Raw genomic sequence first — 922,746 nt, forward strand, 5'->3', positions numbered from 1 at the left:
CGGGCAAGCTGGTGCCGCAGATGCGCGTGACGCAGCCCTCCAGCGGGCTCTCGGCGCGACTCTTCCCGCTGCGCTACATCTCCGCCACCGAGATGCAGAAACTGCTCAAGCCCTTCGCCCGAGAGAATGCGTTTCTGCTGGTCGACCCGGCGCGCAACGTACTGAGCCTGGCCGGCACCCCGGAAGAGCTGGCCAACTACCAGGACACCATCGACACTTTCGATGTGGACTGGCTCAAGGGCATGTCCGTGGCGGTCTTCGGCCTGCAACGTGCCTCGGTGGCCGAACTGATGCCTGAGCTGCAAGCCATGTTCGGCGCCGACAGCGGCACGCCCCTGGCGGGCATGTTGCGATTTCTGCCGGTCGAGCGCACCAACTCGGTGGTGGCGATTTCGTCTCAGCCCGAGTACCTCAGCGATGTGGGTGACTGGATTCGTACCATCGACGAGGGCGGCGGCAACGAGCCGCAGATGTATGTGTACGACGTACGCAATATGAAGGCCGCCGACCTGGCCAAATACTTGCGGCAGATCTACGGCAATGGTGCGATCAAGGACGATGCACCGGCCAAGGTCGCGCCGGGGTTGCGGACCACCACGTTATCCTCGTCCACCAGCGCTGGGCTGCAGGCCAATGTCCCAGCGCCTGCACCCGACGAACCCGAATCCGAACCTGCCGAAAATACCCAGGCGCCCCCCACCAGCGACCTCGAAGCCGGCACCCGCATCACCGCGCAAAAGAGCAGCAACCAGCTGCTGGTGCGCACCCGTCCGGCGCAATGGAAAGAGATCGAAGCGGCGATCAAGCGCCTGGACAACCCACCGCTGCAAGTGCAGATCGAGACCCGCATCCTGGAGGTCAAACTCACCGGTGAACTGGACCTGGGTGTGCAGTGGTATCTCGGCCGCCTGGCGGGCAATTCCACCAGCACCACGGTGGCGAACGCCTCCGGCAGCCAAGGCGCCCTGGGCGGTGGCGGGGCGGGGCTGGGGGCGGCGGATTCGTTGTTCTACTCCTTTGTCAGCTCCAACCTGCAAGTGGCCTTGCACGCCCTGGAAACCAACGGCCGCACCCAAGTGCTGTCGGCGCCGTCGCTGGTGGTGATGAACAATCAGCCGGCACAGATTCAGGTGGGCGATAACATTCCCATCAGCCAGACCACCGTCAACACCGGTGACGCCGACACCACCTTGAGCAGTGTCGAATACGTGCAGACCGGGGTGATCCTGGATGTGGTGCCGCGCATCAATCCGGGCGGGCTGGTGTACATGGATATCCAGCAGCAGGTCAGTGATGCCCAGAACCCGGCGGGCAGCAGTGAGACGCCGGTGAACCCGCGCATTTCCACACGCTCGGTGTCGACTCAGGTGGCGGTGCAGAGTGGGCAGACGGTATTGCTTGGTGGGTTGATCAAACAGGACAACGCCGAGAGTGTCAGTGCCGTGCCTTATCTGGGGAAGATACCGGGGTTGCGGTGGTTGTTTGGCAATACTGGCAAGTCCAAGGACCGTACGGAGTTGATAGTGCTCATTACGCCAAGAGTCATCACCAGCAGCAGCCAGGCACGGCAGGTGACGGATGATTATCGCCAGCAGATGCAACTGTTGCGGCCGGCTCAATAATCCTGGCTGCTCCGAGTACCGATGTGGGAGGGGGCTTGCTCCCGATGGCGTTTTGACTGCCAGCGACTACCTAAATGATGCGACGCGATCCAAATGTGGGAGCTGGCTTGCCTGCGATGACGGCCTGACAGCCAACACAGTTATACCGAGTACATATCCATTCCTGTGGTAACGGCTAATATTGGTTCCGCTTTTACAGCGGGTCACTTTTGAAAAGCGCAAAAGTAACCAAAACGCTCTTGCCCCACCACTCGGCACCTCGCCTAGGCTCGGTGTGCCCGTAATCCGACAGGGATTTGGGGGGCCGCCGCCACGCGCCATCCATGGCGCGGGGCGGCTAAACCGGCATCCCTGCCGGTTTACCCCCCAAATCCCTGTCGAATTCCGGCCAGCGTGGTTTAACGGGGCGCCTAAGATCAAAAGCAGATCAAAAGCGGCTTGCTTCGCATCGTAGTTACCGTCGGCTGCGACCACCTACAAAGTTGTGTAGGTACCCATGCTCATCGAGGGCAAGCCCTAATGCCAGTCAGTTAAGACTCTGTAGGAGCGAGCTTGCTCGCGAAAAACTCACAGGCGCCGCGTTCATTCAGGAAGCACGCTTTATCGTTGAGGTTTTTCGCGAGCAAGCTCGCTCCTACAGAGGGCAATGTACGCTTAACTGACTGGCATTAAGGCAAGCCCCTCCCTAGCCCAGAATCTCTCTGCTATTGATGGGGTAAACATTACCATTATGAATAAAAATATTGATAAATAATGAAAGTAGAGAATATTAGCTTATGCCAAAACAGCATTATATTTTTGAAATTCATTCCGTTATGTTTGATCTCAACAGCCTACCCCTGACCTCGGATGGTACCCAGCGTGATTCAGATTCTGCGCGCCTGACCGGGTAACTATCCCCCGCAGCAGAATCGTTGGACGGGAGCTCAACGTATGTTGCCACTTCAAACCCCTCGCTTGCCCCACACCTAGCCCAAGCCGAAACGCCTTTTGAACACCGGTCACGCCGCGCCAGGCGCGTGCCTGCTCGATTTCGCGATTTGGAAAAAGCCGGGAATGGATATGAAGCACGTTCTACAACCCACCGCCGCCCTGACGTTGTCCTTGCTGGCTGCAGCGACGCACGCCCAGGACGACAGCACCTTGTCTACCGTCGTGGTCACCGGCAACCGTGGCGCCGAGCAGCGCACGGTCACCAGCAGCCCGGTGCCGATTGATGTGGTCAGCGCCAAGCAACTGCAAAGCACCGGCAAGCCCGGGTTGATGGAGGCGTTGAGCGCGGTGATCCCGTCGCTGACCTTGCCGGAAAAAACCGGCTGGGACGCCAGCGGCATTGCCCGCGCGCCAAACCTGCGGGGCTTGAGCGCCGCCGAAGTACTGGTGCTGGTCAACGGTAAGCGTCGCCACACCAGCGCCACCTTGAATATCAACGGCATCAACACCGGCGCGGCGCCGGCCGATCTGGACCTGATCCCTATCAGCGCCATTGACCACGTAGAAGTGCTGCGCGATGGCGCCGCGGCCCAATACGGTTCCGACGCCATCGCCGGTGTGGTCAACGTGATCCTCAAGGCCGATACCAGCGGCACTTCGGTGACTAACGCGGGCCTGGGTTATGACGGCAAGAAACAAACCGTGCAGCAAAGCCTCAACAAGGGCTTCGAAATCGGTAACGGCGGCATTCTGCAGCTGGCCCTGGATGCGCGCAGCCAGAACGACGACAACAAGGCCAGCGCCAACGGCTACACCTACGAGCAGGCGTATGGCCTGGCAGGCAAGTCCACCTACGGTGGCTACGGCACGCCCAAAACCAACCTGCTGACCCTGGGCTACAACGCCGAGCTGCCGATCGATGACAGCCTCAGCCTGTACTCTTTCACCACCTACTCGCGACGCAAGGCCGAGCAGGGGCAGAACTTCCGCCTGCCGACCATCACCAATACCATCACCACCGGGCCCAATGGCTATCCGGCCGGGTACACCCCGACCTGGTACATCGACGAGGACGATTTTCAGGCGGCCTTCGGCGGCAAGGGCACCCTGGGCGAGTGGGACTGGGACCTGTCCACCACTTACGGGCGCAATGAAGCGGAGCAGGGCACCACCCACAACCAGAACCCGTCCCTGGGCGAAGCCACGCCGAACAGCTTTACCTCCGGCACGTGGATTTCTACCGAGTTGACCACCAACCTGGATTTCAAGCGCGGCTTTGATATTGGCCTGCAAAAACCCTTGGACCTGTCCTATGGCTTCGAGCATCGGCGCGATACCTACGAGGTACAGGCCGGTGACTACGGGTCTTATGCCAACGGCGGCTACTGCGTGGCGCCGGGTAACTGCGCCTCGTCAGGGGCCCAGGTCACCAACGGCATTTCCCCGCAGGAAGAAAGCAGCGCTTCTCGCAACAGCCTGGCCAGTTATGTGGATGTGGGCTTCAACCCCTTGCCGGATTGGTACGTCGGCACCGCCCTGCGCTATGAGCATTACAACGAAGGCGTGGGCGCCACCCGCAGCGGCAAGCTGACCACCCGCTATGACTTCACGCCGCAGTTCGCCGTGCGTGCCACTGTGAGCAATGGCTTTCGTGCGCCGTCCCTGGCCAACAGTTTGTTCAGTGCGCGCTCCACCACCTATGGCGTGGTGGACGGCGTGTACCAGTCGATCAATTACGGCGTGCTGCCGGTGGGGTCGGCGGCGGCCAAGGCGCTGGGCGCCGAAGAGTTGAAGCCCGAACGCTCCACCAATTTCAGCCTCGGTTTCACCCTTACACCCACCGACCGCCTGAGTTTCACCGCCGATGCCTACGTGATCAATCTACGTGACCGCATCACCCTGACCGGCACCTTGCTGGGTCCTGAAGTCACCCAGGTACTGCAGAACAACGGCATCAACTCCACCTCCGGCGGCCAGTACTTTATCAACGGCGCCGACACCCGCACCAAGGGCCTGGACCTGGTCAGCAGCTATAACCAGGACCTGGGCGCGTTCGGCGCGCTGAAGTGGACCGCTGCGTTCAACTGGAACCAGACCAGAATCCAGAACTACAAGGCGTCCACCAGCATCCTTGGCCGACCTTATGACCTGATGGACCGCGAGGCCCGCAACCTGATCACCGGCGTGCAGCCCAATACCAAGCTGATCCTCGGTGGCGACTGGAGCATCGAACGCTTCAATCTCAGCCTGGCCCTGACTCGCTACGGTTCCTACAAGGAAGTCAACTCATCGGCCAACCGCGACCTGGACCGGGTCTACAGCGCCAAATGGATCACCGATCTCGACCTTGGCTACAACCTCACCAAAGACCTGAACATCGCCATCGGCGCCAAGAACCTGTTCGACCAATACCCCAAGAAACAAGGGGTGCCGAGCAGCACCATGGTTGCCAGCTACGGCACTTATTCGCCCTACGGTTTTACCGGCGGGTACTACTACACCCGGCTGACTTACGCCTTCTAAGGCCTGCGAGGAATAGCACATGCCCATTGTCGCCAAACCCTACGACCTGCTTGATGAGGTCAGCGTACAACCGCTGCGTCAGCACCGCGTCTCCACGCCGATCAAGGCGCTGCAAGTGGTGCCCGCCCGGCATCCCTGGCGCTGGGCCGGGTCGATCTTCGCCGCGCTGGTGCTGCTGGCCATCGTGCATTCCCTGGCCACCAACCCGCGGTGGGAGTGGGGCGTATTCAGCCAGTGGTTCTTCTCGCCGTCAGTGCTGCGCGGGCTGGGGCAGACGCTGTTGCTGACCCTGCTGAGCACTGTGTTCAGCGTCATTCTTGGCACGGCGCTGGCCCTGGCGCGGCTGTCGGGTTCGCCGTTGCTGGCCGCATTGGCCTGGGGCTATATCTGGTTTTTCCGCTCGATGCCGGCGCTGCTGGTGCTGATCATTCTCTACAACTTTGCCTACCTGTATGACCACATCGTGCTCGGGGTGCCGTTCACCGACCTGGTGTTCGCCGAATGGTCGACGGTGGATGTGCTCAGCCAATTCACCGTAGCGGTGCTGGGCTTGAGCCTGATGCAGGCGGCCTATGCGGCGGAGATCATTCGCGGTGGCCTGATCGGCGTGGAGGCCGGCCAGCATGAAGCAGCCGCGGCCCTGGGGTTGCCGGCGTCGCGGCGTATCTTTCGCATTATCCTGCCCCAGGCATTGCGCTCGATTTTACCGTCGGGGTTCAACGAAATCATCGGCCTGGTCAAGGGCACCTCCATTGTCTACGTACTGGCCCTGCCCGAGCTGTTCTACACCGTGCAGGTCATCTACAACCGCACCCAGGCGGTGATCCCGCTGCTGATCGTGGCCACGGTGTGGTACCTGATCATCACCACCGTGCTCACCAGCGCCCAGTACTACGTCGAACGTCATTTCGCCCGTGGCACCGCCCGGGTGCTGCCGCCGACGCCGTTGCAGCGCCTGCGCCTGTGGCTCAAGGAGAAGTCCCATGGCTGAAGCACGCGCCGGGCGCATCCAGATCCAGGGCGTGGGCAAGCGCTTTGGCAACCAGCAGGTGCTCGATAACATCGACCTGACCATCGACCCCGGCAAGGTCACGGTGATCCTCGGCCCGTCCGGCTCGGGCAAGTCCACCTTGCTGCGCACCATCAACCACCTGGAGAAGATCGACAGCGGGCATATCACCATCGACGGTGAATACGTCGGCTATCGGCGCAAGGGTGACCTGCTGTTCGAACTCAAGGAGCGCGAAATCCTCAAGCGTCGCATCGACGTGGGTTTTGTGTTCCAGAACTTCAACCTGTTTCCGCACCTGACCGCTTGGGAAAACATCGCCGAAGCGCCGTTGGCCCACAAGCGCTGGAGCAAGGCCCAAGCCCACTTCAAGGCCGCCGAGTTGCTGGCCAAGGTCGGCCTGGCGGACAAGGCCGACGCCTATCCGCGCCAGCTCTCCGGTGGTCAGCAGCAACGCGTCGCCATCGCCCGGGCCCTGGCGCTGGACCCCAAGGTGCTGCTGTTCGACGAGCCCACCTCGGCCCTCGACCCTGAGCTGGTAGGCGAGGTGCTGGACGTGATCAAGGGCCTGACCCGACTGGGTGTAACCCTGGTGATTGTCACCCACGAGATCGGCTTTGCCCGTGAAGTTGCCGACCACGTGGTGTTTCTCTGCGACGGTCAACTGATCGAAGAGGGCCCGCCCGAACAGATCTTCCGCCAACCCCGCCATCCCCGCACCCAGGCCTTTCTCGGCAAGGTGCTTTAGTTCAAGGAGTGACTGCCATGTTCATCCATACCACCCGCGCGACCTTGCTGGCGCTTGCCGTCAGCACCGCGCAATACGCCTTCGCCGTGCAACAGGTTGATCTGAGCCCCGACCGCCCGCGCATCCATGTGCCGCGCAATGAAGCGGCCATTGCGCAGATCCCGCCAGGCTTCAAGTTCGCCCAGCCGGGCAAGTTCACTGTGGCCGTGTCCGGCGTGGCCGGGCCGCCCCTGGCACTGCTCGCCAGTGACGACAAGACCACCATTGGCAGCGAAGCCGATACCGCACAACTGATCGCCGATAGCCTCGGCCTGCAACTCAATGTGGTACAGACCAGTTGGGAGGATTGGCCCCTGGGCGTCAGCTCGGGCAAATACGACGTGGTGATCAGCAACGTCACCGTCACCGAGGCACGCAAAAAGCGTTTTGACTTCGCCACCTACCGCCAGGATGTGCTCGGCTTTTACGTCAAGAGCACCAGCAAGATCACTGAGATCAAGCAGGCGGCGGACATTGCCGGGCTGAAGATCATCGTCGGCTCCGGCACTAACCAGGAAAAGGTTCTGCTGGCCTGGAACGAGGCCAATGAAAATGCCGGCCTCAAGCCTGCGCTGTTGCAATACTTCGACGATCAGGCCGCCGCGCAACTGGCGGTGCAGTCAGGGCGCAGCGATGCGCTGTTCGGGCCGAACTCGGTGTACGCCTATTCGGCGGCGATCACCGGCGGCATCAAGCGCGTCGGCACCGTCAACGGTGGCTGGCCGTTGCAGGCCGATATCGCCGTGACCACGCGCAAGGACAACGGCCTGGTCCAGCCGATCCACACTGCCTTGGAAGGCGCGATTGCCGGAGGGCAATACGAGCAGGTGCTGCAACGTTGGGGCCTGGATGTCGAACGCGTCGACAAGTCGCTGATCAACCCACCGGGCTTGCCGGACTAGGAGCATCGACATGGGACTGACACGACGTGAAGCGCTGTCGAGCATTGCCGCAGTGGGCGGTGAGAAGGCGGTCAAGGATGCACTGGCGGTGTTGGGTCTGGGCCCATCGTCACACCGCCGACCGCAACCGCTGAAACTCAAGGATGGCCTGGGACAGGGCACCCGCGTGCTGGTGCTGGGCGCCGGGATTGCAGGATTGGTCACGGCCCTGGAACTGAGTCGCGCCGGCTTCAGCGTGCAGGTGCTGGAAGCCCGTGAGCGCGTGGGTGGCCGCACCTGGACCCTGCGCAACGGCGACCGCGTGGACTACAAGGATGGCCGCTCGCAAACCGTGGGGTTTGATCCGGGCCAGTATTTCAACGCCGGCCCGGCGCGTATTCCCAGCCAGCACCGCACTATCCTCGACTATTGCAGTGAGCTGGGCGTGCCGTTGGAAGTGCTGGTCAACAGCAGCCATGGCGCTCAGGTGCGGCCGGACCTGAGCCAGCCGGCGTTCAGCGTCGGCCAGGCGCTCAACGATACCCGTGGGCATCTGTCCGGGTTGCTGGCCAAGGCGGTGCAACGCGATGCCCTTGACGATGTATTGAGTGGTGAAGAGCGTACGCGCCTGCTGGGTTTTTTGCAGGTGTACGGGGACCTGTCCCAGGAGCTGGCTTTTGAGGGCACCCTGCGTTCCGGGCACCTTGAGTCAGCCGCCCACCCTGGCGCCTTGCCCGCCCGCCACAAGCCGCTGGGGTTGGAGCGCTTGCTGCACCCGGAACTCTGGGGCGCTTTGTTGCACACCGAGTTCCCGGAATTTTCAGCCACCATGTTCCAGCCGGTGGGCGGCATGGACCGCATCACCGACGCCCTCTACCGACGCGTGCATGAGCAGGTGCAACTCGGCGCCCAGGTGCGGCAGATCCGTCAGTTGGAGGAGGGCGTGGCGGTGACCTATCACGACCAGCACAGCGGCCGCGAACAGGTGGTGCGTGCCGATTACCTGGTCTCGACCTTGCCGCTGCCCCTGCTGGCCAGGCTCGACAGCGACTTCAGCGACCCGGTCAAGGCCGCCTTGCTCAGCACTCGCAGCGATCAGGCGACCAAGGTGGCGTGGCAATCCCCACGTTTCTGGGAAACCGATTACCGCACCTATGGCGGCCTGTCATGGGTCGAGCATCCGGCGCGCTTGCTGTGGTACCCCAGCAACGACCTCAACACCCGCGAGGGCGTGCTGGTGGCCGGTTACGTGACCGGGGAGGGCGCCGACGTGTTCGGCGCACAGCCACTCGAACAGCAGCACGCCGCCTCCCGACAAGCCGTAGAGCTGTTGCATCCAGGTTATTCCAAACATTTGCGTCATCCACTGGCGGTGTCCTGGGAACAGATCCCCTACAGCGAAGGCCCGTGGCTGCAACGCGAACACTTCCCCGCCCAGGCTCACGCCTTGCTGGAACGGCCCCATGGCCGGGTGTACTTCGCCGGCGACGGCCTGGTGCAAAGTGGCGTGGGCATCTGGCAGGAGTCGGCGGCCAACTCCGCGCGCCATGTGGTGGCGCAACTGGCCGAGCGCATCACTCAACAACGACAGATTGCGGCTGTGGCCGCCTCTTGAGGAGCAATACCATGAGCGACAGCATTCAACGCACCAGCGTGGGCGATTTTCCCATCTCGCAAACCGTCACCGTGCCGGCCTCGGCCAGTCTGATATTCGTCAGCGGCACGCTGCCCGACCTCGCCGACCCGAATGTGCCTGGGGTTTACGGCGACACCGAAGTACAGACTGTTTCAGTGTTTAACAAGCTGCGCAAAATCCTCCAGCAGCAGGATCTGGACCTGGGCGATATCGTGCAGTTGCGGGTATTTCTGGTCGGCGCGGAAGAAACCCACGGCAAGCTGGATTTTGCCGGGTTACAGCGGGGGTATACGCAGTTCTTCGGCACGCCCGAGCAGCCGAACAAACCGGCGCGGACCGCGTTGCAAGTGGTGGCGTTGCCGCTGCCGGGGGCGTTGGTGGAGGTGGAGGCGATTGCTGCTCGGGCGGTGTGATGACGCCCGTCACTCTGCGGCGTGGAGCCTTTGCTCTGTCGCCCGATCGATCAACGCCCGCAGCGCTTCGAACAAAGGGTCGGCATCTGTGTGTTTTTTGCCGTAGGCCAGGTTGAAGGCGTAATCGAAATCGGGCGGGTTCAGTCCTTGGGTGTGCTGCAGCAGGGTCTCCAGCTTGTCCATGGCCTTGACGGCTTTTGCTTCCGGCGAGCGCGCGTTCTCGTAGTCATCCCATAACGTCAGGATCTCGGCTTTCAGGGGGCTGTCCAGGGACTGCGCCAACAGCAGCAGGTCGAGTCGCTCCTGTTCGCCCTTGTTGGGAAAGGCCGCCTGGCTGACCGCCGGGATATCGCCGTGGATGGCTTCGCCCAAATCATGGATAACGCACATCTTGAGGATTTTCAGCAGGTCCAGGCCGGGCAATTGATCGGCGAACACCATCGCCATCAGACACAGGCGCCAACTGTGTTCGGCCGTGCTTTCAGTGCGGCCCGAAGCCGTGTGGGCACTTCTGAGCACATCCTTGAGTTTTTCCGCTTCGCGCAGAAAATCGAGACGGCCTTTGATTTTTTCCAGGTCCATGATGCTGCCCCGCAAGGTCGGTTGTGCAGGTAAGCCTAGGTGCGCGAGCGCAGATCGTCCACGCATAAAATATGCGCGGTGGGCTTTCAGAGTGTCTCGACCAGGCGTGCTGCGCTGCCATCGCTCAGGGTCATGCGTGTCCAGCGACACAGGCTTGGGCGTATGGGCACGAGATTGGAGTCGTTGCTTCCAGTGGTGAATTCAAGGGCCGGTGGTGCCTGGGTTTCACGCCAGCCGGTATGCTCCAGGCTGGCTTCGATCAGCTGGATTTGCGGCGTTGCGAAGCGCCACAACGACTGGCCCATAAGCTCGGCGAGCGGGCTGCTGAACTGGCGTGCGCGGGAGGGCGAGCACGCGAGCAGGCGGTGCGTCAGGTCGCACACCAAGTGCATCGCTTGCGAACTCTCGCTGACCAGCCGGGCCAATGCCTGATCGGCGGCTGCATCAAGCCGGGCTGCCAACAGTTGCTCAAGCTGTTGGTGCGCAGCCGGATCCATTGCTTGTATGCCACTTTCCCAGCGCGAAATAGTCGATTGCGTGACGTTGAACAACTGCGCTGCATGACTTTGCTTGATGCGGTGCAGCAAACGCCATCGCCGCAGCGCAACGCCGGGCAAGGCAGGCTTGAGCAACGAGTGAGGCATCTGCGATTCCTGAGTCGACGGGTGGATGACGAGTGTGATGACAAGAGGGCAGCGGTGCAAATGAGTGGGATGAACGGCCCTCGGGTTGGCACACCAAGCCTCAGGGCTAAAGTGTTGATCGCTCCTGATACGCAGATCCAATGTGGGAGGGGGCTACTCTTTATTGCTGCAACAACAATGCCCGCTGCTTGAGCTTGCGTTTCTGCGCAAACGGCAAGGTTTCATCATCCCCGTACGGCGCGCTGTACCAGTTGCCGTAGCTCGGATTTGGCAGCAGGAACCAGCGCTGCCCCAGCCAGTTCACATAGGGTTCGACGGCCTTGCGCTGCGCAGCCAGGGTGTTGTGTTCGGCCTGCACGAAATCTCCCAGCGAGTCACCGGCCATCAATAACACGCGGGCTTGGCTGGCGACCCACTGGCGACGGCAGTTCTTGCCATAGCCAGCGCTTTCGCAATGGCCGATGGGGGTGCTGGCCGCCAGGATCTGTGCGTCGCTCTCTATCGGAAAGCCGCGCAAACGCAGGTTTTTGGCGGTGGCCGCGACCTGGCTGTGCTCGCGGTTGGTGAGGTAATACACCTTGATGCCTTTTTGCCTGGCCGCTTGCAGGAACGCCACGGAACCCGGCAGTGCCTCGGCCTTGGCCTGCTCGACCCAGGTATTCCAGCGATCGTAGGAATAGACCTGATTGTTGATGATGTCGCGAGCGTTGAGCGGCACGTTGTCCAACAGCGTCTCGTCGATATCCACAATCACCGCCGGCGGCAAACCGGTCAGCTTGCGCGCAGGTAAAGGCAGTGCGTCCCAGTTGGGGTCGGCCAGCGCTACATCGAGTTGGCGGGTGGCGTTGGCGAAGAGCTGGCGGTAGATCATCTCGTGCTCGATGGACGTCTGGGTCCAGAGCACGGCGTCGAGTTGGTCGTTGGCCGGGGGTGTTTGCTGGCAGCCTGCCAGGGCGGTGGTCAGCAGGCAGGCACTGGCAAGGAACAGGTTACGCATGGGCAAATCTCGCAGAGGATGGGTGCGTGGTCGGCACAGTAGCGCATTCCCCCGCACAATCAAGGCGTACACACCAGTGCCTGGCGCTCGTAGTTCAACGCCTTGTTCTGTGGTGCCAGCGCATAGCTCGCGCTACAACGCTGTTCCCCCCACTTGATGATCAGCGTGCCCTGATCCTTTTCCACCAGTGCCAGGGCATTACCATTGGGGTCGGCAATCGCCAACTGCTTGCCATTGGCGTCTTCCAGTGAGGCACCAAACGACAGCGGTTGATGCTGTGCATCAAACAACTCAAACAACACCCGCCGCCCGGTGGTGCCGCTGTAATGCGCCACCACGATGGCGCCACGGCGCGGCACCAGCTGCTGGGTGGCGTTGGTGATTTCCACGTCGCCACCCAGATCGCGAGTGTCCAGGCTGATCCAGTTGACCCGGTAGGGTTGCGCAGTGGGCACCACCGCATAGCCGTTGTAGCCGGTTTCCACCCCGCTGTAGCTGCTGATCTTGGCTCCAGCGACGCCTGGTACTTCGGCCAGAGCGAAGGTCTCGCTGACCGTCTGCCCCAGGTTGACGCCACCCGCATGAGCCACCACGGAGCCTGCGAGGTTGAAGTTCTGTGAGTTGTAGCCCTGGCCCTGGCTGTAACCGAGGCTGACGTCTGCCACGGCGGTACGACTGTTGATGTTCACCGAGCCTGAGTCGCCGCTGGTGTCACTGTGGCCGGCCTGCACCGAATAGAAAGTGTCGCTGGTATCGGCCACGTAGCCATTGATGCCCGCTTGGGTGGTGGTATCGCCACGTTGGTGGCTGGTGGTGACAAACGCCCGTGGCGCGCGGGCCTGGCTGCCCAGCGGGAAAGACACCGACAGGTTCACCTGCGTGTCGCTGCTCGGCTCGCCCCAGGTGACGATCTGCTTGGTGCGCGTCACGCCAAGGTTGTAGCTCAGGTCGCCCCAGTTGCCGGTGTAGCCCGCGGAAAAGCTCTGGGAACCGCCGCGATTCCAATAGCGCTGGTCGCTGGCGTTTACATACAGGCTGCCGAATTCGCTGTTGCGTCCGATGCTCTGGTTGATGGTCAGGTCGGTGCGGGTTTTCGAGTGGCCGGTGCGTACGCGCAGGTCTTCGCTGCTGTCTTCCACATGGTCGGTGAGGGTGCGATAGCCCTCGGTGGAGTAGCGATAGGCGGCCAGGGTGAAGTTGGTATCGGTGCCGGCAAAGGTCTTGGCGTACAAGGCGCGTACGCTGCTGCCCTGGGAGGTTCGCCCCTGGGCCTTGCTGGACGAATGGGTGGTATCCAGCGAGAACGCACCGAATGCGGTGTTCCGGCCGGCGCCGATCGACAGCGCGCTGTAGTCCTCACTGGCTTGCACACCGACAATCCCGCTGAGGTTGCTGGTCAAGCCGTAAGCCAGCGTACCGCTAAAAAAACGCGGGGTTGCCAGGCCATCGGCATTGCTTTTGAACGTGCCCGCCGAGACGCTGTATTTGACCTGGCCTTCGCGCACCATGATCGGCAGGCTGGAGAACGCCTGCATCGTCACCCGCCGCGTACCGTCGGCTTCGATCACGGTAATTTGCAGGTCACCGTTGGAGCCGCTGGGGTAGATATCGTTGATCTCGAACGGGCCTGGCGCGACGTTGGCGGTGTAGAGGATGTAGTCATTCTGGCGGATTTCCACCGTCGCGTTGGTCTGCGCCACCCCACGGATTACGGGGGCATAGCCGCGTTCGCTGTCGGCGCGCATGCCATCATCCGAGGCGAGCTTGACCCCGCGGTAGCGCACGCTGTCGAACAGGTCAGTGTCGGAGAAAATCTCACCGGCGCTGAACTGGCCCTTGATCGCGGTGACGTCGTGCTGCAAGTAAGTACGGTTGCTGGTGAAGGTGTTCGAGCGATCGGTGCCGCCGCTCAGGTTCGACTCGTTGCGCAGGCGCCAGGCCCCCAGGTTGATGCCGTTGCGCAGGCCCAGGTTATTGGCAATGCGGGTTTTATAGTCGCCGGCGGTGCGGCTGCTGTTGAGCTGGTAGTTGATGAAGGCGGCGGGCACACCGTCGTCCCACAACTGTGGGTCGACATACCCGCGCAAGCCACGCTGCATCGCCACCTGCGGGATACTTGCGAGCAGGCGCAGACGGCTGCTGTCGTAGCGCACGCTGGCGTCTTCGATCATGTCGGCAAGGGCGTAGCATTCCTGCGGCTGCTGCGGGTCGAGTTTGCCCTCGGCCTGCAAACGGTGCAGGTCGATACCCAGTTGCTTGAGTAGGTCGAGGGTCAGGCAGGCTTCGACGCGGCCGTTTTTCGGGTTGCGCTTGAAGTCGATATCGCGCCGGCCCACCAGCACTTCGTTGCTGTACAAATCGACGCGGTAATTGCCCGGCAGCACGCTGTTGGCCGAGAGCAATTGCTGCAAGTCCACCGGCGACTGCGAGCCTTGCAGGAAGGTGGTGTTGAAGGTTTGCGCAGCGTCATCGGCCATGGCCAGGCTGGGCAAGCTGGCAGCAATCGCCAGCGACAGCGTCTTCAACTTCAGTACGCCACGTGCGGGCCTGTTGCTGGAAAGAAAGGACATGCGAAGACCTATGACATCCCTGATTGACGGACAGCCGGGCACGCAAACACGCACGCGTAGTGAGCCTGTGGGTTAGCGAAAGTGCTTAGGGGTTGAGGCGCGATTCAGTCGCATGCGCCGGTAGCGCAGTGCCGCTGGACAGCGGCGCGCTGTAGTGATTCTGCGCGCCGTAGTCATTGATGCTGGAAAACGACAACTGCACCGGCCCGCTGGCAACTGGAGCACTGAGCGCAAACTGTTTTTGCTCGCCTGGCGCAATCATGGTGGAGTCGCTGGCCAATACCGCCTGCACTTTGATGTCGGCCATGGACACGTGGTACAGCGTCGGGTTTTTCACCTGCAACAGGGTTTGGCTGCCGTGTTTGACCAGCGTCCATTCAAGCTGCGCAGGGGCTTGCAGCGCGCTGCCGGTAAGGCCGGCAGGGCGGTAAAAAATCTTGATGCGTTGGCGGATGGCCAACTGCAAGGTGTTCTCGGCTTCGCTGGCCTTGGGGATTTCCTGCACATTGAGCCACACCACCGACTCGCGGTCCGTGGGCATGCCGGTGCCTTCATACAGAATGCGCAGCAGTTGTTGTTCCTTGGCAAATACCCGTGCCAGTGGCGGGGTGACGGCAAACGGCGCGCGGCTGGCGCTGGCGTCGTTCATGTCGACCCAGGATTGAATCAATACATCCTGGTTACCGTTACGCACGGTAATGTTGGCTTCCTTGTGGTCACCGTCAAACACGATACGGGTGGCATTCAATGAAATGCTGGCGGCGGCCTGGGTAGCCATGAGCAAGCCCAGCAGCCCCAGGTATGCGGCGATAGAACGAGGCGGCATGAGGGTTATCCGGTGTAATCAGAAGACAATGGCGAGGCCGCAAGGCCTCGCGCGTTTGGTGCCCGGGGCGCCGAATTATTCGTATTGCAGGATGAACGGCAGGGTGGCGTCACCGCGACCGGCGGTCGACGAACCAGCCGCTGCGGTAGTGACGTAGGCGGCCGCGAAGCTCAGGGTGGCGTCGCCGCCTTCAGTACCGGCACCGTGCATGGTGCTTTCAATGCGTGCGGTGCTTGGCGAGCTGAGGTCAATCAGACCGCCCTTGCTGTCGAGCAGGGCAATACCGACGTTTTGTGCAGTGGCCGAACCCGGGTTCAGGGCCAGTACTTTTTTGCCGGTGACCAGGCCCGAACCGCCGTTGTTGGCGTCAAAGATCATGGCGACCTTGGTACCCTGGTTGCAGTTGACGTTCAGGTTGAAGTCTTTGGCGGTCACACGACCTGCGGTTGGGTTTTCCGCGGTGCCCATGTCCTTGATCGAAACGTTGCCCATGTCCACCGAAATGGTGCGGTCGGAGTTGGCGCCGTCCACCGAGCATGCGTCGTTGTTGATCACGCCGGTGAAGGTGATTTTACCGCTGCCGCCCAGGGTTGGCGTAGGAGCAGGATCCACGGCAAATGCACTGCCGGAAGCGGCGATAATGGCCGAGGCGATCACAGCCAGGGAAAACTTCTTCATGATGATGTCCGTAAGTGTTAGTTGAAAAGTTTGCTGTTGTTGAACTGCGAGCAAAGAGTAGGCGACGAGGCGGCGGGAGCGAATAAGACGATTCTTATAAGCGCTGGCGTGGGCAGGTTATTTGTGCTGTTGCAGCGGTGAAAGGCTTGAAAATAAAGGGCAAAGCCATTGTCCAGGAATGGCTTGCAAGTTATGCGTTAGTTGAAGATGTTACGTTCCAGGCAATAAGCAAGTAGATCCTGGTCGCTGCTCACTTCAAGTTTGCGCATGGCCGATATCTTTTGTGCGCTGATGGTCTTTGAACTTCGGTTCTGGCGGCGCGCAATATCACTCACGCTCATGCCGGAAATAAACAGGCGCAGGATCTCGAACTCTTTGGGCGACAAACTGGTAAAGCGCTCGTCAATTGCCGTGAGGGTCTCTATCACCGAGGTCTTTGGCGGCTCCAGGCTGCGATAGTCGCTGTCCTGGGCGATCGCCTTGAGTGCCAGTTGAATCTCGGTATGCAACTGGCTTTTCTGGATGATGCCGACCACGCCCAGCTCTTGCAGACGGGTGAGGATCAGGTGGTTGGAGATCATGGTCAGGATCAGGATCTGTACCTGCGGGAAATGCCTTTTCAGGTACTCCACCAGCTTCAGGCCGTCGCCATAGGGCGAGTCGCCCGGCATGTTGTAGTCGGTGATCACGATGTCAGCGCCTTGGTGTTGCAACAGCTTGATCAGGCCGGCCGAGCACACGGCCTCGCCGACGACTTGAAAGCGCATATCACGCTCTACCAGTTCGCGAACGCCGAGCAACACGATCGGGTGATCGTCCGCGATTACCACGTTGAATTTTTTCATAAAGGGCCGTCCGTAGTGCCAGTTCAAGTGAGTGAAGAGTGCCCGGGCTGGAGAGTCTCCAGAACGGCCGACAGACGCTGCATCACAGTCTTCACCTTGAGCTCAAGCGTTGTGTCGAGGCTGCCGCGGTCAAGTGCGCTTTCCAGTTCGATGCAGGCCTGGGCCAGGCTGAGTGCCTGCACTGCGCCCAGGGCGCCAGCGATCGAGTGCAGCAATTGGCCGAGGCCGCGGGCATCACGCTGGACCAGGGCCACGCCGATGCGCTGCACATCCTGCTGCACGCTGCTGATGAACAGCGGGCGCATCTTGTCCGACAGTTGCACGCGGTCGTCGAATACCTGGGCGTCAGGCTCAACCGGCGACTTGATCTTGCACAGTTTGATCAACTGGTCGCGCAGGGTCTGCAGGCTCAAGGGCTTGACGATCCAGGCGTTCATGCCCACTGCCAGGCAACGTACGCCTTCCTCGCGCATTGCATTGGCGGTCACGCCGACAATCGGCAACAGGGGGTCATGCTCACGCAAGGTTCTGGCCAGTTCATAGCCATTCATCAACGGCATATTCACGTCGGTCAGCACCAGGTCGAAGGCCTCCGGTTGCCATAACTGCAACGCCTGTTCACCGTTGGCGGCCAGGCTCACCGAGCAACCGAGCGCCTCCAGTTGCTCCTTGATGATCGCCTGGTTGACCGGGTTGTCCTCGGCTACCAGGATGCGCAGCTCCAGGCGCCCGGCGCTTTGTGGCAGGGTCGCCGCGGGTTGCTCGTGCCTGCCGTGCTGCGCCAGTGATACGGTGGCGGCGATGGTGCGTATGTCGTGCATATCCACCACCCAGCCTTGCGCCGTGTGCAGCGGCGGGCTGTGCGCACCGGGCAGGCAGAGCACACGTTGGCCGGCCCATGGCTTGGGGGGCTCGCCGGGTAACAGATCTACCAGTACCGCGTGGTGACTGTCTTTGTCCTGGGTGGTCGCGGCCAGGGCGGCGGTGATGCCCAGGCGGTTGAGCCAGTCACTCATTGCCTGCGCCAGTTCGCGTACCGGTGCCTGCACGTACACCGGCGTCGGGCTGGGTTCGATCAGCGGCAGGTTGGTCAGTGCGCCACAACACAGTGGCAAGCGCATTTTCAGGGTAAAGCTGCTGCCCAGCCCGGGCTCGCTGACCACGCGGATTTCGCCGTCCATCATCTGCGCCAGCCACCGGCAGATCGGCAGGCCCAGCCCGGTGCCGCCTGCGCTGGCGGTGTCCGGTGCCTGGTAGAACAGATCGAAGAGCTTGGCCTGCTGCGCCTCGGCAATGCCCACGCCGGAATCGGTGACTTGCCATTCCAGGTCGACATTATTGGCGTCGCTGCCCACCACCCTGGCACGAATCACCACGCACCCAAAGTCGGTGAACTTGATGGCGTTGCTCACCAGGTTATTGAGGACCTGGCGGATGCGCATCGGGTCGCCCATCAGGCAGCTCGGCAACTGCGGGTCGATGCAACTGTAAAGCTGCAACCCTTTGCGCCGGGCGAAGGCGGCGTAGGTGTGCAAGGTGTCTTCGAGCATGTCCAACGGGCAGAAATCCACGGCTTCTATCGCCATTTGCCCGGACTCGATCTTCGAGACATCCAGCACATCGCTGATCAGTTGGAACAGCGTGGCGGACGAGCGCTGGATGGTGTGCAGGTAGGTTTTCTGGTGCGGGTCGAGGTCGGTCAGGCCGAGCAATTCGAGGGTGCCGAGCACACCATACAGCGGCGTGCGGATCTCATGGCTCATGGTTGCCAGGAACAGCGTCTTGGCCTCGCTGGCCGAATCGGCGGCATGACGTGCCTCTTCCAGGGCCTGGGCGTCTTCGATGTGTCGGGTGATATCGTTGAATGCATACAGGCGTACGTCCTGAGCCTGATAACGGGTCGACACAAAGCCGATCTGCAGGTGCCGGCCTTCGATCTCCAAGTGCGTCTCACCGCTCTCGGCGCCATCGTGCTTACCGGCCATAGCCTGCACCAGGCGTGAGGTGCCCGGCCATTGCTGGGCGCGCTGGTTTTCGATCAATACCTTGCCATCGCTGCGTCGCACCACGCATAACCCAGTGGGGGCGGTGTCGATGATCACGCGGCTGAACGCCACGCTTTCGGCGATGCGTTCGTGGGCCAGTTGTGCCGGGGTGATCACTTGGCGTCGATACCATCGGCTGCCGGCCCAACCCAGTGTAATCAGGCTGAACAGCAGCAACGCCATGGTGCTCAACGGCCACAATGCGGAGTGAAAGAAGTGCGAATAGTTCAGGCCATAGACCGCGCTCCAGGGCTGATCGCCTGCCTCGGTGACCTTGAATTCAAAGCCGTCGGCCGTGAAATGCACACCATCGCTGAGCTGCGCCTGGGTGGTTGGCCCAATCAACCGGTTGCCGTCAGGGCCAATCAGGGTAAAGCGGTCAAACGCCGAGTGATTCAGCGCGCGCTGTACATCGTCGACCTGCGACACGTCGAGCAGGGTGCCGATCACGGCCTGGCCCTGGGCGTCGAGTGGCAGGCCGATGTAGGCCAGCAAATGCTCGGGTTCGGGGCCGGCCTGCCAATACACCCGATTCTGCTCCAGCGGCTGCGGCGTCTGTGCAAGGATTTGCTGCACGGCGTTGACCCGCGCCACCGGGTTGTCGGTATCCTCGGGGCTTTCCCGGTGCCGGTAGCCCACGGACGGAATGGTGATGGTGTAGTTGGTCTGGCGATTGAGCACAAAGGTTTGCGGTGCCTCGTACGGCGACGAGGACCAGAAGGCGCTGTAGTAGCTGGTCAAGTGCGCACCCAGGGCAAAAATCGGCGGCCTGGCGGCGGTGCTGATCTGCTGTTCATCGAACTTGACGCTGAATGGCACCGAAAACGAATACTTCTGGCCTTCGTACAGTGTGCGGCGGTTGTCGACCATGCGGCTTTTAAGGCTGACCTGCACGTGGGTGGCGCGCAGCAGTTCGGCCTGGATGCCGGGGTGTGTCAGGCTCTTGAGGTAGGTTTGCTGTTCTGCGAGGTTTTCCATCAGTCGCGCAAAGTGAAAGCGCATCGCGCTGTAGCGCACTTCGACGCCTCGGTGCAGCGACCAGTAATTGGTCAGCATCAGCAGCAACGCGACTCCCATCAACACCATCAAGCCTTTGTTCAGGCGCAATGAGCTGCGGGTAAAGGCTTCGAGAATCGCGTTATTGTGCTTCATCAAGGTTTTCCGCAGGCGCAGGATAAATCGGCACAGGATGGAGCTTACTCCCTGGAATCGCGGCCGCCAGCTAGTGAGATGTCGCGGGGCCATCATTGTTCAGTAGTTGCTGAAATTGGTCCGAAGACACGGCGTGAGAGATCAGGAAACCCTGCACCTGATTGCAGTCGATTTTGCGCAGCAGCGCCAATTGCTGCGGGGTTTCCACGCCCTCGGCGACCACCGTCAGACCCAACTTGCGGCCCAGCGCGATAATGCTCGCCAATGCCTGGGCGATGCCTTCGTTGTCGTGACTGCCCTGCACCAGTGCCTGGTCGATCTTCAGTTCGGTAAAGGGCGTGGACACCAGATTGAGGTAGGAGCTGTAGCCCTTGCCGAAATCATCCTGGGACAAACCGAACCCCTTGATCCGCAATCGGCAGGCGCCGGCGTAGAAGTTGCTGATGTCCTGCGGCACCGAACACTCCATCAACTCAAAGCAGATCATGCCCGGGATACCATTGTGGTGCAGCACGAACTCCAGCAAACGGTCTGCCAGGTCATGGCTGTTGAGCAAGTGGGTCGGCAGGTTGATCGACACTGGAATTTCATAGCCGCGCTGGCGCCAGTGTTCCTGGGCGTGGATCGCTTGCTTGAGCACCAGCCACAACAGCCGCTCCTCCAGTTCGAACGCCTTGATCGCCGGCAGGAACGCGGCGGGCAGCATCACGCCTTGCTCGGGGTGCATCCAGCGCACCAGGGCTTCGGCGGCGACGATACGGCCGTTGGCCAGGGATTTTTTCGGCTGGAACCAGGCCTGGAATTGGCCGCTGCTCATGGCCTGCACCAGCGTGTGACGGTCGATGTCCATGTGCTCGGGAAGTTCGGGGGCAGGCTTGCGCACCCTGTTTCTGAGCTGGTCGATCAGAGTGCGCAAGGCCTCGGCGTTTACGGGTTTGGAGATCAACCCGATCACTTCCACATCGAGGTTTTTCGCCACCAGGCTGGCTCCCATCAACATGCGCCGTGACGCCGCACTCATGATTGCCAACGCCGGTTTGCAGCGCAGGCTGGCCAGGCACTGGATAAACTGCACGCCGTCCATGCCGGGCATCAGCAGGTCGGTCAGTACCAGGTCGAAGTCCCGCTGGCGCAGGCGCTCCAGCGCTTCTTTGCCATCCTCGGCGGTTTCGAGCAGGAAATCTCCCAACTCGCTGAGCAGGTTCTGCAGGTAGATATGCTGCAGGGGATGGTCCTCGACAATCAGAATACTAAGGGGCTTCATGGGGGATCCGTGCATAAGGCGCCAGGGAGTTGAATAGAGCCCGCAACGCAAAGGGTTTGACCAGGCAATGGTTCATGCCGGCTGCCAGGCACAGGTCGGCCTCGCCGCGCATGGCGTTGGCGGTGGCCCCGATAATCGGCAATGTGCAGCCCTGTCGACGCAGTTCACGCGCCAGTTCATAGCCGTTGATATGGGGCATGTTCACATCCGTCAGCACCACGTCGAATTTGCCGGCGGTGTAGAGCTGCAGCGCTTGCTGACCGTCGGCCGCCAGCTCCACGGTGCAGCCGAGTTCTTCGAGTTGATCACGCAAAATCAGCTGATTGATGATGTTGTCCTCGGCCACCAGCAGGTGCAGGTTGAGTTTGTTCAGGTCCCGCCGGTGCGTTTGCTCATCGGCGCGGGCCACCCATAGCCCTTGCGCCTGGCTCACAGCCTGATGAATAGCCCCCAGGTGGTTGAGGTTGACGTGCCAGGCGCCGGCTTCTGCACAGGGGCAGGCGTTGCTGCTCACGTGAATCACCGGCCCGGGCCACTCGGGCACCAGCAACGGGTCGACGCTGCCGGGGTGCACTTGCAACAGCAGATGCGTGTCCGCCAGCGTCGGCAAGCCGGCCTGGGCCCTGGCGCCCCAACGGCGCAACCAGCCGGCGATCGCGTTTGCCAGTTCCGGGATCGGCGAGGCCACGTAAATGGTCTCGGCCAGCAACGGTGTCATCGGTGCAACAGATGCTTCTTCCAACGGCAGGATCAGGCTGAAACTGCTGCCCAGGCCGAGTTCGCTGACCATGCGGATATTGCCGTTCATCAACTCCGTCAGGCGCTGGCAGATCGGCAGGCCCAGGCCGGTGCCGGCGACCACATTGGTATTGCCTTCACTCTGGTAAAACGGCTCGAAGATCATCGCCTGGTCTTCCTGGGCGATACCTTTGCCGGTGTCCGAGACTTGCCACAACAGACTGGAGCGTTCCCCGTCGCGGCCCAGTACTTTGACCCGCAGCACCACGCGCCCATAGTCGGTAAATTTCACCGCGTTATTGAGCAGGTTATTGAGAATCTGGCGGATGCGCGTTACGTCGCCGATCAGGCGTTCCGGCAGCTTGGGATCGAAGCAGGCATACAGCTGCAGGCCCTTGGCGTGGGCGGCTGCGGCGTAGCCCTGGATGATTTCATGCACAAGGTCCAGCGGTGAGAACTCGCCCATCTCCAGTGCCAGCTGCCCGGCCTCGATCTTCGATACGTCCAGCACATCGCAGATCAGTTGCAGCAAGGTCGACGATGAGCCTTCGATCGCCTGCAGGTAGTCCTTTTGTTGCGCATCCAGTTGCGTGCGCGCCAAGAGTTCCAGGGTGCCGAGCACGCCATACAGCGGTGTACGGATTTCATGACTCATGGTCGCCAGGAACAGGGTTTTCGCGGCATTAGCTGCGTCCGCCGATTGCCGCGCCTCTTCCAGCGCCGCCTCGACCTGCTTGCGCGCACTGATGTCACTGAAGGCGCAAAACAGCACGTCTTCGCCTTTGTAGCGGGTCGGTGCACTGCTCAGGTACAGGTGACGGCCGTCGATGGTTTCAAAGTAGTCACTGCGCTCGGAAGGGCCGCTGGCAAAGGCTTGCTCGATCCAGCCGGCGCGCAGCGCCTCGCGCTCCGGTCCGTTACCCAGCCATTGCTGGGCCAGGGTGTTTTCCAGTACCACCTGGCCGTCGGTGCGGCGCAGCACGCAGAGGGCCACGGGAGCGGTCTGGATCACATCGCGGCCGAAGGCTTCGCTTTCGATCAACGCCTGGATGCGATGGATCGACGGAATGATGAAACGCTGGTCGACGCGGCGCATCACCAGCCAGATGATTGTCAGGCTGAACAGGCAGAACAGCAGCGAACCGAGCAGCTGTTTCCACAGGCCGGTGACCACCGCACGCAGGTCGATGGAGTACATCAACTGCCACTCGGAGGACTTCAGGTGTTTGCGAATCACCAGGTGGTCGGGTAGCCACCCGCTGCCGACAAAACCGAAAAAACTGTCTTCGCCGGGCCTCAGGTGTTGCTGGCTCAACTGTGTATCGGTGCTGTTGGTGAACACCAGCATGCCCTGGGAATTGAGCATCATGAACTCACCGGCGCTCTGGTCGCTGAGTGTCGATGAGACTTCACGGCTATCCATCTCCAGGCCGAGCCAGCCGGAGTCGCGATCACGCTCGTCCAGGCGGATGAAGATATACAGGTGCGAGTGCTGTTCAGTCCGGTCGCTCAGCCAAAGTTCGTTAAGCGTGGCCGGGTCGGTGTGCTGCAGGGCCTTGAGGCGGTTGAGCATGCATTTGGAAATCGGCAATACCTGCGGGGTGGCGTCGTAAAGGCGCATCACTTGCGGGGTGGGGCCGGCGTTGACATAGAGCAGGTTAAGCTGTTTGGCCTTGAGGTAGTCGCGCATGCGTGCGGTCAGCCAGATGCTCCACTGGTTGCCCGATGTGTCGCCCAATTCCAGGTGTTGTTCTTCGGCCGAGGACGGATAGACCCTGGACTGCTTGCGCACTGCCGACAGGCTCAGGCTTTCGAGCAGGGCTTGGCGGTTGGTGAAAAAGGTATGGGCTTCGGCAATGGCGCTGCTCATGTAGCCGCGGCGCTGGGAGATGTCGTTGTTGAAGGTCGACAGCAAAAAGGTATAGACCCCGCTGAGGATGCCTACCAGCAGCACAGTCGCAAAAATACGAAGCAGCCTTCTGGCTGCTTCGGGTCGGGAGAGGACGGGGTTGATCTGGAGCAGATAACTTTTCAATCGCATCGGCAGACTTTACGTCTCGGCCTTTGCCGGTGGCATAAGACGATCCTTAAAAATCACCTACTTGTAGTACATATCCACCACTACGGCAGCGTCGAACGCTCCGGGAATCGGTAGGGTGCGCCACTTGAGGTCGGCGCGGAATTCATCATGGCTCTGGCCCAGGCCCATCAGTTCCTGCAGCGTGAACCAATTATTGAAGGGCAGTTGCTGCTGGCTCTCGGCGCGAGACAGCGAGATGCCGACTGAGCTGTTGTTGTCCGGCACCAGCAGGCCATTGTTCACACTGCCGCCGCCCGGCGTGGTGGCGAAGCGTGCGCTGACGGTATAGGGCGTGTCGCAGCCCTTGCGCAGGTTCAGGCTGAAGTTCGCGCTGCTGGCGACTTCACCGATCGCGGCCTTGCGCGAAGGTGTGGGGAAGTTGACCACGCTGGGGCTGATGGTCAGTTCGGGAGTGCAAGGCACGAAGCGGATATCGTTCATGCCGGTGACCACATAATTGAAGTTGCTGTTGGGTCGTGAGTTGAGCCCGCGCACGCCGTCCAGTTGGAATACGCGGTAAGAGGTCAGCGTGCTGGCCTGGCCGCTCGGTGGCGTGGGGTCGTACTTCTCGATGAACACGCTGAAATTGAGGGTGAAGCGCGCCTTGTCCCAGCCCACGCAGTTGGACAAATTGCAGCCTCGGTCGGAGAAGAAACCGGTACCGACCTTACCGGTGCTTTGGGTAATCGGTTGGTTGTTATAGCGAATGCCCACGCGAATCCCGGTGCCGATACTCACGCTGGCCGGGTTGACGTAGAAATACACTTCCTCACGGCCGTGGAGGTAGTCGTCCTTGCAGATGACATTGGTCGAGCGCGGGCCGGATTCCCAAATGATGGTGCCGTTGGGTGCGTCGGCGGCGACGGCCAGCGCCGTGCCCAGCGCTTCCTGGGTGATGATCGAGTTGGTGCCGTCCTCGCGGCAGGCCAGTGCGTAGCTGGTGGCGGGCAAGACCGCGCAGGTCAACACCAGAAGCGGTAAACAGCGTTTGGTCAGTGACATCGGTTCAAATACCCCGTGATTTATCAGTTGAGCGCCGTGCTATGACGGGCTTGCAAACCGATATCGGTGATTTCGGTGAAGTGGAGAGTGGCGCCCTTGGGCACAGCGTCGAGCGCGGTCAGGGTTTTGCGTTCATGGGGCTTGAGCAGCAGGTAATCGCTGAGCGTCTGGCTGTCGGTTCGCAGGTTGACCAGCGACAGGTGGAAGGCGCTGGGGTTGTTGACGGTTACCGTGCGCCCGTTGCCGCTCCATACCAATTGCTGCACCGCCTCGGCCGAGCCGCCCTGGAGTGCTGGGGGGCGATAGAACAGCTTGAGCCGCTGGCGGATCGCGAACTGCACGCTGTTGGGGTCTTCGGGCTTGAGCGGGATTTCCATGATATTGAGCCAGAACAGCGATTCACGATCGCTGGGCAAGCCCTCACCGGCATACAGGATGCGCAGCTTGTGATGTTCCCCGGCGCCCAGTTGTACCAATGGCTCGGTGGCGGCAAAGGGCACGGTGCGGTCGGCTGATTCGTCCTCGCCGGTGATCCAGGTTTGCACCACCACTTCCCGCGAGGCCTGGTTGACCACGCTGATACCGGCGGCCTTGTCCTGGCCGAAATAGATCAGGCGGGTGCCTTCAATCTTCAGCGCCGCATCGGCAGGCGGGGGCGCAAGCACCAGCAGGCCGCAGGCGAGCAGCACCATTCTGAGTAGAAACATGAACACGGCAATTCCATGGTCGGGTAAGGGAACGCAGCCCATGGTAGATAGCGAGTGGCGCGAAGGCTTTGAGGCGATTCTTAAAAGTACGGTGTGCCCCGGATTGCCGTTTCAGAATCGCCTTAAAGTCAGGGTTCACCCCTGACGGTTACTTTGCTCAGCGTTGAATGATCGACGCGGATGCCCAACTGTCAGGTTTACCCTATGTCCAATAAAGCGTTACGCCTTCTGATTGCCGATGCAGAGCTTTTGCAACGGATCAAGATCGAGAAAATGCTCAACCAGCTGGGCTATCACCGCATTGCGCCGTTGAGTTCGTTCGACGAGTTGCAGGCACTGACACGCTCGGGCGTTGTGGCGTTTGACCTGCTGATCATCAACACTGCGCTAGTGCACTCGCGGCAGGTCAACCTGCTCAAGTACTGCCATGACAACCCGTTGATCCGCCACACGCTGATCTATGACGGGCAATGTGCGCAGCGCTCTGTGGTGTCGGTCTCGGTCAGCCAGACCCTGCACCTGTCGTTGTCACAGTCACCAGACTTCACCTCCCTGCGTCGCTGCATGGAAATCGTCGATCCGGCACACAGTTCTCCGACCGCTGAGTGGCCCATGCTGCGCGCCGTGGACGGCCGGTCGCCCCAGCCTTCGATGAGCCCGCGGGCGGTCTACCAGGGCGACCCGACTGTGGTGGCATGTGCCGTGGGGTTGTTTCCCAAGCGCTGATCGTATCGCGTAGCATCAGTCAAGCCAGACGGGCTGATCAGCAAGGCCCAGTGCCCAATGAGCTTGCCGTGGCCGCAGGCACACACCGCCGACCCAACGCTCATGGCTGGCGTGGTCCAGCCAGCAGGCGTCGCCGTCCAGCACCTGCTGCGCCAGTGGCGTCAACGCCAATACGCGGCGCGGCCACTCCACGCCCGTTTCGGACTCGATCAGCAGCGGCGCCGCCCCATCAATCAATGGGCGCAGCAGCGCATGGAACATCATGTCGCCCAGGAAAGGCAGCGGCTCGCGCTTGGCCATCAACTCGGCAAACACCCGGCCGAAAGGCACAGGCCCGGCCTCGGCGATATACCTCAGGGACAAACGTTCAGTCAGCGACAAACCGTCCTCGATACCCGGCAACTCCTGTAGCTGGCGCTGTAACGCCGGCGCCAGAAAAGGCAGGGCAGGGTGATTGCCACGGGCCAGTTCCGCGAGCTTGAGCGGTGAGCTGTCGCAGTAAGCCGACCAGGCCCGTTTGGCCAATTGCACTGCGTCGTCGTCGATCAAGCGCCGCTGCGGCCAGAGCCAGGCCAGCACATCGGGGGCCAATTGGCCTATGCCGATAAATCGCTCGACTCCGGGAATGCGGCCGGCCTCAATCAGCTCCAGCTTGCGCGGCGCCTGTTCAAGGCCGGCCAGGGCGCGCACCAGAAACAATTGATCGTAGGCGTCCGCCTCGCACCACAGCACACTGTGATCGGCGTTGGTCAAGGCTTGTAGTTGGTTGTATTCATCGTTGACGCGATGCGCGACTTCAGTGGGGTCAAGGGCAAAGGCCTGACTGATAAAGGTACTGCGCATCGCGCGGAACGCTTCGCTGGGCAGTTCACGCACTGGCCCCATGCACAACGGGTCGGTGAGCATCCGGAACTGGCCCTTGAACCCGGCCAGTTGCAGGCTGTGGGCAATATCGTTGCCACACCGCCAATGGGTGGTACGGGATTCATCGCTGGCCTCGAAACCAGGGTGGCGGGCGGCAAAGTCGATGGCGTCGACGTGGGCCTTGAGCTTGGGCCAACTGGCGAAGCCCAGCTGTTTGGCGACCTGCCATTGCGCCTGGGACAAGGTTGCGCTGGGGTCTTGGCTTTTCAGGCGCGACAACAGTTCCTTGGCGCGCTTGCGCTGCTGCTCAAGGTTGAGGCGGCCGTCGGTGTTTGAGGCTAAAGGGCGTTGCGACATACGATCTCCTTGCACAAACCTTTTCCGCTTCAAGGTTGGGAGTCGTAGAAATGAGGTAGAGCTGGGATGTCCTGGGCGCAGCCCTTTCCGCGGAAGGTGGCGTAGAGAGCGCCAGGCGGCAAATATAGGCAGCATTGCTATTCGGTGCAACCCGAAAATGTGGGCGCGGGCTTAAGGTTCTTTGTAGGCGCGAGCTTGCTTGCGAAAAACGCACAGGCGCCACGTTTAATCAGGAACCACGCGTTATCGATGACGTCTTTCGCGAGCAAGCTCGCTCCCACATTCAGGGCTGTGTTTACTTGTTCTTGCGCGCATCCATGGTCTTCTGGTGCTCGGCCAGGAACGGCTGTTCCGCAGGATCAAAACGATCAATCCCGGCCGTAAAGCGATGCCAATAGGGATACAACGGCTGACGCCGGGTGACCGCCTCGATGCGTGACGATTGTTCCTCGGTCAGCTTCAGTTCAGTCGCGGCAAGGTTATCGCGCAGGTGCTCTTCGGTACGCGCTCCGACGATCAGCGAGGTGATCCCCGGCCGATCCTTGAGCCAGGCCAGGCAGGTACGGGCGACCGAGACGCCATGCTCATCACCGACGGCGGCAAGGGTTTCGATAATGTCCAGGGCACGCTCCTGGTCATGCACATAGGGTTCCGGCCAGCCGCTGCCCTGGCGGGTATTGGCCGGCGGCTTGTGCCCGCGTCGGGTCGAGCCGGTCAGCAAGCCTTCGCCCATCGGGCCCCATACCAAAGTACCGACGTGCTGGTCCAAGGCCAACGGCAGCAATTCGTACTCGGCTTCACGGGATTCCGGGGTGTAGTAGATCTGCTGGGTGATGGGCTTGAGCATGCCGTGCAGTTCAGCCTTGCCCAGGGTTTTCATCATCTGCCAGGCCGTGAAGTTGCTGGTGCCGAAGTAGCGGATCTTGCCCGAACCGACCAACAGGCGCAGGGCTTCGAGAGTCTCTTCGATCGGCGTCATGCCGTCCCAGTTATGCAGTTGGTACAGGTCGATATGGTCAGTGCCCAAGCGCTTCAAACTGGCTTCGCAGGCGCGAATCAGGTGATAGCGCGATGAGCCGGAATTGTTCGGGTTCTGGTCCACCGGGCTGCGGCCCTTGGTAGCCAGCAGGATATCGTTGCGCTTGTCACCCAGCGCCTTGCCGACTACCTCCTCGGCCAGGCCGTGGGAGTAGAGGTCAGCGGTGTCAATCATATTCACCCCGGCATCGAACGCGATATCGAACATGCGCCTGGCCAGGGGCACGTCCACCGCGCCGCATTTTTCGAACTCCGCACGACCGCCAAAGGGCACGGTGCCCAGGATGATTTCCGATACCAGCAGGCCGGAATGACCCAGTTGTCGGTATTGCATGTCGCCTCCTACTTAACGTTGCACGTGAAGGTGTGAACGATAGGAAGGACGATAGTTTGAATTTTTTTCATGAAATTGCGACGCCGGCGCCGAGAATTTTGGACAGGTGATTGTTTCGCCCAATGAAATGCTGGATTGTAAATTCTGGTCATTCCGCCGACTGAGGCGGCAGTGGAATATGCCTGGCGTCGATACCCATTCTTTTGGAGCCTTTCATGACCCAGCCTGCGATCAAACTTTATGGTTTTCCATTGTCCGGCCACTCCCATCGGGTCGAGCTGATGTTGTCCCTGCTGGGCTTGCCCAATGAATTTATCCTGGTGGACCTCAAGCAAGGTGCGCATAAAACGCCCGAATTCATTGCTAATCTCAACCGCTTCGGCCAGGTACCGGTGATCGATGACGGCGGTACTGTCTTGGCCGACTCCAATGCGATTTTGGTCTACCTTGCCAGTACCTATGGCAAAGGGCAGTGGTTGCCAAGCGAGCCCATCGGGCAAGCGCGGGTCCAACGCTGGCTGTCGGCCGCCGCCGGTCAACTCCATGCGGGGCCCGCCACGGCGCGCTTGGCCACGGTGTTTGGCGCCGAGGTGGACACTGTCAGCGCGATCAACCGTGCCCATGCCTTGCTTAACGTGATGGAGCAGCAGCTGGGCGAGAGCCGTTTTCTGGCTGGTGATCAGCCAAGCATTGCCGATATCGCGTTCTACACCTACGTGGCCCATGCGCCGGAAGGCAACGTGTCGCTGGCCGACTACCCTGAGGTGCGTGCCTGGCTTGCCAGTATCGAAGCCTTGCCGGGGTTTATCGCTATGCCGCGCACGGCGGTGGGGCTGCAATCACAGTAACGATCAAGGGATGCCGATGGACCGATTTCATGAAATGCAGGTGTTCCTGGCGGTGGCCGAGGAGGAGGGGTTTGCGGCTGCTGCACGCCGCCTGAAGACCTCGCCACCCAGCGTGACCCGCGCCATTGCCGCTATGGAACAGCGCATCGGTACGCAACTGCTGGCACGCACCACGCGCAGCCTGCACCTGACCGATGCCGGCCAGCGTTACCTGGAAGATTGCCGGCGCATCCTCGCCGAACTGGAAGAGGCCGAGGAAGCGGCAGCGGGCAGTTACTCCATCCCCGGCGGTCACCTGACAGTGACCGCACCGGTGCTGTTTGGCGAGCTGTATGTGGCGCCTGTGCTGGGGGAGTACCTGGACCAGTTCCCCCTGGTGAACATCAGTGCCTTGCTGGTCGACCGTGTGGTCAATATGGCCGATGAAGGCGTCGATGTAGCGGTGCGTATCGGCCATCTGCACGAACCCGGGCAGCAGGCGGTCAAGGTCGGTGAAGTGCGCCGGGTGGTGTGCGCATCGCCGGCTTATCTGGACCAACATGGGCGCCCGCAGCGGCCTGAGCAATTGCGAGAAGCCAGGATCGTCACCTCATCGTCCAGCCAACTGGTCAGTGAATGGACGTTCGTCGACGCCGGGCGGCCGCTCAAGGTAGCCATTGAGCCGCGCCTGAGCGTTACGGCGAACAATGCCGCAATCAACCTGGCGCGCCTGGGCTGGGGCATGACCCGGGTGCTGTCCTATCAGGTGGCGGCAGCGGTGGCGGCGGGTGAGCTGGATCTGGTGCTGGAGGCTTTCGAACCGGCACCGCTGCCGATCCACGTGGTGTTCCAGCAAAACGGCCGCATACCGGCCAAGGTCAATACCTTTGTGGATTTCTTAAGCCATCGCCTCGGGCAGGACCCGGCCCTGAACCCGGCGACGAAGCGGCGCACCTGATGGAGCGCTTTCGCGATATGCAGCTGTTTGTCGCGCTGGCCGGGCAACCCAGCCTGGCGTCGGCGGCACGCCGTGCCCAGGTCTCCGGCCCGACCCTGGTACGTGCGGTTGCGCGCCTGGAGGCACGCCTGCGGGTGGTGTTGCTGCAGCGCAGCACACGCGGGGTCAACCTCACCGATGCAGGCCAGGCTTATCTTGCCGACTGTGTACGCCTGCTGGCAGCGGTGGATGCGGCCGAAGCCTCGGCCAACGGCGCCCATGTGCACGCCCAGGGCAACCTGCGGATATGCCTGCCGTTGTTGTTCAGTCGCTATGTCATGGCGCCATTGCTGGCCGGCTACATGGATCGCTACCCGGCGGTGCGTGTCACTGCTAACTACCACGACTATTACCCCAACCTGCACGAAGAGGGGTTTGACGTGGCGGTGTGGGTGGGTGAGCTGCCCAACTCGTCGCTGATTGCACGGCAGGTCGGCCAGGTGCGCACCCTGCTGTGCGCCAGCCCCACGTATTTGGCGGCCAAAGGCGAGCCCCGGCATCCGGCCGACCTCAAGCAACATCATCTGATTGCCAGCGCCGAAGCGCTGCGATGGGATTTCCTGCATTACACCCTCAACGCCCGCGCCCGCCTCAGTTGCGCCACGGTCCAAGGCGCGATCAATGCGGCGGTGCAGGGCGCGGGGGTGATTCGTTGCCTCAGTTATCCGGTTCATGATCACCTCATAAATGGCCAACTGCGTCGTGTCTTGCCGGCCTTTGAAATGCCGCCGCTGCCGGTGCATGTGATCTACCGCGAAGGCCGCCATGCGCCGATGCGCGTGCGCAGTTTTGTCGACTACTGCGTCACCGCGTTGCGCGAACATCCGGCATTTCAGTTGGCGTAATAGTGGATTGCCCAGGGTGGGCATTCTCTGCAGGGTTGGGTAGGCGCAGCATTCGGTTATCAAACCAGAGGTGATCGCCATGAATACGATCGAACAATCCCCTTGGCATGTCGGCGAACGGCAATTGCAGGAAAGTGCAGGCGTCGCCGAACGCATGGCCATGATTGGGCCGAAGGTCATTCGTGATTATTTGCCCGAGCAGCATCGTGATTTTTATCCGTTGTTGCCTTACCTCATTCTGGGTGTGGTGGACGAACAGGGTATCCCCTGGGCGACCATGCTGGAGGGCGCGCCAGGGTTTGCCCATTCACCGGATCCACAGGCGCTGCAAATCGACAGCCTGCCCGCCAGAAGCGACCCGGCCTGGGCTGGCATCACTCATGGCGCGTCCGTTGGCCTGCTCGGCATCGATCTCGGCACCCGGCGTCGCAACCGCATGAACGGTCGGATCGGAGCGCTGGATCATGACGGCTTTGCGGTGAACGTGGTGCACACCTTCGGCAACTGCCCCAAGTACATCCAACTGCGGCCCGTCGCTGGGGTTGCGCGCAAACCTGGCGATACAGCCGAGCGCAGCACCAGCCTGGACGCCGCCGCACAAGCGCTGATCAGCAACGCCGACACCTTCTTCGTCGCCAGCTACGTGGACCAGCACGGCGAACGCGCGGTGGACGTTTCCCATCGCGGCGGCAACACGGGGTTTGTGCGGGTGGAAGGCAACGTGCTGACCATTCCCGATTTTGCCGGCAACCTGTTCTTCAACACCCTCGGTAACCTGCACGCCAACCCGGTAGCGGGGTTGCTGTTTGTGGATTTTGAGACGGGCGACGTGCTGCAAGTGGCGGGGCGTACATCGTTGATTCTCAGCGGGCCGCCAGTGGCCGAGTTTGAGGGCGCGCAGCGCTTGTGGACGGTGACGGTGGAGCACGTGGTCCGCCGTCCGGCAGCCTTGGCACTGCGCTGGCAGTTCGCAGAGTTTTCACCGCACAGCCTGACGATGGGCACCTGGTAGCCTGGCCCGCGCTCCCAGGCACAGCTACCTCACTGATGCAGTGAGATCAAAATGTGGGAGGGGCGGTGCGACGATTCGACTTGCCCCCGATGGCGGTGGGTCAGTCACAGATGTATTGATTGACACTACCTCATCGGGAGCAAGCCCCCTCCCACATAGGAACGTCATTGCTTGTTGAATTTGCGTTTATTCATCAGGCCAGCGCTTCATCCATGAACATGTTGCTGGATGTTGAACCGTCAGTGTGGGCAGTTTCTCTGGGTTAGCCTTGTCTTCCTACTGACAAACAAGGATTGGTCATGCAACGAAAGGTTATTAATCCCACGACGGTATTCAACTCCCTGCAATACGGTTTCAGCCAGGCCATGGAAGTGCCGGATGGTCGGCGGATCATGCTTTCCGGGCAGGTGGGCGTGGATGCTCAAGAGCGCACGGTGGGCCCAGGCATTGCCGAGCAGACGGCCACGGCATTGGACAATGTCGAAAAAGTGCTGGCCGAGGTGGGGGGCGATCTGTCCCATGTGATCATGCTGCGGTTGTATATCGTCGAAACTGCACGAGATCAGCAGGAGCCGATTGCTGAGGCTCTGCGTCAGCGCTTCGCACACAACCCGCCGCCGTCTTCGTGGATTATGGTCAGTGGGTTGTCGTTGCCGGAATGGTTGATCGAGGTGGAGGCAGAGGCGGTGGTTCCGTTCAGTTAGGCGAGTGCTTTTTTGAAAGCAGCAAGTAGTGGCTGACAAAGACAGCTATCTCACTGATGCAATGCGATCCAAATGTGGGAGGGGGCGGTGTACACCAAACCAGATGTGCACTACCCCCCCAATCAATACCGAATCATCACCGACTTGAGCTCGGTGTAATCCTCAATAAACGCACTGCCAAACTCCCGCCCAACCCCCGAAGACCGGCACCCACCAAACGGCACTGCCGGGTCGAGCAAGGTGTGCATGTTCACCCACAAGGTGCCTGCCTTGATCGCCGGGATCATGCGCAGGGCCTTGCCCAGGTCGTTGGTCCACAGGCTGGCGCTCAACCCGTAGGGCCCGTGGTTCATCAGCGCCAGCAGTTCTTCTTCGTCATCGTAGGGCAGGAAGGTGGCGATAGGGCCGAAGGTTTCCTCATTGAGCAGGGTGTCGTGCAGGTGGTTGGCGAGGATCACCGTGGGTTCGACGTAGCAACCAGGCCGGTCGATAAGGTGGCCGCCGTGGATGATCGTGTTGTTTTCGGCGCGAGCCTGGTTGAAGTAGCCGAGCAGTTTGTGCTGGTGCTGCTGGTGTGTGACCGGGCCGAATTCGGTGTGTTCGTCCAGCGGTGAGCCGATATTCAGGCGGCCGAGGCGCGTCTTGAGTTTTTCCAGCACGGCGTCGATTTGCGAGCGGTGCACGAAAAAGCGTTCGGCCGCCGCGCAGATTTGCCCCGAATGCAAAAAGCCCGCTTCGATGATGCCGTCCACTGCCTTGTCCACGTCCATATCGGGCAGGAAGCCGGCAGCATTCTTGCCACCCAGTTCCAGGGTTGCACGGGTGAGGCCGGCGCCCATGGCGCTGCGGCCGACGGCGATGCCGGTGGGCACTGAGCCGGTGAATGAAACCTTGTGCGTGCCGGGGTGTTCCACCAGCCCTTTGCCGACATGGCCGCCGCCGGTGAGCACACTGAGCACACCCGCCGGCAGCCCGGCGTCGATGGCCAGTTCAGCGATGCGCAGCAGGGTCAGCGGCGTGAATTCGCTGGGCTTGATAATGATGCTGCAGCCGGTCACCAGCGCCGAGGCGAGTTTCCAGATGGCGATCATGGTCGAGAAATTCCACGGCACGATGCCAACCACCACGCCCACCGGCTCGCGCAGGGTAAAGGCGGTGTAGCGCTCGCCATTGAATGAAGGCAGGGATGGGGTCAGGGTCTGGCCGCTGAGCTTGGTGGCCCAGCCAGCGTAGTAGCGCAGGAAGTGCGCGGCCTGGTCGACCTCGAAAGCGCGGGAAATCTGGATGATCTTGCCCGACTGGCAGGTTTCGATCTGCGCCAGTTCTTCACGGTGCTGTTCCAGCAGGTCGGCCAGTTTCAGCAGCACGTTGCCACGGGTGGCGGGGGCGGCCTGGGACCACAGTTGGAAACCGCGGTTGGCGGACGCGACCGCTGCGTCGATATCGGCCAGGTCAGCATCGGCGACTTCGGCGATCACCTGGCCGTTGGCGGGGTTGGTCACGCTCAGGCTTTCAGTGGCGTGGCTGCGCACGTTGACACCGTCGATAAACACCCCATGGCGGCGACGCAGAAAGGCTTCGACTTGGGGCAGCAGCGGGATATCGCTCATGGCAGGTTCCTGGCAGTTCATAAAGAAAACCCGAGGGTAACCAACGCACCGATAAGCGGCTTGACTGTGCCTGCCAGGTTTTATGCCTGTGCCTGCCGCACCTGTGAAAAGTACAAGTTTGCCTGCCGAATGTGCATTCTCCGCCTGCGTGAGCCGTTCGATACTGGCCCTGCATCCCGTGCCGTTCCGCGATCTGGAGCGCCTGCCGGACTTCCAATAATAAGCAGGGCTGTCCATGAAAAAGCCAAACCCGCTCCTCGAAGACCTCAAGCCCCTCCTGCCGGCCATCGCCGCCAATGCCAGCCGCGCCGAACAGCTGCGCCAAGTGCCGGATGAGAATATCGCCTTGCTCAAAAGCATCGGCCTGCACCGCGCCTTTCAGCCCAAGGCGTACGGCGGACTCGAGCTGTCATTGCCCGAATTCGCCGACTGCATCGCCTTGCTTGCCGGCAGTTGTGCCAGCACCGCCTGGGCCATGAGTTTGTTGTGCACCCACAGCCATCAGCTGGCGCTGTTCTCGGCTCGGTTGCAGGAGGAAATCTGGGGTGCCAACCCGGATGCCACGGCCAGCAGCAGTATTGCGCCGTTTGGTCGGGTCACCGAGGGCGAAGGCGGCGTGTACTTCAGCGGCGAGATGGGCTGGAGCAGCGGCTGCGACCATGGTGAGTGGGCAATTGTCGGCTGCCGCCGCCAGAATGCCGAAGGCACCCAGGATTACTGCTTTGCCGTGCTGCCGCGCAGTGACTATCAGATTCGCGACGACTGGTTCGCTGCCGGCATGAAAGGCAGCGGCACCAAAACCTTGATTATCGACAACGCCTGGGTGCCCGAGCACCGTATCCAGAAGGCCAGGGACATGATGGAGGGCAAGTCCGCAGGCTTTGGCCTCTACCCGGACAGCCAGATTTTCTACGCGCCTTATCGACCGTATTTCGCCAGTGGCTTTTCCACCGTCAGCCTTGGTGTGGCCGAGCGCATGCTCGACGTGTTCCGCGAAAAAACCAAGACCCGGGTGCGCGCCTACACCGGTGCCGCTGTGGGCGCCGCCACCCCGGCGTTGATGCGCCTGGCCGAGTCCACCCATCAGGTGGCCGCCGCCCGGGCGTTCCTGGAGAAGACCTGGCAGGAACACGCCGAGCACAGCGCCGCCCAACGTTACCCGACGCGCCAGACCCTGGCGTTCTGGCGCACCAATCAGGCCTATGCCACCAAAATGTGCATCGAAGCGGTGGATCGCCTGTTCGCCGCCGCGGGTGGCAATGCCTGGTTCGAACATAACGAGATGCAGCGCCTGTTCCGCGATTCCCATATGACAGGCGCCCATGCCTATACCGACTACGACGTGTGCGCGCAGATCCTCGGCCGTGAGCTGATGGGTCTGGAACCCGACCCGAGCATGGTGTAGCCGCGTCTATCACCCATAACAATAAGGGCGGCCACGAGCGGCCACCCGGGAGTCTTGCATGTCTGACGTTTTCGACCCACGGGCCTTTCGCCGCGCCCTCGGCAACTTCGCCACCGGTGTGACGGTGGTCACTGCCGCCACCGCTTCCGGGCGCAAGGTCGGCGTGACCGCCAACAGTTTCAACTCGGTGTCCCTGGACCCACCGCTGGTGCTGTGGAGCATCGACAAGCGCTCCAACAGCCATGCAGTGTTCGAGGAGGCCAGTCATTTTGCGGTGAACGTGCTGGCGGCGGACCAGGTGCATCTGTCCAACAACTTTGCGCGCCCCCGTGAAGACCGCTTCGCCCTGATCAAATACGAGCCGGGGGAGGGCGGCTCGCCGGTGTTCGCCGATTGCTCGGCGCGCTTTCACTGCGAGAAGTACCAGCAGATCGATGGCGGCGATCACTGGATCATGATCGGCAAGGTGGTGGCGTTCGATGACTTCGGCCGTGCGCCGTTGCTCTATCACCAGGGCGCCTACGCCGAGGTCCGGGCGCTGCCTCCCTGCGCGCCCGAGGTGGTTCAGAACGGTACGGCCACCACCAACTGACTGTAGACATTGGTGCCGTTGCCGCCGACCTGGTTGCCGCCGGTGTCGGCCGCTTTATCGGGTTTGTACAGGCCCAGCAGCGGCGTGATGATCAGGTGGTCGTTCACCGCCCATTCGGCGTACAGGTCCAGTTCGCGGCCATCCAGGTTCAACTGGCCACGGGTGCTAACGGTGTTGTAGTCAAAGAACAGTGCGCCGAGGGTGAGGTTGTCCAGCGGCTTGACCTTGAGCGCCACGTGTTGCACCGCTGTGTTGCTGTTGTAGGGGCCGGAATAGTTGCCCGCCACTTCGCCCTGTACCCAGGTGCCATAGCCGCGGTTGAAGCCTGCGAACATGCCGTCCCAGTTTTTTGAATAACGGGCGTACCGGTAGGTCAGGTCCGGCGACCAGGGCAGGTCGGCGAAGGTGTAGCCGGCTTCGGCGTACCCAGCGTTCTGCTGGCTGTCGCGGCGGTCCTGGCGGGCCAGTTCGAAGGCGAAGTGGGCGTTGTTGATGCCGGCACTGCCGGCACCGCGCAGGCTGTAGAGGTTCATGCCTTTGCGCTGGCGTTGCAGGTCGGTAGCGAAACGCTCATCCACGTCGATCCCGTGTATATAGGTGAGCCCCAGGGTGCCCGGGGCGGCGCTGTATTCCAGGGTGCCCGCAGCCATTTCGGTTCTGGCTTGGGCGCGGTTGTCGGACTTGATCCACATCAGGCTGCCATGCACGCCGTCCTTGCCACCCAGGCGAATCACCGCAGTCTTGTCGAAGGCATGGCGCGCGGCAATGTAGTAGGCGCCGCCGCGATTGAACTCGCCGTCGCCTACGCCATTGCCGAGGTTGGGGCCGTCGTCGTTGATGATAAAACCGTCGCCCAGCATGATGACCTGGCGGCCGAACGACAGGTCTACACCGTCTGTGCCCAGTGCCGGGAACAGCTCGCCGGAGCGCCAGCCGGCGAAGGCTTCGTCAAACTTGGTGGTGCGCTCGGTGCCGTTGGTGACCCCGGATGCATCGCCATCCCCCCAGGTGCCGGAACTCACCAGGTTGGCCGTGCCATACACGCCGCCCAGGCTACCCAGGTTTTGCTCGACGCTCAGGCCGTACTTGATAAACGCCTCACGCCAGGTGGAGCCGCCGCGGCGGCCGTCGTAATTTTTCGGACTGTTGAACATCCCATACACAGCGAGGAAGTTTCCCGTGACCTGGGTGTCGGCATCGGCGTACAACTCGACGGCATGAGCTTGCCCGGCCAACAGCGCGACGCCTATGACGACCGCTTGGCGTAGACGGCGGTTTTTCAGTGTGTGCTCCATTGTTATTGTCCCCATCTTGGTTAAGAGTGAGGGCGCATTAGGGCGAGGGGCGTCAAGCCAAGTCTTTGCCATGCGTGCCAGGGAATTGACCCTGGCCGCCAGGTGCTACGCCGTGGCAGGCAGCTACAAAACCAGCGGCAGACAGGGGCAAGACGATCAACGCGGGTGGGGCGCAGAGTGCCGACACACTAAAAAAACCGCTTTCGAGGACCCCACCATGTCGATCAACGACCGACTCACCGCGCACCTCAACCGAGGCACGGTAGGTTTCCCCACCGCGTTGGCCAGCACCATTGGCCTGATCATGGCCAGCCCGGTGATTCTTACCGCCACCATGGGCTTCGGCATCGGCGGAAGTGCGTTTGCCCTGGCAATGCTGATCGCCGTGGTGATGATGCTGGCCCAGGCGACCACCTTCGCCGAGGCCGCGTCGATGCTGCCCACCACCGGTTCGGTGTACGACTACATCAATTGCGGCATGGGCCGGTTCTTCGCGATCACCGGCACCCTGTCGGCGTATCTGATCGTGCATGTGTTCGCCGGCACCGCCGAAACCATCCTCGCCGGGGTCATGGCGCTGGTGAACTTCGAACACCTCAATACCCTGGCAGAATCGGCCGGCGGCTCGTGGTTGCTGGGCGTGGGGTTCGTGCTGGTGTTCGGGGTGCTGAATGCTTTCGGGGTCAGCGCCTTTGGCCGCGCAGAGATTATCCTCACGTTCGGCATGTGGACCACCCTGATGGTGTTCGGTGTGCTGGGCCTGATCGCCGCGCCAGCGGTGCAGTTGGATGGCTGGTTCGGGGAATCACTGGTGGGCACCGACCTGGTCACCGTGCTGTCGCTGGTGGGCATGGCGATGTTCATGTTCGTCGGCTGCGAGTTCGTCACCCCGCTGGCGCCGGACCTGCGCCAGTCGGCCAAGGTGATGCCACGGGCGATGATGCTCGGGCTGATGGGCGTGGCGACGTGCATGTTTATCTATGGCGCCGCGATGAAGCGCCAGGTGGAAAACGTGGTGCTCGACGCCGCCTCCGGCGTGCACCTGTTGGACACACCCATGGCTATCCCACGGTTCGCTGAACAGGTGATGGGGCAGATCGGGCCGCTGTGGCTGGGTATCGGTTTTCTCTTCGCCGGTGCTGCGACCATCAATACCTTGATGGCCGGTGTGCCGCGTATCCTCTACGGCATGGCGGTGGATGGCGCGTTGCCGAAGGTGTTCACCTACCTGCACCCGCGCTTCAAGACGCCGTTGCTGTGCATTCTGGTGGCGATGCTGATCCCGTGCCTGCACGCGCTGTACCTGGGCGGCAATACCGACAACATCATGCACCTGGTGCTGGCGGCGGTGTGCGCGTGGAGTTTTGCTTACCTATTGGTGACGCTGTCGGTGGTGATCCTGCGCATTCGCCGTCCGGACCTGCCCAGGGCCTATCGCTCGCCGTGGTTCCCGCTGCCGCAGATCGTCTCCAGCATCGGCATCCTGCTGGGCATGTGGTTTATCACCCCGCCCGGCATGAACCCGGCCGACATTTATGTGCCGTTTGGGGTGATGCTCGGCGTGACCGCCACCTATGCGTTGTTCTGGACCCTGGTGGTGCAGAAGGTCAACCCCTTCAAGCCAGCCTGCGTCGAGGAGGTGTTGGCCAAGGAATTCAGTCATGAACCGGGGCCTGCCCATGATGGTTATAACGACTTTGCGGCAAAAACTGTGTGAGCTGTTCAGCGCAGACCGTGCACCGAGCGGTTATCGACCTGGGGTGACCCTGGCGCGCTTGCGGCGTGATCTGGGCCTGGCGACGCTTGAAGTGGACGGTGTGAACTTCGAGATTGTCGAGCGCACCGAGTCGCAGTTGTTGATGCACCTGGTGCTGACCGAGTGCGTCCTGCGCGTACCGGCTTCAGCGAGTGGCGCTGGCAGCTTCGAGGTGCACCATGGCGGCGCTATTCGGCGCAACGGTATCCGCTTGCGCCGGCGCTCCGGCAGCCAGGCTCTGGCGTGTGAGCTACAGGCGCGCTTGCTGGCCGACAGCGGGTTGTTCCAGGCGCTGATGCCGCTGGATTTCAAGCGCCTGCGCATTGATCTCAAGGACCGGCAATGGTGTGTGCGCCTGGAGCATATGGGCGGGAGTGAGGTGGTCAATCGGATGCCTGCGTTTCGGCGTTACATTGCTGTAAGCCCTGAGCAACGCAACCATTTACTGGCGGCGTTGGCGGGTATCAAGCGGGCGCTGTCGACGCTGTGATTGGCATCATTAGTGCTTCTGCAAAGGGCAAACAGGTTGTTGTTGCGTGCATATAGATAACATGTTAACTATTGCATCAGAACAACAAAAAGAACGCCACTGCGGAGACACCCCCATGAGCATCCCACAGCATGCACCCGACGGGCTCGACAGCTGGAACCGCGAACTGCGCGCCGCGTGCGGCCACTTCGATACCGAACTGGCCTTCAACCGTTCGCTGTTTATTGGCGAGATCCACAACTTGCCTCGTGGCTTGGCCATCCTGCGCACCAATGCCGGGCTGATCAAACGCCCGACGCACCACGCCGATCACGACAATGACCAGGAGTGCTTCCTGGTCAGCCAGCGCAGCGGCTATTCGCAGATCACCCAAAACGAGCATACCGTGCAGCTGGCCCCCGGCGAGATGCTGTTGATGGACTCGGTGGGCTCGATCGAAATCACCCCCTTTGGTTTGATCGAACATGCCTCGCTGTCGTTGCCGCGCACCGAGGTGTGCAAGCACCTGGGCGGCCAGGCGCTGGCGTTCGGCAAGATCTCCTCGACCAAAGCCTGTGGGCGTATGTTGCATGTGTTGATGGATCAGCTGTGCAAGGACGACACTGATGACGACGCCACGCAAGTGGACGCGCTGCAGGCGGCCTTTGTGTCGCTGCTGGGCTCGGCGCTGGAGCAGGGCGATGAGTGCCGCGAGGGCGTTGCTGCGTTGCAGGGCAATAATCTGCGCAGCTATGTGCAAAAGGTCATTGATGAGTCGTTGGGCCAGCCTGGCCTGAGCCCGATTGGCCTGGCCAACCGCCTGAATATCTCGGTGCGGCACCTGTACCGTTTGTTCGAGGAGCAGGACGACAGCGTCTGCCGCTACATCCAGCGCGCACGGCTCAAGCGCAGTGCGGACGACTTGACCAACCCCTTCCTGCGTAGCGAGTCGATCACCTCGATTGCCTACAAGTGGGGCTTTACCGACTCGGCGCACTTCAGCCGTTCGTTCAAGAAGCAGTTCGAGGTGTCGCCCAAGGATTTTCGCTCCAGCCGGTTGCAGGCGGTGGGGGCATAAACAGATCCTTCAGGCTGCAGGAGATCCAATGTGGGAGGGGCGGTGCGACGATTCGACTTGCTCCCGATAGCAGTGTGTCAGCCATTGGATATTTGACTGAACCATCGCTATCGGGAGCAAGCCCCCTCCCACATGGGTCCCCGTTATTCGGGCAGGGTGGAGCCACCATCGACCACCAAGGTCTGCCCGGTGATATAGCCAGCCAGGTCAGAAGCCAGAAACAGCATCGCGCCGGCAATATCCGCAGCCGCGCCCAAACGCCCCAGTGGCACACGGCTGGCGATGCTCTCATTCAGCGCGGCATCGCCCAGGTTGCTCATCGCCGGCGTGGCGATCATGCCCGGTTCCACGCCATTGACCCGCACATTCAACGGCGCCAGTTCCAACGCCGCGTTGCGGATAAACCCATTCACCCCAGCCTTTGACGCCGCATAGTGGCTCAGCCCCGGATAACCCACCCGGTTGCCGGTGACCGAAGACGTCACCAGCACGCAACCCCGGCCTTGCTCACGAAACATCGGTAACGCCGCCTGGGTCAGCCAGAACAGCGCCGAGAGGTTCACCGCCAAGGTGCGTTGCAAGATCGCCGGGGTGATGTCAGCGAACGCGGTCAGCGGGAAATAGCCAGCGTTGTGCACCACAATATCCAGTTGCGCCAACCCTTGAACGCAGGCGAATACCGCCTCGGCTTGCGCCAGGTCAACGCCCACGGCCTCGACCTGATAGCCCTGCGCGCACAACCCAGCGGCCACCCTTTCAGCTTGTTCAAGCAGGCGATCAGCAATCACCACCCGCGCACCGCGTTGGGCAAAGGCTTGGACGATGCCCAGGCCAATCCCTTGGGCGCCGCCGGTGACCAGCACGACTTGGCCGCTGAAATCCAGGTCATTGGGCATGGGCAGGCTCCAGGCGCGTAAACGCCAGAGTCGGCACGTCGACGATGCTGGACCCGCCGTCCGCCAACAAGGTCGCCCCGGTAATGATCGATGCGTCGTCGCTGGCCAGGAAGCGGCATACCTTGGCGATCTCTTCGGCCCGGGCGGCGCGGCGCAGCGGCACATCGGCACACACGCGCTCGTACGCCTGCTGCAAGGTGTCGCCGTACGCTTCCATCAACGGCTGCATCTCGGCATCGGCCATCGGCGTGTGCACCCAGCCCGGGCACACCGCGTTCACGCGCACGCCGTGGGGGCCGTAGTCCCGTGCCAGCGAGCGATTGAGCCCGAGCAACGCATGTTTGGCCGTGGTGTAGCCGCACACCTCGGGTCCCGCCGCGAGCGAGGCGATGGAGCCGATCAGCACGACACTGCCGGCGCTTTCCTGCAACAGCGGCAGGCAGGCGCGGGCACTGTAGAACGCGCTGTCCAGATTACTGCGCAGCGCCGCTTCCCACGTAGACGGGCTGGTCTGGGTCGCGCTGCCCAGGCCATGACCGCCGGCACACGCCAGCAGCACATCGATACGCCCGTAGTGGGCGTGAATCTCGCGGATAAAACCATCCCAGGTGTCGGGGCAGGCGGCATCGCCCACCAGGATCAGGCCGCCGCTGGCCTGCGCCACCTGTTCCAGTGGCTCGCGGCGCCGGCCGATCAGTACCAGCCGTGCGCCTTCCTGCGCGTACAGCCGGGCACAAGCGGCGCCGATGCCGGTGCCGGCCCCGGTGATCACCACCGTGCGCGGCTCAGTCACGGGGGTACTCCGTGCGGTTGAGCACCTGGCAATAGGAACTGATCGGGAAGTTCGACAGCGCGTCGAAGGATGCCCCCGCGTAGCCGAAGATTTTGCCGTCGCTGCGGTGTTGTTGCAGGTCGATCAGCACCAGGCCGAGGGTGGGCACGATCTTCTCCTGCCAGACGAACAGGTACAGCTGCTCGGCGATCTTGTAGTAATGGCAGCGGTCGGTGTCGCACAAGCCTTTCTCCACACCCTCAAGGCATTGCCAGGCGTAGAATTGCGGGTTGAGGTAGATGTGCTCGTAGACCTCGCTGGGGCTATAGCGATACTGGTTGCGCAGGCCCACCAGCTCGTCGGTCGGCGCGTGCAGGCAGTGGCCGTCCTGCCAGGGCCGGTCGAGGCTGCCGTGGAGGAAGTCGGCGTGCACCGAGGTCAGCGGCTTGCCGGCCAGGGCGCGGTGATAGAGCCCTTCATGGGTCTCTGCCTGATCCGGCAGACGGCCAATCACGGCGGTAAACGACGCATTCGGCGTGTCCAGCACCAGGCTGATCGACCAGCTTTGCCCGGCCTCGTGCTTGATGAAATCCACCAGGTACAGACCCGGGCGAATCGAACTGGCGCGGTAGGCTGCGCTGCCGCTGGAGTGACCATCGGCAGCGTGCCAGGCCAGGCGCTCCTGCTCGAAACGGTGTTCGATCTGCCAGCCATTGGCGAAGTGCAAGGTGAAGGTCTGGCCGGCCAGGTCGGCGAGGTTCGGCAGGATGAACGCCTCGGGTGCAAAGCCGTCGGCCAGGGCGCCCACGGTGATCCAGTCAGAAGAAGTGCTCATGGCAAGGCTCCTTAAACGACGGCGAAGTAGTGTTTGACGAAACTCTCGCTGACCACTTCCCACAGCACCGGCGTGCCCTTGGTCACAAACCAGCTGTCACCGGCCTTGTAGCGGTTGGACTGGCCGGTGGACTCATCGGTGAGTATCACCTCGCCGGTGACCACGGTAGCTTGTTCGGCGAACGGGTAGACCATGCGGAACTTGCCCCGGGTGGTGCCGAAATAGGCGCTGCTGACCGCATCGGTAGGCGCGCCGAATGTCATCTTGCCGAAGGCGCGCACCTCGCCTTCAAGGATCTGTGAGCCGAGGTCGGCCACGGTGCCCCAGGCATCGAGTTCCGACAGCTGGACGTTATGTTTGACGGTGGTGAGGGTCATGGCAGTGGTTCCTGATGAGTGAAAAAAGCGAATCAACGACGCCCGTTCCAGTAGCCGGACAATTGGTGCCAGGATTTGCCCGCCGTCAGCAGCAGAGGGCGAATTGCGTCCTTGCCGATGATGGTCGGGCGGCGGATCGAGCTGACCAGGTCATAGCGCGCCGAGCCTTCGCTCATGCCTTCGGCCAGGACCTTGCAGATGATGTGGCTGGGCGTGACGCCAAAGCCTGAATAGCCCTGCACGAAAAACGCATTGCTGCGCCCCGGCAAGGTGCCGATCTGCGGGAACAGATTCGGGCTGCACGCCATCGGGCCGCCCCAGGCCAGGTCGATTTTCACGTCCTTGAGGTAGGGGAAAATCTTCAGCATCAGGTGGCGGTTCCAGGCTTTCAGGTCGCCGGGAATATGCTCGACCAAAGGCGTCGCGGCGCCGAACAGCAGGCGGTTTTCATTGGTTACGCGGTAGTAGTCGATCACCGGGCGGATATCGCTGTAGGCGCCACGGATCGGGCTGATGCGCTGGATCAGTTCTTCGGACAACGGCTCGGTCATCATCTGGAAAGCGTAGGTGTTGATGGTCGAGCGGTGCAGTTCCGGTTCGAGTTTGTTGAGAAAGCTGTCACAGGCCCACAGCAACTTGCCGGCGCGTACCGAACCGCGCCCGGTGCGCACGGTGATGCGTTCGCCGTAGCTGACCTCCAGGGCCGGGCTGTTCTCAAAGATCTTTACCCCATGGCCGGCCAGCGCGGTGGCCTCGCCCAACAGCAGGTTCAGCGAATGCACATGCCCGCCGCCCATGTGCAGCAGCGCACTGGTGTAGGCGTTGGAACCGATGATCTGCTGCACATCCGAGCCGCCGAGAAAGCGGATTTCATGCTGACTGTTGACCGACTTGAAGTCCTTCTCCCAGGCGCGCAGAGTTTTTTCCTGGCGGGCGTTGAAGCCCATATAGCCGTAGCCGTGGCAGAAATCGGCATCGATGTTGTACTTGGCGATGCGGTTCTTGATGATATCGGCGCCCAGGTCGCTGATCTCGAACACCTGGCGCAGCCCGTCTTCGCCCACGTCCTTCTTGATCTTCTCCAGGTCATGGCCGATGCCCGCCATGATCTGCCCGCCGTTGCGGCCGGTGCCACCAAAGCCCAGGTAGCGCGCTTCAAGCACCACGATATTGGTGATGCCTTTTTCCGCCAGTTCCAGCGCGGTGTTGATCCCTGAAAAGCCGCCACCGATCACCACGACATCCGCGTCGATGTCTTGCTCCAGGGTGGGGAAACTGAGGTTGTATTTCTTGGTGGCGGTGTAATAGGTGGGGGTTTCGATATTGATCATGGCGCAGCCTGAAAAAGTGAAGGAAGGCGCTGAAGCGGATGCCTCCATTAGGGCCCCTGACGGGCTGGAAGTCTTGATCCTGCGTGCCCGGGTTTTTGATTCAGCGCGCCACGGGCGAGGGCACACACAAGTTATAGCGCGCTCGCTGGCGGGGAATGTTAGAGTTTCGTTAAATTATTAACTAAATACTTCGTGACCCTGATCCTATGTCCAAACCTCGACAATCCCTGACCCTGGCCTTGCTGCAAGCGCGTGAGGCCGCGATGAGTTTTTTCCGCCCGTCCCTGAATGAACACGGCCTGACCGAACAGCAATGGCGCATCATCCGCATCCTCGAACAGCACGGTGAGCTGGAGATTTACCAACTGGCGGAACTGGCGTGCATCCTAAAGCCGAGCATGACCGGCGTGCTGGTGCGCATGGAAGCTGCCGGCATGGTGCACCGACGCAAGGCCGAACAGGACCAGCGCCGGGTGCTCATTACTTTGGCGGACAAGGGCAAGGCGAGTTTCGAGTCCATGAGCCAGTGCATGGAGGCCAATTACCAGCGTTTGCAGGATCAGCTTGGCGAAGAGAAATTCCAGACCTTGCTGGGGTTGCTGGATGACTTGAAGAACATCAAGCGCTGAACTAATGACTGAACCACCGCCGGTCAACTGTGGGAGCTGGCTTGCCTGCGATAGCGTCGGGTCAGCTGGCTTATTTGTCGCTGATACACCGCTATCGCAGGCAAGCCAGCTCCCACATTGGATCTCAGTAGACACCACCGGTATTGGCAGCCACCGGTACGTCTTTGAACTTCCCGGCCAGGCTTTGCAACCCGCGCATCAACACCGTGGTATCCACCCCCACCGCCACGAACGTTGCGCCCAGTTCGATATAGCGCCGCGCCAGGCGTTCATCCGCACTGAGAATCCCCGCCGCCTTGCCCGCTTGAACGATGCGCACAATGGCGTCTTCAATCGCCGCCTGCACTTCAGGATGCCCGGGGTTACCGCGATGCCCCATGGCCGCACTCAAGTCCGCCGGGCCGATGAACACACCGTCCACCCCTTCGACGGCGGTGATAGCGTCCAGATTGGCCAGGCCCTCGCGGTTTTCAATCTGCACCAGCAGGCACATCTGCGCATCGGCCTGGTCGAGGTAGTCGGTGATGCTGTTCCAGCGCGAAGCACGGGCCAGGGCACTGCCGACGCCGCGAATACCCTGGGGTGGGTAGCGCAGGGCGCGCACCAGTTCTTGGGCCTGGGCAGCGCTTTCGACCATGGGCACCAGCAGCGTCTGCGCGCCGATATCCAGCAGTTGCTTGATCAATGCCGTGTCGCCGACCACGGGGCGAATCAGCGCCTGGCTGGGGTAGGGCGCGATGGCCTGCAATTGCGCAAGCATCCCCTGCAGGTGGTTGGGCGCATGTTCGCCGTCGATCAACAGCCAGTCGAAACCGGCATTGGCGGCCAACTCGGCGCTATAGGCATTGGCGAGGCCAAGCCACAGGCCGATCTGCACCTCGCCGTTGTGCAGGCGTTGTTTGAAGCGGTTGACAGGCATGTCCATGACAATCCTCCAGTGTTCAGACGAAGCGACAGGCGATCGAACCGAGCAGGTCGTAGTCGACGTGGAAGGTATCCCCGGGGCGGGCCGCCACCGGGCGGGTAAACGAGCCGCCGAGAATCACCTGGCCAGGCAGTAAGGTGACGTCATGCGCCGCCAGCTTGTTGGCCAACCACGCCACGCCCTTGGCCGGGTGGTTGAGCACTGCCGCCGAGACGCCGGACTCTTCGATCACGCCATTGCGATACAGCACCGCCGGCACTTTGCGCAGGTCGATCTCGGTGGGGCGCACAGCCCGGCCACCGAGTACCACGCCGGCATTGGCGGCGTTGTCGGAGATGGTGTCGAACACCTTGCGGGTGGCGTTGGTCTGTGGGTCGACCTGCTGGATGCGTGCGTCGATGATTTCCAGCGCCGGGATCACCCATTCGGTCGCGTCGAGCACGTCGAACACCGTGCAGTTCGGGCCCTTGAGCGGCTTGCCAAGGATGAACGCCAGTTCCACTTCCACACGCGGCACGATGAAGCGTTCGAAGGGAATATCACTGCCTTCGTCGAAAAACATGTCATCGAGCAGGGCGCCGTAATCGGGCTCGGTGATGTTCGAAGAAACCTGCATGGCTCGTGAAGTGAGGCCGATCTTGTGGCCCTTGAGCGTGCGCCCGTTCTTGATCTTTTGCGCAACCCATTCGCGCTGGATGGCGTACGCATCCTCGAGGGTGATGCCGGGGTAGTCGAGGGAAAACTGACGTACCTGTTCGCGGCTGCGTTCGGCGCGGTCCAGGTGGGCGGCGGCCGCGAGGATTTGCTGGGAGTCGAGCATGGCAACGGTCTCTAGTGTGGGTTGACGATGGCGGCCTGAGTGCGCAGCACCAGCAGGCCACCGAGGGCGATAAACAGGGCGAGTACGTACAGGGCCAGGCTGGCGCTCTGGGTGGCGTCGCGCATCCAGCCGATCAGGTAGGGGGCGAGGAACGCGGCGATGCTGCCGAACGAGCTGATCATGGCGATGCCTGCGGCTTGAGTGGTGTTGGAAAGAAACGCCGGCGGCAGTTGCCAGAACATCGGCAGCGCCGCGCTGGCGCCCATGCCGGCGACCACCAACCCGCTCATCACCAGCAGCGCATTGCCGGGCGCCAGGCCCGCGACGGCAATGCCGACAGCGGCCATCAGCAGGGGCACGCATAAATGCCAGCGACGCTCGCGGTGGCGATCGGACGAGCGCCCACAGCCGAGCATGAAGAAGCAACCGGCCAGGTACGGCACGGCGCTGAGCAAGCCGACCTGGCTGTCGCGGCCGATACCGGCGCCGTGGATCAGGCTTGGCATCCAGAAGGCCAGGGTGTTGACCGCCAGCATCACCGCAAAGTACACGGCCACCAGCAGCCACACTTGCGGATCTCGCAGGATGCCGCTGAACGAGGTGATGGTCTTGCGCTGTTCTTCGTTGCTCAACTGGGTGCGCAGTTGCTGTTTTTGTTCGCTGCTCAACCAGTGCACCACTTCGAAACTGTCCGGCAAGCACTTGAGCACCACCAGCCCCAGCAGCACCACGGGCGCACCTTCGATCAGGAACATCCATTGCCAGCCGCGCAGGCTGCCCACGTCGTGGAAGTTCTCCAGGATCGCCCCGGAAATCGGCCCGCCCAACACCCCGGCCATGGGCACTGCGATGGCAAACAAGGCGGTGACCTGGGCGCGTCGCCGCGCCGGGTACCAGCGATTCAGAAACACCAGAATCCCCGGGAAAAACCCGGCCTCGGCCACCCCCAGCAAAAAGCGCAGCACGTAGAAGCCCCTAGCACTTTCCACCCACAACATGCCGGTGGAGAGCAGGCCCCACACCACCATCAGGCAGGCGATCCAGCGCCGTGGCCCGACCCGGTCCAGGGCCATGTTGCTGGGCACGCCAAACAGCGCGTAGGCAATGAAAAACAGCCCGGCGCCAAAGCCGTACACCGTGTCGCTGAACTGCAGGTCGTGGCTCATCTGCATCTTGGCGAAGCCGATGTTGATACGGTCCAGGTGGGCGAACAGGTAACACACCAGCAACAAGGGCATCAGGCGCCAGGTCACCAAACGATGGGTGCGGTCGTGCTCGGCAAGCCGCAGGCTTGCAGTGGAGTGGGCTGTGCTCATGATGTTGTACTTTTTGTCTGAGTGGCCGTGAGGGGAGGGCAGGTTTTTATCCCGCCGCGTTATTCAGGAACGCATGCACATTGTTCTGCTTGAAGTTGAGCTGTGGGTGCAACTCGACCATCTCGAACGACAGCGCCAACAACCGCTGCGCCTGCAATTGGGCGAAGTGCGCGGTGATCACCGCGAACACGGCTTCGGCCACCGCCTGGCGCGTGGCCAGGTCGCGGCCGTGGCCGACCTTGAGGGTCATGTGCACGAAGGCGTAGTCATGCTTGCCGTCGGCCATGCGCCAGGTGTCCAGGCGCACACCACGGCTACGGATGCCGCCCAACGGAAACACGCCACTGTCGCCCAGCACGCGGTGGATTTTTTCAAACAGGCCAGGCAAATCGGCCTGAGGTTCAAGGTTGTCGGTGTACTCAGCGATAAAGTGCGGCATAGGTTTCTCCCAAAGCTACAGCGGGAAAATCGCGTTGATCTGGCCAGTGCCCGAACTGCCGAACGGCGGCGTGATGATCTCGGCCGGCTGGGCATAGTCCGGCCCACCCAGCAGGCCCAGGAGCATAGCGGTGTCGTGCATCTTGCCTTCGCCAAAGCAGTGTTCGGCGTAGTCCGGCAGCATCGCGCAGAACTCTTTGAAGCGGCCTTGCTTCCACATGTCCACCACATGCAGGTCCATTTGCTTATCGAATTCGCGGGTCCAGTTGTGGATATTCGCTTCAGCCTGGCGGTCATCCGAGAACCGATGGGACAGTGAGCCGGAGGCCAGCACCAGCACTTTTCGGTCACTCTTTTCGATCGCCCGGCGCACAGCGGCGCCGAAGGCAAAGCTGTCTTCCAGGCGATGCCAGGCGCACCAGGCAGCGATGGAAATCACCTTGAGTTTTTGATCCTCGGGCACTCCCATGTGCATGTAGCGCATGGGCACCAGCGTGCCGTATTCCAGCTCCAGGCTCGGGATGTTATGGGCCATGCTGCGCACGCCGGCCAGGTTGGCTTCGGCGGCGATCAGCTCGCCCAACTCGGGGCAGCCGGGGTAGGCGTAATCCATGTTCTTGATGAAGTGCGGCAGCTCGTTGCTGGTGTAGGTGCCCTGGAACTGCTCGCCACAGTTGACGTGATAACCGCTGTTGACCAGCCAGTGCACGTCGAACACCACGGCGGTATTGGCCCCCAGTTCGCGGGCGCGCCGGCCGATTTCCTTGTGCCCGGCAATCGCCGCTTCGCGACAGCCGTGATGTTTGCCGGGCAGTTCCGACAGGTACATCGACGGTACGTGGCAGATCTTCGCTGCCAGAACCACTTCGCCCATGATGATTCTCCTGAATAATTATTCTTGTAAGGCTTGTGAGGTCCCTGTGGGAGCTGGCTTGCCTGCGATTGCATCGACTCGGTAAGGCTGAAGGACTGCGGTGTCTGCATCGCGGGCAAGCCCGGCTCCCACAGGAGGCTTGTTTGATCCTGGGCTACACACCCCAGCGCGGAATGTGATGACTGCCCATGGAAATACACACGTTCTTGATCTCGGCAAACACTTCAAAGCTGTACTGGCCACCCTCGCGCCCGGTGCCCGAGCCTTTCACCCCGCCAAAGGGCTGACGCAAATCGCGCACGTTCTGGCTGTTGATAAATACCATGCCCGCCTCAATACCGCGCGCCAGCCGATGAGCCTTGCCGATGTCCTGGGTCCAGATATAGGACGCCAGCCCGTATTCGGTGTCGTTGGCCAGTTGCAGCGCTTCGGCTTCGTCCTTGAACGGGATGAGGCACACCACCGGACCAAAGATTTCTTCCTGGGCGATGCGCATCCGGTTGTTCACATCGGCAAACACCGTCGGCTGGATAAACTGGCCGCGGCTCAGGTGCGCCGGCAAGTTGGCCGGGCGCTCCAGGCCGCCGGCCAGCAGTGTGGCGCCTTCCTCCAGACCGATCTTGATGTAGCCGGTGACCTTGTCGTAATGGGCCTGGGTGATCATCGAGCCGACCTGGGTCTTGGGGTCCTGCGGGTCGCCCACGATCAGGCGCTTGGCCCGCGCCGCGAACTCGGCGACAAATTGCGGGTAGACACTTTCCTGAATAAAGATACGGCTACCGGCGGTGCACCGCTCGCCGTTCAGGGAGAAGATCGTGAACAGTGCGGCGTCGAGGGCGCGCTCCAGGTCGGCGTCTTCAAAAATCAGCACCGGCGACTTGCCGCCCAGCTCCATGGAGTACTTTTTAAGGCCCGCGGTCTGCATGATTTTCTTGCCGGTGGCAGTGCCGCCGGTAAAGGAAATCGCCCGTACATCCGGATGGCGTACCAGTGCATCACCAGCGGTCGCGCCGTAGCCCTGGATCACATTGAGCACGCCGTTGGGGATCCCGGCTTCCACCGCCAGGCGTCCCAGTTCATTGGCGGTCAGTGGCGACAGCTCCGACATTTTCAATACAGCGGTATTGCCCAGCGCCAGGCACGGCGCGGTCTTCCAGGTGGCGGTCATGAACGGCACGTTCCATGGCGACACCAACCCGCACACGCCTACCGGCTGGTACAGGGTGTAGTTGAGCATCTGGTCATCCACCGGATAACTGTGGCCGTCCATGCGGGTGCAGACTTCGGCGAAAAAGTCGAAGTTGTGCGAGGCCCGTGGGATCAGCACGTTTTTGGTCTGGTGGATCGGCAAGCCGGTGTCGAGGGTTTCCAGTTCGGCCAGGCGTGGCACATTCTGCTCAATCAATTCGCCGAGCTTGCGCATCAAGCGTGCGCGCTCCCTGGCCGGGGTGTTGGCCCACTTGGGAAACGCCTCCTTGGCCGCCGCCACGGCTTGTGCGACTTCATCGGCACCACCGCTGGCGACTTCGCCGATGGCCTCGCCGGTGGCCGGGTTGTAGTTGATGAATACGTCTTTGCTCTCGACCTCACGGCCGTTGATCCAGTGTTTGATCATGTTGTTCAAGCCTCGTTGACGGCGGAAAAAAACGCCGCCTCACTGACAATACGGTTGACCAGGCGGCCTACACCTTCGACTTCCACCACCACTTCATCCCCCGGCACCACATCGGCCAGGCCCTCGGGCGTACCGGTGGCGATCATGTCGCCGGGTTGCAGGGTCATGAAGCTGGACAGGTATTCGATGAGGTAGGGGATATCGAAAATCATGTCTTGGGTGCTGCCTTCCTGGCGCAGCTCGCCGTTGATCCAGGTGCGCAACTTCAGGTTGCCTGGGTCGGGCACATCGGCCACGTCGACGATCCAGGGGCCCACCGGGGTGGTGGCGTCGCGGTTTTTAACCCGCAGGTTGGGGCGGTAGTAGTTTTCCAGGTAGTCGCGGATCGCGTAGTCGTTGCACACCGTGTAACCGGCCAGGTAATCCAGGGCGTCGGCGCGCTTGACGTTGCGCGCGGTCTTGCCGATCACCGCCACCAGCTCGCACTCGTAGTGCATGTAGGCGACGTTGTCTGGGCGCCAGGTGACCTGGCGGTGACCGGTGTAGGTGCCGACCGACTTGATAAAGGCCAGCGGTTCGGTCGGCGGTGTGAAGGCCAGTTCGGCGGCGTGATCGGCGTAGTTCAAGCCCAGGGCGAACATATTGCCGGTGGCGGGCGGCAGCCATTGCACCTGATCTTCGGCAAGCCGCCGGCCATCGCTGAGGCGCACGCTGTGATCGTCGTCTACCTGCACGGCATGGATCTGACCTTCAAAACGGATACGTGCGCGCTTCATGCCAGTGCCTCCGCCTGAACGATATTGAGCAGGCGGCCGACGCCAGTGATTTCAACTTCAACGCGATCACCCGGCTGCACATCCACGCGGCCCTCCGGTGTACCGGTGATCAGCACATCACCGGGGTGCAGGGTCATGAACTCGCTGATCTCGGCGATCAATTGCGGGATATCGCGCACCCAACGGGCGGTGGAGTTTTGCTGGCGCAGCTCGCCATTGACGAAGAGCTTGAGGGCCAGCTCGTTGGGGTTGGCCACTTGATCCCGCGCAATCACTTGCGGGCCCAAGGCGCAAAACCCATCGCGGCATTTGGCTTTGACGGCAGGGCGGTAGTAGCTGTCTTCCGGCAGGCTGAATTCGTTGACCACCACATACCCGGCCACATGGGCCATGGCATTGTCCAGGCTGACGCGGCTGGCGCGTTGGCCGATCACCACGCCCAGCGCCGGGCCCGGTTGCAGGCGCTCGCCTGCAGCCTGCAGCACCACGCCGCCATGGGCATTGCGGGTGTTGGGCGTCTTGATGAACAACACCGGCTTGGTTGGCGGCTTCTGGTAGGGCGCCTGCGCGAAGGCGGCGAGATGTTGGTCCAGCAGGCCCTGGTAGTTCAGCGCAACGCCGAACAGGGTGCCGCTGGCAACATCATGCAGGGTACGGCTCATGCGTTTCTCCTGGCGGTGACGACGGCTGCATAGGCAGTTCGTTAAGTTGTTAACGTTATAATTAATATGTTAACTACCGTCAAGCGTGGCACACTCCGATGGCATCACAACAACAAGAAGAGGGCGACGTGCAGCCGATTCCCAACATCAACCTCGGGCAGGTCTACGACCAGCGTTACAGCGACGCCGAGGTGCATTACGACAAGCTGGGCAACCTGGCAGGTTTTTTCGGGCGCAATATGGCCGTGCATCGCCATGACCGGTTTTTCCAGGTGCATTACGTCAAGAGTGGCGCGGTGCGGGTGTATCTGGACGACCGCCAGTACGTCGAAGCAGGGCCGATGTTTTTTCTCACGCCGCCCACGGTGGCCCACGCCTTCGTCACCGAAGCCGATGCCGACGGGCATGTGCTGACGGTGCGCCAGCAACTGGTGTGGGGCTTGATCGACGCCGACCCCAGCCTCGCCTCCGGGGCTGCGTGTGTCGCGCTGGGTGCCGACGCCGAAGGGCTGGACCAGCTTTTCGAAGAACTGTGCGGCGAGATCAACGCCGAACGGGCAGGGCGCGCGGCCGCCCTCGACAGCCTGACGCGCCTGATCATGATCCGCCTGCTGCGCCTGTGCGCCCACGCCCTGCCGGCACGGCCGACGGCCCATGAAGACCTGCGGATTTTTCACCGCTTCAACGAACTGATCGAAGCCCATTACCTGGAGCATTGGCCGCTGGCGCGTTATGCCCAGGCCATCGGCGTGACCCAGGCACGCCTCAATGAGGTATGCCGACGCATCGCCGACCTGCCCTCCAAGCGCCTGATTCTTGAACGCCTGATGCAAGAGGCCAAACGCCTGCTGTTGTTTACCGGCAGTTCTGCAAATGAAATCTGCTACCAGCTGGGGTTCAAGGACCCGGCGTATTTCAGCCGGTTTTTCCTGCGGTATGCGCAGATGACGCCGGGGGAGTATCGGTTGCGGCAGTCGGCGTTGCGTTGACGCGCCACGCCCCACCCAACGCCGTATACAGGTTCACCTCCGCCACCAGCTGCGCCAGCCTGTCCACGATCAACGCCTGTTGCGAGCTGAACAACGCACGCTGCGCATCGAGGAACGTCAGGTTGCTGTCCACGCCGCTGCGGTAGCGGTGCTGGGCCAGGTCGTAATAGTTCTGGTTGGCGGCAACGAAATCCCGTTGCGCATCCAGTTGGTCGTTGAAGGTCTGGCGAGCGGCAAGGCCGTCGGCGACTTCCTGGAAGGCGCTCTGGATGGACTTTTCGTACTGGGCCACCGTGATGTCCTTCTGCAACTTGGCGTAATCGAGGCTGGCACGCAGGCTGCCGGCGTTGAAGATCGGCAGGTTGATTTGCGGCTGGAAGGTCCAGGTGCCCGCGCCGCCCTTGAACAGCCCCGACAGCTCCTTGCTGGTGCTGCCGGCATTGGCCGTGAGGGTCACGGACGGAAAGAACGCAGCACGGGCGGCGCCGATATTGGCGTTGGCCGCCTGCAACTGGTATTCGGCCTGGAGGATATCCGGGCGGCGTTGCAGCAGGTCGGAGGGCAACCCGGCGGGGACGCGGGCGACCAGATCATCGGCCAGCGGGCGAGCGGGCAGATGCTCATCCACCGGGCCGCCCACCAGCAGCACGAGGTTGTTAAGGTCCTGGGCGACCTGGCGTTCATAGCGAGCGACGCTGGCGCGGGTGCTTTCCACTGCGGTACGGGCTTGCACCACCTCCAGCGCCGAAGCTTTGCCTGCGTTTTTGCTGCGGCTGGTCAGTTGCCAGCTATGGTCGTTGGCCACCAGGGTTTGCTCGGCCAGGGCCAGTAGTTCCTGATCGGCGCGCCAGGTCAGGTAGGCGTTGGCCACGTTCGCCACCAGGCTCAATTGCGCACTGCGCCGGGCTTCTTCGGTGCCCAGGTAAGTCAGCAACGCCTGTTCGCTGAGGCTGCGCACGCGGCCGAACAGGTCCAGCTCATAAGCGCTCAGGCCCAAGGTGGCGGAATAGTTGGAGGTGATCGCCGATTTGCCGGTGCCTGTCACGTTACCTGGTAATTTCTGACGCTTGCCGGCACCGCTGGCGGAGATCGCCGGGAACAGATCAGCGCGCTGTATACGATACTGCGCCTGGAACGCCTCTACATTCAGGGCGGCCACCCGCAGGTCGCGGTTGTTGACCAGGGCATCGGCAATCAACCGTTGCAGCGCAGGGTCGTGGAACAGCTGCTGCCAATCCGGATTCTGCGTCAGGTCGCCGGCCTGCGCCAGGCTGTACACGCCGCCTTGAGGATACTGCGCAGGCGTCGGCGCCGCTGGCCGCTGATACTCGGGGATCAGCGAACAGCCACTGAGCGTCCACGCCATGCCGACGCAGCAAAGCATCCGTTTGTTCATCAGGCGCCCACCATCCATTTGGCCAGGCCATGCCGACCGCTCACGCCCAGCTTGGCGGCGGCGCGCTTGAGGTAGGTTTCGATCGAGCTGTTTTTTACACTGAGTTTTTCCGCGATCTGCGGCACGGTGCCGCCGGTCAGCAGGCCGAGGCACACTTCCTGCTCGCGCGCCGAAAGGGTGATATCGCTCAGAGCCAGGCGCTTGTAGAACTCGCGCTGCAATTGCGATTGTTCCAGCAGGGTGTGGGCCGGCTCAGTCTCGGCGTGCGGCACCTGGCGCAGCAGTTGCGCGTGCCGCTCCATCAACGGCAACAGGGTGTCCGACAAGCACTTGAGAAACGACAACTCAGCCAGGGAAAACCCACGTTGGGTTGGCGGCCGGTAGAACGAAATCACACAGCGTCGGTTCCCCTGGCGCGATACCAGATTGCACTGGTGCGAACTGCCCAACGGGTGCGCACTGTTGGCCTTGGCTTTCATCTGGATCAACAACGGGTCTTGCATGCGCAGCATTTCGCGCATCAGCGGGTGGTCGTTCAACGGGTGCAGTGTCTGGGGTACAGACAACTCCTTTTTCAGCCCGGCGCTGCCCAGCAGCTTGATGTCGAGCACGCGGTCGCGCAGCTCATCGAGCGTCCATTCGCTGAGGTCCACCAGGTGAATCGGCACCCATTTGTCCACCAGATGCAACATGTCTGCGGCGAAGCGTTCATGGCCGCTGTTTGAAATCAACTCGCCCATTTCGGCATAAAAATGCGGGCCCTGTGTGTCGCCAATACTGCGGGTCAGATTCATAGCCATCTCATCCTTGATGTCGAAAACCGTCTGCGGAGGCTCCGGGCTGCGGCGGGGCGATCCGTACTGCTTGAACGTGACTCGGCGTTCGAGTTTTTATTTAGCCATATGGAATTGTCCTACGTATGTAGCGGAAACGCGGGACACAAACTGCCATAAAATCTGCGTCATTATTCCGACGTTTCTGGTCAATAAAACCGGCAACGAACGCTCGCAAGGTATTTTTAGTTTTAATTAACTGGATGATATTTAAGGTAAAAGTTTAAATCCTTGCAGAATTTCAAAGTGCCAGCATCGGCCATGTATAGCCAATTTCCTACAGCGCTTTAATCGTTTCAGCAATGAACGACCCGCCAAGCCCGTTCCATCCATTTGAATGTCCGGGTTTCGGGTGACAGACGCCTGCGGCCCCCCATGCTCAAATCCGGCAAATTCGGCGTAATGGGCCACCCTGCGCGGCCAGTGCCTGACCCCCATGAGAAGGATCTTATGCAGTATTCCTCCCGCCAGCCGGCCAGCTTCCCCCTCACTGCCGCCCAACAGGACATTTGGCTCGATCAGATGCGCGTGGGCGATTCGCCGTTGTACAACATTGGCGGCTATCTGGATTTTGCCGGCCCGGTCGTGCCCGAACGCATGCAGCGTGCTGTCGCCCTGCTGGTGGCTCGGCATGATGCGTTGCGCACCCAACTGCATACCGACGCCAACGGCATGCCTGGGCAAACATTCGCCCCCGAACTGAGTGTGGAGGTGGCGGTTCATGATTTTTCCGTGCTACCCGATCCACCCGCGGCGACGCAAGCCTTGATGCAGGCGCAAATGGCCCGGCCCTATGCCATGCACGGCGAACCGTTGTGGCGGTTTTTTCTGGTCAAACTTGATGATGACCACTACCGCCTCGGTACCCAGGCCCACCACCTGATTCTCGACGGCTGGGGCTTCGGCCAGTTGCTGCAATCCCTCGCGCAGTTGTACACCGCCCTGGAGCAGGGCCGGCACGTGGAGCCGTTCGCACCGTCCTATATCGACTTTATCGACAACGACCAGCGCTACCTGCACTCGGCCCGTTGCGCCCGTGACCGCGACTATTGGCTGGACAAGTTCCAGGTACTGCCCGAGCCACTGCTGACGCCGAAGCAAACCACCAAGGCGTCGAGCAACACCTTCCTGGAAGGGTTTGCGGTGGCGCTGCTCAACCGTATGGAGCAGGTCGCCAACCGCTGCCAGGCGTCGGCTTTTCATGTGTTGCTGGCGGCGATGTATGTGTATTTCAGCCGCACCAGTCAACGCCAGGAATGGGTAGTGGGGCTGCCGATTCTCAACCGCTCCAACGCGCGTTTTCGCGCCACCGTCGGCATGTTTGCCCAGGTCAGTGCGGTGCGTTTTCAGTTCAGCGAAGGGTTGCCTTTTGGTGAGCTGGTGCGCGGCATACGCGATCAGCTCAAGCAGGATTTCCGCCATCAGCGCTTCCCGTTAAGCGAGATGAACCGTGAGCTGGGCCTGCGACGAACCGATCGCGGGCAGTTGTTCGACCTGTCGGTGTCGTTCGAGCAGGACGACCATGACCTGCGTTTTGGTCAGGTGCAGGCGCGTGCCATCAAGGTGTCCAACCACCATGAGGCATTGCCGATCGCCATTCACCTGCGCAGCAACCGCTACCAGGACAGCGCGTGGCTGCATTGCGTCTACAACGAGGCGTACTTCCAGCACGACGAAGTCCAGGCGATGGCGCGCGGCTTCACCTGGCTATTGGAGCAAGGGCTGGAAGACCCCTCGTTGCCGGTCGGTGAGTTTTCCATGCTGGCGCCTGAAGCTCAGGCTCGGCTGCTGCACTGGAACGCCACCGTGCAGCCCAACGCACTGCCGCAAACCTTGCACCGGCGGATTGAAGCGCAAGCCGCACACACGCCCGACGCCATAGCCGCGGTGTATCAGGGCCATCAGCTGACCTACGCCCACCTCAACCGTCAGGCCAATGCCCTGGCGCATCAACTATTGGCACACGGCGTACAGCCGGATGATCGCGTGGCCGTGCTGGCCCGACGCGGGCTGGACACGTTGGCGGGGTTGTTGGCAGTGCTCAAATCCGGCGCCTGCTACGTGCCTCTGGATCCGGCCCATCCGGCTGAACGCCTCGACTACCTGCTGCAAGACAGTGCGCCTGTGGCAATCCTGACCCAACAGGATTTGCGCCAGCGCCTGCCTGTCTCCACGGTGCCAGTGATCGCGCTGGAGCAGGTCACCTCGCACATCGACAGTAACCCCGAGGTTGCGGTCTCGCCGTCGAACCTGGCCTATGTGATTTACACCTCCGGCTCCACCGGCTTGCCCAAGGGCGTGATGGTGGAGCACCACAGCGTATCGAACCTGGTGGACTGGCACTGCCGGGCGTTCGACCTGCACGCGGGCAGCCATACCGCCAGCGTCGCCGGCTTTGGTTTTGATGCCATGGCCTGGGAAGTCTGGCCGGCGTTATGCGTGGGTGCAACGCTGCACCTGCCACCGGCGCACGACGGCGCGGAAAATATCGATGCGTTGCTCGACTGGTGGCGCGCGCAGCCACTGGACGTGTGTTTCCTGCCCACGCCTGTGGCCGAATACGCCTTCAGCCAGCAGCGTGGGCATCCCACCTTGCGCACCTTGCTGATTGGCGGCGATCGCCTGCGCACGTTCACCCAGGCGCAGACATTTGAACTGATCAACAACTACGGCCCTACCGAAGCCACCGTGGTTGCCACCTCTGGAGCCGTTGAGGTGGGCCAGCCGCTGCATATCGGCGCGCCGGTCGCCAACGCCCAGGTTTATCTGCTGGATGCGCAACAACGCCCGGTGCCGATTGGCGCAGTGGGGGAGTTGTATGTGGGCGGCAAGGGCGTGGCGCGGGGTTATCTTAACCGTCCTGAACTGAATGCCGAACGCTTCCTGGACGATCCTTTCAACGGCGCGCGTATGTACCGCACCGGCGATCTGGCGCGCTGGCTGTCGGACGGCAATCTTGAGTACCTGGGGCGCAACGACGACCAGGTAAAAATCCGCGGTGTACGCATCGAGCTGGGGGAAATCGAATCGGCCCTGGCCGCCCACCCGGCGATCAAGGACGCGGTAGTGCAGTTTCGCCAAGGGCAATTGCTGGCCTGGTTTATCCCGCGTGAGCCAGTCGAGATTCAAACCCTGCGCGCCCATCTGCAGGCCTCGTTACCTGACTATATGGTGCCGGCGGCCTATGTCCGCCTTGAGGCGTTGCCCCTGACCGCCAATGGCAAGCTCGACCGCAAAGCCTTGCCCGCACCCAGCCAGGAAGCCTTTGTCACTCGCCGCTTCGAAGCAGCGCAGGCCGGTGTGGAAGCTACCCTTGCGCAGATCTGGGCCGAGTTGCTGCACGTGCAGCAAGTAGGGCGCCACGACCATTTCTTCGAGTTGGGCGGGCATTCGCTGTTGGCGGTGCAACTGGTGCAGCGCATGCGCCAGGCCGGCCTGCGTGCCGATGTGCAGGTGCTGTTCGGCCAGCCAACGTTGGCGGCGCTGGCAGCGGCGTGTGGCGGTACTGAAATGGCGGTGCCAGGCAATCGAATTCCGCCGGGCTGTACGCATATCACCCCTGATCTGCTCGCCCTGGCCGAGCTGGATCAAGCCAGCCTCGACCGCATTGTCGCAAGCATCCCTGGTGGGGCAGCGAATGTGCAGGAAATCTACCCGCTGGCGCCGTTGCAGGAAGGCTTGCTTTACCACCACATCACCGATGCGCACGACCCGTATCAGCAACAGGCTCTGTTCAGCTTTGCGCGCCGCGAGCAGCTGGATGCCTTCGCCCACGCCCTGCAACAAGTGATCGACCGCCATGACATCCTGCGCACCAGCCTGGTGTGGGATGCCCTTGAACAACCGATGCAGGTGGTGTGGCGAAAAGCGCGGTTGCGGGTCGAACCGCTGCGCGAGCCGGCTCAACCGCTGGACTTGCGCCAGGCGCCGCTGATGGCCCTGGACTACGCCGAAGAACCTCACCATCAGCGCTGGATCGCCAGGCTGCGCTTTCATCACTTGGTCAACGATGCCACTTCGACCACCCTGTTGGTGGACGAGATCCGCGCCCATCTGCTCGGCCAACAGGCGCAATTGCCCGTGCCGGTGCCGTACCGCAATGTGGTGGCGCAAGCCCGATCAGCCGTGCGCCAGGCTGCGCACGAGGCGTTCTTTCGCCAGCAGTTGGCAGAGGTGGACGAGCCGACCCTGGCGTTTGGCGTGCAGGAGCGCCAGGCCAAGCGTGCCGAGACCGAAGAAGCCGAACGCCTGCTCAGTGACGCGCTCAACCTGCGCCTGCGCAGCCAGGCCCGCGCTCTTGGCGTGAGCGCCGCGAGCCTGTTCCACCTGGCCTGGGCCCAGGTGCTCAGCCGGGTGGCGAGCCGCGACGATGTGGTGTTCGGCACCGTACTGCTTGGCCGCTTGCAAGCCGGCGAGGGTGCCGAGCGGGCGTTGGGCATGTTCATCAACACCTTGCCGCTGCGCCTGCGCCTGGTCGGGCAAAACGTGGTGGATGCACTGCACGACACCCACACACAACTGAGCGCCTTGCTCGCACATGAACAAGCCTCCCTGGCGTTGGCCCAGCGTTGCAGCGGCGTGTCACCGTTGTTCAACAGTCTGCTCAATTACCGCCACACCTCGGCCGATCTTGAACTGAAACTGGTACCGGGCATGGCCTTGCTCAACAGTGAAGACATCCTCAGTTACCCGCTGATGTTGACGGTGGATGACGTGGCCAGCGGTTTCCGGCTCAAGGCCAAGGCGCCGCGCACCGTGGGTGCCGAGCGGGTGCTGAGCTACCTCGACACGGTGCTCAATGGCCTGGTGGATGCGCTTGAGCAGGCGCCGAAAATGCCGCTTCGCGACATACAGGTGTTGCCCGCCAGCGAGTTGCACACCCAGTTGTCAGGCTTCAACGCCACCGCCACGGACTACCCGCAAACCCTCACTGTCCAGGCGCTGTTCGAAGCCCATGCGCGGGACATTCCAGATGCCATCGCGGTGCAGGCCGGCGAGCAGCAATTGACCTATCGCGAACTCAACGAACGCGCCAACCAACTGGCCTTTCATCTGCGCGAGCATGGCGTAGAGCCCGACTCGCGGGTGGCACTGTGTGTGGAGCGCGGGTTGGAGCTGGTGGTGGGGTTATTGGCCATTCTCAAGGCGGGCGGTGCCTATGTGCCCCTCGACCCGAGCTACCCACGCGAACGCCTGGCCTACATGCTCGCCGACAGCCAGCCGGTGGCGCTGCTGGTACACGGCGCTACCCGCGAAGTGCCGGGCGAGGTTGCAATCCCCGTGATCGACTTCGACCACTGCACCTGGAGCCAGGCGCCGGCCGACAATCCGTCGGTACCGGGTTTGAGCATCGCCAACCTGGCTTACGTGATGTACACCTCGGGCTCCACCGGCATCCCCAAGGGCGTGATGATCGAACATCGCGGCCTGGGTAACCTGCTGCACTGGGGCTCGCAATTGTGCCCCGACGCCGCAGGCGGCGCCTTGTTGCAGCGCGCGCCATTCAGCTTTGACGGTTCGGTGTGGGAACTGTTCTGGCCATTGAGCAACGGTATGCGCCTGGTGCTGGCGCGGCCCGATGGTCATCGTGAACCTGCGTACCTGGCCCAGTTGATTCGCGAGCAGCACATCAGCGTGATCAAGTTTGTGCCGGCGATGTTGCAGCAGTTTCTTGAGCTGGACGAGTCGGCGCTGTGCACCAGCCTCACCGATGTGTTGTGCGGCGGCGGCGAACTGACCGAAGCCCTGGCCCGTGGCGTGCAGGCGCGCTTGCCCAAGGTGCGCTTGCACAACGTCTACGGCCCTACCGAGGCTACGGTCGACAGCAGCGCCTGGACCCTCGAGCCCGGCGCGCCGGTACCCGCGGTGCAACTGCCGATTGGCCGGCCGATCAACAATACCCGCCTGTACGTATTGGACGCCCATGACGCACCGGTCCCCATAGGCATCAGCGGTCAACTGCATATCGGTGGTGTGGGAGTAGCCCGCGGCTACCTGGGGTTGGAGCAGATGACTGCCGAGCGGTTTATCGACAGCCCCTTCGTCGCCGGTGACCGCCTGTATCGCACGGGCGACCTGGTGCGCTACCTGCCGGACGGCAATCTGGAATTCCTCGGGCGCAATGACTTCCAGGTCAAACTGCGCGGCGTGCGCCTGGAGTTGGGCGAAATCGAAGCGCGCCTGAGTGCACACCCGGCGCTGCGTGAAGTGGCGGTACTGATTCGCGATGAGCGCCTGGTCGCCTACTTCACCCTGCGCGGCCAGGCGCCGAGCCTGGAAGACTTGCGCGCCCATGTGCTGGAGCAACTGCCGGAAGTCATGGTGCCGGCCGCCTTTGTACAACTCGACGCACTGCCCCTGAACCCTGCCGGCAAACTCGACCGCAAGGCCCTGCCGGAGCCGGGCCTGGACGCGGTGCTCAGCCGTGCCTACGAAGCGCCCCAGGGCGAAGTGGAAACCTTGATGTCCGGCATCTGGGCCGACGTGCTGAAACTGGAGCGGGTAGGGCGCCACGACCACTTCTTCGAACTGGGCGGGCACTCGCTGCTGGCAGTCAACCTGGTGGCCCGCCTGCGCAAGGCCGGGCTGGAAGTGGACGCACGCACCTTGTTCAGCCAGCCAACCCTGGCGCAACTCGCCGCCAGAACCGTGGCGCAGGTCCAGCGCGTTGAAGTGCCGCAAACCGCCATTCCCGCCCTCAACCGCCGCCGCAGGATCTGAGGATTGGAATGCATTCAATCTGGGAGGGGGCTTGCCCCCTCCCACATTCTACGGTGCTGCCTTCAAGGGCTTCATGCACTCGATAGAGCGATCCACTGTGGTTCTGGCAATCTCCAGCAAATGCCACACCGCCAGAATCTTCGCCCGCACGGGGCTGTCCAGCAGCTCGCTACAATCGAGCGCTGTCGCTGAGGCACTGTCGAGCAGGCTGGCGGTGTACAGCAACGCATCTTCAAAACTCAGATCGTCGTTGACGCTGTGAAAACCCTGCCTGGGCAGGTAATGGTCAATGGCGCGGTTGAACGCGGCACGGGTTTTTGCGGGGTCGAAGGGTGGGTCGGGTAAGACTTTATTCATGGTGTAGCTCCAACTGGTAGATAAGGAGCCGACCCCTTCGCGACTAAACGGAGGGTGGCGGCTGTACGCAGGTTAGTCGACCGGCCAGTTGGATCCGGCGCACCCGAAGGTGCCCTGCGCACAGCCACCATGAACAGGGTGACAGCTTGCGCACAACTGGAATCCGGGCGACTAAACCCGATCACTGATGAGCAGTGACGGATCGCAGACTAGCCACCGATTCCAACCGGCACAAGGCGGCGGGGATTGTCTCGGAAATGTCCTGCAATTTAAAGAGAGATGGCTTGCTGGCCCTTTACAAACCATGACAAAACTGCCAGCAGTGACAGCTCATATTTTGGCGTAGGAAAAATCTGTCATGACGAGCGTTGATGGCTACCCTGATGAGGTTTCGCTTTTTCGGACAAGGTTGAGCTTAGTTAAATGGAGGCTCTACTCACCACCGTAAAGGATTGCGATGAACATGGATGTCAGTCATTTTCGTCAAGAGGCAGCCAAAGTCAGACTTTCAAAAGCCGCATTTGATGAGTTGTTGTGCGCAAAGAATATAGTCGTGTCCAGTGGCCAAAATCATCGCTTCGATACAACACCTGCCTGCATCAATCCGCTTAGCTCACCCATCCTGCATGCGGAATTGAACAATATTCGAAACATGATTGACCATGAAACTCATGTGTTGATCTTGGATGGTTTTAAAGTCGATAGCCTCGCAGTCTTCAAATCACTTATTTGGACATTTGGCTCTTTGCTGGGAAAGCCAATGGTGCAGAATCATCTCGGTCATAAGGTTATTGAAGTATACGATCGGGGCGGTAAGAGTATTGAAGAGGGTGCCAGATACCACCAAACCCGGCAGGGTGCTTACGTACACAACGATGGTGTGAGTGACCCGCTACCTATCGACTATTTGATCTTGGCGTGTGGTCAGAAAGCACTGCTGGGTGGTGAAAGCATTCTGATTAATGCGAGCGCGGTCTACGCAGAGCTGATGACGTTTCCAGATGTACTGACACAGCTGAAATGCGATTTCTTTTTTGAGAATCGAGGCATGGCCGAGGATGAGACGCTGTTTAAAGCGCCCATCTTGAGTTTTTCAGACGCAGGCATTCCTTTGATCAGGTATTTTCGTGTCTACATTGAGTCGGCTCATCTGAAGGCTGGTGTCCCGTTGACCCTCGCACAAACTCAGGCGCTGAATATACTGGATGCTGTGCTCGACCAGTCTTCAGTCCAACATCGCATACTGCTTGAACCAGGGCAGGTATTGATTTCTGCCGACAACAAGTTCCTGCATACCCGCACGCATTTCATAGACAGGAATGTTCCCTGTGCGCAGATCAATGATGATGAGCGGCTGAGCGATCTCAATCGCTACATGCTACGGATGTGGTTACGCAAGCCATGATGCCTGGCTTGCCCTGCATAACTGATTCCTCCCTGTTTTCAGCAAAAGCCGAGCCCCATGGACAACTCCGATATCGCGATCACCCTGGTCTTGATCTCCGCCTTCATGCACGCCACTTGGAATGCCGTAGTACGCGCCGGAAGCAGTCGCTTTATGACTTTGGCAATGGTCGATGGCACCGCATTGCTGATCTGTCTGGCAGCGCTGCCGTTGGTTCATGTGCCAAGCCTTGAGGTGTGGGGCTATGTGCTGGTTTCCGTAGTGCTCAATACGATCTATCGATTGTTTCTGATCAAGGCTTACGAGACCGGCGATTTCGGTCAGGTTTACCCGGTCATGCGTGGTGTGCCGCCGGTACTGGTTGCGCTTTTTTCCTACTTCTTACTGCATGAGCAGCTGTCGTTTCAGGCGATGGCAGGTGTGCTGATGATTTGCGTGGGGATCATCAGCCTGACATTTGTGCGCAGGATGACGGCGCACATGCTCAAGCCGATCCTGATGGCGGTGTGCGCTGGAGCGTTCATTGCGTCCTATACGGTGGTGGACGCCAAAGGCGTGCGAGCCAGTGAGACGGTGCTGCAATACATCATTTATCTGACGGTATTCCAGAGCATCCCGATCCCGTTATTGGCGTTGATCAAGGCGCGTCCGGCATTCACCCAGGCCATCCGCTGCCACTGGCGGGTAGGAATGTTGGGAGGGGTGTTTTACCTGGCGTCCTACGGCCTGGTGTTGTTTGCGTTGTCCCTGGATGCGGTAGCCAAGGTGTCCGCGTTGCGGGAAACCAGTGTTATTATCGGCACCATTATTGCCGCACTGTTTTTTCATGAACGGTTTGGCTGGCGGCGAATGCTGTCGGCATTCGTCATTGTTGGCGGGATCATCCTGATCAAAGTGAGCAACTGATGGCCCAACGTCCGCCCCCGACCCCTATGCTTCAAGCCTTCGTGAGTGCCGCGCAGACCGGCAGTTTTGCGCGTGCCGCATCCGAGTTGAACCTCACCGCCAGCGCTATCAGTCATCAAATCGCAGGTCTGGAAGATTGGTGGGGGGTGCAGTTGTTCGAGCGCCACTCACGGGGCGTCAAACTCACGCCGGCGGCGCAGGCACTGTTGCCGGTGGCCGAAGGTTTTTTCAAAGACCTGGATGCTGTGCTGCATTCGCTCAGTCCCGGTAAACCTCAACCGCTTTACCTCGCCTGTACGTCCTCTCTGTGCTCAACCTGGCTGATTCCCAGGATGCATGGTTCTCATGCTCACGCGTCGTTCAATCTGGATTTGGTGTTGACCAGCGCGGACATGAGCAGCAGCAGCTTGAGTGCGCATCAGTATGACGTCGCCGTGGTGATGGGGTACGGCGACTATCCGGACCACCATGTCGAGCTTTTGATGCGCGATGCGGTATTTCCTGTATGTTCGCCAGCGTTTGCGCGTATACACGGCGATATTGCCCTGGCGGATATCGCCCAGTACCCATTGATTCATCGGGTGGATGATCAAGTGTGTCCAGGGTGGGAGAGCTGGTTTGCCTTCCAGGGGCTGCAAGCACCGCCCTATCACCATGGCCCACGCTTTCCTGATTCCAGTTTGGCTATCAGCCTGGCGGTAAAGGGCGGGGGAATTGCGTTGGGCAGAACTGCACTGGTACATGACGCCTTGAAGGAGGGAGCCTTGGTTGCGCTGAAAGCTCCTGTGATGATGTCGCCGGCTGCCTATTACATCATTTGCCGAGAGGGGCGTCAGTCGGAGCCGGATATCGCTCGGTTGTTTGATTGGCTCAAGGCGCAGGCTGACGAGTTTGTGTGCGAAGTTTAAATGCACCCCGTAGGGGGCTCACGCCAAGCCTTTGCAAACAGCGCCTCTTCGATTCTCAGCGTGGCATCGGAACAAACGCCACGCTCCCTCCCTCACGCTTCTGAAACAAGCGCTCGCCATTATCCGATTGCGTAGTGACCACTCGATGATCCACGCCCAGAAACGCCAGCGGCATCGGGTCTTCCCTGGAATACTGCGCGATGATAATCGTGTGTTGCGGATCGAACCTTTGGCCGCTGGTCTTTTCCAGCCAGGCCATGAACGCGGCGCTGTCGCCCTGGCGGGGGTAGTCCTGGGTTTCGCTGACGTAGTAGAAGGGCTTGCCGTGGTTTTGCAGGTACATGGGCAGCTTGTTGTCGACCTCCACCAGCACCATTTGCCATTGGTCCCATGGTGCGTTTTTCACGGCTTGGGCTTGCACATCCTCGGCGAAGCGGGTCACGCCGCCGTTGCCGGTAGTCCAGGGGTAGATCACCCCCAGCACCAGCAAGAGCAGGCCTGCGCTGATGCCGAAGCCTTTTTGCCAGCGCGGCCAGCTCGCCGGTTTTTTCTTTAGGCGTTCGCTCAGCCACCAGGCTGCGAGCAGTTGGGCAAAGGGCACCAGCGGCAGTACGTAGTAGCTGCGGCGGCTGCCGCTGGCGGTGAAGAACACAAACAACAGGCCCAGGCCCCACACCAGCCAGCGCACGTTGGGTGGGGTGTGGCGCCAGTGCCGCACCGCCAGCCACAGGCCCAGTAGCCAGCAGGGGGCCCACGGCAGGGTGTAGACCGGCAGGTAGATCAGGTAGGTGTAGATCGGCCCCATGTGATCGAAGGGGTCGAAGAAACGCACCACGTTTTCCCTGAACACCAACGCCAGACCGCTCTCGCCATAAGAGGGCGCGCCGTAGCGCTGGGACAGTACGAAAGGAATCGCGTAAAACGCCGCGGCGATCAGCATGGCCAACAGCAGACGCAGATTGAGGTGGCGTTTGTAGCGCTGCTGGCTGAGCAGGTGCGGCAGCAGCACCAGCCCAGGCAGGACAAAACCGATCAAGCCCTTGAACAGTGACGTCGCTGCCAGCAACAGGAAAAACATCGTGTAGCGCCCAAGTGTGGTGTCTTCCGGCCCGCGCCAATACCACCACACGGCTGCCAGCACGCCGCACACGGTCAGCACGTCGGCGGTGGCGACCCTGGCCCAGAACAGGAAGTAGAAGGTGGTGGCGAGCATCCAGCCGGCGATCAAGCCTGTGCCTTTGCGAAACAGCCGTTCGCCGATCAGGTACACCAGCCAGATACTCAGCCACGCCGCAATCACCGATGACAGACGCAACGACCACGGGCCAAGGCCGCCCATCAAGCTGGCGAAGCCGCTGATCAGCCAGTAGGAGGGCAGGGGTTTGTCGTAATACGGCGTGCCTTTGAGATACGGGTCGAAGTAATCACCGCTTTGCAGCATCTGCAGGGCGATGTTGGCCCAGCGTGTCTCCGGCCCCCACAGGTCGCGACTGCCCAGGCCCAGCAGTAAAAGCAAGGCCGAGACGCCCAGCAGTAAAACCAGGGCGCCGCGTTCGGTTTTCCATAGGCTCATGGGCTGTTCCTGCAAAGGCGATCAAGGTTGTTGGGGGTAAATCGTCAGTACCAGGTTGCCCTTGCGATAGCGCTTGCCGCCGGGCGGCAATTGCCCTTCTTCGCGGTGTTCGCTGGTGCTGCGGACCCGCATCAGCACGCCCACCGAACCTCGCTCGCGGGCTTCGGCCAACCAGGCTTGCACGTTGTCGAGCGTGACCTTGCGGTGCGCCGCTTCTTCGTAATGCAAGCCGTAGCGCAGCTCGCCCTCGGTGCCGTAAAACGCCACCTCTGGCTCACGCAGGCGCCATGACAAGGCCGATGCCAGGCCCAGTTCGTTGCTCAGCAAAGCACGGGTGTGTTGCAGTTCGTCCAGGTGCTCAAGCACGAACTGGTCGGGCATTTCGTTATCCGCTATCAACTGCGGCATTCCCGCCGGCAACAGGGCTACCAGCAAGCCAATGCCCAGCGCCGGCATCGCCCACAACGTCAGCGGGCGCACCGCTTGCAACAGGTTGGCGAGGATCCAGCCCAGCAGCACGATAAAAGCCAGGGACAGGCTGAACATCTCGGCGTGGCTGTTGCCGTACAGCGGGTCGGTGATTTGCAGGTAAATCAGCCCGACCATGGCCGCCATGCCGAGAACGAAATTGACCGCGCCGTTGATCACAATCGTACGTGCCTTGCCTTGCTTGATCAGGTCGATCAAACCGTGGCCCATCAGCAGCGCCAGGGGCAGCAGGCAGGGCATGATGTAGGTCGGCAACTTGCCTTTGCTCAGGCTGAAAAAGCCCAGGGGCAGCAGCCACCACAGGGCGAGAAAGGCGATCGCCGGCTGGCGTTTTTCGTTCCAGGCCTTGCACAGTGTTGTCGGCAGTAATGCGGCCCACGGCAGACACGCCACGACCATGATCGGCAGGAAGAACCAGAACGGCCGCGCATGTTGCGCATTGTCGGAGGCGAAGCGGCGAATGTGTTCGTGCCAGAAGAAAAAGCGCCAGTAATCCGGTTCCCGCACATGGATCGCCAATGCCCACGGCAGGCAAACCAGTACCGCGACCATAATCGCCACCGGCCCGTAGCGCAGCAACTCATCGACGCGGCGCTGCCAGATCAGGTAAGGCACCGCGACCAATACCGGCAGCAGCCATGCCAGAAACCCCTTGGTCATGAACCCCATGCCGCACGCCAGCCCCAACAAGGCCCAGCAACCCAGACGCCCACGTAAGGTGGGGCTGTCGAGAGCAAACCACAGGGCGACCAGGCTCAGGTTGACCCACAAGGTAAATTGCGGATCAAGGTTGGAATACCCGGCTTGCCCGGCCACCAGGCCAAAGCTCATATAGAGCAGGGCGCAGGCGAAGCTTTTACGTGGGTCGTTCCACAGGCGCCGCGCGATCAGGTAGGCCAGCAGCACACTCAACGCCGTGGCCAGGACCGAGGCGATGCGCACGCCGAACAGGTTTTCGCCAAACACCGCCTGGCCCAGGGCAATCAGCCAATAGCCCGCGGCGGGTTTTTCGAAATAACGCACGCCCATAAAGTGCGGCGCTACCCAGTTGCCGCTCATCAGCATTTCCTGGCTGACCTGGGCATAACGGGTTTCATCCGGAATCCACAGGCCGTGAAAGCCCAGGGGCAGCAGGAAAAAAACGGCAAAGCCCAGGATTAACCAGGGCAGAGGGTTCAAGCGGGTCATGAGCACGTTGCTCCATGACGTTCAAACAGGTGCAGGAAGAGTATTGAATTAATCGGGCCGAGCATCGTGATGTTCACTGAATCAATGAGGGGGGAACCTAACTAAGAGGCGCAACTGAACATGCCAGAACAGGGCTGTCGTTTTGCTGAACGTAATAGCTGCTGGGTATGTAAATAAGTGTAATTAAAGTTGTTTAAGTACTGCGGCCCATTGCTGGATTTTCAGAGTGCCCATTGCCTCAAGTTTGCCGTTGGGCAATACCTTGACGAACAGTGCACTGCCATATTCGGCCGCTGCGGCATGGGGAAAGCCCAGGCTCGTCTGGAAGTCGCTCATGCAGGCGCTGTGGGTGATCAACATGAGGTTGCGACTCGGCTGTTTATGGCTGAGGATTTCCTCCGCCATGGCATCCCCGCAAATGGCGAGCGGGCCCGGGGACAGCTCGGTCTTGCCGAACATGAACAGCGAGGTTTGGGCAGTGCGCGTGGTCGGGCTGCTCAGCACGTCGGTGGCCTCCATGCCCAATGAGTCAAAGGCTTTGCCCAGTGCGGTCGCGCGTTGCGTGCCCTGGATCGTGAGGCCGCTGGCAGGGCCGAAACAAGGATTTGTCGAGCGGTCGCAGCGTTCTTCATGACGCACCAGTACCACCAGGTCGCCCTGGCGCCAACTGGCGAGCACCCCGGAGGTGACCAGGCGATTGCCGACCCCCAGGTCAAGCGGGGAAGAGGGCCACAACAGAAAACCTGTGAGCAGCAGGCCGACTAAGCTGATGCCCAGCACAGGCAGGCGGTATTTTTTCAGGCGCTTCAACCTTGCCCATTTGGGTTCTGGATTGGCCAGGATCATGTCTGCCACGCTATTCACCCTCGGCCCTTTAGTTGTGCTTATAACAAGTGAAGTTAATGGGCGATCGCCCGTTGTGGAGCAGCAGCCTGTCACAGTGCTGCTGTCTTTTTGCTGAACATCCGCGTCGTAAAAAGTGTGAATATTAGTAACTAACAAGTTGCGAGTTATCACCGCTGGGAGTGCACTCTAAAGTGCCGAGGATGGGCAGGCGGTGAAATCCATGTGAAAAAATTGCGTGGGCATCACCCTCAGCCGTTATTCTCGTTGGCAGTCCTTCAAGTGAGCGTTCCTATGTTGCAGGTACAAGGGGTTATCAAACACTACGCCACTCCCCAAGGTCCGCTGGCCGTGCTGGCCGGTGTCGACCTGTACCTGGGGCCGCGCAGCAGTCTGGCGCTGATGGGCGAGTCGGGCAGTGGCAAAAGCACCTTGCTGCACCTGGTGGCCGGCCTGGATCGGGTCGACGGCGGCAGCATCCGCATTGGCGAGCAGCGCTTGGACCAGCTCAACGAAGGGCAACTGGCCCATTGGCGCCGTACCGAAATCGGCCTGGTGTTCCAGCAGTTCAACCTGATCGGCAGCTTGCGTGTGGAGGACAACCTGGCATTCCAGGCGCGCCTGGCGGGGCGCTTCGATCCGCATTGGCAGGCGCAGTTGGTGGAACGTCTGGGGCTGGGCGATTTGCTCAAGCGTTATCCGGAGCAACTGTCTGGCGGTCAGCAGCAGCGGGTGGCGGTAGGGCGGGCGCTGGCCTCGCGTCCGGGTTTGCTGTTGGCCGATGAGCCCACCGGCAACCTCGACGAAACCACCAGCGATGAGGTGCTGCAGTTGCTGTTGGATCTGCTGCAGGACAGCCCTACCAGCCTGTTGATGGTCACCCACAGCCCACGGCTGGCGGCACGCCTGGACCAGCAGGTGCTGCTGCACCATGGCCGTGTCGTACCGATGGACGCGCGCTGAGATGGCGGTGTTCTGCTGGGCGTTGCGTGCGTTGTTGAGCCACTGGCGCCGTCACCCGGTGCAGTTTTTCAGCGTGCTGACCGGCCTGTGGCTGGCTACGGCATTATTGACGGGCGTGCAGGCGCTCAACAGCCAGGCACGGGACGGCTATGCGCGCGCCAGCCAATTGATCGGCGGCGAACCGCAGGCCAGCTTGAGCGCACCGGACGGCGCCGCCTTCCCCCAAGCGCTGTTTGCGCAGTTGCGCCGCGCGGGGTGGCCGGTGTCACCGGTGGTGCAGGGGCGGGTGGTACTCAAGGGGCATGAGGAGCAGCGGCTGCAATTGATGGGCATTGAGCCGGTATCGTTACCTGGCAGCGGCAGCGTGGCCGGGCAGCGCTTGAGCCAGGCACAGATGCTGGCGTTTTTCCAGGCGCCGGGGCGTACCTGGGTTGCCGCGCAAACCTTGGAGGCGCTCGGTTTGCACGCGGGCGAACAACCGCTGACGGCCAGCGGGCAGCGCTTGCCGCCGTTGCAGGTTCAACCGGACATGGCCCCCGGTATGCTGCTTACCGATATCGGTTTTGCCCAACCCTTGCTGAACATGCAGGGGCGGTTGTCGCGCTTGCTGCTGGACAACGCCTTCGCCGCCCGCCATCCCCAAGCGCCCGCCGGGTTGCAACTCAAGCAGGGCGAGGACAACAACCTCTCACGTCTCACCGATAGCTTTCATCTGAACCTCGACGCCTTGGGCTTTTTGTCCTTCGTGGTCGGGTTGTTTATCGTGCACGCAGCCATCGGCCTGGCCCTGGAACAACGGCGGGGTTTGTTGCGCACTTTGCGTGCCTGCGGGGTCAGTGCGCGAATGCTGATCCTGAGCCTGGGGGTCGAACTGGGCGTTCTGGCATTGCTGGGCGGTGTACTCGGGGTCGCCAGTGGCTACCTGCTGGCCAGCCTGTTGTTGCCGGACGTCTCCGCCAGCTTGCGCGGCCTGTACGGGGCCGAAGTGGCAGGTCAACTGAGCTTGAGCCCGGGGTGGTGGCTTGCAGGGCTGGGCTTGAGCCTGCTCGGCGCCTTGCTCGCAGGGGCCAGCAGCCTGTGGCGTGCGGCGCGTTTGCCGTTGCTGGCGCTGGCCAATGCACAGGCCTGGCATGAGGCCCACGGGCGCTGGTTGCGGCGCCAGGGTTGGGTGGCGGTTGCGGCGCTGCTCATTGCACTGCTGGCCCTGGAATTGGGCAACAGCCTGGCCGCCGGATTCGTGCTGATGGCGGCGTTGCTGCTGGGCGCTGCACTGGGTTTGCCGGTGTTGCTCAATGCGCTGTTGAACGGCGTGCTGGGGCGCAGTCGTTCGGTACTGGGCCAGTGGTTCCTCGCCGACTGTCGCCAGCAACTGCCAGCCTTGAGCCTGGCACTCATGGCGCTGTTGCTGGCCCTGGCGGCCAATATTGGCGCAGGCTCCATGACCTCGGGTTTTCGCCAGACCTTCAACCACTGGCTGGAACAACGTCTGACCGCCGAGCTTTACCTCAACCCGCAAAATCCGGCTCAGGCGCAGCAACTGCACACATGGTTGGCACAGCAGCCGCTGGTGCAGGCGGTGCTGCCCAGCTGGCAGGTCGCGGTGCAGTTGCAAGGCTGGCCGGCGGAGCTGTTTGGTGTGGTCGACAACCCCACCTATCGTCAGCACTGGCCGTTGCTGGAGGCGACGAGCACACCCTGGGACCGCTTGCTGCAAGACGATAGCGTGATGCTCAGCGAGCAGTTGGCGCGGCGCTTGAACGTGCGCCTGGGCGACAGGGTTCAAGTCCCCACCCCTCAGGGCACATGGGCACCGGAAATCGTCGGAATCTACGCCGACTATGGCAACCCCAAGGGCCATCTGCTGGTCAACGCCAAGCACCTGTTGGCTCATTGGCCGACGCTGTCACCGGTGCGTTTCAACCTGCGCGTGGCGCCCCAGGATGTGCAGCCGCTGGTGGGTGAAGTGCAGCGTGAGTTCGCCCTGGAAGACAGCCGTATCGTCGATCAACAACAACTCAAGGGATGGTCCAGTCAGGTCTTCGAACGCACCTTCGCCGCCACTGCTGCGTTGAATAGCCTGACCCTGGGCGTGGCGGGCGTGGCATTGTTCATCAGCCTGCTGACCCAGAGCCAGAGTCGCCTCGGGCAACTTGCGCCGTTGTGGGCGCTGGGGGTGACGCGCCGCCAACTGATGCTGCTCAACCTTGGCCAGACCTGGCTGCTGGCGGTACTGACGCTGGTCCTTGCGTTGCCGTTGGGGCTGTTGCTGGCGTGGTGCCTGGATGCGGTGATCAACGTCCAGGCGTTCGGCTGGCGCCTGCCGTTGCAGGTATTCCCCGGGCAGCTTGCGCAGTTGATGGGGCTGGCGTTGCTTGCGACATTGCTGGCCTCGGCCTGGCCGCTATGGCAGCTCTACCGCAGCCGCCCGGCGGATTTGTTGAGGACCTTTGCAAATGAAGATTAAAGCGTTGGGGTGGGGGGTGTTGCTGCTGCTGTTGAGTGCCTGTGACAAGCCGCCTGCACCCGAGGAAAGCTTCGCCGGGCTGGGCAGCGATGCGGCGGAATTTGCCCAAGTGGTCCCCGGCAAAGTCTTCAGCTTCCCCGAAGATCACGGCCCGCACCCAGGCTTTCGCATCGAATGGTGGTACGTCACCGCCAACCTCAAGGATGCCCAGGGCAATGTGTTCGGCGTGCAATGGACCTTGTTTCGCAACGCCGTGAATGCCGGGCCGATGCAGCAAGGCTGGTGCGACTCCACCATCTGGCTCGGCCACGCCGCCGTCACCAGCGCTACCCACCACTACGCCGCCGAACGCTTCGCCCGTGGTGGCGTCGGCCAGGCCGGAGCGCAAGCGTTGCCGTTCAACGCCTGGATCGACGACTGGAACTTCGCCAGCCGCCCAGGCGCCACTAGCGCTCTGGCCGATATGCAACTCAAGGCCAGTGGCGCGCAATTCGCCTACGACCTGCAACTGACCTCCAGCCGCCCGTTGGTGCTGCAAGGTGACAACGGCTACAGCCGCAAATCCGACCAGGGCCAGGCGTCGTACTACTACAGCCAGCCGTTTTTCACCGCCACCGGCAGCATCAGTATCGACGGCCAGACGTACGAAGTCAGCGGCCCGGCCTGGCTCGACCGCGAATGGAGCAGCCAACCCCTGGCCGCCAGCCAGACCGGCTGGGACTGGTTCTCCCTGCACCTGGATCGGGGCGCGCAACTGATGCTCTTTCGCGTGCGAGACAAAGACGGCGGCGGGTACCTCACCGGAACCTGGATCGACGCCCAGGGCCGCACCGAGACCCTGCACAACACAGATATTCAACTGGCGCCACTGACCAGAACCGAGATTGACGGGCGCAGCATTCCTACACGCTGGTCGCTGAAGATCCCCGGCAAACACCTGGACATCACCACCGAGGCGGTCAATCCGAAAGCGTGGATGAACCTGGGGATTCCCTACTGGGAAGGGCCGGTGAAGTTCGAGGGTGGGGTGGGGTATTTGGAGATGACGGGGTATTAGGGCGTCTTCCGTAGGCGCTTATCTTTTGCTGTGTAGGCAACTTCCCAAACGTGTTGTTTGACCCCCGCCTGCTTGTGTCCGGGCTGTAGGCGCTTGCTTATATTTCGATGCCATCTTCATGGCATTCGAGATGTAAGGCATGGCGCAGGCATACCTCAACGACCGCACCACGGACTACCTCAGTTTGAAGTCCCGGCTAATGGGTAGGGCGTTGAATCAGCAGCGCTCTGATCATTTCGATGTGTTGAATCGGCACCTGCTCCATAAGCTGGTGACGCCAGGACAGTTGGTGATTATTCCTGACAATTACAGCGTCACTTGCAGTGCCGAAGAAGCCTGGTTGATGCGCTATGCCGAGGAAATTCACCGAGGACTGGCACTGGATGCGTCGGCTGGGCCAGCAGTGATCAATGACTATGGCCTGCTGCAGAGCCTGTTGGAGTATGGCTCGATAGGCGTAGGGAGTGCGACATCTGCGTGGGGGCGACATCTGGATGAGGTGGTGCTTACGCTCGAGTCGATTGAACAGTTACATCAGCGGTTGAAAGGGGGTGGCTTGGACCGGGTTGAGTTTGTTCGACAACGGCAGATTCTGTTCGGGAACCTGGATAGGCAACTGCAAGGTGCAGCGCGGTTTGGGACAGGGCTGAGGGGGAATCAGTCATTGAAAAAGGTGCTTGGCGTTTCAACCAAGAGCTACCTGCATAAAGGCGAAATAGCAGGGTATGCACAGCGGATCGGGGCAGTTGCGCAGGCTTCGAAATGGCTGGGGAATGGGACTTATGTGGGGCTGGCGATGGATGTAGGCGTGGCGGGTTTGGAAATCAGGGAGGCGTGTGTGGTGGGAAGGGAGGCGCAATGCAAAAGAGCGAAATATGTGGAGACGGGGAGGTTGATGGCTGGAGTATTAGGCGCTGCTCTTGTGGGCAAGCCTGCTGCAAATATTGCTCGCAGTGCATGCCGGATTGCATTAGGTATTTCACTGAAAGGCAACGGTGAACTGGCGTGTGGAATTATCGGAGGGGCTGTTGGCGGGTCTGCGGGAGGCTCTTTTTTTGGTGAGGGTGGTGCGTTTGTAGGCGGAAGAGTCATGGAAATCGACGGCGATCTGATATTCCAACCCGAGGGGACATAACGATGTCCCCTTTTCTTGTATATACCATTGTGTGGCTCGCTGGGTCGGGTGTCGTCTTGGGACTGATAGTATTTGCTGAATACGCAAAGCTGGATGAGCTGGAAAGTTACTTCAGTGAGAACGAGAAGGTTCGTCTACATAAGCGTTTCTGGAAAAGAAATCGGATGATCGACAGGTATCATCGCATGAGCCTGATGGTCGATATCCTGTCAGGGCCTAAGGCTTATCTCAAAGCCGGCCTTGTGACCGAAGCTGAGCTGGCATCTGTTCCCTTGACGCTGAGGCGCTGGGCTTTGTGGCCGTATCGCCTCGCGAGTATTTGTATCATCCAAATGGTTGTATGGGAGGTTTGGCGCAGGTGGTGCGATATCCCAATTCCATAGAAGGAGGGCTCACTCGCGTAACAAGCCAGGAGCACATATTTTGTTAAAATACTGTACATAAATACAGTATTGTCCTACAGTCCATCCCAGGTGACCGGATGTCACCGGTCACCTGAGCTTCAATTTTTTAACTATGGATGGATAAAAAATGAAATCGAAAAAAGCCCTTATGCTAGGCGCGGCCATGATGGCCTCCTGCTTTGTTTCGGCCTTTGCCCTGGCCGAGCAAACCCCTCCCAAGCTCAGTGCGCAGACGGTCAGGCAGGCCGTGGACAAAGCGTTGAAACAAGGTGGCACAGTGGAGAAGGCCATTGTCTCGGACGCACTCAAGCAAAAGCTCGATGCAGCCAAGGCCGGCAAGCCCAAGGTGTCAGCCGGCAAGGCAATTGCCAGTAATGCGGTGGTTGATGCCAAGGTAGGCGAGTTGGTAAAGCCCGATCAGGCGAAACTCAAGGAAGCGGCGGTTGCTGCCTTCACTCCGCTGTTTCCAACTCTGGATATCAACACCCTTTACACGCTGACCGGGGTGGAGACCGGCGCGCAGATCGCCTACCACTTCAACCTGCCGAAGAATGCGCGAATTCAGGTGCAGTTGTTGAACCAGAGTGTCGGCACCGACATGTCGCTGACCCTGTTCCACGATGACGGGCAGGGTAATCTGACCCCGTTGGGCACATCTGATAACGCCGGCAATGCCGATGAGTACCTCAACGGTGTATTGCCGGCCGGTGACTACTACTGGTTCATGGTGGCCAATGCCGCGAGCAACTCGCAGTTCAGCTTCGGCGTGGCGGTAGACAGCAACATTGATGCCTACGAGCCCAACGATACCGAGCAAACCGCGTTTGCCCTGCCGGATGCGCTGAATCAGGTGACCGGTAACCTCGACAGCGTCAATGATGTGGATTACTTCTCCTTCACGTCGCTGCGCGGCCAGGGTGTCGGCATGTTTCTGGGTGATGATGGTGCGGGTACGCGCAACCAGTGGATCTTCGAGCGTTTCGACGGTAATAACTGGGTAGTGATTCAGCCGGATTCCACCTCCACCTATCCGAACCTGACGCCGGGCTACACGGTCAAGGTACGTGTGCGGGCGAACCCGGCGGTGGCGTTGAACCCTCAGGCGCAGTACAAGTTGACCCTGGGTTCGGCGCCTCGCTTGAACCAGCACAACGTGAACGGCGATAACGTAGTGCGCATTCCCAGCTCGATCTTCCAGCTGGCCACCCAGGCAGCCCGCAATCTGAGCTGGAGCACCCAATGGTCGGACAGCACCGGTGAGCCACTGCGCGGGGTCACCCCAGTGCTGCGGGTCGACAAGCACTTTGGTGCAACTTACAACTGGGTCAACTATGAGGCCAAGACCGGCATCACGGGTGCAGCTTCGGGCAATGTCGCCTTGGGCACTTGCTCCGGCGACTATAAAGTGCGGTACCCGGACAGCGCGTCGGGCCAGACCTACAACTGGGAAACCTGGTTCAACGAAGGTGGCTGGCGCATCGAGCTCAAGGAGTTTCCGGGTGTGGGCGTAGGCGGCAATATCACCCAATACGTCAGCCTGGGCCACATTTGCAGCCAGACCATCGTGCGCTGAGTGATCTACGAGTGTGAAGCAGGGGGCAGTCCATTTGGGTTGCCCCCTTTTTTTGTAGTCGGCTCCCAATACAGCGTGCCAAACAGGTAATCCATCAACGGCAACACGATATTGAAATTGCGCCCCTGCATCAGCTCGCGACGGTGATGCAGGGCGTGCAGGCGATGCATTTGGCGAATCCACGGCAGGCGCGCCACCGGGTGTTCAGCGGGCAAGTGTTCGCAGGCGTGGAACAGCTCGTAGAGCAGGTAGCCGAGGATCATGCACCCGGCAAACAACCCCGCCACGTTGGGGTTCAGTTGCTTGAGCATCCACCAGCCGGGAAGGGTGATGGCCAGGCTGTGCAGTACGATCAGCCAGGCGGGGAACAGGATGACGCGCCAGTCACGCGGGCTGTCGTAGGTCATGTGGCCGGGCGTGAAGAAACTGTGGTGATCGCCGGTGTGGCGCGCGTAGAACAGCCGGGCGAATGGGTGCTTGTGATGGCCGAGGTGACGGTGCACGAGGTAGATGCACAGGTTGAAGAACACCAGCGTCAAGGGCACCGTCAGCCACTGCAGCGCGGTGATCTGTGCGGTGGAGGACCAGGCCAGGGTGATACAGGTGATGCCGTAGCCGAGGACGAACGCGGCGTGTAGCCAGGGGTTGTAATGGCGACTCACGTTGGCGCGGTAGCGGCTGCGGAACGTTTCGGTGAGATGGGGCATGGCGGGCTGCTCGTTGTTTTTGTTCGAGATTGAGCTTAGTGGGTGGGGAGGAATGTGCGAGCTTTTACTGGGGGCATGGGTATTTACACAACTTTGGCGTTACGCCGGATCTGTGGGAGGGGGCTTGCTCCCGATGGCGGCCTTAGGGCCGACCAGGATGTTGGATCAGACCGAGTACATATCCATTCCTGCGGTAACGACTGATATTGGTTCCGCTTTTACAGCGGGTCACTTTTGAAAAGAGCCGGAATGCCGGCCCAGCCAAAAGTAACCAAAAGGCTCTTGCCCCACCACTCGGCACCTCGCTTAGGCTCGGTGTGCCCGTAATCCGCCATGGATTTGGGGGGCCGCCGCCACGCGCCATCCATGGCGCGGGGCGGCTAAACCGGCATCCCTGCCGGTTTACCCCCCAAATCCCTGTCGAATTCCGGCCAGCGTGGTTTGACGGAGCGCCTGAGATCAAAAGCAGATCAAGATCAAGAGCGGCTCGCTTCGCATCGTGGTTACTGTTGGCGACTGCAAAGTTGTGTAGATACCTATGCTCATCGGGGTGTAGCCCTCCCACAGTTTTAATCGGCGGTGAACTTGAAAATGGTGTTCTGGATATAGGTTTGCCCTGGATTCAAGCGAGTTGAGGCAAAGCCGGGTTGGTTAGGCGCATCCGGAAAATGCTGGGTCTCCAGGGTGAACCCGCTCCAGTGCTGGTACGTCTTGCCACCTTTGCCCTTCACCGAACCATCCAGGAAGTTGCTGGTGTAGAACTGCACCCCAGGCTCACTGGTGTAAAGCTGCAAGCGCCGCCCCGACTCAGGGTCATGCACCTGGGCAGCAAGCTGCTTTACATCACCTTTGGTATCCAGGGCCCAGTTGAAGTCGAACCCGCCTTGTTTCGGCTCGGCAAATTTGAGCTGCGGATGGTCCGCCTTGATGTGCTGGCCAATAGGCGTGGGCTTGAGGAAGTCCATCGGTGTGCCCTTGACCGGAGCCAGCTCACCGGTAGGGATCAAGGTGGCATTCACCGGTGTGTAGTGGCTGGCGTGCAAGGTGGCGACCTGCTTGAGAATGTCGCCGTTACCCGCGCCGGCGAGGTTGAAGTAGCTGTGATTGGTGAGGTTGAGTACCGTCGGTTTGTCGGTGGTGGCCTTGTAGTCGATGTGCAGTTCGTTCTTGTCGTTGAGGCGGTAAGTGACTTCGGTCTTCAGGTTGCCGGGGAAACCCATTTCACCGTCCCTGGACAGGTAGGTGAGGGTGACGCCCACCGAATCCTTGTCCTTGACCGATTCGGCGTGCCACACCTGTTTGTCGAAGCCCTGGGCGCCGCCATGCAGCGAGTTGGGGCCGTCGTTGAGCGGCACCTGGTAGCGTTTGCCGTCGAGTTCGAAGGCACCGCCGGCCAGGCGGTTGCCGAAGCGGCCGATGGTTGCGCCGAAAAATGCAGTACCGCCTTGATAGCCTTGCACATCATCGAAACCCAGCACTACGTCGTCGAGCTTGCCGTTTTTGTCAGGCACCTTCAGCGACTGCAATACACCGCCGTAGGTAATTACCGTGGCTTGCATGCCATGGCTGTTGCGCAACACATACTGTTCGACGGCGGTGCCGTCATTGGTTTTACCGAAAGGCTTGTGCTCGCTGGTAAGGCCGGCGGCGTGAGCGCCGCCGCTGGCGATCAGCATGGACAGCGCCAGACCGGACAACAGGTATCGAGGGTGCTTCATGTCGAACTTCCTTTTGTTGTTTTTGGGTTGAATAGTTCTACTAATGTGAGATATTTCACCAGTTATCCAGCAGATTTATAGCCTTTAACGCCGATTTCGTAAAATAAAATAAGACTAATTGATCGAGGCACTACGTTATGAGTACTGAACACGCCATTTATCCCGACCTCAAGGGCAAGAGCGTATTGATCTCCGGCGGGGCGTCAGGGATTGGCGAATTCATGGTGCGGGCCTTTGCCGCCCAGGGTGCCAAAGTGGCGTTTGTGGATCGCGCGCAAAGCCAGGGTGAACGCTTGGCGGCGCTGCTGAGTTCCAAGGGCCACACGGTCGAGTTCGAGTGCTGCGATATTACCGATGAGATTGGCTACGGCGCGGCAATCCGGCGCTTCGAGCATTCCCTCGGGCCGATCACGGTGCTGGTCAACAACGCGGCAAATGACGTGCGCCACAGTCTGGAAGAAATCGACTCGCAAATGTTCGACCGGTTGATCGCTGTCAACCTCAAGCACGCCTTCTTTGCCGCAAAGGCGGTGGTGCCAATGATGAAAGAGGCGGGTGGCGGCTCGATCATCAACCTGGGCTCGGTCGGCTGGATGATGGCGTCTGCCGGCTACCCGGTGTACGCCGCCAGCAAGGCCGCTGCCCACGGCATGACCCGAGGCCTGGCGCGGGAGCTGGGGCCGAGCCATATCCGCGTCAACACACTGGTGCCGGGCTGGGTGATGACGGAAAAACAATTGGCCATGTGGGTGGATGACGCGGCTCGGGAGTTGATCGCCCGTAGCCAGTGCCTGCCTGGCAGTGTGATGCCGGAACACATCGCCAATATGGCCCTGTTTCTGGCCTCGAATGCCTCGGCGATGTGTTCGGCGCAAAACTTTATCGTTGACGGCGGCTGGGTGTAGAAACGCGATTCCAAAAAATTGTGAAGATCGCGAGTGGGAGGGGGCTTGCCCCCGATAGCGGTGGGTCAACCCACATCAATGTTCGCTGGGCCGACGTCATCGCAGGCAAACCAGCTCCCACATTTAGATCCTGGGGTGTCAGGTAGAGATGCGCCGGCTGTCAGGCCGTCACGGGGGCAAGCCCCCTCCCACATATGAACTGCGATGCTTAGGCGATTGGGTAGCGTTTGAACGCTGGGTGCTGTTCCAGGCGTTCAGCATGGCGCTTCAGGTTGGGGAACGCATCCGACTTCACCACCGACGCCACGGTGAACTGGCTGAACGACCAGGCGACCGCTGCTGTAATGGATGCCTGGGTCAGCGCTTCACTGTCTGCCAGTTGCTTGTCCAGCAGGGCATAGGCCGCCAGCAATTGCCCACTGACGCGTTCGATCCACGGTGCATGTAACTTTTCGGCTGGGCGCAGGTTGTGTTCATAGACGATCTGCACACTCTTTTCACAGGCTGCAAGGGCCAGTCCGAGCAGTTGCAGGTCGTGGGCGCGTGCTGCCGGTTGTTGGGGCAGTAGCTTCTTGTCAGCCGGCGCCAGTGCTTCCAGGTAATCGAGGATCAGGCTCGAATCCATCAGCACCATCCCGTCGTCCAACACCAGGGAGGGGGCTTTGACCACGGGGTTGATCTGGGCAAATTGCGCGTAGGTGCTGAACACCGACAGCGGTTCATGCACAAACTCCACCCCATACAAGTCCAGGGAAATCGCCACGCGGCGTACGTAGGGCGAGTCCAGCATTCCGACCAGTTTCATGCAGCCTCCATTGCTTTCGCGGTGTGATTGGCTGACGAGATTAAGGCTTCATGATCAGGGTGCGCAATGCTTGAAGGGGCGGTCGCTACATTGAACTGCGGGCCGCCCCGGGCGGTTGCCCGGTGATGCGCTTGAAGGCACGGCTGAACGCCGCCTGGGAGGTGTAGCCGAGGCGTTGCGCGACGGTTTCGATGGGCATGCGCTCCAGGCTCAGCCACTGCGTGGCCAGGCGCATGCGCAGTTCCGTAGCGTAGCGCAACGGCGGTATGCCGAGGATGGCCTGGAAGCGATCGGCAAATACCGAGCGCGAGGTATGGCATTGCGCGGCCAGTTCCGCCACGCTCCAGTCGCGGCCCGGCTGCTGGTGCAGGGCGAGGAGGGCGCGGGCCAGGCGTGGATCGCGTAGCGCCGCCACCAGGCCCGAGGCGTTGCCACAGGCGCATTCGACCCAGCCGCGTACGATCATCGCCGCCACCACATCGGCCAGGCGCGCCAGGATGCCGGCATAGCCGATGCGGGCCGTGGAGACTTCCCGTTCCATCACCGCCAGGATCGGCATCAGGCCGGGGTAACGCTGGCCCCCCGCATCGATCAGCATCAGCGCCGGCATCAGGTTGCCGAGCCCCTGGATGCTGCCGAGTTCGAACTCCATGCAGGCACTGAACAGCAAGGTGCTGGGCGTCGCGTTAGGGGAAGCATCCACGGCGCAGACCGCATCCCCCAACGGGGCACTGTCGAAATCGCCTATATCGTGCACACCGGCGCTCGCATCGGATAACAGTGCATGCGCGCCACCATGGGCGATGAACACCGCATTGCCCGCCGACAGTTCGAAAAGGTCGCCATCCTCGCCGCGCAAGGTCACGTGGCCGGCCGCGAGAAAGTGGAAATAGGCATGGCCGGGCTTGGCGTCAAAGCCCATGCCGAAGCTCGGCCCGGCCTGGATGCGGCGGTACTTCACACCGCGCAGGCGCATGCCGCGCAGCAGCTCATTGATCAGGTCGGAAGACAGGGTAAAAGTATGCGCGGCAGTCATGTTCGGGGTTTCGATCAAGAACTCAAGGGTTTGCATCATAGATCATCCGGGCGGGCAAACCTAGACTGGCCGCCTTGCCAATGATCCGAGGATGACCTGTGATGAGTGAGTATGCAGCTCAAACCCCTGCCGGGGTGGTGACGGAGCCGGCCTGGCTGGCGGTATTTTCTTTGGCGATGGGGGTGTTCGGCTTGCTGACGGCGGAGTACCTGCCGGCCAGTTTGTTGACCCCCATGGCCTTGGACCTGGGGGTCTCGGAGGCGCTGGCCGGCCAGGCCGTGACGGTGACGGCAGTGGTGGCGTTGTTTGCCGGTTTGCTGGTGCCCGGCCTGACCCGAAGCATCGACCGGCGCGTGGTGCTGCTGGGGTTCTCCACGCTGATGATCGCCTCCAACCTGCTGGTGGCGTTGTCTTCCAGCCTGACCGTACTGCTGTTGATGCGCATCCTGCTGGGCATCGCCCTGGGCGGTTTTTGGAGTATGGCAGCGGCAGTGGCCATGCGTCTGGTGCCGCCGGCCTCGTTGCCCCGGGCGCTGTCGATCATTTTCAGTGGCATTGCGCTGGGTACCGTGGTCGCCGTGCCGCTGGGCAGCTATCTGGGTGGGCTCTATGGTTGGCGCAGTGCGTTTATCGCGGCGGCTGCCGTGGGTGGGGTGACCCTGGCGTTCCAGGCGCTCACCCTGCCGCGCCTGGCGCCCAACGGCGCTGCGCGCCTGCGCACTGTGCTGCAAGTGCTGCTGCGTCCGGGCATCGCCATGGGCATGTTCGGCTGTGTACTGGTGCACACCGCGCATTTCGCGTTGTTCACCTATATTCGTCCGTTCCTGGAAAGTACCACCGGCGTCGATACCCAAGGGCTGGCCCTGATGCTGCTGGGTTTTGGCGTAGCGAATTTCGTCGGCACCTTGCTCGCAGGTTGGTTACTGGTGCGCCACCCGCGTGGAACATTGGTGTTGATGCCGGTGCTGGTGGGCATTGCGGCACTGGCCCTGGTCTGGCTACCGGTATCACTGCCGGGCCAGGCGTTGCTCCTGGCGCTGTGGGGCATGGCGTTTGGCGGTGTGCCGGTGGCGTGGTCCAATTGGGTCGCCCGTGCCGTGCCGGACCAGGCCGAAAGTGCCGGCGGCATGGTGGTTGCGTCGGTACAGTCGGCGATTGCCGCGGGGGCTGCCGGTGGTGGTTTGATGTTCAGCGTCAGCGGCATCGGCGGGGTGTTTGTCGGCGCGGGTGTATTGATGCTGTTCGCGGCCTTGCTTATCGCCCTGCGCGTACAGGTGCCTCGACAAGACGGGGAGGCCGGTGTGACGCATCACCCGTCTTTGGTTTAGTCTGGAACGCTTCGTTTATCGCAATCCCTGAGGAGCAGTGGCATGGCTGATTATGTACCCCCAAAGGTCTGGACCTGGGACACCGAAAGCGGCGGCACCTTTGCCAGTATCAACCGGCCCATCGCCGGTGCTACCCACGAAAAGGCGCTGCCAGTAGGCAAGCACCCATTGCAGCTGTACTCCCTGGCTACGCCCAATGGGCAAAAGGTCACGATTCTGCTTGAGGAATTGCTGGCGCTGGGGCACACCGGTGCCGAATACGACGCCTGGCTGATCAAGATCGGTGACGGCGACCAGTTCGGCAGTGGCTTTGTGGGGGTAAACCCGAACTCGAAGATTCCGGCGCTGATGGACCACAGTGGCGCCACGCCGATTCGGGTGTTCGAGTCCGGCGCGATCCTGCAATACCTGGCCGAGAAATTCGGCGCGTTCTTGCCCAGCGAGCCTGCGGCCCGAGCTGAATGCCTGTCGTGGTTGTTCTGGCAGATGGGCAGCGCGCCTTACCTGGGCGGAGGTTTCGGACATTTCTATGCCTATGCACCGAGCAAGATGGAGTACCCGATCAACCGCTTTGCCATGGAAGCCAAGCGCCAACTGGACGTGCTGGACAAGCGCCTGGCGGTGAGCGAGTACATCGCCGGCGATGAGTACACCATTGCCGATATCGCCATCTGGCCCTGGTACGGCGGGCTGGTCAAGGGCCGCTTGTATGGCGACTCGGCGGAGTTTCTCTCGGTGCATGAATACAAACACGTGCTGCGCTGGGCCGACGCAATTGACGCCCGGCCAGCGGTGCAGCGCGGGCGGCGGGTGAATCGGGTGTCGGGTGAGGAGCAGTTGCCCGAACGGCATGACGCGAGTGACCTGGACTGATTCAGATCCAAAGGTGTGGCAAGCCCTAGTGCCAGTCAGCTAAGCGAGCATCGCCCTCTGTAGGAGCGAGCGTGCTCGCGAAAAACGTCAACGATAACGCTTGTTTACTCAATGAGCGCGGTGTCTGTGAGTTTTTTGCGAGCAAGCTCGCTCCTACAAAAAGCCTTAACTGACTGGCCTTAGGGCAAGCCCCACATTTGGCTCTCCTTAGCCTCGGTTTACTTGTAGCGCTGTTCGAATACCGCCACCTGGTCGGGCTTGATCAGTTCAAACGGCACCCACACTTCGGCTTCAATCGGTTCGCCGTTGATCATCTTGATCGCCGCTTGCACCGCCTGGGTCGCCTGGGCCTTGGGGTCCTGGAACACTGAGGCCGCAAGCAGCCCACGCTTGATCGCGGCCAGGCCATCGGGCAAGCCGTCGATGCCGACGATCGCAATCTCGCCTTTGGCCTTGCCCGCTTGCTGCAACGCCATGGCCGCACCGATTGCCATTTCATCGTTGTTGGCCACGATCGCATCGAACTGCGTGCCCGCCAGCAGCCAGTTGCTGGTCAGGTCCATGCCTTTGTTGCGTTGCCACTCGGCGCTTTGCTGCTCGACGATCTTGATACCGGGAAATTCCTTGAGCACCTGCCTGGCGCCTTCGGTGCGGTCATGGGTGGCGTTTTGCGCGAGGTCGCCCATGATGATCGCCACATTGCCTTGGCCACCGAGTTTTTCTGCGAGGTAGCGCATCTGCAGTTGTCCGGCCTCGATGTCGTTGGAGGCCACCGTGACTACGCCCTTGGGCAGTGTGCGTTCATCCGGGTGACGGTTGACGTACACCAGTGGCGTCTTGGCCGCCACGGCGGCTCGGGTGATATTGGCAGTGGCGGCGGTGTCGACCGGCAGCACGATCACCGCGTCGACTTTCTGGTTGAGAAACCCCTCGACTTGATTGAGCTGGCGCACCACATCGCCCTGGGCGTCTTCGAACTGGATCTGCACGTCCTGCTGTTTCGCCGCAGCCTCCAGGCCGCTACGCACATAGGTCATGAAGTTATCGTCAACCCGGGCAATGCTTACGCCGATGCGATAGGCGGCGAAGGTCCATTGGCTGAACAGCAACAGCAGCGCGGCCACTAGCAATGAATAACGATGCATAAGTGTGTTCCTTTTATTGTTATAGGGTGAATGCCTGGCGGAAGCGCTCCAGGGCCACTTCGCTGGTGCCGCTGGCCCAGCCCTCCAGGCCGACCACGCCGGTGTAGCCCATGGCGTGCAGCGCACGGGCAATGGCCGGGTAGTGGATTTCGCCGGTGCCGGGTTCCTTGCGCCCGGGCACGTCGGCCACCTGGATTTCACCGATGGCGCCGCCGGCGCGCTGGATCAATTCGATCAGGTTTCCTTCGCCTATCTGCGCGTGGTACAGGTCCAGGTTCATCTTCAGATGCGGGCTGCCCACGGCTTCGATCAGGGCCAGAGTGTCGTTGGCGCGGGCGAAGGGCGTACCGGGGTGATCGACGGCGGTGTTGAGGTTTTCCAGCAGGAACACGTGGCCGGCGTCTTCCCCCAGGCGCGCGATTCTTTCCAGGGTCTTGCAGGCGCTCAGCCACATGCGTCCGGTGGTCTGGCTGACCGGCTGCACCGGCAAGCCGCCGTCACCCAGGCCGGTGCCGTGCAGGTTGAGGCTGGGGCAATTGAGGCGCTCGGCGATGCCCAGGGATTCGCGGGCGCTGTCGAGCAGTTGGCGGCTGCCTTCGGGGTCGGTGAGGGTGCCGCTGATGTAGCCGGTCATCGAGGTGAAGTTCGCGCCGGTCGCGGCCAGGGCGTCGATGTCCTTGTCGGTCCAGCTCCAGATTTCGGCGCTGAACCCCAGGGCGTGGATACGTTTGACCCGTTCGATGAAGGGCAGGTCGAGAAACACCATCTCGGCGCTGACGGCCAATGTGAACGGCATCATGGGCGTGCCCCTTGTACGGCCACGGCCTTGCCGGTCTCGTACGACTCAATGCAGGCGCGGGCAATTGCCAGGGCTGCACGCGCATCCTCACCGCTGGCCAGGGGCTGGGCGCCGCTGCGCAGGCAGTCGACGAAGTGGTTGAGTTCGGCAATGTAGGCGTCGCGCAGCAGGTCTGTGTCCATCCGCTGGGTGTCGGCCTGGATGCCTTGGGCCAGGTAGCGCACCAGGTCGCAGTCATTGAGGCTGCCCATGCTCAGCATGCCCTGGCTGCCGAACACTTCACCGCGTACATCATAGCCATACACCGCCTGGAAGTTGGCCTCGGCGGTGGCAATGGCGCCGTTGTCGAAGCGGATCGTGACCACTGCAGTGTCGAGTAAACCTTGGCTTTTGTACGCCGGTGCGATCAGCGCGTCGGCCATCACATAGACCTGCACCGCTTCGGCGCCGGGATTGAGGTAGCGCAGGGTGTCGAAGTCGTGGATCAGGGTTTCCAGGAAGATCACCCATTGTGGTGAAGCGGCTGGGTTGTTCAGCGCCGGGTCGCGGGTCAGCGAGCGCAGTAACTGCGGCGTGCCGATGCGGCCGGCGGCGACATCGAGGTGGGCGGCACGGAAGCTCTTGGCGAAACGCCGATTGAAACCGACCTGCAACGGCACCCGGCCGTCGGCGGCAGCGGCGATGGCGCGATCGGCTTCATCCAGGGTGATCGCCATGGGTTTTTCGCAGAAGATGCCCTTGCCGGCACGGGCGGCGCTGATCACCAGGTCGGCGTGGCTACGGGCGGGGGAAGCGATAAGCACTGCGTCGATATCGGGGTCGTCCAACAGCTGTTGTGGGTCGGTGTAGACCTTGTCCACCCCCAGCTCTGCTGCCAGGCGTGCGGCCTGGCCTGGAGTTGGGTCGGCGATGGCGGCAAGGCAGGCGCCGGGGATGTGGCGGGCCGCCGTAAGGCCGTGGAAGCTGCCCATGCGACCGGCACCGATCAATCCGAGGCGGATGTTTTGTGTACTCATGAAGTGACCCCTTTTTATTGTTGGCCGCAGGACGGTCCTGGCTGGCATAGAGGCAGGAGCAAGGGTTGTGCCAAGTCATAACGCACTGATTTTTAAGAGTTTATAAAATAGACTAAACAAAATGTGTTCATTCAAATGACATGCCTATACTGACATGTCAAAAACATGAACATGGATACCTCGATGACCCTGACGTTTAGCGGGCAAGACCTCGATTACCTCACGGCCCTGGGGCCTGCTGCGCTGAATGACGGCCCCGTCGCTGCATTGGAGCAGGGCTGGCGAGCGTGTCTGTCTGGCCAGGTCGAGCGCCCGGCCGGGGTGCGCCAGGTCATCTGGGATTCCTGGCGGCGCAGTATCGAGGCGGGTATCGATCCCGATGACAGCCACTACCGTTTCGTTGCCGCCCAAACGCTGGCGGCTACCCTGGCCAATCACCGCGCACTGATCGCCGCTGCCGCGCAGGTCATGCACGGCCTGCTGGCCTATAACCCACGCGGCCATATCAACCTTACCGATGCCGAGGGCACCACCCTGTATTTCTGCGGGCTGGACATCACCCCCGTGGGGAGTCGCCTGCTGGAATCGGTACAGGGCACCAACTGCACCGGCCTGGCCCTGGCCGAAGATCGCCTGGTGTACGTATTGGCCGAGGAGAATTTCGCCGGCGCCCTGCGCCAGCGCCGCATGCACTGCGCCGCTGCGCCGATCAAGGATGCTCAGGGCCAGACACTGGCGATGCTCACGCTGACCGCCGAGCCCGGCTGGTTTCATTTCCATACTCTGGGTACCGTCCAGGCGGCAGCCGAAGCGGTGTCGCGGCAGATGGCGCTGCAGGTGTTGCTGGAAGAACAACAAGCGGTGCTCGAAGTGCTGAACGAAGGCTTGGTGGTGCTGGATGAGCATGGCTGCATCAAGGCGCTCAACCGCTATGCGCGGCAGTTGTTCGGGGTGGGGCTGGAACTGCTCGGCAGTCCGTTCCAGCGCCTGGGGTGCAATGAGTTGAGCGACGCGCTGGGTGAGCCGGTGCGCGACCTTGACTGCACCTTTGAGCTGCGCGACCGCAGCCCGCTTGCGTGCCTGGTTTCGGTATGCCCGCTGGAGCAGGGTGGGGTGATTGTGTCAGTGCGCGAAAACCGCCGCATCCGCGAAATCACCCGACGCATTGTCGGCACCCAGGCCCGCTATACCTTCGACACCATCCAGGGCTCCTCGCGGGCGATCCAGGACGCGCTGCACCTGGGGCGCATTGCCAGTCGCGGTGACGCCACCACCTTGATCCTCGGCGAAAGCGGCACTGGCAAGGAGCTGTTCGCCCAGGCCATTCATAATGCCAGCGAACGTTGCAACGGCCCGTTCGTGGCGGTCAACTGCGGTGCCATCCCCCGGGACCTGGTGCAGAGCGAACTGTTTGGCCATGTCGAAGGCGCGTTCACCGGCTCGGCGCGAGGTGGGTCGGCGGGCAAGTTTGAATTGGCCGATGGCGGCACCATCTTCCTGGATGAAATTGGCGACATGTCCTTCGATGCCCAGGTCAGCCTGTTGCGGGTCTTGCAGGAAGGCGAAATCACCCGCGTAGGTGCGAAAAATTCGCGGCCCGTGGACGTGCGCATCATCACCGCTACCCATCGCAACTTGAGCCAGGCAGTGGCCGAAGGCGCGTTTCGTGAGGATCTTTACTACCGCCTCAATGTGTTGAACCTCACGGTGCCACCCTTGCGTATGCGCCGCGAGGATATCCCGCTGTTGGCACGGCATTTCCTGCAGCGCTGTGCGCGTTCGTTGCGTAAAGCGGTGCAGGGTTTCTCGCCGGAAGCGCTGGCGCTGCTGTCAGCCCATGGCTGGCCGGGCAATGTGCGTGAATTGGAAAACGCCATTGAACGGGCGACCAACCTGGCGATGGGGGAGTTGATCCAGCCGGCTGATTTGCCGCTGGAAACTCAGCAAAGGGCAGCGCTGCGCTTTTACCAGCCCCAGCCCGCGCAGGATCTGAGCAGCCATGAACTGCACGCCATCGTCGCTGCGCTGAAAAACACGGGCGGCAATATCCGCCTGGCGGCTCGGCAACTCAACGTGTCGCGGGGTGGGCTGTACAACAAGATGGGGCGGTTTGGTTTGAGTGCAGGGGATTTTCGCGGGCGGTGAATGATTGTCAGTGTGCAGATTAAATGGGGGAGGGGGCTTGCTCCCGATGGCGGCCTGACAGCCGACCAGGATGTTGGATCAGACCGAGTACATATCCATTCCTGCGGTAACGGCTACTTAGGGTTCCGCTCTTACAGCGGCTCACTTTTGGAAGGACCCAAAAGTAAGCAAAAGGTCCTCGCCCCACCACTCGGCACCTCGCTTAGGCTCGGTGTGCCCGTAATCCGACATGGATTTGGGGGGCCGCCGCCACGCGCCATCCATGGCGCGGGGCGGCTAAACCGGCATCCCTGCCGGTTTACCCCCCAAATCCCTGTCGAATTCCGGCCAGCGTGGTTTAACGGGGCGCCTGAGATCAAAAGCAGATCAAGAGCGGCTCGCTTCGCATCGTGGTTACCGGGGGCTGCTACAGAGTTGTGTAGTTATCCATGCTGCGCTAGCGGTGTGTCAGCCTCTGAGTTTTTGGCGGGGCCGTCGCCATCGGGGTAGGTCGAATCTTCGCACTGTCCCTCTCACATTGTGTTTTTTGTGTCTCAGGTGCCCATATTTTCCGAGGTCACTATCTGCGGTGGTATATGCACCCGATGCCGCACCGGATCGAAGCCTTCTTCATTCAGCAACTGCACCAGCAGTTGCACCAACGCCGCCGCCGTCTGCCGCGGCTGCGAGTCCATCACTACATCGATCAAGCCGCGGCTCAACGCCTGGCGCGACAGCTCGGTCGACTCCTGCAGAATGCAACACAGCGCCGGGCGCTTGGGCAGTTGCGCCAGGGCGTTGATCACGCCGTCACCGCCGCCGCCCACCACGCACAGGCCGCGCAGGTCGGTGTGGCGGGCGAGCAGGTCGAGGGTGGCTTCCTCGGTGATGTCGCAGTTATCCAGGTTGATCAGCGGCTCCAACGGCTTGAGGCCCGGCGCGTGTTCGGCCAGGTAGCTGTGCAAGCCCTTGACCCGTGCCTGGTGCCCGAGAAAACGATGGCCGCCAAGCAAAATGCCAACGCTGCCTTTGCGTGCGCCGCAGATGTGTGCCAGCAGCCAGCCCATGGTGCGCCCGACTACGTGGTTGTCCTGGCCCACATAGGGTTCGAGGGCCTGTTCATGGATATCCGACAGCAGCGCAACCACTGGTACGCCAGCTTCACGGATCTGCGCCAGGCAGGCGTTGATCAGCGGATGGGCGAAGCTGACCACCGCCAGGGCGTCGCACTGCACCGCCAGTTGCTCGATCTGCGCGACGATGGCATTCGGTGAACGGTCGTTGATGTAGTCGAACTGGCAGCTCAGGTTGGCGGTGGCGTGATGCTGCGCGGCATCGCTGATGGACTGGGCGAGGTTGGCATAGAAGGCCTGGGCGGTGCCCAGCAACAGCACGCCGAAACGGTAGGTGGGGCGCCGTTCGCGGATGCGCTGGCCGATCAGTCGTGCAGCGAAATAACCCACGGCTTCGGCGGCCTGGAACACCTGTTCGGCCGTGCCCGGGTTGACCGGGGCGCGGGCGTTCAATACCCGGTCGACGGTGGCCACGCTAAGCCCCGCGTGGGCGGCGACGGTGGCGATGGTTGGGCGTTTATGGTTGTGCATTGGCAGGCCCCTTGAGCGTCTTGATAGAAAACTATCAAGCCCCGCTGGGCCTGGATGATAGCTTGATAGGGAATGGATTCAAGGCCTTGAGGGTGATTTGGCTGCGCTCTATGGTTGGTTCCGCAAAGCACCTGAAACCCTACGCTTGCGGAGAACAATAACAATGCCTGAACACACCGCTTACCGCGCTCGGCGCGACTACAGCCTCACTGGCCCTGAAGCGGCCCGCGCCGCCGAAAAAGGCCTGGTTTCGGCCAACTGGTACCAGTCGCCCATCTCGCGCAAACGCATGAAAGAACTGATGCAGCGCCGCGACGCTCCGGCCTTGCTCGACACCGCTATCTGGGTCTCGACGCTGTTGGTCACAGGCTTTGGTGGCTATTGGTTCTGGGGCTCCTGGGCCTGCGTACCGTTTTTTCTCGTCTATGGCGTGCTCTACGGCACGGCGTCCAACCCGCGCTGGCACGAAACCGGGCACGGCACTGCGTTCAAGACCCGCTGGATGAACGACGGGCTGTACCAGGTGGCGAGCTTCATGTGCCTGTTCGAACCTCACGTGTGGCGCTGGAGCCATGCCCGTCATCACACCGACACCATCGTCGTCGGCCGCGACCCGGAGATCGTCGAGCCGCGCCCGCCGAGCCTGTGGATGATGGCCCTCAGCCTGTTCAACCTGCCCCTGGCCTGGAAGACCTTCAGCGGCGTGGCCCGCCATGCGCTCGGGCGCATGAGTGCCCAAGAGCAAGACTTCATCCCTGAATCCGAATGGCCCAAGGTATTGCGTGCCGCACGTATATGGATTGGGATTTATGCGCTGATCATCGGCGCCGCGTTGTACCTGCACAGCTGGCTGCCGCTGATGCTGGTGGGGCTGCCCAGTCTCTATGGTGCCTGGCTCGGCTACCTGTTCGGCCTCAGCCAGCATGTGGGCCTGGCTGAAGATGTGCTCGACCATCGCAGTAACTGCCGCACCATCTACATGAACCGGGTGCTGCGCTTTATCTACATGAACATGAACTACCACCTCGAACACCACATGTACCCGATGGTGCCTTACCACGCGCTCAGTCAACTGCACGAAGAGATCCGCAGCGACTGCCCAGCGCCGTATGCCAATCTGTGGGAGGCCTACCAGGAAATCATTCCGACTATTTGGCGCCAGCGCAGCGACCCCAGCTATTTCGTCCAACGCCCGACCCGTGGCGAGGGAGCTTGCTCGCCACACAGTAAAAGCCAGTCATTGGAGATAAATGCATGAACGATCAATGGATCGACGTCTGCGCCGTGGGCGAAATAGAAGCAGAAGACGTGCTGCGCTTCGACCACGGTATTCACACCTACGCGGTGTTCCGCTCTGCCGAGGATGAATTCTTCGCCACCGCCGGCCTGTGCACCCACGAGAAAATCCACCTGGCGGACGGCCTGGTGATGGACCACGTGATTGAATGCCCAAAGCACAACGGGCGCTTCGATTACCGTTCCGGCCAAGCCCTGGGCGCGCCGGTGTGCGTCAACCTCAAGACCTACCCGGTGCGGGTCGAAGCGGGGCGGGTACTGCTCGCTGTCACGGCCGGATGATGAACCAGGCCCTGATCATCGTCGGCGCTGGTCATGCCGGTGGACGTGCGGCACTGACCTTGCGTGAAGAAGGTTACAGCGGGCGCCTGATCCTGATCGGCGATGAAGCGCACTTGCCCTACGAACGCCCACCGTTGTCCAAAGGCGTGCTGCAAGGCTCGACGGACCTGGCGGAATGCAGCCTGTGCGACAGTGCACAGTTGGCGGCATTGGGCATCGAGCATATCGCCGGTAACCCGGTGAGCCGCCTGGACCCGCAGCAACACCGGCTGCAACTGGCCGACGGCCAATGGTTGACCTATACCGGCTTGTTGCTGGCTACCGGTGGCCGGGCGCGACGCTTGCCCGAGGCGCAGGCCCCTGTGCTTTACCTGCGTACCCACGATGAAGCCTTGGCTCTGCGTGATAAGTTGCGTCCCGGCACCCGCCTGGTCGTGGTCGGTGGTGGCTTTATTGGCCTGGAGGTGGCGGCCACCGCACGAGGGCTGGGGTGTGAGGTCACGCTGCTTGAAGCCGGGCCACGCTTGGCGAGCCGGGTGTTGCCGGCGCCGATTAGTGCCTCGCTGCTGGCGTTGCATCGTGATCAAGGTGTGGACGTGCGCTTGAACGTCGGCGTGGAATGCATCCACGCCGACGCCGTGCAACTGGTCGATGGGCAACGGCTGCCCTGTGACCTGGTGGTGGTCGGCATCGGCATGCAACCCAATATCGAGCTGGCGGCGGCGGCAGGGCTGGAAGTCGGTCAGGGCATTCGTGTCGACGCGCAATTGCGCACCAGCGCGGCGGATATCTACGCGGCGGGGGATGTCTGCGAGTTTCGCCTCGCTGGCGTCTTTCAGCGCCAGGAAACCTGGCGCAACGCCGAGGCCCAGGGGCGGCACGCCGCGTTGAACCTGCTGGGGCGAGCGCTGCCATTCGAGACGCTCCCCGGTTTCTGGTCCGACCAATACCACTGGGGTTTGCAGACTGTCGGGATGATGACTGCACGCACGGTCAGCCGTGCGTTGCCTGGGGGTGGCCTGTTGCTGTTTTACCTCGACGACGATGCCCGGTTGCAAGGCGCGTGCGGCTGGGCGCCGGGCAACGGTGCGGCCAGGGACATCAAGCTGTGCGAGCGCCTGATTGCCGCGGGCACTGTGCTCGACCCGGGCAGCCTGGCAGATGCCGATGTGTCCCTCAAACCACTGTTGCGAGGCTGATATGCGCCAACTTCTGGTATTCCAATCGATGTGGGCCATGCAAACCGAGCCCGGCAGCCTCGAAGCGCAACTGGACCGCATCGCCGCCGCTGGTTTCGACGGCATCACCGATCATTACTGGACGCTGGCCGCAGTCTCGCGCTTGCATGCTGCTGCCACGGCCAGGGGCTTGCAGATCGAAGGTCAGCTGTTCCCGCAATCGGTGGACGATCTGGCCAGGGCATTGGAAGTGATCGGCCGCTACGGTTGTCACCACCTGACCCTGCAAGCCGATGTGCGCCCGCGTACCCAGGTTGAGGCGGCCAGGCTGATCGAAGGCTGGCAGCGCCTGGCCGAACAGGTGGACTTCCCGATCCTGCTGGAAACCCACCGTTATCGACTGACCAACGACCTGCTGTTCACCCTCGACCTGCTGGCGCAAATGCCCGACCTGAAACTGCTCGCAGACCTGTCCCACTACGTGGTTGGCCGCGAGTTGCCCGAGCCCGGCAGTGTGGAAGACGACGAACAGATACGCACCATCCTGCGTCATAGCTGGGGCTTTCATGGCCGCATCGCCAGCAGCGAACAGGTGCAGGTTGGCCTGGATTTTCCTCAGCACCAGCCTTGGGTCGAGCGCTTTACTGGCTGGTGGCGCTATGGGATCGACGACTGGCTGACCCGTGCCGACGCGCCCCAGAGCCTGCCCTTCACCTGCGAACTGGGCCCGCCACCCTATGCGATCACCGATGCAATGGGGCGAGAACTCACTGATCGCTGGGCCGAGGCGCTCAAGATGAAAGCGCTGATTCGCCAGGTGTGGGCCAGTTGTCACGGCTGATCTGCTAACCTGCGTCGGTTCAAACCGACCTTAGCCTATGGATCTGCCTGATGAAAACCTGCCCTGTCCAGCCACCTCTCGAACCGCAGTCCGTGTGCCACCCGATCACCAGCAGCGCGATTTTCATGGTCGCCACCCTGGCCCCCGACGCGGCTGAAAACGTGCGTGGCTGGTGTGCCGACATCGCCGGCCTTGTGCGTTCGGTGGGCAAGCGCGTGCCGTCGGGCAACCTGACCTGCGTCTGCGGCTTTGGCTCGGATGCGTGGGACCGGCTGTTCGGCGCCCCACGCCCTGCGTCGCTGCATCCGTTCCGCGAATTCGGTGTAGAAGGGCGCAAGGCGGTGTCGACCCCGGGCGATATCCTCCTGCATATCCGCGCCGAGCAGATGGACCTGTGTTTCGAGCTGGCGACCCAATTGATGGCCGCCTTGGGCGATAGCGTCAAGGTGGTGGATGAGGTCCAGGGTTTCCGCTATTTCGATATGCGCAGCATCATCGGTTTTGTCGACGGCACCGAAAACCCGGTAGGGCGCAAGGCCGAAAGATTCACCCTGGTCGGTGACGAAGACCCTCAGTTCGAGGGCGGCAGCTACGTAGTGGTGCAGAAATACCTGCACAACATGAGCGCCTGGAACGGCTTGACGGTAGAAGCCCAGGAGAAGGTAATCGGGCGAACCAAACTGGCAGATATCGAACTGGACGAAGAAACCAAGCCGAGCAACTCTCACAGTGCCTTGACCGTCATCACTGACGAGAACGGCGAGGAAGTGAAGATCCTGCGCGACAATATGCCCTTCGGCCGCCCCGGCGCCGGCGAGTTCGGCACCTACTTCATCGGCTACGCACGCTCGCCGCAACCGCTGGAGCAGATGCTGGAAAACATGTTCGTTGGCCGCCCGGTTGGCAACTATGACCGCTTGCTCGACTTCAGTACGGCAGTGACCGGTGGTTTGTTCTTCGTGCCCTCGGCCGATCTGCTTGAAGCGCTGGCCGACCGCGAACCGACGGCTTAACTCAACAACCCGCTGCTGACCGCCACAATCAGGAAGATCCCCAGCAGCGCACGGTAGATGACGAACGGCCAGGTGGAGAAGCGCTCCAGGAACTTCATCAGGCCCCAGATCGCAAAGAACGCCGAGATGCTCGCCACCACCAGGCCGAAGATCAAATGCGGCCAGGCGTGGGCAGGCATGTCGGCGCGCAGCAGCACCCACAGTTCTTTCAAACCCGCCAGGGCAATGGCCGGCAGGCCCAACAGGAAAGAAAACCGCGCCGCTTCTTCGCGTTTGAAATTCAGGAACAGCGCTGCGGTCAGCGTGGAGCCCGAACGCGACACCCCAGGAATCAACGCGCCGATCTGCGCCACCCCCACGATCAGCGCATCGCGCAAGCGCATTTGGCTTACGTCGCGGGTATGGCGGGCGCGCACTTCGGCCAGTGCCAGCAACACCGCCATCACCACGCAGGAAATGCCGATCACCATCAGCCCGCGCAATGGCGAGTTGCATGCATTCAGGGTCGAAGACAGCGCCAACCCGGCAATGCCAATCGGGATAGTCGCCAGCACGATCGCCACCGCCAGTTTGAACCACCGATCGTTATAGTCGCCCCGGCGTACCGCACTGATACTGCCGGTGGTGACCTGGCGCACATCCCGCCAGAAGTAACTGACCACTGCCGCCAGCGCGGCCAATTGCATGGCCGCCGAAAACGCCGAGCCCGGGTCTTGCCAGCCGAGCAGGGCGGGCACCACGCGCATATGGGCGGTGGACGACACCGGCAGCAATTCGGTGATGCCCTGGATTACCCCCAGGATGAAAATTTGCAGGTAATCCAGGGAGGCAAAGCCCACATCCAGGCCGGCGGTACAGACATTGGTCACAATACGTGTCCTTGAGCGAAAGGTGGAAACCGGCGAAGTTTATTCTAAATGTTTCAGGAATTTGGCCAGGGCAACCGCTATTTGCATTCGGTTCAGCCAATAGAAAGGATTCGACAAGCCATTGGCGTGGCAGGCACTTTTGTGAACAATGGCGCCCTGCGTTTTTCCACCGAGAGCCCCATGCCTGAAACCACCGTTGAATTGATCCAGACCGGCCCTGAAGACGCCGAGCTGATTCGCAATCTGTACCAGTACTACGCCTACGAGTCTTCGGATTGGGAACAGGAAGATGTCGAAGTCGATGGCCGTTTCTATATCCATGACGAACACTTGGCCCGCTACTGGCAAGACCCGCAGTGGAGCGCCAACCTGTTGCTGGTCGATGGCTATATCGCTGGTTTCCTGTTGATTGAAGGCAGCGAACTGCCGGGTATCGACGCGTTGGAGCTGGCCGACCTGTTCATTCTCAAGCGCTATCGCCGCAAGGGTATCGGCCGTGCCATCGCCAGCCAGGTGCTGTGCAGCGGCGCGGCCAATTGGCTGGTGCGTTTCTATGATCAGGATGAGGTGTCCCAGGCATTCTGGCGCACCGTGCTGGATAACCTGCCGCGTCCGGTGCAGATGATGGAACTGGAGGATGATCCGCAGTTGGTGAGCTACCTGATTACCCGGGCGTCATTGCACTGATGCCCCGTGATTCGAATGGGGGGGGCGGTAAATGTGGGAGGGGGCTTGCTCTCGATGGCGGCCTGACAGCCGACCAGGATGTTGGATCAGACCGAGTACATATCCGTTGTTTGGGTAACGGCTGCTATTGGTTCCGCTTTTACAGCGGCTCACTTTTGAAAAGCGCAAAAGTAAGCAAAACGCTCTTGCCCCACCACTCGGCACCTCGCCTGGGCTCGGTGTGCCCGTAATCCGCCATGGATTTGGGGGGCCGCCGCCACGCGCCATCCATGGCGCGGGGCGGCTAAACCGGCATCCCTGCCGGTTTACCCCCCAAATCCCTGTCGAATTCCGGCCAGCGTGGTTTGACGGGGCGCCTCAGATCAAAAGCAGATCAAGATCAAGATCAAGAGCGGCTCGCTTCGCATCGTGGTTACGGTTGGCGAATGCAAAGTTGTGTAGGTACCTATGGTAATCGGGGGCAAGCCCCTCCAACACGGGCCTAGCCTGGATTGAACAGCACCTGCTGCATCGCCTGGGGCGGCTGCCCGAATGCCCTGAGGAACGCCTGGCGCATGCGCTCGCGATCACCAAACCCGGTTTCGCGGGCGACCACTTCCACCGGGTGGCGGCTGGTTTCCATCATGGCCCGGGCCGCTTCCACCCGCAGGGCTTCGATGGCCTTGGCCGGGGTTTGCCCGGTTTCTTCGCGAAACACTCGGCTGAACTGGCGCGGGCTGAGCCGGGCGACGTCGGCCAGGGCGTCGACTGACAAATCATGGGTGAGGTTTTCACGCGCATAGGCCAGGGCCAGTTGCACGCGGTCGGATTTGGGGTCCAGTTCCAGCAAGGTCGACAATTGCGATTGCTCGCTGCCGCGGCGCTGGGCTATCACCAGCTTGCGTGCGATGCGGCGCGCAAGGTCGCTGCCCAGGTCGTTCTCCACCATCGCCAGTGCCAGGTCGACCCCGGCGCTCATGCCGGCACCGGTCCACACCTGGCCGTCCACCACGAACAACTTGTCTTCTTCCAGGCGAATATCCGGGTAGCGCTTGCGAAACGCCGGCGCGTGGATCCAGTGGGTGGTGGTGCGTTTGCCGGCGAGCAGGCCCGCTTCTGCCAGCACAAAGATGCCCATGCATAAGGAGGCCACCCGGCGCGACTGTGCCGACGCTGCCTTGACCAGTTCCAGCAGGTTGGCCTCCGGTAGGCGAAACTCCAGATAGCCGCTGACGATCAGAGTGTCATAACCCTCTGGGCGGATGGCGTTGGTATTGACTGAAAAGCCCTGGGAGGTCATCACCGCGCCGCCGCTTTCCGATACCAGGTGAAACTCATAGGCCGGCTCACCGCGCAGCAGGTTGGCGCACTCGAACACCGAGCCCAGGCTAAGGCTCAACGACTGGAAATTCGGGTAAACCATCAGCGCAACGCTGTGCATTGCATCTCTCCAAGGGGCAGGGGAGAGGGGATTGTCGGCGTGTACCAGGCAAACGGCAACCGACTTTGGCGCATGTCCGGAATCCTTGCGGATATGACATTGTGAGTGGTTGCCTCGCTGCCTAACATGGCCCCAACGAACTAGACGACTGGTCTAATCGCACGGAGGCAAGCATGAGCAACGCAAGCAGCAGTGCACGGCAAGCGATTCTTGAACGTGCGCAATCCATCGTCGGTGCCAAGGGATTTTCCGCGGTGGGCTTGAACGAAATCCTGCACGCCGCACAAGTGCCCAAGGGCTCGTTCTATCACTACTTCAACTCCAAGGATGCGTTTGGCGTGGTGTTGCTCGATACCTATTTCGACCAGTACGTCGAAGGCATGCAGCAGCTGTTGGATCAGCCGGGTTTAACCCATCACGCCAAGTTGATGCGCTATTGGCAAGGCTGGATCGACAACCACACTGGCTGCACCGATACTGGCAAGTGCCTGGCCGTCAAGTTGGGGGCTGAAGTCTCCGACCTGTCAGAACCCATGCGATTGGCGTTGCAGCGCGGTACTTCGCGCACCATCGAGTTACTCGCGCTGGCCCTGGAGCGCGGGGTCGAAGACGGCTCGCTCAGGTTCGAGCACGCCCCGCACAGCCTTGCCAAGCGCTTGTATGCGCTGTGGCTGGGAACCAGCGTCATGGGCAAGATCACCCGTACCACTGCGCCGTTCTGCGAGGCGCTGCTGCTGACCCAACAGTTGTTGGGCGGCCCTGAAAACCCTGCTACTCACATCGATCGAGGCACTGGAAAATGAAAGTATTAATGGTACTGACCTCTCACGACCAGCTTGGCGATACCGGGCGCAAGACCGGCTTCTGGCTCGAAGAGTTTGCCGCCCCTTATTACGTGTTCAAGGACGCTGGCGCCGTTGTGGTGCTGGCTTCCCCAGCTGGCGGCCAGCCGCCGTTGGACCCGAAGAGCGATGAGCCGGATGCGCAAACCGAGCAGACAGAGCGCTTCAGGAAAGACCCGGTTGCGCAGTCGGCCCTGGTTGGCACGGTGAAGCTGGAAACGGTCAACGCCGCCGACTTCGACACCCTGTTCTACCCTGGCGGCCACGGCCCGCTGTGGGACCTGGCGGAGTCGCCGGTGTCCATCGCGCTGATCGAGGCGTTCGAACGGGCCGGCAAACCCATCGGATTTGTCTGCCATGCACCGGGTGCCTTGCGCCACGTCAAGGCAGTCAACGGTGAGCCGTTGATCAAGGGCCGCCGTGTGACCGGGTTCTCCAACTCGGAGGAAGCCGCGGTGCAATTGACCGATGTTGTGCCGTTCCTGATTGAAGATGAATTCAAAAAACTGGGCGGCAAGTATGAGAAGGGTGCCGATTGGCAATCCTTTGTGATTGTCGATGGCTTGCTGGTCACTGGGCAGAACCCGGGCAGCTCCAACGAAGTGGCCGTGGAACTGCTGGCACTCAGCGCTTAAGTTAATAAACCGAGGTACGCACTGGCGACTCCCAGGAGTCGCCAGGGTTTTCGTTCGTCCTGAATCTGGAATATCCCCATGCCTGACTGCATTTTGAACACCCCGATAAAGCTGGGGCATCATCGCTTGAACAATCGCGTTGTGCTGCCGCCGCTGACACGCCAGCGCAGCGCCCAGCCGGGCAATATCGCCACCGACCTGATGGCCGAATATTACCGCCAGCGTGCCAGTGCCGGCTTCATGGTCAGCGAGGGTACGCAGATCGAGCCGCGCGGCCAGGGCTACGCATGGACGCCGGGCATCCATACACCGGCGCAGATCGAGGGTTGGCGCAAGGTGACCGCAGCGGTACATGCCGAGGGTGGGGTGATCTTTGCCCAGCTATGGCACGTGGGGCGGGTGTCCCATAACGCCTTGCAACCTGGCGGCGCTGCACCGGTGGGGCCGTCTGCACTGCCGGCGCTGCAAGCCAAAGCCTTTATTGAAACCGGTCCGGGTGTGGGTGAGCTGGTGCAGCCACCCGTGCCTCGTGCGTTGAGCCCGCTGGAAATCGACGAGTTGGTCGGACACTACGCCCAGGCTGCTCGCAATGCCCTGGACGCCGGGTTCGATGGTGTGGAAATCCATGCGGCCAACGGCTATTTGGTCAACCAGTTCATCTCGGCCCACTCCAACATCCGTGAGGATGAGTACGGCGGTTCGCTGGACAATCGCCTGCGCTTGCTGCGCGAGATTGTCGAGGCGGTGTGCAAGGTGGTGGGGCCGCAGCGCCTGGGCGTGCGCTTTTCGCCGCTGTTCAGTGGCACCGATCAGGATCGGGTCTACATTGGCCTGGTGGAAGAAGACCCGCACCGTACCTATATCGAAGCGATCAAAGTGCTGGAAGCGTCGGGCATCGCCTATGTTTCCATCGCCGAAGCCGACTGGGATAACGCGCCGGACCTGCCTGAAACATTCCGCCAGGCCGTGCGCCGCACCTTCAGCGGCAGGATCATCTACGCCGGCCGCTACACCGCCGAGCGCGGTGCACGGTTGGTCGAGGCTGGGCTGGCGGACCTGATCGCCTTCGGACGGCCGTTCATTGCCAACCCAGACCTGCCCCAGCGGATTTTCAATGGCTGGCCATTGAATGCGTTGAAGGCAGAGGGCTTGTATGGGGGGACTCAGGCGGGGTATGTGGATTATCCGGTATATGCCGAACCGGAGTGACACACGCCCCTCCCACATTTGTGCCGAGTACCGTCAAACTTGGCCGGTCGCCAAGGATTGAGGAAAGCGCCTCACTCCACCCGCAACACAATCTTGCCAATGTGATCCCCACCTTCCATTCGCGCATGGGCCTGGGCGGCGTCGGTGTATGCGTAGACCTTGTCGATGATCGGCAGGCAGCGCCCGGCGCTGAGCACCGGCCACACGTATTCGCGTAGCTGTTCGGCAATCGCGGCCTTTTCTTCGCGGGTGCGGGCGCGCAGCAGGGAGCCGGTGATCACCGCGCGTTTGGCGAGGATGGTCAGCAGGTCGACGTCATGAGCCTTGCCGCCACCGAGGAAGCCGAGCATCACCAGGTGACCGTCCATGCCCAGGGCCTTGAGGTTGTTGTTCAGGTACGAGGCACCCATGATGTCGAGAATCACATCGACGCCTTTGCCATCAGTCTGTTGGGCAATGACCTCGGCAAACTCCTGTTCGCGGTAGTTGATCGGTTCGGCGCCCAGCTTGGCAATCGCGGCACATTTGTCGGCGCTGCCGGCGGTGGCGAATGCCTGGATACCGAACTCCTGGCAGAGCATCAATGCGGTGGTGCCGATGCCGCTGGTGCCGCCGTGGATCAAGGCGCGCTGGCCTTTATGGGCACCGCCGAGGCCGAACAGGTTGGCCCAGACCGTGAAGAAGGTTTCCGGCACGGCGGCGGCCTGAATCCAGTCCATGCCCGCCGGGACCGGCAGCGCCTGGCTGGCCGGCACCGCACAAAACTGCGCATAGCCACCGCCATTGGTCAGGGCACACACCTTGTCGCCCAGGCTGTATTCAGTCACGCCAGTGCCCAGCGCCACCACTTCACCGGCCACTTCCAGCCCGGGAATCGGGCTCATGCCGGGTTTCATCGGGTATTTGCCGGCGCGTTGCAGCGCGTCTGGGCGGTTGACCCCGGCGGCGTGCACGCGAATCAGAATTTCACCTGGCCCGGCCACTGGCACGTCGGCGCGACGCGGCTGCAAGACCTCGGGGCCGCCAGGCGTGGTGATTTCGATCAGGGTCATTTCTTGGGGGAGCGTCATGGAAAAGTTCCTGTAGCGATGAGCGTATGGGTTGGGACCGTAGCGCGGGGTCGGCAGTTCAGCAAGATCATGCCGGGTTCTTTCGGCAATGCAACCGCTGGCGACAACCGCGGGATTTCAGCACAAGCCTGCAAGTACGTTGGCGCGGTTTCGGACGCGTTTCGCCTGAGCAAAAAAAAGCCGGGCGAACCCGGCCAAACAAGGAGAGGAGGTTGCAAGCGGTTCAGCGGCTGAGGAACGCCAACAGGTCTTCATTGAGCTGCTGGGTGTGGGTCGCGGCAAACCCGTGGGGTGCATCCTTGTAGACCTTCAGTTGCGCGCCGTTGATCATTTCGGCAGCCACCTTGCCGGTGGTTTCGAACGGCACGATCTGGTCGCCGTCGCCATGGATCACCAGGGTCGGCACGTCGATTTTGGCCATGTCCGGGCGGAAGTCGGTTTCGGAGAAGGCGCTGACGCAATCCACAGTCGACTTGAGCGAGGCAAGCATGGCGATCTGCAGGGTCTGGCTGAGCACACCCTCCGAGACTTGCTGGCCCTTGTTGATACCGAAGAACGGCGTATTGAAATCGCTGATGAATTGGGCGCGATCCTTCAACAGGCCGGCCTTGATGCCATCGAACACCTCGGTGGGGACGCCTTGGGGATAGTCCGGTTGCTGGCCGAAGATCGGCGTCACGGCACCCAGCAACACCAGGCCGGCGACACGAGCGCTGCCATGGCGGGCGATGTAGCGCGCCACATCACCGCCACCCATGGAAAAGCCCACCAGGGTCACGTCCTTCAGGTCCAGGTGTTCGATCAACTGCGCGATATCGTCAGCGAAGGTGTCGTAGTCGTTACCGGTCCAGGGTTGGTCCGAGCGGCCAAAGCCACGGCGGTCGAACGCGATAGTGCGAAAGCCGCGGCTGCTCAGGTACTCCATCTGGTATTCCCACATGTCGGCATCCAGCGGCCAGCCGTGGCTGAACAGCACGGGCTTGCCGCTGCCCCAGTCCTTGAAGTAGATCTGGGTACCGTCTTTGGCAACGAAGGTGCTCATCTGAATCTCCTTGCTTGAGTTAAAAAAGCGCTGAAAAAACCGTATCACTATTGCCGTTAACCTGAGCCCAGGCTTGTATGGGTGTGCTCGCCTGAGGTTACCAACTGAACTTGAGTTCCATGCCCAGGTAGTTGCTGTCGTGCCCACCGGCATCACGCAGGGTCTGGCCAGCCGCGTAGTGCACGGCCTCGATTGCACCGCTGAGGTTGGAGGTAAACGCGTAGTCGGTGCGCACTTGGCCATAGGCGCCGGTCCAGCGTTGACCCTGGCCAGCCGTTCCGGCGACGGCGAGGTTGGGTTGGGTATAAACCGCGTCCGCGGTGGTCTGCCGCCACAACAGGCCGACAGCGGTTTGCACGCTCAGCTTGGCGATGGGTTTGACGGTGATTGATGGCTTGACGTGGATCAGGTTGCTGTAGCCCGTATAACCGGCCAGGGAAAAGTAGTAGCCGTTGGGGAACAGTGGGTTGAAGGTGCCGACGCGGCCATCACCGCGCTTGCGGTCACCGGAGGCGACATCCACTTGCAGGCCGAGGCGCGGTGTCCAGGCCAGCGTGTCGAAGGTGTAGCCGGTACGGCTGCCGCCGGCCCAGGCGCGGATCGCCTGGCTGCCCACCGACCCCTTTTGCAGCATGGCTTCGATATCCCAGTCGAAGCCCCGGGCCGCGCCGCCCAGGCGTACGTCGAGCAACTGGCGGGTCTCGTTGCCGTCGGCATCCAAGTAATGGGCGGCACGGCGCTCGTAGACGCCGTAATAGGCCGACAACTCATTGCTGCCGCCCACCAGCCGCTCGACCCGCAGCATGTGGAAGCGCGCGTCACGATTGGATTTGTCGTCAAAGTGCCGGCCATCCTGGTATTGCACCGGTTGGCTGGCGATCCCGATAAAACGCCACTGGGGCGTTTCCCAGTCGGCCCACAGCGCGTCGAAGGACTGGCGCACATTCGGGCCATCGCGCGACGAAATAAAGCGCTGCAAATCGAAGGCAAAGTCCTGGCGACCCGCCCGAGCCTTAAAGGTGCCGGCGCTAAAGGTCTTCACGTATTCGGCAAAGGCCAGGCGCAGGTCGACGCGGTTCTGGTCGGCGCCGCCGATGGTGGTTTTGTCATAGGCCCGTACATCTTCCAACTGGGTGAACAGCCGCCAGTGTTCGTTGAGGTGCAAGTCGGCGTGCACCTGAAAACGCTGGATCAGGTAGCGATCACGCGCTACATCGCGCACGCCGAAGCCGCTGGCGTCGTTCATCTCGAAGCGTTCGCGCAACGTCGCACCCAGGGACAGGTAGGTTAACGGGTTGGCGGCGGACAGCGGGATGTACTTGAGGTTGTCCAACGGTTGCGTGCGCAGTGCCGGATCCTTGAACACAGACCAGTCTTCCTGCCAGCGATTGGCCTTGATGGCCGGGCGGGTCGGTTGATTGTCGGCATGTACGCTGCCCACCACCAGCGGCCACAGCACGGCCAGGCCCCAGCCTGTACGACGGATCATTTTGCCGCGATGAGTTGGTGAATTTCCGCGACGTAACCGCCCGGGAATTGCACCAATGCGCTGCGACGGCCTTTGCTGGCGAAGCTCGGCACCAGTACGGTAGCGCCCGAGCCCGTGGCTTTGGCCAGGGTGGCCGTCAGGTCGGCTACCTCATAGCCGGTGGTTTCATGGCCAAAGGGGTAGGGCAGTTGGCCGTTGGTCACCAGTACCGCCATACGCCCAAAGGGCGACGTGATTTCGACGCGTCGGTAAGTGCCGCCAGCCTGGCCCACCTCCACAGCAGGTGCGTGCTTGTCATCGGCGACCACTTTGCCGTGGGAGAAGCCAAGGAACGCCTTGATAAAGCGATCGGCGCGATCGGCGCTGAGGTACACGCGGTTTTCCGGCACCGTCTGGAAGGCGGCGTAATCGGGGGTCTTGGTATGCCAATACAGCTGCATGTTCACGCCGCCCGGCCACTGCACCACCGCATCGCGGCCGATGGGATCGGGAAAATCGCTGACGATGACCGCAGCGCCGTTGTCCCGAGCTGCCTTCAGGGCCACGTCCATGTCCTTGACCAGATAACCATTGCGCTCCTGGCCGAAAGGATGGGGGATGGGCGTGGTGAAGCCGAACAGTGACACCGTGCCGGCCGGGGTCTGCAACAGTTGCGAAGTGGTGCTGCTCGGCACCGGCAGCACATTGACCACCACCTGGGGCGTGCTCTTGCCCCCGAACGTGGCCAGGAAACTCTGGGCAAAACCCTCTACATCAGCGGGTGCTACATACACATGGCTGGTGTCGTATTGCGGCGCCACAGCCACTACCGGCGTGGCCGCCCATGCGCTGCCCGCCATGGCCCCGGCCAGCAATGTCACGGCCAGGGTTACCGCCCTCACTTTTCTGTACATGCCTACTCTCCAGCGCTTTCAAGAAAGTCAAAAGCTTAGGGGGCGGGCGGTGACGCCGATTGTATGGGCGTGCTTGGTTGAACGGTTCAGCGTCAATGGCATTGCCCGCACCTGTTGCGGTTCGCTGATCGGCCGTATCCAGAAAGCCCGGGAGATGCTGGGTTCTGCGCCGAACAGGGGGTTGTCCGGGATGTGGAAATGATCGATATGCAGGGCATCAACGAGGCGTATAGCTTATCTTTAGCTGACCCACCGCTATCGGGATCAAGCTCCCTTCCACATGCACAGTGGGGTGTTCATTACAGTCGCGCCAGCCAGGAGGAGTCATGTCGACCGTTGTTCGTCTCGCCCAAGCAGCCGATGCCCAGGGCATCAGCCAGGTCATTCTGGCGGCCTTGCACAGCAGCAATGCACGGGATTATCCAGCAGATGTGATTGCTCGCGTCGCCACTCACTTCACGCCCGATGCGGTTCTGGAACTGCTCAACCGCCGTATTGTGCTGGTGGCTACCCAGGACCATTCAATCGTCGCCACCGCTGCCCTTGATGCCAACGTGGTGCGTTCGGTCTTCGTCAATCCCGAGCTGCAAGGGCAGGGTATCGGCCGTTTGTTGATGATCGAGATCGAACTGCGTGCCCGCGAAGCCGGGGTGACAGTGTTGAGTGTACCGTCCTCACTGACCGCCGAGCCGTTCTACAGCAAGCTGGGTTTTCACACCGTGCGCGATGTCTACCATGGCAACGAGCGCACGCTGGTCATGGAAAAGACCTTGCTGTCACGGCATCCCATCGGCCCCTACCGCGACCGGCAGCATCGCGCCCAAGTGATTGAGTTATGGCAGCAAGCGTTTGGCTATGACACCGCGCATAACCTGCCGAGCCTGGCGATTGACAAGAAGCTGGCGGTCAACGATGGGTTGTTCTTCGTGGCCACCGACAAGAAAGCCGTGATTGGTACGATTCTCGCGGGCTATGACGGCCATCGTGGCTGGTTGTACTCGGTGGCGGTGCATGAAGACTATCGTCGCCATGGTTTGGGATCGTCACTGGTGCGCCATGCCGAGCAGGCGTTGACGGCCTTGGGCTGCATGAAGATCAACCTGCAGATCACCGGCGGCAATGACGTCGTGGTGGGGTTTTATGAGGCGTTGGGGTATGGGGTGGAGCCGAGGATCAGTATGGGCAAGAAGATTGCCGGGAATATTCCTCAGTCCTGAAAATACTGGAGATCAAATGTGGGAGGGGCGGTGCGACGATTCGACTTGCCCCTCCCACAGTGTATTGCGGTGTCGCTGGCTTAGACCTTGACGATCCAACCCGCTGGCGCTTCAACGTCACCGGTCTGCACACCGGTCAGCTCTTTGTAGAGCTTCTGGGTAACCGGGCCGACTTCGGTTTCGCTGTGGAACACGTGCATCTTGCCGTTGTGCTGGATGCCGCCGATCGGCGAAATCACCGCAGCAGTACCGCAGGCGCCGGCTTCCTTGAACTGGTCCAGTTTGTCGATGAACACTTCGCCCTCGACCACGTCCAGGCCCAGGCGGGTCTGGGCCAGTTCCATCAGCGACAGGCGGGTGATGCCTGGCAGCACCGAAGGCGACTTCGGCGTGATGAACTGGTTGTCGTGGGTGATCCCGAAGAAGTTGGCCGAGCCGACTTCTTCGATTTTCGAGTGAGTCATCGGGTCCAGGTAGATCGCGTCGGCGAAGCCGGATTTCTTTGCTTCAGAGCCCGGCATCAGGCTGGCGGCGTAGTTGCCACCGACCTTGGCGGCACCGGTGCCTTGCGGCGCAGCGCGGTCGAAGGTGGAGATCTGGAAGTTATGTGGCACCAGGCCGCCTTTGAAGTAGGCCCCGACCGGGATGGCGAACACCGAGAAGATGAACTCCGGCGCAGAGCGTACGCCGATATTGTCACCGGTGCCGATCACGAACGGGCGCAGGTACAGCGCGCCGCCACTGCCATACGGCGGGATGAAACGCTCGTTGGCCTTGACCACTTGTTTGCAGGCGTCGATGAAGTCTTCGGTCGACACATGCGGCATCAACAGGCGGGCACAGCTGCGTTGCATACGTGCAGCGTTCTGGTCCGGGCGGAACAGGTTGATCGAACCGTCCTTGCAGCGATAGGCCTTCAGCCCCTCGAAGCATTGCTGGCCATAGTGCAGGGCGGTGGAGCCCTCGCTGATGTGCAGCACGTTGTCGTCGGTCAGGGTGCCTTCCTGCCATTCGCCGTTTTTCCAGACCTGGAGAAACCGCTTGTCGGTCTTGATGTAGTCAAAACCCAGCTTGTCCCAATTGATGCTTTCGTTACCCATGACACCCTCTATCTCTGGTCAAGTCGGATTTTTTACTGGATGGGAGCAACAATACTGCATTCTTGGCTTGTGTGGGAGCGGGTGGGTGGACCATTGAGCCTTTGTATTGGCTGGTCCACCGTCATCGCGGGCAAGCCCGGCTCCCACATTTGACTGCATTCCAAATGTGGGAGCTGGCTTGCCTGCGATAGCGTCACCGCGGTTTCACAGATGCAAGGCGTGGCCCAGTGCCCGCAATGCCGCTTCCTGCACCGCCTCGCCAAGGGTCGGATGGGCGTGAATAGTGCCGGCCACATCCTCAAGGCGCGAGCCCATTTCCAGGCTCAGGCCGAACGCGGTAGACAGCTCGGACACCCCAGCCCCCACGGCTTGCCAACCGACAATCAGATGATTGTCACGCCGCGCCACCACCCGCACGAAGCCAGCCTTGGACTCAAGCGTCATGGCCCGGCCATTGGCGGCGAGCGGGAAGCTCGACACGATGCAGTCCAACCCGGCAGCCTTGGCCTCGTCCGGGGTCTTGCCGACCACTACCAGTTCCGGGTCGGTAAAGCACACCGCTGGAATCGCGGCCGGGTTGAATTCGCGGGTCTTGCCGCTGATCAGTTCGGCCACCATCTCGCCCTGGGCCATGGCCCGGTGCGCCAGCATCGGTTCGCCGCTGAGGTCGCCGATGGCATACACATTGCGCATGCTGGTCTGGCAACGGCTGTCGATCTTGATCGCCGCGCCGTTCATGTCCAGGTTCAGCGCTTCGAGGTTCCAGCCTTGGGTGTTGGGTTTGCGCCCAACGGCTACCAGTACCTGGTCGGTGTCCAGCGCCAAGGTGTCGCCATTGGGCGCACGCACTTGCAGCTTGTTGTCGGCAAAGCCAGTGACGCTGTGTTCCAGGTACAGCTTCACCCCGAGTTTCTTCAGGGACTCGGCCACCGGCAAGGTCAGCTCGGCATCGTAGGCGGGCAGGATATGTTCCTGGGCCTCGACCACACTGACCTCGGCACCGAGCTTGCGATAGGCGATACCCAGTTCCAGGCCGATATAACCGCCGCCCACCACAATCAGGCGCTTGGGCACGCGGGTCGGTGCCAAGGCTTCGGTGGACGAGATGATCGGCCCGCCAATCGGCAGCATCGGCAGGTTGACACTTTTCGAGCCGGTGGCCAGCAGCAGGTGTTCGCACTGGATGCGCTGGTCGCCCACCTCGACAGTCTTGCCGTCGATAACCTTGGCCCAACCGTGAACGACCTGCACCTTGTGTTTTTTCAGCAGCGCGGCGACACCCGTGGTCAGGCGATCGACGATGCCGTCTTTCCATTCCACGCTTTTGCGGATGTCCAGGGTCGGCACATCCACTTCAATGCCCAGTTGTGAGCCCTGGCTGTGATGCACGGTCTGCTGGAACTGCTCGGCTACATGGATCAGCGCCTTGGAGGGAATGCAGCCGATGTTCAGGCAGGTGCCGCCCAGTGCCTGGCCTTCCACCAGTATGGTGGGGATGCCCAGCTGGCCGGCGCGAATCGCCGCCACATAGCCGCCAGGGCCGCCGCCGATAATCAGCAGCGTGGTGTGCAATGTCTGAGTCATGCCCTTACTCCAGGAACAGGCTGGCGGGTTGTTCGAGCAGGCCGCGAATGGCCTGGATGAATTGCGCCGCGTCCATGCCGTCGACCACGCGGTGATCGAAGGAGCTGGAGAGGTTCATCATCTTGCGCACCACGATCTGGCCCTTGATCACCATGGGCCGTTCGACGATGCGGTTGACGCCGACGATGGCCACTTCCGGCAGGTTCAGCACCGGCGTGCTGACGATGCCGCCCAGGGCGCCCAGGCTGGTCAGGGTGATGGTCGAGCCGGACAGCTCTTCACGGCTGGCCTTGCCTGTGCGTGCGGCGTTGGCCAGGCGCACGATTTCTTCGGCAGTGCCCCACAGGCTGCGGGCTTCGGCGTGACGCACCACCGGCACCATCAGGCCCACGTCGCTTTGCGTGGCGACGCCCACATGTACCGCGCCGAGGCGGGTAATGATCTGGGCTTCGTCGTCGTAGCGAGCGTTGATCTGCGGGAAGTCGCGCAGCGCCACCACCATGGCCCGTACGATAAACGGCAGCAGGGTCAGCTTGCCGCGTGTCGCACCGTGCTTTTCGTTGAGATGCACGCGCAACTCGTCGAGGGCGGTGACGTCGATTTCTTCCACGTAGCTGAAATGCGCGGCGCGCCGGGTGGCGTCCTGCATACGCTGGGCGATCTTGCGGCGCATACCGATCACCGGGATCTGGTGTTCATCATTGCGCTCGGCGTAAGGGTTGGCGGCGCTGGCGCTGGTGGCCGGCCCCTGGTGCAGGTACGCCTCCAGGTCTTCGTGCAGAATCCGGCCCGCAGGCCCTGTGCCATGGACCAGACGCAGTTGAATCCCGGCATCCAGCGCATGTTTGCGCACGGCCGGGGAGGCCAACGGGCGCTCGCTGGCTTCGCGGGCCACGGGTGCTTGCGGCGCCTTCACGGTAGGCGCGGGTTTGCTTTCTACCGGTGCGGGTGCCGGTTTGGCTTCGGCCACGGGCGCCGCCTTCACCGGTTCGGCAGCCACCGGCACCTCCTTGGTGTTGCCTGCGCCTTCGACTTCAATGCTGATCAAAATACTTCCCACCGCCATGACTTCACCCGGCTCGCCGCCCAGGGAAATCACCTTGCCGTGGACCGGCGAGGGAATATCCACCATCGCCTTGTCGGTCATCACATCCGCCAGCACCTGGTCTTCAACCACCAGGTCGCCGACCTTCACATGCCACACCGACAACTCAACTTCCGCGATGCCTTCGCCAATGTCCGGCATCTTGATAACGTGCGTGCCCATTCAGACCTCCATGACCCGTTTCAACGCCGCGCCCACTCGGGACGGCCCTGGGAAATACGCCCACTCCTGCGCGTGCGGGTAGGGCGTGTCCCAACCGGTGACACGCTCGATCGGCGCTTCCAGGTGGTGGAAGCAGTGCTCTTGCACCAGCGATACCAGTTCGGCGCCAAAGCCGCAGGTGCGCGTGGCTTCATGCACCACCACGCAACGGCCGGTCTTTTTCACCGACTTGACGATGGTTTCCAAATCCAGCGGCCACAGGCTGCGCAGATCGATGACTTCGGCGTCGATGCCGGTTTCTTCGGCGGCAACTTGCGACACATACACGGTGGTGCCATAGGTCAGCACCGTCACAGCCGAACCTGGGCGTACGATGGCGGCCACGTCCAGGGGCACAGTGTAGTAACCGTCCGGTACCTGCGCTTGCGGGTGTTTTGACCACGGCGTTACCGGGCGATCGTGGTGGCCGTCGAACGGGCCGTTATACAGGCGCTTGGGTTCCAGGAAGATCACCGGGTCATCGTTCTCGATGGAGGCGATCAGCAGGCCCTTGGCGTCGTAGGGGTTGGATGGCATCACCGTGCGCAGGCCGCAGACCTGGGTGAACACCGCTTCGATACTCTGGCTGTGGGTCTGGCCACCATAGATGCCGCCACCGCAGGGCATGCGCATGGTCAAGGGCGCGGTGAACTGGCCGGCCGAACGATAGCGCAGGCGCGCCGCTTCGGAAATGATCTGGTCGGTGGCGGGGTAGACGTAGTCGGCGAACTGGATTTCCGCCACCGGGCGCAGGCCATACGCGCCCATGCCCACGGCTACGCCGACGATGCCGCTTTCCGAGATCGGTGCGTCAAACACCCGCGAGCTGCCGTATTTGGTCTGCAAACCTTCGGTGCAACGGAATACGCCGCCGAAGTAGCCGACGTCCTGGCCGAACACCACCACGTTGTCGTCACGTTCAAGCATCACATCCATGGCCGAGCGCAGCGCCTGGATCATGGTCATGGTGGTGGTGGTCATGGCGGTTTCCAGTTCGATGCTGTTGTTGTGGTCGTTCATGTCACACCCCCAACTCTTGACGCTGGCGCTTCAAGTGCTCCGGCATCTCTTTATAGACGTCCTCGAACATGGTCGCGGCGCTTGGAATCTGGCCGCCGGCGAGGGTGCCGTACTGTTCGGCTTCCTTCTGCGCCTTGACCACTTCGGCTTCAAGTTCGGCACTGACCGCCGCATGTTCCTCTTCGGACCACTGGCCAATCTTGATCAGGTGCTGCTTGAGACGGGCAATCGGGTCGCCCAATGGGAAGTGGCTCCAGTCGTCGGCTGGACGGTATTTGGACGGATCATCGGAGGTGGAGTGCGGACCGGCGCGGTAGGTGACCCACTCGATCAACGTTGGCCCCAGGTTGCGCCGTGCGCGTTCGGCAGCCCAGGCCGAGGCGGCATACACCGCGATAAAGTCATTGCCGTCCACGCGCAGCGAGGCGATGCCGCAACCGACGCCGCGTCCGGCGAAAGTGGTGGCTTCACCGCCGGCGATGGCCTGGAAGGTGGAGATGGCCCATTGATTATTGACCACGTTGAGAATTACCGGCGCGCGGTAGACGTGGGCGAAGGTGAGGGCGGTGTGGAAGTCTGATTCAGCGGTGGCGCCGTCGCCGATCCAGGCCGAGGCGATCTTGGTATCGCCCTTGATCGCCGAAGCCATGCCCCAACCCACGCCCTGCACGAATTGGGTGGCGAGGTTGCCGGAAATGGTGAAGAAGCCCGCCTCTTTGACCGAGTACATGATCGGCAACTGGCGACCCTTGAGCGGGTCGCGCTCGTTGGACAGCAGTTGGCAGATCAGGTCCACCAGCGGCACGTCGCGGGCCATCAGAATGCTTTGCTGGCGATAGGTGGGGAAGCACATGTCGTCGATGTTCAACGCCAGGGCCTGGGCGCTGCCGATGGCTTCTTCGCCAAGGCTTTGCATGTAGAACGACATTTTTTTCTGGCGCTGGGCAACCACCATGCGGTTGTCGAAGATGCGCGTCTTGAGCATGGCGCGCATGCCTTTGCGCATGATCTCGGTCGAAACACCCTCGGCCCACGGCCCAAGCGCCTGGCCCTGGTCGTCGAGCACGCGGATCAGGCCCTTGGCCAGGTCGGCGGTGTCGGCGGGTTCTACGTCGATGGCGGGTTTGCGTACCAGGCCGGCGTCGGTCAGACGCAGGTAGGTGAAGTCGGTCTTGCAGCCTGGACGGCCCGAAGGTTCGGGAACGTGCAGGCGCAGCGGTGCATACGGCTGGGTCATGGCTTTCTACGCTCTATCTTGTGAATTTCTTGTAGTGGGCGCGCTAGCTGACAGTCAGTCTTCGGGTAGAAGAAATCTTGTCCTACAACAATCATAGGCGTGGCGTAGAAGAATATTTATCTGTGTTTCATTGCGCTCACCGTCATTTGCGGATAAAAAAACTGCATAAACATAATAAACAGGTGATTTTGTCTCATGCGCAAACTGGACCGTACCGATATTGGCATTCTCAACGCCCTGCAGGAGAACGCCCGCATCACCAACGCCGACCTGGCCCGCTCGGTCAACCTGTCGCCCACGCCGTGTTTCAACCGGGTCAAGGCGATGGAAGAACTGGGCCTGATTCGTGAGCAGGTCACGCTGCTGGATGCCGACCTGTTGGGGCTGCACGTCAACGTGTTCATCCATGTAAGCCTGGAAAAGCAGAATGAGTTGGCGTTGCAGCAGTTCGAAGGGGCGATCTCGGACCGGCCCGAGGTGATGGAGTGCTACCTGATGGCGGGTGATCCGGATTATTTGATCCGGGTGCTGGTGCCGACGATCCAGTCGCTGGAGCGTTTCATGATGGACTTTTTGACCAAGGTGCCGGGGGTGGCCAACATTCGCTCCAGCTTTGCCTTGAAGCAAGTGCGCTACAAGACGGCGTTGCCGTTGCCAGCCAATGGCATCAGCCTGGGCAACTGACTCAACGCGGTAAAAATGTGGAAGGGGGCTTGCCCCCGATGGCGGTGTGACAGTCAACTTATGTGTAGCTGATCCACTGCTATCGGGAGCAAGCCCCCTCCCACATTTTTTTACTGTATTTCAAAGTTGGTTGAGGGGGATCTTCAGGTAGGTCACGCCGTTTTCTTCCGCCGGCGGCATATGCCCCGCCCGCACATTCACCTGGATCGCCGGCAGCAACAAGGTCGGCATTCCCAACCCGGCATCACGCTGGGTGCGCATCTCTACAAACGCCGCTTCATCCACCCCATCATGCACATGGATATTCCCCGCCCTTTGTTCCGCCACAGTGGTCTGGCACTTGGCCTCACGGCCCTCGGGCGGGTAGTCATGGCACACATACAGCTTGGTATCCGAGGGGAACGCCAACAGCTTGCGCATCGATGCGTACAACTGCCGCGCATCGCCGCCGGGGAAATCGCAGCGGGCGGTGCCGACGTCGGGCATGAACAGCGTGTCGCCCACCAGGATCAAGCGGCCGTCGATCAAGTAGGCCATGTCGGCAGGGGTGTGTCCCGGCACATGCAGGGCTTGGGCTTTCAAACCGCCGATATGAAAAATTTCATCCGGCGCAAACAGGTGATCGAACTGCGAACCGTCGACGCGAAATTCCGGCTCCAGGTTGAACAGGTTTTTGAACACGCCCTGCACCTTGCTGATCGATTCGCCTATCGCGATCTTGCCGCCCAAGGTGCGACGCAGGTAGGGCGCGGCGGAAAGATGATCAGCATGAGCGTGGGTTTCCAGCAACCACTGCACCTGCAAGCCATGCTCGCGCACGAACGCAATCACCTTGTCAGCCTGGGCGGTATCGGTACGCCCCGACGCCGGGTCGTAGTTGAGTACCGAGTCGACAATGGCGCAGGGGCCGCCATCCGCTTCATAGACGATGTAGGTATAGGTCGACGATGCGTCATCCAGAAAGGCTTGAATCAACGCTGGCATGGCGGCTGTCCCCAATGAAGAAAAAAGTGGTTACAATCAGTTTACGTTTACACATAATGTTTTGAGCTTAAGTGACATAAAGGACCCGAAGCAAATGGAATCTACCTTGAGTGAGGGCGAAGTCGCCCAGTTGCGTGCGTCGGCGTCCAAGGCTTGTTCCTTGCTCAAGGCCCTGGCTAATGAAGACCGACTGTTGATCCTGTGCCAGTTGACCCAGGGCGAGCGCAACGTCGGCGAGCTGGAAGCCCTGACTGGCGTGCGCCAGCCCACGCTGTCACAACAGTTGGGCATCCTGCGCGATGAAGGGCTGGTCGCCACCCGGCGAGAAGGCAAATACATTTTCTACGGGCTGGCCAGTCATGAAGTGATTCAAGTGATGAAGACCCTGTCCGGGCTGTATTGCGGCGCGGTCATAAAAAGCTGGGCGTGACGCCATCCGGCAGCGACCCTTGTGTGCATTGACTCAAAAAGGCAGTAGACAATGACCGAACAACACTGGGGACCGACCATCAGTGGCGATATCGTAGTCATCGGCGGCGGCTCGGCAGGCATCGGCCTGCTGGCCAGCCTGCTCAAGCGCGAGCCGCACCTGAACATCACCCTGATCGAACCTAACGACTACCACTGCTACCAGCCGGCCTGGACCCTGGTCGGCGGTGGTGCCTACGACCTGCAAAAGACCCGCCGCCCCCTGGCCGATGTGCTGCCCAATGGCGTCAGTTGGGTACAGGCCGCCGTCAGCGAAGTGCTGCCCGACGAGCAAACCCTGGTGCTCGACAGCGGTCAGCGCGTCACCTGGCAAAACCTCATCGTCTGCCCCGGCCTGCGTCTGGCCTGGGAGAAAATCGAGGGCTTGCCAGACACCCTCGGCCAGCACGGCGTCACCTCCAACTACAGCTACGAGCACGCCGCGTACACCTGGCAACTGGTGCAGCAGCTCAAGGGCGGCAAGGCGCTGTTCACCCAGCCGGCCATGCCGATCAAATGCGCCGGAGCGCCGCAAAAAGCCATGTACCTGTCCTGTGATCACTGGCTCAAGCAGGGCGCCCTGAAAAACATCGAGGTGGAGTTCAACCTGGCCGGCGCTGCGCTGTTCGGCGTGGCGACCTTTGTGCCGCCGTTGATGAAATACGTCGAAAAATACAACGCGCGCCTGGCGTTCAATTCCAACCTGGTAAAAGTCGACGGCCCGGCGCGTAAAGCCTGGTTCGAAGTCAAGGACGCCGAAGGCAACGTGAGCGTCGAAGAGAAAACCTTCGATATGTTGCACGTCGTGCCGCCGCAGCTGGCCCCGGACTTTATCCGCGAAAGCGAGCTTGCCGACGCCGCCGGCTGGTGCGAAGTGAACCCCCACAGCCTGCAACACCTGCGCTACCCGCACGTCTTCGGCCTGGGTGATGTGTGCGGCACCACCAACGCCAAGACGGCGGCGGCGGTGCGCAAGCAAATCGTGGTGGTGGCCGAAAACCTGCTGGCCCTGCGCAAACAGGCGCCGCTGCCGCTCAAGTACGACGGCTATGGCTCCTGCCCGCTGACGGTGGAGAAGGGCAAGGTGGTACTGGCCGAGTTCGGCTACGGCGGCAAGCTGCTGCCGACCTTTCCCCTGGATCCGACTCGGGCGCGCCGTTCGATGTGGTTCCTCAAGGCCACGCTGCTGCCGTGGTTCTACTGGAACGGCATGCTCAAGGGCCGCGAGTGGCTGACCCGTCTGAGCAAGGTGGACTGAATGCTGCTGGCCAGTCTGTTGGGTGTATTGATGGGCCTGGTCATGGGCCTGACCGGCGCGGGCGGCGGCATCCTTGGGGTGCCGGCGTTGGTGCTGGGGCTGGGGTTGACGATGACCCAGGCCGCGCCGGTGTCGTTGCTCGCAGTGGGCGCGGCAGCGGCGGTGGGGGCCATCGATGGCTTGCGCCATGGCCTGGTGCGTTACCGCGCGGCGTTGTTGATCGCCTTGCTCGGCGCGCTGTTTTCGCCGTTGGGCGTGTTCGTCGCCCACCAACTGTCGGAGCCGGTGCTGATGGGGTTGTTCAGCGCCCTGATGGTGCTGGTGGCCTGGCGCATGCTGCAACGGGAAAAGCGCGAGGCGGGGCCGAGTGACCATGGCGCCGCCTCATGGGGCCAGAAGAACTGCATGCTGGATCAACAAACCGGGCGCTTCTCCTGGACCGCCAAGTGCAGCGCCACCCTGGCTGCGCTGGGAGCTGTGACGGGTGCGGTATCGGGCTTGCTGGGCGTGGGCGGCGGCTTCCTGATAGTGCCGGCGTTCAAACAACTGACCGACGTGCAGATGCGCGGGATCGTCGCCACATCGTTGATGGTGGTCAGCCTGCTATCGCTGATCGGCGTGGCCGGTGCGTTTCATGCGGGCGTGAGCATCGAGCCGGTGGGCTGGGTGTTTATCGGCGCGAGTGTCGTCGGCATGTTGGCGGGAAGGCGGTTGTGTTCGGTCATCCCCGCGCGGGTGTTGCAAGTGGGGTTCGCCAGCCTGTGTGGGGTGGTGGCGATTGGCATGTTTGTCAGCGCGTTGCTCTGACGCGGTAGCGGTGCACGGTCACGAAGTCTTGCAGTTGGTCGGGAACCTCCTCATTGGGTGCTGACACTCAGTGAACGGCCGCAAGCGCCGGACTCCTCGACTACGCATAGGCGTTTTATGACAAGCATTACCGCTGCAAGTACGCATTTTTCGCTTCCCCTGCCGACAGATGAACATCCGTCATCACCTGTGACCGACGGCGTCGACACCTCAATGACGCCCCCTCGTCTCAGCCAGGATAGGCCGTTACCCAGCAGCCCATCTCCCTTGCTGGGTAATCTGGGAGGCGCATTGTCCTGGCCGGTTCCCTTGAGCGCAGACGAACAGCGGCGCTTGCGTCTTGTCACGATGAATCACCAACACGCCCTTGGCGACCAACCGCTGGTGATGCAAACCCAGGGCGGGGTGCTGGAGTTTCTGCGGTATCGGCAGCCGCTGCCGGCAGAGGCGGGCGACGACCCGGCTAAAATACTCCAGGCACTGGTCAACTCCCCGCAAGGGCAGCGGATGGGCAAAGCGCTACAGCAAACCATGCAAGGCGTTGACAGCGAAAGCAGCGCAAGCGATTACCTGCTGGCCGCTATCGCCCTGCAGATGGACCCTGAGTCGATCACTGCGCCCGATCGCAACAGCGTTGCCGGTTTCGACCTGGGCAGTGACACACGTGGGGGGCACCACGCCTCCAAGGTCGTGGCCGGCTTGGCCGAACATTTGAGCAGTACTGGCACAACCAGCGCTGCACTGGCGAGTGTTGGTGCGTACCTGTTGCTGGCCAAGGCGGTACCGCAGTTTCTGATCAAAGACATTCCCCCGACGGTAAAGGTCGGCAGTCAGGCGTGGGCCAGCCTGACGATGGCTGCGATGACGATTGAGGCGCACACCCCGGGCAAAGTCCCCGGCATGACGTTTGCGCAGGTCATGAGCGAGGCTGAAAACGCCCGACGGGTTGACCCTGTGGCCACTCAGCATGCCCAGACTGCCGCGTTATTCGATTGGGGCGTTGCGAATGAAATCATCCCCAAAAGAAACGCTGACACCTACACCGCTGCACAACTTGAAACCGTCAGGACCGAGTTCAACCAACAGCTTGATGAGCGGATGTCTGCTTCAAAAATACTGGACAAGGCAATATCGACGCGAACAGAAATCGCACAGATCAAGTTGCAGGAGCGGTTTGGAGACTTGGGCGCGCTGTTTGAAGTCAAAGCACTCAGCACTGATGCGTCTGGCGTGAAGCACGGGCAAAACGGGATAAGCGGCACTCATTCACTCTTGGACTACGCCAAGATGGACTTGCCGAATCCGAGACCACTTAAATCGAGTGACCCCCGCATTCCCATAGAGGCGGTGAACAGTAACCTCACGTTCGGTGTCAGGGAGGCTTTCGAACAGCAGTTCACACGCGCCATCCAGGAAAAAAAGGCTGCCGTCAATACAACCGTCAGGCACATGATCTCGCAGCTCCCATCTGCGGATAGGAAGAACTTCGAGTTTGGAAAAATCAGCTTTTTCCAAGAAGGCTCATACGTCATGGATGGTCATTTCAATAATACGCAGGGTCAAAATAAACCTGGACTGTTGGTCAAAACTGAACTGCATGGCACGACAAAAGCCTACGTCATCGACTTCAATAAAGGTTCGATTGAAAGGGCGAGCGTGTACGCAGCGCAGGTTCAGGAGTCCAAGGCAGGCAAAAATGTTTCTACGACCAAAGCGTTCACGCCCCGTCATAACGCAGATGATCTGGGTCGTGAACGCCCATTGAGTGACTCACTTGTGAATAGTTTCACCAGCGCTCGATCCCGTTCGATTGCCGACGCCTTTGTCCAACACCTTGATCTCGATAACCCTGCAATAAAAGAACAGGCACGCGGGCAGACTCCCATAGACGAGTATTACAGCCCCAAACCGTTGAACGATTTTTTGTTGAACCTGATCCCCTTCAGATCGGCCATCGTCAATATTCAGAATGGCAAATATGGCGAGGCAGCATTTGATCTCATGCTGGACATCTTCGGCTTTGTTACTGCAGGGGCCACCACGGCTGGAAAACTGCTCAAGATCGGCAGCGCTGTTCTCTCCAGCGGTGCCAAGGCGCTAAAGGCTGCCAAAGTCATCGGCGTCGCCACGATTGACCTGCTCAATCCGGTGGGTGGTTTGGGTGATTTGGCCAGGTTGGTGGGCAGCGGTGGCTTGTATGTACTGTCCAAAACCGTCAATAAACTCAGAGGTGCCACCGGCAGTTACGACGTATTGAAGGCGATCAGCAAGCAGTATGACGCAGCGGCGACAGGCGTGGTGAAGGTGGCCGAACAGGCGGTGGAGGGCGCCGCCGTGCTCAAGAACGGCCATTGGTATGCTTTTGATGCCGACGCGATGCGACCTTATGGCAGCCCGCTCGAGGAGTTCGCGGTCGCAACCCAGGCTGTCGCCGGTAAGGTGGGCGCGCCGCACCTCGAAGAAGTGAGCGAACTGAGCCATGAATGGTTTGGTCACTTCAACGTGCCTGAGTCGCGTATTGCTGGCCTTTTACGTAATGGCCAGGGCGTGTATGTGGCCGCCGATGGGCACATGTCTCATATACGTCATATCGACAGCCACGGTAAGGCGGCGGTGTACGAAGTCCGCCAGGTGTCGCGCACGGAGGACGGCGTTGTGCAGGCCCGGGTTTATCACAACAACCGGCAGACCGAGTTGTTGGTCCAGCATATACAGGGTGACCAATGGCACCGCCTGGGGGCAACCGGTGGTGCAAAGCAGATCACCGCTGAACATTTGCAGGCGTGGGAAGCATTGCCGCGCCAGGAGCAAATAAGGCTTACCCCCAAGGGCTTTGCCCGCCAGCACCAACTGCCCTGGAAAACGTTTGAGTACTGTGTGAAAGCTGACGGTCGACTGAGCGAGACCGGCTTGATCGTGCGCAACCGCCCCGCCAACACGCCGTTCAACAAGGTGACCGAAGCGCATATCCAGAGTTGGCGAAGCTTGACTCGGCAGGAGCGTGGCGCCATGACCCTAGACGGGTTTGCCGTTCATCATCACCTGAATTCGCATACGCTCAAAAATTATGTGCGGGTCGATGGCAGCCTGGGGCCAGAGGGTGAAGAGCTATTGGGCAGGGCTGCCGGTACTGCCTATGAGGTGATTACCGATGAGCATCTACACCAGTGGCGCACGCTCTTGGCACAACCGAACAACGTAGTGACGTCAGCGCAGTTCATGAGCCAACACAGGCTCAGCCCAGGCAGTTGGAGTCGTTTCGTTAAAAAGGATGGTTCCTTGAAAGAGGCGGCCTTGCGACGTCTCAATCAGGCAGAGCAAAACACCGCGCTTGCCCCCACCTTCCAGACTTCGGCACGCAAACAGATCATCACGGGTGAACATCTACACGAGTGGGAGGCGTTGTCGTCCGCGCAACCGCGAAGCATTACCCGTGAGGACTTTGCCCAGCAGAGGAACCTCTCGCCGAAAACCTTTGCCTACTATGTGCAGCCTGACGGCCAGTTGAGCGATACCGGCAAGATTGTGCGCGACCGTGCGGCCAATACACCCTTCAATATGCTGACCGAAACGCATATCCGCGATTGGCAAAGCAAGACACAGCAGGCGCGTGACGCAATGACCATGAACGGGTTTGCCGGCCATCATCACCTTAATACGAGTACGTTCAAAAATTGTGTGCGGCAAGATGGTGGCCTGGGGCCGGCCGGTGAAGCGTTGCTGAACAGGGCGGCCGGTCGCACCTATACCGCGCTTACTGATGACCATCTACGCCAGTGGCGGGCGCTCTTCGCTCAATCGAACACGTCAGTCACGCCGTCGCAGTTCTTGAGCCAACATGGGCTCAACCCAAACACTTGGCATCAGTACGTTAACGCCGATGGCTCTTTGAAAGCGGCGACCGTGCAACGCCTCAATCGGGCAGAGCAAGATATCCCGCAGCTTCCCGTGCCCGAGCAACCTGATGCGAGTGCAACACGAAAACGGCCTGCGCAAGACCCTCTGGATCCGCCGCCGTCGAAGTCTTCAGACCTGAACAATCCCACCAACACGCCACAGGGGGAACAGATCCCTGGATCATCTGCGGACGTCGTCGTTGTCAAGGTTGAGACCGACGCTTCTTCTCTATTGCCGCCTCATCAGTTCGACAATACCTTGCCGATTTTGCAGGACCCGACGAACCCCAGGCTCAGCTTGACCCAATCACTTGAAGGTCCTATCGATAACATCCGTATCGCCCATTGGAATGGTGTTCTGGATGGGCTTGATAGCGTAACGAAGACGCGTGTTTCAGCCCAGATCAAGGCGTCGATCAAAGACTGGCTGCGGACCGAATGCGAGCATCAGTCCCGGTTTGATGAAGTGCTGGAAGTGGTCACGCCGCTGGACGATGGTGGGCCGGCTCGCGGCGCTTCGGTGTGGGCGCGGCGCGACATTCCCCAGTTTGAAGTGCTTGGCCCGTATGCCGGCAAATACCATGCAGACGAGGCGTCGCTGTTCCAAGAGCAACGTAAGCAAGGTTCACGGGCTGTGCTGACTTACCTGTTCGGTACACGTTCGGGCGTACGCACGGTGAGTGGGCTGCACACGGGTAACACCCTGAGCCTGATCAATACCTCGCAACTGCGCAATGGGCCGGTGTGGAAGTCGAACAATGTCGTTTCCGTAGCTGTCGGGAAAAACCTGACGTTCTATGTGGCACTCAAAGACATCAAGAAAGGTGATGAATTGCTGCTCGACTATGGGCCGTTCTATAACCCTGTGCCTGAGATAGCGATCAAGCCGGACCCCGATCGTTGAGGTGAGCCGCTCGGCGCAGGCAGTGGGCCAGCCGATGCCGCCTCTCGGCCGTTTGAAGATCAATTGTGCGTTCGCCATGGAAAGATGAGCGCTGCTCAGGTTTACTACTACCTGAGTAAGCGCTTCACCGACCTTGCACGTCGGCTCACCAAGGTCACCGAATGGATAAATACACCCCCCACACCTGGCAGCCCCACGAGCGGCCGAGCCTGCCCGGCTCGCCGTCGACGCCGCTGCACCCCACCCACAAGCGCTGGCTGTTTGCGCTGGTAGGCGTGCTGGTAGCTATCACCGGTGGCCTGGGCAATGCCCTGGTTATCGCCAACCTGCAATACCTGCAAGGCGCATTGGGTGCGACCACCGCGGAAATGGCCTGGCTGCCCGCCGCGTATGTCATGACCAACGTGTGCATGAACCTGCTGCTGGTGAAGTTTCGTCAGCAGTTCGGCCTGCGTGCGTTTACCGAAGTGTTCCTGGTGTTGTATGCGCTGGTGACTTTCGGCCACTTGTTTGTCAACGACCTCAACTCGGCCATTGCGGTGAGGGCGGCTCACGGCATGGTCGGCGCGGCGCTGAGCTCGTTGGGTTTGTACTACATGATCCAGGCGTTCCCGGCCAAGTGGCGCTTGAAAGCCTTGGTGCTGGGGCTGGGCACCGCGCAATTGGCGCTGCCCCTGGCGCGGCTGTTTTCCGAAGACTTGCTGCAGATCGCCGAATGGCGCGGGTTGTACCTGTTTGAACTGGGCCTGGCGCTGATCTGCCTGGGCTGCGTGTTCCTGCTCAAGCTGCCGCCCGGTGACCGCTTCAAGACCTTTGAAAAACTCGACTTCCTCACCTTCGCCATCCTTGCCACTGGCGTTGCTTTACTGTGCGCGGTGCTGTCCCTGGGGCGTATTGACTGGTGGCTGGAAGCGCCGTGGATCGGTGTGGCCTCGGCCTGCTCGCTGGTACTGATCATGGCGGGGCTGGCCATCGAGCATAACCGCAGCAACCCGATGCTGATGACGCGCTGGCTGGGCAGCGGCGTGATGATTCGCCTGGCCTTGGCGGTAGTGCTGATTCGCATGGTGCTGTCCGAGCAATCCACCGGTGCGGTGGGGTTCATGCAAATGCTGAACATGAGCTACCAGCAAATGCATACCTTATATGTGGTGATGCTGGCCGGGGCGATTGCCGGGCTGGTAGTCAGCGCGTTGACGATCAACCCGGCGCACCTGTTGATGCCATTGGTGATTTCCCTGGCACTGATGGCGACAGGTTCGGTGATGGACAGTTTTTCCAGCAACCTGACGCGCCCGCAAAACCTCTATATCAGCCAGTTCCTGCTAGGCTTTGGCGGCACGTTCTTCCTCGGGCCGACCATGGTGCTGGGCACGAAAAACGTGCTGACCAACCCGCGCAACCTGGTGAGCTTCTCGGTGATGTTCGGGATTTGCCAGAACCTCGGCGGCCTGATCGGCGCGGCGTTGCTGGGCACCTTCCAGACCGTGCGCGAGAAGTATCACTCAAGCATGATCGTCGAGCACCTGACCTTGATCGACCCCCGTGTGGCGGCGCGAGTGCAGAGCGGCGGGTCGGCCTACGGTGGCATCGTCGCCGACCCGGAACTGCGCAACCTGATGGGCATCCGCAGCCTGGCCACGGCGGCCACCCGTGAAGCGAATGTAATGGCTTACAACGATGTGTTCATGCTGATCGCGATTATCGCGATCCTGACCATGCTGTGGATCTTCACCCGCAGCCTATGGTTGATGAGCACCACCAAGGCAATCCCTCCTGTTCAACCCAGCGGCGCGACTTCATGACCGAACCTTCAACCACCACCACAACCGCCATCGCTGCCACACCTGAAGGCAGCACGCCACCGGGCGCCGTGCCCACGCAATTGCGGCCTTTGCGCGTGCGCATCATCTCGTCCCTGGGTTTTGCCGCCATCGCCATCATCGGTGTGCTGATCGTGCTGTACGCCTGGCAATTGCCGCCGTTCAGCAGTGCGGTGGAAACCACCGAAAACGCTCTGGTGCGCGGGCAGGTGACGATTATCGGCCCGCAACTTGGCGGCTATGTGTTCGAAGTACCGGTGCAGGATTTCCAGTATGTAAAAGCGGGGGACCTGCTGGTACGCCTGGATGACCGCATCTACAAACAGCGCCTGGACCAGGCCCTGGCGCAACTGGCCGTGCAGAAAGCGTCGCTGGCCAATGTGGTGCAACAACGCAACAGCGCCGAAGCGACCATCAAGCTGCGCCAGGCCGCGTTGGTCGACAGCCAGGCCCAGGCGCGCAAAAGTACCGCCGACTTGCGTCGCAACGAAGAATTGATCAGCGATGGCTCGGTGTCCAAGCGCGAGCTGGACGTGACCCGCGCCGCCAATGCCCAGACCATTGCCGCCGTAGCCCAGGCCCAGGCCAGCCTGGAAATTGCCCGGCAAGACCTGCAAACAGTGATCGTCAATCGCGGCTCCCTGGAAGCGGCAGTCGCCAGTGCCGAGGCGGCGGTGGAACTGGCGCGGATCGATTTGTCCAACACCCGCATCACCGCGCCGCGCGATGGTCAGTTGGGGCAGATCGGCGTGCGCCTGGGGGCGTACGTCAACTCCGGCGCGCAATTAATGGCCCTGGTGCCCAAGCAGTTGTGGGTGATCGCCAATATGAAAGAAACCCAGATGGACAATGTGCAGGTGGGCCAGCCGGTGACCTTCACCGTGGACGCGCTGAACCACCGCAAATTCCATGGCACGGTGCAGCACATCTCGCCGGCAACCGGGTCCGAGTTCAGCCTGTTGCAGGCGGACAACGCCACCGGCAACTTCGTCAAGATTGCCCAGCGCGTGCCGGTGAGGATTACCGTGGACCCGGATCAAGCCGAGAGCGAGCGGTTGCGACCTGGGTTGTCGGTGGTGGTGAGTATCGACACGGCAGGGCGCCTGAAAAACAGCCCACCCTGACACTGACACTGACACAGTGCAGAGCAAAATGTGGGAGGGGGCTTGCTCCCGATTAGCACAGGTATCTACACAACTTTGCATTCGCCAACAGTAACCACGATGCGCAGCGAGCCGCTCTTGATCTTGATCTGCTTTTGATCTCAGGCGCCCCGTTAAACCACGCTGGCCGGAATTCGACAGGGATTTGGGGGGTAAACCGGCAGGGATGCCGGTTTAGCCGCCCCGCGCCATGGATGGCGCGTGGCGGCGGCCCCCCAAATCCCTGTCGGATTACGGGCACACCGAGCCTGAGCGAGGTGCCGAGTGGTGGGGCAAGAGCGTTTTGGTTACTTTTGCGCTTTTTGTATAGACCGGACACATGGTGGACACATGTGCGGGGACATGGTTGACACATTATGGGCCATAGTCAGGTTTGCTCAGGTCGATCGTTCTTAGAAAGTGATGGCAGAAGTAAACATCAAAGAGACCGTCTTTTTCAGGGTTAGGTCGTATTCCGATGTGATGACCATTCAGGCCCTTGGCGATGCTGAAATAGCGTTTCTGAAAACGAAATCGGCTGTGATACGCCTTGATCGACACATCATCCGGCCCGTACTCGAAGGGTGATAACTGCTGCGGGTAAGCCCAAGGGCTGGACCGATACCGGTCCATGGGCACCTTGTAGTCCAGTGCTTGATGAGGACGCTGCAGGTTATAAACCTCACGCCACTGATCAAATGCGGTTTGAGCCTCCTTGATCGTGGAAAATTGCCGTCCATTAAGCACCTCCGCCTTGAGTGATCGATGAAAGCGCTCGATCTTTCCGTTGGTTTGAGGGTGATAGGGGCGACTGAAACTGATCCGGATTCCCAAGCTAATCAACCAGATACTTAACTCTGTGATTTCACCGGGGTTGCGCGGCGATCCCCATGGAGGACCGTTATCAACATTGATACGAGCGGGCAATCCGAAGCGTTGGAATACCTCAATCATCTTCTCCTTCACTGTGCCCCCGCGTTCGTTATCACACGCCTGAATAGCTAAATTGAATCGCGAGTGATCATCCAACAAGGTCAGGGGATGGCATCGACCTTCTTGAGTTGCGAAATGCCCTTTGAAGTCCATCTGCCAAAGGTCGTTAGGCGCATCGTGTTCAAATCTCAGCTTTGCTTCCTGTTCCTTCTGAACGGGCTGAATCAGGTCGTGTCGGTGCAGCACGTTAGTTACTGTGCTGGGAGCAATTTGCTTTTTCAAGATGCTGCTGATTGTGCGTCCGCCCCAGGCCGGATGTTCCTGCCTGAGCGCTACGACCTCCGCCTCCAGGGCCGCATTGGTCAGTTTGGGACTGGTAGCTGGTTTTCGGGACTTTTCTTGCAGCCCCGACTGCCCTTGCATCTCGTATCGTTTGAGCCATTTATAGGCCGTTTGCGGGCTGATGCCGAAGCGTCGACACAGTTCTCTTTTATTACTGCCGGGCTGCCGTGCTAAGGCAACGAACTCTTCTTTCAGGCTCATGGTATCTCTCGTGTTCCAAGGCATGATGGCTTTCCGGCGAAGTTGGCTCGCCGAAAAGTGTCCACCATGTCCCCGCACACCCGTCAACCATGTGTCCGGTCCGTACACGCTTTTCAAAAGTGACCCGCTGTAAAAGCGGAACCAATATCAGCCGTTACCGCTGGAATGGATATGTACTCGGTCTGATCCAGCACCCCTGGTCGGCCCTGAGGCCGCCATCGGGAGCAAGCCCCCTCCCACATTTGACCGAGGTGTGTCACGTAGACGCCTGTCGATTGTGAGGCCGTCAGGTGAGCAACCCCCCTCTCACATTTGCTCACCTGTGTTCTGACGATTGGGTTTACAGCACCACGCTCGGCAACCACAACGACAGTGCCGGAATGTAGGTCACGGCCATCAGCACCAGAAACAGCACCGCATAAAACGGCAGCAGCGCCTTCACGGTTTTCTCGATGCTTACCTTGCCCACCGCCGCACCGACGAACAACACCGCGCCCACCGGAGGCGTGATCAAGCCGATGCCGAGGTTGACCAGCATGATCATGCCAAAGTGCACCGGGTCGACGCCGATACCAAGAATCACCGGCAGCAGGATCGGCGTGAGGATCAGAATCAGCGGCGCCATGTCCATCACCGTGCCGAGCAACAGCAGCATGACGTTGATGCACATCAGGATCACGTAGCGGTTGTCCGACAGGGTCAGGAACAGCGTGGTGATCTTCGCCGGGATCTGCATCAGGGTCATGATGTAGCCGAAGCTGGCGGCAAACGCGATCAGGATCATCACGATGGAAATGGTGCGCACCGTGCGGTGCATCAGCTTGGGCAGCTCGCGCCATTTGTAGTCACGGTAGATGAACATGGTCACGAAAAACGCCCACAGCACCGCGATGGCCGCCGACTCGGTGGCGGTGAAGATGCCCGACAAGATGCCGCCGAGGATGATCACCATGGCCATCAGGCCCCAGAGTGCATCAGCACAGATTTTCAGCGCCTGCTTGAGCGGGATGACTTCGCCCTTGGGGTAGTTGCGCTTTTTCGCGAATATCAGGCACAGCACCATCAAACACGCGCTCATCAGCAGGCCCGGCACCACGCCGGCCATGAACAGCGAGGCGATGGAGACGGTGCCGCCAGCCGCCAGGGAGTAGAGCACCGAGTTGTGACTCGGGGGCGTCAGCAATGCCTGCACCGAGCCGCTGACGGTGACCGCGGTGGCGAACTCGCGGGGATAACCGCGGCGTTCCATCTCCGGGATCAGCACCGAACCGACCGACGCGGTATCGGCCACCGACGAGCCTGAGATCGCACCGAAAAACGTCGACGCCATGATGTTGACCAGCGACAGCCCGCCGCGCACAAAGCCCACCAGCACCCCGGCAAACGCTACCAGCCGCCGCGACATGCCGCCCTCGGCCATGATCGCTCCGGCCAATACGAAGAACGGAATCGCCATCAGCGAAAACTTGTTCACCCCGCCCGCCACCTGGATCATCAGGGCCTGGAAGGGAATGTCGATCCACCACGCGCCGATCAGCGCCGACAAGCCCAGGGCGTAGGCCACCGGCATACCGATCAGGATCAAGGCGATAAAGCTGCCCAGCAGAATCAATGCGTCCATATCAGGCAGCCCCTTCGCTTTCTTCAACCAGGTCAAAACGCACTACGCGCCGGTGGCTCTGGTCGCCCAGCAGAAGTTTTTCCAGCACGAATATCAGGGTCAGCAAGCCGCCAATCGGGATCGGCATATAGGTGATGCCCACGCGCAGGGTAGGGATGGCGCTCATGAACTGGTTCCAGGTGGACAGGCACAGCTTGGCGCCCCAAATGGTCATGAACAGGCAGATGGTCGCCATCAACAGTTGCGAGACGATGCCGACAACGCGGCGCTGAGCATCAGGCAGGCGATCAGTGATCATCGCCACCGACATATGCGCCCCGGCGCGGTAGCTGGCAGCCGCGCCGATAAAGGTGAACACCAGCATCAGCAGGATCGCAGAGGGTTCCGGCCAACTGGAGCCGGTGCCGAGAATATAGCGGGCGAAGATGCCCCAGGGAATGATCAGCGCGACCCCCAGGACCGAGAGGCCGGCGACCCAGATGCAGGTCATGTAGATACGGTCGTTGATGCGCAGCAGTAGATTCTTCATGGCGTTCACCGTGACCGGGCGCGTCGATACCGACCGCGCCGGGCCTTGTCAGGGAGGAGGGCGTTACTGAACGGCGTCGATACGCTTGATGATGTCGGCGTAAGGCGCACCGTACTTCGCGCGAACCTGCGCGGTGGCGTCATAGAAGGGCTTTTTATCGACGCTGATGAACTCGACCCCGGCCTTTTTGAGTTTTTCTTCACTGCTGGCCGACTTGGCATTCCACAACAAACGCTCGTCAGCCTGGGCGGCCTTGGCGGCTTCCTTGACCATGTCCTGCTGTGCGGCGGTGAGCTTGTTCCAGGTGATTTTCGACATCACGATGGGCTCGGGCAGGATCAGGTGTTCGGTGAGGGTGTAGTACTTGGCGTTCTGGAAGTGGTTGTGTTCCAGAAGCGTCGGGGGGTTGTTTTCTGCGCCGTCGATCACCCCGGTCTGCAAGGCGCTGAAGATCTCGCCGGTGTCCATGGCGATGCCGTTGGCGCCCATTGCATTGAAGGCTTCGATGAAGATCGGGTTGCCTTGCACGCGAATCTTCATGCCCTTGAGGTCTTCGATCTTGCGCACTGGTTTTTTGGTGTAGAGGTTGCGCGTGCCGCCGTCCATCCAGGCGAGGGCGACCAGGCCGAACTCGGAATCGGTGATCTTGGCGAGGATCTCATCGCCGATTTCGCCGTCAATCACTTTGCGCATATGCGCCTGGTCGCGGAACACGAACGGCAGGTTGAACACATTCACGTCCGGCACCACCGGGCCGACGATGCCAAGGCTGACGCGGGTCATTTGCACGGCGCCGACCTGGGCCTGTTCGACGACTTCCTTCTCGGAGCCGAGCACACCGCCCGGGAAGTACTTGAAGGTCAATTCGCCTTTGCTTTGCTGGGTCAGGGCCTTGCCCATGTTTTCTTCGGCGACCACGGTGGGGTAGCCAGCGGGGTGGATATCGGCAAACTTGATTTCCAGCGCGTGGGCGGCGCTGCTGAGGGCCACGAGTGTGGCAGCGAGCAAGGTGCGTTTGAAGTCCATGGGCGGTGATTCCTGTCTTGTTATTGTTGTATTCAAGGCGCAGCGATGCAGCTAGAGGATGAACTGGGGTTCGGGCAATCCCTTGACGCCGGGGTTGAGGGCAAACACGCCGCCGGACAGCGAACTGTCACGCTGATCGTCACGAATGGAGGTGACGTACAGGGTGTCCAGGCGACTGCCGCCGAAGGCGCACATGGTGGGTTTTTTTACCGGTACGGTGAGGGACTGGTCGAGGCGACCGTCGGGGGTGAAACGGTGGACCAGGCCGGCATCGTTGGCGCAGATCCAGTAGCAGCCATCCGCGTCGACAGCTGCACCATCGGGCCTGCCGAGAAAGTCATGCATGTCCACAAACACTCGGCGGTTGGACGGCGCACCGGTGTCGATGTCGTAGTCGAATGCCCAGATCTGCTGCACTAGCGGGTGTGAATCAGAGGCATACATTGTGCGGCCATCGGGGCTGAAGGCCAGACCGTTGAGGGTGATGAAACCATCGAGCTGCGCATGGGGCGCCGTGCCAGACGCATAGCGATAAAGGCTGCCCTCAGCGGCGTTCAACCCCATGTTCAGCACCATGCTGCCGGCCCAGAAACGGCCTTGGCGATCACAGCGGCCGTCGTTCAAGCGCATGTCCGGCCGCGGGTGTTCGACACCGGCCAAGAGCGTAGTGTCGAGGCTGCCGTCGTTGTGCGGGGTCAGTTCAAAGAAGCCGGTTTCCATGCCTGCCACCCAGTTGCCCGCTTGGGTAGGTGCGATGCAGGCGAGCATCTGCGGGGCTTGCCAGGCACGCAGGTGCCCGGTAGAGGCGTCCCAACGGTGCAAGCCACCGTTGGGGATGTCCACCCAATAGAGGGCGTTTTCTTCAGGCACCCATATCGGGCATTCCCCCACGGCGTTGCGGGCATCGACAATCAATTCTGCAGTCATGGCCACTCATTCCTTTGGGTTGCTGTGTACTCAGTCACCGAATGGGCCTGCCGCGCAGAACGCGCCGCCCTGATAAATCCTTGCCGGGTCATCATCTGCGACCGGCGGCTGGGCCTCGACCTGGGCGCGGAACACTTCGGAGCTGTCCTTGGGCGCAAAGCCCAGGTGTGCGGCGTAGCGGTTGTCCCACCAGGTGTCGAGGTTGGCCGACATGCCGTAGACCACGGTATGGCCGACATCGGGTGTGTACAGCGCGCGCTCGAGCAGTTGGGTCAGGTCGTCGAAGCTCAGCCACGTGTGCATCATCCGGCGGTTCTGCGGCTGCGGGAACGAGGAGCCGATGCGGATGCTCACCGTCTGGATGCCATAACGATCAAAGTAGAAACTGGCCATGTCTTCGCCGTAGGACTTGGACAGGCCGTAGTAGCTGTCCGGGCGGCGTGGGGAGTGGGCGTCGAGTTGTTCACCCTGCTTATAGAAACCGATCACATGGTTGGAGCTGGCGAAGATCACACGCTTTACGCCATGGCGACGTGCGGCTTCATAGATATGGAAGATGCCGCTGATATTGGCGCCGAGCACTTCTTCGAACGAGCGCTCTACCGATACGCCACCAAAATGCAGGATGGCGTCGACGCCTTCTACCAATTGGTGCACTGCTTGCTTGTCGGACAGGTCGCAGGTTTGCACTTCTTCGCGGGCATCGATGGCGGGGGCCATGTCGGCGATATCCGACAGGCGCAGGACCTTGGCGTAAGGGCGCATACGTTCGCGCAAAACTTTACCGAGGCCACCGGCGGCGCCGGTGAGCAACAGACGGTTGAAGGGAGCGGGCGTCGTGATGGTCATGAGCATTCCAATTTTTGTTGTAGGTTGTCGTATGACTATATGGAAATAGTGTTAGGGATTCTTGGTGTTGTCAACGTCCTTCCAGGCGCATGAGATCAAAGGTGGGAGCTGGCACCTTTGAGATCGAGTTCGACCCTGGAACTTACAACAACGAAATCGGATAGCTGATAAAAATCCGGTTTTCATCAAACTCGTTATTGCTGAAGTCGCGCCGCATTGTCGAATTGCGCCACTTCACATTGAGGTTTTTCAGTGCACCACTTTGCACCGTATACGCCAGTTCCGACTCACGCCCCCATTCCTTGCCATCGGTGATCGCTGCGGTGTGCACGTTACTGCCGCTGATATAGCGGTTCATCAGGGTCAGCCCTGGCACGCCGAGTACGACAAAGTTGAAGTCATGGCGTACCTGCCAGGATTTTTCCCTGGCGTTGTCGTAGCTGGCGTTATAGCTGTCGTTGGCCAGCGTGCCGCCGCTGGTGCCGTTGATGCGCATCCATACACTGTCGCCGGTGAGTTTTTGCAGGCCGACGTAGAAGGTGTGGCCGTTGTATTTGGCCGAGAGCAGGGCGAACACGGTCTTGTTGTCGAGGTCGCCGGCCAAGGCGCTGCCGTCTTCCTTGCCGTTGAAGAAGCCAAGGTTGGCGCCCAGGGTCCAGTCACCCACCGGCTGGCTGTGGGTGAGGTTCAGATACTGTTGCTGGTAGATATCAGTGAGTTCGGCGTACCACAGGCCGACTTGGGTGCGCTTGTCGTTGAAGGTATATTCGCCCCCGCCGAAGTTGAAGCGGTCCGAGGTGAACGCAGCTTTGCCGTTCATGAACATGTTTTCCATGCTCGCGTCGTTGCGTGGGCTGTTGCCGCGAAACTGGCCGCCGTAGAGGGTCAGACCGGCGATCTCATTGGAGGTGACCTGGCCGCCGCGAAAGGTCTGGGGCAGAGAGCGGCCATCATCGGAACGCAGGATCGGCAGCACCGGCATCCACTCGCCAACTTTGAGCTCGGTCTTGGACAGCCTGGTTTTCAGCGCGACCCCAAGACGTCCGAAATTGTCGGCAGGGCGGCCATCGTCATGCACCGGCAGCAGTTGAGTGCCGGCAGTGCCTTTGCCGCCATCGAGCTTTTGCGAATACAGGCCCAATACATCAATCCCGAACCCGACAGTGCCTTGGGTAAAGCCGGATTTGGCGTCGAGAATGAAGTTCTGCGTCCACTCTTCGGCTTTCCCCTGAGGGTTGCCGGGGTTGGTGAAGTTGCGGTTGAAGTAGGCGTTGCGCAGGTTGAGCGTGGCCTTGGCGTCGTCGATAAAACCTTCGGCTTGAACGCACAGGGGCAGGGTGACGGCCAGGCTGGCGAGGCTGATAAGGCCCAGGGGTGCAGAGCAATTGCGGACGAATTGACTCACAGTGAGGCTCCCTTTCTTTTGTTGTTTTTATTATTTGTTATACGTCGTCGTACAACATTGAGCGGGATATTTGCGGGGTTTTCGGGGTGTGTCAAGCAGAAGTTATACGATGACTAGGTGTGCGTTGATCTAAAGCGGGCACGGGGCAATGTGGGAGGGGGCTTGCTCCCGATAGCAGTGTGTCAGTCACAGATGATCTGACAGATACACCGCTATCGGGAGCAAGCCCCCTCCCACATTTGACTGAGTTAAACCTGGTTTTTTATCCTGCCAAGACCATCGGAGGCAGGGTGCCAAGCAGTGAAACGGCGGCTACTGCGCAGACCCCCAGCAGCCATTCCATCATCACACTGGCTTTCAAACTGCCCAAGCGCTGTTCGCAGCGTTCGATACGCAACCGGTTCAACAACGCCAAGCCCAGCATCCCCACCACCAACCCCACCTTGATCAGCAGGATCAAGGCAAACCCATTGAACAGTGGCGTGGGCCAGAGTTGCCCGGTGAGCACGCGCACATTGATCAAACCGGTTACCAGCAAGCCGGCGACGAGGCCGTAACCCACGCCGCTGAAGCGCCGCAAAATCGGCTCCAGCCGGTGCTCTTGCGCGTGCCTGAGGATCAGCACCAGCACCAGCAACCCACCCAGCCAGGTCCCCACGCACAGCAGATGCACCACTTGGTTGAGGATCAGCAATTGCCCACTCAGCCCGTCGAGCATGGCGCCATGGCCCACCGGCGCCAGGGTCGCCAGCAGCAGGGTGATCAATGGCAAACGCAAGGCTGGCCAGGGTTTGATCAGCACGATCACCAGCAGAACATTCAGCAGCAGATGCCAGGACCATACCTGGCCGAAAAAGGTCTTGCCCAGCACCAATTGCACGGTGGCCGGTTGCAGCGCCGCGTCCCAACTGCCGGCCATGCTGGCGGTGATCAGCAGTAACCACGCCACGCCGGAGCCAAGCCCCAGCCAGGCCAGGCCACGGGTGATGCATAGCAGTTGCCGGTCCAGAGCCGGTTGTACCTGGGCGCCGAGCAGCCAGGGCCGGAGCACGCAAGCCCCGAACATCAGCAGCACAACGATAAAATGCAGGAAACGGCACAGCACCAGCAGGGTTGCCATGGGTTACTGGCCGACCTTGAAGCTGTATTCACCGCTGCTCTTATGGGTGTCGACCGACACCGCATTCCACACCACTTTGTAATTGCCGCTCGCGAGCGGGGCGGCAGGGGTCACGACCAGGACTTTCTTGTCCGCGTCCGGGGTTTCCAGGCCCTTGATGGCGATTTCAGTGCCGTCCTTGCTCAGGGACACCTTGGTGAAGGTGGCTTCGACGCCTTCGGTGAAGGTCAGGCGCAGGTCTTTCGGTGCGGCGACGTTGCTGTTGGCCGCAGGTTCTGCGCTCTTGAGGTGGGCATGGGCAAATGCCGCCGAGGCGCCCAGCAGGGAGGTGAGCAGGGCGAGGGTGGTCAGGGCTTTCTTGATCAACATTGTTCAATACCAATCAATGGGTAGGAGCGGGCAGTGTACGAAGTTTCGGCTTGGCCTGTCGCCCCGATCTAGAGCTGGTGGTAGTCTTTAACCCGTGTTGTTGTCAGGGAGCCCTTATGGGCAATCACAAGATCGGAATCCGTCGGGTCAACGTCGAGAAAATCCTGCTGGCGGCGGAAAAAGTCTTCGCTGAAAAAGGCTACGGCAGCACCGCCATGGCCGACATCGCCGAAGAGGTGCAACTGCCGCGTTCCAACCTGCATTATTACTTCACCACCAAGAGCGAGCTGTACAGCGCGGTGCTGTTCGACCTGCTGGAGCTGTGGAAGCAGGATGCCCTGAGCTTCGAAACCTTCGATGATCCGCGGGTGGTGCTCAGCAGCTACATCCGCGCCAAGATGCAGCGCTCGCGTACGCGGCCGTATGGCTCAAAGGTCTGGGCCAATGAAATCATCCACGGCGCGCCCACGCTCGGTGAGGCCCTGGATGAAAGCCTGTACGACTGGGCCAAGATGAAGGAAGCGAAGATTCGCCAGTGGGTGCAAGACAAACGTATCCTGCCGGTGGAACCGTCGAGCCTGCTCTACATGATCTGGGCCTCGACCCAGCACTATGCCGACTTTGATCACCAGGTGAAGATTTTGAATGATCACCAGCCGTTGTCGGATATGCAGTTCGAAAAGGCGATTCAGACGGTGACCAGTGTGATCTTGCGGGGGATCGGGTTGGAGCCTTGAGCCCTGTGGTGAGGCTGAGGGGCCCATCGCAGCGTGGGTATCTACACATCTTTTGGTACGGCGCTGTACCTGTGGCGAGGGAGCTTGCTCCCGCTGGCGGCCTCAGCGCCGACCAGGGTGCTGGGTCAGACCGAGTACATATCCGTTATTTGGGTAACGCCTGCTATTGGTTCCGCTCTTACAGCGGCTCACTTTTGAAAAGCGCAAAAGTAAGCAAAACGCTCTTGCCCCACCACTCGGCACCTCGCTTAGGCTCGGTGTGCCCGTAATCCGACAGTGATTTGGGGGGCCGCCGCCACGCGCCATCCATGGCGCGGGGCGGCTAAACCGGCATCCCTGCCGGTTTACCCCCCAAATCCCTGTCGAATTCCGGCCAGCGTGGTTTAACGGGGCGCCTAAGATCAAGATCAAAAGCAGATCACGATCAAGAGCGGCTCGCTTCGCATCGTGGGTACCATTGGGGGGACTGCAAAGTTGTGTAGATACCCATGCCTATCGCAGGCAAGCCAGCTCCCACAGTTGACCGCATTTTGTCTGAAGGAATGCGGTCAACTGTGGGAGCTGGCTTGCCTGCGATAGCGGTCTAAAGGCTACACAGCTTCCCGATACGGATTACGCGGATCCTGCGTCCAATTCAAAAACGGCTTGCCGGTGTCCATCGGCACCATCTCGATGCAGTCCGCCACCGGGCAGGTGATCTGGCACAGGTTGCAGCCCACGCACTCATCATCAATCACTTCATACTTATGCGTGCCGTCCGCCTGTTTCAAACTGGCGATCGCCTGGTGTGAAGTGTCCTCGCAGGCAATGTGGCAACGCCCACAACCGATACACGCCGCCTGATCGATCCTGGCGATCACCTGGTAGTTGATATCCAGGTACTTCCAATCCGTGGTGTTACCCACGGCCCGTCCGGAAAAGTCCTGCAGGCTGGTGTAACCCTGGCTGTCCATCCACCGCGACAGCCCGTCCTTCATCTCGTCCACAATCCGGAAGCCGTGCAGCATCGCCGCCGTGCACACCTGCACTGCGCCGCAGCCCAGGGCGACGAATTCCGCTGCATCGCGCCAGTTGCCGATACCGCCGATGCCGCAGATCGGCAGGCCCTGGGTCTGCGGGTCACGGGCGATTTCGGCGACCATGTTCAGGGCAATCGGCTTGACCGCCGAACCGCAGTAACCGCCGTGAGTACTCTGGGTGCCGACCACCGGCAGGGCGACCATGCGCTCCAGATCCACGCTGGTGATGGAATTGATGGTGTTGATCAACGACACCGCGTCCGCGCCGCCGCGAGACGCTGCCCGCGCCGCCACGCGTATGTCGGTGATGTTGGGCGTGAGCTTGACGATCACCGGCAGCGAGCAATATGTCTTGCACCAGCGCGTCACCTGTTCCACATACTCCGGCACCTGGCCGACCGCTGCGCCCATGCCACGTTCGGGCATCCCGTGGGGGCAGCCGAAATTCAACTCGATGCCGTCGCAGCCGGTCGCCTCCACCAGGGGCAGGATGTTTTTCCAGGACTCCTCAACACATGGCACCATCAGCGATACGATCAGTGCACGGTCAGGCCAGTCCTTTTTCACCTGGGTGATTTCCCGCAGGTTGATCTCCAGGGAGCGGTCGGTGATCAGTTCGATATTGTTGATGCCCAGCACTTCACGATTCGCCCCGAAATGCGCCGAGTAGCGTGACGACACGTTCACCGCCGCCGGGTCTTCGCCCAGGGTTTTCCACACCACGCCACCCCAGCCGGCTTCGAACGCACGGACCACGTTGTAGGCTTTGTCGGTGGGCGGCGCGGAGGCCAGCCAGAACGGATTGGGGGCTTTGATACCGGCGAATACAATCGAGAGATCGGCCATTACGCAGCCTCCACATTCAGCATGAGTTGGGCGTGCATGGCCTCGGCGGCCAGCTTGCCGTGTTGCACGGCCTGCACGGTGAGGTCCTGGCCAAGGCTGACGCAATCGCCGCCGGCATACACGCCGGGGATACTGGTACGCAGCTGTTCATCGACAAAGATGCGCTCGCCCACGCGGTGCAGTTGCTGGGCCAGCGGGTCGTGCAGTGCGTCGTTGTCAAAGCCTTGGCCGATGGCCTTGAAGATCGCATCGGCGGCCAGTTCGAAGGTTTCCCCCGTCGGTAGCAAGCGACCATTTTCCAGGTGGATGCGGGCCAGGCGCATACCGCGTACGCGGCCCTGGTCGTCGAGCAACACTTCGTCGGGTTGGGCCCAGGTCAGCAGCCGCACTTGATTGGCCTTGGCAATGTCTTGTTCGTGTTGGGTCGCGCCCATGTCCGCCAGGCCACGGCGGTACACAAGGTTTACCTCGCGGGCACCGAGGCGGGCCATTTGCACGGCCATGTCGATGGCGGTATTGCCTGCGCCGAGCACGATGCAGCGGTCGGCCAGGGGCAGTTGGGTGAGGTCATCGGCCTGGCGCAGCTCGCGGATGTACTCGGTGGCGGCGAGCAGGCCGGGGGCGTCTTCGTGGGCCAGGCCGAGCTGTTTGCTGGCCGCCAGGCCGAGGCCGAGGAACACCGAATCGAATTGCTGGTGCAGTTCGCTCAAGGTCAGGTTTTCGCCCAGGCGCTGGCCGTGGCGGATTTCAATGCCGCCGATTTGCAGAAGGAAATCCAGTTCTTTCTGAGCAAAATCATCCACCAGCTTGTACTTGGCGATCCCATATTCATTCAGGCCGCCTGCTTTCTCCTGCGCTTCGAAAACCACCACGTCATGGCCGTGCAACGCGGCGCGGTGGGCGCAGGCCAACCCCGCCGGCCCGGCGCCGACCACGGCGATGCGCTTACCGGTGGGCGCGGCGCGCTGGAACGGGTGTTCGCTGAAGTGCGCGTTGTCGATGGCGTAGCGTTGTAACAAACCGATCAGCACCGGCGCGCATTCTTCGGCGTTATTACGCACGCAGGCTTGCTGGCACAGGATCTCCGTGGGGCAAACCCGAGCGCAACTGCCGCCGAGGATGTTGGCCGAGAGGATTTTCTGCGCAGCGCCTTGCACGTTCTCGGTGTGGATATTGCGGATGAACGACGGGATGTCGATCTCGCTGGGGCATGCGTTCACGCACGGCGCGTCGTAACAGTACAGGCAGCGCGAGGCTTCCAGATGCGCTTGCCGGGCGTTGAGCGGCGGTGCCAGGTCGCTGAACTGGCTGGCGAGGGTGGCCGCGTCGTCGCGGGGATGGGGAAGGTGGGTCAGGGTCTGGATCACGGTATTGGCCTCACGGTTATTGAGGTGCTGCCTCTGATGGGCATTGGTTCTTGTGTTGCCTGTGCTGCCCCCGATAGCGGGTTCAGCGGTTCACAGCCACTGGCTTGGAAAGCGCTGCCCGTTTGCTCAACTGCTCGAACACCGACGGATACGCCGGCCGCTCCACATAGCGCCCGGCACCCCGTTCTGCGCGCAGGTCGCCATCGGCCCAGACCAGCTTGCCCTGGCTGATGGTGTGGCTCGGCACGCCGCGCACGGTCTTGCCTTCGAAGATGTTGAAGTCGACCTGCTGGTGGTGAGTCTTGGCCGAAATGGTTCGTGTGCCTTCAGGGTCCCAGAGCACCAGGTCGGCATCCGCACCGACGCGAATCGCGCCTTTACGGGGGTAGAGGTTGAAGATTTTCGCCGTGTTGGTGGAGGTCAGCGCAACGAACGCCTGCATCGACAGGCGCCCCGTGTTGACGCCTTCGTGCCACAGCAGCGCCATGCGGTCTTCGATACCGGCGGTGCCGTTGGGGATCTTGCTGAAGTCGTCACGCCCGGCGGCTTTTTGCTCGGCGCAGAAGCAGCAGTGGTCAGTCGCGGTGGTGTGCAGGTTGCCCGATTGCAGGCCGTGCCACAGGGCCTCCTGATGCCCGCGCGGACGGAACGGCGGGCTCATGACATAGCCGGCGGCGGTCTGCCAATCCGGGTGCTGGTAGACGCTGTCGTCCAGCAGCAAGTGGCCGGCGAGTACTTCACCGTACACCGCCTGGCCCTTGCCCCGAGCGTAGGTGATTTCATCCAGCGCCTCTTTGGTCGACACATGCACCAGGTACAGCGGCGTGCCGATGGTCTCGGCAATTCGTATTGCGCGGCTGGCCGCTTCGCCTTCCACCTGGGACGGGCGCGACAGCGGATGGGCTTCCGGTCCGGTGATGCCCTGGGCCATCAGCTTGCGTTGCAGGTGATACACCAGCTCGCCGTTTTCCGCATGAACGGTAGGCACCGCGCCCAGCTCCAGGCAGCGTTCGAAGCTGGCTACCAAGGTATCGTCGGCAGCCATGATTGCGTTCTTGTAAGCCATGAAATGCTTGAAGCTGTTGATGCCGTGATGGCTGACCAGTTCGGCCATTTCCTCGCGTACCTGCTCGCTCCACCAGGTGATCGCTACATGGAAGCCATAGTCGGATGCGGACTTTTCTGCCCAGCCGCGCCACTGGTGGAAGGCTTCCATCAAGGATTGCTGCGGGTTGGGAATCACAAAGTCGATGATCGACGTGGTACCACCGGCCAGGCCCGCGGCCGTACCACTGAAAAAGTCTTCGCTGGCCACGGTGCCCATGAAGGGCAGTTGCATATGGGTGTGGGGATCGATGCCGCCCGGCATCAAGTATTGGCCGCTGCCATCGAGTATTTCAGTGCCGGCGGGAATATCCAGATCGGTGCCAATGGCCCGAATTAGACCGCCTGCGCATAACACATCGGCGCGGTAACTTTCATCATGGGTAATAACGGTTGCGCCACGGATCAACAGCGACATGTCGAGTTCCTCACAGGCTTGACCGGCTTATGCCAGTTCTAAGTGTTGTAATACTGCCGGTCGATGGAGGGTTAATTCCTGTCATCGGTGACAGGAATAGAAACTAGCCCGAGTTTTTCGATTGGGCAAGAAGATTTTTCTTAAGCTTATAATTAAATTAAGTTACTGAATTAAAAGATAAAAATAACAAAATCACCAAAATGTAGCGATCGCTCACCATTTTGACGCACTTGACAGCTTCTGTTTTTGAGCAACATTTCTTATTGCAAATCAGACGCTTGAGATATGCCTCTTGACGGCACTGAAAAATAAAAATAATTGTGTTGCACCAGATTGAGACCTGACGGTTCTGGCAACTTGCGCAATGGCTGGCCCCAATAGCGCGGCAAGTAACCCAGGCTCACTCGGAAAGCTGATAAACATCAGCACGTTATATAAGTGGTGCGGGTTCAGCAGCCGTTGTCGGCACGGTAATTGAGTGCAAAGGCAATTGGTCGGGGCCCGAGATGTCATGTTGTTTATGCGGTACTCCGGCCTCCTGTACACAGCGTGCAGGTGAGCAAAAATAATTTAAAAAAAACCGTGGAGCGGCCATGCAACAGAACAGATCGCAAGTCATCGAGCGCAACGGCCTGTACGAACTCGACGCCGGCCCCGACGTCCTCGACAGCCCTCGCTACAACCATGACATGGCACCCACCAAGGTGCATGAGCGCACCTGGAACAAATGGCACATCACCGCATTGTGGGTCGGCATGTCGATTTGCGTGCCGACCTACACCCTGGGCGGGGTACTCACCGCGTATTTCGGCTTGTCGGTGGGCGAGGCGCTGATAGCGATCCTGCTGGCCAATATCGTGGTGTTGATCCCGCTGACGCTCAACGCGTTTCCCGGCACCAAGTACGGCATCCCGTTTCCGGTGCTGTTGCGCTCGTCATTCGGCATTCTCGGTTCCAACGTGCCGTGCCTGATTCGCGCGTTGGTGGCCTGCGGCTGGTTTGGTATCCAGACGATGTTTGGCGGGTTGGCGATTCACCTGTTTCTCGGTTCGATTTTCGAGGGTTGGAAGTCGCTGGGTGGTACTGGTGAAGTGATTGGCTTCATGATTTTCTGGTGCCTGAACCTGTGGGTGGTGTTGCGCGGTGCCGAGTCGATCAAGCGCCTGGAAACCCTGTCGGCGCCGTTGTTGGTGGCGGTAGGTATCGGCCTGCTGGTGTGGGCGATGCCGAATGTGTCCCTCAGCGAGCTGATGGCGATCCCACCCAAACGCCCTGAAGGCGCAAGCCTCACCGGCTATTTCATGGCGGGTCTGACCGCGATGGTAGGCTTCTGGGCCACCTTGTCGCTGAACATTCCCGACTTCAGCCGCTACGCCAAGAGCCAGAAAGACCAGATTCTCGGGCAGATCTTCGGCCTGCCGCTGACCATGTTCCTGTTCGCCGCCCTCGGCGTGATCATGACCGCCGCCTCGGTCAAACTGGTGGGCGTCAGCGTCTCCGACCCGGTGACCCTGATCGGCCATATCCAGAGCCCGGTGTGGGTGGCAGTGGCGATGGCGCTGATCATCGTCGCCACCTTGTCCACCAACACCGCGGCGAACATCGTTTCGCCCACCAACGACTTCCAGAACATCGCGCCCAAGCTGATCAACCGTACCACCGCGGTGATCCTGACCGGGCTGGTAGGGCTGGCGCTGATGGCCCATGAGCTGCTGAAAAAGCTTGGGTTGATCGTTTCCGATGTCAGCCTGGAGACCGTCTACTCCAATTGGTTGCTCGGCTATTCGAGCCTGCTGGGCCCGATTGCCGGGATCATGGTGGTGGACTACTTCATCACCCGCAAACAGCAACTGGACCTGGCAGGACTTTACCGTGATGACGTGTACCCGGCGTGGAACTGGAGTGGTTTCATCGCCTTTGGCGTGCCGGTGGTGCTGACCCTGTTGTCGCTGGGCAGCGATGCGTTCAGTTGGTTTTACAGCTATGGCTGGTTTACCGGTTCGGCGTTGGGCGGGGTGTTGTATTACGGGCTCAATGCCAAGCGCGGTATCAACCCGGCCGTAGCCAAATCATCCTTGTGAACGCGGTCAATGTGGGAGGGGCTTGCCCCCGATGGCGGTGTATCAGTCATGCATATATCGACTCGGCCACTGCTCTCGGGAGCAAGTCCCCTCTCACATTGGATCGCGTGCCACCTGTTCCAATCATAAGAAATACAGCCTGAGGAGATCCCCATGAACGCTGCCCTCGACGTTCTGCAATCGACCCATCAGCACATCAACCGCGACCGCCTGTGGCAGTCGCTGATGGACCTGGCCAGGCTCGGCGCCACCCCCAAGGGCGGGGTGTGTCGCCTGGCCCTTACCGACCTTGACCGCAAGGCCCGCGATCTCTTCGTGCAGTGGTGCGAAGAGGCCGGCTGTACCGTGAGCATCGACGGTATCGGCAATATCTTCGCCCGCCGTCCAGGGCGCAACGCGGACCTGCCGCCGGTGATGACCGGCAGCCATATCGATACCCAGCCTACCGGCGGCAAGTTCGACGGTTGCTTCGGTGTACTGGCGGGGGTGGAAGTGTTGCGCACCCTTAACGATCTCAAGATTGAAACCGAGGCGCCGTTGGAAGTGGTGGTGTGGACCAACGAGGAAGGTTCGCGGTTTCCACCCTGCATGATGGGCTCCGGCGTGTTCGCCGAAAAATTCAGCCTGGCCGATACCCTGGCCAAGGTCGATGCGGACGGCGTCAGCGTCGGCGATGCGTTGAATGCCATCGGCTATGCCGGGACGCGCCCCGAGAGCGGGCATAAGGTTGGCGCCTATTTCGAGGCGCACATCGAGCAAGGGCCGATTCTTGAGGATGAAAAGAAAATCATCGGCGTGGTACTCGGCGCCCTCGGGCAAAAGTGGTTCGACCTCAAACTGCGCGGTGTCGAAGCCCACGCCGGCCCGACGCCGATGCACCTGCGCAAGGATGCCCTGGTGGGCGCGGCGGTGGTGGTGGCGGCGGTGAATGCGGCGGCGCTGGAGCATCAGCCGCACGCCTGTGGCACGGTGGGTTGCCTGCAAGCGTATCCAGGGTCGCGCAACGTGATCCCGGGGGAGGTACGCATGACCCTGGATTTCCGTCATTTAGAGCCAGCACGACTGGACTCGATGATTGCCCAGGTGCGCCAGGTGATTGAAGACACCTGTGCCAAACACGGGCTGAGTTACGAGATGGAACCCACCGCCGACTTCCCGCCGCTGTACTTCGACAAAGGCTGCGTCGATGCCGTGCGCGATGCGGCCAATGGCTTGGGGCTGTCGAATATGGACATTGTCAGCGGGGCAGGGCACGACGCAATCTTCGTCGCCGAGCTTGGCCCGGCGGGGATGATCTTCGTGCCGTGTGAAGGTGGCATCAGCCATAACGAAATCGAAAATGCCGCGCCGGATGATCTGGCGGCGGGGTGTGCGGTGTTGTTGCGCGCCATGGTGGCAGCCTCGGCCGCCATCGCCAGCGGTTGAAAATGTGGGAGGGGGCTTGCTCCCGATGACGGTGTGTCAGTCAATTTGTCTGTAGCTGACCTGCCGCAATCGGGAGCAAGCCCCCTCCCACAGGGGACCGCGGTGTTCATACATAGTGTGTCTGGCGCGGAACCAGTGTGGGAGGGGGCTTGCTCCCGATTGCGGTATTGACGTCAGGCGCCAGGTTGCCAGCCACCGCCGAGGGCGGTCAAAAGCCCCACACTTGCCACCAGCTGCCGCGTCTGTACGGCCTGCAATGTGCGCTGCGCCTGTAGCGCCGCCGTTTGTGCGGTGACCACATCCAGATAACTCACCGCCCCCGCCTGATAGCTGTTCATCGCCAACGCCTGGGTATGTTGCGCCGCCTGCGCCGCAGCCTGTTCATCCTGGGCTTGCTGCTGCAAGTCCCTCAGTTGCCCCAGGTTGTCCTCTACCTCTCGTACGGCTTGCAACACATGGCTACGGTATTGCGCCGACGCCTCTTCAAACTCGGCCTTGGCCTGGCGTTCATTGGCACTCAACCGCCCGCCATCAAAGATCGGCAGGTTCACCAACGGCCCCAACGCCCAATAGCGATTGCCAGCTGACAGCAGATTACCGACGCCTTGCGTCTGCCCGCCTATCAACCCGGTCAGGCTGAAATCCGGATACCACGCCGCCTTGGCTACGCCGATATTTGCGTTGGCCGCAAACACCCGGCGTTCAGCCGCGGCGATGTCCGGGCGACGTTGCAGCAAGTGGCTTGGCAACTGCGATGGAATCCTTGGCAAGGCCATCAACTGCGGGCTGGGCGGCAATGAAAAGTCACTGGCCGCCACGCCCACCAACTCGCCGATTGCATGCTCGGTCAGGTTGCGTTGCCCACGCACCTCATCCCGCTGCGCCTTGGCCTCGGCCAGTTGATTTTGCGCGCGGGTCAGGTCCAGTTCCGAGGCAATCTGGCCTTCGTAGCGACTGCGCGTCAGTTGCAGCGCCTGGCTGAAATCCTCCAGCGAGCTGTCGAGTATTCGGCTCTGTGCATCCAGGCCATTGAGTTGCACATATAACGTCGTCAACTGCCGTTGCAGGCTCAGGCGCGCCACCGCCAAGTCATCGCCTGACGCTTGCGCCTGAGCGTCACCGGCCGCGACCTGATTGCGGATCTTGCCCCACAGGTCCAGGTCGTAGCTCAACGAAAACCCGGCAATGTTGCTGTTGTACACCGACGGCTGCGTTGTGCCGCGCAACGGTCTCGCGTCCGATTGCCGTTGGCGCTGCGGCTGTGCGCTGGCGCTGATTTGCGGGAACAGCCCGGCGTGCAACTGGCTGGCATACGCCTGGGAGGCATCGAAGTGCGCCAGTGCCGCAGCCAGGTCCGGGTTGCTGTTGAGCAATTGCTGCTGCAGCTTGTTCAACGTTGGATCGTTATAGAGTTGCCACCACTGGGTCACCAACTGATCGGACGGTTGCGCGCTGTGCCATGGGCCGTCGCTGGTCTGTTCGCGGTAGTGGGCGGGCAGGTCAATCGACGGCGCGGTATAGGTCGGTGCCATCGAGCAACCCTGCAACCCCAGCAGTATCAGCGCCGCGAGCGGTTTAAGCCTTGGGCGCATGGGCACCTCCGGCGGCGTCGGCCAGTTGCACCGGGTCGCCTTCGCGCAAGGCATCGGGCGGGTTGTCGATGATGCGGTCGGTGGCGTTCAAACCCTGGTCGATCACCAGGCGCTCGCCCAGGTCCAGACCGATGTGGATGTCTTGCAGGTGCACATGATTCTGCCCATCCAACACCGCCACTTGCGTACCCTGGGCGCGGAAGATCAAGGCGCTGGCCGGGATGCTCACGCCGTGAGTATCGGCCGGAATCGGCAGGCTGGCTTCGGCGTAGTCGCCCGGTAGCAATTCACCGCTGGGGTTGTCGACGACGAACTGGGCGAGCAGGGTGCCGGAGCGGCGGTCGATGGCGGTGGAGTCACCGATCAGGCGCGCCTTGAAGTGTTCGCCTGGGTGCTCAGGCACCGTCAACTCGGCTTCCAGGCCCGGATGGATCACTGCCGCGTAGTTCTGCGGCACCGGCACATACAGGCGCAGTTGGTGGGTGTCGGCCAGGGTGAACAGCGCCAGATCGCTGTCGGTATCGGCTTTGATCAACTGACCGATATCGGTATGCCGCGCAGTGATGGTGCCAGCGAATGGCGCACGCAGGGTTTTGTAGCCCTCCAATGCTGACAAGCGAGCGTAGTCCGCTGCGGCAGCCTCGGCATTGGCTGTGGTCGCGGCGGCGTTCGAGGTTTTTTCATCGGCTTCCTGACGCGACACTGAATGGCTCGCCAACAGGTGTTGCCAGCGCGTGGCAGTGGTGGCTGCCAGACGTGCATTGGCCTGTTCCTGAATCAGCCGTGCGTGAGTCTGCGCCAGTTGCTGGTCGAGGTCAGGGCTGTCGATTTCGGCGAGGATTTGCCCGGCCTTGACCTGCGTGCCCATATCCACTTTCCAGTCTTTCAGATAGCCGCTGACCCGCGCATGGATCGGCGCTGTGCTCCAGGCTTCCAGGTGCGCCGGCAAGCGCAGCGTATCGCCGGCAGTGTTCTGTTGGGGTTGCAACACCATCACTTGGGGAATGGCCGCCGTTTCGGTCCAGGCAGCGACAGATCGCTCGTGCAGCGTGCGGGCGTGCAAGCCGCTGGCGACCAGCAGGGCAGCGAGGGTCAGGCCGCCGACACCCATCAGCATCAGACGCTTGCGCGAGGGTTTGTGATCAGACGACATGGGGCGTTTCTCCAGCAATTGCGCGAGTAGGGTGACGGCCGTGGACCAGGCTGAAGACCACGGGTACAAACAACAGAGTGGCGATGGTGGCGAAGATCAAACCGCCGATAACGGCGCGACCCAGCGGCGCGTTTTGCTCCTCGGACAGCGCCAGGGGCAACATGCCGATGATCATTGCCAGGGCGGTCATGCACACTGGGCGAAAGCGCGTGTAACCGGCTTCCATGGCGGCTTTCAACGCGTCGCCATGTTCGGCCAGGCGTTCACGGCAGAAGCTCACCACCAGGATCGAGTTGGCGGTGGCCACGCCCATGCACAGGATGGCGCCGGTGAGCGCCGGGACCGATAACGAGGTGCCGCTGAGGAACAGCATCCACACGATCCCCGCCAGTGCGGCCGGTAACGCCGTGATGATCACAAAGGGGTCGGCCCAGGACTGGAAGTTGACCACGATCAGCAAGTAGATCAGCACCACTGCGCCGAGCAGTCCGAAGCTCAAACCACTGAACGCCTCATGCAGCGCATCGATTTGCCCGTGCAGGCTGATGGTCGCGCCTTTGGGACGCATGGATGCAGTGTCGTCCAGCACTTTTTGCACATCACGGGCCACGCCGCCCAGGTCGCGACCTTGTACGTTGGCATACAGGTCCAGGGTCGGTTCGATGTTGTAGTGGGTGACCACCGCCGGGCTTTGTACGCGGGAGATGGTCGCCACGCCCCCGAGGATTTGCGATTGGCCATCGGCACCGGTCACCGGTAGGGCCTCCAGTGATGGCAGGCTGTCGAGACGGTACTGCGGGGTGGCGGCGACGATGGAATAGGACACGCCATTGGCCGGGTTGAGCCAGAAGGTCGGTGCCACCTGGGAGCTGCCGGCCAGGGAGGCGACCATGCTGTTGGTGACGTCTTTTTCGGTAATGCCCAAACCGTTGGCGCGCAGGCGGTCGACATCGACCTGCAAGGAGGGGTAACCGGTGGACTGCTGGATACGCAGGTCGGCAATGCCTGGTACGTGTTGCAAGCGACGTTCGAGTTCTACGGCGTAAGCGCGGTTTTCTGCATCGCTGCGCCCGGAGATTTTCACATCCAGAGGGGCCGGCGCGCCGAAGTTGAGAATCTGGCTGCTGATGTCTGCCGGCAGGAACGCAAAGTGGCTGCCGGGGAAACTTTGCGGCAAGGCTTCACGCAGTTTTTTCACGTAGTCGGCGGTGGGTGCGTGGTGCTTATTCAGGGTGACCTGGATATCGCCATCCTGAGGGCCGATGGTGCCGCTGCTGCTGTAGGCCATGTCGATACCGCTGAGCGGGATGCCGATATTGTCGACGATGGTGTCGAGTTCGTCGGCGGGGATGACCTCGCGAATGCGTGCTTCGATGCGATCGAACGCAGCGGCGCTTTCCTCGATTCGCGTGCCCAGCGGCAAGCGCACATGCAGCGCGAGGGCACCGGCATCGGTGGCCGGGAAAAAGTCCTGGCCCAGGCTTGGCAGCAACGCGAATGAGGCGATTACGCAGGCCAGGAAGCCGACAATGAAGCGCTTGCGCGCCCCCAGCGCCAACGTCAGCAAGCCATGGTAAGTGTCTCGGATATTGGAGAAGTGACGCTCAAAACCCTGTTGGAAATTCAGCACCGATTGCAGCAGCGCATTGCGCGGTTTCGCGTGTTGCTCACCCTCATGATGGTTGATGAATTGATCTTCGGGATGATGCCCCACGCCTTGCTCCGGCGTATGCGGCTTGAGCAGGAACATCGCCAGCGTCGGCACCAGGGTGCGCGAGAGAATGAACGAACTGGCCATGGCAAAGATCACCGCCAGCGCCATTGGCCGGAACAGATAACCGGCGATGCCTTGCAGCAAAAACATCGGCACAAACACGATGCAGATGCACAGCAGCGAGACAAACGCCGGGCCGACGATTTGCGCGGCACCGTCGAGGATCGCAGTGTTCACCGCCTTGCCTTGTTCCAGGTGCCAGTTGATGTTTTCGATGGTCACTGTGGCGTCGTCCACCAGAATCCCCACCGCCAACGCCAGCCCGCCGAGAGTCATCACGTTGAGGGTTTGCCCGCTGACCGCCAGCAGCGCGATGGCCGAGAGCACTGCCAGCGGAATCGATGCGGCGATGATCAAGGTCGAGCGCCAACTGCCGAGAAACAACAGGATCATCGCACTGGTGAGCAGCGCGGCGATGATGCCTTCCTGGGCTACGCTGCCCACCGATTGCTTGACGAACACCGAGGCATCACCCAGCAGCGAGGTTTTCAGTGAAGGCGGCAGGGTTTCGTTGATGCGTGGCAGCATCTGGCGGATGCCGTCGATGATCGACAGGGTAGAGATGCTGCCGTTCTTCAACGCCGGCATCAGCACCGCGCGATGGCCGTCGACGCGCACGATGTTGGTTTGCGGCGGCGAACCGTCGCGCACATGGGCGACCTGGCCGATGGTGATGATTGCGCCGTCGACTGTCTTGATCGGCAGGTCATTGAGTTCATCGATGGCCTTGGGGCTGTTGTTGAGCAGGATCGTGTATTCGTTGGAGCCCAGCTTGGCGGTGCCTACCGGGATGATCTGGTTCTGCAAGGCCAGGGCATTGCCGACGTCCTGGGCCGACAAGCCCTTGGCAGCCAGGGCCTGGGGGTCGAGGTCGAGGGTGATCTGACGCTGCTTGCCGCCCATCGGCGTGGGCATGGCCAGGCCGGGCAGCGCGCTCAGGGGCAGGCGGATATTGTTCTGCACCAGGTCGCGGATCCTGGCTTCCGAAAGGCTCGGGCTGGAGAAGGCCATCTGCAGGATCGGTACCGTGGAGGCGCTGTAGTTGAGGATCAGCGGCGGTGTGATGCCAGGTGGCATCTGCTTGAGCACGGTTTGCGACACCGCCGTGACCTGGGCGTTGGCGGTGCGGATATCGACGCCGGGCTGGAAGAAGATCTTGACGATGCCCATGCCGGGCAATGATTGCGATTCGATATGTTCGATATCGTTGACGGTGGTGCTCAAGGAGCGTTCATAGGTGTAGATCACCCGGCCGGCCATGGCGTCCGGGGACAGGCCGTTGTACTGCCAGACCACCGCGACCACGGGTATGCCGATATCGGGAAACACATCAGTGGGCGTACGCAGGGCCGCCATGGGCCCGATGATGCAGATGAATATAGCCAACACGATAAACGTGTACGGCTTTTGCAGTGCGGTCTTTACCAGCCCGAGCATGCGTGAGTCTCCGAGAAGAGCAGGATTGCAAACCCCGGCAGTCTTGCCCGACCCACCTAACACGCACCTTTCAGCCAGGTGAAGGAAGATTTAGGTAATGGCTGAAGATCGTTTCATTTGTATTCATTTGTTCCGCAAACGCGGGCTCTTCAAGCTTGGCATCCATCGGATACGTCTTTTTTTGATGTTCTTTGGAGCCCTGCCATGTCACTGAAAACCCTGTTGTTGATACCTATGCTGAGCGTTGTTGTGTTGCTCTCGGCCTGCGCCGGCCCGCTGCCCAAGGCTGACCCGAGTCAAGCCTGGATCGGCCTGAAAGAGGAAGCGCCAAATGACCTGATGGCCGAGCGGGTTGACGGTAAACGCGTCGATGACGGGCGCTACTTTGAAGTCAGCCCCGGTGACCATCGGCTGGACGTGACCTTGTTTGAAGACGAACCCGGCGACGACAACCAGCAAGACTGCCAGGGCCGGGTGGAATACAAACACTTCAAGGCGGGTGAGCATTACACACTGGAAGAGTCGAGCCTGGGCACCACCGTGCGCGCATCCCTCAAGGACGGTCACGGCAAGGAAATCGCCGCCACCCAAGACTTCAATTGCATGCCTGGCTAGGCGTGATGGGCCGTCGCCTTGGGAGGCTTGGCGGGCGCGGCAGGTTTGACGTGGGGGTGATGATGCCGGCGAGTCACGCGCATGACCCCCCACAACATGGCCGCGGCCACTGCCAACCAGCCACAGATCAACAGAAAAATTGTCGTTGCAAGGCTCATTCGGGCCTCCTTTCGCCCACTGGGGGCACACACAGTCTTCTCAATGGACAGTCTAGCTACCTGGCGGTTGCCTGCTATTGACCAATGGTCGTGTCTGTCCAACTTGTTTGCTCTATCGCGGGTGCTTTACTGATGTGCCAGGCTATACCCGCGCTCAAGAGCATCCTATGATCAGGGCCCTCACCGCCCGTTGATCAAGAGAGTAAAACATTGCGCTTACGCTCGAACCTTAAAACATCCATCTTGCTGGCTTGTGCCCTGGGGTTAACGGCTTGTTCCAGCCAACCGTCGAAGCTGTCCGGCCTGCCGGAGCGCGTTGAACTCAACGGCGTGCCGACCTTTCGCAGCGAGGCTTATCAGAGCGGTCCTACGGCACTTGCCAGTATGCTGTCGCAACAAGGCATTGTCATGACACCGGGGTTGCTGGACAAACCACTGCGCCTGCCGGGTGCTGAGGCGAACCTCGAACGCAACATGCAGGTGCTGGCGCGCGAATACGGGCTGATGGTGTACCCACTGGACGCCAAGCTGACCGCGGTGCTGGCGCAGGTGGCGGCGGGTTACCCGGTGATGGCGCGAATCAATTCCAGCTTCTGGTCCGGAGCGCGCTATGTAGTCGTCGTGGGCTTTAACCAGCAGAAAAGCACGGTATTGTTGCGCTCAGGCAAGGAGCGCCGATTGATCATGAGCTTCAGTGACTTTGAGTCGGCATGGAAGAGCGCGGGCCACTGGGCCATCCTGACTCAACGCCCGAGCCAATTGCCGGCTAATGTGGATGCGCAGCGCTGGCACGATTCGGCGAACTCAACGGCCCAGGCCGGGCAAGAAGGGGCGGCGGCCCAAGCGCTAAAGGTCCTTGGGGAACGCAAGTAACAAATATGGGAGGGGGGCCTCCCACATCGGATTTCTGGTGGGAGTGAGTTAGCGGCGCACTTCTACCGCATTCCCCCGATTCTTCAGATTCTTGTCAGCCTTGTAGCGCAACGCCACATCCGGCACCGGGCCGCCCTTGCCGGTCTCGACCCAGCTGCGAATACGGCTGGCATCGGCAAAATGGGTGAACTTGCCAAAGGCATCCAGGATCACCAGCGAAACCGGGCGGTTGCCCATGCTTGTGACCAGCACCAGGCAATGCCCCGCCTGGTTGGTGAAGCCGGTCTTGGTCAACTTGATATCCCAGTTGGCGCGGTTGATCAGGTGGTCGGTGTTGGAGAAACCCAGGGTGTAGTTGGGCTTGCGAAACGCCACGGTCTTTTCCTTGGTGGTGCTCAACTGGCTCAACATCGGGAATTTACGCGCGTACGCCAGCAGCTTGCTCAGGTCGCGAGCGGTCGAGACGTTATGGATCGACAGGCCGGTAGGCTCCACATAGTGGGTGCTGGTCATCCCCAGGGACTTGGCCTTGGCGTTCATCGCCGCAATGAATGCCGCATAGCCACCCGGGTAGTGGTGGGCCAGGCTGGCGGCGGCGCGGTTTTCCGAGGACATCAGCGCAATCAGCAGCATTTCCTTGCGCGGCATCTGGCTGCCGATTTTTACCCGGGAGAACACGCCTTTCATCTCTGGCGTGTCGGTGATGTTGATGTCGATGTACTCATCCATGTTCTGCTTGGCTTCCAGCACGATCAGGCCGGTCATCAGCTTGCTCACTGACGCGATGGGGACTACTACGTCGGGATTGCTGGAATAAATGACTTTGTTGGTTTGCAAGTCCACCAGCATGGCGCTGCCGGAGGCGATTTGCAGTTTGGAGGCGTCACGCGGGGCCAGGGTGGATTCGGCGGCGTGGGCGAAGGTGCCTGTCAAAGCGAAAAACAGGCCGACAATAGAGAGACGAATTTTCACGCGGATGAACTCGCTAAAAAGTAAGGAAATACCGTTCGGGAACGGGCTTTATGAAAAATGACGTTACATTCTAGGAGTATGGATCAGAAACTGTCGAATGTTCTTCCAGAACCGGATGAAAGTGCTTAAAAACTAAGAAAAAACAGTTTTTTCTCAGGCAATAAAAAGCCCCGCGCTAAGGCAGGGCTTTTTCATTACGCCTGGTTATTAACCGTGCAGGGTTTCTGCAGCGTAAAGGGTATTTTCCAACAGGCAGGCGCGGGTCATCGGGCCGACACCACCTGGCACTGGCGTGATCCAGCCGGCGCGGGGCAGGGCAGTGTCGTAGACGACGTCGCCGACCAGCTTGCCGTCATCCTGGCGGTTGATGCCCACGTCAATGACGATGGCGCCTTCCTTGATCCATTCACCTTTGACCAAACCGGGCTTGCCAGCAGCGACCACCACCAGGTCGGCGCGGCCAACGTGGCCGGCCAGGTCCTTGGTGAAGCGGTGGGTGACGGTCACGGTGCAGCCGGCCAGCAGCAGTTCCATGGCCATCGGGCGACCGACGATATTGGAGGCGCCTACCACGACTGCGTCGAGGCCATAAAGATCGACCCCGGTGCTTTCCAGCAAGGTCATGATGCCTTTGGGTGTGCATGGACGCAGCAGCGGGATACGTTGCGCCAGGCGGCCGACGTTATAAGGGTGGAACCCGTCGACGTCTTTGTCCGGGCGGATGCGTTCCAGCAGCTTGGAGGCGTCCAGGTGCTCGGGCAGTGGCAACTGCAGCAGGATGCCGTCCATCTCCGGATCATCGTTGAGGCGGTCAATCAGGTCGGTCAGGGCCTGTTGAGTGGTGTCCGAAGGCAAGTCGTAGGCTTTGGAAATAAAGCCGACCTCTTCACAGTCTTTACGCTTGTGCGAGACATAAACCTGAGAGGCAGGATCGCTGCCGACCAGGATCACCGCGAGGCCAGGCGTGCGCAGGCCTTGCTGGCGACGCTCGGTGACGCGTTTGGCGATCTGCTGGCGCAGGCTGGCGGCGATTGATTTGCCGTCGATAAGTTGTGCAGTCATTACGCGTGATTAACCATCGAGAGGGGGAAGAAAAGTGCGCGCATTCTCGCACGCCAGGGCGCGAGGGCAAAGGCGCTTGGTCTGCAAATTGCCCTAAGCCCTTAAATAAAATCAGTTTTTTTTAAAAAAGATTTGACGGGTATCAGGACGCTCTATACTATTCGTCGCACTTGTCGGGCACAGCCTAGCACTGGTTAGAAGGTCGAGCAGAATTGTTGTCCTGCAAGGCTGGAAACACTTAGTTTGTAATCCTCCAAGAGTACAGATTAATCAGGCGCCCGTAGCTCAGCTGGATAGAGCATCCGCCTTCTAAGCGGATGGTCGCAGGTTCGAGTCCTGCCGGGTGCGCCATTAGGCAGCTTTGGCACAAGTAGCGCTATATGGTGGGCGTAGCTCAGTTGGTAGAGCACGGGATTGTGACTCCCGTTGTCGAGGGTTCGATCCCCTTCGTCCACCCCATATTTTGAAAGGCGCCAGATTAATCGTCTGGCGCCTTTGCTTTAAGAGCTTCAAGCGCGGATGTGGTGGAATTGGTAGACACACTGGATTTAGGTTCCAGCGCCGCGAGGCGTAAGAGTTCGAGTCTCTTCATCCGCACCAATTAAAGCTTTGCTGTGCCGTCAGGCGGGGTAAAGCTCAACAAAGAAGTAGTTTGGTTTCTTTGTTAACGCAATATGGTGGGCGTAGCTCAGTTGGTAGAGCACGGGATTGTGACTCCCGTTGTCGAGGGTTCGATCCCCTTCGTCCACCCCATATTCGAAAGGCGCCAGATTTAACAGTCTGGCGCCTTTTTTGGTTTTAGCGGTTCGTATATCCGGCAGCTGCAGGTGCAAGGTCGAAAGGGTGGGGTGTTTCATCGTATTTGTGTGTCTCGATGATGCCGCGCTGCCCGCAGGCCCTGTGCGCGGGGTCGGGCGTCAGGGAAATGACTGGTTTCTTCTATATAGAAGAGGCGGCGCAGAGCCCTGGCGCAGTTGGCTGTATTTGTCACCGGGGCGAGGTGCATCCGTGCCTTCGTACCGATAAATTGCCGGCTGTTTTCCGCTGTATTTTCAGTAGGGTGACTTCTTGAGTTTGACCCACTAGAATGCATGCCCTTGATTGGGGTCGGAAATGGCCGGCTAACGTCTGTGCAACGAGGAATATCCATGCAAGTTTCTGTTGAAAATACTACTGCTCTCGAGCGCCGCCTGAGCATCACCGTGCCGGCAGAGCGTATCGAGACTGCGGTCAACAAGCGTCTGCAGCAGACTGCCCAGAAGGCCAAGATCGCTGGTTTCCGTCCAGGCAAAGTGCCGATGAGCGAAATCAAGCGTCGTTTTGGTGCCGATGCGCGCCAGGAAGCTGTAGGTGACGTGATCCAGGCTTCCTTCTACGAAGCCGTTGTCGAGCAAAAGCTGAACCCGGCTGGCTCGCCTTCGATCGAGCCCAAGTCCCTGGAAGCTGGCAAGGACCTGGAATACGTTGCCGTATTCGAAGTGTTCCCGGAATTCGAAGTGGCTGGTTTCGACGGTATCGAAATCGAGCGTCTGAGCGCCGAAGTGGCTGATTCGGACCTGGACAACATGCTGGAAATCCTGCGCAAGCAGAACACCCGTTTTGAAGTGGCCGAGCGTGCTGCCCAGAACGAAGACCAGTTGAACATCGATTTCGTTGGCAAGGTTGACGGCGAAGTGTTCGCTGGCGGCTCCGCCAAGGGCACTCAGCTGGTGCTGGGTTCCAACCGCATGATCCCTGGCTTCGAAGACGGTCTGGTTGGCGCCAAAGCCGGCGAAGAGCGCGTTCTGAACCTGGAATTTCCAGCGGACTACCAGAACCTGGACCTGGCCGGCAAGGCCGCCGAGTTCACCGTTACCGTCAACAGCGTTTCCGAGCCTAAGCTGCCAGAGCTGAACGAAGAGTTCTTCGCTCAATTCGGTATCAAGGAAACCGGCATCGAAGGTTTCCGCACCGAAGTTCGCAAGAACATGGAGCGTGAGCTGCGCCAGGCCATCAAGTCCAAGGTCAAGAACCAGGTCATGGACGGTCTGCTGGCCGCCAACCCGATCGAAGTGCCAAAGGCCCTGCTGTCCAACGAAGTGGATCGCCTGCGCGTACAAGCTGTTCAGCAGTTTGGTGGCAACATCAAGCCTGACCAGCTGCCGGCCGAGCTGTTCGAAGAGCAAGCCAAGCGCCGCGTTGTGCTGGGCCTGATCGTGGCTGAAGTGGTCAAGCAGTTCGACCTCAAGCCTGACGAAGACCGCGTTCGCGAAATGATCCAGGAAATGGCTTCGGCCTACCAGGAGCCTGAGCAGGTCGTGGCTTGGTACTACAAGAATGACCAGCAGCTGAACGAAGTACGTTCGGTTGTGCTTGAAGAACAAGTTGTGGATACTGTTCTGCAGAAGGCTAAGGTGACCGATAAAGCGGTCTCTTACGAAGAAGCAGTCAAACCGGCGGAAGCAGCACAAGCCGACTGATTGTCCAACTCGTTGGAAATTCAACCATAAGCCAGCCTCGCGCTGGCTTATGCGTTTTCAAGACATGACTATTTGGGAGTAACTGCAGAGCATGTTCCGTAATTCCTATATTCAGCAGAACTCTGATATCCAGGCCGCAGGCGGCCTGGTCCCGATGGTTGTCGAGCAGTCCGCTCGTGGCGAACGCGCCTACGACATCTACTCGCGCCTGCTCAAGGAGCGAGTGATCTTTCTGGTTGGCCCGGTAGAGGACTACATGGCTAACCTGATCTGTGCGCAATTGCTGTTCCTTGAAGCGGAAAACCCGGACAAGGACATCCATCTCTACATCAACTCGCCAGGTGGTTCGGTGACCGCAGGGATGTCGATCTACGACACCATGCAATTCATCAAGCCAAACGTGTCGACTACCTGCATCGGCCAGGCTTGCAGCATGGGCGCGTTCCTGCTGACAGCAGGTGCCGAAGGCAAGCGTTTCTGCCTGCCGAACTCACGCGTGATGATTCACCAGCCACTGGGCGGTTTCCAGGGCCAGGCATCGGACATTGAAATCCATGCCAAGGAAATCCTCTTCATTCGTGAGCGTCTGAACACGCTGATGGCCAAGCACAGCGGGCACACACTGGAAGAAATCGAGCGCGACACCAACCGTGACAATTTCATGAGCGCAGAAGCCGCCCGTGAATACGGGTTGATCGACGCAGTGATCGAAAAGCGCCCCGCTTAATATAAGCCGCTCAAAATAGGGCTGGTCGGCATGTCCGACCACTGGCGGGCTTGAAAAAGCCCGCATAAGCCTTCATCTTGTGTTGCAAGCCTATCGGATTTGGATCGAACGAATGACTGACACCCGCAACGGCGAGGACAACGGCAAGCTGCTCTATTGCTCCTTCTGTGGCAAAAGCCAGCATGAAGTACGCAAATTGATTGCCGGCCCCTCGGTGTTTATCTGCGACGAATGCGTCGACCTGTGCAATGACATCATCCGCGAGGAGGTGCAGGAAGCCCAGGCCGAGAGCAGTGCGCACAAACTCCCATCGCCTAAAGAAATCAGCGGCATCCTGGACCAATACGTCATTGGCCAGGAGCGTGCAAAGAAGGTTCTGGCCGTAGCGGTGTACAACCACTACAAGCGCCTGAACCAGCGTGACAAGAAAGGCGACGAGGTCGAACTCGGCAAGAGCAACATTCTGCTGATCGGTCCTACAGGTTCGGGTAAAACCTTGCTTGCGGAAACCCTCGCTCGCCTGCTGAACGTTCCGTTCACCATCGCCGACGCCACCACCCTCACCGAGGCTGGCTATGTGGGCGAAGATGTCGAGAACATCATTCAGAAACTGCTGCAGAAGTGCGACTACGACGTAGAGAAGGCCCAGATGGGTATTGTCTACATCGACGAAATCGACAAGATTTCGCGCAAGTCTGACAACCCGTCGATCACTCGGGATGTTTCCGGTGAAGGCGTGCAGCAGGCACTGTTGAAACTGATCGAAGGCACGGTTGCTTCCGTACCGCCACAGGGCGGCCGCAAGCACCCGCAGCAGGAATTCCTTCAGGTTGATACGCGCAACATCCTGTTCATTTGTGGTGGCGCATTCTCCGGCCTGGAGAAGGTTATCCAGCAGCGCTCCACCCGTGGCGGCATTGGTTTCAGTGCGGAAGTGCGCAGTAAGGAAGAAGGCAAGAAGGTGGGCGAGTCCCTGCGTGAAGTCGAGCCTGACGATCTGGTCAAGTTTGGTCTGATCCCGGAATTCGTTGGCCGCTTGCCGGTCCTGGCGACATTGGACGAATTGGATGAGGCGGCTTTGATTCAGATCCTCACCGAGCCCAAGAACGCCCTGACCAAGCAATACGCCAAGTTGTTCGAGATGGAAGGCGTGGACCTCGAGTTCCGTACCGACGCGCTCAAATCGGTGGCCAAGCGGGCGCTGGAGCGCAAGACCGGTGCACGTGGCCTGCGTTCGATCCTCGAAGGCGTGTTGCTCGACACCATGTACGAAATCCCCTCGCAGTCTGAGGTGAGCAAAGTGGTGATCGACGAAAGCGTTATCGAAGGCAAGTCCAAGCCACTGTATATCTACGAAAACAGTGAGCCGACGGCCAAGGCTGCGCCAGACGCGTAAGCGTTCAGCAGTTGCGGTACAAGCAAGGGGCCTTTAGGGGCCCCTTGTTTTTTGGGGCGTTTTCTTGGTGCGGTGGTTAAATTCGCGTGTATTCATGCGTTTAACTACTGGCATTGAGCTTGTTTTTTTTGCATGTAACCCCCATCTTGGTTTCATGCTTACTTATCAACTGTCATAGAGGCGAAATCATGAAGACAACCATCGAATTGCCTCTCCTGCCGTTGCGTGATGTCGTCGTCTATCCGCACATGGTTATCCCGCTGTTCGTGGGGCGCGAGAAGTCTATCGAAGCCCTCGAGGCTGCGATGACGGGCGACAAGCAGATCCTGCTGTTGGCCCAGAAGAATCCTGCTGATGATGATCCGGGTGAAGATGCCCTGTATCGCGTCGGCACCATTGCCACTGTGCTGCAATTGCTCAAGCTGCCTGATGGCACCGTCAAGGTGCTGGTGGAAGGCGAGCAGCGCGGTGCCGTAGAGCGTTTCATGGAGGTGGACGGGCACCTGCGCGCCGAAGTGGCACTGATCGAAGAAGTCGAAGCTGCAGAGCGCGAATCCGAAGTGTTTGTGCGCAGCCTGCTCTCGCAGTTCGAGCAGTATGTGCAGTTGGGCAAGAAAGTCCCGGCTGAAGTGCTGTCTTCCCTCAGCAGCATTGATGAACCAAGCCGCCTGGTCGATACCATGGCCGCGCACATGGCGCTGAAAATCGAGCAGAAGCAGGACATCCTCGAAATCATCGACCTGTCGGCCCGTGTCGAACACGTGTTGGCGCTGCTGGATGGCGAAATCGACCTGTTGCAGGTAGAAAAGCGCATCCGCGGTCGCGTGAAGAAGCAAATGGAGCGCAGCCAGCGCGAGTACTATCTGAATGAGCAGATGAAGGCCATTCAGAAGGAACTCGGCGACGGCGAGGAAGGCCACAACGAAATCGAAGAGCTGAAAAAGCGCATTGATGCCGCTGGCCTGCCCAAAGATGCCCTGACCAAGGCCACCGCCGAGCTGAACAAGCTCAAGCAGATGTCGCCAATGTCGGCCGAAGCCACCGTGGTGCGTTCCTACATCGATTGGCTCGTGCAGGTGCCGTGGAAGGCCCAGACCAAGGTACGCCTGGATCTGGCTCGCGCCGAAGAAATCCTCGACGCCGACCACTATGGTCTTGAGGAAGTCAAAGAGCGCATCCTCGAATACCTTGCCGTGCAAAAGCGCGTGAAAAAGATTCGTGGTCCGGTGTTGTGCCTGGTCGGCCCTCCGGGTGTGGGTAAAACCTCCCTGGCCGAGTCGATTGCCAGTGCCACCAACCGCAAGTTTGTGCGCATGGCCTTGGGTGGTGTGCGTGACGAGGCGGAAATCCGTGGTCATCGCCGTACCTACATCGGTTCGATGCCAGGAAGATTGATTCAAAAGATGACAAAAGTGGGCGTGCGCAACCCACTGTTCCTGCTCGATGAAATCGACAAAATGGGCAGCGATATGCGTGGCGATCCTGCCTCGGCGCTGCTTGAGGTGCTCGATCCGGAGCAGAATCACAACTTCAACGACCATTACCTGGAAGTCGACTACGACTTGTCTGATGTAATGTTCCTGTGCACCTCCAATTCCATGAACATTCCGCCAGCCTTGCTGGACCGGATGGAGGTGATTCGTCTGCCGGGTTACACCGAAGACGAGAAGATCAATATCGCCGTCAAATACCTCGCGCCCAAGCAGATTTCGGCCAACGGCCTGAAGAAGGGCGAGATCGAGTTTGAGGTCGAGGCGATCCGCGACATCGTGCGTTACTACACCCGCGAGGCCGGTGTACGGGGCCTTGAGCGCCAGATCGCGAAGATCTGCCGCAAGGCGGTAAAAGAACACGCACTGGAAAAACGTTTCTCTGTGAAGGTAGTTGCCGACTCCCTGGAACACTTCCTGGGTGTGAAGAAATTCCGCTACGGCCTGGCCGAGCAGCAGGATCAGGTCGGGCAGGTGACTGGCCTGGCGTGGACTCAGGTGGGTGGCGAATTGCTCACCATTGAAGCTGCGGTGATTCCCGGCAAAGGCCAGTTGATCAAGACCGGCTCTCTGGGTGACGTGATGGTCGAATCCATCACGGCCGCGCAGACCGTGGTGCGCAGTCGTGCCCGCAGCCTGGGCATCCCGCTGGACTTCCATGAGAAGCACGACACCCATATCCATATGCCGGAAGGGGCGACCCCGAAAGACGGCCCTAGCGCGGGCGTAGGCATGTGCACGGCCCTGGTGTCGGCATTGACTGGCATCCCTGTGCGCGCTGACGTCGCAATGACCGGGGAAATTACCCTGCGTGGTCAGGTATTGGCCATCGGTGGTCTGAAAGAGAAATTGCTGGCGGCTCACCGGGGCGGAATCAAGACGGTGATCATTCCGGAAGAGAATGTTCGCGACTTGAAGGAAATTCCTGACAACATCAAGCAGGATCTTCAGATTAAACCGGTTAAATGGATTGACGAGGTCCTGCAAATTGCGCTGCAATACGCGCCGGAACCCTTGCCGGATGTAGCTCCGGAGATAGTCGCGAAGGACGAAAAACGCGAGTCAGATTCCAAGGAAAGAATTAGCACGCATTAATGTGTTAAAGCCTGGGGGCTTCCTTGACAGCTTTTTAGAGCCCTTGTTATAAAGCGGCTCTTAAGTGTCTGTAGGCCACCCAGCACTGGTTTTTGCTTTTACCAAAAAACTTAGAATCATACTCAATAGATATATAAGGGGACTTAGAGTGAACAAGTCGGAACTGATTGATGCTATCGCCGCATCCGCTGATATCCCGAAAGCTGCTGCTGGCCGTGCGCTGGACGCAGTAATCGAATCCGTCACTGGCGCTCTGAAGGCCGGCGACTCCGTGGTACTGGTAGGCTTCGGTACTTTCTCTGTGACTGACCGCCCAGCTCGCACTGGCCGTAACCCACAGACTGGCAAAGCACTGCAAATCGCTGCTGCCAAGAAACCAGGTTTCAAAGCCGGTAAAGCCCTGAAAGAAGCCGTTAACTAAGCTTCGATCAAGCCTTTGCTTACCCGGGTCGGACACACGTCCGACCTGGCAGCGGAGCGGTAGCGGCCCAGGTATCCATCGGGTCGCCACGCCGGGGGTGAGAGTTCAAACCCCCGTCCGCTCCGCCAGTTACGAGAAGGCGCATCCTCGGATGCGCCTTTCTTCTATCCGGACTCTACCCACGCTCCACGGTTGCCTATTTTTGAAGTTCAACCGTTTCTGGGGGACGCATGCTGCAAAATATCAGGGACAATTCACAAGGCTGGATTGCCAAGACCATTATCGGGATCATCGTCGCATTGATGGCGTTCACCGGTATCGAAGCCATTTTCCAGGCTTCGGGTAATAACGCGCAGGACGTGGCCAAGGTCAACGGTGAACAGATCACCCAGACCGAACTGAGCCAGGCCGTCGACATGCAACGTCGCCAGCTGATGCAACAGTTGGGCAAGGATTTCGACGCTTCGCTGCTGGACGAAAAACTGCTGCGCGACGCGGCCCTCAAGGGCCTGATCGACCGCAAGCTGCTGCTGCAAGGCGCTGCTGATGCCAAGTTCGGTTTCTCGGAAGCCGCATTGGACCAGGTGATCCTGCAGACGCCGGAATTCCAGGTGGATGGCAAGTTCAATGCCGAACGTTTTGACCAGGTGATCCGTCAACTGGGCTATAGCCGTATGCAATTTCGTCAGATGCTGACCCAGGAAATGCTGATCGGCCAGGTTCGCGCAGGTATCGCCGGCAGCGGTTTCGTCACCGATGCCGAGGTGCTGGCGTTCGCCCGTCTGGAAAAACAGACCCGCGATTTCGCCACCGTCAACATCAAGGCAGACCCGGCAGCGGTGAAGCTCACCGATGATGAGGTCAAGGCTTACTACGATCAGCACGCCAAAGAGTTCATGACCCCGGACCAGGTGGTCATCGACTATCTGGAATTGAAGAAGTCCTCCTTCTTCGACCAGGTCACCGTCAAGGACGATGAACTGCAGGCTGCCTACGAGAAGGAAACCGCCAACCTCGCTGAACAGCGTCGTGCCGCGCACATCCTGATCGAAGTCAACGATAAGGTCACCGAGGCGCAAGCCAAGGCCAAGATCGAAGAAGTCCAGGCACGCCTGGCCAAAGGCGAGAAGTTCGAAGCCCTGGCCAAGGAGTTCTCCCAGGATCCAGGTTCGGCCAACAATGGCGGTGACCTGGGCTTTGCCGGCCCTGGCGTCTACGATCCGGACTTCGAAACGGCCCTGTACGGCTTGAAGCAAGACCAGGTATCGGCGCCGGTGCGCAGTGCCTTCGGTTGGCACTTGATCAAGTTGCTGGGCGTTGAAGCACCTGAGGTGCCATCGTTTGCCAGCCTGAAAGACAAGCTGACCCGCGAGCTCAAGACCCAACAGGTTGAACAGCGGTTTGTCGAAGCGACCAAGCAATTGGAAGATGCGGCATTCGAAGCGTCCGACCTGGCTCAGCCGGCATCTGACCTGAAGCTGACCGTCCACACCTCGGCGCCGTTTGGCCGTGAAGGTGGCGAAGGCGTTGCAGCCAACCGTGCCGTGGTGACTGCGGCATTCAGCCCGGAAGTGCTGGATGAAGGTGCCAACAGCAGCGCCATCGAGCTGGACCCGGAAACCATCATCGTGTTGCGTGCCAAAGAGCATCTCAAGCCGGCTCAACTGCCGCTTGAGAGCGTCGCTGCAGCGATTCGCACCCAGATGACCAAGGAGCGTGCGAGCGCTGCCGCCAAAGCCCATGCCGACGAGTTGATCGCCAGCCTGCGTGACGGCAAAACCGCGCTGGACCAGCCGATTGACGGTCAGGCCTGGAAGGTGACTGAAGCGGCGACCCGCGCTCAGGAATCCATCGACCCAGCCGTGCTGCAAGCCCTGTTCCGCATGCCCAAGCCTGCGGCCAAGGACAAGCCGACCTTCACCACGGTGACGCTGCGCGATGGCAGCCTGGTGATTGTGCGCTTGAACGGCGTCAACGAAGCGGCAGCCCCTACGGACGAAGAAAAGGCGCAATACCGCCGCTTCCTCGCTTCCCGTATCGGTCAGCAGGACTTCGCGGCGTTCCGCAAGCAGCTGGAAACCCAGGCAGACATCAAGAAGTACTGATGCCGGCTTGAATAAAAAAGACCCCGTCCTGAAAAGGCCGGGGTCTTTTTTTGCCCTTGATAAAGTGGGTGCTTAACTCGCCTTATGGGTGCTTGCCTGAAAATTTGAGCTTGCCCCAGGTCAGGCCGATCACCGCTGCCAGGGTCGAAGCGGCCAATACACTGAGCTTGGCGGCCGAGAGCAAGGCCGGGTCCGAGAAGGCCAGGGAGGAGATAAAGATCGACATGGTGAACCCGATCCCGGCCAGCAGGCCAACCAGGCCGACTCCTGTCCAGGTCACACCGTCCGGCAGCTTGCAGATATTGAGCTTGACCAGCATCAGGCTCGCCAGCATCACGCCCAGGGGTTTGCCGAGTACCAGCGCGAAGATGACCCCCATGAACACCCCGTGAGCCATCGGATCATCGAGGTTGAAGCCGTCCAGGCTCACGCCGGCATTGGCCAGGGCGAAAAGCGGCATCACGCCGAATGCCACCCACGGATGCAGTGCCGATTGCACCCGTTGCACCGGCGGCAACATCTCCCGTTGGGCTTGGCGCAGTTGCTTGAGGGGCTGGGCGACCTGTTGGGGGCCTTCTGCCGAATGCGAGAAGCGCTCCATCAGCTCGTTGAACGTGCGTTCAATGGTCTCCAGCGGGCGTTCTGTGGTGGGCTTGGAGTTGACCGGCGTCATCAAGCCCAGGATCACCCCGGCGAGGGTCGGGTGCACGCCGGTCTTGAGCAGCCCGAACCATACAATCGCCCCCGGTAACAGATAGATCGCAGCCTTGCCGATGCCCATGCGCTGGAACACCAGCACCAGCGCCAGCCCGCCTGCGGCAATCACCAAGCCCATGTAATCGAGGCTGGCAGTGAAGAAGATCGCGATGATCAGAATCGCCACGATGTCATCGATGATCGCCAGGGCCAGCAACAGGATACGCACGCCACTGGGAATCGACTTGCCCAGCAGCGCCAGCACGCCCACGGCAAAGGCGATGTCGGTCGCGGTGGGTACCGCCCAGCCACTGGCGGCGACGGTGCCGTGGTTGAGCAGGGTGTAGATGAGTGCAGGCATCAGCACACCGCCCAGCGCAGCGCCCAAGGGCAGCGTGGCCAGTTTCAGATTGGCCAGGGCGCCATCTTTGATTTCCTGACGGATCTCGGCGCCGACTACCAGAAAGAAGATGGTCATCAGCCCGTCATTGACCAGAAAGTGCAGGGAACGCGACACGCTGTAATCGCCAAGTCCCAGGGTAACAGGCGTGTTCCAGAAGTGCTCGTAGGTCGCTGCGGCGGGGCTGTTGGCCCAGATCAGCGCCACGATCGCTGCCAACAGCAGGACGATACCGCTCACGGCTTCGATATGGGAAAAACGCTCAAGGGCAGACAGCGCGCCCTCAGTCAGGCGCTGAGGGCGGGGGATGGCAGGGTGTTTATCAGGCACGACAAATCTCCATTGGCGGCCCGACCAATGCTTGGCTTTTAACCTGCGCCGCGCCTTATGCAGCAACGCACCCAGAGGCGATGATAGGAAGTAGAGGAATAAGTTGTAAACAAACTTGTCATCGGCCGTGCCAGGCCTTGCCCGTCATTGCACCCAGCGCCAGCGCTATCAACCCCAGCACTGCCCATGGAAATGCGATGACGCCCCAGTGTTGGAGCATCAAGCCGCCAGCCAGCCCACCCCCGGCAATGCCAAGGTTCCACGCGGTGACCAGCATGGATTGCGCGGCATCGGCCGAGTTGCCGGCCGACTTCGCGAGTGCGGTTTGCAGCAGGGCCGGCAGGCCTCCGAAAGCCAGGCCCCAGGCCGCCACGCTGATGTAGATGCAGATCGCAGAGCTGGTCCAGAAACCCAGGAGCAGGGCAGCTGCGGCGAACATCGCGCAACTGATGAGGGTCAGCAACCGCAGGTGTTGATCAATCCATATCCCCACCAACCAGATGCTTGCCAACGCCATCAAGCCGAACACCAGTAACACCTGGTCGATCTTGCTGCCGATGCCGGCGGGCACCAGCAAGGGAGCGATGTAGGTGTAGAGGATGTTATGAGCCAACACATAGGTGAAGGTCACCCACAGCACGGGGCGGATTCCCGGCAGGGCCAGCACGCGATTCAAGCTCAGACGTTTGCTGGCTGCTTCACCGGCAAAATCCGGCAATTGCCAGCGCGCCCACACCAGCAGTAACAGGGTCAGGCCGGTCATGATGGCAAAGCTGCTGCGCCAACCGACCAGCGTGCCAAGCAGGGTGCCAGCAGGTACGCCGAGGGACAAGGCCAGCGGCGCACCGAGCATGGCCACGGCGATCGCCCGACCCTGCAGATGAGGGGCAACCATGCGGCTGGCGTAGCCTGCCAACAGCGCCCACAGCAGCCCGGCGAATACACCCGCAAAGAAGCGAGCGATCAAGGTCACGCCGTAGTGGCTGGAAAACGCGGTGACACTGTTGACCAAGGCAAAGCCGCCTATGGCGATCAACAGCAGAGGCCTGCGACGCCAGCCACGGGTCAGCAAGGTCAGCGGGATGGCCGCGAGCAATGAGCCCAGGGCGTAGAGCGTCACCAACTGCCCGACCAGCGCCTGTGACACTTCCAGCCCTTCGCTCATTTGCGGCAGCAGCCCGGCGGGCATGGCCTCGGTGAGGATGGTGATAAAGCCGGCCGAGGCCAGGGCCAGCAACCCTGCCAATGGCAAGGGTTCATGCACGGGCGCCGTAGCGGCCAATGAAGCGTTGTTGTTCATGGGAGTCTCCTTGAAGGGGCAAGGAAACAGGGTAGGGGGCTGCGATGCGCGGAAAAACAGGCTAAGGTGCCGAACTTATCGGACATTTTTGTCCGCAATTGACCAAGGCATCAGCATGGACAGTCTGAGCGGGCTCTCGGTATTCGTACAGGTTGCGCAAACGCGTAGCTTCACCACCGCAGGGCGGGTATTGGGCGTGTCATCCTCTGCGGTAGGCAAAAGCATCGCACGCATGGAGGAGCGCCTGGGTGTCAGGCTGTTTCATCGAAGCACCCGCAGTATCACCCTGACCAGTGAGGGCGCGCTGTTGCTGGAACGCTCGCGGCGTATCCTGGCGGAAGTGGAAGCGGCTGAGCTGGAGTTGAGCGAGGCCAGTGCTACCCCGCAAGGCAAACTGCGTATCAGCGTGCCCCAAGTGCGGGGGTTGTTGATGCCGGTGATCAGTGGCTTTATGCGCGCCTATCCGGATATCGAGTTGGACGTGGATTTTTCCGACCGTATGGTGGATGTCATCGATGAAGGCTTCGACGCGGTGATCCGCACCGGCAAGCCGCAAGACTCGCGCTTGATGGCGCGCCATCTGGGGCATTACCAACTGGTACTTGTCGGTACGCCCGGCTATTTCGACCAATACGGCACGCCACTCCTGCCCCAGGACTTGAGTCATCACGCCTGCCTTCGGCATAAATTCTGCGCCTCCGGCAAACTCGAGCCCTGGCCGCTGCGACTGGTGCCGGGCGCGGCGGAGCCGAGCTTGCGTGCGCCGCTGGTCAGCAGCACCATTGAGTCTCTCAAGCATGTGGCCCAGGAAGGTCTCGGTATTGCGTGTCTGCCGGACTACATGGTCAACGAGGCGGTTGCGCAAGGGGCCTTGCAGCGCGTGCTGGATGAGCACCTCGAACACCGCGGCAGTTTCTGGTTGCTGTGGCCGGCCAGTCGCCATGCCTCGGCCAAATTGCGCGTGTTTATCGACCATATGTGTGCCGGGCTTTTTCCTACTGACGCCGCTTCACAAGGCTGAGATTTTTAACCGACAGGAATGCGCGCTTCAAGGCCGCGTTCTGTTGCACAATACCGTCCGGACCGTTTTCCACAGGATTTTCAATGTCGACATCATTTCACTTGCGTAGCCTCGGGTTGGCGCTGGTGCTGGCGGGCGCCGCGGGCTGCTCCTCACCCAAGACCGCTATCTATGAACATGAGAATTTCGACGATTCCGGTACGTTTTCCCGCGATTACCCGGTCAGCGATGTAGCGGCGTGTGAAGCGGCGCGCCGCGCTCTGCTGAGCCAGGGTTACATCATTACCAGCAGCGATCCTAAGCTGGTGGCGGGCAACAAGAGTTTCCAGCAGACCGGCGAGACCCATCTGCAGATCAGCTTCAACGTGGTGTGCGCTGCTGATGGCAAAGGCAGCAATCACTCGACGATGTTTGCCAACGCCTTGCAGGATCGCTATGCGCTCAAGAAGGTCAACAACTCCGCCAGCCTCGGCGTGGGTGTGTTGGGTTCGGTGTCGATGCCGATCGGCTCCACTGACGACTCGATGGTGAAAGTCGCGAGCGAGACCGTCTCGGCACCGAAGTTCTACGAGCGTTACTTTGCGCTGGTGGATGTGTTCCTGCCGCAAGAGGTCAAGCAGGCCGAGCATATACCCGAGCAGCCCAAGGCTGACCTGGGTATGCCTGAACCCAAGGTCGCTCCGGTAGCCGCTCCAGTAGCCGAGAAGGTCGAGGCGCCGAAGGAGGCACCTGTCGCGCCTGCCGCTTCACAACCCCTGGCACCGCCACCTGAGGCTGCGCCGATCGCACCGACCCCGGAACCTGCGCCTGCCTCGACGCCAGCAACCGAACCTGCGCCGGCGCCGACCAATCCCAACCTGCCTGCGCCGACAGAGGCAATACCGCCCCTGCCAGCGCCTGCGCAGTAACTCAGATGGCTACGGGATCGGCCTTGTCGACGTTGATCCCGTAGCGGCTGATGGCCAGGGCGACGTTGTCACGACCAATCACACCGTCATCAGCCAACGCCTTCAACGCTGCTAAAGCGATAAAGTGCCGGTCTACCTCGAAGAACTCGCGCAATGCCTCGCGGGTGTCCGATTGCCCGAAACCGTCGGTACCCAGTGCGACAAAACGGCGGTTATGCACGAAGGGGCGAATCTGGTCGGCGAACAACTTCATGTAGTCCGTGGCCACCACCACAGCGCCGGTTCTCCCGGCAAGGCAGGTTTCGACGTAGCTTTGGCGCGGCTCGCTTTGCGGGTGCAGGAGGTTCCAGCGCTCGGCGGCGTGCCCATCACGGCGCAATTCGGTCAGGCTGGTGACGCTCCAGACATCGCTGTGCACGGCGAAATCCTTGGCGAGCAACTCGGCTGCGGCGATCACTTCGCGCAAGATTGAACCGCTGCCCATGAGCTGTACCTTTGCCTGCGGGTGGCTGCTCAGCGGATACATGCCCTTGAGAATGCCTTCTTCAACGCCTTCCGGCATCGCCGGGTGCGGATAGTTTTCGTTGAGCAGGGTTATGTAGTAATAGATGTCCTCCTGTTCGACATACATGCGCCGCATACCCTCGCGAATAATCACCGCCAGTTCGTAGGCAAAAGTCGGGTCATAGGCCACGCAGCAGGGAATCACCGACGCCAGGATATGGCTGTGCCCGTCGTCGTGTTGCAAGCCTTCCCCCATCAGCGTGGTGCGCCCGGCCGTGGCGCCCAGCAGGAAGCCCCGCGCTCGCGCATCGCCCGCCGCCCAGGCCAGGTCGCCGACACGCTGGAAGCCGAACATCGAGTAGAAAATATAGAACGGCACGGTCATCAGGCCATGGTTGCTATAGGAGGTACTTGCCGCGATCCAGGAAGAAATAGCGCCGGATTCATTCAGCCCTTCCTGCATGATCTGTCCGTCTTTGCTCTCTTTGTAGTAGCTCAATTGCCCGGCGTCCTGTGGGGTATAGAGCTGGCCGACGGCTGAGTGGATACCGATCTGGCGGAACAGGCTTTCCATGCCAAAGGTGCGCGACTCATCCGGCACAATAGGCACGATCAGCTTGCCCAAATGCGTGTCCTTGAGCAGCGTGCCGAGGATGCGCACAAAGGCCATGGTGGTGGAGATGGCGCGCTCACCGGTGTCTTTGAGTTGGGTGGCGAAGGCGCTCAGCTCGGGGATTTGCAGCGGCGCAACGCTCGTGTGGCGCGCTGGCACATAGCCTCCCAGTGCCTGCCGTCGTGCGGCAAAGTAGTGGGCCTCTTCGCTGTCGACGGCGGGTTTGAGGTAGGGGATTTCTTCGAGCCGGTCATCGTCGACCTCCAGGCCGAAACGGTCGCGGAAAGCTTTTACCGCTTCGGCCCCCATCTTCTTCAGCTGATGGTTGATGTTTTGGCCTTCGCCAGCTTCACCCATGCCGAAGCCCTTGACCGTCTTGGCCAGTATCACCGTGGGCTGGCCCTTGTGGCGCACGGCGGCGGCGTAGGCGTTGTAGACCTTGTCCGGGTCATGCCCGCCCCGTGAGAGTTTCCAGATGTCGTCGTCGGACATGTCCGCAACCAGTGCGAGCAACTGCGGGTATTTGCCAAAGAAGTGTTCACGCACATAAGCGCCATTCTGGGATTTGTAATTCTGGTAGTCGCCATCCACGCATTCCATCATGCGTTGGCGCAGCAGGCCGCTCTGGTCCTTTTCCAGCAGTGCGTCCCAGCCGCTGCCCCAGATCACCTTGATCACATTCCAGCCGGCGGCGCGGTACAGGCTCTCGAATTCCTGGATCACCTTGGCATTGCCGCGCACCGGACCATCCAGGCGTTGCAGGTTGCAGTTGACCACGAAGATCAGGTTGTCGAGTTTTTCGCGGCCCGCCAGGGAGATGGCCGCCAGGGATTCGGGCTGGTCCATTTCGCCATCGCCGAGGAATGCCCAAACCTTGCGGCCCTGATGCTGCTTGAGGTCTCGGAACTCCAGGTACCGCATAAAACGCGCCTGGTACGCGGCAGTGATCGGTCCCAGGCCCATGGAGACCGTAGGGAATTGCCAGAAGTCCGGCATCAACCGTGGGTGAGGGTAGGAAGACAAACCCTCGCCACCGGCCTCGCGACGAAAGTTATCCAGCTGCGCTTCGCTGATACGGCCCTCCAGGTAGGCACGGCCATAAATGCCTGGTGAGGAATGGCCCTGGATATACACCAGGTCGCCGTCGAATGCGTCGGTTCGGCCACGGAAAAAATGATCGAAGCCTACGTCATACAGCACGGCGGCTGACGCATAGGTGGCGATATGCCCACCTACGCCTGAGTGTTTGCCCGCGCGCAATACCATCGCCATGGCATTCCAGCGGATGAACGCATTGGTGCGCCGCTCGATGGCCTGGTTACCGGGGTAGGGCAACTGGCGCTCAACCGGGATGGTATTGACATAGGGGGTGGTCACCCGCCCGTAGAAGTCGCCATGCCGTGCAACGTCGAAATCCAGCAACTGATCGATCAGGTAATGAGCGCGTGGACGGCCCTCGGTGGACAGCACCGATTCGATGGAGTCCAGCCATTCGCGGGTTTCCTGCGGATCATCGTCGAGTCTTACTGGGTCATTCGGGGTCATGTGAGGCTCCAGGGTAGGCGGATTCAAGCAGCAAGCTCCTCGTGGGAGTGATGCAAATGTAGTTGCAATTGCAACGACGTGCCAGAATCTAGCGCGGGATGAGCTACTATTGCAACCTTCTTGAAATTCCCCGGATGGTGTTGCATGTCGTCGAAAGAGCCGGATGTATGGTTCCGTTTTGTCAGGGCTCACAGGACGGTCATCCGTGAAATCGAGCGGCGCCTGGCTGCGGCGGGCCTGCCGCCGTACGCCTGGTACGATGCGTTGTGGGGCCTGGAAAGCGGGCCCGGCGGCACCCGGCGTATGCACGAACTGGCCGATGTGCTGGCCATTGAGCGCTATAACCTCACGCGCCTGGTGGACCGCCTGGAAAAGGACGGCCTGGTAGTGCGTTCCCGCTCCGATGGCGACGGTCGTGCGGCGTTTGCCTCGATCACGGACACGGGTCGAGCGCTGCGCAAGAGCATGTGGAAAATCTACGAAAGCACTGTGGACGAGCTGTTCCTTTCACAAATCGAACCCGAGCAGCGCCAGGCATTTGCCGATGCCCTGGAGCGCACGGCGGGCTTGGCGATGGATGCGGGTGTGCAAGTGCGCAGCCGACGTAAATCGTAGGTTCGAAAACAGCCTCAGTGCGGGGGGGTCGTGCTTGCGCAATTGCATTCCCCCTCACTTCAGGTGATAGCGCTGCAGTGCGTTTTCCACCTGCTGCATGTCGGTACGCCCTTCATCGGCCAGCGCTCTTAACGCTGAAGCCACAATCCAATAGCGGCTCGGCGCATGGGCCTGCACCGAGCCTGCGCCCAAGGCGATAAATCGTGCATCTACATGCGCGGCTAATTGATCGACAATCACCTGCGGATAACCGGTGACGGCAATGACGGGTGCGCTACTGCCTGCCAGGCAATCACGTAAATGGCAGCTGCGCGTGGGGGCCAAGGGGTGCAAGCGGTTCCAGCGCTCCGCGGTCGCCGCCTCACGGGCCAACCGTGTGTAGCTGGGGCTGCTCCACACCTGCGCCGTAATATTCCAGTCCTGTTCCAGCAACTCTGCGGCGAACATCACCTCTTCCAGCGCCCGGCCAGCACCGAGCAGGCGCACATCTGCTGCTTGGCCACGCTGGATCGGATACATGCCTTTGTGGGCATCCTCTCGGTCTTGGGCAGTCAGTGTCGTGGGGGCATCCTGGTCATGCAGCGCCAAATAATAAAAACCTGGCTGGCCGTCGACGTACAGCGTGCGTAGTCCTGCCAGCACAATCGCTCGAGCTTCGTCTCCCGAGGCGGGATCGTAGGGTGTGCAGCGTGGATGGGTCGCCAGCCATACTGGCAATGACGGGTGCGTGCCCTTGGGCCACGGGGAAGGCTGGTTCTCGATGTCATTGCAAAAGATGCCACGTTGGGCGGTCTGCTCCGACAGTGCGCACAACTGTGCAGACGACACTGCGCTGTGCAGATAGAGCAGGGGTTTTTCGCCGCGATTGCGCGCAAACCAGATAGGCCAGTTGCCCACGCGGCGGCTGCATGACTGGCCACGGATCACCCAGGCGTGCCGGCTGGATTCCAGGGTATTGGCCATGCTCATCACCGTATACAGCGGCGAGTTGCCCGGGCAGGCGGCGGTGCTGAGTGCGTCGATGCAGCTCTGCGCAGAATGCGCGATAGAGGCAGGCATGGGTCCAGGCTCCTTTCAACGGATATTTGTACCCTACTGGAAATGTGATTGCAGTTGCAATGATTGCAATCGCACCTCAAGTCATGGGATTAAATTATCCGGCGCCTGTCGCGTTTAACTTTTCAAGCGCAGGAATGTCACAACGTCGACATTTTTTCGTCATGACGGCACTTTAGGCTGGGTTCGCAGGTCATTTACCTGCCACCGCTTTCATTTGAAGAAGGAGTCCACCATGGACGATTACCAGGAAGAACTGCTGGAGTACCAGGCATTCGAGTTGGACCCGCTGGATCCGGCCGACGATGCCACCGAGCTGTAACCCGACTTCAGGCGGAATGCCGCTGACTGCGGCGAAATTCCCCTGGGGTCTGGTTATTCCAGCGCCTGAAGGCCCTCTGGAAGGCTTGGGCTGAAGCAAAACCAAGCAAGTAGGCGATCTCGCCAAATGCCAGCTCGGTATCGCGAATATAGGTCATGGCCAGGTCGCGGCGGGTGTCGTTGAGAATTGCGCGAAACTGTGTGCCTTCCTCGGCCAGTTTGCGCCGTAATGTCCAGGTCGGCAGTTTCAAGCGTGCCGCCACCTCTTCCAGGTCGGGTTCCCGGCCGCCATTGAGCATCGGCCCGAGCAACCGCGTGATGCGTTCACGCAGGCTGCGGGTGCGAGTCAGCTGCTCCAACTCCCTTTCACACAGCTGCAGCAACAGGTGCCAGGTACTTGGGCAGTGCTGTGGGTTGCGCAGCGCCAAGGTGGGTTGGCTCAGACGCAGTTGATTGGCATCGGCGCCGAAGTGCATCACGCCGCTTCCCAGCACGTTGTAGTGTTCGTGATAGTCCGGCGCGTCGAATTCGATTTCTATCCGTTGTGCCTGCACCGGCTGTTGCGCCAGGCTGGATAATTGTTGCAGCCAACCGGCGATGATCGAGTCCACCACAAAGCGGTTATAGGCGTTGTAGGGGCTGATGGAGTAGAACCGCAGCCAGGCGCCTTCGGCATCTTCATGAAAGCTCGATTGCCCGCGATAGTTGGAGCCGTACAGCGCTTCAAAGCGTGTGAGCGTGCGCGCCGCTTCGCGCACATTGGGGGCCTGGGCGGCGGTGACACCGGCCAGGCCGGCCTGGCTCAAGCGGCTGAGTTGGCCCATGCGCAGGCCCAGGCCCGGGTCGCCGGTCAGTTGGATGGCCGCGTGGCCCAGGCGCATATAGCGCGGGATCGACAGGCGTGCACCGGCTTCAGCCAGGCGTGCAGGGTCCAGGCCGTATTGCAGCAACAGCGGTTGCGGGTCCAGGCCGTGGCTCTGGATGGCATCGGCCAGGGTGTGCACGAAGCCCACCGACAGATCCCCCAGGCGCACCGGCTTCAAGGGCTACAGCCAGATATTCAGCAGGCGCGCGCCACGGGCATCGCCGTCGGCGAACACTTGCCCGTTGCTGCTCAGAAAACTCTGGCCGGCGCTGCCCAGGTCCCAGAACTGCCCACGTAAAAATACGCTCATGCCCGCCATCGCCTGGCTGACGGGCTGCTGGCTGATCAGGGTGAGGCGGCGCCAGGCGGCGCCTTCGCTGGTTTCTTCGGGTTTGAGGCTGACTTCGGAAGGCGTCGACACGCTCTTGAACCCGCGCCATGGACGGTCCCAGGTGTCGCGGCCAGTGACGAAGGCCGGTACTGCGATCAGTTGCGCACCTTGCTCGTTAAGCTTGCGATAGTTGTCCGGGTACCAGCTGTCGCTGCCGACCAGGGTGCCCAGGCGCCCGGCAGGCGTATCCACCACGCTGACGACATTCTCATCGCCTGGCTCGATAAAGCCACGCTCATCGTAGATCGGGTAGAGCTGGCGCTGCGGTTGGCCCAGTGGCAAACCGTCGGCGGCAAACACCACGCTGGCGTTGTACAGCGCGCCATGGCCGACTTCCAACTGGCCCTGAATCACGCTCGGGTTGGGCAGGGCGATGGAGCCTGCCACCAGGGTTACGCCAAATTCTTTTGCCAGCCCGCCGAACACCACTTGATAGTCGCGCGCCATGGCAGGGGCCTTCATGCGCAGGTAGGCGTCATCCATGCGGTTGTCGCCGGTGGCGCTGATCCAGGCTTTCGCAAACTGCAGTGGGTTGCTGATCGACAGCCAGTTCATCGCATCCTTCAAATGCGCGGCCTGGTACAGCTCGTTTTTTTCGCCCTTGAGCATCAGCCAGGTGCCGATATGTTCGGGCAGCACCACGATGGTCTTGGCGTTGATCAGGCCTTGGTCGCGCGCTTTTTGCAGGTAGCTCGACAGCTTCAAATGCAGGCGTTCCAGGCTTTGATAGTCGGCAGGGAACAGCTCTGGCTGAATGCCGAGCAGGTTGCCACGGTCGGCTGGTTCGCCCTCATTGACGGCGAGGGTAATACGCAGGTCCGACAGGTAATGCGCCACGGGGCGCTCCTGGGTCCAGACCAGATACGCGGCGAGGGCGGCAACCAGGGCCATGGTGACGGTGAACGCTAGAAGTTTACGCATGGGGCAACAGACAACAGACCAGGTGCAGGGTTCGCGACTAGGGTAGGGCCCATGGCGCGGCTTGCCAAGGGGCGCTGTGCATTTGGATCAATAACTTGTCAGTTTCAGTCATTGAGCCGTGGTCCACCGCCTCTTAGTCTGTGGGACATAAACCGATGGCACACCGTTCGAGTGCGCCACGTCCCGTGATGATCCGTTGTGGAGCTGTACCATGACCGCTGCTGCCTACCCGCACCTGCTGGCCCCGTTGGACCTGGGTTTTACCACCTTGCGCAACCGTACCCTGATGGGCTCGATGCACACCGGCCTGGAAGAAAAGCCCGGCGGTTTCGAGCGCATGGCGGCCTACTTTGCCGAGCGCGCCCGTGGCGGCGTAGGCCTGATGGTCACCGGCGGCATTGGCCCGAATGATGAAGGCGGGGTATACGCCGGGGCAGCCAAGCTGACCACTGAAGAAGAGGCGCTCAAGCACAAGATCGTCACCCAGGCGGTGCACGAGGCGGGCGGCAAGATCTGCATGCAGATCCTTCACGCCGGGCGTTATGCCTACAGCCCCAAGCAGGTGGCGCCGAGTGCGATCCAGGCGCCGATCAACCCGTTCAAGCCCAAGGAATTGGATGAAGAGGGCATCGAGAAGCAGATTCAGGATTTCGTCACCTGCTCATTGCTGGCCCAGGCCGCCGAATACGACGGTGTGGAAATCATGGGTTCGGAGGGCTACTTCATTAACCAGTTCCTCGCCGCCCAGACCAACCATCGCACCGACCGTTGGGGCGGCAGCTTTGAAAACCGTATGCGCCTGGCGGTGGAGATCGTGCGTCGCGTACGCGAGGCCGTCGGCCCGAACTTCATCATTATCTTCCGCCTGTCGATGCTTGACCTAGTGGAAGGCGGCAGCGTGTGGAAGGAAATCGTGCAGTTGGCCAAGGCTATCGAGCAGGCTGGCGCGACGATCATCAATACCGGTATCGGCTGGCACGAAGCGCGTATCCCGACCATCGCCACCAAGGTCCCGCGGGGCGCCTTCAGCAAAGTCACCGCCAAATTGCGCGGTGTGGTGCAGATTCCGCTGATCACCACCAACCGCATCAACACCCCGGAAATCGCCGAGCAGATCCTGGCCGAAGGCGATGCCGACATGGTCTCGATGGCGCGCCCGTTTCTGGCCGATCCGGAGTTCGTCAACAAGGCTGCCGCTGGGCGCGCCGATGAGATCAACACCTGCATCGGCTGCAACCAGGCGTGCCTGGACCACACCTTCGGCGGCAAGCTGACCACCTGTTTGGTCAACCCGCGCGCCTGCTATGAAACCGAACTCAATTACCTGCCCGTCAAGCAGATCAAGAAAATCGCGGTGGTCGGCGCCGGCCCTGCCGGTCTGGCCGCTGCCACTGTTGCCGCTGAGCGTGGGCATCAGGTGACCTTGTTCGATTCCGCCAGCGAGATTGGCGGCCAGTTCAATATCGCCAAGCGCGTGCCGGGCAAGGAAGAGTTTTTCGAAACCCTGCGTTACTTCAAACGCAAATTGCAGACCACTCACGTAGAGCTGTGCCTGAACACCCGTGTGGGCGTCGAGCAGCTGGTGGCAGGTGATTATGACGAGGTGATCCTGGCCACCGGTATCGCGCCGCGCACCCCGGCGATCCCGGGCGTCGAGAACGCCAAGGTGTTGAGTTACCTGGATGTGATCCTGGAGCGCAAGCCGGTGGGCAAGCGTGTGGCGGTGATCGGCGCCGGCGGCATCGGTTTCGATGTATCGGAATTCCTCGTACACCAAGGCGTGTCTACCAGCCTGGATCGAGAGGCGTTCTGGAAAGAGTGGGGCATCGATACCCAACTGGAAGCACGTGGCGGGGTGGCCGGGATCAAGCCCGAGCGCCATGCGCCGGCCCGCGAGGTGTTCCTGCTGCAACGCAAGGCTTCCAAGGTTGGCGACGGCCTGGGCAAGACCACCGGCTGGATTCACCGTACCGGCTTGAAGAACAAACAGGTGCAGATGCTCAACAGCGTCGAGTACTTGAAGATCGATGACGCAGGCTTGCATATCCGCATCGGCGCCGAGGGTGAACCGCAGGTGCTGGCGGTGGACAACATTGTCATCTGCGCCGGCCAGGACCCACTGCGCGAACTGCATGACGGCCTGGTTGCTGCCGGCCAGAACGTGCACCTGATCGGCGGCGCCGATGTGGCGGCCGAGCTGGATGCCAAGCGCGCCATCAACCAGGGCTCGCGCCTGGCTGCCGAGTTGTAAGGCGACAACAGGGGCGGTGTTAGACTTGCCGCCCCTTTCTCATTCAGATACCTGCCGATGGGCCCTTTCGATTGGCTGCCTTATGCGCCCCTTGAACCTGTGCAGCTTGATTGGCTGAACGGCATCGAGCTGGCCGTGCTGCGCCTGGACCGCATCGACCCGCTGATCAGCGGCAACAAGTGGTTCAAACTTACCGAACACTTGGCTCAGGCCCGCTCTACCGGCGCCAAAGGGGTTATCAGCCTTGGCGGGGCTCACTCCAACCATCTGCACGCACTGGCAGCGGCGGGCAAGCGCTTTGATTTTCCCACGGTTGGCCTGTTGCGCGGCCATCCCCAAGACACTCCCACGGTGCTCGACCTCAAGACCTTCGGGATGCAATTGCATTGGTTGGGCTACGGCGGTTATCGGGCGCGGCATGAGCCGGGTTTCTGGCTGCCCTGGCGCGAGCAGTATCCCGACCTTTATCCGATACCCGAAGGCGGTGGTGGTCTGGACGGTGCGCTGGGCTGTGGGGTGTTGGTGGAGCAGGCGCGGGTGCAGTTGAGCCACCTCGGGTGGACGGATTACGACGCATGGTGGCTGGCGGCGGGCACCGGTACTACCCTGGCCGGGCTGGTGCTGGCGGAGGCCGGCGCGCATCCGGTGTACGGCGCAATGGCTGTGCCGGGTGATCATGGCGTGGCGCAGAATGTGAGTGCGATTGTGCAGACCGGTTATGAGTTGCTGGACGCCTGCCGTGGCGGCTTTGCCAAGGTCGATCCGCTGCTGCTCGAGTTTATCCAGCGCACCGAACGGGACTGCGGTGTGCCACTGGAGCCGCTCTACACCGGCAAGGCGCTGCTGGCATTGAAGCAACAGATCGAGGCCGGCCGCTTTGCCCCCGGCACGCGCTTGATCTTCATCCACACTGGCGGCCTGCAAGGCCGCCGAGGTTTCCTGTAGGTGTCAACGGGTGGGATTGTGCCTGCCCGGCATCATTCGCAAGGCAGTGTTATCGCGCATCACATAATGGTGAAAGATCCCCGCCAGCGCATGCAGCCCGATCAGCCAGTAACCGATCTGGGCGAACAGCACGTGCCAGCCTTCAATCTCCTCGGCCAATGCCTTGTTTTCTGCAATCAGCGGCGGTAACTCCATCCCATAGAACATCACCGAATGCCCCTTGGCACTGACGATCAACCAACCGGCAATCGGCAACCCGATCATCAACGCATACAGCGCCCAATGCATCAGCTTCGCCAGCAGGTTCTGCCATTGCGGCGGTGCTGGCACGATCTTCGGCGCCACCCCCAGGCTGCGTGCGAACAGGCGCAGCCACACCAGCACAAACACGGTGAGTCCGAACATAAAGTGCATTTCCACAATCAGCGTGCGCGCACCGCTGCCTTTGGGGAATTGCCCGCGTAATTCAATGCAGGCGTAGACCACCGCCAGCAGCACTACCATCAACCAGTGCAGCGCAATCGACATGGTGCTGTAGCGCGTATCGGAATTTTTCCACGGCATTGCTGTGTTCCTCACTCATCAGGGCATACCTCCGCTCTTTAGCGACGGAGTACGTTAACTGTATGCCCGTTTTGAGCGCTTCGCTCGTTGCCAATGCCGTTGCCTTGATCCTGGTCAGTAACTTTGCGGCATTTCCCCGCGTGCCAGGCGTGCGTTGATGTCGACGATGACATTCGGCAGGTCGTTGATGGTGTCGATCAGGTAGTGCGGGCGCGAGCCTTCGAACATTGTTTCGATGCGCTGACGCTCGCTGGCCAGTGTGGCGCTGCCCAGGGCGCGAAATTGCTCGTAGGTCAGGCCCAGGGCATTGCCCGAACAGGTCAGCGCTACGGTCCACATCCCGGCACGACGGCCTTCGAGAATACCCGGCACGGTGTCGTCGACCTTCACGCACGCGGCCACATCATCGATGCCCAGGGCGATCACGTTGGCCAGGGCCTGGGCCGGCCAAGGGCGGCCGTTGGGAACTTCGTCGGTCGCGACCACATGGTCGGCGACATAACCGTTGGTGGCGGCCAGGGCGACGACCTTGTCCATCACTTGCTTGGGGTAGCCGGAGCAGGAGCCGATCTTGATCCCTTGCGCCCGGAGCGCTGCGATGGTGTCGAGGGCGCCGGGGATCAGCGCCGAGTGTTCGGCGATCTTCTCGATTTGCAGCGGCATGAAACGCTGGTAGATGGCGGTCACGTCGTCATCGGTCGGCGTGCGGCCGAACGCCTTGCGATAGCGCTCGGCAACCTGCGGCTGATCGCAAAGGGTGCGGATATGGTCCCACTTGCCCATGCCCATGGGCCCACGGGCTTCCTCAATAGAAACTTGCACGTCGAACTCGGCAAACGCCTCGACAAAAATCTGCGTGGGGGCGAAGGAGCCGAAGTCGACCACGGTGCCGGCCCAGTCGAGGATAACGGCCTGGAGGGTGTTGGGGTTTTGATAGTTCATGGTTCAGGTCCTGTGGGTAATGGGGGCAGTCAAATGTCCAGCACTTCCATTTCTTGCAGCACGTCGGCGATAGCCTTGACCGCCGCCTGCATACCGGCCGCATCGACATGGCCGATGCAGCCCACGCGAAAGGTTTCCACCTGGGTCAGCTTGCCGGGGTAAAGGATGAAACCCTTGGCCTTGACCCGTTCGTAGAAGTCCTTGAACTGGTAGCGTGGGTCTTTTGGTGCGTGGAAGGTGACGATGATCGGCGCCTGGATCGCCGCCGGCAGGAAACTGCGCAGGCCCAGCGCAGCCATGCCGTCCAGCAGTGCCTGACAGTTGTCGGCGTAGCGTTGATGACGGGCGGGCAGGCCGCCTTCTTCGGCGTATTGCAGCAACGCTTCATGCAGGGCCGCGACGACGTGGGTCGGTGGGGTGAAACGCCATTGGCCGGTCTTGGCCATATAGGTGTGCTGGTCGAACAGGTCCATTGCCAGGGAATGGCAGTTGCCCTGGGAGGCGGCCAGCGCAGCTTTTTCGGCAAAGACAAAGCCCATGCCCGGTACGCCTTCCAGGCATTTGCCCGAGGCGGCGATCAGCGCTTCGAACGGCACTTCGCGAGCATCGATCGGCAGCGCGCCGAAAGAACTCATGGCATCGATGATCAGGCGCTTGTCGTGGCGTTTGACGACTTGGGCGATCTCCGCCAGCGGGTTGAGAATGCCGGTACTGGTTTCGCAATGGATCAACGCGACGTGGGTGATGGCCGCGTCAGCCAGCAGTAGGCGATCTACATCGGCAGCGGTGGTGGGCTCGTCCTCATCGGTTTCAAAGGTGCTGAACGAGCGACCGAGCACTTCGCAAATCTTCGCCAGGCGCTTGCCGTAGGCGCCGTTGATCAGCACCAACACCTTGCCATTGCGCGGGACCAGCGTGCCGATGGCGGCTTCGACGGCGAAGGTGCCGCTGCCCTGCAACGGCACGCAATGGTGGCTGTCGGCAGCATTGAGGATCGCCAGCAGCTGCGTGCAGACGCTGGCGGTGAGCTGGTTGAAGCGATCGTCCCATGAACCCCAATCCACCATCATCGCCTGACGGGTGCGGGTCGAAGTGGTCAGGGGGCCAGGGGTCAACAGGATCGGCGCGGCAGTGGTCATCTCAAATCCTCGCAAGGGTCGGGGTTGAAGCTACGGCGCCTAAATTGCAGTTTGGCTTGTTATCAATCAAATTGTTTGTTGTTATACGAGCTATCAGTGAGGCCGATAGCTATGAACCTGTTTCAACTGCGTGCATTCGATGCCGTGGCCCGCGAGGGCAGTTTTACCCGTGCTGCGGCGCGGCTGTTCATCAGCCAGCCGGCGGTTACCGGGCATATCAAGGCGCTTGAAGAGCATTACCAGATTGCGCTGTTGCGCCGTACCGCCCGGCGGGTGGAGTTGACCGAAGAGGGCGCACGCCTGGCGGCCATCACCCGGGCGATCTTCGGTTTGGTGGATGAGGCGCAGACCATGCTGGAGGCCAACCGGCAGTTGCTCACTGGGCGTCTGGAGGTGGCGGCGGATGGTCCGCACCTGGTGATGCCGATGATCGCCAGCCTGCGCTCGCGCTACCCGGGCATTACCGTGAACCTGCGCCTGGGCAACGCCCAGGAAACCCTGGCGGCGCTGCTGTCCGAACATGCCGATGTGGCAGTGCTCACCGAGGTGGAGCCGCGCAATGGCTTGCACCTGCAACCTCTGGACGAGTCACGGATTTGCGCCCTTGTGCCGGCAGCGCATCCGTGGGCAAAGCAGCCCGACGGGATTGAACTGGCGCAGTTGCATGAGGTGATCATGGTGCTGCGTGAACCCAGTTCCATTACCCGGCGCACGTTCGACGACGCGTGCATGGCGGCGAATGTGCAGCCCAAGGTGCTGCTGGAACTGGATAGCCGTGAAGCCGTGACCGAAGCCGTCGCGGCCGAACTGGGGGTAGGGGTGGTGTCGTCGATGGAGGTCAGCCCGGACCCGCGGGTACACGCTGTGCCGATCCTGGGCGATGGCCTGCTCAACCGGCATACGCTCGGCTGCATGGAGCGGCGCCGTTCGCTGCGCTTGATTCAGGCTTTTTTCGAGTTGGCGTGAAGGCTGTCACGCACGATCTCCAAAAAGCTCGCCACCACGCGACGTGAGCTCTGTTCTTTCAGGCAGACGAGGGTTTCCTTCATGCGCTGAGTGCAGTCGCGGATCGGCATGGCGTACACCCGAGCGTCGGCGCCGAACTCTGCCGCCGACACCACGCCCACGCCAATGCCCACCACCACTGCTTCACGCGCGGCTTCGCGGCCTTCAACCTGAATCGCCGGGCGAATGCGCAGGCCGGCCTGGCGCATTTCCTGCTCCAGGGTCTGACGGGTCACTGAGCCGATTTCCCGCAGCACCAAGGGCGTGTCATCCAGGTCGGCCAGGCAGATGGACTCGCGCCCGGCCCAGGGATGGTTGCGGGCGACAAACGCCAGCAGTTGATCGTCGGGCAATGGCAGCGACAGCAGGCGCGCATCGTCGACATCGCGACCCAACAGCGCCAGGTCGGCCTGGTAGTTGTACAGGCGCAACAACGACTCATCGGTATTGCCGGTTTCGATCTTCACGCTGATTCCCGGGTACAGCCGGCAGAAGTGCGCAATCTGTGGCAGTACATGTACGGGTGCATCCACCGCCAGGGTGAGGGTGCCAGTGAGCAGGGCGCGGGAGTCCTGCAGCAATTCTTCGGCTTGCGCCTCGATCACAAACAGGCGTTGAGTAATGCCCAGCAGGCGTTCGCCCAGGTCGGTCAGGCGTACCGAACGTTTGTTGCGGTGAAACAGCAACACGCCGAAGCGCTCTTCGAGTTTGCGCACCTGGTCGGAAATCGCGGGCTGGGTCAGGAACAGGCGCTCGGCGGCGCCGGTAAAACTGCCGTGCACGGCCACCGCATGGAAGGCTTTGAGTTGGGCATGGGAAACCGACATGGCACGTCCTCTTACAAGCTGAGCTTATATTTGAAATACGATAAATCGATTTTACCTATTAGTCAGCCATTGCTTTGATGCACCTCAGCCGCCGTAGGTTGAGTCCTACAACCTCGACGGCCATGGGCGCAGGCACACCGCGTTCATCTGACCAATACCGCGCCCTCCAAGGCCCGGCATTGCAGTGCTCAACCATAAAAAAAACAGGCGTTTTCTTTCGATTCTGCCGGCACACTCACACCTGAGGTCAGAACCACCATGAATATCCCTATGGGTAGCATCAAGCGTTGGCGCGTGCAGATTTTCGCCATCACCTGGCTGGCGTACGCCGCGTTCTATTTCACCCGCAAAGCCTTCTCGGTGGCAAAACTGGGGATCGGCGACGACCCAAGCTTCCCCCTCGATAAAATGATGATGGCCAACCTCGATGGCTTGTATCTCGCCGCGTACGCCGTGGGCCAGTTCACCTGGGGCATGCTCGCCGACCGCTTCGGGCCACGGGTGGTGGTGCTTGGCGGCTTGCTGGTTTCCGCCGCCGCCGCGCTGGTGATGGGCACGTTTGCGACCTTGCCGATCTTTGTCACCTGCATGTTGATCCAGGGGTTGGCGCAGTCCACCGGCTGGTCGGGGTTGTGCAAGAACCTCGGTAGTTTCTTCCCGGCCCGGCAGCGTGGGCGGGTGTTGGGGCTGTGGAGTTCGTGCTATGCCTTTGGCGGCTTGGTCGCTTCACCGTTCGCCGGCTGGTGGGCCTACACCCTGATCGGTAGTTGGCACGCGGCGTTTATCTCCAGCGCTGCGGTGGTGGCGGTGGTGGCCGTGCTGTTCTTTATGTTCCAGCGCAATACCCCCCAGGATGTGGGTTTGCCAGCGGTGGAGCCCGAGCCGCTCATGAGTGCCGAGGACAGGGCCGCCGAACAGCGCATCAGTGTGCTTGAACCGTTGCGCGCTATCTTGCGCAACCGCACGGTGTTGACGCTGGGGCTGGCGTATTTCCTGCTCAAGCCGGCGCGTTACGCGATTTTGCTGTGGGGCCCGGTGATCGTCTACGAACAGATGCCGTCGGTGGGCAAGGTCGGCGCGGCCATCGTGCCCACCGCGTTCGAGCTGGCCGGTTTGCTCGGGCCGGTACTGATCGGCCTGGCTTCCGACAAACTGTTCGGCGCCCGGCGTATGCCGGCCTGTGTGCTGAGCCTGCTGGCGTTGACCGTGGCCCTGGCGTTGTTCATGGGTGCGCTGCACACCGGCAGTGTGGTGCTGGTGATGGCCTTGCTGTTTGTCATGGGCCTGACCCTGTACGGCCCCGACTCGATGATCAGCAGCACCGCTGCCATTGACTTCGGCACTGCCAAAGCCGGCGCCACGGCGGCAGGGTTTGTGAATGGTTGCGGTTCGGTGGGCGCGATCCTGGGCGGCTTGCTGCCGGGCTACTTCGATACCGTCACGGTGTTTATCGTGTTTGCCGGCGCGGCGCTGTTTTCTTCACTGGTATTGATGCCCTACTGGAACGCCAGGCCCGCTGTTCTGGCGCAGGTGGGGGACTTCATCCCGGATCGCAGTGCCACCATCAAACCCCTGCGCACCTGAGGCACCTGGCCGGTTTTTTGGTGGATTAGCGTGTTCTTGCGCTATAAACTCTGCCCCCAAAGCGCCGGCCAGTAGACGTTTCGGCGCCATGGAAAGTAGAGAGTGAGTCATGGGCGCACAGTGGAAAGTCAAACATAAAGAAGCGGCAGCCAATGCCAAGGGCAAGATTTTCGGCAAGCTGGTGAAAGAGATCACCATCGCCGCCCGCAACGGCGCCGATACCGCGACCAACGCGCACCTGCGCCTGGTGGTCGAGCAGGCCAAGAAAGCCTCGATGCCCAAGGAAACCCTGGATCGTGCGATCAAGAAGGGCGCCGGTCTGCTCGGTGAAACCGTGCAATACCACCGCGTGACCTACGAAGGGTTTGCCCCGCACCAGGTGCCCCTGATCGTTGAGTGCGTAACCGACAACATCAACCGCACCGTGGCGGAAATCCGCGTGGCGTTCCGCAAGGGACAGCTGGGCGCTTCCGGCTCGGTGGCCTGGGATTTCAACCACGTCGGCCTGATCGAAGCATCGCCGGACACCCCGGATGCTGATCCGGAAATGGCCGCCATCGAAGCCGGCGCCCAGGATTTTGAAGACGGTGAAGAAGAGGGCACCACCCTGTTCATCACCGAAACCACCGACCTGGATGCCGTGCAGAAAGCTTTGCCGGAGCAGGGTTTTACCGTGCTGTCGGCCAAGCTGGGTTACCTGTCGAAGAACCCGGTCAGTGGTTTGACCGATGAGCAGATGGCTGAAGTCGAGGCGTTCCTGGAAGGCCTGGATAACCATGATGATGTGCAGGATATGTTTGTCGGCCTGGCTGGCTAGCCATCACTGCATAGCGGGTGGGGGCTTGCCCCCTCCCACATTGTTCCAGCGGCGTTAGATAGCGCTCAGTACGCCGTCAATTTCTTCAAAGCTTGGCCGCGCCAGCACATCGGGCTGGCAGCAGCTTTTTTGCAGTTCAACCAGATCCTCACTTGCTGCCCCTTCACCCCGATCCAACAATTCCCCCAGCAACACCCCGAATGCGCGCACTTCAATACGCTGCAACGCCCTGGTTTCCAAGGTGTCGGCCGTGGCATGGAATGACGCCGCGCCGAAGTCTCCGAGCAAACAATCACCCGGCGCATTCCACAGGATGTTGTGGCCATACAGGTCACCGTGGGTAATCCCCTGACGGTGCAAGTGCGCCGCCACCGAAGCGATGCCTCGTGCCATGCGCAGCGCCACGTCGAGGCTGAAACGGGTATCGGCTTCGTAGATGTCCCGGGTGCAGGACGCCAGGCTAGGCAGCGCCGCGAGGTTGCGGTAGCTCGGGTCGATCAGGCTCATGACCAATGCTGCCTGATCTTGCGGGTGCCCGATGACACGGCCTTGCACCTTGATCAGGTTGGGATGCAGCCCGGCGGCAATGCAGGCTTGCATTTCATGCAGCGGTGACCCGTCGCTGGTGATGGTGCCTTTGTACAGCTTGACCGCGACCGGCAGCGCCTGGGGTTTCCAGATTGCTTTGTGAATGATCCCGGAGGCGCCTTCGCCCAATACTTCTCCCAGTTCCAGTTCAGACCAGGGAATGTTCGGCGTCCCATCTTCGCCCGTCACTGTCACGGCCATTTCCACCGGGTTGCCGGCGTAGGCCAGCCAGGTCAGGCTCGGCAGCGTCAGCAGCCACTGCGGCAGGTGGGTCAAGCGGTTGGAGGCGATGCGGATCAACTCCAGGTTTTGGCAGTGGGCCAGGCTTTGCGGCAATTGCGTCAGCTGGTTACCGGCCAGCATCAACTTTTGCAGCAGCGGGCGCTGACCCAGTTCATCGGGCAATTGGCTGATGCAGTTGTCGGTGAGGATCAGCCAGCGCAACTGCGGCGGCAGGGCGGCGGCGGGCACGTGGCCGATCTGGTTGGCCTTGAAGCCGATCATGCTCAAGTTCGCGCACTGGCCCAGGCACGCCGGCAGCTCGGTAAACGCGTTGTCCGAACAAAACAGCACACGCAGGTGCGTCAGGCGGTGCAGGTCCTCGGGCAGGCTATTCAAGGCATTGCCGGTGAGATTGAGGATTTCCAGGGAGTCGGCCAGGTCGAAGATTTCCCGGGGGAACTCCGTCAGCCCGCAGGCCAGGTCCAGGCGCTTGGCGCCGGCTAATTGGCCGGCCTTGAGTTGGGCGAGGGTATTCATGAGCAGCGCGGCACTCGGAAGGGGGCGTAAAAGGCGCTCATGATAGCGGCTCGGGCGCGGTTTGCGGGCAGAGCATGTGCAATTGGCGCAGGCGACTGGCGGTGCGGGCGAGGTCGATGGCCTGGCCTTCCAGGGCTTTATCCAGCGGCTGGTGACCCATGAGGGTCAGGTGTTTGTCCTGATCGTAGAGCACGTCCACCAGGTTGATAAAACGCTGTTGCACGGCGATAGGGCATTCGGCCAACTGCGGCAGACCGTCGATGATCCAGTGGTCGAAGTCCTGGCACAGCAGCAGGTAATCCATCACGGCGGTGAGCTGTTCACACAGGTCGTTGAAGGTGAACAGGATGGTCCGCGCCTGATGGTCTCGGCACAGCAACTGCCGATTGCCAACCGTCAGGGTTTGCGCCGGGCCATTGGTGGCAGGCACACCCAGGCTTTCCCGCTGCGCCGGTGTACCCGGCCACACATAGTGGCCGCGGGTGAAACGTTGTTGGGCGTGGGCCTGGGGCAGGCTGCGAAAGTCCTGGGGCGCGCTGACTTGCAGCACGTCCATGCGTGCGGCGATCAGGTCGATCACCGGTTTGAATCGTTCGTGGTACAGCGGGTTGGGCAGCAACCCTTCGGGCGGGTAGTTGGACGTTACCAATACCAGCACGCCGCGTTGGAACAGGGCCTTGAACAAGCGGCTGATGAGCATTGCATCGCCGATATCGTGCACATGGAACTCGTCAAAACACAGCACACGGCAATCAGCGAGCAACTGATCCAGAGTGACGCCCAAGGCATCCTCATGCTCGCGGTGCACAAACATGCCCTGGTGCAGCCGGGCAAAGAAGTCGTGGAAATGCACGCGTTGCTTCTCGGCGATGGGCAGCGCCTGGAAAAACCCTTCCAGCAGCCAGCTCTTGCCGCGACCTACCGGGCCGTGCAGGTACAGGCTGCGCGTGGCCTGGCCATTAAGCAGGTGCTGGGCCTGCCGATTCAGGGCGGTAATCGCCCGGATTTGGCCGTCACTGAGGGTGTAGCCCTGTTGTTCGGCCTTTTTCTGAAAATAGGCAGGAATGGGCGAGGCACACCAGGCGTCGGTTTTTTTACCCAGCAGGCGCTGGAACAGGGCAAGCACGGCCAAGAATAATCACTCTGTATTGCGGTGGTCGCTTACTGTAGGACGCTTGATGCCATTTGACCAACAGTGAAGGGCGCCGAGCCTTGCAAACTGGCACTTTCGCGTTAACTGGCTAACCTCATACAAGGTTGTTACCCCTGTATAAGGAATTGGGGCAGTGAAGGGACCGGCGGTATTGGCTGTCATGGGCGCGATGCTCTGCAACACGGCTTCTGCTGCGCAACTCCAGGTGGAGGTGCGTATCGACGTGCAGCGGGGTTGCCAGTTGGTGGGCACCACTCGCACTGCGGGCATCGAGCAACTTGGCGTATTGGATTTCGGCAGCGGCCCGCGTCTGGATGACCCGGCCGGCCCCCTGAGTGCGGCCCTGATCAGCCAGCGCCAGCCGCGCCTGGAGTGCAACCCCGACACGCCTTACCAAATGCGCGTTGACGGCGGCCTGCACGGTGGCGTGGGCGAAGTGCGTTACCTCAGTAATGCGATGCCCTTAAGCAAGCCCATTCCTTATCGCATTTATGCCGACGCAGCCCGGTTGATCCCCTTGCCGGTGGACGTGCCGGTCAGCGGCCGCGTACCGGACACCGGCTCGGTTGATTTGCCGTTGTATGGCCGCATTGAACCGCTCAAAGACATCCCTGCGGTGGGGCGTTATTCCGACCTGCTCAAGGTCACGGTCACATGGTAAGCCGCTATCTGGCCATCGCGGCCTTGGGCGGCCTGCTGTTGCTGGCCGAGGACGCGCAGGCGGCTGTGGCCAACGGGCAGATTCACGCACGGTTGGTGATTACCGCCAGTTGCGAAGTCAGCAAAGGCGTGGAACGTGCGCCGGTGACTCCGGACGGTGGCACTGCGCTGTTGGATTTCGGCAGCCAGGGGCCGACCTGGAACGACACCTTGGGCGCGACCATTTCCGATGGCGATAAAGCGCCGCTGTCGGTGTCCTGCAACCCGTCGTTGGTCAGCAGTTTTACCGTGACCATCGACGGTGGCGCCCATGGCGACGGTACCACGCGCCGCTTGAGCAACGGGCGTCAGACCATTCCCTATCGGCTATCGGCCGATGCGTTGGGCCAGAGTGCCTACCGCATCGGCCAGCAACGCAATTTCGTCGTGACCCAGGGCGCACAGGTACCCATCCCGGTATTCGGCTCCGTGGTGGCGAATACCAGGGCCCTACCGGCCGGCATCTACACAGACACCCTGACGGTGACTCTGGATTGGTAAACCATGAGGATGGATATCATGCATGTACTCGTATCGCGAATGGGCGTGTGTGCCCTGGGCCTGGTGCTGGCCTCCAGCCTGAATGCGGCGACCACGGTCACCGGGCAGATCAGTTCGAGCCTGACCTTGATCGCCAGTTGCCAGGTCAACGGCTCCGGGGCGGCTACCGGGCTGAATTTCGGTAGCTTGAACTTCGGCACCACCAACAGCCTGTTTACCAATGCCGACGCCCAACTGCTGGGCGGCACCGGCACCGGCGGGGCGCTGTCGATTCTGTGTTCAGCCGGCGCCACGCCTGCGGTGAAGGTGCGTGCCGGCGCCCATGATGGTGCCTCGCCGGGTGGCACCCGTGCGCTGGCCGATGGGGCGGGTAACTTCGTGCCCTACGATTTCTACACCGACAGCGGGCATTCAGCGCTGTTGGCGATCGATGGCGTGGTGACGCTCGCCACCAGTACCGGTGTGGCGCAGACCGTCAACCTCTACGGTCGCGCGGTGGGCAAGGCGGGCCTGCCGGCAGGTACTTACACCGATACCGTGGCCGTGGAGCTGACGTTCTGACCCTGTGGCTCAGGCTGGGGTTGGCTTGTGGATTGGCGCTGCCGTTGCCGTTGTCGGCAGTGACCAGCCAGAGCTTCCAGGTCAGCGCGACCATTACTCCCGGTTGCCTGATCGTGGGCGGTGGTTCCAACTACGGCGCGTTGGCCTATGGCAGCTACTCGGCACTGGCCACCGGTACGGTCACGGCAGCCCTTACCGGCGGTGTGACCTTGCAATGCACACCGGGGGTGGCGCTGAGCATGAGTGTGGATGGCGGCCTTCACAACAGCGCCGGGCGTAACTTGCAGCTCAACAGCGGCAGCGCGCGGGTGGCCTATCAACTGTTTCGCGACGCGGCGTTCAGCCAGAGCCTGGGCGTCAGCCAGAGCGTCAGCGTGACTTACAGCGATGCCAACAACATCAGCCTGCCGATTTACGGGCGGGTGGTATTACCGGGCAATCAGCCTGGGGGGACGTACAGCGACACGCTGCAGGTGCAGCTGTCGTGGTAGGGCTAACGGTATTGAGGAGTGGATTTATGCATTCAACTTCCCGGCGGTGGTGGGCCGCGGGTATTGCCTTGGGGCTTTTGTGTGGCGCAGGGCTGGTGCAGGCGGCCAGTTCGGTGCTGATCTGGCCCATCGACCCGGTGCTGGAGGCCGACCAACAGGCCAGCGCGCTGTGGTTGGAGAACCGTGGCACGGAGACGGCCAACCTGCAGATCCGCGTATTTGCCTGGAGCCAGAATGGCTTCGACGAGCAGTACCAGAACCAGCGCGACGTGATCGGCAGCCCGCCGGTGGCCAAAATCGAGCCCGGCCAGAAGCAACTGGTGCGCCTGACCAGAACCCGCGAAGTACCGCCGGGGCAGGAGCTGGCCTATCGCATCATCATCGATGAAATTCCCTCGGCGCTGCAGGTGCCGGCGCCGCCGGAAGGCAAGAACACGGCGGCGGCGATTCGCTTCCAGATGCGCTATTCGGTGCCCTTGTTTGCCTACGGCGCCGGGTTGTGGAGCAAGGACGACGCCACGCGTCAACGCGACCCCAAGGGTGCCGGCAAGCCGGACTTGAGCTGGCAAAAGGTCAATGTGGGCGGGCGCAATTACATCGAGGTGCGCAACCAGGGCGCCGTGCATGCGCGGCTCACCGATGCGTCGTTCAAACAAGGCGGGCAGACCCGGCCGCTGGTAGAAGGTTTGCTCGGCTACGTGCTGCCGGGCGCGAGTATGCGCTGGCCGGTGCCGGATGCCGTATCGGCCGACCAGCCGTTGCAGGTCAGGGTCAACGGCGCGCCGCAAGTGGAAAGCCTGGCGCCCAAGCGATAACCGTCAGGTAGCGCTACGGGCATACGCCCGGGTTTTAACAGGATGGAGATGTCCATTGAAGGACACAACGCCATGGTGAGTCGTGGTTGGGCTCGGGGTTTATGGCCGTCGGTGGCAGTGGCAAGCGGGCTGTGGGGCGCTGCGATGGCAGGCGACTTGCCGCCGCCGCCGGGCAGCATGGAGGCAGTTGCCGATGCACAGCTGTTTCTGGAACTGGTGGTCAACCAGATGGACACCGGCCGCATCATTGCGGTCGACCAGCGCGCCGGCCAGCTGTTTGTGCCCGCCAGCGCGCTGCAGGACGTGGGCATGAAACTGCCCGGCGAGCCTGTCGGCAGCGTGGCCCTGGACCAGGTGCCTGGGCTGCACAGCGACTACGACAGCAACGGCCAGCGCCTGTTGCTGGATGTACCGCCATCCTGGTTGCAGGCGCAGTTTATCGGCAATCGCAATACCTATCCGCGCACCCAGGTCATGAGCAGCTTCGGCGCCTTGCTCAACTATGACGTGTATTTCAACGACACCGATGACGGCGGCAGCTACCTCGCCGCCTGGAACGAAGTGCGGCTGTTCGACACCTGGGGCACCTTGTCCAACACCGGGCAGGTGCGCCAGACCCTGGCTGATGGCATCACCGACAGTACCCTCGGCAACGGTTACCGGCGCTACGACACCACCTGGCGATTTTCCGATGATGAGCGCCTGCTCACCTACGAGGCGGGCGACGTGATCAGCGGCTCGCTGCCCTGGAGCAGCTCGGTGCGTCTGGGCGGGGTGCAAGTGTCCCGGGACTTTGCCGTGCGCCCGGACCTGGTCACTTACCCTTTGCCGCAGTTCGCCGGTGAGGCGGCGGTGCCCTCGTCGGTGGACCTGTTTATCAACGGCTATAAATCCGACACCGCGCAGCTGCAACCCGGGCCTTATACCCTGACCAACGTGCCATTTATCAACGGCGCCGGGGAGGCTGTCGTGGTGACCACCGACGCCCTCGGGCGCCAGGTGTCGACCACGGTGCCGTTCTACGTCACCAGCACCTTGCTGCAACAAGGCTTGACGGATTTTTCCGTGGCTGCCGGTACCTTGCGCCGTGACTACACCCTGCGCGATTTCGGTTACGGGCCGGGCGTAACCAGTGGCACCTTTCGCTATGGCTATTCCGACAGCCTCACCCTGGAAAGCCATGCCGAAGCATCCAGCGACCTGACCCTTGGCGGGCTTGGCGCCAACCTGCGCCTGGGCAACTTCGGCGTGCTCAATACCGCCCTCAGCCAGAGCCAGTTCGACAGCCGCAGCGGCCAGCAACTCAGCCTTGGCTACCAGTACAACAGCACGCGCTACAGCCTGATGTACCAACGCGTTGAACGGCGTGATGACTACGCTGACCTGACCCTGGTCGACACCCCTTACGCCAGCCTCAGCAAGCGTAGCGAGCAGGTGACGCTGAGCCTCAACCTTCAACGTTTCGGCAGCCTGGGCCTGGGGTATTTCGACGTGCAGGCGGCAGACGATTCGCGCACGCGCCTGCTCAACCTCAGCTGGAGCAAACCGCTGTGGCGCAACACCAGCTTCTACCTGTCGGCCAACCGCGAAATCGGCGACAGCAACTGGGCCATGCAGGCGCAACTGGTGATCCCGTTCGACCTCAACGGCAGTCTGGCCTTGAGCACCGAGCGCAGCAAGGACGGCGCCAGTCGCCAGCGCATCAACTACAGCCGCGCGGTGCCCAGCGAAGGCGGCGTGGGCTACAACCTCGGCTATGCCCAGGGCGATGCGCCAAGCTATCGGCAGGCCGACCTGACCTGGCGCTTGCAGTCAGTGCAGTTGCAGGCCGGCGTGTACGGCAGCAGCGACGCCCAAACGCGCTGGGCGGATGCCAGCGGCTCGCTGGTGTGGATGGGCGGCGAAACCTTTGCTGCCAACCGTATCAATGACGCGTTTGTGGTGGTGAGTACCCAGGGGTTTGCCGGGATTCCAGTGCGCTACGAAAACCAGCTGGTGGGCCAGACCGACCGCAACGGTCATTTGCTGGTGCCATGGAGCAGCGCGTATTACCGCGGCAAATATGAAATTGACCCGTTGAACCTGCCGGCGAACGTGCAGAGCCCCAATGTGGAGCAGCGCGTGTCGGTACGCCGGGGCAGCGGCTATCTGTTGGAGTTCCCGCTGCGCCGGGTGCTCGCCGCCAGTATCACCCTGGTGGATCGCCAGCATCAGGAGCTACCGCTGGGCAGCCTGGTGGTGCACGAGCAAAGCAACACCCAGGCGGTGGTGGGGTGGGATGGGCTGGTCTATCTGGAAAACCTCAGCGCCCACAATACCTTGCAGGTCACCCTCAGTGAGGGGCGCACCTGCCAGGCGACATTCGACATCGATGAGCAACAACAGGACGTGCCCCTGATCGGGCCGTTGGTGTGCCAGTGAGTGGTTGAGCAAGGAGACTGCGGGTGAGGGGCAAGGCATGGATGTATGCGGCAGGGCTGTTGTTTTCCGGGCAGGTTATGGCGGTGTGTTCGGTGGTTTCCACGGTGCCGGCCAGTTTCGGTTCGATCAGCTCGATGACGGTCCGCACTGCCGCGCAAACCAGCTCTACCACCAACTCCGGATTGAGTTGCACCCAGGCGTTGATTTCGCTGCTGGTGTCCACCGACCACTTCTACGCTACGATCACCTCGTCCACCGCTGGCATGGTCGGGCCGACCGGTGATGTGATTGGCTACACGATTTATGGCAACAACAGCACCAGTTATCCCATCACCCGCGGCACCCAATTCGATTTTGGGGGCGCGGGCGGCATTGCCCAGAGCATTGGCCTGATCGCCGGGCCCGGGGCGAAAACCGTGCCGTTGTACCTGAGCAGCATTACCGGCAGCAATATCGCAGCGGGGCTGTACACCGAGACATTGAACATCGCCTGGGTGTGGAATTATTGCTCGGGGATCGGCATTGGCGGCATTTGCCTGGGGCGTGACACGGGCAGCGGCACGGCAAGCCTGACCGTCAGCATGACCGTGACCAATGACTGCCAGATCACCGCGCCGAATATCAGCTTTGGCAGCGCGCCGGTGGTCAGTGGGTTTACCGCAGTGACCGGCCAGACCATCAATATCGCCTGCACCAAGGGCAGTGCCTACACCGTGGGCTTGAGCGATGGCCAGAACCCGATCAGTGTCGGCGGGCGCCGACGCATGGTTTCCGGCAGCAACTACCTGGCCTATGACCTCTTCAAAAGCGCCGGCACCACGCGCTGGGGCAGCGTCGGCGCGGCGCGGCGGGCCAGTTCCACAGCAGAGGTCAACCCTGGCAATGGGTTGGGCATCGGCAGCCAGGTATTTAACTACAACGCACGCATCTACACCGACCAGCCCACACCCCCCGGCGGCACCTACCTGGACAACGTGGTGCTGGACGTGGGTTTCTAGAACTTCATCAGCGCCGGGGCGGGCTGGTCTGCCGGGCTGACCATTGCGTAGTTGTAGCCGCCGCCCGACCAGTACTCGGCCTGCAAACCGTCGGCGCTGCGGCTGCCACGGGGCAGGAAGCCGTTGTTCGGTCCCGGCGGGCGGATATAAAAGCTGATGCGTCGGCCTTGGGGGTCTTGGTACAGCACCATGGCGGCTGCCCCCTGATCGGTAGTGAGCAGGCGCCCGCTGACCGGCTTGAAGCCTGCCTGGCTCAGGTCGGGCAGGCGATGGGCTTGATTGAAAAAGCGGTCGAGCCAGGCTTGCATAGTGCCGCTGCCGTCGTCGTTGTAGTCGGCGGGCATGACGCCGTCCTGGGCAAACAGACGGTAAGCCTGCATGGCATCGGTCATCGGCAGCGGCTGTGGTTGGGTGGCTTCGCGGGCGTGCCAGCCGCCAAGCCCGCCAAGGCTCACGGCAATCAGCAACACCGCCGCGCTGGCGAGGTGGCGGCGGGACTGACGCTTGATACGCTGACGGATCAACGCCGGGTCCAGTGCCGGATTACTCGGCTGCTGCAGGGTGCCGCTCAAGGATGCCCGCAATAATTGCGCGTCCTGTTGCCAGGCGTGTACCTGGGCGGCCGCTTCGGGGTGGTTGGCCAGCCAGGTTTCAAGCACGCGGCGGTCACTGTCCGGCAGTTGGTGATCGATGTAGGCATGCAAATCGCGTTCGCTGGGGGGCAGGTTGATCATTTGAGTCTCCGCAGGGCAGGGCCGGCAATTTCGCCATCGCTGAGCTGACGCAACGCTTGGCGCGCACGGGACAGGCGCGACATCACGGTGCCGATGGGTACCTGAAGGATCTCGGCGACTTCCTTGTAGCTCAAACCCTCCACGGACACCCACAGCAAAAGGGCGCGTTGTTCGGTGCTGAGTTGGTCGAAGGCTTGCAGGGTGGATTGGGCCATCACTGTGCGCTCCACCGAAGGTTGCGCATCATCGCGCCCGGTGAAGAATTCGAGCATACGTGCATAGCGTCGGCTGCGGCGGTGGGCGTCGAGGAACTGTCGATAAAGGATCGCGAACAGCCAGGCGCGCAGGTCGCCTTCGATACGCTTATCGGCCCAGGCGATGATCGCCCGCTCCAGGGTCGCCTGCACCAGGTCATCGGCGCTGCTGCTGTTGCGCGTCAGCGACACAGCAAAACGCCGCAACCTGGGGATGAGTTCGCGTAACTGTTCGTCGAGTTCATGCATGGGGATGAGTCTACTCACTTGTGTTGAAGTAGACGTTGGTCCCTGTAGGTTATTCCACGCTTTGCGCAAAGAAACTTCCCGGCTAATACGTGGGAAGCGTCTGTATACCTTGAGAGTCTGTAATCTCGTGCGCAGCCCTCTATCCACCCTTGTATCTGTCGGCATTCAGCCGGCAGTTGAATAGTGAGAGGGTGCTTATGACGTGTTTGCCGAGTGATAAACAGTTTTTTTCCTGCATCTCGCTGGCTCATTTGCCTGCCGCGCAGCGGGTTTTATTTGAGCAATGGGGTTGTGGCCTCTCAACCCGAGCCACCTACGCCAACGTGCACCACGCCTTCGAAGCGCAAGCGAGGCTGGCACCCCAAGCGACCGCTGCGGTATGCGCGGGCCAACGTATCAGCTATGAACAACTCAACCGACAAGCCAATCGATTGGCTGAGCATCTGCTTGGGCTGGGTGTTAAGCGTGGGGACACGGTGGGATTGTTCGTCGAGCGCTCGATTCCCATGCTGGTCGGGCTCCTGGCGGTGTTGAAGATTGGCGCCGCGTATGTCCCTCAGGACGCCAGAATCGTACCCACCCTGCAATTGGGCATGGTCCTCGAATCATTGACCAGCCCGGTGATTCTGACCTTATCGAGCCTGGTGGAGCGCATTCCGGCAGACGCGTCCCATCGCTGCCTCAATTTGGATACGTTCATTGCTCAAACGCCATGGCTGGCTGAAGACAATGATTGCGTACGTGTCGGTGCTGGCCCGGATGATCTGTGCTTTGTACTGTTTACGTCTGGAACCACAGGGCGCCCTAACGGCGTGTGTGTCAGCCACCGTAACGTATGCAACATTCTGCTCACTGAACCTGGGCGGATGGGTATGGCACCGGGTCGTACCGTAGGGCAGATTCTCAATATCGGCTTTGACATGGCGGCTTGGGAAATACTCGGTTGCCTGGCTCATGGTGCGACCTTGCTGATTCGCGGCAAAGACATCGCGCAGACGGCCGCCCAGTGCAATGTGTTGATCGCAACGCCTTCGATACTGGCCACCCTTGAGCCTCGACAGTGTCCCCACCTCAACCTCGTTGCAGTGGCTGGAGAAGCCTGCTCCCAGGCCCTGGCGGATCGGTGGGCCGAGCACTGTACGTTCTACAACGGCTGCGGTCCTACCGAGACGACCATCGTCAACACGCTGCATCGGCATGTACCAGGCACGCTACTGACTATTGGCCGGCCAACCCCCAATAACACTGTCTATGTGCTCGATGAGCAGGGGCGTGCCTGTGCCTTGGGTGAAACGGGAGAGATGTGGGCCGGTGGTGCGGGTGTGACAGCAGGCTATCTGAACAATACGGCATTGACCCAGCAGCGATACCGTCCGGATCCCTTTCTCGGTGGCGACGCCATGATGTTCCGCACACGAGATTTGGGGCGCTGGGTGGGAGACGGCCAGCTCGAACACTTAGGGCGCGTGGATGACCAAGTGAAAGTCCGTGGCTTTCGCGTGGAACTGGATGCGGTGTCGGCGGCTCTGGAGGCCGGCGCTGGATGCATGCGCGCCGTCACTTTGAAGCTGGACAGCCGCACGTTGGTGGCCTTTGTTTCGCCTGCCAGCACTGACATCGAAGCTTGCCAAACCGCGTGCCAACAGCGTTTGGCCTATTACTGCGTGCCTCAGTCCATCTACGCAGTGGAGCATTTTCCACTGACCGCGAGGGGCAAGATCGATAAGGCATTGTTACTGCAAACGGCCCGGGAGAACCAGTTGGCGGTGCAGGCGCTCGCGACCGGGGAGCCCGGCCATGATTGATACGCTGATCCGTACCGTTGTACCGCCCAAGCCTGCGCTTTGGCGTCGCTGGACGTCACTGCCGATGTTTTCCTGTTACAACCGCCTGGCAGCCACCGCGCTGATGGGCAACCTGGTGTTTTTGCTGTTGGCTGTGGACCTGCACGCCATCACGGTTCAGACGCTGTCGGACATGGTACTGATCAACCTGTCGGTTGCCATTCTCGTTCGCCAGCAATACGTGATCAATGGGCTGTTCTGGCTGGCAACGCGAGTACCACCTACATGGCCCTTACAGGTGCGGCGTAGCGCGGCCAAGGTGTACCACTTCGGTGGGCTGCACAGTGGCGCAGCCTTTGCGGCCACTGGGTGGTTTGCCGCCCTGGTTGGCGTGCAGGTTACGCGTTACCTGCAACAACCTGACAGTGTTTCGGTGGCCGAGTTAGGGGTCAGCGTTATGCTGCTCAGCTTATTGCTGCTCATGGTGGTCATGGCTCAACCACGTATTCGAGGCCGGTTCCACAATGGGTTTGAACGCGTTCATCGGTTTGGCGGTTTGAGTGCGTTGCTGTTGTTCTGGTGGCAAACGTTACTGACCACGTCGAGCCTGCTGCACAGCGTTACGTTTTGGATGCTGGCAGTGCTGACCCTGAGCGTCCTGCTGCCCTGGCTGCGGCTGCGCAAGGTGGCTGTTGTACACGCACGGCCTTCCGGGCATGCGGTGATTACGCGTTTGAGCCACACCACACCGTTCGCCGGTTCATCCACCGCGATCAGCCGCAACCCACTGCTGGAGTGGCATTCCTTTGCCAATATTCCCACGCCACACGAGGCGGGTTTCCGCCTGATAATTTCCCGCGCAGGGGATTGGACCGGGCGATTTATCGAGGACTTGCCGCGCTATGTGTGGGTTAAGGGCATCACCACAGCGGGTGTTGCCAATGTAGAAACCCTGTTCAAGTCGGTGGTGTACATCGCCACTGGCAGCGGCATCGGGCCTGTCATGCCGCATCTGCTGGCGGCTCAGGTACCGATTCAGTTGATCTGGTGTGCCCGTAGCCCGAGGAAGACCTATGGCGATGAACTGGTGGAGGAAATTCTGCGCGCCCAGCCTTGCGCATTGATCTGGGACACCGATGAGCGCGGCAAGCCAGATCTGGTTCAGTTGGCTTATGGCGCAGTGCAAGCCTTTGGTGCAGAAGCCGTGATCTGTATTGCCAACCAAACGGTGACCCAGCGTCTGGTGCAAGAGTTGGAAGCTCGGGGAATACCCGCCCATGGCGCGATCTGGGATTCCTGAGACAGACCCAAGTGTGAACGACATCAATCAGTGGAGATGCCTATGAACGTGTTTGTGGAACGTCATGATCGAGTGGTCCTGGTCAAGCTCAACCGTCCTGAAGTCAAGAATGCGCTGAGTTCGGCGCTGATGACTGAGTTGATCAGTCATCTGGAAGCAATGGATCGAGACCCTCGGATTGGGTGTTTTGTCATTACCGGCACCGCAGAGTTCTTCGCGGCAGGGGCCGATATCAAAGAGATGAGCGGCAAGTCCTATCTGGACGTACTCAACGAAGACTACTTCGTCGGTTGGGAGGGCTTCACCCGTTTGCGCACCCCGACGATTGCCGCAGTGGCGGGCTATGCGTATGGCGGAGGCTGTGAGCTGTCGATGATGTGCGACATGATTTTCGCTGCTGACACCGCCACCTTTGCACAGCCGGAAATTAAGCTAGGCGTCATCCCGGGCATGGGCGCGACCCAGCGGTTGACCGGGCTGATCGGCAAGGCCAAGACCATGGACCTGGTGTTGACTGGCCGGTCAATGACCGCCACGGAAGCAGAGCAGGCGGGGTTGGTGTCGCGGGTTTACCCGGCTGCGAACTTGCTGGACGAGGTGATGGCGGTGGCTGCACAAATTGCCTCCTTCTCGCGAACGGCCACCCGTGCAGCGCGGCAGGCGGTGGAGCATTCTCTGGAGCTCGGGTTGCACGAAGGTGTGCGTCAGGAGCGTAGGTTGTTTCATGGCCTGTTCGCCACGCCTGATCAGCAAGAAGGAATGCAGGCATTTCTTCACAAGCGGCAGGCCTTGTTTAATCAGCCCTAGCCGGCACTCGATCTGGCCACGTGTTGACTACAAAGAAACTACAGTGAAGGGGGAATAAGCCTACGTGGGATTCGTCTCATAACACTTTCCCCCTGCGGCCTCGGGCCCTGGAGCTTCTATGGTTGATCACTCTTTACCGCCGCGTCCGCCTCTTGGTACTACAAGTCTGCTCGTCAGGCTGGCGTGTATAGGGGGCGTGGTGGCAGTGTTGGTGGTTGCATTTGCCTACGTCAACGGCACCCTCGACCCACAACGTCTGCGGCCAAAGACCTTGGTCAATGCCTTGGAAACCAATAACGGCGTACACCCGGGCTTTCGCCGCAATCATGCCAAAGGTGTATGTGTGGCGGGTTACTTCGAGGCGAGCACAGAGGCGCGTGCCTACTCCAGCGCCCAGGTGTTCAGCGCGGCCAAGACCCCGGTGATTGGCCGGTTTGCCTTGCCCAGCGGCAATCCCTATGCACCGGACAGCAGTGTGCCGATTCGCAGTTTTGCCGTGCAATTCAGCCAGGCAAACGGCCAGCAGTGGCGAACGGGAATGAACAGTATGCCGGTGTTTCCGGTGGGCACGCCCGAGGCGTTCTACCAGCTGCTCAAGGCGGGTGCGCCAGACCCGGCCACTGGCAAGCCGAACCCTGCGAACATGCCGGCGTTTTTTGCCACACACCCGGAGACGGCGCCGTTCCTGGCCTGGGTCAAGACTGCCAAGCCATCGGCCAGTTATGCGACGCAAACCTACAACGGCATCAATGCGTTTTACCTGGTGGGCGAAGGTGGCAAGCGTCAGGCCGTGCGGTGGAGCGTGGTGCCGCAAAGCCAGGACGCGGCGGGTGATGCTGCGCCGTCGGGCAGTGACTTCCTGGAACAGGATTTGGTGCAGCGCCTGGCCGCCGGGCCTTTGCGTTGGCAGTTGAACATGACCCTGGCCAACCCCGGCGACCCCTTGGATGACGCGAGCAAGACCTGGACCGGCCCGCATACGCAGCTCAACGCCGGCACTCTGGTACTGCAAAGCAGCCAGCCGCAGGCAGACGGTGATTGCCGTGATATCAACTTTGACCCGCTGATTTTGCCCAGCGGTATCGAGGCCTCCAACGACCCGCTGCTGGCCGCACGCTCCGCCGCGTATGCCAGTTCGTATCTGCGCCGTGCGGGTGAAGTCAGCCCGTTGCACAGCACCCCTCAGGAGTCGAAGCCATGAATGCTCAACCGCGTTTTTTTGCACCGCTGGCGCGTCTGTTGCACTGGCTGATGGCGCTGATGATCATTGCCATGCTGTTTATTGGTGCGGGATTGGCGGCGTCGGTGTCGGAACGCCATGAATGGCTGATCCACCTGCACAAACCGCTGGGTATTGCGATCCTGGCCCTGGTGCTCGTGCGTTTGGTCGTGCGCTTTACCACCCGGCAACCGCCGTTGCCAGCCGATTTGCCGATGTGGCAAGTGCTGGCGGCCAAGGCTTCCCATGTGCTGCTGTATGCGTTGATGCTGGTGTTGCCGCTGCTGGGCTGGGCGATGATTTCGGCCGCCGGTGACCCGGTGATGCTCAGCAGTTCTGTGCAACTGCCAGCGCTGGTAGGGGCGAATGCGCCGTTGTTTGCGCTGTTGCGCAAGGCTCACGGCTACCTTGCCTACCTGTTGTTCCTGACAGTGCTGGTGCACTTGGCGGCGGCGCTGTTCCACGGGTTGATCCGCCGCGATGGGGTATTGCAGAGCATGACCGGCACCCGGGATTGATCGCTTCTGTGGCGAGCAAGCTCGCTCGCCACAAAAAGCTTGCCACAAGGGTTAACGCAAAAGCCCGACGATATCGGCGACGCTGCTCAATACGTCCTTGCCCAGCTGTTTCGATCGATCGCCCGACCAGCCGGTACGCGGGTTGGGCGCATCGTCGTTGTCCTTGAAGGGCATCTCCAGGGTCAGGGACAGGCAGTCGTACTTCTCACCAACTGCGTTGCAGGCCAGGGTCATGTTGGCTTCGCCCGGCAGGTCGCGGGTGTAGCCGTAGGTGGTTTGGAAGTCCCGGGTCAGATGGCTCAGGTGGTTGCGAAAGTGTTTTTCCAGGGCTTCGATGCGTGGGGTGTAGCCTGGATTGCCTTCGCAGCCGGCGGTGAATATGTAGGGGATTTCTTCGTCGCCATGGATATCGAGGAACAGGTCCACGCCGTACTTTTCCATTTGCTGCTGCACAAATAGTACTTCCGGGCTGGTTTCCTGATTGGCGCTCTGCCAGGCGCGGTTGAGATCCTGGCCCATGGCGTTGGTACGCAGGTGACCGTGAAAAGCGCCGTCGGGGTTCATGTTGGGCACCAAGTACAGGTCGGCCACTTTCAAGAGTTTTTTCAACTCCGCGTCACCGTCCTTTTGCAGGCGTTCAATCACGCCCTCCATAAACCATTCGGCCATGTGTTCGCCGGGGTGCTGTTGGGCAATGATCCACACCTTACGGCGACCTTCAGCCCCTTTGCCACGGCGCAACAGTTGTATATCGCGGCCTTCGACGCTCTTGCCGGTGGCCAGCAGCTTGACGCCGGCGTACTTCAGGGCTTGTTCGATCAGCCAGTCGTGACGTTCACGGCTGTAGGGTTCGAAGTAGGCGAACCATACGTGCTTTTCGCGGGTCTGGAGCGTGATATGCAGGATCTCGCCATCAAAGCGCGTTGGCACCCGGAACCAGTTGATATGGTCATAGGATGCCACGGCGTTGTAGCCGCTCCAGGCGTGTTTATAGGATGAGCCACCGGCGTTGCTCAATCGAAAAGTGTGGGTGTGCCCCACATGCATGCCTTCGGCCTTGAAGTGGAACCATTGAAAATGTTTGCTGCGGGTGTCGGGTTTGATTGCCAGTAACAACTGATAGGCATCGCTGGCATCCAGGACCTGGATATTGCCGCTGTCGAAGTCGGTGCTGATCTTGATGGAGGTCAAGGCCACGGTCATAGTCTGGTTGCCTGAATATGAGTGATGTGGCGGCTATATTACACAGAGGTCAAGTAAAACCTGGATGCAAAATTGTTGCACGGGGAGGGGGCGTCATCCCTGACGCTGCGGCAGCTTAGGGGCTATGAGATTGATTCTCAAGCGCTATTTCGCAAAGATCCGTACTAGAGCTGTCGTGTGGCTTTCTTTCGGCGATGGTCTTTTGCTACCATGCGCGCCATCGAGCAACACACAGTCTTCATTAGCCTGAAGCCATGCCAGGGAAACTGGCAAAAAAAAGACCCGGCCAAAGAGCCGGGTCAAAAACCGTGATTAGCCTGATGAGGAGATATTCCAAGAGTCCGACCTAAGGTCCCTTGGTCTATCGACTGATCTCGCGATCAGCTGGGTCCAATAATAATCATTATCATTTGCAAGTCAAATGTTTTTATCCCTTGGATAGAAATATTTTTCTTCGAGTCTGTTACGCATTTGCCTGGGCCCCCGGCGCTTGCAACGAGCGCTCTACCATCGCCTTCGCCATATCGATCAAATACACCACGGAAAACGCCAGGTCGCGCTGATTGCCTTGATGGCTGCACGCTGATTCGTAGGCGGTTGCCGCAGCACTGCGCAGCAGGTCAGACGCGTGAACCAGGGCCTCCTCCTGGCTGACACCCGGCTTGATCGCGAACAGGGCGCCTTCCACGGCTGGTGCCGACATATCTTCTTTCAAGTAATAGTCCAGCGCGCGCTGGGCCGCGCCGCTGTGGCACATGTTCTGTAATTCAACCTGTTCCGGTATTTCGGGCAGTGAAAGCGGGCTATTCGTCATAAGCGGCAGTACTCCGGTGGGTGTCGAAATCCTTAGGCTTGATGATAGTACGTATCGTATTTATGTCGTTTTATGGATTACTACAAACTGTTTATTGCCCCGAAAAATACGCACCGTATTGTCAGGCGCCATGGATAACTGGATAGCGTTGGTCAAAGCCAACATGAAAGACCGCAAGGTCACGCAGGAGCAACTGGCAGAGCGCCTGGGCATGTCCCAGGGCGGCGTCGGCCATTGGCTCAACAAGCGCCGGGTGCCGAGCCTTGCGGACATGAACCGGGTGCTGGCCGAGCTCGGGCTGGGCTACCTGGAGGTGGCGCTGGAGATTCGCGAACGGGCCGCGCAAGAGCGTGCGTTGCAACAGCAATACAACCCGTATTTTCGCTATCCGGTCAGCGACTGGCAGCAGGCGTGCGAGCTGCGCGAAGAGCGTGCACCCTATGGGCCTGGCCGCTACGAATTGACCGATTACCACGCGCGTGGCGAGGCGTTCTGGCTGCCTGTAACGGGCGACGCCATGACCGCGCCCACGGGCATGAGCATCGGTGCCGGGGCGATGATCCTGGTGGATCCGGCCATCGATCCTGTACCCGGCAAACTGGTGGTCGCCCAATGGTCTGGCAGTTCCCAGGCCACTTTTCGCCAACTGCAGGAAGAGAGCGGCCAGCGCTATCTGGTGCCGCTCAATCCGACGTACCCCAAGGCGCTGCTCACCGACGACTGCCGCATCCTTGGCGTCGTGGTGCAAGCCACCGCGAAGTTCTAGGCGGTGGTTTCAAACTCCACCAGCGCGCTGCCTTCGGCAACCATTTCACCTTCCTGGCAGAACAGCGCCTTGACCACCCCGGCATGGGGCGCACGGATGCTGTGTTCCATCTTCATGGCTTCGAGTACCACCAGCTGTGTGCCAGCCTCAACGGTTTGGCCTACCTCTACCAGCACACGAACGATGCTGCCGTTCATCGGTGCGCTGAGACCGCCCTGATGAGATTGGCCGGCCTCGACCGCCGCAATCGGGTCGAACAGCGTGACAGCATGCATCTCGCCATTCCAGCGCAGGTACAGGCTGCCTTCGTTGCGGACCGCCAGATGGGCATGGCGTACACCCTGGTGTTCGATCAGCAGTTGCTCGCCGCACAACTGCGACGTGTGCCCGGCCAATGTCACCAGCCTATCCTGCCCGTTGCAGGTCAGATGCAGCGACACTTCGGCGGGCAGGCCCGCACGAAAGCCCTGGTTATTGGCCCAAGGCCCATCACCTACCGGCAGGCTCTGCATAAATGCCGAACCTGCTGCCTGCCAGAATGCATCGCTCAACGCACCGGGCGCCGGTAACAGTTCATCCTGATAACGCGGGATAAACCCGGTGTCCAATTCGGCCGCCGCGAACGCGGGATGGCCGATGATGCGCCGCAGAAAACCCAGGTTGGTCTTGAGCCCACCCACCGCGAACTCATCGAGCATACTTAAAAGTCGCAGGCGTGCCTGTTCGCGGTCTTCGCCCCAGGCAATCAGTTTGCCGAGCATCGGGTCGTAGAAGGGCGACACGCTGTCCCCTTGCTCGACACCACTGTCTACCCGACGGCCCGGGCCTGGGCTGGACTCGCGGTACAGCGTCAGGTGCCCGGTGGCCGGCAGGAAATCATTGGCCGGATCTTCGGCATACAGCCGCACTTCAATTGCATGACCGATCAAGGGTACCTGCTCCTGTGTGATCGGCAGCGCCTCGCCCTGGGCGACCCGAATCTGCCACGCCACCAGGTCCAGACCGGTAATCGCCTCGGTGACCGGATGCTCCACCTGCAGTCGCGTGTTCATCTCCATAAAGAAAAACTCGCCACGGGAATCCAGCAGAAACTCCACCGTACCGGCACCGACATAGCCGATGGCCTGGGCCGCACGCACGGCCGCTTCGCCCATGGCCTTGCGTTGCTCAACACTGAGCCCCGGCGCCGGCGCTTCCTCGACCACCTTTTGATGGCGCCGCTGGATCGAGCAGTCGCGCTCATTGAGGTACAGGCAATGGCCACGCTGGTCGGCAAACACCTGAATCTCGACATGGCGCGGCTTGAGCAGGTACTTCTCCACCAGCATCTGCCCATTGCCGAAGGACGACAGCGCCTCGCGCTGGGCGGAGGCCAGGGCATCGGCCAATTGGCTGACATCCTCGACCACCTTCATGCCCTTGCCGCCGCCACCGGCCGTAGCCTTGAGCAATACCGGGTAGCCAATACGCTCACAGGCGGCGCGGAAGGTCTCCAGGTCCTGGGCCTCGCCGTGATAGCCCGGCACCAGGGGCACACCGGCGGTTTCCATCAATGCCTTGGCCGCCGATTTGCTGCCCATGGCGTCGATGGCGTCAGCGGGCGGGCCGAGGAAGATCAAGCCTGCCGCCTCGATGGCCCGGGCAAAGCCAGCGTTTTCCGAGAGGAAGCCGTAGCCGGGGTGAATCGCTTGGGCGCCACTGGCGTGGGCGGCGGCAATCAGTTTGTCGATTTGCAGGTAACTGTCGGTGGCTTTGCTGCCTCCCAGGTCGACACGAATATCCGCCTCGCGGCTATGGCGCGCATCACGGTCGATGGCGCTGTGCACGGCCACGGTCGTCAGCCCCATGGCCTTGGCAGTGCGCATGACACGGCAGGCAATCTCGCCACGGTTGGCTACCAGTACGGTGGTCAGTGTGCTCATGAGCGCGGCTCCTGGGCTTGCCAGCTCGGCGCACGTTTTTGCAGGAAGGCCCGCAACCCTTCCTGGCCCTCGGCGCTTACGCGAATGCGCGCAATGGCGTTTTCGCAATAACGTCGCAGCGCTGGGGTGAGGGCACCGTTGCCCACTTCACGCAGTAAATCCTTACTGGCGCGCATCGCCGCCGGACTGTTTTGCAGCAGGTTGGCCACCCACTGGTCCACCTGGTGATCCAGGCTCTCGGCCGGATAACTCTCTGCCAGCAAGCCGATCTCCTGCGCCCGCTGGCCGCCAAATCGCTCAGCCGTCAGAGCATAGCGGCGGGCCGCGCGTTGGCCGATGGCCTGCACCACGAATGGGCTGATCACTGCGGGCGCCAGGCCGATGCGCACTTCCGACAGGCAGAATTGCGCGTCATCGGCGCCGATGGCCATGTCGCAGCAACTGATCAACCCCAGCGCGCCACCATAGGCCGCACCTTGCACCACGGCCAGCGTGGGGATTTTCAGCTTGGACAGGTTGTACATCAGCTCCGCCAGTTCGCGGGCGTCGTCCAGGTTGGTGTGGTAGTCCAGCTCGGCCGACTGCTGCATCCAGGCCAGGTCGGCGCCGGCACTGAAATGCTTGCCGCGCCCGCGCAGTATCAGAAATCGCAGGGACGGGTCGGCTTGCACCCGGTCCAGGGCGATGATCAGTTCGCGGATCATTTCGGCATTGAACGCGTTGTTCTTGGCTTCACGACTGAGCCACAGCGTGGCAAAGCCACGGCTGTCGGTGATCAGTTCGAGGGTGTTGAAATCGTTCATGGGGTGCAGCTCCATTTACATGCGGAACACGCCGAAGCGGCTCGGCTCGATGCGGGCGTTCAGTGCGGCGGACAAGGCCAGGGCCAGTACGTCGCGGGTCTGCAGCGGGTCGATGACACCGTCATCCCACAAGCGCGCGCTGGAGTAATAGGGGTGGCCCTGGGTTTCATACTGGTCGAGGATCGGCTGCTTGATGGCGGCTTCCTCCTGCGCACTGAAACCGTTGCCTGCGCGCTCAGCCTGCTCACGCTTGACTTGCACCAGCACCCCGGCGGCCTGTTCGGCGCCCATCACGCCAATGCGTGCGTTGGGCCACATCCACAAGAAGCGCGGGTCATAGGCGCGGCCGCACATCCCATAGTTACCGGCGCCAAAACTGCCACCGATGATCACGGTGAACTTCGGCACTCTGGCGCACGCCACCGCCGTGACCAGCTTGGCACCATGCTTGGCGATGCCGCCGGCTTCGTATTTCTGGCCGACCATAAAGCCGGTGATGTTTTGCAGGAACAGCAGGGGGATCCCACGCTGGCAAGCCAGTTCGATAAAGTGCGCACCTTTCTGCGCGGCCTCGGCGAACAGGATGCCGTTGTTGGCCAGGATCGCAATCGGGTAGCCATGCAAGTGCGCAAAGCCGCAGACCAACGTTGTTCCGAACAACGCCTTGAACTCGTCGAACACCGAAGCGTCCACCAACCGCGCGATGACTTCGCGCACATCGAACGGCTGCTTGGCATCCGCCGGAATCACGCCGTACAGCTCTTCGCTGCTGTACAGCGGTGCCACGGGCGGGCGCTGCAGCAACTCACCTTGTTTGCGCCAATTAAGGTTGGCCACGCTGCGCCGGGCCAGCGCCAGGGCGTGTTCATCGCTGTCGGCGTAGTGGTCGGCCACGCCGGAGATCTTGCAGTGCACATCGGCGCCGCCGAGGTCTTCGGCGCTGACCACCTCACCGGTGGCCGCCTTCACCAGCGGCGGGCCCGCAAGGAAAATGGTGGCTTGCTGGCGCACCATGATTGCTTCATCGGCCATCGCCGGCACATAGGCGCCGCCGGCGGTACATGAACCCATCACCACGGCGATCTGCGGGATGCCCTGGGCGCTCATGTTGGCCTGGTTGAAGAAAATCCGCCCGAAGTGTTCGCGGTCGGGGAATACCTCGTCCTGGCGCGGCAGGTTGGCGCCGCCGGAATCCACCAGGTAGATGCACGGCAGACGATTCTGCTCGGCGATGGTCTGGGCGCGCAGGTGCTTTTTCACTGTCAGTGGGTAGTAGGAACCGCCTTTGACCGTGGCATCGTTGGCGACGATCATGCACTCCACGCCTTCCACGCGGCCGATTCCGGCAATCACGCCAGCCGCCGGTACGTCTTCGCCATACACCTGATGAGCCGCCAGTTGGCTGAGTTCAAGAAACGGCGAACCCGGGTCGAGCAAGCGATTGATGCGCTCCCGGGGCAGCAGCTTGCCGCGCGAGGTGTGGCGTTCCTGGGCCTTGGCACCGCCACCCTGTTGCACGTGGGCAAGCAGGGTATGCAGGGCGTCGACCTGTGCAAGCATCGCCGCGCTATTGGCGGCAAATTCCGCCGAGCGCGGGTTGAGTTGGGTATGCAGGGTGGCCATGACGCGCTCCTTCAGCGGGTTTCGTTGAACAGTTCGCGACCGATCAACATCCGCCGAATCTCACTGGTGCCGGCGCCGATTTCATACAGCTTGGCGTCACGCAACAGGCGCCCGGCAGGGAATTCGTTGATATAGCCGTTGCCACCCAGGATCTGGATCGCATCCAGCGCCATCTGCGTGGCGCGCTCGGCGCTGTACAGGATCACACCGGCGGCGTCCTTGCGCGTAGTCTCGCCGCGCTCGCAGGCTTGGGCCACGGCGTAGAGGTAGGCGCGGCTGGCGTTGAGCTGGGTGTACATGTCGGCAACCTTGCCCTGGATCAGCTGGAATTCGCCGATGCTCTGGCCGAACTGCTTGCGGTCGTGGATGTAGGGCACGATCAAATCCATGCACGCCTGCATGATCCCGGTAGGGCCGCCGGAGAGCACCACGCGCTCGTAATCCAGGCCGCTCATCAGTACTTTCACGCCGCCATTGAGCACGCCGAGGATGTTTTCTTCCGGTACCTGCACGTCATCAAAAAACAGCTCGCAGGTATTGGAGCCGCGCATGCCCAGCTTGTCGAACTTGTTGCTGCGACTGAAGCCTTTCCAGTCGCGCTCGACGATGAAGGCCGTGATGCCGTGGGGGCCTTTTTCCAGGTCGGTCTTGGCGTAGATCACATAGGTATTGGCGTCGGGGCCGTTGGTGATCCAGGTCTTGCTGCCGTTGAGTACGTAGTGGTCGCCGCGTTTGTCGGCGCGCAGTTTCATCGAGACCACATCGGAGCCGGCATTCGGCTCGCTCATGGCCAGGGCGCCGATGTGCTCGCCGCTGATCAGCTTGGGCAGGTACTTGAGTTTCTGTTCGTGGTTGCCGTTGCGATTGATCTGGTTGACGCACAGGTTGGAGTGCGCACCGTACGACAGCGCCACCGAGGCCGAGCCGCGGCTGATTTCTTCCATGCTCACTACATGGGCCAGGTAACCCAGGCCGGCACCGCCATATTCTTCCGGCACGGTGATGCCCAGCAGGCCCATGTCGCCGAACTTGCGCCACAGGTCGGCGGGGAACAGGTTGTCGATGTCGATCTGCGCCGCACGCGGTGCGACTTCCTTGGCCACAAAGGACTGCACCTGGTCGCGCAGCATGTCGATGGTTTCGCCGAGGGCGAAGTTCAGGGACGGGTAACTCATGGACAGGCACCTTAATGTGAGCTTTGTTGTTGTGTGGGTCGGGCGCAGGAGGAGGGCGCTCACCTTTACGTTAACGTAAGCTTGCGTTGCGGCGCTGTCAATCGTAGTTTACGTTTACGTCAACCTACAAAAAAGACAACAAGGGGTCGTTATGGATCAACCGAATCAGAGCTACAGCCGTGGCTCTCAGGACAAGTGCTTGCTGGCCATGACCATTGGCCAGGCATTCGATCAAACCGTCGTGCAGTATCCCGATGGCGAAGCCTTGGTGGTTCGCCATCAGCAGCGGCGCTACACCTGGCGGCAACTGGCCGAGGCGGTTGATCTGCATGCACGGGCGTTCCTCGCCTTGGGTATGCAAATCGGTGACCGCCTGGGTATCTGGGCACCCAATTGCGCCGAATGGCTGATCTGCCAAGTGGCAAGCGCTAAGCTCGGGGTGATCCTCGTCAATATCAACCCGGCTTATCGCAGCAGTGAGCTGGATTACGTGCTCAAGCAATCCGGCTGCCAATGGCTGGTGTGCGCCGGTTCGTTCAAGAGCTCCGATTACCACGCCATGCTTCAGGCATTGAAGCCTGAGCTGCGCGGCCTCATCAGTCTCGATCCCAGCCCGCCGCCTGAATTCATGTCTTGGTCGCAACTGTCGGCCCTGGGCGCCGGAGTTAGCCCCGAGCAACTGCAAAGCCGGCAGACCAGCCTGCACTTCGACCAACCCGTGAATATCCAATACACCTCAGGCACCACCGGTTTCCCCAAGGGCGCTACCCTCAGTCACCACAATATCCTCAATAACGGTTACATGGTCGGCGAAAGCCTGGGCTTGACCGCGCAGGACCGCCTGGTCATCCCGGTGCCGCTGTATCACTGCTTCGGCATGGTGATGGGCAACCTCGGTTGCATCACCCACGGCACCACCATGATCTATCCCAATGACGGTTTCGACCCGCTGCTGACACTGACTGCCGTCGCCGAAGAACGAGCCACCGGCCTGTACGGCGTGCCGACCATGTTTATCGCCATGCTTGATCACCCAGGCCGGGCCGGGCTCGACTTGGCCAGCCTGCGCACCGGCATCATGGCCGGAGCGACATGCCCGATCGAAGTCATGCGCCGGGTCATCAACGAACTGCACATGCGCGAAGTGCAAATTGCCTACGGCATGACCGAAACCAGCCCCGTGTCGCTGCAAACCGGGGCGGATGACGATATAGAACGACGCGTCACCACGGTGGGCCGCACCCAACCGCAACTGGAGACCAGGATTGTCGATGACGCCGGCAACACCGTGGCTCGCGGCGTGATCGGTGAACTGTGTACGCGGGGCTACAGCGTGATGCTCGGTTACTGGAACAACCCCGACGGCACCCGGGAGGCAATCGATGAGGCTGGCTGGATGCACACCGGCGACCTGGCAACCATGGACGAGCACGGCTACGTCTGCATTGCCGGGCGTAACAAAGACATGATTATTCGCGGGGGCGAGAACGTGTACCCGCGTGAGCTGGAAGAGTTTTTCTTCACCCACCCGGCAGTGGCCGATGTGCAGATCATCGGTATTCCGGATGAGCGTTACGGGGAAGAAATCGTCGCCTGGATCAAATTCCATCCGGGGCAGGTCGCCAACGCACTGGAGCTGCAAACCTGGTGTAAGGACCGTATCGCATATTTCAAGACACCCAGGCACTTCAAGTTCGTGGACGAGTTTCCGATGACGGTGACGGGAAAGATCCAGAAGTTTCGGATGCGTGAGATCAGTATCGAGGAGTTGGCGTCTACTCGCGACTGAGGGCGGGTGGAATCGCAGCGTGGGGTATGTGGATACCACTGTTTGATGGAGAAACGATCGGATATTGATTGTTTGTTCTATCAAATGGAATTCGGTAAATGAGTAATCTCGATCAACGTGACAGCAGTCAATCAGTTGTGGTGCAGAGTGTACATGCGGGTGTCATACAGGATCGGTTGCCGCCTTGGTATGGCGGCGCTGCTCTGAAGCACAAAAAGAAGTTTTCTGAAACACAATTAGTAGTACCGCAGTGGTACAAAAACGTATCGCCGGAGAGAAAACTGGTCGTGAGCACGGCGTACGAACGCTGCTTTAGAGCATTGAACAAGCTGGATGCAAGGTTTAATGAAATGCAAGGCGCTGTGGCGTTTTCCGAGCCGCTTCTAGTGGCTGCAATGAAAGAGGAGTTTGGTGGGGATTACGATGTAAGACGGCTGTTTTTCGCACGTGAAGTACTGGTGCCCGCGGATCGCTCAAAAGTCTTTGGCCCGGAGGCCAGCTGTTACTACCGTTATGAAGGTGTCAGCTTGATCGAGGCCGCGTTAAATAATTTTGCAGTAGAAGATACGCTTGAAGTGGCCGACGAGGACGCCCGTCTCATCACCCGGTATGATTTTCACGAGCGGTCTCACACATTTAATCAGGCCGATGTCCTCACTCGAAAAGTTTCGATAAAACCCCACGTGTTTGCAAGTCTGTGCAGAACGTTGGATTTAGGTTCGCAGTACTTGAGGCATGTCGAGTCATTCGTCAGTCCCGCCGATACACCCAACTTGGCTATGGGCAATCCGGCAAGAGCCGTTCGTCACCTAATGATTGGTGCGGCCATGCAGCAGTTGGCGTTCGCCGCCGAGATGGCGGTTGAGTGCGGGGATATCGAGCAAGACGCCTACCAGTTGGTACGACAGTTGATGTGGCATCAGAAGGAACTGAAGTGGCGGGGTAAGCCCGTAAGTTTTTCGTGTTTGAAAGTGCTGGGTCAGCCGCTGGCGAAAATTATTGTTATCGGAAATTTGAACACTTATCCAGTGCGCGGTGTGTTTGTGCACAAGCCTGAGCCCTGTTTAGTATTCATTCCGGGAGATCCTGTTTGTATGCTGAAGGAGTATCCCGACTTAAGTACCTTTGGAGTCGATTTGGTGGGGCGATTATGCGTGGCGGATTACCGAGTCTTTTTCAGTCAGTTCATCCCTCACGAGCGGCAATCGCAATTTTATACAAAGCTCAAGCGAAGCTTGGATCCTACTGACCAATTTGCTGAACTTGAGGATTTTGATGCCGACAAGAACGACATAAGAACATTCACCACTGGCTATGGACTTCGCCTTTCGTTGTTGTGGCAAGACTATGCTCGGCAGAACGTCGATCTCATGCTGGATAACACCCGGGCGATAGCCGTTTCCACCGACGCGGCAGACACACGTGCGCGTAACGCCTGGCTGGTTAAGTTAGGCAGCACGGCTTTGAATGTCTTGAACGTAGCTGTCCTTGTCTTTCCAGAGCTGGCGCCCGTCATGTTGTTAGTTGGCGCGGTGCAAATGTTGCAAGAGATCGGCTCGGGTATGGAGGCGTGGGAAGAGGGAGATAAGAAAGCCGCATGGGCCCACGTTTCAAACATCGCCTTTAATGCGGCGACGACGGTCGTGGGTGCCAAGTTGTTACCGCTTGTCAATACAGCATTTGTCGAGAGCCTGGCCCACGTGCGTTGCCCTGACGGCAATATCCGTCTGTATTCTCCTGCGCTGAAACCCTACCAGCGACAGGTCACACTGCCCGATGGGCTTTCGGTCAATGAGCATGGATTATATGAATTTGAAGGGGGGTTATACCTGAGGGAAAACAACACGTATTACCTGGTGGAGCGGGTGGGGACCAGCAATCACTATAAAATCCTGCACCCGGACAACGCGGCAGCTTACACACCGAAGGTAAGCCGTACGCGCGCAGGGGCTTGGGCTCACGAGCATGAAAACCCACTGACATTGACCGATTCGCAGTTGATGCAGCGGCTTGGCCCGACGGCAGAGCGTTTTGCTAATGAACCACTCAAGCTTGAACGCATTGTGCAAATGTCTGAAACCAATATGGACACTCTGCGCAAAATACATGCAGATCAATCACCACTGCCTGCCCTCCTGGCCGATACCTTGAAGCGATTGGAAATGGATAGTGCAGTGGCGCAGGAGCCCAACACTGTCAGCACCTCACAGAGGGCGGCGTATCAGTCTGAGCTTTTCGCTCAGCGCTATGCCGCTGCTGAGAACGCAGGCAGCGAGGCCGCAAGGTTGATCAAGCGTGTGTTTCCTTCGCTTCCCCAGGCCGTTATTGAAGAACTGTTGAACGGTGCCAACTCCGTAGAAATGAAAAGTCTCATCGAACACAATCGCGTGCCGTTGCGACTGGCGGAAGAGGCTCGCCATTATCAACGGCAAGTGCGATTGGCGCGGGCTTACGAAGGGCTGTACCGCAAGACCCTGGGCAATGACGACACACAACGCATGGTGCTGCACAGCCTGAGTAAGCTGCCTGGTTGGCCCGCCGACCTGCGCATCAATATCGTCGAGCGGCTGCCTGTCGGGGAGCGTCTGTTGGATTCAGTGGGACCGGAGAATGCGGTCGTCAAGCGTCGTTTTATCAAGTTTGGCTCCAAGAACCTTTATGAAGTCCAAGACGACAAGTTTGCAATATTGAATTCTCAGGCGGACATCTATGGGGCTGTCCTGTCAGCGCTTTCTCCCGAGGAGTGGGCGGCGATGAAACTGACTGCCCATGACCGTGGCGCGAGCTTGAAGCAGGTGCTGGAACAAATGCCGCTGATGCCTCGCGATGAACTGTGCGGGTTGCTGCAGATGCAGCCTGTCAAGCCCCGCTATAGACCGCCAATGCGCCTTGCCGGTGGGCGCGTGGGTTACCCGTTGAGTCCGGTAGGCGCAGCGAGTCGTCGGCCTTATGCATGTGAAAGGGCTGCATTAGAGCTCTATCCCTCAAAGTCCATCGCGCAGGTGGAGCAGATGTTGGATCTAAAGGACGTCGGCGATATTGAGTTCTTGGCAAAAATTAAAGTGCTCAATGAGGAGTTCGAGCAACTCAAGACAGACTTGAACGCTTGGCGCGACAGCGGTGAGTGGCACCAACGCAGGTCCCGGGGCCGAGTGGTTGAAGCCATCAAAGACGCTTGGCAGCGCAGATCGACGCAACCCGCCATGGCCCCCGAGCAAGAAGGTATGAAGTACATCTTGCGCTTGGCCGATGAGCAAATCGGCGAGTTACCGCCGATTGCGGCGAACATGGACCATGTGGACTGTCTGGATCTATCGAGAATGTATCTTTCGGATGCGTCGTTGCCTTTCTTGAACGCATTTGGCGGTTTACGTTGGTTGGATATCAGCTACAGCAACTTCACACGACTGCCGGAGTTTGCAAATGGTGGCGCGGGTTTGACCACGCTCAACTTGAGCGGCAATGACATACGGCTGACGGGGCAAAGCCAGGCACGTCTCGAAGGTATGCAACGTTTGACCAGACTGAACCTCTCCCATAACCATCAGTTGGGATGGGTCGCCGATCTGAGCAACATGCATGATTTGAACCGGCTGGATCTGGCGAATACCGGAACGACAACGTTCCCCAGAGGCGCCGAACATCTGAATAACTTGGCCTGGATCGATCTGCATACAAACGCGATGACTGAATTGCCTCAGTACGCCGTCGATCATCCAGATCGAATCAGTGTGCATGATAATCCTGTATCGGAAGAACGCTTTACCGATGATCACGTCACACTCGCCGATGGGCGCAGGTTGTGGCTGCACGATTCCCCCGTAGAAATGCTAACCAGTCGCGGCGATATGTGGGACCAGCTCAGCTCCAGTCCACAGGCTGCGGCATTTTTCGCCGTGCTGGCGGACACGACACGTTGCGCAGAGTACACCTCGGGGGTTACTCGGCCGCAGTTGGCGGAGCGCGTCTGGGACATGATTAAAGCGGTCTATGAGAATCAAACGACTCGTGAAGTATTGTTTAAGTCAGCCGATGGTCGCGCTACTTGTGGTGACGGCAGCGTACTTGAGTTTATGAACCTGGAAATTGACCTGTTAGTGGAACAATCGCTTGAGCAGGTTGGGGAGCATGAGGTGGAAGCGACCTTTATTAACACGGCTGGGCGGCTTTTTCGCCTGAAGCTGGTGGATATCATCGCTGAGCGTGATGTCGAGGCGCGAGGGGCAGCTTTCGCGGAAGAGACCGAAGTCGTTCTTGCGTATCGGACCGGCTTGGCACAGCGGCTGAATTTGCCGATCAAAACCTTTGAAATGCTCTATCGCCAAACTGCTGGTGTGGGCTCGGAAACGCTTGATGCTGCTTATTTACAAGTGCTTGAGGATGAAAAAAATATCAGCGAAAAGAGTCGTTTTTTTGTAGATATGGAATTTTGGAGGAACCAGCTTCGTACCCAATACTCACAGGAGTTCAACGTCCTGACGGGCACCGATTTTGAGTTGATAGCTGAAACGCAAGAGGCGTTGGAAGAGGTGGCTGACCTGCAAAAAACACAGGGTGACCCTGTAGAGCAAGATGCAAAACAGGCGTGGCAGCAGGCGTACGACGAAGCGGTTAACAGAGTTGCTCGCCTGCTGGGTAAGACCCGGGATCAAATTCTGACCGACGGTTCCATGACCGATGCTTTTTATCATCAGCAAATGAAACAACTGGGTGCGCTGCGACAATCCAAAGAGACAACGGCGATGCAGACCCTGACGGTCACTGTGCTTAACAATTTCTCAGCGAAGAAGGTGGCATCCGTTTAAGTCAAAAAAGTGCGAACAGCACAAAGGGGACCCGAAGGTCCCCTTTAATTTGTCGTTGCGTGCTCTTTTCTTATTATTGAGGGGCGGCCTGTTGTTGTTTTTGGTAGCCGTGACCCGTACTGCTGTTTTTGGCGACCCCCATCCGGGGTCAAGAGCAAACGTATTTTTTTGAGCGCTGACCTGCTTCTTCGTAAACGATCCAACCAGTGGTAGCTACCTGAGGTAGTTTTATTTTTCTCTATCCGGTTGCGGGTTGCGGCATGCCGTACCCTGCGAAGCACATCTTCTCCAAAAAAATCTGTTAGCTGCGTCTCTGCCGTGTTGTTTTTGTTATGTCAGAGTCGTTTCGTCTTGTTTTTATTAGGTTTGGCGCTTTTTATTCTTGTTATGCCATAAGAGATAGCAGGAGCCGTGCCAACTTTTTAAATTCGTTTAAAATCATGTAGTTAGTTTTTATCGGGCAAATAGTTTTGCCCAGCCATGACGAATTCTGTTCCCGCGTTACCCGTTGTGCCGGTGTGCGGTAACACATTGTCACAGCTGTGCTACTCAACTGGCGTTACGCACCTTCGCAACCCGCGACCCGCTAGGTCGACCAAGGACGTGGCTGATCTGCCGGCCTGCGCCAATCAAGCGTTCCAGGTCGATCCCCGTTTCGATCCCCAAACCGTTGAGCAGGTACAACACGTCTTCGGTGGCCACGTTACCGCTGGCGCCCTTGGCGTAAGGGCAGCCGCCGAGGCCCGCGATAGAGCTGTCGAATACATTTATACCTTCCAGCAGGCTGGCATAGATATTGGCGATGGCCTGGCCGTAGGTGTCATGGAAATGCCCGGCCAGCTTGTCCCTTGGCACTTGCGCCCCGACCACCTCGAACAGGCGCCGGGTAGCGCCCGCCGTGCCTGTGCCGATGGTGTCACCCAGGGACACTTCATAGCAGCCCATGGCGTACAGCTCACGGGCGACCGCGGCCACTTGCTCCGGGGCGATATCGCCTTCGTAAGGGCAGCCCAACACGCACGACACATACCCGCGCACGCTGATGCCGTGCTGTTTGGCCGCGGCCATGATCGGCGCGAATCGCTCCAGGCTTTCGCTGATGGAGCAGTTGATATTGCGCTGGGAAAAAGCTTCGGACGCCGCGGCAAACACCGCAACTTCCTTGACCCCGGCCGCCAGCGCATCCTCAAACCCGCGCAGGTTCGGCGCCAGTGCACCGTAGGTCACGCCGGGCTTGCGCTGGATCTGCGCGAATACCTCAGCCGAACCGGCCATCTGCGGCACCCATTTGGGCGAGACAAAACTGCCGACTTCGATATAGCTCAAGCCAGCTTCGCTCAACGCGTCTACCAGCTGGACTTTGTCCGCCACGCTGATGGGCTGGGCTTCGTTCTGCAAACCGTCGCGTGGGCCGACTTCCACCAGGCGCACGTAAGAGGGGAGGGACATGGCAGTTACCTTCTGGTTAATGGCCGGCCTGGCTCATGGTGTGCGCAAGGGCCTGGGTGCAGCGCTCTTCAGCGGTGTCCAGTTCCAGCTTCATTTGTTCGATATCCAGCAGTTGCTGTTCCAACTGTTCGCGGCGTTCGGCGATCTTCGCCAACATGCTGTTGAGCTGGATCTGGTTACCGCCGCTGGGGTCGTAGAGTTCGATCAGTTCGCGGCATTCGGCCAGGGAAAAGCCGATGCGCTTGCCCCGCAGGATCAGCTTGAGGCTGACTTTGTCCCGCGCCGAGTAGATACGCTCCTGGCCCCGACGTTCCGGGGCCAGCAGGCCTTGTTCTTCATAGAAGCGAATGGCGCGGGTGGTGATGTCGAGCTCGCGGGCGAGGTCGGAGATGCTGTAGGTGGTGCTCATGGCGGTGCTCAAGAAAGGCTTGGCGCTAAGCTAATTGCAGGTTGACGTGAACGTCAAGGGGCTCTGCGCGTGCCATCGGGGGCAAGCCCCCTCGCACAATGGGTATTCTTGAACCTTAGGATTGCTGTTTGTCGAGCTTCTTTTCGTGGGCGGTGACTTGCTGGCACAACTCGATCATCTGCTCACGCATCCAGCGGTTTGCCGGGTCCTGGTCGGTGCTTTCATGCCAGTACAGGTGGGTTTCCACCGGGGGTACGTCGTTGACCGGCAGGTTGAACCAGTGCAGTTCATGGCGACGAGCGAAGCGTTCGGGCACGGTCATGACCATGTCGGTCTGCTGCAACACTTGCGAAGCCATCAGGTAGTGCTGCGAGCGCAGGGCGATCTTGCGTTGGATGCCCATTTTGCCCAGCGCCAGGTCCACATGGCCCAAGCCATTGCGACGGCTGGAGATATGGATGTGGGTCAATGACAGGTAGTCATCCAGGCTGAATTTGTCCTTGCCTGCCATGGGGTGACCCTTGCGCATGGCGCACACGTAGCGGTCTTCCATCAATTTGACATGGCGCACCTGCGGGTCGGTGTTGAGCGGCGCATCCACGGCAAAATCCAGGCGCCCGGCGGCCAGTTCCTTGGTGGTCTCACGGCGCTTGGACAGGAAACTCTCGATCACCACGGTCGGCGCCAGGCGGCGCAGGCGCTGGAACAATAGCGGCAGAATCACCGCTTCAGTGAGGTCGGTCATGCTGATGCGGTACGTCTTGGCGGCCTGCTGGGGATTGAAAATCCGGCTTTCCTGCACCGACACCCGCAGCAACGACAGCGCATTGCGCACCGGGCCGATGATGTTCTGCGCCATCGGTGTGGGCACCATACCTTGGGCGGTGCGTACAAACAGCGGGTCGTTGAAGGTTTCGCGCAGACGTGCCAGGGCGTTGGACACCGCTGGCTGGGTGATGCCGACGATCTGCCCGGCGCGGGTCAGGTTGGCTTCGGTATAGATCGCATCAAAGACGATGAAGAGGTTGAGGTCGACCTTGCTCAAATTCATTTCGTTGCGCTCTTATTGTGAGTGTCCATGCGCCGATCATATATCGGTGATGAATGTTAATACACGCCGAGAATAGGCTAGGTAAATTATCAGCGCTGTTCTAGCATCGAATACATGACCTAAACAACCTCTCAAAGAAGGGAGCTGCTCATGGATTTCGCCTATTCGCCCAAGGTTCAGGAACTGCGTGAGCGCGTCACTGCGTTCATGGACGCATACGTCTATCCGGCCGAGCCGGTGTTCGAACGCCAGGTCAGCGAAGGTGATCGCTGGCAGCCCACGGCCATCATGGAAGAACTCAAGGCCAAGGCTAAAGCCGAGGGTTTGTGGAACCTGTTCCTGCCGGAATCCGAGCTGGGCGCTGGGTTGACCAACCTTGAATACGCGCCGCTCGCTGAAATCATGGGGCGTTCGTTATTGGGCCCGGAGCCGTTCAACTGCTCCGCTCCCGACACCGGCAATATGGAAGTGCTGGTGCGCTACGCCAACGAAGAGCAGAAACAACGCTGGCTCGAACCGCTGTTGCGTGGCGAAATCCGCTCGGCCTTCGCCATGACCGAGCCCGATGTTGCCTCCTCGGATGCCACCAACATGGCCGCCCGCGCCGAACGCCAGGGCGATGAGTGGGTGATCAACGGCAAGAAATGGTGGACCTCCGGCGGCTGTGATCCGCGTTGCAAAATCCTGATCTTCATGGGCTTGAGCAACCCGGATGCGCCGCGCCATCAGCAGCACTCGATGATTCTGGTGCCGGTAGACACCCCCGGCGTGAAAATCGTGCGCCCGTTGCCGGTGTTCGGCTACGACGATGCCCCCCATGGCCACGCCGAGGTGCTGTTCGACAACGTGCGCGTGCCGTATGAGAACGTCTTGCTGGGGGAAGGTCGTGGCTTCGAAATCGCCCAGGGGCGCCTTGGCCCGGGCCGTATCCACCACTGCATGCGCTCCATCGGCATGGCTGAGCGTGCCCTGGAATTGATGTGCAAACGCTCGGTCAGCCGCACCGCGTTCGGCAAGCCGCTGGCCCGTTTGGGCGGCAATATCGACAAGATTGCCGACTCACGCATGGAAATCGACATGGCGCGCCTGCTGACCCTGAAAGCGGCGTATATGATGGACACCGTGGGCAATAAAGTGGCGAAAAGCGAAATCGCCCAGATCAAGGTGGTGGCGCCGAATGTGGCCTTGAAGGTGATCGACCGTGCGATCCAGATCCATGGCGGCGCCGGGGTTTCCAATGATTTTCCGCTGGCTTATATGTACGCCATGCAACGTACCCTGCGCCTGGCGGATGGCCCGGACGAAGTGCACCGCGCGGCGATCGGCAAGTTCGAGATTGGCAAGTATGTGCCGCGGGAGATGATGCGCGGCGGGCAGTAGCACCGCGTCGCCTCTATCGGGAGCAAGCCCCCTCCCACATTTGACTGTATTCACAAATCCAAATGTGGGAGGGGGCTTGCTCCCGATAGAGGCCAGATTGAACAACACCAACTCAAGCTTCAGTACACCCAAACCTCCACCCGCCGATTCTTGATCCTACCTTCGTCTGCGGTATTCGCCGCCACCGGCATCTGCGCGCCAAACCCGCGAATATCCTTGAGCACCACGCCGCTCTTGGCCAGCTCGCGGCGCACCGCCATCGCCCGTAACTTCGACAGCAACGCCGCACGTTGCGGATCGTTCTTGGTATCGCCAAAGCCCACCAGCGTGACCTGCTTGTTCAGCTTGCCGTGGCTTTTGATATAGGCCACCACCCGCTGCAAATCCTGGCGTGCCTTGTTGTCGAGGCTGGCGCTACCCTCTTCGAAGCGAAAATTTACCGTCAGGCGCTGAGCGTCGCGGGCGATGGCCTGGTAGTCGTCAGGCATTGACGGGCGAGGTGTCACGCCGATCGCCTGCACCTGCTGGGCGATAAACCCATTGGCCGCTACAATCGCCTGGCCTTTACTGGATTGGGTAAAGTCCACCAACGCCTTGGCCCACGGATTGCGGGAGGAGGGCGGCAGATAAAAGAACAGCCGTCGCGACAGCGGGTAATCTTCGGTGGCGATGAGGCTGGTCAGCGGCAACATCGGTTGCGAGTCACCATCGGCAATCGCCACTGCTTTGGCCTGACGCACATAGGGCAGGCCGATAAAGCCGATACCCTGGGGATCCTGGCTGACGGCATCGGACAGCTGTTCGCTGGATTCGAAACGTTTGGCTGACGGCGCGAGCGGCTGCTGACGTCGGCTCAACACCAGTTCCCTGAAGGTGTCGTAGGTGCCGGACTGATCATCACGGGCATATAAATGAATGGCACCGCCACTCCCGCCCAATGCCTCCCAGGTGCTGACTTCGCCGTTGAAGATCTGGGCCAACTGCTCGGTGTCAAGAGTATTGAGTGGGTTGCGTGGGTTAACAATGATCGCCAGGCCATCAATGGCGATGACCTGTTCGGCATCGGGGCTTTTCAGGTCACCCAGAGGTTCAAGGTCCACCAGTTCGCCGTCCTTGATCGGGCGGGACGCGGCGGCGAGGTCAGCGCGGGTATTTTTCAGCGCGGCAAAGCCGGTGCTGGAACCGTGGGCCGCGACTTCGATGGTCACCGTCTTGCCTTGGCGCGTCGTGCCGACCACGCTCTGTTCGTTTGCCCCGGCGCCCGGTTCGCTGCGTACATCCCGTAAGCCTTGATGCTCCATCAAACCCATGACCAACGCCGGGCCGAGTGCCGCGCCGATGGTGTTGGAGCCCTGGATGCGCAGGGCAGGACCTTGGCCGGGAATGGGAAGAGGGGCTGCCACGGCAGGGAGGGTGATCGCAATACACAGGAACAGAACGCGCAGCATCATGCCGGCACCTTCTCAAGCCAAAGGAAGTGCCGCGAGATTAAGTCAGTTGGGTTGCAGCAATGTGACTGATGCGTCGCACCGCCCCTCCCACATTTAGATCTTCACCAGGCTTGCTATCAGCTCAGTTCCAACCAGATCGGTGCATGGTCCGACGGCTTCTCCAAGCCACGCAAATCGTAATCCACCCCGGCATCCTTGACCCGTGGCACCAGCCCGGTGGACGCCATGATCACGTCAATGCGCAGCCCGCGCTTGGGCTCATCCTCAAACCCACGGCTGCGATAGTCGAACCAGCTGAAACGGTCGTTCACGTCCGGGTTGAGGTGGCGGAAGCTGTCCACCAGGCCCCAGTTCTTCAGGCGCTCCATCCACTCGCGCTCTTCCGGCAGGAAGCTGCACTTGCCGGTTTTCAACCAGCGCTTGGCGTTATCGGCGCCGATACCGATGTCGCAGTCTTGCGGGGAAATGTTCACGTCGCCCATCACCACCAGCGCCTGGTCATTGCTGAACTGGCTTTCCAGCAGGTGCTGCAAGTCTTCATAGAAGCGCTGCTTGGCCGGGAACTTGGTGGGGTGGTCGCGGCTTTCGCCCTGGGGGAAGTAGCCGTTCATGATGGTCACCGGGTGACCGTTTTCATCGGCGAAGGTGCCCCAGATAAAACGACGCTGGGCGTCTTCTTCATCGCTGGCAAAACCTTTGTGCAGGCTCAAGGCCGGCTGGCGCGAGAGCAGGGCCACGCCGTAATGGCCTTTCTGCCCGTGGTAGTACACGTGATAACCCAAAGCCTGCACTTCGGCCAGCGGGAACTGATCATCGTGAACCTTGGTTTCCTGCAGGCCGATCACGTCAGGTTGATGCTTTTCAATCAGCGCCGCCAGCTGATGAGGGCGAGCACGCAGCCCGTTGATATTGAAGGAGACGATTTTCATGGTCGGCAGTCCAGTCTGGCAAAAGGGCGATGCTAGCCGACAAGTCGGACGGGGGCCAGCGTGGCGGTAGGGTGAATGCGCTGCTAATGTCTGGGAACGACTGGAGCTGCGCAGGTTCGTACCCATAAGAACGCCATGTTTGAGTGGCGCCCAGGGAGATTGACTGTTATGCCAGACACTTCGACGGCCACTGCCGAAATCCGCCTGCTCAATAGCGGTTATTCCCGTGAAGCGCGATCCCTGCTTTACCAGGCGTATCGCCATGAACCGACCTTCGCCTATATCTTCGAAGCCGAACGGCCGGGTTACGAGCAGCGGGTGCGCGCCACCGTGCGCGAATTGGTCAAGCAGCACTTTTTTCAGAAACTTCCCGCCATCGGCCTGTTCGTCAACGACCGGCTGATCGGTATCGCCCTGATCGCGCCGCCGCAACGACGCCTGGGCATCACCGAGAGCTGGGCCTGGCAGATCCGCATGTGGCTGAGCACCGGCGTGCGCGGTACGCGACGCTACCTGGAATATCATCAGGCCGTACTGGCGTGCCTGCCCAGCGAGGCTGTGCATGTGCTGCCGCTGCTGGGCATTCACCCGCAGTTCCAGGGCCAGCATCATGGTGAGCAACTGCTTGAAGCAGTACACAATTGGTGCGCCGACGATCCGCATTCCTCAGGCGTGGTGCTCGACACCGGCAACTCCCGTTACCTGGATTTCTACAAGCGCCAAGGCTATGAGGAGATCGGTGAAGTCGCCGTAGGGCCGGTGCTGGAACATGTGTTTTTCCATCCCAATCCCCAGGCGTTACATCCTGCAACGTCTTAGGACAGAATTATTCAGACAAATCCGAGTTCAAAGTCCCTCCCTAGCTCGTGTAGCATCCGCGCCTATGAAGTATCCAGGAAGATTTACCAGCGGCTTGATTCTGCTGTTCACAAGCTGCGGCGCATTGGCGCAAAGTGAACTGGACGTGCGGATCAAACCCTCAAACGACGCGCTGAAAGCCAACATCGAAGGCTATATCGGCGGGGTCGGCGATCGTGACGAAGAAGCCTTGCTGCGGTTCAGCCGTGGCGCCGAGGAGCAGGCGCGCAAAGCCGCGCAGGCACTGGGCTTCTATCAGCCACAAATCGCCAGCGAGGTGAAGGGCGGCAAGAACCCGCGCCTGACCCTCACCATCGACCCCGGCGAACCGGTACATTTGCGCGACGTGACTATTCGGGTCGATGGCCAGGCCGCGAGCCTCAAGGCCTTTCGCGTACCCGCCAGCGACGACCTCAAGCCCGGTGCCGTGCTCAATCACGGTCATTACGAAGACGCCAAGCGCCTGATCCAGAACCAGGCGTCACGCTACGGCTTTTTCAGCGGGCGCTTCACTAGCCAGAAGCTCGCGGTTGACCCTCAAGCGGGTGTGGCCGACATCGAACTCATTTACGACAGCGGCCCGCGCTACAGCATGGGCAAGGTCAGCTTCAGCGGCGACACGCCGTTTGATGAAGAACTGTTGCAACGCATGGTGCCCTTTGACAGTGGCACGCCGTACGACTCCGAGCTGGTCGCCGAACTCAACCAGAACCTGCAAGCTAGCGGCTTCTTCGAAGGCGTGCGCGTAGACGCCAGCCCCACCGCCGCGACCAACGACGTAATCCCCGTCGCCGTGCAATTGGAAACCCGCAAGCCCCGCACCATGGGCCTCGGCCTGGGTTACTCCACCGACGTCGGCCCACGGGGCAAAGCCAACTGGACGCGGCATTGGGTCAACCCCCAGGGCCACAGTTACGGTTGGGAAGCCGAATTGTCGGCGCCGCGGCAGAACGTCGGCCTGTGGTATGACATACCGCTGGACCCGCCGCTTACCGACAAATTGCGCTTTGCCGGTGGCTATCAGAATGAAGAGATCGCCAACACCGACACCTTGAGCAAGCTGCTTACCGTCGGTCCTGAATGGCACAGCAAGTTGCCCAGCGGCTGGACGCGGGTGATTTCCCTCAAGTACCAGCGTGAGGAATACCGCCTGGGCAATGACTCGGGGCTGAGTAACCTGTTGATGCCGGGGGTCAGTTATTCCTACCTGCGCAGCGACAACCGTATCGACCCGCACCATGGCTATCGCCTGATGTTCGACACCAAGGTCGCCAAAGAGGGCCTGGGGTCTGACACCAACCTGCTTTACGGCACGGCCACGATCAAGGGCCTGACCACCTTGTGGGACAACCACCGTTTTCTGGGGCGCGCACAATTTGGCGGCAGTGCCACCAACGGCTACAAATCCGTGCCGCCGTCGTTGCGCTTCTTTGCTGGTGGCGACCAGAGCGTGCGCGGCTACGAGTACCAGACCCTGTCGCCCGAGAACGATCGTGGCGACCGTATCGGTGGTCGCTACATGGTGGCCTTGAGTGCCGAGTATCAATACTCCATCACCGATAAATGGCGGATCGCGACCTTCATCGACCAGGGTAACTCGTTCAACAACCTGGACCTGCCGAGCCTGAAAACCGGCGTCGGCGTCGGCGTGCGCTGGGTTTCGCCGGTGGGGCCGATCCGCCTCGACCTGGCCCATGCCCTCGAAGATCCGGGCGGCGTTCGCTTGCACTTTTCCATGGGGCCTGAGCTGTGATGCGTGGTTTTAAGATAGCGGGGCTGGTGCTGGTCGCCATCCTCGTGTTGCTGTTGTTGGCGCTGTGGTCAGTGCTTGGCACCCAGGCGGGCAGTCGCTGGGCCTTGGGCCAGGTGCCAGGTTTGAGCGTGGAGAATTTCCAGGGCCGCCTGGGCGGGCAGTGGAGTGCCGGTCATCTGCTGTGGCGGCAGGACGGCAGCCGCGTCGAGCTGAATGCGCCGACGTTTGACTGGTCGCCCGGCTGTCTGTTGCGCATGACCCTGTGTATCAACCGACTGGACGTGGAACAGGTCAGCCTGGAATTTGCCCCCAGTGCCGAAGAGAGCAGCAGCGGGCCGATTCAACTCCCCGACCTGAAACTGCCGGTTGCCATCCAACTGGGCGACGTTCGCATCGGTAGCCTGCTGTTCAACGGCAGCGAAGAACTCAAGGGCCTGCAACTGGCGGCGCACTGGACCACCGCTGGCATGCAGATTGACTCGGTACATTTGCAGCGCGATGACCTGGTGCTCGACCTTGCCGGCCTGCTGCAACCTACCGGCGATTGGCCGCTGAATGCCACCGGCAACCTGAGCCTGCCCTACGCCCCAGGCGGTGCACCCTGGAGCGTCGCGCTCAAGCTCGACGGCGACCTGCTCAAGACCCTCAATCTCGACGCCGACAGCAGCGGCTACCTGCCGGCCAAGCTCAAAGGCGAGCTGCAACCCCTGGCCGAAAATCTGCCGGCGCAGTTGCACATCACCTCCGAGGCGTTCAAGCCCAGCGCCGACCTGCCTGACACCTTGCAACTCAACCAGTTGGACTTGAGCGCCAAGGGCAACCTGAAAGATGGCTACCAGTTGCTGGGCAAGGCCGTGCTGCCAGCGGAAAAAGGCCCGGTGGATTTACTCCTGCAAGGCAAGGTCGATGCCAAGGGCGCGCAGATTGCCGGCCTGGACCTGAATGCCGGTGACCAGCAAAGCCTCAAGCTCAGTGCCAACCTGGATTGGCAACAAGGCTTCAGTGCTGACGCCAAAATCGACTGGCTGGACTTCCCCTGGCATCGCCTCTATCCCGTCATCGACGAGCCACAAGTGGCATTGCGTACCTTCAATGGTGAAATCTCCTATAAGGACGGCAATTACCTGGGCAATCTCAAGGCCGACCTTGATGGCCCGGCGGGTAAGTTCAATGTGGTCACCCCCTTCAGTGGCGACCTCAAGCAGGTCTTCCTGCCCGAGTTGAAACTGACGGCCGGTCAGGGCAAGGCCGAAGGCCACCTGAACCTGCAATTTGCCGACGGTATTGCCTGGGACACCGCGCTGGACCTGTCGGCGTTGAACCCGGCGTACTGGGTGGCCGAGTTACCCGGCACCCTGGCCGGACCGCTGCGCAGCAAAGGCGAGTTCAAAAATGAACAACTCAAGCTCAACGCCGACCTTGACCTCAAGGGCCGCCTGCGCGGGCAAACCGCTGTGCTGGTGGCCAAGGCCGAAGGTGCAGGCGAACAATGGACCCTCGCCAACCTGGACATCCGCCTGGGTGACAACCGCATCAACGGCAGTGGCAGCCTGCAACAACGCCTGGCCGGGCAGATCGACATCAAGCTGACGCGCCTGGCCCAGCTCTGGCCGCAACTGCGCGGGCAAATCAATGGGCGTGTCGATGTGGCCGGCACCTTGAAGGCGCCGCAAGGCAAACTCGACCTCAAGGGCCAGCAACTCGCATTTGCCGACAATCGCCTGCAAGCCCTCAACCTCGACGCCAGCCTCGATAGCGCCCAACGCGCCAAGCTCGACCTCAAGGCCAGCGGCATCTACGCCGGCGAAACCCAGGTCGGCAACCTGACCGCCAGCGCCCAGGGCGATATCAAGAACCAAAAGGTCCAACTGGACCTGGCCGGCCCCCTGGTCAAACTGGCCCTGGCATTGGATGGCAACCTCGATAAAAACAACTGGCGCGGGCGCCTGGCCAGCGGTGATGTACAAGCCGGCGGCCAGGACTGGCGGCTGCAAGCCCCGGCGAAAATCGAGCGCCTGGCCGATGGCAAGCTGACCTTCGGTGCGCACTGCTGGGTTTCCGGGCCCGCCAGCCTGTGCGGCGAAGACCAGCGCCTGATGCCCGAACCGAAGCTGCGTTACCACCTCAAGCAATTCCCCATCGACAGCCTTGCGGCCTTTTTGCCCAAAGACTTCGCCTGGCAGGGCAAGCTCAATGCTGACGTACAGCTCGATTTGCCGGAAAGCGGGCCCAAGGGCGTAGTGGCGGTAGATGCCAGCGGCGGCACCTTGCGCGTGCGCGACAAGGGCCAGTGGCTGGATTTCCCCTACGACACCCTGAAGCTGGAAACCACCCTCAACCCCAAGCGTATCGACACCCAGCTGAATTTCCGTGGCGGCAAGCTTGGCGAGTTGTTGTTGCAGGCGCAGATAAATCCGCTGCCGAACAACAAGCCGATCACCGGCAATTTCAGCCTCACGGGCCTGGACCTCGCCGTGGCGCGGCCGTTTGTGCCGATGGTGGAAAAACTCACCGGCAAGCTCAACGGCAGCGGGCGTATCTCCGGCGGTTTGCTAGCGCCTCTGGTCAACGGCAACCTGAACTTGGTGGACGGTGAAGTCTCCGGACCCGAGTTGCCCATCAGTCTTGAGGGCTTGAACCTGCGGGCGCAGATCGCCGGTGAAAGCGTGCAGCTCAACGGTGGCTGGCGCAGCGGCAAGGCCGGGCAGGGCAGCCTCACGGGCCAGATCGACTGGGGCCGGGCCCTGGTGGTCGACCTCAGCCTCAAGGGCTCGCAACTGCCGGTCACCGTAGAACCCTACGCCAAGCTGGAAGTGGCGCCCGACCTGAAGATCAGCCTCAAGGACGACAAACTGGCGATTGCCGGCAAGGTTCACATTCCCCGTGGTGATATCACCGTGCGCGAGCTGCCGCCTTCGACGGTCAAGGTCTCTGACGACACGGTGATCATCGGCAGCCAGACCGAAGAGGGCAAAGCGCCGATGGCGATGGCCATGGATATCGACGTGGAGGTGGGCGAAGACCAGCTCAACTTCGCCGGCTTCGGCCTGACCGCCAAGGTCCAGGGCCATGTGCATATCGGCGACAACATGGATACTCGTGGCGAGCTGTGGCTCAACGACGGCCGTTACCGTGCCTACGGCCAGCGCCTCAACGTGCGCCGCGCACGGCTGTTGTTTGCCGGGCCGCTGGATCAACCGTTTCTGGATATCGAAGCCGTGCGCGTAGTGGTCGAATCGTCACGCACCGTGACTGCCGGTATTCGCCTGAGCGGCAGCGCCGAGCAGCCGGCCACGCAGATTTTCTCCGAGCCGGCCATGGCTCAAGAGGATGCGCTGTCGTATCTGGTGTTGGGCCGTTCGCGCACCAACACCGGCGAAGACAACAACATGCTCGCCGAAGCCGCTCTCGGCCTGGGCTTGATGGGCAGTGCCGGCGTGACCTCGGATATCGCCAACAAGCTGGGTATCCAGGACTTCGACCTCGACACCCAGGGCACCGGTAACAGCACCGCCGTGGTAGCCAGCGGCAAGATCAACGAGAAACTCAGCCTGCGTTATGGGGTCGGGGTGTTTGAACCGGCTAACACCATTGCGCTGCGCTACTTGTTGAGCAAGAAGGTGTACCTGGAAGTCGCTACGGGCGTAGCCAGTTCTCTGGATATCTTCTACAAGCGCGATTTCTGATCGGTACGCGGTAAAAAATGTGGGAGGGGGCTTGCTCCCACATTGGTTTTCATTTCACTCCAGCCTTCGGTCAACTACCAAGCAACCTAATTATTCCATTTGACATTCGCTGCCTAAGCAGTAATATCTCGTCACACATTCACTGCCTAGGCAGTAATAAGGTGACTTTCGATGCCTCACTTCACCCCTGACAACTTCCACAACTGCCATCTCGGCCTGTTGCTGGGCCGCGCCGCGATCCTCAAGGACCGCATCATCGACACCCATATGGAACCCCACGGCATCACCGCCGCGCAGTTCAAGGTGTTGATCATCATGGCCCAGTTCGGTGTAGACACCCCGGCCGAGCTGTGCCGCAACCTGTCACTCGATAGCGGTTCGATGACGCGGATGCTCGACCGGCTGGAGCAAAAAGACCTGCTCAGCCGCAAGCGCTCCGAGCTGGACCGACGCCAGGTGCAGCTGGTGCTGACTGCCGAGGGCCAGCGCCTGGCGGACATGCTCCCGCACATCGGCGCCCAGGCCCTCAACCAACTGGCCGGCGCGCTTGAACCGGGCGAGTTGGAAACCCTGGAGCGGATCCTGAAGAAGATACTGATCGCTGCGGGTGACCCCATCACGATCCAGCGGGTAGGTAGATCATGAACACACGCGCATTCAGCCTGGTGCTGGCGGCGATGACGTTGGCCGGTTGCGCCAACTACAGCGGCCTCGACACCCAGGGTCAGCGACTGGACGCCAACACCCTGCAAACCGGCAAATCCCTCAGCGGCGTGACGCTGTCGAGCGCCGCCTGGCCGGCCGCCGACTGGTGGAAAAGCCTGGGCGACCCACAGCTTGACGGCCTGATCCAGGAAGCCCTGCAAAACAGCCCCGACATGCAAGTCGCCGACGCCCGTGCCCACCAGGCCGAAGCCGCCGCCTATGCCGCCAACGCCGCGCGTATGCCGACCGTGGATGCCAGCGCCGGTGTAAGCCGCTCGCGCTTGGCCAAGGACCAGGACCCACGTGGCCAGGGCGATGCCTATTCGACGGTGCGCAACATCGGCGCCAGCTTCAACTACAACTTTGACTTGTGGGGCGGCCAGCGCGCCGCCTGGGAAGCCGCGTTGGGCCAGGCCCGCGCCGCCGAAGTCGACCAGCAGGCCGCGCGCCTGACCCTGGCGGCCAACGTGGCCAAAGCCTACAGCGACCTGGGCCAGGCGCATATCGTGCGTGACCTGGCCGTCGATGACCTCAAGCGCACCCGCCAGATGCTCGACCTGAGCAAGCGCCGCCTGAGTTCCGGCATCGACAGCGAATACCAGTACCAGCAGACCGAGAGCCTGGAAGCCAGCTCCCAGTCGCAACTGATCGACGCGGAAAAACAACTGCAAAGCGCCAAGATCGCCCTCGCCGTATTGCTCGGCAAAGGCCCGGACCGTGGCGACGAGTTGGCGCGCCCGACGGTGCTCAAACCCAGCGCTATCGCCGTGCCTTCGGTATTGCCCGCCGAGCTGCTCGGCCGTCGTCCCGACCTGGTGGCCGCACGCTGGCGAGTGGAGGCGGCGAGCAAGAACATCGACGCGAGCAAAACCCGCTTCTACCCCAACCTCAACCTGAGCGCGAGCGCAGGCGCCGAGTCGTTGCTGGGCGATGCGATGTTCGGTTCGGCCAGCCGCTTCTTCAATATTGCGCCGACGATTTCGCTGCCGATTTTTGATGGTGGCCGCCTGCGCGCCGACCTTGACGCCCGCGACGCCGACTACGACCTGGCCGTGGCCCAGTACAACAAAACGCTGGTGCAAGCCCTGGGTGATATCGGCAACAGCCTTTCGCAGCTGCGCGACACCGGCCGCCAGATCCAGGCCCAGCAACATGCCGCCGACATTGCCCAGCAGTCCTACGACACCGGGGTGCAACGCTACAGCTCAGGCATCGGAAACTACCTGGATGTGCTCAGTATCGAGCAGCAACTGCTGCAGGCCCAGCGTCAGCTGGCGACCCTGAAGGCGGCGCAGATCGATCTGTCGATTCAACTGATGCAGGCCCTGGGTGGCGGATACAACGCCAGCAACGTGGCCGCGACCACCCCCGCCACACGCACGGAATAATTTGAGGTATTTGTCATGGCCACTGCCGACAGCAACAACGCAACTGAACAACCTAAAGACAACAACCCACGCAAACGCAAAGTCATGCTCATCGGCCTGGCGCTGATCGTCATCCTCGGTGTGGTCGGCGTGTGGGCCTGGTATGAGTTCTACGGGCGCTTCAATGAGAGCACCGACGATGCCTACGTGAACGGCAACGTGGTGGAAATCACCCCACTGGTCACCGGCACCGTGGTCAGCATCGGCGCCGACGATGGCGACCTGGTGCATGAAGGCCAGGTGCTGATCAATTTCGACCCCAACGATGCTGCCGTCGGCCTGCAAAGTGCCCAGGCCAACCTGGCTCGCACTGTGCGCCAGGTGCGCGGGTTGTACAGCAATGTCGACGGCATGAAAGCCCAGGTCAATGCGCAGAAGGCCGATGTGCAAACGGCTCAGGACAACTACAACCGGCGTAAGACCCTGGCCCAGGGCGGCGCGATCTCCCAGGAAGAACTGTCCCACGCTCGCGACAGCCTGACCGCCGCCAGGAACGCCTTGACCAACCTTGAGCAACAACTCAAAACCACCAATGCCCTGGTGGATGACACGGTGATTTCGTCCCACCCCGACGTGCAAGCCGCCGCTGCACAACTGCGTCAGGCCTACCTGACCAATGCGCGCAGCACCCTGATTGCGCCGGTCACCGGCTATGTAGCCAAGCGCACCGTACAACTGGGCCAGCGTGTTCAACCGGGCACCGCGCTGATGGCGGTGATCCCGCTGGACCAGCTGTGGATCGACGCCAACTTCAAGGAAACCCAACTGCGGGATATGCGCATCGGCCAGCCGGTGGATATCGAGTCGGACATCTACGGCAGCGACGTGAAGTACAGCGGCACCGTCGACAGCCTCGGCGCCGGCACCGGCAGCGCGTTCGCTTTGCTACCGGCACAGAACGCCACCGGCAACTGGATCAAGATCGTGCAGCGGGTACCGGTGCGCATCCATATCAACGCCGAAGAGCTGGCCAAGCACCCGCTGCGGGTGGGGTTGAGTACCGTGGTCAACGTAGACCTGCACGACCAGAGCGGCCCGGTGCTGGCGCAACAGGCGCCGCAAAAAGCCTCGTTCACCACCAACGTGTATGACCGTCAATTGGCCGAAGCGGATGCCATGATCAATCAGTTGATTCATGACAACAGCGTCGCCGCTCCCAAGGCTGCGCAACGCTGATGAGCAATAACGCCTCGTTCACGCCACCCAGCCTGTTGATGGCCACTATTGGCCTGTCGCTGGCGACCTTTATGCAGGTGCTCGACACCACCATCGCCAACGTGGCCTTGCCGACCATTTCCGGCAACCTGGGCGTGAGTTCGGAGCAGGGCACCTGGGTGATCACTTCGTTTGCCGTAAGCAACGCCATCGCGTTGCCGCTCACCGGCTGGTTGAGCCGGCGCTTTGGCGAGGTGAAGCTGTTTCTGTGGGCGACCATCCTGTTTGTGCTGGCCTCGTTCCTGTGCGGGATTTCCACCTCGATGCCCGAGTTGATCGGCTTTCGCGTGCTGCAAGGTTTGGTCGCCGGGCCGTTGTACCCAATGACCCAGACGCTGTTGATCGCGGTCTACCCACCGGCCAGGCGCGGCATGGCCCTGGCGTTATTGGCGATGGTCACGGTGGTGGCACCGATTGCAGGCCCTATCCTCGGCGGCTGGATTACTGACAGCTACAGCTGGCCGTGGATCTTTTTCATCAACGTGCCCATCGGTATCTTCGCGGTGATGGTGGTGCGCTCGCAGTTGAAGAAACGCCCGGTGGTCACCAGCTACCAGCCTATGGATTACGTCGGGTTGTTGAGCCTGATCGTCGGGGTCGGTGCCTTGCAGATCATCCTCGACAAGGGCAATGACCTGGACTGGTTCGAATCCAACTTCATCATCATCGGTGCGGCCATTTCGGTGATCGCCCTGGCGGTGTTCATCATTTGGGAGATGACCGACAAGCACCCGGTGGTCAACCTGCGGCTGTTCGCATACCGTAATTTCCGTATCGGCACCATCGTGTTGATCCTGGGGTATGCGGGCTTTTTCGGCATCAACCTGATCCTGCCGCAGTGGCTGCAAACCCAGATGGGCTATACCGCCACCTGGGCCGGGCTGGCGGTGGCGCCCATCGGCATTTTGCCGGTGCTGATGTCGCCATTCGTGGGCAAGTACGCGCACAAGTTCGACCTGCGCTTGCTGGCAGGCCTGGCGTTCCTGGCGATTGGCCTGAGCTGCTTTATGCGCGCCGGTTTCACCAACGAAGTGGACTTTACCCATATCGCCATGGTGCAGCTGTTCATGGGCATCGGCGTGGCGCTGTTCTTCATGCCGACCTTGAGCATCCTGATGTCCGACCTGCCGCCGCACCAGATTGCCGACGGCGCGGGGCTGGCGACCTTTCTACGTACCCTGGGCGGCAGCTTCGCGGCCTCGCTGACCACCTGGATCTGGATTCGCCGGGCGGATCAGCACCATGCCTACATGAGCGAGAACATGACCACCTACGACTCGGCCACCCGGGATGCGTTGCAGGCGCTGGGCGGGGCAGGGCAGAAGGCGTACACACAGCTGGACCAGATTCTCACCAGCCAGGCGTACATGATGTCCACCGTGGATTACTTCACGTTGCTGGGGTGGATGTTCATGGGCTTGATGTTGCTGGTGTGGCTGGCCAAGCCACCGTTCACGGCAAAGGCAGGGCCGGCGGCTGCGGGGCACTGATCATAAGGTCAGCGCGGTCCCTGTGGGAGCTGGCTTGCCTGCGATGCCGACACCTCGGTGTATCAGATGCACCGAGGTGATGCTATCGCAGGCAAGCCAGCTCCCACAGGTTGATCGGTGTTGTGTCAGAGGTTTAGGCGCCAGGCAACGCCAACTGCGGGTTGACGAAATCAAACGCCGCCAGTTGAAAGCCTTGCTCATCCACCTGCAGCGCCCACCCTTGCTTGTCCCAGTCCCCCAGCACAATGCGCTTGGCCGCCTGGTCGCCGATCTGCAACTTATGGATCGCAGGGCGGTGCGTATGGCCGTGGACCAGGGTGCGCACGCCGAACTGCTGCATTACTCGCGGCACTTCTTCAGGCGTGACATCGACAATGTCGTTGGCCTTCATGCGCACTTGAGCAGAGCTTTCGTTGCGTAGTTTGCGCGCCAGTTTGTGGCGCGTGCCCAGGGGCAGGTGGCGCAGGATAAACAACACAATCGGGTTACGCAGGATGCGCCGCAGCTTCATATAGCCAAGGTCGCGGGTGCAGAGGCTGTCGCCGTGCATCAGCAGCACAGGCTCGCCATACAATTGCACGACACTCGGGTCCTTGAGCAAGGTAGCGCCTGCCGCTTTGCAGAACGCCTTGCCGATCAGGAAATCGCGGTTGCCATGCATGATGAAAATCGGGGTGCCGCTGTCGCTCAGTTCACGCAACGCCGCACAGATGGAACGCTGGAAGGCAGTCATGCCATCGTCGCCAATCCAGGCTTCGAAGAAGTCCCCCAGAATGTACAACGCCTGGGCGCCACGGGCGCGGCCGTGGAGCAGATCCAGAAACGCCCGGGTAATGTCCGGGCGCTCCTCTTCCAGATGCAAATCTGAAATCAGTAATATCACCCAACGATCTCGGCTTTCTCGACGATCACGTCTTCGGCTGGAACGTCCTGGTGACCGGCCTTGGAGGTGGTGGACACGCCTTTGATCTTGTCGACAACGTCCTGGCCTTCGGTGACTTTACCGAACACCGCGTAGCCCCAACCCTGCACGTTCTTGCCGCTGTGGTTGAGGAAGGCGTTGTCGGCGACGTTGATGAAGAACTGCGCGGAGGCCGAATGCGGCTCCATGGTACGGGCCATGGCGACGGTGTACTTGTCGTTGGAAAGGCCGTTGTCCGCTTCGTTCTGGATGCTTGGACGCTTGTCTTTCTTCTCTTTCATGCCAGGCTCGAAACCGCCGCCCTGGATCATGAAGTTGCCGATGACACGGTGGAAAACGGTGTTTTCGTAGTGGCCGGCTTTCACGTATTCGATGAAGTTGGCGACGGTGATCGGCGCCTTGTCGGCGTTCAGCTCGATGACGATGTCACCGTGGTTGGTGGTCAGTTTGACTTGAGTCATGTTCACTACTCTTTTCAGGGAATTCGTGGGTTTGGGCGCCTGGGAGCCACGACCGGTTTGGCGAAGCTTGGGCCAAGACGCGCAGTTTAGCGTGCCTTGCAGGAATTTCGAGGTGGTTTTTTACCGCGCCTGTCATTAAAGCAGCAATTAAAGCAGCAGTTTTCGACCGCGCTCTGTCAGGTGGTTGACAGCTTCGGCTATGATAAGCCCTTTGTTTTATCTGGCCTGACCCGGCCACGAACCTGTCTGTTCAAGGATCCTATGAGCAAGCCCACTGTCGACCCTACCTCGAATGCCAAGGCCGGACCTGCCGTCCCGGTCAATTTCCTGCGCCCGATCATCCAGGCGGACCTGGATTCGGGCAAGCATACGCAGATCGTCACCCGCTTCCCGCCAGAGCCCAACGGCTACCTGCACATTGGTCACGCCAAGTCGATCTGTGTGAACTTCGGCCTGGCCCAGGAGTTCGGTGGCGTCACGCACCTGCGTTTCGACGACACCAACCCGGCCAAGGAAGACCAGGAATACATCGACGCCATTGAAAGCGACATCAAGTGGCTGGGCTTCGAATGGTCCGGTGAAGTGCGCTATGCCTCCAAGTATTTCGACCAGTTGTTCGACTGGGCTGTCGAGCTGATCAAGGCCGGCAAGGCCTATGTGGACGACCTGACCCCGGAGCAGGCCAAGGAGTACCGTGGCACGCTGACCGAGCCGGGCAAGAACAGCCCGTTCCGCGACCGTTCGGTGGAAGAGAACCTGGACTGGTTCAACCGTATGCGCGCCGGTGAGTTCCCGGACGGCGCCCGCGTGCTGCGTGCCAAGATCGACATGGCCTCGCCAAACATGAACCTGCGCGACCCGATCATGTACCGCATCCGCCATGCCCACCACCACCAGACCGGTGACAAGTGGTGCATCTACCCCAACTACGACTTCACCCACGGTCAGTCGGACGCCATCGAAGGCATCACCCACTCCATCTGCACCCTGGAGTTCGAAAGCCATCGCCCGCTGTACGAGTGGTTCCTGGACAGCCTGCCGGTGCCGGCGCACCCGCGTCAGTACGAGTTCAGCCGCCTGAACCTGAACTACACCATCACCAGCAAGCGCAAGCTCAAGCAACTGGTGGATGAAAAGCACGTGCATGGCTGGGATGACCCGCGTATGTCCACGCTGTCGGGCTTCCGTCGCCGTGGCTACACCCCGGCGTCGATCCGCAACTTCTGCGACATGGTCGGCACCAACCGTTCCGACGGTGTGGTCGACTTCGGCATGCTGGAATTCAGCATCCGCCAGGACCTCGACGCCAACGCCCCGCGCGCCATGTGCGTGCTGCGGCCGTTGAAGGTGGTGATCACCAACTACCCTGAAGGCCAGGTCGAGAACCTCGAGCTGCCGCGTCATCCGCAGAAAGAAGAGCTGGGCGTGCGCAAATTGCCGTTCGCCCGCGAAATCTACATCGACCGCGATGACTTCATGGAAGAGCCGCCCAAGGGCTACAAGCGCCTGGAGCCGAACGGCGAAGTGCGCCTGCGCGGCAGCTACGTGATCCGTGCGGACGAAGCGATCAAGGACGCCGATGGCAACATCGTCGAACTGCGCTGCTCGTACGATCCGGACACCCTGGGCAAGAACCCTGAAGGCCGCAAGGTCAAGGGCGTGGTCCACTGGGTGCCGGCAGCCGCCAGCATCGAGTGCGAAGTGCGTTTGTATGATCGTCTGTTCCGCTCGCCGAACCCTGAGAAGGCCGAAGACAGCGCGAGTTTCCTCGACAACATCAACCCTGACTCACTGCAAGTGCTCACAGGTTGTCGTGCCGAGCCATCGCTTGGCGACGCACAGCCGGAAGACCGTTTCCAGTTCGAGCGCGAAGGTTACTTCTGCGCAGATATCAAGGACTCCAAACCTGGTGCTCCGGTATTCAACCGTACCGTGACCTTGCGAGATTCGTGGGGCCAGTGATTCTGTTTAAGGAGCTGTCGTGCTAACGATCTACAACACACTCAGCAAGACCAAAGAAGTCTTCAAGCCGCTGGATGGCAACAAGGTGCGCATGTACGTGTGCGGCATGACCGTGTACGACTACTGCCACATCGGCCACGGCCGCAGCATGGTTGCCTTCGACCTGGTGACCCGCTGGTTGCGTTTCAGCGGCTATGACCTGACCTATGTGCGCAACATCACCGACATCGACGACAAGATCATCAACCGCGCCAACGAAAACGGCGAGTCGTTCGACGCGCTGACCGAGCGCATGATCGCTGCCATGCACGAGGACGAGGCGCGCCTCAACATCCTCAAGCCGGACATGGAACCGCGTGCCACGGATCACATACCTGGCATGCACGCGATGATCCAGACCCTGATCGACAAGGGCTACGCCTACGCCCCGGGCAATGGCGACGTGTACTACCGCGTCGCCAAGTTCATGGGCTACGGCAAGCTGTCGCGCAAGAAGATCGAAGACCTGCGCATCGGCGCGCGCATCGAAGTCGACGAAGCCAAGCAGGACCCGCTCGACTTCGTCCTGTGGAAAGGTACCAAGCCCGGCGAGCCAAGCTGGGAATCGCCGTGGGGCCCTGGGCGTCCGGGCTGGCACATCGAATGCTCGGTGATGTCCACCTGCTGCCTGGGCGAGACCTTCGACATTCATGGCGGCGGCAGCGACCTGGAGTTTCCGCACCACGAAAACGAAATCGCCCAGAGCGAAGCTGCCACCGGCAAGACCTACGCCAATGCCTGGATGCACTGCGGCATGATCCGCATCAATGGCGAGAAGATGTCCAAGTCCTTGAACAACTTCTTCACCATCCGCGACGTGCTGGAAAAGTACCACCCGGAAGTGGTGCGCTACCTGCTGGTGTCCAGCCACTACCGCAGCGCCATCAACTACTCGGAAGACAACCTCAAGGACGCCAAGGGCGCCCTGGAGCGTTTCTACCACGCGTTGAAAGGCTTGCCTTGCGTGGCTCCGGCCGGCGGCGAAGCCTTCGTGGCACGCTTTACTGAAGTCATGAACGACGACTTCGGCACCCCCGAAGCCTGCGCCGTGCTGTTCGAGATGGTGCGTGAGATCAACCGCTTGCGTGAGAGCGACCTCGACGCAGCGGCCGGTCTGGCGGCGCGCCTGAAAGAACTGGCGAGCGTGCTGGGTGTGTTGCAGATGGAAGCCGATGACTTCCTGCAAGCCGGCGCTGAAGGGCGTGTGGATGCCGCAGAAGTAGATGCACTGATCCAGGCGCGTCTGGCTGCTCGGGCTAACAAGGACTGGGTGGAATCCGACCGTATCCGTGACCAACTGACCGCGATGGGTGTGGTGTTGGAAGACGGGAAGGGCGGGACGACGTGGCGGTTGGCTGACTAACCGTTGGTAGCAACACGCAGAATGAAAAACGCCCCGACTGGTTTGGGGCGTTTTTGAATATGAATATTGGAGACTTGGCTTGTTGTAGGCGTGATGCATGCGGTCAATAGTGAGAGAATAATTCTGTCTTCTTCTCTGCGAGCATTACTAGGGTTTCGTATAGTACTATTAATTGTCCGAATGTTTTGTTTGGGTAATTTTTATAGTTCTCGCGCGTTATATAAAGAGATTCTAAGTGGCGGCTTAGCTGATGCTGTGCCATGCTTAACTCGTTTTGGGCGATCTCTGCTCTCTTCTGTTTATCGGTCGCCCACTTTTCAAATTCAACTTGGCTGTACCGCCAAGGACTTTCTTCGATATCAATTTTCCATAGTTCCAAGTAACCAGATTTGATTGTTAAATTGGCAATGATATCGTCCGCACCCTCAGTGGTAATGGCTAAGGCTTCGAGGTCGTGCAAAGTCTGGATGGAGTCTCCGTATAGTTTTCTAACGCTTTCGAGTAGCTTTTTGATTGTGTCAGTATGTATTTTAATTTTGTTCTTTGAATCGTCGTTTATAAGCGCTACCAGCTCTTCAGGGACGCGGATAACTGCCTTTTCAACCAGTTCGAGCGTTGGAGAGTTGAAAATTTCGACTGGAGTGCAGCTGAATGGAGTGGCCGATAACTTCAGGCCCGCATGGCTGTAGGCTTGCGCTACCAGCCTTGAGCAAAATTGAAGGCTTGAAGGCTTTTCAAGGTCGACTTTTAAATGCCCAAACCATTCTTTCTTGAAAAGGGGCGCCGCCTTCATGGCCTCCCATATAGAATATACAGTGCCAATTTTTAATCGAGCATATTGATCAATGATTTTCAACGTCTCAGGTGAAAGAGACGGGTTATATCGCTTTAGGGCGATTTGATTCGGGTGTTCAACAAGTAATCTCTGTGCATTAAAAGAATGAACACCTCCTTTTTTATCCGCATGTATGCAGCTGCCATAACCTACGCAAAGCATGACGTGCGAATAGTTGCCGCCGGTAAAGTTTCTTATAGTCTTGCTTGTGAGACTTGTTTCGGTGGTGAAAACGATATCTCCGGGCTTCATCAGTGCCAAGTCGATCGAGTACATTTATTGTTCTCTCATGTTGTATGGGGAAAGGTTTAGTGCTGGATCGACCGGGCGCTTCCCGATGTGGTGCGTATCGGGATGATGTTGAGTTGGCGCTATTGGCGGCGCGTATCCGATCGTTTGCCTGGCGCCAAACCCAATGTGGGAGCTGGCTTGCCTGCGATATCGGTTTATCAGTCACAGCATCATTGACTGAAACTCCGCTATCGCAGGCAAGCCAGCTCCCACATTTTTACTGTGTCCGCTTGATTAATCAGCGACGGCTGCTGACTTCAGCCGGCACATCGTCACCGGCCATGCGCTTGCGGAACAACGCGGTACGCGCCAGCAGCAGGGTAGTCACCGGCACGGTGATCGACAGCAGAATCGGGATCAGCCACCCGTGCAACACCGGCCCGGACTTGAGCACCGAAAAATAGATAATCGACGCCAGTGCCGCGCACCATGCGCCCAATGTCGAGGCGAGTGCCGGCGGGTGCATGCGTTGGAAAAACTCCTTCATCCGCAGCAAGCCTATCGCGCCAATCAAGGCAAACACGCTGCTGAGCACCAGCAGCACCCCCACTATCACTTCAACCCATAACGGCATCATTCAATCACCTCCCCACGCAGCAGGAATTTGGCCAGGGCAAACGAGCCGACGAAGCCGAACAGCGCAATCAATAGCGCCGCTTCAAAGTAAGTGTCACTGGCGTAGCGAATACCCAGTACCAGCATCATCAGCATCGCCAGGATGTACAGGTAGTCCAGCGCCAGGACTCGGTCCTGGGCGGAGGGGCCTTTGAACAGGCGGATCAGTGTCAGCACCATCGCCAGCGAGAACAGGAACAGGCTGAACAGGATCGCATTGGAGAGCAGGGCGCTCATTCGAAGATCTCCATCAGGGGCCGCTCGTAGGTGGCTTTGAAGTGCTGGATAAACAGGGCTTCATCGTCAAGGTCGAATACGTGCAGCAGCAAGATGCTACGGTCCAGCGCCAGTTCTGACCAAATGGTGCCGGGGATCACCGTGGTAATCATCGACAGCGCGGCAAGGCCGTTGGGGCTGTGCAGGTCCAGGGGGATCTTGATGAAGCGCGAGCGCGGCGGGCGTGTGCCGCAGGTCAGTACACCCCATGCTACTTGCAGGTTGGAGACGATCACGTCGCGGCCCACCAACAGGAACAGGCGCAGGATCACGCCAGGGCGACGCAGGCTGATCGGCTGCGGGCGTAGCGGCGCCATCAGCAAAGGCGCGAGAAAGCCCAGCAGCGCGCCCAGCAGCAGGTTGCCGGGGCTGATCGACAGGTTCAGCAGCAGCCACAACACCCACAGGGCCAGCGACAACCAAGGTGCAGGAAACAGGCGCTTCATGGTTGCACCTCCAGCGCGGCGGCCTTGGCTTCAGGGCTCGGTACGGGCCGCGTGGCCATCACCGCCATCACATAGCTTTCCGGGTTGTTCAGGCTCTTGGCGGTGGCCAGGGTGTAGCGCATCAAGGGTTCGGCCTTGAACGTTAACGCGATGCTCAAGCCCAGCAGCACGAAGATCGGCACGCATTCGTAGCGTCGCAGCAGCGGGGAGGGGCGCTCTTCCGGGGTCCAGAAGCGCTGGATACCAAGGCGGGCGAAGGCGATCAGCGACGCCAGGCCAGACAAAATCAGTAACGCCACCAGGCCCCAGGCTGCAGGACGGATCGATTCGTCCACGGCGTTGCCCAGGCCCAGTGGGTTGATCAGCGCACTCAACAGGCTGAGTTTGCCGATGAACCCCGACAATGGCGGCATGCCGATAATCAGCAGCGCGCAGGCGATAAAGCTCAAGCCGAGGAAGGCCATGGTCCAAGGGATGACCTGTCCGACCACGGCTTTCTGCTCATCGTCCAGGTTCACACCCGGACGCGGATGCAGCGATTCCATGGCCTTGGGCAGCGCATCAATCTCTTCATCAAGCGGCAGGTCGTTGGCCGAGCGCGAACGCTCGATCAATTCCGCCAGCAAAAACAGCGCACTCAGTGCCAGGGTGGAGCTGACTAGATAGAACAGCGCCCCAGCGGTCAGGCTCGGCTGGGCAAACCCGACGGCCGACAGCAGAATCCCGGCCGACACCAGGATGCTCAGGCTGGCCATGCGCTCCAGGCGCTGCGCCGCCACCATCGCCAGTGCCGCGCAAATGATGGTCGCCATGCCGCCGTACACCAGCCAGTCGCCGCCAAACAGCGCCGAGGCGCCGGCCTGGCCGGAGAACAGCAGGGTCCACAGGCGCAGCACGGTGTACACGCCAACCTTGGTCATGATCGCGAACATCGCCGCCACCGGCGCACTGGCCGAGGAGTAGGCGGGCGCCAGCCAGAAGTTCAGCGGCCACATGCCGGCCTTGGCCAGAAACGCGGTCGCCAGGATCGCTGCGCCAGCGTGCAGCAGGCCGCGATCAGCCTCCGGCACCAGCGGGATTTTCAGCGCCAGGTCAGCGAAATTCAGCGTGCCGGTGACGCCGTAGATCATCGCCGCGCCAATCAGGAACAGCGACGACGCCAGCAGGTTGATCGCAATGTAATGCAGGCCGGACGACACCCGAGCACGACCCGAACCATGCAGCATCAGGCCGTAGGACGCCGCCAGCAGCACCTCGAAGAACACGAACAGGTTGAACAAATCCGCGGTGAGGAATGCGCCGTACAGACCCATCAGTTGGATCTGGAACAGCGCATGGAAGCTAGTGCCTGCACGGTCCCAGCGGGCCATGGCGAACAGCAATGCGCTTACGCCGATAACCCCGGTGAGCACCAGCATCAGCGCCGAGAGCTGGTCCACCACCAACACGATGCCGAACGGTACTTGCCAGTTACCCGGCAGGTACACGCCGATCGAGCCGGGCCCGCCTTTTTGTGTCCAGTACAGCAACAGGACGGCCACGCCCAGGCCGATCAAGCTGGAGACCAGGTTGATTTTGGCCTTCAGCGGCCGGCGTTTCTCGCCGAGCATCAGCATCAGTGCCGCCGTGAACAACGGCAGCAGAATCGGCGCAACGATCAGTTGATTAACCCAATTCATTCCTTCGGCTCCCGGCCATCCACATGGTCGGTGCCGGTCAGGCCCCGGGATGCCAGCAGCACCACCAGGAACAACGCGGTCATGGCGAAGCTGATCACGATGGCTGTAAGTACCAGGGCCTGGGGCAGAGGGTCGGTGTAGTTGAGCAGGTCTTGCGGCACGCCGTCCTTGATGATCGGCTCCTTGCCGATAAACAGGCTGCCCATACTGAAAATGAACAGATTGACCCCGTACGACAACAGGCACAGGCCCATCACCACCTGGAATGTCCGTGGCCGCAGCACCAGCCAGACGCCGGAGGCCGCCAGGACCCCAATGGCAATTGCGATGACTTCTTCCATCAGGCGGCTCCTTCGGTTGCAGCAACGACTTTGGGCTGGTTGCTCGGTTTATGTGCTCGCACAGATTGGTGGCCGAGGGCGGTCAGCATCAGCAGCGTCGAGCCCACGACCATGGCGTACACGCCAATGTCGAAGAACAACGCACTGGCGATATGGATATCGCCGAGCAGTGGCACGTGGAAATGCCAGGTATGGGTGGTCAGGAACGGGTACCCGGCGAACAGCGCGCCAAGGCCGGTCAAGGTCGCCGACAGCAGGCCGAAGCCCATCCAGCGCATGGGCCGCAGGCTCATCTGCGCTTCGACCCATTGGGTGCCCGCCACCATGTATTGCAGGATAAACGCTACCGACATCACCAGCCCGGCGACAAACCCGCCGCCTGGTTGGTTGTGACCGCGCAGGAACAGGTAGAACGACACCACCAGCGCAATCGGCAACAGCAGGCGCACCAGCACCGCCGGCACCATCATAAAGCCCAGGGCGGTGTCACTGGCCTGGCGCGGGTTGACCAGGTCTGTGGCCACGTCCGGTGCCAATTGGCGCTGTTGCGCCGGCAACTGCATGCTTTCCTTGGACGGACGGAAGCGGCGCAGCAGGGCGTAAACAGTCAACGCCACGGCGCCGAGTACGGTGATTTCGCCCAAGGTGTCGAAGCCACGGAAGTCCACCAGCATCACGTTCACCACATTGCTGCCGCCGCCTTCGGGCAGGGCTCGGCTCAAGTAGAACGAGGAGATATCGTTGGGTGTCTGGCGGGTCAGCATCGCGTAGGACAACAGCGCCATACCGCCGCCCACCACGGTGGACAGCAACAAGTCGCGCACCCGGCGAATGCGCGCCTTGCGCAAGGTGTTGGGCAATGGCCACACCTCTTCGATACGCCGTGGCAGCCAGCGCAGGCCGAGCAGGATCAGCACGGTGGTCACCACTTCCACCACCAATTGGGTCAGGGCCAGGTCCGGTGCCGAGAACCACACAAAGGTCACGCACGTCATCAGGCCGCACACGCTGACCATGGTCAGGGCCGCCAGCCGGTGGTACTTGGCTTGCCAGGCTGCGCCCAGGGCGCAGGCGATCGCCAGCAGCCACAGGGTGACGAACACAATGGAGCCCGGGATCTTCGGCCGGTCGCCCCAGGTGAGGCCACTGTTGATCATGGGGATCATGGCCCCGATCACCGCGACGATCACCAGCAGGAACAATTGGGTTTGCAGGCGCTTGGTGCTGATGCGTTTTTCGATCCTGCGCACACCGCGCATCATCACCACCAGGCAGCGCTCGAAGCCACGCTTGCCGTTGAAATAGCCGATCAGCGGCGGGTATTCGAAGCGGCCACGCTTGAGTTGCTTGCGCAGCATCAGGTACAGCACCACGCCGCCGGTCATTGCCACCAGGCTCATGATCATCGGCGCGTTCCAGCCGTGCCAGATCGCCAGGCTGTATTCGGGCAGCACACCACCGACCACGGGCAACGCCGCAGCGGCAAGGATCGAGCCGACCACCTGGGCCGGGAAAATCCCCACCAGCAGGCAGGTGAACACCAGCAATTCCACCGGCGCACGCATCCAGCGCGGTGGCTCGTGAGGCGTGTGCGGCAAGTCCGTAGCCGGTGGGCCGAAGAACACATCCACGGTAAAGCGCAGGGCGTAGGCCACGCTGAAGGTGCCGGCGATGGTCGCAATCACTGGCAGGGCGATTTCCACCCATTGGGTCGACGAGATAAACACGGTTTCGGCAAAGAACATCTCTTTGGACAGGAAGCCGTTGAGCAACGGCACCCCGGCCATCGACGCACTGGCCACCATCGCCAGGGTCGCGGTAAACGGGATCAACCGCACCAGCCCACTGAGCTTGCGGATATCCCGCGTGCCGCTTTCGTGGTCGATGATGCCCGCCGCCATGAACAGCGAAGCCTTGAAGGTGGCGTGGTTGAGAATGTGGAATACAGCGGCAACTGCAGCCAGTGGGCTGTTGAGGCCCAGCAGCAGGGTGATCAGCCCGAGGTGGCTGATGGTGGAGTAGGCCAGCAGGCCCTTGAGATCGTTTTGGAACATGGCGCAGTAAGCGCCGAGGAGGAGAGTGAGGGCGCCGGCACCGCCGACGATCCAGAACCATTCTTCGCTGCCGGACAGCGACGGCCACAGGCGGGCCAGCAGGAACACGCCGGCCTTCACCATCGTCGCCGAGTGCAGGTAGGCCGAAACCGGCGTCGGCGCCGCCATGGCGTGGGGCAGCCAGAAATGGAAGGGGAACTGCGCACTTTTGCTCAAGGCGCCGATCAGCACCAGGGCGAGCATGACCGGGTACAGCGAATGCGCGCGAATCTGGTCGCCCGCCGCCAGCACCTGGTCCAGGTCATAGCTGCCGACGATATGCCCCAGCAACATCACGCCCGCCAGCAGGCACAACCCGCCAGCGCCGGTGACCATCAGCGCCATATACGCGCCACGTCGCGCATCGGCACGGTGGTGCCAATAGCCGATCAGCAGGAACGAGAACAGGCTGGTCAGTTCCCAGAAGAATACGATCTGGATCAGGTTGCCGGAGATCACCAGGCCAAGCATGGCGCCCATGAAGGCCAGGAAAAACGCAAAGAAACGCGGCACCGGGTCGTCCGGCGACATGTAGTAGCGCGCATACAGCGACACCAGCGTGCCGATACCCAGCACCAGCATCGAGAACAGCCAGGCAAACCCGTCCATGCGCAACACGAAGTTCAGCCCAAGACTGGGCAACCACATGAATTCTTCACGTATCACGCCACCATGGGCGATCTGGGGGTAGAGCAGGGCGACTTGAATAGTACCGACCAATGCCACCAGGCCGGCCAACAGGGATTCGGTGTTACGTGCGTTATGCGGCAGCAAGGCCGCCAGACAGCTGCCGATAAAAGGCAGAAGCAGTAGAACTATCAGGGACATAGGCTTCTAATCTGCGGGAGTTTGGGATGCATCATACGTGCCGCTTTCACGATCACCAAACGGCAAGATGTGGCAGGATCCTACAAGGTAGGCCGAAACCTCTCATTTGGCACTGGTTCAAAACCCTTGAATTGAAACGCCGCCCCCTGTGGGAGCCGGGCTTGCCCGCGATGACGATAGAGCAGGCGCCACAGCATTTGCAGATTATCCCTGACGCTCCTGTTCCAGGGCATCGGCGAGTTCAACTGCCTTCTGCCCCTTCGTCTTCATCTCACTCACAATCACCGCCACCACAATCAACACCGCCCCGACCATTGCAATCGGCGGGAAGCGCTCCCCGGCAATCCGCCCGACCACGCCTGCCCACACCGGCTCGCCGGCATAGATCAGGGTAGCCCGGGTTGGCGAAACACTTTGCTGTGCCCAGTTCATCGCCACCTGGATCACCGCACTGGTCAAGCCCAGACCCACGGCACTGAACAGCAGCAACCACGAAAAGCCCGGCAACGCCTCGCCCATCGGCACCACCATCATGAACGACAGCACCGAAGCGGTGGCCAATTGCACAACGGTCACCCGGCGAATATCCACTTGGCCGGCAAATGCGCTGATCAAAATGATCTCGGCCGCTATTGCCACGGCACCGATCAGCGTGGCGATTTCACCCGGGCTGAAATTCAGCGAGGCCCCCGCCGGTCCGGTCAACAGCATCAACCCGGCAAACGCCAGCATGATGCCGATGCTGGGCATCAAGCCGGGGCGACGGCCCAGCACCAGCCACTGCAACAGCGGTACAAACGGTACATACAAGGCGGTGATAAACGCCGATTGGCTGCTCAAGATGCTTTGCAGGCCGATGGTCTGCAAACCGTAGCCGAACATGATCGCCACCCCGATAAACACCCCGGCCTTCAATTCGAACAGGGTCAGGTCGCGCAGGGTGCGCAAGGAAAAGAACCCCACCACAAGCGTCGCCGCCGCGAAGCGCAGCCCCACAAAAAACATCGGCCCGCTGACGGTCATGGCGTGCTGCACCAGCAAAAAGGTGCCGCCCCAGATCATGGTGATCACCACCAGGATGCATTCGGCTTTACTGAAACGGTTGAAACGCGAAGGGGAGTTCGGGGCGGTCATGGCGGCTCGGTCTTGCAAGGGGAAGGCACGGACCGCACAATGCGCCGCACGCTGGGCAGTATACTGCGCACACCCACCTATTGAGCAATATAGTGCACAAAGAAAATCCGCAACGGGCTTCGGTCCTGCAGCATGTCAGCCAGAACGTTCGTCGCCTGCGCCATGCAGCGGACCTGAGCCAGACCGCGCTCTCGGAAAAATCCGGTGTCAGCCGGCGCATGCTGGTGGCGATTGAAGCGGGGGAGAAGAACGTCAGCTTGTCCACCCTCGACCGCGTGGCCGAAGCGCTGGAGGTGGCGTTCAGCGACTTGATCCAGGCACCGGATGCGCCTGACCATAGTCGTATCAATGAGCTGGCTTGGGCCGGCGATATACCCGGCAGCAAAGCCGTACTGCTCGCCAAAGCCAACGCCCGGCGCGAAGTGGAATTGTGGGAGATGCGCCTGGAGCCGGGGGATCGCTACAGCCCCGAGCCGGACCCGGAAGGTTGGAGTGTGCAGTTGTTCGTGTATGAAGGTGCATTGACCCTGATTCTCGACGACAAAGAACACACCGTCGCGGCCGGTGAGTTCTACATGTTCGCCAGCCGCCAATCCCACGGCTATCGCAATGAGGGTGATGTGGCGGTGCGATTTGTTCGTAATGTGGTGATCTGACCGGGCCGTCAACTGGTTTATACCTGTTAGTTTTCACAGTAGAGCAAGCCTGAAAATACATGTTTACTCCATTCGCCCGCCAGTGAGTCTTGAGTTGCTTCGGCAATTTGGGCGACGCCAGCGTTATCAGAAAATGGAGATTTCAAGATGATCACGAAACTGCACAAAGTTGTTACGGTCACCAGCGCCTCGATCAATCCACCCTACATTCAGGAAGCCGTCGGCACGGTTATTCATCTTACTGCTGTAGTAAACGGCGGCACTTATGTAGTCGACGCTTACGAAGGGATGGAAGAGGGTGATCTGTTGACGGTGTTCTACAAGAGCAGCATTGACGAGTGGAAGGCATTTTATGTGGTGAGCGCCAGCGACGTTGGTCGGCCAATTATTTTCATGCTGCCGGCGGAGGCGTTCGTTCTAGGGGCGGCGTCAGCCCGTTACATGATCACTTCCCCCTCGGGTAATGTGGTGCAATCCCCTGTCGCAGAGTATGAGGTCATACGCTGAACCGCTTTCTTAGCAGTTAAAACCGTAGGCGCTTACCAGCGCCTTCGGTTTGTGCGTCACGAGTCTAATTGCTTAAACTTGCGGAGCTGGAAACAACAGTGGGTCTCCATCGACCGATAGGTCCGGTTGACGGCATCGCTGATATTGCAGGTCACTGAACCTGTTGCGTTGGCCTTGCGCCGTTTCGTCGTGCCTTTGACTTTCATATCGCCATTTGTAAGGGTGACGATTCGTGTACCACTTTGCGCTTTATTGAGGTGTACTGTCTCCTCGGCGGGGTCCAAAGTAACCGGCACACTTGCGCTGGAGGCAGTATAGGGACGGAATGTGAGGCGAACCTGCATGAGTGAATCCTCCCACAACGCTGATGTACTGATTATCGGCGGTGGCCTGAGCGGCACGATGCTCGCCGTGCAGCTGCTGCGCCTGCCGGGCACGCGGCGCATCCTGGTGATCGAGCCGCGTGCTGAGCTGGGGCGCGGCGAGGCCTACAGCGCAGTCGAGCTGGGCCACACCTTGAACGGCAATGCGGCGCGCATGAGTGTAGACCCGGACAATGCCGACGACCTGACCCAATGGCTCACCGACTACATCGCCGGCGGTGAGTGGCCGGAGTCGGACCAGCAGCACGTGCCGGTCAGCGAACTGTTCCCGCCGCGGGGGATTTTCGGGCTGTATGCGCAACAGCGCCTGGCCGAGGCCAAGGCGCTATCCACTTCGATCGTCGAGCATATCCGTGCTGAAGGGGTCGACCTGCAAGTCGATGCAACGTCGACGCGGGTCACCCTCGATAATGGCGAGCAACTGCGTGGCTCCTTCGCGGTCTTGGCCACCGGCATGTTTCCGGCAGCGCGCACGCCACAGACCGAGTCCACTGGGCTGAACGCCGCCGCGCTGGATCCCTGGGACGTGCAGTCCATGACTCAGCTCGACCCGCAATCAACGGTGCTGATCATCGGCTCCGGGTTGACCATGGTCGATGCCGTGGTCTCACTGGAACAGGCTGGGCATCGCGGCCCTGTCGAGATTTTTTCACGCCACGGCCTGTTGCCCCATGTGCGGCGGCAACCACCGGGTTGGGACGACTTCCTGGCCGCGGACCACCGCCTGCGTAGCCCGCGGCAATTGCTGCGCGAGGTGCGACGCCAATGTCGGTTCGCGCTGGCGCAAGGCATCGACTGGCAGGCGCCGCTGGACACTGTGCGCGGGCACATCGCACGCTTGTGGAGCCAGGCCAGTGAAATTCAGAAGCGCCAGTTCGTGCGACATGTGCGGCCATGGTGGGAAAGCCATCACCACCGCTCGCCACCGTTGAGTGCGCAGTTGGTGGCGCGCTTGCAGGAAGAAGGGCGGTTGCGGATACGTGCGGCGTCGTTCAAGGGGCTGGTGCCTGCGGATGAGGGGGTTGCCATTGCGGTGCGCTATCGTGGCGAGCAGGGGATCACACAGGTTTCGGGAGCGGCGCTGATCAACTCCAGCGGCATCGAGTACGACTGGCGCCGCGTGGCCCGGCCGTTGCCGCAGCAATTGCTCAAGCGCGGGTTGATCCAGCCCGGGCCGTTGGCGTTGGGGATTGCGGCGCATGCGCACGGTGCAGTGTTGGATGCCCAAGGCCAGGTCAGCCAGCGACTATTTGCCATGGGGCCGCCGTTGCGGGGCATGTGGTGGGAGAGCACGGCGGTGACGGATGTGGCGCTTCAGGCCAAGGCACTGGCAACCAAGCTCACACAGATCTAAGTGGGGGAGGTGAGCAAGCCCTGATCCGCGAAGTGAACGTCAATGCTTAAAGCAACGAAAATCAAATGTGGGAGGGGGCTTGCTCCCGATGAGGGCGTGTCAGTAAATACATTTGTGGCTGATGCACCGCTATCGGGAGCAAGCCCCCTCCCACAGGTTGATCTGCGCTTATCTTGAGGTTTTCACAAAGCCTGGCTTGAGTCCGAATACCTCAACGCCCTGGGGCGTCGATTGCCCGGTGGTGACCTTCACCCGCTCTACCGGTTTATCCATCGCTGGTCGGTACTCCACCGTCATATCTGCCTGGATCGCCTGACTGGGAATCACGAGCGCCTGGTCATTGTTGTAGGTGACGATGGTCAGCCGCGCACTCATGCCCAGACGCACCCGTTGCAGCTGTTGCGGTGTTAGCTTGGGGATCGACAGGGTCACCGGAAACTGCGCGCTGCCCTGGTTGTCGCTGGCGATGGCCAAGCCACTGACCACGCTGACTGAGCCGGTCAGCCGTTCGCCGTCAAATCCATCGCCCATTACTTCCACCGCCTGGCCCTGGTGCAATTGGTTGATGTCCAGTTCGGAGACCTTGGCGACGATTTTCAGCCGCTCGATATTGGCCAGGCCAAACAGCACCTGACCCTGGCTGACCTTGCTGCCGGCCTGTACCGGCGCGTTGTTGTTGCCACCCCCTTGGGCGGTGTTGCTGCTGCCGGGCGCGGGCACCACGATACCGGAGAACGGTGCCTTGACCTCCTTGCCTTCAAGGAGTTTTTGCAAGGCTTGGTATTTTACCGTGGCATTGGTCAGCTCCATTTCGGCAATCTGTCGGTATTCGCCTCTGCCTTGGTCCTGGGCCTGTTGCAGTTCGCTGCGCGCCGCTGCCAGGTCGAGTTGCTGCTGTTGGGTTTGCTGCTTGAGATCGTCCAGCTCGTTGCGCGGAATGATGCCGCGCTTGAACAGGTTTTCGCTTTCGGTGAGCTTGCGTTGGGTGTTGCCAGCGGTCATTTCAGCGGTGCGCAAGCTGCGGCGGGCACGGCTGACGGCGGGGCTGCTGTCCCAGTCCTGCATTTCCTGTACGGCACGCCGGGCCTTGAGCTGGGCGGAGAGGGCGTCGCGCAACTGCACTTCCAGAGTCGCCGGGTCCATGCGCAACAGCACCTGGCCGGCCTCGACGCGCTGGCCTTGTTCGACCAGGTTGGCCAACACGTTGCCGTCGAACGGCGCCGTGAGGGTGACGGTAGTGTCGGGCTCGATCTTGCCCACCAGGCCGATCTGGTGCACCAGCGGGTCGGGTTTTACCTCCAGCCATTGCTCGGCGGTGCTGGCCTGTTCGACGCTGCTGCGTTGGTTGAGCAGGCTGACTGCCGCGCCTGCCAGCAGCACGATCAAGGCGACGGCCAGCAAGCGTTTTTGATTAGTAGTCATTGAGTGCGATTTCCCAACTTTCCAGCGTCATGCCCAGGGTCAGATCGAGCTGGGTCTGGGCGTTCAAATAAGCGATCAGCGCGTTGAGCTGGGCGTTTTCGGCGTTGCGCAGGTCGGTTTCGAAGCTCAACACCTGGAAGTTAGTGGAGCGCCCGGCACTGAGTTTTTCCCGTTCGATTTCGATCTTGCGCCGTGACAACTCCACGGCACGCTTGGAAATTTCATATTGGCGCCAGCGGGTGCCGAGGTCACGCACCACGTTGTTGACGTTGCGCTCCAGCTCCTGGCGCGCATCGGTAATGCGGATTTCCTGGTCCTCGACGTTCACTCGCGCACGTACCTCGGCCTGGCGCGTGCTGATGTCGCCAATGGGGATCTGCACCTGCACCCCGGCGTAGCTGTCCCAGGTACGGTTATTGTCATGGCCGTTGTCGTTGTCGGTGGCGGCGCGCACCTGGTTGGCGCCGGCCACCAGGTCCACTTGCCAGCGCCCGGAGTCCTTGGCGATCACCAGGTTGAGGTCGGCCTGTTGGCTGCCGAGCAGGGCGGCGAGGTATTCCGGTTGCTGGTTCTGCGCCAGGGTGAAGGCTTGGCGTTGGTCGATTTCCATGGGGTTGGCCTCCAGGGCTTCGGTGGCGCGCACCGGTGTCGACAGGTCCAGCGCCAGCAGGCGCAGCAAGGCCAGGCGGCTGGTGTCCAGTTGATTGCGAGCTTCTTCCACGCCCAACTGCTGGGTGGCGATGTCGGCTTCGGTTTGGACGATCTCGAACTCGGCCATGCGCCCGGCGCTGATCAGTGCCTTGTTCACGTCCAGCAAGGTGTTGGAGCGCTTGAGTGCGTCCTGCACGATCACCAGTTGTTCCTGGGCACGCAGCAGTTCGCGATAGGTGGCGATGATCTGGCTGATGGTCTGCGCCACGGTGGCCTTGAGGTTCAAACGGTTGGCCTGCTCGGCCAGGCGCGACAGGCGCAGCGGCGCGGTGGTGGCGTCCCAGCCGGCGCCGCGCATCAGCGGTTGGATGATCGCCAGGTCGAGCCCGTCGCTGCGGTAACGGCCGGCGCGGTTGGCGTTGTTCAACTGCTGGGTCCAGGCCATGCTCAAGCGCGTGCCGTATTCGCCGAGCAGGCTGCTGGTCGGCGCCAGATTGGCGTTGCGCACGTTGTCCTGGGAGCCACGGGAGGTACGGTAGTTACTGTTGAGGGTCAGCTTGGGGTTGAACACGTCCTCGGCGACACGCAGGTCAAACTTCTGCGCCACCCGTTGCAGGTAGGCGCTACGTATCGCCGGGTTGTTGCGCAGCCCCAGGTACACCGCGTCACCCAGGGTCATGGTGGTGGCCTGGGCATTCAGCGACACGCCGCGCTCGTAGCCGCTGCGGGTACTGCTGGGCGCCGAAGGGTTGATAACCATCTCGGCAGTCATGCCCGGCAGGCTGATCAGCAGAAGGAGCAGCCCGCACTTATTCATCGCGCAGGGCCTCCACCGGCTGTAACCGCGAGGCCGAGACCGCCGGGTAGATGCCAAAGAACAAACCTACCAGTAACGTACTGCCCACCCCCAGGGGCAGGGCGGCCACCGCCAGGGCAAATGCCCAGCCCGACAGCCACGCATACAGCCAGGCGGCGGTCATGCCCAGCACCGCACCGCACAGCGCACCCACGGCGGTGAGCGTGACGGCTTCGAGCAGGAACAGGTTACGGATATCGCGCTGACGTGCGCCCAGGGCCATGCGGATGCCGATCTCGCGACGGCGCTCGGACACATTCATCAGCATCACGTTCATCACCCCGACACCGCCGCCCACCAGGGAAATCGCGCCAAGGGCCAGCAGCAGGTAGGCGAAGGTGCGACTTTGGCGCGTCATGCCGTCGATCATCTGCTGGGGCACCGTGATATTGACGTCGTGGTCGCTGAGTTGGGGTTGCAGCGCAGCGGCGGCGTCCCTCGCGATACGCTCCATGTCCTGCCCTGGCGCCGCACGGATGATCACATTGCTGATCTGCGGGCTGGCATAGATGCGACGCATACCTTCGGCCGGAATAAACAACGACTCGTTGGCCTGCACCGGCATCAGCATGGCCCGGGGTTGGTCGTGCAGGATGCCCACGATCAGAAACAGGTAGTCGTTGATGCGCACGCGGTCGCCCAGTTGCAGTGGGTCGCCCGGCGCACTGAGGGCCTGGGCAAGTGGGTCACCAATCACAGCGAAAGTTTCGCTGGCGTCGAAGGCCGACAGGAAGCGCCCCTCGCGCACGGCCAGGCGCATGGCGGCCTGTATACCCGGCGTGCTGCCGACCAGGTTGGCATTAGTGGTGCGTCCATGAAACACGATGGGCCCGCTGAACAGGCTGAGCGCGCCGATATGGGCAATGCCCGGTACGGCCAGGCGTACGGCCTCGAGGTCGAGTTGGGTACGCATCGGCACATTGCTGCTGCCCTTGGGCGGGAACTGCGCGATGAGGGTATCGGTGCCCATGTCCTTGAAGATCATCGCGGCATCCACCGCCGCGTTGTGGCCGATATTGATCAGCGCCACTACCGAGGAACTGCCGATCACAATGCCCAGCAGCGCCAGGATCGAACGTTTGCCCAGGGTCCGCAGGCTGATCAAGGCTTCATGCAGCAGTTGGCTGAGGCTCTGCTCGACCCGCAGGCTCATAGGCGCCCGGCCTCGTGCACCACACCGTTGCGCACCAGGATCTTGCGCTCCAGGCGCTCGGCAATGTGGGCGTCGTGGGTGACGATGATCAGCGTCACCTGCTGCTCACGGTTAAGGCTCAGCAGCAGGTCCATGATTTCCTGTGCGGTGGCGCTGTCGAGGTTGCCGGTGGGTTCGTCGGCGAGGATCACCGAGGGTTTGCCGACCAGTGCGCGGGCAATGGCGACGCGCTGACGCTGGCCGCCGGAGAGGTCGGCCGGGCGATGGTGGGCGCGCTCGGCCAGGCCGACTTGATCGAGCATACGCTGGGCCTGTTCCACCGATTCATGCCGCGATACGCCGCGATAACTCAAGGGCAGTGCGACGTTGTCCAGGGCGCTCAGGCGTGGCAGCAGGTTGAAGCTCTGGAACACAAAACCGATCTGCTGGTTGCGGATCGCGGCCAGTTCGTCGGGCGTGGCGTTGAAAATATCGTGACCGGCAAAGTGGTACTGGCCGCAGTTGGGCAGGTCCAGCAGGCCGAGGATATTGAGCAGGGTGCTCTTGCCGGAACCGGAGGCACCGAGGATGCCGCAGCTGTCACCGCGAGCGATGGACAGGCACACGTCATTGAGAATGCTCAGTTCCTGCCCGGCGAGCTGATAGCGCTTGCCGATGCCTTGCAGGGAGATCAAGCCGGGTTGCGTGGGGGTGTCTGTCATCATGACTACGCCTGCAGTCACGACGGTACTGCCATGCCCCCGGAAAATCCTTGTAACAAGTTCGGGAGCTGCCTGTACGCGTCACGGACTGGTTTTATTTCTTGTTTTTAAAATATTGTTTGAATAGTACCTGCGTTCAATCTGCTTCGCCAGCCATGGATGTAGAGCGGTTTTACCCTTTGAAACGTTTTGCCGAATGCAGGTTTCGGACCGGTAGAAATGCTTTCAATCGGTCTCGATAGCCCGGTTATACAGGCTTTTAGTGATATGGCGGAGTGTCACTACTTGCTTTCGCCGGGCCGCCCCGGTATAAAAAATCAAATTATTTTTTAAAACAATATTTCCGCCGTGGAACCCTTATGGTCGCGAAGAAACTCAGCGCTCCAAACGTTACCAAGACTCGATTGCTGGATGCGACAGAGGCCCTCTTCATCAAGTACGGCTACGACGCCGTGTTGCTACGCCAGATAACCGAACGCGCCCAGGTCAACCTGGCGGCGGTGAACTACCACTTCGGGGACAAGGACTCCCTGATGAAAACCCTGCTGATGCAACGCCTGGAGCCGCTCAACGAGCAGCGCCTGGAATTGCTTGCCCGCTGCGAAGCCGAGTCCGATGGCCCGCTGGATTGCGACACGCTGCTCGGCGTGCTGTTCGCCCCGGCCATGGGCCTGGAGCGCAGCGATCCGGCCAGCGGGGAAGGGCGTTCGTTCATTCGCTTCCTTGGCCGGGTCTACAGCGACACCTCGCCGTTCATTCAGGAATACCTCAAGGTGCATTACCAGCCGGTTTTCCAGCGGTTCTTCGAAGCCTTCGCCCTGGCCTTGCCGGATTTGCCGCGTAATGAGCTGGGCGTGCGCCTGCAATTTGCCCTCAAGGCCATTTCCGGGGTCATGGCCGGCACCGAACTGCGCCTGCTGATGAACTCCATGAGCCTGGGCCGCCCGGCGACGGATGCGGAGGTGATGGCGAAGTTGATTACCTTGGTGTCGGCGGCGATTCGAGTGCCGCAGCAAAGCCCGGAAGCTGAAACCGCGTTGGCCAAGGTGCTGGATACTCAACGGGCGATTCGTGAACAAGCGGTACGCTGACCCGGTGTGAGCTAACTCTTGCCTATCAGGTGTAGCAGACATGAAAAAAGCCCTGAACCAATCAGGGCTTTTTCATTGGTGATGCTTGCGTTGTTAAAGATCCACAATGGTGACGGTATTGCTTCCGGAGTTAGCGACAAACATCCTCGTTCCCTCTGAGTTGACCACAATAGCTCTGGGTTGGTCGAAGCCTTCGAGGGTGTTGATGAGTTCGAATGTTTCGCTGTCGTACAACTTTACCGTATTGCCAGATCTTTCGGTCACATAGATAACGCCAGTGCGAGGGTTGGCCGCTACACCCCATGGAGTTTTGAGGCCGTCAATGCTTCTAATAGTTGTCGGGACATTAGTGCTGTTGTCGAGAACCAGTAGTTTATTGGCATCGGCTACCGTAGCGTAAAGCCTTGAGTTGACTGGGCTGTGAGCAAAGGCGGTGAGTACCCCTCCTGGAGACGGCCCAGAACCGAAGTCCGCATACGTAATTGCATTGTGAACTCTCATACTCGTGGATCCCCACGTTCCATAAGTAATGGTTGACTGTCTATTGAGCCCTAGTGCCGGGGCATGGATAGTGCTACCGCTCGATTCGTATGCATTGAAGTGAGCCGTGACCGTGTTAGAGGCAGTACTTATTACTGAAGAGGTATGATTGTACCAAGGAGTGCCTGCGGTTCTAATGAAGTAGTAGGCGCTGCTTCCGGCATATATTTTCGTTCCGTCGTTATTGATGCATAGCTCACCAGTTTGGTAAGTGGCTATCGCTTTTATTGTTGCCCAAGAACTGGTATTCAATACCAGTACGTCGTTCAAAAAATTGGGCGCTTGGTATCTGGCATTGGAAATACTTACATAAAGCACGTTGCCGTCAGGTTTTAGCGCCACTCCGCGCGGTTGATATGAGAGCGGATGGGTACTGATAACTTCACCCCCATCTGCATCGAATACGGTAATGCCATAGCCGCCAGTTCCCGTGCTGGCAACGTACACCCGTTTATCATCCGAGCTAATGGCAAGGTATGTCGGCCCATTCCTGACCGTTACGTTGCCCACGATTTCCCCTGATACTTTTTTTATTGTATAGCTCACAGGCTTCAACGGTTGTGCTGAGGCCTTGTCGTCATGTTCTTCCAAGTTTACAAATACATGCACGTCCAGTGGGTCACCCTCTTTCAATGAGCGCAGATAACTCGAAGGTATTTCTGCGCTGATCAGTTTGGCGTTGGCCTCACCAGGGCTCACCACTGCGCCGGTTCGTAGTTCATGGTATTGGCTACTGCACAAGTCAATATAAACGGGCTGTCCAGCTTTCATGAACCGCCATCCCCGCACTTCTATGCGATGGGATTTACTGGTATCGATCACACCGGAGGGCGCACTGGGCACACTCACCAAATTCCACTCTTGCGCTGACAGTGCCTGGATCATCAATGTCAATTCATCGGACTTGGTGGTCTTGCTGGTCTCGATAAGGTTGTAATAAATCGTGCATTTATCGGCCAGATACGCTGCCACAAAAGCATGTGGCACAGTGAAGCTGACGTAGTTTTCTCCAGGTTCGGGCGTGGCGGGTTTGGCCGGAATATTCGGCATGCCGACACCCGGCTTGCCGACGATGAACACTTTGATATCCGACCCAGGTGGGAACTTGTCCGATACCACGCGAATAGTCACCACCGGTCGATTAGGCGGCAGCACGTGCAATGGGTCGAGGCTGGCCTGGTCCGGGCCTGTCGGCGTCGCCTCGAGCACGGTGGGGGCTTTCAGTTCGAGCTTGGAGCCCACCTTTATGTTCACCGCGTGAGAAAACCGCGTCAGTACGTTTTCGCGCCAGCGCGTGTAGTAGATGCGCATGGTCTTGTCGATATTGGCAAGGATGTAGCTACGCTCCAGTTTGAAGCGCAGATCTCGCCCGACCCATTGACGCCGTATCGGAAACGCCTGCGCAGGTGCTGTTCCGCCAGGCGCGCTGCCCTCACAGTAAAGCGTCACGATATCGTTGAGCAGAAAGTCAGGGTTACTCTTGACCACGATATTGGCGTGCTCGGTGGATTGTTCGGGGTCGAATTGATACAGCGGCGCCGGCGCTTCCATGACCTCAGGCTCCGGCAATGAGGCCACTGCGTTGCCGACGTTGACTGTCACGTCCATTGAAGTGCGCACGTCATCCCCATTGTCCACCTGATAAAGAAGCCTGAGTGTGCCGCCTTCAAGACCGGCAATCACGCCGTTCGGGCCGTTGGCAATGGGAAATAACACATCGCCCCCTCCCGCAGATTCGTAGATTTCGTCGTAGTAGCGAGTGCCGTTGGCTTTCGTGCCCTCGAGGATCAGAATCACCAGATCAAAGGGGTCCTGGCCCAGTTCGGGGTACGCCCTGACAACAATGTTAACAAGCGGTGATTGTGGGTCGAGGACGCCGCCGGGCGCTTCCAGCACTACGGGTGGCGGCAGGCGCATATCGATGGGCGTACCGATGACATTAAAGATGTTGCCGTCGGAGTAACGGTTGGGCACGTCGCTGCGAATGCGCTCATAGGACAGCTGGAACTGCCCGCTGATAAGGGGGCGCAGGTCGGCATTCGGGAAGGGCAGGGTGATAAAGCTCAGTGAGGTAAGCGGTGGAGAGTTGTAGGTGGTGGTGATAACGCCACCGCTCGAACGGCCCTTGACGGTTACACGCACAACATCCTCAAGGGCAAAGTCCGGGCCTGGGGTGTTAATAAAGATGGTTGCATCGCGCCCATTGAGTTGATCGTGGTCAAGGGTATTGTTCGGGGCTTCGAGCACAAGCGCTTTGGGTAAGAGCGGCTCAGCCCCGTCGTCAAGCCTGACATTCAACAGCAGCGCCGGTGACCAGCCGAGGGACGCGTTGCCGACCTCGTCGATGATTTCATATTCACACACATGGGAACCACTGCGTACCTGCTTCCAGAAGCCATCATAAAGCGTGAAGGTGATGTCTTCACGTCCGGAGGCTTGGCTTTCGGTGAGCGGAAGGATGGGCGCCGCGATCCCATTAATGCGCAAGCGAATACGGTCACGTGTGGCCCGGTAGGTGCTGGGTTCCTGGGTCGCATCGACCGGGTAGAACTTGAAGGTAACCGGTACCCCCTTGTGTGCGTCGGCCTGCGTCACTCCAAAAATGATGATGTGCTCAGGGAACACCGGAATCGGCAGGTTTTCGTTTTGCAGCGTACTGCCGATCGGGTTGCGACCAGCGGGGGCCACGGTATCGACCTTCAGATTGAAGTGTTTGGTTTCTTTGGGCGTGCCACCGAGGCGAGTCACTCTCATGAACACCGGGTTGACCGGACCATCAGGAAGACGGGTTCGAGGGATGTACAACGGAATCATACGACTCTTGTCGACGTCATCCTGGGTGACGTTATAGGTCGCGACAGGGATTAGCAGGTCTTCGCTGAACAGCTCTACGAAGTCGTCCTTAGCCATATTCAGGTAGGCCAACAGGTTGCACAACAGCCCCAGGTCCCGATGAACCTCCAGAGCCGCTTTGTTTATGCCACCATCGAAGCCGACGACTGTTTGCGTCAAGCCCGGAATATAGAGGGGCAACACCTCGAACGGCACGTTTTTAAAGCTATCGGAGGTGATGGTGCCCTGGATTGACTGTGGCGGTAGGAAGTAGCTGCGGTTAAGGGGCCGGGGGCCGGACAGGTCAATGGCCTCTTCTGCCGACTCTGACAATTGCCCTGAGTCGATCACGGGCAATGGCGCGGCGTTTGTGACGACTGAAAGGTCAGTGTTTTGGCTCATGGAAAAATCCCTCCGCAAATTAATTAGCTCACTGGAGGAATTAAGCGTCTCGGAAGACGAATGGGATAGCTGTGAGAAATGACAGTGGCGACGAATGGTCTGGATAAAGAAACACTGATTGCCATAGTGCAGGCAAAAAAAAGCCCGCTGGGGCGGCGGGCTTGATATGCAACGTTTGTAACGGATGAGGCTTTACCCTACGTTCTGGGATGTGAACAAATCGTGAAAAATATGTAAGAGAAAGTGTGAATGTGTGACGGCCATAAAATAGTCGAGGCGTTCACCTATTCAGATCTTCCAGCGGCCAGCGCTTTTGGCCAAGCGTTGACGCATCGCATCGACATTCGCTGCCAATTGCACCGTCAATAATCGATACCCATCCAGCGCACTGTAAACCGGCGCATCCAATGCAGACTCACTGCCAGCTCTGGGGCCTGTGCGCTCCAAGCGCTCGGTGACCCCCGATTTCAACGCCCGCGCCATCCCCACCAACTGCACTCGAATCTGCCGGTGCTCGGCCTTGAGCATCACCTGCATCCGCGCCGTGGCCTGCTTGTCGCGCGGATCTGGCCGGGTATTGCCGAGAATCTCCAGGGTACTGATGCACATGCGCAGGTGACGCTGGATCGCGTCCAGTTCGGTCATGGAGATCCGCACTTCCTTGGACACCGACGGCATCAACGAGCGCAGTTGCAACATTGCTGCATTCAGGCGGTTGAGCAGCTTGAGGTGTTCATCATCGGTCACCGATTGGCCACCGATGATGCGGCTGTAGATCTGCGCGCAATCACGCAATGCACTGGCCAGGTTGTAGCGCCATGAGTACACCGCATACAGTGGCAGGGCGAAGGAGAAGGCCAGGGCCAGTACGATGCCGATCAGGATATCGACGGTGCGCCACAAGCCATCAGAGATCGGATTGTCCCCGTGGCCGGCAACGATAAACACCGTGATCGCCGACAGCAGCGCGATGTAACCGCCCTTGCCGATGGCATGGTAGGAAAAGAACCCGCACACCACCGACATCAACAGATAGGTCAACAGCGGCAGGCCGAAGTAAGCCTGTTGCACCACCAGCAGTAAACCGACGCTGGCGCCGATCAAGGTGCCGTAAGCGCGCTCCACGGCTTTTTTGCCGATATTGCCATGGTGCTGCAAGCCGCCGATCACGATCAGCATGGTCACCGATGCCCATTCCCCGTGAGGCAGGTTCAGGCCGCTGGTGAGCAGGATGGTCGCCAGCAAACCGACGGATACGCGCGCGGCGTGGATCAGCTTGGCGTGGCGAAAGCGCCGGTACGGGTCGAGCAGGGGGCGCAGCAGGCGCCGGGCAAAAATGGGCAGGTTCATCGGTATTGAAGTGGCCTCAAATGTATGAATGTGCTCGACTCAATGTAGGAGCTGGCTTGCCTGCGATAGCATCACCGCGACCTGACTGAAAGACCGAGACGCCGGCATCGCAGGCAAGCCAGCTCCCACACTGACCTGTCTGCACATTGGAACGGGGTTGGCTTCAGAAAATGTAATCGGTCGTCAGGAAGCTCGAGTCACGGTTGCGCAGGATATCGCTGACCAACGCCTTGTTACTCTCCTGGAACTTGGTCGCCACCAGGGTGCGGATCGAAAACACGCGCAAGGCGTCATGCACCGACAGCGTTCCCTCGGCCGAGTTCTTGCGGCCGTTGAACGGAAAGGTGTCCGGCCCGCGCTGGCACTGGGCGTTGATATTGATGCGGCCGACCTGGTTGGCAAAGGTGTCCACCAGGCGTCCGACGGCGACGGGGTCGGTGCCGAAGATACTCAACTGCTGGCCAAAATCCGAGTCCAGCACGTAGTCGATCACGGTCTCCAGGTCACGGTAGGGCACGATCGGCACCACCGGGCCGAATTGCTCCTCATGGTAGACGCGCATCTGTGGGTTCACCGGGTACAGCACCGCCGGGTAGAAGAACGAACCACGGCTGCTGCCGCCCTCGCTATTGACCACCTGGGCGCCGTGTCGGGCGGCATCCGCCACCAGTTCGTTGAGGTAATCCACCTTGCCCACTTCCGGCAGTGGCGTCAGCGCCACGCCGTCTTCCCAGGGCATACCGGGCTTGAGCGTCGCGAGTTTGGCGTTGAATTTTTTGATAAAGCTATCGACGACATCTTCATGCACGAACAGGATCTTCAATGCAGTGCAACGCTGGCCGTTAAATGACAGCGAACCGGTGACCGCTTCACTCACCGCGTTATCCAGGTCCACCTCGGGCAGCACGATGCCGGGATTTTTCGCGTCCAGGCCCAGGGCGGCTCGCAAGCGGTGCGGCTTGGGGTGCAGCTTTTTCAGGTCGCTGGCGGCCTTGTTGGTGCCGATAAAGGCAAAGATGTCGATCTTGCCGCTGGCCATCAGCGCGCTCACGGTTTCGCGGCCGCTGCCGTAGATCACGTTGATCACCCCGGCCGGGAAGCTGTCGCGGAACGCCTCCAGCAAGGGGCGGATCAACAGCACACCGAGCTTGGCCGGTTTGAACACCACGGTATTGCCCATGATCAACGCCGGGATCAGTGTGGTGAAGGTCTCGTTCAACGGGTAGTTGTAAGGCCCCATGCACAGCGCCACGCCCAGCGGTACGCGGCGGATTTGCCCGAGTGTGTCCTGTTCCAGCTCGAAGCGGCTGCTGCGGCGGTCGAGTTCCTTGAGGGCGTTGATGGTGTCGGTGATGTAGTCGCAGGTACGGTCGAATTCTTTCTGCGAGTCCTTGAGGTTCTTGCCGATTTCCCACATCAGCAGCTTCACCACCGCATCGCGCTGTTCGCGCATACGCCGCAAAAATGCCTCGACGTGCTGGATACGTTCGACAACGCGCATCGTCGGCCACTCACCCTGGCCGCGGTCATAGGCACGCACGGCGGCATCCAGGGCGGTGAGGGCGGTGTCGGCGTCCAGCAATGGCGTGCTGCCGATATGCACGCGTTCGTCGCCCAGTTGCACCGGGCTTTGCACGCGAGCGAGCGGGCCATTCCACACCCGCAGCTGGCCATCAACCAGATAGTCACGCTGCTCAATGGGCGCCGTCAGGCGAAATTGCTCGGGAATCTGGGCGACGGAAGTGGGAAACAGCTGGGCGAGCAGGTTGCTGGTGGTCATGTCGCTACCCCTGGAATAGTTGCAAAACATGACTAGAGAGTCACCCAACTAGCGGCTCTAAGGCAAGGCTTACGCGCATTGTTGTTCGCAGCGCGGTGCGCGCCGGGTAAACTGCGCGGCTTTTCAGAAGGAGTTCACATGAGTCAGTACCAGCCGGGCATTCTTGCCGCACCGGTGCCTTTGCAGGCCCGCCATCTGTTTTTCGCCCTCGATTCCCTGCAAGCCGTGCCCGCGGCGCTGGACGCGCTGGTGCAGTTGACGGATGCGGCGGCCGTGGTCGGTTTCGGTGAGCCGCTGGTAAAGGCGCTGGGCGCCGAAATTGAAGGGCTGCGTGCATTCCCCGCCGTCAGCGGCCCTGGCGCTGACAACCCTTCGACTCAACAGGCGCTGTGGGTATGGCTGCATGGGGCGGATCGTGGCGAGTTGCTGCTGCGTAGTCGTGCCATCGAGAAAGCCCTGGCCCCGGCGTTTCGCCTGGTGCAATCGACTGAAGGCTTCCGCTACAAGACCGGTTTTGACCTGACCGACTACGAAGACGGCACCGAAAACCCTCACGACGATGCCGCCGTGGAGGCCGCCTTGACCGACAGTGGTGCCAGCTTTGCCGCTATCCAGCAATGGCAGCACGACCTCGACGGGTTCGCCGCGTTGCCTGCCCAGGAGCGTGACCACATCATCGGCCGCCGCCATGGCGACAACGAAGAGCTCGACGACGCTCCGGAATCGGCCCACACCAAGCGCACAGCCCAGGAAAGCTTCACCCCGGAAGCTTTCGTGGTACGTCGCTCCATGCCTTGGGCCGAGAATGGCCAGGCAGGATTGATGTTCCTCGCGTTTGGTCATTCCTTCGATGCATTTGAAGCGCAGTTGCGGCGTATGAGCGGGTTGGAGGATGGGATTGTCGATGGTTTGTACCGCATCAGTAAGCCATTGACCGGTGGCTATTACTGGTGTCCCCCGGTCAGGGAAGGGCGTCTGGACCTGAGTTTGGTTTGTTAACAGCCTTTTTGCTTGCTGCCTGAGGCACGTTTCAAGTGCTTTTGAGGGTTTCCAGCCACGCGGGGTCAAACCGTGTTTGCTCGGTATCGATCCCCAGGGCGTGCATCTTGGCCTTGTGTGCGTCAATCTCGCCGACCAGTTGCGCCTGGGCGCTGGAGTTGGCATCCAGCTCATGCATTTGCGTCAGCCCCAGGTGATAGAAACGCAACAGTTTGATGGCGGCCGGGTCGTTGGCTTGTACCCGCTCGGTGACCTTGTGCATTACGTTGGTCACGCTCATCAGGCTGCGCTTGAGCCGCCAGCCGTACACCGCCGGCGCGAGCCAGGGCTGGGACCAGAACGGGCCACGCACCAGTGCGACGGTGATCAACACCCCGGCAAATACACCGCCGACATTGAAGCGAAAGTTGTCCCCCCCAGGCTCACCAAACAGCATCACCGCCAGGCTCGACAGCAGCATGGCCAGGGCCAGGAACAGCACGGCCACGATCAGCGTGCTGCGGCGGGTCTGTTGACGGTAGGTGACAGGGTCGCAGGGTTTGAGCTCGAACATCCGGGTCAGGTCTCCAGAAAGGGCGGTCATCTTCTCATGCTTGCAGCAATGAAGTTGAACGATGACTGCGCACGGTTTCTCTAAACCTGTGAAGCCCCTCATGAGGTAAGCCATCATGTCTGAACACAAGCAGCCACCGCCAGGTACACCGGATCCGAACCGCACGCCGGGTGAGGAGGAGCGCGACAACGATGCTTTGCGCCCCAACGATCCCAAAGAGCGTGGCCCCGACAATGATGTCGAGCACGTCGAACAAGACCTGGAAAACCTCCACGACAAAGCGCGGCCGCTTTAGCAGGAGCATGTGATGAACAAACGTACCGATGGTCCCCACTCCAACGAGCACGCCAGTGGCAAGGATGAGCTGGGTTTCGACCCGGACTCGCCAGATGTGGCCGACCCTCAGGTCGACCCGGTAGGTCCGGCTATTGCGCCGCTGGATGAGAAAAAGTCATCTGAGAAAAAGCCGCCCTACGATCCGTTGGGCGACTTGAAGAAGTGAACCGAGCCCCGCCGTCGTGCGGGGCTTTGTTTATTTGGGTGGGGTCCAACTGACGTCGGTGATGCCGTATTTTTCCGCCCAGGGCCGGGTGGTTTTTTTCACTTGCTCGTGACCGACGCGGCCGATGCGGCTGACATGGGCAATGTCGGCATCAACGGCCGCCCAGTGCCAGGCTTCGGCGTTATTCATCACCTCGGCGCGCACCACGAAAGACTTGGGTTTACCGTGTAGCTGATAGTGGATGGTGTAGATTTTTGCGGTACTCATGTTGCCTCCCTGTCTTGTTATAGATGGATAGGCCAGCGTTCTAAAAGGTTCATTCAAAATGACAACGTACGCGGTGGCGCGGCATAGTGACGCTCTTGCCCTGCGCCCGAGGATCGCGCCATGCTCACACCCACGGATAGCCGCCTGTACCTGCAACGCCTGGGCTATGCCTCGCCACCGGCACCCACCTTGCAGACCCTGCGGGACTTGCAGCTGCGCCATGTCTGCACTTTTGCCTTTGAAAGCCTGTCGACCCTGATGCATGCGCCGGTGCCGATTGACCTGCAAAGCGTCACGCAAAAGGTGTTGCACCAAGGACGCGGCGGCTATTGCTATGAGTTGAACCAGCTGTTCCTGGCCTTGTTGCAGGAGCTGGGCTATGAGGCTCGCGGCATTACCGGTCGTGTGGTGATTGGCGGGCCACCGGACGCCCACACCGGCCGTACTCATCGTCTGAGCCTGGTGACCCTCGACGGCGTGCGCTATATCACCGATGTCGGCTTCGGTGGCATGGTCCCCAGCAGCCCGTTGCAACTGGACAACGAAGCGCCCCAGGCCACTGCCCATGAGCCTTTTCGCCTGACATGCAATCAGGGCAGCTACACATTGTGGGCCCAGGTCGGTGAAGAGTGGCGCGGCTTGTACGTGTTCGATCTGCAAGTGCAGGCAGATATCGACTACGAAATCGGCAACTGGTACGTCTCCACGCACCCTGGGTCGCCGTTCGTGGGGCAGTTGAAAGCCGCGCTGCTTGCCCCCGGTAAACGTCATACCTTGGCCAACGCCCACTATGCGCTTCATTACCTGGATCGGCCCAGTGAAAAGCGCACGCTTCAGAGTGCCGACGAGTTGCTGGCGCTATTGCACGACACGTTCGGGATTCAGCTGCCGGATCAGCCTCAACTTCGCGAAGCCGTTGAAAGCCTTATCCGCACGAATCCTGAAGAATATTGAGATAGAGCCTTCGCTGAACCGTTTTTTCTCCATTTTGGTGCAAATCAGTTCGAACTTTTTGCAAATGCCAAGGTTCGAACCGATTCCTGAATACTTTGCCCACCTTAAAATGGAGATGTAAAACGATGTCCAAACTATTCGGAAAATTTCTCAAGAACACCTCGTTGCTGGCCCTGGTAGCTGCGCCTGGCGTGGTGTTCGCTGCACCTTCCACCGACCCGATCTCCACGTTCGGGATCCTGGGCAGCTACAACGACTTCAAACTGGAAGGCGGTAGCGAAAGCGACAAGGACCACATGCCTGAAGCGGGCCTGTTCTATAACTTCGGCAACAAGCTCACCGCCGAATCCGGCTTCATCTACCAGGCCGGTATCGAAGCCAAGTACGGCGAAAAAAGCGATAACAAACTCAAGGAAGGCCAGGCTGACCTCGACCTCGGCTGGCGTGCCGCGCTGGATGCGCGCAACTTCGTCGACGTGATCGTAGGCGGTGGCTACACCTGGACCCGCTATGAGCCGGACACCAATGGCTACGATATGAAGCTGACCAACAAGTCGCCGTTTGCCAAGGCAGCCCTGGGCTACAACCACCAGTTCGATGACATGACGCTGCGCGTCGAAGCCGGCGCCCGTCACACCATCGATGGCCGCGCCAAACTCAAGGTAGACGGCGTTGGCAGCGACAGCGTGGACCTCAAGGACCGCACCAACCCTTATGCCGAAGTCAGCCTGCTGATGAACCAGAAGGGCGATCTGCCAGTGATGGCGGGCCTGTACTACACCCGCACCGAGTACAAGCTCGACGGCGATTCCTATGTGGCCGATAACACCAAGCTCAAGCGTGATGAGTATGGTTTCAAGGTGGGTATCGCATTCTGACGCTGTTTACGCTGTAAAAACGCCCCGAATGCTCGGGGCGTTTTTTGGGTGGGCCAGGCATGGCGCATTGCGCGCAAGCCTACTCGATCTTGGACTTGATTAGGTAACTTAAAGTAATAGGGGATTCACTGGGTGATCGTTTGATTCGGCACTAACCGACAGGTGTATGTGCTTGTTTTTTATACAAATATAGATAGAGCGCAATTGATACTGATGCAGTTAAAAAAGCCACGCATGCAGCCACAACAAAAGGGGCTGGACGACCGCCTGCAATTATTAGCACTGTCCCTAAAGAAGGTCCAATTATAACGCATAGCATTTGGATGCTTCTGAAAGACATGGATACTCTTCCGATATTATCAGAAGGGCATAATTGTTGAAGTATTATATTGGACGATATGATTAATAACTCATAACTTAAACCATTCAAAAACCAAATCAGCGGATAGAGATAGGCTCTTCCAGGTACTTGGAAAAATACTAAAATTGCGGTCAGGATTAATGCTGCAGAAAAAATAAATAATGCATGTGATCGAAGTAGAATCTCATCGATATTGCTCAATTTGAACTTCATCAACAGTGCGGCACATATCGCGCCCCCGGCGGTTGCGGAAACGATCACTGAAAAATTAACTGGAGGTAAGCCTTCGTAGGCTAGAAAGGACGCCAAATGCGGGTCGTAAATTCCTAAAGCCAGCGATGTCAGTAGGGAGTATAAAAAGCCTATGCGTAGTTGAAAGGGCAAGGCTTTGAAAATAGAAATTCCTCTTGTTATGTCGCGATAGAGTGGAAGGGTTTTCGTAGAGGAGTCATTAATTTGCATTCGGAATGCCAGGCAAATAGACCTTAGGAGTGGAAAGGTTAATGAAGTGGCGGCAGCCGACAAAAAGAATAAATCCTTAGGTGATAATACTGCCGTTAACATACCTGCAAGTAATGGTGCAAGAATTTTGGAGGATTGATCAAATACACTGACGTGACTGAAAAATGATTTGCGCTCTTCGGCAAGTATCAGTTGTCGAACCATGATGGTTATCGAAGGGAAGTAAAATAGGTTTGACACGCCTTTGAATAAAACCAAAAACAAAAAGCTCTGAAGGTCTGGAGACACTGCGAGTGCTACAGTAGATAGTGTGCGCAGTATGGCACCAAATAATAGTGTCTTCCTTACGTCATGTCGATCTATCAGCGTTCCAACGATAGGGCCAAGAAACAACATTGGGGCACCCAGGCAAAAAGCCAGGAACGCTATCGATGAAGGAGATGCATGCCATAGATAGACGGGGACCGTGAAGATCAAAAAAATATCAAGCCATAGTGATAGGCTGGATAGCGCTTGCACGTAAATAAGCTTACTTGACGTTTTCATCATGCCGATCTGAATTGAGAAAAAGTTTGTCTTCAAACACGAAGCCGTCGAGTCCATGTTCACTGGCGAATCGATACAGGTCGCTCAACCTATTTATAAAACCGCGGCCGTTAAAGTTCAGGGACGTGTTACAAAGTACGCCGACTCCTGATATATCACGATAGGCGCTCAGTAACTGATGCATACGAAGATTCTGCGATTTATTGACTGATTGAGGGCGCGCTGAGTTATCAACGTGCGTTACGGCTGGAATTTTAGATGAAATAACTTTTCGAAATTCCAGCATGAAAGGGATGGGTTAGACGGGCGAAAGTATTCAGCCATACATTCTTCTAAGCATATCGGCGCAATGGGTCGAAACCCCTCGCGCTTCTTGATTTTATTCAATCTAATGAGGTTTTCTCTAGGGTAGGGCGCCGCAAAATTACTCGTCTCATATATAGTTCCTCAGGATTATTGCCTTCGCAGATTTGCGATGCACTTAAACCGTATGAGCGTCTATTGTGATTGTCAATATTATTTCTTGAGCTGTATTATTTTTCAGTTGAGTCTTCCTGTGTTTTTCCAGGTATTTATCGGATCGGTCTGATTGGCATTTCCTACATTTCGCTCCATCGTTGATTTCTAAAGGTATTGGTTCATATACAAGACTGTAATATCCAGTTGCATATAAGCCGACGTTCCGTTGTCGTTGTGGTTCACATATTTTTCTTCGCGGGTGCTCAACGCTAGAAGCGTTTAGTCGAGGACACCAACTGCGGCGTATGGAATGCCTATGTTGATATTGATCTGCATCTGGCGTTTACGCTTGCGGCCGAAACCGCCATGCCTGGTGCTGTTCGACTCACTATGGTGGTGAGTCGAATGACTTGGAGGTGAAAGTCCTCTACACACCCGGCAAGGGTACGACACAAACTCCGCTGTGTGCTGTGGCGTCAATGGAAGCAGCCTACTACTCGATGCTTTTGCAGGTCAGCCCAGTGCAGCAAGTTGTGCCACGGTTTTCGGAAAGCGCGCCACCAGGCGGATCAGGGTGACGGCCTGGGCGTTGGGTTTGGCCCGGCCTTGTTCCCAGTTTTCCAGGGTCCGGATGTTCGTACGCAAGTACATGGCGAATACCGACCGGGAGAGGTTGAGTTGCTGTCGCACGGCGATCACCTCGTCTGCGGTGAGCGGTGCCAGTTTGTTGAGGTGCACTTGGTGAGTGCGCAGGGTGATTTTGCCCTGGCGTTCGTCGGCCAGGGCGTCGAAGCCTTCGATCAACTCTGAAGCAATAGTGCGTTTTGTGCTGATCACTACGTAGGTTGCGTATGAATTGATCACTTTTCGAAGGCAGGACGGAGCACAGATGTCAGCTGTCGCTGTGTATCGGGTCAGACCATTCGCGATGCTAGCGTGGCATGGGACCGCGGTGAGCCCATGAGTATCCAACTGACGCTCCTCGATCCAAATGTGTGTGTGGGCTTGCTCGCGAAGGCGGCGGGGCAGTCAATACATTTGGTGACCAGAGCACCTACTCTTGCCCTGAAAACGCAAAACGGCGCCCAAAGGCGCCGTTCTGCTTACTGCATCAATCTAAGCGATCAAACCCCCAACACCGCGTGCTGCACCAGGGTGAGCAACGGTTGCGGGTACACGCCCAGGAAGAACGCGAGCACGGCGATGGCCAGCAGCATCACGCCACCGGCTTTCTGTTCCCAATGCAGCTCGGCATCCACACGGCGCAGGTTTGGCTCGATCAGGTACAGGGTGACCATCACGCGCAGGTAGTAGAACACGCCGATGGCGCTGCCCAGTACCAACGACGCTACCAACCACCACTCGTGGGCTTCAACACCGGTCGCGACAATGTAGAACTTGCCGATAAAGCCCGCGGTCAGCGGGATACCGGCCAGCGACAGCATCATTACGGTGAGTACGGCGGTCAGGTACGGACGGCGCCAGAACAGGCCGCGGTATTCGTACAGGGCATCAGCATCACGGCCTTTGTAGGGCGAGGACATCAGCGTGATCACGCCGAATGCGCCAAGGCTGGTGATCACGTAGGTGACCAGGTACACGCCGATGGCTTCCACGGCCAGGCCTTTGCTCGCCACCAGGGCGATCAGCAGGTAGCCGAAGTGGGCGATGGACGAGTAACCCAGCAGACGCTTGAGGTTGTTCTGAGTCAGGGCCAGCAGGTTACCGAACAGGATCGACGCAATGGCGATCACGGTCAGCACGTTGCTCAGCACGCCGGTGTTGGCGGCAGGGGAGATTTGGAACAGACGCACCATCACCGCAAATACTGCCACTTTCGACGCAGTTGCCAGGAACGCGGCCACCGGTGCGGGGGCGCCTTCGTACACGTCCGGAGTCCACAAGTGGAACGGCACCAGCGACAGCTTGAACGCCAGGCCGATCAGCATCATCGCCAGGCCCAGTTGGGCAATCGGCGCCGGGCTGTTGGTGGCAGCCAGGGCGTGGCCGATACCGGTGAAGCTCAGGCTGCCAGCTTCTGCGTAGAGCAGGGCCATACCGAACAACAGGAACGCGGAACCGGCGGCCGACAGCACCATGTACTTGATACCGGCTTCCAGGGAGCGCTTGTTGAAGAAGGCGTAGGCCACCAGGCCGTAGGTCGGGATCGACAGCAGTTCCAGGCCGATGAACAAGCCGGCCAGGTGCTGCGCGCTGACCAGCACGATACCGCCGGCCGCAGCCAGCAGGATCAGCAGGTACAGCTCTTCGCGGTTGCCCGGGTAGCCGGTGCCGCCTTCGCCGAGGTAAGCGTGGGCGAGGGTGACGCACGCCAGGGTCGCCACCAGGATCAGGGCGATGTACAGCAACGCGAAGTCATCGACCATCATCAATGGCGTGACCGCCAGTGGCGCGACCTTGAGGGCCGGGATGATCGACAGCAGGGCCAGGTTCAACCCGGCGCAGGACAGCAGGAACGTTTGCGAGTGATTGCGGCGCCAGGCGATTGCCAGCATCACCACCACGATGGTGAGGCTGGTAATCAGCAGCGGCGCAAGCGCGATAAAGTGTTGGATCGTGAATTCCATAGCGCTCTTACCGGGCCGAAGCGAGTTGAGAGAAGGCGGTGCCGAACCACTGCTGCACGCCATGCATCGTTGCGGCAGAAGTGTCCAGGAACGGTTGCGGGTACACGCCGATGAAGATCAGCAACACCGCAAGGCCGAGCACCATGATCAGTTCGCGCGCATCCATCCCTTGCAGGACGGTGTCGGACTTGGCCGGGCCGAAGTAGGCGCGGTGGATCATGATCAGCGAGTACACCGAACCGAACACCAGGCCGGAGGTAGCAATGGCGCTGATCCACGGCGTCTGCACAAAGGCACCCATCAGGATCAGGAACTCGCCGATGAAGTTACCGGTACCCGGCAAGCCCAGGGATGCAGCGGCGAAGAACAGGCTGATCGCCGGCAGGTAAGCAATGCGCGACCACACGCCACCCATTTCACGCATGTCACGGGTATGCAGGCGCTCGTACAACTGACCACTGAGGATAAACAGGGCAGCGGCCGAAACACCGTGGGCCAGCATCTGGATCACTGCGCCTTGCAGCGCCAGTTGGCTGCCGGAGTAGATGCCGATCAGTACGAAACCCATGTGGGAAACGGACGAGAAGGCAATCAGACGCTTGATGTCGGTTTGCGCGAAGGCCAGGAACGCGCCGTAGAAGATCCCGATCAGACCCAGGGTCATGGCGATCGGCGCGAACTCGGCCGAGGCATTCGGGAACAGCGGCAGGGCGAAACGCAGCAGGCCGTAGGCCGCCGTCTTCAACAGGATACCGGCCAGGTCCACGGAACCGGCAGTCGGCGCCTGGGCGTGAGCGTCAGGCAACCAGGAGTGGAACGGCACCACTGGCAGCTTCACCGCGAAGGCGATGAAGAAGCCCAGCATCAGCACGTACTCGGTGGTCAGCGACATCTTGGTTTTCAACAGGTCGGCGTAGTTGAAGGTAATCACGCCGGTGCTGTTGAAGTTGACCAGGACCAGGCCCAGGATCGCCACCAACATGATCAGGCCGGAAGCCTGGGTGAAGATGAAGAACTTGGTCGCCGCGTAGATCCGGGTTTTCTTGCCGTCCGAAGAACTGTGACCCCAGAGCGCGATGAGGAAGTACATCGGCACCAGCATCATTTCCCAGAAGAAGAAGAACATGAACAGGTCCAGCGCCAGGAACACGCCGACAACGCCGCCCAGGATCCACATCAGGTTCAGGTGGAAGAAGCCCACGTGACGCTGGATCTCTTTCCAGGAGCAGAGTACCGAGAGGATACCCAGCAGGCCGGTCAGCAGGATCATCAACAGAGACAGGCCGTCGAGGGCCAGGTGCACGTTGATGCCGAAGCGCTGGATCCACACGTGCTTGAATTCAAGCGCGAAGGTGGGATCGACACCCGGTGCCGGAGCAAATGAATAGTCGCCATGGGCCCACAGCCAGAGGCCGAGTGCGAGTTCCAGGGACATGGTCAGCAACGCAATCCAGCGGGGGAGGGTGGCGCCGAAGCGTTCACCCATCCAGCAGAGCAGGCCGCCGATAAAGGGGATCAGGATTAGCCAGGGCAGAATCATGACGGGCTCGTTTCCTTTCGCAAGTTTGCAAAGTACGCAGTGCACTTAAACATAGTCAGACCGCTACCACGACGATGGCGCCGATCACCAGCACGGCACCGGCCGCCATGGACGCTGCATACCAACGCAATTGGCCGGTCTCGCTGCGGCTCAGGGCTGTGTGACCAGCCTTGGCGGCGCGCGGGATCAAACCGATGGTCTGGTCGAGCGGGTCTTTGCGCAGTACATGGCTGATGGCGAGGTATGGCTTGACGAACAGTTTGTCGTAGAGCCAATCGAAGCCCCAGGCAGCGAACCACCAGGCCGACAGGAAGCGCCCGATGCCACTGTTGGCCACGGCGGTCACGAAGCGACGCTTGCCGAGGAACAGCAGGGCGGCCAGCAGGATACCGGCGATGGCAATGGCGCCCGAGGCGATTTCCAGGCTGTGCTTGTCTGCGCCGCCGGCATGGCCGACGCTTTCTGGCAATACGCCGGCCAGTGGTGGAGTGATCATGGCGCCGACGAAGGTCGACAGGATGATCAGCACCGACAGTGGCAGCCAGTGGGAGATGCCGTGGCCTGCGTGCGCTTCGGTCTTGGCTTCACCGTGGAAGGTGATGAAGATCAGGCGGAAGGTGTACAGCGAGGTCATGAACGCACCCACCAGGCCTGCGTAGAGCAGGTTCTGGTTACCGCTGGCAAACGCTTCCCAGAGGATTTCGTCCTTGGAGTAGAAACCGGCGGTCACCAGCGGCAGGGCGGCCAGGGCGGCACCACCGACGATGAAGCTGGCGTAGGCCAGTGGCAGTTTCTTCCACAGGCCGCCCATCTTGAAGATGTTCTGCTCGTGGTGGCAGGCGACGATCACCGCACCGGAGGCGAGGAACAGCAGGGCCTTGAAGAACGCGTGGGTCATCAGGTGGAAGATCGCCGCGTCCCAGGCGCCAACGCCCAGGGCCAGGAACATGTAGCCGATCTGGCTCATGGTCGAGTAGGCGAGGATACGCTTGATGTCGGTCTGCACCAGCGCGGCGAAGCCGGCCAGTACCAGGGTCACGCCACCGACGATGCCTACCAGGTGCAGGATGTCCGGTGCCAGGGTGAACAGGCCGTGGGTACGGGCGATCAGGTAGACACCGGCGGTCACCATGGTCGCGGCGTGGATCAGTGCCGAAACCGGTGTAGGGCCGGCCATCGCATCCGCCAGCCAGGTTTGCAGCGGCAGTTGCGCGGATTTACCCACGGCGCCGCCCAGCAGCATCAGGGTCGCCAAGGTGATCCAGAAGTCGCCGACCTGGAATTTCTGCGGTGCCAGCACCAGCAGTTCCTGAATGTTCAGCGTGCCCACCTGTTGGAACAGGATGAACAAGCCAATGGCCATGAACACGTCGCCGATACGGGTGACGATAAACGCCTTGAGTGCTGCGTTACCGTTGTTGCGGTTGCTGTAGTAGAAACCGATCAACAGGTACGAGCACAGGCCCACGCCTTCCCAGCCGAAGTACAGGAACAACAGGTTATCGCCGAGTACCAGGAACAGCATGCTGGCGATAAACAGGTTGGTGTACGAGAAGAAACGCGAGTAGCCCGCTTCGCCGCGCATGTACCAGGACGCGAACAGGTGGATCAGGAAGCCCACACCCACCACCACGCCGAGCATGGTGATCGACAGGCCGTCGACGTAGAGGGCGAAGTTGGGCTTGAAACCCTCCACCGACATCCACTGCCACAGCACCAGGGTGTAGTGACCGCCTTCTGGCGGCGCCACGTTGAATTGCCAGATGACGTAGGCGGCCACGATGGCCGACAGGCCGATGGAGCCCACGCCGATCAAGGCCGAGAGGTTTTCCGACCAGCGCCCGCGAGAGAACGACAGCAGCAGGAAACCGATCAGGGGGAATACGAAAGTCAGAAAGATCATGTTCATCCGCGCATCTCACTGGCAGCGTCGATATCAAGCGTGTGGAAGCGACGATACAGCTGCAGCAGGATCGCCAGGCCAATACTGGCTTCGGCGGCTGCCAGGCTGATCACCAGGATGAACATGACTTGTCCATCCGGCTGGCCCCAACGTGCGCCCGCCACGATGAACGCCAGTGCCGCGGCGTTCATCATGATTTCCAGGCTCATCAACACGAACAGAATGTTACGGCGCACCATCAGGCCAACCAGGCCAAGGCAGAACAGGATGCCGGCGACCGCCAGACCATGCTCCAAAGGGATAGCAGGCATCGTCATTGCTCCTTGGCTTCGTTGCGGCCCAAGTGGAAGGCGGTGATGGCTGCGGCGAGCAGCAGCATCGAAGCCAGCTCGACCACCAGCAGGTACGGGCCGAACAGGCTGATGCCCACGGCTTTGGCGTCTACGGTGGTGTGGCCGATGGCCTGGCCGCTCTGGTGAGCGAACAGTACATACAGCAGTTCACCCAGCAGCAACGCTGCGAGGACGACCGGGCCGAGCCAGATGCCGGGCTTGAGCCAGACGCGCTCCTGGGCGACCGAAGCCGGACCCAGGTTGAGCATCATCACCACAAACACGAACAGCACCATGATGGCGCCGGCGTAGGCGATCACTTCCAGTACACCGGCGAACGGTGCGCCGAGACTGAAGAAGGTCATGGCCACGGCGATCAGCGAAATGATCAGGTAGAGCAGGGCGTGCACGGGGTTGGTGTTGGTGATCACGCGAAGCGTGGACACCACTGCAATACCCGATGCGAAATAGAAAGCGAATTCCATCTTTCTTCCTTAAGGCAGCAAGCTCTTCACGTTGATCGGCTCGGCTTCGTTTTGTGCGGCGCCCTTCGGCTTACCGGCAACGGCCATACCTGCAACACGATAGAAGTTGTAATCAGGGTTTTTACCGGGACCAGAGATCAGCAGATCTTCTTTCTCGTACACCAGGTCCTGACGTTTGAACTCGGCCATCTCGAAATCCGGTGTGAGCTGGATCGCGGTGGTCGGGCAAGCTTCCTCGCAGAGGCCGCAGAAAATGCAGCGCGAGAAGTTGATACGGAAGAAGTCCGGGTACCAGCGACCGTCTTCGGTTTCAGCTTTCTGCAGGGAGATGCAACCCACCGGGCACGCCACGGCGCACAGGTTGCAGGCTACGCAACGCTCTTCGCCATCGGGGTCGCGGGTCAGTACGATGCGGCCGCGATAGCGCGGCGGCAGGTACACCGCTTCTTCGGGGTATTGCAGGGTGTCGCGTTTGCGAAAGCCGTGACCGAACACCATCACCAGGCTTCGCAACTGGGTACCGGTACCCTTAACGATGTCGCCAATATATTTGAACATGGGTCAAATCCTCACTGAACCGCGGCAGCTGGCGTGTTCAACAACACGACGGCAGCCGTCACCAGCAAATTGATCAGGGTCAGCGGCAGGCAGAATCTCCAGCTGAAATCCATCACCTGGTCATAGCGCGGGCGCGGAATCGAGGCGCGCAGCAGGATGAACAGCATGATGAAGAACGCGGTCTTCAAGAAGAACCAGAAGAAGGCCAACTGCGGCAGGATGCCGAACGGACCGTGCCAGCCGCCGAAGAACAGCGTGACCAGCAGGGCCGAGATCAAGATGATGCCGATGTACTCACCGACGAAGAACATGCCCCACTTCATGCCGGCATATTCAATGTGGTAACCGTCGGCCAGTTCCTGCTCCGCTTCCGGCTGGTCGAACGGGTGACGGTGAGTCACGGCCACGCCAGCGATGAAGAAGGTACAGAAGCCAAAGAACTGCGGAATGATGAACCACAGGTTCTGTGCTTGGTACTCGACGATATCGCGCATGTTGAACGAGCCGACCTGCACCACGATGCCCATCAGCGCCAGGCCCATGAACACTTCGTAGGACACGGTCTGGGCCGAGGCCCGCAAGCTGCCCAGCAGGGCGAACTTGTTGTTACTGGCCCAACCGGCGAACAGCACCGCATACACCGACAGACCGGCCATGGCGAAGAAGAACAGCAAGCCGATGTTCAGATCCGCCACGCCCCAGGTCGGGGTGATCGGGATGATCGCGAAGGCGATCAGCAAGGCGCTCATGGCCACCACCGGTGCCAGGGTGAAGATCACCTTGTCGGCGAACGGCGGGGTCCAATCTTCCTTGAAGAACATTTTCAGCATGTCGGCCGCGATCTGGAACATGCCGAATGGGCCAACGCGGTTCGGACCGTAACGGTCCTGCCACCAGCCCAGCAGGCGACGTTCGACGAAGCTGAGCAGCGCGCCCGCGACGACCACGGCCAACAGGATCACGATGGCCTTGACCACCGAGATGATCACGTCAATTACTTCCGGCGTGAACCAGGTCATTGCGCTGCCTCCTGCAGACCGTCAACGGTTTGGCCAAAGATAGCGGGCGGAATGCCGGCAAGGCCTTTAGGCAGTGCAACCAGGCCAGCGCCCAACTCCTCGTTGATACGCAGCGGCAGACGCAGGGTCTGGCCGGCCACGTTGACGCTGAGCAGCGCACCGTCGTTGACGCCCAGGCGGTCGGCTTCGGACTTGGCCAGCGACACGTAGGCCGCAGGGATGCGTTCCTGCACCGGCGCGGCCTTGGAAGAGGTCTCTTCGCTGCCGAACAGGTGGAAGAACGGCACGACCTGCCAGGTGCCCGGCGCCGGGTTGAACGGACGCGGTACCGCAGTGAACCAGTTCAGCGAGTCACCGGTGCTTTCGATCAGGCGGGTGCCCGGGTCGCCAGCACGGATGTGACCACCGACTTCGTCCTGGAACTTGTTCCAGGCCTGCGGCGAGTTCCAGCCCGGCGACCAGGCAAACGGCACCTGCTGACGCGGCTCGGCCGAGCCCGAGTAACCTTCCATGGAGAAGGCGAACGCAGTGTCGATGTCTTGCGGGGTACGCGGTTCGTGCACGCTGATGTCGGCGCGCATGGCGGTACGACCGGAGTAGCGCAGCGGTTCACGGGCCAGTTTCAGGCCCTTGATACGGAACGCGGCGGACGGTGCAGCGTCGACGATGCGGGCCAACTGCGGCGCGCTCGCAGCGGTGGCTGCGGTGACGTGGTCGAGCTGGGTCCAGTCAATCGGCTGGTTCAGCAGGGTCGCACGCAGGGCATGCAGCCAGCGCCAGCCTTCGTGCACCAGGATGCTGGCATCCATGTACTTCGGATCGAACACCTGGAAGAAGCGCTGGGCGCGGCCTTCCTGGCTGACCAGGGTACCGTCGCCTTCGGCGAAGGTGGCGGCTGGCAGCACCAGGTCGGCGCGCTCGCTGGTGGCGGTCTTCTGGTGGTCGGCCACGATCAGGACTTTGGCAGCGTCCAGTGCAGCGTCAACCTTGGCGGCAGCGGTGCGGGTGTACAGGTCGTTTTCCAATACCACAATGGCGTCGGCGTTTCCGTCGGTCACTGCTTGCAGGGCGGCGTCCAGGGACTCGCCACCGAGCATGGCCAGGCCCAGGCTGTTGGCTTCCGGCACCACCAGGCTGATGGAGCCGTTCTTGTCGCGCAGCTTCAGGGCCTTGGCGATGTTGGCGGCGGCTTCGATCAGCGCCTTGGAACCCAGCGAGGTACCGGCAATGATCAACGGGCGCTTGGCGGCCAGCAGGGCGTCGGCGATGCGCTGGGCCAGTTCGACGGCTTCGGTGTCCAGGCCGTCGACGGCAGGCGCGCTGGCGTCGAGGGCGTGGGCCACTGCGAAACCGAGGCGTGCCAGGTCGTCCGGTGCGGCGTGCACGCATTCTTCGGCGATGTCGTCGAGCTTGGTTTCAGCCAGCGAGGCGATAAACAGCGGGTTCAGCGCGTGCTGACCGATGTTTTTCACCGCCGCGTCAAGCCACGGCTGTACGCGCATGGCGTCGGCCATTTCTTCGGCCTTGCCTTTGACCGACTGGCGCAGCGACAGGGCAATGCGCGCAGCGGTCTGGGTCAGGTCTTCACCGAGCACGAAGATGGCATCGTGGTCTTCGATGTCGCGCATGTTCGGAACCGGCAGCGGGCTGTCGTTCAGCACTTGCAGGACCAGGCGGATGCGCTCCAGCTCGCCGGCTTCGATACCGCAGTAGAAGTGCTCGGCACCGACCAGCTCGCGCAACGCGAAGTTGCTTTCGAGGCTGGCACGCGGCGAACCGATACCGACGATATTGCGCCCGCGCAGCAGGTCGGCGGCTTTATCCAGCGCGGCGTCCAGGCTCAGCTTGGCGCCATCGGCCAGCAGCGGCTGGCGTGGGCGGTCTTCGCGGTTGACGTAGCCATAGCCGAAACGGCCACGGTCGCACAGGAAGTACTGGTTGACCGAACCGTTGAAGCGGTTTTCGATACGACGCAGTTCGCCGTAGCGCTCGCCCGGGGAGATGTTGCAACCGCTGGAGCAGCCATGGCAGATGCTCGGCGCAAATTGCATGTCCCACTTACGGTTGTAGCGCTCGGAGTGAGTCTTGTCGGTAAACACACCGGTCGGGCAGACCTCGGTGAGGTTGCCGGAAAACTCGCTCTCAAGCACGCCGTCTTCAACGCGACCGAAGTACACGTTGTCGTGGGCGCCGAAGACGCCCAGGTCGGTGCCGCCGGCGTAGTCTTTATAGAAGCGCACGCAGCGGTAGCAGGCGATGCAGCGGTTCATTTCGTGGGAAATGAACGGGCCGAGGTCCTGGTTCTGGTGGGTACGCTTGGTGAAGCGATAACGGCGCTCGTTGTGGCCGGTCATCACCGTCATGTCTTGCAGGTGGCAGTGACCGCCTTCCTCACAGACCGGGCAGTCGTGGGGGTGGTTGGTCATCAGCCATTCGACAACGCTGGCGCGGAACGCCTTGGATTCTTCATCGTCGATGGAGATCCAGGTGTTGTCGGTGGCTGGGGTCATGCAGGACATGACGATACGACCACGGGTGTCGTTCTCGTCGGTGTATTGCTTGACCGCACACTGGCGACAGGCACCGACGCTACCGAGCGCGGGGTGCCAGCAGAAATACGGGATATCGAGGCCGAGTGACAGACACGCCTGTAACAGGTTGTCCGCCCCATCGACTTCGAGCGCTTTGCCGTCTACGTGGATAGTGGCCATGGTTCAAAGTTCTTCGTTGGCCCGTTGTCAGCGGGCGTGGCTAATGGAATCTTGTTATTCATGTGCATCTACACAGCCTTGACGGCGTCAGCACATGAGCAGGCGAAGGGCACGGACCCTTCGCCTGTTTAAGCGTTACGCGCCGACTACGATCGGCTTCGCCAGAGGCGGGACGGCGGCGCTGGTGGGCGCGATGCCGGCTTCGAACTCCGAGCGGAAGTATTTGATTGCGCTGCCCAATGGCTCTACGGCGCCCGGTGCGTGAGCACAGAAGGTCTTGCCTGGGCCGAGGAAGCCGACCAGGCCCAGCAGGGTTTCGATGTCACCCTCGCGGCCTTCGCCATTTTCCAGGGCCATCAGCAGCTTGACGCTCCACGGCAAACCGTCGCGGCATGGGGTGCAGAAACCGCAGGACTCACGGGCAAAAAACTGCTCCATGTTGCGCAGCAGCGAGACCATGTTCACGGTGTTGTCGACCGCCATTGCCAGGCCGGTACCCATCCGGGTGCCCACCTTGCCGATGCCGCCGGCATACATTTGTGCGTCCAGGTGCTCAGGAAGCAGGAAGCCGGTGCCGGCGCCGCCTGGCTGCCAGGCTTTCAAGGTGTAGCCGTCGCGCATACCGCCGGCGTAGTCCTCGAACAGCTCGCGTGCGGTCACGCCGAACGGCAGCTCCCACAGGCCAGGGTTCTTGACCTTGCCGGAGAAGCCCATGAGCTTGGTGCCCATGTCTTCGCTGCCCTCGCGAGCCAACGATTTGTACCAGTCCACGCCGTCGGCGATGATCGCCGGCACGTTGCACAGGGTCTCGACGTTGTTCACGCAGGTCGGCTTGCCCCACACGCCTACGGCGGCGGGGAAGGGCGGCTTGGAGCGCGGGTTGGCGCGGCGACCTTCGAGGGAGTTGATCAGTGCGGTTTCTTCACCACAGATATAACGCCCGGCGCCGGTGTGCACGAACAGTTCGAAGTCGAAGCCGGACCCGAGGATGTTCTTGCCCAGCAGGCCCGCAGCCTTGGCTTCTGCCACTGCACGGTTGAGGTGCTTGGCGGCGGTGGTGTACTCGCCACGCAGGAAGATGTAGCCACGGTAGGTCTTGAGCGCACGGGCGCTGATCAACATGCCTTCGATCAGCAGATGGGGCAGTTGCTCCATCAACATGCGGTCTTTCCAGGTGTTGGGCTCCATCTCATCCGCGTTGCACAGCAGGTAGCGGATGTTGATGGATTCGTCCTTGGGCATCAGGCCCCACTTCACACCCGTGGGGAAGCCTGCGCCGCCGCGGCCCTTGAGGCCGGCGTCTTTGACGGTCTGGACGATATCGTCCTGGGCCATGTCGGCGAAGGCTTTGCGCGCAGCGGCGTAACCGTTCTTGGCCTGGTATTCGTCGAGCCATACCGGCTCGCCGTCGTCTCGCAGGCGCCAGGTCAGCGGGTGGGTCTCGGCCGAACGCTTGATCAGGTTGGCCGGGCCGAAAGAGGTCAGGGTCATGGGTAGCCCTCGAGCAATTGGGTCACGCCAGCAGGCTGTACGTCACCGAATGTGTCGTCGTCGATCATCAACGCCGGCGCCTTGTCGCAGTTGCCCAGGCAGCACACCGGCAGCAGCGTGAAGCGGCCGTCGGCGGTGGTCTGGCCGAGGCCGATGCCGAGCTTGGCCTGGATTTCGCTGACCACGGACTCATGGCCGCCGATGTAGCAGACCATGCTGTCGCACACGCGAATGATGTGACGGCCGACTGGCTGACGGAAGATCTGGCTGTAGAACGTCGCCACGCCTTCAACGTCGCTGGCGGGGATGCCGAGGATCTCGCCGATGGCGTAAAGGGCGCCGTCGGGCACCCAGCCACGTTCCTTCTGGACGATCTTCAAGGCTTCGATCGACGCCGCGCGCGGGTCTTCGTAGTGATGCAGCTCGTGCTCGATGGCCGAGCGCTCGGTTTCACTCAAGGTGAAACGGTCTGTCTGGATAAGCGTGCTGTTCATGCTTAGCGGTCCACGTCGGCCATAACGAAATCGATACTACCCAGGTACGCAATCAAGTCCGCGACCATCTCGCCTTTGATCACCGAAGGGATCTGCTGCAAGTGGGCGAAGCTTGGGGTACGAATCCGGGTGCGGTAGCTCATGGTGCCGCCATCGCTCGTCAGGTAATAACTGTTGATACCCTTGGTCGCTTCGATCATCTGGAAGGATTCGTTGGCCGGCATGACCGGGCCCCACGAAACCTGCAGGAAGTGCGTGATCAGGGTTTCGATGTGTTGCAGCGTGCGCTCTTTGGGCGGCGGCGTGGTCAGCGGGTGATCCGCCTTGTACGGGCCTGCCGGCATGTTGCGCATGCACTGCTCGATGATCTTCAGGCTCTGGCGCATTTCTTCGACGCGCACGATGCAACGGTCGTAGGCATCGCCATTGGCCGCCAGCGGTACTTCGAACTCGAAGTTCTCGTAGCCGGAGTACGGGCGCGCCTTGCGCAGGTCGAAGTCGCAACCGGTGGAACGCAGGCCGGCACCGGTGACGCCCCATTCCAGGGCCTCTTTGGTGTTGTACTGGGCGACGCCGATGGTACGACCCTTGAGGATGCTGTTGTCCAGCGCGGCTTTCTGGTACTCGTCCAGACGCTTGGGCATCCAGTCGATGAACTCCTTGACCAGGCGCTCCCAGCCGTTCGGCAGGTCGTGGGCCACGCCGCCGATGCGGTACCAGGCCGGGTGCAGGCGGAAACCGGTGATGGCTTCGATGACCTTGTAGGCGCGCTGGCGGTCGGTGAAAGTGAAGAACACCGGAGTCATGGCGCCGACGTCCTGGATATAGGTACCCAGGAACAGCAGGTGGCTGGTGATGCGGAAGAACTCGGCCATCATGATGCGGATGGTGTCGACGCGGTCCGGCACTTTAATGCCGGCCAGCTTCTCGACCGAGAGCACGTACGGCAGGTTGTTCATCACGCCGCCGAGGTAGTCGATACGGTCGGTGTACGGGATGAAGCTGTGCCAGGACTGACGCTCGGCCATCTTCTCGGCGCCACGGTGGTGGTAGCCGATGTCCGGGACGCAGTCGACGATTTCTTCGCCGTCCAGTTGCAGGATGATACGGAAGGCACCGTGAGCCGAAGGGTGGTTCGGGCCCAGGTTGAGGAACATGTAGTCCTCGTTGGTGCCGGAGCGTTTCATGCCCCAGTCTTCCGGACGGAAGCGCGCTGCTTCTTCTTCAAGCTGCTGCTTGGCGAGGTTGAGGCTGTACGGGTCGAATTCGGTGGCGCGGGCAGGGAAGTCCTTGCGCAGCGGGTGACCTTCCCAGGTCGGCGGCATCATGATGCGCGTCAGGTGTGGGTGGCCAGGGAAGTCGATGCCGAACATGTCCCAGACTTCACGCTCGTACCAGCTGGCATTCGGCCAGATACCGGTGACGGTCGGGATGCTCAGGTCACTCTCGCTCAGGGCAACCTTGATCATCACGTCGCTGTTACGTTCCAGCGACATCAGGTGGTAGAACACGGTGAAATCGGCGCCGCTCGGCAGCCCCTGGCGCTTGGTGCGCAGACGCTCGTCCACGCCATGCAGGTCATAGAGCATGACGTACGGCTTGGGCAGGTTGCGCAGGAAGGTCAGGACTTCGACGAGCCTGGCACGCGCCACCCACAGCACCGGCATACCGGTGCGTGTGGCCTGGGCGGTGAAGGCGTCAGGGCCAAAACGGTTATTGAGTTCGACAACCACATCCTGGTCGTCTGCCTTATAAGGCGGGATGTACAGAGCACTGCCTGTAGTCATGGTTTTTTATCGCTTTCGGTCAACGTAAAGAATGAAGCCAGGTTTTCGTTCTATAAAAAGAAGCGGTGCTGGATCAGACTTCGTCGGGGCTGCGCAGGTTGGTGACTGCGATTCGCTGTTCGCGGCGCTGTTCCTTTTGGGACGGCATCTCGGCGCGGTACACGCCTTGATCACCGACGACCCAGGACAGTGGGCGACGCTCCTTGCCAATCGATTCCTGCAACAGCATCAAGCCTTGCAGGAATGCTTCGGGGCGGGGCGGGCAGCCAGGCACGTAGACGTCCACGGGCAGGAACTTGTCCACCCCTTGAACGACCGAGTAGATGTCGTACATGCCACCGGAGTTGGCGCACGAACCCATGGAGATGACCCACTTCGGTTCGAGCATTTGCTCATAGAGACGCTGGATGATCGGCGCCATCTTGATGAAGCAGGTACCGGCGATAACCATGAAATCCGCCTGGCGCGGTGATGCCCGGATAACTTCGGCGCCAAAGCGGGCGATGTCATGGGGCGCCGTGAAGGCGGTGGTCATTTCCACGTAGCAGCACGAAAGGCCGAAGTTGTACGGCCACAGGGAGTTTTTACGCCCCCAGTTGACCGCGCCACTCAGCACGTCTTCCAGCTTGCCCATGTAGATGTTTTTGTGGACTTGGTCTTCTAACGGGTCGGAAACGGTTTCCCGTTCGCCGATGGGGTACTGCTCGTTAGGAGCATCCGGGTCGATCCTGGTGAGATTGTATTGCATTGCCAAAGCCTCATTGTTTCAGCTTCGCCTGCCGCTTGCGACGAGCTTCCGGAGCCCAGTCAAGGGCGCCCACTCGGAACAGGTAGACAAGACCTGCCAACAGAATTGCTATGAAAACGAGAGCTTCGACGAATCCGGTCCAGCCGCTTTCGCGGACGGACACAGACCATGCAAAGAGAAAGAGGGCTTCGATATCGAAGATCACGAAGAGCATCGCGACCAGATAGAATTTGGCTGAGAGCCGCAAGCGGGCACCACCTGTAGGTAGCATGCCGGACTCGAACGGTTCGTTTTTGCTGCGGCCCCAGGCTTTTGACCCGAGTAGGCTGGAGACGCCAAGCATGAAGGCGCAAAGGCCCACTACACCGAGGAGGAAAATGGCAAAGCCCCAGTTGTGGGCCATGAGTCCTGTCGCGTCGGTCATGCTGGAAATCCTTAACAGAGAGCAAAGGTCTCTGAGCTCGAAAAAGTAACGATGCAGTGACGATATGTCGCACTGCAATCAATCGCGGTGATTTTATGGCTAAACACCGGGCAAGTAAAATTCCCAGGGCGAAATTATTCGGTGGAATAAGCACATAGTGCACCTTCTTGAGGCTGTAGCCCTTATGCCGTGGGCATTAGCGGGCTTTTCATCAATTATGTTTTGTTTAAGCTGTAACGAAGTTTTCAGGCGCCAAATGATAATGAATATTGTTTGCGTGGGGTTTAAGCGATTGTTTCTCATGTGGCGGGGGAAGTTGCCGTTACTTGCTTGAGTGTCGCTTAGTTATCGCAACGGTTCTTTTAACCGATTGGATGTGTGCGAATACCGCTCTGGATCAATGTTTTGCGTAAAAAGCACCCGACTCGGTCTCTGTGGGAGCCGGGCTTGCCCGCGATGGCGGTGTGTCAGCAAAAGAATGTGGTGACTGGCACGCCGCCATCGCAGCGATGCGGCGACCCGACAAGCCAGCTCCCACATCTGCTCTGCATTATGTCAGTCAGATTTTTTCAGGCAAAAAAACACCCCGAACCAGTCCGGGCGTGATTGTTGTGCGGCACTGCGGTTAGGTCTTCCCTGGGGCCGCAGTGGCCGTGTACGCGTTACTTAGTGGAACTGCTCTTCTTCGGTCGAACCGGTCAGCGCGGTCACGGACGAGGTGCCGCCCTGGATCACGGTGGTCATGTCGTCGAAGTAGCCGGTACCCACTTCCTGCTGGTGCGCCACGAAGGTGTAGCCTTTGGCGGCGTCAGCGAATTCCTGCTCCTGCAGCTTCACGTAGGCAGTCATGTCGTTGCGGGCGTAGTCATGCGCCAGGTTGAACATGCTGTGCCACATGTTGTGAATGCCGGCCAGGGTGATGAACTGGTGCTTGTAGCCCATGGCCGACAGCTCGCGCTGGAACTTGGCGATAGTCGCGTCGTCCAGGTTCTTCTTCCAGTTGAAGGAAGGCGAGCAGTTGTAGGACAGCAGTTGGTCTGGGTATTCCTTCTTGATCGCTTCGGCGAAACGACGGGCTTCGTCCAGGTCCGGCTTGGCGGTTTCGCACCAGATCAGGTCGGCGTAGGGGGCATAGGCCAGGCCGCGGGCAATCGCCTGGTCGAGACCGGCGCGTACTTTATAGAAGCCTTCCTGAGTACGTTCGCCGGTGACGAACGGCTGGTCGTACGGGTCGCAGTCCGAGGTCAGCAAGTCTGCCGCGTTGGCGTCGGTACGGGCCAGGATGATGGTCGGAGTACCGGCAACGTCAGCGGCCAGGCGGGCGGCGGTCAGCTTCTGCACAGCTTCCTGGGTCGGCACCAATACCTTGCCACCCATGTGGCCGCATTTCTTCACCGAAGCCAGCTGGTCTTCGAAGTGCACGCCGGCAGCGCCTGCCTCGATCATGCTCTTCATCAACTCGTAGGCGTTGAGTACGCCACCGAAACCGGCTTCGGCGTCAGCCACGATTGGCGCGAAGTAGTCGATGTAGCCTTCGTCACCCGGGTTCTTGCCGGCTTTCCACTGGATCTGGTCGGCACGACGGAACGAGTTGTTGATGCGCTTGACCACGGTTGGAACCGAGTCCACCGGGTACAGCGACTGGTCGGGGTACATGGATTCAGCGGAGTTGTTGTCCGCTGCCACTTGCCAGCCGGACAGGTAGATCGCCTGGATGCCGGCTTTTACCTGTTGGACTGCCTGGCCGCCAGTGAGGGCACCCATGCAGTTGACGAAATCTTTGTCGGGACGGAAGGACGGCTTGGCACCTTGGGTGACCAGCTTCCACAGCTTCTCGGCGCCGAGTTTTGCAAAGGTGTGCTCAGGTTGGACCGAGCCACGCAGGCGGACGACGTCAGCAGCGGAATAAGCGCGGGTCACGCCTTTCCAGCGTGGGTTTTCAGCCCAATCTTTTTCAAGGGCTGCAATTTGCTGTTCGCGTGTCAGTGCCATGGGGAAAAACCTCGTCGCATAGGTCTAGGTGGAAAATTCCATTTGCCAGCCACGTAGAAAGTGCGTGGTGATGGCTGCTCGCTGACCAGAAGCTTGGGTGTTCAAGTCAAGTTCGGCGGGGTAGGCGACGGGATGAACGATTGCCTCAAGGCGGAGTTGAGCAGGTAAGGGCAAACTGCAAACGGTCTTCGGGCGTCGTGGGCCTTTGTACGATTCATCAGTGCGTAGCCGGGTTACCTGGTTAGCTTCCGTCCCTCGGGACAACTTCGTTCCAGTCGCAACCTCGTCCAACGTGCCTTGTGGGCGGTACAGACACGAATCGGCTCAGGTGGGTAACTTGGAGCGGCGATCCGAAGGCCCTTGCCAGGGCCCCTGATTAGCGGGAGCGAGGCCATCATGCCCATGCTTTTTTGGATCGTCAAATGTTTTGTAGTGCTTTTTTCAAGGCACTACATCTTTGGTCTAATACGACTCGCCAGTCAGTTTTTGGTGCTTCAGTTCAGGGTGTCGACCTTGACCCGCACCGTCAGGTCATCGCGGTCCTGAGTAGAGTAGTTGCGGGTTGTAGAAGATTTGTCGGCCTGGGTTTCGCCATTGATGCCAGCCAGGGTAATCCATTCGCCCAAGCGCCCGCTGACGGTTGTGTCGGTGCTTTGCACGTTCACTACATCAGGACGTTCCTGGCTCATACGGTCACGGTTGGTACTGATAGCCAGGTGTACGGTCTCGCCGGTGACGCTGGCGGTGACGTAAAAGCCCTGGGTGACGTTGCGATACTGGGTCTGGTTCTGCAGGCGGCCATAACCATCCTGGTGCGTGGTGGTCAGCGGAACGCTCTGGCCGATCTGAATAAGCGCCGGCACGCCTTCGCTGGCCTGGATCTGCTGGATGCCGCCATCGCGGCTGACGGTGCCATAGCTGATGATGCGGGTCTGGCTGTCGCCGCTGTTCTGCTGGTTGGTTTCGTTGGTGTCGACGGTGATCAGCAGGCGCTTGGCCGGCGTGTCCAGTTGGGAGAGCAGGGTACGCAAGCCCTCGATCTTCGCAGGGTCGGCGTTAACGATAAGCTGGTTGCCGTAGGCGCTGACGGTGCCGTCCTTGCCGATGAAGTTCTGCGCCACGGGCAGCAGGTCGGCGCTGGTGCGGTTGCTCAGGTTGACGACCTCGGTGGCAGCCATGGCCGAAACACTGGCGGTCAGGAGCAGGGCGGTGAGCAAGGTGCGTAGGGACATGTCCGTTATCTCTGCGAGTCATTTGGCTTGATAGTGCCAGTTTGTCGGCCTGAAGGGTCGCAAGTTGAATCGTAGACGGCAAAATGCCCTGGCATGGCAGGGCATTTGCGGTGTTGCTGAAATCGCTATCGCAGGCGACGCGGACTCGGGTCAGCCCTCGCGCTCCATGTCCACATGCGGAATCCCGACTTCAAGAAACTCATCACTGATAATCTTGAAACCCAACCGCTCATAAAACGCCGCCGCATACACCTGCGCACTGAGAAACTGCCGGGTCTGGCCGCGCTTTTCAGCCACCCCAATCACCGCTTCCATCAGCTTGTCGCCCACCTTCAGCCCGCGCCAGTCCTTGAGCACCGACACGCGACCAATCTCGCCGCTGGGCAGCAGGCGTGCGGTACCAATCGGAAAGTCGCCTTCGAATGCGAGGAAATGCATGGCGCCAGCGTCGTCCGCATCCCACTCGAGCTCGGCTGGAACCGATTGCTCGGCGATAAATACCGCTTCACGAATGCGCCGAATCTCGTCGATATCCTTTCGCCAGTCCGCGACACTTACGTGAATCTTATTCATCCGCGAACCCCAGGCTGCCTTGCTTGACCAGTTCGCACAGCAGGTCGCGGCCGTCTTCGTCGGCCAGCCATACGCTGAGGTTTTCGCTGTGCAGTGCGTCGGCCGAGCACACCAGCTTCAGCAGTTCACGCAGCTTGCCGGGCAGGTAACGGCTCTGGCCACTGGCAAACAGCAATACATCGTCGTCGACTTCAGACCAGGCCAGGCGCGCGCTTGGGTTGCGTACCAGAATCGCGCCATCTTGCAGGCTGTTGATGAAGTCTTCTTCGCCCAGTTCTTCACCAGCGACCAGTTCCGGGTAGCGCGGCTCGGTCATGAACTGGCCGAACCAGGTCAGCAACATGCGCTCGTCGCTCATGTGCTCAGCCAGCAGACCCTTGAGGCGGTCCAGAGCGTCGACCTGAATCTGGTGTGGGTCGCTGACCGGCTGGGCGTCGGCGTCGGTGTAGCGCTCTTCGTCAGTCAGGTACTGGCTGAGGAAGTCGGTGAAGTGGGTCAGCACTTCGGCGGCGCTCGGGGCGCGGAAACCCACCGAGTAGGTCATGCAATCGTCTTCGGCAATGCCGAAGTGCGCCAGGCGCGGTGGCAGGTAGAGCATGTCGCCTGGCTCCAGCACCCATTCGGCGCTTTCTTCGAATTCGGCGAGGATGCGCAGGTCAGCGTGTTGCAGCAGCGGGCTTTCGGAGCTGCACATCTGGCCGATCTTCCAGTTGCGCTTGCCCTGGGCTTGCAGCAGGAACACATCGTAGTTATCGAAGTGCGGACCGACGCTGCCGCCGGGCGCGGCGAAGCTGATCATCACATCGTCGATACGCCAGCTTGGCAGGAAACGGAAGTGCTCCAGCAGTTCGGCGACTTCCGGCACGAACTGGTCGACCGCTTGCACCAGCAGGGTCCACTCACGCTCTGGCAGGGCGCTGAAGGCATCTTCGGCGAATGGGCCGCGACGCAGTTCCCACGGGCGCTCGCCGTGTTCGATCACCAGGCGCGATTCGACTTCTTCTTCCAGGGCCAGGCCTGCCAGTTCGTCGGCGTCGATCGGGCTTTCGAAGTCAGGGATGGCCTGACGGATCAGCAGGGGTTTCTTCTGCCAGTAGTCGCGCAGGAATTCCCGTGCCGTGATGCCGCCCAGAAGTTGAAGAGGGATATCAGGATTCATGTGTAACCTATTGAAAAAAAGCACTTTTAAGACTGGAATAAAAACGCCCGGCGCGGCCGGGCGTCTCAAGGGTCTTGCGGTAATCAGATGCGCTTGGCTTGCTCTACAGCGTTGCCGATGTAGTTGGCCGGGGTGAGCAGTTTCAGCTCGGCCTTGGCGGCAGCTGGCATGTCCAGGCCGTCGATGAAAGTCTGCAGCGCTTCAGAGGTGATCCCCTTGCCGCGTGTCAGTTCTTTGAGTTTTTCGTACGGGTTTTCGATGTTGTAGCGACGCATCACGGTCTGGATCGGCTCGGCCAGGACTTCCCAGCAGGCATCCAGGTCAGCGGCGATTTTCTGCTCGTTGAGCTCAAGCTTGCTGATACCTTTGAGGCTGGCTTCGTACGCGATCACGCTGTGGGCAAAGCCGACACCGAGGTTGCGCAGTACGGTGGAGTCGGTCAGGTCGCGCTGCCAGCGAGAGATCGGCAACTTGCTGGCCAGGTGCTGGAACAGCGCGTTGGCGATGCCGAGGTTGCCTTCGGAGTTCTCGAAGTCGATCGGGTTGACCTTGTGCGGCATGGTCGACGAGCCGATTTCACCGGCAATGGTGCGCTGCTTGAAGTAGCCCAGGGAGATGTAGCCCCAGATATCGCGATCGAAGTCGATCAGGATGGTGTTGAAGCGCGCAATCGCGTCGAACAGCTCGGCAATGTAGTCGTGGGGTTCGATCTGCGTGGTGTAAGGGTTGAAGCCCAGACCCAGCTCGTCTTCGATGAAGGCGCGGGCGTTGGCTTCCCAGTCGATCTCGGGGTAGGCCGACAGGTGGGCGTTGTAGTTGCCCACGGCGCCGTTGATCTTGCCCAGCAATGGCACGGCGGCCACTTGAGCGATCTGGCGCTCCAGGCGGTACACCACGTTGGCCAGTTCTTTGCCCAGGGTGGTCGGCGAAGCCGGCTGGCCGTGGGTGCGCGAGAGCATCGGCACATCAGCGAAACGGATCGCCAGTTCACGGATCGCGTTGGCGGTCTGGCGCATCAGCGGCAGCATCACGTCATCACGGCCTTCACGCAGCATCAGGGCGTGGGACAGGTTGTTGATGTCCTCGCTGGTGCAGGCAAAGTGGATGAATTCGCTGACCTGGGCCAGTTCCGGCAGCTTGGCCGCTTGCTCTTTGAGCAGGTACTCGATGGCTTTGACGTCGTGGTTGGTGGTGCGCTCGATCTCTTTCACACGCTCGGCGTGCTCCAGGGAGAAGTTTTCCGCCAGGGTGTTCAATACAGCGTTGGCCTCGGCGGAAAACGCCGGCACTTCGCCGATGGCAGGGTGAGCGGCCAGGCGCTGGAGCCAGCGCACTTCAACCAGTACACGCGCACGGATCAAACCGTATTCGCTGAAAATAGGGCGCAGGGCCTGGGTTTTGCCGGCGTAGCGGCCGTCAACAGGGGAAACCGCAGTGAGCGAAGAGAGCTGCATGGGGTGTTCTCGGACAGTCGGGCAACGAAATGGGGCGCGTATCATACATGAAAAAATCCGCCGGTCCGTTGCCAACTGACCGGCGTATTACGCGTAACGGCTTGAAAATGGCCTGCTGATGCGACTTATTCGTTGCGCATCAACGGGTAAAGCTCTTTGAGCAATTTGCGTCGGCTGATCACCAGTTGCCAGCGATGGCCGCCCAACTGCCGCCACAACCGCGCCGAACGAATGCCGGCCAGGAGCAGCGCGCGGATCTTCGAGGCGTTATTCGGTTGCTGCAGGTTGCGCATGTCGCCGTGCACCTGGATGCGCTGGCGCAAGGTGCTCAAGGTGTCTTGATACAACGCACCACAGGCGGCGATCACGTTCTCGTGGGCCGGGCCGAAGTGCTCAACCTGGGATTGGATTTGCGGCAGGCGTTTGCCGATTGTTTCCAGCAGGTCGTCGCGCTTGGCTAGCTGCCGTTCCAGGCCGAGCATCGACAGGGCGTAGCGCAACGGCTCGCGCTGCAGGGTGCTTGGGTCGCGTTCGAGGGCGCCGATCAGGGCGCGATAACCTTCGCGCAGGCTCAGGTCGTCGCCGCCGTACACGTCCAGGGTATCCTTCGGATCAACCACCAGCAGGCTGCCGAGCATGCACGTCAGGCCGGCCTCGGTCACCTGGCCGGTCTTGGCGATCTTGTCCACCAGGACTGCCGCGAGGAAGACCCCGCCAAGCGCCGTCAATTGCTCCTGGGTCGGGCTCATGCCGGATGGCTCCAGGCTTGCGCAACTTCAATCACGCCGCCGCCCAGGCAGATTTCGCCGTCGTAGAACACCACGGATTGGCCTGGGGTGACCGCGCGTTGCGGGTCATCGAAGGTCGCGCGGTAACCGGTGGCGGTTTTTTCCAGGGTGCACGGCTGGTCGCTCTGGCGATAGCGCACTTTGGCGGTCAGGCGGCGTGGCGTGCTCAGGTCGATCGGGTTGACCCAGTAGATCTCGGAAGCGAGCAGGGCGCCGGAGAACAGCAGCGGATGTTCGTTGCCCTGGCCGACCACCAGCACGTTGTTTTCCAGATCCTTGACCAGCACGTACCAAGGCTCTTCACCTGCGTCTTTCAAGCCGCCGATGCCCAGGCCCTGGCGCTGGCCAATGGTGTGGTACATCAGGCCATGGTGACGGCCGATCACTTCGCCGTCAGTGGTCTTGATCTCGCCCGGCTGCGCCGGCAGGTACTGCTTGAGGAAATCGCTGAAGCGGCGCTCGCCGATAAAGCAGATCCCGGTGGAGTCTTTCTTCTTGGCGGTGGCCAGGCCGTGTTGCTCGGCGATCCTGCGCACTTCGGGCTTTTCCAGCTCGCCGACCGGGAACAGGGTCTTGGCGATCTGTTCGCCGCCGACGGCGTGCAGGAAGTAGCTCTGGTCCTTGTTCGGGTCCAGGCCCTTGAGCAATTCGGTGCGGCCATCGATATCGCGACGGCGCACGTAGTGGCCCGTGGCAATCAGGTCGGCGCCAAGCATCATGGCGTAGTCGAGGAACGCCTTGAACTTGATCTCGCGGTTGCACAGGATATCCGGGTTCGGCGTGCGGCCGGCCTTGTATTCGGCCAGGAAGTGCTCGAACACGTTGTCCCAGTACTCGGCGGCGAAGTTGGCAGTGTGCAGCTTGATTCCGATCTTGTCGCACACGGCCTGGGCGTCCGCCAGGTCGTCCATGGCGGTGCAGTATTCGGTTCCATCGTCTTCTTCCCAGTTCTTCATGAACAGGCCTTCCACCTCATAACCCTGCTCCATGAGCAGAACGGCGGAAACGGAAGAATCCACGCCGCCGGACATACCGACGATGACGCGCTTCTTTTGTGTGTCAGAAGGGGCTGGATCACGCATAGGGTTTCAACGGGTGTCTTGAAAAAGGACGCGATTCTATCAGGCCCGAGTCGCTAAGGCTAAAGAGAAGGGCGGATCAATTCGAGACTGTGCCGGTGGCCGGCCAGATAATCATCGATACAGCGGATGATCAGCTCGCTGCGCCAGTCATCGCGCACGGTCATCAGCTCGTTACGGGTCAGCCAGCGGGCGCGCAGGATGCCTTCGTCGAGTTGATAATCCGGGTGATGTTTCAGCGCCTTGGCGATAAAGCATACGCGCTGATAGGTCACGCCATTGCTCGGTGCGGTGTACAGGTAAATGCCGACGATGCCAGTGGGCTCGACATCCCAGCCGGTTTCTTCGAGGGTTTCGCGCACGGCCGCTTCGGTCAGGGTTTCGTTCGGGTCCAGATGGCCGGCGGGCTGGTTGAGCACGGCGCGGCCGCCCTTGAGTTCTTCAACCATCAGGAAGCGGCCGTTGTCTTCGACGATGGTGGCGACGGTGATATGGGGAAGCCAGGTCATTGCAAGCCTCGGTATCGGGAAGGTGACTCGGTCAATGTGGGAGCTGGCTTGCCTGCGATGGCGGTGGGTAAGCTGCACCTGTATGAACTGACAGGCTGTAATCGCAGGCAAGCCAGCTCCCACACTTGATTGGGTTTCTTCAATGAAGTCCCTGCAAACAGAAACCCCGGCACTGGGCCGGGGCTTCTTTGCATCCTTACAACCTTACTTCAACTTGGCAATCGCCGCATTGAGGGTGTTGCTTGGGCGCATGGCCTTGCTGGTCAACTCGGGGTTCGGTGCGTAGTAGCCGCCGATGTCCACGGGCTTGCCCTGTACCGCGTTGAGCTCGGCAACGATGGTTGCTTCGTTCTCGGCCAGGGTTTTTGCCAGTTCGCCGAACTGCGCTTGCAGTGCAGCGTCTTCGGTTTGGGCGGCCAGGGCCTGGGCCCAGTACAGCGCCAGGTAGAAGTGGCTGCCGCGGTTGTCGATGTTGCCGACTTTACGCGATGGCGACTTGTTGTTGTCCAGGAACTGGCCGGTAGCCTGGTCCAGGGTCTTGGACAGTACCAAGGCTTTGGGGTTGTTGTAGGTCACACCCAGGTGCTCAAGGGAAGCGGCCAGGGCCAGGAACTCGCCCAGGGAGTCCCAACGCAGGAAGTTTTCTTCCAGCAGCTGCTGAACGTGCTTGGGCGCCGAACCGCCAGCGCCGGTTTCGAACAGGCCGCCGCCGTTCATCAGCGGCACGATCGACAGCATCTTGGCGCTGGTGCCCAGTTCCATGATCGGGAACAGGTCGGTCAGGTAGTCGCGCAGCACGTTACCGGTCACCGAAATGGTGTCCAGGCCTTTGCGGGTGCGCTCCAGGGTGAACTTCATCGCATCGACCGGGGCCATGATGCGGATGTCCAGGCCTTCGGTGTTGTGGTCTTTCAGGTACGCCTGAACTTTCTCGACCACTACGCCATCGTGAGCGCGCTTGGGGTCCAGCCAGAAAATGGCCGGGGTGTTGCTGGCGCGGGCACGGTTGACGGCGAGCTTGACCCAGTCCTGGATCGGCGCGTCTTTGGTCTGGCACATGCGGAAGATATCGCCGGCCTCGACTTTCTGTTCCATCAGCAGGTTGCCCTGGCTGTCGGTGACGCGAACAACGCCGTCAGCCTTGATCTGGAAGGTCTTGTCGTGGGAACCGTACTCTTCGGCTTTCTTGGCCATCAGGCCAACGTTTGGCACGCTGCCCATGGTGGTCGGGTCGAAGGCGCCATTGGCCTTGCAGTCTTCGATGACTGTCTGGTAGATAGTGGCGTAGCAGCGATCCGGGATCACAGCCTTGGTGTCGTGCAGCTGGCCGTCGGTGCCCCACATCTTGCCGGAGTCACGGATCATGGCTGGCATCGAGGCGTCGACGATCACGTCGCTCGGCACGTGCAGGTTGGTGATGCCTTTGTCGGAGTTGACCATCGCCAGGGCAGGACGAGCGGCGTAGACGGCCTGGATGTCGGCTTCGATCTGCGCTTGCTGGTCGGCCGGCAGGGCCTTGATGCGGGCATACAGGTCGCCGATGCCGTTGTTCAGGTTGAAGCCGATCTGCTCAAGCACGGTAGCGTGCTTGGCCAGGGCATCTTTATAGAACTCGGCAACGATCTGGCCGAACATGATCGGGTCGGAGACCTTCATCATGGTGGCTTTGAGGTGGACCGACAGCAGCACGCCTTGCTTCTTGGCGTCTTCGATTTCAGCGGCGATGAAGCTGCGCAGCGCTTTCTTGCTCAACACGGCGGTGTCGATGATCTCGCCGGCCTGGACGCTGGTCTTTTCTTTCAGGACGGTGGTGGTGCCGTCCTGAGCAACCAGTGCAATTTTGACAGCATCGGCGGCTTCGATCTGTACGGCTTTTTCGCTGCCGTAGAAGTCACCATTGCTCATGTGGGCAATGTGCGACTTGGAGTCGGCAGCCCAGGCGCCCATCTTGTGCGGGTGCTTGCGTGCGTAGTTCTTGACCGACAGCGGCGCGCGGCGGTCTGAGTTGCCTTCGCGCAGTACCGGGTTCACGGCGCTGCCCTTGACCTTGTCGTAACGTGCACGGGTTTCTTTTTCCGCGTCGGTGGTTACGGTTTCCGGGTAGTCCGGCAGGGCGTAGCCCTGGGCCTGCAGTTCCTTGATCGCGGCTTGCAGCTGCGGGGTCGAGGCACTGATGTTAGGCAGCTTGATGATGTTGGCTTCAGGGGTTACGGCCAGGTCGCCCAGTTCGGCGAGGTGGTCCGGGATAGCCTTGGTGCCCAGTTGCTCGGGGAAGCTTGCGAGGATGCGCCCTGCGAGGGAGATGTCGCGGGTTTCAACGGCAATATCAGCGGAAGCGGTGAAGGCCTCTACGATAGGCAACAGTGAATAGGTGGCGAGGGCTGGAGCTTCGTCGGTGAAGGTGTAGATGATCTTCGAGCGGGTGGGCATATTCGGATTAACTCTCTTCTTTGCTGAAAGCGTGCGCAGAAACTCGAGATGCGCCGGGTGGAGCGCGTTCGTTCAAAGTCATCCATGAGCGAAATGTCGAGGTTTCTTCGCGGTGATGTTGGGTTGCATCAGTCGAGCGTCAAGCGTTTGGACTATTGTAATAGTCCTGCTTTCTGGCTGAAGGCTACTGTCTAGAGCGGTCAACCGTCGTGACTCTTTGGTCAGCGGCGGCATTATACATAGGTCGCTATGCTTACGCAGAGCCTTCATACAAAAGGTGTGTCGTCCATTGGTCTAAAGGTCGCAGGTGCTGCGTTACGCCTAAAGTCGCACGTTGTGCTCAAGATTGGCACTTTTCCCTTTGCTTTCAGGCTTGTAGGCGACAATTTATGCTGTTTTCGATGCAAATGAGCATGGCGCGAGGTTTCGGTCGCCATTTATCTGGAGTAGGCTCGAATGCAGCCAGATGTTCAATCCATAGATGGAGTTCAGCATGGGATACAAGAAGATTCAGGTTCCGGCAGTCGGCGACAAAATCACCGTCAATGCAGACCATTCTCTCAATGTTCCTGACCAACCGATCATCCCCTATATCGAAGGTGACGGTATTGGCGTCGACATCAGCCCGGTGATGATCAAGGTAGTCGACGCAGCTGTTGAAAAGGCTTACGGCGGCAAGCGCAAAATCTCGTGGATGGAGGTGTATGCCGGCGAAAAGGCGACCCAGGTCTACGACCAGGACACCTGGTTGCCCCAGGAAACCCTGGACGCGGTCAAGGATTACGTGGTGTCCATCAAGGGCCCGCTGACCACGCCGGTCGGCGGTGGTATTCGCTCGCTGAACGTGGCTCTGCGTCAGCAACTCGACCTGTATGTGTGCCTGCGCCCGGTGCGCTGGTTTGAAGGCGTGCCCAGCCCGGTCAAGAAGCCAGGCGATGTGGACATGACCATCTTCCGTGAGAACTCCGAGGATATTTACGCGGGTATCGAGTGGAAAGCCGGTTCGCCTGAGGCGATCAAGGTGATCAAGTTCCTCAAGGAGGAAATGGGCGTTACCAAGATCCGTTTCGACCAGGATTGCGGGATTGGCGTCAAGCCGGTGTCGAAAGAGGGTACCAAGCGCCTGGCGCGCAAGGCCCTGCAGTATGTAGTCGATAACGACCGCGACTCGCTGACCATTGTGCACAAAGGCAACATCATGAAGTTCACCGAAGGTGCCTTCAAGGAATGGGCCTACGAAGTGGCGGCTGAAGAATTCGGCGCGACGCTGCTCGACGGCGGCCCGTGGATGCAGTTCAAGAACCCCAAGACCGGCAAGAATGTAGTGGTCAAGGATGCGATTGCCGATGCCATGCTCCAGCAGATCCTGCTGCGTCCGGCTGAATATGACGTGATCGCCACGCTCAACCTCAATGGCGACTACTTGTCCGATGCCTTGGCGGCGGAGGTTGGTGGTATTGGTATCGCGCCGGGAGCCAACCTGTCGGACACCGTGGCGATGTTCGAAGCCACTCACGGTACTGCGCCCAAGTATGCGGGCAAGGACCAGGTCAACCCGGGCTCATTGATTCTGTCGGCGGAAATGATGCTGCGTCATATGGGCTGGGTCGAGGCGGCTGACTTGATCATCAAGGGCACCAACGGTGCGATTTCGGCCAAGACCGTGACCTATGACTTTGAGCGCCTGATGGATGGCGCTACGTTGGTGTCGTCGTCGGGCTTTGGTGATGCGCTGATCAAACATATGTAAACAGGCAGAAAAAAACCGGCCATTCTGATGGCTCAGAATGGCCGGTTTGGCTTTCAAGACCTTGCTCAGTGGCTGATCAGGCCAGTTGCTTTTTTGGTTTTCGGGCAGGCGCTTCCGTTTTTGCGGGGGGTGTAGGGGTGACGTGCGCATGGATATTCACGGCATGCATGCCCTTGGGGCCCTGAATTAACTCGAAACAGACAGGCTGACCCGCTTTCAGTGTCTTGTAGCCTTCCATCATTATTGCTGAATAATGCGCAAAAAGGTCTTCAGTCTTGCCGTCTTCATTAATGAAGCCGTACCCCTTGGCATTGTTGAACCACTTGACCTTACCACTAGCCATTCCCATATCCCTCTGCACCAGACTCCATCACTGGAGTATCATCCAGTTTATCCGTCCTAACCCGAATAAATAAGGTTGACTGCGCGGACCTTTTTTACCCACTGTGGGCTCTATTGGTTGTAACACCGATTTGCCGATAGTCAAGGCGACCAGTCGGTCAGAGTTGAAATTCTGACAGCTCGCCCCCACCACTGTAATTGAACCACTGACGAACCTTTCTTTCCATGCATGCAAATAGCCAGATTCGACTAACATTCAATCAGGATCGCCCGGATCAGGAACATGACGACGACGGTTCTGCAGGCATTGCTGTTCAGGAGGCCAAGCCTGCTTTACAGGCACCGCCGATGTACAAGGTGGTTTTGTTCAATGATGACTACACACCGATGGATTTCGTCGTCGAAGTGCTCGAGGTGTTTTTTAACCTGAACCGCGAGTTGGCGACCAAGGTAATGCTGGCCGTTCACACAGAAGGACGGGCAGTATGTGGAGTGTTTACCCGCGACATCGCCGAGACAAAGGCCATGCAGGTCAACCAGTACGCCAGGGAAAGCCAGCATCCGCTACTCTGTGAAATCGAGAAGGACGGTTAACGCCGACCACTTGGGTATGAGGTGAAGCTATGTTAAACCGCGAGCTCGAAGTCACCCTCAATCTTGCCTTCAAGGAGGCTCGTTCGAAGCGTCATGAGTTCATGACCGTCGAGCACCTTTTGCTGGCACTTTTGGATAATGAAGCTGCCGCCACCGTTCTGCGTGCGTGCGGCGCCAACCTCGACAAACTCAAGCATGATCTGCAGGAGTTTATCGACTCCACCACGCCACTGATCCCCGTGCATGACGAGGACCGCGAGACCCAGCCAACCCTGGGCTTCCAGCGGGTATTGCAGCGTGCTGTCTTCCACGTACAGAGCTCCGGTAAGCGTGAGGTCACAGGCGCAAACGTGCTGGTGGCAATTTTCAGCGAACAGGAAAGCCAGGCCGTGTTTCTGCTCAAGCAGCAGAGCGTTGCCCGTATTGATGTCGTCAATTACATCGCCCACGGTATCTCCAAGGTGCCTGGGCACGGCGATCATTCCGAGGGTGAGCAGGATATGCAGGACGACGAGGGCGGTGAGTCTTCTTCTTCAAGCAACCCGCTGGATGCCTATGCCAGCAATCTCAATGAGATGGCGCGACAGGGGCGGATCGATCCGCTGGTCGGGCGTGAAAGCGAGGTCGAGCGTGTAGCGCAGATCCTCGCGCGGCGTCGCAAGAACAACCCGTTGCTGGTGGGTGAGGCGGGCGTGGGTAAAACCGCGATTGCCGAAGGCCTGGCCAAGCGCATTGTCGACAACCAGGTGCCGGACCTGCTGGCCAACAGCGTCGTCTACTCCCTTGACCTGGGCGCATTGCTCGCCGGGACCAAGTACCGTGGCGATTTCGAGAAGCGCTTCAAGGCGCTGCTCGGCGAGCTGAAAAAACGCCCGCAGGCGATCCTGTTCATCGACGAGATCCACACCATCATTGGTGCCGGTGCGGCCTCCGGTGGGGTGATGGACGCCTCCAACCTGCTCAAGCCATTGTTGTCTTCGGGTGATATCCGCTGCATCGGCTCCACCACCTTCCAGGAGTTTCGCGGCATTTTCGAAAAAGACCGTGCCCTGGCGCGTCGCTTCCAGAAAGTCGACGTGTCCGAGCCTTCGGTTGAAGACACCATTGGCATCCTGCGCGGGCTCAAGGGGCGTTTTGAAGCGCACCACGGCATCGAGTACACCGATGAGGCCCTGCGTGCGGCGGCCGAGCTGGCGTCGCGCTACATCAATGACCGGCACATGCCGGACAAGGCCATCGACGTGATCGACGAGGCGGGCGCTTACCAGCGGCTACAGCCGGTCGAGAAGCGTGTGAAACGTATCGATGTGCCTCAGGTCGAGGACATCGTGGCGAAAATCGCGCGGATTCCGCCAAAACACGTCACCAGTTCCGACAAGGAGCTGCTGCGTAACCTGGAGCGCGACCTCAAGCTCACTGTGTTCGGTCAGGATGCGGCGATCGACTCGCTGTCCACTGCGATCAAGTTGTCCCGTGCGGGCCTCAAGTCGCCGGACAAGCCGGTCGGTTCGTTCCTGTTCGCAGGGCCTACCGGTGTCGGCAAGACCGAGGCGGCGCGGCAGTTGGCCAAGGCCATGGGTATCGAGCTGGTCCGTTTCGACATGTCCGAGTACATGGAGCGTCACACCGTATCGCGCCTGATCGGTGCGCCGCCCGGCTATGTCGGTTTCGACCAGGGCGGCTTGTTGACCGAGGCGATCACCAAGCAGCCGCATTGCGTACTGCTGCTCGATGAGATCGAGAAGGCTCACCCGGAAGTCTTCAACCTGCTGTTGCAGGTCATGGACCACGGGACGCTGACCGATAACAACGGGCGCAAGGCGGACTTCCGTAATGTGATCGTGATCATGACCACCAACGCCGGTGCCGAAACTGCTGCGCGAGCTTCTATCGGCTTCACGCATCAGGATCACTCTTCCGATGCAATGGAAGTGATCAAGAAGAGCTTCACGCCGGAGTTCCGCAACCGTCTGGACACCATTATCCAATTTGGTCGCCTCAGCCATGAGGTTATCAAGAGCGTGGTGGACAAGTTCCTCACCGAGCTTCAGGCGCAGTTGGAAGACAAGCGCGTGCAGCTGGATGTGACGGAAGCGGCTCGCAGTTGGATCGCAGAGGGCGGCTACGATGCGGCAATGGGCGCACGCCCAATGGCGCGTCTGATCCAGGACAAGATCAAGCGGCCGCTGGCCGAAGAGATCCTGTTCGGCGAACTCTCCGATCATGGTGGCGTGGTGCATATCGACCTGAAGGACGGCGAGCTGACCTTCGATTTCGAGACCACGGCAGAAATGGCCTGATCGTTCTGCAACAACACAAAAGGCGCCGAAAGGCGCCTTTTTGCTGACTTGAAATGCAATTCTCAGAACAATGGAGATCCAATGTGGGAGGGGGCTTGCCCCCGATAGCGGTGGTTCAGCAACAAATTAGTTGCCTGACACACTGCTATCGGGGGCAAGCCCCCTCCCACAATTTATGTGTATGCCACCCACACAAAAACGCCCGGCATAACCGGGCGTTTTGTATTGACTTGCTTAGCGAGCGCGGTAAGTGATGCGCCCTTTGCTCAAGTCATAGGGCGTCAGCTCGACGCGCACTTTGTCACCGGTAAGAATACGAATGTAGTTCTTGCGCATCTTGCCGGAGATATGCGCGGTTACGACGTGCCCATTTTCCAACTCCACACGAAACATGGTGTTGGGCAGGGTGTCGACGACAGTGCCTTCCATTTCGAAGCTGTCTTCTTTCGACATGCAGTAAAGCCCTCGGTATCCAGTGAATGGCCCGGTGCAACTGCGCCAGGCAAAAGCGGCGTGCATTGTGCCCGAAAAAGAGGGTTCAAGCCAAGGGGTTCTAGTTAAGTGTGACCCATCTTTGATTAATCAGCAGCTCAATGGGCCGATATTGGGTCTTGTAGTTCATCTTTTTGCAGTTCTTGATCCAGTATCCGAGGTACACCGCTTCCAGTTCCAGGCGCAGTGCTTCACCTATTTGCCAGAGGATCGCAAAGCGCCCGAGGCTGCGGCGTTCCTCTTCGGGTTCATAGAAGGTGTACACCGCCGACAGGCCGTTGGGCAGCAGGTCGGTCACCGCCACGGCCAGCAGCCGTCCATCGAGGCGGAACTCGTAGAAACGCGAGAACGGCAGGTCACGTACCAGGAAGGTGGAAAACTGATCACGGCTGGGCGGGAACATGTCGCCATCGGCATGGCGTTGCTCGATGTAGCGCTGGTAAAGATCGAAATACTCTTCGCTGTACTGCGGCTTGACCGCGTTTACCGTCAGGTCGGCATTGCGTTTAAGGATGCGTTTCTGATTGCGATCGGGCAAAAATTGCGCGGCAGGGATGCGCGCCGGCACACACGCGTTGCAATTCTGGCAGTGAGGTCGATACAGATGATCGCCGCTGCGCCGAAACCCCATCTCCGAGAGGTCGGCGTACACGTGCACGTCCATCGGCTGGCTGGGATCGAGGAACAGCGTGGTGGCCTGCTCGTCGGGCAGATAGCTGCAAGAGTGGGCTTGAGTGGCATAGAACTTCAAGCGCGCCAGCTCGGTCATGATCAACCCTCGGGATAAGCTTTGGAATAAGTGTAAGCCAGGTAGGCGAAAGTCGCCTACGAAACCCACGGTCCAGAGCTGGGTTGGTCCAAATGCTTGCGCAGCAAGTCAGCGAAGTCGCTGCGCGGTATGGCGCGGGCGCCCAGGCTGTGCAGGTGGTCATTGGGCATCTGGCAGTCGATCAGCACGAAGCCCCACGCCTGCAATTGACGGGTCAATGTGGCGAAACCGAATTTCGAGGCGTTGTCGGCGCGGCTGAACATGGATTCGCCAAAAAACAGCTGGCCCATCGCCAGGCCATACAGGCCACCTACCAGTTCGCCCTGGTCCCACACTTCCACGGAGTGGGCGTAGCCGCGCTTGTGCAGCGCCAGGTAGGCGTTCTGGATGCCCTCGGTGATCCAGGTGCCGTCCGCGTAGGCGCGCGGTGCAGCGCAGGCCTGGATGACGGCGGCGAAATCCTGGTCGAACGTCACGGTATAACGCTGTTGGCGCAGCAGTTTGCCGAGGCTGCGGGACACATGCAGTTCGTCGGGGAAGATCACCGTGCGTGGGTCGGGTGACCACCAGAGGATGGGTTGGCCTTCTGAAAACCACGGAAAGCAGCCATGGCGATAGGCCTGGATCAGGCGTTCGGCCGACAGGTCGCCACCAGCGGCGAGCAGGCCATTGGGTTCGCGCATGGCCTTGGCCAGGGGCGGGAAAGTCAGGTTGTCGCGTTGTAACCAGGTCAGCATGGCATCCAGGCTTACGGAAGGGGAGGGGAGTGGCAGACAAGGCATCTGCCGCATAAGCGTTGATTATTGTCGACCCGGCGCCAAGGGGCCAGCCCGATTAAGCCGTGAGGCCGGATTAGCATGAGCGGGTGTTTCTGCAACTCTGCGCATAAGGCGCGGTCGTAATCGGGGCTGGCACATGCCAGCCATTTGCCAAGTTTGCCTGGATTGCCAGATACAGCTCATAAGCCTTTGTCAGCAAAGGCAATGCATGCTCAAATTGAACAGGCTTTGACACTTCGATTGCCAAGGCTGCCAGGTGGAGGGCAAGTGTGTGGCATCGCGCACGCAAACCCGTACAATGCGCCCATTGTGGCGTTATCGCCATTTCACCTATCCGTGACCTGGTGTTAAAAGTAGATTCAGCAACATACGTTCATTTTTCAGCTGCTCGGGATAGGGCAGTCATGTGTAGTCATTCAACAGATGGACGCGCTAAGGGCGCAGGAAAAGACCCGTTTTGAAGAAATCCGCCGCAGCACCTAAAGCAGCAGTCGTACCGGCCTGGCGCCAGCACCTGCATTACCGACTCAAGGAAGGCGCACTGATTGCCATCGGTGCGCTGTGCCTGTTCCTGATGATGGCCTTGCTCACCTATGGCAAGGACGATCCGGGCTGGAGCCATAACAGCAAGATCGACGATGTGCAGAATTTCGGTGGGCCGGTCGGGTCCTACAGCGCCGATATCCTGTTCATGATCCTGGGTTATTTCGCGTACATTTTCCCGCTGCTGCTGGCGATCAAGACCTGGCAGATCTTCCGCCAGCGTCACGAGCCGTGGCAGTGGAGCGGCTGGCTGTTCTCCTGGCGCCTGATCGGCCTGGTGTTCCTGGTGCTGTCCGGCGCGGCGCTGGCGCATATTCACTTCCATGCACCCACCGGTCTGCCGGCGGGTGCGGGCGGGGCGCTGGGCGAAAGCCTCGGTGACCTGGCGCGCCGCACGCTGAATATCCAGGGCAGCACCTTGATGTTCATCGCGCTGTTCCTGTTCGGCCTCACGGTGTTCACCGACCTGTCATGGTTCAAGGTGATGGACGTGACCGGCAAGATCACCCTCGACCTGTTCGAATTGTTCCAGGGCGCTGCCAACCGCTGGTGGGCCGCCCGTGTCGAGCGCAAGCAAATGGTTGCCCAACTGCGTGAGGTGGACACCCGCGTCAATGAGGTGGTGGCCCCGAGCACGCCGGATCGGCGCGAGCAGGCCAAGGTCAAGGAACGCTTGATCGAGCGCGAGCAGGCCCTGAGCAAGCACATGTCGGATCGCGAGAAGCAGGTACCGCCAGTGATCGCTCCGGCACCGCCCAAGGCGCCAGAACCCAGCCATCGCGTACAGAAAGAGAAACAGGCCCCGCTGTTTATCGACAGCGCCGTCGAAGGCACCTTGCCGCCGATCTCGATTCTTGACCCGGCAGAAAAGAAACAGCTCAATTATTCCCCCGAATCCCTGGCGGCCGTCGGCCATCTGCTGGAAATCAAGCTCAAGGAGTTCGGCGTCGAAGTGTCGGTGGATTCGATCCATCCCGGCCCTGTGATTACCCGTTACGAAATCCAGCCGGCCGCCGGTGTAAAAGTCAGCCGCATTTCCAACCTGGCCAAAGACTTGGCCCGTTCCCTGGCCGTGACCAGCGTGCGCGTGGTGGAAGTGATCCCGGGCAAGACCACCGTGGGTATCGAGATTCCCAACGAAGACCGCCAGATCGTGCGTTTCTCCGAAGTGCTGTCGACCCCCGAATACGACAATTTCAAATCGCCGGTCACCCTGGCCCTCGGCCATGACATTGGCGGCAAGCCGGTGATCACCGACCTGGCGAAAATGCCTCACCTGCTGGTAGCCGGTACCACCGGTTCCGGTAAGTCGGTGGGTGTGAACGCAATGATCCTGTCGATCCTGTTCAAGTCCGGGCCGGATGACGCCAAGCTGATCATGATCGACCCGAAGATGTTGGAGCTGTCGATCTACGAGGGCATTCCGCACCTGCTCTGCCCGGTGGTTACCGACATGAAGGACGCCGCCAACGCCCTGCGTTGGAGCGTTGCCGAGATGGAGCGCCGCTACAAGCTGATGGCCAAGATGGGCGTACGTAACCTGTCGGGCTTCAACGCCAAGGTCAAGGAAGCCCAGGACGCCGGCGAACCGCTGACCGACCCGCTGTACAAGCGCGAAAACATTCACGATGAGGCACCGCTGCTGACCAAGCTGCCGACCATCGTGGTGGTGGTCGACGAATTCGCTGACATGATGATGATCGTCGGCAAGAAGGTCGAAGAACTGATCGCGCGTATTGCCCAGAAGGCACGTGCCGCCGGGATTCACTTGATCCTCGCGACTCAGCGCCCGTCGGTGGATGTGATCACCGGCCTGATCAAGGCCAACATCCCCACACGCATGGCGTTCCAGGTATCGAGCAAGATCGACTCACGGACCATCATCGACCAGGGTGGCGCCGAGCAACTGCTGGGCCACGGTGACATGCTCTACATGCCGCCGGGCACCAGCCTGCCGATTCGCGTTCACGGTGCCTTTGTGTCCGATGACGAAGTACACCGCGTGGTCGAAGCCTGGAAACTGCGCGGCGCCCCGGAATACAACGACGACATCCTCGCAGGCGTCGAAGAGGCCGGCAGCGGTTTTGACGGTGGCAGCGGCGGTGGCGACGATGATGCCGAAACCGACGCGCTTTACGATGAGGCCGTGGCCTTCGTGCTGGAAAGCCGTCGCGCCTCTATCTCCGCAGTGCAACGCAAATTGAAAATCGGCTACAACCGCGCTGCCCGCATGATCGAAGCCATGGAACACGCCGGCGTCGTCACCGCAATGAACACCAACGGCTCGCGTGAAATCATCGCCCCCGGGCAGATGCGCGACTGACCCCGGTGCCGCGTGGTAACACGCGGCACCGCCCTGACTACTCAATGAGGACTCCCATGCGCTTTATCCGCATGCTGTTGTTGCCGGCACTGGCCCTGACCGCTGTTTCGGCTCACGCTGACCCGGCTTCCGTCGCCAGCCTGAAGAACCTGTTGGACAAATCCCAGACCCTGACCGCGCGCTTCTCCCAACTGACCCTGGATGCCGGTGGCACCCAGTTGCAGGAAACCGCCGGTGAGATGGCCGTGCAGCGCCCTGGGTTGTTCTACTGGCATACCGAAGGCAAGGCTGAGCAGACCATCGTTTCCGATGGTCAGAAGGTCACCCTGTGGGACCCGGACCTGGAACAGGCGACCATCAAGAAGCTCGATCCACGCCTGAACCAGACACCCGCACTGCTGCTGTCGGGTGACGTGTCGAAAATCAACGACAGCTTCGACATCACTTCCAAACAGACCAGCAACGTGATCGAGTTCACCCTCAAGCCAAAATCCAAGGACACGCTGTTTGACACGCTGTCCCTGTCGTTCGGCAACGGCGTGATCAATAACATGCGCCTGGTCGACAGCGTTGGCCAGCGCACCGATATCCTGTTTTCCGGGGTCAAGGCCAACCAGCCGGTGCCCGCATCCAAGTTCAAGTTCGACATCCCCAAGGGTGCCGACGTGATCCAGGAATAATCTGCCGAGAGGTTTCAAGCGCTGCCCATGGATCTGTTTCGAAGTGACCCGATTGCCCAGCCCCTGGCCGCACGCTTGCGTTCGACCAACCTGGATGAGTACGTCGGTCAGGAACACCTGCTCGCTCGCGGCAAGCCCTTGCGCGAAGCCCTGGAGCAGGGCGCGCTGCACTCGATGATTTTCTGGGGGCCGCCGGGCGTGGGCAAGACCACCCTGGCGCGGCTGCTGGCGAAAGTCTCGGATGCGCACTTTGAAACGGTCTCGGCGGTACTCGCCGGGGTCAAGGAAATCCGCCAGGCGGTGGAAGTCGCCAAGCAGCAGGCCGGGCAGTACGGCAAGCGCACCATCCTGTTTGTCGACGAAGTGCATCGCTTCAACAAGTCGCAGCAGGATGCGTTCCTGCCGTATGTTGAAGACGGCACCTTGATCTTCATCGGCGCCACCACTGAAAACCCTTCGTTTGAACTCAACAACGCTTTGTTGTCGCGAGCGCGTGTCTACGTGCTCAAAAGCCTGGACGAGGCGGCGATGCAGAAATTGCTGCAGCGGGCCCTGAATGAAGACAAGGGCCTGGGCAAGCGCCATCTGAGCGTCAGTGACGAAGGCTTCAGGATCCTGCTCACCGCCGCAGACGGCGATGGCAGGCGTTTTCTCAACCTGCTGGAAAACGCCTCGGACCTGGCTGAAGACGGCGGCGAAATTGGCGTCGACCTGCTGCAAAGCCTGCTGGGTGATACGCGCCGGCGCTTCGACAAGGGCGGTGAAGCTTTCTACGACCAGATTTCCGCGCTGCACAAGTCAGTGCGCGGCTCCAACCCTGACGGTGCGCTGTACTGGTTCGCACGCATGATCGACGGCGGTTGCGATCCGTTGTACCTGGCCCGTCGCGTGGTGCGCATGGCCAGCGAAGACATCGGCAATGCCGACCCGCGCGCCCTGAGCCTGTGCCTGGCGGCCTGGGAGGTGCAGGAGCGCCTCGGCAGCCCGGAAGGCGAGTTGGCGGTGGCCCAGGCCATCACCTACCTGGCCTGCGCACCGAAAAGCAACGCAGTGTACATGGGCTTCAAGTCGGCGCTGCGAGCGGCGGCTGAACATGGATCGCTGGAAGTGCCGATGCACTTGCGCAACGCGCCGACCAAACTGATGAAGCAGCTGGGTTACGGTGACGAATATCGCTACGCTCATGACGAACCGGATGCCTATGCAGCCGGCGAAGACTACTTCCCCGATGCGCTGGAACCGTTGCCGCTCTACCAGCCAGTGCCCCGTGGGCTAGAGCTGAAGATCGGCGAAAAGCTCAACCATCTGGCCCAACTCGACCGTCTCAGCCCCCGTCAGCGGAGAAAGTAGTGCTCAAGACGATTCTTGCCGTGTCCGCAGCTGGCATCGCTGGTACATTATTGCGTTTCGCCACCAGCACCTGGGTCAGCGTCCAGTGGCCGAAGCATTTTTATGCGGCGACCCTGGCAGTCAACCTGGTGGGCTGTTTGATTATCGGGCTGTTGTACGGCTGGTTCCTGTTGCGCCCGGAAGTGCCGATTGAAATTCGCGCCGGCTTGATTGTCGGTTTTGTAGGCGGTCTGACGACCTTTTCATCCTTTTCACTGGATACGCTGCGCCTGCTGGAAAGCGGGCAGGCCCTGGTCGCCTTCGGGTACCTGGGCATCAGCGTGTTCGGCGGGCTGCTCGCCACCTGGGCCGGCCTGTCCTTGACCAAACTTTGATAACGAGAGACCGACATGCTCGATTCCAAACTGTTACGTAGCAACCTTCAGGACGTAGCGGACCGCCTGGCATCCCGTGGCTTTGCCTTGGATGTTGCGCGCATCGAAGCGCTGGAAGAACAGCGCAAGACCGTCCAGACCCGCACCGAAGCACTGCAGGCTGAGCGTAATGCGCGTTCCAAATCCATTGGCCAGGCCAAACAGCGCGGCGAAGACATCGCACCGTTGATGGCGGATGTCGAGCGTATGGGCACTGAGCTGTCCAACGGCAAAACCGAGCTGGAAGGCATCCAGACCGAGCTGGACTCGATCCTGCTGGGCATTCCGAACCTGCCCCACGAATCCGTGCCGGTAGGCGAAGACGAAGACGGCAACGTTGAAGTACGCCGCTGGGGTACGCCCAAAGCCTTCGATTTCGAGATCAAGGACCATGTGGCCCTGGGCGAATTGACCGGTGGCCTGGATTTCGAGACCGCGGCAAAAATGTCCGGTGCCCGTTTCGCTTTGCTGCGCGGCCCGATCGCCCGTATGCACCGTGCGCTGGCGCAGTTCATGATCAACCTGCACACCGGTGAGCATGGCTACGAAGAAGCCTACACCCCGTACCTGGTCCAGGCGCCGGCGCTGATGGGTACCAGCCAGTTGCCGAAATTCGAGGAAGACCTGTTCAAGATCACTCGCGACGGCGAAGCCGATCTGTACCTGATCCCGACCGCCGAGGTGTCGCTGACCAATATCGTCGCCGGCGAAATCCTCGATGCCAAGCAACTGCCGTTGAAGCTGGTTGCCCACAGCCCGTGCTTTCGCAGTGAAGCCGGCGCATCGGGTCGCGATACGCGCGGCATGATCCGCCAACACCAGTTCGACAAGGTCGAGATGGTGCAGGTGGTCGAGCCGTCGACCTCCATGGAAGCCCTGGAAGGCCTGACCGCCAACGCCGAACGTGTGCTGCAACTGCTGGAGCTGCCGTACCGCGTACTGGCGCTGTGCACTGGCGACATGGGCTTCAGCGCCGTGAAGACCTACGATTTGGAAGTGTGGGTACCGAGCCAGGACAAATACCGCGAAATATCGTCGTGCTCCAACTGCGGTGATTTCCAGGCCCGTCGTATGCAGGCGCGTTTCCGTAACCCGGAAACCGGCAAGCCGGAGTTGGTGCACACCCTTAACGGTTCGGGCCTGGCCGTAGGCCGTACCCTGGTGGCCGTGCTGGAAAACTACCAGCAGGCTGACGGTTCGATCCGTGTACCTGAGGTGCTCAAGCCGTACATGGGCGGCGTTGAGGTCATCGCCTAAATGGAATTTCTGCCGCTGTTTCATAACCTGCGCGGCAGTCGAGTGTTGGTCGTCGGTGGCGGGGAGATTGCCTTGCGCAAATCCCGGCTGCTGGCCGACGCCGGTGCGTTGCTGCGGGTGGTTGCTCCCCAGATCGAAGACCAGTTGCGTGAACTGGTACTGGGCAGTGGCGGGGAACTGATTTTGCGCGGTTATCAGGAGGCTGACCTGGAGGGTTGCACCCTGATCATCGCGGCAACGGACGACGAGCCGCTGAACGCGCAAGTGTCCAGTGAGGCCAAGCGCCGTTGCGTGCCGGTCAATGTTGTGGATGCGCCGGCCTTGTGCAGCGTGATCTTCCCGGCGATTGTCGACCGTTCGCCGTTGGTGATTGCGGTCTCCAGCGGCGGCGACGCGCCAGTGCTGGCGCGCTTGATCCGCGCCAAGCTGGAAACCTGGATTCCGTCCACCTACGGCCAATTAGCCGGTTTGGCCGCGCGTTTTCGCGCCCAGGTCAAAGGTTTGTACCCGGATGTGCAGCAGCGCCGGGCGTTCTGGGAAGAGGTGTTCCAGGGGCCGATTGCCGACCGTCAACTGGCCGGGCAGGGCGATGAAGCTGAGCGCCTGTTGATCGAAAAGGTCAATGGCGCGCCACCTTATGCACCCGGCGAGGTGTACCTGGTGGGTGCAGGCCCGGGTGACCCGGACTTGCTCACCTTTCGTGCCTTGCGCCTGATGCAGCAGGCCGACGTGGTGCTGTACGACCGTCTGGTTGCGCCGGCGATCCTGGAACTGTGCCGTCGTGATGCCGAGCGGGTTTACGTCGGCAAGCGGCGTGCCGACCACGCTGTGCCCCAGGATCAGATCAACCAGCAACTGGTCGACCTGGCCAAGCAAGGCAAGCGCGTGCTGCGCCTCAAGGGCGGCGATCCGTTCATTTTTGGGCGCGGTGGCGAAGAAATCGAGGAATTGGCGGCCCATGGCATCCCGTTCCAGGTGGTGCCAGGGATCACGGCGGCCAGTGGTTGTGCCGCGTATGCCGGGATTCCGCTGACGCACCGTGACTATGCGCAATCGGTGCGCTTCATCACCGGGCACCTGAAGAACAATACGTCGGATCTGCCCTGGCAGGACCTGGTCGGGCCGTCGCAGACCCTGGTGTTCTACATGGGCCTGATTGGCTTGCCGATCATTTGTGAGCAGTTGATCAAGCACGGGCGCTCGGCGGACACACCGGCGGCTTTGATCCAGCAGGGCACCACTTCCAACCAGCGCGTGTTTACCGGCACCCTGGCGGACTTGCCGCGCATGGTGGCGGAGCATGAAGTACATGCACCGACGCTGGTGATCGTGGGTGAGGTGGTCGTGTTGCGCGAGAAGCTCAAATGGTTTGAAGGGGCTCAGTCTCAGGTCTGAGCCTTAAAAGCATCGGGAGCAAGCCCCCTCCCACATTTTGGTTTGTGAACACAGTCAAAATGTGGGAGGGGGCTTGCTCCCGATGAGGCCATCAAATACAACCGATAATCCAGATCAGCTAAAGACACTTTTACCTGAAAGTCGCGCCCGATCATGGCTGTTGTCAAACTCTTGCAACGGCCCCTTCGGCACAATACCGGTCGGGTTGATCGTGCGATGGCTGGCATAGTAATGCCCCTTGATATGGGCAAAGTCCACCGTCTCGGCCACGCCCGGCCACTGATACATCTCCCTTAGCCAATTCGACAAATTCGCATAATCGGCGATCCGCCGCAGGTTGCACTTGAAGTGGCTGTAATACACCGCGTCAAAGCGAATCAACGTGGTAAACAGCCGCACATCCGCCTCGGTCAGGTACTCACCGGCCAGATAACGATGCTGGCCCAGGTGTTGTTCCAAATGATCCAGCTCGGCAAACACATCATCAAACGCACGTTCATACGCCTGTTGTGACGTGGCAAAACCTGCGCGGTATACGCCGTTGTTCACGGCCGGGTAGATACGTTCGTTCAGGGCATCGATGGTCGGACGCAGCGTGTCGGGATAAAAATCCAGGGTATTGCCGGTCAGCCCGTTGAACGCGCTGTTGAACATGCGGATGATTTCCGCCGATTCATTGCTGACGATGCGCTTGAGTTTTTTGTCCCACAGCACCGGCACGGTGACGCGCCCGGTGTAGTCGGCCGTATCGGCGGTGTAGCGCTGGTGCATGAAGGCCAGATCGTCCAGTTTGTCACCGCTGGAGCCGTGGGCCTTGTCGAAGGTCCAGCCGTTTTCCAGCATCAACCAGCTGACCACTGACACGTCGATCAGGCTTTCCAGACCTTTGAGCTTGCGCAGGATCAGGGTGCGGTGCGCCCAGGGGCAGGCCAGGGACACGTAGAGGTGATAGCGGCCGGCCTCAGCCTTGAAGCCACCTTCGCCACTCGGGCCGGGCGCGCCATCGGCGGTCACCCAGTTGCGACGTTGTGCCTGTTCCCGTTGGAAAGCGCCATCTGCGCTGCTTTCATACCACTGGTCTTTCCACTGTCCTTCAATCAGCAAACCCATGACTGGCTCCTTGGCTGTTAAACGTTGGAGTCCAGTCTAAAGGGATGAGTTCGAACTAAAAGCGCAAAGACCGGGGGTGAATGATCGACTAAATCGATTTATCCCGTGCATCCCAGTATTGCTGGGCCAATTCGAAGGCCTGTTGCCGCGGGTGGCCGAGACCGCGCAACGCCAGGGCCATGGTGGCGATCAGCGCCAGTTGCGGGTAGCTGTCCTCGACTTCGCCGCGCCACAACGCGTTCAACTGTTCAGGCTCAAGCGTCGCCGGTTTGACGTGACGCTGGGCGGAGAGGGCGGGCCACTCTTCGTCCCAACTCTGGCCGCCGGTGGTGCCATACAGGTGACTGAGGGTGTCGGGGTTGATTTCGATCTCGCCGCCGTCGCCCTTGACCACGATCACATTGTCCCCGAGCAGGCCGCTGGCATCGCGGTGCACGCCCTGGTAGCCCGGGTGGAAAATGCTTTGCAGGCCGCAGCGCGCATTCAGCGGGTTAAGCAGCCGCGCCAGGGAATGAATGGGCGAGCGCAGGCCGAGGGTGTTGCGCAGGTCGATCATGCGTTGCAATTGCGGCGCCCAGTCGCCCAGCGGGATAAAGGCCAGGTTGCCCTGCTCGAAGGCGCTTCCCACCTGCTGCCAATTGCGGCACAGCGGGATCCGCAACGTCTCCAGCAGTTGCTCGGTGTACAGGCGGCCCGCCGTGTGGGCACCGCCGCCGTGCATCAGAATGCGCACACCGTTTTGCGCCAGGCATTTGGCCGCCAGCAGAAACCACGGCAGATGGCGCTTTTTGCCGGCGTAGGTCGGCCAGTCGATATCCACGTTCAACGCCGGTGCATCCAGGCGTTCACGTACCGCTTCGGTGAAACCGGCCAGTTCTTCCGGGCTCTCTTCCTTGTGACGCAGCAGCATCAAAAAGGCGCCGAGCTGGGTGTCCTCGACCTTTTCGTCGAGCAACATGCCCATGGCTTGCCGCGCTTCTTCGCGGGTGAGGTTGCGCGCGCCGCGCTTGCCTTTGCCGAGGATGCGCACGAACTGGGCAAAAGGGTGCTCTTCGGGCGTGTTGAGGGTCAATGGGGTGAAGTCGGTCATAAGCAATTCGTCGGCCTGGGCAGGCCCGCCAGCTTGGCGGCGAGTTTGGCGGGAGTGCCGTTGAACAGTTTGTTTAGACGCAGGCTGTTGCCCTTTTCCGGGCCCAGTTTCAAGGCGGTGTACTTGATCAGCGGGCGTGTGGCAGGGGACAGCTGGAATTCGGTATAGAACTGGCGCAGCAGATTGAGGATTTCCCAGTGATCCGCGGTCAGCTCCAGGGCTTCGGCAGCGGCCAGGGCGTGCGCCACCTCATCGGACCAGTCATTGAGGTCGACGAGGTAGCCGTCCTTGTCCAGCTCCAGGCTGCGCGTGCCTACGGTCAGGGGGTTCATAGCCAGGTGTTGACCTTGTCGTAGTCGATCGACAGTTGCACGAAACCTGGATAATCCACGCTGTCAGCCCAGTCGGGAAGCGCCAGGTTGCGCGCCTGCATGTCTTCGGCCAGTACAAAGACCTTCACGCCTTTGCTTTGCAGGGCGGGCGTGTGCAGCGCGTAGGCACCGTCGCCACACAGCAGGATTGCGTCCTGAGCGCCGCAGATGCGCAGGCAGCTGTCGAGGCGGCTGTCGGTAAAGGGAGAGTGAGACACCACATGTAGAGTCGACATCAGAGGGTAATCACCTGGTCGTAACGATCAATCAGCTCGCAAATGGCTTGGCTGTGCAGCGTCTGCGCATTGGCGGGCGGCGGCAACCCGCGCGCGGACAGGCTGTGGCCGCAGGCGAACACGTCATCAATGCCGAACAGGCCCAATGCCTGCAGGTTGGCACTCAGGTCTTTTTGTTGCACGGCCTTGGCGGCCTGATGCGGCGCCAGCTGGAACACACCGTCATCCAGAAACAGCAGACCGATAGGCAGATCAAACGCGCCACCAGCCAGCACGATATCCAGTGCTTCCCGCGCACCTGGTCCGGACCACGGCGCCTGTCGGCTGATTACCAATAGGGATTTGGACATGTCACGGCCCTCCAAAACAGATCAGGCGGTCGGCATCCTGGATCGCGTCATGCAACTGCCCAAGGCCCGATAACGCCCATGGCGCCTGCAGATTGACCGCGCTGCGTTGATAGCGTGCGGCCTCCTCGGCGTTCAGCACACCACGGCGCAAGGCGGCGGCGATACACACCACGCCGTCGAGCTGGTGCTGGCTGACAAACTCGCGCCATTGGCGCGCAATGTCCGGCTCGTCCTGGGGCGCTACGATGTTATTGGACGCGCTGTACACGCCATCCTGATAAAAAAACAGCCGCACAATCTCATGCCCGCCCGCCAGCGCTGCCTGGGCGAACAGCAGGGCGCGGCGCGAGGAGGGCGCGTGGGCGGCGCTATACAGTGCAATCGCGAACTTCATGGGAGACTCTGCCAACAAACGTCGGCCAATGATAAAGCCGCCGCCGCGAAAAAGCCCGCCGTGATCAAAACGGTCACTGTCGCTGATCGTTCTGACGATTGCCGGTAGCCGTCAGGCTGCCTAGTCTGTGGGTGATCGCAACCCGAATGGAGTCTCTATGTCTGGTCCCTTGGCGTCCCTTAAAGTGCTGGATTTTTCCACCTTGCTGCCCGGCCCGTTTGCCTCGTTGATGCTGGCGGATATGGGCGCCGAGGTGCTGCGTATCGAATCGCCCACGCGCATGGACCTGTTGCGGGTGTTGCCGCCCCATGACCGCGGTACCTCGGCCAGCCACGCGTATCTGAACCGCAACAAGCGCAGCCTGGCCCTGGATCTCAAGCAGGCCGAGGCGGTGGAGATCGTGCGTGAGCTGGTCAAGGGCCATGACATTCTGCTCGAACAGTTTCGCCCTGGGGTCATGGAACGCCTGGGGCTGGGTTATGAGGCGCTGAAGGCGATCAATCCCGGGTTGATTTATGTGTCGATTACCGGCTACGGCCAGACCGGCCCTTACAAGGACCGCGCCGGGCACGATATCAATTACCTGGCGTTGGCCGGTGTGGCCAGCCACACCGGCCGTCGAGACAGCGGGCCGCTGCCGCTGGGCGTGCAACTGGCGGATGTGGCCGGCGGTTCGCTGCATGCGGTGGTGGGCTTGCTGGCGGCGGTGATTGCCAGGCAGCAGAGCGGAGTGGGGCAATACCTGGATGTGAGCATGACCGATTGTTCGTTCAGCCTGAACGCCATGGCCGGGGCTGGCTATCTGGCCTGCGGGGTGGAGCCGGATTGGGAGAATCATGTACTCAATGGTGGCAGTTTTTACGATTACTATCGCACTCGCGATGGGCGCTGGATGTCGGTGGGCAGCTTGGAGCCGGCCTTTATGCAGCAATTGTGTGAGGCGCTCGGAAGGCCGGAGCTGGCGGCCCACAGCGTGAAGCCTGAACAGCAGGAGGCCTTGAAGCAGGCATTGCAGGTGGAATTCGAGAAGCGCAGTTTTGAGGAACTGTGCGAGTTGTTCGCCGGGGTGGATGCGTGTGTTGAGCCGGTGTTGAGCTTGGCGGAGGCTGTTGAGCATCCGCAGTTGAAGGCGCGGGAGTTGGTCAGCCATGTGCCCCGGGGGGATGGCTCGACACAAGCGCAATTGGCCTGCCCGCTGAAGTTCTCAGAAGGGTTGCCGGCGCCCAGGCATATTGGGGTGGCAGTGGGGGCGCATAGTGACGAGGTGTTGGTGGAGCTGGGGTTCGGTGCTCAGCGGATAGATGAATTGCGTCAGGCCAAGGTTGTAGGTTGACTGAGCGGACGCTTTCGCAGGCAAGCCAGCTCCCACATTTTGATTGCGTTCACAGATCCTGATGTGGGAGCTGGCTTGCCTGCGAAGAGGCCCTCATTCCACTCGAGTTTCCCCAGTGAACACCAGAGTCTGCCGACACCGCCGACACAAATACCGCCGCCCCTGGTTCACCAGGCCATGGCGCTGCGCCGAGAACGGGAAGTCACTGTCCGCGCACGGGCAGCGGTAGATATAACGGGTCACCTGGCGGCGCTTGACCTCATAGGTATGGCAGCGGTCCGGCGGCAGTTCGTAGACCCCGCGCATGATCAACTGCCATTCCTCGCCGTGGGGCTGGATACGCTCGCCAAACAACTGGTGGGCAATCAGGTGCGCCACTTCGTGGGCCACGGTTTGCTTGAGAAAATGCTGGCTGTTTTCACGGTACAACTGCGGGTTGAAGCGCAGCAGGTTCTCGTGCAAATGCGCGACACCGGCTTTCTGGCCCCGCAGCTTGAGGCTGACCTGGGGGCGTTTGAAGCTTCGTTTGAAAAAGGATTCGGCTTGCAGGAAACAATCTTCGACGCGGGTATTGAGTTGCTCGGGCATGCTGTACAAATCTCCAGAGACGCCCAGTATGCCGCAAAGCAGGGTGTTTCCGAATCTGTCAGGCGCCGAATGGTCATGCATAACGCACAAAGCCACCTTGCGGTGGCCTTGCCTGCGGGTTGAGTTGCCTAGTTGGTGTAGATGGGCCCTACGCCCAGGCCCCAGACGATCACGGTAAACGCCATGATCGCCACCAGTACCACCAGGCCCACGGCCAACACCGAACTGGAAAACAGGAAGCCTTCGTCCGGGTCGATACTCATGAAGGTCGGCAGCCCCACGTAGAGCAGGTACACCGTGTAGCAAATGGCCGCCGTGCCGACCACCATGCCCAGCCACATATGCGGGTAGAGTGCCGTCAGCCCGCCGACAAACAGTGGCGTTGCGGTATAGGTGGCGAAGGCCACGCAGCGTGCCATGCTGGGGCTGGCGTCGTAGGTGCGGGCCATCCAGTGAATGAACGCGCCCATCACCGCAACGCCGCCAAGCATGGCCGCGTAAGACATGAGCGTCATCCACAGCGCGCTTTCCTGGGTCAACATCACCGGCGCCCGGTTGCCGATGACCCAGCCGACCTGGGTGGTGCCGATAAAGGCGGACACGGCGGGGATCGCCGCGAGAATCAGGGTGTGAGTGAGGTACATGTGGCCGATACTTTCTTCTTTATCGCCACGGATTTCCCGCCATTCCTGGTCGGGATGGGTAAAAAGCCCCACGACGTGATGGATCATGCCAGTCACTCCTGTCGTTATTACCATCGCCCCCCATCGGAGCGCCCACCGGCCAGATGGCCTGAAAGGTCTGGATATGTGTGCGACCTCAAGTCGCAGTATAGGAAGTGATGACCGGAATAACTGTAGGGCCTTTAGAGCAAATTGCGCTGTAAACAGGGCGCTTAATCGCGGTGGGGTCTGTCAAATGTGGGAGCAAGCCCCTTCCCACATTGGAACTCGGCCGCTCATATCGGTAAAATGCTGCGCTTTTCGTCACACACCTTCAGCGGATCCAAGCGCCATGGGCACTCTTACGGTCAACCAGAACAAACTGCAAAAACGCCTGCGTCGCCTGGCCGGTGAAGCGGTCGCCGATTTCAACATGATCGAGGACGGTGACAAGGTCATGGTCTGCCTCTCTGGTGGCAAAGACAGCTACACCATGCTCGACGTACTGCTGCACCTGCAAAAGGTCGCGCCGATCCAGTTCGAGATCGTCGCCGTCAACATGGACCAGAAACAGCCAGGCTTTCCCGAGCACGTGCTGCCGGCCTACCTGAAAGAACTGGGCATCGAGTACCACATCGTCGAGAAAGACACCTACTCGGTGGTCAAGGAGCTGATCCCGGAAGGCAAGACCACCTGCTCGCTGTGCTCGCGCCTGCGCCGTGGCACGCTCTACACCTTTGCCGACGAGATCGGCGCGACCAAGATGGCCCTGGGGCATCACCGCGATGACATCGTCGAGACCTTCTTCCTGAATATGTTCTTCAATGGCTCGCTCAAGGCCATGCCGCCCAAGCTGCGCGCCGATGACGGGCGCAATGTGGTAATCCGCCCGCTGGCGTATTGCAACGAGAAGGACATCCAAGCGTACTCCGACTTCAAGCAATTCCCGATCATCCCCTGCAACCTGTGCGGCTCCCAGGAAAACCTGCAGCGCCAGGTGGTCAAGGACATGCTGCTGGACTGGGAGCGCAAGACCCCCGGGCGTACCGAGAGCATCTTCCGCAGCCTGCAAAATGTGATCCCGTCTCAACTGGCTGATCGCAACCTGTTCGATTTCACCAGCTTGAAAATCGATGAGACGGCTGCTTCGCGTTTCGTCAATGTAGTGAACCTCTAAGCCTCGTCGAGGCTCTAGTAAACGGCGCTTGCGGGCGCCGTTTTCAATTCAACTGCCAGGAGAGGGCATGCGCGATTACAAGTGGCTGCACGAATATTGTCTGAACCGCTTCGGTTCGGCGGCCGAGCTGGAAGCCCATCTGCCTGTGCCCAAGACCCCGGCGCAATTGCGCAAGATCAGTGATGACCGCTACTTGTCGACCCTGGCGCTGCGGGTCTTCCGTGCGGGCTTGAAGCACAGTGTGGTCGACGCGAAATGGCCGGCGTTTGAACAGGTGTTTTTCGGCTTCGATCCGGAAAAAGTCGTGCTGATGGGCGCCGAGCACTTGGAACGCCTGATGCAGGACACCCGCATCATCCGCCACCTGGGCAAGCTCAAGAGTGTGCCGCGCAATGCGCAGATGATCCTGGACATCGAGCAGGAAAAGGGCAGCTTCGGTGCGTTTGTCGCCGATTGGCCGGTAACCGATATCGTCGGGCTATGGAAATACCTGAGCAAGCATGGCCACCAACTGGGCGGGCTGTCGGCACCGCGTTTCCTGCGCATGGTGGGCAAGGATACGTTTGTGCCGAGCTATGACGTGGTGGCGGCGTTGAATGCGCAGAAGATCGTCGACAAGGCGCCGACCAGCCTGCGGGATTTGGCCACAGTACAGGGCGCCTTCAACCAGTGGCATGCCGAGAGTGGGCGGCCGATGTGCCAGTTGTCGATGATGTTGGCGTACACCGTCAACCATTGAGACCCAGGTGATGCCTTCGCGAGCAAGCCCACATTTTGACCGCGCCGCCTATCAAAATGTGGGAGCTGGCTTGCCTGCGATAGCGGACTTCAGGCCGATACAGGTTCTGCAGCCAACTGCCGATTCAACTGATGCCGCCAACGCACATACAACAGCGCCGTGCAAAACACCGCCAGGCTCGCCAGCATCTCCAACACCCCGAACCACTGGCGGTTCGGGTCGTACGCCGCCAGCGCGCCCTTGATGAAATACAGATTCACCACAAAGCACATCCACGAATGCCCGCGCGCACTGCCGATCATCATCCCTGGCGCCAGTACCAGCAGCGGCACCAGTTCGATCAGCAGGATCACCCATGGGCGCGCCCCGTGAAGGTCGGCAATCAACAGGTAATACACGCACAACAGGCCCACCAGGGCAAAAAACGCCAGCAGGCTCAGTGCGCGTGCAACCTTGACCCGCGGTTCCAGCCACGCCTGGGGCGGCAGGACTTTAGGCTTCCTGGCCACGGCCGTGCTCCAGCAGCGTGGCGGTCTTGGCCAGGCGCAGGCCCAGGGCCCGGCACAGGGTGATTTCATGTTGATCGAGCAGCCGCTTGCCGTCAGGCCCGGAATGGTGGCTGGCGCCGTATGGCGTGCCGCCGCCCTGGGTATCAAGCAGTGCCTGTTCGCTGTAAGGCAGACCGGTGATCAACATGCCGTGGTGCAGCAGCGGCAGTAACATCGACATCAGCGTGGTTTCCTGGCCGCCATGCAGGCTGGCGGTAGAGGTGAACACGCCGGCGGGCTTGCCGACCAGGGCACCGGTGAGCCACAGGTTGCTGGTGCCGTCGAGGAAGTACTTGAGCGGTGCAGCCATGTTGCCAAAGCGTGTCGGGCTGCCCAGGGCCAGGCCTGAGCAGTGCTTCAGATCATCCAGGCTGGCATACAGCGCGCCTTCCTCGGGAATGCTCGGCGCAACCGCTTCGCACTCGGTGGAAATCGCCGGCACCGTGCGCAGACGTGCTTCCATGCCGCCTTGTTCGATCCCCCGGGCAATCTGCCGGGCCATTTCGCTTACCGAGCCGTTGCGGCTGTAATACAGCACCAGCACATAGGGCGTGGTCACGGCAGAATCTCCAATACGTTCTCGGGTGGGCGGCCAATGATGGCTTTGTCGGCAGTTGCCAGGATCGGGCGTTCCATCAGCTTGGGGTGCCCGGCGATAGCGGCGATCAATTGCGCTTCGCTCAAGTTGGCATCGGCCAGGTTGAGGGTTTTGTATTCCTCTTCGCCGGTGCGCAGCAGTTGGCGCGCGCTGATCCCGAGTTTTTTGAGCAGGGCCTGGATTTGCGCGGCGTCCAGCGGGGTTTCCAGGTAGCGCACCACGGTCGGGTTGAGGCCGCGAGCTTCAAGCAGTTCGAGCGCACCGCGGGATTTCGAGCAGCGCGGGTTGTGATAAAGCGTCAGATCGGTCATGTGCGGGTCGCATCTTGCGTAAGGTGGCGGGTATTCTACCTGCGCTGGCGCCTGTCCTTAAACCGTAAGAGGCGATAGGTCGCAGCCAACGTTCATTTTTGCGAAGGAATACCCCATGACAAGGCGACTGATCGGTGCATTGGCGATCATCACAACCCTGCTGCTCAGCGGCTGCGGTAACGATTACGGCGTTGACCAATATGGCCAGAAAGTGGCGGCCGAACGCCTGGACAAACAGTGGCTGGTGGTTAACTACTGGGCCGAATGGTGTGGCCCGTGCCGCACGGAAATCCCCGAGCTCAATGCCTTGGCCGAGCAACTGAAAGGGCAAGGTGTGGAGGTATTCGGGGTTAACTTCGACAACGTGCAGGGTGAGGAACTGAAGGCCGCCAGCGACAAGCTGGGGATCAAGTTCACGGTCCTGGCCCAGAACCCGGACGGGATCTTCGAGATTCCACGCAGTGAGGCATTGCCGGTGACCTACATCATCGACGACAAGGGCAAGGTGCGTGAGCAGTTGATGGGTGAGCAGACCGCAGAAGGGGTGCTGGCCAAGCTCAAGGCCCTGCGCGGTTAAAGCAACACCTCAGAGAAAGTGTGGGAGGGAGCAAGCCCCCTCCCACATTGAGATCCCATCAATCCAAAGATTGGGGATATCAGCCCTCTTCAAGCCATAAACGAATCGGCTTGCCCTCGGCTGGCCAGAACCGCGTCTGTTCGATCGGCGAGATGTCCCAGCGCTGCACGCCTTGCAGGGCCTGGAAGAAGCGGTGCTCCTGCTCCATCAACGCCTCGGCGCACATTTTGCGGGTGCTGCCGATAGGTCCGAAGCTGAGCTTGTCACCCTCGACGGTATACGGTGCAAACCAGTGATTGCAGCCGCCGTTGCCGTAGGCGCGGCCATCAGCGCCAAGGGTGACGGTCAGGTGCGCGTAGTCCATCAGCGGGCGCTCACCGATCCACTCCACCACGTAGCTGTGGTCGCGTTCGAGCTTCGGGCCGTCGGTAGCACAACCCGTCAGAGCCGCGCCGATTGCGGCGAGCAGCAGCGGGCCCTTCATTGTGCGGCCTGCTGGCATTTCGGGCAGCGGTGCTTGTCGCCTTCACTGGCCCAGCCGAGTTCTTTGATGCGCGCATTGGCGGCCGGTTGCAGCGGCTCTTTGGTCAGCTTGGTTTCCACCGAAAATTCAAACTCCAGCACGGCGTCGCAGCTGTCGCAGTTGACCTTCCAGGTGTGAATTTCCAGTTCGCCGAATTTCGGCCCCTGGGCCATGGCGACCCATTGGCCCGCCGGGCGGATGGAGTAGCGCGCGTCACCTTCGACGGTCAGGCGCATCGACAGGGTTTTACTGCCGCGCAGGGTGACGATCAGCACGTCACCGTGCTTGATCGAACCACCGTTGCCGGTGACCTGGTAACGGCCCGGCACAAGGGCGCGGCATTCGATCAGGGTGTGTTGCGGGCTCAGCAAGCTGAAGCGGAAATCGTGTTCGGCCATGGATCCTCCAAATAGGCGCGGCATCCTATCACGGGTGCCGGCCCATCATGAGCCTGGTATGTGACCGCTGATCAACCCTCGACCAGGTTCTGCGCACGACCATCGGCCCACGCCACAATGTTGGCCAGCGTCGTGCCTGCAATCGCTGCCAGCGCCTCGCGGGTGAGAAATGCCTGGTGCGCAGTGATGATCACGTTGGGGAAGGTCAGCAGACGCGCGAGTACGTCGTCTTGCAGGGGCAGGTCCGAGCGGTCCTCGAAAAACAGCTGGGCTTCTTCTTCATAAACGTCCAGCCCCAGGTAACCCAATTGGCCCTCCTTGAGGGCTTCGATCAGCGCGGGCGTATCGACCAAGCCACCGCGGCCGGTGTTGATCAGCATTGCACCGGGCTGCATGTGCGCCAGGGAACGGGCGTTGATCAGGTGTTTGCTGTCGGCAGTCAACGGGCAGTGCAGGCTGATGATCTGCGCCTCGGCCAGCAAGTCGGGCAGGCTGACGTAGCGAGCGCCCAGGGCCTGGACGTGTGGGTTGGGGAAGGGGTCATAAGCCAGCAATTGGCAGCCGAAGCCGGCCATGATCCTGGCGAAGGTCGCGCCGATCTGCCCGGTGCCGACCACGCCGACGGTTTTGCCGACCAGATCGAAACCGGTGAGCCCATGAAGGCTGAAGTCGCCATCACGGGTACGGTTGTAGGCGCGGTGCAGGCGGCGGTTGAGAGCCAGGATCAGCGCCACGGCGTGTTCGGCCACGGCGTGGGGCGAATAGGCGGGCACGCGCACGATGCTCAGGCCCAGGCGTTTGGCGGCGACCAAGTCCACATGGTTGTAGCCGGCCGAACGCAGGGCAATCAGGCGTGTACCGCCCTTGGCCAGTTGCTCCAGCACCGGGGCGCTGAGGTCGTCGTTGATAAAGGCGCAGACCACCTCATGGTGTTCGGCCAGGGCTACGGTGTCGAGGTTGAGGCGGGCGGGTTGGAATTGCAGCTCCAGGGCCGAGGGGAGCGGTTCACCGAGAAAACTGTCACGGTCGTAGGTCTGGCTGCTGAACAGAATGACGCGCATCAAGAAGGCTCCCTGCAATTTACACGATGGAAATGCTGACTAAATGTGGGAGGGGGCTTGCCCCCACATTTTGATTGGTGTTGTCCATAAAATTGCGTCAGGCGCTGACTCTGGCTTCACTGGCCAGCCGCGCAATCGCCATGTCCAGTTCATCCAGCGCGGCCATGGCCTTGGCATCGTCCTGCTTGAGCAGGGTTTCAGCGCGTTGGCATGCCGCGCGCAATTGCGGCACGCCACAGTAGCGCGTGGCGCCGTGCAGTCGGTGCACGCGCTCGATCAAGGCGTGATTGTCATTGGCTTCGCGGGCGACGGTAATTGCCAGGCGGTCGGCTTCCAGGGAGGCCAGCAGCATGGCGAGCATGTCGGCGGCCAGGTCGGCCTTGTTGGCGGCCAGGCGCAGGCCCTCCTCGTGGTCGAGCACCAGCAGTTGCACACCCTGAGCCAGGCCGTCGTTGACGCGTTCCGGGCCCTGGTTACGCAGGGCCAGGCCGGTCCACTTCAACACCACCTGGGCCAGTTGCCGCTCGCTGATGGGCTTGGTCAGGTAGTCGTCCATGCCGCTCTGCAACAGGGCGCGTTTTTCATTGGCCATGGCGTGAGCCGTGAGGGCCACCACCGGCAGCGGCGTGCCGTGGCGCTCGCTTTCCCACTGGCGGATCGCCTCGGTGCTTTGGCGGCCGTCCATGCCGGGCATTTGTACATCCATCAATACCAGATCGAAGGTTTCCTGCTTCACCGCATCAATGGCCGCGTAACCGCTCTCGACCGCCTGCACCTTGGCGCCCATGTCTTCCAGCAGGGTTTGTACCAGCAACAGGTTCGCCGGGTTGTCGTCCACGCACAGCACACGCGGCGCACGGCTGGACAGCGGCTCACCCGGCTCGCTGCGTGAAGGGCGGGGGCTGATCAGGTCGGCCAGGGAGCGGCGCAGCTTGCGTGTGCAGGCTGGCTTGGCCTGCAATTGGCTGTTGGGGTTGGGTACCGATTGGTTGAACAGCATCTGCTCGGTGGTCGGGCACAGCACCAGCACCTTGCAACCCAGGTGTTCAAGGTCCCACAAGTGCTGGTTGAGACGCTCGGGCGGAATGTCATTGGCCGTCACGCCGAGCACCGCCAGGCTGATGGCCTGTTCGGTCTGGTGCGCACTGGTGATGCCGTTGGTCAGGCTTTCCAAGGTATTGAAGGGTGTGACTTCCAGGCCGCAGTCTTCCAGTTGGTGTTGCAGGGCCTGGCGCGCCAGCTCGTGGTTTTCCAGTACGGCCACGCGGCGACCCAGCAGCGGCGGGGCGGGCAGGTCTTCGACGTCGTCGCGGGTCTTGGGCAGGTTCAGGCTGATCCAGAATTCCGAGCCTTCACCCGGCGTGCTGTCGACGCCGATTTCACCGCCCATCTGCTCGATCAAACGCTTGGAAATCACCAGGCCCAGACCGGTGCCGCCAGGCTGGCGCGACAGCGAGTTGTCGGCCTGGCTGAACGCCTGGAACAGCGCGCGCACATCCTGGTTGGACAGGCCTATGCCGGTGTCTTGCACGCTGATGCGCAATTGCACGCTGTCCTCCTGTTCGTCCTCGACCATCGCCCGGGCGACGATGGTGCCTTCGCGGGTGAACTTGATCGCGTTGCTGATCAGGTTGGTCAGGATCTGCTTGAGGCGCAGCGGGTCGCCCACCAACGCCAGCGGCGTATCGCGGTACACCAGGCTCACCAATTCAAGCTGCTTGGCATGGGCGGCGGGGGCGAGGATGGTCAGGGTGTCTTGCAGCAAGTCCCGCAGGTTGAACGGCACGCTGTCGAGCACCAGCTTGCCGGCCTCGATCTTCGAGAAATCGAGGATTTCGTTGATGATGCCCAGCAGGTTATCGGCGGATTTTTCAATAGTGCCCAGGTAATCCAGCTGGCGCGGCGACAGCTCGCTTTTTTGCAGCAGATGAGTAAAACCGAGGATGCCGTTGAGCGGCGTGCGGATCTCATGGCTCATATTGGCCAGGAACTCGGACTTGATACGGCTGGCCTCCAGGGCCTCCTTGCGCGCCAGGTCCAGCTCGATGTTCTGGATCTCGATGGTCTCCAGGTTCTGGCGTACGTCCTCGGTGGCTTGGTCGATGCTGTGTTGCAGTTCTTCCTGGGCGTTCTGCAGGGTTTCGGCCATGCGGTTGATACCCGATGCGAGCTGGTCCAGTTCCTGGCTGCCCAGAGGCGGCAGGCGTGTTTCCAGGTTGCCGTCTTTGAGCTGGGCCACGGCTTGCTTGATCTGGCCAATCGGCGAATTGATGGTACGGCTGATCCGCAGGGCGAGCGCTGCGGTGAACATCAGGCCGATGGCGATCAACAACAGGCTGGCGAACAGGCTGCGGTAGCCGCGCAGCAACATGCCATTGTGGGACAGCTCCACTTCGACCCAGCCCAGCAGGCGGTCTGCCTCATCCGGGATCACGTCGCCGGCGAGGTTGCGATGGCGGCCGAATACCGGCAGCAGATAGCGGGTGGCATCGTTGCCGGTGCGCTGCAACAGGCGCGAACTGTTGCCGGTGGGTGGTGGGTTGAGCATGGTCGGGCCGGCGTGGGCCAGGGACGAACGGTCTGGCGCCAGGAACGACACGGCGCGCACGTCCGGTTGCTCCAGGGACTGGGTGGCGATGCGCTCCAGCAGCTCGGCGTTCTTGTGGCCCAGGGCCGGCGCTACCAATGGCGCCAATTGCTCGGCAATCATTTCGCCGCGCTGCAACAACTGGCTCTGCAACTCCGAGAGTTGCATCCAGGTGAAATAGCCTCCCAACAACAGAGCCATCAGGCTGGTCGGTAATAAGGTCAGCAACAGTACGCGGCCTTTTATCCCCATTCTTCTAAGCACGCCACTCTCCTGCTACCACGTTGTTATCCATTATCCACACAGGCATCCGGCCCGCGCCACCTGCGCAGTGTAGCCATTTGCACGACCTGGAATCTTGCAAATTAATGACATGCGGCAATCTTCGGGCCATTCGGCGCCGGGTGGCGATTGCCTGTGAACGTTTAATCTTGAATAATCAGTGATTGAGAATGACTTGCAGACGCTAATGACTCCCGCAGCAGTTGGCCTACCCACAATCCTGACCATCGAAGATGACCCCGTGCTGGGTGCCTACGTGCATGAGCAACTTGGCCGCAGTGGTTTTCAGGTGACGTGGTGCCGCAACGGCCAGCAGGGCCTGCAAATGGCTTGCGAGCAGGCGTTCGACCTGGTGTTGATGGACATCCTGCTGCCGGGGCTCGACGGCTTGTCGATCCTCACCCATTTGCGCAAGAGCCATGCCATGCCGGTGATCCTGATGTCGGCCCTGGGCGCTGAAGCCGATCGCATCAGCGGTTTTCGCCTGGGGGCGGACGACTACCTGCCCAAACCGTTCAGCATGGTAGAGCTGCGTGTGCGCATTGAAGCCATCCTGCGCCGCGTGGCCCTGGATCGCCGCCCCGAGCCGCCGCGCCCGGTGATGCGTGAGGATGCCCGGGTGTTGCAGTTTGACGATGAGCGCTGTGATGTGGCCTGCCAGCAACACTGGGCCGGGTTGACGCGCAGCGAATACCGGCTGCTGGAAACCCTGCAGCGCAATGTTGAAGAAGTGCTCAGCAAAGCCTTCCTGTATCAACACGTGCTGCAGCGCGGTTATGCACCCCATGACCGCAGCCTCGACATGCACGTCAGTCAGATTCGCCGCAAACTCAAGGCCATCGGCTACGCCGAGCGTGAAGTGCGTACAGTGTGGGGCAAGGGCTATGTGCTGAGCGGTCATGATGAAGGGCTTTGAGCGGCTGCCTGGCAAACACTCATTGTTCTGGAAGCTGGCCTGCCTGTTGATCGCCTTCTGTTTGCTGATGATTTGGCTCAGTTGGTCGTGGGGCCGCTACATGGAGCAGCAGAGTGCTTACCTGTCCGACAAGTCGCGGGAGATCCTCAGCGGTTACGCCGCAGGTGCCGAACTGGCGTGGAGTACACAAGGCCGCGCCGGCGTGGATGCCTGGTTGCAATTGATGGCCAAGCGTGAAACCACCTGGGTGGGTGTGATCGGCAACGATTTGCAATCCCTGGGCAGCACGCCGCTCAGCGACAAGGAAAGCCAGCGCCTGACCTTTTTACGCGGGCTGGATTGGCCGGTCAGCCGGCATGTCATCGGTTTGCCGTGGATGAAGGTACCGTTTCCGGTTGATCCGGGGATGGGGTCGCTGGTGATCGAGTTGCCGCAGCGCTTTATGCCGGGGCGTTATCAACTGTTCTGGCGGGTGGTGACCAATGGCGTCATCCCGGGCCTGTTTACCTTGTTGCTGTGCATCGGCCTTTATCGGCTGCTGATCATGCCGCTCAATCAATTGCGCGAGCAGGCCAATGCCTGGCGTGCAGATCAGTTGAATACGCGTATGTCCCGGGATGCGACCAGTCGCCAGGATGAGCTCGGGGAGCTGGGGCGCGCCTTTGACCATATGTCTGAACGCTTGCAGGGCACGGTGCGCTTGCAACAGCAGTTGCTGCGCGACATGTCCCATGAATTGCGCACGCCTTTGAGCCGCCTGCGGGTGGCCTGCGACAGCGAGCAAGACCCGGCCAGGCTGCGTGAGCGCCTGGGTCGGGAAATCGACGCCATGCAGCGCCTGGTGGAAGACAGTCTGCAACTGGCCTGGCTCGACAGCGAAACAGCGCCGCTGCCCCAGGAAGACATTCAGCTCCAGGCGTTGTGGGACATGTTGCGCGAAAATGCCTGTTTCGAAAGCCACTGGCCGGCATCGCGCCTGCCATGTCTGTTGCCGGCCGACAGTTGGGTGCGCGGCAACCTGAATGCACTGGCCCAGGCCCTGGAAAATATCCTGCGCAACGCCATACGCCACTCGCCAGCCGAGGGCACCGTGCTACTTGATGGCTGCCGCGAAGGGGACTATTGGCATATCTGGCTACAGGACCAGGGCGGCGGTATTGATGAGCAGGATTTGGAAACTATCTTCGCGCCCTTTACCCGGTTGGACGGCTCGCGGCCCGGCGACGGCGGGTTCGGCCTGGGCTTGAGCATTGCCCGCAACGCCGTGCAGCGTCAGGGCGGGCGCTTATGGGCGCAGAACTGCGGGCCGGGTTTGCGCGTACATATACGCTTGCCGGCCCGTTAACCGTCAACGGCGACGCAGCTTGCGTTTCTTCCACTGGTGCGCGACCCACCAGCGCCAGTAGGCCATGGTCAAGCAATAAGCCAGCGCCCCCAGCACCAGCCCCAGTACCACCGAACCCAGCAGAAACGGTTGCCAGAGCGTGCTCAACTGGCCGCTGATCCATTCCCAGGTCAGGTCGTCGGGCAGGCTGCGTGGCGGCACATTCATCAGCCAGGCGCCGGTCAGGTAGGTACAGACGAATACCACCGGCATGGTGACCGGATTGGTCAGCCACACCAGGCTGACTGCTATCGGCATATTGCCGCGCACAGTGATCGCAAGGATCGCCGCAAGCAGCATCTGCAAAGGAATCGGTATAAACGCCGCGAATAAACCCACCGCCATGGCGCGAGCCACCGAATGCCGGTTCAGGTGCCAGAGGTTCGGATCATGCAGCAGGGTGCCAAGAAACTGTAATGACTTGTGTTCCCTGATGCTGCTGGGATCGGGCATGTACCGTTTGAATAAGCGCCGGGGCATAAGGGGTCCAGGTCAATTTGAAGGGCAAGTATGCCCGGATTCTATAAACAGAAAATTCAGACTTTGTGACAAAACATCATAGGCGCTATCGGTCAGCCGGCTAAGACTGAATGGATCACTGGAAAAGGATGATTCATGAAAACAGGGATGTTCGCGCTGGCGCTGGGGTTGCTGGTATTGCGCTGGTTACCCGCATTGCCGTCTGGCGCCGGGTTGCTGGCCATGCTGATACTGGCCTTGATGCTGCTGCCTTTTCGCACCTATCCCGTGGCGTTTTTTCTGGTCGGCCTGAGTTGGGCCTGCATCAGCGCACAGTGGGCGCTGGATGATCGATTGCAACCGGCGCTGGACGGGCAGACGCGCTGGGTACAAGGGCGTGTCATCGGCTTGCCGCAGCAGACCGGCACGGGCGTGCGTTTCGAGTTGGCCGACAGTCGGTCGCGCAATGCACGGCTGCCCAAACGTATCCGGGTGTCCTGGCACGGCGGGCCGACCGTAAACAGCGGCGAGTACTGGCGTCTGGCACTGACGCTCAAGCGGCCCGCCGGCCTGCTCAATTTTCATGGCTTTGACCACGAAGCCTGGCTGCTGGCCCAGCGTATCGGCGCCAGCGCGACGGTGAAGGATGGTGAGCGCCTGGCGCCGGCGCGCAATGCCTGGCGTGATGCGGTTCGCCAGCGCCTGATGGCCGTGGAAGCGCACGGCCGCGAGGCGGGCCTGGCGGCGTTGGTGCTGGGCGACGGTTCCGGGCTTGCACCTGAGGATTGGCAGGTGTTGCAGAACACCGGCACGGTGCATCTGCTGGTGATTTCCGGACAGCACATTGGCTTGTTGGCGGGGTTGATCTACGGCTTGATCGCGATGTTGGCGCGCTATGGTTGCTGGCCGCGAGGCTGGCCATGGCTGCCATGGGCGTGCGGCTTGGCGTTTGCCGGGGCGTTGGGCTATGGCCTGCTGGCAGGGTTCGGCGTGCCGGTGCAGCGGGCTTGTGTGATGGTGGGCCTGGTGCTGCTGTGGCGTTTGCGTTTTCGCCATTTGGGGGTGTGGTGGCCGTTGTTGCTGGCGTTGAATGGCGTGTTGCTCATCGAACCCCTGGCCAGTCTACAGCCGGGGTTCTGGTTGTCGTTTGCGGCGGTCGCGGTGTTGGTGCTGGCATTCAGCGGGCGCCTGGGGCCGTGGAGCGTCTGGCAAATCTGGACCCGCCCCCAGTGGTTGATCGCAATTGGCTTGTTTCCGGTCCTGCTGGTGTTGGGGTTGCCCATCAGCCTTAGTGCCCCAGCGGCCAATCTGTTCGCCGTGCCCTGGATCAGCCTGGTAGTACTGCCTTTGGCGCTGCTGGGCACGGCGCTGCTGTGGGTGCCGTTGGTCGGCGAGGGCGTGTTGTGGCTGGCCGGTGGCGCACTGGACGGATTGTTCAAGGGCCTGGCGCTGCTCGCTGCACAACTGCCGGCCTGGGTACCGGCTGAGGTGCCTTTGAGGTATTGGCTGGTGAGCCTGGCGGGCGCAGTGATTGTGTTGTTGCCCAAGGGGCTGCCATTCCGAGTGCTGGGTTGGCCCATGCTATTGGTGGCAGTGTTTCCACCCAGAGATGGGGTGCCCCATGGCCAGATGGAGGTGTTGCAACTGGATGTCGGCCAGGGCCAGGCACTGATCCTGCGTACCCGCCATCACACCTTGCTCTACGATGCCGGGCCGCGCTCGGGGCCTGTCGATCTGGGCGCGCGCGTGGTCTTGCCGTCGTTGCAGAAGCTCGGGGTAGGGCAGTTGGACATGATGCTGCTCAGTCATGCCGATGCCGATCATGCCGGCGGTGCCGCGGCGGTGGCCCGTGGCCTGCCCGTCAAGCGTGTGGTGGGCGGTGAAACCGAAGGGCTGCCGGCGTTTCTCGCTACGCAACCCTGCAGGAGTGGTGAACATTGGAAGTGGGACGGCGTGGCATTCGAACTGTGGCAATGGCCTGGTGCTATCGAGGGCAATCCGAAATCCTGTGTATTGCAGGTCCAGGCCAACGGCGAACGCCTGCTGCTCACCGGTGATATCGATCGCGCCGCCGAGCAAGCATTTCTGGCCTCGCCGCTGGCGGTTCCGACCGACTGGCTGCAAGTCCCGCACCATGGCAGCCGCAGTTCTTCGTCCTGGGCTTTCCTGCAGCGGCTGGCGCCAACCGCGGTGCTGATTTCCCGGGGGCGCGGCAACGCGTTCGGCCATCCGCATCCGCAGGTGCTGAAGCGCTATCAGGCGCTGGGTAGCCGGGTATATGACAGTGCCGAGCAAGGCGCTGTACGGCTGCGCCTGGGGGCATTCACGCCACCAACGGTTGCGCGCAGTCAACGTCGTTTCTGGCGCGAACCGTTACCGTAACCCAGCGTTACCAAAGACTCAGGGTCGCGACAGGCGGGCCTGTTGCCGACGAACCCCGCTGCCGAACCTATATGGTAAAGTGGCGCACTTTTTCGAGGGGACATTCACTGTGTGGGAATTGGTCAAATCCGGCGGCTGGATGATGTTGCCGATCATTCTGAGCTCCATCGCCGCACTCGGCATCGTCGCCGAACGCCTGTGGACCCTGCGCGCCAGTCGCGTGACCCCTGAACACCTGCTGGGGCAGGTCTGGGGCTGGATCAAGAACAAACAGCTCGACAAGCAAAAACTCAAGGAGCTGCGCGCCAATTCGCCGCTGGGTGAAATCCTCGCCGCCGGCCTGGCCAACTCCAAGCATGGTCGCGAGATCATGAAAGAGTGCATCGAAGAAGCGGCTGCCCGGGTTATCCATGAACTGGAGCGCTACATCAATGCCCTCGGCACCATTGCCGCCATGGCGCCGCTGCTCGGTTTGCTCGGCACGGTGCTGGGCATGATCGATATCTTCAGCTCGTTCATGGGCTCGGGCATGACCACCAACGCGGCAGTATTGGCCGGGGGGATTTCCAAGGCATTGATCACCACCGCCGCCGGCCTGATGGTGGGGATTCCTTCGGTGTTCTTCCACCGCTTCCTGCAGCGTCGCATCGACGAACTGGTGGTTGGCATGGAACAGGAGGCCATCAAGCTGGTGGAAGTGGTGCAGGGCGATCGTGACGTAGACCTGGTCGAGGGCAAAGCGTGAAATTTCGCCGCAAGCAACGGGAAAATGTCGATATCAACCTCGCGTCATTGATCGACGTGGTGTTCATCCTGCTGCTGTTCTTTGTCGTGACCACCACCTTCACCCGGGAAACCCAGCTGCGTGTCGACTTGCCCGAGGCGGTGAGCGGTTCACCTGCCGAAGACCAGCAGGTCAAGCAACTGGATATCGCCATCAGCGCAGAAGGCGTATTTTCAGTGAATAACCAATTGCTGCAGAAAAACGACCTCGCCGGCCTGATGGAGGCCTTGCAGAAGGAGTCCGGTGGCGACACCCAGCTACCGCTGTCGATCAGTGCTGATGGCAAGACCCAGCACCAAGCGGTGATCACCGCCATGGACGCGGCCGGCAAGCTCGGCTTCAGCCATTTGCGCATGACCACCGTCGAGGCGGCGAGCCCGCCCTGATGGCCATGTCCGATCGTTTGCTCAAGGCCTGGTACGAGGGCCATCCGGCATTGGTGCTGTTGCGGCCGCTGGAGTCACTGTATCGCCGCGTGGTGCAACGCAAGCGTGCGCGCTTCGTGGCAGGCGAGGGCGAGATTTATCAATCGCCGGTGCCGGTGGTGGTGGTCGGCAATATCACCGTGGGAGGCACCGGCAAGACGCCGCTGATCCTGTGGTTGATCGAGCATTGCCGTCGTAGCGGTTTGCGCGTGGGCGTGGTCAGCCGTGGCTACGGTGCCCAGCCGCCGCAGTTGCCGTGGCGGGTCGAGGCCAGCCACAGTGCCGAGGTGGCCGGCGACGAGCCCTTGCTGATCGTGCAGCGCAGCGGCGTAGCGCTGATGATCGACCCCGACCGCAGCCGCGCGGTAAAGGCCCTCTTGGCCAGTGAACCGCTGGACCTGATCCTCTCCGACGACGGCCTGCAGCATTACCGCCTGGCCCGCGATCTCGAACTGGTGCTGATCGACGCTGCCCGTGGCCTCGGCAATCGTCGCTGCCTGCCGGCCGGGCCGTTGCGCGAGCCGGTGGAGCGCCTGCAAAGTGTAGATGCGTTGCTCTATAACGGTGCCGGTTCGGACCGTGAGGATGGTTTTGCGTTCCGACTGCAGCCCACCGCGCTGGTCAACCTGCGCAGCGGCGAGCGCCAGCCCGTCACGCACTTTGCGCCGGGCCAACAGGTGCATGCGGTCGCCGGTATCGGCAATCCGCAACGTTTCTTCAATACCCTTGAAACGCTACACTGGCAGCCGCTGCCCCATGCTTTTGCCGACCATGCGCCCTACAGCGCCGAGGTCTTGAATTTTACCCCGTCATTGCCGCTGGTCATGACCGAAAAGGACGCGGTGAAGTGCCGCGCCTTTGCCCAGCCCGACTGGTGGTACCTTGCGGTGGATGCGGTGCCGTCGCCAGCGTTCGTCGCCTGGTTCGACACGCAGTTGATGCGTCTGCTGCCCAACCGTCTATTGCCTTAACGCTTCTTTCCAGGAATCACTCATGGACACCAAACTGCTCGACATCCTCGCTTGCCCGATCTGCAAAGGCCCGCTCAAGCTCAGCGCCGACAAAACCGAGCTGATCAGCAAAGGTGCCGGCCTGGCTTACCCGATCCGTGACGGCATCCCGGTGATGCTTGAAAGCGAAGCCCGTACCCTGACCACCGATGAGCGCCTGGATAAATGACCACCGCCTTTACCGTCGTCATCCCCTCGCGCTATGCCTCGACGCGTCTGCCGGGCAAACCGCTGCAACTGATCGGCACCAAGCCGATGATCCAGCTGGTGTGGGAACAAGCGTGCAAGAGCAGCGCCGAGCGGGTAGTGGTGGCCACCGATGACCCGCGTATCATCGAGGCGTGCAAAGGGTTCGGTGCCGAAGCGGTCCTGACCCGCGAAGACCATAACTCCGGCACTGATCGTCTGGCCGAGGTGGCGACCAAGCTTGGCCTGGCGCCCGACGCCATCGTGGTCAACGTGCAAGGTGACGAGCCATTGATACCGCCGGGTGTCATCGACCAGGTCGCCGCCAACCTCGCGGCCCATGGCGAGGCGCGTATGGCGACCTTGGCCGAACCGATCGAAGATATCGAGACGCTGTTCAACCCGAACGTGGTGAAAGTGGTCAGCGACATCAACGGCCTGGCACTGACCTTCAGTCGCTCTACCTTGCCGTGGGCGCGGGATGCCTTTGCCAGGAGTCGCGACGTGTTGCCGGAAGGCGTGCCGTATCGCCGCCATATCGGCATCTACGCCTACCGCGCCGGTTTCCTGCATGATTTTGTCAGCTGGGGCCCGTGCTGGCTGGAAAACACCGAATCCCTGGAGCAACTGCGCGCCCTGTGGCACGGCGTGCGCATCCATGTGGGCGATGCGTTGGAAGCGCCGCCGGCGGGCGTCGACACTCAGGAAGATCTCGAACGCGTCCGTCGCCTGCTGGGCGCCTGATGGAAGTTCTGTTTGTATGCCTGGGCAATATCTGCCGCTCGCCAACCGCTGAAGGCGTCCTGCGCCATAAATTGCGCGAGGCGGGCTTGGCCGGCCAGATCGAGGTGGCGTCTGCCGGCACCGGTGAATGGCATATCGGCAACCCGCCGGACCAGCGCAGCCAGCGTGCGGCACTGGGGCGTGGTTACGACCTGTCATTCCAGCGTGCCCAGCAGGTTTCCCGCGCCGACTTTGCGCGCTATGACCTGATCCTGGCCATGGACCACAGCAACCTGCGCAACCTCAAGGCCATGCAGCCGGGGCAGGGCAAGGCGGAACTGGACTTGTTCCTGCGCCGCTTTGACGGCGAAGTGGACGAAGTGCCAGACCCTTACTACGAAGGTGAACAAGGTTTCGAGCGGGTCCTGGACCTGATCGAGCGCGCCTGTGATTTATTGGTGATCGAATTGAAGGGGCGGTTATGACCTTGCAAGTGCTTGCGCAGGTATCGCTCAAGCCATTCAACAGCTTCGGCATTGATGTGCTCGCTCAATTATTTGCCGAGGCCCACAGCGATGCCGAGGTTCGCGAAGCCATCGCCTATGCCGCTGCACACGCGGTACCGTTGCTGGTGATTGGTGGGGGCAGCAATTTGCTGTTGACCCAGGATGTCCCGGCGCTGGTATTGCGCATGGCAACCCGAGGCATTCGCGTGCTGCACGACGATGGCGTGCACGTGGTGGTCGAAGCCGAAGCGGGCGAAGCTTGGCACCCGTTCGTCCTGTGGACCCTTGAGCACGGCTTCTGCGGCCTGGAAAACCTCAGCCTGATCCCCGGCACCGTCGGCGCCGCACCCATGCAGAACATCGGGGCCTATGGCGTGGAGATCAAGGATGTCTTCGCCGGCCTCACCGCCCTGGATCGCCAGACAGGCGAACTGCGGGATTTCAGCCTGGACGAATGCAACTTTGCTTACCGTGACAGCCTGTTCAAGCATGAAGTCGGGCGGTGGTTGATCCTGCGGGTACGCTTTGTCCTCAGCCGCACCACTCACCTGAAACTCGACTACGGCCCGGTGCAACAGCGCCTGACCGCGCAGGGCATCACCCACGCTACACCAAGCGATGTGAGCCGGGCGATTTGCAGCATTCGCCGCGAGAAACTGCCGGACCCGGCAGAGTTGGGCAATGCCGGCAGCTTCTTCAAGAACCCACTGGTGTCCCAGGCCCTCGCTGCCGAACTGCAAAGCCAATACCCGGACTTGGTCGCATACCCTCAGGCCGACGGGCAAATGAAACTCGCCGCCGGCTGGCTGATCGACAAGGCAGGGTGGAAGGGCTTTCGTGACGGCGATGCGGGCGTGCATAAGCTGCAGGCCCTGGTGCTGGTCAACTACGGCGCAGCCACAGGGCGCGAGATTGCCAACCTGGCGCTACGTATCCAGCAGGATATCTTCAAGCGTTTCAAGGTCGAGCTGGAGATGGAACCCAACCAGTACTGATCTTTCAGGCCTGGAAATGAAAATGCCCCGTATCTTGCGATACGGGGCATTTTTTATTGCGCTGGCTGATCAGTCGTCGCGGCTCATGATGCCGAAGATCTGCAACAGGCTGATGAACAGGTTGTAGATCGATACATACAGGCTGATGGTGGCCATGATGTAGTTACGCTCACCACCGTGGATGATGGCGCTGGTCTGGAACAGGATGCACACCGAGGAAAACAGCACAAAACCTGCGCTGATCGCCAGTTGCAGACCGCTGATCTGGAAGAACATGCTGGCCACCACCGCCGCCAGCAACACGAAGAAGCCTGCGGTGATGAAACCACCCAGGAAGCTCATGTCCTTACGGCTGATCAGCACGTAGGCCGACAGGCCACCAAATACCAGCGCCGTCATGGCAAACGCCGAACTGACCACTTCCGCACCGCCGGCCATGCCGAGGTAACGGTTGAGGATCGGGCCGAGGATAAAGCCCATGAAACCGGTCAAGGCAAACGCCGACACCAGGCCCCAGGCCGAATCGCGCAGCTTGTTGGTCAGGAAGAACAGACCATAGAAGCCGATCAGCACGACAAAGATATTCGGATAACCAACGCGCATCTGTTGGGCCACATACGCCATCACGCCGCTGAATGCGAGCGTCAAGGCGAGCAAGCCGTACGTATTGCGCAACACGCGGCTGACTTCAAGCTGCTCAGCCTGCGCGTTGCCATTCACTGCGTAATTCTGTTCGCGCATGGCGACACTCCTTCAGTTTTGAAACGTTCAGTCGCAAAGATCATAACAGACGCTCTGTAACAAGCGATGCAGAGAGTTTGACAGTGTGTTTCATTCGGGTATTATGGCGCCCGCTGACACGGGATGAGCTACTATAATCCTGTGATGCACAAGGGAAATTGGCAGAGTGGTTGAATGCACCGGTCTTGAAAACCGGCGAACGTTAATAGCGTTCCCAGGGTTCGAATCCCTGGTTTCCCGCCAAGATTTACACAAAAGCCCCGCGATTGCGGGGCTTTTGCGTTTCTGGGGTTTGAGAATTTTTCTTCTGCTTTTGGCGGGAGTTCCGAAACTTTCGGGTAGGAGTTCCGAAACTTTGCCTATTTGGACGGTTTCGCGGTGGCGCCAATCCTCCTGTAAACCCGCTTTGTGATCTCCTGTTTGCTGTGTCCCAGCAGCAGGCTGGCATCCCCGATATCGATGATTTCCGAAGCGGCCTTCGGCCGGATGTCGCGGAACTGAAACCCTCCAATCTTGGCCGCGAGCAGCGGATCGCCTTGTTCGATGGCGTTCTGCTGGGCTTTTTCCCGAGCCTTGTCCCAGCGCAAGCGCAACATCCCCTTCGTCATTCGCTTTCCATACCTGTTGATCAACAGGTATTTGGATGAATGACCGACATTCCTTTCGCCAATCTCCCTGACCAATCTCCCCAAGCTGTTTTCCCCGGCTTCCGTACGCATAAGGATTCGAAGTTTCTGGCCGGTTTTGCCCTGCGTTACCAGGAAGTAGTCACCCTCTGTATCGTCGCTGCGCATGATCAGCACGTCAGCAGGCCGCTGTCCGGTCAAATAGCCCAGGTCCATGGCTTCCTTCAGTTCTTGTTCGGCAACCGCGTAGACGGCATCCCAAACAGCCGCGTTGGCGTAGTAATCACGCGGCGCCTCCTTGTTCTTCCTGATGCCCTGGCAAGGGTTCTCCCGCTCCGTGAGGCCCCACTCCCTGGCCATATTGAAAACGTGGGACAGGAGTGCGATCTCGCGGTTGGCACGAACCTTCGCTGAGCGGGCATCACGGTAACCGGCGATGTTGAACGGCGTAATTGAATCGATGGGCGCCTCATCAAACGTAGGGCGAAGCTGTTTCAGTTCGGCCATGTTGTCCTTCTGGGTCCGCTCCCCCTTTTTTGGGATGACGTCGCGCACGTACCGGTCGAAGATGCCCTTCATCGTTGTGAGGTCGGCAGGTTTTTCTTTGGCTTCCAGTTCGGCCCACTTCAGCCGGGCTTTGCTCAGGTCTGTTCCAAGCGGAATCTCTTTTCCCGCTGAGTCACGGTAGTAGTAGCCGATCCAGATCTTGCCATTCTTCCTTGGGCGCTTACGGCGCACCATTCCTGGCGGCAAGTCCCTGTTTTCCGTGTTCCGAGGGCGCATATCAGTTCACTCTGGAGAAGTCTGGCGTCCAAGCTGGACGCGCCGGTGGCGGGTTTGGATCTGCGATTGCGGCGTTAACCATCCCAAGCTTCATGCGCGCGTACATCCGGCCCACCAGAGGGCGACCGCCACGGCTCTCGATGAACACCCAGTTTCGGTCTTTCAGCCATTTGCGCTGGTGAGCGCGCTGCTTGTAGCCAGTTAGGTCGGCGAGCTCGTCGTCCGACAGGATTTCTGCTTGCATACCTACCTCCGGCCGGCCGCCGTCGGCCGTGCTGTCTTCATGATTTGGATGGCTAGGCCGAAGGTGATCAGCAGCCAGCCGCAAGTGCCGGCGAAGGCGTAGAGGATGTCGGCCGTGTCGCCGTCGGCCAGAAGGCGGGGGGCGATCCAGAAGAACCAGCATCCGCTGCCAACCAGGTACAGCAAAGCGCCCAGCAGTATTAGGGTGAGTTTCATTGCGAGCATGGGGGTGTCCTAGCCGCGCGAGGCGGCATATAGGGGATTGGAGTGATAGCTTTCTGCCTATCTTTCAAACAGGCTTGAAGCGGTGTACAAAAGGGTTCAATTAAGTTCGTGATGAGGCATGGACGTGTCACACAACTTTGATGCTCCGATAGCTCACGCTTACCGGGGCCAGGTGATGTTCCTCAAGTTCGACTGGCGCCGCCCGAACGACGAGAGCCCTGTCGCTGCAAAGATCATTGAACCAGCACCCATCAATGGGTTGGGTGAGGTTGCCGCAGAGTTGGAAGGCCCTTGGCCTGACTATCCGGCAGCGCTTGATGATGCGATGGCGGCAGCTGAACGATGGATCGACAGTCACTTGCCCTGACGACGCTCACCGGCAGGCATGTAGGGGGGGTTAGGCTGCTGGGTGTTGCGCGGTGTCGCGGAAAACATCCATCTGCGCCGCACCATCGAGCCAGGCGGCCGCGATCCGACGTTCAGCCATTGCGGCATATTCCGAGTTCAGTTCGCACAGGATCGATTTACGCCCTTCCTGCATGGCGACCACCGCTGTAGTGCCGGCACCGCCGAAAGGGTCAAGCACGACGCCGCCGAGTGGCGAGCCGGCCAGGATGCATGGGCGAATCAGGTCAGGCGGGAAGGTGGCGAAGTGGGCGCCCTTGAAACTGTGGGTTGGCACCGTCCAAACGCTGCGTTTGTTTCGCTCCGTCGGCATAACGGAAAGGGCCGAATTCATAGAATCGTTGTCCTTGATCCGCCCCCTTCCTCTTTCTTCGCCGTCGGTACCGTGACCCCAGCCCACGCCGTTTGACTTCCTGGCCACCGCCTTCATGTTGCCGTTACTCTTGGCTCCGCCATTGGCACGGTCACTACCGATCTGCGCGAGAACGTCTTGCGAGAGTCGGTTGTGGGTGTTGGGTGAGCAGGGTTCAAGGATTGCCGACTGGTCGTAGAAATATCTCGGCGACTTACTCAGCAGGAAAATGTATTCGTGGGCCTTGGTGCAACGGTCGCGGACGCTTTCGGGCATTGGATTTGGCTTATGCCAGATTATGTCCTGGCGCAGGTACCAGCCATCGTCCTGCAGGGCGAAAGCCAAGCGCCACGGCATACCCATCATGTCCTTGACCTTGATCCCTTCAGTCAGCGCTGCGCGATCTGGCGAGACGGCAGCTCTATCGCGGCGAAATGACAGATTGCCGGTGGAGCGCGCTGCATAGCTGTCACCCATGTTCACCCAGGCCGTGCCGTCGTCGCGGAGCACTCTGCGCACTTCGCGGAACACCTCGACCAGTCGAGCGATAAATTCGGCCGGCGTCTCTTCCAGGCCGATCTGCCCGTCTACGCCGTAATCCCGCAGACCGTAATAGGGAGGACTGGTCACGCACATCTGAACCGAATTGTCTGGCAGCGTCCGCATCGACTCAATGCAGTCGCCGATCAAAACGCGATGCTGTTTCATGGCCTTGGCCCCTTGTAGATGAAGACGTAGGCGAACCAGAGGGGGGCGATCATGGCTGCTGCTCCTTTTCAAAGTGGAACACCACCGGCGCGCCTGTCTCTGCTATCAGGCCGTATGCCTTGGCAAGGCGGTAGATGGGGGTGTAATTGTTCAGAGAGTCGACGTGCCTTGCGATCCAGGCGCGCCAACCTTCCAGCGTCTGGCCGCCCTTGCTGATGTTGCAGGGCGCGCAGGCCGGCATCATGTTCTCCAGCACGTCGTGCTCGGGACGCAGGGGCTTTCCTGAAACCAGCTTCCAGTTGCCGGCGGCGGTCTGCTTGGACAGAAGCTCACGCACTACCGGAGCGAGGTGGTCGGCGTGCCACCGGTCACCTAGCAGCACCCCGCAGTAGGCGCAGTGGCCGCCGTACTTGAGGCGCACTTGCTCGCGCTCAGCTTTCTTCAGGCGCATAGAGATCCTTTGCCGCCATAGCAGCTATCAAATTTATAGAGGGGAGAGGTATTGTTGCCTCCATAGAAATGGAGGTGAGATGTGGTCGTACACGGAATTGAATATCGTTTTTGCCGTGCTTCAAGCGTCGTCATAGGTCATGACGGTTTGGCTTTAGAGTGCTGGGAAGGCGACAGGGCTCAGATGTTCGAGATCTTCCGGAATGACGAAACCATGCGTTTCGAGGTAACCCTATTTGAGCCAAGTGTTCCCCTAGAATTGCTTGAGTACGCCGTTCAAATTGCACGGGATAGCCTCGGGGATTTTTGCCCATAACCTCGACTTAGGATCATGCAATGAACAAATGCAGCATATGCCAACGGCCCTTAAATACCCTCCCTGAACTCATGGATTGCGGGGGTGATTGCCTTGAATGCATGGCTGAGTGCGGTGATCCGGACGCCAAGCTGGCGATGAAGAAAATTCTTCAGGACCGTAGTGGCGAAAAACATCTCAGCAGCGATAAGCCTGAGCATCGGATTTAGGCTTCCAACGCATTCCTAGCTTCTCTTCGGTATGCCGCTATAGCGGCTGACTTTGAAGGGATAGAATTTTTTTTGCCATAGAATCGGCCTGGCCCTCGCTAAGCGATGCTTGTTAAGCGGGCGACGCGGAGAGCTATAGCAATTTGCAGAAAAGACAGGGCCTTATGGAAAGCAACGTATTGGTATTTTTTAGGCGCTATCGGTACTTGTTACTGTTGTTGATGGTGGTTGCTTCTGTCGTTAACGCTGGTGTGCGTTTTTCTGGGGATAGGCGTAATTTCTTTGAGACGTTATTGATACATGGATGGTTCATCCAGGCAGTATTTGCTTACTTTCGAGGAGGCTGGGTAGGTATTGGACCAGGCGGATTACCAAAGGACGCGAATCCCATGGGCAGGGCAGCGTTAGCGGCAATTGCGTTCGCGTTTTACCTTTTGACGTTTACCTACGGCGGGCACAGTCGCAATGAATCAGTCCATGAAAAAAGAGCTTCTGACTGGACTATGCCTACACGAGAAGAGTTTAGGCGTGCGCCAGAGCAATAGCACACTCGTGAGAGCAAAGGTTGCTCATCTTGAAGTTCCCTCGTTACCGATCATGGGCGTTCACAAACGCCAAAATGAAACGTTCGTGTGTTTGAATACTGATGTCAGCCAGCGTAGGAACCGCTGTAGCTGATTTGCTACTTATCGATGTCCATGATTCACCCCAAGGAGATACACCATGCAAGGAAGTATGAAGTTGAAGCACCTAGCGTTTTTGTTGATCCCGCTTGTTGCGGCCTGTACTACAACCGATAGAACTCGGGAGTCTGGGGCCCAGGTAGAAGGCTCACCCCCTGCTCAGGAGGCACAAGTACTTCAGTTCGATAACTGTTCGGTCGGATGCCCTACCGGCGGCAGCCCTTTGACATTGAATCGACAGGCTTACACGCTGAACAACAACGGCTCGACGAAGTTTGCGAACTGGGTTTCCTACAAAATAACGAAGGAAACTCCGGCGAGCGGGCGCCCGCGTAACTGGAAGACGGACCCGGATATTCCTGCTGGCGAAACGCTCGATCCGGTGGACTACAACGGCGCAAACGTCGCGCTAAAAGTGGACCGTGGCCACCAGGCCAACCTGGCCTCGATGGCTGGCGTTCCTGACTGGCAAACCCTCAACTACCTGTCGAATATCACCCCGCAAAAGGCTGATCTCAACCAAGGGCCGTGGGCACGACTTGAGGATCAAGAACGCAACCTCAGCAAAGAGCCAGGTGTCGATCAGGTATATGTCGCTACTGGACCTCTGTATGAGCATTTTGTTGGCACGCTTCCAGGAACGAATAAGGTGCACACCATCCCCAGCGGCTACTGGAAGATAATCTTCGTCGGCAGCTCACCTGAGAACGGCGTTTACGCCTCGTTCGTGATGAACCAGGAGACACCGAAGGGTGCAAACTTCTGTGACTATCAGGTGAACGTAAGCCAAATCGAAGAGCGGTCAGGGCTCACCTTCTGGAGCAACTTGTCACAGCCTGTTCAAGCCTCACTGAAGTCGAAGCAAGGGCAGTTGCTCGCCCGGATTGGCTGCAAGTAATTGCATCAAACCCAACAATAGAGGCTACCGAAACCGGTAGTCTTTTTCTTTTCTGGCTTAATGCCGGGCTATGCCCGGGCGGTGGAGTATGGGGGCGACTGAAGGTCGAGCCAACTAATTACGTATCGCGCCTTGCGTTTTTGAGATCAGAGATAGGCTTACAGGTACCGGCCAGTTCTACCGGTTCGCTTAACGAGGATCTCTATGGTGCTTATTCGACTCTTTGAAGATGTACTTATCCAATTGCTGGTTGAGCAGATGGTGAAACACATCTATTACGTGATCGACTGGCTCTACGCCTTTCCTTGGCAGATTCATTTTGGATGAGCTATGCAGCAACAGTATGCCGCTCTACGGCGCGCCACGGGTCGTTGGCCCTGGCCAGCGCGGCCATCGGTGGCGGGCTGACGCTATTGCCGCACATGTGCACCTGCTGAGTCTTGGTGAACGGCTTGCCGTCGGCGCCGTGGCTGATGATGTAGTCGGCCGGGAAGCCTTGGGCTTTGTACAACTCGGACGGCTTCAGCATCCGTAGGCAGATGTCGACAATCACGTAGGGTGTGCCCTTCACCATCACGGTGACCATGGCCAGGCGGTCCTTGGTGGTGATCGTCGGCGCAGGCGAGTCGCAAGCGCTGATGTTCTCGGTACCGTAGTAGCTGATCAGGAATGCCGCTACACGAAGGGCGCCGGCCTCATGCTCAGGCGAGAGCGTAAGTGAAACCAGCGAGCTCTTGCCGCCGCCGCCCGCCGTGATCGTCGGCGCCGGATCATCCAGGCCCTGGCCCACGCTCCCGCCGAATGCCCGCTCCATGAATGCGCTGACCAACCCGTGGTGCTGGCCGCCGGCGCTGACGGTGTGCAGCGGGCCATCGACGTTCCGGGCATCGCAGTTGCCGCGCAAGTGCACCAGGTTCGTCGCCACCAGCTGTTGCTGGCTGCCGGTGTTGGTCACCGTGGTCATCGGGTCTTCGATGCTCTTGGCGTCGGTGGCGTTGAACCCGCCATTCATCTGGGCCATGAACACCGTGGATATGCCCATGGCGTGCGCGGCCCCGGCCGGGCGCTGATAGTTGCCGCCGCTGGTGATGGTCGGCAGTGGCTCGTCCAGCGCCTTGCCCGCGTCGTTGAATCGAAACTTCACCAGGTGTGCCGCTGCGATCGCACGGTGGTTATGGGTCATCAGCGTGCCCACCGGCTGGTCAATGCCCACCGGTTTGCCTGAATACTCGGGGCCACCGGCTCCAACCATCAACGGGCTGATCAGTGTTAGTTCGCCGCGGTTCGCGCAGGTAACTGTCGGAAGCGGTTCGAGCGGGTCATTGATGCGATCGCTGCCCTGGTGCGTAGCCGGTGAGATGATCGGGCTGACCACCGAGAAGGCCCCGCCTTTCGGGTAGGAGGTGACGGTGCGCAGCGGCTCTTCGGCCGACTGCACCGTTTCTCCTGACCAATTGGCGATTGGCACAATGAACGGCGCTGCGTTGTCGATCACGAACTTCTTCATGCCCTTGGCAACGCGCCGCAGGGTTGCCGGGGCCAGGTCCTTCTTGCGGCCGAAAATGCTTTTGCCCAGGTCAGTGAAGTCGATGCATTCAGCTGCTGTTTTCCACTTCTGCTGGCCTTTGACGGGGTTCTTTGCATGGGTTGGCTCAGGCCACACAATCGGCTGACCGTCGCATCGGGCGATCATAAACAGGCGCTCCCGGCTGGTGGGCGCGCCGAAGTCGCAAGCTTTGATAACCTTCCACTCCACAACGTAGCCCATGCCTTCCAGCAGAGCCACGAAACGGCGCCAGGTGCGGCCGCGCTGCTTCGGGTCAGGAATAAGGAACTGCTGTCCCACCGGCACGACCTCACCAGGTGCAGCAACTTCGCCGCCGAGCTTCACCACGCGGCCGGTAGCCTTGTCGCGCTTGGCGATCAATCTTCCCCACCGCAGGATCTGTTTCACGTTTTCCAGGCTGATTACCCGGGGCCGCTTCATGCCTGCCCACTTGAGGCCAATCCAAGAAAGGTTGCGGATCTCGCGCTTGCGCGGTTGGCCGCCGGCCGCCTGGCTGTGGTGCGTGCAGTCCGGTGACATGTGGAACCAGCCCACGGCTTTGCCGCCACATTCGGTGTCCGGGTCACCATCGAACACATCGGTGGTGAAGTGCTTGGCGCCCGGGTGATTGACGGTGTGCATGCTGATCGCTTGCGGGCTGTGGTTCTTCGCCACGTTCACTGTGCGGCCCAGGCCCATTTCCAACCCGGTACCGGCGCCGCCACCACCACAGAAGAAGTCGACAACGATCTCATCGTCCTGAGGGTTGAAGCCGAGTCCGTATTGGGTTTTGAAATCGAAGGGGTGTTTCTTCTGTTGTGCGGACATAGGGGATCCTCGCCGGCAGGCGTGATTCGTTAATTGGATTGATGATCTGCACTCAGCAAAAACCTGATGGTGACTGCGGTGAGTATGTAAATTGATGTAGTAGAGATACGTCTGATAGGTGATGAGGTCGTGCGGATGATTAGTCGGCCTGCTGATGCGCTCGGAGCCAGAGTTCGCTTGGGTTCTTAAGCTGATCGCTGACCTAGCGCAGTTGTGAGTGTTAACATGAAGCCGCGGGCCTTAGAGGCAGACTAGGTGCGCTGAACCTTGAAATAGATAACGTTTTTTGCTTAAGTCCAAGTATTTGAGGTTGGGGGCAGGCATCTCTAAAATAATTGTCCGTCGGGAAAATGAGTTTTTGCCGATTTATTCAATATAGGGGTTGAATCTATGTATACGGGGATAGTGCAGGGCACTGGAATAGTCTTGGATGTGAGATCTGGCGATGGCTTTAAGAGTCTGCTTGTTAGTAATCTAGGTGGATTGTTCAATGATGCTTTCGTCGGAGCAAGTGTAGCTATCGATGGAGTGTGCTTAACTGTTACTTCTGTCTTTGTAAACTCCGTTACTTTTGATGTTTCGGATAAGACGAATCTAAATACCTCAATGCAATATTTGAGCATTGGCGATGAGGTGAATATAGAGCGATCGCACATTACCGGCTCTGAGAACGGCGGGCACAGTCTCTATGGCCATATTGAGGGTGTCGCTGAGATAGTTGAACTTAAGAGTCGTGGGGAGACGGTGGATATGATACTGAAGCTTCCTCCGCTCGCTATTAAATATTTCTTCTCCAAGGGTTTTATCGGGATGCATGGCGCTAGTCTGACAGTTCATGATGTCGATAGACAAAAGAATCATTTGAGCGTTAGTCTAATTCCAGAGACAATACGCCTGACAAATTTCAGGCTTCTGCGTAAGGGCTCATTTGTCAATGTCGAAGTTGATCATGCCACTCGCGTGATGGTCGATGCTATATCCGCAACGCTGAGGCCGTTACATTAGTACTTATTTTGAGCTACGACTTCGCCGGCTGGCGCTGTTCAGTGATATGGGGTATTACGGGTGGACCGGCATGGAGCCGGATCAAGGAGAGAGTTATGGCGACCGATTACAGTAAGGGGTGTTACAACGTGTTCGGCCCAGACCGTTCACCTGTGGGCCGCATCGATAAAGACGAGTTCATCCGCAGCGACAAGAACGTCTTGCTCTACCGCGTAGACGGCGACGAGCTCTATTCAATGAAGGGCGAATACCTCGGCTTTATCGACGATGGCTTTGCTCGAACGTCAAATGGGCAGCTTCTGTTCACTATTGAGAAAGAGTAATTCAGGCTCTTCGATCAGGATGATGCGCGTTTGAGTTGCTCGGTAAGTTGAGTGGGCAGCCCGTGCAGCGTCAGCGTGCCGCCCGCTTCGTCGAACTCGATCTTGTCGCCCAGCAGGTGCGCCTCGAAGCTGATCGACATGCCCTCAGCGCGCCCGGTGAAGCGCCTGAATTTGTTCAGTGTCTTCTTGTCCGGCGGCAGGGCCTCGGAAAGGCCGTAGTCCTTCGCTTTGATGAAGTCATAGAAGTTCTTCGGGCGGTCTTCGTCGATTAGGCCCGACAGCTCGTCGAGCGTGATCGGCTCGCCCTGCTTGGCCTGGGCCATTGAGTAGCTGACAAGCGTATGTGTCTTCTCGCGGGCTGACTCTTCTGGCAGATCCTCGCTTTCCACAAAGTCGCTGAACGCCTTCAGCAGCGTTCGGGTTTCGCCTGGGCCGTCGATTCCTTCCTGGCAGCCGATGAAGTCGCGGAAGTATTCGTTGATCCGGCGCCCCTGCTTGCCCTTGAGGTACGAGATGTACTGCTTCGACTGCAGGTTGTTCTGCCACTCGCTTATGTTGATGCGTGCGGCCAGGCGGATGTGATCCAGGTCCAGGCGATTCACCGTCATCAGGTTGAGCTCTTCGGTCATGGTCACCGCTTCGGTTTCCTGCACCAGGGCAATGGCCAGATACTCGGTCAGGCCTTGCTGGTAGTGGCAGAAGAGGGCGTGCCCGCCGGTGCTGAGGTTCGACTCTTCCATCAGTTTGGTCAGGTGTTCGACAGCGGTGGTGCTGAATGTCAGGAAGTCGGTAATGCCGGCAATGTACTTGCCAAGCCATCCGCAGAGAGGGTGCGCGCCTGACTCAGCATGAAAGAAGCCCCACGCCTTGCCGGAGGTGGCGTTGTAGCTTTCGTTAAGCTGCTGCATCAGGTCGTCGCGGGCGCCGCTATCGATTTGCTCGCCGGAGGCCAAGTGCAGAACTGCCGGGCTACCGTCAGGCTTCTTGTCGATCTTGTGGATTACGCTGTGGAGTACGGGCATTGCGTTTACCTCAGGTAGGCGCCGCCCTCCGGTGTCCGGTGGTGGCAATTTGGTTTGTCTTGGGGTATTACGGGGGACCGGCATGGAGCCGGAAATAGCCCCTGGGAATTGTTAAAAATGAAAATAAACGGAAGTTCTATATGGTATTGGCTCGCTGGTGTTTTTGCATTTTTTGCGATTGCTGGAGTTTCGATTAGATATACATCTGTTTTCTCAACTGAACTGTATGCTGACAGAGAAGCGTGGGGGCAGTTCGGTGACTACTTTGGTGGTGTTTTGAATCCGCTTTTATCGTTCGCGGCATTTGTTACTCTGTTAATTACGCTTCGAGTACAGCTTAATGCAAGCGCAGCAAATGAACGCTGGTCCCGCGACCAAGTGCGCGAGCAGCGACTATTTCAGCTGCTGAATATGGTAGGGCAAAGCGCAATTAGCGCTAAATATCGCTCAGGTTACGAGCGAGCTGATAGTGATCCATATTTTCAAGAGGGGCATACCGCATTACATCATGCATGGCATGATTTTAATAAGCATCATCTAACTAGAGTGCCTAGGGACGGGGTTCCTGCACTGGAGAGATATGAAAGTGTGAGGAAAGAGTTTGATCGTTACCTGCGCATATCTGGAGCATCTATAAGTGTTTTTGTTCAATCTTCATTCCTGCTAATCGATTTCATTGGTAGAAATGGTACCTTGTCAGACGGATTTATACAGTTTTCTATGGGCGCAGTACGTGCGCAAATGACTGAGTCGGAGCGTATGATTCTTTGGTATTCCGCGCTTTGTCAAAACGAATATTCCCATCACATATCCTCCCTAAAAGTGTTTGGCTTTGTCGATGGCATTGACTCCGAAACTACAGATCACCTGGTAAGGTGGAGGGATGAGTTAGTTGGATGTGCCCTGGTTAGTGCCAATATGCGTAGCTGATTAATATTTTTGTGTTTTGCGCGTTAAGTATGTGGATTTCGCTGAGGGCGCTCAAGTGGCATTTTCATCGGCATCCCTTTTTAACGATTCGGCAAAACCTGCCTGCCGTAATTTGCGCGCCACGGTTTCGGATATCTCGTAATCGTGGCGCTTGATTTCGAATAGTGGCGCGGACTTATCGGCGCCCAGCGAGTGAGCATGTGCGGTCAGTCGCCAGATGGTCACCCGATCCTTCGTCTCACCCAGTTCGGCGGTGAGCGCTTCAAGTCGGTCACGCATTCCCTGGCGGAAGTAGTGGCGGATGATGTCGGACGGCCCTTTTAACTTCGTGGACGCCGGCGGCAGATCTTCGGCCCGACCATTCAGAACCAGCAGTTGCACTGCCTCGCTGACTTCCTCGATTTCATGCCAGAGCATCAGATCGTCGAGCATCTGCCGGGTGCCGTACGGGACCGTGTGCCGCAATTCCTGCTCGCCCAGTTCCTGCCGTTTTTCGGCAAGTTTGGCTGTGCGCTCCTTCTGTTCGGCTGCCATGGCCTACCTCTTCTATTCCGCTGGCCGGCAGTGCGAGCCAGGTTTGACGTTTGCGTTGCTGGGGTCTAGATACGCGACGCATCAGCCAGCCTTTGGGAATTCGAGCGAGTGATCAGCAATCAGGCGCCGACAAAGCGTCTCGCTGATGCCGACGTGCTTGCTGGCCTTGTACCGGGTCATGCCAGATTTCTTGCACTCCATGAGCTGGGCGCAGATCACCACTTCGTCATCTGGCGTGATGATCCGGCCTCGCTTCGTTTTCTGGGCAATCCGCGCATAGCCGTATGGCCGTTTCGGCTCGTGAGATATTCCAGGGCTGTCTTTGCCCACACCCGGCCGGATGAACTGGGCCGTTCCACCAGATGCGAAGAAGGCAGCTTTCGCCGCCTCCAGGTTCTCCTGTTCCTGATTGTGTACTTCAAGTGTCGGATGCATTCCGGGCACCTCTTGAGCGGTTGTCGATGTTGATGTGATTGATCTCGGCGATCTCGCGCAGGGCGGCCCGGGTGATACCCAAGGCAGAACAGATCTCTGTCTGGTGGGTGCGTGACTCAGCCAGCGCTTTGATCTGAGCGGCCAATGAGGCCCTGGCCTGGCGCCGCGACTCCATCGTCTTGGCGGTACAGGTTGCGAACTCGATGCCATGCTCCTCCGCGATCCGGTTAAGTGAGCGAGTGGATCTTCCGAGAGCCTTGGACGCGGCAAGAATGCCCGCGTCGACGTAACGGGGCAGGGCCGCGGCTACCTCTGGCTCAGCAGCCTTGTGGGCGTCCCATCTCATGCTGCCGCCTTGCGGAGTGTCACCCCGGCCATGCTGAAGGTTGAACCCTGCGCTGCGACCATCGCGTCGAGCGCTTCCCAATTGACCAAGAGGACGGTGATCGGCGCCTGACCATACGCTACGGCTTTCACCAGGGCCTCAAAGTCCGTCACGTTGGCCTGGAGCGCTGCCTGCTCCACGGAGTGGTTCACCACAGGTTTTGTGGCCTGGCCGACGAGTGCAGCTGTCTGGACGGGCGCAGCGCGGACTGGCTCGGGCACAGCCACCTTCTCGACAATGGGTTCTGGCTTGATAGCTGCCAGGCGCTGGGCTTCTTGTTCATCGGAGACTCGCTTCGCGTCGGCCTTTTCCCGCTCCGCCTTCTGGTGTTCGGAGATTCGGAATTTGATCAGTGTCACCAAGTCATCATTGGCTTTGGCGACCAGCCACTGCACGTCGCTGAACAGGAAGGCATGATCAACGGCGAGCTCTGCCAGACTGGTCAGGTTCAAGCGGATGCCGTCGGCGGCCTGACTTGCATCGATCTTCGCCCGGGCCAGCTCGGTATCTACTGCGTCCTGGAGGCTGGCGATGGTGCGCTTGTTCTTCATTGCGCCGGCGAAGTCCGAAACGACATGAGGCAGCGTGACTTTGCCAAGCGTCTTGTTGATTGCCGCGATGTGATCCGCCAAGGCGAGCTCGGCTTTTTGCTTGATGCTGGTCTTCACCAACAGCTCTTGAGCCTTCACCAGCTTGTCTACCTTCAGGCGAGTCTCACGTGCATGGGCGCTAATGCGATCCAGCGATGAAAACAATTCGTCGATGCTTTGGGTCTGCGACAGGGCTTGTTTCTTGGCGGCCGCGACAGCCTCCTCAACATCACCGCACCACTTGACCGCCTTCTTCGCGTCGGCAAAGTCCTGGTCGGTGGAGAGCGTGGTTTTCACCGAATCGATGACAGCCAGGGCCGAGTCTTCAAACACCTTCAGGTTGCTGGCGGTAACCATGCCGGTCAGCTCGATACGCAGGGCTGGCAGTTCATCAGGTGCCTTGCCGACGACTATTGAAGGAGCGTCAGCCATTTCGAAGTTTGCCAGGTCTGCCTCGAACTGTTTCCAGCCTTCGATCAACTGGGCCGCGCGCCCGGCTACGGGCCGGTACTCCATGTGCACGAAGTTCTCCGGCGTGCCGTCCGAGCAAACAAAGATGACCCGGTCAGCGCCGCTCACCAGCAGTTGCTGCTCAAGCTGCCAGTAGTAGTGCGGAGCCAGGTCACCAGCCTTCACCTGGGCCACGACTGACTCATTCCACAGTTTGTGCTCGAACAAGGTCTCGCCGAGCATTGTGGCGCCGTCCATGGAGGCGAGCAGGTTGCCCTCGGTAGCAACGATCGGATAAAGCTCTTCGCCGATCAGTGCTTCGGCTAGCGGGCGAGCCATGGCTTCGGTTGCGTGGCCTTTGTCGAAGATGAACTGCTGAGACGGCGTGATATCGGGTGTGATGCCGGTCTTTTTGGCTGCGAGCAGATCGGTTCGGGTTTGATACTTTGAGGCGCCCATCATTGCAGGGGCTTCTGAGGCGGTACGGTACTGAGCGCGAAGGTCAAGCCACTCGGCAGAGCCTTGAGCTACGTTGTGAATTTTCATGCTGCGTCTCCATCGAGGGCTTTGAGGTTGGTGATGGTTTCGATCTGGTCATCGCGCAACGAGTACTTGCTGATGACGTTGGAAATAATGTGTTCCGGACTAGTGCGACCGGCGTCGATCAGTGGCTGCCACTTCTCGATGTTTTCAGCCAGCAGTTCGTCGGGATAGGCAGGCTTGGTGTCCGGTTCTGGTGGGGCTTGGCGCGCCGGTGAAACATCTTTGGCGACTTCTTCGAATGTCTTGCCTTCCATCTCGTCTGCCGTTGGCGCCGATCCGACTTCAGGGAATGCTTTGCGCAGAGCCTGGGCCTCGGCGCATTTGGCGAGCTGGGCAAATGCTCGACGCTTCCACATGGTGTTGGGCGCCGCGGTGTCCTTGCTTGATGTCGCGTAGTTTTCAAGCCAGCGCTCATTGGCCGTGTATTCGGCAACCAAGCCGTTGCTCATCTGCCGCTTGACGGTCACGCGGCACCATTCGGGATAAGTGACCTCTACGCCGCTCAGCTTCGCAGTTACTGGAGGGCCGTATTCCGGCTCGCTGATTCCGGCGTACTGGCCGGTGCGCGCCGCCTGGATGCGGTAAAGGCCGATGCCGGGCATCACCGTGTCCTGCATCTTTCTCGTCTTGGAGTTCCAGATCGGAACGATGTGCACCGGCTTCAACATCGGGTCCAGGTGTGCGGCCTGGCAGTAGGCCAGGACCATCACAACCGAGTTCTTTTCGGCGCCGGGGTAGAGGCTGCTGCTCAGCACTTCAACGAGCGCGGCCTCCGACATTGCAGGTGTGTTGTCGTCCTGCTTCATTACTGCGGACATGGGGAATCCTTGCCGCGATGCACGCAGCGATAAAAAGGGAGGGGGGAATAAGAGTTGATAAACGTTCTGATTCGTATTTATGATACGTAATAACATTTCAACTCGACGCAAGGAGTCTCACCTATGAAAGTGCTGTCCTCACTCAAAGAAGCGAAAAACCGTCACCGTGACTGCCAGATCGTTATGCGCCGTGGCCGGATCTACGTGATCTGTAAATCCAATCCGAAATTCAAAGCGCGGCAGGGCAGTGCGAAGAACAAGAACAAAGGCAAAGGCTGATCAGTTCGATTGCTGATCCTGCTGCTGAACCCTGTATCGCAGGACCTGAAGCACTCGACCGCCATAGCCAGGTTCTGCGTATTGCTCAACCGGTGCGCCGAAGAAGCCGCGCCGTTCGGCAAGGCTGTAGGCCTCGCGCAGGTTGTGAGCGCTGATATCTTCGAGCTGCTCGTCGATCAGTGATTTAACCGGTGCGGTAGTCATGCCTTCTCCTTACGCCGCCGGCTGACATCCAGGAGGCGTGCGCTATACCAATGAAATTCTTCTGCGTTGATGGCGCCTGAGGTGAAGTGGCGCACGATCAAACCCTCAGCCAAGATCTCGTCGAGAGCGGGCTTATCTGGATCTTCAAGCGCAAACAACGCTTTATCGATCTCAACGTAGGGGCTCACAGTTCGTCGTCCTCGGCCTGGGCGATAAGAGCGTCATCAGCCAAAGGTTGAAGGAGGCGTTCGGCAATCTCGCCTAGTTTCCCCAGTGGATGGTCGCTCCGGCCGAGTAGCTCCAGAGCTTCCGATTTCACCCTCGAACCCGCCATCCCTGCGATCAGTAAGTAGCCCAGGGCTGGAGTGTCGACGCCGCAGTCGGCAAGTAGGTTGTTGGCGTACTCATCGACAGCCAGTGCGAACTGATGGGCTGTGACGCCTTGCTGCGGGTGCAGATGGCGCTTGAACACCACGCCGCCACCTCTGGCCAGCTCTTCGGCTGCGTTGTACAGCCATTCGCTGCGAGCCAATTGCAGAGAGGTTTCGCTCACCGGAGGCGGCAGTTGTTCGTCGTGCTCAAACTGAGGTTTGCGTAGTGCTGACATGGTCGCCTCCAAAGTGGCGGGTTGTTCACCTGTATTCGTCAACACTCATGCCTCCCGCTGGTTGCCGATGGGCGCGGGGGAGGAGTGCTGACGGGTAGAGGCGGGGAAGGTTGGGAGCCGCTTACGGCGGCGAGTCGTTGATACTGGTGGGGTGCTACTTAGAAATCGGTCGTGACGTTGATGCTTGCCAGCTTTTGCCCTTCGCCAGCAGCGGTGATTTCCAGCCGTGCCTTGTGACTCGAGTCTCGGCTCATTTTGGCGAAAAACATGTCCGCCGAATCGGGCTCAAAGATTCGAATGCCTTGGCCTTTCTCTAAAACATCTGAATCCTCGCAAAGCACCAGCAGGTGCAGTTCCGGATCAAGCTTCTGCAGTTGCGCGATCATGTCCTTAACTTTCATAGTTGAGTCCTTAGATGGGGAAGGGTATGGCACCCGACATAACTGTAGCTGGGCCACAATCCAACCTGCATCGGAGATCGCTCGAATCTGACTGGCGAGTAAACCGTCTTCGCCGCGTTGTTCGTCGCTCTGGCTCGGGTAAAGGTGGCCACCCTGCTATCTCGGGCAGTCAGCCGAGCGATCTCCGATGCAGCCTGAGCTTTGGCGCCAAGGTGGCCGGGCAGAGGTGATGAGGTCATGCGGCACGAATTCACCTAGACTGCGAACTCTTTTTCAGACACCAATCTAGGAGAAACGCGTTGGCGAGGCTCACGGCTATAGCCAAAAGGGCGGCAGAGTCCGCAAACCGCATCACGAACTTTCCCGTGGTGCTAGTGATGAAGACGCTCTCTGCCACCGGGATCATCAGGGCAATGACAAGGGCGGCGACGAAGGCGGTCCGCAATGATCAAGTGGTGCGCGCTTCGGTAATTCTGATGTCGCCTCTGCTTGTCTTTTTCCTAATTCTTGCGCTCTTTATGTTGGTAGCAGCCTGGAAGGCCAGCACCACTGGGGATGCAGTTATCCAAACTCTGAGGTCGGTAGTACTGCTGTTGATGGCCTTGAGCACCTTGTTTTTCAAGGTCAGCAAGGTGAGGAGAACGCATCATCGCGGCGTGGCTGTTCGTGACCGGATCAGGTCGCGACGATCTGGCCTGTAAGTCTCCCAATGCACCCTCCGGCAGATGCATTAGGAAAAAGCCCCCTACATATCTTTCAGGTGATGGCGTAATCGCTCCGCTCAGAAGAAACCGCGACTGCTGCGAATCACGCCAATCTCAGCCAGCGCCGAGCGATCGAGCAGGTATTCAGCGTCCTGCCTGATATGGTCGGCTATGAACGCCAGCTCGCGAGCCTTGTTCTCGTGTTCGGCATGCTTATCTGCCAGCGCTTTCTTCGGGTCACCATTCGAGTACTGCATTGCCTCGATCTGTGCGTCCTGAAGACTGCTGTGCTGCTTGGCGTAAGCACCGGCACGCTCATGGTGGAACGCCGCCTGCTTGTTGCAGAGATCGCGAAGCTCGGGGCCTGCGACGGTTACCTTCAAACCTTCGATTGGAAAGCTGATTGCTTGGATGCCTGCTACTTCGGTCATGGGTTTTCTCCTGGTTGATTTCCCTGATACCCCTCGTGAGAAGGGCATCGAGGAAATCTGTCTCGCTACGCATATCTGGATCATTCGCCAGTTCGGTATCCCTCGATCCGCCGCAGGTTCTCCCTGCGTTTCCTTCCAGCACCCAAGTCACTCCCCAGGCGGTAGGTCAGATCAGATCGCCGGTCCCCAGTAGAGGCGTAGCGGCTTAATAGTTAGGTTTTGACAGAGCCTTTGCATCGGCCCTCCCTGTCCTTGCCGGACAGGCGGCCCCGCTGTTATTTCCGCAGCGGGATCGTCTTCTGAATTTTTAAAGAGCGGATCGATTGGCTGTCTCCTGTTGAGGAGTAATGCGGTCTCGACGGACAAACATTACCGTACGGTAATTAATTTAGTCAATACCGTTAGGTAATTAATTTGTTGCGACCACAAAAAAGCCCGCTCAGTGGCGGGCTATTGTGAGGCTCGATACGTCAGTCAGGGCCTTGAGCTCGTAACCTGGCCAAGCCCTGCTTGATGTGCCCAGCGTTCTCTCCAAGGGCGAAGAGGGTAACGCGCACGTTATTGCCTGCCTCTGCATTGCCATGGCGTTCGACCAGCAGAGTCAGCTCCATCAGTGCCGCTTCCAGGGCGAGTTGGTTCTCGTATTTGCGTTCGAGCATATCGGGAAAGGAGTAGGGGGAAGGCATTGCGTCGTCCAATTGAGGTCCTAGATAGCGTAGACCACGGAATTGAAGACAAAGAAAAGCCCGCGATGGGGGATAGCGGGCTTAAAGGACCTTCACGAGGAGCTGTGACCACAATAGACGCTCCACTGTGAAAAGGTCGTGAAAGCCCAGATACAAGAAGCCCGGCGCTGGGCCGGGCTTGATTTTTCTTACTTCGACGGAGCGCTTGGCGATTGAGCGGTTGCGGACTCGGATTTCCCAGCCTGGAACGCGGACATGGTCGTTTGCATGGCGCCTAATACGTTGGCTTGGTTGGCGTAATACGCCCCAACCAAAATTGCCACCACGGCTAAAAGCTGGACGATTACTGCGGCCCAGTAATTAGACTTTACTGTAGCTGCCTGCTTGGCTGCGTCTTCAGCGCCTTCGGCTGCCTTGGTGACGCGCTCAGCAAGTAGCTCGAAGCGTTTATCACGCTCAAGCTGTGCTTTATCTCGCTCTGCCTGTGATGCTAGGAAGCTCTCAATTTTCGCAGACACGGATTCTACGCGAGCATCCATTTTGACTTCGATGGTCTCGAGCTTTGCGTTGAATTCTTCGCGAGTAATATCGTTCATTTTTTTAGTATGTCCCACGGTCAGGCTGCTGTCACCTGATGACTCAAGACTTGCATCAGACGACGGCGTCTTGAACGTCGGAGATGCCTTTTCAAAGCCGTCTCTTAACTCTCCACAGGTTGAGAACTTAGTTTGCATCGATTTCATCCTGCTCTGGCGGCTCGAAGTCGAGTTCTGGTTCCACCGGATTTTCATCCACCCATTTTTTTACAACCCTCGAGAGATGCTGCCTTAAATAGCCGCAGTTATCGCAGAAGAGGGCAAAAGTGGAAAGATTCTGCGGTCGATTGCCATCTTTCAGCGACGTGACAAGCCTATAGCTGTCAGCATTGGCAAAGGAGGGACTAATTACTGTCCACGTTTCTCCCTCACACACCGGGCAGTTAGACTCAGGGCTTTTTTCTTCCAAAAAACGAACAAAATCGTCTGCGGTTGTTGCCAGCATCGACCTCTTTTGCTTTTGTGAGTTCTGCTCGTCCGACATAAATTTCCCAATGATCTTTGTTTATTTGCTTCAGAAATTGGAGTCGCAATCATGCTTCCCTACAGATTTTTGCCGAACAATTAATTCAACCTTGCCCCGCACAATCCTTCCCGCCTTAACGTCATCCGCATAACCCACCAGCCTGTCAGCTTCCTCATAGAGCGTACCCACCAACCCCATCAAGGCTATCGCGTCGGCATCAATGAGCTTTTCTGCGAGCTTGACCAGATCGATACAGGACTGCTCAAGGTTGAAGGCAATAGCTTTGAGATCGCGGCGCAGTTGCTGGTTGGGTTTTGTGAGGGGCATTTAGGTCTCCAGAATCAGTGCGCGGACTGCCATTCGCCAGATTCCGCCTCGTACCTATCGAAGGATTCTCTAAGCGCCACAATATCTAGCGGCAACTTTGGGGTAATGGAGCCAGGCTCCTCTGGGACAATTCCGTCAGCCTCCATCAATTCGACGAGTTCCTTGCCGCGAGCAATACCTACGTTCAGATGGCGAGCAACAAAAGCTGCACTCAGGTGCTTCCCTGTTAGAGTTGCAATAACCGCTCTGCCGTACATAGGGTCGGCAGCGTAGCTGTCATGATCCAGGTAGTTTTCCAGCCAGCCACCGAATCTGCATTCGTAAAGAAGAACATCTAGATCGGCTATTGTTTGATCGGCGCTCGCGAGGACCTCCGCCAGGGCTCGGTCATGCTCCTGCTCGTCAGAGGGCTCGCCTTTAATTAGGTGGCTCGTTGATAGCCCTGTCCCTGGAAGGCCTGCAGTGACCCTTACTCCCTTCTTGCTCTTGTTGACGCTCAGCCCTGGCGGACCAAACGAAAAGCTAAAACCGGACTTGGTGATGTTCAGCCAAACCCAGGGGAGTATTTGAACCCGCTTTTGAAATCTCATACCCATTCACCACCTCCTTGTGGTCGTTATAGCTTGCGAGCATTCCAAACAAGCAGAACACGAGCCTGGATATGAACTTTGGCTAGCATATCGCCATCGATCATGATTGCCGGGTACACTGGGTTGTCTGAAATCATGCGCAGGGAGCCGCCAGTTAGGCGCTGAAGCCGCTTAATGAAAAGTTCTCCCTCCAGCGTGAAGACATAGATCGCATCGGTTCGGATCTCGGTGATGCCGCGATCTACCAGCAGGGCGTCGCCGTTGCGGAACGTGCCCTCCATGCTGTCACCATCGCCATCGATGATGGCCAGGTTCTCTAGCTTGGAATATGACAAACCCTGAGTCTTGAGCCAGTCAAGGTGAACGGTAATATCCCTGATTACCTCGATATGGTCAGGCGGCAGTCTTCCAGGCCCCATCGAGCCAGCTACATCGAGCTGGGGGATGGTGATGAAGTTGGCGTCCTGAGACTTCCTTCGCGAATCAATAGGAATCACGTTGCTCTCCCTGGCGTGGCCTTCACCAATCGGTGCATCTAGCGCGTATCTGGCGAGGCCGAATTCGCTTTCTATTTCCCGGGCGAAGTCCTCTCCGATGGTTTTTGCGCCGTTTTTTTCCGGCTCAAAAAGACATCTGGAGATGAAGTTCTGAGGTTTCTTCAGCTTTTCTGCGAGGCGTGACTGTGCGCCGCGAGAGCCAACCCCGTATTCGGTGTCCATCAGCTTTTTTAGGTTGTGCCTGCGCACTTCGCGAATATCCATCTTGCGATTCTCTACGGGTCATTACTCATTGGTAAATGACCATTCGGTATTGATTAATGTTTACCCTGCGGTAATAATTGCGCATCACAGAGGAGAACCGTGATGCGAACTAAGCACACCCAGCTTTTGGAGTGGCTCAAAAGCGCTTCCGACGATGCCGTCGAGCGCACCGGGACCTCTCGCGGCTACCTGAAACAAATTGCCTACGGGAACAAGCAAGCCTCCGCTGCGCTTGCGGTTTCGCTTGAGCGTGAATCGGCAGGCGCCCTAAGTCGCCGGTCATTACGCCCTGCTGATTGGAATTTGATCTGGCCTGAGCTTGCCTCTGCCGCCTGACATCTCTGTCCGCCGTTCCATTGAGGCAAGTTTGATCGCAACCGACCCAAGGAAAAACTAGGACATGAAAACGCCCGTACTAGAGACCCGCCGCCAAGTAATGGCAGCCGTGTCCAACGCTTTCCCTGGTGGGATGGATTGCGCAGCTGCTCGCCTCGGCATCAAGGACAAGCGCCTGGAGAACCAGATCTATGAAACCGCCGGGTGCAAGCCCTTGAGCGATACCGAGATATTCGTGCTGGAAAGCGAAACGAAGACCGAGCTCCTGCCGGACTACATCTGCGCGATGTACGGCGGCGTGTTCGTGAAGATCCCGGAAGCGAGGGAGTTGGACAACGTCGACCTGTACCAGCGCTCGCTTGCTGCATCCGCACAGCGTGGCGCGCTCGACCAGATGGTAGCTTCCGCCCTGGAGGACGGCGAAATCGATTCGAACGAAGCAAAGAAGATCCGCGCCCTGCACGCCAAGTACATGTCGGCGAGCCTTGAGGCTATCGGGGCGGTAATTGAGTTGCACAAGGCTCGAGCGTAATGCGGCTGAACCAGCGGCAGATCGTGCAAGTCGCAATCGCGGGCCGGTGTAGTCCTGTGAGCACGGAAATCATTCCTTCGATTGCTGGGCTGACACTGCCTGAGTTCTGGCTCGAGTTGTGGGGGCAGGTTGGCAGCGAGCGCTCAAAAATCGGTTACGCAAAATTCGAGCTAGCTACCACCAACGTCACTGAGAGAGTTACTGAAGGAACGTACCAATTAGCGCGACTGCTGCCGGCAGACGCCCAACCCCCTCATCCAATAGTTTCAATGTCAGGTGTTTTATGGCCTCGGCAGAAAGTCCTTTCAGGCCTTGAACAAGGCGACTCTTCTCTTCAGGAGGCGCATCGCTCTCAAGGATTTTCCTTTCTAGGAGATCACGAAGGGTGTCCTCATGAATCTTGATCGTGACTACACCCAGGACCGCGCTGAGCCCTCCGTCATCGGCGAGAAAGTCCATTCCCGACTTTGTGCACTGAATGCCGTTGTTGGTGGGAAGGGCGAATCCGTCACCTGTGAGCTCAATACATTTTTTGATGAGGCCGTGCTCTGCCAGATAGCAGAGGTTCGCGTCGACTCTCTCCTTTGTCTCCGCCGCGCCAAGATCGAAATACAGGCCGTGCGGGGCAGGGAATGGGTACGCCTCAGCTGCCGCCTCGAGAATCCGCTTCTGAAGCGCTCTATCCAATTTCATCTGTCCAGCCTCCTAGGCCTTCTTGTGTGGAAGCAGAAAGCTACCACGGATGCGCCGGACACCCAATTTACTCGCAACACCAAATCGCAGGCACAAAAAAGCCAGGTTCGTGGCCTGGCTCTTTGTGCAGCATTTACAACTAAGTTCTGGAGCGAATAATGCCCATGTCTACCCAAGCTGTCAATTCGCCACTTTCCGCGCCACGTTTTTCGCAATCTGAAAACGTGGCGCGAGGAGTTTCCATGTCCAGCCTTGAGCTGGTGGATTTCATCAACTCCAAGCGCAAGAAGGGCGAGCCGACCCTGACGCACAAGAACCTGATCGCCAAAGTTCCGCGTGTTCTCGGCGCCGATCAATCGGCTAAATTTTCAGCCGATTACCTTGATGCCCGTAGCCGCGTACAAAAGTGCTTTGTGTTCCCCAAGCGTGAAGCTTGCCTGATCGCCATGTCGTACAGCTACGAGCTTCAGGCATTGGTGTTCGATCGCATGACCGCGCTTGAGGATCGTGAGCGCGCCCGCGCACTGCCAAGCAATCCAAAGATCATCGGTGAGCTTGCCATTCTGGAGTGCTTCGACCGTCTGCTGAAGCCCGCGCCCTCCAGCAAAATGATGATGCTGGCCAAGATCGCAGCCAACAACGGCCTGGATGCCAAGTTCCTCCCAGGCTATGCCGTTGACGCCGCCTCTGATGCCACTGGCGGCTCTTCGATGCCTACCAAGGCAATCACCGCCCTGATCAAAGATCACGCAATCGCCAGCACGGCCCGCGCCTTCAACCTTGCGCTAAAGGCCCACGGCTTCCTGACCCTACTCCAGCGCAAAAACTCCAAGCAGGAAATGGTGGACTTCTGGTCTGTGACCGAGAAGGGCATGGCCTACGGCAAGAACCTCACCAGCCCTCAGTGCCCCCGCGAGACGCAGCCTCACTGGTACGTGGATCGCTTCCTTGAATTGGCCGCTAAGGTCGGGAAGGCCTGACATGCAATACACCGTCACGATTAACCAGGTGAAGGCGCTGGAGTGGGGGCTGAATTCTCAGCAGGCCCTGCTGTTCGCGTTCGTCTACGGCTGCCCGAGCTGGGCCAAGCCAATCAAGACTGACGACGGGATCTTCTTCGCGCTGAGCAAGGCCAAGATCACTGAGGAGCTACCGCTGCTCACTGACAAGCCAGACACCGCTTACCGCATGCTGAAGGCCCTGGAAGAGGCAGATTTGATTGAGCTGCGTCCTGGGGCATTCCGACTCACCGAAAAAGGCTGTGAGTGGAATCCGAACCGTATGGGCCATTTCACTACTTACCAACCACCAGTTCTCCCGTCTCGGCGCAGGACGAAAAAGAAACCAATACCTTCCGGCCTGCGCACTCAAGTGTTCGCCCGCGATGGTCATGCTTGCCTGCGCTGCGGCTGCTCGGTGCTGATGCGTTTGAGGGCTGATCATGTCATCCCTGAAAGCCAAGGCGGAGAAGCCTCTTTGGGCAACCTTCAAACCCTTTGCATGTCCTGCAATAGCTGGAAAGGCGTGCAGACGATTGATTTCCGCGCCTTCGCCGGAGGTGGGGTATGAGCATGACCCTCATGGTCGCCGCGATGAAGCTTCGCGTCGGGAATCCATTGCGCAAGCTGGTACTGATCAAGCTTGCCGACAACGCCAGCGATGTAGGCGAGTGCTGGCCGTCCTATCAGCACATCGCCGATCAGTGCGAGATCAGCAAGCGCTCTGTCATGAACCACATCACGGCCCTGTGTGATGCGGGATTGCTGCGTAAGGAAATTCGTAAGGGCGGACCTAAGGGGAATTCGTCGAACGTTTACTTCCTCACCCTCGAGGGAGGTGGTGCACCTCCTGCACCAGGGGTAGTGCAGCAGATTCACCAGGGTAGTGCAGCAGGTTCACCCCCTTGTGAATCTCCTGCACTAGGGGGTAGTGCAGCAGATGCACCCAGAATCAGTAACTCTCTTGAACCAGTCATAGAACCGGTCATTGAACCCATTACGCCCCAGGCTACCGCCAAGGTCGTGACGGGGCAGGTCGTGCAATTCGTTCCGCAGCAACCACGAGTTGAGATTCCTGCCGACATGCCAGGGCCAAAGGACCAGGCCTGCAAGACCTTCAAGGTCTGGGCGAACTACGCCATGGCCTACCGCAAGCGCTACAGCGCCTGGCCGGTGTGGAACGCTAAGGCTGGCAAGCAGATGGCATTGCTCGTCGACAGACTGGGCGCCGATGTCGCCCACCACGTCGCCGCTCACTTCCTGAAAACCAGCGATGCCGCTGTGCTGCGCAAGTGCCACAGCCTCAACGAGCTGCTGGCCAACGCTGAGAGCTACCACACGCAATGGGTGACCGGGCAACGCATCAACGGCACGACAGCACGCCAGATGGAGCGGACTGAAGCGAACCATTCCGCAGCGGAGCAGGCCGCCCAGATGGTTCTGGCCAAACGCCAAGCAGGTGACCGCAATGAATACCTCTGAAATGAATGACCAGCAGGTCGCCGGGCTGGCCGCTGCCATCTGCGCTACGGCCGAGGCCATGGGCCAAGAGATGAACCCAGGCACTGCCGCGATGATGGCTGAAGACCTCTGCGCGTATCCGGTGCCTGTCGTCAAAGCTGCGTTGAAGGCTTGCCGCTTCGAGGTGAAGGGCAAGCTGGCGATGGCCGACATCCTGCAGCGCGTCCAGTCCTCCGATGGCCGTCCCGGTAAGGACGAGGCTTGGGCCATCGCCATGACCACCAACGATGAATTCGAAACCGTGGTGCTGACCGACGAGATCCAGCTGGCACTGGCTGCCGCGAAACCCATCTTGGATGGCGGCGACAAAATCGGTGCGCGCATGGCGTTCATCGACGCCTACCAAAGGTTCGTGGGCCAGGCCCGCGAGGATGCGAAACCGGTCAACTGGCACGTGTCCGTAGGCTTCGACTCCAACCGGCGCATCCAGGCAGTCACCAAGGCTGTGGAACTGAAACGCATTCCCCAAGAGCACGGCCAGAAGTACTTGGCTGACCTGAGCATTGTTCCTGTTACCGAGGATGGCCGCGCCATTGCCGGCTTGCTCACCGGCGCCGTCACCCAGCCTGCTCCAGTGCTGCGCCAGAAGCTGGAACTGGTCAAAAACTCCATGCTGGAAATGCGCAAGGCCAGTGCCGAACGAAAAACCGAAATGCGCATTGAAGCGGCCAACGAGTTGGCGGATCGCCGGGCGCTGCTGATCAAGCAGGCCCAGGAATTGGAGGCTCGAGCATGACCATCGACAAGCAGAAACTTCAGAAGCTGCTGTGGAGTGAAGTCGCCTCTTGGAAGGCTGACTGCAGTGAGTGGAAGCAAAGCGCTGAAGCGCTCGGTGAGTTCCTAGGCGAGAAGACCGTGGAGGAGGTGGCTTTGGAGCTGCTGGCCGAGAACGAGGCGCTGCGCCAGAGCGTAGCCGAACATAAAGCATGCATTGCCAGCGATAACGAGCTGTTCCGTGAGGTGAATCTTGAGTGCAACAGGTATCACTCGGTAATCGTTGCGGTCGGTCAACTGTTGGGCATCTCGAAGGAAGAGCAGGACGAAGAAGAGGCAACGCAAGAAGAGCTTGTCGAGGCAATTAACGAGCTCTGGGGTCAAGTCCATGGCATGCAGGAAGATCTCGACGAGTACAAGTCAGAGCATGAGGTGCTGCGCCAGGTATTGGTCAGCTCCCACGAGTTCATCCTGAATGACGCCCGCACGCGGCACATGTGCGACGAGACGGGCCAAGTATCGCCACTATTCCCGAAGCGGGTGGGAATTTTGGCAGCCATCGACGCCGCCCTGGGCCAGGGAGAGCAGTCATGATCGACATGAATGAAGTGCTCGATCTACAACGCAAAGGCGACTTCGCCGAACTGACGCGCCGAGGCATTCGGATAACGGACGGAAAGATGGAGCAGCTGGAAGGATGGGCAAAGCCGTGCTTTAGCGGATTTCGCGCCCATTACTTCGTCCAGGTGTCTGCAAATGCAATAGGCCCAGGTGGTCGTTATCGCTCCTGGAAGTCGGAGTGCGGCGCAGAAACCACGACTCACGACAAAGCTCCGATGTTCGGGATGGGTAACTGGGAGCGCTGCAAGGCCTGCCTGAAAAAGCGAAACGCAAAGCGCAGCCTTGAGGCAACGCAGGCTGCCCATATGGGTAATGGAGAGTGGTCATGACCGACTTGAATCAACTCTCGGCGTCGGCCCGATCCGCTGCAATGCGAGGCGGTACCGCTGGCTGGGGACAGATCGGCGGACTGGCTGAGCATATCCGGTACATGGAGCGTCGACCCAAGCGCCCAGGCCGCAAGCCGAAATGTAACTGCGGCTGCGGTACACCAAAGACTCACACAGGATTTGCCAACGGCGTCTGCTTAACGAGCGGCTGCGAGATGTCTATGCGCCGCTGGGTAAAAGCTGCTGGCGTTCTGAGGTCCAAGCCATGACCAAGCCAGCCAAGCCTCGCCCAATGCCCGTATACCTGGTACTGCGCCGCTTGGTAGATCCGGTCACAGGCAAGGAGGTGGCCGCGTTCGTGCCGTCCTCCGACGCTGACCGGTCGATCCTTCGCGAGCGTGAATTCAAGATGAACGCGAAGATCCGCGCCGACCTCAAGCAGCCGCGCAACCCACGGTTCAACGGTTTGGTCCACGGCCTGGGCCGGGTGCTGAGCCATAACATCGACCGTTTCTCAGGCAAGCAGTCCCACGACGCCATCAAAGCCCTGCAACTGGAGTCTGGCGTGTACTGCGACGAGGAAGCGTTCGACATTCCTGGGTTGGGCCAGCTCACCCGAAAGACGCCCCGCAGCCTCTCATACGACTCGATGGGGGAAGAGGTCTTCCAAGACTTCTGGCGTCAGTGCTGCGCGTACCTGGTGCTGCACGACTGGCCGACGCTCACAGAAGAGCGCCTGACCGAGATGGCCGAGTTCGAAGCGTTTAAGGAGGTTGCATGACCATCGAACGGAAGCTGGCCAAGCCGAAGAAGTGCCGCGTTGCTGCGTGCGGTGCCTTATTCGTCCCTTCACGCATGGGCCAGGCGGTTTGCAGCCCGGCCTGCGCAATGATCGACGCGCCCAGGCATGAGCCGAAGGCGCGCAAGGCGCTGGCACAAATCGAGCGGAAGGACATCAAGGTCCGTAAGGAGGCCCTGAAGAGTCGCGCCGACCACATGAAGGATGCCGAGAAGGCTGTGCGGGACTGCCGGCGCACCTACGAGCTGAGTATTGGCAGTGGCTGCATGAGCTGTGGTGAGTCACAGGAATCGATTCTTGCGGCCCAGGGTTGGAAGACTGGCGGGGCATTCGATGCGGGCCACTTCCTCGGCAAGGGAGCTCGCCCAGAGCTGCGCCTGGAGCCAACCAACATATGGCTTCAGTGCAAAGCGTGTAACTCGGGCTCCTACATGCACGCTCGCAAGGGCTACACCGTTTCCCAGGGCTTCCGCGCCGGCCTCATCGCTCGAATCGGCCTTGAGGCTGTCGAGGCGCTGGAAGCCGACCACGCGCCACGCAAAGAAACCGTAGAGCAACTGAAAGCCATCACAGCCGAATACCGGGCGAAGACCAGAGAACTGAAGAGGGGGAATGCAGCGTGAACGAGCCAATCAAGATGGGGCCATGCGCGTTCTGCGGTGGCCCTCCAGTGACTATCATTACTACCGCATTCTTCCCGCGCCAGCACGTTGAGAGGGTAGCGAACTACGGCGAGGACGGCCTTAGCGTTGAGGCTCGAGTCTACTGCCATGAGTGCGGCGCCAGCGGCGAGACCGCTGAAGATGAGATAGACGACGCAGAGAGTTACGACGACGTAATGCTCGATGCCATTGGGAAGTGGAATCTCCGAGACAAGCGGCATGCCGGCCTGTACGAGTCCAGCGATCATGCTGGCCGAAACCTATACCCGAGGGCTGACGCATGACCTATCGCAACGTTGTTTCAGCAGTAGTTCGCGCCCTTGCGGCCGAGACCATCAGTTCCGCCGGCGGCTGCGACTTCGAGCCCAAAGTTCAGTGCGCCAAGCAAAAGGGGGAGATCGTCGGCAAGGAGGCGGCGTTTCTGCAGGACTGCTGGGTGTTCGGTCGGCTGCACAAGACGTTGACCCCAGCGCACTGGCGGGCACTTGTGTCAAAGTACTCTACGCACCAGGAGCGCAAGCACGGCGCCATTCTGGAGCTGCTGAATTCGGTAAAGACTCCAGCGCCGAAGCGCTTTCGGGAATGCGCCGTGCTGACCTGGGCTATTCCTCAGGTAGCAGGCGCCGACGGCAAGCGCTCCGCCGCGGTGCTGCCAGCGGCATGGTACGACATCACCAATTGGGATAATGACGGAAAGCCAGAGTCGACCCGATATCGGTGGCGCTCGTCGATACGCAAGGCGCTGGATGACCAGGTGAATGAGGCGCTGACTTCCGCTCAAGAGTTGCTTGATGCCGAGGGACTGATAGAAACTTGCGCGGCATAGTAAATAGCGATTGCATTGGGTGAGAAAGTGAGAGAATATTTACCCATCCTGTCGATCTTGCGCGTTAGGGATTGACACTAGAAAGCCTCGTCACTGCACGGGGCTTTTTTTCGTCCGCTCGTCGAGGCAGAAGCACTTTCTGTCTAATCAGTCCCTCCCAGTTATATGCGCAACCCCGCGCTACAGACAGGAGGTGATTTATGGTGGATGACAATAACGGTCCTGCAGCGCCATATCCTGGACCAAAAGAGGATATGCCTGAGACGGGCGAGGGTCATGACTCCGGTCTTGAGCAAGCTGAGTCGGAGCCCAAGCAGGGAACTGGTGACAAGCCGGAGGATTGGAATCCTCCGCCGGGTAATCCAGGATCTGATCAAGACGCTCAAACTGATCGCGACAACGGCGGCGCGAAGTCGAATTGAGAGAGTGCAAGTGTCAGAGCCCGGCTAAGCGCCGGGTTTTTCTTTATGCTGGAGGAGTTGAAAAATAACCCAGCGCATAAGGATATCTGCAAATGTCGAGATATAAGGCACAAGAGAAATTAACAAAAGACGTCTTCGTTGAACCCTTTCCCCTTGGATATGGGGTTTATGTTTGGGCCGTGCTCAAAGACGGGGTTACGTTTCGGATATTCTCTTCAGAGGACGACGCCGAAAAGGAAATTGCTTACTTGGAGTCGCTGGAGAAACTGCTACATCCGGACCCTGAACCTGATGATTCGGTGAGTAGCAGGAAAGGGCCAGGGCTACAAAAGCCCAAGTAATTCCAACAGGTTCTCGCTGCATTTTAGGCACTTTAATCAAAATTTTAGCCCCATTTTTTGGGGCTTTTCGTTTTCGGTCCTACCACACCCATATTCATTGCTGAGAGTGCAGTTGGGGCTGACCTATTCTGGCCAAGGCCATTTTCTTCATGGAGCGACGATGGATCCTACTGACCTCGGCCCAGGCACAGCTACCTGGCTGGGCGGTAGTGCCACCGTTGTGCTGGGCGGCCTGCTATGGCTGCGCCGGTTCCTTTCAAAGGATGCGACTGACCGCGCGATGGACAGCGCCGATATCGGCACACTCAAGCGCCTGAACGAGCTGCTGAACCAGGAGCGCGCCGCACGCAAAGAAGCCGAGGCCCGCGCCGATCAATTCGCGAAAGAGCGGAATGACTTGGCGGCCGCTGTTGGGCGCATGGAAGGCAAGATCGAGGCGCTGACCAGCCAGGTCGCTCAACTCACTGACCGCGTGACGCAACAGAGCGACGAGATCACTCGCCTGCGCACCAAGCTGGGAGGTATCGCCTGATGGATAGATGCGCATTGGAATTTATCGCACGCCGCTGGTGGCGCCGGGCTGAGGTCTGGGCAATCGCTGTCGTGCTGGTCGGAGGTGGCGCCGTCCTCGGTTACCAGGCCGCCTACTGGTCTCTTGCTGAGAAGCAAAGCAACCAGGTGCAGGACATCAGAAAGGCGTACGACACGGCCATGACGGAGCGTGATCGTCTACTAGAAGAGTTGACACGCAAAACCGGCACCGCCGCCGAGAAGGCGTCAAAGGCTGCCACTACTGCTGCCCAGGCCGCGGATAAGGCTGATGAGGCCCTAAATCGGGCGGCTCAGTAATCCGCGCCACGTTTTCGAATGCGCCAAATCGTGGCGCAGTTCTTAAGCTAAACGTTTGTCTTGAGGGATCCCTGAATATTGTGAAGCGCGTACGAAAGCTCGTGCTCTACCTCGTGAAGTCCCTGGTTCCACTTTTCGCTATGCGGACTCGTATCGGTCCTCATTCGAAAGTTTGCGGACGTGCTTCTGACGGCTGGGCCAAAGAAGAACTGCTCCAAGTCCGTTTTTGGTACTTTTCTGCGCGATAGCGTTTCGTGCTTGGCCGCGTCTTTTATCTCATCCTTCAGCTTGGTGAGCCGAGCCTTTAAAAGGTCGATGCTGTTCGACGAGAGGCGTGATTTATCGGACGCATCATCGACGAGGCTCCGAGCTTCGTCATGCCATCGTTGTAGTTTGGTGATAATGGCTAGGGCCTCGTTTCGGTCAAATTCCATTTTTTTCTCCCTCTTGCGTCGGGTAGGTGTGCCGCAGGTGAATGCGGCGCTGCTGAGATCAATACTCGCCGCCACGCATTCTTTCTGCTATCCCGTTGAGGTAACCGATCAAAAGCTCCACCTGGTCAACAGTGGTAGCGATTGGGTACTCGCCGAGTACTGCCCTCAGAACCTCGTGGTGGTCGAGAAAGAATAGGCCGCCATCTACATACGCCGTGTACTCGCTCGCAGGCATCTTATACATCGACGGGATATCAACGGCATTTGCATCGGTATCAATCGTGACATTGAGCTTCATAGCGTGCCCCTCGATTGTGAATTGCGTTCTGCACATTCAGCTATGGCATCCGCTTCATCGTCATGCTCGCCGTAACGCTGTTCGGTTTTTATGTGCTCCACAACGAACCAGTATTGGTTTATCGGGGTTGCGCGTACCAGTTCTCCTGGGCGTATCCCTTGGATAATGACCTTGGGGACTTTCCTGACTTCGTACTCAGGCTCCATGTGCGCCTCCTTTGCGTTGAGTTGATCCTCACCAATACCGGCAACGCTTCACTATTTCAAGCTCAAGGTGATCCATGGACAGGCCATATCCTCCATCATCACTGCTTGAGCTTTCGGACCTATCCAGCTTTGGCATTCGCCTGACCCCTGCGCCAGAGGTCTGGGATTGGTTACAAGCCGAGATCCTTGCCGACACCGGCAGCATTCACAACGAAGACCACGCCCACCTACTGGATGCAGACATCCGTGTCATGTGGGCGTCGTCGAGCTTCGAGAAAAAGGGCCGCACAGTTCTGGGCCAGGCCGAACAGGTAGCGTTCCGTGCCGGTGGATGGCAGAAAGCCCGGATGGAGCAACAGATGAGTGATTGGTTCGGCGATGTGCCGGCTTTCATCATCACGTTGGCTGCTGACTACTGCGCCCAATGCAGCGACACCGACTTCTGCGCGCTGGTAGAGCATGAGCTTTATCACATCGCACACGCCAACGATAAGTACGGTCAGCCAGCCTTCAACAAGGAAGGGGCGCCGAAGCTGGAGATGCGTGGTCATGACGTCGAAGAGTTCGTCGGTGTCGTCCGCCGCTACGGTGCGAGCCCTGACGTTCAAGCGTTGGTGGATGCTGCAAACAGTCCTGCTGAGGTGGGGAAATTGAACATTGCGAGGGCCTGCGGAACCTGTCTGCTCAAGCTGGCTTAATCCTTGACAGCCCTTGACGGAAAACGAATCTATGGCAGCCCTGAAAGATGAGGTGAAGGCCTTTATTGTCCAAGCCCTGGCCTGCTTCGACACCCCCAGTCAGGTTTGCCAGGCCGTCAAGGAGCAGTACGGCATCGAAGTGTCCCGCCAACTGTGTGAGCGATACGACCCAACCAAGTATTCCGGTCGTGACCTCGGACAGAAGTGGAAGACTTTTTTTGAAGAGTGCCGCAAGCGCTTCAGGGAAGAGACAGTAGATATCCCGATTGCCAACCGCGCCTTCCGCCTCCGCGCAATGAATCGTTTCGTGGAGAAGGCCGAGACGATGAAGAACATCGGCCTGGCTATGCAGATCCTCGAGCAGGCTGCAAAAGAAACCGGTGACATCTACGTCAACCGGGCCAGGAAGGAAGAAGCCGGCGACGAACCAGTGATCCCGACCCGTATCCAGGTCGACGTGGTGGATGCGAGGAAGCCGAATGCCGAGCCTTAACGTTCCGCAAGCTCAATTCCTCACGCTGCCCCACAAGTTCCGCGCGTTCGTTGCCGGGTTCGGATCAGGCAAGACCTGGGTGGGATGCTCGGCACTGAGCAAGCATTTCATGGAGTGGCCTGGCGTAAACGCTGGGTACTTTGCACCGACTTACCCGCAGATCCGGGACATCTTCTATCCGACCATGGATGAGGTGGCCTACGACTGGGGGCTGAAGACCAAGATCAACCAGGCGAACCATGAGGTTCACATCTACAGCGGCCGGCAGTCCCGCGGCACTGTGATCTGTCGGTCCATGGAGAAGCCGCAGACGATTGTCGGTTTCAAGATCGGTCACGCCCTGGTGGATGAGCTGGACGTGCTGACCGCCCTCAAGGCTCAGCAGGCCTGGCGCAAGATCATCGCCCGGATGCGTTACAACCTGCCCGGGCTGAAGAACGGGGTGGATGTCACCACTACGCCGGAGGGCTTCAAGTTCGTCTTCCTGCAGTTCGTGAAGCAGCTGCGCGACAAGCCGTCGCTCAAGGAGATGTACGGCCTGGTGCAGGCCAGCACCTTCGACAACGAGCTGAACTTGCCGGAGGACTACATCGCGTCCCTGATGGAGTCCTATCCGCCGCAGCTGATCATGGCGTACCTCAAAGGCCAGTTCGTCAACCTGACGTCCGGCACGATCTACACCGGCTACGACCGTAAGCTCAACGGTTGCTTCGACACCGTGCAGCCCGGTGAGCCACTGTTCATCGGGATGGACTTCAACGTCGGCAAGATGGCGGCGATTACCCATGTTAAGCGTGACCAGGGGCTGCCCAGGGCCGTGGATGAGCTGATCGACGGCTACGACACGCCCGACATGATCCGCCGCATCAAAGAGCGCTACTGGCAGCACGACGGCAACGACTTCAAGAAGACCTGCGAGATCAGGATCTATCCGGATGCCTCGGGTGATTCACGTAAGTCCGTAAACGCCAGCATTACCGACCTGGCCATGCTCAAACAGGCTGGGTTCTCGGTCATCGCTCCAGCGGCAAACCCGCCGGTGAAAGATCGAATCAACGCAATGAACGCCGTCTTCTGCAATGCGCAGGGCGAGCGCCGCTACCTGGTCAATTCGCTCGCCTGTCCGACCTATGCCGATGGCCTGGAACAACAGGTGTGGGCCGCGAACGGGGAGCCAGACAAAACCGCCGGCATCGATCACGCGAATGACGCCGGCGGCTACTTCATCCACCGCGAGTACCCGATCATCAAACCGGTCACCGCTATCAAAATGGGATACGCCCGATGAGCAACGACGTCTCCTTCAAGCGGGCGGAATACACGGCAGTGCTGGATCGCTGGGCGACCGTTCGCGACGTTTGCGCGGGCCAGCATCGTGTTGTCGATCGGCTGCCGTACATCAACGCACACGACAAGTCGCCGGAGAACGAAGACAGGAACCGGGCTTATCGAGAGCGGGCAGTGTTCAAGAACGCCACCGGGCACACCCGTAACGGGTTGCTGGGCCTGGCCTTCCACAAAGACCCGACGCTGACGGTCCCTAAGAAACTTGAATACCTGCAGGACAATGCCAACGGATCTGGGGTGAGCATTTACCAGCACTCCCAGGGCACGCTTGAAAAGGTGCTTGAAGCTGGCCGCCATGGCCTGTACGTCGACTATCACCAGGACGACGGCATCGGCGGTCACTCGGTGATCCTGTCCTATTGCGCTGAAGACATCATCAACTGGCGCACGGGCATGGTGAACGGTCACAGTGTGCTGACGCTGGTGGTGCTGCGCGAGTCGCCGGAGATACCGGATGGTTTTGGCTACAAGACAGCTGAGCAGTATCGGGAACTGGCGCTGGAGGATGACGGCTTTGTTTGCCGCGTCTGGCGCCGGTCCGGGCCGAAAGGTGGTGGGCCGCTGACTGTCATCGAAGAATTCAAGCCGGAAGGCGTTACGGGGCGCCTCAAAGAGATTCCGTTCAGCTTCGTCGGTGCACAGAACAACGACCCAAGCATCGATGAGTCGCCTCTGTATGACATAGCCATGATCAACCTGGGCCATTACCGGAACAGCGCCGACTACGAAGACAGCGTCTTCTGGTGCGGTCAGGCCCAGCCGTGGATCAGCGGGCTGGATGAGTCCTGGCGCGACTGGATGGAGAAAAACGGCATCTATGTCGGTTCCAGAGCCCCGATGATGTTGCCGGTCGGAGGCGCTTTCGGCTACGCCCAGCCTGCACCGAATACGCTTGTCAAGGAGGCCATGGCTGACAAGAACCAGATGATGATCGAACTGGGTGCGCGGATGGTGGTGGCGTCACTTGCCACCAAGACCGCTACCGAGTCACGCGGTGATCAGTCGGCCTCCACATCAGTTCTGGCTGGCTGTGTTGCCAACGTCAGCGAGGCCTACACGCGAGCCATTATGTGGTGCTGCATGTACATGGGTATTGCCGACAAGAAGGTCGCCTACCAGGTCAATCAAGAGTTCGTCGAGCTCACTGCTGATCCGCAGATGATCACGGCCTTGGTTGGCTTGTGGCAGAACGGCGGCTTCGCGAAAGCTGATCTTCGGGCGTATCTGCGCAAGCTGGGGCTGATCGCGCCAGAGCGAACTGACGAGCAGATCGACGGCGAGCTGGAAGAGCAGGGCGATGGTTTGGGCCTGGACGACGAGGACACAATAGATGGCGGCGAACCAAGCAATACTTGACGCAACCATCCGGCACGCTGTCTTTCTGGAAAAGCTCAAGGCTGGGGAGGTCAGCAAGTTTGCTCCTTTCCTCAAGGAGATTGACCGTTCTATCCGGGACCGCCTCACCCAGTCGGATCTGACTGAGTACAACGTCAAGCGCCTGGACGCGTTGCTGAAGGAAGTGGATAGCCTGCTGCTGGGCATCTTCGACCGGTACAGCGAGCAGCTGAACCTCGACTTGGTGGATATCGCCAACTACGAGGCGCAGTTCGAGGCTACAAGCCTCGCCAGATCGGCACCGGTTGGCGTGTCGCTGGATGTGGTCGCTCCGACGGCTGCTGCGATACGTACTGCGGTGCTGACGAACCCGCTCAGTGTGCGCGGCACTGGTGGTGGGAAGCTGTTGAAAGCCTTCATCAAAGGCTGGACCGGCGCCGAGCGCGAGCGCGTCACGGGCACGATCCGGCAGGGCTTCTCCGAAGGGCAGACGAACTTCCAAGTCATCCGCAACATCCGTGGTACCAAAGCGGCTGGGTACAAAGACGGCATCCTCGCCATCACCAACCGCAATGCCAGCACGGTCGTGCACACCGCGATTCAGCATGTGTCGTCCCAGGCGCGGATGGAGGTGGCCAAGACCAATACGGATATCGTCGAAGAGATTCAAATTATCGCTACGCTAGATAGCAAAACTGGCGATCAGTGCCGCTCGCTGGACGGGCGACGATTTCCGGTCAGATCCGGGCCTCGTCCGCCGTTCCATCCGAATTGCCGAACCAGCTTCATCCTGCTGACCAAGCTCAGTGATATGTTCGCCAAGGGCGCTACCCGTGCCTCAGTAGGCGCCAATGGCGGCCAGCAGGTAAGTGCCGACCTCGATTACTACCACTGGCTCCAGCTTCAGCCAGCGTCGTTCCAGGACGTGGCCATCGGCCCAGTCCGGGCCAAGCTGTTCCGGGAGGGTGGCTTGACCGTGGAGCGCTTCGCCGAACTCCAGCTGGACCGCAACTTCTCGCCGCTAACACTGAAACAGATGAAGGGCTTGGAGCCTTTGGCGTTCGAGCGCGCCGGAATTTAACCGAATACATTCAATCAGCCGGCCTTGAGCCGGTTTTTTTATGTCCGTTAGGCGGGCAAAACATACCCAAGGGGTGCATCAACGTGGCAGAAGAAAACGAAATCGACCTGGAAAACCCGGCAATCAAGGCCGCTATCGCGACTGCCGTTGAAGCATCCGTTTCCGGATTGAAAACCAAGAACTCGGAGCTGCTGGGCAAGCTGAAGGAAACCTCTGGCAAGCTGACTCAGTTCGAAACCCAGTTTGAAGGCATCGACATTGACGCCGTCAAAGGCTTGCTCAGTCGTGCCGGCCAGGACGAAGAAACCAAGCTGCTGACAGAGGGCAAGGTGGACGAAGTCTTCAACCGCCGCACTGAGCGTCTTCGTGGCGACTACGATAAGCAGTTGAAGACCATCAGCGAGCGCGCCGAGAAGGCTGAATCCTTCGCTGCCAAGTTCCAGGGCAAAGTCCTGGGCGACTCGGTACGCGGTGCAGCACTAAAAGCCGGCGCTCTCCCCGAAGCAACAGACGACATCATCTTGCGCGCCAAAGGCGTGTTCACCCTTAACGAAGATGGCGATGCAGTCGCCGTTGATGAATCCGGCCAAGTCATCCTCGGTAAAGACGGCAAGACCCCTTTGACTCCGCTCGAATGGGCGGAATCTCTGCGCGAAAGCGCACCTCATCTGTGGCCAAGGGCTTCAGGGACATTTGCCCCGGGCGGGGGTGGCGGCAAGGCTGCATTCAAGCGCTCCGAAATGACCTCCGAGCAGAAGCGCGACTTTCAGCGCAAGCACGGCCAAACCGCATATCTAGCATTGCCCAAGTAAGGGGATTGACCCATGGCTACAACCGTTAACAGCGACCTGATCATCTACAACGATGAGGCGCAAACCGCATACCTCGAGCGTGTCCAGGACAACCTGGATGTATTCAACGCATCGTCCAACGGCGCAATGGTGCTGGACAATGAACTGATCGAAGGCGACTTCCGCAAGCGCGCTCTCTACAAGCTGAACGGCTCTCTGGAGCACCGCGACGTCAACTCTGACGGCAAGGTAACTGCCAAGAAGATCTCCGCCGGCGAAGCTGTTGGCGTCAAAGCTCCATGGAAGTACGGTCCATACCAGACCACCGAAGAGGCGTTCAAGCGCCGCGGTCGTCCGGTCGAGGAGTTCTCCCAGATCGTCGGTGCCGACGTCGCTGATGCGACCTTGGAAGGCTTCATTCAGTACGCAACCGCTGGTCTGCGCGCTGCCATCGGTTCCAACGCTGACATGGTGGTTTCGGCCAACATCGAAACCGACGGCAAGAAGACGCTGACCCGCGGCATGCGCGAGTTCGGCGACAAGTTCGGCCGTATCGCTCTGTGGGTCATGCACTCCAGTGCTTATTTCGACATCGTCGACGAAGCGATCACCAACAAGATCTACGAAGAAGCTGGTGTCGTGATCTACGGCGGCCTCCCTGGCACCCTGGGCAAGCCTGTATTGGTGACCGATACCGCGCCGGCGGACGTGATCTTCGGCCTGCTGCCAAACGCGGTAACCATCACCGAGTCTCAGGCCCCGGGCTTCCGTTCCTACGAAGTGAACGACGAAGAAAACCTGAGCATCGGCTACCGCGCTGAAGGTACCGTGAACATCGATGTGCTGGGTTACAGCTGGAAAGCCACTACTGGCGGTTCCAACCCAACCCTGGCTGCGGTCGGCTCCGCTGCAAACTGGGTCAAGCACGCGGGCAGCAACAAGGTCACCGCCGGCGTGATGATCAAGCTCACTGCGACGCCTCCTGCCTCTGGCGGCTAAGTCTCAAACTCAACGCGCGGTCAGCGATGGCCGCCTTGGAGAAACACATGGAATTGACTTACAGCAACCAACTCTCCGGCTTCGATCCGGAGAAGCGTTACCGCAACCCGGAACACTTCGACAAACCAGAAGCGGGAGTGACCAGTGTGCTGGTAATCGGCCATTGGCCGAGCGTTGTTGATGCGTACGAATCGGCCGGCATCGACGTGTCGGTGAAGGAGGCCAAGCAGGTGCAGCTTGTTGGCGCCGCCAATCAGGTCGAGCCGGAAAAAATCATCGCAGCTTTGCGTGCTGAGCATGGATCGATCCAGATCCTTGTTGACGGGCTGGAAGCTGGCGAAATCCATCGTCCAGAGTCGGGCCAGCTGGCGGTGCGTTTGTATGAAGTACTGGGCACCATTCATACCTCAGTTGGTGAACTGACCGCCGAGCGTCACGGCCTGCTTCTTACTGTCGACGAGCTGCGCGATGAGGTTGAAGCTCTGAAGAAAGCCGCCATTACGCCGTCGGCTGGTGATGCCGATGAAATTGCCGCGCTGAAAGCAAAGCTCGATGAGGCTAAGGTTCCGTACCGGGCCAACGCTTCGAAAGAATCCCTGGAAAAGCTCGTAGCTGAGCTGACCAAGGAGTAATACAGCTGGCTGTCGGTTACCTGGCGGCCACTCTTGAAACCACTCCAGCGAGTTGACGCATGACACTCATTATCGAGACCGGACAGGGACTTCCTGACGCCGAAAGCTACGCGAGCGCCGAGGACCTGGCCATGTATGCCGTGAAATTCGGCACGGTCATCCCTGAGGGCGTACCAGAGCAGGAAGCGTTGCTGCGCCGGGCCGCTCTGGCGATGGATGGCATGATCTGGAAGGGGCGCAAGACCAGCAGCGAGCAGGCGTTGTCCTGGCCGCGCCGGGAAGTGCTGCTGGATCACGAGATCAAGCCGAACAACTACCTGCCGGCGCGGATCCAGTACGGCCAGATGGCCCTGGCTGCAGAGATCCATCAGGATGATGTAGACCCGGTGGAGAAGCGCAAAGGGGCGGTGCTGCTGGATCGTGTTGAGGGCGCGGTGACGCGGCAGTACGCGGCGATCCCGTCCACCAGCAACCGGCTGCTGCCGGCAGCGCCGGATCGACCGAGCGCCACACAATTTGCTGACTATTTGCAGAAGCGCGGTTTATTCGCCGCTCGGGCTTAGAAATCCCCTTGCAATTCGCCCATGTCCAAGTTTTCAAACAAATCTTTTGGCCACTCGCTCGAAGAACCGATCATCGATGCTAAATGCTTAGTGGCAGCGACATCGACGGGAGTTTCTGTAGGTCCCCATGAGGGGGCGCATCTACGCTGTGCTTGAGCTATTCGCCGTGCATCCGGGGATTGTTCAAGTGCTGTTCTTATCGCAGACCTAAGTATCTGGCGGAAATAGAGCGCCTTGTCAGGCTGCAAAATATATTGATTGAGTGCATCAAGGATTAGTCCTGCACGCATAGCATTCGTCATGGCTCATCCTAATTTGTTGGAGGTAGATTTGGCATTCTACGATGATGTGGCCGTGATGGCGCTGGAGGTGATCACAGAGTTCGGCCAGCCTGTGACCATCAGCAAGACGGAACCTGGCGAGTACGATCCGGAGACGGGCGGCGAAGCGCCGGGTGTGCCCGTCGAGCAAACCGCCCAGGGCATCCTGCTCGACTTCACCGGCCAAGAATTCCAAACCAACAGCCTCATCCGGCAGGGCGACAAGAAACTCAAGATCGCGGCGCAGGGATTGGCCTGGGTGCCGGGTCTGCTCGACAAAGTGGTCGCTCAGGGGCGCACATGGTCAATCGTGCCGCCGCTGAAAGAGGTCAACCCTGCCGGTACGCCGATCCTGTATGAGTTGCAGGTGCGGTCGTGACGCACAAATACTCGGGTATGAACGGCAGCTTTGCCGAGAATATTCGCGACTTCGCCGAGCGAGCGAAGGTTGGTATAGACGCGACCATCCGCGAGATCGTCATCGAAATCGGAAGCAGCGTTATCCGCATGTCACCGGTGGGCAATCCAGAGATCTGGGCTGAGAACGTCGTTCACCGACAGGCGAACAAGCGGGCCGCCGATGACTACGATTTCAAGGTCGCGGTCCGCAACACGATCATCAACCTCAACGAGTCGAATTTCACGAAGGCCGGCAAGCTGCGGCGCGGCGTGAAATATGCCAAGCCCCTGACAAAGACAGAGCGCGACCAGAACTTCAATGTGAATGGCCTGGTAGCGGGCAAGGATTACGTAGGTGGGCGTTTTCGGGGGAACTGGCAGTTTTCCATCGGCACACCGGCGGAGGGCACGCTAGACAAGGTAGATCCTGCTGGTGGTGTGACGCTAGCCAAGCTGCGACTACAGGTCCAGGCGCTGACGGCTGGCGAGACAGCATACATAGTGAACAATCTTCCGTACGGCATCTCCCTGGAGTATGGGCATTCGACCCAGGCGCCCGGCGGAATGGTCCGGATCACCCTGGCCCGCTTCCAACAGATCGTCGACGAAGCCACAAGGAACAACCAGGTATGAGTCACGCCATTATTGCTTCGATCTACGAGGCCAAGCTGATTGCCTGGAGCAAGGCCCGGACGGAACCCATCAAGGTCGTGTTCGAAAATACTCAGTACGACCCGGCGGATACTGAGACCTATCTGCGGGCGTTCATGCTCCCGGGCGATACCGCTAGCAATACGCTTGCTGGCGACCACCGCGCTTTCATCGGCGTCTACCAAGTCAGCATCGTGGCCCCGGCCGGCACCGGCAAGACCAAGACGAACCCACTTGTGGCTGAGTTGACCACGCTATTCCCGCTTTATGCACGAGACACAAAGGCAGGCCTCACTGTCGTTACTATGTCGCCAGTTGATACTGGTCCGGGCATTCCTGATCCGCCCACATATACCGTGCCGGTGTCGTTCGAGTATCGAGCCGACATCGGCACCTGAATACGCCCGTTGGGCAAACCCCGAAACCCGCCTCTGCGCGGGTTTTGTCATTTCTGAAAAGAGGAAACACCCATGGCCGGCATCCAAATGCCCAACGGCGCCACCCTTGAGATTGCATCGACTTACGGCGTTGCAATCCCGTTCACTGCGCTGACCAGTGCCAATCCGGCAATCGCAACTGCTGCGGCGCACGGCCTGGCCGAAGGCGATGTTGTCGCCGTCAATTCTGGCTGGACTCGTCTCGATGGCCGAGGCGTTCGCGTGGGGGTAATTGCCAGCGGAACCTTCGCCCTGGAAAGCGTGAACACTACCAACGTTCAGCAATACCCGGCCGGCTCCGGTATCGGCTCTGTCCGCGAGGTGACGGCCTTCACTGAGATCTCGCAGGTAACCGAAATGAACTCGGCCGGTGGCGATCAACAGTTCCTTACCTTTGGTTTCGTGGCTGACGACAACGACCGCCAGATGCCTACTACCAAAAACCCGATCACGCTGACTTACACCGTCGCTGACGATCCGTCCAAGCCCTATGTGGCTGTATGCGAGGCGGCGGACGACGATAAGCAGCCTCGTTTGCTCCGCCTGAACCTCCCGGGTGGTAGCAGCATTATCTACAACGGCTATGTGTCGATCACCGCGACGCCGACCATGTCACGCAACAGCCTGATGACCCGTGTTATCAGCGTTGCCCTGACTGGCCTTCCAACTCGCTACGCGGCCACGGTGTAACCGATGGCCAAGTTTAAGCTGATCCAAAAGCCGACGTTCAAGGCAGAGGTGTTGATCCAACGGGCTGGCTATAACGCTGAGAAGGTAGAGTTCGAGTTCAAGTACCTGGACCGCACCGCACTTGCCGAGCTTTACACCAGCTGGAACGAGCGGCACGACGAGTTGGGCAAGCAGGTCGGCGACATGGACCTGAAAGCCTTCACCGCCGCGCAGATCGCTCTGCAAGCCGATCAACTGCTCGATGTGGTCGTCGGCTGGGATATCGAAGAAAAGTTCACGCCTGAAAACGTGCGCATCCTCGTCAACTCGATCAACTCAGCCCCCAAGGCTGTGCTGAACGCTTACGCCGAAGCCTTTAGCGAAGCCCGCCTGGGAAACTCCTAAGCGCTTCGCGCGCACTGTATGAGCCAGGGCCGTCAGATGCAGATCTGATGGCCTTCGGTTTATCGCGCCAGGATATCCCCGACAGGGAAGTCGGAATCTGGCCCGACAACTGGGAGGCCTTCAAAGTCTTCGAGGCCATGAGCACCCAGTGGCGCACAGGCGCGTGCGGCGCAACAGGCATGGACTACAGCGTTCTCTCCGGTGTGATTCGGATGTGCGGCGTACCGATCAGCCAGCGACAAACCATTTTCAGCGACTTCCGGCGGATGGAGGCTGAAGCCCTGCAGGTGATGGCGGAACAGAGAGAAAACAAATGAGCACCAATTTCGCTTCCCTGGGTATTGCGGTCGAGTCGTCGCAGGCCGCAAAGGCTGCTGATGATCTGGATAAACTGGTCGATTCCGCTGAAGGCGCCCAGAAGGCCATTGATGACTTGGGCAAAACAGGCGAAGGCCTGGGCAACACCGGTAAAAAGGTTTCCCAGGCAGAAGCGCACATTGCGCAAGGCATCGATAAATCGACGGCGGCAAGGGACCGTCAAGCTGGGGCAAGTCGCAAAGCAACTGACAGCGCAGTAGCGGAAATCTCCGTCATCAGTCAGCTCGACAAGGCGATGACGGGCAATATCTCAAGCATGGAGTCACTGGTTAATGCCGAAGGTTTGCTGGAGCGCGCCCGCAAGGGCGGCTTGGTCACCATCGAGGAGCAGGCGAAGTACCAGGATCACCTGGGTAAGGCCTACGACAAGATTGAAAAGGCGGAAGCCAAAGAGCTGGTCCAGAAGCAAAAGCTGATCGAGGCTGAGAATCGCCAGATTGAGGCACTGAAGCGCACCGTCAACGGTATTGATCCAGTGACCTCCAAGTTGGCGAAGCTGGAGGCTCAGGAGAAGGCGCTAAACGACCTGCATAAAACGGGTCAGATCGACGCCGACCGTTACAACGAAGCCTTGGCCAAGATCGGCAAGGATAGGGCAGGGCTCACCGAGGCAGCCGGTGCATTCGACAAACTGAAGCTCGGCACCCGCCAGGCTCAGGAAAACGTAATGCAGCTCGTCAACGCCATTCAGGCTGGCGACCTGGGTAGCGGGGCGCGAGCCATTGCTCAATTGGGCGCCGGCGCTGGTGAGTCAGCGAAAAGCCTTGCAGGGATGCTGATCCCGGCCGGCCTTTTGGTCGCTGTAATTGGGTCGCTGGGCTACGCCTACTTCGATGCGATGAAGCAGGCGCGCGAGTTCAATGCCGCGATCAATGGCGGTACGAATGGTGCTGGGCAGACCATCGCCAGACTGAAGGACATGGCCGACGGCGCCGGGCGCGTCACCGGCAACCTGTCCGGCGCCCGCGAGGCAGTCGTTTCGCTTGCATCCGGAGCAGCTACAAGCGGTACGCAGATGCGTAATCTGGCTGAAGCTGCTGCGGCCGTGAGTGAAGTAACCGGGCAGGGCGCTGGCGAACTTGCCAAGTCCTTTGCCAGCGCTGGCGATACAGCAACTGAAGCCGCCAGCAAGATCAGCAGTCAGTACGGATTGATCACCCTTGAGCAGTACCAGGTGATCAAGGGGCTGGATGACCAGGGTGACAGCCAGCGTGCCCTGGATGTGCTCAGCGAAAATTTGAATCAGGCCGCCTTGACGCGCCTGAAGACCTACCGCGAGTCGTTATCCGACGTAGAGCGCGATTGGGACAACATCAAGAACGCCATCAAGGGCGCTTACGCCGAAGCCCGGTCGGAGATATTCCCAGACCTGGCAAAGCAGATCGAGATCACTCAGCGAGTGCTGGATACGCGCAAGGGCGGCGGGTTTGCGGGGGCCATCTCTAACGGGCTGAGTTCTTTGAACTCGGCTCTTGGTCTTGGCACCGGTGAGCATGACGACTCAACTGAGGCGCTTGAGAAAAAACTTGCTGAACTCAAGGCCAGACAGACGGCAAGCGCTAATCTGGCAATCGCCACGGGTGAAAACACCGATGCGAACCAGAAGGCCATAGATGCTCAGAAAGCTCTGGACGCGCAACTCGATAACGTCAACCCACTGGCAAAGCGCCAGGCGGGACTGAAGAAGCTCAACGACCAGTTCCGGGCGCTATATGAGAGTGCCGAGAAAACCGGTCAGAAGTCGCCGCTGCTCGATGGTGTCAACTACGACGGCAGCAAGTTCTCAGGTGGCGCTTACGACACGCTGGTTAAAGGACTCCAGGACAAGAACAGAGACCCGAAAGGCGCCTCAAGCCAGGTCGACCTGACCAGCTTCAACACCGCCAAGAACGACCTGGCCGCAATCACCGATACCTACAAGAACTACCGGAAGGAGCTGGAGGCCGCGCAGAAGGCCGGGCTTGTCTCCGAAGCTGAATACCTGCTCCGTCGCCAGGCGCTGATAGGCAACGAGCGTGATCAGGTGACGGCAGCCTACGAGGCCGAGATCTCGGCCCTAGAAGCTACCAAGGCCAAGATGACGACATCGGCCGCGCAAAGTATCCAGCTTGACCAGAAGATCGCCGACGCGCGCGCAGGGATGGTCAAGGCGCAGAAAGACGCTGACAGCCAGCTTGAAGTGCTGGCGACCAATGAGACCGGGCGTCTGGCAAAGCAAGAGCGGGCTATTAGCTCCTACGTGCAAGCACTGGGTCAGCAACAGCGCGCCCTGGAGCTCGCTGGGCAGCGTGCCGTATTGGGTGTAGGCCAGGGTGACCGCGAGAACGCGTTAAGCGGGCAGTTGAACAGCCAGCAAGACCGGTTTGCTCAGCAGTCGCTGGAGCTGGAAAACCAACGCTCCGATCCGTCTCGGAATATGTCGGACGAAGAGTTCGCCCGCAAGTCGCAAGCTCTCGCAGATGCGAATAAGAAGGCTACCGATCAAATCCGGCAGAACTACGCGGATGTGGAGGCAGCCCAAGGCGACTGGACGAAGGGCGCGACATCGGCCTGGGCCAACTACCTGGATTCGGCGCAGAACGTAGCAGGGCAGACCAAGAGTCTATTTGGCAATGCGTTCAGCTCCATGGAAGATGCAGTAGTGAACTTCGCCACGACTGGTAAGTTCTCGTTCGCTGACTTCACAAAGTCGGTTCTCGCGGACATGGCGCGCATCGCAACTCGGCAGACTGCTTCCGGATTGCTGTCGGGCTTGGCGGGCACTGCCATAGGCGCCTGGTTTGGCGGCGGCGCAGCGGCGGGGGCAGGAGCTGGCGGCTTCGGCTCCAGCATCGGTAGCGCTCTTGTTGAAGGGCGAGCATCTGGCGGCCCGGTCGATCCAAATACCCTGTACGAGGTAAATGAAAAGGGGCCAGAGCTGTTCAGTCAGGGTGGCCGCTCTTATTTGATGACCGGCGCGCAGGGCGGCAGCGTCACGCCATTAATGACGGGCGGCAGTTCGATTATGGCGGCGTCAGGCGGTGGCGGGAGTGGCAACACCTACAACTTCCCCGTCTCGGTATCCGTGCAAACGGCAGGCGCTGGCGGCAACGCAACGCAGGAAGACACCACGCAGCTCGGCAAGGGCATCCAGCAGGCTGCCAAGACCGAGGCAGAAACCGCTATTTCCAAAGGCTTGCAGCCTGGCGGCTCAATCTGGCGCCTGATCAACGGAAGGTAACCATGGCGATTGAAACATTCACCTGGGCCACCCAGCACGGGGAAACGCCCGATATCACTTATCGGGTGCGCATCTCGCAGTTCGGGGACGGCTATAAGCAAGAGGTTGGGGACGGGATCAACAATAAAGTCGATGCCTACCCGATCACCCACACAGGTAACACGGCCACGGCCTTGGCCATGATGGCTTTCTTCGACCGTCACAAGGGCGCCAAGGCCTTCTTGTGGACCACGCCAATGGGCCAGCTTGGTCTGTTCACGTGCAAGAACCCAACCCCTACGCCCATGGGCGGGGGCGTTTTCAAATTGACGGCGACGTTCGAGCGCGCTTTCCACCCGTAAAGGTCAATCCATGTCGCTGATCAATGCTATCCAGACCCTTGAGCCTGGCAACGAAGTCATTTTGTTTGAACTGGATGGCAGCGATTACGGTGCCGATGTTCTGCGCTTCCACGGCCATGCGATCCCGCATACACCAGCCGAACTGATCACCGCCGGCGGCAACGCTGACCAGTTGCCGGCCAAGTCGATATGGTGGAAGGGCGAAGAGTACGGTGCCTGGCCCATGCAGTATGAGGGCAGCGAGGCGAATGGCGACGGCACCGCGGTACGGCCCAAGCTTTCGGTCGGCAACGTGAACGGGCGAATCACCGCGCTCTGCTTGGCCTTCGAGGATCTGCTCGAGTTCAAGCTGACCATTCGCAATACGCTGGCCGAATTTCTCGACGCCGTGAACTTCGAAGGCGGCAACCCCACGGCCGATCCCACCCAGGAATCGATCGAGGTCTGGTATGTCGACCAGAAAACCAACGAGGACGGCGAGACAGTCTGTTGGGACCTGGCCAGCCCGGGCGATGTCGGCGGCGAGACGATCGGCAGGCAGATGACCACTCTGTGCCACTGGTGCCTGACGGGGGGGTACAGAGGCCCCAATTGCGGATACACGGGACCTTACGTCATGAAGGATGGCGTGGTTACCGACAATCCTGAGCAGGACGAGTGCGACGCCACCCTGGGGCGGGGTTGCATCCCACGCTTCGGCGAGGGCAATCCCTACCCATTCGGGGGGTTTCCCGCTGTGTCACTCATTGCCCGGAGCTGAATAATGCGCAAACACATCATTGCGGCCATCCAGGCTCATGCGGCGGCCGAATATCCGAAGGAGTGTTGTGGACTTTTGTTGGCCGTGGGCCGGGCCCAGAAGTACTTCCCGTGCCGGAACATAGCAACCGAGCCAAACGAAGAGTTCCGGCTTGAGCCAGAGGACTACGCCGCGGCGGAAGACCAGGGTCAGGTGATCGGCATCGTTCACTCCCACCCGGACGCCACCAGTCGCCCGTCATCGCGCGACCTGGCCATGTGTGAGGCCACGGCCTTGCCCTGGCACATCCTGTCCTGGCCCGAAGGAGACCTCAGGACGATCACGCCGTCAGGCGCCGTGCCCCTGCTCAAGCGACCGTTTGTTCATGGTGTGTGGGACTGTTGGGCTGTATGCGAAGAATGGTACCAGCGCGAATGGGGCCTTAAGTTTGAGAACTTCAAGAGAGCTGATGGCTGGTGGGAGAGCGCAGACAGCACCAGCCTTTATGAGGCGAACTACGCCGCCGCCGGCTTCGAGCAGGTCGACAGACCGCAGCGCGGCGACATGATCGTGATGGAGGTGGGCCGCACCGCTCACCCGAACCATGCCGGGATCTACCTGGGGACTGACCCAGTGCTGCCTGGCGAAGACGCTGGCATTTTCGGACCTGGGCCGTTTGTGCTGCACCACCTGTATGGCCGGCCCTCCGAGGTGTTCGTCTACGGCGGCCCGTGGCTACAGCGAACCCGTTTAATTCTTCGACACAAGGAGGCCCGATGAGCGCCATCAGTTATTCACCGATGACTATCATCAAGTTATCCGGGTCTCTGGCCCAAAGGTTTGGCAGGCTGCATCGGCGCCAGGTTGCTTCGGGCGATACCTGGGAGGTGTTCAGGGCGCTGAAGGCAACCATTGAAGGGTTCGAAGCCGAGATCCGGCGCCTTGACCGGCTAGGACTTCGCTTTGCCATCTTCCGCAACCGAAAAAACGTCGGGCCGGACGAGTTCGGCATGGGGGGAGCCAGGGAGATCAGGATTATTCCTGTGATCGAGGGCAGCAAGCGTGGCGGCATTTTGCAGATTGTGCTGGGCGTCGTTCTCATCGCAGCCAGCTACTTTGGCGCGCCGACGGCGCCCGCGGGTATCGCGCTATTGGCCGGCGGCGTAATCCAGATGCTCAGCCCACAGGCTGCAGGTCTCAAACAGAGCGCTTCGCCTGAAAACATGCCCAGCTACGCATTCGGCAGCGCCAAGAACACCACGGCCAGTGGCAACCCCGTCCCCATCTGCATCGGCGAGCGCCGGTGGGGCGGGGCGATCATATCGGCATCGGTCTACGCCGAAGACAAGACATAACCACGACGCATCGATCAGGCCGCCCAAGAGGCGGTTTTTTATTGCCTGGAGGAAAGCATGGGCGCAGCACAGAAGTTGGATATTCACGGTGCCAAAGGTGGCGAGAGCAAGCCCAAGTCTCCGGTAGAGGCGCCCGACAGCCTGCGTTCCACCAACGTGGCCAAGATCCTGATCGCCGTTGGCGAGGGTGAATTCGACGGCACACCAACCGCGCGCGATATCTTCCTCGACAACACCCCGATCCAAGATGCCAGCGGCAATTTCAACTTCACCAACGTCAAGTGGGAATGGCGTCCTGGCTCTGTTGAGCAGACTTATATCCCCGGTATTCCGTCTGTCGACAATGAGACCTCGCTGAACATCGAGCTGCGCAGCGGCGCGCCATGGGTCCAGTCGCTGACTAACCTTCAACTTTCAGCGGCACGCATACGCCTGGCCACGCCGCGCCTGGCGAGCCAGGACGCAGAAGGAAACATCAACGGCTACCGTATTGAGTATGCGGTCGATGTGGCTACCGATGGTGGTGCATATCAGCAGGTTCTGCTGGGCGCCATGGATGGAAAGACCACCACCCGCTATGAGCGGTCTCTGCGTATTGATCTGCCACCGGCTACCAGCGGCTGGCTGATCCGCGTTCGACGCCTCACGCCAAACTCCCAGAACACCGACAAAGTCGCGGACACCTTGTTCATCGCCGGCTACACCCAGGTGATCGACGCAAAGCTACGCTATCCGAACACTGCATTGCTGTTCGTAGAATTCGACGCAGAGCAGTTCACCAACATCCCGGCCGTGACCGTGAAGTGCAAGGCCCGTCGCTGGCAGGTTCCGAGCAACTACGACCCAATGGCCCGCACGTACACCGGCGCCTGGGATGGCACCATGAAGGAGGCCTGGACCAACAACCCGGCCTGGATCACCTACGGCATCTGCACCCAGGACCGTTTCGGCCTTGGCCGCCGCATCAAGCCGTGGATGGTGGATAAGTGGGAACTCTACCGAATCGCGCAATACTGCGACCAGTTGGTGCCTGACGGCGCCGACGGTGTTGAGCCACGCTTTCTTTGCGACATGAACCTGCAGGGCAAGGCTGACGCCTGGTCGCTACTTCGCGACATCGCCGGCATTTATCGCGGCATGACGTACTGGGCTCAGGGTCAGTTGGTCATGCAAGCGGATATGCCTCGAGCGCAGGACATCGACTACGTCTTTACTCGCTCCAATGTCATCGACGGCAAAATTTCCTACGGCAGCGCTTCGGCCAAGACTCGCTTTACTCGGTGTCTTGTCAGCTACGACAACCCGCTGAACAACTACGACACCGACGTCACGGTCTATTCCGACTTGCCGCTCCAGCGCCGCCTGGGTGACAAGCCGACTGAGATCAGTGCTATCGGCTGCACTCGCGCATCTGAGGCCCAGCGCCGCGCTAAATGGCTGGTCCTGAGCAACAACCAGGACCGCACGATTAGCTTCAGGACCGGCATGGAAGGCCGTATCCCGCTGCCAGGGTTCGTCATCCCCGTCGCGGATTCGCTGCTGGCTGGTCGGGAGATCGGCGGGCGCATTGCGGCAGCGGCGGGGAAGGTCATCACGCTGGACCGGGACACCATGGCCAAGGCCGGGGACCGGTTGGTGGTCAATCTTCCGGGAGGGCGGGCAGAAGGCCGCACCGTGGAAAGCGTTAGCGGGCGCAACGTAACCGTGACCATTGCTTACAGCGAGGCGCCGGCTGCACAGCTTCAGTGGGCAATCGACGCTGACGACCTGGCAATCCCTCTATATAGAGTGATGAGGACAGCAAGGACGCCAGAGGGCGACTATGACATCAGCGCTTTGCAGTACGAGCCAGGCAAGTTCGCCAGCATCGACACTGGCGCGCGTCTGGAAGAGCGGCCGATCAGCGTAATCCCGATCACCGTGGTACCGCCGCCGGCCAGCGTCACGCTCACGTCGAGTTACGCGGTAGATCAGGGCATAGCCATCAGCACCATGAACATCTCATGGCCCGCTGTTGCTGGCGCCGTCGCTTATGACGTGGAGTGGCGCAAGGACAGCGGCAACTGGATCAAGGTGCAGCGCACGGGATCTACCAGCGTTGATGTAACCGGGATCTATTCGGGCGCCTATCTCGCCCGTGTGCGCTCGGTAAGCGCCTTCGAAATTTCTTCGATCTGGAAAAGCTCTATCCTGACCAACCTTGAAGGCAAGACCGGCCTGCCGCCGGCGGTGTCGTCCCTGACCACTAAAGGCGAACTGTTCGGGATCAGCATCAAGTGGGGCTTCCCTGCTGGCGCCGAGGATACCCAGCGGACCGAGCTGTGGTATGCACCAGCGAACAACCTAGAGGCGGCGACGAAGCTGGCCGACCTTGCATACCCGCAGGCCGACTACCGTATGCAGTCGCTTCTGTCAGGGGCAACGCTGTTCTTCTGGGCGCGCCTGGTGGATCGCACCGGGAACATTGGCCCGTTCTATCCGACCGTAAACGGAGTGATGGGGCAGTCTGTTTCGGACGCTTGGCCGCTCCTTGAGCAGGTCAAGGGGCAGATTGATGAATCATCGCTGGCTCCAGCCCTCAATGGACGCATCAATCTGATCGACGGCGATGGGCCTGGGTCCGTGAACGCTCGAAATGAGCAGCTTAGAAAGGATCTCGAGGCTCAAATAAAGCCATATGTTGATGCCATGTTGTGGGACGCAGCAAAGGCTTACGCCAAGGGTGACATCGTTCGCCAGGGAAACAAGCTGTACCAAGCCCTGGCGGCCAATAGTGGCTCTCAGCCGCCCAGCGCCAACTGGAAAGACGTCGGCGACATCCTCACTGATGCGAACGCTTTGGCAATACGGGTTGATAACCTTGACCAGAAAATCACGGTAGTCGATGGAAAGGTGATTGCCACTCAGGACCAGCTTAACCAGCTCCAGACAAAGGTAAATGACCCGCTAACTGGCCTGGCGGCTACGGCAAATAACGTTACCCAAGTGAATCAGCGAGTAACCAACGTTGATAACAAGCTGACCGCGCAGACGGAGCGAATTGATGGCGTTTACGCTGAAATCAATGCACCTATGGCTGGTTCTGAGAATGACCTGGCTGGCGGAACACAGGGCTATGCGGGCGTTTGGTCTATCCAGTCTGCCATTACCGATGGTGACTACGCCCAGGGCAAGCTCACTCAAACTGTCGAAGCTCAGGTCATCAAAAACTACGCCACATATGAGGAGACAACGACCGCGCTCGTCAATCAGCAGACTGCTACGACCAACCAGGTAACGGCTCTTCGCTCCGATTTTGACGGGAACAAAGCCACCGTACAGACGCAGATTAAGACGGTATCCGATCAGGCGTCAGCCACCGCAAGCCAGACCACTCAGCTGCAAACAACCGTTAACGGCCACACGCAGCAGTTCCAGCAACAAGCGAGCATCAACCAAGACGTAAACGGAAAGATCACCGGCACCTACTCGTTCCGATTCAAGTTCGACGTGAATGGGTCGCCTTACTCTACCGGCGTAGGACTTGGCATTGAGACTGGGGCGAACGGTCAGGTTACTTCGCGCTTCGTCATCCAGGCGGATCAGTTTGCAATCTACAACGGCGCGGTAGGGGCGGCAGGGTCGAGCGTGCCATTCGCGGTCAATGGGACAGAAACCTACATCAAGTCGGCATTCATCCAGGATGGGACGATCACCAATGCGAAGATTGGGGCATACATCAGTTCGACGAATTACATCGCCAGACAGCAGGGTTGGATCCTGAACAAAGATGGAACCTTCGAAATCAACGGCGTCGTCCCGGGTCAGGGACGGTCGATCATGACAAATCGATCGCTGCGCTTCTTTGACGCTAACGGTGTCAAGCGAGTGCAGCTAGGAGACCAAACAGAATGAGCTCAGGTCTAAGAATGTGGTCCTCTAACGGAGCGCTAGAGTTTGATACAAGTGTATCTACATATCGCATTGTTCTCTCAGAGCTTGTTTCTTATTCGCCAGGATCATTAGGGCCAAGAACCAGAACATTTGCCGCGCCTAATTGCAATGTAAATAATGCAATTTGTTTCTTGCTGCCAATTAACAACGATACCTCACAGGTGTCGACTAACAATCAGCTTGAATGTGAAATGGGAACGAACGAGGTGTATGTTAGAAATTTCCTTGCCGAAAGGCCAAACGATTCTGTTTCTCTTGCAACTATGCGTCTCATTGTCGCAAGGTGGGCGTGATGAGTTACGGGTTGCAAGTGGTAAATGATTCTGGCGCTATATCCCTCGACTCTGAATATGCGAGGTTGTGTGTTTTTCATAAAGGCACCTATACGACGGGGGCGTCTGTTGTCTTTCAGAACGTAGTCGACACGCAGGAGCCACCACTTGTTTTTATCAGGCCGCCGAATAATGGCTCACTGATTCAGCTGGGCGTTCTTCTTGAAGGTTCAGCTGGGGCATGGACGGGCGTTACCGTTACAGGCGGGCCGGTTCACTCTGGAAACATATTCGTAGCGGCCTTTTCATCTAAGCCTCTCGCTACATATGGGTTGAGGATGTGGGGCGCTGATGGCAAGCAGCTATTTGACTCAGGTACTCAAGCGGCGGTGTTTACGAGGGTAATGCAAAACTGGACTTACACTCACTCCACGCAGTCCGGGCAAGGTCTTATAACAAACTGGTACTCGATTCCAATGAACTACTCATTAGGTGACTATTTAATGCTCAATAACGGAAGAATGCCTATGATGGGTGGTAACAATGAGTCGAGGAGAATAGGCCTACAGTGGGATTTTTCCGCTTCATTAATTAGGGTAAGCGTCACCACTGTTTCAAACCCATATTATTTTAGGCTGCAGGCTGTATTTTGTACGATTTTATCTTGATTTAATAAGCAAAATTTAAACTCATCACAGGATTCAGCTCACCATGGCAAGACTAGCGATCAACCTAGGCACGGCGCCGACAGGTCAAGGCGGCGATACGTTCCGTACTGCCAGCCAGAAGAATAACGACAACTCGAACGAGCTTTATGCAGCCCTTGGGGCGCCAGCTAACGGACAGTTGCCCGCGGCGCTGCCCGTTGCGAAAGGCGGAACAGGCGGGACTACGCAGAGTACTGCCCGGCAAGGCTTAGGGCTAGGCGCTGCCTCAACTAAAAGCTTTGGGCTGCAAGACGGCGAGCTTATCCCTGCGGGTACTTACAGTGGGTTTTATTCGAACAATGCGCCGACGACATATCAAGCAGATAGGCCTGGCGAACCCGGCCAAGGTGGTGCTTTTTCCAGACTTGGCGCTCCCGGCTCGTCTTCAGGCTTGTCGTACAGCACGGTTATCCGTATTCCCTATGCTCAGGACTTCGAGGCGCAGTTGCTCATCCCCGTTGCTCAAGGCACCGGTAACTTACATTTTCGAACTACGGAATCTAACAATGGCGGCGCATTCGGCCCCACATACAAGCTTTATCACACAGGCAACACCACCCGCGGTTCCGGCGGTGCGCTTTCGGCGGCATCGCCAATCCTGAGAATCGCGAGTGTGTCCGCCAGCGAGCGCCGCGACCTCCAAGAGGAATCGTTTCTCCCCGCCGGCGAATGGGGTGTGGCCAACGATGAAGCACGCGGCGTTATCGTTGAGCGCCTCGGCGTTGGCGAGTATCGGGTGACCGGTAGCCTCGGCCTGGCACTGGAGGGTTGGCGGACCCACGACCCAAGCTCCCCAGACGGCGGACGGATGCTTGGTATCACCGACAGTCATCAGGAAGAGGACGGGGCTGTCATCATTCGCCTATTCAAACAGCGCTGGACGCTCACCGATGACGGAGAGATGGTGCCGGGCTGGGGCGCACCTATGGATGTTCCGCTGAATAGCTGGATCGATGTGCGGCTTGAAATGCCCAAGGCCGATACGCCGCCTATCAGATCGACCGAAGAATAGCAGCCCGCCAATTGAGCGGGCTTTTTTACGCCTGGAGAAAAGCATGTCGACCACCGAAACTCGCGGGGTACGCAACAACAACCCCGGCAACATCGATTACAACCCGGCCAACCAGTGGCAGGGCCAGCTGAAGCCAGACCCTGCGTTAGAGAAGCGTTTCGCCAAGTTCGATACGCCCGAGAATGGTATTCGCGCCCTGGGCAAGCTGCTGCTGACTTATCAGCGCAAACATGGCCTGAAAACTGTGAAGGCGATCATCAGCCGGTGGGCGCCGTCGGTAGAGAACGACACTGCGGCGTACGTGCGCGCGGTTGAAGCGAATACCGGTACTCGGCCTGGGGCGGAAATTGACATGGCCCAAACAAAGGTCATGACGGGCTTCGTCAAGGCGATCATCCACCATGAGAACGCCGGGTACGTTTACCCCGACGAAGTGCTGGCGGAAGGCGTGCGGCGGGCACTGACATGACGCCAGTGCAGAAGATTGCCGGCCTGGCGGTGCTGGTTCTGTTGTTGATGGCCAGCGCCGCCGGCGTGACTTGGCAGGTTCAGGACTGGCGACTGGGCAAGCAACTGTCCGAACGGCTCTCGGCCCAAAGCGCCGCGCACCAGGGTCAGCTCGACGCCATAACCAACGAAGCCTGGCGGCAGCAGAAGGCCGAGCAGGATAAGCGCTTGGTCATCGAGCAGCAGATCGCAGTGCAGGACCAACAACACACTCAGGAATTATCCGATGCTCAACGCAATCAGGCTTCTCTTCGCGATCGCCTCGCCACTGCTGATGTCCGGCTGTCAGTCCTTCTCGACGGCACGGACACAGCCAGTCGCTGCGACGTGCCTGCAGCCCCCGGCCCCGCCGGCGTGGTTCATGCAGCCCGTCGAGCCCAACTTGACCCAGCGCATGCTCAAAGAATTATCGGCATCACCGACGCCGGCGACCAAGGATTGATCGCGCTACGGGCGTGCCAGGCGTATGTCAGGGCTGTAACGAATAGGTAGAGGATTTTGTGGAGGTGATAAAAATAGGAAAATTCTCGAGAAGTCTCAGACAAGTCCTACATCAAGAAAATCCGCGGACTGATAAAAGAAGGCTTTGAAATCTATCAGGGTGCTAGTTCGTGCGTCTTTTTGTCTTAAAAGGGATTATTTTTTTTCAGTTGTTCGCGATTTTCCCTACGGAGGCTAGTAGCCGGTACTTTGATATCCCGGCTTGGCCAGGTGACGAAGAATCATGCCCCATCCCCGGGCACATAAAAAATAACCGAGGGGTATTTATTTCGCCAGCCAAATCGGAAGGTGTTGATTGGGTCGGTGTGTTGCCCGGTGACGGGCTTGCTAGTGTGGTGGCATTCGAGAAAGCGGTTTTTGTGTTGACTGAAGAAAACTCAAAAACTCGCGGATTTTTAATCAGCTGCATCTACACCACATCCGAGGGAAGATATCTGAGAATGAGGCCAAATACTGGTAATAAAAATGATGGGATCATGTGGATTGTCAGGTCTTCTTCATGGAAGAGATCGGGTGATTTTTCATCAAAAACAATTTTGGAGTGTGCGGACAAAGGCGATCGCGCATGTGGCTTTTTCTTAAAGTAACGACATCGGAGTGATTAGCTCGGCCCCCTTGTTCCGCACATTGCCCACAGCCGTATCGACCTTGAACCACTCGAACACCTCAGACGGTTCACCCTGGTGGAGCACCATCTGCTCGGCTCGCTCTTTGGGTGTGGCTGGATCCAACCATTCCCGGGCCAGGTCCGGCGTCAGCACCACGGGCCTCCGGTCGTGAATGTCCACCATGCCCCCGGCACTATCGGCGGTAATGATCACAAAGCCGTCGTGCTCGCCTGGGCCTTCATCATCATCTGGTAGCTGGCCAATGGCGGCACAGAATATCGGTGCGCCATCACGCCGGCGGATGAGGTAGGGCTGCTTCTTTGGGCCGCCTTCATCCACCCACTCAAACCAGTTGTCGATTGGAGTGATCGCCCGGTGCGGCCAGATCGCCCTGAAGAACGGACCATGCGCCACTTTTTCTACGCGTGCGTTGATAGGTGCTGCCCGGTCTTTCGCCCAGTGCGGCCGCCATCCCCAGCGTACCGGATCAGCGTGGAGCAACTCTCCCTGCAGATGCAGCAGTGCCACCGCGGTTGTCGGTGCCACGTTGTACCGTTCAATTGGCTGATCGCCCACGGAGTTCGCCAGCGCATTGGGCATACTCAGCGCTGCAACGAAATCGTGGATTCCCCGGTACTGTGAAAGTCTCCCGCACATAAGCATCTCCGCTCGTCGGCGCCGATGAACAGCCGGTCCCCGGCCAATCTCTACACTGTAGACACTGGCCCAAGGTATTCGTCATGGCGACCAACATTGAACAGGTGAACGCAATGGAGGCGTGGTTTGCACTCCGCAATGATCCCGCATTCATATCGGCCACACCTGAGGAGCGCTACGAAACGCGGCTGGCCCTGGCGGACGACTTGAAGCAGCAGGGCCTGATAGATGAGGGTGAGTGGCGGGAGCTGACGGAAGAGGCAGTCGCCGCATACGCAGATGAATTGGTCTGACGCGGCCGCTTGTCAGATATCTCTTACACCAAATTGACCGCAAGCCATCTGCGCTATTAACTGTACATTCGTACAGCATCTGTAAAAGGCCGCATCATGAGCTTCACCATTTTAGGTCCTATCGCTGAGGCAGGCGCGAAGCTGCCTATGTGTTCGTTCCAGGTTCCAGCCGGCTTTCCTTCGCCGGCGGCGGATCATATTGAGCAGCACATCTCATTGGATGAGGTTCTGAATATCCGCGCACCGCATGTGTACCTGGTAGCAATCACCGGGGAAAGCATGCAAGGGATTGGTATCTTCGAAGGTGATCTCGCGGTAGTAGATCGTGCCATTGAGCCTGCTCACGGGCATATAGTGGTGGCGCTGCTGAACAATGAGCCCGTCTGCAAGCGCTTATGTAAGCGCGGCCGGGAAGTGATCCTCCTATCAGAGAACCCCAAATACCCGGCGCGTTACGTTCTTGAAGGGGATGAGCTTTCAATCTGGGGCGTGATCACCAGTACAGTGCGCAGTCATGTCTAAATCGCCTGTGTTCGCACTTGTCGACTGCAACCGTTTCTACGCTAGCTGTGAGCGCGTGTTTCGCCCGGATCTGGCGCGCGTCCCGATCGTCGTCTTGAGTAACAACGATGGCTGTGTCATTGCGCGTAGCTATGAAGCCTCTCCCTTCGTCAAAATGGGCGAACCGTATTTTCAGATTAAGCACAAACTCAGACAGCACGGGATTGTGGCCTTCTCGTCGAATTACGCGCTGTACGGGGATATGAGCCAGCGCGTAATGAGCGTGATTGAATCGCTGGTGCCGGCCGTAGAGGTGTATTCGATTGATGAAGCATTTGCAGACCTGACCGGTATTGCCGGTTTGGACGCCCTGGGCCGACAGATCCGCGCCCAGGTGCTTCGATGTACCGGCATTCCGGTTGGTGTAGGTATCGCTCATACAAAGACCCTGGCTAAGCTGGCAAACCATACCGCGAAGCGGCTACAGTCGCAGACTGGCGGAGTTGTCAACATCACGGACCCGGTCAAGCGCGACTGGGTGCTGCGCAATACGGACGTGGCTGAAGTGTGGGGCGTTGGCCGCAAGATGAAACTCCACCTCGGTGCGATGGGCATCAAGTCGGCCATGGACCTAGCTAAGGCGGACCCCTGGACGCTCCGTAAGAAGTTCAGTGTGGTGATTGAGAAGACGGCCAGGGAGCTGGGCGGCACGCCTTGCCTGGAGCTGGATGAGCCCGACCCGCCAAAGCAAGAGATCTGCTGCAGCCGCATGTTCGGTAAGCGGTTGACGGAGTTGCAACCGATTAAGGAGGCCGTGGCTACGTACATGATGCGAGCCTCTGAAAAGCTCCGCGCACAGAGTTCTCTATGCAAGAAGGTGCGTGTTTGTATCCGCACCGGGATGTTCAATCCTGAGGAAGCGAAGTATGCCAACGGTGTGGTGGTAGATATGCCGTACCCCACTGATGACGTTCGTCTGCTAACCCAGGCGGCGATAGGCGCGCTGGAGCGAATATTCCGGCCAGGCTTCAAGTACAGTAAGGCAGAGGTGATGTTGCTCAATCTATGTCAGCCCGGTGAGTACACCGGTGATCTATTCGCCCCGTCCCAGCCGACCGAAAAAACACGGTTAATGACAGTTCTGGATGAGATCAATGTTCGCTGGGGAAGAGGCACGCTCCGCTCAGCAAGCGTGCCGACAGATCCTGACTGGGCCATGCGGCGTGAATTGCTGAGTCAAAGCTACACAACCAAGCTGGATCAGCTTTGGTCTGTAGCCTGTAGGTAATGGCTGCTGCTTTCGGCCAAAAGCTGCCGTTGAGATTGACCATAAGGTCAGGCGGGCGCCCATACCCGCCTATGTTCGACGCATAATCTTTCACTGGAAGCTATAACACGAGCCTGCTCTTAGGAGACAGATCTTGGGCTTCTTATAATTTGGCGCTCGAATGATCGAGGTGCTGTAAAAGCGTCTCCACATCTCCTACAAAAGTACTTTCAAGTGCTGGAACTTTGGCGAATTGCATAGGCACGACGCCACCTACGATGAGGCATGAGCAGATCCTTGGGGTCTCGATACCGATATAGCGCCCGAGCTGTGTCAATCCTTGCTGAAGGCGGTCTACCCGCATGAGGTGGCGCAGTAGCTTGTCTGGCTTACCGTTCTTTCGCGCCCCTTTGTAATCCGAAAGCAATGCAGCGATTTCCGAGTAGTTTCTGCGGAAGGTAAGGTCCTTGCACTCGATGACCAATACCTCTGGGCGGTCATTGTGCCAAGCCAGCACATCAACATCTCCGTAAGCGCGTTCCAGTTTTTGTTTGAGAATCGCTGAAAGCTCGATGTTTTCTAGCGCTTGCCAGCCGGTAGACCGGAGCATCTCTGCGACCTCTGCATTGAATGTGTGACCTTCGTTGGCCTTGCCCCACCATGCATCACGCATCTCTGGGGTGGTGAAGAAGTCCTGGTCGATTGTTCCGGCATGAGCGCCGCGGAGCACGTTAAAAAAGCCACGACGCACGAGCGAAGGCAAAACCAAATATGTCGGATCGTCGTTGAGGTCCAATTGGACTATGGGACGACTTACCACTGAGAGACGACGGCCAAATCTCCAGGGCAGAATGTCCCGCCCTTTGAAGCCACTGGGTGGCGTACTCCAAGAGTCCCGCGTGACTAAGGCGAAGCGGTCAAGGAAGTGGAGCGCTGCTGGCTGGTCAGCGGCGCTACCCAGCAAGTTTAGTAATTGACTTTTTGTCATCATTAGCACCGCCTCTTGTTTGACGATCCCATCATTTTCTAGCGCATCCAGCATTTTTCGGCCGTCGTCAATGGTGAACCCCATTTCCTTCTTCCAAGCTTGGAGGAACTCATCCTCCAAAAGATGAGCCGTGGAGTCCAAGGTCACTGGAGCCGCATAATACCGATCATGGTCTGGCGTTGAGCGAACATAGCGGTCGCCCATGACTGTACTGAGCATAGGAATTACCACAGTTTCAGCGAACGCGTCGGCCAGCAAGATTTCCCCTAGCGGCGAAATTTTCAGTCGCGGCTCCAAAGCTCCGTAGTAAATGCCATCGGACCAGCTACCCAAGCGGTTCAACAGAGATATCTCGGCGAAAAGAGCTTCAATTTCCAGATTTGAGGGTATTCGGCCATCGCCTAAAGGGCATGCACAGATGGCCATTTCAATCAGGATTCGGCTGCATATCTGCGTAGTCGCCAAGGCCGAGAGCCTTTCGACGACCGTGCTGCGCGTGGCAGGCGTGTCACCATGCAAACCAAGGACTGCGGCGGAGGTTCGTTTCCAATGCTGCTCGTCAGCCTCTCCGACCGCATGATTGATTAGTAAGCGTTTGGTCAGCTTGTAGCGATTCAGAGTTTGCAGTTGAGCCATCACATGCTCGACCCGTTTATCGACCAAGGCATTTAGGAATGCACGGCATTCAGCGTCCCCTTCGATGTGATTGGATCCCTCGTGAACCGTCCAACCAAGGCCGAGCCGTAACGTGGCGCTATCAATGTCGTCGCAAACAAGAGGTTTAGCCGGTAGTGTGTCCCGTACATAGTCAGTGAAGGCGTGAGCATGCATGCGGTGAAAATGTCGGCCGCGATCATTCGGCACGGCTCGAGCCAGAATATCGCTCGCAACAGCGCTCATCGGTGCTTTCGCTACCAGCGCGGCTAAAGCCTGGATAGTGATTTTGCTGAGTATATGTTCAGCAATGTTTTGCGGATTCTGAAATGCATGAACATAACCTGGCAAGAAGGTAATGGTTGCCTCGTGAGCAGACGTGATTCGAAAACGGATAAGGGTATCGAGGTCTTGCGGGACCTCAGCGTCGTAGCGCTCAAACTCTTCTTGTGAGTCCTCAAAGCAAAATAACAGTGAGTATGTGGCGGACAGAGATGCGAGTTCTTCCGTAGCATCGACGATGCGGGCTACGCGTGCGACAAGCATTTCCCAAAGCCGGTAAACCAAATCGCGTGAAGTGAATGCAGGGGCAGCGAGGCGTACCCAAGTCGTGGGTTTCCCCAGGCACGCAGCAACCAATTCACCCTGCTTTAACGCGGTCAAGGAAACATAGATACGTGAATCTGCGGAGTTCGGGAAATACGGTTTTTTCTGTAAGCGCTCCAAGTAGTGAGCCGCTCCACTGCTATCCATTCGGACATGAAAATCACGTGCATAGTCCGCGCGCGCGCGGACGTCACGTAAGAGATTGAGAGGAGGAGAAATGACCAGCGGCGATTCTGGACTGATTCTTCCTTCTTCCAACTGCGCATGGGGAATCAAGTGCCCGTCATTCAATTCGACCCAGCCGATTAAATTCACGAGACCGTTGAGGTTCATGATTTCAACCCCTGCCGGCTGCAGGGTGTCTACGGACGTTTGTAAGCGCCAGAATCGCCCCATCGCCATAGAATCAAGATCGCTTAACCGAATCAGGTCGGCGAGCGCAATTGTTTCGGTTTTCCAACGCGAGTCATCTATGCGTGGTATTTGAATGCCCATCCCTTTGCCCCAACCGCAAAGTACGAACAGGTGGATACCTGCATGGAAAGATTTCTTTGATTGGGCCATTGTCGCCGTAACGGCCACTTCAAGATCTCGCGTCATGCTGTCACGTGGAACCGCCGTATATTTGAACCCACCATCTCGATGGGTCGCTATTGACGGCAAAATGAAGTGCATTGCTAGAAGGTGCCCGTAGTCGAACTCAATCAAGGCGCTGGCATATTGATCGACTCCTGAAGAGCGCCAATGCACCGGACATCCTGAAAAAGTGCCGAACAGCTGAGTCTCGAAGACCTTACGGCTCAACAGCTTGGCGTAATTTCGGTTGAAGTTTTGTACCTGACTAGTCGCTAACACGTACGCGATCACGTGATCACGCAGAGCGATCGATATCGCGGTAGGCAACATTGCGATAAGTCCATCGGCCGTTTCCAACAGAGGTTGGCGATCAAGCTGACTGAGTCCCGGCTCATGCGTTCGCAGCGCTTCGCAATCCTTTTCAACATTGAAAAAAGGCTCCAGGTCCTCACGTTGGACGCCTCTTGAACTTAGGGCCTCGAATCCTAAAAAGGCACGTCGTTGGAGTTCAAACGCTTGAGGTAGGTCTTCAACAACCAACTGGGCCATGATCTTATCTGAACCTGTCTGATACCGGGTCAGGCCTGATTGCTTACAGACCTCATCCGCGACTACCAACAATGCGCGTACCTCCTTGCGAAGACGTTTATATTGAGGTGTGTCAGGCATCCCTGACAGCAGGTCCACGCAGCATTGGGTGTAGAAGCCTGCATTCTCCCAGAGGCCTTCGAGCAGTAAAAAGTCTTCCTGGTCATCCGCAACCAGGGTCACGAAGACATCTTCAGCAGCATCCTCCCCCGAAGTCGCCTCAGACTGATCAATCATTTCAAACCACCTAGCGGCATCCACTAGGTCAGGTTGTTCCACACCACGAGCATTCACGAAAGCCAATGCGACCAACAACTCCAAGCGCAATGTATTTGACTGGTAATCGGGATGAGTCAGCAGTCCGGCCAGCAGGGCAAGGCTTGCACCTTGCTCAAACTTCTTAAGATCCATCAATAAATCAGGAACAACACTCTCTACTTCAGACAGGGGCAGGTGGAGTGATGCCCATCTCATCCGCTTGGCAAAAAGCTGTTCAAAGGCTTTCATATCAATTGAAGGGGGTACATCCGATGTAGTTTCCATCTGCCGTCCTTTGTCTTGTCCATGAATGTTGTGCACCTCACGTCAATGACGGTGCAGTCATGTCATCATGCCATCCACCAAGGCACATAGCAGCATCGTCCGCAGAGTTTGCTGCGCCTGATGCACTGAACATCTGCGTGACCTATAGATCTCGGACATTTCTTCGTTAGGATCTTCCCTCATGCGCATGGTCCACTGCCTTCAGTGAAGATCATCGAGGGTGGAGCAATGCGGTTATGGACGACCGGCAGCTTCTGGCCGATTGCTGCCTGTCAGCACCTAAGGCTGCCGGTGTTGGAATCACCGGCTACAAACCTGAGATGGTTCAGACTTAGCCGGAATTCGAACCTTTGAGCTTGGCTAAGCCCTGTTTGATGTAGCCGGCGTTTTCACCAATCGTGTCAAGCGCGCCACGAACGTTATTCCCAACCTCTGACGAGCTTTGCTGCTCCAGGTGCAGTGTCAACTCCATTAAGGCTGCCTCCAAGGCCAGTTGGTTGGTGTACATCCTCTCAAGCACATCGCACAGCGAATAATCACCAAGCATGGCGTAAGCTCCCTTCGAGAAAAAAGTAGAAGCATAGTACCGGTCGCTCCCTTGTCAGGCAGTGATTTCAACTTGCTTGGAAATTGCTGAAACGCGAAAAGATTATAGAGGCTGAGTATGGGGACCGGGGTGTGGGAGGGTAGACCGCCCGATCCAACATCGAATGATTGGGCAAGCGGGATTCTGTGGACTCTCGTGGGGCATAAATGGGGCAAACCGTACGCCAATCTATGCCATCTAATGCCCATTATGCATTTATGCAACCTGCCGTGAATGAGCGTCACAGCCCGCAGCCACGGGCCGATCCCTCAAAATTCCCCACATACCCCTACACAATTGGGGTGTGCTTTATCAGAGACGGTTTAATCGTAGCCTGGCCAAGCCCTGATTGATGTGCTCAGCGTTTTTGCCGATCACGAATAAAGCCGTGAGAGCGGTCTTCCAGCCCCTTTTTTGTACCACGTGTAGGATTTATCTTTGATAAATATAGGATTTATCAGCTGAGTTTTGTGAGTGGTCTGCTGGTGCGCTCTTTAGAAATTGAATACTGTATTTTTTAATACAAATAATTTTTTTGGTTTGTGGATGGATTATACAATGAGGTTGTTCTATTGCTTTGTGATCGCTTTTTTTATGTGCTCTATAATGCAAGCGCAAGCGTTTGGGGTGTTTACACCAGGGAATGCCACTGTGCAGCTGCCAGTGTCTATAAGCACCCCAGGTAGTCTTGCCATTGGTAGTGTTATTTGGTCTTCTCCTATAGTTGTTACGCAATTGAGTAATGTCGATGAGAGATATTTCCAGGTTTCATCAAGTGCATCCCAAGTATCTGGATTTGAAGATGTTTTTTTTACGGGTGTCGCAGGTATAGGAGTGAGGTATAAGGTGTTGGCTACTACTAGGGATTACCCCGGTGGGGTAAATGCGAAGATTGGAGTTAGGTATCCTATAAAACAGTGGGCAGCGGGTGACAGCTATCAGCAAGAATTCTCAATTGAACTCGTTAAGGTGGGATCCATTAGCACTACTTCGGTTACTGTTCCTAGTTTAACTATGTATCTGTGTCCTGACTACGGTCAACCTTGCTGGTCTAGGTTCACTCTGCAAGTTAGTGGTACTTCCTCGGTCAAGGTCGGACCAAGTTGTAAGGTCTCCACGCCCGTCATTCCGGTGCGATTGGGGAAGGTATCTTTGAGCTCTTTTGCTAACATCGGAGATGCATCAAGTCCAAGCTATTTTTCTATATCACTGTCCTGCACGGGCGGGGATGTAGGCGTGTCAACATATCCTTATGTCACTTTGACTGATGTTGTTTCACCCGGAAATATTTCGGATGTACTGTCGTTAAGTACTGGTTCAACTGCAAGCGGGATAGGTATACAAGTTTTTCACGGTGATGACCTTCTAAAATTTGGGCCTGACTCTTCTGCCCCAGACAATGTTAATCAATGGAAAGCAGGTGAAATCAAGCGTGGCGAAGCGTTATTTCAAATCCCACTGCGAGCGCGATACGTGCGAACTGGTAAAAGCATGCAGCCTGGTACTGCCAATGGGCAAGCTACTTTTACATTTAGCTGGCGCTGAATATCTGGCTCGTGAAGAAATCTTGTTCATATCGTGCCCACCGATGCGTTTAAATTAACGTTGTGACTTAAGGTGTTCTCAGTATCGAGTGTTTCGAAGCATAATAATCCTTATTTCTTGATATCTATGCAGACCGCAAAGGCGTTTTGCTAGCAGCGTGCAGTTTCCAATATGACGCTGGGAAGGGTGTTAAGACAGTTCCAAAACTAAAAGCGTACCCCTTGTAGAATGCGATCTCCAGCTCTATACATTTCTCTCAGTAATGGAACTCTTTTTGCATTCAAGGCCGCAGCCAGCCTGCATTTGCATAGCGGTCTTGAAAACCGGCGAACGTTAATAGCGTTCCCAGGGTTCGAATCCCTGGTTTCCCGCCAAACACGAGAAAAATCCCGCGAGTTAACGCTCGCGGGATTTTTTTTGTCTGCGTTTTTTGCATTGATTTTTTGGGGCTTTCAGGGGGGTAAACGGCCAGCATCACCTCGTTGGCGAGCAAGGCCAAAACGCTGAGGCGGGGTATGAAGGATCGGTTTTAGATCGATGTTGACTTCGAAGTATCAGGGGTAGACTCTGAGCCTTGCAGGGCTTCGCAGCTTAAAATCTGCCTCAATCATCTTGCTGAAGGATTGCTTTTTATCTCTAACGCAGACACATGAATGTCCAGATTTATCAGTCCATGGACCTTTTTGTCATGGTGGTAAAATAATCTGATTTTTACCTGCGGTCTGCATGAGAAGCCTGCAAATCTTGGGCTGCTGCCGAGCCTGACTTATACGAAAGACCCTGGTTAGTTCAAATGATCAGTACGTTGCCTTGAATGGATTGAGGCAATTGGCCGCTAGGGGCGGGCGAAGCTTTTTCATGGACTTGCACTTACCTGATGGAGGTGCAATCAATCGTTAGAAGTGAGTTAGTTCACTTCTGGAGGCAAGGATGCACGACCTGGTTACGTCTGAAGATTCTGTTCATGTATGTATTCACACGCTATTTGAGGCAAACGTTGCGCGCTGTCCCGAGACAAGGGCGCTGGTCTTTGAGGGCGAAGTGCTTAGCTATGACGAACTTAACGTCAGGGCTAATCGGTTGGCGCATCGACTGATCGGATCGGGCGTCGGGCCTGACCAGCGTGTGGCGATCTGTGTTGAGCGTTCCCCGGCGATGGTTGTAGGCCTGATGGCGATCCTGAAGGCGGGCGGCGCCTATGTGCCTCTTGATCCCGAAAGTTCGGGGGAGCGGCTAGCGTTCATTCTGGGCGATACGGCGCCGGTTCTGGTGCTCGCTGACGCGGCCGGTTGCCATGCGCTCGGGGACGCTTTACAGGCGTATACCGTCCTCGATCCTGGCGATAGCTTTGTTGAAGCGCACGCCAACCCTCAAGTGGTCGGCCTCACCCCCCACAACCTTGCCTATATCATCTACACCTCTGGCTCAACCGGACAGCCCAAGGGCGTCATGGTCGAACATGCTCAGGTGGTGCGTCTGTTCGACACCACACATCGATCCTTCGGTTTTGACGACCGTGATATCTGGTGCCTTTTCCACTCATTCGCTTTTGACTTCTCGGTCTGGGAACTGTGGGGCGCCCTTCGTTATGGTGGCACGTTGGTGCTGGTTTCGCATGCTGTCACTCGTACACCGAAAGCGTTTTACCAGCTTATTTGTGAGCAGGGTGTCACCGTCCTGAATCAGACCCCGAGCGCCTTCAGCGCCTTGATGGAATACACGCAACCGTCATCGGACCGATTGCGTTATGTCATTTTCGGCGGCGAAGCTTTGCAGCCGGGGATCTTGCGCGACTGGTACGGCGCGCGGGGAGCGTCTGGCCCGCAACTGATAAACATGTATGGAATCACTGAAACCACGGTTCACGTCACTTTTTATCCGCTGACACCTTTGGATGCGCAACAAGCCCACAGCGTGATCGGTCAATGTCTGCCGGATCTGAGCCTCTACCTTCTGGATGCGCACGGCCAGCCCGTACCCGCAGGGGAAGTGGGAGAAATCTATGTCGCTGGCGCTGGTGTGGCACGCGGCTATCTGAACCGGCCAGAGCTGACGGCAGAACGCTTCCTGCATGATCGCTTCTCGGGCGAACCCAAGGCGCGGATGTACCGGTCGGGGGATCTGGCGCGTTATCTGCCAGACGGCAATCTGGCGTTCCTGGGACGTAACGACGATCAGGTGAAGATCCGCGGCTTTCGCATCGAACTGGGTGAAATTGCAGCTAAGTTGGCCGAGCACCCTGGCGTCCGTGAGGCGGTGGTGGTGGCGCGAGGCGAGGAGGTCGACAAGCGCCTGGTCGCTTATGTGTTGACGCAGTCCGAGGTTTCGGACTCCGGCCTGGCGTTGGCGGGTGTGCTACGTGAATACCTGAACAACCGTTTACCCGAATATATGGTGCCGTCTGCCTTTGTGCGGATGGACAGCTTCCCGTTGACGGCCAATGGCAAGCTTGATCGTAAGGCCTTGCCTGCCCCGCAGGAGAGCGCTTATGCGCGTGAAACCTACGAGGCGCCACTTGGCGCGACAGAGATCCTCCTTGCCGGAATCTGGTCGCAGCTGCTGGGCGTTGAACAAGTCGGTCGTCAGGACAACTTTTTTGCCCTCGGAGGCCATTCGCTCATGGCCGTGCGGCTGGTCAATCGTATTGCCGCCGCCGGGGCGGAACTGCCCCTTGCATCCTTGTTTACCTCGCCAACGCTCCAGGCTGTGGCATCGGCTGTCGACGCCCGACGAGACGCAGGTGCCGGGGCGTGCGCAGCGATTCAGCCCCTGCATCGTACGCAGCCCCTGCCGTTGTCTTTCGCGCAGCAGCGGTTGTGGTTTCTGGCGCAACTGGACAGTAACATCAGCGACGCCTATCACATCCCCCTGGCGCTGAGATTGCGCGGCCAGTTGGATGTGAAGGTTCTGCAGCAAGCCCTTAATACACTGTGGTCGCGTCATGATGCATTGCGGTCGGTCTTCGTCACCCAAGCGGGCGAGGTCGAGGTGCGCCTGCTGGGCAGCGGCGACGGTCTGCCATTACGCACGATTGAACTGGTCGGGCCCGACCAGGAAGCAAAGCTTGCAGAGCTTTGTACCCAAGAGGCTTGTGAACCCTTTGATCTCGCTGCAGGCCCTTTGATCAGGGCTTGCCTGATCCATGTGCCTGGCACCGCCTGCGGTGAAGAGCACGTATTGCTGCTTACGCAACATCACATCGTTTCGGATGGCTGGTCGCTCGGTATCCTGTTGCCTGAACTGAGCGCACTCTACACGGCCTTCAGCAAACATCAGACCAATCCGTTGCTGGCGCTGCCTATCCAGTATCCGGACTATGCCGCCTGGCAGCGGCAATGGCTGACCGGTGAGCGCTTGAACCAACAGGCCACGTACTGGAAAAAGACGCTGGCCGATGCGCCAACCCTACTCGACCTGCCAACGGACCGGGGTCGGCCCGAGCAACAATCCCTTGTCGGCGCCTCGGTGCCGATCGAGTTCAGCGCAGAGCTCACAATTGCCCTTAAGCATTTCTGCCAGGAGCAAGGCGTAACGCTATTTATGGCAGTGCTGGTGGCTTGGTCGGCCGTGCTGTCACGTCTGTCAGGGCAGGAAGATATTGTGATTGGTGTGCCAAGTGCCAACCGGGGCCATAGTGACATCGAGTCGCTGATCGGTCTCTTTGTCAACACATTGGCGCTGCGGGTTGATCTTGGCGGCGCCCCGAGCGTTGCCGAGTTGACTGCGCGAGTGCGCGAGCGAGCACACCAGGCCCAGGACCATCAGGACCTGCCGTTCGAACAAGTGGTGGAGATAATCCAGCCGCCTAGACGATTGAGTCATACGCCATTGTTTCAAGTGGTGTTCGCCTGGCAGAACTACGATGCAGGCCAATGGGCTTTGCCCGGCCTGGAAGCCAGCCCGGTGGGTTCTTCCTACGCAGTAGCCCGGTTCGATCTGGAGTTGAACCTTGCCGAGATCGGCGACCAAATCGTGGGTGCTCTTGGCTATGCGACGGCATTGTTCGACGCGGCCACAATTGAACGTCACGTTGGATATCTGAAGAATGTCCTTGGGGCGATGACACAGGATGCGAGCCAGACCGTCGCAAAAATAGACCTGCTTGACCCATCTGAGCGCACCTTGTTGCTCAAGACATGGAATTCGATGGATGAAGTCCACCCTGCGCATCAGTGTATTCACCAGCTGTTCGAGGAGCAGGCTGCGCTCAATTTTGAAGCTACGGCGCTGGTCTTTGAGGGCAAGTCGGTCAGCTACGGTGACCTCAATGTCAGGGCCAATCGGTTGGCGCACCGGCTGATTGCCTTGGGCGTAGGGCCTGACCAGCGTGTGGCGATCTGTGTCGAGCGCTCTGTGGCAATGGTTGTCGGCCTGCTGGCGATTCTGAAGGCCGGGGGCGCCTACGTGCCGCTCGACCCGGAATATTCGGGCGAGAGACTGTCGTTCATTCTAGGTGATACCGCTCCGGTGCTGGTGCTGGCCGATGCGGCCGGGTGCCAGGCACTCGGTGACGCGTTGCAGGGCCGAACCGTACTCGATCCCAACGAGGTTCATGCACAAGGGGCAGTCGAAGCGGATGCTGACCCAAGGGTTGCTGGCCTTACCCCCGAGGACCTCGCCTACATCATCTACACGTCGGGTTCAACCGGGCAACCCAAAGGGGTGATGATCGAACATGCTCAGGTGGTACGCCTGTTTGACACGACACGCGCCGATTTTGCTTTCGAGGCCAGTGATGTCTGGTGCCTCTTCCACTCTTTTGCTTTCGACTTCTCGGTGTGGGAACTGTGGGGCGCCCTCCGTCATGGAGGCACACTGGTGTTGGTGCCACATGCGACAACCCGCTCCGCGCAAGCGTTCTACCAGTTGATTTGCGAGCAGGGCATCACCGTTCTTAACCAGACCCCGAGCGCATTTACTGCTTTGATGAAGTATGCACAGCCATCGTCGGACCGGCTGCGCTATGTCATATTTGGCGGCGAAGCGCTGCAGCCCTCGACTCTGCGCGAATGGTATGGCCAACGTGGCGACTCTGGCCCGCAACTGGTGAACATGTATGGGATTACGGAAACCACGGTCCATGTCTCTTACTACCCTCTGACCTCAGCCGATGCGCGACAAGACGAAAGCGTGATCGGCCAGCGTCTTCCGGACTTGAAACTCTATCTTCTCGACGCCTTTGGCCAGCCTGTTCCGATGGGCGCTACGGGTGAAATGTACATCGGCGGTGCCGGCGTCGCGCGTGGTTATCTAAACCGCCCCGAACTGACGGCTGAACGCTTCCTGCGCGACCCTTTTACGGAGGAGTCCGCTGCGAGGATGTACAGGTCGGGGGATTTGGCTCGTTATCTTGCGAACGGGAACCTGGTGTTCCTGGGGCGCAATGATGATCAGGTCAAGATTCGCGGTTTCCGGATTGAATTGGGTGAAATTGCCGCCCGATTGGCTGAGCATCCGGCCCTTCGCGAAGCGGCGGTGGTCGCGCAAGGTGAGGCTGCCGACAAGAGGTTGGTCGCCTACGTCGTCGCGAATTCAGACATCCAGCCTCTGCAAGTTACCGGCGAGGCCGGCTTGGCTTTGGCGGGCACGCTGCGTGATTACCTGAGCGACCGTTTGCCCGATTACATGGTGCCGTCCGCCTTCGTGCGAATGGACAGTTTGCCGCTGACGGGCAACGGCAAGCTGGACCGGCGAGCGTTGCCGGCTCCAGAGGACGACGCCTTTGCGCATGCACGCTACGAGGCGCCGTTGGGTGCGATTGAGGTCACACTTGCCTGGATTTGGTCAGAGTTGCTTGGGGTCGAAAAAGTCGGTCGTCATGACAATTTCTTTGCCCTTGGCGGGCATTCACTCTTGGCGGTGCGATTGATCGAGCGGTTACGCCGTGAGAACTTGAGCCTGGCTGTGCGGGATTTGTTTCAGACGCCGGTATTGTCGGTACTGGCTGGAAAGCTTGGTCAACACTGCGAGGAGGTGGTGCCACCCAATCTAATCAGGCCTGAAACACGTATTATCACGCCCGACCTGTTGCCGCTGATAGATCTCAGCCAAGTGGACATCGACCTGATCGTTTCACAGGTTCCTGGGGGTGTGGCCAATATCCAGGATATCTATGCGCTCTCACCCATGCAGGATGGCATCCTCTTTCATCACCTGTTGGCGAAGGAGGGTGACCCCTACTTGCTGGTTGCCCAGATGGCCTTTGCTGATCGTGAAACACTGGAGTGGTATCTGTGCGCGGTTCAGCAGGTTGTAGACCGTCACGACATTCTGCGCACAGCCTTTGTTTGGGACGGGTTGTCCCGTGCAGCGCAAGTTGTATGGCGCCAGGCTCCTCTCTCGGTCGTCGATGTGGTGCTCGATCCGGCAAATGGTTCTGTTACCGATCAGCTTTCGCAACGTTTTGATTCCTGCCGGCATCGGATCAACCTGACGCAGGCGCCCGTACTGCGCTTTATAGTTGCGCATGACCCTGGCGCAGACCGGTTCATCCTGGTGCAACTGCAGCATCACTTAATCGACGACGCTTCGTCATTGCAGTTTTTTTATCACGAGGTACAGGCTTTCCTCGCTGAACGTAGTGAGCAATTACCTTCGCCTCAACCGTTCCGCAACCTGATAGGTCAGGTACGGTCAGGTAAAAGCGTGGCCGAACATGAAGCTTTCTTCAGGTCCATGCTGACTGACATAGAGGCGCCGACGCTGCCCTTTGGGCTGGCACAGGTGCATCTGGACGGCGCACAGGTGAGCCAGACCTATCGCAGGGTGTCTGCCGATCTCAATGAACGGTTGCGGGCTCAGGCGAAGCGGTTGAACGTGAGTCTGGCCAGCCTGTGTCACGTGGCCTTTGCCCAAGTACTGGCGCGCACCAGCGGCCAGGAAAAGGTTGTGTTTGGTACGGTGCTGTTTGGGCGCATGCAAGCCGGTCATGGCTCAGATCGAGCTATGGGCATGTTCATCAACACGCTGCCGATCCGATTTGACTCAGGTGGCATGGGTACCGCCCAAAGCGTCCAGCAGGCACATGCCCGCCTGGCAGCTTTGCTCGCCCACGAGCATGCCTCGCTGGCGCTGGCGCAACGGTGCAGTGGGGTCGCCACGGGCACGCCGTTGTTCAGCGCCTTGCTCAATTACCGGCACAATGACCTGGCGGGCTCGGACAACATTGTTCAGACCATGGGGCAAATCAAGGGCGCTGAGTTCTTGAGTGAGCAGGAGCGGACCAATTACCCGTTTACGTTGTCTGTCGAAGATTTCGGTCACTCGTTGGGGTTGACGACGCAAGTGGTGGCGCCATTCGATTCCGTTCGTGTATGTGCCTATATGGAGCAGGCATTGGACAGCTTGGCTCAGAGCCTGGAGCACTCGCCGCAGCGCCCGGTTCGACAGCTGAATATTCTGCCAGCGGCTGAACAGACATTGCTGCTCCAGACGTGGAACCCGACGCCCGCATCTTCCCTGCAAAAGCTGTGTATTCATCATGTGTTCGAGGCGCAGGTTGCCCGCACCCCGCAGGCGACAGCGCTGATCTGTGAAGGCAAGACGCTCAGTTACGCGCAACTCAATACCAGAGCTAATCAGCTTGCACTGCGGCTGGTTGAACTGGGTGTGGGGCCAGACCAGCGAGTGGCTATTTGTGTCGAGCGTTCCATGGCCATGATTGTGGGGCTCATGGCGATCCTGAAGTCGGGCGGCGCCTATGTGCCGCTTGATCCGGCTTATCCGGCAGATCGTCTGGCATACATTCTTGACGACACGGCACCTCTATTGGTGCTGGCCGATACGGCCGGGCGGCAAGCGCTAGGTGAGGCTTTAATGTCTTACACCGTGCTTGATCCCAATGAAATACCGGCACGAGCGGATGCCAATCTGCAGATCCGCGGCCTCACATCCCGCCATCTGGCGTATCTGATTTATACCTCGGGTTCGACCGGCAACCCCAAGGGCGTCATGATCGAGCATCGTGGGTTGGTCTCATCCACACTGGCAAGGACTACGTTCTATAAGTCAGGCATTGGCGATGTGTTCTTACTGCTGTCATCCATGGCGTTCGACAGTTCGGTAGCAGGCATTTTCGGAACGTTAACAACCGGAGGTGCCTTGTGTGTGCCCGGTAGCGATGCGGTCGTAGATCCCCGCATCATCAGCCGCGTTTTGATTGAAAATGAAGTCACGTCCTTGCTGCTGGTGCCGTCACTGGCAAGACTGGTCCTTGCACAAGTCGCCCAAAGTGGATATGCACAATTGCGTCAGGTGATAGTGGCGGGTGAAGCCTGTCCTGGGCAGTTGGTCCAGGAGGTGGCTTCAGCCTTTCCGGCGGTTGAGTTATTCAATGAATATGGCCCGACTGAGGCGACGGTCTGGGCGGCGGTCCATCATTGTTCCTTGGATGACGTTGATCCGGTTCCTATAGGCCGCTCGATTTCTAACGCCTGCATTTACCTTCTGGATGGCGACGGCACGCCTGTTCCACTGGGAGCGGTCGGTGAGATTTACATTGGAGGTAGGGGAGTTGCGCGTGGGTATCTGAACCTGGTCGAACTGACGGATGAGCGTTTCTTGCCTGATCCTTTTTCCGCTACTCCCGACGCGCGTATGTATAGGACAGGTGACTTGGCTCGTTACCAGGCCAATGGAAATCTGGTGTTTTTGGGACGTAATGACGACCAGGTCAAGATTCGCGGCTTGCGGATCGAGCCGGGTGAAATCGCTGCCAGGCTGGCCACGCACCCTTCCATCCGCGAGGCGGTGGTGGACGTGCAAGGTGTGGACCTGGACAAACGCCTGATCGCATATGTAGTGACGCAGCCGGCGGTCTCCAAAGATGATATCTGCATCCCTGATGCCGCCACGGACGCGAATCTGCCGATAGCAGGACGACTGAGAGATTATTTAAGTGAGCGCCTACCCGACTACATGGTGCCGTCAGCCTTTGTGTTGATTGAATGTTTGCCGCTGACCCCCAATGGCAAGCTTGACCGGCGGGCCTTGCCTGCTCCTGGAGATGAGGCCTTTGCCCACGCGGCGTATGAGTCGCCGCGAGGTGAGACGGAGACTATCCTGGCAGCACTTTGGTCAGGCTTGCTTGGACTTGAGCGCATCGGTCGACAGGACAACTTCTTCGCACTCGGCGGTCATTCGCTCATGGCTGTTCAGATGATGCAGAAGATCAGAAATTATGGTTTGGAATGCTCGCTTGGCGATATTTTTCAACACCCTCGATTGGCCAACCTTGCCGTTCAGATCGCACAGTCTCCTGTGCCCGTTCCGCAGGTCGGGGTAATTACCGTGCGCGCGGGCGGGGCTGAGTGCCCGGTGTTTTTCGTGCCCTCGGGGTTAGCCGATTATTCGTATGCTGTTTCGCTTGCCCAGCAAATCCGCTCCAGCTGTCCGGTCTACGCATTGCCGTGGGCTGCTATCGGTGATCCTTTGCCGCACTCATTGGAAAATATGGCCGAAAGGATGATTCCGCTTATGCAGGCGATACAGCCTGAAGGGCCGTATCGCATTGCCGGGTATTCTTCTGGTGGGATTCTCGCCTATGCCATCGCCCAAGCGCTGACAGCAAAGGGGGCCAGCATTGAGTTTCTAGGTTTCATCGATGTTCCTGCTCCGCATAAGTTGCCCTATAAAAACCATGGCATCAGACGCTACTTTATTGAGCATGTGAAAGCGGTTGCCTCGGAATCGGAGCGATACAAGTTCGATGTGCTGGATGAAGGGCAGGAGATATCCGAGCTGATCACAAAGGCCCAGGATTTGGGTGGCTATGATGTCAATGCAGACGTTGCGCTGGAAACAGCCAAATGGCACGGCATTTATCATTTTTCGCAGATTGCCCGTGCCTACAAACCCGCGCCGTTACCGGTCAATCTCCATCATTTTTTCGCGACTGAACCAGAGGCCGGTGCTTTATCGCAGGTTGGCAGGGTGGGCGGGTGGCGCGAGCTGTTGCCTGACTGGGCGATCAGTTCGGTTGCGATTCCAGGCGGGCACGTCTCGATGATGGAGGACTTCAATAATCGCACGCATTTGGCCGCCGCCTTGAATCGAGCGCTGTTGTAGCGCTTTTCGCCCCTCTACACGCGAGTGGGCGCGCCGCTGCCCACTTGCATGCACGAGCAAATAACCCATCAGTGTTGATGAAGGCCGAATCCGCATGTGTCACATGCGGCGGCGCGTTCATCAGCATTACCTTATGAAAAGGAGCAATCATGGCGAATCCCTATCGCGAACTTTTGACTACCCCGGGCGTCATGGGATTAGTCGTAGCGAGCTCCATTGCCCGCCTGCCGCAGGCAATGATCGGCATCGGCATCATTACCATGCTGGTGCAGCAGACAGGGCTTTACTGGCTGGCGGGTTCGGTGGCCGGTACATTCACTCTGGCGAATGCCCTGATTGGTCCGCAAATCTCGAAACTTGTGGATCAGCGCGGCCAACGTCGGGTTCTACCCTACGTGACGGCTTTCAGTATTGGTATGTTATTGGCGTTGATACTCGCCGTCTACATGAGTGCCCCAGCCTCACTGCTATTCGTTCTGGCAGCGTTGGCAGGCACGATGCCGAGCATGCCTGCGATGATCAGAGCCCGCTGGACAGAGCTTTTCCGTGGCAAGCCGCAGTTACATACGGCCTTCTCTCTAGACACGGTTCTGACCGAACTTGCCTTTATCGTCGGCCCGCCCCTTGCCATTGGTTTGAGCGTGAGTTTTTTTGCCGAAGCCGGACCGCTTGTCGCGGTGCTGTTGCTGATCGTCGGCGTTACTGCTTTTCTCATGCAGCGCCAGACTGAACCGAAAGTAGTCGTGGGCATCAGGCGTAACGCAAGCTCGACTCTGCTTATCCCCGGCGTCCGCACCATTGTGCTGGCACTTTTGGCAATGGGTGTAATCGGCGGATCGGTCGACGTGGCGGTTGTTGCCTTCGCCAACGCGCAGGGCTGGCCTGCCTCCGCCAGCTTCATCCTGGCGGCCTATGCGCTTGGTTCAATGATCGCGGGCCTCACATTCGGTGCACTGAGAATCTCTTTGCCGATTGAAAAGCAATTTTTCATCGGAGTGTTGATAACGGCGGTCACTTCCGTGTTGCCTATTCTTTCACCGAACGTCTACATCCTTAGTGCAATGCTGTTTGTGGCCGGAATGTCCTTCGCGCCAACAATGGTAGTTGTCATGAATCTTGGTACGATCATTGTTCCACCATCCCGGATCACTGAGGGGCTTACATGGATGACTACAGGCATCAGTATCGGTGTCGCGCTCGGTGGCGTGTTGGCGGGGTTGGTCATTGACATCTATGGCGCACAGGCAGGATTTGGTGTGGCGATTGTCGCGGGCTTGCTCATGGTTGTGGTTGTGCTTTTGGGGCTGCGTACACTTCGCACTACGCCTGTGGTTTGCACAGAGTTGAACTTCCAGTGATGATATGAATGCCGCTCGTACGCTGGTTGATATTGGGCCTTGCGGTGATGATATTTCTGGACACGGCGCTTAGTTAGCATGGGCCGTGTGCGTGCGGCAGACCTTTGCAGCAAGGCGCCAAAAGCCCCGTAAATCCGGGGCTTTGTCTCGGGTTATTTGAACAGGCCGCCAATCGCATTGATCGCATCCGCAGCCTTGTTCACGTTCTGTTGGTGCTGGTTGTTGGTATCCACCTGCGCCTGGGGGATTGTAGTTGCCGCTGACGCAACTTTTGTTTGCCAGCGTCACAGGGCGGTGGGTGATATCTGGATTGTCACCGTGGTTTCGGTCACGTCCTTGTTGCTGCTTGAGCCTATGGTGGTTTGGTCGCTGTTTCATGAAGCGCCTGGGCGCGGCGCGTTGGTCGGGTTTTGCCTGGGCGCCTTGGGGATGCTTGCCACGATAGTGCTTTAGCGCATCCGGCCATCAAGTGCCGGGTCAGATCAGCGCCTGTAGTCCTATGCTTATCTGACCCGCACCGCTGCACTTTTTTCCATTTTGCTGATCTACCCCTGTCCCGGCCACTCGACTCCCGCACGTGGCCCACAGAATCAGACCCGGTGCCGATGGATCGAACGTCAACTGTTTTTACCTCTCTATGGCCGCTGTTGCTGGCTGCGCTGCTCGCGCTCTGCGCAGTGGGTTGTAGTCAGCAGCAGGGCCGCGATATCGCCAGGCAATTCAGCGATGGCAAGCCCGATGAGTTCTTCCAGACCAGTGTCGATCGCATGGCCACCCTGGGGATGCGCGACAACCTGCAAAGCCTCTACCTGCTGATGAGCAAGCTTTACCTGCGCAACCCCAGCCAGTGGCGTCAGTCGGGCTATCCGGATGCGGTGAGCGCCGCTCGGGTCATTCGCCAGGCCATCGAAAACCGTCAACCCTTGCCCGCACTGGGAGACCGGCGTGATCTGGCCGCCCTGAGCTACTCCCTGAGCCCCGACTTTCGCGGCGACCGCGTCGGCGCGTTCATCTATGCGATTGGCAGCATGCTCGTGACCGCCCACGGCGGGCGTACGCAGTTTTATGTGACCGACTCGATTAACCCCCAGTTTGTCAGCAATGCGGCGCGCAATATCGAAAAGGCCACCTGGCTGCTCAGCCAGCGCCAGGATGCCAACGGTGTATTGCTGTTGTTCTCCAATGAAATATCGGAGGAGGGCAGTAACCTCAGTTTTGCCGTTGAGTTTGGCAAGATCGTTGCGCGCCTGGACTTGCTTACCCAAATCCTTGATGAGCGTTACCGACGCATTGGCCTCAATTACGCGCAAAGTTTATTGCTGATGAACTTCCTGCCGGTGCAGTGAGGCGCATCCATCGAACAATCAGTGGGGTGTTTCCCTTTCTGCTGTAGGAAGGTGCCTATCTTGCCTCTCGCTGCTTGAAACCCTTGCCTGCGAGCAATAGCCTCGGATTTTTCTTAAACACGAGGCCCTCCCTTGGGTAAACGAAAAACGGTTTGGCCCACGGATCGCGAAATACGTTTGCGGTTTATCCTGTTCGCGGTGATCGACGCCGCGACTGCTCAAGGCGTCTCTGCCGAGTTGCTGTTGCCGGCGCACACGCTGCTGCGCAACTCACCCTCGCAAGCCCAGTTACTGGATGCCCTGGGCGAGATTCTGGCTACCGATGAAATGTACGGTTTCCGCTTTGCGCCGGGTTCCGATGCGGATGATCTGATGCGGGAATTGGCGGAGCCGGACGGCTGAAACCTGCCCGGTACTGTTTTGCCGGTGCCATGGTTCGTCAATAAGGCGTGACCTGACGGGCGTGCCTGCCTTCCCATCACTGTTCGCGTGGTGGGCCTGGCCTGCCACGTTCCGTAATTCCAAGGACCCGCCCCAATGCTGCTGCGCCACCCGCCCTTTCTTTTTGCCGCCCTGACTCTCAGCTCGCTGGTACAGGCCGAAGGCCTGCAACTGGCGCCAGTCGAAGTCACCACCACTGAAGCCAGTGCCGGCGAAATCGCCCAGGCACAGCTACAACGCGTGCCCGGCGGCAGCAATTACATCGATATGAGCAGCGTGCAACAGGGGCGGGTGAGCAGTAACGAAGATGTGTTCAAGTACCAGGCCGGGGTGTACGCCAAGGCGGCGAATAACGAAGGCGTGAAGCTGTCCATTCGCGGTTCGGGCCTGAATCGCAGCCCGGGTGCCCACGCGTCCGGCCTGTATGAAATGTTCGACGGTCTGCCGCTCACGGGCCCGGGCGGTACACCTTATGAGCTCAAGGACCCGTTGTGGCAAAGCCGCGTGGAAGTGCTGCGGGGCGCCAATGGCTTCGATCAGGGCGCGTTGGCCCTGGGTGGTTCGGTCAATTACGTGACCCACACCGGCTACGACGCGCCCAAGCTGCAAGTGCGCTATGAGGTCGGTAGCCGCGGCTATGCCCAGCGGGAGGTCAGTTCCGGCCAGGTGTTGGGCGATGCCGATTACTACATCAGCCTCACCGACTCCGAGTCCGACGGCTACCAGCACCAGAGCGCCGGAACCGGCAAGGGCATCGCCGCCAACTTTGGCTACCGCTCCAACCCGGATCTGGAAACGCGCTTCTACCTGCGCTACCGCGAAACCACCAACGATTCCCCCGGCAAGCTCACGCGCTACCAGATCAGCCATGACCCGCGTGCCGCCAACAGCCTCAACGCCGCCCGCGATTCAAAACGCCTGCAACCGGGCTCTACCTGGATCGCCAACAAGACCACCTTGCAACTGGACGACAACGCCCGAGTGGAAGTCGGGCTGGCCTATCACGACTACCCGATGGATCTGCGCGAGGGCACCAACCGCCTCAAGGTCGCCTATACCGATATCAGCGGCACCCTGAACTACATCCGTCAGGACAGCCTGTTCGGCCATGCCAGCAAAACCACCGTCGGCCTGCGTACCACCCAGGCGATGCCCAATAATGGCGCGTCGGAATATGTACGCATCCCCGCAGGCAACACCGCAATCTACGCGCCCGGGACCAAAACCCGCGACTACAGCTACCTGGGCTCCGACACCGTGCTGCATGTAGGCAATGAGCTGGAACTGCTGGAGGATCTGTGGCTCACCACCGGCCTTGCCGCGATCTACACCCGCCGCGAAACCCAGGTGACTTACCCCGATGGCCAGGCGCCGCTCAGTCAACATGACTGGGACTACGCACCGCGCATCGGCCTGCGTTACGACTTCACCCCGCAATTGCAGGTATACGCCAACCTGAGCCGCTCGGTAGAGCCGCCGCACGCCTGGTCGATGATCTGGGGTTCCAACAAATACTTCGGTCCGGGCAACGGCGCGGCCACGGGGCTACAGCGCGAAGGTGTGAAGTTACGCAATCAGACCGCCACCACCCTGGAAATCGGCGGGCGCGGCGAAGCGTGGCTCGGCCAGTGGGACCTGGCCCTCTACCGCTCTGAAGTACGCCACGAACTGCTTTCCGTGGAAACCCAGGCCCAGACTGCCAACAGCAGCGCGATCATCGCCGAATCCAACGCCAGCCCCACCGTGCACCAGGGCGTGGAACTGAGCCTGCTCAGCCCGCTATGGGACGGCGGCCGCAACGGCAAGCTCGACCTGCGCCAGGCCTATACCTTCAGCGATTTCCACTACCGTGACGATGACCGTTTCGGCGACAACACTTTGCCCGGCATCCCCAAGCATTACTATCAGGCGCAGGTGCGCTACAGCCACCCGACGGGCTTCTACACCAGCCTCAACACCGAACATGCCTCGCGGGTAGCGGTGGACTACGCCAATTCCTACTACGCCGCGGCCTACACCACCCTCGGCGCCACGTTCGGCTATGACGCGCCCAAGCAAGACTGGCAAGCCTGGGTCGATCTGCGCAACCTGACCAACCGTCGCTATGCCAATACCGTTACGCCGGGGTACGACGACAAAGGCGTGGACGCAGCACGTTCTACCCCTGCCGATGGGCGTGGTATCTACACCGGCGTGTCGTGGAGCTGGCGTTAAATCAACCTTCGTGTTGGCGCAGGCGCTTGTACAGGGTGTTGCGGCTCACTCCCAACTCCCGCGCAAGGTGGGAAATATTGCCGCCCACGGCTTGCAGGCGTTGGTTGAGGTCAAGGTTTTCATCCAGGCGCTCGCAGGTGGGCAGCGGCGCCGTTTGCTTCAAATCGGTAAAAAAATCATCGGGCAGATGTTCTGCGCGGATCGGCTGCTCCTCGGCCATCGCCAGCGCCACCTGCAACACGCTGCTCACCTGACGCAAGTTGCCCGGCCACGGATGTTGCTCGAATAACCCCAGCACCTCGGCACTCAGCCCGGCCCACTGGTTCGGCTCGCGATGTTGCTGCCACAGTTGCTGGAACAACGCTTGCTTGTCGGTGCGCTCGCGCAATGGCGGCAACTCCAGCGTCAGGCCGCCGATGCGGTAGTACAAATCCTCGCGAAAGCGCCCGGCCTGCACCAACTCGCGCAGTGCGCGGTTGGTCGCCGAGATGATGCGCAAATCCACCGGGAACACCTCACTGCTGCCCACCGGTTGCACACAGCGCTCCTGCAACACCCGCAACAGGCGGGCCTGGGTCGGCAACGGCATATCACCGATCTCGTCGAGAAACAGCGTGCCCTTGTCCGCCTTGCGAATCAGGCCAATGCTGCCTTTCTGATTGGCGCCGGTGAAGGCGCCTTTTTCGTAGCCGAACAGTTCCGATTCCACCAGCTCAGCCGGAATCGCCGCACAGTTCACAGCGATCAATGCCTGTCGGCTGCGCGAGCTGGCCTGATGCAGGGCTTTGACGAACACCTCTTTGCCCACCCCGGTCTCGCCGTGAATCAGCAATGGAATGTCCTTTTCCAGCAGACGTTCGGCCTGGCGCACCGCTTTCTCCATGCGCACATCGCCAAAATGCAGGGTCTTGAGGTTGATCGAGGTCGGCGCTGGCGGCGGTTGGCTGAACACCCGGGCCTGCACCGGCATTTGCCTGGGGCGCTTCAACAGGCACTGGAAGCGGTTGCGCCCAGCCGCCTGCAACGCAAAGGGCAACCCTTCGGGCTGGTTGAGCAACTCCAGTAAAGACACCTTGAACAGACTGTCGATCATCACCCGAGACAGGCTGATGCCCACCAGGTTATCCGCACGTCGATTGGCTGATAGTACCTGGCCACTTTCATCAAAGATCAGCAGGCCGGCCCACTGGCTGTCGAGGTTGCTCAAGCCGGTGTTGAAGGTCAGTTGGAAATGTTCGCCGCGGAACAGGTTGAGGATCAGCCGGTTTTCCACGGTCTGACTCATCATTTTGACCATGCCCAGGGTATGGGAGGGCGGCAGGTAGCTGTCGCTGGATACATCCAGCACCGCGATGATTTCGCGCTGGGCGTCGAAGATAGGCGCCGCCGAACCGGTCATGAAACGGTTGGCCTTGAGGAAGTGCTCATCGTGCTCGATATGCACGGCCTGGGCGCAGGCCAGCGCGGTGCCGATGGCATTGGTGCCGCTGGCACGTTCCATCCAGCTGGCGCCGGGGCTGAAGCCACGGGCCAGCTTGGGTTCGATAAACCGCTGGGTGCCCCACGACGTCAGCACCTGGCCCTGATTGTCAGCCAGCATGATCAGGCAGTTGGAGTTGCTGAGGATGTTTTCATAGTAGGGCAGTACTTCCTGGTGCGTGGTCTGCACCAGTGAATGCTGGCTTTCCAGGAGTTGACTGATGCCTTCGGCGGGCAGTTGGTCAAAGCTTGGCGTGCTCTGGTGGTCCAGGCCGAAGGCGCGGCAACGTCGCCAGGATTCCTGGATAAGGGTGTCGTGTGCCAGTGGTTCGGCCATGGTGCGACCTTCATTTTTATTGTTATTGGATGTGCACATTCAACCATTGAAATGGGTTCAAGTGTGGGAGGGGCGGTGCGACGATTCGACTTGCTCCCGATAGCGGTATATCAGTGACAGAAATGCTGGCTGACACTTCGCCATCGGGGGCAAGCCCCCTCCCACATTTGTCCTATGTGAGGCTTGAACCGGGTTCGAACAGTGTTGTTCAGAACTGTTCATTGTCAACCCCGAAAGTGTTCAGTTGTTCAGCCACTTTGTTCACTCCTGAACATCCCGATTAACCCATTTCCTTATGCATCAAGCGCTTGCAGTTTTGGCACGAAACTCGCTCTGACACCTGGCCAGATTCATTCCAATAATAAAAAGGTCGTGTCATGTCATTGACCCTGGAACATGTCTCCCGCGTTGTCGACGGCCAAACCTGGATCGACGACGCCAACCTGCGTTTTGAAGCCGGCTCTTTCAACGTCTTGCTCGGTCGCACCCTGTCCGGCAAAACCAGTCTGATGCGCCTGATGGCCGGTCTGGACAAGCCCGGCAGCGGGCGCATCCTGATGAACGGCGTAGACGTTACGCAAAAGCCGGTACGCCTGCGCAATGTGTCGATGGTCTACCAGCAGTTCATCAACTATCCCACCATGACCGTATTCGAGAACATCGCCTCGCCGTTGCGCCAGGCCGGTGTGTCCAACGAGCTGATCCAGAGCAAGGTGCTGGAAACCGCCAGGATGCTGCGCATCGAGAAGTTCCTGCAACGCCACCCGCTGGAACTGTCCGGTGGCCAGCAGCAGCGCACCGCCATGGCCCGCGCCCTGGTCAAAGACGCCGAACTGATTCTGTTCGATGAGCCCCTGGTCAACCTGGACTACAAACTGCGCGAAGAGCTGCGTCAGGAAATGCGCGAACTGTTCAAGGCGCGCCACACCATCGCCATTTACGCCACCACCGAACCCAACGAGGCCCTGGCCCTGGGTGGCACCACCACCATTCTTCACGAAGGCCGGGTGATCCAGAGCGGCAAGGCCGCCGAGGTCTATCACCAGCCGCAAACCGTGCTGGCCGCCGAGCTGTTCTCCGAACCGCCGATCAACCTGATGCCAGGGCGCATCAGCGGCAACGAAGTGAGCTTCGCCAATTTCGTGCATTTCCCGCTCAACGTCGACCTGCGCCCCATCGGCGAGGGCGAGTTCCGTTTCGGCGTGCGTCCCAGCCATATCAGCCTGGTACCGAGCAATGACGATGACCTGGAGCTGGCGGTGACCGTGGAAGTCGCCGAGATCAGCGGCTCGGAAACCTTCCTGCATGTGCGCAGCGAGCACTTCCTGCTGGTGCTGCACCTGCCGGGGGTGCATGAGTACGATGTGGACGCGCCGATCCGCGTGTATATCCCCACCCATAAACTGTTTGTGTTCGATGGCCAGGGCCGTTTGGTCCAGGCCCCCGGGCGCCGTGTCGCGAGGGTTGCCTGATGGCCGAGATCCATTTGCGTAACCTCGCCCATAGCTATAGCCCCACGCCAAAAGGGCCTGAGGACTACGCCATTCGGGAAATGAACCATGTGTGGGAGCAGGGCGGTGCGTACGCGTTGCTCGGGCCGTCGGGCTGCGGCAAATCCACGCTGCTCAATATCATCTCCGGCCTGCTCAGCCCCTCTGAGGGCCAGGTGCTGTTCGATACCCAGGTGGTCAACGACCTCACGCCGGAGAAACGCAACATTGCCCAGGTGTTCCAATTCCCGGTGGTGTACGACACCATGACAGTGTTCGATAACCTGGCCTTCCCGCTGCGAAACCAGGGCATGGCCGAGGCGAAAATTCACAGCAAGGTGCAGGAAATTGCCGAAGTGCTGGACCTGCAAACCCTGCTGAGCAAAAAGGCCCGCAACCTCACCGCCGACGAAAAACAGAAAGTCTCCATGGGCCGTGGTCTGGTGCGTGATGACGTGTCGGCGATCCTGTTCGACGAGCCGCTGACGGTGATCGACCCGCATCTGAAATGGAAACTGCGGCGCAAGCTCAAGCAGATCCATGAGCAGTTCAATATCACCATGGTCTACGTCACCCATGACCAACTGGAAGCCTCCACTTTCGCCGACAAGATCGCGGTGATGTACGGCGGGCAGATTGTGCAGTTCGGCACCCCGCGTGAATTGTTCGAGCGGCCGAGTCATACCTTTGTCGGCTATTTCATCGGCAGCCCAGGGATGAATCTGATCGAGGTGCAGGCCAGGGCGGGTGGTGTGGGGTTTGCCAATACCTTTCTGCCGCTGTCGCAGGCGTTGCAGCAACGCATCAATGCTACCGACTACAAAAAGCTCCAGGTCGGCATCCGCCCGGAATTTATCCATGTATGGGACGACCACAACCCTGACGCCCTGCAAGCCGACGTCACGCATGTGGAGGACTTGGGCACCTACAAGATCATGACCCTCAACCTCGACGGCGCCACGCTCAAAGTGCGCCTGGCCGAAGACAAACCGGTGCCGGAGGGCAGGGCGTCCATCAGCTTCCCCGCGCAATGGCTGATGCTCTACGCCGACGATTACCTGCTGGAGGTGGCGCCATGAACAAGGTGCAGAACAACAAGGCCTGGTGGCTGGTGTTGCCGGTGTTCCTGCTGGTGGCGTTCAGTGCGGTGATCCCGATGATGACCGTGGTCAATTACTCGGTGCAGGATATTTTCGACCAGTCCAGCCGCTACTTCGTCGGGGCCGACTGGTACAAGCAGGTGCTGCTCGATCCGCGCCTGCACGACTCGTTGCTGCGCCAGTTCATCTACTCGGCCTGTGTGCTGCTGATTGAAATCCCGCTGGGCATCGCCATCGCCTTGACCATGCCGACCAAAGGACGCTGGTCATCACTGGTGCTGATTATCCTCGCCATTCCGCTGCTGATTCCATGGAACGTGGTCGGCACCATCTGGCAGATCTTTGGCCGTGCCGACATCGGCCTGCTGGGTTCGACCCTCAACGCCATGGGCATCAGCTACAACTATGCGGCTAACACCATGGACGCCTGGGTCACCGTGCTGGTGATGGACGTATGGCACTGGACCTCATTGGTGGCGCTGCTGTGCTACTCCGGCTTGCGCGCAATTCCCGATGTGTACTACCAGGCCGCACGGATTGATCGGGCCTCGGCCTGGGCGGTGTTCCGGCATATTCAATTGCCGAAGATGAAAAGCGTGTTGCTGATCGCGGTGATGCTGCGGTTCATGGACAGTTTCATGATCTACACCGAGCCCTTCGTCCTCACTGGCGGCGGGCCGGGGAACGCCACCACCTTCTTGAGTCAGACGCTCACCCAGATGGCCGTAGGCCAATTCGACCTGGGCCCGGCGGCGGCGTTTTCCCTGGTGTACTTCCTGATCATCCTGTTGGTGTCCTGGCTGTTCTACACCGCCATGACCCATTCCGACGCCAACCGCTGAGGCCGCCAACATGAGCAAGCGCAAGCTTATTCCGTTACTGATTTATATCCTGTTCCTGCTGGTGCCGATCTACTGGCTGTTGAACATGTCGTTCAAGAGCAACACCGAAATCCTCGGCGGCCTGACCCTGTTTCCCCAGGAGTTCACCCTGGCCAACTACAAGGTGATCTTCACCGACCCAAGCTGGTACACCGGCTACCTCAACTCGCTGTACTACGTGAGCCTGAACACGGTGATCTCTCTGAGCGTGGCGCTGCCGGCAGCCTATGCGTTCTCGCGCTACCGCTTCCTGGGTGACAAGCACCTGTTCTTCTGGCTGCTGACCAACCGCATGGCGCCGCCGGCGGTGTTTCTGCTGCCGTTTTTCCAGCTGTATTCCTCCATCGGCCTGTTCGATACGCACATCGCCGTGGCCCTGGCTCACTGCCTGTTCAACGTGCCGTTGGCGGTGTGGATCCTTGAAGGCTTCATGTCCGGCGTGCCCAAGGAAATCGACGAAACCGCCTACATCGATGGCTATAGTTTTCCCAAGTTCTTTGTGAAGATTTTTATCCCGCTGATTGGCTCCGGCATCGGCGTCACGGCGTTTTTCTGCTTTATGTTTTCCTGGGTCGAGCTGCTGTTGGCGCGCACCTTGACCTCAGTCAACGCCAAGCCCATCGCGGCGGTGATGACCCGTACGGTCTCGGCCTCGGGCATTGACTGGGGCGTGCTGGCAGCGGCGGGGGTGTTGACGATCCTGCCGGGCATGCTGGTGATCTGGTTTGTTCGCAACCACGTGGCCAAGGGCTTCGCCCTGGGCCGGGTCTAGAGGAATCGATGATGGAATGGATGGCCTGGACCACCCCCACTGCGCTGTTCTTTGGCGGCATCGCGCTGATCCTGGCGGGCATGACCACCTGGGAACTGCGCTCGCCGAGCATCGCCCGGCGCGGTTTTCTACCGATCAGTACCACTCGTGGTGATCGCTTGTTTATCGGACTTCTCGGCAGCGCCTACCTGCATTTGCTGGTGATCGGCGTTACCGACTGGAGCATCTGGGTGGCGTCCGCGCTCTCCCTGGTATGGCTGTTGAGTGTGATGCGTTGGGGCTAGTGCCCTTATGAATAAACAACCAGGAGGTCTCTATGTTGAATAAAAACAATAAGCTGCGACATAGCATTTCATTGGCCGCCGTACTGGCCCTCAGCGGTTTGAGCGCTTCGGCCTGGGCCGATGCGTATGAAGATGCCGCGAAAAAATGGATCGGCAGCGAGTTCAAACCCTCGACCCTCACCGAAGCCCAACAGCTTGAGGAGTTGAAGTGGTTTATCAAGGCGTCGGAGCCCTTCCGTGGGATGAAGATCAACGTGGTGTCGGAAACCCTCACCACCCACGAGTACGAATCCAAGGTACTGGCCAAGGCGTTCAGTGAAATCACCGGCATCAAGCTGACCCACGACCTGCTGCAGGAAGGCGACGTGGTGGAGAAGCTGCAAACCCAGATGCAGTCCGACAAGAATATCTATGATGGCTGGGTCAACGATTCCGACTTGATCGGTACGCACTTTCGCTATGGCAAGACTGAATCCATCACCGACCTGATGGCCAACGAAGGCAAGGACTTCACCTCGCCAACCCTGGACCTCAAGGACTTTATCGGCCTGTCCTTCACCACCGCACCGGACGGCAAGATCTACCAATTGCCCGACCAGCAGTTCGCCAACCTCTACTGGTTCCGCGCCGACTGGTTCGAACGCCCGGAGCTGAAAGCCAAGTTCAAGGAAAAATACGGCTACGACCTCGGCGTACCGGTGAACTGGTCGGCCTATGAAGACATCGCCAAATTCTTCAGCGAAGACGTCAAGGAAATCGACGGCAAGCGCATCTACGGGCACATGGACTACGGCAAGAAAGACCCGTCCCTGGGCTGGCGCTTTACCGATGCGTGGTTCTCCATGGCCGGCGGCGGTGACAAGGGCTTGCCCAACGGCTTGCCGGTGGACGAGTGGGGCATTCGTGTGGAGGACTGCCACCCGGTGGGTTCCAGCGTGACCCGCGGCGGCGACACCAACGGCCCGGCGGCGGTGTTCGCCACACAAAAATATGTGGATTGGATGAAAGCCTACGCGCCGCCGGAAGCGGCGGGCATGACCTTCTCCGAATCCGGCCCGGTGCCGTCCCAGGGCAACATTGCCCAGCAGATCTTCTGGTACACCGCGTTTACCGCCGACATGGTCAAGCCGGGCTTGCCGGTGGTGAATGCCGACGGTACGCCGAAATGGCGCATGGCGCCGTCGCCGGTCGGGCCGTACTGGGAAAAAGGCATGAAGAAGGGCTATCAGGACGTAGGCTCCTGGACCTTCCTCAAGTCCACGCCTGAGAAGCAGAAACTCGCGGCCTGGCTGTACGCGCAGTTCGTGACCTCGAAAACCGTGTCGCTGAAGAAAACCATCGTCGGTCTGACGCCGATTCGTGAGTCGGATATCAACTCCCAGGCCATGACCGACATGGCGCCCAAACTCGGCGGCCTGGTGGAGTTCTACCGCAGCCCGGCGCGCACCGAGTGGTCGCCAACCGGCACCAACGTGCCGGACTACCCACGCCTGGCGCAATTGTGGTGGAGCAACATCGCCGCCGCCGCCAGCGGCGAGAAAACCCCGCAACAGGCGCTGGACAATCTGGCCAAGGAGCAGGACGCGATCATGACGCGCCTGGAACGCTCCAAGGTGCAACCGGTGTGCGGCCCGAAAATGAACCCCGAGCGTGACGCGCAATACTGGTTCGACCAGCCGGGCGCGCCGAAGCCGAAACTGGCAAACGAGAAGCCCAAGGGCGAAACCGTGAACTACAACGATCTGCTCAAGCAGTGGGAGGCGGCGCGCAAGTAACAGCGCTGAGTGAGTACGACGCAACGGCACGTTTACGTGCCGTTTTGTTTGAAGCTTGAAGTGCGACGCCCTGCATTTCATCCGGTGGTTCGAGACAGCCCGCCAGGTTGCGACTAAACTGCTGAACATTCATACAGGAGGTTATCTGATGGATGTTCAACTTTCCCCAATTGTTTCCGAGTTTGAAACCGAAGAGCAGGCGAGTAGTCATGATCTCTGGTTTCGTAAAAAAGTCGAAAAAAGCTTGGCCAACCCCGGCCCCGGTGTACCTCATGACGAGGTCATGGCACGAGTTGAGGCGATTATTCTGCAAGCAGAGCTTGAGCAGCGGGCCAAGGCTTGATGTTGGCCGTTTGTTTGGCTTGACGAAGCCATCGGCGACCTGATTGATATCGTGACTTTTATCGCAGCAGAAAGCCCCGGCGCTGCACGACGCATCAAGACCCGCCTGGAAGGCGCGCCTCTACCACTGGCTGAGCACCCCTATCTGTATCCGTGCGGCCGGGTGCCAGGTACTCGTGAGGTGGTTGTACATCCCAATTATGTGCTGGTGTATAGAGTGACTGCCGAGCGGATCGAAATAGTCAACGTATTGCACGCCAGGCAAGAATATCCCTGAGCCTCCCGCCTTCGTATTTCATCAGCGAGCGCCTTTACTGCGACCGCTTATCCCCCCCTTCATAACCTCATTTGAATTTTCCGCACGCCCCGACGCTCTGCATTCTAGAAGCGCGTGAAGTTGAGCGCTCTTGCGGGGCCACCTTGTGGGAGGCCCGTTGTAACGGACTTTGCGGAAACTGCCATCATGACACTCCTTACAGCGCTGTCGGGCCAGCCGGCCTCTCTCACCGACTCGGTCCAGGGCCATCATCAACGGGTGTATCGACAGCTGTACGGCGAAACGCCAGACGCCGCCGAACTGGCGCATGACTACCTGCAAGATCAATTGGCCCAGGTAGAGGAAACCGACTGCGACTTGCCTGAGTCGCCCGAACACCTGACGGCCTGGGTCGAACAGCGCTGCGCCGTTGTGGCCCAGGCCTATGCCGACTACCTTGAGCAGCGCCAGCAAGGCCGGCCACGGCGCTATTTTCACAACAAAGCCCACGCGTTGTATGTCCTGCAGCGAGTGGCGCCGACCAAACAGGTGGATGGCGCCTGGCTCTATGGCCTGCTGCGCTATTGGCAAGACCAGCGCTTCGACGGCTTGCTCACTACCTATCTGGAAGAATTGGGCGACGGTGAAGCCGCGCAGAACCACGTGGTGATCTATCGCAAGTTGCTCAGCGACCACGATGCCGACAGCGACGCCGGCCTTGAGGATGAGCACTACCTGCAAGGTGCGCTGCAACTGGCCCTGGGCCTGTGCGCCGACCAATTCCTGCCGGAAGTCATCGGCTACAACCTGGGCTACGAACAGTTGCCGCTGCACCTGCTGATCACCGCTTACGAACTCAGCGAACTGGGCATCGACCCCTATTACTTCACCCTCCACGTGACCATCGATAACGCCAGCAGCGGCCACGCCAGCAAGGCCGCGCAATCGGTGTTGGGGTTGCTGCCGCTGGGCGAGGGCAGGGCAGCGTTCTACCGCCGCGTCGCCGCTGGGTATCGCCTCAACGATCTTGGCCCGGGTACCACGGCTGTCATCCAGCAGTTCAACCTGCACGACGAAGTGATTGCGATGCTTGAGCGCAAACGCACCTTCGGCCAGCACATGCACTCGGACTACTGCCGCTTCGAAGGCCAGACCGTCAACCAATGGCTGGCCAAGCCGGGGCAGATCGGCGATTTCCTCACCGCCTTGCAGGACAAGGGCTGGATCAAGCGCAACCAGGACCCCGCCGACAGCCGTTTCTGGCAGTTGATCGAGGGGGCCGGCGCGGCGATGTTCGGGGTATTCAGCGCGGCGGAAAAACAGCTGCTGCATGACTGGATCGCCGGTGACTGGGCCAGCGGCCAGCGCGTTCCGCCGGTTCGACCGGGGCGCGGCAGTCGACTTGCCCGCGAGCAGCAATGCCCGGCGGACCCTGACACCCAGGCCCTGGCCGATTCACTGTGGAATCTGCCCGACGAGCAACAGCTCAATGCGCTGATCCCATGGATGTCGGCGCGGCGCCACAGCAGCCCCGCAGGCTTGTACGCCACCCGCCGCTTTATCCAACTGCGTGCGCGTTTGCGCTAAGGAATGTGCCTATGTCTGCCCAACAACTCGCTGATCGCGCCTTGCTGAACCTGGGCCGGGGGTTGAAGGAAAGCGGTTACCGCTTCATTACGCCGACGCCCTTGACCCATGAGCGCGTCTACCGGCGTTTGGCGACGCCGCTGGCGATGACGCTGCGCGACGTATTCGGCTGGTCGATGCCGTTCGACCACGACCTGTTGCCCGAGGCGTTTCGCGAAGAGTTGCAGCAAGCCGATGTGATCGAAAAGCACGATGCCTTATGGCGCAGCACGGTGCGTTGGTCGAGCCTCGACGATCTGCTGTTCGCCCATTCGCCGTATCCCACGGTGCAAGCGGACGCGGTGTTCTTCGGCCCCGACAGCTACCGTTTTGCCCAGGTCATCGAAGCCCATTTGCAGCAGCGTTTCGAACCGCTCAAGCGTGCGGTGGACATCGGCTGTGGCGCCGGTGTCGGTGCCTTGGTGGTTGCCCGGGCCTGGCATGACACCCAGGTGCTGGCGGTGGACATCAACCCGCGTGCCCTGCGCCTGACCGCCGTGAACGCCGAGCTGGCCGGGTTGAATAATGTCAGCGTGTACCACAGTGACGTGCTGGCCAGCGTCGAAGGGCAATTTGACCTGATCGTCGCCAACCCGCCGTACATGAACGATGACCGCCAGCGTGCCTATCGCCATGGTGGCGGGGCGTTGGGGGAGCAGTTGTCGGTGCGCATCGTCAGCGAGTCCCTCGCACGCCTGGCCCTGGGCGGCAGCCTGTTGCTGTATACCGGAGTGGCGATGGTGGCCGGTGGCGATCCTTTCCTTGACGCGGTCAAGCCGTTGCTGGGCAGTGATGTCTACGGCTGGACCTACCGCGAACTGGATCCTGATGTCTTCGGCGAGGAGCTGGAAAAACCTGGCTATGAACGTGTGGAGCGCATCGCGGTGGTTGCGCTCACCGTTACCCGACTGCGTTGACCCTCGATGCTCACTTTCGGCATCGAAGAGGAATACTTCATCACTGATCTGCACACCCGCCGGATGCTCGGCGAGCCTTCGGCGGCGGTGCTGGCGGCCTGTCGCGAGGCGATCGGCGCGGGCTTTGCGTATGAAATGTTCCAGGGCCAGATCGAGGTCGCGTCACCGGTATTCAGTGCCAGCGCTGAAGCCGCGGATTACCTGGCGACAGTGCGCCGCAATCTGGCGCAGCGCCTGGGTGAATTTGGCCTCGGCGTGGTGTGTGCGGGGAGCCATCCATTGGCCGACTGGCGCGAACAGCGACCTACTGACCAAGCCCATTTCCAGCAGTTGTTCGACGATATTCAGTATGTAGCACGGCGCAGCGTGTTGTGCGGGCTGCATGTGCACGTGCAGGTGCCGCACACCCATGACCGCATCGCCGTGATGAACCAGGTTTCACCGTGGCTGCCGCTGCTGTTGCTGCTCAGTTGCTCCTCGCCATTGTGGGATGGCGCGCCCAGCGGCTTTATGAGCTACCGCCAGGCCGCTTGTGATGAATGGCCGCGCATGGGCGTGCCGGAACATTTCGCCGATTGGAACGAATACCTGCGCTACCTCGCGTTGCTGAATCGCATGGGTGCAATCAAGGCCGATGGCAACGGCTGGTGGGGTATCCGCCCGGCGGCGCGTTACCCAACCCTCGAACTGCGCATGACCGACGCCTGCCCGCGGTTGGCGGATGCCCTGGCCCTTGCCACGCTGTTTCGCGTCATGGTCACCCATGCCTGCGGCCTGGAGCGACCCGGCGCCGGGTTCAATGCGCAAACGCGCTGGCTGCTCAAGGAAAATCGCTGGCAGGCCAAACGCTATGGCGCGGGCGGCCACTTTGCGTTGAACGACACCGGCGCCATGGGCAGCGCCGAACAATGGTTGCAATGCGCGCGCCAGACGTTCGGTGTCACCGCAGAGGCCATGGGCGAGCCGCGGCTGTTCGATACGCTGCAAGCGCTGCTGCGGCGCGGTAACAGTGCCACCGAACAGTTGCGTTGGTACGCCCAGGCCCGCGCCGACGGTGCCGATGAGGTGGGCAGCCTGGGCAGTGTGGTCGACCATCTGCTCGCTCAGAGTCGAGGCGACCATTGATGGGCTGCGCACAGGCGCATTTTGATATGTCAGGCCATGGCTTGCGGCTGAATACGCAACTCGCCGTCCACATCCTTGACCAAGCCACTGGCCATGAACAACGGCGCCAGGCGCTTGTGCAACTGCGGCTCGACAAACTCCTTGACCGTGTCCAGCACCAGCACGCCACTGAGCGGCAACTCGGCCTTGGTGTACGACAGCCATGCCTTTTTCAACGCCATCAACACATCGCTGCCCGCCGTCGAAGCGAAACGGCGATGCACTGGCTTGGCGTCGAAAGTGAAGGCGTGCTGGAACTCATAGCCGCTTTCGTCACCGCCACTGGCAGCGCAACGCACGCACGTGCAGGGGCCATCGCCGAACGCGCTGCGCAGGTAGGCGTTGAAGTCCACCACGGGCTTGAGTGACAGGCGCTTATCGACCTCGAACAGGTCCCCGGTCATTTTTTCGTCAGTGTTCAACGTCCATTTCCTCGCAGTCGGTTGCTGTGTTTCAAAGCGCGGCACAATACCAGCCGAGCGTGAGTTTGGGGATTATTTGCGTCGTGAGGGAGGGTTAGCGGAAGAATTCACCGGGGGTGGAATCGAACTGCTGACGAAACGCATTGATAAACGCTGAGGTCGATTCATAGCCACACCCCAATGCCACATCCGTCACCCGCTCGCCTTGTTCCAGGGCGGGCAGGGCGCTCAGCAGTCGCAGGCGCTGGCGCCATGCGCGAAACGTCAGGCCGGTGTCACTCAGGAACACCCGACTCAGGGTCTTTTCACTCACCTCCAGCTTGCGGCTCCACTCGCCCAACGTCGTCTGCTGCTCGGGATGCAGGTTGAGGCTGCGGTAGATCTGTCGCAGCCGTGGGTCGTGAGGCAGTGGCAACATCAAATCCACCTGTGGCGCGGCGGCGAGCTGATCGAGTAGTACCTGAGCCAGGCGTCCGTCCGGCCCGTCCTCGGTATATTCCACCGGCACCTGGCTGAAATTACGGATCAACTCGCGCAACAAACTGCTCACCTCCAGCACCTGACACCGTTCGGCCGCCCAGGCAGTGACGCTGCAATCGAGGTACAAGCTGCGCATTTCGGTATGGGGCGAACTGAACACCCGATGGGGCATGCCTGCCGGAATCCAGACGGCGCGCTGCGGGGGCGCGACGAAACGGCCGACGCTGGTGTGGATCTCCAGCACCCCGGAAATCGCGTAGGACAACTGCACCCACGGGTGGCTGTGCCGTCGCGTCAGCGCACGATTGGGCAAGGATTCGGTGCGCCCATATACCGGTCGTGGCAGGCTGGAAAGCCCGGGCACACTGCGGCGCACGGTTTTTTCATGTCCTTTTGGCGGCATTTACTGGCTCATTGGCGTTAGTCGGTAAAGGATCGTTACGTTAGAGTCGCCGGGACGCTCTTGGCAACCCCTGGAAGATTTGCTTATGACCCGCCCGCGCTTTCTGCCCGATAACTTCACCCTGACCCTGATCGCCACGGTGATCCTTGCCTCCCTGCTACCGGCCAGCGGCCAGACCGCCGTGGCGTTCGGCTGGGTGACCAACCTGGCCATCGCGTTGCTGTTTTTCCTGCACGGCGCCAAGCTGTCGCGCCAGGCTATCGTTGCCGGTGCAGGTCACTGGCGCCTGCATTTGTTGGTGTTCAGCCTGACCTTTGTGCTGTTTCCGCTGCTGGGCCTGGCGCTCAAGCCGGTGCTGTCGCCGCTGATCGGCACCGAGCTGTACATGGGCATGCTCTATCTGTGCGCGTTGCCGGCCACTGTGCAATCGGCGATTGCCTTCACGTCCCTGGCCCGCGGCAATATCCCGGCGGCGATTTGCAGTGCGGCGGCTTCCAGCCTGTTCGGTATCTTCCTGACCCCGCTGCTGGTGGCGCTGCTGCTGAACGTACACGGCGATGGCGGCTCCACCGTCGACGCGATCCTGAAGATCAGCGTGCAGTTGCTGCTGCCATTCATTGCCGGGCAAATCGCCCGCCGCTGGATCGGCGACTGGGTCGGGCGCAACAAAGCCTGGCTGAAATTTGTCGACCAGGGCTCGATCCTGCTGGTGGTCTACGGCGCATTCAGCGAAGCGGTCAATGAGGGCATCTGGCATCAGATCCCGCTGTGGCAACTGGGCGGTCTGGTAGTTGCCTGCTGCGTATTGCTCGCGTTGGTGCTGGTAGCGTCCGCGTTGTTGGGTAAGGCATTCGGTTTCAGCCAGGAAGACCGCATCACCATCCTGTTCTGCGGCTCCAAGAAAAGCCTGGCGACCGGCGTGCCGATGGCGCAGGTGCTGTTCGCCGGGGCGAGCATGGGCGTGCTGATTTTACCGTTGATGCTGTTTCACCAGATCCAACTGATGGTGTGCGCGGCGCTGGCTCAGCGATATGCCCAGCGCCCGGAAAGCATCCCCGAGTTGATGGGGCAGGTGGATCCGTGATGCACCTCTCATTCCCAGACAAATAAGCTCAAGTTAACCGCTGCGCCGACGACTAACTTCTTACTAACCCAAGAAGGAGTCTCGGCATGAACGTTCGTCGATTTGCGGTAGTGACAGGCCTTCTTTGCCTGTGGGCAAGCACCTGCGGCGCGGCGCAGACAGTCGGGCAGGGCACCATCAGGTTCACTGGCGCCATCGTCGAGCCGGGGTGTGCGACAAATGCGCGCAGCGGGTCGGTGATGGAACTGCGCGGCTGTGCCAGAGTGAGTCGCGGCAGCCGCTTCGAGGTGCGCCATGTGGCGCCGGTGGCCAGCGTCAACGCGGCCCATGTGCAGCTGGTGGCAGACAGCGGCGAGGGGCGCTATTACGACCAGCGCTATCTGCTGGTAGACACCGCCGGCAAGCCCATTGAGTCCGGCAACTACATCATTACCATGACGTCGCCATAAGCCATCGGGCGACGATCCGCATCAACAGCCGCGCGAGAAACCTATAGAATGCTCGGCGGCGGCGCTTGTCCTGGGTGGCCGCTTGATCATCGCCAGAGTACCCCGCCCGTCAATGAGCCTTTCAGCCGCAACCCCCCAAGCCAATTGGCAACCGGTCATCGCCCTGGCGCTGGCCGCGTTTGTGTTCAATACCACCGAATTCGTCCCTGTGGGGCTGCTCAGCGCCATTGGCGCCAGCTTCGACATGCCCGTGGCCAGCGTCGGTCTGATGCTCACCATCTATGCGTGGATCGTGTCCCTGACCTCGCTGCCGGTGATGCTGCTGACCCGCAACGTCGAACGGCGCAAGCTGCTGATCGTACTGTTCGGCCTGTTTATCGCCAGCCATATTCTCTCTAGCGTCGCCACCAGCTTCGGCCTGCTGATGGTCAGTCGTGTCGGCATTGCCTTGGCCCACGCGCTGTTCTGGTCGATCACCGCCTCGCTGGCCGTAAGATTGGCGCCCGAAGGCAAGCAGGTGCAGGCCCTTGGCCTGTTGGCCACGGGCACGTCCCTGGCGATGGTGCTCGGCATTCCCTTGGGGCGCCTGCTCGGCGAGGCCATGGGCTGGCGCACTACCTTCCTGGTGATCGCCGCGTTCGCCGCGGCCCTGGTGTTCTGGCTGGCGCGCACCTTGCCGCTGTTGCCGAGCCAGAACTCCGGCTCCCTGCGTAGCCTGCCGCTGCTGTTCAAGCGCCCGGCACTGGTGGCGCTCTACGTGCTGACCGCGATGACCGTCACCGCGCAATTTACCGCCTACAGCTATATCGAGCCCTTCGTCGAAGGCGTCGCCGGGCTGGGGGGCAGTGCGGTGACGTTGATCCTCTTGGTGTTCGGGGGGGCCGGCATTATCGGCTCGTTGTTGTTCAGCCTGGTGCACCGCTTCAACCCGCACCTGTTCGTGATCGGCGCAGTGTTTATCCTCGCCGCGTGTCTGGCGCTGATGCTGCCGTTGAGCGGCGCTGAATCCTACCTGGTGGTGTTGAGCATTTTCTGGGGCATGGCGATCATGGGCTTTGGCCTGGCCATGCAGTCCAAAGTGCTGGTGCTTGCACCGGACGCCACCGACGTGGCCATGGCGATGTTCTCCGGTATCTACAACATCGGCATCGGCGGTGGCGCGTTGATGGGCAGTTGGGTCGGCAGCCACTTCGGCTTCGCCTGGATCGGCGCGGCGGGCGGGTTGCTGGCGACGCTGGCGTTGGTGGGATATTGCCTGGCGATTCGGCGGTTTGGGCAGGGTGTGCCGAGCTGATCGACCAGTATCCAGCGGGTGACCACAGACTAAATGTGGGAGGGGGCTTGCTCCCGATGAGGGAGTGTCAGTCAACACATCAGTGACTGACTCACCGCCATCGGGAGCAAGCCCCCTCCCACACTTACGCCACCGGAATCAATGGATCCGCCGCCGCCAGCGCCACCGCTCGATCCGCCGCGGGTGGGTAGATCCACACGCTGTTGATCTGTTGCTTGAGCGCCTTGGCTTCCTGGCCCACCAGCTTAAGCTGGCGGTCCCAGCCTTCGGTGTACACCGCGCCCCAGGCGCCGAGATCGAGACAGGTCACGTATTTGGGTTGGCTGTAGGCCATTGGTGCCACACCGATCAAGTCGGCGGCGACGTTGTTACCGGCGTAGCGGCCCAGCGCGATGGCGTGCTGGCAGGACATGGCGGCGAAGTTGCCCTGGTCGTCGGTGGCGGCGTAGGCCACGTCCCCGGCGGCGTAGACGGCAGGCTGGCCCTTGACCCTGAGAGTGGCGTCCACGTGCAGGCGACCCTGAGGATCGCAGATGCCATCGATCTGCTCGGTCAACGGGTTGGCGCGAAAACCAATGGTCCAGATCACGGTGCTGGACGCAATCCGCTGCCCATCTGCCAGAATCACGCCGTCGGCGTCCACCGAGGCGACCGAGGTGTTCAGTACCCATTCAAGCCCAAGCGCCTGGCTGGCCTCGATGATCGCCGGGCGAATGCCATCCCCCATGGACGCCGCTATCTGCGGGCCCCGGTCCACCACCACCACGCGAATATCGGCAGCATCCCCCAGCGCAGTGCGCAGTCGAGCAGGCATTTCGGTGGCGGTCTCGATTCCGGTAAAACCACCGCCGGCGATGACCACGGTGTTGCGGGCCGGGCTGTCGGGCAGGTTTTTCAGGGCCTTGATATGCGCTTCAAGTCGCGTGGCGTCTTCGATCTGGTCCACGTCGAATACGTGCTGGATGCCGTCCATGCCCGGGCGATTCAAGCGGCTGCCGGCAGCAAGCACCAAGCGGTCGTAGCTGAGGGTGGCCGGGCTGCCCGCTGCGTTACGGTAAGTCACTTGCCTGGTGTTGGCGTCGATGCTGTCGGCAGCGCCTTGTACAAAGGTCACGCCCACTGCGCTCAACAGCGGGCCGAGCGGCGCCTGCATGGCGTGCACGTCGGGCTCATAAAAACGTGGGCGAATACGCAGTTGCGCCTGCGGGGCGAGCAAGCTGATGTGCACATCGTTGCGGTCGTGTTTGTCCAGCAGGCGGGCCGCGCTCAGGGCGCTCCACACGCCGCCGAAGCCGGCGCCAATGATGAGAATGTGTTGTTTCATGAGGTTGCTCCAGAGACCAGGTAAGCCGCAAGGCATTGCCGGATCACTGTAAAAGCCGTACTGCTTGTCAGAAAGGACAGATAACCCTGAATCACTGCCACTTTTAACCGGCCTAGCGAGAAAAGCGCTCGCGGTAGTCGCGAGGCGCGATAGCCAGATGCCGATGGAAGGTGCAGCGCATACGCTCTTCGTCGCCAAACCCGCACAGCCGGGCGATCTGGTCGATGCTGCGTTGGGAATCTTCGAGCATCCGCCGCGCCGCTTCGATGCGAAACAATTCAATGGCCTTGGCCGGGGTGCGACCGGTTTTCCGTTTATAGACCCGGGCAAAGTTACGCGGGCTCATATGGCTTTGCGCAGCCAGGCGTTCCACGCTGAGGTCGCTGTCGCGCAGGTTGTCGCTGATCCACACGTGCAGGGCATCGAAGCCGGCGCTGTCGGCGGTTTGCGCTTGCAGCACCTGGCTGAACTGCGCCTGGCCGCCGGGGCGCTTGAGGAACACCACCAATTCGCGCGCCACTTGCAGCGCTACCTCGCGCCCGCAATCGGCTTCCACCAGTGCAAGGGCCAGGTCGATCCCGGCACTCACACCGGCGGAGGTCCATACCGTGCCTTGCTGCACGAATATCGCATCCACATCCACTTCGATGCTCGGGAAGCGTTGTCTGAGCAGCTCGCACATGGCCCAATGCGTCGCCGCGCGGCGCCCCTCAAGCAAGCCGGCCTGGGCCAGCAAAAAGGTGCCGCTGCATACCGAGGCGGTACGCCGAGCCTGGCCGGAGGCATTGCGCAGCCAGTCCACCAGCGCAGTGTTATCCGCCATGGCTTGCTCAATGGCGGGCGCACCGGGCACCACCAGCGTATCGATTGCGCCAGGGGCCAGTTGTGCCAGCGCCACGGTGTCGACGCTCAAGCCTTCGGCGGTCGGCATCAGGCCACCGGTCAGGCTCGCGTTGTGTACCACGTAGCCGTGCAAACCGCGTTCGGCCATGGCCTTGGTCGCGGCCCAGAACACCGTTTGCGCGCCGGTCAGGTCGAGCAAGCCCATCTGTGGGTAAGCCAGGAACACCAGCGTGCGGGGTTGACCCAGCGGGTTGATAGTGGTCATGCGTCGGCCAGCAGCGTTTCCAGTTTTTCCTGAACCCGCGCAAACTGCAGACGGCTGATGGCTTCCAGGTCGCCGGTGTCGCAGACCACCGTGGTGAATTGCTTGAGTTGTTCGAGCTTGGACGTCATGGCCGCGGCCTCCAGGAAAGTGGCAAGGACTGCTTTTGTACCACTTCCGGCACGCCTTGTTTACCTAGGGTTGCCAGGTCTGCACCGCCCTGGCATCCACCGCCTTGGGCAGCAGGCCAGCCTTGAAGAACGCATCGGCAATTTGCTGCTGCTCACCCAACTGTTCCAGCGTCACCGGCTGCACCTGATAGCTGCGGTGCGCGTTAGCGGCTTCCACCGTCGCAGCGTCCAGGTTACCCCATAACGGCCCGAGCACTGTTGCCGCCTCCTGCGGATGCGCTTTCACCCATTGGCCGGTTTTTTCCAGCTCTGCAAACACCACCCTCAGCACTTCAGGATGGGCCTTGGCGTAAGGCGTGCCGGTCAGGTAATAACGCTTGTAGCTGGCAAGCCCGGCACCGTCCGCCAGGGTGCGGGTCGGCAGTTGCCGCTGCACGCTGGTGAGGAAGGGCTCCCAGGTGACCCAGGCATCCACCTTGTTGTTTTCGAAGGCGGCGCGACCGTCAGCTGGCGAGAGGTACGCCGGCTGGATATCGGTGAACGCCAGGCCGGCCTTGTTCAGCGCGGCGATGAGTAAATAGTGGGCGCCGGCGGCCTTGGTCACCGCGATTTTCTTGCCTTTGAGGTCCGCCAATTGCTGGATCGGCGAGTCCTTGCGCACCACGATGGCCTGGGCCGCAGGTGAGGGCGCTTCCTGGGCAAAGTAGGTGAGCTGGGCCTCGGCTGCCTGGGCGAAGATCGGCACCGTGTCGGCGACGTCGGCGCTGATATCCACGTTGCCAACGTTCAATGCTTCGAGCAATGGCAGGCCGCTGGGAAACTCATGCCAGCTGACGTCGATGTGGTTGGCGTTGAGGGCTTTTTCCAGGGTGCCCCGGGTTTTCAGCAGGGTGATCAGGGTTGAGGATTTCTGATAGCCGATACGCAGGGTCTCCTGGGCGTCGGCACTCACGGCGATGGAGAAAACCAGCAATCCTAATACAGCGGCAAGCGGGTGGCGGAGGGTCATGAGCGGCTCGATATTCAACGGAATGAGCCGAAGCATAAGGTTCTGAAAACCGCTTGATAAATACTCTTTCGATCTGAGCTTAAGGACACTTGAGGCAGTGTCCGTTGACTGAATGTGCATCTGCCAGATCGGGCCATGAGTAATCATTCGTTGAGGCGACACAGGCCAATGTGGGAGGGGGCAAGCCCCCTCCCACAAAAGTTATGGGGTGTTGGGGGGTGTGGGTTGCAGGCAATCCAGTGCGCGGTCGGCGAGAGTGCGGGCCATGTCGATCAAGTGGGCGGTGGAGCAGGCCATGTCGCGTTGGGTGCCTTTGAGGCCCTCGGCGGTTTCGGTTGCTGTGGTGGTGGCGCAGCGTAGCAGCGAGGAAATGCTGGCGATTGCGTCTTCGAAGCTCAGGTCTTCGTGGACGACAAAAACGGGGTAGGGTGGGTCGGGGACGATTTTGCTCATGGATATAGCTCCTACTCAGTTGGGGCGCCATCCGGTGCCGTTTCCACACGGCAGATTGGGTGGCAGCCATACGCGGGGTGGAAACCGGGGAGTAGGACCCAGTCAGACCGAAGTCTGCCCGCGCACAGCCGCCATTGAGCGTTTGCATACGATCATGACGCCTACTCATTCCCGGGTTTCCACACCCGATCGCTGATATGCAGCGACGAAGCGAAGGCTAGCCAGTGGATTGAGCAGGCGCAAGGCCGAAGGATTGTCTAGGAAACGTCCTGCAAATTAAAGGGATATGGATTGCTGGCCTTTAACAATGCATGTCAAACAGGCGACACAGGCCAAAATGTGGGAGGGAGCAAGCCCCCTACCACAGATGTGACTTGGGCGATCATCACCGCAGTACTGGCAAAACTCAGCTAGGTTGAAGAGCCGCGAGCAAACACGGGAACCCTCCCACCCGACACTTGTCCCCGCTTCCCATGTCACCCCCCACCGCGCAAATCCCTTAATTTTTCAAGCCTGCCGGAAGCCTCTCCAGGCCCCCGGCTGCGCCCGTTGTTTTTCAAGGGCGCCGCGCCTAGCGGCAAAACTGAATACGGACATTCTCTTAAACCGTGACTTATCAGGCAGGTTACCCCATGCAGTTCAGCGACTTACTGGCAGCGATCTCCACCCATGCGATCCGTCTGCAAACTGAAGAAGGCGACCTGATCGTCCTGGGCGATGACGAGGCGTTGGATGACGCGCTCTGGGATCAATTGATCGCGCATAAACCCCAGTTGCTGGCCCTGGTCGCCGAGCATGGCGGTGACTGGCTGAGCCCGGCTTATCGCATCACCCCGGACATGCTGGCGCTGGTCAACCTCGACCAGCCGGCCATCGACCGCATCGTCGCGTCCATCCCCGGCGGCGCGGCGAATGTGCAAGATATCTACCCCCTGGCGCCGCTCCAGGAAGGCATGCTTTACCACCATCTTTCTGCCGCGCAGGGCGACCCCTACGTGCTGCACGCGCAGTTTGTGTTCGACAGCCGTGCACGCCTGCAAGCCTTTGCCGAGGCGCTGCAATGGGTGATTGACCGCCACGATATCCTGCGCACCTGCATGGTGTGGGAGCGCCTCGACGAGCCGCTGCAAGTGGTGTGGCGCAAGGCGCAGCTGGCGTGTGAAGAAGCGCATTTTGATGGCGGCGACCGTCTCGCTCAATTGCTCGCGCGCTATGACGCCCGTGCCTATCGCATGGACCTTGGCCAGGCGCCGCTGCTGCGTCTGGTGTTCGCCGAGGACCCGGCCAACCAGCGTGTGGTGGCGATGCTGTTGTTCCACCACACCATTCTCGATCACACCGCACTGGATGTGGTGCGCCATGAAATCCAGCTGTACTTGGCCGGTGAGCACGCGCAAGCGGGCACGCCGGTGGCGTTTCGCAGCTACATCGCCCAAGTGCGCCAGGGTGTGAGCGAACAGGCCCATGAGGCGTTCTTTCGCGACATGCTCGCCGATATCGATGAACCGACGCTGCCGTTCGGCCTGCAAGATGTGCAGGGCGATGGTCAGGGCATTGATGAAGCGCGCATTCCCGTCGATAGCGCCCTTGGTCGTCGCCTGCGCAGTGTGGCGCGGCCGTTGGGGGTGAGTGTGGCGAGCCTGATGCACCTGGCGTTGGCGCGGGTGTTGGGCGTGGTTTCCGGTCGCGAGGCGGTGGTGTTCGGCACCGTGATGCTCGGGCGCATGGGCGCAGGCGAGGGCGGTGAGCGGGCCTTGGGCATGTTCATCAACACCTTGCCGTTGCGGGTTGATGTTGGCGCGCAAAGCGTGCGCGCTGCGGTGCAAGTCACCCACGAGCGTCTTACGCGCCTGCTCGATCACGAACATGCGTCCCTGGCACTGGCCCAGCGCTGCAGCGGGGTGGCAGCACCCACACCGTTGTTCAGCGCGATCCTCAACTATCGCCATAGTGCGGCCACCGACATGGCCGCCGTGATCGAGGTTGCCGAAGGCATCCAGGTCCTGGGCGCCGAAGAGCGCACCAACTACCCGCTGACGGTCAACGTTGACGACCTGGGGCAAGACTTCGCGCTGACGGTGATGGTGGATGCGACCATCGGTGCACTGCGGGTTGCCGGCTATCTGCACACCGCGCTGCAAAGCCTGGCCGACGCCCTTGAGCAGCGACCGGACAGGCCGCTCTGCGGCCTGAACATCCTGCCCGACGCTGAACGCCACGCCCTGCTGCATACCTTGAACCACAGCCCCACGCACTACGCCGATACCGCGTTGATCCACCAGCAAGTCGAAACCCACGCCGCCGCCCAGCCTGAAGCCATTGCCGTGCGCTTTGAGCAGCAGCGTCTCACCTATCGTCAACTCAACGAGCGCGCCAACCAGGTCGCCCATGCACTGCTGGCCCAGGGCGTGGAGCCTGACAGCCGCGTGGCGATCTGCGTGGAGCGCGGCCCGCAGATGATCATCGGCCTGCTCGGTATCCTCAAGGCCGGTGCCGGCTACGTGCCGATAGACCCGGCTTACCCGCAGGAACGCATTGCCTACACCCTGGCCGACAGTCAACCGGTGGTTGTGCTGGTGCAGGCCGGCACTCGTCACCGGGTAGGCGAACTGGCGCAGCTTGACCTCGACAGCCTGGGCCAGTTGCCCATCACCGATCCACGGCTGCACCTGAGCCCGGCCAATCTGGCCTATGTGATTTACACCTCCGGCTCCACCGGCCAACCCAAGGGGGTGATGATCGAGCATCGTCAGGTGGCGCGCCTGTTCAGTGCCACTCAACACTGGTTCGGGTTCAACCCGCACGATGTATGGGCACTGTTCCACTCCTTCGCATTCGATTTTTCTGTGTGGGAAATCTGGGGCGCGCTGATGCACGGCGGCCAGTTGCTGATCGTGCCGCAACTGGTCAGCCGCTCGCCGGATGAGTGCTACACGCTGCTCTGCGAAGCCGAAGTGAGCATCCTCAACCAGACGCCGAGTGCGTTCCGCCAGTTGATCGCGGCCCAGGGCCACAGCACCCAGGCGCATTCGTTGCGGCAGGTGATCTTTGGCGGTGAGGCCCTTGAACCGGCCATGCTCAAGCCATGGTATGCGCGGGCGGTGAATGCCGGTACGCAGCTGGTAAACATGTACGGTATTACCGAAACCACCGTGCACGTGACCTATCGTGCGCTGGAGGCGGCGGATGCCCAACTGGTGGGCGTCAGCCCGATTGGCGTACGCATCCCCGACTTGCAGTTGTATGTGTTGGATGAACAACACGAGCCGTTGCCATACGGTGTGGTGGGCGAGCTGTACGTGGGCGGCTCCGGGGTGGCGCGCGGTTACCTGAACCGCGAGGCACTCAACGCCGAACGCTTCCTCGCGGACCCAGCCACCGGCCTGCGCATGTACAAGACCGGTGACCTCGGCCGCCTGCTGGCCGACGGCAGTGTCGAGTACCTGGGGCGTAACGATGACCAGGTCAAGATCCGCGGTTTCCGTATCGAGCTGGGCGAAATCCAGGCGCACCTGGCAACCGCCCACGGCGTGCGCGATGCGGTGGTGATCGCCCGTGAGGATGAGCCGGGTGACAAGCGCCTGGTGGCCTACGTGATCACCGAGGGTGAGCCCAGCGTTGCCGCCTTGCGCGATCACTTGCTGCAGAGCCTTGCCGAACATATGGTGCCCAGCGCCTTCGTGCGCCTGGAGGCGTTCCCCCTGACCACCAACGGCAAGCTCGACCGCAAAGCCTTGCCGGCACCCGATGCCGAGGCGTTGGCCCGGCGCAGTTATGCCGCGCCCCAAGGTGCGGTGGAAAACGCCATTGCGATGATCTGGCAGGACCTGCTCAAGCTCGACCGGGTGGGGCGTGACGACAACTTCTTCGAGTTGGGCGGGCATTCGCTGCTGGCGGTCAAGCTGATCGAACGCATGCGCCAGGTAGAGCTGAGTGCCGATGTACGCGTGCTGTTCGGCCAGCCGACCCTGGCAGCCCTCGCGGCGGCGGTGGGCGGGCACCATGAGGTGCAGGTCCCGGCCAATCTGATCCAGGAACACAGTGAGCACATCACGCCGGACATGCTGCCCTTGGTCAACCTGGACCAGGCCGCCATCGATCACATCCTTCAGGCCGTGCCCGGTGGCGTGGCCAACGTGCAGGATATCTACGCTCTCGCGCCGTTGCAGGCCGGTATTCTCTACCACCACCTGGCAACCAGCGAGGGCGACCCCTACGTGTTGCAGGTGCAGTTGCGCTTTAACGACCAGGGCGCGGTGGATGGCTTTATTCAGGCGCTGCACAGTGTCATCGAACGCAACGATATCCTGCGCACTGCGATTCTCTGGGAGGGCCTGGAGGAACCGGTGCAAGTGGTGTTGCGCCAGGCGCCGCTGGCCGTTGAGCGCTTGGACACCCAGGGCGCCGATGCCCTGGCGCAGTTGCAACAGCGTTTCGACCCTCGCCACTACCGCCTGGACCTGTCTCGCGCTTCGCTGATGCGCCTGGCCTACGCTGAAGAGGCGGAAGGCTTGGTCGGCATCCTGCTGCTGCACCATATCCTGCTCGACCACACGGCGCTGCAAGTGCTGGTCGAAGAAATGAGCGCCAGCCTGCACGGCAACTGCGTGCAACTGCCTGATGCGGTGCAGTACCGCAACTACGTGGCCCAGGCGCGGCTGGGCCTGAGCCAGGCGCAGCACGAAGCCTTCTTCAGCCAGATGCTCGGCGATATCGACGAGCCAACCCTAGCCTTCGGCTTGCAGGATGTGAACGGCGACGGCAGCGGCATCCATGAGGCCCATCTGCCGCTGGAACCGGCCCTCAGCCTGGCCCTGCGCGAACAGGCGCGGCAGCTGGGCGTCAGCACGGCGAGCCTGGTGCATCTGGCATGGGCCCAGGTGCTGGGCCAGGTGTCGGGCCAGCAGGACGTGGTGTTCGGGACGGTCTTGCTGGGGCGTATGCAGGGCGGCGAGGGCGCTGACCGCGCGCTGGGGATGTTCATCAATACCTTGCCGCTGCGGGTCAGCCTCGGCAGCGTCGGCGTGCAAGCCGGCGTGCGCGCCACCCATGCGCGCCTGGCGCAGTTGCTCGCGCATGAACACGCCGCGCTGTCCCTGGCCCAGCGCTGCAGCGGCGTGCCGGGTTCGTTGCCGTTGTTCAGCACCTTGCTCAACTACCGGCATAGCGCACCCGATGAAGCACCGGGGGACAACCCCTTTGCCGCGTTCGGTATCCAGATCCTCAGCTCCGAAGAGCGCAGCAACTACCCGCTGGTACTCAACGTCGATGACCTGGGCACGGGGTTTGCCCTGACGGTACAGGGTGTCGCCCACCTGGATGTGCAACGCGTGGGTGAGTACATGCTCACCGCGTTGCGCCATGTGGTGAGCGCGCTGCAACACGCGCCCACCACCGCCATGCACAAGGTGTCGATTGTGCCGCCCGCCGAGCGGCGCTTATTGCTTGAAGACTTCAATGCCAGCGCCCGGGAATACCCGTCGCAGCTCACCGTTGCGCAACTGTTCGAAGCCCAGGCACTGGCCCGGCCTGAAGCGGTCGCGGTGGTGCATGGCCTGCTGTCGCTGAGCTACCGTGACCTCAATCGCCGCGCCAATCGCCTGGCCCATCATTTGATTGGCCGTGGCGTGCGGCCAGGTGAGGCGGTGGCCCTGGCGCTGCCGCGCTCCATCGACCTGGTCGTCAGCCAGTTGGCGGTGCTCAAGTGTGCGGCGGTGTACGTACCGCTGGACGTCAACGCGCCGCTCGAACGTCGAACCTTCATGGTGCAGGACAGCGGCGCCCGCCAGGTGCTGGACAATCTTGCCGAACTGGACCTGGCCGACCTGCCGGCGGACAACCCGGGGCTGGCTCGGTCTGCGCAAGACGTGGCGTACATCATGTACACCTCCGGCTCCACCGGCCAGCCCAAGGGCGTGCTGGTGCCCCATCGCGGCATCACGCGCCTGGTCATCAATAATGGCTATGCCGACTTCAATGCCAGCGACCGCGTGGCCTTCGCCTCCAACCCGGCGTTCGATGCGAGCACCATGGATGTGTGGGGCGCATTGCTCAACGGCGGGCAAGTGCAGGTGATCGACCATGCCACCTTGCTCGACCCGTTGGCGTTCGGCGCCGAGCTTAAGGGCGCGACGGTGTTGTTCGTGACCACCGCACTGTTCAACCAGTACGTGCAATTGATCCCCGAGGCGTTGGCCGGTTTGCGCATCCTGCTGTGCGGCGGTGAGCGTGCTGATCCGGCGGCATTTCGCAGCCTGTTGGCGCGTGCGCCGGCGCTGCGCCTGGTGCATTGCTACGGGCCGACCGAAACCACCACCTACGCCACCACCCATGAAGTGCGCGAGGTCGGTACGGATACCGACAGCGTGCCGGTGGGGCGGCCCATTTCCAATACACAGATCTATGTGCTCGATGCACAGTTGCAACCAGTGCCGCTGGGCATCACCGGTGAAATCTGCATCGGCGGCGATGGCGTCGCCCTGGGCTATTTGAACCGCCCCGAGCTGACGGCTGAAAAGTTTGTGCAGGACCCCTTCAACCCGGGCGCCTTGCTGTACCGCACCGGCGACCTCGGGCGCTGGACGCAAGACGGCTTGCTCGAATGCCTGGGTCGCAACGACGACCAGGTGAAAATCCGTGGCTTTCGTATCGAGCTGGGTGAGATCGAGGCACGCCTGGCCAGCTGCCCGGGCATCCAGGATGTCGCCGTGCTGGCCAGGGAAGATATGCCGGGTGAAAAACGCCTGGTCGCCTACTTCACCTGGGCCGCGGCAGACCTGGGCATTGAGCTGGTCCACGCCCACCTGCAAGGGCAGTTGCCGGACTATATGCTGCCGTCGGCCTATATGCCGCTGGCCAGTCTGCCCCTGACCAACAATGGCAAGCTCGACCGCAAAGCCTTGCCGGCACCGGACCCGTCGGCCTTGCTCAGTCGTGGCTACGAAGCCCCGCAAGGCGAGGTGGAAACCTTGCTGGCGCAGATCTGGCAGGACGTGCTCAAGCTCGAACGCGTCGGGCGTCACGATCATTTCTTCGAGTTGGGCGGGCATTCGCTGCTTGCGGTGAGCCTGATCGAGCGCATGCGCCAAGTCGGCCTGAGCGCCGATGTGCGGGTGCTGTTCAACCAGCCGAGCCTGGCAGCGTTGGCGGCGGCGGTGGGCAGTGGTCGCGAAATCGTGGTGCCGGCCAATGGCATCCCGGCCGGTTGCACACAGATCACACCGTCCATGCTGAGCCTGGTGCAGCTTACTCCGGATGCCATCGAGCGTATCGTCGCCAGCGTGCCGGGTGGCGCGGCGAATGTGCAGGACATCTACCCGCTGGCGCCGTTGCAGGAAGGCATTCTCTACCACCATCTCAGCGCCGAACAGGGCGACCCGTACCTGCTGCAATCGCGCATGGCGTTCGACAATCTCGACCGCTTGCACGGGTTCATGGCGGCGCTGCAACAGGTGGTTGCCCGCCACGATATCCTGCGCACGGGCGTGGTCTGGGAGGGCCTGGACAGCCCGCTGCAAGTGGTGTGGCGCCAGGCGCAACTGGGGGTGCAGGAGGTTCATCTGGACCCGGCCGACGGCGGCATCATCGAGCAACTGCACGCCCGCTTCGATGCCCGGCACTATCGGCTGGACATCACCCAGGCGCCGTTGCTGCGCATGGTCTATGCCCAGGACCCGGCGCACAACCGTGTTGCGGCGATCCTGCTGTTTCACCACCTGGCGCTGGACCACACAGCCATGGAGGTGGTTGGCCAGGAAATGCGCGCCTTCATGTTCAACCAGGCCCAGGACTTGCCCGCTGCCGCGCCATTTCGCAACTATGTGGCCCAGGCGCGCCTGGGTGTCAGTGTGGCCGAGCATGAGCAGTTCTTTCGCGACATGCTCGCCGATGTGGATGAACCAACCTTGCCGTTTGGTTTGCAGGATGTGCAGGGCGATGGCCGTGCCATCGAGGAGGCCGGGCTGCCATTGGACGCCGCGCTGGCGCAGCGGGTCCGCCAGCAGGCGCGACAGCTGGGTGTGAGCGCCGCGAGCCTGATGCACCTGGCCTGGGCCCAGGTGGTGGGGCTGGTGTCGGGCCGCGATGACGTGGTGTTCGGCACGGTGCTGATGGGCCGTATGCAAGCCGGTGAAGGTGCAGACCGCGCGCTGGGGATGTTTATCAACACCTTGCCGCTGCGGGTCGATGTTGCCGCCGGGGCGTCAGCGGCGGTCAAGGCCACCCATGCACGCCTGAGCGCCTTGCTCGGGCATGAACATGCCTCGCTGGCCCTGGCTCAGCGTTGCAGCGGTGTGCCGACCAGCACGCCATTGTTCAGTGCCTTGCTCAATTACCGTCACAGCAACCCCGCCGAGATGGCCCGCGACGGCCACGGCATCTGGGAGGGCGTGCAACTGCTGGGCGGTGAGGAACGCAGCAATTACCCGTTGACCCTGAGCGTGGATGACCTGGGTGACGGCTTCGGGCTGAGCGTGCTGGCGGTGCCGCAGATCGGCGCGCAACGCCTGTGCGACTACATGCACAACGCTGTGGCGCAGTTGCTCACAGCCTTGGAGTGCACGCCGGACACGGCACTCAATCGCCTGCCGATCCTGCCCGCGGCGGAGTGTGAAACCCTGCTGCGCGAATTCAATGCCACGGCCCAGGATTTCCCCCGTGGCCACACCGTGCACGGCGCATTTGAGGTACAGGCTGAGCGCCAACCCCACGCTATTGCCGTGCAGCAGGGCGGCGAGGCGCTGACCTATCAGCAGCTCAATCAGCGTGCCAACCAACTGGCCCATCACCTGTTGGCACTCGGCGTGTGGCCGGATGACCGCGTGGCGCTGTGCTGCCGTCGTGGCCCGCAGATGCTGGTGGGGCTATTGGGCATTCTCAAGGCCGGCGCCGGCTATGTGCCGATTGACCCGGCGTATCCCGCCGAACGCATCGCTTATTTGTTGCGCGACAGCGCCCCGGTGGCAGTACTCGCTGAGGCCAGTACCCGTGACCTGCTGGGCACGGTCACGCTGCTCGACTTGCATGACCCCGTCTGGCAGCACCTGCCCGTCAACAATCCACAGTTGCCCGCACTGACGCCCGCGCACCTGGCCTACGTCATTTACACCTCAGGCTCTACCGGCCAGCCCAAAGGCGTGATGGTGGAACACCACAACGTGGAAAACCTCGTGCATTGGCACTCTGAAGCCTTTGGCCTGGCCGCTGCGAGTCACACCAGCAGTGTGGCCGGGTTTGGTTTTGACGCGATGGCCTGGGAAGTCTGGCCGGCCTTGTGCGTCGGTGCGACCCTGCACCTGCCGCCCGCCGAACTGGGCAATGAAAACATCGATGAATTGCTGGCCTGGTGGCGGGCGCAGCCGCTGGACGTGAGCTTTTTGCCCACGCCGGTAGCTGAGTACGCGTTCAGCCAACACCTGCAACACCCCACCTTGCGCATCCTGCTGATTGGCGGCGATCGCCTGCGCCAGTTCACCCAGGAACGGCGCTTTGCCGTGATCAACAACTATGGCCCCACCGAGGCCACGGTGGTTGCCACCTCCGGTCGCGTGCGGGCCGGGCAGGCGTTGCATATTGGTCGACCCATCGCCAATGCCGGCAGCTATGTGCTGGATGCGCAGTTGCGCCCGGTGCCGGTCGGTGTGGCCGGTGAGCTGTATGTAGGCGGCAGCGGTGTGGCACGGGGTTACTTGAATCGCCCGGACTTGACTGCCGAACGCTTCCTGCAAAACCCGTTCAGCCCGGGGCGCATGTACCGCACCGGCGACCTGGTGCGCTGGCTGCCCGACGGCAATCTGGAGTACCTGGGCCGCAATGATGACCAGGTCAAACTGCGTGGCGTGCGGGTTGAGCTGGGCGAAATCGAAAGCCGCCTGGCCGCCCTGGACGGCATTCGCGAAGCGGTGGTGCTGGTGCGCGAAGGCCGGCTGCTGGCCTGGTTCACCGAGCAACGCGCACTCCCCATCGAGACCTTGCGCGCGCAATTGCAGGCCCAGCTTCCCGATGCGCTGGTGCCGGTCGCCTACATGCGCCTCGATGTGTTGCCCCTGACCGCCAACGGCAAGCTGGACCGCAAGGCACTGCCCGATCCCGATCAGGCCGCCGTGCTCAGCCGCGAGTACCAGGCCCCCCAGGGCGAGGTCGAAACCACCCTGGCGCGTATCTGGGCCGAGGTGCTGCAAGTGGAGCAGGTGGGCCGCCATGACCACTTCTTCGAACTGGGCGGCCATTCATTGCTGGCCGTCAGCCTGATCGAGCGTATGCGCCAGGTTGGCCTCAGCGCCGACGTGCGCGTGCTGTTCAGCCAGCCCACCCTGGCCGCGCTGGCCGCTGCTGTTGGCAGTGGTCGCGAGGTGCAAGTGCCGGCCAACCGGATCAGTGCCGAGTGCCAACGTATCACCCCCGACATGCTGGCGCTGGTGACCCTCGACCAGTGCGCGATTGATCAGGTAGTCGCCCAGGTGCCAGGCGGCGCCGCCAACGTGCAGGACATCTACCCGCTGGCGCCGCTGCAGGAAGGCATTTTCTACCACTACCTCACGGCCGCGCAGGGCGACCCGTACCTGCTGCAATCGCACCTGGCGTTTGACAGTGTCGAGCGTCTGCAAGCTTTCGCGCAGGCGCTGCAACAGGTGATCGACCGCCATGACATTCTGCGCACCGGGGTGGTGTGGGAGGGGCTGGCGCAACCGTTGCAAGTGGTGTGGCGCAAGGCGGCGTTGAGCGTTCAGGAGCTGCATTTGCACGGCGACGTGCTTGCCGGCCTGCATGAGCGTTTCGATGCGCGGCATCATCGCCTGGATATCAGCCAGGCGCCGTTGATCCGCCTGATGTATGCCCAGGACCCGGCCAACCAACGCGTGGTGGCGGTGTTGCTCTACCACCATATCGCCCTGGACCATACCGCGTTCGACGTGGTGCTGCGGGAAATGCAGGGTTACCTGCTCGGCCACGCCGCGCCAACCACCGCGCCGATGCCGTATCGCAACTATGTGGCCCAGGCGCGCCTGGGTGTCAGCGAGCAGGAGCACGAAGCCTTCTTCCGCCAAATGCTCGGCGATGTGGATGAACCGACGCTGCCATTCGGTTGGCAGGATGTACGTGGCGACGGCAGTGCGATTGAAGAACATACCCTGCAACTGGACAACCACCTGAACCGGCGCCTGCGCAGCCAGGCGCGGCTGTTGGGCGTCAGCGGCGCCAGCCTGTTTCATCTGGCCTGGGCACAGGTGCTGGCCGCGGTATCGGCGCGCCACACGGTGGTATTCGGTACCGTGCTGGTGGGCCGCCTGCAAGGTGGCGAGGGTGCTGACCGGGCCCTGGGCGTGTTTATCAATACCTTGCCGCTGCGCCTGGACATCAATGACCAGGGCGCCCGCGCCGCCGTGCGGGCTACCCATGCGCGACTCACGCAATTGCTTGGCCATGAACACGCCTCGCTGGCCCTGGCTCAACGTTGCAGCGGCGTGGCGGCACCGGCGCCGTTGTTCAGTTCGATGCTCAACTATCGCCATCGCGGCGCCGCCACCCGTTCGGCGGATGCGCACTTGGCGTGGGAGGGTATGCAGACCCTGGTCAATGACGGGCGCACCAATTACCCGTTGACCCTGAACGTGGATGACCTGGGTGATGGTTACGCGTTCACGGCCTTGGCCCAGGTGGATGCGCAACGGCTCTGCGGTTATATGCACAACGCCTTGTCCGCGCTGGTCGAGGTCCTTGAGCAGGCACCCCGGCAGGCGATCAATCGCCTGTCGATCCTGGGACCAGAAGAGCGGCAACAGCTGCTGGTGCGGTTCAACGCCACCGAGGTCAACTACAACCTCGACCAGACCCTGCACGGGATGTTCGAGGCCCAGGTTCTGCGCACGCCGCACGCCGTGGCGGTAAAGGCGGGCGAACAGCAACTGAGTTACCAACAGCTCAATGAGCACGCCAACCGCCTGGCCCATCACCTGCGTGAAAGGGGCGTGCAGCCGGACTCACGGGTTGGCATTTGCCTGGAGCGTGGCCTGGACATGGTGATCGGCCTGTTCGCCATCCTCAAGGCCGGTGGCGGTTATGTGCCGCTGGACCCGGCCTACCCGCAAGAACGCATCGCCTACATGCTGCAAGACAGCGCGCCGGTGGTGGTTCTGGCCCAAGCCGCCACTCGTGCCTTGCTGGGCGACGTGACCGTGATCGACCTCGACCACTGCACCTGGCACCAGCAGCCTTGCGTCAACCCGCAGGTCGCGGGCCTCACTGCCCGGCACACGGCCTACGTGATCTACACCTCCGGTTCCACCGGCCAGCCCAAGGGCGTGATCAATGAACACGCCGGGGTGGTCAACCGTCTGTTATGGATGCAGGACGCCTATGGCCTCAAGGCCCATGACGCGGTCTTGCAGAAAACCCCGTTCAGCTTCGACGTGTCGGTGTGGGAGTTCTTCTGGCCGCTGTTTACCGGCGCACGCCTGGTGATGGCGCGCCCGGGTGGGCACAAAGACCCTGAGTACCTGTGCGAAGTAATCGAGGCAGAAAACATCACCACTCTGCACTTTGTGCCGTCGATGCTTGACGTGTTCCTGGCCCATGGCGATGTGAGCCAGGCGGCCGGGTTGGTGCGCGTGATGTGCAGCGGCGAGGCGCTGCCGGGCAGCCTGGTGCGTCGGTTCAAGCAGCAGTTGCCGGGCATTGGTTTGTACAACTTGTATGGCCCCACGGAAGCGGCGGTGGACGTGACCGCCTGGAACTGCGCCCGCCCGGACGTGCCGGACAACACCCCCATCGGCAAGCCGATTGCCAACACGCGCATGTACGTGCTGGACGGGCAGTTGCAGCCGGTGCCCCTGGGCGTGGTCGGTGAGCTGTTCATCGCTGGCGTGCAAGTGGCGCGGGGTTATCTGAACCGTGCGCAGTTGACCGCCGAGCGCTTCCTCGATGACCCTTTTGCGCCTGGCCGGATGTACCGCACCGGTGACGTCGGGCGCTACTTGCCGGACGGCAATATCGAATACCTGGGGCGCAACGATGACCAGGTGAAAATCCGTGGCCTGCGCATCGAGCTGGGGGAAATCCAGGCGCGGCTGATCGAGCATCCGGCGGTCAACGACGCGGTGGTGGTGGTTCGTGATGAGCGCCTGGTCGCCTATTACACTGGCCTGCCAAGTGACATCGACGGCCTGCGCGCCCAGTTGTTGCAGCACCTGCCGGACTTTATGGTGCCCGCGCTGTTCGTGCACCTGCCCGTCATGCCCCTGAGCCCCAACGGCAAGCTCGACCGCAAAGCGTTACCCGCACCGGGTATGGACGCACTGAGCGTGCGTGAGTACGAAGCACCCCAAGGCGATACCGAAATCCTGCTGGCCCGGTTGTGGTCCGAGCTGCTCAAGGTGGAGCGGGTAGGCCGGCATGACAATTTCTTTGAACTGGGCGGGCACTCGCTGCTCGCTGTGAGCTTGATCGGGCGCCTGCGCCAGGAAGGCATGGAAGCCGATGTGCGGGCGTTGTTCGAACAACCGACCCTGGCCGGCTACGCCGCAATGACCGAACGAATGGAGATCGTCCTGTGAACATCCTCGAGCTGCTGGCAACCCTGAAAACCAAGGACGTGCAACTGGCGCTCAAGGGCGAACAGTTGTCGGTGAACGGCAACCGGCAAGCCTTGAGCGACCCGGCAATATTGGCCGCCTTGCGCGAGCACAAACCGGCGCTGATCGAGCTGATCAAGGCCGGTGAGTACTCGGCTGCCAAGGTTGGCGAAGTGGTCGTACCGGCCAATGGCATTCCCGCCAATGCCGAGCGCATCACCCCCGACATGCTGACCCTCTCGACCCTGAGCCAGGACGAGATCGAGCGCATTATCGCTACCGTTCAGGGCGGTGTGGCGAATATCCAGGACATCTATCCGTTGGCGCCATTGCAGGAAGGCATTCTGTTTCACCATGCCAGCGCCGAGCAGGGCGACCCCTACGTGATGCAGTCGCAGTTCGCGTTTGACAGCCTGGAGCGCTTCGAGGCGTTTGCCCAGGCGCTGCAAAGCGTGATGGACCGCCACGACATTTTACGCACCGGGGTGGTCTGGGATGGCCTGGCGCAACCTTCGCAAGTGGTGTGGCGCCAGGCGCGCCTGCCGGTGCAAGCCTTGATGCTCGACCCGGCCGACGGCGATATCGCCGCACAACTGCATGACTTGTTCGATGCCCGTCATTATCGCCTCGACGTGACCCAGGCACCGTTGTTGCGCCTGGTACATGCTGAAGACCCGACCCACCAGCGCATCGTCGCTACCTTGCTGTTCCACCATATGGCGATGGATCACAGCGCCCTGGAAGTGGTATGCCATGAAATGCAGGCGTGTCTGTTGGGGCAGGGCGCGGCCCTCGGCCAGGCCGTACCGTTTCGCAACTACGTGGCACAGGCGCGGCTGGGCATCAGCGAGCAGGAGCATGAAAGTTTCTTCCGGCAGATGCTCGGCGATATCGTCGAGCCGACCTTGCCGTTCGGGCTGCAGGATGTGCAGGGCGATGCTCGCGCCATTGCCGAGGTCAGCCTGCCATTGGCGCCGCAGCTGGCGCAGCGTATACGCGTGCAGGCCCGGCAACTGGGGGTGAGCGCCGCCAGCCTGTTCCATCTGGGCTGGGCCCAGGTACTGGCGGTGTTGGCCGGCAAGGCGCAGGTGGTGTTCGGCACCGTGTTGATGGGGCGTATGCAAGGCAGCCATGCGACTGACCGCGCCTTGGGGATCTTCATCAACACCTTGCCGTTTCGTGTGGATATCGACGCCCAGGATGTACGCAGCGGGGTCAAGGCCACCCACGCACGTTTGACCACGCTGCTGCGCCATGAGCACGCGGCCCTGGCATTGGCCCAGCGTTGCAGCGGCGTGATCGCCCCGACGCCGCTGTTCAGTGCGCTGCTCAATTACCGTCACAGCGCTCCCGCCGCCAGTGCCGAGGCAGTGTCGGCCTGGCACGGCATTACCGCACTGCGCGCCGAGGAACGCACCAACTACCCGTTGACCCTGAGTGTGGACGACCTGGGCGAAGGCTTCGGCCTGAGTTTGCTGGCCAGCACCCAGGTCGACCCCCACCGCGTCTGCGCCTACCTGCACACCGCGCTGGAAAACCTGGTCACCGCGCTGGAGCAGGCGCCGCACACTGCGCTTGACCAACTTTCGGTAGTGCCCGCCGCCGAACAGCGCCTGCTGTTGCAACAGTTCAACGCCACCCAGGCAGTGTTCCCGCAAGGCACCACTTTGCACGGGCGTATCGAAGCCCAGGCTGCGCTCACGCCGGACGCCATCGCCGCCGTGCACGAAGGGCGGCAACTGACCTACGCCGAACTCAACCAGCAAGCCAACCTGCTGGCCCATCATCTGCTGGCGCTGGGGGTTCGGCCCGATGATCGCGTGGCCATTGTGGCGCGGCGTGGGCTCGACACCTTGGCCGGGCTGCTGGCGATCCTCAAGGCGGGGGCCGGTTATGTGCCGGTAGACCCGTCCCACCCGGCCGAGCGTTTGAGCTACTTGCTCAGCGACAGCGCCCCGGTGGCGGTGCTCACCCAACACGCGTTGCTGGCTCGTTTGCCCGAGATCGAGGTGCCGGTGATCAACCTCGATCGCTTCACCTGGCAGCATCACTCGGCGAGCAACCCCAAGGTCGCTGTCGGCCCGACGAACCTCGCGTATGTGATCTACACCTCGGGTTCTACCGGCTTGCCCAAAGGTGTGATGGTGGAGCACCACACCGTCGCCAACCTGGTGGACTGGCATTGCAGCGCTTTTGACCTGCGCGCCGGGCGGCATACCGCCAGTGTTGCCGGTTTCGGCTTTGATGCGATGGCCTGGGAAGTCTGGCCGGCGCTGTGTGTGGGCGCCACCCTGCACCTGCCGCCGGCCCATGACGGTGCTGAAGATATCGACGCGCTGCTGGCCTGGTGGTGCGCACAGCCTTTGGACGTAAGCTTCCTGCCCACGCCGGTGGCCGAGTACGCGTTCAGCCAGACTATCGAGCACCCGACATTGCGCACCCTGCTGGTCGGCGGCGATCGCCTGCGCCAGTTCGGCCGGGCGCAGCGCTTTGAATTGATCAACAACTATGGCCCCACCGAAGCCACGGTGGTCGCCACGTCGGGCAAGGTCGAGGCGGGCCAGCCGTTGCATATCGGCAAGCCCATCGCCAATGCCACCGTCTACGTGCTCGACGAACACCAGCGCCCGGTGCCGCTAGGGGTGGCGGGGGAGTTGTACGTGGGCGGCAAGGGCGTGGCGCGAGGTTACCTGAACCGCCCGGAACTGACCGCCGAGCGCTTCCTGCGCGACCCATTCAACCCCGGGCGCATGTACCGCACCGGCGACCTGGTGCGCTGGTTGCCCGATGGCACGCTCGACTACCTGGGGCGCAACGATGACCAGGTCAAAATCCGTGGCGTGCGCATCGAACTGGGCGAAATCGAAACCCGGCTCAACCAATTGCCTGGCATCCTGGAAGCGGTGGTGCTGGTGCGTGAAGATCGGCTGGTGGCCTACTTCACCGAAAACCCGCAACTTGACGCGCTGACGGTAGGCGAAATCCGCGCTCACCTGGTGGCGCAGTTGCCGGACTACATGGTCCCGGTCGCCTTCATGAAGCTCGACGCGCTGCCGCTGACCACCAATGGCAAGCTCGACCGCAAGGCGCTACCGGCACCGGACATGGCCGCAGTGTTTACCCGCGAATACGCAGCGCCCCAGGGCGAGATCGAAACCGTGCTGGCGCAGATCTGGGCCGAGGTGTTGCAAGTGGAACGGGTCGGGCGGCGTGACCATTTCTTTGAGTTGGGCGGGCACTCGCTGCTGGCGATGCGCATGGTCTCCCAGGTCCGCCAGCGGCTGGGGGTCGAGTTGGCGTTGGGCGACCTGTTCGCCAACGCCGAACTGGCAGCGGTCGCCGAACTGCTGGCCCAGGCCGGGCGCAGCACCTTGCCGGATATCCTGCCGGCCAATCGTGATGAAGAGATGCCGCTGTCGTTTGCCCAGCAGCGCCTGTGGTTCCTGGCGCTGATGGAGGGCGCCAACACCGCCTACAACATTCCTATCGGCCTGCGTTTGCGCGGGCAGTTGCATGTGCAGGCACTGCAACGGGCGCTGGCGCGGATCGTGGCGCGGCATGAAACCCTGCGCAGCCGCTTTGCCCAACACGGCGACCAGGCCCAGGTGCTGATCGTGCCGGCCGAGGAGGTGTTACCGCTGCAGGTGCAAGACTTGCGTTGCCACGCGCAACCGCAACAGGCGCTGGACGCGCTGATCCACGGCGAAGCCTCGGCGCCCTTCGACCTGGAGCGTGGCCCGTTGCTGCGCGGCCGCCTGGTGGTGATGGCCGACGATCACCATGTGCTGCTGCTGACCCTGCACCACATCGTCTCCGATGGCTGGTCCATGGGCGTGCTGACCCGTGAACTGATGGCGCTGTACCAAGCCTTCAGCCACGGCCAATCCGACCCGTTGCCGCCCTTGCCGATCCAGTACGCCGACTTTGCCGTGTGGCAACGCCTGTGGCTGAGCGGTGAAGTGTTGCACCGCCAAAGCACCTATTGGCAGCAGACCCTGGCCGGCGCGCCGGCGTTGCTGACCCTGCCCACCGACCGCCCGCGCCCGACGCAGCAGGACTACGCCGGCAGCAGCGTCGAAGTGCGCCTGGACGAACGCCTTACTGCCGGGCTCAAGGCCTTGAGCCAGCGCCATGGCACCACCCTGTACATGACCTTGATGAGCGCCTGGGCTTCGTTGCTGGCGCGCTTGTCCGGGCAGCCGGAGCTGGTGATCGGCACGCCGGTGGCCAACCGCACGCGCACCGAGGTGGAAGGGCTGATCGGTTTGTTCGTCAACACCCTGGCGCTGCGCATCGACACCTCAGGCGAGTTGAGCACCGAGGCCCTGCTGGCTCGGGTCAAGGCGCTGACATTGGCGGCCCAGGCCCATCAGGATTTGCCGTTCGAACAGGTGGTGGAAATCACCCGGCCGCCGCGCAGCCTGGCCCATAGCCCGCTGTTCCAGACCCTGCTGAGCTGGCAGGACAGCAGCGCGCCGACCCTGGCGTTGGGCGACCTGGCCCTGGAAGGCATTGTCGAAAACAGTCACTTCGCCAAGTTCGACCTGTCGCTGAACCTGGGGGAAGTGCAGGGCAGTATTCTCGGCGCGCTGGAATATGCCGTGGCGCTGTTCGATGAATCGACGATACGGCGTTACCTCGGCTACTTCACCCGCGTGTTGCAGGCCATGGTCGCTAACGACCAGGCGGTGCTTGCGCATGTGCCGCTGGTGGATGAGCGTGAGCGCAAGCAGTTGCTGGTGGATTTCAACGCTACCACTGTGGACTACCCGCTCGACCAGACCCTGCACGGGATGTTCGAAGCGCAGGTACTGCGCACGCCGCAGGCCGTGGCGGTAAAGGCCGGCGAGCAGCAACTGACCTACGCCGAACTGAACGCTCGCGCCAACCAACTGGCCCACCACCTGCAAGCCCTCGGCGTGCAGCCGCAGGCGCGGGTGGCGATCTGCGTGGAGCGTGGCCTGGACATGGTCATTGGCCTGTACGCGATCCTCAAGGCCGGCGCCGCCTATGTGCCGCTGGACCCGGCGTACCCGCTGGAGCGTATCGCCTACATGCTGCACGACAGCGCGCCAGCGGTGGTGCTGGCCCAGGGCAGCACCCTCGGGCTGCTGGGCGAGGTGCCGGTGGTCGATCTGGACCAGCCCACCTGGCAGCACCAGCCCATCACCAACCCAGCGGTGGCCGGGGTGGCCGCCTATGTGATCTACACCTCCGGCTCCACCGGCCAGCCCAAAGGCGTGATCAACGAACACCCCGGGGTGGTGAACCGCCTGCTGTGGATGCAGGACGAATACCGGCTCACGGGAGGCGATACGGTGTTGCAGAAAACCCCGTTCAGTTTCGATGTGTCGGTGTGGGAATTCTTCTGGCCGCTGTCCACCGGCGCACGCCTGGTGATGGCGCGCCCGGATGGGCATAAAGACCCTGAGTACCTGTGCCAGGTGATCGCAGCCGAAGGGGTCACGACCTTGCACTTCGTGCCGTCGATGCTCGATGTCTTCCTCGCCCACGGTGACGTCAGCCAAGCGGGCGGGCTGGTGCGGGTGATGTGCAGCGGCGAAGCCTTGCCGGGCAGCCTGGTACGCCGCTTCAAGCAACAGTTGCCGGGCAGCCAGTTGCATAATCTCTATGGGCCCACCGAAGCGGCGGTGGATGTCACTGCCTGGCACTGCGCAGACTTTGACGTGCCCGACAACACCCCCATCGGCAAGCCGATCGCCAACACGCGCATGTACGTGCTGGACCGGCAGTTGCAGCCTGTGCCGTTGGGCGTGGTGGGCGAATTGTTTATCGCTGGGGTGCAAGTCGCACGGGGTTACCTCAACCGTGCCGAACTGACCGCCGAGCGTTTCCTCGATGACCCGTTTGCCCCTGGGCGCATGTACCGCACCGGTGACGTCGGGCGCTACTTGCCGGATGGCAACATCGAGTACCTGGGGCGCAATGATGACCAGGTCAAGATCCGTGGCCTGCGCATCGAGCTGGGCGAAATCCAGGCACGCCTGACCGAGCATCCGGCGGTGCAGGAAGCCGCCGTGATTGCCCGCGAGCAGCGCCTGATCGCTTACTACACCGGCGTGCCGAGCGAAACTGAAAGCCTGCGCGCCCATTTGCTCCTGCACCTGCCGGAGTTCATGGTGCCGGCCAGCTTCGTGCACCTGGATGCGCTGCCGCTGAGCCCCAATGGCAAACTCGACCGCAAGGCATTGCCGGCACCGGGCCTTGAGGCGTTGGTGGTGCGCGAGTACGAGGCGCCGCTGGGCGACACGGAAATCACCTTGGCCGCGCTGTGGGCCGAGTTGCTCAACGTGGAACGCGTGGGCCGGCACGACAACTTCTTCGAACTGGGCGGCCACTCGTTGCTGGCGGTCAGCCTGATCGGGCGTATGCGCGGCCTGGGCTTGTCGGCGGACGTGAAAGTGCTGTTTGGTCAACCGACCTTGGCTGCCCTGGCGGCAGCTTTGGGCGGCGGGCGTGAAGTGGCGGTGCCGGCCAATGGCATTGCGGCCGATTGTGTGCGCATCACGCCAGACATGCTGGCGCTGGTCAGCCTGGATCAAGCGGCCATCGAGCGCATCGTCGCCAGCATCCCCGGCGGTGCGGTGAATGTGCAGGATATCTACCCGCTGGCGCCGTTGCAGGCCGGCATCCTGTATCAGCATCGCGCTGTGCAAGGTGATGACGCCTATGTGTTACAGGCGCAGTTTGCCTTTGACAGTCGCGCACGCCTGGAGGCCTTCGCCAGCGCATTGCAGGCGGTGATCCAGCGTCATGACATCCTGCGTTCATCCTTGCATTGGGATGGCCTGGAAGAACCGGTGCAGGTGGTGTGGCGCCACGCCCGGCTAAGCGTTGAGAGCGGGCCGCTGCCGCCACGCCTGGACCTTGGCCAGGCGCCACTGATGCGGCTGGTGTACGCCGAGCAATCGCAACGGGTGGTCGCGACGTTGCTGTTTCATCACCTGGTGATGGACCACGTTGCCCTGGATATCCTGCAGCACGAGATGCAGGCGTTTCTGCTGGGCACTCAGGACACGCTGGCCGCGCCCGTGCCGTATCGCAACTACGTGGCCCAGACCCGTTTGGGCGCTGAGGATCACGAGACGTTTTTCCGCGAGATGCTCGGTGAGGTCGACGAACCCACCGAGGTGCCCAATCTGGGGGCCGTGGAAAACGTACGCGTGGGTCTCGACCTGTCGTTGAGCCGACGCCTGCGCAGCCAGGCCCGCCAGGCGGGGGTCAGTGCGGCCAGCGTGATGCATTTGGCCTGGGCCCACATCCTGGGCAAGGTGTGCGCCCGCGAGCAGGTGGTATTCGGTACGGTGATGCTCGGCCGCCTGCAAGGCGGCGAAGGCGCCGAGCGGGCCATGGGCGTATTTATCAATACCTTGCCGCTGCGGGTCGACCTGGGGGAGCACTCAGTGCTGACGGCACTGCGTACCACCCATGGGCGCCTGACTCAGTTGCTCAGTCATGAACATGCGCCGCTGGCGTTGGCCCAGCGTTGCAGTGGTGTGCCGGTGGCGACGCCGTTGTTCAGCGTATTGTTCAACTATCGTCACAGCGCACCCCAGGCCGGTGGCGTGGCCGAGGCGTGGCAGGGGATCGAGTTGTTCAAGGCCGAGGAGCACACGCACTACGGCGTGGCGGTCAGCGTGGATGACCTCGGTGAAGGGTTCAGCCTGACCGTCATGGGGCAGGGCGCCCGGCGCTTGTGCGACTACCTGGAAATCGCGCTGGCGCAGGTGGTGCAGGCCCTGGAAGGTCATCGCGATATCGCCATCAACCGCTTGCCGATCCTGCCTCAAAGCGAACGCCAACAGGTGCTTGAGCACTTCAACGCCACCTCCCGTACATTCGCGCGTGAGCACACGGTGCAGCGCCTGTTCGAAGCCCAGGCCATGGCGCGTCCCGACGCGGTGGCGCTGGTGCACAACGAGCGGCGGGTGAGCTACGGCGAACTCAATACTCGCGCCAACCGCTTGGCCCATCACCTGCTCGGCCTGGGTGTGCGCCCTGGGGATCACCTGGCGATCCTGCTGCCGCGTTCGCTGGAGTTGCTGGTCAGCCAATTGGCCATCCTCAAATGCGCCGCCGCGTATGTGCCGTTGGACGTGAATGCACCGGCTGAACGCCAGGGGTTCATGCTGCAAGACTGTGGCGCGGCCTGGTTGCTGACCCGCAGCGATTGCGTCATGGAGAGCGGGGTGCGTCGCCTGGACCTGGACACGCTTGGTCTCGCCCCGCAACCGAGCCACAACCCGGACCTGTCGCAACCCTCGGACAGCGTGGCGTACATCATGTACACCTCCGGCTCCACCGGCCAGCCCAAGGGCGTGCTGGTGCCCCATCGCGGCATTACGCGCCTGGTGCTCAACAACGGCTATGCCGATTTCAATGCCGCCGACCGCGTGGCCTTTGCGTCGAACCCAGCGTTCGATGCAAGCACCATGGACGTGTGGGGGCCACTGCTCAATGGCGGCCAGGTGCAGGTGATTGACCACGCCACCTTGCTCGATCCGAGCGCTTTCGCCCAGGCGTTGCAGGGCGTGACGGTGCTGTTTGTCACCACCGCGCTGTTCAACCAATACGTGCAGTTGATTCCCCAGGCACTGGCTGGCTTGCGCATCCTTTTGTGCGGCGGGGAGCGGGCCGATCCGGCGGCGTTCCGCACGCTGTTGGCGCAGGCACCCGCGTTGCGCCTGGTGCATTGCTATGGGCCGACCGAAACCACCACTTACGCCACCACCTGCGAAGTGCACACGATTGCCGATGATGCCGACAGCGTGCCGGTGGGGCGGCCGATCTCCAACACCCAAGTGTATGTGCTCGATGCGCAGCAGCAGCCGGTACCGCTGGGTATCGTCGGTGAAATCTGCATTGGCGGCGATGGCGTCGCCTTGGGCTATTTGAATCGCCCCGAGCTGACGGCTGAAAAGTTTGTGCAGGACCCGTTCAACCCAGGCGCCTTGCTTTACCGTACGGGCGATCTCGGGCGCTGGACGGCCGACGGTCTGCTGGAGTGCATCGGGCGTAATGACGACCAGGTGAAGATTCGAGGTTTTCGTGTTGAGCTGGGTGAAATCCAGGCGCGACTGGCGACGTTCGCAGGCATCCAGGATGCCGTGGTGCTGGCCCGTGAAGAGGTTCCGGGGCACAAGCGCCTGGTGGCCTATTTCACCTGGGCGGGCGAACCCGTTGCTGTCGAGTCGGTGCGGGCTTACCTGCACGCGCACTTGCCCGAGTACATGGTGCCGTCTGCCTACGTCGCGCTGGAGCAATTGCCGTTGACCGCCAACGGCAAGATCGACCGTAACGCCTTGCCGGTGCCTGCCTGGGACGCCTCGACCAGCCGCACGTTCGAAACGCCGGCCGACGCCCTGGAGCAGACGTTGGCGCAACGCTGGGCCGAGGTGTTGAAACTCGAACAAGTGGGGCGGCATGACAGCTTCTTTGAACTGGGCGGGCATTCGTTGTTGGCGATTCGCCTGGTCAACCTGCTGGACGAGGCCGGTTTGCCGGTGTCGTTGGCCGAGCTGTTCCAACATGCCAGCGTGGCCGGCGTCGCGGCGATGCTGCGTCAGCGCGGGGATGATGTACTGCCCGACACCCGCGTGATTACCGTGCGCAGCAGCGGGGCGCAGGCACCGCTGTTTCTGGTGCATGAGTTCAGCGGCATGGACGTGTATTTCCCGGCGCTGGGCCAGCATCTGCCGGGTGATTATCCGATCTACGGCCTGCCGGGGCTGGCGCTGGGCGAGGCCCACCTGAACAGCATGGAAGGCCTGGCGGCGCGCATGGTCGGGCTGATCCGCGAGATTCAGCCCCACGGTCCCTATCGGGTAGCGGGCTGGTCTTTTGGTGGGGTGCTGGCCTATGAAATCGCCATGCAACTGCTGGGGCTGGATGAAAGCGTGGCCTTCCTCGGTTTGATCGACAGCTATGTGCCGCGCCTGACTGACCAGGGCAAAGCGCGCTGGAGCGGGCCGGATGCATTCAAGCGGCATTTGTTGCTGCAATGCACGGCTTATTGGAAAGCACAGGGAGGTGTAAATGAGCTGGCAAGCCTTGAACAACTGGAGGCGCGGATTGGACAGCTGGACTTTGCGGATCTGCTGCAACGCTGTCGCGATCAAGGTTTGCTATACGCGCAAATGGCGGAGGCGTCGGACGCAGACCTGTTGAGTTTTCTTCAGCGCGAAGTCGGGCACGGGCACGCCCTGGCCCACTACAGCCTGTTCCCGCTGCCGATTCCGGTGCACTTGTTCAGCGCCGAGCAGCGTCCCACCGAACTGTCGCAACGCAGTATGGCGTTGGGCTGGGACACGGCTTTGGCGCCCGGGCAACTGCGCCAGGTGCACGTGCCTGGGGATCACCAGAGCATGATGCAGGCGCCGCATATCCAGGGCCTGGGCCGGGCGATGACCGAGGCGCTGGCGACGAGTACGCCGGTGAGTTGCGCGGCCCATCAGCCGTTGTTGCGCATCCAGACTGGGCGCGCCGGCTATGCCCCGGTGTTCTGCGTGCCGGGAGCAGGTGACAGCGTGACCGGTTTCGTGGGCTTGAGCGACGCGCTGGGACGTGATTGGCCGCTGTATGGCCTGCAGCCCCGTGGGTTGGATGGCGAGGCGGTGCCTCATAGCCAGGTGGAAGCGGCGGCGCGGTGTTATCTCACGGCGTTGGAGCAGGAGTGCCCGGACGGGCCGGTGCATCTGGTCGGGCATTCGTTTGGCGGCTGGGTCGCGCTGGAAATGGCCCTGCGCTTGCAGGCGATGGGGCGCGAGGTGGGCTCTTTGACAGTGATCGACAGTGAGGCGCCGGGGCGTGATGGCAAGCCCTATACCTCGACGGCGGCGCTGTTGCGATTGATCGAGGCGATGCAGTTGGCGGCTGGGAAGTCGCTGGGGATTGATCCGGTGGACTTCGCCGGGCGCGATGAGGTGGCGCAGCGACAGTGGCTGCATATGGGGATGATCGGCGTTGGCTTACTGCCGGCGCGTGCTGCCGTGGATGCAATGGATGGGCCTGCGCGTACTTATGCGGCGGCGTTGCGCACGGTTTATCGGCCGCAGGCGCGGTATGACGGGGTGGTGCGCCTGGTGCTGGCGCAGGATCCGGCCTTGGATGCGGCGGGGAACCAGCGTGAGCAGGGGTTGATGGTTGAGGGGTGGCGGGGGCAGGGGAGTGGGTTGGAGGTTTGGTATGGCGGGGGTAATCACTTCACCTTGCTCAAGGTGCCGAATGTTTCGGGTTTGGCCAAGTGGTGGTTGGAAGGGGTTGGGGTTGGGGAGGTGGTGTCTTGATGCTTGTACACCGATCCAAATGGGGGCTTGCTTCCGATTGCGGTCTGTCGGAGTACATATCCATTTCTTTGGTAACGGCCACTTATGGTTCCGCTCTTACAGCGGGTCACTTTTGGAAAGGCCTGTACGGACCGGACACATGGTTGACGGGTGTGCGGGGACATGGTGGACACTTTTCGGCGAGCCAACTTCGCCGGAAAGCCATCATGCCTTGGAACACGAGAGATACCATGAGCCTGAAAGAAGAGTTCGTTGCCTTAGCACGGCAGCCCGGCAGTAATAAAAGAGAACTGTGTCGACGCTTCGGCATCAGCCCGCAAACGGCCTATAAATGGCTCAAACGATACGAGATGCAAGGGCAGTCGGGGCTGCAAGAAAAGTCCCGAAAACCAGCTACCAGTCCCAAACTGACCAATGCGGCCCTGGAGGCGGAGGTCGTAGCGCTCAGGCAGGAACATCCGGCCTGGGGCGGACGCACAATCAGCAGCATCTTGAAAAAGCAAATTGCTCCCAGCACAGTAACTAACGTGCTGCACCGACACGACCTGATTCAGCCCGTTCAGAAGGAACAGGAAGCAAAGCTGAGATTTGAACACGATGCGCCTAACGACCTTTGGCAGATGGACTTCAAAGGGCATTTCGCAACTCAAGAAGGTCGATGCCATCCCCTGACCTTGTTGGATGATCACTCGCGATTCAATTTAGCTATTCAGGCGTGTGATAACGAACGCGGGGGCACAGTGAAGGAGAAGATGATTGAGGTATTCCAACGCTTCGGATTGCCCGCTCGTATCAATGTTGATAACGGTCCTCCATGGGGATCGCCGCGCAACCCCGGTGAAATCACAGAGTTAAGTATCTGGTTGATTAGCTTGGGAATCCGGATCAGTTTCAGTCGCCCCTATCACCCTCAAACCAACGGAAAGATCGAGCGCTTTCATCGATCACTCAAGGCGGAGGTGCTTAATGGACGGCAATTTTCCACGATCAAGGAGGCTCAAACCGCATTTGATCAGTGGCGTGAGGTTTATAACCTGCAGCGTCCTCATCAAGCACTGGACTACAAGGTGCCCATGGACCGGTATCGGTCCAGCCCTTGGGCTTACCCGCAGCAGTTATCACCCTTCGAGTACGGGCCGGATGATGTGTCGATCAAGGCGTATCACAGCCGATTTCGTTTTCAGAAACGCTATTTCAGCATCGCCAAGGGCCTGAATGGTCATCACATCGGAATACGACCTAACCCTGAAAAAGACGGTCTCTTTGATGTTTACTTCTGCCATCACTTTCTAAGAACGATCGACCTGAGCAAACCTGACTATGGCCCATAATGTGTCAACCATGTCCCCGCACATGTGTCCACCATGTGTCCGGTCTATACAGAAAGGCCCAAAAGTAACCAAAAGGCCTTCGCCCCACCACTCGGCACCTCGCCTAGGCTCGGTGTGCCCGAACGCGAACTTTGGAGCGTGGGCCGCCGCGATGGGCCATCCATGGCCCAGCGCGGCTAACCCGGCGTCCTGCCGGGTTACCCACGCTCCAAAGTCCGCGTTCGGCCAGCGTGGTTTAACGGGGCGATCCCAGATCAAAAGCACAGCGCGGCGGCCTTATAGCCGACCGGTTTTGGCTGTCGAGGTGGGTCAGAAATGGCAGGAGTATGGGAGGGGGCTTGCCCCCGGTAACCACGATGCGAAGCGAGCCGCCCTTGATCTTGATCTTGATCTGCTTTTGATCTTAGGCGCCCCGTTAAACCACGCTGGCCGGAATTCGACAGGGATTTGGGGGGTAAACCGGCAGGGATGCCGGTTTAGCCGCCCCGCGCCATGGATGGCGCGTGGCGGCGGCCCCCCAAATCCCTGTCGGATTACGGGCACACCGAGCCAGAGCGAGGTGCCGAGTGGTGGGGCAAGAGCGTTTTGCTTACTTTTGCGCTTTTCAAAAGTGAGCCGCTGTAAGAGCGGAACCATAAGCGGCCGTTACCAAAGGAACGGATATGTACACCGACAGACCGCCATCGGGAGCAAGCCCCCTCCCACATTTTTAAGCAGTGCAAGTCAATGAAACCTCACTCTGCTTTTGCAACCCGATGCCGCCTCTACCCGAATAACGGATCTGTACTCAATCAAGAAGCCAACCATGCAAACGTCTAAATTCCGCAAAATCGGCCTCCTGGCAGCATTGGCCGTCGCCATCGGCCTGATCATCTACACCGTAAAGGCCCCCGCCGACGCCCCCCAATACCTCACCGCCACCACCGAACGCGGCGATATCGAAAACGCGGTATTGGCCACCGGCCTGCTCGAAGGCATCAAGCAGGTCGACGTCGGCGCCCAAGTCTCCGGCCAGCTCAAATCGCTGAAAGTCAAAGTCGGCGACAAGGTAAAAAAGGGTCAGTGGCTAGCCGAAATCGACCCGCTGATCCTGCAGAACACCCTGCGCAAAGCCCAGGTCGACGAAGAAAACCTCCAGGCCCAACGCCGCGCCACCGCCGCGCAGCTCAAGCAGGCCAAGTCTGTCTATGAACGCTACAAGGGCCTGCAGGCCGACGAGTCGGTGTCACGCCAGGATTTCGAAGACGCCGAATCAAGCTTCCAGGTGCAGCAGGCCAACCTGCTGTCCCTGGATGCACAGATCAAAAGCGCACACATCCAGATCGACACCGCCAAGGTCAACCTGGCCTACACCCGCATCAACGCGCCCATCGACGGCGACGTAGTGGGCATCGTCACCCAGGAAGGCCAGACCGTGATCGCCAGCCAGCTCGCACCGGTACTGCTCAAGCTGGCGGACCTGGACACCATGACCGTCAAGGCCCAGGTCTCGGAAGCGGATGTGATTCATATCAGCCCCGGCCAGCAGGTGTACTTCACCATCCTCGGCGAGGCGGACAAACGCTATTACGCCAAACTGCGCGGCACTGAACCAGCCCCGCAGAACTTCCTCGAAACCCAGACCGCCGGCACCCCCAAGCAGAACACCGCGGTGTTTTATAACGCGCTGTTCGACGTGCCCAACCCTGACCATCGCCTGCGCATCGCCATGACCGCACAGGTGCGCATTGTGCTCGACACCGCAGAGGCCGCATTGATGGTGCCGGTGGCGGCGCTGGGAGCGCGCAATGCCGACGGCAGTTACCCGGTGCGGGTGCTGGATGCCAAGGGCAAAGCGGTAGAGCGCAACGTCAGAACCGGCATCAATAACAACGTCAAGGTGCAGATTCTGGATGGACTGGCCGAGGGCGACAAGGTGGTGATCGGCGACGCCACACCCGCCGTGGCAGGGAGCTGAGCCATGACCCAGCCTCTGTTGGAACTCAAGGGCATCACCCGCAGCTTCATGGCCGGCGAGCGTGAATTCATCGCGCTCAAAGGCATCGACCTGACGATTCATGCCGGGGAAATGCTGGCGATCATCGGCGCCTCGGGCTCGGGCAAATCGACCCTGATGAATATCCTTGGCGGCCTGGATTACGCCACTGCCGGCAGCTACAAGATCAATGGCATCGAAACCCGCTCCCTGGGCGATGAGCAACTGGCTGAGCTGCGCCGTGATTACTTCGGCTTTATCTTCCAGCGCTACCATTTGCTTGCTCACCTGAGCGCCTTGCACAACGTGGAAATGCCAGCGATTTATGCCGGCACTCCTGAAAGCCAGCGTCACAGCCGCGCGCGGGAGTTGCTCCAGCGGTTGGGCCTGGCGAGTCATATCACCCACCGACCCAGCCAGCTGTCCGGCGGGCAACAACAGCGCGTGAGTATCGCGCGGGCCCTGATGAACGGCGGCGAAGTGATCCTCGCCGACGAACCCACCGGTGCCCTCGACACCCACAGCGGCAAGGAAGTGATGCGTATCCTCGCAGAGCTGCACGCGGCCGGGCACACGGTGATCATCGTCACCCACGACCCCAAGGTCGCCGCGAATGCCCAGCGCATTGTCGAGGTGTGTGACGGTGAGATTGTCAGTGACAAGGTCAATGACAGCGTTGGCCTGGAGCTGCCCAGCGAAGCGCCGATCGAGCCCAGGCGCAGTGGTGCGCGGCGCCTGGTGGCGAGCCTGGGGCTATTCAAGGAAGCCTTCAACATGGCCTGGGTGGCGCTGATTTCGCACCGCATGCGCACCTTGCTGACCATGCTCGGCATTGTGATCGGGATCACCTCGGTGGTGTCGATCTCGGCCATCGGCGAAGGCGCCAAGCGCTATGTGCTCAAGGACATCCAGGCGATCGGCAGCAACACCATCGATATCTTTTCCGGCACCAGCTTTGGTGACAGTCGCGCCTCGGCGATCCAGACGCTGATGCCCTCGGATGTGGACGCGCTGAACCAGCTGTATTACGTCGACAGCGCCACGCCGGTGGTGGGCCGCAACCTGTTGCTGCGCTTTGGCAACATCGATGTGGATGCCCAGGTCAACGGCGTCAGTGACCGCTACTTCAAGGTCAAGGGCCTCAAGCTCGAAGCCGGCATTGCCTTCAGTGAAAGCGATGCGCGGCGCCAGGCCCAGGTGGTGGTGATCGACCACAACACCCGCCAGCGCCTGTTCGGGCCGAACATCGACCCGCTGGGCCAGGTGATCCTGGTGGGCAACCTGCCGTGTACGGTGATCGGCGTGACGGCGGACAACAAGAATATGTTCGCCGCCAGCAAGGCGCTGAACGTGTGGGTGCCGTATGAGACGGCGGCGGGGCGCCTGTTGGGCCAGCGTCATCTGGACAGCATCACCGTGCGCATCAAAGACGGCCAGCCGAGCAAGGTGGTGGAAGACAACGTCAACAAGCTGATGCTGCAACGTCACGGCACCAAGGACTTCTTCACCAACAACCTCGACAGCATCATGCAGACGGTGCAAAAAACCAGCCGTTCCCTGGCGCTGCTGTTGTCGTTGATTGCGGTGATTTCATTGCTGGTGGGAGGCATTGGCGTGATGAATATCATGCTGGTGTCGGTCACCGAGCGCACCCGCGAGATTGGTATCCGCATGGCGGTGGGGGCGCGCCAGTCGGATATTCGCCAGCAGTTTCTGGTGGAGGCGGTGATGGTGTGTTTGATCGGCGGGATCATCGGGATCTCGTTGTCCTACGCCATCGGCTACCTGTTTTCGCTGTTTGTGAAGGAGTGGGAAATGGTGTTTTCGGTGGGTTCGATCATTACCGCGTTTGCCTGCTCGACGCTGATCGGCATTGTGTTCGGGTTTGTACCAGCGAGGAACGCGGCGCGCCTGGACCCGATCGAGGCGCTGGCCCGGGACTGATGTCTACTGCCAATTGAGAACCAATGTGGGAGGGAGCAAGCCGCCTCCCACATTTTTGCCGCTGTCAGCTTAGAAGCTGGTGCTGCCTTCGGTGGCGTACATCCACCGCAACAAGGAATGCCGCCCACTGATCCCCAGCTTGATCGCCGCGCGCTTGAGGTAGCTTTCGATGGTGTTGACCTTCAATGCCAGTTGTTCGGCCAACTCCGGTGCGGTGCGCCCGGCCAGCAGGCCCACGCACACTTGCAGTTCACGGTTGGACAGGGTCAGCCCCGATTGCACCAGGCGCTCCTGGATGCGTCGGCGCAGGGTTTCGATGCCCTGGTGCTGTGGCACTGCCGGCGGGCTGTCCTGACGGCCAGGCTGGATCGCGGTGATGTGTTTTTCCACCATGGGCAGCAACAGCGTGGAGAAGTCCTGCAACATGCTGCGCTCTTGGGCGGAAAAACTCTGCGAGGGGTGCGAGCGGTACACCGACAGCACGTAGCGCACATCGTCCTTGCGTCGGCTGAGGTGCAATTGTGCGGCGGGCTGCTCGGCCCCCAGGGTTGCCACCGAGTCGGTGTAGACCGGGCTGATCTTGCGGCGGCTGTGGCCTTCGCTGTTGACCTGCAGCTGGGTGATATGGGTGGCGTCCACAGCCAGTTGGGTGAGGATGAGGTCATGCAGCATACGTGGGAAATGGCGGCTGCCGGTGCTGGCGATGACCTTGCCTATATGTGGGAACAGGTGTGAGTTCATCAATTCGTCCATGAGTTTCGGGTACAGGTATTGGGCGTTATAGCGGCGGGAGTCAACAAGGTAACCGCTATGAATAACCTGCACAGATAATCCTTCCCGCCGCCACCATGCTAGTACAGGCTGGCGAAGGCAGGGGGATCCAATCGATAAAATTCAGATTAAAAACGCATAACGGTAGTCGGATCCGTCCGACCACCGCCAGGATAAAAATCACTTTACGTGTAGGCGCTATCTCACTGCAGAGGGCGCTGTCGCGGCCTGACGCACCGTGTTGCGGCCGCACTTGGCCAGGGCCTGATGCACATCCGCCAACAGGTCGGCGACGTCTTCAAGCCCCACCGACAAACGCACCAGGCCCTCGCTGATACCGTGCTGCGCACGTTGCTCGGGGGTGTAGGTGGAGTGGGTCATGCTCGCCGGATGTTGCGCCAGCGATTCGGCATCCCCCAGGCTGACCGCACGGGTGAATAGTTGCAGTGCGTTCATAAAGCGCCGCCCCGTCTCGATCCCGCCCTTGAGTTCAAAGGCAATCATGCCGCCGGGCAGTTTCATTTGCCGGGTCGCCAGTTCGTACTGTGGGAAGGACCGCAGCCCGGGGTAGATCACACTCTCCACGGCCGGGTGCGCCTGTAAGGCTTCGGCTAGCGCCTGGGCATTGCTGCAATGGCGGTCCATGCGCAGGGCCAGGGTTTTGAGGCCGCGCATCAGCAACGATGCGTCCTGGGGCGACATCACCGCGCCGGTCAGGTCCTTGAGGCCTTGCAGGCGAATGCGCTGTGCCAGCGCCTGGTTGCTCACCGCAATGCCTGCGGTGATGTCGCCATGGCCGCTGAGGTATTTGGTGGCCGAGTGCACCACCACATCGGCGCCCAGTTCCAGGGGCCGTTGCAGGTAGGGCGTGCAGTAGGTGTTGTCGACCACCAGGGTGACATTCGGCTGTTGATGGGCAAGCCTGGCCACGGCGGCGATGTCGATCAGGCGCAGGTTGGGGTTGGCCGGGGTTTCGCAGTAGATCATGCGGGTTGCCGGGGACAAGGCCGCTTGCAGGGCGGCCAGGTCGGTCAGGTCAACATGCCGCACCTTGATGCCGAATTCGCCGATGCCGTGGTGCAACAGGGCGAAGGTGCAGCCATACAGGGTCTGGCTGACGATCACCTCGTCGCCCGGGCGTAGCAGGGTCCAGAACGTCGCGGCAATCGCGCCCATGCCGGAGCTGAAGGCCACCGCCGCTTCACCGTTTTCCAGGGTAGCCATGCGTGATTCCAGCAGCGCCAGGGTCGGGTTGGAAATGCGCGTGTAGAAGTGGCCGCTGGCTTCGCCGGCAAAGCACGCGGCGCCGTATTCAACCGTGGGAAAGGCGAAGGTGGCCGACAGGTAGATCGGCGGTACGAGCGCGCCGTGGTGGTCCTTGGGGTCATAGCCGTGGTGAATGGCACGGGTGGAAAAGCCGCAGGTGTTGTGTTTATTGGTCATGTCGGGCGCTCCTTATTTCCTACAATGCTATGCTCATAACCACGGACGAACCTTGCAAAAACTGCTGGAAAAACCCGCGTTTGTGAATCAAACACCGATAAAAATAATGATTAGAGGCACGTTATGCCCATCAAGCTGGACCGCACCGACAAAGCCCTTTTAAACGCATTGCAGGGCAACGCCCGCCTGACCGTGGCCGAACTGGCCGAGCGGGTCGCCTTGACGACCTCACCCTGCTGGCGCCGGGTGCGCACCCTGGAGGAAAGCGGGGTGATCAGCGGCTACCAGGCGATCCTCTCGCCCAAGGCGCTGGGCTATGGGGTGACCGCGTTTGTCAGCATCATGATGGACAGCCACACCCAGGAAATCGCCCGCGCGTTCGAGCAGCGCCTGTTGGAGATTCCGGAAATCGTGGCGTGCCATAACGTGTCGGGCCGCTATGATTTTTTGCTGGAAGTGGTGGCCAAGGACCTGGAATCGTTCGGCGAGTTTGCCCGCGAAGTCTTGCAGACCTTGCCCTGCGTCAAGGAGATCTATTCGAGCTTTTCGTACAAGTCGGTGCGGCCGTTGCGGGTAATTCCGTTGCCGGGGTGAGGGGCGTCCTACAGCGGTCCCTGAATCGGCACGCACAGCCACAGGTAAAAACTGCGCCACGTTTCGTCACACTCCTACAGTTCACTCGCTTCAGAGATCTGAAGATAGCGTTTTTCAAATGTACGAGCGTGAAAGTATGGCGACCGTTCCTTCTGGCCCGAGTAATACATTCCGAGCTATCCAGACTTTTCAGTCTCGAGACGAGCGAGGGGGTGACATAAAGCATAACGGACTACCGTCCAAGTCACCTGAAGACGCGACCAAGCAACTCTGGCGCCAGAGTCCTGGTTGGTCGGATAAGAATGGGGATGGTCTTTATGACGTCACCTATGAATTCCGGACGCCCCCAAAGAGCGAGCATAAACAGCAGTTCAATAAGACCGGGTTCACCGATGTGCTGGAAAACCAACGGCATCAGACGCGGCTGGGGTTGCAATCCATTGAAGACGTAGCGAACGTCAAGTTTACCGAGAGCGCGAAAACGGCGAATAGCGAAGGTCATATAACGATCGGGAATTACGCTCAGAAGATCGATACCAAGGGGCACCCCTATAACGGCAATCCCCATGCGGTATTGCCAAAACCCAACGATGCCCGCAGCGGCGATGTGTGGTTCGTGAATAAAGACGGCGATAAGTCCGTTGCCAATGCCGCCCTGGGCAATGCGGGGCGCTATACCATTGTCCACGAACTGGGGCATGCCATGGGGTTGGCCCACCCTGGTGATTACAATGGCAGCATGAAGAAAACTCAAGTGAGTCATCACGAAGACTCTCAAAGCCACTCCATCATGAGCTACAGGGGCGAACGCACCAGCTACATGAACCACGGTGGCTGGCGTGCTTCAGCGCCGATGCTGGACGATATCAGTGCCTACCAGGATAAATACGGCGCCAACCATGCGACTCGCAAAGATGACACCACCTACGGTTTCAACTCCAACACGGACCGCGACTTCCTCAGCGTCAAATCGGGCCGCGATAAAATGGTGGCGGCTATCTGGGACGGCGGTGGCAATGACACGCTGGATTTTTCTGGTTATACGCAGGACCAGAAAATCAGCTTGAAGGACGGTTCATTTTCAGATGTCGGTGGCCTGAAGGGCAACGTCGGTATTGCTTATAACGCAATTATCGAAAACGCCATCGGCGGTGCCGGCAACGATTTGCTGGTGGGCAACGAAGTGGCCAACCAACTCAAGGGCGGCGATGGCAATGATCGGCTGTACGGCGCAGGCGGTGCAGATATGTTATGGGGAGGCAAAGGCAAGGACGAGTTCGTCTACGGGAAGCTCAGTGAGTCGACTCAGGCCGAACCCGACCGGATCATGGATTTTGTCAGTGGCGAGGACAAGGTCGATGTGTCAGGTATCCGGGTATCCTTGGGCAAAGGGCAGTTGACCTTTGTTGACGCATTTTCAGGCATCAGCGGGGAAGTCGTGTTGGCATACAACCCTGTGTTGAAAATAAGTACCCTGGAGATATCCGGCGCACCGGGCGAGCCAAATTTCGTACTCCATGTGGAGGGGCAAATGCAACGCAGCGATATCGTCAGTTGAAGGTCGTACCGCGGCTCCGGCATACAGACCTTCACCCCCCCAGGGCATCCTGACGGCTACACGCGGGAATTGCTCTGGGCGACCCCATGCAACAACAACGCCTCAAACACCCGCTGCACCCGTGGCTCATCACTGTGGGCCACATTGAAGCGCATCGAGTCGCGATGGGCCGGGTCGTAGCCAAACAGCGCACCGGGCGCCAGCACCATGCTGCGTTTCAACGCCTCCTGGGCCAGCAGTTCGCCGTTTACCCCCTTCGGCAGGCGCGCCCAGATAAACATTCCGCCTTCATAGGCCATCGGCAGTTCGCAGCCGCAGTGCTTGAGCCATTGTTCGACGCGTCCACCGGCCTCCATCAGGCGTTGCACCATACGCTTGCGATGCTTGGCATAGCTGCCTTCAGTGAGCATGCGGTAGACGATCTGTTCGAACAGTTCGGAGGTTACGCCGCCGCTCATCAACTTCATATGGGTGAGGTTGGCGGCCAGTTGCGGCGCCGCCACGACGTAGCTGACCCGGGTGTTGGCGCTGAGGATCTTGGAGAACCCTGACAAGTAGGTGACCTGGTCGAGCCCGGCGACGGCAGCCAGGCGCGGGGGAGGGTTGGGGTGCAGGTCGCCATAAAGATCATCCTCGACGATATGGCAGTGGTATTGCTGGGTCAGTTGCAGCAGGCGAAACGCTTGGCTGGGGCTGAAGGTATGCCCGGTGGGGTTATGCAAAACGCTGGTGGTCAGGTAAAGGCTGGGGCGGTGTTCGGCCAGCAACTGTTCGAGGGCCGCGAAATCGAAACCGTCGGGGCGGCGCTCAATGGTAACGACCTTGACCCCATGCAGCGCCAGGTTGGCGTGGAAGTTGAAGTAGCACGGCGCGTCGAGCAACACCGTGTCGCCAGGTCGGGCCAGAAGGCGCATAAGCATGTCCAGGCCCTGCACAGTGTTGGGCGTGGTGATGATCTGTTCCACGGGCACCGACAAACCTTCACCGTGCAGTTTCTGTTGCAGCGCCTGGCGCAACGGCAGCAGCCCGGCTGGCGTGCCCAAGCCTGCGATGCGCAGCGTTGGCGCACGCACCACGCTGCGCATGGCCTGGCGGATCGCGTCGCCATTGAGCCATTCCTCCGGCAAGTGCCCGCCGCCGGGACGCAGTTCGCCACTGGCGGTGACCAGCGGACGACGCAATATGCTGAGCAGGTCCTGGGGCAACAAGTCGACCCAGGTCGCCGTTGCCGGCCGGGCGCTGTCCATCGCCACGAAGTAGCCACGGCCCTGGCTGGAGGTGAGCAAATGGCGCCCGCGCAGGCGGTCCAGCGCTTCATTGAGGGTGAACTTGCTCACGCCCAGGGTCTGGGTCAATTCCCGTACCGACGGCAACTTGCTGCCCGGCGCCCATTCGCCGTTCTCGATGGCCTGGCTGAATGCCTCGACGATCTGCTGGACCTTGGGGGTGCCTTTCACAAAAGCGATGGCGGATACAAACATGACGCGTCCTTGTGTTTGCCGGTGCTTTTACCGGTGAAGTCAGGCCGAATTAGGCATCACTTTACCTGCCTTGTGCAATGCCGCTGCCCTAGACTGCGCCGTAACCAGACCGCCAAGACCGCCATGGGGCGGGCGCTTGAGGCGTGTTTCTTTCCATTCAAGGTCCGCGGCCATGACAAGTGCATTAACCCTGTCTTCGTTTCTCTACTTCCTGCTGTTTTGCGCCACCATGACCTTCAGTCCCGGCCCCATGACCCTGTTGTTGCTGAGCCTGGGCTTGAAGGACGGCCTGCGCAGTTCGATCCCGGCGCAGCTCGGCGCCAGTGTGTCGTACCTGATTTCCATGCTGATTTTTGCCGTCGGTTTCTCGGAGCTGATCAAGGGCAACCTTGCGATTACCCAGACCATCCAGTTTGTAGGGGTGGCCTATATTCTCTACCTGGCCTACAAGCAGTGGACCAGCAGCGGCGTGTCGATCAACAACGCGGGCGCCGTGGAGGGCTCGCGCAGCCTGTTTGGCAAAGGGCTGTTGACCGGCTTTTCCAACCCCAAGACCATCATCATGTTCAGCGCGGTTTTCCCGCAGTTTGCAGGCGCGGGGGAGCACAGTTCGGCGGCGGACATCGCCATCCTCGGGGCAACCTTCCTGTTGCTGCAATTTGCCAGCGGGTGCCTGTATTGCTATTTCGGCCAGCGCATCAAGCATGTGCTGGAAAACCCCAAGCGGCGGGTGTTGTTGCAGCGGGGCACCGCAGTGCTGCTGTTGGGCGTTGCATGGATGCTGGCGCGTGGCTTTTCACACTGAAGGATTAGCGTGTAAGCAGTAGTGGCGATTTGACGTTGCCCTGTTAGACTCCAGGCACTCACTCAGGATCGCACCCCACCATGCCAGCCGTAGGAGGAAAGGGACTTCCGCTCGCTTCGCGCTTGTACAAATCTCGTCTTCTGGGGCTGAGCCTCGGCTTCGTCTGCGTGGTGTTTGCCATGTATCCGCTGAGTCCTTCCGTTTGGGTGTGGGCCTGGATGCTGATCAACGCTTTTGTGTGGCCGCATGTGGCGTTTCAATTGTCTTTGCATGCAGCCCATACCCTGCGCAGTGAGCGCCGTAGCCTGTTGTTCGATTCTTTTTGCGGCGGGTTTTGGGTCGGCGCGATGCACTTCAACCCACTGCCCAGCGTCACCACCCTGTCGATGATGACCATGAACAACGTGGCCATCGGTGGCACGCGCTTTATGCTGGCGGGGTGGGCGGCGCAGGCGCTGGGGCTGGGGGCGGCGCTGCTGATTTTTGCGCCTGCTTTTATCGCCGTGACCACCCAGGCCCAGTTGTATGCCTGCCTGCCGATCCTGATGCTGTATCCCCTGGTGCTGGGCTGGATCTGCTACCGCCAGGCCGTGACCCTGGCCCGGCACAAGCGTGAGCTGTTGGCCTTGAGCCGCACCGACAGCTTGTCCGGCCTGCTCAACCACGGCGCCTGGAAAGACCACCTGGACATCGAGTTCCAACGCTGCCGCCGAAACCAGGCGGGCGCCGCCATCGCGCTGATCGATATCGACCACTTCAAGACCATCAACGACACCTACGGCCATGTGACCGGCGATATCGTCCTGCGCCAATTGAGCAAAGTGCTGCGTCAGAACCTGCGCGCCACCGATCTGGCCGGGCGTTATGGCGGCGATGAGTTCTGCGTGATCCTGCCGGACATGCCCCTCAATCGCGCCACCGAAGTGATGGAGGCCTTGCGCGATCGCTTCAACGCCTTGGCCTATGCCCAGGACCCGGCATTGCGCGTCAGCTTGAGTATCGGCCTGGCGCCGTACCAGCCGACCCACGCCGACTCCATCGGTTGGCTCAACGATGCCGACCAGGCGTTGTACGAAGCCAAGAGCAGCGGGCGCAACCGGGTGAACGCCGTGCAGGAGGGTTGGTTGCGGTCGGTCTAGTGAGATAGGGTGTGGGGAGCCCATTCCAACAAAAAAGGATCGCTCCATGCTCTTCACTTTCCCGCGTACCCTGCTGGCCGCCACCCTGGCGTTGTCCTTCGTCATGCCGGCCTACAGCGCCGAACCTCACAAGCAGATCCAGGCGGATGCCGAGCAGTACAAGGCCCAGGCCCTGAAGCTGTTGGAGCGCCTGGTAAATATCGACTCGGGGTCAGGTTACGAGCCGGGCCTGACCCAAGTGCGTGACATCGCCGTGGATGAGTTGAAGCAATTGGGGTTCAGCATTGAATTGGTACCGGACAAGGCGGCCAATAACAGCCACGTGGTTGCCACCCTCAAAGGCACCGGCAAGGCCCGGATCCTGCTGATGGCGCACATGGACACTGTCTTCAAGGAAGGCTCCGCCGCCGAGCGCCCGTTTCACATCAAGGATGGCCGTGCCTATGGCCCCGGCGTGATGGATGACAAGGGCGGTATCGTCGCCGGCATCTACGCGCTGAAAGTCCTGAAAAACCAGGGCTTCAAGGACTACGCACAGATCACCTTCCTGCTCGACGCCAGCGAAGAAACCGGCTCTGAGGCTGCCTCGGAACTGATCCGTAAAACCGCCAAGGTCCATGACGTGACCCTCAACCTGGAACCCGGCCGCCCAGCGGACGGCCTGGTGGTATGGCGCAAAGGCAGCGCGACCGCGGTGGTCGAAGTCAAAGGCAAGTCCGCCCACGCCGGCGTCGCCCCGGAACTGGGACGCAACGCCGCCATGGAGGCCGCGCACCAGATCCTGCAACTGGGCAAGCTCGGTGATGAAGAGAAGAAGACCACCATCAACTTCACCGTGCTCAAATCCGGTGACCGCACTAACGTTATCCCCGACCAGGCCACTGCCAAGGCCGACGTACGTGCGGCGGTGCCCGAAGAGTTCGATCGAATCGAGAAGGATCTGGCGCGGGTATCAGCCAACAAGTTGATCCCCGACACTGAAGTGAAAACCAGCCTGCAACGCGGCCTGCCACCGATGCCGCAGACGGCCGAATCGGATAAGTTGGTGGCGATAGCCCAAGGTATTTATGGCGAACTGGGGCGCAAATTGACCATCGAAGGCAGCGGCGGCGCCGCAGATGCCAGCTTGTCGGCCGGGGTAGGGACGCCGACGTTGGATGGGTTTGGGATTGTGGGGGGCAATATCCACACGGCGGAGGAATATGCCGAGGTGGAGAGCGTGGTGCCGCGGGTTTATCTGTTGAGCCGGATGATTATGGAGCTGGCCAAGCGCTGATCGGAGCGTTGGATTGCAGAGCGAAGCAGATTCAAATGTGGGAGGGGGCTTGCTCCCGATGGCGGTGGATCAGCTCGCATATGCATTGACTGAATCACTGCTATCGGGAGCAAGCCCCCTCCCACATTGGATATTCAGTGTATCCAAGACTCGGGTCACCATGTGGCAGGGTCTTCGAGGCTGGCTTTTTGGAGGTCTTCTTTCCACCACTCATTAGCTAATCTATAAATTTCTTCGAAAAAACCTTTTGGATTGTCCATGTCACTCCATCCCCAAGGCAGGGTGCAGTAATAGCCTGGAGCCTGTCTCAATAAGTGCGAAAAGTTATAGGTTTCGTCGCTAAGTGCGGCCCCCAATTTGTCGCATAAGACCTTGCGATGTCGATAGCTTAGATCTGAAGATTTCTCAATTATGTATTTTTTGATCAGCCGCTCTCTGTCTGCGTCAAGATTGATGTCGTAACATGCAAGCTCTTCACCTACAGTCTCTTCGCGATCATAAATATCGAACGGGCTGAGTAAATGGCGAAGTTTTGGTGCGTAAGGGATATCTAGAAAAGGGTGTTTCAGCATTGGTCATTGCTCACAGGGAATACGGTATAAAGTTCTTTGGTTTCGCGATCGAATTTCGCGATCGCTGCATCCATATTTTCATCAAGTATTGGATTATTCCGATCAGTAGGGTTTGGTATATATCCTCTTCCGCAACCCTGCATTTCGATTCGGACAATTGGGTTGCCGTAGTAATCTTCCCCGGTAAAAGGCGGTAGATTGCGTTCTGCTCTTGTGGTCGCCTCATTTAATACAGCGAATTGCGCTCGATGACTTTTAAACTGTGTGCTTAACTGCATAGGGTTTTTCCTTTTGTTGGAGGTGTTTATTTGTTTAGGGACATTAGCTCGCATCGGACTCTATCTTGTAGTGCTGTAAGCAGCGTAACAGCACAGCCATGAATTGCCGGTGATCAATTATTTCGTCATCAAAATAGGTGTCGAAAAGATAAAAAACAGAATCAAAGTTTTCATCTGTATTTAAATAGTAGTGAAGTGTGTCGATATGCCACTGTTGGATTTCAGGCTTATATGATAGAAATTCTGGTTTAGTCAATCTTTCAAAAAGCTCGGCGAGTTCTGTTTCGTTGTTAACGTTTTTTGAAGCGATGAAGCGCTCTCTTTCAGGGTCGTCGTAGTTTTCAATGCTGTAGGTGAATAGTAGGCTTCTGAGTGTTGATAGTTCTGGGCTGAGCTTCATGTTTAGAATTCCGTGTACGCAGTAATCGGATTGCCATCATTGTCAAGTATTACAATGGCTTTGCTTTGTCTTCCGTATTCAAAATTATTTTTTTTGTATCCTTCTCCAATTATTTTTCCCATGTGCATTGGTCTGCGAGATGTTTGTAGATTTGTATATTTAAATATAAGTTGTGCGCGATAAATGGCGTTGAGTTGGTCCCGGTGGCTGAAATATCTAGTGGCTGCAGTAGGTATTTTGGGTTCACCATCTTTTCTTCCACCAATGTATCTTTCGATTTCTTCTGTTGTTGGGTTTTTACCTGATCTTACTCTTTCGAGTTGGGAGTCGGGGGTTGTCTGCGCGCCGTGCTTCTGCAAAAAATGTGCTCTTGGGAATGCTTGTTCGATTTCTTTCAAACGTCTGTAGGCGTTTGCCTCGGCTAGCTCATCAATTCTCGCCTGCCGCTGCGCGCGGGTCAGTTGCGGTAAGGCAGGCTCTCCGTGGTTAACACTCTCCGCAGGGTTTGGAGCACTGGTGCTGGGTTTACACCCGTCAGCACCTGGGCATGTATTCAAGCCTAGCGGGTCGACCCATCCCGTCGGATTGGGCACATAACGGTACCCGTTGATCCCACCCGCCAGCTTCACCGGATCCGGCGTCAGGTAGCGGCCAATATCCGGATTGTAGTAGCGATGGCGGTTGTAGTGCAGCCCGCTTTCTTGGTCGAAATACTGTCCTTGGAAACGCAACGGATTGTCGATTTTGCCCACGTCGAGGCGGGCGATCTGGCCGTAGGCGCGGTAATGGGCGGACCAGACGATTTCGCCCTCGGGGCTGGTCAGTTCCTGCGGTGTGCCCAGATGGTCGAGTTGGTAGTGGTAGGGCGTGGTGTCCTGTGGGCCATAGCCTTCCAGCAGTGCCAGTGGGCGGAAGCTGTTCGGTTCGTAAATGTAGCTGCGATGGCGTTCCGCGTGGTGCTCGGCAATCAGCTTGTCGCCTTGCCAGAAAAACTCGGTGGTCTTGCCCTCCACGGTCTTGCTGACACGCCGGCCAAACGGGTCATAGCGATAACTGGCGGTTTCGCCGTTCGGTTTTGTGATGCTGATTAACCGATGCTGGCAGTCGTAGCGGTACTCAGTAACGAGTTGCTGGCCTTTGCCGCGCCGTTCGCGGATCAGGTTGCCGAAGGCGTCGTAGTCGTAATGGCGGTCGCCCTGGATCATCAGGCGGTTGCCGGCAACGATGTCCGGGCCGGGGCGGTCTTGCATCAGCAGGTTGCCCGCCGGGTCGTGGGCGAAGCGCTCCTGGACGTCTTGGGAATGATCGGCGCGGGTCAGGCGATTAAGCGGGTCGTAGCGGTAGTCGTGTTTGCCCTTGCGGGTGTCGAGCAGGCGGGTGAGGGTGCCGCTTTTGTCGTAGTCGTATTGGCGTTGGTAGAGGTAGTTTTGCTGCTGCGTAACGGCGTGGGCGTGCAGGCGGTTTTGGTCGTCGTAGTGGTAATGGCTGAGCAGTTGACCTTGTTGGCGTTGGTGTTCGCGGCCGCTCTTGAATAAGTGCGAGGTGAGCACTTCACCATTGAGTTCGACGGTGGCGAGGTGGCCGCCTTTGTCGTGGTTGAAGACGAGGCGGTTGTTGTCCGGCAGGCGCAGGTTTTTCAGCTGGCCGCAGGCGTCGTAGCCATAGCGCAGGGTGCCCCAGCCTTGGTGTTCGGCGGTGAGGCGGTTTTGTTTGTCGTACTCGTAGGCCAACGCCCAGTGACCGTCTTCGACGCTGAGGAGGTTGCCCTGGCGGTCGTAGGCATAGTCGACAACGCTGGCATCGGGCAGGGTTTTTCGGACGAGGCGACCGGCGTGGTCGCGCTCGTAGCGGGTCACTAGCTGACTGCCATCGTCGCCGTATTCGGTCTTTTCCTGCAGGTTGCCGTTGAGGTCGTAGACGTAGGCGGTGCGTTGGCCGTCGAAGCCGATTTCCCGCTGGATCAGGCCGTTGGGGTGGTAGTCGAGTTGGTAGGTTTCGCCGACTTCGTTTTCGATTTCGGTGAGCAGTAGCCTGGCGTTGTCGTAGCGGTACTTGACCTGGGTGCCGTCGGCGTTGATGCGGCGGCTGATCAGGTGCAGGCCATCGGCGTATTCGTAGCGGGTGACGTGGCCGAGTTCATCGCGCTCGGCGATGATTTTGCCGTAGGGGTTGTAGCTGAATTCCCGGCAAGCGCCGCCGGGCTGGGTCAGTTTCAGCAGGCGCCCAGCGGCGTCCCATTCATAAAGAGTCCGCGCGCCATGCTCATCCTCACGTGCAACCTGCCGCCCTAGATCGTCATAGCGATAACGCTTGATCCCGCCATTGGGCAATTGCTCTTCCAGCAACTGCCCACGCTCATTCCACACCAGCCGATGGCAGCTGTGATCCGGGTACCAAACCCCGGTCAGTTGCCCGTGTTTGTTGTAGCTGTAATCGGTAACCTCGCCGTCAGGATCGGTCCTACGCGTAACATCGCCTTGCTCATTACGCTCGTATTTCCAGACTGCCTCCCCACGCCTCACAACCCGAACAAAACCGTTGTCATGCTCGTAGGACGTCGGCTCGTCATCTCCCGGAAACAACGCCACCAAGCGTCCGGCTTCGTCGTACTGATACGCCGTCACCGCGCCCAGCGGGTCTTGCTCGACGGTCAGCCGGCCTTTGTCGTCATAGGATTTGAAATGCTCGGCGCCGTCCGGATCGATCCGCTGCACCAACCGCGCCCGGTCGTCGTGGACATAGACTTCCTGGCTGCCATCGGCGTTATGCACGGTGACACGGCCGTCATCCCCCCAGGCATAGCGCGTGTCCATCTGCGAAAAGCTCGCCCAGTGCCGGACGCAACGCGCCGCCTTGCCGGAGCCTTCCCACTCCCAAAAGAAACTCGCCCCACCGGCCAGCTGCCGCTCAAGAATGACGTGCTGATCGTCGTACCGATAACGCTCGCTTTCACCGACGGCATTGGTCGCGCAAACCAGTCGTCCCGCTTCGTCATAGGCGTAGGAAACAACGTTCTGCTCGGTTTCCCAGACGTAAGGTGCACGCCCTGTGGCGCGATGAACCTGGTAGTCCACCGCGACGATGCGGTCCAGCTCATAACGCAGCAGCAGCGAGCGACCAGCACCGTTATCCAGCCGCTCAATCCGCCCGGAACGATCACGGCAAATGCGTAGACGGTTGTCATACGCATCGCTGATCGAAACCAGTGCACCGTCGCGAAAGTGATAGAACCGCGACGCCTGGGCCAGTACCAGCTCATCAGGCGTCGAGCCCAAGTAGATCGCCGCTTCCGCCAGGCTGTTGGTAATCGCGGGTCGAGCAGAAGTCGGCAAGGGCAGGGTGGTCGAGCGGTTCTCATGGTCGGTCCACACCACCGAATCGCCCGACACACAAAGCCCGTGCGCCAGCGCATGGCTCCAGCCAAACCCCAACCCACAATCGATTTCCACCGCACTGGTGCGATACAGCCGGGTCCACTCAAACGGCAAAACCCCATCCAGCGCGCCGTCGGTGAGGGTAAGCAATTCTTCCCCGGTGACCATCGACACCGGGCAGCCGTTAGTAACCGTCTTGTCCGCAGGTGCCGCCGCATCCCCCTTCGGATTCGAAGCCACAGCCGGCGCATCATCGACGTGCTCCTGCCGGACCAATACGGTCTGCCGGGCCTTGCTTCGCACTGCGGGCACCGGGTTCGAAACCAGTTGATTCCCAGCCTTCAACGGTACAGCCGGCACCACCCTGATCGGCGTCGCCGCACTGCTCAGCAACACAGGCTTGGCGGCCTCAACATGCGTGTCCAACCGCGGCCCCGCCACCTGCCTGGCCAGCAACTCCAACAACGCCCGCGCTTGCCCGGACTTGACGCGACTGAGCATCTGCGCACCCAGTCGCAGCTGTACGCCAATACCCCGCGTGGCCCAGATCAGCAGCAGGTTGATCAAGACTTCGCCGGTGATTTCACCCAGCAACTCATACATCTGCGGCGGCGGCAGCATCCGTATCCAGGCCACCACCGCTGCCACGTAGATAAACAGCAGCGGCTCATCACTGAGCACCAGCAATCCCTTGGCCAGCGTGTCTTTGCCCAGCGCGAGCAGCGCATCCAGCTCGGCCTGGGAGAGGTACTTCAGCAACTTTTCGCTGTTGGATTTGAAGTTCGCGAGCAGGTCATACAGCTCGGTGATGTTGTCCCACAGGTTGTAGAGCGCCTTGCCGAGCCCGGTAGCAAAGGCCATGCCCTGCATTCCACTGCGTTGATAGGCTGGCGCTTTGACAAAGTCGGCCCATTGAAGCTGGAAATGCTCGTCCCACTGCTTGCGCAGATCAGCTTCCAACCCGGCAATCACTGACGTGTAGGAGGCATACAGCGCCTTGACGTGATCCTTGGAGACATTGGGGTAAAAGGTGATTTGGTATTGCTGGTCGCGGGTACAGTCGTTGACTTCGAGAATGCCGCTGGGGCCGATGGTCCGATGAAGCGGCGCGCCGACCGGGCTGCCATCCCGAGCCAGGGCTTGCAGTTGCACCTGGGTGTTGCCGATGGGTACAAACCGGGTACTTTCAAACAGATGCACCAGGGTCAACCCACCCTGGGCTTTGCATTGAGCGACGGTGCGGCTGGGTTTGTCGGAAGAGGCCGGCGCGACCAGTGCGACGTCTTCCCCAACCTTGAACACCTGCTCCATGGCAAGTGCCGAACCACTCAACAGGCTGTCGGCCCACGCGTCGAACGTGTTCAGGCAGGTACGAAAATCCGCTAAAACGCGAGTGACATCCGGCGCCTTGGGATCCATGGGGGCCAGCACAAAGCCAGCGATCACCGGAATCAAGAGCCAGCCCTGTCAACCAGGGCTCTAACGAAAACAACCATCTGCAATCCCTCGCACTGTTTGATCAGGCGAGGGACTTTGCAGAGGTTTTCAGGGCGGGGGAGTAGAGCTTATCCGGCGCTTGCGTGGGAAGTTTCAGCAACCTTGTCGCGCAGCACCAGGCTGCACAGCGCCGGCAGGAACAACAGCGTCAACACCGTGCCCACCAACACGCCGCCAATCAGCACATAGGCCAGCGACGACCAGAACACTGACAGCGTCAGCGGAATAAACGCCAGCGCCGCTGCCAGTGCGGTGAGGATTACCGGGCGCGCACGGCGCACTGTGGCTTCGATGATGGCCTCGCGAATCGCCATGCCGTGATCCTGGTTCTGGCGGATCTGGTCGGTAAAGATCAGTGTGTTGCGCATCAGGATGCCGCCGATGCCGATCAGCCCGAGAATCGCGTTGAAACCGAATGGCTGGTTGAACAGCAACAAGGTCGGCACTGCACCGATCAGGCCCAGAGGCGCGGTAGCGAACACCATGAACATCACGCCGAACGAGCGCACCTGGAACATGATCACCGTGAGGGTCAGCAGGATCATGATCGGGAACAGCGCCGCCAGGGCCACGTTGGCCTTGGCGCTTTCCTCTACCGGGCCGCCGATGTCGATTTTGTAACCACTGGGCAGCTTGGCGATCAGCGGTTGCAGGTCTTTGTACACGGCCATTTCCACATCGGGCGGTTGCACGCCGTCGATGATGTCGGCGCGCACTTCCACGGTGGTGGCGCGGTCACGGCGCTTGAGGATAGGTTCTTCCATCACCGCCTTGAAATGCCCGACCTGGCCCAGCGGCACCGACGTACCGGCGCTGTTGGTCAGCGTCATGTTATTGAGGTTGGCAAGGTCTTCGCGTTGGCTGCCCTGGGCGCGGGCCACCACTGAGACGGTGCGGTTGCCTTCGCGGACTTCGGTGATCGGGTTGCCGCTGAGCAGGGCGTTCAGCTGGGACTTGACCTCGTCGGGGGTAAAACCCAGCAAGCGCAGGCGATCCTGGTCCAGCACCAGGCGATAAGCGCTGGCACGCTCGCCCCATTCGAGGAAGGTGTCTCTGGTCAGCTTGTTGCCGGCCACGACCTGGCGCACGTCTTCAGACAGCCCGCGCAGCACATTCAGGTCTGGCCCGGAGACGCGAAACACCACCGGGAACGGCACCGGCGGGCCGAAGACGAGCTGTGTGACCCGAACCCGCGCCGATGGAAATTCGCCTGCCGCAATGCGCTCGCGCATACGCAGTTTCAGCGCGTCACGGGCGTGGGAGTCGGGGGTTTGCACGATCAGCTTGGCGAACGCCGGGTCGGGCATTTCAGGGTTCAACGACAGGAAAAACCGCGGTGCACCGCCGCCCACATAGGTGTCCACCATGCTGGTCTGCGGCTCTTGCAACAGGGCTTTCTCCACCTGCGCTGCCACCGCTTCGGTGCTTTTAAATGCGCTGCCGGGTGGCATATACACTTCAAGAATCAGCTCCGAGCGGTCGGAGTCGGGGAAGAACTGTTTCTTCACCACCGCCATACCCAGGCCGCACAGCACGAACGCGGCCACCACCAGCCCGGTTACCAGCCAGCGCCGGCGCACGCAGGCCTCCACCAGGCTGCGCAGTTTCTGGTAGTAGCGCCCGGCATAAATCGCATCATGCCCGCCGGGGACTGGCTTGATGTGCGGCAACAACTTCACGCCCAGGTAAGGCGTAAACACCACGGCCACCAGCCAGGATGAAATCAGCGCGAAACCTACGATCCAGAAAATATTCCCGGCGTACTCGCCCGCCCCGGAGCGCGCAAACCCTACCGGGAGAAAACCGATGATGGTGACCAGGGTCCCGGTCAGCATCGGCGCCGCCGTGGAACTCCAGGCGTAGGTGGCCGCGTGGATCCGATCAAAGCCTTCTTCGAGTTTGACCACCATCATCTCGATGGCAATGATCGCGTCGTCCACCAACAGGCCCAGGGAGATGATCAGTGCGCCGAGGGTCACGCGGTCGAATTCACGGCCGGTGACCAGCATGATCACGAACACGATCGAGAGCGTCAGCGGCACGGCTGCCGCCACCACCAGCCCCACGCGAAAGCCCAGGGCCAGCAGGCTGATCAGCATCACCACGGCCAGGGCGACGAAGAACTTGAGCATGAACTCGTTGACCGCCAGGCTGATGTTTTTCGCCTGGTCGGAGACTTTGGCGAAGTTCACGCCCAAGGGCAGGTCGGCCTGGATCCTGGCTTCCTGGGCCAGCAGGCTCTTGTCCAGTTCCAGGCCGTTCCAGTGTTTTTCCATGATCACGCCCAGCATCAGCGCGGGGTCGCCCTGGTGACGGATGCGGTAGCTGGGCGGGTCTTCATATCCGCGGCTCACGGTGGCGACATCGGCGATGCGCAGCACACGGCCATTGACTTGCAGCGGTACGTTTTCGATCAGCGCGAGGCTGTCGAAGGCGCCGTCGATGCGGATGTAGGCACGGGCGCCGGCGGTTTCGACGAAGCCTGCGGGCGCCACGGCGTTTTGCGCGGCGAGGGCGGCGAAGATTTGCTCGGGCTTGATGCCCAGAGTTGCCAGGCGCTCATAGGAAAACTCCACAAACACGCGCTGGGCCTGCTCGCCAAGGATATTGACCTTCTTTACCCCCGGCAGGTTGAGCAAGCCCTGGCGCAGTTCCTCGGCCATTTGTACTTGTTGGCGGTGGGGCAGGTGGTCTGCCTCCAGGGCATACAAGGCGAAATACACATCGGAATATTCATCGTTGAAAAACGGCCCGATCACGCCCTTGGGCAGTTGCGCGGCTTCGTCGCTGAGCTTTTTGCGTGTCTGGTAGAACAGCGCCTGGATCTCGCTCGGGCGTGTGGATTCGAGGAAGGTCATGCGCATCGACACGAAACCCGGCTGGGCGATGGTCTCGACGCGGTCGTAGTAGTCCAGTTCCTGCAGGCGTTTTTCCAGGCGGTCGGCCACTTGCTCCTGCATCTCCTGGGCGGTGGCGCCGGGCCAGGCGGCGGTGACGGTCATGACCTTGACGGTGAACGAGGGGTCTTCGGCGCGGCCCAGCTTGCCGAACGCGAAGACCCCGGCGACGAGGATCGCAATCAGCAAAAACAGGGTGACTGCGCGGTGTTTGACGGCCAGTTCGGAGAGGTTGATCCCGCGCATACTTATTGATCCTGCTTACGGTTGAGGGCCAGCGCCTGGGCGGGCAGCAAGCGCACCGTATCGCCGCTGTGCAACAGGTGAGCGCCGAGGGCGACGATGGTTTGGCCGGGTGTTACGCCGCTGTCGAGCAAGGCGTCCTCCTGGCCGAGGCTGGCGACCTTCACCGGGGCGAAGCTGAGCTTGAAATCGTCGCCAATCACCCATACGCCCGTGCCTTGCCCCGCATCCTGCAAGGCGCCAATGGGCACGCGGGTTTGCAGGGGCTGGCCGTTGCCTTGCAGGCGCACGGTGATGGTGGAACCGAGGGCGAAACGTTCGACCGGGCCATGCAGCACATAACGTGCGCGATAGGTGCGGGTGACGGGGTCGGCGCTGGCGGACAGTTCGCGCAGGGTGGCGGTCACCGCCTGGTCCGCTGCGCCAAAGGGAAACGCCAGGGCTTTTTGCGCAGCCAGGTCACGCTGGTTCTCTGGCAGGTTGACGATGGCTTCGCGGGCGCCGTCATGGGCCAGGCGCGCCACGATTTGCCCTTCGGCTACCACCTGGCCGCGATCGGCCAGCACGTCGGTGATGATGCCGTCGCCATCGGCCTTGAGTACTGAATAAGTGCGGCGGTTTTCGATCTGGCTGGCATCCGATTGCGCCGCGGCCAGTTCGGCCTGGGCGACGCGCAGGTTAGTGGCCGACTGATCGAAGATCTGCCGCGACACCGCGCCGGTACTGGCCAGGCGCTGGTAACGGTTTTCGTCATCACGGCGCTGGCGCAGTTGGGCCTGGGCGGCGTTGACGCGGTTTTTTGCCGAGCGCAGCGCCAGTTCGAAGTCGCCGATGTCCAGCACCAACAGGGTGTCGCCACGGGAGACATGCTGGCCGGGGTCGACCTTGCGTTCGATCACCTTGCCGCTGACCCGAAAGCCCAGGTTGCTTTCAGTGCGTGCCGCCACCACACCGGTATAGGCGCTTTGCTGGGTGCCGGCTGCTTCGACTTTGGCCGCCAGCACCGGGCGCGAGGCCGGCACTTGGGCGGCGCTGTCGGCCTTGCTGTTACAACCACTGAGGACCACCAGCAGAGCCAGGGGCGTGAGAAGGCGCAGGGGGAGAGGGGGCATGACGAACTCCAGGGTGACCATAGGGCAAAAAATTATGGACATAATTTTTCACTCATATTATGGTCGAAATATAAATTAATCCAGCCCCCGGATATTCCCCATGACAAACGCCCCGGCACCGTCACGCAGCCTGTTGTTCTTGCTGGTTGCCCTCACTGCATTGGGTGAAGTCTCGACACAACTGATCATCCCGGGTCTGGGTGCCATCGAGCGGGCGCTGCTGGCGCCGCAAGGCTCGGCACTGATGGCGCTGTCGGCGTTCGTTGCTGCGTTTGGCCTGGGGCAGCTGCTGTTCGGGCCGCTGTCGGACCGCATCGGCCGGCGGCCGGTCTTGATCGCAGGCCTGGCACTGTACGTTGTGGCGACGCTGTCGATGCTGCTGGTCACCGACATCCAGCAATTTATCGCCGCCCGTGTGCTGCAAGGCCTTGGCGCGTGCGCCGCGTTGGTACTGGCGCGCACCGCCGTGCGCGATGTGTGGAAAGCCGAGGCGGGCCCGGCGCTGGCACTGACCATGATCGGCATGTTGTATGCCATCGTCGTTGCGCCCATAGCCGGGGGCTTGCTGATCAAAATGCTCGGCTGGCAGGCACCCATCGCCCTCGCGCTGGTGATCGGCAGCCTGGTGTTACTGCTGGCGCTGCTGTTCTTTCGCGAGAGCAACCATCACCTCGACCCTGGGGCCGCCCACTGGCGCACCCTCGGCGGGCAGTATCTGGATTTGCTCAAGGGTCGCCAGTATCGTGCTTACGCGGTGGCTCTGGCGTGTACCTACGGCGCGATGTTTGCGGTGATCGCCGGTTCATCGGCGGTGTTTATCAATCTGCTGGGTTTCAGCAGCCTGGAGTACGGTCTCAACTTCGGGCTGATCGTGTCGATGCTGATCGTCGGCTCCACCTATACCCGCCGTAACATTCAACGCCTGGGGCCGCAGCGCATTGTGGCGATGGGTGTGACGATGGTGGCGGTTGGCGGGGTTGCAGCCCTGGCGATCTACGGGTTGTTCGGGCTCTCGGTAGTGGGACTGGATATTCCCATCGCCCTGGTTACGCTTGGCGGCGGCCTGGTGCTGCCCGGTTCCGTTACCGGGGCTGTGATGCCCAATGCGCACCGTGCGGGTTTGGCCGCCGGGTTGATGGGTTTTGCGCAGATGTTCGGCGCCACATGCAGCGGGTTGCTGCTGAGCCAGCTGCGCGATGGTAGTGCCACGCCGATGATCATTATCCAGGCCGGGTTTGCATTGTCGGCGCTGGTTGCCTTTCAGCTGCTGCGCCAACGTCAGATTAAAACACTGTCCTATATATAGAACGATCAGGGCCAGTTTTGCCGGCTAGTGCTCAAGGGTGAGGCGATTTATGGTGTACTCACTTTGGAGGTACATCATGAAAAAGCTAATTGGTATCTACACCAGCCCCCGCGCCCACTGGGTCGGCGATGGTTTCCCGGTACGCACGCTGTTTTCCTACGACACCATGGGCAAGCACATCAGCCCATTCCTGTTGCTGGATCACGCAGGCCCGGCTGAATTCACCCCGACTGAACAGCGTCGCGGCGTCGGCCAACACCCGCATCGCGGTTTTGAAACCGTGACCATCGTCTACGACGGCGAAGTCGAGCACCGCGATTCCACCGGTGCCGGCGGCAAAATCGGCCCGGGCGATGTGCAATGGATGACTGCAGCCAAGGGCATTCTCCACGAGGAATTTCACTCCCAGGCTTTCGCCCGTAGGGGCGGGGCGCTGGAAATGGTGCAACTGTGGGTCAACCTGCCGGCCAAGGACAAAATGGCGGATGCCGGTTACCAGACCATCGTGGATGGCGATATCCCGGTGCTGCCATTGGCTGACGACGCGGGGCAATTGCGCCTGATCGCCGGTGAATTCGCCGGTACTCAGGGCCCGGCCCGCACCTTTACGCCGATTGACGTGTGGGACTTGCGCCTCAACGCCGGTAAAGCGGTCACGCTGGACCTGCACGCCGGGCGCAACACGGCCTTGGTGATCCTCAGCGGCACTGTGCTGGTCAACGGCAAAGAAGTCGCGCGCCAAGGGCAACTGGCGTTGTTCGAGCGTGACGGTGATCAGATCACCCTGGAGTCCAATGACGACGCCAAGGTGTTGCTGCTCAGCGGCGAACCCATCGACGAGCCCATCGTTGGCCACGGTCCGTTCGTGATGAACACCGAGCAGGAGATTCACCAGGCGTTCGCCGACTTCCAGTCGGGCAAGTTCGGGCAGATGCACGCCTGACGGTTCACCGCAAAAAACCTGTAGGAGCGAGCTTGCTCGCGAAGAACTTCAACATACTGCGTTCAATCAGACAGAACGCGTTATCGTTGTGGCTTTTCGCGAGCAAGCTCGCTCCTACATTTTGTTCCCAGGGTTCTTATTTCATGCGATCTTCTCGGCATTCGCCCTGGAGTAGCCTGGATGCCCTCATTTATCGCTGATCACCCGATGTTGTGCGCCCTGGCGTTGATCCTTATCGACATTGCCGTGTGGCGCCTTATTTCCCCCAGCCTGGCCAATTGGAAACTGGCGGCGCGGCTGGTGATCTTTGCGGTATTCAGTGCCGTGTTGTTCAACGACGGCATGAACCCCATGCAAGCGGCGCCCTATGCCGACGACACTACCTTGCACCTCGCCGCCACGGCGTTGCAGATCGGTTGGTGGCTGTTCGCGGCGCGCACCCTTACGGTGTTGCTCGGCGCAGTGATGATGCAGCGGGTCGGCCATACCGGACGTTTATTGCAGGACCTGCTGGGCGCGGTGATTTTCCTGATCGCGATCATCGCCGCCATGGCCTATGTGCTCGACCTGCCGGTCAAGGGCGTGCTGGCCACCTCCGGTGCCGTGGCGATCATCGTCGGCCTCGCGCTGCAAAGCACCTTGAGCGATGTGTTTTCCGGGATCGTCCTCAATACCACCAAGCCTTACCAGATCGATGACTGGATCTCCATCGACGGTACTGAAGGCCGCGTCACCGACATCGACTGGCGCGCCACGCGCTTGCAAACGTCCCAGGGCAGCCTGGCGGTGATCCCCAATTCCCTGGCGGCCAAAGCCAAGATCATCAACTTTTCGCGCCCGGCAGACATGTTCGGCCTGGCGGTCAGCCTGCAAGTCAGCCCCCATGCGCGCCCGCAAACCGTGATCGAGGCCCTGGAGCGTGCGATGCAGGGTTGCCGGCCACTGCTGGCCAAGCCCGCCCCAAGCGTGGCGTTCAAGGCCTCCACCAGCGGCGGCGTGGAATATGAAATCAGTGGGTTTGTGCCGGCCATGGGCCTCAAGCGTGAAACACGCAACCAGCTTTACGACCTGGCCTATCGGCATTTGCAGGCGGCAGGTGTGGGGCTGTTGTCCTCCACCGAAGGCAGCACCCCGCCATCCGTGTCCGGCGCCCGCGCTCTGCTTGAGCGCTCGTCGATCTTCTCCACCTTGCGTCAGGAAGAAAAAGACACCTTCAGCCAGAACATGACCCTGCACACCTACCGCGCTGGTGAGATGATCCTGGCGGCAGGGGAGGTCAGCGATCACCTGTTCATCATCGAGTCTGGCGTGGTTTCGGTGCTGTTGATCAAGGACGGGCACAAGTTCGAGGCCGGGCGCATGGGGCCGGGGGAGGTGATCGGTGAGTCCGGCATCCTTTCCGACCAGGCGGCACTGGCGGATTTTTCGGCCAAGACCTACTGCACGCTGTACCGCATCGAAAATGAATACCTCAAGCCGTGCCTGGACGCCCGGCATGATATCGGCGAAGCCATGAAAGCGCTGCTGGATTTCCGTCGCCATGCCGCCCAGGCCCTGACCGAAGACGTACCCGTGGTGCCGGTCAAGAAGGGCTTCATCCAGTGGTTGAGGAGCCGTGGCCTGTAGATTGGTCACCTGTTCTTCGCCCGGATTGGCTATTTCTCCAGAACGCTGCGCTGATTACTCTGCGCACCTGTCCCAACGTTCTGGAGTCTCATCATGCAAACCCGTACCGATTTCTACACCGCCTCCCCCGACGCGATGAAAGCCATGCTCGCCCTGGAAGCGGCGGTGGGCAAACTCTCCATCGAATTGCCACTGCTGGAACTGGTGCGCCTGCGCGTCTCGCAAATCAACGGCTGCGCGTTCTGCCTCGACATGCACACCGCCGATGCGCGCAAAGGCGGCGAGACCGAGCGGCGCCTGTACACCCTGTCGGCCTGGCGCGAAACGCCATTTTTCACCCCACGTGAACGCGCCGCCCTGGCCTGGGCCGAAAGCCTGACCCTGCTCAGCCACACCCACGCCCCGGATGAAGACTTCAACGCCCTGGCCGCCGAATTCAGCCCACAGGAACAAGTCGACCTGAGCGTGGCCATCGCCACCATCAACAGCTGGAATCGCCTGGCGGTGGGGTTTCGCAAGATGCCCAAGTAAGGCATCAGTTGGCTTTGAAATAACCACGCGGGGTGCTGCCGGTCATGCCTTTGAAAAAGGCGATCAACGCACTGTCGCTGGCAAAGCCCAGTTCAAAGGCGCAGTAGCCCAGGCTGCGCCCGGTGGCGAGCAGTTCGATCACCCGCATCAGTCGCCACTGTTGGCGCCACTGCTGATACCCCAGGCCGGTTTCCTTGAGGAAAATCCGGCCAATGGTCTTGGTGCTGGCGCCAATGTGCTGCTCCAGTTCCTGCAATGTCGGTGGCAAGCGGTCGAGTTGGGCCAGCAAGGGTGCCAGGCGCTTGTCTTGCGGCAACGGCAGGAGCAGGGGCTGCTCGACCGCATGGCGGATTTCGTCCAGGCACAGGCCAAGCAAGTGGGCATAGCGGCCGGTGTGCCAATCGGTCTCGAAGGGTGCCATAGCCATCGGTTCCAGTACGGCCCGCAGCAAGGTACTCACTTGGATCACGCGCACCTGCGCGGGTAACTGCCCGGCCAGGGCCGCGCTCACGTATACAGACCGGTAATCGACTGCGTGCTGCATCACCGCGCGATGAGGCAGGCCGCAAGGTATCCAGGCAGCGCGGGTGGGCGGCAGCAGACACAGCTGGGTGTCCAGCGTGATGCGCGTGCAACCTTGCTGGGTGAACAGCAACTGCCCGCGCTGGTGGCGATGCATGCCGGAGTCGTGATTGCCCAGCACCGCAGCGATGCCGATCACGGGAGCGGCAAACGCGTCGGGATTGAAAGACGCAGTCGCTTCGAGCCAAGCCATGGGTTGTCCGATTTCATGGATAAAATGTCGAAGTCTGGATAATACCCCAGTTGGCGCGCCCTAGAATTCGTCCATTGTTTTTATGGATGGACCTGGTGATGAAGTCTGGAAATTTGCTGATGCTGACGATGGCCTTGCTGATGTTCCCGCAATTGGCCCAGACCCTGTACAGCCCGGCCCTGGGCGATATCGGCCGGGTGTTCGCGGTCGAGCCTGAGCGGGCGGGGCAGACACTGTCGGTGTACTTCCTGGCCTTCGCTTTTGGTGTGGTGGTATGGGGGCGCTTGAGCGATCGTTGGGGGCGGCGGCCCGTGATGCTGATCGGGCTTGGGGTTTATGCAGGCGCCTCGGCGCTGGCCTTGAATGTGACCACATTCAGCGGTTTGTTGCTGGCCCAGGCGTGCGCTGCTTTCGGTGCGGCGGTGGGGTCGGTGGTCACCCAGACTGTGTTGCGTGACCGGTTCCACGGTGCTGGACTGGCCCAGGTGTTTTCGCTGATGGGCATTGCGCTGGCGGCCAGCCCCGCCATCGGGTTATTCAGCGGTGCAAGCCTGGTGGAGTGCTTTGGCTATCGCGGCGTGCTTGGCACGTTGCTGGTGCTCGCGCTGGGGTTGTGGGCCTGGTGCCTGTGGGCCCTGCCGGAAACACGCCCGGCATCGTTGCCCACGGCCGCCCTTGGCCAGACACTCGGATTGATGCTCAAGGATGCCGGAATCTGGCGCTCGGTCGGATTGGTGGCAGCCTTCAATATTGCGCTGTTCAGCTATTACAGCGTGGGCCCGTTTATCTTCGCGCAACTGGGGCGCTCCACTGCCGAGTTCGGCTACAGCGGCGTGCTGCTGGCGTTGGGGTCCGGCCTGGGAGCGTGGCTGAACAAAGCCTTGCTCAAGCGTGGTATGGACAGCGATCAGTTGGTGTTCGTCGCTGCTGCAGTGGCGGTGGTGGGGAGCCTGCTGGTACTGGCCCTGCAACACAGCTGGTTATTGGTATGGCCGATGTTGCTGGTGGTGCTGGCATTCGGCATGGCGATACCCAACGTGCTCGGCGGCGCGTTAGTCGACTACCGCGATCGCCTCGGCACTGCCGCCGCCTTGTTTGGCTTGCTGTATTACCTGGTGATTGGTGGCGGGCTGACCCTGGTGGCATGGACCCAGGACCTTGGCTGGAGCCTGTTGGTATGCAGCTTGGCGGCGTTGTGGCTGGCAACGCCGCGGGTCTTCAGAAGTTGACCGATGCACTCAAGCGCGCCGTCAGCGGTGCGCCCTGGAACAGGTAGTCATCGCCCATGTACTCGCCTGCGTCGCGCCAGTAGCGCTTGTCGAACAGGTTGTCGACGCTCAGGCGAAACACCGTCTCGTACCCATCGACCTTGGTGGTGTAACGGCTGCCGACATTGACCACCGCGTAATCGCCTACCTGTACATTACCGGTGCGATTGGCGTATTTCCTGGCGCTGTATTGCACGCCGCCCAGTACCGCCAGGCCATTGACCCACGGCAAGGCATAGTCGGCGTACAGGCTGGCGCGCAGCTTGGGTACGTTGATCGCCTGGTGGCCTTCATAGTCCGGCGTGCCGCTGCCGCTGACCCGCGCTCGAATCGCTGCCACGCTGGTTGCGATTTGCAGGCGGTCGGTGGCCCAGCCGTTGGCGGACAGTTCCAGGCCGGTGTTCTTCTGCTCGCCTTGCTGCAGGTAGGTGAAACCGTCACCTTCGGGCTTGGCGTATTGGTAAGCCTGGCGCGTCTGGAACACGGCGGCGGCAAAACTGATGCGGCGCCAGTCGTATTTAACCCCGGCTTCGATCTGGCGCGAGACGGTGGGGGCGAGTGTTTCATCCTGGTTTTTTGCGAACCACGGCGCCGTGCCGCCCAGTGACAGGCCCTTGCTGTAGCTGGTGTACAGCGAAACGTTGTCCACTGGTTTGTAGATCAGCGAGGCCTGGGGCAGGAACACGTATTGTTGGGTGTGGCGTGTCTGGTTGCCGGTGACGCCGTCAAAGGCTTTTTCATCCAGGCGTACTTCACGGCCACCGAGGATGGTTTGCCATTGCTCGTTGAATCGAATGCGGTCAGTGACGAACAGGCCGTATTGGCGGCTGTCGAGGTTGCGGTGGCTGTCGTTCAGCGGTTTGTCGGTAGGGGGAAAACTCGGAACTCGTTCGTCGATATTGGCGGTGCCGATAAATTCGTTGACCGACTTGCGTTTGTCGATCACCCGGCGAAAGGCGCTGGTGCCAAACGTCAGTTCGTGGCCTATGCTGCCGGTGTCGAACAGGCCGGTCATGGCCGCCTGGATTTCATCGTCGCGGCGAGTGTCGTCAGGGCTGCGGTAATCGTAGACGTCGTAATTGCCTTCGGGGCTGAAGTAGTTCGGTACGCTTGTTGAACTGCAACTGGCCGACCCGTAGCAGCCCCACGCAAACGAGCTGTAATCGTCAATCACCACCTTGCTGTGCGCCGCACTGATATTACCTTTCCACTGGTCGCTGAAACGGTACTCGAACTTGCCGTTGAGGTTCAGCGAATCAATCCCCACCTGCTTGCCGCCGGTCTGGTGCCCCAGCAGCTTTTTCGGCGAGGCGTCATGGGGCACCTGCGTACCGCCCAACAGTTGATACCCCGGTACCGAACGTTGTTGCTTGTTCTGGTACTCGGCATCCAGTTGCAGCACGGCGTCGGGGCTGATGTTCCAGTCAAAGGCCAGGGATACGAAATCACGCTGGCCATTGGCGTGTTCCACATAGGAATTGAGGTCTTCATGGGCGACGTTGGCACGCAGGCCGAACTGCTGCTCGCTGCCAAACCAGCCGCCGACATCGGTGGCGATATAACCGCTGCCGCGATCATCGGTAGACACTGTTACCGAACGCACATCTTCCGGCCGCTTGGTCACGTAGTTGATCACGCCACTGGGCTCGGAAATGCCGCTCTGCAAACCGGCCAGGCCCTTGAGCACTTCCACCTGCTGCTTGTTTTCCAGAGCGACGTTCTGCTCGCCGGTGATGGTGCGCCCATTGATCTTGTAGCTGCTGGCCGCATTCAGCGAGAAGCCGCGCACCACGAAGTTTTCGTAATAGCCGATGGGCGCGTAACTGTCGCCCACCGAGGCATCGTTGCGCAGTACTTCACTGAGCAAGCGTGCCTGCTGGTTCTTGATCAAGGCTGCGTTGATCACCGTGATCGAGGCCGGAGTGTCGAGCAATGGTGCTTCGTCAAAACCGCCCACCGAAGCGGTTTCATTGCGGTAACCGGACTCATCCAGGCCCTGGACCTTCACCGCCGGCAATTGGATCTCGGCGGCCAGGCTGCTGCCGATGCCGCCACTGAGCAGCAGGCCAAGGGCAAAACGTGAAGTGACGACGGGTCGAAAACGCAGAACCATGGGCAGGGCCTTAAACGCAGGGCGGGGGGGCGCATAAGCTAGGCATAACGGCGGGATTTTACAAGTTATGCAGCAGGGGCTCTGCCACACCACGTATCAAATGTGAGAGCTGGCTTGCCTGCGATAGCCATAGGTATCTACACAACTTGATAGCAACCGACGGTAACCACGATGCGAAGCGAGGAGCTCTTGATCTTGATCTGCTTTTGATCCAAGCGCCCCGTCAAACCACGCTGGCCGGAATTCGACAGGGATTTGGGGGGTAAACCGGCAGGGATGCCGGTTTAGCCGCCCCGCGCCATGGATGGCGCGTGGCGGCGGCCCCCCAAATCACTGGCGGATTACGGGCACACCGAGCCTAAGCGAGGTGCCGAGTGGTGGGGCAAGAGCGTTTGGGTTACTTTTGCGCTTTTTGTATAGACCGGACACATGGTGGACACATGTGCGGGGACATGGTTGACACATTATGGGCCATAGTCAGGTTTGCTCAGGTCGATCGTTCTTAGAAAGTGATGGCAGAAGTAAACATCAAAGAGACCGTCTTTTTCAGGGTTAGGTCGTATTCCGATGTGATGACCATTCAGGCCCTTGGCGATGCTGAAATAGCGTTTCTGAAAACGAAATCGGCTGTGATACGCCTTGATCGACACATCATCCGGCCCGTACTCGAAGGGTGATAACTGCTGCGGGTAAGCCCAAGGGCTGGACCGATACCGGTCCATGGGCACCTTGTAGTCCAGTGCTTGATGAGGACGCTGCAGGTTATAAACCTCACGCCACTGATCAAATGCGGTTTGAGCCTCCTTGATCGTGGAAAATTGCCGTCCATTAAGCACCTCCGCCTTGAGTGATCGATGAAAGCGCTCGATCTTTCCGTTGGTTTGAGGGTGATAGGGGCGACTGAAACTGATCCGGATTCCCAAGCTAATCAACCAGATACTTAACTCTGTGATTTCACCGGGGTTGCGCGGCGATCCCCATGGAGGACCGTTATCAACATTGATACGAGCGGGCAATCCGAAGCGTTGGAATACCTCAATCATCTTCTCCTTCACTGTGCCCCCGCGTTCGTTATCACACGCCTGAATAGCTAAATTGAATCGCGAGTGATCATCCAACAAGGTCAGGGGATGGCATCGACCTTCTTGAGTTGCGAAATGCCCTTTGAAGTCCATCTGCCAAAGGTCGTTAGGCGCATCGTGTTCAAATCTCAGCTTTGCTTCCTGTTCCTTCTGAACGGGCTGAATCAGGTCGTGTCGGTGCAGCACGTTAGTTACTGTGCTGGGAGCAATTTGCTTTTTCAAGATGCTGCTGATTGTGCGTCCGCCCCAGGCCGGATGTTCCTGCCTGAGCGCTACGACCTCCGCCTCCAGGGCCGCATTGGTCAGTTTGGGACTGGTAGCTGGTTTTCGGGACTTTTCTTGCAGCCCCGACTGCCCTTGCATCTCGTATCGTTTGAGCCATTTATAGGCCGTTTGCGGGCTGATGCCGAAGCGTCGACACAGTTCTCTTTTATTACTGCCGGGCTGCCGTGCTAAGGCAACGAACTCTTCTTTCAGGCTCATGGTATCTCTCGTGTTCCAAGGCATGATGGCTTTCCGGCGAAGTTGGCTCGCCGAAAAGTGTCCACCATGTCCCCGCACACCCGTCAACCATGTGTCCGGTCCGTACACGCTTTTCAAAAGTGACCCGCTGTAAAAGCGGAACCAATATCAGCCGTTACCGCAGCAATGGATATGTACTCGGTATAACTGTGTCGGCTGTCAGGCCGTCACGGGAGCAAGCTCCCTCGCCACAGGTCCAGCGTCGCCCCAAAGTTGTGTAGATACCTAAGCTGCAATAGCGGGGGTTCAGGCAGTCAATCAGCGACTGACAGGTTGCTATCGCAGGCAAGCCAGCTCCCACAGGGGATAGCGTTTCAACCAAAGCGCCTCAGGGTTTCGCTGGGAAGCTCTTCGAACAGCTGTCGATAGCTATTGGAAAACCGCCCCAGATGCCAGAACGACCAATTCATCGCCACCTCGGCCACGGTGGTATCCGCGCCACTCAATAGCTCCCGCCGCGCCCCGTTCAACCGACGCAACCGCAACCACTGCGCCGGGCTCATCCCGGTGTAGGTCTTGAACCCTTGCTGCAATTGGCGCAACGGCACACCCGCAATCTGCGCCAGTTCCAACAGGTTGGCAGTTTCATCCGGTGCATCCGCCGCCCATTCGCCGATGCGCGCCATCAACCGGCGTTCTTCATTGCGTTTTTGCAAGGAGCTGCCGTCCAGGCACACGCAAGCGTTGTCGAGGATAAACAGGCAATCGTCGAGCAACTGCTGGGTCAGGGCATCACGGCTGATGGGGTCGGTCAGTGCCGACAGGCGCGTAAGGGTACCGCTGAGCCAGCGAGTGAACAGCGCGCTTTGCTGACAGGCCAGTGGCGCCATGAACAACCCTTCCAGCCTGGCCATGTCCAGCCCATGGTGCTGCACGAACTGCGGGCCGAACACCACCGCCACTTCGCGGTAGTTCTGCGGGGTGATCCAGGTATTGCGGCTTTCGCCGTTAAGCAGGTACAGCGCGTTGTCGCTGCCATCGAAGCAGAACGACAGCGAGCCTGGCGGCGCGTTGAAGTGCTGTTCCACGCGGGTGTTCATACATTCTTCGTACACCTGCACGCCTTGCAGGTCGAGGTAGCGCACGCGCCCGGCGAAATGCCCGGGGGACATTTGCTGGTAATGCTGCACCCAACCGGGTGTCGCACTGCATTGGGCGGTCACATCGCCGGTGGCGAAGGCCTGTACGCGCAAAGCGGTTGCCTGTGTCATGGGGGATCCGTGCGCACTCTATTGGTGCGTTGTACTGCGTGCAAAGTGGATAGATGCCGTTTCAAGGCCGGCCCAAGATAGACCTCAATGCGTCGACAGTACAAGCCGGCGCCGTATCCCACCCAAGACGAGGTCCTTATGAACGCCCCCTTCGATCAGCTCTCCACCTGGCTGAAAGAACACAAGATTACCGAAGTCGAATGCGTGATCAGTGACTTGACTGGCATCGCACGCGGCAAGATTGCACCCACCAACAAGTTCCTGCATGAGCGAGGCATGCGCCTGCCGGAAAGTGTGCTGCTGCAAACGGTAACCGGGGACTTTGTCGACGACGACATCTACTACGACCTGCTGGACCCGGCCGATATCGACATGATCTGCCGCCCGGTGGCCAACGCCACCTACGTGGTGCCCTGGGCCATCGAGCCCACCGCCATCGTGATCCACGACACCTTCGACAAACAGGGCAACCCGATTGAACTGTCGCCGCGCAATGTGCTGAAAAAAGTCCTGCAGCTGTACACCGACCAGGGCTGGCAGCCGATTGTCGCGCCGGAAATGGAGTTCTACCTGACCCAGCGTTGCGAAGACCCGGACCTGCCGTTGAAAACCCCCATCGGTCGTTCGGGGCGTGCCGAAACCGGGCGCCAGTCGTTTTCCATCGACGCCGCCAACGAATTCGACCCGTTGTTCGAAGACGTCTACGACTGGTGCGAAGCCCAGGGCCTGGACCTCGACACGCTGATCCACGAAGACGGCCCGGCGCAGATGGAGATCAACTTCCGTCACGGCGACGCCCTGGACCTGGCCGATCAGATCACTGTGTTCAAGCGCACCCTGCGCGAGGCCGCGCTCAAGCACAACGTGGCCGCCACGTTCATGGCCAAGCCGGTGGCCGACGAACCCGGCAGCGCCATGCACCTGCACCAGAGCGTGGTGGAGATTGCCACCGGCAAACCGGTGTTCGTCGATGCCGACGGCAACATGAGCCCGTTATTCCTGCATCACATCGGCGGCCTGCAGAAGTACATCCCCAAGCTGTTGCCGATGTTTGCACCCAACGTGAACTCGTTCAGGCGCTTTTTGCCGGATACCTCGGCGCCGGTCAACGTCGAATGGGGCGAAGAAAACCGCACCGTCGGCCTGCGCGTGCCGACTTCCAGCCCCGAGGCGATGCGCGTGGAAAACCGCTTGCCGGGTGCCGATGCCAATCCCTACCTGGCGATCGCCGCCAGCTTGTTGTGTGGCTACCTGGGCATGATCGAGCAGATCGAGCCCAGTGCGCCGGTGGAAGGCCGTGCCTATGAACGGCGCAACCTGCGCTTGCCGTTCACCCTTGAGGATGCGCTGGCACGCATGGAGGACTGCGACACGGTCAAGCAGTACCTGGGCGAAAAATTCGTGCGCGGCTACGTCGCGGTCAAGCGCGCCGAGCATGAGAATTTCAAGCGGGTGATCAGTTCCTGGGAACGTGAATTCCTGCTGTTGAGCGTCTAAAACAACGATAAAAAGGGTGACGATATGCGTCTTGTGAACAGGCTTCTGCCGTTGGCACTTGCACTTGTACTGCCGGCGGCAATCAGCGCTAGCGCCCAGGCAGCGTCGACGGTGAGCGTCTACAACTGGACCGACTACATCGGTGAAACCACCTTGGCGGATTTCCAGGCCAAGACCGGGATCAAGGTGGTCTATGACGTGTTCGACTCCAACGAAACCCTGGAGGGCAAGTTGCTCGCCGGACGCACCGGCTATGACGTGGTGGTGCCGTCCAACCACTTCCTGGCGCGGCAAGTGAAGGCCGGCGCGTTCCTCACGCTGGACCGTGCGCAACTGCCCAACTTCAAGAACCTCGATCCCCGGTTGCTCAAGCTGCTGGAGCAGAACGACCCGGGTAACGCGCACTCGGTGCCGTACCTGTGGGGCACCAATGGCATCGGTTACAACGTCGACAAGGTCAAGCAGGTGCTGGGTATCGAGCGCATTGATTCATGGGCGGTGCTGTTCGAGCCGGACAACCTCAAGAAGCTTCACGAATGCGGTGTGGCCTTCCTTGATTCGCCGGATGAGCTGTTCCCGGCGATCCTCAACTACATGGGCAAGGACCCTCGCAGTGAGAACGCCGAGGACTACAAGCAGGCCGAAGCCAAGCTGCTGACGCTGCGGCCGTACATCACTTATTTCCATTCCTCCAAGTACATCTCGGACCTGGCAAACGGCAATATCTGCGTGGCCTTCGGTTATTCCGGCGATGTGTTCCAGGCCGCCAACCGCGCCAAGGAAGCCAAAAACGGGGTGAACATTGCGTACTCGATTCCCAGGGAAGGCTCCAACCTGTGGTTCGACCTGCTGGCCATTCCTGCCGACGCCACCAACCCCAAAGAGGCCCACGCGTTCATCAACTACCTGCTCGAACCCGAAGTGATCGCCAAGGTCAGCGCCTCGGTGGGCTACGCCAACGCCAACCCGGCGGCCAAGCCGTTCATGGCCCCGGAACTGGTCAACAACCCTGAGGTTTACCCGCCCCAGGACGTCCTCGACAAACTCTACATTTCCACCACGCCTACGCCGGCGACCATGCGCGTGATGACCCGCGCCTGGAGCAAAGTGAAGTCCAACCGATGATTCAGTCCAGCGAACATGCGCAGTCCTATTACCGCGCGACAGCCAACACCATGGCGCAGCGGCCTGCACTCGACGCTGATCTGAGCGTTGATGTGTGTGTGATCGGCGGCGGGTTCACCGGGGTCAACACGGCCATCGAACTGGCCCAGCGCGGGCTCACGGTGATTGTGCTGGAGGCCCGCCGCATTGGCTGGGGTGCCAGCGGGCGCAACGGTGGGCAGTTGATTCGGGGTATCGGTCATGATGTCTCGGGGTTTGCCAAATACGTGGGCGAGGAGGGCGTGCGCTATCTGGCGCGAGCCGGTATCGACTCGGTGGCGTTGGTGGGCGAGCGCATCGGCGAGCATGGTATCGATTGCGACTTGCGCTGGGGTTTTTGTGAACTGGCCAATACCCCGGCGCAATTCGCCGCGTTCAAGAATGAACAGGCGCAGTTGGCGGCCATGGGCTATGCCCCTGAAACCCGGTTGGTGGGCGCGCAGGACATGGCCCAGGTGGTGGGCTCGACGGTGTACGCCGGTGGCCTGGTCGACATGGGCTCGGGGCATCTGCACCCGCTCAACCTGGTGCTCGGCGAGGCGCAGGTGGCCGAGGCCCTCGGGGTGCGGATCTTTGAACAGACCCAGGTGCTGGAACTGATCCATGGCCACACTGTGCAGGTGCGTTGCGCCGGCGGCAGTGTGCGTGCCGCCCATCTGGTGCTGGCGTGCAATGCGCACCTTGAAGACCTGGAGCCTCGCCTGGGCGGCAAGGTGCTGCCGGCGGGCAGCTACATCATCGCCACCGAGCCGTTGCCGAAAACGGTGGCCGAGCAATTGATTCCGCAGAATCTGGCGCTGTGCGACCAGAAAGTCGGGCTGGATTACTACCGGCTGTCCGCCGACCGGCGCCTGCTGTTTGGCGGTGCCTGCCATTACTCGGGGCGCGATCCCCAGGACATCGCCGCCTACATGCGCCCGAAAATGCTCAAGGTGTTCCCGCAACTGGCCGACACCGCCATCGAGTTCCAGTGGGGCGGCAAGATTGGCATCACCGCCAACCGCTTTCCCCAGGTCGGACGGCTCAAGCAATACCCCAATGTGTTCTATGCCCAGGGCTATTCTGGCCATGGCCTCAACGTGACCCACTGGTGCGCACGGCTGTTGGCCGAAGCGATTCACGCGGGTGCAAGTCGCGGCCTGGATATTTTCAGCCAGGTGCCGCACATGACCTTCCCGGGCGGCAAGGCGCTACGCTCGCCGCTGCTGGCGTTGGGGATGTTGTGGTATCGGTTGCGCGAGGTGCTTTGATCACACAAAGGGCGCAGGCAATCGCTGTACTGTGGCGCCTTGTTAACTGGCCTCAGGTTCAGTCAGCACCTTGCGAAACGTCTCCACCAGCGGGCGCAAATTGACGCGGTGCCAGGCCGCCCACAGCGGTGTGGTGTAGGTCAGCCACGGCAACTCGCGCAACACCACGCCGGGCGGGGCGTTGCGGTTCAGGCCCTTCTGCACCATCGCTACCCCGAGCCCTGACGCCACCAGGCCCAGTGCGGTAAAGGGTTCGCCGGCTTCCATGGGAATCTGTGGGGTGAAACCGGCACGAATGCAGGCGGCGACGAAATCATCGGCGGGGTTGGCGCCGGCTTTGCGCTGCACGCCGATCCATTGTTGGTCGGCCAGGTGTTCGGGCAGCAGTTCGCGTTGCCGGGCCAGCGGATGTTGTTCGGGCAGGGCCAGCAGCATCGGGTCGTCGAGCACCTGCAAGGCGCTCAGATCTGGATCGTCGTCGGCGGGGGGCTCGCTTACCAGGGCGATGTCCAGACTGCGTTGGCGCAGGCCCTCCAACTGTTCGAGGGAGGGCAGGTTATACAGCTTGATGTGCACGGTGGGCCGATCGTCGCGCAGTATGCGCAGGGCGTTGGGTAGAAGGCCTGCGTGCATGGCATTTTCGATATAGCCGATGCACAGGCCGCCTTCTTCCCCCCGGCCCAAGCGCTTGCCCAGCGATTCCAGACGGTTGGCATGGGTCAGCAGCGCCTTGGTTTCAGCCAGGAAGGTCTGGCCGTCGCGGGTCAGGCGGATGCGCTGCTGGCTGCGTTCGAATAGGGTCAGGCCCAGGCGCTCTTCGAGCTGGGCTATTTGCCGGCTCAGGGGCGATTGGGAGATGTGCAAGCGCTCGGCGGCGCGGCCGACGTGTTCTTCTTCGGCGACCACTTCGAAGTAGCGCAGTTGGCGTAGATCGATCATGTAAGACCTGTAAGGACTCAAGTTGGTCGCAGTATGTCTTGGACGGTCTGACTAACGCAATCTAGCATCTGCTCAACGGTCACAACCAACCGATTGAGGATCTCACCATGAGCTTGAAAGACAAACTCCCCGGTGTACTGGGCTTTGGCACCGCACCCTTGGGGAACATGTTCCGCGCCATCCCTGAAGACGAAGCCCAGGCCACCGTCGAAGCCGCCTGGAACCACGGCGTCCGTTACTTCGACACCGCGCCGTTCTACGGCTCGGGCCTGTCGGAAATCCGCTTGGGCCAGGCCCTGTCCAACTACAACCGTGATGACTACGTGCTCAGCACCAAGGTCGGCCGGGTGATTCTGGATGAAGTCGAAACCGGCGCCCGCGACCTTGGCGAAAAAAGCGGCGTGTTCGAACACGGCCGCCCGAATAAAATCCTCAATGACTACAGCGCCGATGCCACCCTGCGCTCCATTGAAGACAGCCTCAAGCGCCTGCAAACCGATCGCCTCGACATCGTGTGGATTCACGATATCGCCCAGGATTTTTACGGCGACCAGTGGCTGGATTACTTCAACCAGGCCCGCACCGGGGCCTTCAAAGTGCTGACCCGCTTGCGCGAGGAGGGTGTGATCAAGGCCTGGGGCCTGGGCGTCAATCGCGTCGAGCCGTGTGAACTGACCTTGGACCTGACTGAGGCGCAGCCCGACGGGTTCCTCCTCGCCGGCCGCTATACGCTGCTGGACCACGAGCGCGCACTGCAACGCCTGATGGACGCCGCCCTGGCCCAGCAGGTTGAAATTGTGGTCGGCGGCCCGTACAGCTCTGGCATCCTCGCCGGCGGCGCACACTTTGAATACCAGCCCGCCAAGCCTGCGATCATCAGCAAGGTCGAGCAGATCAAGGCGATTGCCCAGGCATTTGGCGTGAGTGTGAAAGCCGCGGCGCTGCAGTTTTCCCTGGCACACCCGGCCGTGGCGGCGGTGATTCCCGGTGCCAGTCGTCCGGGTCGCATTGCTGAAGACGTTGCGGCGTTGTCAGAACAGATTCCAGCAGCCTTCTGGCAAGCGCTACGCGAGGCCCGATTGATATCGGACCGCGCGCCTCTGCCTCTCTAATCTTAAGGAAGCTAACCATGAAAATTGATGTGAGCGGCAAAGTGGCCATCGTCAGCGGCAGCACCGCCGGTATCGGCCTGGGCATCAGCCAGGCCCTGGCGCAATCCGGCGCAACGGTGGTAGTGATCGGGCGGGACGCGGGCAAGGTCGACGACGCTTTGGCCAGCATTCGCCAAGGGGTGCCCGGCGCTGACCTGCGTGGGCTGGTGGCCGACCTTGGCACCCTGGAGGGCGCCGAGATACTGTTCGCCGCCGAACCTCGCGCCGATATCCTGGTCAACAACCTCGGCATCTTCAACGATGTGGATTTCTTCGACGCGCCGGACAGTGAATGGACGCGCTTCTATGAGGTCAATGTGATTAGCGGCGTGCGCCTGGCACGGCACTATGTGCCGGGCATGGTCGAGCAGGGCTGGGGGCGGGTGATCTTTGTGTCGTCGGAATCCGGGGTGGCGACGCCGGCCGACATGATCAACTACGGCGTGACCAAAAGCGCCAACCTGGCGGTCTCCCACGGCCTGGCCAAGCGCCTGGCAGGCACCGGGGTGACGGTGAATGCGATTTTGCCGGGGCCGACCTTTACCGACGGCCTGGAACAGATGCTCAAGTACGCCACGGCCCAGTCCGGGCGTAGTGCGCGGGAAGAAGCCGATGTGTTTGTGCGTAATGCGCGGCCCACCTCGATCATCCAGCGTGCAGCCAATGTGGATGAAGTGGCGAACCTGGTGGCGTACATTGCTTCACCGCTGTCGTCTGCCACTACCGGTGCCGCTTTGCGCGTAGACGGTGGCGTTGTCGACAGCATGGCGATCTGATTTTTCCCCTGATTGGAGTATTTATTGTGGCAACAGCGTCTTCAGTAATTGAAATCCCGGCATCCGCCGACCAGGTCTGGCAACTGATTGGCGGCTTCAACAGCCTGCCCGACTGGCTGCCCTTTATCGCCAAGAGCGAGCCGAGCGAAGGTGGCCGTGTGCGTCACCTGACCACCGCTGACGGCGGCCAGATCGTCGAGCGTTTGCAGACCTTTGACAACGTGGCGCGCATTTATAGCTACACGATTGAAGAATCGCCGTTTCCGGTGAGTGCGTATCTGGCGACCGTGCAGGTTGAAGCCTTGACCGAGTCGTCGGCCAAAGTCACCTGGTCCGGCGTGTTCACTCCGGCAGCGGGCACCACGGATGCGGCGGTGGAGGAGTTATTTGCCGGCGTCTACAGCGGTGGCTTGGAGGCGTTGCGCGGCAACTTCCCCAACTGAACCGGTGTTATCGGGAAAAACTGGTGATGGGCGAGGATCGCTGCAACTGACTCAGCGGGCGTCCTCTGCGCTGTATCGAGCCTGAACGGCGGCTCATCCCAGCATTCATACTCATGCACCAGCACCGACTGCCAGGTCGGCGGCGCCAGCCCGGGAACATCGCCCACGCGGCTTTCCACACGGCGCCGATGCTCGTGCTGATCAGCACACACCACTTGGATATTGATCAGTTCAACCTGCGCTGCCGTCGCCACGGCTTGCCAGGCTTGGCGGCTGTCCCTGACCGGGTTCACGCAGTCGGCGATGACCCGATGCCCCAAGCGCAAATTGCTCAGCGCCAATGCATTGGCCACGCTGTAGCCGCTGGCGCCCACATCCCCCGCCAATACGGCGGCATCGCGCAGCGCCTGTTCGATCACATCAATACGCAGGTAAACCGCGCCGGTCTGTCGCGCCAGTTCCCTGGCAACGGTGGTCTTGCCGCTGCCGGGCAGACCGCTGAATACAAAAAGCATGGTCATCAACCCTTGGTAGGAGCGAGCTTGCTCGCGAAAAACGTCAACGCTAACGCGTACTTCCAGGTAAAACGTGTGGTCTTCACTATTTTCGCGAGCAAGCTCGCTCCTACAGTGTTATTAGAACTGCTTCACTTCGACAACAGGACCTGCGCCCATGACCCTGCCATTCGTGAAGATGCACGCCCATGGCGACGACTTCATCATCATCGACCGCCGTGGCCAGGACAACCCCATCACTGCACAGGTCGCCGCCCGCCTGGGCAACCGCCGCTCGGGTATCGGTTTCAATCAGTTGGCGGTGATGCTCGACTGTGGAGACGCCGCCGCACATGTCCAGTTCTGGAACCCCGACGGCACGCGCCTGCCAACCTGCGGCAGCGCGACTCGCGGGGTGGCCGACCGCCTGATGCACGAGACCGGCATCGACACCGTCGTATTACGCACCGACCGCGGTTTGCTGACGTGCACACGCGTCGACGGGCAGCGGGTGTCGGTGGACATGGGCGCGCCGTCGCTGGACTGGGCGGCGGTGCCGCTGGCCGAGGCGATGGACACCCGCGTGCTGCCGATGGACGGTAACCCGGCGGCCTGCAGCATGGGCAATCCGCATTGCACATTTTTTGTGCAAGACATCGCTGCCATCGATGTCGCGGCGGTGGGCCCGGCGCTTGAAGCCCACCCGCTGTTCCCGGCCAAGACCAATGTGCATTTTGTGCAGGTGTTGAGCCGTGGCCGTATTCGCCTGCGCATCTGGGAGCGGGGCGGCGCGGTGCCGTTGGGCTCCGGTTCGTGCTGCTGCGGCGCGGTGGTCAATGGAATTCGGCGCGGGCTGCTCGATGACAGCGTGGAGGTCGAATGCGACGGCGGCACGGTCACGGTGCAGTGGGACGGGCAGGGCGGAGTCATCTTGACCGGCCGTGTCGAGCCGATCATGCAGGGCGCCGCATACCTGGCCTAGAACGTCACGGTAAACGTAGTACCGGCCGTGTCGCAGGACGTCACCGCCACATCGCCACCATGCACCTTGGCCAGTTCGCGCACGATATACAGGCCCAGGCCGACGCTGCGCACATCGCTGCCCTGGTCGGTGCCACGCGTCATGGGCTCGAACAACCCGGCCAGCAGAGTTTCGGGAATCGCCAGGCCATGGTTGTGCACTGCGACCGCACAGGCGTTGTCGCCCAGGCGCGAGGTGATGGTGATCGGTTGCAGCAGGTCGCCATAGGCCACGCTGTTGGCAACCAGGTTGCCGATCATCTGCTGCACTCGGTCGGCATCCAGGCACGCCTGGCCGTTGCCTTCGGCCTGATGCACCAGCGTGGCTCTGGGAAAGGCCACCCGCAATTCATCCACCGCCTGTTGAATAACGCCGTGCAGATCCAGCGGCACCGCCTTGATGGTGATGCCCTGGCCGACCCGCGCCTGGGTGAAGTCCAGCAGGTCGGCGATCATGCGATGGGCGCGTTCGGACGACTGGCCGATATGCCCCAGCAGTTGGCGCTCCTTGGCCGTGCGCTCGCCGCGCTGCAGAAAGTCCGAAGCCATGCGGATGGCGGTAAGGGGGTTTTTCAAGTCATGACTGACAATCGCCACCATCTGTTCGGCAAACAACGCCCGGCGATGGGCAACCGCATAGGCCGCGCTGAGTTCGGCCTGGGCCTGTTGCAGGGCGACCTCGGTGGCGGTTTTTTCCTGGAGCAGCGCTTCGGCCAACTTGCGTGCATTGAGCAGCTCGCGCTCGTACTTGTCGCGGTCGGTGGTGCCGAACAGCGCCAGGTCATGCACCACGCCGTCGGCCTGCCGGCGCTGGTTGGCGTTGAGCAATACGGTCACTTTGTGCCCGGCGCTGTGGCGAATGTCGAGCTTCACTTCGGTGACGCTGCCGTGCATGCGCAGCATTGGTGCCAGGTGGGTCTGGTAGAAAATCCGCCCGCCCATGGTCAACAGGTCCTGGAAGCGGCGCCCCTGCAGTTCGGCCGCGCTGAACCCGAGCCAGTCACTCAGGCGCGGGTTGACGTGCAGGATCGTGCCGTCCTCCTGGGTCACGGCCAGGGCGCAGGCGGCGCTGTCGAATAGCGACTCAGCAGGCATCGGCAGGCGCCCAGGGGGCCAGGAACCGGTCCATTGCCGCTGCGCACGCCTGGGGTGCACTCATATGCGGGCAATGGCCGACATTGTCCACCAGGCAATAAGTGCTGTTGGGCAGCACGCGGTGCAGGTATTCACCCACGGCTACGGGGGCGATCAGGTCGTCAGTCGATTGCAGGATCAACACCGCAGTGGTCAGGCCCACTACATCCTGGCGGTTATCCGAAAGGAAGGTCACCCGGGCAAATTGCTTGGCGATGTCCGGATCGGTGCGGCAGAAGCTCTCGGTCAACGCCTTACCCAGTGCCGGTTGATCCGGCGCGCCCATGATTACCGGGGCCATCGCGCTCGACCAGCCCAGGTAGTTGCTGTCGAGGGTGTCGAGCAGGTCGTCGATATCCTCGCGCTTGAAGCCGCCAACATAATCGTCAGTGTCGATATAGCGCGGCGATGGACCGATCATCACGTGCGCCGCAATACGCCCCGGGACAAAACGGTCGGCGAGGGTGCCGATCATCGCGCTGACGGAGTGGCCCACCAGGATCACCGGGCCTTGGGCGTAGGCGTCGATAATCTCGTTGAGGTCGTGGGCGTAGCCGTCCAGGGTCAGGTATTTGGCTTTGTCGAACGCGCTGAGGTCCGACCGGCCCGCACCGACCAGGTCGTAGAGAACCACGCGAAAGCGCTGGGTAAATTGCCGCGCCAACTGGTTCCACATCGCTTGATTGCAGCCAAAGCCGTGGGAAAACACCAGCGTCGAAGGACCGTCGCCCATCACATTCACATTGTTGCGGTAGCGCAGGTCCATGGCGTTCTCGTAGCTGGCAATTTGCTATGCGGGGTAAGGCCGCAGTTTAGATAGTCGCGCACCTGGGGTCACGCGTTATACGTCGATAAGGTAAAGTCGGCAGCTTAAGGAAGAAACCTCAGGTAACAAAACATGATAGGGAATTGGTGTCAAAAGGTCTCGGGTTTGCTGGCCCTGGTGCTCCTCGGCGTGCTGAGCATAGCCCAGGCGGACACTTCACCGATCGGGGTCGCCCTCGACCAGCGGGTGATTGACCTCACCAACACCCTCGACGCAACCACCACCCAGCGCCTTAAAAGCCAGCTTGGCGACCTTGAAGCGCGCAAAGGCGCGCAAGTCGCGGTGTTGCTGGTGCCGACCACGGGCGGCGCCGCTATCGAAGACTATGCCAACCAACTGTTTCGCGCCTGGCAGCTGGGGCGCAAGGACGTCAACGATGGCATCCTGCTGGTAGTGGCCAAGGCTGACCGCGCAGTGCGCATTGAAGTGGGCTACGGCCTGGAAGGCATCGTCACCGACCTGCTGGCTCATCGCATTATTGAAGAACAGATCACCCCGGCGTTTCGTCAGGGTGATTTTGCCGGCGGTGTGCAACAGGGCGTGGACGCCCTGACCGTACTGGTGGACGGCGGTGACTTGCCGCCATTGGCGGGCGCCGGGATCAATCCTCAATTTATCGCGTTGCTGGTGGCGTTTATCCTGGGCGGCTTGGGCGGCGTGGCGATCGCTGCCGACAAGCTGCATTGGCGCCGGGCGTTGATCGTCACCGTGGCGGCCACGCTGTTGCTGACGCTGCTGGCGGGCGGTCGGGAGTGGCCGATGTTCCTGTTTGTCATGCCGCTGACGCTGTTGATAGGCGGCGCGATATTCGGCGCGCTGTGGCAGGTGCGTACGCTGTTTTACTGCGTAATCGGGCTGCTGGCTTATATCCTCGGGTTGGTGGTGGCAAACCAGTATGTGGACGTCAGTTTCATCCATTGGCTGCTGTGGCCACTGGGCGTTTTGGTGGTGCTGGGGTTGTACCTGGTGCTACTGCTGATCATGAGGCAGACCTGGCGCACCAGCCGTGCAGGTTTTAGTGTGCGACTGCTGGCGGCGGTAGTCGTGTACGTGGTGGCAGGGTGGGTGATTGACGGCGGCCGCGACGGCTGGCTGTTGGCGTTTCCCATCGCATCGTTTGTCGCGCTGATCATCTTCGGCAAGGTCGGCGAAGGGACGGGATCGGGTAGCGGCTCCAGTTCGAGTTCCAGCAGGTCCAGCTCCAGTGGCAGTTCCTCCGGTGGCGGTGGTTCCAGTGGTGGCGGTGGGGCTTCCGGCAGTTGGTGACGCGTTAGCCGATACCTACACTTTCGACCCCCCCCATGGCAAGCGGGTGTTTGGCAATGCCATGGGGGGGCACAACGGTTTGGACAGCAAACAGCCGATTGCAGTGTTACGCCTTGACCCAACTGCCCTTGCCATCGGATTTGATTTCGAAATCAATGGGGTCACGGTTGGCGTTGCCTTTAGCGTTCTCAACGGTTTTTTCGTCCGACGGCAGGAAGTTGCGATCTAACCGGCTGCGGGCAGTGTTGACCTGAGAATTGTCGACGGCCTTTTCGTCCGGAGGCAGGAAGTTTTGATCCAGCCGACTACGGTTGGCGTGGGCCCTGTATTCATCGCCGATGTTCTTCCAGCCGCCCTTGCCATCGGACACTTCTGCATCGTCCCCAATCTGGTTTTCTTCCTTGGGGTTGTATCTGGCTTTGTCGTTGTCGATCCTGCTGTTGTCAACGGGTTGGTATGCAGGGATAGATGGGCTGTAACCATTGATTGAAGACACGATTGCACCTCTCTGATAGCTGGGATATTGACCCGCCAGGACGGCGTCCCGGCTCGGCGTTTCGCAGGCTACAGCGACGTGAGCAGTCGCTCAATGCGGCCCATTTCGGGTGAATGTAACCGAGTGAAACCGCTGTGGTCGCGGGTTTCCAAATAGTGAGAGTGGCGATAGGCGCAATCCGGCAAAGGGGCAGCAGAGTCAGGCTGGATGTAAGAAAGCGTCGTTGGTACTCAGGTTTTCATTTGTAGAAATACATTTGACGGCTCAGTGGTGTGCGCTTGTTTCACGATTGGAAACAGTTATGTAATGACCTTTCTTAGACAGTTCTCACCATTTCATGCCACGCCATCCCACCGTGATCCGACGGCGAAGGACGCACATAGGTGTAGCCCATGCGGGTGTACAACGGCACGTGCTGGTGCTTGCACATCAGGTGAATCGTCTGCTTGCCCATTGCTGTCATGCGCTGAACGAACACGGTCATCAGTTTTTTTGCATAGCCTTTGCCTTGATGTGCCGGGTCGACCACCACCGACATGATCACCACATTCGGCGCCTCGGCCACATGGCCTACCAATTCCTTGAATGCCTCATCCGACATCACCACATTGTGGGCACAGCCGGAATTGATGAAACCTACGACTTCGCCATCCTCCTCCAGGATCAAAAAGCCCTGGGGATACTGGGCGATGCGCGTGGTGATTTTTTCCAGAGTGGCGGCTTCGTCGCCTTCGTATGCGCTGGTTTCGATTTCAAAGCAGCGGCGGGCGTCGGTGGGCAGAGCATTGCGCAGGGTGAGGGTGGGCATGGGTGGTTCCAGGGCGTTGAGCGAAAGGCAACATCATAAAGAAACGTCGAGCTTATGGCACAGCAAGGCCATTTGCTTGGAGGGGAAGGTGTGAGGTTCGACTGAAATATCGGATGCAGAGCGCAGGCCTGACTGATGCGACTCAGTCCAATGTGGGAGGGGGCTTGCTCCCGATGAGGGAGTGTCAGTAAACGCATCTTGGACTGACCCACTGCCATCGGGAGCAAGCCCCCTCCCACATTCGGACGACCTAGAATTCCCCGGAATACTTTACTGCCGCCGCCGCCCGCGACGGCACATTCAAACTGCGCAATAATGACGACACATGAATGCGCACGGTAAACGGCGAAATATCCAGGGCTTTGGCGATTTCCTTGTTGGTCTTGCCCTGGGCTATCAGGCGCAGCACTTCCTGCTGGCGGGTGGTGAGGGTGTGGGTGTCCAGCGGCAGCAGGCCCGAAGGCGCGAACTTGACCAGCACTTCGCCGTTGCGGATCGCCAGCAACGCCTGGCCAATGTCGTCGGGGGTGATGTTCTTGCCGATAAAACCGTCGGCACCCAGGGCCATCACCTGTTCGATCAGCGCCGGGTCGTCGACCATCGACACCACGATCAACGTTGTGCGCCGCAGTTGCTGGCGCAGTTCGGCCAGTTGGCTGATGCAAGTCAGGCCGGGGAAGCGCAGGTCGAGGATCAGGGTGTCGACTTCGCTCGCCTCGCACAGCAGCGCATTCACTGTGGCCAGGTCGCCGGCCTCTTGCACCTGGGCGTCTGGCAGCAGGCGCCGCACGGTGCGTGCCATGCCTTCGCGAAACATCGGGTGGTCGTCGGCGATGATGATCCGGCCGGTCATGGCGAGCTCCTTCCTGGGGCAAGGTGGTGTCGAGGCATGCTACTTTACCAGCGGGCCAAGGGCCCTTTTCCAAAGATGATATGTCAAGGATATGACTATGAGTCCCGAGACCAACTCCGAACTCGATCAGGCTAACCTGCGCATCGTGGTGGCCACCATCGCCATTGTGTATATCAGCGTACTGGGTTTTTTGCCCGGGCAGTCGCTGGACACCTACCTGCCGGTGATCCTGTATATCTTCGGGTTCCTGCTGGCGTCCATCGTGTTGCGCCAGGTGATCGCACGCTGGCCCGGGCATTACCCGGCGCGGCGCATCTTCGGCATGATCCACGACTACACCGGCACGTCGTTCGGTCTGGTGGTCGGCGGTGAAGCAGCGTTGCCGCTGTACGCGGTGATGGTCTGGGTGAACCTGGGCAACGGGATGCGCTACGGGTCGCGCTACCTGGCGATTGCCACGGGGCTGGCGTTGCTGGCGCTGCTGATCGTGTACCAGCTTACGCCGCTGTGGCAGGCGCAACCGTTCATGGTGTTGATGCTGATGATCACCAGCACGGTGATCCCGGTGTACGCCCATATCCTTCTGGAGCGCACGCGCAAGGCTTCGGAACAAGCCATTGCCGCCAACCTGGAAAAATCCCGCTTTCTCGCCCAAGCCAGCCATGACCTGCGCCAGCCGATCCACTCCATTGGCCTGTTCACCGCCTGCCTGCGCGAAGCACGGTTGGGGGATGACGAGCGGCGGCTGGTGGACAATATCGATCGCTCGCTGCTCAACGTGTCGCAACTGTTCCGTTCGATCCTCGACCTCTACACCCTCGACAATGGTCGCCTGCTGCCCAAATACCAGGTGATCCACCTGGGCGACTTTCTTGCCGACCTGGTGCGCCAGAACGCCGAGGCCGCACGCTGGGCCGGCGTGGAGTTGCGCTTGCGCCCCTGCGCTCATTGGGCGCTGGTGGATCCGGGCATGTTGGCAACCATGGTGCAAAACCTGCTCTCCAATTGCTTCAAATACGGCGCGCAGCGGCCAGTGCTGATCGGCGTGCGTAGTCGCGAAAACGGCTTGGTCATAGAGGTGCATGATCAGGGGCGAGGGATTGCACGGGAGCATCTGTCAAAGGTCTTCGAAGAGTTCTATCGCGTGCGCCAACTGCGTGACAAGGATGTCGAAGGCGTGGGCCTCGGGCTGTCCATCGTCAAGCGCCTGGGGCAATTGATGGGGATGCAGGTGAGCCTGCGTTCGCGGTTGGGCCAGGGCACCTCGGTGAGCCTGCACGGCCTGGCCCTGGCCAACGCGCCGCGTCAACCGGCGCTGCGCGACGATGTGCGCCAGGCCGGCTTGCTCACCGGTCTGAAAGTGTGCCTGGTGGAGGATGATCACAACGTGCTGCTTGCCACCCAGGCGCTGCTGGAGCGATGGGGGTGCCAGGTGCAGGCTGAGTCGAGTGGGAAGGGGCTGGTCAGCGACTGCGATATCATCGTCGCCGACTACGACCTGGGTAATCACGCCACTGGCATCGAATGCATCGACCAGCTACGCCAGCAACGCGGTTGGGCGGTGCCGGCGTTGATCCTCACCGGTCACGACGTGGAGAGAATCCAGGCCGCGTTGCACGACCGTCAGATCGCCATCTTGTCCAAACCGGTGCGCCCTGCGGAACTGCGCGGCAGGTTGCGTGACCTCAGCCAGGAAAAAGTTACTGCATGAACGGTGTCAACCCGTTGCCACGCGCGCCTTTTGGCTGGCAGTAGGCGGCAGGTTTCATCAGGCCAAAACTGGCGATTGCAAATGCACCGCCGCTGGCCCCGCTTGGTACGGAGCAGTTGTATTCGCCGGACGCAGTGTTGGCTACATAGTAAGTGGTCATGGAATCGCTGCGCACATTGGAAATACGTTTTACCGGCTCGCCCAGGTTGGTTTCCGACAGCTTCTTGAGGTGATCTTCAGTGGGCTTGATATTGCTGCAACCGGCGACGCCGATGATCAAGGCGCCCAGCAGGGCAAGGCGAGTAACAGGGGAGTGGAGTTTCATGGTGCGTCTTCCTTGGGATTGTTTTGGTTTTTCCAGCGCGCAACAAACCCGCACGCAATGAATGCGCGGTGTTGAGGAAGCGTTGGAAGTGCCGAGGAATATAGCGTCGCAGGCGGGCAGGGTCGATTAGCACAAATGGGCTAATGGCAATTTGAAGTCATGGAAGGAACAGGCAGTGTTGGAGATAAAACGAGCTACGCCAGACGACGCCGACAGAGCGTTCGAGATTCGCCGTGACGCCATTCGCGGTCAGTGCATTGGCGCCTACAGCGCGGAGCAAATGGCGCTCTGGACCCGAGGTTGCGCAAGTGATGGCTACAGCGTGCTGATGGAAAAGCCGTTCTACCTGGGCTGGGTGGACGGTGAAGTTGTGGCTACCGGTATGCTCGATCCTGATCACCATGAAGTAGGTGCATTGTTCGTACGATCTGCGTTCACTGGGCGCGGCTATGGCAAGGCGATGCTTGCCCATGTGGAGGGTATTGCACGGCAGATGGAGATTGAACAGGTAGTGCTGGACGCCACCTTGAATGCGGTGAGTTTCTACCGCTCATGTGGTTATGTGGGGGATGAGCAGGCGGTGTATCGCTCACCCTCGGGGTTGGTGCTGGCGTGTGTGCCGATGGTGAAGCGGCTGCGGGTCATGCCGGCGTTTTGAATGCTGCGCGCAATCGCTCAATGACCTGAGCAACGCCGGGGCCCCGAATCGGTGGTGGGGTGAGGCTTTCGCCGAATTCGCGCCATACAAACAGGGTTAGCTCGGCCCCATCGGTCAGGCTTTTGGTGAGAGCTTGTGAGCCGAACCCCTGCAGGCTGCGATAACGTTCGTCGTGCCAGAACGCTTGTTCAACCCAGTCGTATACCGGGATAAAGTGAAAGTGCAGGGGAAACCCCGGCATATGGCCGTAGCGGCTGATGTACAACCATTTGGGTTGCAGTTTCGCTTGCATGACGCGTTGGACTTTTGCGAGCAAGCCCCCCAGTTCGGCCAGTGCGTCGTCGGGCATGTCGGCCAACGAGTCAACCGATGTCTTGGCGCCGAGCATCAGATATCCCGGTAGTTTTGACGCCTGGTGGTGGTTGAGCAGCCAATGCTCGGTCTGATGCAGGATGAAAGCGGGGGCGATCTGCATACGCACGCGTCCGTATGGGTTGGGGCGGCAGGATACCAAGTATTGCTCGGATAGGGTGTGGCCCCAAATCCATGGCGAGGGAGCTTGCTCCGATAAGTATCGATATCTACACAACTTCGTCGCAGCCGACCGTAACCACGATGCGAAGCGAGCCGCTCTTGATCTTGCTCTGCTTTTGATCTTAGGCGCCCCGTTAAACCACGCTGGCCGGAATTCGACAGGGATTTGGGGGGTAAACCGGCAGGGATGCCGGTTTAGCCGCCCCGCGCCATGGATGGCGCGTGGCGGCGGCCCCCCAAATCCCTGTCGGATTACGGGCACACCGAGCCTGAGCGAGGTGCCGAGTGGTGGGGCAAGAGCGTTTTGGTTACTTTTGCGCTTTTCAAAAGTGACCCGCTGTAAGAGCGGAACCATAAGTGGCCGTTACCGCAGCAATGGATATGTACTCGGTCTGATCCAGCATCCTGGTCGGCCCGGAGGCCGCCATCGGGAGCAAGCCCCCTCCCACAGGGCAATCAATGCATCTTGCTATGGTCCATCTTGCTATGGTCCATCTGGCTGTGATCCATGCCGTCCAGGCCCCGGGCATTGGCCGTCACCTCAACGGTCTGTTTTTCACCCTTGGCATCCTGCACCACAAGGGTCAGCGGCACCTGGTCGCCTTCCTTGATCTGGCCGGTCAGGCCCATCAGCATGACGTGATAGCCGTCGGGGTCGAGCTTGACGGCTTTACCCGCCGGCAGCGCCAGCGACTTCACCGGGCCCATGCGCATCACGTCGTCCTTCATGCTCATTTCATGGATCTGCACATCCTTGGCCACCGGCGAGGCCACGCTGAGCAGTTCGCTGTCGCTGTCGGCGGTGAGGGTCATGAAGGCACCGCTGGACGGCTGGCCCGGTACGGAGGCGCGCACCCAGGCGTCGGTCACTTGCACCTGGGCGCTGGCGTGGGCGGCGAGGCCGAGCAGGGTAAGGCCGAAGGCAAAGCGTTTGAGGTATTGAGCGGTAGTCATTAGCAGACCTCCATGACGGTGAGCAGGTCTTCTGCGCACTCTTGAGCGGTAAGGGATGCCTGCAAGCCAAGGCGCAGGTTGCCACGGGTGTCGAACACGAAGCTGGTGGCGGTGTGGGACAGGGTGTAGGTGTCGCCGGCGGGGATCTTTTCATAAAAGATCCCGAACTCCTTGGCGGCCACGGCGATTTCTTCCGGGGTGCCGTAGAGGGCTTCGAAGCTGGGGTCGAAAGCCTTGACGTACTTGTCGAGAATCTCGGGGGTGTCTCGTTCCGGGTCCAGGGTGATGAACACCACCTGCATGATCTTGCCGTCGCGGCCCATCAGCTTCTTGGCCTGGGCGGCGCGTGCCAGGGCTGTCGGGCAGACGGCCGGGCATTGGGTGAAGCCGAAGAACACTACGGGCATCAAGCCGCGGTACGAGCTCAGGGTGACGGTTTCGCCGTCGGTGTTCTTGAGCTTGAAGGTGCGGCCCATGATCTTGTCACTGAGGTCCTTGCCGTACTTGAAGTTCAGCTTGGGGGTGTAGTCACAGCCGCCCAGCAGGCTGCCCAGGCCCAACAGGCCCATGCCGGTCAGCACTTTGCGGCGGGTGAATAACGTACTCATCAACTATGCATCCTGTGAAACGCCTGCGAAGCAATGGAGCTGCCTCACCAGGCTTGGAAAAGGAGTAACGAGAAGGGTGCAGAGTCTATCAACCCTGGCCACTGCGCGTAATCTGCGACGTTCTGCCACAGGGGCGCACCGCACTTCATCCTTTTGCGGCTTCGGTGGTAGAGTCGCCGCCATGAAACTGCATCACTCTGACCGTTCGCTGATCGCCTGGGCCCTGTACTTCTGCGTGCTGATGAACCTGTTCGCCTGCGGTTTGGGGCACGGTCAGATGATGGGCCAGCAGCTCAACGGCATCGGTGGGCTGTTCTGTTCGGTAGAAGGTGGCCAACTGCCAATTTCCGACAAAGGGTTGGCTGACCCGAGTTCCAGCAACATCTCGAACTACTTTGCCTGCCCGGTCTGCAACGCCATTACCGTCGCTATCGTATTCCTGATCGGCCTGGCCTGGCTGCTTGGCCTCGGGCAAAACCCGCGCCCGGGCCATGAGCGGCGCAACAAGGCGCCGCCGCGTTATTCCTGGCCCTCGGCCAACCCCCGCGCTTCCCCCGCATTCTGACGTATGCCTTGGGCCTCCTGAGACCAGGGGGCATTCTGCCGTCACGATTATGGGTGCGATCCATGAATCAACTATTGCCTGCAGGCGCCAGCCGCCTGGTCAGCAAGGCGTCCCGTCGCCTGTGCGCGGAGCCCGCGCTGCCCGACTACCCGAGTAATGCCCGTTGCTTTGTGCACCTGGATGCACGCCTGTTGCCCCATTGGCACACCTTGTTCGATATCTGCCCGGCATTGCTCAAGCTTGACCCGCCGGAGGGGCTGAACCTGTTTCGCAGCTTTATGACCTGGGCCTATCGCCATCGGCCGCCGTTGGATTGGACCTACCATCTGAACGTCTGCCGCTGGCTGCTGGGCTCGATGTACCGTGCGCAAATAGATAACGAGCCGATAGAAACCTTCATGGCTGCCGCGGCGGCGTGCTGGGTGACGACCGATCAAAGCCAGGCCCAGGGCGTGGTTCTGGCCTGGCAAGACGCACGGATTGTTGATTGGAAGGGCAGGCCGCTGGCTGATATCGAACGCCAGGTGTTGCCTGCCCCGGCAGGGGATTTTGCCTGGTGCCCGTTGACCCGCCAGGCTGGCTTCAGCGGTTGGCAACCGGTGCCTTGAAGTGCTGGTCGAACTATGACGGGAGGCGACCTAAGAAACGCGAACTTTTTGTAGGATGAAACTGTTTTTTCATACTGCTGATGGGAGCGGTATTTTTTTACCCGCAAGAGTGCGATGTTCACGTTCGACGCCAAAAACACAAGAGGCTGCGATGAAGAAGATGTTCGAGACAACCCCTTTGCCCAGTGATCACTACGATGTTGTCAGTCGGGCACTGCACGGGTTGATGGCCCTGGTTTTCACCTGGATCTATTGCACGGCGGTGGCCCACTACCTGGCTTCCGACTCTACGGTGGACAAACTGCTGTGGCCCTATCACAAGCCCACAGGGTTGTTATTGCTGGTGCTGCTGATACTGCGGGCCAGCTGGAATCTGTTGCACCGGCACCATCGCCCCCCAAGCGTGAACCGCTGGTCATCGATCGGGCATGGCGCGCTCTATGCGCTGATGTTGCTGATCCCCGTGATCGGGCTGCTGCGCCAGTACGGCTCCGGTCGCGAATTTTCGGCGTTTGGCCTGACGATCATGGAGGGCCTGGAAGGCGAAAAGGTGCAGTGGATGATTGATCTGGGCCGCGACTTCCACAGCGAACTGGGGTGGACGATGCTGGTATTGATTGTCGGGCATATCGGCGCGGTGCTTGTGCATTCGCTGCGAGGCGAGCCTCAGGTATTGCGACGCATGTTTGGTCGTAGGGCTTGAAGCGCTGACGAGAGATTCGGAAGACCCGCACGCGTCACAGCGTGGTGCGCTGCCATGCGACCCTGGAGCGGATGACTAGGCTTTGTGAACCATTGGTTTTCAGGTTTATCCGCTTATGTCTTCCTTGCACCAAAACACCCCGTCACTGACGGTTTTCGACCCGCGAGGGTTAACCGTGCGTAGCGTGGCTTACCACCGCAACACGCTACAACAGCAACCTCTGGAGTATGTCACGCGCCAGGTATTCGGCGCCCGGGGCTTCCTGCAGCAACAATGGGACCCCAGGCTGTCTGACCTGCACGGCCTTGACGACGCTGTGCCGCCCAATCTGTCCAATCGCCATAGCCTCACCGGGCTAGCCCTGAGTACCGATAGCGTGGATGCCGGTAGCCAGGTCATGCTGCCTGGCAGCGCTGGTCAGGTCGTGCAGCAATGGGACAGCCGTGGCGCCCGGCAGCGGTTTGAATACGATCAGTTGCTACGCCCCGTGGCGGTGTTTGAGCGTGCTGCAGACGAAGCGGCAGAGCGCTGCGTGGAGCGCATGACCTACGCCGGCATGACGTCTCGGGAGGCGGCACGTAATCGCTGTGGCCGCTTGATCCGCCACGATGATCCAGCCGGTACGCTGTTCTTCGATCATTACAACGTACAGGGCAGCGTCACGGTGCAAACCCGGCGTTTGCGCGCACAATACACTGCGTCCGACTGGCCGCTGGCGGAGAGTGAACGCGACGCACACTTGCAGGCTGAGGCATTCACGACCACCTGGCGGTACGGCGCGCTGGGCCAGGTGCTGGAACAGGTCGATGCCCTCGGCAATCGTCAGCAATCGCGTTACGGCGTAGACGGCTTGTTGACCCACCGCGAAATAGTCTTCAAGAGCGGAGCGCGCAAGACCTTGGTGGATCAGCGCACCTTCAACGCCTCGGCGCAGGTGTTGGTCGAACGCACGGGCAATGGTGTCGTCAGCGTGGCCGAGTACGCCGATACCGATGGCCGTTTGATGCGCTTGAGCGCCCACCTCAAAAACACGCCGGGCAGGCTCCTGCAAGACCTTTCATACCGCTACGACCGGGTCGGCAACGTGCTGCGCATCCACGACGCGGCGCAGCCGACGCGGTGGGCGACTAACGTTCAGGTGGCGGCGGTCAGTACGTTCGAGTACGACAGCCTGTCACGATTGATCAAGGCCACTGGCCGGGAAAACTCCCGTAGCGCCGGCACATCCGCGCTGCCGGGCAGGGTCGTGTTCGGGGCCACGGACGACAATCTCTGGCGCAACTACACCCGACACTACGCCTACGACCCGGCCGGCAACCTGACGCAGATGCGCCATGTTCCTTCCTCCGGCAGCGGCTTTACCCAGCACATGCACGCAGGTGAACACAGTAACCACAGCGTGATCGAGCGGGAGGGGGCGACGGCGCCCTGCCTGGGCAATCGCTTTGATCAGGCCGGCAATCTCAAGGAACTGGCGCGTGGGCAGGCGCTGACCTGGAATGTGCGCAACCAATTGGTTCGTGTTGCGCAAGTGCTGCGTGACAGCGGCGAACATGACGATGAGGTCTATGTGTACGACGGCGCCGGCCAGCGGGTCAGCAAACGCCGAGTGGCACACACCGGCTCACAGACCCATACCCATGAAGTGCTGTATCTACCGGGCCTGGAGCTGCATCGCCAGGGCACCTCGGGTGAATGGCGCAATGTGCTGCTTGCTCAGGCCGGGCGCACTGCGGTCAGAGGGTTGCAATGGCAACAGGGGCGCCCCGAGGGCATGGTGGACGAGCAACTGCGCTTCAGCCTCTGCGATCACCTGGGCAGCAGTACTCTGGAGCTTGACGAAAAAGCGGCCTTGCTCAGCCAGGAAAGTTATTACCCGTTCGGCGCGACCGCCTGGTGGGCCGCGAAGAATGCGCTTGAAGCAAGCTATAAAACCCGGCGTTACTCGGGCAAGGAGCGCGACGCCAGCGGCTTGTATTACTACGGGTTCAGGTATTACGCACCCTGGTTGATGCGGTGGATAAGTGCAGACCCGGCGGGGGATGTGGATGGGTTGAACCTGTACGCCATGGTAGGGAACAACCCTGTCGGCTATGTGGATGACAATGGCTTGCAGCGCAATCCCCTGGTTGAAGTGGTCATCATCATTATCATGGCGGTGTTGGCTGGGTCATCCATGAGCTTGGACGCAAGCCAAGCCGCGCAGATAGCTGTCGCGGGATTCATGATGGCAGTTGTGGGCGCAACGTTGTGGGCTCGCCAGCAGGCAAGAGTTGACAGGAGCTGGGAAAACGAGCGCAGTGCAGTTTATCGAGAAATGGCCATGGAAAATGCCCGGGATATATTGCAAGGGGCCAACCCCACCGAGGAGGAGATCACTGCGTTTGCGGATTTTCTTCATCAGTTCCGAGTGAACAAATCCGACAGTGGGAGCTACGCCTACGGATTGATACCTGACGATTACGGTGGCATTTACGCCTACACCGGACCCGGTCATCGCAAGCACGCGGCTTTGAAAGCTGCCAAATCACACAAAAACCCGGATCGGGAGTTAAAAAGACTGGGATTTGAAGCGATGACGGTGCGCCCTCCGCAACATGAAAGGGTTGGCCCATTGCCGGCAGCCGGGCTGACAGCTACCGAAGTCCACCCGCTGACAAAGGCTGCAAGTGCGGGGCGACGAGGTTATGGCGAAGCGGGCGCCGTTTCAGCGCCCGAACCTGCGGCAGTTGCTCCTGCGCCGGGTCCACAGAACCCGGTCATCGATGTCGAAGACATCATGAATGAGTTGCGAGGAGCGCAAGGTGACATCGTCAGGGGCGTCCTGAACGATCTTATCGAGGGGCGAGTGGCCTTTTCTTCAGGGCACTCCGTTCGTGGAGTGCGTAACACCCGCAGTTTCGATTTGCCGTTGTATCGCGGGCATCGGGGTCGCGGCGCCTACCGGTTATTGATTGCGCATGTGAGCGGGCCTAACTATCGGGCAGTCGGTGTGAGAGATATTCATCGTCGCTGAGGCAAGCAGTACATCAGGCCCTGGAGCGCGGGCCCTTGAAGGCCCGGCTCTTTGGGTGGCAATCGTCAGTCAGGGGCGTGAGTGTCGTTTTCGTCTTCGCTGATGCTGTACCAGACACAATACGTTTGGCGACGCGTGTCGCCATTGGCGTTGAGGGTAAGTACCGGGCGTCCAAGTGCGTCGTGAACGTGTCGTTCGCTGGGGCGCGAGGCATTGAACGCCTTATCGTCGATGTACCCGGAACGGTCGGCGAAGTAAGGCCGCCAGGTCCGCGCCACGCCCCCCCGGTTGTCGTATTCGACGCGCCCACTGATGCGCCAGCGGCGAGTGGCTTCGACTTGATCGGCACCCTCGCTTAACGTTCCGGCGGGGTCGACCGCAAACGCGGGGCCTGATTGTGCCTGCTCCTGGGTTTGCCGCACGCGACCAAAACCATCACTGAAGGCGAGGGCGACGTGGATCTGCCGATCGGCCTCACCTGGCGTTCCCTGCCAGTGGTCGTCATGCAGCACCACGGCGTGCACCGGCACTCGACGGGCAGTCTTGATCAGGCTTAAAAGCGTTTGATGATGGGGCTGCCGGCTGGGCAGGTGGTTGATGCGCGCCAGCGCTGAGGCTCGAATGTGCCCGCTGGGTAGCAGGTAACCGCTGCTCACCCAGTGCGCCTGCACACTGGCAGCCGGGATGCGGCCCATCCAACTGAACACGTCATAAAAGCAGGCGCTCTGGGCATTGTGAAGGGCCGTGGCAGGATCGGCCAGCGCCTGCGTCGGGCCGCTGTCGAGGGCGCGGGTGACGGATTGCCAGTTGTCATAGCCGACAGGCTTGCCCTGTTCCTCACCCGCAAGGCCAGTGGCAATCAGATGTCCGCGGGCATCGTATTGCGCGTACTGCCGGGTGCGCTGTGCGTCGGTGACTGTCACCGGCAGGCCGATCCGGTAGTCGTAGTCGGCCTGGGTCGAGCAGCCGTCCGCTGACTGAACTTTGATCACGTGTAGCCAGTAGGCGTCGTATTCGGTCTGCGTCGCGGCGTGGCTCATGCTGGCCTGGTGGCGACGAGGCCGATAGAACCCATCAGGTTGCGCGTAACGAGTGTAGCCGCGGCCGACCGACCAAAGTGTCATTGCATCGTCCTGCCCTGCAATCGCCGAGAGAAACGCGGACATCGGGCGATAATGCTGTTCGGTCAAGGTGGCGGTGATCTGTGGGTCTTGATAGACGCTCAATGCCGGCGCATCGAGTTCGGCGACTTCGACGTAAGCGGGCAAAGCCTGGAAACTCGCGGTTCCGGGCGGTAACGGCGTGGTGTGCTCCGCCAGGCAATAGTGCTGCACCGACAGCCCGCCGAGTTGGCGCTGGTCACCCGGCCTCAAGGGGTTGGACGCGTCCTCGGCGACGAATTGTTCATAGCCGATCTGCCCGTGCGGCCATGCTTGCCTGGGTAGCGTCAGTACGTTGCTGCGCTGCTGGTAAGGCAGTTGCAGGCGCCAGCGTTGCGGTGCGTCCAGGTGAATGAAGCGGGCGAGGGTTTCGTTGAGGTAGTAAGCCTGTTGTGCCGGGTCGTGCGCTGCGCGCCACCACTGCTGCTCATGGGGTTGGCCGGACGGCGCGGCGTCAGTGGCGCTCTTGCGGCGGGCATAATCGACCACCACGCTGTGCACAAGGCTGGCGTAGGTGTCCCAGCGCAGATTCAACAGGTGCCGACAGCGCGGATCATCCTGCTGGCGCTCGTAGTGACAGGTGATCGACTCCAGCAGCAAAGGCAGCAGTGTCGCCGGTTCGCCAGCCTTTCGCGACGGGCTTATAAGGCGTACCAGATAACGTTGTTGCTGCACCGAGTAGGGCACGCCGTTCGGCGGTTTATCGGCGGCGGCGTAGACCTCCTCGCGCAACAGGCTACCGGCCAGCGCACGCCGCACTTGATGCCAGGTCGATGCCTGCGGGTTGGCAATCAGGGTGTCCAGAGTGCGCCCGGTCTCCAACTGGCCCAGCAGGGTCGGCCCCACCACAGGCGCATGTCGATCCCCTGCATAAAACCCCTCTCGCGAAAGCTCAAGTGTATTGAACCAGCGTTTGGTCAGTACTCCCGATGCGGTATTGGCGGACGGCGGCATATCGGTTTCCAGCACCAGGCCGAAGCCGATGAACCGGCGCTCAACGCTGTCGTGACAGGCTTCTCGGTAGCGAAAATACTGGGTCAGCCGATTGCCGCTGACCTGGTCTGTTTGCCGCTGAAGCCGAACCACCGGCACGGGGAAGGGCAGGCTGCTGACTGAGGCTTTCCCCGAGGACGGCCGCTGGTGTTTTTCGTCGAGCCATTCCTGGGCACTGCTGCGATAACTCAGTAGGGTGGCCGCTCCCATGTTGTTGAGGGTGGCCGTCAACAAATAAGGTTTTCGACGGACAAAGTCGAAGCGCCAATGCCGGGGTTTGATGTGCGGTACGCTCAGGATCAGGCTGGAACAGCCCAGGCCTTGAAGGTCGGCGAAACTGACCTGACACGTCGCGTCGTGGAGCACGCCGTCTGGCCAGGGCAACGTCACAGGCGGCATCAGCCCGCTGCCGGCGCGGTTCATGAGAATCAGCAGTTGTTCAGGCTGCAGGTAAATCAGGTCCACCGCGCCTGAACCGTCGAGGTCAGCCAGGCGGATATTGGCGGCGTCGAAGCTGGCGTAGTCGAACGGCAATGCCGCAAACACGAATCCCTTGCCGAAGCGTCCGCGGCCCAGGTTTGGCCAGCATCTGATTTCATTATGGCGAATACGCACCAAGTGCTGTTGACCGCTGCCTAACGGGTCGCAGAAGGCGACCAGCTCGGTCGATGTATGGCTGAGCGTGGGCAGACCCTCGTCGGCGTGCTCGTAGGGCACTTGGAGGCCGGCGCCATACCCCTCGCTCTGGTGATGGGCATACAAACGCACGCTGTGATTGCCGATCAACGCAAGGTCCAGGCGGCCGCTGCCCATCAGGTCAGCGAATTGCCCGTGGGGATGGAAAAACTCCTGGGGTATCGCCGCGAATGGCGTAAAACTTGACCATTGTCGCTGCGTATCGAGGGTGAAAAAACCGCTCATGCCCGGTTGGGCCACCACCCATTCGAGGTGTCCGTCGCCATTGAGGTCTGCCAGGGCCTGACGAGTGGCCTGGGCAGTGTCTGCGACGGGAATGCGTGGCAGTGCCTGCCATGGCCCATAGGTCACCGCATCGAGGCCGGACACACGCGCAGCCCTGAGCGGTTCGCGGTAATACCAACTTTTGTCGGTACGGTGCAGGATGCCCGGCAGACCGTCGTTGCACAGGTCCACCAGTTGATAGTGTTGCCCATCGTTGACACCCGCCATGCCGTCGAACGGCTGGTAGCGGGCGGGTTCCAGTGCCGGCTTGAAGGCGCTGTAGGCCAGCTCCAGGGGCGGCCAGGCGCTGGCCGTTCCCTGAGCGTCATAAGCCTGGTTGTGCAAGGCATTCAGGCAACTGCCTGCGGCGTGACGGTCGGTGTGTTCCAGCAGCAGTCGCCGGGTCAGCACCGGGTTGGCGCCCATGCTCGGCTCATCCGGAAAGTAATGAAACATCAGGACTTGCCGGCAAAGCCGCTGGGTGCCGAGTTCAAAACCGTAGGCGTAATTGCAGAACGGGTCGCTGCGCGAGAGCCACGGCTGTTGCTCGGCGTAGGTCGGCACCTGGCTCAGCTCGGTGTGGCGTTCGCCATAGTCGAGCAGCAGCTCGAAGTGCCATTGTTTCTCGGCGAGCACATCGGTATTCCAAAGCGTCAAGTGTTCGCGGTGTCGCAGGTTGCCGTAGCACACCCTGGCCAGGTAACGCTGCGCACGGTAATCCCTGGTGGTTGGAGCGCGCTGGTCTTCTGGCTTGTAGTGGTAATAAATCTGCTCTCCCAGGGGATTGAGGCTTTCCTGCAACAGCCATTGGGCCACATGGCGGCTGTCCTCCGGGTCTGCGCAGCGAGCGATCAGGGTTTTTCCGAACAGATGTACGCAGCCATCCGCACCCTGCACCAGCCAGAACCCGGCAGTATCACTTGAGGATGACCAATGTTCGATCCGATCGAACCTGCCCTCGACGATTGGCATATAGCGCACTACCCGATGCGCTTCACCCAGGGGCAGGCCGTTGTACTGGTCGCAAGCGGTGGCGTGAATCTCGCCATGGGCGTCACGCTCCGGGATCAGCTCGACACCTTGGGGGCTGACGAAACTGTCATCTTCGCCGTAGGCCGGGATACCCTTGCGTGTATCACGGCTGATCGCGCCCGCCGACAGTGTCCAGCCGAGTCCGAACGGGCCATTGCCTTGCGAGCTGCGATACCCGAGGCTCAACGCAGGGGCGAAACCGCGTCCGGGCGAAATCGGCAAAGGCACGTCCAGGCACGCCTCGCCCCGTGAGCCGACAGGCCCCCAACTGACGCCAGGGCCCTGGATGGCACCGCCGCCCTTGGGCAGGGCAGGGATTGCCGGCTGCAAAAAATCGGATGACTGCATGCTCATCGCAGGCCTCCGCTGTTCCTGGCGGTGTAACGCAGGTGCACGATGATATCGGTCAAGGATTTGAGCAGGGCCTCTTGCCGCTTATGATTGGGGAAGCTCAGTTGCCAGGTGGAAATGGCGCCGGTGTATTCGAACGGCAGATAACGTTCGTCACCGTCGAAGTTCAAGGTGAACAGGCCGCTGTCGTTGAGCCCGTTGGACAGGGCGATTTCCTGCCTGGCGCGCCAGTCTTTCTTTGCTGCAACCTCGGGTTTATCAGACGTGGGCGCAAGATGCGTGGTATTGCCGGTTTGGGTCAGGATGGCCTTGATGTCTTCGTAGGGCCCCAGGGTGGCAGGCAGGGAGACACTGACGCTTTTGATCCGCCGCAGGTAGTGGCCAGGGTAATCGTCGTCGAACAGCTTGCGGGTCAGTTCAAAGCTCAGCGTACCGTTAGTCAGGAGTTCGGCTTTAAGCGTTGCCCAGGGTTTATCGCCTGTGGCCGAAGCGTCTTGGTCGTGAAGCAGACCCAACGACACGGTTTTGGTGATCTCCAGCAAGCGTTCGTTCTGGGTGGTGTAGGCACTGCTCATGCTCAGCAAATTCTGTTTAAGGGCTTCGCCGGCGCTGAGGCCACGGTATTGGCGAACCCAGAGCCCGGTTTGAATGAAGTGTTTGTTCCACTCCGCGCGTTCCTCTTGCCAGCACGCCTCGGCGGCCAGGCACAGGGACAGGGTGGCGTCATACGCCTGGTAGTAGAACGTCGCAAGCTGGCCGTTGAGCCATTGATAGAGCTGGGCGTTGGTAAAGCGTTTACCCAGTAGGTCATACAAGGTTCGCGCCTGGGTGAACGCGGTTTGGGCCAGGCGCAATTGCAGGCGGGTATGTTGCTCTTGTTCGGTGTAAGCCAGCAGTTGTGCATCGACCTGGGCCAGTTCCAGGCGCGCCTGCTCCAGGGCATTACCCCATTCGGCGGCGCGGCGGGCGAACAGGTCGGAGCGGTCGAGGTGGGCGGCGTTGGCGCGCTGTTCGTTGGCCATGCCTTGGGACATGGCTTGCAGCGCGTGAAAGGCACCTTCGTAACGCACGCCGCCATTGGAGGTGCCGAAAATATTCGGTATCAGCATCGCCAGGCCCGCGCCGGCTTGAGCAACCGCGGCTGCCGTTTCCCAGTGTGCGCTGTCCTGATACGCTTGGGTGGCCTGGGCTTCTGCCGGGCTGATGCCGACCTTGAGTTGCTGCTCTATGAAGGCCACCCGGGCCTCGACGATGCGACGCCCGGCCAGCAGGGCATGCCTGTTTATGGTGTCGACCTGCACGGCCTGGGCTTGTTGCTCGACGGCTAACCTGGCCAGTTCCCAGGCCTGTTGTTGCTGGGATTCTACAAAGTGGGCCTGCTCCTTGCGCTCCCACAGTGACAGCAAGGTCGCTCCCAACTGGATCAGGTTATCCACGGCCTGCAAAGCGTGCCCCAGCACCACCTGGAAGCGATAGTGCCCGGCGTGCGCAGTGCGCAGGGTTGTCTGCACGCTGGCGCCGTCGGTGCCTTGTTGGTAGGCGGCCAGCAACGCCTGGGGTGTCAGCGTGGCGGCGTAGAGCGGCAGGCTCATGGGCTTGCCGGTCAGGTCAAGGTGATGGCGAAGGTTGTACAGGCGCGCCTCGACCTTGTCCCAGCGCATCAGCAGGTCCGGGCTCAGGGATCGGCACAACCGTGCTGTGCCGGCAGGCACCGGCGTCCTGCCAAGTGCCGAGGGACTTTGCAGTTTGTCCAGGGTCGTGGTCACCCAGGGATCAACAGTGTTGAGCGGTGGGCGCGGCCCCAGCAATCCTTTGGTGCGGATGTACCACAGCTTGGCCTCGGCCAGGCTGTCGCGGCTCATTTGCCGGTAGGCCGCGTCACCGCGATTAAGCAGAATATCGACATACAACAGGTACAGCGCCTGGCGAAAATGCACGGGGCTGCTTTTGGCCAGTCGATGAGCACAGAGCAAGGTCTGGCTGGGTGGTGGCGCAGTGTCGGCCAACAGCATCGGCTGACGCCAATGGGCAGACTGATGAGCAGGATCGAAAAGAAACCGTATCCAGACTTCGGCGTCGGCATATTGCTGTTCCAGGTTCAAACGGTGCGCCAACAACCAGGGCAGGTAAAGAAACAGCTCCCAGTAATACGCACCATGGGCACCCTGGAAGTCCAGCAGGCTGTAATTCTTTTCGCCCGCCAGCGGTGGCTCACGCCAGGCGTCCGTTGGCAAGGAGAACAGGTGATGTACGTCGGCTCCTGCAGTTTTTGTCAGCAGGCTCGCAACGCAGGTGTTGGTACGAATGGGCGCGCGTTTGTGCTTAGGCGTAACGCCGTACTCGATGGCGCTGCCGTCGAAATCGATGGCGCTGCTGTCGAAATCGATGGCGCTGCTGTCGAAATCGATGGCGCTGCTGTCGAAATCGATGGCGCTGCCGTCGAAATCGATGAACTCCGCCGTGCCATAAGGCGCCGATGTTAGACGACGAATGCGCGGGGCCAGCGGGATGACAGGAGGATTGCTATGGGTGCCGAGCCTGAATGTGGCAGTTTTCAGCGCATAGCCCAGAATGGTGGGCGAGGGATAGCGCACATCGCTTTCCAGTATCAACACGCCGTGGATAAGGGTCAATGAGGCCGGGGGAGGATTGCCGGTTTCCTCGCCATAAGGCCTCATCGTCTGCGGCGCGAACTCGATCGGCACGTCAAAAAAATGCTTTATGGACAGTTCCGTGAAGGCATCGCGCAGGTTGCGGCGCGAGTGTTCGGTCTGCCCGACCAGCACGGTATTGTTCCTGTTCAGGGTTTCCGGCAAAGCAGCATTGGCTTGTTTCATATACATCAGTACAGGTCTGTACAGACGTTGTTTTTGGTTGAGCGTGACAGTGCCGTGGAATAAGTCGTGCTTATGGTCCGGTGGCGAGCCGTGATCTTCATGGAATGTCAGCGAAACCAGGTAAGCAGAATCCGGTGCGTCGGAAAAATACTCGAAGGCTTCGCGTGAAATGTATGTTCCGTCCAGGTCCAGGGTGACGGAATCTGTGGGGGGGCTGGCATTTTCTTTCGGGGGCAGGGCAAGACTGAACGGTTGATTACTTTCATTGCGAATAAAGTCAGCCTGCTCGACTCCGGTTTTCTGGCATTTGAGGCTCAGCCCTATTTGCACGGAGGACAGTTCAATGAGCACGGCGCTCTTGAGATGGATCTGTGAGGTGGCGCTCAACTTCAGCGTTTCATTTGCCTGGGGCACGCCGTTTGTACTCAAGGTCAGGGTAAACGTGACCAGGTCGTTGTCGTAGTTGAAGATCAGGGTGTGATGCGGCTCGAAACCTTCTGCGAGCCTGGTCGTCACCTCCAGTATCGAGGTCGTGGTATTGAACTTGATATCGGTGCTCGTCAGCGCACGGATCTTGTTCTGATGGCCTTCATAATTCCAGCCGTTGACAGCGCCATGAGGCGCGTCAAGGGTTAAAGCTTCCACGTTTACCTGCGCGGTTTTCGTGGCCCTGAATTGAAACCTGGCATGGTTGTGGTGTGTAAACATGGCCAGGTAGCGCCCCGCCAGTTCCAGATGAGATTCATCGAGCCAAAGGCGCGTCTTGCGGGTGCTGCCGATGCTCTCAAGCCAATGGGTGTTGAAGTGTTCGTCCACACGAATGGCTTGGTAAAAATTTCGATGGGTTGCGTTGTTCTGCGCGGGTGCTGGAGTGTTCGGCTGGGCGAGGAGGCCCAGAAACAGCGACGGTGTGAGGGGGTTCGCGTCGACAACGGCAATCGTATGGGTGGCACTCATCAAGTCCTCTGAACTCAACTCGTCGAGCTCTTTGGCGATGTTGTATTCCTGGATGCACAATTGCGGCGTGCTCCAGCTGTCATCGAGCTTTTTGAACGAGAAGTACAGCCGGAACTGCAGGTAGGTACTCTGTATCCGGGTATCCAGGCGTTGCTGGTATTCCTTGTCGGATTCAACGTCGCCGCGTCCAAACGGGGTGATGTCTTTGGTGGAGGACATCGGATTGATACATTGGGCCCACACCAGGAAAAGACGGCCATTGAAGACCACTGGGCGGATCGTCTGTTCGGGAACATTGTCGTCGATGGACAGATGGATTTTTTTCCATCCCGACCAGACCGCTGGCTTGGGAGCGGTGCCCTCGGCTGGGCGCTCAGGCATAGCCAGCGTGCGCCAGTAATAGGTGTTTTCAGAGCTGGATTTGCCAATGAAGTAATAGGCGCTGCTGGCGAAGCTGTCCCTGTCGCCATCGATATAGCCATTGAGGGTTCTGATATTGGCGAGTTCTTCGAAGCGATTGAGGTAACCGTGAACAGCCTTCAAGAGCGATGCCGGCTCGGTACGGAACTGGTTCAACTCGTCTTCCAGTTGCCTGAAACTGTCGCTCTTGTCGTGGCGCAGGGTGGGGCTCAGGTAACTGGCCGGGTAGTGGCAAAGTTGCTGGTTGGCGCGCCACAGCGAGTAGGTCAGCAAGGTGTCTCGCCATTCGGTCTGCTGGGCATGGCTCATGCCTGTTTCTTCGTAGCCGCGTTCCAGGCCCAGGTAGATGGCGTTGATGTACTGCTGAAGGCTGGCAATCGCACTGGCGATGCGGGTGGTGGGCACCGCGTGGCTGACCTGGGGGTCGAGCAACCAATAGGCGTAGATATCGTCGACGTGCTTGAAGGTGTCGGCCAGTTGCAGTGTCTGCACGGTGGGATCTTCGGGCAGTACGGTGTTCATGTAGAACGCCAGCATCGCGTCGCGCAGCTGTTCGTTGAGGTGTTGGGTGATGGGGGCAGACATGGTCGTTCCTTGATCCGGTCGCAACAAAGCGGTGTTATGGGGCGGTAGTGATCAATGCCGAACCGACGTGTTTCCAGTCCTCATTCATCAATGTGGCGTGCAGATCGGTCGCCTTGAGCAGGGTTTTGGCACAGAGCCCGGTGAGTCTGACGGTTTGGTGGCAACGCAGGATCCAGTCCAGGTCGGCCAGGGTCTTTACCTGTTTGTTCGGGAGATGGTCGACCAGATGCTCGATCTCGCCGGCGTCCCACTTGAGCAGGGCGGCCAGTCGTGGGCTGGCCGAGGTGTCGACGTCTGCCGCAGAGGGTGTATTGGCGCGTTGCAGGTAATCGAGCACGCTGTGTTGGGCAAGCCCATAGGTGTCGAGGCAGTGGGCAAAGCGCTGCAGCAGGTACAGCGTGTTCAGTGTCAGCTTGAGCAGCGAGCCTTGCGTCTGCTCCTGGCTCAACCAGTGCGGGTGGAGCAAAAAGGTGTGCAGGGTCTGGCGGCTCACCCCCAGCTCCAATAACACTTCTGCGTCCGGCAACAACAGCAGCAGATGTTTGACCAGGTCAAGGGGCGATTGGGCGGTGGCCGCACGGGCAATCTGTCGGGCGGTGAGCTTGCGCGATTGCAGGTACAGTGCCGGATCGCCAGGCAAATGCGATGGGGCGCTGAACAGCGCATCGATTTTTTCCTTCAAGGGCTGCAGCTGCCGATAGAACTCGCCCAGCTTCTTGGTCACTGCGTGTTTGGCATCGGCGTGCAGGGTAGCGTTGCGGGTCGGGTCCAGGCTCAGGGTTCGAGCTTCAATGAGTTGCACAAGTGCCTTGGGCAGTTCGCTGGGGGCTGGCGGCTTGAGCTGGGGGTAGCTGTACAGCAGGCCCTGGACGATGAGGGCATGCCAGGGAATGGGCGCGGCGCTGGTGTCTGGTTCGGGCTGGGGCAGCGTAAGGTCAGCGATGTCTTCTTGCACCAGCAGTCCCTGTCGGGTCAATTGCACCAGGTCATCAAGCTGGGTGAGATACGCCTGGATCTGGGCCGGCTGTGCGCCCGCCTCCAGGACTAAACGGCGGCGAAGCTGATCAACCGATTGGCGCGTGTCCTTGAGCCAACCGACCAGCCAATCCATTTGCATCAGCACATCGAGCATGTCTGGCGGTGCGTTGACGCCGGAACTGCGTAGTGAGGGGTTGACCAGTTGGGCTGTGTAATCCGTACCGCCGAGCAGTGCCGCCACGTGATGACTGTCAAGCACCGACAGCCCGAACAACCGTGCGATCCGAGCCTGGCGGTACAGGGCGCTATAGAACGTCAGCGTCGGGCAAGGCGAAGGTAGGTATTGACGCGCCTGTCCGATCAGCCAATGCAAGGCGTCGGGGGTGTCCCCAAGGTTCAGACCGGCACACAGCCGATGTCGCAGGTTGTCCGGCAACGCTTCATGCAGCGCCAGATTTGGCACATCCACCCGCAGTGTCTCGCCGGGCATTGAAGCGTGGTTGAACACCTGGTCATACAGCGACAGGCGATTGCCTGACGCCCGCACAGGAAGCTCATCCAGCATCGCCGCAAACTCTTCAAGTGGCAGGCCATGACGCCGCTCCAGGTAGCGGTAGACACCCAGCGCCCGCAGGGTATTGTCGTTGCAGGGCTGATGCGGATCAGCATTCTGCTCACGTCGCACAACGCTGATCAACAGCGCGTCCAGATCCTCAAACGGCAGTTGCGTCCAGCGTTGCAGGCGAATCATTCGGTGCAGGCGCTGGTAGCGGTTCCACGAGGTTTTTTGCAGTTTTTCGGGCTCTATCGAGAGCGGTTGCTGCGTCTCGGCATTCCTGGTTATTGGGCCGTTCACGTAGGCTGCCCGTTCATGTATCTGCAGCTCGGCAGTCGGCCTTGGCAGTGCGGCGGCAGATACATTGCCCGAGAGCACCGGCAGGTACCTGCCACATGCCAGTAATGCCTGGGTCTGGTCGTGAGTCAGAGCGGTTTGGTGCAGCCAATGGGGCGTTTTCTTGAGAGACTCCTCCTGGAGGCCATAGTGCTGCGCGAAAAATTCAGTGGCGTGCACATTCTCCGAGTTTTCCAGAAACGGTTCCGTCAACAAGTTTTGCTGTGCAGGGCTCAAGCCGCACAGCAATCGCTGTGCTTCATAGGCCGCGTGCCTGACGACGCCGTAGGCGTTCTGAGCGCGTTGGGTAATGGGCAGCTTCAGACTGATGCGATAGCTGAGTTCACCCAGTTGCGGCTTGCCTGCGGACAAGCTGAGCCAGCATTGCCGATGGGCTCGTTCAAACGGCAGTGCGAACGGAAAGCGTTGAAGACCAAGTACCGTATCCAGCGAGCGTCCACGGTTTTCACCGGTGGTCTTTCTAAGGTATGTGTCGATCTGATGAGTGAGGGTTTCATTAATGATCGACAATTGGGGGATCACAGCCGTCAGGCTGTGTTCGTTGATGGGCAATGCCTTGAGCTCAGGTCGCCGCTGGTCCAGGGTGACTTTGCCGGCTTGGCCTTTTCCGCTTTCCTCAAGCGCCTGGGCAAATAAATACAGCGCCTTTAGATAGGCTGCCGGTGAATCGACGGCAGCCATGGAGGAAGCCGAGCAAAGCAGCTCCCAGTCTTCCTTGAAGAGCCTGGTGTAGGTGGGTGAATGCGTGTCCATTTTGGTGAATCTCCTGAAAGCCCAGTGCCAATGCCATGGGCAATGGCACGCTAGCATGGGCGTCCAGGCCGGCTCGGTCGGCCGGGTCGCCGAGTAGGCGAGGAGAAATCACCGGTGAAGCTCGATAGCGCGACAGACCCCGTGGGGCCGTCGCTTGAGCTTTCATTGCGGGTCTATCAGGCCGCGAGGGGTTTGTTGGTCGAGGCCTTTTTGCAGGCCGCTTTCATCGCCTCCATTTCGGCCCCCAGCTCTTCAAGTATTGCCTTGCCCAGCAGTTTTTTCGCCTGGGGAAACATCTCCGATTCTTCCTCTTCGATGTGGTGCTCAAGCAGTTCCTTGACCACTTTCACACGGCCTGAAAATTCGGTGGAGGAGGGCTCGGTCTGCTTCAGGTCGGGCAGCACCAGCGAGTCGACAGTGCGGTGCTCTTCCTTGGCCTCGTGGTACATGATGTCTTGTTCCTTGCCACCGGCTTTCCTAAAAGCGGGATAAAGGATTTCTTCTTCGAGCTTGGTGTGCAGGGTGATTTCCATCTCGAGCTTGGCTAGCAACTCGGTGCGCTTTTTAACCCCGCGCTCGGTGGACTCGCTTAGTTGGGTGAGCAGGGTCCTGACGCGTTCATGGTCGGCTTTGAGCAGGTCGATGGCATTCATGTGCAACCTCACGGGTAGTTGTCGGGCATGTCGAAACGCACGCCTCGTAGTGAGGGAATTGCATCAGCCGTACCAACTTTCATCGGGGCTAAATAACTATTTAAATCAAATGGATAGATATTTATAGGGGCGGGTTCGTCGTGCAGCTTGCATGGTCTGGCCCTTTCGAGATTGCACAACGCACTTCTGCCGGTCACGTGCCGGGCTCGTGTGAGCGTTGCTGGAAATTCTAATGGAACCCTTGAGCGATCTGCTTGACCTAACCTTTAGACTTCAGGAGGTGAATCATGCAAATAGAATATATCTGGATCATATTGGCAGTGATTCTGCTGCTCTTGGAACTGTGGGCGATCAATATCGTCTTGCGCAGTACCGGTGGCTGGGAGACCAAGGGACTGTGGGTGGTGGTACTGGTTTTCGTGCCGCTGTTGGGGTTGATCGCATGGGCGATGTTCGGCCCCAAGCGCGAGATGGCCGAGCATCGCAAGAGCTGAGTCGGTGAGCCATATAAAAACAGGCGCCCCATGGGCGCCTGTTGTCATTCGTTAGCCATGATCAGCCGGCCACAGCTCTGGCAATCGCTTCATTGAACGCCGGCAAGTCGTCCGGCGTGCGCGAGGTGATCAAGGTCCAGCCATTGGCTTTGCATTCCTTGACCTCGGCATCCACCACGCCCGCAGCGCCAGCGTTTTCCAGGTCGATGCGCACGCTTTTATACGAGGTCAGGGTTTTGCCCTTGACCACGCCGGCGTCGATCAGCGCCCACGGGCCGTGGCAGATCGCTGCGATGGTCTTGCCGGCCTGAGCGAACTCGTTGATCAAGCGCAGCGCCGCAGCATCCTGACGCAAAATGTCGGCATTCACCGTCCCGCCCGGGATGACCAATGCATCGAAGTTGCTGCCGACCACATCAGACAATTGCACATCGGACTCAACTGCCCCGTCCTTTTCTGTATCGCCGACAAAGGTCTGGGTGGCGCCGCCCTTGCTGGAGGCGTGCGTCACCGTCGCGCCATAGCCACGCAGGGTTTCCAGGGGTTTGAGCAGCTCGTCGCGCTCGATCCCGGTGTTGGACGTGATGACGAGGATTTTCTTACCCGTGAGTTGCGAACTCATACTCAGATGCCTCCGGTGTCAGGTTGATTATTTGGCGTATTTGCTTTGCAGTTCCTTGGCCATTTTCAAGTGAGCTTCAAGGGTAGGCAGCGTCTTGGTGGCGAACGCCTTCAGCTCGGCATTGTCCGAAGAGGCCGCTTCTTTCTTGAACAGTTCGACGGTTTTTTCATGGGCGGCCACCTGGTTGTTGGCATAGGCCTTGTCGAACGATTCGTCGCGCATTTCCAGAATCGCTTTCTTCGCCTTGTCGGTCAGGGCGGCGTCATCCGGAACCTCGATATCGAGGTTTTTTGCCAATGCAATCAGCTCGTCATTGGCTTTGGTATGGTCGGTCACCATATGTTGCGCAAAGGTTTTTACGTCTGCCGAGCTGCTTTTTTCCAGCGCCAGCTTGCCGGCTTCCACCTCGGTAATACCGCCCTCGGCGGCGTTGTCGACAAAGTCGTTGGACGTGGCCGCCATAGCGGTAGAAATCGAGCCGGCAACCAGTGCGAACGTCAGGCCCATTTGTTTCATCAGTCGAGTTGTCATGGTGTCTCTCCTCAGAAATGGCGTGATGCCGTACCCAAGTGTTGAGCGGGGAGGCGAGCAAAAGGTTTAATTTTTTTTGCGCGTGTTTGCCCAACGGTCAGGCGTGGCAATTTCCTTGAACCAATTCAAATTCAGCGTGTTCTGCTGCACAAGGCCGCCACTGTTTGGACGGCCGTTATTGCCAGGAGATTGCACTGTGAACGAACACAAGAACGCCGATAAAACCCCCGACCCCGTCAGCTCTGAAGACGCGCAGAAGGGTAAGGCTGAAGGTATGAAAGGGCAGACGCTGGAGCGTGCGAACCCGAAGACCGAAACCATCGACAAAGTGCTGACACCCACCTCGATCAAGGACATTCAACGCCAGACGGATGCGATCAACGAGAAGCTCGACAAGGGACATTGAGCATGGCTCGCTCCATCAGCGCGCAGAGCGCTGCATTCATCAGTCGTTGCGGCGTCACTGAACCATCACCCGCTGCACCTCCAACCCCAATTGCTCATACACCTCGACCCCCGGCGCATCCCACTCGGTAATCAGCGTATGAATACGGCTGCACGGTGCCACCACAAACGGTTCCACTGCACCGAGTTTGTCTGAGGTTGTCACTGCAACCACTTGGGACGCGCTGTCGATCAAGGCTTGCTTGATCGCCACTTCGGCAAAATGCAGCGAGGTAATGCCCACCTGCGGGTGCAGCGCGCAGACGCCGGTAAACAGCAGGTCGGCCTTGATGCTCTGGATCAGGCGCAGCGCTTCATGGCCGCCGGTCGAGAGGGTGGCGGGATTGAGTTGGCCACCGGCCAGGATCACCGTTACATGCCGATGGTCTGCCAGGGCGATGGCGATCATCGGTGATGGGGTGACCACCGTCAGGTGAATTTCGTGCGGCAGTGACTGAGCGATCTGCAGGGTAGTGGAGCCGGAGTCGAACAGTACGATCTGGCCGTCTTCAACTCGCTCGGCCGCCAGGCGCGCGAGGTGGCGTTTGGCTTCGGTGGTTTCGCCGACACGAGTGAAAAAATCCTTGCCGGTGTCCTTGGGCCGAGGCAGGGCGCCGCCGTGTACGCGCTGCAATAAACCGGCGGCGGCGAGTTCGCCGAGGTCGCGGCGGATGGTGTCCTGGGACACGGCGAAATGCTCGACCAGCTCGGAAGCCGTGACCTTGCCGTCGCGTTCGAGCAACAACAGGATCTTTTGTTTACGCAGGGAAGGCAGATCAATAGCTTGATGGGCGTCGTGCATGTTTATGCGCTTTATTGCGGGTTTATGCGAGATTACTCATCAGCTTCGAGAAACGCAACGGCTGGTTGCGTGGGCGATGGCCGGTTACTCTCTGTGTTCAGTTCAGGGAGAGGTGACCCGATGTCGTTGATCACAACTATCGAAGACTTACGCAAGCTGGCGCAAAAACGTGTGCCCCGGATGTTCTACGACTACGCCGATTCCGGCTCCTGGACTGAGAGCACCTACCGCGCCAATGAAAGCGATTTTGCGCGCATCAAGTTCCGCCAGCGTGTGGCGCGCAATATCGATGAGCGTTCGATCCGCGCCAGCATGATTGGCCAGAACATGGCCATGCCCGTGGCCCTGGCACCTACCGGCCTGGCAGGTATGCAACATGCCGATGGCGAGATCCTGACCGCCCGAGCCGCTGCGGCGTTCGGCCTGCGCTACACCTTGTCGACCATGAGTATTTGCTCGCTGGAAGACATTGCCGAGCATGTCGGCCAGCCATTCTGGTTCCAGCTTTATGTGATGCGCGACCGTGGGTTTATCGAGCAACTGATCGAGCGCGCCAAGGCTGCCGGGGTGGATGCGCTGGTGCTGACGCTGGACTTGCAGATCCTGGGGCAACGCCACAAGGACTTGATCAACGGCTTGTCGGCGCCGCCCAAACTGACCCTGCCCAATATCCTCAACATGATGACCAAACCGCGCTGGGTCATGGGTATGCTCGGCACCCAGCGGCGTGGCTTCGGCAATATCGTCGGGCATGTGAAGGGCGTGGCCGACATGAGTTCGCTGTCGTCCTGGACTGCCCAGCAATTTGACCCGCGCCTGAGTTGGGACGATGTGGAGTGGATCAAGCGGTGCTGGGGCGGCAAGTTGATCATCAAGGGCATCCTAGATGTGGAGGATGCGCGGCTGGCGGCCGACTCCGGCGCGGATGCGTTGGTGGTGAGCAACCACGGTGGTCGGCAACTCGATGGCGCGCCGTCGAGTATCAGCCAGTTGCCGGCCATTGTTGAGGCCGTAGGCAACCGTATTGAAGTGTGGCTCGACGGCGGTATTCGTTCCGGCCAGGACGTGCTCAAGGCCATGGCGCTGGGCGCCAGGGGCACCATGATCGGTCGCCCGCACTTGTATGGCCTGGGGGCGATGGGTGAGGCGGGCGTGACCAAGGCGCTCGATATCATCGCCCGTGAGTTGGACGTGTCGATGGCGCTGTGTGGCTATAACGATATACGCGATGTGAACCGCGAAATTTTGCTGCCTGGCACCTTTCCTGAAAGTGCTGCCTGAGCAAAAAAACGTAAAAATATAAAAAGAGTTGTCCACGAAAACCGTGGGTATCTCTGTGGATAACTTTGCGAAGGCCCGGCTGCGTTGGCGATTTGCGTGAAGATCATTATTTGATCAACTTGTGTTTCGGGCCAGTATGGGCAGGGTTTGCGCTTGACAGCCAAGCGCGAACCCAGTGTCGAAAAGTGTATTTATGACGCGTTGTCGCGACCTGTGGAGTGTGTCACTACCCGGGCAGGCATCTGCGTGCGCATCAGGTTTTCCAGCGCCTTGCCATAGTTGCGACCGGCCAGGCTCATGCTGTTGTTATGGCTGGCACCGGGCACCAATAACAATTGCTTGGGTTGCTGGGCGGCTTCAAATAATTGCTGGCTGAAACGCGGTGGAACGTAGCGGTCATCGAGGCCGTGCACCACCAGCAAGGGCATGTGAATGTCGGCAATCTTGTCGATGGAATCGAACTTCTGCGACAGCAGCCAACGCGCCGGCAACGAGGTATTGGCAACGGCGGTGGCCACATCCGCCAGGGAGGTGAACGTGGATTCGATCACCAGCCCGCGTACTGGCAGTGGCACCTGTTTGCCCAGCTCGGCGGCGAGATCGACGGCGACCGCACCTCCCAGTGAATGCCCGTAGATCAGACGCTTGCCCGGGTCCGGCTGCAGGGTCTGGAAGCGTTCCCAGGCGATGCGTGCGTCTTCGTTTACCGAGGTCTCCGATGGCAGGTCGCCCTGGCTCTGGCCAAAGCCGCGATAGTCGATGGCCAGCACCGAGAAGCCCAGGGCGTGCAATTGCTCGATGCGAAACAGCTGGCCCGTCAGATTCCAGCGCACCCCGTGCAGGTAAAGGATGGCCGGTGCGTCTTTGTTCGCGGCCGGGTACCACCAGCCATGAATGTTCTGCCCCGACTTGAAACTGGCGGGCTTGAGTTCGAACTCCTGCACGGCCTTGGGCAGGCCGGTGTACCAGCCGGCGGTCCCCGGTTCGATGCGAAACACCAGTTCGCGTTCCTTGTGTTGCAGCACGGCGCAGCCGACTGGAAGGCCTATGATCAACACGGCCATGCACAGCAGGGGCAGCCAGCGCAGGCCCAGGCGGGCGATAAAACGGGATGGCATGAAGGCTCCAGGACAAAGGCGAAGCACGGGTTTTACCAGAAGCTCCGCGAGCGCAGGTATTAATACGACGGTCGTGACAGATGAAAGTGTTACAGCATTGAACAACACGGGTGCCGATTGTTAGGGTAGACGGCCAACAGGAGGGTCAGTACATGGATTTCATCGGCAAAACCGCAATCGTCACCGGCGGCGCACGCGGCTTGGGGCTCAGTTATGCACGAGGGTTGGCCCTGGCCGGCGCCCGTGTGGTCATCAGCGATATTGGCGCCGACAAGATGGGTGCAGGCACCGATGCGTCGGTGGTGCAACAGGCCGCCGACACCCTGCGTGACGAAGGGCTGACGGTGGTGGGCCATGGCGGTGACTTGTCCACGGACGAGGGGTGCCGGCAACTGATCGCGTTTGCCCTCGAAACGTTTGGCCGACTCGACATCCTGATTCACAACGCCGGTTGGGTGGGTTACCAGCCCATCGCAGAACTGGACGCCAGCTTCCTTCAGCGCGCCATGGACATCAACCTCTACGCGCCGCTGTGGCTGTGCAAGCACGCCTGGCCGTACCTGCTGCGCTCCAGCGCGCCGCGCATCATCCTCACCACTTCCGACCGCGCCATGTATGCGCAATACGAGCAAACCGGGCTAGTGGCTTACAGCGCCGGCAAGATGGCACAGTTGGGCATCATGAACGCGCTGAGTCATGAAGGCGCCGAGGCCGGAATCCGCGTCAACGCGATCTCGCCGGTGGCCAAGACACGCATGTGGGGCGTGACCGACGAGCCGGACGAACTCAAGCCGGAGTGGGTGACGCCGGGGGTCTTGTTCCTTGCTTCGACGCAGTGCACGGACACCGGCTACATATTGCGCGCCAGCAACGGCCAATTCACCGCGACGCGTTTCAGCGAAAATCCCGGCGTGGATTACCCGCGCAATCTCGCCCGCATAAAAGCGGGCAGTGCTGAAGAAGTCGCTGCCGCATGGTCGCGCATCAAACAGCCGCCTACCCAGGCCGTCACCTGAATCTGTCTCCCTCTACCAAGGCTTGACCATGAACAATAGCCCCGTGCGCATCACTGGCGAAGAAACCCTTTCGGACAACTGGTACCTGTTGAAGAAATACAGCTTCGACCTGCGCCGTCGCGACGGTAGCTGGCAAGCCCAGACGCGTGAGGTCTACGACCGGGGCAACGGCGCAACGATCCTTTTATACAACCGCGAGCGCCGCACGGTGCTGCTGATTCGCCAGTTCCGTATGCCGACGTTCGTCAACGATTACTCCGGCTACCTGATTGAAGCAGCGGCCGGCTTGCTCGACAACGCCAGCCCCGAAGAGCGTATACGCCTGGAAGCCGAAGAAGAGACCGGCTACCGCGTGGGGCATGTGGAGAAAATCTATGCAGCGTTTATGAGCCCGGGATCGGTGACTGAACGGATTCATTTTTTTATCGGCGAGTATCAGCCAGGTGATCGAGTGGGGGCGGGCGGTGGCCTGGAAGAAGAGGGCGAGGATATCGAGGTGTTGGAGCTGGGCTTCGAGCAGGCGCTGGCGATGGTGCAGAGTGGGGATATTGTGGATGGAAAAACGATTATGTTATTGCAGCATTTGGAGTTGCGGATACTGAGAGACGGCTGGTGATGGGACCAGGCGTGCAGGCAAAAAAATCCCGCCTGTAAAGACGGGATTGTTTGACCCGGGTTACCGAATCAGGAAGGGAACAGCTCGCTCAACTTCATCGCCAGCATCATGTCGCCTTCGGTGCGCAGCTTGCCGCCCATGAACGCCTGCATGCCGTCGGTGGAGCCGTCGACGATGCCTTCCAGGGTCTCGCTGTCCATCACCAGGGTGACCTGGGCGTCAGGGTTTTCACCTTCCTGGAGTTCGCAGGTCTTGTCCTTGACCACCAGCGAAAAGTTCTTGGTGTCGTCGATACGGAAACCGAACACCAGGTCCAAGCCTTCGGCAGCGCTTGGGTTGAATTTGGCTTTCATTGCTTCTACAGCTTTGGCTACGTCAGTCATGGTTTCGATCCTTTTATGGTGAGTCCAGTGACCTTGGGGTCACGGTTGGCCGCAGTTCATCGGAAAGTGATGAGCTGCGGCGCCTTCAACAGTTGCAAGTGGGTATGACTGTTGAAGGAAGCCAGTGCCACCTCGCGACCGCGGAATTTCAGCTGGTTGAGCGAGGTGTTAACAATTTGCCAGTTCAGTTCGAACGCCTGGGCGGCAGGCATTCGGGTAATCAGGTGGAGCAGGGCGGTGATGGTGCCGCCGGAGGTAAACACGGCGATTTTGTCGGCGTTGTCGGCGGCCTCAAGGATGCGCTGCAAGCCACCCTGGACCCGCTCGACAAACCCCAGCCAGCTTTCCAGCCCCGGTGGGTCATAGGTGCCGGCCAGCCAGCGCTCGATGAGCAGGGCGAAGATGCGCTGGAATTCACTGCGGTTCTGCGCGCCATTGCGCAGGACGTGCACGGCGTCGGGTTCGCTGCTGAGCAAGTCGGGCAACAGACCACGGATAATCGCTTCGCCGTCGAACTCGTTGAAGGCGCTGTCGGTTTCCAGTGCCGGAACCAGCAGGCCAAGGGCTTTGTATTGATCGAATGTGGCGGTGGCGGTGTGCTGCTGGCGACGCAGGTCGCCGGCGATACAGCGGTCGAACACCAGGCCCAAGTCTGCCAGATGGCGACCGAGCACTTGCGCCTGTTCCACGCCGACGGGCGACAGGACGTCATAGTCGTCTGCACCGAAGGAGGCCTGGCCATGTCGAATCAGATAGATGCTGCCCACGTCCGTTTCCCGGTACGTTGAAAGTCTGGCGAGGTTATGAGGATGCCTGCGAGCTGTCAATGAAAAAACATACGCTTGTTTTAAAAGCCCGTTGGAGCCCGCCTGCTGGCGGTTTGAGCACTGGCTCCAACGCGGTGGCGTCGGTATGCTGGGGCCATCCGCGCCTGGCGCAGTGCATTTTTTAAGGAGACATATGGATTTTCTGGCCGAATACGCGAGCTTTCTGGCGAAGACCGTCACCCTGGTGGTCGCTATTCTGGTGGTATTGATCAGCTTCGCAGCGCTGCGCAGCAAGGGTCGTCGCAAGTCCGCCGGCCAACTGCAGGTCAGCAAGCTGAATGATTTCTACAAGGGCCTGCGCGAGCGCCTGGAGTCGAGCCTGCTCGACAAAGACCAGCTCAAGGCGCTGCGCAAGTCCGAGAGCAAAGCCGAAAAGAAGAAAGACAAGAAGAAGCCCCAGGCCAAGGCACGGGTGTTCGTGCTGGATTTCAATGGCGACATCAAGGCGTCGGCCACCGAAAGCCTGCGCCATGAAATCACCGCGCTGCTGAGCCTGGCTACCCCCAAGGATGAAGTGGTGCTGCGCCTGGAAAGCGGCGGCGGCATGGTGCACAGCTATGGCCTGGCGTCGTCGCAACTGGCGCGTATTCGCCAGGCCGGCGTGCCGTTGACTGTGTGCATCGACAAAGTGGCGGCCAGCGGCGGCTACATGATGGCGTGCATCGGTGAGAAGATTATCAGCGCGCCCTTCGCCATCCTCGGCTCCATCGGCGTGGTCGCGCAGTTGCCCAACGTCAATCGCCTGCTGAAAAAGCACGATATCGACTTCGAAGTGCTGACTGCCGGCGAATACAAACGCACCCTCACGGTGTTTGGCGAAAATACCGAGAAGGGCCGGGAGAAGTTCCAGGAAGACCTGGACATCACCCACCAGTTGTTCAAGAACTTTGTCTCGCGGTACCGCCCGCAATTGGCGATTGATGATGTAGCGACCGGTGAAGTGTGGTTGGGTGTGGCCGCCCTCGACAAACAGTTGGTCGACGAGCTGCAAACCAGCGATGAATACCTGGCCACCAAGGCCAAGACCGCCGAAGTGTTCCACCTGCACTATGCCGAGCGTAAAAGCCTGCAGGAGCGCGTGGGCCTGGCGGCCAGCGGTTCGGTAGACCGGGTATTGCTGACCTGGTGGAGCCGTTTGACCCAGCAGCGGTTCTGGTAAATCTTCAGGCTGTAGGCGGTCCTCTGTGGTAGGGGGCTTGCCCCCGATGGCGGCCTGACAGCCGACCAGAGTGTTGGATCAGACCAAGTACATATCCGTTATTTGGGCAACGGCCACTATTGGTTCCGCTTTTACAGCGGGTCACTTTGAAAAGCTGTACGGACCGGACACATGGTTGACGGGTGTGCGGGGACATGGTGGACACTTTTCGGCGAGCCAACTTCGCCGGAAAGCCATCATGCCTTGGAACACGAGAGATACCATGAGCCTGAAAGAAGAGTTCGTTGCCTTAGCACGGCAGCCCGGCAGTAATAAAAGAGAACTGTGTCGACGCTTCGGCATCAGCCCGCAAACGGCCTATAAATGGCTCAAACGATACGAGATGCAAGGGCAGTCGGGGCTGCAAGAAAAGTCCCGAAAACCAGCTACCAGTCCCAAACTGACCAATGCGGCCCTGGAGGCGGAGGTCGTAGCGCTCAGGCAGGAACATCCGGCCTGGGGCGGACGCACAATCAGCAGCATCTTGAAAAAGCAAATTGCTCCCAGCACAGTAACTAACGTGCTGCACCGACACGACCTGATTCAGCCCGTTCAGAAGGAACAGGAAGCAAAGCTGAGATTTGAACACGATGCGCCTAACGACCTTTGGCAGATGGACTTCAAAGGGCATTTCGCAACTCAAGAAGGTCGATGCCATCCCCTGACCTTGTTGGATGATCACTCGCGATTCAATTTAGCTATTCAGGCGTGTGATAACGAACGCGGGGGCACAGTGAAGGAGAAGATGATTGAGGTATTCCAACGCTTCGGATTGCCCGCTCGTATCAATGTTGATAACGGTCCTCCATGGGGATCGCCGCGCAACCCCGGTGAAATCACAGAGTTAAGTATCTGGTTGATTAGCTTGGGAATCCGGATCAGTTTCAGTCGCCCCTATCACCCTCAAACCAACGGAAAGATCGAGCGCTTTCATCGATCACTCAAGGCGGAGGTGCTTAATGGACGGCAATTTTCCACGATCAAGGAGGCTCAAACCGCATTTGATCAGTGGCGTGAGGTTTATAACCTGCAGCGTCCTCATCAAGCACTGGACTACAAGGTGCCCATGGACCGGTATCGGTCCAGCCCTTGGGCTTACCCGCAGCAGTTATCACCCTTCGAGTACGGGCCGGATGATGTGTCGATCAAGGCGTATCACAGCCGATTTCGTTTTCAGAAACGCTATTTCAGCATCGCCAAGGGCCTGAATGGTCATCACATCGGAATACGACCTAACCCTGAAAAAGACGGTCTCTTTGATGTTTACTTCTGCCATCACTTTCTAAGAACGATCGACCTGAGCAAACCTGACTATGGCCCATAATGTGTCAACCATGTCCCCGCACATGTGTCCACCATGTGTCCGGTCTATACAAAAGCGCAAAGTAACCAAACGCTCTTGCCCCACCACTCGGCACCTCGCTTAGGCTCGGTGTGCCCGTAATCCGCCATGGATTTGGGGGGCCGCCGCCACGCGCCATCCATGGCGCGGGGCGGCTAAACCGGCATCCCTGCCGGTTTACCCCCCAAATCCCTGTCGAATTCCGGCCAGCGTGGTTTAACGGGGCGCCTAAGATCAAGATCAAAAGCAGATCAAGATCAAGGGCGGCTCGCTGCGCATCGTGGTTACATTTAGCTGCTACAAAGTTGTGTAGATACCGATGCTCATCGGGGGCAAGCCTTTCCAACATTCAGCTGTGTGTGGGTATCGGCTTGCGCATCAGGCTCCCCACCACCAGCGCGCCCAGCAGCCCCAATAAACCCGCCACCCACAACACTTCGCTGAACCCACCCACGAACGCCTGCCGCGCCAGCGGTTGCACCGTCACCCGCGCTGCTTCGGGCACCAGATCCAGCGCCGCGGGCATATCACCGGCTACCACCCGCGAAGCAATACCCGTCACCTGCGCCTGCCACTGCGGGTCGATACTCGCGCTCAGCAACTGCTCGCTGTGGCTGCTCAGCAATGCGCCATACACGCCGATGGCCAACATGATTGCGCTGAAACGCATGGTGGTGCTCATGCCCGAGGCCATGCCTGCGCGATCTCGCGGCACGCAAGCCATGATGTTTTTCTGCGTGTCGCCATTGAGTAACCCCGCGCCTGCACCGGTGACGGCGATCGCCAGGGCAAAGGGCAGATACCCGCCAGCCTGCACGGCCCACGCGCTCAACAGATTGCCGCAGCCCACCAGGGTCAAGCCACTCGCCATCATGGTCGCCGGTGTGAAGCGTGCCGCCAGGCGTACACCGACGCGCGGGCAGATCAGCATGGTCAAGGCAAACGGCAACATGCCCAGGCCCGAGGCAATTGCGGAGAAACCCAGGCCGTTCTGCAGGTAGAACGGCAGCAACGTCATCATCACCTGGGCGCAACCGGCGTAGGCAAACATGCCGAGCAAGGCGCCGATAAAGCGCGGGTGCCGAAACCGCTGCAAGTCTACCATCGGTCGCTGCTGCAGGTGCTCGACCAGCACAAATACGCCCATCAACAGCCCGCCACCGATGAGGCGGGCGTAGGTCAGCGGGCTATCCCAACCGATGCGATTGGCCTCGATCAGCCCCCAGATCAGGCACAGCAAGCTGCCACTGAACGCCAGGCTGCCCCAGGGATCCAGGCGCGCCGATCGGGTGTCGCGGGACTCGGGAATCGCCCGCAGCACCAAGGCCATCAGTACCAGCCCCACCGGCAGGTTGAGATAGAAAATCCAGCGCCAGCCCAGGTACTCGGTAATCAAGCCGCCCAGGGTCGGTGCGGCGGTCATCGCCACGCCCATGCACGCGCCCCAGAACGCCCAGGCCTTGGCGCGTTCTATTTCATCGTGGAAGGTATGCCCGATAGACGCCAGTGCCGAGGTCAGCAGCAGCGCCGCACCCACCCCCTTCACGGCCCGGGCGATGTCCAGCCACAGCGCAGTGGGTGCTGCACCGCAGCCTAGGGAGGCGAAGATGAAAATACCCAGGCCCCAGACCAGGGTTTTCTTGCGGCCAAAGCGGTCGGCGATACTCCCGGCCGGCAACAACAAGGCGGCGAACGCCAGCATATAAGCGCTGACGACCCACTCGATATCGGCAAAGTTGGCGCCCAGGTCACGGGCGATGCTCGGCAGCGTGACGGCGACGATGTTGGTATCCAGCACGATCAACGCGCAGACAGCGGAGGCGGTCACCAGCGTCAGGCGTGGACTGACCTGGCTCACAAGCAAATTACCTGATAGGCAATACGGAAATCTCGGTTGACTTGCATCGCAAGGGCTCTCTAGGGTTCAGGTACTGCGAGCTTATCCCTGGCTAATCACATTTTTGTTAGGCGCCAGGAAGCACTTCATTACCTTTGAGCTAATACTGCCATGGAAATCCGCCATTTTCGTTACTTTCTGGCCGTGGCCCGGCAGCGCAATTTCACCCGCGCCGCCGAGCAATTGGGTATTGCGCCGCCGACCCTGAGCCGGCAAATCCAGGACATGGAAACCAGCCTGGGCACGCGCTTGTTTATCCGCCGGCAGCGCGAAGTCAGCCTCACCGAAGCGGGTGCCGCGCTGCTGAGCGAGGCCGAAGCCGCCGTGCGCCAATTCGAGTTCGCCCAGCGCAATGCCCAGCGCGCCGGGCGTGGCGAGATCGGGCATATTGAGTTGGGTTACGTGGCCTCGGCGCTGTACTGCGGGCTGTTGCAGCGCCAGGTACGGGGGTTCAGCCAGGCGTTTGCCGATGTGAACGTGAACCTGCGCGAATGGGCTATGGCTGCGCTACCGGGCGCGGTGGCAGATGGGCGCTGCGATATCGGTTATATCCGTTCGCCGATGACTCTGCCGGACGGCGTGGAGGCGGTGCGCCTGGACAGCGAAGGCTTTGTGCTGGCGCTGGCCCATGATTCCTGGCTGCTGGGGCTTAAGGCAATCACCTGCGAGTACCTGGAAAACGAGACGTTTATCTTGCCGGAACAAATCAGCGGCACCTTGCATGTCGCCGCCCAGGGCGGCTACGCACCGCGCCTCGGCGCGCAGCCGGGCGGGTTGGTGGCTGTGGTGGCCCTGGTGTCGTTGGGGCAGGGGGTTGCGGTAGTGCCAGCATCGATGGTCGGGCATGTGAGCCTGCCGGGCGTGGTGTATCGCAGTATCCAGGGCAATGAGGCGTCGTCGTGGTTGTCGTTGATTTACCGGCGTTTTGAAAAAGCGCCGGCGGTGGCGCGGTATATCCAGCAGGTCAAGCAGTCAGTCGCGGCTGCACCGAGTCGGCCAGGCGCGTAAGAATCAGGCAACACGACACCGCCCCGGCGTCCAGCACCCCGAGAGAGCGCTCGCCCAGGCGACTGGCGCGGCCGATCTTGGCCACCAGGTCCTTGGTCGAATCGCGCCCCTGGGAGGCGGCGGTTTTCATCGCCTCCAGCGCATCGTTGAAAGACGCCCCGGATGCATGTGCCTGTTCAAACGCCTCTACTGCAGGAATAAGGGTATCCATCAGGCACTTGTCGCCCACGCCCGCCTCGGTGATGTCCTGCAGTGAAGTCAAGCCGCCGCGCAACAGATGGGCGAAGGTCGCGGCGTCGATGTCTTCACAATTGCGCACTTCGTCGGCCATGCCAATAAACAGGCTGCCATACAGCGGGCCCATGGAGCCGCCGATGCCTTCCATCAGGCTCAGGGTCAGTTCATCCAGGGCTTGGGCCAGGCTCAGTTGGCGGCCTTCGATAGTGCGACCGCAGTGGGCGAAGCCCTTGGCCATGTTGATGCCGTGGTCGCCGTCGCCAATGGCGCCGTCGACTTCGCTGAGGTATTCGCGATTGGCCACGATGACGCTGACCAGATCGGCGACGATGGCGCTGCCGTCACGGGTGGAAAAGTGCTGGCTCATGTTTACTCCGCCTGGGTCATGCCGATGGAACGGCAGGGTTGGTCGATCAGGGTTTTCAGCTCGGCGTCGAGGCCGAGCAGGGTCAGGGTCACGCCCATCATTTCCAGGGAGGTGAAGTAGTTGCCGACGTAGCAACGGTGGATCTTCAAGCCCTTGGCCTTGAGTTGTTTTTCCACCTCGGCGTAGAAAATGTACAGCTCCATCACTGGCGTGGCGCCAAGGCCCGAGACCAGCACCACCACACTGTCGTCCTGGCTGAAATCGCGGTCGGCCAGGATCGGCGCAAGCATCCGCTCGGCCATGGCGGCGGCCGGTTCAATCGGGATGACTTCGATGCCCGGCTCGCCATGATGACCGATGCCCAGTTCCATCTGGCCGTCAGGGATCTGGAAGTTCGGCTTGCCCACGGCGGCGATGGTGCAGGGCGTGAGGCCGATACCGATCGAGCGGCACTGGTCGACGGTCTTCTGCGCGACGCGAATCACCCCGTCGAGGTCGTAATGCTGGGCGGCGGCGGCACCGCCGATCTTCCACATGAAGATTTCCCCGGCCACTCCGCGACGCTTGGCGATATCGGCCTTGGGCGCCGAAGCCACGTCGTCGTTGGCCACCACGGTGCGGATGCGCATGTCTTTGCTGGCGGCCATCTTCATCGCCAGCTTGACGTTCATATTGTCGCCTGCGTAGTTGCCATACAGGCACGCCACGCCCGCGCCATGGTCGGCGGCACGGAAGGCGTCGAAAAAGCTCTTGGCGGTGGGCGAGGAAAAAATCTCACCGACGGCTACGGCATCCACCAGGCCCGGCCCGACATAGCCGAGGAACGCCGGTTCATGCCCCGAGCCGCCGCCGGTGACGATGCCGACCCGGCCCTGACCGGAGGGCCGGGCCTTGACGATGACCCGCGGGTTGGTTTCGTACTGGCGCAGTTCGGGGTGCGCGACCAGGATGCCGCGCAGCATGTCTTCGACCACTTGGTCGGGATCGTTGATGACTCGATTCATAACGCGGGTTCCTGTGTTCTTGTTCTAAGGGGTGACACCCCTCCATTGTGGGAGCAGGCAAGCCAGCTCCCACAGTTTGTGTGTTGCTGCTGGAATCAGGGTTCGAGCACCACCTTGAGCGATTTATCGCCGCGCTCCATCACCGCAAACGCCTCCTTGAAATCCGCCAGGGCAAACTTGTGGGTCACCACATCGCGCATGTCGATTTTGCGGTTACCGATAAAGTCGATGGCTCTCGGGTACATATAGGGCCCCAGGTGCGAGCCGAGGATGTCCAGCTCCTTGCGATCGCCAATGATCGACCAATCGACCGTGGCCTCGTCATTGAACACGCTGAACTCGACGAAGCGCCCCAACTTGCGCAGCATCGCCAGCCCCTGGTTGACGGCCTTGTGGTGCCCGGTGGCTTCGATGTAGATGTCGCAGCCGTAGCCGTCGGTGATCTCGCGGATTTTGGCCAGCACATCGACCTCGGCCGGGTTCCAGACTTCGTCGGCGCCCATGCGCAGGGCGAGGGCGGCGCGCTCGGGTTTCATGTCCAGCACGATAAGCTTTTTCGGGTTGCGCAACCGCACCGCGCCGATGATGCCCAGGCCCAAAGTGCCGGCGCCTGCGACCACCACAATGTCGTCATGGTCGACGTCGGCGCGCTCTGCGGCGTGCAGCGAGCAGGCCAATGGCTCGATCAGGATCGCTTCATCGGGGGCGATGGATTCCGGCACTTTGTGGATGATGCCTTCCTTGGTGAAAATCATGTACTGGGCCATGGCGCCCTGCACATTGTTCTGGAAGCCATACAGGTCATGCTTCTGGCACATCCAGTACTGGCCGTGGTTGCAGAAGCGGCAACCCCAGCACGGCACGATCTGTTCGGAAATCACCCGGTCGCCGACCGCCACGCCGCGCTTTTCGGCGCCTGGGCCAAGGGCGACCACACGGCACACGAACTCATGCCCGGGAATCATCGGCGGCTTCACGTAGCGCGGTTGCTCGGCGTCGCCCCAGAACGACGGCGCGCCGCGATAGGTCTTGATATCGCCCATGCAAATGCCGCACAGCTCGACCTTGGTCAGGATCTCGTCGGGGCCGGGGGTGGGCACGTCGACGGTTTCCAGGCGGTAGTCTTCCGGCCCATGGCAGACCACGGCCTGCATGGTTTTGGGGATGCTCGGGGCAAGTTGTTCGGGTGTGCGTTCGGTGACGGTGGACATGACAAGACCTCACGACATAAAGATGAATTACTGAATGCTGTAGCCGCCGTCGATCACCATGTTGGCGCCGGTGATCATCTGCGCGGCATCGCTGAGCAGGTATAGCGCCAGACCGGCGATTTCTTCCGGCTGGGCAAAACGCCCCGCCGGGATCTGCAATTTGGCCCGCTCACCCACGTCGCCGGCCCAGGCTTTCTTGCCCAGGGCGGTTTCGACGATGGTGGGGGAGATGGCGTTGACGTTGATCTGCGGCGCCCATTCCATGGCCAATACCTTGGTCATGCCGACAATCGCCGCCTTGCTGGCGCAGTAGGCGACGTGGCGGTCCAGGCCAATCACGGCGGCCTGGGAGGCGAGGTTGACGATGCGCCCACTGCCCTGGGCGAGCATGTGTTTGGCGCAAGCCTGGGCCATGAAAAAACTGGCCTTGAGGTTGATGTCCAGGGTGGTGTCCCAGGCGCTTTCGCTGACGTCGATAGCCTTGTCCAGCAGTACCACGCCTGCGCTGTTGATCAGGTAATCCAGGCGTTGGAAGTGAGCGAAGACGTTGTCGACAGTCGGTTGGATCTGGTCGATCTTCCCGAGGTCGACGGCAATGCCCAGGTGCCCGGTACCCAGGCGGGCGGCCACTTCGACCACCGCCGGGTCGCGGTCGAGCAGCGCCACCCGCGCACCACGTTCCACCATCAGAGTGGCACAGGCCAGGCCGATCCCGGCGGCACCGCCGGTGATCACCGCACAACGGCCATTGAGGTCGAAGGCTTGGTTCCAGAAACCAGACATGAATAACTCCTGTTACAGATCAAAAGGTAGAACGCGGTCCAATGTGGGAGCTGGCTTGCCTGCGATTGCATCGACCCGGTCTACCTGATGCACCCAGGCGCCTGCATCGCAGGCAAGCCAGCTCCCACAGTTGACTGTGTTTCAAGCCACTGACTACTTGCCGCCGCTGACTTGCTGGTACAGCGCATCCGCATTGGCATTGGTCACTGGCACCCACGGCAGGATGTAGTTCCTGGCCGTGCCGTCACCCCATTTCACGTCCTTGGCGTAGCGCTCCCAGATCACCGATTGCGGCTTGTAGTCCTCACCGGCCAGGGCGCGCAGGGCCACGTCCAGTGCGCCTTGGGATTGGGCCTGGGCGTCCTGGAGGAATGTGGTGACTTCGTCTTTTTTTGCCGCCTGGATCGCATCCGGCATACCGTCGATGGAGGTCACGGGTACCTCTTTGGAGGTCAGTCCGTGGGACTTCAGGGCCTGCACGGCGCCGAGGGCCATGTCGTCGTTCTGGGCGATCACGCCGTTGATGCCCTTGGGGTGGGCGTTGAGCCAGTCTTCGGTGAGGGTCATGGCCTGGGCGCGGTCCCAGTTGGCGGTTTTCTTCTCGATGATCTTGATGTCAGGGTGTTTGCCCAACACCTCCAGCTCGCCTTTTTCCCGGTCGATCTGCGCCGACTGGCCAATCGGGCCCTGGATGATCACCACGTTGCCCTTGCCGTTGAGCTTGTCGACCATGGCCTGGGCCTGCAGGCGGCCGCCTTCGACGTCGTCGTTCCCCACATACGGCACGCTGGCATCGGCTACTTTCGTATTGGAGGCGATGACCACCACGTCGTTGCTCATGGCCGCCTTGACCGTGCCGACACCGGCCTTGGTATCAATGGGCACGAACAGAATCGCGTCGTAGCGTTGGGTCACCATATTTTCGATCTGGTTGTTCTGGGTCAGGGCGTCGTAGTTGCCGTCGAATACGGTCAGCTGCACGGTGCCATCCTTGACGGCCGGATGTTCCTTGAGCTCACGCACCCAGTTCTGCATGAACTGGCCCTTGAGGCCGTAGACGGCTGCGCCGATCTTGTAGGTCTTGCCATCGGCCGCCAGGGCGATGCTGCTGGCAAGCAGGGTGAGGGTCGCCGCAGCGGCCAAAGTGGTACCAAGTTTCATGAGTAGAACTCCGGTTATTGTTGTGGGTCGTTCTCTAGCGTTTTTTCTTGCGCCACACGTCGATCAGTACTGCGAACACGATGATCAGGCCCTTGGCGACCTGCTGGTAATAGGAGGACACGCCGAGCAGGTTCAGGCCGTTGTTGATCACGCCGATCAGCAGCGCCCCGAACAAGGTGCCGACAATGCTGCCGGTACCGCCCGACAGGCTGGTGCCGCCGATCACCACCGCGGCAATCGCATCCAGTTCATAGGAAACCCCGGCCTGGGGCAGGGCAGAGGTGGTACGTGCCGACAACACCACGCCGGCCAATCCGGCGAGCAGGCCCGAAACCACGTACACCGAGAACATCACCTTGCGCACGCCGATGCCGGAGGTGCGCGCGCTTTTTTCATTGCCGCCCACCGCGTATACATAGCGGCCGTAGGTGGTGTAGCGCAGCACCATCCAGAAGATCAGCGCGACCACAGCGAAGATAATGATCGGCACGCCCACTGGGCCGATCTTGCCGATACCCAGCGCCAGGTAGGCGTCGGGCAGGTCGGTGATCGGGCTGCCGTCGTTGAGGATAAAGGTCATGCCACGGGCGATGCTGAGCATACCCAGGGTGGCCACGAACGGCGGGATCGACAGGTTGGCGACCATGAAACCGTTGACCACGCCAAGCATCGCCCCGGCAAACATCCCGGCGCTGACCGCCGCCAACAGGCCATAGCCCTGGGTGGCGACCATCGCGCTGCACAATCCGGCAAAGGCCAGGATCGAACCTACCGACAAGTCGATGCCCTTGGTCAGGATCACGTAAGTCATGCCCACGGCGAGGATGCCGTTGATGGAGGTCTGGCGCAGGATGTCCATCCAGTTGCGCCAGGTCATGAAGTATTCGCTGGAGAACGCCATCACCACGCACAGCAGGATAAACACCAGCGGCAGGCCGAAGCGGTCCAGAGACAGGCGCAAGCGGTTGCGTGGCGCGGTGGTGACAGGGGCGGCAAGGGTTTTGGCATTCATGAGGCAAGACTCAACAAGGCTTCCTGGGAAAGGGCGGTGTCGGTGCTGATGGTCACCAGCCGGCCGCCCTTGAATACGGCAATGCGATCACTCAAGTGCAGCAGTTCCGGAGCTTCGGACGACACCACGATGGCGGCGCCGCCGGCCCGTACGAACTGGTCGAGCAGGTGGTAGATCTCCTGCTTGGCGCCTTCGTCGATGCCGCGGGTGGGTTCATCGCAGAGCAGGCACACCGGCTCGGTGGACAGGCATTTGGCGAGCACGACTTTTTGTTGGTTGCCGCCGCTCATGGACGCCACCGGCAGGTCCAGGGAAGTGGTCTTGATCTGCAGGCGCTTGACCATGTCCTCGGCCAGTTGGGCTTCCTTGCGCGCATTGATCAGCGACCAACTCGACAAGCGCTTGTAGGCCGACAGCGCGATGTTGGAGAGGATGCTGCCGGTCAGCACCAGGCCACTGTCCTTGCGGTCTTCGGTGACCAGGGACATGCCGGCGTTGATGGTGGCCTTGGGCATCCCGATGGGCATGGGCTTGCCTTGCAGGGTGACGCTGCCGGAATCGGCTACGGTCAGGCCGTAGATGCAATTGAGAAACTCACTGCGCCCGGAGCCCATCAGCCCATAGATGCCGAGAATTTCGCCACGGCGCAAGTGCAGGCTGATGTCGTGGAACTCGCCGTTGCGGCTCAGGTTGTCGACTTGCAGGCAGGTGTCGGCCGCGCATTCACGGCCGACCTTGTGGTCGATGCGCGTCAGTTCCTGGCCGACAATACCGCGCACCAGGTGGTCGCGGTCGATATCGGCCATGCGCCCGCTTTCCACGAAGGCGCCATCGCGGAAGATGCTGTAGTCATCGGCGATGTGCGCCAGTTCGCTCAAACGATGGGACACATACACGATACCGGCACCCCGTGCAGTGAGGCGGCGAATGGCCTTGAACAGGGTTTCTGCCTCGCGCTCGCCGATGGCCGAGGTGGGCTCGTCCATGATCATCACCTGGCAGTCATGGCTGAACGCCTTGGCGATTTCCACCAGTTGAATCTGCGCCACGCTCAAGCGATGCATGGGGCTGGTGGCGTCGACGTCGAACTCCAGGCTTTCCAGCAGCTCGCGGGTGCGGCGGTTCAGGGCCTTGCTGTCGACAATGCAACCGGCGCGGCGCGGCTCGCGGCCCAGCCAGATGTTTTCGGCGACGGTCATGTAGGGGATGGGTTCCAGCTCTTGGGTGATCATCGCGATCCCGGCCGCCAAGGCTTCACTGGGGCGGTTGAACTGCGCCGGTGCACCGTTGAGCACAATGGTGCCGGCGTCACGCTGGGTGATGCCCATCAGGATGCTCAGGAAGGTCGACTTGCCGGCGCCATTGCCACCGCACAGGGCGTGGACGCTGCCGGCGCGCAGAGAGAGGCGCCCGTCACGCAGGGCAGGTACCCCGGCGTAAGCCTTGGCGACGTGTTCAGCCTGGAGCAGTAATGGCTTGGCCATCGGCGTGTCCTCGTGCTGTGAATTCTTATTAGGTCGCACAGTCATGTTTCGCTGTGATCATATGTGTATCAAATGAAATTCTGATCAGTCAATCTCTTTCATTAAAAAGCGTTGATTCTCATCTGTAGAGACTATATCGGCTGTTTATCCCGCTTTGACTGCAAGGTCAGTTAAATCTCGCTTGACATGAAGGGCATAATGATCGCGAAATGACTGAGCAAAATTTCACTGAGTGATCATCTGATCAGTCTTAATCTAGGTCAGGGCAGCGGAGCCAGACGCCATGAACACACCTTTTCCGGTGGCTATCGGATGCGATGAAGCGGGTTTTGAGCTTAAAGAGCTGTTGAAGCGCCATATCGAGGCGCTGGGTTACCCGGTCACTGACTTCGGCACCCATTCCACTGCGCCGGTGCTCTACCCGGACATCGCGCTGGCCGTGGCCAACGCCATCAGCGCCGGGCAGCAGCGCCTCGGCGTGCTGGTGTGCGGCACCGGCATCGGCATGGCCATCTCGGCCAACAAGGTGTTGGGTATCCGTGCGGCTCAGGCCCATGACACCTATTCGGCGGAGCGGGCGCGCAAGAGCAACGATGCGCAGATTCTGTCCATCGGTGCGCGGGTGATCGGCGCCGAACTGGCCAAGAGCATTGTCACGGCGTTCCTGGCCTCGGAGTTCGAGGCGGCGCGTTCCGGGGCCAAGGTCGAGCGCATCAACGCAATCGAGCGCGATGGGCATCAGTAGTGGACGGCACGGGGCAAGAGTCGGGAGAATGCGCCTTTGACGCCGAAACGGAAGCCCGTCCCCATGAGTGACAGTACCCAGCGCATGGCCAGCGATATCGATCAAATGACCGAAGTGGCGATGCTCTATTACCTTGAGAACGTCACTCAGGAAGCCATTGCCAAGCGCTTTGACCTGTCGCGGGCCAAAGTCAGCCGCCTGCTCAAGCGTGCGCGAGATGAAGGCATTGTCGAGGTGCGCGTGTTGCAGCACCCGGCGATGAACAACGAACTGGAGCGCGCGTTGGTGGAGCGCTTCAAGCTCGACCGCGCCTTGATCGCCGTTGACCACAGCGACCCCGACACCCAGCGCTCGGCAGTCGCCAGCCTGGTCGCCAACTACCTGAACAAAACCTTGGGCGATGGCATGATCGTCGCCGTGGGCATGGGCCGTAACGTCGGCGCGGTGGCCGATAACGTGTTCCTGCCGGTGACGCGCAACTGCACGTTCGTATGTGCTATCGGTGGTTCGCTCAAGGCCGGCGAGTACATGAACCCCGACCATATCTGCCGGCGCCTGGCCCTGCGCTTTGGCGGCGAGAGCGAAAGCCTGTACGCCCCGGCCCTGGTGGCCAACCCGGAACTGCGTGGTGTGTTGATCAATAACGACACGGTACGCTCCACCCTCGACCGCGCCCGGCGTGCCGACATTGCCCTGATCGGCATTGGTGATATGAGCGAAAACAGCAACATGGTGCGCATGGGCTGGTTCTCGCCCCAGGAAATCGCCCAGGCGCGGTTGTCCGGCACGGTGGGCGACATGATGGGCTATGACTTTATCGATATTCACGGCCAGCCGGCGGTCAACGCCATTCAAGGCCGAGTGATCGGGTTGACGGTGCAGGAGCTGTTCCGCATCCCGGATGTGGTGGCGATTGCCAGTGAAAACACCAAAGCCGCGGCGACGCTGGGGGCGTTGCGGTCGGGGGTGATCAATACGCTGGCGACGACCGTCACCAATGCCCACACCATTCTGGCGCTGGATGATGCCACCCGAAAGTCTTGATTTATTGGAGATCCAAGTGTGGGATGGAGCAAGTCCCCTCCCACATTGGTTTTGCATCGGCTGGAAGACAGGTTTTGTAATAGTTTTGCTCTGTGGGAGTTGTGTGTTTGGGCTGTAGGATTCAAGTCCTTTTGTTATTTCAGGACTTGCATGAACACCCTCTCGGAGCCTCCCAGTCGTCTTTCTCCAAGACACTTACTGTCGCTGTTCCCCCTGAAGCACCCCGTATTCCGACTGCTAACCTTGTCCCGGTCCACTGACCGCGCATTGCCGTGTCCGGCATTCTGAAAACTTTGAATACAGAGACTCTATAAATGGAATGGTTAGCGGATCCAACGGCCTGGCTGGGCCTGGCGACCTTGATTGTGCTGGAACTGGTGCTGGGTATCGACAACCTGGTGTTTATCGCGATACTGGCAGACAAGTTGCCGCCGGAGCAGCGCGACCGTGCACGCTTGATCGGTTTGTCCCTGGCGTTGCTGATGCGTCTGGGCCTGTTGGCGAGTATTTCCTGGTTGGTGACCCTCACCCAGCCGTTGTTCGAGGTGTTCGACAAGAGCTTTTCCGGCCGTGACCTGATCATGCTGTTCGGTGGTGTGTTCCTGTTGTTCAAGGCCACCATGGAGCTGCACGAACGCCTGGAAGGCCACGTGGCCCAGCACAAGGGCAATGTGGCTTATGCGATGTTCTGGCCGATCGTGGCGCAGATCGTGGTGCTCGACGCAGTGTTCTCCCTCGACGCGGTGATTACCGCAGTGGGCATGGTCGATGAGCTGGCGGTGATGATGATCGCGGTGATCGTGTCCATCGGTTTGATGATCGTGGCGAGCAAGCCGCTGACCCGTTTCGTCAACGCCCACCCTACGGTCATCATGCTGTGCCTGGGCTTCTTGATGATGATCGGTTTCGCCCTGACCGCCGAAGGCTTGGGCTTCCATATTCCCAAGGGCTACCTGTACGCGGCCATTGGTTTCTCGATTCTGATCGAGGTGTTCAACCAGATTGCCCGCTCGCGTCGCAAGAAATCAGCACAAGGTGTGCTGCCGGTGCGTGAGCGTACCGCCCATGCGGTGATGCGTCTGCTGGGTGGTCGTAGCCTGGCGGTGGAAGAGGTGGGTGAAGAGGTCGCTGACTTGCTGGGCGAGCCGGATACTGCGCAGGGCCCGCTGTTTGATCGACGTGAGCGGGTGATGATCAGCGGGGTGCTGCAACTGGCCGAACGGCCGATTCGTACCCTGATGACACCACGGGCCAAGGTTGACTGCATCGACCTGGCGGACGATCCCGACACGATCCGCCTGAAGCTGATGCATTCGTCCTACTCGCGTTTGCCGCTGATCCGCAACGGTGCGGTGGATGAACCCTTGGGCTTTGTGCACAAGAAGGAACTGCTCAAGGAGTACCTGGCCGGTAACGAGCCGAACCTGGAGCACCTGGCGCGCCGGGCGATCAACCTGCTGGAGAGCTTTTCGATCCTCAATGCCCTGGAGCAGATGCGCCAGGAGTCCACCCACATCGCCTTTGTGATCAACGAATTCGGGGACTTCATGGGCGTGTTGAGCATGACCGATATTCTGGAATCCATCGCCGGTGAATTGCCCGATGCCAGTGAAATCGAAGGCCCGGACATTGTCGAGGAGGGCGCGGGCTTTCGTGCCAATGGTGCCTTGAATCTTAATCAGGTGAGCCGACGCACCGGCTTCAAGGCCGTGGCGACGGAGGATTACCAGACCCTGGCCGGTCTGGTGATGAGTCTGTTGGATCGCTTGCCGGTTGTGGGCGATAGTCTTGAATACGAGGGGTGGCGCCTGACTGTGGCCGCGGTGGAAGAGCGGAGGGTGACGCAGGTTTGTTTGTCGCCGCTTACGGCTCCTTGATCTGGAGGCGAGCGAATCGCTTGAACGCGTGTTCAAGCGCTTGCTCGCCGAGTCCGGGAACGGTTTCCTGAAGCTGTTGGTCATGGTAGATCAGCAGCATTGGAATTCGGTCCACGCTTGGATGGCTTGGTGTTTCGGTGCAATCGAGGATCATGATCTTGATCTGGTGCTTGTACCGCTGGCTTATCCGCATGAAGCGGGGCATTGCGTCAGTGCATGCCGCGCAATCATGGGAGATGAATACAACGAATACGGGTTGCCTCGTATTGAGTTCGCGGTCAAATTCCGCCTTATTTGCGATCACTGCATTGACGTAGCTCATCGGGCGTCTCCTTGTCACTCCTTGGCCTAAGCTAAGTTGGAAAATCGTTCCGGTCTACTGTCAACCTTCACAGGTCCCTCTTCGCGCGCTTGGTACCTGCTTGATCAAGTGTTCAGATCGGTGCGCAGTAACACCGTCGTGGGGCGTTGCGTAGCACAGCCATACGGTGACGGCGCAATGCTGTATACCGCTTCAATCACTATCACGCTGATCCATAAAGCATTTTTTGCCGCCATAGGTTTCCTCTGGCGTCTGTGGCACACTTTCTGCTGTCTATTCCGTTGTTACATACCAAGTTCCGGTATAGCGGAATACACAATCCCTGGAGTGCTTGTCATGCATCACCGACCATCCGTATTCAAAGCGTGTGTTTTTCTTGTTGCCGCATCGGCTTCCTTCACAAGCATGGTGCAGGCGGCAGACAGCAAGCTGGATGATGTGCTCAAGCGCGGGCATCTGATCGTGGGTACAGGCAGTACCAATGCGCCGTGGCACTTCCAGGGAGCGGATGGCAAATTGCAGGGGTTTGATATCGACATCGGCCGCATGGTGGCCAAGGGTTTGTTCAATGACCCGAGCAAGGTCGAGTTTGTGGTGCAGTCATCCGATGCGCGCATTCCCAACCTGCTCACGGACAAGGTCGACATAAGCTGCCAGTTCATCACCGTCACCGCCAGCCGTGCGCAGCAGGTGGCTTTTACTTTGCCGTACTACCGCGAAGGCGTCGGCCTGCTGTTGCCCAACAACAGCAAGTACAAGGAAATTGAAGACCTTCAAGCCGCAGGCGATGACGTGACCGTGGCCGTGCTGCAAAACGTGTACGCCGAAGAACTGGTGCACCAGGCACTGCCCAAAGCCAAGGTCGACCAGTACGACAGTGTCGACCTGATGTACCAGGCCGTGAACTCCGGCCGCGCCGATGCGGCTGCCACCGATCAGTCCTCGGTCAAATACCTGATGGTGCAGAACCCCGGTCGCTACCGCAGCCCCACTTACGCCTGGAGCCCGCAAACCTACGCGTGTGCGGTCAAGCGTGGCGACCAGGATTGGCTGAATTTCGTCAACACCGCGCTGCATGAAGCCATGACCGGTGTGGAGTTTCCCACCTACAAGGCTTCTTTCAAGCAGTGGTTCGGCGTTGACCTGCCAGAACCGGCCATCGGTTTTCCCGTGGAATTCAAATGATCCGGAACAGCCGGGGCGTGCTTGAGCACGCCTCACTCAGGTATTGCCGACCATGAACTATCAGTTGAATTTTGCCGCCGTCTGGCGTGACTTCGACACCTTGCTGGCGGGGCTCGGCCTGGGCCTGCAGTTGGCCTTGCTGTCGATTGCCATCGGCTGCGTGATCGGCCTGCTGATGGCGTTTGCCATGCTGTCCCGGCACCGCGCGTTGCGCATCCTGGCCTCGGTGTACGTGACGGTGGTGCGCAATACGCCGATCCTGGTGTTGATCTTGTTGATCTATTTCGCCTTGCCGTCCCTGGGGATTCGCCTGGACAAAATCCCTTCGTTCATCGTCACCTTGTCGCTGTACGCCGGTGCCTACCTGACCGAAGTATTCCGCGCCGGGTTGTTGAATATTCCCAAGGGCTTGCGCGAAGCGGGGTTGGCGATCGGCCTTGGCGAATGGCGGATTCGCGCCTATATCACCGTGCCGGTGATGCTGCGCAACGTGTTGCCGGCACTTTCGAACAACTTTATCTCGCTGTTCAAGGACACATCCCTGGCCGCCGCGATCGCGGTGCCGGAGCTGACCTATTACGCCCGCAAGATCAACGTTGAAAGCTACCGGGTGATTGAAACCTGGCTGGTGACGACCGCGCTCTATGTGGCTGCCTGTTACCTGATTGCCATGCTGCTCCGTTACCTGGAGCAGCGTCTGGCGATCCGTCGTTAAGGAAGGGTTTGCATGTACGAATCCCCCAGTTGGCTGCATGAATTGTGGATCGCCCGCGAGACCCTGTGGGTCGGCTTCCAGGCCAGTGTGTCGGTCTCGGCACTGGCGATTATCTTCGGCACCCTGATCGGTATCGTCGCCGGGTTGATCCTGACCTACGGCAAGTTCTGGATGCGCGCGCCGTTTCGTCTGTACGTCGATCTGATTCGAGGCACCCCGGTGTTCGTGCTGGTGTTGGCGTGTTTCTACATGCTCCCGGCCCTGGGCTGGCAGATCAGTGCATTCCAGGCCGGTGCGGTCGGGTTGACCCTGTTCTGTGGCTCCCACGTGTCGGAAATCGTGCGCGGTGCACTGCAAGCCATTCCCCGTGGGCAACTGGAAGCGGGCAAGGCCATTGGCCTGACGTTTTACCAGTCGTTGGGCTATGTGTTGTTGCCCCAGGCGTTGCGACAGATTTTGCCGACCTGGGTCAATTCCTCTACCGAAATCGTCAAGGCCTCCACCTTGCTGTCGGTGATCGGCGTGGCCGAATTGCTGCTCAGCACCCAGCAGGTGATCGCCCGCACCTTCATGACCCTGGAGTTCTACCTGTTCGCCGGTTTCATGTTCTTTGTCATCAACTACGCCATCGAATTATTCGGGCGCTACATTGAAAAGCGGGTGGCCTTGCCATGAACCAAGCTCAAACCAAACCAGCGCTGCTGGACATCCGTGGCCTGCGTAAACAGTACGGCCAGGTGGAAGTGCTCAAGGGTGTCGATCTGTCGATGCAGCGCGGCAATGTGGTGACGTTGATCGGCTCCAGCGGCTCGGGCAAGACCACCTTGCTGCGTTGCGTGAACTTGCTTGAGGAGTTCCAGGGCGGGCAGATCACCCTGGACGGCGAGTCCATTGGCTACAGCGAGGTCGGCGGCAAGCGCGTACGGCACCCGGAGCGGGTGATTGCCCAGCACCGCGCCATGACCGGCATGGCGTTCCAGCAATTCAATCTGTTCCCGCATCTGACCGCGCTGCAAAACGTCACCCTTGGCTTGCTCAAGGTCAAGAAGATGGGCAAGGATGAAGCCGTGGCCCTGGCCGAAAAGTGGCTGGACCGCGTCGGCCTGCTGGAGCGGCGCAACCACTTTCCCGGCCAATTGTCTGGTGGTCAGCAACAGCGCGTGGCGATTGCCCGCGCCATTGCCATGAACCCCAGTCTGATGCTGTTCGACGAGGTCACATCGGCCCTCGATCCGGAGCTGGTAGGCGAAGTGCTCAGCGTGATCAAGGGGCTGGCGGAGGAGGGCATGACCATGTTGCTGGTCACCCACGAAATGCGCTTTGCCTATGAAGTCTCCGACCAGATCGTCTTCATGAACCAGGGCTGCATTGAAGAGCAGGGCACTGCGAAGGACATCTTCGAGCGGCCGCAGTCGCCGCGGCTGGCGGAATTTTTAAAGAACATTCGTTTTTAACAAGGAGCAACTTTTATGAGCATTACTCGTTACGGTACCGGCAGCACCGCAGGTGGCGGCCAGCCACGCCCGTTCGCACGCGCGGTGGAGGCCGATGGCTGGCTGTATGTGTCGGGCCAGGTGCCGGCGGTGGATGGCGAAATCATCAGTGGCGGCATCGTCGAGCAAACCCGGCAGACCATGCGCAACGTGGTGGCGATCCTCGAAGAAGCCGGCTATGAACTCAAGGATGTTGTACGCGTGGGCGTGTGGCTGGAAGATCCACGGGACTTCTGGAGTTTCAACAAGGTCTTCGGCGAATACTTCACCCCCGAGCACGCCCCGGCGCGGGCTTGTGTGCAGGCCAATATGATGGTTGATTGCAAGGTTGAGATCGACTGCGTGGCCTACAAGAAAAAGGGCTGAATCCACATTCTAAAGCCCACAGAAAATCAACTGTGGGAGGGAGCAAGCCCCCTCCCACAGGGAATCTCTGCCAAACCCTGGAACTTTGACCGGACCCATCACTGCCATGACCGAAGACACCATCAAACGCCGCGCCAAAGGCCTGGACCGTGCGTTCGATATCCTCGATTTTCTCAAGGAAGTCGGCCAACCCCTGCGCCCGAATGACATTGCCAGCGGCATCGGCAGCCCCAAGTCCACGGTCTACGAATTGGTCGCGTCGCTGCTGGAGCGGCGCATTCTGGAAACCGTGGGCAAGGACGGTCACGTGTATCTGGGGCGCCAGTTGTATTTCCTCGGCCAGGCGCACCTGCGGCACTTCGACCTGACCCGCGAGGCCGATCACGCCCTGCAGGAAATCGTCAGCCAGACCCACGAAACCGCGCAGATGTGCCTGCTCAACGGGCGCAAGTACACGGTGGCGCTGATGCGCGAAGGCCAGCGGCATTTTCGTATTTCTTCGGATATCGGTGAAAACGCGCCGATCCCGTGGACCGCTTCCGGGCGTTTGTTGCTGGGGCATTTGAGCGACCAGCAGATCATCGAGCTGATCGACCCCGACGATTTCATCCTGCCGGACGGCCTGCGCCTGCCGCTCGATACCTTCCTGGCGCAGATCCGCCAGGCCACCGTCGATGGGTTCTTTTCCTTCGACAGTGTGGCCGACACCTTCACCCATTGCTTCGCCGCCCCGGTGCGGGACGCCCAGGGCATCAGCATTGCGACCCTGTGCATCGTTGCCCCGCGAGCCGATGCCAGCAAGCACTACCACGACTATCGCCGGGTGCTGATCGACAGCGCCAACAGCCTGGCCCGGCGCATCAACGAATAGGAGTTTTCCATGTCTGCCCTCAATGCCGTTGAAAAAGGTGCCGCCGCCGTCGGTGCCCATTTGATCCGCGATGTCAGCCTGCCGGCGCTGGTGCTGCACCGTGACGCCCTGGAGCACAATATTCGCTGGATGCAGGACTTTGTCAGCCACAGCGGCGCCGAGCTGGCGCCCCACGGCAAGACCAGCATGATGCCTGCGCTGTTCGAGCGCCAGATCACCGCCGGTGCCTGGGGGATCACCCTGGCCAACGCCGTACAAACCCGCGCCGCCTACGCCGGTGGCGTGCGTCGTGTGCTGATGGCCAACCAATTGGTGGGGGCGCCGAACATGGCGCTGATCGCCGACCTGTTGGCCGATCAGGATTTCGACTTCCATTGCATGGTCGATCACCCGGACAACGTCGCGGACCTGGGCCTGTTCTTCGCCGCGCGCGGCCTGCGTCTGAACGTGATGATCGAGTACGGCGTGGTCGGCGGCCGGTGTGGCTGTCGCAGCGAACAAGAAGTGCGTGAACTGGCCCGGGCGATCAAGGCCCAACCGGCATTGGCGTTGACCGGCATCGAAGGCTACGAAGGGGTGATCCACGGTGAGCACGCCATCAGCGGCATCCGTGACTTCGCTGCCAGCCTGGTGCGCCTGGCGGTGGACCTGCAAGACAGCGGCCTGTTCGACCTGCCCAAACCGATCATCACGGCGTCGGGCTCGGCCTGGTACGACCTGATCGCCGAGTCGTTCGAGGCGCAGAACGCTGCCGGTCGTTTCCTCAGTGTGTTGCGCCCAGGCAGCTACGTGGCCCACGACCATGGCATCTACAAAGACGCGCAATGCTGCGTGCTCGACCGACGCAGCGACCTCAACGAGGGCCTGCGCCCGGCGATGGAGGTCTGGGCGCACGTGCAGTCGCTGCCGGAGCCGGGGTTTGCGGTGGTTGCCCTGGGTAAGCGCGACGTGGCCTATGACGCCGGCTTGCCGGTGCCGCTCAAGCGCTACAAGGCCGGGATCGTCCCGGCGCACGGTGATGATGTGAGCGCGTGCAAGGTCACGGCGGTGATGGACCAACATGCGTTCATGACCGTAGCGCCGGGGGTTGAGTTGCGCATTGGCGACATTATTTCGTTTGGCACGTCCCATCCCTGCCTGACTTTCGACAAATGGCAGGTGGGTTGCCTGGTGGATGAGCAGTTGCAGGTGGTCGAGTCGCTGCGTACCTGTTTCTAGACCGAGCCGCACCTATCGGGGGCAAGCCCCCTCCCACATTTGGAATGCATTCCCCTGTGGGAGGGGGCTTGCCCCCGATGAGGCCATCAGCCCCACCGAGACAGCAGCCATGACCACCCAACCCCGCATCGCCCTTATCGGCGAATGCATGATCGAACTGCAACACCGCGCCGACGGCAGCCTGCACCAGAGCTTCGGCGGCGACACCCTGAACACGGCGGTGTACCTGCGCCGTGAGCTGGGCGAGTGCGCCAGTGTCGACTACGTCACCGCCTTGGGCGATGACAGTTTCAGCGACGCCATGTGCCAGCAGTGGCAAACCGAGGGCCTTGGCCTGGGTATGGTCCAGCGCCTGCCCGGGCGTCTGCCGGGCTTGTATTGCATCCAGACCGACGCCAATGGCGAGCGCAAGTTTCTCTACTGGCGCAACGAAGCGGCCGTGCGTGACTGCTTCACCACGCCTGCGGCCGAGCCGATCCTGGCAGCGTTGCCGGACTATGACGTGGTGTATTTCAGCGGCATTACCCTGGCGGTGCTGGGCGAGGTCGGGCGCGAGCGCTTGCTGGACACCCTGGTCGAAACCCGCCGCCGAGGTGGCAAGGTGGTGTTCGATAACAATTACCGGCCACGGCTATGGGCCGATGTGCAAGCGGCCCGTGCGGCTTATCGCAAGGTCTTGGCTGAAGTGGATATTGCCTTGTTGACCGAGGATGACGAGCACGCGCTGTTTGGCTATGAGGACAGCGAGCAGGTGTTTGCGGCCTATCCATCGATTGCAGAAGTGGTGCTCAAGCGTGGCGCGGATGCGTGTTTGATTCGCTGTGCGGGAGAGCGTTTTGCGGTGCCGGCGTTGAAGGTGGAAAAGGTGGTGGACACTACGGCGGCGGGAGATTCGTTCAGTGCGGCGTATCTGGCCGGGCGGCTCAAAGGTGGCTCGCCGCAAGAGGCTGCATTGGCGGGGCATCGATTGGCGAGCCGGGTGATTCAGCTGCCGGGGGCGCTGATACCGATGTGAATGGCCGCTTGCGGCGGATCGCGGGCAAGCCCGGCTCCCACATTTTACCGGGTGTACACCGCTAAATGTGGGAGCTGGCTTGCCTGCGATAGCGGTCTGGAGCCAAGTGCTCAATCCCGGTAAAACACCTGCACCAGGTGATAGCCAAACTTGCTCTTGATCGGCCCGTGCACCACCTTCACCGGCTTCTTGAAGATCACCGCATCAATCGCGCCTACCATCTGCCCGGGCCGCACTTCGCCCAGATCGCCGCCACGCTTGCCCGACGGGCAGGTGGAGTACTTCTTGGCCAGCACGTCAAAGGCTTCGCCCTTGGCAATGCGCTGCTTGAGTTGTTCGGCTTCTTCGCTGGTTTTCACCAGGATATGACGGGCTTGGGCTTTCATTGATTTCTACCAGGTGTGCGACGGCGCGCGATTATGCCTGAACTCAGGCCTCGACGCCGATCATGCTGCGGATTTTGGTGGCCAGCAGGTCGATCGAAAAGGGCTTGGCGACCATGTCCATGCCGTCTTCCAAAAAGCCCTGGCGCTCAGCGGCTTTCTCGGCATAGCCGGTCATGAACAACACCCGCAGGCCGGGGCGATGCTGGCGCGCGATTTCCGCCAGTTGCCGGCCGTTCATGCCCGGCAGGCCAACGTCGGTCACCAGCAAATCCACGCGCAAATCCGACTCCAGCAGCGGCAGCGCGGCACGGGCGTCGGCCGCCTGGTGCGCGGTATAGCCCAGTTCGTCGAGGACGTTGACCACCAACATGCGCACTGCGGGGTCGTCCTCGACCACCACCACGGCTTCACCGGCCAGGGCCACCGGGGCTTCGGTGAGGCTGACGGGCAGGTCGCTTTCCAGTGCGGTGCCGTACAGGCGCGGCAGGTACAGGCGCACGCAGGTGCCCTGGCCCGGTTCGCTCTGGATCGTTACATGGCCACCGGACTGCTGGGCAAAGCCGTAAATCATCGACAGCCCAAGGCCGGTGCCTTGGCCGATAGGCTTGGTGGTGAAGAACGGGTCGAATGCCTTGGCGAGGATTTTCGGCGCCATGCCGCTGCCGTTGTCGCTCACGCCGAGCATCACGTAGTCGCCGGCCTTGACCGGCTCCAGGGTGGTGATGTCGGTGCCGTCCAGGTAGCTGTTGGCGGTTTCGATCAGCAACTCGCCGCCGTCGGGCATGGCGTCGCGGGCGTTGATCACCAGGTTGAGCAGGGCGTTTTCCAATTGGCTGGCATCGGTATTTACCGGCCAGATGTCTTTGCCCAGTTGCACCTTGAGCGCGATATGCGCGCCCTTGGTGCGCTGGAACAGATCTTCCAGGGATGCCACCAGCTGGTTGGGGTCGGTGGGGCGGCGGTCCAGCGACTGGCGCCGCGAAAACGCCAGCAGGCGGTGGGTGAGGGCGGCGGCGCGATGGGCCGAGGATACGGCGGCATCGGCAAAGCGGCCAATCTCCTCGCTGCGCCCGGCGGCAATATAGCGCTGCATCAGGTCCAGGCTGCCGATGATGCCGGTGAGCATATTGTTGAAGTCATGGGCGATACCGCCGGTGAGCTGGCCCACCGCTTCCATCTTCTGCGCATGGCGCAGGGCGTCTTCGGCCCGTTCACGCTCGAACATCTCGTTTTGCAGGCGCTGGTTGGCCTCGGCCAGCGCCTGGGTACGCTGGGCCACGCGCTCTTCGAGGTTCTCGTTGAGATGGCGCAGGGCTTCTTCGGTGAGTTTGCGTTCGGTCTCGTCGATCACAAAAATGTAGAAGCCATTCACCGAACCGTCATTGCTGAAGCGCGGCAGGTATTTCATCAACGCGTGGCGCGGGCGGCCGTCGCGATGGGGCGTGAGGGTCATGAAGCTGCACGCCTTGCCGTTCAGGGCCGCTTCGATCTTGTCGATTCGCCCGGCATACACCTCATCACCGAGCACTTCGCGGATGGTCTTGCCGTACAGTTCCTGGGGCGTCTTGCCGTACCAGTCGAGGTAGGCGCTGTTGTTCAGGCGAAAGCGCTGTTCATGGTCCACGTAGCCGATCAGCACCGGCATGGCGTTGATGATCAGTTGCAGCTCGGTCTGGCTCTGGCGCAGCGCCTGTTCGGTGTGCTTGCGCTCGGTAAGGTCCAGCGCGGCACCGAGGAAGCGTGCGGGTCGGCCTTGTTGGTCCTTGTAGCAGCGGCCACGGGCAAACACCCAGCGCACCTGACCGTCGGCTTGCAGCAGGCGGTACTCCTCGGCGTATTCAGTGCCGAACGTGATGCAATGCTTGATGCTGCGCGTGACCATGCCACGGTCTTCGGGATGCACGCCGAGCAGATAGGCGCTGATGGGCAGCAGGCCGGCGTCACTCGGGTCGACACCGTGCAGGTAGGCGAAATGTGCATCGGCGATAAAGTGGTCTTCACCGATGTCCCAGTCCCAGGTGCCCACGGCATCGGTCGCTGCCAGTGCCAGTTGCAGGCGCTGCTCGGTGTTGTGCTGGGCCTTGAGGCTCGCTTCGGAGCGCTGCTGCAGTTCCAGGGTTTTGCTGCGCCGTTCATTGGTTTCGATGGCGGTGACCAGGATGCCTGCCACCTGGCCGCTTTCGTCGCGCACCGGGCTGTAGGTCAGGTCGAGCCAGATTTCGGTGTCGCGACATTCGCGTTGCAAGACAAAACGCTGCTCGCTGAAGGTGCGCACCTGGCCACCGAGCACCGCGTCGTACACCGGCGCAGCGAAGCTTTGCAGCTCCGGCCAGGTCTGATGCGCAGGCTGGCCCAGGGCGCCGGGGTGCTTGTTGCCCACCAGTTGGGCAAAACCATCGTTATACAGTTGTATGAGTTGCGGGCCCCACAGCAGCACCATCGGCATCGGCGAATGCACGACGATATCGACGGCGGTACGCAGGCTCTGCGGCCACTCGCTGGCCTCACCGAGGGGGCTTTGCGCCCAGTCCAGCCGCTTGATCAATGCAGCGGCTTCGCTACCGGTGGATGTTCCATTCATGAAAAAAAGCCCTGAACACGACGCTTTGAAAAATGACCACATCCATTGTCCCAAGGATCATCAATGGATGACTACCCCGGAAAAATAGCACGCATTGACGGCTTTTCTTCAAAACAGCGGTTCAGCGCTGAAACCTTTCATCTAAAAACCCAGTTCAGGGCGTCGGCGAAACTGCTCCAGTGCTTCGGGATTGGCGAGGGCATCGGTGTTCTTTACCGGCTCCCCATGTACCACGTTGCGCACCGCCAACTCCACGATCTTGCCGCTGATGGTGCGCGGGATGTCCGTGACAGCGAGGATCTTGGCCGGTACGTGGCGCGGCGTAGTGTTGGCACGGATTACCTGGCGGATCTGCTGTTGCAGCGCCTCATCCAGCTCGACACCGTCATCGAGGCGCACAAACAGCACCACACGCACATCGTCCTGCCAGCGTTGGCCGATGGCGAGGCTTTCCAGTACCTGTGGGACTTTTTCCACTTGGCGGTATATCTCGGCGGTGCCGATGCGTACGCCGCCAGGGTTGAGCACCGCGTCTGAGCGCCCATGAATCAGCAGGCTGCCATTGGCCCGCTGCTCGGCATAGTCACCCTGGGCCCATACGCCGGGGAACTGGCTGAAATAGGAGGCGCGCAGCTTGTGCTGGTGCGGGTCGTTCCACAGCCCAATGGGCATGGCCGGAAAGTGCCGGGTGCAGACCAGTTCACCTTTTTCCCCGATCAGCGGCCGGCCCTGGTCGTCCCACACCTCGATGGCCATGGCCAGGCTCTTGCACTGCATCTCGCCACGCCGCACCGGCAGCACCGGGTTGCCGATCACGAAGCAGGAGACGATATCGGTGCCACCGGACATCGACGACAGGCACAGCTCGTTCTTGATCTCGCGGTACACATAGTCGTAGCTCTGGGGTGACAGTGGCGAGCCGGTGGAAATCAGGCCCCTGAGGCTGCTCAGGTCGTGGCTCAGGCGTGGCTGCAACCCGGCTTTCTCCAGGGTAGCGAGGAATTTCGGGCTGGTGCCGAATACACTGATTTTTTCCGCATCGATCAAGTCGATCAAACGCTCGGGGCCGGGGTGGAACGGTGAGCCGTCATACAGCACCGCCGTGGCGCCAATCGCCAGCACCGACACCAGCCAGTTCCACATCATCCAGCCGCATGTGGTGTAGTAGAACAGGCAGTCCTCGCGGCTCAGGTCGGCGTGCAGGCCGTGTTCCTTGAGGTGCGTGAGCAGCACGCCGCCGGTGCCATGGATGATGCATTTGGGGATGCCGGTGGTGCCGCTGGAATAGAGGATATACAGCGGATGATCGAACGGCACTGCGACAAAATCGGGCACGCCGCCGGCCTGATAGAAGTCGTCCCACAGCGTGACCCGGGCTTGGCTCAGGTAATCGTCGACCTGTGCCTGAGGCCGGGCGTAGGGCACGATGATCAGCTGTTGCAGGGAGGGCAGGCGCGCGAGGATTTCATTGAGCTTGGCGCTCTGGTCGATGTTTTTGCCGGCATAGCGGTAGCCGGCGCAGGTAATCAGCACCTTGGGTTCGATCTGGCCGAATCGATCGATGACGCCCTGGGTGCCGAAATCCGGCGAGGAGCATGACCAGATCGCGCCGAGGCTGGTAGTGGCAAGCATACCCACCAGGGTTTGCCAGGTGTTAGGCATGCACGCGGCCACCCGGTCACCCATGCCAACCCCGGCCGCCCGCAAGCTTTTTTGCAGGCCGGCAACGTGTTCCGCCAGTTGCGCATAGCTCAATTGTTCACGTTGGCCGTCTTCGCTGACAGCCACCACCGCAGGATGATTGTCGCGGCGGCGCAACAGGTGCTCGGCAAAGTTCAGGGTGGCGCCGGGAAACCATTGGGCGCTGGGCATCTCGATGTCTTCGATCAGCGTGACGCTGGGCGGGCTGCGAAACTGCACGTCGAAGAACGCGACAATCGCCCGCCAGAAGTCCGGGCGCTGGTCGATGCTCCATTGGTGCAGGGCGGGGTAGTCGTGGAGGTGCAGGTCGTGGCGTTGGTTGATGAAGCGGCGGAACTGGTCCATCCGTGTGTTGGCGATGCGTTCGGGCGAGGGTTGCCAGAGGATGTCGGACATAGCGAAATCTCTTGTTCTAGTATCGGTCTTCCAAACAGTGAAGTTCCAATGTGTCTGGGGTTATTGGGCCAGCCAGCCACCGTCGATATTCCACGCCGCACCGCGCACCTGGGCGCCGGCCTCGCTGCACAAAAACAGCACCAGCTCGCCCAGTTGCGAAGGCGTGACGAACTCCAGGGACGGCTGTTTTTCAGCCAGCAAATCCTGCTGCGCCTGTTGCGGGTCGATCCCACTGGCCACGCGATCATCAATCTGCTTCTGTACCAGCGGCGTCAGCACCCAGCCCGGGCAGATCGCATTGCAGGTCACATTGCTGGTGGCGGTTTCCAGGCCTACCACCTTGGTCAGGCCGATCACGCCATGCTTGGCCGCCACGTAGGCAGCCTTGCCCACTGAGCCGACCTGGCCGTGCACCGAGGCGATATTGACGATACGCCCCCAGCCCTTGGCCTTCATGCCCGGCAGGCTCAAACGTGTACTGTGGAACACCGAGGACAGATTGATCGCGATAATCGAATCCCAGCGCTCCACCGGGAAGTCTTCCACCGCCGCCACATGCTGGATGCCGGCATTGTTGACCAGAATATCCACGCCACCGAACTCGCGCTCGGCGTAGGCGAGCATGTCGGCGATCTGCGCCGGGTCGCTGACATCCGCCGGGTGATGCCCGACCTTGCCGCCAAACGCCTGCACCTGGGCGATCACCGCGCTGGCGTCGCCAAAGCCGTTGAGAATCAGGTTGGCGCCGGCCTTGGCCAGGCTCAGTGCTATCCCTAAGCCGATGCCGCTGGTGGAGCCGGTAACCAAGGCGGTCTTGCCATTCAAAGTCGTCATGAAAACCTCACACAATGCCGGTGGCATAGAAAGTACCGATCACCACGAACACCGCGAGGGTCTTGATAATCGTGATGCCGAAAATGTCCTTGTAGGCTTCGCGGTGGGTCAAGCCGGTGACCGCCAGCAGCGTGATCACCGCGCCGTTGTGGGGCAGGGTGTCCATGCCGCCGCTGGCCATGGCCGCGACCCGGTGCAGCACTTCAAGGGGGATATTGGCCGCATGAGCGGCGGAAATAAAGCTCTCGGACATCGCCGCCAGGGCAATGCTCATGCCGCCGGAAGCCGAGCCGGTGATGCCCGCCAGCAGGGTCACGGTAATTGCTTCGTTGACCAGCGGGTTGGGGATGCCCTTGAGCCAGTCCGCCAGCACCAGAAAGCCCGGCAGCGAGGCGATTACTGCGCCAAAGCCGTATTCCGAGGCGGTGTTCATTGCCGCCAGCAGCGCGCCGCTGACCGCACTTTTACTGCCTTCGGCCAGCTTGCTCTTGATCGCGGAGAAGCCGAACACCAGTACCACGATAATCCCTACCAGCAACGCCGCCTGCACCGCCCAGATCGCGGTGAGCTTGGCGATTTCGGTGGTCACCGGCGCGCTCATGCCCGGCAGGCTGAGGCTGTGGGTCTTGCCGTACCACTGCGGGATCCAGTGGGTAAACAGCAGGTTCATTACCCCTACCAGAATCAACGGCGACAGCGCGATCCAGGGATTGGGCAGGCTGAGGTTCTCGGCGGTTTCCGGCTCGTTACGCAACTCGGTGCCATAACCTTCTCCGGCCCGCTGGGCCTTGTTGCGCTGGCGGGCCAGGTAGAGCATACCGGTGCAAAACACGAAGATCGTGCCGATCAGCCCCAGCCACGGCGCCGCCCAGGCAGTGGTGTTGAAGAAGGTACTGGGGATGATGTTCTGGATCTGCGGCGTGCCGGGCAGGGCGTCCATGGTGAACGAGAACGCGCCGAGGGCGATGGTCGCCGGGATCAGGCGCTTGGGGATATTGCTCTGGCGAAACATCTCTGCCGCGAACGGGTACACGGCAAACACCACCACGAACAGCGATACGCCGCCGTAAGTGAGCAGGGCGCAGACCAGTACGATCACCAGCATTGCCTGGCGCGTGCCGAGCAAGCGGATCGCAGCCGCCACGATCGAGCGCGAGAAACCCGACAACTCGATCAGCTTGCCGAACACCGCACCGAGCAGGAACACCGGGAAATACAGCTTGATAAAACCGACCATCTTTTCCATGAACACCCCGGTAAAGGCGGGGGCGACGGCTGATGGGTCGGTGAGCAGCACCGCGCCGAGGGCGGCGATGGGGGCGAACAGGATAACGCTATAGCCACGGTACGCAGCCAGCATCAGCAGCGCGAGCGCGGCCAGGGCAATGATCACACTCATGGTGTGTCTCCATCGGATTGTTATTGTTGTGGGGTGAAGCGGTGGGAGGGCTATAGCTAGATGTGTGCCAGATTTATAACTTGTTGATATGTATGGATTTATTGTGGATTGAGAGTGATTTTCGAGACGGCAGTCTCAATCTGGAGACGAGTGGAGATCCTTGTGGGAGCTGGCTTGCCTGCGATAGCGGTGGTTCAGCTGGCTTGTAGGGCACTGTTAGACCGCTATCGCAGGCAAGCCAGCTCCCACATAAGAATGTCTTGATATTGGGAATGTCGTCTCTTTTTTGAGACTAGGTTAGTCCCAGCGCCAACATTTTTTTATACAACGTCGACCGCCCAAGCCCCAACCGCTTGGCCGCTTCTACAACATTTCCGTCACTGGCTTTGAGCGCCCCCGCAATCACCTGCCGATCAAACCGCTCCCGCGCCGCCGCAAAGGTTTCACCCTCGATCGCGTCCACCGGGCCACGGACTACTGGACTGAACGTACCAATCGCTGCACGAACCTGCACGGCATTCAACACCAGGTCATCACTCAACAGCGCCGCCCGCTCCAGCACATTGCGCAGTTCACGGATATTGCCCGGCCATGCATGTTGTGCGAGCAACGCCAGCGCCCCATGCTCCAGTTCGTGCTGGCTGCGCAGTTCCTCGAGGATCGCCTCGCTCAACGCCGGGATGTCCTCCAAGCGTTCACGCAACGGCGGCACCTGGATCGGCAGCACATTCAGCCGGTAATACAAATCCGCACGAAACTCGCCGCGCTTGATCGCCGCTTCCAGGTCCATGGAGGTGGCTGCAATCACCCGCACATCGCTGTGCAGCATCTCGTTGGAACCCACTGGTTCGAATTCTTTTTCCTGCAACACCCGCAGCAGTTTGCTTTGCAGCGGCAGCGGCATGTCGCCGATTTCATCGAGAAATAGCGTGCCGCCCTGGGCGATCTGAAACTTGCCAGGGCGGCCCTTGCGGTCGGCGCCGGTAAACGCGCCGGGTGCGGTGCCAAAGAACTCGGCTTCGAGCAGGTCATGGGGAATGGCCGCGCTGTTGATGCTTACGAAGGCTTTGTGCGCCCGCGGTGACGCGCCGTGGATGGCCTGGGCGAGCAGTTCCTTGCCGGTGCCGGTTTCGCCGAGCAGCAACACCGGCGACTCGGCGCTCGCACTGCGCCGCGCCCGGCGCTTGACCTCCAGGCTGGCGGCGCTGGTGCCGATAAAATGCGCGAAGTTGTATTTGCTTTGCCGCGAGCGCAGCAGCGAGCGCGTCGAGGCCAGCTCTTGTTGCATGCTCAGGTAGCGCTCGATCAGCGGCGACAGGTTGCGCAACTCGTCGAACAGCGCAAAGCCAATCGCGCCGATCACCGCTCCGGCATCATCGTGGATTGGCAGGCGCATCACCACCAGCGGGCCCTTGGGGGTGTCCTGGATATCCAGCAGTATCGGCCGGTCATCGCGCACCACCTGGCGCAACAGGCTATTGGAAATCACCTGCTCACAGGGTTGGCCGATGGCCTCATCGGCGCTGTGCAGGCCGAAGCGCCTAGCGTAGCGCTCGTTCATCCACACGATGTTCGCGTCGCGATCGACAATGACCGTGCCTTCGCTGGATTGCTCGATGATCTCGAACAACGACTGAATGGCCAGGCCGCGAACGTGTTGATAATCCTTGAGGCTGGTACTCATGGAGGCAGAATCCTGTTGATCATCACAAAGGGATGTGCGCTGCAGCCAGCAGTTCTTTGGTATAGGGGTGCTGGGGCGAATCAAACACATCATGACTGGCACCGCGCTCCACTACCTTGCCATCCTTGACCACGATCATGTCATGGGCCATGGCGCGCACCACGGCCAGGTCATGGCTGATAAACAGGTAAGTCAGGCCATATTTGTCCTGCAGTTCACGCAGCAACGCCACCACTTGTTTCTGCACCGTACGGTCCAGGGCCGAAGTGGGTTCGTCGAGCAGCATCAGCGCCGGTTTGAGCACCAGGGCGCGGGCGATGGCGATGCGTTGGCGCTGGCCACCGGAAAACTCATGGGGGTAGCGATGTCGGCTGGCGGGGTCGAGGCCCACGTCCTTGAGCACCTGGATCACCTGGGCATCGCGCTCGGCCAGGCTGCATGGCGCATGCACTTCCAGGCCTTCGCTGATGATCTGCTCGACCGACATGCGCGGGCTGAGGCTGCCATAGGGGTCTTGGAACACCACCTGCATCTGCTTGCGCCACGGGCGCATCTGCTGATGATTGAGCGGGTCGAGGGCCTCACCCTGGAAGCGGATGCTGCCGGTGGAGTCAAGCAAACGCAGGATCGCCTGGCCCAACGTCGATTTGCCCGAGCCGGACTCACCGACAATCCCCAGGGTCTTGCCGCGCTGCACGCTGAGGCTGATGCCGTCGACCGCACGCAGCCAGGTCTTGCGCCGAAACAATCCGCCGCCCAAGGGGAAATCGACGTTGAGGTTGTCCACTTGCAACACCGTCTCGCGCGCGTCGCTGCACAGCGCATCGCCCGTGGGCTCGGCGTCCAGCAGCAAGCGGCTGTAAGGGTGCTGTGGGGCGGTGAACAAGGTCTGGCAGTCAGCCTGCTCGACAATTTCCCCGGCGCGCATCACGCAGACCCGCTGGGCGATACTGCGCACCAGGTTAAGGTCATGGCTGATCAGCAGCAGCGACATGCCCAGGCGTTGCTGCAAAGACTTGAGCAGCAGCAGGATCTTGCGCTGCACGGTCACGTCCAGCGCGGTGGTGGGCTCGTCGGCAATCAGCAACTCCGGCTCGCAGGCCAGGGCCATGGCGATCATCACCCGCTGGCGCTGGCCGCCGGACAGCTGGTGCGGGTAGGCCTTGAGCCGTTCCTGGGGTTTCTGGATACCCACCAGCTCCAGCAGTTCGAGAATCCGCGCCTGCGCCTGCTTGCCGCCCAGGCCCTTGTGCAGCAGCAGGGTTTCGCCGATCTGCTTTTCGATGCTGTGCAATGGGTTCAGGGACGTCATCGGCTCCTGGAAGATCATCGCAATACGGTTGCCGCGCAGTTTTTGCAGGGTAGACGGCGCTGCACCGATCAACTCCTGGCCACGATACTTGATCGAGCCCGTGGTTTCGGTACCGGCTTGCGGCAGCAGTTGCAGGATTGAATGGGCGGTCACTGACTTGCCCGAGCCCGACTCACCCACCAGCGCCAGGCACTCGCCGGGGCGCACATCCAGGCTCAGATTGCGTACCACGGTCTGGCCGCTGAACGCGACGCACAGGTCGCGGATTTCGATCAGGTTCATAGGCAATTACTCATGAGCGAGGGTCGAAGGCGTCACGCAACGCCTCGCCGATAAACACCAGCAACGACAGGATCAGCGCCAAGGTGAAAAACGCGGTCAGGCCCAGCCAGGGGGCTTGCAGGTTCTGTTTGCCCTGGGCAATCAGCTCACCCAGGGACGCGCTGCCAGCCGGCATACCGAAGCCGAGGAAATCCAGGGCGCTCAAGGTCGATATCGCCCCGGTTAAGATAAACGGCAGATAGCTGAGCGTCGCGGTCATGGCATTGGGCAGGATATGCCGGCGAATGATCTTGGCGTCGCCCAGGCCCAGGGCGCGCGCGGCCTTGACGTACTCCAGGTTGCGCCCGCGCAGGAACTCGGCGCGCACCACATCCACCAGCGCCAGCCAGGAAAACAGCGCCATGATCCCCAGCAACCACCAGAAATTCGGCTCGACGAACCCCGACAGGATAATCAGCAGGTACAGCACCGGCAGACCGGACCACACCTCCAGAATGCGCTGCCCGAGCAAATCCACCCAGCCGCCGTAGTAACCCTGCAACGCCCCGGCGGCAATGCCGATGGCGGCGCTGATGGCGGTCAAGGCCAGGGCAAACAGGATCGACACTCTTGCGCCGAAGATCACCCGCGCCAGCACATCGCGGGACTGGTCATCGGTGCCCAGCCAGTTCACCGCCGACGGTGGGCTCGGGGCAGGGCGGGTCAGTTCATAATTGGGGGTGTCGTCGCTGAAGGGAATCGGCGGGAACAGCATCCAGCCGCCGTCCTGCTTGATCAGCTTTTGCACGTAGTCACTGCGGTAGTCCGCCTGGAACGGCAGCTGGCCGCCGAACTGCTGTTCGGTGTAGCGCTTGAACACCGGGAAATACAGCTCGTTCTTGAAGCTGAGCACCAAGGGTTTGTCATTGGCGATCAACTCGCCGCCCAGAGTCAGGATAAACAGGCCGATAAACAACCACAGCGACCACCAGCCACGCCGGTTTTTCTTGAAGCGTTCGAAACGCCGACGCGCAACGGGAGACAGGTCAAGCATCAGGCGTTCCTCGCAGCAAAGTCGATACGCGGGTCCACCAGGGTGTAGCAGAGGTCACCGATGAGTTTTATCAAAAGGCCGAACAGGGTGAAGATAAACAGCGAGCCGAATACCACCGGGTAGTCACGGGACACTGCCGCCTCGTAGCTCATGCGGCCCAGGCCATCGAGGGAGAAGATCACTTCGATCAGCAGTGAGCCGGCAAAAAATACGCTGATAAACGCTTGGGGAATCCCCGAGATCACCAGCAGCATGGCATTGCGAAACACATGGCCGTACAGCACCCGGCGTTCGCTCAGGCCCTTGGCACGGGCGGTCACCACGTACTGGCGGGTAATCTCATTGAGGAACGAGTTCTTGGTGAGGATGGTCAAGGTGGCAAACCCGCCGATCACCAGCGCCGTCACCGGCAAAACCAGGTGCCAGAAATAGTCGGCAATCTTGCCCACGGTGCTCAGTTCGGCAAAGTTTTCCGACACCAGCCCGCGCACCGGGAACCAGTTCAGCGACGTACCGCCGGCGAATACCACAATCAGAAACATCGCAAACAGGAACGCCGGCATCGCGTAACCGATCACGATGGCCGTGCTGCTCCACATATCAAAGCTGCTGCCATGGCGCACGGCCTTGCGTATCCCCAAGGGTATCGACACCAGGTAGGTGATCAGCGTCGCCCACAGGCCAAGGGAAATGGTAACTGGCATCTTTTCCAGGATCAGGTCGGTCACCGTCGCGCCGCGAAAGAAACTGTTGCCGAAGTCCAACTGGGCGTAGTTCTTGAGCATCAACCATAGGCGTTCCGGTGCGGACTTATCGAAGCCGTATTGTTTTTCGATGTCCTTGATCAGCTTCGGGTCCAGGCCACGACTGGCCCGCGAGCCGCTGATGCCTTCGCCGGATGCGCCCGCTACACCGCCGCCGCCAATGCCTTGCAGATGGGCAATGGCCTGTTCCACCGGCCCGCCGGGCGCGGCTTGCACGATCACGAAGTTCACCAGCAGGATGATCACCAGCGTCGGGATGATCAGCAGCAGGCGCCGTACGATATAGGCAAACATCAACGGGCTCCTCCGCGTTTTTTCAGCTCGGCCTGCATTTGCTCGTTAGTCAGTGGCGTGGGGCTGACTTCCCACCAGGTTTCCAGGGCTTCGTCATTCTTCGCCTCGATCGCCGGGCGGCCGAAACGGTTCCACCACGCGGCGGAGGTGCCCGGGGGGTAATAGTTGGGGATCCACAGGTAATTCCATTGCAGCACACGGTCCAGGGCGTGGGCGTAGGTCAGCATCTGTGCCTGGGTGTCGGCCTTCACCAAACCGTTGATCAGCGTATCGACGGCCGGATCCTTGAGTGCGATGTAGTTGTTGGCGCCCGGATCGAACGCAGCGGCGGAGCCGAAGTAGTTGTACAGCTCCATGCCGGGCGAGGTGGTGACCGGGAAACCGGTGACGATCATGTCGTAGTCGCGGGCCATCAGGCGGTTCACGTACTGCGAAGAGTCGATGCGGCGGATATTGAGGGTGATGCCGATCTGCGCCAGGTTGCGCTTGTAGGGCAGCAACAGGCGCTCAAGCCCGTTCTGGACGTTGAGGAAGGTGAACTCCAACGGCTCGCCCTGGGCGTTGACGAGTTTGTCACCCACCGGTTTCCAGCCCGCGTCCTCAAGCAGTGCCAGGGCTTGCAGTTGTTTATCGCGGATCATGCCGCTGCCGTCGGTGACCGGGGCCTTGAATACCTGGGTAAACACTTCATCCGGGATTTGCCCGCGCAACGGTTCCAGGATCGCCAGTTCTTCCTGGGTCGGCAATTGGCTGGCCGCCAGCGGGCTGTTGGAAAAGTAGCTTTGCTGGCGGATGTACAGGTTGCGCATCATTTGCCGGTTGGCCCATTCGAAATCCCACAGCATCGCCAGGGCCTGGCGCACGCGGCGATCTTTGAAAATCGGCTTCTGCACGTTGAACACATAGCCTTGGGCCGGTTGCGGCATCTCTTTGGCCAGGTGCGCGCGCTGCAGGCGACCATCGTCCAGCGCCGGGCCGTTGTAGCCGATGGAATAGCCGGTGGCGGAGAATTCACGGTTGAAGTCGTAGGCGCCGCCGCGCAGCACCTGGCGCGCCACTTCGGTGTCGCCGAAGTATTCCAGGCTCAGGTGATCGAAGTTGTACAGGCCACGGCTGACCGGCAAATCCTTGCCCCACCAATCCGGATCGCGGGTAAAGGTGATGGTGCTGCCGGAGTCGATCTTGCTGACCTTGTACGGGCCGCTGCCCAGCGGGGCTTCGTAGCCGCCGCCATTGGCAAAGTCACGGGTCTTCCACCAATGTTCCGGGAACACCGGCAAGGTGGCGATATCCAGGGGCAGGGTGCGGTTTTCGTTGCTGGAGAAGTCGAAGCGCACCTGACGCTCGCCTTCGACTTCGACGTGCTTGACGTCGGCAAACAACGTGCGAAAGCGCAGGCTGCCTTGGGTCATCAGCATATCGAAGCTGTAGCGCACGTCTTCGGCTGTAATCGGGGTACCGTCGGCGAAACGCGCCTTGGGATTGAGGTAGAAACGTAGCGACAGGCCGTCGTCGGCGCGCTCCATTTTTTCTGCCACCAGGCCATAAACGGTGTAGGGCTCATCCAGCGAGCGCAGCGCCAGGGGCGCATACACCCAGCCGTCGACCTGAGACACGCCAATACCTTTGTCGATATACGGCAGCACATGATCAAACCGCCCGACCTCCAGCGCCGAGCGCCGCAGGCTGCCGCCCTTGGGCGCGTTGGGGTTGGCATAGTCGAAGTGGCTGAAACCGGCGGGGTACTTGGCGGGCTCGCCGTAAACCGTCAGGTAGGTTTGCGGGGCTGCGATCGCCGCAGTGCTGGCCATCAGCAGGACCAAGGTGGAGCAGAGCAGAGATGAAAAAGCCAATCGCATTATCAGCCTTGAACGCCGGGTTAAGAAGAATAGGGATTTGTACGCTAACGGCCTGGGCATCGCCAGTCATCACATGCACAACGGCCCGCCAAAGGGCGGGCCGTTGTTTATCGCATCTGCGCCGATTGAATCAATCCTGGCGGCTGGTGACTTCCAGCAGGTGATAACCGAACTGGGTTTTCACCGGGCCCTGCACGGTATTGACCGGGGCGCTGAATACGACAGTGTCGAATTCCTTGACCATTTGGCCTGGGCCGAACGAACCCAGATCACCGCCCTGGCGGCTGGATGGGCAGGACGAATTGGCTTTGGCGATTTCTGCGAAATCAGCGCCGCCTTCGATTTGGGCCTTGAGCTCGTTGCACTTGTCTTCAGTGGAAACGAGGATGTGACGGGCGGTGGCTTTGGCCATGGGGAATAACTCCTAGAGTAAAAAAACGGTGAGCGTACCGGATTCAGGCGGTTATTTCCTGGCAAAGTTCCGCTGCTGTTCAGTCGTGCCTTTTTCCGTGTGGCGGTTCAAGGCAACACGATGTAGTCGTTGCGCTGCACGATCGGTTGGTGCGGCCCCTGCACCAGGTGGATATAACGGCCGTCCACCAAGTCGATCGGCAGGCAGTCGTCAATATCCAGCACGCCGTCGGTGTGGGCCTGGGACCAGTGGCGCAGCATCTGCTGCTTGCCCTGGCTCATGGCCTGCTGTTTGTTACGAGCGACTACCAGCAGGTAGTGATGGGCCTCGCCGAAGCTATGGGCTTCATAGCCACCGAGGTTGATGAAGTACAGGCGGGGCACGTCGCCATGGGGCGCCAGATGGCTCAGTTCAACTTTCCAGCCGTCGACGCCGTCGACCGCCATCCATGAGTCGATGTGCACACCCTTGGGGCTGCCAAACCAGGCGTCGCGCAATTGCGGGTAGCTGGCCTGCAACGTGTCCGCCACGGCGAACACCACATCGTGTACTTCGATTTTGGCCCGTGGATGCTTGCCCCCGAGCATGACGACAAACAGCATTACCGGTGATTCCTGGCGACTGGCGAAAGGGCAACCATACTGCGATTGAACCCTTTTGTCCGCTCAATGCCACATTGTTAATCAGCACACTCACCAGGAGGTTGTCATGCGTACCATTGATCTGGCCGGTGTTCCCGTCCCTGTCATCGGCCAGGGGACCTGGCGCATGGGCGAAGACCCAAGCCGGCGCCGCGCCGAAGTTGCTGCGCTGCAACTGGGTATCGATGAGGGCCTGACGCTCATCGATACCGCCGAGATGTATGGCGACGGCGGTGCCGAAGAGGTGGTCGCAGAGGCAATTCGTGGCAAGCGCGACCAGGTATTTCTGGTCAGCAAGATCTATCCGCATAACGCCAGCCAAAAGGGCGTGCCTCGCGCCTGCGAAGCCAGCCTTCAGCGCCTTGGCACCGATTACATTGATTTGTATCTGTTGCACTGGCGCGGCCAGTACCCACTTGAAGAAACTGTCGAAGCGTTCGAGCGTTTGCGCGAGGCCGGCAAAATCGGCCGCTGGGGTGTTTCCAACTTTGATGTGGCAGACCTGCAGGAGCTCGCATCCCCTGCATGTGCGACCAATCAAGTGCTCTACAACATTGAAGAGCGCGGGATAGAGTTCGACCTGTTGCCATGGTGGCAACAGCATCATTTGCCACTGATGGCTTATTGTCCCATCGCCCAGGGTGGTGAGCTGCTGTCGAGCCCGACCCTCAAGCAGATCGCACGTCGCCATGAGGTCACACCGGCCCAGGTATCGCTGGCGTGGGTCCTGCGCCAGGAGGGTGTTATCGCAATCCCCAAGGCGGTCACACCTGAACACATCCGACTCAACGCCGCAGCTGCGAAGCTGGTGTTGGATGAACATGACCTGGACGCTATCGATCGTGTGTTCGCAGCGCCCAAGCGTAAGCACCCATTGGCGATGGTGTAACCGGCCAGCAGGAACGGCGCCTTCCCTGGCAGCCGTTCCCGCTCTAGCCGTGGTTAGCCGGCCACTGGGCTGCGCCAGTCGTCCGAGCCGGAAGTTCCGGCCACTTCGTGAGTCCAGATGATCTTGCGATAGGTGAAGTGCACATCCTCCAGATGGGTGAAGTGGGCGTTGTCGGGGTCCTGGCAGTTGGGCATGCGTGACTGGATGTCCACGATAGTCGCACCCTCCAGTTCAATGGTGAAGTAGTGCTCCTGGGTTCCGGCGGACGAGGTGCGCAACCATTCGAGGCGGCAGGAGACTTCTTCACCGCTGGTCAGGGCGCTGAACAGCAACGGTGACGATTTATCGAAAACCTTGCTGATCATCAGCGGCTTGTGCACGCGCTGACCTGTCGGCTGGCCCGATTGCGGATCGCGAGGAATGATCACCTGATGGGCAAACGCCTGGACCAGTATCTGATCCTCATGACCTTCCTGATAAATGTTGCCTACCGAGTCCTGAGTAAATGTGCCTGCCGTGATCAAGCCTTGTTTGACTCCGGTGATGGAGAGGTACGCGGGTGTTGGCATGATTGGTTTCCTTGCCGGGTTGAGTAGGTTTTGCCGAACAGCGAAATGGCTGAACGGGTAAGTGCCTATAACCTATAACAAGAAGCGTGCCTGAAAGTGTGAAGTTCAATGAAATAAGGGTGAGCACTGTTTGATGCGCTGCGTATTGGATTTTATTCCGGGCGATGGGCTGTTTTTAGTTGTAAAAGTTGCGCATCGATGCGCACTTAGTTGCTCACGTGTTTTTACGGTGAAGTATACGGCTGGCCGAGCTGACAGAGTTGTTGTTACTCGAATGTGTGCGCAAATAGCTGCGCAGGCCAAGATTATAGCGGCGCGTAGGATGTTTCTTAAGTTTTGGTCCGTCGCTTGCTCATTGCTTTATGCGTGGCTAAGGTTCTTGTGTCTCGATATGTTTGAACGGAACTTAACGGCTCTCTGATACGTACTTTAATGGCGTTAAGTTTGCCTATTTTGCCTTGGATGGTTGTGTGCGGCCGAAAATGAGTCATTCAAAAGAACTTTATGCCTATTATTTGGAAGTTGCACGAGCAGCCTGTTCGTCGGGCAATTTCGTGGGCATTGATATGCGCTTTTCCAGCGAGTTCGAAGCGCTGGAAGACGAGCTTGGCAAAGCGCAGTCGGTTCATGGCAATGGGCTGCCGGATTGGCAGCGGGTCAGCGAAATCAGCGAATGCCTGCTGCGTGAGCACTCCAAGGATCTGCGTGTCGCCTGCTGGTTGACCTGGGCCTTGTATCAGCGTGATTCATTGGCTGGATTGCTGGCCGGCCTCGGTGTGCTGCGTGAGCTCTGCGAGCACCATTGGGTGCACGTCTACCCTGGCAAACTGCGTACCCGCGTTGCTGCGTTTGGCTGGTTGGTGTCGCGCCTTGAGCAAGCGTTTGCAAAAAAAATCTCGCTCAATGATCAACAGCCTTTATTTCAAGCGTTGCTGGAACACCTCGAACATCTGGACCAACTATGGGCCCAACATCTGGGGAGTGATGCTCCCGTGCTGCTGCCGATTCGACGGCAATTGGCGGAGGGCTTGGCCGATGCGGCGCAAGAGGCGCCAGAAGCTGATGGGCGCGCGGGTGCTATCGCCGGCGTGAGGCAAGCGGCGGTCCAGTTGCCCACCCCCGAGCAACCGGTCAACAGCGAAAAAGAGGCGCACAAATTACTGCGCTCATTACAGGAACAGGCCCGGCCTTTATGCGCCTGGTGGTTGCGTCAGAACGCCACCGACCTGCGGGCTTTGCGCCTGGGCCGAACCTTGGCGTGGCTGATGCTCGTCAACTACCCCGACGCCAACAGTGAACGAGTAACCGCGCTGCGCCCATTGGCCGCCGACAAGCTCAAGCGTTATCAGGAGCGCTTGAGCCAAGGCCATTACGCCGATGTGTTGTTCGAACTGGAAGTCAGTCTGGCCGGTGCGTTGTTCTGGTTCGATGGTTTGCGCATGGCCTGGGAGTGTCTGGACGGCTTGCACGCGGACCTGGCCATGGCCGAACTGGAGATACATTTCGCGTTGCTGCTGCAGCGCCTGCCAAACCTGACGGAGTACCGCTTCGACGACGGCACCCCCTTTGCCGACACTGCGACAGCCGAGTGGATTGCGCTGCACGTGATGCGCCATGTGCGCAAGCCTGCGCCCAGTGAAGTCGTGACCGACCTGACGACCCAGCCCTGGGAGGCGGCGTTGGAGTCGGTAATGCCTTGTCTGCGCAAGGATGGACTCAAAGCCGCGGTGGGCGTGATCAAGCAAGGCTTGCACGGTGCGCGCAGTGATCGCTGCCGTTTTCATTGGCGCCTGGCGCTGGCCAGGTTGTGCATGGCGGCCGGCAAACACGAGCTGGCCAGGATCCAGCTGGAGCAACTCGATCTTCAATTACAGCGCACGGGCCTGGAAGGCTGGGAGCCGGCGTTGGCCCTGCAAGTCGCTCAGCTCCTGTATCGCTGCTACGACCTGTTACCTCAAAGCCAAGCCATACGCGACGGCAAGGATGCCCTGCATCGCCGGTTGTGTCATTTCGACCTGGAAGCAGTACTTCAATAGTGCCTCATCAAATAAAAGGAAAAGCACCATGGCCAAAGACGGTTCGGTAGCCCCCAAGGAACGTATCAATATCACCTTCAAACCCGCCGTCGGCGGTGCGCAGGAAGAAGTCGAACTGCCGTTGAAGCTGCTGGTGCTGGGAGACTTTTCCCAACGTGCGGACCTGCGCAAGCTGGAAGATCGCAAGCCCATCGGTATCGACAAACACACCCTCGACGAGGTGTTGGCCAAGCAGGCAGTGAGCCTGACGCTGAACGTACCCAATCGCCTCCAGGATCAAGCCGACGTGGAAGAACTGGCGATCCAGGTTCGCATCAACGCGATGAAAGACTTCAATCCCGCGAATCTTGTCGAGCAGATCCCGGAGTTGCAAAAGCTGATGGCACTGCGTGAAGCGCTGGTGGCGCTCAAGGGGCCATTGGGTAACACCCCAAGCTTTCGCAAGGCTATCGAGCAGGCACTGACCCATGGTGATTCCCGAGCACAAGTCATGGCCGAGCTGGGGCTGCCCAGCCCAGACGCCTGACATTTTCAGTAAAAGGACACTGACCCCATGACCACGATTCAACACGAACTGCAATCGGTACAAACTATCCACACCTGCAGCATCCTCGACAACATCACCGCCCAGACATTGCTGAGCGCTGACGACGAGGCTTACGGCATCGCCAAGCGCGGCGTATCGGCGTTTATCGCGGAGCTGCTCAAGCCACACAACCGTGACGAACCGGTAAAGAAACGCCTGGTCGACCGGATGATCGCCGAAATCGATACCAAGCTCAGCCAGCAAATGGATGAGATCCTGCACCATCCCGACTTCCAGGCACTGGAAGCTTCCTGGCGGGGGTTGCAGTTGCTGGTCGACCGCACCAATTTTCGCGAGAACATCAAGATCGAGCTGTTGAATGTCTCGCGCGAAGACCTGCTGGATGATTTCGAGGATTCCTCGGAAATCACTCAGTCCGGGCTTTACAAGCATGTTTACAGCGCTGAATACGGTCAGTTCGGTGGGCAGCCGGTGGGTGCGATCATTGCCAATTATTTTCTCTCGCCCAGTGCGCCCGATGTAAAGCTGATGCAATACGCCTCCAGCGTCGCCAGCATGGCTCACGCCCCCTTTATTGCTGCGGCGGGGCCGAGTTTCTTTGGCTTGGAAAGCTTCACCGGGCTGCCCGACCTGAAAGACCTGCGGGATCACTTCGAAGGGCCGCAGTTTGCCAAATGGCAAAGCTTTCGCCAGAGCGAAGACGCCCGTTACATTGGCCTTACCGTCCCGCGCTTTCTGTTGCGCACCCCGTATGATCCCCTTGAGTGCCCAGTCAAGACCTTTGCGTATCAGGAAAACGTGGTTAACAGCCACGAGCATTACCTGTGGGGCAATACCGCCTATGCCTTTGCCACGCGGCTGACAGACAGTTTCGCTCGCTTTCGCTGGTGCCCGAATATCATCGGGCCGCAAAGCGGCGGGGCCGTCGAGGACCTCCCACTGCATCACTTCCAGAGCATGGGCGAGATTGAAACCAAGATCCCTACCGAAGTGCTGGTATCGGATCGGCGCGAATACGAGCTGGCGCAAGAAGGGTTCATCGCCTTGACCATGCGCAAGGGCAGCGACAATGCAGCGTTCTTTTCCGCCAGCTCCGTGCAAAAGCCCAAATCCTTTGGCATCAGTGAAGAAGGCAGGGCGGCAGAACTGAATTACCGCTTGGGCACCCAATTGCCCTACATGATGGTGGTCAACCGCCTGGCCCATTACCTCAAGGTTCTGCAACGCGAACAGTTGGGCGCTTGGAAAGAGCGCACGGACCTTGAGCAGGAACTCAACAAGTGGGTTCGCCAATATGTGGCGGACCAGGAAAACCCCAGCGCCGAAGTGCGTGGACGGCGCCCACTACGTGCCGCGCGCATCGTCGTCAGTGATGTCGAGGGCGAGCCCGGCTGGTACCGCGTCAACGTGACGGTGCGCCCGCATTTCAAGTACATGGGGGCAGACTTCACCTTGTCCCTGGTTGGCAAGCTCGATAAAGAATGAGCAGAGGCCAGGGCATGGTTCAGCACAACAGCCTTTTCGAACGCCTTGAATGCGGTGAGTCAACGCGAGGGTGTCCTGTGGCGTCCATCGCCGCACATCTGGGAAAAATGCTCAGCACACGTGCGGGCAGTGTCCAGACACTGGTTGATTACGGTTTGCCTGATCTCAACGACATGCGCCTGAGCCTGCATGAATCATTGACTCAGTCGCGGCTGCATATCGAGCGTTTTATCCAGGCCTACGAACCGCGACTGGCGAATGTGCATGTCAGGCTGTTGCCCGATGTGCGTGGGTCCCTGGTCCTGGCATTTGCAATTGAAGCTGAGCGAGTTATCGACGGCGTCCTGCAACCGGTCGTGTTTCAGGCCCGTCTTGCGCAAGCCGGGCGGGTAGAGGTTTTCGTCCATGACGTTTAACCGCTACTATCAAAGTGAACTCAGCGCGCTGCGCCAACAAGGGCGGCGTTTTTCCGAGCGTAATCCAGCTCTGGCGCCGTTTCTTGCTGAGGCCGGCCAGGACCCGGATGTCGAGCGTCTACTGGAGGGGTTTGCATTTCTGACCGCTCGCCTGCGCCAAAAGCTGGATGACGAACTGCCCGAGCTGACGCATTCGTTGATGCACTTGTTATGGCCCCATTACATGCGGCCAACACCGGCCTTCAGCATCCTGCAATTCGACCCCTTGAAACGTGCCGGCCCCAGTGTTCGAGTGGCCCGGGACACCGCCGTGGAAAGCGCTCCCATCAAGGGTGAGCGTTGCCGGTTCCGCACATGCTATGCCACCGACATCATGCCCTTGCAACTCAGTGGCCTGGAATACCGCTGCCAGGACGAAGGGGCCTGGCTGGAGTTGCAACTGACCATGAGTACCCAAGGTAACTTCAGTGAGTTGGCATTTGATTCGCTGAGGCTGCACTTGGCTGGCGACCACTACATCAGTCAGGGCCTGTACCTCAGCCTGTTGCGCCATGTCGACAGTATCTGCCTGTCGCTGCTGGATCATGAGGGTATGCCGGTGAGGACCCGCGACGGGCAACCTGTGACGTTGCGCCTCAGTGCCGGCCAGGTCCAGCCAGTGGGGTTTTCCCCGGAGCAGGCGCTGATTCCTTATCCGCAGAACACCTTTGATGGTTATCGGCATCTGCAGGAGTACTTCGCTTTTCCCGAGAAATACCTGTTTGTCGACGTCGAAGGGCTGAACGTGGTGCACACGCTGCCTGACGAGCTGCTCCGGGGGGCGCATGGCATGGTGATGCGCTTCGAACTTCACACCCAGGACCGTGATCCCCTGCGTCCAACCCTGGACAACGTGAAGCTGTATTGCACGCCCATCGTCAACCTGTTCAAACAGGATGCGATCCCCATTCGCCTGGACGGTAAACAGGATGAGTACCTGTTGGTACCTGGGGAATATACGCCGGGCAATGCCAGTGTGTTTTCCGTGGACCAGGTCACCGGGTGGCGCCCCGGCGGGTTGGGCTATCAGACCTATGTGCCGTTCGAGTCGTTTGAACATGACTGCGTTCACGAGGCTTCGGCGGCACCCTCCAGTTACAGCATTCGCCAGCGTTCATCGGTACAGCATGGCGGGCTTGATACCTGGATGGGATTCCCCAGCCGCCGCGAACAGGGCCAGGAAACCCTGTCGGTCGAACTGACCTGTACCAATTGCAACCTGCCGCGCCAACTTCGTGCAGGCGAAATCAGCCTGCCCGGGGAACAGACCCCGGAGTCATTGGGGTTTTGCAACATCACTACACCCACCGCGAGCTTTGCGCCGCCACTGGACCAGGGTTTTTTGTGGAAGCTCATCAGCAATATGTCGGTCAACTATCTGTCGTTGACCGATATCAATGCCTTGAAAGTGATACTCCAAACCTACGACTTGCCAGGCTATCACGATCGACAGGCGTTGAAGGTCAGTCAGAAAAGGTTGAGCGCTTTGCGCTCCATTCGCCATGAGGCGGTGGACCGTCTGCACCGCGGGCTGCCTGTTCGAGGCTTGCAGGTCGAGCTGACGGTTGATTCCCAGGGCTTTGTCGGTCAGGGCGATCTGTTTGTATTCGCCTCTGTTCTCAATCAGTTCTTTGCACTCTATGCCAGCCTCAATTCGTATCACGAGTTGCGGGTCATCAGCACACAAGGAGACGTGTACCTATGGCCATCCCGGATGGGGCAGCAACCGCTGTTTTGACTCAACTTTGCCGTGTGATTCGTGAGTACACGCTATTTCAGGCGATTGTGCAGATCATCGAACGACTGCGCGAGGCCCATCCGCTGCTGGATGACGAGGCGCTGTATGACCAATTGGAGTTCCAGGCCAACCCCGGTTTTGGGTTTGCTGCGCACGATATCGACCGCGTGGAGTTTTTCAGCGAGCACGGGGCCTTGCGCGCTCGCTTGCGTCTCAACGTATTGGGGTTATTCGGTGCTGGCTCGCCGCTACCTGCGTTTTACGCCGAGCAAGCGTTTGCCGAGCGTTCGGGCGGCAACCCGACTCGAGATTTCCTTGATCTGTTCCATCACCGCCTGCAGCGCTTGATGTTGCCGATCTGGCGCAAATACCGTTATCGGGCGTGTTTCCGGGCAGGTGCTGACGACAGGTTCTCCGAGCAGATGTTTGCCTTGATGGGGCTGGGCGACAGCGCAATTCGCAGTGCTTCGCAGCTTGATTGCAAGCGCCTGCTGCCTTATCTGGGCCTGCTGAGTTTGCGAGTGCACTCGGCTGCGCTGATCGAGGTTGTCCTGCGTTACTACTTCAAGCACGACGCGTTGTTTATCGAGCAATGGGTGGAGCGCACGGTCGAGGTCAGCCAGTTGCAATGCAATCATCTGGGGCGGGCCAATAGTGCCCTTGGTCAGGACCTTGTCCTGGGGCATCGCATCGCTGACCGCAGCGGTAAGTTCAGGGTGCATCTTCCGGCGCTGGGTTGGCAGCGTTTGCATGATTTTCTGCCTATCGCAGAGGCGTACCAGCGGCTGTGCGCGCTGGTGCGACTGACCCTGCGCGACCCTCTGGAATACGACCTGCGCCTGACGTTGGCACCGGGCGAGGTCAGGCCGTTGCACATTGGCGAAAACACGCTTTGCCGCCTGGGCTGGACCACCTGGCTGGCGCATGAACAGGCCGACGGCGTGGTTACGCTTGCCGGCAATTTTCACAGGGGTTGATGATCATGATGAATGTGGACCTGCCAGGCGAATTGTCCGACCCACTGGTATACGCCAATGCGCTGGCCGCCTGCTTTACACGCCTGGCGTTGTACCGTGATGAACAGGCGCTGCCTGACGCGCTCGTCGCCGGTGTGGCACAACTGAGCCAGTGCGAACTCAGCCAGTTTTACCTGTTCAATGAAGTGACCGGTCGCCTTGAACTGATTGCCCAGCATTTGTCCGAGGGGGCATCGATGGTCGCAGATTCTGATCTGCACCCTCCACCCCTGTTGAACCATGCCTTGAGCCAAGGCGCTGTCCTGAGCCTGGAAGATGTGCAGAGCAGTTGCCATGACGTTCATTTCCTGCCCGTACCGGTGAAGCCCTGGCGGGCGCTGTTGAGCGTGCCATTGCTCAATCGTGGTGAGCGGGTCGCCGGTGTGCTGCTGTGCGCTCGGCAACAGCCGGCCCAGTTGCAAGGCTACGCCACCTCCCTGGCGCAGTTGGGCAGCTTCGCCGTGAACCAGCTGCTGGTACTGCGCAGTATGCAGCCCAACGTTGATTCAAGGCTCAGGTGCAACAAGCCGTTGGCCAGGGAGTACGGATTGATTGGCTCCAGTGCGGCGATGAAGCAGACGTGCCATTTGATCAGTAAAGTCCTGCATACCCCGTACACCGTACTGCTGTGCGGCGAGACCGGTACCGGCAAGGAAGTGGTAGCTCGGGCCATTCATGCGGCCGGCCCGCGCCGGGAGAAAGCCTTCGTGGTACAGAACTGCGCGGCGTTCCCTGAAGGGCTGCTTGAGAGCGAGCTCTTCGGTTATCGCAAAGGTGCGTTCACGGGGGCCGAGCGCAATCATGCGGGCCTGTTTGATACCGCGCACGGCGGTACGTTGCTGCTGGATGAAATCGGCGACATGCCGCTGGCACTGCAAGCCAAATTGCTGCGGGTTTTGCAGGAGGGCGAGGTCCGGCCGCTGGGTGCCAGCGCGGCGCATAAGGTCGACGTGCGGATCATTGCGGCGACTCATCGCGACCTCGCTGCGATGGTCGCCGAGGGGCGCTTTCGCGAAGACCTCTATTACCGGCTCGTGCAGTTCCCGATCACGTTACCGGCCCTGCGCGAGCGAGACGGCGACCTGCTGCAACTGGCGCGCTATTTCACTGACGAGGCGTGCGCGGCGCTGGAGAGGTCACCCGTGGGTTGGTCCACCCTGGCCCTTGATCAACTCTCCGGCCACGCCTTTCCCGGCAACGTACGCGAGCTTAAATGCATGGTTGAGCGTGCCGTGTTGTTGTGTGACGCCGACGTGATCTTGCCGGAACACCTGGCGCTGCCACCGACTGCGGCGCCGGCCGCGAGCGACGATGTGACGCTGCGCCAGCGCATGGAACGAGTAGAGCGAGTGTTCCTGCTCGATTGCTTGCACAAGAACCATGGCAATCGCACCCGTACCGCGCGGGAGCTAGGGGTTGCCCGACGCACGCTGCTTTACCGCCTTGCACGCTTGAATATCCCCGTCGGCGATGCCAGGGAGAAATGCTGAATGGCGCACTTGATTTTTACTGTGGGAGAAACCTGATGCCTGACCGTCCATGGCACGCCGTGTTGCTTGTGTTGTGTTTGCTGGGTGGCTGTAACGCCAACTACGTGTTCGATGATACCGAGTACCGTCCTCTGGGTGACCCACAGGCAATTACTCGTGGCCGATGAATAGAGGGATCATGACGATGCAGCTTGTGTTTGAGGTCTGTGCGGTCGACAGCGCCAGCGCCGAACCCTCGGCCCACAAAGTATTTGACGCGGTGGGCGGCGTGATTGGCCGCGGCCCCGGATGTGACTGGGTGATACCCGACCCCAGCCGCGTGCTCTCCAGTCACCATGGATTAGTCGGTTACCGTGAGGGCCGCTATTTCCTGACTGATATCAGCCGCAACGGTATTGGCGTGGCAGGCAGTGCTGAACGCCTGCGCAAGGGGCAGGCGCGATTGATCAATGATGGCGATGTATTCGAACTTGGGGCGTTGGCGCTACGTGCGCGTTTGTTGCAACCCGCACGACCTTGCGGCGAGCTGCGTGCCAGTGCGGCAGTACCGATTCCCGATGATGCCTTCCTGTCCCTGGACCCTCTGCACGCGCTGGACCTGGAGCACCAGCAGCAGGCCATCTCGGATGACCTGGCAGCATTGAGCGAGGCCGTTGATGAGCAAGGGGTGTGGGCCGAACGCCACGGGACCGATAGGGAGCATGTGACATTCCCGCGCCGGGCAGAACCCGGGGTAGACGCTGCTGCAGTGCACGTTAGTGCAATGGCACCCTCGACTGATGAAGTGTTCTGGTCACAGTTCGCGGCGGCCTTGGGCGTGGGGCTCGACGCACTCGACCCAGCGGCCAGGGAGGTGCTGGCGATCAAGGTGGCGGGCTTGTTTCGCTTGACGATCCAGGGGCTGCAACAAGCTCTGCGCACGCGTGAAGAGTTGCATCACGAATGGGGGAGGCCGTCGTTCGACAGTCAGGGCGCAGCCCGGAACCCCTTGAAAATGTTCAGTGATACCAACGCGGCGTTATCCGCACTGCTGGATACAGAGGCTTTGGGCCAAATGCCCGCCTTGCGGGCCATTGGTCAGGCTCATCGGGAGCTGCAGGTACATCAGGTCGCGCTGCAGGCTGCCTGTCGCAGCACCGTGAATAAGGTGTACACGGCCTTCGAGCCGAACCATTTGGCCTGGTGCTTTGAGTCTCAGGGCAAGCCGCCAAGATTTTTTACCGATGGGGCGCGTTGGCGTGCTTACCAGCGTCACTACCAGCGTTTGGTGGCGCAAGGGCCGTTGAACGATCAACCGTTGAACGGCGATTTTGCCACGGCCTATGAAGAACAGGTGCGCCTGATCTCCTCCCTGCACATTGATTTTTCAGGATGATATTCATGTATCGAGCCACCCGCGCTTTGGTGTTGCTTTTGTCTGGTTTCCTGGCGGGTTGCAGCGCCGTATCGCCTTTTTCCACGCTGACCAAGCTGGACGTGGTGTTGACCGCCAACGAGCACGTCAACCCCGACCTGCACGGTCGCCCCTCTCCCGTGGTGGTGCAGTTGATCGAACTGCGCCATGGCGTCGCCTTCGAACATGCCGACTTCTTCAGCCTGTATGACAAGGCGCAGCAATTGCTGGCAAAGGACTGGGTAAGCAGTGAAGAAGTCGAGCTGCGTCCAGGTGACCGCCTGGCGCTCAAACTCCGTATCGGTCCCGACAGTCGTTTTGTGGGGGTGTTGGCGGCTTACCGAGACTTGCCGCACGTTCAATGGCGGCAGTTGATCCCCGTGACTCTGCACCAGCGCAACCGTGCCGATCTGGTGCTGGACCAGGACGGCATACGCGTTGTCGACTCGCTCGCCGTGATGGAGGTGCGCTGAGATGCCTGTTCATAAAGTGATCTGGCAAGAAGGCATGTTGCTGCGGCCACAGCACTTGCAGCACAACGACCGCTATTACCAACAGCAACTCAACCAGACGCGCTTGTTGGGCAGTGATGCCTGGGGCTTCCTTACCCTGGAGTTGAATGAGCAATACCTAAAGCTGGGCAAGCTGGTGGTCAACCAGGCAAGTGGCGTCTTGCCGGACGGGAGCTTGTTTGATTTGAGTACCGCTATGGAACCGCTGGTGTTGCAGGTGCCAACTGATGCGGGAAGGCAGGGCATTTACCTGGCACTGCCCCTGGCCAGCGGCAATCACCTTGAGGTTCGCCAGCCTGAACAGAGCGATGTTCTGGCGCGTTACCTGCGATGCGAAGTGGAAGTGGGAGACTCCAACCTGGGTGTAGATGCGCGTTGCCGAATCAGCTGCGCACGGCCCGACTTACGCCTTGTATTGGGCGAGCAAACGGGTGATCAGAGCTTCGTCAAACTCAAGGTTGCCCAGGTACTGGATGTCAGCGGTGAAGGGGGCGTGAGCCTGGATAACGCGTTCATTCCGACCTTCATTTTCGTGCAGGAGCATGGCTACTTGGCGTCGTGCCTTAACGAAGTCGTCGGTCTGCTTGCCAGCCGTGGCGATGCCATCGCGGCGCGCATTCGTGGCGAGAGCACGGCTGCAAGCACACAACTCGGTGATTTCCTGATGCTGCAGGTGATCAATCGTACCGAACTCGCGCTGCGGCACTGCCTGAGCCAGGCCCAGGTTCGGCCTGAAGCGCTGTTCCGCCTGTTGGTGTCGATGCTCGGCGAGCTATCAACGTTCGCCTGTGACAGTAAACGCGCGCAGCTGGACGTGCATTATCGACACAGCGACCAGGGCGCCAGTTTTCGTGGGCTGATGGAGCGCGTACGCGCCGTCCTGTCGGTGGTGCTTGAGCAACATGCGATCGAATTGACATTGCAACCACGCCAGTACGGCGTTCTGGTCTGCCCGGTCAGCGAGTTGAAATTGCTCGGCACGGCCACGTTCATCCTGGCAGCCACCGCGCAGTGTGAGGCAGAGGAACTGCGCCAGCGCCTGCCGGCCCACCTGAAAGTCGGGCCGGTAGAGCGCATACGTGAGTTGGTCAACCTGCACCTGGCCGGTATCAAGGTCAAGCCGCTGCCAGTGGCGCCGCGGCAGATTCCGTTTCATGCCGGCAAGACCTATTTCATCCTCGATATGAGTGCCCCCGAGATCGCGCAATTGCAGCAGTCGGGCGGTTTCGCGTTCCACGTAGGCGGTGACTTCGCCGGGCTTGAACTCAACTTTTGGGCCATCAGGAATTGAATGCCATGGACAGTGAGTACACACAGGATGAAAGAACCGTCCTGCTCGACCGTGAGGGTCATGGGCCTGCACAGGGGCCATTGACGGATTTCCCATCGCCGCCACGCTATGAGCAGCTGGAAGATCGCATGATCTATGCCGGCCGTATGCTCGATGCGTCGAGCTTCAAGGCCGGGCTCAACCCGCTGGTGGCTGCGGCTTGGGCGGTGTTGTCCGAGATCGTGGCGCTCAGGGTCTGCTCTGGTCGCGAAGACCTGGGCACGCTCAACGACCGATTGTCATTGGCGGTGACTCAATTCGAAACCCGCGCCTTGCAGGGCGGTGTTGAAAGCAGCCAAGTCATGTCGGCGCGTTATGTGTTGTGCAGTGTGATCGATGAGGCGGTTGTTACTACGGCGTGGGGGGCACAGAGTGAATGGTCGAAGGTGAGCCTGTTGAGCCGCTTTCATAACGAAACTTTCGGCGGCGAAAAAGTTTTCCAACTGCTGGAGCGTCTATCACGCGACCCGGTGAAGCACCTGCCGATGCTGGAGCTGCTTTACCTGTGCCTATCCCTGGGGTTCGAGGGCAAATACCGAGTGATGGAGCGCGGCATGTCGCAACTGGAAGGTGTTCGCGATGCCTTGTATCGCCAGATCCGGCACGTACGCGGGGAGCCGTCGCCGGCGCCACCCGTGCCCGCGATGCACGGGGCGAGCCGGCGTACGGGGTTGTGCGTTGTTCCCGTTACCTGGTTGGTCATCTTCACCCTGGTTTGCTTGCTGGCAATGTACACAGGATTTGCCTGGGTGCTGAGCACGGAGCGCGCGAACGCGCTGCAACCGCTTCAATTTTCGGCGTCGGATTTGATCCGCACGTCCTTGTAAACGCAGGGAGCAAAGAATGAGCGCATTCTTCAAGGGTGTGGGCGCCGTGCTGGGCCGGTTTTGGGTTTGGAGCATGTTGCTGGCGCTTTCGTGTGCGGCAGTGGTGTGGTTTTGGGGGCCGCTGTTGGCGGTGAATGATCAGCCTGTTTGGCAGGGCGCGACGTCTCGCCTGGTCACCATCAGCGTCGTGTTCCTGCTTTGGGGGTTGGTGATGGCCCTTGCCCGCGGTGGTCGTGCCGCCCGGCGTCCACGGTCTGAGCGCCAGCCCCGCCAGCAGCCGTCGACACGGGTGGAGAACGAATACCGCTGCGTACGCACTCGGTTCAAGGATGCGGTTCACCTGCTGAAAACCTCCAGCCGTTATGGAGAGCGCAGCGCGCGTTGGCGCCATGAGTTGCCCTGGTACCTGTTGATGGGTGAGCCGGGCAGTGGCAAGACGCAGCTGCTGGCGGCAGCCGGCTTGCAGTTATCGCCTGAACACGCTGACAGGCGACCGACGAGCAGCAGTGCTCATTGCGAGTGGTATTTCGCCGACGAAGGCGTACTCGTCGACACCCCGGGGCGCTATCTGACCCAGCCTGACAGTGCAGTGGATGCCGCAGGCTGGGCCACTCTGCTGAATCTCCTCAGGTGGCGCCGCCGGGTGCGCCCGCTCAACGGCGTGGTAGTGGCTCTGTCGGTAGACACGTTGCTCAACACCAGCGAGTACGACCTGGATCACCATGCCCGTCGTGTGCACGCGCGCTTGCAGGAGATCCAGCAAACACTACATGTGGATGTGCCGATCTATCTGGTCTTGACCCAGGCGGATCGATTGCCCGGATTCGCTGAGTTCTTTGATTCACCCCATGGGGAAGGTGCCGACAGCCTGCTGGGGCAGCCACTGGATGTCGGCAGCGGCATGCCTGAAAATACCCAGGTTCACGAGGCCGTCGAGGGATTATTGCAGCGTTTGAACGGTGAGCTGATTGCGCGACTGCACCAGGAGGGCAACGTTGAACGTCGTGGTCAGATCCTGGAGTTTCCCCAGCAGGCGGCACGCGTCGGTGAGCGTGTAAGCCTGTTCGCTGAAATGGCCTTTTCTGCTCATCGCTACCAACCCATCAATGGTTTGCGAGGGTTCTTCCTGACCTGTGCCGATGACAGGCATGTACGTTTTGTGAGGGGGCTGTTCAGCCAGGTGATCTTTGCCGAAGCCGGTCTTGCCAGCCTGCAAGCCCAGGAGCAGCGGCGCATCCGTCAGCGCCAGGGCCTGCAAGCGATGACAGTCGCGCTGATTCTTGGCGGGGTCAGCGGTCTGTGGATGTACAGCTACAGCGTCAACCAGCAACGCCTGGTCCAACTGGCGGCATTGGTCGCCCAGACGGCGCCGGCCGCAGGGGCTCAAAGCGATGAAAGCCCGGCGTTGTTGGGGCTGTTGGATGCGCGGTTGGCGGCGACCCGGGTGTTTCCGGCGGCGCAGGATGTGCGCCTGGTCGAGCGCCTCGGCCTGTATCAGGGCGAGGTGAGTCGTCCCTGGGTAGACCAGGCTTATGAGCAGGCGCTGCAACAGCAACTGCTGGTCTGGATAACCGCGCAGCTTGAAGAACAGATAGAGGCAAGCCTGGGGGACCGCGAACGGTTATTGGATAACCTGCGTGCGTATTTGATGCTCAATCTGCGCGAGCGCCGTGACGCGACCTGGCTGGCACAGCATGTGACAGGCCTTTGGTCGGTGCGTTTTGCCGGGGATATGCCCACGCAGAAGCGTCTGGGGGAGCACTTGGCGCGGCTGCTTGAACGGCCGTTTGTCACACCGCTCAACGATGAGCGAGTGGCCCAGGCCCGCGAAGTGCTGAGGGGGGAATCGTTGGCCGATGGCGTGTATCGAGTATTGCGCGAACAAGCGCGCAACCTGGAACCATTGCGCCTGGCCGAGGGTAAGGTATTTGCCACGATCGACCCGCCTGTTCCCGGTTTCTATACAAAAAGATATGTGCAGTACTTTGAGGCGCAGGGCCCGAGGTTGGTCAATGCCATCGCTCAGGATAATTGGGTGCTGGGGCAGGGCACCGACCTGGGGCCACAGGATCTGCGGCGGTTGATGGCAGAACTGCAGCAACGCTACTTCAGTGAGTATGCCGATGCCTGGAGCGACGTACTCGGACGAGTCAGGCTGCAACAGACCGACAGCCTGCGCCAGGATGCCGACCAGCTCATGAGCCTGACCTCGGCACAGTCCCCGTTGATTCGGCTATTGCAGCAGTTGCGGGAAAACACTCGTTTGCTGCCAGGCCATGTGCTGCTGGATAAGGTGTCCCAGCATTCGGGAGAGCTGGCAGGGCTGGCCAAGGCGACGTTGACGGATGGGCAGTCGGTTTTTGACGATGCGCCACGGCGGGCATTGCAGCAGCGGTTTGAACCCTTGCATCAGTTGCTCGATGAGCAGCACAACCCCGGCGCAGAGCTGGCCCAGGCGTTGCGTTTGCTCGGTGAGCTGCACCTGCAACTCACGGCATTGAACCGTGACAGCGCGCCGGAGCAGGCGGCCTTCCTGCGTGCTCGACAGCGTATGGAGGGGCAGCAGGATGTACTGGGCAATTTGCGTGATGCTGCTGCGCGTCTGCCGCTGCCGCTTGCCGGTTGGTTCGAGGGCGTGGCCGACGACAGTTGGCGGCATTTGCTGGAGCAGGCGTATGTGCATGTCAACCAACGGTATCAGGGCGACGTACATAGCCTTTATGCCAAGGCCCTTCGCCGACGTTATCCATTCAATGCCCATGCAAGCAGTGATGTTGCGCTGCATGATTTTCAGGAGTTCTTCAAGCCGCAGGGGGTGATGGCGCGTTTTTATGAGGGATATCTTCGGCCTTTCATCAGCGCCGATGGCAGCCGTTACAGGTTGCGTGGGTTGGATGGCCAGAGTTTGCCGGTTTCGCGCTCGCTGCTGGACCAACTGACGAAAACCCAGGTAATCCGCCGCGGCTTTTTCAGCGAGGACTCGGGGGAGTTGTCTGTGCGATTTACCTTGGCGCCCTACAGCCTGGACCAATCGGTCAGCCGAGCCGTACTGCGGTTTGGCGACCAGCAGTTGGAATATCGGCACGGCCCGATCACGCCCATGGCGTTTCATTGGCCCACCGAGGCAGAGAATGGGCGCAGCAGCCTTGTGCTGGACAGAGGTACGGAGCAGCGCCCGTTGGGCATCGAGAAAAACGCAGGGGCCTGGTCGCTGTTCCGGTTTTTCGATCTGCTGCAGAAAGAACCCGCAAGTGGTGCAAATATGCAGATTTTCAAGGCAGACCTCGCCGGTCTGCGCGCCAATTACCTGCTGACCAGCCAGCGCACGCCAGGGCCGTTTGATATGGACACATGGCGCACCTTTCGATTGCCGGAGCAACTGTGAGCCAGGCCGGCGCCCATTGGCGCAGTGCCGGGCGCACCCAGCGAGGGCAGGCGCGACTGCGTAATGAAGATGCGTTTCTGGACAACCCGCATGGCGGTTGCTGGGCTGTGGCGGACGGAATGGGCGGCTATCGGCACGGTGATGTCGCCAGTCATTGGGTGGTCAGCCACCTGGCTTCAGTGTCGGCTCATGGCAACCTCCATCAACGGATCAATACCGTTCGGGAAAGTTTGCAAGGCGTTAACCAGCGATTGCGGCGTGCGTGGACAGAGCCCGACTCAAATGATGGCGCGACGATGGGCAGTACCGTGGTTGCCTTGCTGTTGGAGAACGGTCGGGCAGCCTGTGTCTGGGCCGGAGACAGTCGCTGCTATCTATGGCGGGGCCAGAACCTCTACCAGTTGTCCAAGGATCACTCGCTGCTGCGGCGCCTGATGGACGAGCGTCATATCAGCGTGGCGCAAGCCCAGGCGCACCCCGATGCCAGGGCCTTGACCCGCGCCGTTGGTGCGCGCTCGCGTTTGGACCTTGAGGTATTGGAGCTCAGTACTCGCCCTGGGGATGTATTCCTGTTGTGCAGCGATGGCCTGTATCAGACCCTCAGCCATGTCGAGGTGGGACGGGCGTTGAGCAGGAGAACGCCCCGGCAGGCGGTGGAACAATTATTCGCCGGGGCGTTGCGCAGGCCGGTGCGAGATGACCTGACCGCAGTTGTGGTGCAACCTTGAACCTGACGGTTGCACCATCCCGTCTGCTGGCAGGGCGTTATCACCTTGAGCACGTCCTGGGCAGCGGCGGCATGGGCGTGGTGTACCGCGCGCGCGATCTGCTGCATGAGCAATTGGGCCAGCCTTGCTCCAGGGTGGCACTTAAGCTGCTGGGCGAGTCCATTTCCCAGTGCCCCGACGCGCATGTGCTGTTGTACGGCGAGTTTGCGTTGGCCCGCAGCCTGCGGCACGACCGTGTGGTACGGGTGTTTTCCTTTGAGGTCGACACCCACAGCAAAATTGCGTTTTTCACCATGGAGCTGCTGCAAGGGGTGACCCTCGACCGGCTGCTGCTGGAGTGCCCCTATGGTTTGCCCTGGCAGGAACTGCAACCCATCGCTCTGCAGTTGCTTGATGCTTTGGCCTACATCCACCAGAAGAACGTCCTGCATGGCGATGTGAAACCCGCCAACGTCATGGTGGGAGAGGAGGGCGTATGTTTGTTCGATTTTGGCCTGGGGCATGCTCAGGCGCACGAGGCGATGGGCTTGCCAAGTGTCAGCCGTACTCGTTTCAATGCCTGGACACCCGCCTACGCGGCCCCGGAATTACTGGACGGCGGTGCGCTGAGCGGCGCTGCGGAGGTATACGGCATGGCCTGCATTGTGTATGAGCTGGCTAGTGGTCAGCGCATCGGCGCACGCTCTTTCACTGACCGGCTGGCCCGGCCCGCGCAATTACCCAGGCACTGCTGGCCGGCATTACATTCGGCGTTGGCGATAGATCCGCAGCGTCGAACGGTAACACTCGCCGAATTGCGCGAAGTGATGGCCTGCAGCCGGCCACGCTGGTACTTGTAGGGTAAAGGTCAGACCGCCAGGCCATGCAGCTGGCAATACTCCACCCAGTCCATGCCGGCCATCTGTGCGACTTCTTTATGCACTTCGCGGCGCTGGGCCTCGAAGGTTTCGGTGGAGTCGGCCGTTAGTTCAAGGGTCAGTTCCCAGGCGAACAGATGTCGCTGCTCCGCGTGGGCTTCGAACGCTTCGTGCAAGCGCTCGGCGCGATACTGCGCCAGGGTTTCCCCCCTGGCCTGGGCGGCCAACGGGTTGAGGCTGTCCAGCTCAGCGGCGATATGTGGCTGATCGCGCAAAAACCTGTCCAAGGCAAGCTGGTAAGTATCGCTGGGTGCTGACAAAGACATGCCCTTAGTGCGAAGGACGGGACTTGGAATCGCCTGAGTGCGCGCTGGGGTGAAGGCGCGCACGTTTTCGGGCTCTGCGTCGCATCCAGTTCTGCAACGGCGCCAGCAAGAAGAACATCAGGTAAGCGACTAGCACCAATGCCAGGTCAACCCAGGTTTCAGCGACTGGCCCGGTGAACAGCTCAATGACATTCTTGATTACAAACAGCAGCACCACACTGCACAACCACAGCAAAATGGTGACAAATAGGGGACGCATGTTGCTTGACCGCTTGTCTTGCATAATGAAGCTCTCTCCTTTGTGCCTGTTGTCGTTCCAGGCCTGATTCCCTGACTGCGTACCTGCTGGTTTGCAAGTTGTAACATCCTTTAACACGCAGACAGACGCGGATGATACCGACTCAGATAGCCTTAGGGGTTGCTTCAAGTCAGAAAGTTCGATAATTCGGTGGGAAATAAGTGCAGCTATCGTGCGTTTTATCCCAAGAAGCGCGGTACGGGCTGGCAAAAGTCTTTCGCTCCTGCTCTCAGGGCGTGTAGCGTTAGCGTGTGTTTCCGGCCCTGGCTTCCAGCGGCAATAGGTGACGGGCAGAGGACGGCTCATGGCGCAAACGCTGTTCAAACTTTTCCTTACCCAGCGCCTGGCGGCCTTGGCCAGCACCGAGTCGTTGCGTGCGATTCGCGAGGGGTTGTTGTGGATACTGCCGTGTCTGTTGGTATCCGCCGGATTCCTGATCCTGTCCGAGTGCGCCCAGGCGTTGGGGTTCGCCCCCCCGGTAGTGAGTTTCCTGGCGGGGTTGCACAACCAGATCAGCTCGGTGATTCCCTTGCTGGTTGCGGCCTCCATCGGTTACATGTTGGCGATCCAGCATCGCCTGCCCCAGCTGCCGGTCGCCTTCCTGTGCCTGGCCCACGTGGTGGTTGCCACGTTCGTATTGCGCGAGTATCCCCGGGCGTCGGCCACCTTCCTGCTGTTTATTGCCATCGCTTCGCCCTTGATCAATGTGCCGGCCATTGCCTGGCTGCACCGTTTTCGCTGGACACGCCTGGTCAACGAAGACCTGGTTGGGCATAACCTCAAGGGCACCATCAACATGGTGATCCCTGGCGCGATCACGGCGTTGTCACTGGTGATGATACTGACGTTGCTGTTGCTGATTCCCTACGTGGCGCAATTGCAGGGGCCCCGGGTGCTCGATGCGTTGCAATCGCCTTACAGCACTGGGTTGTTTGTAACGCTGATGAATTCGCTGCTGTGGTTCTTCGGCATTCACGGCGTCTATGCCATGCAGCCGTTGTTCGATGTACTGGACCAGGCCGTGGTGCTTAATGGTGCGGCGCTGGCGGCGGGGCAGCCGGTCCAATACCTGCTCAATAACGGCCTGCTCGGCAGTTTTGCGTTTATCGGCGGATCGGGCGCTACCTTGTGCCTGCTGCTGGCGATCCTGGTGTTCTCCCGCAGCCACTCCATGCGGTTGCTGGCGATCGCCAGCTTGCCGTTGTCGTTATTCAACGTCAGCGAGGTGCTGTTGTTTGGCTTGCCGATCATCCTCAACCCGCGTTTGTTCATACCGTTTCTACTGGTGCCGGCGTTCAACGCGATGGTGGCATTGACGGTGGTGCAATTGGGCTGGGTCTCGCCGGCGGTGGCCAGCGTGCCGTTTACCGCGCCGGTGCTGCTCAATGCCTACCTCAGCACCCATGGCGACGTGGCGGCTGTGGCCCTGCAAGTGTTGCTGTTGGGCTTGGGCACGCTGGTGTATGCGCCCTACGTGCGGGCCATTCATCGTCAGTCCATCGACGGTGGCACGGTTTACCTCAAGTCTCTGGACATGACCTTTCGCGGCCTCGAAGAAAAAGGCCGCCTGCTGGAGTTCGACCCGGTAATGGCCTCCCACCGGACCCTGGCGCGGCAGGCCGTTGAATTGAGCCGGATCCAGCAGATCAGCGATTACGAGTTCTACCTTGAATTCCAACCCCAGGTGTCTACCCGTACCGGCTTGTGCACCGGGTGCGAGGCATTGATGCGCGCCCGGGACAGCCACGGCACGGTGCATTCACCCTGGGAGTTCCTGCAATGGCTGGCGCAAGCCAGGCTGATGCCGGACGTGGACGTGTGGGTGGCGTCCCAGGCCGTGCGCCAGTATCAGAAGTGGCGCAAGATCGGCTTTGAACTGCCCATGACCATCAACATTTCCAGTGCCACCTTGAAGGACGCCGCCTATGGTGATCGCCTGGTGGAAATTCTTGCCCAGGCCGATGGCCGAGTGTCGGTGGAAATCACCGAAGATGCGCTGGTCAGCGATATTCCCGCCGCCCGCCAAACCATCCATAAACTGCAGGCCACCGGAGCAAAAGTGTATCTCGATGATTTTGGCACCGGGTTTTCCGCGTTGAGTTACCTGCACCAGTTTCCTGTGGACTTTATCAAGATCGACCGCAGTTTTGTGGTGGCCCAGCGCGACCCCAAGGGCGCCCAGGTGCTGACCGGCATGTTGCGGTTTTGTGAGGCGTTGAACCTGGGCGTGGTAGTGGAGGGGGTGGAGACTGCCGAGCAACTGGCGTTCTTGAGTACGGGACCTGAGTTGTTTATCCAGGGATGGTATTTCAGCAAGGCATTGCCGGGTGATCAGTTGCCGCGCTTTGTGCGCGAGCGGGCGGCGGTGGTTTGATCCGGCGGTTGGGACGACCGGATAGCCAGACGCTCTTGCCCCACCACTCGGCACTTGGCTAGCGGCAGGTCTTGTCCGTTCTGGTCTCACGAGGCGCCAGCAGATAGTCGACGACAGCCTCGTCCACGCAGCGGTCGATGCCGTTGAGCACCAGGGTGTGCCCGTCTCCCTCACGGGTGACCAGTGGGCTTTTAAACCATTTCGCCATCTGCCGCGCGTTGATGTAGGGCGTAGTCGGATCGAATCGCTGGCCGACAAACAGCAACGGTGGCAGGCTCGGTGCGGCCACCGGCACGTGGGCTGAAAGTGTGCCGCGCCATGGCCACAGGTCGCACAGTTCCAAGCCCGACTGCTGCACCGCCAGGTAATTGGTGAAGGGCGAGGCCTCTCGAATCGCCTGTCTCTGCTTGCGCAATAACTGAACATCGCGACCCGGGATTGCGACGTCTGCACAAGAGATTACGCTCAGGGCATCATCGGCATCTTCCCCGACGTTTTCGTCAATCAGCCCGGCTACCTGTTCATCGGCGATCCCATCGTTGGCCTTGTGCAACAAAGCCATCAGCTCGGGCCAGCGGTCGGACCACAGCAGCAGCGCTTGAGTGGTGGTCAATAGGTCGTCGGCGGTCACTTCGTCCCCATCGGGCGTGATCAAGGCTGTGTCGTATACCTGGCGTAATAGTTGATGAAACGCCTTGGTCGCTCCCGCCTCATCGGACGGTAAAGGGCAGTCACGGTTTTTTGCGCAGTACGCTGCAAAGCGTTTGAAGGTTTGCTGGTAGCCGCGAGCCTGATTCAGTAGCTGGGTGTAATCGTCCTCTGAAACGTCCACCACACCGTCCAGCACCAATGCACGGGTTTGCGCTGGAAAACGTTCGGCATACAGTGCCGCGACCTGGGTGCCGTAGGAGTAGGCTACTGCGGTTAAACCGGGTTCGCCCAACGCAGCCCGGATCACATCAAGGTCATTGACCGCGTCGTCGGTGCCCATGTGCTGCAAGACCTTTGCGCCTGTATGTTCGATGCAGGCGGCCAGGGTTTTGCGGACCTGGGCTTCCAAGGCGCCAGCGTCGTTTTCGTCGATGACCGTTTTTTCGTCCCGCTCGGGCAAGGCACAGGAAATCTTCGGTGTTGACTGCCCCACGCCTCGCGGGTCGTAGCCGATAATGTCGTAGGAGCGCGTGAGCCTGGCCACGGTGTCGTCATCGGCCAGGAAGGGGTTGATCCCGGGCAGACCCGGCCCCCCGCTGATCACCACTACGCTGCCCTGTTTGACGCTGGTGGCAGGCAAGCGGGTCAGCGCGAGTCGTACCTTGTCCGCCTTGGCGTTGCCCGAATATCCCAAAGGCGCCTCAACATAGCCGCACAGCAGATCCTCCGGTGGCTCAGCGTCAAACCAATTGTCGAAGGGGCTGTTGGTGCACGGCTGCCAACGCACAGCGCCGGGCTGGGCGTGGGCAGACTGGGACATGATGATCAGCGGGAGCAGTACCAGCAGGTGCTTGAGTGTTGACATGAAGAGTGAGTCAAGGCCAAAGGGCGCTTACCTTAACCGAGATAGGTGGTCTGGAATCACGCCTTTACAGAATCACCACAAATGTTCGCCAAGGGGCATTTTGTTCAATATCCGTAGTGTCAGAGCCTTTACCGTGAAGTCACCTGTGTTTGACTTAACAAGAAGGGACTGCAATGAGCTTGATCATTTCCATGGCTGCTTTCGCCCTGGCCACCTCCATTACCCCTGGCCCGGTCAACGTGGTTGCCCTGAGCAGCGGTGCACGCTTTGGCTTTGCCGCCAGCCAGAAACATGTGTTCGGCGCGGCAGTCGGCTTCACTTTACTGCTGGTACTGATCGGCCTGGGGCTGCATGAAGTGCTGGTGCGCTGGCCGATACTGACTCAGGTAATCCAGTGGGGCGGGGTGGCTTTCCTGTTGTATATGGCTTGGAAACTGGCGATGGATGACGGTCGCCTTGACGCTGAAGGCGCCGCTACCGCGCCATCGATGCTGTACGGCGCGATCATGCAATGGCTCAACCCCAAAGCCTGGCTGGCCTGCGTGGCCGGGATGGGGTTGTTCGTGGCCGATGGCGATGCGGGGCAGGTATGGCTGTTTGCGGCGCTTTACCTGGTGATTTGCTACCTGTCGGTGGCGTGCTGGGCGTATGCCGGGACGTTCTTGCGTCGCTACTTGAACAACCCGCAGGGCGTGCGCCTGTTCAACCGCTCAATGGCCGCGTTGCTGGTGGCCAGTGTGGGTTATTTGCTGATGGCTTGAGGTTCTCGCGGTACTGCCCGGGCGTGGCGGCAAAGTGTTGTTTGAACGTGCGCTGGAAGTGCGCCTGGTCGGCAAAGCCTGCGGCCAGGGCGACATCGGCAATCAGTTCGCCGTCGCGCAATCGAGCGCGGGCGAACTGGATACGGCGATTGACCAGGAAGGCATGGGGTGTCAGCCCGTAATATTGCTTGAACGCGCGAATCAGGTACGACGGCGACAGCTCGGCCGCCAGGCAAATGTCCTCCAGCTTCAACGCCTCGGTGCAGTGTTCACGGATGAAGTCCGCCGCACGCTCCAGCTTGTGATTGACCTCTCGTATCGGCGTAAGCGACGGGTTCAAACGCTGCTGGACTTCGCTGAAGTAACCTACCAGCGCGCTCTGTTTGTGCAGCAGTTCGGCCTGCTCATCCACCAACAGTCGGTACAACGCCAATAAGCCGTTATACAGCGAGACGTCTCGGGTATAGGGGGTGCTGAACGGGCGATAACCCTGGTCGGTGCTGAAACCCAACTGGTGCTGCAGGTCGGTCAGCCAGGGTGTATCCAGGTAGAGCATATGATAGGACCAATGCTCATTCTGGATAGGGTTACAGGCGTGCACGTCGCCGGGGTTCATCAGCACCACGGTGCCAGCGCTGATCTCGAACGTTTGTGTGCCGTAGTGGTAATAGCTGCGCCCGGTGGTGATCGCACCGATGGAAAAGTGCTCATGGGCGTGCCGGGTATAGGTAACCTTGCGCCCGTCGGCAATGGTGCGCGCCTCGATAAACGGCACGCGTTCGTCACGCCAGAAACAAGGCGCCTGAGCGGGGCGGGCAGTGGTGTTCAGCGACATGGCGGTGGTTCCATCCCTTGAGAGATCGAGGGCTGATCTTTACACACACCGCCCGTGGCGTCAGCCTTGATGTGATGTCAGGCAGGTACCAAAAAGGCGGCCTTGAGCAACTGGCGGGTGTAGGCATGTTGTGGGTCGGCAAAAATCGCCTTGGCATCGCCTTGCTCCACCACCTGGCCTTGCTTGACCACCATCAGTTGGTGGCTGAGCGCCTTCACCACCGCCAGGTCATGGCTGATAAACAGGTACGTCAGGTTGTACTTGGCCTGCAAGCCGCGCAGCAACTCAACCACCTGGCGTTGTACCGTGCGGTCCAGGGCGGAGGTGGGCTCGTCCAGCAAAATCAGGCGCGGCTTGAGCACCAGGGCGCGGGCGATGGCGATACGTTGGCGTTGGCCACCGGAGAATTCGTGGGGGTAGCGATGACGGGATTCGGGGTCCAGGCCCACTTCCCTGAGCGCTGCGATAATCGCTGCTTCCTGCTCGTCAGGCGTGCCCATCTTGTGGATGCGCAAGCCCTCGCCGACGATTTCGCTGACGCACATGCGCGGGCTCAGGCTGCCGAATGGGTCCTGGAACACCACCTGCATTTCCCGGCGCAACGGGCGCACCTGTTGCTGGGTAAGCGTGTCCAGTTGCTGGCCTTCGAAGCGTATCCCGCCCTTGCTGCCGATCAGGCGCAAAATCGCCAGGCCCAGGGTGGACTTGCCCGAGCCACTTTCACCGACGATGCCCAGGGTTTGCCCCTGGGGCAGGCTGAAATTGATGCCGTCCACCGCCTTGACGTAATCCACGGTGTTGCGCAAAAAGCCCTTCTTGATCGGGAACCAGACTTTCAGGTCGTCTACTTCCAGCAACGCTGGGCCGACCTCATTGCCGGCCGGGCCGCCGCTGGGCTCTGCTGCCAATAATTCCTGGGTGTAGGGGTGCTGGGGCGACTGGAACAATGTTTCGCACTCGGCCTGCTCCACGATGCAACCTTGCTGCATCACGCACACGCGATGGGCGATGCGTCGCACCAGGTTGAGGTCGTGGCTGATCAGCAACAGCGCCATGCCCAGCCGCGCCTGCAACTCCTTGAGCAACTCCAGGATCTTCAACTGCACGGTGACATCCAGGGCCGTGGTCGGCTCATCGGCGATCAGCAGCTCCGGCTCATTGGCCAACGCCATGGCGATCATCACCCGCTGGCGCTGGCCACCGGATAATTCGTGGGGCAGCGCCTTGAGGCGTTTGTGCGGTTCGGGGATGCCCACCAGCTCCAGCAACTCCAGGGTGCGCCGGGTAGCGACCTTGCCCGTCAGGCCCTTGTGCAGGCCGAGTACTTCGTTGATCTGCTTCTCGATGGAGTGCAGCGGGTTCAACGAGGTCATCGGCTCCTGAAAGATCATTGCAATGCGGTTGCCGCGAATATGCCGCAGGGTCTTTTCTTTAAGGGTCAGCAGGTCTTGCCCGGCGTATTCGATAGTGCCGCTCGGGTGTCGCGCCAACGGGTAGGGCAGCAGCCGCAGGATCGAGTGGGCCGTTACCGACTTTCCGGAGCCGCTTTCGCCGACCAGCGCCAGGGTCTCACCCCGTTTGATGTCGAAACTCACCTGGTTGACCACGCGGTGGTGATGTTCACCGGTGACAAACTCGACACTGAGGTCACGGATTTCGATCAGATTGTCCGGATTCATCTCATTTCCTCGGGTCGAACGCATCGCGAGCGGACTCGCCGATAAACACCAGCAGGCTCAACATGATCGCCAGTACGGCAAAGGCACTCATGCCCAGCCACGGCGCTTGCAGGTTGGATTTACCCTGGGCCACCAATTCACCCAGCGACGGCGAACCCGCCGGCAGGCCGAAGCCAAGGAAATCCAGGGCGGTGAGGGTGCCGATGGCGCCGGTAAGGATGAACGGCAGAAAGGTCATGGTCGAGACCATCGCATTGGGCAGGATATGGCGGAACATGATCGCGCCGTTCTGCATGCCCAGCGCCCGCGCTGCGCGCACGTACTCAAGGTTGCGCCCGCGCAGGAACTCGGCGCGCACCACATCCACCAGGCTCATCCAGGAAAACAGCAGCATGATCCCCAGCAGCCACCAGAAGTTGGGCTGCACGAAACTGGCGAGGATGATCAGCAGGTAGAGCACCGGCAGCCCCGACCAGATCTCCAGAAAGCGCTGCCCGGCCAGGTCGACCCAGCCGCCATAGAACCCCTGCAACGCGCCGGCAATCACGCCGATGATCGAGCTGAGCACGGTCAGGGTCAGGGCAAACAGCACCGATACGCGAAAGCCGTAGATCACCCGCGCCAGCACGTCACGCCCCTGGTCATCGGTACCCAGCAGGTTCACGCTTGAAGGGGGCGCAGGGGCGGGGACCTTCAGGTCGTAGTTGATGCTCTGGTAGCTGAACGGGATCGGCGCCCACAAGGTCCAGGCGTCCTTGGCCTTGAGCAGTTCCTGGATATACGGGCTCTTGTAGTTGGCTTCCAGGGGGAATTCGCCGCCGAAGGTGGTCTCGGGGTAGCGCTTGAGCGCCGGGAAATACCAGTCGCCGTCGTAATGTACGGCCAGGGGTTTGTCGTTGGCGATCAGCTCGGCGCCCAGGCTCAGCCCGAACAGGATCAGGAACAGCCACAGCGACCACCAGCCACGTTTGTTGGCCTTGAACCGCTCGAACCGGCGGCGATTGAGGGGGGACAGGTTCATCTCAATGCTCCCGGCTGGCGAAGTCGATACGCGGATCGACCAGGGTATAGGTGAGGTCACCGATCAGTTTCACGACCAGTCCCAGCAGGGTGAAGATAAACAGCGTGCCGAATACCACCGGATAGTCGCGGTTGATGGCCGCTTCAAAGCTCATCAGGCCCAGGCCGTCGAGGGAGAAGATCACCTCCACCAGCAGCGAGCCGGTAAAGAAGATGCCGATGAACGCCGAGGGGAAGCCGGCGATCACCAGCAGCATCGCATTGCGGAAGACGTGGCCGTAGAGCACGCGGTGGTTGGTCAGCCCTTTGGCCTTGGCGGTGACCACGTATTGCTTGTTGATCTCGTCGAGAAAGCTGTTCTTGGTCAGCAGGGTCATGGTCGCGAAGTTGCCGATCACCAGTGCGGTGACAGGCAGCGCCAGGTGCCAGAAGTAATCGAGGATCTTGCCGCCAACGCTCAACTCGTCGAAGTTGTTGGAGGTCAGCCCGCGCAAGGGGAACCAGTCGAAATAACTGCCGCCGGCAAACACCACGATCAGCAAGATCGCAAACAGGAACGCCGGAATCGCATAGCCGACGATGATGGCCGAGCTGGTCCACACATCGAAGTGGCTGCCGTGTCGCGTGGCCTTGGCGATCCCCAGAGGGATCGACACCAGGTACATGATCAGGGTGCTCCATAACCCGAGGGAAATGGACACCGGCATCTTTTCCTTGATCAGGTCGATGACCTTGGCGTCACGAAAAAAACTGTCGCCAAAATCCAGCCGGGCGTAGTTCTTGACCATGATCCACAAGCGTTCCGGCGCCGATTTGTCGAAGCCGTACATCTTTTCGATTTCCTTGATCAGCGCCGGGTCCAGGCCTTGGGCGCCACGGTAGCTGGAGCCGGCCACCGCGACTTCGGCCCCGCCCCCGGCAATGCGGCTGGTGGCGCCGTCGAAGCCTTCCAGCTTGGCGATCATTTGCTCCACCGGCCCGCCGGGGGCGGCCTGGATGATGACGAAATTGATCAGCAGAATCCCGAACAGCGTGGGAATGATCAGCAACAGGCGGCGAACAATATAGGCCAGCATTCAATCGCCTCCGCTCGCCGCATCGGCGTTTTGTGTGGTGTCCAGGGAGACCGCCGGTTTGACATCGGGTTTGGCCCACCAGGTGGCCGTGCCCACGTCGTAGCGTGGCGAGACCTTGGGATGACCCAAGTGGTCCCAGTACGCCACGCGGAAGGTCTTGATGTGCCAGTTGGGCACCACGTAGTAACCAAACTGGAGTACGCGGTCGAGCGCCCTGGCGTGGGCAATCAGGCTTTGGCGCGAGCCGGCATCGATCAGCTCTTCGACCAGTTGGTCAACGGCCGGATCCTTGAGACCCATGTAGTTACGGCTGCCGGGCTTGTCGGCGCTGGAGGATTTCCAGAATTCGCGCTGCTCGTTACCGGGCGAGGTGGACTGTGGGAAGCTGCCCACCAGCATGTCGAAATCCCGTGAGCGCAGGCGGTTGACGAACTGCGAGACATCCACTCGGCGAATCACCAGGTCGATGCCCAGGTCGGACAGGTTGCGCTTGAACGGCAGCAGGATGCGTTCGAATTCGGTCTGGGCCAGCAGGAATTCAATAGTCACCGGCTTGCCGGTGGTATCGACCATCTTGTCGTCGACGATCTTCCAGCCTGCCTCTTGCAGCAGTTGGTAAGCCTCACGCTGCTGGGTGCGGATCATGCCGCTGCCGTCGGTTTTGGAAGGTTCGAACGCCTGAGTGAAGACTTCGGGCGGGATCTTGTCGCGCAAAGGCTCAAGGATCGCCAGTTCATCCGGGCCAGGTAAACCGGTGGCGGCCATTTCCGAGTTTTCGAAATAGCTGCGGGTTCGGGTGTACGCGCCGTTGAACAGCTGCTTATTGCTCCATTCGAAATCCAGCAACAGGCTGATGGCCTTGCGCACGCGCACATCCTGGAACATCGGCTTGCGCATATTGAACACAAAGCCCTGCATGCCGGTGGGGTTGCCGTTGGGAATCTCTTCCTTGATCAGTCGGCCCTGGGTCACCGCTGGAATGTTGTAGGCGTTGGCCCAGTTCTTTGCGCTGAACTCCAGCCAGTAATCGAACTGCCCGGCCTTCAATGCCTCCAGGGACACGGTGCTGTCACGGTAGTAATCCGTGATGCGGGTGTCGAAATTGTAGAAACCCTTGTTGACCGGCAGGTCCTTGGCCCAGTAGTCCTTGACCCGCTCGTAGCGAATCATGCGTCCGGGTTTGACCTGCGCCACTTGGTAAGGCCCGCTGCCCAGGGGAGCTTCCAGGTTGCCCTTGGAAAAGTCGCGGGTCGCCCACCAGTGCTTGGGCAGTACCGGCAACTGCCCGAGTATCAGCGGCAATTCGCGGTTGTTGGTGCGCTTGAACTTGAACAGCACACGCAACGGGTCTTCGGCCACCACTTCGTCGACATCGGCGTAGTAGTTGCGATAAAGCGGGTTACCGTCCTTGATCAGGGTCTGGAAGGTAAACACCACGTCCTCGGCGCGCATCGGATGGCCATCGTGGAAGCGCGCTTCGGGGCGCAGGTAGAAACGCACCCAGCTGTTGTCCGGGGCTTTTTCGATTTTGCCCGCCACCAGCCCGTATTCGGTAATGGGCTCGTCCAGGCTTTGCATGGCCAGGGTGTCGTAGATCAAAGGCAGGTTATCCGCCGGCACACCCTTGCTGATGTAGGGGTTGAGGCTGTCGAAGCCGCCCATGGCCGATTCGCGGAAGGTGCCGCCTTTGGGGGCGTCGGGGTTGACGTAGTCGAAATGCTTGAAGTCGGCGGGGTACTTGGGGGGCTCGTTGTAGAGGGTCAGCGCGTGTTGCGGGGCGGCTTGGGCCGCGGTGCACAGCAACAGGCTGGCGAGCAGGGTAGTACGCAAAGACATCATTGGGCTTTCTCCGAAGCTTTCAGCCACCACGCACTCAGGCCCAGGCTATAGGGCGGCGTGGTAACGAAGGCGAACCGGTTGCGGTACGCCAGGCGATGATAGTTGAGGTACCAGTTGGGAATGCTGTAGTGCTGCCACAGCAGCACGCGGTCCAGGGCGCGGCCGGCCGCCAGTTGTTCTTCGCGGGTCTGCGCCGCCAGCAGTTGATCCAACAGATGGTCGACCACCGGGTTGGTGATGCCGGCGTAGTTCTTGCTGCCTTTGATCGTGGCCTGGCTGGAGTGAAAGTACTGCCACTGCTCCAGACCCGGGCTCAAGGTCTGGTTGAGGGTCATCAGAATCATGTCGAAATCGAATTGATCGAGGCGCTGTTTGTACTGTGCCCGGTCGACGGTGCGCAAGCGGGCGTCGATGCCGATGCGGGTCAGATTTTCGACATAAGGTTGCAGGATGCGCTCAAGGTTCGGGTTGACCAGCAGGATCTCCAGGCGCAGCGGTTGCCCATCCTTGTTGAGCAGGCGTTGGCCCGACAGTTTCCAGCCGGCTTCGCCGAGCAGTGTCAGGGCGCGCCGCAGCGTGTCGCGGGGGATACCGCGACCGTCGGTCTGCGGCAGGCTGAACGGCTGGGTAAACAGTGCGGCCGGCAGTTGGTCGCGATAGGGTGAGAGCATCAGCCACTCATGGCCCACGGGCAGGCCGGTGGCCGAGAATTCGCTGTTGGGGTAATAGCTCACCGAACGCTTGTAGGCGCTGCTGAACAGGGTGCGGTTGGTCCACTCGAAGTCGAACATCAACCCCAGGGCTTCGCGGACCTTGGCCTGGCTGAAGGCGGGCCGCCGGGTATTCATGAACAGGCCCTGGCTCTGGGTGGGGATCTGGTGGGCAATCTGCGCCTTGATCACATCGCCACGATTGACCGCCGGGAAGTTGTAGCCCGTGGCCCAGTTCTTGGCCTGATGCTCGATGTAAATGTCGAATTCACCAGCCTTGAAGGCTTCAAAAGCCACGTCGCTGTCGCGATAGAACTCTACCTCGACCTTGTCGTAGTTGTAGAAGCCTCGGTTGACCGGCAGGTCCTTGCCCCAGTAATTCTTGACCCGTTCAAACACCAACTGCCGCCCGGGGGCGACCTTGGTGATGCGGTACGGTCCACTGCCCAGCGGCGGCTCGAAGGTGGTGGCCTTGAAGTCACGGTCCTTCCAATAGTGTTGGGGCAGCACCGGCAGTTCGCCCAGGCGCAGGATCAGCAACGGGTTGCCCGCGCGCTTGAATACAAAACGGATGCGGTGGCGGTTGAGAATATCGACCCGGGCCACTTCCTGCAGGCTCGTACGGTATTGCGGATGGCCTTCGGTCAACAGCGTGCGATAGGAAAACGCCACGTCTGCGGCGGTGATCGGCTTGCCGTCGTGAAAGCGCGCTTCGGGGCGCAGGTTGAACACCACCCAACTGCGGTCCTCGCTGTATTCCACCGACTGGGCAATCAGGCCATAGCTGGAAGTGGGCTCGTCGCCCGACGGCGCGTACTGGCCGGTGCCGACCATCAAGGGTTCGTTCAGCTCATTGACGCCGTATTGCAGGAAATTGCCGGTGGAAACCGGGCTGGTGCCCTTGAAGGTATAGGGGTTGAGCGTGTCGAAGGTGCCAAAGGCCATAACCCGCAGTGTGCCGCCTTTGGGCGCTGCAGGGTTTACCCAATCGTAATGGGTGAATTTGGCCGGGTACTTGAGTGAGCCGAACTGCGCGTAACCGTGGCTCTCGGTAATCGTCGCGTTCGCAGCAAAGCTCAAGGCCAGACTTGTTAGTAGAAGGAGAGGACGCTTCAAGTCAGAGATCCGATCCAGGCGGCTTGGGCTTTATGATCGGTACAGTAACAGCTTGTTCCGGTTGGAAAAAGCATCTTGAAATTGGCTATAGGCCGATGTGGGAGGGGGCTTGCTCCCGATAGCGGTGTGTCAGTCAATACCAGGCTGGCTGACACATCGCTATCGGGAGCAAGCCCCCTCCTACATTAGCTCCTCGGTGTTCTTGAGGGCCTTATCTTGGCCCCGACACCACCAGCATTTGCCCCGGTTTCAGTGCCTGGCCGGTGCGTGGGTTCCAACGCTTGAGATGTTGCATCTCAACGTTGAAACGCTTGGCGACCATGTACAACGAGTCGCCTTTCTTGACCTTGTACTGCACCGGTTTTTTAGCGACGGCCTTGCGGGTATCCTGCATCACCAGGGTCTGGCCGACCTTGAGTGCCTGGCCGTTGAGCTTGTTCCAGCGTTGCAGGTCATGCACGTCGACCTTGTTGGCCTTGGCGATCAAGGTAAGGTTATCGCCACTGCGCACCTTGTAGCTGCGGGTACGCCCGGCCACCGACTTGGTCTCGACTTCGTCGAACACCGGCTTCTTGGGGCGCATGCTCAGCAATTCTTCCGGCTTCATCGTCGAAAGGGTGCTGGTGAGCAGCTGCGCCTTGGAGGTCGGCACCAGCAAATGCTGGGGGCCGTCCAGGGTGGTGCGTTGTTTCAGGGCCGGGTTGAGCTGGAACAGTTCGTCTTCGTCGATCTCGGCCAACGCGGCAACCCGTGACAGGTCCATGCTTTGCTTGACTTCAACCACTTCGAAGTACGGCGTGTTGGCAATCGGGTTCAGGTTGACGCCGTAGGCCTCTGGCGCCAGAACCACCTGGGACAGGGCCAGGAACTTGGGCACATAGTCCTTGGTTTCCTGGGGCAGGGGCAGGTTCCAGTAATCGGTGGGCAGGCCGAGCTTTTCGTTGCGCTCGATCGCCCGGCTGACCGTACCTTCGCCGGCGTTATAAGCCGCCAGGGCCAGCAGCCAGTCGCCGTTGAACATGTCATGCAGACGCGTCAGATAGTCCAGGGCGGCGGTGGTGGAGGCGGTGATGTCGCGGCGGCCGTCGTAGGCACGGGTCTGGCGCAGGTTGAAGTAGCGCCCGGTGGAGGGAATGAACTGCCACAAGCCGACCGCATCGCTGCGCGAATAAGCCATCGGGTTGTAGGCACTTTCAATCACTGGCAGCAGGGCCAGCTCCAGAGGCATGTTGCGTTCTTCAAGGCGTTCGACGATGTAATGAATGTAGAGGCTGCCGCGTTCACCGGCGTTCTCCAGAAAGGACGGGTTGCTGGCGAACCACAGACGCTGTTGCTCGATGCGTGGGTTGACGCCTACACCGTCCTGCAATTGAAAGCCCCGACGCATGCGTTCCCAGACATCCTGGGGCACTTCGGGGCTGGGCTTCTCTGATAGCCAAATAGGTTTTTGCTTGATCTTGGCAGCAAGATTGGGTTTGGGTTGCACGGTGGATTGTGCAGCGTAATTAGTCGATTGGCAGCCCGCCAGAGTTGCGGAAACGGCCACCGCCACGGCTTGAGCCAGGCGGGTCAATGCGTCTGAAGAAATGGATTTACGAATAGATGACGACATTGGCTGGAAGTAAGTTCCGGGCAAAAATGTCGGGCGATTCTAGAAAGCGCTTTGGTTCCGGTCAACCATTCAGAAATTACGTATCAGATTGCATCCTCTTAGAACTTATCTTTCCAAGCCCTCAAGCTAGCAAACACCTCGGCCCCAGAGCGGTTGTCGCGGCCATTCCGTTCGTCCGCTTTTTGTTTAACGGATGTTTCAGCGGTGCGCAAAAAGGGATTCGTGAGTTTTTCCAGCGCCAGGCTCGAAGGCAGCGTGATCTCGCCACGGGCGCGGAGTTGGGCAACATTTTCCACCCGTTCGGCGATATCGGTGTTGTCCGGTTCAACGGCCTGGGCAAACTTTAGGTTGCTTTGTGTGTATTCATGGGTGCAGTACACAAGTGTATCGGCAGGCAGGGCGGCCAGGCGCTGCAGGGAGGCATGCATCTGCTCCGGCGTGCCCTCGAACAGGCGGCCGCAGCCGGCAGCGAACAGCGTATCGCCACACAACAACACGCCCTGGTGATAAAAGGCGATATGCCCCAGCGTGTGCCCCGGCACGGCGTACACGTCGAAGTCCCAGCCCAGCACGTTGATGCGGTCATTGTCGTGCAGGGCTACATCCCGCGCCGGAATCTTTTCATTGGCCGGGCCGTAAACCTTGGCGCCGGTGGTATTTTTCAGTTGCTCGACACCGCCCACATGATCATGGTGATGGTGGGTGACCAGGATATCGCTGAGGGTCCACTCGGTGTTGTGCTTGAGCCAGGCCAGCACCGGCGCGGCATCGCCCGGGTCGACTACGGCGCAGCGCAGGGTGGAAGGGTCTTGTAACAACCAGATGTAGTTGTCGGTGAAGGCGGGTAGGGCACTGATCTGTATCATTCTTCGATTCGCCAAGCTGAACACATTGGTGCATCTTAGAACGTCTAGGCGAGTTGGAGAATGCAATGACTGATAAAGCGTTCGCCCAGGCCGATCCTGAGTGGCTGGCCCTGATCAGTTCGGCTCGTGAATGGTTGTCCGGGCCGATTGGGCAATTTCTGCTGGACGAAGAGCGGCGTATGCTCGACGACGAGCTGGGCCGGTTCTTTGGCGGCTATCTGGTGCATTACGGCCCCTCGGCCCAGACGCCGCCTTCGGCGCCTCAGGTGCAACGCAATGTTCGCCTGGGCGCGCCGCTACCGGGGGTGGAAATCGTCTGTGAGGAACAGGCCTGGCCCTTGAGCGAGCACGCCGCTGATGTGGTAGTGCTGCAGCATGGCCTGGATTTCTGCCTGTCGCCCCATGGGTTGCTGCGCGAAGCCGCGAGCAGCGTGCGCCCAGGTGGCCATTTGCTGATTGTCGGTATCAACCCCTGGAGCAGCTGGGGCTTGCGCCGTGTGTTCGCCCGTGATGGCCTGCGTCAGGCGCGCTGCATCTCGCCATCGCGGGTGGGAGACTGGCTGAACCTGCTGGGCTTTGCGCTGGAGAAACGTCGCTTCGGGTGCTATCGTCCGCCGCTTGCAACAGCCAAGTGGCAGGGCCGCCTGGCCGGCTGGGAACGCCGTGCGGGTGCCTGGCAATTATCCGGCGGCGGCTTCTATCTACTGGTAGCGCGCAAGATCGTGGTCGGGTTGCGGCCGGTGCGTCAGGTTGCGCGCCAGCCCATTGGCAAGCTCGTGCCGATGCCGATGGCCAAGGTCAACCGCAAGCAAAGCGAACGCTGAACCCTTTTTTGATTTCAGGCCGATTTGTCCGGCCTCGGGATACTGTCGGTCGATTACCGCCAGCCCGTTTTGATGGATACAACCGATGACCGATAGCGTAGAACTCTTCACCGATGGCGCCTGCAAGGGCAACCCCGGCCCCGGCGGTTGGGGCGCCTTGCTGGTGTGCAAGGGCGTGGAGAAGGAACTGTGGGGCGGTGAAGCCAACACCACCAATAACCGCATGGAGCTGATGGGCGCTATTCGTGGCCTGGAAGAACTCAAGCGGCGCTGCAACGTGCTGCTGGTGACCGACTCGCAATACGTGATGAAGGGCATCAACGAGTGGATGGTCAACTGGAAGAAGCGCGGTTGGAAGACGGCGGCCAAGGAGCCGGTCAAGAATGCCGACCTGTGGCAATTGCTCGATGAGCAATGCAACCGTCACGACATCACCTGGAAATGGGTGCGTGGGCACATCGGCCACCCTGGCAACGAACGCGCCGACCAGTTGGCCAATCGTGGTGTGGATGAAGTGCGCGGCTACAAGCAGAGCTGAATCAGCCCACGTGTTAACATCGCGCCCTTTGATTCACCACATCACATTGCACACCACACCGTTGAGAGCTGAACCCTGATGGCCATCCGATCTGTTGTACTCGATACCGAAACCACCGGCATGCCGGTGACCGATGGTCACCGGATCATCGAAATCGGCTGCGTCGAACTGATGGGGCGCCGGTTGACCGGCCGCCACTTCCACGTTTACCTGCAACCGGATCGTGACAGTGACGAAGGCGCGATCGGCGTCCACGGCATCACCGACGAGTTCCTCAAGGGCAAGCCGCGCTTTGCTGAAGTGGCCGATGAGTTCTTCGAGTTCATCAACGGCGCCCAGTTGATCATCCATAACGCAGCGTTCGACATCGGCTTCATCAACAACGAATTTGCCCTGATGGGGCAGACGGACCGTGCGGACATTTCCCAGCACTGCACCATCCTCGATACCTTGATGATGGCCCGTGAGCGTCACCCGGGCCAGCGCAACAGCCTCGATGCCTTGTGCAAACGCTATGGCGTCGATAACTCCGGCCGTGAGCTGCACGGCGCCTTGCTCGACTCCGAGATCCTGGCCGACGTTTACCTGACCATGACCGGCGGGCAAACCAGCCTGTCCCTGGCTGGTAATGCGTCCGATGGCAGTGGTTCGGCGGAAGGCTCCGGCAATCGCCCTTCGGAAATCCGCCGCCTGCCGGCCGATCGCAAGCCGACGCCAATCATCCGCGCCAGCGAGCAGGACCTGGCCGAGCACGTGGCGCGGTTGGAAGCGATTGCCAAGGCGGCGGGTGCGCCGGCGTTGTGGACTCAATTGACACAACAATAAGCACGGGGCAGTGCAGTTGATCTTGATGGGCTGCCAAATCTTCATTCGCCACATTCGCTTCCAGCTTCTACCCTGAGTGCAAAGCCCTCCGGAGTAAGAGCGCTCATGTACAAAGACCTCAAGTTCCCTATTCTTATCGTGCACCGTGACATCAAGGCCGACACCGTTGCCGGTGACCGGGTTCGAGGCATCGCCAGGGAGTTGGAACAAGAGGGCTTCAGTATATTTTCTGCGGTGGATTACGCCGAAGGGCGGTTGGTGGCCTCCACCCATCATGGTTTGGCGTGCATGTTGATCGCAGCAGAAGGCGCCGGGGAAAATACCCACCTGCTGCAAAACATGGTCGAGCTGATCCGCCTGGCGCGGGTAAGGGCACCCAACCTGCCGATCTTTGCCCTGGGTGAGCAAGTCACCCTTGAAAACGCGCCGGCCGATGCGATGAGCGAGCTTAACCAGCTACGCGGCATTCTTTATCTGTTCGAAGACACCGTGCCGTTCCTGGCGCGCCAGGTCGCCCGCTCTGCCCGCACTTACCTGGACGGCCTGTTACCGCCGTTCTTCAAGGCCTTGGTGCAGCACACCGCCGATTCCAATTATTCCTGGCACACCCCTGGCCATGGCGGTGGCGTGGCGTATCGTAAAAGCCCGGTGGGGCAGGCGTTTCACCAGTTCTTCGGGGAGAACACCCTGCGCTCGGACTTGTCTGTTTCTGTCCCTGAACTGGGCTCGCTGCTCGATCATACCGGGCCCCTGGCCGAAGCCGAGGCCCGCGCCGCGCGCAACTTTGGCGCCGACCATACCTTCTTCGTCATCAATGGCACCTCCACCGCCAACAAGATCGTCTGGCATTCCATGGTCGGTCGCGACGACCTGGTGTTGGTGGACCGCAACTGCCACAAGTCAGTGCTGCACTCGATCATCATGACCGGCGCGATCCCGCTGTATCTGTGCCCGGAGCGCAACGAACTGGGGATCATCGGCCCGATCCCCTTGAGTGAATTCAGCCCCGAATCAATCCGCGCCAAGATCGACGCCAGCCCGTTGGCATATGGCCGGCCACCCAAGGTGAAGCTGGCGGTGGTGACCAATTCCACCTACGACGGCCTGTGCTACAACGCCGAACTGATCAAGCAGCAATTGGGTAATAGCGTAGAGGTGCTGCACTTCGACGAAGCCTGGTATGCCTATGCGGCATTTCACGAGTTTTTCGCCGGGCGCTATGGCATGGGCACCTCGCGCACACCGGACAGCCCGCTGGTATTTACCACCCACTCCACCCACAAACTGCTGGCCGCATTCAGCCAGGCATCGATGATTCATGTGCAGGATGGCGGCGCACGGCAGCTGGACCGTGACCGTTTCAACGAAGCCTTCATGATGCACATCTCGACTTCACCGCAATACAGCATCATCGCTTCGCTGGATGTCGCTTCGGCGATGATGGAAGGCCCCGCCGGGCGCTCGCTGTTGCAGGAAATGTTCGACGAGGCCCTGAGTTTCCGCCGCGCGCTGGCCAACCTGCGCCAGCATATCGCTGCCGAGGATTGGTGGTTTTCGATCTGGCAGCCACAATCGGTGGCGGGTATCGACCGCGTTGCCACGGCGGACTGGCTATTGCATCCCCAGGATGATTGGCACGGCTTTGGCGATGTGGCTGAAGATTATGTCTTGCTGGACCCGATCAAAGTCACCCTGGTGATGCCTGGCCTCAATGCAGGTGGCGCCTTGAGCGATTGTGGGATTCCCGCCGCGGTGGTCAGCAAGTTTCTCTGGGAGCGCGGCCTCGTGGTGGAAAAAACCGGGCTTTATTCGTTCCTCGTGTTGTTTTCCATGGGGATCACCAAAGGCAAGTGGAGCACCTTGCTCACCGAGTTGCTGGAGTTCAAGCGCAGTTACGATGCCAACGTCAGCCTGGCCAGTTGTTTGCCCTCGGTGTACGCCCAGGGGCCGGTACGTTATCAGGGCTTGGGCCTGCGCGATCTTTGCGACCAGTTGCACAGCTGTTACCGTAGCAACGCCACCGCCAAGCATCTCAAGCGCATGTACACAGTATTGCCGCAGATCGCGATGAAACCCGCCGATGCCTACGACCAACTGGTCAGAGGCGAAGTTGAAGCGGTATCCATCGATGCCTTGCCAGGACGCATCGCAGCCGTAATGCTGGTGCCTTATCCACCGGGCATTCCATTGATAATGCCCGGCGAGCGCTTTACTGAATCAACGCGTTCAATCATCGACTACCTGGCATTTGCCCGCACGTTCGATAGCAGTTTCCCCGGTTTTGTCGCCGATGTTCATGGGCTGCAACACGAAGATGATGGCAGTGGCCGTCGTTACACCGTCGATTGCATCAAGGGTTAAGAATGTTTATGCAGCAAGCTGTGATGAACCCGAAGTACCCAGGGCTCAGTGTGCGCGTCGCCGACGAAGGTTTTGACGCCTATGTATGGGGCAATGACTTCAGTTTCGAGGTTAGCGCCTATGGCGTACCGCAGATGGGCCAGCGCGTCGAGCAATGGCCGGTTGAGCGCGTCCTGCCGTATCGCAAATGCTATGGCATCGACCCGGAAGAGTTCGCCAGCTTTCGCGATGCCGCCGACAGTGCGATCTTCATGGCCTACCTGGATGACCGTGCGGTAGGGCACATTGTGGTCAGCACCAACTGGAACGGTTTTGCGCATGTTGATGAGTTGGCCGTGGTGTTGCCGGCGCGACGCCATGGCGTGGCCAAGGCGCTGCTGGATGTGGCGCAGTTCTGGGCGCGCAAGAAAAACCTCCCGGGCATGATGCTGGAAACCCAGAACAATAATCTGGGTGCCTGCCGCCTGTATGAGCGCTGCGGGTATGTGATGGGCGGGATCGATCAACTGCGTTATCGCGGGATTGATCCGCAAACCCGCGAAGTCGCAATTTTCTGGTATCGGTTGTTCAAGTCCGAACTCAATGAGGTTTGAGCGCTGTGCAGGGTCAGCGCTGGTGACTGTAAGTTATGTGTCAATCCAGGAGCTTTCGCTACCGACTTTGATGCTCAGGTTCTTGTTGAATCTCAAGTAGCGAAGCCTGGCGTCCGTTAGGTTCTGCTGGAGGTCGTCGGACCAGACAATGCCTTTTTGCTCAAAATATTCTCGAAAGTCCGTTCCGGCGTCGAGCACTTTCTCGGGTGTTATCTTTTTGCCATCGACGTACCACTGTTCCTTGCTGTAGCCATCGAAGGCAAGGTCGTGAAGATCGGGGCGCGTTGATTTCAATACGTCGTCAAACATGAGCGGGCCCACCGTTTCAAAAACCTTGATTTCGTATGCTTGAAATTCCGGGGTGAGCGTGTACGCACCCTGGGCGTCTCTGGGGACGATCGGGCGGTTGGCCTTAAAATAGGCCTTGTTTGCAGGGAAGCGGCGATTCATCTCGCTGATCACTTGCGCGATAAGCGGATTGTTTGGTTGTGTAGCGAAGTTGCTCGTATTAATGCAGGGTTTGTAATCGTTGATAGTAATAGCGACCGGCGTACTGACCAGGATTTCCCCGTCATCGGCCTTCAATGCTATCGGTCCGATGTGACCTTGGATCAGGTCATCGGTATCAAGATAAATGCCCCCGTATTTATTCATCAATGGGTAGCGCGCCACATCGGAGCTGGCGGCGAGGTTCTGACCCTGGCCCCGGCGAAAGTATGAGTACAACTCGGTGTTCTTCAGTTGCTCGAAAAAGTCGTCTTCATGCAAGTTCAGGACGGTAACGCTAGGTGCGTCTTTCGCCAGCTTGAGTTTGATGGCCTGGAATAACGCTGGGGTGTCGGCGTCGACGTGTACCGTGGATTTGAAATCGGGCATTTTTTTTCTATTAGCCACCATATTCTTGACGAGGTGATCAGGTATGTCGCCGCCGGCCCAGAAGTAGTGAATGTCTTTAGGAATTGGCCTGACATTCTTGGGGGCCTGCAAAATGGCCGGCTGGACGAACTCGACAAACCTGAAAGTGTGATTGGCGATCTTCTTGGCATTTCGATATTCCTCCAATGATCCCTTCTGCCACGTGTTCTTCGCGCTTCTCCAGAAGTATTGGGGGCTTGCTCCTTTCCCGATTCCTATACCGGCTACCCATGCACCTACTTTGGTGTCAAAGCTGGTGGCATAGCTGTCGCCCTCGTACTTGATCGTGTAAGGGTAAGAAGAAGCGCCCGCGTTTACTTTTATGTCGTCCATCGGCAGCACGTAGGTTTTGTCGTCTAGCTTCCAGGCGGGTAAGGCGTCGGGCACACCGCCGAGCAAGCGGTTGGCGGTGACTGAAACTTCCCAACCTGCACTCCCCAGGTCTTTGACCTTGATGTCGTTGTGTGGGGCACTGGGATGTTGGATCACACGCTGGCCATCCTTGACCGTGGAGGCGTAGAGCTTGTTGTCGATTTTTATGTATTCTTTGTTGTTTGGGCCCACATAGACATTGTTCTGCATCCCCTTGACTTGCAGCAGGTCCGGATCAATCACAGCCTCATAACCCAGCAGCGAGGGTTTATTGAGGACTTTGACTTCCCCGGCAGCCGCCGCCACGGTCGGTTGAAAATTCTTCAGTGGTGGGCCATAGGGCACCCCCTTGACCGAGTCGAAAGCGTGCCAGTTGCCGCCACGAAATACCGCACCCATTTCCAGGTCATGACCGACAACCTTTGAGGTACCCACGGCCACCAGACCATGTTGGGTACTTGCCGCTTTGAGCACGTCGTAGCTGCCGCTGGCGCCCTTGAGGGCATTGAACGCGCTCTTTCCCTTGGACCAGGTCCAGCGGCTGATGCCCTTGAGTAAATCGCCTGCACCGCCCAGCGGGTTGAGCGCGTCGATGGCGACGGTGCCCAGAAACCTTGCTGTTCTTGCCGCGCCTTTCAGGCCAGCTACGCCCTTAGTGAGCACTTTGCTTGCATGGGCGGCTTTGGCGGATCCCAGCGTCACCAGGCCCATCACATCCATGCCAAGGTCAAGCAAGCCATCGCCGATATTGCCCTGCATGAAGTTGACAATCGCGGACCTGAAGGGAATCAGGTTGAGGAAAAACTCTCCGATGGCCTTGTTGGCGGCGCTGGTTTTGTCGTAAGACGTGGTTCCACGTGCGTGTTCGAGCAGATCCTTACCGAGCAAATCCAGGCGTTTGGTGAGTACCTTGGCGATATAGCGGGTACGGTCGGAATCGAAGACCTTGGGTGTTTCAGCGATCGTCGGTTTTTCCTTGGCCTGCTCGGTGTGCTCGTCTTCGAAAGGGTTGAATCGCACGGTCCTGTGCAGCGTGTTGGCGTCACGCATGTCCAGCCGGGAGTAGGGCGGCGAGTAAATATGGGCCAGGTAATTGTGTTTGGTAATGCTCCCTGCGCGGGTATCAATCCGATAGATATTAACCTGCCCGTCGCGGGTGATCTTCACGTCGAGAGTATGACCTTTTTTGATCAGGGATTTTGTCGAGAAATCCGGTCCTATCACGTAGTCGTTAGTGTGGAAAAACTCGAGCTGGCCATATTCGAAGTTTTTCCGGTCCTGCGGCGGCAAAGTCGAGATCAGATATTGGGTCATGCCCGTATGGCCTTTCTCCTGCGCCTCCATCGCGGGCGTGTATTGCTGATTAAACGCATCGACTACCGACAGCGCGCCGCTGTCGGACAGCGCGCAAAACTGTTTGATGGGGATGCGCGTGTCTTTGGTGATCCAATGTTCGCTGTCATCATTTTTGACTTTGTCGCCGTGCATGACGACATCCAGCATTGAGTGGCTTCCGGGGAAGATGCCGGGGCGTCCTTTGATCAACCGGGCTTTCGTAAGGTTTTTCGCCTTGAAGACCTCATCGGGTACGCCTGGGAATTTTTCTCTGAGCAGATCCATTCCCATGTTTTCACGCATCGGAATGGGGGTTGCAAGTGCCAGGGCCGTGGCTTGCAAGGCTTTCTGCTGGATGCTGAAGGCGTCCTGTACAGCGCGCATTTCAGTGTCGGTGGGTGTCGGTTCAGCCTTCAAGTGGCCATTAACGATTGCCCAGTTGCATAAGGCTTCGCGATGGATATGCTGCGAGAGCGGTGTGCCGACGTCGAGGCCCTCTGCGGCGGCGAGCACTTCGCTGTAGGTCATTGTGAGTACGCATCCCGGTGATTGGGCTTCCAGCTTGGCGGCGGCGATGGCCAACTGGGTCCAGGGAATGCTGCCGTAGGTCACGTTGGGCGGAATGCCCTTGACCAGGTATTCAGGCGCAGTACGAGCCAGCAACATATGTGCTGCCAGTTCAGCCGATGCCGCAGGGGTTCGCGCCTCCTTGACCAGATGACGGCTCAAACCCTCGATCGTTGCGCTGGGCGGCTGATTCCAGAGCGCCCGTTGCCCTAGATCAAAGCCGCCAACGCTGTTACGCGCCGGTGTGCCCATGGATTGCGGGTCCAGTCCCAACTGGATAGCGGCGAGCAGGTAGTCATTGATGCTGGTGTGCGTCGCAATGCCGCCCAGCCGGGCTTGAATGGCTTGGCCCAGCGCTTGTGCCTTGGCCGATCCCAGCAGCATTTCTACCGCTCTGGCTGGGAATTTGAAGTCATTGCTGGACAGGTTGCTGGCAGACAACAGATAACCCAGCGCGCCTTTTCTGTCGACTAATGGCAGGTCGGGCAGGGTTGGGTCAGGCGCGTTCAACAGGTCGATGATAGTTTGTTTATCTTTCGCCTCCAGCGGGACTGGCCAAGACATCGCTCCGCTGAAATTACCCAGAGGATGGGTATGCACGTGTTGCGTGGCAGCGTGATAGAGCTTGAGTAAGTCGTCAAAGGATTTGGGAGTGGTCAGGCCGCTGCCGCTGAGAAATGTACCCACTTTGACTTGTGCAGTAGGTGCCAGGTTATGCCGCACCGCGTAGGTGGAGCCCTCGCACACCGGCAGCGTCGAGGTGTTCAAGTGCGACGTGAGTCGGCTTTCCAGCACGCCTTGTTGATCGGCCAAGTCGGCGGGAGAGCCTTCGCGCAGTTCCGTGAGGAGTTTGCCCAGGTTCGCGGCCAGTGCCTGCCAGTTACAGCGATCACTGAAGGCTCGTTTAAGGGTTGTCGGGTTGTCGAGCACTTCAGTGTCCGAGTCGCTGGTCGAGCCCTCCAGCGGCAGGGGCGGGGGGGTGATTGACAGTGTGGGGGAGGGCGCATGAAACAGGGCAGTAGAGTTTGCAAGCGGCAGATGTGCCAGTGCATTTTGAAGGTGGTGCATGGGGATTTATCCTTGGCTGCGGTGTATCGTCCAGTGGAAAGCTGATGCTTTCTGCTCGATGAGTGTGCTGCGTGCAGGACAGGGTTCCCGTGTGAATGTTTAGGATTTGTGTGGGAAGCGGCGTGGGCGGGAAGGGTCAGGAGATCGTTACTGTGCCGGCGGGAGTGTCGCTTTCTCGGCCAGCAACGCGTCGGCTTTCTGCGCGACGATCTCCAGCAACGCCTTCAGTGCTGGTGTCGATGAGGTGTCCTTCAACGTCAGTGCGTGCAGGCTGATAGGGATGGGCGGTGATAGCGGGCAGGTGTCCAGCCCGGCCTCCCTTGCACCAAAGGCGGTAAAGGGATCGACAATCGCCAAGCCTTCTCCGGCCTCGACCATGCTGCGCATCATCTGGTACGTCTGCACCCGCGTTTGCACCACCGGCAACGGGCGCAGGGCTTGCAGCTTGGCATCCAGCAGACGGCTGAGCGGGTCATGCCCCTCAAGCCCGATCAGCGACTGCCCGGCCAGGTCTTGCAGCGCAATGTACTTCTGCCTGGGTTTGAGCCAGCCATGGGGCGCGAGCAATTGCAGCTTGCCCTGGGCCAGCACCGTGCTCTGGATTTGCGCATGTTCCGGGTCATGCAGGCTCAGGCCCACATCCGCTTCGTGCAGCAGCAGGCTCCTGACGATTTCCCGGGTCGGCTGGCTCGACAGGTTGCACGGCGTATCCTGGAAACGTCGGCGCAGCATGGCGATGCTTTGCGGCAACAGCTGGTTGGCCAGGGGCGGGGTGCAAAGGGCACGCAAGGTTGGAGCGTGATGGTGTTTCAAACGGCTGGCCAATCGCTGTACTGGCTCAAAGGCTTCGTACAGTTGGGCAATGTGCGTCTGCAACTCCAGCGTTTCCCGTGTTGCCTGGAGCCGACCGCGCACGCTGGCAAACAGCATGAACCCCAGCTGCAACTCGGCGTCCTTCAGGATTGCGTCTACTTCACCCACAGAGAGTTGCAACCATTCGGCGGCCGTGCCCAAGTGTCCGGTTTGCAAGATGGCCTGAATCACTTCGATATGACGTAAACGCATGGCCGGAGTCTATGTGCAGCGCGAAGTGTATTCAATGGTGCGAGCCCTCAGGCGCAAAAAAGACTGCGCGGGTCGCCCCGGCCTATGGCGTTCGGCCAAGGCCTCATTAGAATGGTGCGTCTGATCAGCAACGACCAATGCCGGCTTGCCGGTACTTACAACAAAAAACAGGTCTGGTCTCAAATGCCTCTACCCTTGACGTTTTTCGGGGTGACGGCCAAGCAACTCGCGGTTCTTGTGACCGTGGGATGCGTGGCGGCTTACCTCTTCAACGACCCCACGGCACACCCACCCGAAGGCCTTGCACTTGAAACGTTCATCCGTTCCCAGGAAAGGGTGAGCGAGCAGGTCGGCACCGTGTTGGCGGTTACCTTGATCAGGCAAGTGGAGGCGTACCCCGCGTCCAATCGGTCGGGCTACAAGCGCTCGATGTACGCGGTGGAGGGGGAGAGAGGGCAATTGGTGGTGACGCTCAAGCAAAGCGAGCAGGGCATCGAAGTGACGCAGATCCGCAGTCCATGATGGCCCCGGCCCAGTCAACGCCATCGATGGCCAGGACTGAGCGGGTGTACAAACGGGGACCCTTATGATGCCAGGGTAGTTTTCGATTCGCGGACGAGAATGGTCCCCGACTGGATCAGTTTGAATTCATCGCCTTCCAGTTTCTCTACACGGTCGCCAATGGCCAGCTTGTAGGTGGTGGTGGGCGCCGAGCCAGCCAGGTCGCCTTGCGCCGGGTTGGATTCCTGGAACTCATGCACCGAATATACGCGGCCTTCCGCGTCTCTGGCATGGAACTGTCCGACTAGTACTGCTGCCATCTGTTTAGAACCTCTGGAGATAAACACTCGATTTGCGGTTCTGTAGACCGTCAGGGAGCGGGGTAGTTTACCTATAAGAAAAAAATACTATTCGCTGATGTTTTCAGGCACTTCCTACGCAAGCTGCTGCAAGGAAAACGCCCCGGTAATCTTCGAAACCCTCTGGTGAACACGCCGCTAAGCCTTTATAACTACAAGCTCCTTTATTCAGAAGTCGGGAAACCTCAATGAGCAAGGTCTACACGATTGCCGTCCTGGTGGGCAGCTTGAGAAAAGCGTCGATCAACCGCAAGGTCGCCCTGGCCTTGGCCGAGCTGGCGCCTGCCAATCTCAAGTTGAACATTGTTGAAATCGGCGACTTGCCGCTCTACAACGAGGACATCGACGGTGCAACACCGCCCGCAGCCTACAGTACTTTCCGCCAACAGGTGAGTTCATCCGACGCGGTGCTGTTTGTGACCCCGGAATACAACCGCTCCGTACCGGCAGCGTTGAAGAACGCTATCGACGTAGGTTCCCGTCCATATGGGCAAAGCGCCTGGAGCGGCAAGCCTGGTGCGATTATCAGTGTGTCGCCGGGTGCCATTGGTGGTTTCGGCGCCAATCATCACCTGCGCCAGTCACTGGTGTTCCTGGATGTGTGGTGCATGCAGCAGCCGGAAGCCTACCTGGGTGGGGCGGGCAGTGTGTTCGATGAGGCGGGCAAGGTGTCGGAAAAGACCAAACCATTCTTGCAAGCATTTATCGATGCCTACGGCAAATGGGTAGAAAAACAGAAGGCTTGATCGGGCAATGCGCTCAAGTGTGGGAGGAGCAAGGCCCTCCCACCTTTTCGTTTAACGCAGCCAGTTGGTCCGGGCCAGTTCAATCACCTCATCCCCGCGCCCACTCATCACCGCTTTGAGCATATACAAGCTGAACCCTTTGGCCTGTTCCAGCTTGATACTTGGCGGCATCACCAGTTCCTGAGTGGCGGTCACCACGTCCACCAGCACCGGGCCATCGTGGGCCAATGCGCGGCGCAAGGCCGGCTCGAGGTCTTCGGATTGCTCCACGCGAATTCCCAGGATGCCCATGGCATTGGACATGGCCGCGAAGTCCGGGTTTTTCAACTCAGTGCCAGTGTCCAGGTACCCGGCAGCCTTCATTTCCATGGCCACAAACCCCAGGGACGAGTTATTGAACACAATGAGTTTCACCGGCAGATTCAACTGCGCCAGTGAAATGAAATCCCCCATCAACATGGTGAACCCGCCATCACCCGACATCGAAATCACCTGGCGCCCAGGGAATGCCGCTTGGGCGCCGATGGCCTGGGGCATGGCGTTGGCCATCGAGCCATGATTGAACGAGCCGATCAGCCGGCGTTTGCCATTCATCTTCAAATAACGCGCCGCCCACACCGTGGGTGAGCCGACGTCGGCGGTGAAGATCGCATCATCGTCGGCCAGCTCGCTGAGCAAGCGTGCGACGTACTGAGGGTGGATCGGTCGATTCGCCTTGGAGGGTTGCGCCAAGTCATCCAGCCCCTGACGGGCCTTCTCGTAGTGCTTCAACGAGGTCTCAAGAAAGCTGCGATCGGTCTTGCGGGTCAGGCGCGGCAGCAGGGCATCGATGGTCTCCCTGACATCGGCGGCGATGCCCAGATCCAGCGTGGCGCGTCGGCCCAGGGCTTGCGGGTCGCAATCAACCTGAATGATCTTGGCATCGGTGGGGTAGAACTGGCGATAGGGGAAGTCGGTGCCGAGCATGATCAAGGTGTCGCAGTCGAGCATGGCATGGTAACCGGAGCTGAAACCGATCAGGCCGGTCATGCCCACGTCAAACGGGTTATCCCACTCCACATGTTCCTTGCCGCGCAACGCGTGCACCACCGGCGCGCCGAGCGCATCGGCCAGCGCTACGACTTGGTCGTGGGCACCGGCACAACCGCTGCCGCACAGCAGGGTGACCTTTTCACTGCCCTGAAGGATCTCGCTGAGGCGTTGCAGGTCCTGCTCGGCCGGCAAGGTGCGCGGTGCGTGCAGGGCTGGCCAGGGCTTGAGCTTGTCTTCCACTTCAAGCAGCGACACATCCCCAGGAATCACCACCACCGCTACGCCGCGATTGAGGATTGCCGAGCGCATGGCACGGTGCAGCACCTGAGGCATCTGCTCGGGGTTGCTCACCAGCTCGATGAAATGGCTGCACTCCTTGAACAGTTCCTGGGGATGGGTTTCCTGAAAATAGTTGAGGCCGATCTCCGACGACGGAATTTGCGCAGCAATCGCCAGCACCGGCACATGGTTGCGATGGCAGTCGAACAAACCATTGATCAAATGCAGGTTGCCCGGCCCGCAACTGCCGGCACACACCGTCAACTCCCCCGTGGCGGCGGCTTCGGCACCGGCGGCAAAGGCGGCGACTTCTTCGTGGCGCACATGCATCCACTCGATACTGTCCATGCTGCGCAGCGCGTCGGTCAGGCCATTGAGACTGTCACCGGTCAGGCCCCAGATACGCTTGATACCCGCCTGTTCAAGGGTGGTCGCCAGTTGCTGGGCCAGGTTGATTTTCGCCATGAGGAACTCCAGTCGTCAGTGAGGTTAAAAACTGCTGATCAGTAGAGGACAGTTCGATTACGGCGAATGCTCACCCTATAGTGTGAAGATTGCTTCATGGCCACGCGGTATTGGCGGGGGCGCCGGGGGGTGAACCACTGGTCACGTACCAGCGCAATGCACGGGGCGACGTTGGCCTTGGTCTGCCCACCCAAATTTGCAGAGCCAAGCAGGACCAAATGTGGGAGGGGGCTTGCTCCCGATAGCGGTGGATCAGGCAACGAATCTGTTGACTGGTACTCCGTCATCGGGGGCAAGCCCCCTCCCACATTTTGATACTCAGCGTCGACGGAACAGCGGCAGCGGCTCGTCCGTCGCAGCCTGATAGGTCACCGAGAAATCCTTGAGGCTTTCCAGCGCTTCGTACGGGTCTTTGTCGGCACGCAAGGCGAAGGCATCGAACCCGCAGCGGTGCAGGTAGAACAACTGGTCACGCAGCACATCGCCAATTGCCCGCAGCTCGCCCTTGTAGCCATAACGGTCACGCAGCAGGCGGGCGTTGGAATAGTTACGGCCGTCGGTGAAGGCCGGGAAGTTCAGGGCGATGACCTGGAAGTGTTCCACGTCGTCACCGATTTCCTCGGCTTCTTCATCGGCGTCCAGCCACACGCCCAGGCCGCCATCGCGGGCCTTGAGGGCGTGGCCATGTTCGCGCCACAGCGCCAGCGGCACGATCAGGTCGTCGCAGTTGGAGATGCCGTCGAAGCTCGCGTCCTTGGGCAGCAGGTGCCAGGTTTCGTCGACGACTTCGTTGTTCTTAATGATTCGCTGCATAGACGCGCTCCTTGAACAGGTCAATGCCGATGCGCTGGTAGGTGTCGATGAAACGCTCATCTTCGGTGCGCTGTTCGATGTAGACGTCGATCAGCTTGCCGATCACCTCGGGCATGGCTTCCTGGGCGAAGGATGGGCCGAGGATCTTGCCCAGGCTCGCATCGCGGCTGGCGCTGCCACCCAGGGACACTTGGTAGAATTCTTCGCCTTTCTTGTCCACGCCCAGGATGCCGATGTGGCCGACGTGGTGGTGACCACAGGCGTTCATGCAACCGGAGATGTTCAGGTCCAGCTCGCCGATGTCGAACAGGTAGTCCAGGTCGTCGAAACGGCGCTGGATGGATTCGGCAATCGGGATCGACTTGGCGTTGGCCAGGGAGCAGAAGTCGCCGCCCGGGCAGCAGATGATGTCGGTCAACAGGCCAATGTTCGGCGTGGCAAAACCGCCTTCGCGCAACTCGCCCCACAGGGTGAACAGTTGGCTCTGCTCGACGTCCGCAAGAATGATGTTCTGCTCGTGGGAGGTACGCAGTTGGCCAAAGCTGTAGCGCTCGGCCAGGTCGGCAACGGCGTCCAGCTGCTTGTCGGTGATATCGCCTGGGGCAACGCCGGTGGGCTTGAGCGACAGGGTCACCGCCACATAGCCTGGCTTCTTGTGCGCCAGGGTGTTGCGCGTGCGCCAGCGGGCAAAACCTGGGTGTTGCTGGTCAAGGGCGGCCAGTTCGGCGTCCTGGTTGCTCAGGGCTTTATATTCAGGATCGACAAAATGCTTGGCGACGCGGTGCACTTCGGCTTCGGTCAGGGTGGTCTGGCCGCCGCGCAAGTGTTCCATTTCGGCGTCGACTTTCTGGGCAAACACCTCAGGGGTCAGCGCTTTGACCAGGATCTTGATCCGGGCTTTGTACTTGTTGTCACGACGGCCGTAGCGGTTGTAGACCCGCAGGATGGCGTCGAGGTAACTCAGCAGGTCCTGCCACGGCAGGAACTCGTTGATGAACGCGCCGACCACCGGGGTACGGCCCAATCCACCACCCACCAGCACGCGGAAACCCAGCTCACCGGCAGCGTTGTACACCGGCTCCAGGCCGATATCGTGCACTTCGATGGCGGCGCGGTCCGAGGTCGAGCCATTGATGGCGATCTTGAACTTGCGCGGCAGGTAGGCGAACTCAGGGTGGAAGGTAGTCCACTGGCGCACGATCTCGCACCACGGCCGTGGGTCGATCAACTCGTCGGCAGCGACGCCGGCAAACTGATCGGTGGTCACGTTGCGCAGGCAGTTACCGCTGGTCTGAATGGCGTGCATTTGCACAGTGGCCAGTTCAGCCAGGATGTCCGGCACGTCTTCCAGCGCCGGCCAGTTGAACTGCACGTTCTGGCGGGTACTGATGTGGGCGTAGCCTTTGTCGAAGTCGCGGGCAATCTTGGCCATCATTCGCGTCTGTCGCGAGGTCAGCTGGCCATAAGGCACGGCCACCCGCAGCATCGGCGCAAAGCGCTGAACATAAAGGCCATTTTGCAGGCGCAGAGGGCGGAACTCTTCTTCGCTCAGTTCACCTGCTAAGTAGCGTCGGGTCTGATCACGGAACTGCTTGACGCGGTCCTCGATGATGCGCTGATCGTATTCGTCGTATACGTACATATAGGTCCTGTTCTCGGCAAATCTGCGCGCACGGCCGCGCACTCCCAACGGAGCCGGCGCACGATACCAGTTTGCGTATATGCGCAAAAGTGATGTTTGGGTATATGTAAATAACCAAACTGACTAATGAGAACCGTTATCGCCATACCCACATTTGTCATGCGGGCAATCATGATCTTTACTGTGGTCGAGTCTTAGTGCCGTCACCCATAAAACCGACAAGAGGCGATGCAATGAGCAATTCCACCAAAGCCCGTAAACCTGATAGTACCGTGGATGCCTGGGCCATTCTGTTCCTGATTGTTCTGGTGGTTGGAACCGCCGTGTTCTGGGTTAGCCACCAGTAACAAAGAGCGTTGATTGAGCCCCGATTGGCTGTTGTATTGCCACTGTCATGGCAATCATTTTTCCAGGCTCGAACAACCATGTTGAAGGTTCTGATTGCGTGTGTGTGGTTAGCAGGATCGACGTACGGGGCCATGGCCCAGGCCGCGTCGGTGGTGTTTCTTAACCCAGGCTCGTCCACGGAAACCTTTTGGGTCAGTTATGCGCAATTCATGCAGGCCGCTGCCAGGGACCTTGGCCTGGATTTGCGCGTGCGCTATTCCGAGCCAAACGCCGATAACACCCTGGTACAAGCCCGTGAGACGCTGCAAGGCACCCAGCGGCCCGACTACTTGGTGCTGGTGAATGAGCAATATGTCGCCCCAAAAATCTTGCGCATGGCCCGGGGCAGTCTGGTGGCCGACGATGAGCAGGCCGGTTACCTGATGCTCATCGACCTGCTGCGCAGCCATGCTGCGGTCGCGCCCGGGGCATCCTACCGCTACCCGTTCAGCCTGCAACTGCTGCTGCGTTAGACCCCGGCCAGGTGCAGTACCAGCTTGACGACGCCGAACAAGGTCAAGGCAAATACCGCCGTGAAGAGCACGCCCAGGATGACAAAGTGGCTGGGCTTGCCGTGGGTGAAATCGCGGGCGCGGTTCTTGCCGCTTTGTACACCAAAGGCCGCCGCCATGACGCTGTGGAGCATCTGCCAGAAGGTCGGCGGCTTATTGTTGGCTGGATCGTTCATAAAACCCTCGTGCGCATGGCTGTCCTCAAGAGCATAGACAATCTATCTGTGAGGGCCTGCCCCCCTAACTATTCACCGCAGGCCAAAGACTGAGCGGTGATGTGCTGTCACTCCAAATCAACGGAGTGACAACATGTCTGAATTACCCGCTGGCCATGGTTTCGCTGCGCAACCCTGCATACGCACGGGTCTGGCGACCTTGTAACGGCCTGGCCGCACCCCGGCGGCAGATGTGGCAGCAATTAGCCCAGGAACCGCTACATGAGCGTTTTTTCCATTTGCTCGAACGCCTGCGCGATACCGATGAGTTCCGGTTCCAACCGGTCGATCTTGCCCGGCGGGTGTGGGAGGTGATTGAAAGCGCCCGGGTGAAATTGCGGCTTGAACTGTCCCGCCAGGAGGTGCACGAATTGTCGGCGGACATTGTTGTGGCGGTACCGGGCAGGTCAGCGTCGCCGCAGCCGGGGCCCTCGACACGCCAGCAAGCCAGACAGCCGTAGCCCATAGGATTACGCCCACGCCCTGGGAGCATGGGCGTAGTCAAAGCAAAACCTCTCTTACACTTCCAGGCCGAGAAACAGTTTCTGATCCAGCGGTGCGCCGATCACGGCCTTGTCCAGATTGATCACGGCGCGGTTATTCGCCTTGGCCTGCTCCATCAGTTCCTTGCGCGTAAATCGGCGCTCGGCCGGGGTCTTCAGGTGGCCGAAGCTAGGCGTTGAAGCCGGCGAGTCAACGGATGGGTAATGGAAGTGCGCGTACCAAAGGTCAGCATCTTCCGGCCTTTTTCCGGAAGGGATTTTACGTTTGTCACGTATGGCATATTCGGTGAGAAAGTCTCCGGCCTTCAAGGGCACGCGTTTTTTCACCAGGTGGATGGTGACAAACTTGTGGGTGTGTAAAAAATCGACCTTGGCGGCTTTGGGACGCTGCAGCAGATAGCCTTCGCCGCACAGTTGATAAGCCTGCGCAGTGGCCTCTATTGCCGCCTTCTCGTAGCTCTTGCGCAGTGCAATGGCGTGTTCATCCGTTGCGGTTTTGAGCTCCTCGGCAAGCGCTGTGAATCTCGCCGCATGTTGAGTCAGCATCACCTCCCAGTCACTGGGGTTGATTTCCTCCCGTCGGATGGGGTCCAGGAGTTTGTGCTGTTGGTAGCCAATGCTGGCGTCGATACCGGTGCGCTCGTTTTTGAGGGCTTCGCCATCCGCTCGGATTGTTTTTAATGACCGTGCCGCCGGAGTGGGTGCCGTTCTCGGCTCACTCGGGGGCGCGACGATTGTCCATTTGCCCTTGCGACCTTGGTAAGTGCTAACGACTTCTCCAGTAAGCGTATCGGTAATATCGACATAATCGACCGGTTCATTGGGTTTGCTTGGGCGTAAGTCGCCTATCAGGCTTTTTTGATCAACGGTTTTGATGACGCGTCGGGTTGCCGGTTTTTGGCGTTTGCTCTTGTCACGGGCGGGGCGGGTGGCAAGCTTTTCTTCAACCAGGATCAAGTTGGCCAGTTGTGTCTCGAGGCCCGAACGTGCCTCATCCAGGTGTTTCAGGTATGACTCGCGATAAGCCTCCCGCACGAGGCCGGAGTTCATGTCGTGCAACGAATTAACCGCATTCTCCAGTTGTTCATAGCGCTCAAGGGCACCCTTGAGGACATCGATTTGCTCCACCGTCGAGTAGCCTGAGGTGGTGCGCATTTCTGTATGTGCGAGCACAATACTTGCGAGTTGGGGGTCGGTGAGGACACGGATGAACGGAAATTCCATCACCCTCACTGGGCGATGGGTGCGATTGAACACCAAATCAGTGAACACCAGCATTGCATGCTGTTTGATCGCCACTGAGGAGATGTCTTGGTCGGAAGGATTTCCTTCCAACAGTAATGGGCGCAGTGCAGGGTCGGCTTGTTTGAGGAAGGTCTCGATCTGTTCTGCCGGCTCGATCATTTGATTGAGGGCCGCTACTTGGCGCGTTTTGGTGTTGATGTACTCATCGTAGGCATGGGTGATGTTTTCCGGTAATTCTCGATTGGCGCGCTCACCGAGCTCGTCGCAGTTTTCGCCGTTGTCGCTTACCAGAGTGTCGGCCATTTTTTGCGCCAGACACGAAAAGACCGAACTCCAGTAGCTATAGATAATTCGTGTTGCCTTATCTCGTCTTTGCCTATGTGTGTGATTTGTACGGTCTACTTTCATCAGTTCATCGGCCTTGACTTCGATTCTTTGCATCAAAGGGATCAGCGTCCGGCCGTTTTGCTGGTAATTGTCGAGTGCTGCCTCCCACTGAGCCCTGGCCTGCGCAGTATTGACTCGCCTGGCCGCATGGCGCCTCGTGACCTGGGCGTGGAGCTCCGGGATCTGGGCTGAGGTGCTGAGGAGTAGCCAGTCCTTTCTCAGAAGTGTTGCCTGGTCGGCCAGATTGGCGCGGGCCGTATTCAAGGCGGACTCAAACTCAGTGGTAGAGGCAATGGCTGAATCCATTTCTATCAGGAGCGCGTCAAACTCTTGTGTCAACGCGCGTATACGCTCGTCACGTGTTGACTTCCACTTACTCAGTCGCTCCCTGGGCATGCCGCCTTCCAGCCTGGCACGCCGGTCCAGCCGCCAATGTCCTTGCCCATCGCTGACCAGTTTGAAGCCGGGATGCTGGGGATGGTCCGGATGCACCAGATAGACTTCGTTGAAACCCTGCACCACGTTCGCCTGAAACAACAACCCACCGAAACTGGCGTGCCACTTGCCGTCAATCCAGTACAGCCCTTTAAGAACGCCGTGTGGTAGAGGGGAGGGTAGCGGGGTGGGCCACGGCACCTGCACATCGAGCAGCGCCTTGAGCAACTTCGCGCCAGCATGAGGGCTGGAAATCGAGTGGCCGAAGTCCAAGGCCGTATGGCCGGTCGCCGGCGGTTCACCGGGCAGCGATACTGGGCCATGACGCACTATGGGCGCTTCTTGCGCAGGTGGCAGTCCCGCCGAGCGGTGCCACGTTTCCAGGTGCAGGGCATGCTCCTGTGCGGAGGGCTCCGACAACGGCCGTGGAGACCGATCGGAAGGGGCAGTGGCGTGCAGCAGCACCATGGCGGTGTTGAGCAAAAGATCGATCAGGGCCAGCTCACGGGTGGTGGGGTCGCTGCTGTCCAGGCCGGAGAGGTCCTGCTCCAGGCTGCTGACCAGCACCATGAACCAGCCAGCCAGCATGGCCGGGCCCTGTACCAGCGGTAACAGCAGGGTATTGAACAGCAGCCACGCGCCTTCCATCACGACGGCCCAGCGGCTTTCATGGTTGGACACCGATTCGCGGTCTGCCAGGTCGACCAAGGCCCGTGCCGTGCTGCCAAACAGATGATTGAGCAGTTGACCATTGACTTGCGATTGCAGCCATTCGCCAGCACCCTCATCGACGGCCAGGGTCGCAGGTGCAGGGCGCTCCAAACGGGGTCGAAACTCATCCCCTGGCACGAAACGAATGATGTGCGGTTCCTTGATACCTCCTTCGTCGTACACAGGGCGAGCCCTGTCGCTCAGCCAGGCCAGCACACGGCCTTGCAACACGCCGGGTGTGGTCAGCGCGTCGAGCAGGGTTTGGCGGGTGGGGAATTCGTGCAGGGCGTCGGTATACAGCGGTTGATAAAGCAGATGTGGGCCGACACTTGCGTCACGCGGCTCGATGATGAACGCGTTGTTGACTTCATCCGGCGCGGCGCCAGGTTTGCGGCACAAAGCCAATGGGCGCAGGACAATCTCCTGATCGTCGACGATTCGGTCCGAGGGCATTTCACCCATCAACGCTTTGACGTAGCGATAACCGGTGACGGTGACGCCATGCTGCCCGCGGATCTTGTATTCCAACGCCTGCATCGGCAGCTTGACCTTGAGTTCGCGGGTAAACAGGGTTTCGCGCCGTCGTGCGTCAGCCGTGTCGGACAACAAGGTGTCTTTGATTGTTTGTGGATAGGTGGCGCCGATATCGACGCGCTGGATCAGCCCGGTACTGCCCAGCAGGTAGTCTTCGTTGAGCCAGCTTGGAAGAGGCGTTGCGTTTTTGGAAAACAGCGTGAGTGTGCCTTTAGGCTTGCCGGCGAGGTTCTTCAGCGCCAGCTCCGTCAGCGACATGCGCACATGTTCGATTATGCCGGCACCGCCTGGGTAGCCGGCGGCCACGGCAAAGTCCAGTACCACCTCATCGGGGTCGCAGTCGCCATGATCGGCTTGCATCTGCTTGCGCAGCGCGGCGCGGCTGAAACCGTAGATGTTTTCAATGCCCTCATTGAACGCGCGGCCTTGGTTGTGTTGCAGCACCTGCGCCATGTCCTGCATGTGGCGATGGTAGGCAAAACGGTCGGCGGCGCTGGCTTGTGCAAGCCATGGCGGCAGTTGCTCATTGACCTTCTGCAAGGTCGCCGCAGCGGCTGTCGGCACCTGGGTAAACAGAAGCGCCGGATCGGTGAGTTTTTCCAGGCGTCGTTCAAGCGTTCTTTCGTCTTGGCCCTGAAACTTCAATGTCGCCAGGTCTTCCAGTTGCTGATTGAGGATCAGGCCGGCCTGTTGCTCGAACACATTGCCGTCCGGTTCATTGCGCCGCCACGTAAGGCTGTCGAACTGAAACCGCGCCTGCATCCTGGCTCCCCAGGCAGCACCGAAATCATCGAGGCTGTCAAACACCTGGATATCCCCGGCCACGCTGTACAGCAGCACCTGCTTGTCGCGCATCAGCAGTAGGTCGGGGGTTAGCAGGCTGACCTGTTCGCCGGCGTGGGTGAATGTGTTCTCAATCAAATAAACATAGGTGGCGGGTGAGGATTGAGGCAGGCGCTCGGCTTGCACCGGCCAGGTCGCGACGACCCTGAGCATGTCCCGCTGGGTCGCGTTCAAGTTCGATTGGCTGGCGGCTATTGCCGTCATCCGGCCGTTGAGAAATTCGCCCAGCCACTGCCAGCGACTGCTGCCATGGCTGTCGGTTTCGCTCCAGTAGTCGGCCAGCGCCGCCTGGAAATATAGGTGAATCGACTCGGGCAGGGCATCGATGATGTTCGCAATCACCCGCATGTCGATAAGGGGCGGGGTATCAGGCTTGAGGATTTGGGGGACCTGTTGAGTCAGGTAGTACGCCAGTTCGCGTTTTGGCCGCAGGTCGAGCAACTGTGGGTTGAGCACATGGGCGATGGCAACTTCCATCAACGGCCGGAAGGTGTACACCCCGTTGGGGTCCGGGATGGCTAGTTTGACTGTGGACAGGTCCAGTTTGAGCGCCGGATAGCGCTCCAGAATATGGCTACGCAGGGCATTGAACACTACGGAATACAAGGCCGGGCGCGTAGCGAAATGCGTATGGATGGCCTGGGCGGGTAGCTGGCTCAGGGCGGTGGGGGAACTCGGGGTGGGCATGATGAAATCCATTTGCCTGTTATGGGAAGCGACAGGAAATCGAATGTGGTGACCGCGCAGGTGGTACAGGAGTACCACTGCCAGCGACCGGCCCCAAACGCGCACGAGGTCATATATGCACCGCCTGGCGCGCTGGGCGCCATGATGAGCTGTCAGTCCATTTCAAAGGAGTGACACGATGGACAATTCCTCCCAGACTTCCTTGCCGGCCGTGCCAGCAAACGATGCACCCAAACCGATAAAACAGCTCACCGCCACCCAAAGCCTGCACGGCGACTTCCTGGAGCGCAGCAGCCCGCAGTGGCTGATCGACACGATGCCGGCCCGCAAGCAGGCGCTCAAGGACGCCAGCACGGTCATGCCGGCGTGGCTCGCGAACGCTACGCCTGAACAACGCAACGAGGTGACCGAGCGTTTCCTCGCCAACCTCACCACCCAGACCCAACTGGACAACACGATGGCCGCCTTCCAGGACATCGATGACTTCGCCCGGCCCTTGCTGCGCAAAGCCCTGAAGGATCAGTACCGACTGGACCTCGATGTCGACAAAATCCTGTTGTGCCTGCGCCGCCCGCTGGCGGTAGGGATTGTCGAAGTCGAGGTGGGGGATTTCGAGTTTTTGAAACTGTCCCTGCTGGAAGCGGCCTTGCACAACTTCGAGGCCTACGAGTGCAAGGAGGGCGCGTACCACAAGACCTCCGGGTTCATGCAAGCCACCAGCATCTCCGGCACCTATCACTCGGTGGCGATCAACCTGAAGGTCAGTCAGTTTTTGACGCTCTGTCGTGACCTCGATATCGGTGCCAAATACCAGGCCTATCTGCAAGGGTTTTTCTACCCCGAGGACGCTAGCGCCCAAGCCACCCTGCGCGAGCAGTTCATCGCCAATCAGAAGGCCGCTGTCAGGGCCGCCGCCGAGCAGGCACTGTTGACCGGCGATATCGAAGCGGCCGATCACCGCATGCTGCTGTCGGTGATCGACGGTGAAATCCACCCCTGGATGGGCGACAAGCAGGTGTGGTTCAGAACCCTGGGCCTGATGCATATGCGGATGACCGGCTGCATGGTGTTCTCGATCTGCAAAAAATACAGTTACCCTGACGAGCTGATCATCTATGTGCCCCAGGACCCGGAGCACCCACTCAAACGCTACCGCTGGCGGCAAATGGAGGCCGAGTTCAAGCGCCTGTTCACCGCCCGCGACCCGGCCAGGCCGAATGACCCGGCGCCGACGCCGTACCAGCAGTTCTTCAGTCGCTTTGTGCCCTACGACAAGCGGCCCTATTACTTCAGCCAATTCACCCGGAAGGCCGCTGACTCACCCTCCGACATCTGGCGCTCGCCCTGGAAGAAACTGCTGGATTTCACCACGCCGCACTTCATCACCGGCATCAAGGAGTTGCCGCCCGAGGCGCCTGCCAAGCTTGAGCCCAACCCTGACCCTTTCCTTTACCTCTCGACGCGCACACGGCGCGGCAAAGCGGTCTGGGCGGCGAACATCGACCCGTGGAAGTACTTTTACGAACAACACCGCGAGCAGGTGATCGCCGATGCCCGCGCCCATGCCGTGCCCACCGCGGATGTGGATGCCAAGGCGCGTGACGCCAAGTTGGCGCACCTGCTGGAGATCGGCATGTTGGGCTTGAACATGGTGTCGATGTTTGTGCCGGTGCTGGGGGAGGCCATGATGGTGGTGATGGCCGGGCAATTACTCTACGAAACCCTGGAAGGCGCGATCGAATGGGGCGAGGGCGACCGCCAGGCCGCCAAGGCGCACTTGATTGATGTGGCCGAGAACCTGGCGCAGATCGCCGTGATGGCCGGCGTGGGGGCTGGCGTCAGCCATTGGCAAGCGGCCAAGGCGGAGCCGGTGATTGAAGCGTTGGGTGAGGTCAAGCGGCCCGATGGCCAGGTGCGTTTGTGGAAGCCGAGCCTGAGCCGCTATGAGAGCCCGGTGGTCCTGCGGCGCGACCTGCATCCCAATGCCTTGGGGCAATATGTGCAAGACGGCAGGACCTATATCCGTCAGGGCAGCCAGGTCTACGAGCAATACTTCGATGCGCAGGCGCGCAAATGGCGGATCAAGCATCCGACTGACACCGAGGCTTACCAGCCGCTGCTTGAACACAACGGTCACGGCGCCTGGCGGCATACCCTGGAGCGCCCTCTGGAGTGGGACCGCCTGACGCTGTTGCGGCGTATGGGGCACGACGTTGATGCCTTTTCCGATACCGAGCTGCTCAAGGTCGCGGATGTCAGTGGGGTCAGCGACAACACGCTGCGCAAGATGCACATGGATCACACGGTTGCGCCGCCTGAGCTGGCCGATGCGATGCGCCTGTTCAAGGCGGATGCGGATGCGGCACGGGTGATCGAGCAACTGGAGGGCAACCGTACGATTGATGACCTGTATTTGTATGCGCTGCCCTTGATCGTGGAAATGCCGAGATGGCCTGTAGGGCGTGTACTTGAAGTGTTCGATGGGGTCGTGCTGACCGGCAAGTCGGTTAAATATGGTATTGAGCGGTCGGTCAAAGGTGTCGCGGCAAAGCCGGCGATCCAGGTGAACCGATACGACGTGCTGGGCGGTGAAGTGCCCGCGCGTATTCTGGCGGCTCTGGATGAAGCAGAAATCACTCAGCTGCTTGGCGCTGAGGCTGCGAGGGTCAATGAGCACAGGGCGCTGGAATTGAACAAGCAGTTGGCCGACTACGCCCGTCGCCGACAATCGGCGATTTTCGACAGTATCTACGCGGGAACTGACGCGTTGGACAAACGTATCCGGCTGCTGCAACGCACCTGCCCGGGGCTCAGCAAGACAGCGGCGCAAACCGTGCTCGACCACGCCCGGGGCGATGAGCTTGAACGGCTGGTCAACACCTCGCGGGTACCTTTGAACATGCTCGAAGAAGCCCGTTGGTATGCGCGGCAAGGGCGCCTGGCACGCGCCTATGCGGGGTTGCGCAGCGAGACGATGGCCACGGCAGACAGTCGGCGGTTGGCGCTGCATACCCTGGAGACTTTGCCCGGCTGGCCGGACACGCTGCGCCTGGAAGTGCGCAGCACTAACACCCAAGGCGAGTTGCTCGACAGTATTGGTGCGCCCTCCGCGCCGCAGAAAAAATACCTGGTTAAACACGGCCCCAGCTACCAGGCGTTCGATGAGCGGGGCGAAGCACTCAACAGTCTGGCAGTGGAGGGCGACAACTTCTTTGCCTCGGTGATGCATGCCTTGCCCGATGAGGCGCGTCAGAGTCTGGGGGTGCCACACGTCAGCCAGTACGCAGCGCTGCAACGCAAACTTATCGAGCAAGCCGATGCATATCGCCTGGAGGCCTCGGCGTGGTTGGAGCCGAAAACGCCCAGGTTCAAGGCGCCGGTGCGCATCAATGACACGCTGGTGGGCTATCAGGCCAGTGGGCGGGGACCGAGCGTGAGCCAGCAGCTGGCTTATCAGGTGCGCAGAATCTATCCGGATCTGGATGACGTACAGATCAATGCACTTTTCCTTGAGTGGAAACGGGCGGGGAACGATGCCCGGGCGATCGTCAGCAAGTTGAAAGCGTTGTTTGAAGAACACCAGGCACTGCACGACACGCTCAATCATTGGGTCAATCGTTCGTCGACAGCCAATCGTCAGAGCAATCTCATCGCCGGGGAAGCGCTTAAACGAAGCTGGGGTCGTTCTTGGCTGGCTGGGAAAGTGCCGGGTGCCGATGCCTTGGCGTTGACCCTCAACGAACCGTTGCCGCCACTGGCGGCGAACTTTTCATATGTGCGTGAATTATCGGTCATCGGCACGGCCCTGCATGACACCAATATCGATGGGTTTCTGAGCCAGTTTCCCGCTCTGGAAAAGCTGACCTTACGGGCACCCTACATCCCAGCCGTAGAGTCCGCGCAGGCTAGCCCGAGGTTGACCCGTGTGCCCCAGGTGTTGGCGCAGTTCAAAGGGCTCAAGCATCTGGCCGTCAGCTTCGATGCGCATCGGTTGAGCGCGCAGTTGTCGCCACAACTGGCGGCACTGGCCGGCCTTGAACACCTGGAGATCGGCTATTTAGCCTACGACGGCCATGTCCTCAACACGTTGGATTTAAGCCCCCTGCAAGGCTTGAAACGCTTGAAAATCGTGGCGCCCAACATCTCAATGCAATGGCCTGCCTATGTGCAGAAACTGCCGCTTCTAGAACGGCTGGACCTGGCCCTGACCACCATTGCGACGCTGCCTGCCGAGCTCTATACCGGTTACGAGCGGTTGTGGAGTGGTTTGTCGCTGGACTGGTCGATGTTCAGCTATGAAGACTTCAAGCCTGCCTACGAGCACGTCAAGAACTATGCAGGGATGTTCGGGCCACACCTGGCGAGCCTGGACGAGATGGTCGAAGGGTTTGGGCGCGGCGAATTGGGCCTGCTGATGGGCGAAGCGCATAGGGGGCGGCGCATGACTGACATGATCATGGGCCTGTGGAACACGCCACAAACGCGAATGAATGCCGTGCAAGCATTGCGTGAAGAACACCTCGGTATTTTCAAGCAGTTCTACGAGCCCGCTTTGGTCCCTGGGTTCAGGGTGCGCTTTGCGCGGGCGCGCTGGAAGAGCGGGCATAATGCAAGCATCCTGGCGTTGCTGGAAAAAAGCTGGCGCGGGGCGGTTTGCCAACGCTATGGCCTGCCGACCGATATCGACATTTCGATGTTTGAACTGCCGGATCCGCAGTTGTCATCGACCGATCCCTTGGTCATGGAAAAAATCCGCGAATTGCCGGTGTTGCCGGCCGGCACCTTTTCCCATGTGAAAACCTTGACGGTGAAGTGGTTGCAGAATGTACCTGCCGAGCAGATGCAGGGCTTCTTCCAGGCGTTTGCCGGTGTGCGAAGCCTTGAACTGCGCTTCAGCCACCTCACCGACGTGCCGATCAATGCGGACATCCTGCCGGAGTTGACGCACCTGAACTTGTCCGATAACCAGATCGTAGTGACCCCGGCAGTGCAGGCTCGATTGAATGGGTTGAACCGGCTACAAGTGTTGAGCCTGCAATATAACCAATTGGGCACCCTCGACGTCAGCGCACTGACTGACCTGACGGCGCTGAACCTGCGCGAATCGATGCTGCGCGAATGGCCACGGGGCGCTGAACATCTTGCGCAATTGACTTGCCTGGACCTACGTGAGAATCAATTGACAAGCCTTGCGTCGCTCGCGCGTGACGATTCGGATGTGTTGATGCGTACCGAGTTGGCAGGCAACCCGTTGAGCGCCGAAGGCACGACGTTGCTCAATGCGGCGCGGCGCCGGATCGAGATAGCCAAGGGCTTGCCTGAGGGCGCATTGAGCCGGTTTGCGCTGGAGCTGGAGTTTCTGGAGTTTCCGCCGAAGCAGACCGCGAGTTCGGTCGCAAGGTATTTACTGCCCATCCGACAGGATGTTGGGAGTGTGAAGGGCGCCCCGGAAATCGCCATAAGACGGCTGAGCCCGTTGATGTCGCCTGAACAAGTCTTGGCCCGGGTCAGGCAACTGCGCGAGATGGGGTTGGACGACGTGCAACTCGATACGCAGATCGGTCAGTGGCGCCAGACCCACGACGTGCTGACGCGCGAGTTGAATGGTTGGTTGTTTACCCGCGAGGCACGCTTTTATGACGGTATTCACGACCACCTGAAGCGACAAACCCCCGCAACGGCTATCCGCGAATCCTGGGTGAAAGCGGTGGTAGCGGGACGTACCGGTGTCGAGGTCGAAGCGTTGAACCTTCATCTGACCAAACCCGGTGATTTTCCAGCGCTCTCCATGCCGTTTACCCATGTGCGCACCCTCAATCTGACGGGGGTCAAGCTCACTGCGCAGGGCAGCAACGGGTTTTTAGCCGCTTTTACCCAATTGAACCAGTTGATACTCAGCGGCAACGAGCTGACAGCGCTGCCCGAAGCCGTTCAGCACATGGAACAGCTTGAACGTCTGGAACTGACTGCGAACGCATTCACGCAGGTGCCGTCGTTGCCTGCTCAACTGCGCAGTGAGCGTTTGCGTTGGCTGGACTTGAGCCACAACAACCTGCGGGCGTTTGATCTGCGGGACTTCAGTCGCCTGGAGACACTGGATGTGAGCTACAACCAAATCGCAAGATGGCCCGAGGGTGCGCTGGAGTCGCAGCACCTGACCCGGCTGAACCTGAGCGGCAATTCGTTGGAGTCCTTCGCGCAGCCTCTGCTCGGTGGCGCGCACGACGGCTTGGTGTCCGGTACGGACCTGTCCGATAACCACAACCTGACCGCGCAAGCCCTTGAACAGATGCGCGACTACGCCCAGGCGCATGAGGCCGATGAGGTCATGGGCTTTTCACGAGCAGAACTCGACCGCGCCCATCGCCGCAATTTTGGAGGGTCTGACACTGAGTCGGGCGCGGATTCCGACTCCGATCCTGATTCGGGCTCCGACTCTGGCTCTGGCTCTGGCTCTAGCTCTAGCTCTGACGACGATGACAGTGATCCGGACGCCGGCTACCTGCCGGCCGAGAAAATTGTAAACCCGCTGCAAAATACCGCGCAGCTGGCACTTGACCCCTGGTTGGCCAATACCTCTACGACATTGGCGACACAACGAACGACGCTGTGGAACCAACTGGCACAGGCAGATGATCATGATCGATTTTTCCACCTTATTTCGTTATTGCGTCGGACCTCGGAATTCAACCTCAACGGCCCGAGCCTCACGCAACGGGTTTGGGACGTTATCGCGGGGGCCGTCGAAAATGCCGAGCTGCGCGGCACCCTGTTCGTCGAAGCTGAAACCCACGGCACCTGTATCGATGGCCGCATCCTGACGTTCAGCGAGATGGAAGTGCGGGTGTTCGAGTACCGCGCCTTGCGCGATATTCCACAGCAACGGCTCGACCTCAGGGGCCGGGCGCTGCTGAACTTGTCGCGGCAGTTGTTTCGGTTGGGCAGGGCCGATCAACTGGCAGAAGCCGCCGCAGTAGGCCTGGACCGGGCCGAGGTGCGCTTGAGTTACCGGATCGGCTTGACCCGCGACTGGCCCGATGGCCTGGAACTGCCCGGACAGCCGGCCTACATGGCGTTCGCGAGCCCGATCAGTCTCGAGCTACAGGCACAGTTACGCGCACAGATCCTGGCCGCTGAACGTACCGATGCGTTTGTCGAAACCCTGATTCAACGTGATTATTGGTTGCGCTACCTGGATGAGCGTTACGCCGAACAGTTCGAGGCCCTTGAGGACGAGTTGGCACGCCGTCATGAAGCCTTGGAGGATGCGCACAGCGATCGGGGTGATGCCCAGAGCATGGAACGCTACAACGAAGCCATAGGCCAGTTGGAGGTCGAACGGGACGCCGCCCGTACCCAGAAACGCATGGAGCTGTCCCGGGCAGAGATACAACGGTTATCGGGCATGGAACCTGCCACGCCCGCACCGTCGTCACCTCAGCCCGGCCCGTCCTGGCGCCCCTGAGTCGCAGCCCTGAGTGCGCCGAGCCGGGTGGTCGGGGTTTGGCTCAGTTGTCATACCCCAGGTTCGGTGCCAACCAGCGCTCGGTCACGCTGAGGTCCTGGCCTTTGCGTGCGGTGTAGCTGGCGACCTGGTCCTTGTCGACCTTGCCCACGGCAAAGTACTGCGCCTGCGGATGGGCGAAGTACCAGCCGCTGACGGCCGCCGCCGGGAACATCGCGTAGTGCTCGGTGAGGAACACACCGCTGCGCCCGGCCCGCATTTCACGGGCTTCAGGGTCCAGCAGTTGAAACAGCTGGGCTTTCTCGGTGTGGTCCGGGCACGCCGGGTAGCCGGGGGCAGGGCGGATGCCGCTGTATTGCTCCTTGATCAGCGCCTCGTTGTCCAGTTGCTCGTCCTTGGCGTAACCCCAGTGTTGTTTTCGCACTTGCTGGTGCAGCCATTCGGCGCAGGCTTCGGCCAGGCGGTCGGCGAGGGCCTTGACCATGATCGAATTGTAGTCATCGCCCGCATCCTGATAAGCCTTGGCCACTTCCTCGGCACCGATACCTGCGGTGGTGATGAAGCCACCGATGTAGTCGGTCACGCCGCTGTCCTTGGGCGCGACGAAGTCGGCCAGGGAGAAGTTGGGCTTGCCGTCGGTCTTGATGATCTGTTGGCGCAGGTGATGCAGCTTGGCAATGGGCTGGCCGTCGTCGCCATAGACTTCCAGGTCATCGTCCTGCACCTGGTTGGTCGGCCAGAAGCCGAATACGGCGCGGGCGCTGATGAGTTTTTCGTCGATCAGCTTGTTGAGCATTTCCTGGGCATCGGCGTATAGCGCGGTCGCCGCTTCGCCGACCACTTCGTCCTCAAGAATGCGTGGGAATTTACCGGCCAGGTCCCAGGAGATAAAGAACGGCGTCCAGTCGATGTATTCAGCCAGCACCTTGAGGTCGATATTGTCCAGCACCTTGGCACCGGTAAAGGTCGGGACCACCGGCGTGTAAGTAGCCCAGTCGAACTGCGGCTTCTTGGCGATGGCGGCCGGGTAGCTCAGACGCTCAGTGCGGGCACTGCGGTTAGAGGTGCGTTCACGCACGTCGATGTATTCCAGGCGGGTCTTTTCGACGAAACCGGCCTTCAACTCCTTGGACAGCAACTGCGTGGCCACACCCACGGCGCGCGAGGCGTCGGTGACGTAGATCACGGCGTCATTGCTGTACTTGGGCTCGATTTTCACCGCCGTGTGCGCCTTGGAGGTGGTGGCGCCACCGATCATCAGCGGCAGGTGGAAGTCCTGGCGCTGCATCTCACGGGCCACGTGGACCATCTCATCCAATGACGGTGTGATCAGACCGGACAGGCCGATGATGTCGCACTTCTGTTCCTTGGCCACTTGCAGGATTTTTTCCGCAGGCACCATCACGCCCAAATCGACGATGTCATAGCCGTTGCAACCGAGCACCACGCCGACAATGTTCTTGCCGATGTCGTGCACGTCGCCCTTCACCGTGGCCATCAGGATCTTGCCCTTGGCCTCCGGCTTGTCGCCTTTTTCCAGCTCGATAAACGGGATCAAGTGGGCCACGGCCTGTTTCATCACTCGGGCGGATTTGACCACCTGGGGCAGGAACATTTTACCGGCGCCAAACAGATCACCAACGATGTTCATGCCCGACATCAGCGGGCCTTCGATCACTTCGATCGGACGTGCGAACGAAAGGCGCGACTCTTCGGTGTCTTCGACGATGTGCGTGGTGATGCCCTTGACCAGCGCGTGCTCCAGACGCTTGTTGACCTCCCAGCTACGCCACTCTTCGGTTTCGGCTTCCTTGACGCTGCCATCACCCTTGTACTTGTCGGCGATGGCGAGGAGGGCGTCGGTGCCCTCCGAGGTGCGGTTGAGCACCACATCTTCCACGGCATCGCGTAGTTCAGCCGGGATCTGGTCGTAGATCTCCAACTGACCGGCGTTGACGATACCCATGGTCAGGCCGCTGCGGATCGCATACAGCAGGAACACCGAGTGGATCGCCTCGCGCACCGGGTTGTTGCCACGGAACGAGAACGACACGTTGGACACGCCACCCGAGGTCAGCGCATACGGCAGTTCGTCGCGGATATAGGCACAGGCGTTGATGAAATCGACGGCGTAGTTGTTGTGCTCCTCGATACCGGTGGCGACGGCGAAGATGTTCGGGTCGAAGATGATGTCTTCCGGCGGGAAGCCGACTTCATTCACCAGAATGTCGTAGGAGCGTTTGCAGATCTCTTTTTTACGCGCTTCGGTGTCGGCCTGCCCGGCTTCGTCGAAGGCCATCACCACCACCGCAGCGCCGTAACGCTTGCATAGTTTGGCGTGATGAATGAACTGCTCGACGCCTTCCTTCATGCTGATGGAGTTGACGATGCCCTTGCCCTGGATGCACTTGAGGCCGGCCTCGATCACTTCCCACTTGGAGGAGTCGATCATGATCGGCACACGGGAGATGTCCGGCTCGCCGGCGATCAGATTGAGGAAGGTCACCATGGCCTTCTTCGAATCCAACATGCCTTCATCCATGTTGATGTCGATCACCTGGGCGCCGGCTTCCACCTGCTGCAGGGCGACTTCCAGGGCCTCGGTGTAGTTGTCTTCGCGGATCAGGCGGGCGAACTTGGCCGAGCCGGTAATGTTGGTACGCTCGCCGACGTTGACGAACAACGAGCTGCGATCGATGGTGAACGGCTCCAGGCCCGACAGGCGGCAGGCTTTGGGAATGTCCGGGATCGGGCGCGGCGCATAACCGGCAACGGCCTTGGCAATGGCTTCGATATGGCCCGGTGTGGTGCCGCAGCAGCCGCCGACGATATTCAGGAAACCGCTCTGGGCGAACTCTTCGATGACCTTGGCGGTTTCCGATGGCAGTTCGTCGTATTCGCCGAATTCGTTGGGCAGACCGGCGTTGGGGTGCGCCGACACATGGGTGTTGGCTTTGTTCGACAGCTCTTCCAGGTACGGGCGCAGTTCGCTGGCGCCGAGGGCGCAGTTGAGGCCGACCGAAATCGGCTTGGCGTGCGCCACCGAGTTCCAGAACGCTTCGGTGGTCTGGCCCGACAGGGTACGGCCCGAGGCGTCGGTGATGGTGCCGGAGATCATGATCGGCAGTTCGACATTCAATTCCTCGAATACACCTTGCACGGCAAAGATCGCGGCCTTGGCGTTGAGGGTATCGAAGATGGTTTCGATCAGGATCAGGTCGGCACCGCCTTCGATCAGGCCCTTGGTGGCCTCGGTGTAGTTTTCCACCAGCTCATCGAAGGTCACGTTGCGGTAGCCAGGGTTGTTCACGTCCGGGGACAGTGAGCAGGTACGGCTGGTCGGGCCCAGTACACCGGCGACAAAACGCGGCTTGGCCGGGTTCTCGTGGGTTTTGGCGTCGGCCACCTTGCGCGCCAGGCGCGCGCCTTCCACGTTCAGTTCATAGGCCAGCTCTTCCATGCCATAGTCGGCCATGGAGATGCGCGTGGCGTTGAAGGTGTTGGTTTCGAGGATATCGGCGCCGGCGTCCAGGTAAGCCTTTTCGATCCCGCCGATCACGTCGGGGCGAGTGAGGACCAGCAGGTCGTTGTTGCCCTTCACGTCGCTTGGCCAGTCGGCGAAGCGTTTGCCTCGGTAGTCCTGCTCCTCAAGCTTATAGCTCTGGATCATCGTGCCCATGCCACCGTCGAGGATCAGGATACGGTCCTTGAGGGCTTGGTGAAGGGCTTGCAGGCGAGCGCTACGATCGGGCATGGGACTACTCTGGTCAGGCATTACGGAGGGCGTGAATCATAGCAAACCTGTGCCGAATTTTAGCGTACATGGGTTCTGCATGAATATCGCTCACGTTGCTGGCAGTCATGGCCCGGTAGAATCACCGCCATTTCACAGACCGCACGCCTTGAATCGGGACCCGATACATGTCACTTCGTTTGATCGTCAGCGCCGTCCTGGCCTTGATAGCCAGTACTGCGCAGGCAGAGGGCCGCGCTTCGGCGATTTCCTATACCCGCGATATCCAACCGATCTTCACCGAGAAGTGCGTGGCCTGCCATGCCTGCTACGACTCTGCTTGCCAACTCAACCTTGGCAGCGCAGAGGGCGCGGCCCGTGGCGCGAGCAAGGTGCCGGTGTACGACGGCGAGCGTAGCCAGGCCACACCGACTACACGGCTGTTCTATGACGCGTTCGGCAAACAAGCCTGGCAGCAGAAGGGCTTCTACTCGGTACTGGATGCCCAGGGCAGCCAGGCTGCGTTGATGGCACGTATGCTGGAGCTGGGGCATAACGCGCCATTGCCACCCAATGCCAAACTGCCCGACGAGATTGTATTGGGCCTGAGCCGCCAAAACATGTGCGCGACGCCCGGCGAGTTCAACGCCTATGCCGGCGCCCATCCCAAGGAGGGCATGCCGCTGGCCGTCACCGGCCTGACCGACCAGCAATACCAGACCCTGCAACGCTGGCTGGCCTCCGGTGCGCCGATTGATGAGCAGAGTCTGGCGCCCAGCGCCAGGGAAGCCTTGCAGGTGCAGCAATGGGAATCCCTGTTCAACCAGCCGGGCGCCCGGGAAAGCCTGGTGGCGCGCTGGTTGTACGAGCATTTGTTCCTCGCCCACATTTACTTCGAGAACGGCGAGCCGGGGCATTACTTCCAGTGGGTGCGTTCGCGTACGCCGAGCGGGCAGCCGATCGACCTGATCGCCACCCGTCGTCCTAACGATGACCCAGGCACTCAGGTCTATTACCGCCTGTGGCCGGTACAGGGCGTGATCGTGCATAAAACCCACATCACTTACCCGTTCAGCGCGGCGAAAATGGCGCGGATCAAAGACCTGTTCTATTCCGGGGACTGGCAGGTGAGCGCCTTGCCGGGCTACGGACCGGGGCGCCGCGCCAACCCGTTCGAAACCTTCGAAGCCATACCGGCCAAGGCGCGTTATCAGTTCATGTTGGATAACGCCGAATACTTCGTGCGCACCTTCATCCGTGGTCCGGTATGCCGTGGGCAGATCGCCACGGACGTGATCCGCGATAACTTCTGGACACTGTTCCAGGAGCCGGACCATGACCTGTACATCACCGATGCCCGTTACCGCGGCCAGGCCACGCCATTGTTGGCCATGCCTGGGCAAAACGATGATGTGGGCAGTGTGCTGGGCCTGTGGCTGGCCTATCGCGACAAGCGTAATCAGTATGAGGCGTTGCGCCGCGATAGCTACGCAGATGTGCCGCCGCCGAGTTGGTCGAGTTTGTGGGCGGGTAATGACAATGCCTTGCTGACCATCTTCCGCCATTTCGACAGCGCCTCGGTGACCAAGGGCCTGATCGGCGAGGTGCCGCAGACGATGTGGCTGTTCGATTACCCACTGCTGGAACGCACTTATTACCAACTGGCAGTCAACTTCGACGTGTTCGGCAATGTGTCGCACCAGGCCCAGACGCGCTTGTACTTCGACCTGATCCGCAACGGCGCCGAACAGAACTTCCTGCGTCTGATGCCGGCCGACACCCGCGAGGACTTCCTTGATGACTGGTACCAGAACAGTGGCAAGCTCAAGTTGTGGCTGGACTATGAAGCCATTGATGACGACAAGCCCACGGGGCTGCATCTGGACGAGAAAGATCCCAAGCGCGATTTTGCCAACCAACTGCTGACGCGTTACGGCGGTTTGAACGTCAGCCCCGACCCAATCAACCGCTGCACCGGGGCCTATTGCTCGCGCACTGGTATCGACCCGGCCTTGCGGGACGCCGAACAGGCGCTTAGCCGCCTGACATCGCGCCCGGCGGCGGGGCTCAAGGTGATCGACCAGTTGCCCGAAGCCACTATGCTGCGCATCGAAACCCAGGGTGGTCAGCGCGTGGTCTACAGCATGCTGCGTAACCGTGCCCACAGTAATGTGGCTTTCCTGTTGGGTGAGGCTTATCGCTACCAGCCGGGCCTCGACACACTGACCATCTATCCGGGGGTGATGAGCAGTTACCCGAATTTCATGTTCAACATTCCAGCTCAAGAGGTGCCGCAATTCGTCACGCAAATGGAGCAGGCCAAGGATGCCAAGCGGTTTGAGAAAATAGTCGAGCGCTGGGGGGTACGCCGCAGTCATCCGCAGTTCTGGCAATACTTCCACGATTTGTCGCGCTACATTCGTGAAACCACGCCAGTGGAAGAGGGTGTATTGGACATGAACCGCTACGAGAATCTATAACTACTGTATTGGTCCGGTCATTTCTCCAAGTGAGCACTGAAGCAGTCGGATACCTACCTACGGACTGGACAGGGGACACCGATGTTGATTTCAGTGCAGTTTCTACGCGCCTTGGCGGCATGGAGTGTGGTGGGCCACCATTTCATGCAAGGTTTTTTCAACTTTGAAGCCAGCAACGCGCTGGAATCTCTGTTTGTCGACAAAGGCGCCATTGGAGTGGATGTGTTCTTTGTCATCAGTGGCTTGGTGATTTACCTGGCGACTGCCGACAAAGCGCTGAGCCCCGGGCGTTTCATGCTGATGCGCATAGCGAGGATTGTTCCGGCGTATTGGTTCTATACCTTGATCATGATTGTCGTGGTTGCCGTTGTGCCTGCGATCTTTCCAGAGGCTCGGCTCGAACCCGGTCATGTACTCATGTCGATGCTCTTTATCCCGGCCCAAAACCCGGGAGGCTTCGGCGTCTATCCCCTGCTCGATGTCGGGTGGACACTGAATTTCGAGATGCTGTTTTATTGCCTGTTTGCTTTTGCCTTGCTGGTGCCCGCGGCCTATCGCTTGTGGGTGGTAGCAGCGCTGCTGTATCTGGTGTGCTACATCATCACTCCCGCCTTTGACCTGGCCAGCGGCTTCTACCATGAGGACATTATTTTCGAGTTTCTGATGGGCATTGTGATCGGTATGCTTTACCGGCGTGGCCTATGTCAGGCCAGGGCGTGGTTGCCGTTGCTGGGCATCGCGGCGGCGCTGGCGGCGATTTATCATGGGGCAGACATACCCCGTGCGCTGGAATGGGGCGTGCCGAGCGCGATATTGGTTATCAGTTGTGTGACCCTGGAGCGTTACTTTCAAGATTCTCGCGTTTTGAAGCTGCTTGGTGATTGCTCTTACTCGGTGTACTTGATCCACGTGCTGGTGCTAGCCGTGGGGCGATGGGTCGCTGACCGAACCGGAATAGATCCCTACACAATCCTGCCGGTATGCATTGTATTGATAGTACTGGGCGCCTATGGCAGCTACCAATGGCTCGAGAAGGCAAGCTATCGCACGCTCAAGCGTTTACTGGGTATTGAGGGGCGGGCAATTATTTCCCGACAAAAATACTAGGACTTTGTACCTCTGTAATGATTTGGCGTAAACTGCCGGCAAGCCTGTGAGGAGTTTCCATGACTGCCATAACCATTACCGACGCCGCCCACGATTACCTGGCTGACCTGCTGTCCAAGCAGAACACCCCGGGTATCGGCATCCGCGTCTTTATCACCCAGCCCGGCACCCAGTACGCCGAGACCTGCATTGCCTACTGCAAGCCTGGTGAAGAGAAGCCTGAAGACACCGCCCTGGGGCTCAAAAGCTTCACCGCGTACATCGATGCCTTCAGCGAAGCTTTCCTTGACGACGCCGTAGTCGACTACGCCACCGATCGCATGGGCGGCCAGTTGACCATCAAGGCGCCCAACGCCAAGGTGCCGAACGTCAACGCCGACAGCCCGGTCAACGAGCGCATCAACTACTACCTGCAAACCGAGATCAACCCGGGGCTGGCCAGTCACGGCGGCCAGGTGAGCCTGATCGACGTGGTGGATGACGGTATTGCCGTATTGAAGTTCGGCGGTGGCTGCCAAGGCTGCGGCCAGGCGGACGTGACCCTGCGCGAGGGCATCGAGCGCACCTTGCTTGAGCGTATTCCCGAGCTCAAGGGCGTACGTGACGTGACCGACCACACGCAGAAAGAAAACGCCTACTACTAAGTAAGGCGTTCACTGCGAGATTAAAAAACGGCGCCCCGTGAGCGCCGTTTTTTATGCTCTAAATTCAGCAAGTTATGATGATTGTCTGATAGTTTGGATTGGCTGTGGATTAATCCATTTCTTCAGGGGCGATAGAGGTGGGCGTGACCTGCGCGGTACAGCGAGGATTCGCCAAAGCTATCATTTGCCAACACCCGCCCGACCACAATCAGCGCCGTACGCCGAAAGCCTTTAGTCGCGACCTTCTGGGCAATATCACTCAACGAACCCACCACCCAATCCTGGTCCGGCCATGTCGCGCGGTGCACCACGGCGATCGGGCAATCTGCACCATAGTGCGGCAGCAGCTCAGCGACGATCCTTTCCAGATGATTGACCCCCAAGTGAATGGCCATTGTCGTGCCGTGCCGGGCCAGGCTGTCGAAGTCCTCACCCGCCGGCATGCTGGTTTTATCTGCATAGCGGGTCAGGATCACGCTCTGGGCAATGTCCGGCAGGGTCAGTTCGGTTTCCAGCAACGCCGCGCAGGCAGCCACCGCCGTAACCCCGGGAATGATCTGGAAGGGAATGCCCAACTCGCGCAAGTGACGGATCTGCTCACCAATCGCCCCATACAGGCTCGGGTCGCCGGAGTGCACGCGCGCCACATCCTGGCCTTGCGCATGGGCGGCTTTGATCACGTCGATGATCTGTTCCAGATGCAGCTCGGCACTGTTGACCACCTGGTGTGCCTGATGACCTTCCAGTACCGCCGCAGGCACCAGCGAGCCAGCGTAGATGATCACCGGGCAGCTGCGGATCAGCCGCTGGCCCTTGACGGTAATCAGTTCCGGGTCGCCGGGGCCTGCGCCGATGAAGTAGACGGTCATGGGGAATTCCTGTTGAAAAAACGGGCGAGCATGAAGAATGCTCATGATCGAGAGCGGCAATTATCGGGATTTTAACCGGCGCAGGCCAATGCAATGGTGGCCTGGATGGTTTTCTTGCGGGTGATGAGCAGGCGGGCGGGGCCGTGGGCGAGTTGCTCAGCCAGGGCCAATGCGGCGCTTTCGGCGACGCCGTAACAGCCGGTATGGCTAAATGCTACGGCTGATTTGTGGCTCAGCCGATGTTCAAAGCCGGCCAGTTGTTCGGCGCTGAAACACTGCAAGGGCAGGCTCAACAATTGGGCCAGGGCCACCAACCCCGGCTCAGCCTGTTTGCGATCAATGCTCGCCAGCGCGGTAATGCGTTGGCGTTCAATGCCGCCTTCGGCGAGGGCGCTATCAAGGAGTTCCAGCAGGGTTCGGACATCACAACCCCGCTGGCAACCCAGGCCGACGACGAGGGTCATGCCGAGTAGTGTTCGTCGCGGTTACGGCGGAACAGCCAGGCACTGATCAGACCAAGGGCCAGCCAGAACGCCACATTGGTCAACTGCGATGCGATCTTGAACTGGGCTTCGAGGGCCTCCGGGGCCAGCATGGAGTGGACTTCCGGCTGTGGGGCGCCAATCACGTGGGGTACGGCGACGATCGCCACGCCCAGCACTTTGAGCAACCAGCCGCGACCGAACACCAGCAAAGCAATGCCGGCAGCGGTAGACGCGGCAGTGCCGATCCACCAGATCTGCCGTTGCGCCAGATCAGCGGCGGCGGTGCCCGGCAGTTCAGGCGGCAGGCCCAAGGTCGGCGCAAGTACGAATGTCGCGTAACCGGCCAGGCCCCACAGTAGCCCTTGAGCTGTACGGGTTGGTGCGCGCAGGGTGTACAGGCCGGCCAGCATCAGCGCAAACCCGACCGCAACGACCAGGTTGCCACCGGTGGTCGACAGCACGCGCTGCCAGCCATTTTCCGGCTCCCAGGCTTCGGCGTCGTGGGTGTGGGCAGCGGCGCCAGCAGCATGTTCATGGGTGACTTCGGCAACAGCTGGAGCCTTTTCAAAGGTCTCCGCCTGCAAAATCAACGGCGCGACCCACAAGCTTTGCAGCAGGGTCAGCAGCAGGGCGGCCAACAGGCCGGTGAACCCTGCAGTTTGGGCAATACGCTTGATCATGTCGGCAGGTCTCAGTGGCACGGGAACGCGGCGCTATGGCGGGTATCGTGGGCCGCGTTGTGCACGGCTTCGATATGGGAGAAACCGGCGAAATACACCAGGCACGCGCCAAGGATTGACGCACCGATGGCGGCGGTCAGGCGTTGGCTCAAGGTGGCAGTGCTGCTGGCGGAGGGCGAAGTGCTGCTGATGATCGACATGGCGCGTCCCTTTCAGGTGTCAGGGTGAAACGAGCGCATGAAAACCCCGCGAGCCAGGCTCGCAGGGTTCTGAACAGCGCCCGCCCACCGCGGGTTTGTTATCTGATTTTTTCGGGCCGGTCTCCGGGCTTGCGAGGGGACTTTTGAACGTCCTGAAAGCGTCGCCTTCCCATGCATTTGCACAGTGGCTGTGACACTTCGCTCGCTTACCGTTGCGGGGGCAGCACCGGACTCGTCGACGCATCGACTCACCGGTTTCCCGTTTCACCCTGTGAAGGGCACCCGAAACAAGATGTGTAGGAGAGCATGACGCAGTGATGTACGTCAAATTGATGCGTCTTGACGAACACCCCTTGCCTGTCGAAGCCTTGCGATCAAGTGTCAAACATCGCCGACTGTGTAACTTGACCAGATTAATTAGTTGGGTCTATAACGCAGCAAAACGGTATGGTGCTGCCCCATGAAAGTGGGCTTTGTTAGCATGTGATTGATGTTTGCAATATCGAATCTTCCATCTTCTGCGCCGGGCCTGCCATTGTCACCAATACCGATATCTAGCTCACGAAGTGCCCGAGGGTTTTGCAGGAGTATCTTGGCATACAAGGTTGCCTCGGCGGAAAAAGTTCTGGTGCTTGGCACCTGACCTGCCGCTTCTTTCAATTCGTTAACGTTTACAAAACGGTCATTTTCGCCTGCGGCGTACTCACGAAAGTGCTGCTTTATCTTATTCATCACAGCGTCCTGTTGGTAATGGACTACCTTAGGGCGGGCGCTGGTGGGCTGTTCCACAAGGCTGCTCAAAAGCGGCTCTGATCGTTTGAATCGCGGCAGATTACTATGATTGTTCAGTGCGGCCGGAGGGCTGGCCAGGGAACTCTGCGGCGCACGCTCAACAGCGTCAGTACTGACTCGCGGTTTGTTATTGATTGCACCTGTATCGTTAAAAAGAGCGAAGGGAGTGGGCGCGTTAGAAGTCGATATCAGCATGATTCATTCCTGAAGCCAATGGATTAAAATTCGCCACATTTCAAAAACACTTCGCTAATTGCGAAATGGCAGGAGTGTCTGTATGAAATGAGCACTGCTGCGTGGTGTCGTTCTGCGCGACCGTTCCGTATTGAATATGACATCATATTGCAGGCGCTTTTGCGGGATCGGCGCAAGCCTTACAAAGACTGAGTTGGTTAAGGCACAGGCTGGGTATGTTTATGCTTTAGGCGGCGCGACATTGACCCGCTCCGTTGCACTGCGTAGCCTTGCACCCTCGAGGTTCTTCGGCTCAGGCCGAAGCTAAGAAGGGAACGCGGTTCAAGCCGCGGCTGCCCCCGCAACTGTGAAGGGTTCAGTTGATTGCCACGCCACTGCCGAGACGGCGGGAAGGCGCAGTCAGCGTTGGTCACAAGACCTGCACGCCCCAAGCCAGGAGACCTGCCTCGTCACTGATTTTCCAATTCAACCGGGCGGGGTGATCCGGTGACGAAATCCGCTGCTGCGCGTGCCGCAGGGCCTGTCGTCCCGTATGCCCGCCCCAAAGGGCATCCGATGAAAACACTGGCCAAACTCCCCGTCACCATCGTTACCGGCTTCCTCGGCTCGGGCAAGACCACGTTGCTGCGCCACATGCTCGATAACGCCCAGGGCCGTCGCATAGCCGTGATCGTCAACGAGTTTGGCGAGCTGGGCATTGACGGCGAAATCCTCAAGCAATGCTCCATCGGGTGTACCGAAGAAGAAGCCAACGGCCGCGTGTACGAACTGGCCAACGGCTGCCTGTGCTGCACGGTTCAGGAAGAGTTCTTCCCAGTAATGCGTGAGCTGGTGGCCCGTCGTGGCGACCTTGACCATATTCTCATCGAAACCTCTGGCCTGGCTTTGCCCAAACCCCTGGTGCAAGCCTTCCAGTGGCCGGAAATCCGTAGCGCCTGCACGGTTGACGCGGTAATCACCGTGGTCGACAGCCCGGCCGTGGCCGCCGGCACTTTCGCTGCGTTCCCGGATCAAGTCGACGCCCAGCGCAAACTGGACCCGAACCTGGACCACGAGTCGCCGTTGCACGAGCTGTTCGCCGACCAACTGGCCAGCGCCGACCTGGTGATCCTCAACAAAGCCGACCTGATCAGCACCGAAGACCTGGCCCGCGTGCGCCGGGAAGTGGCCGAAGAGCTGCCGCCGGCGGTCAAGATCATCGAAGCCAGCAGCGGTCGCCTGCCATTGGACGTGCTGATCGGCCTGGGTGCCGGCTCCGAAGAGCATATCGACGCTCGCCACAGTCATCACGATCATCACCATGAAGGCGAAGACGACCACGATCACGATGCTTTCGACTCCATCTCCATCGACTTGCCTCAAGCCGACGAAGCACTGTTGCTGGACGCACTGACCCAATTGGTGGTGCAACACGGCATTTTGCGCGTCAAAGGCTTTGCTGCTATCCCGAACAAGCCGATGCGCCTGCTGATCCAGGGCGTGGGCACGCGCTTTGACAAGCACTTCGACCGTGCCTGGGGGGCCGATGAAGCGCGTATCACGCGCCTGGTGCTGATCGGTCAGGAGCTGGACGCCGCTGGCCTTGAAGCGCAATTGCGCGCTGCCCTCAGCGTTTAACCATGCACCTGCTCAGGACCCAACCCGGTGGTTTCGTCGCGGACGACAATATTGCCGACCTTGGGCAAACCCCCGCCGAGCTGGTGATCCTGTGCAGCGGTGACTCCAGCCTGGCGCTGCTGGCCGAAGCCGCCCAGCAGTTGCCCGAGGATTACCCCAGCCTGCGCCTGGCCAACCCGATGCAGGTGCAGAACCACGCCTCGGTCGACCTGTACGTCGATGAGGTGTTGCGTCACGCCAAGGTCATCCTGATTTCCTTGCATGGCGGCATTGGTTATTGGCGCTACGGCATCGAGCGTCTGGTAGAGCTGGCCGAGCGTGGCGTCACGTTGATCCTGGTGCCGGGGGATGATCGTCCAGACCCGGAACTCAGCGGCCTGAGCACCGTCGCTGCTGCACAGCGCGAGCGTCTGTGGCACTTTTTGCGCCAGGGTGGCCTGGGCAATGCGTTGGACTTTTATCACTGCCTGGCCAGCGCCCATCTGGGCCGCGACTATGCCTGGGCCGAGCCACAAACCTTGCCGCGTACGGCGATCTATCACCCGCACAAAGCCAATGCCCGCCTCAATGACTGGCAGGCGGATTGGCGCGCCGACTTCCCCGTGGCCGCGGTGTTGTTCTACCGCTCCCACTTGCAGGCGGCCAATACCGGATTTATCGATGTGTTCTGCCAGCGCTTGCAGGCAGCGGGCCTGAACCCGTTGCCCATCGCAGTGGCCAGTTTGAAAGAGCCCGGTTGCCTCACGGTGGTCGAGGACCTGTTGGACGACGTGCAAGTCGCGGTGATCCTCAACACCACAGGCTTTGCCCAATCCAGCCCCGAAGCGCCGCATCTGCGACCGTTTCGGCGCAACGTCCCGGTGATCCAGGCGATCTGCGCCCAGGATAACCAGCCCGGCTGGGAAGCCAGCGAGCAGGGGCTCGGCCCTCGCGATCTGGCCATGCATATTGCCTTGCCCGAGCTGGATGGGCGCATCATCAGCCGGCCGATCAGCTTCAAGGACCTGGCCTGGCGCAGCGAGCGCAGCCAGTCTGACGTGGTGTGCTACCGCGCAGCGCCCGAGCGCATGGATTTTGTCGCTGAACTGGCGCGGCGTTGGGTTGACTTGGCCCGGGTGCCGAATGCCGACAAACGCATCGCCTTGATCCTCGCCAACTACCCGACCCGTGACGGTCGCATCGGTAACGGTGTGGGCCTGGACACGCCAGCAGCGGCGCTGAATATCCTGCGGGCCTTGCAGGTTGAAGGCTATCCGGTGGCGCCGGCGCTTGCGGACAGCGGCACCGCACTGATCCACGAGCTGCTCGGCGGTGTCACTAACGACCTCGACAGCCTTGACCAGCGCCCGTGCCATCAAAGCCTGGGCCTGGCCGAGTACCAGGCGTTGTTCGATCGACTGCCCGAGTCCAATCGCCAGGCCGTGCTGGAACGTTGGGGCGCTCCACAAAACGATCCGATGTTCCGCGACGGCCGCATGATGATCGCCGGCCTGCGCCTGGGCCTGACCTTCGTCGGCATCCAGCCGGCCCGGGGTTACCAGGTGGACGCGAGCGCCGTGTACCACGACCCGGACCTGGTGCCGCCCCATGGGTACCTGGCGTTCTATTTCTGGCTGCGTCACACCTACGGCGCACACGGCGTGATTCATGTGGGCAAGCACGGTAACCTGGAGTGGTTGCCGGGCAAGGGCGTGGGTCTGTCGGAAAACTGCTGGCCGGATGCATTGCTGGGGCCGCTGCCCAATATCTACCCGTTTATCGTCAACGACCCGGGCGAGGGCGCCCAGGCCAAGCGGCGCACCCAGGCGGTGATCATCGACCACTTGATGCCGCCGTTGACCCGCGCCGAAACCTACGGCCCGTTGCGTAACCTTGAGTTGTTGGCCGACGAGTATTACGAGGCGCAATTGCTCGACCCGCGCCGCGCGCTTGAGCTGCAAAAAGACATTCTCAAACTGGTGCGCGAAACCCGCATCGACCAGGAGCTGGAGCTGGACAGCGAGACTGACGCCGACATCTGGTTGCCGCGCCTGGACACCTACCTGTGTGATTTGAAGGAGTCGCAGATCCGCGACGGCCTGCATATCTTTGGCGAATCCCCCGAGGGCCGCCTGCGCATCGACACCTTGCTGGCGTTGCTGCGCATTCCCCGTGGCGATGGCCGTGGCCCGCAATCTAGCCTGCTGCGGGTGCTGGCCAAGGCCTTCGAGCTGGGCTTCGATCCGCTCGATTGCGCCTTGGCCGAGCCATGGACGGGGCGGCGCCCGTTGGTACTGCAAAAGATTGACGGGCAGTTGTGGCGCACCGCTGGCGATACCCGCGAACGCCTGGAGCTCTACGCGGCGCGCTTGATCGAGCAGGCGCTGGAAGGCCCTGTCGAGCAGTTGGAAGAGCCTGGCTGGGAGGACGTCAAGTCGGTCGTCGAAAGCCTGCGCATTGTGGTGGCGCCGCGCCTGGACGCCTGCGGCCCGGCGGAAATGCGCGGCCTGCTCGATGCCTTGAGCGGGCGCTTCGTTCCGGCAGGGCCCAGCGGTGCGCCCAGTCGCGGGCGCCTGGATGTGCTGCCGACCGGGCGTAACTTCTTTACCGTGGACGTACGCAACCTGCCAACCACCACGGCCTGGCGCATCGGTTTCCAATCGGCCAACCTGATTCTCGAACGTCACCTGCAAGACCATGGCGACCACTTGCGTCAGTTGGGCTTGTCGGTTTGGGGCACAGCCACCATGCGCACCGGCGGTGATGATATCGCCCAGGCCATGGCGCTGATGGGCGTGCGCCCGGTATGGGCCACCGGCAGCCAGCGGGTCGACGATTTTGAAATCCTGCCGATCAGCCTGCTGGATCGCCCGCGTGTCGACGTGACCCTGCGCGTATCCGGCTTCTTCCGCGATGCCTTCGCCAACCTGATCCGCCTGTTCGACGCAGCGGTGCAGGCGGTGGCGGCCCTGGATGAACCGGACGACATGAACCCGCTGGCCGCCAAGGTGCGCAGCGAGCGCCAGGCGCTGGTTGAGTCGGGCCTGGATGCAGAGGCTGCGGCCAAGCAGGCCGGCTGGCGCATCTTCGGCGCCAAACCGGGTGCCTATGGCGCGGGCGTGCAGGGCGCGGTTGACGGGCGCCTGTGGCAGAGCCGCGAGGACTTGGCCGAGGTCTACCTCAACTGGGGCGGCTATGCCTACGGGGGCTCCGATGAAGGCACCGCCGCCCGCGAGCAGTTTGCCCAGCGCCTGAGCCAAGTGCAGGCGGTGTTGCAGAACCAGGACAACCGCGAGCACGACTTGCTCGATTCCAATGATTACTACCAATTCCAGGGCGGTATGCTCGCCGCCGTGGAAACCCTGAGCGGTGACAAGGCCGCCAGTTATCATGGCGACCATAGCCAGCCGGACTTGCCCAGAATCCGCACCTTGAAGGAAGAGCTGAACCGGGTGATCCGCGCCCGCGCTGCCAACCCCAAGTGGATCGAAGGCGTGAAACGCCATGGCTACAAAGGCGCGTTTGAAATGGCCGCGACCGTGGACAACCTGTTCGCTTTCGACGCCACCACCGCGTTGATCGACGATCATCAATATGCACTGCTGGCCGATGCCTACCTGCTGGACCCTGACACCCGGGCGTTTGTGCAGCAGCACAACCCCGATGCCCTGCGCGACATGACCGAGCGTATGCTCGAAGCCCAGCAGCGGGGCATGTGGCAGGCGCCGGGGGCTTATCGCGAAGCACTGGAAAACCTCTTGCTGGATATAGAAGAAGACAGCTGATGACCGAGATTCCCCATTTTCCGCTGTCCGCCGTGGTCGGTGCTGACGACCTGAAACTGGCGCTGTGCCTGACCGCCATCGACCCCCGCATCGGCGGCGTGCTGATCGAAGGTCCGCGGGGCATGGCCAAGTCGACCCTGGCTCGTGGGCTGGCGGACCTCCTTGCCAGCGGCCAGTTCGTAACTTTGCCCCTGGGCGCGACCGAGGAACGCCTGGTCGGCACCTTGGACCTGGATGCCGCACTGGGTGAAGGTCGTGCACAATTTTCCCCCGGCGTGTTGGCCAAGGCTGACGGCGGCGTGCTGTATGTGGATGAAGTCAACTTGCTGGCCGACCATTTGGTGGACCTGCTGTTGGACGTGGCCGCCAGCGGCACCAACCTGATCGAGCGCGACGGTATTTCCCATCGGCATTCGGCGCGCTTTGTGCTGATCGGCACCATGAACCCGGAAGAGGGCGAGTTGCGCCCGCAGTTGCTCGACCGCTTTGGTTTCAATGTGGCGCTGAGCGGGCAGACCTTGCCCGCCGAACGTGGGCAGATCATTCGTCGTCGCCTGGATTTCGACAGTGATCCGGCGGCCTTCTGCGCGCAGTGGGCCGCGCCGCAAGCCGAGTTGCGCGAACGCTGCACGCAGGCGCGGGCGCGACTCGACAGCATCGACCTGGACGATCACGCGTTGGCACAGATTACCGAACGTTGCTTTGCCGCAGGCGTGGACGGTATGCGCGCCGACCTGGTCTGGCTGCGTGGCGCCCGGGCCCATGCGGCGTGGCGAGGCGCGTCAGCCATTGCCGAGCAAGACATTGAAGCGGTGGCCGAGTTTGCCTTGCGCCACCGTCGTCAGCAGCAAACGCCCCCGGCCGCACCGCCGAATCAAGGACAGTCATCAAAACCGTCTGAAAGCTCGCCCGGGCAGGGCCAATGGGGCGATATGCCTGCGCCGGCCTTGCCCACGGGCGCCCGCCGCGATGTGCCGGCCTGGCCAAAAAAGCCCTAGGCATTCGCCCCCGACCTGACGCGGGGGCGGATGCCCGGCCCCAGGCGGGGCGGCTGGACAACGGCAGGCAGGGCACGGCGCGCAGCGCACAGAACGGCAGGATCAATTGGCCGGGTACGTTGCTCGGTGGACGGCCACAATGCCGTGATGACCTGCTGTTCCACCTGCGTAGCCGTTCGGCGCCGGAACTGTGGTTGGTAATCGTCGATGCCTCGGCGTCCACCCGGCGCCATCGGGCGTTGACCGATGCCAAGGGTTTGTTGGCTCAGCTGTTCGACGACGCTTATCGGCAACGGGCGCGCATGGCGCTGTTGACGGCCAGCGGGGCATCGCCGAGGTGGCAGGTGCAAGGTTTGAAGGCGGCGAAGGGCTTGACGGGTTGGCTGGAGCAGTTAGGCGCCGGTGGCGGTACGCCGCTGCTCGCCGCCTTGAGCGAGGCCGGGCAGTGGCTCAAAGCGCGGCGCAAGCGTTACCCGGCGCAGCAACAGCGATTGCTGGTGATCACTGATGGTCGGCTCAAAGCCATTGATGGGTTGCCGCCGTTGGAGTGCCCGGGGTTACTGGTAGACATTGAGCGCGGGCCGATCCGGTTGGGGCGGGCTCAGGAGTTGGCGATGGGGTTGCAGTTGGATTATCAGCATATTGATGCGTTGTAGTGCCTGGGCAGTCGCCATCGGGAGCAAGCCCTCCCACATTTTTCAGTGCGCCGCAGCACTACCTGTGGGAGGGGCGGTGCGACGATTCGACTTGCTCCCGATGGCTGCCTTGAATACACCGAGGATCTATCAGCCTGCCCCCGGCACATTCGGCCAAAGATCCGCCACCAGAAACAGCCGCTCGGCTTCTTCCCAATCCTCACCGCTGTGCACCATTCGCACCAGTAACTGCGCCGGTGCCATCGGATCCAGGTCCTTCAGCCAGCTTTGCATCTGCGCTTCACTCCACACTTGATCCGCCGTGTAATGCGCAGGTGCCAACCAGGCGTGGCGGGGCAGGGGTTGCCAGTGGCCGGGCGGGCGGGTGCTGACAAAATCCGACCAGTCACGCTGATGCAACCAGCATCCACGCAGATGCTGCGGGTGGGCGCCGATTGGGGGTTGCGCCGTGCCAGGCCAGGGATAGAGCAGATAACCGCCCAGCCACAAATGCGCATCGAACACCTGGATATCCAGCGCCGCCAAGGCGTCGCGGCTCTCGGCCCGTGCAGAAATCGGCAGTTGATGTTCGGCCAGGTGCGCCAGCTTGCGGTCCAGCCGGTCATGGCAGCCCGGGCCGAGCCATTGCGCGGTGTCCTGGCCATTGCCGTCCTGTGGGCCAAGATAGAGTTTGATCGCCAGTTCCAGATGGTGCACGCCATCGCGGTCGCGCAACAGCATGTCCAGTTCGCCCAGGGTATGCCCGGCGCGGCGGATCGGCAGGTTGGCGGCCAGCAATTCCACACCCGGCGCGTGCTGCACGGCAAACTGCCAAAGGCGCTCGTAATAGAGGCCCAGGCGCCGTGTGCGCGAGAGGCTGAGCCACTGCTGCAGGGCGCTGCTGTCCTGATCAAGCGCACGCAGCCAATGCTCAAGCCGGTGTGGCGCCTGCACCCAGTCACTGCCGGCCAGCGGGTGGCGCTGCGGCCACGGCGTTTGCGCCAGCATGGGCGGGGCGAGGATCACCCACGCCAGGTCGCGCACCTCGGGGTGGCGCAATTGGCGAGGCAAGTTGTGCAAGTCAGGGAACACGGTCATGGTCCGAGCATAGCCTTTTCAGCCGGGTGAAGGTGCCTGAGAACCATTGTCATCAAGGCGCGGCGGCGACAAAGGATTTTGCCTGAGGCGGCCTTTCGCCCATAATCGTTCTTTTTTGCCGCACCCCAAATCCCGCAGGAGCCCCATGGAGCAATTTCGCAATATCGGCATTATCGGTCGCCTGGGCAGTACCCAGGTGTTGGACACCGTCCGCCGGCTGAAGAAGTTTCTGCTCGAGCGCCACCTGCATGTGATCCTCGAAGACACCATCGCCGAAATCCTCCCGGGCCACGGCCTGCAGACCTCGTCGCGCAAGATGCTCGGCGAGGTCTGCGACATGGTCATCGTGGTCGGCGGCGATGGCAGCCTGCTCGGTGCCGCCCGGGCGCTGGCGCGGCATAACGTGCCGGTGCTGGGGATCAACCGCGGCAGCCTGGGGTTTCTGACCGACATCCGCCCCGATGAGCTGGAAGTCGAAGTGGCCAAGGTGCTCGACGGCCATTACCTGGTGGAAAACCGCTTCCTGCTGCAAGCCGAAGTGCGCCGCCATGGCGAGGCGATCGGCCAGGGCGACGCCCTCAACGATGTGGTGCTGCACCCGGGCAAATCCACGCGGATGATCGAGTTCGAGCTGTATATCGACGGCCAGTTCGTGTGCAGCCAGAAGGCCGACGGCCTGATTGTCGCCACGCCTACCGGCTCCACCGCGTATGCGCTATCGGCCGGTGGCCCGATCATGCACCCCAAGCTTGATGCCATTGTGATCGTGCCGATGTACCCCCATATGTTGTCCAGTCGACCGATTGTGGTCGATGGCAACAGTGAGCTGAAAATCGTGGTGTCCAAAGACATGCAGATCTACCCGCAAGTCTCCTGCGACGGGCAGAACCATTTCACCTGCGCCCCCGGTGACACCATCACCGTGAGCAAGAAGGCACAGAAGTTGCGCTTGATCCACCCGCTGGATCACAACTACTACGAAGTGTGCCGTACCAAGTTGGGCTGGGGCAGCCGCTTGGGGGGTGGGGGCGACTGATGCTCGATCCCGCGCGTAGCTACGACCTGATTGGTGACGTGCACGGTTGCGCTCATACCCTTGAGCACTTGCTCGACCAATTGGGTTACCACAAGCAGGGCGGCACCTGGCGCCATCCGTCGCGCATGGCGGTGTTCCTGGGCGATATCATCGACCGTGGCCCACGCATCCGCGAGGCGCTGCATATCGTCCACGATATGACCGTGGCCGGGCAGGCGCTGTGCATCATGGGCAACCATGAGTTCAATGCGCTGGGCTGGACCACCCCGGCACCACCCGGCAGCGGCAGGCAGTTCGTGCGCGAGCACAACCCACGTCATGCGCGGTTGATCCAAGAGACCCTGACCCAGTTCGAGCACCACCCGGCCGACTGGCACGACTTCCTCGGCTGGTTCTACGACATGCCGCTGTTTGTCGACGCCGGGCGTTTTCGCGTGGTGCACGCGTGCTGGGATGAAGGCTTCATCCAGCCATTGCGCGCCACCTTCCCGGATGGCTGCATCGACCAGCACTTCCTGCAAGCCGCAGCCGTACCGGGCAGTTTTGCCTGCAACGCCTTCGACCGCTTGCTGCGCGGCACTGATATGCGTCTGCCCGATGGCCTGACTCTGACCGGTGGCGATGGCTTGACGCGGTCGTTCTTCCGTACCAAGTTCTGGGAAGATGACCCCAAGACCTACGGTGACATCGTGTTCCAGCCCGACGCTTTGCCAGAGCCGGTGGCGCGCACGCCGTTGTCGTCCACCGAAAAGAACTCCCTGCTGCGCTACGGCGTCGACGAGCCGTTGTTGTTCGTCGGCCATTACTGGCGCAGCGGCAAACCGGCGCCGATCCGCCCGAACCTGGCCTGCCTGGACTACAGCGCGGTGTTGTACGGCAAGCTGGTGGCGTATCGACTCGACCAGGAAACCCAACTGGATCCACGTAAATTTGTATGGGTTGACGTTGAGCGACCCGAGGCCATTCCATGAGTACCGTAGCTGTATTGCGCCTGCCCCTGAGTGTTGATCTGGGTGGGTTCGTCAAGTTGCTGCAACGTATGCAGGTGCCTCATCGCGTCAGTGAAGAGGCGGGTGAGCAGGTGTTGTGGGTGCCTGAAACCATCAGCGATGACGTGCGCGTGTTGTATCAACGCTTTCCTGCCGGCGACCCGGACCAGCAGCTGGATATTCCCGAACAGGCACCGGTTGCTCGGCCAGGCTTTGTCCAGCAAGTACGCCATAGCCCGGTCACCGCGCTGGTGTTGCTGGCCAGCCTCATCGTCGGTGCCGTGACGTTGCTCGGCGAAAACCTGCAAGCCATGGCCTGGCTGACGTTCCTGCCGTTCCGGGTGCTGGGCGAGTACATCCAGTTCACGCCGCTGGCCGACACGCTCGCTTCAGGGCAGTGGTGGCGATTGGTCACGCCGATGCTGATCCACTTCGGCATCCTGCACCTGGCCATGAACGGCATGTGGTACTGGGAGCTGGGCCGGCGCATCGAAGCGCGCCAGGGCAGTATCAACCTGCTGGGGTTGACCCTGTTGTTCAGCCTGGTCTCCAACTACGCGCAATACGCTTATGGCGGCCCTGGCCTGTTCGGTGGCTTGTCCGGTGTGTTGTATGGCCTGCTCGGGCATTGCTGGATCTTTCAACTATTGTCACCCAACCCAGCCTATCGCCTGCCCCGTGGGGTGCTGGTGATGATGCTGGTGTGGCTGCTGCTCTGCCTGTCGGGGCTGGTCTCGATGATCGGCTTCGGCCAAATCGCCAACGCGGCCCATGTCGGCGGCCTGGTTATCGGTTGCCTCACCGGTTTGCTCGGCGGGCTGTACAACCGTCGCAAATCGTCTATTTGATAAGGAAGAGCCGAATGTCCTCTTTTGCTGAAATGATCGAAAACATCACCCCCGATATCTACGAAAGCCTCAAGCTCGCCGTGGAAATCGGCAAATGGTCCGATGGCCGCAAGCTCACCGCCGAGCAGCGCGAATTGTCCCTGCAAGCGATGATCGCCTGGGAGATCCAGAACCTGCCCGAAGAGCAGCGTACCGGCTACATGGGCCCGCAGGAGTGCGCGTCCAAGTCGGAGCCGGTGGCGAACATCCTGTTCAAGTCGGATGCGATCCATTGATTGAAATTGGTCGCGGTGCAGTCAGCAAAATGTCGGCGCAACTTGGTGAGCCGACTGTTCAATATGCGTTTCGCCTGGGCGATGTCGAGGTGCCGGTCAATCCGATGATCGGCACCCATGTGCGCCTGGAGTACCTGGGCGCCATTCATTGCAGCCATTGCGGGCGCAAGACCAAGACCAGCTTCAGCCAGGGCTATTGCTACCCCTGCATGACCAAGCTGGCCCAGTGTGACCTGTGCATCATGAGCCCCGAGCGTTGCCATTACGACGCAGGTACCTGCCGTGATCCAGGCTGGGGCGAAAAATTCTGCATGACCGACCACGTGGTGTACCTGGCCAATTCGTCGGGGGTCAAGGTCGGCATCACGCGTGCCACCCAGCTGCCCACCCGCTGGCTGGATCAGGGGGCCAGCCAGGCATTGCCGATCATGCGCGTGTCGACTCGCCAGCAGTCCGGCTTCGTCGAAGACCTGTTCCGTAGCCAGGTGGCCGACAAGACCAACTGGCGCGCCTTGCTCAAGGGTGACGCACAATCGGTGGACCTCAAGCAGGTGCGCGATGAGCTGTTCGCCTCCTGCGCCGAAGGCTTGCTGGGTTTGCAGGAACGCTTTGGCCTGCAAGCCATCCAAACCATTGCCGACATTGAGCCGATTGAAATCCGCTACCCGGTCGAGCAGTATCCGACCAAGATCGTCAGCTTCAACCTGGACAAGAATCCGATCGCCGAAGGCACGCTGCTGGGCATCAAGGGCCAATACCTGATCTTCGACACCGGCGTTATCAACATTCGTAAATACACGGCCTACCAGCTCGCCGTGCATCAGTAGAAGGATCCCAAGCATGCGCACTGAACAACCGAAGATGATTTACCTTAAGGACTATCAGGCGCCGGACTACCTGATCGACGAGACGCACCTGACCTTCGAGTTGTTCGAGGACCACAGCCTGGTCCACGCGCAGCTGGTGATGCGCCGCAACCCCGAGCGCGGCGCCGGTTTGCCGCCATTGGTACTCGACGGCCAGCAACTTGAGCTGCTGAGCGTCAACCTGGCCGACCAGCCGCTGACGGACGCTGACTACCAGTTGACCGACAGCCACCTGACCGTGCAGCCAAAGAGTGAGACCTTCACCCTCGACACCACGGTCAAGATCCATCCGGAAACCAACACTGCCCTGGAAGGTTTGTACAAATCCAGCGGTATGTTCTGCACCCAGTGCGAGGCCGAGGGCTTTCGCAAGATCACTTACTACCTCGACCGCCCGGATGTAATGAGCGTGTTCACCACCACGGTGATCGCCGAGCAGCACAGCTACCCGGTGCTGTTGTCCAACGGCAATCCGATTGCCAGTGGCCCTGGCGAAGACGGCCGGCACTGGGCGACCTGGGAAGATCCGTTCAAGAAGCCGGCGTACCTGTTTGCGCTGGTGGCCGGTGACCTGTGGTGCGTCGAAGACAGCTTCACCACCATGACCCATCGCGAAGTCGCGTTGCGCATCTACGTCGAGCCGGAAAACATCGACAAGTGCCAGCACGCCATGACCAGCCTGAAGAAATCCATGCGCTGGGACGAAGAAACCTACGGCCGCGAGTACGACCTGGATATCTTCATGATCGTGGCGGTCAACGATTTCAACATGGGCGCCATGGAGAACAAGGGCCTCAATATCTTCAACTCCAGCGCCGTGCTGGCCCGCGCCGAAACCGCTACCGACGCCGCCCACCAGCGCGTCGAAGCCATCGTCGCCCACGAATACTTCCACAACTGGTCGGGCAACCGCGTGACCTGCCGCGACTGGTTCCAGTTGTCGCTCAAGGAAGGCTTCACCGTGTTCCGTGATTCGGGCTTCTCCGCCGACATGAACTCGGCCACGGTCAAGCGCATTCAGGATGTGGCCTATCTGCGTACGCACCAGTTCGCCGAAGACGCTGGCCCTATGGCCCACGCAGTGCGCCCGGACAGCTTTATCGAGATATCCAACTTCTACACCCTGACCGTTTACGAAAAGGGCTCGGAAGTAGTCGGCATGATCCACACCTTGCTCGGCGCCGAAGGCTTCCGCAAAGGCAGTGACCTGTACTTCGAACGCCATGACGGTCAGGCCGTGACCTGCGACGACTTTATCAAGGCCATGGAAGACGCCAATGGCGCCGACCTCAGCCAGTTCAAGCGCTGGTACAGCCAGGCGGGTACGCCACGCTTGGCGGTGAGCGAGTCCTACGACGCGGCGGCCAGGACCTACAGCCTGACCTTCCGCCAGAGCTGCCCGCCGACGCCGGACAAGGTCGAAAAACTGCCGTTCGTGATCCCGGTGGAATTGGGCCTGCTGGACGGGCAGGGCGCCGCAATCAACTTGCGCCTGGCCGGTGAGGCTACAGCTGCAGGCACCTCACGCGTGATCTCGGTGACTGAAGCCGAGCAGACGTTCACCTTCGTCGATGTCGCTGAAAAGCCCTTGCCTTCGCTGTTGCGTGGGTTCTCGGCGCCGGTGAAATTGAGCTTCCCGTATAACCGCGATCAGTTGATGTTCCTGATGCAGCACGACAGCGACGGCTTCAACCGCTGGGATGCCGGCCAGCAGCTGTCGGTGCAGGTGTTGCAGGAACTGATCGGCCAGCATCAGGCAGGCCAGCCGCTGAAGCTGGACCAGCGCCTGATCGATGCACTGCGCACGGTATTGAGCGACGAAAGTCTCGACCAGGCCATGGTCGCGGAAATGCTCTCGCTGCCAAGTGAAGCCTACCTGACGGAAATCAGCGAAGTGGCGGATGTGGATGCGATCCACGCGGCCCGTGAATATGCCCGCAAGCAACTGGCCGAGAACCTGTTCGAAGGCTTGTGGCTGCGCTACCAGGCCAATCGTGAGCTGTCCAAGCAAACGCCGTACGTGGCAGAGGCCGAGCACTTTGCCCGCCGTGCCCTGCAGAACATCGCGTTGTCGTACCTGATGCTCAGCGGCAAGCCGCAAGTATTGGCGGCGACCCTGGATCAGTTCGACACCAGCGATAACATGACCGAACGTCTGACGGCCCTCGCGGTGCTGGTGAACTCGCCGTTCGAAGCGGAAAAAGCCCAGGCGCTGGCGGTGTTTGCCGAGAACTTCAAGGACAACCCGTTGGTCATGGACCAGTGGTTCAGTGTTCAGGCCGGCAGCACGTTGCCGGGCGGGCTGGCGCGGGTCAAGGCGTTGATGGAACACCCGGCGTTCACCATCAAGAACCCGAACAAGGTGCGCGCCTTGATCGGCGCATTCGCAGGCCAGAATCTGGTCAACTTCCATGCGACGGATGGCTCGGGTTATCGCTTCCTGGCGGATCTGGTGATCGAGCTCAACACCTTGAACCCGCAGATTGCCTCGCGCCAACTGGCGCCGCTGACGCGCTGGCGCAAGTATGACAGCGCACGCCAGGCGCTGATGAAGGCGGAGCTGGAGCGCATTCTCGCGTGTGGCGAGCTGTCCAGCGATGTGTATGAGGTGGTCAGCAAGAGCCTGGCGTAACGTTTTCTAGCTGATGTTCCGGGGGAAAATGTGGGAGGGGCGGTGCGACGATTCGACTTGCTCGCGATGTGGTGGTGCAGTCACAGATGTATTGATTGACACTCCCTCATCGGGGCATAGGTATCTACACAACTGCAGTTTGCAGCCCCTACTGTAACCACGATGCGAAGCGAGCCGCTCTTGATCTGCTTTTGATCTTAAGCGCCCCGTTAAACCACGCTGGCCGGAATTCGACAGGGATTTGGGGGGTAAACCGGCAGGGATGCCGGTTTAGCCGCCCCGCGCCATGGATGGCGCGTGGCGGCGGCCCCCCAAATCACTGTCGGATTACGGGCACACCGAGCCTAGGCGAGGTGCCGAGTGGTGGGGCAAGAGCCTTTTGCTTACTTTTGGGCTCTTTTCAAAAGTGAGCCGCCGTAAGGGCGGAACCAATAGCAGCCGTTACCCAGATAACGGATATGTACTCGATCTGATCCAACATCCCGGTCGGCTCTTAGGCCGCCATCGGGGGCAAGCCCCCTCCCACATTAGTTCGCGGAGCATCCGGCATGACGTTCGACTCGCCCCTCATTGCCTACCAGCACGCCATCGCCCAACTAGGCTTCGTCCCTGACGACGCCCAGCGTCGGGCGGTGCAGGCTTTGCAAGCCTGTCACGAGGGGTTGCATCAAGGCCGTTCGCCAGTTGCCGGGGTCTATCTGTGGGGGCCGGTGGGGCGTGGCAAGACCTGGCTGATGGATCAATTTCATCAAAGCCTGCGTGTGCCCGCGCGGCGTCAGCATTTTCATCACTTCATGGGGTGGGTGCATCAGCGCTTGTTCCAGCTCACCGGAACCCAGGATCCTTTGCGGGCGTTGGCTCAGGAGCTGAGCCAGGAAGTGCGCGTACTGTGCTTCGATGAACTGTTTGTCAATGATATCGGCGACGCGATCATCCTCGGGCGGCTGTTCCAGGTGATGTTCGAGCAAGGTGTGGTAATGGTGTGCACCTCCAACCAGCCGCCTGATCAGTTGTATGCCGATGGCTTCAATCGCGAGCGTTTTCTGCCGGCGATCGACGCGCTCCGGCAGCATATGCAAGTGGTGGCGGTGGACGGTGGCGAAGATCATCGCCTGCATCCGGGGGTGGGGCAGCAACGCTATTGGGTGGATCAACCGAATGCACTGGCTGCGGTGTTCAAGCAATTGAGCCAAGGCCAGGCCGTGAGCAGCGGGGCGGTGAGCGTGGGGTACCGCTCCATTATGGCGGTGCAGGCCAGTGACACGGTGCTCTGGTGTCGTTACGCCGATCTGTGCGAGCAACCCCTGGCCGCGATGGACTTCATGCTGCTGTGCGACCGCTTCCAGGCCATCCTGCTGGGCGAGGTTGCGAACCTCAGCGCCCAACAGCGCCCGGGGCGGATTGCCCGTGGCACCGAGGACGGCGCCGAGCGGGTGATGGCCGGGGACCGTCAATTGCCGCAGCTGTCGGTTCATGATGACAGCGTGCGGCGCTTTATCGCCTTGGTGGACGAATGCTACGACCGCAAGGTGCCACTCTTTATCGAGGCCCGGGTGCCCTTGGAGTGCCTGTACACCGAAGGCTACCTGGAGTTTCCATTTCGTCGCACCCTGAGCCGCTTGCAAGAGATGCAACTGCAGCGCTTTGCTGTCTAGGAAAAATCCCCACTCCAGGGCCTTTTGCACGATTTGATGCAAGCAACCTTCGCAATTTCCGTCAGATATTTGTAGTTAATCTCCTTCATCTACTGCCGACTCCACGCTTACAATCGAGGCTCTCAAAGGGAAACGAATCCCTGGTTGTCGTTATCGAGGAAGGAAATGGACACCCCAGACATTCTGGTGCTGCAAGCCAGCTATACCAACGAGGTGCACGCCAACGCCATCGGCTTGCTGCTCAACCACTATGCGCAAGACCCGATGGGCGGCGGCCACGCCTTGTCAGCCGATCTGTTGCAGCAACTGCCGGCTGAACTGGCCAAGCGTCCTCATGCGTTCAGCGTGCTGGCGTTTGTCGGTGGCGAACCGGCGGGGTTGGTCAATTGTTTTGAGGGCTTCTCGACATTTGCTTGCCGCCCGCTGGTCAACGTTCACGATGTGATGGTGATGGAACAGTTTCGTGGCTTGGGCTTGAGCCAGAAAATGCTGCAGAAGGTCGAGGAAATCGCCCGCCAGAGGGGCTGCTGCAAGATTACTCTGGAAGTGCTTGAGGGCAATGAGCTGGCGCAATCGGCGTACCGCAAGTTCGGGTTCGATGATTCGGTATTTGATCCAAAGTATGGTCGTATGTTGTTTTGGAGCAAGTCTCTGTCATAAACGACTGGCGAAAAAAAGGCGCCATTAGATGGCGCCCAATAAACCTTTGCCAACGGAGCGGGATGGCGCAGGGTATTACGGATTAACCAAGCATTAAATCAACTGTTCGGTTGTTCCTGGCTGACGGTATCGACCTTCAACGTCTTTCCGTCGGCAGAGGCCATTCGTTGCTCTGCTGTGCCGTGAGTTTGCTGTTGAATGAAGCTGAAGTTGTTGTAGAACTCCTTCGAACGCTCTGAACCGCCCTCTGCGAAGGCAGCGGCGGAGGTCAGGGTCATCAGGCTGGCAAGCATCAACGTCGAGATTTTCATCGCGGTATTCCCATTAAGAGTGATAGGTGTCTGGCCGGTCCTTGATCAGAATCATGGAGCGACTATGGCGCTATCTTATTAAGTGGGAATTAACTGACAGGCACTGCGAAGTTAACGATTTTGTTAACTTCGCAGGAGGCGACTACAGCTTCCAGTCCAATGCAAGCGTGATAGATCGCGGGTCACCCCAATACACACCATTATAAAAGCCGACACGTTCGTAATATTTTTTATCAAATAGATTGTTAACGTTAACCGAGGCGGAAACCTGTTCGTCGAACTGGTAGCGTGACATCAGGTTGACCACGGTGTAACCCTGTTGCGTGATCTTCGCCCGCGTGGTTATCGGCCGACCTTCGCTATTGCGTGCGCCTGTGGGCCGGTTACCGAAATCGTAGATTTCGCTTTGCCAGTTCACCGCGCCACCGACGGTGAGGTTGCGCCATGCGCCCGGCAGGCGATAGGCGCTGGAGACCTTCAACAGGTTCAAGGGCTGGCCGGTATTGGTACGTTTGTCTGAACCGTTAAGCGAGTGGGTGTAGGTGTAGCCGGCGGTCAGGTTCCAGTCCGGCCGGATTTCGCCTGCGGCTTCCAATTCGAAGCCGTTGACCTTGTTACCCTTGCCGCCAGACTTGTAGTACTCCTCGCCAGTGACGGGGTTGGGAGGGACCGAGTCATCGCGCTCTGCAACATTGTCCTGGGTGCTCCAGAAATAGGCGGCTGCCAGGTTCAGGCGTTCATTGAGCAGGCTGCCCTTGAGCCCCACCTCATAGTTGCTGCCCACCACCGGTTCCAGGTACTTCTTGTTGATATCACGCCTGTCTTGCGGCTTGAAGATGTCGGTATAGCTTGCGTAAACGGTGTACTGCGGGGTGATGTCATAGAGCAGCCCGGCGTAGGGTGTCCACATGTCGTTGTGGGTCTGGCGTGTTTTGCCGGCAGCCGTCAGTTGATCATTGTCGTTGTATTCAGGCGTGGCGCTTTCCAGCTCCCAACTGCCGTAGCGGCTACCCAGCACAGCGTGCAAGCGGTCTGTAAGGCTCAGTCGAGTGGCGAGGTAACCGGCTTTCTGCTGTTTTTTGCTGTGTTCGCCCTTGAGGTCGGTGACGGTGTCGGCGAACTTGCCGATATCGCCCATGTGCTTCCAATCCTCGATGGGGTAGTAGCTGGCAGGCAGGTCGTTACGCATAAAGGGCGACACGTCCCGCTGGGCGGCCTCGCCATAGCCCATCATCAAAGCGTGTTCGCGGCCCAGCAGGGTGTAGCTGCCGGCCAGGTTGACGTCGATGGCTTCCATTCGCGACGTACCGCGCATATGACTGGCCCAGGCCGTCATGCCGCTGCGGTCTGCATTGGGAAAACCGCTGCCGCCGTAGTAGACCTTGCCGTCGGTGTCACTCTGGCGATGGGTATAGGCAGCCTTCAAATGCCAGTCGCCGCCGAGCCGATGGTCGAGGGTGGCGAAGGTGGTCTTGTCAGTCAGCGGCCAGGAGCTCCAGTGCGCCGCCATATTGGTGGAGCGAGGCAACCTGGCCTTGCCGCCCTGGCTGTTCCAGTAGGGCACAGTGCCCCAGGAGGTGCCTTGTACCTGTTTGTCCTGGTAATCAAAACCTACAGCCAGCACCGTATCGTCTGAAAGGTCACCTTCGAGAATGCCGTAGCCAACTGCCCGCTGCAGCCCATAGTTATCGCGAAAGGATTTGCTGTCACGGTAGGCCAGGACGCTACGCCCGCGCAACTTACCGTCGAACGCCAAAGGCCCGCCTACGTCGATGTAGCTGTAGTAGTTGTCATGGCTGGCGCCACTCACACCGGTCTGTGCCTGCCATTGGGCAGTAGGACGCTTGCGCACCATGTTGACGGTGGCCGAAGGATCGCCCGCGCCAGTGGTCAGGCCCGTGGCGCCGCGTACCACTTCGATACGGTCGTAGATGATGGTGTCGGCGTCGGACTTCATGTAGCCGAATGTGTTGAGCATCCCATCAACCTGGAAGTTGTTGATGCCGTAACCGCGGGAGGAGTAGTAGACACGGTCCGAATCGTTATGTTGAACGTTGATGCCGGTAGTCTGGCGCAGCACTTCGGTCAAGGTGTTGAGGTTGAAGTCATCCATCTGCTGGCGTGTGATCACCGAGATCGATTGCGGGGTTTCCTTGATGGAAAGGTTCAGGCGGGTGGCGGTATTCATCGAACCGGTGGTGTAGGCACCGGTGTGCTCGGTGGTGGACCCAAGGCCGTCGGCGCTGATGGTGGTCGCGCCCAGCTCCAGGGCTTTGCTGGAGGCTTGTCCGGGGTCGATTTCAGCCAGCAGATCCGGGCTCAGCGTAAGACTGAACAGCCCGAAGGTGAAGGTCATGGAACGGGTAAAAGGCGCGAACATTGCGGCAGACTCCTTGTCGTCTTCTAACCCTCCCGGGGTGGGAGGGCATGGTTCAAAGACGAAAGGAGGTGTGGAACTTTAGGCTTAAACGAGAATGATTGTTATCTTTGTGTTGCCGGGCCCCTGATTACTTCGCCACCACTTCGGCGCCATCGGCCTTCTTCGGCTTGATCAGGCTGAAGTCGATCAGGGCCTTCTGCTTGGTTTCGTAAGGGTTGCCGATCAACAAGGGCCGAGGCTTGAAGCTGTCACTGACCAGGCTCTTGCTGTGGTCCAGTTCGTCAAAACTCAAGCCTGCCATGTCGGCCCAGGTGTGGATCAACTGCGAACTGCTGTAAGGCCGCTGCAGGTCGCCGGCGAAACTCCAGTCGTGGCTTTCGCGCCACTTCGGTGAGGCGTAGGCCATGAACGGGATGGTGTACATCGGTGCAGTCGGCTTGCCTTCGTTGCGGCCCAGGGTGCCGTGGCCGGCGGAGTCGAACACATCTTCGCCGTGGTCCGAGAGGTACAGCAAAAAGCCGTTGGGGTCGGTCTTGGCGTAGTCCTTGATCAGGCTGGAGACCACGAAGTCGTTGTACAGCACCGCGTTGTCGTAGCTGTTGTAAGTCGGCAACTGCGCGTCGCTCACGCCGGCCGGCACGCCCTGGCGGTCGGTGAACTTGTCGAACGTCGGCGGGTAACGGTACTGGTAGCTCATGTGAGTACCCAGCAGGTGCACCACGATGAACTTGCGCTCGGCGGTATCGGCCAGGGCCTTGGAAAACGGCGCCAGCACATCGCCGTCGTACTGGCGGGCGTTCTGGTTGCGGTTGTTGTTCAGGTACACCTGCTCGTCGGCCTGTTCGGAAAAGGTCGTGAGCATGGTGTTGCGCTTGGTCATGGTCTGCTGGTTGGTGATCCAGAAGGTCTTGTAGCCGGCCTGCTTCATCACGCTGACAATCGACGGCGTCTTGAGGTACAGGTCCGGGTTTTCTTCGTCGGCAAAGGTCAGCACCTGTTGCAGCGCTTCAATGGTATAGGGGCGCGGGGTGATGACGTTATCGAACACGGCCAACTGGTCGCGCAGCTTGTCCAGTTCCGGCGTGGTGTTGCGCGGATAACCGTACAGGCTCATGCGCTGGCGGTTGGTGGACTCGCCGATTACCAGTACCAGTGTGGACGGTTGGCCGGCCATGCTGTCCTTGAGGTTTTTCAGCGGCGGGATCTGGCTGGCGCTGTTGAGCATGCCCTGCATATTGTCCAGCTGTTCGGTGTAGCGACGGTAGGCGACGATCATCTGCCAAGGCACGGCAGGCTCGATACGGGTTTCGAAACGATCAATGGCCAATTCCATGGTTTCGCTGGTGGCGATTTGCTTGACCAGCGGGTAGCCCACAACCGCCAGGACAATGGCGATGGCCGCCACGATCGACTGGCCGCGAGGCAGGTACACCGGGCGCAGGCGGGTCCAGAGGAAGATGGCGAAGGCGGTGTGGGCTATGAACGCCAGCACGATCCACCAGGCAAAATATTGGGTCGCGTATTCGCCCGCTTCGGAGATGTTCGACTCGAACATGATGAAGATGACGCTCTGGGAGAACTCCTGCTGGTAAATGAAGAAGTAACCTAGGCTGGCCATGGAACAGGCCCACAACACCACACCGATCAAGGCGGCAAGCACGCGTGTCCTGCGCGGGAACAGCAGCATCGGCGCCAGCCACAGTGCACTCATGAAGAATGCCTGGCGGAAACCACTGAAGCCGGACGTGCCGGTCAGTTGGATAAGAAGCTGGGTAATACCCGAGAAATACCAGAAAAACAGGAATAGCCAACCAAGGCCGGCCCAATCAAAGCCTTTCGCAGTCGTCGTGCTGCGTTTGAACATCGCCATCCAGCGCCCCATCAGTCAATGATCGTCGCGCAGAGTCGCGCGACATCGGGCCGCTCAGAACGTGAGCGGCATCGCGGGCGGGAGTATCAGGATAAGTGTGTGAAAACTTTGTGAGTTTTCCGTAGGTATTGCCTTACAAACTGACCAGGTGCGTTCAGCAGAGCGCCGGCTTGGCCTGGGATGGCAGTTCGAGCTGGGCTTGAAGGTGTGAACGCAGACGCAGGACTTCCTGTTGCAACTGATCGCGCTCGTCCTTCAACTGGCGCAATTCATCGCGGCGGATGCTGACGTAGAGGGTCTGTGGCGGGCGGGTCATCTGTGCTGTGCTCATTGCTTACCTCGCAAATAGCCGGTAGATCGCGCTGCTCAAACAGGGTTTGGGCAACAGTCGGAAGCAAGTTTGAATTCTTTTTTGCAGCAAGGGAACTTTTTTATTTTTGGCGGTCGTGTGACTTTTCAGGCGGTGATGGTGAAACGATGGCAACTTTTTTGTCATGAAACTACACGGATCTGCTCTGGACTAACCCTCATTAGCCTCATTGCGCTATAAACTATGTCACACATTTTTTAGAAGTTAGGAGCATCAGCACATGCAACTGGGGATTATCGGACTAGGCCGCATGGGCGGTAACATTGCGCGGCGCCTGATGCTCAATGGGCATACCACCGTTGTATACGACCGTAACGAAGCCTTCGTCAAAGCCTTGAGCGAGGAGGGCGCCGCTGGCGTCGCCGACTTGAATGCCCTGGTGGCTGGCCTGCAAAAGCCCCGTGCGGTCTGGGTAATGTTGCCGGCGGGCGCGCCCACCGAAGACACTATCAATGCCTTGAGCGAGTTGCTCGAAGACGGCGATGTGATCATCGACGGCGGCAATACCAACTACAAGGATGACGTACGTCGCGGCAAGGCCCTGGCTGAAAAGGGCCTGCACTACGTTGACGTCGGCACTTCCGGCGGCGTCTGGGGCCTGGAGCGTGGCTATTGCATGATGATCGGCGGCGACGTCGAGACCGTGCAGCGTCTGGACCCGATCTTCAAGAGCCTGGCCCCTGGCCTAGGCAATATCCCGCGCACCAAGGACCGTTCGGCCGCAGCCGACCCACGCGCCGAGCACGGTTATATCCATGCAGGCCCGGCGGGTTCCGGTCATTTCGTCAAGATGATCCACAACGGCATTGAATACGGAATGATGCAGGCGTTCGCCGAAGGTTTTGACATCCTCAAGACCAAGAACTCGGAAAACCTGCCGGAGGATCAGCGCTTTGACCTCAACGTTGCCGATATCGCCGAAGTCTGGCGCCGTGGCAGCGTGGTGTCGTCGTGGCTGCTGGACTTGACCGCCGACGCCCTGGCCACCGACCCGAAACTCGATGGTTACTCCGGTTCCGTAGCGGACAGCGGCGAAGGCCGTTGGACCATCGAAGCGGCGATGGAACAAGCGGTGCCGGTACCGGTGCTGTCGACATCGCTGTTTGCGCGTTTCCGCTCCCGCCAGCAGAGCACCTACGGCGACAAAATGCTGTCTGCCATGCGCTTCGGCTTTGGCGGCCATGTGGAGACTTCCAAAAAATGACCGCCAACGGCAAGAAACCCAAGGCCGAACCCGCTCCACCTACCACGTTGTTTCTGTTTGGCGCCCATGGCGACCTGGTCAAGCGCCTGCTCATGCCGGCGCTGTACAACCTGAGCCGCGACGGGTTGCTGGGCGATGGCCTGCGTATTGTCGGCGTTGATCACAACGCCATCAGCGACGCAGACTTCGCCAAGAAGCTTGAGGATTTCATTCGCACCGAAGCCGCCAGCAAGGTCCGGGGCAATGCTGAACATGCCCTGGACCCTGCGCTGTGGGCGCAACTGGCCAAGGGCATCAGCTATGTCGAGGGCGACTTCCTTGACGACGGCACTTACGCGGATATTGCGCAGAAGATCGCCGACAGCGGCACCGGCAACGCCGTGTTCTACCTCGCCACTGCGCCGCGCTTCTTCAGTGAAGTGGTGCAGCGCCTGGGCAGTGCCGGTTTGTTGAATGAAACGGACGATGGCTTTCGGCGCGTGGTTATCGAGAAGCCGTTCGGCTCCGACCTGGCCACCGCCGAGGCGCTGAACGCATGCCTGCTCAAGGTGATGAGCGAGAAGCAGATCTACCGCATCGACCATTACCTGGGCAAGGAGACGGTGCAGAACATTCTGGTCAGCCGCTTCTCCAACGTGCTGTTCGAAGCATTCTGGAACAACCACTACATCGATCACGTGCAAATCACCGCGGCTGAAACCGTCGGCGTTGAAACCCGAGGTAACTTTTTCGAAAAAACCGGCACACTGCGTGACATGGTGCCCAACCATCTGTTCCAGCTGCTGGCGATGGTCGCCATGGAGCCGCCGGCAGCCTTCGGCGCCGATGCGGTGCGCGGTGAGAAAGCCAAGGTGGTCGGTGCAATTCGCCCCTGGTCGCTGGAAGATGCGCGGGCCAATTCCGTGCGCGGCCAGTACACCGCCGGCGAAATCGCTGGCAAGCCATTGCCCGGTTATCGCGAAGAAGCCAACGTCGCACCCGACAGCAGCACCGAGACCTTCGTTGCGCTCAAAGTGATGATTGATAACTGGCGTTGGGTCGGTGTGCCGTTTTACTTGCGAACCGGCAAGCGCATGAGCATCCGCGACACCGAGATCGTGATTTGCTTCAAGCAGGCGCCTTATGCGCAATTTCGCGATACCGAAGTCGATGAGCTCAAGCCCACTTACTTGAAAATCCAGATCCAGCCGAACGAAGGCATGTGGTTCGACCTGCTGGCCAAGAAGCCTGGGCCGACTCTGGAGATGGCCAATATCGAGTTGGGTTTTGACTACAAGGACTTCTTCGAGATGCAGCCCTCGACAGGTTACGAAACCCTGATCTACGACTGTTTGACCGGCGATCAGACGTTGTTCCAGCGTGCCGACAACATCGAGAACGGTTGGCGCGCCGTGCAGCCGTTCCTGGATGCCTGGAAGGAAGACGACGGTATCCAGGCCTACAAGGCTGGCGAAGATGGCCCGGTGGCAGCGGATGCGTTACTCGCTCGTGACGGCCGCACCTGGCACAGCCTCGGATGAGTGACGTAACGATTCATCCCATCCGCTTTGTCCTCAGTGATGTAGACGGGACGCTGTTGCACCCCGACCACAGCCTCAGTCAGCGCACCGCCGACGCTATTGCTGCGATGCGTGAAGCCGGGGTGCTGTTCAGCCTGGCCAGCGGGCGTCCGCCCAAGGCCATGCTGCATTTGATCGAGACGTTTGGCATCGATGTGCCGGTGGCCGGCTTCAACGGCGGCACGCTGGTCAACCCGGATGGCAGCATCCTGGTGGCTCACCATTTGCCGGCAGAAGCGGCACTGGTCACGCTGGCGCTGTTTTCTGCCGAGCCGGATGTAGAAGTGTGGGTGTTTGCCGACGGCGATTGGCTGCGCCGCGACCCGCCAGGGCCAATGGTGCAGCGCGAAGCTGATGGCCTGGGCTATGGCCCGGTGGTCGTGGAGAGCTTCGAGCCCTACCTGGACCGGGTCGACAAGATTGTCGCGGCCAGTAACAACACGCAGTTGCTGGTGGAGTTGGAAGCGCAGTTGCAGCCCAAGGTACAAGGTTTGGCTCAGGTATCGCGTTCACAGCCGGTGTACCTGGACGTGACCGCAATGCTGGCTAACAAAGGCGAAGCCTTGAAAACCCTGGCTGAGCACCTTGGCGTGCCGCTGAACCAGACCGCCGCCATCGGCGACGGCGGCAACGATCCGGCGATGTTTCACGTGGCTGGATTGTCGATTGCCATGGGCCAGGCCGAAGAAACCGTCAAGCGCCAGGCCAATGTGGTGACCAGCAGCAACGTCGAGGACGGGGCTGCCGAGGCGTTCGAACGGTTTATTCTCGCGGCACGCTAAGTACTTGAAGTGTTATCGCACAACTTCCAGCCGATGTTTGACGTTGGCTGGAAGTTGTCGCATTGAATTACTTCGGCATTGCCCAGGACTGTAACTGGTAGCCATCTTTGTCGAGCTCGGCGCGAGCCTGCAACAACAGGTCTTCAAGTTGAGCCGGGTCGGTATAGGCAGTCGACGACAGCTGTTTGCTGCCGATACGGGTGTTGGTACGGTCGATGACGCTCAGGCTGAGGGCGCCATTGCCATCGTGCCAGGCCACGCACTGAAAGGGTTGGAAGGCACGGTCTGCAATCAAAAGAGCTTCGTTGATGCGCAGCGGAGCGTTCATTTGGGTCTTCTCTCTGTATGCCCATTCAAGTGAGTACCGGCGGTTGGGCTGACCGTGCGGTGGGTTACTTGTACTGATGCACGATGGTGGGGTGCGGGTCACATGCTAGAGCAAGAAATTTTAACTTTCCCTGATTGACGTCATGTAAGAGGCTGTTTTGAAAGCTGATTGAAAGTTTCGGCCGTGGCAAACTTTTCCCCCCGATTAAACACACATGGCTTTTTGCCCGCACTTATAGCGAAATAGTACAAGGTGAGCGTCAAGATCTTGCTAGGGTTAGCGCCAAGCGCCCCAAATCCTTGTTTCTAAATAACTTTAATAATCTTGGCGCCAAGGAATCGTCATGGTTGTGACACCTGTTCAACGCCGCTTGCTGGTAGTCGACCCCTGTGATGACTGTCACAGGCTACTACCCGGCTTGCGCACTGCCGGCTGGGAAGTGGACAGCTGTGCATTGCAGGCGGTGGGGGATCGTTCTTGCGATGTGGGCCTGCTGCGCTTGCAGCCCTGCCATCTGGAACGCCCCGAGGCGGTCAAGGAGTTGATTGGCCGCAGCGGTACCGAGTGGATCGCCGTGCTCAGTCCTGAAGTCCTGCGTTTGCAGAATGTCGCAGATTTTGTCTGCGAGTGGTTCTTCGATTTTCATACCTTGCCGTTCGATGTGGCTCGGGTCCAGGTGACCATTGGGCGTGCGTTTGGCATGGCGCGACTGCGGGGCAAGGGCGTCGTGCCGGTAGATGAACCCCACGAGTTGTTAGGCGACAGCCGCCCGATTCGTGAACTGCGCAAATTGTTGTCGAAGTTGGCGCCCACCGAATCGCCGGTACTCATTCGTGGCGACAGCGGCACCGGCAAAGAGCTGGTCGCCAAGACCCTTCATCGACAATCCCAGCGCCACGCCAAGCCGTTTGTGGCGATTAACTGTGGGGCGATCCCTGAACATCTGATCCAGTCGGAACTGTTCGGCCATGAAAAGGGCGCCTTTACCGGCGCACATCAGCGCAAGGTCGGACGGATTGAGGCGGCCCACGGTGGCACGTTGTTTCTGGATGAAATCGGCGATTTGCCGATGGAGCTGCAAGCCAACCTGTTGCGCTTTCTTCAGGAAAAACATATCGAGCGCGTCGGCGGCAGCCAACCCATCTCGGTGGATGTACGCGTGCTGGCAGCCACCCATGTGGATCTTGAAGCCGCGGTGGAGAAGGGCGCCTTTCGCGAAGACCTGTATTACCGCCTCAATGTCTTGCAAGTAGTCACGGCCCCTTTGCGCGAGCGCCATGGTGACGTGGCGATGCTGGCCAATCATTTTTCGCGTTTCTACAGCCAGGAAACCGGCCGACGCCCGCGCAGTTTCAGCGAAGAGGCATTGGTGGCGATGGGGCAACACCCGTGGCCGGGCAACGTGCGTGAGCTGGCCAACCGTGTGCGCCGCGGTCTGGTGCTGGCCGAAGGGCGCCAGATCGAAGCCGTGGACCTGGGGCTGCAAGGCCAGCAGGTACTTTCGCCGCCGATGGCGACACTGGAAGACTACAAGCACCGCGCCGAACGCCAGGCGTTGTGCGATGTGCTCAATCGGCACAGCGATAATTTCAGTGTTGCAGCCCGTGTGCTGGGGATTTCCCGGCCGACGTTCTACCGGCTGCTGCACAAGCACCAGATCCGCTAGGTTGGGTCAACCCCCCATGCTGTTCTGTAGGAGCGAGCTTGCTCGCGATAAACGTCAACGATAACGCGTGTTTCCTGAATAAACGCGGCGTCCATGGGTTTTCGCGAGCAAGCTCGCTCCTACAAATCAGAAGTAGTACGGGAATTTCAGGCTGAACGTAAAGTCCGGCGCGTCATCGGTCATCCCGATCGCCAGGTTCGGCACAATGGTCAGGTTATCCGACGCGGCAATCGTCATGCCTACGTTGAAATAACCCGCGTTTGCATCGCTGGACACCACCGATTGCCAGTCGCCGCCGTCCGGCTTGAGCTTGCTCTTGCGCTGCACCAGATCGGAAACCGAGAACGACATGCTCATCTTCTCGTTCAAGGCGAACGCCACACCGACACCGAACTGGAAGCTGTCGCCCAGGCGTACTTTGCCCCCCACCTTCTGGTTGACTTCACTGCTGATGTCATCGAACGAGTCTTCGAAGTTGTGGGTATACGACAGCGAACCGAACAGCACCGCCGGGTCGAAGGTCTTGACCAGGGAAATGCCGGGTGTAACCGACCAGACCCCGTTGCCCGTAGGCAGGCTTTCCGGCAAGTAGAGGTTGTCGTTGTTGGGTTGCCTGACGAGCTTGATGCCGAACGGCTCTTTACCCGTGGGCGCCTTGACGCGCACAGACACTACCGCATCCGGCAAGGTCGGCGTTTCGTCGAGGAACTTATAGGCCACGCCAAAGTTGACGTCACCGATGGTAGGGTCGCGGGTCACCGAGGCTTCCGAGGTGGCGGTGGCATCGTTGCCGGCACCGCCGGACTGGTAGGTCGAATCGCGGTACACCACGGGGACGTTCAGATCGAACTGCCAGCGGTTGTCGACGTTGTAGCGCCCGGTAAGGTCCAGGGTCCAACTGTCGGACTTGATCCGGTCCAGGTTGATATTGCCCAGAAAGATCGAGTCCAGCGCCAGGAAGCCATTGAGGGTCAATTGGCGTGCATCGTAACGGGCATAGGTGATGCCGGTTTCCACGCTGAACTTGCCATTGCCGAAAAAGCCGCTGGCCTCGTTGTACAGGTTGCTCACACTTTGCGCAGGGGCCGAGTCGTCCTTGAGGGATTGGCCGTAGGAGCTGCCGCCACCGCCTGCACCACCTGACGCTGCGGCTGCACCCGTACCCGTGGCGGCGACAGCGTTAGCGCCTTGCTTGAAGTCGGCAGGTGATTTGGCCAAGCGCTTGGGGGCGGGCGCTGCGGGTTGATCCTCTACCTGACGCACGCGTTGCTCCAGCACGGCCAAGGCTTTTTGCTGCACGTCATAGCGTTGCTTGAGTTCCAGCAGTTCCTTTTTCAGGGTTTCGATATCGGCGTCTGGCGCGGCATACAGCACGGATGCGGGCAAGAGCGTACTTAAACAAATCACCGCGCGTAGCGATAACGATCGATGCATGAAATAAGCCGTCCTGTTCTAATGCGAAAGTGTCGAGGGTCAGCGTAGTTCAATAACCGAGCGTGCGTAGGCCTTTGAGTTGATCCAAATTGCAGTTCAACGCGCCGTTGTTCAAGCCGTTATTGTTCATCACGACGTTGAGTTGGGTGATGTTTCTGACAAGGTTGCTGTTGCCGGTCAGCACTGTACCCTGCAGCACATTGCCGCCGCCGATCTGCTGCAGGCTGTTGCCCTGGTTGTGGTTGGCCTGGATCGCCATTTGTACACCGCCGTTGTTGGCCGAAACGCTGACGCGGCCCGCCGCGCTGTCGCCGGTTACGGTGCCGCCGGCCATCAGCACTTGCCCCGTTTGCAGGTTACTGGCGGGGGCGACACCATTCTCGATGCTGATGCCCACATCGTTGTTGGCGGTGTTGCCATCGCCTGCGGTGCGCACGCTTTGGGTTACGCCCTGGCCGCTGCCGAGGCCGGCGCCACCGACCACATTACCGGTGCCGGTGTTTGGCAGGCTGCCGTTACCCGTGGAACCGGTGGTTTGCACATAGAATTGCGGAGTAACGGTGGTCTTGTCGATCTGCATGTTGGCCGTGCCGGTAATGCGGTCACCGACGGCGTTGGTCCAGGTGCTGCTCATGACAATGCCGAAGCTGATGATGCGCCCCGGCATTACGTAACGGCCACGCAAGTCGGCCATCTCCGCGTCCTTGAGTTCGATCGGTTTGAAAGCCGATGAAGCATAGGCGGGCATAGAGGCTGCCAGACACAAGACCGTCAGCCAACGGAAAGTGTTCATCTGCTGCTCCTGGGGCGTCCTGCCCCTTATTGCGCTTCTAGAAGAAGTCGCTCTGGATAAAACCGAAATCCATCAACTCGGCATCGCCCACGGGCCGGAACTCGTTCAACTGGTTCTTGGCCGTCAGCGGAGTGGGCGGGTCGAGCAAGACGTTGGCCTTGTCGTAACCTTCGCCCAGCACGGCAAACACAATGCCATTCCAGCCTTTGACAAAGTCGTCACGGGAATAGCGCTTGTGCCCCAGCACGGGATCGCCGATATACACCCAGTCCTTGTCGGCCCGCTGCATCACCACGAAGTGCTTGTAGCCACGAATTTCCAGCAGCACCACCACGGGAATCTTCACCGTCACCAGGGTATCGGCTGCGATCTTGTAGCCGCGGGCACGCATACCGATGCTTTCGAGGTAGCGCTTCATGTCCAGCATGGAAAAGCCTTGGGTGCGCACCAGGTCCTGGTCGGCGGTTACCAGCATCCCTTTGATGATGTGGTCTTCGTCGACGTCCAGCCAATAGGCCTGGCGCAGGATGGTCGCGAGTGCCGCGGCACCGCAGCTGAAATCGGTTTTCTGTTCCACCAGGTTGGCGAACCGGCGCTCACGGATGCTCTCGACCTTCTTGAAGATCACCGCACCGCCGGGCATGGCGGAAATCGCCATGGTGCCTGCCCAGGTCGTGCCGGTGAGCAACATCAAGAGGGTGAGGGTCGCGATACGCATGATCGAATGACCTGTTGGGCACTGAAATAAAAAGGGCCTTGTTGCCAAGGCCCCGTTGGATCAGAAGCGCACGCCGCTGCTGCACACAGTGCAACCCTGGCCGATCGACAGGCTGTTGCTGCCCTGGTTGCCCGCACCGGATTGCAGGTTGACGCCTACGTTGCCGGAATTGCGGTTGACCGAGTTGTCGAGGCTGGAATTGTTCGACACGTATTGAGCTTTGCCACCATAGCCGTGGCTGCTGGCGGCGGTGTTGAGGAAGTTGTTGGCAAGCGAGTTTTGTTCGGTATTGGCTGCCGCCGCGATATTTTTCCCGTCAGCGGTCACGATAGCCAGGTTGTTTTTACCTTGGTTGCCTTGACCGGACTGGCCGTTGTAACCGACGTTGCCGGAGTTACCGTTAACAGCATTATCCAGGGAGGAGTTGTTTTGCGTGCCTTTGTTGATGAAGCTGTTCAGCCCGCTGTTTTGATTCACGTCGACCACGCCGAACACGGTCGCTGCATCGCCTTTGGCGCTGGAGATGGCGGCAGAGTTGTCGGCCTGGTTGCCACTGCCAGACTGCACGTTGACCCCGACGTTACCGCTGTTGCCGTTGACGGAGTCATCGGCAGACGCGTTGTTTTCGGTTTTGGTGTCGTTGAATTTATTGCCTGCGCTGTTTTGTACATCCGTGACGACAGCAGCAATTACGCCCGTTGGCTGAGGCGCAGGGTGCCAGCCACCCGCTTGAGCAGCTGCTGCCATGAGTGCGGCGAGAGCGAAAACCAGAGGTTTCAGAGCCATTTGAGGTTTCATGGTGTTTCTCCTTGCTTCTAATTAGTTGGGTTAAGTGTTGGTACGGTCTAACTAACGTCTACCAAGCGGTTACTTGATAGTGATGCCCAGGGTGTTAGCCACTCGGTTCCCCACCCCGGCACTCTGGTTCACCTGAATCACTCCTCGGCTGCCGGTGAAGGCCTGGTCGCTGGTCGCGACCTGGCGGCTGCCAGTGGTGGAGGTGAGCCCTGAGTCGGTCAACTGCGTCGTGTTCTGTTGCAACAGGACGCTGTCATCGATGCTTTGCGGGCCAGGGTTGAGGCTGATCCGCACCGCGTTGATTGATTGGTTATTGGCCCCGGCCGACTGGTTAACGCCCAGCACGCCGTTGCCATTGATAAATGAAGCGCCCTGAATCGCCACCTTGGCACTCAAGGACGGGTCGACGTTGCCGTCGAGCCGCTGGATATTCACATTGCTGGCCCGGCCATCGAGCGCGATTGCGCGGCTGTTGGACATCTGTTGCTGGTTGCCGGCTGCCTGGTTGATCGACAGCACACCTTCGTACTGTTGGCCGCTGTTGTTGATAACGGCGGTGTTGTCTGCCATTGCCGAGGCGCTGCCCAGCAGGGCGATGGTCAACAGGATGCGCTTCATCATTTGCCCCCCAGCATGTTGCCCAGGTTGTTCAAGGGCGCCATGCCGCGCTGGATCGAACCATTGATCTGCCCAGCCATGCTGCTGCCCGCGCCATGGCCGGCGGCTGCGCCGGCGCCCTGGGTCGACAGGCTGTTTTGCGTGGCGCTCAGGCCAGACAGGTTGCCGTTAGGCTGGATGGATCGCGCAAGGCCCGAACCGCTGCGGATGCCGCCAATGTCCCGATCACTGAGTTCGCCGGAGGTGGCACTGATGATTTCTTTGCTGGGGTTGGCGTTGGCAGTGGTGGGGTATGGATCGGGGAGGGAGGTGCGCCCGTACATGTGACCCTGCACGGTTCGCCCTGTCACGATAACGCCATCGCCCGCATGGCTGATGCCGGCGCTGAGCACGCAGCTGATCAGCAGTACGGTTATCGAGGCGTGTGTGAGTGTGATCACGGCGGCAGTCCTTGTTCTGAACGCTGACCCTAAACAGCGTTATCAGGGAAAGAGCAGAACCCGTGCCGCTTTTCGTTTGCGTTTGAAACTCAATAGGTTGCGATTTTTCTGCGCGCATCGCCGATAGCAGTGTTTCAAGCATGAAACAGTCGCTGGGCGGCGCGATATGCCCGGCCACACTCGTCAACTGTGTCAGCGATGAAACAGTCTCGATGACAGGGGCATGAATCCGCAGCCGCTGGGCGATTCAGCGTACCGAGGTGTTTCAAAAGTGGACACTGAAGTAAAAAAAACGCGCCTCAACCCTTGGGCGTTTTACCCGGGATGGAGTTGAGTACGGGATTGCCATCCTGGTTGCGGGTCAGGTAGACCGGCAGGACCTTGGGCAGGGAAGGGATGAGGTTGTTGACCTCGCTGAGGTTATAGATGCCACCAATGCGAATGCTCCCGGTGCCAGCATCCGCCAGCATCACTGGCTTGTTCAGGTATCGGTTGATCAGCGGCAACGCATCGGCCAATGCAAGGTTATCAAGCACCAGCTTGCCCGTACGCCAGGCAAGCGCAGGGTCATTGGGTTTGATCGCGGCGACTTGCGGTGTGGCGTCGCCGCGGTGGTAGGTGGCCTGCATCCCCGGCGTCAACGGCACGCTGCCATGCACCGCGTCGCTGGTGATCTGCACCGAGCCTTCCAGCAACATTACCCGCACCTGGTCTTCATACTTCCACACATTGAACTGGGTGCCCGTCACCCGAACCCGGCCTTCGCCAGCCTGCACGATAAACGGGTGCTCGCTGTCATGGGTGACGTTGAAAAACGCTTCGCCCTTGGCCAACTTCACCTGGCGACGATCCTTGTAGTGGCTGTAGACCAGCTCGGTGCCCAGGTTCAACTCCACCTCACTGCCGTCACCGAGGGTAACTTTGCGCAGCCCGTTGGTGGCGTCAAACCGCTCATACGAGCTTGGCAACCAACCGGCTTCCCAGCCCGTGAAGGCGGCCAGCGGCAGAGCAGCAAGGCAAATGGCGGCTGCCACCGCATAAGAGCGCCAGCGTTTGCGAGGCTTGAGCGGCACCACAAGCGGTGCAGGCGCATTGCGGGGCAAATGATCGGCCACGTCCCAGATTTCCAACATCGCGGCATACTCGAAGGCGTGCAGCGGGTGGGCATCGTGCCAATGTTCGAAGGCCTGACGTTCAGCCGCCGTGCAGTCGCTGGCATGCACACGCATACACCAATGCGCAGCGGCGTCGGTGATGGCGTCGTATTCGGCTTCTGAAAGGGACTTTTCGCTCATTTACTCATCCTGATTTCCCGCATTCTACCCCTCCGAGCCTTACGGCGAGAACAGCATCATGGCGATTGCATATCAATTGGAACTTATTCTTGTTTAAACGCGCCTAAAAAATCAGGAAACACACTGTCATCCACCAAGGAGTACGAACATGTTGAAGAAAACCTTAGCCGCCCTGTGTGCAACCACCGCGCTGTTGAGCGCCGGCGCTGCGCTGGCAGACAAGCCGGGTGCGGGCTGGATTCCGATTGAAAAAGCTATTGAAGTGGCGAAGACCAAGGCTGGGTATGTCGAAGTTTATGCCGCCGAAGCCGACGACAACGGCTACTGGGAAGTCAAAGGCCGTAAATCCGACGGCGTGGTGTATGAAGCACGAATCGACGGCGCCTCGGGCAATGTCCTGCGTGACCAGAAAGATTGATTCACGTGTTGGGGGCCTGCTCAGGCCCCCTCATCCAGCATGCGCCCCAGATGCGTAACCAGGTAACTGACCGAGTCGGCGTTGGATAGAATGACGTCGATGCGCTTGTCGACATTGCTCATGAAGATTTGTCGGGCCTCATTCAGGGTCTTGGCGCCGGTGATGCTCAGGACTCTGCGTTTGAGGGCGTTAGTGGTAGTGAAAAAACCGTAATCCTCCCAGGTATTGGATATGTCATCCCATGCCTTGAATAGCATGTTTGCCGGCGTCAACGTCGACAGCCCGGTTGTTTGCAAATCATCCTGACGCGTCTTCACCGCCTGAGCACCCGGCTTTGCCGTGTCGATCAGGTCGCGGAAGGGTTCTATGCTCCGCAGGTAGGCAATGTCTTCTGTCTTGAACCTCAGGTGCGTCAGCTCATGGATCAGAGTAGAGGCTCTGGCATGGGCGAACATGTCAAAAGGTTCACTCAGAATGGTGGCGTATTCAGCCAGGTTCGGGTGGAAGAACCTTTCGAACAAGTACACTTTTCGTTCGCTGTCATCGAGAAGCACCATCGCGTACTCATTGGTGGGATCGTTCACGCTTTCACCGCTGACAAGGCGCATTGATTCAGGGCCGATCAAGGTGGGGTCGCTTAACTCATCCAGTATTCCATCGATGATGTCCTCGATTTTCTTTACCTGGGCCGGGTTCAGATTGAGAGTGCCGAACAGGTCGCACAAGAACAGGCCTACTCGGCTATCAGGCTTGAGCAGCTCTGCAAAGTGCTGGATGTTGCGCTTGCAGTTGACGGCGTAGTAAGTCGATACGTTGAAGGCTTCGTTGATGACTTGGGCTTTCCAGCTCGACACTGCGGCGATTGCCCTTATACCCAGCGCTTCAATATTGATGTCGCGTCTTTCGGCCCGTCGCACTTTTTGCCGCGTCCAGGCCTGGCCGAAGCGGGGCGTGTGTATGCTCAGGTCCACTACCCATTTGCCATCAGCATTGCGACCAACGTAGGGGCCCTGCTGAGCGTCGTTGTCCAGGCGCCAGTGCGCCTTGGTTTTCTTCACCGGATACACCTTGCCTGCCAGCGGCACGTAACTCTTGGCGCTCGCCTTATCCTTGTAGACATGGGTGGAGGTGTCCAGCTCAAGGTCCTTAAGGGCGATGTCGTAGCCCTCCAAGCGCTGCAACTGCGTTCGGGAAGTGGCGGTGACGTCCCGCAGGCCCGGGGTAGTGGCGGTGGGCAGGCCGCCTTCCGGCAGGTCGACCAGGTCAGCGTCATCAGGCGGTGGGGTTTCGCTGCCATCAAGCTCGCTGTACAGGGCGGCCATTTGCACCACTGCCAGGCTAAAGTCCTTCATCGCGGCTTTCCACTGGTGCAGTTGCAGCGCTTCAGCCGAGCGCTTGACCAACTTGTAGCTGCGCCAGACCACAAGTGGATAGGCGAGTTTGCCCGCCATGAAGTGCACTGCCGTGGGTATGCCCTTGCCGAACACGCCCACCACTTTATCCCAAAGCAGCTTGGAACCTTTTTCGAACTGGCAGGCGAGCATTTTCAGCAGGATCAGCGTGTTCTCACTGAATAAATAGTGCAGCAGGTTGCCGGTCACGGCAGATGAGGCCAGGCTCATATCCGAAGAGCGATGAAGGTTGTTTTGCAGCAAGCTGCGGTAAACGGCCTGGTGCGGATCTTCCAGGTGCTGGATGACCCAGTCCTGCAGTTCCCCTGGTCGCTCCACTTCATCCAGCAGCGCTTGCTCGTTGTCATATTGCTTGAGCACGTGGTTTTCACTGTAGGGCGCATAGAGCACTACCGGACCGGGCTCTTTACTTCCAGGGCTGATCAGGTACATGCCCAATACCTTGGCGGCAGTAGCGCCTGCAGTCGCCACCAGCTCCACGGGCCGGATCAGCGTCGATACGTCCTTCAACGCCGCACGTGCCAGGCCGTCAGGCATGTCGAACACCTGCTGGACCAAGCCCAAGGCCTTGTTTGACAGGCGTTCTTGCAGATGTTGTTCGTGGGCGTATTGCAACACCTGCCATGGCAGTTGCCGACAGAACAGGCGCCGGCGTTTGCGTGCAGCTTCCGTGCGGGTGTCCATCTCGGTTTGCAATCGCTTTTGGTACACCGATTTCAAGTCCAGTTGCCGCACCAGTTGAACCAGCGCATTGGCGTCCAGGGTGTCCGGCAGCGGTGTGGCGGTGCGCGAGCGGGGGCGGGTAGTCTGGTTGTCCAGGTTCGGCCAGTGACGCAAGGCAAAATCGGTCAGGCTGTAGTCATGGATGTCGAGGGCCTGGTGCACGGGAATCAGCACATCATCGGGGCTGATGGTCTGCTTGGGAAAGCGCGCCTTGAGCAATTTCGACAGGGCGTCAAGGGTGTGCTCGCCAATGGTGGGAATGCCTTGCAGGTAGTCTTCCTCTTCCGGGGCGCTGTTGTGGTATTGCTCAAGCAGTTCGGCATGGAAGATCTGCTCGTTGGCGGGCGCCATTGCCAGCCAAACGGGCAGGGCCTGCTGGGTGACCATGGCATCGGCCAGCGCCTGGGCTCGGGCAAGGTTGGTGGGCGCCGGGATCTGCAGGATCTCATCCAGGCGGTCCTGCAGGGCGCGCGCCGGCAAGTCCATGGCCAGCAGTTGGTCCACCGAGTCCATGACGTAATCGCCGTAGGTTTTCAGGCGATTGTCCAGCAGGTTTTCGTCTATACGTTGCAGCGCAGCCAGGCGATACGCCTGATGAGGCACGCGCTGGGACAATGACAGATTTTCCAGTAGCGACAGTCGTTTGATCGGATGCGCCACGCGCTGGGTTAGCGCCTCGCGCAGGGCCGAGACCGACGCAAAAACCTCATGACCACGCCGGGGCGTCCATAGGATCGCCTGGCCCGAATTCTTGGGGTCAAGGCCGCCACGTTCGGTCAGTACAAACAGATTGGCCAGCGGCAGCAGCGCGTCGGACGTACCCTTGTGCAATGCCAGCGCATAAGCATCCGGCAGAAACCCGTTGATCCCATGTCGGGTCAGGCGCGCCAGGCTGTCAGTTTGCAGGACTGCATCAAGAATGGCATGGCTGCGTGGCGTCAGCGTTTTACCCAGCAGCCGCAGTTCAGCCTCGCTGCGCAGGCCCAACAACATCGAGTGCGCGTGCTTATCGCGGATGTTATTCAGGAACAGGCGCGGGAGTTCACGCATCTCGTGGCCGGCAAACACCTTCAAGACCCGTTCGATCATGTTGTTGAAGGTTTTGAGGGGCATGTTATTGAGCTTCAGGGCGACACCCTGGTTGCGTTCTGTGTAAAACCCAGTTCTGGAAGACACCGGGAGCGGCTTGCTCTCCTGGCCGAGGCGCTCGATGAAATGTTCAACCATGCTCAGCGAAGACACAGGCGCGCGCTCCTCACGCTGCTCGGCGCGGGACGCGTAAGTGTTGACGTAAACCTCGTCGGCCTTGAGGTCCAGTCGTTGGGTTTGCAGTTCCGTGTTCAGGGCCAGGGTGGCCACGCTGCGCAGTGTAGGGTGCTTAAGGCGCTCGATCTGCAATCCTTCTTCGGCAGCACGCAGGCGTTGCAGGTGCAGCTTGGCGCGCTCGGCTTGCACCGTGGAGGGGCGGCCATTGCCGCTGCTGACGGGATGTATTGTCCAGCGCCCATCGGTGTCCAGGTCGGCCAGGCGACTGTCGAGCATGGTGCGGATGTCCAGGGCGTAATCGAGCAATGCTTCCAGGTCCACCTGGCCGGCGCTGCTGCGATAGAGGCTCAGGGCATGGTTCATATTACTGGTCTGCTTGGCGGCGATGTCTTCGATCATGTCGGTGAACACGTGCCCGGTGACGGGGTGTGCGGCAACATTGATCTGGTCCAGGCCGATAAAGGTGTTGCGCTCGTCCAGAGACAGGAAATTGAGCAGTTCATCTTCGTGCCCGGCGGCGGTGAGCATGGTCAATAGCGTGTCTTTGAGATCATCCAGATCTTTAAGTACCTGCAAGCCACGGGATTGGGTGTAAAGGTAGGCATGGCTGTCATGCAGCATCAGGGTACTGGCCAGTTCCACGTAGTGCTGGTACGGCGCATAGATGCGTACTGTTTCCACGCTCAGTTCGGCGGCGTAGGTGCTGCGAGCGCCCTGGTCGCTGAGAAACAGGGCCTGGAGCATATGGCTTTCGTCAGCACTGAGGATGCCGCTCTGGCGCTTGAGCAGCACATCGAGGCGGAATTTGTCAGCCAGGATTTGCGCGAACAGGTCAAGGCGTGAGGTGCCGCTGTCGATGTCTTCGTTCCAGTAGGTCTGCAGCAGGCTGTCGAGCAATTTGGACAGCGTACCGGAGGTTTGTTCGATGAGCGTGTCCCAATACTCGCGGTCTTGTTGCAACTGGGGCTGGGTGAAGTGGCTGGTGACGTGCTTGGGGTTGATGAATTCGCGAGTTTGCCCCAAGGGCCAGGCATGGTTGACATAGAACTGCAATAACGCATCACGTAACGACAGGGAGTCGATCCAGCGTCGATCGGCATCCGTCGGGCTTTGGAGAAAGCAGTTCACTTGCGTTTGCCGCTGATCCAGACCGGGGAAATGAGGGTGCGCCATGATGCCGAGCAATGTGTCGAGCATGGCGGACAAGGTCGGGGTCTTCTGCAAGTGCTCAAGCATTGCTTGCACGTTGGCCTGTTGGCAGGCCTGCAGGGTTTGTTCCTGATCTTCCATGACCGCACCCAGGACCGGCAAAGTGGTCAGTGTCAGAACGCTACCCGCCGGCAGGCTGTTGCGCTGTGCAATTGACAGGAAGCTGAGCAATTGCACGCGCTGTACCGAATCAGCCAACGCCTGACTGACCTCGGCAAGCAGCGAGGCATGGCTGTCAAACACCTGGATACCGCCATAAGGCGTGTACAGCAGAGCCTTGGCACCGTCGGGCGTGGAACTCATCGAAAACGCGCCGGCGAGTGGGATCGCAGCCTGCCCTGCCACATTGATCAATAGCTTTTCTACACGCATGGGCGGGCTTTGCAGGCGGGTATCCTGACGGCTGGCGTCGCTGGCGTAATACACGCCGTGCAGCCATTCCAGATCCTTGACGGTGAACCCCAGGGCGCGTTCGCGCTTGCTCAATGTCGAGCGATTGACGGGTAGCAGGAACTCGTCGAAAAAATAGGGCGGGGTGACACGGGTCATCGCCTGTCTCCAGCGTGAATAGGAAGACACAGGGTAGGCAGGCACCGATGACTGGCGGGGGTAACTATTGAGTCTCGTCGTAAGTTGACAGTGAGCGCTGCAGGTGGTGTTTAATCGACGGCCTGGATGTCCATTCGTTGCCCCTTCCAATCATAAAAATGGAGCTTCAAATGTCTGCGCAGTCTCCGACAGTTGTCACGGCCTTCATCAGCTTCACTGAGTTGGTGGGGTTGCTCCAACAGATTTTCGTCAGGCACGGCACCTCGCCAGAAGTGGCGGCGATCCTTGCGCACAATTGCGCCAGCGCTGAACGTGATGGCGCTCATAGCCACGGTATTTTTCGTATCCCGGGTTACCTCTCGACCCTGGCCAGCGGTTGGGTCAATGGCGCCGCCGTACCGATCGTGAGCGACGTTGCGTCAGGCTTCGTACGGGTCGACGCCGCCAATGGGTTCGCCCAACCCGCTCTGGCGGCCGCGCGTGCGTTACTGGTGAGCAAGGCCCGCAGCGCCGGCATTGCGTTACTGGCTATCCACAATTCCCATCACTTTGCGGCCTTGTGGCCGGACGTCGAACCTTTCGCCGAAGAAGGACTGGTTGCACTCAGTGTGGTCAACAGCATGACCTGCGTGGTGCCCCATGGCGCTGATCGCCCGTTGTTCGGCACCAACCCCATCGCGTTTGCTGCGCCGCGGGCCGATGGCGCGCCGATTGTGTTCGACCTGGCCACCAGCGCCATCGCCCATGGCGACGTGCAGATCGCCGCGCGCAAAGGCGAGCGGCTGCCACCGGGCATGGGCGTCGATAGCCTGGGCCAGCCGACCCAGGACCCGAAAGCCATTCTGGAGGGGGGCGCGCTGTTGCCATTTGGTGGGCATAAGGGGTCGGCGTTGTCGATGATGGTCGAGTTGCTGGCGGCGGCACTGACAGGCGGCAATTTTTCGTTCGAATTCAATTGGGCCGATCATCCGGGAGCGCGTACGCCCTGGACCGGCCAATTACTGATAGTCATCGATCCGCGCAAAACCGCCGGGCAAAGCTTTGCCGAGCGCAGCCAGGAACTGGTGCGGCAGATGCATGCGGCGGGGTTACGGCGATTACCGGGGGATCGGCGCCATCGCACACGGGCGAAGTCGCAGGAAGCAGGCATAGAGCTTGACACGCAGGACATTCGGCAACTGCGAGAACTGGCGGCGGGGTGAAACAGGCTGCGCCATGGGCGCAGCCCGTGCTGATCAGTGACGGCGACCCAGCAGCAGACCCACCACCAGGCCAAAGCCTGCGGAAATGGCCACGGTCTGCCATGGATGACCGCCGATGTAGGTCTCGGTGGCGTCCACGACCGGCTTGCTGCGCTCACGGACGCTGGACACCGAATCCAGGGCTTGCTTGAGTTTGATGGCAACCTGCTCGCGCAGGGTTTCACCTTCCTCGCCTACCAGGGATGCGCTGCTTTTGAGCAGTTTGTCCGATTCTTCGATCAGCGCGGTCAGTTCGCTGAAGGCTTGATCCTTGATTTGTTCTTCAACGGCTTGGGCGGCGGTTTTGCGGGCCATGTGTGACTCCTTGCAAGTGAATGTGACAGTGAACAATGGAGTATCGGGCAGCGGCAAAAGTTGCAGTTATTTTGCGAGCCGTCCATTTGCGGCACAATGGTGATCAGGCCCTTTGGGCCTACAGTGTAAGATGTCAGTCATTTGTGCAGCAGGTAATTCAACATGAGCTTCAATCTCGCCAACAAGACCCTCGCCGAACGCGCCGAGCTGGAAGACGAAAAGTCGCGCCTCTACGACCTGTGGCAAACCAACCTGGGCAAAGCCAAGGGCGAAGCCGCCCGTTTGTTCGGCGAGCGCGCCAAGCGCAAGGGCAAATGGGCCGAGTGGGTGCGCGCCGAACTTGACGGCATGTCGCCGCCGGAGTTTTCCAACATGGTGCGCAGTGAAGTCAACAAGCTGATGGCAGCGGCGAAGTAAAGCACGCCACGATCGCCTCGCGAACCTTGAGCAACAGCGGATCAAGCTGGGCCTGGGTACGCCAGCCCAACTCCACCGGGTAGTGCGGCAGCGCCAGCGGGCAGGGCAGCACACGCAAGCCGGTCATCTGCGCAATCGCTTGGGCCGCATGACCGGGGATCGTCGCCACCGCCGCGCTGCCTTTGAGCAGGTACGGCAGCGCCGCAAAGTGGCTGGTGGACGCACATACCTGGCGGCTCGAGCCCTGCGCCGCCAACCCTTCATCGGTAATACCGATAAACCCGCCTGACGACACCAGCACATGGTCGCGTGCGATGAATTCTGCAAGCTCGATACCTTGCTGGCCGGGCGCCAGGCTGCCTGGGTCCACCAGGCAGCGGTAGTCTCCTTCGCCCAGCACTTGCCGACTCAGCCTGCGCTCGGCAAACCCGCCGGCGGTAATGGCCAGGTCCAGGTTGCGGTCGAGCAGGGCAGTCGCAACGATCTGGCTGTGGGTCTGGCGAAAGATCACCCGCAGTTTCGGCAGGCGCTCTGCGATGGCGTCCATCAGCTGCCGGCCGTAGGCGATTTCGAAATCGTCTGACAGACCTAACACCACCGATCGCCCCTGATAATGCGGGTTATCCGGGTGGATCATCGCCAGGCTTTGTCGGCAGCGGTCCAATGCCTCGCTGATCACCGGTTTCAACTGATTGGCCCGCAGGGTGGGCGCCAGGCCGCGACCGGTGCGTACGAAAAGTGGGTCGCCATACAGTTCGCGTAAACGCCGCAAACCGGCGCTGATTGCCGATTGCGTAACGCCCAGGCGCAATGCAGCACGGCTGGCGCTGGACTCGTCGTGCAGGGCTTCGAAGGTTTTCAACAGGTTCAGGTCAACCTGGGCGATATTCATTTGGCTCATATCATTTAGCACTGAGGTGGGCTTTATTCATGATCGAGTCTGGCCGGAGAATGGGCAACCCTTATTACCGGAGTGAGCGCAATGCCCGTATCGATCGTCGCAGCCCTGCAAATCGGCTCCTTGCCTGGCGGCAAAGCGCAAACCCTGGCGCAGATCCTGGCCTATGAAGATGAAATACAGCGCAGTGGCGCACAGTTGGTGGTGATGCCTGAGGCGTTGCTGGGGGGGTATCCCAAGGGCGAAAGCTTCGGCACGCAATTGGGTTATCGCCTGCCCGAGGGCCGTGAAGCCTTTGCGCGCTACTTTGCCAATGCCATCGACGTGCCGGGCGTGGAGACCGAGGCGCTGGCCGGGTTATCGGCGCGTACCGGTGCGAGCCTGGTGCTCGGCGTGATCGAGCGCAGTGGCAGCACGCTGTATTGCACCGTGCTGTATTTCGAACCGTCGAGCGGTTTGGTCGCCAAGCACCGCAAACTCATGCCGACCGGCACTGAGCGGCTGATCTGGGGCAAGGGCGACGGCTCAACCTTGCCGGTGATTGACGCGGCTGTCGGGTGTATCGGCGGGGCGGTGTGCTGGGAAAACATGATGCCGCTGTTGCGCACGGCGATGTATGCCAAGGGCGTGCAGGTGTGGTGTGCGCCCACAGTGGACGAGCGCGAGATGTGGCAGGTGAGCATGCGCCATATTGCCCATGAAGGCCGTTGCTTTGTGGTCAGCGCCTGCCAGGTGCAGGCATCACCGCAGGCCTTGGGTGTGGAGGTTGCCAACTGGCCGGCGGAGCGCCCGTTGATTGCCGGCGGTAGCGTGATCGTCGGGCCCATGGGCGATATTTTGGCGGGGCCGTTGCTGGGGGAGGCGGGTTTGTTGACGGCGCAGATCAATACAGATGATCTGGTGCGAGCACGCTACGACTACGACGTAGTGGGGCATTACGCTCGGCCGGATATTTTTGAATTGGTGGTGGACGAGCGCGCCAAGTCAGGCGTGCGCTACATCACTGATTGAACCGGGTCAACCCAAGGCTTTTGTAGGCGCGAGCTTGCATTTCGCAGATTTGGATCAGATCACTCGCGCATCACCAGGTGGCGGTATTGGGCAAATCCAGAGTGCCACGCTCTACAAAGCGCATGGTGCCGAACAATCCGCCCGCCAGTTTGCCGCGCAGCACATAGGGCAGGTTATTCAGGCTTTGGGTCTGGCTCAGGCCCAGGGTTTGGCGCAACACCGAGAACGCCGAAACACTCACGGGGACCATCAGCACCGTCTCGGAAAAACGTGGGATGCTGCCGGCCTGGTCACTTACCCCGGACGCCAACGGCCGGCCATTGACTTCCAGATCCAGCGCCACGCCGTTGTAGTCGATTGCTGTTTCATTGGGGTTCTGCACCCGCAGCTTCACGGCAAAGCGCACTTCCAGATCCTGGCTTTGCAGGGGCTCGATGCCCACCACGTTGATATTCACCGGGTCGCGATTGGGGAACAGCGCGCAGGCGCTCAAGCTCAGCAACAACAACGAAAGAACCATGAGCTTGCGCATATAAAAGTGCTCCTACTGTTTCGTGACGTCCGGGTCCTGCATGACCTTGAGGGTAGAGGACTCCGGATCGAATTCATCTTCTTCCAGCTCTATGAACTCTTCGGGCAGGAAAATGTTCAGCAGGATTGCACAGAACGCGCCCACAGTGATCGGCGATTCGAAGATGTTGTGCAGCGCCTTGGGCAAGTCGCGCAGCACTTCCGGCACTGCGGCGACGCCCAGGCCCATCCCCAGGGAAATCGCCACGATCAGCACATTGCGCCGGTGCAGGCCGGCTTCGGCGAGGATCTTGATCCCGGCCACGGCTACGGTGCCGAACATGATCAGGGTCGCGCCGCCAAGTACTGGTTTGGGCATCAGTTGCAGCACCGCGCCGATCATCGGGAACAACCCCAGCAGCACCAGCAGCCCGGCGATAAAGTACGCCACGTAGCGGCTGGCCACGCCGGTCAGCTGGATCACCCCGTTGTTCTGCGCGAAGGTCACCATCGGCAGGCTGTTGAAGGTGGCGGCCATCGCCGAGTTGAGGCCGTCGGCCAGCAGGCCGGACTTGATGCGCTTGATATAGAGCGGGCCCTTGACCGGTTGTTGGGAAATCATCGAGTTGGCAGTCAGGTCACCGGCGGCTTCCAGAGGCGAAATCAGGAAGATCACCGCCACCGGGATAAATGCCACCCAGTCGAACGCGAAGCCGTACTTGAACGGCACTGGCACGCTGATCAACGGCACCTGGGGCAGGGCGGCCATGTCGACGCGGCCCAGCCACCACGCCACCACAAAGCCCAGCGTCAGGCCGATCACGATCGAACCCAGGCGCAGGAACGGGTTGTTGAAGCGGTTGAGCACCACGATGGTCAGCAGCACCAGCGCCGCCAGGCCCATATTGCTGGCGGCGCCCAGGTCGCCAGCGCCATAGCCGCCGGCCATGTCGGTGACCGCCACCTTGATCAGTGACAGGCCCATCAAGGTAATGATGGTGCCAGTTACAACCGGGGTGATCAGCTTGCGCAGTTTGCCGATGAACTGGCTCAGCACCACCTCGATAAACGCGGCGAAAAAGCAGATGCCAAAGATCGTTGAGAGGATCTCATCGGTGCCGCCGCCCCGGGCCTTGACCATAAAGCCCGCACTGAGAATCACGCTGATAAACGAAAAGCTGGTGCCTTGCAGGCACAACAGGCCCGAACCCACTGGCCCGAACGTGCGTGCCTGCACAAAGGTGCCAAGCCCCGAGACGAATAGCGCCATGCTCACCAGGTACGGCACTTCGCTTTCCAGGCCAAGTACGCCGCCGACGATCAGGGTCGGGGTAATGATGCCGACAAAGCTCGCCAGCACATGCTGCAAGGCGGCAAAAATCGCAGCGGTGAAGTGCGGGCGGTCGTCCAGGCCGTAGATCAGGTCGGATTTATAGCGCGGGCGAGGGGCTTGAGCGTCAGACAAAATGAAGGCTCGGGTCGGAAAATGGAGGCGAAGAATGCCAGAAACCGTCAGTCGTCAGAAGTGTAAAAGAATATTCATGAAGTCGCTGTATAGGCCGACCACATCAAAATGTGGGAGGGGGCTTGCTCCCGTGACGGCCTGACAGCCGGCGCATATCCATCTGACGCTCCGAAATCCAAATGTGGGAGCTGGCTTGCCTGCGATGGCGGCCTGCCAGCCCACGCCAATCTACCTGACACTCAGCGATCCAACTGTGGGAGCTGGCTTGCCTGCGAAGACGGCCTAACAGTCAACACAGTTGGACCGTGTACATATCCATTCCTGCGGTAACGGCCACCTAGGGTTCCGCTCTGACAGCGGCTCACTTTTGAAAAGCCGGAATGCCGGCCCAGGCAAAAGTAAGCAAAACGCTCTTGCCCCACCACTCGGCACCTCGCTTAGGTTCGGCCAGCGTGGTTTAACGGGGCGCCTGAGATCAAGATCAAAAGCAGATCAAGATCAACAGCGGCTCGCTTCGCATCGTGGTTACCGTTGGCGCTACAGAGTTGTGTAGATACCTATGGCCATCGGGGGCAAGCCCCCTCCCACATCGGACAGTGTTGTTCCAGGGGTTATTGCTTCCAGGCCCCAGGGTTCACCAGGTTTTGCGGTCGCTCGCCCGACAACGCCTGCAGCAGATTATCCACCGCACACTTGGCCATCGCCTCGCGCGTTTCATGGGTGGCTGAGCCGATATGCGGCGTCGCCACCACGTTGTTCAAGCGCAGCAGCGGTGATGCGTGATCCAGCGGTTCTTTCTCGAATACATCCAACCCCGCCGCGCGGATAGTGCGCTGCTGCAGAGCCTCGACCAGTGCCGCTTCGTCCACTACTTTGCCCCGTGAGATATTGATGAAGATCGTCTCCGCCCCCATCAACGCGAATTCTTGCGCGCCAATCAACTTCTCGGTTTCAGCCGTCAGCGGCAACGTCAGGCAAACAAAATCCGCTTCTTTGAGCAAGTCCTGCAAGCTTCGGTACTGCGCGCCAAAGCGCGCCTCCACCGCAGGCTTTGGCGAATGGCTGTGGTAGATCACCGGCATGCCGAAGCCAAAATGCCCACGCTGGGCCAAGGCTTCGCCGATGCGGCCCATGCCGATGATACCCAACGTCTTGCCATGCACATCGCTGCCAAAATGCGCCGGGCCGATGTTCTTGTTCCACTGGCCGGCACGCACCATGTCGGCCAACTCGACCACACGCCGGGCGGTCGCCAGGATCAGCGCAAAGCCGGTGTCGGCGGTGGTTTCGGTGAGCACATCCGGGGTGTTGCTGAGCAGGATGCCGCGTTGGGTCAGGTAATCGATGTCGTAGTTGTCGACCCCGACCGAAACGCTGGCCACTGCTTCCAGCGTGGGTGCCAGGTCGAGCAACTGGGCGTCCAGGCGCAGGCTTGCACCCAACAGGCCATGGGCGCCGGGCAGCGCATCGCGCAGTTTGGCCAGGCCGGCCTCATCCAGTGCATCGATCAGCGTGACCTCGGCCTGCTCATGCAGGCGAGCCATCAGCGGCGCGGAGAGTTTCTTGTACAACACAACGGACTTTTTCATGAGGTTTTTACCTTCAACTCCAGGGTTGGCACCGGCGAGCGGTCACTGGCGCCGGGCTTGAGGAAAATCGTCAGCACCACCGACAGCAGCAACGCGCCGCTCATCAACAGGTACGAAGCGCCAGGCGAGCCGGTGCTGCTGTTGAGGTAGCCCACCAGGTAAGAGCCACCGAACGAGCCCAGCGCGCCCATGCTGTTGATCAGCGCCATGGCGCCACCGGCGACGTTGGCCGGGAGGATTTCCGGAACGATGGCGAAGAACGGGCCATAGGGGGCGTACATGCAGGCCCCGGCGATCACCAGCAAGGTATAGGACCACCAGAAGTGCTCGGCGCCGAGTACGTAAGAGGCGTAAAACGCAATCGATGCAATCAACAGCGGTGGCCACACAAAGCGCTTACGCTTTTGCAGTTTGTCCGAGCCCCAGGACACCACCAGCATCCCGATCACCGCCGCCAGGTAGGGCAGAGCCGACAGCCAGCCGGCTTCGACCATGTCCATCTGCAAGCCGGCCTTGAGGATCGACGGCAGCCACAGCACAAAGCCATACACGCCAATGCTCCAGCAGAAGAATTGCAGGGCAAGGATGATCACCTTGGGCGAACGGAACGCCTCGGCGTAGTTCTTCACGGCCTTGATTCCCACCTGCTCGGCGGCGAGGGCGGTTTCCAGGCTGTGCTTTTCGGCGTCGCTCAGCCACTTGGCATCCTTGGGGCGCTCATCGGCCAGCTTCCACCAGATAAACGCCCACAACACCGCCGGCAGGCCCTCGATGATGAACATCCAGCGCCAGCTGAAATGCTGCACCAGGTAGCCCGACACCACCGACATCCACAGCATGGTCACCGGGTTGCCGAGGATCAGGAAGGTGTTGGCCCGCGAGCGTTCGGCACGGGTGAACCAATGGCACAGGTACACCAGCATGGCCGGCATCACCGCCGCTTCGACCACCCCGAGCATGAAGCGGATGACGATCAGCATATAGGCGTTGGACACCACGCCGGTCAGGGTCGCCAGGCCGCCCCAGAGGATCAGGCTGACGAAGATCAGTTTCTTGACGCTGCGCTTTTGCGCGTAGATCGCCCCCGGCACCTGGAAGAAAAAGTAGCCAAGGAAAAACAGTGCGCCGAGCAGCGAGGACATGCCGGGCGTGATCATCAGGTCTTCGGCCATCCCGGAGGCGGCGGCAAAGCCGTAGTTGGCACGGTCCAGGTAGGCCAGGCTGTAGGTGATAAACACGATAGGCATGATGTACCACCAACGGCGGGTGGCGAGTTTCACGGTTTCCATGGGGTTGCTCCTGAGCTTGTTGTAGTTGTGGCAACAGGTAATGGGTTATGCAACGGATCGAGTGGGTAATTCGGCGCGGGTCGGCAAACCCTCCATATCGCCACGGCTCTGCACGGCGCGGCTGCCGATCCAGTTAGCGCGCTGCACCGCCTCGGGGAAGCTTGAGTTTTCCAGCAGGGCACTGATCATGCCCACGGCAAAGCCGTCGCCGGCGCCGACGGTGTCCACGACTTTTTCCACCTTTACGGCGGCGACAAAGCCCTGGTCCATGTGGGTGCGGTAATAAGCGCCTTCGGGGCCGAGCTTGATCGCCACGGCTTCGGCGCCCTGGTCGAGGTAGAACGCAGCGATATCCGCAGGATCTTCGAAACCGGTGAGCAGGCGGCCTTCACCCAGGCCCGGCAACACCCAGTCCGCCAGAGCGGCCAGGGCATTGATTTCGCGGATCATCTGCGTCTGGCTGGCCCAGAGCGAGGGGCGCAGGTTCGGGTCGAACGACACGCTGCGCCCGGCGTTGCGCATCTGCGTCATCAGTTCGAAGGAGAGTTCACGGGTGGCATCGGACAATGCCGGTGGAATCCCGGTAGCGTGCAGATGGCGGGCTTGCAACAACGCAGGGCTGATATCGGCGATGGACAAATGGCTGGCCGCCGAGCCTTTGCGAAAGTACTCGACCTGAGGATCAGCGCCGGCCTCTTCGCGCGACTTGAGCTGAAACCCGGTGGGATGCAACGGGTCGACGGCCACATGGCGGCAATCAATGCCTTCCTTGCCCAGCGTGTCGACCACAAAGCGTCCGAGGGAATCGTCACCGACTCGGCTCAGCCATGCCACGTTGAACCCCAGGCGCGACAAGCCAATCGCGACATTGCTGTCGGCGCCGGCAATGCGTTTGTGAAACTGCGCGACCTGGGCCAGATCGCCGGTCTGCTCGGCGACAAACATCGCCATGGTTTCACCAAACGACAGGATATCGATCTCAGACATGGGCGTTCTCCACGCGGGGTTGGCCAAGGCAGGCGAGGGTGGCGACTTGTTGCGCAGTGACCTCGACCAGATCATCGCCCTGCAACGGAAATTCCACCGCCCGCGTAATACCTTGAGTCATATGCTTGAGCAGTTGTTCCCACAGATGCAGGTCGGTGGCGCCGGGTGGCAAGGCCACCAGCTTGCCGTCCGGGCGACGGGCCACGGCCTTGCAATGCAGGTAGTCCACATGCCGGCCCAGCAGGCGTGCAGCGGTCAGCGCAGATTGGTCTTGCCACTGCCAGTTGCCGATATCGAAGGTCATCTTCACCGGCAGGCCCAGGCGTTCGACCTCGGTGAAAAACCGTTGCATGGGTTCAATACGCCCACCGTGCAGGGTCTGATCGTTTTCCACCAGCAGCTTGACCGGGTGACGGTTGAGCAAGGCGTGCAGGCTTTCCAGGTCGTTTGTGTCGGTGAAGTAACCGAGCGAGACCTTCAGCCAGCCCGAGCCAAAGGCCTGGGCGCGGTCCAGGGTGGCGGCCAGCTCGGCATTGGGCTGCGCACGGCCGGCGACCCACAGCTCCAAGGGCGAGGAAAAGACTGATTCCAGGCCCTGTTCAGCGGCGGCTTGGGCCAGTTCGGCGGGTTGTTCGCGGGTCAGCAACTCTTCCCGCCATTCGATGCGCTGGGCACCGGCGGCGTTGAGTAGCGCGACAAAACTCAATTGGCCCTGCTGGCGGACGAGGTCGGCGCCGTAGCTGGAAAGGCTGATGGAGACGGGGTATTTATGCATTGTTGTTTACCTCTGAAACCGGTTTCATTTTTATACGCAAAACAAAATGTGGGAGCGGGCTTGCTCGCGAAGGCGGTGTGTCAGTCAGCGCAAGAGTGGCTGATCTATCGCGTTCGCGAGCAAGCCCGCTCCCACAGGGGATTGTGTCGAGCCGCGGATAATCAGCTCGGGTAAAAAATCCAGGGTGCGCGTGGGGGCGGTATCGCCGCGCAGACGCTTGAGCAAACAGTCAAAAGCGCTGGCACCAATCGCTTGCGTCGGCTGGGCGAGGGCGGTGATGCCGTTACCCACCAGCGGGTACCAGTCCAGGTCATCCAGGGCAATCAGGCCCACATCGGTGAACAGCTCGCAACCCAATGCCTTGAGCGCACGTGTGCAGGCCAGCGCAGCAACACCGTTGGCGCAAAACAGCGCCTTGGGGCCGGGCTTGGCGAGAAAGGCTTGCAGACGTTTTTCCAGTTCGCCGTTCAGCTCAACCACGGCACCGGTCAACGCCGGGCGTTTGGCAATCTCGGTGGTGAAACTCTCCAGGCGCTCAAGGCGCGAGCTGGTGCCATCGGTGGCTTCGCTCACCAGCAGCACGTCGCGATAACCCTGTTGCTCAAGATGCTCTAGCGCAATACGTACCGCTGCCGGGTTGTCCAGCCCGACCAGGTCGCTGTGCAACGGCTCGACCTTGCGGTCCACCAGCACCAGCGGCATTTCCCGTTGCAGTTCCAGCAGTTGGTCGAGGTGGTGGCCGAGGGTGTTCACGATCAACCCTTCGATGTTGTACGAGCGCAGCGCTGCCAGGTGTTGGCGCTCCTGTTCGTCATCGCGGTCGGTGTTGCACACCACCAGGCTGTAGCCGTGCTGGCGGCAGGCGGTTTCGACGCCGTGCATCACGGCAATGGAATAGGGGTTGCGGATATCGGCCACTAGCATACCGATCAGGCGCGTGCGCCCACGCTTGAGGCCGCGGGCCATCTGGTTGGGGCGATAGCCGAGTTCGTCGATAGCCTGTTCGATACGCAGGGCGATGGCATCGGAGAGCAAGGCGCGGTCATCGCCGATGAAGCGCGACACGCTGGCCTTGGACACGCCAGCGCGCGCGGCGACATCGAGCATGGTCACGCGGCTGCGCTGGGCGGCGGAAAAGTTGTTCACGGCCATTGACCTTCTGTTCTTATTGGAATGACTGAAACCGGTTTCAGGAAACCATTAAAGTAGGAAAGTCGTCAAGAAATTGTAGGACGTGACCGGATGACCGGGTATTCAGCGAAACACGCTCACCCAGGTTGCAGCTAGCAGCACCAGCGCCATCGCGCGATTGAACCATTGCATGGCGTGGGCCGACCGCACTATCCGGGCTGAACCCGAGCCCAGCAGTGCCCACAGACCCAGGCAGGGAAGTGAAATCAGAAGAAACACCAATGACAGGTACATCACCTGGCTCTCGCGTTGCGCGCCAGTACCCGCAAATACGCTCACCACTGCCAGCGCCATCATCCAGGTCTTGGGGTTGACCAATTGCAGCGCTGCGGCACCGGACAGGCCCAAGGGTTTTTGCCTGGCATCGGCCTGGATGGCTTGAGCCGGGGCGCTGAAGATTCGCCAGGCCAGGACACTCAGCCAGGCTACGCCGACCCATTGCATCGCGGTTTGCACCTTGGGCATTTGCACCAGCGACTGACCGATCCCGCTGCCCACCAGCAGCACGATCCCCGCAGCTCCCGCGCAGGCACCGAAAATGATCGGCAGCGCAGCCTTGAAACCGTAACGGGCGCTGTTGCTCAGCACCAGGATATTGGTGGGGCCGGGGGTAATGGAGGCGACGCATGCAAACAGCATGAAAGGGAGCAACGTGGACTGCATGGCGGGGAGACTCCGGTATACCAATCGATGGAGTCGAGCTTCACAAACCTACGCGCTACCTGTCTGGAAGATTTGAGCAACGCTTGCGATAGGCCGCCGGGGTCAGGCCGTAGGCGCGCATAAACCAGCGGCCCAGGTGGCTCTGGTCGGCAAAGCCCAGCAGAGTGGCCACTTGCGCTGGCGGCTCGCCTTTAGCCAACAAGTGCCGGGCACGCGCCAGGCGCAGTTGCACCAGATAAGCATGGGGCGCCAAGCCGAAGGCGCTCTTGAACGCACGGGTCAGGCGGAAACGGTCGACGTTGCAGGCCCGCGCCAGTTCATCCATACCCACGTCGTGATGCAGATGTGCATGCAGATATTCCCGGGCCTTGTGGGCCACCTGTGGCAGACGCGGGTCTGGGTGATAACGGGTGCGCCAGTAAAGTTGGCCGGTGATGAGCTCCAACAACTGGTCCATCGCACGCTGGCGCACGATGCGCAATTCGCTGCTATGCAGCGACTGGAACGCTTGGCTGGTGGCCAACGCCAGGCGTGGGTCGCAGATCAAGGTATTGGCAAAGCTCAACTGGCTGTTGGCAGGCGCCTCTTCAAACACCGCACTCACTTCCCGCGCCAGCCATTGCGGGTCGAGGTAGAGCATGTGATAGGTGAAGCCATCTACCGTTGGTGCGTCGCCGTCATGCAACTCGTCGGGCTCCAGCAGGAACACCTGGCCGGGTACGCTGTTATGGCGGGTGCGGCGGCAATTGAACTGCTGCACGCCTTGTTCGGTGACGCCGATCAGGTAGCTATCGTGCCAATGGGGGTCGTAGGCGTGGCCTTCAAAATGCGCGCGCAACGTCTCGATGCCGGTGTCGGCGTCCTGGGAAAGGTCGATCCAATTGTGCGCGGTCATAAACCACCGAGATGGAAAAGTTAAGTGTATTCATGCTCGGCGGTTGTGTGAGCGTCTAGAAGGTTTGTGCAGCCCTAGCCGAACAGGCCGGCGGCGATGTTGATCGAAAAGCCCAGGATGGCGGTATTGAATAGAAATCCGATCAACGATTGCCCCAACACCACTTTACGCAGGCCACGGGTGGCGACGCCCACATCCGAGGTTTGTACGGCCACGCCAATGGTGAAGGAGAAATACAGGAAGTCCCAATAATTGGGCGTGAGCAAGCCTTCGGCAAAACGCAAGGCCGGTTCCTTGCCTGGCCAAGTGTAATAAAGCCTGGCGTAGTGCACGCTGAAAATCACCCCGATCAGCAGCCATGAGCCGATCACCGTCAGCCCGGTAAAGCCGTAGTGCAGCAGGCGCTCGGAGGTGGCCAGGTCTTTGCTGCCGACCAGTTCGAAGGTAATGGTCGCCAGGCTGGCGATGGCGGCGATGCACACCATGAACAGCACCAAGCCGGCGTTCTCGTCTTCGATTTCGGCGATGCGTTTGACGTCTTCGGCCTTGGCGCGAATGGTCAGCCACAGCATCAGTATCAGGTAGGTCCAGACTCCGGCGTTCCAGCCGATCAGGATTTTGCTGGCGAGGGTGTCGGCCGGTACCAGAATGCCCACGGCAAGGCCCAGTACGGCTGCGGACGAGAGGCGAGGGTGGGTGCGGGCGAGGAAGGGCATGGCGGCTCACAGATAAGTATGTGTGAGCACCATAGCTCATTCGGGTGTACCTGATCATGAATGCAATCAATAACCCTGTGGCAGCGGCGTTGATCAGTTTGGTTTATGGCGCTTGCGCACCAGCTTCATCACCACCACGAAGAACACCGGCACAAACACCACCGCCAATGTCGCCGTGATCATCCCGCCAATCACACCGGTACCAATCGCCTGCTGGCTGGCCGAACTGGCCCCGGTGGCAATTGCCAGCGGCACCACGCCGAGGATAAACGCCAGGGACGTCATGATGATCGGCCGCAATCGCAACCGCGCCGCCTTCAAGGTGGCGTCGATCAAGTCCTCGCCCTGGTCATATAGGTCCTTGGCAAACTCGATGATCAGGATCGCGTTCTTCGCCGACAGGCCGATGATGGTGATCAAGCCGACCTTGAAGAACACGTCGTTGGGCATCCCGCGAAGCGACACGGCCAACACCGCGCCCAGTACCCCCAGTGGCACCACCAGCAATACCGAGGTCGGGATCGACCAGCTCTCGTACAGCGCCGCCAGGCACAGGAACACGATCAGCAATGACAGGCCCAACAGCAGCGGTGCCTGGGAGCCGGACAAGCGCTCCTGCAAGGACAACCCGGTCCATTCCTGGCCCAGGCCGGCGGGCAACTGGCTGACCAGGCGCTGGATTTCTTCCATGGCCTCGCCGGTGCTGTGCCCCGGCGCCGCTTCACCGCTGATGGCGATGGCCGGGTAGCCGTTGTAGCGGGTCAACTGCGTCGGGCCCTGGGTCCACTTGGCTTCGACAAACGCCGACAGCGGCACCATCTTGCCGGCGTTGTTGCGCACGTTGATCTTCATCAGGTCGGCCACCTGGCTGCGCTGGTCGCCTTCGGCCTGCACCACCACGCGCTGCATACGGCCCTGGTTGGGAAAGTCATTGACGTAAGCCGAGCCGATCGCGGAAGACAGCACATTGCCCACATCGGCGAACGACACGCCCAAGGCATTGGCTTGCTTGCGGTCGACTTCCAGCTGCACTTGCGGGGCTTCGGCCAGGGCGCTTTCGCGCACGTTGGCCAGGATCGGGCTTTTCGCCGCCGCGTCCAGCAACTCGGTACGTGCAGCCATCAACCCGGCGTGGCCAACGCCGCCACGGTCCTGCAGGCGGAACTCGAAACCACTGGAGGTGCCGAGGCCGTCCACCGGCGGAGGCAGGATCGCGTAGGCAATCGCATCCTTGAGGTCGCCAAAGGCCATGTTGGCGCGGTCGGCAATCGACGCCGCCGAGTCATCACTGCCGCGTTCCGACCAGTCTTTGAGCGTGGTAAACGCCAGCGCCGCGTTCTGCCCGGAACCGGAGAAACTGAAGCCCATGATCATGGTGGTATCACCCACCCCAGGCTCCCCGGCATTGTGTGCCTCGATCTGCTCGGCCACCTGCACCGTGCGGTTCTTGCTGGCGCCGGGTGGCAACTGGATATCGGTGATGGTGTAACCCTGGTCCTCCACCGGCAGGAACGAGGAGGGCAGGCGGCTGAACAACAGCCCCATGCCGACCAGCAATACCAGGTAGATCAGCAGGTAGCGGCCGCTGCGCTTGAGGGCATAGGCCACCCAGCCTTCATAGCGATTGGTGAGTTGGTCAAAGCGCTTGTTGAACCAGCCGAAGAAACCACCCTTGGCATGGTGCTCGCCCTTGGCAATCGGCTTGAGCAAGGTGGCGCACAGGGCCGGCGTCAAGGTCAGGGCCAGGAACGCCGAGAACAGGATCGAGGTGGCCATCGACAGCGAGAACTGCTGGTAGATCACGCCCACCGAGCCCGGCATGAATGCCATCGGCAAGAACACCGCCACCAGCACCAGGGTAATACCGATGATGGCGCCGGTGATCTGGCCCATGGCTTTCTTGGTCGCGTCCTTGGGCGACAGGCCCTCGGTGGCCATGATGCGCTCGACGTTTTCCACCACCACGATGGCATCGTCCACCAGGATGCCGATGGCCAGCACCATGCCGAACATGGTCAGCACGTTGATCGAGAAGCCCAGTAGCAACATGGTGGCAAAGGTGCCCATCAGCGCAATCGGCACCACCAGCGTGGGGATCAGGGTGTAGCGCACGTTCTGCAGGAACAGGAACATCACCGCAAACACCAGCGCCATGGCCTCAAGCAAGGTGTAGACCACCTTGGTGATCGAGACCTTGACGAATGGCGAGGTGTCGTACGGAATCTTGTATTCCACATTGGCCGGGAAGTAGCGCGACAGTTCATCCATCTTCGCCCGCACCAAGGTTGCGGTACTCAGCGCGTTGGCGCCCGGCGACAGCTGCACGCTGACGGCGGTGGAGGGCTTGCCGTTCAGACGCGTGGAGAACTGGTATTCCTGGCTGCCGACTTCCACGCGCGCCACATCGCCGATGCGCACGGTGGAGCCGTCGGGGTTGGCCTTGAGCACGATGTCGGCGAACTCCGCCGGGGTCGACAATTGCCCCTTGACCAGGATCGCCGCGGTGATTTCCTGGGTGTTGGTGCCCGGCAAGTCACCAATGCTGCCTGCCGAGACCTGGGCGTTCTGCGCACTGATTGCAGCGTTGACGTCCGCTGGCGTGAGGTTGAAACCGATCAGCTTCTGCGGGTCGATCCAGATACGCATCGCCCGCTCGGCGCCATACAACTGGGCCTTGCCGACGCCGTCCAGGCGCTTGAGTTCGTTCATCACGTTGCGCGCCAGGTAGTCGCTGAGCGCAACGTCGTCGAGTTTGCCGTCGTTGGAGGTCAGGGTCACCAGCAGCAGGAAGCCGGCGGAGACTTTTTCCACCTGTAAGCCTTGCTGGGTAACCGCTTGCGGCAGGCGCGGCTCGACCACCTTGAGGCGGTTCTGCACATCCACCTGGGCCATTTCCGGGTCGGTGCCCGGCTGGAAGGTCGCGGTGATCGTCGCCGAACCCAGGCTGCTCTGGGATTCGAAATACAGCAGGTGATCAGCGCCGTTGAGCTCCTGCTCGATCAGGCTGACCACGCTTTCGTCCAGGGTCTGGGCCGAGGCACCCGGGTACACCGCGTAGATTTCCACCTTCGGTGGCGCGACGTTGGGGTACTGGGCCACCGGCAACTGCGGGATGGCCAGGAAACCGGCCAGCAGGATAAACAGGGCCACCACCCAGGCGAAAATCGGGCGGTCAATAAAGAACTGCGGCATGACGGGTTATTCCTTTACGAGCGGGCTGTCGTCCACTTCAACTTTTTCGCCGGGGCGTGCATGTTGCAGGCCCTCGACGATAATGCGATCGCCTGGCTTGAGGCCGCTGCTGACGATCCAGCGATCTTCGATCACCGCGCCCAATTCCACCGGCTGCTGGCTGACGGTCTGCTCGGCGTCCAGCAGCAGCACCATCGGGATGCCGGCGCTGTCACGGGTGATGGCGCGTTGCGGCACGCTGATGCCTTGCTTGTCGACCGCCTGCTCCAGGCGTACCCGTACAAAGCTGCCGGGCAACAGGTCGAGGTCCGGGTTGGGGAACTCGCTGCGCAAAATGATCTGCCCGGTGCCTGGGTCGACGCTGATCTCGGCGAACAGCAGTTTGCCCGGCAACGGGTACAGGCTGCCGTCGTCCTGGATCAGGGTGGCCTTGGCCTGGTCCTGGCCGACCTGTTTCAGGCTGCCGGCACGAAAGGCGCGGCGCAGGTCATTGAGCTCACGGGTGGACTGGGTGAGGTCGGCGTGGATCGGGTCCAGTTGCTGGATGATCGCCAGCGGCGTGGCTTCGTTCTGGCCGACCAGCGCGCCTTCGGTCACCAGGGCACGGCCGATGCGCCCGGAAATCGGCGCGGTCACGGTGGCATAGCCCAGGTTCAGCCTGGCGCGCTCGACGGCAGCCTTTTGCGCAGCAACCTCTGCGTTGGTCTGGCGCAGGGCGGCGCGGGCGTTGTCGTATTCCTGGCCGCTGATGGCGTTGCCTTCAACCAACTGGCTGTAGCGCTGCTCTTGCAGGCGGGCCTGGAACGCATTGGCTTCGGCCTTGCTCAGGTTGGCCTGGGCGCTGTCCAGGTCGGCCTTGAAGGGCGCCGGGTCGATGCGCAACAGCACGTCGCCCTGTTTCACATCGTGACCTTCCTTGAACACACGCTGCATGACCACACCGGCCACTCGGGCACGCACTTCGGCAATGCGCGGCGCGGCGATACGCCCGCTCAGTTCGCTGGTAATGGACAGGGGCTTGGCCTGCAGGGTTTCGATGCGCACTTTGGCCAGGGGCATTTCCGGCGCCTCGTCTGCAGACTGACCACACGCGCTCAGCGCCAGTGTGAGGGCCAACAGGCAAAACGGCGCAAATAGATTCTTCGACATGCTCTTATCCCAATATTGACTGGCGCATCCTAGAGTCACCTGCGCCGTGGTGCTGTGAAGCTGTGTAGGTCGTGTGTGAAGAAGTGTAAGGTACGGCCCATAGTCGGCTGGGGGCGTATATCCTTGCACAATCCTGCAATTATTGAAGATTCAATGTAGGAGGGGCCTGCCCCCTCCCTCATGGGATTTGTGTACGACTTATCAGTGTATTTTCTGGAAACACCCTATGCCCAACATCCTTCTGGTCGAAGACGACGCCGCACTTTCCGAGCTGATTGCCAGCTACCTGGAACGCAATGGCTATCACGTCAGTGTGCTTAGCCGTGGCGACCACGTCCGCGAACGTGCACGTCTGAACCCGCCGGACCTGGTGATCCTCGACCTGATGTTGCCGGGCCTTGACGGCCTGCAAGTCTGCCGCCTGCTGCGCGCCGACTCGGCGGGCCTGCCGATCCTGATGCTGACCGCCCGCGACGACAGCCACGACCAGGTGCTGGGCCTGGAAATGGGTGCCGACGATTATGTGACCAAACCCTGCGAGCCGCGCGTGCTGCTGGCCCGGGTGCGCACGCTGTTGCGCCGTAGCAGCCTCTCCGAGCCTCAGGTGGCCAACGACCGGATCATCATGGGCAACCTGTGCATCGACCTGTCGGAACGCACCGTCACCTGGCGCGAGCAGGCGGTGGAGCTGTCCAGCGGTGAATACAACCTGCTGGTGGTACTGGCGCGCCACGCCGGTGAAGTGCTCAGCCGCGACCAGATCCTGCAACGCCTGCGGGGCATCGAGTTCAACGGTACCGATCGCTCGGTGGACGTGGCCATTTCCAAGTTGCGGCGCAAGTTCGACGACCACGCCGGCGAGGCGCGCAAGATCAAGACCGTGTGGGGCAAGGGCTATCTGTTCAGCCGCTCCGAGTGGGAATGCTGAACCATGTTCCGTGTGCTGCTACGCCTCTACCTGATCACTATCGTCACCTACAGCGCAGCCATCTTTCTGATTCCCAAGCTGGTGATCCAACTGTTCGAACACCGCTACATGGACTACAACATCGAACAGTCCCGCGGCCTGCAAAAGCTGATGGTCAAGCAATACCAGCGCGCACCCGTGGAACACTGGTCCCAGGTGACCGACCAGTTGAGCCGCGATTTTGCGCCATTGAAGGTTGAACTGTTGCTGCGCCAGGACGCTCGCTATACGCCGCAGGAAGAACAACTGCTGGAGCAAGGCAAGTCGGTGATCCGTCTGGGCGAGTGGGGCTGGATGGAAGAAATCAGCTCGCCGATCAACCAGCAGTTCGCGGTCAAGCTGACCATTCCGCCGGACCCGCTGGACATGAACCTGCTGTACTGGTCGATGAACGTGCTGATCGGCGCGGCGCTGCTGGCGTGCCTGCTGGTGTGGCTGCGTCCTCACTGGCGAGACCTGGAGCGCCTCAAAAGCACCGCCGCGCTGTTGGGCAAGGGCCACCTCGGGGAGCGTACGCGCCTTCCGCCCAGCTCCAGCATCGGCAGCCTGGCGACGGTGTTCGACACCATGGCCGACGATATCGAGCACCTGCTGAACCAGCAGCGCGACTTGCTCAATGCGGTCTCCCACGAACTGCGCACACCGCTCACCCGCCTGGATTTCGGCCTGGCGCTGGCGCTTTCCGAAGACTTGCCCCAGGCCAGTCGCGAGCGCCTGCAAAGCCTGGTGGCGCATATTCGCGAGCTGGATGAGCTGGTGCTGGAGTTGCTGTCCTACAGCCGCCTGCAAAATCCCGCGCAATTGCCCGAACGGGTCGAGGTTGCGCTCGATGAGTTTATCGACAGCGTGCTGGGCAGCGTCGACGACGAGCTGGAAAACCCCGAGATTGTCATCGACGTGGCGCTCGACTGCACCGTGGAGCGCTTCAGCCTCGACCCGCGCCTTACCGCCCGCGCCTTGCAGAACCTGCTGCGCAACGCGACGCGCTATTGCGACAAACGCATTCAGGTGGGGGTCAAGGTGTGTCCCAACGGCTGCGAAATCTGGGTGGACGACGACGGCATCGGCATACCGATGGACCAGCGCGAACGCATCTTCGAGCCGTTCTACCGCCTGGATCGCAGCCGCGACCGCGCCACCGGCGGTTTTGGCCTGGGCCTGGCAATCAGCCGACGTGCCCTGGAGGCCCAGGGCGGCACGTTGACGGCCCTGGCATCGCCCCTTGGTGGTGCGCGGTTCCGGGTGTGGTTGCCCAGCCAGGCCGATTAGAAAAACCGCGGGGAAGGGCGCACACTGTGCGCCCCGCTTTACCCGAGGAGAGATTGGCAATGTCTGGTGTCCACACGTCTGCTCAACAGGGTTTCTCTACCCAGGCTGTCACTTACGCTCAGGGGCGCCCTGATTACCCCCGGCAACTCACCGGCTGGCTGGCCGACGCGCTGGGCATCGATGCTCAATCGACGGTGGTTGACCTCGGTGCCGGTACTGGCAAGTTCACCCGTTTGCTCTGCAGCCTGGCGCCGACGGTGATTGCGGTCGAACCGGTGGCGGCCATGGGCGCGCAGTTGTCCAAGCTGTTGCCGGATGTACGTTTGCTCGACGGCACCGCCGAATCCATCCCCCTGGCGTCCGCCAGTGTCGACGCACTCGTGTGTGCCCAGGCGTTTCACTGGTTCTCGACCCGCGCTGCACTGGCAGAGATCCACCGCGTGCTCAAGCCAAAAGGGTGCCTGGGACTGGTGTGGAACGTGCGCGATGAATCGGTGGACTGGGTGGCGGCGATCACCGAAATCATCACGCCTTACGAGGGCGACACCCCACGTTTTCATACCGGGCACTGGCGCGTACCCTTTACCGGTGAGTATTTTCGCGCGCCGCAAAAAACCTGTTTTGCCTACCACCATGTGGGCAGCCCACAGGAAGTGATCATGGATCGTTTTCTCTCGGTGAGCTTTATCGCCGCGTTGCCAGCCGCGCAAAAGGCCACGGTCACCGCGCAACTGCGCACGCTGATAGACACCCATCCCGCCCTGCGAGGCCGTGACACCGTGGCCTTCCCGTATCAGACCCAGGCTTATCAATGTGAACGGCTAAGCTAAAAGGTATAAAGTCAGATCATATTGATATAAGTGGTTATAAGAAAAATCGCTATCCTGCGCCCAGAAATTTATAAGGCCGCAGGTAGCTGTAATGGATGTGGGTAATTTTGGTTTCGTGGTTGCCGGCCTGATCGTGGGTTTTATCGTGGGTATGACCGGTGTCGGTGGTGGCTCGCTGATGACGCCGATTCTGTTGTGGTTCGGTATCAACCCGGCCACCGCGGTGGGCACTGACTTGCTGTATGCCGCCATCACCAAGTCCGGTGGTGTGCTGGTGCACAGCAAGAACCGCAATATCGACTGGACCATCACTGGCTGGCTGACCTTGGGCAGTGTGCCGGCGGTGCTTTTGACGCTGTGGTTCCTTGCCAGCCTGCACACCGACCCCAGCGCGATGAATGCGGTGATCAAGCAGGCGCTGGGCTTTGTGCTGTTGCTGACCGCATTGGCGATCCTGTTCAAGAAAAGCCTGTTGGCCTTTGCTCAGCGACATGCCGGTGATGACTACCACATGCGCCCGCGCAACCTGAACGCCCTGACCGTGGTGACCGGCGCGGTCCTCGGCACCATGGTGGCCCTGACGTCCATTGGCGCCGGGGCCCTCGGCACGGTGGCGCTGTTTATCCTGTATCCGTTCCTGGCCACGCGCCGTCTGGTGGGCACCGAAATTGCCCATGCCGTGCCCCTGACCCTGGTGGCGGGCCTGGGCCACGCGAGCATGGGCAATATGGACTGGCATCTGCTGGGCTTCTTGCTGATGGGTTCGTTGCCGGGGATCTACTTCGGCAGCCATATGACCGGCAAGATCTCAGACAGCGTGTTACGTCCGTGCCTGGCGGTCATGTTGATGGCGGTGGGGTACAAGCTGGCGTTCTGAGCCGCATGTGCTCCAAATGTGGAAGGGGGCTTGCTCCCGATGGCTGCCTCAGGGGCGACCAGGATGTTGGATTAGACCGAGTACATATCCGTTATTTAGGTAACGGCCGCTATTGGTTCCGCTTTTACAGCGGGTCACTTTGGAAAAGAGCCCCAAAGTAACCAAAGGGCTCTTGCCCCACCACTCGGCACCTCGCCTAGGCTCGGTGTGCCCGTAATCCGCCATGGATTTGGGGGGCCGCCGCCACGCGCCATCCATGGCGCGGGGCGGCTAAACCGGCATCCCTGCCGGTTTACCCCCCAAATCCCTGTCGAATTCCGGCCAGCGTGGTTTGACGGGGCGCCTGAGATCAAAAGCAGATCAAGAGCAAGAGCGGCTCGCTTCGCATCGTGGTTACCGTAGGGGGGCTGCGAACTGAAGTTGTGTAGATACCTATGCCCCGATGAGGGAGTGTCAGTAAATACATTCAGGACTGACCCACCGCTATCGGGAGCAAGCCCCCTCCCACAGTTTGACCCAGATCAACTTCAGGCCTTCGCCGGGCCGTTGCCGATTTGCCACACAAACGGTGGCTCTGTCCCGTTGATCACCCAGTCGCCCACGATCCGCGCCTTGTAGATCACCGGATTGTGCGAAGACACCGTCCGTGCGTTGCGCCAATGCCGGTCCAGCGCCTTGCCTTGGCGCACATCCGAGGCCCCTAAGGCGTTGAACAACTGGCTGGTGGCACGCTGGATCAAATCCGAAACCACCACTTGCGCCGTCGCCGACTCAATCTCAGCCGCCACATTGGCTTCGCGTTCGGCCACTTCATTGCCGCCAAAGCGCGCCAGATAAGCCTGTTGCGCCGGCACTGCGGCCTTCAACGCGCTGGCCTGGGCGGCGTATACCAACGCGGCGACTTCGCCCACCACCTGTTGCACCTGCGCATCCTGGCTGACGTGCGTTGCATTGCCATGGCTGTAGATGCGCTGGCGGTTGCGCACCTGGTGGGCCACGTCGCTGAGCGCAGCGCGACCGATACCGGCCAGTGTCGCCAGCAACACCAGTTGGTAGAACGCAGTCTGGTATTTGAAGCGGGTGGCAAAGTCGATCAGGTTTTCAGTTTCCACCACCGCGTCGGTAAACCGCGAGCTGCCGCTGCCGGTGGTGCGCTGGCCAAAGCCGTCCCAGTCATCGCTCTGCACCACGCCTGGCTGATGGGTGCGGGTGGCGGCGATCACGGCGGCGCCGGTGTCGCTGCGTTGAGCGTAAACATCGATCCAGTCCGAGAACAGGCTGCCGGTGCTGTAGAACTTTTCGCCGTTGAGTTTCCAGCGGTCGCCGTCAGGGCTGACCTGGGTCACCACCTCACCGATGGCCACCGTGCCGATTTCGGTCCAGGCGCAGCCGACGATATCGCCATCGACAAAACGCTTGAACCACAGATCACGGCTTGCGCCGGGTGGCGCATTCAGGCGGTCTTCGGCAAATGCGAAGTGCCCGCGCAGGGCCTGGGGCACGTTGGAATCAGCCGCCGCCAGTTCAATCAGCAGTTCAAACAACTGCGGCAGTGACGCGCCATCGCCGCCGTATTCCACTGGCACCCGCACCGCGCCAAAGCCAGCGTCCTTGAGCCATTGAATCGGTTCATGGGGCAGTGTGCGGCTGTGCTCGCGCTCAACCGCACCCTCGGCGATGCGCTGGAAGATCGGCCGAAAACGTGCGGCCAGCGCAGGGTGATCGGCGCCGGTAGACAGTGGGTTGATGACGTGCTGTTCAGTCATGGGTAGGGCTCCTGGCAGTGATCGAATGTGCTGGAGATTGCACAGTCCGTGCCGGGACTTTGCTCCCCTGTTTGCGGTGCGAGAGGGTGATTGGGTGTTGCTCCTGCAACAGCAGATCGACAAACCGCTGCGATCGGTGACATTGCCAGCAGGCTGATCAGATATCCGATTTTTTAACGCAGCGCCCATGGCGCGGGCATTTGCGGGTGACTGGCACGCTTGCTGCGTAAGCCACATGACATCCTTTTGTGCGAGGTACCGTCCGATGAGTCAGCAAGCCGTGAAATTTGCCTATTGGGTGCCCAACGTCAGCGGTGGGCTGGTGGTCAGCAAGATAGAACAGCGCACTCACTGGGGCATCGACTACAACCGCAAGCTTGCGCAGTTGGCCGAGGCGGCCGGCTTCGAATATGGCCTGACGCAAATTCGCTTCACCGCCGGTTACGGCGCCGACAACCAGCATGAGTCCGTCGCGTTCAGCCATGCGTTGCTGGCGGCGACCACCACGCTCAAGGTGATCGCGGCGATCCTGCCCGGCCCTTGGCAGCCGGCGTTGGCAGCCAAACAACTGGCGACCATCGACCAGCTCACCAACGGGCGCATCGCGGTGAATATCGTCAGTGGCTGGTTCAAGGGCGAATTCCAGGCGATCGGCGAACCCTGGCTGGAACACGACGAACGTTATCGCCGCTCCGAGGAATTTATCCGCGCCCTCAAAGGCATCTGGACCCAGGACGATTTCACTTTCAAGGGCGACTTCTACCGCTTCAACAATTACAGCTTGAAACCCAAACCGCTCGGCCAGCCGGAAGTGTTCCAGGGCGGCAGCTCACGGGCGGCGCGGGACATGGCGGCACGCGTGTCGGACTGGTACTTCACCAACGGCAACACGCCCGAAGGCATCAAGGCCCAGGTTGACGACATTCGCACCAAGGCTGGCGCCAATCACCATTCGGTGAAAGTGGGTGTAAACGCCTTCGTGATCGCCCGCGACACCGAAGAAGAAGCCCGCGCCGTACTCGCCGAAATCATCGAAAAAGCCGACCCCGAAGCGGTGCATGCGTTTGGCGATGCGGCCAAACAGGCGGGCCAGGCCTCACCGGAAGGCGAGGGCAACTGGGCCAAGTCCAGCTTTGAAGACCTGGTGCAATACAACGACGGCTTCAAGACCAACCTGATCGGCACGCCGCAGCAGATCGCCGAGCGCATCGTTGCGCTCAAGGCCGTGGGCGTGGACCTGATACTGGCCGGCTTCCTCCATTTTCAGGAGGAAGTCGAATACTTCGGCCAACGTGTCTTGCCGCTGGTGCGCGAGCTGGAAGCCAAGGCCGGGGTCAAGCAGGTGGCTTAAACAGCACCCGCCGGCCTGCAATACCTGGGATCGATCCAGGGCGCCGCCGAGTATCTGTTCGACATCGCTGTACGTTCTGGGGCGTGCGACCTAGTGCTGGAGGATGCGCTTTTCCAGCCGAATAGCGGCGGTGTGATCCTCGTAATAGTCATTTATCAGCGCAAAGCGGCGGTAGCCATTGCGCTCGTACAGCGCCAGGGCACCGGGGTTGTCGATGCGCACCTCCAGGCGCAGGTAGGCGCAATCATGTTCCAGGGCGCAGGCCTCGATGCGCGTCAGCAATTGCTTGCCCAGGCCCATACCGCGCGCATGTTCGGCGATGGCGATGGAGTACAGGCGGGCCAGTGAAGTGCCGCGATGGAACAACACCAGTGCATAACCGAGCAATTGCGCGTCGTTTTCCGCTACCAGTAACTGGCCATGGGCACGGGTGATCATCCACTGGAAACTGCGCGGTGAGAGCCGGTCGGTGGTGAAACAGTGGTGTTCCAGTGCGACCAATTGAGGCCCATCAGCGGGGGTTGCAACGCGAAAGGAAAGAGCCATATAACCGCCGTAAAAGTTACGTAACGAAACGGGACTTATCTAAAAGATCGTGCTTAATAGAAAAGGTCGAGTTCTCTAAAGCGGATCAAATATTATGTCAGCGGTACAAGGTCATTGGCGTGAAGTATCCGAGCAAAACGTCGCGGCGACAATAACTTCCAGCGGTTATTTATCGGTCGCCACCAAAGCGTCCAAGCAAGTGGTGATCATTGTCGAACGCAAGGAAGATTGGGCCTCCTACTTTCCCAGCGAAGACATCGTGACGGCCCAGGAATACCTTGAGCAAACCCGTGAAAGCGAGACGGGTAAACGTGTGCAGGTCATCAACCTGTGCCGCAGTTACAAGTACCTGGGCCATGGTTACTACTGCTCATTGCTGGCCGAAGCGCGCGGGCACAAGGTGATTCCGTCGGTGCGCACCATCAGTGAACTGACTAAAAAGTCGCTGTATGGCTTGTCACTGGACGACCTGGATAAAACCCTCGATAAAGCCCTGAGTCATCACCTTTACAGCAATACCGAAGGCTTTATCCTGACACTTTATTTTGGTCGAACCAATATAGAACCGCTGCAAGAGCTGGCCCGCCAGTTATTTGAAACCTTTCCGTGCCCGATCTTGTTAGTTGAGTTTCGCAAACACAATGGCTGGCATATCGACGGGGTTAAGTCCGGCGTGTTGCACAAGTTGCGCGATGACCAGGAGGATCAGTTCGCCCACGCCCTCGACAACTTCAGCCGCAAGGTCTGGCGCCAGCCGCGCTCACGCCGTTTGGCGCGGTATGACCTGGCGATTCTGCACGACCCTCAGGAGCAACTGCCACCGTCCAATGCCCGCGCCCTGGAAAACTTTGTGCGGGTCGGCAAGAGCCTGGGCATCGATGTGGAGTTGATCGAGCGCAAGGATTATTCACGTCTGGCCGAGTACGACGCCTTACTGATCCGCGAGACCACCAGTGTCGACAACCATACCTACCGCTTCGCCAAAAAAGCCGAAAGCGAAGGCCTGGTGGTGATGGACGACCCGGCGTCGATCCTGCGGTGCACCAACAAGGTTTACCTCACCGACCTGCTCAACAGCCATCAACTGGGCATGCCTGCCACCGAGATTCTCTACAAGGAGCGACCGGAAGACTTCGAAAGGGTCGGCGAGCGCCTGGGCTTCCCGCTGGTGTTGAAGATCCCCGACGGTTGCTTCTCGCGCGGCGTGATGAAGGTGCAAAGCCAGGAAGCCCTGCTCAAGGCCACCGCCGAGTTGTTTGAACATTCGGTGCTGTTGCTGGCCCAGGAGTTTTTCTACACCGAGTACGACTGGCGCATCGGTGTGCTCAACCGCAAGCCGATCTTCGCGTGCCAGTACTTCATGTCCAAGGGCCATTGGCAGATTTATAATCACAAGGCTATCGGCCTGGATATCAACGGCGAATGCCGCACCCTGGCGGTCCATGAAGCGCCCAAGGCGGTGGTGGAACTGGCGGTAAAGACCGCCAACCTGATCGGCGACGGCCTCTACGGTGTTGACCTCAAGCAGTCCGGCGACAAGGTGGTGGTGATCGAGGTCAACGACAACCCGAACATGGACGCCGGTATTGAAGATGCCTATCTGCAAGACGACCTGTATGCGCTGGTGCTGGAGGAGTTCGTGCGACGCCTGGAGCTGAAACGCCAGGGTCAGGGCTGGTGACGATGGGGGCGGGGTTGATGGTGTTCGGGCTCAAGCGCATCGCTGGCGGCGCCAGTCATGCGTGAACACTGATTTCCCCTGTGGGAGCTGGCTTGCCTGCGATGCCGGCGTCTCGGTGTGTCAGTGACACACGGTCGATGCCATCGCAGGCAAGCCAGCTCCCACAGGTTATGCGTCGGTGTGCGGTTGCAGTGTCAGCACCTCAAACCCGTCTGCCGTCACCGCCACGGTATGTTCCCACTGCGCCGACAGGCTGTTGTCCTTGGTCACCACTGTCCAGCCGTCCTTGAGGTCGCGCACCTTGGCGCTGCCCTGATTGAGCATTGGCTCGATGGTAAACACCATGCCTTCGCGCAGTTCCAGCCCGGTGCCGGGGCGGCCGAAGTGCAGCACTTGGGGGTCCTCGTGCATCTGCCGGCCGATGCCGTGGCCGCAATACTCACGTACTACGCTGTAGCCGTTGGCCTGTGCATGGCTCTGGATCGCATGGCCGATATCGCCCAGTCGTGCGCCGGGGCGAACCTGGCGAATGCCGGCCCACATGGCTTCAAAGGTCTGTTCCACTAGACGCCTGGCCTTGGGCGCCACGTTACCGATCATGTACATCTTGCTGGAGTCAGCGATAAACCCGCCTTTCTCCAGAGTGATATCGATGTTGATGATGTCGCCGTCTTTCAACACCTCCTTGGCGCTGGGCATGCCATGGCACACCACTTCGTTGATCGAGGTGTTGATGCAAAAGGGGTAGTCGTATTGCCCAAGACTCGCCGGGCGGGCTTTGAGCTCGTTGCGGATGAAGGCCTCGACGGCGCTGTCCAGCTCCAGGGTCGAGCGCCCGGCGGCGACAAAACCGTCGAGCATGCTGAATACCTGGGCCAGCAGGCGCCCGGATTCGCGCATCACCGCCAGTTGTGCGGGGGTCTTGATCATCAGCCGCGCCCTCGGATGAGGTCGGGTTTGTCCAGCAGCAGCTTGTTGATCAGTTCGTTGTAGGGCAGGTGTGGGTTGAGTTCGGCCAGCAGGCCGATCTTGATCCAGAACTCGGCCTGGGCATTGATTGAGCGGTCCATGGCGGCGCTGGCCAGGCGTAGCTGTTCGTGCAGTTGGTCGGTGATCTTGACGATGCCCATGGCGTTCACTGTGTTGGAGGGATATACAAAGCGTATACGTTTTGTATGTTCATCGTAAAGTCCAGCCGGCTAAATGGCGACAGGCCATTGACTTGTCCAACCACCGCCGGTTAATTTCGTTGCATGACATTTCAAGCCTTGCGCCGCCAGCCGAGCATTATTATTACCGCCATTCCTCATTTGGCGGGATAGCACACGGCTGCACCCAAACCCGCCCTAGAGGCGGGTTTTGTTTTTCCGACTCCTGGGCAGCACACCAACACCAGGAGACGCCCATGAGTTCCCACAGCGCCGTGCAACCTGCCGCCGATACAGGATTGCTTGAGCACTACGTGAAAAAGATCCTCGCCGCCCCGGTTTACGACGTGGCGGTGCGCACGCCCTTGCAGCCGGCGCCTGCGCTATCCGCGTTACTGGGCAACCAGGTACTGCTCAAACGCGAAGACCTGCAACCGACCTTTTCCTTCAAGATTCGTGGCGCCTACAACAAGCTGGTGCAACTGAGCGATGAGCAGAAAGCCTGTGGCGTGGTGACCGCCTCTGCGGGTAATCATGCGCAGGGCGTGGCGTTGGCTGCGCGGGAACTGGGCATCAAGGCGCGTATCGTCATGCCTTGCAGCACGCCGGAATTGAAGGTGCTGGGCGTGCGTTCCCGGGGCGCCGAGGCAGTGCTGCATGGCGAGAGCTTTGCGTTTGCCCTGGCCCACGCGTTGCAGCTGACCGAAGTGGCGGGTTGCACCTTTGTTTCGCCGTTCGATGATCCCGATGTGATCGCTGGCCAAGGCACAGTGGCCATGGAAATACTGCGTCAACAGCAAGGCCCGCTGCACGCGATCTTCGTACCGGTGGGCGGCGGTGGCTTGATCGCCGGAATCGCGGCGTACGTCAAATACCTGCGTCCCGAAGTACGCATCATCGGTGTGGAACCTGAAGGTTCCAGTTGCCTGCTGGCTGCATTGCGCGCTGGTGAGCGGGTAGTGCTGCCCAGCGTCGACGGGTTTGCCGATGGCACCGCGGTCGCACAGATCGGCGCCTACGGTTTCGAGATCTGCCGGGACTGGGTGGATGAAGTCGTCACCGTGAGCAACGACGAATTGTGCGGTGCCATCAAGCTGATCTACGACGATACCCGCTCCATCACCGAACCGTCTGGCGCACTGGCCGTAGCGGGCATTCGCAAGTACGTGGCTGAGCGGGGTGTGCGCGGCCAGACCCTGGTGGCGGTAAATTCGGGGGCGAATATCAACTTTGATAGTTTGCGTTATGTTGCAGAAAGAGTCGTGGCACTCGGTCCGGTCTGATTTGAAACGGTGGGTTAAACGTTTAATCGAGGCGGTTTGGCGATGATTTATACAGAACTTATAGTTCAAAGTTTAATTATATAAAACCGCTGTTGGCTTATGAGGAATGGTTACAACGCAGCTTGATTTAGCCGAGTAGGCTTGGTGGTTGAGGGCACTTTCCAAGGCCGGCAAGTGCCTGCATGACCCATAAAAAATCTGTTGGCAGTCTTGAAAATGGAGAAGTTGACCATGCTTTCGGAATTAGAGTTGCGCAGCATTATTGAAGGAAGTTTCCTGCCCAAACGGTGTGAATGCACCAAGGCCGAAGATGCTTCGCTGACGATCAAAGTCTATGACGAGCGCAACCGTGATCGAGTGGATTTGGAAGTCAAAGGCATCAATGCCGATAAGCTCGACAGCAGCCGAGCCATTTGCAACCTGATCACGGGGTTGCGTGAAGATCTCAAGTACAGCCATGCCCCGGCTCCGCAACGAGCAGGCGGGCGCGGTTATCACTAGCCACTGTAGGAGCGAGCAAGCTCGCTCCTACAACAACGGGTTCGCTCAATTGCGCGAAATGTGCGCGTCCGTCAGTTGGTGACGGTACGGCAGGTCGGGGCCGGTTTTGGTACAGGTCAACGCGGCAGCCCGAATCGCAAAGCCGAGCATGTTATCAATCTGCGCGCGCGTGAGCTGTTGCAGGCCAGTCACTGAATCAAGCTGATGCTCGGTCAGCCAGGCAATCAATGCCGCCTGAAAAGTATCCCCGGCGCCGACCGTGTCGGCCATCTCCACCTTGACTGCCGGTGCCGACCAGTTGCCGTGCTCACGGCTGAACACGCTGGCACCGTCGCCGCCGCGGGTGAGGAACACCAGTTGGCAGCGGTGTTGCAGCCAGCCTTGCAGCACACTTTCGGGTGACTGGTCGGGGTAGAGCAGGTGCAGGTCCTCATCGCTGACCTTGATCAGGTCGGCATGTGTGACCAGTTCGGCGACGCGATCACGCCATAGTTGGATGTCCGGCTGCGGGTTAAGGCGCACGTTAGGGTCCAGGCTGATCAGGCGCTTGCCGCTTTCGCGCTTGACCAGCGCCAGAAGGGTGTCGCCAATCGGTTGCACCACCAGTGAGAACGAGCCGATATGCAGCCCGCGCACCTCATCGCCCAGTACCGGCAAATGCGCGACTTCCAGCAACCGATCCGCACAGCCTTCGCCACGGAAGTTGTACTGCGGTGAGCCATTGGCGCCCACAGCGACCATCGACAACGTGGTCGGCGCGGCGAATTCCACCAGGAACTGCTCGCTGACCCCTTCATTTTTCAGCACCTGCAACAAGCGCCGGCCGAGGAAGTCGCTGGACAGGCCGCCGAACAACCCGGCTTCAATCCCCAGACGGCGCAGGCCCACCGCCACATTGAAGGGCGAGCCCCCGGCAATCGCCTTGTAATTGACTTTGGCGGCCTGCCCGCTGGCATCCTCCTCGCTGAAAAAATCAAACAGCGCCTCACCACACACCAAATACATAGTCGTTCGCTCTTAAAGGGATGCCACGTGCTGTTGATAACGCTCATACGCCTGTTGATAGGCGCTGACACTCTCGGTTGCCGGCAAGGTACGGCTGGCCGGGTCGACGCTCACACATTTGTCGCACAGGCTGGCCAAGGGTTCGCCGCTCTGGCACCAGGCGGCCTGGATTGCCGCGCCAAGGGCGGCGGCTTCGCTCTGTTCGGTGCACACCACTTCGGTGTGCATGATATCGGCGACCATCTGCCGCCACACCGGGCTTTTCGAACCGCCGCCGATCAGGCGGATGCTCTGGCTTTGCAGGCCGGTCTGGCGCAGCAGGTCGAGGCCATAGCGCAGGCCGAAGGTGGTGCCCTCGACCACGGCGCGGCACAGGTTGGCACGGGTCAGGTTGGTCATGGTCAGACCGTGCAGGCTGCCGGTGGCGTGGGGCAGGGCAGGCACGCGTTCGCCATTGAGAAACGGCAGCATGCTCACCCCCTCGGCGCCAATCGGGGCTTGCTCGACCAGGGCGTTGAACGCTTGCAAGTCGAGTTCGAACAGCTCGCGGATCACCCCGGTGGCGTTGGTCAGGTTCATGGTGCAGATCAGTGGCAGCCAGCCGCCACTGGACGAGCAAAAGGTCGCTACCGACGCCTGCGGGCTGACGTTGGGCTGGTCGGCAAACGCATACACGGTGCCCGATGAGCCCAGGCTCATGGTGATCACGCCGGGAGCGATATTGCCGGTGCCGATGGCGCCCATCATATTGTCGCCGCCGCCGCTGGACACCACGGCGTTGGGGTTGATCCCCAGGCGCTCGGCAATGGCCGGCAGGATCGTGCCCACCGCCTGGTCGGCTTCGATCAACTGCGGCAACGCTGCCTCCAGGCGGCCGCTGGGGTCGATGTGCCTGAGCAGCGCCACATCCCAGGTGCGGCTGCGCACGTCAAAGTAACCGGTGCCCGAGGCGTCGCCGTACTCGGCGCAGGCGCGACCGGTGAGCCAGTAGTTGAGGTAGTCGTGGGGCAGCAGGATATGGGCGATGCGTGCAAATACGTCCGGGTGCTGTTCGCGGGTCCAGAGCAGTTTGGAGACGGTGTAGCCCGGCGCGATGGCTACGCCCAGGCGCTCCAGGGAGCCGCTTTCGCCGCCAAGGTGTGCCAGCAGGCGCTCGTTCTCTGGCGCGGTTTCGGTGTCGCACCATAACTTGGCCGGGCGCAGCACTTCACCTTGTTCGTCCAGCAACACCAGGCCGTGCTGCTGGCCGGACACGCCGATGCCAAGGATGTCCTGGCCGTCCACCCCGGCTTGTTGCAGGGCGCGGTGGGTGGCTTCGGTGAAGGCGTCCAGCCATTCCTGGGTGTGTTGCTCGCGGCGGCCGTTGGTGCCGCTGATCAAGGTATGCGCGGCGGCGCCCAGGCCCAGCACCTTGCCGCTGGAGGCGTCGAGGACGATGGCCTTGGTGCCTTGGGTGCCGCAGTCGATTCCGAGGAACAGGTTGTGCTGGGTCATGATGGAGTGCTCAGCAGTATTATTTTTGGATTGGTAACCCGGTCAAGTGTGGGAGGGGGCTTGCTCCCGATGAGGGAGTGTCAGTCAAATACCTTTCTCTGACCTACCGCTATCGGGAGCAAGCCCCCTCCCACAGTTTTAATCCGGTTTCTTCAGGAGTTGCCTCAGGGTTTCGGTGACGCCTTTGTCACGCAAGCTTGCATAACACCGCTCGAACGCTGCCACAAACTCCGCCGACTTGGGAATAGCCACGCCAAAAATCTCCTCTACCCCCAGCAAGCGCTGGCTGATCAGCGCGTCATCCGTCACCAGCGCCTGGCAGAACTCGGCCCGTGGATCGGGGATCTTGTAACGCACGCCATTTTCATCCACCCCCTTCAAATACAAGGCCCAGGCCGCCACCACCAGCGCAGCGCGCTCAGTCTCGCGCCCATCGGCAATCAGGCGATTGATGGTCGGCACGGTGAACTTGGGAAACTTCGACGAACCATCGGAACACACCCGCTCCAACTGGTCGGCAATCGCCTGGTTGGAAAAACGCTCCACCAGCGTCTGCTTGTACGCCGTCAGGTCGATGCCCGGCACCGGCGCCAGGTTCGGCGTGACGTCCAGGTCCATGTACGCACGCATATACGCCACGAACAGCGGGTCGTTCATGGTCTCGTGGACAAACCGATAACCCTTGAGAAACCCCAGGTAGGTGAGCGCCAGATGGCTGCCGTTGAGCAGGCCGATCTTCATCTCTTCGTAAGGCGTGACGTCATCGGTGAACTGCACGCCGACCTTTTCCCAGGCCGGACGACCGTTGACGAACTTGTCTTCCAGCACCCACTGCACAAACGGTTCGCACACCACCGGCCAGGCATCGTCGACGCCATGTTCATCATGCAGTTGCAGGCGGTGGGCGGTGCTGGTCATTGGCGTGATGCGGTCGACCATGGCGTTCGGGAAGCTCACGTTGGTGTTGATCCAGTCATGCAGCTCGGCGTTGTGCAGCGCGGCGAAGGCCAGCAGTGCCTTGCGTGTGACGGCGCCGTTGTGCGGCAGGTTATCGCAGGACATGACGGTAAATGCCGCAGTCCCGGCGGCGCGGCGTTGGGTGAGCGCTGCGCAGATAAAGCCGAACACGGTTTTGGGTGTCTTGGGGTGCGCCAGGTCATGCTGGATCTGCGGCAGGTGGGCCATGAATTCGCCGTTGCTGTCATCGATGCAGTAGCCGCCCTCGGTAATGGTCAACGAGACGATGCGGATAGCCGGGTCAGCCAGTTTGTCGATCAACGCCTGAGCGCTGTCTTCGGCCAGCAGCATATCGCTGAGGGCGCCGATGACGCGCACTTCGGTGTCGTCGGTATCGCCCAGTTCGTACAGAGTAAACAGGTAATCCTGGCCGGCCAGATCGTCGCGGGCCTTGCGGTCCTCGGCACGCAGGCCCACGCCACAAATGCCCCAGTCCAGGCCTTCGCCGGTATTCATCAGGGCGTCGGTGTAATACGCCTGGTGCGCACGGTGGAAGCCGCCGACGCCGATATGGGCGATGCCCTGGCGGGTGTCGGCAATCGCGTAGGCCGGGGTTTTCACTTCCGGCGCCAGCTGCGTGAGGTTGGCTCTATTCAGTTTCATCGGGAAATACTCGGGATCAGGCGGCAGCGCGCAGTGGGCGGGCCACCGCTACGCCGTCGGTGTCGAACAGATGGCAGTGCGCCGGGTCCAGGTGCAGGTGCAACGTCTCGCCGTACTGGCTGGCCATGTCGCCGCGAATACGCATGGTCAGCGGTTCGCCATTGGCGGTGATGACGTGGCAGAAGGTGTCGCTGCCCAGGCGCTCGCCAACGTCAGCGGTGACGGTCAGGGTGGTTTGCCCTGGCGCGGCGATTTCCAGATGCTCGGGACGAATGCCCAGGGTCACCGCGCTGCCGACGCTCAAGGTCGTGCCGCTCAACGGCAGGCTGATCAGGGTGCCGGCGTCCAATTGCACGTCGCAGTCCTGGCCTTCGACACGTGTGATCTTACCCTTGAGAAAGCCCATCTTCGGCGTGCCGAGAAAGCCGGCCACAAACAGGTTGGCCGGCTGGTGATACAGCTCCAACGGTGAGCCGACCTGCTCGATACGGCCACTGTTGAGCACCACGACTTTGTCGGCCAGGGTCATGGCTTCAACCTGGTCGTGGGTCACGTAGATCATGGTGGCTTGCAGTTCTTTATGCAGGCGCGCCAGTTCCAGGCGCATCTGCACGCGCAGCGCCGCGTCGAGGTTGGACAGCGGCTCGTCAAACAGGAAGATCTTCGGGTTGCGCACAATCGCCCGGCCAATCGCCACGCGCTGGCGCTGGCCGCCGGACAGTTGCTTGGGCTTGCGCTCCAGCAGCGGGCCCAGTTCCAGGATGCGCGCCGCTTCGCTGACCTTGCTCTCGACCAGCTTCTTGTCGACACCGGCCAGGTCCAGGGCAAACGACATGTTCTTGCGCACGCTCATGTGCGGGTACAGCGCGTAGGTCTGGAACACCATCGCCAGGTCGCGCTTGGCCGGGGTCACTTCGGTGATGTCGCGGCCGTCCAGTTCGATGGTGCCTTCTGTGACTTCCTCCAGGCCGGCGATCAGGCGCAGCAGGGTGGATTTGCCGCAGCCCGAGGGGCCGACGAACACCACGAATTCCTTGTCGTTCACTTCAAGGTCAATGCCCTTGATGATCGAGAAACCTTCGAAGCCTTTTTGCAGATTCTTGATTTTCAGGTTGGCCATGATGGGCCTCCTTGTCGAATTATTATTTGACGGCGCCGAAGGACAAACCGCGCACCAACTGCTTCTGGCTGATCCAGCCAAAGATCAGGATCGGCGCGCAGGCCAGGGTCGAGACGGCGGACAACTTGGCCCAGAACAAACCTTCGGGGCTTGAGTAGGAGGCGATCAGTGCGGTCAACGGCGCAGCGCTCGACGAGGTCAGGTTCAGCGACCAGAACGCCTCGTTCCAGCACAGGATCAACGACAGCAACACCGTGGAGGCCAGGCCACCCTTGGCGATCGGCAGCAGCACGCGGACCATTTCCTGCCACAGGGTGGCGCCGTCCAGGCGGGCGGCTTCGAGGATGTCCTTGGGGATGTCCTTGAAGTAGGTGTACACCATCCACACCACGATCGGCAGGTTGATCAGGGTGTAGATGATGATCAGCGCAATGCGCGTATCCAACAGGCCAAAGCTCTTGGCCAGCAGGTAGATCGGCATCAGCACGCCCACCGGTGGCAGCATCTTGGTCGACAGCATCCACAGCAGCGTGCCTTTGGTGCGCTGGGTTTCGTAAAACGCCATGGAGTAGGCAGCCGGCACCGAGATCAGCAGGCACAGGGCGGTGGCGCTGAAGGAAATCACCACCGAGTTCCAGGCGTAGGCGAAGTAGTTGCTGCGTTCGTTGATGTGCAGGTAGTTCTCCAGCGTCGGCGTGAAGATGAACTGCGGCGGGGTGGCGAACGCATCGATTTCAGTCTTGAAGCTGGTCAGCACCATCCAGAAGATCGGGAAGAAAATCAGGATCGCGATGGCCCAGGCCAACGTGCCGAGCAGCAGGCTTTGCAGGCGGCGGGATTGTTGAAGTGTCATGGCGCGGCCCTCAAGGCTTGTCAGTCAGGTTTTTGCCGATCATCCGCACCAGGATGATCGCCGCGATATTGGCGATGACCACGGCAATCAGGCCACCGGCCGAGGCCATGCCCACGTCGAACTGCACCAGCGCCTGGTTGTAGATCAGGTAGGCGAGGTTGGTCGAGGCGTAGCCCGGGCCACCGTTGGTGGTGGTGAAGATTTCGGCGAACACCGAGAGCAGGAAGATGGTTTCGATCATCACCACCACGGCAATCGGGCGGGCCAGATGGGGCAGGGTCAGGTGCCAGAAAATCGCAATGGCGCCGGCACCGTCCAGGCGTGCAGCTTCTTTTTGCTCCTGGTCCAGGGACTGCATGGCGGTCATCAGCAGCAGGATCGCGAAGGGCAGCCACTGCCACGACACAATGATGATGATCGACAGCAGCGGGTAGTGCGCCAGCCAGTCCACCGGCTCGGCGCCGAAGAACTTCCACACGGCGGCGAGAATCCCCGACACCGGGTGGAAAATCAGGTTCTTCCAGATCAGCGCGCCGACGGTGGGCATGATGAAGAACGGCGAAATCAGCAGCACCCGGACGATGCCGCGCCCCAGGAACTCACTGGCTTCCAGCAGCGCACTGATCAACACGCCGAACACCACGCTGATCAGCAACACACTGCCCACCAGCAACAGGGTATTGGTGGCGCCGGGCAGGAAACCCGAATCGGTAATGAAGTAGCTGAAGTTTTCCAGCCCCACGAATTGGTTTTCGCCGGGGTAGAGCAGGTTGTAGCGGATCAGCGAAAAGTACAGGGTCATGCCCAGCGGCACGATCATCCACAGCAGCAACAAGGCCACCGAGGGGCTGACAAGGAACCAGCCGGGGTTGGCCAGGCGGTTTTTGGCGGGTGTATTCATGGTGATCAGAACCAGTCAGATGCCTACAGAATCTGCGTCGGAGCGCGGTCACTGTGGGAGCTGGCTTGCCTGCGATGGCACCGCCTCGGTGCTACTGATATACCGAGTCGTTTGCATCGCAGGCAAGCCAGCTCCCACAAAAGCCCTGCTCCCACACTTAGCGGTGGTGAAGCTGGGTTACTTGGGGTAACCAGCCCGCTTCATTTCCCGCTCGGTGGTGGTCTGCGCGGCGGTCAAGGCGGCATCCACCGTTTGCTGACCGGTCAACGCACCGGAGAAGAACTTGCCGACCTGGGTACCAATCGCCTGGAACTCCGGAATGGTCACCAGTTGGATACCGATATACGGCACGGGCTTCTCGGTCGGCTTGGTCGGGTCGGCCACTTTCAGTGATTCCAGGGTCACCTTGGCGAACGGCGCGGCCTTCATGTACTCGTCGCTGTAGGTGGATTGGCGCGTACCTGGCGGCACATTGGCGATGCCATCGGTCTTGGCCACAAGCTGGCCGTATTCCTTGGAGGTGGCCCAACTGGTGAATACCTTGGCGGCATCCTTGGCCTTGGAACTGGTCGGGATCGCCAGGCTCCAGGAGTACAGCCACGACGTGCCCTTGTCGGTCTTCTCGTGGGGCGCGAAGGTGAAACCGACATGCTCAGAGACCTTGCTCTGGCTCTTGTCGGTAACAAACGAGCCCGCCACGCTGGCATCCACCCAGATCGCGCATTTGCCGCTGTTGAACAGCGCCAGGTTCTCGTTGAAACCGTTGCTGGACGCACCCGGCGGGCCGGATTTCTTCATATTGTCGACGTAGAAGTTCAGCGCATTCTTCCACTCTGGACCGTTGAATTGCGGTTGCCACTTCTCATCGAACCAGCGCGCACCGAAGCCATTGGCCAGGGTGGTGATCAGCGCCATGTTCTCACCCCAACCGGCTTTGCCGCGCAGGCACAGGCCGTATTGCTCTTTGGATTTATCAGTAAGTTTGGCCGCGTACTCGCCGATCTGGCTCCAGGTCGGGTGCTCGGGCATGGTCAGCCCGGCGTCCTTGAACAGGTCGGTGCGGTAATAGGTGATCGAGCTTTCGGCGTAGAACGGCAGGGCGTACAGCGAACCCTTGACGGACAAACCATCACGTACCGAAGGGAACACATCATCAAGGTCGTAGGAGGCCGGCAGGTCCTTCATCGGTTCCAGCCAACCCTTGGCGCCCCACAGTGCGGCTTCGTACATGCCGATGGTCAGCACGTCGAACTGCCCGCCCTGGGTGGCGATGTCGGTGGTGAGGCGTTGGCGCAGCACGTTTTCTTCAAGCACCACCCAGTTCAACTTGATCTCCGGGTGCTCGGCCTCGAAGGTTTTCGAGAGCTTTTGCATACGGATCATGTCGCTGTTGTTGACGGTGGCAATGGTCAGGGTTTGCGCGCCAAGGCTGACGGCGCTGAGGGTCATGCATGCAGTCATGCAGGAACAGGCAAGCAGAGCTTTTGCTGTGAACTTCATCGCGCACTCCATTTCCGCGCCCAGGGGGCTACAGAAGGACGGTTATTGTTGTTGTGTCTTCCTGCAACGAGTCAGGAAGAGTGTGCATTGATTACAGCCTTGAATCGGGGGTTGTGACAAATCCTTGGGCGCACGCTCACTGATACTTTTTTGCACTCGATGATCGTCCCCGTGACGCGTGGGGACGATCAATGCCGTGCTTAACGCTCGATATCAGCCAGTGCTCGCTCAGCCAGCAAGCGAGATACCTCGATCAACTGGGCAATACCCAGGGCGCCTTCGCGCCGCGAGCCGTCGAGATCAAAGGCGAAATCGCAGGGGAGGGCGTGGGCAGAGGCTAGGGATTCGCTGAGGTTGACCAGTAGGTGATGCGTGGAGATGCCGTCTTTTACGGTGAACAGCACACTGGGTGCTGGATCGATTGGGGGATTTGGGGTGGGTTTGATCATGGTGAAACTCCTGATTTAAGTGGAGCTACCACTGATCGCCGCGACGCGATTGGGTGGTAGCTGTACGCAGGTTCGCGGACCGGAATCAGGAAACCGGCATACCCAAAGGTATCCCGCGCACAGCCACCATAAGGGCGCACAGTAGACGATAAAAAGACGTCAACTGAAAGCGGAAATGGCACTCTGCGTCTGATTAAACCGGGCCGCGACGCCCGACCGCTGAGTGTGCAGCGGTGTACGGAGACTAGAGATTGAGTGTCCTAGGGACAACCTCAAAACCTTGTAAGACGTTTCTGTTTTCCGACGCCTGCCGAACGATCAACCTCAAGCCAAATTCTGCTCAGTCAACCGCTGCACCGCCAACCGTCGATAGTGGGACGGCGTCATCCCCTTAAGCTGCTGAAAACGCCGATTGAAGTTGGAGATATTGTTGAATCCCGACTCAAAGCACACATCCGTCACGGCCTTGTCGCCATCGGCCAGCAACTCGCAGGACTTGCTGATGCGCAGCCGATTGACGAATTCAATAAAAGTCCGCCCGGTGGCCTGCTTGAATACACGGGAAAAATACGTCGGTTTCATCCCCAGGTACTCCGCGACTTCCTCCAGCGGCAGCTCGCGGGCGTAGTGGGCAAAGATGTAGTCCACCGCGCGGTTGGTGCGGTCGATGCTGTGTTCATCGGCTTGCTGCGGGGTGGTCACGCCGGACAGCAGCTGGTAGTCCTCACAGGCGCTCAACACCTCCAGCAGGATAAAGAAGTGCCCCAGTCGCGCCATGCCGTGGGCGTCTTCGATGTGCTGCATGAGGGTCATGGCGTGGGCGATGGTCTTTTTGCAGCGGAATTCGATGCCGTACTGGGCGCGTTCGAGCAGCGGCGCCAGGCGTTTGAGTTCGGTGAAGATGTGGCTGCCGTGTTCGAACAACTCGTCGGTGAAGTTCACCAGCATGTCGCGCTTGGGGATCACTTCGCCTTCTTCCACCTGGCTGATCCAGTTGTGGGGCAGGTTGGGGCCGGTGAGGAACAGGCTTTGCGGGTAGAAGTTGCCGATGTAGTCACCGATAAACACCTTGCCGGAGCTGGCGACGATCAGGTGCAGCTCGTATTCCTTGTGAAAGTGCCAGCGCACCAGCGGGCAGGGGAAGCCGTGTTGGCGATAGATGATGGACAGACCATTGTGATCGTCCATCAACTCGTAGGAAGGGTCGGTGATGCGCGTTGCTCGGGTCATGCTGCCGTCGCTTTATTGTGGTCGCTGCGTAGGATAATGCCCCGTCGCGCACGACCTCGCCAGCAGCAGTGTTTACAGGTTGCGGTTTTTCGCCTCGATCCACTGGGACATGTACTGGGTACTCTTGTGCGCGTGATGGCGCAGCATGCTGCCGGTGAAGTTGTCCCGGCGATGGGCGGCAAGGTTGCGGCGGCATTGCTCCAGGCACGCCACCAGGGCCGGCCCATGCAGAGCCTGGTCATAGCGCCGAGCCAGCAGTTGGCGCCCGTGTTCCTGGGCCTGGGTCCAGCGCTCGTGGTCCTGGTAGAGGGCCACGGCAGCGGCGGCCAGGGCCGGGGCGTCGTGTTCGATCACGCCGGGCCAGGGTTGATCATCGCCCATGGCCTCGGCGCCGATCGGGGTGGTGACATTGGGGGTGCCGCAGAGCATGGCGTCGATCAACTTGCCCTTGATGCCCGCACCAAAGCGCAACGGTGCCAGGCAGATGCGTGCGGCGGTCATGACTTGCAGCGCGTCTTCGGCCCAGTTCATCACATGAAAACCCTGTGCCGGGTTGTGCAGGGCGGTGGCCTTGGGTGGGGTGTAGGCGCCATAGATATGCAGCTGCGCGCCCGGCAACTGTTGGCGAATCAGCGGCCACAGGCTTTGCTTCATCCACAGCACCGCATCCCAGTTGGGCGCGTGGCGGAAGTTGCCGATGCTGAGAAAGTGCGCCCGGTCTTCAAACGGCGCAAACGCGGCGGTGGGCGGTTGCAACATCAGCGGGCACCAGTGGAGCAGGGCGGCGGGCACCTTGAACTGCTCGGTGAGCAGGCGAATTTCCACGTCGGAGATCATCAGGCTGATGTCACAGCGGTAAATCGCGGCGATTTCGCGCTTGGCCAGGTCGGTATCGGCCATGCGCTGGAACTCGTCCTGAAGCGCCGGCGCGAACAGGGCGCTGAAGTCGTCGCTGTCGGGGTTGGCTTTCACCTGCTCCTTGAAACGCTGGTGGCGGGCGTCGCGCAGGCTTTGCAGGTCGGAGGTTTCCAGCACGCGCAGGGCGTCGGGGCAGCATTGCTCCACGCGCCAGCCGAATTGCTCCTCCATCATGAAGCGGTCGAACAGTACGATATCCGGGGCCAGTTCGCGGATAAAGTCATCGAAACTGCTGTTATTCAGTTCAATGGCACATTCGGCGATGCCAAGTGCCGGCAAGTCGGACTTGTGTTCGCCGATGGTCGCCGGGCTGCTGAAGGTAATGTCCCAACCTTGCGTAAGAAAACTCTCAAGGATTTGCATCATATGCCCGCCTGCGGCCGAGGAGCGGGGCTCCGGCCAGACGTAACCAATGACCAGGACTTTGGTGGCAGGCTGATTCATCGACGACGGTTTCCTTGAAGGGCAGGCGAAAAGCGCGCAATTAAACCACAACCTGGCGACATGACAATTTGTGTCTGGCGGTAGGTAGCATCGGCACTTTGTGGTTAACTTCGGCCTCTCGAATTCGTTTAACCAAAAACCAGCATAAGGATTCCGTTCATGGCTCAAGTCACCCTTAAAGGCAACCCGGTCAAGGTTGAAGGCGAACTGCCGAAAGTCGGCGCCAAAGCCGCAGACTTCACCCTGACCGCCGGCGACCTGTCCAACGCCACCCTGGCCACCTTTGCCGGCAAGCGCAAAGTGCTGAACATCTTCCCAAGCGTTGATACCCCGACCTGCGCCACTTCCGTGCGCAAGTTCAATGCCCAGGCCAACGATGTGGCCAACACCGTGGTGCTGTGCATCTCCACCGACCTGCCATTCGCCCAGGCGCGTTTCTGCGGCTCCGAAGGCCTGGAAAACGTGAAGAACCTCTCGGACTTCCGTGATTCGGATTTCGCCGTTGATTACGGTGTGGCGATTGCCGACGGCCCGCTCAAAGGCCTGACCGCTCGCGCCGTCGTGGTACTGGACGAAAACGACAACGTGCTGCACAGCGAGTTGGTCAAGGAAATCGCTGAAGAGCCAAACTACGATGCGGCCCTGGCTGTATTGAAGTAACTGTTTCTGCGCGTAACTGTCGTTTGGCAGTAACACGTATGATGCATGATTGCGGCCTGGCCTAGTCCAGGCCGTTTTTATTTGAGTGTCAGCGGTTTAGCCAAATAGCTGGCGGACTAAGATCAGACGTTAAAAGTTGTAAGCCCAAGGTAAATAGCCGGTAAAGGTGCTTTTCTAAACGCCCCCCAGTGCTTATCTTTCAGCCTCCCGAAGAAGAAGCTCTCATCCCCAATGGTTGATCACTCCATGCAATCCTCCTCCCGCAACTCCCGCCGCTGGCTGTTTGGCCTGCTTGTGCTGCTGGTTATCGCCGGCCTGTGCTGGAAATTCTGGCCCGGCGGCGCGGCTCACAAGGACGCTCCTGCGGGGCACACCGGCAAGACCGGCATGGCGCGCCCGGGCTTCGGCGGTTCCACCGGCCCGGTGCCGGTGCGCGTGGCGCCGGTGGTGCAGGGGGAGTTTGCGGTGTACTACAAGGCGCTGGGCACGGTCACCGCGCTCAACACCATTAATGTGCGCAGCCGGGTGGGCGGTGAGCTGGTGAAGATCGCCTTTGAAGAAGGCCAGATGGTCAAGGCCGGCGACCTGCTGGCAGAAATCGACCCGCGCAGCTACCAGAACGCCTTGCTCCAGGCCCAGGGCACATTGCTGCAGAACCAGGCCCAGTTGAAAAACGCCCAGGTCGATGTGGAGCGTTATCGCGGCCTGTACGCCCAGGACAGTATCGCCAAGCAGACCCTGGACACCGCCGAAGCGCTGGTCCTGCAATACCAGGGCACGGTCAAGACCAACCAGGGCGCGGTAGACGATGCCAAGCTCAACCTTGAATTCACCAGGATCCGTGCGCCGATCAGCGGCCGCGTTGGCCTGCGCCAGCTTGATGTCGGCAACCTGGTCGCAGCCAATGACACCACCGCCCTGGCGGTCATCACCCAGACGCAGCCGATCAGCGTGGCGTTCACCCTGCCGGAAAACACCCTGGAAACCGTACTTGCCCGTTACCACGCCGGCAACAAACTGCCCGTGGAAGCCTGGGACCGCAGCGACGTGAAAAAACAGGCGGTCGGCGTGCTGCAGAGCCTGGACAACCAGATCGACGTCACCACTGGCACTTTGAAGTTCAAGGCGCGCTTCGATAACAAGGACCAGGCGCTGTTCCCCAACCAGTTCGTCAATGTGCACTTGCTTGCCGACACCTTGCATAACGTGGTGTTGGCGCCGTCGGCGGCGATCCAGTTCGGCAACACCGGTACCTTTGTCTACAAGCTCGACGGTGACAACAAGGTCAAGGTCCAGCCCCTGGTGCTGGGTGACACCGACGGTGAGAACACCGTGGTCAAGGAGGGCCTGGTCGCAGGCGATCGCGTGGTGCTGGAAGGCACGGACCGTCTCAAGGACGGCAGCGAAATCGAAGTGGTCAACGAAAGCAAGGAAGTGCCGACCACGCCGACCGAACACCTGCAAGGCAAGCCCGCGGCAAAAGGGGAGACCGGCGCTGACGCCGGCAAGGCGCAAAAGGTCGGTTCATGAACCTGTCACGCCTGTTTATCCTGCGCCCGGTCGCCACCACGCTGAGTATGCTGGCGATTGTATTGGCCGGGATCATTTCGTACCGCTTGTTGCCGGTATCGGCCTTGCCCCAGGTGGACTACCCGACGATCCGGGTGATGACCCTGTACCCCGGCGCCAGCCCAGACGTGATGACCAGTGCGGTCACTGCGCCGCTGGAGCGTCAGTTCGGGCAGATGCCCGGGCTGACCCAGATGGCGTCCACCAGTTCGGGCGGTGCGTCGGTGCTGACCCTGCGTTTCAACCTCGACGTCAATATGGATGTCGCCGAGCAACAGGTGCAGGCCGCAATCAACGCCGCCACCAACCTGTTGCCCAAGGATTTGCCGGCGCCGCCGGTGTACAACAAGGTCAACCCGGCCGACACCCCCGTGCTGACCCTGGCGATTACTTCCAAGACCATGCTGCTGCCCAAGCTCAATGACCTGGTCGATACGCGCATGGCGCAGAAAATCGCCCAGATCAGCGGCGTCGGCATGGTCAGCATCGCCGGTGGCCAGCGCCAGGCCGTGCGCATCAAGGTCAACCCGCAAGCCCTGGCGGCCAATGGTTTGAACCTGTCGGACGTGCGTGCGCTGATCGCCGCCTCCAACGTCAACCAGCCCAAGGGCAACTTCGACGGCCCCACCCGCGTGTCGATGCTCGATGCCAACGACCAGTTGGTCTCACCCCAGCAATATGCCGAGCTGATCCTGGCCTACAACAATGGCGCACCGTTGCGCCTCAAGGATGTGGCGCAGATCGTCGACGGCGCCGAAAACGAACGCCTCGCGGCCTGGGCCAACGAAAACCAGGCGGTACTGCTCAACATCCAGCGCCAGCCGGGCGCCAACGTGATCGAGGTAGTCGACCGTATCAAGGCGCTGCTGCCGAGCATCACCGACAACCTGCCGGCCGGCCTGGACGTGACGGTGCTTACCGACCGTACCCAGACCATCCGCGCCTCGGTGAAAGACGTACAACACGAGCTTCTGATTGCCATCGCCCTGGTGGTGATGGTGACGTTCCTGTTCCTGCGTCGGGTCAGCGCCACGATCATTCCGTCCATTGCCGTGCCGCTGTCTCTGGTGGGTACCTTTGGCGTGATGTACCTGGCGGGTTTCTCCATCAATAACCTGACGCTGATGGCCCTGACCATCGCCACGGGGTTTGTGGTGGACGACGCCATCGTGATGCTGGAGAACATCTCGCGCTATATCGAGGAAGGCGAGACGCCGATGGCCGCCGCGCTCAAGGGCGCCAAGCAGATCGGTTTCACCCTGATATCCCTGACCTTGTCGCTGATTGCGGTACTGATCCCGCTGCTGTTCATGGCTGACGTGGTCGGGCGGCTGTTCCGCGAGTTCGCCATCACCCTGGCGGTGGCGATCCTGATTTCGCTGGTTGTGTCCCTGACCCTGACGCCGATGATGTGCGCGCGCTTGCTCAAGCGCGAACCGAAGGAAGAAGAGCAGGGACGTTTCTACAAGGCCAGCGGCGCCTGGATCGATTGGCTGATCCAGGCCTATGGCCGCAAGTTGCAGTGGGTGCTCAAGCACCAGCCGCTGACCCTGCTGGTGGCCATCGCTACCCTGGGGCTTACGGTGGTGCTGTACCTGGTGGTGCCCAAGGGCTTTTTTCCGGTGCAGGACACCGGGGTGATCCAGGGCATTTCCGAAGCGCCGCAGTCGATTTCCTTTGCGGCGATGAGCCAGCGTCAGCAGGAGCTGGCGAAGATCATCCTTGCTGATCCCGCGGTCCAGAGCCTGTCGTCCTACATCGGTGTGGACGGCGATAACGCCACCCTCAACAGTGGCCGCTTGCTGATCAACCTCAAGGCCCACGGCCAGCGCGACTTGAGCGCAGCCGAGGTGATCACCCGCTTGCAACCGCAAATCGACAAGCTGGTGGGCATCCGCCTGTTCATGCAGCCGGTGCAGGACCTCACCATCGAGGACCGCGTCAGCCGTACCCAGTACCAGTTCAGCATGTCGTCGCCGGACGCCGAGTTGCTGGCACTGTGGAGTGGCAAGCTGGTGCACGCCCTCAGTCAACAGCCGGAACTCACCGACGTTGCCAGCGACTTGCAGGACAAAGGCTTGCAGGTGTACCTGGTGATCGACCGCGACGCGGCCTCGCGCCTGGGTGTGAGTGTCTCGACCATTACCGACGCGTTGTATGACGCCTTTGGCCAACGGCAGATCTCTACCATCTATACCCAGGCCAGCCAATATCGCGTGGTGCTGCAGGCCCAGTCCGGCGAAACCCTCGGCCCGGCCGCGCTCAACCAGATCCATGTGAAGACCACCGACGGCGGCCAGGTGCGGCTGTCGAGCCTGGCCCATGTCGAGCAGCGCCAGGCGCAGTTGGCAATTGCCCATATCGGCCAGTTCCCGGCGGTGATGATGTCGTTCAACCTGGCCCCCGGCGTCGCCCTGGGCAAGGGTGTGGAGCTGATCAACCAGACCCAGAAGGACATTGGCATGCCGGTGGGCGTGCAAACCCAGTTCCAGGGTGCCGCCCAGGCGTTCGAGGCGTCGCTGTCGAGCACCTTGCTGCTGATCCTGGCGGCGGTGGTTACCATGTACATCGTGCTCGGCGTGCTCTACGAGAGCTATATCCACCCGATCACCATCCTTTCGACCCTGCCGTCGGCGGCGGTGGGGGCCTTGCTGGCCCTGCTGCTCAGTGGCAATGACCTGGGCATGATCGCGATCATCGGCATCATCCTGCTGATCGGTATCGTGAAAAAGAACGCGATCATGATGATCGACTTCGCCCTCGACGCCGAGCGTAATCAGGGCCTGGACCCACAGACGGCGATTTACCAGGCGGCGCTGTTGCGCTTCCGGCCGATCCTGATGACTACCCTGGCCGCGTTGTTCGGTGCGGTACCGCTGATGCTTGCCAGCGGTTCCGGCGCGGAGTTGCGCCAACCGCTGGGTTTGGTGATGGTCGGTGGCTTGCTGGTGAGCCAGGTGTTGACGCTGTTCACCACGCCGGTGATCTACCTGTACTTCGATCGCCTTGGCAGGCGCTGGCGCAAAGAGCCGCAACGCCTGGAGCCGGTTGAGCCATGAACTTGTCCGGACCTTTCATTCGCCGGCCGGTAGCAACCATGCTGCTGAGCCTGGCGATCATGCTGCTCGGTGGCGTCAGCTTCAACCTGTTGCCGGTGTCGCCGCTGCCGCAGATCGACTTTCCGGTGATCGTGGTGTCGGCCAGCTTGCCCGGCGCCAGCCCCGAGGTGATGGCGTCCAGCGTGGCGACGCCACTGGAGCGTTCATTCGGTTCGATTGCCGGCATCACCACCATGAGCAGTTCTTCGAGCCAGGGCTCGACTCGGGTGATCCTGGCCTTTGATTCCGACCGCGATATCAACGGTGCGGCGCGGGAAGTGCAGGCGGCCATCAACGCTTCGCGCAACCTGTTGCCCAGCGGTATGCGCAGCATGCCCACCTACAAGAAGATCAACCCGTCCCAGGCGCCGATCATGGTGCTGTCGCTGACCTCCGACGTGCTGCAGAAGGGCCAGCTGTATGACCTGGCGTCGACCATCTTGTCCCAGAGCCTGTCCCAGGTGCCAGGCGTGGGCGAAGTGCAGATCGGCGGCAGTTCCCTGCCGGCGGTGCGCATCGAGCTGGAGCCCAAGGCCCTCGACCAATACGGCGTGGCCCTGGACGATGTGCGCAATACTATCGCCAATGCCAACCAGCGCCGGCCCAAGGGCTCCCTGGAAGACGCTGAGCGCAATTGGCAGATCCAGGCCAACGACCAGCTGGAAAAAGCCAAGGACTACGCGCCGCTATTGATCCGCTACCAGGACGGTGCGGCCCTGCGCCTGGGCGATGTGGCGAAGATCACCGATGGTGTGGAAGACCGCTACAACAGTGGCTTCTTCAATAATGATTCGGCAGTGCTGCTGGTGATCAACCGTCAGTCCGGCGCCAACATCATTGAAACGGTCAGGCAGATCAAGGCCCAGTTGCCGGCATTGCAGGCGGTGCTGCCGTCCAGCGTCAAGCTCAGCCTGGCCATGGACCGCTCGCCAGTGATCACTGCCACCCTGCATGAAGCGGAAATGACCCTGCTGATTGCCGTGGGCCTGGTGATTCTGGTGGTGTACCTGTTCCTGGGTAACTTCCGTGCTTCGCTGATCCCGACCCTGGCGGTGCCGGTGTCGCTGGTGGGCACCTTCGCGGTGATGTACCTGTACGGGTTTTCGCTGAACAACTTTTCGTTGATGGCGCTGATTTTGGCCACCGGGTTGGTGGTGGACGATGCCATCGTGGTGCTGGAGAACATTTCCCGGCACATCGACGAGGGTGTGCCGCCGATGAAGGCGGCGTACCTGGGTGCCGAAGAAGTCGGCTTTACCTTGTTGTCGATGAACGTGTCGCTGGTGGCGGTGTTCCTGTCGATCCTGTTCATGGGCGGGATTGTCACCAACCTGTTTCGCGAGTTTTCCATCACCTTGTCGGCGGCGATCATCGTCTCGCTGATTGTCTCGCTGACCTTGACGCCGATGCTCTGCGCCCGCTGGCTCAAGCCTCATGACAAGACCCGGCAGACCGGTTTGCAGCGCTGGAGCCAGAAGGTCAACGACCGCATGGTCGCCGGCTACGCCACCAGCCTGGACTGGGTATTGCGCCACCGGCGCCTGACCCTGCTCAGCCTGTTGATCACCGTGGGCGTGAATATCGCACTGTATGTGGTGGTGCCAAAAACCTTCATGCCTCAGCAGGACACCGGCCAATTGATCGGGTTTGTGCGCGGTGACGATGGCCTGTCGTTCAGCGTGATGCAGCCGAAGATGGAAGTCTTTCGCCAGGCGGTGCTCAAGGACCCGGCGGTGCTCAGCGTGGCCGGCTTTATCGGTGGCAACCAAGGCACTAACAACGCAGTGATGCTGGTGCGCCTCAAACCCATCAGTGAACGCAAGATCTCTGCCCAGGCGGTGATCGAGCGTCTGCGCAAAGAGGTGCCGTTGGTACCGGGCGGGCGCCTGTTCCTGATGGCCGACCAGGACCTGCAGTTCGGCGGCAGCCGCGACCAGACCAGCGCGCAATATTCCTACATCCTGCAAAGCGGCGACCTGGCCGCGTTGCGCCTGTGGTACCCGAAAGTGGTCGCGGCGATGCGTGAGTTGCCCGAGCTGACTGCCATCGACGCTCGCGAAGGCCGGGGCGCGGCGCAGGTCACGCTGATCGTCGATCGGGACCAGGCCAAGCGTCTGGGCATCGACATGGACATGGTCACGTCGGTACTCAACAACGCCTACAGCCAGCGGCAGATTTCCACCATCTACGACAGCCTCAACCAGTATCAGGTGGTGATGGAGGTCAACCCCAAGTATGCCCAGGACCCGATCACCCTGAACCAGGTGCAGGTGATTACTGCCGATGGTGCGCGGGTGCCGTTGTCGACCATTGCCCATTACGAGAACAGCCTGGCCGACGATCGCGTCAGCCATGAAGGCCAGTTCGCTTCAGAAAACATCGCCTTCGATATGGCGCCCGGGGTGACGGTAGAGCAGGGCACCGCGGCCATCGAACGAGCGATTGCCAAGGTCGGCCTGCCTGAAGATGTGATCGCCAAGATGGCCGGCACCGCCGACGCCTTTGCGGCCACGCAGAAGGGCCAGCCGTTCATGATTCTCGGTGCGCTGGTGGCGGTGTACCTGGTGCTGGGCATTCTGTATGAAAGCTATATCCACCCGCTGACCATTCTGTCGACCCTGCCGTCGGCGGGTGTTGGCGCGTTGCTGGCGATCTACCTGCTGGGCGGCGAGTTCAGTCTGATTTCGTTGCTGGGCTTGTTCCTGCTGATCGGTGTGGTGAAGAAAAACGCGATCCTGATGATCGACCTGGCGCTGCAACTGGAGCGCAACGACGGCATGAGCCCGCTGGAGTCGATCCGCAGCGCCTGTCTGCTACGCCTACGACCCATTTTGATGACCACCCTGGCCGCCATCCTCGGCGCCTTGCCGTTGCTGCTCGGCACCGGCGATGGCGCGGAAATGCGCCATCCGTTGGGCCTGACCATTATTGGCGGCCTGGTCTTCAGCCAGATCCTGACCCTTTACACCACCCCGGTGGTCTACCTCTATCTCGACCGCGCGCGCCACCGCTTCAATGCCTGGCGCGGCGTGCGTACCGATGCTGCCCTGGACACTGCGCTATGACCGATTCAACCAAATTATTGTGGCGAGGGAGCAAGCTCTCTCGCCACAACAACACAATGAAGTTATTGGCCGTGATGATGTGTGGGGTGTTGCTCAGCGCCTGCGCCATTGGCCCTGACTACAAGCGCCCGGAGGTCATCGAACCGGTGCAGTTCAAAGAAGCCCAGGGCTGGCGCCAGGCCAACCCCAGCGATTCCCTGGCCCGTGGCGCCTGGTGGGAGTTGTATGGCGACCGCCAACTCAATGAGCTGGTAGAGCGCCTCAACACGTCCAACCAGACCGTTGCCCAGGCCGAAGCGCGCTTTCGCCAGGCCAAGGCGCTGGTGCGCAGTTCCCGCGGGGCGTTTTACCCCAGCGTCGATCTGAGCGTGGGTAAAACCCGCGCCAGCCAGGGTACCGGCAGCAGCAGCGCCAGCCTCAGCAGTTCCAGCAGTGGTATCCGCGACACCCTCAATGCGCAGTTGGGCGTGAGCTGGGAAGCCGATATCTGGGGCAAGTTGCGCCGTGGACTAGAGGCCAATGAAGCCAGCGCCGAGGCCAGCTCGGCAGATCTGGCCGCGATGCGCCTGAGCCAACAGTCAGAACTGGTGCAAAGCTACCTGCAACTGCGGGTCATGGACGAACAGACGCGCCTGCTGCAAGCCACGCTGGACACTTACCAGCGCTCGTTGAAAATGACCGAAAACCAATACCGCGCCGGGGTGGCCGGCAAGGATGCCATCGCCCAGGCGCAAACCCAGCTCAAGACCACCCAGGCCAGCCTGATCGACCTGATCTGGCAGCGCGCCCAACTGGAAAACGCCATTGCCGTGCTGATTGGCGAAGCCCCGGCCAACTTCAACCTGGCGGTGAGCAAAGACATTCCAGCGCTGCCGCAAATACCGGTGAGCCTGCCGTCCCAGTTGCTGGAACGTCGCCCCGATATTGCCTCGGCCGAACGCTCGGTGATCGCCGCCAACGCCAACATCGGCGTGGCCAAGGCGGCCTATTACCCGGATCTCAGCCTGAGCTTGCAGGGCGGCTATTCCAGCAGCACCTATGAGGACTGGATCAGCCTGCCGAACCGCTTCTGGTCGGTGGGGCCGAAACTGGCCATGACCCTGTTCGATGGCGGCCAGCGCTCGGCGGAAGTCGATCGCACCGTGGCCAGCTATGACGAGACCGTGGCCAAGTACCGCCAGACCGTACTGGATGGGTTCCGTGAAGTGGAAAACTACATGGTGCAACTCAAGGTGCTGGCGGACGAGGCTGTGGTCAGCAATGAAGCGCTGGAATCGGCGCGTGAGTCGTTGCGCTTGACCGAGAACCAGTACAAGGCGGGTTTGATCGCTTACCTGGATGTGGTGACTGTGCAGGCGACGGCCCTGAGCAACGAGCGCACAGTGTTGACCTTGTTGCAGTCGCGGCTGGTGGCGAGTGTGCAGTTGATTGCGGCGTTGGGCGGTGGCTGGGATGGCCAGACGTCTCTTGCCGAGAAGGAGTGAGCGAATACCTGCGCATCCTGTAGGAGCGAGCTTGCTCGCGAAGAACACACCGACACCGCGTTTCCCCGGTTTCGCACGTCATCGTTGACGATCTTCGCAAGCAAGCTCGCTCCTACAGAGGGGAGGACCCCTCCCACAGGTATTGAAAAATACCCGCATTAAGCCAGCAGATTGACGCCAAAAAATGACTAATGGCTATCTGCTTAATTAATCACCTGCCCCAGAATCATTCTCGCTACAATCGCCCGCTTTGCCACCCGGCATGGGCTTTTACGCCCTGTTGCCTGCGAGAAGCCCCATGTTGATCGGTAGCTATTCAACCTCCCTGGTCGTGATTTCCCTGTGCGTTGCAATGCTGGCGTCCTACACCGCGTTGGACCTGGCCGGGCGTATCGCTACGACGAAGGGGCGTGCCGTTTATCTATGGATTACCGGCGGCGCAGCGGCCATGGGGGTGGGTATCTGGTCCATGCACTTTATCGGCATGTTGGCGCTGCGCCTGCCGTTTGCCATTGGGTTTGACCTGGGCATCACCGCGTTGTCGTTGCTGATCGCCGTGTTATCCAGTGGCTTCGCCTTATGGCTGGTCAGCCAGCCACGTCTGCCGGCCTGGCAACTGGCGTTCGGTGCGCTGGTGATGGGTGCCGGTATCGCCAGCATGCACTACACCGGCATGGCAGCGATGCGCATGACCCCGGGTATCGACTACGACCCGACCTTGTTCGGCGCTTCGTTGTTGATCGCGGTAATGGCCTCCGGCGCCGCACTGTGGATCGCCTTCAACCTGCGTCGCAATACGCCTTACGTGCGGCTGGCGCGGGGTGCGGCGGCGGTGGTGATGGGCGTGGCCATTGTCGGCATGCACTACACCGGGATGGCCGCGGCGCAGTTTGCCGATGACAGTTTCTGCGGTGCCGCGCTAACGGGCTTGAGCGGCAAGGGCCTGGATAACCTGGTCTTGGTGACCTCCCTGGCGGTGTTGGTCATAGCGTTGTTGACCTCATTGCTGGATGCCCGCCTGGAGGCGCGCACCGCTGTACTCGCCGATTCCTTGACCCTGGCCAACCAGGAACTGACCCACCTGGCACTGCACGACATGCTCACCGGCTTGCCCAATCGCACACTGCTGGCGGATCGCATTCAACAAGGCATTCAGGCGGTGTACGAGCAGGGCGGTTGCTTTGCGCTGATGTTTATCGACCTGGACGGCTTCAAGCCGGTCAACGATGCCTTCGGTCATCACATGGGCGATCAACTGCTGCGCGAGGTTGGCCTGCGTCTGCGCGAGGACTTGCGCAGCCAGGACACCCTGGCCCGTATTGGCGGTGACGAGTTCGTGTTGCTGGTGCAATTGACCCAGCCGGACGATGCCATGGGCCTGGCCGAGCGTCAGGTCGGTCTGATCAATCGCGCTTTCACGGTGGCCGAGCATGAGCTGAAAATCTCCGCGAGTATCGGTATCGCCATGTTCCCGGGCAACGGTAATAACCCCCAGGAGCTGTTGATGAACGCCGACGCGGCGATGTATCACGCCAAGGGCATGGGCAAGAACGGCTACAGCTTCTTCGATGCGTCAATGAACACCAATGCGCGCAAGCAACTGCAATTGTTGCAGGACCTGCGCAATGCCCTCGAACACGGCGAGTTTCGCTTGTATTACCAGCCCAAGTTCGATGCGGTGAGCGGTATTGCCGTGGGGGCCGAGGCGTTGTTGCGCTGGGAGCATCCGCAACAAGGCTTGCTGCTGCCGGCAGCTTTTATCGCGCTGGCGGAGAAAACCGGGCTGATCATTGCCATCGGTGAATGGGTACTCGACGAAGCCTGCCGCCAGATGAGCCTGTGGTACGCACAGGGTTATCAGCGCTGGCGCATCGCCGTGAATCTTTCGGCGCTGCAGTTCTGTCATGCCGGGTTGGTCAACAGTGTTGCGGCTGCTCTGGAGCGCCACCAATTACCCGCCAACAGCCTCACGCTGGAGATCACCGAGACCACTGCCATGAGCGATGCCGATGCGAGCATGACGGTATTGCAGCAGCTCTCGGACATGGGCGTGGATCTGTCCATCGATGACTTTGGCACCGGTTACTCCAGCCTGATGTACCTCAAGCGCCTGCCGGCCAACGAGTTGAAGATCGACCGCGGCTTTGTACGCGACCTGGAGCACGACAGCGACGACGCCGCCATCGTCTCGGCCATCGTCGCCCTCGGCCAGGCCCTGGACTTGCGGATCGTTGCCGAAGGCGTGGAAACCGATGCGCAGCAAAATTTCCTTACCCGCCTGGGGTGTGATTCCTTGCAAGGCTATTTGTTGGGGCATCCATTGCCGGCTGACAGTTTCATGGCAAATATCCGCAGCGGCGAAGATGCGCCAGCGCCTGACAAAAGCCATCAGTGACGGGTATTCTTGGATCCAACCCTAACCATCAGGTTGAATCAGGAGACCGTAGCCATGGACAAAGTTGTCATCATCACCGGAGGCAGCCGTGGGATTGGCGCCGAGACGGCCTTGCTGGCCGCTCGCGAAGGTTATCGCATCTGCATTAACTATCAGTCGGACGAGAAGGCTGCCCAGGCTGTGCTTGAACAAGTGCGCGGCCTCGGCGCCCAGGCCATTGCGGTGCGCGCTGATGTCAGCATCGAAGATGAAGTGATAGCGCTGTTCAATCGCGTGGATGCCGAATTGGGGCGTGTCACGGCGCTGGTCAATAACGCCGGTACTGTGGGGCAAAAGTCGCGGGTCGACGAGATGTCCGAGTTTCGTATCCTGAAGATCATGAAGACCAACGTGCTGGGCCCGATCCTGTGCGCCAAGCACGCGGTGCTGCGTATGTCGCCTCGGCATGGCGGGCAGGGTGGCAGTATCGTCAACGTGTCGTCGGTGGCGGCGCGGCTGGGGTCGCCAGGTGAGTATGTGGACTACGCAGCGTCCAAGGGCGCGCTGGATACCTTCACCCTCGGTCTGTCCAAAGAGGTCGCGGGTGAAGGCATTCGAGTCAACGCGGTACGCCCCGGTTATATCTTTACCGATTTCCACGCCCTGAGCGGCGACCCGGACCGCGTCAGCAAGTTGGAGTCCGGTATCCCCATGGCGCGTGGCGGGCGTCCGGATGAAGTGGCTGAGGCGATAATCTGGTTGCTGTCGGACAAGGCTTCATACGCCACCGGCACATTCCTCGACTTGGGCGGCGGTCGTTAAAAAGACCGCACAATCCGTCCCAATGTCTCCATGGCTTTTTCCGAGGCCTCGTTCCATGGGCTGCCATAGTTCAAGCGTATGCAGTTTCTGAAGCGCTGGGTCGCTGAAAAAATCGGCCCCGGTGCGATGCTGATGCCCTGGGCCAGGGCCATCTGGAACAATTTCAGCGAGTCGGTTTGCTCCGGCAATTCCAACCACAGAAAATAACCGCCCGCCGGCTGGCTGACCCGTGTCTGGGCCGGGAAGTAGCGGGCGATGGCCGCCAGCATGGCGCTTTGCTGTTCTTCCAGGGCATAGCGCAATTTGCGCAGATGCCGGTCATAACCGCCGTGTTGCAGGTAGTCGGCGATCGCCGCCTGGGCCGGCATCGACGGGCACAGCGAGGTCATCAGTTTCAGGCGCTCGACCTTCTGCGCAAAGCGCCCGGCCGCGACCCAGCCGACGCGGTAGCCCGGTGCCAGGCTCTTGGCAAAGGAACCGCAGTGCATCACCAGCCCTTCGGTATCAAACGCCTTGGCCGGTTTTGGCGCGTGTTGCCCGTAGTACAACTCGGCATAGACATCATCTTCGATCAACGGCACCTGATGGCTGCGCAACAGCTCTACCAGCGCCTGTTTTTTGGCTTCGGGCAGGGTGGCGCCCATGGGGTTCTGGAAGCTGGTCATGGTCCAGCAGGCCTTGATTGGGTAGCGCTCAAGACTTTGTGCCAAGGCGTTCAGGTCAATGCCATCGCGCGGGTGCACCGGGATTTCCACGGCCTTGAGTTTCAGGCGCTCCAGCACTTGCAGGCAGGCGTAGAACGCCGGTGCCTCGATGGCAACCAGGTCGCCCGGTTCAGTCACGGCTTGCAGGCACAGGTTCAGCGCTTCCAGGGCACCGTTGGTGATCAGCAGCTCCTCCATGGGCAGCATCAGGCCGCCGACCATGTAGCGCAGGGCAATCTGCCGGCGCAGTTGCGGGTTGCCCGGCGACATGTCGGTGACCACCAGGCGCGGGTCCATTTCGCGGCTGGCGCTGGCCAGGGAGCGGGCCAGGCGCGGCAACGGGAACAGCATCGGGCTGGGGAAGGCCGAGCCGAAGGGCACTGTATTAGGGTCTTTGATGGAATCGAGTACCGAAAACACCAATTCACTGACGTCCACATGGGTGGACTCATGCACCTGCTCGCTCACCACTGGCTCGGAAAACGGGCTCGGTGCATGGGTGTTGACGAAGTAGCCCGAACGCGGCCGCGCGCGAATCAGGCCACGGCGTTCCAGCAAGTAGTACGCTTGGAACACGGTAGACGGGCTGACGCCGTAGGTCTGGCTGGCATAGCGCACCGACGGTACGCGCTGACCTGGGCCAAGGACGCCGGAGCGGATCAGTTCTGCGATGTCATCGGCGAATTTTTCGTAGCGTTTCATGGCAGCCTTAAACAGTTTTCAGTCTGTACGCCGGGTAAGTGTGTGTGGGAGCTTGCCCACGATTAGCATAGGTATCTACACATTTTTGGTACGGCGCTGTACCTGTGGCGAGGGAGCTTGCTCCCGTGACGACCAGTCAGCCAGCGCATATCTATCTGATGCTCCGAGATCCAAATGTGGGAGCGGGCTTGCTCGCGAAGGCGGCCAGGCAGCCGACCCAGTTATACCGAGTACATATCCATTGCTGCGGTAACGGCCACTTAGGGTTCCGCCCTGACGGCGGCTCGCTTTGCAAAAGCGGCAAAGTAAGCAAAACGCTCTTGCCCCACCACTCGGCACCTCGCTCAGGCTCGGTGTACCCGTAATCCGACAGCGTGGTTTGACGGGGCGCTTAAGATCAAAAGCAGATCAAGATCAAGAGCGGCTCGCTTCGCATCGTAGTTACGGGGTGTGCGGCAGCTGCAAAGTTATGTAAATACCCATGCCCCGATCAGGGTGTGTCAGTCAATACAGGTTTAACTGGCTTACGGCTACCTGGAGCAAGCCCCCTCCCACATTGGCGGATTGTCAGCGGTTCAACGGTGCGACGAAGCGACTGTCTGCGGCGCTGTAGATCCAGGGCTCATCCACATCTGTCACCTTGAAGCGCAGGCTCTGCGAGCTGCTCGCCGGCTTATCGGCCAGCAGTGCCACTGACACCGGTATATCGACGATTTCTCCGGGCGCGAGGCTGAGCCGGGTCTTGCCCTGCAACTGGAACCCATCGGCATCCACCAGCTCCACCCGATAGTCCTGGCGTTGCTGGGTCTTGTTGATGACCTTGAGGCTGTAGATGTTCTCGATCAAACCCTGGCTGTTTTCGCGAAACATGCCGCGGTCCTTGGTGACATCCAGCGACACCATCGGCCGTTCAATCAAGGCCACCACCAACGCGGCAATCATTACCAGCAGTACGGCACTGTAGCCGATCAGGCGCGGCCTGAGCAGATGAGTCTTGCCACCCTGCAGTTGGTGTTCACTGGTGTAGCTCACCAAACCACGGGCATAGCCCATTTTGTCCATGATCGAGTCGCAGGCATCAATGCAGGCCGCGCAGCCGATACATTCCATTTGCAGGCCGTCGCGGATATCGATGCCGGTAGGGCACACCTGCACGCACAGCTGGCAATCAATGCAATCACCGAGCCCTGCATCGGCTGGCTGCACTTCGCGTTTGCGCGGGCCACGGCGTTCGCCGCGGGCGGTATTGTAGGAAATGGTCAGGGTGTCTTTATCAAACATCACGCTTTGGAATCGCGCATACGGGCACATATGCATGCACACCGCTTCGCGTAACCAGCCGGCATTGATGTAGGTAGCGCCGGTGAAAAACAGCACCCAGAACAGGCTCACCCCGCCGATTTGCCAGGTCAGCAGTTCGACGGCGAGAGGACGGATGGGCGTGAAGTAGCCGACAAAGGTCAGCCCGGTCAGCACGCTGATGCCCAGCCACAGCGTATGTTTGGCTGAGCGTCGCGCGAGTTTGTTCAGGCTCCACGGGGCCGCCTGCAGCTTGATACGCTGGTTGCGCTCGCCCTCGGTGATCTTTTCACACCACATGAACAGCCACGTGAACGAGCTTTGCGGGCAGGTATAGCCGCACCAGACGCGGCCGGCAAACACCGTGATCGCAAACAGGCCGAAGGCACAGATGATCAGCAGCGCCGAGAGCAGGATAAAGTCCTGCGGCCAGAAGGTGGCGCCGAAAATGTGGAACTTGCTGTGCGCCAGGTCCCACAGCACGGCCTGGCGCCCACCCCAGTTCAGCCAAACGGTGCCGAAAAAGGCCAGGAACAGCAAAGCCGCTCCGCTGACACGCAAGGTGCGGAACAGGCCGGTAAAGCTGCGGGTATGGATCAGGTTATCGCTGGATTTGGCCTTCACCTTCTTTGGGTGTATGGGCTCAAAGGTTTCCACGGTTGGGATTCGTTCGCTCATGGTCGTTCGCTCATCAGCCTCCATCAGGCCAATGCACTATGGGCGACGGGCTGTTTGCATAACAGACTCAGCTAGGGCGATATAAAGCGGATCAGATGGGCTGGATGTATCCGTCTGCGTCAATGTGCTGCACCCCAGCGTCAATAAGGTGCAGCGATCGATCGCAGGGGCTGACGCAGATCAATTAAATCACCGAACCCGGTTCGTCGGCCTTCACATGCTGACGGCCATCGGTGGCGCCTTCAACCGTCAGGGCGTCCGCCTCGGCTTCGGTGATGTAGATGCGAGAACCCGCCAATTCCAGATAAGACATGGCTTTGTCGTGATCGGTAAGGATGGTCACTCGGGTGGCGGGCAGGCTTTGTTCCTGGCCGTTTTCGTCGAGCGTGAAGTAGCACAGATGATTTTCGATGCGTACGGTCATGACGATCTCCGTTTTGTGAACTGTGCAGCGTTAGGCGACTGCCATGCGCACGGGTTCCGGGCAACTGACTGGCGGTCTGTGCGGTCTATTCTTTACTCATAATAAAAGGAGCGCATCCATGGACGTCTGGTGGCAACAAGTGTGGCAAACCCTGCAAGCCGAGTTCGCCGACATCGCCGATGCCCGGCAACTCACTCAAGTGACTGTGCGCCTGCTGATCGCTGCGATCCTGGGTGGCATCCTGGGTTTTGAGCGTGAACACAAGGGCAAGGCGGCGGGCGTGCGCACCCATATGCTGGTGGCGCTTGGCGCGGCGCTGTTCGTGCTGGTGCCGCAGATGTCCGGCAACCAGGCAGACGCCATGAGCCGGGTGGTTCAGGGGGTGATTGCGGGCATCGGCTTCCTTGGCGCCGGCACTATCCTCAAGGGCAAGGAAGATGAAGAAGGCCAGCATGTGAAGGGCCTGACCACGGCTGCCGGGTTGTGGATGACCGCCGCCATCGGGGTGGCGGCGGGCATGGGGCGTGAATCGACGGCGGTACTCAGTACGTTGCTGGCGCTGGCGGTGTTCAGCATCATGCCGAGAATCGTCAAGTTAGTGGAAAAGTGATACCCAGCCATCAGGTCATGATGTTGCTTTGGCGCACCTCACCAAACACCTTCAGTACAAAGGATGGCTTGCCTGGAGCGTCAGCAATGACTACCACGCTGACTTTGTTATTGGGCGAATATTGAATCTGTATCTCCCCGTTCGACTCCGGGGTGCGTTCAACCCATCGCAGCGAGGCGTTCAACTGTTTCTGAATGCCGGTCAGGTTCAATTTGTCTTGGGATTTGAAATTCCGGATCTCTTGAGGAGACTCGAGTGTGGATTCGCTGACAGAGCGGAAGCTGTACGTTGCAGGGCTGTCGTGGCCAGTGTCGGAGGCCGCTGGCGGTGGCGTGGCATCGGCTTGCGACGCGTCGAGTTTTTCCTTGGCCAGCGAATCGCAGGTATTGCTTAAGGTTTTATAGGTCGAGTCCATCCTGGAATAATGTTGTTTGATTTTGGCTAACTCAGCGAGTGAGTTATCGAGACGGCCAAAAGAGCTCGAGGCGTCGCCGTCAAATGCCCCGAGCAGGGCCTCGATATTTTTAAAGGCGAATTTATTCATTACCTCTTCTGTTGTTTTATGCTTGGCTGAGTTCAGGTTCCTGGCACCGGCATTGAGCACGACGCTCATCTCTTCAAATTTTTTGCGGTTTGCCTTGGCGTCGGGCCCACGTAACGCTGCGCGCCTGTTTTCTGGCTGAAAAATCCATTCGAGTTCGGACTTGATTGCACGAGATTGGGCAGAGTCCGGATTGCCCTGTAGCGCGTTGATTGTTTCCGGGGTCAATAGTGTATGAGTATCGCTCACGCGTTTCGTCGCGTCTGCGTGTTGCTCAGGAGAGGTCTGATTGGAACGCGTGTCAGGCGATTGCTGTGCACGGTCCGGTGCCTTGGGCGTAACGGACCAGTTCGGGCCAGCGTTGAGCAACGCATCCACCTGCTGCTGTGTTGGCCGGCCCTGAGCGTGGGCGCCGCTGGAGTCTCCAGGTGGCGATGGCTGCGTGCCGGAAAGGTGCTGAGGGTTGATAGTCGACATGGTGTCCTCGCGATAGGATCAGAACTTCCCATCGGAAGATGGGTTGAGTGCGAGGTAAATATATAAACCCGCAGTCACGCGAGCATTCAGGCTTGTTCCCAGTGTCTGTAGGAGAGTTCGTTTTTTTGCGGCTCGCTCGAGCTGAAGAACAGCCTGGCCCCTCCCGAGCGAACCTCCATCATTGTGACTCAGACGATAACCGGCGGCGTGGTCGTGGGCGGTTCTTGCGCTGCGGGTGGCTCATCTTCAGGGGGTTCCTGCTTTGGCGCCGGCGTCGGCTCCGAAGGCGGCAAGGGCGGGGCATCGATATTCGGATCTTCGGGCTCAGGGGGTATTGGGATATTCATCAGTGTGGCCTCCTTTGTGCTTGGCTCTATGGGTGGACCATTGCCTTGGGGAATTGATTCCCCGCCCGGCGGCCACATATCCACCTGAACTTTTGCCGCGCGCCCAGGCTCGGACTTTAAACGGCCCTGCTCAGGGAGAGCGTCGCCGTACTTGAATTCGGATCAAGCAAAGAGCGTCCACGGGGCGTAAGGGGAAGATGCTCGATGACTGCTGAAATACTGGCTCCAGAGGGCTGCGCACTGCCGTTGTCGCAAGCGCTGTTGTTACCCAGGATCGCTATCGAAAGCACCATGCCGGTGATCGACAAGGGGGAATTTGCCGTCAAGGCCGTGGTCGGCCAGCGCGTCAATGTCACCAGTAAAGTATTCGCCGATGGCCACGACAAACTGGCGGTGCTGATCCGCTGGCGCGCGCTGGAGGATGAAAGCTGGCACAGCGTGGTCATGACTGATGTCGGTAACAATGGCTGGGAGGGCGCGTTCACCGTCGCCCACCTCGGCCCGCATGAATACTGCATCGAGGCATGGATCGATACCTTCGCCAGCTTCTGCTATGAACTGCGCAAGAAACACGAGGCCGGGGTGCCGGTCAGCCTTGAATTGCAGGAGGGCCGTAGCCTGGTGTTGCAGGCCGCCGAGCGCAGTGACAACGAATTGCGCGACCGCTTGATGTTGTTGCACCACGAATTGTCGGGCCTGCTGGAAACCGAGCAGGTGGCGTTGTTCCTGCACGAAGACAGTGCACACTTGATGACCCAGGCCGATCATCGCGCTTATCTGAGCATCAGCCCGGCCTACCCGATTGACGTAGAGCGTGAGGCGGCGCAGTTCGCCAGTTGGTATGAGCTGTTTCCCCGTTCGATCACCGACGATCCGGCCCGCCACGGTACATTCAACGACGTGCACTCGCGCTTGTCGATGATCCACGACATGGGCTTTGACGTGCTGTACTTCCCGCCGATCCATCCCATCGGCCGCAGCCACCGAAAGGGCAAGAACAACTCACTCACCGCCGGCCCCGATGATCCGGGCAGCCCCTATGCCATCGGCAGCGAGGAGGGCGGGCACGAGGCGATTCACCCGCAACTGGGCAGTCGTGAGGATTTCCGTCGCCTGGTCAAAGCCGCTGCCGACCACGGCCTGGAAATTGCGCTGGACTTTGCCATCCAATGCTCCCAGGACCATCCGTGGCTTGAACAGCACCCTGGCTGGTTCAACTGGCGCCCCGATGGCACGATTAAATACGCAGAGAACCCGCCGAAAAAGTATCAGGACATCGTTAACGTCGATTTCTATGCGGCGGATGCGATTCCGGGCTTATGGACAGAGCTACGCGATATTGTGGTGGGTTGGGTGGAAGAGGGCGTGAAGACCTTTCGCGTCGATAACCCCCACACCAAGCCGCTGCCATTCTGGCAATGGCTGATCAGTGATGTCAGGTCCAAATACCCTGAGGTGATCTTCCTCGCCGAAGCCTTTACCACTCCAGCGATGATGGCGCGCCTGGGCAAGGTCGGCTATTCCCAGAGCTACACCTACTTCACCTGGCGCAATACCAAGGCCGAGTTGAGCGAGTACCTGACCCAATTGAACCAGTCGCCGTGGCGCGAATGCTACCGACCGAACTTCTTCGTCAATACTCCGGATATCAACCCAGGCTTTTTGCACCAGTCCGGACGCCCTGGCTTCTTGATCCGTGCCGCGCTGGCGACCATGGGCTCGGGCCTGTGGGGCATGTATTCAGGCTTTGAACTGTGCGAAGCCGCGCCAGTGCCGGGCAAGGAGGAATACCTGGATTCGGAGAAGTACGAAATCCGCCCGCGGGACTTCACTGCCCCCGGCAACATCATTGCCGAGATCGCCCAACTCAACCGTATCCGTCGGCAGAACCCGGCCCTGCACACACACCTGGGCCTCAAGCTCTACAACGCCTGGAACGACAACATCCTGTATTTCGGCAAGCGCAGCGAAGATGGCACCAACTTCATCCTGGTGGCGGTCAACCTCGACCCCTTTAACGCTCAGGAAGCCCATTTTGAACTACCGCTGTGGGAGCTGGGCCTGCCGGATGACGCCCAGACCCAGGGTGAAGACTTGATGAACGGCCACCGTTGGACCTGGTACGGCAAGACCCAATGGACACGGCTTGAACCGCAGATGCCCTTTGGAATCTGGCGCATCACCCATTCCCCAGGCTGATGGAGATCCCCTGTGGGAGCTGGCTCGCCTGCGATAGCGATTTGTCAGCCACCATTTCAGGTACTGACAGACCGTTATCGCAGGCAAGCCAGCTGCCACACTGGATCGCATTCCGTCTGCAGAACTTTAGTGTTTTCAGGAGTTCCCGATGGCGAAGAAACCCAAGACAGCCACCTTCATCAAAGACCCGCTCTGGTACAAGGATGCGGTGATTTACCAGGTTCACGTCAAATCCTACTTTGACTCCAACAATGATGGCATCGGTGACTTCCCCGGGCTGATTGCCAAGCTCGACTATATTGCCGACCTTGGCGTGAACACCATCTGGCTATTGCCGTTCTACCCCTCGCCACGCCGCGATGATGGCTACGATATCGCCGAATACCGTGGCGTGCACAGCGACTACGGGACCATGGCCGATGCCAAACGCTTCATCGCCGAGGCGCATAAACGCGGGCTGCGGGTGATCACGGAGCTGGTGATCAACCACACCTCCGACCAGCACCCTTGGTTCCAGCGTGCGCGCAAGGCCAAGCCTGGCTCGGCGGCGCGGGATTTCTACGTGTGGTCGGACGATGACCAGAAGTACGACGGCACGCGCATCATTTTTCTCGATACCGAAAAATCCAACTGGACCTGGGACCCGGTCGCCGGCCAGTACTTCTGGCACCGCTTCTACTCCCACCAGCCCGACCTCAACTTCGATAACCCGCAGGTCATGAAGGCCGTTCTGTCGGTGATGCGCTATTGGCTGGACCTGGGCATTGACGGCCTGCGTCTGGACGCCATCCCCTACCTGATCGAACGCGACGGCACCAACAACGAAAACCTGGCTGAAACCCACGACGTCCTCAAGCAGATTCGCGCCGAAATCGATGCCCATTATCCCGACCGGATGCTGCTGGCCGAAGCTAACCAATGGCCCGAAGACACGCAGCTGTATTTCGGTGAGCGTAAAGGCGATGACGGCGATGAATGCCATATGGCCTTCCACTTCCCGCTGATGCCGCGCATGTACATGGCGCTGGCCCAGGAAGACCGCTTTCCCATCACCGATATTCTGCGCCAGACCCCGGAGATTCCCGCCAATTGCCAGTGGGCGATTTTCCTGCGCAACCATGATGAGCTGACCCTGGAGATGGTCACCGACAGGGAGCGTGACTACCTGTGGAACTACTATGCCGCAGACCGCCGCGCCCGAATCAACCTGGGTATTCGTCGCCGCCTGGCGCCGCTGATGGAGCGTGATCGTCGCCGTGTCGAGTTGCTCAACAGCCTGTTGTTGTCGATGCCGGGCACGCCGACTCTGTATTACGGCGATGAGATCGGCATGGGTGACAACATCTACCTGGGCGACCGCGACGGTGTGCGTACGCCGATGCAGTGGTCTATCGACCGCAATGGCGGCTTCTCCCGTGCCAACCCGGCCAGCCTTGTATTGCCGCCGATCATGGATCCGCAATACGGTTATCAATCGGTCAACGTCGAGACCCAGGCCCAGGACCCGCATTCGTTGCTGAACTGGACCCGGCGCATGCTCGCGGTGCGCAAGCAGTCCAAGGCCTTTGGCCGTGGCAGCCTGAAAATGCTCTCGCCGACCAATCGGCGCATCCTGGCTTACACCCGTGAATACACAGGGGAAGACGGCCACACCGAAATCATCCTGTGCGTGGCCAATGTGTCGCGCAGCGCCCAGGCAGCGGAGCTGGACTTGTCTGCCTTCGCCGGCATGGTGCCGGTGGAGATGCTCGGCGGTAATGCCTTTCCACCGATTGGCCAGCTGAATTTCCTGCTGACCCTGGCGCCCTATGGCTTTTATTGGTTTGTGCTGGCGACGGAAAACCAGATGCCGAGCTGGCATGTGGAACCGGCGCAGAGCATGCCCGACTTCACCACTCTGGTACTGAAAAAACGCATGGAAGAATTACTCGAAGAGCCTTGCCGCACCAGCCTGGAACAAGCCTCATTGCCAGCCTGGTTGCCCAAACGTCGCTGGTTTGCCGGCAAAGACACGGCGATCGACAGCGTGCGCATCACTTACGGCGTACGGTTTGGCGACCCACAGCACCCGGTATTGCTCAGTGAAATCGAGGTCAGCAGTGGTGGTCAGGTCAGCCGTTATCAACTGCCGTTGGGCTTTCTCGGCGAAGATCAGGTGAGCAGCGCCTTGCCCCAGCAATTGGCCCTGGCCCGGGTGCGACGTACCCGCCAAGTAGGGTTGGTGACCGATGCCTTCAGCCTTGAGCCTTTCATCCGTGAAGTCATCCAGGCCATGCAGGCAGGGACCGTGCTCAACTCCAGTGAGGGCGATCTGCGGTTTGAGGCGACCGGGCACCTGGCCGGGCTGCAACTGACTCACGAATCGCCGGTGCGTTACTTGTCTGCCGAGCAGTCCAACAGTTCGGTGGTGGTGGGCGAAAGCCTGGTGCTCAAGCTGATTCGCAAAGTCAGCGCCGGGGTACACCCGGAGCTGGAAATGAGCGCCTACCTGACCGCCGCCGGCTACCCGAATATCTCGCCTTTGCTGGGCTTTATGAGCCGCCGCGACGCGCAGGGGCAGGACAACCTGCTGATGATTGCCCAGGGCTACCTGAGCAACCAGGGCGATGCCTGGAGCTGGACCCAGAACAACCTGGAGCGGGCGATCCGTGACGAGTTGGCCGAGGCTATTTCTGAACAGGAGCAGCACTACAACGCCCTTGGCGAACTGGCGGATTTCGCCGCGGCGCTCGGCCAGCGCCTGGGGGAAATGCATGGGGTGCTGGGTGCGCCAACGGATGACAAGGACTTCAAACCGCAAATCACCACCGCCAAGGATACTCAGGCCTGGGCCAAGGATGTCGGCGCGCAGATCGAGCGTGCGCTGCAATTGCTCAAGCTTCATCAAAGCCAGTTGAACCCCGCTGACCAGGCGTTGGTCAGTGAGTTACTGGTGCACAAAAAAGCCATCGCCGGGCATGTCCAGGCATTGGCGAAGGCCACGGTCGGCGGGCTGCGGATTCGTGTCCACGGTGACTTGCACCTGGGCCAGGTGCTGGTGGTCAAGGGCGATGCGTACCTGATCGACTTTGAAGGCGAACCTGCGCGGCCGTTGCATGAGCGGCGCGGCAAGCACAGCCCCTATAAAGATGTGAGCGGGGTGCTGCGCTCCTTTGACTACGCGGCGGCCATGGCCCTGAATGTGCAAGCAGTGGATCAGACACCGCAAGCCAACACCGCGCGCAAGCGCGTCACCGACCGCTATCTGAGTGAAGCCCGCCAGGCATTTACTCAGGCTTATCAGACGGCGACGTCTACACTGGCGCATGACTGGCAGGATGCCAACGGCCAGGACGCAGCGCTGACGTTGTTCAGCCTGGAAAAGGCTGCGTACGAAGTGGCCTACGAAGCGGAAAATCGCCCGACCTGGTTGCCGGTGCCCTTGCAAGGGCTGCATGGCTTGCTGAGCGGGCTTACACCTAAATCGAAACCTGTACGCGGTGGGGAGACGTCATGAGTTTTACACATAAAGAACCGCTGCAGCCCAAGTTGACTGCATTGCCGGCGTCCAAGGACGTCGAAGCGCTGGTGCGCGCCGAACACCCGGATCCGTTCTCGATCCTGGGCCCGCATGACGACGAGCAGGGCGGGCAGTTTATTCGCGCCTTTCTGCCCGAGGCGCTCAGCGTTCAGGTACTCAGCCGGGATGGCGGTGAAGTGCTGGGCAGCCTCGATGCAACCCAAGTGCCAGGCTTGTTTGTCGGGCAATTCAGCACGCGCCAGCCGTACCTGCTGAAAATCCAGTGGGCGGGCGGTGAACAGATTACCGAAGACCCCTACAGCTTCAGTCAATTGCTGTTGGGGGAAATGGACCTTTACCTGTTTGCCGAAGGCAATCACCGCGACCTGGGCAGTTGCCTGGGGGCCCAGGTGACCAGTGTCGATGGCGTGCAAGGTGTGCGCTTTGCGGTGTGGGCACCGAATGCGCGGCGGGTTTCGGTAGTGGGCGATTTCAATATCTGGGACGGTCGCCGCCATCCGATGCGCCTGCGTCACCCCTCCGGTGTGTGGGAGATTTTTATCCCGCGTTTGCAGCCGGGCGCTGCCTACAAATACGAAATCCTCGGGGCTCATGGGATCCTGCCGCTCAAGGCCGACCCGGTGGCGCTGGCCACTCAACTGCCGCCCGACACGGCCTCCAAGGTCGCCGTACCGTTGCAGGTGGACTGGCAAGACCATGATTGGATGCAAGCCCGGGGTGACAAGCAGAAATCCACGGCGCCCTTGTCGATCTACGAGCTGCACGTGGGCTCCTGGCAGTGCGAACTGGACGAGGCCGGCGAGGTCGCCCGTCAATACGGCTGGCGTGAACTGGCGGAGCGCTTGATCCCCTACGTGCAGCAACTGGGCTTCACCCATATCGAGCTGATGCCGATCATGGAGCACCCCTTTGGTGGTTCGTGGGGCTATCAGGCTTTGTCGCAATTCGCCCCGAGTGCACGCTTTGGATCGCCCGAGGATTTCGCCTGGTTCGTCAATGCCTGCCACCAGGCGGATATCGGCGTGATCCTCGATTGGGTGCCGGCGCATTTCCCCACCGATACCCACGGCCTGGCGCAGTTCGACGGCACAGCGCTGTACGAGTATGCCAACCCGCTGGAAGGCTTTCACCAGGACTGGGACACGCTGATCTACAACCTGGGCCGTACGGAAGTGCACGGCTTCATGCTGGCCTCGGCCCTGCACTGGCTCAAGCATTTTCATGTGGATGGGCTACGGGTGGATGCGGTGGCCTCGATGTTGTACCGCGATTATTCGCGCAAGGCCGGCGAGTGGGTGCCCAACCGCCATGGCGGGCGCGAGAACCTGGAAGCCATCGATTTTCTGCGGCATTTGAACGACGTGGTCGCCCTTGAAGCGCCCGGCGCGCTGGTGATCGCCGAGGAATCGACGGCGTGGCCGGGGGTCAGCCAGCCTACCCAACAAGGTGGCCTGGGGTTCAATTACAAGTGGAACATGGGCTGGATGCATGACTCGCTGCATTACATCCAGCAAGACCCGGTGTACCGCGCCCATCATCACAACGAGCTGAGCTTCGGCCTGGTATATGCGTGGTCCGAGCGGTTTATCTTGCCGATCTCACACGATGAAGTGGTGCACGGCAAGCACTCGCTGATCGACAAGATGCCGGGAGATCGCTGGCAGAAGTTTGCCAACCTGCGCGCCTATCTGAGTTTCATGTGGATGCACCCGGGCAAGAAGCTGTTGTTCATGGGCTGCGAATTTGGCCAGTGGCGCGAATGGAACCACGACCAGCAACTGGACTGGTATCTGCTGCAATACCCTGAGCACCGTGGGGTGCAGAAGCTGGTGGGCGACTTGAACCGCCTGTACCGCGAGGAGCCGGCGCTGCATGAACAGGATGATGCTCCCCAAGGCTTCCAGTGGCTGATTGGCGATGATGCGATCAACAGTGTTTACGCCTGGCTGCGCTGGAGCAAGGACGGCCGGCCGGTGCTGGTGGTTGCTAACTTTACCCCGGTGCCGCGTGAAGGCTATGCGGTTGGGGTGCCGTACGGCGGGCGTTGGAGTGAGGTGATCAACAGTGATGCGGACACTTACGCCGGTTCCAACTTTGGCAATGGGGGAGAGGTGTTCACCCAGGATGAGCCGCGTCATGGGCAACCGGTGTCGCTGTCGTTGAACCTGCCGCCGTTGGGCGTGTTGATTCTGCGTCCGCAGGAGCTGTAAGGGCGCTGGATTGGCGGATGCAGTTGTTCCCGATACTGGCAGGGTGCCACAATGGCGCCTTTGCCGTCGCAATCGACACAGGCGCATTGCATGAACAGCTTTGGGCATGGGCAAGATCAGGATCCCATCATCGAGCAGCAAGTGCGAACCGACCGGTTGCACCAACTGTTTCGCCAGTCGTTCTCGGCCGTCTTCGGTAGTTATCTGGGGGCCGCCATGCTCTGCTGGCTGTGCTGGGATCGCTTCGATCATCGAATCATTCTGGTATGGCTGGTGCTGCTGGGTTGCTCGTCACTGCTGCGCCTGCACATGTTCGTGCAGTGGTTTCGTTGCCCCGACAGCGAGCGCACCCCAAAGCGTTGGGAGCGGCGTTACTGGATCACGCTGATGTTGTCGGCGGGCATCTGGGGAGGTGGGGCGCTGGCGGTGATGCCGGTTGATGACCGTGTGTCCCAGGTACTGGTGATGCTCTTTACCGTAGGGATGTCAGTCAGTGCGGTGTCCTGCTACTCGGCCTATCGCTACATGACCTTGAGTTCGATGGCGTTGGTGCTGTTGCCCTGTACGCTGTGGCTGTTGTTCCAGCCGGCGCCGATGCAAGTGGGTGTGGCCCTGGCGGTGCTGGTGTTTTCGTCCTTTGTGGTGACGGCCACCTGCAAACTGTCCGATGCGCTGGAAAAAGCCTTCCGCCTGAGTCGGCAAATGGAGCGTACACACCGTCTTTCAACCCGCGCGGCCCAAACCGATGAGCGCGACGGGTTTGAAGACCTGCACCGCTAAGGCTTAAGGTCGTGATCAGGTGGCTGTAACGGTCTGATCCCTGGACATCGCCCTCACCAGCGCCCTGGCGACCTGTTCGGCGGAGTAGGGTTTGGCGAGGAACTCAAACCCCTCATAACCGCTGTCCGCCAGCTCTTCGCTGTAGCCCGAGACGAGTACCACCGGCAGGTCCAGACGCCGCTCACGCAGCAGTCTGGCCATTGCAACGCCGGTCATCCCCGGCATCACCACATCCGAAAAAATCGCGTCGAAAGCTCGGGCGTCGTCGCCAGCGAGGGCGAGTGCCTGCTCGGCGTTGGTCGCCCAGGTGGTCTTGTAGCCCAGGTCCTTGAGGATCTGGCTGGCGAAACGTCCCACTTCCAGGTTGTCTTCCACGATCAGCACATGCCGTTGGGCAGCCTCCTGCGGCGGTGCAAGTTGCTCCTGTTCGTCCTGCTGCGGGGCGGGTTCGCCTTCCACTTGGGGCAAATACAAGGTGAACACAGTGCCCAGGCCGAGGGTACTTGTCACATCGATGTTGCCGCCCGACTGTTTGGCAAAGCCGAAGACTTGCGACAGGCCCAGCCCGGTGCCTTTGCCAACGGCCTTGGTGGTGAAGAACGGCTCGAAGATACGGTCGATGGTGTCGCCGGCAATACCGGTGCCGGTGTCGGTCAGAGAGATGCTGATGTACGGCAGGCGTGACTCGGCGTCACCGCGGATGCGCGGCAGCGCTTGCTGTGTGGCGACCTTGAGGGTCAGGGTGCCCTGGCCGTCCATTGCGTCGCGAGCATTGAGTGCGATGTTGAGCAGCGCGGTTTCGAGCTGGCTGGGGTCAATGCGTGCGTAGCACGGCTGATCGGGCAACTGCACCTGTACATGAATGCGGGCGCCGGTGACACTTTCAAGCATCTCGCCGATGTTGCGTACCCGCTGGCTGACATCCAATACCTGCGGGTTCAACGGCTGGCGACGGGCGAAGGCAAGCAATTGGCTGGTGAGTTTACTGGCCCGCTCCACGGTGTCGGAGACGGCGCTCATGTAGCGCTGGCGACGCTCTTGCGACAAGTTCGGTTGGCGCAGGAAGTCCACTGACGAACGAATGATGGTCAGCAGGTTGTTGAAATCATGGGCGACGCCGCCGGTCAGTTGGCCTATGGCTTCAAGCTTCTGTGACTGGCGCAACGCGGCCTCGGCCTGGGCCAGCGCGAGGGTGCGCTCTTCCACGCGCTGCTCCAGCGTGGCGTTGAGTTCGGTGTAGGCCGCCAGGCCCTCGCGTACGGCTGCATCGGCGCGCACGCGCTCGATGTGCGCCCAGGACCGTTCGGTCACTTCACCCAACAACGCCAGATCGTAGGGCGACCAGTAGCGGGGCTGTTTGTCATGCACGGCCATCAACGCCGTGAGACGTCCATCCTTGATCAGCGGCACGCAGATGGTGGCCGTGACGCCCAGCGCCTGAAAGGTTGCCGACTCATCGGCGGGCAGTTCGATCAGGTTATCGCGGATCACCAGGGGCTGACCGGCCCGCAGAGCACTCACCGCGCGTTCGCCGAACGCCGCCAGGCTGTAGTGGCCGATGATGCTGGGTGAGCCCTGCGCCGCCCAGTCGCCACGGATAGTGAAACCATCTTCATCCTCATCCATATCGGCATAGGCGCAAATCGACACTTGCAGGTGTTGCGCCAGCAACTGGGTGGTCGATGTCATGATGGCTTCGGCGTCGGTGGCGCTGGCCACGGCGTTGCCGATGGCATCCAGCACCGCCAGGCGACGGGCGAGGAATACGGTGGAGGTGGTCTCGGTCACCGTATCGAGCATGCCCACCACGTTGCCTCGGGAGTCGCGGATAGGGCTGTAGCAAAAAGTGAAATACGCCTGTTCCGGCGCACCATTGCGCTTGAGCATCAGCGGGAAGTTTTCAATATAGGTGGCATGCCCGTCGAACGCCGCGCTGGCGATGGGGCTTATCTCGCTCCAGGCCTCGTGCCACACCTCGCTGAAAGGGCGGCCCAGTGCCTCCGGCTTGTTGCCCAGAATCGGCCGGAATGCATCGTTGTAGAGCGTAATCAACTCAGGCCCCCAAACGATGGCCTGGGGAAACCTGGAAGCGAAGCACAGCGCGACGGTGGTCTTCAATACATCGGACCACTGCTCCAGCGGGCCGAGGGACGTACTGGCCCAATCATGCTGGCGGACCCGCTCGGCCATGTCGCTGCTGCCTTGCAGCCAATTCATCATGGGGTCAACACCTTATCTACCGCGGTTCGACTATTGCCTGAAACGTCAGGTTGCCAAGCAACAGACCTGAATGACTGCTCCCAGTTCAGCGCGAATATCCAGGTTATTGAGCGGCGAATACACCTGTCCAATAGATACCCGCATCGCTCTTGGGGTCCATCGCGTAGGCCGCGCCCAATTCGCGAAATTGCGGGTTCATCAGGTTGGCGCAATGGCCGGGGCTGGCGAGCCAACCGTCCACGACCTTGCGAGGGGTATCGAGGCCGGCGGCGATGTTTTCGCCGATGTTCTTCGCGATATACCCGGCCAGTTCGGCGCGGTCACCGGGAGTACGACCGTCGTGGTCCAGGTGGTCGAAGAAGTTGCCGTTGGCCATGTTGCGCGTGTGGCTGTTGGCCGCGCTGGCCAGGGTGTCGTTCCACGACAGCGGCGTGGTCGCGCTGAACGCCTGGGTGCCGCATTGGTGTGGTTCGGCGCGCGCGGCGTTGACCAGGTTCAGCAGTTGCTTGCCTTCGGTCTGCCAGTCGCCCAGGCCACTGGTCAACAGCGGGCGGGCCAGCACGATGCGCCAATCCTGGCCGCTGTTGCTGACGCCGATGTCGACATATTGCGGGTCCAGTACCACCCGGCAGAAGCTTTCGCGCACTGCTTTCATGGCGGCGTCGGCATCCTTGGGCCCGGACAGGCTGATGGCCTGCACGTTGACCATAGGGTACGCAGCCCGCGCCAGCGACTGCTGCAAATCGCCGACATTGGAGGCCGGCAGCACCAGCCGTGTGTCGCTGGTCAGCGGTGGCAGTTCCTGGGAACCCTGGTCACCGCAGCGTTGCACCTGGCTGCGGTATTGGTTGATCTGTTGGACTAACTGACTTTCTTCATTCGCCATCGCGCTGGCGCAGAACACCGTAGTGGCGGCCAGCGTCGTAAGACCCATCATCAATGACAGAACGCGCATGGACGTTACCCTTGAGCTTGAAAGTGCCCATGATGCGCGATCCAGGTGCATCCATGCACCCGTTGGTCCGAACTTTTTTCTTCAATTCTTGAATGTCGAGTGTTTTGCGCCCTGATCGCAGAGGGCGAACACCACCACGCCATCGGTGGAGTGAATCGCCGAGGCCGCCACCATCGGGTGCGGGCCATGAGCGGCCCGCAACAGGTACAATCGCCGCTGCCTTGACGCGAAACTCCAGGAATTTGCATGTTCAGCCTTACCCGCTACACCACGCCGTGCCCCGAATCGGTCAATAGCCAGATCCTGCAGATGGTGGTGGACAACCTCACCGACATCAGCAGTGTCGCGCTGGCGCCAAGTAACTTGCTCTACAACATCTACCAGTACGCCATCGGGTTTGAGGTGCACTTGTACCTTGAGGCGTTGAATGGCGAGAAGGGCATCGCCGTCGAGCTGGTCGTGGCGATGCAGGACGAAACCGTTGTCGGTTTTTGCCTGTATCTGCCGGTCAAGAACGACCCTCAAGCCTGCGGCATTGCCTTTATGGCGGTGCAGGCCGGCTTTCGTCGCCAGGGCGTGGCGAAGCAAATGCTGGGCGATGTGCTGGCGCGCTATCCCCACGCCGAACTGGCCTGTGCGGTGGAGAAGGTCCCGGTATTCGAGGCCATGGGGTTTCAGGTGCGCGGCGCACGTGGCACCCAAGTGCTGATGAACACCCGGGACTACGGCACCGAAGGCTTGATGGGGGTGTTGGATGTGGCAGCGATCTATCGTTCGCTGGAAGTGCGCCAGATTCATACCTACCTGCTGCAAAAGCACGGCAAGCGCGCCATGGTCGACGCTGAAAAACAGCGTGACCGGCATCTGGATCAGTTGACGCGCAAGGTGCAGCTGTACATCCAGCAGCGTTTTCCTACGATTTGACCCGCTGGACCATCCCCAGGATGGTCGCCAGCAATTCCTGCTGGGCCTCCTCACGGCTGATCTCGCCATTGGCTGCCGCATGAGACAGGGCTTCCGCCGCACCGAGCATAGCGCGCAAGCCGGCCTTGGAAACACCGCCGCCCGAGGCGAACGGTGACAGTGCGTTGGAGCACTTTTCCAGGAAGATCGCCTCATATTCGCGCTTGAGCACCGCCAGCTCCGGCGAGCCGCTCAGCGCGGCAATCACTCCGGGGATTTCCCGGCCCTGCAACAGTACGCAATCGACATACGCCGACGCGATCACCCATGCCCGGTCCTCTAGCGTCGCCTTACTGGTGTCGATGGCCTCGGTAAAGACCTGGTCCTGGCGCGCATCGAAATCGGCATACAACGCCGCCAGCAATCCCGCACGCGTGGTGAAGTGGTCGTAGACCACCGGCTTGGTCACACCTGCCAGCTCCGCCAGGCGGCCCAGGGTCAGGGCGTCGGTGCCTTCCTCGCGCACCAATTGCCACGCCACATCGAGTAATTGGCGCTGGCGATCTTCACGGGACAAGCGCCGACGTGGGGCAGGGGATTCACTGCTTGACATGGTTATATACCAAAAGTAACTTAAGGGGCATAACTTACTAAACGTAGCTTAATCCTGTCAGGAGTTAAAGTCATGCACGCCTTGATCGTAGTTGCTCATCACGACCGGAAATCGCTCACCCATAGCGTCGCGGCTCAGGTAGGCGCCGGTTTGACCGCCGCCGGCCACACCTTCGAAATCGCCGACCTTGCTGCCGAAGGGTTCGACCCACGCTACACCGCCGCCGACCATCAGGTGCACCGCGCTCATGCAACTCCGCCGGCCGATGTGCTGGCCGAACAGGCGCGTATCGAGCGCGCCGACGCGCTGGTGGTGGCTTTCCCGATCTACTGGTGGTCGATGCCGGCGTTGCTCAAAGGCTGGGTCGACCGCGTGTTCGTCAACGGCTGGGCGATCGATTATGGCCCCGACACACCCGTCGTGAAAAAACTGCGCCACTTGCAGGTGCACCTGCTGGCTCTCGGGGGCGCGGATGACAGCGCTTTCGATCGGCACGGCTATGCCAAGGCCATGCACACCCAGATCGATTACGGCATCTTTGATTACTGCGGGGCGCAGGTGCTGACGTCCAAGCTGCTGCTGGATTCGGAGAGCGGGGGCGCCCAGGCGCACTTGCACACGGCCAAAGCTGTGGGGCAGGGGATGTTCCAGCGCGAGACGGTCGCGGGGTGATTCAGGTGTCGCGAAACAGGTCGTGGGCATCGAGCAAGCGGTAGGCAATCTCGGGGCGTTTTTCCAGGCCGCGGCGGATCGACGCCGGGATCGATTGACGCGTCTTGCGGCACATGCCCGGCAGCTCGTCGATAACGATCTGGATCCCGCGCATACTCTTGACCTCGGTATGCCCAGGCGCAATGTGCACGCGGATGCCCAGTTGCTCGTACATCCGCTGCTGCATGTGTTCAAGGTCTTGCAGACTCTTGAGGTTTTCAAGGCGTTCGAGCAGGATTTTTTCCTGCTGTCGCGTCAACTGGAGGATGCGCAGGTCCGCGCCGGGCGCCTCCAGCAGTTGTTCACGCTCGCACACACAGGCGCCGGGAGGGCAGGGTTGGCGAATGGTCATCGACGCTCCCGGCGAAGTTTCACGATCGGCGTGTCAGTAGGTCAATTGAACGCCCAGGCTGCCCAAGGCTTTCCAGTACTCAGGGTAGGTCTTGGCCACGCAGTCCGGGTCCTGGATGCGAATCCCCGAAACTTTCAGCCCGGCCAGGGCAAAGCACATGGCGATGCGGTGGTCGGCGTGGGTGTCGATCAGCGCCGTGCACGCGGTGCCGCCCAGGGCTGGGTCGCTCGCCACCAGCAAATCGTCGCCCTCAATGCTCGCCAGGCCCGGGCGGATCTCATTGAGGCCGTCGTGCAGTGCCTGTACACGGTCACACTCCTTGACGCGCAGGTTCGCCAGTTCAGTAAAACGCACCGGGGTGTTGTTGAACGCGGCAAGCACTGCCAGCGTCGGGATGGCGTCCTGCATTTGCGAACCGACCACCGTGGCTTGCATGTTCGGGAACTGGGCGATCACGGCCTGGGCCTGGGCGTCCGGCTGGGTGAAATCCTGGGCTGCGACACCGATGTCGATACGGCCAGCGGTCAGCACTTCGGCGGCCCACAGGTAGGTAGCGGCCGAGGCGTCGGGTTCGATCAGGTAATCCCGGGCGGTGTAGCCGGTCGGGGCGACGCGCCAGGTGGTGTCGTCCACGGCTTCAACCTGGGCGCCAAAGGCGCGCATGCAATCCAGGGTCAGGTCCACGTAGCCACGGGCGCCGATGTCTTTGCCGGTCAACGCCACTTCAATCGGCGCCTCACCACAGGCCGCGAGCATCAGCAGGGCCGATACATACTGACTGGACAAGCCGCCATCGATCTCAAAGCGCCTGGCTTGTACCTTGCCTGTGCCATGCACGGTCACGGGCGGGCAGCCAGTGGGGCTGTCGACCTGAATTCCGTTTTGGCCGAGGGCGGTCAGCAGCGGGCCAATCGGGCGCTTTTGCATGTATTCATCGCCGTCCAGCACCACGCTGCCTTGCACGGTGGCCACGGCGGCGGTGAGAAAGCGCATGGCAGTCCCGGCGTTACCGAGGAACAGTGTTTGGGCAGGCAATTGCAGCGAGCCTTGGCTGGTGACGACGAACGTGGTGTCGTCTGGCTCATCGATACTCACACCCATCTGACGCAGGGCGACCGACATGTGGCGAGTGTCATCGCTTTTCAACGCACCGCTCAAACGGCTGGTGCCCTTGGCCAATGCCGCCAGCAACAGGGCGCGGTTGGTGATGGATTTGGAACCGGGGGGCGCGACCTTGCCATTGAGAGGAAAGTTGGGCGGTGTAACGGTCACGGTTTTTTGCGAACTCAAGGTACAAGGCTCCTGGTCAAGGCGAGGTGGCGTGGAGTGGCCGACGTGCGGACCCGAATAATCAGGCAAACACGCCATGCTTGTCGAGTGAGCAAGTGATCTGCGTGATTTTTCTGGGATGTGCTCCGATTCAAATGTGGGACGGGGCCAGCAAGCCCGGCTTAACGCTGGCTCAACCAGTAGTCATGCAGCGCCCGTGCAGCCGGTTCGATTTCGCTGACCTGCTGTTGATGGGCGTTTATATCCAGGTCCGCCGGCAGTTCGAAATTGTCCTGCTCGGCGCACCCGGTGATTTTTTCCAGTTGCCCGGCTTGTTCGGCGGGCAATGGCGGCCAGTTGCCGATCGTCACACCCCGCACATAACCAAAACACCATTCTTCAGCCAGCGTCACCGCCTGGTCTTGATATTCGGTTTCATCGAAACGGGCTTTGAATGCCTGGGAGTCGGTGGCCAATTGAGCGGCCAGGGTATTCATATGGCGTACACACAGTGCGAGAAAATCCTGGGCCTCGCCCATGTTGTCCCATTCAGGGTTTTGCCCACCCCAGATCGCCGGGAACCACTCGGCCACGTCCACCTTGGCCGGGCTGGAAACCAGGGCGGTGAAATAACCGTCGAGTTCGGCCATGTTCAGCACCGAGTGGTCTTCACCGTATTTGAGCAAGGTGGCGTCAATGAAGTCGAAATCGGCGGGAGAGAGGGGTTGGGCGTGCATGGCATATCCTTAAAACGTCGAGCGCCGCTGACAGGGGCGGCTTAAAGCGCAAAGGATGGCGTGTGCACCGGGTTTTATCCAGCGTCTTTTCCCTCACCGTGGCCAGTCCCGCTTTTGGCCGATGCGCCGTGGCGCACCCTTGATATAGTCTGGCCTTTCTCAATCGCCAGTCAGGGATCACTGCCATGTCCGAATACCAAGCCTTCGTCGTCGAACTGAGCGGCAACGTTGCCCATGTGCAGATCAATCGCCCGGAAAAGATCAACGCCATGAACGCGGCGTTCTGGACCGAAATCATCGACATCTTCCAATGGATCGACGACACCGATGCCGTGCGCGCCGTGGTGCTCAGTGGTGCGGGCAAGCATTTCTCTTCGGGTATCGACTTGATGATGCTGGCCTCGATAGCCAACGAGTTCAGCAAGGACGTGGGGCGCAATGCGCGCCTGTTACGGCGCAAGATCCTCGAGTTGCAAGCCTCGTTCAACGCGGTCGACCATTGCCGCAAGCCGGTACTCGCGGCGATCCAGGGCTACTGCATTGGCGGGGCCATTGACCTGATCAGCGCCTGCGACATGCGCTACGCGGCCGAAGGTGCGCAGTTCTCGATCAAGGAAATCGACATCGGCATGGCTGCTGACGTAGGCACTTTGCAACGCCTGCCGCGCATCATCGGCGACGGCATGTTGCGTGAGTTGGCCTACACCGGTCGCCAGTTCGGTGCCGAAGAAGCGCGCAGCCTCGGCCTGGTCAATCGCGTGTATGCCGATCAGGACAGCCTGCTGGCCGGCGTTATGGAAATCGCCCATGAAATCGCCGCCAAGTCGCCAATCGCCGTGACCGGCACCAAAGCCATGATCAGCTACATGCGTGACCACACAGTCAATGACGGCCTGGAATACGTTGCCACCTGGAACTCGGCTATGTTGCAATCCAACGACTTGCGCGTGGCCATCGCGGCCCATATGAGCAAGCAGAAACCTGAATTCGTGGATTGACTGATATGACCCCAGGCTGGATTACCACAACGCTGCTGGATAACGACGCCGTCGGTGGCTGGGCCGTCGCCCGCAGCCGTGAGGGCTTTTTGCATGACGCCAATGGCCCTCTGTTCCCTCGGGAGTGGCTTAAACGCCAGGACCTGCCGGTGTTCGCTGAACACGGCATCGGCCACCTCGATGGTGAACCGGTGTACTTGCTGGAACTCGACAGTGCTGCCGATGTGCCAGGGTGCAGTTGGCAGGGGCTGCGCGGTTTCATGCTCCAGAGTGATCACACTCTCTACAGAGTGCTGGGTTACGCCGCCCAGATCGGCACCTGGGCGCGGGAGCATCGCTTCTGCGGCAGTTGCGGCCAGGCCATGGTTCAGGTCCCACGGGAGCGGGCGATGTACTGCGCGCCTTGCGACCTGCGCAGCTACCCACGGATTTCGCCGAGCATGATCGTGCTGGTGACCCGTGGCGACGAGATCCTGCTGGCGCGCTCGCCACGTTTCGTCACAGGGGTCTACAGCACCTTGGCCGGCTTTGCCGAACCCGGCGAATCGGCCGAAGACTGCCTGATCCGCGAAGTGCGCGAGGAAGTGCAGATAGAAGTGAAGAATATCCAGTACATGGGCAGCCAGTGCTGGCCGTTCCCCCATTCGATGATGCTGGGTTTCCACGCCGAGTACGCCGGTGGCGACATCGTGCCCCAGGCCGACGAGATCGAGGATGCGCAGTGGTTCAACATCCACGAACTGCCGCCGTTGCCGGCGTCACGTTCGATTGCGCGTTACCTGATCGACCTTTACGTGGCCCGCCGCTTAGGCCACGCTGAACCAGTGCTGCCAGGCTAGGCGTACGGTCAGGCCCAGCACCACGGTGATAAACACCGGGCGAATGAATTTGGCGCCGCCGCTGATTGCGCTGCGTGCGCCAAAGAACGCGCCACACATCACTGACACGCCCATCGCCAGCCCGACGATCCAGTCTACCGAGCCGTTGATGATAAACACCGTCAGCGCCGCCGCGTTGCTGACGAAGTTCATGCTGCGCGCGACGCCGCTGGCCTTCACCAGGTCGATGGGGTGCAGCAGCATCGTGCTGACGGTCCAGAATGCACCGGTGCCAGGCCCGGCCACGCCGTCGTAGAAGCCCAGGCCAAAGCCCTGGGTGGCCTGCCATTTCTTCTTGATCGGTGCTTCGGCATCCACCGGCGCCTTTGGCGTACCGCCGAACAACAGGTACACCCCGCAGGCAAAGACGATCACCGGCAGCATCTTGTTCAGGGTTTCGGCGGGCAGGTAGTGGGCGACCACCGCACCGGTCAGCGCGCCGATCAATGTACCGACGATGGCGTGCACCCATTGGCGCGGGTGGAACAGCTTGCGCCGGTAAAAGGTGAAACTGGCGGTGGCCGAGCCGAAGGTGGAGCTGAGTTTGTTGGTGCCCAGTACCAGGTGAGGCGGCATCCCGGCGGTGAGCAGGGCCGGTGTGGTCAGCAGCCCGCCGCCGCCGGCGATGGCGTCGATAAAACCGGCGATAAAGGCAACGACGGCCAGGATGGCCAGGGTGGTGAGGTCAACGCTGAGTTCGAAGGGCATGGGCAGGGCTTATTGTTGGAGGTGCGCTATGCGAAGGCCGCCATCTTACCTGCCGAATGCACGCAGAACCAAATGTGGGAGCAAGCCCTTCCCACATTTTTAAACCCGTCTGCTTGGCTATTTGTGGGTTCCCAGCCACTCCAGCGCCGTACGCCAGATGCAAATGCCCAGGAAATACGCCGACATCAGCGACCACAAGCCAAACGTCCACGGGTTGGTGTTGGGATAGTCCACCACCATCAAAAAGCTGCACAGCAACCAGATCGTAGTCACCGCAATATTGATCGGCATGAAGCGCTTGACCCGGAATGGGTGCAAAAACTTCATCGGTGTCACGGTCAACAGGGCCAGGCCGATCACGGTCAGCAAGGTGACCCAGGCGTCAGGCTGGATGATGTACACGCACAGGGCGACCACGTTCCAGGCGGCGGGGAAGCCGACGAAGTAGTTGTCCTTGCTCTTCATGTTCACATTGCAAAAGCAGAACAGCGAAGACACCAGAATCACCGACACCGTAAACAGGTGGGTAAATTCCGGCAGGTCGATATAGCGGTAGATAAACAGTGCGGGGATGAACACATAGGTGAGGTAATCGATCACCAGGTCCAGGACCGAGCCGTCAAAGCTGGGCAATACCGTGCTGACATTCACCCGTCGCGCCAGCGAGCCATCGACGCCATCCACCACCAGCGCCAGGCCCAGCCACAGCAGGCACGCCTTGGGGGAGTTTTCCAGCAGCGCCAGGGTGGCCAGGAAGGCCAGTACCACTCCGGTGGCGGTAAAGCCGTGGGCGCCCCAGGCTTTGAGTCTGGCTACATGCAGGGTCGATATCACGGGCGGTTCTCCAAAAGGTCAAACGGGGCAGCCGACAACGTAGCGCCGTCGAGTCTGGCCGGGGAATGCAGGTATCGACCGGGAAGAGGGGGATAAGGTTCACCGCCCGGTGTCTGCGTAAGCGTAGCAAGCGTAGGACGATTCGGCATCAACCCTGACGGAACACCAGGGCCTTCAACCCACTTTGCGGATCGACGTCGGGGAATTCCGGCGGGTTGTCCAGGCGCTGCACAAAGCGCAGGCCCGGTGCCTCGCGGGTTACACCGTCAATCAGGAAATCCTCGCCGAAGGCTGGGTCGTTCATGCACGCCAGCACCGTACCCTGGGCGGTGAGCAAGTCCGGCAGGCGGCGCAGCACGCGCTGGTAGTCCTTGGTCAGCAGGAAGCTGCCTTTCTGGAACGACGGCGGGTCGATGATCACCAGATCGTAGGGGCCGCTGTGGGTGACCTTGGCCCAGGACTTGAACAAGTCGTGGCCCAAAAAGGTGACTTTGCTCAGGTCGTGCACGTTCAGGCGATGGTTGTCGCGGCCACGACTGAGGGCGCCACGGGCCATGTCCAGGTTCACCACATGGTCGGCGCCGCCTTCGATGGCGGCCACCGAAAAACCGCAGGTATAGGCAAACAAATTCAGCACACGCTGGCCTTGGGCCTGTTCGCGCACCCAGTTGCGCCCGTAGCGCATGTCGAGAAATAGCCCGCTGTTCTGTTTTTTGCCCAGGTCGATCAGGTACCGCAGGCCGCCTTCGGTGATGGTCAACTCATCGATGGCCTCACCCACCAACCACTCGGTGGTGCTTTGCGGCAGGTAGCGGTGTTGCAGGGCCACTGCGCGCGCGCCAACGCCCGCCCAGTCGATGTGCAGCAGCGTCTGCTTGAGCGCTTGCAGGTGCTCGGTTTCCTTGAACAGCGCCACCAGCACCACCCCTTGCAGCCAGTCCACCGTCAGTTGTTCCAGGCCCGGCCAGCAACGGCCGCGGCCATGGAACAGGCGCCGGGTTTCCACCGGTGCGTCAGCCAGGGCGGTCAGCAAGTGGGCGTGAAGGGTAGCGAGTGCGTCTGGGTTCATCGTTGTGCGTCAGTCATCGGGCGGGCGGCATTTTAAACACAATTGCCGGGTTTGCGGGTGCATGAGCACAACGTGCTGGAATAAAGCCGATCTACAGTGATTCATGCTCAAAATTCTGTTGGGTGAGCCTGATAACAGGCAAAAAATCCTTCAGCACCGACATAAACTGGAAAAAAGTCCGGAGGTGCCCATGAACGGTTTCGCCCACGCAGTCAATCACACGGCGCAGGATCAGCAGGAGCTGGATGAGTGGAGTGATGCCCTGGCCTCGCTGGTGGCCAATGCCGGCCCCGCCCGGGCCCGCGAAATTCTCGACCTGCTGGCCCGCGAAGGCGGTGCGCCGGGCATCGACTGGAAACCCCGCCACGGCACACCGTATATCAACAGCATCAGCGTCGAGCAGCAGTCGGCTTTTCCCGGCGACCTGGCAACCGAAGAGCGCCTCGCCTCGCTGGTGCGCTGGAATGCCCTGGCCATGGTGGTGCGCGCCAATCAGGCGTATGGCGAACTGGGCGGGCATATCGCCAGTTACGCTAGCGCCGCGGATTTGTTCGAAGTGGGCTTCAACCACTTTTTCCGCGCCCGCAGCGAGCAATCCGGCGGTGACCTGGTGTTCTACCAGCCCCATTCAGCACCCGGTATTTATGCCCGTGCCTACCTTGAAGGGCGCCTGACAGAACAGGATCTGGCCCACTACCGCCAAGAAATCGGTGGGCCGAAGGAGGGCGCTCGCGGGCTGTCCAGCTATCCCCATCCATGGTTGATGCCCGACTTCTGGCAGTTCCCCACCGGTTCCATGGGCATTGGCCCCATCAGCTCGATTTTCCAGGCGCGCTTTATGCGTTACCTGCAGCACCGCAGCTTGCAGGACACCTCGGACCGCCATGTATGGGGCGTGTTCGGCGACGGCGAAATGGACGAACCGGAAAGCATGTCAGCCCTGACCCTGGCCGCCCGCGAGGGCCTGGATAACCTGACCTGGGTCGTCAACTGCAACCTGCAACGCCTCGACGGCCCGGTACGCGGCAATGGGCGCATCATCGACGAGTTGGAGGCCTTGTTCAGCGGCGCCGGTTGGAACGTGATCAAACTGGTGTGGGGCTCGGACTGGGATGCGTTGCTCGCCAAGGACGCCGACGGCTCATTGGTCCGAACCCTTTCGCAGACCGTGGATGGCCAGTTCCAAACCTTCGCCGCCAAGGATGGCGCCTATAACCGCGAGCATTTTTTTGGCCAGAGTGAATCCCTGGCCAAGCTGGTCGAGAGCCTGAGCGATGAGCAGATCGACCGCCTCAAGCGTGGCGGCCATGACATGGTCAAGATCCACGCCGCTTACCACGCTGCCCGCCGGACCAAGGGCAAACCCACGGTGATCCTGGCCCAGACCAAAAAAGGTTTTGGCATGGGCGAAGCCGGGCAGGGCAAGATGACCACTCACCAACAGAAGAAGCTTGATCGCCAGGCGCTGATTGCCTTTCGCAATCGCTTCCAATTGCCGCTGTCGGATGAGCAGGTCGAGTCCTTGAGTTTTTTCAAGCCGGCCGATGACAGCCTGGAATTGCGCTACCTGCACCAGCGCCGCAAGGCCCTGGGCGGTTACGTGCCCAGCCGCAGCCAGCTTGCCGCGCGTGTCAGTGTGCCGTCGATGAGCGGTTATGCGGGTTTCGCCACGGCCGCCGAAGGCAAGGAAATGTCTACCACCATGGCCTTCGTCCGTATGCTCACCCACTTGCTCAAAGACGGACAATTGGGGCCGCGCATCGTGCCCATCGTTGCCGACGAGGCGCGTACGTTTGGCATGGCCAACCTGTTCAAGCAGATTGGCATCTACTCCAGTGTCGGCCAGCACTATGAGCCGGAAGACATCGGCTCGATCCTCAGTTACCGCGAAGCCACCGACGGGCAGATCCTGGAAGAAGGCATCAGCGAAGCCAGCGCCATCAGTTCCTGGGTGGCCGCCGCGACCAGTTACTCGGTGCATGGCCTGCGCATGTTGCCCTTCTATATCTATTACTCAATGTTCGGTTTTCAGCGCGTGGGCGACCTGATCTGGGCGGCTGCCGACCAGCGTGCCCGGGGCTTCCTGCTCGGCGCCACGGCCGGGCGCACCACCCTGGGCGGCGAAGGTTTGCAGCATCAGGACGGCAGCAGCCACCTTGCTGCCGCCGCCGTGCCCAATTGCCGCGCCTACGATCCAGCGTTCGCCGGTGAGTTTGCGGTGATCCTCGACCACGGTATGCGTCGGATGCTGGAGCAGGATGTCGACGAGTTCTACTACGTGACGCTGATGAACGAAAACTACGCGCAACCCAGCCTGCCGGAAGGCGTGGAAGGCGCGATCATCAAGGGCATGTATCGCTTGCAGGGTACGCAGGACGCGCAGGTGCGCCTGCTCGGCTCCGGCACGCTGGTGCGTGAGGCCCTGGCGGCGGCGCAGTTGCTGATGGACGACTGGCAGGTGCAAAGCGCGGTGTACAGCGTCACCAGCTTCAGTGAACTGGCGCGGCAAGCGAGAGAGGTGGAGCGCTGGAATCGCCTGCATCCGCAGAGCATCAAGCGTGTCAGTCATTTGCATGACTGTTTGCCCAAAGGCGCACCGGTGATTGCCGTGTCCGACTATGTGCGGGCAGTGCCGCAGATGATTGGCTCGTACGTGGATTCGGGCTACACCGTGCTCGGCACCGATGGGTTTGGGCGCAGTGATACACGGGCGGCGTTGCGTGATTTCTTTGAGGTGGATCGGCACCATATTGTGCTGGCAGCGTTGACGGCATTGGTGGAGCAGGGGAGTTTGGCGCCGGCGGTGTGTCAGCGCGCGATTCATCTCTACGGGTTGCAGCCAGAACGGGATGCGCCCTGGACCTGCTGATTGTGGGAGGGGCGGTGCGACGATTCGACTTGCTCCCACATTAGAGTGTGGCGATCAGGGCTGGCCCGAAGGCATCCTTGAGGAAACCCGGGGCGATATAGCGCTCGTAATGCGCCTCTGAAAGCAGAAAGAATTCCCGATCTATCGCATCGCGCAAATCCGCCAAGTGGCGCTCGCGAAACTCCGGCAGCAATGCCAATCCATAGGCATCCAGCCTGGAAATCACCCGCGCACCCCGCGCGATCAGCTGGTATGCCCAGCAATACGGCGACTGGTGCGGCATAAAGCGAATCTTGCGGGCCTCCAGCTGCTGTCGCAGGCAGTGTGGGTCGAACACTTCCAGCTTGCTGGCCATCACCTGCACCAGTAGCTGTTCCAGGCGCAGCCATACCGCCTGTTTTTCCTCGGCGTTATAGCCATTCCACTGGATCACCTCGTGGTGATAGCGCTTGCAGCCCCGACAGACCAGATCACCGTAGACGGTGGAGCACAGGCCGACGCAAGGGGTCTTGATGGAGTGCGGCATTTTCAAGCCTTTGAAGAAAGTGTAAGCGTATTTAGTCAGTGTTTCTGCGTCGCCAAATGGGCAACGATGGCTTCAATCCATTGCGAGCGACACCCATGAGAACACCGATCAAACCCTGGCTGTATGCCGTGATGTTCACCGCTGTTGCCGGCTGTTCCAACCCACCCACTCATAGAGACATCGCCATGCCAAAACCCCTGGTATCCCTCGCCGTACTCAAGGCAAAACCTGGCCAAGAGCACGCGCTCAAGACTGGCTTGCTGAGCCTGATCGAACCGACGCGGGCCGAACCTGGCAATCTGGATTACGTGTTGTTCGAGCGACGCGATGAACCCGGCACGTTCTATATGCGCGAGGCATTCAAGAGCCAGGCAGCACTGGATGAGCATTTTGCCACGCCGTACTTCCAGCACTTTGCCGCCACGGCGGATGCTTTGCTCAGCGAGCCGTTGCAGTTGATTTTCCTGGAGCAGGTGTCGGACTGACGCCATTGACTGTAGGAGCGAGCTTGCTCGCTCCTACAGGGTTACGTCAGTCCCAGCTCAGCGCACCACCTGTTTGATACTCGATCACACGGGTCTCGAAGAAGTTTTTCTCTTTCTTCAAGTCCATGATCTCGCTCATCCACGGGAACGGGTTGGTGGTGCCTGGGTACTCTTCCTTCAAGCCAATCTGCGACAGGCGACGGTTGGCGATGAACTTGAGGTAATCCTCCATCATCGCCGCGTTCATACCGAGCACACCGCGAGGCATGGTGTCGCGCGCATATTCAATCTCTAGCTGCGTGCCCTGCAAAATCATCTGGGTCGCTTCTTCCTTCATCTCGGCATCCCACAAGTGCGGGTTTTCGATTTTGATCTGGTTGATCACATCGATACCGAAGTTCAGGTGCATCGACTCATCGCGCAGGATGTACTGGAACTGCTCGGCCACGCCGGTCATCTTGTTGCGGCGGCCCATGGACAGGATCTGGGTGAAGCCGCAGTAGAAGAAGATGCCTTCCAGCACGCAGTAGTAAGCGACCAGGTTACGCAGCAGTTCCTTGTCGGTCTCGACGGTGCCGGTTTCGAACTTCGGATCGGAGATCGAGCGGGTGTACTTGAGGCCCCAGGCTGCCTTTTTGGCGACCGATGGAATCTCGTGGTACATGTTGAAGATCTCGCCTTCATCCATGGCCAGCGATTCGATGCAGTACTGGTAGGCGTGGGTGTGGATCGCTTCTTCGAAGGCCTGGCGCAGGATGTACTGGCGGCACTCCGGGTTGGTGATCAGGCGGTACACGGCCAGCACCAGGTTATTGGCGACCAGGGAGTCGGCGGTGGAGAAGAAGCCCAGATTGCGCATGACGATGCGGCGTTCGTCGTCGGTCAGGCCTTCGGGGTTTTTCCACAGGGCGATGTCGGCGGTCATGTTGACCTCTTGCGGCATCCAGTGGTTGGCGCAGCCGTCGAGGTATTTCTGCCAGGCCCAGTCGTACTTGAAAGGCACGAGTTGGTTGAGGTCGGCGCGGCAGTTGATCATGCGCTTTTCGTCTACGGCGACGCGGGCGGCGGAGCCTTCCAGCTCGGCGAGGCCTTCGGCGACGTCGAGTTTGTCCAGGGCGGCCTTGGCGCGGATGATCGCGGCGGAGTCGTTGGCGGTCACGTTGCGCGCCTCCAGGGCAGCAGCGGCGCCGGCACCGTCGAGGCGGTCCATGTTGGCTTCGCTTGCATGGCCGGCGTTGGCGCCTTTGATCACCGCTGCACCGGTGTCTTCGTTGTCGACTTCATCCCAACTCAGCATTGAAATACTCCCTTCTGATCCGTTCTGACGGTGTTCAACCCGTCCAAAAAATGTGCGATTTGCAGGCTACCAGGCATTGAAATACTGCGCTGAGTGTGGTCGGTAAATACCGATTCTGCACACTATGTAGTGGTCTGTTCTGTTTGTGGGCACACTATATGGTGTGTAACAAGGTTGGTCAACGCACAAGATATGCGGTCGTACGTCGCTGTCGAGCGTGCGGCGCCGGGCAGATGGGCGCCGAAGGATATTCGTCTCATATATCATTATGGAATGGATAAATAGTTATTTATTCCTTTTAATGTTTTCTCGTGAGGCGCATTTTGGGGGCCTGCGCATTCGTGCGGATTGACCCAACAGCCAAAAGGAAAGCCGACATGACCATCAAAGCGATCAACGTGCGCAACCAGTTCAAAGGCGTAATCAAGGAAATTCTGCTGGGGGAAGTTGTGTCGGAAATCGACGTGCAGACGGCGTCCGGCATTGTTACTTCGGTGATTACCACGCGCTCGGTACGTGACCTGGAATTGAAGGTGGGCAGCGAAGTGATTGCTTTTGTGAAGTCGACGGAAGTGTCCATCGCCAAGTTGTGAATGGATAACGTGGGTGGGGATTGCTCACCCCTCCCACGAATGCTTCGCTGGGCAAGTCAGCGCTGGCGCAAGGCACGTTCCATGCGCTGTATACCTTCCTCGAGCATCGCCCGTGGGCAACCGAAGTTCAGGCGCACGAACTGTTGGCTGTCATCGCCAAATTCAATCCCGGCACTCAGGCCGACCCTGGCCTGTTCCAGAAAGAACCGTTGCGGGTCTTCCAGGCCCAATGCGCTGCAATCGAGCCACGCCAGGAAGGTACCTTGTGGTGCGTGCATCACTACACCGGGCAGGCGGGTCTTTAGCGCATCGAGCAGGTAATCACGGTTGGCCTGCAGGTACTGCAACAGCGCAGCGAGCCAGTCGCCGCATTGGCTGTAGGCCGCGCGAGTGGCTTCCAGGCCCAGGGGGCTGACGCTGTCGACCATGCCGCAGCGCGCGTTATTGAAGCGCTCGCGCAGCTCGGCGTTTTGCACCACGGCGAAGCAGGTCTTCAAACCCGCCACGTTATACGCCTTGCTCGCCGACATCAGGGTGATGGTGCGTTGGGCAATTTCGGGGCTGAGGCTGGCGGTGGGGATATGCCGACGACCATCGAAGCACAGCTCGGCATGAATCTCGTCGCTGATGATCAGCGCGCCGCTGTCAAGGCAGGCGTCGGCCACGGCCTGCAGTTCTTCGCGGGGGAATACTTTGCCGATGGGATTGTGCGGGTTACTCAGCAGCAGCGCACCGGCACCGCTCAATGCCTGGCGCATCGCAGGCATTGGCGTGACGTATTCGCCGTTGATCAACTCGAACGGCATTTCGATGCGCGGCAGGTTCCAGTTGCCGGGTGCCAGGCGAATCGGCCGGTAGTTGGGGGTTTGCAGCACTACCGCCTGACCGGGTTGGACGAAGGCGTGCAAGGCCATGTTGAACCCAGGCTCGACGCCAGGCAGAAATAGCAGTTCTTCAGGTTGTACGCGCCAGGCGTACTTGGCCCACAGGTCCGCGATGATGGCCTCGCGCACATCCGGGCCGGCCATGCTGTAGCCAAGAATCTGTTGGTCGAGGCGCGTGTGCAGGGCTTGCAATACAGCGGGCGGCGCGGCGATGTCCATATCGGCGATCCACATCGGCAGAACGTCTTGCGGGTAACGGCTCCACTTGGTACTGCCGGTACCGTGGCGTGGGTGGAGCGTGTCGAAATCAAAGCTCATGAAAAAGGCTCGTATCAAAGCGGCGGCGAAAAAGTGGCGCTGATTCTAGCGCCATTGACGGTACAAATGTGGGAGGGGCTTGCTCCCTCCCACATCGATTTATTCGCCGTTTCGTTGTGCGTCCGTTCCATGGCCGACAAGTTCTGTAATAAAAACGCCATTGCGCTGGGGATTGAATCGGGGAGGGGCTATTTTGGTGCATCTCAATAACCAGAGTAGCCATGGATGAAATACCAACCTTTGCGCCGAACCTTGATCGCCACCGCGTTGGTGTTGACGGTCAACGGAGTACAAGCCGCTTCCCAGGCGCCGGTAGCCGGTGAAAATGGCATGGTGGTGACGGCCCAGCACCTGGCCACCCATGTCGGCGTGGATGTGCTCAAGGCCGGCGGCAACGCAGTGGATGCAGCCGTTGCCGTGGGCTACGCGCTGGCGGTGGTGTACCCGGCGGCGGGTAACCTCGGTGGCGGCGGTTTCATGACCGTGCAACTGGCGGACGGACGCAAGACCTTCCTCGACTTCCGCGAAAAGGCCCCGTTGGCGGCCACCGCCGACATGTATCTGGACAAGGCCGGCAATGTGGTCGAGGGCCTCAGCGCCAAAGGCCATTTGGCGGTCGGCGTACCGGGTACTGTTTCCGGTATGGAACTGGCCCTGAGCAAATACGGCACTCTCAAGCGCGCCCAGGTGATTGCCCCGGCGATCAAACTGGCGGAAAACGGCTTTGAGCTGGAGCAGGGCGATATCGACCTGTTGCACACCGCCACTGGCGAATTCGAGAAAGACCAGGATTTGCGCGGGATCTTCCTGCACAACGGCCAACCGCTGCAGGTGGGCCAGAAATTGGTGCAAAAAGACCTGGCCAGGACCCTCAAGGAAATCTCCGCCAAGGGCACCGACGGTTTCTATAAAGGTTGGGTGGCCAAGGCCTTGGTGGATTCCAGCCAGGCCGGCAAGGGCATCATCACCCAGGCCGACCTCGACAAGTACAAGACCCGCGAACTGGCGCCCATCGAGTGCGATTACCGTGGTTACCATGTGGTCTCGGCGCCGCCACCCAGTTCGGGCGGCGTGGTGATCTGCCAGATCATGAACATCCTCGAAGGCTACCCGATGGCCGACCTCGGTTATCACTCGGCCCAGGGCCTGCACTACCAGATCGAAGCGATGCGCCATGCCTACGTGGACCGCAACAGCTACCTCGGCGATCCGGATTTCGTGAAGAACCCGATCGAGCATCTACTGGACAAGAACTACGCCACCAAGCTGCGCGCTGCCATCGAGCCGCAAAAGGCCGGTGATTCCCAGGCGATCAAGCCAGGGGTGTCACCCCACGAAGGCAACAACACCACTCACTATTCGATCGTCGACAAATGGGGCAACGCGGTCTCGGTGACCTACACCCTCAACGACTGGTTTGGTGCCGGGGTGATGGCGAGCAAGACCGGGGTGATCCTCAACGATGAAATGGACGACTTCACCGTCAAGGTCGGCGTGCCGAACATGTACGGGCTGGTGCAGGGCGAAGCCAACGCTATCGCTCCGGGCAAGGCGCCGCTGTCGTCGATGAGCCCGACCATCGTCACCAAGGACGGCAAGGCGGTCATGGTGGTCGGCACGCCAGGTGGCAGCCGCATCATCACCGCCACCTTGCTGACCATCCTGAATGTGATCGACTACAAGATGAATATCCAGGAAGCGGTCGACGCACCACGCTTCCATCAGCAATGGATGCCCGAGACCACTAACCTTGAGACCTTTGCGGTCAGCCCGGATACCCAGAAGATCCTCGAAAGCTGGGGCCATAAGTTTGCAGGCCCCCAAGATGCCAACCACTTGGCCGCGATCCTGGTAGGCGCGCCTTCCCTGGGTGGCAAGCCAGTGGGTAACAATCGTTTCTATGGGGCGAACGATCCGCGGCGCAACACGGGCTTGTCGTTGGGTTACTAAAGCCTGGTACGGTAAAAAATGTGGGAGCGGGCTTGCCCGCGAAAGCGGTGGGTCAGTCTATGCATTTGCTAGCTGATACATAGCATTCGCGGGCAAGCCCGCTCCCACAGGGGAAGTGTGTCAGCGCTTGAGCAACTGCTCTACTGCGGAAAATGCCGCCTGGCGACGCTGCTCCCAATCCCCGCGAATCACCACCACCGGCTGTTGATGCTCTTGCATCCACTCCAGGCTGGCCTGGAAAAACGCCCGGCGGTCGGCCAGTTCCGGCTGGCAGCGCTGGCCATCGGCGCTCCATTCCACGTCCTCGGGGGATAGCAGCAGGTGCAGGTCGTACTGCCGGGCCAGCAGTTCGTCATCAAGCCAACCGGGGTAATCGCCAAACAGGGTCTGGCTCCATAGCCTGTTGGTCAGCAGGTGGGTGTCGAGGATCAACAGCGCAGGATGCCGGGCGCGGGCGCTGTCTTCCCAGGCTAATTGGCCATGGGCGATGGCGGGGATATCCGCCAGGGTCGTGTCACGCTGATGGTGATCGATGAAATGCCGCACGTATTCACCCACCATCAACCCGCCGAAGTGCGCGTGCAGTTGCGCCGCCAACCAGCTTTTGCCGCTGGATTCGGGGCCTGCCAATACCACCACCTTCATGAGTGCAACGCCGGGTCGGCGCGCCATTCGCGCCAGCCTTGTACCGCAATCACGGTAAACAGTGCATAGAGCGCCGCAGTGAGATAGAGGCCTTTGTAGAGAAACAGGCCGACAAAAATCACGTCAACGACAATCCACAGCGCCCAGCACTGCACGCGCTTTTGCGCCATCCACATCTGCGCCACCAGGCTGAAACCGGTGAGGGCGGCGTCGAGCCAGGGTTGGGCGGCGTCGGTCCAGTGGGCCATGGCGGCGCCAAGCAACAGGCTGCCGACGGCGCCTACGGCCAGGCTGATCATGATCGCAGGCGCTCGCAGGCTGGTGACCTGACGGCCCTGTTTGACTTCGCCGGCACGGGTCCATTGCCACCAGCCATACACCTGCAACGCGGCGTAGACCACTTGCAGCAGCATGTCGGAGTAGAGCTTGACCTCGAAAAACACCCAGGTGTAGAGCAGCACCATCACCAGGCCGATGGGCCAGCACCAAGGGTTTTGTTTGACCGTCAGCCAGACAGCGATCACCCCCAGGGCGGCGGCGAACAGTTCAAGCCCGGACATGGCGGATCCTTGGGAAGTGGGAGAGGGCGGTGATTGTACCCAGAGCTCAGCGATCCTCAAAACACAGCCATACAAATGTGGGAGGGGGCTTGCCCCATGCCCTGTGTAGGAGCGAGCTTGCTCGCGAAAAACCCAGAGGCGCCGCGTTTACTCAGGAAACACGCGTTACCGTTGACGTTTTTCGCGAGCAAGCTCGCTCCTACATAGGGCTAAGCAAGCCCCTTCCCACAATTTACCCGGCGCTAGATTCGGAATTGGCGCAACAGCCCATCAAGCTGTTCACTCAAGCCCCGCAACTGCGCACTCGCCACGCTGGATTGTTCCGCCGCCAGCGCCGTGCTGTGGGACAGCCCGGCCGCCTGGGTGACGTTCTGGTTGATGTCTTCCACCACATGGGCTTGTTGCAGGGTGGCGCTGGCAATCGAAGCATTCAACCCGTTGAGGTTATGCAGTGCCTGGCCGATGGCGGTGAGGCTGGCTCCGGCCTGGCCGGCCTGTTCGATGGTCAGTTGCGAGGCGCTGTGGCTGTCGCTGATGACCTTGACCGCCGCTTCCGAGTGGCCTTGCAGGCGCTCGATCATCACCTGGATTTCGGCGGTGGACTTTTGCGTGCGCTGGGCCAGCAAGCGCACTTCATCGGCAACCACCGCAAAGCCACGGCCTTGCTCCCCGGCGCGGGCGGCTTCGATGGCGGCGTTGAGGGCGAGCAGGTTGGTCTGGTCGGCGATGGAACGGATCACTTCGAGTACGCCGCCGATCTGCGTGCTTTCGCTGGAGAGCGTGCGGATTACCTCCACAGCCTGGCTGATGGTGGAGGAGAGCTGATCGATCTGCTGCAAACTGCCGTCAATATTCACTTGGCCCTGTTGCGCCTGGGCCTGGGCATCGCGCATTTCGCTGGCCGCGTGCTCGGCATTCTTGGCCACGTCCTGCACGCCGTAAGTGACTTCGTTGATGGCGGTGGCCACCAGTTCCATCTGCTGCGATTGCTGCTGGCTGCGGTCGTGGGCCTGGCTGGCGTTGTGGCCCAGCTCCGTGGATGACTGGCCCAGCGCGTTCGCGCACGTCTGCAGTTGGCCGACCACCTGGCGCAACTTGGCGGTGAAGCCATTGAAATGGCGGGCCAGCTGGGTAAGCTCGTCGCTGCCATGGGTGTCCAGGCTGCGGGTCAGGTCGCTTTCACCGCTGGCAATATTGCCCATGGCATTCACCGCCGCCTGCAACGGCTGCACGATACTGCGGGCGATCAGCACCACCAGCACGGCCATCATCAGTGCAATGCCCAGGCCGATTGCCGAGGCTTTCCATACCTGGGTCTTGAACTCGGCCTGCACATCATCCACGTACACGCCGGAGCCGATGATCCAGCCCCAGGGTTCGAACAGCTGGATATAGGAGGTTTTCTCCACCGGTGCGTCGGCGCCCGGTTTCGGCCAGCGATAGTTGACGATGCCGGCGCCCTTGGCCTTGGCCAGAATCACGAACTCATTGAACACGGCGAAACCATCCGGGTCACGAATCGCCGAGAGGTTCTGGCCATCGAGCTTGGGGTTGGCCGCGTGCATGATCATCACGGGGGTGAGGTCGTTGATCCAGAAGTAGTCATCGTGATCGTAGCGCAGGCCACGCACCGCGCTCAGGGCTTGCTGCTGCGCGGCGTCGCGGGTCAGTACCCCGGTTTTCTCCAGGTTCTGGTAATACCCGAGTACGCCGCTGGCGGTCTGCACCACGTGCTGGGTCTGCTGGCGCTTGGCCTGGTAGAGGTCGCCGTGGATCTGGTTCAGCATCAGCAGCCCCAAGGCCAGCAGCATCAACACGGCGACTATCAGGATCAGCCAAAGGCGGCGGCTGATCGACATGCTGCGCAAACTGTTCATCGTCCTGTCACTCCATGCTCTTTATAATTGTGGTGCTGCTTCGAGATTTCCGGCGTGTCTGATAGGCTTTCGGCCCGGAATCGAAAAACCTGAGTACTGCCTGATTTTTCACGGAATTTTTGCAGACCGGCGTTGAGAATCAACCGCGGGCGCTTGAGTGCGCTCGTCGTCAGTGAACTTTAAAAAAACTTAAGAGGCATGCCATGCGCATGACCTTTGGAGAGAGCATGGATTTTTGGACCGCCATACAGGCATTGATTCTCGGCATCGTCGAGGGGCTGACGGAGTTCCTGCCGATCTCCAGCACCGGGCACCAGATCATCGTCGCCGACCTGATCAATTTCGGCGGCGAGCGTTTCGAAGCTTTCAATATCATCATCCAGCTGGGCGCGATTCTCGCGGTGGTCTGGGAGTTTCGCCGCAAGATCCTCGATGTGGTCATCGGCCTGCCGACCCAGCCCAAGGCCCGGCGTTTCACCGTCAACCTGATCATCGCCGTATTGCCGGCGGTGGTACTCGGGGTGATTTTTGCCGACCTGATCAAGCATTACCTGTTCAACCCGATCACCGTCGCCAGTGCCCTGGTGGTCGGTGGGGTGATCATGTTGTGGGCCGAACAGCGCCAACATGCGGTGCGTGCTGAAACGGTGGATGACATTACCTGGAGAGACGCCCTCAAGGTCGGCCTGGCCCAGTGCCTGGCAATGATCCCGGGCACTTCGCGCTCCGGTGCGACGATCATCGGCGGCCTGTTGTTCGGCCTGTCGCGCAAGACGGCCACCGAGTTTTCGTTCTTCCTGGCCATGCCGACCATGGTCGGGGCAGCGGTGTACTCGGGCTACAAGTACCGCGATCTGTTCCAGCCGGCGGACTTCCCGGTATTCGCCATTGGTTTTGTCACCTCGTTCATCTTCGCCATGATCGCGGTCAAGGGCTTGCTCAAGTTCATCGCCAGCCACAGCTACGCAGTCTTTGCCTGGTACCGGATTGCGTTCGGCCTGGTCATCCTGGCGACCTGGCAATTCGGCTGGATCGACTGGACGGCCGTCAAGCCATGAGCATCCAGCATCCACGCCTGAAGGCGCTGATCTTTGTGTTGTTATGCGCCGCGCCACTGCTGGGTTCGGCGCTGCTATGGTATCGCGGCGAGACGGTGATCCCGCTGGCGGCGTATGGCGTGGTCAGCGTGGTGGCGTTCTTCCTGTACTGGAGCGACAAGCGCAAGGCGCAGACCGAGGGCAGGCGCACCCCGGAAAACATTCTGCACGCTGTCGAGCTGGCCGGCGGTTGGCCGGGTGCGCTGATTGCCCAGCAGGTGTTCCGACACAAGACGCGCAAGGTGTCTTACCAGGTGCTGTTCTGGGTGATCGTGCTGCTGCATCAGGTGTTTTGGCTGGACCAGCTGTTCCTGGGCGGTACGCTGCTTTCAATCCTCTAGCAACAAACCGACCTGCGTGCGCTTGGGCAGCTTGCTGACCACCAGTTGGTGGGAGCGCTGCAACAAACCACGCAGCTCGTCGGCGCCCAGCGGGTAGGGCGTATTCATGATAATCCACTGCGCCCGCGCCAGATACGGTGCGGGGTGGATGCCGGGGCGGTCGACGTGGCCCAGGAACAGTTCCTTGTCGACCTTGAACGCCAGCGAGTCGCCGCGCAGGTTCTGCAAGGCGAACATCTTGTTGCCGGCAATCGAGAACACGCGCACGCCGCCCCACTTATAATCTTCCCGCGCACCGGGCAGGGTCAGGCAGAACGCGGCCACTTGTGCTTCAGTCATGCTCATAACAATCGATCTCCACAGCCTTTGAAGCCTTCTTCCAGATAGTCGATCCACGCGCGGATCGCCGGCAGCACGCCGCGCCGATGCGGGTACACGGCCTGCAACCAGCCGCCCGGCAACGACCACTGCGGCAGCAGCTGCACCAGGCGGCCGCTGGCCAGTTCCTCTTCGCAATACATCATCGGCAGCACGGTGAAGCCGACGCCGAGTAGCGCGCTGGTCTTGCGCACGATAAAGTCTTCGATGCCCAGGCGGGCCTCCATCACCAACTCATGGGCGTTGCCCTGTGGGTCGATAATGCGTTGGTGCACCATGCGGTCCGCCTCAAGTGCACCGAGTATGGGCAGTTGTTTGAGGTCTTCCAGGGTTTCGACTTGCCGATCACGCATGAAGCCGGGGCTGGCGACCAATACGGTATGCGCCTGGCGCAAGCGTTTGGTGACCAGCAGCGGGTCTTCGTCGCCCAACTCTCGCACGCGTAGCGCCACGTCAATGCCTTCGGCGACCAGGTCGACACGGCGATTGACCAAGGTCATGTCCAATTGCACCAACGGGTGCGCGGCCAGAAAGCCGGCCACCAGTTCCGGCAGAATCTGCTGGGCCAGACCCACCGGACACGTGACCCGCAGGCGTCCACGCGGCTCGCTGGACATGCTGGCCACCGCCTCATCGGCCATCTCCGCTTCCAGCAACATCGCCTGGCAATGGCGCAGATAACGTTCGCCCACGGCAGTCAGCGTCAATTGCCGGGTAGTGCGTTGCAGCAAGCGCGCTCCCAGGCGTTCTTCGAGCTCGGCAATGCGCCGCGACAGCCTGGACTTGGGTATCCCCAATAGCCGGCCCGCCGCGGCGAAACCACCGGCTTCGACCACTTTGGCGAAATAGTAGAGATCGTTAAGGTCTTGCATGGTCGGCCTATTGTCCTGTCAGTGGGACGAACTATCCACGTGTGGCGCGTGTAAATCCACCCCGAAAAGCAAGCGCTTCGTGGGAGGGGGCGAGTGCTGGTTGCGTGATTTGAAACAGCACGCTTTTTCTCGACACGGCAATCCTGCAAGTTTCCTTGAAATACTTTTCAATGTTTTTTGCTCAACGGTGCCTATACAAATTTCGCTATTTATTAGGACGGGTAGCCAAATGTGTAGGATGTTTAATTAAGACTTTCAACTTAAAAAGCGATAATTTTTCTCCGCCTGTTGTAGGAGTAAGAGTATGAAGCACGATATTTTGCGTGATCGAATAATTGCCTATCCGAAATAGCTGCACAGTGATGTAGGAAATTTCCTTGTGTGTTGTGATCCTTTGATATCTCCAGGCGAGACACTTCTGATATGTGACTGTGTATGACGTCTTGATCTTTTTTAAAACTCAATGCAATACTCTTTAAACATTAGGTTTAATCAGCATCCTCGCAGGACGCTTCTCAGGCTAAAAATGACGGGAGGCGCCGGGAGCGCCTGAATTAAGCGTCCCCAGCGAATGGTTGCCGGTCTCTTATGTTGTGCAGAGGATTCGATCTCGCGCAGAAACCTTCACGGTAGATACGCATGGTTGACCTCACTTAAAACACGTTGAAAGTTACCTCTTTAACTCATGGCTATGAGGGCGCAATAACGTCAGGAATAGCTTCTGTTTCGGTGCGACACATGACTTCGTTGCTCTGCTAACGGACACGTAATAGCGGCGGGGTCAAGGTTGTGCCAACTGTCATGGAGACTTGCATATGCTTAACGAACTGCGCACCTTCTTCGACCACAGCCGGCACAAACTCACGGTTCGCAACGTGGCCGCGGTGCTCGACGTGCTGGCCTTCGAAGGCCACCAAGGCCTGAGCCAGCCGTTCAACTACCGCGTCGAATTCACCTGCATCGACGGCGACCTCAGTGCCGACAGCGTGCTGGGCAAAGACGCCAACTTCAGCCTGCACGGTCCCGGCCTAAACCCTGGCATGGCCGCACTCAAGGCGGTAGGCATTGAGGTGCCCCCGGTCAAGCCACTGCGCACCTTGCACGGCGTGGTCACCGGCTTCAAACGCCTGTCCGGCTCCCTCGACGAAGCCCGCTACGAAATTACCCTCGAACCGCGCCTGGCCTTGCTCGCTCGCGGCAAACAATTTCGCATCTACCAACACCAGTCGGTGCCGCAGATCGTCGAAAGCATCCTGCGCAGCCGCCACGACTTCGAAGGCCAGGACTTCCTCTTCAACCTGGTACGCGAATACCCCAAGCGCGAACAAGTCATGCAGTACGACGAAAGCGACCTGGCCTTCATCTCGCGCCTGTTGGCCGAAGTCGGCATCTGGTACCGCTTCACCCGCGACGAACGCCTGAACATCGACGTGGTGGAATTCCACGACGACCAGCGCCACTACCAGTTCGACGTGCAACTGCCGTACCGCCCGCAATCGGGCATGAACAGCAGCGGCGAAGACGGCGTATGGCGCCTGCAATCGAACCACAAGGTGGTGGAGCAACACGTCAACATCCGCGCCTACCACCACCGCGTCGCCAACGCCTACCTCGACGGCGACATTGACCAAAGCCGTGGCGCCAAAGGCACCTACGGCGAGGCCTACCACTACGCCGAGCCCTACAACCTCATCGGCGACCGCTACGACCAGGACGAAGACCTGCAAAGTGAAAGCGGCTACTTCTACGCGCGCCTGCGCCACGAACGCTACCTCAATGGCCAGACCCAACTCAGTGGCATCAGCAGCAGCCCCAGCCTGACCCCGGGCCAAGTGCTGAAAATCTCCGGCGGCGCGCCCAACGCCTTCGCCCCCGGCGCGGTCATCACCCAGGTCACCACCCACGCCGCCCGCGACCGCAGTTTTGAAGCCAGCTTCCAGGCCATCCCGTATTCAGAAACCGTGTGCTTTCGCCCAGCGCTGCTGCCCAAACCGCAAATCGCCGGCACCGTCCCGGCCCGCGTCACCAGCCCCAAAGAACACGACCCCTACGGCCACATCGACCTCGAAGGCCGCTACAAAGTCCACTTCCTGTTCGACCGCGACACCTGGAAACCCGGCGAAGAAAGCCTCTGGCTACGCCTGGCCCGGCCCTACGCCGGCGACACCCACGGCCTGCACCTGCCACTGCTGGCCGGTACCGAAGTCGCCATCGCCTTCGAACAAGGCGACCCCGACCGGCCTTATATCGCCCACGCGTTGCACGACAGCCAACACGTCGATCACGTGACGTTGGGTAAACGCGACTACACGCGCAACGTGCTGCGCACGCCAGCCAACAATAAGCTGCGCATGGAAGACTTGCGCGGGCAGGAGCACGTCAAGCTCAGTACTGAGCACAGTGGCAAGAGCCAGTTGAATCTGGGGCATTTGGTGGATGCTGAGAAGAAAAAACGCGGGGAGGGCTTTGAACTGCGCACTGATGGTTGGGGCGCGATTCGGGGTGGGAAGGGGTTGTTTATCAGTGCGGATGAGCAAGGCAAGGCGCAGGGTGATGTCCTGGCCATGCAACCGGCCACCAGCCAGGTCCAGGGCGCAAAACAACAAATCGCCGACTGGCAGGAAATCGCCCGCGCCCACCACAGCCGCGAGCCCGCCATCGATGGCCTGCAACAGTTGCAAAAAGACGCCAAAGACCTGACTGCCCCGGCCATCCTGCTCAGCGCCCCCAAAGGCATCGGCGCGGTAACCCCCGCCAGCCTGCTGCTCAAAAGCGGTGAAGCGCTGTACGTGCAAAGCAACGATGAAATCAACCTGGCCGCCGCTCAACGCCTGTCTATCCAGGCCAATCAGGCCATCTCACTGTTGGCCCAACAGGAAGGCCTGCGCCTGGTCTCGGGCAAAGGCCCATTGGAAATCGAGTCCCACGGCGATTTGCTGAACCTGATCGCCCAGCAAAACATCACCGTGCAATCGGTGCAGGGGCATCTGCAACTGACCGCCAAAAATGGCATCACCTTGGGTTGTGGCGGCGGCTACATCCGTATCAACCCGGCCGGCACCATCGATATCCACACCCCCGGCATGCTCAACCTGAAGGGGCAGCATGTGTGGGAAACCACCACCAGCCAGAGTTTCCCGATGCCTGAGTTGCCCAAGTCGGTGTGTGAGGAGTGCCTGAAAATAGCTCAAGGGGAAGGGGCGGGCGCTGCCATGCGTACCGCCATCTAAGGAGAGAGAAATGCAAGAACGTTACGCACACTGGATCGCGCAAGTGGAAAGCCTGTGCGGCGCCGCGAACGTGGGGCACGTCGATGTACTGGTCGACCAGGCAGCCTGGGACGTTTCGATATTACCGGGCTTGCATCTTCTGCAATCGAGCATGTCCTGGTTTTCTTTGTTCAGTGGAATGCCGGAAGAGTCACTGTTGACACAGGCACCTATCCTGATGCGAATCAGCCTCGACAACTGGCGTCATAAGGCCTGGCTGGAAGAGTTGATTGAACAAGCAGGGCCCTTGCCACGCCTCATGCTGTTGATTTCCCCCATCCCCTTTGATGCCTTGGCCAAGGCTCTTCAGGGGCTGTCACAGCTTGAGTGGGGAGGCCAATCTGGGTTGCTGCGCTTTTACGACCCGCGCGTGATGCCGACGTTGTTGGCAAGCGTATTGAACGCTGAGCAAAAAGAGCAATTTCTGCGTGTAGCGCTGTTCTGGACCTGGTTGGACCGAGACCAGCAGCCTGTCTGGCAGCCTGGCACCTATCGTTCGAATCAACTGGCGACAGCAACATCGACCGCTATTGCAATGACAGACGATCAATTTGACCGGCTGGGCAGCATCAGCGATGCGCACAGTTTGCTTGGTGTTGCCAGGGAGAAGTTTCCTGAACTTTCCCATGAACAGTGTTTTGCACGGTGCTATCGCATGGTGCTTCAAGCGAGTCGAGATAATTACTTTGGTGACTTGAAACTATACGCAAGGCTGCATTTGGGCAGCGACGATAGGCCTGGCTGAAGCGGTTAGTTGGTTGTTGAGCAGTGCCGGTGTTTTTGCAATGAATTTGTACGGAATTTAACCGTCAGGAAGAGCTGAGTTGATGCGTATATTAAAGACTTTCATGTTAGGCCAGTGGATAGGAGGGGGCTTTCTTTTGCTGCTGGCAGGATGCTCCATAGGAGAGCCAAAGTTTTTGGGCAGTGGTTTGAAGGCGGTTAATCATACTTCGGCGGCTATTAATCATTTTTTTGTGAATGGCTCTGGAGGGGGGAATGTCAGCCCTTTTGGTTATGGGGGAGGGATGGGGGGTGTGATGTTGCCGAGGCAATGGCAGCCTGGGCTGAAATTCGAGGTGGAGTGGGAAACTGATCCAGACCCTTACGAAAAAATTAAGCGTAAACCTGATGGATTTAATTTCGATGAGGCTGCGTTGGCTAGGCATGAAGCCAATTATGGAAAACACAGCGCCATCGTAGATCTGCCACCTTACGAAGACAGGTTGTGCGCCTTGGAAGTGCATTTCTTGCCATGTAATCAAATCAAGGTTTCCACGTCCTGCTGGGCATATCCATCGCCCAATAGTCCTATCAAGGAACCTCTGGAAATGAAGGGGCCATCCGTGTGTCCGAAGTAAACAGCGCTGAATCAGTTCATGTGCCGGCCTCATTTCCTAAGGAAAGGCGCCTACCTCATGATCAACAGATGGTAATGAACAATTATTATCAACAGACTGCTGAGGCGGAAAATTACCGTCAGGAATTAAATGCCCAACGTGGCATACGTGGTGCTTCTACATGCGCACGTAGCCTACATATCAGCCTGTTCTTTGATGGCACTAACAATAACGAGCCTTATGATACGCGTAAGGCCGAACCGCCCCATCCAACCAGTATTGCCCGCCTCCATCGCGCCAGTTTGGGCCGACTTGAAAGCGGGGCCGCAAAAAGTTCTGAACGAAAGATGCTTGATGCAGGCATTTTTCGTACCGAACTCAAGCATAAATAAGGAGCGGGGAATGAGCTATTTAAAATGCAGTGGGATGTGTCAGTTGATTGGCGGGTTATTGCTGTTGTTGCTGGCAGGGTGCTCGGCGGGAGAGTCAAAATTCTTGGCAGGTAACTTAAACGCAGTCAACCATACGTCAGCCGCTATTAATCATTTCTCTGTGAATGGCTATGGGGGGGGGAATGTCAGTCCTTTTGGTGATGGTGGAGGGATGTGCTGCGTGATGTTGCCAAGGCAATGGCTGCCCGGACTGAAACTTAAGGTGGAATGGGAAACTGATCCAAATCCTAATGTGCGATTGCCGGCACTAGGAACCGATGCATATCGAGCAGCTTATGCTAAGCACAAAGCGAACTACCAACAGCACAGTACCATAGTCGATCTCCCGTCTTATGAGACAGAAAGTTTGTGCTCTTTAAAGGTTCATTTTTTATCCTGTAATCAGATTAAGCTTACGACTGCTTGTATGGCTTATGGTCAACCCGGATATCCAATCAAAGAGCCTCAAGTTATGAAGGAGCCCGCCGTATGTCCGAAGTGAATAGCGCTGAGTCAGTTTATGCGCCAGCCTTATTTCCCAAGGTGGGACGACTGCCTCATGATCAACAGATGGTAATGAACAATTATTATCTACAAACTGCCGAGGCGGAAGATCACCGTCAGGAATTGAATGCCCAACGTGGCATTCGTGGTGCTTCTACCTGCGCACGCAGCCTACATATCAGTCTGTTCTTTGATGGCACTAACAATAACGAGCCTTATGGTACGCATAAGGCCGAACCGCCCCATCCAACCAATATTGCCCGCCTCCATCGCACCAGTTTGGACCTACTTGAAAGCGGGGCCGCAAAAAGTTCTGAACGAAAGATGCTTGATGCAGGCATTTTTCGTACCGAACTCAAGCATAAATAAGGAGCGGGGAATGAGCTATTTAAAAGGTAGTGGGGTGTGTCAATGGGCTAGCGGTTTATTGCTCTTATTGTTGGCAGGGTGCTCGGTGGGAGAGTCAAAGTTCCTGGCAGGCAACTTGAATGGAGTCAATCATACATCAGCAGCGATCAATTATTTTTCCGTGAATGGATATGGTGGGAGAAATATTTCGCCATATGGTTATGGGGGAGGGGCTTGTTGTGTGATGTTGCCAAGGCATTGGCAGCCGGGGTTGAAGTTTAAGGTAGAGTGGGAAACTGATCCTGATCCATATGCGAGGCTCAAACGTAAGACATCCGGGTATGGACCTGATGAAGAAGCTTATGCCAAACATAAAGCAAATTACCAACAGCACAGCGCCATTGTCGATCTCCCATCTTACGAAACAGAAAGTCTGTGCTCTTTAAAGGTCCATTTTTTGCCTTGTAATCAGATTAAGGTTACAACCGCTTGTATGGCTTATGGCCAACCTGGATACCCAATTAAAGAGCCGCAAGTAATGAAGGAGCCCGCCGTATGTCCGAAGTAAATAGTGCTGAATCGGTCTTTGTGCCGGCCTTCTTTCCAAAGGAGGGTCGACTACCTCATGATCAACAGATGGTAATGAAAAATTACTACCTTCAGACTGCCGAGACGGAAAGATACCGTCAGGAATTAAACGCTCAACGTGGCATTCGTGGTGCTTCTACCTGCGCACGCAGCCTACATATCAGCCTGTTCTTTGATGGCACTAACAATAACGAGCCTTATGATACGCGTAAGGCCGAACCGCCCCATCCGACCAATATTGCCCGCCTCTACCATGCCAGCTTGGATCGGCCTGAAAACGGTTACTTTGGTTTTTACATTCCCGGCGTCGGCACCCCTTTTCCGGAAATTGGTGAGTTGGATTTCAGTACGTTTGGGTTGGCGTTCGCCAACCGGGGCGAAGACCGGATCAATTGGGGGCTGCTGCAAGTAGTCAACGCCTTGTCCGTTGCCTTGACGAAAGATGAACTGTCCTTGAAGACGATGCAGTCCAAGATCAAATCAATGTCCACCACCTGGCCGTTAACGACCTTAGGCAGAAGCAGCCGACGTGAAGCCATGGCCTCACTGCTGGAACCCTTGCGCAGCAAGGTGGCAACCGCGCAGCGCAAGGTACTGGGTATCAAATTATTCGTCTATGGCTTTTCCCGTGGTGCGGCCGAAGCCCGGACGTTCATCACTTGGCTGAGCGAATTGCTCGATCCGCCGCAAGACGTCGAGGCCTCGAAACAGAACCTGCTGGGGCTACCGCTGAGCATCGAATTCCTTGGCCTGCTGGACACCGTGGCCTCAGTGGGCAGCGCCCGTGCTGCGCCTTTTGCCGAGGGGCATATGGACTGGGCCGATGGCACGCAAGCACTACCCGATATCAAAAAATTCCCTGGCTGGATCAAGGTGTGTCGGCACTTTGTCGCCGCCCATGAACAGCGCCTGTGCTTCCCCCTGGATTCGATCCGTTATGCCGATGGTAGTTACCCCCCTTATGCACGCGAGGTTATCTACCCGGGTGTGCACTCGGATGTGGGCGGTGGTTACCCACAAAATGATCAGGGCAAGGCCCGAGGAGGCTGGGGCGAGTTGCTGTCGCAGATTGTGCTGCATGACTTGTATGCGGAGGCGTTTGCGGCCGGTGCGCCGTTGACCGTGCCAGAGTCTGTAGTGCCGGATGAGCTACGACAGGTTGCGCCGTCACGTGGCATGTCGGCAGAGACAGACTATGAGTTTGCTCTTAAGGAGGTACTCATCGACCGCTTCAACGCCTGGCGCACCACCCTGGGCCTGACCGAAGAAGCCACCCCACAAACACCTTCCAACACCGAAGCCCTGCGCCTCGGCCGCCCCCTCGAAGACGCCATGAGCGCGCAATTGGCCTGGCTGACCGGCTGGCGCATCGAGCGCCTGGCCCGTGGCAGTTACGTCAATGAACCCTTCTACGGCGATGCAAAAGATACCAATGCGTCGCAGCAGATAACAGAAAAGCAGTCCCGTGATAGCCAGATCGCCGAAGCCAAACGCAAGCGCATGGAGGCTCGTGGTCAGGAGAATGAAGCTCAGCTTCTGCTGGGCACTGCCGCACCGCCCTCTTACGAGCCGGTAATAGACCAACAACAAATCCGCGAAGCTGCCAAGGAGTTCGAGCACGATTATCAAGGTTGGCGGCGCGATCAGACCAGTGTGGCGGGGTGGATCGTCGATGTGGCGCTCAGGGACACGGTGTACCTGCTCAATGACGACGACGAACAGCAAGAATATGCACGGATCAAGGCCGAAGGGGAGGCGCGTGCAAAGGAGTTGTTCGTTGAAGTCGGCATTAACAAATACCGGGTCAGCGACTCGCCCCACATGGCAGCGGTGGTCGCGCTGTTTGACGATCACGTGCATGACTCACGTGCCTGGTTCTTGCACAACTTATTAAGTTCGCGGGAGTTATGGGGCGACTACTTCCGCTACCGCATGGTGTATTTCGGCGACACGACCAACAAACGCGTGACTCCGGTGGTAGTGGCGGGACGTGTGGTGGGCATCGCCCTGGCATTGGGCGGTGTGTACAAGATCCGTCGCCATGGCTGGAAAGGTGCGGCCGGCACATTAGGCGCGGCGGCGGTGGGTTACCAAGTGATCAACGCCGTCAGTGGCGAGGTAGAGCCGTTCCTTCCTGGGGCGGAGAAAATCCTGCAACCCACCTTGGCGGTCGGCGAGGTGGTTGCCCAGCAGAAGCAAGCGATTATCGAGGGCGAAGAGGCGTTGCGCATGCAGAACATGCTGGCCTACCTCAAGCGCACTGGTGGCTTGGTCGAGCAAGTGAAGGAGGTGGTCGCATGATGCCCATTGTTCGTATGGGGGACCCATTGCGGCCCTTCGGTGGGGAAGTACTGCAAGGGCATTACCTGGCATTCGGCAAGCCGGTTGCCTGTGTGGGTGATCAAGTGCGCTGCAACTTGCACGGCATCAACCGGATTGTCGAGGGGGCCTCGGGCTCGACCATGGACGGCAAGGCGGTGGCGTTGGACGGGCATCGTTGCGCCTGTGGTTGCCAGTTGGTGAGCACGTTGGCGGCCACCTCGATGATTGTTGCGCCATGAACCGTCCGCCTGAATATCCCGACTTCGTTGAGCCGGGCGTACCGCGCTGGCGCGGCTGGTGGCTGGCACTGCTGTTGCTGGTTGGGGCGCAGTCTGCCGCTTTGCTGATGCTGTGGCCCGAAGACCAATCGCGCCTGCAATTGTTGCTCTGGAGCGCGGTATTGCCGCTGTGCTGGGCGTTGGTTTTGGCGGTACGGGTGCTGGTGTGGCAGATCGTTTTGTTTGACCGCACGGTGTACCTGCGCGTCCTGGAAACCGCCACGCAGGCGTGGTGGCAACGGCGCTCTTTGGGCCTGCCCGTGCAGGACGTTGTGTTATTGGGGCCGGCGGGGGATGAGCAAGAGAACTACCTGAATCTGATGCGCAATGTTCCGCTGTCGAAGCCGTTGGCTATACCCGACGTGACACAGCCGGTGCTGCGCTGCCCACTGGCGTTAACCGGAGTCAGCGATCGGACTCCGGCGCTGGCGCGGCATCTGGCCCGTTTGGCCGAGGCAATTCCTGAACGCTCGGGATGCGAGGCGCAATTGCGGGCGATTGCGTGGGTTGGGGATGAGAACAGTGAGGTGGCATTCGTGGAGGCGCTGGCTCGATCGGGAGTGGGGGTGCCCAAGGCCCGTCTGCCTTTAAGGAGTCTTGCTGATTTGGACGAACTGATTGAGACCTTTCACCGCGATTGTCATGGCGACGGCGATTGGCTGTTGTGCGCTGGCGTGGTGTCGGTGGAGAGCGCCGAAGAGGATGAACTGCCCGGCGAAGCAGGGTTTCTCTGGCGAGTCAGCCGACACGGCCGACAGCTGCTGCACCGAGGCGAATACCTGGCCGATGGCGCGTCCGTCGAACTCTGCGCCCAGATGCAACGTTATGCCGGGCTGGAACAACCACCCCCCGACTGCCTGGCGCTGGATAAAGCCAGCCAGGACGCTTTCGTGGAGGGCGGTTGGTCGGCGGCGGAGCATCAGTTGGCCGGGCAGTGGGGTGTGTTGGGGGATCTGGCACCGTTTATCGGGATGTCCCTGGCATTGCTTCAAGCCGGTGCGGCGGGGCAGCCCTGTGGTTGGTTGAGTCAGGATGCAAATAAACGGTTGGCGATTGGAGTGGCGGTGCCTTATGGCAATAGTTAAGGACTTGGGGAAAGGTTCGTTGGCGCGTGTGGGGTTCGGCTATTTGCTGCTCATTACCCTGCTGGTGCTGTTGGGCTGCCTGGTATATGGCTTGGGCGGCGACGCGTTGGGCTGGCCGCAGTTGCCGCTCAAGCAACTGGCGTTGTGGGGGCTGGGTGTGTGGTTCGCGCTCTGCTGGTTATGCCCGGTGGTGCTGCTGGCCTGGGATCGCCTGGCTGTTCGTCAGGCTGAACGGGTGGTGGGGGTGGCTCCGTCAATTCCGGGCTCAACGTTGAGCCCGCCACCGACCGATGACGGTGCTGATCGGGTTAAGGCCTTACGTAATCACCTACGCGAGCAACACGGTTTCTTCTGGCGCCAAAAAGTCCGCCTCCTCCTCATCATCGGCAACCCCACCACCGTCGAAGCCATCGCCCCCAACCTCACCACCCAACACTGGCTGGAAGGCCAAGGCACAGTCCTGCTGTGGGGCGGCAACGCCCACGAATCCCTGGAGCAAACCTTCACCGCACACTGGTCCGGCCTGAGCCGCTGGCGCTCCCTGGACGGCGTGGTCTGGGCCTTGGACAACACCCAGGCCGCCGACGATGCCGCGATGGCCACTGGCGTGCGCCAGTTGAAACGCTTGGCGCATCACGTAGGCTGGCAGTTGCCCTTGTACCTCTGGCAAGTGTGCGCCAGCACCTGGGAGCAAACCGGCCGTGCGGTGCAACCGGTGGGCTGTGTATTGCCCGAGCGTTTCAGTGCGCAGGAACTGCAGGAGCATTTGACCGAGTTGCTCACGCCGTTGCGCCGCGCCGGGCTGGGGCAGATGAATGAGATATTGGCCCACGATTTTCTGCTGCGGTTGTCGCGTGATTTGCAGGCCAAGGGAATTGCCCGTTGGCGGCAGGTGCTGGAGCCGCTGACGCCCGATTTTGCTCGGGGAGTGCCGTTGCGTGGGCTGTGGTTCAGCTTGCCGGTAGCGCCGCTAAAGTCTGCTTCAAAAAACCACGACTGGTCCGCGCCTACCCCGTGGCAGGGTGTGCTCGACGATAATCGCACGGCTCGGCGTTTGGGCTGGGGCGTGGTGCGCGTCGGGTATGCGTTGGTGTTGGGCCTGGCGCTGATGTGGGGCGCGGGTTTGTTGTTGTCGTTCGTGACCAACCGCGTGCAGATTGGCGAGGTCGAGCGTTCGGTAGCGGCCTTGCAGCAGCCCGGCAGCGGCGACGTGCAGTTGACCGCGCTCAACGATCTGACCCGTGAACTGGCGCGCCTGGATTACCGCGCCAAAAACGGCGTGCCGTGGTATCAGCGCTTCGGCCTGGAGCAAAACCAGAACCTGCTGGCGGCAGTGTGGCCGCATTACGTGCAGGCCAATAATCGTTTGATGCGCGACCCGGTGGTGGCCAACCTGCAGGGCCGGCTCAAGGCGTTTATCGCCTTGCCGCCCGGCAGCGAACAGCGTGCGGGGGCTGCTGCTGGGGCTTATGAGAACTTGAAGGCGTACCTGATGCTGGCCCGGCCGCAAAAGGCCGACGCCACCTTTTTACGCAAGGCGCTGGTAAACGCCGAACCGGCGCGCAGCGGCGTGTCGACGGGGCTTTGGCAAGGGTTGTCGCCGGTCTTGTGGGGTTTCTATGGTGAGCAGTTGGCGGCGCACCCGGACTGGGCGATCAAGGCCGACCCGGCGCTGGTGGCCCAGGCCCGCCAGGTGTTGCTCAGCCAGTTGGGCCAGCGCAATGCGCAGGCCGCGCTGTATCGCAAAGTGCTCGACATTGCGGCCAATCAATACCCGGCGTTGAGCCTGCACGGCATGGTTGGCGAAACCGATGCCTCGGCGCTGTTCACCACCACGGCCAGCGTAGCGGGGGTGTTTACCCGGCAGGCGTGGGAAGGCCGGGTGCGTCAGGCCATCGATGAGATCGCCGAAGCACGCCGTGAGGAAATCGACTGGGTGCTCAGCGACAGTCAGACCGATATCGCCAGCGAGCTGACTCCGCAGATGCTCAAGGAGCAACTCACCGAGCGTTACTTCCAGGACTACGCCAGTGCCTGGCTGGACTTTCTCAACAGCCTGCGCTGGCGCAAGGCCGAGGGCATGGGCGATGTGATCGACCAGTTGACCCTGATGACCGATGTACGCCAGTCGCCATTGATCGCGCTGATGAACACCTTGGCTTACCAGGGCCAGGCCGGCACGCGCACGCAAGCCTTGGCCGACTCGCTGATGAAGTCGGCCAAAGACTTGCTCGACCAGGACAAGGTGCCGTTGATCGACCAGCAGAGCCAGGTGCCGCGCAGCCCACTGGAGGGCACCTTCGGGCCGTTGTTGACCCTGCTTGGCAAGGACGCCGAAGGCAAGGCCGACAGCGAGCGCCTGAGCTTGCAGGCCTTCCTCACCCGCGTGACGCGGGTGCGCCTGAAACTGCAACAAGTGAGCAGTGCCTCCGACCCGCGGGAAATGACCCAGGCCCTGGCGCAGACGGTGTTCCAGGGTAAGAGCGTGGACCTTACCGACACCCAGTCCTACGGCAGCCTGATCGCCGCCAGCCTGGGCGCGGAGTGGGGCGTGGTCGGCCAGACGCTGTTCGTGCAGCCGCTGGCGCAAGCCTGGCAGCGGGTGCTGCAACCTTCGGCGGCAGGGCTCAACAACCAGTGGCGGCGGGCAATCGTTACCGACTGGCAGGGCGCGTTCGCCGGGCGTTATCCGTTTGCCAACACCACCAGCGACGCCTCGCTGCCAATGCTGGGGCAGATGATCCGCGCCGACTCCGGGCGCATCGAGCAGTTTTTGCAGAACCAACTGGGCGGCGTGCTGCGCAAGGAAGGCAGCCGCTGGGTGGCCGACCCGCGCCACAGTCAGGGGCTGCGCTTCAACCCGCAATTTCTGGCGGCGATCAACCAGCTCAGCCAATTGGCCGACGTGATGTACACCGACGGCGGCATGGGCATGAGCTTCGAATTGCAGGGGAGGCCGTCGCGCAACGTGGTGCAGACCAACTTCATCCTCAATGGCGAAGAGCACCAGTACTTCAACCAGCGCCAGGCATGGCAGCGCTTCAACTGGCCGGGTTTCAGCGACGATCCGGGGGCGAGTTTGAGCTGGACCAGCGTGCAGAGCGGCGAGCGCCTGTTCGGTGATTTCGAGGGCACCTGGGGCCTGATCCGCCTGCTGGAAAAAGCCACGCTCACCCCGCTGGACGACGGCGACAGCCGCTTTCGCATGGTCCTCAAGGCCCCGGATGGCCTGGACCTCACCTGGAACCTGCGCACCGAAATGAGCACCGGGCCGCTGGCGTTGCTGGCGCTGCGCAATTTCACCTTGCCGCAGCAGATTTTTCTCAATGAGAGCAGGGTGTCTACCGCACAACAGGGGCACGACAATAATCATCTCGCTGATGCATTGTCTCACTGATAGAACAAACAATCATATTTCAGTCATCTAATCGCTCATTGGTTTCATGTGTAGCATCACCACCATCTGATCGCCACTGTCGATCCCACCTCGGAGACCCACCATGAAACTACTGCATATCGATTCCAGCATCCTCGGCGACAACTCGGCTTCCCGCCAACTCAGTGCCGGTGTGGTCAAGGCATGGCAAGCGGCTGAACCGGGTGTGCAAGTGACTTACCGTGACCTGGCCAGCGAAGGCATCAACCACTTCTCCGGCGCTACCCTGGGTGCACTGGGCACCGCGGCCGAACTGCGCGATGCCGCGCAAAAGCACGAGGCCGAACTGAGTGCATCGTCGCTGGCTGAATTCCTCGCCGCCGATGCCATAGTGGTAGGCGCGCCGATGTACAACTTCACCATTCCCACCCAGTTGAAAGCCTGGATCGACCGCATCGCGGTTGCCGGCCAGACCTTCCGCTACACCGAAGCCGGCCCTGAAGGCCTGTGCGGTAACAAGAAGGTGATTATCGTGTCCACGGCCGGTGGCTTGCACGCGGATCAGGCATCTGGCGCTGCCCATGAAGGCTACTTGAAACTGCTGTTCGGTTTCCTCGGCATCACCAATATTGAAATCGTTCGCGCTGAAGGCTTGGCCTACGGTGATGAAGCGCGCAGCAAAGCGTTGAACGATGCCAACGTGCGGATCAACCAGCAGTTGTTCGCTGCGGCGTAAGGCTTGTGTAAATTAAGCCGTTACCCGGTTTCATTCTGAAGCCGGGCGCCTAAACTCTGTATTCTGATCGCCTGGGCGCGAGCGGAGTACGGAGTTTTTTCGTTTGTGGCCCAGGTTATGCACAGGTTATGCAGATAGGGATCCGATACCTGGACTTTTATTCGACATACCGGTTCTTACGCAGCAAAGGTGGACATCCCCATGATGCGTCTTGGTGCTGTTTTGATTCTGTCCCTGTTTGGCGGCCTGATTTCAGTGCACGCTGCACCGGCACCGCACCCGCATTGGAGTGTGGGGTTTCATCGCATGAGCGTGCTTGACCCGCTGGATTCGCAGCCGATGAAGGCCATTGCGTTTTACCCTTCCACCGATACCGAACGCACCACGCCACTGGGCGCCTATCAGGTCGCGGCCGGTGAAGACGCCAAGGTTGCCATTGGCCGTTTTCCCATGCTGATGCTGTCCCATGGCAATACCGGCACGCCCCTGGCCTTGCATGATTTGGCCACGTCACTGGCGCGCAAGGGATTTGTGGTGGTGGCGGTCCTGCACCCTGGCGACAACTATAAGGACCATAGCCGCCTGGGCACTGTAAGTAATCTGTATGGCCGGCCGATCCAGATCTCCCAGGCGATCACCGCGACCCTGGCCGATCCGATGCTGTCGCCCTTTGTGGATGTCGATCAAATTGGTGTCATCGGCTATTCGGCCGGTGGCGAAACCGCGCTGATCCTGGCGGGCGCCAAGCCGGATTTCGAGCGCCTGCGCCGTTACTGCCAGCAACGCCCCGAGGACCGCGATGCCTGCACCACCAAGGGCGAGTTGGTGGTCGACCGCGACGACTTGCAGCCCCAGGCTGACCCACGCATCCATGCCTTGATGCTGATGGCGCCACTGAGCCTGATGTTCGGCCGCCACACTCTGGCCGATGTGCACGTGCCGGTGTTGCTCTACAGTGGCGATGGCGACCAGTTGGTGGCGGTGGACAAAAACGCTGCCGCCCTGGCGCGTAAACTGCCAGAGCCACCGGACTTCAAGCTGTTGGCCGGGGCAGGGCACTTTGTATTCATGGCGCCATGCGACAGCGATCAACTGGCGACAATGCCAGGCATCTGCACCGATGCCGATGGCGTCGACCGCGAAGGTATTCACCGCGATATGGTCTCTGAAGCCGGGCGCTTTTTCAGCCGGACCCTCGGTGAGGCGACGCGTGCCGGCCTGCAGACGGCTGATCAGTAGGCGCGGCGCCTGAGCAGTACGGTCAGGGCGAGTGCGCTGACCGACAACAACGCGGCGCAGAAGAAGATCCAGCCGTAGCCGAGGTTCAACGCCACGGCGCCCATCAACGGCCCGGCAATCGCCAGCGCCAGGTCGAAAAACACCGCATAGGCACTCAGCCCCGCACCTCGGCTGCTGTCCGGCACTTGCTTGATGGCTTCAACCCCTAGCGCCGGGTACACCAGCGACAGGCCAAAGCCGGTCAGCCCGGCACCGATCAAGGCGACGCCGGTGGACGGTGCCAGCCATAGTAGCGTCAGGCCCAGGATTTCGATGCTCATGCAGGCGATGGCGGCGGTAAACCCACCAAACCGGCTGATGCCAGAAATGAACATCAGGCGCGAGAGAATAAAGCACACGCCAAATACCGTCAGGCAATACGCCGCGCCGCTCCAGCCACGATTGAGGTAGTACAGGGTAATGAAGGTCGTCAGCGTGCCGTAGCCAATCGATGCCAGGCACAGGCTGGTGCCGAACGGTGCGATTCGCCCGAACACTGCCCAGAACGGCAGCCGTTCACCGCGCACCACCGGCACCGACGGTTTATTGCGGATCAGCACCAGCCCCAACCCCGCCAGCACCGCCAGGGCAATTCCCAGGCTGGTGTAGCCATATTCCGCCACCATCACCACGCCGACCGGCGCACCAACGGCAATGGCGCCGTAGGAGGCAATGCCATTCCAGGAGATCGAGCGGGCGGTGTGTTCAGTGCCTACCGCGCCCATGCACCAACTGATGGTGCCCACGCCAATCAGGCCCTGGGCCACGCCCAGCAACAGGCGACCGACGATCAGAATGCCCAGGCTCAAGGCTGGCAGGCTCTCCACCAGGGTGGCGATAAAGGTCAGCACGCCGCTGATCAGGATGCCGGCCAGGCCCAGCACGATCGCACGCTTGGTGCCGACGCTATCCGACATCCGCCCGGCCATTGGGCGGCTGAGCAGCGTGGCCAGGTATTGCGAACCGATGGTGACCCCGGCGACAACTGCGCTGAAACCCAGTTGTTCGTGCACATAGCCTGGAATCACTGCAATCGGCAGGCCGATGCAGATAAAGGCGATGAAGGTGTAGAACACGATGGAGACGATCTGCAGGGTGATCGACAGGGAGGAGGGGGCGGCAGGCATGGGTGCTCATTCGCTGGCGGGCGGTACGGCCATGATGCCACTGCTCTAACCAATGTGGGAGGGGGCTTGCTCCCGATCGCAGAGTGTCAGCCAACAGATCTATTGACTGAAACACCGCGATCGGGAACAAGCCCCCTCCCACATTTGGATCTGATTGCCTTGAAAGCTAAGGGCGCTCTTAGAAGACTACGCCCTGGCTACGCAGGTAGTCGTCATAGGTGCCGCTGAAGTCGATCACGCCGCTTGGGCTCAACTCGATGATGCGGGTTGCCAGGGACGATACGAACTCGCGGTCGTGGCTGACGAAGATCAGCGTGCCCGGGTAGTTTTCCAGCGCCAGGTTCAGCGCCTCGATGGATTCCATGTCCAAGTGGTTGGTCGGTTCGTCCATGATCAGCACGTTCGGCTTTTGCAGGATCAGCTTGCCGAACAACATGCGGCCTTGCTCACCACCGGAGATCACTTTGACCGACTTCTGGATTTCGTCGTTGGAGAACAACATGCGGCCCAGGGTGCCACGGATCATTTGTTCGCCTTGGGTCCACTGGCCCATCCAGTCGAACAGGCTCACGTCGTCTTCGAAGTCGTGGGCGTGGTCCTGGGCGTAGTAGCCCAGTTCGGCGGCGTCGGTCCACTTGATGCTGCCGGCATCCGGGGTCAGTTCGTTGACCAGGGTGCGCAGCAGGGTGGTCTTGCCGATACCGTTCGGGCCGATGATCGCCACGCGCTCACCGGCTTCAACCTGGAAGCTGAAGTCCTTGAACAGCGGCTTGCCGTCAAAACCTTTGGCCATCTTCTCGACCATGACCGCCTGGCGGTGCAGCTTTTTATTCTGCTCGAAACGGATGAACGGGCTCACACGACTCGACGGCTTGACTTCGGCCAGTTGGATCTTGTCGATCGCCTTGGCACGGGACGTGGCCTGCTTGGCTTTCGAGGCGTTGGCCGAGAAGCGGCTGACGAAGGATTGCAGTTCGGAGATCTGCGCTTTCTTCTTGGCGTTGTCCGACAGCAACTGCTCGCGGGACTGGGTCGCCACGGTCATGTACTCGTCGTAGTTGCCCGGGAACAGGCGCAGCTCGCCGTAGTCCAGGTCAGCCATGTGGGTGCACACGCTGTTCAGGAAGTGGCGGTCGTGAGAGATGATGATCATCAGGCTGGAGCGCTGGGTGAGGATGTTTTCCAGCCAGCGGATGGTGTTGATGTCCAGGTGGTTGGTCGGTTCGTCGAGCAACAGCACTTCAGGGTCCGAGAACAGCGCCTGAGCCAGCAATACACGCAGTTTCCAGCCGGGGGACACTTCGCTCATCGGGCCGAAATGCTGCTCCAGGGGAATCCCCAGGCCCAGCAGCAACTCACCGGCGCGGGATTCGGCGGTGTAGCCGTCCATTTCGGCGAACTCGGTTTCCAGCTCGGCCACGGCCATGCCGTCTTCTTCGCTCATTTCCGGCAGCGAATAGATACGGTCGCGCTCGGCCTTGACCTTCCACAGCTCCTCGTGGCCCATGATCACGGTGTCGAGCACGGTGAATTCTTCGTACGCGAATTGGTCCTGGCGCAGTTTACCCAGGCGCACATTCGGCTCCAGCATGACCTGGCCGCCGGACGGGTCGAGGTCGCCACCGAGGATTTTCATGAAGGTCGACTTGCCGCAACCGTTGGCCCCGATCAAACCATAGCGGTTGCCGGCGCCGAACTTGACCGAGACGTTCTCGAAGAGCGGCTTGGCGCCGAACTGCATGGTGATGTTAGCTGTGGAGATCAATTACTTTACCTATCAATGGGTTGCGAGCGTGACGGCAGGTGCCTTCAGGCATGCGTCAACAGCGACATCAAGGCGCGAAACCCGGTCGCTGAGCGGAAAATTTGGGATGTGTGTTGGAATTTGGCGCGCATTGTCGCATATGTGAGGCGACAGTTGTATGGCAGTCGACGACGATGTTCCGCGCCTTGTGTGATTCGAAGCGCTGAAACCAAAGCTCGGGCCCGCGGGCAGGTATTCATTTTTTAGGTAACGATTGACAGTCTTTTCCCGTCCATCACCAATCTGTCCCGGCCATGGGCACTGAGGCCACATCAAAAGTCATCTGAAAAGGGGCAATGGGTATGGGGGTTTTCGATTACAAGAGCATGACGGGCCAGAAGGCCAAGGCGCTGTTGAACGACGCTTTGGCCTTGTCCGATTACGCTTATGACGCCAGCGGCCAACCGCTGACCGCTGGCGGTTGGGCGCCTATCGGTGCGCAAGCACTGGGGGTGACGCAGAAAGTCGACGAGTACGGCACCTTTTGGGGCGAGACGGTATTGGCTCCCTCCGCCAACGTCAAGATTGTGGGGCAGTACGATGGCGTGGGTAAGCTGATCGCCATGGGGGTTGCCTTTCGTGGGACGTCCTTTGGCTTGTCCTGGGATGGATTGGGCGACGTCGCCAGCGATCTGGCTGCTGCCGCCGTACCCGGATACGCCGCCCATTATGCTCAGTTCGCGTTCAGTGGCTTATTGGAGAACGTCGCCAGCTACGCCAGGAGCCAGGGCTTGACCGGCAAGGATATCCTGGTCACCGGCCATAGCCTCGGCGCACTCGGGGCCAACAGCTTGGCGACCTTGAGCCATGATCATTGGGGCGGCTTCTTCGAGGATGCCAACTACGTCACCTTCGCCTCACCCACACAGCGTTCGGGTGACACTCGGATCTTGAATATCGGCTATGAGAATGACCTGGTGTTCAAGGCCATTGATGGCGAAGGCATCAATACGTCGGCACTGCGCTGGGGTAACGATAGCGTTTGGGATTCGGCGGCCAATAACCTGGTCAGCTTTACCGATAACTACGCCTCGGCCTGGGCGCATTTACCCAATGCCCTCAACTGGGGAGTCGGCAAGGCTCACTCCCTGGACGGTTACATCCAAGGCATGAAGCGTATCGCGTCCTCGGATTTCTACGACCTGACCAGCAAAGACTCGACCATCGTAGTCTCCAGCCTCAGCGAGGCCACGCGTGAAACCACCTGGGTGCAAGACCTGAATCGCTACGCCGAAAAACACACCGGCAATACCTTCATCTTCGGTACCGAGGGCAACGACCTGCTCAAGGGCGGAGCGGGCAATGACTTCCTGGAAGGTGGCGCAGGTGATGATCGTTTCCGCGATGACGGCGGCTACAACATCCTGCTGGGGGGGCAGGGCAATAACGTCTTCGAACTGCAAAAGCCACTGGGCGCCTTCAGCTTTGCCAATGACGGCGATGGCACGTTGTATGTCAACGACGCCTATGGCGGTATCAGTATGACCCGGGATATCGGCGCATTGGTCAGCAAAGAGAAGGCCTATATACCCTGGACTTCAATCCCTTGGGGCTCCAATGACATCACTTATAAGGTGACCGGCGAAGGCCTGCTGGCCGGTAACGACCTGACGCACTACGCGGCCTCTACCAACGGCGATGCCCATGACAATGTCCTCACCGCTCATGCCACGGGTGATTGGCTGTTCGGCTTGGGCGGCGACGATCACCTGATCGGAGGCCCGGGTAATGACGTATTTGTCGGCGGCACCGGCAATGACCTGATGGTTGCAGGCGGTGGCAGTAATACCTTCCTGTTCGAAGGCATCTTCGGCAACGACCGGATCCAGGGTTACAAGGCCAGCGATAAGCTGGTGTTCATGGGTATGGCTGGCCTGGGCCAGGATTACGATTACCGCTCTTATGCCTCGACGTTCGAGGACAACACCGTGCTGGCCTTTGGTGACAACTCGGTGATGTTAATGGGCGTGAACATGACTCAGTTGAATGGCGCAGGCATCTTTATTTCCTGAACGCAGGCCGGGCAGAGCACCTTGGATGACTGGGGTGTTCTGCTTCAGCCCATTACCGGCACCTGCAGACTGGGTTTTGCCAGGGTTTCCGGCATCGCCAGCCACAACAGCAGCAACGCCGCGCCCGCCACGCCCGCCAAGGTCAGAAAGGCTGCGTTATAGCCGGCCTGTTGCACCACGAAGCCGGCCAGGCTGCTGCTTAGCGCCGCGCCGAGGCCGAACACAGTGGAAAGGGCGCCCAGACTGACATTGAAACGCCCGGTACCTTGGGTCAGGTCCTTGACGATGACCGGGAACAGCGCGCCGAAAATACCCGCGCCGATACCGTCAAGCATCTGCACCGCCACCAGCCAATACGGATCGCTGGACAGGGTATACAGCACGCCACGCAGCGGCAGGATCAGAAAGCCGGCCAGCAACAGCGGCTTGCGCCCCCAGATATCTGCCTTGAGCCCGACCAGCCAGGCGATCGGGACCATGACCAACTGTGCGGCGACAATGCAGGCTGAGGTCAGGGGCGTGGCCATCTGCAGGTTGATCTGCGCCAGCTTCTGGCTGACCAGTGGCAGCATCGCGGCATTGGCCAGGTGAAACAGCGCGCAGCACACGGCGAACAGCAGCAACGGGCGGTTGGCCAGCAAGACGGTCAGGCCCGATGGCTGCTCATGGTCGCTGTGATGGGCGGGATCGAAGCCACGGGCTACCTCATGATCAATCGCCTTGCCAGAAACACAACTGACCGCAATGACACTGGCGACTGCCATAAACGCCATCAGGTAAAACACCACCACCGGCCCATACAGATACGCCAGGCCCCCGGCCAGCAGTGCGGCCACGGCGTTGCCGGCGTGGTTGAAGGTTTCGTTGCGCCCGGTACGCCGAGTGAAAGCACGGGGGCCGGTAATCCCAAGGGAGATGGCAGAAATGGCCGGGGCGAATACCGATGCGGCAACGGCGCTGGCGGCCTGGGTCAGCGCCACCCAGCCAAATGAACTGACGAAGGGCAGTATCAGGCAGCTGCCAGTGACCAGCAGCGCGGCAATCGCGATGACTGCGCGCTTGCTGCGGGTTCGGTCGATCAGCGCACCCGCCGGGCCCTGGGTGATCAAGGCGGCGATACCGGCCAGGGTCATGACTACGCCGATACTGGCCGGGTCCCATTTATGGACCGCCAGCAGGTAGATCGCCAGATACGGCCCGAGACCGTCGCGAACATCCGCGAGGAAGAAGTTCAGGCTGTCCAGGGAAAGGGCAGTACGCAGATCTGAATGATGGGCCACAGTGCGACCTTCAAGAGCGGCGTTCAAGGGCTGAACACGCGATGGCTTAATGACCGGTAGGCTTGGCTATAAGTTTCGCTGGTACTGCGGGTTTTATCTGGCAGATATTTGGCTTATGTTCCTAAGCCCGCTGTATTGACTTTCTGGAGACGCAATGGACATGCCCTCAGCGCAAGAGGCGATTGCCAGCAATAAAAACGCTTGGGACGAATCGGCCCGGTTGCACAAAGACACGGCGACCTGGAGGGAGCTACTGGCCTCGGTGGCCGAACCTGACTTTTCCTGCCTTGACCCCACTATCACCGCGTTGCTGCATGAGGTAGGTGTGGCGGGCAAAGACGTCGTGCAGTTGTGCTGCAACAACGGGCGCGAGTCCCTGTCATTGTATGGCTTGGGCGCGCGCTCGGTGGTGGGGGTCGATCAATCCCGGGCGTTTATCGAGCAGGCTCTGGAACTGGCGGCAGTCTCGCCCCATAACCCTGAATTCATATTGACCGATATCCACCATTTACCCGAGCGGTTACATGCTCGGTTCGATGTCGCCTTGGTGACCATTGGTGTGCTGGGCTGGATGCCTGATGTGGCGCTGTTCATGAAGCATGTTGCCAGTGTGCTGAAGCCAGGCGGTACTTTGGTGGTGTACGAAACCCATCCATTCCTGGAGGTTTTCGACCCCCGTGCCGCCAACCCGCTGTTGCCTGACAGTTCTTACTTTCAGCGCGAGCCGTTTGTCTTGCAAGAGGCCATTGTCTATGAAGGGCAGGGCGAGCAGGCCGGGCCGACGTCCTATTGGTATGTACACACCCTGGGCAGTGTCGTCAGCGGGGCAATCACGGCACACCTTCAGATCGATCACTTGCAGGAATACCCGCATTCCAACCGGGAAGAACTTTACGATCAATATGAGCATCAGGTCGCGCAGTTACCCCTGTGCTTTACCCTGACGGCGACCAAACGTAACGACTGATCAAGTTCACAGCGCACAAAAAAAAGCCCGCGAGGAGAGGCGGGCCAAGGGATTCACTGGAGTAGGTATATGTAACCCTATCTGCCGGAAAGTGAAGAACGTGTGAAAATGCCGTGATCAAATCGGATAAACGCACCGATCACGAGCGCCGCACGAAGGTGCGCATGGTTTGCCCAGGGCCGGTGCTGAATACGGTGGGCCTGGGCATGCCTTCATCCGCTGCGATAAATACGAAATCATCGCCGTCGAGCCGGTAACTGGCGGGAAGCTGCTTGCCCGCGTCATCGCCGATAGCGTCAATCCAGGTAATGCTTTTGGGCGTGGTACTGGCATCCAGGAAAAAACGCCCTGCCAGCAGTCGATCACCGTTGACGGTGGTCACTTCGAAGCAATCGCCCGTAATGGTGGTAATAGCCCCTGGCGCACTGTGGGCGTCGGCGGGGTTGAGGATGCCACTGTCTTCAAGGGCAGTCTGCTCCCAGGTGCCTTGTAAGCCGCGTAAATCGAGAGTTGAAACAGACAGCATGCAAATTCCTTATTGCTGATCAGGGAAGCGCCCCGTTGCATCAGGTACACAACCACGACGCAGGCGGATAAGTTTTTTCTTTAGAAGACAGCTATTTGACAGCATTTTGATGTTCTATTGACTATGCTTGCAAGCGCGCAAGTCCGACAATGGCTGCGCCATTTGTACTACTCCTCGATATAAAACCGAAATAATCCTTGAGAATGTGGGATATTTCGGCTGGCTAAGTGGTCACATCGCCACCGGTCCGGCGTATCCAGGGCGTTGTCCCTGATTTTTGAAGCCATTCAGGCTTCTGAGAATGATGGCCTTTTAGTATTATTTTAAGGTGTTCTTATTTTGAATCGCACTTCCCCGCTCCCGCCCTCCGTAGCGTCTGATGAAATTGATCTGTTTGAATTGTTTCACGCCATCTGGCGACAAAAAAAGCTGGTAGTCGGATGCACGCTTCTGGTGGGCGTATTAGGGGCGGGGTACGCGTTCCTGGCACCCAAGACTTATGAAGTCAGCAGTGTGCTGCGGCCTGCGGCAATCAACGAACTGGATGCGTTGAACCGTTCGGAAGTCTATAAGTTGCCTCCCGCTGATGCCCTGATGAAAGTGGGAGCACAGTTAGACTCTTACGAGGCGCGCTTGGGATTTTTCAAGGAACACGAGGAATTGTTCAAGGCGTTCAAGAAGCCGGGGCAGAGCCTTGAGCAAAGCTTTGAGGCGTTCAATCGAAACTCTGTCAACCTGATCCTGCCGGACCCGAAGAAATCAGACTCGCTGAGCAGCTATATTCGCTTGGAACTGCAATACCCGACAGACGTTGATGGTGTCGCGATTCTCAACGGCTTTGTAGACTACGCCATCGCTGCCGAGCGTCAGCAGGTGGGTGCCGACCTCAAGGTGATCGTCAATAACCGCTTGAGCGAACTCAAAGGCAAGATCAACGCCGCCCGTGACAACTACGATACGGAAAAGGAATCCAAGATCGCCAAGTTGCTCGAGGCTGACCGACTCAAGCGTGCCCAGTTGCAGGATGAGCTCAGCGCGCTGCGCCTGCAGATGAAGATGGAGCGTACCAATCGCCTGGCCGAGCTGGCGGAAGCCATCTCTATTGCCAAGTCCATGGGCATCCGCACCCCGACGACGCCATCTTCCATGGCTGACTCCACGCGCAGTGGGTCGAGCCAGGTCATGCGCACAGAGGTGAACAATCAGAAGATCCCGCTGTACTTCATGGGCACCGAAGCTCTGGAAGCCGAACGCGCTGCGCTGCAACAGCGCACCAGCGATGACTTCACCAACCCGCGAATTGCCGAGATCGGCAAGGATTTGCAACTGCTCGAAAGCAACCGCGAAGTCGAGGTGCTGCGCAAGCGCGGCAATGAGGACATATTCCTGCAGGACGTCGAGCCGCTTCGCGCTGAAGTCGCCAGGCTGCGTGGCTTGAACATCGACATGAGCAACCTCAAGCTGGTGACGATCGACCGTCGCGCCCAGGAGCCTCTGGCGCCGATCAAGCCGAAAAAATCGCTGATCATTGCTTTGAGTCTGGTGGGTGGCCTGTTGGTGGGACTCATGATCGCGCTCATTCGCTACTTCATCCGCAGTCGTAGCCAGGCCGTACCCTTTACGGCGTTGGGAGACGGCAGTTTGCCCCGCCGCGAGACTAAGGACACCCCGCAATAATTTCAGCAAAACCTTTAAGCAGGTGGGCGGGAACGCCTGCCTGTTCCCACCCCAGCACACTCAGTAGACAGCTTTTCACAATTCTTAGTTAACCTTTGGTTACAAAGTATGGCTAAATAACCGCCAATGGTTACACGCCGCAAGGTCGCCCAGCCGGCCGTGTCACCTGTACGTGAATTGTGATTTCAGGTGCTGCATATCCATCCTCGGCCGTTGTGGGCCCGCAGGAGCAGCCTGTTCTCTCCCTGACTTGTGACGAATCCCTTGAAACTCATCATTGTTGCTCTCTACGTTGCCTCCATTGCGTATGTACACCTGCGTGGTCGGGTGCGACACAAGCTGGGTCGCCAGCTTAGCGATCACTCGACGTTCCTGGCGCCGATCAACTGTTTTCTCTACTTGTTCTCCAGGCAGCCCAGCCGTCCCTATCTGTCGCCCAGCGATTTTCCAGACCTGAGCCCCTTGCAGGAACATTGGCAAGAGATCCGCGAGGAAGGCCAGAACCTGATGCGGGCCGGGGAGATCAAACGTTCGGATCAGTACAACGACGTGGGTTTCAACTCGTTTTTCAAGTCGGGCTGGAAGCGCTTTTACCTCAAGTGGTATGGCGACAGCCACCCATCGGCGATGAAGCTGTGCCCGCGCACCACCGAGTTGGTGCAAGGGATTGGCTCGATCAAGGCCGCGATGTTCGCCGAACTGCCACCGGGCTCCAAGCTGGTGCGCCACCGTGACCCGTACGCGGGCTCCTATCGGTATCACCTGGGGCTCGATACCCCCAACGACCCAGGGTGCTACATCAATGTGGATGGCGAGAGCTATTACTGGCGCGACGGCGAGCCGGTGATGTTCGACGAGACCTACATTCACTACGCAGAAAACACCACCCAGCAGAACCGCATCATTCTGTTCTGCGATATCGAACGCCCGATGAAGTACCGCTGGGCGGCGGCATTCAACCGTTGGTTCAGCCGCAATGTAATGGCCGCTGCAGGCTCGCCCAATGATGATGGCGACAAGACCGGCGGCCTCAACCGCGCCTTTACCCGCTTGTACAAGATCCGCCTGCGCGGCAAGGAGCTCAAAAAGCGCAACCGCACTCGCTACTACCTGGAGAAATGGGCGATTTTTGCCGGTCTGGCGCTGATCTTCATTCTTATCTGAACCCTGTGTCGGGCGCGAATCACTGCGGTGGTTTTGCGCCCAGCTTGTCCCACATCTTCTTGCTGATCTTCTGCCGATTGGCATAGCCGGCCCATGGGTCGCCCTTCAAACCCTGAAGACGCTCATGCAGGTTCGCCACCGTCCACTGCTGGGCGCCACACAACCCTTTCAACTCTTCCCGACTGACCGGCACCGATACCGGCAGACCCGGCCGTGCACGCACGGAGTATGCCGCCACAGTGCTGGCGCCACGGGCGTTGCGCAGGTAGTCGATAAAGATCTTGCCTACACGGTTTTTAGGGCCGCTGGTGGCGGTAAAGCGTTCGGGCAGTTGCTGGCTCATAAACTGGGCAATGGCCTTGGCGAATGCTTTGACGGCGTCCCAGCCATCACGCCGGGCCAGTGGCACGATCAGGTGCAGACCTTTACCGCCGCTGGTCTTGACGAAGGCTTGCAAGCCCAGCTCATCCAGCACCGACAGGGTCAGTTCGGCCGCTTCCAGCATGGATTTCCAAGGCAGGGCCGGGTCCGGGTCGAGGTCCAGGACGAACAGGTCAGGGGTTTCAATCTTGTCCGTAGTGGCGCCCCAGGTATGCAACTCGACAGTGCCCATTTGCACGGCGCCGGCCAGCGCTTCTGCGCTGTCTACCTCCATCAGGCGTGCATGACCGGGATCCAGGGCCTGATCCAGTTGCTTGATGTGGGGAATTGTCAGGCGTTCGGAGTGCTTCTGAAAAAACTGCTCCCCTTCGATGCCTTCGGGCGCGCGCAGCAGTGACACAGGACGACCGCGCAGGAACGGCAGGATCCATTCGCTGATGTCGGCGTAGAACTGCGCCAATTGCTGTTTTTGCGTGCCACTGTGCTTGTCGATAATGCGATCGGGGTGGGTGATTTTCACGTTCTTCACCGCTGTGTCGGCTTTATCGGTTTTCTGCGTCTTCGAGGCATTGACCGACTTTGCCGCACGCGGCTGTTCATGAATGATCTGCGACGCAGGCTTATCAGTGCGCAGCCCCACAAAGGCGGCCTGGCGCACCACGCCTTCACGCGTCCATTCGGCGAATTGCACTTCACCCACCAGGCGCGGCTCGACCCAATGCACGCCACGGGCCTGGGTGCTGGTCAAAGGCTTATGCAAGGGCGAGTCCTTGCGCTCCAGCGGCGTGAGCTTGGCGTAGATGGATTTCAACGTGGCCTGATCAAATCCGGTGCCCACACGCCCGGCATATACCAGCCCGGTTTCATCGTTGACCGCCAGCAGCAACGCGCCAAACCCGCTGCGCGAACCCTGAGGGCGGGTGTAGCCCACAATCACGAACTCCTGGCGAAGGCGGCATTTGAGCTTGATCCAGTCAGCACTGCGGCGGGACACATAGGGGCTGCCTACACGCTTGCCGATCACGCCTTCGAGCGCCAGGTCGCAGGCACTTTCGAAAATATCGCGGTGGTTGGCGGCAAAGGCTTCGGAGAAACGCAGCAGTTTGCTTTTGCTGCCGGCGAGCGCAGCTTTAAGCGCAGCCCGACGCTCCTCGACCGGATCTTCGCGTTGATCACGGCCGTTCAGGAAGGGGGCATCAAACAGGTAATAGACGATGTCCAGGCTGCGGCCGATATCGAAGGCATTCTGCAATGCCTGAAAATTCGGCAAGCCGTCGCCGTTGAGGCTGACCACTTCGCCATCCAGCCAGCTGTCCTTGAGCTTGAGGGCTTGCAAGGCTTTGGCCTGGCGCGGCAGGCGTTCGGTCCAGTCGTGGCCGTTGCGAGTGAACAGGCGCACTTCACCGTCATGGATGCGCGCGAGAATGCGATAACCGTCGAACTTGATCTCGTAGCGCCAATCGCCCTCGGGTGCGCGATCGACCAAGGTCGCCAATTGCGGGGCAAATTCGTCGGGCATGGCGCTCGCTTGCGTGCGGGCCTTGGCCTTTGGCGCTGGCTTTTTTTTGACTGGGGCCCTGGCCTTGGGCGTGCCGACCACCGCATCGCTGAGCACGCTGGCAGGCTTGGCGTCGACAATATCGTATTCAGAAGCGGGGCGTGCCTGCTGGTCTTTTTCCTTGATCAGCAGCCACTGCTCCTTGTCGCCACTGCCCTTGAGTCGGGTGCGTACCAGGGTCCAATCCCCAGCGAGTTTTTCGCCCACCAGCGTGAACTTGAGCTTGCCGGCCGCATAGGCTTCGCGCGGCTCATCATGGGGCTGCCAGATACCTCGGTCCCACACAATCACATCGCCTGCGCCATATTGGCCGGCTGGAATGCTGCCCTCGAAACCGCCATAGCTCAGGGGGTGGTCTTCAACGTGGACCGCCAGGCGCTTCTGGCTTGGGTCTAGGCTCGGGCCCTTGGGCACCGCCCAGCTCAACAGCACGCCATCGAGTTCCAGGCGAAAGTCATAATGCAGGTTGCGCGCATCATGCTTTTGAATCACAAAGCTCAGCGCCGAGGCTTTCCGCTTGCTGGCGGGTGAGCTGCCGGCGGGTTCAGCGGTGATCTTGAAATCGCGTTTGCGGTTGTATTCGCTCAGGGGCTTTGCCATGTCGCGCTCCACTCAATGGCAGGCTCAAGAGGCCTTTTTGTTGGATTTCTTCGCGGCGGGCTTTTTCGCCGCGGGTTTGCCCGCCAGGCTGCGTTTAAGCAGTTCGGTCAGGTCGATAACGTCGGCGGATTTGCGCTCTTCGCTGTCTTGGCTCGACTCCACGTCTTCGATCTTGCCGGCCTTGGCCTTTTTCGCCACCAGCGCCATGATCTTGTCCTGAAAGCTGTCGCGGTACTCGTCGGGTTGCCAGTCTGCGCTCATGTCTTCCACCAGGCGCTTGGCCATGTCCAACTCACCCTTGGCCAGGGTCGGTTTGGTTACATCGGCACCGAGTTCCAGCTCGTCCAGGCTGCGCACTTCTGCGGGCCAGCGCAGCATCACCAGTACCAGGGCCGATTCGAGCGGCATCAACGCGGCCAAGTGCTGTTTGGTATGCAGCACCACATTGGCCAGGGCGACCTTGCCGGTTTTCTTCAGGGTTTCGCGCAGCAGTGCATAGACCTTGCCGCCGCGTTTGTCCGGCGCCAGGAAGTAGGGCGTGTCGATGTTTTGCAGGGGGATCTGGTCAGCGGCGACAAACGCGATGATCTCAATGGTCTGGGTCGATTTCGGATGGGCCGAGCGAATTTCATCTTCGCTGAGCACTACATAGCGACCCTTCTCAAAGGCGACGCCCTTGACGATATGTTCCTTGGTGACTTCCTTGCCCGTGGTTTTGTTGATGCGCTTGTAGCCGACCGGGTCCATGCTGCGTTTGTCCAGCCAGTCGAAATCAACGCCTTGGGAAGATGTCGCCGAGACCAGCGACACCGGGATATGAACCAGCCCGAAACTGATAGCGCCTTTCCAGATTGCCCGTGGCATAACTCCGATTCCTTAAAAAGTGAGCCTGTTCTGGTGACTCGCAGGGCGCGGCAAAAGTTTCGGCGGGCAGATGCTCGGACAGATCGTGTTACACCTGATGAGAAACTATTTAGTGTCGCAAGCCGAACCCATGGCGTAGCGTGTTATCGAAAGCACGTAGTACTCGGCATAGAGAGGCTCCGTCATGAATGCTTATGTACGTTATCTTGCAGTACTTGCGCTGGGCCTGGCCTTGGCGCCTTGGGCCCAGGCGCAAAACCTGCCGGGCCAATACGACACCAATAACAGCCAGATTCACCGGGCCAACCCCAATAGCATGCAGGGCACTCAGCCCAACGCACCTGCAGCCGGCGGTATCCAGACTGCGCCCACCGGCCCTCGGCCGACCGTGGAGAACCGTGGAATCGGCAATACCTATCCCAAGCGCGACGTCGCTCCCAGTCGCCCGGCCACCGAAACCAAAGCACCCACCTATGATGCCAACGGCAATCGCCGGTAAGGACTTCGCCTTATGTTTCTACGCAAAACTCTGCTAGCGGCTGTATGTGCCGCCACACTGCTGCCGCTGACCACCGTTTATGCCGCCGATAGTCAGCAATTCCCCAGCGAGCAAGGCAGCATCACCGTCACGCCGATCGCCAAAGGCCTGGATCATCCCTGGGCGCTGGCGTTTCTACCCGATCGGCAGGGCTTCCTGGTGACCGAGCTTCCCGGGCACCTGCGATTTGTCGGCCCCGACGGTAAGCTTTCCGCTCCGTTGAAAGGGGTACCACAAGTGTGGGCCAAGGGGCAGGGCGGGTTACTGGATGTGGTGTTGTCACCAGACTTCAAGCAGGACCGTATGGTCTACCTGTCGTACGCCGAAGGCGGCGGGCAGGATGGCAAAGCCGGAACCGCTGTGGGGCGCGGGCGCCTGTCTGCTGACATGAGCGGCCTGGAGAACTTCAAGGTGATCCTGCGCCAGGAGCCCAAGCTGTCTACCGGCAACCACTTCGGCTCGCGCCTGGCGTTCGATCGTGACGGCTATCTGTTCGTGACCCTGGGCGAGAACAACGACCGACCGACCGCCCAGGACCTGGACAAGCTGCAAGGCAAAGTTGTGCGCATCTATCCAGATGGCCGCGTACCGGATGACAACCCCTTCGTCGGCCAACCCGGTGTACGTCCCGAGATCTGGTCCTACGGCCAGCGTAACCCACAGGGCCTGGCGCTGAACCCGTGGAGCGGTACGATCTGGGAAAACGAGCACGGGCCGCGTGGGGGCGATGAAGTGAACATCATCGAGCGCGGCAAGAACTACGGCTGGCCGCTGGCGACCCACGGCATCAACTACTCCCTGCTACCGATTCCCGAAGCCAAGGGCAAAACGGCAGAAGGCACGGTGCAGCCCCACCATGTCTGGGAGAAGTCCCCGGCCATCAGCGGTATGGCGTTCTACGACGCCGACCGGTTCAAGGTGTGGCAGCACAACCTGTTTATCGGTGCGCTGGGCACTCAGGAGTTGATTCGGTTGCAGTTCGAGGGTGACAGGGTCGTTCACGAGGAACGTTTGCTGGGCGAGTTGAAAGCGCGAATTCGTGACGTGCGGCAGGGGCCGGATGGGTTTCTGTATGTGCTGACGGATGAGGATAATGGCGTGTTGTATCGGGTCGGGCTGAATCAGGACTGATGCCTTTCGGTAATCGCTTTTTGTAGGAGCGAGCAAGCTCGCTCCTACAGAGGGTAAGAGAGCTACAGGCCTAGGTCTGACAAGCCCGGGTGATCATCCGGGCGACGCCCCAGCGGCCAGTGGAACTTGCGTTCGCTTTCCTGGATCGGCTTATCGTTGATGCAGGCAAAGCGGTTGGCCATCAGGCCGTTTTCATCGAACTCCCAGTTTTCATTTCCGTAGGAACGAAACCAGTTGCCGGAGTCGTCATGCCACTCATAGGCATAGCGCACGGCGATGCGGTTGCCGGTGAACGCCCACAACTCCTTGATCAATCGATACTCCAGTTCCCTGGCCCATTTACGGCTCAGGAACTGCCTGGCTTCTTCGCGGTTGTGGGCGAATTCGGCGCGGTTACGCCACTGGGTGTCCAGGGTGTAGGCCAGGGAAACCCGTTCTGGGTCGCGGGAGTTCCAGCCGTCTTCGGCCAGGCGAACTTTTTCGATGGCCGACTCGCGAGTAAAGGGCGGTAGGGGCGGGCGGGCTTGTGCATTGACTGACATGGGGTGGCTCCTGAAAACAATAGGGTTGAATGATAGAAGTTGCCAATTCCGAGAATTCAAAGTCCCAATAACGTTCGCGCCATGCATTGCGCATTATCGGCAGCTGTTGAATCACCCATGATCAGGGCAACGGTAATGGCGCCATCGATCAGGATCAGCAGTTGCGCGGCCTGCTGTTGCGGGTCGGGGGTGCCATGTGCTTGACACAGTTCAAGTGCGTACTCGAACAGTTTGTGTTTATGGGCCTTGGCCAGCAGGCGCACCGGATCTTGAGCGTTGCCGGTTTCGCCACTGGTATTGATAAAGGCGCAGCCACGAAAATCCGCGGAACCGAACCAGCTTTTCAGGGCGCTGAACAGCGCCAGCAGGCGCTCGCCGCTGTTGTCGCTGCGTTCCACTTCGCTGCGCAGCCACTGCATCCAGCGTTCGTCGCGGCGCTGCAGGGCGGCAATCACCAGCTCGTCCTTGTTGGCGAAATAGCGATAGATGCTTTTTCTCGACACGCCAGCGGTTTTTACCAGCAAGTCCATGCCAGTGGCGGCGATGCCATGGCGATAGATCAGCTTTTCGGTGACGTCGAGGATAATGTCGCGGGTTATGTCGTTCATGCTTATTACAGTAGAACGATCGTTCTTCTTGGTCAACCGGCTTTTTTCCATGCCGTACGGCGAGACCTGAGCAGTCCCATGGTGTAAGCTCTGGACCTCTTCGGATTCGACCCATTGCGAGCCCTATGCCGTCGTTCTTCAAACGCTCCCTGTTGCCCAAACTACGCGGTTTCCCGCTGTCCCCGGAGGCCATCGAGGTGCTGTCGGGCGCCGATGCCTATCGTCGCTGCCTGCTGGAAAAAATCTCCCAGGCAACGCGTCGCATCTACATCGTCGCCTTGTACTTGCAGCACGACGAAGCGGGGCAGGAGATCTACGACGCGCTGCACGCCGCCAAGGCGGCACGGCCGGAGTTGGACATCGTGGTGATGGTCGACTGGTTGCGCGCCCAGCGTGGTTTGATTGGCGCCGGCAAGCAGCCGGGCAACAGCGCCTGGTACCAGGCCATGACGCAAAGCCACGCCAGCGAAGTGCCGGTGTATGGCGTGCCGGTGCAAACCCGCGAGCTGTTTGGCGTATTGCACCTCAAGGGCTTTGTGATCGATGACAGCGTGCTGTACAGCGGCGCCAGCCTCAACAATGTGTATTTGCACAAGTTCGACAAGTACCGCTTCGATCGTTACCACCTGATCCACAGCCAGGTGCTGGCCGATTCGATGCAACACCTGATCGAGCACGGCCTGGTGGCATCCAAGGCCGTGCACCGCCTGGACCTGCCCAACCCGCCGACCACCCGCAGCCTGCGCAACGATATCGGCGACCTGCGCAGCCGTCTCAAGCACGCGGCCTATGACACCACGGCCGGGCAGTTGCCCAATGGTCACCTCTCGGTGAGCCCGTTGCTCGGCGTCGGCAAGAACAACCCACTGAGCCGGGTCATTCTGGAGCTGATCGCCAGCGCCCAACAGCAGTTGACCATCTGCACGCCGTATTTCAACCTGCCGTTGCCGGTGACCCGCGAGATCAACCGCGCCCTGGCGCGTGGGGTGAAGATCGACATCGTGGTCGGCGACAAGACGGCCAACGACTTCTATATTCCGCCCAGCGAGCCGTTCAAGGTGATCGCGGCCTTGCCTTATCTGTATGAGATCAGCCTGCGGCGCTTTGCCAAGCGTCACCAGCCGATGATCGACAGCGGCCAGTTGAACCTGCACCTGTGGCGCGATGGCGACAACACCTACCACCTTAAGGGCATGTGGGTTGACCAGCGCTATACCTTGCTGACCGGCAACAACCTCAACCCCAGGGCATTTCGCCTCGATCTGGAAAACGGCTTGCTGATCGACGACCCCAAGGGCCAATGGCTGGAGCCGCGGCGTACCGAGCTGGCGCAGATCTTCCAGCACACCACGCGTATCCAGGGCTACCAGCAATTGCAGACGTTGGTTGATTACCCGCCGGCAGTGGGGAAATTCCTGCGTCGGGTCAGCCGAGTGCGTATTGAGCGTTTGCTGTACCGCATTTTGTAGCCGTTATCCCGCAGGCAAAAAAAACACCCAGGCCCCTCAACAGGGCCTGGGTGTTTTTTTGCAGGTCGCCTTTAATTCAAACCCAGCTTGCCGCGCAGCATCGACAAGTCTTCAGCCAGGGTGTTGACCGGGCCCACCAGGGCCTTGCGGTCGTTGTCCTTGACCTTGTCGTAGGTTTCAAAGCCGCCATCCTGGGTCTTGTACTTGGCCAGGATCTTGTCCACGGTGGCGAAGTTTTTATCGACCTTGGCCAGGAACGCCTGGTCCTGCTGTCCGATCTGGCCACGGAACAGATCGACGATTTTCTTCGCACCGTCGATGTTGCCCTGGAAGTCATACAGGTCGGTATGGCTGTAGCGGTCTTCTTCGCCGGAGATCTTGGTGGCGGCGACTTCCTCCAACAGCGCCGCAGCGCCGCCGACGACTTTTTCCGGGGGGAAGGTCAGGCCATCGACCCGCGTCTTGAGATCGTTTACATCGGTATTGAGCTTGGCGGTCAGTGCTTCCAGACCCTTGGTCGAGTTTTGCGCGAACAGCGCGTATTCAATCCGGTGAAAGCCGGTGAAGTCTTCGGCCGTCACACCTTTTTCATGGTCATCGACACGCGAATCGATGGACGCGTCGAGGTCGCTGAACAGCTCGGCGATCGGCTCGATGGCTTCATAGTGCACGCGGGTCGGCGCATAGAGCTTCTTGGCGGTGGCCAGGTCACCTTTATTGATGGCGTCGGTAAACGCCTGGGTCTGGGTGACCAGCTCGCCGATTTCCTCGGTAACGTAGATCTTGTAGTCCGATACCGGGCCTACCAGGTCGAGCGGCGCGGTAGCAGCGAAGGCAGCCAGCGGCGCAAGGCTCATTAACAACGACAACGCGATAGACGACTTCTTCATGGGGGCATTCCGCTCTGGTGTGTTTCAGGTCTTGGCAGGGGGGGTTGAGTGCGTTGCAGCAAGCAGTGTGCGCCCGATGAAATCCTCAGGGCCGGTGACGCCGGGCAAGGTGAAGAAATACCCGCCGCCGACCGGCTTGAGGTATTCCTCCAGCGGTTCGCCGTTAAGCCGCGTTTGCACGCTGATAAAGCCTTTCTCCAGGTCAGCCTGATAGCAGATGAACAACAGGCCCATGTCCAGTTGACCGTTTTTGTTGACGCCGTTGGAGTAGTTGAACGGCCGGCGCAGGATCAGGTTGGCCTGGGTCTGCGGGGTGCGCGGGTTGGCCAGGCGGATGTGCGCATCGAGCTTGGTCAACTTGCCATGCGGGTCTTTGCTGTAGTCCGGCACCTGGGTTTCATGCTGGCCATCCATGGGTGCGCCGGTGGGTTTGACGCGGCCGATGATGCTTTCCTGTTCTTGCAGTGGGGTGCGATCCCAGCGCTCGACAAAGTTGCGGATGATACGCACGGCCTGGTAACTGCCATGGGCCGCCCAGGCGGGTTCGTCGCTGCTCGGTTGCACCCAGACGATCTGGTCCATGGCCTTGGCATCGTTGGAGTCGGGGTTGGCCGAACCGTCGCGAAAACCCAGGAAGTTACGCGCACTCTGCGCCGGTTCGCCGGGTTTGGCCGGGGCCTGGGGCGGCACGCTGCCTTCTTGTTTCCAGCGCACCAGCAGCAAGTCAGGCAGGTTTTTCACGATATCGCGCAGGGCGTGGATGTTGGTATCGGGCGTGTTGGAACTGAACTGCAGGCTCAGGTCGCCGTGGCACTGCGCCGGCTCCAGTGCATCGTTGGGGAAACCCACCATGCGGCTCAGGCGCTTGGGTTTGACGGTGCTGAGGCCGAAGCGCTCATCGAACAACGATTCGCCGACCGACACGGTGATGGTCAGGTTATCTGGGGTAACCACCGGGCCAAGGATGCCGGAGTCGGTGGGTGGCAGTTTCGGGTCGACCTGTGGCACGGTGCCGCCGCTCATCAGGAACGCGATACGCTCGTTCAGGGTGCGGAACAAACGTTCGAGGTCCTCGCGGTCGCTAGCCAGTACGTCGAAGGCCACCACCATGCCGCAGGCCGGGCGCGGGGTGACAATGCCGCTCTGATGCTGACCGAAAAAAGCCTGGTGGTCGTGGGTCCTGTCGCTGCGCGGAGCGCTGGTGACTTGCTCGGCCGCTGCGGCCATGGCCGGGCAGGTCAAGGTGCTGCCGGCGATGGCCGCGCCGGTGGCCGCCATGCCCAGCAGGACGCGGCGGCGCGCAAGGTTTAGCTGTTCTGAATCACTCATGTATGCGTTCGTCTCACTGCAGGCCGGAAAGGCCAAGGGCGGGGTCGATTCCATCGAGTGCGGCGGCCAGTGCCTTGGCCTTGTCGGCGATCTGCTGGCGCTGATCGGCGCTGATGCTGTCGTACGTGCTGTAGGTATTGCCGACTTTGAATGCAGCGAGTTCGGCGTCGAAGGCATTCAGCGCGCTGTCGATATCGGGCAGCAAGCCGGCTGCGGACTTGCCCAGTAGCGGGCGCATCAAGTCGACCACTTTACGAGCGACGTCCAGGTTGGCGGCAAAGCCGTTCAGATCAATATGGCTGTAGCGCTCCTCTTCACCACTGCGGGCACGTACATCCGCCAGGCTGTTGAGGTTGCGCACCACAATGCTCACCAATTGCTCTGGGGGCAGCGATTGCGCCAGCAACTGTTGCTTGAGCGTGGTGACGTCGGCCACCAGGCGTTGCGCGACCGGCGCCAGGCCGTCGAGACTGTGTTGCTGGAACAGGCTGTATTCGAGGCGATGGAAGCCGCTAAAGGCAGGGTCCTGCTCGCGCTTTTCAAAGTAGTCGGCGCGGGCGTTGATTGCGTTATCCAATTCGGCCAGGCGTTGAGAGGCAGGCGCCAGGCGCTGATATGCCTCTCGGGCCGGCACATACAGGGCCTGCGCCTGGGCCAGATCACCGGCGTCGATAGCCTGTTGCAGCGCCGTCACCGCCTTGATCAGCGCACCGCTCTGGCCGCTCAAGTACACACGGAACTCCGACAACGGGCCGATAAACGCCACCATCGACGGCTTGGCCTTGGCCTGGGCGTCGGACTCCGCGGTGGGTGTGACATGCAAGGTGCCACGCGGGTTGCTCAACAGGCCACAGGTGATGGCGTAGTCACCGGGCAACAGGTTGGCGTTGATCACCTGGCTCAGGCCTGGGGCAATGTTTTCCCGTTCCTCGACCACCAGCACACCGTCGAGGATTTCCCACTCCACCGCACGGTCGGAGCGGTTGATGATACGAAAGCTTGCGCGCCCGGCCGGCACGGTGAGGGCGTTGGGCTCGCAGGCGTGGCTGTGAATCGTGACTGCGATTTCATTGTGGTTGGTCTGGCGTTTGGTCGCGGCCAATTGCGAGGCGTAGTAGAACAGGCCACCGGCGGCGATCATCACCACCACCGAGCCGGCCACACCCCAGCGCAAGGCGCGGGATGGCGGGGCCGATTGAGGGGTTGGGTTGGACAAGAGACGGTCCTTACTGGCTGGAAACGGAAGAAGTCGTGGCGACAGGCTTGGCGGGGGCCGAGGGCAGGAAGAACATCACCAGAGCCACCACCAGGTAAATCACATAGGCACCCAGGGTGCTGACGGTCGGCGCCTCCTGATAACCGAACATGCCGGCCAGTACCGAGCCCAACGGGCTGTCCATGGGCAGCGCTGCGCTGAAATCGAACAGCACGGTTTGCCAGTGGTTCCACACACCGGCCTCATGCAGGGCTTGCACTGAATTGGCGAGAATGCCGGCCGCCACCACCAGGATGAACAGGCCGGTCCAGCGAAAAAACGCGCCGAGGTTCAGGCGCATGCTGCCGGAGTAGATAAGAAAGCCTACGACAATGGCCAGGGTCAGGCCGAGCAGGGCACCTATCGGTGCGCCCATACCTTCGCTCTGCTGAAACACCGCCAGCAGAAAGAACACCGTCTCCAGCCCTTCGCGGGCCACGGCAAAAAACACCATGGCGATCAGCGCGAAAACCTGGTTCCGGGAGCCGGCCAGGGCATGGTCGAGAGACTCATGCAGAGCGTGTTTGATTGACCGCGCCACTTTGCGCATCCAGAACACCATGGAACTGAGGATACCCACGGCGACAAGCCCTACGATCCCTTCGAACAGTTCCTGCTGCTTTTGCGGGAATTCGGCGCTGACCAACTCAAGGCCGCCACCGACCAGCAAGGCGAGGGCCGCGGCCAGGAATACGCCAATCCACACCGCAGGCATCCACTGGCCACGGCCGGTCTGCTGCAGGTAACTGGCGATGATGCCAACGATCAAGGCGGCTTCAATGCCTTCGCGCAGCATGATTAAAAAAGGAACGAGCATCGGGCACCAGGGCGTAACTAGTTAGGAAGCTAAGTTGTAACATAATGATACTCATTGCTAAACAAGAAATATTGACCTTTGCTGAACGAGGGCTGAACAGTGGTGGCGAAGCGCGACCGCCCTTATGATGCAGGCCACCTGGTTTGCAGTCGGATAACTCAACATCCCATGTCGGAAAAAGACACCATCTCCATCCACCTAGTGCGCGAAGCGCTGTTGCAGAGCTGTGCGCCTGGTGCGGCCACTGTCGAGGCATTGAGCAAAGTCGGGATTGACCCTGCATTGCTTGAGCAGCCCCATGCCCGTGTCCCGGCCACGGCCTATGCGCGCCTTTGGCGTTTGCTGGCGCGGCGCAGGGATGACGAGTTTTTTGGCATGGACCCGCGCGCACTCAAATCCGGCAGTTTGGCGTTTCTGTGTCGCGCCGCCATGGCGCAACCGAGCCTGGCGGCGGGCCTGGAAACCGGCCTGGGGTTTCTGTCGTTGATGCTGGAGCACATGCCGGCCCAGTTGGTTCGCCAACAGAGCCTGGCGGAGATCGTCCTGCTCGAACCCGATGAGCCCAAGCGTGCGTTCACCTATTTCACTTATTGGATGATCGTCCACGGCGTTGCGTGCTGGCTGGCGGGGCGTCGCATCCCGATCCTGGCCATTGAGCTGCGTTGCGCGCAGCCGGACTTCTGTGACGATTACCAGGTAATGTTTTCCGACAACCTGCGCTTTGATCGACCCCGTACCCGCATGATCTTTTCTGCCGACTGCCTGGACCTGCCGATCAAACGCAGTCAGCAGGAGCTCCAACGTTTTCTGGCCCATGCACCAGCCAACATCCTGGTCAAATACCGCGACCCTGAAAGCCTCGCCACACGCATCAAGCACGACCTTCGGCAGATGCCTCCCGACACCTGGCCGGAAACGGAGGGCCTTGCCGCCAGGCTATGTATTTCTGCGTCCACCCTGCGTCGGCGCCTGGCGGAAGAAGGGCAGACTTATCAGGGCCTCAAAGACAGTGTGCGCAAAGAACTGGCGATTGTGTGGCTGGCTGAACCGCAGATCAGCTTTGCCGAGATTGCCACGCGGCTGGGGTTTGCCGATGCGAGTTCGTTCTACAAGGCGTTTCGCAAGTGGGCGGGGTCGAATCCGGGGCATTATCGGAGTTTGATTTTGAGCGACTCGAGTCGACTCTAACTTCCGTCATGCGGGATTAGGACAATTCTCACTTATTCCTTCACCCAAGTATGACAGAACGCTCCTTCGATATTTTAGGACGTGGCTGGCATATTTAGCGCTTGATTTCGTGCACTGTAAGCAACGTGTTCCTACCCGCATTAGTGGGTGCTTTATATCTGCTGGGCTGATATCGAGTGTCATGTGCTGGCAGCCGTTGCTTAACTGCGAGGTGCGCTTATGGGGAAATAAAAGATCAGATATTTCGAGTGGGTATTTATTTACTATTTTCTGATTTGAGGTGAGATCATGAAAGGTCTTATTGCGTTGCCGTGTCTCGCGTTAATGCTTTTGTCTGCTCAGGTGTCGGCCTTGTGTCTGTATATAAGTGATAGCTATAGCGGGCTTTTGCCACCTGGTGTCGAAACGACTGTGTATGGCCCGTTCACAATAACTTCCGCGAATGGATGTGCGGGTGCGACTATTGATGCCTCAGCTTCCACGGGAGGAGGGCGGGCGCCACAGTTGATTATCCAAAAGCAGTTGGGAGCCTCTTGGCAATCTGTTGCGACAAGCTTTGGGAGCAGCGCTTCATACTCTGGATCGTTTGGTACCTATCGAGTCGCTATGTTCAATTCCGACCCTGATGTGAAATCCTACTCAGGCACCGCCAAATACGGCCGCTGAAGGCCTGCAATGGCAGTGCGTTAAGATCCTCCTTAGCGCACTGCCCAAACGACTTGGATTCAAGCTTGCTCATGAATCTTTAAATCACTTCTGGAAGAGTTGACGAAGTAGGTCAATGCGCCTATCGCGTGATTGGCATCTATCATCCCACGCCGCCACCTCAAAGTATCTTCTTTCACGTCTGCAGGATTATTTTCAAGGAAATCATTGTAGTCCTCAAGCCGCTCATTAAACAAAGCGATGGCGTTGAATTTGACGTCTGTTTCTGTAGGAAGACCATCTGCACCACTCGCCAAATTGCCTTCGGCGAATATTACAAATGCATGTATATCTATCATTTCATCGTCGAATAATCGTCGCGCTACTTTTCTGAGGTCATCTGAGCTTATGGCTGTCATGTCAAAGCCCTTTAAATATTCTTTCAGGTCGGCGATTTTTTTTGTTTCACCAAGATTTAGTGTGTCAGCTGCTACGGACTCCTCAGTGATTGTGAATTCATTCGTTATTTGTTCAGGATTTTTAATAACGTAAGCGTTAGTTGCCTTGGTATGCCTCATCTGCTCAGCAGTCAACATGATAGCCATGTCGCCTTCCTCCATTAGTAAGTGGCACTTGGTTGTCGACACGTGCGCCAATTACTTTAACGTGGGTGTACCGCTTGCCTACATGAAAATGCACTGTTGTTTCTGACGTATTAAAACCTGGAAGCCAGGTATAGCGCAGTACTAGGAAATTACCTACGAAGGACTTCCTAATTGGCTTACAGAAATAACGTTCAACATTTTAGGAAGTCCTGACAAAAAAAAGCCCCGCGACCGAATGGATCGCAGGGCTAAAAATTGGCTGGATGCGACCAACCAAAGGAGCTCTTTACCTCACTTGCTGCTGGCCACCACCGCATCCGGTTGCCAGCCACCACCCAACGCCTTGTAGATCGCCACAATGCCGCGATACAGATCCACTTCGGCCTGGGCCTGGGAGTCCTCTGCGGCCAGGCGTTCGCGCTGGGCGTCGAGCAGTACCAGGAAGTCCACGGTGCCTTCGCGGTAGCGGATCGCGGCGAGGTCGGCGGCGGCGCGGCTGGATTCGCTTTGGCGGATCAGCGAGACCAGGCGTTGCTGACGCTTGCCGTAATCGCTGAAGGCGTTCTCGGACTCTTCCAGGGCCAGCAGCACTTGCTGCTCGTAGGTTGCCAGGGCGCCGTCGGCCTCGGCATTCGCACCGCGCAAACGCGCACGCACACTGCCCAGGTCAAACGCGGCCCAGGTAATGCTCGGGCCCAGGGACCAGGCATTCGCTGCAGCCGAGCCGATCTGCGAACCACGTCCGGCGGTAAAGCCGAGGAAGCCGCTGAGGCTGACCCGTGGGAACAGGTCGGCCTTGGCCACGCCGATACGCGCGGTGGCGGCGGCCAGCTTGCGTTCGGCGCTGAGGATGTCCGGGCGCCGTTGCAGCAATTGCCCCGGGTCGCCAATCGGCAGGGCCTTGGCGATTGCCGGCAGGTCTTTGGGGCTCAGGTCCACGCTCAGCTTGTCGGGGCGCTGGCCGAGGAGGGTGGCGATGCGATTGCGCTCGCGCACTTGTTCGGCTTGCAGTTGCGGCACGCTGGCTTCCACCGCCGCCAGGCGTGCGTCGGCACGCTCGACGTCGAGTTGATCACCCACGCCGGCATCGCGCAGGCTGACGGTGATGGTGCGTGATTCCTGCTGGTTCTTCAGGTTGTCCAGGGCGATGCGTTCACGCAGTTGCGCCCCGCGCAGTTGGCCATAGGCATCCACCAGTTCGGCGATCATGGTGACTTGCAGTTGGTACAGATCGGCTTCGGCCACCTGTTGGTCAGCGTCGCTAGCTTCCAGGTTGCGGCGGATGCGCCCGAACAAATCCACTTCCCAGGCCATGTCCAGGCCCAGGTCGTAGCGCTCGCTGTTGACACGCTTGGTGGTCTGGCCGGGGATCTGGCCCTTGCCCACATCGCTGCTGGCGCGGGAGGTGACCACTGGCATGATGTCGTTGGCCGCGTCATCACGGATAGCCCGTGCCGCCCGCAGGCGGGCAAAGGCTACGCGCAGGTCGCGGTTACCGCTCAGCGACTGGGTTACCAGTTGGTTGAGCGTCGGGTCTTCGAACTGCTGCCACCAGATGCCTTCGTATTTGGCATGGTCGTAGCTTTTGCTGTCGGCGGCGGCCGTGATGTTGGCCGCCTCCAGTTGCTGGGTCTTGTAGTCCGGGCCTACGGCACAGGCGGCGAGCGCCAGTACCAGCAAGCTCGGCAGGAATACTTTCACACTCATTGCTGTGTCTCCAGCTTCAAGGCCTTGGCCGCTTTGCGCGCTTGCTGGCGCTCAACATAGCGACGGATCAGTACGTAGAACACTGGCGTCAGCAACAGACCGAAGAAGGTCACACCGATCATCCCGGAGAACACCGCCACACCCATGGCATGGCGCATCTCGGCACCCGCACCGCTGGACAATACCAACGGCACCACACCCATGATGAACGCGAACGAGGTCATCAGGATCGGCCGCAGACGCAGGCGGCAGGCTTCCAGTACCGCAGCCAGCGGGTCGAGGCCCTCCGCTTGTTTATCCTTGGCGAACTCGACGATCAGAATCGCGTTCTTGCAGGCCAGGCCCACCAGTACGATCAGGCCAATCTGGGTGAAGATGTTGTTGTCGCCGCCCGAGATGATCACCCCGGTAATGGCCGACAGCAGCGTCATCGGGACAATCAGGATCACCGCCAGCGGCAGGCTCCAGCTTTCGTATTGGGCGGCCAGTACCAGGAACGCCAGCAGCACGCAGAGCGGGAACACGAACAGCGCGGTATTGCCCGAGAGGATTTGCTGATAGGTCAGGTCAGTCCACTCATAAGTCATGCCGTTGGGCAGTTCATCCTTCAACAGCTTTTCAATCGCAGCCTGGGCCTGGCCAGAGCTGTAGCCCGGTGCGGCGTTGCCGTTGATTTCAGCGGTGATAAAGCCGTTGTAGTGCATCACGCGGTCCGGGCCCGAGGTGTCGCTGACCTTGATAAAGGTCGCCAAGGGGATCATCTCGCCTTTGTTGTTACGCACTTTCAGCTGGCCGATCTGGTCGGAGTCCTGACGGAACTGCTGCTCGGCCTGCACGTTGACCTGGTAGGTACGCCCGAAGCGGTTGAAGTCGTTGGCATACAACGAGCCCAAGTAGACCTGCAGCGTATCGAAGATGTCGCTGATCGCCACGCCGTGGGTCTTGGCCTTTTCGCGGTCGATGGCGGCGTCGACTTGCGGCACGTTCACTGTGTAGCTGGTGAACAGGCCGAACAGTTCAGGCACGCTGTGACTTTTGGCAATCACGTTCTGGACTTCTTTGTACAGCTCGTCATAGCCGAGGTTGCCACGGTCTTCGATCTGCAGGCGGAACCCGCCGATGGTGCCCAGGCCTTGTACCGGCGGAGGCGGGAAGATCGCCATGTAGGCTTCTTCAATGTTGGCGTATTGGCCGTTCAGTGCACCGGCAATTGCACCGGCGGACATGCTCGCGTCTTTACGCTCATCAAAGGGCTTCAAGGTCACGAACACGATGCCGCTGTTCGGGCTGTTGGTGAAGCCGTTGATCGACAGACCCGGGAAGGCAATCGCGGCTTCTACACCGGGTTGTTTAAGGGCGATCTCCGACATGCGCTTCATTACGTTTTCGGTGCGGTCCAGGCTTGCAGCGTCGGGCAGTTGGGCGAAGGCCACCAGGTATTGCTTGTCCTGGGCCGGTACGAAACCGGTCGGGGTGTGAGCAAACCCGAAGAATGTCAGCACCATCAGGCCGGCGTATACGAACAGGGCAATACCACTGCCGCGAATCACTCGGCGTACGGTACCCACGTAGCCATGGCTGGCCTTTTCGAAAAAGCGGTTGAATGGACGGAACAGCCAGCCACCGAAGAGTTTGTCGAGGAACTTCGAGAAGCGATCCTTCGGCGCATCGTGACCGCGCAGCAACACGGCGGCCAGGGCAGGGGACAGCGTCAGTGAGTTAAACGCCGAGATCACGGTCGAGATCGCAATGGTCAAGGCGAACTGCTTGTAGAACTGCCCGGTCAAGCCACTGATAAAGGCGGCCGGGATAAACACCGCACACAGCACCAGCGCGGTGGCGATGATCGGACCGGTGACCTCACTCATGGCTTTTTCGGTAGCCGGGAACGGTTCCAGGCCCAGCTCGATATTACGTTCGACGTTCTCCACCACCACGATGGCGTCGTCCACCACGATACCGATGGCCAGTACCAGGCCGAACAATGACAGGGCATTGAGCGAGAACCCGAACAGGTGCATCACCGCAAATGTACCGATCAAGGACACCGGCACCGCCACCAATGGAATGATCGAGGCGCGCCAGGTCTGCAGGAACAGGATCACCACCAGCACCACGAGGATCAGTGCTTCGAACAGGGTGTGTACCACCGCTTCGATAGAGCCGCGTACAAAGATGGTCGGGTCATAGGCGATGCGGTAATCCATCCCCGCCGGAAAGCTCTTTTTAAGCTCGGCCATCTTGCTGCGCACATCATTGGAGATGTCGATGGCATTGGAGCCGGGACGCTGGAAAATCGGAATCGCAACGGCGGGCTGGTTATCGATCAACGAGCGCAGCGCGTATTGGCTGGAGCCCAGCTCGACCCGGGCGATGTCTTTGAGGCGCGTGATTTCACCGTTGGCGCCGGCACGAATCACGATGTTCTCGAACTCTTCCTCGGTGACCAGGCGGCCTTGGGTATTGACCGACAACTGGAAGCTGGTGTCACTCGGCGCAGGCTGGGCGCCCAGGGCACCGGCAGCCACCTGGCGGTTCTGCTCGCGGATCGCCGTGACTACATCGGTGGCGGTCAGGTTGCGCGAGGCGGTCTTGTTCGGATCCAGCCAAACACGCAGGGAGTAGTCACCCATGCCGAACAGCTGCACGTCGCCGACGCCACCCAAACGGGCCAGTTCGTCCTTGATGTTGAGGATCGCGTAGTTGGACAGGTACAGCATGTCGTAACGCTGATCCGGGGAGGTCAAGTGCACCACCATGGTCAGGTCGGGGGAAGCCTTGTCCACGGTGATACCGATGCGTGTCACTTCCTCAGGCAGCTTTGGCTGAGTCCGCGTCACACGGTTTTGCACCTGCACCTGCGCGTTGTCCAGGTCGGTGCCCAGGGCGAAGGTGATAGTCAGGGTCAGTTTGCCGTCGGCGGTGGACTGCGAGGACATGTACAGCATGTTCTCGACACCCGTGATGGCCTGCTCCAGCGGTGCGGCCACGGTTTCGCCGATGACTTTGGGGTTGGCACCCGGGAAGTTGGCGCGTACCACCACAGTCGGCGGCACCACTTCCGGGTATTCGCTGATCGGCAGTTGGAACAGCGAGATTGCACCCGCGATCAGGATCAACAGCGACAGCACCGCTGCGAAGATCGGCCGCGAAATGAAGAACTTGGAAAAATTCATCTTGAGTCGTATCCCTTAACCGCGTGGAGTCGCAGTGCTGGCGAGCTTGGGCGCGGTCGTTTCCGGCGCCACTTGCTCCAGGTTGCTGGCTTCAAGCGCTTGTCGTTGTTGGGCCAAGGCGGCGAGGGTTTCCTTGCTGGCCATCGGAATGGTTTCCGGCGCGACCGGTGAGCCGGGGCGCACACGCTGCAGGCCCTTGACGATCACGGTGTCGTCCTTGGTCAAGCCGCTGCGCACGATGCGCAAGCCTTCGATCTTCGGCCCCAGTTCCACTGCGCGGTAAGCCGGCTTGTCGCCTTCCATCACCAGCACGAACTTCTTGCCCAGGTCGGTACCGACGGCTTCGTCGTTGATCAGCACGGCGGAATAGGTGCCGCTGCCGACCAGCTTCAAGCGCGCATACAGGCCAGGGGTGTATTCGCCCTTGCTGTTGTCAAACACCGCACGGCCACGGATGGTGCCGGTGGACGGGTTGACCTGGTTGTCGACGAAGTTCATCTGGCCCAGGTGCGGGTTGCCGGTTTCGTTGGACAGGCCCAGATACACCGGGGTAGTGGCGCCGCGACGGCCTTCACGGGCCAGTTCGGTGTACTTGAGGAACACACGCTCGTCGGCGTCGAAGTAGGCGTAGACCTTGTCGGTGGACACCACACTGGTCAGCGCCGTGGTGTCGGCGGTCACCAGGTTGCCGGCCGTGATTTCGGCACGGCTGACGCGGCCGCTGATCGGCGAAGTGACACGGGTAAAGCTCAAGTTCAGGCGGGCCAGGTCCAACTGCGCCTGGATCCCGGCCATGGCGGCGCGGGCTTCCTGGGCGGCGGTGGTGCGCGAGTCGGCCAGCTCGGCGGAGATCGCATTGCTCTGGCGCAGGCGTTCGCCGCGTTGCGCTTCGTTTTCGCTGCGGGTGGCGGCGGCTTTGGTCTGAGCCAACTGGGCTTCCAGGCGGCGCACTTCGGCCTGGAACGGGCGCGGGTCGATCTGGAACAGCAGGTCGCCTTTCTTGACCAAAGCGCCTTCAGTAAAAGCGACTTGGTCAATCTGGCCGGACACCCGAGGACGAATCTGCACGGTTTCCGGGGCTTCCAGCCGTCCGGTAAATTCGTCCCACTCGTTGACCGGCTGTTCCAGTACCTTGGCCACGCTGACCTTGGCTGGGGGCATGGCGGCCGCTTGTTCGGGAGACTTGCCGCACGCGCTCATCACCACCACGGCCAGAATCGCCAGGGGGAAGCGCAAAAGTTTGAGTGACTGTTCCATGAGGTGCATCCGCCAATGTATTTGAGATGGGCGGATCATGCGCGGCGGGGTGCTATGTCACGAATCGAATGAAGCAAAGGTAACTATCATTCGGAATGATATAAGTGCGGAGTCAGCCCTCTAGCATGGGGGTTTCGTTAGGGAGCTATCAATGGCCTTGATGACAAAAGACTCTTACCTAAGGCGCATCAAACGCTTCACTCAGAAAGTCGATCAAGGTGCGCACCGACGGCATCAGCCCGCGCCGTGAGGGAAACACCGCCGTGATGACGCCTTCTTTGGGCTGCCATTCGGGCAGCAGGACAACCAGGCGCCCCTCGGCGACATCCTCCTTGACCACCACCCATGGCAGGTTGGCGATGCCTACTCCCGCCAGTGCCGCGTTTTTCAAAGTCGGCACATCATCGCTGACCAGGCGCGGCGTGTGCTGGATCTGCGTCGTCGCGCCATCCTGGCCGGTCAGCTCCCACACGTACTGAATCATCAGGTTGCCCCAATGCACGGTGGGCAGGCCGGCAAGGTCGGCGGGTTGCGAGGGCAGGGCATAGTCCTGCAAAAAAGCCGCGCTCGCCACCAGCACCTGAGTACTTTTGCCGAGCAGTTTCATCACCAGTTCACTGCTTTCCAGGGGCGGGAAACACAGGTTCAACGCGATGTCATAGCCCTCGGCAATCACATCGACCTTACGGTTGAAGCTCTTCACATTCAGTTCGACGTTTCCGCATTGCGCCATGAATTGAGCCAGCATCGGCGCCACCCAATAGTTGAGCAGCGCGGTGGTGCAACTCAGGCGAATCAAGCCGCGTGGTTCTGATTTGTTGAAGGCCACCACATCTTCTGCCGACTCGGCCTCGGCAATCATCGCCACACAATGTCGATAATAAGCCTGGCCGATATCGGTGACCTGGAACTGGCGCGTCGAACGCTGTATCAGCCGCGCCCCCAGCCTTGCCTCAAGCTGGCCGACTCTGCGACTCAGGGTCGACTTGGGCAGGTTCAACGCTCGACCCGCCGCCGCAAAGCCGCCGTGCTCGACCACCTTGGCATAAAGGAAGAGTTCGTTCAGGTCGAACATGGGCAGTGTTCCATTTTTGAGATGCCCCAGCTTAATCCAACTCAGGCCCTGCGTTGAGCGAATATCAGCGCTTTCATCCGCGCGTCAGTTCAGTGTACGGCTGACCTCACGCAGGCGCGCGTCGCTCAGGTTGCCGGTGGATGCCAACAGGTGCAACTGGGCCATTAGAATGGCATAGCGCTGCTGGGCCAGGCGTTGTTGGGTATCGGTGACTTTCTGTTGCGCATCCAGTACGTCGGTGTTGATGCGGGAACCGGCTTCGAAGCCGTGGGTCACAGCGGCGAGGTTGATCTGGCTGGAGTTCAAGGCCTGCTTGAGTGCCTGGTATTGGCTCATGCCGTTTGTGACTTGCAGGTAAGCCTGACGTGCCTTCATCCCGGCGTTGCGGCGTGCATCTTCGACTTCGTCCGCCGCCTTGCTTTGCAGTGCATGGGCTTCGCGCACGCGACTGCTGGTGCGGCCACCGCTGTAGAGCGGAACGCTCAGTTTGACCCCGACCACAGTCTGGTTATAGCGATTTTCCGGTAACGTCACATCGTATACATCACCGCCGACAGAGGCGAAGCGGCCATGGGCGGCGATCAGATCAAGGGTGGGCAAATGGCCGGCCCGTTCCTTGTCGATGTCCATTTCGGCCAGGCGCTGGGCAATCTGCGCCGCCTGTACGGCAAGGTTGCCCTGTTGCGCGGTCGTGGCCCAATCATCGATGGCAGCAGGCACCGGGGCACTGAACTGCGGCTCTTTGCCTGACCACGGCCCCGCCTGTGCGGCAGTCAATTGGGTGAGTGTTTCGTTGGCGATGTCCAATGCACCACGGGCGGCAATCTGTTCGGCGAATGCCTGGTCGTATTTGGCCTGAACCTGCGCGAGCGCGTTAGCGGTGGTGGCCCCGTCGGCCAGCAGGCGCTGGCTGCGCGTCTGGCTCTCGCGCAGGGTTTGTAGCTGTTGTGTGCGGGTGTTCAACAGTTCCTGATTGAGCAGCACGTCGAAGTAAGCGCGGGCAACCCGCAGCATCAGCGCTTGGCGCGCCTGTTCAGTGTGCAGTTCACTGGCGCTGATCAACAGTTTGCTTTGGTCGTGGGCGATCACATTCTGCCAACGCAGCAGCGGCTGTGTGAGGACCACCGCGTAGGCGTTGGTGTTATTGCGATTGCGGTGATAATCGGAAGAGTCCTCGGCATCGACCCAGGCCGCGCCGCCGGTGACAGACAGGTCCGGCAGCAGGTTGGCACGGCTTTGCGGTTCCTTTTCCGCCGTGGCCAATTGCTGCGCCTGTGCGGCGGCGAACTGCATGTCGTGGGTCAGTGCCTTCTGGTACAGGTGGTACAAGTCATTTGCCGATACCTGGGTGGGCGCGCAGGCGAGTGCCAGCCAATACAGGGGCATAAGCAGGGTGGTGGTGTTCAGATGCAGGCCTGGAATACGCAAGGGGTGTGCTCCACTGAAAGATTTATCGACTGATGTGGCTTCTGCGCATCATCAGCACCATGGGAATCCCGATGGCCATCACCGCTCCCAAGGTGCCGAACAGCATGCTGAACGCCAGCATTTGCCCTTGTTCGCGCGCTTGCAGGTAAGGCATTAGCGCCAGGGCTTGTTGATGGCTCGCCAGGCCCAGGGAAAGAAACAGCGGGTCGGTTTCCACGCCTCCCCAGCCGCTGGCAACGAGACTCGATTCGGTGACATGTTCGGAAAGCAGGCGGTAGCGTTCCCACGAGAACCGTGTGAGCAGGGTGGCTGCGATGGCGATACCAACGCTGCCCCCCAACTGGCGCATCAGGTTGAGTACGCCCGAAGCACCGGAGATCAATGTCAGCGGCAGGCGGCGCATCGCCAGGTTGGTCAGCGGCACGAAGATCATGCCCAGGCCCAGGCCGCGGATCACCAAGGGCCAGTACAGCGAGTCGGGGTTGCTGTCGAGGGTGAACTGGGTGTGCAGGAACATGGCATAGCAGTACATGACGATGCCCAGGGTGACGAATACGCGCTCGTCGATCTTGTTTTCCTGGGACAGCTTGCCGATCACCAAGGTGCTGATGGCGCTGGCCACCGCCCCGGGGAAAATCACCAGCCCGCTCTGGTAAGCGCTCTGCGCCAGCAGGGTCTGCAAGAACAGCGGCACCATGAACAACGTGCTGTACAGCCCGAAGCCCACGCAAAACGCGCAGATGCATCCCATCAGGAACTCGCGGTTCTGGAACAGTGCGACGTTGACGATTGGGTTGGCCACACGCCGCTCCCACCAGAAGAAGCCCACCAGGCTGAAGCTGCTGAGCAACAGGCAGGCCACGGTCCAGTTGGACGCCATCCAGTCCCAGTGTTCGCCGCGCTCCAGCAGGATCTGCAGGCTGCCGACGCCCAGAGCCAGCAAGCAGAAGCCGCTGTAGTCGACGCTGGAAGGTTTTTGTTCGTTGGGCGAGTCGTTGATGCACAGCCAGCACAGCAACAAGGCCACGGCCCCGATCGGCAAGTTGATCAAGAAGATCCAGTGCCACGACAAGGTGTCGATCAGGTAACCGCCGACGGTCGGGCCGAGGGTCGGCCCCATCATCACGCCCACGCCGTACAGCGCCATGCCGCTGCTGACTTTTTCCTTGGGGAACACGTCGTAGATGATGGCTTGGGATATCCCCAGCAAACCGCCGCCCGCCAGGCCTTGCAGCACCCGGAACGCGACCAGTTGCCAGAGTTCGGCAGACATCGCGCAACCCAACGATGCCAGTACGAACAGCGCGGTAGAGACCAAGTAGTAAGTACGCCGGCCGAACCACGCCGATAGCCAGCCACTGACCGGAAGAATCACCACGTTGGCCACCACATAACCGGTGGAGACCCAGGAGATTTCATCCACCGATGCACCGTAAGTGCCCATCAGGCTGGGAATCGCGACGTTGACGATGGTGACATCGAGCAACTCCATCATCGAGACCAGCGTGACGGTAAACGCAATCAGGTAGGGCGACCTCATAGCGTCTGGCCGGTGTCGTCAGGTGCGGCCACTTCGACGAACGCGCTCATGCCCGGGCTCAACAGCGACTTGTAGTCATCCGGCACATCATTGAGCGCGATGCGTACCTGCACGCGCTGCACCACTTTGGTGAAGTTTCCCGTGGCATTCTCCTGGGGCAGCAACGAGAACTTCGCCCCGGTGGCCGGTGCCAGGCTTTCGACGACGCCGTCGAAGGCGTGCCCGGGGAAGGCGTCCACCGTAACTCGGGCATTCTGGCCGACGCGCACGCGGCCTACCTGGGTCTCCTTGAAGTTGGCGGTAATCCACAGCGGTTCGGTGGCGATCAGGCTCATGAGCTTTTGGCCGGCGACCACAAACTGGCCAGGCTCCACTTCTTTTTTCGAGACAATGCTGCGCATCGGCGCGGTCTGGCGGGTGTCGTTGAGCTGGATCCTGGATTGTTCCAGCTCCGCTTGCGCGGCCGCGATCCGATAGTCCTGCACCTTGAGTTCGGCCTTGTTGGCCAAGGTACTTTGAGCGGCGGCCTGGGCGTTGCTGCGCGCTACCCCCTGCGCGTGGCTGAGGGCGTCGAAACGCGCCTTGGCCACTTCCAGGTCCTGGGTGCTCAGCACGCCTTGGGCGCCGAGGCGACGGGCACGCTGGTAGTCGTTGCGCGCTTGCTCAAGGTTGGCGCTCGCTTGAGCCAGGGCCGCTTGCGCGGCCTCACGCATGGCCACCGCACCGAGCACCTGGCTGTCCAACGCCCCCGGCACGCCTGCGCGCCCGGCGGCGGCGAGCAGCGCTTGCCACTGTGCTTCGCGCTGCTGCAGCTGGTAGCGGTATTCGCTGTCGCGGATCTGAAACAGCAGGTCGCCGCTTTGTACCGTGACGTTGTCCACCACCGGCACACTGATCACCACGCCCGAGAGCTTGGCCCGTACCGGGATGATCACCCCGTCGAGTTCGGCGTTGTCGGTACTCACGTAGGTGCTGGAATACTGCCAGCGCTGCCAGCCCAGTATCAGCAACCCGCCGACCACGACGCCGCACAGCGTCAGTTTTATCAACTTGCCTTTGGTCATGTGGTACTCCCTGTCGATGCGCGTTGAGGTCAAGCAGGCTCAGAAACGGTGTGGACCTCCCGCGCAGGACGGCTCACTGTCGGCTGAGCCTTGTCCAGGAGGAACTGATGCACGCCATTCCACAGGTCAATCCGCGAGTTGATTGCGGTTTTCGCACTCTCGACCATGTGCAGGTGTTGCGCGGGGCTGGTGACGATTTCGGCGATGATGCGTTTGGCCGCCGGGCCGTGATCGTCACCATCCATCTCGATGTGGCGCTTCAAGTAATACGTGAGCATCGGTACATCGCTTTCACTGACCGACCATTGCGACAGCAGGCGGCCAAACATGTCGGGGATGATGTCTTCACGCCCGAAGAAGAAGTACGCCAGGACCGCTTCGGTGCTGCCGTGTTGCGCAACATCGAGGGTCTGGCACATGAACACTTTGGCGGCCGTTGGAATCTCCGGGTTGTTGAGCGCCGTAGCCAGAGGCACCTTGGCCTGGATAGCGGCCAGGAAGCGGCGGAATACGCTGCTGTCGGCGCCGATTTCATCCATGGCCGCGAGGTACAGGTCCAGGTGGCTGATAAAACCGCCCTCGGGATGCTCGTCGGTCTCTTCCCCGACCACGATTTCGTTGATCAGGCGGGCGGCGGTGATGTGTACCGGCGGTACCCAGGGCAACTCCACGCAGGTGAGGTCGCGCTGGATACGCTTGAGCAAGGTCATGAAGTCCCAGACGGCGAACACGTGAAATTCCATCAGGGTGCGCACGTCTTCTACGGTGCGGATATTGGCGAACAAGGGGTGACTGAACAGCTGCTCGCGCTCGGTTTCAATGTGGCTATCGATATCAAAAGGCATGCGTGCTCCTGCGGCCTGAAGGGTCAGGCTCAAAATCCAGCGGAAATTAAGTGTGTGTGTCGTTGACCGTGTTTGTACGGTAGGGGTGGCGCCCGGTGGCATACCGGAAAGACCGCACGAAGTGCTTTTCCAGCAGGAATTGCCGGTCTTCGTACCACCCCGCGTCCAGCAGTTGACGGTGTACCTTGGGCAGTCGCCAGCAAGGCACCGCGGGGTAAAAATGATGTTCCAGGTGAAAGTTCGAACCTGCGTGCAGCCAGGTGTTGAGGCGCGAAGTGCGTGAACGCGCTGGCGGCAAGTGCGGGCCTGCGTCGAAAGCATGTTCCTGATAGGCATTGACCGCCGACAGCATGAACGCCACCGCCAGGCTCAAGGAAAACCCCAGCAGCAACCCGTCGATGAGCCATATGGCCAGCCCATAAAGGCTGAGCCATACGACTTGGCAGGCGATATTGCAGCGCGCCAGCCGTTGCACCTGCACCGAACTCAATGGCAGCGCCGAGGGATTGCCCAATGGCCCGAACGCCAGGCGCCAGGTGGTCTGCAGATAACGCAGGGTGGCGATCAAGCGCGACAGGGTGATGCGGCTTGCCAGTGTGTGGTAACGCGAAAAGAGCTGGTAGTCCGGGTCCTTCGTGCTGTTGCTGTAACGGTGGTGTTGCCAATGGTCTACGAAGTAACCGGTCACACAGAACCCCGGCAGCAGCGAACTGGTGGCAATGCCCAGGTAGCAACTGCGCATGGGGTTCGCACTCAGGTTGAAGTGGAAACCTTCATGCCCAAGGATCGCTTGCAGAAATAACCCGTATCCCGCCAATACCACCAACGGCAAACACACCAGCGTCCACAGGGTGGAAGCTGTGGTCGCCACCCACACAAACAGTGCCAGTGGCAACAGGTAAAGGCTCAAGGCATAGGCGATGATCAGCAAGGACTCCCTCGGCCGGGCCTTGAACAAGGCGCGGTCGAGACGGACCTGGGGCTTGGGGTGCAGGTGGCTGGCCATTGGCGACGGCTTACTCGATCAGTTCAGGGTTGAGCACCAGGTGGCCGCCGCGCGTGAGCGTGCGCAGGCGCATGGCGATAAAGCCATCCACCACGCTCGGCGCGCTGCGTGCGGTATACATGGCCAGCGTGCCCATGAACGTCAGCCCCCGGTTGCGCAGGCCATTTTTCTGGCAGGCACGTACCAGGCCGTTCGCGGCGGCATCCAGCTTTTCTTCGAGGGACAGCAGGGTCTTGTCACCCCACTTGAAGGTCACCAGGCGTTTGACCGACAGGCCAACACGCTGCGCTGGCAAGTGGATCGCCGTGTCGATGAACCCCGGGTACACCGTGACCACGTCAAGTTCCCCGCGATACTGCATACGCAGCACATCCGAATAAGCGCTCAGCGCACGTTTGCTCGCAGCATAGGCGGCCACGTAGGGCGCATTCACCAGCGCGAACAGTGAGGACACGTTGACCACTTTGCCGCGCTTTCGCAGCAACCCCGGCAGGAACCCCGAAGTCAGTTGCCAAGGCGCGAACAGGTTGACATCCACCGCGCGGGTCACCTCATCGGTGACGCCGGTTTCGCCGCGTTCCAGCGTCAGGGTGCCGGCGTTGTTGACCAGAATGTCGATGTCGCCGAAATCGGTGCTGATAGCGCTGATCACGTTGGCCACGGCGTGGCGGTCGCACAGGTCGACTTGATAAAACGCGTCCAGCAGACCGCTGTCTTGCGGTGCGAGGATGTCGAGGCCAATCACGGTGGCGCCCAGTTGCTTGAGTTTGCAGGCCGCTGCGAAACCCAGGCCGCGCGCGGTACCGGTGATAACAATGGTTTTTCCGAGCAGGTTCATGAGTGCGCTCCGGTCATGCTGAAGGTTGATGCGGACAAGTAGGTGTCAAGGTTGGTCGCCATCGAGATCCTGGCCGGTGGATGAAATTGCAAACCGCGGCAGGCCATCAACCCGTTGGAGCTCAGGTTGCTGGTGATGAACGCCATCCCGCCCAACATGGCGTGAGCCTGGTCGGAGAGCTGGGCAAGGCGTTGCTCGATGCCGTAACGCACCAGCAGCAGACGGGCCAGCACGTTAGGCAAGTCCTGTGGGTTGCGCTCGATATCCAGGGCCGCACCTTCCAGCGCGCTGATCGCCAACTGCAGGTCGGCTGCCAGGTCCACGCGGTGATGCGCGGTCCAGCGGGCGGCGTCTGTGACCGACTCGATCAGGCCGGCGCAGGCACCCACATAGGATGCGCAAATCAGCAGTTCGAACCAGATAAAACCTACGGTTTGCACGTCGCCCAGCTGGTGGGTGTAACCGGCGGAAAACACCATGCGCTCGGGCACCAGCACTTCGTTGAGGCGTACTTCGATGCTTTCAGCGCCGGCCAGGGCGCTGTTCTGCCAGAAGGGGTTGCGGCTGATGCCCGGCGCAGTGGCCGGAATCAATGCGACCATCAGCTCTTCGCCGCCAGGGGTTTGGCGGATATAGCTGGCGGTGAGCAAGTCCATCGACTGTCCGAGGCAGCAGGGCTTCTTGCTGCCGCTGAGTAACACCCCCTCTGGGGTGTGCACCGCTTGCATGGCCGAGTCGAGAATGCCCGCTCCGCTGGTGCCCTCGGCAAACCCCGAAGACAGCAACAAGCGTTTTTGCGCGACGGCAGCCAGCAACAGGCCTTCGGCGCCGCCACCGTTCTGCGTGAGTGCCAATAAGCTCGCCACGGAAAACTGGTGCATGGTGCTGGCCACCGCCAGCGAGGGCGAGCGGGCCCCCAGGGCGATCTGCACATGCACCGCATCAAGGATATTCGCGCCCAGCCCGCCGGCTTCGCGGTTGACCAGCAACCCCACCGGGCCATGTTGCTTGAACAGGGCGATGATCTCGCTCTGTGGCGCCTCACGCTGGGCCGGAGGAATGGCCGCCAGGCGCTCGTCAAAACCAGGGGCGTAGCGTTGAAGCAGATCGCGTGAGCGATTCAGTAACGACAGTGACATGGTTCAGGCCTTCAAGTAGCTCGCCGGAAACAGGCCGGTGATGATCGAGTGAATGTTGTCCCGGATGGCTTGTTTGGCCACAGGGTCGAGCATGTCCGCGAGCATCGGCAGGCCCAGGTCGAAGCGCGATTTGAAGGAGATGATCGCGTCCTTGCCGTCCGGCAAGACGTGCCAGGTGCCGGAGAAGTGATCGACGTCGCCGGCCATTTGCTCGAAATGAATTTCCCGGGTGTCGGCATTGAAGGTGTCACGCTCCTGCCACTTGAGAATGCCGCTGTGGAAGTTGACCTCCCAGGACGTAAACGACACCTGGTCGCTGACCTTGTTGATGCTGATATTGCGCACCGACTCGCAGAGCTCGACGTAATTGCTGAAATCGCTGATCACCGCAAATACTTCATCAGCGCAGGCATGGGGAATATGGGCCTGCACGTTGACTTCTTGCATGGGGGAAAACTCCATTTAAAGGGATGGCATCGAAGTGGTCAGCGCCTGGGCGAAGCCGTCGATCAACCAGTTGCAATCCTGGGCCGTCAGCAATGGCGACGGCGTGAGCCTTATCACGCGATGATCATTGAGCGAGTGGCACACAATGATGCGTTGCTCGATCAGGGCCATGACCATATTGGCGGCGATTGAGGCCTCGGCGAACTCAAAGCCCAACAGCAAACCCGCACTGCGCAGTTGCACACGTTCGGCCCAACCTCTTTGTTGCAACAGCGCGCTGAAGCGGGCGTGCAGGTCCTGGCCCAGTAGCCGGGCACGCGCGACCAGGTCTTCCTGCACCATCACTTGCAGCGTGGCCTGCACGGCCGCCATGGCCAGCGGGTTGGCGCCGAAGGTCGAGGTGTGGACCGTAGGGTTGCGATTGAACGGCGCATAGATCGTGGCGCTGGCGACCATGGCGCTCACCGGTACGCAACCGCCGGACAGGCTTTTACCTACCAGCATGATGTCGGGCACCACCTGTTCCTGGTCACAGCCCCACCAATAGCCGGTGCGACCCAGGCCAGATTGGATCTCGTCGATAATCAGCACGGCGCCATACTGATTGCACAGCTCGCGCACACGCCTGAGGTAACCCGATGGCGGCAGAATTACCCCGGCTTCGGCCTGGATCGGTTCGAGAATCACGCAGGCCTTGTCCGGCGATGCGCGTAGTTGCTGCTCAAGTGCGACGCTGTCGCCAAACGGCACGAACTCGCTGTCGCTGAGCAACCCACTGAAGGGTTCTCGGTAGCTCTCGCGGCCGGTGACGGCGAGGGCACCGAGGGTCTTGCCGTGGAACCCCCCGAATGTCGACAGCGTACGGCGGCAACCGTTGAGGCGGGCGAGCTTCAAGCCGGCTTCGGTGGCCTCGGCGCCTGAATTGCAAAAGAACACATAGTCCAGGTCGCCCGGGCACTGCGCTGCCAGGGCGCGTGCGGCAAAGGCCTGTTGCGGGTTGAGCAACAACTTGCTGGCCAAAGCGTTTTGCTGCAGTTGCCGGGTAACCGCTTCCACGACAACCGGGTGGCCATGACCGAGGAAAAACACGCCATAACCGCCTGCATCCAGGTATTGACGGCCTTGCTCGTCGTAGATGTAGACGCCACGACTGGATTGCTCGATCGGCAGGTTCATCAGCGAAGCGAGGCGTGCGTAGCCCGAGTTGACGTGTTGGCGCAGGTATTGGTCGACCTGTGCGGCGTCGAGGGTGGGGTCGATGACTGTCGGGTTCATGCCACGCTCACTTCTGTGTTCGGTGTCACCGGCTGCTTGAGCATGCGCGTCAGTGCCCCCAGCTTGGGTGCCAGGTGGTTGAGCGACAGCAGCAACTCGCGGCCAACATCACGCTGGCTGAACGCCGGCTCACCGAGTAACTGCGGCAATGAAGTGGGCAGTGGCGTGCGCAGGCAGGCATAGCGGCACAACTGGGTGGCACGGGTCAGGGCAGCCTGGATATTGCCGCTCAGCGCCGGCAGAAATACCGGGCGGATCAACCGTTCGTAAATATCCGGCGCCATGCAGCGTGGCCGTGTGAAGGGTTGCCTCTGGGCTTCCATGGATTGGCACATCAGGTCCAGCAGCCCCGTCAGATCCAGAGCCTGTGGGCCGCTGGTGAGAAAGTAGTCGTCGCCGATCAAACGCTGGTGCAGCGCGTTGGCAATCGCTCGGGCCGCGACGTCACGGGCGATCAGGTCGACATAGCCAGCAGGCGGGCAGGGTACGATGGGCAGTACGCCAGACATCATCAGCCCCATGGTCATATGGAAACCCTGAAAGTTGGGCATATGCCCGGTGCTGGCGTCACCGATAATGATGGACGGACGAAAGATCGACACATCGATGCCAGCCGAGCGCACCAGGGTTTCTGCCTGGCGCTTGGCAACTTCGTATGGCGTTTCCGCTTGCACGCCTTCGTAATAGTCGCAAGGGTGGGTAAAGGCGGTGCTGATGTGATACAGCGGCACCTTGGCTTGCTGCACGAAGGCCACGACGTTTTCGGTGCCGAGGTAGTTCACCGAGAAGATCTGATCGATATCACCGTCCAGGCGCGTCACCGCCGCGGCGTGGATCACCCAGTCGACACGCTCAACCAGCGCCGCATAAACGTCGCTGGCCAAGCCCAGGTCAGCGCTGCAAATATCACCCTTGAGCACTTCCACTCGGGGATCGCGGATACGGCTTTTGCGCGCCAGGCAGACCAGGTGAAAGTCCTCTGCCAGGCAGTCGATCAGTGACTCACCGAGCACCCCTGAGCCTCCAGTGAGAAGGACGGTTAGTTTTTGCTGTGCTGACATGTAGGGCGCTTCCTGCGGACTCATCGAAAGAATTCATGGTGCGTTTCGCCGAATTGCAGGCACAGGTGCCCCGGGCGAACACTCTTCTATTCACTTTCGGTGGCGCTGAGGTGCTCTGGGAGGAGGTGATCAGCGCTTAACGTTGTCGCGAATAAGATGCGATCGATATTGGCGTTTTGATATCAGTGCGTCTTGAACGAAACGCTTGTCTTACGCAAAACCTCAGCGGCGGTGCGCGGCGTCATGCCAATCATGCGGCGCATCATGCGAGCCAGATGCGCCTGGTCGGAGAAACCGCCGTCGGCGGCGGCGTCCGATAACGTCGAACCGCCGGCCAGGGATTTGGAGGCCCGTTCCAATTTGTTCCAGATGATCCACTGGGAGAGGGAAACCCCCATCTGGTGGGTGGCGACGCAGCGCAACCGGGGGCTGGACAACCCCACCGCCTGGGCAGCGCGACTGACGCAACCTGGGCCGTCGCGGTCCAGGCGCAGAATATTCAGGGCTTTGTGGAGCCTATGGTCGATCGGCGGGGTAATTGCCAGCAAACGCGAGAGGGCGTCGACAAAGTGCGACAGGGATGTGCTACGACGAAAGCACGCCAGCAGTTCATCACTGGCCAGGGCGATCCCATCGTCCTCGAGCAACGCATTGAGTGCACGGCCCAACGCCGTGTCCGGGCTGACATATAAGAACGCTACCGGATGACTCTCCGCCACGGCACGGTGTTCGACGTTGGGGCCGATGATCACACCTGCCGCACGGAGCACCCTTCCGGGCAGCTCAAGGGTGGCGGGTTGACCTACGCCGATGCACAGTTGGATAGCGACATGGGAGTGAGCAGTGTTTTGATCCGCACGGCCAATGTAGCCGGCCCACGAGTCGCCAAAGGTAACGCTGCCATCCCACATTTGAAGTCTTCCTTGACGTGTTGGGTGATTGTTTGACGCGTGCAGGGTAGGCCTGCGCAGGGCTGGATTCAAGCGCGGCGCTGGGTCGCTGTCTTTTCGTTGCACAGCGAGTGCATATCAAACCGACGCTTGCTAGAGGCTATCCGGATCCCCGAAGAACATTTTGACTTAGCTCTACGATAGTAGTTTCAGCTTAAAAAACTCGAATTATGCCCCCAGTTATGCCCCCATTCACACCGGGCGTACGAGCGATCGCGAACGGCGATTGCCGACACGGACCTGGGTGGCCGTGGCTGGTATTCAGTGCGCCTCCATATACTGGATGAGCAACCCGAATGGGGCAAATCCGTGGTCGCTCGGAAGAGGATTATGGGTTGTGAGTTGATATCCCTAAGCGGACTTTTCGGGTCTGTCTCTCTGCATCTATCCAGAAATTGGCTCGCGAGATGCTCATGCTCATGCTCTGCGCGATGTGCAATGCGCGGTTGCCAGGGGGATCGATCCGCGTGTCCATCGACACCAGTCGCCTAGACACGGAATCAGCATTGAGACGGGGCCGCTGATCTCGGATAGTTCGGAGGCGCTTTTACAGGCTGCTGTGGAGAGCGCAGGGATCATTCTGACGTCTGATTGGCTGGCCGGTGCGGCGGTGCGTGATGGCACGCTTGTACAAATATTAAGGCAATGGGAAGGCGCGGCAACGGGTGGTATCTATGCCGTGATGCCCCCGGGGCGGTGGGTTCCGACGAAGACAAGGGTGTTTGTCGATAAAATTACCCATGCGATTCAGGCGGGTTGGGAGCAGTAAAAAGAGATTACCGATTAACAAAATAAAATTGTGCTTTTGAAAAATTTATATTGATTTTTTTTAAGTTGGTTCGGCTTTAGCATAAATCCACCTTCAAAAAGCCGTCGGGCAGCGACCACGGTGTCCGGCACCACAAACCAATAAAAAGTTGTTATCGGAGTCCTGATGAGTCTTTCTCCTTTCCACCTCGCAATCCCTGTGTATGACCTGGCCGCCACACGTCACTTCTACGGTGAGGTGTTCGGTCTTTCCGAAGGTCGCTCGAGCGACCAGTGGGTAGACTTCGATTTCTACGGCCATCAACTGGTCATCCATGAGCACCCTAAGACTGCTTCGCAGGAAAGCGTGCACAGCAACCCGGTAGATGGCCACGACGTGCCGGTTCCGCACTTCGGCATCATCCTGGAGTGGGCACAATGGGAAGCCCTGGCCGAGCGCTTGAAAGCGCGCGCAACCAAGTTTGTGATCGAACCCTACATTCGCTTTAAAGGCCAGGTCGGCGAGCAAGCCACCATGTTCCTGTTCGACCCGTGCGGCAACGCGCTGGAGTTCAAGGCGTTCAAGGATATGAGCCAGCTGTTCGCTAAATAATAAAAACCTGGCGCACGCCAAAGAGTGCGTCAGGAAAATATAAATGAGCTGGAAGCTCATGAATCTAGCTACTGCCGTCACGCAGTCCTTTCATTCCAACAAAAAGGCTAGACATGAAACGTATCCCCTTAGTTTGGCAAATCGTTGCCGGGCTGTTGCTTGGCGTGCTCGTGGGTTGGTATTTCAATACCCACCCGGAAAATCAAGTTTGGGTCAGTACCGAAATCCTTAAACCGCTCGGTGATATCTTCATCAAGATGATGAAAATGGTCGTCGTGCCGATTGTTTTCTGCTGCATGATCCTCGGCATTGCTGGGGGCGGTGATAACAAATCGTTCGGTCGTATGGGCGCAAAGTCGTTGATCTACTTCTTTGCAATCACCAGCCTCGCCATCGTGCTTGGCTTGTGCTTCGCCAACATGTTCGAGCCGGGTAAAGGCACCGAAATCGCGGGCATCGCGCACAACGCAGCAGCCGTGCATATGGAGCCGTCGAAAGGCGCGCTGATCATCCTGCAGAACATCGTGCCCGATAACGTGATTGTCGCGATGTCGGAAGGGAAGTTGCTGTCGGTGCTGTTCTTTGCGGTGCTGCTGGGCATGGCGTTGAACACGTTGCCCAAAGCCAAAAGTGCGCCGGTTGTAGCGGTTGTGCAGGGCTTCTCCGACGCCATGTTCAAGGTGGTGTCGTTTGTCATGGCCTACGCACCGATCGGTGTATTCGGCATGATCGGCGCCACTGTAGCGACCTTCGGATTTGCCTCGTTGCTGCCGTTGCTCAAGTTGATCGGTGTGGTGTACCTGGCGCTGATTACCTTCGCCCTGGTGATGCTCGGCGGTATCTGCTACCTGATCGGCGAAAACGTCTTCAAGTTGATCAAGTACTTCCGCGATGAGCTGATCCTGGCCTTCTCCAGTGCAGCTTCTGCGGCTGTCATGCCGCAGTTGATGACCAAGCTGGAAGCCTACGGCGTGCCTCGGCGCATCGTCAGCTTCGTGGTGCCGGTGGGTTATGCGTTTAACCTGGACGGTGCTTCGATCTTCCTCGGTGTGGCGACGATCTTCATTGCCCAGCTCTATGGCATCGACCTGTCACTGACTCAGCAGATTTTGCTGGTGGTCACGATGGTGCTGACGTCAAAGGGCGCTGCGGGTGTACCTGGGTTCGCCATCATCATTCTGTCGGCTACTTTGGCGTCTGCCGGGCTGCCGCTGGAAGGGGTCGCGTTGATTGCCGGGATCTTCCGGATCATCGACAGCGGCACTACCACCTTGAACGTGCTGGGTAATGCAATCGCACCCCTGGTTATCGCCAAGTGGGAGAAAGCCCCCCTGGAGCGAAAAAGCTCAGTAGGGGTCGAGCAGAACGCTTAATCAGCGACACACAAGAGCCTTCCACGTTAACCGCGTCGAGGGCTCTTTTTTTGGCTGACAAACCAATAAGAAGTTGTTGCGTGTTGATTCTTTTCAGGCGCCCGGGTGCTCGGTTCAGATAAATAATCGTGCCCTGTTAGTTGCCACTGTGCTGCCATTATTTATAAAAAAAACAGGTGGTCTATGTGCAAGAAATCAGTGTTCTATCGGACGCGTCGCTGCGTCGCACTATGGATGGTGTTGCTATTTATGGGAACTTATCAACTGGCGGTCGCCAGCCCACGCACGGCGTTGACGCACTCTGCGGTGGCCGTACCTGACCAATTTGCTGCGGACACCGCCAACGCAATCTTTGCCAAAGGCGGGAATGCCGTAGATGCGGCTGTCGCCGTTGCCTTTTCCCTGGCCGTGACCTACCCCGAAGCCGGGAACATCGGCGGAGGCGGTTTCATGACCGTCTACTTCAAGGGCAAACCCTACTTTCTCGATTACCGCGAGCGTGCGCCGCTGAAAGCGACGCGAGACATGTTCGTCGACAGCTCGGGTAAAAAAGTGATTGCTGCCGACCAACCGCAAGGCAGTGTGATCGGCCACCGGTCGGTGGGCGTGCCGGGGACGGTCGCCGGTCTGTGGGAAGCGCACAAACGTTTTGGCAAGCTCAAATGGACGCAGCTGATCGAACCGGCCATTCACTATGCGCGCCATGGTTTCGTCGTCGATGAAGCACTGGCCAGTATCGCTACGAGCGAAAACGAAAAACGCTTCGCCGGTAAAACCAACTTCGCTGAACATTTCGGCAAGCTGCAGGCCGGTACCACCTTTAAGCAGCCCGAACTTGAGGCGGTACTCCGACGCATCGCCGCGCAAGGTCCTAAAGGATTCTACGCCGGTAAAACCGCTGCGTTGATCGTGACCGATATGAGTGCCAATGGCGGGCTGATCAGCACGCAGGACCTGGCCGACTACAAAGCCGTGTGGCGAGATCCCATACAAGCCAACTGGAATGGCTTTCAGATTGTCACCGCTCCACCGCCCAGCTCCGGCGGGGTCGCGCTGGTGCAACTGTTGAAGATGAAAGAGATGCGCCGCGAGGATTTCCAGGGCGTGCCGCTCAATTCCGCGCGCTATATGCACCTGGTGGCGGAGATCGAGAAGCGGGTGTTTGCCGATCGGGCGCAGTACCTGGGCGATCCGGATTTTTACACGGTGCCGGTGCATGAGTTGATCGACGAGCACTACCTGGCGGGCCGGGCGTCGCAGGTCAATTTGTCGGTCCCTTCGGACACCAATAAGGTTGTCGCCGGTCTGAATATTGAATCGCCGGAAAAACCCCAGACCACGCACTTCTCAATCGTCGATAAATGGGGCAATGCCGTTTCCAACACCTACACGCTCAATGGCTTTTTCGGCTCCGGTGTGGTCGCAGAAAAAACCGGTATTTTGCTCAATGACGAGATGGATGACTTTTCGGCACTGGCTGGGGTGCCCAATCAGATGGGTGTCGTGGGTACTGATACCAATGCTATCGAACCCGGAAAGCGGCCATTGTCTTCGATGACTCCGACGATTTTCCTGAAGGACGGCAAGGTCGCCCTGGTCATTGGTACACCGGGTGGCTCGCGGATTTTTACGTCTATCTTTCAGGTTGTCAGTAACGTGTATGACTTCCACCTAGGGCTAAAAGACGCGGTGGGTGCGATGCGCTTTCACCACCAGTTGCTGCCTGCCAACACGATCTTCTGGGAGCCCTACGCGCCGATTTCCGGGCAACTGGCGGCGGACCTTGACGTCGCTGGCTACTACCTGGCTAACCAGGGCTTCAACGGTGATATTCAGGCAATCCGCGTTGAGCACGGCGTGCCTGAACCCGTATCTGATCCCAGGGGGAGGGGCGTCACGTCCATCGCCAAGTAGCGGGTCAATCCGCTCGTCTGGCTTACGAGCATTTGGCCAGAAGCACTCGGTAAGGGGGTGGTCATCCAGGTGGATCGAGATCCACCAGAGCCCACGCCCCAGTGCTAGTTCTTTATCCTGCGCTGAGGCGTTCGCCTGCCTGACAAGAATCTAAAGTTAGGCGAGCGATTCAAATGAATTTGCATCAATCTCAGCGCGCCTGAATGCCAGGATTGCATGCTCATGCACCGCTCCCCACTCCCGCATCGCGCTGATCAGTGGGGCAAGCGTGTTGCCTAATGCTGTTAGGGAATACTCGACCTTGGGCGGGACCTCTCGATAGATTTCGCGATGGATAACCTTATCTGTCTCCAGCTCTCTGAGTTGTAGTGTGAGCATTCTCTGGGTCACATCTGGCATCAGCCGACGCAATTCGTTGAACCGCTTCGTTCCTGACATCAGATGGAACAGTATGAGCGATTTCCATTTGCCGCCGATGACATCCACCGTAAAGGCGACAGGACAGGCAAACGCTTCAACTTCACTCTGTGGGGTGCATTTCTTCAAAGGGATCTCCTAGGTATAAAAAATGTACCTACAGCACAAAAATGTGCGTACTTACGCGAATCGGATGCGCACGTTAACATTATTCCATATCGATCACTATGGAATTAGTTAGATGAGTTTGCTGCTGTCCCCTCATGAAATCAAAGGCCTTAAACTGAAAAACCGCGTCGTTATGTCGCCGATGTGCATGCACATGACTGCCGATGACGGCTTTGTCACTGAGTGGCACCGAGTGCATTACGGTGCTCGCGCCTTGGGCCAGGCGGGGCTGATTTTTCCGGAAACGCTGGCAGTCCACGCCGACGGTCGTATCGGGGCCGGTGACCTCGGTATCTGGAGTGACGCACACATCGTCGGCTTGAAAGCGCTGACCGAACTGCTTCACAGCTTTGGTGCAAAAGCCGGTGCTCAGATCGGCCATGCGGGGCGCAACGCTGACCTGCCCAATCTCATTCACATCGCGCCATCGGCTATCCCGTTCACGGAAACCAGCCCCGTGCCTCGCGCACTCGCGGCTGACGAAATTCCGGGGTTGGTAAAGCTCTATGGCGATGCCGCACGACGCGCCAGTGACGCGGGCTTTGATGTGCTTGAGATTCATGCCGCTCATGGCTATTTGCTGAATGAGTTCCTCTCCCCACTCGCCAATACCCGCGACGACGAATATGGCGGTGATGCCAAGCGTCGCTATCGCTTCCTGCGCGAAGTGCTGGAGGAAGTCAAAACCCATTGGGGCGATCGTCCTCTGTTTGTCCGTATCTCCAGCTCTGATTACGCCGAAGGCGGAAATACCCCCGAGTCGTTCCTTGAATACGGTCGCTGGATGAAAGAGCAAGGCGTCGATCTGATCGACTGCAGCTCCGGCGGGATCAAGATGATCAAGGTTCAGACCTATCCTGGTTACCAAGTCCCGGCCGCTGAGTTGCTGCGCAAAGAATTGCATATTGCGACGGGTGCCGTGGGTGTCATCCAGAGTGGTCGTCAGGCCGAAGACATCCTGCAAAACGGCCGAGCTGACTTGGTGTTTGTCGGCCGGCAAATGCTGCGTGATCCGTTCTGGGTGCGCACTGCAGCAGATGATTTGAAAGAAATCATTGAGATTCCTGCTGCCTACACGCGTTACGGCTCTGTATGGCTTGATACCCAAGCCTGAACTTGTCCACGTCGAACGCGCGCCGCTGCGGTGCGCTAATCCTCAATCCAATGAAGCAGGAGTTAACCATGAGCAAACCTACTTACGTGCACGAATACCACGCCATCACCGAGGTGCTGAACCAGTACATCGAGGGCTGCAAGCAAGCAAAAAGCAGCCTCATGAAGCCTGCTTTCAATGAGCAAGCGACCATGTTTAGCGTCGATGGCGACGGTAAGCTGGCCGGTGGCGCAATTCCAATCCTGTTCAAGGGGATTGATGAGGGTTTTAGCCCCTCTCCAGATGCACCGGCAGCTATCGTCCGCATTGAGATTGTCGGTACGGCGGCTAGCGCGCGCATCGACGCCAACGACATGTCAGGCATTTCTTTCACCGACTTTTTCCATCTGCTGAAAGTCGATGGCAAGTGGACGGTCGTCAGCAAGATCTTTCACACCCACGTCGCGCCTTGAACCTCTGTCGTCCTTGAGTCTGCTGTAGCTGATTGCTTCCCGGCACTCAGCCATACAAATGGAACCGTCATGAAAACCCTTACCTCCGCTCTCGCTTTTACGGTCGTTACTCTTGCGCCGGGTAGTGCCTCCGCCACCACATACCCGGGAGTTGAGCACAACACGGCGAAACTCTTGCAATCGCTTGAAGGTGTGCCGACGCTCGACTCCATGAAGCCGGTCGATGCCCGTGCCGCGCTGGCGGGCGCCCAGGCTGCCCCTCAAGTGGCCTTGCCGGCAGCTGATGTCAGTGAGAAGACGATCCGCGTCAACGGCAGCAATCTGAAGTTGACCATCGTGCGCCCGGTCGGTAGCCAACAGAAGACGCTGCCCGCGTTCATGTATTTCCATGGCGGCGGCTGGGTGTTGGGCGACTTCCCGACCCACGAACGACTGGTGCGTGACCTGGTGGTAGGCTCGGGTGCGGTGGCGGTCTTCGTCAACTACAGCCTCTCGCCAGAGGCGGCATATGGCGTCGCCACCGAGCAAGCCTATGCCGCGACAAAATGGGTCGCCGAACATGGCGAAGATATCAAGGTAGACGGCACTCGCCTCGCCGTAGCCGGCAATAGTGCTGGCGGGAACATTGCCGCCGTAGTTGCTCTGATGGCGAACGAGAAGGGTGGACCTGAACTGCGCTCGCAAGTGTTGCTGTGCCCAGTGACAGATTCCAATTTTGACACGCCGTCGTACAAGGAGTTTGCCAACGGCTATTTCCTGACGAAGGACATGATGGCGTGGTTCTGGGACAATTACGCACCCGACGCCGAGACACGCAAACAGATTTACGCTTCTCCACTGCAGGCCACGACCGAACAGTTGAAGGGCTTGCCGCCGACGCTGATCCAGACAGCCGAATTCGATGTCCTGCGCGATGAAGCTGAAGCTTACGGCCGCAAGCTCGACGCTGCGGGTGTGCCTGTGAAGACGGTTCGCTACAACGGCATGATTCACGATTTCGGTCTGTCGAATGGCTTCAGCCATCTGCCGACGCCGCGCAGCGCGATTGCGCAGGCTTCTCAGGAACTCAAGATCAACCTGAGCAAGTAATTTCAAAAACAAAGAACCCGCAGGTCACGGTGAAACTGCGGGCTTCGTCATTGAAAACACCTCGTCATCTCATTGCGAAGCTGCTTGCGCACAGTCGAATCCCGGAGTTTCTGCTGCGTTTGTGCGGTTGAGCATTTTTCAATAATTGCACTCATTATGAAGAGCGACTAAATGAAAGTTATATCTATTAAGCAGTTGTTTTTTTTGGCCTTGATTTCGACCTTTGGCGCGATGGCTCAAGCGGAAAACGCACCAGGTGGCCCACAAGTTCTCAGCAGTAAAACAGTCAGCAAAGCTACGTATGTAGAAGACTATCAAGCTATTACAGAGGTGCTTAACAAGTATATTGAGGGTTGCAAGCAGGCCAAGAGCAGTATTATGAAACCCGCCTTCAATGAACATGCGACGATGTACAGCGTCGGTGCCGATGGCAAGTTGGACGGCGGCGCGATTCCAATCCTGTTCGAGGGAATTGACAAGAATTTCCGTCCATCTCCCGACGCGCAGGCCGCGATTACTCGTATTGAAATCGTCGGTAATGCCGCGAGTGCTCGTATCGACGCCAACGGCATGTCAGGCCTCTCTTTCACCGACTTCTTCCAGTTGCTGAAAGTAGAAGGCAAGTGGACGGTCGTTAGCAAAATTTTCCAAACCCATGAAGCGCCTTAACTAGTTAGGGCAGCGCTGAAAATTGAGTTCGAAATCGAAGATGAGTTTCACGAAGTACTCGTCAGCACTTATCTAATGCTTCTTCACTGCATGCTCGGTAATCAGTTGAGCCAGTAGTTTTACTGGCTCAGTTAGACTGCGACGTGCACGGTGCACCAAACCAATATCGCGATGGAATGTACGTTGTTTCAGGTCGATTGCACGTACCTCGGCAGGCCATTCTTCACGGGTGGCCGTTTCAGGCACCAAGGCGACTCCAACGCCGTTTGCAACCAGTTTGACGATTGCATCCAGTTCATCGAGCTCGCAGACTTCGTGCAATGAAAAATGGGTTTGTCGCAGAAACCTATCCACTTGGCGTCCGCCGAAGGATGATCGGTCATAGCGTATAAAGGGTTGGCTCGATACCAATTCAGCCCAATCGTCTCCCGGCATATCGGCGGGGACGATCAGCCGGTAAGGTTCTCGCGCCAAGGTTGTCCAGCGCAGATCACTGTGAAGCGAGAAGGGCGGGCGGATTATCGCGGCCATATCGATTTCGCCTGAATCGACTTGGTTCACCAACTCCATCGACAAGCCGGGGAGCACTCGCGTCCTGCATTGCGCAGATCGTTGATGAAATTCAGCCAGGGCGTCTGGCAAGAAGGAGCGCTGAACCGAGGCAATCGCTCCAATGGTGACCAAAACGTTCGCAGGAAGACCCACCGATGTCGAGCCCAGATCTTTAAATTGGCGTACCAGTTCCTGACCCTGCGCCAAAACCTGGTGACCCATTCGATTTAACTGAGCCGAGCGTCCCTTACGGTCGAATAGCTGTACCCCTAGCTCCGCCTCAAGGCGTTGCATCTGGGCGCTGACGGCGGCTTGGGTGAGGCCGATTTTGCTGCCGGCAGCCGCAAATGTGCCTTCTCTCGCCACAGCGATAAGTGTTTTCAGTTCTTTGATCATGCTCAAATAATAATTATGTTTTGCTTCGAAATATATTTATATTTTTGTCGCTGAAGCGCTACGTAAAATTGCTTCCGATACAGGTGAACAAACGTCAGGCGCTCTAACGGGCGCCTGACGCTAGATCATTTTTTTGCTAGCATGCGCGGCATTATGAAGAAACCCGCCCATGACATGCGCCAGCACATCATCGATGTCGCCAGGTCGCTGATGACCCAGAAAGGTTACACCGCCGTCGGCCTTACCGAGCTGCTCGCGGCAGCGGGTGTACCTAAAGGGTCGTTCTATCACTACTTTCGATCAAAGGACGAGTTCGGCCAAGCGCTGCTCGAAGAGTACTTTGACGAGTACCTCACGCGTGTGGATGTGCAGTTGGCCAGTGAGGGCTCCGGCGCCGAACGTCTGCTGAGCTATCTACGCTATTGGGCCGAGACACAGGCGTTTGATCACACCGATCAAAAATGCCTGGTGGTCAAATTGGGGGCGGAAGTGTGTGACCTGTCCGAAAACATGCGCGGTGTGCTTGAGAAGGGTACTGCCCTGATTATTGAGCGGATGGTTCGTTGTGTTGAGCAGGGTAAAGCGGATGGCTCCATAAGTGCGTCGATTGACTCAGCAATATTGGCTGAAGCGCTCTACCAGATGTGGCTGGGCGCCTCGTTGTTGGTCAAGGTCAACAGAACACGCGAGCCTTTTGATGCTGCGCTTGATATGAGCCGACGCTTGTTGGCTTAGTTTCGATCGGCAGGCTTGGTCATGCTGCTCGATGGCACCACATGAATGCCAGGCTCCTGACTGATCGCGGCTTCAAGCAATGCCCGCGCAATCAGCGCCGGGGGATTGAGACGCCAGCGTTCAGGTAACAGCGGCGATGCAAGTTTGAGCATCCGGATCAGTGCACGCTCGGCATGGCGCACCTCCTCACGCTTGCCTCCGATGACACCCGGCCGCACGTACGTCAGCGATTCAAACCCCACCCTCGCCAGATCCTGTTCCAGGCGGCCTTTGACCTGGTTATAGAAAAACGAAGATCCCGCATCTGCGCCGATAGCCGAATTGAGCACGTAGGTCGGCGTTCCATGCGCGCGTGCGAGCCTGGCCACTGCCAATGGATAGGTGTGGTCGACTCGCTCGAAGGCTGCTCTGGAGCCAGCTGTTTTAAGCGTGGTACCCAGCGTGCAGATCACAGCATCTGCTTGCCAGCGATCAGCCTGTTCGTCCAAGTGATCAAAATCGATGGGCGTGGCGATGAGTTTAGGGTGCGCCGCCAAAGTCTTGCGTGTTGGTGCGTAGACCTTGCCGACGCGCGGATCCGACAGGGCCAGATCCAGTACATGGCTGCCAACCAGCCCGCTTGCGCCGACCAGTAGCAGCTTGAATGTTGTGGGTTCGTTCATGCTTGAGTGCTATCCGGCACAAAACTCTGGATAGCCTCGTTGACCGGTGTGCTGCCTTGGGTCAGTTCGATAATGACGCGACTGACGCCGGGCTGTTCGATGATCTGCAACAAGGCTGCGGCGACATCGTCGCGCGGCACGTCGCCATAGGGGATAGCCAGGCCAGCGTGGACCTTGCCACTGCCGGGTGAGTCCAGCAAGGTGCCGGGGCGCAGAATGACCCAATCTAGATCGCTTGCGGCCAAGTGCACATCGGCGCGCTTTTTCACGGCCATGTAGTTTTCGAAGGTCTCGGAAACTGATTTTCCACGCGATGCCTCTGGAAACGCCGACACAAGAATAAAGCGCTGAATGCCCGCCAACTCAGCCGCGGCTACGGACAGCTCAAGGCCGTGACCGTCGATGGCATCCGTCATCTGCTCGCCGCCTTTGCCGCCGGCACCCGCCGCGAATACCACGGTATCACTGCCCGCCATCAGCTTGGCCAGAGCCTCTGTGTCGAGGTCAAGCAAGTTACCCGCCACGGGGATGGCGCCGAGTGCTTCGAGTCCCTCGGCCTGTTCCGCATGACGGTATAACGAATGTGGTTGATGGCCTCGGTCTGCCAGTTGTCGAGCAAGGCTTCGGGCCACTTTACCCGAACCACCGACGATAAAAACTGAGTGCATAGTTCCTCCAGATCAGGCGATGTTTCAAAAATGTCCCCCTCAAGCGAACCTGCAAACGCGCTCGGCGAATGCACGCCGAGGGTTATTCTATATTGGTCACTACAGAAACTGTCAAGCGCCTGGGAGATTTGGCCCCGGGCACGTGCCTTGTCTTCAATCGGCGCAAGAGGCCAAAAAAATCAGCCCGGAATAAACAAATAAAATTGATTTTTTGCATCCATATATATTGTTTTAATTGTCTGCTGGAGGCCGCTAGCATTGATGCACTATCAACAAAAGCTCAAAGAGTGGCCCCATGCAATTGCTCGGAAATTTGCTGAAAGCGGTTAAGCCCTCGCCAACGCTGGTAATCACGCGCAAGGCGGCAGAGTTACGCCGCAATGGGGCCGATATCATCAGCCTGTCAACCGGCGAGCCGGACTTTCCAACCCCCGATCACATCAACGCGGCTGCCAAGGCGGCGATTGATGCAGGCCAGACCCGCTACACCGATGTAGACGGCACTCCAGAACTCAAAGCGGCGATCGTTCGAAAATTTCAGCGTGAAAACGGCATCACCTACGCGACAGACGAAATCAGCGTCGGCACCGGCGGTAAGCAAGTGCTGATCAATGCGCTGCAGGCCACCCTTAACCCCGGGGATGAAGTCATCATTCCTGCGCCTTACTGGGTGTCCTATCCGGACATGGTGCGCCTGGCGGGGGGCACGCCCGTGGAAATCCGCTGCGCGGCCCATCAGCGTTTCAAGATCACCGCTGAGCAACTCCAGCAAGCCATCACGCCGCGTACCAAGTGGCTGATTTTGAATTCGCCAAGCAACCCGACGGGTGCGGGTTATAGCGCGGCAGAGCTTGATCGGTTGGGCGCCGTATTGTTGGAGCATCCGCAGGTCTACGTGCTGACGGATGATATGTACGAGCACCTGTGTTACGACGGTTGGGTGTTTTCCACGCTGGCTTCGCAGGTGCCGGCGTTACATGGTCGCGTGCTGACCGTGAATGGCGTTTCAAAGGCCTATTCTATGACGGGCTGGCGCATTGGTTATGCGGGCGGTCCTAAACCTTTAATTGCTGCCATGGCTACCATTCAATCGCAGACCACGAGCAACCCCTGCGCAATATCCCAGGCGGCTGCCGTGGCAGCGCTGGACGGGCCTATCGATTTTCTGGCTGAGCGCAATGAAGTGTTTCGTCAGCGCAGGGATCTTTGTCTGGACGCTTTTAACACCACTCCCGGCCTGGTATGTCGCCGTCCGGAGGGCGCTTTTTATCTCTTCCCTTCATGCTCGGGGCTGTACGGGCGCAAAACGCCTGCAGGAGCGGTGCTGACTAATGACGTGGATGTCTGCCAGTACCTGCTCGAAGCCGCACAGGTGGCGGTGGTACCGGGGAGTGCGTTTGGGTTGGAGGGTTATTTCCGCATCTCCTTTGCGACCTCCACGGTGCTGCTGGAGCAGGCATGCGCGCGCATCAAGGCTGCTTGTGAACAGCTTGCTTGAATGCAGCGCGTGGTTTGGCGGAGTTGGTTCCAGTCAAGCTGACAGGGAAGGGCTCAGCATCGCTACGGCTGTTGCGCCGATGCCTTGCAGATCTTCCCTGCTGGCAGCGTCATGTGCCTGCAGGGACATGCCTTCGAGCAATGTATTCAAGGCAGCAGCGAGCAGGCGAGTGTTGGTTTCCGGTTTGAGCTGACCTTGTTCCACTGCGCGATCCAAGCGCTGCTGTAAGTAGTCACGGCCTTCCTGGCGCAAGGCCTTTAGGGTCGCGGTGACTTCACCGGCATCGTCGGAGACATTGACTGCCGCGAGGACGACCATGCAGCCACAGGGCGCCTCGGGTTCGGTCAAGATCGACGCTGAGGTGTGGAAGAACTCGCTGATGGCGCGCACGATGTCGGGCTCGGTGTCCATGCGCTCCCAGGTGGCATCCCAGAACGTCGCTTCGTAGTAGGCAACCGCTTCGAGAAACAACTTGGCTTTGTTGCCGAACGCCGCATACAGGCTGGGAGGGCTGATGCCCATGGCTGAACACAATTCCGCCACAGAGGCCGGCTCGTAGCCACGCCTCCAAAACACTGCCAGCGCCTGCAGCAGAGCCTGGTCTCGATCAAACGCGCGCGGGCGTCCTTTTGCGCGTGGAACAGAGATTGGGGGGGAGTTGGTCATTGAGTGCAGCACCTTGGGGGCGTATCGCCAGACGAGCACGCCTGGAAGAAAGTTCTGCCCAATGATACACAAAATGAAATTTTCGGTTGCGTAGCGTCATTCTGAGCTTTCAGGTCGACCGTGACGCGTGTCCAAAGGGCGGTACGGTGTATCGCTCAAGCACCTGGCCAATACCGCTCAATAGCGGTATCACATGCTTCGCAATATCATCGGCGACTGCGGTGGGCACCATCTCTGCGTTTCGGCGAAAAAACAGTGGGTCCTGAAAAACCAGCCTGAGTTTGGACAGGCTGTTGCTGACCGCGGGCTGCCCAATGTTCAACCGCTCGGACGCCCTGGTGACACTTTTTTCCTGATACAGCGCAGCGAAGATCACCAGGCAATTGAGGTTGAATTGCGCAAGGCACTCGGTGTTGAACGTTGACGTGGGGGGAGGGGGGTTCATGAGCTTGATCCTGTCATTTGTCTTCGTTCGCCGTTGGTCGTAGAACGTGAGGCTATTCTAAAATTTACTAGACGACCGGTCTAGTTCTAATTAGAGTGGCTGTATTATGAAAAAGCATCATTCTGAAACACGCCAACACATCCTGGATGTCGCCAGGACGTTGATGACTCACAAAGGCTACACCAGCGTAGGGTTAGCTGAGGTAGTAGCGGCTGCGAGCGTGCCTAAAGGTTCGTTCTACCATTACTTCAAATCCAAGGAAGAATTTGGTCAGGCATTGCTTGAACAGTATTTTTCCGACTACCTCGCAACGGTCGACACGCTGTTGATGGGCTCTGCACCCGCCGCGCAAAGGTTGCTGAGTTACTTCCAGTATTGGGCGCAAACCCAGTGCTCTGATTTGCCTACCGACAAGTGCCTGGTGGTCAAGTTGGGCGCCGAGGTCTGTGACCTCTCGGAGGGCATGCGCCTGGTGCTCGACCGAGGCACGCAGGCTATCCACGCAAAGCTTGAGCGCTGTATTGAGCAGGGGCTTGTCGATGGCTCGATCACGTCCACAGCGCCAAGCGCGACGCTTGCGCAATCGCTCTATCAGGTTTGGCTCGGCGCTTCGTTGATGATGAAGATCGGCAAGCGCGACGACGCCTTTGAAACATCCCTGACTCTGGCAAAACGACTTTTGTCGTAGTTATTTTTTACCAACTTACTAGACGACCGGTCTATTTAAATGAGGTCTACCATGACAGACAACGCCACTCGTACCGACTTATTCACCCCCATCAACTTGGGCGCGATGAAACTCGCCAACCGTATTTTGATGGCACCTGTAACCCGTAGCCGCTATGCCGAAGATGGCATCCCCAACGAGCTGCACGCTGAGTATTACGCTCAACGCGCCACCGCGGGCTTGATCGTCGCTGAGGCCACCAATATTTCCGCGCAAGGCCGCGGTTACGCGGCCACCCCTGGCATCTGGAGTGAGGAGCAGGTTGCGGGCTGGAAGAAAGTCACGGACGCCGTGCATGCCGCCGGCGGGAAGATCGTCAGCCAACTATGGCATGTGGGACGGTTCTCCAGTGTCGAGCTGCAACCTGACGGTGCCGCACCGGTCGCACCTTCCGCGATCAAGGCTGAAGGCGACACCTATACCACCAACGGCTTCGTCCCGGTGTCGATGCCACGGGCGCTTGAAACCGATGAGATCCCGGGGATCATCGAGCAGTACAAACGTGCTGCCGAGAATGCCAAGCGTGCTGGTTTTGACGGGGTAGAGGTTCACTCGGCCAACAGCTACCTGCTGGACCAGTTCCTGCGGGACTCGACCAACCATCGCACCGACCAGTACGGCGGCTCCATCGAGAACCGTGCGCGTCTGACCCTGGAAGTGACCGAAGCAATCGTCAAGATCTGGGGCAACGACCGTGTTGGCATTCGTTTGTCGCCGGTGACGCCTGACGCCGGCAACACGCCGCCCGACAGCAACGTGATGGCGATGTACGGCTACCTGATCCAGCAGTTGAACGCCTTCGACCTGGCGTACCTGCACTTCGTTGAAGGTGCGACCGCCACCTCGCGTGATGTACCGGAAGGCGTGGACATGGACGCATTGAGCGCGCAGTTCAACGGGCCCTTCATCGGCAACAACAACTACGACCTGGACATGGCTATCGAGCGCCGCGCCCAAGGCAAGATCGACGCCGTAGCGTTTGGCCGCCTGTTTATCTCCAACCCGGACCTGGTTGAGCGCTTGCGTCGTGGGGCCGAACTGACCATCGCACCGCGCGAGTCGTATTACGGCGGCGGCGCCAAAGGCTACACCGACTGGCCTGTCGGCAACTACTGATCCGCTTATATCCGCGATAACCCCAAAAACTGCCCGCACAGACGGGCAGTCACCAACGAGAGGAACGCCCATGAACTATCTGCAGAATAAAACCGCGATCATCACTGGCGCATCGTCCGGCCTGGGTGCTGCATCGGCACGTGCCTTGTCCGAGAAAGGCGTTCGAATTGTCGCAGCAGCCCTGGACCAGCAAGGCCTGGACGCCATCGTCAGCGAACTGAAAGGCAAGGGCGGTGAAGCGGTAGGTCGCGTCAGCGACGTTACCAACCCTGAGGATATGAAAGCGCTCGCGCAATTCGCCCAGGACTCTTTCGGTTCGGTGGATATCCTGATCAACAACGCAGGCTTGATGCTGTTTTCCAACTGGGTCGACCTGGCCACCGATGATTGGGAAAAGATGATCAACGTGAACATCAAAGGCTACCTGCATGGTATCGCGGCGGTGTTGCCGTTCATGCTGAAACAGAAGTCGGGCCAGATCCTGAATATGGATTCGGTCGCCGGTCACCAGGTTGGGCCTGCTGCGGGTATCTACAGCGCCACTAAGTTTTTCGTGCAGGCCATGACTGAGTCGATGCGCAAAGAGCTAGGTGTGCAGCACGGCATCCGTGTCAACACGGTCAGCCCGGGTGTGATCAACACCGGTTGGGCCGATAAAGTCACCGACCCGGCTGGCCGTAAAGCGGCTCAAGAGCTGAATAAAATCGCTATTTCGCCGGACGATATCGGTCGCGCAGTGGTGTACGCACTGAATCAGCCTGAAAACGTCACCGTCAACGACCTGATCATTTCGCCGACCCGCCAGGATTGGTAAGTCATAAGCGTTGAAATCACCCAGCCCAGGCACCGGCGCAACGCCGTGTGCCTGGGCGCTATAGGATCCGTCCTGTCCTCCAAGTAAAAGCAATTAGACCCTGGTTGGAGCGGGCGTTCTATGCATCGCTGTACCGCATGCCTCAAGTCGCGCGCTATGGCCTGATACCCTCGGCATTACTGATGTCGAGTAACCACCTGGGGCCAGGCACCGAGCCTCGGTTGAAACTGCACTAGATCACTGATGGGGTTAGCGCTTCTCCGATCGCATAAAAGTGGCCGCCTGCGATGTAGTGCAGGCTACGAAAGTCCGGGTGCGCACGCTCAAAGAGCCAATGACCGTCGCTGAATACCCGTGTGTCGGCCCAGGCAGCGACGACTTCACCGATAAACAGGTCGTAGGTCGACTGGTTGTGCGGTTCGGGCAATAGTTTGCACGCAAGCCAGGCCGAGCAGCCGGCCACGAATGGCACGTCATGGCCGCTGATACTGAATAGCTCCACGCCGCTATGAGCCAGCTTCTGTGGATCTTCCTGCAGGCTGACGCTGCCGACATCGCGGGTCAATTGCAGCTGTGCCACGGTGGGAACCTGAATCACAAAGAGGCCGCTACGTTCTACCAGTTCGCGGGTTTTGGCGATCTTGTCCAGCACCACAGTGACTTTGGGTGGTGAGAAATCCAATGCACAGGCCCATGCCGCGGCCATCACATTTCGAGTCTCCTCGTGTTGAGCAGATACCAGCACGGTGGGGCCGTGATTGATCAGCCGGTAGGCCTTTTCAAGCGGCACTTCGGCAATGTGGTCGTGCATCGTAACTCCAGAAAAAATTAAACCCCGCATCCATTGCTGGAGCGGGGTAGGGCACATTCACGCGGTGGCGCTTTGGTTCAGGTAAACCTGGAGGCTTTCATGCCCGCCGACAATGAGCGACTCGATGGTCGAGGTCCATTGCCCCTGGGGATCAGGCTCGCGCGTGTCGAAGGTCGCAGACCACAGAATCACGGTTTTCTGCTCGCCGGTCAGCGGGATCAGTCGCACGGTCAACACGTAGTTGTCGACGGGCAGTGGCGCTTCAACGAAGCGGTAGGAGAACTGCAGATTCACCGCGTCTACCGACAACAACTGCTCGCGCAGAATGGCGCCGTCCTGCAACGTCAGCCGACGAATGCAACCGACCAGACCGTCCGGCCGACCGTCTTCGATGACGCTCTGCGGGATCGCCGGGTGCCACTGGCTGATTTTCCCGAAGCGCTTGAGTACATCCCAAACGCGCTCGGCGCCGCCGTCTACGACGGCACTGTATTCAACTTTTGCCATGATTCATCACCTTAAGAAACAGCATTACGTTCAGGCTGCTCGGGTCAGCCTTCAAACTGGTGATAAACCTTAGCGATCACCTTCCAGGTGCCGTCGATTTTGATCAGTGTCAGGTAATCGTTGTAGTCGGCACCGATCGCGTCCTTTTCCATGTCCACCCGTACCACGGCGGTGGTTGGGGTGATCGCCAGCACGTCCAGGCGAGTGCTGATATCCGGGGCCGTGCCATTAGTGCGGACGAAGTCGAACAGGTTGCTGATCGGGCCGCCCAACAGTTTGCCGTTGGTGAAGCCGTACATCACCGCTTCCTTGTGGAAGGCCTGCTCCAGCACCTCCGGGCTGCCGGCACGCAGGCCATCTGCGTATTGCTGGGCCACGGCGACAACGGCGTTGTAGTCCTGGGTGGGTACAGCTTTGATGTTTTGGCTCATGGTCAAACCCCTTTGCATGGTTTTGGCGCCAACAGGGCGCGGTTCAAACGGCTGGGTTAAGGAGCAACGTGGGTGTGGTAAATCTTGCTGATGACGGTCCACTTTCCGTCAACCTTCAGCAAGTTGAAGAAATCGGTGAAGCAGAAGCCGGAGATGTCATTGGTATCGATACGTGCGCTGGCAGCGGTGCCTACGATATCGACGTTGACGATGGCGCCTTTGGCTTCTGGTGAGGGACGGAAGGCGCTGTCGATGATGTCGAACAGACCCTGGATCGGGCCTCCGGTCAGCTTGCCTTCGCCATCTACACCAAAGATGGTGGCCTGCTCGCTGAAGGCTGGTTTCATGAGGCTGCTTTTGGCTTGCTTGCCACCTTCGTTGTAGTGGTTCAGCACCGTGACGATGGCGTTGTAGTCTTCGACGTAAGTTGGGTTGCTCATGGTGTAACTCCTAGTTTGAAGAGGGTTGAAGAAGGGCTTGGTTGATCGCTTTGCGTGCATATCTGGCGACGGTCAGTAAGGCGATCAATGCAACGACCAGACCCGTCCAAGTCATCATTTGAGTCGATCGATTGGTCGTTATCTCGCCACTGATTATCTGTGCGACGTCAGCCGCCAGAGAGCCCAAGTACGCATACAGAAATGTTCCAGGAAGCAGGCCGATCCAAGTCGCCAGGAGGAAATCTCGACGGGCGATTCGGCTGGTTCCGAGTCCATAGCTCAGCGGAGCGAACGGCACGATGGACGCTAGGCGTAAGAGAAAAACAATTCGAAAACCTCCTGACTCGATTGCGTGGTCGACCGCCGCTGATGTGGGGCTGTTCGCCAGGCGTCGTTTGACCCAAGGGCGCAGAAGCGATCTGCCCAAGGCAAACGCGACCGCTGCAGACAGCAAGCCAGCGGGCGAGATGAGCAGCGTTCCCCCCATCGGGCCGTACAAAAAACCGGCGAGCGCCGTGAGCATCGAGGCGGGTACGAAGGCGACAGTGCCCACCACAAATATCGCGGCATACAGCGCAATCCCGACGACTGCGAGCGAGCGAATAATCTCGGTCCACTGGGCGACGCTGTGTACGGCCAGGTCTATCACGTTGCCTACCCGATTCATTCAGTTTGTGGGAACGCTTCCCGTCCAGCGCATCACTGAAAGCCATTTAATTAGCGATCGCTACATATTGCGTGTATTTTATAGTGATCACTACAGTTAGTGTCAAGACATTTGCTTTCGGTGTTGGTGGGGGCGAAGTGGGCGTTCGACGGTGCTTTGCAACCAATGCCTGATGCCCTGCGGGAGAACACCATGACGCCAAGGTTTTACGCACAGGACACCTGTTTCTACAGCTCCATGGGCACCTACAGTTTTGAGGACAGGTGCGAGATGACTAAGGCGGTGGGTTATTACGCCACCTATCTTTCAATCTGCGATGGACGCAACTGGGCAGCTGTCCAGCAATTGAACAGCGTTAAGGAGCGTCACGACATTGAGGTAGCGGGCATCTATGTGGTGCTCAACCTGCGCCTTGGCGCAGAGGCGGAGCAGAACGCGGGCATTTATCAGATGCTGAAAGTGGCACCGCCACGCTCCACCGTCGAATTGGCGATTAAAACCGCGGGGGATTTCGCGCGTTCGGACCCAGTGGGCGATGAGCCTGTGGTGCGCTTGTTGGCCGAAGCCTTGTCTATCGCACAGCAGAGCAATATAGGCATCCTGATCTACTCGCATTTGTTGCACTGGAGCGAAAAGCACGACGACGCCCTGCGCATTTGTGAGCGACTCAATCACCCCAACCTGGGCCGCTGATTCACGCCAGTGTCAATATGATCACCTTCGGCCACGCGGAGTTTGCCCAGTTAATCCTGGAGGTGTTTACCCTTTTGCAAGACGGGCTTTGCTGCGGGGCTTCAACCGCAAGAAACTCATCGTGTACTTCGTCTCTGGGCTGATGCTTAAAGGGCGTCAACGCGCGCAGCGCCGGGATAATCATCTCACTGGAGCCGGTCTACGCCATGGCCTACGCGTGGTGGTGGTTCCATGGAGCGCCGTCATATCGGATGTTGACAGGAGCGGTGTTGATTGTGCTGGCGATTGTGTTGTCGGCACAGAGTGCGGGGGGAATCGCGCAGGACCAATAGCGGAGCGGCTACTTGACTCACCTATGGTGATCTCGCCACGTCTTGTGATAATCAGGGTAGGGCAGATCACAGGTGCTTCCTGTTTTTCAAAAAACTCTCAGGATTCCCACAGATATGTTGAAAGCCTCAGGCCGGTCTATCGATTTGCAGAGACTCCGATCGGAACTGCCCTTATCAATAGCCTGTTTGGCCTTAGGCTGGGGGCATCCTTTTCGAAGCATCCAATGCATGCCCTCAAATGTGCCCCCAATGTAGCAATCCACTGGAAGTGAATGGAGCTCCATGGTTGGTGGAAACGCAAAAATGATCAGCCGAACAGCCTGCAAGACGACGCCTAGAGACTCTCAGGATCGCCAAAAAACATCTGAATCCGCGACCGCAACCACCGCTCCCCCGGATCATTATCCTGCGACCCCCGCCACGCCATATGCAGCTCAAACGAGCGCACGGGCAGTGGCGGGTCTTCGGCGCGTAACCCTCCCGCCGCGGTCAACGCTTCAGCCGCATAATCCGGCACGGTGGCCAGAATGTCCGTGCCCGCCAGCAAGGTGCCCAGCCCGTTGAACTGCGGCACGGCCAGTACTACGTGGCGTTTGCGGTCGAGTTTCTCCAGCTCTTCATCAATAAACCCACTCAGGTCGCCGGCGAATGACACCAATGCATGGGGGCGTGAGCAGAAGTCGTCCAGGCTCAGCGAGCCGGGCACGCTGTCGGCGCGCAGCAGTTTTGGCAGGCTGCGCCGCAGTACCTTGCGCTTGGCGTTGGCCGGCAGGTCGGCGGTGTAGCTGACGCCGATGGAGATTTCACCGGAGGCGAGCAGGCTGGGCATCAGGATGTAATTGACGCGGCGTACCACCAGCACAATGCCGGGGGCTTCGGAGCGCAGGCGTTTGAGCAATTGCGGAAGCAGGGCAAATTCCACGTCATCGGACAGGCCTATGCGGAACACGGCGGTGCTGGTGGCCGGGTCGAATTCGGCGGCGCGGCTGACGGCGGTGGAAATCGAGTCCAGGGCCGGGGAGAGCAGCGCGAAGATTTCCACGGCGCGGGCCGTGGGCTCCATGCTGCGCCCGGTGCGTACAAACAGCGGGTCATCGAACAACCCGCGTAAGCGCGACAAGGCCGCGCTGATGGCCGGCTGGCCGAGGAACAATTTCTCGGCGGCGCGGGTCACACTGCGCTCATGCATCAAGGTTTCGAATACGATCAAGAGGTTAAGGTCGACACGACGCAGGTCGTTACGGTTCATCTTGTGTCCTGGAAGAGTCTGCAAACTTGACGTGAGCGGTCACGCAGGAACCCATGAGGTCCTATTCAGAAGCATGACCGGCATGAATCTTACGGGGAAAGGCTGGTACTCTGCACCGGCTAATTGATTTTTCCTACGATAGTTGAGGTCTGCTCCTCCTTCGCGGAATCAATGACAGACATGTCGACTATTAATGGCGACCGGTGGTCTTACCTGGAAAGCCCAGATAAAGTTCATGGCATTAGAGGTTACTTTGACGAGGTTTGCGATGTCCCGCACGATCCGTTTTCACAAGTTTGGTCCGGCCGAGGTGCTCAAATGCGAAGAGCATGCAGCCGCGCAGCCCGCACCGGGCGAAGTGCAGGTGCGTGTCGAGGCAATTGGCATCAGCTGGTACGACATTCTGTGGCGCCAGAACCTGGCGTCTTCCCATGCGCGCCTGCCTTCGGGCCTTGGTCATGAAATGGCCGGCGTTGTTGTCGCCCTCGGTGACGGCGTGGATGACTTGGCAGTGGGCGATAAGGTGGCCAGTTTTCCGGCCGAGAGCCCCAATGATTACCCGGTGTACGGCGAGCAGATCGTCATGCCCCGTTCGGCGCTGACCCGTTACCCGGATGTGTTGAGCCCGATTGAAGCCAGCGTGCACTACACGCCGTTGCTGATTGCCTACTTTGCCTACATGGATCTGGCGCGGGTCAAACCGGGGCAGTTTGCCTTGGTGACCGATGCCAGCCATTGTTCCGGCCCATCGTTTGTACAACTGGGCAAGGCCTTGGGTGTGCGGGTGATTGCCGCTACCAAAGACAGTGCCGAGCGCGAATACCTGCTGTCCCTTGGGGCAGAAAAAGTCATCGTCACCGAAGAACAAGACCTGCTCATGCAGATCAACAAGTTCACCGATAATCGTGGCGTGGACGTGGTATTCGATGGCCTGGGTGGCCCGCAGATGTCGCTGCTCGGTGATGTGCTGGCACCGCGTGGCAGCCTGGTGCTGTATGGCCTGCAAGGCGGCAACCAGACGCCGTTCCCGGCCTGTGCGGCGTTCCAGAAGAACATTCAGTTCTTCGTGCACTGTATCGGCAACTTCACCGGCAAGCCGGAACTGGGCATCATCCAGGATCAGGTGGCAGTGCAGCGCGCCTTGCGTGAGATCAACCAACTGACGGCCGATCGGGTGCTGGTCCCACTGAAAACCACGGTGTTTCCGTTCGGTAAGTTCGTCGAAGCGCATCGATACATGGACGAATGCCCGTGTCGCGAGCGTGTGGCGTTGCAGGTTGAAGCTGTTTGAGCTGTAGGAGTATTCGTAAAAGAATACTTTGGCGTCTGAGCCTATGAGGCAAATGCGCCATTTGACAGGGCTTAACCCGCATCGGGGTTGAGCCGCCGCGAGGGTGTTGCGCCCCGCAAACAATACCTTTTTTCCTTACGCCGCCCTGAATTCCAGCGCGGCGCTGTTGTGTGCGCGCCAAAAAAGTTCGGTCGCCTGCCCATCTGAACTGCTTTCAGGCGTTGTTCTGTATCTGTTAATCATTATTTGAGTGCCGATAATTGTGTCTTCGCTGTCATCTCAAGGATTGAGCAATGATTGAATACCTGACATTAACGTCTCGTACCTCTGAAACTAACGATGCACGGGTCGCCTTTTCGAAAGTGCAAAACAAATACGCAGCCGCTTTGCCTGAGCCAACAATGAGCGGATAACTAATATGCGTCGGACGTTTCTTTAGTTGCTTAGTTAAAGTGGTGTAGGGCGTTGTCGGAATATTCCTAAGACATGCGGCCAGTCGCGCTGGAGGCCTCGCACGCCCACGGCTCGGCATCGATAGCGCCATTGACAGCTCCGGTGAGCGGTCCTGCGATTTTGTTGCAGGGTGCTAATGTTGAATCAACCTCGCACGATGCAACTGACGACAAACTTATAGATGTAATGGGTCGAGCAATGACAGTTGATAATTGCTTGAAGCTAATATTTCAATTCAGGTAGTAGAACGATGAGCGCTATTCATGAGCAAGCCATGAACTATGTTTACCAGCAAGTTCTGCAACGGTTGGTCGGGCACTTTACCCGTGACGAACGTACTGCACTGCAACTGTTGATCCAGCGAATTGTGGTAGCGGCCGGTGGCATGGAACAAGTAGGCAACTACAAAGTGCTGATTGCCCACGGCGGGGGTGAGGTCAGCAGCTACACCCTGGCGCTGTTGCGCGCGGCGCAACTGAGCATCGCCGGGCGTGCACCCAAGACTTTTCATCTGCGCGTGGCAACGTTGCGGCATCCGGGAATGACTCAGGCAACGCTTGATTCACTGCATCAGGGCTATGGCGCGTTGTTCTTCCATGATGATTCTCGGGTGGAACTGCTGATGGTCGAAAACCATGAAGTACTGCCCTTTAATCATCAGCGCCCGGCGTCCAGTGCCGGGCGTGAAGTCAGCCAGCGCAATATGCTGATGATAGGGCATCTGACGTCCGGGGACATCCGCGCCATCCTGTGCAACGACACGTATCTGGCCCTTGGCGATTTCTATCAGCGGGTCGCCACCTGGAACGGCGGTGTGCACGCGGTGGTCAGCGGCGATTCGGTGCGCAAGCAAAGCCAATACATCGCGTGGCTGAAGAAAAATGCCCTGGCAACCGGTCTCGCGTTCGCGCCCGGCAAGCCGACATCGCTCAACGGGTTGTTTGCCCGCATGGAAGAATGGAGCGTCGGCTGCTACCACGACCTCTATGGCGAGCACTACGCGGGCACCGAGAGCCCAGGCCGGGGCGGGCACCGGCATTTGGCCTACATCGGTATTGCCGACCTGCTCGACGATGTCGACGTCGCCCGCGCGCCGCTGCTTACGGAGTTTCTGGCTCACAAGCGGGACCCGTTCGAGTTCCAGTTCAGCCATCCAGCCTATCCAAACCCATTGCTCATGGCACATTTGTATGGCTTGCAGGCCCAATGCCTGCGTGAGCTGTCCTACGAGCACGGTGTCGAAGGTTTTGTTCGCCACGCGGCAGACTACATGCTGCGCAGACGCGTCCCCATTGAGTTGATCACCGAGGCGTCCAGCCCGGATGGGCGGGTATTGTCGACCACCTACGCCCAGGCGTTTTTTGGTCTGGACGAAAGTCAGTTGACTTGCCTGCTGTTCGCGCCTTTCGTTCAGCATGGCGAACGGCTGGAGGGCTTCTTGCGTCAATGCCACCCCGGCATGTTGGTGGCACTGCCCGAACTGCACAAGGCGCTGCAGGGCAAGCCTGCTGCGGACATGTTGCATCAGTGGCTGGTAGACACCAGTGGTTTGCCGCTGGCCTTATTGCAGCATTTGTATCGCAAGCGAACATTGCAGGCTGCGCACGGCTCTCGTATCCACAAACAACTGTTTAGCCGGCCCGAGGCCCGGATCGCCCAAGTGGCGGGGCGCTAGCACCGTGCATTGGTGCATAGATGCCGGTGAGCGGCGATGAACCTGAGGGGAGAGCGGCAGTCTGACTTCGCGTATCAGGCGGTGTACCGCTACATGATCAACCTGATCAACGAAGTCAGCCTGGAAACGCCGGTCAAGTTGCCGTCGTTGCGTCAGTTGTCGACACGGATGAACGTGTCGATCTCGACGATTCAGTACGCTTACTCTTTGCTGGAAAAGGAAGGGCGGGTCTACTCGGTGGCCAAGTCTGGCTATTTCGCCTGGCCGGTAGCGGCAAACCCGCCGGTCATGGCGGGCGCCGACTTGCTTGAGCGGCTGTATGCGGCGGCGCGACGACCAACCATGGTTGTGCTCAGTGGTGATGAGCCGGCGTTGTTGGGTTCACTGGATGGCGCTTTGCTTGCGCTGGAGCGCCAGCTGGTGCGCAGGTATCCACACCACCTGCAACCGTCGCAACCTTGTGGTGTATGGGAATTACGGGCGGCATTGGCGGCCCGTTATACCTCGTCGCCTAGCCATTGCTGGCAGGCCGACGAGGTGTATATCGGCGCCGATCTTCAGGGCGTACTGCAAATCCTGATCGACACGCTTGGCCTCGAGGGCACGGTGGTGCTGGCTGAATCGCCCTGCGATTACCTGGTCTTGCGCCTGTTACAGAGCGCTGGCGTGCGGGTTATCGAACTGCCCTGGCACGCCGATGGCAGCTTCGACTTGGCCACGTTCGAGCACCTGCTCAAGCACGAACCGGTGCACCTTGTTCTGCTGTCCTCCGTGGTCAGCATGCCCTCGGGTAATGCGCTGACGCTACCCGAACGGCTGCAAGTAGCGCATTTGCTGGAGCGGCACGCCTGTTGGTTGCTGGAAAACGACACGTTTGGCGAGCTGAGCTTCGCGTCGTCGCAGACGGCTTTGCGCAATCTGGTCAACCCGCAGCGGCTGATTGTGTTTTCTTCGTTCGAAAAGGTGTTGGGGCCAGAAGCGCCGTTTGGGTACCTACTGACGCAGCAAATGGGCAGTGAGTTGCAGCGCCAGTTTTTGCTGCGCTCATTTCGACTTTCATCCATTCGGCAACGCGCCATTGCTCGGCTTTATGAGAGCGGGCGGTTGGATCAGCACTTGCAGACGTTATGCCAGCGCCTTCAGGAACAGGCGCAAGCCATGAGCCATCGGTTGGATGTGCATATGCAAGGGCGTGTGAGTTATCGAATGCCTATCGCCGGGGCAAGTTTCTGGTTGCAGTCGGTGGCGCCGGTGGATATGCGCCTGGTGTTCCAGCGCATGCTCGCCCAGCAGGTCGTGATTGCGCCAGGGGAGTTGTTCAGCCTCTTAGGCTTGCATCACCAGCATATGCGCTTGAGTCATACGTTCAGCGGCCACCCCAATCTGGATATTGTCCTGAATGCGCTGGCTCAGGCGCTGCTCCAGGCACAGACCGATTAATGTGTGAAACTTCTCTCCGAGTTGTGGGATCGATAACATCGCTCAGTAGTCTAACTCTGAGTAAACTGTCATTTTTTCCGAATCCTTATTTTCCGAGGTTTATGCATGACTATCAGTCCTTTTGCGGGCAAACCGGCGCCGGCTCAGTTGCTGGTGGATATCCCGCGACTGGTCACGGCCTATTACACCGGCCAGCCTGATGCAGCAATCTCTACCCAGCGTGTAGCCTTTGGCACCTCCGGGCACCGTGGCAGCTCGTTCGAGCTGAGCTTCAACGAATGGCATGTGCTTGCGATCAGCCAGGCGATCTGCCTGTACCGTGAAGCCCAAGGCATCACAGGGCCTTTATTTGTTGGCCTGGATACTCATGCATTGTCCACGCCGGCCGGTGCCAGTGCCCTGGAGGTGCTGGCTGCCAATGGCGTGCACGTCATGCTGGCTGAAGGCGATGAGTACACGCCGACTCCGGCGATCTCACACGCCATCATTTGCTACAACCGTGGTCGTACCAGCGGCCTGGCGGACGGCATTGTGATCACTCCGTCGCACAACCCGCCGCAAAGTGGTGGCTACAAGTACAACCCGCCCAATGGTGGCCCGGCCGATACCCACGTCACCAAGTGGATCGAAGCCAAAGCCAACGAACTGCTGGCCAACAAGCTCGCTGGGGTCAAGCGCATCACCCATGCCCAGGCGCTCAAGGCGGACACCACTCATCGCCATGACTACCTCAACAGCTATGTGGCCGACCTGATCAATGTGATCGATATGGATGCAATCCGTAGCGCTGATCTGCGCCTGGGCGTTGATCCATTGGGCGGGGCGGGGGTGCGCTACTGGTCGGCGATTGCCGAGCACTACCGCCTGAACCTGGAGGTGGTGAACACCGAAGTGGATTCCACATTCCGCTTCATGAGCGTGGACTGGGATGGACAGATCCGCATGGACCCATCCTCCAGCTACGCCATGCAGAGCCTAATTGGTCTCAAGGAACGCTTCGACGTGGCGTTTGCGTGCGATCCGGACCACGACCGTCACGGTATCGTCACGCCCTCCGGCGGTCTGTTGGCGCCGAACAACTACCTGGCGGTGTCCATCGATTACCTGTTCCAGAACCGTCCGGACTGGCGAGCCGATGCGGCGGTGGGCAAAACCGTGGTCAGCAGTGGCCTGATCGATCGCGTGGCTGCACGTATTGGCCGGCGTCTGTATGAAGTGCCGGTGGGCTTCAAATGGTTTGCCGATGGCTTGTTCGAAGGCTCGTTGGGTTTTGGCGGCGAAGAAAGCGCCGGTGCTTCGTTCCTGCGTAAGGACGGCACGGTCTGGAGCACTGACAAGGACGGCCTGATCCCGGCCTTGCTGGCGGCGGAAATGACCTCGCGCAAGGGTCAGGATCCCAGCCAGATCTATCGCGGCCTGACCGATGCACTCGGCGAGCCGTTTGCCATTCGCGTGGATGCCAAGGCGACCCCGGCGCAGAAAGCCCTGCTGGGCAAGCTGGCGCCGGAGCAGGTGACGTCCACCCAATTGGCCGGCGAGAGCATTCAGCAGATCCTCAGCCATGCCCCGGGCAACAACCAGGCGATTGGCGGCTTGAAAGTCATGACTGAAAACGGCTGGTTTGCCGCACGGCCATCGGGTACCGAGGACATCTACAAGATCTACGCCGAGAGCTTTATCGGCGAAGAACACCTCAAGCAGCTGGTGGAAGAGGCGCAGGTGCTGGTAGACGGCGCAATTTCCCAGTAACTGTGTAGGAGGGGGCTTGCCCCCGATAGCGGTGGGTCAGTCACACATGTGTTGACTGGCATAACCTCATCGGGAGCAAGCCCCCTCCCACATTAGATAGCAGCATGATGCAAGATCAGGCCAGGTCGACCAGCACGATCTCGCTGTCCTCGATCGCCGTCACCCGCAATACTTGCTCATCCTCAACGGCCACGCCGTCTCGCGCCTGTGCGCGCAAACCATTGACTTCAATTACGCCGGTTGCCGGCACCAGGTACGCCCGGCGTCCGTTGTCCAGCCTGTATTCGGCGCTTTCCCCAGCTTTCAGGTTCGCCGCCACCAAGCGTGCATCGGCACGAATGCGCAGGCTTTCACTGTCGCCAGCCTTGCCGCTGGCCAGCGTCACAAAGCCTTCACGATTACCTTGCGGAAACGGCTTGGCACCCCAGGACGGTGGTAAGCCGGCCTCATTCGGGATGATCCAGATCTGGAAGATCTTGGTGGGGGTGGCTTCCAGGTTGTACTCGCTGTGGGCGATCCCGGTACCAGCACTCATCACCTGTACATCGCCCGCCTCGGTGCGGCCTTTGTTGCCCAGGTTATCGGCATGGCTGATTGCGCCTTCGCGTACGTAGGTGATGATTTCCATGTCGCGGTGCGGGTGCTGGGGGAAACCGCTGCCAGGCGCGATGATGTCGTCGTTCCATACCCGCAAATTGCCCCAGTGCATACGCTCGGGGTCGTGGTATTCGGCGAATGAAAAGTGGTGATGGGCGTCGAGCCAGCCATGATGGGCACCGCCGAGGGTGTTGAAAGGTCGAAGTTCAAGCATGATCGTCTCCTGTGAATGAGCCCATCATCCAGCAGCGCATGATCGATAAAAAGCGTAAAAAATGCCTGATTCCTATCCATTAATTCGATCATTGAAACCTGCTTCAACTTTCACTTCATCGCCTAACTCCATGACAGCAAAGCAATTGGCTGGAACTGAGCGCCGATTCCGGCGACCATGGCGGCCTTGTCAAAGCCAAGCTCATCGCAGGAGTCCGCGTGCCGCAACAAAAGCCTGATCTGCCCCCTGAACTGCGCCCCTTGGCTGAAATGCCGTTATTGAAGCGGCTGGCCGCTCGCCTGTTCGGCCATGGCCTCACCCGTTTGCGCGCGCAGCACCGGTTTTCCTGGCTGCATGGCCAGGCCGACGGTTTTCGCAATGGGCATGAAGCCGGTGTGGAATATGGGTATCGCGAGGGCAAGGCCGATGGTCTTGAAGAGGGCCGGCAGGTCCTGTTGATTCGCGACTTTCGCCCTGATGAGCACCGAGCGCCCGGTGTGGATGACAGCCTGTTCGACGATTGGCGATTGCCGCTCACCGCCGATGTGAAGAAGCGCATGAAGGCGGATGTGGCGCGCTTGCTGCCAGCCCACGCGCAGCCGAGCACAGCGCAGTGGAAGATGATCTTCAGCGACACGCCTTCGACCTCGGTGATTGCGGGCGCCGGCGCAGGTAAATCGACCTCCCTGGTGTTGCGTATCTTGTTGCTCACCCATTACCTGGGTTTTGAGTTGAGTTCGATGACTGTGGTGACGTTCACCCGCGAGTCGCGCAAGGACTTCATCAACAAGCTCATGGAGATTCTGAGCCTGTGGGGCCAACCCCTTGACCTGAAACAAGCCCAGGCGGTGGTGCGTACGTTTCACTCGCGTATCCTGCCGATGGTGCGCAGCCTGCCGGGTTTTGAACGGCTGCAAGCCTTTGAAAACCTCAGTGGCGGCTTCGAAGACGCCGATAGCAATGCCTTCGATCTACGTATCAGTGATGCCCAGCGCCAGCATATGAACGCCTGTTATCACCGTTTGCAGGGGCATCATGCGCGTTTTCGCGAGTTGATTGCGCCGCTGGCTCGCCAGGGCCTGCAGCTCAAGGAGCTTGAGCGCGATCATCCGGACGTGCAAAAGCGCATGGCCGTGACCGAGTTGGCGGCCAAACGTGATGAAGAACTCTGCGACGTGATCGAGGACCTGTGGTTCCGCGCGGGCGCCTGGCCGATCAAAGGCATCGAACCCAGCCGTCAGACTTTTGAAATCAACGGTGCCAAGTTTCATTGCCACGGCTATATCCCGCAGTTGGATGCCTGGGTCGTATTGGGTTTCGATGCGCGGGAAAACGCGGGGATCAGCCGCCCAAACTCAAAACTATCGGTGCGCGCAGAGTGGGCGGTAAAGCGCACCCTGTTTCAAGCTTTCTGCCATAAGCCGTTGATATGGCTTGATAACTACGAGTCATCCAGGCGCCTTTTAAGCAGTCTGGCCGGCGAGGCCACGGCCGGGCCGGGCTTTGATTACAAGGTCAAGGGTGAACTCGCCTCGGCGCCGCTGCTGGACAGTTTTGTCATGGCGGCCGGGTTTATCGAGAACCTCGGGCTGGACGTACCGACGGCTGTGGGCCAGATGAGCTTCGCCAAGGACGACCCGGATCGGTTGTTCTTCGAGGCCTTGAGCATTTTCTGGAAGGCCCTGGAAGACCACCTGCTCGATCAATCACCGCCGATCATGACCTACAACCGAATGTTTTCCCTGTTTGGCGAAAATACCCCGGAGAACCTCAAGCTGCTCAGTGATCCCTTGCTGCGGCCGATGTCACACCTGATGATCGACGAATTCCAGGATGTATCGCCGCAGATTGTCTCGTGGATCCGTGCCGCGCTGCGGGAAATCCGCAGTCGCGGCCCGGCCATGCACGTCGGGCGTGGGGCGCAACGCTCATCCTTGCTGTGTGTCGGCGATGACTGGCAGTCGATTTATGGCTGGCGCGGCAGCTCGCCCAAGTACTTCATGGAGTTCAACCAGGAATTTGTCGCGCCGAGCACCACTCGCGTGATGCTGGGCGAGAACTACCGCAGCCACCAACACATTATCGACGCGGCCGAGCATATCGTGCGCACCGCACCGGCTATCCCCGGCAAGAAGGCCAAGGCCAGTGGCGAGCCCAAGGCATTGGTGCCGGTCACCGTGCTGGAGCGCGACGACGCGGCGCTCGGCCGGCGGTTGCTGGAGCATTACCAACGCGGGGATACGGTCTTGATGCTTTATCGAAAAAGCAGCGATAAGTTGCTGATTCAAAAGCATATTCAGTCTGTTGTTAATGTGGATTCTAGCTTGCCGGTCCACGAGCGCCGTCTGAAACAGCTCACTTACCACAGCGCCAAGGGCCTTCAGGCCGATGCAGTATTTCTGCTTGGGGACTGCCAGCATCTCACCAGCTCGCCCTACAAAAACCAGGTCTACCGCATGGCGGGCTTGGGCAAGGAAGGTGACAGCGAGCCGTACGACAATGCGCAAAAGGACGAAATACTACGACTGGCCTACGTCGGTATTACCCGAGCGGTCAACCACTGCTACTGGTATGTGGAAAAGCCGGAGGGCCAGGGTGTAAACGTGCCCAGGGCTTCCGAGCGGGTGGATGGCAAGAAAGCGTTTTTCGACGATCAGCGCTGAACCTTCAACTGACACACAGCAAAATGTGGGAGGGGCTTGTCTCCTCCCGCATCAGGTAATCGGCGGCTGACAAATGCTGTTCAGGCCCGCAACGACAACGGCGGCACAAAACACTCCAGCTCATCCTCCACGGCCTCGATAATGCGCTCCACATCAGCGGCGTTCATCACTGTGGCGCAAGGTATGCCGGCGATGGCGATCAATGTTTCACCGCTGGCGCGGTCGAACAGGCGGGCGATCATGCTGCCGGGGGCGTCCATACTCCCCTCGAAACCCATCGGATGAAAATGCCAGCGCATCAACTGGCACGCATTGGGAAAAGTCACTTTGTTCATGTTGCCCACCTTGTTCATTGAGCGCTTCCTTTAGCTCGCGGCAGGGGTCAGGACCTTCGTTGGTCAAGACGGCGAAGAACTTAAAAATAGCATTCGTTCGCAAGTACAAGGTGAGTTTTTCGGCCCCGTTCGGCGGTTCTTTTACCTGATTTTGATGTGGATCATGTCCTACAGCAGATTAGGCAAAAGGCCATTATTTCGAATGGTCGTCTGGCCATTGTGGGGGGCGGGTAGATTTAGGCAATCTCAAGCATTTTGGTCGCTGTGCTGGCGCAGGATTCGACTTGCTCCCGATGGCGGCCTCAGGGCCGACCAGGGTGCTGGATCAGACCGAGTACATATCCATTCCTGCGGTAACGGCTGCTATTGGTTCCGCTTTTACAGCGGCTCACTTTTGAAAAGAGCGCAAAAGTAAGCAAAACGCTCTTGCCCCACCACTCGGCACCTCGCCTGGGCTCGGTGTGCCCGTAATCCGCCATGGATTTGGGGGGGCGCCTGAGATCAAGATCAAAAGCAGATCAAGATCAAGAGCGGCTCGCTTCGCATCGTGGTTACGTTGGCTGCTATCAAGTTGTGCAACGTCGGTCTATATCGCACCGGACGTTAATTGACACTTTTCAGATAATTAACCGGCCACTGGTTAAATAAATAATGGCGTCATGATTAAGACATTTTCTGTCAACTATTCCGAATGGAAAGAACGGTTGTCACTGTGAGAGATTTCGGCCGCAACACGTAACACTCTCACATAACTGATTATCAACAGGTGACTTATATGTCTTCCATAGAAAGCCTTCCCATCGGCGGTACATGGACCCAGTCCGAGTTACGTGGCACAGACCAGCGCGAACGCCTGGAGGCCAGACGCGGCGAGCCTTCAGTGCTGGTCGGCGGGGCAGGCGGCGACCAGCTGGTGGGGCGTCAGGGTGCCAATACATTCAAATATGAAAAAAGCACCGACTCCCTCAGCGATGATCCGGACACGATCCTGAATTTCAATCCGAAAGAAGATGAGATCGATGTGTCCCTGATGTTAAAGGACCACGCTATATCGGCAATCAATATTCAACCAGGCCCGCCTGTGGAGGTGGGCGATGTGCAACTGAGCCACGCGTTCGGCGTGAGTACATTGACTATCAAAGTCAATGCCGAAGGGCCGGACTTTTCCGTACGCGTTGATGGTGTAAATCTGTTGCCGCAGCATATCAATTTCTTCCATTCGGATTAAGCCTACGGGTTCTCCAGGTCATGCCCCAGCGACTGGATAAACAGTGAAAACAACTCGGGCTGTGACGAGATATCGAGCTTGGCGTAAAGGTGCCTGCGGTGCACTTTGACCGTGTCCGGCGAGATCTTGAGGCGTTCGGCCATGGCCTTGGAGGAAAACCCCCGCAACACCAGGCGAGCGATTTCCAGCTCGCGGTCCGACAGTACACCACTGCCGAAATGACTCAGCGCGTCCCGGATCTGGCTATCTATTGCCGGCGCTCGCTGAGTGCTTTGCTGCCAGTGCTGCTGCATCAATGGCAGCACCCAAGCGGCCAGTGTGGTCAACAGCCCGGTTTCCTCGAAGCTGAAGCGTCGCTGCATGCCCAGGGACAGTGAAAGCGTGCCCGTGCCGGGCAATTGCAGGATCAACTGCACTTCGTCTTCCAGCACGTTGTCGTGGAAGTAGTTGAGGAAGTACTCACTCTGGCGAAAATGGTCCGGCGCCACTTCCTCCAGGCGGTACACGCCGCTGGCATAGTTCTCGCGGCACGCCTGGTAGAACGGGTCGAGCAGGTACAGACCGTTGAGGTACACCAGCATCGACGCCGGTTTGCTGCTGGGCTGGGCGTCGTACTCCTCAAGGGCCTGGGGCGGGCCGTCCAGCGGGTAGAAAATCGCCAGGGCGTTATCGAAGGGCAGGCATTGGTGCAATAACAGCACCAATTGCTTCCAGAACCGTTCGGTGCCGATTTGTGACAAGGTGCGCCCCAACCCCGCGTGCATGCCGATTTCCCGGAACAGGCTCATATCACTGGCTCCCCTCAAAAGATCGGCCAAGGGTTCGGCTTTTAGCCGGTACCGTCAAGGGGAGTACGCCAATAGGGGAATTGGCCTACCGGCCCGTCAGCCGATAACGTCACCACTATTCAACGGGAAGCATATCCCGCACACACACATCATTTTTCGTTTCTGCCTCACACCAAAAACAACGACAGAGGATAACGATATGAGCGCTACCCCCACGCCCGATGGCCTGCTCAAGCCCACCTTGAGCGTCTTTGATGTAGTGGCTATCACCGTTTCCGCGGTGACGCCGGCCAGCTCCGTATTTGTGATCGCCCCGTTCGCCATTCAGCAAGCGGGCAGCGGCGTGTTCCTGGCGTTTGTGATGGCCGGGTTGCTGGCGTTGATGTTCGCCTTCTGTTACGCCGAACTCGGCCGCGCCCATAACAGTGCCGGTGGCGAGTATGTGTATGCCAAGCGCGTGTTTGGTGGCATGGCCGGCTACGCCACGTTCCTGACAGTGCTGGTGATGTTGCTGTTTATCCCGCCGGTATTGGCCACTGGTGCGGCGACTTATCTGAATAATGCCTTGGGTACGAACTTCGACTCCCAAACTGTCGCCCTGGTGATCGTGGTGTGCAGCTACGCCCTGGGCATTCTCAATATCAAGCTCAATGCCTGGATTACCGGCACCTGCCTGCTGTTGGAAGTGGCAGCGTTGCTGGTGATTGTGGTGATCGGCTTCGGCAACCCGGTGCAGCCGGCCAGCGTATTGTTCCAGCCGCAGATCGTCGAAAACGGCGTGTTGCACCTGGCGCCCTGGGCCCTGGTGATCGGTGCTGTCGGTATTGGCCTGTTCTCATTCAATGGCTACGGCCCGGCGGTATTGCTGGCCGAAGACATGAAATGCGGCGGCAAGGGGGTACACAAGGCGGTGCTGTGGTCCCTGGGGTTGGTGGTGGTGATCGAACTTGTGCCAATCACCGCACTGTTGATCGGCGCGCCGTCCCTGAGTGAGATGATCAGCAGCCCCGACCCCATTGGCTATCTTTTGACCAGCCACGGTAATGAAACCCTGTCGCGGTTGGTCAGTGCCGGGATTTTCCTGTCGGTGTTCAACGCGATTGTGGCCATTGTCATCCAGATCGGCCGGGTGGTGTTCAGCAGCGGACGCGATGCACTCTGGACGCCGAGTATCAACAAGCTGTTCACGCGGATTCATCCGCGCTGGGATTCGCCGTGGCTGGCTACGTTGTTCCTGGCGATTCCTTCGGCGCTGTTGAGTTTCAGCTCGAACCTGGCGGACCTGACGTCGTTCAGCGTGTTGCTGATCATGCTGGTGTACCTGGTGGTGGCGCTGAGCGCGCTGATGAGCCGGGTGCTGCTGCGTGATCGCGAACATCCCTATCGCATGCCATTGTGGCCGTTGCCGGCCGTGCTGGCGGTGCTCGGCGCGGGGTATCTGTTGGTGAACTTGATCCTTGAGGCGTCGATGCGCGACATCATGGTCATTATCGGTTTGCTGGCGCTGTCGGTGATTTTGTATTGCATCAGTGGCCGGTCGAGTCCGGTCTTTCAGAAATTGTAAGGAGTGGGTATGCGCGCACGTCAATTGGGTATCACGCTGGGGCTGGGCACGCCTGGCGAATTGAATGCCATCACCGATGTTCCCGGGGTTCGCGTCGGCCACACCACGCTCAAGACGCGTATCGACGGCAGGCAGGTGCGTACCGGCGTGACGGTGGTCCAGCCGCGCGCCGGTGAGGCCCGGCATCAACCCTGTTTTGCCGGGTACCACGTGCTGAACGGCAATGGTGATGCCACCGGCCTTGAGTGGATCAACGAGGCCGGTTTGTTGACCACTCCGATGGCCATCACCAACACCCACAGCGTCGGGATCGTGCGTGACACCTTGATCGCCCTGGAGCGCGAACGCCTGCAAGACCCCGCGGTGTACTGGTGCATGCCGGTGGTCATGGAAACCTATGACGGCCTGCTCAACGATATCTGGGGCCAGCATGTGCAACCTGAGCATGTGCGCCAGGCACTCGACCATGCCGAAACCGGCCCGGTGCAGGAAGGCGCCGTGGGCGGCGGCACCGGGATGATCTGCCATGAGTTCAAGGGCGGCATCGGCAGCGCATCCCGGCGCTTGTCGGTGGAGCAGGGCGGCTGGACCGTCGGCGTATTGGTGCAGGCCAACCATGGCAAGCGCCAGGAGCTGCGGGTCGATGGCTACCCGGTGGGCCGACATTTGATGGACATTGCTTCGCCCTTTGCCGAGCAGGGCACGCCCGGCATGGGGTCCATCGTGGTGATTATCGCCACCGACGCGCCATTGCTGCCCCATCAGTGCAAACGCTTGGCGCAGCGGGCGTCCATCGGTATCGCACGTACCGGTGGCGGCACCGAGGATTCCAGCGGTGACTTGTTTCTGGCCTTTGCCACCGGTAATCAGGATTTGCCGCAGGCGGACTACGGGCGCAAGGACCTGCCGCTGCGTACCGCGTTGCATATGGTCAATAACGATCACATTTCTCCACTGTTCAGCGCGGCGGCGGAGGCAGTGGAAGAAGCAATCATCAACGCGATGCTGGCAGGGGAAGACATGACCACACAGGCGGGTGTCCAGGTGCCTGGCCTGGCCGGCGAGACCCTCTTGGCAGCATTGCACAAGTGTGGCTGGAGTGTGTCCCGGTAATAGGGGGCACTGCACTTTAATAGTGCAAATAGTGGCTATTTAATGCCGCTAATGACACCGTGACAATATATTGGATCCATTACTCAAGTGCGCCGCTCAACTCGGAGCGGCTTTACTGCTATTTAATATTTAAATAATACGGCGCTCGAATTCGGCGGGTAAAAGCAAGCGTTCCCAATAAACACTACGTGGGACTTCCTCAAGTTGAACCTGTGTCACATTTTTGCTGTGGAAATAGATGTAGACGAAAGATTTCAAGTTGTGTCAGTTTTCTTACGCCTTCAAAAGAGGTGAGTGATAGGACTATCCTCGCCCGCGAGGTTCCTATCGAACAAAGACTGATGCACTTGCAAACAAGGAAGTACGTTTATGTCAAAAGTAAAAGACAAAGCTATTGTATCTGCCGCGCAAGCCAGCACTGCTTACTCGCAAATCGATAGCTTCAGCCATTTGTATGACCGTGGCGGCAACCTCACGGTCAATGGCAAACCGTCCTACACCGTGGACCAGGCAGCGACCCAGCTGCTGCGGGATGGCGCCGCGTACCGGGACTTTGATGGCAACGGCAAGATCGATCTGACCTACACCTTCCTCACCTCGGCTACCCAGAGCACCATGAACAAACATGGCATCTCAGGGTTCAGCCAGTTCAACGCCCAGCAGAAAGCACAGGCCGCACTGGCCATGCAATCCTGGTCGGATGTTGCCAACGTGACCTTTACCGAAAAGGCTTCCGGCGGTGACGGTCACATGACCTTCGGCAACTACAGCAGCGGCCAGGACGGCGCCGCGGCCTTCGCTTACCTGCCCGGCACCGGTGCGGGCTACGATGGCACCTCGTGGTACCTGACCAACAACAGCTACACGCCGAACAAGACTCCGGACCTGAACAACTATGGCCGGCAGACCCTGACCCACGAAATCGGCCACACCCTGGGCCTGGCTCACCCTGGCGACTATAACGCCGGGAACGGCAACCCGACCTATAACGACGCGACCTATGGACAGGACACGCGTGGTTATAGCCTCATGAGTTACTGGAGCGAGAGCAACACCAACCAGAACTTCAGCAAAGGTGGCGTCGAGGCTTACGCTTCCGGCCCGCTGATCGACGACATCGCCGCGATCCAGAAGCTCTACGGTGCCAACCTCAACACCCGCGCCGGCGACACCACCTACGGGTTCAACTCCAACACCGGGCGTGATTTCCTCAGCGCCACATCCAACGCCGACAAGCTGGTGTTCTCGGTATGGGACGGTGGCGGCAACGACACCCTGGACTTCTCTGGCTTCACTCAAAACCAGAAAATCAACCTCACTGCCACCTCGTTCTCCGATGTTGGCGGCCTGGTCGGCAACGTGTCGATCGCCAAGGGCGTCACCATCGAGAACGCATTCGGCGGTTCGGGCAACGACCTGATCATTGGTAACCAAGTCGCCAACACCATCAAGGGCGGGGCCGGCAACGACCTCATCTACGGCGGCGGCGGTGCGGACCAACTGTGGGGCGGTGCCGGTAGCGATACCTTCGTGTACGGTGCCAGTTCCGATTCCAAGCCAGGGGCCGCGGACAAGATCTTTGACTTCACCTCCGGTTCCGACAAGATCGATCTGTCGGGCATCACCAAGGGGGCGGGCTTGAGCTTCGTCAATGCGTTCACCGGCCATGCCGGCGATGCTGTGCTGAGCTATGCCTCGGGTACTAACCTGGGCACCTTGGCCGTGGACTTCTCCGGGCACGGCGTGGCGGATTTCCTCGTCACCACCGTTGGCCAGGCAGCCGTCAGCGACATCGTGGCCTGATGCACGGCGCGGCGCCTCGGCGCCGCGCTCCAGGATGGAGCTTTATATGCCACGTTTTTCTCATTTGATCGCCTGTGCTTCGCAGGTGTTGTTCGTTTTGGCAGGAGCCCACGCGATGGCTAGCAGTCTTGTATTACCGACCTCCGCCCAGTTGGCCGGGCATTGGCAATTGAAGCAGCAGGACCAGGTATGCGCACTGGAGTTAGTGGAACAGGCCAATGCCTTGGGAGGCGATATCGCTTGTGTTGAGCAATGGTTGGGCGACAAGCCACAGACGTGGTCGCCAACGCCGGACGGCATTTGGCTGTTTAACGCCGAAGGCGCTGGAATCACGCATTTGAATCGCCAGAAAGAAGGTGAATATCAGGCCCGCACTAAAGCCGGGCAAGTTGTCGAGCTGAAACGAATACCTTAATTAAAAGTTATAAGCATATAACTCGATCTAGTAGTTGGCCGTGCGCTTCACCGGCAGGGCGATTATTACGTGCAGTGCGCTTCAGGAAGATAAAACAATATGGCGAAGTCCCAAGGGGTTGCGCCCTTATTCAGGGCGCTGGGTGAGTACAAGAGTATTTTAATCAGCGTTGGCTGTTTCACGGCATTGATTAACCTGCTGATGCTGGTGCCGTCGATTTACATGTTGCAAGTGTATGACCGTGTGTTGTCCTCCCAGAATGAAACCACCCTGGTGATGTTGACGCTGATGGTCGTGGGCTTCTTTGCGTTTATTGGCCTGCTTGAAGTTATCCGCAGCTTTATCGTGATTCGTATCGGCAGCCAGTTGGAGCGGCGTTTCAATCTGCGCGTGTACAAGGCCGCGTTCGAACGCAACCTGCAGCGCGGCCAGGGTCATGCCGGGCAATCCCTGGGCGACCTGACCGCGTTGCGTCAATTCATCACCGGGCCTGCGCTGTTCGCGTTCTTTGATGCGCCATGGTTCCCGATCTACCTATTCGTGATTTTCCTCTTCAACGTGTGGCTTGGCGTGCTGGCCACGGCTGGCGCGGTGTTGTTGATTGCCCTGGCTTGCCTGAATGAATACCTGACCAAAAAACCATTGGGCGAGGCGGGTGTGTTTTCCCAGCAGTCGACCCAGTTGGCCACCAGCCACCTGCACAACGCCGAGACGATCCAGGCCATGGGTATGCTCGGTGCGTTGCGCAAACGCTGGTTCGACGTGCATTCGCAGTTTTTGGGCTTCCAGAACACCGCCAGCGACACCGGGTCGGTCATTACCTCTCTGAGCAAATCCCTGCGCCTGTGCCTGCAATCTTTGGTATTGGGGCTGGGCGCCTACCTGGTGATCAAGGGCCAGATGACCGCCGGGATGATGATCGCAGGCTCCATCCTGATGGGCCGCGTACTCAGCCCCATCGACCAGTTGATCGCGGTGTGGAAGCAATGGAGTTCGGCCAAGCTGGCCTACCAGCGCCTCGATGGGCTGCTGCGCGAATTCCCGCCAGAGGGCGAGCAAATGGCCTTGCCGGCGCCCAAGGGCCAGGTCAGTTTCGAGCAGGTCAGTGCTGGCCCACCGGGGCGGCGCATGGCGACCTTGCATCAAGTCAGCTTCAACCTGGCGGCCGGTGAAGTGCTGGGCGTGCTGGGCGCGTCGGGTTCCGGCAAGTCCACCCTGGCCCGCGTACTGGTGGGCGTGTGGCCGACCCTGGCCGGCACCGTGCGGCTGGACGGCGCGGATATTCACCGTTGGGACCGCGACGACCTCGGCCCGCACATTGGCTATTTGCCCCAGGACATTGAGCTGTTCAGCGGCAGCATCGCCGACAACATCGCACGCTTTCGCGAGGCCGACCCGGAGCTGGTGGTCAAGGCCGCGCAACAGGCCGGTGTGCATGAACTGATCCTGCGCCTGCCCCAAGGCTACGACACGGTGCTGGGCGATAACGGCGGCGGCCTGTCCGGTGGCCAGAAACAACGCGTGGCCCTGGCCCGCGCCCTGTACGGCGGGCCGCGCCTGATTGTGCTGGATGAGCCCAACTCCAACCTCGATACGGTCGGCGAGGCGGCGTTGGCCAGCGCCATCGTGCAGATGAAAGCCCAAGGCAGCAGCGTCGTGCTGGTGACGCATCGCTCTTCGGCATTGGCCCAGGCCGACAAATTGCTGGTGCTCGGCGAAGGCCATCTGCAAGCGTTCGGGCCCAGCCAGGAAGTGCTGCGGGCGTTGTCCGGGCAACAGCAGGAAGCGCCGAAAGAAAAAACCGGTGTCAGTTTCAGTCGTCAGTACCCGGCCGCAAGGAACCCAGGCGCATGAGCAGTATTACGGTAGAACCTCGTTTCAAAGAGCGCGACGCCCGCTTCTTCGTGCGTATGGGCTGGCTGATGACGGTCGTCGGTGCCGGTGGTTTTTTCCTCTGGGCCAGCCTGGCACCGTTGGATCAGGGCATCCCGGTGCAAGGCACCGTGGTGGTGTCGGGTAAGCGCAAGGCCGTGCAAACCTTCAGCCCCGGTGTGGTCAGCCGCATCCTGGTCAAGGAGGGCGAACTGGTCAAGCAAGGCCAGCCGCTGTTTCGTCTCGACCAGACCCAGAACCAGGCCGACGTGCAATCCCTGCAAGCGCAGTACCGCATGGCCTGGGCCAGCGTGGCGCGTTGGCAGAGCGAGCGCGACAACCTGCCGAGCATCACCTTTCCCACCGAGCTGAGCGCCAATCCTGATCCAGCCCTGGCGTTGGTGCTGGAAGGCCAGCGCCAGCTGTTCAGCAGCCGCCGCGACGCCTTCGCCCGTGAACAAGCCGGGATTCGCGCCAGCATCGAAGGCGCTACCTCGCAGTTGAGCGGTATGCGCCGTGCCCGCAGTGACTTGACCGCCCAGGCCCAATCCCTGCGCGCGCAACTGAGCAATCTGCAACCCTTGGCCGACAACGGCTATATCCCGCGCAACCGGCTGATGGACTACCAGCGCCAGTTGTCTCAGGTGCAGCAGGACCTGGCGCAAAACGCCGGCGAAAGCGGCCGGATAGAGCAGGGTATTGTCGAGTCGCGGCTCAAATTGCAGCAACACAGCGAGGAATATCAAAAAGAGGTGCGCAGCCAATTGGCCGACGCGCAATTGCGCAGCCTGACCCTGGAGCAGCAACTCACTTCTGCGGGGTTCAACCTGCAACACAGCGAAATCAACGCGCCGGCCGATGGCATCGCCGTCAACCTCAGCGTGCACACCGAAGGCGCTGTGGTGCGCGCCGGAGAAACCCTGTTGGAAATCGTGCCCCAGGGCACGCGCCTGGAAGTGGAAGGGCATCTACCGGTGCATCTGGTGGACAAGGTCGGCACGCACTTGCCCGTCGACATCCTCTTCACCGCCTTCAACCAGAGCCGCACGCCACGGGTACCGGGCGAAGTCAGCCTGATTTCCGCCGACCAGATGCTCGATGAAAAAACCGGCGCGCCGTATTACGTGCTGCGCACCAGCGTCAGCGACGCGGCGATGGAAAAACTCCACGGTCTGGTGATCAAGCCCGGTATGCCTGCCGAGATGTTCGTGCGTACCGGCGAGCGGTCATTGCTCAATTACCTGTTCAAGCCGCTGCTGGATCGCGCCGGCTCCGCGTTGACTGAGGAATGAGCATGAAGCCAGTGTTCATTTCGCTATTGCTGGTGTGTGGCAGTGCCCAGGCCGCCATGGGCCCGTTCGATGTTTACGAGCAGGCGCTGCGCAACGATCCGGTGTTCCTCGGCGCGATCAAGGAGCGCGACGCCGGCCTGGAAAACCGCACCATCGGCCGCGCCGGGCTGCTGCCGAGGCTGTCCTACAACTACAACAAGGGCCGCAACAACTCCGAGGCGCATCTGCCCGACGGGCGCGGTGGCAGCTATAGGGACGACCGCAACTACAACAGCTACGGCTCCACCTTCAGCCTGCAACAACCGTTGTTTGATTACGAAGCCTACGCCAACTACCGCAAGGGCGTGGCCCAGGCGCTGTTTGCCGATGAAAGCTTTCGCGACAAGAGCCAGGCGCTGTTGGTGCGGGTGTTGAGCTATTACACCCAGGCGCTGTTTGCCCAGGATCAGATCGACATCGCCCGCGCAAAGAAAAAGGCCTTCGAGCAGCAATTCCAGCAGAACGAGCACTTGTTCAAGGCCGGCGAGGGCACGCGCACCGACATCCTTGAAGCCGAGTCGCGCTACGAGCTGGCCACTGCCGAAGAGATCCAGGCCCTGGATGAGCAGGACGCGTCACTCAGGGAACTGGGCGCGTTGATCGGCGTGCAAAGCGTCAACATCAACGACCTGGCGCCGCTGAACCAGAGCTTTGCCGCGTTCACCCTGACCCCGGCCAACTACGACACCTGGCATGAGCTGGCGCTCACCAACAACCCGGTACTGGCTTCACAGCGCCAGTCGCTGGAAGTGGCGCGCTATGAAGTGGAACGCAACCGTGCCGGGCATTTGCCGCGAATCACCGCGTATGCCACGTCGCGCAAGCAGGAATCCGACAGCGGTAATACCTACAACCAGCGCTACGACACCAACACCATTGGTGTCGAAGTGAGCATGCCGCTGTATGCCGGTGGCGGTATTTCGGCCTCCACCCGCCAGGCCAGCCGCGCAATGGAGCAGGCCGAGTACGAGCTGGAAGGCAAGACCCGCGAAACCCTCATCGAGCTGCGTCGCCAGTTCAGTGCGTGTCTGTCCGGCGTGAGCAAGCTGCGTGCCTACCAGAAAGCCTTGGTGTCCGCCGAGGCGCTGGTGGTGTCGACCAAGCAGAGCATCCTTGGCGGCGAGCGGGTCAACCTTGATGCGCTGAATGCCGAGCAGCAGCTCTACAGCACTCGCCGCGACCTGGCCCAGGCGCGGTACGACTACCTGATGGCCTGGACCAAATTGCACTACTACGCGGGCAACTTGCGCGACACCGATTTGGCCAAGGTAGACGAGGCCTTCGGCCCGGATAAAAACCTGTAGGAGTTCGCTCCTATAAGGGGAATAACAATAATCAGGAGTGTGCAGATGATCACTGATTCACCGCGTTTCAAACCCTTCACCGCAGGTTCATTGCTGTTGTTGTCCGTTGCGGCACAGGCGCAATACACCGAGACCGGCCAAGCGGGTAACCCGGCCAGTTGGCGTTCGACCGAATACCAAAGCGATTGGGGCCTGGGCCGTATGAAGGCCGATGAAGCCTACGCTGCCGGGATCAGTGGCCAAGGCGTGAAAATCGGCGCGCTGGACTCGGGTTTCGATGCCAATCACCCCGAAGCCTCCAAAGACCGCTTTCATGCGGTGACCGCCACCGGCACCTATGTCGACGGCAGCGCGTTCAGCACCACGGGCGCGCTCAACCCCAACAACGATTCCCACGGTACCCATGTCACCGGCACCATGGGCGCCGCCCGCGACGGCGTGGGCATGCACGGCGTGGCGTACAACGCGCAAGTCTATGTGGGCAACACCAACGCCAACGACAGCTTCCTGTTCGGCCCGACGCCAGACCCCAAGTACTTCAAGACGGTATACACCGCGATGGTGGATTCCGGCGTGCGCGCCATCAACAACAGTTGGGGCAGCCAGCCCAAGGATGTCAGCTACCAGACCCTCGGTGACCTGCACGCCGCCTACGCCCAGCACTACAACCGTGGCACCTGGCTGGACGCCGCAGCGGATGTGGCCAAGGCCGGGGTGATCAACGTGTTCAGCGCCGGCAACAGCGGCTATGCCAATGCCAGCGTGCGCTCGGCCTTGCCGTATTTTCAGCCGGAACTGGAAGGCCACTGGCTGGCGGTGTCGGGGCTGGATAAGGCTAATAACCAGAAATACAACAAGTGCGGTATCGCCAAATACTGGTGCATTTCCACGCCCGGCGCGCTGATCAACAGCACCATTCCCGACGGTGGTTATGGGGTCAAATCCGGCACCTCGATGTCGGCACCCCATGCCACCGGGGCGTTGGCGTTAGTGATGGAGCGCTACCCCTATATGACCAACGAGCAAGCGTTGCAGGTGTTGTTGACCACTGCGACGCAGCTTGACGGTTCGATCACCCAGGCGCCCAACGCGATCGTCGGTTGGGGCGTGCCGGACCTCGGCCGGGCGATGCACGGTCCGGGGCAATTGCTTGGGGCCATGGATGTGAACCTGGCAGCCGGGCAGGGTGATGTGTGGAGCAATGGTATCTCCGACCAGGCCTTGCTTGCGCGCCAGGCCGAGGACCGCGCCGAGCACAGCGCGTGGCAGCAAACCCTGATCGACAAGGGCTGGCAGAACGGCGTGAGCGCCACCGCCAGCCAGCAGGACCAGACCGACTACGCCATCGGCAGCGCCCGCGACCAGGCAGCGGCGAACCGTGTGTATGAAGGCAGCCTGATCAAGTCCGGCGCCGGCAGCCTGGTCCTCAGCGGTGACAGCACCTATCGGGGCGCCACTGTCGTCAATGGCGGCCTGTTGGCGGTGAACGGTTCGCTGACCTCGGCGGTCACGGTGAATGACAGCGGCACCCTTGGCGGTTCCGGGCGTATCGCCGCGTTGTCGGTAAACAACGGCGGCCGCGTGGCATCGGGCAATTCCGTGGGCACCTTGCAGGTAGCGGGAGATGTGAACCTCGGCGCGGGCTCGACCTATGCCGTGGAGCTGACGCCCACCAGCAGCGACCGTATTGTCGCGGGCGGCAAGGCGGTCCTGGGCGGCGGCACAGTCACCTTGGCGCTGGAAAACAGCCCCACGTTACTCAGTCAAAGTCAGGTCCAAAGCCTGATCGGCCGGCAATACTCGATCCTTGAGGCCGCAGGCGGCATCCAGGGCCAGTTTGGCCAAGTGCTGCCCAACTACCTGTTCCTCGGTGGCACCCTCGACTATGCCGCCAACGCTGTGCAACTGAACGTGGGGCGCAACGACGCGAGTTTTGCCAGCGTCGCCGCCACCCGTAACCAGCGCAACGTGGCGGCGGCTGCCGAGCAATTGGGCGCCAGCAACCCGGTGTATGAAAGCCTGTTGCAGTCGCAGTCAGTCGCCACCGCCCAGCAGGGTTTGCAGCAACTGTCCGGTGAAATCTACCCCGCCGTGGGTGCGATGCTGATCAACGACAGCCTGCAACTGCGCAATGCCGTGGGCGAGCGCCTGCGCCACGTACCGGTGAGCGGCGAAAGCAACCTGTGGTTCAAGGCACTCGGTGCCTGGGGCAAGAGTGACAGCCGCAGCGAAACGGCCGGTTCGACCACCTCCATCGGTGGCCTGTTGGCGGGCGTGGATGGCGCACTGGATGAGCAGATCCGCGTGGGTGTAGTCGCCGGTTACAGCGACAGCTCCTTGAATATGGGCAGCGGCACGCACTCATCGGCGTCCATCGACAGCTACCACTTCGGTGCATATGCCGGGCGCGAACTGGGCGACTGGCGCCTGAGTGTCGGCGGTGCCTACAGCTGGCATCGCGGCGATGTGAAGCGCGACCTGCAATGGGGTGATGTCAGCGGCAAGCAAAAAACCAAGCTGGATGCGACCACAGCGCAAGTCTTCACCGAAGCAGCGTACCGCATCCGCCTGCAAGCGGTGGCCTTGGAACCGTTCGCCAACCTGGCCTATGTGCACCTGAACAGCGAGTCGTTCCACGAAAAAGGCGATGCCGCCGCCCTGGAACGCGGCAGTGACCGCCGCGATGCGGTGCTCAGCACCCTTGGCGTGCGGGCATTGAAAACCCTGGCCCTCAATGACCACCAGCAACTGGAACTCTCCGGATCGTTGGGCTGGCAACACAGCCTCACCGCCGTGGAATCCGAAGAGCACTTGGCGTTTGTCGCAGGCGGGCCTTCATTTGCCGTGCGCAGTGCGCCGTTGCTGCGTGACGCTGCGTTGGTGGGGCTGCAAGCCAGCCTGGCGCTGAATGCCGCGACGCGGGTCAACCTGGATTACAACGGCCAGTTGGGTGGCCGCGCGAAAACCCAGGGTGTGGGTTTGAGCCTGAACTGGCAGTTCTGAAGACACCGCGAACAAAAATGTGGGAGCAGGCAAACCAGCGCCCACATTGAATCGGCGGTGTTCTGGAGAAAGTGATTTACACACGTGCAATAAGAAAACTAAGGAAGGTCACCGTGAAAAAACGCAAGTCAGGGTTAACTACCGCCATCCACACCGGCCCGGGCTACCCGCTCAAGGCGCTGAGCTGCGTGCCATACGGCGCGTTGCTGTGTTGCCTGGCAAGCCTGGGAACCGCTCAGGCTGCACCCTATGTGGAAACCGGCAAGCTGGGTGATGCCGCCAGTTGGCGCAGCAACGAGTTCAAGGCCGACTGGGGCTTGGGCGCCGTGCATGCCGACACCGCGTATGCCGCCGGCTACACCGGCAAGGGCGTCAAGTTGGGAATCTTCGACCAGCCGGTGTACGCCCAGCATCCGGAATTCGCCAGCCCCGACAAGGTGGTGACGATTGTCACCGAGGGCATTCGCCAATACACCGACCCGTATATCCCGGTGAAGGCCGGTGATGCGTTCCGCTACGACGGCACGCCGTCCAAGGACTCCAACGGCAAGCTGGGTAACCACGGCACCCACGTCGGCGGCATTGCTGCGGGTAACCGCGATGGCGGGCCGATGCATGGCGTGGCGTTCAATGCGCAAATCCTCACCGCCGAAAACGGTGACCCGGGCCCGGAAGATGGGATTATCCTCGGCAACGATGGCGCGGTGTACAAGGCCGGCTGGGACGGGCTGGTCGCCACCGGCGCACGCATCATCAACAACAGCTGGGGCATCGGCATCGGTGACCAGTACGCCAAGGGCGGTCGCGATCCGGCGTTCCCCAATTTCACCGTGAATGAAGCCCAGGCGCAGTTCAATACGATCCGGCCGATCCTCGGCACGATCGCAGGTGGTGCTTATCAAGGCGCCATCGATGCGGCCCGCAGTGGTGTGCTGACCATCTTTGCCGCCGGTAACGACTACAACCGCAACAACCCGGACGCGATTTCCGGCCTGGCGTATTTTGTGCCGGAGATTGCGCCGAACTGGCTGTCGGTGGCGGCATTGCAGCAGAACCCGGACACCGCCAGCCCTGATCCGTATGTGATCAGCACCTTCTCTTCACGTTGCGGCTATGCGGCGAGTTTTTGCGTGTCGGCACCCGGTACCAAGATCTACAGCTCGATCATCAACGGCACCGACCTGAACAACCTGACCACCGACTGGGCCAACAAAAACGGCACTTCCATGGCCGCCCCCCATGTGGCGGGTGCAGCAGCGGTGCTGATGGAGCGCTTCGAGTACATGAGCGGCGACCAGATCTCCACGGTGCTCAAGACCACGGCCACTGACCTCGGCGCGCCGGGTATCGACTCGCTGTATGGCTGGGGCATGATCAATCTGGGCAAGGCGGTCAACGGCCCGGGGATGTTTATCACCGCCGAGGACATTCCTGCCGAGTTCCGCATTGAGGGCGCCTATGGCAGCGGCCAGTTCGTCGCGGACCTGCCGGGCGTCGGTGCGGTGGTGGACGCGGGCAAACCGACCCAGCGCATTTGCAACGACGTGCACTGCGGGCTGGATGTGTGGAGCAACAACATTTCAGGCCATGGCGGCTTGACCAAGCAGGGCATCGGCACCCTGGTGCTGGCCGGCGCCAACACCTACAGCGGCCCGACCCTGGTCAACCAGGGCTTGCTGGCGGTCAACGGTTCGCTCACCTCCGATGTCATCGTCAGCCAGACCGGCGTAATCGGTGGCTCGGGGCGTATCGGCTCGCTGACGGCAAATAGCGGCGGCGCCGTGGCGCCGGGCAATTCCATTGGCACCCTGAACGTGGCAGGTAATGTCACCTTCAACCCGGGCTCGACCTACGCCGTGGAATTATCGCCTGCCAGCAGCGACCGTATCGTCGCCGGGGGTACCGCCACGCTCAATGGCGGCACCGTAACCCTGGCCCTGGAAAACAGCCCGACACTGTTGAGTGCAACCCAGGCCCAAAGCCTGATCGGCCGTCAGTACAACATCCTGCAAGCGGCGGGCGGTGTCACCGGCAGTTTTGGTGCTGTACTGCCCAACTATCTGTTTGTCGGCGGCACCTTGAATTACGCGGCCAACGGTGTGCAGTTAGACGTGACACGCACCAACAGCTTCGCCAGTGTTGCTGCTACACCGAACCAACGCGCCGTGGCCGCAGCCGCTGAGCAATTGGGTACGGGCAATGGCGTGTATGAAAGCTTGCTGTTGGCACCGACGGCCGCTTCGGCCCAGGGCGCGTTCCAGCAACTGAGCGGTGAAGTCTATCCGGCGCTGCAAACCGCATTGGTCAATGACAGCCGTTATGTACGCGAAGCAGTGGGCGAGCGCCTGCGCAATGGCGAGATGGGCGCAACCAGCCAAGCCATCGACAGCCGTGGCAACGTGTGGGTCAAGGCCCTGGGCGCCTGGGGCAAGACCGACAGCCGCAGCGACACCGCTGGCTATAACACTTCCATCGGCGGGATGCTTGCCGGGGTGGACGGTGCCCTCGACGACGCCACGCGCATCGGCCTGGTCGCGGGTTACAGCGATACCTCGCTGAACATGGGCAGCGACACCCATAGCCGCGCTTCGGTCGACAGCTACCACTTCGGTGCCTATGCCGGGCATGAAATCGGCGCCTGGCGCCTGAGCGGTGGGGCGACCTACAGCTGGCACCGCGCCGATGTGAAGCGCGACCTGCAATACGGTGATGTCGCCGGCAAGCAAAAGACCAAGGTCGATGCGCACAGCACCCAGGTGTTCACCGAAGCGGCGTATCGCATCAACCTGCAACCGCTGGCCCTGGAGCCGTTCGCCAACCTGGCCTACGTGCACCTGGACACGGACAGCTTCAAAGAGAAGGGCGATGCCGCTGCGCTGAAAAGTGGCGACGACAGCCGCGACCTGGTGTTGAGCACCCTGGGTGTGCGCGCCTTGAAGACCTTCAACGTCAACGACCACCAGCAATTGGAAGTCTCCGGCACTCTGGGCTGGCAGCACAACCTGAGCAGCACCGATTCCGAGCAACACCTGGCGTTTGCCTCGGGTGGCCCGTCGTTCGCGGTCGAAAGTGCGCCGATGGTGCGGGATGCCGCACTGGTTGGGGCGCGGGTCAGCCTGGTGTTGAGCAAGGATGCGCGGGTGAACTTCGACTACAACGGCCTGCTGGCCAGCAAAGAGAAGGTGCACGGCGTCGGCTTGAGCCTGGACTGGGCGTTCTAAAGGCCAGGTGTAATTGGTTGTGGCGAGGGAGCAAGCTCCCTCGCCACAGAAGCTCGCTCCTACAGTAGGTAACGGATAACAGGTGTTTTGGCTTTCTCTACAAATCCAACAACAGAGAGGCACTACCAATGGGTATCTTTGACTATAAAAACCTCGGCACCGAGGGCTCCAAAACGTTGTTCGCCGATGCGATGGCGATCACGATGTATTCCTACCACAACCTGGATAACGGCTTTGCCGTGGGTTACCAGAACAACGGCTTGGGCCTTGGCCTGCCGGCCACGCTGGTGAGCGCGCTGATTGGCAGCGGCAACGCCCAAGGCGTGATTCCCGGGATCCCGTGGAACCCGGATTCAGAAAAAGCCGCCCTCGACGCAGTGCAACAGGCCGGTTGGACCCCCATCAGCGCCAGCACCCTGGGCTATACCGGCAAGGTCGATGCCCGTGGCACCTTCTTTGGCGAAAAGACTGCGTACGGCACCGCCCAAGTGGAAGTGCTGGGCAAATACGATGACGCCGGCAAACTGCTGGAAATCGGCATCGGCTTTCGTGGCACCTCGGGGCCACGGGAAAGCCTGATCACCGACTCCATCGGGGATGTGATCAGTGACCTGCTTGCTGCATTCGGCCCCAAGGACTATGCAAAAAACTACGCCGGCGAGGCGTTTGGCAACTTGCTCGGCAACATCGCTGACTATGCCAGCGCCCAGGGCCTGAGCGGCAAGGATGTGGTGGTCAGCGGCCACAGCCTGGGCGGCCTTGCGGTCAACAGCATGGCGGATCTGAGCGGGAGCAAATGGTCAGGGTTCTACACCGATTCCAATTACGTGGCCTATGCGTCGCCCACCCAAAGCGCCGGCGACAAGGTGCTTAACGTCGGCTACGAAAACGACCCGGTATTCCGGGCGCTGGACGGTTCCTCATTCAACCTGTCGTCCCTGGGCGTGCACGACAAACCCCACGAGTCGAGCACCGACAATATTGTCAGCTTCAACGACCACTACGCTTCTGCACTGTGGAACGTGCTGCCGTTTTCCATCCTCAACCTGCCGACCTGGGTCTCGCACTTGCCCACCGGTTATGGCGACGGCATGACGCGCATTCTTGAGTCCGGCTTCTACGAGCAGATGACCCGTGACTCCACAGTGATCGTCGCCAACCTGTCCGATCCGGCACGGGCCAACACCTGGGTGCAGGACTTGAACCGCAATGCCGAGGCGCACAAGGGCAATACCTTTATCATCGGCAGCGACGGCGACGACCTGATCAAGGGCGGCAGGGGCGCGGACTTTATCGAAGGCGGCAAGGGTAATGACACGATCCGCGACAGCAGCGGGCATAACACGTTTTTGTTCAGTGGGCAGTTTGGTAATGATCGAGTGATTGGCTATCAGTCGACAGACAAGCTGGTGTTCAACGATGTGCAGGGCAGTCCCGATTATCGCGATCACACCAAGGTGGTGGGCGGGGATACGGTGATCAGTTTTGGCGCCGATTCGGTGACGTTGGTGGGCGTGAGCAGTCTGTCGGGGGAGGGGATTGTTATCGCTTAAGTTGGAATGCGGTTGAAAACTGTGGGAGGGGGCTTGCCCCCTCCCACAGTTGATCGGTGTTGATTCGAGGATTAGTTTTCCTTGCGCACCGTGGCCACATCATCGGCCTTGATACGAATGCGCTTGCCGGCAATATCGGTGAACTCGTAGAAGCCATCGGCCGTTTTGGCGTTGGGCGTGTCCTTGGTCAAATACTGCGTGCCATTTTGCAATGTCACCACGGTTTGCGTGGAGCAACCGGCCAATACCAGAAAAGTGAGTGCAACCAGCGGCAGACCCAAATTCTTCATGTTCATAACCCTTACCTTTAACCCTGAAAAGTCCCGCAGCGTCTGGCTGTGGGCTATAAATGTTACGCGATCAACTCCCTCATCTGATCGTTTTTTTGCAAAAAGTTGCAGGCGCCATTTATCTATTACCGATTGCAACAACGGCTTTGCATCGGCACTCTGTATGCATAACCAGTATTTGACTCCATTGCGCCATGGCCAACCCCCTCGAAGACCCCTTGTATTACCTGCATAACTTCCGCCAGGTCCTGGCCTGGCTGGGGCAACGCTATGCCGATCTGCTCGATGCGGACGAACAGCATTTCATTCAGCAATTTGACAGGTTGCCCCAGGCGTCCCAGGCGTTATTGGTGCGCATGGTGATGCGCAAGGGTGTGCACTTTCGCGGCGCCAAGCTTAATTATGTGGAAATCGGCTGCCCCCATGCGGCAGCGGGCCCATTACGAGAACTGGGATGGGTGGATGACCAAAGCCCGCTGCCGTTTGCCACCTTGTTCGCCTTGCTGCAAAAGGGCGAAATCCTCGGCGCGTTCAGGCCCTGGATCGATCAGCCCAACGGCAACAAGGCCACCTGGCTCGAACCGCTGGCGGCGCAGTTCAGCGAGCCGCGCAGTTTTGCTCAATGGTGCCCGGGCTTGGATGATGTGCTCTATAGCCTTACGGTCATGGCGTTGTGTGATCGCCTGCGCTTGATGTTCTTTGGCAACCTGCACCAGGACTGGTCCGAGTTCGTGCTGGCAGACCTGGGCATCTACACCTATGAAAAAGTCGAGATTTGCGCCGAGTCCCGCGGGTTACGCACGCGTGACGACGTGGTGGGGTTCCTGTTCCTGCACCAGTGCCAGCAAGCGTTTGAAGCCGGTGAGGCATTAGACACGCTGCTGGTGCAGATCGCCGGCCTGTGCACCGACAACCCCTGGCTGGAAAAACGCCGCGCCAAGCTGTTGTTCCAGATCGGCCAGTATTGCGAGCGCTGCGCCGAGCTTGCGCTGGCTGAACAGATCTACCTTGCCTGCGCCTATCCCGGTGCACGTGCGCGGTTGATCCGGGTCGTTGAGCGCCAAGAGGATTACGCCCGAGCGCTGGCCCTGGCCACTGCAGCCCAGCAGGCCCCGGAAAGCGCCGCTGAACAACAGCACTTGCTGCGTGTATTGCCGCGCCTGCGCCGCAAACTCGGCGAACCGGCGTTGCCCAAGGCCAAGCCGCAAGCGGTTGCACGCCTTGACCTGGCACTCGCCCAGGCGCCGCTGATGTCGGTGGAATACTGCGTCCAGGCGCACCTGAACGAGCCCGAGGCACCGGTGCATTACGTCGAGAATGGGTTGATCAACTCACTGTTCGGCCTGTTGTGCTGGGAAGCGATTTTCGCGCCGCTGCCGGGCGCGTTCTTCCATCCGTTCCAGCGTGGGCCGGCGGACCTGCACAGCGAAGACTTCCATCAACGCCGCGAGGCGTTGTTTGCTGCGTGTTTCGAGCAACTGGGGGATGAGCGCTACAAGGCCACCATCCGCCAACGTTTTCTGGACAAATGGGGTATCCAATCACCTTTCGTGTTCTGGAACCTGCTCAGCGAAGAGCTGTTGGAGCAAGCCCTGGCCTGCCTGCCCGCCGAGCACCTGCGCCATTGGTTCACACGCCTGCTGCTGGATATCCGCGCCAACCGCACCGGGATGCCGGACCTGATCCAGTTCTGGCCTGCACAAAAAACCTACCGCATGATCGAGGTCAAGGGCCCGGGCGATCGCCTGCAAGACAACCAACTGCGCTGGCTGCAATTTTGCGGTGAATACCAGATGCCGGTCACCGTCTGTTACGTGCGCTGGGTGGAGCAACCCGCTTGAATTACAGCGTGGCCGTACGGGCGCTGTGTGAGTTCACGGCCAAGGTCGGCGACCTTGACCTGCGCTTTACCCCGTCGCCCAGCGCCCAGGAAGGTATCGTCGGCCACCGTACGGTGGCGTCCCGGCGCAGCGCGCACTACCAGAATGAAGTCGCCCTGGAGGGGCAATACCAGCAGCTCAACGTGCGGGGCAGGGCGGACGGCTACGACCCCGACGCCAACCGCCTTGAAGAAGTCAAAACCTACCGCGGCGACCTCTCTGCCCAGCCCGCCAACCATCGGCAACTGCACTGGGCCCAGGTCAAGGTGTATGGCTGGCTGATGTGCCAGAAGCTCGGCCTCGGCGAAATCGACCTGGCGCTGGTGTACTTCGATATCGTTGGCGAAGGCGAGACGCTGCTGAACCAACGTTTCGACGCGGCGCAGCTTGAGCACTTTTTCAATCAGCAGTGTGCGTTGTTCCTCGACTGGGCCCAATTGGAAATGCAGCACCGCGATAAGCGCAACAAGGCCGCCCAAGCCCTGGCATTTCCCCATGCCGATTTTCGTCACGGGCAGCGTACGTTGGCCGAGTCGGTCTACAAGGCGGTCAGCACCGGCCGTTGCCTGATGGCCCAGGCGCCCACGGGCATCGGCAAGACCGTCGGTACCCTCTTCCCGATGCTCAAGGCGCTGGCGCCGCAGCAGCTGGACAAGGTGTTCTTCCTTACCGCCAAAACGCCGGGGCGCAAGCTCGCCCTGGATGCCGCCCAGGTGCTGTACGACAGCAGTCCGGATCTGCCGCTGCGTGTACTTGAGCTGGTTGCACGGGACAAGGCGTGCGAACACCTGGATAAAGCCTGCCATGGTGATTCCTGCCCACTGGCCAAGGGTTTTTACGACCGCTTGCCCGCCGCCCGCCAGGCCGCGTCCAGGGTTCGCCTGCTCGATCAGCGCAGCCTGCGCAGTGTGGCGCTGGCCCATGACGTGTGCCCGTATTACCTCAGCCAGGAAATGGCGCGCTGGGCCGACCTGGTGGTCGCCGACTACAACTATTTTTTCGACTTCGGCGCCCTGTTATTCGGCCTGGCACAGTTGAACCAATGGCGTGTTGCGACGCTGGTCGACGAGGCCCATAACCTGGTGGAACGCGCCCGTTCGATGTACAGCGCCAGCCTCGACCAATACAGCCTCAAGACCTTGCGCGAGACCGCGCCCGAGCCGCTGAACAAACCCTTGCAGCGCCTGAACCGCGAGTGGAACGCGTTGCACAAGGAACAAGTCGCGCCGTATCAGGCCTATGCCACCCGGCCCGACAAACTGCTACAGGCCCTGAGCCTGTGCACCAGCGCCATGGGCGACTACTTCAACGATCACCCCGAGTCCCTCAATGGCGACCTGCAAGCCTTCTACTTTGAAGCACTGCAATTTTCCAAGGTGGCCGAGCTGTTCAACGAACACTTCATCTTCGACATCAGCAAGCGCCAGTTCAGTAGCAAGCACAGTAGCTCGACCCTGTGCCTGCGTAATGTGGTGCCGGCCGAATTCATCCGCCCCCGATTAACGGCGGCCCGCAGCAGCGTGCTGTTTTCCGCGACCCTGAGCCCACGCCACTATTACGCCGATTTACTCGGGTTGCCGGCGGATACTGCCTGGGTCGATGTAGAGTCGCCGTTCAAGGCCGAGCAATTGCAGGTCAGCATCGTTGAGCGCATCTCTACACGCTTTGTGCACCGCCAGGCGTCGCTGGAACCTATTGTGGAATTGATCGCCCGGCAATTTGCCGAGCAGCCGGGCAACTACCTGGCGTTTTTCTCCAGCTTCGATTACCTGCAGCAAGTGGCGCAGTTACTCGCCGAGCGACACCCGCAGATTACACTGTGGCTGCAGTCACGCGGCATGGCCGAGGCCGAGCGCCAGGCGTTCCTGGACCAGTTCACCCAGCACAGCCAAGGCATCGGTTTTGCCGTATTGGGCGGCGCGTTTGGCGAAGGTATCGACCTGCCGGGGGCGCGTTTGATTGGCGCTTTCATTGCCACCTTGGGCTTGCCGCAACTCAACCCGGTGAATGAACAGATCAAGGCACGCATGGGCGAGGTTTTCGGCGCGGGGTATGACTACACCTACCTGTATCCCGGCATCCAGAAGGTGGTGCAAGCGGCGGGGAGGGTAATCCGCAGCCAGCACGACCGCGGCGTGGTAATGCTGATCGATGACCGCTTTGGCGAGGCACGGGTGCGGCAGTTGTTGCCGCGTTGGTGGGCGATCAATGTTTGACAGATTTACGGCGATTCAAATGTGGGAGCGGTGGTGTTGCTTAGATTACTTCCAGGTAAGAACTGTGTATCGCCCGCGCCAACTCGCGCACGGTGTCGATAAAGTCTGTCAACCGGGCGTGCAGCCCATCTTCCAGAATCTCATCGATCCCGGTATACCGCAGCCTTGCTTCGAACTCCGCCGCCAGGCGCTGCGCCGTGCGTCCGTAACTGCCGGGCAAGTCGGCGAGGATATGGCTCAACTCTTCGATGCACGCGTGCAGCGAGCGCGGGACATCGCTGCGTAACAGCAGTAGCTCCGAGACCGAGCGTGCATTCAGGGCGTTGGGGTATAACTCGGTGTACGCCTCGAACGAGGACAGCGCACGCAGCAGGGCGCTCCACTGGTAATAACCGCGAGCCGACAAGTCGCTGACTTCTTCGGACTCTTCACCAAACATCTCATAGCGCGCATCCAGCAGGCGCAAGGTGTTGTCGGCGCGTTCTACAAAGGTGCCCAGGCGAATAAACCGGTAGGCGTCATTGCGCATGATGGTGCCCGAGGTCGCGCCGCGAAACAGGTGCGAGCGTTGCTTGACCCAGTCGCAGAAGTGGCTGATGCCATGCCGCGCCAGGCCGCCGGCGGCGATGCTGCGCATTTCCAGCCAGGTGGCGTTGAGGTTTTCCCACATATCGGCGGTGATGCGCCCGCGCACGGCGTGGGCATTGCCTCGGGCGGCGCGCAGGCAGTTGTAGATGCTGGCCGGGTTTTCTTCGTCCAGGGCGAAGAAGTGCAACATGCGCTCGGCATCCAGGGTCTGGTGACGCTCCAGGTAGCTGTCCAGGGTGCCGCTGCTGAGCAACGACATTGCCAGCTCATCCAGGCCATCGCTGCGCCCGGCCTGGGGCATCAACGACAGTGAATAACTGACTTCCAACATGCGCGCCAGGTTCTCGGCGCGTTCCAGGTAGCGCGACATCCAGTACAGATCAGCAGCGGTTCTACTCAACATACTCAGCCCTCCACCACCCAGGTGTCCTTGGTTCCGCCGCCTTGCGACGAGTTGACGACCAGCGAACCTTCCTTCAGCGCCACGCGGGTCAAGCCGCCCGGCACCAGGCGGGTTTCCTTGCCCGAGAGCACGAAGGGGCGCAGGTCGATATGCCGGGGCGCGATGCCGTTTTCGACAAAGGTCGGGCAGGTGGACAGGCTCAGGGTCGGTTGGGCGATGTAAGCGTGGGGACGCGCCTTGATGCGCTGGCGAAAATCTTCGATCTCGGCTGCGCTGGAGGCGGGGCCCACCAACATGCCGTAGCCGCCGGAACCCTGGGTTTCCTTGACCACCAGTTGCTCCAGGTTGGCCAGCACATGGGACAGTTCATCGGGCTTGCGGCACTGGAAGGTCGGCACGTTTTGCAGCACCGGCTCCTCGTCCAGATAGAAGCGGATCATCGCCGGCACATAGGGGTAGATCGACTTGTCGTCAGCCACCCCGGTGCCGATCGCGTTGGCGAGCACCACATTACCCGCGCAGTAGGCCGCCACCAGGCCGGGTACGCCGAGCATTGACTTGGGGTTGAACGCCTCGGGGTCAAGGAAGGCGTCGTCGATGCGCCGGTAGATCACGTCTACCGCCTTGGGGCCATCGGTGGTGCGCATGAATACCTTGAGGTCGTGCACGAACAAATCGGCGCCTTCGACCAACTCAACGCCCATTTCCCGCGCCAGGAACGCGTGTTCGAAAAAAGCGCTGTTGAAGCGCCCAGGGGTCAATACCACCACATTGGGGTTATCGAGGCGGCTGGCGCTTTTCAAGGTCTTGAGCAGCAGGTTGGGGTAGTGGTCCACCGGTGCAATGCGTTGCTTGGCGAACACTTCCGGGAACAGGCGCATCATCATCTTGCGGTCTTCGAGCATGTAGCTCACGCCGCTGGGGGTACGCAGGTTGTCTTCGAGCACGTAATAGGTGCCGTCGCCGTCGCGTACCAGGTCGACACCGGAGATGTGCGAGTAAATGTCGCGGTGCAGGTCCAGGCCGACCATCGCCTTCTGATAGCCCTCGTTGCCCAGCACCTGTTCTGCCGGAATGATCCCGGCCTTGATAATGCGCTGGTCGTGGTAGATGTCGGCGAGGAACATATTCAGTGCGTTGACCCGCTGGATACAGCCGCGCTCGATCAGGCTCCACTCACTGGCGGGGATGCTGCGGGGGATGATGTCGAAGGGAATCAGGCGTTCGGTGTCTTGCTCGTCTCCATACAGGGTGAAGGTGATCCCGGCGCGATGGAACAGCAAATCGGCTTCACGGCGACGCTGGGCCAGCAGTTCCGGCGGCGTGTTGGCCAGCCAGCGGGAAAAATCCTGATAGTGGGCACGGCATACGCCGTTTGCGTCATTCATTTCATCGAAGAAAGTTCGAGCCATTCCAGTACCTTGTCAGTGCCGAGGATTTCCTGGGTGGCACTGCCGCTTAAAAACGCATGTTCTTATGAGCCCGTGGCTGAGGGTGCCAACAGGCCTGGTCCTTACTTTCTTATGGAGTCGGCTGGGTCGCGGGGTAACGAATGCTCCTGTTTTCGGGTAGATGAATGGATAAAGCAAGGGATGTGCCGGAACGCACACAAGGTGGCGATTAGCTGTGGCGAGCGAGCTTGCACGCGCTGGAGTGCGCAGCGCTCGCGCTTTTGTGGGGGCCGCTGCGCAGCCCAGCGCGAGCAAGCTCGCTCGCCACAGAAGCGGGCTCACCACAAGGGGGCAGAGGGCGCCCTGACTTGGTGCATAAGAAACTTGAACTTCATCCATGCCCGATTCTTCTAATGAGTCCCGTCACTTTGTGGAGCATCGTTGTGCCCCGAATCATCTCCCCAAACACGCCGGAAGCGGCCCTGACCGACCATAGCGAACACAACGCCAAGATCTTCGGCTCGCCCAAGGATCGCCTCGACTTCTACCGGCGCGAGATCCAGTACGAAACCAGCATCTTGGCCAACCGCACCGACGCTTACCTCACTGCGCAATCGTTTCTGGTGATCGCCTTCGTGTCCGGCATGGGCAACCTCAACCCGGAATGGGGCAAGCTGTTCACGCTTGTGGTACCGGTGATCCTCGCCGCGCTGGGTATTCTCAGCTCGCTCAACGCCTGGCCTGGCATACGCGCGGCCTACCAGATCATTGATCACTGGCACTACAAGCAAAGCGAATTGCTGCGCAGCGAGCCGGTGATGGGCCTGGCCTACGATGAATCGCCGCTGTTTTCCGAAATGGAGTCCAGTCACAAGGGCTATCGCAAGTCGTTGCTGTTTTCCATGCGCGCGCCGTGGTTGTTCATGGTGTTCTGGCTGGTGTTGGGCATCTATGCGTTTTATATCCAGGTGGACAATCCACTGCGCTGAGCAATCGGACGGAACTTCACTGGGGCACGTGGCGCCTTAGCTTTACGCGGTAAAGATTTATCACCGGTCTGTGAAGAGGTATGCCATGTCTACATCCAACGATCCCCAAACCAGCAACCGCAATGACCCTGCCATCGATGGTGGCGAGCCCGCTCCGGGCACCGCTGCCGATGCGCCCAAGGACCCGACGGCTGCCAGCGACCCCAAGGCCAGGGAAAATGACTACAGTCCTGACTTCAAGCCTGAGCGCGAGCACAAGCCTGAAACCGATGCCGATATCGATACCCAAGGCGGTTAACGGAGACGGTCATGTCAAAAGAACTCGACGAAGAACTCAACGACCCCGGCAATGAAGATCCGGGTTCGCTGATGGATGATGCGCAAGTGCCGCTCAACGATCTGGATGAAGCGGCCGACGTCGGCAATACCGACAGTCAGGACTGATCCGGCGGTGGGCCAGAGGGATCGGTGAACTTGAACAGGAGATGTCCTTCCTGTGCTTGATCAAGCGAGACCTACTGGCCCTGTACGCGGTTATCCATCACGCCAAGCGCGGCGCAGAATTTATTTTTTGTGCGCGGCGCGTCGTTCGTACCACACCAGCAAGGGCTGGGTGCTGAGGCCATGCACCATCACGCTCAGCGCGATCACCGAGAGGGTCAGGTTCACCGCCACGGCGCTGCTGGTACCGATCAGCCCATGGTTGAGCGCATAGAACAGGTAGTAGAGGCTGCCGATCCCGCGAATACCAAACCAACTGACCAGGCTGCGTTGCCGCCGATCCAGCAGGCTGCCCCAAGGCATCGCAAACACGCTGAGCGGGCGAACCACACAGAACAGCAACGCCGCCACCGCCAGCGCGCGCCAATCCCAATGGCTGACCAACACGATGCCCAATACGCTGACCAGAAACACCTCCATCGAGCGCTCGACCAGGCTGCCGAAAGCCAGCATGTCGCCCATCATCACGCCGGCGGCGATCTGGGTGTCCTTCAACTGGCTGACGTCACCGTGCAGCGCCTGCTCGGGCTCGATCTCCAGATGGCCCACCACCGGCTGGGCCAGGTGCTCGGCCGGCGTTTGCGCATAACCGGTGGATTTGACCTCGGCCTGGCGCAGCCCCAGGCCCGCCGCGAACACCGACAAGAAGCCGTAGCCGCCGACCGCTTCAGCCGTCACATACGCCAGGGCAATCAGCGCGAGGGTGAGGTAGTCATTCGGTGACAGGGTGCTATCGGCATTGATCAAGCGCAGGCGCAGGGTGATACGGCCAATGCCGCGGCCCATCCAGTAACCCATCAACAACCCGGCCGGAACCGCCCACAGCAGGTTCTTCAGCACCCAGCCGCCGAACCAGTCGCCGTCGAAACCGCCATGTTGCATAAACAGCAGGCCAAAAATCACAAAAGGAAACGCGGTACCGTCGTTCAACCCTGCTTCGCCGGACAGGCCGAATCGCAACGCGTCATAGTCCTGGGCATTGTTGACCTGCACCAGGCCGGCCAGCACCGGGTCGGTGGGCGCCAGCATCGCCCCCACCAGCAGCGAAACGCCCCAGGTTAAATCGAACAGGTAGTGCAGCAACAGGCAGGTGCCGAGGATGGTCAACAGCATCACCGGCCCGGCCATGCCAAAGGCGATGCGCCAGGTGCGGTGCTTGAGCGGCAGGCGCAATTTCAAACCGCTGACAAACAGCGAAAACAGCACCGCCACTTCCGTCAGGTGCTCCATCCAGCGCGCCGAGCCCTTCACGTCCAGGTGCAACAAGTCCACGCCCAGCGGGCCAATGGCGATGCCCAACAACAAGCACACCGCTGAGGTGGTCACCGGCATCCAGCGCAAATAGGAGGAGGTGAGGGCGAGGGTGAGCAGTACCGCGCCTAATACGGCCAACCATAGAATGAAAGTCATCGTGCGTGCACTCGGCCGTGGTTCATTCAGGTTGGAGGGCCATGGACAAGTACGGGTTCAAACAATCAACAACGTGGAAGCATCGGCTAACACACGGGCTGGAATGCATTCACCAAGGTTGACCACCCATACATACCGATGGCGCTGAGCGCGTGTTCAATCGGATGACTACACAGCTCTGCACAGGTACCTGATATGACGGGTATATCCCCAGCTCTTACGCATTCCTCACTGCCGCTGTTTACGCCCGGCGCCTCATCATCTGTGCTTCCTGACGTCGATGTTTTGCCGCGTGAGGCGCCCATTGACCGCGCCGCGACCGACACGGGCAGCGCCGCAATACGCCCTCTGGGCGGCGCGTTATCGTGGCCGATTACGTTGGACTCAGGCGAAAAACGGCGTTTGCGACTTATCACCATGAACCACGCTCACCATTTGGGCGATCAGCCGCTGGTGATGCAAACCCAGGGCGGGGTGCTGGAGTTTCTGCGGTATCGGCAGCCGCTGCCGGCAGAGGCGGGCGACGACCCGGCTAAAATACTCCAGGCACTGGTCAACTCCCCGCAAGGGCAGCGGATGGGCAAAGCGCTACAGCAAACCATGCAAGGCGTTGACAGCGAAAGCAGCGCAAGCGATTACCTGCTGGCCGCTATCGCCCTGCAGATGGACCCTGAGTCGATCACTGCGCCCGATCGCAACAGCGTTGCCGGTTTCGACCTGGGCAGTGACACACGTGGGGGGCACCACGCCTCCAAGGTCGTGGCCGGCTTGGCCGAACATTTGAGCAGTACCGGCAAAACCAGCGCTGCACTGGCGAGTGTTGGTGCGTACCTGTTGCTGGCCAAGGCGGTACCGCAGTTTCTGATCAAAGACATTCCCCCGACGGTAAAGGTCGGCAGTCAGGCGTGGGCCAGCCTGACGATGGCTGCGATGACGATTGAGGCGCACACCCCGGGCAAAGTCCCCGGCATGACGTTTGCGCAGGTCATGAGCGAGGCTGAAAACGCCCGACGGGTTGACCCTGTGGCCACTCAGCATGCCCAGACTGCCGCGTTATTCGATTGGGGCGTTGCGAATGAAATCATCCCCAAAAGAAACGCTGACACCTACACCGCTGCACAACTTGAAACCGTCAGGACCGAGTTCAACCAACAGCTTGATGAGCGGATGTCTGCTTCAAAAATACTGGACAAGGCAATATCGACGCGAACAGAAATCGCACAGATCAAGTTGCAGGAGCGGTTTGGAGACTTGGGCGCGCTGTTTGAAGTCAAAGCACTCAGCACTGATGCGTCTGGCGTGAAGCACGGGCAAAACGGGATAAGCGGCACTCATTCACTCTTGGACTACGCCAAGATGGACTTGCCGAATCCGAGACCACTTAAATCGAGTGACCCCCGCATTCCCATAGAGGCGGTGAACAGTAACCTCACGTTCGGTGTCAGGGAGGCTTTCGAACAGCAGTTCACACGCGCTATCCAGGAAAAAAAGGCTGCCGTCAATACAACCGTCAGGCACATGATCTCGCAGCTCCCATCTGCGGATAGGAAGAACTTCGAGTTTGGAAAAATCAGCTTTTTCCAAGAAGGCTCATACGTCATGGATGGTCATTTCAATAATACGCAGGGTCAAAATAAACCTGGACTGTTGGTCAAAACTGAACTGCATGGCACGACAAAAGCCTACGTCATCGACTTCAATAAAGGTTCGATTGAAAGGGCGAGCGTGTACGCAGCGCAGGTTCAGGAGTCCAAGGCAGGCAAAAATGTTTCTACGACCAAAGCGTTCACGCCCCGTCATAACGCAGATGGTCTGGGTCGTGAACGCCCATTGAGTGACTCACTTGTGAATAGTTTCACCAGCGCTCGATCCCGTTCGATTGCCGACGCCTTTGTCCAACACCTTGATCTCGATGACCCTGCAATAAAAGAACAGGCACGCGGGCAGACTCCCATAGACGAGTATTACAGCCCCAAACCGTTGAACGATTTTTTGTTGAACCTGATCCCCTTCAGATCGGCCATCGTCAATATTCAGAATGGCAAATATGGCGAGGCAGCATTTGATCTCATGCTGGACATCTTCGGCTTTGTTACTGCAGGGGCCACCACGGCTGGAAAACTGCTCAAGATCGGCAGCGCTGTTCTCTCCAGCGGTGCCAAGGCGCTAAAGGCTGCCAAAGTCATCGGCGTCGCCACGATTGACCTGCTCAATCCGGTGGGTGGTTTGGGTGATTTGGCCAGGTTGGTGGGCAGCGGTGGCTTGTATGTACTGTCCAAAACCGTCAATAAACTCAGAGGTGCCACCGGCAGTTACGACGTATTGAAGGCGATCAGCAAGCAGTATGACGCAGCGGCGACAGGCGTGGTGAAGGTGGCCGAACAGGCGGTGGAGGGCGCCGCCGTGCTCAAAGGCGGCAAGTGGTATTCATTTGACGCCGACACGATGCGACCTTATGGCAGCCCGCTCGAAGAGTTCAGGGTCGCGACCCAGGCTGTCGCGGGTGAGGTGGACACGGCGCATATCGATGGGCTGAGTGAATTGAGCCATGAGCTGTTCGAGCACTTCAAAGTGCCAGACAGCAAAATCGTGGGGCTGTCACGTAACAGTCAGGGGGTGTATGTGGCGGCTGATGGGCACATTTCGCATATACGCCATACCGACAGCAACGGTGATACAGCGGTGTATGAGGTCCGCCAGGTTTCGCGCACGGACGACGGTGTTGTGCAGGCGCGGGTTTATCACAATAACCGGCAAACCGAGTTGCTGGTCCAGCATGTACAAGGTGACGAATGGCAACGCCTGGGGGCGCCCGGTGGTGGGCAGATCACTGCTGAGGACTTGAAGGCCTGGGAGGCGTTGTCACCAGAGCAACAGGAAAGCGTCACGCGCAAGGGCTTTGCCAAACAGAATAAGCTTCCACAGAAAACCTTTGAGTTCTTTGTGAAGCCTGACGGTCAGTTGAGCGATAGCGGCGTGATCGTGCGTGATCGCCCCGCCAGTACCTTGCCCAATAAGGTGACCGAAACGCATCTGCGTGCTTGGCAAAATATGACACAAGCGGCGCGTGACGAAATGACCTTGGACGGATTTATCGGCCTTCATAATCTTCGACCGACGACGATCAGGTCGTATGTGCGTCAGAATGGCACCCTGACGAGCAAGGGGGATGCGCTGGTCCAGGCGTCCGATCCCACCAGAAGTAACCAGATCAGCGATGATCATTTACGTCAGTGGGATGAGACTTTCAGGAAGGTGGAAAACTCATTGACGTCAGCGCAGTTTGTTAGCCAGCACGGGCTCAACCCACGTAGCTGGGCGAGGCTCGTTAACGCGGATGGTTCGTTGACGCAGGCGGGCGCGCAGCGTTTGGAGCAGGCACGACAGGCCGGCGCAGTCCAGGTCTCCACTCCCATGGCTGATCATTTGCGAGCGTGGCAGGCGCTGCCCTACGAGCAACAGCAAAGCCTTACCCCTGAGGTCTTTGCCCGGCAAAAAAACATCCCCCCGAGAGTTTTTGAGCGCTATGTGCAGCCCAATGGTCAACTGACCGATACCGGCCTGGCAGTGCGCGACCGTGCGCCCAACACGCCCTTCCATAGGGTGACTGAAACCCATCTCAGTGCTTGGCAAAACTTGACACAACCGGAGCGTGACGCTTTGACCCTTGTCGGGTTTTCCGAGCTTTATCATGTCAATCCGAATACGTTCAAAAATCATGTGCGGCAAAACGGTACCTTGAGTTCAATCGGCATGGATTTGCAGGGCAGGGCGTCCGGTGTTGGCCCTAACCAGATTACCGATGACCATCTTCGCCAATGGAAAGCGCATGTCGAGAACCCGGATAACCCGGTCACGCAAGCGCAGTTCATAACAGATAACGGACTCAATTCAGCTCTTTGGAGGGTGTGGGTTAATGTTGATGGTTCCTTGAAAAACAACGCCTCGACGCGTCTCGAGCGCTCCGCACTGGGTTCAATAACCCCTACGCCGAGCGCTCCCGCAAGAGTGGTCACGGCTGAGCATCTACGCGAGTGGGATGGGTTGCAGGCGCTGCAACAGCAAAGCCTTACCCGTGAGGACTTTGCACGGCAGAAAAACATCCACCCAAGAGTTTTTGAGCGCTACGTGCAACCCAATGGTCAACTGACCGCTATCGGCGTGGCAATACGCGACCGCGCGCCCAACACGCCCTTCCATAGGGTGACTGAAACCCATCTCAGTGCCTGGCAAAACTTGGCACAACCGGAGCGTGACGCTTTGACCCTCGACGGTTTTTCCGAGCTTTACCATATCAATCCGAATACGTTCAAAAGTTACGTGCGGCGAGATGGTACCCTGAGTCAAGCTGGCATAGAGTTGCTGGGCAGAACGGCGGGTGTCATCCCTAATACGATTACCGATAACCATCTCCGTCAGTGGAAAGCACATTTCGAGAACCCGGATAACTCGGTCACGCAAGCGCAGTTCATAACAGATAACGGGGTCCATTCAGCCACCTGGAGAGACTGGGTTAATCCTGATGGCTCCTTGAAAAAAAATGCCTCGGAGCGTCTTGAGCGCGCCGCACTGGTCCCAAGAACCCATACGCCGAATGCGCCCATGAAAGTGATTACGGCCGAACATTTGCGCGAGTGGGAGGCGTTGTCGACTGCGCAACAGCAAAGCGTTACCCATAGAGGCTTTACCCTACAGAAACACATATCCCGTAGAACCTTTGAATACTACGTGCAGCCTGGCGGCCAACTGAGTCCTGCCGGAATAATTGTGCGCGACCGTCCGATCAACACACCGTTTGATCACGTGGTCGACACGCATCTCCAAACGTGGATCAATATGACCGCGCAAGCGCGTGAAGCCATGACCATCGAAGGTTTTGCCGGTCTCCATAACCTTAATGTGGAAACGTTCAGAAAATATGCACGGGCTGATGGCAGCCTGAAGACTGCCGGCGAAGCGCTTGTGAATCGATCACTACTAAAACGACCTGCACCGGACCATTTGGACTCACCGCAACCGAAGGTTGCGGATCTGACTCAGCGCCCCGAGGCGCCACAAGGCTTAGAGACCCCAGACCCATCTCCTGTAGACCGGCCCGTCGTGATCAAGGTTGAGCCCATTGCTTCGCCGCCATTACCTCGTCACCAGATCGACAATACACTGCCTATCCTGCAGGACCCGGCGGACCCCACACTCAGCTTGACCAAAGCAATCGAGGGTTCTTTCGACGACATCCGCATTGCCAACTGGAATGGTCTGCTTGACGGGCTTGATAACGCAACGCACAAGAGGGTCAAAGCCAAGATAAAGGCCGAGATCAAAGAGTGGCTGGAAACCGAACGTCAGCACCAGTCCCGGTTTGATGAAACCTTGGAGGTAGTCACAGCACTCGACGATGGTGGGCCAGATCGAGGTGCGTCGGTGTGGGCGCGACGCGATATTCCCAAGTTTGAAGTGCTTGGCCCGTACGCGGGCAAATATCATGCCTCTGAGGCATCGCTGTTTCAGGAGCAACGCAAGCAAGGTTCGCGGGCGGTACTGACGTACTTGTTCGGGACCCGGTCGGGAAGTCGCTCGGTGAGTGCGCTGCACACGGGCAATACCCTGAGCAAGATCAATACTTCGCAATTGGGCAGTTTGCCGGCCTGGAAGTCGAACAATGTCATCTCCATCGCCGTCGGAAAAAACCTGACGTTCTACGTGGCGCTGAAGGACATCAAGAAAGGCGAGGAATTACTGCTGGACTATGGACCGTACTATAAAACGGTGCCTGATATAGCGATCAAGCCGGACCCTGATCACTAAGTCAAACCGGTCAAATCTGTTGGAGCGAGCAAGCTCCTTCCCATAGGTTTTATCGACGGCGCGCTCCAGGTTTTTTCCAGGTAGGCATGGTGAGGCGCAGGGCCCAAGTTATCCGTTGAACGACGGTTTCGTTTGCACTATGTTGACC

The 922,746-nt window shown here is 60.1% G+C and carries 774 protein-coding genes, 5 tRNA genes, 9 pseudogenes and 2 riboswitches (1 of these 790 cut by a window edge); of the genes and pseudogenes, 392 read left to right on the forward strand and 396 right to left on the reverse strand.

Annotated elements, in window-relative coordinates:
• The 7 genes from gspD to QMK52_RS17100 all read left to right on the forward strand — a co-directional run.
• Positions 1-1,622 carry the 3' portion of a type II secretion system secretin GspD gene (gene gspD, locus QMK52_RS17070; protein WP_320403112.1) on the forward strand. Its footprint begins 505 nt before the window's first position, so the window shows 1,622 of its 2,127 coding nt (coding positions 506-2,127); its start codon lies off the left edge, out of view; the stop codon is at positions 1,620-1,622.
• A 1,062-nt stretch (positions 1,623-2,684) separates the two neighbouring features.
• A complete protein-coding gene (locus QMK52_RS17075; RefSeq protein ID WP_122733854.1) occupies positions 2,685-5,078 on the forward strand; it encodes a TonB-dependent receptor plug domain-containing protein in 2,394 nt (797 codons plus the stop codon).
• A gap of 19 nt (positions 5,079-5,097) precedes the next feature.
• A complete protein-coding gene (locus tag QMK52_RS17080) occupies positions 5,098-6,069 on the forward strand; it encodes an amino acid ABC transporter permease (RefSeq protein ID WP_005789615.1) in 972 nt (323 codons plus the stop codon).
• Positions 6,062-6,835 (forward strand): amino acid ABC transporter ATP-binding protein, encoded by a 774-nt coding sequence (locus QMK52_RS17085; RefSeq protein ID WP_032880317.1) that lies wholly within the window; start codon positions 6,062-6,064, stop codon positions 6,833-6,835. Before QMK52_RS17080 ends, QMK52_RS17085 begins: the two co-directional genes overlap by 8 nt.
• 17 nt (positions 6,836-6,852) lie before the next feature.
• Positions 6,853-7,776: an ABC transporter substrate-binding protein gene (locus QMK52_RS17090; protein WP_320403113.1), complete on the forward strand. Its 924-nt coding sequence runs from the start codon at positions 6,853-6,855 to the stop codon at positions 7,774-7,776.
• 10 nt (positions 7,777-7,786) lie between these two features.
• Positions 7,787-9,370: a flavin monoamine oxidase family protein gene (locus QMK52_RS17095; RefSeq protein WP_194438738.1), complete on the forward strand. Its 1,584-nt coding sequence runs from the start codon at positions 7,787-7,789 to the stop codon at positions 9,368-9,370.
• Between the two features lie 11 nt (positions 9,371-9,381).
• A complete protein-coding gene (locus QMK52_RS17100; protein ID WP_194438736.1) occupies positions 9,382-9,804 on the forward strand; it encodes a RidA family protein in 423 nt (140 codons plus the stop codon).
• A gap of 9 nt (positions 9,805-9,813) precedes the next feature.
• Here the strand turns inward: QMK52_RS17100 and QMK52_RS17105 are convergent, their stop codons facing one another.
• From QMK52_RS17105 to QMK52_RS17160, 12 genes are all read right to left on the reverse strand, one after another.
• Complete coding sequence (locus QMK52_RS17105; protein WP_320403114.1) at positions 9,814-10,386, reverse strand: HD domain-containing protein; 573 nt, start codon at positions 10,384-10,386, stop codon at positions 9,814-9,816.
• Between the two features lie 86 nt (positions 10,387-10,472).
• On the reverse strand, positions 10,473-11,030 hold the full coding sequence (locus QMK52_RS17110; RefSeq protein WP_320403115.1) for a helix-turn-helix transcriptional regulator: 558 nt from the start codon (positions 11,028-11,030) through the stop codon (positions 10,473-10,475).
• Between the two features lie 160 nt (positions 11,031-11,190).
• Complete coding sequence (locus tag QMK52_RS17115) at positions 11,191-12,027, reverse strand: 5'-nucleotidase, lipoprotein e(P4) family (RefSeq protein ID WP_005789601.1); 837 nt, start codon at positions 12,025-12,027, stop codon at positions 11,191-11,193.
• Positions 12,028-12,086: 59 nt separating this feature from the next.
• Entirely contained in the window at positions 12,087-14,597 is a 2,511-nt protein-coding gene (locus QMK52_RS17120; protein WP_320403116.1) for a fimbria/pilus outer membrane usher protein, read from the reverse strand.
• Between the two features lie 85 nt (positions 14,598-14,682).
• Positions 14,683-15,423, reverse strand: a complete 741-nt coding sequence (locus tag QMK52_RS17125; protein WP_320403117.1) for a molecular chaperone — start codon at positions 15,421-15,423, stop codon at positions 14,683-14,685.
• A gap of 75 nt (positions 15,424-15,498) precedes the next feature.
• Positions 15,499-16,101, reverse strand: a complete 603-nt coding sequence (locus tag QMK52_RS17130; protein WP_003192447.1) for a fimbrial protein — start codon at positions 16,099-16,101, stop codon at positions 15,499-15,501.
• Between the two features lie 197 nt (positions 16,102-16,298).
• A complete protein-coding gene (locus QMK52_RS17135) occupies positions 16,299-16,946 on the reverse strand; it encodes a response regulator (RefSeq protein ID WP_005789595.1) in 648 nt (215 codons plus the stop codon).
• Positions 16,947-16,969: 23 nt separating this feature from the next.
• Positions 16,970-20,143: a hybrid sensor histidine kinase/response regulator gene (locus QMK52_RS17140; protein ID WP_320403118.1), complete on the reverse strand. Its 3,174-nt coding sequence runs from the start codon at positions 20,141-20,143 to the stop codon at positions 16,970-16,972.
• A gap of 70 nt (positions 20,144-20,213) precedes the next feature.
• Positions 20,214-21,407 (reverse strand): EAL domain-containing protein, encoded by a 1,194-nt coding sequence (locus tag QMK52_RS17145; protein WP_122733818.1) that lies wholly within the window; start codon positions 21,405-21,407, stop codon positions 20,214-20,216.
• Positions 21,394-24,186 (reverse strand): ATP-binding protein, encoded by a 2,793-nt coding sequence (locus QMK52_RS17150; protein WP_122733817.1) that lies wholly within the window; start codon positions 24,184-24,186, stop codon positions 21,394-21,396. The genes QMK52_RS17145 and QMK52_RS17150 overlap by 14 nt, the downstream gene beginning before the upstream one ends.
• Positions 24,187-24,243: 57 nt before the next feature.
• Complete coding sequence (locus QMK52_RS17155; RefSeq protein ID WP_005789588.1) at positions 24,244-25,227, reverse strand: fimbrial protein; 984 nt, start codon at positions 25,225-25,227, stop codon at positions 24,244-24,246.
• Positions 25,228-25,250: 23 nt separating this feature from the next.
• Positions 25,251-25,940 (reverse strand): molecular chaperone, encoded by a 690-nt coding sequence (locus QMK52_RS17160; RefSeq protein ID WP_194438730.1) that lies wholly within the window; start codon positions 25,938-25,940, stop codon positions 25,251-25,253.
• A 198-nt stretch (positions 25,941-26,138) separates the two neighbouring features.
• On the opposite strand from QMK52_RS17160, the gene QMK52_RS17165 reads away from it, so the two are divergent.
• Complete coding sequence (locus QMK52_RS17165; RefSeq protein WP_005789584.1) at positions 26,139-26,660, forward strand: hypothetical protein; 522 nt, start codon at positions 26,139-26,141, stop codon at positions 26,658-26,660.
• A gap of 15 nt (positions 26,661-26,675) precedes the next feature.
• Here QMK52_RS17165 and QMK52_RS17170 read toward each other — a convergent pair whose 3' ends face one another.
• Both QMK52_RS17170 and QMK52_RS17175 read right to left on the reverse strand, forming a co-directional pair.
• On the reverse strand, positions 26,676-27,881 hold the full coding sequence (locus QMK52_RS17170; protein WP_320403119.1) for a DUF1835 domain-containing protein: 1,206 nt from the start codon (positions 27,879-27,881) through the stop codon (positions 26,676-26,678).
• A 295-nt stretch (positions 27,882-28,176) separates the two neighbouring features.
• Positions 28,177-29,253 (reverse strand): aldo/keto reductase, encoded by a 1,077-nt coding sequence (locus tag QMK52_RS17175; protein ID WP_320403120.1) that lies wholly within the window; start codon positions 29,251-29,253, stop codon positions 28,177-28,179.
• Between the two features lie 215 nt (positions 29,254-29,468).
• Between QMK52_RS17175 and QMK52_RS17180 the strand changes: the two genes are divergently transcribed.
• The 5 genes from QMK52_RS17180 (at position 29,469) to QMK52_RS17200 (ending at position 33,638) form a co-directional block, all read left to right on the forward strand.
• On the forward strand, positions 29,469-30,101 hold the full coding sequence (locus QMK52_RS17180; protein ID WP_320403121.1) for a glutathione S-transferase: 633 nt from the start codon (positions 29,469-29,471) through the stop codon (positions 30,099-30,101).
• A gap of 16 nt (positions 30,102-30,117) precedes the next feature.
• Complete coding sequence (locus tag QMK52_RS17185; RefSeq protein ID WP_320403122.1) at positions 30,118-31,038, forward strand: LysR family transcriptional regulator; 921 nt, start codon at positions 30,118-30,120, stop codon at positions 31,036-31,038.
• Entirely contained in the window at positions 31,038-31,922 is an 885-nt protein-coding gene (locus QMK52_RS17190) for a LysR family transcriptional regulator (RefSeq protein WP_005789571.1), read from the forward strand. The genes QMK52_RS17185 and QMK52_RS17190 overlap by 1 nt, the downstream gene beginning before the upstream one ends.
• Before the next feature lie 79 nt (positions 31,923-32,001).
• Entirely contained in the window at positions 32,002-32,934 is a 933-nt protein-coding gene (locus tag QMK52_RS17195) for a pyridoxamine 5'-phosphate oxidase family protein (RefSeq protein WP_320403123.1), read from the forward strand.
• 299 nt (positions 32,935-33,233) lie between these two features.
• Positions 33,234-33,638 (forward strand): RidA family protein, encoded by a 405-nt coding sequence (locus QMK52_RS17200; RefSeq protein WP_005789567.1) that lies wholly within the window; start codon positions 33,234-33,236, stop codon positions 33,636-33,638.
• A 122-nt stretch (positions 33,639-33,760) separates the two neighbouring features.
• Here the strand turns inward: QMK52_RS17200 and QMK52_RS17205 are convergent, their stop codons facing one another.
• Positions 33,761-35,248, reverse strand: a complete 1,488-nt coding sequence (locus tag QMK52_RS17205) for an aldehyde dehydrogenase family protein (RefSeq protein WP_320403124.1) — start codon at positions 35,246-35,248, stop codon at positions 33,761-33,763.
• A 235-nt stretch (positions 35,249-35,483) separates the two neighbouring features.
• On the opposite strand from QMK52_RS17205, the gene QMK52_RS17210 reads away from it, so the two are divergent.
• Together QMK52_RS17210 and QMK52_RS17215 are read left to right on the forward strand one after the other, a co-directional pair.
• Positions 35,484-36,653, forward strand: a complete 1,170-nt coding sequence (locus tag QMK52_RS17210; RefSeq protein WP_320403125.1) for a p-hydroxyphenylacetate 3-hydroxylase oxygenase component — start codon at positions 35,484-35,486, stop codon at positions 36,651-36,653.
• Between the two features lie 58 nt (positions 36,654-36,711).
• Positions 36,712-37,185, forward strand: a pseudogene (locus QMK52_RS17215) (flavin reductase family protein); the annotation flags it as partial.
• Between the two features lie 32 nt (positions 37,186-37,217).
• Here the strand turns inward: QMK52_RS17215 and QMK52_RS17220 are convergent.
• Positions 37,218-38,540, reverse strand: coding sequence for a hypothetical protein (locus QMK52_RS17220; protein WP_320403126.1), 1,323 nt, complete (start codon positions 38,538-38,540; stop codon positions 37,218-37,220).
• Between the two features lie 217 nt (positions 38,541-38,757).
• Here QMK52_RS17220 and QMK52_RS17225 point away from each other — a divergent pair, with 217 nt between their 5' ends.
• From QMK52_RS17225 to feaR, 3 genes are all read left to right on the forward strand, one after another.
• On the forward strand, positions 38,758-40,257 hold the full coding sequence (locus QMK52_RS17225) for an APC family permease (protein ID WP_194438705.1): 1,500 nt from the start codon (positions 38,758-38,760) through the stop codon (positions 40,255-40,257).
• Complete coding sequence (locus QMK52_RS17230; RefSeq protein ID WP_320403127.1) at positions 40,220-40,786, forward strand: DUF3156 family protein; 567 nt, start codon at positions 40,220-40,222, stop codon at positions 40,784-40,786. Before QMK52_RS17225 ends, QMK52_RS17230 begins: the two co-directional genes overlap by 38 nt.
• 115 nt (positions 40,787-40,901) lie before the next feature.
• Positions 40,902-41,843, forward strand: coding sequence for a transcriptional regulator FeaR (feaR, locus tag QMK52_RS17235; RefSeq protein ID WP_320403128.1), 942 nt, complete (start codon positions 40,902-40,904; stop codon positions 41,841-41,843).
• Positions 41,844-41,986: 143 nt separating this feature from the next.
• Here feaR and QMK52_RS17240 read toward each other — a convergent pair whose 3' ends face one another.
• The 5 genes from QMK52_RS17240 to QMK52_RS17260 are packed head-to-tail and all read right to left on the reverse strand — an operon-like array spanning position 41,987 to position 46,054.
• Entirely contained in the window at positions 41,987-42,739 is a 753-nt protein-coding gene (locus QMK52_RS17240) for an SDR family oxidoreductase (protein ID WP_005789553.1), read from the reverse strand.
• Positions 42,729-43,532: an SDR family oxidoreductase gene (locus QMK52_RS17245; RefSeq protein ID WP_320403129.1), complete on the reverse strand. Its 804-nt coding sequence runs from the start codon at positions 43,530-43,532 to the stop codon at positions 42,729-42,731. Before QMK52_RS17245 ends, QMK52_RS17240 begins: the two co-directional genes overlap by 11 nt.
• On the reverse strand, positions 43,525-44,346 hold the full coding sequence (locus QMK52_RS17250) for a molybdenum cofactor biosynthesis F family protein (RefSeq protein WP_320403130.1): 822 nt from the start codon (positions 44,344-44,346) through the stop codon (positions 43,525-43,527). Before QMK52_RS17250 ends, QMK52_RS17245 begins: the two co-directional genes overlap by 8 nt.
• Before the next feature lie 11 nt (positions 44,347-44,357).
• Entirely contained in the window at positions 44,358-44,723 is a 366-nt protein-coding gene (locus QMK52_RS17255) for a cupin domain-containing protein (protein ID WP_320403131.1), read from the reverse strand.
• A 32-nt stretch (positions 44,724-44,755) separates the two neighbouring features.
• Entirely contained in the window at positions 44,756-46,054 is a 1,299-nt protein-coding gene (locus tag QMK52_RS17260; RefSeq protein WP_032880375.1) for an NAD(P)/FAD-dependent oxidoreductase, read from the reverse strand.
• A 206-nt stretch (positions 46,055-46,260) separates the two neighbouring features.
• On the opposite strand from QMK52_RS17260, the gene hpaR reads away from it, so the two are divergent.
• Positions 46,261-46,683 (forward strand): homoprotocatechuate degradation operon regulator HpaR, encoded by a 423-nt coding sequence (gene hpaR / locus QMK52_RS17265; RefSeq protein ID WP_005789546.1) that lies wholly within the window; start codon positions 46,261-46,263, stop codon positions 46,681-46,683.
• A 124-nt stretch (positions 46,684-46,807) separates the two neighbouring features.
• Here the strand turns inward: hpaR and hpaI are convergent, their stop codons facing one another.
• The 8 genes from hpaI to QMK52_RS17305 all read right to left on the reverse strand — a co-directional run bounded on the left by hpaI (position 46,808) and on the right by QMK52_RS17305 (position 54,109).
• Positions 46,808-47,608 (reverse strand): 4-hydroxy-2-oxoheptanedioate aldolase, encoded by an 801-nt coding sequence (hpaI, locus tag QMK52_RS17270; RefSeq protein ID WP_194438698.1) that lies wholly within the window; start codon positions 47,606-47,608, stop codon positions 46,808-46,810.
• Between the two features lie 16 nt (positions 47,609-47,624).
• A complete protein-coding gene (gene hpaH / locus QMK52_RS17275) occupies positions 47,625-48,428 on the reverse strand; it encodes a 2-oxo-hept-4-ene-1,7-dioate hydratase (protein ID WP_032880377.1) in 804 nt (267 codons plus the stop codon).
• A gap of 11 nt (positions 48,429-48,439) precedes the next feature.
• A complete protein-coding gene (locus QMK52_RS17280) occupies positions 48,440-49,744 on the reverse strand; it encodes an MFS transporter (RefSeq protein WP_005789541.1) in 1,305 nt (434 codons plus the stop codon).
• A gap of 46 nt (positions 49,745-49,790) precedes the next feature.
• Positions 49,791-50,183: a 5-carboxymethyl-2-hydroxymuconate Delta-isomerase gene (locus QMK52_RS17285; RefSeq protein ID WP_005789539.1), complete on the reverse strand. Its 393-nt coding sequence runs from the start codon at positions 50,181-50,183 to the stop codon at positions 49,791-49,793.
• A 15-nt stretch (positions 50,184-50,198) separates the two neighbouring features.
• The gene (gene hpaD, locus QMK52_RS17290) at positions 50,199-51,056 is read right to left on the reverse strand and encodes a 3,4-dihydroxyphenylacetate 2,3-dioxygenase (protein WP_194438694.1); all 858 of its coding nucleotides are present in this window, start codon (positions 51,054-51,056) and stop codon (positions 50,199-50,201) included.
• 154 nt (positions 51,057-51,210) lie between these two features.
• Positions 51,211-52,671 (reverse strand): 5-carboxymethyl-2-hydroxymuconate semialdehyde dehydrogenase, encoded by a 1,461-nt coding sequence (gene hpaE / locus QMK52_RS17295; protein WP_032880382.1) that lies wholly within the window; start codon positions 52,669-52,671, stop codon positions 51,211-51,213.
• A 5-nt stretch (positions 52,672-52,676) separates the two neighbouring features.
• Positions 52,677-53,447, reverse strand: a complete 771-nt coding sequence (locus tag QMK52_RS17300; protein ID WP_194438692.1) for a fumarylacetoacetate hydrolase family protein — start codon at positions 53,445-53,447, stop codon at positions 52,677-52,679.
• Complete coding sequence (locus QMK52_RS17305; protein WP_320403132.1) at positions 53,444-54,109, reverse strand: fumarylacetoacetate hydrolase family protein; 666 nt, start codon at positions 54,107-54,109, stop codon at positions 53,444-53,446. Before QMK52_RS17305 ends, QMK52_RS17300 begins: the two co-directional genes overlap by 4 nt.
• Positions 54,110-54,207: 98 nt before the next feature.
• Here QMK52_RS17305 and hpaA point away from each other — a divergent pair, with 98 nt between their 5' ends.
• Complete coding sequence (gene hpaA, locus QMK52_RS17310) at positions 54,208-55,098, forward strand: 4-hydroxyphenylacetate catabolism regulatory protein HpaA (protein WP_177464424.1); 891 nt, start codon at positions 54,208-54,210, stop codon at positions 55,096-55,098.
• On the opposite strand, the gene QMK52_RS17315 is transcribed toward hpaA, so the two are convergent.
• Positions 55,025-56,494 (reverse strand): efflux transporter outer membrane subunit, encoded by a 1,470-nt coding sequence (locus QMK52_RS17315; protein ID WP_320403133.1) that lies wholly within the window; start codon positions 56,492-56,494, stop codon positions 55,025-55,027. The two genes, hpaA and QMK52_RS17315, sit on opposite strands and share 74 nt — an antisense overlap.
• The gene (locus tag QMK52_RS17320) at positions 56,494-57,288 is read right to left on the reverse strand and encodes a helix-turn-helix transcriptional regulator (protein WP_078821783.1); all 795 of its coding nucleotides are present in this window, start codon (positions 57,286-57,288) and stop codon (positions 56,494-56,496) included. The genes QMK52_RS17315 and QMK52_RS17320 overlap by 1 nt, the downstream gene beginning before the upstream one ends.
• 489 nt (positions 57,289-57,777) lie before the next feature.
• Between QMK52_RS17320 and QMK52_RS17325 the strand changes: the two genes are divergently transcribed.
• The gene (locus QMK52_RS17325) at positions 57,778-64,047 is read left to right on the forward strand and encodes a non-ribosomal peptide synthetase (protein WP_320403134.1); all 6,270 of its coding nucleotides are present in this window, start codon (positions 57,778-57,780) and stop codon (positions 64,045-64,047) included.
• 48 nt (positions 64,048-64,095) lie between these two features.
• Here QMK52_RS17325 and QMK52_RS17330 read toward each other — a convergent pair whose 3' ends face one another.
• The gene (locus tag QMK52_RS17330) at positions 64,096-64,404 is read right to left on the reverse strand and encodes a DUF6124 family protein (RefSeq protein WP_005789528.1); all 309 of its coding nucleotides are present in this window, start codon (positions 64,402-64,404) and stop codon (positions 64,096-64,098) included.
• A 463-nt stretch (positions 64,405-64,867) separates the two neighbouring features.
• On the opposite strand from QMK52_RS17330, the gene QMK52_RS17335 reads away from it, so the two are divergent.
• The 3 genes from QMK52_RS17335 to QMK52_RS17345 are packed head-to-tail and all read left to right on the forward strand — an operon-like array spanning position 64,868 to position 67,623.
• On the forward strand, positions 64,868-65,809 hold the full coding sequence (locus tag QMK52_RS17335) for a TauD/TfdA family dioxygenase (protein WP_320403135.1): 942 nt from the start codon (positions 64,868-64,870) through the stop codon (positions 65,807-65,809).
• Between the two features lie 57 nt (positions 65,810-65,866).
• Entirely contained in the window at positions 65,867-66,715 is an 849-nt protein-coding gene (locus QMK52_RS17340) for an EamA family transporter (RefSeq protein WP_148853579.1), read from the forward strand.
• Positions 66,715-67,623 carry a LysR substrate-binding domain-containing protein gene (locus QMK52_RS17345; RefSeq protein ID WP_320403136.1) on the forward strand — a complete coding sequence of 303 codons (909 nt, stop codon included), beginning with the start codon at positions 66,715-66,717 and terminating at the stop codon, positions 67,621-67,623. Before QMK52_RS17340 ends, QMK52_RS17345 begins: the two co-directional genes overlap by 1 nt.
• A 55-nt stretch (positions 67,624-67,678) precedes the next feature.
• Here QMK52_RS17345 and QMK52_RS17350 read toward each other — a convergent pair whose 3' ends face one another.
• From QMK52_RS17350 to QMK52_RS17360, 3 genes are all read right to left on the reverse strand, one after another.
• Positions 67,679-69,196 (reverse strand): ArnT family glycosyltransferase, encoded by a 1,518-nt coding sequence (locus QMK52_RS17350; protein ID WP_320403137.1) that lies wholly within the window; start codon positions 69,194-69,196, stop codon positions 67,679-67,681.
• Positions 69,197-69,217: 21 nt separating this feature from the next.
• Positions 69,218-70,873: a lipid IV(A) 4-amino-4-deoxy-L-arabinosyltransferase gene (gene arnT / locus QMK52_RS17355; protein WP_320403138.1), complete on the reverse strand. Its 1,656-nt coding sequence runs from the start codon at positions 70,871-70,873 to the stop codon at positions 69,218-69,220.
• 183 nt (positions 70,874-71,056) lie between these two features.
• A complete protein-coding gene (locus tag QMK52_RS17360; protein ID WP_005789516.1) occupies positions 71,057-71,737 on the reverse strand; it encodes a histidine phosphatase family protein in 681 nt (226 codons plus the stop codon).
• A 273-nt stretch (positions 71,738-72,010) separates the two neighbouring features.
• On the opposite strand from QMK52_RS17360, the gene QMK52_RS17365 reads away from it, so the two are divergent.
• The 6 genes from QMK52_RS17365 to QMK52_RS17390 all read left to right on the forward strand — a co-directional run bounded on the left by QMK52_RS17365 (position 72,011) and on the right by QMK52_RS17390 (position 79,312).
• A complete protein-coding gene (locus QMK52_RS17365) occupies positions 72,011-72,679 on the forward strand; it encodes an ABC transporter ATP-binding protein (protein ID WP_005789514.1) in 669 nt (222 codons plus the stop codon).
• A 1-nt stretch (position 72,680) separates the two neighbouring features.
• Positions 72,681-75,143: an ABC transporter permease gene (locus QMK52_RS17370; RefSeq protein ID WP_320404202.1), complete on the forward strand. Its 2,463-nt coding sequence runs from the start codon at positions 72,681-72,683 to the stop codon at positions 75,141-75,143.
• Positions 75,133-76,200, forward strand: a complete 1,068-nt coding sequence (locus QMK52_RS17375) for a lipocalin-like domain-containing protein (protein WP_320403139.1) — start codon at positions 75,133-75,135, stop codon at positions 76,198-76,200. The genes QMK52_RS17370 and QMK52_RS17375 overlap by 11 nt, the downstream gene beginning before the upstream one ends.
• A gap of 139 nt (positions 76,201-76,339) precedes the next feature.
• Positions 76,340-77,335, forward strand: coding sequence for a hypothetical protein (locus QMK52_RS17380; protein ID WP_005789509.1), 996 nt, complete (start codon positions 76,340-76,342; stop codon positions 77,333-77,335).
• Between the two features lie 2 nt (positions 77,336-77,337).
• The gene (locus QMK52_RS17385) at positions 77,338-77,718 is read left to right on the forward strand and encodes a hypothetical protein (protein WP_032803630.1); all 381 of its coding nucleotides are present in this window, start codon (positions 77,338-77,340) and stop codon (positions 77,716-77,718) included.
• A 148-nt stretch (positions 77,719-77,866) separates the two neighbouring features.
• The gene (locus QMK52_RS17390; RefSeq protein WP_005789506.1) at positions 77,867-79,312 is read left to right on the forward strand and encodes a hypothetical protein; all 1,446 of its coding nucleotides are present in this window, start codon (positions 77,867-77,869) and stop codon (positions 79,310-79,312) included.
• Between the two features lie 5 nt (positions 79,313-79,317).
• Here QMK52_RS17390 and QMK52_RS17395 read toward each other — a convergent pair whose 3' ends face one another.
• Positions 79,318-80,019: a sterol desaturase family protein gene (locus QMK52_RS17395; protein ID WP_320403140.1), complete on the reverse strand. Its 702-nt coding sequence runs from the start codon at positions 80,017-80,019 to the stop codon at positions 79,318-79,320.
• Between the two features lie 569 nt (positions 80,020-80,588).
• The gene (locus QMK52_RS17400) at positions 80,589-81,737 is read right to left on the reverse strand and encodes an aldose epimerase family protein (protein ID WP_320403141.1); all 1,149 of its coding nucleotides are present in this window, start codon (positions 81,735-81,737) and stop codon (positions 80,589-80,591) included.
• Between the two features lie 137 nt (positions 81,738-81,874).
• Here QMK52_RS17400 and QMK52_RS17405 point away from each other — a divergent pair, with 137 nt between their 5' ends.
• Positions 81,875-82,642 carry an SDR family NAD(P)-dependent oxidoreductase gene (locus QMK52_RS17405; protein WP_005789500.1) on the forward strand — a complete coding sequence of 256 codons (768 nt, stop codon included), beginning with the start codon at positions 81,875-81,877 and terminating at the stop codon, positions 82,640-82,642.
• Between the two features lie 208 nt (positions 82,643-82,850).
• On the opposite strand, the gene QMK52_RS17410 is transcribed toward QMK52_RS17405, so the two are convergent.
• The gene (locus tag QMK52_RS17410; RefSeq protein WP_194438674.1) at positions 82,851-83,447 is read right to left on the reverse strand and encodes a glutathione S-transferase family protein; all 597 of its coding nucleotides are present in this window, start codon (positions 83,445-83,447) and stop codon (positions 82,851-82,853) included.
• Positions 83,448-83,532: 85 nt separating this feature from the next.
• On the reverse strand, positions 83,533-84,519 hold the full coding sequence (locus QMK52_RS17415; RefSeq protein WP_050989073.1) for an AraC family transcriptional regulator: 987 nt from the start codon (positions 84,517-84,519) through the stop codon (positions 83,533-83,535).
• A 65-nt stretch (positions 84,520-84,584) separates the two neighbouring features.
• Here QMK52_RS17415 and QMK52_RS17420 point away from each other — a divergent pair, with 65 nt between their 5' ends.
• Together QMK52_RS17420 and yghU are read left to right on the forward strand one after the other, a co-directional pair.
• Entirely contained in the window at positions 84,585-85,811 is a 1,227-nt protein-coding gene (locus QMK52_RS17420) for an MFS transporter (RefSeq protein WP_320403142.1), read from the forward strand.
• Positions 85,812-85,853: 42 nt separating this feature from the next.
• A complete protein-coding gene (gene yghU / locus QMK52_RS17425) occupies positions 85,854-86,684 on the forward strand; it encodes a glutathione-dependent disulfide-bond oxidoreductase (RefSeq protein WP_194438670.1) in 831 nt (276 codons plus the stop codon).
• A gap of 218 nt (positions 86,685-86,902) precedes the next feature.
• On the opposite strand, the gene QMK52_RS17430 is transcribed toward yghU, so the two are convergent.
• From QMK52_RS17430 to QMK52_RS17440, 3 genes are read right to left on the reverse strand one after another with little or no spacing between them, the layout of a single operon-like run.
• Positions 86,903-87,829 (reverse strand): sugar ABC transporter substrate-binding protein, encoded by a 927-nt coding sequence (locus QMK52_RS17430; RefSeq protein WP_320403143.1) that lies wholly within the window; start codon positions 87,827-87,829, stop codon positions 86,903-86,905.
• Positions 87,830-87,848: 19 nt separating this feature from the next.
• Positions 87,849-88,628 carry a TIM barrel protein gene (locus QMK52_RS17435; protein ID WP_194438668.1) on the reverse strand — a complete coding sequence of 260 codons (780 nt, stop codon included), beginning with the start codon at positions 88,626-88,628 and terminating at the stop codon, positions 87,849-87,851.
• The gene (locus QMK52_RS17440) at positions 88,625-89,644 is read right to left on the reverse strand and encodes a Gfo/Idh/MocA family oxidoreductase (RefSeq protein WP_320403144.1); all 1,020 of its coding nucleotides are present in this window, start codon (positions 89,642-89,644) and stop codon (positions 88,625-88,627) included. The genes QMK52_RS17435 and QMK52_RS17440 overlap by 4 nt, the downstream gene beginning before the upstream one ends.
• 183 nt (positions 89,645-89,827) lie before the next feature.
• On the opposite strand from QMK52_RS17440, the gene QMK52_RS17445 reads away from it, so the two are divergent.
• Positions 89,828-91,789 carry a sigma-54 interaction domain-containing protein gene (locus tag QMK52_RS17445; protein WP_320403145.1) on the forward strand — a complete coding sequence of 654 codons (1,962 nt, stop codon included), beginning with the start codon at positions 89,828-89,830 and terminating at the stop codon, positions 91,787-91,789.
• 533 nt (positions 91,790-92,322) lie between these two features.
• Here QMK52_RS17445 and QMK52_RS17450 read toward each other — a convergent pair.
• Positions 92,323-93,372, reverse strand: a complete 1,050-nt coding sequence (locus QMK52_RS17450) for a LacI family DNA-binding transcriptional regulator (protein WP_320403146.1) — start codon at positions 93,370-93,372, stop codon at positions 92,323-92,325.
• A 163-nt stretch (positions 93,373-93,535) separates the two neighbouring features.
• Here QMK52_RS17450 and QMK52_RS17455 point away from each other — a divergent pair, with 163 nt between their 5' ends.
• Genes QMK52_RS17455 through QMK52_RS17475 form a run of 5 tightly spaced genes read left to right on the forward strand, consistent with a single transcriptional unit; the run spans position 93,536 to position 97,982 of the window.
• Positions 93,536-94,630 carry a fatty acid desaturase family protein gene (locus tag QMK52_RS17455; protein ID WP_005789481.1) on the forward strand — a complete coding sequence of 365 codons (1,095 nt, stop codon included), beginning with the start codon at positions 93,536-93,538 and terminating at the stop codon, positions 94,628-94,630.
• Positions 94,627-94,950, forward strand: a complete 324-nt coding sequence (locus tag QMK52_RS17460) for a MocE family 2Fe-2S type ferredoxin (protein ID WP_005789479.1) — start codon at positions 94,627-94,629, stop codon at positions 94,948-94,950. The genes QMK52_RS17455 and QMK52_RS17460 overlap by 4 nt, the downstream gene beginning before the upstream one ends.
• Positions 94,950-96,149, forward strand: a complete 1,200-nt coding sequence (locus QMK52_RS17465; protein WP_320403147.1) for an NAD(P)/FAD-dependent oxidoreductase — start codon at positions 94,950-94,952, stop codon at positions 96,147-96,149. The genes QMK52_RS17460 and QMK52_RS17465 overlap by 1 nt, the downstream gene beginning before the upstream one ends.
• Before the next feature lies 1 nt (position 96,150).
• The gene (locus QMK52_RS17470) at positions 96,151-96,969 is read left to right on the forward strand and encodes a sugar phosphate isomerase/epimerase (RefSeq protein ID WP_320403148.1); all 819 of its coding nucleotides are present in this window, start codon (positions 96,151-96,153) and stop codon (positions 96,967-96,969) included.
• A 50-nt stretch (positions 96,970-97,019) separates the two neighbouring features.
• Positions 97,020-97,982: a Dyp-type peroxidase gene (locus QMK52_RS17475; RefSeq protein WP_005789473.1), complete on the forward strand. Its 963-nt coding sequence runs from the start codon at positions 97,020-97,022 to the stop codon at positions 97,980-97,982.
• Here the strand turns inward: QMK52_RS17475 and QMK52_RS17480 are convergent.
• The gene (locus QMK52_RS17480; RefSeq protein ID WP_005789472.1) at positions 97,979-98,851 is read right to left on the reverse strand and encodes an undecaprenyl-diphosphate phosphatase; all 873 of its coding nucleotides are present in this window, start codon (positions 98,849-98,851) and stop codon (positions 97,979-97,981) included. The genes QMK52_RS17475 and QMK52_RS17480 overlap by 4 nt on opposite strands.
• A gap of 180 nt (positions 98,852-99,031) precedes the next feature.
• Here QMK52_RS17480 and QMK52_RS17485 point away from each other — a divergent pair, with 180 nt between their 5' ends.
• Positions 99,032-99,538 carry a GNAT family N-acetyltransferase gene (locus QMK52_RS17485; RefSeq protein ID WP_413817814.1) on the forward strand — a complete coding sequence of 169 codons (507 nt, stop codon included), beginning with the start codon at positions 99,032-99,034 and terminating at the stop codon, positions 99,536-99,538.
• 481 nt (positions 99,539-100,019) lie between these two features.
• Here the strand turns inward: QMK52_RS17485 and QMK52_RS17490 are convergent, their stop codons facing one another.
• Positions 100,020-100,958: a GlxA family transcriptional regulator gene (locus QMK52_RS17490; RefSeq protein WP_194438659.1), complete on the reverse strand. Its 939-nt coding sequence runs from the start codon at positions 100,956-100,958 to the stop codon at positions 100,020-100,022.
• Positions 100,959-101,131: 173 nt separating this feature from the next.
• On the opposite strand from QMK52_RS17490, the gene QMK52_RS17495 reads away from it, so the two are divergent.
• From QMK52_RS17495 to QMK52_RS17505, 3 genes are all read left to right on the forward strand, one after another.
• Positions 101,132-101,761, forward strand: coding sequence for a TetR/AcrR family transcriptional regulator (locus QMK52_RS17495; protein WP_032880456.1), 630 nt, complete (start codon positions 101,132-101,134; stop codon positions 101,759-101,761).
• Positions 101,758-102,435: a type 1 glutamine amidotransferase domain-containing protein gene (locus tag QMK52_RS17500; RefSeq protein ID WP_194438657.1), complete on the forward strand. Its 678-nt coding sequence runs from the start codon at positions 101,758-101,760 to the stop codon at positions 102,433-102,435. Before QMK52_RS17495 ends, QMK52_RS17500 begins: the two co-directional genes overlap by 4 nt.
• A 78-nt stretch (positions 102,436-102,513) precedes the next feature.
• Positions 102,514-103,644: an alkene reductase gene (locus QMK52_RS17505; RefSeq protein WP_005789462.1), complete on the forward strand. Its 1,131-nt coding sequence runs from the start codon at positions 102,514-102,516 to the stop codon at positions 103,642-103,644.
• Positions 103,645-103,715: 71 nt separating this feature from the next.
• Here QMK52_RS17505 and QMK52_RS17510 read toward each other — a convergent pair whose 3' ends face one another.
• The 4 genes from QMK52_RS17510 to QMK52_RS17525 form a co-directional block, all read right to left on the reverse strand.
• The gene (locus QMK52_RS17510; RefSeq protein WP_194438655.1) at positions 103,716-104,714 is read right to left on the reverse strand and encodes an NAD(P)H-quinone oxidoreductase; all 999 of its coding nucleotides are present in this window, start codon (positions 104,712-104,714) and stop codon (positions 103,716-103,718) included.
• Between the two features lie 223 nt (positions 104,715-104,937).
• Entirely contained in the window at positions 104,938-105,756 is an 819-nt protein-coding gene (locus QMK52_RS17515) for an alpha/beta fold hydrolase (RefSeq protein ID WP_005789458.1), read from the reverse strand.
• A gap of 97 nt (positions 105,757-105,853) precedes the next feature.
• Positions 105,854-107,245: an alginate export family protein gene (locus tag QMK52_RS17520; RefSeq protein WP_320403149.1), complete on the reverse strand. Its 1,392-nt coding sequence runs from the start codon at positions 107,243-107,245 to the stop codon at positions 105,854-105,856.
• Positions 107,242-108,138: a VOC family protein gene (locus QMK52_RS17525; RefSeq protein WP_005789454.1), complete on the reverse strand. Its 897-nt coding sequence runs from the start codon at positions 108,136-108,138 to the stop codon at positions 107,242-107,244. Before QMK52_RS17525 ends, QMK52_RS17520 begins: the two co-directional genes overlap by 4 nt.
• A gap of 326 nt (positions 108,139-108,464) precedes the next feature.
• Here QMK52_RS17525 and QMK52_RS17535 point away from each other — a divergent pair, with 326 nt between their 5' ends.
• Positions 108,465-109,355, forward strand: coding sequence for a GNAT family acetyltransferase (locus QMK52_RS17535; protein WP_005789452.1), 891 nt, complete (start codon positions 108,465-108,467; stop codon positions 109,353-109,355).
• Between the two features lie 80 nt (positions 109,356-109,435).
• Here QMK52_RS17535 and QMK52_RS17540 read toward each other — a convergent pair whose 3' ends face one another.
• The 5 genes from QMK52_RS17540 to QMK52_RS17560 form a co-directional block, all read right to left on the reverse strand.
• Positions 109,436-110,455 (reverse strand): branched-chain amino acid aminotransferase, encoded by a 1,020-nt coding sequence (locus QMK52_RS17540; protein WP_005789450.1) that lies wholly within the window; start codon positions 110,453-110,455, stop codon positions 109,436-109,438.
• A 204-nt stretch (positions 110,456-110,659) separates the two neighbouring features.
• A complete protein-coding gene (gene lpdA / locus QMK52_RS17545; protein ID WP_320403150.1) occupies positions 110,660-112,039 on the reverse strand; it encodes a dihydrolipoyl dehydrogenase in 1,380 nt (459 codons plus the stop codon).
• A 4-nt stretch (positions 112,040-112,043) separates the two neighbouring features.
• Positions 112,044-113,306, reverse strand: coding sequence for a dihydrolipoamide acetyltransferase family protein (locus QMK52_RS17550; protein WP_194438649.1), 1,263 nt, complete (start codon positions 113,304-113,306; stop codon positions 112,044-112,046).
• Positions 113,307-114,365: an alpha-ketoacid dehydrogenase subunit beta gene (locus QMK52_RS17555; RefSeq protein WP_005789444.1), complete on the reverse strand. Its 1,059-nt coding sequence runs from the start codon at positions 114,363-114,365 to the stop codon at positions 113,307-113,309.
• 1 nt (position 114,366) lies between these two features.
• The gene (locus tag QMK52_RS17560; protein ID WP_005789442.1) at positions 114,367-115,602 is read right to left on the reverse strand and encodes a 3-methyl-2-oxobutanoate dehydrogenase (2-methylpropanoyl-transferring) subunit alpha; all 1,236 of its coding nucleotides are present in this window, start codon (positions 115,600-115,602) and stop codon (positions 114,367-114,369) included.
• 195 nt (positions 115,603-115,797) lie between these two features.
• Here QMK52_RS17560 and bkdR point away from each other — a divergent pair, with 195 nt between their 5' ends.
• The gene (gene bkdR / locus QMK52_RS17565; RefSeq protein ID WP_005789440.1) at positions 115,798-116,286 is read left to right on the forward strand and encodes a Bkd operon transcriptional regulator BkdR; all 489 of its coding nucleotides are present in this window, start codon (positions 115,798-115,800) and stop codon (positions 116,284-116,286) included.
• 120 nt (positions 116,287-116,406) lie between these two features.
• On the opposite strand, the gene QMK52_RS17570 is transcribed toward bkdR, so the two are convergent.
• Complete coding sequence (locus tag QMK52_RS17570; protein ID WP_005789343.1) at positions 116,407-117,270, reverse strand: MBL fold metallo-hydrolase; 864 nt, start codon at positions 117,268-117,270, stop codon at positions 116,407-116,409.
• A 94-nt stretch (positions 117,271-117,364) separates the two neighbouring features.
• Here QMK52_RS17570 and QMK52_RS17575 point away from each other — a divergent pair, with 94 nt between their 5' ends.
• From QMK52_RS17575 to QMK52_RS17600, 6 genes are all read left to right on the forward strand, one after another.
• Positions 117,365-117,700, forward strand: a complete 336-nt coding sequence (locus tag QMK52_RS17575) for an ArsR/SmtB family transcription factor (protein ID WP_005789341.1) — start codon at positions 117,365-117,367, stop codon at positions 117,698-117,700.
• A gap of 51 nt (positions 117,701-117,751) precedes the next feature.
• Positions 117,752-118,996: an FAD/NAD(P)-binding oxidoreductase gene (locus tag QMK52_RS17580; RefSeq protein WP_005789340.1), complete on the forward strand. Its 1,245-nt coding sequence runs from the start codon at positions 117,752-117,754 to the stop codon at positions 118,994-118,996.
• On the forward strand, positions 118,997-119,803 hold the full coding sequence (locus QMK52_RS17585) for a sulfite exporter TauE/SafE family protein (protein ID WP_005789338.1): 807 nt from the start codon (positions 118,997-118,999) through the stop codon (positions 119,801-119,803).
• A 309-nt stretch (positions 119,804-120,112) separates the two neighbouring features.
• A complete protein-coding gene (locus QMK52_RS17590) occupies positions 120,113-124,603 on the forward strand; it encodes an SET domain-containing protein-lysine N-methyltransferase (RefSeq protein WP_320403151.1) in 4,491 nt (1,496 codons plus the stop codon).
• 161 nt (positions 124,604-124,764) lie between these two features.
• Positions 124,765-126,408: an MFS transporter gene (locus QMK52_RS17595; RefSeq protein WP_005789335.1), complete on the forward strand. Its 1,644-nt coding sequence runs from the start codon at positions 124,765-124,767 to the stop codon at positions 126,406-126,408.
• Positions 126,405-127,550 (forward strand): HlyD family secretion protein, encoded by a 1,146-nt coding sequence (locus QMK52_RS17600; RefSeq protein ID WP_005789334.1) that lies wholly within the window; start codon positions 126,405-126,407, stop codon positions 127,548-127,550. Before QMK52_RS17595 ends, QMK52_RS17600 begins: the two co-directional genes overlap by 4 nt.
• 393 nt (positions 127,551-127,943) lie before the next feature.
• Here the strand turns inward: QMK52_RS17600 and QMK52_RS17605 are convergent, their stop codons facing one another.
• The 9 genes from QMK52_RS17605 to copC all read right to left on the reverse strand — a co-directional run bounded on the left by QMK52_RS17605 (position 127,944) and on the right by copC (position 136,890).
• The gene (locus QMK52_RS17605) at positions 127,944-129,068 is read right to left on the reverse strand and encodes an IS481 family transposase (RefSeq protein ID WP_216091764.1); all 1,125 of its coding nucleotides are present in this window, start codon (positions 129,066-129,068) and stop codon (positions 127,944-127,946) included.
• A 316-nt stretch (positions 129,069-129,384) separates the two neighbouring features.
• Positions 129,385-130,665, reverse strand: a complete 1,281-nt coding sequence (locus QMK52_RS17610) for a TRAP transporter large permease (RefSeq protein ID WP_005789331.1) — start codon at positions 130,663-130,665, stop codon at positions 129,385-129,387.
• A 1-nt stretch (position 130,666) separates the two neighbouring features.
• A complete protein-coding gene (locus QMK52_RS17615) occupies positions 130,667-131,194 on the reverse strand; it encodes a TRAP transporter small permease (RefSeq protein WP_005789330.1) in 528 nt (175 codons plus the stop codon).
• 63 nt (positions 131,195-131,257) lie between these two features.
• Positions 131,258-132,220: a TRAP transporter substrate-binding protein gene (locus tag QMK52_RS17620; protein ID WP_320403152.1), complete on the reverse strand. Its 963-nt coding sequence runs from the start codon at positions 132,218-132,220 to the stop codon at positions 131,258-131,260.
• 51 nt (positions 132,221-132,271) lie between these two features.
• Positions 132,272-133,147, reverse strand: coding sequence for an SMP-30/gluconolactonase/LRE family protein (locus QMK52_RS17625; RefSeq protein ID WP_194438642.1), 876 nt, complete (start codon positions 133,145-133,147; stop codon positions 132,272-132,274).
• 30 nt (positions 133,148-133,177) lie between these two features.
• On the reverse strand, positions 133,178-133,996 hold the full coding sequence (locus QMK52_RS17630) for an NAD-dependent epimerase/dehydratase family protein (RefSeq protein WP_005789325.1): 819 nt from the start codon (positions 133,994-133,996) through the stop codon (positions 133,178-133,180).
• Between the two features lie 142 nt (positions 133,997-134,138).
• Positions 134,139-135,401 carry an OprD family porin gene (locus QMK52_RS17635; protein WP_005789324.1) on the reverse strand — a complete coding sequence of 421 codons (1,263 nt, stop codon included), beginning with the start codon at positions 135,399-135,401 and terminating at the stop codon, positions 134,139-134,141.
• 262 nt (positions 135,402-135,663) lie between these two features.
• The gene (gene copD, locus QMK52_RS17640; protein WP_005789323.1) at positions 135,664-136,521 is read right to left on the reverse strand and encodes a copper homeostasis membrane protein CopD; all 858 of its coding nucleotides are present in this window, start codon (positions 136,519-136,521) and stop codon (positions 135,664-135,666) included.
• Between the two features lie 3 nt (positions 136,522-136,524).
• On the reverse strand, positions 136,525-136,890 hold the full coding sequence (copC, locus tag QMK52_RS17645) for a copper homeostasis periplasmic binding protein CopC (RefSeq protein WP_005789321.1): 366 nt from the start codon (positions 136,888-136,890) through the stop codon (positions 136,525-136,527).
• 116 nt (positions 136,891-137,006) lie between these two features.
• On the opposite strand from copC, the gene QMK52_RS17650 reads away from it, so the two are divergent.
• Entirely contained in the window at positions 137,007-137,627 is a 621-nt protein-coding gene (locus QMK52_RS17650) for a TetR/AcrR family transcriptional regulator (RefSeq protein ID WP_005789320.1), read from the forward strand.
• A 590-nt stretch (positions 137,628-138,217) separates the two neighbouring features.
• Here QMK52_RS17650 and preA read toward each other — a convergent pair.
• The 3 genes from preA to hydA form a co-directional block, all read right to left on the reverse strand.
• Positions 138,218-139,492 carry an NAD-dependent dihydropyrimidine dehydrogenase subunit PreA gene (gene preA / locus QMK52_RS17655; RefSeq protein WP_320403153.1) on the reverse strand — a complete coding sequence of 425 codons (1,275 nt, stop codon included), beginning with the start codon at positions 139,490-139,492 and terminating at the stop codon, positions 138,218-138,220.
• A complete protein-coding gene (locus tag QMK52_RS17660; RefSeq protein WP_320403154.1) occupies positions 139,492-140,859 on the reverse strand; it encodes an NAD(P)-dependent oxidoreductase in 1,368 nt (455 codons plus the stop codon). Before QMK52_RS17660 ends, preA begins: the two co-directional genes overlap by 1 nt.
• An 82-nt stretch (positions 140,860-140,941) precedes the next feature.
• The gene (gene hydA, locus QMK52_RS17665; protein ID WP_005789316.1) at positions 140,942-142,381 is read right to left on the reverse strand and encodes a dihydropyrimidinase; all 1,440 of its coding nucleotides are present in this window, start codon (positions 142,379-142,381) and stop codon (positions 140,942-140,944) included.
• 593 nt (positions 142,382-142,974) lie between these two features.
• On the opposite strand from hydA, the gene QMK52_RS17670 reads away from it, so the two are divergent.
• A complete protein-coding gene (locus QMK52_RS17670; RefSeq protein ID WP_005789314.1) occupies positions 142,975-144,462 on the forward strand; it encodes an NCS1 family nucleobase:cation symporter-1 in 1,488 nt (495 codons plus the stop codon).
• Between the two features lie 153 nt (positions 144,463-144,615).
• Positions 144,616-145,887: a Zn-dependent hydrolase gene (locus QMK52_RS17675; RefSeq protein WP_005789312.1), complete on the forward strand. Its 1,272-nt coding sequence runs from the start codon at positions 144,616-144,618 to the stop codon at positions 145,885-145,887.
• 173 nt (positions 145,888-146,060) lie between these two features.
• Here the strand turns inward: QMK52_RS17675 and QMK52_RS17680 are convergent, their stop codons facing one another.
• Genes QMK52_RS17680 through QMK52_RS17690 form a run of 3 tightly spaced genes read right to left on the reverse strand, consistent with a single transcriptional unit; the run spans position 146,061 to position 151,843 of the window.
• Positions 146,061-147,479 (reverse strand): efflux transporter outer membrane subunit, encoded by a 1,419-nt coding sequence (locus QMK52_RS17680; RefSeq protein WP_320403155.1) that lies wholly within the window; start codon positions 147,477-147,479, stop codon positions 146,061-146,063.
• Positions 147,463-148,632 (reverse strand): efflux RND transporter periplasmic adaptor subunit, encoded by a 1,170-nt coding sequence (locus tag QMK52_RS17685; protein ID WP_194438635.1) that lies wholly within the window; start codon positions 148,630-148,632, stop codon positions 147,463-147,465. The genes QMK52_RS17680 and QMK52_RS17685 overlap by 17 nt, the downstream gene beginning before the upstream one ends.
• Positions 148,622-151,843 (reverse strand): efflux RND transporter permease subunit, encoded by a 3,222-nt coding sequence (locus tag QMK52_RS17690; RefSeq protein ID WP_005789308.1) that lies wholly within the window; start codon positions 151,841-151,843, stop codon positions 148,622-148,624. The genes QMK52_RS17685 and QMK52_RS17690 overlap by 11 nt, the downstream gene beginning before the upstream one ends.
• Before the next feature lie 204 nt (positions 151,844-152,047).
• On the opposite strand from QMK52_RS17690, the gene QMK52_RS17695 reads away from it, so the two are divergent.
• Entirely contained in the window at positions 152,048-152,458 is a 411-nt protein-coding gene (locus tag QMK52_RS17695) for a hypothetical protein (protein WP_005789306.1), read from the forward strand.
• On the opposite strand, the gene QMK52_RS17700 is transcribed toward QMK52_RS17695, so the two are convergent.
• The gene (locus tag QMK52_RS17700; RefSeq protein WP_005789305.1) at positions 152,455-152,616 is read right to left on the reverse strand and encodes a hypothetical protein; all 162 of its coding nucleotides are present in this window, start codon (positions 152,614-152,616) and stop codon (positions 152,455-152,457) included. The genes QMK52_RS17695 and QMK52_RS17700 overlap by 4 nt on opposite strands.
• A gap of 210 nt (positions 152,617-152,826) precedes the next feature.
• On the opposite strand from QMK52_RS17700, the gene QMK52_RS17705 reads away from it, so the two are divergent.
• Positions 152,827-153,489 carry a peptidase C39 family protein gene (locus QMK52_RS17705; RefSeq protein ID WP_320403156.1) on the forward strand — a complete coding sequence of 221 codons (663 nt, stop codon included), beginning with the start codon at positions 152,827-152,829 and terminating at the stop codon, positions 153,487-153,489.
• A 48-nt stretch (positions 153,490-153,537) separates the two neighbouring features.
• Here QMK52_RS17705 and pbpG read toward each other — a convergent pair whose 3' ends face one another.
• Together pbpG and folD are read right to left on the reverse strand one after the other, a co-directional pair.
• Positions 153,538-154,461: a D-alanyl-D-alanine endopeptidase gene (gene pbpG, locus QMK52_RS17710; RefSeq protein ID WP_005789301.1), complete on the reverse strand. Its 924-nt coding sequence runs from the start codon at positions 154,459-154,461 to the stop codon at positions 153,538-153,540.
• 207 nt (positions 154,462-154,668) lie between these two features.
• Complete coding sequence (gene folD / locus QMK52_RS17715; protein ID WP_005789300.1) at positions 154,669-155,523, reverse strand: bifunctional methylenetetrahydrofolate dehydrogenase/methenyltetrahydrofolate cyclohydrolase FolD; 855 nt, start codon at positions 155,521-155,523, stop codon at positions 154,669-154,671.
• A gap of 274 nt (positions 155,524-155,797) precedes the next feature.
• Between folD and QMK52_RS17720 the strand changes: the two genes are divergently transcribed.
• From QMK52_RS17720 to QMK52_RS17765, 10 genes are all read left to right on the forward strand, one after another.
• Positions 155,798-155,874 (forward strand) — tRNA-Arg (locus QMK52_RS17720).
• Positions 155,875-155,906: 32 nt separating this feature from the next.
• Positions 155,907-155,982, forward strand: a tRNA-His gene (locus QMK52_RS17725).
• Positions 155,983-156,038: 56 nt separating this feature from the next.
• Positions 156,039-156,123, forward strand: a tRNA-Leu gene (locus tag QMK52_RS17730).
• Between the two features lie 77 nt (positions 156,124-156,200).
• Positions 156,201-156,276 (forward strand) — tRNA-His (locus tag QMK52_RS17735).
• Positions 156,277-156,671: 395 nt separating this feature from the next.
• Positions 156,672-157,982: a trigger factor gene (gene tig, locus QMK52_RS17740; protein ID WP_005789298.1), complete on the forward strand. Its 1,311-nt coding sequence runs from the start codon at positions 156,672-156,674 to the stop codon at positions 157,980-157,982.
• 91 nt (positions 157,983-158,073) lie between these two features.
• A complete protein-coding gene (gene clpP, locus QMK52_RS17745) occupies positions 158,074-158,709 on the forward strand; it encodes an ATP-dependent Clp endopeptidase proteolytic subunit ClpP (protein ID WP_005789297.1) in 636 nt (211 codons plus the stop codon).
• 112 nt (positions 158,710-158,821) lie between these two features.
• Positions 158,822-160,105, forward strand: coding sequence for an ATP-dependent Clp protease ATP-binding subunit ClpX (gene clpX, locus QMK52_RS17750; RefSeq protein WP_003238279.1), 1,284 nt, complete (start codon positions 158,822-158,824; stop codon positions 160,103-160,105).
• Positions 160,106-160,293: 188 nt separating this feature from the next.
• Positions 160,294-162,690 carry an endopeptidase La gene (lon, locus tag QMK52_RS17755; RefSeq protein WP_032880520.1) on the forward strand — a complete coding sequence of 799 codons (2,397 nt, stop codon included), beginning with the start codon at positions 160,294-160,296 and terminating at the stop codon, positions 162,688-162,690.
• A gap of 148 nt (positions 162,691-162,838) precedes the next feature.
• Positions 162,839-163,111: an HU family DNA-binding protein gene (locus tag QMK52_RS17760; RefSeq protein ID WP_003174819.1), complete on the forward strand. Its 273-nt coding sequence runs from the start codon at positions 162,839-162,841 to the stop codon at positions 163,109-163,111.
• Between the two features lie 230 nt (positions 163,112-163,341).
• Complete coding sequence (locus QMK52_RS17765) at positions 163,342-165,216, forward strand: SurA N-terminal domain-containing protein (RefSeq protein ID WP_005789288.1); 1,875 nt, start codon at positions 163,342-163,344, stop codon at positions 165,214-165,216.
• A gap of 82 nt (positions 165,217-165,298) precedes the next feature.
• Here the strand turns inward: QMK52_RS17765 and nhaA are convergent, their stop codons facing one another.
• Together nhaA and QMK52_RS17775 are read right to left on the reverse strand one after the other, a co-directional pair.
• Positions 165,299-166,642: a Na+/H+ antiporter NhaA gene (nhaA, locus tag QMK52_RS17770; RefSeq protein ID WP_005789286.1), complete on the reverse strand. Its 1,344-nt coding sequence runs from the start codon at positions 166,640-166,642 to the stop codon at positions 165,299-165,301.
• Between the two features lie 118 nt (positions 166,643-166,760).
• Positions 166,761-167,942, reverse strand: a complete 1,182-nt coding sequence (locus QMK52_RS17775; RefSeq protein ID WP_005789285.1) for an MFS transporter — start codon at positions 167,940-167,942, stop codon at positions 166,761-166,763.
• Positions 167,943-168,057: 115 nt separating this feature from the next.
• On the opposite strand from QMK52_RS17775, the gene QMK52_RS17780 reads away from it, so the two are divergent.
• Complete coding sequence (locus tag QMK52_RS17780) at positions 168,058-168,963, forward strand: LysR family transcriptional regulator (protein ID WP_005789283.1); 906 nt, start codon at positions 168,058-168,060, stop codon at positions 168,961-168,963.
• Between the two features lie 83 nt (positions 168,964-169,046).
• Complete coding sequence (locus QMK52_RS17785) at positions 169,047-169,871, forward strand: DUF2242 domain-containing protein (RefSeq protein ID WP_005789281.1); 825 nt, start codon at positions 169,047-169,049, stop codon at positions 169,869-169,871.
• A gap of 1 nt (position 169,872) precedes the next feature.
• On the opposite strand, the gene aceE is transcribed toward QMK52_RS17785, so the two are convergent.
• A complete protein-coding gene (aceE, locus tag QMK52_RS17790; RefSeq protein ID WP_320403157.1) occupies positions 169,873-172,533 on the reverse strand; it encodes a pyruvate dehydrogenase (acetyl-transferring), homodimeric type in 2,661 nt (886 codons plus the stop codon).
• Positions 172,534-172,677: 144 nt separating this feature from the next.
• Here aceE and QMK52_RS17795 point away from each other — a divergent pair, with 144 nt between their 5' ends.
• Positions 172,678-173,148, forward strand: a complete 471-nt coding sequence (locus QMK52_RS17795; protein WP_005789278.1) for a MarR family winged helix-turn-helix transcriptional regulator — start codon at positions 172,678-172,680, stop codon at positions 173,146-173,148.
• A gap of 54 nt (positions 173,149-173,202) precedes the next feature.
• On the opposite strand, the gene QMK52_RS17800 is transcribed toward QMK52_RS17795, so the two are convergent.
• From QMK52_RS17800 to QMK52_RS17810, 3 genes are all read right to left on the reverse strand, one after another.
• Positions 173,203-174,207 carry a transketolase-like TK C-terminal-containing protein gene (locus QMK52_RS17800; RefSeq protein ID WP_194438627.1) on the reverse strand — a complete coding sequence of 335 codons (1,005 nt, stop codon included), beginning with the start codon at positions 174,205-174,207 and terminating at the stop codon, positions 173,203-173,205.
• A gap of 326 nt (positions 174,208-174,533) precedes the next feature.
• Positions 174,534-175,568 carry an AraC family transcriptional regulator gene (locus QMK52_RS17805; protein ID WP_005789272.1) on the reverse strand — a complete coding sequence of 345 codons (1,035 nt, stop codon included), beginning with the start codon at positions 175,566-175,568 and terminating at the stop codon, positions 174,534-174,536.
• 3 nt (positions 175,569-175,571) lie between these two features.
• Positions 175,572-176,702 carry a carbon-nitrogen hydrolase family protein gene (locus QMK52_RS17810; protein WP_005789270.1) on the reverse strand — a complete coding sequence of 377 codons (1,131 nt, stop codon included), beginning with the start codon at positions 176,700-176,702 and terminating at the stop codon, positions 175,572-175,574.
• Positions 176,703-176,913: 211 nt separating this feature from the next.
• Between QMK52_RS17810 and QMK52_RS17815 the strand changes: the two genes are divergently transcribed.
• Together QMK52_RS17815 and QMK52_RS17820 are read left to right on the forward strand one after the other, a co-directional pair.
• A complete protein-coding gene (locus QMK52_RS17815) occupies positions 176,914-178,953 on the forward strand; it encodes an NADPH-dependent 2,4-dienoyl-CoA reductase (protein ID WP_005789268.1) in 2,040 nt (679 codons plus the stop codon).
• 57 nt (positions 178,954-179,010) lie between these two features.
• Positions 179,011-179,898: a 1-aminocyclopropane-1-carboxylate deaminase/D-cysteine desulfhydrase gene (locus QMK52_RS17820; RefSeq protein ID WP_005789266.1), complete on the forward strand. Its 888-nt coding sequence runs from the start codon at positions 179,011-179,013 to the stop codon at positions 179,896-179,898.
• A 3-nt stretch (positions 179,899-179,901) separates the two neighbouring features.
• On the opposite strand, the gene QMK52_RS17825 is transcribed toward QMK52_RS17820, so the two are convergent.
• From QMK52_RS17825 to QMK52_RS17835, 3 genes are all read right to left on the reverse strand, one after another.
• Positions 179,902-180,462 carry a cytochrome b gene (locus QMK52_RS17825; RefSeq protein ID WP_005789264.1) on the reverse strand — a complete coding sequence of 187 codons (561 nt, stop codon included), beginning with the start codon at positions 180,460-180,462 and terminating at the stop codon, positions 179,902-179,904.
• A 114-nt stretch (positions 180,463-180,576) separates the two neighbouring features.
• A complete protein-coding gene (gene phnX / locus QMK52_RS17830; protein ID WP_005789262.1) occupies positions 180,577-181,404 on the reverse strand; it encodes a phosphonoacetaldehyde hydrolase in 828 nt (275 codons plus the stop codon).
• 29 nt (positions 181,405-181,433) lie between these two features.
• A complete protein-coding gene (locus QMK52_RS17835) occupies positions 181,434-182,543 on the reverse strand; it encodes a 2-aminoethylphosphonate--pyruvate transaminase (RefSeq protein ID WP_005789260.1) in 1,110 nt (369 codons plus the stop codon).
• Positions 182,544-182,654: 111 nt separating this feature from the next.
• On the opposite strand from QMK52_RS17835, the gene QMK52_RS17840 reads away from it, so the two are divergent.
• Complete coding sequence (locus QMK52_RS17840; protein ID WP_005789259.1) at positions 182,655-183,509, forward strand: LysR substrate-binding domain-containing protein; 855 nt, start codon at positions 182,655-182,657, stop codon at positions 183,507-183,509.
• Here the strand turns inward: QMK52_RS17840 and QMK52_RS17845 are convergent.
• Positions 183,485-184,375: a LysR substrate-binding domain-containing protein gene (locus QMK52_RS17845; RefSeq protein ID WP_005789257.1), complete on the reverse strand. Its 891-nt coding sequence runs from the start codon at positions 184,373-184,375 to the stop codon at positions 183,485-183,487. The two genes, QMK52_RS17840 and QMK52_RS17845, sit on opposite strands and share 25 nt — an antisense overlap.
• Before the next feature lie 258 nt (positions 184,376-184,633).
• Here QMK52_RS17845 and QMK52_RS17850 point away from each other — a divergent pair, with 258 nt between their 5' ends.
• The gene (locus QMK52_RS17850) at positions 184,634-185,959 is read left to right on the forward strand and encodes an MFS transporter (protein ID WP_005789256.1); all 1,326 of its coding nucleotides are present in this window, start codon (positions 184,634-184,636) and stop codon (positions 185,957-185,959) included.
• A 109-nt stretch (positions 185,960-186,068) separates the two neighbouring features.
• Positions 186,069-186,776 carry a YebC/PmpR family DNA-binding transcriptional regulator gene (locus QMK52_RS17855; RefSeq protein WP_005789254.1) on the forward strand — a complete coding sequence of 236 codons (708 nt, stop codon included), beginning with the start codon at positions 186,069-186,071 and terminating at the stop codon, positions 186,774-186,776.
• Between the two features lie 54 nt (positions 186,777-186,830).
• Here QMK52_RS17855 and QMK52_RS17860 read toward each other — a convergent pair whose 3' ends face one another.
• Positions 186,831-188,123, reverse strand: coding sequence for a protein kinase (locus QMK52_RS17860; RefSeq protein WP_005789253.1), 1,293 nt, complete (start codon positions 188,121-188,123; stop codon positions 186,831-186,833).
• 37 nt (positions 188,124-188,160) lie between these two features.
• Complete coding sequence (zapE, locus tag QMK52_RS17865; protein WP_005789251.1) at positions 188,161-189,255, reverse strand: cell division protein ZapE; 1,095 nt, start codon at positions 189,253-189,255, stop codon at positions 188,161-188,163.
• A 190-nt stretch (positions 189,256-189,445) separates the two neighbouring features.
• On the opposite strand from zapE (QMK52_RS17865), the gene QMK52_RS17870 reads away from it, so the two are divergent.
• The 7 genes from QMK52_RS17870 (at position 189,446) to QMK52_RS17900 (ending at position 195,762) form a co-directional block, all read left to right on the forward strand.
• Positions 189,446-189,937, forward strand: a complete 492-nt coding sequence (locus tag QMK52_RS17870) for a spore coat U domain-containing protein (protein ID WP_194440693.1) — start codon at positions 189,446-189,448, stop codon at positions 189,935-189,937.
• Positions 189,931-190,476, forward strand: coding sequence for a spore coat U domain-containing protein (locus QMK52_RS17875; protein ID WP_005789247.1), 546 nt, complete (start codon positions 189,931-189,933; stop codon positions 190,474-190,476). The genes QMK52_RS17870 and QMK52_RS17875 overlap by 7 nt, the downstream gene beginning before the upstream one ends.
• An 18-nt stretch (positions 190,477-190,494) precedes the next feature.
• Entirely contained in the window at positions 190,495-191,037 is a 543-nt protein-coding gene (locus QMK52_RS17880; protein WP_032803922.1) for a spore coat U domain-containing protein, read from the forward strand.
• A gap of 2 nt (positions 191,038-191,039) precedes the next feature.
• Complete coding sequence (locus tag QMK52_RS17885; RefSeq protein ID WP_032803612.1) at positions 191,040-191,528, forward strand: spore coat U domain-containing protein; 489 nt, start codon at positions 191,040-191,042, stop codon at positions 191,526-191,528.
• Positions 191,529-191,554: 26 nt separating this feature from the next.
• Positions 191,555-192,343: a molecular chaperone gene (locus QMK52_RS17890; protein WP_005789238.1), complete on the forward strand. Its 789-nt coding sequence runs from the start codon at positions 191,555-191,557 to the stop codon at positions 192,341-192,343.
• Positions 192,344-192,415: 72 nt separating this feature from the next.
• Positions 192,416-194,764, forward strand: a complete 2,349-nt coding sequence (locus tag QMK52_RS17895; protein WP_320404203.1) for a fimbria/pilus outer membrane usher protein — start codon at positions 192,416-192,418, stop codon at positions 194,762-194,764.
• Positions 194,765-194,805: 41 nt separating this feature from the next.
• Complete coding sequence (locus QMK52_RS17900; RefSeq protein WP_194440690.1) at positions 194,806-195,762, forward strand: spore coat protein U domain-containing protein; 957 nt, start codon at positions 194,806-194,808, stop codon at positions 195,760-195,762.
• Here QMK52_RS17900 and QMK52_RS17905 read toward each other — a convergent pair.
• Both QMK52_RS17905 and QMK52_RS17910 read right to left on the reverse strand, forming a co-directional pair.
• The gene (locus QMK52_RS17905; protein WP_005789233.1) at positions 195,759-196,496 is read right to left on the reverse strand and encodes an anti-sigma factor family protein; all 738 of its coding nucleotides are present in this window, start codon (positions 196,494-196,496) and stop codon (positions 195,759-195,761) included. The two genes, QMK52_RS17900 and QMK52_RS17905, sit on opposite strands and share 4 nt — an antisense overlap.
• Entirely contained in the window at positions 196,493-196,999 is a 507-nt protein-coding gene (locus tag QMK52_RS17910) for a sigma-70 family RNA polymerase sigma factor (protein WP_005789231.1), read from the reverse strand. Before QMK52_RS17910 ends, QMK52_RS17905 begins: the two co-directional genes overlap by 4 nt.
• A gap of 197 nt (positions 197,000-197,196) precedes the next feature.
• On the opposite strand from QMK52_RS17910, the gene QMK52_RS17915 reads away from it, so the two are divergent.
• The 5 genes from QMK52_RS17915 to QMK52_RS17935 all read left to right on the forward strand — a co-directional run bounded on the left by QMK52_RS17915 (position 197,197) and on the right by QMK52_RS17935 (position 202,627).
• Positions 197,197-198,804 carry an amino acid adenylation domain-containing protein gene (locus QMK52_RS17915; RefSeq protein WP_320403158.1) on the forward strand — a complete coding sequence of 536 codons (1,608 nt, stop codon included), beginning with the start codon at positions 197,197-197,199 and terminating at the stop codon, positions 198,802-198,804.
• Complete coding sequence (locus QMK52_RS17920) at positions 198,797-200,083, forward strand: hypothetical protein (RefSeq protein ID WP_320403159.1); 1,287 nt, start codon at positions 198,797-198,799, stop codon at positions 200,081-200,083. The genes QMK52_RS17915 and QMK52_RS17920 overlap by 8 nt, the downstream gene beginning before the upstream one ends.
• Before the next feature lie 42 nt (positions 200,084-200,125).
• Complete coding sequence (locus QMK52_RS17925; protein WP_320403160.1) at positions 200,126-200,890, forward strand: enoyl-CoA hydratase-related protein; 765 nt, start codon at positions 200,126-200,128, stop codon at positions 200,888-200,890.
• A gap of 118 nt (positions 200,891-201,008) precedes the next feature.
• On the forward strand, positions 201,009-202,091 hold the full coding sequence (locus tag QMK52_RS17930; protein WP_005789227.1) for a catalase family peroxidase: 1,083 nt from the start codon (positions 201,009-201,011) through the stop codon (positions 202,089-202,091).
• Entirely contained in the window at positions 202,088-202,627 is a 540-nt protein-coding gene (locus tag QMK52_RS17935; protein WP_005789225.1) for a cytochrome b, read from the forward strand. Before QMK52_RS17930 ends, QMK52_RS17935 begins: the two co-directional genes overlap by 4 nt.
• A 51-nt stretch (positions 202,628-202,678) precedes the next feature.
• On the opposite strand, the gene QMK52_RS17940 is transcribed toward QMK52_RS17935, so the two are convergent.
• Positions 202,679-203,830 (reverse strand): M14-type cytosolic carboxypeptidase, encoded by a 1,152-nt coding sequence (locus tag QMK52_RS17940; RefSeq protein WP_005789223.1) that lies wholly within the window; start codon positions 203,828-203,830, stop codon positions 202,679-202,681.
• Between the two features lie 463 nt (positions 203,831-204,293).
• Positions 204,294-204,644, reverse strand: a complete 351-nt coding sequence (locus QMK52_RS17945; RefSeq protein WP_177464476.1) for a DUF6124 family protein — start codon at positions 204,642-204,644, stop codon at positions 204,294-204,296.
• Positions 204,645-204,774: 130 nt separating this feature from the next.
• Here QMK52_RS17945 and QMK52_RS17950 point away from each other — a divergent pair, with 130 nt between their 5' ends.
• Positions 204,775-205,410, forward strand: a complete 636-nt coding sequence (locus QMK52_RS17950) for a LexA family protein (protein WP_320403161.1) — start codon at positions 204,775-204,777, stop codon at positions 205,408-205,410.
• Here QMK52_RS17950 and QMK52_RS17955 read toward each other — a convergent pair.
• From QMK52_RS17955 to QMK52_RS17970, 4 genes are read right to left on the reverse strand one after another with little or no spacing between them, the layout of a single operon-like run.
• The gene (locus QMK52_RS17955) at positions 205,407-207,332 is read right to left on the reverse strand and encodes an acetyl/propionyl/methylcrotonyl-CoA carboxylase subunit alpha (protein ID WP_320403162.1); all 1,926 of its coding nucleotides are present in this window, start codon (positions 207,330-207,332) and stop codon (positions 205,407-205,409) included. The genes QMK52_RS17950 and QMK52_RS17955 overlap by 4 nt on opposite strands.
• Positions 207,329-208,135 (reverse strand): gamma-carboxygeranoyl-CoA hydratase, encoded by an 807-nt coding sequence (locus tag QMK52_RS17960; protein WP_032880565.1) that lies wholly within the window; start codon positions 208,133-208,135, stop codon positions 207,329-207,331. The genes QMK52_RS17955 and QMK52_RS17960 overlap by 4 nt, the downstream gene beginning before the upstream one ends.
• A gap of 15 nt (positions 208,136-208,150) precedes the next feature.
• Entirely contained in the window at positions 208,151-209,758 is a 1,608-nt protein-coding gene (locus QMK52_RS17965; RefSeq protein WP_005789214.1) for a carboxyl transferase domain-containing protein, read from the reverse strand.
• A gap of 11 nt (positions 209,759-209,769) precedes the next feature.
• On the reverse strand, positions 209,770-210,933 hold the full coding sequence (locus QMK52_RS17970) for an isovaleryl-CoA dehydrogenase (protein ID WP_005789212.1): 1,164 nt from the start codon (positions 210,931-210,933) through the stop codon (positions 209,770-209,772).
• 151 nt (positions 210,934-211,084) lie between these two features.
• Between QMK52_RS17970 and QMK52_RS17975 the strand changes: the two genes are divergently transcribed.
• Both QMK52_RS17975 and QMK52_RS17980 read left to right on the forward strand, forming a co-directional pair.
• Positions 211,085-212,722: an AMP-binding protein gene (locus tag QMK52_RS17975; protein WP_320403163.1), complete on the forward strand. Its 1,638-nt coding sequence runs from the start codon at positions 211,085-211,087 to the stop codon at positions 212,720-212,722.
• 98 nt (positions 212,723-212,820) lie between these two features.
• Positions 212,821-217,527: an NEL-type E3 ubiquitin ligase domain-containing protein gene (locus tag QMK52_RS17980; protein ID WP_320403164.1), complete on the forward strand. Its 4,707-nt coding sequence runs from the start codon at positions 212,821-212,823 to the stop codon at positions 217,525-217,527.
• A gap of 549 nt (positions 217,528-218,076) precedes the next feature.
• On the opposite strand, the gene QMK52_RS17985 is transcribed toward QMK52_RS17980, so the two are convergent.
• From QMK52_RS17985 to QMK52_RS17995, 3 genes are all read right to left on the reverse strand, one after another.
• Positions 218,077-218,976 carry a hydroxymethylglutaryl-CoA lyase gene (locus QMK52_RS17985; RefSeq protein ID WP_005789205.1) on the reverse strand — a complete coding sequence of 300 codons (900 nt, stop codon included), beginning with the start codon at positions 218,974-218,976 and terminating at the stop codon, positions 218,077-218,079.
• Between the two features lie 16 nt (positions 218,977-218,992).
• Complete coding sequence (locus QMK52_RS17990) at positions 218,993-219,385, reverse strand: MerR family transcriptional regulator (RefSeq protein WP_005789203.1); 393 nt, start codon at positions 219,383-219,385, stop codon at positions 218,993-218,995.
• Positions 219,386-219,500: 115 nt separating this feature from the next.
• The gene (locus QMK52_RS17995) at positions 219,501-220,436 is read right to left on the reverse strand and encodes a LysR family transcriptional regulator (RefSeq protein ID WP_032880570.1); all 936 of its coding nucleotides are present in this window, start codon (positions 220,434-220,436) and stop codon (positions 219,501-219,503) included.
• 150 nt (positions 220,437-220,586) lie between these two features.
• On the opposite strand from QMK52_RS17995, the gene QMK52_RS18000 reads away from it, so the two are divergent.
• Positions 220,587-221,816: an acyl-CoA dehydrogenase gene (locus tag QMK52_RS18000; RefSeq protein WP_320403165.1), complete on the forward strand. Its 1,230-nt coding sequence runs from the start codon at positions 220,587-220,589 to the stop codon at positions 221,814-221,816.
• 119 nt (positions 221,817-221,935) lie between these two features.
• Here QMK52_RS18000 and QMK52_RS18005 read toward each other — a convergent pair whose 3' ends face one another.
• On the reverse strand, positions 221,936-223,267 hold the full coding sequence (locus QMK52_RS18005) for a substrate-binding domain-containing protein (RefSeq protein ID WP_005789198.1): 1,332 nt from the start codon (positions 223,265-223,267) through the stop codon (positions 221,936-221,938).
• A 116-nt stretch (positions 223,268-223,383) separates the two neighbouring features.
• Complete coding sequence (gene xthA, locus QMK52_RS18010; protein ID WP_005789196.1) at positions 223,384-224,196, reverse strand: exodeoxyribonuclease III; 813 nt, start codon at positions 224,194-224,196, stop codon at positions 223,384-223,386.
• A 168-nt stretch (positions 224,197-224,364) separates the two neighbouring features.
• Here xthA and QMK52_RS18015 point away from each other — a divergent pair, with 168 nt between their 5' ends.
• The 7 genes from QMK52_RS18015 (at position 224,365) to QMK52_RS18045 (ending at position 235,330) form a co-directional block, all read left to right on the forward strand.
• Entirely contained in the window at positions 224,365-225,015 is a 651-nt protein-coding gene (locus QMK52_RS18015) for a GNAT family N-acetyltransferase (RefSeq protein ID WP_005789194.1), read from the forward strand.
• Between the two features lie 64 nt (positions 225,016-225,079).
• Positions 225,080-226,807, forward strand: a complete 1,728-nt coding sequence (locus QMK52_RS18020; protein WP_005789193.1) for an autotransporter assembly complex protein TamA — start codon at positions 225,080-225,082, stop codon at positions 226,805-226,807.
• Positions 226,807-230,493, forward strand: a complete 3,687-nt coding sequence (locus tag QMK52_RS18025; protein WP_320403166.1) for a translocation/assembly module TamB domain-containing protein — start codon at positions 226,807-226,809, stop codon at positions 230,491-230,493. The genes QMK52_RS18020 and QMK52_RS18025 overlap by 1 nt, the downstream gene beginning before the upstream one ends.
• Positions 230,494-230,664: 171 nt before the next feature.
• A complete protein-coding gene (locus QMK52_RS18030) occupies positions 230,665-231,138 on the forward strand; it encodes a MarR family winged helix-turn-helix transcriptional regulator (RefSeq protein WP_005789189.1) in 474 nt (157 codons plus the stop codon).
• Positions 231,135-232,586: an efflux transporter outer membrane subunit gene (locus QMK52_RS18035; RefSeq protein ID WP_005789187.1), complete on the forward strand. Its 1,452-nt coding sequence runs from the start codon at positions 231,135-231,137 to the stop codon at positions 232,584-232,586. Before QMK52_RS18030 ends, QMK52_RS18035 begins: the two co-directional genes overlap by 4 nt.
• A gap of 15 nt (positions 232,587-232,601) precedes the next feature.
• Entirely contained in the window at positions 232,602-233,801 is a 1,200-nt protein-coding gene (locus tag QMK52_RS18040; RefSeq protein WP_005789185.1) for an efflux RND transporter periplasmic adaptor subunit, read from the forward strand.
• Positions 233,801-235,330 (forward strand): DHA2 family efflux MFS transporter permease subunit, encoded by a 1,530-nt coding sequence (locus QMK52_RS18045; RefSeq protein ID WP_194438609.1) that lies wholly within the window; start codon positions 233,801-233,803, stop codon positions 235,328-235,330. The genes QMK52_RS18040 and QMK52_RS18045 overlap by 1 nt, the downstream gene beginning before the upstream one ends.
• A 133-nt stretch (positions 235,331-235,463) precedes the next feature.
• On the opposite strand, the gene lpxH is transcribed toward QMK52_RS18045, so the two are convergent.
• Positions 235,464-236,213, reverse strand: coding sequence for a UDP-2,3-diacylglucosamine diphosphatase (gene lpxH / locus QMK52_RS18050; RefSeq protein WP_005789181.1), 750 nt, complete (start codon positions 236,211-236,213; stop codon positions 235,464-235,466).
• Complete coding sequence (locus QMK52_RS18055; protein WP_005789179.1) at positions 236,210-236,713, reverse strand: peptidylprolyl isomerase; 504 nt, start codon at positions 236,711-236,713, stop codon at positions 236,210-236,212. Before QMK52_RS18055 ends, lpxH begins: the two co-directional genes overlap by 4 nt.
• A 261-nt stretch (positions 236,714-236,974) precedes the next feature.
• On the opposite strand from QMK52_RS18055, the gene QMK52_RS18060 reads away from it, so the two are divergent.
• Positions 236,975-238,675 (forward strand): glutamine--tRNA ligase/YqeY domain fusion protein, encoded by a 1,701-nt coding sequence (locus QMK52_RS18060; protein WP_005789177.1) that lies wholly within the window; start codon positions 236,975-236,977, stop codon positions 238,673-238,675.
• Positions 238,676-238,694: 19 nt separating this feature from the next.
• The gene (gene cysS / locus QMK52_RS18065) at positions 238,695-240,077 is read left to right on the forward strand and encodes a cysteine--tRNA ligase (RefSeq protein WP_320403167.1); all 1,383 of its coding nucleotides are present in this window, start codon (positions 238,695-238,697) and stop codon (positions 240,075-240,077) included.
• Between the two features lie 103 nt (positions 240,078-240,180).
• On the opposite strand, the gene QMK52_RS18070 is transcribed toward cysS, so the two are convergent.
• From QMK52_RS18070 to QMK52_RS18105, 8 genes are all read right to left on the reverse strand, one after another.
• Positions 240,181-241,188, reverse strand: a complete 1,008-nt coding sequence (locus QMK52_RS18070; protein WP_005789174.1) for a YiiX/YebB-like N1pC/P60 family cysteine hydrolase — start codon at positions 241,186-241,188, stop codon at positions 240,181-240,183.
• 253 nt (positions 241,189-241,441) lie between these two features.
• Positions 241,442-241,780: a Na+/H+ antiporter subunit G gene (locus QMK52_RS18075; protein ID WP_194438607.1), complete on the reverse strand. Its 339-nt coding sequence runs from the start codon at positions 241,778-241,780 to the stop codon at positions 241,442-241,444.
• Positions 241,777-242,055 (reverse strand): K+/H+ antiporter subunit F, encoded by a 279-nt coding sequence (locus tag QMK52_RS18080; protein WP_005789171.1) that lies wholly within the window; start codon positions 242,053-242,055, stop codon positions 241,777-241,779. The genes QMK52_RS18075 and QMK52_RS18080 overlap by 4 nt, the downstream gene beginning before the upstream one ends.
• A complete protein-coding gene (locus QMK52_RS18085; protein WP_194438605.1) occupies positions 242,052-242,540 on the reverse strand; it encodes a Na+/H+ antiporter subunit E in 489 nt (162 codons plus the stop codon). Before QMK52_RS18085 ends, QMK52_RS18080 begins: the two co-directional genes overlap by 4 nt.
• Entirely contained in the window at positions 242,537-244,219 is a 1,683-nt protein-coding gene (locus QMK52_RS18090; protein ID WP_005789166.1) for a monovalent cation/H+ antiporter subunit D, read from the reverse strand. Before QMK52_RS18090 ends, QMK52_RS18085 begins: the two co-directional genes overlap by 4 nt.
• A complete protein-coding gene (locus QMK52_RS18095) occupies positions 244,216-244,560 on the reverse strand; it encodes a Na+/H+ antiporter subunit C (RefSeq protein ID WP_005789164.1) in 345 nt (114 codons plus the stop codon). The genes QMK52_RS18090 and QMK52_RS18095 overlap by 4 nt, the downstream gene beginning before the upstream one ends.
• Entirely contained in the window at positions 244,560-247,481 is a 2,922-nt protein-coding gene (locus QMK52_RS18100) for a monovalent cation/H+ antiporter subunit A (protein ID WP_122733449.1), read from the reverse strand. Before QMK52_RS18100 ends, QMK52_RS18095 begins: the two co-directional genes overlap by 1 nt.
• Positions 247,482-247,685: 204 nt before the next feature.
• Complete coding sequence (locus tag QMK52_RS18105) at positions 247,686-248,615, reverse strand: DMT family transporter (RefSeq protein ID WP_194438603.1); 930 nt, start codon at positions 248,613-248,615, stop codon at positions 247,686-247,688.
• Between the two features lie 92 nt (positions 248,616-248,707).
• Here QMK52_RS18105 and QMK52_RS18110 point away from each other — a divergent pair, with 92 nt between their 5' ends.
• Positions 248,708-249,271 carry a helix-turn-helix domain-containing protein gene (locus QMK52_RS18110; RefSeq protein ID WP_005789160.1) on the forward strand — a complete coding sequence of 188 codons (564 nt, stop codon included), beginning with the start codon at positions 248,708-248,710 and terminating at the stop codon, positions 249,269-249,271.
• 147 nt (positions 249,272-249,418) lie between these two features.
• Positions 249,419-249,778 (forward strand): hypothetical protein, encoded by a 360-nt coding sequence (locus QMK52_RS18115; protein WP_005789158.1) that lies wholly within the window; start codon positions 249,419-249,421, stop codon positions 249,776-249,778.
• Between the two features lie 56 nt (positions 249,779-249,834).
• Here the strand turns inward: QMK52_RS18115 and QMK52_RS18120 are convergent, their stop codons facing one another.
• Positions 249,835-250,122 carry a hypothetical protein gene (locus QMK52_RS18120; RefSeq protein WP_032803606.1) on the reverse strand — a complete coding sequence of 96 codons (288 nt, stop codon included), beginning with the start codon at positions 250,120-250,122 and terminating at the stop codon, positions 249,835-249,837.
• Here QMK52_RS18120 and QMK52_RS18125 point away from each other — a divergent pair.
• The gene (locus QMK52_RS18125) at positions 250,121-251,515 is read left to right on the forward strand and encodes an FAD/NAD(P)-binding protein (RefSeq protein WP_005789157.1); all 1,395 of its coding nucleotides are present in this window, start codon (positions 250,121-250,123) and stop codon (positions 251,513-251,515) included. The genes QMK52_RS18120 and QMK52_RS18125 overlap by 2 nt on opposite strands.
• 168 nt (positions 251,516-251,683) lie before the next feature.
• Here QMK52_RS18125 and QMK52_RS18130 read toward each other — a convergent pair whose 3' ends face one another.
• Genes QMK52_RS18130 through QMK52_RS18145 form a run of 4 tightly spaced genes read right to left on the reverse strand, consistent with a single transcriptional unit; the run spans position 251,684 to position 256,301 of the window.
• Positions 251,684-252,937, reverse strand: a complete 1,254-nt coding sequence (locus tag QMK52_RS18130) for an efflux RND transporter periplasmic adaptor subunit (protein WP_005789155.1) — start codon at positions 252,935-252,937, stop codon at positions 251,684-251,686.
• Positions 252,927-254,405 (reverse strand): TolC family protein, encoded by a 1,479-nt coding sequence (locus QMK52_RS18135; protein WP_320403168.1) that lies wholly within the window; start codon positions 254,403-254,405, stop codon positions 252,927-252,929. The genes QMK52_RS18130 and QMK52_RS18135 overlap by 11 nt, the downstream gene beginning before the upstream one ends.
• On the reverse strand, positions 254,398-255,597 hold the full coding sequence (locus tag QMK52_RS18140; protein WP_320403169.1) for an ABC transporter permease: 1,200 nt from the start codon (positions 255,595-255,597) through the stop codon (positions 254,398-254,400). The genes QMK52_RS18135 and QMK52_RS18140 overlap by 8 nt, the downstream gene beginning before the upstream one ends.
• Positions 255,594-256,301, reverse strand: coding sequence for an ABC transporter ATP-binding protein (locus QMK52_RS18145; RefSeq protein WP_032803604.1), 708 nt, complete (start codon positions 256,299-256,301; stop codon positions 255,594-255,596). The genes QMK52_RS18140 and QMK52_RS18145 overlap by 4 nt, the downstream gene beginning before the upstream one ends.
• A 356-nt stretch (positions 256,302-256,657) precedes the next feature.
• Between QMK52_RS18145 and QMK52_RS18150 the strand changes: the two genes are divergently transcribed.
• Positions 256,658-257,389 carry a TetR/AcrR family transcriptional regulator gene (locus tag QMK52_RS18150; RefSeq protein ID WP_005789149.1) on the forward strand — a complete coding sequence of 244 codons (732 nt, stop codon included), beginning with the start codon at positions 256,658-256,660 and terminating at the stop codon, positions 257,387-257,389.
• 93 nt (positions 257,390-257,482) lie between these two features.
• Here QMK52_RS18150 and QMK52_RS18155 read toward each other — a convergent pair whose 3' ends face one another.
• The 3 genes from QMK52_RS18155 to QMK52_RS18165 form a co-directional block, all read right to left on the reverse strand.
• On the reverse strand, positions 257,483-261,163 hold the full coding sequence (locus QMK52_RS18155; protein ID WP_320403170.1) for a YncE family protein: 3,681 nt from the start codon (positions 261,161-261,163) through the stop codon (positions 257,483-257,485).
• Positions 261,164-261,451: 288 nt separating this feature from the next.
• Entirely contained in the window at positions 261,452-262,513 is a 1,062-nt protein-coding gene (locus tag QMK52_RS18160) for an FUSC family protein (protein ID WP_320403171.1), read from the reverse strand.
• 163 nt (positions 262,514-262,676) lie between these two features.
• Positions 262,677-264,293 (reverse strand): NADP-dependent glyceraldehyde-3-phosphate dehydrogenase, encoded by a 1,617-nt coding sequence (locus QMK52_RS18165; protein ID WP_005789144.1) that lies wholly within the window; start codon positions 264,291-264,293, stop codon positions 262,677-262,679.
• A 138-nt stretch (positions 264,294-264,431) separates the two neighbouring features.
• Between QMK52_RS18165 and QMK52_RS18170 the strand changes: the two genes are divergently transcribed.
• Complete coding sequence (locus QMK52_RS18170) at positions 264,432-265,292, forward strand: Dyp-type peroxidase (protein WP_320403172.1); 861 nt, start codon at positions 264,432-264,434, stop codon at positions 265,290-265,292.
• Positions 265,293-265,323: 31 nt separating this feature from the next.
• Here QMK52_RS18170 and QMK52_RS18175 read toward each other — a convergent pair whose 3' ends face one another.
• Entirely contained in the window at positions 265,324-265,845 is a 522-nt protein-coding gene (locus QMK52_RS18175) for a DUF3087 family protein (protein WP_005789141.1), read from the reverse strand.
• 115 nt (positions 265,846-265,960) lie between these two features.
• Here QMK52_RS18175 and QMK52_RS18180 point away from each other — a divergent pair, with 115 nt between their 5' ends.
• Positions 265,961-266,140: a hypothetical protein gene (locus QMK52_RS18180; protein ID WP_005789140.1), complete on the forward strand. Its 180-nt coding sequence runs from the start codon at positions 265,961-265,963 to the stop codon at positions 266,138-266,140.
• 12 nt (positions 266,141-266,152) lie between these two features.
• Positions 266,153-266,347, forward strand: coding sequence for a DUF6021 family protein (locus QMK52_RS18185; protein ID WP_005789138.1), 195 nt, complete (start codon positions 266,153-266,155; stop codon positions 266,345-266,347).
• A 30-nt stretch (positions 266,348-266,377) separates the two neighbouring features.
• Here the strand turns inward: QMK52_RS18185 and QMK52_RS18190 are convergent, their stop codons facing one another.
• Positions 266,378-266,614, reverse strand: coding sequence for a DUF6555 family protein (locus tag QMK52_RS18190; RefSeq protein ID WP_005789137.1), 237 nt, complete (start codon positions 266,612-266,614; stop codon positions 266,378-266,380).
• A 120-nt stretch (positions 266,615-266,734) separates the two neighbouring features.
• Between QMK52_RS18190 and QMK52_RS18195 the strand changes: the two genes are divergently transcribed.
• Together QMK52_RS18195 and QMK52_RS18200 are read left to right on the forward strand one after the other, a co-directional pair.
• Positions 266,735-267,568, forward strand: a complete 834-nt coding sequence (locus QMK52_RS18195) for an arylamine N-acetyltransferase family protein (protein WP_032880611.1) — start codon at positions 266,735-266,737, stop codon at positions 267,566-267,568.
• 125 nt (positions 267,569-267,693) lie between these two features.
• The gene (locus QMK52_RS18200; protein WP_194438592.1) at positions 267,694-268,446 is read left to right on the forward strand and encodes an outer membrane beta-barrel protein; all 753 of its coding nucleotides are present in this window, start codon (positions 267,694-267,696) and stop codon (positions 268,444-268,446) included.
• Positions 268,447-268,597: 151 nt separating this feature from the next.
• Here the strand turns inward: QMK52_RS18200 and QMK52_RS18205 are convergent, their stop codons facing one another.
• The 26 genes from QMK52_RS18205 to QMK52_RS18320 form a co-directional block, all read right to left on the reverse strand.
• Positions 268,598-269,872 (reverse strand): MFS transporter, encoded by a 1,275-nt coding sequence (locus QMK52_RS18205; RefSeq protein WP_320404204.1) that lies wholly within the window; start codon positions 269,870-269,872, stop codon positions 268,598-268,600.
• Complete coding sequence (locus QMK52_RS27420) at positions 269,799-270,101, reverse strand: carbamoyltransferase C-terminal domain-containing protein (protein ID WP_413817816.1); 303 nt, start codon at positions 270,099-270,101, stop codon at positions 269,799-269,801. Before QMK52_RS27420 ends, QMK52_RS18205 begins: the two co-directional genes overlap by 74 nt.
• Positions 270,056-270,256, reverse strand: coding sequence for a carbamoyltransferase C-terminal domain-containing protein (locus QMK52_RS27425; protein WP_413817849.1), 201 nt, complete (start codon positions 270,254-270,256; stop codon positions 270,056-270,058). Before QMK52_RS27425 ends, QMK52_RS27420 begins: the two co-directional genes overlap by 46 nt.
• A 531-nt stretch (positions 270,257-270,787) precedes the next feature.
• A complete protein-coding gene (locus QMK52_RS18210) occupies positions 270,788-271,111 on the reverse strand; it encodes a helix-turn-helix domain-containing protein (RefSeq protein WP_005789130.1) in 324 nt (107 codons plus the stop codon).
• Positions 271,112-271,398: 287 nt separating this feature from the next.
• Positions 271,399-272,862 carry an NADH-quinone oxidoreductase subunit NuoN gene (gene nuoN, locus QMK52_RS18215; protein WP_005789129.1) on the reverse strand — a complete coding sequence of 488 codons (1,464 nt, stop codon included), beginning with the start codon at positions 272,860-272,862 and terminating at the stop codon, positions 271,399-271,401.
• A 7-nt stretch (positions 272,863-272,869) separates the two neighbouring features.
• A complete protein-coding gene (nuoM, locus tag QMK52_RS18220; RefSeq protein ID WP_005789127.1) occupies positions 272,870-274,402 on the reverse strand; it encodes an NADH-quinone oxidoreductase subunit M in 1,533 nt (510 codons plus the stop codon).
• 55 nt (positions 274,403-274,457) lie between these two features.
• Positions 274,458-276,311 (reverse strand): NADH-quinone oxidoreductase subunit L, encoded by a 1,854-nt coding sequence (gene nuoL, locus QMK52_RS18225; protein WP_005789126.1) that lies wholly within the window; start codon positions 276,309-276,311, stop codon positions 274,458-274,460.
• Positions 276,308-276,616: an NADH-quinone oxidoreductase subunit NuoK gene (gene nuoK / locus QMK52_RS18230; RefSeq protein WP_003174727.1), complete on the reverse strand. Its 309-nt coding sequence runs from the start codon at positions 276,614-276,616 to the stop codon at positions 276,308-276,310. The genes nuoL and nuoK overlap by 4 nt, the downstream gene beginning before the upstream one ends.
• 2 nt (positions 276,617-276,618) lie before the next feature.
• Entirely contained in the window at positions 276,619-277,122 is a 504-nt protein-coding gene (nuoJ, locus tag QMK52_RS18235; protein ID WP_003174726.1) for an NADH-quinone oxidoreductase subunit J, read from the reverse strand.
• Positions 277,123-277,131: 9 nt separating this feature from the next.
• A complete protein-coding gene (gene nuoI / locus QMK52_RS18240) occupies positions 277,132-277,680 on the reverse strand; it encodes an NADH-quinone oxidoreductase subunit NuoI (RefSeq protein WP_003174725.1) in 549 nt (182 codons plus the stop codon).
• Positions 277,681-277,691: 11 nt separating this feature from the next.
• The gene (gene nuoH, locus QMK52_RS18245) at positions 277,692-278,699 is read right to left on the reverse strand and encodes an NADH-quinone oxidoreductase subunit NuoH (RefSeq protein ID WP_003192116.1); all 1,008 of its coding nucleotides are present in this window, start codon (positions 278,697-278,699) and stop codon (positions 277,692-277,694) included.
• Complete coding sequence (gene nuoG, locus QMK52_RS18250) at positions 278,696-281,410, reverse strand: NADH-quinone oxidoreductase subunit NuoG (RefSeq protein ID WP_320403173.1); 2,715 nt, start codon at positions 281,408-281,410, stop codon at positions 278,696-278,698. Before nuoG ends, nuoH begins: the two co-directional genes overlap by 4 nt.
• Before the next feature lie 135 nt (positions 281,411-281,545).
• The gene (gene nuoF / locus QMK52_RS18255) at positions 281,546-282,901 is read right to left on the reverse strand and encodes an NADH-quinone oxidoreductase subunit NuoF (protein ID WP_005789119.1); all 1,356 of its coding nucleotides are present in this window, start codon (positions 282,899-282,901) and stop codon (positions 281,546-281,548) included.
• Positions 282,898-283,395 carry an NADH-quinone oxidoreductase subunit NuoE gene (nuoE, locus tag QMK52_RS18260; protein WP_003232080.1) on the reverse strand — a complete coding sequence of 166 codons (498 nt, stop codon included), beginning with the start codon at positions 283,393-283,395 and terminating at the stop codon, positions 282,898-282,900. The genes nuoF and nuoE overlap by 4 nt, the downstream gene beginning before the upstream one ends.
• A 2-nt stretch (positions 283,396-283,397) precedes the next feature.
• Positions 283,398-285,182 (reverse strand): NADH-quinone oxidoreductase subunit C/D, encoded by a 1,785-nt coding sequence (gene nuoC / locus QMK52_RS18265; RefSeq protein ID WP_005789116.1) that lies wholly within the window; start codon positions 285,180-285,182, stop codon positions 283,398-283,400.
• A gap of 73 nt (positions 285,183-285,255) precedes the next feature.
• On the reverse strand, positions 285,256-285,930 hold the full coding sequence (locus QMK52_RS18270) for a NuoB/complex I 20 kDa subunit family protein (RefSeq protein WP_003174719.1): 675 nt from the start codon (positions 285,928-285,930) through the stop codon (positions 285,256-285,258).
• Positions 285,931-285,940: 10 nt separating this feature from the next.
• Positions 285,941-286,354, reverse strand: a complete 414-nt coding sequence (locus QMK52_RS18275) for an NADH-quinone oxidoreductase subunit A (RefSeq protein WP_003192109.1) — start codon at positions 286,352-286,354, stop codon at positions 285,941-285,943.
• A 666-nt stretch (positions 286,355-287,020) separates the two neighbouring features.
• On the reverse strand, positions 287,021-288,346 hold the full coding sequence (aceA, locus tag QMK52_RS18280; RefSeq protein WP_005789113.1) for an isocitrate lyase: 1,326 nt from the start codon (positions 288,344-288,346) through the stop codon (positions 287,021-287,023).
• A gap of 494 nt (positions 288,347-288,840) precedes the next feature.
• On the reverse strand, positions 288,841-289,578 hold the full coding sequence (locus QMK52_RS18285) for a secretin N-terminal domain-containing protein (protein ID WP_320403174.1): 738 nt from the start codon (positions 289,576-289,578) through the stop codon (positions 288,841-288,843).
• Between the two features lie 150 nt (positions 289,579-289,728).
• Positions 289,729-290,151: a GNAT family N-acetyltransferase gene (locus QMK52_RS18290; RefSeq protein ID WP_194438590.1), complete on the reverse strand. Its 423-nt coding sequence runs from the start codon at positions 290,149-290,151 to the stop codon at positions 289,729-289,731.
• The gene (locus tag QMK52_RS18295; RefSeq protein WP_005789108.1) at positions 290,144-291,310 is read right to left on the reverse strand and encodes a cupin domain-containing protein; all 1,167 of its coding nucleotides are present in this window, start codon (positions 291,308-291,310) and stop codon (positions 290,144-290,146) included. Before QMK52_RS18295 ends, QMK52_RS18290 begins: the two co-directional genes overlap by 8 nt.
• Positions 291,311-291,393: 83 nt before the next feature.
• Positions 291,394-292,764, reverse strand: coding sequence for an adenylosuccinate lyase (purB, locus tag QMK52_RS18300; RefSeq protein ID WP_005789106.1), 1,371 nt, complete (start codon positions 292,762-292,764; stop codon positions 291,394-291,396).
• A 125-nt stretch (positions 292,765-292,889) separates the two neighbouring features.
• Entirely contained in the window at positions 292,890-293,513 is a 624-nt protein-coding gene (gene hflD, locus QMK52_RS18305) for a high frequency lysogenization protein HflD (protein WP_005789104.1), read from the reverse strand.
• On the reverse strand, positions 293,510-294,634 hold the full coding sequence (gene mnmA / locus QMK52_RS18310; RefSeq protein WP_005789102.1) for a tRNA 2-thiouridine(34) synthase MnmA: 1,125 nt from the start codon (positions 294,632-294,634) through the stop codon (positions 293,510-293,512). The genes hflD and mnmA overlap by 4 nt, the downstream gene beginning before the upstream one ends.
• 59 nt (positions 294,635-294,693) lie before the next feature.
• Positions 294,694-295,140, reverse strand: a complete 447-nt coding sequence (locus QMK52_RS18315; RefSeq protein ID WP_194438588.1) for an NUDIX hydrolase — start codon at positions 295,138-295,140, stop codon at positions 294,694-294,696.
• 204 nt (positions 295,141-295,344) lie between these two features.
• Entirely contained in the window at positions 295,345-297,570 is a 2,226-nt protein-coding gene (locus QMK52_RS18320) for an NADP-dependent isocitrate dehydrogenase (RefSeq protein ID WP_320403175.1), read from the reverse strand.
• A 493-nt stretch (positions 297,571-298,063) separates the two neighbouring features.
• Here QMK52_RS18320 and icd point away from each other — a divergent pair, with 493 nt between their 5' ends.
• Positions 298,064-299,320 carry an NADP-dependent isocitrate dehydrogenase gene (gene icd / locus QMK52_RS18325; protein WP_005789095.1) on the forward strand — a complete coding sequence of 419 codons (1,257 nt, stop codon included), beginning with the start codon at positions 298,064-298,066 and terminating at the stop codon, positions 299,318-299,320.
• Positions 299,321-299,396: 76 nt separating this feature from the next.
• On the opposite strand, the gene cspD is transcribed toward icd, so the two are convergent.
• Positions 299,397-299,669: a cold shock domain-containing protein CspD gene (gene cspD / locus QMK52_RS18330; protein WP_277953054.1), complete on the reverse strand. Its 273-nt coding sequence runs from the start codon at positions 299,667-299,669 to the stop codon at positions 299,397-299,399.
• A 218-nt stretch (positions 299,670-299,887) separates the two neighbouring features.
• On the opposite strand from cspD, the gene clpS reads away from it, so the two are divergent.
• Positions 299,888-300,256, forward strand: coding sequence for an ATP-dependent Clp protease adapter ClpS (gene clpS / locus QMK52_RS18335; RefSeq protein ID WP_005789091.1), 369 nt, complete (start codon positions 299,888-299,890; stop codon positions 300,254-300,256).
• A 29-nt stretch (positions 300,257-300,285) separates the two neighbouring features.
• Positions 300,286-302,556 (forward strand): ATP-dependent Clp protease ATP-binding subunit ClpA, encoded by a 2,271-nt coding sequence (clpA, locus tag QMK52_RS18340; protein ID WP_005789088.1) that lies wholly within the window; start codon positions 300,286-300,288, stop codon positions 302,554-302,556.
• 234 nt (positions 302,557-302,790) lie between these two features.
• Here the strand turns inward: clpA and infA are convergent, their stop codons facing one another.
• The 3 genes from infA to aat all read right to left on the reverse strand — a co-directional run bounded on the left by infA (position 302,791) and on the right by aat (position 304,554).
• Positions 302,791-303,009 carry a translation initiation factor IF-1 gene (gene infA, locus QMK52_RS18345; protein ID WP_002553999.1) on the reverse strand — a complete coding sequence of 73 codons (219 nt, stop codon included), beginning with the start codon at positions 303,007-303,009 and terminating at the stop codon, positions 302,791-302,793.
• Positions 303,010-303,109: 100 nt separating this feature from the next.
• The gene (locus QMK52_RS18350) at positions 303,110-303,817 is read right to left on the reverse strand and encodes an arginyltransferase (RefSeq protein WP_005789087.1); all 708 of its coding nucleotides are present in this window, start codon (positions 303,815-303,817) and stop codon (positions 303,110-303,112) included.
• A gap of 56 nt (positions 303,818-303,873) precedes the next feature.
• On the reverse strand, positions 303,874-304,554 hold the full coding sequence (gene aat / locus QMK52_RS18355; RefSeq protein ID WP_005789086.1) for a leucyl/phenylalanyl-tRNA--protein transferase: 681 nt from the start codon (positions 304,552-304,554) through the stop codon (positions 303,874-303,876).
• 499 nt (positions 304,555-305,053) lie between these two features.
• Here aat and QMK52_RS18360 point away from each other — a divergent pair, with 499 nt between their 5' ends.
• From QMK52_RS18360 to cysG, 6 genes are read left to right on the forward strand one after another with little or no spacing between them, the layout of a single operon-like run.
• Positions 305,054-307,462 (forward strand): DNA translocase FtsK, encoded by a 2,409-nt coding sequence (locus QMK52_RS18360; RefSeq protein ID WP_005789085.1) that lies wholly within the window; start codon positions 305,054-305,056, stop codon positions 307,460-307,462.
• Between the two features lie 56 nt (positions 307,463-307,518).
• Entirely contained in the window at positions 307,519-308,142 is a 624-nt protein-coding gene (gene lolA / locus QMK52_RS18365) for an outer membrane lipoprotein chaperone LolA (RefSeq protein WP_003174700.1), read from the forward strand.
• Positions 308,143-308,169: 27 nt separating this feature from the next.
• On the forward strand, positions 308,170-309,492 hold the full coding sequence (locus QMK52_RS18370) for a replication-associated recombination protein A (protein ID WP_194438585.1): 1,323 nt from the start codon (positions 308,170-308,172) through the stop codon (positions 309,490-309,492).
• Complete coding sequence (gene crcB, locus QMK52_RS18375) at positions 309,492-309,866, forward strand: fluoride efflux transporter CrcB (protein WP_194438583.1); 375 nt, start codon at positions 309,492-309,494, stop codon at positions 309,864-309,866. The genes QMK52_RS18370 and crcB overlap by 1 nt, the downstream gene beginning before the upstream one ends.
• Positions 309,867-309,881: 15 nt before the next feature.
• A complete protein-coding gene (serS, locus tag QMK52_RS18380) occupies positions 309,882-311,162 on the forward strand; it encodes a serine--tRNA ligase (RefSeq protein ID WP_005789081.1) in 1,281 nt (426 codons plus the stop codon).
• Entirely contained in the window at positions 311,163-312,557 is a 1,395-nt protein-coding gene (gene cysG / locus QMK52_RS18385) for a siroheme synthase CysG (RefSeq protein ID WP_005789079.1), read from the forward strand.
• A 114-nt stretch (positions 312,558-312,671) separates the two neighbouring features.
• On the opposite strand, the gene QMK52_RS18390 is transcribed toward cysG, so the two are convergent.
• From QMK52_RS18390 to tusD, 6 genes are all read right to left on the reverse strand, one after another.
• On the reverse strand, positions 312,672-313,667 hold the full coding sequence (locus QMK52_RS18390) for a glutathione S-transferase family protein (protein ID WP_320403176.1): 996 nt from the start codon (positions 313,665-313,667) through the stop codon (positions 312,672-312,674).
• Positions 313,668-313,755: 88 nt separating this feature from the next.
• Positions 313,756-314,757 (reverse strand): glycosyl transferase family protein, encoded by a 1,002-nt coding sequence (locus QMK52_RS18395; protein ID WP_005789077.1) that lies wholly within the window; start codon positions 314,755-314,757, stop codon positions 313,756-313,758.
• On the reverse strand, positions 314,754-315,089 hold the full coding sequence (locus tag QMK52_RS18400) for a TusE/DsrC/DsvC family sulfur relay protein (RefSeq protein ID WP_320403177.1): 336 nt from the start codon (positions 315,087-315,089) through the stop codon (positions 314,754-314,756). The genes QMK52_RS18395 and QMK52_RS18400 overlap by 4 nt, the downstream gene beginning before the upstream one ends.
• Positions 315,086-315,364 (reverse strand): sulfurtransferase complex subunit TusB, encoded by a 279-nt coding sequence (tusB, locus tag QMK52_RS18405; RefSeq protein WP_122734038.1) that lies wholly within the window; start codon positions 315,362-315,364, stop codon positions 315,086-315,088. The genes QMK52_RS18400 and tusB overlap by 4 nt, the downstream gene beginning before the upstream one ends.
• On the reverse strand, positions 315,364-315,714 hold the full coding sequence (gene tusC, locus QMK52_RS18410; RefSeq protein ID WP_122734037.1) for a sulfurtransferase complex subunit TusC: 351 nt from the start codon (positions 315,712-315,714) through the stop codon (positions 315,364-315,366). The genes tusB and tusC overlap by 1 nt, the downstream gene beginning before the upstream one ends.
• A gap of 1 nt (position 315,715) precedes the next feature.
• A complete protein-coding gene (gene tusD / locus QMK52_RS18415; RefSeq protein WP_005789072.1) occupies positions 315,716-316,108 on the reverse strand; it encodes a sulfurtransferase complex subunit TusD in 393 nt (130 codons plus the stop codon).
• 157 nt (positions 316,109-316,265) lie between these two features.
• Here tusD and QMK52_RS18420 point away from each other — a divergent pair, with 157 nt between their 5' ends.
• Positions 316,266-317,441: a CaiB/BaiF CoA-transferase family protein gene (locus QMK52_RS18420; RefSeq protein WP_320403178.1), complete on the forward strand. Its 1,176-nt coding sequence runs from the start codon at positions 316,266-316,268 to the stop codon at positions 317,439-317,441.
• 93 nt (positions 317,442-317,534) lie between these two features.
• On the opposite strand, the gene QMK52_RS18425 is transcribed toward QMK52_RS18420, so the two are convergent.
• Both QMK52_RS18425 and QMK52_RS18430 read right to left on the reverse strand, forming a co-directional pair.
• Entirely contained in the window at positions 317,535-318,029 is a 495-nt protein-coding gene (locus QMK52_RS18425; RefSeq protein WP_057703126.1) for a SprT family zinc-dependent metalloprotease, read from the reverse strand.
• A gap of 128 nt (positions 318,030-318,157) precedes the next feature.
• Positions 318,158-318,760 (reverse strand): Yip1 family protein, encoded by a 603-nt coding sequence (locus tag QMK52_RS18430; RefSeq protein ID WP_320403179.1) that lies wholly within the window; start codon positions 318,758-318,760, stop codon positions 318,158-318,160.
• A 283-nt stretch (positions 318,761-319,043) separates the two neighbouring features.
• Here QMK52_RS18430 and ttcA point away from each other — a divergent pair, with 283 nt between their 5' ends.
• On the forward strand, positions 319,044-319,868 hold the full coding sequence (ttcA, locus tag QMK52_RS18435; protein WP_005789069.1) for a tRNA 2-thiocytidine(32) synthetase TtcA: 825 nt from the start codon (positions 319,044-319,046) through the stop codon (positions 319,866-319,868).
• Between the two features lie 67 nt (positions 319,869-319,935).
• Positions 319,936-320,607, forward strand: coding sequence for a DNA-3-methyladenine glycosylase I (locus QMK52_RS18440; protein WP_010209632.1), 672 nt, complete (start codon positions 319,936-319,938; stop codon positions 320,605-320,607).
• An 89-nt stretch (positions 320,608-320,696) separates the two neighbouring features.
• Here the strand turns inward: QMK52_RS18440 and QMK52_RS18445 are convergent, their stop codons facing one another.
• The 3 genes from QMK52_RS18445 to arsC are packed head-to-tail and all read right to left on the reverse strand — an operon-like array spanning position 320,697 to position 322,064.
• Positions 320,697-321,116: a DUF2069 domain-containing protein gene (locus QMK52_RS18445; protein WP_194438573.1), complete on the reverse strand. Its 420-nt coding sequence runs from the start codon at positions 321,114-321,116 to the stop codon at positions 320,697-320,699.
• Positions 321,100-321,714, reverse strand: coding sequence for an NAD(P)H:quinone oxidoreductase (wrbA, locus tag QMK52_RS18450; RefSeq protein ID WP_005789066.1), 615 nt, complete (start codon positions 321,712-321,714; stop codon positions 321,100-321,102). Before wrbA ends, QMK52_RS18445 begins: the two co-directional genes overlap by 17 nt.
• On the reverse strand, positions 321,711-322,064 hold the full coding sequence (gene arsC, locus QMK52_RS18455) for an arsenate reductase (glutaredoxin) (protein ID WP_078821654.1): 354 nt from the start codon (positions 322,062-322,064) through the stop codon (positions 321,711-321,713). Before arsC ends, wrbA begins: the two co-directional genes overlap by 4 nt.
• A 115-nt stretch (positions 322,065-322,179) precedes the next feature.
• Here arsC and QMK52_RS18460 point away from each other — a divergent pair, with 115 nt between their 5' ends.
• The gene (locus QMK52_RS18460) at positions 322,180-322,641 is read left to right on the forward strand and encodes a TlpA disulfide reductase family protein (protein ID WP_005789064.1); all 462 of its coding nucleotides are present in this window, start codon (positions 322,180-322,182) and stop codon (positions 322,639-322,641) included.
• 79 nt (positions 322,642-322,720) lie between these two features.
• Here the strand turns inward: QMK52_RS18460 and QMK52_RS18465 are convergent, their stop codons facing one another.
• The 4 genes from QMK52_RS18465 to QMK52_RS18480 form a co-directional block, all read right to left on the reverse strand.
• Positions 322,721-323,125: an META domain-containing protein gene (locus tag QMK52_RS18465; RefSeq protein WP_005789063.1), complete on the reverse strand. Its 405-nt coding sequence runs from the start codon at positions 323,123-323,125 to the stop codon at positions 322,721-322,723.
• A complete protein-coding gene (locus tag QMK52_RS18470; protein WP_005789062.1) occupies positions 323,122-323,562 on the reverse strand; it encodes a hypothetical protein in 441 nt (146 codons plus the stop codon). The genes QMK52_RS18465 and QMK52_RS18470 overlap by 4 nt, the downstream gene beginning before the upstream one ends.
• A 71-nt stretch (positions 323,563-323,633) precedes the next feature.
• On the reverse strand, positions 323,634-324,623 hold the full coding sequence (locus QMK52_RS18475; protein ID WP_320403180.1) for a 2-hydroxyacid dehydrogenase: 990 nt from the start codon (positions 324,621-324,623) through the stop codon (positions 323,634-323,636).
• A 97-nt stretch (positions 324,624-324,720) separates the two neighbouring features.
• Positions 324,721-327,474: a response regulator gene (locus tag QMK52_RS18480; protein WP_005789060.1), complete on the reverse strand. Its 2,754-nt coding sequence runs from the start codon at positions 327,472-327,474 to the stop codon at positions 324,721-324,723.
• Positions 327,475-327,679: 205 nt separating this feature from the next.
• On the opposite strand from QMK52_RS18480, the gene QMK52_RS18485 reads away from it, so the two are divergent.
• Together QMK52_RS18485 and QMK52_RS18490 are read left to right on the forward strand one after the other, a co-directional pair.
• Complete coding sequence (locus QMK52_RS18485) at positions 327,680-328,408, forward strand: response regulator transcription factor (RefSeq protein WP_005789059.1); 729 nt, start codon at positions 327,680-327,682, stop codon at positions 328,406-328,408.
• Positions 328,395-329,753, forward strand: coding sequence for a sensor histidine kinase (locus QMK52_RS18490; RefSeq protein ID WP_032880642.1), 1,359 nt, complete (start codon positions 328,395-328,397; stop codon positions 329,751-329,753). The genes QMK52_RS18485 and QMK52_RS18490 overlap by 14 nt, the downstream gene beginning before the upstream one ends.
• Positions 329,754-329,756: 3 nt before the next feature.
• On the opposite strand, the gene QMK52_RS18495 is transcribed toward QMK52_RS18490, so the two are convergent.
• The gene (locus tag QMK52_RS18495) at positions 329,757-330,272 is read right to left on the reverse strand and encodes a DUF2062 domain-containing protein (protein WP_005789057.1); all 516 of its coding nucleotides are present in this window, start codon (positions 330,270-330,272) and stop codon (positions 329,757-329,759) included.
• Between the two features lie 135 nt (positions 330,273-330,407).
• Here QMK52_RS18495 and QMK52_RS18500 point away from each other — a divergent pair, with 135 nt between their 5' ends.
• From QMK52_RS18500 to murB, 8 genes are all read left to right on the forward strand, one after another.
• Entirely contained in the window at positions 330,408-332,633 is a 2,226-nt protein-coding gene (locus tag QMK52_RS18500) for a DNA internalization-related competence protein ComEC/Rec2 (protein ID WP_320403181.1), read from the forward strand.
• A 109-nt stretch (positions 332,634-332,742) separates the two neighbouring features.
• Complete coding sequence (locus tag QMK52_RS18505; RefSeq protein ID WP_005789055.1) at positions 332,743-333,378, forward strand: MotA/TolQ/ExbB proton channel family protein; 636 nt, start codon at positions 332,743-332,745, stop codon at positions 333,376-333,378.
• Positions 333,375-333,803: an ExbD/TolR family protein gene (locus QMK52_RS18510; protein ID WP_005789054.1), complete on the forward strand. Its 429-nt coding sequence runs from the start codon at positions 333,375-333,377 to the stop codon at positions 333,801-333,803. Before QMK52_RS18505 ends, QMK52_RS18510 begins: the two co-directional genes overlap by 4 nt.
• Positions 333,803-334,813 (forward strand): tetraacyldisaccharide 4'-kinase, encoded by a 1,011-nt coding sequence (gene lpxK, locus QMK52_RS18515; RefSeq protein WP_194438565.1) that lies wholly within the window; start codon positions 333,803-333,805, stop codon positions 334,811-334,813. Before QMK52_RS18510 ends, lpxK begins: the two co-directional genes overlap by 1 nt.
• 22 nt (positions 334,814-334,835) lie before the next feature.
• Complete coding sequence (locus tag QMK52_RS18520; RefSeq protein ID WP_003174668.1) at positions 334,836-335,021, forward strand: Trm112 family protein; 186 nt, start codon at positions 334,836-334,838, stop codon at positions 335,019-335,021.
• Entirely contained in the window at positions 335,018-335,782 is a 765-nt protein-coding gene (gene kdsB / locus QMK52_RS18525) for a 3-deoxy-manno-octulosonate cytidylyltransferase (protein WP_320403182.1), read from the forward strand. Before QMK52_RS18520 ends, kdsB begins: the two co-directional genes overlap by 4 nt.
• Positions 335,782-336,246, forward strand: a complete 465-nt coding sequence (locus QMK52_RS18530; RefSeq protein WP_005789044.1) for a low molecular weight protein-tyrosine-phosphatase — start codon at positions 335,782-335,784, stop codon at positions 336,244-336,246. Before kdsB ends, QMK52_RS18530 begins: the two co-directional genes overlap by 1 nt.
• Entirely contained in the window at positions 336,243-337,262 is a 1,020-nt protein-coding gene (murB, locus tag QMK52_RS18535) for a UDP-N-acetylmuramate dehydrogenase (RefSeq protein WP_320403183.1), read from the forward strand. Before QMK52_RS18530 ends, murB begins: the two co-directional genes overlap by 4 nt.
• Before the next feature lie 69 nt (positions 337,263-337,331).
• Here the strand turns inward: murB and QMK52_RS18540 are convergent, their stop codons facing one another.
• Entirely contained in the window at positions 337,332-338,003 is a 672-nt protein-coding gene (locus QMK52_RS18540) for a Bax inhibitor-1/YccA family protein (RefSeq protein WP_003192030.1), read from the reverse strand.
• A 152-nt stretch (positions 338,004-338,155) separates the two neighbouring features.
• Between QMK52_RS18540 and QMK52_RS18545 the strand changes: the two genes are divergently transcribed.
• Positions 338,156-338,246: transfer RNA gene (locus QMK52_RS18545), tRNA-Ser, on the forward strand.
• A 116-nt stretch (positions 338,247-338,362) separates the two neighbouring features.
• Here QMK52_RS18545 and QMK52_RS18550 read toward each other — a convergent pair.
• Genes QMK52_RS18550 through QMK52_RS18560 form a run of 3 tightly spaced genes read right to left on the reverse strand, consistent with a single transcriptional unit; the run spans position 338,363 to position 339,880 of the window.
• The gene (locus QMK52_RS18550) at positions 338,363-339,412 is read right to left on the reverse strand and encodes a tyrosine-type recombinase/integrase (protein WP_032880651.1); all 1,050 of its coding nucleotides are present in this window, start codon (positions 339,410-339,412) and stop codon (positions 338,363-338,365) included.
• A gap of 1 nt (position 339,413) precedes the next feature.
• Positions 339,414-339,656 carry a DUF4224 domain-containing protein gene (locus tag QMK52_RS18555; protein ID WP_056846544.1) on the reverse strand — a complete coding sequence of 81 codons (243 nt, stop codon included), beginning with the start codon at positions 339,654-339,656 and terminating at the stop codon, positions 339,414-339,416.
• A gap of 2 nt (positions 339,657-339,658) precedes the next feature.
• Positions 339,659-339,880, reverse strand: a complete 222-nt coding sequence (locus tag QMK52_RS18560; protein ID WP_320403184.1) for a hypothetical protein — start codon at positions 339,878-339,880, stop codon at positions 339,659-339,661.
• A 175-nt stretch (positions 339,881-340,055) separates the two neighbouring features.
• Between QMK52_RS18560 and QMK52_RS18565 the strand changes: the two genes are divergently transcribed.
• Positions 340,056-340,247 (forward strand): hypothetical protein, encoded by a 192-nt coding sequence (locus QMK52_RS18565; RefSeq protein WP_320403185.1) that lies wholly within the window; start codon positions 340,056-340,058, stop codon positions 340,245-340,247.
• 30 nt (positions 340,248-340,277) lie between these two features.
• On the opposite strand, the gene QMK52_RS18570 is transcribed toward QMK52_RS18565, so the two are convergent.
• A complete protein-coding gene (locus QMK52_RS18570) occupies positions 340,278-341,345 on the reverse strand; it encodes a site-specific DNA-methyltransferase (RefSeq protein ID WP_320403186.1) in 1,068 nt (355 codons plus the stop codon).
• Positions 341,346-341,394: 49 nt separating this feature from the next.
• The gene (locus QMK52_RS18575) at positions 341,395-341,796 is read right to left on the reverse strand and encodes an HNH endonuclease (RefSeq protein WP_320403187.1); all 402 of its coding nucleotides are present in this window, start codon (positions 341,794-341,796) and stop codon (positions 341,395-341,397) included.
• Between the two features lie 1,247 nt (positions 341,797-343,043).
• On the opposite strand from QMK52_RS18575, the gene QMK52_RS18580 reads away from it, so the two are divergent.
• Positions 343,044-343,901: a DNA/RNA non-specific endonuclease gene (locus QMK52_RS18580; RefSeq protein ID WP_320403188.1), complete on the forward strand. Its 858-nt coding sequence runs from the start codon at positions 343,044-343,046 to the stop codon at positions 343,899-343,901.
• A gap of 328 nt (positions 343,902-344,229) precedes the next feature.
• On the opposite strand, the gene QMK52_RS18585 is transcribed toward QMK52_RS18580, so the two are convergent.
• Positions 344,230-346,275 carry a DNA cytosine methyltransferase gene (locus tag QMK52_RS18585; RefSeq protein ID WP_320403189.1) on the reverse strand — a complete coding sequence of 682 codons (2,046 nt, stop codon included), beginning with the start codon at positions 346,273-346,275 and terminating at the stop codon, positions 344,230-344,232.
• A gap of 390 nt (positions 346,276-346,665) precedes the next feature.
• On the opposite strand from QMK52_RS18585, the gene QMK52_RS18590 reads away from it, so the two are divergent.
• Together QMK52_RS18590 and QMK52_RS18595 are read left to right on the forward strand one after the other, a co-directional pair.
• Positions 346,666-347,280, forward strand: a complete 615-nt coding sequence (locus tag QMK52_RS18590; protein ID WP_320403190.1) for a riboflavin synthase subunit alpha — start codon at positions 346,666-346,668, stop codon at positions 347,278-347,280.
• 95 nt (positions 347,281-347,375) lie between these two features.
• Positions 347,376-347,603 carry a hypothetical protein gene (locus tag QMK52_RS18595; protein ID WP_320403191.1) on the forward strand — a complete coding sequence of 76 codons (228 nt, stop codon included), beginning with the start codon at positions 347,376-347,378 and terminating at the stop codon, positions 347,601-347,603.
• Between the two features lie 14 nt (positions 347,604-347,617).
• Here the strand turns inward: QMK52_RS18595 and yejK are convergent, their stop codons facing one another.
• The gene (yejK, locus tag QMK52_RS18600; protein WP_320403192.1) at positions 347,618-348,625 is read right to left on the reverse strand and encodes a nucleoid-associated protein YejK; all 1,008 of its coding nucleotides are present in this window, start codon (positions 348,623-348,625) and stop codon (positions 347,618-347,620) included.
• Positions 348,626-348,742: 117 nt separating this feature from the next.
• Between yejK and QMK52_RS18605 the strand changes: the two genes are divergently transcribed.
• Positions 348,743-349,555: a hypothetical protein gene (locus QMK52_RS18605; protein ID WP_320403193.1), complete on the forward strand. Its 813-nt coding sequence runs from the start codon at positions 348,743-348,745 to the stop codon at positions 349,553-349,555.
• Between the two features lie 51 nt (positions 349,556-349,606).
• Here the strand turns inward: QMK52_RS18605 and QMK52_RS18610 are convergent, their stop codons facing one another.
• The 5 genes from QMK52_RS18610 to bet all read right to left on the reverse strand — a co-directional run bounded on the left by QMK52_RS18610 (position 349,607) and on the right by bet (position 353,298).
• Entirely contained in the window at positions 349,607-350,089 is a 483-nt protein-coding gene (locus tag QMK52_RS18610; protein ID WP_320403194.1) for a hypothetical protein, read from the reverse strand.
• A gap of 81 nt (positions 350,090-350,170) precedes the next feature.
• On the reverse strand, positions 350,171-350,524 hold the full coding sequence (locus QMK52_RS18615) for a hypothetical protein (protein ID WP_320403195.1): 354 nt from the start codon (positions 350,522-350,524) through the stop codon (positions 350,171-350,173).
• Positions 350,508-350,870, reverse strand: coding sequence for a hypothetical protein (locus QMK52_RS18620; protein WP_320403196.1), 363 nt, complete (start codon positions 350,868-350,870; stop codon positions 350,508-350,510). The genes QMK52_RS18615 and QMK52_RS18620 overlap by 17 nt, the downstream gene beginning before the upstream one ends.
• A complete protein-coding gene (locus QMK52_RS18625) occupies positions 350,867-352,495 on the reverse strand; it encodes a YqaJ viral recombinase family protein (RefSeq protein WP_320403197.1) in 1,629 nt (542 codons plus the stop codon). The genes QMK52_RS18620 and QMK52_RS18625 overlap by 4 nt, the downstream gene beginning before the upstream one ends.
• Positions 352,492-353,298: a phage recombination protein Bet gene (gene bet, locus QMK52_RS18630; protein ID WP_320404205.1), complete on the reverse strand. Its 807-nt coding sequence runs from the start codon at positions 353,296-353,298 to the stop codon at positions 352,492-352,494. Before bet ends, QMK52_RS18625 begins: the two co-directional genes overlap by 4 nt.
• Positions 353,299-353,433: 135 nt before the next feature.
• Here bet and ykgO point away from each other — a divergent pair, with 135 nt between their 5' ends.
• Complete coding sequence (ykgO, locus tag QMK52_RS18635) at positions 353,434-353,589, forward strand: type B 50S ribosomal protein L36 (RefSeq protein WP_019816741.1); 156 nt, start codon at positions 353,434-353,436, stop codon at positions 353,587-353,589.
• Here the strand turns inward: ykgO and QMK52_RS18640 are convergent, their stop codons facing one another.
• The 4 genes from QMK52_RS18640 to QMK52_RS18655 form a co-directional block, all read right to left on the reverse strand.
• Entirely contained in the window at positions 353,590-353,793 is a 204-nt protein-coding gene (locus QMK52_RS18640; RefSeq protein ID WP_320403198.1) for a hypothetical protein, read from the reverse strand. It lies immediately after the preceding gene.
• Positions 353,790-353,981, reverse strand: a complete 192-nt coding sequence (locus QMK52_RS18645; protein WP_248135897.1) for a hypothetical protein — start codon at positions 353,979-353,981, stop codon at positions 353,790-353,792. The genes QMK52_RS18640 and QMK52_RS18645 overlap by 4 nt, the downstream gene beginning before the upstream one ends.
• A complete protein-coding gene (locus QMK52_RS18650) occupies positions 353,978-354,400 on the reverse strand; it encodes a hypothetical protein (protein WP_194438051.1) in 423 nt (140 codons plus the stop codon). Before QMK52_RS18650 ends, QMK52_RS18645 begins: the two co-directional genes overlap by 4 nt.
• 158 nt (positions 354,401-354,558) lie before the next feature.
• Entirely contained in the window at positions 354,559-354,801 is a 243-nt protein-coding gene (locus tag QMK52_RS18655; protein WP_320403199.1) for a hypothetical protein, read from the reverse strand.
• 377 nt (positions 354,802-355,178) lie between these two features.
• Here QMK52_RS18655 and QMK52_RS18660 point away from each other — a divergent pair, with 377 nt between their 5' ends.
• Positions 355,179-355,502, forward strand: coding sequence for a hypothetical protein (locus tag QMK52_RS18660; RefSeq protein WP_320403200.1), 324 nt, complete (start codon positions 355,179-355,181; stop codon positions 355,500-355,502).
• Positions 355,503-355,582: 80 nt separating this feature from the next.
• Here QMK52_RS18660 and QMK52_RS18665 read toward each other — a convergent pair whose 3' ends face one another.
• The 7 genes from QMK52_RS18665 to QMK52_RS18695 form a co-directional block, all read right to left on the reverse strand.
• Positions 355,583-355,936 carry a hypothetical protein gene (locus QMK52_RS18665; RefSeq protein ID WP_320403201.1) on the reverse strand — a complete coding sequence of 118 codons (354 nt, stop codon included), beginning with the start codon at positions 355,934-355,936 and terminating at the stop codon, positions 355,583-355,585.
• A 470-nt stretch (positions 355,937-356,406) separates the two neighbouring features.
• Positions 356,407-356,622, reverse strand: coding sequence for a hypothetical protein (locus QMK52_RS18670; protein ID WP_320403202.1), 216 nt, complete (start codon positions 356,620-356,622; stop codon positions 356,407-356,409).
• A gap of 188 nt (positions 356,623-356,810) precedes the next feature.
• A complete protein-coding gene (locus tag QMK52_RS18675; protein ID WP_320403203.1) occupies positions 356,811-357,356 on the reverse strand; it encodes a hypothetical protein in 546 nt (181 codons plus the stop codon).
• Positions 357,346-357,702: a hypothetical protein gene (locus QMK52_RS18680; protein WP_320403204.1), complete on the reverse strand. Its 357-nt coding sequence runs from the start codon at positions 357,700-357,702 to the stop codon at positions 357,346-357,348. The genes QMK52_RS18675 and QMK52_RS18680 overlap by 11 nt, the downstream gene beginning before the upstream one ends.
• A gap of 30 nt (positions 357,703-357,732) precedes the next feature.
• Entirely contained in the window at positions 357,733-358,011 is a 279-nt protein-coding gene (locus QMK52_RS18685) for a hypothetical protein (RefSeq protein WP_320403205.1), read from the reverse strand.
• A 14-nt stretch (positions 358,012-358,025) separates the two neighbouring features.
• Positions 358,026-358,607: a DUF4236 domain-containing protein gene (locus QMK52_RS18690; RefSeq protein WP_320403206.1), complete on the reverse strand. Its 582-nt coding sequence runs from the start codon at positions 358,605-358,607 to the stop codon at positions 358,026-358,028.
• Between the two features lie 20 nt (positions 358,608-358,627).
• Entirely contained in the window at positions 358,628-359,362 is a 735-nt protein-coding gene (locus QMK52_RS18695; protein ID WP_320403207.1) for a S24 family peptidase, read from the reverse strand.
• Positions 359,363-359,464: 102 nt separating this feature from the next.
• Here QMK52_RS18695 and QMK52_RS18700 point away from each other — a divergent pair, with 102 nt between their 5' ends.
• Together QMK52_RS18700 and QMK52_RS18705 are read left to right on the forward strand one after the other, a co-directional pair.
• A complete protein-coding gene (locus QMK52_RS18700; RefSeq protein ID WP_073842711.1) occupies positions 359,465-359,698 on the forward strand; it encodes a hypothetical protein in 234 nt (77 codons plus the stop codon).
• A gap of 64 nt (positions 359,699-359,762) precedes the next feature.
• Positions 359,763-360,230 carry a YmfL family putative regulatory protein gene (locus QMK52_RS18705; protein ID WP_320403208.1) on the forward strand — a complete coding sequence of 156 codons (468 nt, stop codon included), beginning with the start codon at positions 359,763-359,765 and terminating at the stop codon, positions 360,228-360,230.
• Positions 360,231-360,428: 198 nt separating this feature from the next.
• Here QMK52_RS18705 and QMK52_RS18710 read toward each other — a convergent pair whose 3' ends face one another.
• A complete protein-coding gene (locus QMK52_RS18710) occupies positions 360,429-360,923 on the reverse strand; it encodes a hypothetical protein (RefSeq protein ID WP_320403209.1) in 495 nt (164 codons plus the stop codon).
• A 242-nt stretch (positions 360,924-361,165) separates the two neighbouring features.
• Here QMK52_RS18710 and QMK52_RS18715 point away from each other — a divergent pair, with 242 nt between their 5' ends.
• The 13 genes and pseudogenes from QMK52_RS18715 (at position 361,166) to QMK52_RS18775 (ending at position 369,005) form a co-directional block, all read left to right on the forward strand.
• A complete protein-coding gene (locus QMK52_RS18715) occupies positions 361,166-361,903 on the forward strand; it encodes a Rha family transcriptional regulator (protein WP_413817819.1) in 738 nt (245 codons plus the stop codon).
• Between the two features lies 1 nt (position 361,904).
• Positions 361,905-362,202, forward strand: a pseudogene (locus QMK52_RS18720) (phage replication protein); the annotation flags it as partial.
• A gap of 2 nt (positions 362,203-362,204) precedes the next feature.
• Entirely contained in the window at positions 362,205-362,492 is a 288-nt protein-coding gene (locus QMK52_RS18725; protein WP_320404206.1) for an HNH endonuclease, read from the forward strand.
• A complete protein-coding gene (locus QMK52_RS18730; protein ID WP_320403211.1) occupies positions 362,489-363,403 on the forward strand; it encodes a helix-turn-helix domain-containing protein in 915 nt (304 codons plus the stop codon). Before QMK52_RS18725 ends, QMK52_RS18730 begins: the two co-directional genes overlap by 4 nt.
• Entirely contained in the window at positions 363,390-364,178 is a 789-nt protein-coding gene (locus QMK52_RS18735; RefSeq protein WP_320403212.1) for a hypothetical protein, read from the forward strand. The genes QMK52_RS18730 and QMK52_RS18735 overlap by 14 nt, the downstream gene beginning before the upstream one ends.
• Positions 364,175-364,750: a hypothetical protein gene (locus tag QMK52_RS18740; protein WP_320403213.1), complete on the forward strand. Its 576-nt coding sequence runs from the start codon at positions 364,175-364,177 to the stop codon at positions 364,748-364,750. The genes QMK52_RS18735 and QMK52_RS18740 overlap by 4 nt, the downstream gene beginning before the upstream one ends.
• Positions 364,747-365,106 carry a hypothetical protein gene (locus QMK52_RS18745; RefSeq protein ID WP_320403214.1) on the forward strand — a complete coding sequence of 120 codons (360 nt, stop codon included), beginning with the start codon at positions 364,747-364,749 and terminating at the stop codon, positions 365,104-365,106. Before QMK52_RS18740 ends, QMK52_RS18745 begins: the two co-directional genes overlap by 4 nt.
• A 265-nt stretch (positions 365,107-365,371) precedes the next feature.
• A complete protein-coding gene (locus QMK52_RS18750; protein ID WP_320403215.1) occupies positions 365,372-365,887 on the forward strand; it encodes a hypothetical protein in 516 nt (171 codons plus the stop codon).
• Positions 365,884-366,528 (forward strand): recombination protein NinG, encoded by a 645-nt coding sequence (locus QMK52_RS18755; protein ID WP_320403216.1) that lies wholly within the window; start codon positions 365,884-365,886, stop codon positions 366,526-366,528. The genes QMK52_RS18750 and QMK52_RS18755 overlap by 4 nt, the downstream gene beginning before the upstream one ends.
• Positions 366,525-366,851, forward strand: a complete 327-nt coding sequence (locus QMK52_RS18760) for a Lar family restriction alleviation protein (protein WP_320403217.1) — start codon at positions 366,525-366,527, stop codon at positions 366,849-366,851. The genes QMK52_RS18755 and QMK52_RS18760 overlap by 4 nt, the downstream gene beginning before the upstream one ends.
• Entirely contained in the window at positions 366,848-367,393 is a 546-nt protein-coding gene (locus QMK52_RS18765; RefSeq protein WP_320403218.1) for a hypothetical protein, read from the forward strand. The genes QMK52_RS18760 and QMK52_RS18765 overlap by 4 nt, the downstream gene beginning before the upstream one ends.
• A gap of 923 nt (positions 367,394-368,316) precedes the next feature.
• Positions 368,317-368,688, forward strand: a complete 372-nt coding sequence (locus QMK52_RS18770; RefSeq protein WP_025856073.1) for a chemotaxis protein — start codon at positions 368,317-368,319, stop codon at positions 368,686-368,688.
• Complete coding sequence (locus tag QMK52_RS18775) at positions 368,688-369,005, forward strand: hypothetical protein (protein WP_201914986.1); 318 nt, start codon at positions 368,688-368,690, stop codon at positions 369,003-369,005. Before QMK52_RS18770 ends, QMK52_RS18775 begins: the two co-directional genes overlap by 1 nt.
• Before the next feature lie 492 nt (positions 369,006-369,497).
• Here QMK52_RS18775 and QMK52_RS18780 read toward each other — a convergent pair whose 3' ends face one another.
• Together QMK52_RS18780 and QMK52_RS18785 are read right to left on the reverse strand one after the other, a co-directional pair.
• On the reverse strand, positions 369,498-369,737 hold the full coding sequence (locus QMK52_RS18780) for a hypothetical protein (RefSeq protein WP_320403219.1): 240 nt from the start codon (positions 369,735-369,737) through the stop codon (positions 369,498-369,500).
• Complete coding sequence (locus tag QMK52_RS18785) at positions 369,734-369,943, reverse strand: hypothetical protein (protein ID WP_320403220.1); 210 nt, start codon at positions 369,941-369,943, stop codon at positions 369,734-369,736. The genes QMK52_RS18780 and QMK52_RS18785 overlap by 4 nt, the downstream gene beginning before the upstream one ends.
• 74 nt (positions 369,944-370,017) lie before the next feature.
• Between QMK52_RS18785 and QMK52_RS18790 the strand changes: the two genes are divergently transcribed.
• The 9 genes from QMK52_RS18790 (at position 370,018) to QMK52_RS18830 (ending at position 377,882) form a co-directional block, all read left to right on the forward strand.
• Complete coding sequence (locus QMK52_RS18790; protein ID WP_320403221.1) at positions 370,018-370,641, forward strand: putative metallopeptidase; 624 nt, start codon at positions 370,018-370,020, stop codon at positions 370,639-370,641.
• A 31-nt stretch (positions 370,642-370,672) separates the two neighbouring features.
• Positions 370,673-371,134, forward strand: coding sequence for a DUF2280 domain-containing protein (locus QMK52_RS18795; protein ID WP_034135924.1), 462 nt, complete (start codon positions 370,673-370,675; stop codon positions 371,132-371,134).
• Positions 371,121-372,422, forward strand: a complete 1,302-nt coding sequence (locus tag QMK52_RS18800; RefSeq protein ID WP_320403222.1) for a terminase large subunit domain-containing protein — start codon at positions 371,121-371,123, stop codon at positions 372,420-372,422. Before QMK52_RS18795 ends, QMK52_RS18800 begins: the two co-directional genes overlap by 14 nt.
• Positions 372,419-373,837: a DUF4055 domain-containing protein gene (locus tag QMK52_RS18805; protein ID WP_320403223.1), complete on the forward strand. Its 1,419-nt coding sequence runs from the start codon at positions 372,419-372,421 to the stop codon at positions 373,835-373,837. The genes QMK52_RS18800 and QMK52_RS18805 overlap by 4 nt, the downstream gene beginning before the upstream one ends.
• Positions 373,812-374,897 (forward strand): minor capsid protein, encoded by a 1,086-nt coding sequence (locus tag QMK52_RS18810; protein WP_320403224.1) that lies wholly within the window; start codon positions 373,812-373,814, stop codon positions 374,895-374,897. The genes QMK52_RS18805 and QMK52_RS18810 overlap by 26 nt, the downstream gene beginning before the upstream one ends.
• Before the next feature lie 83 nt (positions 374,898-374,980).
• On the forward strand, positions 374,981-375,709 hold the full coding sequence (locus QMK52_RS18815; RefSeq protein WP_017479625.1) for a hypothetical protein: 729 nt from the start codon (positions 374,981-374,983) through the stop codon (positions 375,707-375,709).
• 12 nt (positions 375,710-375,721) lie between these two features.
• Positions 375,722-376,687 (forward strand): major capsid protein, encoded by a 966-nt coding sequence (locus QMK52_RS18820; protein ID WP_320403225.1) that lies wholly within the window; start codon positions 375,722-375,724, stop codon positions 376,685-376,687.
• Between the two features lie 47 nt (positions 376,688-376,734).
• Positions 376,735-377,319, forward strand: coding sequence for a hypothetical protein (locus QMK52_RS18825; protein WP_320403226.1), 585 nt, complete (start codon positions 376,735-376,737; stop codon positions 377,317-377,319).
• A 59-nt stretch (positions 377,320-377,378) separates the two neighbouring features.
• A complete protein-coding gene (locus QMK52_RS18830; RefSeq protein WP_320403227.1) occupies positions 377,379-377,882 on the forward strand; it encodes a DnaT-like ssDNA-binding protein in 504 nt (167 codons plus the stop codon).
• Here QMK52_RS18830 and QMK52_RS18835 read toward each other — a convergent pair.
• Positions 377,879-378,184: a hypothetical protein gene (locus QMK52_RS18835; RefSeq protein ID WP_194438084.1), complete on the reverse strand. Its 306-nt coding sequence runs from the start codon at positions 378,182-378,184 to the stop codon at positions 377,879-377,881. The genes QMK52_RS18830 and QMK52_RS18835 overlap by 4 nt on opposite strands.
• Positions 378,185-378,212: 28 nt before the next feature.
• Between QMK52_RS18835 and QMK52_RS18840 the strand changes: the two genes are divergently transcribed.
• The 17 genes from QMK52_RS18840 to QMK52_RS18920 all read left to right on the forward strand — a co-directional run bounded on the left by QMK52_RS18840 (position 378,213) and on the right by QMK52_RS18920 (position 394,315).
• Positions 378,213-378,581 carry a hypothetical protein gene (locus tag QMK52_RS18840; protein WP_320403228.1) on the forward strand — a complete coding sequence of 123 codons (369 nt, stop codon included), beginning with the start codon at positions 378,213-378,215 and terminating at the stop codon, positions 378,579-378,581.
• A 17-nt stretch (positions 378,582-378,598) separates the two neighbouring features.
• Complete coding sequence (locus QMK52_RS18845) at positions 378,599-379,234, forward strand: hypothetical protein (protein ID WP_320404207.1); 636 nt, start codon at positions 378,599-378,601, stop codon at positions 379,232-379,234.
• Positions 379,231-379,650 carry a phage tail terminator-like protein gene (locus tag QMK52_RS18850; protein WP_320403229.1) on the forward strand — a complete coding sequence of 140 codons (420 nt, stop codon included), beginning with the start codon at positions 379,231-379,233 and terminating at the stop codon, positions 379,648-379,650. The genes QMK52_RS18845 and QMK52_RS18850 overlap by 4 nt, the downstream gene beginning before the upstream one ends.
• 72 nt (positions 379,651-379,722) lie before the next feature.
• Entirely contained in the window at positions 379,723-380,379 is a 657-nt protein-coding gene (locus tag QMK52_RS18855) for a phage tail protein (RefSeq protein WP_320403230.1), read from the forward strand.
• A gap of 3 nt (positions 380,380-380,382) precedes the next feature.
• A complete protein-coding gene (locus QMK52_RS18860; protein WP_103734557.1) occupies positions 380,383-380,763 on the forward strand; it encodes a phage tail assembly chaperone in 381 nt (126 codons plus the stop codon).
• Positions 380,764-380,810: 47 nt separating this feature from the next.
• Positions 380,811-381,080, forward strand: coding sequence for a DUF1799 domain-containing protein (locus QMK52_RS18865; protein ID WP_103734558.1), 270 nt, complete (start codon positions 380,811-380,813; stop codon positions 381,078-381,080).
• Positions 381,077-384,361, forward strand: coding sequence for a phage tail tape measure protein (locus tag QMK52_RS18870; RefSeq protein WP_320403231.1), 3,285 nt, complete (start codon positions 381,077-381,079; stop codon positions 384,359-384,361). The genes QMK52_RS18865 and QMK52_RS18870 overlap by 4 nt, the downstream gene beginning before the upstream one ends.
• A gap of 2 nt (positions 384,362-384,363) precedes the next feature.
• Positions 384,364-384,702: a phage tail protein gene (locus QMK52_RS18875; RefSeq protein WP_320403232.1), complete on the forward strand. Its 339-nt coding sequence runs from the start codon at positions 384,364-384,366 to the stop codon at positions 384,700-384,702.
• 10 nt (positions 384,703-384,712) lie between these two features.
• On the forward strand, positions 384,713-385,462 hold the full coding sequence (locus QMK52_RS18880; protein WP_320403233.1) for a phage minor tail protein L: 750 nt from the start codon (positions 384,713-384,715) through the stop codon (positions 385,460-385,462).
• Positions 385,463-385,465: 3 nt separating this feature from the next.
• Positions 385,466-386,221: a C40 family peptidase gene (locus QMK52_RS18885; RefSeq protein ID WP_032877387.1), complete on the forward strand. Its 756-nt coding sequence runs from the start codon at positions 385,466-385,468 to the stop codon at positions 386,219-386,221.
• Positions 386,218-386,796, forward strand: coding sequence for a tail assembly protein (locus QMK52_RS18890; protein ID WP_124376738.1), 579 nt, complete (start codon positions 386,218-386,220; stop codon positions 386,794-386,796). The genes QMK52_RS18885 and QMK52_RS18890 overlap by 4 nt, the downstream gene beginning before the upstream one ends.
• A 57-nt stretch (positions 386,797-386,853) precedes the next feature.
• Positions 386,854-390,690 (forward strand): phage tail protein, encoded by a 3,837-nt coding sequence (locus QMK52_RS18895; RefSeq protein WP_320403234.1) that lies wholly within the window; start codon positions 386,854-386,856, stop codon positions 390,688-390,690.
• 331 nt (positions 390,691-391,021) lie between these two features.
• Positions 391,022-391,669: a hypothetical protein gene (locus tag QMK52_RS18900; RefSeq protein WP_320403235.1), complete on the forward strand. Its 648-nt coding sequence runs from the start codon at positions 391,022-391,024 to the stop codon at positions 391,667-391,669.
• A gap of 43 nt (positions 391,670-391,712) precedes the next feature.
• Entirely contained in the window at positions 391,713-392,720 is a 1,008-nt protein-coding gene (locus tag QMK52_RS18905) for a hypothetical protein (RefSeq protein WP_320403236.1), read from the forward strand.
• 43 nt (positions 392,721-392,763) lie between these two features.
• Positions 392,764-393,189, forward strand: a complete 426-nt coding sequence (locus QMK52_RS18910) for a structural protein (protein ID WP_320403237.1) — start codon at positions 392,764-392,766, stop codon at positions 393,187-393,189.
• Complete coding sequence (locus tag QMK52_RS18915; protein ID WP_320403238.1) at positions 393,186-393,719, forward strand: lysis system i-spanin subunit Rz; 534 nt, start codon at positions 393,186-393,188, stop codon at positions 393,717-393,719. The genes QMK52_RS18910 and QMK52_RS18915 overlap by 4 nt, the downstream gene beginning before the upstream one ends.
• A gap of 119 nt (positions 393,720-393,838) precedes the next feature.
• Positions 393,839-394,315, forward strand: a complete 477-nt coding sequence (locus QMK52_RS18920) for a DUF3757 domain-containing protein (protein WP_194438136.1) — start codon at positions 393,839-393,841, stop codon at positions 394,313-394,315.
• Here QMK52_RS18920 and QMK52_RS18925 read toward each other — a convergent pair.
• Entirely contained in the window at positions 394,307-394,993 is a 687-nt protein-coding gene (locus tag QMK52_RS18925; RefSeq protein WP_194438137.1) for an SOS response-associated peptidase family protein, read from the reverse strand. The two genes, QMK52_RS18920 and QMK52_RS18925, sit on opposite strands and share 9 nt — an antisense overlap.
• Before the next feature lie 83 nt (positions 394,994-395,076).
• Here QMK52_RS18925 and QMK52_RS18930 point away from each other — a divergent pair, with 83 nt between their 5' ends.
• The 3 genes from QMK52_RS18930 (at position 395,077) to umuC (ending at position 397,075) form a co-directional block, all read left to right on the forward strand.
• Positions 395,077-395,286, forward strand: a complete 210-nt coding sequence (locus QMK52_RS18930; RefSeq protein WP_320403239.1) for a hypothetical protein — start codon at positions 395,077-395,079, stop codon at positions 395,284-395,286.
• Between the two features lie 96 nt (positions 395,287-395,382).
• Positions 395,383-395,808, forward strand: coding sequence for a S24 family peptidase (locus QMK52_RS18935; RefSeq protein ID WP_320403240.1), 426 nt, complete (start codon positions 395,383-395,385; stop codon positions 395,806-395,808).
• Positions 395,801-397,075, forward strand: coding sequence for a translesion error-prone DNA polymerase V subunit UmuC (gene umuC / locus QMK52_RS18940; RefSeq protein ID WP_320403241.1), 1,275 nt, complete (start codon positions 395,801-395,803; stop codon positions 397,073-397,075). The genes QMK52_RS18935 and umuC overlap by 8 nt, the downstream gene beginning before the upstream one ends.
• A 142-nt stretch (positions 397,076-397,217) precedes the next feature.
• On the opposite strand, the gene QMK52_RS18945 is transcribed toward umuC, so the two are convergent.
• Together QMK52_RS18945 and QMK52_RS18950 are read right to left on the reverse strand one after the other, a co-directional pair.
• Complete coding sequence (locus tag QMK52_RS18945; RefSeq protein WP_320403242.1) at positions 397,218-401,009, reverse strand: hypothetical protein; 3,792 nt, start codon at positions 401,007-401,009, stop codon at positions 397,218-397,220.
• Between the two features lie 331 nt (positions 401,010-401,340).
• Positions 401,341-401,556: a hypothetical protein gene (locus QMK52_RS18950; protein ID WP_320403243.1), complete on the reverse strand. Its 216-nt coding sequence runs from the start codon at positions 401,554-401,556 to the stop codon at positions 401,341-401,343.
• Positions 401,557-402,096: 540 nt separating this feature from the next.
• On the opposite strand from QMK52_RS18950, the gene QMK52_RS18955 reads away from it, so the two are divergent.
• The 6 genes and pseudogenes from QMK52_RS18955 to QMK52_RS18980 all read left to right on the forward strand — a co-directional run bounded on the left by QMK52_RS18955 (position 402,097) and on the right by QMK52_RS18980 (position 418,564).
• The gene (locus QMK52_RS18955) at positions 402,097-403,140 is read left to right on the forward strand and encodes a fimbrial protein (RefSeq protein ID WP_320403244.1); all 1,044 of its coding nucleotides are present in this window, start codon (positions 402,097-402,099) and stop codon (positions 403,138-403,140) included.
• 930 nt (positions 403,141-404,070) lie between these two features.
• Positions 404,071-413,205, forward strand: a pseudogene (locus QMK52_RS18960) (non-ribosomal peptide synthetase); the annotation flags it as partial.
• Positions 413,206-413,354: 149 nt separating this feature from the next.
• A complete protein-coding gene (locus tag QMK52_RS18965; protein WP_320403246.1) occupies positions 413,355-414,563 on the forward strand; it encodes an MFS transporter in 1,209 nt (402 codons plus the stop codon).
• A gap of 605 nt (positions 414,564-415,168) precedes the next feature.
• Positions 415,169-415,909 (forward strand): hypothetical protein, encoded by a 741-nt coding sequence (locus QMK52_RS18970; RefSeq protein ID WP_005789034.1) that lies wholly within the window; start codon positions 415,169-415,171, stop codon positions 415,907-415,909.
• Between the two features lie 132 nt (positions 415,910-416,041).
• Positions 416,042-416,311 (forward strand): hypothetical protein, encoded by a 270-nt coding sequence (locus QMK52_RS18975; protein ID WP_050989042.1) that lies wholly within the window; start codon positions 416,042-416,044, stop codon positions 416,309-416,311.
• A gap of 135 nt (positions 416,312-416,446) precedes the next feature.
• A complete protein-coding gene (locus QMK52_RS18980) occupies positions 416,447-418,564 on the forward strand; it encodes a TonB-dependent receptor family protein (protein ID WP_320403247.1) in 2,118 nt (705 codons plus the stop codon).
• Between the two features lies 1 nt (position 418,565).
• On the opposite strand, the gene QMK52_RS18985 is transcribed toward QMK52_RS18980, so the two are convergent.
• Positions 418,566-420,380: a sigma-54-dependent Fis family transcriptional regulator gene (locus tag QMK52_RS18985; protein WP_320403248.1), complete on the reverse strand. Its 1,815-nt coding sequence runs from the start codon at positions 420,378-420,380 to the stop codon at positions 418,566-418,568.
• A 377-nt stretch (positions 420,381-420,757) separates the two neighbouring features.
• Between QMK52_RS18985 and QMK52_RS18990 the strand changes: the two genes are divergently transcribed.
• The 11 genes and pseudogenes from QMK52_RS18990 to QMK52_RS19040 all read left to right on the forward strand — a co-directional run bounded on the left by QMK52_RS18990 (position 420,758) and on the right by QMK52_RS19040 (position 430,948).
• A complete protein-coding gene (locus QMK52_RS18990; RefSeq protein ID WP_005789027.1) occupies positions 420,758-421,852 on the forward strand; it encodes an ABC transporter ATP-binding protein in 1,095 nt (364 codons plus the stop codon).
• A complete protein-coding gene (locus tag QMK52_RS18995; RefSeq protein ID WP_320403249.1) occupies positions 421,852-422,949 on the forward strand; it encodes an ABC transporter ATP-binding protein in 1,098 nt (365 codons plus the stop codon). The genes QMK52_RS18990 and QMK52_RS18995 overlap by 1 nt, the downstream gene beginning before the upstream one ends.
• Positions 422,946-423,812: a carbohydrate ABC transporter permease gene (locus tag QMK52_RS19000; RefSeq protein WP_005789024.1), complete on the forward strand. Its 867-nt coding sequence runs from the start codon at positions 422,946-422,948 to the stop codon at positions 423,810-423,812. Before QMK52_RS18995 ends, QMK52_RS19000 begins: the two co-directional genes overlap by 4 nt.
• A 10-nt stretch (positions 423,813-423,822) precedes the next feature.
• Positions 423,823-424,623, forward strand: coding sequence for a carbohydrate ABC transporter permease (locus QMK52_RS19005; RefSeq protein ID WP_005789022.1), 801 nt, complete (start codon positions 423,823-423,825; stop codon positions 424,621-424,623).
• A gap of 11 nt (positions 424,624-424,634) precedes the next feature.
• On the forward strand, positions 424,635-424,907 hold the full coding sequence (locus QMK52_RS19010) for a DUF2160 domain-containing protein (protein WP_005789020.1): 273 nt from the start codon (positions 424,635-424,637) through the stop codon (positions 424,905-424,907).
• Positions 424,908-424,939: 32 nt separating this feature from the next.
• Positions 424,940-426,682 (forward strand): ABC transporter substrate-binding protein, encoded by a 1,743-nt coding sequence (locus QMK52_RS19015; RefSeq protein WP_003192009.1) that lies wholly within the window; start codon positions 424,940-424,942, stop codon positions 426,680-426,682.
• 148 nt (positions 426,683-426,830) lie between these two features.
• Positions 426,831-427,025 (forward strand): hypothetical protein, encoded by a 195-nt coding sequence (locus QMK52_RS19020; protein ID WP_005789017.1) that lies wholly within the window; start codon positions 426,831-426,833, stop codon positions 427,023-427,025.
• Positions 427,026-427,040: 15 nt separating this feature from the next.
• A pseudogene (locus QMK52_RS19025) lies at positions 427,041-427,301 on the forward strand (type II toxin-antitoxin system RelE/ParE family toxin); the annotation flags it as partial.
• 186 nt (positions 427,302-427,487) lie between these two features.
• Positions 427,488-428,867 (forward strand): iron-containing redox enzyme family protein, encoded by a 1,380-nt coding sequence (locus QMK52_RS19030; RefSeq protein ID WP_032803593.1) that lies wholly within the window; start codon positions 427,488-427,490, stop codon positions 428,865-428,867.
• An 11-nt stretch (positions 428,868-428,878) separates the two neighbouring features.
• On the forward strand, positions 428,879-429,823 hold the full coding sequence (locus QMK52_RS19035; protein ID WP_005789011.1) for a methyltransferase: 945 nt from the start codon (positions 428,879-428,881) through the stop codon (positions 429,821-429,823).
• A 6-nt stretch (positions 429,824-429,829) separates the two neighbouring features.
• Positions 429,830-430,948, forward strand: a complete 1,119-nt coding sequence (locus tag QMK52_RS19040; protein ID WP_005789009.1) for a carboxylate-amine ligase — start codon at positions 429,830-429,832, stop codon at positions 430,946-430,948.
• Positions 430,949-430,977: 29 nt separating this feature from the next.
• On the opposite strand, the gene QMK52_RS19045 is transcribed toward QMK52_RS19040, so the two are convergent.
• On the reverse strand, positions 430,978-431,409 hold the full coding sequence (locus QMK52_RS19045) for a hypothetical protein (RefSeq protein WP_078821572.1): 432 nt from the start codon (positions 431,407-431,409) through the stop codon (positions 430,978-430,980).
• A 94-nt stretch (positions 431,410-431,503) separates the two neighbouring features.
• A complete protein-coding gene (locus QMK52_RS19050) occupies positions 431,504-432,292 on the reverse strand; it encodes an AraC family transcriptional regulator (RefSeq protein WP_194438546.1) in 789 nt (262 codons plus the stop codon).
• Between the two features lie 85 nt (positions 432,293-432,377).
• Here QMK52_RS19050 and QMK52_RS19055 point away from each other — a divergent pair, with 85 nt between their 5' ends.
• The 3 genes from QMK52_RS19055 (at position 432,378) to QMK52_RS19065 (ending at position 435,119) form a co-directional block, all read left to right on the forward strand.
• Positions 432,378-433,376: a bile acid:sodium symporter family protein gene (locus QMK52_RS19055; RefSeq protein WP_005789002.1), complete on the forward strand. Its 999-nt coding sequence runs from the start codon at positions 432,378-432,380 to the stop codon at positions 433,374-433,376.
• Between the two features lie 86 nt (positions 433,377-433,462).
• Positions 433,463-433,825, forward strand: a complete 363-nt coding sequence (locus QMK52_RS19060; protein WP_005789000.1) for a type 1 fimbrial protein — start codon at positions 433,463-433,465, stop codon at positions 433,823-433,825.
• Between the two features lie 112 nt (positions 433,826-433,937).
• The gene (locus QMK52_RS19065) at positions 433,938-435,119 is read left to right on the forward strand and encodes a sugar transporter (protein ID WP_194438545.1); all 1,182 of its coding nucleotides are present in this window, start codon (positions 433,938-433,940) and stop codon (positions 435,117-435,119) included.
• Positions 435,120-435,243: 124 nt separating this feature from the next.
• Here the strand turns inward: QMK52_RS19065 and QMK52_RS19070 are convergent, their stop codons facing one another.
• From QMK52_RS19070 to QMK52_RS19090, 5 genes and pseudogenes are all read right to left on the reverse strand, one after another.
• Positions 435,244-436,443 (reverse strand): NAD(P)/FAD-dependent oxidoreductase, encoded by a 1,200-nt coding sequence (locus tag QMK52_RS19070; RefSeq protein ID WP_005788997.1) that lies wholly within the window; start codon positions 436,441-436,443, stop codon positions 435,244-435,246.
• Between the two features lie 112 nt (positions 436,444-436,555).
• The gene (locus QMK52_RS19075) at positions 436,556-437,551 is read right to left on the reverse strand and encodes a GlxA family transcriptional regulator (protein ID WP_005788995.1); all 996 of its coding nucleotides are present in this window, start codon (positions 437,549-437,551) and stop codon (positions 436,556-436,558) included.
• A 44-nt stretch (positions 437,552-437,595) separates the two neighbouring features.
• Positions 437,596-437,679 (reverse strand): annotated as a pseudogene (locus QMK52_RS27430) (hypothetical protein); the annotation flags it as partial.
• 64 nt (positions 437,680-437,743) lie between these two features.
• The gene (locus tag QMK52_RS19085; protein WP_005788994.1) at positions 437,744-438,688 is read right to left on the reverse strand and encodes an aliphatic sulfonate ABC transporter substrate-binding protein; all 945 of its coding nucleotides are present in this window, start codon (positions 438,686-438,688) and stop codon (positions 437,744-437,746) included.
• Between the two features lie 201 nt (positions 438,689-438,889).
• The gene (locus QMK52_RS19090; protein ID WP_005788992.1) at positions 438,890-439,141 is read right to left on the reverse strand and encodes a DUF6124 family protein; all 252 of its coding nucleotides are present in this window, start codon (positions 439,139-439,141) and stop codon (positions 438,890-438,892) included.
• A gap of 632 nt (positions 439,142-439,773) precedes the next feature.
• Here QMK52_RS19090 and QMK52_RS19095 point away from each other — a divergent pair.
• From QMK52_RS19095 to QMK52_RS19115, 5 genes are all read left to right on the forward strand, one after another.
• Positions 439,774-452,691: a non-ribosomal peptide synthetase gene (locus QMK52_RS19095; RefSeq protein WP_320403250.1), complete on the forward strand. Its 12,918-nt coding sequence runs from the start codon at positions 439,774-439,776 to the stop codon at positions 452,689-452,691.
• Positions 452,688-464,015, forward strand: coding sequence for a non-ribosomal peptide synthetase (locus tag QMK52_RS19100; RefSeq protein ID WP_320403251.1), 11,328 nt, complete (start codon positions 452,688-452,690; stop codon positions 464,013-464,015). Before QMK52_RS19095 ends, QMK52_RS19100 begins: the two co-directional genes overlap by 4 nt.
• 206 nt (positions 464,016-464,221) lie before the next feature.
• Complete coding sequence (locus tag QMK52_RS19105) at positions 464,222-465,346, forward strand: IS481 family transposase (protein ID WP_216091764.1); 1,125 nt, start codon at positions 464,222-464,224, stop codon at positions 465,344-465,346.
• An 805-nt stretch (positions 465,347-466,151) separates the two neighbouring features.
• On the forward strand, positions 466,152-467,303 hold the full coding sequence (gene macA, locus QMK52_RS19110; RefSeq protein WP_005788987.1) for a macrolide transporter subunit MacA: 1,152 nt from the start codon (positions 466,152-466,154) through the stop codon (positions 467,301-467,303).
• 3 nt (positions 467,304-467,306) lie between these two features.
• Positions 467,307-469,265, forward strand: a complete 1,959-nt coding sequence (locus tag QMK52_RS19115; protein WP_005788986.1) for a MacB family efflux pump subunit — start codon at positions 467,307-467,309, stop codon at positions 469,263-469,265.
• A 69-nt stretch (positions 469,266-469,334) separates the two neighbouring features.
• Here QMK52_RS19115 and QMK52_RS19120 read toward each other — a convergent pair whose 3' ends face one another.
• Complete coding sequence (locus QMK52_RS19120; protein ID WP_005788984.1) at positions 469,335-470,006, reverse strand: helix-turn-helix transcriptional regulator; 672 nt, start codon at positions 470,004-470,006, stop codon at positions 469,335-469,337.
• 228 nt (positions 470,007-470,234) lie between these two features.
• On the reverse strand, positions 470,235-471,479 hold the full coding sequence (locus QMK52_RS19125; protein ID WP_320403252.1) for a methionine gamma-lyase: 1,245 nt from the start codon (positions 471,477-471,479) through the stop codon (positions 470,235-470,237).
• 123 nt (positions 471,480-471,602) lie between these two features.
• Here QMK52_RS19125 and QMK52_RS19130 point away from each other — a divergent pair, with 123 nt between their 5' ends.
• Positions 471,603-472,073 carry an Lrp/AsnC family transcriptional regulator gene (locus QMK52_RS19130; protein WP_005788981.1) on the forward strand — a complete coding sequence of 157 codons (471 nt, stop codon included), beginning with the start codon at positions 471,603-471,605 and terminating at the stop codon, positions 472,071-472,073.
• Between the two features lie 118 nt (positions 472,074-472,191).
• Positions 472,192-473,631, forward strand: a complete 1,440-nt coding sequence (locus QMK52_RS19135) for a serralysin family metalloprotease (RefSeq protein WP_242462612.1) — start codon at positions 472,192-472,194, stop codon at positions 473,629-473,631.
• A gap of 56 nt (positions 473,632-473,687) precedes the next feature.
• Here QMK52_RS19135 and QMK52_RS19140 read toward each other — a convergent pair whose 3' ends face one another.
• A complete protein-coding gene (locus QMK52_RS19140) occupies positions 473,688-475,112 on the reverse strand; it encodes a PLP-dependent aminotransferase family protein (RefSeq protein WP_194438536.1) in 1,425 nt (474 codons plus the stop codon).
• A 172-nt stretch (positions 475,113-475,284) separates the two neighbouring features.
• Here QMK52_RS19140 and QMK52_RS19145 point away from each other — a divergent pair, with 172 nt between their 5' ends.
• The 3 genes from QMK52_RS19145 to QMK52_RS19155 all read left to right on the forward strand — a co-directional run bounded on the left by QMK52_RS19145 (position 475,285) and on the right by QMK52_RS19155 (position 478,332).
• A complete protein-coding gene (locus tag QMK52_RS19145; RefSeq protein ID WP_194438534.1) occupies positions 475,285-475,917 on the forward strand; it encodes a LysE family translocator in 633 nt (210 codons plus the stop codon).
• 80 nt (positions 475,918-475,997) lie between these two features.
• Positions 475,998-477,056: a diguanylate cyclase gene (locus QMK52_RS19150; RefSeq protein WP_005788976.1), complete on the forward strand. Its 1,059-nt coding sequence runs from the start codon at positions 475,998-476,000 to the stop codon at positions 477,054-477,056.
• A gap of 46 nt (positions 477,057-477,102) precedes the next feature.
• The gene (locus QMK52_RS19155; RefSeq protein ID WP_005788974.1) at positions 477,103-478,332 is read left to right on the forward strand and encodes a M20/M25/M40 family metallo-hydrolase; all 1,230 of its coding nucleotides are present in this window, start codon (positions 477,103-477,105) and stop codon (positions 478,330-478,332) included.
• Between the two features lie 155 nt (positions 478,333-478,487).
• Here the strand turns inward: QMK52_RS19155 and QMK52_RS19160 are convergent, their stop codons facing one another.
• From QMK52_RS19160 to QMK52_RS19185, 6 genes are all read right to left on the reverse strand, one after another.
• Entirely contained in the window at positions 478,488-478,904 is a 417-nt protein-coding gene (locus QMK52_RS19160; RefSeq protein WP_194438529.1) for a hypothetical protein, read from the reverse strand.
• Positions 478,898-479,182: a hypothetical protein gene (locus tag QMK52_RS19165; RefSeq protein WP_032803591.1), complete on the reverse strand. Its 285-nt coding sequence runs from the start codon at positions 479,180-479,182 to the stop codon at positions 478,898-478,900. The genes QMK52_RS19160 and QMK52_RS19165 overlap by 7 nt, the downstream gene beginning before the upstream one ends.
• 43 nt (positions 479,183-479,225) lie before the next feature.
• Entirely contained in the window at positions 479,226-479,582 is a 357-nt protein-coding gene (locus QMK52_RS19170) for a hypothetical protein (protein ID WP_005788970.1), read from the reverse strand.
• A 2-nt stretch (positions 479,583-479,584) separates the two neighbouring features.
• Complete coding sequence (locus QMK52_RS19175; protein ID WP_320403253.1) at positions 479,585-484,411, reverse strand: RHS repeat-associated core domain-containing protein; 4,827 nt, start codon at positions 484,409-484,411, stop codon at positions 479,585-479,587.
• 110 nt (positions 484,412-484,521) lie between these two features.
• Positions 484,522-487,596 (reverse strand): efflux RND transporter permease subunit, encoded by a 3,075-nt coding sequence (locus QMK52_RS19180; protein ID WP_005788966.1) that lies wholly within the window; start codon positions 487,594-487,596, stop codon positions 484,522-484,524.
• A gap of 2 nt (positions 487,597-487,598) precedes the next feature.
• Positions 487,599-488,705, reverse strand: coding sequence for an efflux RND transporter periplasmic adaptor subunit (locus tag QMK52_RS19185; protein WP_320403254.1), 1,107 nt, complete (start codon positions 488,703-488,705; stop codon positions 487,599-487,601).
• Between the two features lie 100 nt (positions 488,706-488,805).
• On the opposite strand from QMK52_RS19185, the gene QMK52_RS19190 reads away from it, so the two are divergent.
• The 4 genes from QMK52_RS19190 to QMK52_RS19205 all read left to right on the forward strand — a co-directional run bounded on the left by QMK52_RS19190 (position 488,806) and on the right by QMK52_RS19205 (position 493,111).
• On the forward strand, positions 488,806-490,011 hold the full coding sequence (locus QMK52_RS19190) for a multidrug effflux MFS transporter (protein WP_194438521.1): 1,206 nt from the start codon (positions 488,806-488,808) through the stop codon (positions 490,009-490,011).
• Between the two features lie 76 nt (positions 490,012-490,087).
• Positions 490,088-490,954, forward strand: coding sequence for a pirin family protein (locus QMK52_RS19195; RefSeq protein ID WP_005788958.1), 867 nt, complete (start codon positions 490,088-490,090; stop codon positions 490,952-490,954).
• 180 nt (positions 490,955-491,134) lie between these two features.
• On the forward strand, positions 491,135-492,580 hold the full coding sequence (locus tag QMK52_RS19200) for a mechanosensitive ion channel family protein (protein ID WP_005788956.1): 1,446 nt from the start codon (positions 491,135-491,137) through the stop codon (positions 492,578-492,580).
• A gap of 93 nt (positions 492,581-492,673) precedes the next feature.
• A complete protein-coding gene (locus QMK52_RS19205) occupies positions 492,674-493,111 on the forward strand; it encodes a carboxymuconolactone decarboxylase family protein (RefSeq protein ID WP_005788953.1) in 438 nt (145 codons plus the stop codon).
• 4 nt (positions 493,112-493,115) lie between these two features.
• Here the strand turns inward: QMK52_RS19205 and QMK52_RS19210 are convergent, their stop codons facing one another.
• Positions 493,116-493,886, reverse strand: coding sequence for an AraC family transcriptional regulator (locus tag QMK52_RS19210; RefSeq protein ID WP_078821164.1), 771 nt, complete (start codon positions 493,884-493,886; stop codon positions 493,116-493,118).
• A gap of 98 nt (positions 493,887-493,984) precedes the next feature.
• Here QMK52_RS19210 and QMK52_RS19215 point away from each other — a divergent pair, with 98 nt between their 5' ends.
• Complete coding sequence (locus tag QMK52_RS19215) at positions 493,985-495,115, forward strand: MFS transporter (RefSeq protein ID WP_320403255.1); 1,131 nt, start codon at positions 493,985-493,987, stop codon at positions 495,113-495,115.
• Here QMK52_RS19215 and QMK52_RS19220 read toward each other — a convergent pair.
• The 3 genes from QMK52_RS19220 to QMK52_RS19230 form a co-directional block, all read right to left on the reverse strand.
• Positions 495,105-497,267, reverse strand: coding sequence for a TonB-dependent siderophore receptor (locus QMK52_RS19220; RefSeq protein WP_320403256.1), 2,163 nt, complete (start codon positions 497,265-497,267; stop codon positions 495,105-495,107). The two genes, QMK52_RS19215 and QMK52_RS19220, sit on opposite strands and share 11 nt — an antisense overlap.
• 464 nt (positions 497,268-497,731) lie before the next feature.
• Entirely contained in the window at positions 497,732-498,856 is a 1,125-nt protein-coding gene (locus QMK52_RS19225; RefSeq protein ID WP_216091764.1) for an IS481 family transposase, read from the reverse strand.
• A gap of 329 nt (positions 498,857-499,185) precedes the next feature.
• Complete coding sequence (locus tag QMK52_RS19230; protein WP_320403257.1) at positions 499,186-500,082, reverse strand: helix-turn-helix domain-containing protein; 897 nt, start codon at positions 500,080-500,082, stop codon at positions 499,186-499,188.
• 138 nt (positions 500,083-500,220) lie between these two features.
• On the opposite strand from QMK52_RS19230, the gene QMK52_RS19235 reads away from it, so the two are divergent.
• Genes QMK52_RS19235 through QMK52_RS19245 form a run of 3 tightly spaced genes read left to right on the forward strand, consistent with a single transcriptional unit; the run spans position 500,221 to position 503,993 of the window.
• Complete coding sequence (locus QMK52_RS19235) at positions 500,221-501,579, forward strand: glutamine synthetase family protein (protein ID WP_005788943.1); 1,359 nt, start codon at positions 500,221-500,223, stop codon at positions 501,577-501,579.
• Between the two features lie 24 nt (positions 501,580-501,603).
• A complete protein-coding gene (locus QMK52_RS19240; protein WP_320403258.1) occupies positions 501,604-502,704 on the forward strand; it encodes a polyamine ABC transporter substrate-binding protein in 1,101 nt (366 codons plus the stop codon).
• A complete protein-coding gene (locus QMK52_RS19245) occupies positions 502,701-503,993 on the forward strand; it encodes an NAD(P)/FAD-dependent oxidoreductase (protein WP_194438511.1) in 1,293 nt (430 codons plus the stop codon). Before QMK52_RS19240 ends, QMK52_RS19245 begins: the two co-directional genes overlap by 4 nt.
• A 42-nt stretch (positions 503,994-504,035) precedes the next feature.
• Here QMK52_RS19245 and QMK52_RS19250 read toward each other — a convergent pair whose 3' ends face one another.
• A complete protein-coding gene (locus QMK52_RS19250; RefSeq protein ID WP_005788938.1) occupies positions 504,036-504,932 on the reverse strand; it encodes a LysR substrate-binding domain-containing protein in 897 nt (298 codons plus the stop codon).
• 107 nt (positions 504,933-505,039) lie between these two features.
• Between QMK52_RS19250 and QMK52_RS19255 the strand changes: the two genes are divergently transcribed.
• From QMK52_RS19255 to QMK52_RS19265, 3 genes are read left to right on the forward strand one after another with little or no spacing between them, the layout of a single operon-like run.
• Positions 505,040-506,044, forward strand: coding sequence for an aldo/keto reductase (locus QMK52_RS19255; RefSeq protein ID WP_194438508.1), 1,005 nt, complete (start codon positions 505,040-505,042; stop codon positions 506,042-506,044).
• A 17-nt stretch (positions 506,045-506,061) separates the two neighbouring features.
• Positions 506,062-506,859 carry an SDR family oxidoreductase gene (locus QMK52_RS19260; protein ID WP_320403259.1) on the forward strand — a complete coding sequence of 266 codons (798 nt, stop codon included), beginning with the start codon at positions 506,062-506,064 and terminating at the stop codon, positions 506,857-506,859.
• A 26-nt stretch (positions 506,860-506,885) separates the two neighbouring features.
• Positions 506,886-507,302, forward strand: coding sequence for an SRPBCC family protein (locus tag QMK52_RS19265; protein ID WP_032880764.1), 417 nt, complete (start codon positions 506,886-506,888; stop codon positions 507,300-507,302).
• On the opposite strand, the gene QMK52_RS19270 is transcribed toward QMK52_RS19265, so the two are convergent.
• Positions 507,257-507,817 carry an AAA family ATPase gene (locus QMK52_RS19270; RefSeq protein WP_320403260.1) on the reverse strand — a complete coding sequence of 187 codons (561 nt, stop codon included), beginning with the start codon at positions 507,815-507,817 and terminating at the stop codon, positions 507,257-507,259. The two genes, QMK52_RS19265 and QMK52_RS19270, sit on opposite strands and share 46 nt — an antisense overlap.
• A 157-nt stretch (positions 507,818-507,974) precedes the next feature.
• Here QMK52_RS19270 and dapF point away from each other — a divergent pair, with 157 nt between their 5' ends.
• Positions 507,975-508,778 carry a diaminopimelate epimerase gene (dapF, locus tag QMK52_RS19275; RefSeq protein ID WP_005788928.1) on the forward strand — a complete coding sequence of 268 codons (804 nt, stop codon included), beginning with the start codon at positions 507,975-507,977 and terminating at the stop codon, positions 508,776-508,778.
• Here dapF and QMK52_RS19280 read toward each other — a convergent pair.
• A complete protein-coding gene (locus tag QMK52_RS19280; RefSeq protein WP_320403261.1) occupies positions 508,775-509,911 on the reverse strand; it encodes a PAS domain-containing sensor histidine kinase in 1,137 nt (378 codons plus the stop codon). The genes dapF and QMK52_RS19280 overlap by 4 nt on opposite strands.
• A complete protein-coding gene (locus tag QMK52_RS19285) occupies positions 509,901-510,716 on the reverse strand; it encodes an alpha/beta hydrolase (RefSeq protein ID WP_320403262.1) in 816 nt (271 codons plus the stop codon). Before QMK52_RS19285 ends, QMK52_RS19280 begins: the two co-directional genes overlap by 11 nt.
• A 132-nt stretch (positions 510,717-510,848) precedes the next feature.
• Between QMK52_RS19285 and QMK52_RS19290 the strand changes: the two genes are divergently transcribed.
• On the forward strand, positions 510,849-512,042 hold the full coding sequence (locus tag QMK52_RS19290) for a YgcG family protein (RefSeq protein WP_320403263.1): 1,194 nt from the start codon (positions 510,849-510,851) through the stop codon (positions 512,040-512,042).
• Positions 512,043-512,148: 106 nt separating this feature from the next.
• Here the strand turns inward: QMK52_RS19290 and QMK52_RS19295 are convergent, their stop codons facing one another.
• The 3 genes from QMK52_RS19295 to QMK52_RS19305 all read right to left on the reverse strand — a co-directional run bounded on the left by QMK52_RS19295 (position 512,149) and on the right by QMK52_RS19305 (position 514,199).
• Positions 512,149-512,538 carry a hypothetical protein gene (locus QMK52_RS19295; protein WP_320403264.1) on the reverse strand — a complete coding sequence of 130 codons (390 nt, stop codon included), beginning with the start codon at positions 512,536-512,538 and terminating at the stop codon, positions 512,149-512,151.
• 316 nt (positions 512,539-512,854) lie between these two features.
• Positions 512,855-513,346, reverse strand: a complete 492-nt coding sequence (locus tag QMK52_RS19300; RefSeq protein WP_005788918.1) for a GNAT family N-acetyltransferase — start codon at positions 513,344-513,346, stop codon at positions 512,855-512,857.
• Between the two features lie 250 nt (positions 513,347-513,596).
• Positions 513,597-514,199, reverse strand: a complete 603-nt coding sequence (locus QMK52_RS19305; RefSeq protein ID WP_320403265.1) for a response regulator transcription factor — start codon at positions 514,197-514,199, stop codon at positions 513,597-513,599.
• 97 nt (positions 514,200-514,296) lie between these two features.
• Between QMK52_RS19305 and QMK52_RS19310 the strand changes: the two genes are divergently transcribed.
• Entirely contained in the window at positions 514,297-515,910 is a 1,614-nt protein-coding gene (locus tag QMK52_RS19310; RefSeq protein WP_005788915.1) for a hybrid sensor histidine kinase/response regulator, read from the forward strand.
• Here the strand turns inward: QMK52_RS19310 and QMK52_RS19315 are convergent.
• A complete protein-coding gene (locus QMK52_RS19315) occupies positions 515,900-516,235 on the reverse strand; it encodes a hypothetical protein (protein ID WP_032880773.1) in 336 nt (111 codons plus the stop codon). The genes QMK52_RS19310 and QMK52_RS19315 overlap by 11 nt on opposite strands.
• Before the next feature lie 175 nt (positions 516,236-516,410).
• Between QMK52_RS19315 and QMK52_RS19320 the strand changes: the two genes are divergently transcribed.
• Complete coding sequence (locus QMK52_RS19320) at positions 516,411-516,893, forward strand: GNAT family N-acetyltransferase (protein WP_194438497.1); 483 nt, start codon at positions 516,411-516,413, stop codon at positions 516,891-516,893.
• On the opposite strand, the gene QMK52_RS19325 is transcribed toward QMK52_RS19320, so the two are convergent.
• From QMK52_RS19325 to QMK52_RS19335, 3 genes are all read right to left on the reverse strand, one after another.
• On the reverse strand, positions 516,877-517,368 hold the full coding sequence (locus QMK52_RS19325) for an HIT family protein (protein ID WP_005788910.1): 492 nt from the start codon (positions 517,366-517,368) through the stop codon (positions 516,877-516,879). The two genes, QMK52_RS19320 and QMK52_RS19325, sit on opposite strands and share 17 nt — an antisense overlap.
• Positions 517,369-517,883: 515 nt before the next feature.
• On the reverse strand, positions 517,884-518,381 hold the full coding sequence (locus QMK52_RS19330) for a copper chaperone PCu(A)C (protein WP_194438496.1): 498 nt from the start codon (positions 518,379-518,381) through the stop codon (positions 517,884-517,886).
• A complete protein-coding gene (locus tag QMK52_RS19335; protein WP_005788906.1) occupies positions 518,381-518,989 on the reverse strand; it encodes an SCO family protein in 609 nt (202 codons plus the stop codon). The genes QMK52_RS19330 and QMK52_RS19335 overlap by 1 nt, the downstream gene beginning before the upstream one ends.
• 181 nt (positions 518,990-519,170) lie before the next feature.
• On the opposite strand from QMK52_RS19335, the gene QMK52_RS19340 reads away from it, so the two are divergent.
• The 4 genes from QMK52_RS19340 to QMK52_RS19355 all read left to right on the forward strand — a co-directional run bounded on the left by QMK52_RS19340 (position 519,171) and on the right by QMK52_RS19355 (position 523,881).
• A complete protein-coding gene (locus QMK52_RS19340; RefSeq protein WP_122732823.1) occupies positions 519,171-519,554 on the forward strand; it encodes a DUF2946 domain-containing protein in 384 nt (127 codons plus the stop codon).
• A gap of 62 nt (positions 519,555-519,616) precedes the next feature.
• Entirely contained in the window at positions 519,617-520,162 is a 546-nt protein-coding gene (locus QMK52_RS19345) for a putative natural product biosynthesis protein (RefSeq protein WP_005788901.1), read from the forward strand.
• Between the two features lie 151 nt (positions 520,163-520,313).
• Positions 520,314-520,865, forward strand: a complete 552-nt coding sequence (locus QMK52_RS19350) for a cytochrome b (protein ID WP_005788899.1) — start codon at positions 520,314-520,316, stop codon at positions 520,863-520,865.
• A gap of 115 nt (positions 520,866-520,980) precedes the next feature.
• On the forward strand, positions 520,981-523,881 hold the full coding sequence (locus QMK52_RS19355) for an RHS repeat-associated core domain-containing protein (RefSeq protein WP_320403266.1): 2,901 nt from the start codon (positions 520,981-520,983) through the stop codon (positions 523,879-523,881).
• A 65-nt stretch (positions 523,882-523,946) separates the two neighbouring features.
• On the opposite strand, the gene QMK52_RS19360 is transcribed toward QMK52_RS19355, so the two are convergent.
• From QMK52_RS19360 to QMK52_RS19375, 4 genes are all read right to left on the reverse strand, one after another.
• The gene (locus QMK52_RS19360) at positions 523,947-528,380 is read right to left on the reverse strand and encodes a SpvB/TcaC N-terminal domain-containing protein (RefSeq protein ID WP_005788895.1); all 4,434 of its coding nucleotides are present in this window, start codon (positions 528,378-528,380) and stop codon (positions 523,947-523,949) included.
• Complete coding sequence (locus QMK52_RS19365; protein WP_320403267.1) at positions 528,377-533,176, reverse strand: neuraminidase-like domain-containing protein; 4,800 nt, start codon at positions 533,174-533,176, stop codon at positions 528,377-528,379. Before QMK52_RS19365 ends, QMK52_RS19360 begins: the two co-directional genes overlap by 4 nt.
• Before the next feature lie 34 nt (positions 533,177-533,210).
• Entirely contained in the window at positions 533,211-535,820 is a 2,610-nt protein-coding gene (locus QMK52_RS19370; RefSeq protein WP_320403268.1) for a Tc toxin subunit A, read from the reverse strand.
• 176 nt (positions 535,821-535,996) lie between these two features.
• The gene (locus tag QMK52_RS19375; RefSeq protein ID WP_194438491.1) at positions 535,997-536,473 is read right to left on the reverse strand and encodes a hemerythrin domain-containing protein; all 477 of its coding nucleotides are present in this window, start codon (positions 536,471-536,473) and stop codon (positions 535,997-535,999) included.
• Positions 536,474-536,760: 287 nt separating this feature from the next.
• Here QMK52_RS19375 and QMK52_RS19380 point away from each other — a divergent pair, with 287 nt between their 5' ends.
• Positions 536,761-536,967 carry a hypothetical protein gene (locus QMK52_RS19380; protein ID WP_005788888.1) on the forward strand — a complete coding sequence of 69 codons (207 nt, stop codon included), beginning with the start codon at positions 536,761-536,763 and terminating at the stop codon, positions 536,965-536,967.
• 61 nt (positions 536,968-537,028) lie between these two features.
• Here QMK52_RS19380 and QMK52_RS19385 read toward each other — a convergent pair whose 3' ends face one another.
• Positions 537,029-537,589 (reverse strand): type 1 glutamine amidotransferase domain-containing protein, encoded by a 561-nt coding sequence (locus tag QMK52_RS19385; protein ID WP_320403269.1) that lies wholly within the window; start codon positions 537,587-537,589, stop codon positions 537,029-537,031.
• Positions 537,590-537,616: 27 nt separating this feature from the next.
• A complete protein-coding gene (locus QMK52_RS19390) occupies positions 537,617-538,120 on the reverse strand; it encodes a DUF4142 domain-containing protein (protein WP_320403270.1) in 504 nt (167 codons plus the stop codon).
• 196 nt (positions 538,121-538,316) lie between these two features.
• On the opposite strand from QMK52_RS19390, the gene QMK52_RS19395 reads away from it, so the two are divergent.
• Positions 538,317-538,526 carry a hypothetical protein gene (locus QMK52_RS19395; protein ID WP_005788881.1) on the forward strand — a complete coding sequence of 70 codons (210 nt, stop codon included), beginning with the start codon at positions 538,317-538,319 and terminating at the stop codon, positions 538,524-538,526.
• Positions 538,527-538,580: 54 nt separating this feature from the next.
• On the opposite strand, the gene QMK52_RS19400 is transcribed toward QMK52_RS19395, so the two are convergent.
• Positions 538,581-539,366, reverse strand: a complete 786-nt coding sequence (locus QMK52_RS19400; RefSeq protein ID WP_005788878.1) for a DeoR/GlpR family DNA-binding transcription regulator — start codon at positions 539,364-539,366, stop codon at positions 538,581-538,583.
• A 120-nt stretch (positions 539,367-539,486) separates the two neighbouring features.
• Here QMK52_RS19400 and QMK52_RS19405 point away from each other — a divergent pair, with 120 nt between their 5' ends.
• Positions 539,487-540,647, forward strand: a complete 1,161-nt coding sequence (locus tag QMK52_RS19405; RefSeq protein WP_005788875.1) for an alpha-hydroxy acid oxidase — start codon at positions 539,487-539,489, stop codon at positions 540,645-540,647.
• A 191-nt stretch (positions 540,648-540,838) separates the two neighbouring features.
• Here QMK52_RS19405 and QMK52_RS19410 read toward each other — a convergent pair whose 3' ends face one another.
• Positions 540,839-541,765, reverse strand: coding sequence for an alpha/beta hydrolase (locus QMK52_RS19410; RefSeq protein WP_320403271.1), 927 nt, complete (start codon positions 541,763-541,765; stop codon positions 540,839-540,841).
• Between the two features lie 152 nt (positions 541,766-541,917).
• On the opposite strand from QMK52_RS19410, the gene QMK52_RS19415 reads away from it, so the two are divergent.
• The gene (locus QMK52_RS19415; RefSeq protein WP_005788872.1) at positions 541,918-542,781 is read left to right on the forward strand and encodes an SDR family NAD(P)-dependent oxidoreductase; all 864 of its coding nucleotides are present in this window, start codon (positions 541,918-541,920) and stop codon (positions 542,779-542,781) included.
• A gap of 28 nt (positions 542,782-542,809) precedes the next feature.
• Positions 542,810-543,397, forward strand: coding sequence for an NUDIX domain-containing protein (locus QMK52_RS19420; protein WP_005788870.1), 588 nt, complete (start codon positions 542,810-542,812; stop codon positions 543,395-543,397).
• 68 nt (positions 543,398-543,465) lie between these two features.
• Here QMK52_RS19420 and QMK52_RS19425 read toward each other — a convergent pair whose 3' ends face one another.
• Both QMK52_RS19425 and QMK52_RS19430 read right to left on the reverse strand, forming a co-directional pair.
• The gene (locus tag QMK52_RS19425; protein WP_005788868.1) at positions 543,466-543,780 is read right to left on the reverse strand and encodes an SCP2 sterol-binding domain-containing protein; all 315 of its coding nucleotides are present in this window, start codon (positions 543,778-543,780) and stop codon (positions 543,466-543,468) included.
• Positions 543,781-543,836: 56 nt separating this feature from the next.
• Positions 543,837-544,547 (reverse strand): histidine phosphatase family protein, encoded by a 711-nt coding sequence (locus tag QMK52_RS19430; protein ID WP_194438485.1) that lies wholly within the window; start codon positions 544,545-544,547, stop codon positions 543,837-543,839.
• Between the two features lie 193 nt (positions 544,548-544,740).
• Between QMK52_RS19430 and sohB the strand changes: the two genes are divergently transcribed.
• Together sohB and QMK52_RS19440 are read left to right on the forward strand one after the other, a co-directional pair.
• A complete protein-coding gene (sohB, locus tag QMK52_RS19435; protein ID WP_005788864.1) occupies positions 544,741-545,766 on the forward strand; it encodes a protease SohB in 1,026 nt (341 codons plus the stop codon).
• Between the two features lie 238 nt (positions 545,767-546,004).
• The gene (locus QMK52_RS19440) at positions 546,005-547,129 is read left to right on the forward strand and encodes an IS481 family transposase (protein ID WP_216091764.1); all 1,125 of its coding nucleotides are present in this window, start codon (positions 546,005-546,007) and stop codon (positions 547,127-547,129) included.
• A 367-nt stretch (positions 547,130-547,496) separates the two neighbouring features.
• Here the strand turns inward: QMK52_RS19440 and QMK52_RS19445 are convergent, their stop codons facing one another.
• Complete coding sequence (locus QMK52_RS19445) at positions 547,497-549,005, reverse strand: MFS transporter (protein WP_320403272.1); 1,509 nt, start codon at positions 549,003-549,005, stop codon at positions 547,497-547,499.
• A 150-nt stretch (positions 549,006-549,155) separates the two neighbouring features.
• Here QMK52_RS19445 and QMK52_RS19450 point away from each other — a divergent pair, with 150 nt between their 5' ends.
• Positions 549,156-550,052 (forward strand): LysR family transcriptional regulator, encoded by an 897-nt coding sequence (locus tag QMK52_RS19450; protein WP_194438481.1) that lies wholly within the window; start codon positions 549,156-549,158, stop codon positions 550,050-550,052.
• On the opposite strand, the gene dhaL is transcribed toward QMK52_RS19450, so the two are convergent.
• The 7 genes from dhaL to QMK52_RS19485 form a co-directional block, all read right to left on the reverse strand.
• Positions 550,009-550,656, reverse strand: a complete 648-nt coding sequence (dhaL, locus tag QMK52_RS19455; RefSeq protein ID WP_005788858.1) for a dihydroxyacetone kinase subunit DhaL — start codon at positions 550,654-550,656, stop codon at positions 550,009-550,011. The two genes, QMK52_RS19450 and dhaL, sit on opposite strands and share 44 nt — an antisense overlap.
• A gap of 2 nt (positions 550,657-550,658) precedes the next feature.
• Positions 550,659-551,660, reverse strand: coding sequence for a dihydroxyacetone kinase subunit DhaK (locus QMK52_RS19460; protein ID WP_057703579.1), 1,002 nt, complete (start codon positions 551,658-551,660; stop codon positions 550,659-550,661).
• A 95-nt stretch (positions 551,661-551,755) separates the two neighbouring features.
• Complete coding sequence (locus QMK52_RS19465) at positions 551,756-552,871, reverse strand: MDR/zinc-dependent alcohol dehydrogenase-like family protein (protein ID WP_032803582.1); 1,116 nt, start codon at positions 552,869-552,871, stop codon at positions 551,756-551,758.
• 27 nt (positions 552,872-552,898) lie between these two features.
• Positions 552,899-553,654 carry an SDR family oxidoreductase gene (locus QMK52_RS19470; RefSeq protein WP_005788853.1) on the reverse strand — a complete coding sequence of 252 codons (756 nt, stop codon included), beginning with the start codon at positions 553,652-553,654 and terminating at the stop codon, positions 552,899-552,901.
• Positions 553,655-553,807: 153 nt separating this feature from the next.
• Entirely contained in the window at positions 553,808-554,815 is a 1,008-nt protein-coding gene (locus tag QMK52_RS19475; protein ID WP_005788851.1) for a substrate-binding domain-containing protein, read from the reverse strand.
• Between the two features lie 34 nt (positions 554,816-554,849).
• Positions 554,850-555,827, reverse strand: a complete 978-nt coding sequence (locus QMK52_RS19480; RefSeq protein WP_005788849.1) for an ABC transporter permease — start codon at positions 555,825-555,827, stop codon at positions 554,850-554,852.
• On the reverse strand, positions 555,824-557,311 hold the full coding sequence (locus QMK52_RS19485; protein ID WP_320403273.1) for a sugar ABC transporter ATP-binding protein: 1,488 nt from the start codon (positions 557,309-557,311) through the stop codon (positions 555,824-555,826). The genes QMK52_RS19480 and QMK52_RS19485 overlap by 4 nt, the downstream gene beginning before the upstream one ends.
• A gap of 283 nt (positions 557,312-557,594) precedes the next feature.
• On the opposite strand from QMK52_RS19485, the gene rpiB reads away from it, so the two are divergent.
• From rpiB to QMK52_RS19500, 3 genes are all read left to right on the forward strand, one after another.
• Positions 557,595-558,056 (forward strand): ribose 5-phosphate isomerase B, encoded by a 462-nt coding sequence (gene rpiB, locus QMK52_RS19490; RefSeq protein WP_005788845.1) that lies wholly within the window; start codon positions 557,595-557,597, stop codon positions 558,054-558,056.
• Between the two features lie 63 nt (positions 558,057-558,119).
• Complete coding sequence (locus QMK52_RS19495; RefSeq protein WP_005788844.1) at positions 558,120-559,100, forward strand: sugar-binding transcriptional regulator; 981 nt, start codon at positions 558,120-558,122, stop codon at positions 559,098-559,100.
• 314 nt (positions 559,101-559,414) lie between these two features.
• A complete protein-coding gene (locus tag QMK52_RS19500; protein ID WP_005788842.1) occupies positions 559,415-560,977 on the forward strand; it encodes a TerC family protein in 1,563 nt (520 codons plus the stop codon).
• Here the strand turns inward: QMK52_RS19500 and QMK52_RS19505 are convergent.
• Entirely contained in the window at positions 560,964-561,299 is a 336-nt protein-coding gene (locus tag QMK52_RS19505; protein WP_320403274.1) for a protein disulfide isomerase family protein, read from the reverse strand. The genes QMK52_RS19500 and QMK52_RS19505 overlap by 14 nt on opposite strands.
• A gap of 336 nt (positions 561,300-561,635) precedes the next feature.
• Here QMK52_RS19505 and QMK52_RS19510 point away from each other — a divergent pair, with 336 nt between their 5' ends.
• The 8 genes from QMK52_RS19510 (at position 561,636) to QMK52_RS19545 (ending at position 568,162) form a co-directional block, all read left to right on the forward strand.
• Positions 561,636-562,484: a transporter substrate-binding domain-containing protein gene (locus tag QMK52_RS19510; RefSeq protein WP_320403275.1), complete on the forward strand. Its 849-nt coding sequence runs from the start codon at positions 561,636-561,638 to the stop codon at positions 562,482-562,484.
• A gap of 52 nt (positions 562,485-562,536) precedes the next feature.
• The gene (locus tag QMK52_RS19515; protein ID WP_005788836.1) at positions 562,537-563,199 is read left to right on the forward strand and encodes an amino acid ABC transporter permease; all 663 of its coding nucleotides are present in this window, start codon (positions 562,537-562,539) and stop codon (positions 563,197-563,199) included.
• A 12-nt stretch (positions 563,200-563,211) separates the two neighbouring features.
• Positions 563,212-563,874: an amino acid ABC transporter permease gene (locus QMK52_RS19520; RefSeq protein WP_005788834.1), complete on the forward strand. Its 663-nt coding sequence runs from the start codon at positions 563,212-563,214 to the stop codon at positions 563,872-563,874.
• A complete protein-coding gene (locus tag QMK52_RS19525) occupies positions 563,871-564,653 on the forward strand; it encodes an amino acid ABC transporter ATP-binding protein (protein ID WP_320403276.1) in 783 nt (260 codons plus the stop codon). Before QMK52_RS19520 ends, QMK52_RS19525 begins: the two co-directional genes overlap by 4 nt.
• 15 nt (positions 564,654-564,668) lie before the next feature.
• Complete coding sequence (locus tag QMK52_RS19530) at positions 564,669-565,058, forward strand: RidA family protein (protein ID WP_005788829.1); 390 nt, start codon at positions 564,669-564,671, stop codon at positions 565,056-565,058.
• Between the two features lie 106 nt (positions 565,059-565,164).
• Positions 565,165-565,929, forward strand: coding sequence for an IclR family transcriptional regulator (locus QMK52_RS19535; protein WP_194438471.1), 765 nt, complete (start codon positions 565,165-565,167; stop codon positions 565,927-565,929).
• 9 nt (positions 565,930-565,938) lie between these two features.
• On the forward strand, positions 565,939-567,147 hold the full coding sequence (locus QMK52_RS19540; protein WP_320403277.1) for an amino acid deaminase: 1,209 nt from the start codon (positions 565,939-565,941) through the stop codon (positions 567,145-567,147).
• 109 nt (positions 567,148-567,256) lie between these two features.
• Entirely contained in the window at positions 567,257-568,162 is a 906-nt protein-coding gene (locus QMK52_RS19545) for a sugar kinase (protein WP_320403278.1), read from the forward strand.
• A gap of 110 nt (positions 568,163-568,272) precedes the next feature.
• Here QMK52_RS19545 and QMK52_RS19550 read toward each other — a convergent pair whose 3' ends face one another.
• The 12 genes from QMK52_RS19550 to QMK52_RS19605 all read right to left on the reverse strand — a co-directional run bounded on the left by QMK52_RS19550 (position 568,273) and on the right by QMK52_RS19605 (position 583,701).
• The gene (locus QMK52_RS19550) at positions 568,273-568,548 is read right to left on the reverse strand and encodes a peptidylprolyl isomerase (protein WP_003174397.1); all 276 of its coding nucleotides are present in this window, start codon (positions 568,546-568,548) and stop codon (positions 568,273-568,275) included.
• A 43-nt stretch (positions 568,549-568,591) separates the two neighbouring features.
• On the reverse strand, positions 568,592-571,129 hold the full coding sequence (locus QMK52_RS19555; protein WP_005788817.1) for a PAS domain-containing protein: 2,538 nt from the start codon (positions 571,127-571,129) through the stop codon (positions 568,592-568,594).
• 141 nt (positions 571,130-571,270) lie between these two features.
• Positions 571,271-573,226 (reverse strand): acetoacetate--CoA ligase, encoded by a 1,956-nt coding sequence (locus QMK52_RS19560; RefSeq protein ID WP_194438470.1) that lies wholly within the window; start codon positions 573,224-573,226, stop codon positions 571,271-571,273.
• Between the two features lie 60 nt (positions 573,227-573,286).
• Positions 573,287-574,060 (reverse strand): 3-hydroxybutyrate dehydrogenase, encoded by a 774-nt coding sequence (locus QMK52_RS19565; RefSeq protein WP_032876062.1) that lies wholly within the window; start codon positions 574,058-574,060, stop codon positions 573,287-573,289.
• Positions 574,061-574,067: 7 nt separating this feature from the next.
• On the reverse strand, positions 574,068-575,459 hold the full coding sequence (locus QMK52_RS19570; protein WP_005788811.1) for a GntP family permease: 1,392 nt from the start codon (positions 575,457-575,459) through the stop codon (positions 574,068-574,070).
• Between the two features lie 292 nt (positions 575,460-575,751).
• Positions 575,752-577,143: a sigma-54 interaction domain-containing protein gene (locus QMK52_RS19575; protein WP_194438467.1), complete on the reverse strand. Its 1,392-nt coding sequence runs from the start codon at positions 577,141-577,143 to the stop codon at positions 575,752-575,754.
• A 22-nt stretch (positions 577,144-577,165) separates the two neighbouring features.
• Positions 577,166-578,737, reverse strand: a complete 1,572-nt coding sequence (locus QMK52_RS19580; RefSeq protein ID WP_320403279.1) for an ABC transporter ATP-binding protein — start codon at positions 578,735-578,737, stop codon at positions 577,166-577,168.
• Positions 578,738-578,747: 10 nt separating this feature from the next.
• Positions 578,748-579,770, reverse strand: a complete 1,023-nt coding sequence (locus tag QMK52_RS19585; RefSeq protein ID WP_005788807.1) for an ABC transporter permease — start codon at positions 579,768-579,770, stop codon at positions 578,748-578,750.
• Complete coding sequence (locus tag QMK52_RS19590; RefSeq protein ID WP_005788805.1) at positions 579,770-580,828, reverse strand: microcin C ABC transporter permease YejB; 1,059 nt, start codon at positions 580,826-580,828, stop codon at positions 579,770-579,772. Before QMK52_RS19590 ends, QMK52_RS19585 begins: the two co-directional genes overlap by 1 nt.
• Complete coding sequence (locus QMK52_RS19595; protein WP_320403280.1) at positions 580,828-582,687, reverse strand: extracellular solute-binding protein; 1,860 nt, start codon at positions 582,685-582,687, stop codon at positions 580,828-580,830. The genes QMK52_RS19590 and QMK52_RS19595 overlap by 1 nt, the downstream gene beginning before the upstream one ends.
• Before the next feature lie 130 nt (positions 582,688-582,817).
• Complete coding sequence (locus QMK52_RS19600; protein WP_005788801.1) at positions 582,818-583,099, reverse strand: peptidylprolyl isomerase; 282 nt, start codon at positions 583,097-583,099, stop codon at positions 582,818-582,820.
• 107 nt (positions 583,100-583,206) lie between these two features.
• The gene (locus QMK52_RS19605; protein WP_005788798.1) at positions 583,207-583,701 is read right to left on the reverse strand and encodes a DUF1543 domain-containing protein; all 495 of its coding nucleotides are present in this window, start codon (positions 583,699-583,701) and stop codon (positions 583,207-583,209) included.
• 106 nt (positions 583,702-583,807) lie between these two features.
• On the opposite strand from QMK52_RS19605, the gene QMK52_RS19610 reads away from it, so the two are divergent.
• Positions 583,808-584,629 (forward strand): aldo/keto reductase, encoded by an 822-nt coding sequence (locus QMK52_RS19610; protein ID WP_005788796.1) that lies wholly within the window; start codon positions 583,808-583,810, stop codon positions 584,627-584,629.
• A gap of 53 nt (positions 584,630-584,682) precedes the next feature.
• Here the strand turns inward: QMK52_RS19610 and QMK52_RS19615 are convergent, their stop codons facing one another.
• Entirely contained in the window at positions 584,683-585,198 is a 516-nt protein-coding gene (locus QMK52_RS19615) for an Hcp family type VI secretion system effector (protein WP_005788794.1), read from the reverse strand.
• A gap of 482 nt (positions 585,199-585,680) precedes the next feature.
• Between QMK52_RS19615 and tssA the strand changes: the two genes are divergently transcribed.
• Genes tssA through QMK52_RS19690 form a run of 15 tightly spaced genes read left to right on the forward strand, consistent with a single transcriptional unit; the run spans position 585,681 to position 602,979 of the window.
• Positions 585,681-587,234 carry a type VI secretion system protein TssA gene (gene tssA / locus QMK52_RS19620; RefSeq protein WP_194438462.1) on the forward strand — a complete coding sequence of 518 codons (1,554 nt, stop codon included), beginning with the start codon at positions 585,681-585,683 and terminating at the stop codon, positions 587,232-587,234.
• Between the two features lie 28 nt (positions 587,235-587,262).
• A complete protein-coding gene (gene tssB, locus QMK52_RS19625) occupies positions 587,263-587,760 on the forward strand; it encodes a type VI secretion system contractile sheath small subunit (protein WP_005788788.1) in 498 nt (165 codons plus the stop codon).
• A 27-nt stretch (positions 587,761-587,787) separates the two neighbouring features.
• Positions 587,788-589,266: a type VI secretion system contractile sheath large subunit gene (gene tssC, locus QMK52_RS19630; RefSeq protein ID WP_005788785.1), complete on the forward strand. Its 1,479-nt coding sequence runs from the start codon at positions 587,788-587,790 to the stop codon at positions 589,264-589,266.
• Between the two features lie 14 nt (positions 589,267-589,280).
• Positions 589,281-589,682, forward strand: coding sequence for a type VI secretion system baseplate subunit TssE (gene tssE, locus QMK52_RS19635; RefSeq protein WP_005788783.1), 402 nt, complete (start codon positions 589,281-589,283; stop codon positions 589,680-589,682).
• Positions 589,672-591,459 (forward strand): type VI secretion system baseplate subunit TssF, encoded by a 1,788-nt coding sequence (gene tssF, locus QMK52_RS19640; RefSeq protein WP_320403281.1) that lies wholly within the window; start codon positions 589,672-589,674, stop codon positions 591,457-591,459. Before tssE ends, tssF begins: the two co-directional genes overlap by 11 nt.
• Positions 591,423-592,436 carry a type VI secretion system baseplate subunit TssG gene (tssG, locus tag QMK52_RS19645; RefSeq protein WP_320403282.1) on the forward strand — a complete coding sequence of 338 codons (1,014 nt, stop codon included), beginning with the start codon at positions 591,423-591,425 and terminating at the stop codon, positions 592,434-592,436. Before tssF ends, tssG begins: the two co-directional genes overlap by 37 nt.
• Before the next feature lie 8 nt (positions 592,437-592,444).
• A complete protein-coding gene (locus QMK52_RS19650) occupies positions 592,445-593,965 on the forward strand; it encodes a sigma-54-dependent Fis family transcriptional regulator (RefSeq protein WP_005788779.1) in 1,521 nt (506 codons plus the stop codon).
• A 35-nt stretch (positions 593,966-594,000) separates the two neighbouring features.
• The gene (locus QMK52_RS19655) at positions 594,001-594,132 is read left to right on the forward strand and encodes a hypothetical protein (protein WP_005788777.1); all 132 of its coding nucleotides are present in this window, start codon (positions 594,001-594,003) and stop codon (positions 594,130-594,132) included.
• 11 nt (positions 594,133-594,143) lie between these two features.
• The gene (gene tagH, locus QMK52_RS19660) at positions 594,144-595,340 is read left to right on the forward strand and encodes a type VI secretion system-associated FHA domain protein TagH (RefSeq protein WP_320403283.1); all 1,197 of its coding nucleotides are present in this window, start codon (positions 594,144-594,146) and stop codon (positions 595,338-595,340) included.
• Between the two features lie 5 nt (positions 595,341-595,345).
• Positions 595,346-595,831 carry a type VI secretion system lipoprotein TssJ gene (gene tssJ, locus QMK52_RS19665; protein WP_005788774.1) on the forward strand — a complete coding sequence of 162 codons (486 nt, stop codon included), beginning with the start codon at positions 595,346-595,348 and terminating at the stop codon, positions 595,829-595,831.
• A 1-nt stretch (position 595,832) separates the two neighbouring features.
• Positions 595,833-597,161 (forward strand): type VI secretion system baseplate subunit TssK, encoded by a 1,329-nt coding sequence (tssK, locus tag QMK52_RS19670; protein ID WP_005788773.1) that lies wholly within the window; start codon positions 595,833-595,835, stop codon positions 597,159-597,161.
• Between the two features lie 5 nt (positions 597,162-597,166).
• Positions 597,167-598,027 (forward strand): type IVB secretion system protein IcmH/DotU, encoded by an 861-nt coding sequence (gene icmH / locus QMK52_RS19675; RefSeq protein ID WP_005788772.1) that lies wholly within the window; start codon positions 597,167-597,169, stop codon positions 598,025-598,027.
• Positions 598,028-598,043: 16 nt separating this feature from the next.
• The gene (tssM, locus tag QMK52_RS19680) at positions 598,044-601,412 is read left to right on the forward strand and encodes a type VI secretion system membrane subunit TssM (protein WP_005788770.1); all 3,369 of its coding nucleotides are present in this window, start codon (positions 598,044-598,046) and stop codon (positions 601,410-601,412) included.
• Entirely contained in the window at positions 601,379-602,140 is a 762-nt protein-coding gene (locus QMK52_RS19685; RefSeq protein WP_050989041.1) for a PP2C family protein-serine/threonine phosphatase, read from the forward strand. Before tssM ends, QMK52_RS19685 begins: the two co-directional genes overlap by 34 nt.
• Positions 602,137-602,979 carry a serine/threonine-protein kinase gene (locus tag QMK52_RS19690; RefSeq protein WP_005788768.1) on the forward strand — a complete coding sequence of 281 codons (843 nt, stop codon included), beginning with the start codon at positions 602,137-602,139 and terminating at the stop codon, positions 602,977-602,979. The genes QMK52_RS19685 and QMK52_RS19690 overlap by 4 nt, the downstream gene beginning before the upstream one ends.
• Positions 602,980-602,987: 8 nt before the next feature.
• Here the strand turns inward: QMK52_RS19690 and QMK52_RS19695 are convergent, their stop codons facing one another.
• Together QMK52_RS19695 and QMK52_RS19700 are read right to left on the reverse strand one after the other, a co-directional pair.
• Positions 602,988-603,317, reverse strand: coding sequence for a DUF6388 family protein (locus tag QMK52_RS19695; protein WP_005788766.1), 330 nt, complete (start codon positions 603,315-603,317; stop codon positions 602,988-602,990).
• A 10-nt stretch (positions 603,318-603,327) separates the two neighbouring features.
• Positions 603,328-603,582: a hypothetical protein gene (locus tag QMK52_RS19700; protein WP_228309798.1), complete on the reverse strand. Its 255-nt coding sequence runs from the start codon at positions 603,580-603,582 to the stop codon at positions 603,328-603,330.
• Between the two features lie 343 nt (positions 603,583-603,925).
• On the opposite strand from QMK52_RS19700, the gene QMK52_RS19705 reads away from it, so the two are divergent.
• Positions 603,926-605,995 (forward strand): PTS sugar transporter subunit IIC/EAL domain-containing protein, encoded by a 2,070-nt coding sequence (locus QMK52_RS19705; RefSeq protein ID WP_005788763.1) that lies wholly within the window; start codon positions 603,926-603,928, stop codon positions 605,993-605,995.
• A gap of 58 nt (positions 605,996-606,053) precedes the next feature.
• Here QMK52_RS19705 and QMK52_RS19710 read toward each other — a convergent pair whose 3' ends face one another.
• Positions 606,054-607,511, reverse strand: a complete 1,458-nt coding sequence (locus QMK52_RS19710; protein WP_320403284.1) for an alpha/beta hydrolase — start codon at positions 607,509-607,511, stop codon at positions 606,054-606,056.
• Positions 607,512-607,684: 173 nt separating this feature from the next.
• On the opposite strand from QMK52_RS19710, the gene QMK52_RS19715 reads away from it, so the two are divergent.
• Positions 607,685-608,272, forward strand: a complete 588-nt coding sequence (locus QMK52_RS19715; protein WP_032803577.1) for a LysE family translocator — start codon at positions 607,685-607,687, stop codon at positions 608,270-608,272.
• On the opposite strand, the gene QMK52_RS19720 is transcribed toward QMK52_RS19715, so the two are convergent.
• The 8 genes from QMK52_RS19720 to gloB form a co-directional block, all read right to left on the reverse strand.
• Positions 608,214-609,107, reverse strand: coding sequence for an AraC family transcriptional regulator (locus QMK52_RS19720; RefSeq protein ID WP_005788760.1), 894 nt, complete (start codon positions 609,105-609,107; stop codon positions 608,214-608,216). The two genes, QMK52_RS19715 and QMK52_RS19720, sit on opposite strands and share 59 nt — an antisense overlap.
• Before the next feature lie 77 nt (positions 609,108-609,184).
• Positions 609,185-610,786 (reverse strand): ABC transporter ATP-binding protein, encoded by a 1,602-nt coding sequence (locus QMK52_RS19725; protein ID WP_005788759.1) that lies wholly within the window; start codon positions 610,784-610,786, stop codon positions 609,185-609,187.
• Between the two features lies 1 nt (position 610,787).
• Positions 610,788-611,807 (reverse strand): ABC transporter permease, encoded by a 1,020-nt coding sequence (locus QMK52_RS19730; protein WP_005788757.1) that lies wholly within the window; start codon positions 611,805-611,807, stop codon positions 610,788-610,790.
• 1 nt (position 611,808) lies between these two features.
• Positions 611,809-612,882, reverse strand: a complete 1,074-nt coding sequence (locus QMK52_RS19735; RefSeq protein ID WP_005788756.1) for a microcin C ABC transporter permease YejB — start codon at positions 612,880-612,882, stop codon at positions 611,809-611,811.
• Complete coding sequence (locus tag QMK52_RS19740; RefSeq protein WP_005788754.1) at positions 612,883-614,721, reverse strand: extracellular solute-binding protein; 1,839 nt, start codon at positions 614,719-614,721, stop codon at positions 612,883-612,885.
• On the reverse strand, positions 614,718-616,547 hold the full coding sequence (locus QMK52_RS19745) for an extracellular solute-binding protein (protein ID WP_005788753.1): 1,830 nt from the start codon (positions 616,545-616,547) through the stop codon (positions 614,718-614,720). Before QMK52_RS19745 ends, QMK52_RS19740 begins: the two co-directional genes overlap by 4 nt.
• A 211-nt stretch (positions 616,548-616,758) precedes the next feature.
• Positions 616,759-618,159: a transglycosylase SLT domain-containing protein gene (locus QMK52_RS19750; RefSeq protein WP_005788751.1), complete on the reverse strand. Its 1,401-nt coding sequence runs from the start codon at positions 618,157-618,159 to the stop codon at positions 616,759-616,761.
• Positions 618,160-618,257: 98 nt separating this feature from the next.
• Entirely contained in the window at positions 618,258-619,025 is a 768-nt protein-coding gene (gene gloB / locus QMK52_RS19755; protein ID WP_005788750.1) for a hydroxyacylglutathione hydrolase, read from the reverse strand.
• Between the two features lie 65 nt (positions 619,026-619,090).
• Here gloB and QMK52_RS19760 point away from each other — a divergent pair, with 65 nt between their 5' ends.
• From QMK52_RS19760 to QMK52_RS19780, 5 genes are all read left to right on the forward strand, one after another.
• Positions 619,091-619,849: a class I SAM-dependent methyltransferase gene (locus QMK52_RS19760; protein ID WP_005788749.1), complete on the forward strand. Its 759-nt coding sequence runs from the start codon at positions 619,091-619,093 to the stop codon at positions 619,847-619,849.
• Between the two features lie 85 nt (positions 619,850-619,934).
• A complete protein-coding gene (gene rnhA / locus QMK52_RS19765) occupies positions 619,935-620,387 on the forward strand; it encodes a ribonuclease HI (RefSeq protein WP_003173571.1) in 453 nt (150 codons plus the stop codon).
• Positions 620,388-620,471: 84 nt separating this feature from the next.
• Positions 620,472-621,212, forward strand: a complete 741-nt coding sequence (gene dnaQ / locus QMK52_RS19770) for a DNA polymerase III subunit epsilon (protein WP_164699548.1) — start codon at positions 620,472-620,474, stop codon at positions 621,210-621,212.
• Between the two features lie 105 nt (positions 621,213-621,317).
• On the forward strand, positions 621,318-623,573 hold the full coding sequence (locus QMK52_RS19775) for an Orn/Lys/Arg decarboxylase N-terminal domain-containing protein (protein WP_005788744.1): 2,256 nt from the start codon (positions 621,318-621,320) through the stop codon (positions 623,571-623,573).
• Positions 623,574-623,596: 23 nt separating this feature from the next.
• Positions 623,597-624,166 (forward strand): GNAT family N-acetyltransferase, encoded by a 570-nt coding sequence (locus QMK52_RS19780; RefSeq protein WP_032803907.1) that lies wholly within the window; start codon positions 623,597-623,599, stop codon positions 624,164-624,166.
• 33 nt (positions 624,167-624,199) lie between these two features.
• Here the strand turns inward: QMK52_RS19780 and QMK52_RS19785 are convergent, their stop codons facing one another.
• On the reverse strand, positions 624,200-628,423 hold the full coding sequence (locus QMK52_RS19785) for a glycosyltransferase family 32 protein (RefSeq protein WP_320403285.1): 4,224 nt from the start codon (positions 628,421-628,423) through the stop codon (positions 624,200-624,202).
• Positions 628,424-628,570: 147 nt separating this feature from the next.
• Entirely contained in the window at positions 628,571-629,488 is a 918-nt protein-coding gene (locus QMK52_RS19790; RefSeq protein ID WP_005788739.1) for a LysR substrate-binding domain-containing protein, read from the reverse strand.
• 183 nt (positions 629,489-629,671) lie between these two features.
• On the opposite strand from QMK52_RS19790, the gene QMK52_RS19795 reads away from it, so the two are divergent.
• Positions 629,672-630,010 carry a hypothetical protein gene (locus tag QMK52_RS19795; protein WP_005788737.1) on the forward strand — a complete coding sequence of 113 codons (339 nt, stop codon included), beginning with the start codon at positions 629,672-629,674 and terminating at the stop codon, positions 630,008-630,010.
• A gap of 62 nt (positions 630,011-630,072) precedes the next feature.
• Here QMK52_RS19795 and QMK52_RS19800 read toward each other — a convergent pair whose 3' ends face one another.
• Positions 630,073-630,309, reverse strand: coding sequence for a hypothetical protein (locus tag QMK52_RS19800; RefSeq protein WP_032803575.1), 237 nt, complete (start codon positions 630,307-630,309; stop codon positions 630,073-630,075).
• Between the two features lie 227 nt (positions 630,310-630,536).
• Between QMK52_RS19800 and QMK52_RS19805 the strand changes: the two genes are divergently transcribed.
• On the forward strand, positions 630,537-631,094 hold the full coding sequence (locus QMK52_RS19805; protein WP_005788734.1) for an NADPH-dependent FMN reductase: 558 nt from the start codon (positions 630,537-630,539) through the stop codon (positions 631,092-631,094).
• A gap of 51 nt (positions 631,095-631,145) precedes the next feature.
• Here the strand turns inward: QMK52_RS19805 and poxB are convergent, their stop codons facing one another.
• The 3 genes from poxB to QMK52_RS19820 all read right to left on the reverse strand — a co-directional run bounded on the left by poxB (position 631,146) and on the right by QMK52_RS19820 (position 635,325).
• A complete protein-coding gene (gene poxB / locus QMK52_RS19810; protein WP_005788732.1) occupies positions 631,146-632,870 on the reverse strand; it encodes a ubiquinone-dependent pyruvate dehydrogenase in 1,725 nt (574 codons plus the stop codon).
• 318 nt (positions 632,871-633,188) lie between these two features.
• Complete coding sequence (locus QMK52_RS19815) at positions 633,189-633,683, reverse strand: DUF934 domain-containing protein (protein ID WP_005788729.1); 495 nt, start codon at positions 633,681-633,683, stop codon at positions 633,189-633,191.
• Positions 633,667-635,325: a nitrite/sulfite reductase gene (locus tag QMK52_RS19820; RefSeq protein ID WP_003190712.1), complete on the reverse strand. Its 1,659-nt coding sequence runs from the start codon at positions 635,323-635,325 to the stop codon at positions 633,667-633,669. The genes QMK52_RS19815 and QMK52_RS19820 overlap by 17 nt, the downstream gene beginning before the upstream one ends.
• Positions 635,326-635,750: 425 nt before the next feature.
• Between QMK52_RS19820 and QMK52_RS19825 the strand changes: the two are divergent.
• Positions 635,751-636,146, forward strand: a pseudogene (locus QMK52_RS19825) (LacI family transcriptional regulator); the annotation flags it as partial.
• 35 nt (positions 636,147-636,181) lie between these two features.
• Here the strand turns inward: QMK52_RS19825 and QMK52_RS19830 are convergent.
• Positions 636,182-636,400: a DUF2970 domain-containing protein gene (locus QMK52_RS19830; RefSeq protein WP_005788726.1), complete on the reverse strand. Its 219-nt coding sequence runs from the start codon at positions 636,398-636,400 to the stop codon at positions 636,182-636,184.
• Positions 636,401-636,630: 230 nt separating this feature from the next.
• Between QMK52_RS19830 and QMK52_RS19835 the strand changes: the two genes are divergently transcribed.
• Entirely contained in the window at positions 636,631-636,900 is a 270-nt protein-coding gene (locus QMK52_RS19835; protein WP_005788724.1) for an NEL-type E3 ubiquitin ligase domain-containing protein, read from the forward strand.
• Between the two features lie 57 nt (positions 636,901-636,957).
• On the opposite strand, the gene QMK52_RS19840 is transcribed toward QMK52_RS19835, so the two are convergent.
• Positions 636,958-641,784: a dermonecrotic toxin domain-containing protein gene (locus QMK52_RS19840; protein ID WP_320403286.1), complete on the reverse strand. Its 4,827-nt coding sequence runs from the start codon at positions 641,782-641,784 to the stop codon at positions 636,958-636,960.
• A 178-nt stretch (positions 641,785-641,962) separates the two neighbouring features.
• On the opposite strand from QMK52_RS19840, the gene QMK52_RS19845 reads away from it, so the two are divergent.
• Entirely contained in the window at positions 641,963-649,249 is a 7,287-nt protein-coding gene (locus QMK52_RS19845; RefSeq protein WP_320403287.1) for an NEL-type E3 ubiquitin ligase domain-containing protein, read from the forward strand.
• Positions 649,250-649,292: 43 nt separating this feature from the next.
• Here QMK52_RS19845 and metH read toward each other — a convergent pair whose 3' ends face one another.
• A complete protein-coding gene (gene metH, locus QMK52_RS19850) occupies positions 649,293-653,003 on the reverse strand; it encodes a methionine synthase (protein WP_194438445.1) in 3,711 nt (1,236 codons plus the stop codon).
• A 167-nt stretch (positions 653,004-653,170) separates the two neighbouring features.
• Here metH and QMK52_RS19855 point away from each other — a divergent pair, with 167 nt between their 5' ends.
• From QMK52_RS19855 to nfuA, 3 genes are all read left to right on the forward strand, one after another.
• Positions 653,171-655,462: a fatty acid cis/trans isomerase gene (locus QMK52_RS19855; RefSeq protein WP_005788718.1), complete on the forward strand. Its 2,292-nt coding sequence runs from the start codon at positions 653,171-653,173 to the stop codon at positions 655,460-655,462.
• Between the two features lie 81 nt (positions 655,463-655,543).
• Positions 655,544-656,569: an acyltransferase family protein gene (locus QMK52_RS19860; protein WP_194438443.1), complete on the forward strand. Its 1,026-nt coding sequence runs from the start codon at positions 655,544-655,546 to the stop codon at positions 656,567-656,569.
• 59 nt (positions 656,570-656,628) lie between these two features.
• Positions 656,629-657,213, forward strand: a complete 585-nt coding sequence (gene nfuA, locus QMK52_RS19865; protein ID WP_003190728.1) for a Fe-S biogenesis protein NfuA — start codon at positions 656,629-656,631, stop codon at positions 657,211-657,213.
• Positions 657,214-657,335: 122 nt separating this feature from the next.
• On the opposite strand, the gene cobM is transcribed toward nfuA, so the two are convergent.
• From cobM to QMK52_RS19890, 5 genes are all read right to left on the reverse strand, one after another.
• Positions 657,336-658,082 carry a precorrin-4 C(11)-methyltransferase gene (gene cobM, locus QMK52_RS19870; protein WP_005788713.1) on the reverse strand — a complete coding sequence of 249 codons (747 nt, stop codon included), beginning with the start codon at positions 658,080-658,082 and terminating at the stop codon, positions 657,336-657,338.
• A gap of 71 nt (positions 658,083-658,153) precedes the next feature.
• On the reverse strand, positions 658,154-658,546 hold the full coding sequence (locus QMK52_RS19875; RefSeq protein WP_005788711.1) for a cobalamin biosynthesis protein: 393 nt from the start codon (positions 658,544-658,546) through the stop codon (positions 658,154-658,156).
• On the reverse strand, positions 658,543-659,247 hold the full coding sequence (locus tag QMK52_RS19880; RefSeq protein WP_005788710.1) for a CbtA family protein: 705 nt from the start codon (positions 659,245-659,247) through the stop codon (positions 658,543-658,545). Before QMK52_RS19880 ends, QMK52_RS19875 begins: the two co-directional genes overlap by 4 nt.
• 11 nt (positions 659,248-659,258) lie before the next feature.
• A complete protein-coding gene (locus tag QMK52_RS19885) occupies positions 659,259-659,447 on the reverse strand; it encodes a CbtB domain-containing protein (protein WP_005788708.1) in 189 nt (62 codons plus the stop codon).
• 96 nt (positions 659,448-659,543) lie between these two features.
• A riboswitch (cobalamin riboswitch) is annotated at positions 659,544-659,748 on the reverse strand.
• A 116-nt stretch (positions 659,749-659,864) separates the two neighbouring features.
• Positions 659,865-660,434 carry a hypothetical protein gene (locus QMK52_RS19890; RefSeq protein WP_194438439.1) on the reverse strand — a complete coding sequence of 190 codons (570 nt, stop codon included), beginning with the start codon at positions 660,432-660,434 and terminating at the stop codon, positions 659,865-659,867.
• 263 nt (positions 660,435-660,697) lie between these two features.
• Positions 660,698-660,898, forward strand: a riboswitch (cobalamin riboswitch).
• Between the two features lie 91 nt (positions 660,899-660,989).
• On the opposite strand from QMK52_RS19890, the gene cobW reads away from it, so the two are divergent.
• Genes cobW through QMK52_RS19910 form a run of 4 tightly spaced genes read left to right on the forward strand, consistent with a single transcriptional unit; the run spans position 660,990 to position 667,469 of the window.
• Positions 660,990-662,051 (forward strand): cobalamin biosynthesis protein CobW, encoded by a 1,062-nt coding sequence (cobW, locus tag QMK52_RS19895; protein WP_005788706.1) that lies wholly within the window; start codon positions 660,990-660,992, stop codon positions 662,049-662,051.
• Between the two features lie 2 nt (positions 662,052-662,053).
• The gene (cobN, locus tag QMK52_RS19900) at positions 662,054-665,815 is read left to right on the forward strand and encodes a cobaltochelatase subunit CobN (RefSeq protein WP_194438438.1); all 3,762 of its coding nucleotides are present in this window, start codon (positions 662,054-662,056) and stop codon (positions 665,813-665,815) included.
• On the forward strand, positions 665,815-666,813 hold the full coding sequence (locus QMK52_RS19905; protein WP_005788702.1) for an ATP-binding protein: 999 nt from the start codon (positions 665,815-665,817) through the stop codon (positions 666,811-666,813). The genes cobN and QMK52_RS19905 overlap by 1 nt, the downstream gene beginning before the upstream one ends.
• A gap of 53 nt (positions 666,814-666,866) precedes the next feature.
• Positions 666,867-667,469, forward strand: a complete 603-nt coding sequence (locus tag QMK52_RS19910; protein ID WP_194440682.1) for a vWA domain-containing protein — start codon at positions 666,867-666,869, stop codon at positions 667,467-667,469.
• Between the two features lie 129 nt (positions 667,470-667,598).
• Here QMK52_RS19910 and QMK52_RS19915 read toward each other — a convergent pair whose 3' ends face one another.
• Positions 667,599-668,546 carry a DUF1853 family protein gene (locus tag QMK52_RS19915; protein ID WP_005788698.1) on the reverse strand — a complete coding sequence of 316 codons (948 nt, stop codon included), beginning with the start codon at positions 668,544-668,546 and terminating at the stop codon, positions 667,599-667,601.
• A gap of 145 nt (positions 668,547-668,691) precedes the next feature.
• On the opposite strand from QMK52_RS19915, the gene QMK52_RS19920 reads away from it, so the two are divergent.
• From QMK52_RS19920 to QMK52_RS19955, 8 genes are all read left to right on the forward strand, one after another.
• Positions 668,692-669,582, forward strand: a complete 891-nt coding sequence (locus tag QMK52_RS19920) for an NAD(+) kinase (RefSeq protein WP_003217892.1) — start codon at positions 668,692-668,694, stop codon at positions 669,580-669,582.
• Positions 669,579-670,553, forward strand: coding sequence for a metallophosphoesterase (locus tag QMK52_RS19925; RefSeq protein WP_164365996.1), 975 nt, complete (start codon positions 669,579-669,581; stop codon positions 670,551-670,553). Before QMK52_RS19920 ends, QMK52_RS19925 begins: the two co-directional genes overlap by 4 nt.
• Positions 670,550-671,419 (forward strand): rhomboid family intramembrane serine protease, encoded by an 870-nt coding sequence (locus QMK52_RS19930; protein ID WP_122734680.1) that lies wholly within the window; start codon positions 670,550-670,552, stop codon positions 671,417-671,419. Before QMK52_RS19925 ends, QMK52_RS19930 begins: the two co-directional genes overlap by 4 nt.
• 14 nt (positions 671,420-671,433) lie before the next feature.
• Entirely contained in the window at positions 671,434-671,694 is a 261-nt protein-coding gene (locus QMK52_RS19935) for a YeaC family protein (RefSeq protein WP_005788688.1), read from the forward strand.
• Positions 671,691-672,521, forward strand: coding sequence for a DUF2797 domain-containing protein (locus tag QMK52_RS19940; protein ID WP_005788687.1), 831 nt, complete (start codon positions 671,691-671,693; stop codon positions 672,519-672,521). Before QMK52_RS19935 ends, QMK52_RS19940 begins: the two co-directional genes overlap by 4 nt.
• Before the next feature lie 13 nt (positions 672,522-672,534).
• The gene (pepN, locus tag QMK52_RS19945; RefSeq protein ID WP_320403288.1) at positions 672,535-675,192 is read left to right on the forward strand and encodes an aminopeptidase N; all 2,658 of its coding nucleotides are present in this window, start codon (positions 672,535-672,537) and stop codon (positions 675,190-675,192) included.
• A gap of 548 nt (positions 675,193-675,740) precedes the next feature.
• Positions 675,741-676,847 carry a cell division protein ZapE gene (gene zapE / locus QMK52_RS19950; protein ID WP_320403289.1) on the forward strand — a complete coding sequence of 369 codons (1,107 nt, stop codon included), beginning with the start codon at positions 675,741-675,743 and terminating at the stop codon, positions 676,845-676,847.
• Positions 676,848-677,012: 165 nt separating this feature from the next.
• A complete protein-coding gene (locus QMK52_RS19955; RefSeq protein ID WP_005788681.1) occupies positions 677,013-677,507 on the forward strand; it encodes a GNAT family N-acetyltransferase in 495 nt (164 codons plus the stop codon).
• 98 nt (positions 677,508-677,605) lie between these two features.
• On the opposite strand, the gene QMK52_RS19960 is transcribed toward QMK52_RS19955, so the two are convergent.
• The 4 genes from QMK52_RS19960 to QMK52_RS19975 form a co-directional block, all read right to left on the reverse strand.
• Complete coding sequence (locus tag QMK52_RS19960) at positions 677,606-677,818, reverse strand: hypothetical protein (protein ID WP_005788680.1); 213 nt, start codon at positions 677,816-677,818, stop codon at positions 677,606-677,608.
• 142 nt (positions 677,819-677,960) lie between these two features.
• The gene (locus tag QMK52_RS19965) at positions 677,961-680,198 is read right to left on the reverse strand and encodes a TonB-dependent siderophore receptor (protein WP_320403290.1); all 2,238 of its coding nucleotides are present in this window, start codon (positions 680,196-680,198) and stop codon (positions 677,961-677,963) included.
• Positions 680,199-680,325: 127 nt separating this feature from the next.
• Positions 680,326-682,068 (reverse strand): phosphoethanolamine transferase CptA, encoded by a 1,743-nt coding sequence (locus QMK52_RS19970; protein ID WP_005788676.1) that lies wholly within the window; start codon positions 682,066-682,068, stop codon positions 680,326-680,328.
• A 154-nt stretch (positions 682,069-682,222) separates the two neighbouring features.
• The gene (locus QMK52_RS19975) at positions 682,223-682,399 is read right to left on the reverse strand and encodes a DUF6026 family protein (protein WP_157243918.1); all 177 of its coding nucleotides are present in this window, start codon (positions 682,397-682,399) and stop codon (positions 682,223-682,225) included.
• A 259-nt stretch (positions 682,400-682,658) separates the two neighbouring features.
• Between QMK52_RS19975 and gnd the strand changes: the two genes are divergently transcribed.
• The 3 genes from gnd to QMK52_RS19990 are packed head-to-tail and all read left to right on the forward strand — an operon-like array spanning position 682,659 to position 685,983.
• Positions 682,659-683,642 (forward strand): phosphogluconate dehydrogenase (NAD(+)-dependent, decarboxylating), encoded by a 984-nt coding sequence (gene gnd, locus QMK52_RS19980; protein ID WP_005788672.1) that lies wholly within the window; start codon positions 682,659-682,661, stop codon positions 683,640-683,642.
• Complete coding sequence (zwf, locus tag QMK52_RS19985; RefSeq protein ID WP_005788671.1) at positions 683,639-685,162, forward strand: glucose-6-phosphate dehydrogenase; 1,524 nt, start codon at positions 683,639-683,641, stop codon at positions 685,160-685,162. Before gnd ends, zwf begins: the two co-directional genes overlap by 4 nt.
• Positions 685,159-685,983: an HAD family hydrolase gene (locus tag QMK52_RS19990; RefSeq protein ID WP_194438434.1), complete on the forward strand. Its 825-nt coding sequence runs from the start codon at positions 685,159-685,161 to the stop codon at positions 685,981-685,983. The genes zwf and QMK52_RS19990 overlap by 4 nt, the downstream gene beginning before the upstream one ends.
• 67 nt (positions 685,984-686,050) lie before the next feature.
• On the opposite strand, the gene QMK52_RS19995 is transcribed toward QMK52_RS19990, so the two are convergent.
• Positions 686,051-686,311 carry a hypothetical protein gene (locus QMK52_RS19995; RefSeq protein WP_005788668.1) on the reverse strand — a complete coding sequence of 87 codons (261 nt, stop codon included), beginning with the start codon at positions 686,309-686,311 and terminating at the stop codon, positions 686,051-686,053.
• Positions 686,312-686,654: 343 nt separating this feature from the next.
• On the opposite strand from QMK52_RS19995, the gene QMK52_RS20000 reads away from it, so the two are divergent.
• Positions 686,655-687,977 (forward strand): sigma-54 dependent transcriptional regulator, encoded by a 1,323-nt coding sequence (locus tag QMK52_RS20000; protein ID WP_320403291.1) that lies wholly within the window; start codon positions 686,655-686,657, stop codon positions 687,975-687,977.
• Between the two features lie 126 nt (positions 687,978-688,103).
• Here QMK52_RS20000 and QMK52_RS20005 read toward each other — a convergent pair whose 3' ends face one another.
• The 7 genes from QMK52_RS20005 to QMK52_RS20035 all read right to left on the reverse strand — a co-directional run bounded on the left by QMK52_RS20005 (position 688,104) and on the right by QMK52_RS20035 (position 694,073).
• A complete protein-coding gene (locus QMK52_RS20005) occupies positions 688,104-689,411 on the reverse strand; it encodes an autotransporter outer membrane beta-barrel domain-containing protein (RefSeq protein WP_005788665.1) in 1,308 nt (435 codons plus the stop codon).
• Between the two features lie 49 nt (positions 689,412-689,460).
• Positions 689,461-690,204 (reverse strand): hypothetical protein, encoded by a 744-nt coding sequence (locus tag QMK52_RS20010; RefSeq protein WP_320403292.1) that lies wholly within the window; start codon positions 690,202-690,204, stop codon positions 689,461-689,463.
• Positions 690,205-690,241: 37 nt separating this feature from the next.
• Entirely contained in the window at positions 690,242-690,922 is a 681-nt protein-coding gene (locus QMK52_RS20015) for a C39 family peptidase (RefSeq protein ID WP_005788662.1), read from the reverse strand.
• A gap of 60 nt (positions 690,923-690,982) precedes the next feature.
• Positions 690,983-691,720 (reverse strand): hypothetical protein, encoded by a 738-nt coding sequence (locus tag QMK52_RS20020; RefSeq protein ID WP_005788658.1) that lies wholly within the window; start codon positions 691,718-691,720, stop codon positions 690,983-690,985.
• A 69-nt stretch (positions 691,721-691,789) separates the two neighbouring features.
• The gene (locus tag QMK52_RS20025) at positions 691,790-692,338 is read right to left on the reverse strand and encodes a hypothetical protein (protein WP_005788656.1); all 549 of its coding nucleotides are present in this window, start codon (positions 692,336-692,338) and stop codon (positions 691,790-691,792) included.
• Positions 692,338-692,778, reverse strand: coding sequence for a hypothetical protein (locus QMK52_RS20030; protein ID WP_005788654.1), 441 nt, complete (start codon positions 692,776-692,778; stop codon positions 692,338-692,340). Before QMK52_RS20030 ends, QMK52_RS20025 begins: the two co-directional genes overlap by 1 nt.
• 299 nt (positions 692,779-693,077) lie before the next feature.
• Entirely contained in the window at positions 693,078-694,073 is a 996-nt protein-coding gene (locus tag QMK52_RS20035) for a FecR family protein (RefSeq protein WP_194438429.1), read from the reverse strand.
• A gap of 148 nt (positions 694,074-694,221) precedes the next feature.
• On the opposite strand from QMK52_RS20035, the gene QMK52_RS20040 reads away from it, so the two are divergent.
• A complete protein-coding gene (locus tag QMK52_RS20040) occupies positions 694,222-694,491 on the forward strand; it encodes a PepSY domain-containing protein (protein ID WP_122733108.1) in 270 nt (89 codons plus the stop codon).
• A 20-nt stretch (positions 694,492-694,511) separates the two neighbouring features.
• Here the strand turns inward: QMK52_RS20040 and QMK52_RS20045 are convergent, their stop codons facing one another.
• Positions 694,512-699,650, reverse strand: coding sequence for a dermonecrotic toxin domain-containing protein (locus QMK52_RS20045; RefSeq protein WP_194438427.1), 5,139 nt, complete (start codon positions 699,648-699,650; stop codon positions 694,512-694,514).
• 170 nt (positions 699,651-699,820) lie between these two features.
• Here QMK52_RS20045 and QMK52_RS20050 point away from each other — a divergent pair, with 170 nt between their 5' ends.
• Positions 699,821-700,852: an Ldh family oxidoreductase gene (locus tag QMK52_RS20050; RefSeq protein ID WP_194438425.1), complete on the forward strand. Its 1,032-nt coding sequence runs from the start codon at positions 699,821-699,823 to the stop codon at positions 700,850-700,852.
• A 33-nt stretch (positions 700,853-700,885) separates the two neighbouring features.
• Here the strand turns inward: QMK52_RS20050 and QMK52_RS20055 are convergent, their stop codons facing one another.
• Positions 700,886-701,206 (reverse strand): DUF883 family protein, encoded by a 321-nt coding sequence (locus QMK52_RS20055; RefSeq protein WP_005788644.1) that lies wholly within the window; start codon positions 701,204-701,206, stop codon positions 700,886-700,888.
• 162 nt (positions 701,207-701,368) lie between these two features.
• Here QMK52_RS20055 and QMK52_RS20060 point away from each other — a divergent pair, with 162 nt between their 5' ends.
• Entirely contained in the window at positions 701,369-701,623 is a 255-nt protein-coding gene (locus QMK52_RS20060; protein WP_003190904.1) for a hypothetical protein, read from the forward strand.
• Here QMK52_RS20060 and QMK52_RS20065 read toward each other — a convergent pair.
• Positions 701,595-702,515, reverse strand: coding sequence for a LysR family transcriptional regulator (locus QMK52_RS20065; RefSeq protein WP_320403293.1), 921 nt, complete (start codon positions 702,513-702,515; stop codon positions 701,595-701,597). The genes QMK52_RS20060 and QMK52_RS20065 overlap by 29 nt on opposite strands.
• Positions 702,516-702,605: 90 nt before the next feature.
• On the opposite strand from QMK52_RS20065, the gene QMK52_RS20070 reads away from it, so the two are divergent.
• Positions 702,606-703,532, forward strand: a complete 927-nt coding sequence (locus QMK52_RS20070; protein ID WP_320403294.1) for a carbon-nitrogen hydrolase family protein — start codon at positions 702,606-702,608, stop codon at positions 703,530-703,532.
• A 70-nt stretch (positions 703,533-703,602) separates the two neighbouring features.
• Here QMK52_RS20070 and QMK52_RS20075 read toward each other — a convergent pair whose 3' ends face one another.
• The 12 genes from QMK52_RS20075 to QMK52_RS20130 all read right to left on the reverse strand — a co-directional run bounded on the left by QMK52_RS20075 (position 703,603) and on the right by QMK52_RS20130 (position 717,953).
• The gene (locus QMK52_RS20075; RefSeq protein ID WP_005788636.1) at positions 703,603-704,064 is read right to left on the reverse strand and encodes an LEA type 2 family protein; all 462 of its coding nucleotides are present in this window, start codon (positions 704,062-704,064) and stop codon (positions 703,603-703,605) included.
• A 12-nt stretch (positions 704,065-704,076) separates the two neighbouring features.
• Positions 704,077-705,507: a nucleobase:cation symporter-2 family protein gene (locus QMK52_RS20080; RefSeq protein ID WP_005788634.1), complete on the reverse strand. Its 1,431-nt coding sequence runs from the start codon at positions 705,505-705,507 to the stop codon at positions 704,077-704,079.
• A 611-nt stretch (positions 705,508-706,118) separates the two neighbouring features.
• Positions 706,119-707,096, reverse strand: a complete 978-nt coding sequence (locus QMK52_RS20085) for a D-glycerate dehydrogenase (RefSeq protein WP_320403295.1) — start codon at positions 707,094-707,096, stop codon at positions 706,119-706,121.
• On the reverse strand, positions 707,093-708,385 hold the full coding sequence (locus QMK52_RS20090; protein WP_005788630.1) for an MFS transporter: 1,293 nt from the start codon (positions 708,383-708,385) through the stop codon (positions 707,093-707,095). The genes QMK52_RS20085 and QMK52_RS20090 overlap by 4 nt, the downstream gene beginning before the upstream one ends.
• Positions 708,386-708,430: 45 nt before the next feature.
• Positions 708,431-709,372 (reverse strand): sugar kinase, encoded by a 942-nt coding sequence (locus QMK52_RS20095; RefSeq protein WP_005788628.1) that lies wholly within the window; start codon positions 709,370-709,372, stop codon positions 708,431-708,433.
• Positions 709,365-710,147 (reverse strand): sugar phosphate isomerase/epimerase family protein, encoded by a 783-nt coding sequence (locus QMK52_RS20100; RefSeq protein WP_194438421.1) that lies wholly within the window; start codon positions 710,145-710,147, stop codon positions 709,365-709,367. Before QMK52_RS20100 ends, QMK52_RS20095 begins: the two co-directional genes overlap by 8 nt.
• 84 nt (positions 710,148-710,231) lie before the next feature.
• Positions 710,232-711,293 carry a LacI family DNA-binding transcriptional regulator gene (locus tag QMK52_RS20105; RefSeq protein WP_320403296.1) on the reverse strand — a complete coding sequence of 354 codons (1,062 nt, stop codon included), beginning with the start codon at positions 711,291-711,293 and terminating at the stop codon, positions 710,232-710,234.
• Between the two features lie 108 nt (positions 711,294-711,401).
• Positions 711,402-712,001: a LysE family translocator gene (locus QMK52_RS20110; protein ID WP_320403297.1), complete on the reverse strand. Its 600-nt coding sequence runs from the start codon at positions 711,999-712,001 to the stop codon at positions 711,402-711,404.
• 55 nt (positions 712,002-712,056) lie between these two features.
• On the reverse strand, positions 712,057-712,896 hold the full coding sequence (locus QMK52_RS20115) for an AraC family transcriptional regulator (protein WP_194438417.1): 840 nt from the start codon (positions 712,894-712,896) through the stop codon (positions 712,057-712,059).
• 74 nt (positions 712,897-712,970) lie between these two features.
• On the reverse strand, positions 712,971-713,612 hold the full coding sequence (locus QMK52_RS20120) for a DUF1345 domain-containing protein (protein WP_005788617.1): 642 nt from the start codon (positions 713,610-713,612) through the stop codon (positions 712,971-712,973).
• A 93-nt stretch (positions 713,613-713,705) separates the two neighbouring features.
• Complete coding sequence (locus QMK52_RS20125; RefSeq protein WP_005788615.1) at positions 713,706-716,804, reverse strand: efflux RND transporter permease subunit; 3,099 nt, start codon at positions 716,802-716,804, stop codon at positions 713,706-713,708.
• A gap of 6 nt (positions 716,805-716,810) precedes the next feature.
• The gene (locus tag QMK52_RS20130; RefSeq protein ID WP_005788613.1) at positions 716,811-717,953 is read right to left on the reverse strand and encodes an efflux RND transporter periplasmic adaptor subunit; all 1,143 of its coding nucleotides are present in this window, start codon (positions 717,951-717,953) and stop codon (positions 716,811-716,813) included.
• Between the two features lie 226 nt (positions 717,954-718,179).
• Here QMK52_RS20130 and QMK52_RS20135 point away from each other — a divergent pair, with 226 nt between their 5' ends.
• From QMK52_RS20135 to QMK52_RS20150, 4 genes are all read left to right on the forward strand, one after another.
• Positions 718,180-718,881, forward strand: a complete 702-nt coding sequence (locus tag QMK52_RS20135; protein ID WP_005788610.1) for a response regulator transcription factor — start codon at positions 718,180-718,182, stop codon at positions 718,879-718,881.
• A 3-nt stretch (positions 718,882-718,884) separates the two neighbouring features.
• Positions 718,885-720,189 carry an ATP-binding protein gene (locus tag QMK52_RS20140; protein ID WP_005788609.1) on the forward strand — a complete coding sequence of 435 codons (1,305 nt, stop codon included), beginning with the start codon at positions 718,885-718,887 and terminating at the stop codon, positions 720,187-720,189.
• 59 nt (positions 720,190-720,248) lie between these two features.
• Entirely contained in the window at positions 720,249-721,019 is a 771-nt protein-coding gene (locus tag QMK52_RS20145; protein ID WP_005788608.1) for a class I SAM-dependent methyltransferase, read from the forward strand.
• 91 nt (positions 721,020-721,110) lie between these two features.
• Positions 721,111-721,896, forward strand: a complete 786-nt coding sequence (locus QMK52_RS20150; RefSeq protein ID WP_122733091.1) for a sulfite exporter TauE/SafE family protein — start codon at positions 721,111-721,113, stop codon at positions 721,894-721,896.
• A 527-nt stretch (positions 721,897-722,423) separates the two neighbouring features.
• Here the strand turns inward: QMK52_RS20150 and QMK52_RS20155 are convergent.
• A complete protein-coding gene (locus QMK52_RS20155) occupies positions 722,424-723,662 on the reverse strand; it encodes an acyl-CoA dehydrogenase family protein (RefSeq protein ID WP_320403298.1) in 1,239 nt (412 codons plus the stop codon).
• Positions 723,663-723,927: 265 nt separating this feature from the next.
• Here QMK52_RS20155 and sfnG point away from each other — a divergent pair, with 265 nt between their 5' ends.
• On the forward strand, positions 723,928-725,013 hold the full coding sequence (gene sfnG / locus QMK52_RS20160) for a dimethylsulfone monooxygenase SfnG (protein WP_320403299.1): 1,086 nt from the start codon (positions 723,928-723,930) through the stop codon (positions 725,011-725,013).
• A 93-nt stretch (positions 725,014-725,106) separates the two neighbouring features.
• On the opposite strand, the pseudogene QMK52_RS20165 reads toward sfnG, so the two are convergent.
• A pseudogene (locus QMK52_RS20165) lies at positions 725,107-725,559 on the reverse strand (GNAT family N-acetyltransferase); the annotation flags it as partial.
• Between the two features lie 94 nt (positions 725,560-725,653).
• Between QMK52_RS20165 and QMK52_RS20170 the strand changes: the two are divergent.
• Positions 725,654-727,240: a RimK family alpha-L-glutamate ligase gene (locus QMK52_RS20170; RefSeq protein ID WP_005788599.1), complete on the forward strand. Its 1,587-nt coding sequence runs from the start codon at positions 725,654-725,656 to the stop codon at positions 727,238-727,240.
• Positions 727,241-727,408: 168 nt separating this feature from the next.
• On the opposite strand, the gene map is transcribed toward QMK52_RS20170, so the two are convergent.
• Together map and QMK52_RS20180 are read right to left on the reverse strand one after the other, a co-directional pair.
• Positions 727,409-728,170, reverse strand: a complete 762-nt coding sequence (gene map / locus QMK52_RS20175; RefSeq protein WP_194438411.1) for a type I methionyl aminopeptidase — start codon at positions 728,168-728,170, stop codon at positions 727,409-727,411.
• Complete coding sequence (locus tag QMK52_RS20180) at positions 728,170-728,370, reverse strand: ParD-like family protein (protein WP_017135045.1); 201 nt, start codon at positions 728,368-728,370, stop codon at positions 728,170-728,172. Before QMK52_RS20180 ends, map begins: the two co-directional genes overlap by 1 nt.
• Positions 728,371-728,645: 275 nt before the next feature.
• On the opposite strand from QMK52_RS20180, the gene ilvA reads away from it, so the two are divergent.
• Both ilvA and QMK52_RS20190 read left to right on the forward strand, forming a co-directional pair.
• Positions 728,646-729,671, forward strand: coding sequence for a threonine ammonia-lyase, biosynthetic (ilvA, locus tag QMK52_RS20185; RefSeq protein ID WP_320403300.1), 1,026 nt, complete (start codon positions 728,646-728,648; stop codon positions 729,669-729,671).
• Between the two features lie 231 nt (positions 729,672-729,902).
• Positions 729,903-730,172 (forward strand): DUF1652 domain-containing protein, encoded by a 270-nt coding sequence (locus QMK52_RS20190; protein WP_005788590.1) that lies wholly within the window; start codon positions 729,903-729,905, stop codon positions 730,170-730,172.
• 45 nt (positions 730,173-730,217) lie between these two features.
• Here QMK52_RS20190 and QMK52_RS20195 read toward each other — a convergent pair whose 3' ends face one another.
• The 10 genes from QMK52_RS20195 to QMK52_RS20240 form a co-directional block, all read right to left on the reverse strand.
• Positions 730,218-731,177 carry a carbohydrate kinase gene (locus QMK52_RS20195; protein ID WP_320403301.1) on the reverse strand — a complete coding sequence of 320 codons (960 nt, stop codon included), beginning with the start codon at positions 731,175-731,177 and terminating at the stop codon, positions 730,218-730,220.
• 12 nt (positions 731,178-731,189) lie between these two features.
• Positions 731,190-732,671 (reverse strand): xylulokinase, encoded by a 1,482-nt coding sequence (gene xylB, locus QMK52_RS20200; RefSeq protein WP_320403302.1) that lies wholly within the window; start codon positions 732,669-732,671, stop codon positions 731,190-731,192.
• A 138-nt stretch (positions 732,672-732,809) separates the two neighbouring features.
• Positions 732,810-734,291: a mannitol dehydrogenase family protein gene (locus QMK52_RS20205; RefSeq protein WP_194438403.1), complete on the reverse strand. Its 1,482-nt coding sequence runs from the start codon at positions 734,289-734,291 to the stop codon at positions 732,810-732,812.
• Between the two features lie 16 nt (positions 734,292-734,307).
• Complete coding sequence (locus tag QMK52_RS20210) at positions 734,308-735,411, reverse strand: ABC transporter ATP-binding protein (RefSeq protein WP_005788584.1); 1,104 nt, start codon at positions 735,409-735,411, stop codon at positions 734,308-734,310.
• Positions 735,412-735,433: 22 nt separating this feature from the next.
• A complete protein-coding gene (locus QMK52_RS20215; protein WP_005788583.1) occupies positions 735,434-736,264 on the reverse strand; it encodes a carbohydrate ABC transporter permease in 831 nt (276 codons plus the stop codon).
• 10 nt (positions 736,265-736,274) lie between these two features.
• Positions 736,275-737,165: a carbohydrate ABC transporter permease gene (locus QMK52_RS20220; RefSeq protein ID WP_005788581.1), complete on the reverse strand. Its 891-nt coding sequence runs from the start codon at positions 737,163-737,165 to the stop codon at positions 736,275-736,277.
• Between the two features lie 177 nt (positions 737,166-737,342).
• On the reverse strand, positions 737,343-738,665 hold the full coding sequence (locus tag QMK52_RS20225) for a sugar ABC transporter substrate-binding protein (protein WP_320403303.1): 1,323 nt from the start codon (positions 738,663-738,665) through the stop codon (positions 737,343-737,345).
• Between the two features lie 200 nt (positions 738,666-738,865).
• Positions 738,866-739,114 carry a DUF6124 family protein gene (locus QMK52_RS20230; protein WP_194438400.1) on the reverse strand — a complete coding sequence of 83 codons (249 nt, stop codon included), beginning with the start codon at positions 739,112-739,114 and terminating at the stop codon, positions 738,866-738,868.
• A 324-nt stretch (positions 739,115-739,438) separates the two neighbouring features.
• Positions 739,439-740,344, reverse strand: a complete 906-nt coding sequence (locus QMK52_RS20235; RefSeq protein WP_194438397.1) for an AraC family transcriptional regulator — start codon at positions 740,342-740,344, stop codon at positions 739,439-739,441.
• A gap of 72 nt (positions 740,345-740,416) precedes the next feature.
• The gene (locus QMK52_RS20240) at positions 740,417-741,706 is read right to left on the reverse strand and encodes a glycosyltransferase (RefSeq protein ID WP_194438393.1); all 1,290 of its coding nucleotides are present in this window, start codon (positions 741,704-741,706) and stop codon (positions 740,417-740,419) included.
• Positions 741,707-741,865: 159 nt separating this feature from the next.
• Here QMK52_RS20240 and tpx point away from each other — a divergent pair, with 159 nt between their 5' ends.
• The 7 genes from tpx (at position 741,866) to QMK52_RS20275 (ending at position 754,778) form a co-directional block, all read left to right on the forward strand.
• Complete coding sequence (tpx, locus tag QMK52_RS20245) at positions 741,866-742,366, forward strand: thiol peroxidase (RefSeq protein WP_005788574.1); 501 nt, start codon at positions 741,866-741,868, stop codon at positions 742,364-742,366.
• 231 nt (positions 742,367-742,597) lie between these two features.
• Positions 742,598-743,896, forward strand: coding sequence for an MdtA/MuxA family multidrug efflux RND transporter periplasmic adaptor subunit (locus QMK52_RS20250; protein WP_005788572.1), 1,299 nt, complete (start codon positions 742,598-742,600; stop codon positions 743,894-743,896).
• Entirely contained in the window at positions 743,893-746,994 is a 3,102-nt protein-coding gene (locus tag QMK52_RS20255; RefSeq protein ID WP_194438387.1) for an MdtB/MuxB family multidrug efflux RND transporter permease subunit, read from the forward strand. Before QMK52_RS20250 ends, QMK52_RS20255 begins: the two co-directional genes overlap by 4 nt.
• Positions 746,991-750,098, forward strand: coding sequence for an efflux RND transporter permease subunit (locus QMK52_RS20260; protein WP_005788569.1), 3,108 nt, complete (start codon positions 746,991-746,993; stop codon positions 750,096-750,098). The genes QMK52_RS20255 and QMK52_RS20260 overlap by 4 nt, the downstream gene beginning before the upstream one ends.
• A gap of 56 nt (positions 750,099-750,154) precedes the next feature.
• On the forward strand, positions 750,155-751,582 hold the full coding sequence (locus tag QMK52_RS20265) for an efflux transporter outer membrane subunit (protein ID WP_228309817.1): 1,428 nt from the start codon (positions 750,155-750,157) through the stop codon (positions 751,580-751,582).
• A 298-nt stretch (positions 751,583-751,880) separates the two neighbouring features.
• Positions 751,881-753,977 (forward strand): putative bifunctional diguanylate cyclase/phosphodiesterase, encoded by a 2,097-nt coding sequence (locus QMK52_RS20270; RefSeq protein ID WP_194438383.1) that lies wholly within the window; start codon positions 751,881-751,883, stop codon positions 753,975-753,977.
• A gap of 54 nt (positions 753,978-754,031) precedes the next feature.
• Positions 754,032-754,778 carry an SDR family oxidoreductase gene (locus QMK52_RS20275; RefSeq protein ID WP_005788564.1) on the forward strand — a complete coding sequence of 249 codons (747 nt, stop codon included), beginning with the start codon at positions 754,032-754,034 and terminating at the stop codon, positions 754,776-754,778.
• Here the strand turns inward: QMK52_RS20275 and mapR are convergent.
• The 3 genes from mapR to QMK52_RS20290 form a co-directional block, all read right to left on the reverse strand.
• A complete protein-coding gene (mapR, locus tag QMK52_RS20280; RefSeq protein WP_005788562.1) occupies positions 754,775-756,184 on the reverse strand; it encodes a GntR family transcriptional regulator MpaR in 1,410 nt (469 codons plus the stop codon). The two genes, QMK52_RS20275 and mapR, sit on opposite strands and share 4 nt — an antisense overlap.
• A 567-nt stretch (positions 756,185-756,751) precedes the next feature.
• Positions 756,752-758,161 carry a cytochrome c oxidase accessory protein CcoG gene (gene ccoG, locus QMK52_RS20285; RefSeq protein ID WP_005788560.1) on the reverse strand — a complete coding sequence of 470 codons (1,410 nt, stop codon included), beginning with the start codon at positions 758,159-758,161 and terminating at the stop codon, positions 756,752-756,754.
• 184 nt (positions 758,162-758,345) lie between these two features.
• The gene (locus QMK52_RS20290; protein ID WP_005788559.1) at positions 758,346-758,585 is read right to left on the reverse strand and encodes a DUF3203 family protein; all 240 of its coding nucleotides are present in this window, start codon (positions 758,583-758,585) and stop codon (positions 758,346-758,348) included.
• 118 nt (positions 758,586-758,703) lie between these two features.
• On the opposite strand from QMK52_RS20290, the gene QMK52_RS20295 reads away from it, so the two are divergent.
• The gene (locus QMK52_RS20295; protein WP_005788557.1) at positions 758,704-759,195 is read left to right on the forward strand and encodes an MgtC/SapB family protein; all 492 of its coding nucleotides are present in this window, start codon (positions 758,704-758,706) and stop codon (positions 759,193-759,195) included.
• Between the two features lie 10 nt (positions 759,196-759,205).
• Here the strand turns inward: QMK52_RS20295 and QMK52_RS20300 are convergent, their stop codons facing one another.
• Positions 759,206-760,213 carry a M10 family metallopeptidase C-terminal domain-containing protein gene (locus QMK52_RS20300; protein WP_194438381.1) on the reverse strand — a complete coding sequence of 336 codons (1,008 nt, stop codon included), beginning with the start codon at positions 760,211-760,213 and terminating at the stop codon, positions 759,206-759,208.
• 188 nt (positions 760,214-760,401) lie between these two features.
• A complete protein-coding gene (locus QMK52_RS20305; RefSeq protein ID WP_164699486.1) occupies positions 760,402-760,560 on the reverse strand; it encodes a hypothetical protein in 159 nt (52 codons plus the stop codon).
• A 204-nt stretch (positions 760,561-760,764) separates the two neighbouring features.
• Here QMK52_RS20305 and QMK52_RS20310 point away from each other — a divergent pair, with 204 nt between their 5' ends.
• From QMK52_RS20310 to QMK52_RS20325, 4 genes and pseudogenes are all read left to right on the forward strand, one after another.
• Positions 760,765-762,759 (forward strand): alpha-1,4-glucan--maltose-1-phosphate maltosyltransferase, encoded by a 1,995-nt coding sequence (locus QMK52_RS20310; protein WP_005788553.1) that lies wholly within the window; start codon positions 760,765-760,767, stop codon positions 762,757-762,759.
• 148 nt (positions 762,760-762,907) lie between these two features.
• Complete coding sequence (gene treS / locus QMK52_RS20315; protein ID WP_320403304.1) at positions 762,908-766,255, forward strand: maltose alpha-D-glucosyltransferase; 3,348 nt, start codon at positions 762,908-762,910, stop codon at positions 766,253-766,255.
• A complete protein-coding gene (gene glgB, locus QMK52_RS20320) occupies positions 766,252-768,489 on the forward strand; it encodes a 1,4-alpha-glucan branching protein GlgB (protein WP_005788551.1) in 2,238 nt (745 codons plus the stop codon). Before treS ends, glgB begins: the two co-directional genes overlap by 4 nt.
• A 51-nt stretch (positions 768,490-768,540) precedes the next feature.
• Positions 768,541-769,248: pseudogene (locus QMK52_RS20325) on the forward strand (GGDEF domain-containing protein); the annotation flags it as partial.
• 36 nt (positions 769,249-769,284) lie between these two features.
• On the opposite strand, the gene QMK52_RS20330 reads toward QMK52_RS20325, so the two are convergent.
• From QMK52_RS20330 to QMK52_RS20340, 3 genes are all read right to left on the reverse strand, one after another.
• Entirely contained in the window at positions 769,285-771,489 is a 2,205-nt protein-coding gene (locus QMK52_RS20330) for a GAF domain-containing protein (RefSeq protein ID WP_320403305.1), read from the reverse strand.
• A 103-nt stretch (positions 771,490-771,592) separates the two neighbouring features.
• Entirely contained in the window at positions 771,593-772,444 is an 852-nt protein-coding gene (locus QMK52_RS20335) for a CAP domain-containing protein (RefSeq protein WP_005788547.1), read from the reverse strand.
• Between the two features lie 81 nt (positions 772,445-772,525).
• Positions 772,526-772,654 (reverse strand): hypothetical protein, encoded by a 129-nt coding sequence (locus QMK52_RS20340; protein WP_005788545.1) that lies wholly within the window; start codon positions 772,652-772,654, stop codon positions 772,526-772,528.
• A gap of 36 nt (positions 772,655-772,690) precedes the next feature.
• Between QMK52_RS20340 and QMK52_RS20345 the strand changes: the two genes are divergently transcribed.
• Positions 772,691-773,368, forward strand: a complete 678-nt coding sequence (locus QMK52_RS20345; RefSeq protein ID WP_005788544.1) for a GNAT family N-acetyltransferase — start codon at positions 772,691-772,693, stop codon at positions 773,366-773,368.
• On the opposite strand, the gene QMK52_RS20350 is transcribed toward QMK52_RS20345, so the two are convergent.
• Positions 773,358-773,960 carry a TetR/AcrR family transcriptional regulator gene (locus QMK52_RS20350; RefSeq protein WP_005788542.1) on the reverse strand — a complete coding sequence of 201 codons (603 nt, stop codon included), beginning with the start codon at positions 773,958-773,960 and terminating at the stop codon, positions 773,358-773,360. The two genes, QMK52_RS20345 and QMK52_RS20350, sit on opposite strands and share 11 nt — an antisense overlap.
• A gap of 72 nt (positions 773,961-774,032) precedes the next feature.
• Here QMK52_RS20350 and QMK52_RS20355 point away from each other — a divergent pair, with 72 nt between their 5' ends.
• A complete protein-coding gene (locus QMK52_RS20355; protein WP_005788541.1) occupies positions 774,033-774,632 on the forward strand; it encodes an NAD(P)H-dependent oxidoreductase in 600 nt (199 codons plus the stop codon).
• A 1-nt stretch (position 774,633) separates the two neighbouring features.
• Here the strand turns inward: QMK52_RS20355 and QMK52_RS20360 are convergent, their stop codons facing one another.
• From QMK52_RS20360 to QMK52_RS20370, 3 genes are all read right to left on the reverse strand, one after another.
• Positions 774,634-775,023 (reverse strand): hypothetical protein, encoded by a 390-nt coding sequence (locus QMK52_RS20360; RefSeq protein WP_005788540.1) that lies wholly within the window; start codon positions 775,021-775,023, stop codon positions 774,634-774,636.
• Between the two features lie 33 nt (positions 775,024-775,056).
• Entirely contained in the window at positions 775,057-776,313 is a 1,257-nt protein-coding gene (locus QMK52_RS20365) for a 3-phosphoshikimate 1-carboxyvinyltransferase (RefSeq protein WP_320403306.1), read from the reverse strand.
• Positions 776,314-776,474: 161 nt separating this feature from the next.
• Positions 776,475-777,029: a UPF0149 family protein gene (locus QMK52_RS20370; RefSeq protein WP_005788536.1), complete on the reverse strand. Its 555-nt coding sequence runs from the start codon at positions 777,027-777,029 to the stop codon at positions 776,475-776,477.
• Between the two features lie 185 nt (positions 777,030-777,214).
• Here QMK52_RS20370 and QMK52_RS20375 point away from each other — a divergent pair, with 185 nt between their 5' ends.
• Entirely contained in the window at positions 777,215-778,027 is an 813-nt protein-coding gene (locus tag QMK52_RS20375) for a crotonase/enoyl-CoA hydratase family protein (protein WP_005788534.1), read from the forward strand.
• Positions 778,028-778,032: 5 nt separating this feature from the next.
• Positions 778,033-778,866: an NAD(+) diphosphatase gene (gene nudC, locus QMK52_RS20380; RefSeq protein WP_320403307.1), complete on the forward strand. Its 834-nt coding sequence runs from the start codon at positions 778,033-778,035 to the stop codon at positions 778,864-778,866.
• Here the strand turns inward: nudC and QMK52_RS20385 are convergent.
• The 3 genes from QMK52_RS20385 to QMK52_RS20395 all read right to left on the reverse strand — a co-directional run bounded on the left by QMK52_RS20385 (position 778,834) and on the right by QMK52_RS20395 (position 781,516).
• Positions 778,834-779,613 (reverse strand): TSUP family transporter, encoded by a 780-nt coding sequence (locus tag QMK52_RS20385; protein ID WP_005788530.1) that lies wholly within the window; start codon positions 779,611-779,613, stop codon positions 778,834-778,836. The two genes, nudC and QMK52_RS20385, sit on opposite strands and share 33 nt — an antisense overlap.
• A 117-nt stretch (positions 779,614-779,730) precedes the next feature.
• On the reverse strand, positions 779,731-780,447 hold the full coding sequence (pcsA, locus tag QMK52_RS20390) for a phosphatidylcholine synthase (protein ID WP_005788529.1): 717 nt from the start codon (positions 780,445-780,447) through the stop codon (positions 779,731-779,733).
• 148 nt (positions 780,448-780,595) lie between these two features.
• A complete protein-coding gene (locus QMK52_RS20395; RefSeq protein ID WP_320403308.1) occupies positions 780,596-781,516 on the reverse strand; it encodes a class I SAM-dependent methyltransferase in 921 nt (306 codons plus the stop codon).
• Positions 781,517-781,706: 190 nt separating this feature from the next.
• Here QMK52_RS20395 and mdeB point away from each other — a divergent pair, with 190 nt between their 5' ends.
• Positions 781,707-784,385: an alpha-ketoglutarate dehydrogenase gene (mdeB, locus tag QMK52_RS20400; protein ID WP_320403309.1), complete on the forward strand. Its 2,679-nt coding sequence runs from the start codon at positions 781,707-781,709 to the stop codon at positions 784,383-784,385.
• Between the two features lie 40 nt (positions 784,386-784,425).
• Here the strand turns inward: mdeB and QMK52_RS20405 are convergent, their stop codons facing one another.
• Positions 784,426-784,911 (reverse strand): DUF1289 domain-containing protein, encoded by a 486-nt coding sequence (locus tag QMK52_RS20405; RefSeq protein ID WP_005788526.1) that lies wholly within the window; start codon positions 784,909-784,911, stop codon positions 784,426-784,428.
• Between the two features lie 185 nt (positions 784,912-785,096).
• Between QMK52_RS20405 and QMK52_RS20410 the strand changes: the two genes are divergently transcribed.
• Positions 785,097-785,396 (forward strand): putative quinol monooxygenase, encoded by a 300-nt coding sequence (locus QMK52_RS20410; protein WP_005788525.1) that lies wholly within the window; start codon positions 785,097-785,099, stop codon positions 785,394-785,396.
• Between the two features lie 46 nt (positions 785,397-785,442).
• Here QMK52_RS20410 and QMK52_RS20415 read toward each other — a convergent pair whose 3' ends face one another.
• Complete coding sequence (locus QMK52_RS20415) at positions 785,443-786,693, reverse strand: ribonucleotide-diphosphate reductase subunit beta (RefSeq protein ID WP_005788524.1); 1,251 nt, start codon at positions 786,691-786,693, stop codon at positions 785,443-785,445.
• Positions 786,694-787,070: 377 nt separating this feature from the next.
• On the opposite strand from QMK52_RS20415, the gene QMK52_RS20420 reads away from it, so the two are divergent.
• Positions 787,071-787,286 carry a TOBE domain-containing protein gene (locus tag QMK52_RS20420; protein ID WP_003173733.1) on the forward strand — a complete coding sequence of 72 codons (216 nt, stop codon included), beginning with the start codon at positions 787,071-787,073 and terminating at the stop codon, positions 787,284-787,286.
• 56 nt (positions 787,287-787,342) lie between these two features.
• Here the strand turns inward: QMK52_RS20420 and QMK52_RS20425 are convergent, their stop codons facing one another.
• Positions 787,343-788,488, reverse strand: a complete 1,146-nt coding sequence (locus QMK52_RS20425) for a MalY/PatB family protein (RefSeq protein WP_194438367.1) — start codon at positions 788,486-788,488, stop codon at positions 787,343-787,345.
• On the opposite strand from QMK52_RS20425, the gene QMK52_RS20430 reads away from it, so the two are divergent.
• Entirely contained in the window at positions 788,462-788,698 is a 237-nt protein-coding gene (locus QMK52_RS20430) for a hypothetical protein (RefSeq protein WP_157264161.1), read from the forward strand. The genes QMK52_RS20425 and QMK52_RS20430 overlap by 27 nt on opposite strands.
• A 15-nt stretch (positions 788,699-788,713) precedes the next feature.
• Entirely contained in the window at positions 788,714-790,438 is a 1,725-nt protein-coding gene (ggt, locus tag QMK52_RS20435) for a gamma-glutamyltransferase (RefSeq protein WP_005788522.1), read from the forward strand.
• 120 nt (positions 790,439-790,558) lie between these two features.
• On the opposite strand, the gene QMK52_RS20440 is transcribed toward ggt (QMK52_RS20435), so the two are convergent.
• The 3 genes from QMK52_RS20440 to QMK52_RS20450 form a co-directional block, all read right to left on the reverse strand.
• Positions 790,559-791,083, reverse strand: a complete 525-nt coding sequence (locus QMK52_RS20440) for an AAA family ATPase (RefSeq protein WP_078821440.1) — start codon at positions 791,081-791,083, stop codon at positions 790,559-790,561.
• Positions 791,080-791,643 (reverse strand): nicotinamide riboside transporter PnuC, encoded by a 564-nt coding sequence (gene pnuC, locus QMK52_RS20445; protein ID WP_194438364.1) that lies wholly within the window; start codon positions 791,641-791,643, stop codon positions 791,080-791,082. The genes QMK52_RS20440 and pnuC overlap by 4 nt, the downstream gene beginning before the upstream one ends.
• Before the next feature lie 242 nt (positions 791,644-791,885).
• A complete protein-coding gene (locus QMK52_RS20450; RefSeq protein WP_122734185.1) occupies positions 791,886-793,520 on the reverse strand; it encodes a methyl-accepting chemotaxis protein in 1,635 nt (544 codons plus the stop codon).
• Positions 793,521-793,747: 227 nt separating this feature from the next.
• Between QMK52_RS20450 and QMK52_RS20455 the strand changes: the two genes are divergently transcribed.
• Entirely contained in the window at positions 793,748-794,578 is an 831-nt protein-coding gene (locus tag QMK52_RS20455; protein WP_122734186.1) for an undecaprenyl-diphosphate phosphatase, read from the forward strand.
• Positions 794,575-794,958 carry a DUF1294 domain-containing protein gene (locus tag QMK52_RS20460; RefSeq protein ID WP_122734187.1) on the forward strand — a complete coding sequence of 128 codons (384 nt, stop codon included), beginning with the start codon at positions 794,575-794,577 and terminating at the stop codon, positions 794,956-794,958. Before QMK52_RS20455 ends, QMK52_RS20460 begins: the two co-directional genes overlap by 4 nt.
• Here QMK52_RS20460 and QMK52_RS20465 read toward each other — a convergent pair.
• Entirely contained in the window at positions 794,947-795,303 is a 357-nt protein-coding gene (locus QMK52_RS20465) for an MmcQ/YjbR family DNA-binding protein (protein ID WP_005788516.1), read from the reverse strand. The genes QMK52_RS20460 and QMK52_RS20465 overlap by 12 nt on opposite strands.
• Complete coding sequence (locus tag QMK52_RS20470) at positions 795,300-796,208, reverse strand: LysR substrate-binding domain-containing protein (protein WP_005788515.1); 909 nt, start codon at positions 796,206-796,208, stop codon at positions 795,300-795,302. The genes QMK52_RS20465 and QMK52_RS20470 overlap by 4 nt, the downstream gene beginning before the upstream one ends.
• Before the next feature lie 815 nt (positions 796,209-797,023).
• Here QMK52_RS20470 and QMK52_RS20475 point away from each other — a divergent pair.
• The 13 genes from QMK52_RS20475 (at position 797,024) to QMK52_RS20535 (ending at position 811,724) form a co-directional block, all read left to right on the forward strand.
• The gene (locus QMK52_RS20475) at positions 797,024-799,438 is read left to right on the forward strand and encodes a type VI secretion system tip protein VgrG (RefSeq protein ID WP_320403310.1); all 2,415 of its coding nucleotides are present in this window, start codon (positions 797,024-797,026) and stop codon (positions 799,436-799,438) included.
• Positions 799,439-799,448: 10 nt separating this feature from the next.
• Entirely contained in the window at positions 799,449-800,222 is a 774-nt protein-coding gene (locus QMK52_RS20480; protein ID WP_320403311.1) for a DUF4123 domain-containing protein, read from the forward strand.
• Positions 800,223-800,304: 82 nt separating this feature from the next.
• On the forward strand, positions 800,305-800,838 hold the full coding sequence (locus tag QMK52_RS20485; protein WP_320403312.1) for a DUF3304 domain-containing protein: 534 nt from the start codon (positions 800,305-800,307) through the stop codon (positions 800,836-800,838).
• Positions 800,826-801,209: a hypothetical protein gene (locus tag QMK52_RS20490; RefSeq protein ID WP_320403313.1), complete on the forward strand. Its 384-nt coding sequence runs from the start codon at positions 800,826-800,828 to the stop codon at positions 801,207-801,209. The genes QMK52_RS20485 and QMK52_RS20490 overlap by 13 nt, the downstream gene beginning before the upstream one ends.
• Before the next feature lie 10 nt (positions 801,210-801,219).
• Positions 801,220-801,750: a DUF3304 domain-containing protein gene (locus QMK52_RS20495; protein WP_320403314.1), complete on the forward strand. Its 531-nt coding sequence runs from the start codon at positions 801,220-801,222 to the stop codon at positions 801,748-801,750.
• Positions 801,738-802,121, forward strand: a complete 384-nt coding sequence (locus tag QMK52_RS20500) for a hypothetical protein (protein ID WP_320403315.1) — start codon at positions 801,738-801,740, stop codon at positions 802,119-802,121. The genes QMK52_RS20495 and QMK52_RS20500 overlap by 13 nt, the downstream gene beginning before the upstream one ends.
• A gap of 10 nt (positions 802,122-802,131) precedes the next feature.
• Positions 802,132-802,668 (forward strand): DUF3304 domain-containing protein, encoded by a 537-nt coding sequence (locus tag QMK52_RS20505; protein ID WP_320403316.1) that lies wholly within the window; start codon positions 802,132-802,134, stop codon positions 802,666-802,668.
• Positions 802,656-804,989, forward strand: a complete 2,334-nt coding sequence (locus QMK52_RS20510; protein WP_320403317.1) for a DUF2235 domain-containing protein — start codon at positions 802,656-802,658, stop codon at positions 804,987-804,989. The genes QMK52_RS20505 and QMK52_RS20510 overlap by 13 nt, the downstream gene beginning before the upstream one ends.
• Entirely contained in the window at positions 804,986-805,249 is a 264-nt protein-coding gene (locus QMK52_RS20515; RefSeq protein ID WP_320403318.1) for a PAAR domain-containing protein, read from the forward strand. Before QMK52_RS20510 ends, QMK52_RS20515 begins: the two co-directional genes overlap by 4 nt.
• A gap of 140 nt (positions 805,250-805,389) precedes the next feature.
• A complete protein-coding gene (locus tag QMK52_RS20520; RefSeq protein WP_320404208.1) occupies positions 805,390-806,373 on the forward strand; it encodes a hypothetical protein in 984 nt (327 codons plus the stop codon).
• Positions 806,360-809,770, forward strand: a complete 3,411-nt coding sequence (locus tag QMK52_RS20525; RefSeq protein WP_320403319.1) for an ImcF-related family protein — start codon at positions 806,360-806,362, stop codon at positions 809,768-809,770. The genes QMK52_RS20520 and QMK52_RS20525 overlap by 14 nt, the downstream gene beginning before the upstream one ends.
• A 103-nt stretch (positions 809,771-809,873) precedes the next feature.
• Positions 809,874-810,485, forward strand: a complete 612-nt coding sequence (locus QMK52_RS20530; RefSeq protein WP_005788514.1) for an FMN-dependent NADH-azoreductase — start codon at positions 809,874-809,876, stop codon at positions 810,483-810,485.
• A 201-nt stretch (positions 810,486-810,686) separates the two neighbouring features.
• Positions 810,687-811,724: a dienelactone hydrolase gene (locus tag QMK52_RS20535; RefSeq protein WP_320403320.1), complete on the forward strand. Its 1,038-nt coding sequence runs from the start codon at positions 810,687-810,689 to the stop codon at positions 811,722-811,724.
• Here the strand turns inward: QMK52_RS20535 and QMK52_RS20540 are convergent.
• Together QMK52_RS20540 and QMK52_RS20545 are read right to left on the reverse strand one after the other, a co-directional pair.
• Positions 811,718-812,890: an MFS transporter gene (locus QMK52_RS20540; protein ID WP_320403321.1), complete on the reverse strand. Its 1,173-nt coding sequence runs from the start codon at positions 812,888-812,890 to the stop codon at positions 811,718-811,720. The two genes, QMK52_RS20535 and QMK52_RS20540, sit on opposite strands and share 7 nt — an antisense overlap.
• A gap of 178 nt (positions 812,891-813,068) precedes the next feature.
• Complete coding sequence (locus QMK52_RS20545; protein WP_003191057.1) at positions 813,069-814,655, reverse strand: ABC-F family ATPase; 1,587 nt, start codon at positions 814,653-814,655, stop codon at positions 813,069-813,071.
• Between the two features lie 341 nt (positions 814,656-814,996).
• Here QMK52_RS20545 and QMK52_RS20550 point away from each other — a divergent pair, with 341 nt between their 5' ends.
• Entirely contained in the window at positions 814,997-816,706 is a 1,710-nt protein-coding gene (locus QMK52_RS20550; RefSeq protein ID WP_320403322.1) for a polyurethanase, read from the forward strand.
• A 44-nt stretch (positions 816,707-816,750) separates the two neighbouring features.
• On the opposite strand, the gene QMK52_RS20555 is transcribed toward QMK52_RS20550, so the two are convergent.
• Positions 816,751-817,986: an MFS transporter gene (locus QMK52_RS20555; RefSeq protein WP_320403323.1), complete on the reverse strand. Its 1,236-nt coding sequence runs from the start codon at positions 817,984-817,986 to the stop codon at positions 816,751-816,753.
• A gap of 154 nt (positions 817,987-818,140) precedes the next feature.
• Here QMK52_RS20555 and QMK52_RS20560 point away from each other — a divergent pair, with 154 nt between their 5' ends.
• Entirely contained in the window at positions 818,141-818,953 is an 813-nt protein-coding gene (locus QMK52_RS20560; RefSeq protein ID WP_005788509.1) for a class I SAM-dependent methyltransferase, read from the forward strand.
• Positions 818,954-819,092: 139 nt separating this feature from the next.
• Here the strand turns inward: QMK52_RS20560 and QMK52_RS20565 are convergent, their stop codons facing one another.
• Positions 819,093-819,479 carry a TIGR03067 domain-containing protein gene (locus QMK52_RS20565; RefSeq protein ID WP_005788508.1) on the reverse strand — a complete coding sequence of 129 codons (387 nt, stop codon included), beginning with the start codon at positions 819,477-819,479 and terminating at the stop codon, positions 819,093-819,095.
• A gap of 339 nt (positions 819,480-819,818) precedes the next feature.
• Here QMK52_RS20565 and QMK52_RS20570 point away from each other — a divergent pair, with 339 nt between their 5' ends.
• Positions 819,819-821,156, forward strand: coding sequence for an LPS O-antigen chain length determinant protein WzzB (locus QMK52_RS20570; protein WP_005788507.1), 1,338 nt, complete (start codon positions 819,819-819,821; stop codon positions 821,154-821,156).
• Positions 821,157-821,420: 264 nt separating this feature from the next.
• Complete coding sequence (lpxO, locus tag QMK52_RS20575; RefSeq protein WP_005788506.1) at positions 821,421-822,320, forward strand: lipid A hydroxylase LpxO; 900 nt, start codon at positions 821,421-821,423, stop codon at positions 822,318-822,320.
• A 19-nt stretch (positions 822,321-822,339) separates the two neighbouring features.
• On the opposite strand, the gene ligD is transcribed toward lpxO, so the two are convergent.
• Entirely contained in the window at positions 822,340-824,859 is a 2,520-nt protein-coding gene (ligD, locus tag QMK52_RS20580; RefSeq protein WP_320403324.1) for a DNA ligase D, read from the reverse strand.
• Positions 824,860-824,883: 24 nt separating this feature from the next.
• Complete coding sequence (locus tag QMK52_RS20585; RefSeq protein WP_005788504.1) at positions 824,884-825,723, reverse strand: Ku protein; 840 nt, start codon at positions 825,721-825,723, stop codon at positions 824,884-824,886.
• 184 nt (positions 825,724-825,907) lie between these two features.
• Here QMK52_RS20585 and QMK52_RS20590 point away from each other — a divergent pair, with 184 nt between their 5' ends.
• Both QMK52_RS20590 and QMK52_RS20595 read left to right on the forward strand, forming a co-directional pair.
• Positions 825,908-826,222 (forward strand): hypothetical protein, encoded by a 315-nt coding sequence (locus tag QMK52_RS20590; protein WP_122734200.1) that lies wholly within the window; start codon positions 825,908-825,910, stop codon positions 826,220-826,222.
• 12 nt (positions 826,223-826,234) lie between these two features.
• A complete protein-coding gene (locus QMK52_RS20595; RefSeq protein WP_320403325.1) occupies positions 826,235-827,392 on the forward strand; it encodes a PQQ-dependent sugar dehydrogenase in 1,158 nt (385 codons plus the stop codon).
• Positions 827,393-827,454: 62 nt separating this feature from the next.
• On the opposite strand, the gene QMK52_RS20600 is transcribed toward QMK52_RS20595, so the two are convergent.
• Both QMK52_RS20600 and QMK52_RS20605 read right to left on the reverse strand, forming a co-directional pair.
• Entirely contained in the window at positions 827,455-827,934 is a 480-nt protein-coding gene (locus QMK52_RS20600; protein ID WP_005788501.1) for a DUF1348 family protein, read from the reverse strand.
• A 56-nt stretch (positions 827,935-827,990) separates the two neighbouring features.
• Positions 827,991-828,542, reverse strand: a complete 552-nt coding sequence (locus QMK52_RS20605; protein WP_005788500.1) for a TetR/AcrR family transcriptional regulator — start codon at positions 828,540-828,542, stop codon at positions 827,991-827,993.
• A gap of 125 nt (positions 828,543-828,667) precedes the next feature.
• Between QMK52_RS20605 and pssA the strand changes: the two genes are divergently transcribed.
• A complete protein-coding gene (gene pssA, locus QMK52_RS20610; RefSeq protein WP_194438340.1) occupies positions 828,668-830,011 on the forward strand; it encodes a CDP-diacylglycerol--serine O-phosphatidyltransferase in 1,344 nt (447 codons plus the stop codon).
• Positions 830,012-830,082: 71 nt separating this feature from the next.
• On the opposite strand, the gene efeO (QMK52_RS20615) is transcribed toward pssA, so the two are convergent.
• From efeO (QMK52_RS20615) to efeU, 4 genes are read right to left on the reverse strand one after another with little or no spacing between them, the layout of a single operon-like run.
• Positions 830,083-830,901 carry an iron uptake system protein EfeO gene (efeO, locus tag QMK52_RS20615; protein ID WP_122734208.1) on the reverse strand — a complete coding sequence of 273 codons (819 nt, stop codon included), beginning with the start codon at positions 830,899-830,901 and terminating at the stop codon, positions 830,083-830,085.
• A 24-nt stretch (positions 830,902-830,925) separates the two neighbouring features.
• The gene (gene efeB / locus QMK52_RS20620) at positions 830,926-832,230 is read right to left on the reverse strand and encodes an iron uptake transporter deferrochelatase/peroxidase subunit (RefSeq protein ID WP_320403326.1); all 1,305 of its coding nucleotides are present in this window, start codon (positions 832,228-832,230) and stop codon (positions 830,926-830,928) included.
• Between the two features lie 13 nt (positions 832,231-832,243).
• Entirely contained in the window at positions 832,244-833,446 is a 1,203-nt protein-coding gene (efeO, locus tag QMK52_RS20625; protein WP_005788496.1) for an iron uptake system protein EfeO, read from the reverse strand.
• A 10-nt stretch (positions 833,447-833,456) separates the two neighbouring features.
• Positions 833,457-834,302 carry an iron uptake transporter permease EfeU gene (gene efeU, locus QMK52_RS20630; protein ID WP_005788495.1) on the reverse strand — a complete coding sequence of 282 codons (846 nt, stop codon included), beginning with the start codon at positions 834,300-834,302 and terminating at the stop codon, positions 833,457-833,459.
• A gap of 168 nt (positions 834,303-834,470) precedes the next feature.
• Here efeU and QMK52_RS20635 point away from each other — a divergent pair, with 168 nt between their 5' ends.
• Complete coding sequence (locus QMK52_RS20635) at positions 834,471-835,490, forward strand: AraC family transcriptional regulator (RefSeq protein ID WP_320403327.1); 1,020 nt, start codon at positions 834,471-834,473, stop codon at positions 835,488-835,490.
• 725 nt (positions 835,491-836,215) lie between these two features.
• On the opposite strand, the gene QMK52_RS20640 is transcribed toward QMK52_RS20635, so the two are convergent.
• The 16 genes from QMK52_RS20640 to QMK52_RS20715 form a co-directional block, all read right to left on the reverse strand.
• Positions 836,216-836,740, reverse strand: a complete 525-nt coding sequence (locus QMK52_RS20640) for a hypothetical protein (RefSeq protein ID WP_194438335.1) — start codon at positions 836,738-836,740, stop codon at positions 836,216-836,218.
• Between the two features lie 291 nt (positions 836,741-837,031).
• The gene (locus tag QMK52_RS20645) at positions 837,032-838,447 is read right to left on the reverse strand and encodes an efflux transporter outer membrane subunit (protein WP_194438334.1); all 1,416 of its coding nucleotides are present in this window, start codon (positions 838,445-838,447) and stop codon (positions 837,032-837,034) included.
• Positions 838,444-841,623 (reverse strand): efflux RND transporter permease subunit, encoded by a 3,180-nt coding sequence (locus QMK52_RS20650; protein ID WP_005788492.1) that lies wholly within the window; start codon positions 841,621-841,623, stop codon positions 838,444-838,446. Before QMK52_RS20650 ends, QMK52_RS20645 begins: the two co-directional genes overlap by 4 nt.
• A 15-nt stretch (positions 841,624-841,638) precedes the next feature.
• On the reverse strand, positions 841,639-842,880 hold the full coding sequence (gene mexE, locus QMK52_RS20655) for a multidrug efflux RND transporter periplasmic adaptor subunit MexE (RefSeq protein WP_005788491.1): 1,242 nt from the start codon (positions 842,878-842,880) through the stop codon (positions 841,639-841,641).
• Between the two features lie 178 nt (positions 842,881-843,058).
• A complete protein-coding gene (locus QMK52_RS20660) occupies positions 843,059-843,955 on the reverse strand; it encodes a LysR substrate-binding domain-containing protein (RefSeq protein WP_320403328.1) in 897 nt (298 codons plus the stop codon).
• An 84-nt stretch (positions 843,956-844,039) separates the two neighbouring features.
• Positions 844,040-845,383: a TolC family outer membrane protein gene (locus QMK52_RS20665; protein ID WP_122734228.1), complete on the reverse strand. Its 1,344-nt coding sequence runs from the start codon at positions 845,381-845,383 to the stop codon at positions 844,040-844,042.
• Between the two features lie 22 nt (positions 845,384-845,405).
• A complete protein-coding gene (locus QMK52_RS20670; protein WP_122734230.1) occupies positions 845,406-846,923 on the reverse strand; it encodes a DHA2 family efflux MFS transporter permease subunit in 1,518 nt (505 codons plus the stop codon).
• The gene (locus QMK52_RS20675) at positions 846,920-847,987 is read right to left on the reverse strand and encodes an HlyD family secretion protein (protein ID WP_005788487.1); all 1,068 of its coding nucleotides are present in this window, start codon (positions 847,985-847,987) and stop codon (positions 846,920-846,922) included. The genes QMK52_RS20670 and QMK52_RS20675 overlap by 4 nt, the downstream gene beginning before the upstream one ends.
• A gap of 29 nt (positions 847,988-848,016) precedes the next feature.
• The gene (locus QMK52_RS20680) at positions 848,017-848,832 is read right to left on the reverse strand and encodes a DUF3050 domain-containing protein (protein WP_320403329.1); all 816 of its coding nucleotides are present in this window, start codon (positions 848,830-848,832) and stop codon (positions 848,017-848,019) included.
• A gap of 46 nt (positions 848,833-848,878) precedes the next feature.
• Positions 848,879-849,838, reverse strand: coding sequence for a fatty acid desaturase (locus QMK52_RS20685; protein WP_320403330.1), 960 nt, complete (start codon positions 849,836-849,838; stop codon positions 848,879-848,881).
• A 10-nt stretch (positions 849,839-849,848) separates the two neighbouring features.
• Positions 849,849-850,676: an SDR family NAD(P)-dependent oxidoreductase gene (locus QMK52_RS20690; RefSeq protein ID WP_005788484.1), complete on the reverse strand. Its 828-nt coding sequence runs from the start codon at positions 850,674-850,676 to the stop codon at positions 849,849-849,851.
• The gene (locus QMK52_RS20695) at positions 850,673-851,815 is read right to left on the reverse strand and encodes an acyl-CoA dehydrogenase family protein (RefSeq protein WP_005788483.1); all 1,143 of its coding nucleotides are present in this window, start codon (positions 851,813-851,815) and stop codon (positions 850,673-850,675) included. The genes QMK52_RS20690 and QMK52_RS20695 overlap by 4 nt, the downstream gene beginning before the upstream one ends.
• 3 nt (positions 851,816-851,818) lie before the next feature.
• Positions 851,819-852,262, reverse strand: coding sequence for a type II toxin-antitoxin system RatA family toxin (locus QMK52_RS20700; protein ID WP_005788482.1), 444 nt, complete (start codon positions 852,260-852,262; stop codon positions 851,819-851,821).
• 15 nt (positions 852,263-852,277) lie between these two features.
• Entirely contained in the window at positions 852,278-853,537 is a 1,260-nt protein-coding gene (locus QMK52_RS20705) for an aspartate aminotransferase family protein (protein ID WP_320403331.1), read from the reverse strand.
• On the reverse strand, positions 853,534-854,598 hold the full coding sequence (locus tag QMK52_RS20710; protein ID WP_087945285.1) for an SDR family oxidoreductase: 1,065 nt from the start codon (positions 854,596-854,598) through the stop codon (positions 853,534-853,536). Before QMK52_RS20710 ends, QMK52_RS20705 begins: the two co-directional genes overlap by 4 nt.
• A 182-nt stretch (positions 854,599-854,780) precedes the next feature.
• Complete coding sequence (locus QMK52_RS20715) at positions 854,781-855,509, reverse strand: AraC family transcriptional regulator (RefSeq protein WP_320403332.1); 729 nt, start codon at positions 855,507-855,509, stop codon at positions 854,781-854,783.
• Between the two features lie 472 nt (positions 855,510-855,981).
• Here QMK52_RS20715 and QMK52_RS20720 point away from each other — a divergent pair, with 472 nt between their 5' ends.
• The 4 genes from QMK52_RS20720 (at position 855,982) to ggt (QMK52_RS20735) (ending at position 860,195) form a co-directional block, all read left to right on the forward strand.
• A complete protein-coding gene (locus QMK52_RS20720) occupies positions 855,982-856,317 on the forward strand; it encodes a LysR substrate-binding domain-containing protein (protein WP_320403333.1) in 336 nt (111 codons plus the stop codon).
• Between the two features lie 165 nt (positions 856,318-856,482).
• Complete coding sequence (locus QMK52_RS20725) at positions 856,483-856,908, forward strand: VOC family protein (RefSeq protein ID WP_032885513.1); 426 nt, start codon at positions 856,483-856,485, stop codon at positions 856,906-856,908.
• A gap of 113 nt (positions 856,909-857,021) precedes the next feature.
• Positions 857,022-858,281 carry a cation:dicarboxylate symporter family transporter gene (locus tag QMK52_RS20730; protein WP_099491990.1) on the forward strand — a complete coding sequence of 420 codons (1,260 nt, stop codon included), beginning with the start codon at positions 857,022-857,024 and terminating at the stop codon, positions 858,279-858,281.
• Between the two features lie 249 nt (positions 858,282-858,530).
• Positions 858,531-860,195 (forward strand): gamma-glutamyltransferase, encoded by a 1,665-nt coding sequence (gene ggt / locus QMK52_RS20735; protein WP_256591558.1) that lies wholly within the window; start codon positions 858,531-858,533, stop codon positions 860,193-860,195.
• Positions 860,196-860,351: 156 nt separating this feature from the next.
• On the opposite strand, the gene QMK52_RS20740 is transcribed toward ggt (QMK52_RS20735), so the two are convergent.
• Entirely contained in the window at positions 860,352-860,741 is a 390-nt protein-coding gene (locus QMK52_RS20740; protein ID WP_012724350.1) for a winged helix-turn-helix transcriptional regulator, read from the reverse strand.
• A 112-nt stretch (positions 860,742-860,853) separates the two neighbouring features.
• Here QMK52_RS20740 and namA point away from each other — a divergent pair, with 112 nt between their 5' ends.
• The 4 genes from namA (at position 860,854) to QMK52_RS20760 (ending at position 864,104) form a co-directional block, all read left to right on the forward strand.
• Positions 860,854-861,894 (forward strand): NADPH dehydrogenase NamA, encoded by a 1,041-nt coding sequence (namA, locus tag QMK52_RS20745; RefSeq protein ID WP_320403334.1) that lies wholly within the window; start codon positions 860,854-860,856, stop codon positions 861,892-861,894.
• Positions 861,895-861,962: 68 nt separating this feature from the next.
• Positions 861,963-862,346: a nuclear transport factor 2 family protein gene (locus QMK52_RS20750; RefSeq protein WP_320403335.1), complete on the forward strand. Its 384-nt coding sequence runs from the start codon at positions 861,963-861,965 to the stop codon at positions 862,344-862,346.
• A 69-nt stretch (positions 862,347-862,415) separates the two neighbouring features.
• Positions 862,416-863,435: an alpha/beta hydrolase gene (locus tag QMK52_RS20755; protein ID WP_099549808.1), complete on the forward strand. Its 1,020-nt coding sequence runs from the start codon at positions 862,416-862,418 to the stop codon at positions 863,433-863,435.
• A 231-nt stretch (positions 863,436-863,666) separates the two neighbouring features.
• The gene (locus QMK52_RS20760) at positions 863,667-864,104 is read left to right on the forward strand and encodes a nuclear transport factor 2 family protein (RefSeq protein WP_046036384.1); all 438 of its coding nucleotides are present in this window, start codon (positions 863,667-863,669) and stop codon (positions 864,102-864,104) included.
• 72 nt (positions 864,105-864,176) lie between these two features.
• Here the strand turns inward: QMK52_RS20760 and QMK52_RS20765 are convergent, their stop codons facing one another.
• The gene (locus tag QMK52_RS20765) at positions 864,177-865,052 is read right to left on the reverse strand and encodes a LysR family transcriptional regulator (RefSeq protein WP_046036268.1); all 876 of its coding nucleotides are present in this window, start codon (positions 865,050-865,052) and stop codon (positions 864,177-864,179) included.
• A 153-nt stretch (positions 865,053-865,205) separates the two neighbouring features.
• Here QMK52_RS20765 and QMK52_RS20770 point away from each other — a divergent pair, with 153 nt between their 5' ends.
• Positions 865,206-865,787 carry a TetR/AcrR family transcriptional regulator gene (locus QMK52_RS20770; RefSeq protein ID WP_169985955.1) on the forward strand — a complete coding sequence of 194 codons (582 nt, stop codon included), beginning with the start codon at positions 865,206-865,208 and terminating at the stop codon, positions 865,785-865,787.
• Here the strand turns inward: QMK52_RS20770 and QMK52_RS20775 are convergent.
• Both QMK52_RS20775 and QMK52_RS20780 read right to left on the reverse strand, forming a co-directional pair.
• Entirely contained in the window at positions 865,784-866,449 is a 666-nt protein-coding gene (locus QMK52_RS20775; RefSeq protein WP_099549806.1) for an NAD-dependent epimerase/dehydratase family protein, read from the reverse strand. The two genes, QMK52_RS20770 and QMK52_RS20775, sit on opposite strands and share 4 nt — an antisense overlap.
• Positions 866,446-867,117, reverse strand: coding sequence for an NAD(P)-binding oxidoreductase (locus QMK52_RS20780; protein ID WP_099491997.1), 672 nt, complete (start codon positions 867,115-867,117; stop codon positions 866,446-866,448). The genes QMK52_RS20775 and QMK52_RS20780 overlap by 4 nt, the downstream gene beginning before the upstream one ends.
• A gap of 295 nt (positions 867,118-867,412) precedes the next feature.
• Between QMK52_RS20780 and QMK52_RS20785 the strand changes: the two genes are divergently transcribed.
• The gene (locus QMK52_RS20785; protein WP_320403336.1) at positions 867,413-868,615 is read left to right on the forward strand and encodes a pyridoxal phosphate-dependent aminotransferase; all 1,203 of its coding nucleotides are present in this window, start codon (positions 867,413-867,415) and stop codon (positions 868,613-868,615) included.
• A gap of 33 nt (positions 868,616-868,648) precedes the next feature.
• On the opposite strand, the gene QMK52_RS20790 is transcribed toward QMK52_RS20785, so the two are convergent.
• Together QMK52_RS20790 and QMK52_RS20795 are read right to left on the reverse strand one after the other, a co-directional pair.
• On the reverse strand, positions 868,649-869,281 hold the full coding sequence (locus tag QMK52_RS20790) for a TetR/AcrR family transcriptional regulator (protein ID WP_320403337.1): 633 nt from the start codon (positions 869,279-869,281) through the stop codon (positions 868,649-868,651).
• Between the two features lie 109 nt (positions 869,282-869,390).
• Positions 869,391-869,726: a LysR family transcriptional regulator gene (locus QMK52_RS20795; protein ID WP_320403338.1), complete on the reverse strand. Its 336-nt coding sequence runs from the start codon at positions 869,724-869,726 to the stop codon at positions 869,391-869,393.
• A 106-nt stretch (positions 869,727-869,832) separates the two neighbouring features.
• Between QMK52_RS20795 and QMK52_RS20800 the strand changes: the two genes are divergently transcribed.
• The 4 genes and pseudogenes from QMK52_RS20800 to QMK52_RS20815 form a co-directional block, all read left to right on the forward strand.
• Positions 869,833-870,414 (forward strand): TetR/AcrR family transcriptional regulator, encoded by a 582-nt coding sequence (locus QMK52_RS20800; RefSeq protein ID WP_010656561.1) that lies wholly within the window; start codon positions 869,833-869,835, stop codon positions 870,412-870,414.
• A 51-nt stretch (positions 870,415-870,465) separates the two neighbouring features.
• Positions 870,466-871,569, forward strand: a complete 1,104-nt coding sequence (locus QMK52_RS20805; RefSeq protein WP_010656560.1) for an alkene reductase — start codon at positions 870,466-870,468, stop codon at positions 871,567-871,569.
• A gap of 70 nt (positions 871,570-871,639) precedes the next feature.
• Positions 871,640-872,383 (forward strand): SDR family oxidoreductase, encoded by a 744-nt coding sequence (locus QMK52_RS20810; RefSeq protein WP_010656559.1) that lies wholly within the window; start codon positions 871,640-871,642, stop codon positions 872,381-872,383.
• A gap of 101 nt (positions 872,384-872,484) precedes the next feature.
• Positions 872,485-872,619, forward strand: a pseudogene (locus QMK52_RS20815) (FAD-dependent oxidoreductase); the annotation flags it as partial.
• Here QMK52_RS20815 and QMK52_RS20820 read toward each other — a convergent pair.
• The 5 genes from QMK52_RS20820 to QMK52_RS20840 are packed head-to-tail and all read right to left on the reverse strand — an operon-like array spanning position 872,616 to position 875,221.
• Entirely contained in the window at positions 872,616-873,194 is a 579-nt protein-coding gene (locus QMK52_RS20820) for a flavin reductase family protein (RefSeq protein WP_099492001.1), read from the reverse strand. The pseudogene QMK52_RS20815 and the gene QMK52_RS20820 sit on opposite strands and share 4 nt — an antisense overlap.
• Before the next feature lie 57 nt (positions 873,195-873,251).
• Positions 873,252-873,701, reverse strand: a complete 450-nt coding sequence (locus QMK52_RS20825; protein ID WP_320403339.1) for an SRPBCC family protein — start codon at positions 873,699-873,701, stop codon at positions 873,252-873,254.
• Between the two features lie 44 nt (positions 873,702-873,745).
• Entirely contained in the window at positions 873,746-874,132 is a 387-nt protein-coding gene (locus QMK52_RS20830) for a nuclear transport factor 2 family protein (protein ID WP_320403340.1), read from the reverse strand.
• A 56-nt stretch (positions 874,133-874,188) separates the two neighbouring features.
• Positions 874,189-874,572: a nuclear transport factor 2 family protein gene (locus QMK52_RS20835; RefSeq protein ID WP_010656555.1), complete on the reverse strand. Its 384-nt coding sequence runs from the start codon at positions 874,570-874,572 to the stop codon at positions 874,189-874,191.
• Between the two features lie 10 nt (positions 874,573-874,582).
• Positions 874,583-875,221, reverse strand: coding sequence for a TVP38/TMEM64 family protein (locus QMK52_RS20840; protein ID WP_320403341.1), 639 nt, complete (start codon positions 875,219-875,221; stop codon positions 874,583-874,585).
• Positions 875,222-875,431: 210 nt separating this feature from the next.
• On the opposite strand from QMK52_RS20840, the gene QMK52_RS20845 reads away from it, so the two are divergent.
• Both QMK52_RS20845 and QMK52_RS20850 read left to right on the forward strand, forming a co-directional pair.
• On the forward strand, positions 875,432-875,932 hold the full coding sequence (locus tag QMK52_RS20845; protein WP_169985959.1) for a hypothetical protein: 501 nt from the start codon (positions 875,432-875,434) through the stop codon (positions 875,930-875,932).
• Positions 875,933-876,138: 206 nt separating this feature from the next.
• Entirely contained in the window at positions 876,139-876,264 is a 126-nt protein-coding gene (locus QMK52_RS20850; protein WP_320403342.1) for a hypothetical protein, read from the forward strand.
• 334 nt (positions 876,265-876,598) lie between these two features.
• Here QMK52_RS20850 and QMK52_RS20855 read toward each other — a convergent pair whose 3' ends face one another.
• Positions 876,599-877,513 (reverse strand): LysR family transcriptional regulator, encoded by a 915-nt coding sequence (locus QMK52_RS20855; RefSeq protein ID WP_320403343.1) that lies wholly within the window; start codon positions 877,511-877,513, stop codon positions 876,599-876,601.
• Between the two features lie 268 nt (positions 877,514-877,781).
• Here QMK52_RS20855 and QMK52_RS20860 point away from each other — a divergent pair, with 268 nt between their 5' ends.
• The 4 genes from QMK52_RS20860 to pgm all read left to right on the forward strand — a co-directional run bounded on the left by QMK52_RS20860 (position 877,782) and on the right by pgm (position 884,121).
• Positions 877,782-878,804 carry a zinc-dependent alcohol dehydrogenase family protein gene (locus tag QMK52_RS20860; RefSeq protein WP_320403344.1) on the forward strand — a complete coding sequence of 341 codons (1,023 nt, stop codon included), beginning with the start codon at positions 877,782-877,784 and terminating at the stop codon, positions 878,802-878,804.
• Positions 878,805-879,507: 703 nt separating this feature from the next.
• On the forward strand, positions 879,508-880,932 hold the full coding sequence (locus tag QMK52_RS20865; RefSeq protein WP_005788464.1) for a hypothetical protein: 1,425 nt from the start codon (positions 879,508-879,510) through the stop codon (positions 880,930-880,932).
• A gap of 36 nt (positions 880,933-880,968) precedes the next feature.
• Complete coding sequence (locus tag QMK52_RS20870; protein WP_320403345.1) at positions 880,969-882,372, forward strand: PLP-dependent aminotransferase family protein; 1,404 nt, start codon at positions 880,969-880,971, stop codon at positions 882,370-882,372.
• Positions 882,373-882,477: 105 nt separating this feature from the next.
• Positions 882,478-884,121, forward strand: coding sequence for a phosphoglucomutase (alpha-D-glucose-1,6-bisphosphate-dependent) (pgm, locus tag QMK52_RS20875; RefSeq protein WP_005788462.1), 1,644 nt, complete (start codon positions 882,478-882,480; stop codon positions 884,119-884,121).
• Positions 884,122-884,236: 115 nt separating this feature from the next.
• Here pgm and QMK52_RS20880 read toward each other — a convergent pair whose 3' ends face one another.
• Positions 884,237-884,932, reverse strand: coding sequence for a pirin family protein (locus QMK52_RS20880; RefSeq protein ID WP_032875247.1), 696 nt, complete (start codon positions 884,930-884,932; stop codon positions 884,237-884,239).
• A 218-nt stretch (positions 884,933-885,150) separates the two neighbouring features.
• Here QMK52_RS20880 and QMK52_RS20885 point away from each other — a divergent pair, with 218 nt between their 5' ends.
• Positions 885,151-887,595, forward strand: coding sequence for a UvrD-helicase domain-containing protein (locus tag QMK52_RS20885; protein ID WP_320403346.1), 2,445 nt, complete (start codon positions 885,151-885,153; stop codon positions 887,593-887,595).
• Positions 887,596-887,675: 80 nt separating this feature from the next.
• On the opposite strand, the gene QMK52_RS20890 is transcribed toward QMK52_RS20885, so the two are convergent.
• On the reverse strand, positions 887,676-887,948 hold the full coding sequence (locus QMK52_RS20890; protein ID WP_005788459.1) for a DUF1652 domain-containing protein: 273 nt from the start codon (positions 887,946-887,948) through the stop codon (positions 887,676-887,678).
• Positions 887,949-888,705: 757 nt separating this feature from the next.
• Between QMK52_RS20890 and QMK52_RS20895 the strand changes: the two genes are divergently transcribed.
• Complete coding sequence (locus QMK52_RS20895; RefSeq protein ID WP_005788458.1) at positions 888,706-889,158, forward strand: M10 family metallopeptidase C-terminal domain-containing protein; 453 nt, start codon at positions 888,706-888,708, stop codon at positions 889,156-889,158.
• A gap of 2 nt (positions 889,159-889,160) precedes the next feature.
• Here the strand turns inward: QMK52_RS20895 and QMK52_RS20900 are convergent, their stop codons facing one another.
• On the reverse strand, positions 889,161-889,946 hold the full coding sequence (locus QMK52_RS20900; RefSeq protein ID WP_005788457.1) for a helix-turn-helix transcriptional regulator: 786 nt from the start codon (positions 889,944-889,946) through the stop codon (positions 889,161-889,163).
• 199 nt (positions 889,947-890,145) lie between these two features.
• Between QMK52_RS20900 and QMK52_RS20905 the strand changes: the two genes are divergently transcribed.
• The 10 genes from QMK52_RS20905 to QMK52_RS20950 all read left to right on the forward strand — a co-directional run bounded on the left by QMK52_RS20905 (position 890,146) and on the right by QMK52_RS20950 (position 907,125).
• Positions 890,146-891,510, forward strand: a complete 1,365-nt coding sequence (locus tag QMK52_RS20905; RefSeq protein ID WP_194438315.1) for an APC family permease — start codon at positions 890,146-890,148, stop codon at positions 891,508-891,510.
• Between the two features lie 9 nt (positions 891,511-891,519).
• Entirely contained in the window at positions 891,520-892,623 is a 1,104-nt protein-coding gene (locus tag QMK52_RS20910) for a P1 family peptidase (RefSeq protein WP_194438313.1), read from the forward strand.
• A 369-nt stretch (positions 892,624-892,992) separates the two neighbouring features.
• Entirely contained in the window at positions 892,993-894,426 is a 1,434-nt protein-coding gene (locus QMK52_RS20915) for a serralysin family metalloprotease (RefSeq protein ID WP_005788454.1), read from the forward strand.
• Between the two features lie 46 nt (positions 894,427-894,472).
• The gene (locus QMK52_RS20920) at positions 894,473-894,841 is read left to right on the forward strand and encodes an AprI/Inh family metalloprotease inhibitor (RefSeq protein ID WP_005788453.1); all 369 of its coding nucleotides are present in this window, start codon (positions 894,473-894,475) and stop codon (positions 894,839-894,841) included.
• 99 nt (positions 894,842-894,940) lie between these two features.
• A complete protein-coding gene (locus QMK52_RS20925; RefSeq protein ID WP_005788452.1) occupies positions 894,941-896,695 on the forward strand; it encodes a type I secretion system permease/ATPase in 1,755 nt (584 codons plus the stop codon).
• Positions 896,692-898,005 (forward strand): HlyD family type I secretion periplasmic adaptor subunit, encoded by a 1,314-nt coding sequence (locus QMK52_RS20930; RefSeq protein ID WP_005788451.1) that lies wholly within the window; start codon positions 896,692-896,694, stop codon positions 898,003-898,005. The genes QMK52_RS20925 and QMK52_RS20930 overlap by 4 nt, the downstream gene beginning before the upstream one ends.
• A gap of 2 nt (positions 898,006-898,007) precedes the next feature.
• Positions 898,008-899,348 carry a TolC family outer membrane protein gene (locus QMK52_RS20935; protein WP_005788450.1) on the forward strand — a complete coding sequence of 447 codons (1,341 nt, stop codon included), beginning with the start codon at positions 898,008-898,010 and terminating at the stop codon, positions 899,346-899,348.
• Between the two features lie 45 nt (positions 899,349-899,393).
• A complete protein-coding gene (locus tag QMK52_RS20940; protein WP_320403347.1) occupies positions 899,394-902,351 on the forward strand; it encodes an autotransporter domain-containing protein in 2,958 nt (985 codons plus the stop codon).
• Positions 902,352-902,464: 113 nt separating this feature from the next.
• The gene (locus tag QMK52_RS20945) at positions 902,465-905,572 is read left to right on the forward strand and encodes an autotransporter domain-containing protein (protein ID WP_320403348.1); all 3,108 of its coding nucleotides are present in this window, start codon (positions 902,465-902,467) and stop codon (positions 905,570-905,572) included.
• Between the two features lie 128 nt (positions 905,573-905,700).
• A complete protein-coding gene (locus tag QMK52_RS20950) occupies positions 905,701-907,125 on the forward strand; it encodes a hypothetical protein (RefSeq protein WP_005788447.1) in 1,425 nt (474 codons plus the stop codon).
• A gap of 71 nt (positions 907,126-907,196) precedes the next feature.
• On the opposite strand, the gene QMK52_RS20955 is transcribed toward QMK52_RS20950, so the two are convergent.
• Positions 907,197-907,421 (reverse strand): YgdI/YgdR family lipoprotein, encoded by a 225-nt coding sequence (locus tag QMK52_RS20955; protein ID WP_005788446.1) that lies wholly within the window; start codon positions 907,419-907,421, stop codon positions 907,197-907,199.
• A 188-nt stretch (positions 907,422-907,609) separates the two neighbouring features.
• Between QMK52_RS20955 and QMK52_RS20960 the strand changes: the two genes are divergently transcribed.
• Both QMK52_RS20960 and QMK52_RS20965 read left to right on the forward strand, forming a co-directional pair.
• Positions 907,610-909,256 carry a VRR-NUC domain-containing protein gene (locus QMK52_RS20960; RefSeq protein ID WP_320403349.1) on the forward strand — a complete coding sequence of 549 codons (1,647 nt, stop codon included), beginning with the start codon at positions 907,610-907,612 and terminating at the stop codon, positions 909,254-909,256.
• The gene (locus QMK52_RS20965) at positions 909,253-911,511 is read left to right on the forward strand and encodes an ATP-dependent DNA helicase (RefSeq protein ID WP_320403350.1); all 2,259 of its coding nucleotides are present in this window, start codon (positions 909,253-909,255) and stop codon (positions 911,509-911,511) included. The genes QMK52_RS20960 and QMK52_RS20965 overlap by 4 nt, the downstream gene beginning before the upstream one ends.
• 40 nt (positions 911,512-911,551) lie before the next feature.
• Here the strand turns inward: QMK52_RS20965 and QMK52_RS20970 are convergent, their stop codons facing one another.
• Together QMK52_RS20970 and QMK52_RS20975 are read right to left on the reverse strand one after the other, a co-directional pair.
• On the reverse strand, positions 911,552-912,502 hold the full coding sequence (locus QMK52_RS20970) for an alpha-E domain-containing protein (protein WP_005788443.1): 951 nt from the start codon (positions 912,500-912,502) through the stop codon (positions 911,552-911,554).
• Positions 912,503-912,504: 2 nt separating this feature from the next.
• On the reverse strand, positions 912,505-913,914 hold the full coding sequence (locus QMK52_RS20975) for a circularly permuted type 2 ATP-grasp protein (RefSeq protein WP_005788442.1): 1,410 nt from the start codon (positions 913,912-913,914) through the stop codon (positions 912,505-912,507).
• Positions 913,915-914,336: 422 nt separating this feature from the next.
• Here QMK52_RS20975 and QMK52_RS20980 point away from each other — a divergent pair, with 422 nt between their 5' ends.
• The 3 genes from QMK52_RS20980 to QMK52_RS20990 all read left to right on the forward strand — a co-directional run bounded on the left by QMK52_RS20980 (position 914,337) and on the right by QMK52_RS20990 (position 915,326).
• Positions 914,337-914,882 carry a hypothetical protein gene (locus QMK52_RS20980; RefSeq protein WP_032803895.1) on the forward strand — a complete coding sequence of 182 codons (546 nt, stop codon included), beginning with the start codon at positions 914,337-914,339 and terminating at the stop codon, positions 914,880-914,882.
• A gap of 85 nt (positions 914,883-914,967) precedes the next feature.
• On the forward strand, positions 914,968-915,180 hold the full coding sequence (locus tag QMK52_RS20985) for a hypothetical protein (protein ID WP_005788439.1): 213 nt from the start codon (positions 914,968-914,970) through the stop codon (positions 915,178-915,180).
• An 11-nt stretch (positions 915,181-915,191) separates the two neighbouring features.
• Positions 915,192-915,326, forward strand: coding sequence for a hypothetical protein (locus tag QMK52_RS20990; protein ID WP_005788437.1), 135 nt, complete (start codon positions 915,192-915,194; stop codon positions 915,324-915,326).
• Positions 915,327-915,446: 120 nt separating this feature from the next.
• Here the strand turns inward: QMK52_RS20990 and QMK52_RS20995 are convergent, their stop codons facing one another.
• Positions 915,447-916,793 (reverse strand): cation:proton antiporter, encoded by a 1,347-nt coding sequence (locus QMK52_RS20995; RefSeq protein ID WP_005788435.1) that lies wholly within the window; start codon positions 916,791-916,793, stop codon positions 915,447-915,449.
• Between the two features lie 195 nt (positions 916,794-916,988).
• Here QMK52_RS20995 and QMK52_RS21000 point away from each other — a divergent pair, with 195 nt between their 5' ends.
• Positions 916,989-922,598 carry an SET domain-containing protein-lysine N-methyltransferase gene (locus QMK52_RS21000; protein ID WP_320403351.1) on the forward strand — a complete coding sequence of 1,870 codons (5,610 nt, stop codon included), beginning with the start codon at positions 916,989-916,991 and terminating at the stop codon, positions 922,596-922,598.
• Positions 922,599-922,746 lie beyond the last annotated feature (148 nt).

Origin of the sequence: Pseudomonas sp. P9_2 (genome assembly GCF_034008255.1) — a bacterium.
GTDB classification, from domain to species: domain Bacteria; phylum Pseudomonadota; class Gammaproteobacteria; order Pseudomonadales; family Pseudomonadaceae; genus Aquipseudomonas; species Aquipseudomonas synxantha_A.

What these genes read in the sequence shown, in the direction of transcription:
- QMK52_RS20775 (WP_099549806.1), bottom strand. Translation starts at nt 866,449, where the DNA reads ATGAACGAACCCACAACATTCAAGCTGCTACTGGTCGGCGCAAGCGGG.
- QMK52_RS20600 (WP_005788501.1), bottom strand. Translation starts at nt 827,934, where the DNA reads ATGTCAGTCAATGCACAAGCCCGCCCGCCCCTACCGCCCTTTACTCGC.
- QMK52_RS17100 (WP_194438736.1), top strand. Translation starts at nt 9,382, where the DNA reads ATGAGCGACAGCATTCAACGCACCAGCGTGGGCGATTTTCCCATCTCG.
- arnT (WP_320403138.1), bottom strand. Translation starts at nt 70,873, where the DNA reads ATGACCCGCTTGAACCCTCTGCCCTGGTTAATCCTGGGCTTTGCCGTT.
- QMK52_RS19150 (WP_005788976.1), top strand. Translation starts at nt 475,998, where the DNA reads ATGCCAGCCGTAGGAGGAAAGGGACTTCCGCTCGCTTCGCGCTTGTAC.
- QMK52_RS18690 (WP_320403206.1), bottom strand. Translation starts at nt 358,607, where the DNA reads ATGGGTATGAGATTTCAAAAGCGGGTTCAAATACTCCCCTGGGTTTGG.
- QMK52_RS20125 (WP_005788615.1), bottom strand. Translation starts at nt 716,804, where the DNA reads ATGCCGCAGTTCTTTATTGACCGCCCGATTTTCGCCTGGGTGGTGGCC.
- QMK52_RS17385 (WP_032803630.1), top strand. Translation starts at nt 77,338, where the DNA reads ATGTCCCCTTTTCTTGTATATACCATTGTGTGGCTCGCTGGGTCGGGT.
- nuoN (WP_005789129.1), bottom strand. Translation starts at nt 272,862, where the DNA reads ATGGAATTCACGATCCAACACTTTATCGCGCTTGCGCCGCTGCTGATT.
- QMK52_RS19725 (WP_005788759.1), bottom strand. Translation starts at nt 610,786, where the DNA reads ATGAATCCGGACAATCTGATCGAAATCCGTGACCTCAGTGTCGAGTTT.
- QMK52_RS18995 (WP_320403249.1), top strand. Translation starts at nt 421,852, where the DNA reads ATGGCCGAGATCCATTTGCGTAACCTCGCCCATAGCTATAGCCCCACG.
- QMK52_RS17890 (WP_005789238.1), top strand. Translation starts at nt 191,555, where the DNA reads ATGCATTCAACTTCCCGGCGGTGGTGGGCCGCGGGTATTGCCTTGGGG.
- QMK52_RS17495 (WP_032880456.1), top strand. Translation starts at nt 101,132, where the DNA reads ATGAGCAACGCAAGCAGCAGTGCACGGCAAGCGATTCTTGAACGTGCG.
- QMK52_RS19405 (WP_005788875.1), top strand. Translation starts at nt 539,487, where the DNA reads ATGTCGTTGATCACAACTATCGAAGACTTACGCAAGCTGGCGCAAAAA.
- QMK52_RS19135 (WP_242462612.1), top strand. Translation starts at nt 472,192, where the DNA reads ATGTACGAGCGTGAAAGTATGGCGACCGTTCCTTCTGGCCCGAGTAAT.
- QMK52_RS19400 (WP_005788878.1), bottom strand. Translation starts at nt 539,366, where the DNA reads ATGCACGACGCCCATCAAGCTATTGATCTGCCTTCCCTGCGTAAACAA.
- QMK52_RS19565 (WP_032876062.1), bottom strand. Translation starts at nt 574,060, where the DNA reads ATGACGACTTTGAATGGCAAGACCGCCTTGGTTACCGGCTCCACCAGC.
- QMK52_RS18425 (WP_057703126.1), bottom strand. Translation starts at nt 318,029, where the DNA reads ATGCCCGAGCAACTCAATACCCGCGTCGAAGATTGTTTCCTGCAAGCC.
- QMK52_RS20350 (WP_005788542.1), bottom strand. Translation starts at nt 773,960, where the DNA reads ATGTCAAGCAGTGAATCCCCTGCCCCACGTCGGCGCTTGTCCCGTGAA.
- QMK52_RS17785 (WP_005789281.1), top strand. Translation starts at nt 169,047, where the DNA reads ATGTCGACATCATTTCACTTGCGTAGCCTCGGGTTGGCGCTGGTGCTG.
- QMK52_RS20675 (WP_005788487.1), bottom strand. Translation starts at nt 847,987, where the DNA reads ATGACCAAAGGCAAGTTGATAAAACTGACGCTGTGCGGCGTCGTGGTC.
- QMK52_RS19340 (WP_122732823.1), top strand. Translation starts at nt 519,171, where the DNA reads ATGAAACTGCATCACTCTGACCGTTCGCTGATCGCCTGGGCCCTGTAC.
- QMK52_RS19130 (WP_005788981.1), top strand. Translation starts at nt 471,603, where the DNA reads ATGCCCATCAAGCTGGACCGCACCGACAAAGCCCTTTTAAACGCATTG.
- pssA (WP_194438340.1), top strand. Translation starts at nt 828,668, where the DNA reads ATGCCGTCGTTCTTCAAACGCTCCCTGTTGCCCAAACTACGCGGTTTC.
- QMK52_RS17400 (WP_320403141.1), bottom strand. Translation starts at nt 81,737, where the DNA reads ATGAAGCACCCTCGATACCTGTTGTCCGGTCTGGCGCTGTCCATGCTG.
- QMK52_RS20305 (WP_164699486.1), bottom strand. Translation starts at nt 760,560, where the DNA reads ATGAATATCCCAATACCCCCTGAGCCCGAAGATCCGAATATCGATGCC.
- QMK52_RS17255 (WP_320403131.1), bottom strand. Translation starts at nt 44,723, where the DNA reads ATGACCCTCACCACCGTCAAACATAACGTCCAGCTGTCGGAACTCGAT.
- QMK52_RS21000 (WP_320403351.1), top strand. Translation starts at nt 916,989, where the DNA reads ATGACGGGTATATCCCCAGCTCTTACGCATTCCTCACTGCCGCTGTTT.
- QMK52_RS17080 (WP_005789615.1), top strand. Translation starts at nt 5,098, where the DNA reads ATGCCCATTGTCGCCAAACCCTACGACCTGCTTGATGAGGTCAGCGTA.
- QMK52_RS18130 (WP_005789155.1), bottom strand. Translation starts at nt 252,937, where the DNA reads ATGACTACTAATCAAAAACGCTTGCTGGCCGTCGCCTTGATCGTGCTG.
- xthA (WP_005789196.1), bottom strand. Translation starts at nt 224,196, where the DNA reads ATGAAAATCGTCTCCTTCAATATCAACGGGCTGCGTGCTCGCCCTCAT.
- QMK52_RS18090 (WP_005789166.1), bottom strand. Translation starts at nt 244,219, where the DNA reads ATGAATTGGGTTAATCAACTGATCGTTGCGCCGATTCTGCTGCCGTTG.
- QMK52_RS19325 (WP_005788910.1), bottom strand. Translation starts at nt 517,368, where the DNA reads ATGCAGATCGCCCCCGCTTTCATCCTGCATCAGACCGAGCATTGGCTG.
- QMK52_RS17605 (WP_216091764.1), bottom strand. Translation starts at nt 129,068, where the DNA reads ATGCCTTGGAACACGAGAGATACCATGAGCCTGAAAGAAGAGTTCGTT.
- copC (WP_005789321.1), bottom strand. Translation starts at nt 136,890, where the DNA reads ATGTTGATCAAGAAAGCCCTGACCACCCTCGCCCTGCTCACCTCCCTG.
- QMK52_RS17410 (WP_194438674.1), bottom strand. Translation starts at nt 83,447, where the DNA reads ATGAAACTGGTCGGAATGCTGGACTCGCCCTACGTACGCCGCGTGGCG.
- QMK52_RS17320 (WP_078821783.1), bottom strand. Translation starts at nt 57,288, where the DNA reads ATGAATCTGACCCGCAGTATTGGCGACACACAGGGCCCGCATTTTTAT.
- QMK52_RS19425 (WP_005788868.1), bottom strand. Translation starts at nt 543,780, where the DNA reads ATGACTGACGTAGCCAAAGCTGTAGAAGCAATGAAAGCCAAATTCAAC.
- QMK52_RS19270 (WP_320403260.1), bottom strand. Translation starts at nt 507,817, where the DNA reads ATGCTTTTTGTATTCAGCGGTCTGCCCGGCAGCGGCAAGACCACCGTT.
- QMK52_RS19495 (WP_005788844.1), top strand. Translation starts at nt 558,120, where the DNA reads ATGAGTGACAGTACCCAGCGCATGGCCAGCGATATCGATCAAATGACC.
- QMK52_RS18770 (WP_025856073.1), top strand. Translation starts at nt 368,317, where the DNA reads ATGGATCCTACTGACCTCGGCCCAGGCACAGCTACCTGGCTGGGCGGT.
- QMK52_RS20045 (WP_194438427.1), bottom strand. Translation starts at nt 699,650, where the DNA reads ATGACCCGTGTCACCCCGCCCTATTTTTTCGACGAGTTCCTGCTACCC.
- QMK52_RS20085 (WP_320403295.1), bottom strand. Translation starts at nt 707,096, where the DNA reads ATGAAAAAGTCCGTTGTGTTGTACAAGAAACTCTCCGCGCCGCTGATG.
- QMK52_RS17460 (WP_005789479.1), top strand. Translation starts at nt 94,627, where the DNA reads ATGAACGATCAATGGATCGACGTCTGCGCCGTGGGCGAAATAGAAGCA.
- QMK52_RS19085 (WP_005788994.1), bottom strand. Translation starts at nt 438,688, where the DNA reads ATGACCCTCCGCCACCCGCTTGCCGCTGTATTAGGATTGCTGGTTTTC.
- QMK52_RS19240 (WP_320403258.1), top strand. Translation starts at nt 501,604, where the DNA reads ATGCGTCTTGTGAACAGGCTTCTGCCGTTGGCACTTGCACTTGTACTG.
- QMK52_RS17135 (WP_005789595.1), bottom strand. Translation starts at nt 16,946, where the DNA reads ATGAAAAAATTCAACGTGGTAATCGCGGACGATCACCCGATCGTGTTG.
- QMK52_RS18625 (WP_320403197.1), bottom strand. Translation starts at nt 352,495, where the DNA reads ATGAAAATTCACAACGTAGCTCAAGGCTCTGCCGAGTGGCTTGACCTT.
- QMK52_RS17935 (WP_005789225.1), top strand. Translation starts at nt 202,088, where the DNA reads ATGAATGCTCAACCGCGTTTTTTTGCACCGCTGGCGCGTCTGTTGCAC.
- QMK52_RS19570 (WP_005788811.1), bottom strand. Translation starts at nt 575,459, where the DNA reads ATGAGTGTGATCATTGCCCTGGCCGCGCTCGCGCTGCTGATGCTGGCT.
- QMK52_RS18610 (WP_320403194.1), bottom strand. Translation starts at nt 350,089, where the DNA reads ATGGCAGCCGAACAGAAGGAGCGCACAGCCAAACTTGCCGAAAAACGG.
- QMK52_RS17230 (WP_320403127.1), top strand. Translation starts at nt 40,220, where the DNA reads ATGATGGTTATAACGACTTTGCGGCAAAAACTGTGTGAGCTGTTCAGC.
- QMK52_RS17850 (WP_005789256.1), top strand. Translation starts at nt 184,634, where the DNA reads ATGAATATCCCTATGGGTAGCATCAAGCGTTGGCGCGTGCAGATTTTC.
- QMK52_RS18825 (WP_320403226.1), top strand. Translation starts at nt 376,735, where the DNA reads ATGGAATTGACTTACAGCAACCAACTCTCCGGCTTCGATCCGGAGAAG.
- cobN (WP_194438438.1), top strand. Translation starts at nt 662,054, where the DNA reads ATGCACCTGCTCAGGACCCAACCCGGTGGTTTCGTCGCGGACGACAAT.
- QMK52_RS20150 (WP_122733091.1), top strand. Translation starts at nt 721,111, where the DNA reads ATGGATGTGGGTAATTTTGGTTTCGTGGTTGCCGGCCTGATCGTGGGT.
- QMK52_RS18705 (WP_320403208.1), top strand. Translation starts at nt 359,763, where the DNA reads ATGAAAACGCCCGTACTAGAGACCCGCCGCCAAGTAATGGCAGCCGTG.
- QMK52_RS20290 (WP_005788559.1), bottom strand. Translation starts at nt 758,585, where the DNA reads ATGACCGTACGCATCGAAAATCATCTGTGCTACTTCACGCTCGACGAA.
- QMK52_RS19550 (WP_003174397.1), bottom strand. Translation starts at nt 568,548, where the DNA reads ATGAAAGCCCAAGCCCGTCATATCCTGGTGAAAACCAGCGAAGAAGCC.
- QMK52_RS17340 (WP_148853579.1), top strand. Translation starts at nt 65,867, where the DNA reads ATGGACAACTCCGATATCGCGATCACCCTGGTCTTGATCTCCGCCTTC.
- QMK52_RS18930 (WP_320403239.1), top strand. Translation starts at nt 395,077, where the DNA reads ATGGCGACCAACATTGAACAGGTGAACGCAATGGAGGCGTGGTTTGCA.
- QMK52_RS17820 (WP_005789266.1), top strand. Translation starts at nt 179,011, where the DNA reads ATGGGCCCTTTCGATTGGCTGCCTTATGCGCCCCTTGAACCTGTGCAG.
- QMK52_RS20670 (WP_122734230.1), bottom strand. Translation starts at nt 846,923, where the DNA reads ATGAGGTCGCCCTACCTGATTGCGTTTACCGTCACGCTGGTCTCGATG.
- icmH (WP_005788772.1), top strand. Translation starts at nt 597,167, where the DNA reads ATGGACAGTGAGTACACACAGGATGAAAGAACCGTCCTGCTCGACCGT.
- QMK52_RS19305 (WP_320403265.1), bottom strand. Translation starts at nt 514,199, where the DNA reads ATGACCGGCCGGATCATCATCGCCGACGACCACCCGATGTTTCGCGAA.
- QMK52_RS18125 (WP_005789157.1), top strand. Translation starts at nt 250,121, where the DNA reads ATGAGTGAATCCTCCCACAACGCTGATGTACTGATTATCGGCGGTGGC.
- QMK52_RS17920 (WP_320403159.1), top strand. Translation starts at nt 198,797, where the DNA reads ATGATTGATACGCTGATCCGTACCGTTGTACCGCCCAAGCCTGCGCTT.
- QMK52_RS18895 (WP_320403234.1), top strand. Translation starts at nt 386,854, where the DNA reads ATGGGCGCAGCACAGAAGTTGGATATTCACGGTGCCAAAGGTGGCGAG.
- QMK52_RS17250 (WP_320403130.1), bottom strand. Translation starts at nt 44,346, where the DNA reads ATGAGCACTTCTTCTGACTGGATCACCGTGGGCGCCCTGGCCGACGGC.
- QMK52_RS20900 (WP_005788457.1), bottom strand. Translation starts at nt 889,946, where the DNA reads ATGAGCCTGTTCCGGGAAATCGGCATGCACGCGGGGTTGGGGCGCACC.
- QMK52_RS20695 (WP_005788483.1), bottom strand. Translation starts at nt 851,815, where the DNA reads ATGTCACTGTCGTTACTGAATCGCTCACGCGATCTGCTTCAACGCTAC.
- QMK52_RS18275 (WP_003192109.1), bottom strand. Translation starts at nt 286,354, where the DNA reads ATGACCGACGCGACAGGACTCATGGCCCACAACTGGGGCTTTGCCATT.
- QMK52_RS19010 (WP_005789020.1), top strand. Translation starts at nt 424,635, where the DNA reads ATGGAATGGATGGCCTGGACCACCCCCACTGCGCTGTTCTTTGGCGGC.
- QMK52_RS17200 (WP_005789567.1), top strand. Translation starts at nt 33,234, where the DNA reads ATGCAACGAAAGGTTATTAATCCCACGACGGTATTCAACTCCCTGCAA.
- QMK52_RS17140 (WP_320403118.1), bottom strand. Translation starts at nt 20,143, where the DNA reads ATGAAGCACAATAACGCGATTCTCGAAGCCTTTACCCGCAGCTCATTG.
- QMK52_RS20680 (WP_320403329.1), bottom strand. Translation starts at nt 848,832, where the DNA reads ATGCCTTTTGATATCGATAGCCACATTGAAACCGAGCGCGAGCAGCTG.
- QMK52_RS19840 (WP_320403286.1), bottom strand. Translation starts at nt 641,784, where the DNA reads ATGCCCACCCCGAGTTCCCCCACCGCCCTGAGCCAGCTACCCGCCCAG.
- QMK52_RS18015 (WP_005789194.1), top strand. Translation starts at nt 224,365, where the DNA reads ATGCCAGACACTTCGACGGCCACTGCCGAAATCCGCCTGCTCAATAGC.
- QMK52_RS19575 (WP_194438467.1), bottom strand. Translation starts at nt 577,143, where the DNA reads ATGAGTACCAGCCTCAAGGATTATCAACACGTTCGCGGCCTGGCCATT.
- sfnG (WP_320403299.1), top strand. Translation starts at nt 723,928, where the DNA reads ATGAGTCAGCAAGCCGTGAAATTTGCCTATTGGGTGCCCAACGTCAGC.
- QMK52_RS20460 (WP_122734187.1), top strand. Translation starts at nt 794,575, where the DNA reads ATGAGCATCCAGCATCCACGCCTGAAGGCGCTGATCTTTGTGTTGTTA.
- QMK52_RS18475 (WP_320403180.1), bottom strand. Translation starts at nt 324,623, where the DNA reads ATGCGCGTCATTCTGTTCAGCAGCCAGACCTACGACCGTGACAGTTTT.
- QMK52_RS19485 (WP_320403273.1), bottom strand. Translation starts at nt 557,311, where the DNA reads ATGGCCAAGCCATTACTGCTCCAGGCTGAACACGTCGCCAAGGCTTAC.
- QMK52_RS18440 (WP_010209632.1), top strand. Translation starts at nt 319,936, where the DNA reads ATGCGCGATTACAAGTGGCTGCACGAATATTGTCTGAACCGCTTCGGT.
- QMK52_RS18315 (WP_194438588.1), bottom strand. Translation starts at nt 295,140, where the DNA reads ATGACCTGGCTTCCCCATATCACCGTCGCCACCATCGTCGAAGACAAC.
- QMK52_RS18400 (WP_320403177.1), bottom strand. Translation starts at nt 315,089, where the DNA reads ATGAACCCCCTGACCGTAGGCACGCGCAGCCTGGAGCTGGACAAGGAC.
- clpA (WP_005789088.1), top strand. Translation starts at nt 300,286, where the DNA reads ATGTTAAACCGCGAGCTCGAAGTCACCCTCAATCTTGCCTTCAAGGAG.
- QMK52_RS19155 (WP_005788974.1), top strand. Translation starts at nt 477,103, where the DNA reads ATGCTCTTCACTTTCCCGCGTACCCTGCTGGCCGCCACCCTGGCGTTG.
- QMK52_RS18880 (WP_320403233.1), top strand. Translation starts at nt 384,713, where the DNA reads ATGTCGCTGATCAATGCTATCCAGACCCTTGAGCCTGGCAACGAAGTC.
- QMK52_RS17380 (WP_005789509.1), top strand. Translation starts at nt 76,340, where the DNA reads ATGGCGCAGGCATACCTCAACGACCGCACCACGGACTACCTCAGTTTG.
- arsC (WP_078821654.1), bottom strand. Translation starts at nt 322,064, where the DNA reads ATGACCGATCTGACGCTTTATCACAACCCGCGCTGCTCGAAATCCCGC.
- QMK52_RS20370 (WP_005788536.1), bottom strand. Translation starts at nt 777,029, where the DNA reads ATGCACGCCCAACCCCTCTCTCCCGCCGATTTCGACTTCATTGACGCC.
- QMK52_RS17795 (WP_005789278.1), top strand. Translation starts at nt 172,678, where the DNA reads ATGTCGTCGAAAGAGCCGGATGTATGGTTCCGTTTTGTCAGGGCTCAC.
- QMK52_RS19605 (WP_005788798.1), bottom strand. Translation starts at nt 583,701, where the DNA reads ATGCTGTTTGTCGTCATGCTCGGGGGCAAGCATCCACGGGCCAAAATC.
- QMK52_RS20065 (WP_320403293.1), bottom strand. Translation starts at nt 702,515, where the DNA reads ATGAATATCGCCCAGGTTGACCTGAACCTGTTGAAAACCTTCGAAGCC.
- hpaE (WP_032880382.1), bottom strand. Translation starts at nt 52,671, where the DNA reads ATGATCAAACACTGGATCAACGGCCGTGAGGTCGAGAGCAAAGACGTA.
- QMK52_RS17130 (WP_003192447.1), bottom strand. Translation starts at nt 16,101, where the DNA reads ATGAAGAAGTTTTCCCTGGCTGTGATCGCCTCGGCCATTATCGCCGCT.
- QMK52_RS17855 (WP_005789254.1), top strand. Translation starts at nt 186,069, where the DNA reads ATGGGCGCACAGTGGAAAGTCAAACATAAAGAAGCGGCAGCCAATGCC.
- QMK52_RS19255 (WP_194438508.1), top strand. Translation starts at nt 505,040, where the DNA reads ATGAGCTTGAAAGACAAACTCCCCGGTGTACTGGGCTTTGGCACCGCA.
- nuoH (WP_003192116.1), bottom strand. Translation starts at nt 278,699, where the DNA reads ATGACCTGGTTCACGCCGGAAGTAATTGACGTGATCATCTCGGTGGTC.
- QMK52_RS19700 (WP_228309798.1), bottom strand. Translation starts at nt 603,582, where the DNA reads ATGCGTCCCCTATTTGTCACCATTTTGCTGTGGTTGTGCAGTGTGGTG.
- QMK52_RS19585 (WP_005788807.1), bottom strand. Translation starts at nt 579,770, where the DNA reads ATGCTTGACCTGTCTCCCGTTGCGCGTCGGCGTTTCGAACGCTTCAAG.
- QMK52_RS19210 (WP_078821164.1), bottom strand. Translation starts at nt 493,886, where the DNA reads ATGGCTTGGCTCGAAGCGACTGCGTCTTTCAATCCCGACGCGTTTGCC.
- QMK52_RS20075 (WP_005788636.1), bottom strand. Translation starts at nt 704,064, where the DNA reads ATGCGCAAGCTCATGGTTCTTTCGTTGTTGTTGCTGAGCTTGAGCGCC.
- tpx (WP_005788574.1), top strand. Translation starts at nt 741,866, where the DNA reads ATGGCTCAAGTCACCCTTAAAGGCAACCCGGTCAAGGTTGAAGGCGAA.
- QMK52_RS19370 (WP_320403268.1), bottom strand. Translation starts at nt 535,820, where the DNA reads ATGGACACGCATTCACCCACCTACACCAGGCTCTTCAAGGAAGACTGG.
- QMK52_RS20725 (WP_032885513.1), top strand. Translation starts at nt 856,483, where the DNA reads ATGAGTCTTTCTCCTTTCCACCTCGCAATCCCTGTGTATGACCTGGCC.
- QMK52_RS17435 (WP_194438668.1), bottom strand. Translation starts at nt 88,628, where the DNA reads ATGATGCCGTTCACATTGGCCGTCAGCGCCGAGATGGTGTTTCTCGAC.
- QMK52_RS19970 (WP_005788676.1), bottom strand. Translation starts at nt 682,068, where the DNA reads ATGGCGATGTTCAAACGCAGCACGACGACTGCGAAAGGCTTTGATTGG.
- QMK52_RS19805 (WP_005788734.1), top strand. Translation starts at nt 630,537, where the DNA reads ATGAGCAAGGTCTACACGATTGCCGTCCTGGTGGGCAGCTTGAGAAAA.
- QMK52_RS17580 (WP_005789340.1), top strand. Translation starts at nt 117,752, where the DNA reads ATGACCGAACAACACTGGGGACCGACCATCAGTGGCGATATCGTAGTC.
- QMK52_RS19610 (WP_005788796.1), top strand. Translation starts at nt 583,808, where the DNA reads ATGCGTACCATTGATCTGGCCGGTGTTCCCGTCCCTGTCATCGGCCAG.
- QMK52_RS20440 (WP_078821440.1), bottom strand. Translation starts at nt 791,083, where the DNA reads ATGAAGGTGGTGGTATTGGCAGGCCCCGAATCCAGCGGCAAAAGCTGG.
- QMK52_RS18195 (WP_032880611.1), top strand. Translation starts at nt 266,735, where the DNA reads ATGCTCACACCCACGGATAGCCGCCTGTACCTGCAACGCCTGGGCTAT.
- tssK (WP_005788773.1), top strand. Translation starts at nt 595,833, where the DNA reads ATGCCTGTTCATAAAGTGATCTGGCAAGAAGGCATGTTGCTGCGGCCA.
- QMK52_RS20825 (WP_320403339.1), bottom strand. Translation starts at nt 873,701, where the DNA reads ATGGCAAAAGTTGAATACAGTGCCGTCGTAGACGGCGGCGCCGAGCGC.
- QMK52_RS17680 (WP_320403155.1), bottom strand. Translation starts at nt 147,479, where the DNA reads ATGCGCCCAAGGCTTAAACCGCTCGCGGCGCTGATACTGCTGGGGTTG.
- QMK52_RS18715 (WP_413817819.1), top strand. Translation starts at nt 361,166, where the DNA reads ATGTCCAGCCTTGAGCTGGTGGATTTCATCAACTCCAAGCGCAAGAAG.
- QMK52_RS18700 (WP_073842711.1), top strand. Translation starts at nt 359,465, where the DNA reads ATGCGAACTAAGCACACCCAGCTTTTGGAGTGGCTCAAAAGCGCTTCC.
- QMK52_RS17470 (WP_320403148.1), top strand. Translation starts at nt 96,151, where the DNA reads ATGCGCCAACTTCTGGTATTCCAATCGATGTGGGCCATGCAAACCGAG.
- tusC (WP_122734037.1), bottom strand. Translation starts at nt 315,714, where the DNA reads ATGTCCAAATCCCTATTGGTAATCAGCCGACAGGCGCCGTGGTCCGGA.
- QMK52_RS19960 (WP_005788680.1), bottom strand. Translation starts at nt 677,818, where the DNA reads ATGAAAATCTCGACGTTGATGCTTGCCAGCCTGATGACCCTGACCTCC.
- QMK52_RS19785 (WP_320403285.1), bottom strand. Translation starts at nt 628,423, where the DNA reads ATGCACCACCTTCAAAATGCACTGGCACATCTGCCGCTTGCAAACTCT.
- QMK52_RS18045 (WP_194438609.1), top strand. Translation starts at nt 233,801, where the DNA reads ATGAGCAATAACGCCTCGTTCACGCCACCCAGCCTGTTGATGGCCACT.
- QMK52_RS18170 (WP_320403172.1), top strand. Translation starts at nt 264,432, where the DNA reads ATGAGTCAGTACCAGCCGGGCATTCTTGCCGCACCGGTGCCTTTGCAG.
- QMK52_RS19830 (WP_005788726.1), bottom strand. Translation starts at nt 636,400, where the DNA reads ATGAACGATCCAGCCAACAATAAGCCGCCGACCTTCTGGCAGATGCTC.
- QMK52_RS20190 (WP_005788590.1), top strand. Translation starts at nt 729,903, where the DNA reads ATGCTTTCGGAATTAGAGTTGCGCAGCATTATTGAAGGAAGTTTCCTG.
- QMK52_RS19520 (WP_005788834.1), top strand. Translation starts at nt 563,212, where the DNA reads ATGTACGAATCCCCCAGTTGGCTGCATGAATTGTGGATCGCCCGCGAG.
- QMK52_RS19735 (WP_005788756.1), bottom strand. Translation starts at nt 612,882, where the DNA reads ATGCTGGCCTATATTGTTCGCCGCCTGTTGCTGATCATTCCCACGCTG.
- glgB (WP_005788551.1), top strand. Translation starts at nt 766,252, where the DNA reads ATGAGTTTTACACATAAAGAACCGCTGCAGCCCAAGTTGACTGCATTG.
- QMK52_RS17980 (WP_320403164.1), top strand. Translation starts at nt 212,821, where the DNA reads ATGAGTAATCTCGATCAACGTGACAGCAGTCAATCAGTTGTGGTGCAG.
- QMK52_RS19560 (WP_194438470.1), bottom strand. Translation starts at nt 573,226, where the DNA reads ATGTCCGACATCCTCTGGCAACCCTCGCCCGAACGCATCGCCAACACA.
- QMK52_RS18140 (WP_320403169.1), bottom strand. Translation starts at nt 255,597, where the DNA reads ATGAGCCTGCGGGTCGAGCAGAGCCTCAGCCAACTGCTGCATGAAGCC.
- QMK52_RS20955 (WP_005788446.1), bottom strand. Translation starts at nt 907,421, where the DNA reads ATGAACATGAAGAATTTGGGTCTGCCGCTGGTTGCACTCACTTTTCTG.
- QMK52_RS20295 (WP_005788557.1), top strand. Translation starts at nt 758,704, where the DNA reads ATGGACGTCTGGTGGCAACAAGTGTGGCAAACCCTGCAAGCCGAGTTC.
- tssE (WP_005788783.1), top strand. Translation starts at nt 589,281, where the DNA reads ATGGTTCAGCACAACAGCCTTTTCGAACGCCTTGAATGCGGTGAGTCA.
- QMK52_RS19050 (WP_194438546.1), bottom strand. Translation starts at nt 432,292, where the DNA reads ATGCCGCCAAAAGGACATGAAAAAACCGTGCGCCGCAGTGTGCCCGGG.
- QMK52_RS20930 (WP_005788451.1), top strand. Translation starts at nt 896,692, where the DNA reads ATGAGCAGTATTACGGTAGAACCTCGTTTCAAAGAGCGCGACGCCCGC.
- QMK52_RS18695 (WP_320403207.1), bottom strand. Translation starts at nt 359,362, where the DNA reads ATGGATATTCGCGAAGTGCGCAGGCACAACCTAAAAAAGCTGATGGAC.
- QMK52_RS18775 (WP_201914986.1), top strand. Translation starts at nt 368,688, where the DNA reads ATGGATAGATGCGCATTGGAATTTATCGCACGCCGCTGGTGGCGCCGG.
- QMK52_RS20505 (WP_320403316.1), top strand. Translation starts at nt 802,132, where the DNA reads ATGAGCTATTTAAAAGGTAGTGGGGTGTGTCAATGGGCTAGCGGTTTA.
- QMK52_RS19835 (WP_005788724.1), top strand. Translation starts at nt 636,631, where the DNA reads ATGTGGCAGCAATTAGCCCAGGAACCGCTACATGAGCGTTTTTTCCAT.
- sohB (WP_005788864.1), top strand. Translation starts at nt 544,741, where the DNA reads ATGGATTTTCTGGCCGAATACGCGAGCTTTCTGGCGAAGACCGTCACC.
- QMK52_RS17260 (WP_032880375.1), bottom strand. Translation starts at nt 46,054, where the DNA reads ATGATCAATATCGAAACCCCCACCTATTACACCGCCACCAAGAAATAC.
- QMK52_RS17780 (WP_005789283.1), top strand. Translation starts at nt 168,058, where the DNA reads ATGGACAGTCTGAGCGGGCTCTCGGTATTCGTACAGGTTGCGCAAACG.
- clpX (WP_003238279.1), top strand. Translation starts at nt 158,822, where the DNA reads ATGACTGACACCCGCAACGGCGAGGACAACGGCAAGCTGCTCTATTGC.
- QMK52_RS17860 (WP_005789253.1), bottom strand. Translation starts at nt 188,123, where the DNA reads ATGAATACCCTCGCCCAACTCAAGGCCGGCCAATTAGCCGGCGCCAAG.
- QMK52_RS17995 (WP_032880570.1), bottom strand. Translation starts at nt 220,436, where the DNA reads ATGAATTTGAGCAAGGTCGACCTCAACCTCTTCATCGTCTTTGATGCG.
- QMK52_RS18945 (WP_320403242.1), bottom strand. Translation starts at nt 401,009, where the DNA reads ATGGAAACTACATCGGATGTACCCCCTTCAATTGATATGAAAGCCTTT.
- QMK52_RS19450 (WP_194438481.1), top strand. Translation starts at nt 549,156, where the DNA reads ATGGAAATCCGCCATTTTCGTTACTTTCTGGCCGTGGCCCGGCAGCGC.
- QMK52_RS19020 (WP_005789017.1), top strand. Translation starts at nt 426,831, where the DNA reads ATGGATGTTCAACTTTCCCCAATTGTTTCCGAGTTTGAAACCGAAGAG.
- QMK52_RS17555 (WP_005789444.1), bottom strand. Translation starts at nt 114,365, where the DNA reads ATGAACGACCACAACAACAGCATCGAACTGGAAACCGCCATGACCACC.
- hpaI (WP_194438698.1), bottom strand. Translation starts at nt 47,608, where the DNA reads ATGGACATGCCTGTCAACCGCTTCAAACAACGCCTGCACAACGGCGAG.
- pepN (WP_320403288.1), top strand. Translation starts at nt 672,535, where the DNA reads ATGCGCACTGAACAACCGAAGATGATTTACCTTAAGGACTATCAGGCG.
- QMK52_RS18165 (WP_005789144.1), bottom strand. Translation starts at nt 264,293, where the DNA reads ATGACCACCAGCAACCTGCTCGCCCAGCTGTTTCCCACTTCCGTCGCC.
- QMK52_RS19685 (WP_050989041.1), top strand. Translation starts at nt 601,379, where the DNA reads ATGGCGCACCTTTCGATTGCCGGAGCAACTGTGAGCCAGGCCGGCGCC.
- QMK52_RS20530 (WP_005788514.1), top strand. Translation starts at nt 809,874, where the DNA reads ATGAAACTACTGCATATCGATTCCAGCATCCTCGGCGACAACTCGGCT.
- QMK52_RS20495 (WP_320403314.1), top strand. Translation starts at nt 801,220, where the DNA reads ATGAGCTATTTAAAATGCAGTGGGATGTGTCAGTTGATTGGCGGGTTA.
- QMK52_RS18035 (WP_005789187.1), top strand. Translation starts at nt 231,135, where the DNA reads ATGAACACACGCGCATTCAGCCTGGTGCTGGCGGCGATGACGTTGGCC.
- QMK52_RS17420 (WP_320403142.1), top strand. Translation starts at nt 84,585, where the DNA reads ATGAGTGAGTATGCAGCTCAAACCCCTGCCGGGGTGGTGACGGAGCCG.
- QMK52_RS20110 (WP_320403297.1), bottom strand. Translation starts at nt 712,001, where the DNA reads ATGCAGTCCACGTTGCTCCCTTTCATGCTGTTTGCATGCGTCGCCTCC.
- QMK52_RS18075 (WP_194438607.1), bottom strand. Translation starts at nt 241,780, where the DNA reads ATGATGCCGTTATGGGTTGAAGTGATAGTGGGGGTGCTGCTGGTGCTC.
- QMK52_RS20925 (WP_005788452.1), top strand. Translation starts at nt 894,941, where the DNA reads ATGGCGAAGTCCCAAGGGGTTGCGCCCTTATTCAGGGCGCTGGGTGAG.
- QMK52_RS20820 (WP_099492001.1), bottom strand. Translation starts at nt 873,194, where the DNA reads ATGCACGACCACATTGCCGAAGTGCCGCTTGAAAAGGCCTACCGGCTG.
- QMK52_RS17105 (WP_320403114.1), bottom strand. Translation starts at nt 10,386, where the DNA reads ATGGACCTGGAAAAAATCAAAGGCCGTCTCGATTTTCTGCGCGAAGCG.
- QMK52_RS18080 (WP_005789171.1), bottom strand. Translation starts at nt 242,055, where the DNA reads ATGAGCGCCCTGCTCTCCAATGCGATCCTGTTCAGCCTGTTCCTGTTC.
- QMK52_RS20890 (WP_005788459.1), bottom strand. Translation starts at nt 887,948, where the DNA reads ATGAACAAGGTGGGCAACATGAACAAAGTGACTTTTCCCAATGCGTGC.
- QMK52_RS18685 (WP_320403205.1), bottom strand. Translation starts at nt 358,011, where the DNA reads ATGCCCCTCACAAAACCCAACCAGCAACTGCGCCGCGATCTCAAAGCT.
- QMK52_RS20260 (WP_005788569.1), top strand. Translation starts at nt 746,991, where the DNA reads ATGAACTTGTCCGGACCTTTCATTCGCCGGCCGGTAGCAACCATGCTG.
- QMK52_RS20270 (WP_194438383.1), top strand. Translation starts at nt 751,881, where the DNA reads ATGTTGATCGGTAGCTATTCAACCTCCCTGGTCGTGATTTCCCTGTGC.
- QMK52_RS20750 (WP_320403335.1), top strand. Translation starts at nt 861,963, where the DNA reads ATGAGCAAACCTACTTACGTGCACGAATACCACGCCATCACCGAGGTG.
- QMK52_RS20915 (WP_005788454.1), top strand. Translation starts at nt 892,993, where the DNA reads ATGTCAAAAGTAAAAGACAAAGCTATTGTATCTGCCGCGCAAGCCAGC.
- QMK52_RS18790 (WP_320403221.1), top strand. Translation starts at nt 370,018, where the DNA reads ATGGACAGGCCATATCCTCCATCATCACTGCTTGAGCTTTCGGACCTA.
- QMK52_RS18560 (WP_320403184.1), bottom strand. Translation starts at nt 339,880, where the DNA reads ATGCTCGCAATGAAACTCACCCTAATACTGCTGGGCGCTTTGCTGTAC.
- QMK52_RS19300 (WP_005788918.1), bottom strand. Translation starts at nt 513,346, where the DNA reads ATGCCCACCCTCACCCTGCGCAATGCTCTGCCCACCGACGCCCGCCGC.
- QMK52_RS19845 (WP_320403287.1), top strand. Translation starts at nt 641,963, where the DNA reads ATGGACAATTCCTCCCAGACTTCCTTGCCGGCCGTGCCAGCAAACGAT.
- QMK52_RS20810 (WP_010656559.1), top strand. Translation starts at nt 871,640, where the DNA reads ATGAACTATCTGCAGAATAAAACCGCGATCATCACTGGCGCATCGTCC.
- QMK52_RS18530 (WP_005789044.1), top strand. Translation starts at nt 335,782, where the DNA reads ATGGAAGTTCTGTTTGTATGCCTGGGCAATATCTGCCGCTCGCCAACC.
- QMK52_RS19385 (WP_320403269.1), bottom strand. Translation starts at nt 537,589, where the DNA reads ATGAGTTCGCAACTCACGGGTAAGAAAATCCTCGTCATCACGTCCAAC.
- QMK52_RS19860 (WP_194438443.1), top strand. Translation starts at nt 655,544, where the DNA reads ATGTTGATTTCAGTGCAGTTTCTACGCGCCTTGGCGGCATGGAGTGTG.
- QMK52_RS17180 (WP_320403121.1), top strand. Translation starts at nt 29,469, where the DNA reads ATGACCCAGCCTGCGATCAAACTTTATGGTTTTCCATTGTCCGGCCAC.
- QMK52_RS19530 (WP_005788829.1), top strand. Translation starts at nt 564,669, where the DNA reads ATGAGCATTACTCGTTACGGTACCGGCAGCACCGCAGGTGGCGGCCAG.
- QMK52_RS19715 (WP_032803577.1), top strand. Translation starts at nt 607,685, where the DNA reads ATGAGCTTGATCATTTCCATGGCTGCTTTCGCCCTGGCCACCTCCATT.
- QMK52_RS18020 (WP_005789193.1), top strand. Translation starts at nt 225,080, where the DNA reads ATGAAGTATCCAGGAAGATTTACCAGCGGCTTGATTCTGCTGTTCACA.
- QMK52_RS20170 (WP_005788599.1), top strand. Translation starts at nt 725,654, where the DNA reads ATGTCAGCGGTACAAGGTCATTGGCGTGAAGTATCCGAGCAAAACGTC.
- QMK52_RS20060 (WP_003190904.1), top strand. Translation starts at nt 701,369, where the DNA reads ATGAGCTTCAATCTCGCCAACAAGACCCTCGCCGAACGCGCCGAGCTG.
- QMK52_RS18900 (WP_320403235.1), top strand. Translation starts at nt 391,022, where the DNA reads ATGAGTTACGGGTTGCAAGTGGTAAATGATTCTGGCGCTATATCCCTC.
- folD (WP_005789300.1), bottom strand. Translation starts at nt 155,523, where the DNA reads ATGACTGCACAACTTATCGACGGCAAATCAATCGCCGCCAGCCTGCGC.
- QMK52_RS20950 (WP_005788447.1), top strand. Translation starts at nt 905,701, where the DNA reads ATGGGTATCTTTGACTATAAAAACCTCGGCACCGAGGGCTCCAAAACG.
- QMK52_RS19310 (WP_005788915.1), top strand. Translation starts at nt 514,297, where the DNA reads ATGAGTCCCGAGACCAACTCCGAACTCGATCAGGCTAACCTGCGCATC.
- QMK52_RS19120 (WP_005788984.1), bottom strand. Translation starts at nt 470,006, where the DNA reads ATGAACTCACACCTGTTCCCACATATAGGCAAGGTCATCGCCAGCACC.
- QMK52_RS20860 (WP_320403344.1), top strand. Translation starts at nt 877,782, where the DNA reads ATGTCCCGCACGATCCGTTTTCACAAGTTTGGTCCGGCCGAGGTGCTC.
- QMK52_RS17575 (WP_005789341.1), top strand. Translation starts at nt 117,365, where the DNA reads ATGGAATCTACCTTGAGTGAGGGCGAAGTCGCCCAGTTGCGTGCGTCG.
- pgm (WP_005788462.1), top strand. Translation starts at nt 882,478, where the DNA reads ATGACTATCAGTCCTTTTGCGGGCAAACCGGCGCCGGCTCAGTTGCTG.
- QMK52_RS18950 (WP_320403243.1), bottom strand. Translation starts at nt 401,556, where the DNA reads ATGCTTGGTGATTATTCGCTGTGCGATGTGCTTGAGAGGATGTACACC.
- QMK52_RS19005 (WP_005789022.1), top strand. Translation starts at nt 423,823, where the DNA reads ATGAGCAAGCGCAAGCTTATTCCGTTACTGATTTATATCCTGTTCCTG.
- QMK52_RS18765 (WP_320403218.1), top strand. Translation starts at nt 366,848, where the DNA reads ATGACCTATCGCAACGTTGTTTCAGCAGTAGTTCGCGCCCTTGCGGCC.
- QMK52_RS20345 (WP_005788544.1), top strand. Translation starts at nt 772,691, where the DNA reads ATGTTCAGCCTTACCCGCTACACCACGCCGTGCCCCGAATCGGTCAAT.
- QMK52_RS20015 (WP_005788662.1), bottom strand. Translation starts at nt 690,922, where the DNA reads ATGCGTATCGCGACCCTCACCCTCTTGATGTTGCTCACCGGCACGACC.
- QMK52_RS18465 (WP_005789063.1), bottom strand. Translation starts at nt 323,125, where the DNA reads ATGAAGGGCCCGCTGCTGCTCGCCGCAATCGGCGCGGCTCTGACGGGT.
- nuoJ (WP_003174726.1), bottom strand. Translation starts at nt 277,122, where the DNA reads ATGGAATTCGCTTTCTATTTCGCATCGGGTATTGCAGTGGTGTCCACG.
- QMK52_RS20095 (WP_005788628.1), bottom strand. Translation starts at nt 709,372, where the DNA reads ATGTCTGAGATCGATATCCTGTCGTTTGGTGAAACCATGGCGATGTTT.
- QMK52_RS18295 (WP_005789108.1), bottom strand. Translation starts at nt 291,310, where the DNA reads ATGAATCCTGATATCCCTCTTCAACTTCTGGGCGGCATCACGGCACGG.
- QMK52_RS19030 (WP_032803593.1), top strand. Translation starts at nt 427,488, where the DNA reads ATGACACTCCTTACAGCGCTGTCGGGCCAGCCGGCCTCTCTCACCGAC.
- QMK52_RS18115 (WP_005789158.1), top strand. Translation starts at nt 249,419, where the DNA reads ATGATCACGAAACTGCACAAAGTTGTTACGGTCACCAGCGCCTCGATC.
- QMK52_RS18040 (WP_005789185.1), top strand. Translation starts at nt 232,602, where the DNA reads ATGGCCACTGCCGACAGCAACAACGCAACTGAACAACCTAAAGACAAC.
- ggt (WP_256591558.1), top strand. Translation starts at nt 858,531, where the DNA reads ATGGGAACTTATCAACTGGCGGTCGCCAGCCCACGCACGGCGTTGACG.
- QMK52_RS18990 (WP_005789027.1), top strand. Translation starts at nt 420,758, where the DNA reads ATGTCATTGACCCTGGAACATGTCTCCCGCGTTGTCGACGGCCAAACC.
- QMK52_RS19000 (WP_005789024.1), top strand. Translation starts at nt 422,946, where the DNA reads ATGAACAAGGTGCAGAACAACAAGGCCTGGTGGCTGGTGTTGCCGGTG.
- QMK52_RS20975 (WP_005788442.1), bottom strand. Translation starts at nt 913,914, where the DNA reads ATGGCTCGAACTTTCTTCGATGAAATGAATGACGCAAACGGCGTATGC.
- QMK52_RS20020 (WP_005788658.1), bottom strand. Translation starts at nt 691,720, where the DNA reads ATGAAACCTCAAATGGCTCTGAAACCTCTGGTTTTCGCTCTCGCCGCA.
- QMK52_RS19360 (WP_005788895.1), bottom strand. Translation starts at nt 528,380, where the DNA reads ATGAGCATGCAGTCATCCGATTTTTTGCAGCCGGCAATCCCTGCCCTG.
- QMK52_RS20355 (WP_005788541.1), top strand. Translation starts at nt 774,033, where the DNA reads ATGCACGCCTTGATCGTAGTTGCTCATCACGACCGGAAATCGCTCACC.
- QMK52_RS20755 (WP_099549808.1), top strand. Translation starts at nt 862,416, where the DNA reads ATGAAAACCCTTACCTCCGCTCTCGCTTTTACGGTCGTTACTCTTGCG.
- copD (WP_005789323.1), bottom strand. Translation starts at nt 136,521, where the DNA reads ATGGCAACCCTGCTGGTGCTGTGCCGTTTCCTGCATTTTATCGTTGTG.
- lpxK (WP_194438565.1), top strand. Translation starts at nt 333,803, where the DNA reads ATGGCCATGTCCGATCGTTTGCTCAAGGCCTGGTACGAGGGCCATCCG.
- QMK52_RS20090 (WP_005788630.1), bottom strand. Translation starts at nt 708,385, where the DNA reads ATGGAAACCGTGAAACTCGCCACCCGCCGTTGGTGGTACATCATGCCT.
- QMK52_RS17300 (WP_194438692.1), bottom strand. Translation starts at nt 53,447, where the DNA reads ATGAAGCGCGCACGTATCCGTTTTGAAGGTCAGATCCATGCCGTGCAG.
- QMK52_RS17170 (WP_320403119.1), bottom strand. Translation starts at nt 27,881, where the DNA reads ATGTCGCAACGCCCTTTAGCCTCAAACACCGACGGCCGCCTCAACCTT.
- preA (WP_320403153.1), bottom strand. Translation starts at nt 139,492, where the DNA reads ATGGCCGATCTCTCGATTGTATTCGCCGGTATCAAAGCCCCCAATCCG.
- QMK52_RS17650 (WP_005789320.1), top strand. Translation starts at nt 137,007, where the DNA reads ATGGGCAATCACAAGATCGGAATCCGTCGGGTCAACGTCGAGAAAATC.
- QMK52_RS20525 (WP_320403319.1), top strand. Translation starts at nt 806,360, where the DNA reads ATGGCAATAGTTAAGGACTTGGGGAAAGGTTCGTTGGCGCGTGTGGGG.
- QMK52_RS20565 (WP_005788508.1), bottom strand. Translation starts at nt 819,479, where the DNA reads ATGCTGTCTGTTTCAACTCTCGATTTACGCGGCTTACAAGGCACCTGG.
- QMK52_RS17185 (WP_320403122.1), top strand. Translation starts at nt 30,118, where the DNA reads ATGGACCGATTTCATGAAATGCAGGTGTTCCTGGCGGTGGCCGAGGAG.
- QMK52_RS19595 (WP_320403280.1), bottom strand. Translation starts at nt 582,687, where the DNA reads ATGCGATTGGCTTTTTCATCTCTGCTCTGCTCCACCTTGGTCCTGCTG.
- pnuC (WP_194438364.1), bottom strand. Translation starts at nt 791,643, where the DNA reads ATGTCCGGGCTTGAACTGTTCGCCGCCGCCCTGGGGGTGATCGCTGTC.
- QMK52_RS18095 (WP_005789164.1), bottom strand. Translation starts at nt 244,560, where the DNA reads ATGGAAGAAGTCATCGCAATTGCCATTGGGGTCCTGGCGGCCTCCGGC.
- QMK52_RS18565 (WP_320403185.1), top strand. Translation starts at nt 340,056, where the DNA reads ATGTTCCTCAAGTTCGACTGGCGCCGCCCGAACGACGAGAGCCCTGTC.
- QMK52_RS17570 (WP_005789343.1), bottom strand. Translation starts at nt 117,270, where the DNA reads ATGCCAGCGTTGATTCAAGCCTTTCTGGATGACGCATCGTCGACCTAT.
- QMK52_RS18890 (WP_124376738.1), top strand. Translation starts at nt 386,218, where the DNA reads ATGAGCGCCATCAGTTATTCACCGATGACTATCATCAAGTTATCCGGG.
- QMK52_RS20250 (WP_005788572.1), top strand. Translation starts at nt 742,598, where the DNA reads ATGGTTGATCACTCCATGCAATCCTCCTCCCGCAACTCCCGCCGCTGG.
- clpS (WP_005789091.1), top strand. Translation starts at nt 299,888, where the DNA reads ATGCATGCAAATAGCCAGATTCGACTAACATTCAATCAGGATCGCCCG.
- hpaA (WP_177464424.1), top strand. Translation starts at nt 54,208, where the DNA reads ATGGCATCACAACAACAAGAAGAGGGCGACGTGCAGCCGATTCCCAAC.
- tusB (WP_122734038.1), bottom strand. Translation starts at nt 315,364, where the DNA reads ATGTCGACTCTACATGTGGTGTCTCACTCTCCCTTTACCGACAGCCGC.
- QMK52_RS19555 (WP_005788817.1), bottom strand. Translation starts at nt 571,129, where the DNA reads ATGAATGGAACATCCACCGGTAGCGAAGCCGCTGCATTGATCAAGCGG.
- QMK52_RS19790 (WP_005788739.1), bottom strand. Translation starts at nt 629,488, where the DNA reads ATGCGTTTACGTCATATCGAAGTGATTCAGGCCATCTTGCAAACCGGA.
- QMK52_RS20180 (WP_017135045.1), bottom strand. Translation starts at nt 728,370, where the DNA reads ATGGGCATCGTCAAGATCACCGACCAACTGCACGAACAGCTACGCCTG.
- QMK52_RS17465 (WP_320403147.1), top strand. Translation starts at nt 94,950, where the DNA reads ATGAACCAGGCCCTGATCATCGTCGGCGCTGGTCATGCCGGTGGACGT.
- QMK52_RS20550 (WP_320403322.1), top strand. Translation starts at nt 814,997, where the DNA reads ATGGGGGTTTTCGATTACAAGAGCATGACGGGCCAGAAGGCCAAGGCG.
- QMK52_RS17415 (WP_050989073.1), bottom strand. Translation starts at nt 84,519, where the DNA reads ATGCAAACCCTTGAGTTCTTGATCGAAACCCCGAACATGACTGCCGCG.
- QMK52_RS20220 (WP_005788581.1), bottom strand. Translation starts at nt 737,165, where the DNA reads ATGAATACACCCGCCAAAAACCGCCTGGCCAACCCCGGCTGGTTCCTT.
- QMK52_RS19220 (WP_320403256.1), bottom strand. Translation starts at nt 497,267, where the DNA reads ATGGTTCTGCGTTTTCGACCCGTCGTCACTTCACGTTTTGCCCTTGGC.
- QMK52_RS20605 (WP_005788500.1), bottom strand. Translation starts at nt 828,542, where the DNA reads ATGAACGACATAACCCGCGACATTATCCTCGACGTCACCGAAAAGCTG.
- QMK52_RS19335 (WP_005788906.1), bottom strand. Translation starts at nt 518,989, where the DNA reads ATGAGTACGTTATTCACCCGCCGCAAAGTGCTGACCGGCATGGGCCTG.
- phnX (WP_005789262.1), bottom strand. Translation starts at nt 181,404, where the DNA reads ATGAACTATCAAAACCCCAACACCCTCCAGGCCGTTATCCTCGACTGG.
- QMK52_RS17975 (WP_320403163.1), top strand. Translation starts at nt 211,085, where the DNA reads ATGGATCAACCGAATCAGAGCTACAGCCGTGGCTCTCAGGACAAGTGC.
- QMK52_RS17685 (WP_194438635.1), bottom strand. Translation starts at nt 148,632, where the DNA reads ATGTCGTCTGATCACAAACCCTCGCGCAAGCGTCTGATGCTGATGGGT.
- QMK52_RS18780 (WP_320403219.1), bottom strand. Translation starts at nt 369,737, where the DNA reads ATGAAGCTCAATGTCACGATTGATACCGATGCAAATGCCGTTGATATC.
- QMK52_RS17395 (WP_320403140.1), bottom strand. Translation starts at nt 80,019, where the DNA reads ATGCCCCATCTCACCGAAACGTTCCGCAGCCGCTACCGCGCCAACGTG.
- QMK52_RS20585 (WP_005788504.1), bottom strand. Translation starts at nt 825,723, where the DNA reads ATGCCACGGGCAATCTGGAAAGGCGCTATCAGTTTCGGGCTGGTTCAT.
- metH (WP_194438445.1), bottom strand. Translation starts at nt 653,003, where the DNA reads ATGCCCGATCGTAGCGCTCGCCTGCAAGCCCTTCACCAAGCCCTCAAG.
- xylB (WP_320403302.1), bottom strand. Translation starts at nt 732,671, where the DNA reads ATGACCCAGCACAACCTGTTCCTCGGAATCGACTGCGGCACCCAAGGC.
- QMK52_RS19935 (WP_005788688.1), top strand. Translation starts at nt 671,434, where the DNA reads ATGTCCTCTTTTGCTGAAATGATCGAAAACATCACCCCCGATATCTAC.
- QMK52_RS20970 (WP_005788443.1), bottom strand. Translation starts at nt 912,502, where the DNA reads ATGTTGAGTAGAACCGCTGCTGATCTGTACTGGATGTCGCGCTACCTG.
- QMK52_RS17880 (WP_032803922.1), top strand. Translation starts at nt 190,495, where the DNA reads ATGCATGTACTCGTATCGCGAATGGGCGTGTGTGCCCTGGGCCTGGTG.
- QMK52_RS17155 (WP_005789588.1), bottom strand. Translation starts at nt 25,227, where the DNA reads ATGTCACTGACCAAACGCTGTTTACCGCTTCTGGTGTTGACCTGCGCG.
- QMK52_RS17895 (WP_320404203.1), top strand. Translation starts at nt 192,416, where the DNA reads ATGGTGAGTCGTGGTTGGGCTCGGGGTTTATGGCCGTCGGTGGCAGTG.
- QMK52_RS20540 (WP_320403321.1), bottom strand. Translation starts at nt 812,890, where the DNA reads ATGCCTGCCGCCCCCTCCTCCCTGTCGATCACCCTGCAGATCGTCTCC.
- QMK52_RS17875 (WP_005789247.1), top strand. Translation starts at nt 189,931, where the DNA reads ATGGTAAGCCGCTATCTGGCCATCGCGGCCTTGGGCGGCCTGCTGTTG.
- QMK52_RS18660 (WP_320403200.1), top strand. Translation starts at nt 355,179, where the DNA reads ATGAAGACGCTCTCTGCCACCGGGATCATCAGGGCAATGACAAGGGCG.
- QMK52_RS19820 (WP_003190712.1), bottom strand. Translation starts at nt 635,325, where the DNA reads ATGTACGTATACGACGAATACGATCAGCGCATCATCGAGGACCGCGTC.
- QMK52_RS19070 (WP_005788997.1), bottom strand. Translation starts at nt 436,443, where the DNA reads ATGAAACAACACATTCTCATCATTGGCGCCGGCTTCGGCGGCGTGTGG.
- QMK52_RS18850 (WP_320403229.1), top strand. Translation starts at nt 379,231, where the DNA reads ATGAGTCACGCCATTATTGCTTCGATCTACGAGGCCAAGCTGATTGCC.
- nuoC (WP_005789116.1), bottom strand. Translation starts at nt 285,182, where the DNA reads ATGACTACAGGCAGTGCTCTGTACATCCCGCCTTATAAGGCAGACGAC.
- QMK52_RS19380 (WP_005788888.1), top strand. Translation starts at nt 536,761, where the DNA reads ATGCAAATAGAATATATCTGGATCATATTGGCAGTGATTCTGCTGCTC.
- QMK52_RS17405 (WP_005789500.1), top strand. Translation starts at nt 81,875, where the DNA reads ATGAGTACTGAACACGCCATTTATCCCGACCTCAAGGGCAAGAGCGTA.
- QMK52_RS19885 (WP_005788708.1), bottom strand. Translation starts at nt 659,447, where the DNA reads ATGTCGATCATCAGCAGCACTTCGCCCTCCGCCAGCAGCACTGCCACC.
- serS (WP_005789081.1), top strand. Translation starts at nt 309,882, where the DNA reads ATGCTCGATTCCAAACTGTTACGTAGCAACCTTCAGGACGTAGCGGAC.
- zapE (WP_320403289.1), top strand. Translation starts at nt 675,741, where the DNA reads ATGACGTTCGACTCGCCCCTCATTGCCTACCAGCACGCCATCGCCCAA.
- hpaH (WP_032880377.1), bottom strand. Translation starts at nt 48,428, where the DNA reads ATGCTCGACTCCCAGCAAATCCTCGCGGCCGCCGCCCACCTGGACCGC.
- QMK52_RS17345 (WP_320403136.1), top strand. Translation starts at nt 66,715, where the DNA reads ATGGCCCAACGTCCGCCCCCGACCCCTATGCTTCAAGCCTTCGTGAGT.
- cspD (WP_277953054.1), bottom strand. Translation starts at nt 299,669, where the DNA reads ATGGGAATGGCTAGTGGTAAGGTCAAGTGGTTCAACAATGCCAAGGGG.
- QMK52_RS20760 (WP_046036384.1), top strand. Translation starts at nt 863,667, where the DNA reads ATGGCTCAAGCGGAAAACGCACCAGGTGGCCCACAAGTTCTCAGCAGT.
- QMK52_RS20795 (WP_320403338.1), bottom strand. Translation starts at nt 869,726, where the DNA reads ATGAACCCCCCTCCCCCCACGTCAACGTTCAACACCGAGTGCCTTGCG.
- QMK52_RS19280 (WP_320403261.1), bottom strand. Translation starts at nt 509,911, where the DNA reads ATGCCTGCTGAGTCGCTATTCGACAGCGCCGCCTGCGCCCTGGCCGTG.
- QMK52_RS18570 (WP_320403186.1), bottom strand. Translation starts at nt 341,345, where the DNA reads ATGAAACAGCATCGCGTTTTGATCGGCGACTGCATTGAGTCGATGCGG.
- QMK52_RS19750 (WP_005788751.1), bottom strand. Translation starts at nt 618,159, where the DNA reads ATGTCGTCATCTATTCGTAAATCCATTTCTTCAGACGCATTGACCCGC.
- QMK52_RS18070 (WP_005789174.1), bottom strand. Translation starts at nt 241,188, where the DNA reads ATGTACTCGATCGACTTGGCACTGATGAAGCCCGGAGATATCGTTTTC.
- QMK52_RS18105 (WP_194438603.1), bottom strand. Translation starts at nt 248,615, where the DNA reads ATGACCGCCCCGAACTCCCCTTCGCGTTTCAACCGTTTCAGTAAAGCC.
- QMK52_RS18750 (WP_320403215.1), top strand. Translation starts at nt 365,372, where the DNA reads ATGACCAAGCCAGCCAAGCCTCGCCCAATGCCCGTATACCTGGTACTG.
- QMK52_RS17365 (WP_005789514.1), top strand. Translation starts at nt 72,011, where the DNA reads ATGTTGCAGGTACAAGGGGTTATCAAACACTACGCCACTCCCCAAGGT.
- QMK52_RS19440 (WP_216091764.1), top strand. Translation starts at nt 546,005, where the DNA reads ATGCCTTGGAACACGAGAGATACCATGAGCCTGAAAGAAGAGTTCGTT.
- tssC (WP_005788785.1), top strand. Translation starts at nt 587,788, where the DNA reads ATGACCACGATTCAACACGAACTGCAATCGGTACAAACTATCCACACC.
- QMK52_RS20310 (WP_005788553.1), top strand. Translation starts at nt 760,765, where the DNA reads ATGACTGCTGAAATACTGGCTCCAGAGGGCTGCGCACTGCCGTTGTCG.
- QMK52_RS20480 (WP_320403311.1), top strand. Translation starts at nt 799,449, where the DNA reads ATGCAAGAACGTTACGCACACTGGATCGCGCAAGTGGAAAGCCTGTGC.
- QMK52_RS18830 (WP_320403227.1), top strand. Translation starts at nt 377,379, where the DNA reads ATGACACTCATTATCGAGACCGGACAGGGACTTCCTGACGCCGAAAGC.
- QMK52_RS20235 (WP_194438397.1), bottom strand. Translation starts at nt 740,344, where the DNA reads ATGACCCGAGCAACGCGCATCACCGACCCTTCCTACGAGTTGATGGAC.
- QMK52_RS18965 (WP_320403246.1), top strand. Translation starts at nt 413,355, where the DNA reads ATGGCGAATCCCTATCGCGAACTTTTGACTACCCCGGGCGTCATGGGA.
- QMK52_RS20785 (WP_320403336.1), top strand. Translation starts at nt 867,413, where the DNA reads ATGCAATTGCTCGGAAATTTGCTGAAAGCGGTTAAGCCCTCGCCAACG.
- QMK52_RS20005 (WP_005788665.1), bottom strand. Translation starts at nt 689,411, where the DNA reads ATGCATCGATCGTTATCGCTACGCGCGGTGATTTGTTTAAGTACGCTC.
- QMK52_RS18835 (WP_194438084.1), bottom strand. Translation starts at nt 378,184, where the DNA reads ATGACGAATGCTATGCGTGCAGGACTAATCCTTGATGCACTCAATCAA.
- QMK52_RS18155 (WP_320403170.1), bottom strand. Translation starts at nt 261,163, where the DNA reads ATGAGCCAAAACACTGACCTTTCAGTCGTCACAAACGCCGCGCCATTG.
- QMK52_RS20710 (WP_087945285.1), bottom strand. Translation starts at nt 854,598, where the DNA reads ATGTCAGCACAGCAAAAACTAACCGTCCTTCTCACTGGAGGCTCAGGG.
- aat (WP_005789086.1), bottom strand. Translation starts at nt 304,554, where the DNA reads ATGCTGACCTGGTTACAACGCGACAACCTGACTTTCCCGCCCCTGGCC.
- QMK52_RS17965 (WP_005789214.1), bottom strand. Translation starts at nt 209,758, where the DNA reads ATGGCCACCCTGCATACCCAACTCAACCCGCGCTCGGCGGAATTTGCC.
- QMK52_RS19260 (WP_320403259.1), top strand. Translation starts at nt 506,062, where the DNA reads ATGAAAATTGATGTGAGCGGCAAAGTGGCCATCGTCAGCGGCAGCACC.
- QMK52_RS19245 (WP_194438511.1), top strand. Translation starts at nt 502,701, where the DNA reads ATGATTCAGTCCAGCGAACATGCGCAGTCCTATTACCGCGCGACAGCC.
- QMK52_RS17930 (WP_005789227.1), top strand. Translation starts at nt 201,009, where the DNA reads ATGGTTGATCACTCTTTACCGCCGCGTCCGCCTCTTGGTACTACAAGT.
- QMK52_RS17205 (WP_320403124.1), bottom strand. Translation starts at nt 35,248, where the DNA reads ATGAGCGATATCCCGCTGCTGCCCCAAGTCGAAGCCTTTCTGCGTCGC.
- QMK52_RS20215 (WP_005788583.1), bottom strand. Translation starts at nt 736,264, where the DNA reads ATGACACTTCAACAATCCCGCCGCCTGCAAAGCCTGCTGCTCGGCACG.
- QMK52_RS17600 (WP_005789334.1), top strand. Translation starts at nt 126,405, where the DNA reads ATGACCGAACCTTCAACCACCACCACAACCGCCATCGCTGCCACACCT.
- efeU (WP_005788495.1), bottom strand. Translation starts at nt 834,302, where the DNA reads ATGCTCGTTCCTTTTTTAATCATGCTGCGCGAAGGCATTGAAGCCGCC.
- QMK52_RS20895 (WP_005788458.1), top strand. Translation starts at nt 888,706, where the DNA reads ATGTCTTCCATAGAAAGCCTTCCCATCGGCGGTACATGGACCCAGTCC.
- ykgO (WP_019816741.1), top strand. Translation starts at nt 353,434, where the DNA reads ATGAAAGTGCTGTCCTCACTCAAAGAAGCGAAAAACCGTCACCGTGAC.
- QMK52_RS19190 (WP_194438521.1), top strand. Translation starts at nt 488,806, where the DNA reads ATGACAAACGCCCCGGCACCGTCACGCAGCCTGTTGTTCTTGCTGGTT.
- QMK52_RS20395 (WP_320403308.1), bottom strand. Translation starts at nt 781,516, where the DNA reads ATGAACCCAGACGCACTCGCTACCCTTCACGCCCACTTGCTGACCGCC.
- QMK52_RS20330 (WP_320403305.1), bottom strand. Translation starts at nt 771,489, where the DNA reads ATGATGAATTGGCTGCAAGGCAGCAGCGACATGGCCGAGCGGGTCCGC.
- QMK52_RS19315 (WP_032880773.1), bottom strand. Translation starts at nt 516,235, where the DNA reads ATGAAACTCCACTCCCCTGTTACTCGCCTTGCCCTGCTGGGCGCCTTG.
- QMK52_RS18120 (WP_032803606.1), bottom strand. Translation starts at nt 250,122, where the DNA reads ATGCAGGTTCGCCTCACATTCCGTCCCTATACTGCCTCCAGCGCAAGT.
- QMK52_RS20685 (WP_320403330.1), bottom strand. Translation starts at nt 849,838, where the DNA reads ATGGCCAGCCACCTGCACCCCAAGCCCCAGGTCCGTCTCGACCGCGCC.
- QMK52_RS20405 (WP_005788526.1), bottom strand. Translation starts at nt 784,911, where the DNA reads ATGCCGCACTCCATCAAGACCCCTTGCGTCGGCCTGTGCTCCACCGTC.
- QMK52_RS20590 (WP_122734200.1), top strand. Translation starts at nt 825,908, where the DNA reads ATGAATGCTTATGTACGTTATCTTGCAGTACTTGCGCTGGGCCTGGCC.
- QMK52_RS17085 (WP_032880317.1), top strand. Translation starts at nt 6,062, where the DNA reads ATGGCTGAAGCACGCGCCGGGCGCATCCAGATCCAGGGCGTGGGCAAG.
- QMK52_RS18725 (WP_320404206.1), top strand. Translation starts at nt 362,205, where the DNA reads ATGGGCCATTTCACTACTTACCAACCACCAGTTCTCCCGTCTCGGCGC.
- nuoE (WP_003232080.1), bottom strand. Translation starts at nt 283,395, where the DNA reads ATGAACAGCACGCTTATCCAGACAGACCGTTTCACCTTGAGTGAAACC.
- QMK52_RS20850 (WP_320403342.1), top strand. Translation starts at nt 876,139, where the DNA reads ATGGCCTACGCGTGGTGGTGGTTCCATGGAGCGCCGTCATATCGGATG.
- QMK52_RS17690 (WP_005789308.1), bottom strand. Translation starts at nt 151,843, where the DNA reads ATGCTCGGGCTGGTAAAGACCGCACTGCAAAAGCCGTACACGTTTATC.
- QMK52_RS19905 (WP_005788702.1), top strand. Translation starts at nt 665,815, where the DNA reads ATGACCGAGATTCCCCATTTTCCGCTGTCCGCCGTGGTCGGTGCTGAC.
- QMK52_RS19655 (WP_005788777.1), top strand. Translation starts at nt 594,001, where the DNA reads ATGCCTGACCGTCCATGGCACGCCGTGTTGCTTGTGTTGTGTTTGCTG.
- QMK52_RS18585 (WP_320403189.1), bottom strand. Translation starts at nt 346,275, where the DNA reads ATGTCCGCACAACAGAAGAAACACCCCTTCGATTTCAAAACCCAATAC.
- QMK52_RS19035 (WP_005789011.1), top strand. Translation starts at nt 428,879, where the DNA reads ATGTCTGCCCAACAACTCGCTGATCGCGCCTTGCTGAACCTGGGCCGG.
- QMK52_RS19730 (WP_005788757.1), bottom strand. Translation starts at nt 611,807, where the DNA reads ATGAACCTGTCCCCCCTCAATCGCCGCCGGTTCGAGCGGTTCAAGGCC.
- QMK52_RS18805 (WP_320403223.1), top strand. Translation starts at nt 372,419, where the DNA reads ATGAGCAACGACGTCTCCTTCAAGCGGGCGGAATACACGGCAGTGCTG.
- QMK52_RS17445 (WP_320403145.1), top strand. Translation starts at nt 89,828, where the DNA reads ATGACCCTGACGTTTAGCGGGCAAGACCTCGATTACCTCACGGCCCTG.
- QMK52_RS19125 (WP_320403252.1), bottom strand. Translation starts at nt 471,479, where the DNA reads ATGACCAATAAACACAACACCTGCGGCTTTTCCACCCGTGCCATTCAC.
- QMK52_RS17285 (WP_005789539.1), bottom strand. Translation starts at nt 50,183, where the DNA reads ATGCCGCACTTTATCGCTGAGTACACCGACAACCTTGAACCTCAGGCC.
- QMK52_RS20730 (WP_099491990.1), top strand. Translation starts at nt 857,022, where the DNA reads ATGAAACGTATCCCCTTAGTTTGGCAAATCGTTGCCGGGCTGTTGCTT.
- macA (WP_005788987.1), top strand. Translation starts at nt 466,152, where the DNA reads ATGCAAACGTCTAAATTCCGCAAAATCGGCCTCCTGGCAGCATTGGCC.
- QMK52_RS18875 (WP_320403232.1), top strand. Translation starts at nt 384,364, where the DNA reads ATGGCGATTGAAACATTCACCTGGGCCACCCAGCACGGGGAAACGCCC.
- QMK52_RS18925 (WP_194438137.1), bottom strand. Translation starts at nt 394,993, where the DNA reads ATGTGCGGGAGACTTTCACAGTACCGGGGAATCCACGATTTCGTTGCA.
- QMK52_RS20115 (WP_194438417.1), bottom strand. Translation starts at nt 712,896, where the DNA reads ATGACCGCGCACAATTGGATCGACCTTTCCCAGGACGCCGACACCGGC.
- QMK52_RS18980 (WP_320403247.1), top strand. Translation starts at nt 416,447, where the DNA reads ATGCTGCTGCGCCACCCGCCCTTTCTTTTTGCCGCCCTGACTCTCAGC.
- QMK52_RS18855 (WP_320403230.1), top strand. Translation starts at nt 379,723, where the DNA reads ATGGCCGGCATCCAAATGCCCAACGGCGCCACCCTTGAGATTGCATCG.
- QMK52_RS17815 (WP_005789268.1), top strand. Translation starts at nt 176,914, where the DNA reads ATGACCGCTGCTGCCTACCCGCACCTGCTGGCCCCGTTGGACCTGGGT.
- tig (WP_005789298.1), top strand. Translation starts at nt 156,672, where the DNA reads ATGCAAGTTTCTGTTGAAAATACTACTGCTCTCGAGCGCCGCCTGAGC.
- QMK52_RS19160 (WP_194438529.1), bottom strand. Translation starts at nt 478,904, where the DNA reads ATGCTGAAACACCCTTTTCTAGATATCCCTTACGCACCAAAACTTCGC.
- QMK52_RS17845 (WP_005789257.1), bottom strand. Translation starts at nt 184,375, where the DNA reads ATGTCGGTTTCCCATGCCCAACTCAAAGCCTTCCATGCGGTGGCCGTG.
- QMK52_RS20120 (WP_005788617.1), bottom strand. Translation starts at nt 713,612, where the DNA reads ATGCCCTTCCTCGCCCGCACCCACCCTCGCCTCTCGTCCGCAGCCGTA.
- QMK52_RS17585 (WP_005789338.1), top strand. Translation starts at nt 118,997, where the DNA reads ATGCTGCTGGCCAGTCTGTTGGGTGTATTGATGGGCCTGGTCATGGGC.
- QMK52_RS19855 (WP_005788718.1), top strand. Translation starts at nt 653,171, where the DNA reads ATGTCACTTCGTTTGATCGTCAGCGCCGTCCTGGCCTTGATAGCCAGT.
- QMK52_RS17190 (WP_005789571.1), top strand. Translation starts at nt 31,038, where the DNA reads ATGGAGCGCTTTCGCGATATGCAGCTGTTTGTCGCGCTGGCCGGGCAA.
- QMK52_RS18030 (WP_005789189.1), top strand. Translation starts at nt 230,665, where the DNA reads ATGCCTCACTTCACCCCTGACAACTTCCACAACTGCCATCTCGGCCTG.
- mapR (WP_005788562.1), bottom strand. Translation starts at nt 756,184, where the DNA reads ATGAAACGCTACGAAAAATTCGCCGATGACATCGCAGAACTGATCCGC.
- QMK52_RS18745 (WP_320403214.1), top strand. Translation starts at nt 364,747, where the DNA reads ATGATCGACATGAATGAAGTGCTCGATCTACAACGCAAAGGCGACTTC.
- QMK52_RS18640 (WP_320403198.1), bottom strand. Translation starts at nt 353,793, where the DNA reads ATGACTACCGCACCGGTTAAATCACTGATCGACGAGCAGCTCGAAGAT.
- mexE (WP_005788491.1), bottom strand. Translation starts at nt 842,880, where the DNA reads ATGGAACAGTCACTCAAACTTTTGCGCTTCCCCCTGGCGATTCTGGCC.
- QMK52_RS17525 (WP_005789454.1), bottom strand. Translation starts at nt 108,138, where the DNA reads ATGTACAGAAAAGTGAGGGCGGTAACCCTGGCCGTGACATTGCTGGCC.
- namA (WP_320403334.1), top strand. Translation starts at nt 860,854, where the DNA reads ATGAGTTTGCTGCTGTCCCCTCATGAAATCAAAGGCCTTAAACTGAAA.
- QMK52_RS19095 (WP_320403250.1), top strand. Translation starts at nt 439,774, where the DNA reads ATGCAGTTCAGCGACTTACTGGCAGCGATCTCCACCCATGCGATCCGT.
- QMK52_RS19915 (WP_005788698.1), bottom strand. Translation starts at nt 668,546, where the DNA reads ATGACCGTGTTCCCTGACTTGCACAACTTGCCTCGCCAATTGCGCCAC.
- QMK52_RS19205 (WP_005788953.1), top strand. Translation starts at nt 492,674, where the DNA reads ATGCAAACCCGTACCGATTTCTACACCGCCTCCCCCGACGCGATGAAA.
- QMK52_RS20500 (WP_320403315.1), top strand. Translation starts at nt 801,738, where the DNA reads ATGTCCGAAGTGAATAGCGCTGAGTCAGTTTATGCGCCAGCCTTATTT.
- QMK52_RS17515 (WP_005789458.1), bottom strand. Translation starts at nt 105,756, where the DNA reads ATGAGCACCTTCGTTGCCAAAGACGGTACCCAGATCTACTTCAAGGAC.
- QMK52_RS20510 (WP_320403317.1), top strand. Translation starts at nt 802,656, where the DNA reads ATGTCCGAAGTAAATAGTGCTGAATCGGTCTTTGTGCCGGCCTTCTTT.
- QMK52_RS19065 (WP_194438545.1), top strand. Translation starts at nt 433,938, where the DNA reads ATGAGCCTTTCAGCCGCAACCCCCCAAGCCAATTGGCAACCGGTCATC.
- QMK52_RS19200 (WP_005788956.1), top strand. Translation starts at nt 491,135, where the DNA reads ATGCCCTCATTTATCGCTGATCACCCGATGTTGTGCGCCCTGGCGTTG.
- QMK52_RS18555 (WP_056846544.1), bottom strand. Translation starts at nt 339,656, where the DNA reads ATGCAAGCAGAAATCCTGTCGGACGACGAGCTCGCCGACCTAACTGGC.
- QMK52_RS19760 (WP_005788749.1), top strand. Translation starts at nt 619,091, where the DNA reads ATGACTGATAAAGCGTTCGCCCAGGCCGATCCTGAGTGGCTGGCCCTG.
- QMK52_RS19990 (WP_194438434.1), top strand. Translation starts at nt 685,159, where the DNA reads ATGAGTGACGTAACGATTCATCCCATCCGCTTTGTCCTCAGTGATGTA.
- QMK52_RS19420 (WP_005788870.1), top strand. Translation starts at nt 542,810, where the DNA reads ATGAACAATAGCCCCGTGCGCATCACTGGCGAAGAAACCCTTTCGGAC.
- QMK52_RS17695 (WP_005789306.1), top strand. Translation starts at nt 152,048, where the DNA reads ATGTCACTGAAAACCCTGTTGTTGATACCTATGCTGAGCGTTGTTGTG.
- QMK52_RS17325 (WP_320403134.1), top strand. Translation starts at nt 57,778, where the DNA reads ATGCAGTATTCCTCCCGCCAGCCGGCCAGCTTCCCCCTCACTGCCGCC.
- QMK52_RS20905 (WP_194438315.1), top strand. Translation starts at nt 890,146, where the DNA reads ATGAGCGCTACCCCCACGCCCGATGGCCTGCTCAAGCCCACCTTGAGC.
- QMK52_RS19475 (WP_005788851.1), bottom strand. Translation starts at nt 554,815, where the DNA reads ATGAAACTTGGTACCACTTTGGCCGCTGCGGCGACCCTCACCCTGCTT.
- QMK52_RS17800 (WP_194438627.1), bottom strand. Translation starts at nt 174,207, where the DNA reads ATGCCTGCCTCTATCGCGCATTCTGCGCAGAGCTGCATCGACGCACTC.
- QMK52_RS17505 (WP_005789462.1), top strand. Translation starts at nt 102,514, where the DNA reads ATGCCTGACTGCATTTTGAACACCCCGATAAAGCTGGGGCATCATCGC.
- QMK52_RS19250 (WP_005788938.1), bottom strand. Translation starts at nt 504,932, where the DNA reads ATGATCGATCTACGCCAACTGCGCTACTTCGAAGTGGTCGCCGAAGAA.
- QMK52_RS19470 (WP_005788853.1), bottom strand. Translation starts at nt 553,654, where the DNA reads ATGTCTGGTTTCTGGAACCAAGCCTTCGACCTCAATGGCCGTTGTGCG.
- QMK52_RS19105 (WP_216091764.1), top strand. Translation starts at nt 464,222, where the DNA reads ATGCCTTGGAACACGAGAGATACCATGAGCCTGAAAGAAGAGTTCGTT.
- rpiB (WP_005788845.1), top strand. Translation starts at nt 557,595, where the DNA reads ATGAACACACCTTTTCCGGTGGCTATCGGATGCGATGAAGCGGGTTTT.
- QMK52_RS17810 (WP_005789270.1), bottom strand. Translation starts at nt 176,702, where the DNA reads ATGCGTAAACTTCTAGCGTTCACCGTCACCATGGCCCTGGTTGCCGCC.
- tssB (WP_005788788.1), top strand. Translation starts at nt 587,263, where the DNA reads ATGGCCAAAGACGGTTCGGTAGCCCCCAAGGAACGTATCAATATCACC.
- QMK52_RS18670 (WP_320403202.1), bottom strand. Translation starts at nt 356,622, where the DNA reads ATGCCTTCCCCCTACTCCTTTCCCGATATGCTCGAACGCAAATACGAG.
- QMK52_RS17700 (WP_005789305.1), bottom strand. Translation starts at nt 152,616, where the DNA reads ATGAGCCTTGCAACGACAATTTTTCTGTTGATCTGTGGCTGGTTGGCA.
- QMK52_RS19115 (WP_005788986.1), top strand. Translation starts at nt 467,307, where the DNA reads ATGACCCAGCCTCTGTTGGAACTCAAGGGCATCACCCGCAGCTTCATG.
- QMK52_RS18100 (WP_122733449.1), bottom strand. Translation starts at nt 247,481, where the DNA reads ATGTCCCTGATAGTTCTACTGCTTCTGCCTTTTATCGGCAGCTGTCTG.
- QMK52_RS17450 (WP_320403146.1), bottom strand. Translation starts at nt 93,372, where the DNA reads ATGCACAACCATAAACGCCCAACCATCGCCACCGTCGCCGCCCACGCG.
- QMK52_RS17490 (WP_194438659.1), bottom strand. Translation starts at nt 100,958, where the DNA reads ATGCACAGCGTTGCGCTGATGGTTTACCCGAATTTCCAGTCGTTGAGC.
- QMK52_RS20070 (WP_320403294.1), top strand. Translation starts at nt 702,606, where the DNA reads ATGCCCGTATCGATCGTCGCAGCCCTGCAAATCGGCTCCTTGCCTGGC.
- QMK52_RS20410 (WP_005788525.1), top strand. Translation starts at nt 785,097, where the DNA reads ATGCCAAAACCCCTGGTATCCCTCGCCGTACTCAAGGCAAAACCTGGC.
- QMK52_RS17825 (WP_005789264.1), bottom strand. Translation starts at nt 180,462, where the DNA reads ATGCCGTGGAAAAATTCCGATACGCGCTACAGCACCATGTCGATTGCG.
- QMK52_RS17280 (WP_005789541.1), bottom strand. Translation starts at nt 49,744, where the DNA reads ATGAGCACAGCCCACTCCACTGCAAGCCTGCGGCTTGCCGAGCACGAC.
- QMK52_RS20415 (WP_005788524.1), bottom strand. Translation starts at nt 786,693, where the DNA reads ATGCTGAGTTGGGATGAAGTCGACAACGAAGACACCGGTGCAGCGGTG.
- QMK52_RS19975 (WP_157243918.1), bottom strand. Translation starts at nt 682,399, where the DNA reads ATGAGCACAGCACAGATGACCCGCCCGCCACAGACCCTCTACGTCAGC.
- QMK52_RS19350 (WP_005788899.1), top strand. Translation starts at nt 520,314, where the DNA reads ATGAAGAAGATGTTCGAGACAACCCCTTTGCCCAGTGATCACTACGAT.
- QMK52_RS20230 (WP_194438400.1), bottom strand. Translation starts at nt 739,114, where the DNA reads ATGATCAAACCCACCCCAAATCCCCCAATCGATCCAGCACCCAGTGTG.
- QMK52_RS20560 (WP_005788509.1), top strand. Translation starts at nt 818,141, where the DNA reads ATGGACATGCCCTCAGCGCAAGAGGCGATTGCCAGCAATAAAAACGCT.
- QMK52_RS20865 (WP_005788464.1), top strand. Translation starts at nt 879,508, where the DNA reads ATGAGCGCTATTCATGAGCAAGCCATGAACTATGTTTACCAGCAAGTT.
- QMK52_RS17610 (WP_005789331.1), bottom strand. Translation starts at nt 130,665, where the DNA reads ATGGACGCATTGATTCTGCTGGGCAGCTTTATCGCCTTGATCCTGATC.
- QMK52_RS19505 (WP_320403274.1), bottom strand. Translation starts at nt 561,299, where the DNA reads ATGAGCTACGTCAATGCAGTGATCGCAAATAAGGCGGAATTTGACCGC.
- QMK52_RS17550 (WP_194438649.1), bottom strand. Translation starts at nt 113,306, where the DNA reads ATGGGCACGCACGTTATCAAGATGCCGGACATTGGCGAAGGCATCGCG.
- QMK52_RS18680 (WP_320403204.1), bottom strand. Translation starts at nt 357,702, where the DNA reads ATGTCGGACGAGCAGAACTCACAAAAGCAAAAGAGGTCGATGCTGGCA.
- QMK52_RS18795 (WP_034135924.1), top strand. Translation starts at nt 370,673, where the DNA reads ATGGCAGCCCTGAAAGATGAGGTGAAGGCCTTTATTGTCCAAGCCCTG.
- mnmA (WP_005789102.1), bottom strand. Translation starts at nt 294,634, where the DNA reads ATGCGTGATCCAGCCCCTTCTGACACACAAAAGAAGCGCGTCATCGTC.
- QMK52_RS18730 (WP_320403211.1), top strand. Translation starts at nt 362,489, where the DNA reads ATGAGCATGACCCTCATGGTCGCCGCGATGAAGCTTCGCGTCGGGAAT.
- QMK52_RS19415 (WP_005788872.1), top strand. Translation starts at nt 541,918, where the DNA reads ATGGATTTCATCGGCAAAACCGCAATCGTCACCGGCGGCGCACGCGGC.
- QMK52_RS17485 (WP_413817814.1), top strand. Translation starts at nt 99,032, where the DNA reads ATGCCTGAAACCACCGTTGAATTGATCCAGACCGGCCCTGAAGACGCC.
- QMK52_RS20935 (WP_005788450.1), top strand. Translation starts at nt 898,008, where the DNA reads ATGAAGCCAGTGTTCATTTCGCTATTGCTGGTGTGTGGCAGTGCCCAG.
- QMK52_RS20470 (WP_005788515.1), bottom strand. Translation starts at nt 796,208, where the DNA reads ATGCAAGACCTTAACGATCTCTACTATTTCGCCAAAGTGGTCGAAGCC.
- QMK52_RS20155 (WP_320403298.1), bottom strand. Translation starts at nt 723,662, where the DNA reads ATGACTGAACAGCACGTCATCAACCCACTGTCTACCGGCGCCGATCAC.
- icd (WP_005789095.1), top strand. Translation starts at nt 298,064, where the DNA reads ATGGGATACAAGAAGATTCAGGTTCCGGCAGTCGGCGACAAAATCACC.
- QMK52_RS17675 (WP_005789312.1), top strand. Translation starts at nt 144,616, where the DNA reads ATGAACGCTGCCCTCGACGTTCTGCAATCGACCCATCAGCACATCAAC.
- QMK52_RS20450 (WP_122734185.1), bottom strand. Translation starts at nt 793,520, where the DNA reads ATGAACAGTTTGCGCAGCATGTCGATCAGCCGCCGCCTTTGGCTGATC.
- QMK52_RS19815 (WP_005788729.1), bottom strand. Translation starts at nt 633,683, where the DNA reads ATGCAGCGAATCATTAAGAACAACGAAGTCGTCGACGAAACCTGGCAC.
- QMK52_RS19170 (WP_005788970.1), bottom strand. Translation starts at nt 479,582, where the DNA reads ATGAAGCTCAGCCCAGAACTATCAACACTCAGAAGCCTACTATTCACC.
- hflD (WP_005789104.1), bottom strand. Translation starts at nt 293,513, where the DNA reads ATGAGCCCGACCCAGGAGCAATTGACGGCGCTTGGCGGGGTCTTCCTC.
- QMK52_RS18175 (WP_005789141.1), bottom strand. Translation starts at nt 265,845, where the DNA reads ATGTTCGAGCTCAAACCCTGCGACCCTGTCACCTACCGTCAACAGACC.
- QMK52_RS18970 (WP_005789034.1), top strand. Translation starts at nt 415,169, where the DNA reads ATGGATCGAACGTCAACTGTTTTTACCTCTCTATGGCCGCTGTTGCTG.
- QMK52_RS19465 (WP_032803582.1), bottom strand. Translation starts at nt 552,871, where the DNA reads ATGTCCACCGTCACCGAACGCACACCCGAACAACTTGCCCCGAGCATC.
- QMK52_RS17840 (WP_005789259.1), top strand. Translation starts at nt 182,655, where the DNA reads ATGAACCTGTTTCAACTGCGTGCATTCGATGCCGTGGCCCGCGAGGGC.
- QMK52_RS20035 (WP_194438429.1), bottom strand. Translation starts at nt 694,073, where the DNA reads ATGAGCGAAAAGTCCCTTTCAGAAGCCGAATACGACGCCATCACCGAC.
- QMK52_RS19780 (WP_032803907.1), top strand. Translation starts at nt 623,597, where the DNA reads ATGAACCCGAAGTACCCAGGGCTCAGTGTGCGCGTCGCCGACGAAGGT.
- QMK52_RS17625 (WP_194438642.1), bottom strand. Translation starts at nt 133,147, where the DNA reads ATGACTGCAGAATTGATTGTCGATGCCCGCAACGCCGTGGGGGAATGC.
- efeO (WP_122734208.1), bottom strand. Translation starts at nt 830,901, where the DNA reads ATGAAGAAGTCGTCTATCGCGTTGTCGTTGTTAATGAGCCTTGCGCCG.
- QMK52_RS17110 (WP_320403115.1), bottom strand. Translation starts at nt 11,030, where the DNA reads ATGCCTCACTCGTTGCTCAAGCCTGCCTTGCCCGGCGTTGCGCTGCGG.
- nuoM (WP_005789127.1), bottom strand. Translation starts at nt 274,402, where the DNA reads ATGATTCTGCCCTGGCTAATCCTGATCCCCTTTATCGGCGGCCTGCTC.
- QMK52_RS20135 (WP_005788610.1), top strand. Translation starts at nt 718,180, where the DNA reads ATGCCCAACATCCTTCTGGTCGAAGACGACGCCGCACTTTCCGAGCTG.
- QMK52_RS19460 (WP_057703579.1), bottom strand. Translation starts at nt 551,660, where the DNA reads ATGAATCGAGTCATCAACGATCCCGACCAAGTGGTCGAAGACATGCTG.
- QMK52_RS17305 (WP_320403132.1), bottom strand. Translation starts at nt 54,109, where the DNA reads ATGAGCCGTACCCTGCATGATGTTGCCAGCGGCACCCTGTTCGGCGTT.
- QMK52_RS20650 (WP_005788492.1), bottom strand. Translation starts at nt 841,623, where the DNA reads ATGAATTTTTCCAAGTTCTTCATTTCGCGGCCGATCTTCGCAGCGGTG.
- QMK52_RS17510 (WP_194438655.1), bottom strand. Translation starts at nt 104,714, where the DNA reads ATGACGCTCCCCCAAGAAATGACCCTGATCGAAATCACCACGCCTGGC.
- QMK52_RS18655 (WP_320403199.1), bottom strand. Translation starts at nt 354,801, where the DNA reads ATGAAAGTTAAGGACATGATCGCGCAACTGCAGAAGCTTGATCCGGAA.
- QMK52_RS17985 (WP_005789205.1), bottom strand. Translation starts at nt 218,976, where the DNA reads ATGTCCCTCCCCTCTTACGTGCGCCTGGTGGAAGTCGGCCCACGCGAC.
- QMK52_RS19720 (WP_005788760.1), bottom strand. Translation starts at nt 609,107, where the DNA reads ATGTCGCTGAACACCACTGCCCGCCCCGCTCAGGCGCCTTGTTTCTGG.
- QMK52_RS18290 (WP_194438590.1), bottom strand. Translation starts at nt 290,151, where the DNA reads ATGAATAAGATTCACGTAAGTGTCGCGGACTGGCGAAAGGATATCGAC.
- QMK52_RS17440 (WP_320403144.1), bottom strand. Translation starts at nt 89,644, where the DNA reads ATGAGTACACAAAACATCCGCCTCGGATTGATCGGTGCCGGTCGCATG.
- QMK52_RS20855 (WP_320403343.1), bottom strand. Translation starts at nt 877,513, where the DNA reads ATGAACCGTAACGACCTGCGTCGTGTCGACCTTAACCTCTTGATCGTA.
- QMK52_RS18370 (WP_194438585.1), top strand. Translation starts at nt 308,170, where the DNA reads ATGGATCTGTTTCGAAGTGACCCGATTGCCCAGCCCCTGGCCGCACGC.
- tssA (WP_194438462.1), top strand. Translation starts at nt 585,681, where the DNA reads ATGAGTCATTCAAAAGAACTTTATGCCTATTATTTGGAAGTTGCACGA.
- nuoG (WP_320403173.1), bottom strand. Translation starts at nt 281,410, where the DNA reads ATGGCCACTATCCACGTAGACGGCAAAGCGCTCGAAGTCGATGGGGCG.
- QMK52_RS18910 (WP_320403237.1), top strand. Translation starts at nt 392,764, where the DNA reads ATGTCGACCACCGAAACTCGCGGGGTACGCAACAACAACCCCGGCAAC.
- QMK52_RS18865 (WP_103734558.1), top strand. Translation starts at nt 380,811, where the DNA reads ATGGCCTTCGGTTTATCGCGCCAGGATATCCCCGACAGGGAAGTCGGA.
- QMK52_RS19995 (WP_005788668.1), bottom strand. Translation starts at nt 686,311, where the DNA reads ATGAACGCTCCGCTGCGCATCAACGAAGCTCTTTTGATTGCAGACCGT.
- QMK52_RS19060 (WP_005789000.1), top strand. Translation starts at nt 433,463, where the DNA reads ATGAACGTTCGTCGATTTGCGGTAGTGACAGGCCTTCTTTGCCTGTGG.
- QMK52_RS19330 (WP_194438496.1), bottom strand. Translation starts at nt 518,381, where the DNA reads ATGACTACCGCTCAATACCTCAAACGCTTTGCCTTCGGCCTTACCCTG.
- bkdR (WP_005789440.1), top strand. Translation starts at nt 115,798, where the DNA reads ATGCGCAAACTGGACCGTACCGATATTGGCATTCTCAACGCCCTGCAG.
- QMK52_RS20130 (WP_005788613.1), bottom strand. Translation starts at nt 717,953, where the DNA reads ATGTCGAAGAATCTATTTGCGCCGTTTTGCCTGTTGGCCCTCACACTG.
- QMK52_RS18060 (WP_005789177.1), top strand. Translation starts at nt 236,975, where the DNA reads ATGAGCAAGCCCACTGTCGACCCTACCTCGAATGCCAAGGCCGGACCT.
- QMK52_RS20275 (WP_005788564.1), top strand. Translation starts at nt 754,032, where the DNA reads ATGGACAAAGTTGTCATCATCACCGGAGGCAGCCGTGGGATTGGCGCC.
- QMK52_RS19145 (WP_194438534.1), top strand. Translation starts at nt 475,285, where the DNA reads ATGACAAGTGCATTAACCCTGTCTTCGTTTCTCTACTTCCTGCTGTTT.
- QMK52_RS17150 (WP_122733817.1), bottom strand. Translation starts at nt 24,186, where the DNA reads ATGCGATTGAAAAGTTATCTGCTCCAGATCAACCCCGTCCTCTCCCGA.
- QMK52_RS17220 (WP_320403126.1), bottom strand. Translation starts at nt 38,540, where the DNA reads ATGGAGCACACACTGAAAAACCGCCGTCTACGCCAAGCGGTCGTCATA.
- ggt (WP_005788522.1), top strand. Translation starts at nt 788,714, where the DNA reads ATGAAATACCAACCTTTGCGCCGAACCTTGATCGCCACCGCGTTGGTG.
- efeB (WP_320403326.1), bottom strand. Translation starts at nt 832,230, where the DNA reads ATGAGTGATTCAGAACAGCTAAACCTTGCGCGCCGCCGCGTCCTGCTG.
- QMK52_RS19740 (WP_005788754.1), bottom strand. Translation starts at nt 614,721, where the DNA reads ATGATGTCTTTGCGTACTACCCTGCTCGCCAGCCTGTTGCTGTGCACC.
- QMK52_RS17240 (WP_005789553.1), bottom strand. Translation starts at nt 42,739, where the DNA reads ATGCCCAATGACCTGGATTTCAGCGGCCAAGTCGTGCTGGTCACCGGC.
- QMK52_RS19345 (WP_005788901.1), top strand. Translation starts at nt 519,617, where the DNA reads ATGAATCAACTATTGCCTGCAGGCGCCAGCCGCCTGGTCAGCAAGGCG.
- QMK52_RS17090 (WP_320403113.1), top strand. Translation starts at nt 6,853, where the DNA reads ATGTTCATCCATACCACCCGCGCGACCTTGCTGGCGCTTGCCGTCAGC.
- hpaD (WP_194438694.1), bottom strand. Translation starts at nt 51,056, where the DNA reads ATGGGCGAAGTGGTTCTGGCAGCGAAGATCTGCCACGTACCGTCGATG.
- QMK52_RS18665 (WP_320403201.1), bottom strand. Translation starts at nt 355,936, where the DNA reads ATGACCGAAGTAGCAGGCATCCAAGCAATCAGCTTTCCAATCGAAGGT.
- QMK52_RS18180 (WP_005789140.1), top strand. Translation starts at nt 265,961, where the DNA reads ATGTCTGAACACAAGCAGCCACCGCCAGGTACACCGGATCCGAACCGC.
- QMK52_RS18845 (WP_320404207.1), top strand. Translation starts at nt 378,599, where the DNA reads ATGAACGGCAGCTTTGCCGAGAATATTCGCGACTTCGCCGAGCGAGCG.
- QMK52_RS17950 (WP_320403161.1), top strand. Translation starts at nt 204,775, where the DNA reads ATGGATAACTGGATAGCGTTGGTCAAAGCCAACATGAAAGACCGCAAG.
- nuoK (WP_003174727.1), bottom strand. Translation starts at nt 276,616, where the DNA reads ATGCCTGCTATCCCTTTGGAGCATGGTCTGGCGGTCGCCGGCATCCTG.
- QMK52_RS20375 (WP_005788534.1), top strand. Translation starts at nt 777,215, where the DNA reads ATGTCCGAATACCAAGCCTTCGTCGTCGAACTGAGCGGCAACGTTGCC.
- QMK52_RS19795 (WP_005788737.1), top strand. Translation starts at nt 629,672, where the DNA reads ATGCCTCTACCCTTGACGTTTTTCGGGGTGACGGCCAAGCAACTCGCG.
- nuoL (WP_005789126.1), bottom strand. Translation starts at nt 276,311, where the DNA reads ATGAACATGATCTTTCTGACTTTCGTATTCCCCCTGATCGGTTTCCTG.
- QMK52_RS20700 (WP_005788482.1), bottom strand. Translation starts at nt 852,262, where the DNA reads ATGCAAGAAGTCAACGTGCAGGCCCATATTCCCCATGCCTGCGCTGAT.
- QMK52_RS19225 (WP_216091764.1), bottom strand. Translation starts at nt 498,856, where the DNA reads ATGCCTTGGAACACGAGAGATACCATGAGCCTGAAAGAAGAGTTCGTT.
- QMK52_RS20800 (WP_010656561.1), top strand. Translation starts at nt 869,833, where the DNA reads ATGAAAAAGCATCATTCTGAAACACGCCAACACATCCTGGATGTCGCC.
- QMK52_RS17370 (WP_320404202.1), top strand. Translation starts at nt 72,681, where the DNA reads ATGGCGGTGTTCTGCTGGGCGTTGCGTGCGTTGTTGAGCCACTGGCGC.
- QMK52_RS17630 (WP_005789325.1), bottom strand. Translation starts at nt 133,996, where the DNA reads ATGACCATCACGACGCCCGCTCCCTTCAACCGTCTGTTGCTCACCGGC.
- QMK52_RS18905 (WP_320403236.1), top strand. Translation starts at nt 391,713, where the DNA reads ATGGCAAGACTAGCGATCAACCTAGGCACGGCGCCGACAGGTCAAGGC.
- QMK52_RS17945 (WP_177464476.1), bottom strand. Translation starts at nt 204,644, where the DNA reads ATGACGAATAGCCCGCTTTCACTGCCCGAAATACCGGAACAGGTTGAA.
- QMK52_RS18540 (WP_003192030.1), bottom strand. Translation starts at nt 338,003, where the DNA reads ATGCGCGAACAGAATTACGCAGTGAATGGCAACGCGCAGGCTGAGCAG.
- QMK52_RS19040 (WP_005789009.1), top strand. Translation starts at nt 429,830, where the DNA reads ATGCTCACTTTCGGCATCGAAGAGGAATACTTCATCACTGATCTGCAC.
- QMK52_RS20690 (WP_005788484.1), bottom strand. Translation starts at nt 850,676, where the DNA reads ATGAACCTGCTCGGAAAAACCATTGTTATCACCGGTACCGCGCGCGGC.
- QMK52_RS20055 (WP_005788644.1), bottom strand. Translation starts at nt 701,206, where the DNA reads ATGGCCCGCAAAACCGCCGCCCAAGCCGTTGAAGAACAAATCAAGGAT.
- QMK52_RS19215 (WP_320403255.1), top strand. Translation starts at nt 493,985, where the DNA reads ATGAAGTCTGGAAATTTGCTGATGCTGACGATGGCCTTGCTGATGTTC.
- QMK52_RS20385 (WP_005788530.1), bottom strand. Translation starts at nt 779,613, where the DNA reads ATGCCCTTCGAACTCAGCGTTGACCTCACCACCCTGGCCATCCTGGCC.
- murB (WP_320403183.1), top strand. Translation starts at nt 336,243, where the DNA reads ATGACCTTGCAAGTGCTTGCGCAGGTATCGCTCAAGCCATTCAACAGC.
- QMK52_RS20995 (WP_005788435.1), bottom strand. Translation starts at nt 916,793, where the DNA reads ATGACTTTCATTCTATGGTTGGCCGTATTAGGCGCGGTACTGCTCACC.
- QMK52_RS17915 (WP_320403158.1), top strand. Translation starts at nt 197,197, where the DNA reads ATGACGTGTTTGCCGAGTGATAAACAGTTTTTTTCCTGCATCTCGCTG.
- QMK52_RS18350 (WP_005789087.1), bottom strand. Translation starts at nt 303,817, where the DNA reads ATGACCGAGCTGGCGCGCTTGAAGTTCTATGCCACTCAAGCCCACTCT.
- cysG (WP_005789079.1), top strand. Translation starts at nt 311,163, where the DNA reads ATGGAATTTCTGCCGCTGTTTCATAACCTGCGCGGCAGTCGAGTGTTG.
- QMK52_RS18650 (WP_194438051.1), bottom strand. Translation starts at nt 354,400, where the DNA reads ATGTCAGCACTACGCAAACCTCAGTTTGAGCACGACGAACAACTGCCG.
- QMK52_RS18390 (WP_320403176.1), bottom strand. Translation starts at nt 313,667, where the DNA reads ATGGGTTTGCTGATTGAAGGACAGTGGAAAGACCAGTGGTATGAAAGC.
- QMK52_RS18460 (WP_005789064.1), top strand. Translation starts at nt 322,180, where the DNA reads ATGACAAGGCGACTGATCGGTGCATTGGCGATCATCACAACCCTGCTG.
- QMK52_RS20300 (WP_194438381.1), bottom strand. Translation starts at nt 760,213, where the DNA reads ATGTCGACTATCAACCCTCAGCACCTTTCCGGCACGCAGCCATCGCCA.
- QMK52_RS20835 (WP_010656555.1), bottom strand. Translation starts at nt 874,572, where the DNA reads ATGAGCAACCCAACTTACGTCGAAGACTACAACGCCATCGTCACGGTG.
- QMK52_RS17175 (WP_320403120.1), bottom strand. Translation starts at nt 29,253, where the DNA reads ATGCAATACCGACAACTGGGTCATTCCGGCCTGCTGGTATCGGAAATC.
- QMK52_RS17910 (WP_005789231.1), bottom strand. Translation starts at nt 196,999, where the DNA reads ATGCATGAACTCGACGAACAGTTACGCGAACTCATCCCCAGGTTGCGG.
- QMK52_RS20910 (WP_194438313.1), top strand. Translation starts at nt 891,520, where the DNA reads ATGCGCGCACGTCAATTGGGTATCACGCTGGGGCTGGGCACGCCTGGC.
- QMK52_RS20475 (WP_320403310.1), top strand. Translation starts at nt 797,024, where the DNA reads ATGCTTAACGAACTGCGCACCTTCTTCGACCACAGCCGGCACAAACTC.
- QMK52_RS19540 (WP_320403277.1), top strand. Translation starts at nt 565,939, where the DNA reads ATGTCTGCCCTCAATGCCGTTGAAAAAGGTGCCGCCGCCGTCGGTGCC.
- QMK52_RS20205 (WP_194438403.1), bottom strand. Translation starts at nt 734,291, where the DNA reads ATGAAACTGAATAGAGCCAACCTCACGCAGCTGGCGCCGGAAGTGAAA.
- QMK52_RS18860 (WP_103734557.1), top strand. Translation starts at nt 380,383, where the DNA reads ATGGCCAAGTTTAAGCTGATCCAAAAGCCGACGTTCAAGGCAGAGGTG.
- QMK52_RS18820 (WP_320403225.1), top strand. Translation starts at nt 375,722, where the DNA reads ATGGCTACAACCGTTAACAGCGACCTGATCATCTACAACGATGAGGCG.
- QMK52_RS20210 (WP_005788584.1), bottom strand. Translation starts at nt 735,411, where the DNA reads ATGGCCAACCTGAAAATCAAGAATCTGCAAAAAGGCTTCGAAGGTTTC.
- QMK52_RS19075 (WP_005788995.1), bottom strand. Translation starts at nt 437,551, where the DNA reads ATGACCACTATCAACCCGCTGGGTCAACCCCGCACGCTGGTGTTCCTG.
- QMK52_RS17125 (WP_320403117.1), bottom strand. Translation starts at nt 15,423, where the DNA reads ATGCCGCCTCGTTCTATCGCCGCATACCTGGGGCTGCTGGGCTTGCTC.
- QMK52_RS17670 (WP_005789314.1), top strand. Translation starts at nt 142,975, where the DNA reads ATGCAACAGAACAGATCGCAAGTCATCGAGCGCAACGGCCTGTACGAA.
- QMK52_RS18590 (WP_320403190.1), top strand. Translation starts at nt 346,666, where the DNA reads ATGTATACGGGGATAGTGCAGGGCACTGGAATAGTCTTGGATGTGAGA.
- treS (WP_320403304.1), top strand. Translation starts at nt 762,908, where the DNA reads ATGGCGAAGAAACCCAAGACAGCCACCTTCATCAAAGACCCGCTCTGG.
- QMK52_RS18785 (WP_320403220.1), bottom strand. Translation starts at nt 369,943, where the DNA reads ATGGAGCCTGAGTACGAAGTCAGGAAAGTCCCCAAGGTCATTATCCAA.
- hpaR (WP_005789546.1), top strand. Translation starts at nt 46,261, where the DNA reads ATGTCCAAACCTCGACAATCCCTGACCCTGGCCTTGCTGCAAGCGCGT.
- dhaL (WP_005788858.1), bottom strand. Translation starts at nt 550,656, where the DNA reads ATGAGCCAGCACTTTTCCACCCGTGACGGCAGCGCCATCGTCGCCGAT.
- lpdA (WP_320403150.1), bottom strand. Translation starts at nt 112,039, where the DNA reads ATGACTCAGACATTGCACACCACGCTGCTGATTATCGGCGGCGGCCCT.
- QMK52_RS19580 (WP_320403279.1), bottom strand. Translation starts at nt 578,737, where the DNA reads ATGAACCTGATCGAAATCCGCGACCTGTGCGTCGCGTTCAGCGGCCAG.
- QMK52_RS17540 (WP_005789450.1), bottom strand. Translation starts at nt 110,455, where the DNA reads ATGGGTAACGAAAGCATCAATTGGGACAAGCTGGGTTTTGACTACATC.
- aceA (WP_005789113.1), bottom strand. Translation starts at nt 288,346, where the DNA reads ATGGCACTGACACGCGAACAGCAAATTGCAGCCCTTGAAAAAGATTGG.
- QMK52_RS19930 (WP_122734680.1), top strand. Translation starts at nt 670,550, where the DNA reads ATGAGTACCGTAGCTGTATTGCGCCTGCCCCTGAGTGTTGATCTGGGT.
- QMK52_RS18755 (WP_320403216.1), top strand. Translation starts at nt 365,884, where the DNA reads ATGACCATCGAACGGAAGCTGGCCAAGCCGAAGAAGTGCCGCGTTGCT.
- yghU (WP_194438670.1), top strand. Translation starts at nt 85,854, where the DNA reads ATGGCTGATTATGTACCCCCAAAGGTCTGGACCTGGGACACCGAAAGC.
- kdsB (WP_320403182.1), top strand. Translation starts at nt 335,018, where the DNA reads ATGACCACCGCCTTTACCGTCGTCATCCCCTCGCGCTATGCCTCGACG.
- zwf (WP_005788671.1), top strand. Translation starts at nt 683,639, where the DNA reads ATGACCGCCAACGGCAAGAAACCCAAGGCCGAACCCGCTCCACCTACC.
- QMK52_RS18025 (WP_320403166.1), top strand. Translation starts at nt 226,807, where the DNA reads ATGCGTGGTTTTAAGATAGCGGGGCTGGTGCTGGTCGCCATCCTCGTG.
- QMK52_RS17375 (WP_320403139.1), top strand. Translation starts at nt 75,133, where the DNA reads ATGAAGATTAAAGCGTTGGGGTGGGGGGTGTTGCTGCTGCTGTTGAGT.
- QMK52_RS18430 (WP_320403179.1), bottom strand. Translation starts at nt 318,760, where the DNA reads ATGATCCATCACGTCGTGGGGCTTTTTACCCATCCCGACCAGGAATGG.
- QMK52_RS17765 (WP_005789288.1), top strand. Translation starts at nt 163,342, where the DNA reads ATGCTGCAAAATATCAGGGACAATTCACAAGGCTGGATTGCCAAGACC.
- QMK52_RS17095 (WP_194438738.1), top strand. Translation starts at nt 7,787, where the DNA reads ATGGGACTGACACGACGTGAAGCGCTGTCGAGCATTGCCGCAGTGGGC.
- tssM (WP_005788770.1), top strand. Translation starts at nt 598,044, where the DNA reads ATGAGCGCATTCTTCAAGGGTGTGGGCGCCGTGCTGGGCCGGTTTTGG.
- QMK52_RS17520 (WP_320403149.1), bottom strand. Translation starts at nt 107,245, where the DNA reads ATGATCCGTCGTACAGGCTGGGGCCTGGCCGTGCTGTGGCCGCTGGTG.
- QMK52_RS17535 (WP_005789452.1), top strand. Translation starts at nt 108,465, where the DNA reads ATGTCGACCGTTGTTCGTCTCGCCCAAGCAGCCGATGCCCAGGGCATC.
- tssJ (WP_005788774.1), top strand. Translation starts at nt 595,346, where the DNA reads ATGTATCGAGCCACCCGCGCTTTGGTGTTGCTTTTGTCTGGTTTCCTG.
- QMK52_RS18580 (WP_320403188.1), top strand. Translation starts at nt 343,044, where the DNA reads ATGCAAGGAAGTATGAAGTTGAAGCACCTAGCGTTTTTGTTGATCCCG.
- gnd (WP_005788672.1), top strand. Translation starts at nt 682,659, where the DNA reads ATGCAACTGGGGATTATCGGACTAGGCCGCATGGGCGGTAACATTGCG.
- QMK52_RS17960 (WP_032880565.1), bottom strand. Translation starts at nt 208,135, where the DNA reads ATGAACGATTTCAACACCCTCGAACTGATCACCGACAGCCGTGGCTTT.
- QMK52_RS20660 (WP_320403328.1), bottom strand. Translation starts at nt 843,955, where the DNA reads ATGTTCGACCTGAACGAACTCTTCCTTTATGCCAAGGTGGTCGAGCAC.
- bet (WP_320404205.1), bottom strand. Translation starts at nt 353,298, where the DNA reads ATGAAGCAGGACGACAACACACCTGCAATGTCGGAGGCCGCGCTCGTT.
- QMK52_RS18935 (WP_320403240.1), top strand. Translation starts at nt 395,383, where the DNA reads ATGAGCTTCACCATTTTAGGTCCTATCGCTGAGGCAGGCGCGAAGCTG.
- QMK52_RS20420 (WP_003173733.1), top strand. Translation starts at nt 787,071, where the DNA reads ATGACCATCAAAGCGATCAACGTGCGCAACCAGTTCAAAGGCGTAATC.
- QMK52_RS18490 (WP_032880642.1), top strand. Translation starts at nt 328,395, where the DNA reads ATGAAGGGCTTTGAGCGGCTGCCTGGCAAACACTCATTGTTCTGGAAG.
- QMK52_RS18885 (WP_032877387.1), top strand. Translation starts at nt 385,466, where the DNA reads ATGCGCAAACACATCATTGCGGCCATCCAGGCTCATGCGGCGGCCGAA.
- QMK52_RS20265 (WP_228309817.1), top strand. Translation starts at nt 750,155, where the DNA reads ATGAAGTTATTGGCCGTGATGATGTGTGGGGTGTTGCTCAGCGCCTGC.
- QMK52_RS19920 (WP_003217892.1), top strand. Translation starts at nt 668,692, where the DNA reads ATGGAGCAATTTCGCAATATCGGCATTATCGGTCGCCTGGGCAGTACC.
- QMK52_RS19890 (WP_194438439.1), bottom strand. Translation starts at nt 660,434, where the DNA reads ATGCTGATATCGACTTCTAACGCGCCCACTCCCTTCGCTCTTTTTAAC.
- QMK52_RS18485 (WP_005789059.1), top strand. Translation starts at nt 327,680, where the DNA reads ATGACTCCCGCAGCAGTTGGCCTACCCACAATCCTGACCATCGAAGAT.
- map (WP_194438411.1), bottom strand. Translation starts at nt 728,170, where the DNA reads ATGATCAAGACCCCCGCACAACTGGCGGTGATGCGCGAATCCGGGCGC.
- QMK52_RS17870 (WP_194440693.1), top strand. Translation starts at nt 189,446, where the DNA reads ATGCTCTGCAACACGGCTTCTGCTGCGCAACTCCAGGTGGAGGTGCGT.
- QMK52_RS19615 (WP_005788794.1), bottom strand. Translation starts at nt 585,198, where the DNA reads ATGCCAACACCCGCGTACCTCTCCATCACCGGAGTCAAACAAGGCTTG.
- QMK52_RS18605 (WP_320403193.1), top strand. Translation starts at nt 348,743, where the DNA reads ATGAAAATAAACGGAAGTTCTATATGGTATTGGCTCGCTGGTGTTTTT.
- QMK52_RS17430 (WP_320403143.1), bottom strand. Translation starts at nt 87,829, where the DNA reads ATGCATCGTTATTCATTGCTAGTGGCCGCGCTGCTGTTGCTGTTCAGC.
- QMK52_RS19290 (WP_320403263.1), top strand. Translation starts at nt 510,849, where the DNA reads ATGATAGGGAATTGGTGTCAAAAGGTCTCGGGTTTGCTGGCCCTGGTG.
- QMK52_RS17315 (WP_320403133.1), bottom strand. Translation starts at nt 56,494, where the DNA reads ATGAACAAACGGATGCTTTGCTGCGTCGGCATGGCGTGGACGCTCAGT.
- QMK52_RS18395 (WP_005789077.1), bottom strand. Translation starts at nt 314,757, where the DNA reads ATGACCGACTTCACCCCATTGACCCTCAACACGCCCGAAGAGCACCCT.
- QMK52_RS20830 (WP_320403340.1), bottom strand. Translation starts at nt 874,132, where the DNA reads ATGAGCCAAAACATCAAAGCTGTACCCACCCAGGACTACAACGCCGTT.
- poxB (WP_005788732.1), bottom strand. Translation starts at nt 632,870, where the DNA reads ATGGCGAAAATCAACCTGGCCCAGCAACTGGCGACCACCCTTGAACAG.
- QMK52_RS18320 (WP_320403175.1), bottom strand. Translation starts at nt 297,570, where the DNA reads ATGCCCACCCGCTCGAAGATCATCTACACCTTCACCGACGAAGCTCCA.
- QMK52_RS19875 (WP_005788711.1), bottom strand. Translation starts at nt 658,546, where the DNA reads ATGACCCTCGTCGTCGGCCTGGGTTGCCAGCGGGGTTGTGATGTCCGA.
- QMK52_RS20960 (WP_320403349.1), top strand. Translation starts at nt 907,610, where the DNA reads ATGGCCAACCCCCTCGAAGACCCCTTGTATTACCTGCATAACTTCCGC.
- QMK52_RS20920 (WP_005788453.1), top strand. Translation starts at nt 894,473, where the DNA reads ATGCCACGTTTTTCTCATTTGATCGCCTGTGCTTCGCAGGTGTTGTTC.
- QMK52_RS19140 (WP_194438536.1), bottom strand. Translation starts at nt 475,112, where the DNA reads ATGTTTGTATCCGCCATCGCTTTTGTGAAAGGCACCCCCAAGGTCCAG.
- nudC (WP_320403307.1), top strand. Translation starts at nt 778,033, where the DNA reads ATGACCCCAGGCTGGATTACCACAACGCTGCTGGATAACGACGCCGTC.
- QMK52_RS18735 (WP_320403212.1), top strand. Translation starts at nt 363,390, where the DNA reads ATGAATACCTCTGAAATGAATGACCAGCAGGTCGCCGGGCTGGCCGCT.
- QMK52_RS19545 (WP_320403278.1), top strand. Translation starts at nt 567,257, where the DNA reads ATGACCACCCAACCCCGCATCGCCCTTATCGGCGAATGCATGATCGAA.
- QMK52_RS18005 (WP_005789198.1), bottom strand. Translation starts at nt 223,267, where the DNA reads ATGATGCTGCGCGTTCTGTTCCTGTGTATTGCGATCACCCTCCCTGCC.
- QMK52_RS20640 (WP_194438335.1), bottom strand. Translation starts at nt 836,740, where the DNA reads ATGGCTATCATGTTGACTGCTGAGCAGATGAGGCATACCAAGGCAACT.
- QMK52_RS20335 (WP_005788547.1), bottom strand. Translation starts at nt 772,444, where the DNA reads ATGCGCGTTCTGTCATTGATGATGGGTCTTACGACGCTGGCCGCCACT.
- QMK52_RS18810 (WP_320403224.1), top strand. Translation starts at nt 373,812, where the DNA reads ATGGCGGCGAACCAAGCAATACTTGACGCAACCATCCGGCACGCTGTC.
- QMK52_RS18270 (WP_003174719.1), bottom strand. Translation starts at nt 285,930, where the DNA reads ATGCAATACAATCTCACCAGGATCGACCCGGATGCTCCTAACGAGCAG.
- ilvA (WP_320403300.1), top strand. Translation starts at nt 728,646, where the DNA reads ATGAGTTCCCACAGCGCCGTGCAACCTGCCGCCGATACAGGATTGCTT.
- QMK52_RS19600 (WP_005788801.1), bottom strand. Translation starts at nt 583,099, where the DNA reads ATGGCCAAAGCCACCGCCCGTCACATCCTCGTTTCCACTGAAGACAAG.
- QMK52_RS18200 (WP_194438592.1), top strand. Translation starts at nt 267,694, where the DNA reads ATGTCCAAACTATTCGGAAAATTTCTCAAGAACACCTCGTTGCTGGCC.
- QMK52_RS17970 (WP_005789212.1), bottom strand. Translation starts at nt 210,933, where the DNA reads ATGAGTTACCCGTCCCTGAACTTCGCCCTCGGCGAAACCATCGACATG.
- ccoG (WP_005788560.1), bottom strand. Translation starts at nt 758,161, where the DNA reads ATGAGCGAACGAATCCCAACCGTGGAAACCTTTGAGCCCATACACCCA.
- QMK52_RS18575 (WP_320403187.1), bottom strand. Translation starts at nt 341,796, where the DNA reads ATGCGCCTGAAGAAAGCTGAGCGCGAGCAAGTGCGCCTCAAGTACGGC.
- QMK52_RS19390 (WP_320403270.1), bottom strand. Translation starts at nt 538,120, where the DNA reads ATGACAACTCGACTGATGAAACAAATGGGCCTGACGTTCGCACTGGTT.
- QMK52_RS17620 (WP_320403152.1), bottom strand. Translation starts at nt 132,220, where the DNA reads ATGGACTTCAAACGCACCTTGCTCGCTGCCACACTCGTGGCCCTCAGC.
- QMK52_RS19965 (WP_320403290.1), bottom strand. Translation starts at nt 680,198, where the DNA reads ATGTTCGCGCCTTTTACCCGTTCCATGACCTTCACCTTCGGGCTGTTC.
- mdeB (WP_320403309.1), top strand. Translation starts at nt 781,707, where the DNA reads ATGAACGGTTTCGCCCACGCAGTCAATCACACGGCGCAGGATCAGCAG.
- QMK52_RS19705 (WP_005788763.1), top strand. Translation starts at nt 603,926, where the DNA reads ATGGCGCAAACGCTGTTCAAACTTTTCCTTACCCAGCGCCTGGCGGCC.
- cobM (WP_005788713.1), bottom strand. Translation starts at nt 658,082, where the DNA reads ATGACCGTCTACTTCATCGGCGCAGGCCCCGGCGACCCGGAACTGATT.
- QMK52_RS19165 (WP_032803591.1), bottom strand. Translation starts at nt 479,182, where the DNA reads ATGCAGTTAAGCACACAGTTTAAAAGTCATCGAGCGCAATTCGCTGTA.
- QMK52_RS20870 (WP_320403345.1), top strand. Translation starts at nt 880,969, where the DNA reads ATGAACCTGAGGGGAGAGCGGCAGTCTGACTTCGCGTATCAGGCGGTG.
- QMK52_RS20645 (WP_194438334.1), bottom strand. Translation starts at nt 838,447, where the DNA reads ATGAGTGTGAAAGTATTCCTGCCGAGCTTGCTGGTACTGGCGCTCGCC.
- QMK52_RS18145 (WP_032803604.1), bottom strand. Translation starts at nt 256,301, where the DNA reads ATGATGACAGACACCCCCACGCAACCCGGCTTGATCTCCCTGCAAGGC.
- QMK52_RS20040 (WP_122733108.1), top strand. Translation starts at nt 694,222, where the DNA reads ATGTTGAAGAAAACCTTAGCCGCCCTGTGTGCAACCACCGCGCTGTTG.
- QMK52_RS18085 (WP_194438605.1), bottom strand. Translation starts at nt 242,540, where the DNA reads ATGAAGCGCCTGTTTCCTGCACCTTGGTTGTCGCTGGCCCTGTGGGTG.
- QMK52_RS20845 (WP_169985959.1), top strand. Translation starts at nt 875,432, where the DNA reads ATGACGCCAAGGTTTTACGCACAGGACACCTGTTTCTACAGCTCCATG.
- QMK52_RS20780 (WP_099491997.1), bottom strand. Translation starts at nt 867,117, where the DNA reads ATGCACTCAGTTTTTATCGTCGGTGGTTCGGGTAAAGTGGCCCGAAGC.
- QMK52_RS19775 (WP_005788744.1), top strand. Translation starts at nt 621,318, where the DNA reads ATGTACAAAGACCTCAAGTTCCCTATTCTTATCGTGCACCGTGACATC.
- QMK52_RS18160 (WP_320403171.1), bottom strand. Translation starts at nt 262,513, where the DNA reads ATGAACCTGCCCATTTTTGCCCGGCGCCTGCTGCGCCCCCTGCTCGAC.
- QMK52_RS19800 (WP_032803575.1), bottom strand. Translation starts at nt 630,309, where the DNA reads ATGGCAGCAGTACTAGTCGGACAGTTCCATGCCAGAGACGCGGAAGGC.
- QMK52_RS19375 (WP_194438491.1), bottom strand. Translation starts at nt 536,473, where the DNA reads ATGAATGCCATCGACCTGCTCAAAGCCGACCATGAACGCGTCAGGACC.
- QMK52_RS17225 (WP_194438705.1), top strand. Translation starts at nt 38,758, where the DNA reads ATGTCGATCAACGACCGACTCACCGCGCACCTCAACCGAGGCACGGTA.
- lolA (WP_003174700.1), top strand. Translation starts at nt 307,519, where the DNA reads ATGCGCTTTATCCGCATGCTGTTGTTGCCGGCACTGGCCCTGACCGCT.
- QMK52_RS20990 (WP_005788437.1), top strand. Translation starts at nt 915,192, where the DNA reads ATGTCAAAAGAACTCGACGAAGAACTCAACGACCCCGGCAATGAAGAT.
- QMK52_RS18500 (WP_320403181.1), top strand. Translation starts at nt 330,408, where the DNA reads ATGAAAACAGGGATGTTCGCGCTGGCGCTGGGGTTGCTGGTATTGCGC.
- QMK52_RS19195 (WP_005788958.1), top strand. Translation starts at nt 490,088, where the DNA reads ATGAAAAAGCTAATTGGTATCTACACCAGCCCCCGCGCCCACTGGGTC.
- QMK52_RS19590 (WP_005788805.1), bottom strand. Translation starts at nt 580,828, where the DNA reads ATGTTTGCCTATATCGTACGGCGCCTGCTGCTGATCATCCCGACGCTG.
- QMK52_RS18550 (WP_032880651.1), bottom strand. Translation starts at nt 339,412, where the DNA reads ATGCGCCCTCGGAACACGGAAAACAGGGACTTGCCGCCAGGAATGGTG.
- QMK52_RS20715 (WP_320403332.1), bottom strand. Translation starts at nt 855,509, where the DNA reads ATGTGGGATGGCAGCGTTACCTTTGGCGACTCGTGGGCCGGCTACATT.
- QMK52_RS19180 (WP_005788966.1), bottom strand. Translation starts at nt 487,596, where the DNA reads ATGCGCGGGATCAACCTCTCCGAACTGGCCGTCAAACACCGCGCAGTC.
- QMK52_RS20025 (WP_005788656.1), bottom strand. Translation starts at nt 692,338, where the DNA reads ATGAAGCGCATCCTGTTGACCATCGCCCTGCTGGGCAGCGCCTCGGCA.
- QMK52_RS19480 (WP_005788849.1), bottom strand. Translation starts at nt 555,827, where the DNA reads ATGAATGCCAAAACCCTTGCCGCCCCTGTCACCACCGCGCCACGCAAC.
- aceE (WP_320403157.1), bottom strand. Translation starts at nt 172,533, where the DNA reads ATGACCCCGAATGACCCAGTAAGACTCGACGATGATCCGCAGGAAACC.
- yejK (WP_320403192.1), bottom strand. Translation starts at nt 348,625, where the DNA reads ATGCCCGTACTCCACAGCGTAATCCACAAGATCGACAAGAAGCCTGAC.
- QMK52_RS20805 (WP_010656560.1), top strand. Translation starts at nt 870,466, where the DNA reads ATGACAGACAACGCCACTCGTACCGACTTATTCACCCCCATCAACTTG.
- QMK52_RS18000 (WP_320403165.1), top strand. Translation starts at nt 220,587, where the DNA reads ATGGATTTCGCCTATTCGCCCAAGGTTCAGGAACTGCGTGAGCGCGTC.
- QMK52_RS18615 (WP_320403195.1), bottom strand. Translation starts at nt 350,524, where the DNA reads ATGCATCCGACACTTGAAGTACACAATCAGGAACAGGAGAACCTGGAG.
- QMK52_RS20225 (WP_320403303.1), bottom strand. Translation starts at nt 738,665, where the DNA reads ATGAAGTTCACAGCAAAAGCTCTGCTTGCCTGTTCCTGCATGACTGCA.
- QMK52_RS20790 (WP_320403337.1), bottom strand. Translation starts at nt 869,281, where the DNA reads ATGACCAACTCCCCCCCAATCTCTGTTCCACGCGCAAAAGGACGCCCG.
- tssG (WP_320403282.1), top strand. Translation starts at nt 591,423, where the DNA reads ATGGCCATCCCGGATGGGGCAGCAACCGCTGTTTTGACTCAACTTTGC.
- QMK52_RS18470 (WP_005789062.1), bottom strand. Translation starts at nt 323,562, where the DNA reads ATGGCCGAACACGATTTCCGCTTCAGCTTGCTGAGCCCGCAACACACC.
- QMK52_RS19515 (WP_005788836.1), top strand. Translation starts at nt 562,537, where the DNA reads ATGAACTATCAGTTGAATTTTGCCGCCGTCTGGCGTGACTTCGACACC.
- nfuA (WP_003190728.1), top strand. Translation starts at nt 656,629, where the DNA reads ATGACTGCCATAACCATTACCGACGCCGCCCACGATTACCTGGCTGAC.
- QMK52_RS20425 (WP_194438367.1), bottom strand. Translation starts at nt 788,488, where the DNA reads ATGAGCTTTGATTTCGACACGCTCCACCCACGCCACGGTACCGGCAGT.
- cobW (WP_005788706.1), top strand. Translation starts at nt 660,990, where the DNA reads ATGAAAACACTGGCCAAACTCCCCGTCACCATCGTTACCGGCTTCCTC.
- QMK52_RS17925 (WP_320403160.1), top strand. Translation starts at nt 200,126, where the DNA reads ATGAACGTGTTTGTGGAACGTCATGATCGAGTGGTCCTGGTCAAGCTC.
- QMK52_RS20050 (WP_194438425.1), top strand. Translation starts at nt 699,821, where the DNA reads ATGTCTGCGCAGTCTCCGACAGTTGTCACGGCCTTCATCAGCTTCACT.
- umuC (WP_320403241.1), top strand. Translation starts at nt 395,801, where the DNA reads ATGTCTAAATCGCCTGTGTTCGCACTTGTCGACTGCAACCGTTTCTAC.
- QMK52_RS18205 (WP_320404204.1), bottom strand. Translation starts at nt 269,872, where the DNA reads ATGGACTCGACGGCTTCGTGTTTGAAGACAAACTTTTTCTCAATTCAG.
- QMK52_RS17500 (WP_194438657.1), top strand. Translation starts at nt 101,758, where the DNA reads ATGAAAGTATTAATGGTACTGACCTCTCACGACCAGCTTGGCGATACC.
- QMK52_RS20515 (WP_320403318.1), top strand. Translation starts at nt 804,986, where the DNA reads ATGATGCCCATTGTTCGTATGGGGGACCCATTGCGGCCCTTCGGTGGG.
- QMK52_RS17955 (WP_320403162.1), bottom strand. Translation starts at nt 207,332, where the DNA reads ATGAGCACACTGACCACCGTACTGGTAGCCAACCGTGGCGAGATTGCC.
- QMK52_RS19015 (WP_003192009.1), top strand. Translation starts at nt 424,940, where the DNA reads ATGTTGAATAAAAACAATAAGCTGCGACATAGCATTTCATTGGCCGCC.
- QMK52_RS20195 (WP_320403301.1), bottom strand. Translation starts at nt 731,177, where the DNA reads ATGTATTTGGTGTGTGGTGAGGCGCTGTTTGATTTTTTCAGCGAGGAG.
- QMK52_RS20455 (WP_122734186.1), top strand. Translation starts at nt 793,748, where the DNA reads ATGGATTTTTGGACCGCCATACAGGCATTGATTCTCGGCATCGTCGAG.
- QMK52_RS18985 (WP_320403248.1), bottom strand. Translation starts at nt 420,380, where the DNA reads ATGGCCGAACCACTGGCACACGACACCCTTATCCAGGAATCCTGGCGA.
- QMK52_RS17075 (WP_122733854.1), top strand. Translation starts at nt 2,685, where the DNA reads ATGAAGCACGTTCTACAACCCACCGCCGCCCTGACGTTGTCCTTGCTG.
- QMK52_RS27420 (WP_413817816.1), bottom strand. Translation starts at nt 270,101, where the DNA reads ATGCTGGAATTTCGAAAAGTTATTTCATCTAAAATTCCAGCCGTAACG.
- QMK52_RS19365 (WP_320403267.1), bottom strand. Translation starts at nt 533,176, where the DNA reads ATGTCTGCCCCCATCACCCAACACCTCAACGAACAGCTGCGCGACGCG.
- QMK52_RS17335 (WP_320403135.1), top strand. Translation starts at nt 64,868, where the DNA reads ATGGATGTCAGTCATTTTCGTCAAGAGGCAGCCAAAGTCAGACTTTCA.
- QMK52_RS19500 (WP_005788842.1), top strand. Translation starts at nt 559,415, where the DNA reads ATGGAATGGTTAGCGGATCCAACGGCCTGGCTGGGCCTGGCGACCTTG.
- QMK52_RS20010 (WP_320403292.1), bottom strand. Translation starts at nt 690,204, where the DNA reads ATGAACACTTTCCGTTGGCTGACGGTCTTGTGTCTGGCAGCCTCTATG.
- QMK52_RS19235 (WP_005788943.1), top strand. Translation starts at nt 500,221, where the DNA reads ATGAACGCCCCCTTCGATCAGCTCTCCACCTGGCTGAAAGAACACAAG.
- QMK52_RS19955 (WP_005788681.1), top strand. Translation starts at nt 677,013, where the DNA reads ATGGACACCCCAGACATTCTGGTGCTGCAAGCCAGCTATACCAACGAG.
- QMK52_RS19355 (WP_320403266.1), top strand. Translation starts at nt 520,981, where the DNA reads ATGTCTTCCTTGCACCAAAACACCCCGTCACTGACGGTTTTCGACCCG.
- QMK52_RS17165 (WP_005789584.1), top strand. Translation starts at nt 26,139, where the DNA reads ATGTCCAATAAAGCGTTACGCCTTCTGATTGCCGATGCAGAGCTTTTG.
- QMK52_RS18185 (WP_005789138.1), top strand. Translation starts at nt 266,153, where the DNA reads ATGAACAAACGTACCGATGGTCCCCACTCCAACGAGCACGCCAGTGGC.
- QMK52_RS18915 (WP_320403238.1), top strand. Translation starts at nt 393,186, where the DNA reads ATGACGCCAGTGCAGAAGATTGCCGGCCTGGCGGTGCTGGTTCTGTTG.
- QMK52_RS19410 (WP_320403271.1), bottom strand. Translation starts at nt 541,765, where the DNA reads ATGCCATCCCGTTTTATCGCCCGCCTGGGCCTGCGCTGGCTGCCCCTG.
- QMK52_RS18800 (WP_320403222.1), top strand. Translation starts at nt 371,121, where the DNA reads ATGCCGAGCCTTAACGTTCCGCAAGCTCAATTCCTCACGCTGCCCCAC.
- QMK52_RS17390 (WP_005789506.1), top strand. Translation starts at nt 77,867, where the DNA reads ATGAAATCGAAAAAAGCCCTTATGCTAGGCGCGGCCATGATGGCCTCC.
- QMK52_RS19055 (WP_005789002.1), top strand. Translation starts at nt 432,378, where the DNA reads ATGACCCGCCCGCGCTTTCTGCCCGATAACTTCACCCTGACCCTGATC.
- QMK52_RS17120 (WP_320403116.1), bottom strand. Translation starts at nt 14,597, where the DNA reads ATGTCCTTTCTTTCCAGCAACAGGCCCGCACGTGGCGTACTGAAGTTG.
- QMK52_RS17835 (WP_005789260.1), bottom strand. Translation starts at nt 182,543, where the DNA reads ATGACCACTGCCGCGCCGATCCTGTTGACCCCTGGCCCCCTGACCACT.
- QMK52_RS20100 (WP_194438421.1), bottom strand. Translation starts at nt 710,147, where the DNA reads ATGCATAAATACCCCGTCTCCATCAGCCTTTCCAGCTACGGCGCCGAC.
- QMK52_RS19525 (WP_320403276.1), top strand. Translation starts at nt 563,871, where the DNA reads ATGAACCAAGCTCAAACCAAACCAGCGCTGCTGGACATCCGTGGCCTG.
- tssF (WP_320403281.1), top strand. Translation starts at nt 589,672, where the DNA reads ATGACGTTTAACCGCTACTATCAAAGTGAACTCAGCGCGCTGCGCCAA.
- nuoF (WP_005789119.1), bottom strand. Translation starts at nt 282,901, where the DNA reads ATGACCCTGACCTCTTTCGGCCCGGCCAACCTGATCAAGCGTTCGGCC.
- QMK52_RS19090 (WP_005788992.1), bottom strand. Translation starts at nt 439,141, where the DNA reads ATGAGCAAAATCGTCCCCGACCCACCCTACCCCGTTTTTGTCGTCCAC.
- QMK52_RS20485 (WP_320403312.1), top strand. Translation starts at nt 800,305, where the DNA reads ATGCGTATATTAAAGACTTTCATGTTAGGCCAGTGGATAGGAGGGGGC.
- ligD (WP_320403324.1), bottom strand. Translation starts at nt 824,859, where the DNA reads ATGGCAAAGCCCCTGAGCGAATACAACCGCAAACGCGATTTCAAGATC.
- lon (WP_032880520.1), top strand. Translation starts at nt 160,294, where the DNA reads ATGAAGACAACCATCGAATTGCCTCTCCTGCCGTTGCGTGATGTCGTC.
- QMK52_RS17145 (WP_122733818.1), bottom strand. Translation starts at nt 21,407, where the DNA reads ATGAAGCCCCTTAGTATTCTGATTGTCGAGGACCATCCCCTGCAGCAT.
- clpP (WP_005789297.1), top strand. Translation starts at nt 158,074, where the DNA reads ATGTTCCGTAATTCCTATATTCAGCAGAACTCTGATATCCAGGCCGCA.
- QMK52_RS17475 (WP_005789473.1), top strand. Translation starts at nt 97,020, where the DNA reads ATGAAAACCTGCCCTGTCCAGCCACCTCTCGAACCGCAGTCCGTGTGC.
- QMK52_RS17350 (WP_320403137.1), bottom strand. Translation starts at nt 69,196, where the DNA reads ATGAGCCTATGGAAAACCGAACGCGGCGCCCTGGTTTTACTGCTGGGC.
- QMK52_RS17940 (WP_005789223.1), bottom strand. Translation starts at nt 203,830, where the DNA reads ATGACCGTGGCCTTGACCTCCATCAAGATCAGCACCGACTTCGACAGC.
- QMK52_RS18870 (WP_320403231.1), top strand. Translation starts at nt 381,077, where the DNA reads ATGAGCACCAATTTCGCTTCCCTGGGTATTGCGGTCGAGTCGTCGCAG.
- QMK52_RS18675 (WP_320403203.1), bottom strand. Translation starts at nt 357,356, where the DNA reads ATGCAAACTAAGTTCTCAACCTGTGGAGAGTTAAGAGACGGCTTTGAA.
- QMK52_RS17595 (WP_005789335.1), top strand. Translation starts at nt 124,765, where the DNA reads ATGGATAAATACACCCCCCACACCTGGCAGCCCCACGAGCGGCCGAGC.
- QMK52_RS18520 (WP_003174668.1), top strand. Translation starts at nt 334,836, where the DNA reads ATGGACACCAAACTGCTCGACATCCTCGCTTGCCCGATCTGCAAAGGC.
- QMK52_RS20985 (WP_005788439.1), top strand. Translation starts at nt 914,968, where the DNA reads ATGTCTACATCCAACGATCCCCAAACCAGCAACCGCAATGACCCTGCC.
- QMK52_RS18150 (WP_005789149.1), top strand. Translation starts at nt 256,658, where the DNA reads ATGGTCGCGAAGAAACTCAGCGCTCCAAACGTTACCAAGACTCGATTG.
- QMK52_RS19510 (WP_320403275.1), top strand. Translation starts at nt 561,636, where the DNA reads ATGCATCACCGACCATCCGTATTCAAAGCGTGTGTTTTTCTTGTTGCC.
- QMK52_RS17115 (WP_005789601.1), bottom strand. Translation starts at nt 12,027, where the DNA reads ATGCGTAACCTGTTCCTTGCCAGTGCCTGCCTGCTGACCACCGCCCTG.
- hydA (WP_005789316.1), bottom strand. Translation starts at nt 142,381, where the DNA reads ATGTCGCTGTTGATCCGTGGCGCAACCGTTATTACCCATGATGAAAGT.
- rnhA (WP_003173571.1), top strand. Translation starts at nt 619,935, where the DNA reads ATGACCGATAGCGTAGAACTCTTCACCGATGGCGCCTGCAAGGGCAAC.
- QMK52_RS20145 (WP_005788608.1), top strand. Translation starts at nt 720,249, where the DNA reads ATGTCTGGTGTCCACACGTCTGCTCAACAGGGTTTCTCTACCCAGGCT.
- QMK52_RS18055 (WP_005789179.1), bottom strand. Translation starts at nt 236,713, where the DNA reads ATGACTCAAGTCAAACTGACCACCAACCACGGTGACATCGTCATCGAG.
- ttcA (WP_005789069.1), top strand. Translation starts at nt 319,044, where the DNA reads ATGGGCACTCTTACGGTCAACCAGAACAAACTGCAAAAACGCCTGCGT.
- QMK52_RS17990 (WP_005789203.1), bottom strand. Translation starts at nt 219,385, where the DNA reads ATGAGCACCACCTACAGCATCTCCGACCTCGCCCGCGAGCTCGACATC.
- QMK52_RS18285 (WP_320403174.1), bottom strand. Translation starts at nt 289,578, where the DNA reads ATGTCCCTACGCACCTTGCTCACCGCCCTGCTCCTGACCGCCAGTGTT.
- QMK52_RS18595 (WP_320403191.1), top strand. Translation starts at nt 347,376, where the DNA reads ATGGCGACCGATTACAGTAAGGGGTGTTACAACGTGTTCGGCCCAGAC.
- purB (WP_005789106.1), bottom strand. Translation starts at nt 292,764, where the DNA reads ATGCAGCTCTCTTCGCTCACTGCGGTTTCCCCTGTTGACGGCCGCTAC.
- QMK52_RS20635 (WP_320403327.1), top strand. Translation starts at nt 834,471, where the DNA reads ATGTCGGAAAAAGACACCATCTCCATCCACCTAGTGCGCGAAGCGCTG.
- infA (WP_002553999.1), bottom strand. Translation starts at nt 303,009, where the DNA reads ATGTCGAAAGAAGACAGCTTCGAAATGGAAGGCACTGTCGTCGACACC.
- QMK52_RS19185 (WP_320403254.1), bottom strand. Translation starts at nt 488,705, where the DNA reads ATGCCCCCTCTCCCCCTGCGCCTTCTCACGCCCCTGGCTCTGCTGGTG.
- QMK52_RS20240 (WP_194438393.1), bottom strand. Translation starts at nt 741,706, where the DNA reads ATGAATCAGCCTGCCACCAAAGTCCTGGTCATTGGTTACGTCTGGCCG.
- QMK52_RS19650 (WP_005788779.1), top strand. Translation starts at nt 592,445, where the DNA reads ATGAATGTGGACCTGCCAGGCGAATTGTCCGACCCACTGGTATACGCC.
- QMK52_RS19535 (WP_194438471.1), top strand. Translation starts at nt 565,165, where the DNA reads ATGACCGAAGACACCATCAAACGCCGCGCCAAAGGCCTGGACCGTGCG.
- QMK52_RS20535 (WP_320403320.1), top strand. Translation starts at nt 810,687, where the DNA reads ATGATGCGTCTTGGTGCTGTTTTGATTCTGTCCCTGTTTGGCGGCCTG.
- QMK52_RS19230 (WP_320403257.1), bottom strand. Translation starts at nt 500,082, where the DNA reads ATGACACAGGCAACCGCTTTGCGCGTACAGGCCTTCGCCACCGGCGAT.
- QMK52_RS20940 (WP_320403347.1), top strand. Translation starts at nt 899,394, where the DNA reads ATGATCACTGATTCACCGCGTTTCAAACCCTTCACCGCAGGTTCATTG.
- QMK52_RS18620 (WP_320403196.1), bottom strand. Translation starts at nt 350,870, where the DNA reads ATGAGATGGGACGCCCACAAGGCTGCTGAGCCAGAGGTAGCCGCGGCC.
- QMK52_RS17900 (WP_194440690.1), top strand. Translation starts at nt 194,806, where the DNA reads ATGTATGCGGCAGGGCTGTTGTTTTCCGGGCAGGTTATGGCGGTGTGT.
- QMK52_RS18495 (WP_005789057.1), bottom strand. Translation starts at nt 330,272, where the DNA reads ATGCCCCGGCGCTTATTCAAACGGTACATGCCCGATCCCAGCAGCATC.
- QMK52_RS20880 (WP_032875247.1), bottom strand. Translation starts at nt 884,932, where the DNA reads ATGCTTGAACTTCGACCTTTCAACACCCTCGGCGGTGCCCATCATGGC.
- QMK52_RS20595 (WP_320403325.1), top strand. Translation starts at nt 826,235, where the DNA reads ATGTTTCTACGCAAAACTCTGCTAGCGGCTGTATGTGCCGCCACACTG.
- QMK52_RS18135 (WP_320403168.1), bottom strand. Translation starts at nt 254,405, where the DNA reads ATGAATAAGTGCGGGCTGCTCCTTCTGCTGATCAGCCTGCCGGGCATG.
- QMK52_RS20770 (WP_169985955.1), top strand. Translation starts at nt 865,206, where the DNA reads ATGAAGAAACCCGCCCATGACATGCGCCAGCACATCATCGATGTCGCC.
- nuoI (WP_003174725.1), bottom strand. Translation starts at nt 277,680, where the DNA reads ATGTTCAAATATATTGGCGACATCGTTAAGGGTACCGGTACCCAGTTG.
- QMK52_RS18420 (WP_320403178.1), top strand. Translation starts at nt 316,266, where the DNA reads ATGTCTGGTCCCTTGGCGTCCCTTAAAGTGCTGGATTTTTCCACCTTG.
- QMK52_RS18740 (WP_320403213.1), top strand. Translation starts at nt 364,175, where the DNA reads ATGACCATCGACAAGCAGAAACTTCAGAAGCTGCTGTGGAGTGAAGTC.
- tagH (WP_320403283.1), top strand. Translation starts at nt 594,144, where the DNA reads ATGACGATGCAGCTTGTGTTTGAGGTCTGTGCGGTCGACAGCGCCAGC.
- QMK52_RS17195 (WP_320403123.1), top strand. Translation starts at nt 32,002, where the DNA reads ATGAATACGATCGAACAATCCCCTTGGCATGTCGGCGAACGGCAATTG.
- QMK52_RS20140 (WP_005788609.1), top strand. Translation starts at nt 718,885, where the DNA reads ATGTTCCGTGTGCTGCTACGCCTCTACCTGATCACTATCGTCACCTAC.
- QMK52_RS20705 (WP_320403331.1), bottom strand. Translation starts at nt 853,537, where the DNA reads ATGAACCCGACAGTCATCGACCCCACCCTCGACGCCGCACAGGTCGAC.
- QMK52_RS17615 (WP_005789330.1), bottom strand. Translation starts at nt 131,194, where the DNA reads ATGAAGAATCTACTGCTGCGCATCAACGACCGTATCTACATGACCTGC.
- QMK52_RS17210 (WP_320403125.1), top strand. Translation starts at nt 35,484, where the DNA reads ATGAAAAAGCCAAACCCGCTCCTCGAAGACCTCAAGCCCCTCCTGCCG.
- QMK52_RS19880 (WP_005788710.1), bottom strand. Translation starts at nt 659,247, where the DNA reads ATGATCAAGCGTATTGCCCAAACTGCAGGGTTCACCGGCCTGTTGGCC.
- QMK52_RS17330 (WP_005789528.1), bottom strand. Translation starts at nt 64,404, where the DNA reads ATGAATAAAGTCTTACCCGACCCACCCTTCGACCCCGCAAAAACCCGT.
- QMK52_RS17905 (WP_005789233.1), bottom strand. Translation starts at nt 196,496, where the DNA reads ATGATCAACCTGCCCCCCAGCGAACGCGATTTGCATGCCTACATCGAT.
- QMK52_RS20255 (WP_194438387.1), top strand. Translation starts at nt 743,893, where the DNA reads ATGAACCTGTCACGCCTGTTTATCCTGCGCCCGGTCGCCACCACGCTG.
- gloB (WP_005788750.1), bottom strand. Translation starts at nt 619,025, where the DNA reads ATGATACAGATCAGTGCCCTACCCGCCTTCACCGACAACTACATCTGG.
- QMK52_RS20765 (WP_046036268.1), bottom strand. Translation starts at nt 865,052, where the DNA reads ATGATCAAAGAACTGAAAACACTTATCGCTGTGGCGAGAGAAGGCACA.
- QMK52_RS17775 (WP_005789285.1), bottom strand. Translation starts at nt 167,942, where the DNA reads ATGAACAACAACGCTTCATTGGCCGCTACGGCGCCCGTGCATGAACCC.
- tusD (WP_005789072.1), bottom strand. Translation starts at nt 316,108, where the DNA reads ATGAAGTTCGCGATTGCACTGTATAGCGCCGCCCACGCGCCCTCCTCG.
- QMK52_RS19285 (WP_320403262.1), bottom strand. Translation starts at nt 510,716, where the DNA reads ATGGACCTGCGCTACCGCAACAATGTGAATGTGATGGGCGACGGTCCT.
- feaR (WP_320403128.1), top strand. Translation starts at nt 40,902, where the DNA reads ATGAGCATCCCACAGCATGCACCCGACGGGCTCGACAGCTGGAACCGC.
- QMK52_RS18710 (WP_320403209.1), bottom strand. Translation starts at nt 360,923, where the DNA reads ATGAAATTGGATAGAGCGCTTCAGAAGCGGATTCTCGAGGCGGCAGCT.
- QMK52_RS17560 (WP_005789442.1), bottom strand. Translation starts at nt 115,602, where the DNA reads ATGACCCAGCCGTATGCACCGCTGCGCCTGCACGTTCCCGAACCTTCG.
- QMK52_RS17455 (WP_005789481.1), top strand. Translation starts at nt 93,536, where the DNA reads ATGCCTGAACACACCGCTTACCGCGCTCGGCGCGACTACAGCCTCACT.
- QMK52_RS20360 (WP_005788540.1), bottom strand. Translation starts at nt 775,023, where the DNA reads ATGACCATTCGCCAACCCTGCCCTCCCGGCGCCTGTGTGTGCGAGCGT.
- dapF (WP_005788928.1), top strand. Translation starts at nt 507,975, where the DNA reads ATGACCCTGCCATTCGTGAAGATGCACGCCCATGGCGACGACTTCATC.
- QMK52_RS19710 (WP_320403284.1), bottom strand. Translation starts at nt 607,511, where the DNA reads ATGTCAACACTCAAGCACCTGCTGGTACTGCTCCCGCTGATCATCATG.
- QMK52_RS20000 (WP_320403291.1), top strand. Translation starts at nt 686,655, where the DNA reads ATGGTTGTGACACCTGTTCAACGCCGCTTGCTGGTAGTCGACCCCTGT.
- QMK52_RS20465 (WP_005788516.1), bottom strand. Translation starts at nt 795,303, where the DNA reads ATGAGCATGACTGAAGCACAAGTGGCCGCGTTCTGCCTGACCCTGCCC.
- QMK52_RS18190 (WP_005789137.1), bottom strand. Translation starts at nt 266,614, where the DNA reads ATGAGTACCGCAAAAATCTACACCATCCACTATCAGCTACACGGTAAA.